798 protein-coding genes, 11 tRNA genes, 3 rRNA genes, 2 other RNA genes, 13 pseudogenes and 2 riboswitches (2 of these 829 only partly in view) are annotated in these 922,746 nt (G+C 61.3%); of the genes and pseudogenes, 328 read left to right on the top strand and 499 right to left on the bottom strand.

Features of this window, described 5'->3' with window-relative positions:
- The 3 genes from nirD to GST84_19960 all read right to left on the bottom strand — a co-directional run.
- Nucleotides 1-103, bottom strand: partial view of a nitrite reductase small subunit NirD gene (nirD, locus tag GST84_19950; GenBank protein XGB14472.1) — the beginning only. Its footprint begins 260 nt before the window's first position; 103 of the gene's 363 nt are visible here — the first part of the coding sequence; its start codon is at nucleotides 101-103; its stop codon lies off the left edge, out of view.
- Nucleotides 103-2,655: a nitrite reductase large subunit gene (gene nirB / locus GST84_19955; protein XGB14473.1), complete on the bottom strand. Its 2,553-nt coding sequence runs from the start codon at nucleotides 2,653-2,655 to the stop codon at nucleotides 103-105. The genes nirD and nirB overlap by 1 nt, the downstream gene beginning before the upstream one ends.
- A 271-nt stretch (nucleotides 2,656-2,926) precedes the next feature.
- Nucleotides 2,927-6,952 (bottom strand): molybdopterin-dependent oxidoreductase, encoded by a 4,026-nt coding sequence (locus GST84_19960; protein XGB14474.1) that lies wholly within the window; start codon nucleotides 6,950-6,952, stop codon nucleotides 2,927-2,929.
- A 266-nt stretch (nucleotides 6,953-7,218) separates the two neighbouring features.
- Between GST84_19960 and map (GST84_19965) the strand changes: the two genes are divergently transcribed.
- On the top strand, nucleotides 7,219-8,067 hold the full coding sequence (gene map / locus GST84_19965) for a type I methionyl aminopeptidase (protein ID XGB14475.1): 849 nt from the start codon (nucleotides 7,219-7,221) through the stop codon (nucleotides 8,065-8,067).
- 113 nt (nucleotides 8,068-8,180) lie between these two features.
- On the opposite strand, the gene GST84_19970 is transcribed toward map (GST84_19965), so the two are convergent.
- From GST84_19970 to GST84_19985, 4 genes are all read right to left on the bottom strand, one after another.
- A tRNA-Asp gene (locus GST84_19970) sits at nucleotides 8,181-8,257 on the bottom strand.
- Between the two features lie 13 nt (nucleotides 8,258-8,270).
- Nucleotides 8,271-8,346 (bottom strand) — tRNA-Val (locus GST84_19975).
- Between the two features lie 170 nt (nucleotides 8,347-8,516).
- A tRNA-Asp gene (locus tag GST84_19980) sits at nucleotides 8,517-8,593 on the bottom strand.
- Nucleotides 8,594-8,606: 13 nt separating this feature from the next.
- A tRNA-Val gene (locus GST84_19985) sits at nucleotides 8,607-8,682 on the bottom strand.
- Nucleotides 8,683-8,898: 216 nt separating this feature from the next.
- Here GST84_19985 and rdgC point away from each other — a divergent pair.
- Nucleotides 8,899-9,819: a recombination-associated protein RdgC gene (gene rdgC / locus GST84_19990; GenBank protein XGB14476.1), complete on the top strand. Its 921-nt coding sequence runs from the start codon at nucleotides 8,899-8,901 to the stop codon at nucleotides 9,817-9,819.
- A 217-nt stretch (nucleotides 9,820-10,036) separates the two neighbouring features.
- A complete protein-coding gene (gene sugE, locus GST84_19995) occupies nucleotides 10,037-10,354 on the top strand; it encodes a quaternary ammonium compound efflux SMR transporter SugE (GenBank protein XGB14477.1) in 318 nt (105 codons plus the stop codon).
- A gap of 3 nt (nucleotides 10,355-10,357) precedes the next feature.
- Here the strand turns inward: sugE and GST84_20000 are convergent, their stop codons facing one another.
- The 4 genes from GST84_20000 to GST84_20015 form a co-directional block, all read right to left on the bottom strand.
- Nucleotides 10,358-12,235 carry an MFS transporter gene (locus GST84_20000; GenBank protein XGB14478.1) on the bottom strand — a complete coding sequence of 626 codons (1,878 nt, stop codon included), beginning with the start codon at nucleotides 12,233-12,235 and terminating at the stop codon, nucleotides 10,358-10,360.
- A gap of 157 nt (nucleotides 12,236-12,392) precedes the next feature.
- The gene (locus GST84_20005) at nucleotides 12,393-13,226 is read right to left on the bottom strand and encodes an amidohydrolase family protein (protein XGB14479.1); all 834 of its coding nucleotides are present in this window, start codon (nucleotides 13,224-13,226) and stop codon (nucleotides 12,393-12,395) included.
- Nucleotides 13,227-13,250: 24 nt separating this feature from the next.
- Nucleotides 13,251-14,525: an MFS transporter gene (locus GST84_20010; protein XGB14480.1), complete on the bottom strand. Its 1,275-nt coding sequence runs from the start codon at nucleotides 14,523-14,525 to the stop codon at nucleotides 13,251-13,253.
- Nucleotides 14,526-14,620: 95 nt separating this feature from the next.
- The gene (locus GST84_20015) at nucleotides 14,621-15,352 is read right to left on the bottom strand and encodes a UTRA domain-containing protein (protein XGB14481.1); all 732 of its coding nucleotides are present in this window, start codon (nucleotides 15,350-15,352) and stop codon (nucleotides 14,621-14,623) included.
- Nucleotides 15,353-15,594: 242 nt separating this feature from the next.
- Here GST84_20015 and GST84_20020 point away from each other — a divergent pair, with 242 nt between their 5' ends.
- On the top strand, nucleotides 15,595-16,773 hold the full coding sequence (locus tag GST84_20020; GenBank protein ID XGB14482.1) for an MFS transporter: 1,179 nt from the start codon (nucleotides 15,595-15,597) through the stop codon (nucleotides 16,771-16,773).
- A 126-nt stretch (nucleotides 16,774-16,899) separates the two neighbouring features.
- Nucleotides 16,900-20,379 (top strand): response regulator, encoded by a 3,480-nt coding sequence (locus GST84_20025; protein XGB14483.1) that lies wholly within the window; start codon nucleotides 16,900-16,902, stop codon nucleotides 20,377-20,379.
- Here GST84_20025 and rmuC read toward each other — a convergent pair.
- Entirely contained in the window at nucleotides 20,351-21,838 is a 1,488-nt protein-coding gene (gene rmuC / locus GST84_20030; GenBank protein XGB14484.1) for a DNA recombination protein RmuC, read from the bottom strand. The genes GST84_20025 and rmuC overlap by 29 nt on opposite strands.
- 331 nt (nucleotides 21,839-22,169) lie before the next feature.
- A complete protein-coding gene (locus GST84_20035) occupies nucleotides 22,170-22,589 on the bottom strand; it encodes a sel1 repeat family protein (GenBank protein XGB14485.1) in 420 nt (139 codons plus the stop codon).
- A gap of 949 nt (nucleotides 22,590-23,538) precedes the next feature.
- Between GST84_20035 and GST84_20040 the strand changes: the two genes are divergently transcribed.
- The 3 genes from GST84_20040 (at nucleotide 23,539) to GST84_20050 (ending at nucleotide 25,923) form a co-directional block, all read left to right on the top strand.
- Nucleotides 23,539-23,763: a hypothetical protein gene (locus tag GST84_20040; protein ID XGB14486.1), complete on the top strand. Its 225-nt coding sequence runs from the start codon at nucleotides 23,539-23,541 to the stop codon at nucleotides 23,761-23,763.
- A gap of 249 nt (nucleotides 23,764-24,012) precedes the next feature.
- Nucleotides 24,013-24,495 (top strand): hypothetical protein, encoded by a 483-nt coding sequence (locus GST84_20045; protein XGB14487.1) that lies wholly within the window; start codon nucleotides 24,013-24,015, stop codon nucleotides 24,493-24,495.
- Between the two features lie 147 nt (nucleotides 24,496-24,642).
- Nucleotides 24,643-25,923, top strand: coding sequence for a transporter (locus GST84_20050; GenBank protein XGB14488.1), 1,281 nt, complete (start codon nucleotides 24,643-24,645; stop codon nucleotides 25,921-25,923).
- A 210-nt stretch (nucleotides 25,924-26,133) separates the two neighbouring features.
- Here GST84_20050 and GST84_20055 read toward each other — a convergent pair whose 3' ends face one another.
- The 19 genes from GST84_20055 to GST84_20145 all read right to left on the bottom strand — a co-directional run bounded on the left by GST84_20055 (nucleotide 26,134) and on the right by GST84_20145 (nucleotide 43,623).
- Entirely contained in the window at nucleotides 26,134-26,685 is a 552-nt protein-coding gene (locus tag GST84_20055) for a glutathione peroxidase (GenBank protein XGB14489.1), read from the bottom strand.
- A 165-nt stretch (nucleotides 26,686-26,850) separates the two neighbouring features.
- The gene (locus GST84_20060) at nucleotides 26,851-28,053 is read right to left on the bottom strand and encodes an MFS transporter (protein XGB14490.1); all 1,203 of its coding nucleotides are present in this window, start codon (nucleotides 28,051-28,053) and stop codon (nucleotides 26,851-26,853) included.
- 64 nt (nucleotides 28,054-28,117) lie between these two features.
- Nucleotides 28,118-28,522 carry a MarR family transcriptional regulator gene (locus tag GST84_20065; protein ID XGB14491.1) on the bottom strand — a complete coding sequence of 135 codons (405 nt, stop codon included), beginning with the start codon at nucleotides 28,520-28,522 and terminating at the stop codon, nucleotides 28,118-28,120.
- Nucleotides 28,523-28,583: 61 nt separating this feature from the next.
- Nucleotides 28,584-29,699, bottom strand: coding sequence for a cellulase family glycosylhydrolase (locus tag GST84_20070; protein ID XGB15814.1), 1,116 nt, complete (start codon nucleotides 29,697-29,699; stop codon nucleotides 28,584-28,586).
- 226 nt (nucleotides 29,700-29,925) lie between these two features.
- Nucleotides 29,926-30,648: an adenosylcobinamide-GDP ribazoletransferase gene (locus GST84_20075; GenBank protein ID XGB14492.1), complete on the bottom strand. Its 723-nt coding sequence runs from the start codon at nucleotides 30,646-30,648 to the stop codon at nucleotides 29,926-29,928.
- A gap of 1 nt (nucleotide 30,649) precedes the next feature.
- Entirely contained in the window at nucleotides 30,650-31,216 is a 567-nt protein-coding gene (locus GST84_20080) for a histidine phosphatase family protein (GenBank protein XGB14493.1), read from the bottom strand.
- Entirely contained in the window at nucleotides 31,213-32,268 is a 1,056-nt protein-coding gene (gene cobT / locus GST84_20085; protein XGB14494.1) for a nicotinate-nucleotide--dimethylbenzimidazole phosphoribosyltransferase, read from the bottom strand. Before cobT ends, GST84_20080 begins: the two co-directional genes overlap by 4 nt.
- Nucleotides 32,265-32,786 (bottom strand): bifunctional adenosylcobinamide kinase/adenosylcobinamide-phosphate guanylyltransferase, encoded by a 522-nt coding sequence (gene cobU, locus GST84_20090; GenBank protein XGB14495.1) that lies wholly within the window; start codon nucleotides 32,784-32,786, stop codon nucleotides 32,265-32,267. Before cobU ends, cobT begins: the two co-directional genes overlap by 4 nt.
- A gap of 1 nt (nucleotide 32,787) precedes the next feature.
- Nucleotides 32,788-34,242 carry a cobyric acid synthase gene (locus GST84_20095; protein XGB14496.1) on the bottom strand — a complete coding sequence of 485 codons (1,455 nt, stop codon included), beginning with the start codon at nucleotides 34,240-34,242 and terminating at the stop codon, nucleotides 32,788-32,790.
- Entirely contained in the window at nucleotides 34,239-35,231 is a 993-nt protein-coding gene (locus GST84_20100) for a threonine-phosphate decarboxylase (GenBank protein ID XGB14497.1), read from the bottom strand. Before GST84_20100 ends, GST84_20095 begins: the two co-directional genes overlap by 4 nt.
- Complete coding sequence (locus tag GST84_20105) at nucleotides 35,224-36,132, bottom strand: cobalamin biosynthesis protein (protein ID XGB14498.1); 909 nt, start codon at nucleotides 36,130-36,132, stop codon at nucleotides 35,224-35,226. The genes GST84_20100 and GST84_20105 overlap by 8 nt, the downstream gene beginning before the upstream one ends.
- Nucleotides 36,129-36,779 (bottom strand): 5,6-dimethylbenzimidazole synthase, encoded by a 651-nt coding sequence (gene bluB, locus GST84_20110; protein ID XGB14499.1) that lies wholly within the window; start codon nucleotides 36,777-36,779, stop codon nucleotides 36,129-36,131. The genes GST84_20105 and bluB overlap by 4 nt, the downstream gene beginning before the upstream one ends.
- On the bottom strand, nucleotides 36,776-38,071 hold the full coding sequence (locus tag GST84_20115; protein ID XGB14500.1) for a cobyrinate a,c-diamide synthase: 1,296 nt from the start codon (nucleotides 38,069-38,071) through the stop codon (nucleotides 36,776-36,778). The genes bluB and GST84_20115 overlap by 4 nt, the downstream gene beginning before the upstream one ends.
- On the bottom strand, nucleotides 38,068-38,679 hold the full coding sequence (gene cobO / locus GST84_20120) for a cob(I)yrinic acid a,c-diamide adenosyltransferase (GenBank protein ID XGB14501.1): 612 nt from the start codon (nucleotides 38,677-38,679) through the stop codon (nucleotides 38,068-38,070). The genes GST84_20115 and cobO overlap by 4 nt, the downstream gene beginning before the upstream one ends.
- Before the next feature lie 119 nt (nucleotides 38,680-38,798).
- A riboswitch (cobalamin riboswitch) is annotated at nucleotides 38,799-39,020 on the bottom strand.
- A gap of 122 nt (nucleotides 39,021-39,142) precedes the next feature.
- Nucleotides 39,143-39,676: a hydrolase Nlp/P60 gene (locus tag GST84_20125; GenBank protein XGB14502.1), complete on the bottom strand. Its 534-nt coding sequence runs from the start codon at nucleotides 39,674-39,676 to the stop codon at nucleotides 39,143-39,145.
- Nucleotides 39,677-39,816: 140 nt separating this feature from the next.
- Entirely contained in the window at nucleotides 39,817-40,455 is a 639-nt protein-coding gene (locus GST84_20130; GenBank protein ID XGB14503.1) for a peptidase P60, read from the bottom strand.
- Between the two features lie 127 nt (nucleotides 40,456-40,582).
- Nucleotides 40,583-41,290 (bottom strand): DnaA regulatory inactivator Hda, encoded by a 708-nt coding sequence (locus tag GST84_20135; protein ID XGB14504.1) that lies wholly within the window; start codon nucleotides 41,288-41,290, stop codon nucleotides 40,583-40,585.
- A gap of 179 nt (nucleotides 41,291-41,469) precedes the next feature.
- Nucleotides 41,470-42,543, bottom strand: a complete 1,074-nt coding sequence (locus GST84_20140) for an AI-2E family transporter (GenBank protein ID XGB14505.1) — start codon at nucleotides 42,541-42,543, stop codon at nucleotides 41,470-41,472.
- A 12-nt stretch (nucleotides 42,544-42,555) separates the two neighbouring features.
- Nucleotides 42,556-43,623: a DUF2066 domain-containing protein gene (locus tag GST84_20145; protein ID XGB14506.1), complete on the bottom strand. Its 1,068-nt coding sequence runs from the start codon at nucleotides 43,621-43,623 to the stop codon at nucleotides 42,556-42,558.
- Between the two features lie 369 nt (nucleotides 43,624-43,992).
- Here GST84_20145 and purM point away from each other — a divergent pair, with 369 nt between their 5' ends.
- From purM to GST84_20165, 4 genes are all read left to right on the top strand, one after another.
- Entirely contained in the window at nucleotides 43,993-45,051 is a 1,059-nt protein-coding gene (gene purM / locus GST84_20150) for a phosphoribosylformylglycinamidine cyclo-ligase (GenBank protein XGB14507.1), read from the top strand.
- The gene (gene purN / locus GST84_20155) at nucleotides 45,051-45,704 is read left to right on the top strand and encodes a phosphoribosylglycinamide formyltransferase (GenBank protein ID XGB14508.1); all 654 of its coding nucleotides are present in this window, start codon (nucleotides 45,051-45,053) and stop codon (nucleotides 45,702-45,704) included. The genes purM and purN overlap by 1 nt, the downstream gene beginning before the upstream one ends.
- 8 nt (nucleotides 45,705-45,712) lie before the next feature.
- Entirely contained in the window at nucleotides 45,713-46,423 is a 711-nt protein-coding gene (locus GST84_20160) for a DUF3108 domain-containing protein (GenBank protein XGB14509.1), read from the top strand.
- Nucleotides 46,424-46,623: 200 nt separating this feature from the next.
- Nucleotides 46,624-46,806, top strand: coding sequence for a hypothetical protein (locus tag GST84_20165; protein XGB14510.1), 183 nt, complete (start codon nucleotides 46,624-46,626; stop codon nucleotides 46,804-46,806).
- Nucleotides 46,807-46,905: 99 nt separating this feature from the next.
- Here GST84_20165 and GST84_20170 read toward each other — a convergent pair whose 3' ends face one another.
- The 10 genes from GST84_20170 to GST84_20215 all read right to left on the bottom strand — a co-directional run bounded on the left by GST84_20170 (nucleotide 46,906) and on the right by GST84_20215 (nucleotide 59,679).
- On the bottom strand, nucleotides 46,906-49,164 hold the full coding sequence (locus GST84_20170; protein ID XGB14511.1) for an NAD(P)-binding protein: 2,259 nt from the start codon (nucleotides 49,162-49,164) through the stop codon (nucleotides 46,906-46,908).
- Nucleotides 49,161-49,652 (bottom strand): sorbitol dehydrogenase, encoded by a 492-nt coding sequence (locus GST84_20175; protein ID XGB14512.1) that lies wholly within the window; start codon nucleotides 49,650-49,652, stop codon nucleotides 49,161-49,163. Before GST84_20175 ends, GST84_20170 begins: the two co-directional genes overlap by 4 nt.
- A gap of 4 nt (nucleotides 49,653-49,656) precedes the next feature.
- Nucleotides 49,657-50,997 carry a cytochrome C gene (locus tag GST84_20180; GenBank protein ID XGB14513.1) on the bottom strand — a complete coding sequence of 447 codons (1,341 nt, stop codon included), beginning with the start codon at nucleotides 50,995-50,997 and terminating at the stop codon, nucleotides 49,657-49,659.
- A gap of 307 nt (nucleotides 50,998-51,304) precedes the next feature.
- Nucleotides 51,305-51,844, bottom strand: coding sequence for a DUF2058 family protein (locus GST84_20185; GenBank protein ID XGB14514.1), 540 nt, complete (start codon nucleotides 51,842-51,844; stop codon nucleotides 51,305-51,307).
- Between the two features lie 26 nt (nucleotides 51,845-51,870).
- On the bottom strand, nucleotides 51,871-52,704 hold the full coding sequence (mazG, locus tag GST84_20190; protein ID XGB14515.1) for a nucleoside triphosphate pyrophosphohydrolase: 834 nt from the start codon (nucleotides 52,702-52,704) through the stop codon (nucleotides 51,871-51,873).
- 123 nt (nucleotides 52,705-52,827) lie between these two features.
- Nucleotides 52,828-55,068, bottom strand: coding sequence for a GTP diphosphokinase (gene relA / locus GST84_20195; GenBank protein XGB14516.1), 2,241 nt, complete (start codon nucleotides 55,066-55,068; stop codon nucleotides 52,828-52,830).
- A gap of 96 nt (nucleotides 55,069-55,164) precedes the next feature.
- Nucleotides 55,165-56,523: a 23S rRNA (uracil(1939)-C(5))-methyltransferase RlmD gene (gene rlmD, locus GST84_20200; protein ID XGB14517.1), complete on the bottom strand. Its 1,359-nt coding sequence runs from the start codon at nucleotides 56,521-56,523 to the stop codon at nucleotides 55,165-55,167.
- On the bottom strand, nucleotides 56,524-57,423 hold the full coding sequence (gene cysM, locus GST84_20205; GenBank protein XGB14518.1) for a cysteine synthase CysM: 900 nt from the start codon (nucleotides 57,421-57,423) through the stop codon (nucleotides 56,524-56,526).
- 141 nt (nucleotides 57,424-57,564) lie between these two features.
- Nucleotides 57,565-58,956: a HAMP domain-containing protein gene (locus tag GST84_20210; GenBank protein XGB14519.1), complete on the bottom strand. Its 1,392-nt coding sequence runs from the start codon at nucleotides 58,954-58,956 to the stop codon at nucleotides 57,565-57,567.
- Nucleotides 58,957-58,959: 3 nt separating this feature from the next.
- Nucleotides 58,960-59,679 carry a response regulator gene (locus GST84_20215; protein XGB14520.1) on the bottom strand — a complete coding sequence of 240 codons (720 nt, stop codon included), beginning with the start codon at nucleotides 59,677-59,679 and terminating at the stop codon, nucleotides 58,960-58,962.
- Between the two features lie 193 nt (nucleotides 59,680-59,872).
- On the opposite strand from GST84_20215, the gene GST84_20220 reads away from it, so the two are divergent.
- From GST84_20220 to GST84_20235, 4 genes are all read left to right on the top strand, one after another.
- The gene (locus GST84_20220; GenBank protein ID XGB14521.1) at nucleotides 59,873-62,626 is read left to right on the top strand and encodes a response regulator; all 2,754 of its coding nucleotides are present in this window, start codon (nucleotides 59,873-59,875) and stop codon (nucleotides 62,624-62,626) included.
- Between the two features lie 284 nt (nucleotides 62,627-62,910).
- Nucleotides 62,911-63,900 carry a 2-hydroxyacid dehydrogenase gene (locus tag GST84_20225; protein XGB14522.1) on the top strand — a complete coding sequence of 330 codons (990 nt, stop codon included), beginning with the start codon at nucleotides 62,911-62,913 and terminating at the stop codon, nucleotides 63,898-63,900.
- Between the two features lie 31 nt (nucleotides 63,901-63,931).
- A complete protein-coding gene (locus GST84_20230) occupies nucleotides 63,932-64,369 on the top strand; it encodes a hypothetical protein (GenBank protein XGB14523.1) in 438 nt (145 codons plus the stop codon).
- A complete protein-coding gene (locus GST84_20235; GenBank protein ID XGB14524.1) occupies nucleotides 64,366-64,770 on the top strand; it encodes an META domain-containing protein in 405 nt (134 codons plus the stop codon). The genes GST84_20230 and GST84_20235 overlap by 4 nt, the downstream gene beginning before the upstream one ends.
- 116 nt (nucleotides 64,771-64,886) lie before the next feature.
- Here GST84_20235 and GST84_20240 read toward each other — a convergent pair whose 3' ends face one another.
- Complete coding sequence (locus tag GST84_20240; GenBank protein ID XGB14525.1) at nucleotides 64,887-65,351, bottom strand: redoxin domain-containing protein; 465 nt, start codon at nucleotides 65,349-65,351, stop codon at nucleotides 64,887-64,889.
- An 85-nt stretch (nucleotides 65,352-65,436) separates the two neighbouring features.
- Between GST84_20240 and arsC the strand changes: the two genes are divergently transcribed.
- Genes arsC through GST84_20255 form a run of 3 tightly spaced genes read left to right on the top strand, consistent with a single transcriptional unit; the run spans nucleotide 65,437 to nucleotide 66,798 of the window.
- Nucleotides 65,437-65,790, top strand: coding sequence for an arsenate reductase (glutaredoxin) (arsC, locus tag GST84_20245; GenBank protein ID XGB14526.1), 354 nt, complete (start codon nucleotides 65,437-65,439; stop codon nucleotides 65,788-65,790).
- Nucleotides 65,787-66,392 carry an NAD(P)H:quinone oxidoreductase gene (gene wrbA / locus GST84_20250; GenBank protein ID XGB14527.1) on the top strand — a complete coding sequence of 202 codons (606 nt, stop codon included), beginning with the start codon at nucleotides 65,787-65,789 and terminating at the stop codon, nucleotides 66,390-66,392. The genes arsC and wrbA overlap by 4 nt, the downstream gene beginning before the upstream one ends.
- Complete coding sequence (locus GST84_20255; protein ID XGB14528.1) at nucleotides 66,385-66,798, top strand: DUF2069 domain-containing protein; 414 nt, start codon at nucleotides 66,385-66,387, stop codon at nucleotides 66,796-66,798. The genes wrbA and GST84_20255 overlap by 8 nt, the downstream gene beginning before the upstream one ends.
- Before the next feature lie 103 nt (nucleotides 66,799-66,901).
- On the opposite strand, the gene GST84_20260 is transcribed toward GST84_20255, so the two are convergent.
- Both GST84_20260 and ttcA read right to left on the bottom strand, forming a co-directional pair.
- Complete coding sequence (locus GST84_20260; GenBank protein ID XGB14529.1) at nucleotides 66,902-67,573, bottom strand: DNA-3-methyladenine glycosylase I; 672 nt, start codon at nucleotides 67,571-67,573, stop codon at nucleotides 66,902-66,904.
- 4 nt (nucleotides 67,574-67,577) lie between these two features.
- A complete protein-coding gene (gene ttcA, locus GST84_20265; protein ID XGB14530.1) occupies nucleotides 67,578-68,402 on the bottom strand; it encodes a tRNA 2-thiocytidine(32) synthetase TtcA in 825 nt (274 codons plus the stop codon).
- 262 nt (nucleotides 68,403-68,664) lie between these two features.
- On the opposite strand from ttcA, the gene GST84_20270 reads away from it, so the two are divergent.
- Nucleotides 68,665-69,264 (top strand): DUF1282 domain-containing protein, encoded by a 600-nt coding sequence (locus tag GST84_20270; protein XGB14531.1) that lies wholly within the window; start codon nucleotides 68,665-68,667, stop codon nucleotides 69,262-69,264.
- A gap of 131 nt (nucleotides 69,265-69,395) precedes the next feature.
- The gene (locus GST84_20275) at nucleotides 69,396-69,890 is read left to right on the top strand and encodes a SprT family zinc-dependent metalloprotease (protein ID XGB14532.1); all 495 of its coding nucleotides are present in this window, start codon (nucleotides 69,396-69,398) and stop codon (nucleotides 69,888-69,890) included.
- A 186-nt stretch (nucleotides 69,891-70,076) separates the two neighbouring features.
- Here the strand turns inward: GST84_20275 and GST84_20280 are convergent, their stop codons facing one another.
- On the bottom strand, nucleotides 70,077-70,856 hold the full coding sequence (locus tag GST84_20280) for a ferredoxin--NADP reductase (GenBank protein ID XGB14533.1): 780 nt from the start codon (nucleotides 70,854-70,856) through the stop codon (nucleotides 70,077-70,079).
- A 117-nt stretch (nucleotides 70,857-70,973) separates the two neighbouring features.
- On the opposite strand from GST84_20280, the gene GST84_20285 reads away from it, so the two are divergent.
- Nucleotides 70,974-71,900, top strand: a complete 927-nt coding sequence (locus GST84_20285; GenBank protein XGB14534.1) for a LysR family transcriptional regulator — start codon at nucleotides 70,974-70,976, stop codon at nucleotides 71,898-71,900.
- Here GST84_20285 and GST84_20290 read toward each other — a convergent pair.
- The 3 genes from GST84_20290 to GST84_20300 all read right to left on the bottom strand — a co-directional run bounded on the left by GST84_20290 (nucleotide 71,897) and on the right by GST84_20300 (nucleotide 73,875).
- On the bottom strand, nucleotides 71,897-72,262 hold the full coding sequence (locus GST84_20290; GenBank protein ID XGB14535.1) for a diacylglycerol kinase: 366 nt from the start codon (nucleotides 72,260-72,262) through the stop codon (nucleotides 71,897-71,899). The genes GST84_20285 and GST84_20290 overlap by 4 nt on opposite strands.
- A 73-nt stretch (nucleotides 72,263-72,335) precedes the next feature.
- Nucleotides 72,336-72,986 carry a response regulator gene (locus tag GST84_20295; GenBank protein XGB14536.1) on the bottom strand — a complete coding sequence of 217 codons (651 nt, stop codon included), beginning with the start codon at nucleotides 72,984-72,986 and terminating at the stop codon, nucleotides 72,336-72,338.
- Between the two features lie 178 nt (nucleotides 72,987-73,164).
- Entirely contained in the window at nucleotides 73,165-73,875 is a 711-nt protein-coding gene (locus GST84_20300) for a DTW domain-containing protein (protein XGB14537.1), read from the bottom strand.
- A 216-nt stretch (nucleotides 73,876-74,091) separates the two neighbouring features.
- Between GST84_20300 and GST84_20305 the strand changes: the two genes are divergently transcribed.
- Entirely contained in the window at nucleotides 74,092-74,511 is a 420-nt protein-coding gene (locus GST84_20305; protein ID XGB14538.1) for a hypothetical protein, read from the top strand.
- 14 nt (nucleotides 74,512-74,525) lie between these two features.
- On the opposite strand, the gene GST84_20310 is transcribed toward GST84_20305, so the two are convergent.
- Entirely contained in the window at nucleotides 74,526-74,735 is a 210-nt protein-coding gene (locus GST84_20310; protein XGB14539.1) for a hypothetical protein, read from the bottom strand.
- A 160-nt stretch (nucleotides 74,736-74,895) separates the two neighbouring features.
- Between GST84_20310 and GST84_20315 the strand changes: the two genes are divergently transcribed.
- Nucleotides 74,896-76,014 carry a cytochrome D ubiquinol oxidase subunit II gene (locus GST84_20315; GenBank protein XGB14540.1) on the top strand — a complete coding sequence of 373 codons (1,119 nt, stop codon included), beginning with the start codon at nucleotides 74,896-74,898 and terminating at the stop codon, nucleotides 76,012-76,014.
- Between the two features lie 132 nt (nucleotides 76,015-76,146).
- Here the strand turns inward: GST84_20315 and recX are convergent, their stop codons facing one another.
- From recX to GST84_20335, 4 genes are all read right to left on the bottom strand, one after another.
- Entirely contained in the window at nucleotides 76,147-76,617 is a 471-nt protein-coding gene (recX, locus tag GST84_20320; GenBank protein ID XGB14541.1) for a recombination regulator RecX, read from the bottom strand.
- A 21-nt stretch (nucleotides 76,618-76,638) separates the two neighbouring features.
- Nucleotides 76,639-77,703: a recombinase RecA gene (recA, locus tag GST84_20325; GenBank protein ID XGB14542.1), complete on the bottom strand. Its 1,065-nt coding sequence runs from the start codon at nucleotides 77,701-77,703 to the stop codon at nucleotides 76,639-76,641.
- Between the two features lie 103 nt (nucleotides 77,704-77,806).
- Nucleotides 77,807-78,289, bottom strand: a complete 483-nt coding sequence (locus tag GST84_20330) for a nicotinamide-nucleotide amidohydrolase family protein (protein XGB14543.1) — start codon at nucleotides 78,287-78,289, stop codon at nucleotides 77,807-77,809.
- Between the two features lie 284 nt (nucleotides 78,290-78,573).
- Nucleotides 78,574-79,227 carry a hypothetical protein gene (locus GST84_20335; GenBank protein ID XGB14544.1) on the bottom strand — a complete coding sequence of 218 codons (654 nt, stop codon included), beginning with the start codon at nucleotides 79,225-79,227 and terminating at the stop codon, nucleotides 78,574-78,576.
- Nucleotides 79,228-79,496: 269 nt separating this feature from the next.
- On the opposite strand from GST84_20335, the gene mutS reads away from it, so the two are divergent.
- Together mutS and GST84_20345 are read left to right on the top strand one after the other, a co-directional pair.
- A complete protein-coding gene (mutS, locus tag GST84_20340) occupies nucleotides 79,497-82,082 on the top strand; it encodes a DNA mismatch repair protein MutS (GenBank protein XGB14545.1) in 2,586 nt (861 codons plus the stop codon).
- A gap of 140 nt (nucleotides 82,083-82,222) precedes the next feature.
- Nucleotides 82,223-82,546 (top strand): DUF3470 domain-containing protein, encoded by a 324-nt coding sequence (locus GST84_20345; protein XGB14546.1) that lies wholly within the window; start codon nucleotides 82,223-82,225, stop codon nucleotides 82,544-82,546.
- Between the two features lie 514 nt (nucleotides 82,547-83,060).
- Here GST84_20345 and rpoS read toward each other — a convergent pair.
- The 8 genes from rpoS to GST84_20385 form a co-directional block, all read right to left on the bottom strand.
- Nucleotides 83,061-84,068: an RNA polymerase sigma factor RpoS gene (rpoS, locus tag GST84_20350; protein ID XGB14547.1), complete on the bottom strand. Its 1,008-nt coding sequence runs from the start codon at nucleotides 84,066-84,068 to the stop codon at nucleotides 83,061-83,063.
- Nucleotides 84,069-84,176: 108 nt separating this feature from the next.
- A complete protein-coding gene (locus GST84_20355; protein ID XGB14548.1) occupies nucleotides 84,177-85,034 on the bottom strand; it encodes a peptidoglycan DD-metalloendopeptidase family protein in 858 nt (285 codons plus the stop codon).
- 237 nt (nucleotides 85,035-85,271) lie between these two features.
- Nucleotides 85,272-85,946 carry a protein-L-isoaspartate(D-aspartate) O-methyltransferase gene (locus tag GST84_20360; protein XGB14549.1) on the bottom strand — a complete coding sequence of 225 codons (675 nt, stop codon included), beginning with the start codon at nucleotides 85,944-85,946 and terminating at the stop codon, nucleotides 85,272-85,274.
- Nucleotides 85,946-86,695 carry a 5'/3'-nucleotidase SurE gene (gene surE / locus GST84_20365; GenBank protein XGB14550.1) on the bottom strand — a complete coding sequence of 250 codons (750 nt, stop codon included), beginning with the start codon at nucleotides 86,693-86,695 and terminating at the stop codon, nucleotides 85,946-85,948. Before surE ends, GST84_20360 begins: the two co-directional genes overlap by 1 nt.
- Nucleotides 86,683-87,741 carry a tRNA pseudouridine(13) synthase TruD gene (truD, locus tag GST84_20370; GenBank protein ID XGB14551.1) on the bottom strand — a complete coding sequence of 353 codons (1,059 nt, stop codon included), beginning with the start codon at nucleotides 87,739-87,741 and terminating at the stop codon, nucleotides 86,683-86,685. The genes surE and truD overlap by 13 nt, the downstream gene beginning before the upstream one ends.
- Nucleotides 87,738-88,211, bottom strand: a complete 474-nt coding sequence (gene ispF / locus GST84_20375; GenBank protein XGB14552.1) for a 2-C-methyl-D-erythritol 2,4-cyclodiphosphate synthase — start codon at nucleotides 88,209-88,211, stop codon at nucleotides 87,738-87,740. The genes truD and ispF overlap by 4 nt, the downstream gene beginning before the upstream one ends.
- A 340-nt stretch (nucleotides 88,212-88,551) precedes the next feature.
- Complete coding sequence (fghA, locus tag GST84_20380; protein XGB14553.1) at nucleotides 88,552-89,406, bottom strand: S-formylglutathione hydrolase; 855 nt, start codon at nucleotides 89,404-89,406, stop codon at nucleotides 88,552-88,554.
- A gap of 8 nt (nucleotides 89,407-89,414) precedes the next feature.
- Nucleotides 89,415-90,527 (bottom strand): S-(hydroxymethyl)glutathione dehydrogenase/class III alcohol dehydrogenase, encoded by a 1,113-nt coding sequence (locus GST84_20385; GenBank protein XGB14554.1) that lies wholly within the window; start codon nucleotides 90,525-90,527, stop codon nucleotides 89,415-89,417.
- Between the two features lie 107 nt (nucleotides 90,528-90,634).
- On the opposite strand from GST84_20385, the gene GST84_20390 reads away from it, so the two are divergent.
- Entirely contained in the window at nucleotides 90,635-91,531 is an 897-nt protein-coding gene (locus tag GST84_20390; GenBank protein XGB14555.1) for a LysR family transcriptional regulator, read from the top strand.
- A 65-nt stretch (nucleotides 91,532-91,596) separates the two neighbouring features.
- Here the strand turns inward: GST84_20390 and ispD are convergent, their stop codons facing one another.
- The 23 genes from ispD to rpsB all read right to left on the bottom strand — a co-directional run bounded on the left by ispD (nucleotide 91,597) and on the right by rpsB (nucleotide 117,741).
- Nucleotides 91,597-92,304, bottom strand: a complete 708-nt coding sequence (ispD, locus tag GST84_20395; GenBank protein ID XGB14556.1) for a 2-C-methyl-D-erythritol 4-phosphate cytidylyltransferase — start codon at nucleotides 92,302-92,304, stop codon at nucleotides 91,597-91,599.
- A complete protein-coding gene (ftsB, locus tag GST84_20400; GenBank protein ID XGB14557.1) occupies nucleotides 92,301-92,582 on the bottom strand; it encodes a cell division protein FtsB in 282 nt (93 codons plus the stop codon). The genes ispD and ftsB overlap by 4 nt, the downstream gene beginning before the upstream one ends.
- A gap of 164 nt (nucleotides 92,583-92,746) precedes the next feature.
- Nucleotides 92,747-94,036 (bottom strand): phosphopyruvate hydratase, encoded by a 1,290-nt coding sequence (locus tag GST84_20405; GenBank protein ID XGB14558.1) that lies wholly within the window; start codon nucleotides 94,034-94,036, stop codon nucleotides 92,747-92,749.
- Between the two features lie 154 nt (nucleotides 94,037-94,190).
- Nucleotides 94,191-95,036: a 3-deoxy-8-phosphooctulonate synthase gene (gene kdsA / locus GST84_20410; GenBank protein XGB14559.1), complete on the bottom strand. Its 846-nt coding sequence runs from the start codon at nucleotides 95,034-95,036 to the stop codon at nucleotides 94,191-94,193.
- Between the two features lie 3 nt (nucleotides 95,037-95,039).
- Nucleotides 95,040-96,668, bottom strand: a complete 1,629-nt coding sequence (locus GST84_20415; protein ID XGB14560.1) for a CTP synthase — start codon at nucleotides 96,666-96,668, stop codon at nucleotides 95,040-95,042.
- Nucleotides 96,669-96,935: 267 nt separating this feature from the next.
- Nucleotides 96,936-98,219, bottom strand: coding sequence for a tRNA lysidine(34) synthetase TilS (gene tilS / locus GST84_20420; GenBank protein XGB14561.1), 1,284 nt, complete (start codon nucleotides 98,217-98,219; stop codon nucleotides 96,936-96,938).
- Between the two features lie 173 nt (nucleotides 98,220-98,392).
- Nucleotides 98,393-99,340, bottom strand: coding sequence for an acetyl-CoA carboxylase carboxyltransferase subunit alpha (locus tag GST84_20425; GenBank protein ID XGB14562.1), 948 nt, complete (start codon nucleotides 99,338-99,340; stop codon nucleotides 98,393-98,395).
- 106 nt (nucleotides 99,341-99,446) lie between these two features.
- The gene (gene dnaE / locus GST84_20430) at nucleotides 99,447-102,971 is read right to left on the bottom strand and encodes a DNA polymerase III subunit alpha (protein ID XGB14563.1); all 3,525 of its coding nucleotides are present in this window, start codon (nucleotides 102,969-102,971) and stop codon (nucleotides 99,447-99,449) included.
- A 186-nt stretch (nucleotides 102,972-103,157) separates the two neighbouring features.
- Nucleotides 103,158-103,781, bottom strand: coding sequence for a ribonuclease HII (rnhB, locus tag GST84_20435; protein ID XGB14564.1), 624 nt, complete (start codon nucleotides 103,779-103,781; stop codon nucleotides 103,158-103,160).
- 1 nt (nucleotide 103,782) lies between these two features.
- A complete protein-coding gene (gene lpxB, locus GST84_20440; GenBank protein XGB14565.1) occupies nucleotides 103,783-104,910 on the bottom strand; it encodes a lipid-A-disaccharide synthase in 1,128 nt (375 codons plus the stop codon).
- A 1-nt stretch (nucleotide 104,911) separates the two neighbouring features.
- Nucleotides 104,912-105,688, bottom strand: coding sequence for an acyl-ACP--UDP-N-acetylglucosamine O-acyltransferase (gene lpxA, locus GST84_20445; protein XGB14566.1), 777 nt, complete (start codon nucleotides 105,686-105,688; stop codon nucleotides 104,912-104,914).
- Complete coding sequence (gene fabZ / locus GST84_20450) at nucleotides 105,685-106,125, bottom strand: 3-hydroxyacyl-ACP dehydratase FabZ (protein ID XGB14567.1); 441 nt, start codon at nucleotides 106,123-106,125, stop codon at nucleotides 105,685-105,687. Before fabZ ends, lpxA begins: the two co-directional genes overlap by 4 nt.
- A 114-nt stretch (nucleotides 106,126-106,239) precedes the next feature.
- Entirely contained in the window at nucleotides 106,240-107,295 is a 1,056-nt protein-coding gene (gene lpxD / locus GST84_20455; GenBank protein XGB14568.1) for a UDP-3-O-(3-hydroxymyristoyl)glucosamine N-acyltransferase, read from the bottom strand.
- Nucleotide 107,296: 1 nt separating this feature from the next.
- Nucleotides 107,297-107,800, bottom strand: a complete 504-nt coding sequence (locus GST84_20460) for a hypothetical protein (protein ID XGB14569.1) — start codon at nucleotides 107,798-107,800, stop codon at nucleotides 107,297-107,299.
- Nucleotides 107,801-107,844: 44 nt separating this feature from the next.
- Nucleotides 107,845-110,205 (bottom strand): outer membrane protein assembly factor BamA, encoded by a 2,361-nt coding sequence (gene bamA, locus GST84_20465; GenBank protein ID XGB14570.1) that lies wholly within the window; start codon nucleotides 110,203-110,205, stop codon nucleotides 107,845-107,847.
- Between the two features lie 72 nt (nucleotides 110,206-110,277).
- Nucleotides 110,278-111,630: an RIP metalloprotease RseP gene (rseP, locus tag GST84_20470; GenBank protein ID XGB14571.1), complete on the bottom strand. Its 1,353-nt coding sequence runs from the start codon at nucleotides 111,628-111,630 to the stop codon at nucleotides 110,278-110,280.
- Nucleotides 111,631-111,702: 72 nt separating this feature from the next.
- Nucleotides 111,703-112,893 (bottom strand): 1-deoxy-D-xylulose-5-phosphate reductoisomerase, encoded by a 1,191-nt coding sequence (locus GST84_20475; protein XGB14572.1) that lies wholly within the window; start codon nucleotides 112,891-112,893, stop codon nucleotides 111,703-111,705.
- Nucleotides 112,890-113,705, bottom strand: a complete 816-nt coding sequence (locus tag GST84_20480; GenBank protein XGB14573.1) for a phosphatidate cytidylyltransferase — start codon at nucleotides 113,703-113,705, stop codon at nucleotides 112,890-112,892. Before GST84_20480 ends, GST84_20475 begins: the two co-directional genes overlap by 4 nt.
- Complete coding sequence (gene uppS, locus GST84_20485; GenBank protein XGB14574.1) at nucleotides 113,705-114,460, bottom strand: di-trans,poly-cis-decaprenylcistransferase; 756 nt, start codon at nucleotides 114,458-114,460, stop codon at nucleotides 113,705-113,707. Before uppS ends, GST84_20480 begins: the two co-directional genes overlap by 1 nt.
- 15 nt (nucleotides 114,461-114,475) lie before the next feature.
- On the bottom strand, nucleotides 114,476-115,033 hold the full coding sequence (locus GST84_20490) for a ribosome recycling factor (protein ID XGB14575.1): 558 nt from the start codon (nucleotides 115,031-115,033) through the stop codon (nucleotides 114,476-114,478).
- Nucleotides 115,030-115,773: a UMP kinase gene (gene pyrH, locus GST84_20495; GenBank protein XGB14576.1), complete on the bottom strand. Its 744-nt coding sequence runs from the start codon at nucleotides 115,771-115,773 to the stop codon at nucleotides 115,030-115,032. Before pyrH ends, GST84_20490 begins: the two co-directional genes overlap by 4 nt.
- Nucleotides 115,774-115,954: 181 nt before the next feature.
- Nucleotides 115,955-116,818 (bottom strand): elongation factor Ts, encoded by an 864-nt coding sequence (locus GST84_20500; GenBank protein XGB14577.1) that lies wholly within the window; start codon nucleotides 116,816-116,818, stop codon nucleotides 115,955-115,957.
- A 185-nt stretch (nucleotides 116,819-117,003) separates the two neighbouring features.
- Nucleotides 117,004-117,741, bottom strand: coding sequence for a 30S ribosomal protein S2 (gene rpsB / locus GST84_20505; GenBank protein XGB14578.1), 738 nt, complete (start codon nucleotides 117,739-117,741; stop codon nucleotides 117,004-117,006).
- 346 nt (nucleotides 117,742-118,087) lie between these two features.
- On the opposite strand from rpsB, the gene map (GST84_20510) reads away from it, so the two are divergent.
- Genes map (GST84_20510) through GST84_20520 form a run of 3 tightly spaced genes read left to right on the top strand, consistent with a single transcriptional unit; the run spans nucleotide 118,088 to nucleotide 122,840 of the window.
- Nucleotides 118,088-118,870 carry a type I methionyl aminopeptidase gene (gene map / locus GST84_20510; protein ID XGB14579.1) on the top strand — a complete coding sequence of 261 codons (783 nt, stop codon included), beginning with the start codon at nucleotides 118,088-118,090 and terminating at the stop codon, nucleotides 118,868-118,870.
- 40 nt (nucleotides 118,871-118,910) lie between these two features.
- Nucleotides 118,911-121,613 carry a [protein-PII] uridylyltransferase gene (locus GST84_20515; protein XGB14580.1) on the top strand — a complete coding sequence of 901 codons (2,703 nt, stop codon included), beginning with the start codon at nucleotides 118,911-118,913 and terminating at the stop codon, nucleotides 121,611-121,613.
- Between the two features lie 30 nt (nucleotides 121,614-121,643).
- Nucleotides 121,644-122,840: a succinyldiaminopimelate transaminase gene (locus tag GST84_20520; protein ID XGB14581.1), complete on the top strand. Its 1,197-nt coding sequence runs from the start codon at nucleotides 121,644-121,646 to the stop codon at nucleotides 122,838-122,840.
- A gap of 105 nt (nucleotides 122,841-122,945) precedes the next feature.
- Here GST84_20520 and GST84_20525 read toward each other — a convergent pair whose 3' ends face one another.
- Nucleotides 122,946-124,592, bottom strand: a complete 1,647-nt coding sequence (locus tag GST84_20525) for a Na+/H+ antiporter (GenBank protein XGB14582.1) — start codon at nucleotides 124,590-124,592, stop codon at nucleotides 122,946-122,948.
- A gap of 251 nt (nucleotides 124,593-124,843) precedes the next feature.
- Between GST84_20525 and GST84_20530 the strand changes: the two genes are divergently transcribed.
- The 6 genes from GST84_20530 (at nucleotide 124,844) to GST84_20555 (ending at nucleotide 128,662) form a co-directional block, all read left to right on the top strand.
- A complete protein-coding gene (locus tag GST84_20530; GenBank protein ID XGB14583.1) occupies nucleotides 124,844-125,122 on the top strand; it encodes a plasmid maintenance system killer protein in 279 nt (92 codons plus the stop codon).
- An 8-nt stretch (nucleotides 125,123-125,130) separates the two neighbouring features.
- A complete protein-coding gene (locus GST84_20535) occupies nucleotides 125,131-125,430 on the top strand; it encodes a HigA family addiction module antidote protein (GenBank protein ID XGB14584.1) in 300 nt (99 codons plus the stop codon).
- A gap of 115 nt (nucleotides 125,431-125,545) precedes the next feature.
- The gene (locus GST84_20540) at nucleotides 125,546-125,902 is read left to right on the top strand and encodes an ArsC family reductase (GenBank protein ID XGB14585.1); all 357 of its coding nucleotides are present in this window, start codon (nucleotides 125,546-125,548) and stop codon (nucleotides 125,900-125,902) included.
- Nucleotides 125,903-125,933: 31 nt separating this feature from the next.
- Nucleotides 125,934-126,968: a 2,3,4,5-tetrahydropyridine-2,6-dicarboxylate N-succinyltransferase gene (dapD, locus tag GST84_20545; protein ID XGB14586.1), complete on the top strand. Its 1,035-nt coding sequence runs from the start codon at nucleotides 125,934-125,936 to the stop codon at nucleotides 126,966-126,968.
- An 81-nt stretch (nucleotides 126,969-127,049) separates the two neighbouring features.
- Nucleotides 127,050-128,255, top strand: coding sequence for an aminotransferase class V-fold PLP-dependent enzyme (locus tag GST84_20550; protein XGB14587.1), 1,206 nt, complete (start codon nucleotides 127,050-127,052; stop codon nucleotides 128,253-128,255).
- Nucleotides 128,252-128,662 (top strand): SufE family protein, encoded by a 411-nt coding sequence (locus GST84_20555; GenBank protein ID XGB14588.1) that lies wholly within the window; start codon nucleotides 128,252-128,254, stop codon nucleotides 128,660-128,662. The genes GST84_20550 and GST84_20555 overlap by 4 nt, the downstream gene beginning before the upstream one ends.
- Before the next feature lie 103 nt (nucleotides 128,663-128,765).
- Here GST84_20555 and tcdA read toward each other — a convergent pair whose 3' ends face one another.
- A complete protein-coding gene (tcdA, locus tag GST84_20560; protein ID XGB14589.1) occupies nucleotides 128,766-129,581 on the bottom strand; it encodes a tRNA cyclic N6-threonylcarbamoyladenosine(37) synthase TcdA in 816 nt (271 codons plus the stop codon).
- 113 nt (nucleotides 129,582-129,694) lie between these two features.
- Between tcdA and GST84_20565 the strand changes: the two genes are divergently transcribed.
- From GST84_20565 to GST84_20580, 4 genes are all read left to right on the top strand, one after another.
- A complete protein-coding gene (locus tag GST84_20565; GenBank protein ID XGB14590.1) occupies nucleotides 129,695-132,286 on the top strand; it encodes a glycosyltransferase in 2,592 nt (863 codons plus the stop codon).
- Between the two features lie 190 nt (nucleotides 132,287-132,476).
- A complete protein-coding gene (gene dapE, locus GST84_20570) occupies nucleotides 132,477-133,628 on the top strand; it encodes a succinyl-diaminopimelate desuccinylase (GenBank protein ID XGB14591.1) in 1,152 nt (383 codons plus the stop codon).
- Nucleotides 133,628-134,440 (top strand): methyltransferase domain-containing protein, encoded by an 813-nt coding sequence (locus GST84_20575; protein ID XGB14592.1) that lies wholly within the window; start codon nucleotides 133,628-133,630, stop codon nucleotides 134,438-134,440. Before dapE ends, GST84_20575 begins: the two co-directional genes overlap by 1 nt.
- Before the next feature lie 17 nt (nucleotides 134,441-134,457).
- The gene (locus GST84_20580) at nucleotides 134,458-134,835 is read left to right on the top strand and encodes a hypothetical protein (protein XGB14593.1); all 378 of its coding nucleotides are present in this window, start codon (nucleotides 134,458-134,460) and stop codon (nucleotides 134,833-134,835) included.
- A gap of 122 nt (nucleotides 134,836-134,957) precedes the next feature.
- Here GST84_20580 and GST84_20585 read toward each other — a convergent pair whose 3' ends face one another.
- Nucleotides 134,958-135,167 carry a cold shock domain-containing protein gene (locus tag GST84_20585; protein XGB14594.1) on the bottom strand — a complete coding sequence of 70 codons (210 nt, stop codon included), beginning with the start codon at nucleotides 135,165-135,167 and terminating at the stop codon, nucleotides 134,958-134,960.
- A gap of 233 nt (nucleotides 135,168-135,400) precedes the next feature.
- On the opposite strand from GST84_20585, the gene plsB reads away from it, so the two are divergent.
- From plsB to GST84_20600, 3 genes are all read left to right on the top strand, one after another.
- Entirely contained in the window at nucleotides 135,401-137,887 is a 2,487-nt protein-coding gene (plsB, locus tag GST84_20590) for a glycerol-3-phosphate 1-O-acyltransferase PlsB (protein XGB14595.1), read from the top strand.
- Between the two features lie 76 nt (nucleotides 137,888-137,963).
- Nucleotides 137,964-138,362, top strand: coding sequence for a hypothetical protein (locus GST84_20595; GenBank protein ID XGB14596.1), 399 nt, complete (start codon nucleotides 137,964-137,966; stop codon nucleotides 138,360-138,362).
- Between the two features lie 33 nt (nucleotides 138,363-138,395).
- Entirely contained in the window at nucleotides 138,396-139,082 is a 687-nt protein-coding gene (locus tag GST84_20600) for a DUF4197 family protein (protein ID XGB14597.1), read from the top strand.
- A gap of 180 nt (nucleotides 139,083-139,262) precedes the next feature.
- Here GST84_20600 and GST84_20605 read toward each other — a convergent pair whose 3' ends face one another.
- Both GST84_20605 and GST84_20610 read right to left on the bottom strand, forming a co-directional pair.
- Nucleotides 139,263-142,328: an AcrB/AcrD/AcrF family protein gene (locus GST84_20605; GenBank protein ID XGB14598.1), complete on the bottom strand. Its 3,066-nt coding sequence runs from the start codon at nucleotides 142,326-142,328 to the stop codon at nucleotides 139,263-139,265.
- Between the two features lie 6 nt (nucleotides 142,329-142,334).
- Complete coding sequence (locus GST84_20610; protein ID XGB14599.1) at nucleotides 142,335-143,435, bottom strand: efflux RND transporter periplasmic adaptor subunit; 1,101 nt, start codon at nucleotides 143,433-143,435, stop codon at nucleotides 142,335-142,337.
- A 175-nt stretch (nucleotides 143,436-143,610) separates the two neighbouring features.
- Here GST84_20610 and GST84_20615 point away from each other — a divergent pair, with 175 nt between their 5' ends.
- The gene (locus GST84_20615) at nucleotides 143,611-144,252 is read left to right on the top strand and encodes a TetR family transcriptional regulator (protein XGB14600.1); all 642 of its coding nucleotides are present in this window, start codon (nucleotides 143,611-143,613) and stop codon (nucleotides 144,250-144,252) included.
- 284 nt (nucleotides 144,253-144,536) lie between these two features.
- A complete protein-coding gene (locus GST84_20620; protein ID XGB14601.1) occupies nucleotides 144,537-145,427 on the top strand; it encodes a hypothetical protein in 891 nt (296 codons plus the stop codon).
- A 56-nt stretch (nucleotides 145,428-145,483) separates the two neighbouring features.
- Here GST84_20620 and GST84_20625 read toward each other — a convergent pair whose 3' ends face one another.
- The gene (locus tag GST84_20625; GenBank protein XGB14602.1) at nucleotides 145,484-146,260 is read right to left on the bottom strand and encodes a class I SAM-dependent methyltransferase; all 777 of its coding nucleotides are present in this window, start codon (nucleotides 146,258-146,260) and stop codon (nucleotides 145,484-145,486) included.
- A gap of 104 nt (nucleotides 146,261-146,364) precedes the next feature.
- On the opposite strand from GST84_20625, the gene GST84_20630 reads away from it, so the two are divergent.
- Nucleotides 146,365-146,985 carry an energy transducer TonB gene (locus tag GST84_20630; GenBank protein ID XGB14603.1) on the top strand — a complete coding sequence of 207 codons (621 nt, stop codon included), beginning with the start codon at nucleotides 146,365-146,367 and terminating at the stop codon, nucleotides 146,983-146,985.
- Between the two features lie 2 nt (nucleotides 146,986-146,987).
- Here the strand turns inward: GST84_20630 and GST84_20635 are convergent, their stop codons facing one another.
- The 7 genes from GST84_20635 to GST84_20665 all read right to left on the bottom strand — a co-directional run bounded on the left by GST84_20635 (nucleotide 146,988) and on the right by GST84_20665 (nucleotide 154,181).
- Nucleotides 146,988-147,677, bottom strand: a complete 690-nt coding sequence (locus tag GST84_20635) for an extensin (GenBank protein XGB14604.1) — start codon at nucleotides 147,675-147,677, stop codon at nucleotides 146,988-146,990.
- Nucleotides 147,677-148,507, bottom strand: coding sequence for an isocitrate lyase/phosphoenolpyruvate mutase family protein (locus tag GST84_20640; protein XGB14605.1), 831 nt, complete (start codon nucleotides 148,505-148,507; stop codon nucleotides 147,677-147,679). Before GST84_20640 ends, GST84_20635 begins: the two co-directional genes overlap by 1 nt.
- 28 nt (nucleotides 148,508-148,535) lie before the next feature.
- Nucleotides 148,536-149,405, bottom strand: a complete 870-nt coding sequence (locus GST84_20645; GenBank protein ID XGB14606.1) for a DUF72 domain-containing protein — start codon at nucleotides 149,403-149,405, stop codon at nucleotides 148,536-148,538.
- Between the two features lie 3 nt (nucleotides 149,406-149,408).
- Nucleotides 149,409-149,699 (bottom strand): hypothetical protein, encoded by a 291-nt coding sequence (locus GST84_20650; protein XGB14607.1) that lies wholly within the window; start codon nucleotides 149,697-149,699, stop codon nucleotides 149,409-149,411.
- A gap of 131 nt (nucleotides 149,700-149,830) precedes the next feature.
- Nucleotides 149,831-150,505 carry a tRNA (adenosine(37)-N6)-threonylcarbamoyltransferase complex dimerization subunit type 1 TsaB gene (tsaB, locus tag GST84_20655; protein XGB14608.1) on the bottom strand — a complete coding sequence of 225 codons (675 nt, stop codon included), beginning with the start codon at nucleotides 150,503-150,505 and terminating at the stop codon, nucleotides 149,831-149,833.
- Nucleotides 150,506-150,645: 140 nt separating this feature from the next.
- A complete protein-coding gene (locus tag GST84_20660) occupies nucleotides 150,646-151,296 on the bottom strand; it encodes an adenylate kinase (protein XGB14609.1) in 651 nt (216 codons plus the stop codon).
- Between the two features lie 257 nt (nucleotides 151,297-151,553).
- Nucleotides 151,554-154,181: a phosphoenolpyruvate carboxylase gene (locus GST84_20665; protein ID XGB14610.1), complete on the bottom strand. Its 2,628-nt coding sequence runs from the start codon at nucleotides 154,179-154,181 to the stop codon at nucleotides 151,554-151,556.
- A 260-nt stretch (nucleotides 154,182-154,441) separates the two neighbouring features.
- On the opposite strand from GST84_20665, the gene GST84_20670 reads away from it, so the two are divergent.
- The 3 genes from GST84_20670 to GST84_20680 all read left to right on the top strand — a co-directional run bounded on the left by GST84_20670 (nucleotide 154,442) and on the right by GST84_20680 (nucleotide 156,318).
- Complete coding sequence (locus GST84_20670) at nucleotides 154,442-154,786, top strand: pilin assembly protein (GenBank protein ID XGB14611.1); 345 nt, start codon at nucleotides 154,442-154,444, stop codon at nucleotides 154,784-154,786.
- A 276-nt stretch (nucleotides 154,787-155,062) separates the two neighbouring features.
- Nucleotides 155,063-155,476, top strand: a complete 414-nt coding sequence (locus GST84_20675) for a DUF4398 domain-containing protein (GenBank protein XGB14612.1) — start codon at nucleotides 155,063-155,065, stop codon at nucleotides 155,474-155,476.
- A 50-nt stretch (nucleotides 155,477-155,526) separates the two neighbouring features.
- The gene (locus GST84_20680) at nucleotides 155,527-156,318 is read left to right on the top strand and encodes an OmpA family protein (GenBank protein ID XGB14613.1); all 792 of its coding nucleotides are present in this window, start codon (nucleotides 155,527-155,529) and stop codon (nucleotides 156,316-156,318) included.
- Between the two features lie 915 nt (nucleotides 156,319-157,233).
- Here the strand turns inward: GST84_20680 and GST84_20685 are convergent.
- From GST84_20685 to prfB, 7 genes are all read right to left on the bottom strand, one after another.
- Complete coding sequence (locus GST84_20685; protein ID XGB14614.1) at nucleotides 157,234-157,560, bottom strand: hypothetical protein; 327 nt, start codon at nucleotides 157,558-157,560, stop codon at nucleotides 157,234-157,236.
- The gene (locus tag GST84_20690; GenBank protein ID XGB14615.1) at nucleotides 157,557-158,480 is read right to left on the bottom strand and encodes an alpha/beta fold hydrolase; all 924 of its coding nucleotides are present in this window, start codon (nucleotides 158,478-158,480) and stop codon (nucleotides 157,557-157,559) included. The genes GST84_20685 and GST84_20690 overlap by 4 nt, the downstream gene beginning before the upstream one ends.
- Nucleotides 158,452-159,729, bottom strand: coding sequence for a flavohemoglobin expression-modulating QEGLA motif protein (locus GST84_20695; GenBank protein XGB14616.1), 1,278 nt, complete (start codon nucleotides 159,727-159,729; stop codon nucleotides 158,452-158,454). Before GST84_20695 ends, GST84_20690 begins: the two co-directional genes overlap by 29 nt.
- 135 nt (nucleotides 159,730-159,864) lie before the next feature.
- Nucleotides 159,865-160,413 (bottom strand): hypothetical protein, encoded by a 549-nt coding sequence (locus GST84_20700; protein XGB14617.1) that lies wholly within the window; start codon nucleotides 160,411-160,413, stop codon nucleotides 159,865-159,867.
- A 30-nt stretch (nucleotides 160,414-160,443) separates the two neighbouring features.
- Nucleotides 160,444-161,148 carry a TetR family transcriptional regulator gene (locus GST84_20705; GenBank protein XGB14618.1) on the bottom strand — a complete coding sequence of 235 codons (705 nt, stop codon included), beginning with the start codon at nucleotides 161,146-161,148 and terminating at the stop codon, nucleotides 160,444-160,446.
- A 207-nt stretch (nucleotides 161,149-161,355) separates the two neighbouring features.
- Nucleotides 161,356-162,858 (bottom strand): lysine--tRNA ligase, encoded by a 1,503-nt coding sequence (gene lysS / locus GST84_20710; GenBank protein ID XGB14619.1) that lies wholly within the window; start codon nucleotides 162,856-162,858, stop codon nucleotides 161,356-161,358.
- Nucleotides 162,859-162,951: 93 nt separating this feature from the next.
- Nucleotides 162,952-164,047 (bottom strand): peptide chain release factor 2 gene (gene prfB / locus GST84_20715; GenBank protein XGB14620.1). Its coding sequence is split into 2 segments (ribosomal slippage): nucleotides 162,952-163,974 and nucleotides 163,976-164,047, totalling 1,095 coding nucleotides; the frame shifts between segments, so codons are not numbered across the junction.
- A 305-nt stretch (nucleotides 164,048-164,352) separates the two neighbouring features.
- On the opposite strand from prfB, the gene GST84_20720 reads away from it, so the two are divergent.
- Complete coding sequence (locus GST84_20720; protein XGB14621.1) at nucleotides 164,353-164,784, top strand: hypothetical protein; 432 nt, start codon at nucleotides 164,353-164,355, stop codon at nucleotides 164,782-164,784.
- Between the two features lie 81 nt (nucleotides 164,785-164,865).
- Here GST84_20720 and GST84_20725 read toward each other — a convergent pair whose 3' ends face one another.
- The 8 genes from GST84_20725 to GST84_20760 form a co-directional block, all read right to left on the bottom strand.
- Nucleotides 164,866-165,870, bottom strand: a complete 1,005-nt coding sequence (locus GST84_20725; GenBank protein ID XGB14622.1) for a diguanylate cyclase — start codon at nucleotides 165,868-165,870, stop codon at nucleotides 164,866-164,868.
- Between the two features lie 51 nt (nucleotides 165,871-165,921).
- Nucleotides 165,922-166,935 carry a chemotaxis-specific protein-glutamate methyltransferase CheB gene (cheB, locus tag GST84_20730; protein XGB14623.1) on the bottom strand — a complete coding sequence of 338 codons (1,014 nt, stop codon included), beginning with the start codon at nucleotides 166,933-166,935 and terminating at the stop codon, nucleotides 165,922-165,924.
- Entirely contained in the window at nucleotides 166,932-169,223 is a 2,292-nt protein-coding gene (locus GST84_20735) for a response regulator (GenBank protein XGB14624.1), read from the bottom strand. The genes cheB and GST84_20735 overlap by 4 nt, the downstream gene beginning before the upstream one ends.
- On the bottom strand, nucleotides 169,220-169,885 hold the full coding sequence (locus GST84_20740; GenBank protein ID XGB14625.1) for a chemotaxis protein CheW: 666 nt from the start codon (nucleotides 169,883-169,885) through the stop codon (nucleotides 169,220-169,222). The genes GST84_20735 and GST84_20740 overlap by 4 nt, the downstream gene beginning before the upstream one ends.
- On the bottom strand, nucleotides 169,882-171,165 hold the full coding sequence (locus GST84_20745; GenBank protein XGB14626.1) for a tetratricopeptide repeat protein: 1,284 nt from the start codon (nucleotides 171,163-171,165) through the stop codon (nucleotides 169,882-169,884). Before GST84_20745 ends, GST84_20740 begins: the two co-directional genes overlap by 4 nt.
- Nucleotides 171,162-171,668 carry a chemotaxis protein CheW gene (locus tag GST84_20750; protein XGB14627.1) on the bottom strand — a complete coding sequence of 169 codons (507 nt, stop codon included), beginning with the start codon at nucleotides 171,666-171,668 and terminating at the stop codon, nucleotides 171,162-171,164. The genes GST84_20745 and GST84_20750 overlap by 4 nt, the downstream gene beginning before the upstream one ends.
- Nucleotides 171,669-171,673: 5 nt before the next feature.
- The gene (locus GST84_20755) at nucleotides 171,674-173,296 is read right to left on the bottom strand and encodes a HAMP domain-containing protein (GenBank protein XGB14628.1); all 1,623 of its coding nucleotides are present in this window, start codon (nucleotides 173,294-173,296) and stop codon (nucleotides 171,674-171,676) included.
- 392 nt (nucleotides 173,297-173,688) lie between these two features.
- Nucleotides 173,689-174,372 (bottom strand): DUF533 domain-containing protein, encoded by a 684-nt coding sequence (locus GST84_20760; GenBank protein XGB14629.1) that lies wholly within the window; start codon nucleotides 174,370-174,372, stop codon nucleotides 173,689-173,691.
- A 216-nt stretch (nucleotides 174,373-174,588) separates the two neighbouring features.
- On the opposite strand from GST84_20760, the gene GST84_20765 reads away from it, so the two are divergent.
- The 5 genes from GST84_20765 (at nucleotide 174,589) to GST84_20785 (ending at nucleotide 180,073) form a co-directional block, all read left to right on the top strand.
- On the top strand, nucleotides 174,589-175,740 hold the full coding sequence (locus GST84_20765) for an extracellular solute-binding protein (GenBank protein ID XGB14630.1): 1,152 nt from the start codon (nucleotides 174,589-174,591) through the stop codon (nucleotides 175,738-175,740).
- Between the two features lie 150 nt (nucleotides 175,741-175,890).
- Nucleotides 175,891-176,922, top strand: coding sequence for an ATP-binding cassette domain-containing protein (locus tag GST84_20770; GenBank protein XGB14631.1), 1,032 nt, complete (start codon nucleotides 175,891-175,893; stop codon nucleotides 176,920-176,922).
- Between the two features lies 1 nt (nucleotide 176,923).
- Nucleotides 176,924-177,835: an ABC transporter permease subunit gene (locus tag GST84_20775; protein XGB14632.1), complete on the top strand. Its 912-nt coding sequence runs from the start codon at nucleotides 176,924-176,926 to the stop codon at nucleotides 177,833-177,835.
- Nucleotides 177,825-178,631 carry an ABC transporter permease subunit gene (locus tag GST84_20780; protein XGB14633.1) on the top strand — a complete coding sequence of 269 codons (807 nt, stop codon included), beginning with the start codon at nucleotides 177,825-177,827 and terminating at the stop codon, nucleotides 178,629-178,631. Before GST84_20775 ends, GST84_20780 begins: the two co-directional genes overlap by 11 nt.
- Before the next feature lie 17 nt (nucleotides 178,632-178,648).
- Nucleotides 178,649-180,073, top strand: coding sequence for an aldehyde dehydrogenase family protein (locus GST84_20785; protein ID XGB14634.1), 1,425 nt, complete (start codon nucleotides 178,649-178,651; stop codon nucleotides 180,071-180,073).
- Between the two features lie 310 nt (nucleotides 180,074-180,383).
- On the opposite strand, the gene GST84_20790 is transcribed toward GST84_20785, so the two are convergent.
- A complete protein-coding gene (locus GST84_20790) occupies nucleotides 180,384-181,490 on the bottom strand; it encodes an oxidoreductase (protein XGB14635.1) in 1,107 nt (368 codons plus the stop codon).
- 1,039 nt (nucleotides 181,491-182,529) lie between these two features.
- Here GST84_20790 and GST84_20795 point away from each other — a divergent pair.
- From GST84_20795 to GST84_20805, 3 genes are read left to right on the top strand one after another with little or no spacing between them, the layout of a single operon-like run.
- On the top strand, nucleotides 182,530-182,856 hold the full coding sequence (locus GST84_20795; GenBank protein ID XGB15815.1) for a 2OG-Fe(II) oxygenase: 327 nt from the start codon (nucleotides 182,530-182,532) through the stop codon (nucleotides 182,854-182,856).
- Nucleotides 182,853-183,776, top strand: a complete 924-nt coding sequence (locus GST84_20800; GenBank protein XGB14636.1) for a hypothetical protein — start codon at nucleotides 182,853-182,855, stop codon at nucleotides 183,774-183,776. The genes GST84_20795 and GST84_20800 overlap by 4 nt, the downstream gene beginning before the upstream one ends.
- A 37-nt stretch (nucleotides 183,777-183,813) precedes the next feature.
- The gene (locus tag GST84_20805) at nucleotides 183,814-184,356 is read left to right on the top strand and encodes a hypothetical protein (GenBank protein ID XGB14637.1); all 543 of its coding nucleotides are present in this window, start codon (nucleotides 183,814-183,816) and stop codon (nucleotides 184,354-184,356) included.
- Between the two features lie 92 nt (nucleotides 184,357-184,448).
- Here GST84_20805 and recJ read toward each other — a convergent pair whose 3' ends face one another.
- Together recJ and GST84_20815 are read right to left on the bottom strand one after the other, a co-directional pair.
- Entirely contained in the window at nucleotides 184,449-186,158 is a 1,710-nt protein-coding gene (gene recJ, locus GST84_20810; GenBank protein XGB14638.1) for a single-stranded-DNA-specific exonuclease RecJ, read from the bottom strand.
- A gap of 8 nt (nucleotides 186,159-186,166) precedes the next feature.
- Nucleotides 186,167-186,709, bottom strand: coding sequence for a hypothetical protein (locus GST84_20815; protein XGB14639.1), 543 nt, complete (start codon nucleotides 186,707-186,709; stop codon nucleotides 186,167-186,169).
- Nucleotides 186,710-186,839: 130 nt separating this feature from the next.
- Between GST84_20815 and GST84_20820 the strand changes: the two genes are divergently transcribed.
- Together GST84_20820 and GST84_20825 are read left to right on the top strand one after the other, a co-directional pair.
- Nucleotides 186,840-188,039: a CoA transferase gene (locus GST84_20820; GenBank protein ID XGB14640.1), complete on the top strand. Its 1,200-nt coding sequence runs from the start codon at nucleotides 186,840-186,842 to the stop codon at nucleotides 188,037-188,039.
- A gap of 19 nt (nucleotides 188,040-188,058) precedes the next feature.
- The gene (locus GST84_20825; protein XGB14641.1) at nucleotides 188,059-188,934 is read left to right on the top strand and encodes a TIGR02285 family protein; all 876 of its coding nucleotides are present in this window, start codon (nucleotides 188,059-188,061) and stop codon (nucleotides 188,932-188,934) included.
- Between the two features lie 189 nt (nucleotides 188,935-189,123).
- On the opposite strand, the gene GST84_20830 is transcribed toward GST84_20825, so the two are convergent.
- The 6 genes from GST84_20830 to xerD all read right to left on the bottom strand — a co-directional run bounded on the left by GST84_20830 (nucleotide 189,124) and on the right by xerD (nucleotide 194,686).
- A complete protein-coding gene (locus GST84_20830) occupies nucleotides 189,124-189,405 on the bottom strand; it encodes a DUF3509 domain-containing protein (protein XGB14642.1) in 282 nt (93 codons plus the stop codon).
- A gap of 79 nt (nucleotides 189,406-189,484) precedes the next feature.
- Nucleotides 189,485-189,904, bottom strand: coding sequence for a histidine kinase (locus GST84_20835; protein ID XGB14643.1), 420 nt, complete (start codon nucleotides 189,902-189,904; stop codon nucleotides 189,485-189,487).
- Between the two features lie 130 nt (nucleotides 189,905-190,034).
- The gene (locus tag GST84_20840) at nucleotides 190,035-191,444 is read right to left on the bottom strand and encodes a threonine synthase (protein XGB14644.1); all 1,410 of its coding nucleotides are present in this window, start codon (nucleotides 191,442-191,444) and stop codon (nucleotides 190,035-190,037) included.
- 60 nt (nucleotides 191,445-191,504) lie between these two features.
- Nucleotides 191,505-192,809: a homoserine dehydrogenase gene (locus tag GST84_20845; protein ID XGB14645.1), complete on the bottom strand. Its 1,305-nt coding sequence runs from the start codon at nucleotides 192,807-192,809 to the stop codon at nucleotides 191,505-191,507.
- Between the two features lie 83 nt (nucleotides 192,810-192,892).
- On the bottom strand, nucleotides 192,893-193,636 hold the full coding sequence (locus GST84_20850; GenBank protein XGB14646.1) for a thioredoxin fold domain-containing protein: 744 nt from the start codon (nucleotides 193,634-193,636) through the stop codon (nucleotides 192,893-192,895).
- Nucleotides 193,637-193,789: 153 nt separating this feature from the next.
- Nucleotides 193,790-194,686: a site-specific tyrosine recombinase XerD gene (gene xerD / locus GST84_20855; GenBank protein XGB14647.1), complete on the bottom strand. Its 897-nt coding sequence runs from the start codon at nucleotides 194,684-194,686 to the stop codon at nucleotides 193,790-193,792.
- 68 nt (nucleotides 194,687-194,754) lie between these two features.
- On the opposite strand from xerD, the gene GST84_20860 reads away from it, so the two are divergent.
- Entirely contained in the window at nucleotides 194,755-196,560 is a 1,806-nt protein-coding gene (locus GST84_20860) for a sodium:proton antiporter (protein ID XGB14648.1), read from the top strand.
- Between the two features lie 3 nt (nucleotides 196,561-196,563).
- Here the strand turns inward: GST84_20860 and GST84_20865 are convergent, their stop codons facing one another.
- From GST84_20865 to GST84_20890, 6 genes are all read right to left on the bottom strand, one after another.
- Nucleotides 196,564-196,971 (bottom strand): acyl-CoA thioesterase, encoded by a 408-nt coding sequence (locus GST84_20865; GenBank protein ID XGB14649.1) that lies wholly within the window; start codon nucleotides 196,969-196,971, stop codon nucleotides 196,564-196,566.
- 94 nt (nucleotides 196,972-197,065) lie between these two features.
- Nucleotides 197,066-197,416 carry a 50S ribosomal protein L19 gene (gene rplS, locus GST84_20870; protein ID XGB14650.1) on the bottom strand — a complete coding sequence of 117 codons (351 nt, stop codon included), beginning with the start codon at nucleotides 197,414-197,416 and terminating at the stop codon, nucleotides 197,066-197,068.
- Between the two features lie 42 nt (nucleotides 197,417-197,458).
- On the bottom strand, nucleotides 197,459-198,211 hold the full coding sequence (gene trmD, locus GST84_20875) for a tRNA (guanosine(37)-N1)-methyltransferase TrmD (protein XGB14651.1): 753 nt from the start codon (nucleotides 198,209-198,211) through the stop codon (nucleotides 197,459-197,461).
- Nucleotides 198,212-198,214: 3 nt separating this feature from the next.
- The gene (gene rimM, locus GST84_20880; protein ID XGB14652.1) at nucleotides 198,215-198,751 is read right to left on the bottom strand and encodes a ribosome maturation factor RimM; all 537 of its coding nucleotides are present in this window, start codon (nucleotides 198,749-198,751) and stop codon (nucleotides 198,215-198,217) included.
- A 5-nt stretch (nucleotides 198,752-198,756) separates the two neighbouring features.
- A complete protein-coding gene (gene rpsP, locus GST84_20885; protein ID XGB14653.1) occupies nucleotides 198,757-199,008 on the bottom strand; it encodes a 30S ribosomal protein S16 in 252 nt (83 codons plus the stop codon).
- 259 nt (nucleotides 199,009-199,267) lie between these two features.
- A complete protein-coding gene (locus GST84_20890) occupies nucleotides 199,268-200,644 on the bottom strand; it encodes a signal recognition particle protein (protein ID XGB14654.1) in 1,377 nt (458 codons plus the stop codon).
- Between the two features lie 311 nt (nucleotides 200,645-200,955).
- On the opposite strand from GST84_20890, the gene GST84_20895 reads away from it, so the two are divergent.
- The 3 genes from GST84_20895 (at nucleotide 200,956) to GST84_20905 (ending at nucleotide 204,548) form a co-directional block, all read left to right on the top strand.
- Nucleotides 200,956-201,765 (top strand): inner membrane protein YpjD, encoded by an 810-nt coding sequence (locus tag GST84_20895; GenBank protein XGB14655.1) that lies wholly within the window; start codon nucleotides 200,956-200,958, stop codon nucleotides 201,763-201,765.
- Between the two features lie 9 nt (nucleotides 201,766-201,774).
- The gene (locus GST84_20900) at nucleotides 201,775-202,980 is read left to right on the top strand and encodes a CBS domain-containing protein (protein ID XGB14656.1); all 1,206 of its coding nucleotides are present in this window, start codon (nucleotides 201,775-201,777) and stop codon (nucleotides 202,978-202,980) included.
- Between the two features lie 269 nt (nucleotides 202,981-203,249).
- Nucleotides 203,250-204,548: an MFS transporter gene (locus GST84_20905; GenBank protein ID XGB14657.1), complete on the top strand. Its 1,299-nt coding sequence runs from the start codon at nucleotides 203,250-203,252 to the stop codon at nucleotides 204,546-204,548.
- A gap of 37 nt (nucleotides 204,549-204,585) precedes the next feature.
- Here GST84_20905 and purT read toward each other — a convergent pair whose 3' ends face one another.
- The 5 genes from purT to GST84_20930 all read right to left on the bottom strand — a co-directional run bounded on the left by purT (nucleotide 204,586) and on the right by GST84_20930 (nucleotide 207,868).
- Nucleotides 204,586-205,767 carry a formate-dependent phosphoribosylglycinamide formyltransferase gene (purT, locus tag GST84_20910; GenBank protein ID XGB14658.1) on the bottom strand — a complete coding sequence of 394 codons (1,182 nt, stop codon included), beginning with the start codon at nucleotides 205,765-205,767 and terminating at the stop codon, nucleotides 204,586-204,588.
- Between the two features lie 76 nt (nucleotides 205,768-205,843).
- Complete coding sequence (locus GST84_20915; protein ID XGB14659.1) at nucleotides 205,844-206,311, bottom strand: preQ0 transporter; 468 nt, start codon at nucleotides 206,309-206,311, stop codon at nucleotides 205,844-205,846.
- Nucleotides 206,312-206,506: 195 nt separating this feature from the next.
- Nucleotides 206,507-206,710, bottom strand: a complete 204-nt coding sequence (locus GST84_20920) for a DUF1289 domain-containing protein (protein XGB14660.1) — start codon at nucleotides 206,708-206,710, stop codon at nucleotides 206,507-206,509.
- Nucleotides 206,700-207,224, bottom strand: coding sequence for a gamma carbonic anhydrase family protein (locus GST84_20925; GenBank protein ID XGB14661.1), 525 nt, complete (start codon nucleotides 207,222-207,224; stop codon nucleotides 206,700-206,702). The genes GST84_20920 and GST84_20925 overlap by 11 nt, the downstream gene beginning before the upstream one ends.
- A gap of 44 nt (nucleotides 207,225-207,268) precedes the next feature.
- Nucleotides 207,269-207,868 carry a CoA pyrophosphatase gene (locus GST84_20930; GenBank protein ID XGB14662.1) on the bottom strand — a complete coding sequence of 200 codons (600 nt, stop codon included), beginning with the start codon at nucleotides 207,866-207,868 and terminating at the stop codon, nucleotides 207,269-207,271.
- Between the two features lie 123 nt (nucleotides 207,869-207,991).
- Here GST84_20930 and GST84_20935 point away from each other — a divergent pair, with 123 nt between their 5' ends.
- From GST84_20935 to GST84_20950, 4 genes are all read left to right on the top strand, one after another.
- The gene (locus GST84_20935; GenBank protein ID XGB14663.1) at nucleotides 207,992-208,543 is read left to right on the top strand and encodes an NUDIX domain-containing protein; all 552 of its coding nucleotides are present in this window, start codon (nucleotides 207,992-207,994) and stop codon (nucleotides 208,541-208,543) included.
- 22 nt (nucleotides 208,544-208,565) lie between these two features.
- Entirely contained in the window at nucleotides 208,566-209,120 is a 555-nt protein-coding gene (locus GST84_20940; protein XGB14664.1) for a L,D-transpeptidase family protein, read from the top strand.
- A 160-nt stretch (nucleotides 209,121-209,280) separates the two neighbouring features.
- Complete coding sequence (locus GST84_20945; protein ID XGB14665.1) at nucleotides 209,281-210,966, top strand: ShlB/FhaC/HecB family hemolysin secretion/activation protein; 1,686 nt, start codon at nucleotides 209,281-209,283, stop codon at nucleotides 210,964-210,966.
- 27 nt (nucleotides 210,967-210,993) lie between these two features.
- Complete coding sequence (locus GST84_20950) at nucleotides 210,994-215,520, top strand: filamentous hemagglutinin N-terminal domain-containing protein (protein XGB14666.1); 4,527 nt, start codon at nucleotides 210,994-210,996, stop codon at nucleotides 215,518-215,520.
- 160 nt (nucleotides 215,521-215,680) lie between these two features.
- Here GST84_20950 and GST84_20955 read toward each other — a convergent pair whose 3' ends face one another.
- The gene (locus tag GST84_20955; protein XGB14667.1) at nucleotides 215,681-216,316 is read right to left on the bottom strand and encodes a hypothetical protein; all 636 of its coding nucleotides are present in this window, start codon (nucleotides 216,314-216,316) and stop codon (nucleotides 215,681-215,683) included.
- Between the two features lies 1 nt (nucleotide 216,317).
- On the bottom strand, nucleotides 216,318-216,539 hold the full coding sequence (locus GST84_20960; protein ID XGB14668.1) for a DNA-binding protein VF530: 222 nt from the start codon (nucleotides 216,537-216,539) through the stop codon (nucleotides 216,318-216,320).
- A 163-nt stretch (nucleotides 216,540-216,702) separates the two neighbouring features.
- Here GST84_20960 and GST84_20965 point away from each other — a divergent pair, with 163 nt between their 5' ends.
- The 7 genes from GST84_20965 (at nucleotide 216,703) to cmoB (ending at nucleotide 228,076) form a co-directional block, all read left to right on the top strand.
- A complete protein-coding gene (locus GST84_20965) occupies nucleotides 216,703-218,745 on the top strand; it encodes a TonB-dependent receptor (protein XGB14669.1) in 2,043 nt (680 codons plus the stop codon).
- A 603-nt stretch (nucleotides 218,746-219,348) separates the two neighbouring features.
- On the top strand, nucleotides 219,349-220,683 hold the full coding sequence (locus tag GST84_20970; GenBank protein XGB14670.1) for a porin: 1,335 nt from the start codon (nucleotides 219,349-219,351) through the stop codon (nucleotides 220,681-220,683).
- A 30-nt stretch (nucleotides 220,684-220,713) separates the two neighbouring features.
- Nucleotides 220,714-223,125, top strand: coding sequence for a membrane-bound PQQ-dependent dehydrogenase, glucose/quinate/shikimate family (locus GST84_20975; protein ID XGB14671.1), 2,412 nt, complete (start codon nucleotides 220,714-220,716; stop codon nucleotides 223,123-223,125).
- Nucleotides 223,126-223,328: 203 nt separating this feature from the next.
- The gene (gene lon / locus GST84_20980) at nucleotides 223,329-225,746 is read left to right on the top strand and encodes an endopeptidase La (GenBank protein XGB14672.1); all 2,418 of its coding nucleotides are present in this window, start codon (nucleotides 223,329-223,331) and stop codon (nucleotides 225,744-225,746) included.
- 151 nt (nucleotides 225,747-225,897) lie between these two features.
- On the top strand, nucleotides 225,898-226,290 hold the full coding sequence (locus tag GST84_20985) for a peptidase inhibitor I42 (GenBank protein XGB14673.1): 393 nt from the start codon (nucleotides 225,898-225,900) through the stop codon (nucleotides 226,288-226,290).
- Between the two features lie 89 nt (nucleotides 226,291-226,379).
- Entirely contained in the window at nucleotides 226,380-227,123 is a 744-nt protein-coding gene (cmoA, locus tag GST84_20990; protein ID XGB14674.1) for a carboxy-S-adenosyl-L-methionine synthase CmoA, read from the top strand.
- Nucleotides 227,120-228,076 (top strand): tRNA 5-methoxyuridine(34)/uridine 5-oxyacetic acid(34) synthase CmoB, encoded by a 957-nt coding sequence (gene cmoB, locus GST84_20995; protein ID XGB14675.1) that lies wholly within the window; start codon nucleotides 227,120-227,122, stop codon nucleotides 228,074-228,076. The genes cmoA and cmoB overlap by 4 nt, the downstream gene beginning before the upstream one ends.
- 69 nt (nucleotides 228,077-228,145) lie before the next feature.
- Here cmoB and GST84_21000 read toward each other — a convergent pair whose 3' ends face one another.
- Nucleotides 228,146-228,349: a hypothetical protein gene (locus GST84_21000; GenBank protein ID XGB14676.1), complete on the bottom strand. Its 204-nt coding sequence runs from the start codon at nucleotides 228,347-228,349 to the stop codon at nucleotides 228,146-228,148.
- Nucleotides 228,350-228,658: 309 nt separating this feature from the next.
- On the opposite strand from GST84_21000, the gene GST84_21005 reads away from it, so the two are divergent.
- Together GST84_21005 and GST84_21010 are read left to right on the top strand one after the other, a co-directional pair.
- Complete coding sequence (locus tag GST84_21005) at nucleotides 228,659-229,333, top strand: heavy metal response regulator transcription factor (GenBank protein XGB14677.1); 675 nt, start codon at nucleotides 228,659-228,661, stop codon at nucleotides 229,331-229,333.
- The gene (locus GST84_21010) at nucleotides 229,330-230,712 is read left to right on the top strand and encodes a heavy metal sensor histidine kinase (GenBank protein XGB14678.1); all 1,383 of its coding nucleotides are present in this window, start codon (nucleotides 229,330-229,332) and stop codon (nucleotides 230,710-230,712) included. The genes GST84_21005 and GST84_21010 overlap by 4 nt, the downstream gene beginning before the upstream one ends.
- Before the next feature lie 65 nt (nucleotides 230,713-230,777).
- Here GST84_21010 and pdxJ read toward each other — a convergent pair whose 3' ends face one another.
- The 10 genes from pdxJ to rpoE all read right to left on the bottom strand — a co-directional run bounded on the left by pdxJ (nucleotide 230,778) and on the right by rpoE (nucleotide 240,748).
- Nucleotides 230,778-231,518, bottom strand: a complete 741-nt coding sequence (gene pdxJ, locus GST84_21015; protein XGB14679.1) for a pyridoxine 5'-phosphate synthase — start codon at nucleotides 231,516-231,518, stop codon at nucleotides 230,778-230,780.
- 43 nt (nucleotides 231,519-231,561) lie between these two features.
- Nucleotides 231,562-232,245, bottom strand: a complete 684-nt coding sequence (gene recO / locus GST84_21020) for a DNA repair protein RecO (GenBank protein XGB14680.1) — start codon at nucleotides 232,243-232,245, stop codon at nucleotides 231,562-231,564.
- Nucleotides 232,246-232,366: 121 nt separating this feature from the next.
- Nucleotides 232,367-233,269 (bottom strand): GTPase Era, encoded by a 903-nt coding sequence (locus GST84_21025; GenBank protein ID XGB14681.1) that lies wholly within the window; start codon nucleotides 233,267-233,269, stop codon nucleotides 232,367-232,369.
- A complete protein-coding gene (locus GST84_21030) occupies nucleotides 233,262-233,951 on the bottom strand; it encodes a ribonuclease III (protein XGB14682.1) in 690 nt (229 codons plus the stop codon). Before GST84_21030 ends, GST84_21025 begins: the two co-directional genes overlap by 8 nt.
- A 163-nt stretch (nucleotides 233,952-234,114) precedes the next feature.
- The gene (lepB, locus tag GST84_21035) at nucleotides 234,115-234,969 is read right to left on the bottom strand and encodes a signal peptidase I (protein XGB14683.1); all 855 of its coding nucleotides are present in this window, start codon (nucleotides 234,967-234,969) and stop codon (nucleotides 234,115-234,117) included.
- A 5-nt stretch (nucleotides 234,970-234,974) separates the two neighbouring features.
- A complete protein-coding gene (gene lepA, locus GST84_21040) occupies nucleotides 234,975-236,774 on the bottom strand; it encodes an elongation factor 4 (protein ID XGB14684.1) in 1,800 nt (599 codons plus the stop codon).
- 180 nt (nucleotides 236,775-236,954) lie between these two features.
- The gene (locus tag GST84_21045) at nucleotides 236,955-238,388 is read right to left on the bottom strand and encodes a Do family serine endopeptidase (protein XGB14685.1); all 1,434 of its coding nucleotides are present in this window, start codon (nucleotides 238,386-238,388) and stop codon (nucleotides 236,955-236,957) included.
- 176 nt (nucleotides 238,389-238,564) lie between these two features.
- Nucleotides 238,565-239,530 carry an RNA polymerase subunit sigma gene (locus GST84_21050; GenBank protein XGB14686.1) on the bottom strand — a complete coding sequence of 322 codons (966 nt, stop codon included), beginning with the start codon at nucleotides 239,528-239,530 and terminating at the stop codon, nucleotides 238,565-238,567.
- A gap of 12 nt (nucleotides 239,531-239,542) precedes the next feature.
- Nucleotides 239,543-240,133 (bottom strand): RNA polymerase subunit sigma, encoded by a 591-nt coding sequence (locus GST84_21055; GenBank protein XGB14687.1) that lies wholly within the window; start codon nucleotides 240,131-240,133, stop codon nucleotides 239,543-239,545.
- A 33-nt stretch (nucleotides 240,134-240,166) separates the two neighbouring features.
- Nucleotides 240,167-240,748, bottom strand: a complete 582-nt coding sequence (rpoE, locus tag GST84_21060) for an RNA polymerase sigma factor RpoE (GenBank protein ID XGB14688.1) — start codon at nucleotides 240,746-240,748, stop codon at nucleotides 240,167-240,169.
- A gap of 435 nt (nucleotides 240,749-241,183) precedes the next feature.
- Between rpoE and nadB the strand changes: the two genes are divergently transcribed.
- Nucleotides 241,184-242,788 carry an L-aspartate oxidase gene (nadB, locus tag GST84_21065; GenBank protein XGB14689.1) on the top strand — a complete coding sequence of 535 codons (1,605 nt, stop codon included), beginning with the start codon at nucleotides 241,184-241,186 and terminating at the stop codon, nucleotides 242,786-242,788.
- Between the two features lie 117 nt (nucleotides 242,789-242,905).
- Here nadB and GST84_21070 read toward each other — a convergent pair whose 3' ends face one another.
- Both GST84_21070 and GST84_21075 read right to left on the bottom strand, forming a co-directional pair.
- On the bottom strand, nucleotides 242,906-243,364 hold the full coding sequence (locus tag GST84_21070; protein XGB14690.1) for a hypothetical protein: 459 nt from the start codon (nucleotides 243,362-243,364) through the stop codon (nucleotides 242,906-242,908).
- Nucleotides 243,348-243,602 carry a hypothetical protein gene (locus GST84_21075; protein XGB14691.1) on the bottom strand — a complete coding sequence of 85 codons (255 nt, stop codon included), beginning with the start codon at nucleotides 243,600-243,602 and terminating at the stop codon, nucleotides 243,348-243,350. The genes GST84_21070 and GST84_21075 overlap by 17 nt, the downstream gene beginning before the upstream one ends.
- Nucleotides 243,603-243,735: 133 nt before the next feature.
- On the opposite strand from GST84_21075, the gene GST84_21080 reads away from it, so the two are divergent.
- Together GST84_21080 and GST84_21085 are read left to right on the top strand one after the other, a co-directional pair.
- A complete protein-coding gene (locus GST84_21080; GenBank protein ID XGB14692.1) occupies nucleotides 243,736-244,677 on the top strand; it encodes a folate-binding protein in 942 nt (313 codons plus the stop codon).
- A gap of 55 nt (nucleotides 244,678-244,732) precedes the next feature.
- Nucleotides 244,733-245,539, top strand: a complete 807-nt coding sequence (locus GST84_21085; GenBank protein ID XGB14693.1) for an HDOD domain-containing protein — start codon at nucleotides 244,733-244,735, stop codon at nucleotides 245,537-245,539.
- Nucleotides 245,540-245,602: 63 nt separating this feature from the next.
- Here GST84_21085 and GST84_21090 read toward each other — a convergent pair whose 3' ends face one another.
- Both GST84_21090 and GST84_21095 read right to left on the bottom strand, forming a co-directional pair.
- Nucleotides 245,603-246,982, bottom strand: a complete 1,380-nt coding sequence (locus GST84_21090) for a HAMP domain-containing protein (GenBank protein XGB14694.1) — start codon at nucleotides 246,980-246,982, stop codon at nucleotides 245,603-245,605.
- Nucleotides 246,975-247,646, bottom strand: a complete 672-nt coding sequence (locus GST84_21095; GenBank protein XGB14695.1) for a response regulator — start codon at nucleotides 247,644-247,646, stop codon at nucleotides 246,975-246,977. Before GST84_21095 ends, GST84_21090 begins: the two co-directional genes overlap by 8 nt.
- A gap of 200 nt (nucleotides 247,647-247,846) precedes the next feature.
- Between GST84_21095 and GST84_21100 the strand changes: the two genes are divergently transcribed.
- From GST84_21100 to GST84_21125, 6 genes are all read left to right on the top strand, one after another.
- A complete protein-coding gene (locus GST84_21100) occupies nucleotides 247,847-249,136 on the top strand; it encodes an outer membrane porin, OprD family (GenBank protein ID XGB14696.1) in 1,290 nt (429 codons plus the stop codon).
- Nucleotides 249,137-249,182: 46 nt separating this feature from the next.
- On the top strand, nucleotides 249,183-250,163 hold the full coding sequence (locus GST84_21105; protein ID XGB14697.1) for a tripartite tricarboxylate transporter substrate binding protein: 981 nt from the start codon (nucleotides 249,183-249,185) through the stop codon (nucleotides 250,161-250,163).
- Between the two features lie 68 nt (nucleotides 250,164-250,231).
- Entirely contained in the window at nucleotides 250,232-250,690 is a 459-nt protein-coding gene (locus tag GST84_21110; protein ID XGB14698.1) for a tripartite tricarboxylate transporter TctB family protein, read from the top strand.
- A gap of 3 nt (nucleotides 250,691-250,693) precedes the next feature.
- The gene (locus GST84_21115) at nucleotides 250,694-252,208 is read left to right on the top strand and encodes a tripartite tricarboxylate transporter permease (protein XGB14699.1); all 1,515 of its coding nucleotides are present in this window, start codon (nucleotides 250,694-250,696) and stop codon (nucleotides 252,206-252,208) included.
- Nucleotides 252,201-253,256, top strand: coding sequence for an AbrB family transcriptional regulator (locus tag GST84_21120; protein ID XGB14700.1), 1,056 nt, complete (start codon nucleotides 252,201-252,203; stop codon nucleotides 253,254-253,256). The genes GST84_21115 and GST84_21120 overlap by 8 nt, the downstream gene beginning before the upstream one ends.
- A 90-nt stretch (nucleotides 253,257-253,346) precedes the next feature.
- A complete protein-coding gene (locus GST84_21125; GenBank protein XGB14701.1) occupies nucleotides 253,347-255,029 on the top strand; it encodes a bifunctional metallophosphatase/5'-nucleotidase in 1,683 nt (560 codons plus the stop codon).
- A gap of 27 nt (nucleotides 255,030-255,056) precedes the next feature.
- Here GST84_21125 and GST84_21130 read toward each other — a convergent pair whose 3' ends face one another.
- The gene (locus GST84_21130) at nucleotides 255,057-255,749 is read right to left on the bottom strand and encodes a uracil-DNA glycosylase (protein ID XGB14702.1); all 693 of its coding nucleotides are present in this window, start codon (nucleotides 255,747-255,749) and stop codon (nucleotides 255,057-255,059) included.
- Between the two features lie 126 nt (nucleotides 255,750-255,875).
- On the opposite strand from GST84_21130, the gene GST84_21135 reads away from it, so the two are divergent.
- On the top strand, nucleotides 255,876-256,982 hold the full coding sequence (locus tag GST84_21135; GenBank protein ID XGB14703.1) for an enoyl-CoA hydratase/isomerase family protein: 1,107 nt from the start codon (nucleotides 255,876-255,878) through the stop codon (nucleotides 256,980-256,982).
- 44 nt (nucleotides 256,983-257,026) lie between these two features.
- On the opposite strand, the gene GST84_21140 is transcribed toward GST84_21135, so the two are convergent.
- Nucleotides 257,027-257,476, bottom strand: a complete 450-nt coding sequence (locus tag GST84_21140; protein ID XGB14704.1) for a hypothetical protein — start codon at nucleotides 257,474-257,476, stop codon at nucleotides 257,027-257,029.
- A gap of 212 nt (nucleotides 257,477-257,688) precedes the next feature.
- Between GST84_21140 and GST84_21145 the strand changes: the two genes are divergently transcribed.
- The 10 genes from GST84_21145 to GST84_21190 all read left to right on the top strand — a co-directional run bounded on the left by GST84_21145 (nucleotide 257,689) and on the right by GST84_21190 (nucleotide 267,582).
- A complete protein-coding gene (locus GST84_21145; GenBank protein ID XGB14705.1) occupies nucleotides 257,689-259,170 on the top strand; it encodes a diguanylate cyclase in 1,482 nt (493 codons plus the stop codon).
- Nucleotides 259,163-259,375, top strand: coding sequence for a helicase (locus GST84_21150; GenBank protein XGB14706.1), 213 nt, complete (start codon nucleotides 259,163-259,165; stop codon nucleotides 259,373-259,375). Before GST84_21145 ends, GST84_21150 begins: the two co-directional genes overlap by 8 nt.
- A gap of 8 nt (nucleotides 259,376-259,383) precedes the next feature.
- The gene (locus GST84_21155) at nucleotides 259,384-260,076 is read left to right on the top strand and encodes a pseudouridine synthase (GenBank protein XGB14707.1); all 693 of its coding nucleotides are present in this window, start codon (nucleotides 259,384-259,386) and stop codon (nucleotides 260,074-260,076) included.
- A 344-nt stretch (nucleotides 260,077-260,420) separates the two neighbouring features.
- Nucleotides 260,421-261,308 (top strand): alpha/beta fold hydrolase, encoded by an 888-nt coding sequence (locus GST84_21160; protein ID XGB14708.1) that lies wholly within the window; start codon nucleotides 260,421-260,423, stop codon nucleotides 261,306-261,308.
- A gap of 110 nt (nucleotides 261,309-261,418) precedes the next feature.
- A tRNA-Gly gene (locus GST84_21165) sits at nucleotides 261,419-261,492 on the top strand.
- Between the two features lie 210 nt (nucleotides 261,493-261,702).
- Nucleotides 261,703-263,409: a sulfate permease gene (gene sulP / locus GST84_21170; GenBank protein XGB14709.1), complete on the top strand. Its 1,707-nt coding sequence runs from the start codon at nucleotides 261,703-261,705 to the stop codon at nucleotides 263,407-263,409.
- A 203-nt stretch (nucleotides 263,410-263,612) separates the two neighbouring features.
- On the top strand, nucleotides 263,613-264,632 hold the full coding sequence (locus tag GST84_21175) for a DUF4917 family protein (protein ID XGB14710.1): 1,020 nt from the start codon (nucleotides 263,613-263,615) through the stop codon (nucleotides 264,630-264,632).
- Nucleotides 264,633-265,604: 972 nt separating this feature from the next.
- Entirely contained in the window at nucleotides 265,605-265,955 is a 351-nt protein-coding gene (locus tag GST84_21180) for a hypothetical protein (protein ID XGB14711.1), read from the top strand.
- The gene (locus tag GST84_21185; protein XGB14712.1) at nucleotides 265,943-266,674 is read left to right on the top strand and encodes a hypothetical protein; all 732 of its coding nucleotides are present in this window, start codon (nucleotides 265,943-265,945) and stop codon (nucleotides 266,672-266,674) included. Before GST84_21180 ends, GST84_21185 begins: the two co-directional genes overlap by 13 nt.
- Nucleotides 266,671-267,582 (top strand): EamA family transporter, encoded by a 912-nt coding sequence (locus tag GST84_21190; GenBank protein ID XGB14713.1) that lies wholly within the window; start codon nucleotides 266,671-266,673, stop codon nucleotides 267,580-267,582. The genes GST84_21185 and GST84_21190 overlap by 4 nt, the downstream gene beginning before the upstream one ends.
- Nucleotides 267,583-267,637: 55 nt before the next feature.
- On the opposite strand, the gene GST84_21195 is transcribed toward GST84_21190, so the two are convergent.
- Both GST84_21195 and GST84_21200 read right to left on the bottom strand, forming a co-directional pair.
- A complete protein-coding gene (locus GST84_21195) occupies nucleotides 267,638-268,852 on the bottom strand; it encodes a methyltransferase (protein ID XGB14714.1) in 1,215 nt (404 codons plus the stop codon).
- Nucleotides 268,853-268,940: 88 nt separating this feature from the next.
- Nucleotides 268,941-269,558, bottom strand: a complete 618-nt coding sequence (locus GST84_21200) for a hypothetical protein (GenBank protein XGB14715.1) — start codon at nucleotides 269,556-269,558, stop codon at nucleotides 268,941-268,943.
- Nucleotides 269,559-269,744: 186 nt separating this feature from the next.
- Between GST84_21200 and bglX the strand changes: the two genes are divergently transcribed.
- The 6 genes from bglX (at nucleotide 269,745) to GST84_21230 (ending at nucleotide 278,293) form a co-directional block, all read left to right on the top strand.
- Nucleotides 269,745-272,036, top strand: coding sequence for a beta-glucosidase BglX (gene bglX / locus GST84_21205; GenBank protein ID XGB14716.1), 2,292 nt, complete (start codon nucleotides 269,745-269,747; stop codon nucleotides 272,034-272,036).
- 129 nt (nucleotides 272,037-272,165) lie between these two features.
- Entirely contained in the window at nucleotides 272,166-273,923 is a 1,758-nt protein-coding gene (locus tag GST84_21210) for a sensor histidine kinase (GenBank protein ID XGB14717.1), read from the top strand.
- Nucleotides 273,917-275,251: a response regulator gene (locus tag GST84_21215; protein ID XGB14718.1), complete on the top strand. Its 1,335-nt coding sequence runs from the start codon at nucleotides 273,917-273,919 to the stop codon at nucleotides 275,249-275,251. The genes GST84_21210 and GST84_21215 overlap by 7 nt, the downstream gene beginning before the upstream one ends.
- Before the next feature lie 253 nt (nucleotides 275,252-275,504).
- Nucleotides 275,505-276,824 (top strand): MFS transporter, encoded by a 1,320-nt coding sequence (locus GST84_21220; GenBank protein ID XGB14719.1) that lies wholly within the window; start codon nucleotides 275,505-275,507, stop codon nucleotides 276,822-276,824.
- Between the two features lie 300 nt (nucleotides 276,825-277,124).
- On the top strand, nucleotides 277,125-277,568 hold the full coding sequence (locus GST84_21225) for a heme utilization protein (protein XGB14720.1): 444 nt from the start codon (nucleotides 277,125-277,127) through the stop codon (nucleotides 277,566-277,568).
- Nucleotides 277,569-277,687: 119 nt separating this feature from the next.
- Nucleotides 277,688-278,293, top strand: coding sequence for a flavin reductase family protein (locus GST84_21230; GenBank protein XGB14721.1), 606 nt, complete (start codon nucleotides 277,688-277,690; stop codon nucleotides 278,291-278,293).
- Here GST84_21230 and GST84_21235 read toward each other — a convergent pair whose 3' ends face one another.
- Both GST84_21235 and GST84_21240 read right to left on the bottom strand, forming a co-directional pair.
- A complete protein-coding gene (locus GST84_21235) occupies nucleotides 278,294-278,560 on the bottom strand; it encodes a hypothetical protein (protein XGB14722.1) in 267 nt (88 codons plus the stop codon).
- Between the two features lie 16 nt (nucleotides 278,561-278,576).
- The gene (locus GST84_21240) at nucleotides 278,577-278,870 is read right to left on the bottom strand and encodes an antibiotic biosynthesis monooxygenase (GenBank protein XGB14723.1); all 294 of its coding nucleotides are present in this window, start codon (nucleotides 278,868-278,870) and stop codon (nucleotides 278,577-278,579) included.
- 202 nt (nucleotides 278,871-279,072) lie between these two features.
- Here GST84_21240 and GST84_21245 point away from each other — a divergent pair, with 202 nt between their 5' ends.
- Entirely contained in the window at nucleotides 279,073-279,993 is a 921-nt protein-coding gene (locus GST84_21245) for a helix-turn-helix domain-containing protein (GenBank protein XGB14724.1), read from the top strand.
- 123 nt (nucleotides 279,994-280,116) lie between these two features.
- Here the strand turns inward: GST84_21245 and GST84_21250 are convergent, their stop codons facing one another.
- A complete protein-coding gene (locus tag GST84_21250) occupies nucleotides 280,117-281,754 on the bottom strand; it encodes a 5-guanidino-2-oxopentanoate decarboxylase (protein ID XGB14725.1) in 1,638 nt (545 codons plus the stop codon).
- A gap of 114 nt (nucleotides 281,755-281,868) precedes the next feature.
- Between GST84_21250 and GST84_21255 the strand changes: the two genes are divergently transcribed.
- Nucleotides 281,869-282,744 carry a LysR family transcriptional regulator gene (locus tag GST84_21255; protein ID XGB14726.1) on the top strand — a complete coding sequence of 292 codons (876 nt, stop codon included), beginning with the start codon at nucleotides 281,869-281,871 and terminating at the stop codon, nucleotides 282,742-282,744.
- A gap of 154 nt (nucleotides 282,745-282,898) precedes the next feature.
- On the opposite strand, the gene GST84_21260 is transcribed toward GST84_21255, so the two are convergent.
- Entirely contained in the window at nucleotides 282,899-283,768 is an 870-nt protein-coding gene (locus tag GST84_21260; protein XGB14727.1) for an oxaloacetate decarboxylase, read from the bottom strand.
- A gap of 382 nt (nucleotides 283,769-284,150) precedes the next feature.
- Between GST84_21260 and GST84_21265 the strand changes: the two genes are divergently transcribed.
- Nucleotides 284,151-285,602 carry a DHA2 family efflux MFS transporter permease subunit gene (locus tag GST84_21265; GenBank protein ID XGB14728.1) on the top strand — a complete coding sequence of 484 codons (1,452 nt, stop codon included), beginning with the start codon at nucleotides 284,151-284,153 and terminating at the stop codon, nucleotides 285,600-285,602.
- A gap of 117 nt (nucleotides 285,603-285,719) precedes the next feature.
- Here GST84_21265 and ttgR read toward each other — a convergent pair whose 3' ends face one another.
- Nucleotides 285,720-286,352 carry an efflux transport transcriptional regulator TtgR gene (gene ttgR / locus GST84_21270; protein XGB14729.1) on the bottom strand — a complete coding sequence of 211 codons (633 nt, stop codon included), beginning with the start codon at nucleotides 286,350-286,352 and terminating at the stop codon, nucleotides 285,720-285,722.
- 257 nt (nucleotides 286,353-286,609) lie between these two features.
- On the opposite strand from ttgR, the gene ttgA reads away from it, so the two are divergent.
- From ttgA to GST84_21295, 5 genes are all read left to right on the top strand, one after another.
- Nucleotides 286,610-287,764 carry a toluene efflux RND transporter periplasmic adaptor subunit TtgA gene (gene ttgA / locus GST84_21275; protein ID XGB14730.1) on the top strand — a complete coding sequence of 385 codons (1,155 nt, stop codon included), beginning with the start codon at nucleotides 286,610-286,612 and terminating at the stop codon, nucleotides 287,762-287,764.
- 3 nt (nucleotides 287,765-287,767) lie between these two features.
- A complete protein-coding gene (ttgB, locus tag GST84_21280; protein ID XGB14731.1) occupies nucleotides 287,768-290,920 on the top strand; it encodes a multidrug efflux RND transporter permease subunit TtgB in 3,153 nt (1,050 codons plus the stop codon).
- Complete coding sequence (gene adeC, locus GST84_21285) at nucleotides 290,917-292,371, top strand: AdeC/AdeK/OprM family multidrug efflux complex outer membrane factor (GenBank protein ID XGB14732.1); 1,455 nt, start codon at nucleotides 290,917-290,919, stop codon at nucleotides 292,369-292,371. The genes ttgB and adeC overlap by 4 nt, the downstream gene beginning before the upstream one ends.
- A 405-nt stretch (nucleotides 292,372-292,776) precedes the next feature.
- Nucleotides 292,777-294,033: an outer membrane porin, OprD family gene (locus GST84_21290; GenBank protein ID XGB14733.1), complete on the top strand. Its 1,257-nt coding sequence runs from the start codon at nucleotides 292,777-292,779 to the stop codon at nucleotides 294,031-294,033.
- 242 nt (nucleotides 294,034-294,275) lie between these two features.
- Nucleotides 294,276-294,800 (top strand): DUF962 domain-containing protein, encoded by a 525-nt coding sequence (locus tag GST84_21295; protein ID XGB14734.1) that lies wholly within the window; start codon nucleotides 294,276-294,278, stop codon nucleotides 294,798-294,800.
- 82 nt (nucleotides 294,801-294,882) lie between these two features.
- Here the strand turns inward: GST84_21295 and pcaC are convergent, their stop codons facing one another.
- From pcaC to GST84_21330, 7 genes are all read right to left on the bottom strand, one after another.
- Nucleotides 294,883-295,275, bottom strand: a complete 393-nt coding sequence (gene pcaC / locus GST84_21300) for a 4-carboxymuconolactone decarboxylase (protein ID XGB14735.1) — start codon at nucleotides 295,273-295,275, stop codon at nucleotides 294,883-294,885.
- A 10-nt stretch (nucleotides 295,276-295,285) separates the two neighbouring features.
- Nucleotides 295,286-296,077, bottom strand: coding sequence for a 3-oxoadipate enol-lactonase (gene pcaD / locus GST84_21305; GenBank protein XGB14736.1), 792 nt, complete (start codon nucleotides 296,075-296,077; stop codon nucleotides 295,286-295,288).
- An 11-nt stretch (nucleotides 296,078-296,088) separates the two neighbouring features.
- Nucleotides 296,089-297,441, bottom strand: a complete 1,353-nt coding sequence (locus GST84_21310; GenBank protein ID XGB14737.1) for a 3-carboxy-cis,cis-muconate cycloisomerase — start codon at nucleotides 297,439-297,441, stop codon at nucleotides 296,089-296,091.
- A 9-nt stretch (nucleotides 297,442-297,450) separates the two neighbouring features.
- Nucleotides 297,451-298,740, bottom strand: a complete 1,290-nt coding sequence (locus tag GST84_21315; GenBank protein XGB14738.1) for an MFS transporter — start codon at nucleotides 298,738-298,740, stop codon at nucleotides 297,451-297,453.
- A 187-nt stretch (nucleotides 298,741-298,927) separates the two neighbouring features.
- Nucleotides 298,928-300,130 (bottom strand): 3-oxoadipyl-CoA thiolase, encoded by a 1,203-nt coding sequence (gene pcaF / locus GST84_21320; protein XGB14739.1) that lies wholly within the window; start codon nucleotides 300,128-300,130, stop codon nucleotides 298,928-298,930.
- Nucleotides 300,131-300,454: 324 nt separating this feature from the next.
- On the bottom strand, nucleotides 300,455-301,801 hold the full coding sequence (locus GST84_21325; protein ID XGB14740.1) for an aromatic acid/H+ symport family MFS transporter: 1,347 nt from the start codon (nucleotides 301,799-301,801) through the stop codon (nucleotides 300,455-300,457).
- A 320-nt stretch (nucleotides 301,802-302,121) separates the two neighbouring features.
- Entirely contained in the window at nucleotides 302,122-302,997 is an 876-nt protein-coding gene (locus GST84_21330) for a helix-turn-helix domain-containing protein (GenBank protein XGB14741.1), read from the bottom strand.
- A 478-nt stretch (nucleotides 302,998-303,475) separates the two neighbouring features.
- Here GST84_21330 and GST84_21335 point away from each other — a divergent pair, with 478 nt between their 5' ends.
- Both GST84_21335 and GST84_21340 read left to right on the top strand, forming a co-directional pair.
- Nucleotides 303,476-303,676, top strand: a complete 201-nt coding sequence (locus tag GST84_21335) for a hypothetical protein (GenBank protein XGB14742.1) — start codon at nucleotides 303,476-303,478, stop codon at nucleotides 303,674-303,676.
- A gap of 313 nt (nucleotides 303,677-303,989) precedes the next feature.
- Nucleotides 303,990-305,462 carry an inorganic phosphate transporter gene (locus GST84_21340; protein ID XGB14743.1) on the top strand — a complete coding sequence of 491 codons (1,473 nt, stop codon included), beginning with the start codon at nucleotides 303,990-303,992 and terminating at the stop codon, nucleotides 305,460-305,462.
- Between the two features lie 121 nt (nucleotides 305,463-305,583).
- Here GST84_21340 and GST84_21345 read toward each other — a convergent pair whose 3' ends face one another.
- The gene (locus GST84_21345; protein XGB14744.1) at nucleotides 305,584-307,059 is read right to left on the bottom strand and encodes a DUF853 family protein; all 1,476 of its coding nucleotides are present in this window, start codon (nucleotides 307,057-307,059) and stop codon (nucleotides 305,584-305,586) included.
- Nucleotides 307,060-307,228: 169 nt separating this feature from the next.
- Between GST84_21345 and GST84_21350 the strand changes: the two genes are divergently transcribed.
- From GST84_21350 to GST84_21365, 4 genes are all read left to right on the top strand, one after another.
- Nucleotides 307,229-309,103 carry a HAMP domain-containing protein gene (locus GST84_21350; GenBank protein ID XGB14745.1) on the top strand — a complete coding sequence of 625 codons (1,875 nt, stop codon included), beginning with the start codon at nucleotides 307,229-307,231 and terminating at the stop codon, nucleotides 309,101-309,103.
- 162 nt (nucleotides 309,104-309,265) lie between these two features.
- Complete coding sequence (locus tag GST84_21355) at nucleotides 309,266-310,387, top strand: glycosyltransferase (GenBank protein XGB14746.1); 1,122 nt, start codon at nucleotides 309,266-309,268, stop codon at nucleotides 310,385-310,387.
- Nucleotides 310,380-311,144 (top strand): DUF2334 domain-containing protein, encoded by a 765-nt coding sequence (locus tag GST84_21360; protein XGB14747.1) that lies wholly within the window; start codon nucleotides 310,380-310,382, stop codon nucleotides 311,142-311,144. Before GST84_21355 ends, GST84_21360 begins: the two co-directional genes overlap by 8 nt.
- Nucleotides 311,141-312,133 (top strand): flippase-like domain-containing protein, encoded by a 993-nt coding sequence (locus tag GST84_21365; protein XGB14748.1) that lies wholly within the window; start codon nucleotides 311,141-311,143, stop codon nucleotides 312,131-312,133. Before GST84_21360 ends, GST84_21365 begins: the two co-directional genes overlap by 4 nt.
- 231 nt (nucleotides 312,134-312,364) lie before the next feature.
- Here GST84_21365 and purU read toward each other — a convergent pair whose 3' ends face one another.
- On the bottom strand, nucleotides 312,365-313,216 hold the full coding sequence (gene purU, locus GST84_21370) for a formyltetrahydrofolate deformylase (GenBank protein XGB14749.1): 852 nt from the start codon (nucleotides 313,214-313,216) through the stop codon (nucleotides 312,365-312,367).
- Nucleotides 313,217-313,500: 284 nt separating this feature from the next.
- Between purU and GST84_21375 the strand changes: the two genes are divergently transcribed.
- On the top strand, nucleotides 313,501-313,878 hold the full coding sequence (locus GST84_21375) for an H-NS histone (protein ID XGB14750.1): 378 nt from the start codon (nucleotides 313,501-313,503) through the stop codon (nucleotides 313,876-313,878).
- A gap of 72 nt (nucleotides 313,879-313,950) precedes the next feature.
- On the opposite strand, the gene sbcB is transcribed toward GST84_21375, so the two are convergent.
- From sbcB to GST84_21390, 3 genes are all read right to left on the bottom strand, one after another.
- A complete protein-coding gene (sbcB, locus tag GST84_21380; GenBank protein ID XGB14751.1) occupies nucleotides 313,951-315,384 on the bottom strand; it encodes an exodeoxyribonuclease I in 1,434 nt (477 codons plus the stop codon).
- Nucleotides 315,385-315,441: 57 nt separating this feature from the next.
- Nucleotides 315,442-315,801 (bottom strand): PilZ domain-containing protein, encoded by a 360-nt coding sequence (locus tag GST84_21385; protein XGB14752.1) that lies wholly within the window; start codon nucleotides 315,799-315,801, stop codon nucleotides 315,442-315,444.
- 123 nt (nucleotides 315,802-315,924) lie between these two features.
- Nucleotides 315,925-316,311 carry a tetratricopeptide repeat protein gene (locus GST84_21390; protein ID XGB14753.1) on the bottom strand — a complete coding sequence of 129 codons (387 nt, stop codon included), beginning with the start codon at nucleotides 316,309-316,311 and terminating at the stop codon, nucleotides 315,925-315,927.
- A gap of 180 nt (nucleotides 316,312-316,491) precedes the next feature.
- On the opposite strand from GST84_21390, the gene pyk reads away from it, so the two are divergent.
- Complete coding sequence (gene pyk / locus GST84_21395; protein ID XGB14754.1) at nucleotides 316,492-317,946, top strand: pyruvate kinase; 1,455 nt, start codon at nucleotides 316,492-316,494, stop codon at nucleotides 317,944-317,946.
- Nucleotides 317,947-318,146: 200 nt separating this feature from the next.
- Here pyk and ltrA read toward each other — a convergent pair whose 3' ends face one another.
- The 6 genes from ltrA to GST84_21425 form a co-directional block, all read right to left on the bottom strand.
- Complete coding sequence (ltrA, locus tag GST84_21400; protein XGB14755.1) at nucleotides 318,147-319,838, bottom strand: group II intron reverse transcriptase/maturase; 1,692 nt, start codon at nucleotides 319,836-319,838, stop codon at nucleotides 318,147-318,149.
- Between the two features lie 1,034 nt (nucleotides 319,839-320,872).
- The gene (gene groL / locus GST84_21405; protein XGB14756.1) at nucleotides 320,873-322,513 is read right to left on the bottom strand and encodes a chaperonin GroEL; all 1,641 of its coding nucleotides are present in this window, start codon (nucleotides 322,511-322,513) and stop codon (nucleotides 320,873-320,875) included.
- A gap of 50 nt (nucleotides 322,514-322,563) precedes the next feature.
- The gene (locus GST84_21410) at nucleotides 322,564-322,857 is read right to left on the bottom strand and encodes a co-chaperone GroES (protein XGB14757.1); all 294 of its coding nucleotides are present in this window, start codon (nucleotides 322,855-322,857) and stop codon (nucleotides 322,564-322,566) included.
- Nucleotides 322,858-323,100: 243 nt separating this feature from the next.
- Nucleotides 323,101-323,562, bottom strand: coding sequence for a membrane protein FxsA (gene fxsA, locus GST84_21415; protein XGB14758.1), 462 nt, complete (start codon nucleotides 323,560-323,562; stop codon nucleotides 323,101-323,103).
- A 65-nt stretch (nucleotides 323,563-323,627) separates the two neighbouring features.
- Nucleotides 323,628-324,359 carry a DUF2470 domain-containing protein gene (locus GST84_21420; protein ID XGB14759.1) on the bottom strand — a complete coding sequence of 244 codons (732 nt, stop codon included), beginning with the start codon at nucleotides 324,357-324,359 and terminating at the stop codon, nucleotides 323,628-323,630.
- An 82-nt stretch (nucleotides 324,360-324,441) separates the two neighbouring features.
- A complete protein-coding gene (locus GST84_21425; protein ID XGB14760.1) occupies nucleotides 324,442-325,452 on the bottom strand; it encodes a DUF481 domain-containing protein in 1,011 nt (336 codons plus the stop codon).
- 163 nt (nucleotides 325,453-325,615) lie between these two features.
- Between GST84_21425 and GST84_21430 the strand changes: the two genes are divergently transcribed.
- On the top strand, nucleotides 325,616-325,969 hold the full coding sequence (locus GST84_21430; protein XGB14761.1) for a DNA base-flipping protein YbaZ: 354 nt from the start codon (nucleotides 325,616-325,618) through the stop codon (nucleotides 325,967-325,969).
- Nucleotides 325,970-326,012: 43 nt separating this feature from the next.
- Nucleotides 326,013-327,560 (top strand): AmpG family muropeptide MFS transporter, encoded by a 1,548-nt coding sequence (locus GST84_21435; protein XGB14762.1) that lies wholly within the window; start codon nucleotides 326,013-326,015, stop codon nucleotides 327,558-327,560.
- A gap of 245 nt (nucleotides 327,561-327,805) precedes the next feature.
- On the opposite strand, the gene GST84_21440 is transcribed toward GST84_21435, so the two are convergent.
- From GST84_21440 to GST84_21450, 3 genes are all read right to left on the bottom strand, one after another.
- Nucleotides 327,806-329,050 (bottom strand): MFS transporter, encoded by a 1,245-nt coding sequence (locus tag GST84_21440; protein XGB14763.1) that lies wholly within the window; start codon nucleotides 329,048-329,050, stop codon nucleotides 327,806-327,808.
- Between the two features lie 129 nt (nucleotides 329,051-329,179).
- Nucleotides 329,180-330,022 carry a mechanosensitive ion channel gene (locus GST84_21445; protein XGB14764.1) on the bottom strand — a complete coding sequence of 281 codons (843 nt, stop codon included), beginning with the start codon at nucleotides 330,020-330,022 and terminating at the stop codon, nucleotides 329,180-329,182.
- A 115-nt stretch (nucleotides 330,023-330,137) separates the two neighbouring features.
- Nucleotides 330,138-330,623: a YajQ family cyclic di-GMP-binding protein gene (locus GST84_21450; protein XGB14765.1), complete on the bottom strand. Its 486-nt coding sequence runs from the start codon at nucleotides 330,621-330,623 to the stop codon at nucleotides 330,138-330,140.
- 100 nt (nucleotides 330,624-330,723) lie between these two features.
- On the opposite strand from GST84_21450, the gene GST84_21455 reads away from it, so the two are divergent.
- From GST84_21455 to GST84_21465, 3 genes are read left to right on the top strand one after another with little or no spacing between them, the layout of a single operon-like run.
- The gene (locus GST84_21455) at nucleotides 330,724-331,641 is read left to right on the top strand and encodes a putative 2-dehydropantoate 2-reductase (protein XGB14766.1); all 918 of its coding nucleotides are present in this window, start codon (nucleotides 330,724-330,726) and stop codon (nucleotides 331,639-331,641) included.
- Nucleotides 331,642-331,678: 37 nt separating this feature from the next.
- Nucleotides 331,679-333,709, top strand: a complete 2,031-nt coding sequence (locus GST84_21460) for a PAS domain-containing protein (protein XGB15816.1) — start codon at nucleotides 331,679-331,681, stop codon at nucleotides 333,707-333,709.
- 1 nt (nucleotide 333,710) lies between these two features.
- A complete protein-coding gene (locus GST84_21465) occupies nucleotides 333,711-334,277 on the top strand; it encodes a cob(I)yrinic acid a,c-diamide adenosyltransferase (protein ID XGB14767.1) in 567 nt (188 codons plus the stop codon).
- 78 nt (nucleotides 334,278-334,355) lie between these two features.
- Here the strand turns inward: GST84_21465 and GST84_21470 are convergent, their stop codons facing one another.
- The 4 genes from GST84_21470 to secA form a co-directional block, all read right to left on the bottom strand.
- Nucleotides 334,356-335,300, bottom strand: coding sequence for a Nudix family hydrolase (locus tag GST84_21470; protein XGB14768.1), 945 nt, complete (start codon nucleotides 335,298-335,300; stop codon nucleotides 334,356-334,358).
- Nucleotides 335,297-335,929 carry a glutathione S-transferase gene (locus GST84_21475; GenBank protein XGB14769.1) on the bottom strand — a complete coding sequence of 211 codons (633 nt, stop codon included), beginning with the start codon at nucleotides 335,927-335,929 and terminating at the stop codon, nucleotides 335,297-335,299. The genes GST84_21470 and GST84_21475 overlap by 4 nt, the downstream gene beginning before the upstream one ends.
- Nucleotides 335,930-336,084: 155 nt before the next feature.
- The gene (gene argJ / locus GST84_21480; protein ID XGB14770.1) at nucleotides 336,085-337,302 is read right to left on the bottom strand and encodes a bifunctional glutamate N-acetyltransferase/amino-acid acetyltransferase ArgJ; all 1,218 of its coding nucleotides are present in this window, start codon (nucleotides 337,300-337,302) and stop codon (nucleotides 336,085-336,087) included.
- A gap of 182 nt (nucleotides 337,303-337,484) precedes the next feature.
- Nucleotides 337,485-340,220 (bottom strand): preprotein translocase subunit SecA, encoded by a 2,736-nt coding sequence (secA, locus tag GST84_21485; protein ID XGB14771.1) that lies wholly within the window; start codon nucleotides 340,218-340,220, stop codon nucleotides 337,485-337,487.
- A 372-nt stretch (nucleotides 340,221-340,592) separates the two neighbouring features.
- Here secA and GST84_21490 point away from each other — a divergent pair, with 372 nt between their 5' ends.
- Nucleotides 340,593-341,048, top strand: a complete 456-nt coding sequence (locus tag GST84_21490) for a DUF721 domain-containing protein (GenBank protein ID XGB14772.1) — start codon at nucleotides 340,593-340,595, stop codon at nucleotides 341,046-341,048.
- 47 nt (nucleotides 341,049-341,095) lie between these two features.
- On the opposite strand, the gene GST84_21495 is transcribed toward GST84_21490, so the two are convergent.
- The 18 genes from GST84_21495 to rsmI form a co-directional block, all read right to left on the bottom strand.
- Nucleotides 341,096-342,007, bottom strand: a complete 912-nt coding sequence (locus GST84_21495) for a UDP-3-O-acyl-N-acetylglucosamine deacetylase (protein XGB14773.1) — start codon at nucleotides 342,005-342,007, stop codon at nucleotides 341,096-341,098.
- A 112-nt stretch (nucleotides 342,008-342,119) separates the two neighbouring features.
- The gene (ftsZ, locus tag GST84_21500) at nucleotides 342,120-343,316 is read right to left on the bottom strand and encodes a cell division protein FtsZ (protein ID XGB14774.1); all 1,197 of its coding nucleotides are present in this window, start codon (nucleotides 343,314-343,316) and stop codon (nucleotides 342,120-342,122) included.
- Between the two features lie 55 nt (nucleotides 343,317-343,371).
- Entirely contained in the window at nucleotides 343,372-344,634 is a 1,263-nt protein-coding gene (gene ftsA, locus GST84_21505) for a cell division protein FtsA (GenBank protein XGB14775.1), read from the bottom strand.
- Nucleotides 344,635-344,648: 14 nt separating this feature from the next.
- Nucleotides 344,649-345,518: an FtsQ-type POTRA domain-containing protein gene (locus tag GST84_21510; protein XGB14776.1), complete on the bottom strand. Its 870-nt coding sequence runs from the start codon at nucleotides 345,516-345,518 to the stop codon at nucleotides 344,649-344,651.
- A 5-nt stretch (nucleotides 345,519-345,523) separates the two neighbouring features.
- Entirely contained in the window at nucleotides 345,524-346,480 is a 957-nt protein-coding gene (locus GST84_21515) for a D-alanine--D-alanine ligase (GenBank protein XGB14777.1), read from the bottom strand.
- On the bottom strand, nucleotides 346,477-347,925 hold the full coding sequence (murC, locus tag GST84_21520) for a UDP-N-acetylmuramate--L-alanine ligase (GenBank protein ID XGB14778.1): 1,449 nt from the start codon (nucleotides 347,923-347,925) through the stop codon (nucleotides 346,477-346,479). Before murC ends, GST84_21515 begins: the two co-directional genes overlap by 4 nt.
- Nucleotides 347,918-348,997, bottom strand: coding sequence for an undecaprenyldiphospho-muramoylpentapeptide beta-N-acetylglucosaminyltransferase (gene murG / locus GST84_21525; protein XGB14779.1), 1,080 nt, complete (start codon nucleotides 348,995-348,997; stop codon nucleotides 347,918-347,920). The genes murC and murG overlap by 8 nt, the downstream gene beginning before the upstream one ends.
- The gene (gene ftsW, locus GST84_21530; protein XGB14780.1) at nucleotides 348,987-350,201 is read right to left on the bottom strand and encodes a putative lipid II flippase FtsW; all 1,215 of its coding nucleotides are present in this window, start codon (nucleotides 350,199-350,201) and stop codon (nucleotides 348,987-348,989) included. The genes murG and ftsW overlap by 11 nt, the downstream gene beginning before the upstream one ends.
- Nucleotides 350,198-351,544 carry a UDP-N-acetylmuramoyl-L-alanine--D-glutamate ligase gene (locus GST84_21535; GenBank protein XGB14781.1) on the bottom strand — a complete coding sequence of 449 codons (1,347 nt, stop codon included), beginning with the start codon at nucleotides 351,542-351,544 and terminating at the stop codon, nucleotides 350,198-350,200. The genes ftsW and GST84_21535 overlap by 4 nt, the downstream gene beginning before the upstream one ends.
- Nucleotides 351,545-351,550: 6 nt before the next feature.
- Nucleotides 351,551-352,633 (bottom strand): phospho-N-acetylmuramoyl-pentapeptide-transferase, encoded by a 1,083-nt coding sequence (locus GST84_21540; GenBank protein XGB14782.1) that lies wholly within the window; start codon nucleotides 352,631-352,633, stop codon nucleotides 351,551-351,553.
- Nucleotides 352,633-354,000: a UDP-N-acetylmuramoyl-tripeptide--D-alanyl-D-alanine ligase gene (murF, locus tag GST84_21545; GenBank protein XGB14783.1), complete on the bottom strand. Its 1,368-nt coding sequence runs from the start codon at nucleotides 353,998-354,000 to the stop codon at nucleotides 352,633-352,635. Before murF ends, GST84_21540 begins: the two co-directional genes overlap by 1 nt.
- Nucleotides 353,993-355,480 carry a UDP-N-acetylmuramoyl-L-alanyl-D-glutamate--2,6-diaminopimelate ligase gene (locus GST84_21550; protein ID XGB14784.1) on the bottom strand — a complete coding sequence of 496 codons (1,488 nt, stop codon included), beginning with the start codon at nucleotides 355,478-355,480 and terminating at the stop codon, nucleotides 353,993-353,995. The genes murF and GST84_21550 overlap by 8 nt, the downstream gene beginning before the upstream one ends.
- Nucleotides 355,480-357,222 (bottom strand): penicillin-binding protein 2, encoded by a 1,743-nt coding sequence (locus GST84_21555; GenBank protein XGB14785.1) that lies wholly within the window; start codon nucleotides 357,220-357,222, stop codon nucleotides 355,480-355,482. Before GST84_21555 ends, GST84_21550 begins: the two co-directional genes overlap by 1 nt.
- Entirely contained in the window at nucleotides 357,219-357,512 is a 294-nt protein-coding gene (gene ftsL / locus GST84_21560; protein ID XGB14786.1) for a cell division protein FtsL, read from the bottom strand. Before ftsL ends, GST84_21555 begins: the two co-directional genes overlap by 4 nt.
- Nucleotides 357,509-358,456, bottom strand: coding sequence for a 16S rRNA (cytosine(1402)-N(4))-methyltransferase RsmH (gene rsmH, locus GST84_21565; GenBank protein ID XGB14787.1), 948 nt, complete (start codon nucleotides 358,454-358,456; stop codon nucleotides 357,509-357,511). Before rsmH ends, ftsL begins: the two co-directional genes overlap by 4 nt.
- Entirely contained in the window at nucleotides 358,453-358,908 is a 456-nt protein-coding gene (gene mraZ / locus GST84_21570) for a division/cell wall cluster transcriptional repressor MraZ (protein ID XGB14788.1), read from the bottom strand. Before mraZ ends, rsmH begins: the two co-directional genes overlap by 4 nt.
- A gap of 308 nt (nucleotides 358,909-359,216) precedes the next feature.
- Nucleotides 359,217-359,592: RNase P RNA component class A (rnpB, locus tag GST84_21575), an RNA gene on the bottom strand.
- A gap of 67 nt (nucleotides 359,593-359,659) precedes the next feature.
- Nucleotides 359,660-360,535: a 16S rRNA (cytidine(1402)-2'-O)-methyltransferase gene (gene rsmI / locus GST84_21580; protein ID XGB14789.1), complete on the bottom strand. Its 876-nt coding sequence runs from the start codon at nucleotides 360,533-360,535 to the stop codon at nucleotides 359,660-359,662.
- 186 nt (nucleotides 360,536-360,721) lie between these two features.
- On the opposite strand from rsmI, the gene GST84_21585 reads away from it, so the two are divergent.
- From GST84_21585 to GST84_21600, 4 genes are all read left to right on the top strand, one after another.
- Nucleotides 360,722-362,539 carry a penicillin-binding protein activator gene (locus tag GST84_21585; protein ID XGB14790.1) on the top strand — a complete coding sequence of 606 codons (1,818 nt, stop codon included), beginning with the start codon at nucleotides 360,722-360,724 and terminating at the stop codon, nucleotides 362,537-362,539.
- Nucleotides 362,539-362,910 (top strand): YraN family protein, encoded by a 372-nt coding sequence (locus GST84_21590; protein XGB14791.1) that lies wholly within the window; start codon nucleotides 362,539-362,541, stop codon nucleotides 362,908-362,910. The genes GST84_21585 and GST84_21590 overlap by 1 nt, the downstream gene beginning before the upstream one ends.
- Nucleotides 362,911-362,996: 86 nt before the next feature.
- Nucleotides 362,997-363,590 carry a phosphoheptose isomerase gene (locus GST84_21595; GenBank protein XGB14792.1) on the top strand — a complete coding sequence of 198 codons (594 nt, stop codon included), beginning with the start codon at nucleotides 362,997-362,999 and terminating at the stop codon, nucleotides 363,588-363,590.
- A complete protein-coding gene (locus GST84_21600) occupies nucleotides 363,587-364,165 on the top strand; it encodes a BON domain-containing protein (protein XGB14793.1) in 579 nt (192 codons plus the stop codon). Before GST84_21595 ends, GST84_21600 begins: the two co-directional genes overlap by 4 nt.
- 263 nt (nucleotides 364,166-364,428) lie before the next feature.
- Here the strand turns inward: GST84_21600 and GST84_21605 are convergent, their stop codons facing one another.
- The 7 genes from GST84_21605 to rplM all read right to left on the bottom strand — a co-directional run bounded on the left by GST84_21605 (nucleotide 364,429) and on the right by rplM (nucleotide 369,292).
- On the bottom strand, nucleotides 364,429-364,860 hold the full coding sequence (locus GST84_21605) for a ClpXP protease specificity-enhancing factor (GenBank protein XGB14794.1): 432 nt from the start codon (nucleotides 364,858-364,860) through the stop codon (nucleotides 364,429-364,431).
- A gap of 10 nt (nucleotides 364,861-364,870) precedes the next feature.
- Complete coding sequence (locus GST84_21610) at nucleotides 364,871-365,494, bottom strand: stringent starvation protein A (GenBank protein XGB14795.1); 624 nt, start codon at nucleotides 365,492-365,494, stop codon at nucleotides 364,871-364,873.
- A gap of 116 nt (nucleotides 365,495-365,610) precedes the next feature.
- A complete protein-coding gene (locus tag GST84_21615) occupies nucleotides 365,611-366,390 on the bottom strand; it encodes a cytochrome c1 (protein XGB14796.1) in 780 nt (259 codons plus the stop codon).
- Nucleotides 366,390-367,601 (bottom strand): cytochrome b, encoded by a 1,212-nt coding sequence (locus GST84_21620; GenBank protein XGB15817.1) that lies wholly within the window; start codon nucleotides 367,599-367,601, stop codon nucleotides 366,390-366,392. The genes GST84_21615 and GST84_21620 overlap by 1 nt, the downstream gene beginning before the upstream one ends.
- Nucleotides 367,601-368,194, bottom strand: coding sequence for a ubiquinol-cytochrome c reductase iron-sulfur subunit (gene petA / locus GST84_21625; protein XGB14797.1), 594 nt, complete (start codon nucleotides 368,192-368,194; stop codon nucleotides 367,601-367,603). Before petA ends, GST84_21620 begins: the two co-directional genes overlap by 1 nt.
- A gap of 262 nt (nucleotides 368,195-368,456) precedes the next feature.
- Entirely contained in the window at nucleotides 368,457-368,849 is a 393-nt protein-coding gene (gene rpsI / locus GST84_21630; protein XGB14798.1) for a 30S ribosomal protein S9, read from the bottom strand.
- Between the two features lie 14 nt (nucleotides 368,850-368,863).
- Nucleotides 368,864-369,292, bottom strand: a complete 429-nt coding sequence (gene rplM / locus GST84_21635; GenBank protein XGB14799.1) for a 50S ribosomal protein L13 — start codon at nucleotides 369,290-369,292, stop codon at nucleotides 368,864-368,866.
- A 258-nt stretch (nucleotides 369,293-369,550) separates the two neighbouring features.
- Here rplM and GST84_21640 point away from each other — a divergent pair, with 258 nt between their 5' ends.
- A complete protein-coding gene (locus GST84_21640) occupies nucleotides 369,551-370,591 on the top strand; it encodes an NADP(H)-dependent aldo-keto reductase (protein XGB14800.1) in 1,041 nt (346 codons plus the stop codon).
- A 105-nt stretch (nucleotides 370,592-370,696) separates the two neighbouring features.
- Nucleotides 370,697-371,692: a helix-turn-helix domain-containing protein gene (locus GST84_21645; GenBank protein XGB15818.1), complete on the top strand. Its 996-nt coding sequence runs from the start codon at nucleotides 370,697-370,699 to the stop codon at nucleotides 371,690-371,692.
- Nucleotides 371,693-371,797: 105 nt separating this feature from the next.
- Here the strand turns inward: GST84_21645 and zapE are convergent, their stop codons facing one another.
- The 3 genes from zapE to GST84_21660 all read right to left on the bottom strand — a co-directional run bounded on the left by zapE (nucleotide 371,798) and on the right by GST84_21660 (nucleotide 375,068).
- On the bottom strand, nucleotides 371,798-372,892 hold the full coding sequence (zapE, locus tag GST84_21650; protein ID XGB14801.1) for a cell division protein ZapE: 1,095 nt from the start codon (nucleotides 372,890-372,892) through the stop codon (nucleotides 371,798-371,800).
- 165 nt (nucleotides 372,893-373,057) lie between these two features.
- Nucleotides 373,058-374,407 (bottom strand): tryptophan--tRNA ligase, encoded by a 1,350-nt coding sequence (locus tag GST84_21655; GenBank protein XGB14802.1) that lies wholly within the window; start codon nucleotides 374,405-374,407, stop codon nucleotides 373,058-373,060.
- Nucleotides 374,408-374,432: 25 nt separating this feature from the next.
- On the bottom strand, nucleotides 374,433-375,068 hold the full coding sequence (locus GST84_21660) for an alpha/beta fold hydrolase (protein ID XGB14803.1): 636 nt from the start codon (nucleotides 375,066-375,068) through the stop codon (nucleotides 374,433-374,435).
- A 135-nt stretch (nucleotides 375,069-375,203) separates the two neighbouring features.
- On the opposite strand from GST84_21660, the gene GST84_21665 reads away from it, so the two are divergent.
- Nucleotides 375,204-375,641 (top strand): DUF1043 family protein, encoded by a 438-nt coding sequence (locus GST84_21665; GenBank protein ID XGB14804.1) that lies wholly within the window; start codon nucleotides 375,204-375,206, stop codon nucleotides 375,639-375,641.
- 162 nt (nucleotides 375,642-375,803) lie between these two features.
- Here the strand turns inward: GST84_21665 and GST84_21670 are convergent, their stop codons facing one another.
- Complete coding sequence (locus GST84_21670) at nucleotides 375,804-377,000, bottom strand: methionine gamma-lyase (GenBank protein XGB14805.1); 1,197 nt, start codon at nucleotides 376,998-377,000, stop codon at nucleotides 375,804-375,806.
- Between the two features lie 127 nt (nucleotides 377,001-377,127).
- Between GST84_21670 and GST84_21675 the strand changes: the two genes are divergently transcribed.
- Nucleotides 377,128-377,607 carry a winged helix-turn-helix transcriptional regulator gene (locus GST84_21675; GenBank protein ID XGB14806.1) on the top strand — a complete coding sequence of 160 codons (480 nt, stop codon included), beginning with the start codon at nucleotides 377,128-377,130 and terminating at the stop codon, nucleotides 377,605-377,607.
- Between the two features lie 85 nt (nucleotides 377,608-377,692).
- Here the strand turns inward: GST84_21675 and cysN are convergent, their stop codons facing one another.
- The 3 genes from cysN to GST84_21690 form a co-directional block, all read right to left on the bottom strand.
- On the bottom strand, nucleotides 377,693-379,594 hold the full coding sequence (cysN, locus tag GST84_21680) for a sulfate adenylyltransferase subunit CysN (GenBank protein XGB14807.1): 1,902 nt from the start codon (nucleotides 379,592-379,594) through the stop codon (nucleotides 377,693-377,695).
- Nucleotides 379,595-379,609: 15 nt separating this feature from the next.
- Nucleotides 379,610-380,527: a sulfate adenylyltransferase subunit CysD gene (gene cysD, locus GST84_21685; protein XGB14808.1), complete on the bottom strand. Its 918-nt coding sequence runs from the start codon at nucleotides 380,525-380,527 to the stop codon at nucleotides 379,610-379,612.
- A gap of 219 nt (nucleotides 380,528-380,746) precedes the next feature.
- Complete coding sequence (locus GST84_21690; GenBank protein ID XGB14809.1) at nucleotides 380,747-381,505, bottom strand: Nif3-like dinuclear metal center hexameric protein; 759 nt, start codon at nucleotides 381,503-381,505, stop codon at nucleotides 380,747-380,749.
- A gap of 168 nt (nucleotides 381,506-381,673) precedes the next feature.
- On the opposite strand from GST84_21690, the gene GST84_21695 reads away from it, so the two are divergent.
- Nucleotides 381,674-382,834 carry a PDZ domain-containing protein gene (locus tag GST84_21695; GenBank protein XGB14810.1) on the top strand — a complete coding sequence of 387 codons (1,161 nt, stop codon included), beginning with the start codon at nucleotides 381,674-381,676 and terminating at the stop codon, nucleotides 382,832-382,834.
- 129 nt (nucleotides 382,835-382,963) lie between these two features.
- Here the strand turns inward: GST84_21695 and GST84_21700 are convergent, their stop codons facing one another.
- The 4 genes from GST84_21700 to GST84_21715 all read right to left on the bottom strand — a co-directional run bounded on the left by GST84_21700 (nucleotide 382,964) and on the right by GST84_21715 (nucleotide 387,121).
- Nucleotides 382,964-383,728: an ATP-binding cassette domain-containing protein gene (locus tag GST84_21700; GenBank protein XGB14811.1), complete on the bottom strand. Its 765-nt coding sequence runs from the start codon at nucleotides 383,726-383,728 to the stop codon at nucleotides 382,964-382,966.
- A gap of 10 nt (nucleotides 383,729-383,738) precedes the next feature.
- On the bottom strand, nucleotides 383,739-384,836 hold the full coding sequence (locus GST84_21705) for an ABC transporter permease subunit (GenBank protein XGB14812.1): 1,098 nt from the start codon (nucleotides 384,834-384,836) through the stop codon (nucleotides 383,739-383,741).
- Nucleotides 384,837-384,846: 10 nt separating this feature from the next.
- Complete coding sequence (locus tag GST84_21710) at nucleotides 384,847-386,025, bottom strand: ABC transporter permease subunit (protein ID XGB14813.1); 1,179 nt, start codon at nucleotides 386,023-386,025, stop codon at nucleotides 384,847-384,849.
- Nucleotides 386,026-386,092: 67 nt separating this feature from the next.
- A complete protein-coding gene (locus tag GST84_21715; protein ID XGB14814.1) occupies nucleotides 386,093-387,121 on the bottom strand; it encodes a transporter substrate-binding domain-containing protein in 1,029 nt (342 codons plus the stop codon).
- Nucleotides 387,122-387,453: 332 nt separating this feature from the next.
- On the opposite strand from GST84_21715, the gene GST84_21720 reads away from it, so the two are divergent.
- Nucleotides 387,454-388,110, top strand: coding sequence for an alpha/beta fold hydrolase (locus GST84_21720; GenBank protein XGB14815.1), 657 nt, complete (start codon nucleotides 387,454-387,456; stop codon nucleotides 388,108-388,110).
- A gap of 100 nt (nucleotides 388,111-388,210) precedes the next feature.
- Nucleotides 388,211-389,653 carry an ATP-dependent RNA helicase RhlB gene (gene rhlB / locus GST84_21725; GenBank protein ID XGB14816.1) on the top strand — a complete coding sequence of 481 codons (1,443 nt, stop codon included), beginning with the start codon at nucleotides 388,211-388,213 and terminating at the stop codon, nucleotides 389,651-389,653.
- A 261-nt stretch (nucleotides 389,654-389,914) separates the two neighbouring features.
- Here the strand turns inward: rhlB and moaE are convergent, their stop codons facing one another.
- The 5 genes from moaE to GST84_21750 all read right to left on the bottom strand — a co-directional run bounded on the left by moaE (nucleotide 389,915) and on the right by GST84_21750 (nucleotide 394,078).
- Nucleotides 389,915-390,361 (bottom strand): molybdopterin synthase catalytic subunit MoaE, encoded by a 447-nt coding sequence (gene moaE, locus GST84_21730; GenBank protein XGB14817.1) that lies wholly within the window; start codon nucleotides 390,359-390,361, stop codon nucleotides 389,915-389,917.
- A gap of 2 nt (nucleotides 390,362-390,363) precedes the next feature.
- The gene (gene moaD / locus GST84_21735; protein ID XGB14818.1) at nucleotides 390,364-390,609 is read right to left on the bottom strand and encodes a molybdopterin converting factor subunit 1; all 246 of its coding nucleotides are present in this window, start codon (nucleotides 390,607-390,609) and stop codon (nucleotides 390,364-390,366) included.
- The gene (gene moaC, locus GST84_21740; protein ID XGB14819.1) at nucleotides 390,609-391,079 is read right to left on the bottom strand and encodes a cyclic pyranopterin monophosphate synthase MoaC; all 471 of its coding nucleotides are present in this window, start codon (nucleotides 391,077-391,079) and stop codon (nucleotides 390,609-390,611) included. The genes moaD and moaC overlap by 1 nt, the downstream gene beginning before the upstream one ends.
- Nucleotides 391,080-391,274: 195 nt before the next feature.
- Nucleotides 391,275-392,669: an AAA family ATPase gene (locus GST84_21745; protein XGB14820.1), complete on the bottom strand. Its 1,395-nt coding sequence runs from the start codon at nucleotides 392,667-392,669 to the stop codon at nucleotides 391,275-391,277.
- Nucleotides 392,670-392,950: 281 nt separating this feature from the next.
- Nucleotides 392,951-394,078: a polysaccharide deacetylase family protein gene (locus GST84_21750; GenBank protein ID XGB14821.1), complete on the bottom strand. Its 1,128-nt coding sequence runs from the start codon at nucleotides 394,076-394,078 to the stop codon at nucleotides 392,951-392,953.
- 137 nt (nucleotides 394,079-394,215) lie between these two features.
- Between GST84_21750 and yaaA the strand changes: the two genes are divergently transcribed.
- The 13 genes from yaaA to GST84_21815 all read left to right on the top strand — a co-directional run bounded on the left by yaaA (nucleotide 394,216) and on the right by GST84_21815 (nucleotide 412,003).
- Nucleotides 394,216-394,995 (top strand): peroxide stress protein YaaA, encoded by a 780-nt coding sequence (gene yaaA, locus GST84_21755; protein ID XGB14822.1) that lies wholly within the window; start codon nucleotides 394,216-394,218, stop codon nucleotides 394,993-394,995.
- Between the two features lie 799 nt (nucleotides 394,996-395,794).
- Nucleotides 395,795-397,111, top strand: a complete 1,317-nt coding sequence (locus GST84_21760) for a nucleotide sugar dehydrogenase (protein XGB14823.1) — start codon at nucleotides 395,795-395,797, stop codon at nucleotides 397,109-397,111.
- A gap of 84 nt (nucleotides 397,112-397,195) precedes the next feature.
- Entirely contained in the window at nucleotides 397,196-398,677 is a 1,482-nt protein-coding gene (locus GST84_21765; protein ID XGB14824.1) for a glycosyltransferase, read from the top strand.
- Nucleotides 398,678-398,714: 37 nt separating this feature from the next.
- Nucleotides 398,715-399,881, top strand: coding sequence for an HlyD family efflux transporter periplasmic adaptor subunit (locus tag GST84_21770; GenBank protein ID XGB14825.1), 1,167 nt, complete (start codon nucleotides 398,715-398,717; stop codon nucleotides 399,879-399,881).
- Between the two features lie 88 nt (nucleotides 399,882-399,969).
- Entirely contained in the window at nucleotides 399,970-401,415 is a 1,446-nt protein-coding gene (locus GST84_21775; protein XGB14826.1) for an alginate biosynthesis protein, read from the top strand.
- On the top strand, nucleotides 401,412-402,890 hold the full coding sequence (locus tag GST84_21780; GenBank protein XGB14827.1) for an alginate export family protein: 1,479 nt from the start codon (nucleotides 401,412-401,414) through the stop codon (nucleotides 402,888-402,890). The genes GST84_21775 and GST84_21780 overlap by 4 nt, the downstream gene beginning before the upstream one ends.
- Nucleotides 402,891-402,912: 22 nt before the next feature.
- Nucleotides 402,913-404,472 (top strand): right-handed parallel beta-helix repeat-containing protein, encoded by a 1,560-nt coding sequence (locus GST84_21785; protein ID XGB14828.1) that lies wholly within the window; start codon nucleotides 402,913-402,915, stop codon nucleotides 404,470-404,472.
- Between the two features lie 13 nt (nucleotides 404,473-404,485).
- On the top strand, nucleotides 404,486-405,925 hold the full coding sequence (locus GST84_21790; GenBank protein ID XGB14829.1) for an alginate O-acetyltransferase: 1,440 nt from the start codon (nucleotides 404,486-404,488) through the stop codon (nucleotides 405,923-405,925).
- A gap of 8 nt (nucleotides 405,926-405,933) precedes the next feature.
- The gene (locus GST84_21795; GenBank protein ID XGB14830.1) at nucleotides 405,934-407,037 is read left to right on the top strand and encodes a mannuronate-specific alginate lyase; all 1,104 of its coding nucleotides are present in this window, start codon (nucleotides 405,934-405,936) and stop codon (nucleotides 407,035-407,037) included.
- Between the two features lie 181 nt (nucleotides 407,038-407,218).
- Nucleotides 407,219-408,676, top strand: coding sequence for a membrane-bound O-acyltransferase family protein (locus GST84_21800; protein ID XGB14831.1), 1,458 nt, complete (start codon nucleotides 407,219-407,221; stop codon nucleotides 408,674-408,676).
- 11 nt (nucleotides 408,677-408,687) lie between these two features.
- Nucleotides 408,688-409,845: an alginate O-acetyltransferase gene (locus GST84_21805; GenBank protein XGB14832.1), complete on the top strand. Its 1,158-nt coding sequence runs from the start codon at nucleotides 408,688-408,690 to the stop codon at nucleotides 409,843-409,845.
- Between the two features lie 20 nt (nucleotides 409,846-409,865).
- Nucleotides 409,866-410,513 (top strand): alginate O-acetyltransferase, encoded by a 648-nt coding sequence (locus GST84_21810; protein ID XGB14833.1) that lies wholly within the window; start codon nucleotides 409,866-409,868, stop codon nucleotides 410,511-410,513.
- Between the two features lie 35 nt (nucleotides 410,514-410,548).
- Nucleotides 410,549-412,003: a mannose-1-phosphate guanylyltransferase/mannose-6-phosphate isomerase gene (locus GST84_21815; GenBank protein XGB15819.1), complete on the top strand. Its 1,455-nt coding sequence runs from the start codon at nucleotides 410,549-410,551 to the stop codon at nucleotides 412,001-412,003.
- Nucleotides 412,004-412,042: 39 nt separating this feature from the next.
- Here the strand turns inward: GST84_21815 and GST84_21820 are convergent, their stop codons facing one another.
- Nucleotides 412,043-412,495, bottom strand: a complete 453-nt coding sequence (locus tag GST84_21820; GenBank protein XGB14834.1) for a hypothetical protein — start codon at nucleotides 412,493-412,495, stop codon at nucleotides 412,043-412,045.
- 169 nt (nucleotides 412,496-412,664) lie between these two features.
- On the opposite strand from GST84_21820, the gene GST84_21825 reads away from it, so the two are divergent.
- Complete coding sequence (locus tag GST84_21825) at nucleotides 412,665-413,129, top strand: multidrug transporter (protein ID XGB14835.1); 465 nt, start codon at nucleotides 412,665-412,667, stop codon at nucleotides 413,127-413,129.
- Between the two features lie 31 nt (nucleotides 413,130-413,160).
- Complete coding sequence (locus GST84_21830) at nucleotides 413,161-413,973, top strand: SDR family oxidoreductase (GenBank protein XGB14836.1); 813 nt, start codon at nucleotides 413,161-413,163, stop codon at nucleotides 413,971-413,973.
- 41 nt (nucleotides 413,974-414,014) lie between these two features.
- Here the strand turns inward: GST84_21830 and GST84_21835 are convergent, their stop codons facing one another.
- The 4 genes from GST84_21835 to GST84_21850 form a co-directional block, all read right to left on the bottom strand.
- A complete protein-coding gene (locus GST84_21835) occupies nucleotides 414,015-415,469 on the bottom strand; it encodes an efflux transporter outer membrane subunit (GenBank protein ID XGB14837.1) in 1,455 nt (484 codons plus the stop codon).
- Nucleotides 415,466-416,527 (bottom strand): HlyD family efflux transporter periplasmic adaptor subunit, encoded by a 1,062-nt coding sequence (locus GST84_21840; protein ID XGB14838.1) that lies wholly within the window; start codon nucleotides 416,525-416,527, stop codon nucleotides 415,466-415,468. Before GST84_21840 ends, GST84_21835 begins: the two co-directional genes overlap by 4 nt.
- A gap of 28 nt (nucleotides 416,528-416,555) precedes the next feature.
- Nucleotides 416,556-418,097 (bottom strand): MFS transporter, encoded by a 1,542-nt coding sequence (locus tag GST84_21845; protein XGB14839.1) that lies wholly within the window; start codon nucleotides 418,095-418,097, stop codon nucleotides 416,556-416,558.
- Between the two features lie 135 nt (nucleotides 418,098-418,232).
- Nucleotides 418,233-419,138 carry a LysR family transcriptional regulator gene (locus GST84_21850; protein ID XGB14840.1) on the bottom strand — a complete coding sequence of 302 codons (906 nt, stop codon included), beginning with the start codon at nucleotides 419,136-419,138 and terminating at the stop codon, nucleotides 418,233-418,235.
- Nucleotides 419,139-419,382: 244 nt separating this feature from the next.
- On the opposite strand from GST84_21850, the gene GST84_21855 reads away from it, so the two are divergent.
- Complete coding sequence (locus GST84_21855) at nucleotides 419,383-419,835, top strand: universal stress protein (GenBank protein ID XGB14841.1); 453 nt, start codon at nucleotides 419,383-419,385, stop codon at nucleotides 419,833-419,835.
- A 71-nt stretch (nucleotides 419,836-419,906) separates the two neighbouring features.
- On the opposite strand, the gene GST84_21860 is transcribed toward GST84_21855, so the two are convergent.
- Genes GST84_21860 through GST84_21875 form a run of 4 tightly spaced genes read right to left on the bottom strand, consistent with a single transcriptional unit; the run spans nucleotide 419,907 to nucleotide 424,671 of the window.
- Nucleotides 419,907-420,767 (bottom strand): efflux RND transporter periplasmic adaptor subunit, encoded by an 861-nt coding sequence (locus GST84_21860; protein ID XGB14842.1) that lies wholly within the window; start codon nucleotides 420,765-420,767, stop codon nucleotides 419,907-419,909.
- A gap of 10 nt (nucleotides 420,768-420,777) precedes the next feature.
- Nucleotides 420,778-420,978 (bottom strand): DUF1656 domain-containing protein, encoded by a 201-nt coding sequence (locus GST84_21865; protein ID XGB14843.1) that lies wholly within the window; start codon nucleotides 420,976-420,978, stop codon nucleotides 420,778-420,780.
- A complete protein-coding gene (locus tag GST84_21870) occupies nucleotides 420,968-423,145 on the bottom strand; it encodes an FUSC family protein (protein XGB14844.1) in 2,178 nt (725 codons plus the stop codon). Before GST84_21870 ends, GST84_21865 begins: the two co-directional genes overlap by 11 nt.
- A complete protein-coding gene (locus tag GST84_21875) occupies nucleotides 423,142-424,671 on the bottom strand; it encodes an efflux transporter outer membrane subunit (protein ID XGB14845.1) in 1,530 nt (509 codons plus the stop codon). The genes GST84_21870 and GST84_21875 overlap by 4 nt, the downstream gene beginning before the upstream one ends.
- A 191-nt stretch (nucleotides 424,672-424,862) precedes the next feature.
- Here GST84_21875 and GST84_21880 point away from each other — a divergent pair, with 191 nt between their 5' ends.
- Nucleotides 424,863-425,810: a LysR family transcriptional regulator gene (locus GST84_21880; protein XGB14846.1), complete on the top strand. Its 948-nt coding sequence runs from the start codon at nucleotides 424,863-424,865 to the stop codon at nucleotides 425,808-425,810.
- A 174-nt stretch (nucleotides 425,811-425,984) separates the two neighbouring features.
- Nucleotides 425,985-426,959 (top strand): bifunctional glyoxylate/hydroxypyruvate reductase B, encoded by a 975-nt coding sequence (locus GST84_21885; GenBank protein XGB14847.1) that lies wholly within the window; start codon nucleotides 425,985-425,987, stop codon nucleotides 426,957-426,959.
- 114 nt (nucleotides 426,960-427,073) lie between these two features.
- Here the strand turns inward: GST84_21885 and GST84_21890 are convergent, their stop codons facing one another.
- A complete protein-coding gene (locus GST84_21890) occupies nucleotides 427,074-427,976 on the bottom strand; it encodes an EamA family transporter (GenBank protein ID XGB14848.1) in 903 nt (300 codons plus the stop codon).
- 185 nt (nucleotides 427,977-428,161) lie between these two features.
- Here GST84_21890 and GST84_21895 point away from each other — a divergent pair, with 185 nt between their 5' ends.
- Nucleotides 428,162-429,037, top strand: coding sequence for a helix-turn-helix domain-containing protein (locus GST84_21895; protein XGB14849.1), 876 nt, complete (start codon nucleotides 428,162-428,164; stop codon nucleotides 429,035-429,037).
- A 30-nt stretch (nucleotides 429,038-429,067) separates the two neighbouring features.
- Here the strand turns inward: GST84_21895 and GST84_21900 are convergent, their stop codons facing one another.
- The 6 genes from GST84_21900 to GST84_21925 form a co-directional block, all read right to left on the bottom strand.
- Nucleotides 429,068-431,458, bottom strand: a complete 2,391-nt coding sequence (locus GST84_21900) for a TonB-dependent siderophore receptor (GenBank protein ID XGB14850.1) — start codon at nucleotides 431,456-431,458, stop codon at nucleotides 429,068-429,070.
- Nucleotides 431,459-431,654: 196 nt separating this feature from the next.
- Nucleotides 431,655-432,635: a DUF4880 domain-containing protein gene (locus GST84_21905; GenBank protein ID XGB14851.1), complete on the bottom strand. Its 981-nt coding sequence runs from the start codon at nucleotides 432,633-432,635 to the stop codon at nucleotides 431,655-431,657.
- Nucleotides 432,632-433,207: a sigma-70 family RNA polymerase sigma factor gene (locus tag GST84_21910; GenBank protein XGB14852.1), complete on the bottom strand. Its 576-nt coding sequence runs from the start codon at nucleotides 433,205-433,207 to the stop codon at nucleotides 432,632-432,634. Before GST84_21910 ends, GST84_21905 begins: the two co-directional genes overlap by 4 nt.
- 5 nt (nucleotides 433,208-433,212) lie before the next feature.
- Nucleotides 433,213-433,539 carry a DUF3325 family protein gene (locus GST84_21915; GenBank protein XGB14853.1) on the bottom strand — a complete coding sequence of 109 codons (327 nt, stop codon included), beginning with the start codon at nucleotides 433,537-433,539 and terminating at the stop codon, nucleotides 433,213-433,215.
- On the bottom strand, nucleotides 433,539-435,116 hold the full coding sequence (locus GST84_21920; protein ID XGB14854.1) for a PepSY domain-containing protein: 1,578 nt from the start codon (nucleotides 435,114-435,116) through the stop codon (nucleotides 433,539-433,541). The genes GST84_21915 and GST84_21920 overlap by 1 nt, the downstream gene beginning before the upstream one ends.
- Nucleotides 435,113-435,418, bottom strand: a complete 306-nt coding sequence (locus GST84_21925; GenBank protein XGB14855.1) for a DUF3649 domain-containing protein — start codon at nucleotides 435,416-435,418, stop codon at nucleotides 435,113-435,115. The genes GST84_21920 and GST84_21925 overlap by 4 nt, the downstream gene beginning before the upstream one ends.
- 256 nt (nucleotides 435,419-435,674) lie before the next feature.
- On the opposite strand from GST84_21925, the gene GST84_21930 reads away from it, so the two are divergent.
- Nucleotides 435,675-436,022 carry a ribosomal subunit interface protein gene (locus tag GST84_21930; GenBank protein XGB14856.1) on the top strand — a complete coding sequence of 116 codons (348 nt, stop codon included), beginning with the start codon at nucleotides 435,675-435,677 and terminating at the stop codon, nucleotides 436,020-436,022.
- A gap of 121 nt (nucleotides 436,023-436,143) precedes the next feature.
- Entirely contained in the window at nucleotides 436,144-436,434 is a 291-nt protein-coding gene (locus GST84_21935) for a DUF3509 domain-containing protein (GenBank protein ID XGB14857.1), read from the top strand.
- Nucleotides 436,435-436,703: 269 nt separating this feature from the next.
- Here the strand turns inward: GST84_21935 and GST84_21940 are convergent, their stop codons facing one another.
- From GST84_21940 to GST84_22005, 14 genes and pseudogenes are all read right to left on the bottom strand, one after another.
- Nucleotides 436,704-437,153 carry a hypothetical protein gene (locus GST84_21940; GenBank protein XGB14858.1) on the bottom strand — a complete coding sequence of 150 codons (450 nt, stop codon included), beginning with the start codon at nucleotides 437,151-437,153 and terminating at the stop codon, nucleotides 436,704-436,706.
- 142 nt (nucleotides 437,154-437,295) lie between these two features.
- A complete protein-coding gene (locus GST84_21945; GenBank protein ID XGB14859.1) occupies nucleotides 437,296-437,892 on the bottom strand; it encodes a hypothetical protein in 597 nt (198 codons plus the stop codon).
- 252 nt (nucleotides 437,893-438,144) lie between these two features.
- On the bottom strand, nucleotides 438,145-438,663 hold the full coding sequence (locus GST84_21950) for an SMI1/KNR4 family protein (GenBank protein XGB14860.1): 519 nt from the start codon (nucleotides 438,661-438,663) through the stop codon (nucleotides 438,145-438,147).
- A gap of 186 nt (nucleotides 438,664-438,849) precedes the next feature.
- Nucleotides 438,850-440,000 (bottom strand): IS3 family transposase gene (locus tag GST84_21955; protein XGB14861.1). Its coding sequence is split into 2 segments (ribosomal slippage): nucleotides 438,850-439,766 and nucleotides 439,766-440,000, totalling 1,152 coding nucleotides; the frame shifts between segments, so codons are not numbered across the junction.
- Nucleotides 440,001-440,280: 280 nt separating this feature from the next.
- Nucleotides 440,281-440,844 (bottom strand): hypothetical protein, encoded by a 564-nt coding sequence (locus tag GST84_21960; GenBank protein ID XGB15820.1) that lies wholly within the window; start codon nucleotides 440,842-440,844, stop codon nucleotides 440,281-440,283.
- Nucleotides 440,845-440,849: 5 nt separating this feature from the next.
- Nucleotides 440,850-441,008: pseudogene (locus GST84_21965) on the bottom strand (hypothetical protein).
- 82 nt (nucleotides 441,009-441,090) lie between these two features.
- Nucleotides 441,091-441,465, bottom strand: a complete 375-nt coding sequence (locus tag GST84_21970) for a hypothetical protein (protein XGB14862.1) — start codon at nucleotides 441,463-441,465, stop codon at nucleotides 441,091-441,093.
- A gap of 84 nt (nucleotides 441,466-441,549) precedes the next feature.
- Nucleotides 441,550-442,164: a hypothetical protein gene (locus GST84_21975; protein XGB14863.1), complete on the bottom strand. Its 615-nt coding sequence runs from the start codon at nucleotides 442,162-442,164 to the stop codon at nucleotides 441,550-441,552.
- Nucleotides 442,165-442,224: 60 nt separating this feature from the next.
- Nucleotides 442,225-442,593 (bottom strand): hypothetical protein, encoded by a 369-nt coding sequence (locus tag GST84_21980; protein ID XGB14864.1) that lies wholly within the window; start codon nucleotides 442,591-442,593, stop codon nucleotides 442,225-442,227.
- A gap of 351 nt (nucleotides 442,594-442,944) precedes the next feature.
- Nucleotides 442,945-443,730 (bottom strand): hypothetical protein, encoded by a 786-nt coding sequence (locus tag GST84_21985; GenBank protein XGB14865.1) that lies wholly within the window; start codon nucleotides 443,728-443,730, stop codon nucleotides 442,945-442,947.
- Nucleotides 443,715-443,918 carry a hypothetical protein gene (locus tag GST84_21990; GenBank protein XGB14866.1) on the bottom strand — a complete coding sequence of 68 codons (204 nt, stop codon included), beginning with the start codon at nucleotides 443,916-443,918 and terminating at the stop codon, nucleotides 443,715-443,717. The genes GST84_21985 and GST84_21990 overlap by 16 nt, the downstream gene beginning before the upstream one ends.
- A gap of 268 nt (nucleotides 443,919-444,186) precedes the next feature.
- Nucleotides 444,187-444,822: a hypothetical protein gene (locus GST84_21995; protein XGB14867.1), complete on the bottom strand. Its 636-nt coding sequence runs from the start codon at nucleotides 444,820-444,822 to the stop codon at nucleotides 444,187-444,189.
- 69 nt (nucleotides 444,823-444,891) lie between these two features.
- Nucleotides 444,892-445,180, bottom strand: a pseudogene (locus tag GST84_22000) (RHS repeat protein).
- A 525-nt stretch (nucleotides 445,181-445,705) separates the two neighbouring features.
- On the bottom strand, nucleotides 445,706-446,176 hold the full coding sequence (locus tag GST84_22005; protein ID XGB14868.1) for a phosphate-starvation-inducible protein PsiE: 471 nt from the start codon (nucleotides 446,174-446,176) through the stop codon (nucleotides 445,706-445,708).
- 449 nt (nucleotides 446,177-446,625) lie between these two features.
- On the opposite strand from GST84_22005, the pseudogene GST84_22010 reads away from it, so the two are divergent.
- The 3 genes and pseudogenes from GST84_22010 to GST84_22020 all read left to right on the top strand — a co-directional run bounded on the left by GST84_22010 (nucleotide 446,626) and on the right by GST84_22020 (nucleotide 448,209).
- Nucleotides 446,626-446,867 (top strand): annotated as a pseudogene (locus GST84_22010) (hypothetical protein).
- A 157-nt stretch (nucleotides 446,868-447,024) separates the two neighbouring features.
- The gene (locus tag GST84_22015) at nucleotides 447,025-447,288 is read left to right on the top strand and encodes a DUF3077 domain-containing protein (GenBank protein ID XGB14869.1); all 264 of its coding nucleotides are present in this window, start codon (nucleotides 447,025-447,027) and stop codon (nucleotides 447,286-447,288) included.
- 657 nt (nucleotides 447,289-447,945) lie between these two features.
- Nucleotides 447,946-448,209 (top strand): hypothetical protein, encoded by a 264-nt coding sequence (locus GST84_22020; GenBank protein XGB14870.1) that lies wholly within the window; start codon nucleotides 447,946-447,948, stop codon nucleotides 448,207-448,209.
- Between the two features lie 57 nt (nucleotides 448,210-448,266).
- Here GST84_22020 and GST84_22025 read toward each other — a convergent pair whose 3' ends face one another.
- Nucleotides 448,267-449,286 carry an amino acid dehydrogenase gene (locus GST84_22025; GenBank protein XGB14871.1) on the bottom strand — a complete coding sequence of 340 codons (1,020 nt, stop codon included), beginning with the start codon at nucleotides 449,284-449,286 and terminating at the stop codon, nucleotides 448,267-448,269.
- 124 nt (nucleotides 449,287-449,410) lie between these two features.
- Here GST84_22025 and GST84_22030 point away from each other — a divergent pair, with 124 nt between their 5' ends.
- The gene (locus GST84_22030) at nucleotides 449,411-450,217 is read left to right on the top strand and encodes a tetratricopeptide repeat protein (protein ID XGB14872.1); all 807 of its coding nucleotides are present in this window, start codon (nucleotides 449,411-449,413) and stop codon (nucleotides 450,215-450,217) included.
- On the opposite strand, the gene maiA is transcribed toward GST84_22030, so the two are convergent.
- Genes maiA through GST84_22045 form a run of 3 tightly spaced genes read right to left on the bottom strand, consistent with a single transcriptional unit; the run spans nucleotide 450,211 to nucleotide 453,453 of the window.
- The gene (gene maiA / locus GST84_22035; GenBank protein ID XGB14873.1) at nucleotides 450,211-450,843 is read right to left on the bottom strand and encodes a maleylacetoacetate isomerase; all 633 of its coding nucleotides are present in this window, start codon (nucleotides 450,841-450,843) and stop codon (nucleotides 450,211-450,213) included. The genes GST84_22030 and maiA overlap by 7 nt on opposite strands.
- Before the next feature lie 12 nt (nucleotides 450,844-450,855).
- Nucleotides 450,856-452,148, bottom strand: a complete 1,293-nt coding sequence (fahA, locus tag GST84_22040; GenBank protein ID XGB14874.1) for a fumarylacetoacetase — start codon at nucleotides 452,146-452,148, stop codon at nucleotides 450,856-450,858.
- 3 nt (nucleotides 452,149-452,151) lie between these two features.
- Entirely contained in the window at nucleotides 452,152-453,453 is a 1,302-nt protein-coding gene (locus GST84_22045) for a homogentisate 1,2-dioxygenase (protein ID XGB14875.1), read from the bottom strand.
- A gap of 112 nt (nucleotides 453,454-453,565) precedes the next feature.
- On the opposite strand from GST84_22045, the gene GST84_22050 reads away from it, so the two are divergent.
- Entirely contained in the window at nucleotides 453,566-454,399 is an 834-nt protein-coding gene (locus GST84_22050) for a helix-turn-helix domain-containing protein (GenBank protein ID XGB14876.1), read from the top strand.
- Here GST84_22050 and GST84_22055 read toward each other — a convergent pair.
- From GST84_22055 to GST84_22070, 4 genes and pseudogenes are all read right to left on the bottom strand, one after another.
- A pseudogene (locus GST84_22055) lies at nucleotides 454,330-454,746 on the bottom strand (hypothetical protein). The gene GST84_22050 and the pseudogene GST84_22055 overlap by 70 nt on opposite strands.
- A gap of 518 nt (nucleotides 454,747-455,264) precedes the next feature.
- Nucleotides 455,265-456,170, bottom strand: a complete 906-nt coding sequence (locus tag GST84_22060; protein ID XGB14877.1) for an alpha/beta fold hydrolase — start codon at nucleotides 456,168-456,170, stop codon at nucleotides 455,265-455,267.
- A gap of 176 nt (nucleotides 456,171-456,346) precedes the next feature.
- Nucleotides 456,347-457,033 carry an LrgB family protein gene (locus GST84_22065; GenBank protein ID XGB14878.1) on the bottom strand — a complete coding sequence of 229 codons (687 nt, stop codon included), beginning with the start codon at nucleotides 457,031-457,033 and terminating at the stop codon, nucleotides 456,347-456,349.
- Nucleotides 457,023-457,409: a CidA/LrgA family protein gene (locus GST84_22070; GenBank protein ID XGB14879.1), complete on the bottom strand. Its 387-nt coding sequence runs from the start codon at nucleotides 457,407-457,409 to the stop codon at nucleotides 457,023-457,025. The genes GST84_22065 and GST84_22070 overlap by 11 nt, the downstream gene beginning before the upstream one ends.
- A gap of 97 nt (nucleotides 457,410-457,506) precedes the next feature.
- On the opposite strand from GST84_22070, the gene GST84_22075 reads away from it, so the two are divergent.
- On the top strand, nucleotides 457,507-458,388 hold the full coding sequence (locus GST84_22075) for a LysR family transcriptional regulator (GenBank protein XGB14880.1): 882 nt from the start codon (nucleotides 457,507-457,509) through the stop codon (nucleotides 458,386-458,388).
- A 21-nt stretch (nucleotides 458,389-458,409) separates the two neighbouring features.
- Here GST84_22075 and GST84_22080 read toward each other — a convergent pair whose 3' ends face one another.
- Nucleotides 458,410-458,865 (bottom strand): flavodoxin, encoded by a 456-nt coding sequence (locus GST84_22080; GenBank protein ID XGB14881.1) that lies wholly within the window; start codon nucleotides 458,863-458,865, stop codon nucleotides 458,410-458,412.
- 115 nt (nucleotides 458,866-458,980) lie between these two features.
- Here GST84_22080 and GST84_22085 point away from each other — a divergent pair, with 115 nt between their 5' ends.
- Together GST84_22085 and GST84_22090 are read left to right on the top strand one after the other, a co-directional pair.
- Nucleotides 458,981-459,409 (top strand): PAS sensor domain-containing protein, encoded by a 429-nt coding sequence (locus tag GST84_22085; protein XGB14882.1) that lies wholly within the window; start codon nucleotides 458,981-458,983, stop codon nucleotides 459,407-459,409.
- A 59-nt stretch (nucleotides 459,410-459,468) separates the two neighbouring features.
- On the top strand, nucleotides 459,469-460,086 hold the full coding sequence (locus GST84_22090; protein XGB14883.1) for a hypothetical protein: 618 nt from the start codon (nucleotides 459,469-459,471) through the stop codon (nucleotides 460,084-460,086).
- Here GST84_22090 and GST84_22095 read toward each other — a convergent pair.
- Entirely contained in the window at nucleotides 460,071-461,006 is a 936-nt protein-coding gene (locus GST84_22095; protein XGB14884.1) for a MerR family transcriptional regulator, read from the bottom strand. The two genes, GST84_22090 and GST84_22095, sit on opposite strands and share 16 nt — an antisense overlap.
- Before the next feature lie 220 nt (nucleotides 461,007-461,226).
- Here GST84_22095 and GST84_22100 point away from each other — a divergent pair, with 220 nt between their 5' ends.
- The 4 genes from GST84_22100 to GST84_22115 are packed head-to-tail and all read left to right on the top strand — an operon-like array spanning nucleotide 461,227 to nucleotide 463,199.
- Nucleotides 461,227-461,787 carry an antibiotic biosynthesis monooxygenase gene (locus GST84_22100; protein XGB14885.1) on the top strand — a complete coding sequence of 187 codons (561 nt, stop codon included), beginning with the start codon at nucleotides 461,227-461,229 and terminating at the stop codon, nucleotides 461,785-461,787.
- A gap of 33 nt (nucleotides 461,788-461,820) precedes the next feature.
- Complete coding sequence (folM, locus tag GST84_22105) at nucleotides 461,821-462,558, top strand: dihydromonapterin reductase (GenBank protein ID XGB14886.1); 738 nt, start codon at nucleotides 461,821-461,823, stop codon at nucleotides 462,556-462,558.
- A 9-nt stretch (nucleotides 462,559-462,567) separates the two neighbouring features.
- Nucleotides 462,568-462,861, top strand: coding sequence for a DUF1244 domain-containing protein (locus GST84_22110; protein XGB14887.1), 294 nt, complete (start codon nucleotides 462,568-462,570; stop codon nucleotides 462,859-462,861).
- Nucleotides 462,858-463,199, top strand: coding sequence for a HopJ type III effector protein (locus GST84_22115; protein ID XGB14888.1), 342 nt, complete (start codon nucleotides 462,858-462,860; stop codon nucleotides 463,197-463,199). The genes GST84_22110 and GST84_22115 overlap by 4 nt, the downstream gene beginning before the upstream one ends.
- Before the next feature lie 44 nt (nucleotides 463,200-463,243).
- Here GST84_22115 and GST84_22120 read toward each other — a convergent pair whose 3' ends face one another.
- Nucleotides 463,244-464,152, bottom strand: a complete 909-nt coding sequence (locus tag GST84_22120; GenBank protein ID XGB14889.1) for an alpha/beta fold hydrolase — start codon at nucleotides 464,150-464,152, stop codon at nucleotides 463,244-463,246.
- 143 nt (nucleotides 464,153-464,295) lie between these two features.
- Nucleotides 464,296-465,507 carry an enoyl-[acyl-carrier-protein] reductase FabV gene (gene fabV, locus GST84_22125; protein ID XGB14890.1) on the bottom strand — a complete coding sequence of 404 codons (1,212 nt, stop codon included), beginning with the start codon at nucleotides 465,505-465,507 and terminating at the stop codon, nucleotides 464,296-464,298.
- Between the two features lie 301 nt (nucleotides 465,508-465,808).
- Between fabV and GST84_22130 the strand changes: the two genes are divergently transcribed.
- Entirely contained in the window at nucleotides 465,809-466,987 is a 1,179-nt protein-coding gene (locus tag GST84_22130; protein ID XGB14891.1) for an acetyl-CoA C-acyltransferase, read from the top strand.
- A 734-nt stretch (nucleotides 466,988-467,721) separates the two neighbouring features.
- Here the strand turns inward: GST84_22130 and GST84_22135 are convergent.
- On the bottom strand, nucleotides 467,722-468,546 hold the full coding sequence (locus tag GST84_22135) for a 5-methyltetrahydropteroyltriglutamate--homocysteine methyltransferase (GenBank protein ID XGB14892.1): 825 nt from the start codon (nucleotides 468,544-468,546) through the stop codon (nucleotides 467,722-467,724).
- Nucleotides 468,547-468,776: 230 nt separating this feature from the next.
- On the opposite strand from GST84_22135, the gene GST84_22140 reads away from it, so the two are divergent.
- On the top strand, nucleotides 468,777-470,264 hold the full coding sequence (locus GST84_22140; GenBank protein XGB14893.1) for a methylenetetrahydrofolate reductase: 1,488 nt from the start codon (nucleotides 468,777-468,779) through the stop codon (nucleotides 470,262-470,264).
- On the opposite strand, the gene GST84_22145 is transcribed toward GST84_22140, so the two are convergent.
- The 3 genes from GST84_22145 to GST84_22155 form a co-directional block, all read right to left on the bottom strand.
- The gene (locus GST84_22145) at nucleotides 470,224-471,201 is read right to left on the bottom strand and encodes a GTPase (protein XGB14894.1); all 978 of its coding nucleotides are present in this window, start codon (nucleotides 471,199-471,201) and stop codon (nucleotides 470,224-470,226) included. The genes GST84_22140 and GST84_22145 overlap by 41 nt on opposite strands.
- A gap of 77 nt (nucleotides 471,202-471,278) precedes the next feature.
- Complete coding sequence (locus GST84_22150; protein XGB14895.1) at nucleotides 471,279-471,476, bottom strand: putative selenoprotein; 198 nt, start codon at nucleotides 471,474-471,476, stop codon at nucleotides 471,279-471,281.
- Between the two features lie 17 nt (nucleotides 471,477-471,493).
- Nucleotides 471,494-473,560 (bottom strand): carbon starvation protein A, encoded by a 2,067-nt coding sequence (locus GST84_22155; GenBank protein XGB14896.1) that lies wholly within the window; start codon nucleotides 473,558-473,560, stop codon nucleotides 471,494-471,496.
- A gap of 177 nt (nucleotides 473,561-473,737) precedes the next feature.
- On the opposite strand from GST84_22155, the gene GST84_22160 reads away from it, so the two are divergent.
- Nucleotides 473,738-474,100 (top strand): PilZ domain-containing protein, encoded by a 363-nt coding sequence (locus GST84_22160; GenBank protein ID XGB14897.1) that lies wholly within the window; start codon nucleotides 473,738-473,740, stop codon nucleotides 474,098-474,100.
- 263 nt (nucleotides 474,101-474,363) lie between these two features.
- Entirely contained in the window at nucleotides 474,364-475,881 is a 1,518-nt protein-coding gene (locus tag GST84_22165) for a purine permease (protein ID XGB14898.1), read from the top strand.
- A gap of 35 nt (nucleotides 475,882-475,916) precedes the next feature.
- Here GST84_22165 and radA read toward each other — a convergent pair whose 3' ends face one another.
- Nucleotides 475,917-477,287 (bottom strand): DNA repair protein RadA, encoded by a 1,371-nt coding sequence (gene radA / locus GST84_22170; protein ID XGB14899.1) that lies wholly within the window; start codon nucleotides 477,285-477,287, stop codon nucleotides 475,917-475,919.
- Between the two features lie 176 nt (nucleotides 477,288-477,463).
- Here radA and mscL point away from each other — a divergent pair, with 176 nt between their 5' ends.
- Entirely contained in the window at nucleotides 477,464-477,883 is a 420-nt protein-coding gene (mscL, locus tag GST84_22175; protein ID XGB14900.1) for a large-conductance mechanosensitive channel protein MscL, read from the top strand.
- Between the two features lie 59 nt (nucleotides 477,884-477,942).
- Here the strand turns inward: mscL and GST84_22180 are convergent, their stop codons facing one another.
- A complete protein-coding gene (locus GST84_22180) occupies nucleotides 477,943-478,719 on the bottom strand; it encodes a ferredoxin--NADP reductase (GenBank protein XGB14901.1) in 777 nt (258 codons plus the stop codon).
- Nucleotides 478,720-478,934: 215 nt separating this feature from the next.
- Between GST84_22180 and GST84_22185 the strand changes: the two genes are divergently transcribed.
- Complete coding sequence (locus GST84_22185) at nucleotides 478,935-479,642, top strand: LuxR family transcriptional regulator (GenBank protein ID XGB14902.1); 708 nt, start codon at nucleotides 478,935-478,937, stop codon at nucleotides 479,640-479,642.
- 96 nt (nucleotides 479,643-479,738) lie between these two features.
- The gene (locus GST84_22190; protein XGB14903.1) at nucleotides 479,739-480,863 is read left to right on the top strand and encodes a methyltransferase; all 1,125 of its coding nucleotides are present in this window, start codon (nucleotides 479,739-479,741) and stop codon (nucleotides 480,861-480,863) included.
- Nucleotides 480,864-480,948: 85 nt separating this feature from the next.
- Here GST84_22190 and GST84_22195 read toward each other — a convergent pair whose 3' ends face one another.
- From GST84_22195 to GST84_22205, 3 genes are read right to left on the bottom strand one after another with little or no spacing between them, the layout of a single operon-like run.
- Entirely contained in the window at nucleotides 480,949-481,104 is a 156-nt protein-coding gene (locus GST84_22195) for a DUF2474 family protein (protein XGB14904.1), read from the bottom strand.
- A gap of 9 nt (nucleotides 481,105-481,113) precedes the next feature.
- Entirely contained in the window at nucleotides 481,114-482,121 is a 1,008-nt protein-coding gene (gene cydB / locus GST84_22200; protein XGB14905.1) for a cytochrome d ubiquinol oxidase subunit II, read from the bottom strand.
- Nucleotides 482,122-482,124: 3 nt separating this feature from the next.
- Nucleotides 482,125-483,561, bottom strand: coding sequence for a cytochrome ubiquinol oxidase subunit I (locus tag GST84_22205; protein XGB14906.1), 1,437 nt, complete (start codon nucleotides 483,559-483,561; stop codon nucleotides 482,125-482,127).
- Between the two features lie 344 nt (nucleotides 483,562-483,905).
- Here GST84_22205 and GST84_22210 point away from each other — a divergent pair, with 344 nt between their 5' ends.
- The 3 genes from GST84_22210 (at nucleotide 483,906) to trmA (ending at nucleotide 487,731) form a co-directional block, all read left to right on the top strand.
- On the top strand, nucleotides 483,906-485,126 hold the full coding sequence (locus GST84_22210) for an MFS transporter (GenBank protein ID XGB14907.1): 1,221 nt from the start codon (nucleotides 483,906-483,908) through the stop codon (nucleotides 485,124-485,126).
- A 227-nt stretch (nucleotides 485,127-485,353) separates the two neighbouring features.
- On the top strand, nucleotides 485,354-486,649 hold the full coding sequence (locus tag GST84_22215; protein ID XGB14908.1) for an NCS2 family permease: 1,296 nt from the start codon (nucleotides 485,354-485,356) through the stop codon (nucleotides 486,647-486,649).
- Nucleotides 486,646-487,731, top strand: coding sequence for a tRNA (uridine(54)-C5)-methyltransferase TrmA (trmA, locus tag GST84_22220; GenBank protein XGB14909.1), 1,086 nt, complete (start codon nucleotides 486,646-486,648; stop codon nucleotides 487,729-487,731). The genes GST84_22215 and trmA overlap by 4 nt, the downstream gene beginning before the upstream one ends.
- 137 nt (nucleotides 487,732-487,868) lie before the next feature.
- On the opposite strand, the gene pcaG is transcribed toward trmA, so the two are convergent.
- A complete protein-coding gene (gene pcaG / locus GST84_22225; protein ID XGB14910.1) occupies nucleotides 487,869-488,474 on the bottom strand; it encodes a protocatechuate 3,4-dioxygenase subunit alpha in 606 nt (201 codons plus the stop codon).
- 10 nt (nucleotides 488,475-488,484) lie between these two features.
- Entirely contained in the window at nucleotides 488,485-489,204 is a 720-nt protein-coding gene (pcaH, locus tag GST84_22230) for a protocatechuate 3,4-dioxygenase subunit beta (GenBank protein XGB14911.1), read from the bottom strand.
- A gap of 200 nt (nucleotides 489,205-489,404) precedes the next feature.
- On the opposite strand from pcaH, the gene GST84_22235 reads away from it, so the two are divergent.
- Together GST84_22235 and GST84_22240 are read left to right on the top strand one after the other, a co-directional pair.
- Nucleotides 489,405-490,295, top strand: coding sequence for a neutral zinc metallopeptidase (locus GST84_22235; protein ID XGB14912.1), 891 nt, complete (start codon nucleotides 489,405-489,407; stop codon nucleotides 490,293-490,295).
- A 172-nt stretch (nucleotides 490,296-490,467) separates the two neighbouring features.
- Nucleotides 490,468-492,387, top strand: coding sequence for a HAMP domain-containing protein (locus tag GST84_22240; GenBank protein XGB14913.1), 1,920 nt, complete (start codon nucleotides 490,468-490,470; stop codon nucleotides 492,385-492,387).
- Between the two features lie 87 nt (nucleotides 492,388-492,474).
- Here GST84_22240 and ggt read toward each other — a convergent pair whose 3' ends face one another.
- The 3 genes from ggt to GST84_22255 form a co-directional block, all read right to left on the bottom strand.
- Nucleotides 492,475-494,142: a gamma-glutamyltransferase gene (gene ggt, locus GST84_22245; GenBank protein XGB14914.1), complete on the bottom strand. Its 1,668-nt coding sequence runs from the start codon at nucleotides 494,140-494,142 to the stop codon at nucleotides 492,475-492,477.
- A 117-nt stretch (nucleotides 494,143-494,259) separates the two neighbouring features.
- Nucleotides 494,260-495,156, bottom strand: a complete 897-nt coding sequence (locus tag GST84_22250) for a LysR family transcriptional regulator (protein XGB14915.1) — start codon at nucleotides 495,154-495,156, stop codon at nucleotides 494,260-494,262.
- A gap of 183 nt (nucleotides 495,157-495,339) precedes the next feature.
- The gene (locus GST84_22255; GenBank protein ID XGB14916.1) at nucleotides 495,340-495,930 is read right to left on the bottom strand and encodes an NADPH quinone reductase MdaB; all 591 of its coding nucleotides are present in this window, start codon (nucleotides 495,928-495,930) and stop codon (nucleotides 495,340-495,342) included.
- 163 nt (nucleotides 495,931-496,093) lie between these two features.
- On the opposite strand from GST84_22255, the gene GST84_22260 reads away from it, so the two are divergent.
- The gene (locus GST84_22260; GenBank protein XGB14917.1) at nucleotides 496,094-496,408 is read left to right on the top strand and encodes an antibiotic biosynthesis monooxygenase; all 315 of its coding nucleotides are present in this window, start codon (nucleotides 496,094-496,096) and stop codon (nucleotides 496,406-496,408) included.
- On the opposite strand, the gene GST84_22265 is transcribed toward GST84_22260, so the two are convergent.
- A complete protein-coding gene (locus GST84_22265) occupies nucleotides 496,398-497,162 on the bottom strand; it encodes a TSUP family transporter (protein ID XGB14918.1) in 765 nt (254 codons plus the stop codon). The genes GST84_22260 and GST84_22265 overlap by 11 nt on opposite strands.
- A 78-nt stretch (nucleotides 497,163-497,240) precedes the next feature.
- On the opposite strand from GST84_22265, the gene GST84_22270 reads away from it, so the two are divergent.
- Entirely contained in the window at nucleotides 497,241-498,122 is an 882-nt protein-coding gene (locus tag GST84_22270; protein XGB14919.1) for a LysR family transcriptional regulator, read from the top strand.
- A 105-nt stretch (nucleotides 498,123-498,227) separates the two neighbouring features.
- On the opposite strand, the gene GST84_22275 is transcribed toward GST84_22270, so the two are convergent.
- Nucleotides 498,228-498,503, bottom strand: coding sequence for a metal-sensing transcriptional repressor (locus GST84_22275; GenBank protein ID XGB14920.1), 276 nt, complete (start codon nucleotides 498,501-498,503; stop codon nucleotides 498,228-498,230).
- A 70-nt stretch (nucleotides 498,504-498,573) separates the two neighbouring features.
- Here GST84_22275 and dmeF point away from each other — a divergent pair, with 70 nt between their 5' ends.
- Nucleotides 498,574-499,503 carry a CDF family Co(II)/Ni(II) efflux transporter DmeF gene (dmeF, locus tag GST84_22280; GenBank protein XGB14921.1) on the top strand — a complete coding sequence of 310 codons (930 nt, stop codon included), beginning with the start codon at nucleotides 498,574-498,576 and terminating at the stop codon, nucleotides 499,501-499,503.
- Nucleotides 499,504-499,599: 96 nt separating this feature from the next.
- Complete coding sequence (locus GST84_22285; GenBank protein ID XGB14922.1) at nucleotides 499,600-499,944, top strand: DUF861 domain-containing protein; 345 nt, start codon at nucleotides 499,600-499,602, stop codon at nucleotides 499,942-499,944.
- Between the two features lie 148 nt (nucleotides 499,945-500,092).
- Here GST84_22285 and mmsB read toward each other — a convergent pair whose 3' ends face one another.
- On the bottom strand, nucleotides 500,093-500,980 hold the full coding sequence (mmsB, locus tag GST84_22290) for a 3-hydroxyisobutyrate dehydrogenase (protein XGB14923.1): 888 nt from the start codon (nucleotides 500,978-500,980) through the stop codon (nucleotides 500,093-500,095).
- A 10-nt stretch (nucleotides 500,981-500,990) separates the two neighbouring features.
- Nucleotides 500,991-502,517 carry a CoA-acylating methylmalonate-semialdehyde dehydrogenase gene (gene mmsA / locus GST84_22295; protein ID XGB14924.1) on the bottom strand — a complete coding sequence of 509 codons (1,527 nt, stop codon included), beginning with the start codon at nucleotides 502,515-502,517 and terminating at the stop codon, nucleotides 500,991-500,993.
- 132 nt (nucleotides 502,518-502,649) lie between these two features.
- Here mmsA and GST84_22300 point away from each other — a divergent pair, with 132 nt between their 5' ends.
- Both GST84_22300 and GST84_22305 read left to right on the top strand, forming a co-directional pair.
- A complete protein-coding gene (locus GST84_22300; GenBank protein XGB14925.1) occupies nucleotides 502,650-503,600 on the top strand; it encodes a LysR family transcriptional regulator in 951 nt (316 codons plus the stop codon).
- Between the two features lie 506 nt (nucleotides 503,601-504,106).
- Nucleotides 504,107-505,435 carry an IS110 family transposase gene (locus tag GST84_22305; GenBank protein ID XGB14926.1) on the top strand — a complete coding sequence of 443 codons (1,329 nt, stop codon included), beginning with the start codon at nucleotides 504,107-504,109 and terminating at the stop codon, nucleotides 505,433-505,435.
- Between the two features lie 128 nt (nucleotides 505,436-505,563).
- Here the strand turns inward: GST84_22305 and GST84_22310 are convergent, their stop codons facing one another.
- The 12 genes from GST84_22310 to GST84_22365 form a co-directional block, all read right to left on the bottom strand.
- Nucleotides 505,564-506,055, bottom strand: coding sequence for an OmpA family protein (locus GST84_22310; GenBank protein XGB14927.1), 492 nt, complete (start codon nucleotides 506,053-506,055; stop codon nucleotides 505,564-505,566).
- Nucleotides 506,056-506,059: 4 nt separating this feature from the next.
- A complete protein-coding gene (locus GST84_22315) occupies nucleotides 506,060-507,331 on the bottom strand; it encodes a diguanylate cyclase (GenBank protein ID XGB14928.1) in 1,272 nt (423 codons plus the stop codon).
- On the bottom strand, nucleotides 507,328-507,894 hold the full coding sequence (locus GST84_22320; protein ID XGB14929.1) for a DUF4154 domain-containing protein: 567 nt from the start codon (nucleotides 507,892-507,894) through the stop codon (nucleotides 507,328-507,330). Before GST84_22320 ends, GST84_22315 begins: the two co-directional genes overlap by 4 nt.
- A gap of 100 nt (nucleotides 507,895-507,994) precedes the next feature.
- Nucleotides 507,995-510,070 (bottom strand): exodeoxyribonuclease V subunit alpha, encoded by a 2,076-nt coding sequence (recD, locus tag GST84_22325; GenBank protein XGB14930.1) that lies wholly within the window; start codon nucleotides 510,068-510,070, stop codon nucleotides 507,995-507,997.
- Nucleotides 510,067-513,741, bottom strand: coding sequence for an exodeoxyribonuclease V subunit beta (recB, locus tag GST84_22330; GenBank protein XGB14931.1), 3,675 nt, complete (start codon nucleotides 513,739-513,741; stop codon nucleotides 510,067-510,069). Before recB ends, recD begins: the two co-directional genes overlap by 4 nt.
- Entirely contained in the window at nucleotides 513,738-517,220 is a 3,483-nt protein-coding gene (recC, locus tag GST84_22335; GenBank protein XGB14932.1) for an exodeoxyribonuclease V subunit gamma, read from the bottom strand. The genes recB and recC overlap by 4 nt, the downstream gene beginning before the upstream one ends.
- Nucleotides 517,221-517,403: 183 nt before the next feature.
- Nucleotides 517,404-517,519 (bottom strand): 5S ribosomal RNA (gene rrf, locus GST84_22340).
- A 116-nt stretch (nucleotides 517,520-517,635) separates the two neighbouring features.
- Nucleotides 517,636-520,549 (bottom strand): 23S ribosomal RNA (locus GST84_22345).
- A 227-nt stretch (nucleotides 520,550-520,776) separates the two neighbouring features.
- A tRNA-Ala gene (locus GST84_22350) sits at nucleotides 520,777-520,852 on the bottom strand.
- 96 nt (nucleotides 520,853-520,948) lie between these two features.
- Nucleotides 520,949-521,025: transfer RNA gene (locus tag GST84_22355), tRNA-Ile, on the bottom strand.
- Nucleotides 521,026-521,111: 86 nt separating this feature from the next.
- Nucleotides 521,112-522,649, bottom strand: a 16S ribosomal RNA gene (locus GST84_22360).
- Together the 16S, 23S and 5S rRNA genes with 2 tRNA genes alongside form the textbook arrangement of a ribosomal RNA operon.
- Nucleotides 522,650-523,139: 490 nt before the next feature.
- The gene (locus GST84_22365) at nucleotides 523,140-523,433 is read right to left on the bottom strand and encodes a hypothetical protein (protein ID XGB14933.1); all 294 of its coding nucleotides are present in this window, start codon (nucleotides 523,431-523,433) and stop codon (nucleotides 523,140-523,142) included.
- A gap of 58 nt (nucleotides 523,434-523,491) precedes the next feature.
- On the opposite strand from GST84_22365, the gene GST84_22370 reads away from it, so the two are divergent.
- Entirely contained in the window at nucleotides 523,492-524,688 is a 1,197-nt protein-coding gene (locus GST84_22370) for an IS256 family transposase (protein ID XGB14934.1), read from the top strand.
- Between the two features lie 333 nt (nucleotides 524,689-525,021).
- On the opposite strand, the gene msrQ is transcribed toward GST84_22370, so the two are convergent.
- From msrQ to mrcB, 9 genes are all read right to left on the bottom strand, one after another.
- The gene (msrQ, locus tag GST84_22375) at nucleotides 525,022-525,633 is read right to left on the bottom strand and encodes a protein-methionine-sulfoxide reductase heme-binding subunit MsrQ (protein ID XGB14935.1); all 612 of its coding nucleotides are present in this window, start codon (nucleotides 525,631-525,633) and stop codon (nucleotides 525,022-525,024) included.
- Nucleotides 525,633-526,646 (bottom strand): protein-methionine-sulfoxide reductase catalytic subunit MsrP, encoded by a 1,014-nt coding sequence (gene msrP, locus GST84_22380; protein ID XGB14936.1) that lies wholly within the window; start codon nucleotides 526,644-526,646, stop codon nucleotides 525,633-525,635. The genes msrQ and msrP overlap by 1 nt, the downstream gene beginning before the upstream one ends.
- 79 nt (nucleotides 526,647-526,725) lie before the next feature.
- Entirely contained in the window at nucleotides 526,726-527,577 is an 852-nt protein-coding gene (gene pssA / locus GST84_22385; GenBank protein XGB14937.1) for a CDP-diacylglycerol--serine O-phosphatidyltransferase, read from the bottom strand.
- Between the two features lie 150 nt (nucleotides 527,578-527,727).
- Complete coding sequence (ilvC, locus tag GST84_22390; protein ID XGB14938.1) at nucleotides 527,728-528,744, bottom strand: ketol-acid reductoisomerase; 1,017 nt, start codon at nucleotides 528,742-528,744, stop codon at nucleotides 527,728-527,730.
- Between the two features lie 55 nt (nucleotides 528,745-528,799).
- Entirely contained in the window at nucleotides 528,800-529,291 is a 492-nt protein-coding gene (gene ilvN, locus GST84_22395) for an acetolactate synthase small subunit (GenBank protein ID XGB14939.1), read from the bottom strand.
- A gap of 1 nt (nucleotide 529,292) precedes the next feature.
- Nucleotides 529,293-531,017 carry an acetolactate synthase 3 large subunit gene (locus GST84_22400; GenBank protein ID XGB14940.1) on the bottom strand — a complete coding sequence of 575 codons (1,725 nt, stop codon included), beginning with the start codon at nucleotides 531,015-531,017 and terminating at the stop codon, nucleotides 529,293-529,295.
- 408 nt (nucleotides 531,018-531,425) lie between these two features.
- On the bottom strand, nucleotides 531,426-531,758 hold the full coding sequence (locus tag GST84_22405; GenBank protein ID XGB14941.1) for a pseudouridine synthase: 333 nt from the start codon (nucleotides 531,756-531,758) through the stop codon (nucleotides 531,426-531,428).
- Nucleotides 531,758-532,543, bottom strand: a complete 786-nt coding sequence (locus GST84_22410; protein XGB14942.1) for a hypothetical protein — start codon at nucleotides 532,541-532,543, stop codon at nucleotides 531,758-531,760. Before GST84_22410 ends, GST84_22405 begins: the two co-directional genes overlap by 1 nt.
- A 15-nt stretch (nucleotides 532,544-532,558) precedes the next feature.
- Nucleotides 532,559-534,880, bottom strand: a complete 2,322-nt coding sequence (mrcB, locus tag GST84_22415; GenBank protein XGB14943.1) for a penicillin-binding protein 1B — start codon at nucleotides 534,878-534,880, stop codon at nucleotides 532,559-532,561.
- 115 nt (nucleotides 534,881-534,995) lie between these two features.
- On the opposite strand from mrcB, the gene GST84_22420 reads away from it, so the two are divergent.
- Together GST84_22420 and GST84_22425 are read left to right on the top strand one after the other, a co-directional pair.
- On the top strand, nucleotides 534,996-536,558 hold the full coding sequence (locus GST84_22420) for an AAA family ATPase (protein XGB14944.1): 1,563 nt from the start codon (nucleotides 534,996-534,998) through the stop codon (nucleotides 536,556-536,558).
- 158 nt (nucleotides 536,559-536,716) lie between these two features.
- Nucleotides 536,717-537,019: a competence protein TfoX gene (locus tag GST84_22425; GenBank protein XGB14945.1), complete on the top strand. Its 303-nt coding sequence runs from the start codon at nucleotides 536,717-536,719 to the stop codon at nucleotides 537,017-537,019.
- Nucleotides 537,020-537,174: 155 nt separating this feature from the next.
- Here GST84_22425 and GST84_22430 read toward each other — a convergent pair whose 3' ends face one another.
- The 4 genes from GST84_22430 to GST84_22445 all read right to left on the bottom strand — a co-directional run bounded on the left by GST84_22430 (nucleotide 537,175) and on the right by GST84_22445 (nucleotide 540,849).
- Nucleotides 537,175-538,059 carry an iron(III) ABC transporter gene (locus GST84_22430; protein ID XGB14946.1) on the bottom strand — a complete coding sequence of 295 codons (885 nt, stop codon included), beginning with the start codon at nucleotides 538,057-538,059 and terminating at the stop codon, nucleotides 537,175-537,177.
- 104 nt (nucleotides 538,060-538,163) lie between these two features.
- On the bottom strand, nucleotides 538,164-538,931 hold the full coding sequence (locus GST84_22435; protein ID XGB14947.1) for a heme ABC transporter ATP-binding protein: 768 nt from the start codon (nucleotides 538,929-538,931) through the stop codon (nucleotides 538,164-538,166).
- A complete protein-coding gene (locus GST84_22440) occupies nucleotides 538,931-539,968 on the bottom strand; it encodes an iron chelate uptake ABC transporter family permease subunit (protein XGB14948.1) in 1,038 nt (345 codons plus the stop codon). Before GST84_22440 ends, GST84_22435 begins: the two co-directional genes overlap by 1 nt.
- Nucleotides 539,965-540,849, bottom strand: coding sequence for an ABC transporter substrate-binding protein (locus tag GST84_22445; protein XGB14949.1), 885 nt, complete (start codon nucleotides 540,847-540,849; stop codon nucleotides 539,965-539,967). Before GST84_22445 ends, GST84_22440 begins: the two co-directional genes overlap by 4 nt.
- A 147-nt stretch (nucleotides 540,850-540,996) precedes the next feature.
- Here GST84_22445 and GST84_22450 point away from each other — a divergent pair, with 147 nt between their 5' ends.
- Nucleotides 540,997-541,314: a Rieske 2Fe-2S domain-containing protein gene (locus GST84_22450; protein XGB14950.1), complete on the top strand. Its 318-nt coding sequence runs from the start codon at nucleotides 540,997-540,999 to the stop codon at nucleotides 541,312-541,314.
- On the opposite strand, the gene sfsA is transcribed toward GST84_22450, so the two are convergent.
- Nucleotides 541,304-542,017 carry a DNA/RNA nuclease SfsA gene (gene sfsA / locus GST84_22455; GenBank protein XGB14951.1) on the bottom strand — a complete coding sequence of 238 codons (714 nt, stop codon included), beginning with the start codon at nucleotides 542,015-542,017 and terminating at the stop codon, nucleotides 541,304-541,306. The two genes, GST84_22450 and sfsA, sit on opposite strands and share 11 nt — an antisense overlap.
- The gene (locus GST84_22460) at nucleotides 542,017-543,189 is read right to left on the bottom strand and encodes a pyridoxal phosphate-dependent aminotransferase (GenBank protein ID XGB14952.1); all 1,173 of its coding nucleotides are present in this window, start codon (nucleotides 543,187-543,189) and stop codon (nucleotides 542,017-542,019) included. Before GST84_22460 ends, sfsA begins: the two co-directional genes overlap by 1 nt.
- 210 nt (nucleotides 543,190-543,399) lie before the next feature.
- On the opposite strand from GST84_22460, the gene dksA reads away from it, so the two are divergent.
- The 13 genes from dksA (at nucleotide 543,400) to GST84_22525 (ending at nucleotide 562,249) form a co-directional block, all read left to right on the top strand.
- Nucleotides 543,400-543,846: an RNA polymerase-binding protein DksA gene (gene dksA / locus GST84_22465; protein XGB14953.1), complete on the top strand. Its 447-nt coding sequence runs from the start codon at nucleotides 543,400-543,402 to the stop codon at nucleotides 543,844-543,846.
- A gap of 48 nt (nucleotides 543,847-543,894) precedes the next feature.
- On the top strand, nucleotides 543,895-544,797 hold the full coding sequence (locus tag GST84_22470) for a tRNA glutamyl-Q(34) synthetase GluQRS (protein ID XGB14954.1): 903 nt from the start codon (nucleotides 543,895-543,897) through the stop codon (nucleotides 544,795-544,797).
- Nucleotides 544,798-545,041: 244 nt separating this feature from the next.
- Nucleotides 545,042-545,218 carry a hypothetical protein gene (locus tag GST84_22475; GenBank protein XGB14955.1) on the top strand — a complete coding sequence of 59 codons (177 nt, stop codon included), beginning with the start codon at nucleotides 545,042-545,044 and terminating at the stop codon, nucleotides 545,216-545,218.
- Entirely contained in the window at nucleotides 545,208-548,177 is a 2,970-nt protein-coding gene (locus tag GST84_22480; protein XGB14956.1) for a PAS domain S-box protein, read from the top strand. Before GST84_22475 ends, GST84_22480 begins: the two co-directional genes overlap by 11 nt.
- A 4-nt stretch (nucleotides 548,178-548,181) precedes the next feature.
- Nucleotides 548,182-549,624: a response regulator gene (locus GST84_22485; protein XGB14957.1), complete on the top strand. Its 1,443-nt coding sequence runs from the start codon at nucleotides 548,182-548,184 to the stop codon at nucleotides 549,622-549,624.
- Between the two features lie 914 nt (nucleotides 549,625-550,538).
- Nucleotides 550,539-551,921 (top strand): polynucleotide adenylyltransferase PcnB, encoded by a 1,383-nt coding sequence (gene pcnB, locus GST84_22490; GenBank protein XGB14958.1) that lies wholly within the window; start codon nucleotides 550,539-550,541, stop codon nucleotides 551,919-551,921.
- Nucleotides 551,918-552,397: a 2-amino-4-hydroxy-6-hydroxymethyldihydropteridine diphosphokinase gene (gene folK, locus GST84_22495; GenBank protein XGB14959.1), complete on the top strand. Its 480-nt coding sequence runs from the start codon at nucleotides 551,918-551,920 to the stop codon at nucleotides 552,395-552,397. Before pcnB ends, folK begins: the two co-directional genes overlap by 4 nt.
- A 262-nt stretch (nucleotides 552,398-552,659) precedes the next feature.
- Nucleotides 552,660-553,460, top strand: a complete 801-nt coding sequence (panB, locus tag GST84_22500) for a 3-methyl-2-oxobutanoate hydroxymethyltransferase (GenBank protein ID XGB14960.1) — start codon at nucleotides 552,660-552,662, stop codon at nucleotides 553,458-553,460.
- On the top strand, nucleotides 553,457-554,320 hold the full coding sequence (locus GST84_22505) for a pantoate--beta-alanine ligase (protein XGB14961.1): 864 nt from the start codon (nucleotides 553,457-553,459) through the stop codon (nucleotides 554,318-554,320). Before panB ends, GST84_22505 begins: the two co-directional genes overlap by 4 nt.
- Nucleotides 554,321-554,524: 204 nt before the next feature.
- Nucleotides 554,525-556,189 carry a glucose-6-phosphate isomerase gene (locus GST84_22510; GenBank protein ID XGB14962.1) on the top strand — a complete coding sequence of 555 codons (1,665 nt, stop codon included), beginning with the start codon at nucleotides 554,525-554,527 and terminating at the stop codon, nucleotides 556,187-556,189.
- A gap of 198 nt (nucleotides 556,190-556,387) precedes the next feature.
- Nucleotides 556,388-558,322 carry an acetate--CoA ligase gene (gene acs, locus GST84_22515; GenBank protein XGB14963.1) on the top strand — a complete coding sequence of 645 codons (1,935 nt, stop codon included), beginning with the start codon at nucleotides 556,388-556,390 and terminating at the stop codon, nucleotides 558,320-558,322.
- A gap of 42 nt (nucleotides 558,323-558,364) precedes the next feature.
- Nucleotides 558,365-559,234: a DUF2236 domain-containing protein gene (locus GST84_22520; protein ID XGB14964.1), complete on the top strand. Its 870-nt coding sequence runs from the start codon at nucleotides 558,365-558,367 to the stop codon at nucleotides 559,232-559,234.
- 78 nt (nucleotides 559,235-559,312) lie between these two features.
- On the top strand, nucleotides 559,313-562,249 hold the full coding sequence (locus GST84_22525) for a DUF748 domain-containing protein (protein ID XGB14965.1): 2,937 nt from the start codon (nucleotides 559,313-559,315) through the stop codon (nucleotides 562,247-562,249).
- Nucleotides 562,250-562,370: 121 nt separating this feature from the next.
- Here GST84_22525 and GST84_22530 read toward each other — a convergent pair whose 3' ends face one another.
- Nucleotides 562,371-562,784, bottom strand: a complete 414-nt coding sequence (locus tag GST84_22530) for a VOC family protein (GenBank protein ID XGB14966.1) — start codon at nucleotides 562,782-562,784, stop codon at nucleotides 562,371-562,373.
- Between the two features lie 60 nt (nucleotides 562,785-562,844).
- Here GST84_22530 and GST84_22535 point away from each other — a divergent pair, with 60 nt between their 5' ends.
- Complete coding sequence (locus GST84_22535) at nucleotides 562,845-563,147, top strand: antibiotic biosynthesis monooxygenase (protein XGB14967.1); 303 nt, start codon at nucleotides 562,845-562,847, stop codon at nucleotides 563,145-563,147.
- Between the two features lie 75 nt (nucleotides 563,148-563,222).
- Here GST84_22535 and GST84_22540 read toward each other — a convergent pair whose 3' ends face one another.
- From GST84_22540 to rlmE, 16 genes are all read right to left on the bottom strand, one after another.
- The gene (locus GST84_22540; GenBank protein XGB14968.1) at nucleotides 563,223-563,573 is read right to left on the bottom strand and encodes a BON domain-containing protein; all 351 of its coding nucleotides are present in this window, start codon (nucleotides 563,571-563,573) and stop codon (nucleotides 563,223-563,225) included.
- Between the two features lie 260 nt (nucleotides 563,574-563,833).
- Entirely contained in the window at nucleotides 563,834-565,939 is a 2,106-nt protein-coding gene (pnp, locus tag GST84_22545) for a polyribonucleotide nucleotidyltransferase (protein XGB14969.1), read from the bottom strand.
- A 250-nt stretch (nucleotides 565,940-566,189) separates the two neighbouring features.
- Complete coding sequence (rpsO, locus tag GST84_22550; GenBank protein XGB14970.1) at nucleotides 566,190-566,459, bottom strand: 30S ribosomal protein S15; 270 nt, start codon at nucleotides 566,457-566,459, stop codon at nucleotides 566,190-566,192.
- Between the two features lie 147 nt (nucleotides 566,460-566,606).
- The gene (gene truB, locus GST84_22555; GenBank protein XGB14971.1) at nucleotides 566,607-567,524 is read right to left on the bottom strand and encodes a tRNA pseudouridine(55) synthase TruB; all 918 of its coding nucleotides are present in this window, start codon (nucleotides 567,522-567,524) and stop codon (nucleotides 566,607-566,609) included.
- Between the two features lie 3 nt (nucleotides 567,525-567,527).
- On the bottom strand, nucleotides 567,528-567,926 hold the full coding sequence (gene rbfA, locus GST84_22560; GenBank protein ID XGB14972.1) for a 30S ribosome-binding factor RbfA: 399 nt from the start codon (nucleotides 567,924-567,926) through the stop codon (nucleotides 567,528-567,530).
- A gap of 116 nt (nucleotides 567,927-568,042) precedes the next feature.
- Complete coding sequence (infB, locus tag GST84_22565; GenBank protein XGB14973.1) at nucleotides 568,043-570,571, bottom strand: translation initiation factor IF-2; 2,529 nt, start codon at nucleotides 570,569-570,571, stop codon at nucleotides 568,043-568,045.
- A 27-nt stretch (nucleotides 570,572-570,598) separates the two neighbouring features.
- Nucleotides 570,599-572,080 carry a transcription termination/antitermination protein NusA gene (nusA, locus tag GST84_22570; protein ID XGB14974.1) on the bottom strand — a complete coding sequence of 494 codons (1,482 nt, stop codon included), beginning with the start codon at nucleotides 572,078-572,080 and terminating at the stop codon, nucleotides 570,599-570,601.
- Between the two features lie 59 nt (nucleotides 572,081-572,139).
- Nucleotides 572,140-572,598 carry a ribosome maturation factor RimP gene (rimP, locus tag GST84_22575; GenBank protein ID XGB14975.1) on the bottom strand — a complete coding sequence of 153 codons (459 nt, stop codon included), beginning with the start codon at nucleotides 572,596-572,598 and terminating at the stop codon, nucleotides 572,140-572,142.
- 129 nt (nucleotides 572,599-572,727) lie between these two features.
- A tRNA-Met gene (locus GST84_22580) sits at nucleotides 572,728-572,804 on the bottom strand.
- A gap of 100 nt (nucleotides 572,805-572,904) precedes the next feature.
- Nucleotides 572,905-572,990: transfer RNA gene (locus tag GST84_22585), tRNA-Leu, on the bottom strand.
- A gap of 21 nt (nucleotides 572,991-573,011) precedes the next feature.
- A complete protein-coding gene (gene secG, locus GST84_22590) occupies nucleotides 573,012-573,410 on the bottom strand; it encodes a preprotein translocase subunit SecG (protein XGB14976.1) in 399 nt (132 codons plus the stop codon).
- 4 nt (nucleotides 573,411-573,414) lie between these two features.
- Nucleotides 573,415-574,170 carry a triose-phosphate isomerase gene (locus GST84_22595; GenBank protein XGB14977.1) on the bottom strand — a complete coding sequence of 252 codons (756 nt, stop codon included), beginning with the start codon at nucleotides 574,168-574,170 and terminating at the stop codon, nucleotides 573,415-573,417.
- Between the two features lie 65 nt (nucleotides 574,171-574,235).
- Nucleotides 574,236-575,576, bottom strand: coding sequence for a phosphoglucosamine mutase (glmM, locus tag GST84_22600; GenBank protein XGB14978.1), 1,341 nt, complete (start codon nucleotides 575,574-575,576; stop codon nucleotides 574,236-574,238).
- A 16-nt stretch (nucleotides 575,577-575,592) separates the two neighbouring features.
- Nucleotides 575,593-576,444, bottom strand: coding sequence for a dihydropteroate synthase (gene folP / locus GST84_22605; protein ID XGB14979.1), 852 nt, complete (start codon nucleotides 576,442-576,444; stop codon nucleotides 575,593-575,595).
- Between the two features lie 8 nt (nucleotides 576,445-576,452).
- Nucleotides 576,453-578,357, bottom strand: a complete 1,905-nt coding sequence (gene hflB / locus GST84_22610; protein ID XGB14980.1) for an ATP-dependent zinc metalloprotease FtsH — start codon at nucleotides 578,355-578,357, stop codon at nucleotides 576,453-576,455.
- 206 nt (nucleotides 578,358-578,563) lie between these two features.
- A complete protein-coding gene (gene rlmE / locus GST84_22615; protein XGB14981.1) occupies nucleotides 578,564-579,187 on the bottom strand; it encodes a 23S rRNA (uridine(2552)-2'-O)-methyltransferase RlmE in 624 nt (207 codons plus the stop codon).
- Between the two features lie 102 nt (nucleotides 579,188-579,289).
- Here rlmE and yhbY point away from each other — a divergent pair, with 102 nt between their 5' ends.
- Nucleotides 579,290-579,598 carry a ribosome assembly RNA-binding protein YhbY gene (gene yhbY / locus GST84_22620; protein ID XGB14982.1) on the top strand — a complete coding sequence of 103 codons (309 nt, stop codon included), beginning with the start codon at nucleotides 579,290-579,292 and terminating at the stop codon, nucleotides 579,596-579,598.
- 12 nt (nucleotides 579,599-579,610) lie between these two features.
- On the opposite strand, the gene GST84_22625 is transcribed toward yhbY, so the two are convergent.
- From GST84_22625 to grpE, 8 genes are all read right to left on the bottom strand, one after another.
- Nucleotides 579,611-580,060, bottom strand: coding sequence for an MFS transporter (locus tag GST84_22625; GenBank protein XGB14983.1), 450 nt, complete (start codon nucleotides 580,058-580,060; stop codon nucleotides 579,611-579,613).
- Nucleotides 580,038-580,514: a transcription elongation factor GreA gene (gene greA, locus GST84_22630; protein XGB15821.1), complete on the bottom strand. Its 477-nt coding sequence runs from the start codon at nucleotides 580,512-580,514 to the stop codon at nucleotides 580,038-580,040. Before greA ends, GST84_22625 begins: the two co-directional genes overlap by 23 nt.
- Nucleotides 580,515-580,516: 2 nt before the next feature.
- The gene (gene carB, locus GST84_22635; GenBank protein XGB14984.1) at nucleotides 580,517-583,738 is read right to left on the bottom strand and encodes a carbamoyl-phosphate synthase large subunit; all 3,222 of its coding nucleotides are present in this window, start codon (nucleotides 583,736-583,738) and stop codon (nucleotides 580,517-580,519) included.
- A gap of 105 nt (nucleotides 583,739-583,843) precedes the next feature.
- Nucleotides 583,844-584,980 carry a glutamine-hydrolyzing carbamoyl-phosphate synthase small subunit gene (gene carA, locus GST84_22640; protein XGB14985.1) on the bottom strand — a complete coding sequence of 379 codons (1,137 nt, stop codon included), beginning with the start codon at nucleotides 584,978-584,980 and terminating at the stop codon, nucleotides 583,844-583,846.
- A 327-nt stretch (nucleotides 584,981-585,307) separates the two neighbouring features.
- On the bottom strand, nucleotides 585,308-586,111 hold the full coding sequence (gene dapB, locus GST84_22645) for a 4-hydroxy-tetrahydrodipicolinate reductase (protein XGB14986.1): 804 nt from the start codon (nucleotides 586,109-586,111) through the stop codon (nucleotides 585,308-585,310).
- A gap of 13 nt (nucleotides 586,112-586,124) precedes the next feature.
- Nucleotides 586,125-587,252, bottom strand: coding sequence for a molecular chaperone DnaJ (dnaJ, locus tag GST84_22650; protein ID XGB14987.1), 1,128 nt, complete (start codon nucleotides 587,250-587,252; stop codon nucleotides 586,125-586,127).
- Between the two features lie 197 nt (nucleotides 587,253-587,449).
- Complete coding sequence (gene dnaK, locus GST84_22655; protein ID XGB14988.1) at nucleotides 587,450-589,375, bottom strand: molecular chaperone DnaK; 1,926 nt, start codon at nucleotides 589,373-589,375, stop codon at nucleotides 587,450-587,452.
- Nucleotides 589,376-589,476: 101 nt separating this feature from the next.
- Nucleotides 589,477-590,034: a nucleotide exchange factor GrpE gene (gene grpE / locus GST84_22660; protein ID XGB14989.1), complete on the bottom strand. Its 558-nt coding sequence runs from the start codon at nucleotides 590,032-590,034 to the stop codon at nucleotides 589,477-589,479.
- A 192-nt stretch (nucleotides 590,035-590,226) separates the two neighbouring features.
- On the opposite strand from grpE, the gene recN reads away from it, so the two are divergent.
- Nucleotides 590,227-591,900, top strand: coding sequence for a DNA repair protein RecN (gene recN, locus GST84_22665; protein ID XGB14990.1), 1,674 nt, complete (start codon nucleotides 590,227-590,229; stop codon nucleotides 591,898-591,900).
- A 188-nt stretch (nucleotides 591,901-592,088) separates the two neighbouring features.
- Here recN and fur read toward each other — a convergent pair whose 3' ends face one another.
- Nucleotides 592,089-592,493: a ferric iron uptake transcriptional regulator gene (gene fur / locus GST84_22670; protein ID XGB14991.1), complete on the bottom strand. Its 405-nt coding sequence runs from the start codon at nucleotides 592,491-592,493 to the stop codon at nucleotides 592,089-592,091.
- 97 nt (nucleotides 592,494-592,590) lie between these two features.
- Between fur and bamE the strand changes: the two genes are divergently transcribed.
- Entirely contained in the window at nucleotides 592,591-593,127 is a 537-nt protein-coding gene (gene bamE / locus GST84_22675) for an outer membrane protein assembly factor BamE (GenBank protein ID XGB14992.1), read from the top strand.
- 61 nt (nucleotides 593,128-593,188) lie between these two features.
- On the opposite strand, the gene GST84_22680 is transcribed toward bamE, so the two are convergent.
- The gene (locus GST84_22680; GenBank protein XGB14993.1) at nucleotides 593,189-593,623 is read right to left on the bottom strand and encodes a type II toxin-antitoxin system RatA family toxin; all 435 of its coding nucleotides are present in this window, start codon (nucleotides 593,621-593,623) and stop codon (nucleotides 593,189-593,191) included.
- Between the two features lie 163 nt (nucleotides 593,624-593,786).
- Between GST84_22680 and smpB the strand changes: the two genes are divergently transcribed.
- The gene (gene smpB, locus GST84_22685; protein ID XGB14994.1) at nucleotides 593,787-594,269 is read left to right on the top strand and encodes an SsrA-binding protein SmpB; all 483 of its coding nucleotides are present in this window, start codon (nucleotides 593,787-593,789) and stop codon (nucleotides 594,267-594,269) included.
- A 131-nt stretch (nucleotides 594,270-594,400) separates the two neighbouring features.
- Here smpB and GST84_22690 read toward each other — a convergent pair whose 3' ends face one another.
- Nucleotides 594,401-595,168: an FCD domain-containing protein gene (locus GST84_22690; protein ID XGB14995.1), complete on the bottom strand. Its 768-nt coding sequence runs from the start codon at nucleotides 595,166-595,168 to the stop codon at nucleotides 594,401-594,403.
- Nucleotides 595,169-595,425: 257 nt separating this feature from the next.
- Between GST84_22690 and GST84_22695 the strand changes: the two genes are divergently transcribed.
- The 7 genes from GST84_22695 (at nucleotide 595,426) to GST84_22725 (ending at nucleotide 604,424) form a co-directional block, all read left to right on the top strand.
- Nucleotides 595,426-597,096, top strand: coding sequence for an L-lactate permease (locus GST84_22695; GenBank protein ID XGB14996.1), 1,671 nt, complete (start codon nucleotides 595,426-595,428; stop codon nucleotides 597,094-597,096).
- A gap of 62 nt (nucleotides 597,097-597,158) precedes the next feature.
- On the top strand, nucleotides 597,159-598,304 hold the full coding sequence (gene lldD, locus GST84_22700; protein XGB14997.1) for an FMN-dependent L-lactate dehydrogenase LldD: 1,146 nt from the start codon (nucleotides 597,159-597,161) through the stop codon (nucleotides 598,302-598,304).
- A gap of 75 nt (nucleotides 598,305-598,379) precedes the next feature.
- Nucleotides 598,380-601,190 carry an FAD-binding protein gene (locus GST84_22705; protein XGB14998.1) on the top strand — a complete coding sequence of 937 codons (2,811 nt, stop codon included), beginning with the start codon at nucleotides 598,380-598,382 and terminating at the stop codon, nucleotides 601,188-601,190.
- A gap of 455 nt (nucleotides 601,191-601,645) precedes the next feature.
- A complete protein-coding gene (locus tag GST84_22710) occupies nucleotides 601,646-601,936 on the top strand; it encodes a hypothetical protein (protein XGB14999.1) in 291 nt (96 codons plus the stop codon).
- A gap of 99 nt (nucleotides 601,937-602,035) precedes the next feature.
- Nucleotides 602,036-602,427, top strand: a transfer-messenger RNA (tmRNA) gene (ssrA, locus tag GST84_22715).
- Nucleotides 602,428-602,673: 246 nt separating this feature from the next.
- Complete coding sequence (locus GST84_22720; protein XGB15000.1) at nucleotides 602,674-602,922, top strand: hypothetical protein; 249 nt, start codon at nucleotides 602,674-602,676, stop codon at nucleotides 602,920-602,922.
- A complete protein-coding gene (locus GST84_22725) occupies nucleotides 602,919-604,424 on the top strand; it encodes a DUF3987 domain-containing protein (GenBank protein ID XGB15001.1) in 1,506 nt (501 codons plus the stop codon). Before GST84_22720 ends, GST84_22725 begins: the two co-directional genes overlap by 4 nt.
- Nucleotides 604,425-604,599: 175 nt before the next feature.
- On the opposite strand, the gene GST84_22730 is transcribed toward GST84_22725, so the two are convergent.
- The 5 genes and pseudogenes from GST84_22730 to GST84_22750 all read right to left on the bottom strand — a co-directional run bounded on the left by GST84_22730 (nucleotide 604,600) and on the right by GST84_22750 (nucleotide 613,116).
- The gene (locus tag GST84_22730) at nucleotides 604,600-605,511 is read right to left on the bottom strand and encodes a restriction endonuclease (protein ID XGB15002.1); all 912 of its coding nucleotides are present in this window, start codon (nucleotides 605,509-605,511) and stop codon (nucleotides 604,600-604,602) included.
- Between the two features lie 45 nt (nucleotides 605,512-605,556).
- On the bottom strand, nucleotides 605,557-608,766 hold the full coding sequence (locus GST84_22735; protein ID XGB15003.1) for a DEAD/DEAH box helicase family protein: 3,210 nt from the start codon (nucleotides 608,764-608,766) through the stop codon (nucleotides 605,557-605,559).
- Nucleotides 608,767-609,461: 695 nt separating this feature from the next.
- Nucleotides 609,462-610,094: pseudogene (locus GST84_22740) on the bottom strand (restriction endonuclease subunit S).
- Between the two features lie 26 nt (nucleotides 610,095-610,120).
- Nucleotides 610,121-611,143, bottom strand: a complete 1,023-nt coding sequence (locus GST84_22745) for a DUF1016 family protein (protein XGB15004.1) — start codon at nucleotides 611,141-611,143, stop codon at nucleotides 610,121-610,123.
- Entirely contained in the window at nucleotides 611,140-613,116 is a 1,977-nt protein-coding gene (locus GST84_22750; GenBank protein ID XGB15005.1) for an N-6 DNA methylase, read from the bottom strand. The genes GST84_22745 and GST84_22750 overlap by 4 nt, the downstream gene beginning before the upstream one ends.
- Before the next feature lie 1,214 nt (nucleotides 613,117-614,330).
- Here GST84_22750 and GST84_22755 point away from each other — a divergent pair.
- Nucleotides 614,331-614,675, top strand: a complete 345-nt coding sequence (locus tag GST84_22755; protein ID XGB15006.1) for a hypothetical protein — start codon at nucleotides 614,331-614,333, stop codon at nucleotides 614,673-614,675.
- A 462-nt stretch (nucleotides 614,676-615,137) separates the two neighbouring features.
- Here the strand turns inward: GST84_22755 and GST84_22760 are convergent.
- Nucleotides 615,138-615,302: pseudogene (locus GST84_22760) on the bottom strand (patatin-like phospholipase family protein).
- Between the two features lie 566 nt (nucleotides 615,303-615,868).
- On the opposite strand from GST84_22760, the gene GST84_22765 reads away from it, so the two are divergent.
- Nucleotides 615,869-621,598: a DUF4011 domain-containing protein gene (locus GST84_22765; GenBank protein ID XGB15007.1), complete on the top strand. Its 5,730-nt coding sequence runs from the start codon at nucleotides 615,869-615,871 to the stop codon at nucleotides 621,596-621,598.
- 154 nt (nucleotides 621,599-621,752) lie between these two features.
- Nucleotides 621,753-622,094, top strand: coding sequence for a hypothetical protein (locus GST84_22770; protein XGB15008.1), 342 nt, complete (start codon nucleotides 621,753-621,755; stop codon nucleotides 622,092-622,094).
- Here GST84_22770 and GST84_22775 read toward each other — a convergent pair.
- Nucleotides 622,072-622,689 (bottom strand): recombinase family protein, encoded by a 618-nt coding sequence (locus GST84_22775; protein XGB15009.1) that lies wholly within the window; start codon nucleotides 622,687-622,689, stop codon nucleotides 622,072-622,074. The two genes, GST84_22770 and GST84_22775, sit on opposite strands and share 23 nt — an antisense overlap.
- Before the next feature lie 167 nt (nucleotides 622,690-622,856).
- Nucleotides 622,857-623,693, bottom strand: a complete 837-nt coding sequence (locus GST84_22780; GenBank protein XGB15010.1) for a hypothetical protein — start codon at nucleotides 623,691-623,693, stop codon at nucleotides 622,857-622,859.
- Between the two features lie 146 nt (nucleotides 623,694-623,839).
- Here GST84_22780 and GST84_22785 point away from each other — a divergent pair, with 146 nt between their 5' ends.
- The 9 genes from GST84_22785 (at nucleotide 623,840) to radC (ending at nucleotide 633,136) form a co-directional block, all read left to right on the top strand.
- Entirely contained in the window at nucleotides 623,840-624,205 is a 366-nt protein-coding gene (locus tag GST84_22785) for a hypothetical protein (GenBank protein XGB15011.1), read from the top strand.
- A gap of 439 nt (nucleotides 624,206-624,644) precedes the next feature.
- Nucleotides 624,645-625,847, top strand: a complete 1,203-nt coding sequence (locus GST84_22790) for a DUF3596 domain-containing protein (protein XGB15012.1) — start codon at nucleotides 624,645-624,647, stop codon at nucleotides 625,845-625,847.
- Nucleotides 625,848-626,297: 450 nt separating this feature from the next.
- On the top strand, nucleotides 626,298-627,281 hold the full coding sequence (locus GST84_22795; protein ID XGB15013.1) for a hypothetical protein: 984 nt from the start codon (nucleotides 626,298-626,300) through the stop codon (nucleotides 627,279-627,281).
- 267 nt (nucleotides 627,282-627,548) lie between these two features.
- On the top strand, nucleotides 627,549-628,805 hold the full coding sequence (locus GST84_22800) for a tyrosine-type recombinase/integrase (protein ID XGB15822.1): 1,257 nt from the start codon (nucleotides 627,549-627,551) through the stop codon (nucleotides 628,803-628,805).
- A 340-nt stretch (nucleotides 628,806-629,145) separates the two neighbouring features.
- The gene (locus tag GST84_22805; protein XGB15014.1) at nucleotides 629,146-629,475 is read left to right on the top strand and encodes a hypothetical protein; all 330 of its coding nucleotides are present in this window, start codon (nucleotides 629,146-629,148) and stop codon (nucleotides 629,473-629,475) included.
- 71 nt (nucleotides 629,476-629,546) lie between these two features.
- Nucleotides 629,547-630,515 carry a DUF932 domain-containing protein gene (locus tag GST84_22810; GenBank protein ID XGB15015.1) on the top strand — a complete coding sequence of 323 codons (969 nt, stop codon included), beginning with the start codon at nucleotides 629,547-629,549 and terminating at the stop codon, nucleotides 630,513-630,515.
- A 90-nt stretch (nucleotides 630,516-630,605) separates the two neighbouring features.
- Nucleotides 630,606-631,595, top strand: coding sequence for an alkaline phosphatase (locus GST84_22815; protein XGB15823.1), 990 nt, complete (start codon nucleotides 630,606-630,608; stop codon nucleotides 631,593-631,595).
- A 78-nt stretch (nucleotides 631,596-631,673) separates the two neighbouring features.
- Nucleotides 631,674-632,588: a hydrolase or metal-binding protein gene (locus GST84_22820; GenBank protein ID XGB15016.1), complete on the top strand. Its 915-nt coding sequence runs from the start codon at nucleotides 631,674-631,676 to the stop codon at nucleotides 632,586-632,588.
- Nucleotides 632,589-632,638: 50 nt separating this feature from the next.
- The gene (gene radC, locus GST84_22825; GenBank protein ID XGB15017.1) at nucleotides 632,639-633,136 is read left to right on the top strand and encodes a DNA repair protein RadC; all 498 of its coding nucleotides are present in this window, start codon (nucleotides 632,639-632,641) and stop codon (nucleotides 633,134-633,136) included.
- A 112-nt stretch (nucleotides 633,137-633,248) separates the two neighbouring features.
- Here radC and GST84_22830 read toward each other — a convergent pair whose 3' ends face one another.
- Nucleotides 633,249-634,787 carry a hypothetical protein gene (locus GST84_22830; GenBank protein XGB15824.1) on the bottom strand — a complete coding sequence of 513 codons (1,539 nt, stop codon included), beginning with the start codon at nucleotides 634,785-634,787 and terminating at the stop codon, nucleotides 633,249-633,251.
- 280 nt (nucleotides 634,788-635,067) lie between these two features.
- Between GST84_22830 and GST84_22835 the strand changes: the two genes are divergently transcribed.
- Nucleotides 635,068-635,370, top strand: a complete 303-nt coding sequence (locus tag GST84_22835) for a hypothetical protein (GenBank protein ID XGB15018.1) — start codon at nucleotides 635,068-635,070, stop codon at nucleotides 635,368-635,370.
- Nucleotides 635,371-635,415: 45 nt separating this feature from the next.
- Here GST84_22835 and GST84_22840 read toward each other — a convergent pair whose 3' ends face one another.
- The 5 genes and pseudogenes from GST84_22840 to GST84_22860 all read right to left on the bottom strand — a co-directional run bounded on the left by GST84_22840 (nucleotide 635,416) and on the right by GST84_22860 (nucleotide 647,003).
- Nucleotides 635,416-638,544 (bottom strand): DEAD/DEAH box helicase family protein, encoded by a 3,129-nt coding sequence (locus GST84_22840; protein XGB15019.1) that lies wholly within the window; start codon nucleotides 638,542-638,544, stop codon nucleotides 635,416-635,418.
- The gene (locus GST84_22845) at nucleotides 638,541-641,576 is read right to left on the bottom strand and encodes a site-specific DNA-methyltransferase (protein XGB15020.1); all 3,036 of its coding nucleotides are present in this window, start codon (nucleotides 641,574-641,576) and stop codon (nucleotides 638,541-638,543) included. The genes GST84_22840 and GST84_22845 overlap by 4 nt, the downstream gene beginning before the upstream one ends.
- Before the next feature lie 17 nt (nucleotides 641,577-641,593).
- The gene (locus GST84_22850; protein XGB15021.1) at nucleotides 641,594-643,768 is read right to left on the bottom strand and encodes a hypothetical protein; all 2,175 of its coding nucleotides are present in this window, start codon (nucleotides 643,766-643,768) and stop codon (nucleotides 641,594-641,596) included.
- 9 nt (nucleotides 643,769-643,777) lie between these two features.
- On the bottom strand, nucleotides 643,778-646,189 hold the full coding sequence (locus GST84_22855) for a DEAD/DEAH box helicase (GenBank protein ID XGB15825.1): 2,412 nt from the start codon (nucleotides 646,187-646,189) through the stop codon (nucleotides 643,778-643,780).
- Between the two features lie 463 nt (nucleotides 646,190-646,652).
- A pseudogene (locus tag GST84_22860) lies at nucleotides 646,653-647,003 on the bottom strand (hypothetical protein).
- A gap of 2,176 nt (nucleotides 647,004-649,179) precedes the next feature.
- Between GST84_22860 and GST84_22865 the strand changes: the two are divergent.
- Both GST84_22865 and GST84_22870 read left to right on the top strand, forming a co-directional pair.
- Nucleotides 649,180-651,276, top strand: a complete 2,097-nt coding sequence (locus tag GST84_22865) for an AAA family ATPase (protein ID XGB15022.1) — start codon at nucleotides 649,180-649,182, stop codon at nucleotides 651,274-651,276.
- Nucleotides 651,277-651,349: 73 nt separating this feature from the next.
- Nucleotides 651,350-652,366, top strand: coding sequence for a WYL domain-containing protein (locus tag GST84_22870; protein XGB15023.1), 1,017 nt, complete (start codon nucleotides 651,350-651,352; stop codon nucleotides 652,364-652,366).
- Between the two features lie 322 nt (nucleotides 652,367-652,688).
- On the opposite strand, the gene GST84_22875 is transcribed toward GST84_22870, so the two are convergent.
- From GST84_22875 to GST84_22895, 5 genes are all read right to left on the bottom strand, one after another.
- Nucleotides 652,689-652,907, bottom strand: a complete 219-nt coding sequence (locus GST84_22875; GenBank protein ID XGB15024.1) for a hypothetical protein — start codon at nucleotides 652,905-652,907, stop codon at nucleotides 652,689-652,691.
- A 58-nt stretch (nucleotides 652,908-652,965) separates the two neighbouring features.
- Nucleotides 652,966-653,526 carry a hypothetical protein gene (locus tag GST84_22880; GenBank protein XGB15025.1) on the bottom strand — a complete coding sequence of 187 codons (561 nt, stop codon included), beginning with the start codon at nucleotides 653,524-653,526 and terminating at the stop codon, nucleotides 652,966-652,968.
- On the bottom strand, nucleotides 653,523-654,038 hold the full coding sequence (locus GST84_22885) for a hypothetical protein (GenBank protein ID XGB15026.1): 516 nt from the start codon (nucleotides 654,036-654,038) through the stop codon (nucleotides 653,523-653,525). Before GST84_22885 ends, GST84_22880 begins: the two co-directional genes overlap by 4 nt.
- Before the next feature lie 42 nt (nucleotides 654,039-654,080).
- The gene (locus GST84_22890; protein XGB15027.1) at nucleotides 654,081-654,908 is read right to left on the bottom strand and encodes an HNH endonuclease; all 828 of its coding nucleotides are present in this window, start codon (nucleotides 654,906-654,908) and stop codon (nucleotides 654,081-654,083) included.
- Nucleotides 654,909-654,982: 74 nt separating this feature from the next.
- Nucleotides 654,983-655,258 carry a hypothetical protein gene (locus GST84_22895; protein XGB15028.1) on the bottom strand — a complete coding sequence of 92 codons (276 nt, stop codon included), beginning with the start codon at nucleotides 655,256-655,258 and terminating at the stop codon, nucleotides 654,983-654,985.
- Between the two features lie 102 nt (nucleotides 655,259-655,360).
- On the opposite strand from GST84_22895, the gene GST84_22900 reads away from it, so the two are divergent.
- Nucleotides 655,361-656,236, top strand: coding sequence for a WYL domain-containing protein (locus tag GST84_22900; GenBank protein ID XGB15029.1), 876 nt, complete (start codon nucleotides 655,361-655,363; stop codon nucleotides 656,234-656,236).
- A 96-nt stretch (nucleotides 656,237-656,332) separates the two neighbouring features.
- The gene (locus GST84_22905) at nucleotides 656,333-657,016 is read left to right on the top strand and encodes a hypothetical protein (GenBank protein XGB15030.1); all 684 of its coding nucleotides are present in this window, start codon (nucleotides 656,333-656,335) and stop codon (nucleotides 657,014-657,016) included.
- Nucleotides 657,017-657,182: 166 nt separating this feature from the next.
- Here GST84_22905 and GST84_22910 read toward each other — a convergent pair.
- A pseudogene (locus tag GST84_22910) lies at nucleotides 657,183-657,401 on the bottom strand (ATP-binding domain-containing protein).
- Between the two features lie 120 nt (nucleotides 657,402-657,521).
- Here GST84_22910 and GST84_22915 point away from each other — a divergent pair.
- The 3 genes and pseudogenes from GST84_22915 (at nucleotide 657,522) to GST84_22925 (ending at nucleotide 660,912) form a co-directional block, all read left to right on the top strand.
- A complete protein-coding gene (locus GST84_22915; protein XGB15031.1) occupies nucleotides 657,522-657,815 on the top strand; it encodes an IS3 family transposase in 294 nt (97 codons plus the stop codon).
- Entirely contained in the window at nucleotides 657,812-658,675 is an 864-nt protein-coding gene (locus tag GST84_22920; protein ID XGB15032.1) for an IS3 family transposase, read from the top strand. Before GST84_22915 ends, GST84_22920 begins: the two co-directional genes overlap by 4 nt.
- Nucleotides 658,676-658,861: 186 nt before the next feature.
- Nucleotides 658,862-660,912 (top strand): annotated as a pseudogene (locus tag GST84_22925) (PD-(D/E)XK nuclease family protein).
- Between the two features lie 324 nt (nucleotides 660,913-661,236).
- Here GST84_22925 and GST84_22930 read toward each other — a convergent pair.
- The 3 genes from GST84_22930 to GST84_22940 all read right to left on the bottom strand — a co-directional run bounded on the left by GST84_22930 (nucleotide 661,237) and on the right by GST84_22940 (nucleotide 663,524).
- Nucleotides 661,237-661,836, bottom strand: a complete 600-nt coding sequence (locus GST84_22930; GenBank protein XGB15826.1) for an inovirus-type Gp2 protein — start codon at nucleotides 661,834-661,836, stop codon at nucleotides 661,237-661,239.
- 570 nt (nucleotides 661,837-662,406) lie between these two features.
- Entirely contained in the window at nucleotides 662,407-662,586 is a 180-nt protein-coding gene (locus tag GST84_22935) for an AlpA family phage regulatory protein (protein XGB15033.1), read from the bottom strand.
- Between the two features lie 29 nt (nucleotides 662,587-662,615).
- Complete coding sequence (locus GST84_22940; GenBank protein ID XGB15034.1) at nucleotides 662,616-663,524, bottom strand: hypothetical protein; 909 nt, start codon at nucleotides 663,522-663,524, stop codon at nucleotides 662,616-662,618.
- Nucleotides 663,525-664,185: 661 nt separating this feature from the next.
- Between GST84_22940 and GST84_22945 the strand changes: the two genes are divergently transcribed.
- From GST84_22945 to GST84_22955, 3 genes are all read left to right on the top strand, one after another.
- A complete protein-coding gene (locus tag GST84_22945; GenBank protein XGB15035.1) occupies nucleotides 664,186-664,860 on the top strand; it encodes a hypothetical protein in 675 nt (224 codons plus the stop codon).
- Between the two features lie 1,724 nt (nucleotides 664,861-666,584).
- Nucleotides 666,585-669,830: a DUF726 domain-containing protein gene (locus GST84_22950; protein ID XGB15036.1), complete on the top strand. Its 3,246-nt coding sequence runs from the start codon at nucleotides 666,585-666,587 to the stop codon at nucleotides 669,828-669,830.
- A complete protein-coding gene (locus GST84_22955; GenBank protein XGB15037.1) occupies nucleotides 669,830-671,533 on the top strand; it encodes a labile enterotoxin output A in 1,704 nt (567 codons plus the stop codon). The genes GST84_22950 and GST84_22955 overlap by 1 nt, the downstream gene beginning before the upstream one ends.
- A gap of 64 nt (nucleotides 671,534-671,597) precedes the next feature.
- Here the strand turns inward: GST84_22955 and GST84_22960 are convergent.
- The 14 genes and pseudogenes from GST84_22960 to GST84_23025 all read right to left on the bottom strand — a co-directional run bounded on the left by GST84_22960 (nucleotide 671,598) and on the right by GST84_23025 (nucleotide 685,360).
- A pseudogene (locus tag GST84_22960) lies at nucleotides 671,598-671,904 on the bottom strand (IS21 family transposase).
- A gap of 187 nt (nucleotides 671,905-672,091) precedes the next feature.
- Nucleotides 672,092-673,003: a restriction endonuclease gene (locus GST84_22965; protein XGB15038.1), complete on the bottom strand. Its 912-nt coding sequence runs from the start codon at nucleotides 673,001-673,003 to the stop codon at nucleotides 672,092-672,094.
- A gap of 278 nt (nucleotides 673,004-673,281) precedes the next feature.
- Nucleotides 673,282-674,025, bottom strand: coding sequence for a hypothetical protein (locus GST84_22970; GenBank protein ID XGB15039.1), 744 nt, complete (start codon nucleotides 674,023-674,025; stop codon nucleotides 673,282-673,284).
- A 384-nt stretch (nucleotides 674,026-674,409) separates the two neighbouring features.
- The gene (locus GST84_22975; GenBank protein ID XGB15040.1) at nucleotides 674,410-674,922 is read right to left on the bottom strand and encodes a hypothetical protein; all 513 of its coding nucleotides are present in this window, start codon (nucleotides 674,920-674,922) and stop codon (nucleotides 674,410-674,412) included.
- The gene (locus tag GST84_22980) at nucleotides 674,909-675,898 is read right to left on the bottom strand and encodes a radical SAM protein (protein ID XGB15041.1); all 990 of its coding nucleotides are present in this window, start codon (nucleotides 675,896-675,898) and stop codon (nucleotides 674,909-674,911) included. Before GST84_22980 ends, GST84_22975 begins: the two co-directional genes overlap by 14 nt.
- A complete protein-coding gene (locus GST84_22985; GenBank protein ID XGB15042.1) occupies nucleotides 675,895-676,455 on the bottom strand; it encodes an AAA family ATPase in 561 nt (186 codons plus the stop codon). The genes GST84_22980 and GST84_22985 overlap by 4 nt, the downstream gene beginning before the upstream one ends.
- 76 nt (nucleotides 676,456-676,531) lie before the next feature.
- Nucleotides 676,532-677,251, bottom strand: a complete 720-nt coding sequence (locus tag GST84_22990) for a hypothetical protein (protein ID XGB15043.1) — start codon at nucleotides 677,249-677,251, stop codon at nucleotides 676,532-676,534.
- Between the two features lie 99 nt (nucleotides 677,252-677,350).
- On the bottom strand, nucleotides 677,351-678,892 hold the full coding sequence (locus GST84_22995) for a hypothetical protein (protein XGB15044.1): 1,542 nt from the start codon (nucleotides 678,890-678,892) through the stop codon (nucleotides 677,351-677,353).
- Nucleotides 678,889-680,598, bottom strand: a complete 1,710-nt coding sequence (locus GST84_23000; GenBank protein ID XGB15045.1) for a hypothetical protein — start codon at nucleotides 680,596-680,598, stop codon at nucleotides 678,889-678,891. Before GST84_23000 ends, GST84_22995 begins: the two co-directional genes overlap by 4 nt.
- A gap of 98 nt (nucleotides 680,599-680,696) precedes the next feature.
- Nucleotides 680,697-681,113, bottom strand: coding sequence for a hypothetical protein (locus GST84_23005; protein ID XGB15046.1), 417 nt, complete (start codon nucleotides 681,111-681,113; stop codon nucleotides 680,697-680,699).
- A gap of 3 nt (nucleotides 681,114-681,116) precedes the next feature.
- A complete protein-coding gene (locus GST84_23010; protein ID XGB15047.1) occupies nucleotides 681,117-682,016 on the bottom strand; it encodes a hypothetical protein in 900 nt (299 codons plus the stop codon).
- A 347-nt stretch (nucleotides 682,017-682,363) separates the two neighbouring features.
- On the bottom strand, nucleotides 682,364-683,494 hold the full coding sequence (locus GST84_23015) for a hypothetical protein (GenBank protein ID XGB15048.1): 1,131 nt from the start codon (nucleotides 683,492-683,494) through the stop codon (nucleotides 682,364-682,366).
- Nucleotides 683,495-683,592: 98 nt separating this feature from the next.
- Nucleotides 683,593-684,723 (bottom strand): DUF697 domain-containing protein, encoded by a 1,131-nt coding sequence (locus GST84_23020; protein ID XGB15049.1) that lies wholly within the window; start codon nucleotides 684,721-684,723, stop codon nucleotides 683,593-683,595.
- 379 nt (nucleotides 684,724-685,102) lie between these two features.
- Nucleotides 685,103-685,360, bottom strand: a complete 258-nt coding sequence (locus GST84_23025; protein XGB15050.1) for a hypothetical protein — start codon at nucleotides 685,358-685,360, stop codon at nucleotides 685,103-685,105.
- 119 nt (nucleotides 685,361-685,479) lie between these two features.
- On the opposite strand from GST84_23025, the gene GST84_23030 reads away from it, so the two are divergent.
- Nucleotides 685,480-686,355 (top strand): WYL domain-containing protein, encoded by an 876-nt coding sequence (locus GST84_23030; protein XGB15051.1) that lies wholly within the window; start codon nucleotides 685,480-685,482, stop codon nucleotides 686,353-686,355.
- A gap of 59 nt (nucleotides 686,356-686,414) precedes the next feature.
- Here GST84_23030 and GST84_23035 read toward each other — a convergent pair whose 3' ends face one another.
- Genes GST84_23035 through GST84_23045 form a run of 3 tightly spaced genes read right to left on the bottom strand, consistent with a single transcriptional unit; the run spans nucleotide 686,415 to nucleotide 691,995 of the window.
- On the bottom strand, nucleotides 686,415-687,074 hold the full coding sequence (locus GST84_23035; protein ID XGB15052.1) for an ankyrin repeat domain-containing protein: 660 nt from the start codon (nucleotides 687,072-687,074) through the stop codon (nucleotides 686,415-686,417).
- 20 nt (nucleotides 687,075-687,094) lie between these two features.
- The gene (locus GST84_23040) at nucleotides 687,095-690,496 is read right to left on the bottom strand and encodes a TM0106 family RecB-like putative nuclease (protein XGB15053.1); all 3,402 of its coding nucleotides are present in this window, start codon (nucleotides 690,494-690,496) and stop codon (nucleotides 687,095-687,097) included.
- A gap of 23 nt (nucleotides 690,497-690,519) precedes the next feature.
- On the bottom strand, nucleotides 690,520-691,995 hold the full coding sequence (locus tag GST84_23045; GenBank protein XGB15054.1) for a hypothetical protein: 1,476 nt from the start codon (nucleotides 691,993-691,995) through the stop codon (nucleotides 690,520-690,522).
- Between the two features lie 219 nt (nucleotides 691,996-692,214).
- On the opposite strand from GST84_23045, the gene GST84_23050 reads away from it, so the two are divergent.
- A complete protein-coding gene (locus tag GST84_23050; GenBank protein XGB15055.1) occupies nucleotides 692,215-692,862 on the top strand; it encodes a hypothetical protein in 648 nt (215 codons plus the stop codon).
- Nucleotides 692,863-693,099: 237 nt separating this feature from the next.
- Here the strand turns inward: GST84_23050 and GST84_23055 are convergent, their stop codons facing one another.
- The 4 genes from GST84_23055 to GST84_23070 all read right to left on the bottom strand — a co-directional run bounded on the left by GST84_23055 (nucleotide 693,100) and on the right by GST84_23070 (nucleotide 700,349).
- The gene (locus GST84_23055) at nucleotides 693,100-695,493 is read right to left on the bottom strand and encodes a TonB-dependent siderophore receptor (protein XGB15056.1); all 2,394 of its coding nucleotides are present in this window, start codon (nucleotides 695,491-695,493) and stop codon (nucleotides 693,100-693,102) included.
- 216 nt (nucleotides 695,494-695,709) lie between these two features.
- Nucleotides 695,710-697,101 (bottom strand): amino acid permease, encoded by a 1,392-nt coding sequence (locus GST84_23060; GenBank protein XGB15057.1) that lies wholly within the window; start codon nucleotides 697,099-697,101, stop codon nucleotides 695,710-695,712.
- 520 nt (nucleotides 697,102-697,621) lie between these two features.
- Nucleotides 697,622-698,977: a glucarate dehydratase gene (gudD, locus tag GST84_23065; GenBank protein ID XGB15058.1), complete on the bottom strand. Its 1,356-nt coding sequence runs from the start codon at nucleotides 698,975-698,977 to the stop codon at nucleotides 697,622-697,624.
- Between the two features lie 19 nt (nucleotides 698,978-698,996).
- Nucleotides 698,997-700,349 (bottom strand): MFS transporter, encoded by a 1,353-nt coding sequence (locus tag GST84_23070; protein ID XGB15059.1) that lies wholly within the window; start codon nucleotides 700,347-700,349, stop codon nucleotides 698,997-698,999.
- A gap of 259 nt (nucleotides 700,350-700,608) precedes the next feature.
- Between GST84_23070 and GST84_23075 the strand changes: the two genes are divergently transcribed.
- Nucleotides 700,609-701,310, top strand: a complete 702-nt coding sequence (locus tag GST84_23075; GenBank protein XGB15060.1) for an FCD domain-containing protein — start codon at nucleotides 700,609-700,611, stop codon at nucleotides 701,308-701,310.
- A gap of 89 nt (nucleotides 701,311-701,399) precedes the next feature.
- On the opposite strand, the gene GST84_23080 is transcribed toward GST84_23075, so the two are convergent.
- From GST84_23080 to GST84_23095, 4 genes are all read right to left on the bottom strand, one after another.
- Nucleotides 701,400-702,410, bottom strand: coding sequence for a zinc-binding dehydrogenase (locus GST84_23080; protein XGB15061.1), 1,011 nt, complete (start codon nucleotides 702,408-702,410; stop codon nucleotides 701,400-701,402).
- A gap of 164 nt (nucleotides 702,411-702,574) precedes the next feature.
- Nucleotides 702,575-703,165, bottom strand: coding sequence for an HAD-IA family hydrolase (locus tag GST84_23085; protein XGB15062.1), 591 nt, complete (start codon nucleotides 703,163-703,165; stop codon nucleotides 702,575-702,577).
- Nucleotides 703,162-704,031 (bottom strand): acyl-CoA thioesterase II, encoded by an 870-nt coding sequence (tesB, locus tag GST84_23090; protein ID XGB15063.1) that lies wholly within the window; start codon nucleotides 704,029-704,031, stop codon nucleotides 703,162-703,164. The genes GST84_23085 and tesB overlap by 4 nt, the downstream gene beginning before the upstream one ends.
- 149 nt (nucleotides 704,032-704,180) lie before the next feature.
- Nucleotides 704,181-704,750, bottom strand: coding sequence for a GNAT family N-acetyltransferase (locus GST84_23095; protein XGB15064.1), 570 nt, complete (start codon nucleotides 704,748-704,750; stop codon nucleotides 704,181-704,183).
- Between the two features lie 179 nt (nucleotides 704,751-704,929).
- Between GST84_23095 and GST84_23100 the strand changes: the two genes are divergently transcribed.
- The 3 genes from GST84_23100 (at nucleotide 704,930) to GST84_23110 (ending at nucleotide 708,014) form a co-directional block, all read left to right on the top strand.
- Complete coding sequence (locus tag GST84_23100; GenBank protein XGB15065.1) at nucleotides 704,930-705,616, top strand: histidine phosphatase family protein; 687 nt, start codon at nucleotides 704,930-704,932, stop codon at nucleotides 705,614-705,616.
- A gap of 93 nt (nucleotides 705,617-705,709) precedes the next feature.
- Nucleotides 705,710-706,624 (top strand): histone deacetylase, encoded by a 915-nt coding sequence (locus tag GST84_23105; GenBank protein ID XGB15066.1) that lies wholly within the window; start codon nucleotides 705,710-705,712, stop codon nucleotides 706,622-706,624.
- Nucleotides 706,625-706,772: 148 nt separating this feature from the next.
- A complete protein-coding gene (locus GST84_23110; protein ID XGB15067.1) occupies nucleotides 706,773-708,014 on the top strand; it encodes a TIGR03862 family flavoprotein in 1,242 nt (413 codons plus the stop codon).
- Nucleotides 708,015-708,047: 33 nt separating this feature from the next.
- Here the strand turns inward: GST84_23110 and GST84_23115 are convergent, their stop codons facing one another.
- From GST84_23115 to GST84_23135, 5 genes are all read right to left on the bottom strand, one after another.
- Complete coding sequence (locus tag GST84_23115) at nucleotides 708,048-709,379, bottom strand: DEAD/DEAH box helicase (GenBank protein XGB15068.1); 1,332 nt, start codon at nucleotides 709,377-709,379, stop codon at nucleotides 708,048-708,050.
- Nucleotides 709,380-709,434: 55 nt separating this feature from the next.
- Nucleotides 709,435-710,355 (bottom strand): drug/metabolite exporter YedA, encoded by a 921-nt coding sequence (gene yedA, locus GST84_23120; GenBank protein XGB15069.1) that lies wholly within the window; start codon nucleotides 710,353-710,355, stop codon nucleotides 709,435-709,437.
- A gap of 136 nt (nucleotides 710,356-710,491) precedes the next feature.
- Nucleotides 710,492-711,103 carry a 3'-5' exonuclease gene (locus tag GST84_23125; GenBank protein ID XGB15070.1) on the bottom strand — a complete coding sequence of 204 codons (612 nt, stop codon included), beginning with the start codon at nucleotides 711,101-711,103 and terminating at the stop codon, nucleotides 710,492-710,494.
- Between the two features lie 10 nt (nucleotides 711,104-711,113).
- A complete protein-coding gene (locus GST84_23130; protein XGB15071.1) occupies nucleotides 711,114-711,593 on the bottom strand; it encodes an NYN domain-containing protein in 480 nt (159 codons plus the stop codon).
- Between the two features lie 160 nt (nucleotides 711,594-711,753).
- Entirely contained in the window at nucleotides 711,754-712,512 is a 759-nt protein-coding gene (locus GST84_23135; protein XGB15072.1) for a DUF2076 family protein, read from the bottom strand.
- A 167-nt stretch (nucleotides 712,513-712,679) separates the two neighbouring features.
- On the opposite strand from GST84_23135, the gene GST84_23140 reads away from it, so the two are divergent.
- Nucleotides 712,680-713,336, top strand: coding sequence for a hypothetical protein (locus tag GST84_23140; protein ID XGB15073.1), 657 nt, complete (start codon nucleotides 712,680-712,682; stop codon nucleotides 713,334-713,336).
- 86 nt (nucleotides 713,337-713,422) lie between these two features.
- Nucleotides 713,423-713,941, top strand: a complete 519-nt coding sequence (locus tag GST84_23145; GenBank protein XGB15074.1) for a hypothetical protein — start codon at nucleotides 713,423-713,425, stop codon at nucleotides 713,939-713,941.
- A gap of 69 nt (nucleotides 713,942-714,010) precedes the next feature.
- On the opposite strand, the gene hrpB is transcribed toward GST84_23145, so the two are convergent.
- Nucleotides 714,011-716,539: an ATP-dependent helicase HrpB gene (gene hrpB, locus GST84_23150; protein XGB15075.1), complete on the bottom strand. Its 2,529-nt coding sequence runs from the start codon at nucleotides 716,537-716,539 to the stop codon at nucleotides 714,011-714,013.
- 115 nt (nucleotides 716,540-716,654) lie between these two features.
- Between hrpB and GST84_23155 the strand changes: the two genes are divergently transcribed.
- Together GST84_23155 and GST84_23160 are read left to right on the top strand one after the other, a co-directional pair.
- Complete coding sequence (locus GST84_23155) at nucleotides 716,655-717,074, top strand: polyribonucleotide nucleotidyltransferase (protein XGB15076.1); 420 nt, start codon at nucleotides 716,655-716,657, stop codon at nucleotides 717,072-717,074.
- A 22-nt stretch (nucleotides 717,075-717,096) separates the two neighbouring features.
- Nucleotides 717,097-717,969: a cation diffusion facilitator family transporter gene (locus GST84_23160; protein ID XGB15077.1), complete on the top strand. Its 873-nt coding sequence runs from the start codon at nucleotides 717,097-717,099 to the stop codon at nucleotides 717,967-717,969.
- 146 nt (nucleotides 717,970-718,115) lie between these two features.
- Here GST84_23160 and GST84_23165 read toward each other — a convergent pair whose 3' ends face one another.
- On the bottom strand, nucleotides 718,116-718,916 hold the full coding sequence (locus GST84_23165; protein XGB15078.1) for a hypothetical protein: 801 nt from the start codon (nucleotides 718,914-718,916) through the stop codon (nucleotides 718,116-718,118).
- Nucleotides 718,917-719,310: 394 nt separating this feature from the next.
- Between GST84_23165 and GST84_23170 the strand changes: the two genes are divergently transcribed.
- Entirely contained in the window at nucleotides 719,311-719,787 is a 477-nt protein-coding gene (locus GST84_23170; protein XGB15079.1) for a winged helix-turn-helix transcriptional regulator, read from the top strand.
- A gap of 54 nt (nucleotides 719,788-719,841) precedes the next feature.
- Nucleotides 719,842-720,045, top strand: coding sequence for a DUF2788 domain-containing protein (locus GST84_23175; GenBank protein ID XGB15080.1), 204 nt, complete (start codon nucleotides 719,842-719,844; stop codon nucleotides 720,043-720,045).
- 113 nt (nucleotides 720,046-720,158) lie between these two features.
- Here the strand turns inward: GST84_23175 and GST84_23180 are convergent, their stop codons facing one another.
- The 4 genes from GST84_23180 to GST84_23195 all read right to left on the bottom strand — a co-directional run bounded on the left by GST84_23180 (nucleotide 720,159) and on the right by GST84_23195 (nucleotide 726,219).
- Nucleotides 720,159-720,791: a pseudouridine synthase gene (locus GST84_23180; GenBank protein XGB15081.1), complete on the bottom strand. Its 633-nt coding sequence runs from the start codon at nucleotides 720,789-720,791 to the stop codon at nucleotides 720,159-720,161.
- A gap of 6 nt (nucleotides 720,792-720,797) precedes the next feature.
- Nucleotides 720,798-722,261 carry an AMP nucleosidase gene (gene amn / locus GST84_23185; GenBank protein XGB15082.1) on the bottom strand — a complete coding sequence of 488 codons (1,464 nt, stop codon included), beginning with the start codon at nucleotides 722,259-722,261 and terminating at the stop codon, nucleotides 720,798-720,800.
- 105 nt (nucleotides 722,262-722,366) lie between these two features.
- Nucleotides 722,367-724,019 carry a DNA alkylation response protein gene (locus GST84_23190; GenBank protein ID XGB15083.1) on the bottom strand — a complete coding sequence of 551 codons (1,653 nt, stop codon included), beginning with the start codon at nucleotides 724,017-724,019 and terminating at the stop codon, nucleotides 722,367-722,369.
- Nucleotides 724,020-724,230: 211 nt separating this feature from the next.
- Complete coding sequence (locus tag GST84_23195) at nucleotides 724,231-726,219, bottom strand: hybrid sensor histidine kinase/response regulator (protein XGB15084.1); 1,989 nt, start codon at nucleotides 726,217-726,219, stop codon at nucleotides 724,231-724,233.
- A 265-nt stretch (nucleotides 726,220-726,484) separates the two neighbouring features.
- Between GST84_23195 and GST84_23200 the strand changes: the two genes are divergently transcribed.
- The 4 genes from GST84_23200 to GST84_23215 all read left to right on the top strand — a co-directional run bounded on the left by GST84_23200 (nucleotide 726,485) and on the right by GST84_23215 (nucleotide 729,965).
- Complete coding sequence (locus GST84_23200) at nucleotides 726,485-727,282, top strand: hydroxymethylpyrimidine/phosphomethylpyrimidine kinase (GenBank protein XGB15085.1); 798 nt, start codon at nucleotides 726,485-726,487, stop codon at nucleotides 727,280-727,282.
- Between the two features lie 13 nt (nucleotides 727,283-727,295).
- A complete protein-coding gene (locus GST84_23205; protein ID XGB15086.1) occupies nucleotides 727,296-727,919 on the top strand; it encodes a thiamine phosphate synthase in 624 nt (207 codons plus the stop codon).
- A gap of 16 nt (nucleotides 727,920-727,935) precedes the next feature.
- On the top strand, nucleotides 727,936-729,219 hold the full coding sequence (gene hemL, locus GST84_23210) for a glutamate-1-semialdehyde 2,1-aminomutase (GenBank protein ID XGB15087.1): 1,284 nt from the start codon (nucleotides 727,936-727,938) through the stop codon (nucleotides 729,217-729,219).
- A gap of 200 nt (nucleotides 729,220-729,419) precedes the next feature.
- A complete protein-coding gene (locus GST84_23215) occupies nucleotides 729,420-729,965 on the top strand; it encodes a sel1 repeat family protein (protein XGB15088.1) in 546 nt (181 codons plus the stop codon).
- A 3-nt stretch (nucleotides 729,966-729,968) separates the two neighbouring features.
- On the opposite strand, the gene GST84_23220 is transcribed toward GST84_23215, so the two are convergent.
- The gene (locus GST84_23220) at nucleotides 729,969-730,295 is read right to left on the bottom strand and encodes a DUF1820 family protein (GenBank protein ID XGB15089.1); all 327 of its coding nucleotides are present in this window, start codon (nucleotides 730,293-730,295) and stop codon (nucleotides 729,969-729,971) included.
- Nucleotides 730,296-730,527: 232 nt separating this feature from the next.
- On the opposite strand from GST84_23220, the gene GST84_23225 reads away from it, so the two are divergent.
- From GST84_23225 to lnt, 4 genes are read left to right on the top strand one after another with little or no spacing between them, the layout of a single operon-like run.
- The gene (locus GST84_23225; protein XGB15090.1) at nucleotides 730,528-731,526 is read left to right on the top strand and encodes an AAA family ATPase; all 999 of its coding nucleotides are present in this window, start codon (nucleotides 730,528-730,530) and stop codon (nucleotides 731,524-731,526) included.
- Complete coding sequence (ybeY, locus tag GST84_23230; protein XGB15091.1) at nucleotides 731,519-731,992, top strand: rRNA maturation RNase YbeY; 474 nt, start codon at nucleotides 731,519-731,521, stop codon at nucleotides 731,990-731,992. The genes GST84_23225 and ybeY overlap by 8 nt, the downstream gene beginning before the upstream one ends.
- Nucleotides 731,993-732,017: 25 nt before the next feature.
- Nucleotides 732,018-732,857, top strand: a complete 840-nt coding sequence (locus tag GST84_23235) for a CBS domain-containing protein (GenBank protein XGB15092.1) — start codon at nucleotides 732,018-732,020, stop codon at nucleotides 732,855-732,857.
- 8 nt (nucleotides 732,858-732,865) lie between these two features.
- Nucleotides 732,866-734,383 carry an apolipoprotein N-acyltransferase gene (gene lnt, locus GST84_23240; GenBank protein ID XGB15093.1) on the top strand — a complete coding sequence of 506 codons (1,518 nt, stop codon included), beginning with the start codon at nucleotides 732,866-732,868 and terminating at the stop codon, nucleotides 734,381-734,383.
- A gap of 146 nt (nucleotides 734,384-734,529) precedes the next feature.
- Here lnt and GST84_23245 read toward each other — a convergent pair whose 3' ends face one another.
- Together GST84_23245 and GST84_23250 are read right to left on the bottom strand one after the other, a co-directional pair.
- A complete protein-coding gene (locus GST84_23245; GenBank protein ID XGB15094.1) occupies nucleotides 734,530-735,291 on the bottom strand; it encodes a YdcF family protein in 762 nt (253 codons plus the stop codon).
- A 134-nt stretch (nucleotides 735,292-735,425) separates the two neighbouring features.
- Nucleotides 735,426-735,740, bottom strand: a complete 315-nt coding sequence (locus tag GST84_23250) for a hypothetical protein (GenBank protein XGB15095.1) — start codon at nucleotides 735,738-735,740, stop codon at nucleotides 735,426-735,428.
- A gap of 226 nt (nucleotides 735,741-735,966) precedes the next feature.
- Between GST84_23250 and GST84_23255 the strand changes: the two genes are divergently transcribed.
- From GST84_23255 to GST84_23275, 5 genes are all read left to right on the top strand, one after another.
- Complete coding sequence (locus tag GST84_23255) at nucleotides 735,967-738,573, top strand: leucine--tRNA ligase (GenBank protein XGB15096.1); 2,607 nt, start codon at nucleotides 735,967-735,969, stop codon at nucleotides 738,571-738,573.
- 61 nt (nucleotides 738,574-738,634) lie between these two features.
- Nucleotides 738,635-739,240 (top strand): hypothetical protein, encoded by a 606-nt coding sequence (locus GST84_23260; GenBank protein XGB15097.1) that lies wholly within the window; start codon nucleotides 738,635-738,637, stop codon nucleotides 739,238-739,240.
- A 39-nt stretch (nucleotides 739,241-739,279) separates the two neighbouring features.
- Nucleotides 739,280-740,317 (top strand): DNA polymerase III subunit delta, encoded by a 1,038-nt coding sequence (locus GST84_23265; protein ID XGB15098.1) that lies wholly within the window; start codon nucleotides 739,280-739,282, stop codon nucleotides 740,315-740,317.
- A 117-nt stretch (nucleotides 740,318-740,434) separates the two neighbouring features.
- Complete coding sequence (gene arfA, locus GST84_23270) at nucleotides 740,435-740,599, top strand: ribosome alternative rescue factor ArfA (protein XGB15099.1); 165 nt, start codon at nucleotides 740,435-740,437, stop codon at nucleotides 740,597-740,599.
- 60 nt (nucleotides 740,600-740,659) lie between these two features.
- Nucleotides 740,660-741,976 (top strand): lytic murein transglycosylase, encoded by a 1,317-nt coding sequence (locus GST84_23275; GenBank protein ID XGB15100.1) that lies wholly within the window; start codon nucleotides 740,660-740,662, stop codon nucleotides 741,974-741,976.
- Between the two features lie 33 nt (nucleotides 741,977-742,009).
- Here the strand turns inward: GST84_23275 and GST84_23280 are convergent, their stop codons facing one another.
- The 14 genes from GST84_23280 to GST84_23345 all read right to left on the bottom strand — a co-directional run bounded on the left by GST84_23280 (nucleotide 742,010) and on the right by GST84_23345 (nucleotide 754,833).
- Nucleotides 742,010-742,948, bottom strand: coding sequence for an LD-carboxypeptidase (locus GST84_23280; protein XGB15101.1), 939 nt, complete (start codon nucleotides 742,946-742,948; stop codon nucleotides 742,010-742,012).
- Nucleotides 742,949-743,044: 96 nt separating this feature from the next.
- Nucleotides 743,045-744,061 (bottom strand): lipoyl synthase, encoded by a 1,017-nt coding sequence (lipA, locus tag GST84_23285; protein ID XGB15102.1) that lies wholly within the window; start codon nucleotides 744,059-744,061, stop codon nucleotides 743,045-743,047.
- A gap of 2 nt (nucleotides 744,062-744,063) precedes the next feature.
- Nucleotides 744,064-744,711: a lipoyl(octanoyl) transferase LipB gene (gene lipB, locus GST84_23290; GenBank protein XGB15103.1), complete on the bottom strand. Its 648-nt coding sequence runs from the start codon at nucleotides 744,709-744,711 to the stop codon at nucleotides 744,064-744,066.
- The gene (locus GST84_23295) at nucleotides 744,711-744,986 is read right to left on the bottom strand and encodes a DUF493 domain-containing protein (protein XGB15104.1); all 276 of its coding nucleotides are present in this window, start codon (nucleotides 744,984-744,986) and stop codon (nucleotides 744,711-744,713) included. Before GST84_23295 ends, lipB begins: the two co-directional genes overlap by 1 nt.
- 73 nt (nucleotides 744,987-745,059) lie before the next feature.
- The gene (locus tag GST84_23300; protein XGB15105.1) at nucleotides 745,060-746,220 is read right to left on the bottom strand and encodes a serine-type D-Ala-D-Ala carboxypeptidase; all 1,161 of its coding nucleotides are present in this window, start codon (nucleotides 746,218-746,220) and stop codon (nucleotides 745,060-745,062) included.
- Between the two features lie 220 nt (nucleotides 746,221-746,440).
- Complete coding sequence (locus tag GST84_23305) at nucleotides 746,441-747,442, bottom strand: septal ring lytic transglycosylase RlpA family protein (protein ID XGB15106.1); 1,002 nt, start codon at nucleotides 747,440-747,442, stop codon at nucleotides 746,441-746,443.
- Entirely contained in the window at nucleotides 747,442-748,452 is a 1,011-nt protein-coding gene (gene mltB, locus GST84_23310; protein ID XGB15107.1) for a lytic murein transglycosylase B, read from the bottom strand. The genes GST84_23305 and mltB overlap by 1 nt, the downstream gene beginning before the upstream one ends.
- 17 nt (nucleotides 748,453-748,469) lie before the next feature.
- Nucleotides 748,470-749,615, bottom strand: coding sequence for a rod shape-determining protein RodA (gene rodA / locus GST84_23315; protein XGB15108.1), 1,146 nt, complete (start codon nucleotides 749,613-749,615; stop codon nucleotides 748,470-748,472).
- Nucleotides 749,612-751,501 carry a penicillin-binding protein 2 gene (mrdA, locus tag GST84_23320; GenBank protein XGB15109.1) on the bottom strand — a complete coding sequence of 630 codons (1,890 nt, stop codon included), beginning with the start codon at nucleotides 751,499-751,501 and terminating at the stop codon, nucleotides 749,612-749,614. The genes rodA and mrdA overlap by 4 nt, the downstream gene beginning before the upstream one ends.
- Nucleotides 751,502-751,517: 16 nt before the next feature.
- Nucleotides 751,518-751,985 (bottom strand): 23S rRNA (pseudouridine(1915)-N(3))-methyltransferase RlmH, encoded by a 468-nt coding sequence (rlmH, locus tag GST84_23325; protein XGB15110.1) that lies wholly within the window; start codon nucleotides 751,983-751,985, stop codon nucleotides 751,518-751,520.
- Between the two features lie 10 nt (nucleotides 751,986-751,995).
- A complete protein-coding gene (gene rsfS, locus GST84_23330; protein XGB15111.1) occupies nucleotides 751,996-752,415 on the bottom strand; it encodes a ribosome silencing factor in 420 nt (139 codons plus the stop codon).
- A 43-nt stretch (nucleotides 752,416-752,458) separates the two neighbouring features.
- On the bottom strand, nucleotides 752,459-753,151 hold the full coding sequence (nadD, locus tag GST84_23335) for a nicotinate-nucleotide adenylyltransferase (protein XGB15112.1): 693 nt from the start codon (nucleotides 753,149-753,151) through the stop codon (nucleotides 752,459-752,461).
- Complete coding sequence (locus GST84_23340; protein XGB15113.1) at nucleotides 753,120-754,391, bottom strand: glutamate-5-semialdehyde dehydrogenase; 1,272 nt, start codon at nucleotides 754,389-754,391, stop codon at nucleotides 753,120-753,122. The genes nadD and GST84_23340 overlap by 32 nt, the downstream gene beginning before the upstream one ends.
- Before the next feature lie 268 nt (nucleotides 754,392-754,659).
- Nucleotides 754,660-754,833, bottom strand: a complete 174-nt coding sequence (locus GST84_23345; GenBank protein ID XGB15114.1) for a hypothetical protein — start codon at nucleotides 754,831-754,833, stop codon at nucleotides 754,660-754,662.
- Nucleotides 754,834-754,871: 38 nt separating this feature from the next.
- Here GST84_23345 and GST84_23350 point away from each other — a divergent pair, with 38 nt between their 5' ends.
- On the top strand, nucleotides 754,872-755,540 hold the full coding sequence (locus tag GST84_23350; protein XGB15115.1) for a DNA-3-methyladenine glycosylase: 669 nt from the start codon (nucleotides 754,872-754,874) through the stop codon (nucleotides 755,538-755,540).
- 2 nt (nucleotides 755,541-755,542) lie between these two features.
- Nucleotides 755,543-756,859 (top strand): phosphatase PAP2 family protein, encoded by a 1,317-nt coding sequence (locus tag GST84_23355; GenBank protein ID XGB15116.1) that lies wholly within the window; start codon nucleotides 755,543-755,545, stop codon nucleotides 756,857-756,859.
- A 30-nt stretch (nucleotides 756,860-756,889) separates the two neighbouring features.
- On the opposite strand, the gene GST84_23360 is transcribed toward GST84_23355, so the two are convergent.
- The 3 genes from GST84_23360 to GST84_23370 are packed head-to-tail and all read right to left on the bottom strand — an operon-like array spanning nucleotide 756,890 to nucleotide 758,565.
- Nucleotides 756,890-757,480, bottom strand: coding sequence for an ATP-dependent protease (locus tag GST84_23360; protein ID XGB15117.1), 591 nt, complete (start codon nucleotides 757,478-757,480; stop codon nucleotides 756,890-756,892).
- Nucleotides 757,481-757,489: 9 nt separating this feature from the next.
- A complete protein-coding gene (locus GST84_23365; protein XGB15118.1) occupies nucleotides 757,490-758,206 on the bottom strand; it encodes an LrgB family protein in 717 nt (238 codons plus the stop codon).
- On the bottom strand, nucleotides 758,203-758,565 hold the full coding sequence (locus GST84_23370) for a CidA/LrgA family protein (GenBank protein XGB15119.1): 363 nt from the start codon (nucleotides 758,563-758,565) through the stop codon (nucleotides 758,203-758,205). The genes GST84_23365 and GST84_23370 overlap by 4 nt, the downstream gene beginning before the upstream one ends.
- 143 nt (nucleotides 758,566-758,708) lie before the next feature.
- Here GST84_23370 and GST84_23375 point away from each other — a divergent pair, with 143 nt between their 5' ends.
- From GST84_23375 to GST84_23415, 9 genes and pseudogenes are all read left to right on the top strand, one after another.
- Nucleotides 758,709-759,164, top strand: a complete 456-nt coding sequence (locus GST84_23375) for a MaoC family dehydratase (GenBank protein ID XGB15120.1) — start codon at nucleotides 758,709-758,711, stop codon at nucleotides 759,162-759,164.
- Nucleotides 759,165-759,280: 116 nt separating this feature from the next.
- Entirely contained in the window at nucleotides 759,281-760,159 is an 879-nt protein-coding gene (gene prmA, locus GST84_23380) for a 50S ribosomal protein L11 methyltransferase (protein XGB15121.1), read from the top strand.
- A gap of 42 nt (nucleotides 760,160-760,201) precedes the next feature.
- Nucleotides 760,202-761,545 (top strand): DUF3426 domain-containing protein, encoded by a 1,344-nt coding sequence (locus GST84_23385; protein ID XGB15122.1) that lies wholly within the window; start codon nucleotides 760,202-760,204, stop codon nucleotides 761,543-761,545.
- Nucleotides 761,546-761,752: 207 nt separating this feature from the next.
- Complete coding sequence (gene dusB, locus GST84_23390; protein ID XGB15123.1) at nucleotides 761,753-762,766, top strand: tRNA dihydrouridine synthase DusB; 1,014 nt, start codon at nucleotides 761,753-761,755, stop codon at nucleotides 762,764-762,766.
- Entirely contained in the window at nucleotides 762,763-763,083 is a 321-nt protein-coding gene (gene fis, locus GST84_23395) for a DNA-binding transcriptional regulator Fis (protein XGB15124.1), read from the top strand. Before dusB ends, fis begins: the two co-directional genes overlap by 4 nt.
- Nucleotides 763,084-763,164: 81 nt before the next feature.
- On the top strand, nucleotides 763,165-764,772 hold the full coding sequence (gene purH, locus GST84_23400; GenBank protein XGB15125.1) for a bifunctional phosphoribosylaminoimidazolecarboxamide formyltransferase/IMP cyclohydrolase: 1,608 nt from the start codon (nucleotides 763,165-763,167) through the stop codon (nucleotides 764,770-764,772).
- 146 nt (nucleotides 764,773-764,918) lie between these two features.
- Entirely contained in the window at nucleotides 764,919-766,214 is a 1,296-nt protein-coding gene (purD, locus tag GST84_23405) for a phosphoribosylamine--glycine ligase (GenBank protein XGB15126.1), read from the top strand.
- A 135-nt stretch (nucleotides 766,215-766,349) separates the two neighbouring features.
- Nucleotides 766,350-769,120, top strand: a pseudogene (locus GST84_23410) (response regulator).
- Between the two features lie 76 nt (nucleotides 769,121-769,196).
- Nucleotides 769,197-769,793: an NAAT family transporter gene (locus tag GST84_23415; protein ID XGB15127.1), complete on the top strand. Its 597-nt coding sequence runs from the start codon at nucleotides 769,197-769,199 to the stop codon at nucleotides 769,791-769,793.
- Nucleotides 769,794-769,811: 18 nt separating this feature from the next.
- Here GST84_23415 and GST84_23420 read toward each other — a convergent pair whose 3' ends face one another.
- The 7 genes from GST84_23420 to cobG all read right to left on the bottom strand — a co-directional run bounded on the left by GST84_23420 (nucleotide 769,812) and on the right by cobG (nucleotide 776,369).
- Complete coding sequence (locus GST84_23420) at nucleotides 769,812-770,468, bottom strand: hypothetical protein (GenBank protein ID XGB15128.1); 657 nt, start codon at nucleotides 770,466-770,468, stop codon at nucleotides 769,812-769,814.
- Nucleotides 770,461-771,150, bottom strand: coding sequence for a hypothetical protein (locus GST84_23425; GenBank protein XGB15129.1), 690 nt, complete (start codon nucleotides 771,148-771,150; stop codon nucleotides 770,461-770,463). Before GST84_23425 ends, GST84_23420 begins: the two co-directional genes overlap by 8 nt.
- A gap of 51 nt (nucleotides 771,151-771,201) precedes the next feature.
- Nucleotides 771,202-771,885, bottom strand: coding sequence for a hypothetical protein (locus GST84_23430; GenBank protein ID XGB15130.1), 684 nt, complete (start codon nucleotides 771,883-771,885; stop codon nucleotides 771,202-771,204).
- Nucleotides 771,886-772,002: 117 nt separating this feature from the next.
- Nucleotides 772,003-773,700, bottom strand: a complete 1,698-nt coding sequence (gene cobJ / locus GST84_23435; GenBank protein ID XGB15131.1) for a precorrin-3B C(17)-methyltransferase — start codon at nucleotides 773,698-773,700, stop codon at nucleotides 772,003-772,005.
- Complete coding sequence (locus tag GST84_23440; GenBank protein XGB15827.1) at nucleotides 773,688-774,419, bottom strand: precorrin-2 C(20)-methyltransferase; 732 nt, start codon at nucleotides 774,417-774,419, stop codon at nucleotides 773,688-773,690. The genes cobJ and GST84_23440 overlap by 13 nt, the downstream gene beginning before the upstream one ends.
- Nucleotides 774,419-775,045: a precorrin-8X methylmutase gene (locus GST84_23445; protein ID XGB15132.1), complete on the bottom strand. Its 627-nt coding sequence runs from the start codon at nucleotides 775,043-775,045 to the stop codon at nucleotides 774,419-774,421. The genes GST84_23440 and GST84_23445 overlap by 1 nt, the downstream gene beginning before the upstream one ends.
- Entirely contained in the window at nucleotides 775,038-776,369 is a 1,332-nt protein-coding gene (cobG, locus tag GST84_23450) for a precorrin-3B synthase (protein ID XGB15828.1), read from the bottom strand. Before cobG ends, GST84_23445 begins: the two co-directional genes overlap by 8 nt.
- Before the next feature lie 243 nt (nucleotides 776,370-776,612).
- On the opposite strand from cobG, the gene cbiE reads away from it, so the two are divergent.
- From cbiE to GST84_23535, 17 genes are all read left to right on the top strand, one after another.
- Nucleotides 776,613-777,824 carry a precorrin-6y C5,15-methyltransferase (decarboxylating) subunit CbiE gene (gene cbiE, locus GST84_23455; protein ID XGB15133.1) on the top strand — a complete coding sequence of 404 codons (1,212 nt, stop codon included), beginning with the start codon at nucleotides 776,613-776,615 and terminating at the stop codon, nucleotides 777,822-777,824.
- The gene (locus GST84_23460; GenBank protein ID XGB15134.1) at nucleotides 777,817-778,911 is read left to right on the top strand and encodes a cobalt-precorrin-5B (C(1))-methyltransferase; all 1,095 of its coding nucleotides are present in this window, start codon (nucleotides 777,817-777,819) and stop codon (nucleotides 778,909-778,911) included. The genes cbiE and GST84_23460 overlap by 8 nt, the downstream gene beginning before the upstream one ends.
- A complete protein-coding gene (locus GST84_23465; GenBank protein XGB15135.1) occupies nucleotides 778,908-779,627 on the top strand; it encodes a cobalt-precorrin-6A reductase in 720 nt (239 codons plus the stop codon). The genes GST84_23460 and GST84_23465 overlap by 4 nt, the downstream gene beginning before the upstream one ends.
- Before the next feature lie 128 nt (nucleotides 779,628-779,755).
- The gene (locus GST84_23470) at nucleotides 779,756-780,193 is read left to right on the top strand and encodes an NfeD family protein (protein XGB15136.1); all 438 of its coding nucleotides are present in this window, start codon (nucleotides 779,756-779,758) and stop codon (nucleotides 780,191-780,193) included.
- A gap of 26 nt (nucleotides 780,194-780,219) precedes the next feature.
- On the top strand, nucleotides 780,220-781,074 hold the full coding sequence (locus GST84_23475; GenBank protein ID XGB15137.1) for a hypothetical protein: 855 nt from the start codon (nucleotides 780,220-780,222) through the stop codon (nucleotides 781,072-781,074).
- Nucleotides 781,075-781,195: 121 nt separating this feature from the next.
- Complete coding sequence (locus tag GST84_23480) at nucleotides 781,196-781,585, top strand: DUF2946 domain-containing protein (GenBank protein ID XGB15138.1); 390 nt, start codon at nucleotides 781,196-781,198, stop codon at nucleotides 781,583-781,585.
- A gap of 47 nt (nucleotides 781,586-781,632) precedes the next feature.
- On the top strand, nucleotides 781,633-782,118 hold the full coding sequence (locus GST84_23485) for a copper chaperone PCu(A)C (GenBank protein XGB15139.1): 486 nt from the start codon (nucleotides 781,633-781,635) through the stop codon (nucleotides 782,116-782,118).
- A 22-nt stretch (nucleotides 782,119-782,140) separates the two neighbouring features.
- Nucleotides 782,141-782,572, top strand: coding sequence for a DUF2946 domain-containing protein (locus GST84_23490; protein XGB15140.1), 432 nt, complete (start codon nucleotides 782,141-782,143; stop codon nucleotides 782,570-782,572).
- Nucleotides 782,573-782,638: 66 nt separating this feature from the next.
- Nucleotides 782,639-784,705 (top strand): TonB-dependent copper receptor, encoded by a 2,067-nt coding sequence (locus GST84_23495; GenBank protein ID XGB15141.1) that lies wholly within the window; start codon nucleotides 782,639-782,641, stop codon nucleotides 784,703-784,705.
- A gap of 55 nt (nucleotides 784,706-784,760) precedes the next feature.
- Nucleotides 784,761-786,128 (top strand): PepSY domain-containing protein, encoded by a 1,368-nt coding sequence (locus tag GST84_23500; GenBank protein ID XGB15142.1) that lies wholly within the window; start codon nucleotides 784,761-784,763, stop codon nucleotides 786,126-786,128.
- Between the two features lie 221 nt (nucleotides 786,129-786,349).
- The gene (cycA, locus tag GST84_23505; GenBank protein XGB15143.1) at nucleotides 786,350-787,756 is read left to right on the top strand and encodes a D-serine/D-alanine/glycine transporter; all 1,407 of its coding nucleotides are present in this window, start codon (nucleotides 786,350-786,352) and stop codon (nucleotides 787,754-787,756) included.
- A 187-nt stretch (nucleotides 787,757-787,943) separates the two neighbouring features.
- Nucleotides 787,944-789,209 carry an urea ABC transporter substrate-binding protein gene (urtA, locus tag GST84_23510; protein XGB15144.1) on the top strand — a complete coding sequence of 422 codons (1,266 nt, stop codon included), beginning with the start codon at nucleotides 787,944-787,946 and terminating at the stop codon, nucleotides 789,207-789,209.
- 138 nt (nucleotides 789,210-789,347) lie between these two features.
- Entirely contained in the window at nucleotides 789,348-790,835 is a 1,488-nt protein-coding gene (gene urtB / locus GST84_23515) for an urea ABC transporter permease subunit UrtB (GenBank protein XGB15145.1), read from the top strand.
- A complete protein-coding gene (gene urtC / locus GST84_23520) occupies nucleotides 790,835-791,914 on the top strand; it encodes an urea ABC transporter permease subunit UrtC (protein ID XGB15146.1) in 1,080 nt (359 codons plus the stop codon). The genes urtB and urtC overlap by 1 nt, the downstream gene beginning before the upstream one ends.
- Nucleotides 791,911-792,768 (top strand): urea ABC transporter ATP-binding protein UrtD, encoded by an 858-nt coding sequence (gene urtD / locus GST84_23525; GenBank protein XGB15147.1) that lies wholly within the window; start codon nucleotides 791,911-791,913, stop codon nucleotides 792,766-792,768. Before urtC ends, urtD begins: the two co-directional genes overlap by 4 nt.
- Before the next feature lie 138 nt (nucleotides 792,769-792,906).
- The gene (gene urtE, locus GST84_23530) at nucleotides 792,907-793,605 is read left to right on the top strand and encodes an urea ABC transporter ATP-binding subunit UrtE (GenBank protein ID XGB15148.1); all 699 of its coding nucleotides are present in this window, start codon (nucleotides 792,907-792,909) and stop codon (nucleotides 793,603-793,605) included.
- 31 nt (nucleotides 793,606-793,636) lie between these two features.
- Nucleotides 793,637-794,152 (top strand): GNAT family N-acetyltransferase, encoded by a 516-nt coding sequence (locus GST84_23535; protein ID XGB15149.1) that lies wholly within the window; start codon nucleotides 793,637-793,639, stop codon nucleotides 794,150-794,152.
- A 58-nt stretch (nucleotides 794,153-794,210) separates the two neighbouring features.
- On the opposite strand, the gene GST84_23540 is transcribed toward GST84_23535, so the two are convergent.
- Nucleotides 794,211-794,516 (bottom strand): chaperone modulatory protein CbpM, encoded by a 306-nt coding sequence (locus GST84_23540; GenBank protein XGB15150.1) that lies wholly within the window; start codon nucleotides 794,514-794,516, stop codon nucleotides 794,211-794,213.
- A gap of 2 nt (nucleotides 794,517-794,518) precedes the next feature.
- Nucleotides 794,519-795,478: a curved DNA-binding protein gene (cbpA, locus tag GST84_23545; GenBank protein XGB15151.1), complete on the bottom strand. Its 960-nt coding sequence runs from the start codon at nucleotides 795,476-795,478 to the stop codon at nucleotides 794,519-794,521.
- 164 nt (nucleotides 795,479-795,642) lie between these two features.
- Between cbpA and GST84_23550 the strand changes: the two genes are divergently transcribed.
- Nucleotides 795,643-796,914, top strand: a complete 1,272-nt coding sequence (locus tag GST84_23550) for an Hsp70 family protein (protein ID XGB15152.1) — start codon at nucleotides 795,643-795,645, stop codon at nucleotides 796,912-796,914.
- A 52-nt stretch (nucleotides 796,915-796,966) separates the two neighbouring features.
- On the opposite strand, the gene GST84_23555 is transcribed toward GST84_23550, so the two are convergent.
- From GST84_23555 to GST84_23565, 3 genes are all read right to left on the bottom strand, one after another.
- A complete protein-coding gene (locus GST84_23555; protein XGB15153.1) occupies nucleotides 796,967-797,974 on the bottom strand; it encodes a hypothetical protein in 1,008 nt (335 codons plus the stop codon).
- A gap of 69 nt (nucleotides 797,975-798,043) precedes the next feature.
- Nucleotides 798,044-798,331 carry a phosphate starvation-inducible protein PsiF gene (locus GST84_23560; GenBank protein XGB15154.1) on the bottom strand — a complete coding sequence of 96 codons (288 nt, stop codon included), beginning with the start codon at nucleotides 798,329-798,331 and terminating at the stop codon, nucleotides 798,044-798,046.
- 506 nt (nucleotides 798,332-798,837) lie between these two features.
- Nucleotides 798,838-799,728 carry an alpha/beta fold hydrolase gene (locus GST84_23565; protein XGB15155.1) on the bottom strand — a complete coding sequence of 297 codons (891 nt, stop codon included), beginning with the start codon at nucleotides 799,726-799,728 and terminating at the stop codon, nucleotides 798,838-798,840.
- Nucleotides 799,729-799,852: 124 nt separating this feature from the next.
- On the opposite strand from GST84_23565, the gene osmE reads away from it, so the two are divergent.
- Together osmE and GST84_23575 are read left to right on the top strand one after the other, a co-directional pair.
- On the top strand, nucleotides 799,853-800,194 hold the full coding sequence (gene osmE / locus GST84_23570; GenBank protein ID XGB15156.1) for an osmotically-inducible lipoprotein OsmE: 342 nt from the start codon (nucleotides 799,853-799,855) through the stop codon (nucleotides 800,192-800,194).
- Between the two features lie 42 nt (nucleotides 800,195-800,236).
- Nucleotides 800,237-800,767 carry a bacterioferritin gene (locus tag GST84_23575; protein ID XGB15157.1) on the top strand — a complete coding sequence of 177 codons (531 nt, stop codon included), beginning with the start codon at nucleotides 800,237-800,239 and terminating at the stop codon, nucleotides 800,765-800,767.
- Nucleotides 800,768-800,804: 37 nt separating this feature from the next.
- Here the strand turns inward: GST84_23575 and GST84_23580 are convergent, their stop codons facing one another.
- Nucleotides 800,805-802,871: an AsmA family protein gene (locus GST84_23580; protein XGB15158.1), complete on the bottom strand. Its 2,067-nt coding sequence runs from the start codon at nucleotides 802,869-802,871 to the stop codon at nucleotides 800,805-800,807.
- Nucleotides 802,872-803,211: 340 nt separating this feature from the next.
- Here GST84_23580 and GST84_23585 point away from each other — a divergent pair, with 340 nt between their 5' ends.
- The 4 genes from GST84_23585 (at nucleotide 803,212) to GST84_23600 (ending at nucleotide 806,017) form a co-directional block, all read left to right on the top strand.
- Nucleotides 803,212-803,754 (top strand): phage infection protein, encoded by a 543-nt coding sequence (locus GST84_23585; GenBank protein XGB15159.1) that lies wholly within the window; start codon nucleotides 803,212-803,214, stop codon nucleotides 803,752-803,754.
- 122 nt (nucleotides 803,755-803,876) lie between these two features.
- Nucleotides 803,877-804,512, top strand: a complete 636-nt coding sequence (locus tag GST84_23590) for a TetR family transcriptional regulator (protein XGB15160.1) — start codon at nucleotides 803,877-803,879, stop codon at nucleotides 804,510-804,512.
- Between the two features lie 50 nt (nucleotides 804,513-804,562).
- Nucleotides 804,563-805,663, top strand: coding sequence for an N-acylglucosamine 2-epimerase (locus GST84_23595; GenBank protein XGB15161.1), 1,101 nt, complete (start codon nucleotides 804,563-804,565; stop codon nucleotides 805,661-805,663).
- Between the two features lie 105 nt (nucleotides 805,664-805,768).
- Nucleotides 805,769-806,017 carry a hypothetical protein gene (locus GST84_23600; GenBank protein XGB15162.1) on the top strand — a complete coding sequence of 83 codons (249 nt, stop codon included), beginning with the start codon at nucleotides 805,769-805,771 and terminating at the stop codon, nucleotides 806,015-806,017.
- Between the two features lie 49 nt (nucleotides 806,018-806,066).
- On the opposite strand, the gene GST84_23605 is transcribed toward GST84_23600, so the two are convergent.
- The 6 genes from GST84_23605 to GST84_23630 form a co-directional block, all read right to left on the bottom strand.
- A complete protein-coding gene (locus tag GST84_23605) occupies nucleotides 806,067-806,831 on the bottom strand; it encodes an SDR family NAD(P)-dependent oxidoreductase (GenBank protein ID XGB15163.1) in 765 nt (254 codons plus the stop codon).
- Between the two features lie 591 nt (nucleotides 806,832-807,422).
- Complete coding sequence (locus GST84_23610; GenBank protein ID XGB15164.1) at nucleotides 807,423-808,139, bottom strand: ATP-binding cassette domain-containing protein; 717 nt, start codon at nucleotides 808,137-808,139, stop codon at nucleotides 807,423-807,425.
- A complete protein-coding gene (locus GST84_23615) occupies nucleotides 808,136-809,011 on the bottom strand; it encodes an ATP-binding cassette domain-containing protein (GenBank protein XGB15165.1) in 876 nt (291 codons plus the stop codon). Before GST84_23615 ends, GST84_23610 begins: the two co-directional genes overlap by 4 nt.
- Entirely contained in the window at nucleotides 809,008-810,309 is a 1,302-nt protein-coding gene (gene livM / locus GST84_23620) for a high-affinity branched-chain amino acid ABC transporter permease LivM (protein ID XGB15166.1), read from the bottom strand. Before livM ends, GST84_23615 begins: the two co-directional genes overlap by 4 nt.
- A 2-nt stretch (nucleotides 810,310-810,311) precedes the next feature.
- On the bottom strand, nucleotides 810,312-811,226 hold the full coding sequence (locus tag GST84_23625; GenBank protein ID XGB15167.1) for a branched-chain amino acid ABC transporter permease: 915 nt from the start codon (nucleotides 811,224-811,226) through the stop codon (nucleotides 810,312-810,314).
- Nucleotides 811,227-811,380: 154 nt separating this feature from the next.
- Nucleotides 811,381-812,517, bottom strand: coding sequence for an ABC transporter substrate-binding protein (locus tag GST84_23630; protein ID XGB15168.1), 1,137 nt, complete (start codon nucleotides 812,515-812,517; stop codon nucleotides 811,381-811,383).
- Nucleotides 812,518-813,029: 512 nt separating this feature from the next.
- Between GST84_23630 and pncB the strand changes: the two genes are divergently transcribed.
- Complete coding sequence (pncB, locus tag GST84_23635) at nucleotides 813,030-814,235, top strand: nicotinate phosphoribosyltransferase (protein XGB15169.1); 1,206 nt, start codon at nucleotides 813,030-813,032, stop codon at nucleotides 814,233-814,235.
- 3 nt (nucleotides 814,236-814,238) lie between these two features.
- Complete coding sequence (nadE, locus tag GST84_23640) at nucleotides 814,239-815,066, top strand: ammonia-dependent NAD(+) synthetase (GenBank protein ID XGB15170.1); 828 nt, start codon at nucleotides 814,239-814,241, stop codon at nucleotides 815,064-815,066.
- A gap of 103 nt (nucleotides 815,067-815,169) precedes the next feature.
- Here the strand turns inward: nadE and azu are convergent, their stop codons facing one another.
- The gene (gene azu / locus GST84_23645; GenBank protein XGB15171.1) at nucleotides 815,170-815,616 is read right to left on the bottom strand and encodes an azurin; all 447 of its coding nucleotides are present in this window, start codon (nucleotides 815,614-815,616) and stop codon (nucleotides 815,170-815,172) included.
- A 348-nt stretch (nucleotides 815,617-815,964) separates the two neighbouring features.
- On the opposite strand from azu, the gene GST84_23650 reads away from it, so the two are divergent.
- Nucleotides 815,965-816,552, top strand: a complete 588-nt coding sequence (locus GST84_23650; GenBank protein XGB15172.1) for a TIGR00730 family Rossman fold protein — start codon at nucleotides 815,965-815,967, stop codon at nucleotides 816,550-816,552.
- A gap of 121 nt (nucleotides 816,553-816,673) precedes the next feature.
- On the opposite strand, the gene GST84_23655 is transcribed toward GST84_23650, so the two are convergent.
- From GST84_23655 to tnpB, 4 genes and pseudogenes are all read right to left on the bottom strand, one after another.
- Nucleotides 816,674-818,974, bottom strand: a complete 2,301-nt coding sequence (locus GST84_23655; protein ID XGB15173.1) for a YgiQ family radical SAM protein — start codon at nucleotides 818,972-818,974, stop codon at nucleotides 816,674-816,676.
- 178 nt (nucleotides 818,975-819,152) lie between these two features.
- Nucleotides 819,153-819,299: pseudogene (locus tag GST84_23660) on the bottom strand (DUF3077 domain-containing protein).
- 32 nt (nucleotides 819,300-819,331) lie between these two features.
- A complete protein-coding gene (locus GST84_23665; protein ID XGB15174.1) occupies nucleotides 819,332-820,888 on the bottom strand; it encodes an IS66 family transposase in 1,557 nt (518 codons plus the stop codon).
- Nucleotides 820,889-820,906: 18 nt separating this feature from the next.
- Nucleotides 820,907-821,263, bottom strand: a complete 357-nt coding sequence (gene tnpB, locus GST84_23670) for an IS66 family insertion sequence element accessory protein TnpB (GenBank protein XGB15829.1) — start codon at nucleotides 821,261-821,263, stop codon at nucleotides 820,907-820,909.
- A gap of 617 nt (nucleotides 821,264-821,880) precedes the next feature.
- Here tnpB and GST84_23675 point away from each other — a divergent pair.
- Both GST84_23675 and GST84_23680 read left to right on the top strand, forming a co-directional pair.
- Nucleotides 821,881-823,035 carry a hypothetical protein gene (locus GST84_23675; GenBank protein ID XGB15175.1) on the top strand — a complete coding sequence of 385 codons (1,155 nt, stop codon included), beginning with the start codon at nucleotides 821,881-821,883 and terminating at the stop codon, nucleotides 823,033-823,035.
- Between the two features lies 1 nt (nucleotide 823,036).
- Nucleotides 823,037-824,692, top strand: a complete 1,656-nt coding sequence (locus tag GST84_23680; protein ID XGB15176.1) for an ATP-binding cassette domain-containing protein — start codon at nucleotides 823,037-823,039, stop codon at nucleotides 824,690-824,692.
- Nucleotides 824,693-824,716: 24 nt separating this feature from the next.
- On the opposite strand, the gene dnaB is transcribed toward GST84_23680, so the two are convergent.
- From dnaB to GST84_23715, 7 genes are all read right to left on the bottom strand, one after another.
- On the bottom strand, nucleotides 824,717-826,114 hold the full coding sequence (gene dnaB, locus GST84_23685) for a replicative DNA helicase (GenBank protein XGB15177.1): 1,398 nt from the start codon (nucleotides 826,112-826,114) through the stop codon (nucleotides 824,717-824,719).
- Between the two features lie 113 nt (nucleotides 826,115-826,227).
- A complete protein-coding gene (gene rplI / locus GST84_23690; protein ID XGB15178.1) occupies nucleotides 826,228-826,674 on the bottom strand; it encodes a 50S ribosomal protein L9 in 447 nt (148 codons plus the stop codon).
- A gap of 20 nt (nucleotides 826,675-826,694) precedes the next feature.
- Nucleotides 826,695-827,558, bottom strand: coding sequence for a hypothetical protein (locus GST84_23695; GenBank protein ID XGB15179.1), 864 nt, complete (start codon nucleotides 827,556-827,558; stop codon nucleotides 826,695-826,697).
- 33 nt (nucleotides 827,559-827,591) lie between these two features.
- Nucleotides 827,592-827,822 carry a 30S ribosomal protein S18 gene (rpsR, locus tag GST84_23700; protein ID XGB15180.1) on the bottom strand — a complete coding sequence of 77 codons (231 nt, stop codon included), beginning with the start codon at nucleotides 827,820-827,822 and terminating at the stop codon, nucleotides 827,592-827,594.
- Between the two features lie 28 nt (nucleotides 827,823-827,850).
- Nucleotides 827,851-828,276 (bottom strand): 30S ribosomal protein S6, encoded by a 426-nt coding sequence (rpsF, locus tag GST84_23705; GenBank protein ID XGB15181.1) that lies wholly within the window; start codon nucleotides 828,274-828,276, stop codon nucleotides 827,851-827,853.
- Between the two features lie 305 nt (nucleotides 828,277-828,581).
- On the bottom strand, nucleotides 828,582-829,328 hold the full coding sequence (rlmB, locus tag GST84_23710) for a 23S rRNA (guanosine(2251)-2'-O)-methyltransferase RlmB (protein XGB15182.1): 747 nt from the start codon (nucleotides 829,326-829,328) through the stop codon (nucleotides 828,582-828,584).
- Nucleotides 829,325-831,898 carry a ribonuclease R gene (locus tag GST84_23715; protein ID XGB15183.1) on the bottom strand — a complete coding sequence of 858 codons (2,574 nt, stop codon included), beginning with the start codon at nucleotides 831,896-831,898 and terminating at the stop codon, nucleotides 829,325-829,327. The genes rlmB and GST84_23715 overlap by 4 nt, the downstream gene beginning before the upstream one ends.
- A 272-nt stretch (nucleotides 831,899-832,170) precedes the next feature.
- Between GST84_23715 and GST84_23720 the strand changes: the two genes are divergently transcribed.
- The 4 genes from GST84_23720 to GST84_23735 all read left to right on the top strand — a co-directional run bounded on the left by GST84_23720 (nucleotide 832,171) and on the right by GST84_23735 (nucleotide 835,249).
- Nucleotides 832,171-832,257: transfer RNA gene (locus GST84_23720), tRNA-Leu, on the top strand.
- A gap of 88 nt (nucleotides 832,258-832,345) precedes the next feature.
- A tRNA-Leu gene (locus GST84_23725) sits at nucleotides 832,346-832,432 on the top strand.
- A gap of 238 nt (nucleotides 832,433-832,670) precedes the next feature.
- On the top strand, nucleotides 832,671-833,684 hold the full coding sequence (locus GST84_23730; protein XGB15184.1) for an extracellular solute-binding protein: 1,014 nt from the start codon (nucleotides 832,671-832,673) through the stop codon (nucleotides 833,682-833,684).
- Complete coding sequence (locus tag GST84_23735; GenBank protein XGB15185.1) at nucleotides 833,684-835,249, top strand: ABC transporter permease subunit; 1,566 nt, start codon at nucleotides 833,684-833,686, stop codon at nucleotides 835,247-835,249. Before GST84_23730 ends, GST84_23735 begins: the two co-directional genes overlap by 1 nt.
- 63 nt (nucleotides 835,250-835,312) lie before the next feature.
- Here GST84_23735 and GST84_23740 read toward each other — a convergent pair whose 3' ends face one another.
- Nucleotides 835,313-835,687, bottom strand: coding sequence for a hypothetical protein (locus tag GST84_23740; GenBank protein ID XGB15186.1), 375 nt, complete (start codon nucleotides 835,685-835,687; stop codon nucleotides 835,313-835,315).
- Between the two features lie 19 nt (nucleotides 835,688-835,706).
- Here GST84_23740 and GST84_23745 point away from each other — a divergent pair.
- Nucleotides 835,707-835,861, top strand: a pseudogene (locus GST84_23745) (IS110 family transposase).
- A 41-nt stretch (nucleotides 835,862-835,902) separates the two neighbouring features.
- Here the strand turns inward: GST84_23745 and GST84_23750 are convergent.
- The 14 genes from GST84_23750 to GST84_23815 form a co-directional block, all read right to left on the bottom strand.
- Nucleotides 835,903-836,277: a hypothetical protein gene (locus GST84_23750; protein ID XGB15187.1), complete on the bottom strand. Its 375-nt coding sequence runs from the start codon at nucleotides 836,275-836,277 to the stop codon at nucleotides 835,903-835,905.
- A gap of 130 nt (nucleotides 836,278-836,407) precedes the next feature.
- Entirely contained in the window at nucleotides 836,408-836,674 is a 267-nt protein-coding gene (locus GST84_23755) for an Hcp1 family type VI secretion system effector (GenBank protein ID XGB15188.1), read from the bottom strand.
- 686 nt (nucleotides 836,675-837,360) lie between these two features.
- A complete protein-coding gene (locus tag GST84_23760) occupies nucleotides 837,361-839,295 on the bottom strand; it encodes a HAMP domain-containing protein (GenBank protein ID XGB15189.1) in 1,935 nt (644 codons plus the stop codon).
- A gap of 339 nt (nucleotides 839,296-839,634) precedes the next feature.
- The gene (locus GST84_23765; GenBank protein XGB15190.1) at nucleotides 839,635-840,927 is read right to left on the bottom strand and encodes an adenylosuccinate synthase; all 1,293 of its coding nucleotides are present in this window, start codon (nucleotides 840,925-840,927) and stop codon (nucleotides 839,635-839,637) included.
- 56 nt (nucleotides 840,928-840,983) lie between these two features.
- Nucleotides 840,984-842,171: an ATP phosphoribosyltransferase regulatory subunit gene (locus GST84_23770; protein XGB15191.1), complete on the bottom strand. Its 1,188-nt coding sequence runs from the start codon at nucleotides 842,169-842,171 to the stop codon at nucleotides 840,984-840,986.
- A 301-nt stretch (nucleotides 842,172-842,472) separates the two neighbouring features.
- On the bottom strand, nucleotides 842,473-843,342 hold the full coding sequence (gene hflC, locus GST84_23775) for a protease modulator HflC (protein XGB15192.1): 870 nt from the start codon (nucleotides 843,340-843,342) through the stop codon (nucleotides 842,473-842,475).
- Nucleotides 843,342-844,523: an FtsH protease activity modulator HflK gene (hflK, locus tag GST84_23780; protein XGB15193.1), complete on the bottom strand. Its 1,182-nt coding sequence runs from the start codon at nucleotides 844,521-844,523 to the stop codon at nucleotides 843,342-843,344. The genes hflC and hflK overlap by 1 nt, the downstream gene beginning before the upstream one ends.
- Before the next feature lie 96 nt (nucleotides 844,524-844,619).
- Nucleotides 844,620-845,921: a GTPase HflX gene (hflX, locus tag GST84_23785; protein XGB15194.1), complete on the bottom strand. Its 1,302-nt coding sequence runs from the start codon at nucleotides 845,919-845,921 to the stop codon at nucleotides 844,620-844,622.
- Between the two features lie 12 nt (nucleotides 845,922-845,933).
- The gene (gene hfq / locus GST84_23790; GenBank protein ID XGB15195.1) at nucleotides 845,934-846,194 is read right to left on the bottom strand and encodes an RNA chaperone Hfq; all 261 of its coding nucleotides are present in this window, start codon (nucleotides 846,192-846,194) and stop codon (nucleotides 845,934-845,936) included.
- Between the two features lie 94 nt (nucleotides 846,195-846,288).
- Nucleotides 846,289-847,260 (bottom strand): tRNA (adenosine(37)-N6)-dimethylallyltransferase MiaA, encoded by a 972-nt coding sequence (gene miaA, locus GST84_23795; GenBank protein XGB15196.1) that lies wholly within the window; start codon nucleotides 847,258-847,260, stop codon nucleotides 846,289-846,291.
- Nucleotide 847,261: 1 nt separating this feature from the next.
- Nucleotides 847,262-849,160: a DNA mismatch repair endonuclease MutL gene (gene mutL / locus GST84_23800; protein XGB15197.1), complete on the bottom strand. Its 1,899-nt coding sequence runs from the start codon at nucleotides 849,158-849,160 to the stop codon at nucleotides 847,262-847,264.
- Entirely contained in the window at nucleotides 849,160-850,590 is a 1,431-nt protein-coding gene (locus tag GST84_23805; GenBank protein XGB15198.1) for an AMIN domain-containing protein, read from the bottom strand. Before GST84_23805 ends, mutL begins: the two co-directional genes overlap by 1 nt.
- A gap of 11 nt (nucleotides 850,591-850,601) precedes the next feature.
- Nucleotides 850,602-851,075 (bottom strand): tRNA (adenosine(37)-N6)-threonylcarbamoyltransferase complex ATPase subunit type 1 TsaE, encoded by a 474-nt coding sequence (tsaE, locus tag GST84_23810; GenBank protein ID XGB15199.1) that lies wholly within the window; start codon nucleotides 851,073-851,075, stop codon nucleotides 850,602-850,604.
- Nucleotides 851,063-851,923, bottom strand: coding sequence for an NAD(P)H-hydrate dehydratase (locus GST84_23815; GenBank protein ID XGB15200.1), 861 nt, complete (start codon nucleotides 851,921-851,923; stop codon nucleotides 851,063-851,065). The genes tsaE and GST84_23815 overlap by 13 nt, the downstream gene beginning before the upstream one ends.
- 65 nt (nucleotides 851,924-851,988) lie before the next feature.
- Between GST84_23815 and queG the strand changes: the two genes are divergently transcribed.
- A complete protein-coding gene (queG, locus tag GST84_23820; GenBank protein ID XGB15201.1) occupies nucleotides 851,989-853,053 on the top strand; it encodes a tRNA epoxyqueuosine(34) reductase QueG in 1,065 nt (354 codons plus the stop codon).
- A gap of 140 nt (nucleotides 853,054-853,193) precedes the next feature.
- On the opposite strand, the gene GST84_23825 is transcribed toward queG, so the two are convergent.
- On the bottom strand, nucleotides 853,194-853,805 hold the full coding sequence (locus GST84_23825) for a trimeric intracellular cation channel family protein (GenBank protein ID XGB15202.1): 612 nt from the start codon (nucleotides 853,803-853,805) through the stop codon (nucleotides 853,194-853,196).
- Nucleotides 853,806-853,896: 91 nt separating this feature from the next.
- Nucleotides 853,897-854,439 carry an oligoribonuclease gene (locus GST84_23830; GenBank protein ID XGB15203.1) on the bottom strand — a complete coding sequence of 181 codons (543 nt, stop codon included), beginning with the start codon at nucleotides 854,437-854,439 and terminating at the stop codon, nucleotides 853,897-853,899.
- A gap of 151 nt (nucleotides 854,440-854,590) precedes the next feature.
- Between GST84_23830 and rsgA the strand changes: the two genes are divergently transcribed.
- Nucleotides 854,591-855,610: a small ribosomal subunit biogenesis GTPase RsgA gene (gene rsgA / locus GST84_23835; protein XGB15204.1), complete on the top strand. Its 1,020-nt coding sequence runs from the start codon at nucleotides 854,591-854,593 to the stop codon at nucleotides 855,608-855,610.
- Between the two features lie 315 nt (nucleotides 855,611-855,925).
- On the opposite strand, the gene motB is transcribed toward rsgA, so the two are convergent.
- Nucleotides 855,926-856,954 (bottom strand): flagellar motor protein MotB, encoded by a 1,029-nt coding sequence (motB, locus tag GST84_23840; GenBank protein ID XGB15205.1) that lies wholly within the window; start codon nucleotides 856,952-856,954, stop codon nucleotides 855,926-855,928.
- 3 nt (nucleotides 856,955-856,957) lie between these two features.
- Complete coding sequence (gene motA / locus GST84_23845; GenBank protein XGB15206.1) at nucleotides 856,958-857,809, bottom strand: flagellar motor stator protein MotA; 852 nt, start codon at nucleotides 857,807-857,809, stop codon at nucleotides 856,958-856,960.
- A 130-nt stretch (nucleotides 857,810-857,939) separates the two neighbouring features.
- Between motA and GST84_23850 the strand changes: the two genes are divergently transcribed.
- Genes GST84_23850 through psd form a run of 3 tightly spaced genes read left to right on the top strand, consistent with a single transcriptional unit; the run spans nucleotide 857,940 to nucleotide 861,202 of the window.
- Nucleotides 857,940-859,475: an HDOD domain-containing protein gene (locus GST84_23850; GenBank protein ID XGB15207.1), complete on the top strand. Its 1,536-nt coding sequence runs from the start codon at nucleotides 857,940-857,942 to the stop codon at nucleotides 859,473-859,475.
- A gap of 44 nt (nucleotides 859,476-859,519) precedes the next feature.
- Nucleotides 859,520-860,329, top strand: a complete 810-nt coding sequence (locus GST84_23855; GenBank protein XGB15208.1) for a sulfurtransferase — start codon at nucleotides 859,520-859,522, stop codon at nucleotides 860,327-860,329.
- A 9-nt stretch (nucleotides 860,330-860,338) separates the two neighbouring features.
- The gene (gene psd, locus GST84_23860; GenBank protein XGB15209.1) at nucleotides 860,339-861,202 is read left to right on the top strand and encodes a phosphatidylserine decarboxylase; all 864 of its coding nucleotides are present in this window, start codon (nucleotides 860,339-860,341) and stop codon (nucleotides 861,200-861,202) included.
- 301 nt (nucleotides 861,203-861,503) lie between these two features.
- On the opposite strand, the gene serB is transcribed toward psd, so the two are convergent.
- Entirely contained in the window at nucleotides 861,504-862,751 is a 1,248-nt protein-coding gene (gene serB, locus GST84_23865; protein XGB15210.1) for a phosphoserine phosphatase SerB, read from the bottom strand.
- A gap of 101 nt (nucleotides 862,752-862,852) precedes the next feature.
- On the opposite strand from serB, the gene GST84_23870 reads away from it, so the two are divergent.
- Nucleotides 862,853-864,307 (top strand): histidine kinase, encoded by a 1,455-nt coding sequence (locus tag GST84_23870; GenBank protein XGB15211.1) that lies wholly within the window; start codon nucleotides 862,853-862,855, stop codon nucleotides 864,305-864,307.
- 253 nt (nucleotides 864,308-864,560) lie between these two features.
- Here GST84_23870 and GST84_23875 read toward each other — a convergent pair whose 3' ends face one another.
- From GST84_23875 to GST84_23915, 9 genes are all read right to left on the bottom strand, one after another.
- Nucleotides 864,561-865,271 (bottom strand): hypothetical protein, encoded by a 711-nt coding sequence (locus GST84_23875; GenBank protein ID XGB15212.1) that lies wholly within the window; start codon nucleotides 865,269-865,271, stop codon nucleotides 864,561-864,563.
- 172 nt (nucleotides 865,272-865,443) lie between these two features.
- Complete coding sequence (gene parC, locus GST84_23880; protein XGB15213.1) at nucleotides 865,444-867,702, bottom strand: DNA topoisomerase IV subunit A; 2,259 nt, start codon at nucleotides 867,700-867,702, stop codon at nucleotides 865,444-865,446.
- Nucleotides 867,703-867,715: 13 nt separating this feature from the next.
- Nucleotides 867,716-868,234 (bottom strand): TIGR02281 family clan AA aspartic protease, encoded by a 519-nt coding sequence (locus GST84_23885; protein XGB15214.1) that lies wholly within the window; start codon nucleotides 868,232-868,234, stop codon nucleotides 867,716-867,718.
- Entirely contained in the window at nucleotides 868,231-869,217 is a 987-nt protein-coding gene (locus GST84_23890) for a DNA topoisomerase IV (GenBank protein XGB15215.1), read from the bottom strand. The genes GST84_23885 and GST84_23890 overlap by 4 nt, the downstream gene beginning before the upstream one ends.
- Nucleotides 869,214-871,118 (bottom strand): DNA topoisomerase IV subunit B, encoded by a 1,905-nt coding sequence (gene parE / locus GST84_23895; GenBank protein ID XGB15216.1) that lies wholly within the window; start codon nucleotides 871,116-871,118, stop codon nucleotides 869,214-869,216. Before parE ends, GST84_23890 begins: the two co-directional genes overlap by 4 nt.
- Before the next feature lie 35 nt (nucleotides 871,119-871,153).
- Entirely contained in the window at nucleotides 871,154-871,762 is a 609-nt protein-coding gene (locus tag GST84_23900; GenBank protein ID XGB15217.1) for an esterase, read from the bottom strand.
- A 131-nt stretch (nucleotides 871,763-871,893) separates the two neighbouring features.
- The gene (cpdA, locus tag GST84_23905) at nucleotides 871,894-872,694 is read right to left on the bottom strand and encodes a 3',5'-cyclic-AMP phosphodiesterase (GenBank protein XGB15218.1); all 801 of its coding nucleotides are present in this window, start codon (nucleotides 872,692-872,694) and stop codon (nucleotides 871,894-871,896) included.
- An 85-nt stretch (nucleotides 872,695-872,779) separates the two neighbouring features.
- Nucleotides 872,780-873,232, bottom strand: coding sequence for a DUF1249 domain-containing protein (locus tag GST84_23910; protein XGB15219.1), 453 nt, complete (start codon nucleotides 873,230-873,232; stop codon nucleotides 872,780-872,782).
- Nucleotides 873,223-873,840 (bottom strand): NUDIX domain-containing protein, encoded by a 618-nt coding sequence (locus GST84_23915; protein ID XGB15220.1) that lies wholly within the window; start codon nucleotides 873,838-873,840, stop codon nucleotides 873,223-873,225. The genes GST84_23910 and GST84_23915 overlap by 10 nt, the downstream gene beginning before the upstream one ends.
- A 185-nt stretch (nucleotides 873,841-874,025) precedes the next feature.
- Between GST84_23915 and GST84_23920 the strand changes: the two genes are divergently transcribed.
- Nucleotides 874,026-874,772: a DUF3298 domain-containing protein gene (locus GST84_23920; protein ID XGB15221.1), complete on the top strand. Its 747-nt coding sequence runs from the start codon at nucleotides 874,026-874,028 to the stop codon at nucleotides 874,770-874,772.
- Here GST84_23920 and cytX read toward each other — a convergent pair.
- Both cytX and thiC read right to left on the bottom strand, forming a co-directional pair.
- Nucleotides 874,741-876,024 carry a putative hydroxymethylpyrimidine transporter CytX gene (gene cytX, locus GST84_23925; protein ID XGB15222.1) on the bottom strand — a complete coding sequence of 428 codons (1,284 nt, stop codon included), beginning with the start codon at nucleotides 876,022-876,024 and terminating at the stop codon, nucleotides 874,741-874,743. The genes GST84_23920 and cytX overlap by 32 nt on opposite strands.
- A 165-nt stretch (nucleotides 876,025-876,189) precedes the next feature.
- On the bottom strand, nucleotides 876,190-878,070 hold the full coding sequence (thiC, locus tag GST84_23930) for a phosphomethylpyrimidine synthase ThiC (GenBank protein ID XGB15223.1): 1,881 nt from the start codon (nucleotides 878,068-878,070) through the stop codon (nucleotides 876,190-876,192).
- Nucleotides 878,071-878,223: 153 nt separating this feature from the next.
- A riboswitch (TPP riboswitch) is annotated at nucleotides 878,224-878,330 on the bottom strand.
- 160 nt (nucleotides 878,331-878,490) lie between these two features.
- Between thiC and GST84_23935 the strand changes: the two genes are divergently transcribed.
- Nucleotides 878,491-879,924 (top strand): TolC family outer membrane protein, encoded by a 1,434-nt coding sequence (locus GST84_23935; protein XGB15224.1) that lies wholly within the window; start codon nucleotides 878,491-878,493, stop codon nucleotides 879,922-879,924.
- A gap of 130 nt (nucleotides 879,925-880,054) precedes the next feature.
- Here the strand turns inward: GST84_23935 and GST84_23940 are convergent, their stop codons facing one another.
- The 6 genes from GST84_23940 to GST84_23965 form a co-directional block, all read right to left on the bottom strand.
- A complete protein-coding gene (locus tag GST84_23940) occupies nucleotides 880,055-884,971 on the bottom strand; it encodes a S8 family serine peptidase (protein XGB15830.1) in 4,917 nt (1,638 codons plus the stop codon).
- A gap of 500 nt (nucleotides 884,972-885,471) precedes the next feature.
- Nucleotides 885,472-886,245 (bottom strand): hypothetical protein, encoded by a 774-nt coding sequence (locus GST84_23945; protein ID XGB15225.1) that lies wholly within the window; start codon nucleotides 886,243-886,245, stop codon nucleotides 885,472-885,474.
- Between the two features lie 26 nt (nucleotides 886,246-886,271).
- Nucleotides 886,272-887,690, bottom strand: a complete 1,419-nt coding sequence (locus GST84_23950; GenBank protein XGB15226.1) for an HlyD family type I secretion periplasmic adaptor subunit — start codon at nucleotides 887,688-887,690, stop codon at nucleotides 886,272-886,274.
- Nucleotides 887,687-889,831 (bottom strand): type I secretion system permease/ATPase, encoded by a 2,145-nt coding sequence (locus GST84_23955; protein ID XGB15227.1) that lies wholly within the window; start codon nucleotides 889,829-889,831, stop codon nucleotides 887,687-887,689. Before GST84_23955 ends, GST84_23950 begins: the two co-directional genes overlap by 4 nt.
- A gap of 238 nt (nucleotides 889,832-890,069) precedes the next feature.
- Nucleotides 890,070-891,341, bottom strand: a complete 1,272-nt coding sequence (locus GST84_23960) for a 3-deoxy-D-manno-octulosonic acid transferase (GenBank protein ID XGB15228.1) — start codon at nucleotides 891,339-891,341, stop codon at nucleotides 890,070-890,072.
- Nucleotides 891,342-891,352: 11 nt separating this feature from the next.
- A complete protein-coding gene (locus tag GST84_23965; protein XGB15229.1) occupies nucleotides 891,353-892,243 on the bottom strand; it encodes a LysR family transcriptional regulator in 891 nt (296 codons plus the stop codon).
- 86 nt (nucleotides 892,244-892,329) lie between these two features.
- Between GST84_23965 and GST84_23970 the strand changes: the two genes are divergently transcribed.
- The 4 genes from GST84_23970 to GST84_23985 all read left to right on the top strand — a co-directional run bounded on the left by GST84_23970 (nucleotide 892,330) and on the right by GST84_23985 (nucleotide 896,768).
- The gene (locus GST84_23970; GenBank protein ID XGB15230.1) at nucleotides 892,330-892,662 is read left to right on the top strand and encodes a multidrug DMT transporter; all 333 of its coding nucleotides are present in this window, start codon (nucleotides 892,330-892,332) and stop codon (nucleotides 892,660-892,662) included.
- A gap of 1,094 nt (nucleotides 892,663-893,756) precedes the next feature.
- Nucleotides 893,757-894,932: an FAD-dependent oxidoreductase gene (locus GST84_23975; GenBank protein ID XGB15231.1), complete on the top strand. Its 1,176-nt coding sequence runs from the start codon at nucleotides 893,757-893,759 to the stop codon at nucleotides 894,930-894,932.
- Nucleotides 894,929-895,741, top strand: a complete 813-nt coding sequence (locus GST84_23980) for an aldo/keto reductase (GenBank protein XGB15232.1) — start codon at nucleotides 894,929-894,931, stop codon at nucleotides 895,739-895,741. The genes GST84_23975 and GST84_23980 overlap by 4 nt, the downstream gene beginning before the upstream one ends.
- A gap of 58 nt (nucleotides 895,742-895,799) precedes the next feature.
- Nucleotides 895,800-896,768 carry a metal ABC transporter ATPase gene (locus GST84_23985; GenBank protein XGB15233.1) on the top strand — a complete coding sequence of 323 codons (969 nt, stop codon included), beginning with the start codon at nucleotides 895,800-895,802 and terminating at the stop codon, nucleotides 896,766-896,768.
- Nucleotides 896,769-896,849: 81 nt separating this feature from the next.
- On the opposite strand, the gene hldE is transcribed toward GST84_23985, so the two are convergent.
- The 3 genes from hldE to GST84_24000 all read right to left on the bottom strand — a co-directional run bounded on the left by hldE (nucleotide 896,850) and on the right by GST84_24000 (nucleotide 901,401).
- Entirely contained in the window at nucleotides 896,850-898,271 is a 1,422-nt protein-coding gene (hldE, locus tag GST84_23990) for a bifunctional D-glycero-beta-D-manno-heptose-7-phosphate kinase/D-glycero-beta-D-manno-heptose 1-phosphate adenylyltransferase HldE (GenBank protein ID XGB15234.1), read from the bottom strand.
- Nucleotides 898,272-898,401: 130 nt separating this feature from the next.
- Nucleotides 898,402-900,210 (bottom strand): lipid A export permease/ATP-binding protein MsbA, encoded by a 1,809-nt coding sequence (msbA, locus tag GST84_23995; protein ID XGB15235.1) that lies wholly within the window; start codon nucleotides 900,208-900,210, stop codon nucleotides 898,402-898,404.
- Nucleotides 900,211-900,225: 15 nt separating this feature from the next.
- Entirely contained in the window at nucleotides 900,226-901,401 is a 1,176-nt protein-coding gene (locus GST84_24000; protein ID XGB15236.1) for a polymerase, read from the bottom strand.
- 100 nt (nucleotides 901,402-901,501) lie between these two features.
- Between GST84_24000 and GST84_24005 the strand changes: the two genes are divergently transcribed.
- A complete protein-coding gene (locus GST84_24005; protein XGB15237.1) occupies nucleotides 901,502-902,107 on the top strand; it encodes a toluene tolerance protein in 606 nt (201 codons plus the stop codon).
- Nucleotides 902,108-902,110: 3 nt separating this feature from the next.
- On the opposite strand, the gene GST84_24010 is transcribed toward GST84_24005, so the two are convergent.
- The 9 genes from GST84_24010 to putP all read right to left on the bottom strand — a co-directional run bounded on the left by GST84_24010 (nucleotide 902,111) and on the right by putP (nucleotide 912,860).
- Nucleotides 902,111-903,202, bottom strand: a complete 1,092-nt coding sequence (locus GST84_24010; GenBank protein ID XGB15238.1) for a glycosyltransferase — start codon at nucleotides 903,200-903,202, stop codon at nucleotides 902,111-902,113.
- A 37-nt stretch (nucleotides 903,203-903,239) separates the two neighbouring features.
- Nucleotides 903,240-904,013: a glycosyltransferase family 2 protein gene (locus GST84_24015; protein XGB15239.1), complete on the bottom strand. Its 774-nt coding sequence runs from the start codon at nucleotides 904,011-904,013 to the stop codon at nucleotides 903,240-903,242.
- Nucleotides 904,014-904,078: 65 nt separating this feature from the next.
- On the bottom strand, nucleotides 904,079-905,035 hold the full coding sequence (locus GST84_24020; protein ID XGB15240.1) for a glycosyltransferase: 957 nt from the start codon (nucleotides 905,033-905,035) through the stop codon (nucleotides 904,079-904,081).
- Nucleotides 905,036-905,083: 48 nt separating this feature from the next.
- Entirely contained in the window at nucleotides 905,084-906,487 is a 1,404-nt protein-coding gene (locus GST84_24025; protein ID XGB15241.1) for a PIG-L family deacetylase, read from the bottom strand.
- Complete coding sequence (locus tag GST84_24030; protein ID XGB15242.1) at nucleotides 906,484-907,380, bottom strand: GNAT family N-acetyltransferase; 897 nt, start codon at nucleotides 907,378-907,380, stop codon at nucleotides 906,484-906,486. The genes GST84_24025 and GST84_24030 overlap by 4 nt, the downstream gene beginning before the upstream one ends.
- Nucleotides 907,380-908,510: a glycosyltransferase gene (locus tag GST84_24035; GenBank protein ID XGB15243.1), complete on the bottom strand. Its 1,131-nt coding sequence runs from the start codon at nucleotides 908,508-908,510 to the stop codon at nucleotides 907,380-907,382. Before GST84_24035 ends, GST84_24030 begins: the two co-directional genes overlap by 1 nt.
- A complete protein-coding gene (locus GST84_24040; GenBank protein XGB15244.1) occupies nucleotides 908,494-910,251 on the bottom strand; it encodes a carbamoyltransferase in 1,758 nt (585 codons plus the stop codon). The genes GST84_24035 and GST84_24040 overlap by 17 nt, the downstream gene beginning before the upstream one ends.
- A gap of 187 nt (nucleotides 910,252-910,438) precedes the next feature.
- On the bottom strand, nucleotides 910,439-911,275 hold the full coding sequence (rlmJ, locus tag GST84_24045; GenBank protein XGB15245.1) for a 23S rRNA (adenine(2030)-N(6))-methyltransferase RlmJ: 837 nt from the start codon (nucleotides 911,273-911,275) through the stop codon (nucleotides 910,439-910,441).
- Between the two features lie 106 nt (nucleotides 911,276-911,381).
- Nucleotides 911,382-912,860: a sodium/proline symporter PutP gene (gene putP, locus GST84_24050; GenBank protein XGB15246.1), complete on the bottom strand. Its 1,479-nt coding sequence runs from the start codon at nucleotides 912,858-912,860 to the stop codon at nucleotides 911,382-911,384.
- A gap of 27 nt (nucleotides 912,861-912,887) precedes the next feature.
- Here putP and GST84_24055 point away from each other — a divergent pair, with 27 nt between their 5' ends.
- The 6 genes from GST84_24055 to GST84_24080 form a co-directional block, all read left to right on the top strand.
- Nucleotides 912,888-913,184: a hypothetical protein gene (locus tag GST84_24055; GenBank protein ID XGB15247.1), complete on the top strand. Its 297-nt coding sequence runs from the start codon at nucleotides 912,888-912,890 to the stop codon at nucleotides 913,182-913,184.
- Nucleotides 913,185-913,215: 31 nt separating this feature from the next.
- Nucleotides 913,216-917,169, top strand: a complete 3,954-nt coding sequence (putA, locus tag GST84_24060) for a trifunctional transcriptional regulator/proline dehydrogenase/L-glutamate gamma-semialdehyde dehydrogenase (GenBank protein ID XGB15248.1) — start codon at nucleotides 913,216-913,218, stop codon at nucleotides 917,167-917,169.
- 725 nt (nucleotides 917,170-917,894) lie between these two features.
- Nucleotides 917,895-918,128 (top strand): hypothetical protein, encoded by a 234-nt coding sequence (locus GST84_24065; GenBank protein ID XGB15249.1) that lies wholly within the window; start codon nucleotides 917,895-917,897, stop codon nucleotides 918,126-918,128.
- Nucleotides 918,129-918,679: 551 nt separating this feature from the next.
- On the top strand, nucleotides 918,680-920,482 hold the full coding sequence (locus GST84_24070; protein XGB15250.1) for an acyl-CoA dehydrogenase: 1,803 nt from the start codon (nucleotides 918,680-918,682) through the stop codon (nucleotides 920,480-920,482).
- A gap of 31 nt (nucleotides 920,483-920,513) precedes the next feature.
- Entirely contained in the window at nucleotides 920,514-921,956 is a 1,443-nt protein-coding gene (locus GST84_24075) for a TldD/PmbA family protein (GenBank protein ID XGB15251.1), read from the top strand.
- Nucleotides 921,956-922,746, top strand: the 5' portion of a protein-coding gene (locus tag GST84_24080) for a TldD/PmbA family protein (protein XGB15252.1). Its footprint extends 529 nt past the window's final position; only the first 791 of its 1,320 coding nucleotides appear in the window; it begins with the start codon at nucleotides 921,956-921,958; its stop codon lies beyond the right edge, outside the window. Before GST84_24075 ends, GST84_24080 begins: the two co-directional genes overlap by 1 nt.

Consider the following 922,746-nt stretch of genomic DNA (forward strand, 5'->3'; position numbering starts at 1 on the left):
CATCGAACCAAACCACGACGCCGGAGTCGGCCACCAGGTCTTGTGCCTGGCACACCGTCTGCCAGTTTTCTTGCGTGTTCACAGCAGTATTGGCCAGGTTCATCAGACAGCCTCCTCGACGGTTGGGATCAGGTGCAGCGGTGCTGCGGGCCGGCGTTGTTCGCGTTCGCGCACGAAGTGCACGTCCGGGTCGGCGCGTCGGTCGTTGACGAAGGTGCGGAAGCGCTTGAGCTTCTCCGGGTCGTTGAGGGCATTGGCCCACTCACATTCATACTGGTCGACCACATGCTGCATCTGCGCTTCCAGCTCGCTGGCCAGGCCCAGGCTGTCGTCGATGATCACCTGCTTCAGGTAGTCCAGCCCGCCTTCCAGGTTTTCACGCCACACCGAGGTGCGCTGCAGCTTGTCGGCCGTGCGGATGTAGAACATCAGCACGCGGTCGATCAGGCGTACCAGGGTTTCGTCGTCCAGGTCGGTGGCGAACAGCTCGGCATGCCGCGGGCGCATGCCGCCGTTGCCGCACACGTACAGGTTCCAGCCCTTGTCGGTGGCGATAACGCCGATGTCCTTGCTCTGCGCCTCGGCGCATTCACGGGTGCAACCCGATACCGCGAACTTGAGCTTGTGGGGGCTGCGCAGGCCCTTGTAGCGGTCTTCCAGGCGCAGGGCCATGGCGACACTGTCCTGCACGCCGTAACGGCACCAGGTACTACCCACGCAAGACTTCACCGTGCGGGTCGACTTGCCGTAGGCGTGGCCGGTTTCGAAACCGGCCTCGATCAGTTCGCCCCAGATCAGCGGCAGCTCGTGCAACTGGGCGCCGAACAGGTCGATGCGCTGGCCACCGGTGATCTTGGTGTACAGGTCGTATTTCTTGGCCACCTGGCCGATGACGATGAGCTTGTCGGGGGTTATTTCACCACCGGGAATGCGCGGTACCACCGAATAGGTGCCGTTTTTCTGCATGTTGGCCATGAAGGTGTCGTTGGTGTCCTGCAGCGGTACCAGTGCCGGGTCCATGATCGGCTGGTTCCAGCACGAGGCGAGAATGTTGCCCACCGCCGGCTTGCAGATGTCACACCCCAGATGGCCCTTGCCATGGCGCTCGAGCAGTTCGCTGAAGGTGCGGATACCCTCCACCCGCACCAACCCGTACAGCTCCTGCCGGGTGTAGGCAAAGTGCTCGCACAGGCTCTTGTCCACCGCCACGCCGCGGGCCGTCAGTTCGTGCTCGAAGACTTGCTTGAGCAGGGCCGCGCAACCGCCGCAGCCGGTCGCGGCCTTGGTGCAGCCCTTGACCGCAGCCAAGTCGCTACAGCCACTGTCGATCGCGGCGCACACCGCCCCCTTGCTGACGTTGTGGCAGGAGCAGATGGTCGCGCTGTCGGGCAGCGCATCGGCGCCCAAGGCCGGCGCACCACCGCCTTGCGGCAGGATCAGCGCTGCCGGGTCGGCCGGCAGGGCGATGCCGTTCTGGGCGTACTGCAACAGGGTGTCGTAATAGCTGTTGTCGCCGACCAGCACCGCGCCGAGCACGTGCTTGCCGCTGGCATCCACCACCAAACGGCGGTAAGCGCTGTTGGCTTCATCGATGAAGCGATAGCTGCGCGCGCCCGGCGTGGCACCGTGGGCATCGCCGATCGAACCGACATCCACCCCCAGCAGCTTGAGCTTGGTCGACATGTCGGCGCCGGTGAACGCCACCGCCGCCTCGCCCATCAGCAGCCCAGCCAGGTTGCGCGCCATGCTGTAGCCTGGGGCGACCAGGCCGAACACACTGCCGTTCCACGAGGCGCACTCGCCGATGGCGAAGATGCGTGGGTCGCTGCTGCGGCAGTGGTTATCGATAACCACGCCACCGCGCGCGGCGATGTCCAGGCCGCAACCCCGGCCCAGTGCATCCTGTGGGCGGATACCGGCGGAGAACACGATCAGGTCGGTTTCCAGGTGCTCACCGCCGTCGAAGTTCATGCGGTAGCGGTAGGTTTCACCGGCACTGACCGACTGGGTGGCGCGCGCCAGGTGCACCCCCACACCCAGCGCTTCGATCTGCGCCTTCAACGCGGCACCGCCCTCGCCGTCCAGCTGTACCGGCATCAGCCGTGGGGCGAATTCCACCACGTGGGCTTCCAGCCCCAGCGACTTGAGGGCGTTGGCCGCTTCCAGGCCAAGCAGGCCACCGCCGACCACCACCCCTCGGCGGGCACCGGCTGCGGCAGCACGAATGCCATCGAGGTCGTCCAGGGTGCGGTAGACCAGGCGGGCATTGCCGCTGGAGCCTTCGATTGGCGGCACAAAGGGATAGGAGCCGGTAGCCAGCACCAGTTGGTCGTAGCCGTAACGACCTTCGGCAGTGACGACTTCGCGGCGCTCGCGGTCGATCTCCAGAACGGCCTCACCCAGGTGCAGGTGCACGCCATTGGCGTCGTAGAAATCGTGCTCACACAGGGCCAGGGTTTCGGCACAGCTGCCGCCGAAGTATTCGGACAGGTGCACGCGGTCATACGCGCGTTGGCGCTCTTCGCCAAATACCCGCACCTCGAAGCGCTGCAGGGCGCCGCGACTGACCAGTTGTTCGACGCAATGGTGGCCGACCATGCCGTTGCCGACGATGACCAGTCGCTCTCGTTGCCCGCTGCTCGCTGTTGCCTTCATAAGCCGATCCTCGATCAAAAAAAAAGCGCCTGGAGCCGAAGCTCCAGGCGCCTTTGCCTGTATTCATCACGGTAGGGGGCCCGGGTTGATCGCCGTTGATCAGTGGGCTTTGTTGTATCCGAGGTTAAGCAGGGAGTGTGCCAATTGGGCTGCGTGGGATGCCTGGGTTGCCTGTGCCGGCCTCTTCGCGGGTAAACCCGCTCCTACACTTGCGCTGGGCCCGCCCAGCCAATGCACATTCAAAGTGCACAGCACCCCATCTTGGAGCACTTCAGTACACATCGCGCCGATAACGCCTGGCCTTGCTCAAGCCTTCGACATAAGCCGCAGCCGCCGCCGCATCCATCCGGCCATGCTCGGCGATGATCACCCGCAACGCCGTATCTACATCCCTGGCCATGCGCTGGGCATCGCCACAGACATAGAAATACGCCCCCGCCTGCAGCCACTGCCACAGCTGCGCACCCTGCTCGAGCATGCGCTGCTGCACATAGATCTTCTCGACCTGGTCCCGCGAGAACGCCGTGTCCAGCCGCAGGTGCCCCGCCGCCTGCCAGGCCTGCAACTGCTCCTGGTAATAGAAGTCGGTCGCTGCGTACTGCTCACCGAAGAACAGCCAGTTGTCACCTTTTGCCCCCCGTGCCTCTCGCTCCTCGAGGAACGCACGAAACGGTGCAATGCCAGTACCAGGGCCCACCATGATCACCGGCACGCCGTCGTCCTCGGGCAAGCGAAAGTGCTTCGACACCTGCGGGAAGATAGCCACTTTCTGCACCTGCGCACGGTCGGCAAGGTAGCTTGAGCACACGCCTTTACGTTCGCCATAACGCACCGTCGACACCGTCAGATGCACCTGGCCTGGGTGCGCCAGTGGGCTGGAGCTGATCGAATAGAGCCGCGGCTGCAATGGCTTGAGCAGTTCCAGCCAGCTAGCCAGCGGCAACTGCTGGGGGAAGGCGCGCAGCACATCGACCAACTGCCGGCCCCACAGCCAATCTTGCAGCTCGGCCTTGCATTCAGGCTGCAGCAACCGCTGCAGGTCAGGCGCATTGCTGGCAAATGCCTGCAGTTGTTGCGCAGTGACCTTGGCAATTTCCAGATGTGCTTGCAGGGCTTCGGCCAATGGCATGGCGCAATGACCTTTAAGCTCGACCATCGCCTGGCCATCGAGCTGCATCAGCGTCAGCAGCTCTTCTACCAGGGCCGGGCAGTTGCGCGGCCATACGCCCAGGGCATCGCCGGCAGCATAACTGAAGCCGCTGCTGCCCAAGTCGAAGACCAGCTGACGGGTTTCCTTGCTGGCGCCGGGGCCATTGAGCAGGCGGTTTTCCAGCACAGTGGCCATCCAGGGTTGCTGCTTGCTATAGACCGCCAAGGGTGCAGGTTCACTCGCCGGTGGTGGTGCCGCAGCACTGCCCAGTGCAGGCAATAGCGCTTCGAGCCAGCCGGCAAAGGCTTCGTCGAAGTCTGGCTCGCAGTCCACCCGTTGCAGTAGGCGCCGCGCTCCCAGCTCGGCCAGGCGCTGGTCGAGCTTGCGGCCAAAACCGCAGAACTGGTCGTAACTGGAGTCGCCCAGGGCCAGTACGGCATAGGACAGCCCGGCGCAGTGAGCGCCCTCCTCACCCTGCAAGGCCTGCCAGAATGCCGCGCCGCTGTCGGGCGCGTCGCCATCGCCAAAGGTGCTGGCGATCAACACCACACTGGCAGCGCCCTGCAACTGGCTTGGACTGACCACCTCCAGGCAACTGAGTTGCACGTTCAGACCAGCATCGCGCAGGCGCGCGGCACAGCGTTCGGCCAGTTGCTCACCAGTGCCGGTCTGCGAGGCCCACAGCACCTGATGCCATGGCGCGGCCTGTGCTGCGATGGGTGCAGTTGCAGGATGGGCGAACAGCCCGGCCAGCAAGCCGTCGACAAACAAACGACGGCTGGCAGCCAGCGGCGCACTGGCCGGCAGGCGGGGTACGCCCTCGGCGCGGGCCTGGTCCAGGCCCAGCAGGAAACCTTGCAGGTAATGACGCTCTTCTTCGGCCAGCACCGGAACCGGCAGGGTGTGCAGGCCAAGCAGACGGGACAGGGTGGCGATCGGCATGCGGACGGGCTCTACAGTGGCAGTGTTCAGATCAAGGGCGTCGATGCGCTCGCCTGCGACCCGCTCCAGGGCTATGGCGCAGTGTTTGAAGGCAGGCTGCAGCGACAGCGGGTCGACCGCATCGCAGGTCGCGGCATTGATCGCCAATTGCTCGCCGATCAGGTCATTCCAGTGAAACGGCGCAAAGCAGTTGCCCGGCATGACCCGGTCACTGATGCGCGCCGGCAGCACGGCGTTCCCCCGACGCGAGCGAACGGCCACCTGGTCCTTTTCAGCGACACCCAGCCGGGCAGCATCCTCGGGATGAATCTCAAGGTAGGGGCCGGGCTCCAGCTTGTTCAGTGCCGGCACCTTGCCGGTCTTGGTCAACGTGTGCCATTGGTGCTGCACACGGCCAGTGTTCAGCACCATGGGGTAGTCATCGTCCGGCAATTCCGCTGCCGGTAACCAGGGCCGCGCAAAGAAGCGCGCCTTGCCACTGGCGGTGGGGAAAGCCAGTGCCGGCCGCCCACCTTGGGCATCGAGCAGGAGCGCCTGGCTGCTGCCGTCGTTGAGGTAGCGCAGCGGGCTGCGCTGCTGTTGGCTGCCCGGCGCACAGGGCCACTGGCGCGGCTGCGTACGCAATTCGGCATAGCCGATACCGCGCAGGTCATAACCGGTCACAGGGTTGTGGAAGCGGCGTATTTCCTCATACACCGCTTCGGCATTGGGGTAGTCGAAGGCGTCCGCATAGCCCATGGCACACGCCACGCGGGCAATGATCTGCCAGTCCGGCAAACTTTGCCCGGGCGGCTCGACAGCGCGTGGCATAAGGGTCATGTTGCGCTCGCTGTTGATCATCACACCCTCGCCTTCGGCCCACAGCGCGGCCGGCAGCAGGATGTCGGCGTAGCGATTGGTTTCGGTGTCGAGGAAGGCGTCCTGGGTAATGACCAGTTCGGCCTTGCGCAGGCCGTCGATCACTTGCTGGCGGTTGGCGACACTGGCCACCGGGTTGCTGCAGATGACCCAGCAGGCTTTCACTTCACCGGTTTTCATCTGCCCGAACAGCGCCACCGTACCCTCGCCGCCCTCGCTGCGCAGGCTGCCGGGTGGAAGTTGCCATTGTCGTTCGACGAATGCGCGGTCATTTTCCACCAACGCTGAGCGCTGGCCTGGCAAGCCAGGGCCCATGTAGCCCATGTCGCGGCCGCCCATGGCATTGGGCTGGCCGGTCAGCGAGAACGGGCCGCTACCGGGGCGGCAGATAGCCCCCGTGGCCAAGTGCAGGTTACAGATGGCGTTGCTGTGCCAGGTGCCGTGAATGCTCTGGTTCAAGCCCATGGTCCAACAGCTCATCCAGTTGTTGGCGCTGCCGATCCATTCGGCGGCCTTGATGATATCGGCCTCGGCCAGCCCGGTGATGGCGGCTACGCGCTCGGGGGTGTAGTCGTCGAGGAAGGCCGGCAGTTCGTCCCAGCCTTCGGTGTAGCGGGCAATGAAGTCGGGGTTGGTGTGGCCGTTGCGATGCAGCAGGTGCAAGAGGCCGTTGAGCAAGGCCATGTCGCTGCCGGGACGCACCTGCAGAAACAGGTCGGCCTTGTCGGCCGTGGCGCTGCGCCGCGGGTCGACGACGATCATCCTGGCGCCGGCCTTGACCCGGTCAAGCAGGCGCAGGAACAGGATCGGGTGGCAGTCGGCCATATTGGCGCCGATCACCAGAAATACCTCGGCGTGCTCGAAGTCCTGGTAACTGCCAGGTGGGCCATCGGCGCCAAGCGACAGCTTGTAGCCACTGCTGGCGCTGGCCATGCACAGGCGCGAGTTGGACTCGATGTGGCGCGTACGGATAAAGCCCTTGGCCAGCTTGTTGGCCAGGTATTGGGCCTCCAGCGACATTTGCCCGGACACGTACAGCGCCATGGCATCCGGGCCGTGCTGGTCGATGATGCCGCGCAGACGCTCGGCGGTGGCAGCGATGGCCTGGTCCATGCTGGTGCGCACTGGCGGCTGGCTGCGTTGCTGGCGCACGTAGGCATCGGCCATGCGCCCGCTGGCACTCAGTGGCAGGTGTGCGGTGAGGCCTTTGGTGCATAGGCGGCCAAAGTTGCTCGGGTGCAGCTTGTCGCCGCTGATCTTGCCGACCTTGCCATCGGCAACGCTCATGACGATGCCGCAGCCCACGCCGCAGTAGGGGCAGACGCTGCGTACTTCGCTGTTGGCCATGGGCGGGCTCCTGTGAAAACGCAAAAAGGCGCCGGCTGCCCCGGCATGCTGATGCACGCGGGGCAACACGGCGCCTTTGTCGTGAAGTGGTGAGGGCTGTCGACGTTGATAGCCCGGGATGAGGGTAAATCAGCAATTTATGGGCCAGCTATACCAGCCATTTCGCGGGCATGCCCGCTCCCACAGGGATATCGCAAGGCCTGAGGGCGGCGCCGTACCTATGGAAGCAGGCACGCCCGCGAAGAGGCCTGCACAGGCTACGCACCATGCGGTGGCAAGCCGGTACCCGCTGGCGCTATGCTGGGGCAATTTCCAGCATGAGCAACTACCCTCCCCCCATGTCCCAGGTGATCCTCAAGACCCCCACCCAGCTCGACCTGATGCGCCGCGCCGGCCAGCTACTGACCCAGGTGTTCGCCGAACTCGACAGCTTCATCCGCCCCGGAGTGACCACGATGCAGATCAACGACCGCGCCGAGGCGTTCATCGTCGATACGCTCAAGGCACGGCCTGCAAGCAAAGGCCAGTACGGTTTCCCTTACTCGCTCAATACGTCGGTGGACCACGTGGTATGCCACGGCATCCCCAAGGTCGATGAGGTACTCAAGGAAGGCTCGATCATCAACGTCGACATCACTCTGGAACAGGGCGGCTACATTGCCGATTCGTCGAAGATGTATGGCATCGGCAAGATCAGCGATGAAGCCCGGCGCCTGGTCGACACCACCTATGACGCGTTGTGGAAAGGCATCGAGCAGGTGCGCCCTGGGGCAACGCTGGGCGATATCGGCCATGCCGTGCAGGCACATGCCGAGGCGGCGGGTTACAGCGTGGTGAGCGAGTATTGCGGGCACGGTATTGGCCAGCAGATGCATGAAGCACCAGAGGTGCTGCACATTGGCCAACGTGGCATGGGCATGAAACTGAAACCGGGCATGGTGTTTACCATCGAGCCGATGATCAACCAGGGTGGGCGTGGGACGCGCACGCTGAAGGATGGCTGGACGGTGATTACCCGTGACCACAGCCTGTCGGCGCAGTGGGAGCATACCGTGGCGGTGACTGAGGGTGGGTATGAGGTGCTGACATTGCGGGAGGAGGAACGTCGTGGCTGAAGCTGCGGCAAACGCTTGCAGGTATGAGTACAAAATTCAGGCACAAAAAAAGCGACCCTAGGGTCGCTTTCTTTGTTACTTCCGGGTGTTCAGTGGGCCCTGGAAGTGGAATATGGCGCAGCGGACGGGACTCGAACCCGCGACCCCCGGCGTGACAGGCCGGTATTCTAACCGACTGAACTACCGCTGCGCTATACATCGAGTGGTGGGTGATGACGGGATCGAACCGCCGACCCTCTGCTTGTAAGGCAGATGCTCTCCCGGCTGAGCTAATCACCCATGTCTCTCGGTGTGGCGCGCATTCTACGGGCGACTTGGCGCTCTGGCAAGCACTTATCGAAGTTTTTTCACACTTCGATCAAACACCAAAAATCAGGCACAAAAAAAGCGACCCTAAGGTCGCTTTCTTTGTTACTTCCGGGTGTTCAGTGGGCCCTGGAAGTGGAATATGGCGCAGCGGACGGGACTCGAACCCGCGACCCCCGGCGTGACAGGCCGGTATTCTAACCGACTGAACTACCGCTGCGCTATACATCGAGTGGTGGGTGATGACGGGATCGAACCGCCGACCCTCTGCTTGTAAGGCAGATGCTCTCCCGGCTGAGCTAATCACCCTTCGTCTCGGTGTGGCGCGCATTCTACGGAGCGTCCCGCACCCTGGCAAGCACTTTTTAAACTTTTTGCAAAAAAAACCTCAGGCCTTTCAAAGACCTAGCGTTGTCGGCCGATTCTTTCATGCATAAGCCACTGCTGGCCCTCTGACAGGGCTGGCCTCAACTCACCGCTCGGAGAATAATGCCCGCCTTATGCATTAAGGAGAGATTGCCCCTCATGTGGTTCAAGAACCTGCTGACCTACCGCCTGACCCAGGAAGTTCCGTTCGAGCCTGAAGCGCTGGAAGCCGCCCTGGCCAGCAAGCCGGCCCGCCCCTGCGCCAGCCAGGAGCTGACCACCTATGGTTTCGTCGCGCCGTTCGGCAAAGGCGAAGACGCTCCCCTGGTGCATGTCAGCGGCGAGTACCTGCTGATTGCCGCGCGCAAGGAAGAACGCATCCTGCCGAGCAGCGTGGTCAACGACGCGGTCAAGGAAAAGGTCGAAGAGATCGAGACCGAGCAAATGCGCAAGGTCTATAAAAAGGAGCGCGACCAGATCAAGGACGAAATCATCCAGGCGTTCCTGCCGCGTGCGTTCATCCGCCGCTCGATGATCTTCGCTGCCATTGCCCCGCGCCTGGGCGTGATCCTGGTCAACTCGGCCAGCGCCAAGCGCGCCGAAGACCTGCTGTCGACCCTGCGTGAAGTGATGGGCTCGCTGCCGGTGCGCCCGGCCACGGTGAAGATTGCGCCGGTGGCCACCATGACCGACTGGGTCAAATCGCAGCAAGCCGCCGAAGGCTTCTATGTACTGGACGAGTGCGAACTGCGTGACACCGCCGAAGATGGCGGTATCGTGCGTTGCAAGCGCCAGGACCTGACCGGCGAAGAGATCCAGTTGCACCTTTCCACTGGCAAGGTGGTGACCCAGCTGGCCCTGGCCTGGCAAGACAAGCTGTCGTTCATTCTCGACGACAAGATGGTCATCAAGCGCCTGAAGTTCGAAGAGCTGCTGCAGGAGCAGGCCGAGCAGGACGGTGGCGATGAGGCTGCGCAGCAGTTCGATGCCAGCTTCCAGCTGATGATGATGACCTTTGCCGAATTCCTGCCGGTGCTGTTCGAGGCGCTGGGTGGGGAAGAGATCCCGCAAGGGGTCTGATTGGTATGAAATGCAGGTGCTGGCCTGAATCGTTTTCTGCCAGCACCGGCCTCTTCGCGGGTAAACCCGCGCCTGCAAGTGGTAACCCCTTGCAGGCGCGGTCTTGCCCGCAAGGCCGCAGACAGGCACCATGATGCCCACGGTGAGGACGACCTCACGACGCACCGCGTGACCACTCCGGGGACGGCCCCATCATTCAAACGATGGAGACACACTCATGTCCTGGATCATCCTGTTTTTCGCCGGCCTGTTCGAGGTCGGCTGGGCCGTCGGCCTCAAATACACCGACGGTTTCACTCGACCGCTACCCACTGTCCTTACCGTCGGCGCCATGGTCATCAGCCTGGGCCTGTTGGGCCTGGCCATGAAGGAATTGCCGCTGGGCACCGCCTATGCCATCTGGACCGGCGTAGGCGCAGTCGGTACGGTCATCGCCGGGATCATTCTGTTCGGCGAGTCCATGGCCCTGGTGCGGCTGGTCAGTGTGGCGCTGATCGTCTGCGGCCTTGTCGGCCTGAAAGTCAGCGCCAGCTAGCCCCTATCGCAGATGGCCGCGCAGGCGGCTGACCTGTTCACGCAACACTTCAGGCTGCGCCGCCTCCACCGGGACGGCGGCGCCTGCCACGATGGTCACCCGCGACCACAGGCGCTTGAAGAAACCCTTGGCCGGGTCACGGCTGAAGAAGCTTCCCCACAACCCCTGCAAGGCCAGCGGAATCACCGGTACCGGCGTTTCTTCGAGGATGCGGCTGACCCCACCCTTGAAGACATCGATTTCGCCATCGCCCGTCAGCTTGCCTTCCGGGAAAATGCACACCAGCTCGCCATCCGCCAGGTACTCGGCAATGCGCGCGAAGGCCCGCTCGTACGTCGCCTGGTCTTCGTTACGCCCGGCAATCGGGATGGCACCGGCAGTGCGAAACACGAAGTTGAGCACCGGCAGGTTGTAGATCTTGTAGTACATGACAAAGCGGATCGGCCGGCGGATAGCCCCGCCCAGCAGCAACGCATCGACGAACGACACGTGGTTGCACACTAGCAACGCTGCACCCTCGTCGGGGATGCGCTCAAGGTCTCGGTGCTGCACGCGGTACATCGAATGGCTGAGCAGCCAGATCAGGAAGCGCATGGTGAACTCGGGGACGATCCTGAAGATATAGGTGTTGACCGCGATATTGAGCAGCGACACCACCAGGAAGAGCTGCGGGATGCTCAGCTTGGCCACGCCTAGCAGGATGATGGTGAGCACCGCCGACACCACCATGAACAAGGCATTGAGGATGTTGTTGGCCGCGATCACCCTGGCGCGCTCGTCCTCGGCCGTGCGGGCCTGGATCAACGCATACAATGGCACGATGTAGAAGCCGCCGAACACGCCCAGGCCAATGATCGACAGCAAGATCCACCAGGCCTGGCTCATGCCCAGCAATGCCAGCCAGTCGTGCGGCGCTGCTGCAGCCGGCACATCACCGGAGTGCCACCACCACAGCAGGCCGAACAGGGTCAGGCCGAACGAGCCGAACGGCACCAGGCCGATTTCCACCTTACGTCCACTGAGCCGCTCGCACAGCAGTGAGCCCAGGGCGATGCCCACCGAGAACAGTGTCAGCACCAGGGTCACCACCGTGCCGTCACCGTGCAGCCAATCCTTGGCATAGGCCGGGATCTGCGTGAGGTAGATGGCGCCGACAAACCAGAACCACGAGTTGCCGACGATCGAACGCGACACCGCCGGCGGCTGGCCCAGGCCCATGCGCAAGATCACCCACGACTGCTTGAAGATGTTCCAGTCCAGCGGCATTTGCGGCGAGGCGGCAGCAGCCCGGGGGATCCAGCGGCTGGCCAGGTAGCCGAGTACCGCCGTGCCGACCACGCCACCGGCCACCACCGTTGCGTAACTGTCGGCCGACATCATCACCCCGGCGCCGATAGTGCCGGCGAGGATGGCGAGGAAGGTACCGGTTTCCACCAGCCCGTTACCGCCCACCAGCTCTTCCTCGCGCAGGGCCTGCGGCAGGATCGAATACTTCACCGGGCCGAACAGCGCCGAGTGGGTCCCCATACCGAACAGCGCCACCAGCATCAGCGCCAGATGGTTGGTGACAAAGCCCAGCGCACCAATCGCCATGATCACGATTTCGGCCAGCTTGATTGCGCGGATCAGCGCATCCTTGGCGAACTTCTCGCCAAACTGCCCGCCCAGCGCCGAAAACAGGAAAAACGGCAGGATGAACAGCAAGGCACACAGGTTGACCCAGATCGATCGGTCACCATCGCCCAGGCTGAGCTTGAACAAAATCGCCAGGATCAGCGACTGCTTGAACAGGTTGTCGTTGAAGGCACCCAGCGACTGAGTGATGAAAAACGGCAGGAAACGCCGCTTGCCGAGCAACGTGAATTGCGAAGAGTGACTCATCGTCCTTGGTCCTGAGGGCTTTTCAATTGGAGGCTCGCCAAGCGCGCCGGGCCACAAATCTGCATGGGAAATGCGCTGGCTGGCAAGCACCAGCTCAGGCATGGCCAGGCGAGATTGCTTTCAAGGACCTGCTGGCAGTTGCAGCACTGGCGCTAAGTCACTCGAAGCCAAACAACGCCCGCGCGGTATCCACCAACAGTGCCTGGCGCAACTGCGCTGAACACCCCAAGGCCTCGAACTGTTCGACAGCGGTGCCGAAACTGACCTCCGACTCATGTTGGGTATGCGGCCAGTCACTGCCCCACATCAACCGCTCTGCGCCGTAATGGGCTTCCAGCGCGCACAGCGCCTGACGGGCGAATGCCAGGTTCTGTTCCGGCGAGCCCTGCAGCCGGTAGATGCCGGACACCTTCACCCATACCTTGCCCCGACCGCTCAGGGTGAGCAGTTCGGCAAACCCCGGCTGGCCCAGGCCAAGGCGGGCATCTGGCCGGCCGAAATGGTCAATCACGATGTCCAGGCCATAGGGCTGCAATGCCCGCACCAGCACTGGAATGTCCGCCACCTGACGGTGCAGTTCCACGTGCCACCCCTGCTCGCCGATGTGTTCCAGCAGCGGCCGCCACTGCGCGTCGGTCAGGTCAGGCATATCCTGCCCCATGAGGTTGAGGCGTACACCCCTTACCCCCAACCGGGCCATTTCCGCCAACGTCGCGCGCTCGACATCCCGCTCCAGCATCACCACCCCGCGCAGTTGCCCAGGCACGGTCTGCAAGGCGCTGAGCAAATAGCGGTTGTCGGTACCCAGGAAGCTGGGCTGGACCAGTACGCCATGGCTGAAACCATGAGCCCGCAGCCGGCCCAGGTAGTCGCCCAGCGGCGCATCGTAACTGGGCGCATAACGCCGCTGGCTGGCCAGGTTCAGGCCACGGCTGAACACGTGGGCGTGGCTGTCGATGGCGGTCAGGTGCAAAGCGGGTGCGTGGGGCATGGTTCTCATACAAACACGTTCAGGTTACTTGGCGACGGCACCGGCCGCTTCCGGCGCAGGTGCAGATTCAAGGTTGCGGCCACGGGTTTCGGGCAGGCACAGGGCTGCGATCACCGCAACGCCATACGCGATGCCGGCATCGATGCCGATGGCACTCCCCAGCGACATCGATTCGCTCATGTGCCCGACCAGGAAGGGGAACACGGCCGACAGCACGCGACCGAAGTTGTAGCAAAAGCCCACCCCGGCGCCGCGTACGTCAGCCGGGTACAGTTCATTGAAAAACGCGCCAAGGCTGGCCGGGATGCCGGCGGCGAAAAAGCCCAGCGGGAAGCCGAGGAACAGCATCTGGGTATTGCTCAGCGGGAAGAACACGTAGGCCTGCACGGTCAGTACACAGCACAGGGCGAACAGCAGGATGTTCTTGCGCCTGCCAATACGGTCGATCAGCAGGCCGCTGACCACGCAGCCACACCAGAAGGCCAGGATGATCACCGCCAGGTAACCGCCAGAGTTAAGCACCGAGAGGTTGCGCTCTGTCTTGAGAAAGGTCGGCAACCAGGTCATCACCGCGTGGTAGCCACCGTGGGCACCCAGGCCGAGCAAGCCGCCCAGCAGGGTCACACGCAGCAGTTCCGGGCGGAAGATGCCAGCCATCGACTGCAAGAAGCTGGAGGGGATGGCTTTTTCTTTCTGCAGGCGCTGGAAACTGTCCGGCTCAGGCACGTTGCGGCGTACCCAGATGATCAGCAGCGATGGCAGCAGACCGACGAAGAACATCACCCGCCAGGCAAACTCCTGCGGTACCAGTGAGTAAATCAGCGTAAACAGTGCCACCGCCAGCCCCCACCCCACAGCCCAGGCACTCTGCACCGTACCCATGACTTTGCCGCGATACCTGGGGTTGATGGTTTCGGCCATCAGCACAGCGCCGGCTGCCCATTCGCCACCAATGCCAAAGCCTTGCATGGCCTTGACGAACAGCAACGGGTAGAAACCGGTGACGAATGCCGAAAGGAAGGTAAAGAACGAGAACCAGAGAATCATCCATTGCAGGGTACGCACGCGACCATAGCGGTCGGACAGGGTGCCACCCAGCCAGCCGCCGATTGCCGAGGTCACCAGGGTCAGGCCACTGATCAGGCCGGCGTCGCCCTTGGTCAGGGAGAACGCGGCGATCAGCGCGGGGATGGCCAGGCCGAACATCTGCACTTCCAGCGCATCGAGCGACCAACCGCCGAAACAGGCCCAGAATGTCTTGCGTTCCCGTGAGGTGATCTCGCGATACCAGCTGAACATGATTGTTATCCTTCTAGTCGTGGGTGTGACGGGCAGGCGAAGCCACTGCGCCGTGGCAGCACGGCGCAGACAGGTAAAAGGGTGAAGCGACCGGTTCAGCGAATGTCGATGCGGTAGCGGAAGTGCTGCGCATGGCCGCGCGAGCGGCGCCATTCCAGAGGTTTGCCGGCGTAATCCCGGGCCAGGCGCTCGATCACTACCACCGGGCTGTCGGCCGGCAGTTGCAGCAAGCGGCCATGCACCGCGTCGACCGCTTCGGCGGTCAGGGTCTCTTCGGCGTAGGCGACCACCTGACCGCACAGCGCTTCGTAGATCGGGTACAGCAGTGGGCCCTTGCTGTTCAAATCCACGTCCAGCAGCGGCTGGAAGGTTTGACGCGGCAGCCAGATCTCTTCAGCCAGCACCGGCTGGGCGCCAAGCAGACGGGTGCGAACGATGCGGATCACATCAGCCTCCCCCGTCAGGCCCAATGCCTCGGCCACCGCCGAAGGCGCCGGAAGCGGCTCGATAGAGAGAATGCGGCTTTCCGGCACCACGCGCTCGCCATTGGCGGCTTCGAAACGGAAGAAGCGGAACAGCGACGACTGGAACTGCGGGCGGCGAATGAAGGTGCCGCGACCCTGCTGACGCTCCAGCACGCCTTCGGCTACCAGCACATCGACAGCCTTGCGCACGGTGCCGATCGACAGGTCGAACTCGGTGGCCAAGGCTGCTTCGGTCGGGATCGCTTCCCCCGGACGCCAGCGGTTGTTGGCAATTTGCGCGACCATGTGGTCGCGCAGTTGTTGGTAGCGGGGCAGTCGAGCATCACCGGTCAATGGGTGCATGGGTCTCGCTCTCGTCTTGTTATATAAACATATATATGAATTTTTCAAGAGTATTCCCCCAGCCTGTCGGGCTGTCAATCCTCCGCCCGTCGCCCTTTTGCTTGTGACGCGGCCTTGTGTCGCGGAGGGCTGTGAAGCGGCCGGAGAATTCCCGCATTCACTCGAATGTTGTCGGTGCTGCTGCAAGGGCCGCTTGTGGCTTATGCTTGTGCCCGGCAAACCCGCATAACAAGGACGTGGCAATGCTCGCCGCCATAAAACGCTACCCGCACACCGTTCGCCTGCTGCTCACCACCACCTTCACGCTTACCATCGCCCGCGCCCTCACCCTGCCCTACCTGGTGGTTTACCTGGCAGACAATTTCCAGCTGCCGATCAGCCAGATCGGCCTGCTGATCGGTGGCGCGCTGATCGTCGCCTCGCTATTGAGTCTGTACGGTGGCCATCTGGTCGACACCTTGAGCAACCACGCGCTGGTCAGCATCAGTACCCTGCTGTTCGCCCTGGCCTTCGTCGGCGCGGTCGCCAGCCGTTCGGCACTGCCGTTCTTCTTTTGTCTGGTGTTGATCAACCTGGCCCTGGCAGTGGTCGACATCGCCGCCAAGGCGGGCTTCTGCGCGTTACTGCCAGTGGATGAGCGGGCCGAGGTTTTCGCCATCAAGTACACCCTCAGCAACGTTGGCTACGCCGCCGGCCCGTTGCTGGGCGTGGCCATGCTTGAACTGAACGAACATGTGCCGTTCCTCGCCTCTGCCCTGCTTGGCCTGGCCATGTGCCTGGCTTATTGGCGCCTGGGTGATCGCAGCCTGCAGGCCAGCGCGCCGGACAAACCTGCGGCCGGCTTCGGCCAAGTGGCGCTGGGGCTGGCGCGGGATCGTCGGCTGGTGTGCTTTACCGCGGGAGGGGTGCTGAGCGCGGTGGTGTTCGGCCAGTTCACCGCCTACCTGTCCCAGTACCTGGTGGTAACCAGCAACCCCACCGCAGCCGCACGGCTGATCGGCTATCTGGTCACCACCAACGCCGTGACGGTCATTGCCTTGCAGTATCTGATTGGCCGGCGTATCAGCCGCCAGCGCCTGATGCCGTGGCTGTTGGCCGGCATGGGCCTGTTTATCGCCGGCTTGCTGGGTTTTGCACTGGCTGGCTCGGTGCTGGCCTGGTGCCTGGCGATGCTGGTGTTCACGCTGGGTGAAATCATCGTGATCCCGGCCGAGTACATGTTCATCGACCTGATTGCACCGGAGCACTTGCGCGGGGTGTATTACGGCGCACAGAACCTGTCCAATCTGGGGGCGGCGCTGGGCCCAGTGATGGTGGGGTTTGCACTGGCACACCTGTGGCCAGGGGCGGTCTTCTACCTGCTGGTGTTGTCGGTGATACTGGCAGGGGTGTTTTACGGGTTGGGTACCCGCACGGTTTGATGTTGCCTGTTCCTGCCTATTCGCGGGTGAACCCGCTCCTACAACCATCGTCTGCGCTGACGAAGCGGCACTTGCGTGCCAGACTGATTGATCGGGACCGCGTTACCTTTTTGCTTCGGAGTCTTCATGTCGTTGTCCAGCGGGCTGATCGCCGTGGTCGCCCTGGCCTATATGGCCATCATGTTCGCCATCGCCTTCTACGGCGACCGTCGCAGCACGCCCTTGCCGCCAAAGCTGCGCGCCTGGGTGTACAGCCTGTCGCTGGCCGTGTACTGCACCAGTTGGACCTTCTTCGGCGCGGTGGGCCAGGCCGCCGAACAGCTTTGGGCGTTCCTGCCAATCTACCTGGGCCCGGTATTGCTGCTGATCTTCGCGCCTTGGGTGCTGCAGAAGATGGTGCTGATCAGCAAGCAGCAGAACATCACCTCGATCGCCGACTTCATTGCCGCGCGCTACGGCAAGTCGCAGACCCTGGCAGTGGTGGTGGCGCTGATCTGCCTGGTCGGCGTGCTGCCGTACATCGCCTTGCAGCTCAAGGGCATCGTACTGGGCGTGAACCTGCTGATCGGCGCCAACGCCGATGCCACCGGCACCCGCGTGCAGGACACCGCGCTGGTGATATCGCTGGTACTGGCGCTGTTCGCCATCGTCTTCGGTACCCGCAGCCTGGATGTGACCGAGCACCACCGCGGCATGGTCCTGGCGATCGCCTTCGAATCAATGATCAAGCTGCTGGCGTTCCTTGCCGTGGGCATCTTCATCGTTTTCAACCTGTATGACGGTTTCGACGACCTGTTCAGCCAGGCCCGCCAGTCGATCCACTTGCAGGACTATTGGAAAGAAACCATCAATTGGCCGTCCATGGTGGTGCAAACCGCCGTGGCGATGATGGCAATCATCTGTCTGCCCCGGCAGTTCCACGTTACCGTGGTGGAGAACATCGAGCCGCAGGACTTGCGCCTGGCGCGCTGGGTATTCCCCATGTACCTGGCATTGGCCGCGCTGTTCGTGGTGCCGATTGCCCTGGCCGGGCAGATGCTGCTGCCAGGCACGGTGATCTCCGACTCGTTCGTCATCAGCCTGCCGCTGGCAGAGGCGCACCCGAGCCTTGCCCTGCTGGCGTTCATCGGCGGCGCCTCGGCGGCTACCGGCATGGTGATCGTCGAGGCCGTGGCGCTGTCGACCATGGTGTCCAACGACATGCTGCTGCCCTGGCTGCTGCGCCGCAATAACGCCGAGCGGCCTTTCGAAGCATTCCGCCACTGGATGCTTTCGGTACGCCGGGTAACCATCGTGGTGATCCTGCTGCTGGCCTATGTCAGCTACCGCCTGCTGGGTTCCACCGCCAGCCTGGCGACCATCGGCCAGATCGCCTTTGCCGCCGTGACCCAGCTCACCCCGGCCATGCTTGGCGCGCTGTACTGGAAGCAGGCCAACCGTCGCGGTGTGTTCGCCGGCCTGGCCGCCGGCATTTTCCTGTGGTTCTACACCTTGGTGCTGCCGATTGCCGCGCACAGCCTGGGCTGGTCGTTGCAGTTGTTCCCTGGCCTGGCGTGGCTGCATGGCAACCCGCTGAACCTGCCGATCAGTCCGCTGACCCAAGGTGTGGTGCTGTCACTGGCAGGTAACTTCACCCTGTTCGCCTGGGTTTCGGTGCTGTCGCGCACACGGGTTTCCGAGCACTGGCAGGCCGGCCGCTTCATTGGCCAGCAGACCAGCGCGCGGCCCAGCAGCAAGCCGCTGCTGGCGGTGCAGATCGACGACCTGTTGACCCTGGCCTCGCGCTTTGTCGGAGAAGAGCGCGCACGGCAGAGCTTCATCCGCTTTGCCTACCGCCAGGGCAAGGGCTTCAACCCGAATCAGAACGCCGATGGCGACTGGATCGAGCACACCGAACGCCTGCTGGCCGGGGTGCTCGGCACCTCCTCGACCCGCGCCGTGGTCAAAGCGGCCATCGAAGGCCGCGACATGCAGCTGGAAGACGTGGTGCGCATCGCTGACGAAGCCAGTGAGGTGCTGCAGTTCAACCGCGCCCTGCTGCAAGGCGCCATCGAAAACATCAACCAAGGCATCAGCGTGGTCGACCAGAACCTGCACCTGGTGGCATGGAACCGCCGCTACCTGGAGCTGTTCAACTACCCGGACGGGCTGATCAGCGTAGGGCGACCGATTGCCGACATCATCCGCTACAACGCCGAGCGCGGCCTGTGCGGCCCCGGCGAAGCGCAGGTGCATGTGGCGCGGCGGCTACACTGGATGCGCCAGGGCCGCGCGCACTCCTCAGAGCGGCTGTTCCCCAATGGCCGGGTGATAGAGCTGATCGGCAACCCCATGCCGGGCGGCGGCTTTGTCATGAGCTTCACCGACATCACCCCGTTCCGCGAGGCCGAGCAGGCCCTGCGCGATGCCAACGAACGCCTTGAGCAACGCGTGGCGGAGCGCACCCACGAACTGTCGCAGTTGAACCAGGCGCTGTCCGAAGCCAAGAGCCAGGCCGAAGCAGTGAGCAAGTCCAAGACCCGCTTCCTGGCCGCCGTCAGCCATGACCTGATGCAACCCTTGAACGCCGCACGGCTTTTCTCTGCCGCCTTGTCGCAACAGGCCGAGGGCATGAACGAAGAGGCCCAGCAACTGGTACAGCACATGGACAGCTCGCTGCGCTCGGCTGAAGAGCTGATCAGCGACCTGCTGGACATCTCGCGCCTGGAAAACGGCAAGATCACCCCGGATGCCAAACCCTTCGCCCTCAATGAGCTGTTCGACACCCTGGGCGCCGAGTTCAAGCTGCTGGCGGCCGAGAAGGGCCTGGAGTTCCGCCTGCGCGGCAGCCGCCTGCGGGTGGACAGCGACATGAAACTGCTACGCCGGGTGCTGCAGAACTTCCTCACCAATGCCCTGCGCTATGGCAAGAGCCCGATCCTGCTGGGCGCGCGCCGACAGGGCGAGCGCCTGTGGCTGGAGGTCTGGGACCGTGGCCCGGGCATTGCTGACGACAAGCTGCAAGTGATCTTTCAGGAGTTCAAGCGCCTGGACAGCCACCAGACCCGCGCCGAGAAGGGGCTAGGCCTGGGTCTGGCAATCGCAGACGGGCTGTGCCGGGTATTGGGGCATCCGCTGGAAGTGCGCTCATGGCCGGGCAAAGGCACGGTGTTCCGCGTCAGCGTACCGATTGCGCGCCAGGCCGCCGCGGCGCCAAGCGCCCCCGTGGAACAACAGGGCGGCCAGCCACTGGCCGGGCTACAAGTGCTATGCGTGGACAACGAAGACAGCATCCTGATCGGCATGAACAGCCTGCTGAGCCGCTGGGGTTGCCAGGTATGGACCGCGCGCAACCAGGCCGAATGCGAAGCCTTGCTGGCCAAGGGCATGCGCCCGCACCTGGCATTGGTGGACTATCACCTGGACGACGGCGAGACCGGCACAGGGCTGATGGGCTGGCTTCGAGCACGGCTGGGTGAGCCGGTACCCGGTGTAGTGATCAGCGCCGACGGCAGCAAGGAAACCATTGCCCTGGTACACGCATCAGGCCTGGACTACCTGGCCAAGCCGGTCAAGCCGGCGGCCTTGCGCGCCCTGCTCAATCGCCATCTGAGCCTGGCTCAGTAACCGCTACGTCGGGCAGCGCTTCGTCGGACAGCGCCCGCTCCAGCAGGTCTGCCGGCAAGCTCTTGCTGGCGCGGGCCCCCAGCAGCTTCAGCTGCTCGCTTCGGCTGACCAGGTTGCCACGCCCTTCGCACAGCTTGTTGCGCGCTGCGGCATAAGCCTTGTCCACCTGCTGCAGGCGGCTGCCCAGCTCGTCCAGGTCCTGGATGAACAGCACGAATTTGTCGTAGAGCCAGCCGGCACGCTCGGCAATCTCGCGGGCGTTCTGTCCTTGACGTTCCTGCTTCCACAGGCTGTCGATGACCCGCAAGGTCGCCAGCAACGTGGTAGGGCTGACAATCACGATCTGCCGGTCGAAGGCCTCCTGGAACAGGTTCGGCTCGGCCTGCAGGGCCGCCGAGAAGGCCGCCTCGATGGGCACGAACAACAACACGAAATCCAGGCTGTGCAGGCCTTCGAGGCGGCTGTAGTCCTTGCTCGACAGGCCTTTGACGTGGCTGCGCAGCGACTGCACATGCTGCTTGAGCGCGGCTTCGTCGTTGCCGGCAACGAACTGCTGGTACGCCGTGAGGCTGACCTTGGCGTCCACCACCACCTGCTTGTTGCCGGGCAGCATGATCAGCACATCCGGCTGGAAGCGCTCGCCGTCGGCGCTTTTCAGGCTGACCTGGGTCTGGTATTCGCGGCCCTTTTCCAGGCCGGCATGCTCCAGCACACGTTCGAGGATCAGCTCCCCCCAGTTACCCTGGGTCTTCTGGCCTTTCAAGGCCTGGGTAAGGTTGGTGGCTTCGTCGGACAGACGCAGGTTGAGCTGTTGCAGGCGCTCCAGCTCCTTGCCCAGCGAGAAGCGCTCGCGGGCCTCTTGTTGGTAGCTTTCCTCCACGCGTTTTTCGAAGGCATGGATGCGCTCCTTGAGCGGGTCGAGCAACTGGCCCAGGTGCTGCTGGCTGGTCTGGGCGAAGCGCTGTTCACGTTCGTCGAAGATTTTGGTGGCCATGTCGGCGAACTGGGCGCGCAAGGTGTCACGGGCCTCCTGCAGGTCTTCCAGACGTTGCTGGTGGCTCTCCTGCTGTTCACGCAGTTCTGCGTCCAGGCGCGCCGTTTGCGCCTCCAGGCGGCGCAGTTCGGCTTCGCGGTTGGCGCGCTCAAGGCTCCAGGCGTGGGCGGCGTCACGGGCATTGTCGCGGTCGATCTGCAGCAACTCCAGCTCACGGCCTTGGGCGGCCAGCTGGGCCTGTTTGACGGCATTGGCTTCACTGAGGTCGCTGACCTCGTCGCGACTGGCATCCAGTTGCGCCTGCAGACCGGCCTGGGCCAGCTGGGCAGCGTTGAGGCGCTCTTCGAGCAAGGCCTGCTCACCTTGCCGTGCGCCCTGGCGGCGCTGCACCTGCATGACCCACACCAGACAGGGTATTGCGCCTGCCACCAAGCCCAGCAGAATGCTGGCCAGATCCACTGTCATGCTTACCCCGAACGCTCTGATGCAAATTGAGTGCAGCTTATCAGCCTGACTGGTGTGTTGCCTGCATCGGCCTCTTCGCGGGCAAGCCCGCTCCCACAGGTGGAAGCAACTGTCTTGCTCAAAATCTGAAAAGCCTGCGCGGTCGCCTGTAGATGGGTTTACCCGCGAAAGGACCGGGCCTGCTGGCCAATTATCACCCGCCGTCCACCTTTGCTGCTGCTACCGTATTCGCGGGTAAACCCGCTTCTGCAAGTGCCGCGCAAGCCTGAAGACAGAGGTAATCTGGTGGGAGCGGGCTTGCCCGCGAAAGGGCCCGCGCAGGCAACAGCGCTCAGGCAGCAAACCACTGTCGCAGCAACCGGCGCGCTTCCTGCGACCCCTGCCCTGCGGCAAGCTCGAGCCAATAGCGCGCCTGCTCCGGCTCGTTGTGCTGACACAGCCGAGCGTACTCCAGCTGCGCCCGCCGATCCCCTGCGCGGGCTGCCTGACGCAGCAGCTCATGGCCAATACGGCGGTCGCGGGCGTTGCCACAATCGCGGCACAACATCTGCCCCAGTCGGCTTTGCGCCACTACCACCCCCTCGCGCGCCGGCTGCTTCAAAAGGTGCCCGGCCAGGTGCTTGACCTGAGGTTTGTCGCCCAGGCGCGGGCTGTCGAGCAACCACAGGGCCACTTTCAGGGAAAAGCGTTTAGCGGGAGGTGCAAGTGTCGATGCAGTGGGGCTGGCGAGGTGTTTACCGCGAAACTTCATGAGCAACAGGTTTGGTGACTCGAAAGGCGCGCCACTCTACTCTTTTTTTTTCGCCTTGGCCTGTCGATTTCTGGCGGATTGAAAAAAAATTCAATGATCTTTTCTTGACGTTTTCAGGTGGATGACCAACCGGTCTGCTGGAGCATGACGATTGTCGGACAGTTCATCCCATTGCTGGCACGCCCGTGCTAGAGCAAGCGCTCGGGACAATCCACAGTTCCTGTGGATAACTCGGTGGACAACCCCCTCTCACACCCCTCAAACCCCCATGAATTGGGGGCTTTGGTCAAACTGACGATTTTTTCACCAGCTAAAAATAGTGTTTTTTTTCATTGACTTAACCACGCAGTCAAGGCATTGGCGAGGCTGCGGGATGGTGTTGCCAAGCCGTTACAAGCGCTGCCCCGAATGTGAACAAGTGCACCATAAACCTCCATTTGGGTGCCCGAAAAGGGCACATCGGCCGGCATTTGGGCCATTTACCCCCTCTTCCCAGCAGCGAGAATTCGCGCCATACTGCGCGGCTCACCTGAACAAACGTAGTGCTTGCTAAACATCTGCACTTCCGGTAAGGTGCCCCTCGTTAGTACCAAGCTGAAAGTCAATTCTGGCCGCAAGCGTCCTTGCAGACTCGCTCCCCCAAAAGCAGCTCTGCTGAAACCAGGACCGGCCCATTCAATGGTTCACTCGCCAGCCTTGCGCTGCGCAAGCACGAATCACATGACAGATTGATCAGGATCCCACCTCGACGGCCTAGAACCTTGGCCCCGGCGTGCTGCCTGCCTTCCGAAGTACCTACCAGTCAGCCCAAGCGCCTACATTTGATTGCGCCCCCTCTGGCTGCCCTGTTCCAGTCAGGTTCGTTCGTCCCTTAATAAAGGCGTCACTGGAACGTTTCTATCATGCACGGATCATATCCCCCGTGTTTAAAGCAGGAACCTCCAACAATATGCAAACTCATCATCAGATTCAGGCTGCCATTGGCACCCTCTCCCAGGCCTTCTCGCCGTTGAAGTGCCTTATCGTTGCCCCACGCAAGGGCAGCTTCAGCTTCACCCTGGTAGACGAACACGGCGTTGCCTGCCATACCGAACGCCTGTACCACGAGCAATACAGCCGCAACGAACCGCTGCAGGCGGTGATCGCCCGGACTCGTCAGTCGCTCACCGCGTGACCGGCGAATACCGGTGTATTCAAGCGCTGAATCATCCCATCGCAAGTCTGCCTGAACGCTCGCGGCATAATTGCCGTAGGGCATATAGCCCGGAGCATCAGGCAGCAATCGATTTAAAAACAGCTCTTTACACCACGATTATCACACTACACTTCAACTCGAGCGGTGCTTTCCGCTCCCGGCGGGCCTGATCATTCACCAGCTGCCAAGCTCCAGCGCCCGTCCGGCCCTTACCTGCTCGAGGGCATCATGGGTATTGCGGCGAATGAATTGTGTCAGTATGTGATCCGACCCACCTTGGTCTACCTGAACCGTCACTGCGCCAGCGCCGAAGCCTTGTTACTGGGCATCGCTGCCAGCCAGTCAGCCCTCGGCTCAGCCCTGCATGACCGACGCGGCCATGGTCTTTACCGTATCGGTGAACAGCGTCACCAGGCGCTCTGGGACGATTACCTGGCCCGTGACCCCGACCTGGCCAGCCTGGTCCGCGGCCTGGCCAGCCAGCACGCCTTCCTTGGTGGCCCGCACCTGGAGCTCACCGTCAACCTGCGCTATTCCACCGCCATTGCCTGGATGCTCATCGAAGAGCAGGCCACACCATTGCCTGCGGCGGACGATCTATTGGCACTGGCGCGGATCTGGCGACAGATTTTCAACCCCCAAGGTCGCCTGCGCGACTTCACCCACGCCTGGCAGGCCTGCATAAATCAGAAAATGCCACAGGCATCTTGAGACGCGTCCTACAACTAAACCGGAAAAAAGGGAATTTTGGTCGGATTGTCCTACAAAACAGCTCTAACTCCTGCGATTGAGCCTATAGCGCAGCGCGTGATTTGTTGGTAGCTTTTCGCCCCGGAGATCCCAAGGAGTTTTCTAATAATGAAAAAAGTAATGCTCAAAACCTCCCTCGGCGTAGCTGTTGCGCTTGCTTCCAGCCAACTGTTCGCCGCCGGGTTCGCGCTGAACGAACAAAGTATCAGCGGCATGGGAACCGGTTTCGCGGGGCGCTCGTCTTCTGCCGAAGATGCCAGCACTGTGTATGGCAACCCGGCCGGCATGTCCCGCCTCAAACGCGAACAATTCACCGTGGGCGGCGCTGCCGTCATCGCCAAGACCGATATATCGGGCCCAGGCAGCAACTTCGGGGGGGAAACCGATGGTGACATGGTGCCTGTCGTTGGCGTACCCATGGGTTACTACGTCAAGCCGATCGATGACCACTGGAGCGTCGGTTTTGGTGTCTACGTACCGTTCGGCCTGGTAACCGACTACGGCAGCGACGATGCCGCGCGCTACTGGGGCAAGAAGAGTAAGGTCGAGGTTGTCACCTTCCAGCCAACCGTCAGCTACGCCTTCAACGACAAGGTGTCGATCGGTTTTGGCCCGACCATCAACCGCATCAAGGGTGAACTGGGTTCGAACCTGAGCAGCAAGGCCCTTCTGGGGCCCAATGGCCCTGATGGCGAGACCAAGATCAAGGGAGACGACACCGCGATCGGTTACAACATCGGCGTCCTGGTACAAGCTACGGACCGAACCCGTCTGGGCCTGACCTATCACTCGATGGTCGACTACAAGCTTGAAGGCAATACCCGCGTTTCCTACCCGATTCCACAGCTTGGCCTGAACGGCAAGTTCGACGCCAGCCTGAAAATCAAGACACCAGAGTCAGTGGACTTCTCGGTCACTCATGAACTGGATGACCACTGGACACTGTATGCGGGTAGCACCTGGACGCGCTGGAGCCGCCTGGAAAGCATCGTCGTCGAGAACGAAGCTCCGGCAGGCTACCCGCTGAAGACCATCACCGAAGAGCAGAACTGGCACGACACCTGGGCTCACGCCATTGGTGCATCCTACAAGGTGAACAAGGAGTGGACCCTGCGCGCAGGCTTCTCCGTCGACCAGTCGCCTACCAACAACCATGATCGCTCGCCACGTATTCCGACTGGCGATCGTAAAGCGGTCAGCTTTGGTGCCGGTTGGAGCCCGAACGATGACATGACCATTGATGTTGCCTACTCGTATCTGTGGGAAGAAGACACCAAGGTCAACAACCTGCCAAGCTCACAACAACAAGGGCTGTTGAAAGGCAGCTACCAGGCCAAGTACGAGAACAGCGCTCACGGCATCGGTGCTTCCCTCACCTACCGCTTCTGATTCTTGCGCGTTACATGAAAACCGCCTTCGTGGCGGTTTTTTTCATGCCTGCACTTGCCAGCTGTCGCCCGGGCACTACCCAGGCACCCAATGCCAGGTTCGACGCACGATGCCATCTAGCTCAGGGCATCGATATCGTGCGGATCAATACACTGCCGAATACCGCTTCGAAGCGCAGGCCGTCCAGCTGGCGATGCCGGTGCAGCCTGGTTACTGCTGAGAGGCGATGGCCTTTTCGATAGCGGCGCGGAACGCGGGATCATCCGGTTTGGTCAGGCTGGAGAAGTTACCGATCACCTTGCCCTTGCGGTCGACAACATACTTGTAGAAATTCCACTTCGGTGCACTGCTCTGGCTGGCCAGCTCCGCGAACAGCGGTATCGCATCCTTGCCCCGCACCGCCTGCGTCTTGGTCATGGTGAAGGTGACACCGTAGTTGGCATAGCAAACCTTGGCCGTCTTCTCACTGTCGGCGTCCTCCTGCTTGAAGTCATTGGACGGCACGCCGAGCATTTCCAGCCCTTGCTCGTGATATTCCTTGTACGTCGCCTCAAGCCCCTCGAACTGCGGGGCAAAACCGCAATAACTGGCAGTGTTCACTACCACGAGCGGCTTGCCGGCAAAGCGCTCGCACAGCTCGACCTGCCCCTTGCCGCGCAATTCCGGCAGGCTGCCCTGCAACAACGCCGGGCAATCCGCTGCCCAGCTCGATGTACTGGCAAGCAGGGCCAGCACCGGCACCGTCAACCAATGTGCACGCATGACTCGTTTCTCCCGCATGACAATCCTTGAGCTTGCAGGGTAGCGCCTAACACACACTCATGCCCAGTTGCATCAGCGCCATCCCACCCTGATGCCAGCCCCACCACACCAGTGCCAGCAGCAGCAAAGCGGCAATAGCCAACAGGCCGCGTATCAGGTAGCGGTTCATGCAGCCTGGGCCTGCAGGCGTGAGACCGGGCGTTCACGCACCGGCCAGTTAAGGGCAGCAGCCAGCAAGCTGAGCAGGATGGAAATCTGCCAAACCAGGTCGTAGCTACCGGTGCGGTCATACACCACCCCTCCCAGCCAGCCTCCCAGGAACGCGCCCAACTGATGGAACAGGAACACGATACCGCCCAGCATGGACAGGTTGCGCACCCCGAACACGGTGGCCACGGTACCATTGGTCAACGGTACCGTGGACAACCACAACAGGCCCATGGCAATGCCGAACAGGTAAGCACTGAACTCGCTCACCGGCGCCCACAGAAACAGCACGATCACCACCGCACGCAGCAGGTACAACCCGGTCAGCAGGCGTGGCTTGGACATGCGCCCGCCCAACCAGCCAGCGGTGAAGGTACCGACGATGTTGAACAGGCCGACCAGCGCCAGCACTGTTGTACCGGTGGTCGCAGCCAGGTGCTGGTCAACCAGATAGGCCGGCAGGTGCACGCCAATGAATACGACCTGGAAGCCACAGACAAAAAAGCCCAGCGCCAGCAACCAGAAACCGGAGTGCGTGCACGCCTCGCGCAGCGCCTGGCCCAGGGTCTGCTCGCCACCGTGACTGGGTAACGGGCGATCGCGCAGCAAGCCGACGAAAGGCACGATGAACGCCACCATCAGCCCCAGCACCAGCAACGCTGCCGACCAGCCCAGCCACTGAATCAGGCCAAGGGTGCCCGGCAACATGGCGAACTGGCCGAATGACCCGGCGGCGCTGGCGATACCCATGGCCATGCTGCGCTTTTCAGCCGGCACAGCACGCCCGACCACACCGAGGATGACCGAGAACGACGTGCCGGACAGGCCGATGCCAATCAGCAAGCCCGCACTCAGCGACAACGACCAGGCCGAATCAGCCATGCCCATCAGGACCAAACCGACGGCATAGAGGATACCGCCGATGATGACCACCCGTGCCGCGCCAAGCCGGTCGGCCAAGGCACCAGCGAACGGCTGCGCCAGCCCCCAGATCAGATTCTGCAGGGCAATGGCGAAGGCAAACACCTCACGCCCCCAGCCAAAGTCAGCACTCATCGGCGCCAGGAACAGTCCGAAGCCGTGCCGTACGCCCAGAGACAGCGCCAGTATCAAGGCCGCCCCCACCAATACCCATCCGCTGGTTCGCCACACCGAAGTCATTGTCGTTATCTCCAGCACATCGCAAGGTTTTTACGGGTATATACCCGCTTATAGTCGTATCAATTCAGGCCAGTTGTTCCAGCAGTCGTACCAGTTCATCCCGCTGCCCCACCCCAAGCCGTTCAACCAGTTCTTTCTGGGCCTGCTCCCAGGCTGGGTGGGCAACGTGCAGCAGTTGCTTACCCGCCTCGGTCAACAGCACCACGCGGTTACGCTGGTCGTCGCCATCGCCCAGAGCGACCAGCCCATCCGCCTCCAGCACACGCAGGTTGCGGCCCAGGGTACTGCGCTCGAGCCCCATGGCTTCGGCCAATGCTGTGATACTGGGCCGGTCGAGCCGCTGCAGGTGCCGCAGCAGGGAAAACTGGGCGACATTGACCCCAAAGCCGGCCAGGGCTTCGTCGTAATGCCGGCTCACCCCGCGGGCGGCACGACGCAGATGGGTACAGATACATTCACTGGTCAGCATGGATACGTGTATATACCCGCATACTGACTGTTGCAAGAAGTTTCACAAGGGATGAGAAGCGTCAGTCCGGGTTCAAGCGCCTGCGGATCGGCTCGAACTCAATCGTGGCCTTGCGCGCCAAGGGGTCTGGCGCGCCCTGCTCGATCGCCTGCCAGTAGCGCCACGGCACCTTCGCAGTGCCCAGTTCGTAGTCCATGCCATCCCAGTTGTCTTCACGGAAGCTATAGAACGCCCAGTGCAACCGGTTGCGATCCAGCACGACGAGCACATCTTCAAGATACTGCCGGCAACCCGGCAGCCTGCGCATGCAGCCAAACTCGCCCACCACCAGGCGAGAAAGCGGCACACCCATGGCTTCGGCCCATGCCAGCGGCTGGCGCAGATAGCGTTCCACTCGTTGCCCATCCCACAGCTGGATCTGCCCGGCAAAAGGTACGGGACCTGGATAGGCAATGGGATGTTTGCGCGCCATGTTCGGCGCACTGGTAGCGGCATAGGGCTCGTACATGTGCACGCTGTACAGCACTCGCGCATCTTCCAGCGGGGCTGGCCAGTAGCCGAACGCGTCTGCACCTGCATACCAGCCGGCATCGACCATGATCGGCGTATCAGCGTCTTCTTCGCGAATGGCCGCTATCAGTTGCCGGTACAGCAAGGGCAGATCGCGCGCACCGCCCTGCTCTTGCACATACCACTGCTGCATCTGCCTGCGTTCGGCATGTTCAGCCAGGCCGCTCTGTTTCTCCGGTGCTGGCTCGTTGATCAGGTTGTAGGCAGCGATGGCCGGATGGTGCTTCAGTTCGCGCGCCATATCTCGCCAGAAGGCCGCAGCCTGGGACCAGTAGCGTTTGTCTTGCCACAGGCGATCATCGAACTGGCCCTGATTGTTTTGCGCCCAGCGCATACCCGGTAGCGAGAGTGGCGCGATGACCACCTTGAGCCCTGCCTGGTGCGCCCGGTCGAGGGTGGCACGCAGCACAGCCAGGTCGGCCTCGGGCAGGCCTTCATAGGTATCGGCGCTGCCGAGGAGGAAATCACGTCTCACCGGTTGCCATTTGTCGTACGACAGCCGCACCCAGGTGGCGCCGTACCCCCTCAGGGCATCGAAGTAGGCTTGATCGGGCGGCAGCCGGTTGAAGCTGTTGCCGCCGTGGCGTGGGGTGTCCCAGAACGCCATGAGATCTGCAGCAGTGGCTGGGAGGGTGGACAGGACCAATAGACTGGCAAAGATCCAGTGATGCACGGGAAGCCTACCTGGTTGCGCGAGGGGAGACTGAGGATACGCCGACAAAGGAGATGCCGGCGCTATCGGACCGTTGCCGGAAGTTACTGCCCCTTCCACCTATGAGGCCTTTCGCGAAAGCACTGCAAAACAGCCCCGGAAGGGCCGTCGGGCCAAACGCTCAAAGCCCCAGCGCCAACCCGAGCACAACGGCCAGCTCCAGCAACTCCAGCAACGCGCCTGCGGTATCCCCGGTGGTCCCGCCCAGGCGCCGGCACATCAGATACCGCAACCAGGCAAACACCGCCAGCGCCAGCAGCACACTCCATCCGCCCAGGAACAGGCAGAACACCACACAAACCAGCAACACCCACCCGGCTGCACGCCGGGGCAAATATTCGGCCAACGCCTGGCCCAACCCGCCTGGTCGCACATAAGGTGTGCCAAGGAACAGGCCCAACATCGCCGACCGCCCGATCAACGGCGCCAGCAGCAATTGCGCCCCGACACCCTGCCCGACCAGCACCCACAATGCGCAGAACTTCAGCAACAACACCAAGACCAGGGTGACCACGGCTATCGGCCCACTGCGCGGGTCTTTCATGATCCGCAAAGTGCGTTCACGGTCGCCGAAACCACCTAGCCAGGCGTCGGCACTGTCCGCCAGGCCATCCAGGTGCAAGGCACCACTGAGCAGTACCCACAACGTCAGCAGCAAAGCCGCGTGCAGCGGCGGCGGCGTGCCCTGTAGCAGATGACTGGCCAACCACAGCAGCAAGCCGAACAGCAGCCCGACCAGCGGGTAGTACAGCAGCGAACGCCCCACCTCACGCGGTGCCGGCATGCCCGGCAGACTCACCGGCAGGCTGCTGAGAAACTGCAAGGCGATCCAGAACGGCAACATCTCAGGGCGCCTCGACCAGTTGCCCGTCGTCACCCGGCACCAGCTGCATCAATGCGCCATGGCCAACCTCGACCTGCAGCAACTGCTCCCTGGGCAAGCCACGGGCGCGGGCCAGTAACAGCCGCATCACGCCGCCATGGGTCACCAGCAGCACGCGCTTGCCGGCATGCTGAAGGCGCAAACGCTCGACCGCCGCCAGCACCCGTTCGGCGAACGCCTCGACCGGTTCGCCATTGGGCGGTGTGAAGGCGTAAGGGTCGGCCCAGAAACGCCCCAGTGCATCGGCCTGGTGCTCCATGATCTGCGCCGCAGTTTGGCCCTCCCAATCACCGAAGTGCAGTTCCTGCAGGGCGGGCTCACGCTGCACTGGCAGTTTCAATTGCGCACCCAGCTCATCGGCAAAACGCCCGCAGCGCTGCAGCGGCGAACTGACCAGCACCTGCCATGGTCCGGCGTCGGCCACGGCGCGGCGCATCTGCAGCCAGCCCTTGTCGGTCAAGGCATCATCAAGGCTGCCACGCAGGCCGCCCTGTTCCGTTTCACCATGGCGCAGCAAGTCGAGGATCATGCCGGGCGGTCCGCCACCGCGGCCTCGGCAAAGGTCGCCATCTGCCCATGCAGCGCACAGGCCAGGCGCAACAGCGGCACCGCCAGGGCAGCGCCACTGCCCTCACCCAGTCGCAAGCCCAAGGCCAGCAAGGGTTCGGCCTGCAGCGCAGCAAGCAAGCCCTTGTGCCCAGGCTCAGCACCCTGGTGAGCGAACATCAACCAGGCCCGACACTGCGGGTTGAGGCGCACTGCCACGAGCGCAGCGACACTGCAGATAAAGCCATCCACCAGCACCGCGACGCCCGCCTGCGCGCAACCGAGGTAGGCACCGGCCAACGCCGCGATCTCAAAACCGCCAACACAGCCCAGTACCTGCAACGGGTCTTCAGCACGCAGGCCATGCAGGCGCAGTGCCCTCTCGATGACTTCGGCCTTGTGCTGCACCCCGGCGTTGTCCAGGCCGGTACCCGGACCGCTCAGCGCCGACGCCGGGCACCCTAGCAGAACACTGGCCAAGGCTGCGGCGGCGGTGGTGTTACCAATGCCCATCTCGCCACCGATGAACAGCTGCGCGCCCTGTTCGGCAGCACGCTGGGCACTGTCGCGGCCGGCCTGCAAGGCCGCTTGCAGCTGGTTTTCGCTCATCGCGGGTTGACGGGCAAAGTTGGCAGTACCGGCGCCCAGACGCAGATGGCGCACGCCGGGCAGCTCCAACTGCGCGTCAATGGTGCCCAGGTCGACCACGTCCAGGCTGGCCTGCAGTTGCCGCGCCAGCACACTGATCGCCGCGCCCCCGCCGACGAAGTTACGCAGCATCTGCCCGGTCACCGCCTGCGGGTAGGCCGAGATGCCCTCCTCGACCACGCCGTGGTCGCCTGCAAAAATGGTGATGGCTACCTGATCCAGTGCTGGTCGTTCAAGGCCCTGAAGGCCAGCCAGCTGAATGGCCAGCTCTTCAAGTTGGCCGAGCGAGCCAGCAGGTTTGGTCAGTTGCTGCTGACGGGCGCGGGCCTGGTCCATGGCGGCGTTGTCGAGGGGTTGGCAGGCGTCACGCCACCAGGCTTGGGTCATAGTGCAGGTCCTTTGAGAATTAGGGGCAGGCCGGCCACGGTCAGCACGACACGCTGACAGCGTTCGGCCACAGCCTGGTGCAGCCAGCCGGCCAGGTCGACATAGCGCCGGGTCAGCTCGCCCATGGGCACCACGCCCAGGCCGGTTTCGTTACTGACCAGGATAAGGGTGCCAGGTAACTGTTCCAGGCACGCCAACAGGGCATCACGCTCCTCGGCCAGGCGCTGGTCATCTTCGAGCATCAACAAATTGGTCAGCCACAGGGTCAGACAATCCACCAGCAGGCAGCGCCCTTCGGCCGCCTCGGCGCGCAGTACCGCAGCCAGGGCCAAGGGCTCTTCGATCAACCCCCAGTCATCCGGCCGACGCTGGCGATGCAGCAACACGCGTTCGTTCATTTCACCATCCAGCGGCTGGCTGGTGGCGATGTAGGTCACCGGCAAGCCGCTGGCACTGGCCAACTGTTCAGCCAGGCGGCTTTTGCCAGACCGGGCACCACCGAGGATCAGGTTACGCATATCAGGCCACCCCACACAGCTGGCGCAATTGTGCGGTGTCCAGGTGCTTTTCCACCAGATCGGCCAGACGCTCGATGTCGTGTTCGCGCAACGCTTCGTAGTCGATAACCTGCACATCCTCCAGCCCGGCCCAGCGCAATAGCGCGGCACACGACTGGCTGCCTTCGAACAGGCCATGCAGGTAGGTGGCGAGGATCTGGCCATCAGCACTGACAGCACCATCATGGCGGCCATCAGCCAGTTGGACTGCGGGTTGCTCCAGAGCAGGCCCGGTGGTCACGCCAGCATGAATTTCATAACCGGTTACCGTTGCCGCCCCAAGGCTCAGTGTGCCGGCAACATTTCGCAGTTGCTTCTCGGCTTCGAGCACCGTGGCATAGTCGAGCAGGCCGAGCCCCTGACTTGAACCTGCGGCCCCCTCCAGCCCCAGCGGATCATGCACTTCGCGCCCCAGCATCTGCAGGCCACCGCAGATACCGATCAGCTTGCCGCCATAGCGCAAGTGCCGCTCGATAGCCTTGTCCCAACCGCGCTCGCGCAGTTGTGCCAGGTCGCCGCGCACGCTCTTGGAGCCCGGCAAGATGATGAGGTCGGCAGCCGGAATCGGCTGGCCCGGGCCGATGAACTGCAAGTCCACCTGCGGGTGCAGGCGCAGCGGGTCGAAGTCGGTGTGATTACTGATACGCGGCAGCACCGGCACGATCACCTTGAGCACACGCTCGTGCTTGACGCCCTGGCGCACATCGATGCCGTCTTCGGCTTCCAGGTGCAGGTCAGTAACGTAAGGCAGGACGCCCAGCACCGGTTTGCCGGTGCGTTGTTCCAGCCAGTCCAGCCCTGGCTGCAGCAGGGCGATATCGCCACGGAAGCGATTGATGACAAAACCTTTGACCCGCGCCTGTTCAGTGGGCGACAGCAATTCCAGCGTGCCCACCAGATGGGCGAATACTCCACCGCGGTTGATGTCGGCCACCAGGATCACCGGGCAATCCACCGCTTCGGCAAAGCCCATGTTGGCAATATCGCCGGCACGCAGGTTGATCTCTGCCGGCGAACCCGCGCCTTCGACCATGACCACCGGGTACGCGCCACTCAGGCGCTGGTGAGAAGCCAGCACTGCCTGCATGGCCGTGGTCTTGTAGTCGTGGTAGGCCACTGCATTCATGCTGGTGACCGCGCGACCGTGGATGATGACCTGGGCGCCGGTATCGCTGTTGGGCTTGAGCAGCACCGGGTTCATGTCGGTGTGCGGTTGTAGCCGGCAGGCCTGGGCCTGCACCGCCTGGGCACGGCCGATTTCGCCGCCATCAGCCGTCACCGCGCTGTTCAGCGCCATGTTCTGTGGCTTGAATGGCACCACAGCGACCCCCTGGCGCAGCAGCCAGCGGCACAACGCGGTCACCAATGTGCTCTTGCCTGCGTCGGAGGTGGTGCCTTGCACCATGAGGGTCGTCATGCCGTTTCCTTTTGATAAGCCGCCAAGGCCTGGGCCAGGCGTTGTTCGTCCGCGGCGCAGGCAGGCAACCCCAGGCGCACGGCCGCTGGCTGTTCGAACAACCGTACAAGGATGCCGCGCCGGGCGAGAAATTCATGCAGTCGCGCAGCATGCGCGCTACGCACGTACTGGAACAGGTCGCAGCCACCGCTGGGCGCCAGGCCGGCCGTGTGCAGCACGTGCGCAAGCCGCTGGCTGGCAGCAGCACAGCGTTCGGCCTGCGCGCGCTGGGCAGCTTGATCAGCCAGACTGGCCTGGGCCAGTACTCGGGTCGGGCCATTGACGGTCCATGGGCCGAGCAGCTCGGCCAGGCGCAGCAGCAAGCTGCGTTCGGCGGCAACGAAGCCCAGGCGCACGCCGGCCAGGCCGAAGAACTTGCCAAACGAGCGCAGCACGATCAGCCCCGGGCGTTCGGCGCAGTCCACCACGCTGTCTGCCGGGGTGTTGTCCATGAATGCTTCGTCGACCAGCAGCCAGCCACCGCGGGTAGCCAGGCGGGCATGCCAAGCCAGCAGGCGTTCGCGCGATACCCGGTGGCCGGTCGGGTTGTTGGGGTTCACCAGCACCAGCACATCGAGGCCGTCGAGCGCAGCCTCAACTTGCGCCTCCTCCAGCGCCAGCAGTTGGTGCCCCACCCGTTGCCAGGCATAGGGGTGTTCGGCATAGCACGGCGTCAGCACGCCTACCCGGGCGGCTGTTCGCAGCAGCGGCAAGGCCTGGATCGCGGCCTGGGAGCCGGCGACCGGCAGCAACTGGCGGGCGCCGTAATACGCGCGCGCGGCGTCCTCCAGGCCGTCCTCGGTTTCCGGCAGGCGGGCCCAGGCGTCGACGGGAATCGGCGGGATCGGGAATGGCCAGGGCGCAATGCCGCTGGACAGGTCGAGCCACTGCTCACGGGCGATACCGTATTGCTGCACCGCGCGAAGCAGGCGGCCACCATGTTCAAGCATTGATATACGCCCCCAGGCAGATCACCAGCAGCCACAGCCACACGCCGCGCTGCACCAACTGCCAGCCGCGCTCGATGGCATCGGCATCGGCCACTGGCCCCTCGCCCAGGCGCGGCCGCTCATGCAACTCGCCGTGGTACACCGCCGGGCCACCCAGCTCCACGCCCAGCGCACCGGCGCCGGCAGCCATCACCGGCCCGGCGTTGGGGCTATCCCACAGCGGGCCCTGTTTGCGCCAGCAGACCAGGGCCAGACGGGTCTTGCCCAACAGGGCATACGTCAGGGCCACCAGCCTTGCAGGTATATAGTTGAGCACATCGTCGATGCGCGCCGCGCACCAGCCAAAGCGCTCGAAGCGTTCGTTTCGATAGCCCCACATGGCATCCAGCGTGTTGCTGAGGCGGTACAGCACCACGCCGGGCGCACCGGCCACCACAAACCAGAACAACGCGGCGAATACTGCATCGCTGCCGTTCTCCAGCACCGACTCGGTCGCCGCTCGGGCCACTGCTGGCTCGTCCAGTTCGCGCGTTTCGCGGCTGACCAGGTAGCCAACCCGGCGCCGCGCCTCCGCCAGATCGCCCTGGCGCAAAGCGTTGGCCACCGGCAGCACATGCTCGCCCAGGCTGCGCAGCCCCACGGCGCAGTACAGCGCCAGTACGTCAACCAGCCAGCCGATATATGGCAGCCACGAAAGGACCAGCGCCACCAGGGTCAGCGGCACCACCGCCAGAAACCACGCACTCACGCCGTGGCTACGCCAGCCGCGCCCGCCAGCATTCAGACGGCGCTCAAGGTTGCCAGCCATATTGCCGAAGGCCACCAAGGGGTGGCGGCGCTGTGGTTCGCCCAGCAACGCGTCCAGGGCCACCCCGGCCACGGTCAGCAAGGCCACGCTCATTGACGCTCTCCCCATTGGTTTTCGTAAAGCATTTCACTCAGCGGCCGCTCTTCGGCCCAGTTTTCCTGCACCAACATCGGCACCGGGTAGAACTCGGCGACCGGCCCAAGGCACAGTACCGCCACCGGCTTGGCACCGGCGGGCATGCCCAGCAGCGCGGCCAACGCCTGCGGGTCGAACAGCGACACCCAGCCCATGCCCAGCCCTTCGCCACGCGCGGCCAGCCACAGGTTCTGGATGGCACAGGCCAGCGAGGCCAGGTCCATCTCCGGCAGGGTGCGGCGGCCGAAGATGTGTGGTTCGCGGTTGTCCATCAAGGCCGCCACCAGCAGCTCGGCGCAATCGTTTATGCCCTCCACCTTCAGTTTCATGAAGGCATCGGATCGCTCGCCCAATGCCTCGGCCGTGCGTATCCGCTCCGCCTCCACCAAGGCCTGGATGTGCCCGCGCAGGTCACGCCGGGTGATACGGATAAATCGCCATGGCTGCATAAGCCCGACACTGGGCGCCTGATGCGCGGCGGCCAGCAAGCGGCCAAGCAGCTCGGGCGCTACCTGGCCACCCGCGAAATGGCGCATGTCGCGGCGCTCGCCGATGGCCCGGTAGATTGCGGCGCGCTCGGCGTCGCTATAGGCGTGATCATTCATGGTCGCAACAGCGCCGCCGCCGCATCCGGGCAGGAAGGGAAATAGAAGTGCACGTAAGAGGCCGTCAGCCGGCCCAGACGATAGACCGCCTCGTTGCCACGCCCGCCGTTGGGGCTCAGACCGCGGGCAATCGGTTCCAGCGCAGTACTGGTCAGCGAATGGTGATAGGTGTGACCGCGCAAGGTCCCCTCCGGCAGCTCCACCGCCTGCAGCGCCAGGGCGGCCAGGCGCTTCTGCATGGTCGCCTCGCCCGGCAGCAGGCCGAGCAGTTCGGCACGTTCACCGGCCACGTCAGTCAGGGCATCGAGCAGGTACAGCATGCCACCGCACTCGGCCAGCAATGGCTTGCCCTGCGCATGGTGGGCGCGGATTGCTTCGCACATCGGTGCGTTGGCGGCCAGCGCATGGTGATGCAGCTCTGGATAACCACCCGGCAGATACAGGCTGTCGACTGCCGGCAGTTCGCGGTCGTGCAGCGGCGAGAAGAACACCAGCTGGGCACCAAGGTTGCGCAGCAGATCGAGGTTAGCGCCATACGTGAAGGCGAACGCCTCGTCCCGCGCCACGCCAATGCGCACACCGGCCAGCGAGGCAGCGCAGGTTTGCGGTTCGGGCTCGGCAAAGCTCACTGGCGGCGGCAACGCCGCATCGCAACTGGCACCCAGCGCTTCGGCGGCAGCGTCCAGACGGGTATCCAGGTCATTCAGCTCGCTGGCCTGCACCAGGCCCAGGTGGCGGCTGGGCAGTTCGATGCCGCGCTCGCGAGACAAGCCGCCATACCAGCGCAAGCCTTCGGTCAGGCTGCCTTCCAGCAGTTGCGCATGGCGCAGGCTGCCTACCCGATTGGCCAGCACGCCGGCGAACGGCAGATCGGCCTGGTAACGCGCCAGGCCCAGAGCCAGGGCGCCGAAGGTCTGGGCCATGGCTGTGCCATCGATCACCGCCAGCACCGGCACGCCAAAGTGGCGTGCCAAGTCGGCGCTAGACGGGGTGCCGTCGAACAGCCCCATCACCCCTTCGATGAGGATCAGGTCAGCCTCGCCGGCAGCCTCCCACAGCAGGCGACGGCTTTCCTCGGCACCGATCATCCACAGGTCCAGCTGATACACCGGCGCGCCACTGGCCCGTTCGAGAATCATCGGGTCAAGAAAGTCGGGCCCGCACTTGAACACCCGCACCTTGCGCCCGAGGTTACGGTGCAGGCGGGCCAGCGCAGCAGTGACGGTAGTCTTGCCCTGGCCAGAGGCCGGTGCCGCGATCAACACGGCGGGACAGTGGCGCGATCGACTCACAGTTCGACGCCTTTCTGTGCGCGGATACCGGCCTGGAAGGCGTGCTTGAGCATGCCCATTTCGGTCACGGTATCGGCCAGCTCGATCATCTCGGGCTTCGCAGCGCGGCCAGTGACAATCACATGCTGCATGGGCGGGCGGGCCTGAATGTCGGACAGTACCTGGTCCAGGTCGAGGTAACCATGCTTGAGGGCGATGTTGAGCTCGTCCAGCACCACGAACTGTACACCTGGGTCCTGCAACAACTGGCGCGACACCGCCCAGGCGGCTTGCGCAGCAGCAATGTCACGCTGGCGGTCCTGGGTTTCCCAGGTAAAGCCCTCGCCCATCACGTGGTAGCGCACCTGTTCGGGGAAGCGACGGAAGAACAGTTCCTCACCGGTGCTGTTGCGGCCCTTGATGAACTGCACCACGCCGCACTGCATGCCATGGCCCAAGGCGCGCGCGAGCATGCCGAAGGCCGAACTGCTCTTGCCCTTGCCATTGCCGGTCAGCACCAGCAGCAGGCCGCATTCGTTAGGGGAATTGGCGATGCGTTCGTCGATGACCGCCTTCTTGCGCTGCATGCGCGCCAGGTGGCGTTCGTCGCGTTCGGTGGATTCGCTCATCAGGGTTCTCCGCTGGCTGGCACCACGGCAACGCGCGGCGACAGGTAATAGGCAGGCAAACGGAGAACGCGCAGAGGCCATGGCAGGGCGCCACGGTGCACCGCGCATCACCCTCCGTGATGCCGTTGGCAGTATCAGGCCGGTCTCCGGGCTTGTGAGTGGGCCTTTGCCCTGGCCTGCGCGCCTTCCCGGATGCTGGCATCCAGTGGCCCTGCGCGGCCTTTTACTCATTTACCGTTGCGGGGGCAGCGCCGGAATCGCGCCATGCTGGCGCCCACCGGCTTCCCAGTTTCACCCTGCCCAGTCGGGGCTGGCAGGGCACCTGAAACACGCCGCGAAGGTTAGAGGGTTGCACCGGGAGCGTCAATCGAAGCGGGTGATCAGGCGGGTGAGCAAAGCAACATGAATCTCGGCAGCCGCTAGCGGCCCCGAGCTCAACGGGGCCGCTGAACAGGCATGGACATCAGGGGTTCTGCGCCAGATGCCCTTGCGGAATCACCCGCTTGGCCTGCAGGTAGGCCTTGGCCCAGTAGCTGTTGGAGAGGTAGTCCAGGCGGACAGTGCCACCCGTGGAGGGAGCATGCACGAAGCGCCCGTCCCCTACATAGATGCCGGCATGGCTGACCTGCGAGCCGCCACTGGTGGCGAAGAACACCAGGTCACCGGACTGCAGTGAACTGGCATCCACCGTCGGTGCACGCATGACGATCATCTCTCGTGTCGAGCGCGGCAGGCTGATGCCGGCAGCATCACGGTACACATATTTGATCAGGCCGCTGCAGTCGAAGCCGGAGTCCGGCGTATTGCCACCCCAACGATAAGGCGTGCCAACCAGACCAATGGCACGAATCAGCACGTCATCGGCAACCGGTGAAGGACTGGGTTGGCTATAGGTAACCTGCGGCTGTACCACAGGGGCCGGCGCAGGCGCACGGCTGGAGCATGCAGCCAGCAAGGCTGCCAAGGAGAGAAATGCGAAGCGCGCCATCTTTACCATGGCCAGAACATCCTGTCTGAGACCGCTGCGCTGCAGCCGAAAAGAGTTGAGAATTTAGATTAGACGCTTTCTGTAAATGCGCACGGCGGTGTGCTTTTTTTCAAAGCATCACCGCCGCGGCAGGGTACATCATTTTGACATCAGTTGCGCGCGATGTTGGTCGGCGCCATGGCCAAGGCTCGCTTGGCTTCAATGAAGGTCTTGCTCCAGTAGCGATCACCGAGGTTGTCGATGCGCACACCGCCGCTGCGGCGGCTGCTGGAGTGGATGAACTGATTGTCACCCAGATAGATGCCGGCATGGCTCACCCGGCCTCGGCCATTGGTGCTGAAGAACAGCAAGTCACCTGGCTTGAGTTTGTTGCGGGCCACTTTTGGCGCATCTACCTTGATCATTTCACGCGTGGAGCGCGGCAGCGTCATGCCCGCCTCTTCGCGGAACAGGTAACCGATGAAGCCACTGCAGTCGAAGCCGGACTTTTCCGAGGTACCACCGAAGCGGTAGCGGGTGCCGATCAACGACATGCCGCGCTCGAGAATGCTGTCAGCCAGAACGGGCAATTGGTAAGGCTTGCTGCCAGAGAAAGACGCCAGGTCATCTTCGGTGGCCAGCTCTTCCGGCTCGCCGAATACCGCCGAGGGAGAGGCTTTGGCCTTGATTGCCGATTGTGCGGTGACCGGGGTGTGATCCTGGGGCTGAGATACCGGGCCTTGGGCCGCGCAGCCAAAAAGCAGGGTCACGAGTGCGAGTGGCACGAGGGGTGCGAAGCGCTTCAGCATGGGCACGACCGTGTCTGTAATCCTTTAGAAGGGTGAAACTATGCCCTCTATCATGGCCATTTGCAAATTTTATCGAAAAAGATGTGACTTTTTTGTTCTACCGCTCTGGCCCAGTGTTTTCAGGGGGTTACCAGCCGAGGGTTTCCTTGAGAAAAGGAATGGTGAGCTTGCGTTGTGCCTGCAATGAGGCCTGGTCGAGACGCTCGAGCAAGTCGAACAACGCGCTCATGCTCCGCGCGCCGCGGGTGAGGATGAAATGGCCGACTTCGTCGGTGAGGTGCAGGCCACGGCGCGAAGCACGTAGCTGCAAGGCGCGAAGCTTGTCTTCGTCGGACAGGCCGCGCATCTGGAACACCAGGGCCAGGGTCAAGCGCGACTTCAGGTCCGGCAGCTTGATCGGCAGCTCGCGCGGTGATGCCGAGGCTGCCAGCAGCAAGCGTCGGCCGCTGTCGCGCAGGCGGTTGAACAGGTGGAACATGGCCTCTTCCCAATCGGCCTTGCCGGCGATCACATGCAGATCGTCGATGCATACCAGTTCGTACTGGGCCAGGTAGTCGAGCAGCTCTACGCCACGATCGAGCAATTGCGCCAGGGGCAGGTAGACAGCGGGCTCGCCGCGTTGCTGGAAGCGATGGGTGGCAGCCTGCAGCAGGTGGGAACGGCCAACACCCTGCTTGCCCCACAGGTAGATAAGGCTCTCGGTCCAGCCGGCGTCGGCTTCGCATAGCCGCTCGACGTAACCCAATGCCGCAGCATTGGCGCCCGGATAGTAGTTGATGAAGGTGGCGTCATCGCGCAGGCGCACACCCAGGGGCAACTGGATCGGTGGTTTCATGCTCGCGGGCGGTCGACAGGACCGCAGGGGGCCTTTGGTGAACAATGTGCAAAGTCTATACCCGCAACGCGGGGCGCACAATCTCGACTGCGGATAGGGCAAGCAAAATCAACAAGTTGCGCTGTGCAAGCGAACCGCGGATGCAGGCGCGAAAAGGCCCAAGACAAAACGCGTGGCGTTCAAAGCTCCGGGTCGATATTCCCGGCGTACATGTCCGATTCCTTGTACAGAGCATGCACATGCCGCAGCAGCACCATGATCACCGCTGCCACCGGCAGCGCCAGCAGCACGCCAGTAAAGCCGAACAGTTCGCCACCGGCGAGGATGGCAAAGATTACCGCAACCGGGTGCAGGCCGATGCGATCGCCCACCAGCAGCGGGGTCAGCACCATACCCTCCAGTGCCTGCCCGACCATGAACACGGCAACGATGCCCAGCATCGGGTACAGGTCGCCACCGAACTGGAACAGGCCGGCCACCAGCGCAGCACCAATGCCAATGATGAAGCCCATGTACGGCACGATGGCCGCAAGGCCTGCGAGCATGCCGATCAGCAGACCGAGTTCGAGCCCTACCAGCATAAGCCCGGCAGAATAGATGATGCCCAGAGCCAGCATCACCATCAGTTGCCCGCGCACGAATGCGCCTAGCACTTCATGGCATTCACCTGCCAGGCCCATCACTTGCGGCTCGCGCTGGCGCGGCAGCAGGCCGCGCAGCTTGCCCATCATCAGGTCCCAATCGCGCAGCAGATAGAAGCCCACTACCGGGATCAGCACCATGTTGGCCAGCCAGGCCACCAACGCCAGGCTGGAGGCGGTGGCATGAGACAGTAGCATACCGACGATATCGGTGGTCTGCCCCATGTGCGCGCCGATGGCGGCCTTGATCTTGTCGAACTTCCAGAAACCATCGGCCAGGCCAAGGCTGCCCTGTACCCACGGCAGCGCTACATGCTCGAGCCAGTCGAGTATCTGCGGCACCAATTCGTACAGGCGCACCAACTGCTTGGCCAGCATCGGCACAAGCACCAGCAACAAGCCCAACAGCACCAGGGTGAACAGGCCGAACACCACCACCACACCCCAGGTACGCGATAGCCCCAGGCGCTCGAGGCGATCGACCAGCGGGTCAGCCAGGTAGGCCAGCATGATGCCGACCAGGAACGGCGTAAGGATGCTGTGCAGGCTATAAAGCAGCACAGCGATCAGCAGCGCAGCGCCCAGCCAGATCCAGCGACGCATGTCGGTCACGGCGAGCGCCCCTTACCAGCGAAAACGCAAGCCGTCGAACGGCTTGGGCGCTGGCTGCGCAGGTACGGCCTCCCCGGCAGCGGCGTCCACTGCCGGTGCTGGCATGGCCGGCACCGCGGGCGCCTGCTCTACGGGCACTTCCTGCAGCTTGGCCAGGCCAAGCTGGGCACGCAACTGTTCACGATTGCCAGTAACGCCGTAGGTCAAGGTAGTGCCTTCGGCCGCCTGCAAGTGTGGGCCGTAGGGCTCCAGCACGCGGGCCAGTTCGGCGTAGCGCTGCAGGTTCATGCCCTGCACTTGCACCTGCAATTGGCTGCTGGCACCCGGCCGGGTAACGTAGCGCGGTGCCAGGCGGCTGCTCACCGCCAGCATCACCGCGTCAGCCAAGGCTGCCTGATCGGCACCCTCGGCATTGCCCTGCTCACGCTGGTCGCCCAGCCACAGCTGCCACTTGCCCTGCCACTTGCCGTCGGCTTCCTGGGCATGTACCGCCAGCAAAGCATCGGCACCGTAGCGCTCGGATGCTTCGCGCAGCTGCGCCGGGTCGCTACCTTCGATCTGCTTGGCATTGGCGACCAGTTGCTCCTGCAGGTCGGCCAGCGGCAAGCGCAGCGGCAGACCACGGTGCTGCGCGGCGCGGCGCAGGGGTTGGGCACTGGCCTGGCCATCACCGACCAGGCTGCTGCCCTCAACACTGTCGTTCAACCACCACCCCAGTATCGAGGGCCGGTTACTGCCCCACAGGGCCAGGCCAGCCTTGCGCAAAGCCCGCTCGGTGCTACCAGGGTCGAACTCGACCACCACCGACTCGGGCGGGCCGGCTTCGCTGCCCACCTGGTTGATGATTTGCCGAGGGTCCTTACGCAGCTCGGCCAACGCCGGGCTTTGCGCTGCCTTTGGGTCACCGGTCAGACGCTGCACCAACGTGTCCAGAGCTTTGGCCGTGGCCTCGGTACGGGCTTCGGCGCCCGGCCCGGTGACCGGCTCGCGCACCTGATAAAGGCCTGAGACATTTTCAGCCAGGGCAGTGGCCGAGATCAGCGCCAGGCAACCGGCTGCCAGAATATTGAACAAACGCATGGAGGATTCCTGTCCAGTTACCGCAATGCCTATACCTTATACACGGGGGCGCCAGGTAACCAGCCGCGGGGCGTGAAAGATTGCTTGCAGGTGTTGTCGGGCTTACCGGTGTTCGCCTTGAGCGGTTCAGCGCCAGTGAGATCGCGCGCCTGCCCGCGCGGCGCATCGCTGTTCCCTCAAGGCGAACGCCCCAACTAATTATCTTTTTCATGCCCTGCCCGTCGGCCTGAGGATGGCCGCTGCCCGGCAACCCTGATAAAATCGCGCGCCTTCACAGACCACTGACGTTTCAGACCGCCGCCGCTTACCAGCCGGCCTTGGCCGTCATGGTCGTTTTTAAGAATCCCTCCCTCCTAAAGGCCTGGATCAATGAGCAAGCAACCCTCCCTGAGCTACAAGGACGCCGGTGTAGACATCGACGCCGGCGAAGCACTGGTCGAACGCATCAAGGGCGTGGCAAAACGCACCGCACGCCCTGAAGTCATGGGTGGCCTGGGCGGCTTCGGCGCCCTCTGCGAGATCCCGGCCGGCTACAAGCAGCCGGTGCTGGTCTCCGGCACCGACGGCGTCGGCACCAAGCTGCGCCTGGCACTGAACCTGAACAAGCACGACAGCATTGGCCAGGACCTGGTCGCCATGTGCGTCAACGACCTGGTCGTCTGCGGCGCCGAGCCACTGTTCTTCCTCGACTACTATGCCACTGGCAAGCTGAACGTTGACGTGGCCGCCACCGTGGTCACCGGCATCGGCGCCGGTTGCGAACTGGCCGGCTGCTCGCTGGTCGGTGGTGAAACCGCCGAAATGCCTGGTATGTACGAAGGCGAAGACTACGACCTGGCAGGTTTCTGCGTAGGCGTGGTGGAAAAGGCCGAGATCATCGACGGCTCCAAGGTTACCACCGGCGACGCGCTGATCGCCCTGCCGTCCTCGGGCCCGCACTCCAATGGCTACTCGCTGATCCGCAAGATCCTCGAAGTGTCGGCTACCGATATCGAGAACACCCAGCTGGACGGCAAGCCGCTGACCGACCTGCTGATGGCGCCGACCCGCATCTACGTCAAACCGCTGCTGCAACTGATCAAAAACACCGGCGCAGTCAAGGCCATGGCCCACATCACCGGCGGCGGCCTGCTGGACAACATCCCGCGCGTACTGCCGAAAAACGCCCAGGCCGTGGTTGACGTGGCCAGCTGGCAGCGCCCGGCGGTGTTCGACTTCCTGCAGGAAAAAGGCAACGTCGACGAGCACGAAATGCACCGCGTACTGAACTGCGGTGTGGGCATGGTCATCTGCGTAGGCCAGGACCAGGTCGAAGCCGCCCTGAACGAACTGCGTGCCGCTGGTGAGCAACCGTGGGTCATCGGCCACATCGCCGAAGCCGCCGAAGGCGCTGCCCAGGTCGAGCTGCAGAACCTCAAGGCACACTGATGCCGAGCAAGACCTGCAATGTAGTGGTACTGCTGTCGGGCTCCGGCAGCAACCTGCAAGCCCTGATCGACAGCTGCCAAGGGCAGGACAGCCCGGTGCGTATCCGCGCGGTCGTATCCAACCGCGCCGATGCCTTCGGCCTGAAGCGCGCTGCGGCGGCCGGCATCGACAGCGTCGTGCTCGACCACACCCAGTTCGACGGCCGGGAAGCCTTCGATGCCGCGCTGATGGCGCACATCGACGGCTTTGCCCCGGACCTGGTGGTGCTGGCCGGTTTCATGCGCATCCTCAGTGGCGACTTCGTGCGCCACTATCAGGGCCGCCTGCTCAATATCCACCCATCGCTGCTGCCCAAGTACAAGGGCCTGCATACGCATCGCCGGGCATTGGAAGCTGGCGACGCCGAGCATGGCTGCAGCGTACACTTCGTGACTGAGGAACTCGATGGCGGCCCACTGGTCGTACAGGCTGTGGTACCGGTGGCGTCTGACGACACCGTCGAAAGCCTGGCACAGCGGGTACACCATCAGGAACACCTGATCTACCCACTGGCGGTGCGCTGGTTCGCTGAAGGGCGCTTGCGTCTTGGCGAACAGGGTGCATTACTGGACGGCCAGCCACTGGCGGCCAGCGGTCACTTGATTCGATCCTAGGAGAATTTATGCGTCGCGCCCTGCTCTTGGCTCTCGCCGTGCTCGCCCTGCCCCTCCAGGCAGCTGATCTGAAGCCCTTCTCGGCCAGCTACACCGCCGACTGGAAACAGCTGCCCATGAGCGGCACCGCCGAGCGCAGCCTGGTCAAAAATGCCAACGGTACCTGGGACCTTAACTTCAAGGCTTCCATGATGATCGCCAGCCTGACCGAGGAAAGCACCCTACGTCTGGACAACGACACCCTGCTGCCGCAGAAGTACCACTTCGAGCGTGGCGGCCTGGGTAAGGCCAAAAAGGTAGACCTGAACTTCGACTGGGGCACCAAGAAGGTCACCGGTAGCGACCGTGGCGATGCCGTCAGCCTGCCACTGAACCGCGGTGTACTGGACAAGTCGTCCTACCAACTGGCCCTGCAGCACGACGTGGCCGCAGGCAAGAAGAGCATGACCTATCAGGTGGTCGACGGCGACGAGATCGACACCTACGACTTCCGCGTACTGGGCACCGAGAAGGTCACTACCAAGACCGGCCAGGTCGATGCAGTGAAGGTCGAGCGCGTGCGCGATCCAAGCCAGAGCAAGCGCATCACCGAGCTGTGGTTCGCCAAGAACTGGGACTACCTGCTGGTGCAACTGCGCCAGGTAGAGACCGATGGCAAGGAGTACGTGATCGTGCTGCAGGATGGCACGGTCGATGGCAAGCCGGTGAAGGGCAACTGATCCTGCACTGCCTGCAACACCTGAAGCCCCGCCCAGTGCGGGGCTTTTCTTTGCTGCGAAGAGACCCGCTCAGGCGGCATACCTCCCTGCTTCATGAAACTTGTTTCATGCCTGTTTTACTTACTTAGTCTGCTAACAAACTCTATAAAGAGGGTGTGCGACACACTGTCGCAGCCATCTTGAAGAAGTGGAGTTTACCGATGACTGTCCAAGTAACCGAACGCGACGAATCGAAAATGTCCCACGAAGGCCTGGCCGCTGGCGTGCGGATCTGGGATGTGTACCAACAAGGCCAACTGGTGGGCATGTTCCATAACGAACACGAAGCACACCAATACCGCGTAGAGCTTGAAGACCTGGAAAACCAGCGCGCCACGCAATGACCCTGCCCCTTGTTGCGACCCCATGATTTATCTGGGCTCAGAGAACAACCCCACAATACCGCGCATTACCGGAGCATTGTGGGGTTGTCATGACAGGGCCTACACCACCCCGAAACGCACCTCCACCGACAGACTGCCCAGGTTATCGCTCAGGCCAGCCCCGTAACGCCCGTCCAGGTCGTCATTGATGCACAACTGCAACTCACCTTGCTGGCCGCGCGGCAATTGCACCTGGTTGCCGACCAGGAACGGCACGCCGCTGTTGCCGATACGCCCGATCAACGCCCCTTCCGGTTGACCGGGCATGGCATAACCGGACTTCGCGATCAACCTTGGGTTGCCCGCCGCGCCGACCATCCCGGTGGCCGGGTTGGCCGTCCACTGCCCGCCCGTACAGACCGCCAACTGCCAGCTCTGCCCATTGACCTGCATGCCCGTGCCCTGCCAAGCCTGGTTGGCCTGCACCTGTACGGTGCACTTAAGCAGGTCGCTGGCCACCACGTCAGCGGCCTGGAAGGTCAACGCGGTAATGGTCAAGGTCGGGTTGGCGGTGCCGGTGGTGGGGAACACGCCGTCGCCGACCAGGAACAGGTTGGGGTGGTCCCAACTGCGCTGATCCTTGTCCACCACCGACTTGGTGCGGTCCGAGCCCATGCGGTAGGTGCCCATCAAGTGGCCAGCGCCGTAGAACGCGTAGTTCTGGCCGTCGTACTCGAACACCGTCTGCGAACCGGGCTCGAGCTTAGGGTTCAGGTCGGTCAGCTCGGTGGCGCCCATCAGCTCGGTGATGATGTGCGTGGCGGCCAGGCGCGCCTGCTTGAAACCCTCCTTAGTGTAGTCGGACAGTTCGTAGGTGATCTGTGGCCGAGGCAGGCCCAGGCCGTCGGTGAACTCCGTGCTCCTCTCCACCCGGCAAAGCGCTTTGTCAGGGTCTTTCTCCACCTGTTCGATCAAGAAGCCCAGACGGAACTGGCGGGTCAGCACGCTATTGAGCTGCTGCACCAGCGCCTGGCCGGACAATGCCAGCTTGTTGGGGTTAGCGCCGCCATGGTTGGTGCCGTCGATGAAATCGCAGACTGAGGTGTAGGGGTCGTTTACCGACCAGTTCCAGCCCTCGTTGCCGATTTCGATACGCCAGGCGGCACGCTGGCTGCGGAACGGGCCATCGCGCATGTCCTCGATCCCCGAGGTGGACAATGGCCCACGGAACGGGAACAGCGGCTTGCCTTCGGGCATCAGGCCCCAGGCCAGGTACACCGGGTGGTCAGCCAACGCCTGGCCGACCTGGCCGCTACTGTTGGCGACCCCTTTAGGGCTGTTCGGGCCGATGGAGTTGAGCAGCAGTTTCGGTGTTTCGATCGCGTGGGCGGCAATCACGTAACGTTTGCCCTGGGCCGTGCCGTTCTGGCGCGTACCATTGTTCTGGTACTGAATGAAATCGATTCCCGTGACCCCATTGGCATCGACCTGCACCTGGCTTGCCACGGTCTGGTAGAGGATGCGCACGTTGCCGGTATCCAGTGCCTTGGCCATGGTCACGGTGGCGTCGTACTTGGCCTGGATCGGGCAGATCGGCGTGCAGCTGGTGTTGCCAGCGCACACCCGGCGGCCGTTATCATTCTGCGAGTTGCGCCCGGCCGGGGTCTGCCGGACATTGAGGGTGACGCCTGGGTACGGCTTGCCGTCGGGCCCCTTCTCCGGGCTCTGGTACACCGTCCCCGTGACGTTCTTGCCCAGGCCCTGGTCGACCAGCGACGGCGGGATGCCATGCATGCTGTATTTGTAGCCATGCGGGAAGGTCACGCCCAGGTAAGTCTGCGAGGCGACGTCGGCAGACACGCCCATCTCCTCTTCGGCGCGGCAGTAGGCGATCTGCAGGTCGTCGTAACTGATCGGCCAATCGACCCCGACGTTGTAGGCAGTGCGCATGCGAAAGTCGTTGGGCAGCAGGCGCAAGGCCGTACCCATCCAGTGCCACATGGTGCCCCCGCCTACCCGCTCGTAAGTGCTGGCGAACAGTTGCGGCCCCTTCTGCACCAGGTAGCTCTTCTGCGCCTTGTTCGGGTCTTGGCTACCCGCGGTGATCAGGTCCTGGATGGTCGCCCTTGGCGCGAACTGCGTGGCCGGGGTCTGCTCGCTCTGCTCAGGTGGGTACGGCGACTCGGGCGCTTTGAGCACCGCGGTGTAAAAGCGCTCCAGGTACTCGCTGCGATTCGGCGGAATGGCCGGGCCCGATTCGAGCACCAGCACTTTCAACCCGGCCAGGCCCAACTGGTAGGCCATGACACTGCCGGCCATGCCGGCGCCCACCACGATCACATCGGCGGTTTCGATGTTCTGGGTTTGTACATTGCTCATGGCTGCTGCCCTTCCTTGGCGTCGACACCGGTGAATTGCTTAAGGGTCGGTGGCTGCTCACCCCAGTATCCGAAATGGAACTGGCTGTAGCCCATGGGGTGGGATTGGGCGATCCTCCACGCCCAGCTCTCCTTGTAGGCCTGGTCGGAGACCACACGCGTATCACCCGTGCGCGCGTTGCCCAGGTCGTAGGGTTGATACCAACTGCCGAGCAACCACAGCTTCATGATCGAGCGGGCGCCTTGGGCAATTTGCGGGTTCGCGTTATCGAGCACGGCACTGGCGATTTGCGCAGGCGGCTGGCTCTGGATGCCGGCGTACAGCTCCAGCAGGCTGCTGAACGCCTCGAGGCCCATGCCTTGCTGGGCGGTGGCGAAGAACACCGGCGGCAGGTTGATCGGGTCGACGGACGGCGCCAGCAGCTTGGCCGACAGGCCAGTGAGCACGGCGGACAAGCCGATGAAGTTTTGCAGGTTCTGGTCGCTCATGGCATCACTCCTTGGCGCCGGTGGATTGGGCACGTTCAAGCAGGAAAGTGAAATCGGCGAAGCTGGTGCGCGGTGACTGAGTCACGCGGGTGGTCGCGTTGTTGTGGCACTCCATGCAGCTGGACGAGGCTTGGGGGGTAGTGCCCTGGTTGTAGGTCTCCAGGGTGGCGTTGGCCAGGAAGTTCGGCGCAGGCGTACCTAACGGGTTGGTCGGCGACGGCACCTGGCAGTCATCGGCCGGGGCGGTGGGCCACTGGGTGCTGATCAGGTGGTAGTTGGCCCACACCGTGCCCTTGAGCGCACCTTGCCACTGCGCGTTGAGCTGTTGGGTGGCGGCGGTGACGGGAATTTCACGCACGATCTGCGAGGGGATGGCCTTCTTCGACGGGTCCCACGGTTGCGCGGGCGGCTCGTTCACCGGGCGATCGCTGGCCTGGGCGTCGTAGAACAGGTAGGGCCCCTTGCGCTCGTTCATTGGCGTGGTCTTTTCCGGCACGTTGCGCACGTGCTCGAACGTCGACCATACCCACTGCGGTGCGCCCTGGGTCTTGTGCACGATGTGCAGGCCTACCAGTCCGACCTTTTGTGCATTGCACGACTCGGGGATCACCGCCCCCTTGTTCGGGTCGGCATTGCCGGGCGTATAGACCAGCGCGTCGACGGCGTGGAATTCCTGCGGGTTGTCGCTGCCATCGAGCACTTTCCAGGCCGACTTGACCATGATCGCGCCAACCTGCCGGGCTTTTTGCGAACCGCAGGCGAAAGCAATGCGGTTGTCGGCCTTGCTCAGGAACGCTTGCTGGCCTTCCTTGCTGTACAGGCCATTGTTGACGATGTCATCGAACATCGGCTTGTTGACCATGATCGCGTTGCGCGTGTAAGTGCCACTTTGGTCGACCAACGGGCCGGTCTTGAACGGCTGGATGAACTCATCGAGCACGCCGGCGACCTTGCCCATCTGCTGCAGCACCGGCAAGTCACCCTTGCCTTGGCAGGCCGCGGGCACTGGCGCCTGCTGGTCCCAGCCAACAGGTTTCTGTCCCTTGGGCAGGAAGATCTCGTAGCTTTCTTTCCACGACTCCCACACCGTCTTTCCGGGTGCGCCGATCTGCGCCGAGGTGTTGGCGCTGCCGTCGGCGTTGGCGGGCCAGTTCAGGGCGACGAAGGTCTGCCACGACAGCACGTCGAAATCGTGTTGCAAGCTGTCCAGCGTGAAGGGGGGATTGGCGGTGACGTCGAAGGGAACTGCAGGTGACAGCACCGGCGGGCTGGCCGCATCGGCCATGGCGAGCGCACTGGTGAAGCTCGCACCCAGGCACGCCAACCGTTTCAGGGTTATTTTCATTGTCGTCTCCTCAGCAGATAAAGCGTCGGGACGACGAGGCGTACTGGCCCTTCCTGGACCGAATGTTCAGCGCTATCCCTGACGCTAAGCTGGAGGCTAGCCGCTGTGCCAGAACCCTAGGAAATGTCCGACGAACGGAAGGAACCAAGGCAATGGCGCAGCTGACTGATCGCGCCGGTTCGGCGAGCTGCGAACCAACGCGTATTTCACGATGGCCGCAGAAGCGACCTTGCGTCGCGAAAGGGCCGCAAAGCGGCCCTGGCGATCTTGAATGAACCGCGTTACCGCCAGGGCGGTGATTTCCTGTTTACCACATCAGATCATCAGGGATCTTGTAAGCCGCGTACGGGTCGTCTTCGTCCGCTTCCTCGACATGGCTATTGAGCAGCAGAATACGGTCGGGGTCGCGTTCCTGGATCTTCAATGCGGCCTCACGGGGGATAACCTCGTAACCACCGGCATGGGCTACCACGGCCAGCGCACCATTGCTCAGCTTGGTACGCATGAGGGCGTTGACAGCAATGCGCTTGACCTTCTTGTCGTCGACGAAGTTGTAGTAATCCTCGGTGTTCAGCTTGGGCAGTCGAGTGGCCTCGATCAGTTGCTTGACCTGCGCGGCACGGGCCTTCTGCTCGGCCTTTTCCTGCTGCTGGCGGTTCAGTTCCTGGTCACGCCTGGCTTTTTCAGCCATGGCTTCCTTGGCCATGCGCTGCTGGCTGTCGTCGATCTCGACCTGGCCTTTGTGCTCCATGCGCTTCTGTTTCTTTTCAGCTTTGTTGGTCTGCGAGACCTGTTTCTGGTTGACCAGACCGGCTTTGAGCAATTGGTCGCGAAGGGAAAGGCTCATGAATACTCACTCACTTATGCAACAGCTCAGCCGCAGCTGGGCAGGTTCTTTTCCTGACGTTTGGCTTCACCCCAAAGGGCATCCAGCTCGTCAAGGTCACAATCTTCAATGGGGCGGCCACTGTCGCGCAATGCCTGTTCGATAAAACGGAAACGTCGTTCGAACTTGCGATTGGCGCGGCGCAGCGCATGCTCTGGGTCTTGCTTGAGGTGGCGGGCGAGGTTGACCGCAGCAAACAGCAAGTCGCCGACTTCATCTTCCAGCGCATCGGCGTCGCCGTCGGCCATGGCCTGCAGCACTTCATCCAGCTCTTCGCGGACCTTGTCCAGCACCGGCAACGCCGCCGGCCAGTCGAAACCGACCGTGGCCGCACGTTTTTGCAGTTTGGCTGCCCGCGACAGCGCCGGCAAGGTTGCAGGCACGTCATCAAGCAGCGACAGCTGTTCGGGCTGGCTCTTCTCCGCGCGCTCTTCGGCCTTGATTTCTTCCCAGCGCGACTTGACCTGGGCTTCGCTCAGGCTGGGCGTATCCACCGGCGCGTACAGCTCGCCAGTGGGGAATACGTGCGGGTGGCGGCGGATGAGCTTGCGGGTGATGCTGTCGACCACGCCATCGAACTCGAAACGCCCTTCTTCGCGGGCCAGCTGGCTGTAGTAGACCACCTGGAACAGCAAGTCGCCCAGCTCGCCTTGCAGGTGCTCGAAATCGCCGCGCTCGATGGTGTCAGCGACCTCGTAGGCCTCTTCGAGGGTGTGCGGGACAATGCTGGCGTAGTTCTGCTTCAGGTCCCACGGGCAGCCGTACTGCGGGTCGCGCAGGCGGGCCATGAGATGCAGCAGGTCGTCAAGGGTGTAGGTCATACAGGCAGGTCCTTCGGTGGTGGCTTCTTCGCGGGCTTGCCCGCTCCCACAGGTACGGTGCAGATTTCGAAACCTGCATCCATCCTGTGGAGCGGGCAAGCCCGCGAAGCTGGCGCCACGGTCTCAAGGGGTACGATTACGCCGCGTCTCGATGATGTTCGGCAACTGCGAGATCCGCCCCAGCAGGCGCCCCAGCGCGTCCAGGCCAGGGATCTCGATGGTCAGCGACATCAGCGCGGTGTTGTCTTCCTTGTTCGAACGGGTGTTCACCGCCAGCACGTTGATCTTCTCGTTCAACAGCACCTGCGACACATCGCGCAGCAGACCCGGGCGGTCGTAGGCACGGATGACGATGTCGACCGGGTAGGTCTGCACCGGGATCGGCCCCCAGCTCACCTGGATCATGCGCTCTGGCTCCTTGCCCGCCAGTTGCAGTACCGAGGCACAGTCCTGGCGATGAATGCTCACGCCACGGCCCTGAGTGATGTAACCGACAATGGCATCGCCCGGTAGCGGCTGGCAGCAGCCGGCCATTTGTGTCAGCAGATTGCCGACACCCTGGATCTGAATGTCGCCACGCTTGCCGGTACGCGGCCCGGTAGGCTTGCGCGGCACCAGTTCGATCTGCTCGATACGCTCGGGCTCCAGCAACTGCTGGGCAGCGTTGACCAGATGAGCCAGGCGCAAGTCACCAGCACCGAGTGCGGCAAACATGTCCTCGGCAGTCTTGACGTTGGTCTTCTCGGCCAGGCGCTCGAAATCAACCTGCGGCAGGCCCAGACGACTGAGCTCGCGCTCAAGCAAGGTCTTGCCGGCTGCAACGTTCTGGTCGCGGGCCTGCAACTTGAACCAGTGGACGATCTTGGCCCGCGCCCGCGAGGTGGTGACGTAGCCCAGGTTGGAGTTCAGCCAGTCACGGCTGGGGTTGCCGTGCTTGCTGGTGATGATCTCCACCTGCTCGCCAGTCTGCAGGCTGTAGTTCAGCGGCACGATACGGCCGTTGATCTTGGCGCCGCGGCAGTTGTGGCCGATCTCGGTGTGCACGCGGTAGGCGAAGTCCAGTGGCGTGGCGCCCTTGGGCAGGTCGATGGCGTGGCCGTCGGGCGTGAACACATAAACCCGGTCAGGCTCGATGTCGACCCGCAACTGCTCGGCCAGGCCACCGATGTCGCCCAGCTCTTCGTGCCACTCCAGCACCTGGCGCAACCAGGAAATCTTCTCTTCGTAGTGGTTGGAGCTGGGTTTGACGTCGGTGCCCTTGTAGCGCCAGTGCGCGCATACCCCAAGCTCGGCCTCTTCGTGCATGCCGTGGGTACGGATCTGCACTTCCAGCACCTTGCCCTCAGGGCCGATTACCGCCGTGTGCAAGGAGCGGTAGCCGTTCTCCTTGGGGTTGGCGATGTAGTCGTCAAACTCCTTGGGAATATGCCGCCACAAGGTGTGCACGATGCCCAGCGCGGTGTAGCAGTCGCGGATTTCCGGCACCAGCACGCGCACCGCACGCACGTCGTAGATCTGGCTGAACTCCAGGCCTTTGCGCTGCATCTTGCGCCAGATCGAATAGATATGTTTTGCCCGACCACTGATGTCGGCATTTACGCCAGTGGCGAGCAACTCGTTCTGCAGCTGGGTCATCACGTCGCTGATGAAGCGCTCGCGGTCCAGCCGCCGCTCATGCAACAGCTTGGCGATCTGCTTGTACTGGTCGGGCTCCAGGTAGCGGAAAGAAAGGTCTTCCAGCTCCCACTTGATGTGACCGATACCCAGGCGGTGCGCGAGTGGCGCATAGATATCGAACACTTCACGTGCGACGCGCAGGCGTTTCTCATCGTCGGCGGACTTGACCGCACGGATTGCGCACGTGCGTTCGGCCAGCTTGATCAGTGCCACGCGCACGTCGTCGACCATGGCCACCAGCATCTTGCGCAGGTTCTCGACCTGCGCCTGCGAGCCCAGCACCAGCGACTGTCGCGGGCTGAGGCTGGCACTGATGGCGGCCATGCGCAGTACGCCGTCGATCAGCTTGGACACCACCGGGCCAAAACACTGGCTGACCTCGGCGAGGGTGACCTTGCCCTCGCGCACCGAACGGTAGATGACCGCAGCCACCAGGGAATCCTGGTCGAGCTTGAGGTCAGCCAGAATTTCGGCGATTTCCAGGCCAGCCTGGAAGCTGGACGTACCATCCGCCCAGGAATGCTTGGCCGGGTTGCCCTTTTTCTCTACCTCAAGAGCAAACTCGCAGGCTTCTTTCAGCGCTGCGCGATCCAGTGCCGAATCGACGCTTACCACATGGTCCAACCATGCTTCGAGATTGATACTGCCGTCTGTGTTGACCGGCTGGTGCACTCTCACCTGTACCATCTTTGTTTTACCTTTCCATGCAGCACACCATACGGGTGTGCTGGCGATCACCGTGCGGCCGCCCTTCCGTGGCAACCGCACCAAGGGGCCAGTCAGCTAGCCCGCTTCGAATAACGCCATGGCCTCGACATGCGCCGTCTGAGGAAACATGTCGAGAATCCCGGCCCTTTTTAACCGGTACCCCTGGCCGACCAGCACTTGGGCGTCTCTCGCCAGCGTGGCCGGGTTGCACGATACGTAGACCAGCCTTCTGGCCTTGAGGCGGGCGATGCCTTGCACCACCTCGAAAGCACCGTCGCGCGGTGGATCCAAGAGTACCGCAGAAAAGCCCTCGGCGGCCCATCCGGTGCCTGCCAAAGGCTGCGATAAATCGGCCTGAAAAAACCGTGCGTTATGCACATTGTTGTTCCGGGCATTGGCCGCGGCCCGATCGACCATGGCCTGTACACCTTCCACTGCCACCACCTCACGCGCCTGGCGAGCCAGCGGCAGGGCAAAGTTGCCCAGCCCGCAGAACAAGTCCAGCACACGCTCGTCGGCCTGTGGCGCGAGCCAGGCCAAGGCCTGCTCGATCATCGCGGTATTGACCTGGGCATTCACCTGCACGAAATCGCCCGGGCGCCAGGCCAGTTCCAGCTGCCAGGGTGCCAGGGCAAAGCCCAACTGTGCAGCAGCGTCCACGGGCGCCGGCTCACCTTCGCCTTGCAGCCACAGCTGGGCATTGGCCTGCTCGCAGAACGCTTGCAGCCTGGCCTGGTCCTCAGCCGGCAACGGCATGACGTGGCGCACCAGAACCGCCTCGGCGGTGCCACTGAACAGCTCCACATGGCCCAGCGCCTGCGGTTTGCTCAACGAGCGCAGCACAGTCGGCAAGTGGCGCAGAATCGACTGCAAGGGCTGTACCAGCACGGCGCAATCGTCGATGGCAATGATGTCCTGGCTGGCTTCGGCGCGGAAGCCCACCTCCAGTTGACGCGCCTTGACGTCCCAACGCACAGCCACACGGGCCCGGCGCCGGTAGCCAAATTCCGGCCCGCTCAGGGGGGTGGCCCATTCCTCGGGTTGCACGCCGGCCACCCGCTGCAGCTGCTCGGCGAGGGTGCGCTGCTTCAGCGCCAGTTGCGCTTCGTGCGGCAGGTGCTGCAGGTTGCAGCCACCGCAGCGGGCGTAGTAGCGACATGGCGCCTCACGGCGCTCGGGCCCGGCCTGCAGCAACCGCTCCAGGCGGGCTTCGACCACTTTGCCACGGGCGTTGAGCACCCGCGCCTCCACGACCTCACCGGCCAAAGCGCCGCTGACGAACCAGGTACGCCCGTCGAGGAAGGCGATGCCACGGCCGTCACCGGCCAGGCGCTCGATGTCCAGGCGCTGCTTCTTGCCCACGGGGACCTGGGGGGTGCGATTGCCGCCGGCCGGCTGGAAGCGCAGGCCGCTGTTGCTTTTTTTCTTGGACATTTAGCGTGGATCAAACAGGCCAGTGGACAGATAACGGTCGCCGCGGTCGCAAATGATCGCAACCATCACGGCATTTTCCACTTCGCGGGACAGGCGCAACATGGCCGCCACCGCACCACCAGAAGACACGCCGCAGAAAATGCCCTCTTCACGCGCAAGGCGACGGGTGGTGTCTTCGGCTTCCTGCTGCGACATATCGACCACGCGGTCGACCCGGGTGGCGTCGAAGATCTTCGGCAGGTATTCCTCGGGCCAGCGGCGAATGCCCGGAATGGCCGAGCCTTCCATCGGTTGCAGGCCGATGATCTGCACCGCGGGGTTCTGTTCCTTGAGGTACTGCGAGCAGCCCATGATGGTACCGGTGGTCCCCATGGAGCTGACGAAATGGGTAATGGTGCCCTGGGTCTGCTGCCAGATCTCCGGGCCGGTGCTGTTGTAGTGGGCGATCGGGTTGTCGCCGTTGGCGAACTGGTCGAGCACCAGGCCACGGCCTTCGGCCTGCAGCTTCTCGGCCAGGTCACGGGCGCCTTCCATACCCTCCTCCTTGGTCACCAGGATCAGCTCGGCGCCATAGGCCGTCATGGCGGCCTTGCGCTCGGCGGTGGAGTTGTCGGGCATGATCAGGATCATCTTGTAGCCCTTGATCGCCGCCGCCATCGCCAGGGCAATGCCCGTGTTGCCGGAGGTGGCTTCGATCAGGGTATCGCCCGGCTTGATCTGGCCCCGGAGTTCGGCGCGAGCGATCATCGACAGTGCCGGGCGGTCCTTCACCGAGCCGGCGGGATTGTTACCTTCAAGCTTGAGCAGGAGGGTATTGCTGGTTTCGCCAGCGATGCGCTGCAGGCGAACCAGTGGCGTATTGCCGACGCAATCGGCGATGGTTGGGTACTGCACGGTCATGGGCGTATTTCGCAATCCGGACGGCGGGGTGCCTATCATACCGGCAAACCCTTCGCGGCCATATCACGCAATCTGTAGTGCATATAGCTACAAGCTATAACGGTGAGACATGTGCGGGCCTCTTCGCGGGTAAAAACGCGCCTAAAGGCTAGCGGATCCCTGTAGGCGCGGGTTTACCCGCGAAAAGGCCGGCACATGCAACGGCAACCTCATCCACAAGCGCAACCCGCGTTTGCCATTCTGCGCCCACAAGGTCCCGCCCTGGCGCTGAATGGCACTGCGGGCGATGCTCAAGCCCAGACCGAAGCCCCCATCCCCCGGCCGAGAACCGTCCAGCCGCGAGAACGGCGCGAAGATCCGCTCCAGGTCCTCTTCAGCCACTCCGCCGCCTTCATCCTCCAGCCACAGCCACCAATAACCGCCTTCGCGCTGGCCTCCCAGCCGCACCACACCCTCGGCCGGCGAGTGACGAATGGCATTGCGCAACATGTTCTCCAGCGCCTGAGCCAGGTGGTTGAGGTTGCCCTGCACCCAGCAGTCGGCCGGTACTTCGCAGCGCAATTGCACAGGCGACCAGCCGCTCTCGTAGCTGGCATTTTCGGCCAGCAACTCCCACAAGGCGTGGACCTCGATCGGTTCCAGGTTCATCGGTGCACGCTCGGCGTCCTGCCAGGCCAGTTGCAGGGTGTCTTCGACCAGGTGCTGCATGCAGTCCACTTCACGGATCAGGCGATCACGCAGACGCTGCAGGTCGGTTTCACCATCGCAGGCCACCCGCAGCCGGCTCAGCGGCGTACGCATTTCGTGGGACAGGTCGCGCAGCAACTGCTGCTGCATAGCCACCGTGCCTTGCAGCCGCTCAGCCATCTGGTCAAAGGCACGCGCCAGCTCACCCAGCTCGTCATGCCGGGCGATGGTGCGCGAGTCCAGGCGGGCCGACAGTTGATCGGCCCGCCAGGCATTGGCCTGCTCGCGAAGTTGATTCAGCGGCACGATCAACATGCGGTACAGGCCTACACACAACAGCAAGGTGAACAACCCCGGAATGATGCCGTTGGTGACGATGCGCCACAGCAAGCGGTGCTGGCCCGGATTGAAGCGCTGCGGCAGTTCGATCACCAGCATCCCCTGCTCCGGGGCCCCCGGGAACGGTATGCGCACCCACGGCTGGTCGACGCTACGCCGACTCATCGGCCAATCGACACCCCGCAGGCGTGTCAGACGCTGCATGATCTGCGGGTTGAGTGTGGCGTTGTCGAGCGGGCGCAGGTTGATGTCGAGCACGCCCACCCAGCCCCGTTCGCGCTGATGCATGGCCGCCACCCACTGGTCCAGCCCTGCCCGCCCGCCGCTGCGCCAGGCCTGCTCAGCTTCGGCGGCATAACCTCGCAAGGTCTGCCGTGCCGGCTCCGAGAGGAAGGCGTTCTGGGTTTCCATGTGCCGGCCCCAGGTGTAACTGAGGCCGATCATCAGCAGGCAGAAGCCCACCAGCAAGACGGCCAGCTTCCAGAACAGCGAATGGCGGTCGAGCATGGTTCACTCCGCCTCGCCGGCACTGAGCACGTAACCCTTGCCCCACACGGTGCGGATCTGCCGTTCGTGATAACCAATGCCCTTTAGCTTGCGGCGGATCTGGCTGACGTGCATGTCCAGGCTGCGGTCATGCCGTGAATAGCCGCGCTGCAACACCTGCTGGTACAGGAACGGCTTGCTGAGGACCTCGTCGAGGTTGCGGTTCAGGATGTCCAGCAGGCGATATTCGCTGGGGGTCAGGCCCGCCAGGCGGCTATCCAGGCACACGTCACACAGCCCCTCGTCGAACTGCAGCCCGCCGCCGTTGGCTGGTTCCAGCGGGCCCTGATGCCGCCGTTCCAGGGCCACGCGGCGCAGAATCGCCTCGATGCGCACCTGCAACTCGGCCATGCTGAATGGCTTGGGCAGGTAATCGTCGGCGCCGCGCTGAAAGCCGCTGATACGGTCGGCCTCGGCCCCCAGCGCCGACATCAGGATTACCGGCGTGGCGCTGCGCCTGCGCAATTGTGCCAAGGCGTCCAGCCCGTCAAGCCCGGGCAGCAGTATATCCATGAGCACAACATCGAAAGCCTGGCGGCCAGCCTTTTCCAGGCCCTCCAGGCCATTGCGGCACCAGGTGACCTGGAAGCCGCCGCGCTGCAGCTCTTCTTGCAGATATGCGCCAAGAACCGGGTCGTCCTCGATGGCAAGGATGTTGGAGTTGTAAATAGCTACAGGATTCATTGGCAACTGCCACTAATTCTCAATTGAGCGATTATTGAGTATTCGCCACCTGCCAGGCAACCGCGCTGTGACCATAACCCCGGCAACAGCGCATGACACATACTAAAGAGATGCAATGGTGCGGCAGGCGGAGTAACTTCGCGGCTTGGCCGTTACCACTTGACGGCATCCAGGCACATCAAAGGAGGCGAGTGTGCTCGATCGTTTGGGAATCCGCAGTCGGGTCCTGCTGCTGGCACTGCTACCGGCCGGCTTGATGGCCCTGGTGCTGGGTAGCTATTTCACCTGGCTGCAACAGAACGACCTGCGCACCCAGCTGTTGCAGCGCGGCAAAATGATCGCCGAACAACTGGCGCCACTGGCCGCACCCGCCATGGCCCGGCTCGCGCCTGCGCAACTGGAGAGAATTGCCGCACAAACCCTGGAGCAGGCCGATGTGCGCGCAGTTGCGTTTCTGGCCCCCGACCGCAAGCGCTTGGCCCACGCAGGCCCGAGCATGCTCAACCTGCCGCCCAGCGGCGGTACTGGCACCCAACTCCTGCAGCGCAGCGGTAACGACGCCACCCGCTACCTGATGCCCGTGTTCGGCCACCATCGCGACCTGGCCACCGACGCCGTGCCGGCCGAAGCCGAGCGCCTGCTGGGATGGGTAGAGATCGAGCTGTCGCACGACGGCACGCTGCTGCGCGGCTACCGCAACCTGTTTACCAGCCTGTTGCTGATCCTCGCCTGCCTGGCACTCAGCGGCCTGTTGGCGCTGCGAATGAGCCGCACCATCAACGACCCCATCGAACGCATCAAGCACGCGGTCAATCAGCTCAAGGACGGCCACCTCGAAGAACGCCTGCCAACCATGGGCAGCCATGAGCTGGACGAACTGGCCCACGGCATCAACCGCATGGCCGAAACCCTGCAAAACGCCCACGAAGAACTGCAGCACAGCATCGACCAGGCCACCGAAGACGTGCGCCAGAACCTGGAAACCATCGAAATCCAGAACATCGAGCTGGACATGGCGCGCAAAGAGGCACTTGAGGCCAGCCGTATCAAGTCGGAGTTCCTGGCCAACATGAGCCACGAAATCCGCACCCCGCTCAACGGCATCCTCGGCTTTACCCACCTGCTGCAAAAAAGCGAGATGACACCGCGCCAGCTCGACTACCTGAACACCATCGAGAAATCTGCTGACAACTTGCTGGGGATCATCAACGAGATCCTCGATTTCTCCAAGATCGAGGCCGGCAAGCTGGTGCTCGACAGCATACCGTTCAACCTGCGTGACCTGATCCAGGACACCCTGACCATCCTCGCTCCGGCCGCCCACGCCAAGCAGCTGGAGTTGCTGAGCCTGATCTACCGCGACACGCCTGCTTCGCTGGTTGGCGACCCATTGCGGCTCAAGCAGATTCTCACCAACCTGGTCAGCAACGCCATCAAGTTCACCCGCGAAGGCACCATCGTCGTGCGCGCCATGCTGGAAGACGAGCACGAAGACTGCGCGCAGTTGCGCATCAGCGTGCAGGACACCGGCATCGGCCTGTCACCACAGGATGTGCGCACTCTGTTCCAGGCCTTCAGCCAGGCTGACAACTCACTGGCCCGCCAGCCCGGCGGCACCGGCCTGGGGCTGGTGATTTCCAAGCGCCTGATCGAACAGATGGGCGGCGAGATCGGCGTCGACAGTACCCCGGGTGAAGGATCGCAGTTCTGGATCAGCCTCAACCTGCCCAAGGCTCATGACGATGTCGAAGCCCTGCCACCGCAGCCGTTGCTTGGCCGCCGTGCCGCCATTGTCGATGGCCACGAACTGGCACGCCAGGCGCTGGAACACCAATTGGAAGACTGCGGCCTCAGCGTGAGCCTGTTCGGCTCCTATGACCTGTTGCTGCAAGGGGTGCAGGCCGCCAGCCAGGCTGGCCTGCCGTTCGAGTTCGCCGTGCTCGGGGCTAACCTGGGTAACCTGTCGCCCGAGCAACTGGGCCATTATCACCAGCAGCTCGAGCGTTACCACTGCCAATGCGTGGTGTTGTGCCCGACCACCGAACAGGCGCTTTACCACCCATACCTGCCCAACGGCCATGGCCAGTTGCTGTCCAAGCCGACCTGTACCCGCAAGCTGCGGCGTCTCTTGCTGGAACTGGTACAACCACGTCGCCCGCTGGCCGATGTCAACAGCGTCAATGGCCAGCGCCGACCGAAAATACTCTGCGTCGACGACAACGCCGCGAACCTGCTGCTGGTAAAAACCCTGCTCGAAGACTTGGGTGCCGAGGTACTGGCCGTCAACAATGGTTATGCGGCGGTACAGGCCGTGCAGGACGAGCTGTTCGACCTGGTGCTGATGGATGTGCAGATGCCCGGCATGGACGGCCGCGCCTGTACCGAACAGATTCGCCTATGGGAAAACACCCAAAGCGGCAACCCCCTTCCGATCGTCGCCCTCACGGCCCATGCCATGGCCAACGAGAAGCGCGCGTTATTGCACAGCGGTATGGACGACTACCTGACCAAACCGATCAGCGAACGGCAACTGGCCCAGGTGGTGATGAAGTGGACCGGCCTGAGCCTGGGCACACCCCAGCAGGCGCAGGCCGAGCTACTGCCCAACGGTGACGAACTGAAGGTACTCGACCCCGAAGAGGGCCTGCGCCTGGCCGCTGGCAAGCCAGATCTGGCGGCTGACATGCTGAGCATGCTGCTGGCCTCGCTGGATACCGACCGCGAAGCCATACGCGCCGCCCGCGCAGCCGACGACCACAATGGCCTGATCGAGCAAGTACACCGTCTGAACGGTGCCTCGCGCTATTGCGGTGTGCCGCAATTAAGGGCAGCGTGTCAGCGTAGCGAGACATTGCTGAAGCAGGACAGTCTGCTGGCGCAGCAGGCCCTGGATGAACTGGATGCAGCGATCGGTCGCCTGGCTGCGCAGGCCCGGCTGAATGTGTGAGCGCATGGGGCCTGGCTTGGAGCATGCGGCGCCTGTGAGATCGAGCGCCGCCCGCGCGGCGCATCGCGAGCCATGCTCGCTCCTACGTTTGTTTCGGGCCAGTAACGCCTGTGCCAGACGCGCGCGACCGCTTTGTTCGTCCAACGTGATATCGCGCCATGCAGCAAAATGCTCGCGCGCACATCCTCAGGAATAATTGGGCCGAAACAAACGTAGGAGCTCGCGTTGCACCGCGCGGGCGGCGCTCGATCTCACAGCCAGCAACCAACCCAAGGAGCCCCACCATGCGCGTCCTGTTGTTCAGCAGCCAGCACTACGACCAGGAAAGCTTCAGCGAGGCTGCGCGCGGCACCACCCTGGAGCTGCATTTCCAGCCCGCCCGCCTGACGCTCGACACCGCCGCCCTGGCAGATGGCTTTGAGGTGGTCTGCGCCTTCATCAATGACGATCTCGGCGCGCCGGTGCTGCAGCGCCTGGCCGCCGCCGGCACGCGGTTGATCGCCCTGCGTTCAGCCGGCTACAACCACGTCGACCTGGCCGCCGCCGAGCGCTTGGGCCTGACCGTGGTGCGGGTGCCGGCCTACTCGCCACACGCGGTTGCCGAGCATGCCGTGGCGCTCATCCTGGCACTCAACCGGCGTCTGCACCGGGCTTACAACCGCACTCGCGAAGGTGACTTCACCTTGCACGGGCTCACCGGCTTCGATCTGCACGGCAAATCCGTCGGGGTGGTCGGTACCGGCCAGATCGGTGCCGCCTTTGCCCGCATCATGGCCGGTTTCGGCTGCCAGTTGCTGGCGTACGACCCCTACCCCAACCCGGAGCTGCTGGCCCTTGGCGCCCGCTACATGCCCCTGCCCGAGCTGTTGCGCGAAGCCCGCATCATCAGCCTGCACTGCCCGTTGACCGAGCACACTCGCCACCTGATCAATGCGCAAAGCCTGGCCCAGTTACAGCCCGGCGCCATGCTGATCAACACCGGTCGCGGTGCGCTGGTCGACACCCCTGCGCTGATCGACGCACTGAAAAGCGGCCAGCTTGGCTACCTGGGCCTGGACGTCTACGAAGAAGAAGCCCAACTGTTCTTCGAGGACCGCTCCGACCTGCCCTTGCAAGACGATGTGCTGGCTCGGCTACTGACCTTCCCCAACGTAATCATCACCGCCCACCAGGCTTTCCTCACCCGCGAGGCGCTGGATGCCATTGCCGCGACCACACTGCACAACATCAACCGCTGGGCGGCAGGCAATCCACAGAATCTGGTGATGGGTTAGTGCTAGGATACGCGGCATTTCTGGAGGACCCATGGTCGAACACGATTTTCGCTACACCCTTTTCAACCCGCAACACACCCTGATCGAGTGCCGTGCGTTGGTGCCGGGCCGCTATCAGGTCACTGGCAACGGCGGCTCGATGCACAAAGGCGACAGCCTGCTGGTCACGCTCAAGGGCAGCAAGGATTTGTCCATGCGCCTGACCGTGGAAAGCGTGCGCCACCTGATCAACCCACGCGGCCAGTGGGTTGCCGTGGCGAGCGGCCCGGTGTTCAACGAGCTGGAAATCCTCACCTGGCAGGTCGAATGCGATAACTGCGATGCGGTGCTGGGCTTCGAGTTCGCGGTAGACGCCAAGCTCGGCAAGGCAGCTCGTCAACCGGCGGCCAGCGCCCGTATTGCAGAGCTGGGCTGGACCAGCCGTGGCGAAAAACACCTGTGCCCACGTTGCCAGGAGAGCGCCGAGTGAAAAATCTGCTGACCGGCGTGCTGATTGCAACCGGCCTGCTCGGCTGCGCCACAGAACCTTCCAAGCTGCAGCAGGAGCGCAGCTACGTGCTGGAGTGGATTGGCGAACGACCACTGATCGACTACAGCCACCTGACCTTGACCCTGGCCAGCGACGGCCGTGCCTATGGCAACGGCGGCTGCAACCACTGGTTTGCGCCTTACACGCTGGATGGCGAACACCTCAGCTTTGGTAAGGTCGGCAAGACCCGCAAGCTGTGCGCACCCGCGCTGATGGAACAGGAAAAGCGCTTCCTGCAGGCGCTGGAAACGGTTGAGCGTTGGGATGTGTCACCGGTGGAGCAGATACGCTTCTGGCCGGCCGAAGGCAAGCCGCTGCGCTTCTGGCCTGAGGAAGGCTGAGGATTGCCGGGGCCGCTTTGCGGCCCTTCGCGGGCGCGCCCGCTCCCACAGTTTGGACTGTCCCCCTGTGGGAGCGGGCATGCCCGCGAAGGGCCGCGAAAGCGGCCCCTCCGGCATCAGGCGCCTTTCAGGGCCTTGATCTTGGCCTGCAACCCTTCCAGGGTCTGCTCGCCCATCAACTGCTCACGCACCTTGCCCTTGTCGTCAATGATGTAGGTCACCGGCAACGCCTCGCTGCGCGGCAGGTCATAGCGCTCGGCCGGGTCCTGGGCCAGCACGGTGAAACCGATACCCAGGGTTTCGGCAGCCTGCTTCAGGTCCTGCCCCTGCAGGCCATCGAAGTTCACCCCCACCACCTTGACGCCATCAGCCGCCCACTGCTTGGCCGCTGCGTTCAGTTCCGGGATTTCGGTACGGCACGGCCCGCACCACTCAGCCCAGTAGTTGAGCACCAGCCAGTGCCCTTCGATCTGTTCGGCCTTAACCGTATTACCGTGTTGGTCCACGCCGTAATCGGCACCGCAACCACCGAGCAACAGGCTCGCGGTGATGGCCAGTACTGCTGCCAGACGCCTTGCCATGGGTCAATCCTTCTCGAGTTTTAAAGCAAATTGGTCAGTCGCTGCGGTTAGAATAGCCGCCACACCCAGCTGGATGCGACCCGACATGACTGACCTCACGCTCTATCATAACCCGCGCTGCTCAAAATCCCGCGGCGCCCTTGAACTGCTCGAAGCCCGCGGCCTGGCCCCGACCATCGTGCGCTACCTGGAAACCCCGCCCGACGCTGCCACCCTCAAGGCCCTGCTCGGCAAGCTGGGCATCGCCCCGCGCCAATTGCTGCGCAGCGGCGAGGACGAATATAAAACGCTTAACCTGGCCGACCCGGCACTGACCGACGCGCAACTGATCGAGGCCATGGCCCAGCACCCCAAGCTGATCGAGCGGCCGATCCTGGTTGCCGGTGACAAGGCCGTGGTCGGTCGTCCGCCAGAGAAAGTGCTGGAGATCCTGTCGTGAGCGCGCCCTACATCCTGGTGCTGTATTACAGCCGCCATGGAGCGACCAGCGAAATGGCCCGGCACATCGCCCGCGGTATCGAGCTGGCCGGCATGGAGGCACGCCTGCGCACGGTGCCGGCTATTTCCACCGAATGCGAAGCGGTGGCCCCGGATATTCCGGCCAGTGGTGCGCTGTACGCCAGCCTTGATGACCTGCGCCACTGCGCAGGCCTGGTACTGGGCAGCCCGACCCGGTTCGGCAACATGGCAGCGCCGCTCAAGTACTTCCTGGATGGCACCAGCAGCCTTTGGCTAGGCGGTGAGCTGGTCGGCAAACCGGCTGGCGTGTTCACCTCCACCGCCAGCCTGCACGGCGGCCAGGAAACGACTTTGCTGTCGATGATGCTGCCGCTGATGCACCACGGCATGTTGGTGATGGGCTTGCCCTACAGCGAGTCGGCACTGCTCGAGACCCGTGGCGGGGGCACGCCTTATGGTGCCAGCCACCACGCAGGCGCCGATGGCAAACGCGAACTCGACCCCCACGAAATCGCCCTGTGCCGCGCCCTGGGCCAACGCCTGGCAACCACGGCCAAGGCCCTGGAGGCCACGCGTGGCTAGAAAGCCCAAGGTATTGCCGCCGTTGCAATGGCTGGTACCACGCCTGCGCCTGACGCGTGCATTGAGCCTGGCATGCTTCTTCGGCCTGATCGCCCTGCTGGTGGTGAACAACCTGTGGTTCGCCAACCTGCATGGGGCCCGGGTCGAGGTGATTCTGGCGATCGAACTGGTGCCGTTGCTGTTACTGCTGCCAGGCATGCTGAAAGGCAGCGCCCGGGCGCATGCCTGGACCTGCTTCGTGGTGAACATCTATTTCATCAAGGGCGTGCTGGCGGCGTTCGACCCGGCCCGGGCGGTATTCGGCTGGCTTGAAGTGCTGGTGAGCCTGGGGCTGTTCATTGCCGGGTTACTGTACGTGCGCTGGAAGTTCCAGCATGAGCGGCGCATGGCGGGCGAAGGCAGTTAGATTTTTCGCAGGCGTGCCCGCTGCCACAGGAATCGCACCGCGCTTAAGGCCTGTGCAGTACCGGTGGGAGCGGGCGTGCCCGCGAATGGGAGCAACACAAGACTCAATGGTTGACGGTATGCGCCAGCATCACTGACAACTGGCACAGCGGCCGCCCGCTCTCTGCATGCCACTGGTTGAACGCCTGCTGCACCAAAGCCAGGTCACGCTGGCTGGTCGGCTGCTTGTCGATCACCTTCTGCGCAATCAACGCCGCCGCCATGTCATCGGTCGGGATGAACGTGTCCTTGCCGACCATGCGCAAAAACCGTGGCGCCGACAACCCACCCAACTGGTTGCCGTGCTTGGCCAGGTACTTCCACAAGCCGACAATGTCGGTCACTGGCCAGTCGGCGATGAATGCCCCAAAACTGCCATGCGCCTTGGCGATATCCAGCACCATCTGCGCATTGCGCGGCACGCTCTTGAGCTTGCCCAGGTGGCGGATAATGCGCTCATCCTGCATCAACCGTTCCAGATGCTCGGCGCCCATCAACACCACTTTCTCCGGATCGAAGCCGAAGAACACCTGCTCGAACGCCGGCCACTTGGCGTCCACCAGGCTGTGCTTGAGCCCGGCGCGAAACACCCGCAAGGCCAGCGTCGACAGGTAGCGGTCGTCACTGATGTCGCGCAGTTGCGCCGGCGTGCGCGGCTGCGGCAGGAAAGCCTCCAGCGCCTGGGCCGAACCAAAACGGTTCAGGCAGTACTCATGCAACCACTGGTAATCGCGCATGGATTCAGATGTTCAGCACGTCGAGGAAACGCGGGGTAGCGTTTTCGTCGATCTTCAGGCTGGTGAAGTCAAACAGGTTCCGGTCGGCCAACTGCGACGGTGCCACGTTCTGCAGGGCACGGAAGATGCTCTCGGTACGGCCCGGGTGCTTGCGTTCCCACTCCACCAGCATGTCCTTGACCACCTGGCGCTGCAGGTTTTCCTGCGAGCCGCAAAGGTTGCACGGGATGATCGGGAATTCCTTCATGTCCGAGTAGGCCTGGATGTCCTTCTCGCTGCAGTAGGCCAGCGGGCGGATCACCACGTTGCGGCCGTCGTCGGCGCGCAGCTTCGGCGGCATGCCCTTGAGCGCGCCGTTGAAGAACATGTTGAGGAAGAAGGTTTCGACGATGTCGTCGCGGTGATGCCCCAGCGCCATCTTGGTAGCGCCAATTTCGTCGGCAAAGGTGTACAGGGTACCGCGGCGCAGGCGCGAACACAGCGAGCAGGTGGTCTTGCCTTCGGGTACCAGCTCCTTTACCACCGAGTAGGTATCCTTCTCGACGATGTGGTACTCGACACCCAGTTCCTTGAGGTAGGCCGGCAATACGTGCTCAGGGAAGCCCGGCTGTTTCTGGTCCATGTTCACCGCCACGATCTCGAACGTGATCGGTGCCACCTTCTGCAGGTGCAACAGAACGTCGAGCATGGTGTAGCTGTCCTTGCCGCCGGACAGGCAGACCATGACCTTGTCGCCATCCTCGATCATGTTGTAGTCGGTGATGGCTTCGCCGGCGAGACGACGCAGGCGTTTTTGCAGTTTGTTCTGGTTGACCGAGAGGGTGCCCATAGCGCTTGAATCCGCGAGGTGTGACAAAAGCCGGCTATTTTACGCACAAACGCAGCATCACTGTAGGCATTCCGATAAAGACTTCAATGTAATCAACAGCACCGCTTACAGCGCAATTTGCTCTAAAAAGCCCGGCTTATGCGGGGAACGGCTTCCTATACTGCCACATAAGGCCACATTACCGCTTGCATCGGTGTCAGGGCCTCGGGCCGCTTGCGCTCCATCTGGGGGGCGTTTGGCAACATTGAGAGGAGTGATCGGCATGATTCATCACGTTGTGGGGCTGTTTACCCATCCCGATCAGGAATGGCGGGAGATTCGTGGCGAAGAAGAAACCATCAGCCACATGTACCTTACGCACACCCTGATCCTCGCGGCGATTCCTGCCGTTTCGGCGTTTATCGGCACTACCCAGGTTGGCTGGGTGATCGGTGACCGACCAGCAGTGATGCTGACCATGGAAAGCGCTATCTGGATGAGCATCATGTCATACCTGGCCATGCTGGCCGGGGTGGCAGTAATGGGCGCGTTCATCCACTGGATGGCCCGAACCTACGATGCCAACCCGTCCATGGCGCAATGCATCGCCTTTGCCACCTACACCGCCACACCCTTGTTCATCGGCGGCCTGGCGGCGCTTTACCCGCATCTCTGGCTGGGCATGCTGATCGGCACTGCCGCTATCTGCTACACGGTATACCTGCTGTATGTCGGCTTGCCAACGTTCATGAACATACCGTCAGATGAAGGCTTCCTGTTCTCCAGCTCGGTGCTGGCAGTAGGCTTGGTGGTACTGGTGGCTATCATGGCCGCTACCGTCATTATCTGGGGACTGGGCGTGGGGCCCGTCTACACCAACTAAAACAGACTGAAACAACACTGGGGCATCAACCAGGGGCCGCCGCGAGGCGGCCTCTGGCTGTGCGCTGACCGGTGACTCGGCAAGCCACCTGCGCTTGCGGCATAATGCCTGGCCAGGAGAACCGCCCCGCCATGCCCGAGCAGCTCAAACAACGCGTCGAAACCTGCTACCAGCAAGCCGAAGCCTTTTTCAAACGCCGCTTCCCGCGCCCGGAAGTCAGCTTCAAACTGCGCGGGCAAAAAGCCGGTGTCGCCCACCTGCACGAGAATCTGCTGCGCTTCAACCTGCAGCTCTACCGCGAAAACCAGGAAGACTTCCTGCGCCAGACCGTGGCCCATGAAGTGGCACACCTGGTTGCCCACCAACTGTTTGGCGACCGCATCCAGGCCCACGGTGAAGAGTGGCAATTGATCATGCGCGGGGTTTATGAGCTGCCGCCCAATCGTTGCCACAACTATGCCGTGCAACGGCGCGCAGTGACCCGCTATATCTACCGCTGCCCATGCCCGAAAAGCGATTTCCCGTTTACCGCGCAGCGGCACAGGCTGGTGCGCCAGGGGCGGCGATACCTGTGCAAGCGGTGTCGGGAAATCCTGGTGTACAGCGGTGAGACGCGGGTCCAATAGACCGGGTTTGCCAGCACCGGCCCCTTCGCGGGCAAGCCCGCTCCTACAGCGTTCGTACAATTCCCGAGACGTGCGCTGCACCTGTTAGGAGCGGGTTTACCCGCGAAAGGGTCGGAACAGGCAATGCACAAATCCCAGGCATAAGAAAGGCGACCCGAGAGTCGCCTTCCTGAACCAATCTGCGCCTTACTTCTCGACGAAGGCACGCTCGATCAGGTAGTCACCCGGCTCGCGCATGCGCGGGGAGATCTTCAGGCCGAAGCTGTCCAGTACTTCGCTGGTCTCGTCGAGCATGCTCGGGCTGCCACAGATCATCGCGCGGTCGTCTTGCGGGTTGATCGGCGGCAGGCCAATGTCGCTGAACAGCTTGCCGCTGCGCATCAGGTCGGTCAGACGGCCCTGGTTCTCGAACGGCTCACGGGTCACGGTCGGGTAGTAGATCAGCTTGTCGCGAACCGACTCACCGAAGAACTCGTTCTGCGGCAGGTGCTCGGTGATGAACTCGCGGTAGGCCACTTCGTTCACGTAGCGCACGCCGTGCACCAGGATCACTTTTTCAAAGCGCTCGTAGGTTTCCGGGTCCTGGATGACGCTCATGAACGGCGCCAGGCCAGTGCCGGTGCTCAGCAGGTACAGGTGCTTGCCAGGATTCAGGTCGTCGAGCACCAGGGTGCCGGTAGGCTTCTTGCTGATGATGATCTCATCGCCTTCCTTCAGGTGTTGCAGCTGCGAGGTCAGCGGGCCGTCCGGCACCTTGATGCTGAAGAATTCAAGGTGCTCTTCCCAGTTCGGCGAAGCGATGGAGTAGGCACGCATGAGCGGACGGCCGTTGTCCTGCTGCAGGCCGATCATCACGAACTGACCGTTCTCGAAGCGCAGGCCCGGGTCGCGGGTGCACTTGAAGCTGAACAGGGTGTCGTTCCAGTGGTGCACACTGAGGACACGTTCGTGGTTCATGTTGCTCATCGATGGGGCTCCTGAAGAAAAACGCGCGCGCAAAGCGCACAGTTGCGCAATAGTTTAGGGGCAGCGACAATATCTGTTAACTGGATTATCAAGATATGTGTTATCGGTTATATCGATATGCGATTCACACTCCGTCAAATGCAAGTCTTCGTCGCCGTCGCCCAGCACCAAAGCGTCTCTCGGGCCGCCAGCCTGCTGGCGCTGTCGCAGTCGGCTGCCAGCACCTCTATCACCGAACTTGAGCGCCAATCGAGCTGCCAGCTGTTCGACCGTGCCGGCAAACGCCTGGCCCTCAATGCCCTTGGCCATCAGCTGCTGCCACAAGCAGTAGCCCTGCTTGACCAGGCCAAGGAAATCGAAGACTTGCTCAACGGCAAATCCGGTTTCGGCTCGCTGGCGGTCGGCGCCACGCTGACCATCGGCAACTACCTGGCCACCCTGCTGATCGGCAACTACATGCAGACGCACCCGGAAAGCCAGGTAAAACTGCATGTTCAAAATACTGCGCATATCGTGCAACAGGTCGCGCACTACGAAATTGATCTGGGTCTAATCGAAGGCGACTGCAATCACCCCGACCTGGAGGTTCAGCCGTGGGTCGAGGACGAACTGGTGGTGTTCTGTGCACCACAGCACCCACTGGCGAAACTGGGCCGCGCCGATATCGAAAGCCTTTCGCAAGAGGCGTGGATCCTGCGCGAACAAGGCTCAGGCACGCGCCTGACCTTCGACCAGGCCATGCGCCATCACCGCGCCAACCTTAATATTCGCCTGGAGCTGGAACACACCGAAGCGATCAAGCGCGCGGTGGAGTCGGGCCTGGGCATCGGTTGCATTTCACGCCTGGCCCTGCGTGACGCCTTCCGCCGTGGCAGTCTGGTTCCTGTGGAAACCCCGGAACTGGACCTGCTGCGCCAGTTCTACTTCATCTGGCACAAACAGAAGTACCAGACCTCGGCCATGCGTGAGTTTCTCGAGCTATGCCGCAACTTCACTGCGGGCTTTACCCGCAGCGACGAAATCGTGCTGCCACCGATCGCTTAAAGCAGGATCACACCCCACACCAGCGCCACCATGGTCAGGGCCACCAGCTGTGCGGCGCTGCCCATGTCCTTGGCATTTTTCGACAGGGGGTGGCGCTCCAGCGAAATGCGATCGATGGCCGCCTCCACCGCCGAGTTGAACAGCTCGACGATCAGCCCCAGCAGGCAAACGGCGATCATGATTGCCCGCTCGGCGCGGCTGACCGGCAGCCAGAAGGCGATCGGGATCAGCAGCACGTTGAGCAGCACCAGCTGGCGGAATGCGGCCTCGCCCTTGAAGGCTGCACGCAGGCCGTCCAGCGAGTAGCCAGCGGCGTTGAAGATGCGTTTGAGGCCGGTCTGGCCCTTGAATGGCGATGTCATGTGAGTCACTTCACAGCAGAAAGGCCAGCAGACTAGACCGGCTCGGGTCAAAAAAGCGTGAAGCCACGCGCAGTCAGTTGCTGGCAACCGATTCAAGTTGTTGCAGCAGCAACGCAGCCTGGGTCCGGGTGCGCACGCCCAATTTGCGGAAGATCGCGGTAACGTGAGCCTTGATAGTCGCTTCCGATACGCTCAGCTCATAGGCGATCTGCTTGTTCAACAAGCCTTCGCAGACCATGGTCAGTACGCGGAACTGCTGGGGCGTGAGGCTGGCCAAGCCTTCGCTGGCGGCCTTTGCCTCGGCCGAAACATCTACCTTTTCGAACGCCTGCGGCGGCCACCAGACCTCGCCGTCAAGCACCTTGCGCACCGCATCCTGGATCACTTCCAGGGTGCTGGACTTGGGAATGAAACCACTGGCGCCGAACTCGCGGGACTTGACCACCACGGCGGCCTCTTCCTGTGCCGAAACCATCACCACGGGGATCTGCGGGTACTGCCCGCGGAGCAGTACCAGACCGGAAAAACCGTAGGCACCCGGCATGTTCAGGTCCAGCAGCACCAGGTCCCAGTCGGCTTTTTCGCTCAGGCGGGTTTCCAGTTCGGCAATGCTTGCGACTTCGACCAGACGCACATCGGAGCCAAGCCCGAGGGTAACGGCCTGGCGCAGGGCGCCACGGAACAGTGGGTGGTCATCGGCAATCAGGATTTCGTATGTGGCCATCGATCTAAGGATCCTGTTCTGTGCCAGGCACTCGAGAGGAAGGGAAGCGCCCGGCGGGAATCGGCACCAAGGATGACGAGCACGGTGCAGGGTGATCAAGCCAATCGCCCTGCCGCCTCGCCCACCCCGGCTGCCAGCTCCGTCATTATGAACCAAAGCAGGGGTTATGCCCCTTGGACTATAGGAAGGTATGCAAACGCTGGTGGATGTCGTCCTGCTCGTCAAGCGGCAACCGCCGCTTGCCGCTCAGGTAATGCAGGCTGAACACATCCAGGTAGGCATCCAGCGCCTGCGAAGCCTGGCTGTCGCCAGCAAGGTCCAGGCACATGGCCGCAACTTCCGCCGTGCAGAAATGATCATCGCGCTTGGAGCGCCGCAGGCGGTAGCGCGACATCTGCTCGGCTTGCAGGCTCAACACCGGGAAGCGGTCCAGGTACGGGCTTTTGCGGAACATCTTGCGCGCTTCGGTCCATGTGGCATCCAGCAGGATGAACAGTGGACGCTTGCCCGGCTCGCGCACCACCTCGCTGACCACCCGTTCCTGGGCAACGAACTCGCCCGGAAATACGATATAGGGCTGCCAGCGCGGGTCATCGAGCAAGGCCAGCAGACGCTCGTCAACCGCAGTGCGCAACCAGCCGAAGGCCCAGGTGTCTTCGATCAGGTCGGCAATCAACCAGCCAGTGTTGGTGGGTTTCAGCGGCTCGGTGTCGTGCATCAGCAGGCACACACCTGCGTCAGCCTGCACCCGAGGCTTCCAGGCACACAGGCAATGGGTAGCGATGACCCGGCACTCCGGGCAACGCTCGGCACGCGAGCCACGGGCGATGAAAGGCTTGTTGCTGCGGGCCAGGCGTTCGGCACGCAGACGCGCTACCGCATGGCTCATGCCGGCAGGCCTCTGGACTGATTGGAAATGGGCACAAGGATGACTCGGAGAAAACAAGGCAGCCAGTTTACCAGAACGGGTGGCAATTGCTGTGCAGCCGGCACAGCGCTCCTTATAATCGGTTTTTTGCCGTGCCGGACCTCGCCGCACGCAATTCCACGGAACGCCGTTGACCCGCGCATGTCAAAGCGCCAGTCATCGAACCAGGAGAGACTCATGCTGCGCCTTATCGCCCCCGCCCTGAGCCTGCTGCTCGCACTGCCTCTGGCAGCCCAGGCGGCATCCAAGCAGGATTACGACCTGAACACCCTGCTGCAAAAGGTCGCCAAAGAGAGCAGCGTCGGCACCCCGCGTGCGATCAACGAGGACATCCTCGATCAGGGTTACACCGTTGAAGGCAAGGCGCTGGTCAACCATCTGAGCGTACGCCAGAGCCACGCAGAGCGCATGCAGGCCAACCCTGAGCAGGTGCGTAGCCAGCTCGGCGACAGCGTGTGCCGCAACAACGGCTTCCGCAACCTGATGTCCAAGGGCGCGGTCATGGTCTACCGCTTCACAGTCTACAAAACCAACCAGCCAGTCATGGACCAAGCCTTCGACAACGCCAGCTGCCTGGCCGGCAACAAGAAGAAGTAAGCACAGCGTTAACGCTACACCTTCTCGTCCTCATGAGCGCGCCAGCCACCTTCAGCGGCATCGGCGCGCATCTCCGCCAACAGCGCCTGCAAGTATCGCGACCGGCACTCCAGCCCCGACAGCCTGCGACGGCACTCGGCCTCAAGGCTCAGGTGATGCACCTGGGCGGCGTTCTCCAGCTGCTGGTAGAGCTGCCGGTCCACTTCGATGACCAAGCGATGCATACCGCCACCTCCTGCATCGACACATTTCGCTCTACCAGTTAACCAAACCCGTGCTGCCGATGGCCGCAGGCCGACAGGCGGCTGCGCCGATCACGTCGGCACGATCGGGCGCAAGGGTCTAGATTGAGGTCAGAGGTATTGGTGCAGAAGGAGACGTCGCATGCCTTACCATTCGAATGAACTGCTGTTCAGCCACTTCCGCGAGAACAATATCGACCTGAGCAATATCGAAGCACAACTGCAACTGGTTGCCCCCAACAGCCCTAACCTGCCGCTCTACCGCGACATGATGCTGACCATCCTGCGCATGGCCCATGACGACAGCGACCGCTGGAGCGCCAAGATCACCCTGCAGGCCTTGCGCGAACTGGACCAGTCGTTTCGCACCCTGCAGCGCTACAAAGGCCGACGCAAGGTGACCGTGTTCGGCTCGGCACGCACCCCACCGGAGCATCCGATGTACGCCCTGGCCCGCGAACTGGGCGCCACTCTGGCGCGCTCCGACCTGATGGTCATCACCGGCGCCGGCGGCGGCATCATGGCTGCCGCCCACGAAGGGGCCGGCAGCGAGCACAGCCTGGGCTTCAACATCACTTTACCCTTCGAGCAACATGCCAACCAGACGGTGAACGGGACCGACAAACTTCTGCCGTTCCACTTTTTCTTCATCCGCAAGCTGTTCTTCGTCAAGGAGGCCGATGGCCTGGTGTTGTGCCCTGGCGGCTTTGGCACGCTGGATGAAGCGCTGGAGGTACTGACCCTGATACAGACCGGCAAAAGCCCACTTGTGCCAGTGGTGCTACTGGATTCGCCGGGCGACAGCTTCTGGCACGACTGCCTGGACTTCATCAGCCGCCAACTCGAAGAGAACCGCTACATCCTGCCCAGCGACCTGAAGCTGGTGCGGCTGGTACACAGTGCCGACGAGGCCGTGGAGGAAATCAACCAGTTCTACAGCAACTACCACTCCAGCCGCTGGTTGAAGAGCCAGTTCGTGATCCGCATGCATCACCCGCTCAGCGAAGCGGCGCTGTATGACATTCAGGAAGGTTTTGCCGACTTGCGCCTGAGTGGCAAATATCACCAGCAAGCGGATAGCAGCGCCGAACACGAAGTAGGCGATTACAGCCACCTGACACGCCTGTCATTCGCCTTCACTGGCCGGGACCAGGGGCGCTTGCGTGAGCTGGTGGATTTCATCAATCTGCCGGAGAACTGGGCAAAGCCAGAGCCCATGCATACCACGCAGAGGGCCAGGCAGGCGCTGAAAGTGAGTTGATGCTTTTTTGTAACAGTTCGCGTGTTACCTGCTGGGGCAACCTTGTGCTGCGCCTACACCTGATCGGTGGCCGGGCGCGGACCGCCCAAACCGATTATTCGCGACGTGCACGTCTCACTGTAGTTTCAAGCGTCAATAATCGTCGAGATCACGCCCGCTGAGCAGACGGCCGATCATGTCCATGGAGAACCCACGGTAAGCCAGGAACCGGGTCTGCTGGGCACGGCTGCGCGGATCTTGCGGGCGCTGCCCGGCAAACTTGCGCTGCCACACGTCTCGCATACGCTCGACCCAATTCACCTCGCTTTCACGCAGGGCCTGGTCGATGTCTGCACGCGCCAAACCACGCTGGCATAGCTCTTCGCGAATACGCGCAGGGCCATAGCCAGAACCGGAACGATAACGGATGAAACTCTCAAGGTAGCGGGCTTCACTAAGCAGCCCTTCTTCGGCGAGCCGATCGAGTTCAGGCTCGATCAACTCGTCCGAAGCGCCGCGCTGACGCAGCTTGCGCGTCAGTTCGACTCGACCGTGCTCACGTCGTGCGAGCAGGTCCATGGCTGTCCGCCGGATGGCGACGGGGGTGTCGAGTACGGCAGACATATTCGGCTATTTACTGCGCAATCAATAACCGGCGTCAGCGTCGGCCATGTCATCGGCATCAGCTTCGGCAGCAGCTTTGCCGGCTTCAGCAGCAGCACCCGCTTTCAGCAACTTCTCACGAATTTGCTTCTCGATCTCGGCACCAATAGCCGGGTTCTCAGCCAGGTACTTGGCTGCGTTGGCTTTGCCTTGGCCGATCTTGTTGCCCTGGTAGGCATACCAGGCACCAGACTTCTCGACCAAGCCCTGAGATACCCCCAGATCAATGATCTCGCCGTTACGGTAGATACCTTTCCCGTAAAGAATCTGGAACTCAGCCTGACGGAACGGAGGCGAGACCTTGTTCTTGACGATCTTGACGCGGGTTTCGCTGCCGACCACCTCGTCGCCTTCCTTGACCGCGCCGGTACGGCGGATGTCCAGACGGACCGAAGCGTAGAACTTCAGGGCATTACCACCGGTAGTGGTTTCCGGGCTGCCGAACATCACACCGATCTTCATACGGATCTGGTTGATGAAGATGACCAGGCAGTTGGCGTTCTTGATGTTACCGGTAATCTTGCGCAGCGCCTGGGACATCAGGCGGGCCTGCAGGCCCACATGCATGTCACCCATCTCGCCTTCGATTTCGGCCTTCGGCACCAGTGCGGCCACGGAGTCGACAATGATCACGTCGACCGCATTGGAGCGCACCAGCATGTCGGTGATTTCAAGGGCCTGCTCACCGGTGTCCGGTTGCGAAACCAGCAGGTCATCGACGTTGACGCCCAGCTTGCCGGCGTACTCAGGGTCAAGGGCATGTTCGGCGTCGACGAAGGCGCAGGTGGCACCGTTCTTCTGCGCTTCAGCGATGACAGACAGGGTCAGCGTAGTCTTACCCGACGATTCCGGGCCGTAGATCTCGACGATACGGCCTTTTGGCAGACCACCGATGCCGAGGGCGATGTCCAGGCCCAGCGAGCCGGTGGAGATGGCCGGAATGCCTTGACGCTCATGGTCACCCATGCGCATGACCGCGCCTTTACCGAATTGGCGTTCGATCTGACCCAGGGCCGCAGCCAAGGCGCGCTTCTTGTTGTCGTCCATTGAAATCCTCACGTGTTCGACTTGGCCCTGACGGCCGGAATACCTGTATAAGTAGCCAGTATTATTCCACAGGCAGACGCCCGCGCAAACCCCTGTCGTCGATTTACTCGGCACCAAGCTGTAACAAGCCGTCTAACGCGGCGATCACCGTCTGTCGGCGCACCGCCTCGCGGTCACCGTCGAACTGCCGACGTTCGCTGAACACCCGGTCGCCATCCCCCCAGGCCAGCCACACAGTGCCCACCGGTTTGGCTGGCGAGCCGCCGTCCGGCCCGGCCACACCACTCACCGCCACGGCGAAGCGTGCGCCACTGGCGGCCTGAGCCCCACGGACCATGGCTTCGACCACTTCCTGGCTGACTGCCCCCACCTGCCCGAACAACGCTTCAGGCACCCCCAGCTGGCGGGTTTTCTGGGCATTGGAATAGGTGACGTAACCGGCCTCGAACCAGGCCGAGCTGCCAGGTATGCGGGTGATGGCTTCGGCAATGCCACCACCGGTGCACGATTCGGCGGTAGTCACCTGTGCATTGAAACGGCGCAGGTGCTCACCCAGGCGGGTGGCGAGCGTGGTGATCGGGTCCATGTAGGGTGCTCCTGGTAGGCTGCCCTCTACCCTATCATTCCGGGGAGGGTGGGCGGCACCCGATCTCACTGACGATAGACCACTCATGGCATGCATCAGAGCATCGACGCAATTTTAAAGTACCCGCCGCCGCTCACTGATATTCAGCCAAATCCCGCAGCGGCTGGCCACAGCGCCCACAGACTCTACGTGAGATAACGATTTCTCCGACAAAAATGCGCTCGACCTCTATGGACCGGTGCCGGAACAGCCTACACACGATACGCCTGAACAAAATGACTACCTCAGAAGTTCAGCCGAAGCATGGTGCGCCAGATGTTTTTCAGAGGTGAGCGGCGGTGCTTCGCCCAGTTACGTTCCCACCATTCATCCTCATTGCGCACTACCTGCTCCAGGTCACTGCCTGCAACGGCGGCAGCATGCTGGCGGAACATCATGGGGAACACGCAATGCTGGCGAATCTTGTGTTTGACCAACACATCCACAGGCGTGCCATCATAGGGCGTCTCTGCCAGAATCCTGCAGCCCTCGCGGGACAGCACGTAAGCGTGCAGCGCAACAACCCGGCCCCTGGCGATGAACGGGAACCAAGTCAGCCAGGTTCGCCCCATGGAATAGCCCAGGTGCAGGGCCTCGAATCGCCGGGTCTGCATGAACCGGTTTACCCAGCGCACCTGCCAAGCCTTGAATTCATAGGCCTTGGCATCATCTTCAAAAATCAGAATCCTGTCGTGGCCATTGTCGAGCGCATGGCGGGCCAGTTGTTGATGCGACTCGTAGCACCCTCGCCTGGGGTCGCTGTTTTTTTCAACGACATGAAAGACCACTTGATTGTCGAGTTGCCGGCCGATGGTTTCGCGGAACAGGGCACGCCGGTCACTCCGCGTTTCGAGGGAAATACAAAATACCGCATCGACGTCAAAACGAATTCCGCTCACTGCTCTAATCAACCTTGCAATAGATGTTTACCGGGCCAGGTACCACCGCAGGTGAATGAGGCAGGCCATCCCTGATGATCAAGTTGCGCAATTCTCCACAGGGGGCACATGGTGTCAATAAGCCTTCATCGCGGTTGCCCGGTACTGCCTGCCCGGTACCCGTGGTAACCTATGCGACTTTAAAATCCGGTGGGTCTCGGCGTCGCAAACGCAACACAGAACGCCTCAAATTTGCCCCACAATGTTGAGACCTACTTTCTAAGCCATTGATGAATAAAGCAATCTCAGATCTTTCCGCACACACCCCGATGATGCAGCAGTACTGGAAGCTGAAGAACCAGCACCCGGACCAGCTGATGTTCTACCGCATGGGCGACTTCTACGAAATCTTCTACGAAGATGCGAAAAAGGCCGCGAAACTGCTGGATATCACCCTGACCGCCCGCGGTCAGTCGGCCGGCCAGTCCATCCCCATGTGCGGGATTCCGTTCCATTCGCTGGAAGGCTACCTGGCCAAGCTGGTCAAGCTCGGCGAGTCGGTGGTGATCTGTGAGCAGGTCGGCGACCCAGCCACCAGCAAGGGCCCGGTGGAGCGCCAGGTGGTGCGCATCATCACCCCCGGCACGGTCAGTGACGAGGCACTGCTCGACGAGCGCCGCGACAACCTGATTGCCGCACTGCTCGGTGACGAGCGCCTGTTCGGCCTGGCGGTACTGGACATCACCAGCGGCAATTTCAGCGTGCAGGAGATCAAGGGCTGGGAAAACCTGCTGGCCGAACTCGAGCGCCTGAACCCGGTCGAGCTGTTGATCCCCGACGACTGGCCACGGGACCTGCCTGCGGAGAAGCGCCCTGGCGCCCGCCGCCGCGCACCGTGGGACTTCGACCGCGACTCGGCACGCAAGGCCCTGTGCCAGCAGTTCGCGACCAAGGACCTCAAGGGCTTCGGCTGCGACAAGCTGACCCTGGCCATTGGTGCCGCCGGCTGCCTGCTGACCTACGCCAAGGAAACCCAGCGCACCGCCCTGCCGCATCTGCGTAGCCTGCGCCACGAGCGCCTGGACGATACGGTCATACTCGATGGTGCCAGCCGACGAAACCTTGAGCTGGACATCAACCTGGCCGGCGGGCGCGACAACACCCTGCAATCGGTGATCGACCGCTGCCAGACTGCCATGGCCAGCCGCCTGCTGAGCCGCTGGCTGAACCGCCCGCTGCGTGACCTCAAGGTGCTGCAAGCACGCCAGGACTCGATCCGCTGCCTGCTCGACAGCTACCGCTTCGAAAAACTGCAGCCGCAGTTGAAGGAAATTGGCGATATCGAGCGGATTCTCGCCCGTATTGGCCTGCGCAATGCCCGCCCGCGCGACCTGGCACGCCTGCGCGATGCGCTGGGCGCGTTGCCAGAGCTGCAGAACGCCATGACCGAGCTCGAAGCGCCGCACCTGGCGCGTCTGGCGGCCATTACCGGCACCTATCCAGAACTGGCCAGCCTGCTGGAACGGGCGATCATCGACAACCCGCCCGCGGTGATCCGCGATGGCGGCGTACTGAAGGCGGGCTACGACAACGAACTGGACGAGCTGCTGGCAATCAGCGAGAACGCCGGCCAGTTCCTGATCGACCTGGAAGCCCGGGAAAAGGCCCGTACCGGCCTTGCCAACCTCAAGGTCGGCTACAATCGTGTACACGGCTACTTCATCGAACTGCCGACCAAGCAGGCCGAGCAGGCCCCGGGCGACTACATCCGCCGTCAGACACTCAAAGGCGCCGAGCGCTTCATCACCCCAGAGCTGAAGGCGTTCGAGGACAAGGCATTGTCGGCCAAGAGCCGCGCCCTGGCCCGCGAAAAGATGCTCTACGACGCCCTGCTGGAAACCTTGATCAGCCACCTGGCACCGCTGCAGGACAGCGCTGCCGCCCTGGCTGAACTGGATGTGCTCAGCAACCTGGCCGAGCGCGCACTGAACCTCGACCTTAACTGCCCGCGCTTCGTCGACGAGCCTTGCCTGCGCATCGAGCAGGGCCGCCATCCGGTGGTGGAGCAGGTACTGACCACGCCGTTCGTGGCCAACGACCTGGGCCTGGACAACAACACGCGCATGCTGATCATCACCGGCCCGAACATGGGCGGTAAGTCCACCTACATGCGCCAGACCGCCCTGATCGTGCTGCTGGCGCACATCGGCAGCTTCGTCCCTGCGGCGAGTTGCGAGCTGTCGCTGGTCGACCGCATCTTCACGCGCATCGGCTCCAGCGATGACCTGGCCGGCGGGCGCTCGACCTTCATGGTCGAGATGAGCGAAACCGCCAACATCCTGCACAATGCCACCGACCGCAGCCTGGTGCTGATGGACGAAGTGGGCCGCGGCACCAGTACCTTCGACGGCCTGTCGCTGGCCTGGGCCGCCGCCGAGCGCCTGGCCCAACTGCGTGCCTACACACTGTTCGCCACGCACTACTTCGAACTGACCGTGCTGCCGGAGAGCGAGCCGCTGGTGGCCAACGTGCACCTGAACGCCACCGAGCACAACGAACGCATCGTGTTCCTGCACCATGTACTGCCCGGCCCTGCCAGCCAGAGCTACGGCCTGGCCGTGGCGCAACTGGCCGGTGTGCCGACGGTGGTCATCCAGCGAGCCCGCGAACACCTGGGGCGCCTGGAAACCACCAGCCTGCCGCACGAGCAGCCTGCGGCCGCAAAAGCCAAGGATGCGCCTCAGGTACCGCACCAGAGCGACCTGTTCGCCAGCCTGCCACACCCAGCCATCGAGAAGCTGGGCAAGCTGCAACTGGACGACATGACCCCGCGTCAAGCTATCGAAATGCTATATCAACTAAAGAACCTGTTATAACGGCGCCCACTACAAGCTGATAGAATCCGCCGCGGTTTGCTGGTGCTGCAGGTTATTAGCCTGGCCTGCAGCCACATCGCCGTAAACCGCGCGGCCCTGAGAGGAAGGGCCGCCGCCGTCGCCTGAGGAGAGAATTAGAAATGACCTTCGTCGTCACCGACAACTGCATCAAATGCAAATACACCGACTGCGTGGAAGTCTGTCCGGTGGACTGCTTCTACGAAGGCCCGAACTTCCTGGTCATCCACCCGGACGAGTGCATCGACTGCGCCCTGTGCGAGCCGGAGTGCCCAGCGCAAGCCATCTTCTCGGAAGACGAAGTGCCTGCTGGCATGGAGAACTTCATCGAGCTGAACGCGGAGCTGGCGGAAATCTGGCCGAACATCACCGAACGTAAGGATGCCCTGCCAGACGCTGAAGAATGGGACGGCAAGACCGGCAAGATTGCCGACCTGGAGCGCTGATAGCGCCCAGATGCGAAAAAGGCCCCTCGGGGCCTTTTTTGTTTTTCTGCGGGCAAAAAAAGGGGCGGTTTGACCCGCCCACATTTTTTCCGTAGTCCCTGCTTGTCCCAAACATCATCCTGATGAAATCGCTTCTTGCGATGTCCCTGGCCTTCATCCTGAAAGCCTGCGCATGTCCCTGTGCACAGTTCGAATACTAGCGGGTTGAGTCGGGCGGGCAAGCGCCAGACCTCACAGGGTATTTCCGAAGACACATTTGGTCAGCGGCGAATAAAGCATGATTTTCAATGACTTGTAAAAAACCAGCGCCAGGAAACGACAATGGTCTACTGAGACGTGCGTAGATAGCTTACAAAACGAGTAAGAAAAGGCTTACAGGCAATGTTACCGGGGTAGCGCAGTACATATTAGATATCTGTTCTGCCCTGAAGTGCCCCCCGACGCTCTCAAACTTTTCGCCCCACACACAAAAACGCCCCGAGGTCATCGGGGCGTTTTGAGTGACAGACCTTCGCTACTGGAACAGCGACTCACTGGACAGGCCATTCTTCTCAAGGATCTCGCGCAAACGCTTGAGCCCCTCTACCTGAATCTGCCGCACCCGCTCCCGGGTCAGGCCAATCTCCAGGCCAACATCTTCAAGGGTACTGCTTTCATGCCCACGCAGGCCAAAGCGACGCACCACCACCTCGCGTTGCTTGTCGGTCAGCTCACCCAGCCACTGATCAATGCTCTGCGACAGGTCGTCATCCTGCAGCAATTCGCACGGATCAGTCGGGCGGTCGTCGGTCAACGTATCAAGCAGGGTCTTGTCCGAGTCCGGGCCAAGCGAAACATCCACAGACGACACCCGCTCATTCAGGCCCAGCATGCGCTTGACCTCGGTAACCGGCTTCTCCAGCAGCGTGGCGATTTCTTCTGGTGAGGGTTCATGGTCGAGTTTCTGGGTCAGTTCGCGCGCGGCACGCAGATAGACGTTCAGCTCCTTGACAACGTGGATCGGCAGGCGAATGGTGCGAGTCTGGTTCATGATCGCCCGTTCGATGGTCTGGCGAATCCACCAGGTCGCATAGGTCGAAAAACGGAAACCACGCTCCGGGTCGAACTTCTCGACCGCACGGATCAACCCCAGGTTGCCCTCTTCGATCAGGTCGAGCAGCGACAGGCCACGGTTCACGTAACGACGGGCAATTTTGACAACCAGGCGCAGGTTGCTTTCGATCATGCGCTTGCGGCCGGCAGGGTCACCCTTCTGCGACAAGCGCGCAAAATGCACTTCTTCTTCCGGCGAAAGCAGCGGCGAGAAACCAATCTCGTTGAGATACAGCTGGGTGGCATCGAGCGCCCTGCTGTAATCGATGTACTTGTGTTGCTTGAGCGAAGAGCCCGACTTGGCCCTCGTCCGAACCGAAGATACAGCAGGTTCGTCTGACACCACATCCGTTTCCAAAACGATGCCCGTCTCCATCAGGAGGACGTCATCATCGATGTCAAACTCCGGCACTTCTTTACTGAGAGCCATTGTTATAATCCTTTGCTGAGTTCGAACTCAGACTCGAGCGGCACCTTTATCCCTGGCAGCGCTTGAGCCTGTCCCCTCTACATCACAGGAACAGGCTGGGTACAACGATCAACGACGTGGCAGGAACTGGAGCGGATCGACGGGTTTGCCCTGGCGGCGAATCTCGAAATGCAGCTTCACCCGATCTGTGCCCGTAGACCCCATTTCAGCAATCGACTGCCCTGCCTTGACCTGCTGCCCCTCCCGAACCAACAGCCTGCGGTTATGACCGTAGGCACTGACGTAGGTGTCGCTGTGCTTGATGATGATCAGCTCGCCGTAGCCCCTCAAACCACTCCCGGCGTATACCACTGCACCATCAGACGCAGCAAAAACAGGCTGTCCCAAATCACCGGCGATATCAATGCCTTTATTCAAACTACCGTTTGAAGCAAATTTTCCAATCAGCACGCCGTTGGCAGGCCAAGCCCAGCCGCCTACCGCACGCTCCGCAGCCGGCACGCTGGCAACCACGGGCGCGCTGCCCGAAGAGGCCGGCGCGACTGGTTTACGGGTGCTGGCGGGCGCGGTTGCAGTGCTGCCCACAGGCCGCCGCGTGACCGTGGTGCGGCTTGACGAGGACGGGTTGGATACCACCGTGGTGCGGCTGCTGGAACCGCTGCTGAAACGGATCGCCTGCCCCGGGCGGATGGTATAGGGCGCCAGGATGCCATTGCGTGCAGCCAGCTCCTTGTAGTCCCAACCATAACGGAAGGCGATGGAGAACAGGGTGTCGCCTGGCTTGACGATGTATTGCCCGGAAGTCACCGCCGGGCGCTTGGGCACGGTGTTGTTGCGGTCGACCACCCGCGCGTTGTTGCTGCTGGTGCTTGAGCAACCCACCAGAAGCGCGCCCATGGCCAATGCAATCACCAGAAGCTTGAAACCCGACCCGTCCTTGCGCTGCCGAATGACTGTGTGACCCACCCGCGCTCCCCTCATGGTGCCGAAAATCTATATGAAGACAAGAAATGCAATATTGTTGCAATTATAACCAAGCCAGCCGGTATTGGCAGACGGGTACGAAAGACGGGCGAACCCCCCCGGCGCACGCTGTGCGTTAGCGCTTCGCACCGCCTGATAGACAGGGCAAAGCGACAAGAATTCGCCGGCGGCACAAAAATACACCGCGCCTCATGCCTGCACAGCTCAGATCAACAGACCTCAGGCCAGGGGACCATTGAGCAGTGGCACGAAACGCACAGCCCCCAGTACGCGACGGGAGAATCCATGCTCCTCGCGCACGATCAGCATCAGTTGCTGCACTTCGCCGGCAGGCCCTACCGGGATGACCATGCGCCCACCGGGTGCCAACTGGTCGAGCAGTGCCTGTGGCACTTCCGGCGCCACGGCGGTGACGATGATGCCGTTGTAGGGCGCAAGCGCCGGCCACCCCTCACAACCGTCACCCCAGCGGAATACCACGTTGCGCAGGTTCAGCTCCACCAGGCGCTCTTTGGCCCGGTCCTGCAGTACCTTGATGCGCTCTACCGAGAACACCCGCTCGACCAGCTGGGCCAGGATCGCCGTCTGGTAGCCCGAGCCGGTGCCAATCTCCAGCACCTTGTCCAGCGGCCCGGCCTCGAGCAACAGCTCGCTCATGTGCGCAACCATGAACGGCTGTGAAATGGTCTGGTTGTGGCCGATCGGCAGCGCGGTGTCTTCGTAAGCCCGATGGGCCAGCGCCTCGTCAACGAACAAGTGGCGCGGCGTACGACGGATTACGTCGAGCACCTGGGTGTTCGAAACACCCTCCTCGCACAAGCGCTGGATCAGCCGCTCCCGGGTACGCTGAGAGGTCATGCCGATGCCACGCCGCAGCATATCGTCCTCACGCATCAGAGCAGGCCCTCCAGCCAACCATCGAGCTGCTCGAAGGCATCATTGAAGGTGCGATCGAGTTGCAGCGGGGTAATTGATACGTAGCCTTGCATCACCGCGTGGAAGTCGGTGCCCGGGCCGCCGTCCTCGGCATCACCGGCCACAGCAATCCAGTAGCCTTCCTTGCCACGCGGGTTGACCACCTTGGTTGGCGCCGCCGCACGTGCCCGGTGACCAAGACGGGTGAGCTGGATGCCACGGATGTGCTCCAGCGGCAAGTTGGGAATATTGACGTTGAGTACGGTGCGTGGCGGCAACGCCAGGCGCGACTGTGCCTCGACCAGACGGCGGGCGATATAGGCCGCGGTCGGCAGGTTGTCCGGCAGGCGCGACAACAGCGAGAACGCCAGCGAGGTACCGCCGAGGAAGCGGCCTTCCAGCGCCGCAGCGACCGTTCCCGAATACAGCACGTCGTCGCCCAGGTTGGCACCGAGGTTGATCCCCGACACGACCATGTCCGGCGTCTGCGGCAACAGCCCATTGAGCCCCAGGTGCACGCAGTCGGTCGGCGTGCCATTGAGGCTGATGAAGCCATTGGCCAGGGTCTGCGGGTGCAGTGGCCGGTCCAGCGTCAGCGAACTGCCGGCGCCGCTCTTGTCTTGATCCGGGGCGATCACTGCGCACTCGGCATAATCCACCAGCGCAGCGTGCAGCGCGGCGATGCCAGGTGCGGTAACACCGTCGTCATTCGAAATCAGAATACGCATGGGCTGTCCGTCTGCCCTGCCGACACCAGATCCACGACTTCACGCACCACCACGGTGGCGAAGCATCCGGCCGGCAGGACGAATTCCAGTTGCAGGATATCAGGCTCGGGATAATGCCACGTCAGGCCGCCAATAGGGAGCCGCAGAATTCGTCGTTCGTGATCCATGCCCGCCTGGGCCAACCACTGGCAAAGTGCCGGCTGGCGTGCGCCGATAGCGTTTTCCAGCTGGGCAGGCACAGCGCCAGCAGGTGAAGCGCCCTCCCCCCACATCGGCCCGGTCGGGTGCAGGTCGAGAATCGCCAGGCGCGGGTCGGCACATTCCGCCTCACCCGCCGGGAAGAAACTGCGGCTGTCGGTGAACGCCAGCAGGTCCCCGACCTGGGCTCGGGCCCAGCTACCGTCAGCGACACGCGCAGCCAGCAACTGATTGAACAGATAGCTGCGCCCGGCCGAAAGCAGCCGCGAACGCACGTTGCGCTGCTCAGGCAAAGCCTTGCGCGCGGCCCAATCGAGGGCGTCATGAACGTTGCCACCGCCGTGCCCGAAACGCTGAGTGCCGAAATAGTTGGGCACACCGTGCTGTCTGAGCTGTTCCAGGCGCGCATCCACCGCCTGGTGATCGGCAGCCAGGGCCGTCAGGCGCAAGGTGAACCCGTTGGCCGAATGCGCGCCACGCTGCAGTTTGCGCTGATGGCGCACCTGCTTGAGCACACGCAGGCTGGCATCCTCTGCACGCGACAGATCCGGGTCGGCCTTACCCGGCAGGTGCAGGCTGAACCACTGGCGGGTCAGCGCCTGGCGGTCCTTGAGGCCGGCGTAGCTGATGCTGCGCACCGGTACGCCAGCGGCGCGGGCGAGGCGTCGGGCGGCTTCTTCGGTGTTCAGATCACGCTTTTCGACCCACAGCCACAGGTGCTCGCCTTGGCCCGATAGCGGGATATCCAGGACTTCGTCAACCTGAAAGTCTTCGGCAACCGCTTTGAGGACGGCGGTACCCAGTGCTTCACCCGATGCGCGAGGGCCCAGCAGTTCCAGTTCGGTCATGCTGGCAGCAACAGGGCGACCGAATGCACGGCAATGCCCTCCTCGCGGCCGGTAAAGCCCAGCTTCTCTGTGGTGGTGGCCTTGACATTGATCTGGTCGAGTTCGACCTGCAGGTCTTCGGCGATCAGCTGGCGCATGGTTTCGATGTGTGGGGCCATTTTCGGTGCCTGAGCGACGATGGTGGCGTCAACGTTGCCGACCTTCCAGCCTTTGGCCTTGACGATACCGACCACATGGCGCAGCAGCGCGCGGCTGTCAGCACCCTTGAACTGTGGGTCGGTGTCGGGGAAATGCTTGCCGATGTCGCCCAGCGCCGCAGCGCCAAGCAAGGCATCACTCAGGGCGTGCAGCAGCACGTCACCGTCGGAATGGGCCAGCAGGCCGTATTTGTGGGGGATACGCACCCCGCCCAGGGTAATGAAATCACCGTCGCAGAAACGGTGCACATCGTAGCCGTGGCCAATACGCATAAAAAAACGCCCTGAATGAGTCAGGGCGTGATTCTACCTGCTTTTGAGGCAGTGGGGCGTGAGGTGATTGACGCGGCATTGTCGGCGCCTGGGAGATCGGCGCCGCCCGCGCGGCGCATCGCGAGCTGCGCTCGCTCCTACGTTTGTTTCGGGCCAGTTATTTCTGAGGGATTTGCGCGCGAGCATTTTGCTGCATGGCTCGATATCACGTTGGACGAACAAGGCGGTCGCGCGCATTGGCACAGGCGTTACTGGCCCGAAACAAACGTAGGAGCGAGCGCAGCTCGCGATGCGCCGCGCGGGCGGCGCCCGATCTCCCAGGCGCCGAAAAAGCTACGCCTTACACCCGCCCCAGTGCCACCGCATGATGACGCAGGTGCTCCTCGATGAAGCTGGCAATGAAGTAATAGCTATGGTCATAGCCCGGCTGCATACGCAGGGTCATTTCATGGCCACCTTTGCGTGCCGCCTGTTCCAGCGCTTCAGGCTTGAGCTGCTTCTCGAGGAAATCGTCACGGTCGCCCTGATCCACCAGCAACGGCGGGCATTGGCCAGCAGGGGTTTCGGCCAGCAGCACGCTGGCATCCCACTCACGCCAGCGCCCACGGTCTTCACCCAGGTAGCGGCTGAAGGCCTTCTCGCCCCACGGACAATCCATCGGATTGCTGATCGGCGAGAATGCCGACACCGACCGGTAGCGCCCCGGGTTGCGCAAGGCGCACACCAGCGCGCCGTGCCCACCCATGGAGTGGCCGCTGATGCTACGCTCGCCCGACGCCGGGAAGTGCGCCTCGATCAGGGCTGGCAACTCCTCCACCACATAGTCGTGCATGCGGTAGTGCTGGGCCCAGGGTTGCTGGGTGGCGTTGAGGTAGAAGCCAGCGCCCAGGCCGAAGTCCCAGGCGCCGTCCGGGTCGCCCGGCACCTGCTCGCCACGCGGGCTGGTATCGGGGGCAACGATGATCAGCCCCAGCTCGGCGGCCAGACGCTGGGCGCCGGCCTTCTGCATGAAGTTCTCGTCGGTGCAGGTGAGGCCGCTGAGCCAGTACAGCACCGGCAGCTTTTCGCCCTGCTCGGCCTGCGGCGGCAGGTACACAGCAAACACCATGTCGCAACCCAGCACCCTGGAGTGATGCCGGTAACGCTTGTGCCAGCCGCCGAAGCTTTTCTGGCAGGAGATGTTATCCAGGCTCATGGCAGACCTCAGAAGTGGATCACGCTACGGATGCTCTTGCCTTCATGCATCAGGTCGAAGGCCTTGTTGATGTCTTCCAGACCCATCGTGTGGGTGATGAAGGTGTCCAGCGGGATCTCGCCTTTCTCGGACATTTCCACGTAGCTTGGCAGCTCGCTGCGGCCACGCACGCCGCCAAACGCCGAACCACGCCACACGCGACCGGTCACCAGCTGGAACGGACGCGTGGAAATTTCCTGGCCGGCACCGGCCACACCGATGATCACCGACTCACCCCAACCCTTGTGGCAGCATTCCAGAGCGGCGCGCATCAGCTGAACGTTGCCGATGCACTCGAAGGAGAAGTCCACGCCACCATCGGTGAGGTCGACGATCACTTCCTGGATCGGGCGATCGTAATCTTTCGGGTTGACGCAATCGGTGGCACCCAGTTGGCGGGCGATTTCGAACTTGGCCGGGTTGATGTCGATGGCGATGATACGTGAGGCCTTGGCCTTGACCGCACCGATCACGGCCGACAGACCGATGCCACCCAGGCCGAAGATGGCCACGGTATCACCCGGCTTGACCTTGGCAGTGTTGAGTACCGCGCCGATACCGGTGGTGACGCCGCAGCCCAGCAGGCAGACCTTTTCCAGTGGTGCTTCTTTCTGGATCTTGGCCACGGAAATTTCCGGCAGCACGGTGTACTCGGAGAAGGTCGAGGTCCCCATGTAGTGGAACAACTCCTGGCCCTTGTACGAGAAGCGCGTGGTGCCGTCCGGCATCAGGCCCTTGCCCTGGGTGGCGCGGATGGCCTGGCACAGGTTGGTCTTGCCCGAGAGGCAGAACTTGCACTTGCCGCATTCCGGGGTGTACAGCGGGATGACGTGGTCGCCCACGGCGACCGAGGTGACCCCCTCGCCTACCGCTTCGACAATTGCACCACCTTCGTGGCCGAGGATCGATGGGAAGATACCTTCCGGGTCAGCACCGGACAGGGTATAGGCATCGGTGTGGCAGACACCGCTGGCGACCACGCGCAGCAGCACTTCACCGGCCTTTGGCATGGCCACGTCGACTTCGACGATTTCCAGGGGTTTCTTGGCTTCGAAGGCTACGGCAGCACGGGACTTGATCATCAAAGGTCTCCAGACAGTGGGTCGATTCAGTCTCGCAGTGTAATTCAGCGCCTTTTGATGAATAATCAGGCCAAAGACAAAACATTATTGCCATACAGGGATAATCAATGAGCAGCCGATGGGAAGGCATCGACGAATTTGTCGCCGTGGCCGAATCGGGCCAGTTCACTGCCGCCGCCGAACGCCTGGGGGTTTCCTCATCGCACATCAGCCGGCAGATCGCCCGGCTGGAGGAACGCCTGCAAACGCGCTTGCTGTACCGCAGTACCCGCCGGGTAACCCTGAGCGAGGCCGGGCAGACCTTCCTGCAGCACTGCCAGCGCTTGCAGGATGGCCGTGAGGAAGCGTTGCGCGCCATGGGCGACCTGGCCAGCGAACCCAAGGGCTTGCTGCGCATGACCTGCGCTGTGGCCTACGGCGAGCGCTTCATCGTGCCGCTGGTGACACGATTCATGGCGCTGTACCCGCAGCTGCGCGTGGATGTGGAGCTGAGCAACCACACCCTCGACCTGCTGCATGAAGGCATGGACCTGGCCATCCGCCTGGGCCGCCTGGCCGACTCTCGGTTGGTGGCCACCCGTCTGGCGCCGAGGCGCATGTACCTGTGCGCCTCGCCGGCCTATCTTGAGCGCTATGGCCGGCCACACAGCCTGTCCGAGCTGGCGCGGCACAATTGCCTGGTGGGGAGTTCGGACTTGTGGGCACTACAGCAGGATGGCCGTGAGATCAGCCAGCGGGTACAGGGTAACTGGCGCTGCAACAGTGGCCAGGCCGTGCTGGATGCGGCGTTACAAGGGATAGGGTTGTGCCAGTTGCCGGATTACTACGTATTGGAACACCTCAATAGCGGCGCGCTGGTGTCGCTGCTTGAGGCGCACCAGCCGCCGAATACCGCGGTTTGGGCGCTGTATCCGCAGCAGAGGCACCTGTCGCCGAAGGTGCGACGGCTGGTGGATTACCTGAAGGAGGGGTTGGCAGGGTTGCCGGAATACCGGTTCGGCTAACGGGATGTACTGCATGTACTGGCCTCGTCGGGTGAACCCGCGAAAAGGCCAGTACAGGAGAATGTTCAGCGTTTACCCGCCCAGCGCTGGCGCAACCATTCGAGATCTTCGGGCCGGGTCACCTTTATGTTGTCACTGCGCCCTTCCACGAGCCGCGGCGCCTGACCGGACCATTCGATGGCAGAAGCCTCGTCGGTGACCACCACATCCGACACCAGGCATTCGGCCAGCGCCCGATGCAACGCTCCAAGGCGGAACATCTGAGGTGTGTACGCCTGCCAGATCGTGCTGCGGTCCACAGTAGCACTCACCCGGCCATTACTGTCGGCGCGCTTGAGGGTATCGCGCGCCGGCACGGCCAGCAGACCACCCACCGGATCGTCCGCCAGCTCCGACAACAGCTTGTCCAGGTCGCTGCGTGCCAGGTTCGGCCGCGCGGCATCGTGCACCAGTACCCAGTCGCTGTCAGCCGCCCCTTGGGCATGCAGCATCAGCAAGGCGTTAAGCACCGAGTCAGCTCGCTCACGGCCACCTGCCGCGCGCTGGATGCGTGGGTCGCTGGCATAGCGCAGGCCAGGCCAGTACGGGTCGTCTTCGGCAATGCTGACCACCACGCCTTTAAGCGCCGGATGGCCAAGAAAACAGTCGAGGCTGTGCTCGAGTAGCGTCTGCCCAGCCAGCTCCAGGTATTGCTTGGGGCGGTCGGCAGCCATGCGGGCACCTACACCCGCCGCAGGAATCACGGCCCAGAAGGCCGGCAAGGTATCGATCATTTCTGTGGCAACTGGAAGAGGGTTTCGCCCTCTTTTACCATCCCCAATTCATGGCGGGCTCGTTCTTCAACGGTCTCCATGCCTTTTTTCAGCTCTAGCACTTCAGCATCGAGCACGCGATTACGCTCGAGCAAGCGCTCGTTTTCTGCATGCTGATCGGCAATCTGCTGCTTCAGTTCGGTTACTTGCGCCAGGCTGCCGCTACCCACCCACAGGCGGTACTGCAGGCCACCCAACAGCAAGAGCAGAACGAGGAACAACCAATAGGGACTGCGCATCACGTTATCCAGGTTAAAAAGGCTGCCGCGTTTTACTTCGGGGCCTCGAATAGCACGAAGCCTGGCCGAGGCCAGGCTTCGTCGACAGAAACCCGTTGGTACGTAGGAAAGTTCAGTACGAACGTTCCTACAACTTCGGCTGCTGCCTTTTTACCATCTCTTGCTTAACCGCGAAACTCGGCACGACCGCGGTAAACCGCTTTGGCGCCCAGTTGCTCTTCGATGCGCAGCAGCTGGTTGTACTTGGAAACGCGGTCGGAACGGCACAGCGAACCCGTCTTGATCTGGCCAGCAGCAGTACCCACAGCCAGGTCGGCGATGGTCGAGTCCTCGGTTTCACCGGAACGGTGCGAGATCACTGCAGTGTAACCGGCAGCTTTGGCCATCTGGATGGCTTCCAGGGTTTCGGTCAGCGAGCCGATCTGGTTGAACTTGATCAGGATCGAGTTACCAATGCCCTTCTCGATGCCTTCCTTGAGGATCTTGGTGTTCGTCACGAACAGGTCGTCACCGACCAACTGGACTTTTTCACCGATCTTGTCAGTGAGGATTTTCCAGCCAGCCCAGTCGGACTCGTCCAGGCCGTCTTCGATCGAAATGATCGGGAAACGCTCGGTCAGGCCTTTCAGGTAGTCGGCGAAGCCTTCGGCGTCGAACGACTTGCCTTCACCGGACAGGTTGTACTTGCCGTCTTCGTAGAATTCGGAAGCCGCGCAGTCCAGAGCCAGGGTCACGTCGGTGCCCAGCTTGTAGCCGGCTTTTTCGACAGCTTCGGCGATGGCGCCCAAGGCGTCTTCGTTGGATGCCAGGTTAGGGGCGAAACCACCTTCATCACCTACGGCGGTGTTCAGGCCACGGGCCTTCAGTACAGCCTTGAGGTGGTGGAAGATTTCGGTGCCCATGCGCAGGCCGTCAGAGAAGGTCTTGGCGCCAACCGGCTGAACCATGAACTCCTGGATGTCGACGTTGTTGTCGGCATGCTCGCCACCGTTGATGATGTTCATCATCGGAACCGGCATCGAGTACTCGCCTGGGGTGCCGTTCAGGTTGGCGATGTGCGCGTACAGCGGCAGGTCCTGGTCCTGGGCAGCTGCTTTGGCGGCAGCCAGGGAAACAGCCAGGATGGCGTTGGCGCCCAGCTTGGCCTTGTTCTCGGTACCGTCCAGTTCGATCATGGCGCGGTCCAGAGCCTTCTGGTCGGAAGGGTCCTTGCCCAGCAGCAGGTCACGGATCGGGCCGTTGATGTTGGCGACGGCCTTCAGCACGCCCTTGCCCATATAACGGCTCTTGTCGCCATCACGCAGCTCCAGCGCTTCGCGCGAGCCGGTGGAAGCACCGGACGGCGCGCAAGCGCTGCCGATGATGCCGTTGTCGAGCAGTACATCGGCTTCCACGGTGGGGTTGCCACGCGAATCGAGAACTTCACGACCTTTGATGTCGACGATTTTTGCCATTGTTGTAAGCACTCCAGAATTGACGAAAACAACGCAGCTTAGAGAATTCTTGCCGTTCACCTGGCTGAGATTGCGATTGGCAGGCCAAGTGAAGGGAGCCCCTGACCGGCGGGTCAGGGGTGGAACGGGCAGTACTTTACCCGAGAAATGAGCTTTACGCGGTTTCTACCGTCGGAAAACTTTTCACCAGGTCGTCCAGTTGCTTGAGCTGGGCCAGGAATGGCTCCAGTTTGTCCAGGCGCAGCGCGCACGGACCATCGCACTTGGCGTTGTCCGGATCGGGATGCGCTTCGAGGAACAGCCCGGCCAGGCCCTGGCTCATGCCGGCCTTGGCCAGGTCGGTAACCTGGGCGCGGCGGCCACCGGCAGAATCGGCGCGACCACCCGGCATCTGCAGGGCATGGGTCACGTCGAAGAACACAGGGTACTCGAACTGCTTCATGATACCGAAGCCGAGCATGTCCACTACCAGGTTGTTGTAGCCGAAGCTTGAACCACGCTCGCAGAGGATCAACTGGTCATTACCGGCCTCTTCGCACTTGGCCAGGATGTGTTTCATTTCCTGAGGTGCGAGGAACTGGGCCTTCTTGATGTTGATCACCGCACCGGTCTTGGCCATGGCCACCACCAGATCGGTCTGCCGCGACAGGAAGGCCGGCAGCTGGATGATGTCGCACACCTTGGCCACCGGCTCGGCCTGATACGGCTCGTGCACGTCGGTAATCACCGGCACATTGAAGGTGCGCTTGATCTCTTCGAAGATCTTCAGCCCTTCTTCCAGGCCAGGCCCACGGTAGGACGTTACCGACGAACGGTTGGCCTTGTCGAAGCTGGCCTTGAACACATACGGGATACCAAGCTTTTCGGTAACCCGCACGTACTCTTCGCAGACCTTCATTGCCAGGTCACGGGACTCCAGGACGTTCATGCCGCCGAACAGGACGAACGGCTTGTCGTTGGCGATCTCGATGTTACCGACGCGAATGATCTTCTGAGTCATTGATCAGGCCTTGTTCTTCTGAGCCAGGGCTGCCTTGACGAAACCACTGAACAGCGGGTGGCCGTCACGCGGGGTGGAGGTGAACTCCGGGTGGAACTGGCAGGCGACGAACCATGGGTGGTCCTTGGATTCGACCACTTCCACCAGCGCGCCGTCTTCGGAACGACCGGAAACCACCAGACCAGCGTCCACCAGTTGTGGCAGCAGGTTGTTGTTCACTTCGTAGCGGTGACGGTGACGCTCGGTAATCACGTCCTTGCCGTAGCAGTCGTGCACTTTGGAGCCGGCAGCCAGCTGGCAGTCCTGTGCGCCCAGGCGCATGGTGCCGCCCAGGTCGGAAGCCTCGTCGCGGGTCTCGACGGCACCGGTGGCATCGGCCCACTCGGTGATCAGGCCGACCACGGGGTGGCCGCTGTTACGGTCGAACTCGGTGGAGTTGGCGTCTTTCCAGCCCATCACGTTACGGGCGAATTCGATGACGGCCACCTGCATGCCCAGGCAGATACCCAGGTACGGCACCTTGTTCTCACGGGCATATTGCACCGCGGTAATCTTGCCTTCCACGCCACGCAGGCCGAAACCACCCGGAACCAGGATGGCATCAGCGCCTTCCAGCAGGCTGGTACCCTGGTTCTCGATGTCTTCCGAGTCGATGTAACGCAGGTTGACCTTGGTACGGTTGGTAATGCCGGCGTGGCTCATCGCTTCGATGAGCGACTTGTACGCATCCAGCAGCTCCATGTACTTGCCGACCATGGCGATGGTCACTTCGTGCTCCGGGTTGAGCTTGGCATCGACCACCTTGTCCCACTCGGACAGGTCGGCGCCATTGCACTGCAGGCCGAAACGCTCGACGACGAAGTCGTCCAGGCCCTGTGCGTGCAGTACGCCCGGGATCTTGTAGATGGTGTCGACGTCTTCCAGCGAAATCACCGCACGCTCTTCAACGTTGGTGAACAGCGCGATCTTGCGACGCGACGAAGCATCGACCGGGTGGTCGGAGCGGCAGATCAGCACGTCAGGCTGCAGGCCGATGGAGCGCAGTTCCTTGACCGAGTGCTGGGTCGGCTTGGTCTTGGTTTCGCCAGCGGTGGCGATGTACGGGACCAGGGTCAGGTGCATCAGCATGGCACGCTTGGAACCCACTTCGACGCGCAGCTGGCGAATCGCCTCGAGGAACGGCTGCGACTCGATATCACCCACGGTACCGCCGATTTCCACCAGGGCCACGTCGGCATCGCCGGCACCCTTGATGATGCGACGCTTGATTTCGTCGGTGATGTGCGGGATGACCTGGATGGTCGCGCCCAGGTAATCACCACGACGCTCTTTACGCAGCACGTGCTCGTAGATACGGCCAGTGGTGAAGTTGTTGTTCTGGGTCATGGTGGTGCGGATGAACCGCTCGTAGTGACCCAGGTCGAGGTCGGTCTCGGCACCATCATGGGTGACAAAAACTTCACCGTGCTGGAACGGGCTCATGGTGCCCGGGTCGACGTTGATGTACGGATCCAGCTTGAGCATGGTGACCTTCAGGCCCCGCGCTTCCAGGATGGCCGCCAGGGAAGCCGAGGCAATGCCTTTCCCCAATGAAGAAACAACACCGCCCGTGACGAATATGTAGCGCGTCATGAAAAACCCTAGAAGTCTGCGTTAAGGCGGCCAGCGCCGCCGGAGAAAGCGAAGGAAGGCCGAAGCCCCCGATCACCTGCGTCAATCACAGTGCATCTCGAAAAACTGCCGCGTCTGTACAGCCAGGGTATCCCCGGCATGGCGTTCGCTCGTCATTTCCAGAATCAGCTCGGCAAAAAACTGCTTGGTAATCGGCAACTCCTGTGTTTTCGCGGAACCCACAGAAGTTGTATCAAGAAGGGAGGGTAGTCTACCGGAATGTACCCTTCAGCTCAAACCTTGCGCGTTCGTCGGTAACTGCCAGTGCAGCTGGCAATCCGCCTGCACCAGCCCGGGCAGGTTGGCTACCGCCAGCAGGCATTCGCCGCGATACAGCAACGGCAGGCGCGAGCGCAGGAAATGCGGCACCTGCTGCTCGTTGAGCAGGCGCTTGAGGTCACGCCGGCCACGGCCGGGAACCTCCAGCATTTCACCACCCTGACGGTAGGCAACGCGCAACCCGCCCGGCACGGCTGCGCCAACAAGACGCACGCTACCATTGCCCGGCAACCGCAATGGCACATCAGGCTCGGGCCAGGCCAGCGAGCCAGCCGGTTGCTGTAGCCAATCACCGCTCAACCACCAGATGCGCCCGTGGCTACGTACCAACCGTCCATCGGCAAGCCGCCAGACTGGCCGGGCATCGGCAGCGGCATCGCGCAGGTCTGCCCAGCCGGCCCAGTGCCGGGTATCGGGCAAACGGGTGCGCTGGCTCAGCCAGTACTGCAAGGCATTGCGCTGACGGGCCGGCGATAACGTCAACAGGGCGGCCAGGTCGAGGGAATCCAGCCCCGGCCAGACGATGGGCGCCCCCTTACGCGCAAGCGCCAGATCCTCCCGGGCCAGTTCGTCCAGCAAACCCAGCGCCTCACCCAGATGTTCTGCTGCACGGGCGAAGTTCTGGCTGGCCTGAGGCCAACGTTGCTGCAAGTGCGGCATCACTTCGCCGCGCAGGTAGTTGCGGGCGAATTGTGTATCGGCGTTTGACGGGTCATCGATCCAGACCAGCCCTTGGGCTTTGCCGTAGTCCTGCAACTGCTGCCGGGAACAACCCAGCAACGGCCTGACCAGGCTGCCCCGCCCTAATGCCCGCTGCACCGGCATGGCTGCCAGGCCGCGCAGGCCCGCGCCGCGCAACAGGCGGAACAGCAGGGTCTCGGCCTGGTCGTCGCGGTGCTGGCCAGTGAACAGGATGTCGCCCGGGCCGAGGACTTGCCTGAAGGCGGCATAGCGGGCGTCGCGAGCGGCCTGCTCAAGACTGGCGCCGGGACTGACCTGGACGTGGATGACCTGGAGCTCGATGCCAAGATTGTCGCAGATGGCTTGGCAGTGGGCGGGCCAGGCGTCAGCAGCGGACTGCAGGCCATGATGGACATGAATGGCACGCAGCGGGGGGGAAACGTGATTGCGGGCGTAATCAGCCAGCAGGTGCAGGAGGACGGTGGAATCGAGGCCGCCGGAAAAGGCGACGTGCCAGGCGGGGGCGTTGAGCCAAGGAGTGAGGTTGATCATCTAGCCCTCGCTCGATTCAAGAATGCATTCGCGGGCAAGCACGCTCCCACATGCACGGCGCAAGCCTCAAGGGCAGCGCAATACCTGTAGGAGCGGGTTTACCCGCGAACACCGGCGAAGCCGGTGCCGTCAATCACAAGGGCCACAAAAACGGCCCCCGGGGCAAATCAGAATCAGAGACCGTAGCTCATCAGGCGCTCGTAACGGCGGGCCAGCAGCGCGTCGTTGTCGAACTTGCCGAGCATGTCCAGCTGCTGCACCAGATCGGCACGAATGCTTTCGGACATCTTGCCCGGGTCACGGTGGGCGCCGCCCAGCGGCTCCTGGATGACCTTGTCGACAATGTTCAGGCTCTTCAGGCGCTCGGCGGTGATACCCATGGCTTCGGCCGCGTCTGCTGCTTTGTCGGCAGTTTTCCACAGAATGGAAGCACAGCCTTCCGGCGAGATAACCGAGTAAGTGGAGTACTGCAGCATGTTCAGTTGGTCGCACACGCCAATGGCCAGTGCCCCACCGGAACCACCCTCACCGATCACGGTAGCGATGATCGGAGTTTTCAGGCGTGCCATGACACGCAGGTTCCAGGCGATGGCTTCACTCTGGTTGCGTTCTTCAGCGTCGATACCCGGGTAGGCGCCCGGCGTGTCAATGAAGGTCAGGATCGGCATCTTGAAGCGTTCGGCCATTTCCATCAGGCGACAGGCCTTGCGGTAGCCTTCCGGGCGCGGCATGCCGAAGTTGCGACGCACTTTCTCGCGCACTTCACGGCCCTTCTGGTGACCAATGACCATGACCGGCTTGCCGTCCAGACGCGCAGTACCACCCACGATGGCGGCGTCGTCAGAGAAGTGACGGTCCCCGTGCAGCTCTTCGAACTCGGTGAAGATGTGCTCCAGGTAGTCCAGGGTGTATGGACGACGGGGGTGACGGGCCAGGCGGGCGATCTGCCAGCTGGTCAGGTTGCCGAAGATGCTTTCGGTCAGGGTGTTGCTCTTGTCTTGCAGACGGGCAATTTCATCGCTGATGTTCAGCGAGTTGTCGTTACCCACCAGGCGCAGGCCTTCGATCTTGGCTTGCAGGTCGGCAATCGGCTGTTCGAAATCGAGGAAATTCGGGTTCATAGTCATCCGTCTTGGGTCTACGGCCAGGCGGCCGGCCGGTTGATCCGTTTGGCGCCATACCTTAAGGGATCAGGCGCATTCAGGTCGAGATTAAATTTTTGTCGGTTCAACGATATTGCAGGAAGACGTTCTCACGCCCGAACTGGTCACGCAGCGCCTGAATCAGCCCATCGGCCGGGTCTATCGCCCACTGCTCGCCAAACTGCAGCATGGCCTTGGCGTCGCTGCCGGTGTACTCCAGCGTGATCGGGCAAGCACCACGATGGCGGGTGATCAGCTCGCCCAGCCACTTCAGCCGGTCGCCTTTCAGTGCGTCGTGCGCCACCTTCAGGCGCAGGCTCTCAGCCAGCTTGGTGCGCGCGTCTTCCATGGTCATCACCTGCTTCACCCGCAGGCGCAAGCCCCCGGAGAAGTCGTCATTGCTGACCTCGCCTTCCACCACCACCATGGCATCGGTCTGCAGCAAGGACTGTGCCGCCATGAAGGCATCGGCAAACAGCGATGCCTCGATCCGCCCGGAACGGTCATCCAGGGTGACGAAGCCCATCTTGTCGCCCTTCTTGTTCTTCATCACCCGCAACGCAATGATCATGCCGGCAATGGTCTGGGTTTCGCGCGACGGCTTGAGGTCGACGATGCGCTGGCGGGCGAAGCGGCGAATTTCGGTCTCGTACTCGTCGATCGGGTGGCCGGTCAAGTACAGGCCAAGGGTGTCTTTCTCCCCCTTCAAACGCTCCTTGAGGGTGAGCTCGCGCACCTTGCGATGGTTGGCATAGACGTCGACATCTGCCGCGTCGAACATGCCGCCGAACAGGTCGACATGGCCACTGTCAGCGGTGTGCGCAGCCTGCTCGGCTGCCTTGATGGCCTCGCCCAGCGCCGACAGCAAGGTTGCCCGGTTGATGTCGATGTTGGCGTGGTAGGCCTTGATCTCGTCATGGAAGTGCGGGCCAAGGCGGTCCAGCGCGCCACTGCGCACCAGCGCATCAAGGGTACGCTTGTTGACCCGCTTGAGGTCGATGCGTTCACAGAAATCGAACAGGTCCTTGAACGGACCACCCTGGGCACGGGCCTCGACAATCGCCTCCACCGGGCCTTCGCCGACGCCCTTGATGGCGCCAAGGCCGTAGACGATCCGGCCGTCGTTGTTGACGGTGAACTTGAAGTCCGAGAAGTTCACGTCCGGCGCGTCGAGGCGCAGCTTCATGCTGCGCACCTCCTCCACCAGCACCACCACCTTGTCGGTGTTGTGCATATCCGCCGACAGGACCGCGGCCATGAACGGCGCCGGGTAGTGGGTTTTCAGCCAGGCGGTCTGGTACGACACCAGGCCATAGGCAGCGGAGTGGGATTTGTTGAAGCCGTAGCCCGCGAACTTCTCTACCAGGTCGAAGATGTTACCGGCGAGGTCCGCATCGATATTGTTGGCTACGCAACCTTCGATGAAACCACCGCGCTGCTTGGCCATTTCCTCGGGCTTTTTCTTACCCATGGCTCGGCGCAGCATGTCGGCGCCACCCAGGGTGTAACCCGCCATCACCTGGGCGATCTGCATCACCTGTTCCTGGTACAGGATGATGCCGTAGGTCGGCGCCAGTACTGGCTTGAGGCCTTCGTACTGGTAGTCGGAGTGGGGGTAGGCCAGCTCGGCGCGGCCGTGCTTGCGGTTGATGAAGTCGTCCACCATGCCCGACTGCAGCGGGCCCGGGCGGAACAGCGCAACCAGTGCGATCAGGTCTTCCAGGCAGTCGGGCTTGAGCTTCTTGATCAGCTCCTTCATGCCACGCGATTCAAGCTGGAACACCGCCGTGGTTTCGGCCTTCTGCAGCAGCTCGTAAGTCTTGCGGTCGTCCAGCGGGATGAAGTCGATGTTGAGGTCGGGCAGGTTCTTCTTGGCCTGCTCGCGGTTGATGATCTCCATCGCCCACTTGATGATGGTCAAGGTACGCAGGCCGAGGAAGTCGAACTTCACCAGGCCGGCGGCCTCGACGTCATCCTTGTCGAACTGGGTTACCAGGCCACCACCCTCTTCATCACAGGCGATCGGCGAAAAATCGGTGAGCTTGGTCGGTGCGATAACAACACCACCGGCGTGCTTGCCGGTACCCCGGGTCACACCCTCCAGCTTCAGGGCCATGTCCCAGATCTCACGGGCGTCTTCGTCGCCCTTGAGGAAGTCGCGCAGGATTTCTTCCTGCTCGTAGGCCTTCTCCAGAGTCATGCCCACTTCGAAGGGGATCATCTTCGACAGGCGGTCGGCCAGGCCATAGGATTTGCCTTGCACCCGCGCCACGTCACGTACCACTGCCTTGGCGGCCATGGTACCGAAGGTGATGATCTGGCTCACCGCATTACGACCGTAGGCCTCGGCCACGTAGTCGATCACCCGGTCACGGCCGTCCATGCAGAAGTCGACGTCGAAGTCGGGCATGGAAACACGCTCAGGGTTGAGGAAGCGCTCGAACAGCAGGTCGTAGGCCAGCGGGTCGAGGTCGGTGATCTTCAGTACGTACGCCACCAGCGAGCCAGCACCCGAACCGCGGCCCGGGCCAACCGGTACATCGTTGTTCTTGGCCCACTTGATGAAGTCCATAACAATCAGGAAGTAACCGGGGAAGCCCATCTGGATGATGATGTCCAGCTCGAACTTCAAGCGGTCCAGGTAGACCTGACGCTTTTCTTCATAATTGGGCGTGGTCTCTTTCGGCCACAGCACCGCCAGGCGCTCTTCCAGACCTTCGTGGGACACATGCCGCAGATAGTCGTCGATGCCCATGCCGTTGGGCGTGGGGAAGTCAGGCAGGAAGTACTTGCCCAACTGCACCTGGATGTTGCAGCGCTTGGCGATTTCGACGGTGTTGGCGATGGCGTCGGGCAGGTCACTGAACAGCTCGGCCATTTCCTCTGCCGACTTCAGGTACTGCTGGTCGCTGTAGCAACGCGGACGGCGCGGGTCGTCGAGGGTCCAGCCCTCGCCGATGCATACGCGGGTTTCGTGGGCGTCGAAGTCCGTCTGCTTGATGAAGCGCACGTCGTTGGTAGCCACCAGCGGGGCGCCAAGCTTGTCGGCCAACGCCACCGCCGCATGCACGTATTCCTCGTCGCGTGCGCGATTGGTGCGCTGCACTTCAACGTAGAAGCGCTCGGGGAACATGCCCATCCAGTCCTGAAGTAGCGCTTCGGCTTCATCTTGCCGCCCAGCCAGCAAGGCCATGCCGATGTCGCCTTCCTTACCCGCGGAAAGGGCAATCAGGCCCTCGCTGGCGGGGGCGATCCATTCACGCTGGAGGATGACCAGGCCGTTGCGCTGGCCATCGGTCCAGCCGCGCGAGATCAATTCGGTGAGGTTGCGATAGCCCTTGGGGTCCATGGCCAGGAAGCAGATGCGTGACAGCGGGGCTTCCGGGTCGGCACCGGCCAGCCACAGGTCGGCACCGCAGATCGGTTTGATACCGGCGCCCATGGCAGTCTTGTAGAACTTCACCAGCGAGCACATGTTGCTCTGATCGGTGATGGCGACCGCCGGCATGTTCATCCCGGTCAGCGCCTTGGCCAGCGGCTTGATCCGCACCAGGCCGTCAACCAGCGAGAATTCGGAGTGGACGCGCAGGTGAACGAAGGAAACCGACATGGAAGATCCTGTAGCAGTGCTTAACGACAAGGGCGGGATTGTAGCCTAACTAGGGGCTTTTTTTGGGGTTGCTTTGCAGCCCTTCGCGGGCACGCCCGCTCCCACAGGTACGGCACCGCTGCTCAGACCGATGAATCCTGTGGGAGCGGGGGTGCCCGCGAAGGGCCGCAAAGCGGCCTCAATAGGTCAGATCAGGGAATCGCTGACGCCTTCGCGCGCTTCCCAGGCCGCCCGCACAGGGGCGAAGGATCGCCGATGAATGGGCGTAGGCCCAAGGCGCGCCAAGGCCTCGAGATGCACCGGGGTCGGGTAGCCCTTGTGCCCGCCAATGCCATACCCCGGGTAGATCAGTTCAAAAGCGCTCATCTCCCGGTCACGGGTCACCTTGGCCAGGATCGATGCCGCCGCAATGGCCGGCACCTGGCTGTCCCCCTTGACCACCGGTGCTGCAGGCACAGCCAGCTTCGGACAGCGATTGCCATCGATCAATGCCAGCTTCGGCGTAATGTGCAAGCCCTCCACTGCCCGCTGCATGGCCAGCATGGTGGCCTGCAGGATGTTCAGGCTGTCGATTTCCTCGACTTCGGCGCGGGCGATGCAGAAGCTCAAGGCCTTTTCGCGGATCTCGTCGAACAGCGCCTCACGCTTGGCCTCGGTGAGTTTCTTCGAATCGTTCAGACCGAGAATCGGCCGTGCAGGATCAAGAATCACCGCCGCCGTGACCACCGCGCCACACAGCGGGCCGCGGCCCACTTCGTCAACGCCGGCGACCAGGTCTTCTACCAGGTTGAAGTCCAGTCCAATTTGCATGTCAGCGGTCCTTGAGCAGGGCCAGTACCGCCTCGGCCGCCTGATTGGAGGCGTCACGGCGCAGGGTGCGGTGAATTTCGTCGAAACGTTCGGTCTGCTGGCTTCCATCGCGTACCAGCGGCGCCAAGGTGTTGGCCAGCGCTTCGCTGGTAGCGTCGTCTTGCAGCAACTCGGGCACCAGCTCTCGCTGGGCCAGCAGGTTCGGCAATGACACGTAAGGGCTTTTCACCAGACGCTTGAGAATCCAGTAGGTCAAGGGCGCAAGGCGGTACGCCACCACCATCGGCCGCTTGTACAGCAGCGCCTCGAGGGTGGCGGTGCCCGAGGCGATCAGCACCGCGTCACAGGCCGCGAGGGCTTGGTGCGACTGGCCATCGAGCAGGGTCAGCGGCAGTTGGCGCCCTTCCAGCATCTGCTCGATCTGGGCACGCCGCGTGGCGTTGGCGCAGGGCAACACGAAGCGCACACCCGGCACTTGTTGACAGAGGCGCTCGGCGGCGTCGAGGAATAACGCGCCCAGGCGCCCTACTTCGCCGCCCCGGCTGCCCGGCATCAGTGCCACCACCGGCCCCTCGCCCAGGCCCAGCGTGGCACGCGCGGCAGAGCGGTCGGCTTCAAGCGGGATGGTGTCTGCCAGCGGGTGGCCGACAAAACGCACTGGCACACCCTGCTCTTCGTAGAACCGCGCCTCGAACGGCAACAGCGTCAGCATCAGGTCGCAACCCTCGCGAATCTTCAGCACGCGCTTCTGCCGCCAAGCCCACACTGACGGGCTGACATAGTGCACGGTCTTGATCCCGGCCTGACGCAGCTTCAGCTCGATATTGAGGGTGAAGTCAGGGGCGTCGATGCCGATGAATACGTCGGGCTTTTCTTCGATCAGGGTCTGGATCAGCAACTTGCGGCGCTTGAGCAGCTCGCGCAGACGCCCCAGCACCTCGACCAGCCCCATGACGGCCAGACGTTCCATGGGGAAATAGGATTGCAGGCCTTCGGCTTCCATCAAGGGGCCGCCAACCCCGATGAAACGTACGTCGGGATGGCGCGCCTTGAGGGCGCGCATCAAGCCTGAACCAAGAATATCGCCACTGGCCTCACCGGCGACCAGCGCTACGCAAAGCTGGGCCATATCAGCGCGTGATGCCGCGAGCGGAGCTCAGGATCGACTGACGGAACAGCTCGACCTCGGGGTGTTGCGCGGCAGGTTCAGCCAGCTCCTTGAGTGCGTCTTCGACGGTCAGGCCCTGACGGTAGACAATCTTGTAGCAACGACGCAGCACATGGATCACCTCGTCGCTGAAACCGCGGCGGCGCATGCCCTCGAAGTTCATGCTGCGGGCTTCGGCCGGGCTGCCGAACACGGTAACGAAGGCCGGAACGTCCTTGCCAATCGCCGTGCCCATACCGGAAAACGCGTGGGCGCCAATGTGGCAGTACTGGTGAACCAGGGTGTAACCGGACAGGATCGCCCAGTCACCCACATGCACATGACCTGCCAGCGCCGTATTGTTTACCAGGATGCAGTGGTTGCCGATGACACTGTCGTGGCCAATGTGGGCATAGGCCATGATCAGGTTGTGGTCGCCCACGGTGGTTTCCGCACGGTCCTGAACAGTACCGCGGTGGATGGTAACCCCTTCGCGAATCACATTGTGATCGCCGATTACCAGGCGCGTCGGCTCACCCTTGTACTTCAGGTCCGGGGTGTCTTCACCAATCGATGAAAACTGGAAGATACGATTGTGCTTGCCGATGCGGGTCGGCCCTTTGAGCACAACATGCGGGCCGATAACGGTGCCCTCCCCGATTTCTACATCAGGGCCAACGATCGACCAAGGGCCGACCTCGACGCCGTCGGCCAGCCTGGCCGACGGATCGATAATGGCCCGAGGATCAATCGAATTCATAGGGATCGTTCCGCGCAGGTGATTTCTGCCGAGCAGACCGGCTTGCCGTCGACCAGGGCGCGGCACTCGAACTTCCAGATCATGCTTTTACGGCTGAGGAACTTGGCTTCCAGCACAAGCTGGTCGCCCGGCAGCACCGGCTGACGGAAACGCAGTTTGTCGGAACCGACAAAGTAGTACAGGGTGCCATCGGCCGGCTTGGCATCGAGCATCTTGAAACCAAGGATGCCGGCCGCCTGGGCCATGGCTTCGATGATCAGGACACCCGGCATGATCGGGTGTGCCGGGAAGTGGCCATTGAAAAACGGCTCGTTGATGCTGACATTCTTGTAGGCACGAATGCTCTGGGCCTCGAAGTCCAGATCCGTCACACGGTCTACCAGCAGGAACGGGTAGCGGTGAGGCAGGTATTCGCGAATCTCGTTGATGTCCATCATTTCGGTGGGGAAGCCTGTAATAAGAATAGGGAGCGCAGGTGCTGACCACACGCTCCTTTTGCAATCCAAAGAGGAGCCAGCTAGCGACTGTTCACTCTTGCTCAGGGAATGGTATCAGCCTTCTGATGTCGGCAGGCCACCTGAGGTCACGGTATCGACGCGTTTTTCCAGCTGCTGGAGACGCTTGGCCATGTCGTCCAGGTGGCGGATACGCGCGGCGCTCTTGCGCCATTCAGCCAGCGGCTGCATGGCAGTGCCGGAAGAATAGGAACCCGGTTCAGTGATCGAACGGGTAACCATGGTCATTCCGGAAACGAAAACGTTATCGCAAATATCGATGTGCCCAACCAGCCCCACACCACCGGCCAGCATGCAGTGCTTGCCGATGCGCGTACTGCCGGAGATTCCGACGCAAGCGGCCATGGCAGTGTGATCACCGATCTGAACGTTGTGAGCGATCTGGATCTGGTTATCCAGCTTGACCCCGTCGCCGATCCGGGTGTCGGACAGCGCGCCACGGTCGACTGCAGTATTGACACCGATCTCAACGTCATCACCAATGGTGACGCCGCCGATCTGTGCAATCTTGCGCCAGATGCCCTTCTCGTTGGCAAAGCCGAAGCCCTCGCCGCCGATCACGGCACCCGACTGAATGACCACACGCTTGCCGATGGTTACGTCGTGATACAGCGTGACCCGCGGTGCCAGCCAACCGCCCTCGCCGATCACGCAACGTGCGCCGACCACGCAGTGTGCACCCACGCTGACATTGGCCGCGATGCGCGCACCGCTTTCGATGACCGCGAACGGCCCGATGCTGGCACTGGCATCCACCTGCGCGTCCTCAGCTACCACGGCGCTGGGATGAATACCCGCCACAGCCTTGGGTTTGGGGTCGAACAGGTGGGAAATGCGTGCGTAGGCCAGGTACGGATCGGCGACGATCAGTGCATTGCCGGCAAAGCCTTCGGCATCCGCCGCCTTCAGCAGCACTGCAGCCGCCTGGCTGTCGTCCAGGAATTTGCGGTACTGCGGGTTGGCGAGGAAGCTCAACTGACCGGGGCCAGCCTCCTGCAAGGTGGCCAGCCCGGTAATCTGCAGCGCCTCGGGCCCCTTGAGGGTGGCTCCAAGTGCCTCGGCCAGCTGGCCTAGCGTCATGGTCACACTCATATCAACGGGCTTGGTTCATGCGCTCGATGACTTGGCGGGTGATGTCGTACTGAGGCTTGACATCGATGACCGCACCACGCTCGAGGACCAGGTCGTAGCCGCCCTTCTTGATCACTTCCTCGACAGCGCCATCCAGCTTCGGCTTCAGCTGCTTGAGCATGTCGCGATCAGCAACGGCCTTGGCTTCGTTCAGCTCCTTGGACTGGAACTGGAAGTCGCGAGCCTTTTGCTTGAACTCGAGCTCCAGGCGCTCACGCTCCTGCTGCTGCATCTTGTCGCCGCCCTTGATCAGGCGGTCCTGGATGCCCTTGGCACTGCTTTCCAGGCTTTTCAGCTTGGTCAGTTGCGGACCGAACTTCTTCTCGGCATCCACCGCATACTTCTTGGCGGCATCCGACTCGAGCAGGGCCATCTGGTAGTTCAGGACGGCAACCTTCATTTCGGCGAAAGCCGGGGTGGCGACCAGCGCCGCGGCCACTACGGCCAGTTGAGCCAATTTACGCACGATGCACTCCTGGATAAACCGTTGTCGTTAAGCAGGGGCCGACCTTAGAAGGTCTGGCCCAGAGAGAATTGGAACACCTGGGTATCGGCATCGTCCGGCTTCTTGACCGGCATTGCCAGACTGAAGCTCAACGGGCCCAGAGCGGTAATCCAGGTCACGCCCAGGCCGACCGAACTGGCCATGCCCGAGAACCCGACCTTCTCGCAATCAGGTTTGTTGCCGCAATTGGTGTCGAACACGTTACCCACGTCCCAGAACACGGAGGTGCGCAGTGAACGCTGGTCCTTGACGAACGGCAGCGGGAACAGCAGCTCGGCACCGCCCTGCACCAGCACGTTACCACCAAACGGCAACGGATCCTGATCCGGGTCGCGGATAGTGCCCGGCTTGCCGCCATTGGCCTCGCCGCGGCTAGGCGTACTGCGTGGGCCCAGGCTGCTGTCCTTGAAGCCACGGACAGAGTTGAAACCACCCGCGAAATAATTCTCGTAGAACGGCAGGCCAGAGGTGCTGCCGTAACCATCACCATAGCCCAGCTCGGTATGCAGGCGCAGGGTGTAGTCATTGGTGATCGGTTTGAACAGCTGGCCACGGTAGTCAAGCTTGAAGAACGACAGGTCGCTGCCCGGAATGGTGGACTCCAGGGTCAGGCTTTGCGAGTGACCACGGGTGGCCAGTACGCCTTTGTTCAGGGTCGACTCGGACCAGCCGATCGAGGCCTTGAAGTTCAGGAAATTGTCACCTTCCTGCTCGAGGAAGTCGAAAATCTCGTCAACGGTGTACTTGCCGGTCTTGATCTTGTCCTGCTGCACGCTCAGGCCGTAGGTCAGGCGCGAAGTCTCGCTGATCGGGTAGCCCAGGCTGACGCCGGCACCGTAGCTGTCCACCGCATAGCTGGCGACGTCGACGTCGAGGTCGTCGTAATCGGTGCTGCGGTAGAAGGCGTTATAACCCAGGCTGACGCCATCGGCAGTGAAGTAGGGATCAACGAAGCCAAAGTTGTAGCGGGTCTGGTACTCCGAACGGGTCAGACCGACGGATACCTTGTTACCGGTACCGAGGAAGTTGCTCTGGCTGATCGAACCACCGAGGATCAGGCCGGCGCTCTGGGCGAAACCGACGCTGGCGGTGATCGAACCGGAGGCCTGCTCTTCGACGCTGTAGTTGACGTCGACCTGGTCGTCGGTGCCTGGCACCTGCGGGGTCTCGACGTTCACTTCCTTGAAGTAGCCCAGACGCTCCAGACGGGTCTTGGACTGATCGATCAGGTAGGTCGAAGCCCAGCCACCTTCCATCTGGCGCATTTCGCGACGCAGCACTTCGTCTTCGGTCTTGGTGTTGCCGCGGTAGTTGATGCGGTTGACGTAGGCACGCTTGCCCGGGTCGACCACGAACATGATGTCGACGGTGTGGTCCTGGTCGTTCGGCTGTGGCACGCCGTTGACGTTGGCGAAGGTATAGCCTTCGTTACCCAGACGGCGGGTGATCAGCTCGGACGTGGTGGTCATCACCTTGCGCGAGAATACCTGGCCCGGTTGCACCAGCAGCAGCGACTTGACCTGGTCTTCCGGCACCTTGAGATCACCGGACAGCTTCACGTCGCGAACGGTGTATTTCTCGCCTTCGTTGATGTTGACGGTGATGTAGACGTGCTTCTTGTCCGGCGTGATGGACACCTGGGTGGAGGCAATGTCCATGTTGATGTAGCCGCGGTCCAGGTAGTAGGAGCGCAGGCGCTCCAGGTCACCGGAGAGCTTTTCACGGGCGTACTTGTCGTCGTTCTTGAAGAACGACAGCCAGTTGGTGGTCTTCAGTTCGAACAACTGCCCCAGGGTCTCGTCATCGAATACGTTGTTACCAACGATGTTGATGTGCTGGATGGCAGCAACGGTGCCTTCGTTGATCTTGATCTTCAGCGCCACACGGTTGCGCGGCTGCGGCACCACTTCGGCGTCGACCTCGGCCGAGTAGCGGCCCTGGGCCACGTATTGGCGCTGCAGCTCGTTACGCACGCCTTCGAGGGTGGCGCGCTGGAAGATTTCGCCTTCGGCCAGGCCCGATTGCTTCAGGCCCTTCATCAGGTCTTCGGTGCTGATCGCCTTGTTGCCTTCAATCTCGATGCTCGACACCGACGGGCGCTCGACCACGTTGATGATCAGCACATTGCCATCGCGGCTCAACTGGATGTCCTGGAAGAACCCGGTCTTGAACAAGGAACGAGTCGAGTCCACCAGGCGACGGTCGTCGGCCTGGTCGCCAACGTTCAGTGGCAAGGCACCGAACACACTGCCGGCGGAAACCCGCTGCAGGCCGTTGACGCGAATATCGGAGATGGTGAAGGACTCGGCGTGAACTTCAGCGATCATCAGTGCGGACATGACCGCAGTTAGCAGCAGACGTTTCATGAAGTCCTTTTATTCCAACTGGCAATAAACAACCTGCCGTCACAAACGACAGGTTCGCAATTGAGCGAAGCTTTATAGTCGACCCAGATCGTTGATCAGGGCGAGCAACATCACCCCTATGACCAAACTGATACCGATCTGAACCCCCCAACCTTGCACCCGATCCGACAGCGGACGACCGCGCGCCCACTCGACCAGGTAAAACAGCAAATGCCCCCCATCCAGCACAGGTATGGGCAGCAGGTTAAGAACCCCCAGGCTTATGCTCAGGTAGGCCAGGAAATTCAGGAAATCCCCCACGCCGGACTGGGCTGAAGCGCCCGCCACTTTAGCAATGGTTATCGGTCCACTCAAGTTTTTTACCGAGAGCTCCCCGAACAGCATTTTCTTCAGCGATTCAAGGGTCAGGACACTCATGTTCCAGGTACGCGACAAGCTCTCACCCACCGCATCCAGCGGGCCGTAGCTGATCTCGCGGAGCATGCTGGCAGGCCATTCGCCACCCTTGACGCCAGCGCCAAGATAGCCTCCCACTGCCTTGCCCTCACCCTTGCGGGCCAGGGTCACCGGCAACTCCAGGGCTGCACCATCGCGCTCCACACGCACCACTACCTTGGCATCCGGGCGGGCACGCACGCTGTCGACAACTTGCTGCCATTCGGTCACTGCCACATCATCCAGAGCCAGCAGCTTGTCCCCGGTTTTCAGGCCGGCAGCGGCAGCCGGCCCCTTCGGATCAATCTCAGCCAGCACCGGCGTGATCGCCGGCCGCCATGGGCGCAGCCCCAGGGACTGAATCGGGTCGGGCTCGTCGGCGCCCTTGAGCCAGCTGTCCAGCGTGACCTGCAACTGACGCTCGTTGCTGGCGCCCTCATCACGCACGCCAATCTGCAAGGTACCGCTCTCACCCAGACGACGAACCAGCTGCAGATTGACCGCCGACCATCCGTTGGTCGGTTTGCCGTCAACTGAGACGATTTCCTGACCCGCGGTCAGCCCGGCCGATGCTGCCAGGCTGCCACTGTCGACCGCACCGATAACCGGTCGGATTTGCTGGGTACCCAGCATCGCCAGCACCCAGAAAAACAGGATAGCCAGCAGAAAGTTGGCAATCGGGCCTGCGGCGACAATCGCTATACGCTGGCGCACCGACTTGCGGTTGAACGACTGCCCGGCCAGCGCTGGCGGCACATCGCCCTCGCGCTCGTCGAGCATCTTGACGTAGCCGCCCAGAGGAATGGCCGCAACAACGAACTCGGTGCCGTAGCGGTCATGCCACCGCAGCAGCGGCGTGCCGAAACCGACCGAAAAACGCAGCACCTTGACGCCGCAGCGGCGCGCCACCCAGAAGTGACCGAATTCGTGGAAAGTGACCAGCACACCCAGAGCCACGAGGGTGCCGATAATCATGTAGAGCGCTGTCATGTCCATCTCCGAATGATGTTCAGCGGGCCGGCATTGCTGCCCAGCCCCCTCACGAACCTTGGCGGGCCTGCATCAGCGACCGTGACGCCTCAGCCATTCACGGGAAAGCTCCCGGGCACGCTGATCGGCGGCAAATACCGCATCCAGCGAAGGCAGTGGCACGACGGGTTCCTGGTCGAGTACCTGTTCGATCATACCCGCGATCTCCGGGAAACGGATGCGCCGTTCAAGAAATGCCTCGACGGCAACTTCGTTGGCTGCATTGAGCACGGCAGGCGCGCTGTTGCCTGCCTCGGCAGCCTGCCGCGCAAGGCGCAGGCAAGGGAAGCGTTGTTCGTCGGGCGCCTGGAAATCCAGACGGGCGATGGCGAACAGGTCCAGGGGGGCGACCCCGGAATCGATCCGTTCCGGCCAGGCCAACGCGCTGGCGATCGGCGTACGCATGTCCGGGTTGCCCAGTTGCGCGAGCACCGAACCGTCCACGTAGTCGACCAGTGAGTGGATCACGCTTTGCGGGTGCACCACCACCTCAACCTTGGACGGCGCGGCATCGAACAACCAGCAGGCCTCGATCAACTCGAGGCCTTTGTTCATCATGCTGGCCGAATCCACGGAGATCTTGCGCCCCATGGACCAGTTAGGGTGAGCACAAGCTTGCTCCGGGGTCACGTCCAGCAGCGCCTCGACCGGCGTCTCGCGGAACGGCCCACCAGAAGCGGTAAGCAGGATCCGGCGCACACCGACAGCACTCAGGCCACGGGCGTAGTCGCCAGGCATGCACTGGAAGATAGCGTTGTGTTCGCTGTCGATCGGCAGCAGCACGGCACCCTTTTGCCGCACCGCCTCCATGAACAGCGCGCCCGACATTACAAGTGCTTCCTTGTTGGCCAGCAACACCTTCTTGCCTGCCTCGACTGCAGCCAGCGTGGGACGCAGACCGGCAGCACCGACAATGGCCGCCATCACTGCGTCCACTTCAGCGGCCGACGCCACCTGGCAAAGTCCGGCCTCGCCTTCCAGCACCTCGGTGGAGCAACCGGCTGCAGCCAGACTTGCGCGTAACCTCACCGCTGCTTCGGTGCTCGGCACCACAGCGAATGCCGGGCGATGACGCACACATAACGCCAACAACTCGTCGATGCGCGAATAGCCAGTGAGGGCAAACGCTTGATAACGGCCAGGGTGACGCGCAATCACATCCAGCGTGCTCAGGCCGATGGAGCCGGTGGCCCCGAGCACGGTAATACGTTGCGGGCGACTCACATCACACCCCATTCGGCAGCCCACAGCAGCACCGCAAAGATCGGAATTGCCGCAGTCAGGCTGTCGATGCGATCGAGCACACCACCATGCCCAGGCAGCAGATTGCTGCTGTCCTTGATGCCGGAGCGACGCTTGAACATGCTCTCGGTGAGATCACCGACCACCGAGGACATCACCAGCAACGCAGCGCCCAGCAGGCCCAGCAGGATCTGACCAAAGCCCCAGTCGCGGCCGATGCCGACACCCAGGGTAATCAACAGGCTGACCGCCAGCCCACCATACACGCCTTCCCAGCTCTTGCCCGGGCTGACCTGCGGGGCCAGCTTGCGCTTGCCGAACGCCCGGCCAGAAAAGTACGCACCGATGTCGGCAGCCCACACCAGCACCATGACGGACAGGATCAGCCAGTTCCCCAAGGGCCAGTGCTTGAGCAGCACCAGCCCCTGCCAAGCCGGCAGCAGCACCAGCAGACCGATCAACAGCCGACAGGCAGCACTGGCCCACAGATCGCTGCTGCGCGGGTAGGTAAGCACCAGCCAAGTGGCCAGCCCCCACCAGATCACCGCAGCGCCCAGCACCCAGGGTGCCAGCTCCGGAAGGATGTGCAGCAGCATCAGCGCCCCGGCGACCACCACCGCATAGGCAATGCGCAGCGGCTGGGCCATAAGCCCGGCAAGGCGTGCCCACTCCCAGGCGCCGAGGGCCACCACGAAGCCGATGAACAGGGCGAAATCCCCGCCATTGAGCAGAAAGAAACCGCCCAGCGCGACCGGCAGCAGGATCAGCGCAGTAATGATGCGTTGTTTAAGCATTAAGCACGAGCTCCAGCCTCGACCTGCTCGCTGGTCTTACCGAAGCGGCGCTGGCGCGAAGCGAAATCGGCCAGGGCTTTGCGCATGGCCTCGTGTTTGAAGTCCGGCCAGTAGAGGTCGGAGAAGTACAACTCGGCATAGGCCAGCTGCCACAGCAGGAAATTGCTGATGCGGTGCTCGCCGCCGGTGCGAATGCAAAGATCCGGCAACGGCAGTTCGCCGGTTGCCAGGCAGGTCTGCAGCAGACCCGGGGTGATGTCCTCCGGGCGCAGATGCCCAGCTTGCACTTCCCGCGCCAACCGTTGGGCAGCCTGGGCGATGTCCCACTGGCCACCGTAGTTGGCTGCTATCTGCAGAATGAAGCGGTTGTTGCCGGCGGTCGCTGCCTCGGCCTCGCGCATGGCGGCCTGCAGCTCAGGATGGAAACGCGAACGGTCGCCGATGATGCGCAGGCTGATATTGTTCTCGTCAAGGCGCTTGGCCTCACGGCGCAGAGCCGAGAAGAACAGCTCCATCAGCGCACCGACTTCTTCGGCAGGGCGCTGCCAGTTCTCGCTGGAGAAGGCGAACAGGGTCAGCACCTCAACCCCGGCCTTGGCACAGACTTCGATGACCGCGCGAACGGCATCCACACCCGCCTTGTGCCCGGCCACGCCAGGCAGCAGGCGTTTTTTCGCCCAGCGGTTGTTGCCATCCATGATGATCGCGACATGACGCGGCACCGAGGACGGCGCCGCTGGCTTGGTCTTTTCCATTAAAAAACCCCGGCCTTAGACGGCCATCAGGTCCTTTTCCTTGGCTTTGAAGGCGGCATCGACTTCAGCAACGAACTTGTCGGTCAGCTTCTGGATCTCGTCAGCGGCGCGACGCTCTTCGTCTTCGCTGATTTCCTTGTCCTTGGTCAGTTTTTTCAGGTCAGCCAGGGCGTCGCGGCGCACGTTGCGCACGGCCACCTTGGCATCCTCGGCAACACCGCTGGCCTGCTTGGTGTAGCCCTTGCGGGTTTCCTCGGTCAGGGCCGGCATCGGTACACGGATGGTAGTACCGGCGCTGGACGGGTTAAGGCCCAGATCGGAGGTGAGGATAGCCTTTTCGATGGCAGCGCTGAGGTTCTTGTCGTGAGCGACGATCTTCAGGGTGCGAGCATCTTCGACGGTGATCGCGGCGACCTGGTTCAGCGGCATTTCGCTACCCCAGGCGGTAACCTTGACGCTGTCCAGGATGCTTGGGTGAGCGCGACCGGTGCGGATTGCAGCCAGGTTGCGGGACAGGGCTTCGATGGACTTGCCCATGCGCTCCTGCGCGTCTTTCTTGATGTCGTTGATCATGCTTGGCCTTCCTCGATCAGTGTACCTTCAGCGCCACCCACCACGATGTTCAGCAGGGCGCCAGGCTTGTTCATGTTGAATACCCGCAATGGCATCTTGTGGTCACGGCACAGGCAGATTGCGGTCAGGTCCATCACACCCAGCTTGCGATCCAGAACCTCATCGTAGGTCAGGTGATCGAATTTCTCGGCGTGCGGGTCCTTGAATGGATCGGCAGTGTACACGCCATCGACCTTGGTCGCCTTCAGCACCACGTCAGCATCGATTTCGATGGCGCGCAGGCAGGCCGCGGAGTCGGTGGTGAAGAACGGGTTGCCGGTACCGGCGGAGAAAATTACCACATCCCCGGAGTTGAGGTGACGAATAGCTTTGCGACGATCGTAATGATCGGTGACACCCACCATGGAAATGGCCGACATTACCAGGGCCGGGATGTTCGAGCGCTCCAGCGCATCGCGCATGGCCAGGCCGTTCATCACGGTAGCCAGCATGCCCATGTGGTCACCCGTGACGCGATCCATGCCGGCTGCGCTGAGCGCAGCGCCGCGGAACAGGTTGCCACCACCGATCACCAGGCCGACCTGAACACCGATCCCTACCAGCTGGCCAACTTCAAGCGCCATGCGATCCAGCACTTTCGGGTCGATCCCGAAGTCTTCCGAGCCCATCAGGGCCTCGCCGCTAAGTTTGAGCAAAATGCGTTTATAGCGAGGTTGGCGACCACTCACCTGCTGAGCCATTGCGAGTCTCTCCTGCGGCGTACTTTTAGAAAATTCGTGCGGGCTGTTTGCAGCCTGCTAACTGTAGCGTGGCACCGCTTCGGTGCCAGCGAAGAGGGAGTCGTATAAACCCCTCTCCGTTTTGACAAAGAGGCTGCGCGCGTGAGCGGGCAGCCTCTTTGGGGCGACAGACGGGGCTGTCTTACTGCTTGGCAGCAGCTACCTGAGCGGCAACTTCAGCAGCGAAGTCGTCGACTGGCTTCTCGATGCCTTCGCCTACTTTGAAGTAGGTGAAGGAAACGATTTCAGCACCGGCTTTCTTGGCCAGCTCGCCAACCTTGACTTCCGGGTTCATGACGAAGGCTTGCTCTTTCAGCGAGGCTTCGGCCTTGAACTTGGTGATACGGCCGTTGATCATGTTCTCAACGATGTTTTCCGGCTTGCCGGCGATCTTGTCGGCGTTCAGCTGCAGGAAGACATTCTTCTCGCGCTCGATGGCCTCGGCGGAGATTTCCGACGAATCCAGGAACTCAGGGTTCGAAGCTGCAACGTGCATGGCGATGTTCTTCGCCAGCTCAACGTCACCGCCTTTCAGAACGACGACAGCGCCGATCTTGTTGCCGTGCAGGTAGGCACCGACAACGTCACCCTCAACGCGCACCAGGCGACGGATGTTGACGTTCTCGCCGCACTTGGCAACCAGGGCTTCACGAGCAGCTTCGCGCGAGGCGATCAGCGGGGCGGCGTCGGTCAGCTTCTGGGCGAAGGCTTCTTCGAGGCTTTCGGCCACGAAGTTCTTGAAGTCGTCTTGCAGGGCCAGGAAGTCGGTCTGCGAGTTCACTTCCAGCAGGACGGCAGATGTACCGTCGGTCTTGACGGCGATAGCGCCTTCAGCAGCGACGTTGCCAGCCTTTTTGGCGGCCTTGATGGCGCCCGAGGCACGCATGTCGTCAATGGCTTTCTCGATGTCGCCGCCGGCCTTTTCCAGGGCCTTTTTGCAATCCATCATGCCTTCGCCGGTACGCTCGCGCAGTTCTTTTACCAGCGCTGCAGTAATTGCTGCCATTTCAAAATCCTCTTGGAAAGTTTTTCAACCATTCCACCCGTCAATCACGGGCGTTCAATTCTGCAAATCCGCTGCTTTGATTTCAGCAGGCCCATGATGCGGGGCCGATGCTGACAGCAGGATTTCAAGGTGGCAAAAAGGGGGCAGAGCCCCCTTTTTGCGTGCCAAGTAGACGCTAGCGCCTATTACTCAGCAGCAGGTGCAGCCGCTTCTTCAGCGTAAACTTCGGTGCCGCCGGCAACGTTGTTGCGGCCGCGGATGACTGCGTCAGCCATCGAAGTCATGTACAGCTCGATAGCGCGAATGGCGTCATCGTTACCTGGGATGATGTAGTCAACACCTTCCGGGCTGCTGTTGGTATCGACAACGCCGATAACCGGGATGCCCAGCTTGTTGGCTTCGGTGATCGCGATGCGCTCGTGATCAACGTCGATAACGAACAGAGCGTCTGGCAGACCGCCCATGTCCTTGATGCCACCCAGGCTGCGATCCAGTTTTTCCAGGTCGCGGGAGCGCATCAGGGCTTCTTTCTTGGTCAGCTTGGCGAAAGTGCCGTCTTCGGCCTGGGTTTCCAGGTCGCGCAGACGCTTGATCGAAGCGCGGATGGTCTTGTAGTTGGTCAGCATGCCGCCCAACCAACGGTGATCAACGTATGGCGAACCGCAACGAGCTGCTTGCTCGGCAACGATCTTGCCGGCGGAACGCTTGGTGCCGACGAACAGGATCTTGTTCTTGCCCTGGGCCAGGCGCTCTACGAACGACAGAGCGTCGTTGAACATTGGCAGGGTTTTTTCCAGGTTGACGATGTGGATCTTGTTACGCGCGCCGAAAATGTACTTGCCCATTTTCGGGTTCCAGTAACGGGTCTGGTGGCCGAAGTGCACACCGGCCTTCAGCATATCGCGCATATTGACTTGGGACATGATAGTTCCTTGATAAGTCGGGTTGGGCCTCCACGTATCCCAATGACCAACCCGCGAATTCTGCAACTCGGGGCACCCAGGTCATCGTGTCGACACGTGTGTGGGTTAAGTACTGACGGGGTCGTCCCCGAAAGCGGCGCATTTTATACCACAGACCGCGAGCGAACGGAACCCGGATACTGTTGCGTCTGTCAGCACTTTTTGCAGCACCCCGGCTTTCGCGCCAGAATGCCAGCTGTAGACAACAGCATGGCCGCCTATATCCCGACCGATCGGCGCCCTGCTCTGCTAGAATCCGGCCTTTCCCGTTTGTTCGCGCCGTGCACGGCGCCGTAGAGAGCCTGTAATGACCGTCACCATCAAGACCGCAGAAGACATCGAGAAGATGCGCATCGCTGGCCGCCTGGCCGCCGAAGTGCTGGAAATGATCGAAGAACACGTCAAGCCCGGTATCACCACCGAAGAGCTCGACCGCCTGTGCCACGACTATATCGTCAACGTCCAGCAGGCCATCCCGGCACCGCTCAACTACAAGGGCTACCCGAAGTCGATCTGCACCTCGATCAACCATGTGGTCTGCCACGGCATCCCCAACGACAAGCCGCTCAAGGACGGTGACACGCTCAATATCGACGTCACCGTGATCAAGGACGGCTACCACGGCGACACCAGCCGCATGTTCCACGTCGGCAACGTGCCGGTCTGGGCCGAGCGCCTGTCCAAGGTCACCCAGGAATGCATGTACAAGGCCATCGAGCTGGTGAAGCCGGGCTGCCGTCTGGGCGACATCGGTGAAGTGATCCAGAAGCACGCAGAGAAGAACGGTTTCTCGGTGGTACGCGAGTTCTGCGGTCACGGCATCGGCAAGGTGTTCCACGAAGAGCCGCAGATCCTCCACTACGGCCGCGCTGGCACGGGTATGGAGCTGAAGGAAGGCATGACCTTCACCATCGAGCCGATGATCAACCAGGGCAAGGCCGACACCAAGGTGCTGGGCGACGGCTGGACCGCCATCACCAAGGATCGCAAGCTCTCGGCCCAGTGGGAACACACTCTGGTGGTGACCGCGACCGGCTACGAGATCTTCACCCTGCGCAAGGACGACACCATCCCGCGCACTTCGGCCTGACCGCACCCCGACAGGCCACCCACGACAGGAACGTGACGCGATGCCCCAGGTGGACCCCGAGCTGTTCGACCGTGGCCAGTTCCAGGCGGAATTGGCCCTCAAGGCGAGCCCCATCGCCGCCTTCAAGAAAGCCATCCGCCTGGCCGGCGAGGTGCTCGACAAGCGTTTTCGCGCCGGCAGCGACATCCGCCCGCTGATCGAGGCCCGCGCCTGGCTCGTCGACAATATACTGCAACAGGCGTGGAACCAGTTCGACTGGGGCGACCAGAGCGGCATTGCCCTGGTTGCGGTGGGCGGCTATGGGCGCGGCGAACTGCACCCGCACTCGGACATCGACCTGCTGATTCTGCTAGGCGCTGCCGAGCACGAGCAGTACCGCGATGCCATCGAGCGCTTTCTTACCTTGCTGTGGGACATTGGCCTGGAAGTCGGCCAGAGCGTGCGTACCGTCGACGAGTGCGCCGAACAGGCCCGCGCCGACCTGACCGTGATCACCAACCTGATGGAAAGCCGCACCATCGCCGGCCCCGAGGCCTTGCGCCAGCGCATGCTGGAAGTCACCAGCACCGCACACATGTGGCCGAGCAAGGAGTTCTTCCTGGCCAAGCGCGCCGAACTCAAGGCCCGCCACCACAAGTACAACGACACAGAGTACAACCTCGAACCCAACGTCAAGGGTTCGCCAGGTGGCCTGCGCGACATCCAGACGGTACTGTGGGTAGCCCGTCGCCAGTACGGCACACTGAACCTGCATGCACTGGCCGGCGAAGGCTTCTTGCTGGAAAGCGAGAACGAACTGCTGGCTTCGTCCCAGGACTTCCTCTGGAAAGTCCGTTATGCCCTGCACATGCTGGCCGGGCGCGCCGAAGACCGCCTGCTGTTCGATCACCAGCGCAGCCTCGCCACGCTGCTGGGCTACAGCGACGAAAACCCCAAGCGGGCGATCGAACAGTTCATGCAGCAGTACTACCGGGTGGTGATGAGCATCAGCCAGCTGTGCGACCTGATCATCCAGCACTTCGAAGAAGTTATCCTCGCCGACGAGGAAAGTGGCAGCACCCAGCCGCTGAACGCGCGGTTCCGCCTGCATGACGGCTATATCGAGGCCGCCAACCCGAACGTGTTCAAGCGAACGCCGTTCGCCATGCTGGAAATCTTCGTGCTGATGGCCCAACACCCCGAGATCAAGGGCGTGCGTGCCGATACCGTGCGCCTGCTGCGCGAACACCGCCACCTGATCGACGACACGTTCCGCACCGATATCCGCAATACCAGCCTGTTCATCGAGCTATTCAAGTGCGAAATCGGCATCCACCGCAACCTGCGCCGGATGAACCGCTACGGCATTCTTGGCCGTTATCTGCCAGAGTTCGGCCTGATCGTCGGGCAGATGCAGCATGACCTGTTCCACATCTATACGGTCGATGCGCACACCCTCAACCTCATCAAGCACCTGCGCAAGCTGCAATACACGCCGGTGTCCGAGAAATTCCCGCTGGCCAGCAAGCTCATGGGGCGCCTGCCCAAACCCGAGCTGATCTACCTGGCCGGCCTGTACCACGACATCGGCAAGGGTCGCCAGGGCGACCACTCGGAAATCGGTGCAGTGGACGCGCAGAAGTTCTGCGAACGGCACCAGTTGCCGGCCTGGGACAGCCGCCTGATCGTCTGGCTGGTGCAGAACCACCTGGTGATGTCGACCACCGCTCAGCGCAAGGACTTGTCCGATCCGCAGGTGATCAACGACTTTGCCCTGCACATGGGCGACGAGACACGCCTTGACTACCTGTACGTGCTGACTGTGGCGGACATCAACGCCACCAACCCCAGCCTGTGGAACTCGTGGCGCGCCAGCCTGCTGCGCCAGCTGTACAGCGAGACCAAGCGCGCCCTGCGCCGTGGCCTGGAAAACCCGCTGGACCGCGAAGAGCAGATTCGCCAGACCCAGTCGTCAGCGCTGGATATCCTGGTGCGCGAGGGGACCGACCCGGACGACGTCGAGCAGCTATGGGCGCAACTGGGCGATGACTATTTCCTCAAGCACACCGCCGCCGACGTGGCCTGGCACACGGATGCGATCCTGCAGCAACCGGCCGATGGCGGGCCACTGGTACTGATCAAGGAAACCACCCAGCGCGAGTTCGAAGGCGGCACGCAGATTTTCATCTATGCCCCCGACCAGCATGATTTCTTCGCCGTGACGGTGGCGGCCATGTCGCAGTTGAACCTGAACATCCACGACGCCCGGATCATCACGTCGAGCAGCCAGTTCACCCTCGACACCTACATTGTGCTGGACAACGACGGTGGCTCGATCGGCGACAACCCGCAACGGGTCAAGCAGATTCGCGACGGCCTGACCGAAGCGCTGCGCAACCCTGAGGACTACCCGACCATCATCCAGCGCCGGGTACCGCGCCAGCTCAAGCACTTCGACTTCCCGCCGCAAGTGACCATCCTCAACGATGCTCAGCGGCCGGTGACCATCCTCGAAATCACCGCGCCAGACCGCCCGGGCCTGCTGGCCCGGCTGGGACGGATTTTCCTGGAGTTCGACCTTTCGCTGCAAAACGCCAAGATCGCCACCCTCGGCGAGCGGGTAGAAGACGTGTTTTTCATTACCGATGCCGACAACCAACCGCTGTCAGACCCGCAGTTGTGCAGCCGCCTGCAGGAGGCCATCGTGCAGCAACTGCAGGCCGGCCAAGGTAGCGACACCAGCCAGACCCGCGTGACCTTTTAACGATTAGACGATTGACGAGACCTTGCGCCGATGAACCATGCCTTGACCCAGCTTCAGCCCTATCCGTTCGAAAAGCTTCGTGCCCTGCTGGGCAGCGTGACGCCTGCGGCGGACAAACGCGCCATCGCCCTGTCGATCGGTGAGCCGAAGCACGAATCGCCGGCGTTCGTCGCCCAGGCCATGGCCGACAACCTCGACAAGCTGGCGGTTTATCCCAGCACCATCGGCTTGCCAGCCCTGCGCCAGGCCATCGGTCAGTGGTGCGAACGACGCTTTGGCGTGCCGACCGGCTGGCTGGACGCCGACCGCCACATCCTGCCGGTCAACGGCACCCGTGAAGCACTTTTCGCCTTCACCCAGGCCGTGGTCAACCGCGCCGATGACGGCCTGGTGGTAAGCCCCAACCCGTTCTATCAGATCTACGAAGGCGCAGCGCTGTTGGCCGGCGCCACCCCGCACTACCTGCCGTGCCTGGAAAACAACGGTTTCAACCCGGACTTCGACGCCGTACCGGCCGAGGTGTGGAAGCGTTGCCAGATCCTGTTCCTGTGCTCGCCGGGTAACCCTACCGGTGCGCTGGTGCCGATGAACACCCTGAAGAAGCTGATTGCCCTGGCTGACGAGCACGACTTCGTGATCGCCGCCGATGAGTGCTACAGCGAGCTGTACTTCGACGAAGACGCACCACCGCCAGGCCTGCTGACGGCATGCGCCGAGCTTGGTCGTAGCGATTTTGCGCGCTGCGTGGTGTTCCACAGCCTGTCCAAGCGCTCCAACCTGCCGGGGCTGCGCTCGGGCTTCGTCGCTGGCGATGCCCGGATCATCAAGCCGTTTCTGTTGTACCGCACCTACCACGGCTGCGCGATGCCGGTACAAACCCAACTGGCCAGCATCGCCGCCTGGCAGGACGAGGCGCATGTGCGCGAGAACCGCGACCAGTACCGGGCCAAGTACGACGCCGTGCTGGATATTCTGCAGCCGGTACTGGACGTGCAGCGCCCGGACGGCAGCTTCTACCTGTGGGCCAAGGTACCGGGCGACGATGCCGAGTTCACCCGTGACCTGTTCGAAGCCCAGCATGTGACCGTGGTACCGGGGTCGTACCTGTCGCGTGAAGTGGACGGGGTGAACCCGGGTGCCGGGCGCGTGCGCATGGCACTGGTTGCACCGCTGGCCGAATGCATCGAGGCGGCGGAGCGGATTCGCGCCTTCCTGCAAAACCGCTGATCAACCCCTTCGCGGGCACGCCCGCTCCCACAGGTACTGCGCTGATTTCAAGCTCAGCGCAGTACCTGTGGGAGCGGGCGTGCCCGCGAAGGGTCTTGATAGGGTCTACTTGACCTGCCCCAGGTTCGCCTCACTCATATCCAGCTCACCCAGTACTTGCCGCACCACCTCATCCCCCACCAGGTGCTGGCGATGCAGGTTGTAAAGCTCCAGCCGCTGCGCCCTCAGTGCACGCAAGCGCAAACGCCGCTCCAGCAAGTCCATCTGTTCGGCCAATGCCCTGGCTTCGGCACTGTCGTCATAGCTTTCCAGCTCATCCCGATACTCTGCCATCAACCGCGCCTTCAGCTCGGTCGCCAAGGTAGCCTGCGCGGCGTCTTGCGGGGCAGTGGCGTCGATCACCTCCTCTGCTTCCAAGGCATGAATCGCCGCCTCGGCAGTGCGCCGCCAGGCTTCCTGCACTTCCTGGTGCAAGCGCTCGTCCGGGCTCTTGGTGACCCCGCGCAGTAATATCGGCAGCGCGATGCAGGCGCAGATCAACGACAGCAGGATCACCCCGGCTGCAATGAAAATCAGCAAGTCCCGTTCCGGGAAGGCCTTGCCCGCCCCCATCAGCAAAGGTATCGACATCACACCGGCCAGGGTCACTGCGCCCCGCACACCGCCCAGGGTCAGCAACCAGCAGGAGCGCGCGGTGGGCATCAGCACCAGCGCCGGTTTACCGCGCCAGCGGCGCACCACACCGATCGAGCGCCAGATACTCTGCACCCAGACGAACCGCAGCAGGATCAGCGCGGCAAAGATCGCCACCACATCCAGGCAGCGGTAAGCCAGGGTCGGCCACAGGGTAGCTTCGTGGCTGACCACCGCCTTGATGATGTCCGGCAATTGCAGGCCCAACAGCAGAAAGATCAGGCCGTTGAAGGCAAACTCCAGCAGCGACCAGACGCTTCTGTTGAGCAAGCGAGTGCTGGTCTGCCGCGGCAGCAAGTCGAGCCAGCTCTGCATCATGCCGGCGGCCACCGCCGAGAGAATGCCCGAAACACCCAGACGCTCGGCCAGCACGTAGGCGGCGAACGGCAGCAGCAGCATGAAGACCACATGGGTAGCTGGATCGTCCCAGCCGCGGGCGATCATCCAGGCGCGCAAGCGGCCGACCAGCCAACTCAGGGCAACGCCCACCGCCAGGCCACCCAGCGCGACCAGGACGAAACTGAAGCTTGCATCGGCCAGCGAGAACGCCCCGGTGATCGCCGCCGCCAAGGCAAACTTGAAGGTCACCAGGCCTGATGCGTCATTCATCAGGGCCTCCCCTTGCAGCATGTGCATCAGCGGGGTAGGCAGGCGGTCCTGGGCGATGGCCGAAACCGCCACGGCGTCGGTGGGCGACAGCACTGCTGCCAGGGCGAAGGCCACCGGCAACGGGATGCTCGGCAGCAGCCAGTGAATGAAGTAGCCGGCCCCGACCACGGTGAACAGTACCAACCCGACAGCCAGCGCCACCACAGGCCCGCGAATGCGCCACAACTCACGCTTGGGAATGCGCCATCCGTCGGCAAAGAGCAGCGGAGGCAAGAACAGGAACAGGAACAACTCCGGGTTCAAGGCCACATGCAAGCCCAGTGTCGGCAAGGCCAGCAAAGCACCGGCGGCGATCTGCACCAACGGCAACGGCAGCGGAATCATGCGGCCGACCAGCTTCGACAGGCTGACCAACGTCAACAGGATGAGGACGGTGTAGGCGGACTGCATCCGGGAAAGCTTCCTTTGTGAGCTGAAACGATGGCAGGGCGAGGCATCGCCATTGAAACAATATGTTAGCGGCGACCGACGGTTCGGGGCCGCTGCACGATAGTCGCAGGTGACGGGGGAATATGTAACATGATGATACCCAGCAGATGTGACCGGAGCTTGGGAGTCGCGTGCCCCGTTATTGAAGACTTGAACTACAGCGATCCCGTCGTATAATCGACATTAACGAATAACGTTAAGCATTCAGGCTCATGATTCGAAGCTTTAGCTGTGCCGACACGGAAGCGCTCTTCACAACGGGAAAGACACGGCGTTGGTCAGATATCAAGTCAGTCGCGGAGCGCAAACTGGCCATGCTCGATGCCGCAACAGAGTTGCGAGACCTTAGGTCGCCACCTGGCAATCGCCTCGAGTCACTGAGCGGCAACCGCGCCGACCAACACAATATCCGTGTAAATGACCAATGGCGGTTGTGCTTCACCTGGACAGAACACGGGCCAGTTAGCGTTGAAATTGTCGATTACCACTGAGGTGCATCATGCTCAAGAACGGTATGCGTCCAATCCATCCGGGTGAAATCCTGCGGGAGGACTTCCAGAAGGAAATGGGCTTCAGCGCCGCGGCTCTGGCCAGGGCGTTGGGTGTAGCAACGCCAACCGTCAACAACATCCTGCGCGAACGGGGCGGTGTTTCCGCCGACATGGCACTGCGTCTGTCCATCTGCCTGGACACCACCCCTGAGTTCTGGCTCAACCTGCAGACGGCCTTCGATCTGCGCACAGCCGAACAGCAACACGGCGATGAGATCATCGGGTCGGTCCAGCGCCTGGTCGCTTGAACACATCCTGATCAATAAACAGGGGCGCCACGGGCGTGGCGCCGCGAGGAGCGTTCCCGCATAATCCCGCGACTGACATCGAAAAACGGAGAGATTGGGGCGACTTGTACCCCCAATGTACACAATGACCTACACGCTCTACGGCATCAAAGCCTGTGACACCATGAAAAAGGCGCGTACCTGGCTCGAAGACAAAGCCATCGCCTACGAATTTCACGACTACAAGACCCAAGGCATTGACCGTGACAGCCTGAACCGCTGGTGCGACGAACACGGCTGGGAAGTCATCCTCAACCGTGCCGGCACCACCTTCCGCAAGCTGGACGACGCCAGCAAGGCAGACCTCGACCAGGCCAAGGCCGTCGAGCTGATGCTGGCCCAGCCGTCGATGATCAAACGCCCGGTGCTCGACCTTGGCGCGCGTACCCTGGTTGGCTTCAAGCCCGACCTGTACGCCGCTGCCCTGGCCTGAGCCCCTACCCTATTTCGCACGAGGTAATCACATGTCCAATACCCTGTTCAGCCTGGCCTTTGGTGTCGGCTCCCAGAACCGCCAGGGCGCCTGGCTGGAAGTGTTCTACGCACAACCCCTGCTCAACCCGAGCGCCGAACTGGTTGCTGCAGTAGCCCCTGTTCTCGGTTACGAAGGTGGCAACCAGGCCATCGCCTTCAGCAACGCCCAGGCCGCACAACTGGCCGAAGCCCTGAAAGGCGTGGACGCTGCCCAGGCCGCCCTGCTGACCCGTCTGGCAGAGAGCCACAAGCCGCTGGTCGCCACCCTGCTGGCCGAAGACGCAGCACTGAGCTCGACCCCAGAGGCCTACCTCAAGCTGCACCTGCTGTCGCACCGCCTGGTCAAGCCGCATGGCGTAAGCCTGGCCGGCATCTTCCCGCTGCTGCCGAACGTGGCCTGGACCAACCAGGGCGCGGTCGACCTGGCCGAACTGGCCGAACTGCAACTGGAAGCACGCCTGAAGGGCGAGCTGCTGGAAGTGTTCTCGGTGGACAAGTTCCCGAAAATGACCGACTACGTGGTCCCGGCCGGCGTGCGTATCGCCGACACCGCCCGTGTGCGCCTGGGTGCCTACATTGGCGAAGGCACCACCATCATGCACGAAGGCTTCGTCAACTTTAATGCTGGCACCGAAGGCCCGGGCATGATCGAAGGCCGCGTTTCCGCTGGCGTATTCGTCGGCAAGGGCTCGGACCTGGGCGGCGGCTGCTCGACCATGGGCACCCTGTCCGGTGGCGGCAACATCGTCATCAAAGTCGGCGAGGGTTGCCTGATCGGCGCCAACGCCGGTATCGGTATTCCGCTGGGCGACCGCAACACCGTCGAAGCCGGCCTGTACATCACCGCGGGCACCAAGGTGAACCTGCTGGACGAGAACAACGAACTGGTCAAAGTGGTCAAAGCCCGCGACCTGGCCGGCCAGACCGACCTGCTGTTCCGCCGCAACTCGCTCAACGGCGCAGTTGAGTGCAAGACCCACAAGTCGGCCATCGAGCTGAACGAAGCGCTGCACGCTCACAACTGAGAACCTTGCCGGGTTTGAGGTGTTAAGATCGGGTCTGGCGCCAATGCACCAGACCCGATTTTCATTCCAGGCCTCGCAAACATGTTCCAGCCCTCTCCCTGGCGTGCCGACTTCCCCGCCATCGCCGCCCTGCAACGGCAGCACCAGACCTATCTGGACAGCGCCGCCACCACCCAGAAGCCGCAAGCCTTGCTCGATGCCCTGAGCCATTACTACGGCCATGGCGCGGCCAACGTGCACCGTGCCCAGCATTTGCCCGGTGCGCTGGCGACCCAGGCCTTCGAAACCAGCCGCGACAAGGTCGCCGCCTGGCTCAATGCCGCAGACTCGCGGCAGATCGTGTTCACCCACGGCGCCACCTCGGCACTGAACCTGCTGGCCTATGGCCTGGAACACCGCCTGGAAGCCGGTGACGAAATTGCCGTCAGTGCCCTGGAGCACCATGCCAACCTGTTGCCCTGGCAACAGCTGGCGCACCGGCGCAACCTGCGCCTGGTGGTGCTGCCATTGGATGCCCATGGTCGTATCGACCAGGACCAGGCACTGCAACTGATCGGCCCACGCACCCGGGTGCTCGCCATCAGCCAGCTGTCCAACGTGCTGGGTACCTGGCAGCCGCTGCCAGCGCTATTGGCCCATGCCCGCGCCCAGGGCGCGCTGACGGTGGTCGATGGCGCCCAGGGCGTGGTGCATGGCCGCCATGACGTGCAGCAACTGGGTTGCGACTTCTATGTGTTTTCCAGCCACAAGCTGTACGGTCCGGACGGCGTCGGCGTGCTCTATGGCCGCAGCCAGGCTCTGCAGCTGTTGCGCCACTGGCAGTTCGGTGGCGAGATGGTGCAGTTGGCCGAGTACCACAGCGCCACCTTCCGTCCCGCCCCCTTGGGCTTCGAAGCGGGTACGCCGCCCATTGCCGGGGTGATCGGCCTGGGCGCGACACTGGACTACCTGGCCAGCCTCGATGCCCATGCGGTCGCAGCGCATGAAGCCAGCCTGCACCAGCACCTGCTGCGTGGCCTGGGCGACCGCGAGGGCGTGCGGGTGTTGGGCGCACCGCAGACGGCACTGGCCAGTTTCGTCATCGAGGGCGTGCACAACGCTGACATCGCCCACCTACTGACTGAACAGGGCATTGCCGTGCGCGCCGGTCACCACTGTGCCATGCCACTGCTGAAGGGGATGGGGCTGGAGGGCGCGATACGGGTGTCACTGGGTTTGTACAACGATAGCGATGACTTGCAGCGTTTCTTCGACGCGCTGGACCAAGGCCTGGAGCTGTTGCGATGAGCCTGCAGGAACAGGCGCAGCAAGCGCTGGAAGCTTTTCAACAGGGCAAAGGCTGGGAACAGCGTGCGCGGCTGCTGATGCAGTGGGGTGAACGGCTGGACCCGCTGGATGACGCCGAAAAGACCGAGGCCAACCGGGTGCATGGCTGCGAGAGCCTGGTGTGGCTGGTGGCCGAGCAGGTCGAGGGCGTGTGGCGGTTCAAGGCCAGCAGCGATGCCCGCTTGTTGCGTGGGCTGCTGGCGCTGTTGCTGGTGCGGGTGCAGGGACTGGCCAGTGAGGAGCTGGCCGGGCTTGATCTGCGCGAGTGGTTTACCCAGCTCGGGCTGGAGCGCCAATTGTCGCCGTCGCGCAGCAATGGGCTGCATGCAGTGTTGCAGCGGATGGCGGAGTTGGCGTCCAACCGCTGAATCGGCGGTTTCTTCGCGGGCCTGCCCGCTCCCACAGGTACGGCATCATGCTTGAGAGAGGCAATACCTGTAGCGGCCGGCCCTGCGAAGATGCCCAGGCGGTCTATTCAGGCTTGACCCGTTCCGACGGCCGGCGCGCGCCGGCCACCAGCTTCTCGATCGCCTTGCTCGCCGCCACCATGCCAAAGGTCGCGGTCACCATCATCACCGCTCCAAAGCCCCCCGAGCAGTCCAGACGCACGCCCTCACCGACAAAGCTCTTCTGCAGGCAAACGCTGCCATCACCCTTGGGGTAACGCAGCTGTTCGCTGGAGAACACGCACGGCACGCCATAGTTGCGGCTGACGTTACGCGAGAAGTTGTAGTCGCGGCGCAGGGTTGAGCGTACCCGCGAGGCCAGCGGGTCGTTGAAGGTCTTGTTCAGGTCGGCGATCTGGATCTGCGTCGGGTCGATCTGCCCACCCGCGCCACCGGTAGTGACAATGGCAATCTTGCGCCGCCGACACCAGGCGATCAGCGCCGCCTTGGCCATGACGCTGTCGATGCAGTCGATCACGCAGTCGAGGTGCTCGGTGATGTATTCGGCCATGGTCTCGCGGGTGACGAAGTCGGCCACCGCATGCACCGTGCACGCCGGGTTGATCGCCCGCAGGCGCTCGGCCATGACCTCGACCTTGGGCCGCCCCACCTGCCCTTCCAGCGCATGGGCCTGGCGGTTGGTGTTGCTGACACAGACATCGTCCAGGTCAAACAGGGTGATTTCGCCCACGCCGCTGCGGGCCAGCGCTTCGGCCACCCACGAGCCCACACCGCCGATACCGACCACGCCCACATGGGCCAGGCCCAGCCGTTGCAGCCCTTGGTCGCCATACAACCGGGCAACGCCGGCAAAGCGTGGATCTTCTGTGCTCATGTTCATACCCCAAAAAACCGGCGCGCATTATATGCCAGTGAGCCCCTGCCCTGCATCGTTAGGAAAGAGACTGCCAACCCTGCTTTAATGTCCTATCACTTCGACATGAATGGACGACGATGTCTTCACGTAAATTCGGCCTGAACCTGGTAGTGGTGCTGGCCATCGCCGCACTGTTCACCGGGTTCTGGGCACTGATCAACCGCCCGGTCTCCGCCCCCGCCTGGCCAGAACAGATCTCTGGCTTTTCGTATTCGCCGTTCCGCCTGGGCGAAAGCCCACAGAAGGGTCAGTATCCCACTGACGACGAAATGCGCCAGGACCTGGAGCAGTTGAGCAAACTGACCGACAGCATCCGTATCTATACCGTGGAAGGCACCCAGGCCGACATCCCGCGCCTGGCTGAGGAGTTGGGCCTGCGGGTAACACTGGGGATATGGATCAGCCCGGACCTGGAGCGCAACGAGCGCGAAATCGCCACGGCCATCCAGTTGGCCAACACGTCGCGTAGCGTGGTGCGGGTGGTGGTCGGCAACGAGGCGCTGTTCCGGGAAGAAGTCACACCGGAAAACCTGATCAAATACCTGGACCGGGTACGCGCAGCTGTAAAGGTGCCCGTAACCACCAGTGAACAATGGCACATCTGGAAGGAACACCCCGAGCTGGCCAGGCACGTCGACCTGATTGCGGCGCACATCCTGCCCTACTGGGAGTTCGTGCCGATGAAGGATTCGGTCGAGTTCGTCCTCGACCGCGCCCGTGAACTGAAGCGCCAGTTCCCGCGCAAACCCCTGCTGCTGTCGGAAGTCGGCTGGCCAAGCAACGGCCGCATGCGCGGTGGTGCCGATGCCACACAGGCCGACCAGGCCATCTACTTGCGCACCCTGGTCAACACCCTCAACCGCAGGGGCTATAACTACTTTGTCATTGAAGCCTATGACCAACCCTGGAAAGCCAGCGACGAAGGCTCGGTAGGCGCCTACTGGGGGGTCTACAACGCCGAGCGCCAGCAGAAGTTCAACTTCGACGGCCCCGTGGTGGCGATCCCGCAGTGGCGGGCCCTGGCAGTGGCGTCGGTGGTGCTGGCAATGATCGCCCTGACGGTGCTGTTCATTGATGGCTCGGCCCTGCGCCAGCGTGGCCGGACCTTCCTGACGTTCATCACCTTCCTGTGCGGGTCGGTGCTGGTGTGGATCGCCTACGACTATAGCCAGCAATACAGCACCTGGTTCAGCCTGACCGTGGGCGTGCTGCTGGCCCTTGGCGCGTTGGGCGTGTTCATCGTGCTGCTCACCGAGGCCCACGAACTGGCCGAGGCGGTATGGATACACAAGCGGCGCCGCGAGTTCCTGCCCGTGCAGGCCGACAGTGCCTACCGGCCCAAGGTGTCGGTGCATGTGCCGTGCTACAACGAGCCACCTGAGATGGTGAAACAAACCCTCGACGCCCTGGCCGCCCTGGACTACCCCGACTACGAAGTGCTGGTGATCGACAACAACACCAAGGACCCGGCCGTTTGGGAGCCGCTCAAGGCCCACTGCGAGAAGCTTGGCGAGCGCTTCAAGTTCTTCCACGTCGCGCCTCTGGCCGGCTTCAAGGGTGGCGCGCTGAACTACCTGATCCCGCACACGGCCAAGGACGCCGAAGTGATCGCGGTAATCGACTCGGACTACTGCGTCGACCGCAACTGGCTCAAGCACATGGTGCCGCACTTCGCCGACCCGAAAATTGCCGTGGTGCAGTCACCGCAGGATTACCGCGACCAGCACGAAAGCGCCTTCAAGAAGCTGTGCTACAGCGAGTACAAGGGCTTCTTCCACATCGGTATGGTCACCCGCAACGACCGTGACGCGATCATCCAGCACGGCACCATGACCATGACCCGGCGCAGTGTGCTGGAAGAACTGGGCTGGGCCGAGTGGTGCATCTGCGAGGACGCCGAACTGGGCCTGCGCGTGTTCGAGAAAGGCCTGTCCGCCGCCTACGCCCACAACAGCTATGGCAAGGGCCTGATGCCTGACACCTTCATCGACTTCAAGAAGCAACGCTTCCGCTGGGCCTACGGCGCCATCCAGATCATCAAGCACCACGCCAGCGCACTGCTGCGCGGCAAAGGCAGCCAGCTGACCCGTGGCCAGCGCTACCACTTCCTGGCCGGCTGGCTACCGTGGATCGCCGATGGCATGAACATCTTCTTCACCATCGGCGCGCTGCTGTGGTCGGCGGCGATGATCATCGTGCCGCATCGGGTCGACCCGCCGCTGATGATCTTTGCCATCCCGCCGCTGGCGCTGTTCTTCTTCAAGGTCGGCAAGATCGTCTTCCTGTACCGCCGAGCGGTGGGGGTGAACCTCAAGGATGCCTTCGCAGCTGCACTGGCCGGGCTGGCACTGTCGCACACCATCGCCAAGGCGGTCCTGTATGGTTTCTTCACCAGCAGCATGCCGTTCTTCCGCACGCCGAAGAATGCTGACAGCCATGGGTTGCTGGTGGCGATTTCCGAAGCGCGTGAAGAGCTGTTCATCATGGTGCTGCTGTGGGGCGCGGCGCTGGGCATCTACCTGGTTCAGGGGCTGCCGAGCTCGGACATGCGCTTCTGGGTGGCGATGTTGCTGGTGCAGTCGTTGCCATATGTGGCAGCGCTGGTGATGGCATTTCTGTCGTCGCTGCCCAAGCCCGCAGAAAAGGCTGCCGAAGCGCAGCAGGCTTGAAGTTGCCTGGGCTGACCTGTGCAGCCCATTCGCGGGCACGCCCGCTCCCACAGGCCTGCCACAGGCATTCAGAGCTGCGCGGTACCTGGTGGAGCGGGCGTGCCCGCGAATGGGCCGTGCTGCCCGAAATCATTTGATATAAGATAACGCCCCTCAGATTTCCCCGCCTTGCCTTGCCCCGGAGTCCCCCATGACGGCCCCTGCCGAGCTCTCGCCTACCCTTCAACTGGCCTGCGACCTGATCCGTCGCCCCTCGGTCACCCCCGTCGACGCCGATTGCCAGGCGCAGATGATGAAACGCCTGGGTGCCGTAGGCTTCCAGCTGGAGCCGATGCGCATTGAAGACGTCGACAACTTCTGGGCCACCCACGGCAGCCAGGACGGCCCGGTACTGTGTTTTGCCGGCCACACCGACGTGGTGCCCACCGGCCCGGTCCAGCAATGGCAGCATGAACCCTTCGAGGCGCTGATCGACGCCGACGGCATGCTCTGCGGCCGTGGCGCCGCCGACATGAAGGGCAGCCTGGCGTCCATGGTCATCGCCAGCGAGCGCTTCGTGCAGGACTACCCGAACCACCGCGGCAAAGTCGCGTTTCTGATCACCAGCGACGAGGAAGGCCCGGCTCACCACGGCACCAAGGCGGTGGTCGAGCGCCTGAAAGCGCGCAACGAGCGCCTGGACTGGTGCATCGTCGGCGAACCGTCCAGCACCACCTTGCTGGGTGACGTGGTCAAGAACGGTCGCCGTGGTTCACTGGGCGCCAAGCTGACCATACGCGGCAAGCAGGGCCATGTGGCCTATCCGCACCTGGCGCGCAACCCGATCCACCTGGCCGCCCCGGCCCTGGCGGAACTGGCTGCCGAGCACTGGGACGAAGGCAACGCGTTCTTCCCGCCAACCAGCTTCCAGATCTCCAACGTCAATTCCGGCACCGGCGCCACCAACGTAGTCCCGGGCGAGCTGACCGCGCTGTTCAACTTCCGTTTTTCCACCGAGTCCACCGTTGAAGGCTTGCAGGCGCGGGTGTCGGCGATTCTCGACAAGCATGAACTGGACTGGTCGGTCGACTGGGCGCTGTCGGGCCTGCCGTTCCTGACCGAGCCAGGCGAGCTGCTCGACGCCGTAGCGGCCAGCATCAAGGGCGTCACCGGTCGCGATACCCAGCCCTCCACCAGCGGCGGCACCTCCGATGGACGCTTCATCGCAACCATGGGCACCCAGGTGGTCGAACTCGGCCCGGTCAACGCTACGATCCACCAGGTTGACGAGCGGATCCTTGCCAGTGACCTCGATCTGCTGACCGAAATCTACTACCAGACCCTGGTCCGGTTGCTCGCCTGATGCTTGCCTGCCCGCTTTGCCAAGCGCCGCTGAGCCGGCTCGACAATGGAGTGGTGTGCCCGGCCGGCCACCGCTTCGACCGCGCCCGCCAGGGTTACCTGAACCTGCTGCCGGTGCAGCACAAGAACAGCCGAGACCCCGGTGACAACCAGGCCATGGTCGAGGCCCGCCGCGACTTTCTCGACGCCGGCCATTACGCGCCAGTCGCCCGCCGCCTGGCCGAGCTGGCCGCCGAGCGCCAGCCAGGCGCCTGGCTGGACATCGGCTGCGGCGAGGGTTACTACACCGCACAGATCGCCCAGGCCTTGCCGGCCGCCGACGGCTATGCGCTGGACATCTCCCGCGAAGCGGTCAAGCGTGCCTGCCGCCGAGCACCGGCGGTCACCTGGATGGTCGCCAGCATGGCCCGCGTGCCGCTGACCGACGCCAGCTGCCAGTTCATCGCCAGCGTTTTCAGCCCGCTTGACTGGGCCGAGGCCAAGCGTTTGCTCAGCCCCGGCGGCGGCCTGATGCGGGTCGGCCCGACCAGCGGCCACCTGATGGAACTGCGTGAAGTGCTCTACGATGAAGTACGCCCTTACGCCGACGACAAGCACCTGGCCCTGGTCCCTGAAGGCATGGCCCATGCCCACAGCGAAACCCTCGAGTTCCGCCTGAGCCTGGCCGCGCCCAAGGCCCGCGCCGACCTGCTGGCCATGACCCCACACGGCTGGCGCGCCAGCGCCGAAAAACGGGCCCGGGTGATCGACCAGGCCGAGCCGTTCGAGGTCACGGTTTCCATGCGTTATGACTATTTCGTGCGCCAAGACTGAGCACACCCGGAGCCCTTATGCGTCAACCTGATATCGAGATCTACCTGAAGGACGCCGACGTCGACCACAAGCAGATTGCCGAGTGGCTCGCCCAGGCAATCGGCCCGTGCACCGAGTGGAAGCAGAAAGGCCATACCTTCAAATGCCAGGCCGGTAACATTCCGGTCACTTGGTTACCCAAGGCTGTAGGGAAATGGAACAGCCTGTACCTGGAAAGCGACCAGACGCCGTGGGCCGATGACGTTGCCTGCGCCCGCGCCGCATTTGCCGCGCTGGGTGTGGAAGTGCGCTGCGCGCCGGGTGGCTGGGTCGAGGAAGACGGGGAAGAAGATGCTGACCGCTGGGTCCGCATCAGCGCCGACGGTGAAGAGGAAATCACCTGGCGTACATCATGAAACGGCAGGCTTGCTCGTTTCTGTAGGAGCGGGCTTACCCGCGAACACGGGCCTCGCCCGTGGCAGCCACCGTAGTGGCTGCTTCGCGGGCAAGCCCGCTCCTACGGCTTGAAACCAGAGGCTCAGAGGCCCACTACGTCTTCGGCTTGCAGGCCTTTCTGGCCCTGCACGCAGGCGTACTCCACCCGCTGCCCTTCGACCAGGGTACGATGCCCCTCACCGCGAATCGCCCGATAGTGGACGAACACATCCGCACCACCTTCGCGCTGAATGAAGCCATAACCCTTGGCATCGTTGAACCACTTTACATTCCCAGTCTCACGAGACGACATCTGAACTACTCCGGATTTTTATTGTGAAGATCGCCTTGCAGGCACGAGGTCACATGCCCCGTGCCAACGCCGCTTGCTGAAATATCCTGCAAGTGGCAGGCCGAGTATATGACACAGAACAAAAAAAATTGATGACGGTCCCGTCGTTGGCCGAATTTTGCTGAACTTACGCCGATACGGCAGACTAAATAGCAGAATACTCACCTGAACATCACACCCAGGGCACACACCCCATGACCCGTTCCCCCCTGCACCGCCTGATATTCGGCGGCCTGCGTCGCCTGTTGTACCTGTGGGTGCGCTCCGAGACCATCAACCAGTCTTCCATGACCCTCAACCTCGACCGCAGCCGGCCGGTGTTCTATGCGCTGCCCTCGCCCGCGCTCACCGACCTGGCCGTGCTCGACCACGAGTGCACCAAGGCGGGGCTGCCGCGCCCGGTGCTGCCGGTAGCCGTCGGCCCACTGCAGGAACCCGCCGCGTTCTTCTACCTGACCCCCGACCCGGACTGGCTCGGCCGCCAGGACAAAAGCGGCGCCCCGCCCACGCTCGAGCGCCTGGTGGCTGCCGTCAGCCAGCATGCCGAAGAAGATGCGCAGATCATTCCTGTCAGCGTGTTCTGGGGCCAGACCCCGGCCAGCGAGTCCAGCCCCTGGAAGCTGCTGTTCGCCGACAGCTGGGCGGTAACCGGGCGCCTGCGCCGGCTGCTGACCGTACTGATCCTGGGGCGCAAGACCCGGGTACAGTTCTCCGCGCCAATCCACCTGCGCGAACTGGTGCAGCACAACAAAGGCCACGAGCGCACCGTGCGCATGGCCCAGCGCCTGATGCGCGTGCACTTTCGCAACCTCAAGACTGCCGTCATCGGCCCGGACATCTCGCACCGACGCACCCTGGTCAAAGGCCTGGTCCATGCCCCGCAAGTGCGCCAGGCGATTGCCGACGAAGCACAGCGCGAGAACCTGCCGCTGGCCAAAGCCGAGGCCCAGGCATTGCGCTATGGCAACGAGATAGCCTCGGACTACACCTATACCGCCATCCGCTTCCTCGAAGTGGTGCTCAGCTGGTTCTGGAACAAGATCTACGACGGCATCAAGGTCAACCACATCGAACAGGTGCAGGGTATCGCCCCTGGCCATGAAGTGATCTATGTGCCGTGCCACCGCAGCCACATCGACTACCTGCTGCTGTCGTACCTGCTGTTCCGCAACGGCCTCACTCCGCCGCACGTGGCTGCAGGCATCAACCTCAACATGCCGGTGGTGGGTAACCTGCTACGCCGTGGTGGCGCCTTCTTCATGCGCCGCACGTTCAAGGGCAACCCGCTTTACACGGCAGTGTTCAACGAGTACCTGCACACCCTGTACACCAAGGGCTTCCCGGTCGAGTACTTCGTCGAAGGCGGCCGCTCGCGTACGGGGCGCATGTTGCAGCCGCGCACCGGGATGCTGGCCATTACCCTGCGCAGCTTCCTGCGTTCGTCGCGTACGCCAATCGTGTTCGTGCCGGTGTACATCGGCTACGAACGCGTGCTCGAAGGCCGTACCTACCTGGGCGAACTGCGCGGCGCCAGCAAGAAGAAGGAGTCGGTGTTCGACATCTTCAAGGTGTTCGGCGCACTCAAGCAGCGCTTTGGCCAGGTTTACGTGAACTTCGGCGAACCCATCCGCCTGGCTGGTTTCCTCGACCAGCAGCAGCCCGGCTGGCGTGAACAGGATCACGGTCCGCAGTACCGTCCGGACTGGCTCAACGCTACTACTGCTCGCCTGGGAGAAACCGTGGCCCGTCACCTCAACGAGGCAGCCGCCATCAACCCGGTCAACCTGGTGGCCCTGGCACTGCTGTCCACCAGCCGCCTTGCCCTGGACGAACGCGCCCTGACCCGCGTACTCGACCTGTACCTGGCGCTGCTGCGCCAAGTGCCCTACTCGCCGCATACCACCCTGCCCGAGGGCGACGGCCAGGCACTGATCGAACATGTACGCAGCATGAACCTGATGGCCGAGCAGAAGGACGCCCTGGGCCGCATCCTCTATCTGGATGAAGGCAATGCGGTACTGATGACCTATTACCGCAACAACGTGCTGCACATCTTCGCCCTGCCGGCGCTGCTGGCCAGCTTCTTCCTCAGCAGTTCACGCATGAGCCGTGAACTGCTGGGCCAGTATGTGCACGCGCTGTACCCGTACCTGCAGGCCGAACTGTTTCTGCGCTGGACGCCAGAACAGCTGGACGAAGTAATCGACCAATGGCTGGTCGCGTTGGTGGAACAGGGCTTGCTGCGCCAGGACAACGATCTGTACGTGCGCCCGGCGCCCAGCTCGCGGCAATTCGTGTTGCTGACCCTGCTCGCCCGTACCATCACCCAGACCCTGCAGCGCTTCTACATGGCCACCTCGCTGCTGATCAACAGCGGGCAGAACAGCCTGAGTGCCGAAGCGCTGGAAGACTTGTGCGTGATGATGGCCCAGCGCCTGTCGATCCTGCATGGCCTGAATGCTCCGGAGTTCTTCGACAAGACGCTGTTCCGCCACTTCATCCAGACCTTGCTCGAGCAAGGCGTGCTGCACGCCGACGCGCAAGGCAAGCTGGGTTATCAGGACAAGCTCGGCGAGCTGGCCGAGGGCGTGGCCAAGCGTGTGCTGTCGGCCGAGCTGCGCCTGTCGATCCGCCAGGTGGCCCTGCACCGTGACGACGGGCTGGAAACTTCGGCCCTCTAACGGTTCATCGGTCGGGAAAATCCGCTAAAGTCCCTGGGGTTGGCCACAAGCCAGCTCCAAGGACACCGGAGATTCCATGAAAAAGCTCTTTATGCTGTGTTGCGCATCCCTGCTTGCAGCCTGTTCCAGCCAAAACCCACACAGCCAGGCCAGCCTGGACGGTGAAGTCTTCTACCTGCAGCGTATTGCCCTGCCGCCTGCCGCCACCCTGAGCGTGGAACTGCAGGATGTGTCACTGATGGACGCCCCTGCCGTAACCCTGGCGCGCCAGGCCGGCCCGGTCAAAGGCAACGTACCACTGCCGTTCCATCTCACCTATGATCCCGCGCAGGTCAAGCCTGGCCACCGCTATGCGGTGAGCGCGCGCATCGAGCTGAATGGCAAGTTGCTGTTCATCAACACCGAACAGCACGCTGTCGCGCTCGATGGCAGTGACCCGCAATCGGTACGCATCAAGGTAGACCAGGTTCGCTGATACCCGTACTCATCCGTTTACAAGGAAAGCTTCATGATCCGCACTTCCCTGCGCTTCACCACCCTGTGCGCCGGCCTGCTGCTGTCGGCCAGCGCCCTGGCCCTGTCGCTCGGCGACCTCAGCCAGAAAGACGCCACCGGCGGCCTGAAGGACGCCCTGACCCAAGGTGCGCAACTGGCCGTCAAGCAACTGAGCACCCCAGGCGGCTTCAGCAACAACCCGGACGTGCGCATCGAGCTGCCAGGCAACCTGGGCAAAGCTGCCAAGGCGATGAAAATGTTCGGCAAGGGTGAACAGGTCGAAGCCCTGGAAACCAGCATGAACAAGGCCGCCGAGGCTGCCGTGCCGCAGGCCCAGGCAATTCTGGTGGAGGCCGTGAAGAACATGAGCGTGACCGATGCCAAGGGCATTCTCAGCGGCGGTGACGACTCGGCCACCCAGTACCTGAACAAGAGCAGCCGCGAGCAGATCCGCGCCAAGTTCCTGCCAATCGTCAAGCAGGCCACCGACAAGGTTGGCGTGGCCCAGCAGTACAATGCCTTCGCCGCCCAGGCCAAAGGCCTGGGGCTGGTCAAGGATGACGCCAATATCGAGAACTACGTGACCGAGAAGGCGCTGGATGGCCTGTTCGAGATGATCGGCAAGCAGGAGCAGAGCATTCGCCAGAATCCGGCAGCCGCAGCTACCAGCCTGGCCAAGAAGGTTTTCGGCGCGCTGTAGGAGCGGGTTCACCCGCGAAAGGGCCGGGCCTGCTGGCCAATTTTCACCAGCCGTTCACCGTTGCTGCCGCTACCGTATTCGCGGGTAAACCCGCTCCTACACTGATCGAAAAGCCTGCGCGGTCCTCTGTAGGAGCGGGTTCACCCGCGAAGGGAGGGCCAAGCCCTCCCCCTGCGGTCTTCAGCCCTTCTTCACCCTGAACCACGCCGCATACAACGCCGGCAGGAACAGCAGTGTAAGCACCGTGGCCACGATCAGCCCACCCATGATCGCCACCGCCATCGGTCCATAGAACACACTACGCGACAACGGGATCATGGCCAGCACCGCCGCCAGCGCGGTCAGCACGATCGGCCGGAAGCGCCGCACCGTAGCCTCGATGATCGCCTGCCAACGCTCCATCCCCGCTGCGATGTCCTGCTCGATCTGGTCCACCAGGATCACCGAGTTGCGCATGATCATCCCCGCCAGGGCAATGGTGCCGAGCATGGCGACAAAGCCAAACGGCTGGCGGAACACCAGCAGGAACAGGGTCACACCAATCAGCCCCAGCGGCGCGGTGAGGAACACCATCACCGTGCGCGAGAAGCTGCGCAGCTGGATCATCAACAAGCTCAGCACTACCACGACGAACAGTGGCATACCGGCATTCACCGATTTCTGCCCTCGCTCGGAGTCCTCCACTGTGCCGCCCACCTCCAGCAGATAGCCATCGGGCAGCTTGGCGCGGATGTCCTGCAAGGTCGGCAGAATCTGCTTCACCAGCGTCGCCGGCTGCTCCTGGTCGTAGATATCGGCACGCACGGTCACCGTCGGCAAGCGGTTGCGGTGCCAGATGATGCCTTCTTCAAAGCCGTACTCCAGGGTCGCCACCTGCGACAGCGCCACGCTTTGGCCATTGTCGGTAGGCAACGCCAGGCTACCCAGGTTGCCCAGGTCACTGCGCTCCTGGAGGGTGCCGCGCAGCAGGATCTCGATCAGCTCATTGTCCTCGCGGTACTGGCTGACCGTGGTGCCGATCAGCGAGCTTTGCAGGAAGCTCGCCAGGTGCGCGGTGCTCACACCCAGCGCCCGGGCGCGGTCCTGGTCGATTTCGAGGAACACCGCCTTGCTGGGTTCCTCCCAGTCCAGGTGCACGTTCACCACATGCGGGTTCTCGCGCACTTTGTCAGCCACTTCACGGGCCAGTGCACGGGCCTTCTCGATATGCTCGCCAGTGACCCGGAACTGCACCGGGTAGCCCACGGGCGGGCCATTCTCCAGGCGCGTGACCCGGGCACGCAGGTCGGGGAACTGCTGGTCCACAGTGCTGATCAGCCAACTGCGCAGGCGCTCGCGGTCCTCCATAGACTTGGCCAGCACCACGAACTGGGCAAAGCTGGCTGCCGGCAGTTGCTGGTCCAGCGGCAGGTAGAAGCGCGGCGAACCGGTGCCCACATAGGCCACGTAGTTGTCGATACCGTCCTGCTGCTTGAGCAGCGCCTCCAGCTGCTTGACCCGCTTGGCGGTATTGGCCAGCGAGGCGCCTTCGGCCAGCTTCAGGTCAACCATCAACTCCGGACGCCCGGAGGCCGGGAAGAACTGTTGGGGCACGAAGCGGAACAGCAGGATGCTGCCGATAAAGGCGGCAACGGTCAGCAGGATCACCGTCTTGCGCCGCCGTACGCACCACTCCACCAGCCGTCGCACACGCTGGTAGAACGGGGTGGCGTAGGGGTCTGGCGCATGGCCGTCCTTGCCATGGCGTGCGGCATGCAGCTTGGCCAGGTCGGGTAGCAGGCGCTCGCCCAGGTAAGGCACGAACACCACAGCCACCACCCACGAGGTCAGCAGAGCGATGGTCACCACCTGGAAGATCGACCGGGTGTATTCGCCCGTGCTGGAGGCTGCGGTGGCAATCGGCAGAAAGCCTGCTGCCGTGATCAGCGTACCGGTGAGCATCGGGAAGGCCGTACTTGTCCAGGCATAGCTTGCTGCCTTGAGGCGGTCGTAGCCCTGCTCCATCTTGATCGCCATCATCTCCACGGCAATGATCGCGTCGTCCACCAGCAAGCCAAGGGCCAGCACCAGTGCGCCGAGGGAAATCTTGTGCAGGCCGATGCCGAAGTAATGCATGGCGGCAAAGGTCATGGCCAGCACCAGCGGAATGGCCAGCGCAACCACCAGGCCAGTGCGCAGACCCAGCGAGAAGAAGCTCACCAGCAGCACAATGACCAGCGCCTCGACCAGCACCTGGACGAATTCCCCCACGCCAGCCTTCACCGCCGCCGGTTGATCCGAAACCTTGCGCAGCTCCATGCCGGCCGGCAGGCTGTGCGCCAGGCGCTCGAACTCGCCTTCCAGGGCCTTGCCCAGAACAAGGATATCGCCACCGTCTTTCATCGACACTGCCAGGCCAATGGCATCCTCGCCCATGAAGCGCATGCGTGGTGCGGGTGGGTCGTTGAAGCCACGGTGCACCTCGGCGACATCGCCAATCCTGAAGGTGCGATCACCCACGCGAATGGGGAACTGACGGATCTGCTCGACGCTGTCGAAACGCCCGCTCACCCGCAGATGCAGGCGCTCGCTGGGCGTCTCGAAGAAACCGGCGGTGCTCACCGCGTTCTGCTCTTGCAACGCCTTCTGTACGGCTTCCAGCGGCACGCCGAGGGTGGCCAGCTTGAGGTTGGACAGCTCGATCCAGACTTTCTCGTCCTGCAGGCCGATCAGCTCGACCTTGCCCACATCCTTGACCCGCTGCAGCTGGATCTGGATACGGTCGGCGTAGTCCTTGAGCACCGCATAGTCAAAGCCTTCGCCAGTCAGCGCATAGATATTGCCGAAGGTGGTGCCGAACTCGTCGTTGAAGAACGGGCCCTGGATCTCCGGCGGTAAGGTGTGGCGAATGTCCGCAACCTTCTTGCGGATCTGGTACCACAACTGGGGGATGTCCTTGGAATGCAGCGAGTCGCGGGCCATGAAGGTGACCTGCGATTCGCCGGGGCGGGAGAATGAGACAATCCTCTCGTACTCACCGGTTTCCATCAGCTTCTTCTCGATGCGCTCGGTCACCTGCCGCGCCACTTCTTCGGCGCTGGCGCCCGGCCACAGGGTGCGGATGACCATGGCCTTGAAGGTGAATGGCGGGTCCTCGCTCTGGCCAAGCTTGGTGTACGACATGGCGCCAATGGCGGCCAGCAGGATCATCAGGAACAGGACGATCTGGCGGTTGCGCAGCGCCCAGGCAGAAAGGTTGAAACCCATCGGGACTTACTCCTTGGCCGCCAGGTTCACTACACGGTTGCTGCGGTCCACAGGGCGTACCTCCTGGCCCTCGCGCAGTACATGGCCACCAGCGGCAACCACCCAGTCACCCGGGTCCAGGCCTTCGAGTACCGGCACACTGTCGCTGCCATACGCCCCCAGCCGCACCGTCGCCCGCTCCAGGCGGCTTTCCTTGTTCACCCGCCAGACATAGGCCTGACCGTTTTCCGAAGTCACTGCCGACAGCGGTACCGACAGCGGGATCAGCCCATCCTTGGCGATAAACACCCGGGCGCTCTGGCCCAGCTCAGCCGGAACGGCGGCCGTGGTAAAGGCGACGCGCGCCGCGAACGTGCGCGAACGCGGGTCGGCAGCCGGTGACAGCTCGCGAATGCGCCCCTGGAAACGCGCCTGCGGGTGCGACCAAAGCTCCACGCTCACCGGTTGGCCCACAGCGAAGCGAGCGAACTGCTGCTCCGGCAGGCCGATGGCCACTTCTCGCTCGCCATCGGCGGCGAGGGTAAACACGGTCTGCCCGGCGGCGACCACCTGGCCCACTTCAACCTGGCGCTTGGCGATCACCCCGGCCTGCGGCGCACGCAGCACGGCATATTCGGCCTGGTTGCCAGCCACATCGAACTCGGCCTTGGCCTGCTTCAGACGGGCAAGGCCTGCGCGGTAGAGGTTTTCGGCATTGTCGTACAGGGAATGGCTGACCATCTGCCGTTCCAGCAGCTTCTGGTAGCGGTCGCGCTCGGCGCGCACCAATGCCAGGTTGGCCTCGGCAGCCGCCAGCTGGGCGCGATTGGCTTCAAGTTGCAGGCGCACGTCCTGCGGGTCCAGCTCGGCCAGCGGCTGGTCGGCCTTGACCCGCTGCCCCTCCTCCACCAGGCGCTTGCTGACCTTGCCGCCAATGCGGAAGGCCAGCTCCGGCTCGAAGCGCGCGCGCACTTCGCCGGGGTAACTGTCGGCAGCGGCTTCGGCCGGCTGCGGCTGCACCACCAGCGCCGGGCGCGGCGCAGCGGGTGGGGCGGCTTCCTGGCCACATGCCGCCAGAAGCAGGGCAGCAGCGGCGGGCAGAGCGATGGACAAGGCATGGCGCAACATGATGAATCCTTTCGCGGAGTGCACATTTAATATTTGTACTGACGGGTATATTAAATCAGCGCAACGATGCCGGGAAGGGTGTGCGCGGGTTTTTCAAGCGTGCGGTGAGCAGGTAATGCAGCCTGGCTTTCGCCGGATGGCGCCTGACCCGTTAAGATGGTGATCCTTCAACCAGATGCAGACCACAATGTCCAACGACGCACCCATCGGCCCGGGCCGGCCCAAGGACCTGGCCAAGCGCGAGGCAATTCTCGAAGCGGCCAAGACGCTGTTCCTCAGCCTTGGCTACGCCAACACCAGCATGGATGCGGTCGCTGCGGCGGCAGGTGTTTCAAAGCTCACTGTGTACAGCCACTTCACCGACAAGCAGACCCTGTTCTGCTCGGCGGTCATGGCCACCTGCCAGATCCAGTTGCCTGACCTGCTGTTCGAGTATCCCGAGGGGGTACCGGTGGAAGAAGTGCTGCTGACCATTGCCCGCAACTTCCAGGCGCTTATCAGCAGTGACGAAGCGATCAAGCTCAGCCGCCTGATCATGGCCCAGGGCAGCCTGGACCCGAGTTTTGGCGAGTACTTCTACGAAGCCGGGCCCAAGCGCGTGCTCGCTGGCATGGAAGCGCTACTGCGCGGGGCACATGAGCGCGGGCTGCTGCGCATCGACAACCCCTTGAGGGCGGCGGAGCACTTCTTCTGTCTGGTCAAAGGGGCACCGGATTACCGGTTGCTGCTGGGTTGCGCGGGGCCGCTGGAAGGCGATGAAGCCGAGGCGCATGTGCGCGAGGTGGTGGGGGTGTTCTTGCGGGCGTTCCAGCCCTGAAAACACTATCATCAGGCATGCGCAATCCCCTGGAGCGGCCTTGTGTCGCGATAGGGCCGCAAAGCGGGCCCGACAATACTCGCGACATCATGGAATCCCGGGGCTGCCTTGCAGCCCTGTCACGATAGAAGGCCACTCCTCCTTGGAGCAGGTACAGCCAATCAGCTAGGGCTGTCCCTAAATAGGTCCGTCAAACCAATAATCATACCTAGCATTTTTACCAGTATACGATGCGCCACTCATCCAGCATGCTTATATCAACCTTGCGCATGAGTACATTCGCCATGACATCAGAAAAGCTACAGCTTTTTTATAAAGGCAGCAACATTGCCACGATGCACACTCACGATTATCACCGTGCAGTTATCAGCGGCAGCGGCCAAAATCTATGCGAAATATCAAGCCAAAATCCACAAGTACGTTTATTGGCTACCGACGCGCAAAACTCAACCGTCTGCATTGCGTCTAAAAGCCTTAGCCCAATCGCTTACAGTCCATATGGCCAAGACAGTTTGGCAGCAGGTAGCCTGGCACTACCCCGATTTACGGGACAATGGTGGTTACCCACGGCGATCGGCTACATGCTGGGAAGCGGTTACCGAGTTTTCAATCCAGCGTTGATGCGCTTTTTCAGTCCAGACAACTTATCCCCCTTTGAAAAAGGGGGAATAAATGCCTATACATACTGTGAAAGTGAGCCAATAAACAATATCGATCCTTCGGGTCACTTTCTGATGCGAACCTTAAAAAGATTAAAGGGAATCCACAGAAGTCAGCTGTATTCCAAACTAAACAGAATGGAGGCCCAACGCAACAGCGGGAAACCGCTTAGCAAGGAAAACAGTTTCGGAAGAAGAAAATATCGTGAACTTAAAAAATTAGCCGATAGAGACCTGGCTGACTCTAAAAAACGTTTAGAACATATCGAGAACATACAGAAAGAAGTAGACAAAGAGATACTCGCCAACCCCAGCGCATATAATGAAAAGGTAATATGGAAAGCCAACGCCACAATAAGTGCTGCATTCGAAGCACCAGCAGTAGCACATGCCGACGATTTAGCTACGCAGGAACTGCTCAGTGAAATGGCAGTTGGATTATACAAGGGTAAGACGCGCTACTATCTACCACCCTCCACCCCTACATCCATAAGGCAGCCCAAAGCTACGCCATAGATACGTGCACTGAGAAAATTTTTTTCAACTCAGTGCAACATTCCCCTGCAAAAACACTATCCCTTCAAAGCCTTCTTCGGATAGATGTCATACCGGCTCGACTTGCCTTCCAGGCTATGGCTGGGCTTCGGCCCGTCGATGATTGGCGCCTTGCGCGGCCGCTTAACCACCACCCGGTGGCTGGCCAGTGCCAGGGCGGCTTCGAGCAGGGCCGGTGCATCCAGGTCATCGCCCACCAAGGGCCGGAACACGCGCATTTCCTTTTTCACCAGGGCGCTCTTGTCGCGGTGTGGGAACATCGGGTCGAGGTAGATCACCTGCGGCGCCTCCCCTTCCCAGGCGCGCATGCGCTCGATGGCGTTGCCGGTCAGCAGGCGCATGCGCCCGACAATCGGGCCCACTTCTTCGTCCGCTCGCGCCCGCGCCAGGCCGTCCTCCAACAGCGCGGCAATCAGCGGCTGGCGCTCGATCAGGGTCATCTGGCAGCCAAGGCTGGCCAGCACGAACGCGTCCTTGCCCAGCCCCGCCGTGGCATCCAGCACCTGCGGCCGGATACCTTGGGCAATGCCCACAGCCTTGGCGATCATCTGCCCGTTGCCACCGCCAAACTGGCGGCGATGCGCAGCCTGGCCTTCGACGAAGTCCACACGCACCGGCCCGGGCGCCTGCGGGCCCAGTTGCTGAATCTGCAAGCCGTCGGCGCCCACCTGCACCGCGAAGGCGGCGGTATCGTCCTGCAGCGGCAGGCCCAGGCGTTCAGCCCACGCCCTGGCCTGTTGCGCATACTCAGCTGCCATTGCCTCGACCCTGATACCCGTGCCTTGCTCTTCCATCGTTCACACCCGAAAAATCAAACCAAGCCCTTAATGAATCGGCAGCCACGGCCGATACAGGCAATATCCCGCTATTCTGCCAGAGCACAGCGCGCACGACTGCCATGTCAGATACTCTTCCCATCGGCTTGACCTATTTGTCGCCTGTCGGCAACTACAGTCAGCACAACACCCAGGCACTCGGGGGCGTCAGCCACCTGTGGCAGGATTTCTTTGCCCGGGCGATGGCCGAGCAGCAGGAAGAGCCCGTAGACGGCGTCAGCCAGTCGTTCGTGCAGTACGACCAGGACAGCGGTGAACCCATCGGCGGCGCCCGTGCACTGGCGTTGATTGACGCCCAGCGCGCCTGCCCGGTGCAAGACACCGTGGTGGCACCGCCCGAGCCGCTGTTCCTGCCCAAGGCCGAGCTCGAGGCCAAGCTGCTACCACCCGCGCCCGAGCCGTTCAGTGCCATTGAACTGATCGAGCAGCAGCGCCAGCTCGACATCAACAACAGCTGGCTGCGTCCGGTGGTAATGAGCCAGGGCCAGCCCATTGCCGAGCCCGGCCCTGCCCCCACGCCACGGTCACTATTCCTGCCCATTGCCGAGTTCGAGACGAACCTGCTGGACCCGGCGCCCGAACCGTTCGACGACGCCACCCTGGCCAAGCAGCAAAATGACCTGGAGTTCGACATCCACTGGGCGCGCCCAGTGGTGCTGAACAACGTGCGCGCGTACGCCTGAGGCTAACGACAGATCTGCCAGCGCCCCATGTCCACGTGAAAGTGGTTGCGGTGCGCAGCGTTGTAATCCGGCCCCAGTACCGTGCTGAAGCTCTCGCAAGCCACCCGCTGCACCCGACGCAGGAATTCGGCCTTCTGCCCACCCGCCTGCCAGTCACGCGCCAGCACGATCCGCTGGCCGTCCTGTAGACGGAAACCGCTGATGTCCAGCGCATTGGCCGTGGCGTGCTGGCTCAAACGGCCCTGCTTACGGTGGTAGACATTGCGGCAGGCAAAGCTGCCCAGGTGATCCACCTGCGTCACCGGTTGCCCAAACACCTCCTGCGCCGCCGGCTGCAAGCCATGGTTCTCGAACAGTGCATAGGCCACCGCCAGCGGGCAACTGGCCAGAAAACTGCTGCTCAACCGCGCCTGGCCGCCCTCGATGCGCCATACGTTCTGCAGCGGGCAGTTGGCCGAGGCCGGGCTGTCGGCTTGTGCCCGGTAACGCAGGTGGCTGGTTTCCAGCGCCTGCCGGCACAGCGCTGGGTCATCGCGCAAGCGTGACAGTTTGTAGGGGGTCAGCAGGTTGGGCGGTTGGCGCACGTCCAGCGGCGCCCAGGGGTTCCACAGGGCAGGCAGGCGCCAGCCAAAGTACCAGGCCAGGCCGGCCACCGTCAGCAGGCCGACCAGTAGCGCCAGCAATGCCCGCATCAGCGGCGGAACAGGTCGTTCAGCTGGGCAAACGGCATTGCCTGCTCACCATAGCCGAACGTGCCCTCTTCGCGAATTTCCAACGCGGCTCGGTGAAAGGCCCCGAGTGCAGCACGGGCCAGCGAGGAGCCGACGCTGATGCGACGCACGCCCAGGTCCTGCAACTGGTTGACGTTGAGCGGCACGCCCGCCGTGCCCATCAGCACATTCACAGGGCGCGGTGCGACTGCCTGCACCACGGCACGGACTTCCTCCACGGTACGCAGCCCCGGGGCGTAGAGCACGTCTGCACCGGCTTCGGCATAGGCTTGCAGGCGCAAGATGGTGTCGTCGAGGTCCATGCGCCCGTGTAGCAGGTTTTCTGCCCGGGCACACAAGGTGAACGGGAACGGCAGGCTTCGCGCAGCCTGCACGGCGGCGCGCACCCGCTCCACGGCCAGCCCGAAGTCATAGATGGGCGCATCACTGCGGCCACTGGCATCTTCGATGGAGCCGCCCACCAGGCCGACTTCGGCGGCACGCAGAATGGTCTGGGCACAGTCTTCGGGCAAATCGCCAAAGCCGTTTTCCAGATCGGCGGCCACCGGCAGCGCGGTGGCATCGACGATCTCGCCGGCATTGTCCAGTGTATCGTCCAGGCTCAAGGCGCCTTCGGCGTCTGGCCGGCCCAGGCTGAAGGCCAAGCCGGCACTGGTGGTAGCCAGTGCCTCGAAACCCAGGCTGGCGAGCAACTTGGCGGAGCCGGCATCCCACGGGTTGGGGATAACGAACGCGCCCTCGCGCTCGTGTAACGCCTTGAAGGCCTCAGCTCGCAGGGTTTGCACATCCATGGTTCAACCTCCGGCAGTCAGGGAAAGGTCAGAGTAATCCCAATTGTTCGACCTCAGGGGCGCGCGGCAATTCCGGCAAAGGTGCCAGGCCAGGCAGGCGCGCCATCAGGCGCTGATGGAAACGCTGGGCCAGCGCCGCAGCCAGGCGATTGTCCGAGGTGTGCAGGAAGATATAGGGATTGCGGCCTTCTTCAATCCAGGCGGCGACCTTTTCTACCCAAGGGCTAAGGAAGGCCTGATTGGCCTCCAGTTCCGGATGGCCGATGAAGCGAACCTGCGGATGCTGGCTGAAGGCTGCCGGACGGGGTGGTACCTTGGGCTTCTTCGACTGCGCATGCAGCACGGCAGGGTCGCGCGAGGTGCAACTGAACAACGCACGGGGGTCGAGGCAGATGCGCTCTACGCCGCGTTCGTGCAGCAGGCGATTGAGCAGGCGTTCTTCCTCACCCTTGGCAAAAAAGGCCTGGTTGCGCACTTCCACAGCCACCGGCACGGCGATCTGATCGAGGAAGTGACAGAGCTCACCCAGGCGCGCCGGGCCGAACTGGGCCGGCAACTGCAGCCAGTAGGGTGATACGCGCTGGCCCAGCGGGGCCATCAGCCGGGTGAAGTCGAAGGCAGGCTCAAGCTGGTCACGCAGGTCGCCCTCATGGCTGACATCCCGCGGAAACTTGGCAGTGAAGCGAAAGTGCTCGGGCATGACTTGCGCCCAGCGGGCAATGGTCCCGGGCGCGGGACGTGCATAGAAAGTGGTGTTGCCTTCGACGGCGTTGAAGACCTGACTGTAGAAGCCAAGCATTTGATTACTGTTAGCGTCAGCGGGGTACAGGTAGTCTCGCCAGGCGTTTTCGCTCCACGACGGGCAACCGAGAAAGTAAGGCAGTGGTGACGGATTCATCCATCAAATGTACAGGTCGAGCCCCAGTACTTCCATGTCCCAGTCGGTAAAACCGGCAGTGCTCAGGTAGCTGGCCAGTGCGGTGGCGGTACGGCGGTCACGGGCACGAGGGAAAACCATGTCCTGCTGCCGGGCTGGCAGTCCACCACCAGGGCGGCGGGCAGTGGTTTCCTGCGGGGCGGCTTCTGCCTCCTCGATTACCTCGGCATCGTCGATGGCCTGGTCACGCACCGCTGCTTTGCGCGAGGCGCGCTTGAGCGGGTAGGACTGCGATGAGAAACCGTCGATACGCATGGCATGAGCACTCAGGACCAATGATGGCAATTTAGCAGCATCAGGGTTCCGTCGCTAATGCTTGAGTGATAACTGGACCACAGATCGCGAAAAAGGTTTTAGCGTGTTCGGCGATAACCGACGAACAGCACTCAGTGCTTCTTGGGCGTGGCTACATTATCGCGCAGATAAACCGGCTGCGCCTGCTCGGCGACGATTGCCTCGCCGCGCGCCCAGGCGAAGGTGGCCAGGCTGAGGACGTCCAGGGCATTGGGCAAGGCGCCAGGGTTGCTCGCGGCCACCTGAACCGCCAAGCGCTCGGCATAGCCCCATCCGGTACCGGCACCGAACCACTCGCCATTGCTGCCTGCCGGCAGCGCCACCTGCTCGGGCGGTAACACGGCTTCACGGCCGACCAGGCGCATTTCGCCCGCCGTGGCCTGGTAGCAACCCCAGTACACTTCATCCATGCGTGCATCGATGGCCGCTGCCACCTGCTGCACGCCATGCTCGCGCAATGCACCCTGGGCCAGTGCGGCCAGGTTGGACACCGGCAGCACCGGGCGTTCGAGGGCAAAGGCCAGGCCTTGCACCACACCGATGGCAATTCGCACGCCAGTGAACGCGCCCGGGCCACGGCCAAAGGCAATGGCATCCAGCGCATTCAGTGCCACGCCAGAGTCGGCCAGCAGTTGCTTGATCATCGGCAGCAGCTTCTGGGCATGCATGCGCGGGATCACCTCGTAGTGGCTGGTTACCTTGCCGTCATGCAGCAGCGCGACGGAACAGGCTTCGGTGGCGGTATCCAGGGCCAGCAGGGTGGTCATCGAACGGGTATCCAGGTGCGAATGAAAAAGAGCGGCAGTATAGAGCAGCAGCGGCGTTGTGTCCCGAGGGGGCCGCTGTGCGGCCTACAAACGACAACGGCCCGCAAGCGGGCCGTTGTCGAGGTGCGTCAGGCGCCGGTTCAGCTCAGGGCTGCCAGGACCTTGGCGGTGATGGCTTCAACCGAGCCGACACCTTCGATGTGGCTGTACTTCGGCTTGCCGCCATTGGCAGCCGACAGCTTCTGGTAGAAATCCACCAGCGGCTTGGTCTGGCTGTGGTAGACCGACAGGCGATGGCGAACGGTTTCTTCTTTGTCGTCGTCACGCTGGATCAGGTCTTCACCGGTCTCGTCGTCCTTGCCTTCCACTTTCGGCGGGTTGTACTGAATGTGGTAGGTACGGCCCGAGGCCAAGTGCACGCGACGGCCAGCCATGCGGCCAACGATTTCCTCGTCGTCCACGGCAATTTCGACCACGGCATCGATGTCGACACCGGCAGCGACCATGGCTTCGGCCTGCGGGATGGTGCGTGGGAAGCCGTCGAACAGGCAGCCGTTGGCGCAATCAGGCTGGGCAATGCGCTCCTTCACCAGGCTGATGATCAACTCGTCGGAGACCAGCTGGCCGGCATCCATGACTTTCTTCAGCTCCAGGCCCAGCGGGGTACCGGCCTTGACGGCGGCACGCAGCATGTCACCGGTGGAGATCTGTGGAATACCGAACTTTTCGGTGATGAACTTTGCCTGAGTACCTTTACCGGCCCCGGGAGCTCCCAGCAGAATTACGCGCATCTTGTGCTCCTCAAATTTTTTTATGAAATTCAATGGATTCGGCAACCAGGGCCAAGTCCGGAAAATCGGGTATGACCATAAATCGGTCAGAAGGCTGCTCAAGATACACAGCGCCCGGCAGCCAGACAAGCGTCCCAAAGTTGCAGGAATGCGCCACTTGCGGCTGACCGGGCAGGCGGTTGCGCCCGGCGCAACCACCCTTCCCGACATTGTGCCGGGCCTGTATGACACTCGCCAGGCATGACCCGGGCTTGCCCTTAGCCGGTGTTGCGCAGCCCGGCAGCAATACCCGCCACGGTCACCAGCAAGGCCTGCTCCAACGGGCTGTCCAGAGCGGCTTCGCGGCTGCGCGAGCGGGCCAGCAACTCTGCCTGCAGGCGGTGCAACGGGTCCAGATAGGTATTGCGCAGGCTAATGAATTCCAGTGTCTCGGGGCTGTGCGCCAGTAGCACCGGCTGCCTGGTCAGGCCCAGCACCACCTGGCACGACTGCGACAATAGGTCGCGCAGGTGCGCACCTAAAGGGAGCAAGTGCGGTTGCACCAGACGTTCGTCGTAGGCCTCGGCAATTTGCGCATCGGCCTTGGCCAGGACCATTTCCAGCATGTCGATGCGAGTGCGGAAGAACGGCCATTGCTCACGCATCTGCGCCAGCAACTCACCCTGCCCCCGGGCCAAGGCGTTCGTCAGCGCGGTTTCCCAGCCCAGCCAGGCCGGCAGCATCAGCCGGGTCTGGGTCCAGCCGAAGATCCACGGGATGGCGCGCAGGCTTTCGATACCCCCGGCGCGGCGCTTGGCCGGGCGGCTGCCCAGCGGCAGGCGCCCCAGCTCCTGTTCTGGCGTCGACTGGCGGAAGTACTCGACGAAATCGGGGTTCTCCCGTACCACGCTGCGGTAGGCCTGGACACCATCGGCAGCCAACTGGTCCATCACCTCACGCCAGGCAGGTTGCGGGGGCGGCGGTGGCAACAGCGTGGCTTCAAGCACGGCAGCCAGGTACAGGTTGAGGTTTTGCTCGGCGATGCCCGGCAGGCCGAACTTGAAGCGAATCATTTCACCCTGCTCGGTGGTGCGGAAACGCCCCGCTACCGAACCCGGTGGCTGCGACAGGATCGCGGCATGGGCCGGGCCACCGCCTCGCCCGACCGTACCGCCACGACCGTGGAACAGCAGCAGCTCGACCTGATGCTCGGCACAGATACGCACCAGGTTTTCCTGAGCCCGGTACTGCGCCCAGGCAGCAGCCGTGGTGCCGGCGTCCTTGGCCGAATCGGAGTAGCCGATCATCACTTCCTGCGGGCCGCGCAGGCCCGCGCGGTAGCCCGGCAGGCCAAGCAGGCGCTGCATGACCGGGCCGGCGTTGTCGAGGTCGGCCAGGGTCTCGAACAGTGGCACCACACGCATGGGGCGGGTCAGGCCGGCTTCCTTGAGCAACAGTTGTACCGCCAGTACATCCGAGGCGGCCCCCGCCATGGAGATGACGTAAGACCCCAGCGAGGCGGCCGGTGCAGCGGCCACTTCCCTGCAGGTCGCCAGCACTTCGGCGGTGTCCGCTTGCGGCTTGAAATGCGCAGGTAGCAGGGGCCGGCGGTTTTTCAACTCGGCCTGGAGGAACGCGATGCGCTGCTCCTCATCCCAGTCGGCGTAACGCCCCAGGCCCAGGTAATCGGTAATCTCGGTCAGCGCATCACGGTGACGGGCAGCGTCCTGGCGCACGTCCAGGCGGCCCAGGAACAGGCCGAAGGTGACCGCACGGCGCAAGCAGTCAAGCAGCGGGCCTTCAGCGATAACGCCCATGCCGCATTCGTGCAGTGACTGGTAGCACAGCTCCAGCGGCGCGATCAGCTCGCAGTTCTCCACCAGCACGTCGGCACCGGCCGGTTGGTTGCTGGTCAAGGCCGACTGCGCCCATGCGCGTGTCGCACGCAGGCGGTCGCGCAATCGCTTGAGCACTGCGCGGTAAGGTTCGGCACTGTCGCCGACTTGTGCGCGCAGGGCGTCGCTGGCCTGCTGCATGGACAGCTCGGCGGCCAGTGCGTCGATATCGCGCAGGAACAGGTCGGCGGCCATCCAGCGCGCCAACAGCAGCACTTCGCGGGTGACGGCAGCCGTCACATTGGGGTTGCCATCACGGTCGCCACCCATCCACGAGGCAAAGCGGATCGGCGCGGCCTCCAGCGGCAGCCGCAGGCCAGTGGCCTCCAGCAGGGCCTTGTCGACCTTGCGCAGGTGGCTGGGGATGGCGTGCCACAGCGAATGCTCGATCACTGCGAAACCCCACTTGGCTTCGTCTACCGGCGTAGGCCGAGTACGGCGGATTTCTTCGGTGTGCCAGGCCTCGGCGATCAGCCGGCGCAGGCGTTCGCGCACTTGCTGGCGTTCTGCCGGGGTCAGGTCACGATGGTCCTGTGCGGCCAGTTGGCCGGCGATCGCGTCGTACTTCTGGATCAGCGTGCGGCGGGCCACTTCGGTGGGGTGTGCGGTGAGCACCAACTGGATATCGAGCTTGGCCAGTTGCCGGGCCAGGGCGTCGTTGCTGTGGCCGGCCTGCTTCAGACGCCCCAGCAGCTCGGGCAGTACCCGCGCTTCGAAAGGTTCGGGTTGGTCAGCGTCGCGGCGGCGGATCAACTGGTACTGCTCGGCCATGTTGGCCAGGTTGAGGAACTGGTTGAAGGCCCTCGCTACAGGCAGCAGGTCTTCTTCGGCCAAGTCCGCCAGGGTTGAACTCAGTTGCTCACCAGGGCCGCGGCGGTCGGCCTTGGCACTGTGGCGGATGTCCTCGATTTTCTGCAGGAACGCATCGCCATGCTGCTGGCGAATGGTTTCGCCAAGCAGTTCGCCCAACACATGGACATCTTCACGCAAACGCACATCGATATCGGTCATTGGCGCTCTCTCCGTTGCATCCCTATCAGCCTCAGCGCGCCCTGTGCAAGCGCGGGTTAACCCGTGAATAACCCAAGGCGGTGCCTGGCACCGGCGTTGCCGGTGTTCGCGGGTAAACCCGCTCCTACAGGGGGGCGGTATCCCCCAAGAGTGCCCACAGCCGGGCGACGATGGCAAGCCGTGATGGGCCAAACCAAACTAAAGTGAAAGCACAGCACTCCCATGCAGTGCAGCCTTTCCAGGCGTCAACAGAGGTCATCATGAAAATTCGTGAACTCGCCCAGCATTGGGAACAGAATGCCGCCGGCACCCTCAGCCGTACGGGCCATGTCCTGCACCTGGACCTGGAGTCCGAGGCGCGCCTGGCCGCGCTGATCGACATGTACCCCAAACGCACGGCCGAAGAACTGCTCGGCGAACTGGTCGCAGCCGCCCTTGAAGAATTGGAGGCCAGCTTCCCCTATGTACAGGGCCGCCAGGTCATCGCCACTGACGAAGAGGGTGACCCACTTTACGAAGACGTTGGTCCTACGCCGCGCTTTCTCTCCCTGTCCCGCCAACACCTGCATAACTTGAGCAACGCTACAGTCGACAGCGACAAGTAACCGTCCGCTCCCCCGTTCCGGGCCTGCTCAAGGCCCGGAATACCGCTTCAGCCTGAGAAAGTTCCAGACTAATCGCACTGACCGATCAGTCAGAAATAGTTATCCGATTACGACGCTTTTTTCTGAACTATTCGAAAAACGTCCGAGTCGGAGCCAATAGCCATCACGCTAAAACCCTGCACACTGCCCTCGTGCACCGTTGAGCTGAAGCGCGCGGTTTTGTCAGGGATTGAGCGATGGACTGCTACGGACATCGTCGTTATCAGGAGTGATCCAATGGAACTGACCACCATGAAGACCCGCACTAGCAAACTGTCATCCACTCATGTGCGCGGGTTCAAGCTGGCCGCGCTGGCACTGGGCAGTAGCCTGGTCCTGGCCGGCTGTGCGGGCAATCCGCCCACCGAGCAGTATGCCGTTACCCAGTCCGCCGTGAACTCCGCCGTCAGCGCCGGCGGTACCGAGTTCGCCGCCGTGGAAATGAAGGCGGCTCAGGACAAGTTCAAGCAAGCCGAAATCGCCATGCACGACAAGAAGTACGACGAGGCCAAGCGCCTGGCCCAACAGGCCGAATGGGATGCCCGCCTCGCCGAACGCAAGGCCCAGGCAGCCAAAGCCCAGAAGGCCGTGCAGGATGCCCGTCAGGGCGTTCAGGACGTACGTGAGGAAGGCCTGCGCAGCGTTCAGTGAACCCTGCCCCGCCAACCTTAGCCTTCGCACACGATCAAAGGATGAACACTATGCGCAAACACGTCATGATTCCCGCCCTGCTGGCCCTGAGCGTCGGTCTTGCTGCCTGCTCGCACGATCCGAATGCCAACCTGGAAGCGGCCCGCACCAACTTCTCTTCTCTGCAGAGCAATCCGCAAGCGAGCAAGGTTGCGGCGCTGGAGACCAAGGACGCCCAGGACTGGCTGAACAAAGCCGACAAGGCCTACATGGACCGTGAAGACGAGAAGAAAGTCGACCAACTGGCCTACCTGACCAACCAGCGCGTCGAAGTGGCCAAGCAGACCATTGCCCTGCGCACCGCCGAAGCTGAACTGAAGAACGCCTCGGCCCAGCGCGCCCAGGCCAAGCTGGATGCCCGCGACGCGCAGATCGCCAAGCTGCAGGAGAGCCTCAACGCCAAGCAGACCGACCGCGGAACGCTGGTGACCTTCGGCGATGTACTGTTCGACTTCAACAAAGCCGAACTCAAGAGCAGCGCTTACCCGAACATCACCAAGCTGGCGCAGTTCCTCCAGGAAAACCCGGAACGCAAGGTGATCGTCGAGGGCTACACCGACAGCGTCGGCTCGGCCAACTACAATCAGACACTGTCCGAGCGCCGTGCCAACAGCGTGCGCATGGCACTGGTACGTGCAGGGGTAGATCCGGCGCGTATCGTTTCGCAAGGCTATGGCAAGGAGTACCCGGTAGCGGACAACTCGAGCAACTCGGGGCGTGCGCAGAACCGTCGGGTGGAGGTGACCATCTCCAACGACAACCAGCCGGTGGCACCACGCTCGGTGAGCCAGGCTCAGCGGTAAGGCTGGAACGCTGAAAGGACAAGCCCCGCGATTGAGGCGGGGCTTTTCTTTGTTCGCCGATAATGTTGTGGCGCCTGCGAGATCGAGCGCCGCCCGCGCGGCGCATCGCGAGCTATGCTCGCTCCTACGTTTGTTTCGGGCCAATTATTCCTGTGGGATTTGCGCGCGAACGCCTTGGCGCATGGCGCGATATCGCGTCGTACAAACAAGGCGGTCGCGCGCGTCTGTCACAGGCGTAACTGGCCCGAAACAGATGTAGGAGCGAGCTTGCTCGCGATGCGCCGCGCGGGCGGCGCTCGATCTCGCGGGCGCCAAAAATGCTGCGCCGAACACTCACTGCACCTGCTGCGGTGTTTCCTCGCCCATGCAGCGCACCGCACGCTTGCGGTTGTCCACCAGCACGTCGGTCAGGCCTTTCTGTTTGTTTCGGGCCAATTATGCCTGTGGGGTTGGCGCGCGAACTCCTTGGTGCATAGCGCGTTATCGCGTCGTACAAACAAGGCGGTCGCGCGCGTCTGTCACAGGCGTAACTGGCCCGAAACAGATGTAGGAGCGAGCTTGCTCGCGATGCGCCGCGTGGGCGGCGCTCGATCTCGCGGGCGCCAAAAATGCTGCGCCGAACACTCACTGCACCTGCTGCGGTGTTTCCTCGCCCATGCAGCGCACCGCACGCTTGCGGTTGTCCACCAGCACGTCGGTCAGGCCTTTCTGTTTGTTTCGGGCCAATTATGCCTGTGGGGTTGGCGCGCGAACGCCTTGGTGCATAGCGCGATATCGCGTCGTACAAACAAGGCGGTCGCGCGCGTCTGTCACAGGCGTAACTGGCCCGAAACAGATGTAGGAGCGAGCTTGCTCGCGATGCGCCGCGCGGGCGGCGCTCGATCTCGCGGGCGCCCAAAATGCTGCGCCGAACACTCACCGCACCTGTTGCGGTGTTTCCTCGCCCATGCAGCGCACCGCACGCTTGCGGTTGTCCACCAGCACGCCGGTCAGGCCTTTCTGCTGGGTGTCGAACAGCACCAGCACCCCATCGACGCACTGGGCCACTTGCGGTGCCGGGTCCAGCGATACCTTGTAGTCCTCGCCGGGGATGGTCTTGAGCATGGTGAAATCCTGCAGCAGCAGGGCATCTTCAGGCTTGGCAAAATGCAGATAACCGTAATACCACAAAGCCCCCACCGTCACGATGATGCTGCCGACGCCGGTCAGGATCAGCGGGATGGCGTTGCGTTCTTCACTCATTGCTTGTTCTTCTCGTCAGGGTAATTGGGCACTTCGGCTAGCCGCCGCAGGCCGTTGAAATGGCTGGGGTCATCGAGGAATCGCAGCATCACCTGGCGCCAGGTAGGGTCGGCGAACGTCTGCACGTGCCCCCCTCGGGTCAGTTGCAGCACCCGCGGTGGTGGCGCGTGCTGATACAGGCGGATGGCGTTGTCCATCGGCACCAGGTTGTCGTCGATGCTGTGGAAAAACAACTTGGGCGGACTGCTCAATTGCTCGATCGAGTGGATCGCGCTGTCGCCGTCCGGCACCAGCCACGACAACGGAACCTGTAACGGCCAGGTCATCCAAGAGGTGCTGAGCGCAAAGCGCCCTACCGCGCGGTAACTGGCCGGCACACCATCGAACACAAGGGCGCTGAAACGCTGGCGCTGCTCGGGGTGGGCCGCCAGGTAATGAATGGCCATGGCACCGCCCAGGCTCTGCCCCAGCAGTACCAACGGCTTGCCCCTGACCTCGGGCGACTGCTCCAGCCAGGCCATGGCTGCGGCAATGTCCTCGTACACTTCCGGCAGGCTCGGCTGGCCCTGAGACAAGCCATAGCCGCGGTAATCGATCATCAACACCTGGTAGCCCTGCTCCGGCAGCCAGTAGCTACCCCCCAGGTGCCCAGGCAGGTTACCGCCGTTGCCGTGCAGGTGCAGCACCGTACCCTTGACTTCGACCCCGGCCTTGGCCGGCAGCCACCAACCGTGAAGGCGGATGCCATCAGCAGTGGTCAGCGTGACGTCGCGGTATTCCAGCTTGGCCCGCTCAGGGGTGAAGGCCTGACCACGCTCGGGGTAGAACAGCAGGCTGCTGCAGCCGCCAAGGCTCAGCAGGACCAGGCCCAGGACCAGCAGGCGGCAGTTCTCAGAGAATGTTCGCGTAGTCGGCTTCAATACGGTCCAGGCTCAGGTGGTTGAGGAAGTTGGAGAAGCACATCCAGGCCGACAGCGCGTTAAGGTCGCGGAACTGTTCGGGCAGGTACTTGGGCGGCTCGACCAGCCCTTCCTCGACGAGTTGGCGCAGGGTGCGCATGTCTTCCAAGGTGGTCTTGCCACAGAACAGCAACGGGATCTGTTCCAGTTTGCCCTTCTTCACGGCCAACTGAATGTAGTTGTAAACCATGATGAAGCCCTTGAGGTAGGACAAGTCCTTGGTGAATGGCAAGCCGTTGGGCACCGACCCGCGGAACACCCGGCTGGCGTTGCTGTAGCTCTGCGCCATCTCGAAGCCCTGCTCGCGGAAAAAACCGTAGACCTGCATGAAGTCTGCGCCCTCCTCGACCATGTGGATGGCTCGGGTGCGGTTGGTGAGCTTGCGCAGGCGGCTGGGGTAGGAGGCAAAGGCGATCACCTCCATGAGGATGGCCAGGCCCTCCTGGGTTACCGTCGACGAGGGCGGGCCCTTGGCCAGGAAGGTGCAGATCGGCTGGTTCAGGCCATTGAGCGTGGTCCCGACATGCACCAACCCTTCGTGCACCTCCAGGGCGCGCACATCGCGGGTGTTGAACATGGCATCGGCACGCACCTTGATGTAGTCGGCACCGGCTGCGGCGTCAGCGACGATGCCGTCTGACTCGAACACACGAATGGTTCCCTCGGCCTCGCCGAACACTTTGTTCAGCCGATGCTGGAGGATCTCCACGGTTTCCTTGGCGGTGAGGTTCTTTGGCTCATCCTTGAGGTCACCACGGCCATCGATGTTGTTCAGGTAGTCCGACAGCATCAGCCCAAGGTCGGCCAGGGTCGGGTCACCGGCGTGGAAGGCATCCGAGGCGGCGCCATACAGCTCTTGGGAGATCAGGCCGAAGTCTTCGGTACCGCGCGCTTCAAGCATGCGCACCACCATGCGGTATTCACGGCACATGCGCTTCATGATCTGCCCGACCGGGTTGAACTGGCCCAGCTGGCGAATGATGTCGCGCTCGATGCCCTGGAACTCGGCCTTGACAGCGCTGGAGTCGAACGACAGCGGGCGCGATTGGTAGTAGGCACGATCTACCGCCGGCGGCTCCTTGCCCTTGGCCTTGAGAAAGCCCTGGCGGATGTTGTCGTCCCACTTCACCGCGTCCAGGACCCGAATAGGCGTCTGTGCCGCAACGATGCGGTCGGACAGGGCGCGGATGGTTTGCTGGTATTCGTCCACCGGGGACTCCTTTCTAGTACACGAAACCTGTACCGGCGTCTTCGCGGGCTTGCCCGCTCCCACAGGGACACCACAGGATCAGATACCTGTGAAATACCTGTGGGAGCGGGCAAGCCCGCGAAGACGCCAACACGGTCATTTGCCCGAGCGCTGGAACCGCGCCACTTCGACGAACAGGTCGGAGTTGGCCGGGTCGTCCAGGTAGGCCAGCACCCGCGCTGCCGGGCTGTCGATCAGCACGCCGTCGCCGTTGTCGTCCGGCACTTCGGTGCTGCGCCCGGTCAGTTCCTTTTTGTCCACCGCCTGCTGCACCTGCTCGACGTCCAGGTTGTAGACCACCAGTTCCTTGCCATCGACGATGTCGAAGCCGCCAATCAGGAAATTGCCACCCAGCCGCTTGGGCACGCCAGCCGACAAGTACCAGCGGTTGCCGTGGCGTGACACGGTGAACACGTACTCTTCAGGGGCCTTGCCCTTGGCCGTGGCCACCGCCTTGTAGGCGTCGCCACCGCTACGGCTGATCACCAGTTTCAGCGGCTCCCCCCAGGCGTCCTTGCTGCTCCACTTGCCGAGCAGGGCCTTGGGCGCTGCCTGGTTGCTGGGCAAGGGCTCATGGAAGGTCACCAGACAACCGCCCAGCAGCAGGAATGACAAAGTCAACAACACCACACGCCAGGCTTTCATCAGGTTCTCCTTGAAAAGGTCGTTCTCGCCTCAGGCCGATGCCAGCACCAGCTGCAGGTATCGGGTAAGCATAGCGAGCATCTGCCCATCGGCTTGCGCATTCGCTTGCTTGAGCAGGCCTTGATATTCCAACTGCTCGATAATCGCCGTCAACATCTGTGCATCCTGCTCCGGCTGCCGCGAGCCCACGACCTGCAGCAATTGCCGGGTGCCGTGCAGCAGGATCTGCTCATGAGCGCACACCAGCTCGGCCAGTCGCGGGCACAGCAATGCTTCCTGGCGGAAGGCCTGCTCGGCCATCAGGAAGTCACGGCGGTTCAGCAATTGCCGCTGAACGTAGTCGGCGGTCATACGCGCCACCTCGTCAGCCAGCCGCGCCCGGGCCTGCGGGCTGCCATCGCCCTGTGCCAGCAACTGGCGCAACACCACCTCGGTGTTGGCCCACAGCTTGGCCATGTAGGCCGCACTGCGCTCGACGTACTGGGCAAAGGTATCGGTGAGCAGGTCCTCGATGTCCTTGAAGTAGTAGGTGGTGGCCGACAATGGCACGCCGGCCTCGGCGGCCACTGCCCGGTGGCGCACACCGCGCACGCCATCGCGCACGACAATGCGCATGGCGGCATCGAGAATCAACTGGCGACGCTGTTCGCTGCCTTGGCGGGCAGTCTTGCGGCCTTGGTATTGCACGCTTTCGGCGACGGCGGTGGCGATGCCGGCGGCGCCTTGGTCAGGCATGGCGGGTGTCACGGGGGATACCTCATGGGCAGTTTTTCATCGGTGCCGGCCTCTTCGCGGGCACGCCCGCTCCCACAGGGCCCCCGCAACATTCAGGAGTATGCGCAAGTCCTGTGGGAGCGGGCGTGCCCGCGAAGAGCCCAGTACCGACAACATAAAGCTTCAGGCAAGAAAAAGCCGCCTCGAAAGGCGGCTCGTTCAGCTTACTCAGGCCTGCGGACGCATGTGCGGGAACAGGATGACGTCGCGGATCGACGGCGAGTTGGTCAGCAGCATCACCAGGCGGTCGATGCCGATGCCTTCACCGGCGGTCGGCGGCATGCCGTACTCCAGCGCACGAACGAAGTCGGCGTCATAGTGCATGGCTTCATCGTCACCCGCGTCCTTCTCGGCCACCTGGGCCAGGAAACGCTCGGCCTGATCTTCGGCATCGTTGAGCTCGGAGTAGGCGTTGGCGATTTCGCGGCCACCGATGAACAGCTCGAAACGATCGGTAACGGCCGGGTTCTCGTCGTTGCGACGGGCCAGCGGCGACACTTCGAACGGGTACTCGGTAATGAAGTGCGGCTGTTCCAGCTTGTGCTCGACCAACTCTTCGAAAATCATCACCTGCAGCTTGCCCAAGCCTTCATGGCCCAGCACCTTGGCGCCGGCCTTCCTGGCGATCTCGCGGGCGCGGTCGACGTCCTGCAGGTCGGCAGCGGTCAGCTCCGGGTTGTACTTGAGGATCGAGTCGAACACCGACAGGCGCACGAACGGCTCGCCGAAGTGGAATACCTTGTCGCCGTACGGCACGTCGGTGGAGCCCAGTACCAGTTGCGCCAGCTCGCGGAACAGTTCCTCGGTGAGGTCCATGTTGTCGCGGTAATCGGCGTAGGCCTGGTAGAACTCGAGCATGGTGAATTCAGGGTTGTGACGAGTCGAAACGCCTTCGTTACGGAAGTTACGGTTGATCTCGAACACTTTTTCGAAGCCACCCACGACCAGGCGCTTGAGGTACAGCTCCGGCGCGATACGCAGGAACATGGCCATGTCCAGGGCGTTGTGGTGGGTTTCGAACGGCTTGGCTGCCGCACCGCCCGGGATGGTCTGCAGCATCGGCGTTTCGACTTCAAGGAAGTCACGCTCGATGAGGAACTTGCGGATGTGCGAGATCACCTGCGAACGCACACGGAAGGTGTGGCGGGTTTCTTCGTTGACCATCAGGTCGACGTAGCGCTGGCGGTAGCGCTGCTCGGTGTCGGTCAGGCCGTGGTGCTTGTCGGGCAGCGGGCGCAGCGACTTGGTCAGCAGGCGCACGTTGGTCATTTCGACGTACAGGTCGCCCTTGCCGGAACGGGCCAGGGTGCCTTCGGCGCTGATGATGTCGCCCAGGTCCCAGGTCTTGACGGCGGCCAGGGTTTCTTCCGGCAGGGTCTTGCGGTTGACGTAGACCTGAATACGGCCAGTCATGTCCTGGATAACCATGAACGAACCACGGTTGAGCATGATGCGGCCGGCGACCTTGACCGGGATCGCGGCTGCTTCCAGCTCTTCCTTGGTCTTGTCCGCATACTGCTTCTGCAGGTCGTTGCAGTAGCTGTCGCGACGGAAGTCGTTGGGGAAGGCATTGCCCTTGGCACGCTCGGCGGCAAGTTTTTCCTTGCGCAGGGCGATCAGGGCATTTTCTTCCTGTTGCAGGTCTTGCGATTCGGTCTTCAGGTCGCTCATGTCGTCATTCTTTCCATCAGGTATTCGTTGCCCGTTCCGGGCAGGGCACGCGCTACCGGCGGCTGGCCAGGTAGCGCGGCATGGGGGTGCTAATCACAGGCCCTGCTTGAGGCTCGCTTCCAGATACTGGTCGAGGTCGCCGTCGAGGACTTTCTGGCAGTCGCTACGCTCGACGCCGGTACGCAGATCCTTGATGCGCGAGTCATCCAGCACGTAGGAGCGAATCTGGTGGCCCCAGCCGATGTCCGACTTGCTGTCTTCCAGCGCCTGCGAAGCAGCGTTGCGCTTCTGCATTTCCAGTTCGTACAACTTGGCCCGCAGCATTTTCATGGCGGTGTCCTTGTTGGCGTGCTGGGAACGTTCGTTCTGGCAAGCCACCACAGTGTTAGTCGGCACGTGGGTGATACGGACCGCCGAGTCGGTGGTGTTCACGTGCTGACCACCGGCACCGGAGGAGCGGTAGGTGTCGATGCGCAGGTCGGACGGGTTGATCTCGATTTCGACCTTGTCGTCGATCTCGGGCGATACGAACACCGCCGAGAACGATGTGTGGCGACGGGCGCCGGAGTCGAACGGGCTCTTGCGCACCAGGCGGTGCACGCCGATTTCGGTGCGCAGCCAGCCAAAGGCGTACTCGCCCTTGATGTGCACGGTGGCACCCTTGATGCCGGCCACTTCACCTTCGGAAAGCTCGATGATGGTGGCGTCGAAACCACGCTTGTCGGCCCAGCGCAGGTACATGCGCAGCAGGATGTTGGCCCAATCCTGTGCTTCGGTACCACCGGAGCCGGCCTGGATATCCAGGTAGGCGTTGTTCATGTCCATCTCGCCGCTGAACATGCGACGGAACTCAAGCTGGGCCAGGTTTTCTTCCAGGCTTTCCAGCTCGGTCACGACGTCGCCGACGGCGCCTTCGTCATTTTCTTCGACGGCCATGTCGAGCAGGTCCTGGCAGTCACCCAGGCCGTTGGACAGCTTGTCCAGGGTCTCGACGACCTGGGCCAGCATGGCACGCTCGCGGCCCAGTGCCTGGGCGTACTCAGGCTTGTTCCAGACGTTGGGGTCTTCCAGCTCGCGGTTGACTTCGATCAGGCGGTCATGCTTGTGATCGTAGTCAAAGATACCCCCGAATTGACAGGGAACGTTCGGTGAGGTCCTTGATGGTGTTCAGGATCGGTTGGATTTCCATGGGCTGCCTACTCGCGCGAATTCGGTGAAAAGCCCGCGAGTATAACGCAGTCGGAGGCGCGGCGGCAGGCCCGCCCGGCAGGGAAACTCCACAGGTTTGGAGCATGCCGATCACGGCGAATATCACAATCGCAGACGAGCGCCAGAAATGTGCTGACTTGGAATAATTGGAGCGAGGAATTTCAGAGGTTTTGCATTCGCGCTCCCCGTCGGAACTGGCATTTCTGCCAGTTGCACGCATCAACGGCAGCTATTCAACTCTTACCTCGTAATACCGACCTGCAATCCCACCCAGGCGAGGCCAAAATGAATACCACCAAAATCATCGAAATTTACCCTAAATCAGCCACAAATACCGAATGGAGACTTAAAGGCGAGTTCGGCACCCTGACCATACCGAAAGAAAAAAACGGCTCGCTCAGCCTTAAAGCCATAACCAACCCAAGCGGCTCCCCTACAAAATACAGATTCGAGATGAATATTCTCTTCCCTGGCGTCGAGGGTGGGTCCCAGGAAAGCCTGGAGCAAGTCAGGACGGAGTTCATCTTCGCGAGCTCAATCAACCGCATAGAACATAGCGTCGATCAGAAATTGGTCACCTATGATTACTACGGCGATGACAATACGCTCAAGGTCAAGTCCATTTATCCGTGCAAGGTCGCCTACCAGCTTGTCTACAAGAATGGCGACATGGTTATCTTTCACGGCCCTACAAGGTACATAGAAATCGTGGAGTGAGCGTTATAAAAACAGGGGTATCGATACCGCCAGCCATCTTCGTCAACATTCTGAACAGTGCGCGCTGGCGGTATTCGCCCCTCAAGCAACGCCCACTTGGTTCCGGCCGCTGTTCTTGGCCAGATACAGCCCCTTGTCCGCCGCCGAAATCAGCTGCCGGCAATGGCTGCCAATAGCAGGCGTCTGGGTGGCTAGGCCGATGCTTACGGTCAAAAATGCATCAGCCGTCGGCGCAGTATGCGGGATGCCCAGGCCCAGCACGGTCTGGCGCAGCTTTTCGGCCACCAGCCGTGCCCCGCCTGGCGAGGTGTTGGGCAGCACCAGGGCGAACTCTTCGCCGCCATAGCGCGCCGGCAGGTCGGTCGGCCGCGAGCACGAGCTACGGATGGCTTCGGCCACCTGGCGCAAGGCCTCGTCACCGGCCAGGTGGCCAAAGCTGTCGTTGTAGACTTTGAAGTAGTCCACGTCGATCATCAGCAACGACAGCTGCTGCTGTTCACGCATCGCCCGGCGCCATTCCAGCTCCAGGTACTCGTCGAAATGGCGACGGTTGGACAGCCCGGTCAGGCCATCGGAGTTCATCAGCCGCTGCAGCATCAGGTTGGAATCCAGCAACTGCTGCTGGCTGACGCGCAGGGCACGGTAGGCCTCGTCGCGCTGCAGCAGGGTCAGGTAGGAACGCGAGTGGTAGCGGATGCGTGCCACCAGTTCGATGGTGTCAGGCAGCTTGACCAGGTAATCGTTGGCCCCGGCGGCAAATGCCGCACTCTTCACCAACGGGTCTTCCTTGGTCGACAGGACGATGATCGGGATGTCCTGGGTCACCGGGTTGTTGCGGTACTCGCGCACCAGAGTCAAGCCGTCCAGGCCAGGCATGATCAGGTCCTGAAGAATGACCGTGGGCTTGATGCGCATGGCCTGGGCCACCGCCTGGTGCGGGTCGGCACAGAAGTGGAAGTCGATGTTGTCTTCATTGGCCAAGCCACGCCGCACCGCTTCGCCGATCATGGCCTGATCGTCGACCAGCAGCACCATCGCCGAGTTCTCATTGGTGGTCGCGAAACCTTCGATCGGTAAATCATTCATCATTGTTCACCCGATCACTACCGGCCTGGCGGCGTGATTCAATACATTTCGTCATTTTGCGAAAAATTCAGTCAAGCGCCCGGCTATGCGTTCCAGCGGGCGAATTTCCACGGCGGCATCAATAGCCGCAGCAGCCTTGGGCATGCCGTACACCGCGCTGCTGGCCTGGTCCTGGGCAATGGTCAGAAAGCCCTGCTGACGCATCAGCTTCAGCCCCTGGGCACCGTCGCGGCCCATGCCGGTGAGCAGCACGCCCACCGCATCGCCATTCCAGTAACGTGCCACGCTCTCGAAGAACACATCGATCGAGGGCCGGTAGATTTCATTCACAGGTTCGGCAGTGTAGGCCAGTTGGCCGCTCTGTAGCAGGCGAATGTGGTGGTTGGTGCCGGCCAGGAGTACCTGCCCTGGCTGCGGTGGTTCGCCTTCACGGGCCAGGCGCACCGGCATGCCTGCTGCGCTGCTGAGCCATTCGGCCATGCCTGCGGCAAACACCTGGTCCACATGCTGGACCAGCACGATGGCCGCCGGAAACGCTGCCGGCAAGCCCTTGAGCAACACTTCGAGTGCTGCAGGGCCACCCGCCGAAGACCCGATTGCCACCAACCCGCGACGCTGGGAAGCCTCGCGCGGCGGTGCGGCCACCGACCTTGCGGCAGGTGCACGCTGCTGGCCGACCAGCCAGCCAATATTGAGGATCTTGCGCAGCAAGGGCGCCGCCGCTTCGCGGGCATCGCCAGCACCCAGCGCAGGGGTGTCGACCACATCGAGGGCGCCATGGCCCATGGCCTCGAACACCCGGTGCACGTTCTGTTTACGGTCGACCGTAACGATGACAATGGCGCATGGGGTTTCGGCCATGATCCGCCGGGTCGCCTCGACACCGTCCATCACCGGCATGATCAGGTCCATGAGGATGAGGTCCGGTAACTGCTCGGTGCAGCGCTGCACCGCCTCAGCACCGTTGCTGGCCACCCATACGACCTGGTGTGCGGGCTCCAGGGCAACCGCCCGGCGCAACGCTTCGACGGCCAGGGGCATGTCATTGACGATGGCGATCTTCATCCCTGAGCACCTCCGATCAGCTCCACCACAGCATCCAGCAACGCATCGTCGTGGAAGCTGGCCTTTGCCAAATAGTAGTCGGCGCCAGCATCCAGTCCTCGCCGCCGGTCTTCCTCACGGTCTTTATAGGACACCACCATCACTGGCAACGACTGCAGGCGCTGGTCGCGACGCACCAGGGTAACCAGCTCGATGCCGTCCATGCGCGGCATGTCGATGTCGGTGATCAGCAGGTCGAAGTCCTCGCCGCGCAGGGCGTTCCAGCCGTCCATGCCATCCACCGCGACCGCCACTTCGTAGCCACGGTTGCCCAGCAGCTTGCGCTGCAGTTCGCGCACGGTCAGCGAGTCGTCGACCACCAGGATACGTTTGCGGACCACACCGCGGGCTCCGCTGCTGCCGCGTTCGATGCGCTCCAGGCTGCCAGTGCTGAGCAGTTTTTCCACCGAGCGCAGCAAGTCTTCGACATCGACAATCAGGACCACCGAGCCATCATCGAGCAAGGCGCCGGAGGAAATGTCCTGCACCTTCCCCAAGCGCGGGTCGAGTGGCATCACGACCAGCACCCGCTCCCCCACCAACCGCTCCACGGCCACGCCGTACAGATGCTCGCGCTCACGAATCACCACCACCCGCAGGCTGGCTTCGTCACTTTGCCCGGCCGGGCGATTGAGCAGCTGGCTGGCCGCCACCAGGCCGATATGCCGGCCTTCGTGCCAGAAGTGCTGGCGCCCCTCGATCTGCACGATCTGGTCGGCGGTCACTTCCAGCGTGCGTTCGATATGCGCCAGCGGGAAGGCGTAAGCCTCACCGCCCACCTCGACCACCAGGCTGCGAACGACCGACAGGGTCAGCGGCACCTGCAGATGGAAGCGACAGCCCTGCCCTGCCACCTGGGTCAACTCGATCGAGCCGCGCAGCTCGCGGATCAAGTGCTGCACCGCATCCAGCCCCACACCGCGCCCGGACACTTCGGTAACCTTGTCGCGCAGGCTGAAACCGGGCAGGAACAGGAACGTCAGCAGCTCCGCCTCACTCATCTGCGCCACCGTATCAGCAGGCGACAGGGCGCGCTCGACGATGCTGCTGCGCAGGCGCTCCAGGTCGATACCGGCGCCATCGTCGATCAGCTCCAGGCTGAGCATGCCCGCCTGGTGCGAAGCCCGCAGTCGGATCACCCCCTCGTCCGGCTTGCCCGCCAGCAGGCGCCGCTCGGGCAATTCGATGCCGTGATCGACGGCATTGCGCAACAGGTGGGTCAGCGGTGCTTCGAGCTTTTCCAGCACATCGCGGTCGACCTGGGTCTTCTCCCCTTCCACCACCAGCCGCACCGGTTTGCCCAGCGAACGGCCCAGGTCGCGAACCATGCGGCTTTGCCCGGTCAGCACGTCGGCAAACGGCCGCATCCGGCAAGCCAGGGCGGTGTCATACAACAACTGCGCACGCTGGCTGGCCTGCCAGCCGAACTCATCCAGGTCGGCCGCCTGTTGCTGCAAAATCTGCTGGGTCTCTGCCAGCAGGCGCTGGGTCTGTGCCAAGGCCTCAAGCACCTCGCTGCTCTGACCACTGTCTTCCAATTGCATGCGCAAGCCGTCAAGTGCCTGCATGCCTTGGCCGTGCATGCGTTTGAGACGCTGCAAGGTAGCCAGGTACGGTTTGAGCCGCTGGGTTTCCACCAGCGACTTGCTGGACAGGTCAAGCAGGCTATTGAGGCGGTCGGCGGTGACACGCAGTACCCGCTCGGCACCTTCGCCAGCGCGCTTGCCAGCCTTGCGCCGCAGGGCTGGTTCGGGTTCTGGCGGTTCGGCTCGCACTACCTCGGGTGCAGGCGGCAGGGTTGCCAGCGGCGGCTCCGGCGACGCGGATGCAGCCAGCGGCACGACAGGCACGGCAGAAGTGCCCGAGTCGAGCAGGCTGGCCATTTGCGCAAGAAACACCGGCAAGGTCGCCTGCGCCCCGGCATCGCCGGGTGTGGCAATACGTATCAGCAGGTCGGTACCTTGCAACAGCGCGTCAATATGCTCGGCGGTCAGACGCAGTCGGCCTTCCTGAGCCGCTACCAGGCAATCCTCCATGACGTGGGCGACACTGACACCAGCATCCACCCCGACGATGCGCGCTGCCCCCTTGAGCGAGTGCGCAGCGCGCATGCACGCTTCTAGCTGGTCGGCCTGGGTGGGGTTGCGCTCCAGTGCCATCAGGCCAGCGCTGAGCACTTGGGTCTGTGCCTCGGCTTCCAGGCTGAACAGTTCGAGCAACGATGCGTCGCGCATTTGCTCTGGGGTCATGACAGGCTCCGCTGCACGGCAGACATTAAGTGTTGATCGTCCAGAACCCGCACGCTGCGGCCGCGCCACTGCAAGACTGCGGCGGTGAAGCGTGTGGCGTCCCGGCCACTGCCCAGCAGCTGCGGGTCGAGCCGATGAATACCGTCGATTTCCTCGACGGCCATCACCACCGGCCCCCCCTCGGCGGCCAGAATAAGCATACGTGGCATCGCCCGGGCGCTACGTGGCTCGGTGGCGCCGGCCTGCACCCCGAGCAAGTCAGCCAGTGACAGGCACGGCACCAACGCGCCGCGCACATTGGCAACCCCATGCAGCAGCCGCGAGCGCTGGTGCGGCAATGAATGCACCGCCTGCAACGGGGCGATCTCGACCAGGCAAGCGGTAGCCAGCGCCAGCCATTCTTCGCCCAGACGGAACAGCAGCATGGAATGGCCGGTGTTTTCCTCGTCCGGCTGCACCGCTGCAGCCTGGTGGTCCTGCGTCAGCGCATAGCGGTCGAGCAAACGCGTGGCAGCAGCGGCATACACCTCGCAATTGCGGCAATGAACATGCCGCTCCAGCAGTGGGCACTGCTTGTCGCCGCGCACGCCAATGCGGTTCCAGCAGTCGTCGATGTGTGCATCATCCTCGGCGAGCAACTGCATCGCGGAATCACTGTTCATCGTTCAGACTCCCGGCCAGCCCGCGCCGCGCGCTCCTGAAGGCGCCGGGCGCCGGCCAGGTCACCCTGGGCCGCCAGCAAGGCGGCCAGGTGCACCAGCGCCTCGGGGTGCTGTGGTTCCAGGTACAGGGCCTTGCGATAATGGCTCAACGCCTGCTGCGCATCGCCTTCAGTATCACTGAGCAATCCCAGCCAGTAGTAAACCTGTGCCGACGGCGGGTACTGGCTCAGGTAGCGCTGGCATTCGCTACGGGCCTGCTCGCTGGCGCCGGCATTGGCCAGCCGGGCAATGCCGGCCAGCAACTCACTGGCCCCCTCGTGCTTGTGCTCGCGGGCTGGCGCTGGCTTGGCCGCCACCGGCAGGACACGCAGCGGGCGCAGCGAACGAGGCAACGCCACGCTGGGCTGGGGATAAACCGGTGCGGGTAAAGTCGTGAACGTACGCTTGGCGGGTTGGGCAGGTGCCGCAGCCAAGGGGGCGCTGTCGCCTTCGTGACGCACATAGGCAAACGACTGGGCGATCCCCAGCGGACGCATACCCATGCGTGCCAACAAGCTGCCTTCTGCCGGGCCGATAAACAGCACACCCTGCGGATGCAGCAAGCGCTTGAGCACTTCGAACACACGCTGTTGGGTCGCTACGTCGAAATAGATCAACAGATTGCGACAGAACACGAAGTCATACAGGCCGTCGCGGCTGGCCAGCGCCGGGTCAAGCACATTGCCCACCCGCAGGCTGACTTGCTGGCGTACCCGTTCATGCAGGCGGTGGCCTTCGCCCAGAGCATCGAAGTAACGATCGCGAAAGCACAGTTCGCTACCACGGAACGCATTGCGCCCATAAACCGCCTGCCCAGCCTTGGCAACCGAACTGGGGCTGATGTCCATTCCATCAACAAGGAATGCCCCTGGCGCCATGCCGGCGTCAAACAAGGCCATGGCCAGCGAATAGGGCTCTTCGCCGGTAGAACACGGCAGGCTGAGCAAGCGCAACGGACGCGCGCCAGCCAGTTGAGCCAGCCGTTTATGGGCCAGGCTGGCCAGCGCTTTGAAGGATTCGGGGTACCGGAAAAACCAGGTTTCCGGGACGATCACCGCTTCGATCAGCGCCTGTTGCTCATCTGCCGACTGCTGCAGGCGCAGCCAGTAATCGTCCAGGTCCATCGCGCCCGCAGCCACGCAACGTTGACGCAGCGCGCGTTCGACCATGGGCGCGCCCACCGACTCCACGTCCAGGCCAATACGCTCGCGCAAGAAGCGGAAGAAACGCTGTTCGTTCATGTGGGCATCCCTGTCGGGTATTGCGTGTACAGCAATGCGTGCACGGTGTCGGGCAGCAGGTCATTGACTTCGATGCGCTGCAGCAGGCCCTGGGCATCCTGGCGCACTGGGCCCAGATAAGGCGCTTCGCCTGTGTCCACCCCATAGGGCTGGAACTCGTCGGGTTGGCAACGCAGGGTTTCGGTGGCCTGCTCCAGGATCAGGCCCAGCTGCAGGCTGCCTCGGTAGCGCACCAGCACCAAGCGGGTGCTGGTGCGTTGCACCGCCGGCTGGCCGAAGCTCAGGGCGGCAAGGTCGATCACCGGTACCAACTGGCCACGATGGGCGAGGATACCCGCCACCCAGGCAGGTGCCTGGGCGATCGGCTTGAGCGGCTGACGGGGCAGCACTTCGACCACCTCGTGCACGCTCAGGGCAAACCGCTGCTCTCTGATGCGAAACTGTAGGTACAACACCCCTTTGGTGTTCTCCGCCCCCGCGCTGCGCAGTTGCAAGTCGTTCATCGCGGTCAGACTTTGAAACGCGACACGCCGCCACGCAGGCCCGCGGCCACCTGGCTCAGCTCATCGATGGCATAGCTGGCCTGGCGCAACGACTCGACAGTCTGGGTGCTGGCATCGCTGAGCTGGGCCAGCGCCTGGTTGATCTGCTCGGCACCGGTGGCCTGGGCCTGCATGCCTTCGTTGACCATCAATACGCGCGGCGCCAAGGCCTGCACCTGGTGAATGATCTGGCTGAGTTGTTCGCCCACCTGCTGCACCTCGAACATGCCGCGGCGCACTTCTTCGGAGAACTTGTCCATCCCCATGACACCGGCCGACACTGCCGACTGGATCTCGCGCACCATCTGCTCGATGTCATAGGTGGCCACGGCGGTCTGGTCGGCCAGGCGGCGCACTTCGGTAGCGACCACGGCAAAGCCGCGGCCATATTCGCCGGCCTTTTCCGCTTCGATGGCGGCGTTGAGCGACAGCAGATTGGTCTGGTCGGCAACCTTGACGATGGTTACCACCATCTGGGTGATGTTGCTGGCTTTCTCGTTGAGGATACCGAGCTTGGCATTGACCAGGTCGGCAGCGCCCATCACCTGGTGCATGGTCTCTTCCATGCGTGCCAGGCCCTGCTGCCCGGAGCCTGCCAGGCTGGATGCCTGATCAGCAGCCGTAGTCACTTCGGTCATGGTGCGCACCAGGTCCCGCGAAGTGGCGGCGATCTCCCGCGAGGTAGCGCCGATTTCGGTGGTGGTGGCGGCTGTTTCAGTGGCGGTGGCCTGCTGCTGCTTGGACGTGGCGGCAATTTCGGTGACCGAAGTGGTCACCTGCACCGACGAGCGTTGGGCCTGGGCCACAAGGTTGGCCAATGCCTCGGCCATTTCGTTGAAGCCGCTTTCGATGGCACCGAATTCGTCCTTGCGATCCAGGCTCAGGCGCATGCTCAGGTCACCGGAGCGCAGTTTGTCGAGGGCATGCACAATACGCTGCATGGGCGCCGTGATAGCGCGCATCAGCAGCAGGCCGCAGATGCCGGCAGCGACGATTGCCAGCAACAGCGAAACCAACATGCTGCCCTTGGCCGTGTTGACGGCATTGACGATCTCGTTGGTGGCGGCACCGGCAGAGGCCCGATTATTCTCGATCACATCATTCAGGTGCTCGCGCCCGTCCATCCAGGCCGGGGTGAGGACCTCGTTGATCAGCCGTTGGGCTTCGTCGTAGTTGTGCTGACCGTACGCATCCAGCACCTGGTTGACGATCTTGAGGTAGTTTTCTTCCAGTTGCACGAAGCTGTCAAATCGGGCCTGGTCGTCCTTGTCCTGAATGGTGGTCTGGTAACTGGCCATGAATTGCTTCAGCCGGTTATCGAAGTTTCTGAACAGTTCCAGGTCGGCCGAAGTAATTTCACGATGGTTCGACAGGCCCACCAACTGCTGGCTGGTGACGTAGCTGTCGACCCAGGCGCTGCGGATCATCGAGCTGTAGTAGACGCCGGGAATGCTATCGGTCCCCACCGCCTCTTCGGCGGTTTCGATAGTCACCAACCGCGAGTAGGCGGCCACGATCATCAGCAGCATGATGGCGATGATCACGGCGAAACTTGCCAGGATCCGTTGGCGCAAGGTCCAGTTCTTCACATTCAGCCCTCAGGAATTCACAACGAGCGGGAAAAATCGCCGAAGTATAGCCTAGGCGCCTTATGCTTTTGCGGGTGAAGTGCGGGGTATGAGGTAAAAGCCACCATGTGCATGACGCAACATATTCAGCGCCTGTGAGATCGAGCGCCGCCCGCGCGGCGCATCGCGAGCTGCGCTCGCTCCTACGTTTGTTTCGGGCCAGTTATTTCTGAGGGATTTGCGCGCGAGCATTTTGCTGCATGGCGCGATATCACGTTGGACGAACAAGGCGGTCGCGCGCATTGGCACAGGCGTTACTGGCCCGAAACAAACGTAGGAGCGAGCGCAGCTCGCGATGCGCCGCGCGGGCGGCGCTCCATCTAACAGGCGCTGAATATTCCCCGACAGGTGTATTACGGAGCCACCGCTTGCCGTACCTGGTTTTCCAGCTCCTGGCGCAAGCCCGGGTCCAGCCGCAACTGGCGTGCCAACTCGTCCAGGTAGGCACGCTCCATGAAGTTTTCCTCATCAACCATCATCACGCTGGCCAGGTACATCTCGGCAGCCATCTCCGGCGTTTGCGCAGCGCGGGCCACTTCGGCCGGGTCCAGCGGCTTGTTCAGCTCGGCATGCAGCCAGTGTTGCAATTCGCGGTCGCTGTCCAGGCGCGTAAACTCGCCCTCGATCAACGCCCGCTCGCGCTCGTCGATATGCCCATCGGACTTGGCCGCAGCCACCAGGGCGCGCAGTACCGCCTGGCTGTGCTGCTCGGCCTGGGCCGGCGGCAGGCGGTCTATCGTTTGAGGCTCGGCTGCGGCCACACGCTGGTTTGCCTGCCAGTTGCCATAAGCTTTATAGGCCAGCACCCCCAGCGCGGCGAGGCCACCGTAAGCCAGGGCTTTGCCACCGTACTTGCGGGCCTTCTTGCTACCCAGCAACAGGCCCAGAGCGCCGCCCCCCAAAAGGCCGCCCCCTGCTCCGGACAATAACCCGCCAAGCCCGCCTGACGCGCTGCCAGGTTTGGTCGCGCCCCCCTGCTTCTCGAGCATTTGCTGGCCGGATTTGAGGAGTTGATCAAGCAAGCCCCGGGTATTCATTCGCGTGTCTCCACGTAAGAAGATTCAAACGCCAGAGTAAGGCTTGGCGAAGCACACGCCATGCAGGGATTTGCTTCCGGATGTTGCATTAGCTGGCAAAAAGCCAACTAGACTCGATATCGCCAATGCTTCGCACCCACGCACTACGCTTATAACGATTGCTTCACTGCTTGCCTCATGACTGCCCGAAAAAGATCGCCAAGAAGAGGGAACACCATGTCAGTGCACAAGACCGCATTGCTCGGCGCCACCACCTGCGCCATGCTGGCCAGCGCCAGCCTGCAGGCCGCCGAACCGCCCAAGGCCCTGGGAGCCGGCGAGGGGCGCCTGGACATCGTCGCCTGGCCCGGCTACATCGAACGCGGTGAAAGCGACAAGGCCTACGACTGGGTGACCAACTTCGAAAAGGAAACCGGCTGCAAGGTCAGTGTAAAAACGGCCGCCACCTCGGACGAGATGGTCAGCCTGATGACCAAGGGCGGCTATGACCTGGTCACCGCCTCGGGCGATGCATCGTTGCGGCTGATAGCAGGCAAGCGTGTACAACCGATCAACACCGCCCTGATCTCCAATTGGAAGACCATCGACCCGCGCTTGCAGAACGGTGGCTGGTATGTGGTCGACAAGCAGGTGTACGGCACGCCGTACCAGTGGGGGCCAAACGTGCTGCTGTACAACACCAACACCTTCAAGCAGGCACCGACCAGCTGGAGCGTGGTGTTCGAGCCGCAGAACCTGCCCGATGGCAAGCCGAACAAGGGCCGCGTGCAAGCCTATGACGGGCCGATCTACATCGCCGATGCAGCGCTGTACCTGAAGTCGTCCAGGCCCGAACTGGGCATCAAGGATCCGTACGAACTGAACGAGGCACAATACAAGGCCGTGCTGGAACTGCTGCGCCAGCAACAACCGCTGATCCACCGCTATTGGCATGACGCCACGGTCCAGATGAGCGATGTGAAAAACGAAGGCGTGGTTGCCTCCAGCTCCTGGGGCTACATGGTCAATGGCCTCAAGGCCGAGAACCAGCCAGTGGCCTCGACCATTCCCAAGGAGGGCGCGACCGGCTGGGCCGACACCACCATGCTGCACGCCGAGGCCAAGCACCCCAATTGCGCCTACAAATGGATGGACTGGTCGTTGCAACCTAAGGTGCAAGGCGATGTGGCAGCCTGGTTCGGCTCGTTGCCGGCTGTGCCGGCGGCGTGCACCGCCAGCGAGCTGCTGGGGGCCGAGGGCTGCAAGACCAACGGCTTCGACAACTTCGACAAGATTGCCTTCTGGAAAACACCGCAGGCCCAAGGGGGCAAGTTCGTGCCTTACAGCCGCTGGACCCAGGACTACATTGCGATCATGGGTGGTCGCTGAGGTTGTCTGAATGCCTGTGCCGGCCTCTTCCCGGGCAAGCCCGTTCCCACAGGTTCTTCACCTGATGCAAGGGTGACGCTCCACCTGTAGGAGCGGGCTTGCCCGCGAAGAGGCCGGTACAGGAGAAATATTCATTCCTGGAGTCCACGCATGCCCCTAGCCGTCCAGTTCACCCAGGTTTCCCGCACCTTCGGCGAGGTCAAGGCCGTCGACCAGGTCAGCATCGACATCATCGATGGCGAGTTCTTTTCCATGCTCGGCCCTTCCGGCTCAGGCAAGACCACCTGCCTGCGCCTGATCGCAGGCTTCGAGCAACCCTCCAGTGGGTCGATCCGCATCCAGGGGATCGAGGCTGCTGGCATGCCGCCCTACCAACGTGACGTCAACACTGTGTTCCAGGACTATGCGCTTTTCCCGCACATGAACGTGCTGGACAACATCGCCTATGGCCTGAAGGTAAAAGGCGTGGGCAAGGCCGAACGCCACAGCCGCGCCGAGGAAGCCCTGGCCATGGTAGCCCTGACCGGCTATGGCGCGCGCAAACCGGCACAGCTGTCTGGCGGCCAGCGTCAGCGCGTGGCCCTGGCCCGGGCGTTGGTCAACCGGCCGCGGGTGCTGCTGCTGGATGAGCCACTGGGCGCACTGGACCTGAAATTGCGCGAACAGATGCAAGGCGAGCTGAAAAAGCTGCAACGCCAACTGGGCATCACCTTCATCTTCGTCACCCACGACCAGACCGAAGCGCTGTCGATGTCCGACCGGGTCGCGGTGTTCAACCGCGGCCGAATCGAACAGGTCGACACCCCGCGCAACCTGTACATGAAGCCCAGCACAACCTTCGTTGCTGAATTCGTCGGCACGTCCAACGTGGTGCGGGGCGAGCTGGCCATGCAGCTCAACGGCAGCCTTGCGCCCTTCTCCATCCGCCCCGAGCACATTCGCCTGGGCGACCCGGTAGTGACCAGCCATGAGGTACAGGTCAGCGGCGTGCTGCGTGATGTCCAGTACCAAGGCAGCGCCACCCGCTACGAACTGCAGCTGGACAACGGCCAACTGCTGGCAGTCAGCCAGGCCAATGACCGCTGGCAGAAGCAGATACAGGCCTGGCAGCCCGGGCAAAGGCTGCAGGCGCACTGGCCCCGCGAGGCCATGACAGTGCTGCAGGAAACCGAGGACCGCTGAGATGAGCACACTGCGCAGCTTGTCCAACCTGCTGTACCGGCGCCCCAACCTGTACCTGGCACTGCTGTTGATCCCGCCGCTGACCTGGTTCGGCGCGATTTACCTGGGCTCGCTGCTGAACCTGCTGTGGCAGGGCTTCTATACCTTCGACGACTTCACCATGGCGGTGACCCCGGACCTGACCCTGGGCAACTTCGCCGCGCTGTTCAACCCGTCGAACTTCGACATCATCCTGCGCACCCTGAGCATGGCGGTGGCGGTGTCGCTGGCCAGCGCGGTACTGGCCTTCCCCATCGCCTACTACATGGCGCGCTACACCAGCGGCAAGACCAAGGCTTTTTTCTACATCGCGGTGATGATGCCCATGTGGGCCAGCTATATCGTCAAGACCTATGCCTGGACCCTACTATTGGCCAAGGGCGGCGTGACCCAATGGTTCGTCCAGCAGCTGCATCTGGATGGCCTGCTGCAAGCAGTGCTGGCCGTGCCGGGCGTGGGCGGCAGCACGCTGTCGACTTCGCACCTGGGGCGCTTCCTGGTGTTCGTGTATATCTGGCTGCCGTTCATGATCCTGCCGATCCAGGCCTCGCTGGAGCGCTTGCCACCGTCGCTGCTGCAGGCTTCGGCAGACCTGGGCGCCCGGCCAGGGCAAACCTTCGTGCAGGTGATCCTGCCGCTGTCGATCCCCGGTATCGCCGCCGGCTCGATCTTCACCTTCTCGCTCACCCTGGGTGACTTCATCGTGCCACAACTGGTCGGCCCGCCCGGCTACTTCATCGGCAGCATGGTCTATGCCCAGCAAGGGGCGATCGGCAACATGCCGATGGCCGCCGCATTCACCTTGGTGCCCATCGTGCTGATCGCGGTGTACCTGGCCATCGTCAAGCGCCTGGGGGCCTTCGATGCACTCTGAAAAAGCGTCTGCAGGGCTGCGCCTGGCGGCGTGGGGCGGCTTGCTGTTCCTGCACTTCCCGATCCTGATCATCTTCCTGTACGCCTTCAATACCGAAGACGCGGCGTTCAGCTTTCCGCCCAAAGGCTTTACCCTGAAGTGGATCGACGTGGCCTTCGCCCGGCCCGATGTGCTTGAGGCAATCAAGCTTTCGCTGCAGGTGGCTTGCCTGGCCACATTGATCGCACTGGTGCTCGGTACGCTGGCCTCGGCGGCGCTGTACCGGCGCAGTTTTTTTGGCAAGGAAAGCATTTCGCTGGTGCTGATCCTGCCCATCGCCCTGCCCGGCATCATCACCGGCCTCGCCCTGCTCTCGGCATTCAAGACGCTGGGGATAGAGCCCGGGGTGTTCACCATCGTAGTCGGCCACGCCACGTTCTGCGTGGTGATCGTCTACAACAACGTGATCGCCCGCCTGCGGCGTACCTCGCAAAGCCTGATCGAAGCCTCGATGGACCTTGGCGCCGACGGTTGGCAGACTTTCCGCTACATCGTCCTGCCCAACCTCGGCTCGGCGCTGCTGGCGGGCGGCATGCTGGCCTTTGCCTTGTCGTTCGATGAAATCATCGTCACCACGTTCACCGCCGGGCACGAGCGCACCCTGCCGATCTGGCTGCTCAACCAGCTCAGTCGCCCGCGCGACGTACCCGTGACCAACGTTGTCGCCATGCTGGTGATGCTGGTGACCATGCTGCCGATTCTTGGCGCCTATTACCTGACCCGTGGCGGCGACAGCGTCGCGGGCGGAGGCAAATGACCCTGGAGGAGCCCCCGATGCAAACGCAGATGCTGATCAATGGCCAGCTGGTCGCTGGCCAAGGCCCGGCCTGGACCGTGCTCAACCCGGCGCTGGGCACTGCCCTGGCGCAGATCAACGAAGCCAGCGAAGCCCAGGTGGACAGCGCCGTGCGCGCTGCCGACCAGGCCTTCGACAGCTGGTCGCAAACCAGCCCTAAAGAACGTTCGCAGGCCTTGCTGGCGCTGGCCGACGCCATCGAAGCCCATGGCGATGAACTGGCCAGGCTGGAATCGCAAAACTGCGGCAAGCCCCTGAGCGCTGCACTGAACGACGAAATCCCGGCGATTGCCGACGTGTTCCGCTACTTTGCCGGTGCGGCGCGCTGCCTGGGCGGCTTGGCGGCAGGCGAGTACCTGCCGGGCCACACCTCGATGATTCGCCGCGACCCGTTGGGTGTGGTGGCTTCCATCGCGCCGTGGAACTACCCGCTGATGATGCTGGCCTGGAAGATCGCCCCGGCCCTGGCTGCCGGCAACACAGTGGTGATAAAGCCGTCCGAACTGACGCCCCTGACGGCCCTGCGCCTGGGCGAGCTGGCCCAGGACTTGCTCCCGCCGGGGGTGCTGAACATTCTCTTCGGTCGCGGCCAGACGGTCGGCAACCCGTTGATAACCCACCCCAAGGTGCGCATGGTATCGCTGACCGGCTCGATCCCCACCGGCGCGCACATCATCAGCGCCACCGCCGACAGCGTGAAACGCATGCACATGGAATTGGGCGGCAAAGCGCCGGTGCTGGTGTTCGATGACGCTGACATCGATGCCGCCATCGACGGCATCCGAACCTTCGGCTTTTACAACGCCGGCCAGGACTGCACCGCAGCCTGCCGTCTGTATGTGCAGGACGGGATCTACGAGCGCTTCGTCGAGCGCTTGGGGAAAGCCGTAGCCAGCCTCAAACCGGGCCTGCAGGAGTCTGAAGAAACCGAACTGGGGCCGCTGATCAGTGCCCAGCACCGCGACAAGGTCGCCGGTTTGGTGCAGCGGGCCATCGCCCAGCCGCACATTCGTCTGGTAACCGGTGGCAAGGCAATAGAGGGCGATGGCTATTTCTTCGAGCCTACTGTGCTGGCCGATGCCCTGCAGGACGACGAGATCGTGCGCAACGAAGTTTTTGGCCCTGTGGTTTCGGTCACCCGCTTCACCGATGAAGCGCAGGTGCTGGAATGGGCCAACGACTCCAACTACGGCCTGGCCTCATCGGTATGGACCCGTGACACCGGCCGCGCCCACCGCCTGGCGGCGCGCTTGCAGTACGGCTGCACCTGGGTGAACACCCACTTCATGCTGGTCAGCGAAATGCCCCATGGCGGGCAGAAGCATTCAGGGTATGGCAAGGACATGTCGATGTATGGGCTGGAGGACTACACCTGTGTGCGGCATGTGATGATCAAGCATTGAGGAGGCTCAGGGGTACGTCGGTACATTTGTAACGCCAACGAGATCGAGCGCCGCCCGCGCGGCGCATCGCGAGCTACGCTCGCTCCTACGTTTGTTTCGGGCCAATTATGCCTGTGGGATTTGCGCGCGAACGCCTTGGCGCATGGCGCGATATCGCGTCGTACAAACAAGGCGGTCGCGCGCGCCTGTCACAGGCGTGACTGGCCCGAAACAAACGTAGGAGCGAGCGTAGCTCGCGATGCGCCGCGCGGGCGGCGCTCGATCTCAGCCCCAAACAAAACTCTCGCCAACCCCCAGCAACTCGAAGCCCCTAGTCCCGCAAATCAGACTCGTGAATCGGGTTGGCCCTGCTCGTGGCGCGTTGGTATTGCGCCGGCCAGGTGGCCTTGTTGCCGCCCAGGTCGTCGTCGGCATGCAGCGGCCAGTACGGGTCGCGCAGCAGTTCGCGGGCCAGGAAGATAATGTCGGCCTGGCCGGTGCGCAGGATGTGCTCGGCCTGGGCCGGTTCGGTGATCATGCCCACCGTGCCGGTGGCCATTTCCGATTCCTTGCGCACGCGCTCGGCAAAGCGGGTCTGGTAGCCGGGGCCGGTAGGGATCTCGGCGTTGACCGAGGTGCCACCAGAAGAAACATCGATCAGATCCACGCCCAAACTCCGCAGGCGGCGAGCCAGTTCAACGGTTTCATCCGGGTTCCAGCCATCCTCTACCCAATCGGTAGCCGATACCCGCACGAACAGCGGTAATTCGGCAGGCCAGGCCTTGCGCACGGCGTCGACCACCTCCAAGGTCAGGCGGATACGGTTTTCGAAGCTACCGCCGTATTCGTCACGGCGCTGGTTGCTCAGCGGTGACAGGAACTGGTGCAGCAGGTAGCCATGGGCAGCATGGATTTCCACCACCTTGAATCCAGCCTTCAAGGCGCGTTCGGTCGAGGCGACGAAAGCGGCGATTACATCCTGGATCTCGTCCTGGCTCAGCTCGCGTGGAGGCGTGTGCTGCGGATCGAAGGCGATCCTCGATGGCCCCACCGGCTGCCAGCCGCCCTCCTCCAGTTTGACGCTGCCTGGTTTGCCAAGCCACGGGCGGTAGGTACTGGCTTTGCGCCCGGCGTGAGCCAGCTGAATACCAGCCACGGCGCCCTGGGCACTGATGAAGCGGGTGATGCGCTGCAACGGCGCTATCTGGGCGTCGTCCCACAGGCCCAGGTCTTCGGCGGTGATCCGGCCATCGGCGGTCACCGCCACGGCTTCAGTGATTACCAGGCCGGCGCCACCGACGGCACGGCTGCCTAAATGGACGAGATGCCAGTCGTTGGCCAAGCCATCGACGGCGGAATACTGGCACATTGGTGACACGGCGATGCGGTTGGGCAAGGTCAGCTGACGCAGGGTGTAAGGCTCGAGCAGCAGGCTCATGAGGGCACCTCCCAAGGACTCCAATGGTGATCCGGCCCGGACACTCAAGTGCACATCCCTGGCCCGGTGCCGGTCATTAATGAGACTAGACCAGATTGGTGGTGGGGAAGGTTCTGTGGGATGGCGAGGGGTTCGCCGAAAGGTTTGCAGCGCCTGTGAGATCGAGCGCCGCCCGCGCGGCGCATCGCGGATAAATCCGCTCCTACATCTGTTTCGGGCCAATCACTCCTGTGCCGCCAACAGGGACCGCCTTGATGCATGGCTGAAGACCGATGAAAAGCAGTGGTGCCCACCTCGATATCGAAGGGAACAAACAAGGCGAACAGCGGTGGCCTCACAGGAGTGACTGGCCCGAAACAAACTGTAGGAGCGGATTTATCCGCGATGCGCCGCGCGGGCGGCGCTCGACTTCCGCAACCCTGCAAGAATCAAGGCAGGCACTTAATGGCCTTAGTACGGCCCCGGGATTTCTGAATGGTCCGACGCATGTATCAGACGTTTCCTACACATATGAGCTGGCGATGCCTTTAAGCGCTAGGGTAGTACCACCCACGACAACCCTTTCCACCCGGCCTACCGGGCATCTTAGAAAAATCCTACAGCCTATTACTTAAAGTTCTACGTTCTCTTGGGAAATTCTTCTCAAGCAACATCTCCCTCCTCCTATCGCTGTTCTGCCTCTCAAATACTATTGTCCATCACGTCACGGCGACCAATGAAGCCAATCACGCAGTTCGCACAAACTCGACCTCCACGCTCGCGAGTTGAGTCAATGACGGATATCCCCTTTACAGAAAAACCGACAGTATTAGATAAGTTTATTACTGAACACGAGCAAAATTTACTCACAAATTCATTTTCGGGTGCAATATGGAGATATGGCTGGCCCATTAATACAATTCCCCTCGCACGTCCTTGCTGGCACATCTTCATAGCCGGTAGCAAACGTACCTCACTGGAGTGCTGCGAGCATGAACTGGCCAGCGACAGCCATTGGGGCTTTCTACTTGATATTTGGAGGCGCACGCAGCTTGCTCACATGCGTGACTGTTTGCTGCTGGGTGTTTACGCAAACGGCCAGACTTTCGGCCAAGACAGTCCTATTCATAGAGATAACAAATCAATTGAACCAGGAAAAACCGCAGTCCTCTTCTGCAATGCCCAGTGGGAAACCACATGGGGCGGCGAACTGATTCTATTCGATCAGCAGAAGAATGACACCATCGCTGCCATACAACCAAAGCCGGGACGCATAGCGATTTTCGACGGACACATACCGCACAGAGCCAGAGCGCCCACCGTTGACTGCGACAAATTGCGAATCACTATCGCTTTCAAGACCATGAATAAGAATATTAAACAATGAGCACACGCGCCGAACTGATAGTAGCAGTAATAGATAAAACGGCAAAACCCATCAATCAAACTGGGGGAGCAGCAGCAATCCACGACCAATTCAACACAGATAAAACCGGATTTTCACTAGTCATCCAAACAGCACAGACAACTACGGCGATAGCCTCAGTAGTCTCCGTCACTCACCTCCCGATAGGTGCTGTACCCTTCATTAACATTGTTACCAATACCCTTTCTGGCACCGTGACCTTCCTGAAAGTCGCGGCAGACCTCAAAGAGGGCGCGAAAATTAAGAGCGGAGATGTCATAAGTTTGGCAAGCAACGTCGCAGGCATCGTGGCCTCGTTCGCCATTCTGGCCGGAGCACCTTTAATTGCTGGAGGGGCCACAGTCGTGGGCGTAACCGCCACACTCTATAGCATCTTCAATTCTGACCTGGCTAAAGCAGCTTACGACAAGATGGCTCCACTCTTTACCAGCCTGCTGAGTCAAGGTAACCTTACTGGTTTTACCGCGCCACGGATTGCGCCTGACTTCACACTCGCTTCACCTGACCAGATACTTTCCACCCACCAGGGAATGATCACAACCGTTAACTGGAACCCTGACTCTTCAGAAATATCCCTAGGCACCGAACCACTAAGTTTTCCAGATAGCAGCCAGGCTCACACCGCCCCAACAGGGAGCGAGACTTTCAATTCAACGCAACCGCCTCCCCTTAGCGGAAACTCCAGCAGCAACTCAGTAGCGGTGACATCTACCCCTGACATACCTGCCCCTGACGCAACACTGACTATAAGCATAGAAAGTATAGATGGTATAAAGTCACCCGACCAAGCACCATCAATTACCGTACCTATTGACGACAACCAGGACAATCAAGATAACTACATATGCTGTAGCAGCGCGCAGCAGGATCAGTACTTCTAGCCAACCTGTAAAACCCTCCACGCCGTAACGAGCCGATATGAATATCTGGCAGCAATCGCTAAAACTCATACGTGAACTCCCGCCTCACAAACAAGCCAAAGCACTATTAATAGGCGGACTTATAAATCTAACCCTAGGCACCAGCTTCACATTCATGTGGCGCGAACACAAAAACACCAATGAAGAGTTATGGTCGCGAGTTCCAGCCTCTCTCACCTCCAAGCCTGAAACCTGGGATAGCGACAAATCTCTTTATACGTTCAGCATCAAGTTTAAAACTTCAAATGGAAAGCACCACAACGCTCATCTTTATGCAGACAAAATATACTATGATGCAGCGAGCCTGGACCTAAATACGCCACTCTTTGTTGACATAGCAACCTCTAAAAGCGCTGCAACGGCTCAGCGCTTAATCGCTCCTAATGGAATGTTTCTTTATGATTCTGCAATGGCGGCACATGTCACCAATGTAAGAAACCGGGAGACCACACTAGCAGTTATCATTTTCTCATTTAGCGGCATCAGCATCTTGATTGCGGCAGCGGCGATCTACTACCGCCCCAGAAAGGAGTGCAACTGAACCTGAGCAGCACCTGGGAGATCGAGCGCCGCGCGGGCTGCGCTCGATTTGTGCCCCAGCGCAAGATCCAAGGCAGGCACCTGACGCTAAACTCAGCGCGGCTCCATATGCGCAATCATCAACTGCACACTCTCATTACCGCGAAACTCGTTCACATCCAGCTTGTACGCCAACTCCACCCAGCGCACCGTCGGGTTTGGCCACACTTCGCGGTCAATGCCGAAGGCAATGCCATCCAGCCGCACCGAGCCACATTCGCTCTTGAGCACCACTTTCAGGTGCCGTTCGCCAACCACACGCTGCTCCACCAACTGGAACACGCCATGGAACAGCGGCTCCGGGAAGTGCTGGCCCCAAGGCCCGGCGTGGCGCAGGGCCTTGGCCAGGTCGAGGTGGAATTCCTCGACCGCCAGGCTACCGTCGGATAACAGCCGGCCGGTCAGGTCTTCTTCGCGCAGTTGACGCCGCACCTCTTCATCGAACGCCTCGGCAAATGCCGGGAAATTGGCCTCGGGCAACGATAACCCTGCCGCCATGGCGTGGCCGCCGAACTTGCTGATCAGTTGCGGGTGGCGCGCGGCCACGGCATCCAGCGCATCGCGAATATGGAAGCCCGGCACCGAGCGCGCCGAACCTTTGAGCATGCCGTCGCCAGCATCAGCGAACGCAATGGTCGGCCGGTGGTAACGTTCCTTCAGACGCGAAGCCAGAATACCGATCACCCCTTGGTGCCAATCGGCATCGAACAGGCACAAGCCGTAGGGCATGGACTCGACCGGCAGGTCCTTGAGCTGGGCCAGGGCCTCGCGCTGCATGCCCTGCTCGATGGACTTGCGGTCCTGGTTCAGGTCGTCCAGCTGCTGGGCCATGTCCTGGGCCAGCGCCGCGTCTTCGCACAGCAGGCATTCTATACCCAGGCTCATGTCGTCCAGCCGCCCTGCGGCGTTCAACCGCGGGCCGAGGATGAAACCGAGGTCGGTCGAGGTGATCCGCCGGTGATCACGGCGGGCCACTTCGAGAATGGCCTTCAGCCCTGGTCGGGCTCGACCGGCGCGGATGCGCTCGAGGCCTTGGTGCACCAGGATGCGGTTGTTGGCATCCAGCGGCACCACGTCAGCAACACTGCCCAGCGCCACCAGATCGAGCAGCTCGCCAATGTTTGGCTGTGGCTGCGCCTCGTAGCGCCCAAGGCTGCGCAAGCGAGCGCGCAGGGCCATCAACACATAAAAGATCACCCCTACCCCGGCCAGCGACTTGCTCGGAAAGCTGCAGCCCGGCTGGTTGGGGTTGATGATGGCATCGGCATCGGGCAACTGCTCGCCCGGCAGGTGGTGGTCGGTGACCAGCACCTTGAGCCCGGCGGCCTTGGCGGCTGCCACCCCATCAACACTGGAAATGCCGTTGTCCACGGTAATCAGCAACTGCGGCTGGCGCTGCAGCGCCACCTCGACGATTTCCGGGGTCAGGCCGTAGCCGTACTCGAAGCGGTTGGGCACCAGGTAATCGACATGGGCCGCACCCAGCAGGCGCAGGCCCAGCACCCCGACGGTGCTGGCGGTGGCACCGTCGGCATCGAAGTCGCCGACGATGAGGATGCGCTGGCGCTGGTCGATGGCTTCGACCAGCAGGTCCACACCGGCCTCGATCCCCTTGAGCTGCTGGTACGGCAGCAGGCGTGCCAGGCTTTTGTCCAGCTCGGCCTCGCTCTGCACGCCGCGCGCGGCGTAAAGGCGGGTCAGCAAGGGTGGCAGGTTACCCAGAAATGGCAGGGTCGGCGGCAGCGGGCGAGGTTCGATACGCATGGGTTGCTTCAACCACGCTCACCGAGCAGCCACTGCAGTTGGACTTCATGCTGGCCACGGTCGTCGGTCACGAATACCGTACCTTCACTGATCATCACGTCCCACTTGATGCTACGCGGCATGTCGGTCGCCAAGGTTTCCAGCACCTCCTGCGGCACAGCGGCAATGCTCAGATTTTTCAGGTTCTTGACCGCGCTCACTACTTTGCCTTCCCACACTCGCAGGCTGCCGTAAGCCAGCAAGCTGGTGCGTTCGGTACGACGCGAGCACCAGGTCAGGCGATCGGCATCGGGCTGGCCAACTTCAATCCAGTGCAGCACGCGATCGTCCAGGCTCTTTTCCCACAGCGCCGGTTCATCGACATCCGACAGGCCGCGGCCAAACGACAAGTTCTCGTTGTACCAGAGCGCGTACGCCAACAAACGAACGGCCATACGCTCTTCGGTTTCCGAAGGGTGCCGAGCGATAGTCTGTTTGACGCTTTCGTAGACGTTGCGATCAAGGTCGGTGAGATTCAATTCGAACTTGTAGGTGGTGGACGGCTGGGCCATGGTCGACGGGCTTCGTGCAAAAGAAAGTGGCACAGTCTACCCCATCCGCACCTTCCATGCCCCGCAGCAGTACCCGGCGAAACCGACGTGTGATAAAACCACGGCTCTGCCCAACTGCCACGGATACCCCATGTCGACGCCCAGCAAACCCCTCGCCGGCCTTAAAGTTGTCGAACTCGGTACCCTGATCGCCGGGCCGTTCGCCTCGCGCATCTGTGCCGAATTCGGCGCCGAAGTGGTAAAGGTCGAATCGCCCGACGGCGGCGACCCGCTGCGCAAGTGGCGCAAGCTGTACGAGGGCACCTCGCTGTGGTGGTTCGTGCAGGCCCGCAACAAACAGTCACTCACCCTCAACCTCAAGCACCCCGAGGGCCGCGACATCCTCAAGCGCCTGCTGGCCGAGGCCGACATCCTGATCGAAAACTTCCGCCCGGGGGTGCTGGAGAAACTCGGCCTGGGGTGGGATGTACTGCATGCGCTGAACCCGCGCCTGGTGATGGTGCGCCTGTCGGGCTTTGGCCAGACCGGGCCGATGAAAGACCAGCCAGGCTTCGGTGCCGTAGGCGAGTCGATGGGCGGCCTGCGCTACATCACCGGTTTCGATGACCGCCCCCCGGTGCGCACGGGGATTTCCATCGGTGACTCGATTGCTGCCCTGTGGGGGGTGATCGGCGCGCTAATGGCGCTGCGCCACCGGGAAGTCAATGGCGGCCAGGGCCAGGTGGTGGACGTGGCCCTGTACGAGGCGATCTTTGCCATGATGGAGAGCATGGTCCCGGAGTTCGATGTGTTCGGTTTTATCCGCGAACGCACCGGCAACATCATGCCTGGCATCACACCTTCCTCCATCCACACAAGCGCCGACGGCAAGCATGTACAGATCGGCGCCAACGGTGATGCGATCTTCAAGCGCTTCATGCAGGCCATCGGTCGCGACGACCTGGCCAATGACCCCACCTTGGCCAGCAACGACGGCCGCGACCTGCGTCGTGACGAGTTGTACGGGGTAATCGACCGCTGGGCCAACAGCCTGCCACTGGAGCAACTGATGCAGGTGCTGACCACCGCCGAAGTGCCGGCCAGCCGTATCTATTCGGCCGAAGACATGTTCAACGACCCCCAGTACCTGGCGCGCGAGATGTTCCTGCAGGCCAAGCTGCCGGATGGCAAGCCATTCCACATGCCCGGCATCGTGCCCAAGCTGTCGGAAACGCCCGGATCTAGCGAATGGGTTGGCCCGGCCTTGGGCGAGCATACCGAGGCGCTGCTCGGCAGCCTGGGCTACGACGCAGCGGCCATCGCCAGCCTGCGTGCAGCGGGCACGGTCTGACCCTGGCGCTTCTGTCTCCATGTACGCAATCCGCTGCCTACGCCTTCTGGTCCTGCTCTGCGGGCTTTTGCCCGCGTTGCTGATACAGCCAGCGAGCGCCAAGGAGCACCTCTTCTGGCTGGTGCGTGACCTGCCACCTTTCACCATTTTTGATGGCCCGGAAGAAGGCCGGGGGGTGATCGACCAGTTGTTACCGCTGCTGATCAGGCAGATGCCCGAGTACGAGCACAGCATCGTGCGGGTCAACCGCGCCCGCGGCCTGCAGATGCTGCAAGACCGTGACACCTTCACCTGCGACCCAACCGTGCTGTGGACCCCGAAACGGGCCGAGTATGTGCATTTTTCCGTTCCATCGCTGGGCGCGCTCAGCGGTGGCCTGGTGTTGCGCAAGGAAAACCAGGCGCTGGTGGCACCCTACCTCGACGGCCAGCAGGTGGACCTGAATGGCCTGCTGAGCAAGGCCTCGCTGAAGCTGGGTATCGTCGCCGAGCGCAGCTATGGCACCCAGATTGACACCATCCTGAGCCAGTTGCCCGACAGCACGCTCAGCCGGCACTACGGCAACGAGGCCACCGCCAACCTGCTGCAAATGCAGCAACTGGGGCGTCTGCGCCTGGTGCTCGGCTACTGGCCAGAGGTGCGCTACCTGATCGAACAACAAGGCGGGTCACTGACTGACTACCAGTTTCATACTGTGCAGGGCGTGAATCGCTACCAGTTTCTGCATGTGGGATGTTCAGATAACGAACGGGGGCGTGCGGCAGTTGCACACATCGACCAGTTGTTGCCTGCCCTGCGCCGGGATGTATTGCCAGGGTTGTATGCCCGCTGGCTGGACCTTGCATTGCGGGAAGACTACCTGAAGGACAGCCGTCTTTTCTTTGAGGACAGATAAGCCCACCCGGCATGCACCGTCTTTGCAGGAGCAGCCTTGGGGATAGGTGCCTGCCCGCAAAAAAGAAACCCCGGGCGCTGGGGAAGACGCCCGGGGCCAAGCGAAAGCCCTTGAGGACTTCCCGTGACAGCCTTGCCAGCGCCGGAGCAAAGCACTGGCTGGCTGCCCCTACACTGTCTGATAAGCCACTTAGGCAAAGGTTCCCTGCGGTTGCTGGCGATGCTGCAATGCCGCGATCACACAAGGCTGCAACCGGCCCTCGGCTATTTGCAGGTCTCGGTGCAAGCCGTCCACGAGGTCGATCAACAGGCGTTGCTCCTGCAATTGGCGCTCGCTGACCGTGCGCTGCAAGGTAATACCCGAGAGGCGGTCGTGAACGGTCAGTTGGCGATTACCGCCGGGATCGGCGATGCCGAGGTGGGTCTGATAGGGCGTCAGGGCTTCGTTGAGCAGGCTGCAGATTCTTTCCATCCGGATCACTCGCTGCGTGGTGGGACCTAAAGTGACTGACCAGCAGGCGCCGCAAAAAGTTCGTCAAACCACGCCCGCTTCAGTGAGCATGCGGGGCTGGCATGACAGTTTGAATACGCCTCCCTGGGCGCACCTGCAGTGTTTGCAAGGCATGCTGCAGGCGTGGCATCGACAGCGGCCAGGGCAACTCGTCGAGCACCCACATGCCGCGTTTTCTGGCCTCTTGGGCAAGGTTTTGACGCTTTGGGGCAGGCTCGCCGACGAACAGCAATGCGCGCACTCGCCGCTGCTGGGCGAGCAAAGCAAGGCCGGCCCGGGCTGGCATGGCGTGGTCGAGGATCAGCAAGTCAGGACGACGTTCAGCGCAGAGGCAGGCGTCAAGGTCAGCGACGCTTTCGCTGATGCGCACGTTGAACACACCTTGGCCGTTGAGGGCCTGGTGCAAGAGGATCTGGTGGGACGGGCGAGCCTGGTGGATTAACACATAGGGCTGGTGCATGAGCCGCTCCTGGTGGGAGGACCGGCTAATTTATGCTTGGCACTCGGCGGACCGAATAGGATGTTTCTGATAGACCAGAGGGAAAAGGCTGAGACTTTGGGGCCGCGCTGCAGCCCCAAAAGCAATGCTATTACAGCGGCTTGCCGCGGTTGCCGTGCTGGCTGACAAAGCCCTGTACAGCCTTCAGGTCATTGGCCAGTACCGTGCAACGCTCTTCACGGCTGAACAGGTCGCTGAGGTGCGCGGGTAGTTCCAGCGCCTTGCCCACACCGGCCTTCTCCACCGCGTCCGGGAACTTGACCGGGTGCGCAGTACCCAGCACCACCATTGGCGTGTCCAGGCTGCGGCGGCACTCGCGGGCAGCCTTGACGCCAATGGCAGTATGCGGGTCGAGCACTTCACCGGTGGCGGCGAACACTTCTGCGATGGTCTCGCAGGTTTGCTCGTCGCTGACAGCCAGCGAGTCGAACAGTTTGCGGGCTTCGGTCCAGCGGTCTTGCTCGACGCTGAAGCCGCCACCTTGCTTGAAGTTGGCCATCAGCTCGGCAATAGCACCACCGTTGCGGCCATGCAGGTCGAACAGCAGGCGCTCGAAGTTGGACGAAACCATGATGTCCATCGACGGCGACAGGGTGGCGTGCAGGGTTTCCTTGACGTACTGGTTGCCGCTCATGAAGCGGTGCAGGATGTCGTTGCGGTTGGTGGCGACGATCAATTGGCTGACCGGCAGGCCCATGTTGCGCGCCAGGTAGCCGGCGAAGATGTCGCCGAAGTTGCCGGTTGGTACCGAGAACGCCACCGAGCGCGCCGGGCCACCCAGCTGCAGGGCTGCATGGAAGTAGTAGACGATCTGGGCCATGATCCGCGCCCAGTTGATCGAGTTGACGGCGACCAGGCGGGTGCCCTTGAGGAACGACTGGTCGGCGAAACTGGCCTTGACCATTTCCTGGCAGTCGTCGAAGTTGCCTTCGATGGCGATGTTGTGGATGTTGTCGCCAAAGATGGTAGTCATCTGGCGGCGCTGCACTTCCGACACGCGCTGGTGCGGGTGCAGGATGAAGATGTCGACGTTGTCGCAACGGCGGCAGCCTTCGATCGCGGCGGAACCGGTATCACCGCTGGTGGCACCGATGATGACCACGCGCTCGTTGCGTTTGGCCAGCACATGGTCAAGCAGGCGACCGAGCAACTGAAGGGCAAAGTCCTTGAACGCCAGGGTCGGGCCGTGGAACAGCTCCAGCACCCACTCGTTGCTGTTCAACTGACGCAACGGGGCGACCGCAGCGTGGGCGAACTCACCGTAGGTTTCTTCGAGGATCTTCTTGAAGTCGGCGTCGGCGATGCTGCCTTCGACGAACGGGCGCATCACGCGGAAGGCCAGCTCGTGATAGGGCAAGCCGGCCCAGGAGGCGATTTCTTCCTGGGTGAAGCGTGGCAGGTTTTCCGGTACGTAAAGCCCGCCGTCGCTGGCCAGGCCAGCCAGCAGCACGTCTTCGAAATTCAGGGCCGGTGCCTGGCCGCGGGTACTGATATAGCGCATGGGTGCAAACCTTCGATGCTGGGGCCGGGGCCGCGCGGGCGGCCCGTCGGCAAATATTTGTTAGTTGAGCTGCTCGACGCGAATGCGCACAACCTTGCCGACCACGTCCTGCAGGGCTTCCAGGGCGACGATGGCGTCGTTGATACGCTGCTCGACCACGCCATGGGTCACCAGGATCATTGGTACCAGGCCGTCCTGCTCCTCGGCTTCCTTCTGCATGATCGACTCGATGTTGATACCACGCTCCGAGAGGATGCTGGCGACCTGGGCCAGTACGCCCGGGTGATCCTTGGCCTGGATGCGCAGGTAGTAGGCGCTTTCGCAGGCTTCGATCGGCAGGATCGGGTGGGCCGACAGCGAGTCTGGCTGGAAGGCCAGGTGCGGCACGCGGTTTTCCGGGTCGGAAGTCATGGCACGGACTACGTCGACCAGGTCGCCGACCACTGACGAAGCGGTAGGCTCCATACCCGCGCCGGCACCGTAGTACAGGGTGGAGCCGGCAGCATCACCGTTGACCATGACAGCGTTCATCACGCCGTTGACGTTGGCGATCAGGCGGTCGGCCGGGATCAGCGTCGGGTGCACGCGCAGCTCGATACCTTCCGCGGTGCGACGAGCCACACCCAGGTGCTTGATGCGGTAGCCCAACGCCTCGGCATAGTTCACGTCTGCCGTTGTCAGCTGGGTGATGCCTTCGGTGTAGGCCTTGTCGAACTGCAGCGGGATACCGAACGCGATGGACGCCAGGATCGTCAGCTTGTGCGCAGCGTCAATGCCTTCTACGTCAAAGGTCGGATCGGCTTCGGCGTAGCCCAGCGCCTGGGCTTCGGCCAGCACGTCCGGGAAGGCACGGCCCTTCTCACGCATTTCGGTGAGGATGAAGTTGCCAGTGCCGTTGATGATGCCAGCCAGCCAGTTGATGCGGTTGGCCGACAGGCCTTCGCGGATGGCCTTGATCACCGGGATGCCACCGGCTACGGCCGCCTCGAACGCGACAATCACACCCTTCTCGCGGGCTTTGGCGAAAATTTCGTTGCCGTGCACGGCAATCAGCGCCTTGTTGGCGGTGACCACGTGCTTGCCGTTTTCGATGGCCTTCAGCACCAGGTCGCGGGCGATGGTATAGCCACCGATCAGCTCGATGACAATGTCGATCTCCGGGTTGCTTGCAACTTCGAACACGTCAGCGGTAATGGGGGTACCGGTAATCTGGCAGTTCGGGTTCTGCGAGCGCATGGCGATCTGTGCCACTTCAATACCGCGCCCGGCACGGCGGGCAATCTCCTCGGCGTTGCGCTGAAGTACATTGAAGGTTCCGCCACCGACGGTCCCCAACCCACAGATGCCTACTTTGACCGGTTTCACTGTGAACTCCCCATTGAACGGCCGACACGTTTGCCGACCGTGAAACTTGCCGTCACCCCATGACGACGGCGTACTGAACTGGATTACTTGGCAAGTGCCAGCTTGGCGACCTGCGGTGCCGGCTGGTAGCCCGGAATGACCTGGCCGCTCTCAAGAACAATGGCCGGCGTGCCATTGACCCCGATCGACTGACCCAGCTGGAACTGCTTGCTGACCGGGTTGGTGCACTTGGCGGCCTTGATTTCTTTACCTTCGACCATTTTGTCCATCGCCCCACGGCGGTCGCTGGAGCACCACACTGCCTGCAACTGCTGGTCACCCGACGAACCGAGGCCCTGGCGCGGGAAGGCGACATAGCGCACTTCAATACCGCGACGGTTCAACTCGGGCACTTCGGCGTGCAGCTTGTGGCAGTACGGGCAGGTGGTGTCGGTGAACACGGTGATGTGCGACTTGGTTTCGCCCTTGGCAGGATAAACCACCATCTCGGCGGCTGGAATGCCGTTGATGAGCTTGGCAATACCTTGGCGTTCGGCTTTTTCGGTGAGGTTGACCGGCTTGCCGTCCTGGATCTGGAACAGGTAGCCCTGCATCACGAACTGGCCATCGGCGCTGGCATACAGCACGCGGCCGCCCTGCAACTTGACTTCATACAGGCCGTTGAGCGGACTGCTGGCCACGCTTTCCACGGGCACTTCCAGCTCGAGGTTCTGCAACGATTTACGGATGGCCTGCTCGGCACCGGCGTTGCCATCGGTTGCCGCAGCAACGGCAAAGGTACTGGCCAGCGCCAACGCGGCGGCGGCGAAAAACTGGGTCACGCGCATGGGAACTCCTGAAGGCGGACAGGGGCCGGAGGGCGCCACCTGCGGAAAATACGCGGTGACCGTGCGGCCCTTGGTGCAAACCGCCCAAGCCTACCACATCACGCTGCCCGTGAAGGAGGTCGCAAGGACCGGTCGGCGGAACATGAAAAACATTCATCCACGTGGGTGGTGCTGGGCGTGCAACTGCTGCAGACGGGCCTTGGCGACGTGGGTATAGATCTGCGTGGTCGAAAGGTCACTGTGGCCCAGCAGCATCTGCACCACACGCAAGTCGGCACCGTGGTTGAGCAGGTGGGTGGCAAAGGCATGCCGCAGGGTGTGCGGCGACAGCGGCTTGTCGATGCCGGCAACCCGTGCGTGGTGCTTGATACGGTGCCAGAAGGTCTGGCGCGTCATCTGCTCGCCGCGCTGGCTGGGGAACAGCACGTCGCTGGGCCGGCCGTTGAGCAGTTCGGCGCGGCCATTGCGCTGGTAGCGTTCCAGCCACACCACAGCTTCTTCGCCCATGGGCACCAGGCGCTCCTTGCTGCCCTTGCCCATTACCCGCAGCACACCTTGGCGCAGGTTGACCTGATCGAGGGTCAGGCTGACCAGTTCGGTGACCCGAAGACCGCAAGCGTAGAGCACTTCGAGCATGGCACGGTCGCGCTGGCCAATGGCTTCGCCCAGGTCCGGAGCCTGCAGCAAGGCTTCGACGTCAGCTTCGGACAGCGACTTGGGCAGCGGCTTGCCCAATTGCGGCATATCGACCTGCAGGGTCGGGTCAATGGCCACCAGCTTTTCACGCAGCAGATAACGGAAGAAGCCGCGCAGGCCGGACAGGAAACGCGCCGTGGAACGTGGCTTGTAGCCCTGGTCCAGGCGCCAGGCCAGGTGATCGAGGATCAGGTCGCGGCCGGCGTCTGGCAACGATACCGAGTGCTCCTGCAACCAGCCATTGAACAGGGCCAGGTCGCTACGGTAGGACACGCGGGTGTTGTCGGACAGGCCTTTTTCCAGCCAAAGGGCGTCAAGGAACTGGTCGATCAGGGGGTGGTCGAGGGCGGGCATGAAATCTCGGTGGCAAACGACGAAATGGCGCTTAGTCTTTCATAACAACGCCGGCATAGGGAGCCCGCATGAACGAACAGCAGATCCTTCTGAGTGTGGGCGGCATCGGCGCAGCGGCGCTCGCCTGCCAGTGGCTGGCCTGGCGCCTGAAGCTGCCGGCAATTCTGTTCCTGCTGTTGGCCGGGATCCTTGCCGGTCCAGCGCTGGGATGGCTCGACCCCGAGGCGCTGTTCGGCCCATTGCTGATGCCGCTGGTGTCGCTGGCGGTAGCGCTGATTCTGTTCGAAGGCAGCCTGACCCTGCACCTGTCGCAGTGGCGCGAGATCGGCAGTGTGGTGCATCGCCTGGTCACGGTGGGCGCACTGGTCACCTGGCTGGTGATTGCACTGGCAACCCACTGGCTTCTCGGGTTCGACTGGCCGCTGGCGATTCTCTTCGGCACCCTGACCCTCGTGACCGGCCCAACGGTGATCGTGCCCATGCTACGCGTGGTGCGGCCAAAGGCAGCGATCGCGAATATCCTGCGCTGGGAAGGGATCATGATCGACCCGATCGGCGCGCTGCTCGCCGTGGTGGTATACAGCTTCATCATCGCCAGCGCCGAGGGTAACGGCCTGAGCCAGAGCCTTGTTACCTTCGCCGGCGTGATCTTCTGCGGTACCGCCCTGGGCGCGGCTGGGGGCTGGCTGCTGGGGCAAATCATGCGCGAACAGTGGCTACCAGAATACCTGCACAACCTCGCGTCACTGGCGGCGGTACTGGGTATTTTCATCGCCGCCAACCAGATCGTGCACGAGTCGGGGCTGCTGGCGGTCACCGTGATGGGAATGTGGCTGGCCAACATGCGCGGGGTTGATGTGCGACAGATCCTGCACTTCAAGGAAAACCTCAGTGTGCTGCTGATTTCCGGTCTGTTCATCCTGCTGGCTGCACGCCTTGACCTGCATGCCCTGCTAGGCCTTGGCCCTGCCGTGCTGGCACTGTTGCTGGTGATCCAGTTGCTGGCACGCCCCCTCAGCGTCTGGCTGGCCACACTGGGCTCGACACTCAACTGGCGGGAGCGCGCGCTGCTGGCCTGGATTGCTCCACGCGGTATCGTTGCCGCAGCCGTTTCAGCCATTTTTGCCATCCGCCTGGACCAGGCCGGCCACCAGGATGCCTTGCTGCTGGTACCGTTGACCTTCGCGGTAATCATCGGCACGGTGGTACTGCAAAGCGCCACGGCCAGGCCGCTGGCACGCTTGCTCAAGGTCGCCGAACCGGCCCCCAGCGGGTTTCTCATCGTCGGTGCCAACGAGCCGGCCCGGGCCATCGCCAAAACCCTTCAGCAATTGGGCTGCCGGGTTTTGCTGACGGACTCCAGTTGGGAAAACATCCGCGCCGCGCGCATGGACGGGCTCACGACCTATTTTGGCAACCCGGCCTCGCAGCATGCCGACGCCCATCTGGACCTGGTCGGCCTCGGGCACTTGCTGGGCCTCTCTCCTGCCGGCGAAATCAATGCATTGGCCTGCGCCAGGTTCCGTCATGATTTCGGGCACAACCGGCTATTCGTGCTAGCCAGTGGCCTGGAGAAACAACGCAGCGACAAACATCGGGCGGCCGAAGAGCACCGCGGGCATCTATTGGGGGCCAAGCCGATGACCTATTTGCAACTGGCCAACCGCATGCATCAGGGCGCCGAGTTGTATAGCACCACCCTGACCGAAGGCTTTGGCTGGGACGCCTACCAGGCGCTGCATGGCGAGCGTGCACACTTGCTGTTCGCACGCGATGACCATGGCTGGGTTCATGTAGCCAGCCCTGATAACCCGTTACAGCCACAACCGGGCTGGACCCTGGTGGCATTGATCGAGCCAGCACCGGAGCCGTGACACTCAGGCGCCTGGCAGCACGGGCACCGGGCGCTTGTCCTCGTCGATGGCGACGAAGCTGAACACCCCATGGATCGCACGGTCACGGCCATCCAGGTACATGTTCTCGACAAACACATCCACCTGCACCTGCAAGCTGGTATTGCCGACCTTGATCACCGTACCCACCAGCTCGACGATCGAGCCCGCCGGAATCGGGTGCTTGAAATCGATGCGGTCGGTAGACACGGTCACCAACGGCAGGCGGCAGAAACGCGTGGCAGCGATGAACGACACTTCGTCCATCCAGGCCAGGGCGGTGCCGCCGAACAGGGTGTTGTGGTGGTTGGTGGTATTGGGGAACACCGCCTTGGTCACGCGGGTAACCGACAGTTCGGTGCGGCGCTGGATTTCCTGGTCTCGGGTAGTCATGGCAATCACATTTTCGGGGGTTCAAAACGCAAAAAAGCAGCCCGAAGGCTGCTTCTTTCTCGCTAGGCGGCCTCGGCCACCGGGCAAACTGTACTCAGGACAGTTTTTCCTTGATGCGAGCGGCTTTGCCGGACAGGTCGCGCAGGTAGTACAGCTTGGCTTTACGCACGTCACCACGACGTTTCACGGCCAGGCTGTCGATTTGCGGGCTGTAGGTCTGGAAGGTACGCTCTACGCCAACGCCGCTGGAGATCTTGCGCACGGTGAAGGCGCTGTTCAGACCGCGGTTACGCTTGGCGATAACGACGCCTTCGAACGCCTGCAGACGGGAACGCTCACCTTCCTTCACTTTAACCTGAACGACAACGGTGTCGCCTGGTGCGAAGGTCGGGATTTCCTTGCTCATCTGCTCGGCTTCGAGCTGCTGGATGATCTTGTTGGTCATGCTGTGCTCCTAAGATGGATACGCGATCCACCATCGATACGTTTAACTATCGTCCCGCTCGTGGAGATATTCCTCGAGCAGCTTCTTCTCTTCTCCAGAAAGCGAGCGACTTTCCAGAAGATCGGCGCGTCGTTCGAAGGTCCTACCAAGGGACTGCTTCATCCTCCAACGCCGGATATGTGCATGGTTGCCACTTAGCAACACGTCGGGAACACGCTGATCCGCATACACCTCAGGCCGGGTGTAGTGCGGGCAATCGAGCAGACCGTCGGTGAAAGAATCTTCTTCCGCCGAGTCCACATGCCCTAAAGCTCCGGGCAGCAGCCGCGTAACCGCATCGATCAGTACCATGGCCGGCAGCTCGCCACCGGAAAGCACATAGTCACCAATCGACCACTCCTCATCGACATGAGCCTCGATAAAGCGCTCGTCGATGCCTTCATAACGACCGGCGATCAGGATCAACGATTCCTGTTCGGCCAGGCCTTTGACCGCCTGCTGAGTCAGCTTGCGGCCTTGTGGCGAAAGGTAGATCACCTTCGCCGCTGCTCCGGTCGCCTGCCTGGCGCTAACCAAGGCGTCTTCCAGAGGCTTGATTTTCATCACCATGCCCGGACCACCGCCAAACGGCCGATCATCTACCGTGTGGTGACGATCTGTGGTGTAGTCCCGCGGGTTCCAGCAAGTCACCTGAAGCAACCCTTGTTTCACCGCGCGGCTGGTAATGCCGTACTCCGTGATGGCCGAGAACATCTCGGGGAACAACGTGATGACGTCTACGCGAAGGTTACCCATCGTTTAGAAGTCCGCGTCCCATTCGACCCGCATCACGCCTGCTTCCAGGTCGATTGCCGGCACACATTGCTCTGTATAGGGCAACAGACGCTCGCGATCATCCAGGCTGCCTGCGCAGGGCTTGACCACCATTACATCGTTCGCACCGGTCTCCAACAGGTGATCGACCTTGCCGAACAGTTGTTCGTCCTGGTTGATGACCTTCAGACCCACCAACTGGTACCAGTAGTACTCGTCGGCAGCCAGGTTGGGCAAAAGGCTCCGCGGGATGCAGATTTCGTAACCGCTCAGAAGACGGGCTTCATCGCGATCCTCGAGACCTTTCAGTTTCACGACCAGGCCCTTTTGGGAGCCACGACCGCTGACCAGTTCGACCTGCTTTACCTTGCCTTCGTGCCGAAGCGTCCAGCGTGGATAATCCAACAGGTTTTCAATCGGATCGGTAAAGGAATACACCTTCACCTCGCCGCGAACGCCGTGAACCGAAAAAATCTTGCCAACGACGATGAGGTCGTCAGCCTTTTCTGGCGTCGCGTTCATACTATTCAGGCAGCGGCCTTGGCAGCTTCCTTCAGCAGCTGAGCAACACGCTCAGACGGCTGTGCACCCTGGCTCAGCCAGTAGGTGACGCGCTCTTGGTTGACCGACAGCTTGACTTCGGCGCCAGCAGCGATCGGGTTGAAGAAACCTACGCGCTCAACGAAACGGCCGTCACGGGCGTTACGCGAGTTGGTCACGGTCAGGTGGTAGAATGGGCGCTTTTTCGAGCCGCCACGGGCCAGACGAATGGTTACCATGTGAACATCGTTCCTATAGTCGGTGCTGCAGTTGATACAGCAGCTGGTACTGCAAATCTGAATGCCAAATAGGCACACGGGTGCCCAAAAGGCCGCATATTCTCGGGGAATACACGGACATTTGCAAATGACTTTTTCGGCAAGGCCTCGCCCTGCCGTCCAGATTTGCCGGTTGCGCCGCGAAATACGCGGCCGTTGCCCCGCTACAGCGGGGGTTCTGGGCGCTTGTCCGATAAAAGGCAGGCACCCGAATCAGGGGTTACAGCTTCGGCATGCCGCCACCTGGCAGCATCCCACCGAGGCCGCGCATCATCTTGGCCATGCCGCCTTTGGCAGAAAACTTCTTCATCATCTTCTGCATCTGCTTGTGCTGCTTGATCAGCCGGCCGATATCCTGCACCTGGGTACCGGAACCCAACGCAATACGGCGCTTGCGCGAACCGCTGATCAGGTCAGGGTCGCGGCGCTCGGCCGGGGTCATGGAGTTGATGATCGCTTCCATCTGCTTGAACTGCTTTTCGGCCGCGCCCTGGGCGTTGCCCATTTGCGACAGGTTGACCCCGCCGATGCTCGGCAGCTTGTCCATCAGGCCGCCGAGGCCGCCCATGTTCTTCATTTGCTGCAACTGGTCGCGGAAGTCTTCGAGGTCGAAGCCCTTGCCCTTCTTCAGCTTCTTGGCCAGCTTGTCGGCCTTGGCCTTGTCGATGGTCTGCTCGGCCTGCTCGATCAGACTGAGCACGTCGCCCATGCCGAGGATGCGCGAAGCGACGCGGTCGGGGTGGAACGGCTCGAGGGCCTCGGTCTTCTCACCCATACCGATGAACTTGATCGGCTTGCCGGTGATTGCACGTACCGACAGCGCGGCACCGCCACGGGCATCACCGTCGACCTTGGTCAGTACCACACCGGTCAGCGGCAGCGCCTCGCCAAACGCCTTGGCGGTGTTGGCAGCGTCCTGGCCGGTCATGGCGTCGACCACGAACAGCGTCTCGATCGGTTTGACGGCCGCGTGCAGCGCCTTGATCTCGTCCATCATGTCGGCGTCGATGTGCAGACGGCCGGCGGTGTCGACGATGACCACGTCGATGAACTTCAGCTTGGCTTCACGGATGGCGGCCTCGGCGATGGCCACCGGTTTCTGGCTGATATCGGACGGGAAGAAGGTGACGCCAATATCGTTGGCCAGTGTTTCCAACTGTTTGATCGCCGCCGGGCGATAAACGTCGGCAGACACCACCATCACACTCTTTTTCTTGCGCTCTTTAAGGAAGCGCGCCAGCTTGCCGGCGGTGGTGGTCTTACCGGCGCCCTGCAGGCCCGCCATCAGCACGACAGCAGGTGGGGCGGCGTTCAGTGCGAGGTCTTCGTTGGCCGCGCCCATCAGGCTTTCCAGCTCGGCCTGGACGATCTTCACGAAGGCCTGGCCCGGGGTCAGGCTGCGCGACACCTCGGTACCGACTGCACGATCCTTGACGCTGTTGACGAAATCCTTGACTACCGGCAGGGCAACGTCGGCCTCGAGCAGGGCCATGCGCACTTCGCGCAGCGTTTCCTTGATATTGTCTTCGGTCAGCTTGGCCTTGCCGGTGACATGGCGCAGCGTCTGTGACAGGCGGTCGGTCAGGTTTTCGAACATGGTGATCCTTTCAGGCCCAGTAAAGCCGAGGTTTGTCAGGTGCCAGGGGGGAAATACACACCCGCCGGGCACAGCAAGGCGGCGATTATAGCGAAGTGCAGCGGCGACGCACACCTTGGTAGATATTCGGTGCCTGTGCTGGCCTCTTCGCGGGCGCGCCCGCTCCCACAGGATCCTCACTGCTTGCAGGCCTGCGCCATACCTGTGGGAGCGGGCGTGCCCGCGAATGCCCTGACACAACCCTTCAGTCTTCCTAGAGCGGCAGAATCTATGCCAAACTCCGTCTCTTTAAGGCTCGCCACCCAGGACTTATGGTCTCCTCTCCAAGCCTCATCCCCAACCTGATCGCTGCCGGCTTATATATAGCGGCGGCCATCTACCAGGGCTCATACCTGTCTCAGGGCCGCAAGGCCGACAAGCGCCTGCTTGGCCTGCTGGGTGTCATCGCGGTCCTGGCCCAGGCCGGTGCGCTGTTCTTCCAGCTGATCACCCCGCTGGGCCTGAGCCTGGACTTCTTCAGCGCCGCCAGCCTGATCGCCGTGGCAGTCATCTCCCTGACCCTGCTGGCCTGCCTGCGCATACCCGTGGAAAACCTGCTGGTGCTGCTGTTCCCGCTGGGTGCGGTGACCGCGCTGATGGCCCAGTTCGCGCCACCCGGTACGGTACCGCTGATCAACGAAGAACCCGGCATCCTTGCGCATATCCTGCTGTCGATCCTGGCCTACGGGCTGTTCACCATCGCGGTGTTCCAGTCGCTGCTGCTGCTGCTGCAGGACCACCAGTTGAAGAACAAGCACCCGTCCGGGCTGATCCGCAACTTCCCGCCGCTGCAAACCATGGAAAGCCTGCTGTTCGGCTTCCTCTGGGCCGGCTGGTGCCTGCTGTCGCTGTCGCTGATCTCCGGCTGGCTGTTCCTCGACAACCTGTTCGCCCAGCACCTGGTGCACAAGACCTTGCTGGCCTGTGTCGCCTGGGTGGTGTTCAGTGTGCTGCTGTGGGGCCGCACCCGCCTGGGCTGGCGGGGCCACATGGCCATCCGCTGGACGCTGGCCGGTTTCTGCCTGCTGATGCTGGCCTATTTTGGCAGCAAGCTGGTTCGCGAATTCATCTTGCATATCTGACGGCCGCCCATGAACACCCTGCCGTACGCACCGCTATTCGGCACTCTGGCACTGGCCCTTTTGTGGTCAGCGCTGTTCACCGCTGTGGATGCTGCCCGCCTGCAGCTCAATGGCGCACTGCGCGCCGGCGAAGACGGCCAGCCCGTGCTGCCAGCCCAGGCCTTGGTGCTGTGCGCCAGCCTGGGCAAGCTGCTGGTACTGGGGCTGGCCTGCCTGGTCGGCCAGCGCCAGAGTGGCGAGCACGGCTTCTGGCTGGCTGGCATGGCCGCCACCCTCGCCTTGCTGGTGTTTGCCGAATACCTGCCACGACGCCTGGCCCGGCGTAACCCGCAGGCGTTCGTGAGCCTTGGTGCCAGCCTGCTGAAAGTGCCCCTCGCCCTGCTGCAGCCACTGGCCTGCCTGCTGGACGGCGCCGCCAAGCTGATTCTGCGCCCGTTCCGGGCACAGCCCACGGCGGTGGCCCTGCACGCGCAGGATGCCGACGACTTCGATGAGGATGAACAGCACGAAGCGCCTCGCCATGGCATGCTCGACGGCCTGCAGTCGCTGGACAAGATCACCGTCAACGACATCCTGGTGCCGCGCAACGAAGTGGATGGTATCAACCTCGACGAGCCGATCGAACGCATCATCGAGCAACTGATCGCCAGCCGCCACACCCGCCTGCCGGTCTACCACAACGACATCAACCAAGTCGAAGCGATTCTCAACACCAAGCTGATCAGTCACCTGCTGCCCAAGGCCGAGCTGACCCTCGAAGCGCTGCACGGCGCCTGCTACGAACCCTATTTCGTACCGGAAAGCACGCCCCTGCAAATGCAGTTGTTGAACTTCCACAAGCAGCAACGCCGCTTGGGCGTGGTCGTGGACGAGTACGGCGAAGTACTGGGTATCGTCACCCTGGAAGACATTCTCGAAGAGATCGTCGGTGAGTTCGAGGACGAACAGAGCCTGGACAACCCGCATGTGCACCCGCAGCCCGATGGCACCTTCGTCATCGATGGCACCGCTTCGTTACGCGAAATCAACCGCACCCTGGGCTGGCACCTGCCCTGCGACGGCGGGCCGAAAACCCTCAACGGGCTGGTTACCGAAGCGCTGGAAAGCATCCCGGAAAGCGCTGTTTGCCTGAAGATAGGCCGTTATCGCCTGGAAATCCTTGAAACAGAGGACAATTGCGCCAGCAAGGTACTGGTGTGGACCGTGACCCGATAGCTATACTCGGGTCGCGCTTACCCAGCCCCGCCGTCACGCCTGCTACCCGCACCCGGCGCTCCACGGCCAGTCCGCTCCACTGATATGCCTTGCGGTCCTGCGTCAACACCCCCGAACAGTACCCGCCCCGCCCCTACCCCCCCTTGGGCTATCGTCAGTCGGGCGCACACAACAATACGCTCCGGCGTCCGCGTAACCGTGCCATTTACATGGCATGCCATCGCGGGCCAAGCCCATGGAGCCGGACCAGACTGTCAGGGACCTATTCAATGACAAGCAGCACTTACGCCCAAGCACCCGCCGCGCCAGTCAACTCGCCTGCGCGGGTAGCCACCGCCAGCTTCATCGGCACGGCCATCGAGTTCTATGATTTCTACGTCTACGCCACCGCCGCCGCCTTGGTGATCGGCCCGGTGTTCTTCCCGTCCGGGTCGGGCACCGCGCAAATGCTGGCCGCCTTCCTCACCTTCGGTATCGCCTTCCTCGCCCGCCCACTGGGCTCGGCGTTGTTCGGCCATTTTGGCGACCGCATCGGCCGCAAGTCGACGCTGGTCGCCTCGCTGCTGCTGATGGGCGTATCCACTACCGCCATTGGCGTGCTGCCGGGCTATGACAGCATTGGCGTGTGGGCGCCGATCATTCTCTGCCTGCTGCGTTTTGGCCAAGGCCTGGGCCTGGGTGGCGAATGGGGTGGCGCGGCCTTGCTGGCTACCGAGAACGCTCCGGAAGGCAAACGTGCCTGGTTTGGCATGTTCCCGCAGTTGGGCCCTTCAATCGGCTTCCTGGCTGCCAACGGCCTGTTCCTGACCCTGGCGCTGGTGCTCAGCGACGAGCAGTTCCGCGAGTGGGGCTGGCGTATTCCGTTCCTGCTCAGCGCCGCCCTGGTACTGGTTGGCCTGTACGTGCGCCTGAAGCTCGAAGAGAGCCCGGTGTTCGCCAAGGCCGTTGCCCGCCACGAGCGGGTGAAAATGCCGGTGGTCGACCTGTTCTCGAAATACTGGCTGCCAACCCTGCTGGGCGCTGCGGCCATGGTGGTGTGCTATGCGCTGTTCTACATTTCCACGGTGTTCTCGCTGAGCTACGGCGTGACCACACTGGGCTACAGCCGCGAAACGTTCCTTGGCCTGCTGTGCTTCGCGGTGGTGTTCATGGCACTGGCCACACCGTTGTCAGCCTGGCTCAGTGACCGTTACGGGCGTAAGCCGGTACTGATCGTCGGCGGCCTGCTGGCGATAGCTTCGGGCTTTACCATGGAGCCACTGCTGACCTCGGGATCGACCACGGGCGTGGCGCTGTTCCTGGCCATCGAGCTGTTCCTGATGGGCGTGACCTTTGCGCCGATGGGGGCACTGCTGCCAGAGCTGTTCCCGACTCACGTACGTTATACCGGGGCCTCGGCGGCGTATAACCTGGGCGGTATCGTCGGCGCCTCGGCGGCTCCGTTCTTTGCCCAGAAGCTGGTGAGCATGGGCGGGTTGAGCTGGGTGGGGGGTTATGTGTCGGTGGCGGCGGTGATCAGCCTGATTGCCGTGCTGTGCCTGAAAGAGACGCGCAATACCGCGCTGTAAGCGACTGGGGCCGCTTTGCGGCCCCAGCACTCTCGGATCAGAACTCGACCTTGACCGCCTGAGCTGCACGCGTCGCCTTGACCCGCGCCAGTTCGACCGATTCGTCACGCGCCAGGCACACACCCATGCGACGGGTACCGTTGATTTCCGGCTTGCCGAACAGGCGAATGGCGGTATCCGGCTCGCTCAGCGCTGCGCCCAGGTTGGCGAAGCTGGTCTGTTGGGACTGGCCTTCGGGCAAGATCACTGCCGAGGCCGACGGACCGAACTGACGCACCACCGGAATCGGCAGGCCGAGAATGGCGCGGGCATGCAGGGCGAATTGCGACAGGTCCTGGGAAATCAGGGTGACCAGCCCCGTGTCATGCGGGCGCGGCGACACTTCGCTGAACCACACCTGGTCGCCCTTCACGAACAGCTCCACACCAAACAGGCCGCGACCGCCGAGGGCATCGGTGACCGCCTTGGCCACGCGCTGCGATTCGGCCAGCGCCTTCGGGCTCATGGCCTGTGGCTGCCAGGACTCCTGGTAATCGCCCTTCTCCTGACGGTGGCCGACGGGCTCGAGGAAGGTGGTGCCGCCCACGTGGCGCACGGTCAGCAGGGTGATTTCATATTCGAAGTCGATGAAACCCTCGACGATCACCCGACCCTTGCCAGCGCGACCGCCTTCCTGGGCATAGTCCCACGACTTCTGCAGGTCAGCATCGCTGCGCAGCAGGCTCTGGCCCTTGCCCGACGAGCTCATCACCGGTTTGACCACGCACGGGTAACCCAGGTCGGCTACGGCCTTGGCGTAGTCTTCATAGGTGTCGGCGAAGTGGTACGGCGAGGTTGGCAGGTCCAGCTCTTCGGCAGCCAGGCGGCGGATGCCTTCGCGGTTCATGGTCAACTGGGTGGCGCGGGCGGTCGGCACCACGGTAAAACCTTCGTTTTCCAGCTCGACCAGGGTGGCGGTGGCGATGGCTTCGATTTCCGGAACGATGTAGTGCGGCTTCTCGGCTTCGATTACCGCGCGCAGGGCAACGCCATCAAGCATGTTGATCACATGGCTGCGGTGCGCCACCTGCATTGCCGGAGCATTGGCGTAACGGTCGACGGCGATTACTTCGACGCCCAGGCGCTGCAGCTCGATTACCACTTCCTTGCCCAGCTCGCCACAGCCGCAGAGCAGTACACGGGTCGCGGTAGGCGACAATGGGGTTCCGATACGGGTCATTTCAGGTCCTCGAAGGCATCCGGGGCCGCGCCAGACTAGGCGCCACCCGCTGAAAAAGGACCGCTATTCTACACCATCAACCGGCGACGGCGGCCCGCCGTGCGCGAAATGCCATGGCCAGCCACACCGCCGTTACACCGGCGAACTTCGAGGCCATCGCGGTGCCGATCACTACCGGGGTCAGAGCGCCGATCATGCCGAAGAAAATGAAGGTATCCACCGGGATGCTCAACGCCGAGCTGAGCCACAGGCGGTCGCGCAGGGGCCGACGGGTGATGCTGAACACCAGCCAGTCGATCAGCTCGGAGATGAAAAATGCGCTGGCGCTGGCCAGCGCGATCGCAGGCTCCGAAGTGACATAGGACAGCACCAGAGCCACCAGCATGGCGAACAGGGCGCCATGACCGAAGCGGGTCTGCACCATGTCACGCAGGATAAACACCAGGCCGCCCCAGGCGGACCAGATGATGTCCAGGTGCGGGGCACTTGAGAAGGCGTAGTTGATCAGCACTACGCTGCTGATGTAGGCAATCAGATAGAACATGGCGGGCAGTCTGTGGGCAAGCCGTACAGATTACCGCTGGGCCGTTCGCGGGTAAACCCGCTCCCACAGATGTTGTGAGGCCCGAAAGGCTGACGCTGTACCTGTGGGAGCGGGCATGCCCGCGAAGCTGCCACTGCGGTGCATGGCTCCGGCTTCGCCGGTGTTCGCCGGCACGCCCGCCCCCACAGGTTCGCGTCAGGCCTGCAAAATGAGGCCGGCTTCTACCGCCCGTTCATGGCAACGCTTGAGCACCGCCCGACGCTCATCATTGTCCATCCGCCCCCAGCGACCAATCTCCGCCACGGTACGCTGGCAGCCGGTGCAGATATCCTGCTCGTCCAGCGCACAAATACTCACACACGGCGAAGCCACCGGCCGCTCGACCACTTCACTCATCATCAACCACCAGATCCCGCGCATAGCGCTGGGCATTGTGCACGTAATGTGCGGCACTGGCTTCAAGCATGCGCTTCTGCTGCTCGGTCAGTTCGCGTACCACCTTGCCCGGCGAGCCCATCACCAGCGAACCATCCGGGATTTCCTTGCCCTCGGCAATCAGTGCGTTGGCGCCGATGATGCAGTGTTTGCCGATGCGCGCACCATTGAGGATTACGGCGTTGATACCGACCAGGCTGAAGTCGCCCACCGTGCAGCCATGCAACATGGCGTTGTGGCCGACGGTTACGCCCTTGCCCAACGTCAGGGGCGAGCCCATGTCAGTGTGCATCACCGTGCCATCCTGCACGTTGCTGCCTTCGCCGATATCGATCAGCTCGTTATCCCCGCGCAACACCGCCCCAAACCACACACTGGCATTGGCTTGCAGGCGCACGCGGCCAATGAGCGTGGCGTTGGGTGCGGCCCAACTGGTGGGGTGGCTCTCGACCCGCAGGTCGCCCAGGCGATATTTCATGCTTGCTCCTCAGGCTGCGACGCAGACGGCGGGGTAGGCCCCGCTCAATTTTCGATGTAACGCTCCGGCGGCTGATGCAGGCTGATACCGGCATCGAACAGCAGGTTGACCAGCTCGACGATCATGATCGCCGACAAACCCCAGATCTTGTATTCGCCATAACGATAGCTTGGCACGAACCAGCTACGGCCCTGGTAATCGATACGGTGGGTATGGTCGCGCGGGTCCTGGCGGAAAAACTCCAGCGGCACGGTGAACACTGCCGCAATCTCGGCATCATTGGCGCGATATTCGACGAAGTCGGGAATAAGCCCGACGAATGGCGTCACTTTCAGGCCATGTAGCGAAATCAGCGGGCTGAGCGGGCCAATCACCTCCACCAGGCCAGGAGGCAGGCCGATTTCTTCTTCAGCCTCGCGCAGGGCAGTAAACACCAGGTCCGGGTCTTCCGGGTCCCGACGGCCACCGGGAAAGGCCACTTCACCACCGTGGGTAGACAGCCCCTTGGCGCGCAGGGTCAAGACCAGCTCGGGCGCTTCGCTGCGGGTAATGGGCAAGAGGACCGCCGCTTCGGGGAACCGTCTGTCGGTTTCCAGTGATGCGGGTTGGTGGTTGCTCATTCGGCGAAGTAGCTCGTCCAGCATTGCGCACGCTCGTATCCAGGTCCTGTGTTGCATGATGCACCAAAGCCGTGAAGCACCCAAGCCCCAGCGCTTGCGGCGGCACGGTGGCCGCGCCAAGATAGCCTTGAACATAAGGAACCACACATGAAATTCTGCAGCGCGTGCGGCCAACCGGTCACTCAGCAGATCCCCGAGGGCGACAGCCGCCTGCGGTACGTCTGCGGCTCTTGCCAGACCATCCACTATCAGAACCCCAACATCGTGGCCGGCGTGCTGCCAACCTGGGGCAGCCAGGTGTTGCTGTGCCGCCGCGCCATCGAACCGCGCCGGGGCTTCTGGACCCTGCCCGCCGGTTTCATGGAAAACGGCGAAACCCTCGACCAGGCCGCACGTCGCGAAACCGTCGAGGAAGCCTGCGCCCGGGTCGGGCCGACGTCCCTGTATCAGCTGTTCGATCTACCACACATCAGCCAGGTGCATGTGTTCTTCCGCGCCGAGTTGGCGGACCTGGACTTTGCCGTCGGGGTCGAAAGCCTGGAGGTGCGCCTGTTCGAAGAACATGAGATACCGTGGGACGAGCTGGCTTTCCGCACCGTCACTCGCACACTAGAATGCTACTATCGCGACCGCATCGGCCAGCACTACCCCATTGGCCATGAATACCTGCCGCCGATGAACGTTTCGCCACACACCTAAAAGCCTTCAGGGATACTGTTACATGCGCTGGTTGCTTGCCCTTTTCTGCCTTTGCGTTACCTCGGTGTCCCAGGCGGCCTTCACCGAAACCATCATCCGCAAGCCCGCGCCGGCAGCGCAAACCCCATCGCCTTCGCAGCAAGCCATGCAACCGTTGATCGACAAGGTGCTGGTGATCAAGTCCGAGCGCCGCTTGCAGCTGATCAGCCGTGGCGAGCCGCTGAAAACCTACCGCATCTCGCTGGGCAAGCAGCCCAAGGGCGCCAAGGAACGCGAAGGCGACAAGAAAACCCCTGAGGGCTTGTACTGGCTGGACTGGCGCAAGCAAAGCGACCGCTTCAACCTGGCCATGCACATCAATTACCCGAACATCAGCGATGCCGCCCGCGCGACCCGGGCAGGGGTGAATGCCGGCAGCATGATCATGATTCACGGCACGCCGATCAACGATGAGTACCCGGAATGGTACTTCCATACCCTGGACTGGACGGATGGTTGCATTGCCATGCGCAACCGCGACATGCAGGAAGTATGGAATTTGGTGCGGGATGGAACGCTGATCGAGATCCGGCCTTGATATAGGGCCTTCCGGTAACGGTTGTAGGAACCTTCCCACCGTTTTGCGAGAACCTGCCTTACAGGTGCTTAGGCAGGGTACTGCATCCAGGCGGGTGACTTAATTTTTAGCATCCACGCAGACGAGTACGAAAACCGTACATCATTTGCGGGGTGCTTCAATGCCGTGCCTGATTCACCGCATTGCCCATTGGCTGTCGGCCGGTTGCCTTTCTGGCTTGCTGTCCATTCCCCAGGTGCTGGCCGACGACCCTGCCAGCCAGCAGCTGCGCGATCAACAGCAGGGGCTGCGGCAGCTGGAGCAACAGCAGCGGCTGGAACGCTGGCAGCGTATACCCGCCCCGGTTGAAGCGACCAACACCACCACTTCCCGCCGCCCGCACGACGATCGCTGCTGGGCAGTCGATGGCGTGCGCGTGGCGGGCATGCACCGGCTTTCGAACTCGGCACTGGCGCCGACCCTCCGTGCTTTCACACCTGCCTGCATGGGCATCGCCGACATCAACCGGCTGCTCAAAGCCATCACCCAACGTTATGTACAAGCCGGCTACCCAACCAGCCGCCCCTACCTGCGGCAGCCCCCAGCAGAGGGCATGCCGTTGGACATCGTCATTGTCGAAGGCTTTGTCGAAACCATCGAACTGGCAGGCCCCGACCTGCCCCTGTCTCTCTCCAATGCCTTCCCAGGCCTGCTTGGGCAGCCACTGTACCTGCCCGACCTTGAGCAAGGCCTGGACCAGCTCAACCGCCTACGCGCCTATGAACTGGGCGCCACCTTGCTGCCCGGCGAACTGCAGGGCGGCACCCGCGTGGTCGTGCAGCCAGGCAAGGTTGGTTCACGCTGGCACCTGGACAGCCGCTTCGACAACCGTGGCAGCGAGCTGACCGGCCGCCACCGCATCTCCCTCGGCGTTGGCCTGGACAGCCCGCTTGGCCTCAATGATGAGCTGCGCCTGTCGTTGACCAGCACGGTGCTCGATACGCCCGGCCAAAGCCAAGGCATATCGCTGTACTACAGCATCCCCTACGGCGCCTGGACCTTTGCCCTCAGCGCCAGCCAGCTAAGTTATCAAGCCCCCCTCCCCTACAGCGACAAGGCTGCCGACGGCAGCAGCAGCTATCAGGGCCTGAGTATCGAGCGGGTATTGTGGCGCAACCAGCAAGGCATGCTCAGCGCCAGCGCCCGACTGGACCGCAAACAACTGGTCAACCGCACCGCTGGCGCGGTTATCGTCCAGCAGAGCCCGACGCTGACCACGGTAGAGGCCGGCATCAACCTGCTGTGGCTCGAAAGTGGCTTGTGGAACGGCTACTTCGGCGTTGCCCAAGGCATTGACGCATTGGGTGCCGACCGTTCGCCGTTGGGTGCTCAACGCCTGCGCCCGGACTTTCGCAAATACCGCGCCAACCTGCTGCACCTGCGTCAGGGCCCGGCACCCAAACCTTGGCGCTGGCAGAGCGAGCTGGCCCTGCAGTACAGCCGCGACCCGTTGCCTGCCGTCGAACAACTGCTGGTCAGCGACGATTCGGCTGTCCGCGGCTTTCGTCTGCGCACTTACTCCGGTGCCAGCAGCGCTGTCTGGCGCAATACGTTCAGCCAAGCGCTGCCACTGACCTGGGCCCACCCCTTCGAAATACGCCCCTACATCGGCCTGGACCAGGGCTGGGTTCGTACCGCCGAAGGCAAACCGTCGCAGCGCCTGGCCGGGGCCGCCGCAGGGTTGGAACTGAGCCTGCCCGGCAGCCGCCTGCGCCTGGACTACCAACGCGCCCTGTACACCAGCGACCTGCCCCGCCCGCGGCTGGAGCCCGGCTTCTGGGTACTGGACTGGACCCTGAACATCTGATTCACCCACAACAAAGAGAACGAGAAAATGCAAACACTCTCGCAGTTACCGCCTGTTCGCCCGGATACCTTGCGCTGGGCAATCTTCTTCGCTGTGTTCGGGCCCAGTGCCGCACTGGCTCAGACCGGGCTGGAAGCAGCCAGCGGCCCCGGGGGTACCCCGGTCATCCACAACGGCCACGGGGTACCGGTCATCGACATCGTGCCGCCCAACGCCAGGGGGCTGTCACATAACCAGTTCATCGACTACAACGTTGGCACCCCAGGCCTGGTGCTGAACAACGCCACCGCAGCCGGGCAATCGCAACTGGCCGGTGCCCTGGCGGCCAACCCGCAGTTTCAGGGCCAGGCCGCCTCGACCATTCTTAACGAAGTGGTCAGCCGCAACGCCTCGCTGATCGAGGGGCCACAGGAAATCTTCGGGCGCCCGGCCGACTACATCCTGGCCAACCCCAATGGCATCACCCTCAACGGCGGCAGTTTCATCAACACCACCCGCGCGGGCTTCGTGGTGGGCACCCCACAATTCGAGGAGCAGCAGCTCAGGTACCTCGATACGCTCACTGCCAGCGGCACCCTGCAGGTATTGGAGCGTGGTCAGGACAATGCCGGTGGCGCGCTCGAACTGATCGCACCGCGCGTAGACAGCAAAGGCCTGCTCATGGCCCGCGAAACGCTCGACATCACCGTCGGCCGCAACCGTATCGACAGCCGCAACGGCGAGGTGGTCGAACACCTGCCCAGCCCCTCTTCGAGCATTGACGCCAGCCTGTTCGGCGCCATGCGCGCCGGGCGTATCCGTGTGGTAAGTACTGCCGAAGGCGCGGGTGTGCGTGTGGGGGCCTCACAGATTCTGGGCGCCGAGGGGGTCGACATCAGCTCGGCCGGGGGCCTGCATGTCAGCGGCACTGGCGACCGCCCGACCGAGCTGCGCAGCGAGCGTGGCCTACTGAAACTCACCGCTGCCGATGACCTGATGCTTGAAACGGTCGACGGCCAGGCCCAGCGAATCGAAGCACGGGCGGGCAAGAAGCTCACACTGGACGCCAAGACAATCGAGCACATCAAGCACGACAGTGACAGCTGGAACAAGAAGTTCTGGTTCGTCACCCGCGAAACCTACAACAGCAAAACCACCACCACCCACCAGCAGCAACAGGGCAGTCAATTGCTGGGCACCGACAGCGTGCTGTTGCAGTCCGGCGACGACATGCGCATGACCGCAGCGAAGCTGGACGCCGGTAACGAGCTGACGCTAGACAGCGGTGCCGGCCTGGACATCATCGCCGGCATCGACAGCAAGCGCATCGAACAGCAGGTGCGTCATCGCAAGGACTTATGGCGCGGTGACAGCGATAGCGACCAGCTCAAGGAAACCGCAAAGGGCAGTACCCTGAGCGCCGGGCACATGTCGATAAAGGCAAGCGACAACCTCAACGTGCAGGGCAGCAGCCTGCACAGCCGCGGCGATCTGGCTATCCAGGCAAAACAGGCAGACATCGGCACCACCACCTTGCAGGAACACGGTACCCAACGCGACTACCGAGGCGACCTGGTATCCGGTACATTCTTTGGCGATCGAAAAGGTAACGACACCAAGGGCCAGGTCGTCGCGGGCAGCACGGTAACCAGCGATGGCGAGCTCACAGTGAGAGCCGACCAGGTTGCCATCAAAGGCAGCACCGTGTTCGGCAAACAGGACGCGGTGCTCTACAGCGATAACGGTTCGCTGGCCATCGAGGCAGACCATGGCAGCACGACCTCCACCCAGCGCACCAGCGACAGTAAGCTGTTCGGCCTGATCGGCAGCAAGCACGAAAGCACGGACCGCAAACAGCAGGTACTGGTCAGCGACGTCAGCTCGACCAGCAACCTGCGCCTGGCCAGCGCCGAAGAGATGCGCATCCAGGGCGCCAAGGTCGAAGCAGGCAAGCATCTGCAAGTCGAAGCCAAAGGCGACCTGCTGATTGGCAGTGCGCAATCGGTCGATGAACGCGAAACCCGCGACCAACAACGCGGTTTCACGGCCAGCGCCAGACAGACCCAGGAAGCCGAGGATGGCAAGCCGGAGTCCCGCCAGTACGCGGCTGGCGTGGCCTATGAGGTCGTTACCACCACCGCCAAGCAGCGCGCGACCACCCAGGTTGCCAGTGAGCTCAAAGGCGCCTCGGTGGGCATGAGCAGCGGCGCGCACCTGCAGGTCAACGGCAGCAAGGCCCAAGCCACTGTCGGCGACCTCGATGTGCAGGCGCGGGAAGTGACACTGGGGGCGACCCGCAATGACCGTGACACAGCCACCAGCACCACCGAAAGTGGTGGCGGGCTGACGGTAACCGGTGGCATCGACCGCCTGGGCAGTTTGTTCGAAGGCCATCACAACCGCGGGGTGCAAGCCGAACGCGAAAGCAAGGTGCAGCGCAGCGCGTTGCAGGCCAGCGGCGATCTGAAATTGCGCAGTGATGCACTGCTCACCGAGGCCGCGCACGTCGAGGCCGGCAACACCCTGCAGGTGAACGCCGAACGCATCGACAACCGTGCGGTGCAGGATACCCATGAACATGAACAAAGCCGTGACGACTGGTCGGGTAGCCTGGGCGCCAGCATCGAATACCGCGACCTGACCCGCCCTATCGAGCGCCTGGTGCTGGGTGAGGAAGCCCCGCGCTTCCAGCAAGCCTCGCCCGAAGACGCCATGGCGCCGCCCAGCGTGGGGGCCGACATGACGGTTGAACACCTCAAGCGCCTGGAAAACCAGCGCCGTGGCATTGCTCAGGTCAGCGAGTTGTCCGCAGCAAAGGTCGAGGTCAAGGCTGACACACTGGCCGACCAGGGCACAGCCTGGCGGGCCAATGCCGGCTCGCTGAAAATCGAAGCGCAGCAGCACCAGGTGAGCGCCGCCGAAAATACCCAGGAAACCACCGTTCAACGCCTGGCCTATGGTGGCGACGCGCGCCTGGACACCAGCACCGGCGAGGACTTGAATGTACGCGCCGCCGGCAAAGGAGGGTCGCTGGATAAAAAGGATATTGCCAGTACCGCCGTACCCGGCAGCCTTTACGGGCAACAGGGTATCCAGGTACAGCTGGGCAGCGATGGCCGCTACGAAGGGGCCCGCATCGATGGCGGTGAAGGCAGCGTGGTCATGCACAGTGCCGGGTCGCTGGCCTTACCCCAGGCGACCGACCAGGCCGAACAACAGTCACGCCAGCTCGATGGCAATGCCTGGGCCAAAGTCGGCAACCGCCCGGGCAGCACCGGTGTCGATGGCCGGGGGTATCTGGACCATGGCCAAAAGCTGAGCACGCAGGGCAAGGCACAAGTGGCACAAATCGACGCCAAGGGCGAGATAACGCTGACCAGCACAGGCGACCTGTTGCTCGAAGGCACGCGCATTGGTAGCCGCGAGGCCAAGGCCGCCGACATACAGGTGCAAAGTGGCGGCCAGTTGCAGGTCAAGGCGGCCAGCAATACCCAGCAAGCCGCAGGCAGCAACCTGGGTGGAGGCATGGAGCTGGCGGCCAAGGCGGGCCAGACCAAGGGGGGAGCCATCGGCGGCCACTTCAGCCACGGCAAGCAAGACGAACAAGCACGGCAGGCGGTCGATGCCCAGTTTGCCAGCAACGGCACACTGACCCTGAGCAGCAGCGCCCGCGAGGACATCGCCCTGCACCTGCAAGGCCTGCAGGCCTCGGCCGAACAGATAACCCTCGACGCCTCGAATGGCGGCATGCTGGTTGAAGCCTCTTCCAGTCAGGAGCGACGCGACGACCTCGACATCTCGGCCGGCGCCGGTTTCAACATGGCCAAGGGCGCGCTGGACACCCGCGGCTTGCATGGCCGGCTCAAGGTTGAGCTCGACAAGCGCGACAACCTCACCTGGAATACCAGTGACCTGCGCGCCGAGCGCATCAACCTGCAAAGCCGTGGCGATACCCGCATCGAGAGTGCCACCCTGGATGCAGGGCATATTGGCGGCACAATCGACGGTGACCTGCGCATCGCCAGCCTCAAGGACAGCGTCGACACCCTGAGCGTGAAGGGCGATGTCAGGCTGAGCCAGGAGAAAAACCCGCAGGGCTATGTCAACGCGGCCAAATCGGTGGCTGGCCCGCTGGGAGGCAAGGTCGAGAAAACGGCCGGTTCGGCCCTGAGCAAGGCAGACCCAGGGTTCTCGCCAACCGTCAGCCTCGACGTGTCGCATGCACAGCGCGACAACGTGACGCGTCAGACCACGCTGAAAAGCAGCGACGGCATCGACCTGCAGGTCGGTGGCAACGCTCATCTGGTGGGGGCACGCTTGCAGTCGGCCAAGGGTGACGTGAGGCTCGACGCCAACTCGGTCACCCAGGAAACGCTGAGCGGTAATGACTATCGCCGTGATCTGTCGCTGGATGCGTCGAACTCACCGGTGGACCTGGGCACGGCAATCGCCGAGATAGCCAAAAGCAAAATGGCGGCGGATGGCGAAAATGCGCTGGACCTGGGCGTGTTGAGGACCAGTGGGCATAGTCGCAGCGAGCAATGGGTTTCGAGCATGCAAGGGAAGAAGCACTAAGACGCCATCGCGGCCCAGGCCATTTGGGGATATCAGAAGTCTTGTGCCCTGCTGCTGACACCCAGGCCGCGAGTCTCCCGCTTCCACAGCGATTACCACAGCCCCTGGGCTTGTGAATTCTCTGCGGGAGCGGGCTTGCCCGCGAAGAGGCCGGCACAGGTCAAGCCAGCCTGTGCAGCCCCCGCCACCGATCCAGCCCAAGCAACACCAGCCCTATCCCCCAGAAACCCGCCAGCACCCCGAGCGCATTGAGCATCACCTGCCCATACCCCAGGCTCGCCACATCGATAAACGGATAGGCATACACGCCAATCTCGCTCCCCCGCCACAGCGCATAACCAAAGTAGACCGCCGGGTACAGCGCCCACACCAGCAAATGCCATAGCCGCAAACTGCCCTTGGGCACCTCGCACCACCAATACAAGGCATACAGCACCGGCATTACGTCGTGCAGCAACTCGTCCGCCAGCCATTGCCAACCCTGTGGTTGCCACAAATGACGCAGCAGCACGCTGTAGGCCAGCGCCACCAGTACGATACTGGCGGCCACAGCAGTGCTGACTGAAGGCGACAGGAAAAAGCGTTTGCCACGACCTTCCCGACCGAACGCGGCATAGCTGAGCACCGTCGCCACCAGGGTATTGGTCAGCACGGTGAAGTAGCCGAACACATTGATCAGGCCGCCAATCAGGCTGGCCTGTTCCTGCCAACGCGCCAGCAGCACCAGGTTCACCTGCACGGCAAGGCCGAACCAGCCCAGCACAGCCATACCGGTCAGCCAAGGGCGACGCGACATGTCAGGCCTGGCGCTGCAGCTTCACGTACAACTGTTCGACCTTTTCCCGCGCCCATGGTGTTTTGCGCAGGAACGTCAGGCTCGACTTGATGGTCGGGTTGCTCTTGAAGCAGCGCACATCGATACGCTCGGCCAGGCCAGGCCATTGGTAATGCGCCACCAGCTCGGTGAGGATCTGTTCAAGGGTCTTGCCGTGCAGCGCGTTGTGTTGGGCCGTGCTCATGCTGTGCTCCGTAGGAAAGATGCGCACCTTACACGAGTGTAGTGGTGGGAGGGATCAGTCGAGTCGACAGAAAAATCGCTGGTCAGAGACAAAACCTCTGTGATGAAATAGTTATGTTATGTTGTAACACTAAAAAGCATCTGCCAAGGAACGCCCCATCCCCATGCTGTACACACCGCTTCGCCTCTCCCCCCTTGCCGTCGCACTCTGGCTGGCTGCATCCCCCAGCCAGGCCGTAGAGCTCGAACCACAGGTCATCACCGCCAACCCGTTGGGTAACCGCCAACTGGCCGCCCCCAGCACCGTGCTCGAAGGCGAGAACCTGCTGCAACAACAGCACGGCAGCCTGGGTGAAACCCTGAACAAGCAGCCCGGCGTCGCTTCTACCTGGTTTGGCCCTGGCGCCAGCCGCCCGGTGATCCGCGGCCTGGATGGCGACCGTATCCGCATCCTGCGCAATGGCGTCGGCGCCCTGGATGCCTCGTCGCTGTCCTATGACCACGCCGTGCCCCTGGACCCGGTAACGGTCGATCGCGTCGAAATCGTCCGTGGCCCGGCCGCCTTGCTGTATGGCGGTAACGCCATCGGCGGCGTGGTCAACACCTTCGACAACCGCATCCCGGACTCGCCCATCGAGGGCATCCACGGTGCCGGTGAACTGCGTTACGGCGGCGCCGACACCACCCGCAGCAGTGCCGGCAAGCTGGAGGCCGGTAACGGTGCCTTCGCCCTGCACCTGGATGCCAACAGCCGCCAGTTCAACGATCTGCGCATCCCTGGCTACGCCCGCAGCGCCAAAGTGCGCGATGCCGACGAGCCCGGCAGCAAACACCGCCTGGAAAACAGCGACGGTCGCCAGGACGGCGGCGCAATCGGTGGTGCCTACCACTGGGACCACGGCTACGCCGGCCTCTCGTACAGCGGCTACGACAGCAACTATGGCTCGGTGGCCGAGTCCGGCGTGCGCCTGGACATGAAACAGGACCACTACGCCTTCGCCTCCGAATTGCGCGACCTCGACGGCCCGTTCAGCTCAGTCAAGGTAGATGCCGGTTACACCGACTACGAGCACAAAGAAATCGAAGAAGGCGAAGTCCATACCACCTTCAAGAACAAAGGCTACGAAGCGCGTATTGAAGCCCGCCACCAACCACTCGGACCAGTGGAAGGGATCATTGGGGCACAAGTCAGCCGTAACGAGTTCTCGGCCCTCGGCGAGGAAGCCTTCGTCCCGCATACTGATACCGACAGCGTGGCACTGTTCATGCTCGAGCAGTGGCAAGCCAGCGAGCGCCTGAACCTGAGCCTGGGTGCGCGCATGGAGCACACCCGCGTAGATCCTGACGCCAAGGGCAACGAGAACTTCGTCGACGCAGACAGCGCCAGCAGCTTCAACGCCTTCAGCCTGTCTTCAGGCGCGGTGTACCAGCTCGACCCCATCTGGTCGCTGGCGGCCAACCTCGGCTACACCGAGCGTGCCCCGACCTTTTACGAGCTGTACGCCAATGGCGCGCACGTGGCCACCGGCGCCTTTGAAGTCGGCGACGCCAGTTTGAACAAGGAAAAGGCCATTTCCGCCGACCTGGCGCTACGCTTCGACAATGGCACCCATAAAGGCAGTGTCGGGGTGTTCTACAACCACTTCCGCAACTACATCGGCCTGATCGGTACCGGCAACACCCGCGAGGGCGGGCATGACCATGACGAGGATGACCACGATCACGATCATGATCATGAGGGCTTCCCGGAATACCAGTACCAAGGCGTGCGAGCGCGCTTCTATGGCATCGAGGCCCAGGACCGCTGGCAACTGGCCGAAAACCGTTACGGCAGCTTCGCACTGGAGTTGTCCGGTGACTATACCCGGGCCAAGAACCTCGACAGTGGCGAGCCACTGCCCCGTATCGCGCCGCTGCGCCTGAACAGCGGCCTGGTCTGGGAGCTGGACCGCTGGCAGGCGCGAGTAGATGTGCAACATGCAGCATCGCAGCACCGCAAACCCGCCAACGAAACCAGTACCGATGGCTACACCACGCTGGGGGCCAGCGTTGGCTACCGCTTCGACGTTGGCCAGAGCCAGTGGCTGGCGTTTGTGCGCGGCGAAAACCTGACCGACCAGACCGTGCGCTATGCCAGTTCGATCCTGCGCGATATCGCGCCGGCGCCGGGGCGCAGTGTGGAAGTGGGGTTGCGTACGACCTTCTGAACCAGACGCGACGAAGATGGGTGTGGGAGATTCTATGGTTCCTGGCGATTGCATCAGGGTTGCCAAGTGCTCGTCACAGCATCTTCAGCGCCTGTGAGATCGAGCGCCGCCCGCGCGGCGCGCATCGCGAGCTGGCGCTCGCTCCTACGTTTGTTTCGGGCCAATCATTCCTGCGGGATATGCACGCGAACGCTTTGGCGCATGGCTCGATATCGCGTCGTACGAACAAGGCGGTCGCGCGCGCCTGGCACAGGCGTTACTGGCCCGAAACAAACGTAGGAGCGAGCGCCAGCTCGCGATGCGCGCCGCGCGGGCGGCGCTCGATCCCCCAGGCGCTGCAAATCTTGTGGCCAACACCTGTCAGCCCTTATGCGATCTCTGTGCCGGGTTCACCGGCTGCCCACTCCCCTACCGACCTCGACTGTTGCCCGTTCAGCAACAATCATCTGCGACAATTTGTCTTTTTTTCTTACAGCTTCCCCTATATCCTCCCCGCCGCAAGCTGAAACGCTTCATCGAACACTCTTGTCGCCATATCCATTGAGGGGCCCGCCCTTCGATGCGCTTGCCGTTTTTTCAATAATCAAAAGATAGCGCTATCTCATGCTCCAACTGCCTAAAACCTGTTACATCGGCCTCGCCCTCAGTGCCTTGGCAACCCCCGCCAGCGCCAGCGAAATGTTCGCCAGCGACTCTCCGTGGATGCTCGGCGACTGGGATGGAACCCGCAGCGAACTGCTGGAAAAAGGCTACGACTTCACCCTTGGTTACACCGGCGAGATGGGCAGCAACCTGCACGGCGGCTACGACCACGACCGCACCGCGCGCTACAGTGACCAGTTCACCTTTGGCAGCCACCTGGACCTGGACAAGATCCTCGGCTGGCACGACACCGAACTCCAGCTGACCATCACCGAGCGCCACGGCGACAACATCAGCAACGACCGCATCAACGACCCGCGTGTCGGCGGCTTCACCTCCGCCCAGGAAGTCTGGGGCCGAGGCGAAACCTGGCGGCTGACGCAGATGTGGATCAAGCAGAAGTACTTCGATGGTGCGCTGGATGTGAAATTCGGCCGCTTCGGTGAAGGCGAAGACTTCAACAGCTTCCCTTGCGACTTCCAGAACCTGGCCTTCTGCGGCTCGCAGGTGGGCAACTGGGTGGGTGGCATCTGGTACAACTGGCCAGTCAGCCAGTGGGCCCTGCGCGTGCGCTACAACCTTTCCCCAGAGCTGTACGCACAAGTCGGCGTCTTCGAGCAGAACCCTTCCAACCTCGAATCTGGCAATGGTTTCAAGCTCAGCGGCAGCGGCACCCAAGGTGCGGTAATGCCGTTCGAACTGGTATGGACCCCACGTATCCAAGGTTTGAAAGGGGAATATCGTGCCGGCTACTACTACAGTAATGCCAAGGCACAAGATGTTCTCAAGGACAGCAACGGTCAGCCGGCCGCCCTCAGCGGCGCCGCCTACCGCAGCAGCTCGAGCAAGCACGGCTTGTGGATCGGCGCCCAGCAGCAGGTCACCTCGCTGGCGTCCGACCAGTCGCGCGGCTTGAGCGTGTTCGCCAACGCCACGGTGCATGACAAAAAGACCAATGCCATCGACAACTATGTGCAGGCAGGACTGGTATACAAAGGGCCCTTCAATGCCCGCGCCAAGGACGACATCGGTTTCGCCCTGGCCCGCGTGCACGTCAACCCTGCCTATCGCAAGAACGCCCGCCTGGCCAACCAGGCCGCCGGCCTCTACGACTACGACAACCCAGGCTTCCTGCCAGTGCAGGACACCGAGTACAGCGCCGAGCTGTACTACGGCATCCATTTGGCCGACTGGCTCACGGTACGCCCCAACCTGCAGTACATCCGCCACCCGGGCGGGGTGTCGCAGGTCGATGGCGCCCTGATCGGCGGCCTGAAGATCCAGAGCAGTTTCTAACCCCTTTTTTGACCTGACGGAGAACCTACGATGAGCACTGAAGGTGCGAACCAAGGAAGCCGCTGGCTACCGCGCCTGGTTGGCGCGCTGCTGTTGCTGATGGGCCTGGCCCTGCTGGCCGGCGGTATCAAGCTGAGCCAGCTAGGCGGATCACTTTACTACCTGATCGCCGGTATCGGCTTTGCCCTGTCGGGCATCCTGCTGCTGGCCCAACGCCGGATCGCCCTGGGCCTGTATGGCCTGGTGCTGCTGGGGAGCACCGTTTGGGCCCTGCTCGAAGTAGGCCTGGACTGGTGGCAACTGGTGCCGCGGCTGGCCATCTGGTTCGCCATCGGCGTGGTGTTGCTGCTGCCGTGGGCCCGTCGCCCGCTGATCGGCCCGGCCAGCAAAGCCAATACTGCACTGCTCGGCGTCGCAGTGGTCGCTTCGGGCGCTTGCGCGCTGGGCAGCCAGTTCACCCATCCCGGTGAAGTGTTTGGCGAACTGGGCCGCGACAGCAGCGAAATGGCCAGCGCCGCCCCCGCCATGCCCGACGGCGAATGGCAGGCCTATGGCCGTACCGAGCATGGCGACCGCTACTCGCCGCTGCGCCAGATCACCCCGCAGAACGCCTACCGCCTGGAAGAAGCCTGGCGCATTCGCACCGGTGATCTGCCAACCGAAAACGACCCGGTGGAGCTGACCAACCAGAACACCCCGCTCAAGGTCAACGGCATGCTCTACGCCTGCACCGCGCACAGCCGCCTGCTGGCGCTGGACCCGGACACTGGCGCGGAAATCTGGCGCTACGACCCGCAGGTCAAGAGCCCGACCGGCACCTTCAAGGGCTTTGCCCACATGACGTGCCGTGGCGTCTCGTACTATGACGAAAACCGCTACGTCAGCCGCGACGGCAGCCCGGCGCCGAAAATTACCGACGCAGGCCAGGCCGTGGCCCAAGCCTGCCCGCGTCGCCTCTACCTGCCTACCGCGGATGCCCGCCTGATCGCCATCAACGCCGACAACGGCAAGGTCTGCGAAGGCTTCGCCAACCAGGGCGTGATCGACCTCACCACCGGCATTGGCCCGTTCACCGCCGGCGGCTATTACTCCACCTCGCCTGCTGCGATTACCCGTGACCTGGTGATCATCGGTGGCCACGTCACCGATAACGAGTCGACCAATGAGCCGTCCGGGGTGATCCGCGCCTACGATGTGCACGACGGCCACCTGGTGTGGAACTGGGACAGCAACAACCCGGACGACACCAAGCCATTGGCTGCCGGCAAAATGTACAGCCGCAACTCGGCCAACATGTGGTCGATCGCCAGCGTCGACGAAGACCTTGGCATGATCTACCTGCCGCTGGGCAACCAGACCCCGGACCAGTGGGGCGCCGACCGCACCCCAGGCGCCGAGAAGTACAGCGCCGGCGTGGTCGCCCTTGACCTGGCCACCGGCAAGGCACGCTGGAACTACCAGTTCACCCACCACGACCTGTGGGACATGGACGTCGGCAGCCAGCCGACCCTGGTCCACCTGAAAACCGACGATGGCGTGAAACCGGCGATCATCGTACCGACCAAGCAAGGCAGCCTGTACGTGCTCGACCGCCGCGACGGTACGCCAATCGTGCCGATCCGCGAGATCCCCACCCCACAAGGTGCAGTGGAAGGCGACCACACCTCGCCAACCCAGGCCCGCTCCGACCTCAACCTGCTCGGCCCAGAGCTGACCGAACAGGCCATGTGGGGCGCCACGCCTTTCGACCAGATGCTGTGCCGCATCCAGTTCCGCGAGCTGCGCTACGAAGGCCAGTACACCCCGCCATCCGAGCAAGGCTCGTTGGTCTACCCAGGCAATGTCGGTGTATTCAACTGGGGCAGCGTGTCGGTCGACCCGGTGCGCCAGCTGCTGTTCACTTCGCCCAACTACATGGCGTTCGTGTCGAAGATGGTCCCGCGTGAGCAGGTTGCCGAAGGCAGCAAGCGCGAAAGCGAGACCAGCGGCGTGCAGCCGAACACCGGCGCACCGTATGCAGTGACCATGCACCCGTTCATGTCGCCGCTCGGCGTACCGTGCCAGGCACCCGCCTGGGGTTACGTCGCCGCCATCGACCTGTTCACCAACAAGGTGGTGTGGAAACACAAGAACGGCACCACCCGCGACAGCACCCCGCTACCGATCGGCCTGCCGGTTGGCGTGCCGAGCATGGGCGGCTCGATCGTTACCGCCGGTGGCGTCGGCTTCCTTAGCGGCACGCTCGACCAGTACCTGCGCGCCTATGACGTGAACAACGGCAAGGAGTTGTGGAAAGCGCGCCTGCCAGCGGGTGGCCAGGCCACGCCGATGAGCTACACCGGCAAGGACGGCAAGCAGTACGTGCTGGTGACTGCCGGCGGCCATGGCTCGCTGGGCACCAAGATGGGCGATTACATCATCGCTTACAAATTAGCTGAGTAAGCTACACCGCTCCCGCAGGCTCAGCCCTGTGGGAGCGGCCTTGTGTCGCGATTGGGTCGCGCAGCTGCCCCAACGATCTAGAATGCTGGATGGATTCTGGGGCTGCTGCGCAGCCCAATCGCGACACAAGGCTGCGCCCGAACCATTGAAACCCATCCCTCCCCGCCCCATCTAAGCACCATAGTCATTCACGCAGGTGCCCCATGAGCGACCAGCAGGATTTCCCCGAACACCCTGACGAACACAGCGAAGTCGAACACACCCTCCAGGCCGAAGCCGGCCACGCCCTCGCCCTGCCCGGTCAGCAGCTGCCGGACAAGGTCTACGTCATCCCGATCCACAACCGCCCGTTCTTCCCGGCCCAGGTACTGCCGGTCATCGTCAATGAAGAACCCTGGGCCGAAACGCTCGACCTGGTGGCCAAGTCACCGGACCACTGCCTGGCGCTGTTCTTCATGGACACCCCGCCAGAAGACCACCGCCACTTCGACACCTCGGCATTGCCGCAGTACGGCACGCTGGTCAAGGTGCACCATGCCAGCCGCGAAAACGGCAAATTGCAGTTCGTCGCCCAGGGCCTGTCCCGGGTGCGTATCCGCAACTGGCTCAAGCACCACCGCCCGCCCTACCTGGTCGAAGTCGAATACCCGCGCCAGCCCGCAGAGCCGACCGACGAGGTCAAAGCCTACGGCATGGCACTGATCAACGCGATCAAAGAGCTGCTGCCGCTCAACCCGCTGTACAGCGAAGAGCTGAAGAACTACCTCAACCGCTTCAGCCCCAACGACCCTTCGCCGCTCACCGACTTCGCCGCCGCGCTCACCTCGGCAACCGGCAACCAGTTGCAGGAAGTGCTCGACTGCGTGCCCATGCTCAAACGCATGGAAAAGGTACTGCCAATGCTGCGCAAAGAGGTGGAAGTCGCGCGCTTGCAGAACGAGATATCGGCCGAGGTCAACCGGCAGATCGGCGAGCACCAGCGCGAATTCTTCCTGAAGGAACAACTCAAGGTCATCCAGCAGGAGCTGGGGCTTACCAAGGACGACCGCAGCGCCGACCTCGAACAGTTCGAACAGCGCCTGGAAGGCAAGACCCTGCCACCGCAGGCACGCAAGCGCATCGATGAAGAGATGGGCAAACTGGCCATTCTGGAAACCGGTTCGCCCGAATACGCCGTCACCCGCAATTATCTGGAATGGGCCACCGCCCTGCCCTGGGGCGTGTACGGCAAAGACAAACTCGACCTCAAGCATGCGCGCAAAGTCCTCGACCAGTACCATTCCGGCCTCGACGACATCAAGGAGCGCATCCTTGAGTTCCTCGCCGTGGGCGCCTGGAAAGGCGAGATCAGCGGCTCGATCGTGCTGTTGGTGGGCCCGCCCGGGGTGGGCAAGACCAGCATCGGCAAGTCCATCGCCGAATCGCTCGGCCGGCCGTTCTACCGCTTCAGCGTCGGCGGCATGCGTGACGAAGCCGAGATCAAGGGCCACCGCCGCACCTACATCGGCGCCCAGCCCGGCAAGCTGGTGCAGGCCCTGAAAGATGTCGAAGTGATGAACCCGGTGATCATGCTCGACGAAATCGACAAGATGGGCCAGAGCTACCAAGGTGACCCGGCATCAGCGTTGCTGGAAACCCTCGACCCCGAGCAGAACGTCGACTTCCTCGACCACTACCTCGACCTGCGCCTGGACTTGTCCAAGGTGCTGTTCGTGTGCACTGCCAACACCCTTGATTCAATACCCGGGCCGTTGCTCGACCGCATGGAAGTGATCCGCCTGTCCGGCTATATCACCGAAGAAAAACTGACCATCGCCAAGCGCCACCTGTGGCCCAAACAGCTGGAAAAGGCCGGTGTTTCCAAGACCAGCCTCAGCATCAGCGACAGCGCACTGCGCCTGGTGATCGACGGCTATGCCCGCGAAGCCGGCGTGCGCCAGTTGGAGAAGCAACTGGGCAAACTGGTGCGCAAGGCTGTGGTCAAGCTGCTGGATAACCCCGAAGCCAAGCTGAAGATCGGTACCAAAGACCTGGAAACCGCTCTCGGCATGCCGGTGTTCCGCAGCGAACAGGTTCTGGCAGGCAAAGGCGTGATCACCGGCCTGGCCTGGACCAGCATGGGCGGTGCCACGCTGCCGATCGAGGCAACCCGCATCCACACCCACAACCGCGGCTTCAAGCTGACCGGCAAGCTGGGTGACGTGATGAAGGAGTCTGCCGAAATTGCCTACAGCTATATCAGTTCCAACCTCAAGCAATTTGGCGGGGATACAGGTTTCTTCAACGAAGCGTTCATCCACTTGCACGTACCCGAAGGCGCCACGCCCAAGGACGGCCCGAGTGCCGGCATCACAATGGCCAGCGCTTTGCTTTCACTGGCCCGCGACCAGCCTGCCAAAAAAGGTGTCGCCATGACTGGCGAGCTCACCCTCACTGGCCAGGTACTGCCGATTGGCGGCGTGCGCGAGAAGGTGATTGCGGCGCGGCGGCAGAAGATTTTCGAACTGATCCTGCCGGAGCCTAACCGCGGCGACTTCGAAGAACTGCCGGAGTACCTGCGCGAAGGCCTGACAGTGCACTTCGCCAAGCGCTTTGCCGACGTGGCCAAAGTGCTGTTCTAGCCTGCACCGGCCTCTTCGCGGGCAAGCCCGCTCCTACAGGGATAGCGAACCCTTGCAGGGGCGGGCTTGCCCGCGAAAGGGCCGGCACAGGCAACACAAATTTCCTCGATCATCGGTTATCCTCAGGCCATCGCCAGCCTTCGGAGCCACCATGACCTCTCCTCGTCTGCTCGTTCCCCTGAGCTTTGCCCTGCTTGCTGCTTGCGCGCAACAACCGTCGCAGCCCGTTGACCTGGACGCCGAAAGCGAATGCCCCAAGCGCCTGCAGGTCGGCCAGATCCTCACGCTTACCTTGCCCAGCAACCCCACCACCGGCTATCGCTGGCTGGTACAGAACCCGGCGCCCAACGTGTTGCAAAGCCTTGGCCCCGAGGTTTACAGCGCGCCTGAAGACACCGGCATCGTCGGCAGCTCGGGCATGTCAACCTGGCGCTTCCAGGCCCGCGCGACTGGCGAAGGGAACCTGGTATTGGTCTACCAGCAACCCTGGGCCCCGGAAGTGCGCCCGGTGCAGACCTTCGATTGCGCCATTCGGGTCAATTGAACGCAAAGCGCTGGTCAGCCAACCATGCATCCAGGCTGCGGTTTGGCTAGAATGCGCCCCCTGCCTATCACCAGCCGCCTGGATTCGCCGTGAGCAAACAACCCGACCGCCTTTTCTCCCAACCCTTGGAGCAGGTGCCCGACTTCGTCTTCAACGAAGACGTCGTGCGTGTGTTCCCGGACATGATCAAGCGCTCGGTACCCGGTTACCCAACCATCGTCGAGAACCTCGGCGTACTGGCCGCTCGGTTCGCCCAGCCAGGCACCGCGCTGTACGATCTGGGCGCATCGCTGGGTGCCGTTACCCAGTCGCTGCGTCGCCATGTACGCAGCGACGGCTGCAGGGTAATCGCGGTGGATAACTCCGCCGCCATGGTCGAGCGCTGCCGCCAGTACCTCACTGCACAAGATTCGATGTTCCAGGAGTTGCTGCCGGTGCACGTGCTGGAGGCCGATATCCTTGCCCTGCCCTTCGAGCCCGCCTCGGTCGTGGCGATGAACTTCACCCTGCAGTTCATCGCCCCTGACCAGCGCCTTGAACTGCTCGGGCGAATCCGCCAGGCGCTGCTGCCCGGCGGCGCGCTGATTCTCTCGGAGAAGCTGCGCTTCGCCGATGAGCAAGAGCAGGACCTGCTCAATGAGCTGCACCTGGATTTCAAACGGGCCAATGGCTACAGCGAACTGGAGATCGCCCAGAAGCGCAGCGCCATCGAGAACGTGATGAAGCCCGATACACTCGAAGCCCACCAGGAACGCCTGCGCGCAGCCGGCTTCTCGAAAGTGGTGCCTTGGTTCCAATGCCTTAACTTCGCCTCGTTGATAGCCCTGCCATGATCGATCTGTCTCCCCTCGTCCGCCGCCTGGCGGGCACGCCTCTGGCTTCCTGGTCGCAAGGCCTGCAAGCGCAACTGGACGCCAAGCTGGAAAAGGGCCACGGTGACCTCGACCGCTGGCGCGGGGCGCTGGAAGCCCTGCCCGCCCTGCAACCCAGTGAAATCGACCTGGTCAACGGGTTGCGTCTGGATTGCGACTGCGACGACGCCACCCGCGCGCAGATGCGCCAGGCATTGATGGGCCTGTCGCCCTGGCGCAAAGGGCCGTTCGACCTGTTTGGCGTGCACGTTGACACCGAATGGCGTTCGGACTGGAAGTGGTCGCGGGTCGGCCCGCACCTGGACCTCAAGGGCAAACGCGTACTCGACGTGGGCTGTGGCAATGGCTACTACCAGTGGCGCATGCTCGGTGCCGGCGCGGACATGGTAATTGGCGTCGATCCCAACTGGCTGTTCTTCTGCCAGTTCCAGGCCGTGCAGCAATACCTGCCGGAGTTGCCGGCCTGGCACCTGCCGTTCGCCCTGGAAGACCTGCCCGCCAACCTGGAAGGTTTCGATACCGTGTTCTCCATGGGCGTGTTCTATCACCGCCGCTCGCCCATCGAGCACTTGCTGGCGCTCAAGGACTGCCTGGTCAAAGGTGGCGAGCTGGTGCTGGAAACGCTGGTTATCGAGGGCGACGAAAACCAGGTGCTGGTGCCTGAGGACCGCTACGCACAGATGCGCAATGTCTGGTACCTGCCGTCGGTACCGGCGCTGGCCCGCTGGCTGCGCCGTGCCGGCTTCAGCGATGTGCGCTGCGTCGACGTTAGCGTGACCAGCGTCGAGGAACAGCGCAGCACCGAATGGATGCGCTACCAGTCGCTGAGCGACTTCCTCGACCCGAACGACCACAGCAAGACCGTCGAAGGCCTGCCAGCCCCACGCCGCGCCACCCTGCTGGCGCGCAAATAAAAAAGGCGCCCGCATGGGCGCCTGAATACACCTGCGGCGAGGAGCCGTCGCGGCGCAGGTGTTGTTAGCTCAATCCTTGGCCACCTCACGCGCCTTCTCTTGCGCCTTGCGCTCGCGCTCGGCAGCAGCCTGTTGCTTGTCGCCATGCAGTCGCTGCTGGTCTTCGCGGAAGGCTTGCCAGAACTGCCTGGAGCGCTCCGCACCGCCCTCGGCATAAACACTGGCGCTGCCCAGGGCAAGGGTGGCCAACAGCAGGTATTTGGTCAGGTTCATCGTGTTTGCCTCGTAATAACCGATCGGACACGGCCATCCTAGCGAGGGCTGGCTAACGGCAAGGTGAGGCGGGGATTACAGTCCTGCAATGTGGCCTTGTGTGGACTGTTCGGGCCTCTTCGCGGGTAAACCCGCTCCTACAGGAACGGGTTTATCCGCGAAGAGGCCCGAACAGACCGCCAGATAACAGCAGAATTACAAATTCGTTATCTGCAACGCTGGCCTTTTTTCATGCCGTAACATGGGGCCCTTGACCCTGATGTCACTACAGGGTCAAGAATCGCCCCCTTTCAACACACCGAGCCCCCAATGCGCCTACTGATCATCGAGGACGAGCTGCGTACCGCCGACTACCTGCAACAAGGCCTGCGCGAAAACGGTTACGTGGTCGACTGCGCCCGCACAGGCACCGACGGCCTGCACCTGGCCCGCCAACAGGCCTATGACCTGGTCATCCTCGACGTCAACTTGCCCGAAATCGATGGCTGGACCGTGCTGCAGCGGCTACGTGCCGAATCGGCCACGCGCATCATGATGCTTACCGCCCACGGTCGCTTGGCCGATCGGGTAAGAGGCCTGGACCTGGGCGCGGATGACTACCTGCTCAAGCCTTTTGAGTTCCCTGAGTTACTGGCCCGCATCCGCAGCCTGCTGCGCCGCAACGACCAGCAACTGCAACCCAGCACCCTGCGCGTCGCTGATCTGGAACTGGACCCCGGCCGCCACCGCGCCTACCGCGCCGGGCAACGCATCGACCTGACCGCCAAGGAGTTCGCCCTGCTGCACCTGCTAATGCGCCAGACTGGCGAAGTGTTGTCGCGCACGCAGATCATCTCACTGGTGTGGGACATGAACTTCGACTGCGACACCAACGTGGTCGAGGTCTCGATCCGGCGCCTGCGGGCGAAGATCGACGACCCGTTCGACAACAAGCTGATCCATACCCTGCGTGGTGTGGGCTACGTACTTGAGGCTCGCCTTTGAAAAACGCCAGCCTGTCGTTACGCCTGGGCCTGAGCGTGACATTGATGGGCGCCGCATTGGTGCTGCTGCTGGCCTGCCTGGCCGTGTTTGCCCTGGATCACGAACTGGACAGCCGCGCGCGCAAGGATTTGGCGCGCAAGATGCTTCAGGTCGAGCACAACCTGCGTGTGGATCTGCGCAGCGAGGACCTGGGCAGCCGCGCCCACCCACTGCTGGACCTGGTGATGGGGCATGACAACCTGAGCCTCAGTGTGCTGGCTCTCGACGGCCGTCACCCCCACCTGCTCAGCCTCGGCCCGGCCCTGGAATCGCGGGTCGGTGAACTGCACACCGATGCGCGCCTGGCCTTTCACGCCTGGCGTGACAGCGGCGGTAACCAGATTCTCACCGTTACCCGGCTGATGCGTCTGCGCGACAACACCCCCGTCAAGGTGATGATGTCGCTCAACCGCGCCGACGACAACGCCCTGCTACAGGCCTATCTGCACTCCACGTTACTCGCATTGCCACTGCTACTGGTTTTGATCGGTGCAGGGGCATGGTGGCTGATGCAACGCGGCCTGAAACCGTTGCGGCACTTCCGGCGCATTGCCGGGCAGGTGTCGGCCCAGGACCTGCAGCATCGCCTGCCCGCTACCTCCCTGCCGCAGGAACTGGCGGAACTGGCCGGCAGTATCAACGTGATGCTCGATCGACTCGACCAAGGTGTCATGCAGCTGTCGCAGTTCTCTGACGACCTGGCCCATGAACTGCGTACACCGTTGGGCAACCTGATGGGCAAGGCGCAGGTGACACTGGCCCGTGAGCGGGACAACGCCAACTATCGGGAAGTGCTGGAAGACAGCATCGAAGAGCTGACCCGGCTCAACCGCATCATCAACGACATGCTGTTTCTTGCCCAGGTCAGCCAGCCGCATACGCAGATCGCATTGAAACCCTTGACGCTGGCCGACGAGGCAGCGCGGGTTGTCGAGCTGTTTGCCTACAGTGCCGAGCTGAAAGAGATTGAGATAAGCGTTCAGGGCTGGGGAACAGCGCAGGGAGACCGGCTGATGTTTCAGCGGGCACTGTCGAACCTGTTGAGCAACGCCATACGGCACAGTCCAGAGGGTAAACCCGTAGCTCTGTGCATCGAACGCTCGGGCAGCGAAGTACGGCTATCCGTGGAGAACCAGGGGCCGGGTGTGGCGGCAGAGCAACAGTCGCGCTTGTTCGAGCGGTTTTACCGGGTAGGTTCGGGGCGTTCGCGGCTGGAGGGCGGAACCGGGCTGGGGTTGGCGATCGTGAAGTCGATCATGCAGTTGCATGGCGGGCGGGTCGAGGTCAGCAGCTGCCCCCTGGGGCCTACCCGGTTTACCTTGGTGTTTCCTGCCGAGTGATCGGCCGCCTGTACCGGCCTCTTCGCGGGCTTGCCCGCGAAGAGGCCGGTACAGGCGACCAACAATCAGCGCGAAGCTGCCACGATCAGCGCCTTCATTTCAGCCACAGCAGCCTTGAAGCCGACAAACAGGGCATGCGCCACCAGTGCATGGCCAATGTTCAGTTCATTGATACCCTTGATCGCCGCCACCGCCTCGACGTTGTGGTAGTGCAGCCCGTGACCCGCATTGACGATCAGCCCCTGCCCCACGCCAAACGCCACACCATCGACGATGCGCTTGAGCTCTTCAGCCACTTCGGTGGGAGTTTCTGCATCGGCATAACGGCCGGTGTGAAGCTCGATGGCCGGTGCGCCAACCCGACGCGAGGCCTCGATCTGCCGCTCGTCGGCGTCGATGAACAGCGACACCTCGGCACCGGTACGCGCCAGCCGTTCCACTGCAGCCTTGATCCGCGCTTCCTGCCCTGCCACATCCAGGCCACCTTCGGTGGTCAGCTCCTGACGGGTTTCGGGAACCAGGCAGATGTGCGCCGGGCGAATCTTCTCGGCAAAGGCCATCATCTCTTCGGTGACGCCCATCTCGAAGTTCATGCGGGTTTGCAGCACATCCTTGAGCAGCATGACATCACGCTCCTGGATGTGCCGGCGGTCTTCACGCAGGTGCACGGTGATGCCATCGGCGCCTGCTTCCTCGGCGTCCAGGGCTGCCTTGACCGGGTCAGGGTAGCGCGTGCCACGGGCCTGGCGCAGGGTCGCCACGTGGTCGATGTTTACGCCAAGAAGCATGCGGTTGCTGTGAGTCACGAAAGGCTCTCCTGAAGATTGAGCCCAACAGCATACGTCCAGATCAGCGCTTGCGAAACAGTTCCCGGCTGACCAGCGGTTTTGCACCCAGATGAACTGCCAGTGCCTGGCGCATCAGCCGCTTCGCGGCAAGCAAGGCGCCGGGGGCGTCCCAATCGGTTTGGGCCATAGCCAGCAGTTCGGTGCCACGGAACAGGCCGGGCTGCGCCAGCTCTACCCGCTCCAGGCCGGCGTCAACGCGCAAGCGGTACAGGCCATCGGTGGCAATGGGCTGCTCGTTGACGTCATGGTGCAAGGAAAACGCATAACCGAGTTCGTCCAGCAGCCGCCATTCGAACGAGCGCAGCAGGGGCTCCAGCGGGCGCCCGGCACTCAGTGCCTGCAAGGTCAAGGTGTAGTGCTCGAACAGCGCCGGGAACGGCGCTTCGGCAGGCAGCAGGCGCATCAGCAGTTCATTGAGGTACAACCCGCTGAACAGGGCATCGCCGTGTAGCCAGGCGGCGATGCCGGTACTGTCCATACGGCCGACATTCTTCAGCTCGCCGCGACCACGCAGCTCCACCTCCAGCGACACGAACGGTCGCACCAGGCTGCCGCCCTTGCCCCGCGCGCGGCGCAGCACGGCACGCATGCAGCCCTGCGGGGTGAAGAAGTCTACCAGCGCGCTGGTTTCCTTGTAGGCACGGCTATGCAGTACGTAGGCTGGCTGGGGGGTGGGTTGGTCCATGCACTATCTCTGGGGCCTGATGTACGTGTGGGAGCGGGCGTGCCCGCGAAAGCGTCAGTGAACCCACTATCGCATTCGCGGGCAAGCCCGCTCCCACAGGAATAACCGACCAGTCAGGTAATTACAGGTCGCCGTAGCCCAGCGAACGCAGGGCGCGCTCGTCATCGGACCAGCCGCCTTTGACCTTGACCCACAGGTTGAGCATGACCTTGGAATCGAACAGCACTTCCATGTCCTTGCGCGCCTCGGAACCGATGCGCTTGATGCGCTCGCCCTTGTCACCAATGATGATTTTCTTCTGGCCGTCGCGCTCGACCAGGATCAGCGCGTGAATGTGCAGCACATGGCCCTGCTGCTTGAATTCCTCGATTTCGACGGTGATCTGGTACGGCAGCTCCGCACCCAACTGGCGCATGATCTTCTCGCGTACCAGTTCAGCGGCGAGGAAGCGGCTGCTGCGGTCGGTGATCTGGTCTTCGGGGAAGAAATGATCGTTCTCGGGCAGGTGCTTGGCGATCTGTGCTTCCAGCGCTTCAAGGTTGTGCCCCTGCTGCGCGGAAATCGGCATCACCTCGGCGTTCGGCAATTGCTCTTGGAGCCACTGCAGGTGCGGGATCAGCTCGGCTTTCTCTTCCATGCGGTCGGTCTTGTTGACCGCGATGATCAGCGGGCCGGTCACATACTGCACGCGCTCCAGAACCAGTTGGTCCTCGTCGGTCCACTTGGTACGGTCGACCACGAAGATAACCACGTCGACGTCCTTGAGGGCCGCCGAGGCGTTGCGGTTCATGTAGCGGTTCAGCGCCTTGTCGTTGGCTTTGTGCATCCCCGGGGTATCGACATAGATCGCCTGCACATCACCTTCGGTCTTGATGCCGAGCATGTTGTGACGGGTGGTCTGGGGCTTGCGCGAGGTAATCGCGAGTTTCTGACCGAGAATGTGGTTGAGCAGGGTCGACTTGCCGACGTTGGGGCGGCCGACAATGGCTACATAGCCGCAGCGGGTCGGGTTGCTATCAGTCATTGCCATTCTCCACGCCCAGGGCGATCAGTGCAGACGCGGCGGCGACTTGCTCGGCAATACGCCGGCTAACGCCCTGACCACGGCTCTTGTTGTTCAGCAGTACCACTTCGCATTCGACGAAGAAGGTTCGGCAGTGTGGTTCACCCTGGATATCCACTACTTCGTAACGCGGCAGCTCACAGCTGCGCGACTGCAGGAACTCTTGCAGGCGGGTTTTCGGATCTTTATTGGTGTCGACCAGCGTCAGGCCTTCAAACTCATCGGCCAGCCAGGCCAGGATGCGCTCGCGGGCAGTGTCCATGTCAGCGTCCAGGTAGATGGCACCAATCAGTGCCTCCAGGGCGTCAGCCAGGATCGACTCGCGACGAAAGCCGCCGCTCTTGAGTTCTCCGGAGCCCAGGCGCAGGTAATCGCCCAGGTCAAAACCACGGGCCAGACGGGCCAGGGTCTCACCCTTGACCAACCGTGCACGCAGCCGCGACAACTGGCCTTCGCGAGCCTGGGGAAAACGCTCGAACAGCGCTTCACCGGCAACGAAGTTGAGAATGGCGTCACCGAGGAACTCCAGGCGCTCATTGTTGCGCCCGGCGTAACTGCGATGGGTCAGTGCCAGGAGCATCTGGTCCTGGTTCTTGAAGGTGTAACCGAGCTTTCGCTCCAGACCGGCAAGGGAAGCACTCATGCGGCCACCCGATCGTTGTTCAACGCGTTGTTCAAATCAACATCCTGAAAGACTGTTTGGCTGTGGTCCGCCGATCGATTTGCGGCGAATCTCCCGATCCCTGAGAACACAGCCTATGTCAGAAAAGCATTCGGCGCTGTCTGCTGGACAGCGCCGATGGGTATCAATGGATCAGGCCAACCCGCGACAGGTTGGGCAAGTGGCTGAGTTTGGGCTCTGGCCAGCTCATCCACACCGCAAAAGCCTTGCCGACAATGTTCCGGTCCGGAACCATGCCGTGCAGTTCCTTGGGAATGTTCGGGTCATCCCAGAAGCGGCTATCGTTGGAGTTGTCGCGGTTGTCGCCCATCATGAAGTAATGGCCCGCAGGCACGGTCCACTGCTGGTCCGGCGGCATGCGATAACGGCTCATTTCCTTGCGGATCAGGTGCTCGGTCTCGCCGAGCTTTTCCTTGTACAGCTGAGCGCTGCCCAGGGTACCCGGCTCGCTGCCCACCAGTTGTTCGGCAACGGGCTGGCCGTTGACGAACAGCCGCTTGTCGTTGGTGTAGCGAACTACGTCGCCCGGCAGGCCAACCACACGCTTGATGTAGTTGACATTCGGGTCGCTCGGGTAGCGGAACACCATCACATCCCCGCGTTGCGGGTCACCGACCGCGATGACCTTCTTGTCGATCACCGGCAGACGAATGCCGTACGAGAACTTGTTCACCAGGATGAAGTCGCCCACTTCCAGGGTCGGCTTCATCGATCCCGAGGGGATCTGGAACGGCTCGACCAGGAACGAACGCAGCACCAGCACGATGAACAGTACCGGGAAGAACGACTTGCCATACTCGACCAGCAACGGCTCCTTGTTCAGCCGTTCGACCACCGCCATCTCGGGCTGGCTGACGCTGCCCTGATAGTTGGCGATTGCCGCACGCCGGCGCGGGGCCAGGAACAGCAGGTCGATCAAGCCAAGCAGACCGCAGATGAAGACGGCGATGACTAGCAACAGCGGGAAATTTAGCGACATAGGACCTAGCTATCCAACCTGAGCACGGCGAGGAAGGCTTCTTGTGGAATTTCCACGTTGCCCACCTGTTTCATGCGTTTCTTACCGGCCTTCTGCTTCTCCAGCAGCTTCTTCTTACGGCTGACGTCACCACCGTAGCACTTGGCCAGTACGTTCTTTCTGAGCGCCTTGACGGTTGTCCGCGCAATGATCTGGCCGCCAATGGCTGCCTGGATCGCTACGTCAAACATCTGCCGAGGGATCAGTTCCTTCATCTTCTCGGTCAACGCACGGCCTTTATAGGCCGCGTTGTCGCGGTGCACGATCAATGCCAGGGCATCAACCTTGTCGCCGTTGATCAGTACGTCCAGTTTGACCAGGTTGGCCGACTGGTAGCGATCGAAATGATAGTCCAGCGAAGCATAGCCGCGGCTGGTGGATTTGAGGCGATCGAAGAAGTCGAGCACCACTTCGTTCATCGGCATGTCGTAACGCACCTGCACCTGGCTACCGAGGAACTGCATGTCGCGCTGTACGCCACGCTTCTCGATGCACAGGGTGATGACGTTGCCCAGGTGCTCCTGCGGAACGAGGATGGTCGCGGTGACGATCGGCTCGCGGAAGTCGGCTACCGCCGAGACGTCCGGCAGCTTGGACGGGTTGTCGACGACGATGGTTTCGCCGGTTTTCAACTCCAGCTCGTAGATTACGCTTGGAGCGGTGGTGATCAGGTCCAGATCGTACTCGCGCTCCAGGCGCTCCTGGATGATCTCCATGTGCAACATGCCCAGGAAACCGCAACGGAAGCCAAAGCCCAGCGCGTCGGAGCTTTCCGGCATGTACTGCAGCGAGGAGTCGTTCAGGGTCAGCTTCTGCAGAGCGTCGCGGAAATCCTCGAAGTCGTCGGAGCTGACCGGGAACAGGCCGGCGTAGACCTGCGGCTGAATCTTCTTGAAGCCGGGCAGCACTTCGACCTCAGGGGTCGAGGACAGGGTCAGGGTGTCGCCAACCGGGGCGCCGTGAATGTCCTTGATGCTGGCGATGATGAAGCCTACTTCGCCGGCTTTCAGATCAGCAGTCTGGGTGTGTTTCGGGGTGAAGACACCGACGCTGTCGACCAGGTGCACCTTGCCGGTGGACTTGACCAGGATCTTGTCGCCTTTCTTGACGCGGCCCTGGCGCACGCGCACCAGCGAGACCACACCCAGGTAATTGTCGAACCAGGAGTCGATGATCAGCGCTTGCAGCGGTGCATCGATCTCACCTTCTGGCGCGGGGATGGTGTGCACCAAGCGCTCGAGCACCTCGTCCACGCCCATGCCGCTCTTGGCGCTGCAGGCTACGGCGTCGGTGGCGTCGATACCGATGATCTTCTCGATCTCGTCCTTGACGCGGTCCGGGTCGGCCTGTGGCAGGTCCATCTTGTTCAGGACCGGCATGACTTCCAGGCCCTGCTCGATGGCGGTGTAGCAGTTGGCTACGGACTGGGCTTCCACGCCCTGGCCGGCGTCGACAACCAGCAGTGCACCTTCACAGGCCGCCAGCGAGCGCGAGACTTCGTAGGTGAAGTCGACGTGGCCGGGGGTATCGATGAAGTTCAGCTGGTAGATCTTGCCGTCCTGCGCCTTGTAGTGAAGCGTGACGCTGTGGGCCTTGATGGTGATACCGCGCTCACGCTCCAGGTCCATGGAATCGAGCACCTGGGCTTCCATCTCGCGCGCCGTCAGGCCGCCGCACATCTGGATGAAACGGTCAGCCAGCGTCGACTTGCCATGGTCGATGTGGGCGATGATGGAGAAATTGCGGATATGACTCAAATCACTCACGGGTCAACACTCGAAAAGGCTGCGAGCCGGACGCCCGCCGAAAAATAGCCGGGAATTGTACCTTAAGCTGCTGGGTTATGGGAGATTCCTCTGTCCGACTGTACACAGCAATCATTCCCGCAATTGTGAAGATTCATGAAAAAGGGCAGCCGAAGCTGCCCTTTCGCCTTGCGAAACCGCTTATTCAGCAAGCTTGAAGGTGATGAAGCTGGCACGCCCCTGACGCAGCACGCGCATCGACACAGAACGGTTCTTCGGCAGTTCCTTGGCGATTTCGGTGAATTCCTTGGCCGAACCGATGGCCTGGTTGTTCAGATGGCTGATGACATCACCCGGGCGCAAGCCGATCATGGCTGCCGGACCATCCTGCACTTCCTTGATGACCACGCCACCTTTGAGCTCCAGAGATTTTTTCTGCTCGGCGGTCAGGTCGGCGACCGATACACCCAGGCGGTTGCTGCTGCGCTCGGCGCTGCCGTCGGCACCGGTGCCGATGTCGACATCGTCGTCCGGCAGTGCGCCAACGCTGATGTTCAGGGTCTGGCGTTTGCCGTTGCGGATGATTTCCAGCTTGGCCTTCTCGCCATCCTTGAGGCTACCAACCAGGTGTGGCAGATCGGCCGACATGACGATTGGCTGGCCGTTCATGCTGAGGATCACGTCCCCCACCTGCAGGCCGCCTTTGGCCGCCGGGCCGTCTTCCAACACCTGGGCTACCAGGGCACCCGCCGGCTTGTCCAGGCCGAACGATTCGGCCAGGTCCTTGTTGACCTCCTGAATCACCACGCCCAGCCAGCCGCGGCTGACCTTGCCGTCTTTCTTCAGCTGGTTGGAGACATCGATCGCTACATCGATCGGGATGGCGAACGACAGGCCCATGAAACCGCCAGAACGGGTGAAGATTTGCGAGTTGATACCCACCACTTCGCCTTTCATGTTGAACAGCGGGCCGCCGGAGTTACCCGGGTTGATGGCAACGTCGGTCTGGATGAACGGCACGTAGGTGTCATTGGGCAGGGTCCGGCCCTTGGCGCTGACAATACCTTTGGTCACCGAATGGTCGAAGCCGAACGGCGAACCGATGGCCAGTACCCACTCGCCCACCTTGAGCTTTTCGGAATCACCCAGCTTCACGGTCGGCAGGTTCTTGCCGTCGACCTTCAGCAGCGCAACGTCGGTGCGCGGGTCGGTGCCAACCAGCTTGGCCTTCAGCTCGCTGCGGTCCGACAGGCGGACGATGATCTCATCGGCATCGGCCACCACATGGTTATTGGTGAGCACATAGCCATCACTGGAAATGATGAAGCCCGAGCCCAACGACTGCGCCTCACGCTGGCGGTCGCCGCGCGGCGAGCGCGGCTGCTGGGGCATGTTGCGCTCGAAGAATTCGCGGAACATCGGCGGCAGGCCTTCCAGGTCCGGCATCTGGCCTGCCGCCATTCGGCGCTCAGGCAGCTTCTGTTTGGTACTGATGTTGACAACCGCCGGCGAAGCCTGCTCGACCAGGGTGGTGAAGTCCGGCAGGGCTTCCTCGGCCTGGGCGGTGAGTACCTGGCCGAGCATCAGCACAGCAGCGAACATCATTAGGTAGGATTTCAAGCGTGGTATTGACATACGACTCCCGTCACAACGAGCGGTAGTTTGGAAAGACCCCTGCACAAAGCAGAAAAGGCCAGGCTCTTCAAAGCCTGACCTATAGAAAATTTGCCGATGGATTGCAAATGACAATGCTTTAATTTCATTTCAGGCGTATGCCCATCCGACTTGGCTCGGCATGCAAAAGCGCGCCATTACTGGCGCGCCTGGGCATCCTGGGGGCGCATCGACAGGGCGACGCGTTCTGCCGTACCCAGCGGAATTTCGCCAACCACGGTCACCATCACTTTGCCCTTGGGTGTATTCAGGCGACGCGAGACTGCCGAGGTCGGGCCTAACTGGGTGCGCATGTCGGTGCTGCCATCATCGCTCACTTGCTCGATGAATACCGAAAAACGCGCCAGGCCGTCGTCATACATCAGGCTGCTGACCGAACTGTTGCGCTTGGGATCGCGGCGCACCGAGCTGTTGACCAGCTCGAAACCGGGTGGCAGCCAGTCCGAACGCCAACCCGCAGCGGTATCATTGCTACCGGCCGCCACATGCTGCACAGGCTTGCAGGCAGCACCTGGGCGCAGGTCTGCGTCGCTGGGGATGTCATCGGTATCGAGACGGGTCATCTGGAAGCGTTCCAGCAACTGCCCCTTGTCGTTGAGCATCAACGAACGCAGCGGCAAGCCCGAGTGGCGGTCCAGATGCAATTCGAAAGCATAACGGTGCTGGTCGCGTGGAGTGAGCGTAATGATCACGGCATCACGCCCGGCGACCCGCGACTTGCCTGCCACACTCAAATCGTACCAGCCCATCAGTTTCAGCGGATCAAGCACACGCGGTGCGGTATCCGACGGCGCCACGACTCCGCTGGCCAAGGCCCCGCTGACGCACTCCACCTTGCCATCCACGCGCACGATTTCCTGGGCGGCGCCATCAAGCTGCAACAGCCGCTCGCTGACTTTGCCGCCCTCGACCCTGTGCCAGATGTCGTGGGAGGAGAAACTGCCATTGCGTTCGTAGACGAACGACCCTTGATAGCTCTGTTTTTGCTCGGCCTGTGCCAGCCTGTTCAACCACTCACTCGCCTCGGGCGAAGAGTTGGCCGCCAATGCTGGCACCGTCATGCAGCTGCCTATCAGCAGCGACAGGAGAGGTAGCGCGCGCATGATCCTCCTTACTTAACGGTTTTCCAGGCTGGCGGCGCGGGCATATGGCAATGCGGTTTCAGTGCCCTTGAGCGCAGATTCCTGAGCATGCTGGCGCAGGTAGCCTGGCAGACGCTGATCCCAGCCGGCCTGGTTCTGCAGCACACCATTGGCCATTGGCCCGGTCGGTTGCTCACTGCTCTCACTATAGCCTGCCAAAACGGCCGGGCCTTGCGTTTGTGGCACACTCAGGCCTTGCTGGACAGGCTGCTGGGCAGCAAGCTCGGCCCCAGTGATCTCGTCCTGGTTGTACATACGCACACCCGCCAGCACCGCCACGGTAACCGAGGCAGCTACCGCCAGACGGCCAATGCTGCGCCAAGGGCCTTTCTTGACCTTGGCTGGCACGGCTTCGTCAGCCAGCGCAGCAGAAACCGCCGAGGCGATATCCAGGTTAGGCAGCAGCAGTTCCTTGTGCATGGCTGCACGGGCAACCTGGTAACGCGACCAGGTGGCACGGGTTTCGGCTTCGTCGACGGCGTTCAACACCCGACGTAATTCCAGTTCATCCGCTTCGTTATCCATCACCGCGGACAGCGATTCCTGCAAAGCTTCACGACTCATGGCGGTTCCTCTCTTGGCGCTGTCGCCGCTGTCTCAGGTTTCCTGCAACAACGGCTGCAGGGCTTTATCTATGGCCTCCCGAGCGCGGAAGATTCGAGAGCGCACGGTACCCACCGGACATTGCATGACACTGGCAATGTCTTCGTAACTCAGACCGTCGAACTCGCGCAGCGTCAATGCCGTACGCAGGTCTTCGGGCAGTTGCTGGATGGTGCGATGGACAGTGCCTTCGATTTCATCCCGCAACAACGAGCGCTCTGGGGACTCGAGATCCTTGAGGCCATGATCGCCGTCGTAAAACTCCGCGTCCTCGGAGCTCACATCACTGTCTGGCGGCCGTCTTCCACGGGACACCAGGTAGTTCTTCGCCGTGTTGATGGCGATGCGGTACAGCCACGTATAAAACGCACTGTCGCCGCGGAAGTTGCCAAGCGCACGGTAGGCCTTGATGAAGGCTTCCTGTGCTACATCCTGGGCCTCGTGGGTATCGTGAACAAACCGCACGATCAACCCGAGAATCTTGTGCTGATACTTCAGCACCAACAGATCGAAAGCTCGCCTGTCGCCGCGCTGCACGCGCTCGACAAGCTGCTGATCCTCTTCCTGGGTTAGCATGAACACTCCTCAGTGAACTCGAAGGAGCGTTGCATCAGCCATCGTTCAGGCTTGCAACCATAGACTCGGGCTTTGCGCAAAAGTTCTCCCCTCCAAGCAAGTTTCCTGCAGCCCTTTGTCGGCTTGCACGGAAGACGCGGCGCGGTCACAGCCGGCAACGTCGATAATCAGGTTTCAAATACGCAGGGGTAAAGCCCGGAAAGGCCTGCCGCCCTGCGTCGCCGCGGCAAATTGTGGCGTACGGGCAGCCTTCATAGGATTTCCGGCCATGTCGGAAAGTTCCCACAAAGGTTGTCGCAACCTGGCAAGTAGCATGGAAATTGGCCACCCGGGGCTGCTATAAAGGCATCCCGACACGTTTAACGATAGTTTCACAATGCCATCCGCGCGTGACCATTGTGCCGTGCCCCTCCCAAAGATTACTAGTGTCCCGACATGAGCCAACAATTCCAACATGATGTCCTGGTGATCGGCAGCGGTGCCGCCGGTCTCAGCCTGGCACTTAACCTCCCCAGCCACCTTCGCGTAGCCGTGTTGAGCAAGGGCGACCTGGCGAACGGCTCGACCTTCTGGGCCCAGGGCGGCGTCGCTGCCGTACTGGACAATACCGATACTGTGCAGTCGCATGTCGAGGACACCCTCAATGCCGGCGGCGGGCTGTGCCATGAAGATGCAGTGCGCTTTACCGTCGAGCACAGCCGCGAAGCGATCCAGTGGCTGATCGAGCAAGGCGTACCCTTCACCCGCGATGAGCACTATAGCGTCGACGATGGCGGCTTCGAGTTCCACCTCACCCGTGAAGGTGGCCACAGTCACCGGCGCATCATCCACGCCGCCGACGCTACCGGCGCAGCAATTTTCACCACGCTGCTGGAACAGGCTCGCCAGCGCCCGAACATCCAGCTGCTGGAGCAGCGGGTGGCGGTCGACCTGATCACTGAGCGCCGCCTGGGGCTACCCGGCCAACGCTGCCTGGGCGCCTACGTGCTCGACCGCAATACCGGCGAGGTAGACACTTTCGGCGCGCGCTTCACCGTGCTGGCCACTGGCGGTGCGGCCAAGGTCTACCTCTATACCAGCAACCCCGATGGCGCCTGCGGCGACGGTATCGCCATGGCCTGGCGGGCCGGCTGCCGGGTGGCGAACCTGGAATTCAACCAGTTCCACCCCACCTGCCTGTATCACCCGCAGGCCAAGAGTTTCCTGATCACCGAAGCCCTGCGCGGCGAGGGCGCCCTGCTGCGCCTGCCCAACGGCGAACGCTTCATGCCGCGCTTCGACCCACGCGAAGAGCTGGCCCCACGGGACATCGTGGCCCGCGCCATCGACCACGAGATGAAGCGCCTGGGCGTGGACTGCGTATACCTGGACATCACTCACAAGCCTGCGGACTTCATCAAGAGCCACTTCCCCACCGTGTACGAGCGCTGCCTGGCCTTTGGCATCGATATCACCCGTCAGCCGATCCCGGTGGTGCCAGCGGCGCATTACACCTGCGGCGGAGTGATGGTCGACGATTGCGGCCACACCGACGTGCCTGGCTTGTATGCCATCGGCGAAACCAGTTTCACCGGCCTGCACGGCGCCAACCGCATGGCCAGCAACTCGCTGCTGGAATGTTTTGTATATGGTCGCGCCGCCGCTGCCGACATCCAGGCGCACCTGGAGCAAGTGGCCATGCCCAAGGCCCTGCCCGGCTGGGACGCCAGCCAGGTGACCGACTCGGACGAGGACGTGATCATTGCGCACAACTGGGACGAACTGCGGCGCTTCATGTGGGACTACGTCGGCATCGTACGCACCAGCAAGCGCCTGCAGCGGGCCCAGCACCGCATTCGTCTGCTGCTGGATGAAATCGACGAGTTCTACAGCAACTACAAGGTCAGCCGTGACCTGATCGAGTTGCGCAACCTGGCGCAGGTGGCCGAACTGATGATCCTGTCCGCCATGCAGCGCAAGGAAAGCCGTGGGTTGCATTACACACTGGATTATCCGGGGATGCTGGACGAGGCCAAGGACACCATCCTTAGCCCGCTCTGAAACGGCGTCGCGGCCTTCGCGGGCTCGCCCGCTCCCACAAAGGGTTAACTGCCTTGCAGTTTTGCGCAGTACCTGTGGAAGCGGGCGAGCCCGCGAAGAATCCGACCCGGCCTTGATCTATGCCCGGCCCACCGCGGCCCAGCGCCGCCGGCTGAACTTCAACCGCACCCGCAATCGCCGATGCTCATCCGGCCCCAGCGCATCCCCCGGTACGCACTGGCTCTGCCCCAACCACCGCCCCGCCCGCTCAAAGCGCAACACCACCAGCCCAGGCAAAGCCAGGCTATCCCGGCACAAGCACACTGACTGCCACCCGCAGGCACGGCTGAACACCTGCCAGCCCCGCACATCACGGCGCAGGCCGACAACAGCCTGGTCATGGGTCAGCAGGATACGTCGGGGAATGGCCCAGCCAGCGTGGGCCGTGCAGGCGGTGACAACCGAAATGGCCAACCACCCGGGCAGCGGGCTCGCCCACACGGCAAGCCACGCCAGTACCTGACAAGCCAGGTAGGCCGCCAGCAGCAGGCGCGAGCCTTGCCAGCGGCACTCGAAGCATTCACTTGGGCTGGACACGGTCCAGAATGATGCGGACCATGCGCTGCAGTTCCGGGTCTTCGGACTCGGTGCGCTCCATGAACCAGCCGAACATGTCCTGATCCTCGCAGCTCAAGAGACGCACGTACAGTTCACGGTCGGTCTCATTGAGGGTGGGGTAGACTTCCTGGGTGAAAGGCACCAGCAGTACGTCCAGTTCCAGCATGCCGCGGCGGCTGTGCCAGAAAAGCCGGTTGAGTTCAGTTTGTTCGACCATGGGGCCCTCCTCGAATGGGCCGCCAGTATACAGCCAGGCGCGCGAAGCGACACCGGGCGTTGGTCTAGTCACCTACCTATTTTGTTACCGGCGTTCTATGATGGCCGCCAGTCTTTAGCCACCGCGATGACCCATGGCCGATTCCGCTTTCTTCTGCCCCCTGTCCCACGAGGGCATCCTCGCCGTCCGCGGCTCCGATGCAGGCAAGTTCCTGCAAGGCCAGCTGACCTGCAACATCAACTATCTCAGCCAGGAATACGCCAGCCTCGGCGCCCGCTGCATGGTCAAGGGGCGCATGCAGTCGAGCTTCCGCATAGTGCCCGAAGGCAACGGCTACCTGCTGGCCATGGCCAGCGAATTGCTTGACGCGCAACTGGCCGACCTGAAAAAGTACGCCGTGTTCTCCAAGGCCACGCTGACCGACGAAAGCACCGCTTGGGCACGCTTCGGCCTGCAAGGTGGCGACTCTGTTCTGCAGGCGCTGGGGCTTGTCGTGCCCGCAGCCGCCGGTAGCACCGTGCGCCATGATGGGCTGATCGCCATCACCGCATCCGCTGGCCGTGTTGAACTGTGGGTGCCGGCGGCGAACGCAGAGCCTGTACGCCAGGCCCTTGCCGCAGCGCTGCCCGAAGGGGGTATCAACGACTGGCTGCTGGGGCAGATTCGTGCAGGTATCGGCCAGGTCATGGGCCCGACCCGTGAGCTGTTCATCCCGCAGATGATCAACCTGCAGGCCGTCGACGGCGTCAGCTTCAAGAAAGGCTGTTACACCGGCCAGGAAATCGTCGCCCGCATGCAGTACCTGGGAAAACTCAAACGCCGCCAGTACCGCCTGGCACTGGACCAGCAGGCCATTCCTGCCCCGGGCGCCGAGATTTTCTCGCCCACCCATGGTTCGTCAGTCGGTGAAGTGGTCATTGCTGCCGGCAACGGCGCGGGCTGCGAACTGCTTGCCGTGCTCAGCGCCGAGGCAGTGGAAGACGGCAACCTGCACCTGGGCAGCCTCGAAGGCCCGCGCCTGCAGGTACTGACCCTGCCTTACGAACTGGACCGCGACCGGGAAATCCAGCGCTGACCAGCCTGCCCCACCCCTGTGGCGGGGCCGCACCACCACTGCGGTAGACATGCCCATGAACAAGCTGGCCGAGTTGGTTCAAGCACAATTGCTCGACGCCATCGAAAAGGATGACCTGGTCCTGCCCACCCTGCCCGAAGTTGCCTTGAGCATCCGCGAAGCAGCGGAAGACAGCGAGATCAGCGTAGCGGCCCTGAGCAAGGTGATCGGTCGCGACGCGGCCCTTTCAGCGCGCCTGATCAAGGTCGTCAACAGCCCACTGCTGCGTGCTGCGGTCGAGGTTACCGACCTGCACACCGCCATCACGCGACTAGGCATCAACTACAGCTGCAACCTGGCCATCGGCCTGGTGATCGAGCAGATTTTCCATGCCCGCTCGCCGGCAGTCGAGCAGAAACTGCGCGATATCTGGGCCAGTAGCCTGGAAGTGGCGGGCATCAGCTACGAAATCTGCCGCCGCTTTACACCTCTCAAGCCTGACCAGGCCACCTTGGGTGGGCTGGTCAACCAGATTGGCGCGCTGCCGGTACTCATCTATGCCGAAGAGCACAACGAACTGTTGTCCGACCCGGTTTGCCTGCATTACGTGATCGAGCAACTCCAGCCCGTGCTGGGGGACAAGATCCTCAAGGCCTGGGAGTTTCCGGAGCAGTTGGTCCACCTGCCAAGCCAGGTTCATGACCTGGACCGCCAGACGGACAAGATCGATTACATCGACATCGTGCAGATCGCCCGCTGCATCAGCCAGCGCGGGCGCCACCGGCCATTGGCTGCGCTACCGGCTTACCGCCATCTGGGGCTGCCGTTTGGCACCGAGCTGGAGGTCGATGAACTGCTGGAAGCGCGGAGCATGTTGCGCTGAGCTGTAACAGCCTGCCAGGGCCTTTTCGCGGTGAACCGCGAAAGGGTCGACACAGGCAAGCCATCAATCCGCTATAAAACTCACCCGTACCCGCAACCCGCCCTTCTCACCATCATGCAGGCTCACCTGCGCCAGGTGCGCCCGACAGATCTCGCCAACGATCGCCAGCCCTAACCCACTGCCCTGCGCGCTTCGCCGGTAGAACCGTTCGAACACACGCTCGCGCTCGGCCTCGGGAATACCTGGCCCGTCGTCTTCCACTTCCAGCACTGCCGGCGCCTTTACCCGCAAAATCACATTGCCACCCGCTGGCGTATGCGCCAAGGCATTGTCCACCAGGTTGCTCAACAACTCGTTGAGCAACGTCGGCTCCCCTTTCAGCCATACCGGCGCCTCGGCCTCCAGCGCCAGCGCCACCCCGCGCTTGTGCGCCAAAGGCGCCATGGCCATGCCCAGCTCGCGGGCCAACTGGCTCAAATCCAGACGCTGCGCACCGCCTTCGGCGATTGCCCGTGCGCCATTCTCGACCCGCGCCAACGACAACAACTGGTTGGCCAGGTGAGTCAGCCTGTCGGTACCCTGGGCTGCAGACTCCAAGGTCTGCCGCCACTCCTGTGGCTCGGCCGAGCGCAAGCCCAGCTCGACACGTGCCTTCAACGCCGCCAGCGGCGTTCGCAGTTCGTGGGCCGCGTCGGCAATGAACTGCGCCTGGCGCTCGAACTGGCCGCGCAAGCGCTCGGTAAAGTGGTTCAAGGCACGCACCAGCGGGCTCAGCTCACGCTGTACCTGTACCACCGGCAACGCTCGCAAGTCGTCCGGCTGGCGTTCTTCCACTGCTGTGCGCAGGCGCTCCAACGGCCGCAACGCGGCACTCACGGCAAACCACACCATCACCAACGCCCCCAGTGCCAGCATGCCCAGGCGCAGCAGGGTATCGGCCATCAACCCTCGGGCCATACGCACCCGCGCTTCCTCGGTTTCGGCTACGCGGATTTCTGCCATGCCGTTCATGTTCGGCTCGCTTACCGGCTTCAGCAGGCTGACCACACGAACGTCCTGACCAAGGTAAGTGGCGTTGTAGAACCGTGCCAATGCCGGATAGTCATCGGTGCGCGGTGTGCCAGGCGGCGGTGGCGGCAGGTTCTCATAGCCAGAAATCAGCCTTTGCTTGATATCCAGCACCTGATAGTAAATGCGCCCCGCACTGTCATAGGCGAACGTGTCCAGCGCCACGTAAGGCACATCCGCGCTCAACGAACCATCGCGCTGCGACAGGCCCGCGGCGATGGTCCTCGCCGAAGCCAGCAGGGTGCGGTCGTAAGCGGTGTCGGCGGCCTCGCGGCCATTCCAGTAGGCGCTAAGGCCGCTGGCCAGCATCAGCACCACCAGCAACAGTGCCAAATTACCCAGCAAGCGCCCGCGCAGGCTGCCGTTGTCACGCATCGCGGTGCTCAAGCAAATAGCCCAGACCGCGGAAAGTGACGATGGCCACAGGGTGCCCGTCGAGCTTCTTGCGCAGCCGGTGAATGTAGATTTCGATGGCATCAGGGCTGGCTTCTTCGTCCAGGCCAAACACCTGGGCAGCCAACTGCTCCTTGCTCATCACTCGGCCAGGACGAGCGATCAGCGCTTCCAGCACACTCTGCTCGCGCGAAGTCAGCGCCAGGTTGTCGTCACCGAGGGTGAAGCGCCGGGTGTCCAGGTCATACACCAACGGCCCACAACGTTGCTGGCGCTCGCCACCGAGCACACTGCGGCGCAGCAAGGCCTTGACCCGCGCCTCCAGCTCGGTCAGCTCAAACGGCTTGGCCAGATAATCGTCGGCGCCCAGGTTCAGGCCATGGACCCGGTCCTTGACGTCGCTGCGCGCAGTCAGCATCAGCACTGGCAAGGTCTTGCCACGACCTCGCAAGCGCGCCAACACCTCAAAGCCGTCCATGCGCGGCAGGCCGACATCCAGCACGGCCACGGCGTATTCCTCACTGGCCAGCGCCAAGTCGGCCGCCACGCCGTCATGCAGCACATCTACGGTCAGGCCATGGCTTTTCAAGGCCTGGGCCACGCTTTCGGCCAGTTGCAGGTGGTCTTCGACCAGCAGCACACGCATCGGGTTCTCCCTGCTCGGGTGGGACGGTGGCGCGGAGTGTACCGCTGTCATCACGCCTGTGAAGCCCCTCGTGACAAACCTTTCACGCTGAAAGGTTAGCGAAAGGTTCGTTGCCTAGCATCGCACCACGGTCGCCCTTCGCGCCGAAAAAAGCACCAGCAAGGTGCAACGAATAAGAACAATAAACGGAGTCCTCGACGATGCTGTCATCGCAGCCGCAGGCGTTCGCGCCTACCCGTTCCTTTATCGCACGCCCCTCGGCCATCGCCAGCGCCCTCGCGCTTGCCGGTGTCGCCCCGATGAGCCAGGCCGCCTTCTTCGAAGACAGCACGGCCACCTTCGAAACCCGCAACATGTACTTCAATCGCGACTTCCGCGACGGCACCAGCGCGCAGCAATCCAAGCGCGATGAATGGGCCCAGGGCTTCATGCTCAATTTCGAGTCTGGCTACACCGATGGCACCGTGGGCTTTGGCCTGGACGCATTGGGCATGCTCGGCATCAAGCTCGACTCCAGCCCGGACCGTGCCAACAGCGGCCTGCTGCCGACCCACGATGACGGCAAGGCTGCCGACGAATACTCCAAGCTGGGCCTGACCGGCAAGGTGAAGATCTCCCAGACTGAACTCAAGATCGGCTCCCTGATCCCCGAACTGCCGACGCTGCAGCCCAACGATGGGCGTATCCTGCCGCAAACCTTCGAGGGCGGCCTGCTCACCTCCAAGGAGATCAAGGGCCTGACCTTCACCGGTGGCCGCATAGACAAGGCCAAGGACCGCAACGACACCAACTGGGAAGACCTGGCGCTGAACAACAAGAACGGCCGCTTCGGTGGCTCTTTCAACGCTGACAACCTGGCTCTGGGCGGGCTCGACTACCAGTTCACCGACCGCATCACCGGCAGCTACCACTTCGCCCAGCTCGACGATATTTACCGCCAGCACTTCATCGGCATGGTCGCCACCCAACCATGGGGCCCGGGCACCTTGGGTGCCGACCTGCGCCTTGCCATGAGTGACGACGCTGGCGCAGCCAAGGCCGGCAACATCGACAACACCACCTTCAACGGCATGCTCAGCTATGCCCTGGGCGGGCACAAGGTCAGCGCTGCCTGGCAGCAGTTGTCTGGCGAAAGCGCCTTCCCGTATGTGGATGGCGCCAACCCGTACCTGGTCAACTTCGTCCAGATCAACGACTTCGCCGGGGCCGACGAACGCTCCTGGCAGGCGCGCTACGACTACAACTTCGCCGCGCTCGGCGTACCGGGCCTGACCTTCATGACCCGTTATGTCAGCGGTGACAACGTCAGCCGGGCTGCCGGTGGCGAAGGCAAAGAGTGGGAACGCAACACCGAACTGAAGTACGTGGTACAAAGCGGCCCGTTGAAGAACGTCGCCGTGCGCCTGCGCAACGCTACCTTCCGCTCCAACTTCGCCCGTGACGCGGATGAAGTGAGGCTGTTGGTCAGCTACAGCGTGGCGCTGTGGTAACCCCATAGCGGTAATCCGATAACAACAACGCTCACGGAGATCGACGATGACCTTTTCACTGCGCCGCCTCGTCCTCGCTACCGGCTGCCTGCTGTTGGCCGGCAACGCCCTCGCTGCAGAACCGAAACGCCCCGAATGCATCGCACCCGCCTCACCCGGTGGTGGCTTCGACCTGACCTGCAAGCTGGTGCAAAGCGCACTGGTACAAGAAAATATCCTCAGCAAGCCAATGCGCGTCACCTACATGCCCGGCGGTGTCGGCGCGGTCGCCTACAACGCCGTGGTCGCCCAGCGCCCGGCAGACGCCGGCACGCTGGTGGCCTGGTCCAGCGGCTCGCTGCTTAACCTGGCCCAGGGCAAGTTCGGCCGTTTCGACGAAAACGCGGTGAAATGGCTGGCTGCCGTCGGCACCAGCTACGGTGCCATCGCGGTGAAGAGCGACTCGCCCTACAAGACCCTTGATGATCTGGTCGCCGCGCTGAAGAAAGACCCGAGCAAGGTCGTGATCGGTTCCGGCGGTACCGTCGGCAGCCAGGACTGGATGCAGACCGCGTTGATCGCCAAGGCCGCTGGCATAAACCCGCGCGACCTGCGCTACGTGGCCCTGGAAGGCGGTGGCGAAATCGCCACGGCACTGCTGGGTGGTCACATCCAGGTCGGCTCTACCGACATTTCCGACTCCATGCCGCACATCCAGAGCGGCAACATGCGCCTCCTCGCAGTGTTCTCGGAAAATCGCCTGGACGAGCCGGAAATGAAAGACATCCCGACGGCCAAGGAACAGGGCTACGACATCGTCTGGCCGGTGGTGCGTGGTTTCTACCTGGGGCCAAAGGTGAGCGATGAGGATTACGCCTGGTGGAAGGCCTCGTTCGACAAGATGCTGGCCTCAGAGGACTTCGCCAAGCTGCGAGACCAGCGCGAGCTGTTCCCGTTCGCCATGACCGGCGAAGAGCTGGACGGCTATGTGAAGAAGCAAGTGGCTGACTACAAGGCACTGGCCAAGGAATTCGGCCTGATCCAGTAAGCCTTCCACGACCTTTCATAGCCCTTGTGGGTGCGGGTCTACCCGCGCCCACAATCGAGGATTCCCCAATGATCCTTCAACGCATTTTCGCCCTGGCCCTGCTTGCGGTGTGTGCCGCCCTGGCCGTCATGGCCTGGCCCTACCAGGCTGCATTTTCCTATGAACCGGTGGGCCCGCGCGCTTACCCGTTGCTGGTGCTCGGCCTGATGGGGCTGGGGCTGCTGTACCTGGTATTCCGCCCAACGCCCATCGTGCGCAAGGACGACGAACCGGAACTCGATCGCGAGACCCTGATCAAGATCGCCGCCTGTGTCGGCCTGCTGCTCGTCTTCGCCGCCACCTTCGAAGCCCTCGGCTTCATCCTCAGCGCTGTCCTGGTCGGCCTGCCCATGGCCTGCCTGTACGGTGGCCGCGGGCTGCGCAGCGCCATCGTGGTGGTCGGCATGAGCATCTTCCTCTACTGGCTGTTCGACCGCGTGATGGACGTGCCCCTGCCCCTTGGCCTGCTGAGCGTACTGGAGAACTGACACATGGATACCTTGAGCTACCTGGGCCAGGGCTTCGGCATTGCCCTGTCCCCCTACAACCTGGTCACCGCCCTCTCCGGCACCTTGATCGGTACCGTGGTCGGCCTGCTGCCGGGCCTGGGCCCGATCAATGGCGTGGCCCTGCTGATCCCCATCGCCTTTGCCCTCGGCCTGCCGCCGGAATCGGCGCTGATCCTGCTGGCTGCGGTGTACCTGGGCTGCGAATATGGCGGGCGTATCAGCTCGATCCTGCTGAACATCCCGGGCGAAGCCTCGACCGTCATGACCACCCTCGATGGTTACCCGATGGCCCGCCAGGGTCTGGCCGGTGTTGCCCTGTCGCTGTCGGCCTGGAGTTCGTTCATCGGCGCCTTCATCGCCACCTGCGGCATGGTGCTGTTCGCCCCGCTGCTGGCGAAATGGGCCATCGCCTTCGGCCCTGCGGAGTATTTTGTGCTGATGGTGTTCGCCATCGTCGCGCTGGGTGGAATGGCCGGTGACAAACCACTGAAAACCTTCATTGCCGCACTCATCGGCCTGTTCCTGTCGGCGGTCGGCATCGACGCCAACAGCGGCGTGTACCGTTTCACCGGTGACAGCGTGCACCTGGCCGACGGCATTCAGTTCGTGGTGCTCGTGCTGGGCCTGTTCTCCATCAGCGAAATCCTCCTGCTGCTGGAAAAGACCCACCATGGCCACCAGGCAGTCAAGGCTACCGGCCGCATGCTGTTCAACTTCAAGGAAGCGGCCTCGGTGTTCCTGGTCAACATCCGTTGCGGCCTGCTCGGTTTCATCATGGGTGTTCTACCCGGCGCCGGCGCAACGCTGGCCAGCGCCGTGGCCTACATGACCGAGAAGCGCCTGGCGGGTGAAAGCGGCAAGTTCGGCAAGGGCGATGCCCGTGGCCTGGCAGCGCCAGAAACTGCCATTGGTGCGTCCTGCTGTGGCGCCCTGGTACCGATGCTGACCTTGGGCGTACCCGGCTCCGGCACCACGGCGGTGATGATCGGCGCCCTGACCCTGTACAACATCACCCCTGGCCCACTGCTGTTCGAGCAGCAGCCAGATATCGTCTGGGGCCTGATTGCCTCGCTGTTCGTCGCCAACATCATGCTGGTGATCCTCAACATCCCGATGATCCGCATCTTCACCCGTATCCTCGCCGTGCCAAACTGGGCGCTGGTGCCGGTGATCGCCATCATCACCGCGATCGGCGTTTACGCCGTGCATGCCACTACCTTCGACCTGTTCCTCATGGTCGGCATCGGCATCATGGGCTACATCATGCGCAAACTGGACTTCCCTCTGTCGCCGATTCTGCTGGGCTTCATCCTCGGCGGGCTGATGGAGCAGAACCTGCGTCGGGCGCTGTCGATCTCCAATGGTGAACTGGGCATCCTCTGGTCGAGCCCGATCAGCATGGGTATCTGGGCGCTGGTAGTGGCAATGCTCGCCCTGCCGCTGCTGCGCATCTGGCGCAAACGCAGCCTGCAGCGCCGGGCCTTGGCCGATGCCTGATCGGTCGTTGCCATTGTTCGTCGCGACCGGGCTGGTCGGCCTTGCTGGCGGTTTTGCCGCCAGCAAGGTCGGCTGGCCTTTGCCATGGATGGTCGGTTCATTGCTGGCGATCATCCTGGTGCGCTGCCTGACGCCCTGGCAACTTTCGGAAATCCCCAACGGCCGCAAATGTGGGCAGTGGATCATCGGCATCGGCATCGGCCTGCACTTCACACCAGCGGTGATTGAGCAAGTAGCCAGCCATTTCGCGCTGATCTTCTTCGGGGCGTTGTTCACCACCCTGTCCAGCGTGATCAGCGTATGGCTGCTGCGGCAAACCGGCGAAGACCGTGCCACAGCGTTCTTTGCCAGCATGCCAGGCGGTTCGGGAGAAATGGTCAACCTTGGGGCGCGCAATGGCGCGGTGCTCAGCCAGGTGGCGGCAGCGCAGAGCTTGCGTGTGCTGGCAGTGGTGCTGTGCGTGCCGGTGCTGTTCAAGTTCTTGCTGGGTGACGGTGTACCACTGAACCACACCGGTAGCGTGAGCTGGGGCTGGCTGGCGCTGATTGCGCCCCTGGGCGTTGCCGTTGCCTTGCTCTGGCAGCGCTTGCGTCAGCCCAACCCATGGTTGTTCGGGCCATTGCTGGTAGCAGCTACGGTCAGCCTGGCCGGCAACCTGCAGATCGCCCTGCCCAATGGCGCCAGCCAGATCGGCCAGTGGCTCATCGGCAGCGGCCTGGCCTGCCATTTCAACCGCGCGTTTTTCCGCCGCGCACCGTCGTTCCTGGGGCGCACCTTGATGGCCACGGTGTTGTGCATGGCGATTGCCGCCACTGCTGCGTGGGTGCTGAGCATGATGACTGCACTGGACTTGCGTTCGCTGACACTGGGGATGATGCCTGGCGGGATTGCCGAAATGAGCCTCACGGCCGAAACGTTGCAGTTGTCGGTGCCACTGGTTACGGCGCTGCAGGTAATGCGCCTGATTCTGGTGTTGTTTCTTGCAGAACCGCTTTTCCGGTTGTGGGACAACAGGCATTCAAGCTGCAAGCACCCTGAAGATAGATAGTTACCACTTGCTCAATGCCCGGGTGAATAGAGTCGGATTGCTGCCCTGATCGCCAGCAAACCCACACTTCCCGGCATTCAAGAGGTAAAGATGAAAGTCCTTCTTTCTTGCAACTATCGCTCGGCTATTGCCTGGGCATGCCTTGCCTTTAGCGCAGGCAGTCTTGCCGCAGAGTCACCTGCCCCCGTCCAGATCAACGTCGTGGCTATCAATGATCTTCACGGCTACCTGGAACCCAACCCCCAAGACTACGCCGGCGCACAAGGCGCTACCCGCCTGACCTACGGCGGCATCGCCACACTCGGCGCCATGCTCGATGAACTGCGAACGCAGGACCCCGATCTGCTGTTCATCGGCGCTGGCGACTTGATAGGGGGCAGCCCCGCCATTTCTGCGCTCTGGGCTGACGAGCCTGTGCTTGAGGCCTTGAACGCGATGGGCATGATCGTCAGCGCATCCGGGAACCACGAACTGGATGCAGGCAAGGCCGAGTTTCTTCGACAGATCCACGGAGGATGCGAGTCAACGCGCCCTGAAAAGGCTTGCAAGTTTCGCGGCAACTATCCAGGAAGTGGCTTCCCTTACATAGCGTCCAACCTGATCGATACCACTACGGGCAAACGCTTGTTACCGGCCTATCACATTCAACAGGTAAAAGGGGTCAAGATAGCGTTCGTCGGTGCAGTACCGCGCAACATGGAAAAAGTGGTTTCGGCCAGAGCATTCGCAGGGCTCAAGGCCACAGATGAAGCGCAAGCCATCAATGACGTAATTCCGGAGCTCAAAGCCAAAGGTGTCAATGCAATCATTGCGGTCATGCACCAGGGAGGGGATACCGCCGAGCCGTTCGACACGAAGGATTGCAGTCAGCTGGGGGGGGCGATCGTCGACGTGGCGAAGCGGCTGGATCCTGCGGTAGATGCCGTCATCAGCGGTCACTCGCATGCCAGCTATCAATGCAAGGTGGGTGATCTGAGCATCACTCAGGCTGGCAAATACGGCCACTTCCTGACTCAGTTGAAGTTGCAGGTGACGCCAGGCACCCATCACGTCACGAACATCACCGCCCGCAATATTCCTGCTGACCCACAGAACTACCTGCCGAATGCCAAGTTGACGAGTTTGCTGGAGGAAGTGCGCCAGCGGTCCGGGGAAAAACTGCTCGAACCCATAGGACGCATCTCGACGGCAGAACTTGACCGCGAAGAAAATGCCGCCGGTGAAACAACCTTGGGGAACCTGGTCACGGATGCCCAATTGGCCATGACCCAAGCGTTTCAGACACAGGTTGCCTTTCTCAACCTGGGTGGGCTGCGAAGTGACCTGATACAACCTGCCGATAGCGACCTGACCTACGAACAATTATTCGCCGTACAACCGTTCAATAACCCTCTGATAGTTCAGGAACTGACAGGCAGGCAGATTACCGAACTGCTCAACCTTCAATGGAACAGGGGCAGTTTCAATCCGCTGCAAGTATCGAAGGGTTTTCATTATGAGTGGGATGGTTCACGGCCTGTCGGCAGCCGTGTCGTCGAGGGGAGTGTGCGTCTTCACGGCAAACCCGTTGAGCCGTTGACCCATTATCGCGTCGTCAGCAACCTTTTCCTGGCCGATGGTGGCGGTGGCTTGGCCACTTTCAAAGAAGGAAGGCGACGCCAGGACACCGGCATCACCGACCTTGAAGCCTTGGTGGAGTATGTGCGCCAGAACCATGAGCAGGGTATTGCAATTGGCCAGCGCAGCGAGCCGCGCATCAGCATGACGCCCTGAGCGATTGCGTACCCCACCCGCGGTTTCTCACAGTGGGGGCAGTGCCCAGTTGATGGGCCCGAGCCCCCGCTGCTCGAGGAAGCTGTTGGCACGACTGAAATGCCCGCAGCCGATGAACCCGCGATACGCCGACAGCGGTGAAGGATGGACCGACTTCAAGACCAGGTGCTTGGTACCGTCGATCAGCTTCTGCTTGCTCTGCGCATGAGCCCCCCATAGCAGGAATACCACGTTCGGGCATTGCTCACTGACCACCTGGATGATCCGGTCGGTAAACAATTCCCAGCCTTTCTTGGCATGCGACGCGGCATTGGCGCGCTCGACGGTCATGGTCGTGTTGAGCAATAGAACGCCTTGTTCCGCCCAGCTCTGGAGGTAGCCGTGGCTGGGGATCGGGATGTTCAGGTCGCGCTGCAGCTCCTTGTAGATATTGACCAGCGACGGCGGCGTGGCCACGCCCGGTTGCACCGAGAAGCACAAGCCATGTGCCTGTCCCGGCCCGTGGTACGGGTCCTGACCGAGGATGACCACCTTCACCTGATCCAGCGGTGTCGAATTGAGCGCATTGAAGATCAGCGGCCCTGGCGGGTAGATCTCCTTGCCGGCAGCGTACTCGCCACGCAGGAACTCGCGCAGCTGGTGCATGTAAGGCTGGTCGAATTCACCGCGCAATGCGGCCTTCCAGCTGGGTTCGAGTTTGATGCGATCGTCTTCAGTCATGGGGCCTTCCATAAACAATGGCGCGACACTAGGTAAGCCCTTCGCGCTTGTCAAACGATCCGACCGACGACCGGCATGATCGGCCAGGCAAGCCATACTTGAGCGATGACTTGCGAGAGGTAGTCCATGACCATTCACTGCGAGGTACTCACCGGCGTCGATGGCGCCCGCATCGGCATCGCCACCCTGGATGCACCCAAGGCGCTCAATGCCCTGAACCTGCCGATGATCGAGGTGCTGGGCGAACAACTGCATGCCTGGGCCCGCGACCCGGGTATCGTCTGCGTGCTGCTGCGCGGCAACGGGGCAAAAGCCTTTTGCGCAGGCGGCGATGTACGTGCGCTGGTGCAAGCCTGCCGCGACCACCCCGGCAGTGTCCCGCCGTTGGCGGCCTCCTTCTTCGCCGCCGAATATCGCCTGGACTTTGCCCTGCACACCTACCCCAAACCGTTATTGTGCTGGGGTCATGGGCATGTCCTGGGTGGCGGCATGGGGCTGCTGCAAGGCGCCAACGTACGCATCGTCACACCCAGCAGCCGGCTGGCCATGCCGGAAATCAGCATCGGCCTTTACCCTGACGTAGGCGCCAGCTGGTTCCTGACCCGGCTGCCGGGCAAGCTGGGTTTGTTCTTCGGCCTGACAGGTGCACCGATCAACGCCCGCGATGCCATTGACCTGGGCCTGGCTGACCGCTTTCTGGGCGAGCACCAGCAAGAAGCCTTGATCGAGGAGTTGCTGCAACTCAACTGGCAGGAGCAGACCGCCATACAACTGAATAGCCTGCTCAAGGCCGAGCAGCATCGTGCCTGCGCCGAGCTGCCTGATGCCCAGTGGTTGCCGCGACGGCAAGAGATCGATCAGTTACTCGACGTGGCTGATGCTGCCTCAGCCTGGCGCGCGCTGGAAAGGCTCAAGCAGCATGACGACCCATTGCTGGCAGATGCCGGTCAACGCCTGCATGAGGGTTGCCCGCTGACGGCGCATCTGGTCTGGGAGCAGATCCGCAGGGCGCGGTACCTGTCATTGGCGCAAGTGTTCCAGATGGAATACAGCATGAGCCTGAACTGTTGCCGCCACCCTGAATTCAGTGAAGGTGTGCGCGCTCGCCTGGTGGACAAAGACAATCAGCCGCGCTGGCACTGGCCTGATGTGGCGCAAGTGCCGGCGGCGGTAGTCGAGGCGCATTTTGCCAAGGCATGGGAAGGGCGGCACCCATTGGCGGATGTGGGTTAGCTTGCTGATCCGGGGGCTGCTTTTCAGCCCCCGCCTCCACTCACCTAGCGCTGCCAGTTTCCTCCTCGTCCCTGCCCGCGCCGCCCGTCCCAGCGGCCGCGGTCGTCCACCTGCCGATTGGAGTGCCGATCGCCCTGCCGGTAACGCTGGCTGCCATTGCGATAGTCATGGCGATCCCGGTCCTGCCTGTAGTCTTGCCGCTGGCGATTGCCATAGTCATGGCGCGGGTTGCCATGCCACTGGTTCATCCCTGGCTGCGCATATGGCCGGTAGTGGGGTGCAGGGGCCGCCCCACGGTAGTAACGGGGGGCAGGCTGATAGTAGTAGCGCGGGGCTGGCGCCACATAGTAGCGGTCATGGCGGTAATACCCCGGCGCCACATAGCGGTCGGTGGAGTAGTAGTCCGAACGGTAATAGCCCCCGCGCTCGTAGTACGGGGCGCAGGCGGAAGTCATCAGCCCCAGCAGGGTGACCAACAGGATTCGATAGGACATGGCGGCCTCCTGGACCGCTGGAGTGCCCGAGCAGCGGCGCTGGCGAGCGTCGACACGAGATACGTTAATCGACACTGAATAAGACAGTGGCGCGCAGGTGCAGTGCCATTCCTGCAATAACTTGATACAGGTGAAATAACCCTGAAAAACTTGCAGTCATTTGTCGGCCATCTCACTAGAATAAGCGGCTTGGCACACATCACGGGAAGATCATGCCCTTACGTTCCGCTCTGTTCTCGCAGCGCTCGCTGATCGTTACCCTGCTCGTGTTACTGGCCTGCGGCTTCCTGGCTACTTCGCTGCTCAGCTACTTCTCCTCGCGCAGCGCCATCCGCGACGGCATCATCAATACCGAATTGCCGCTGACCTCCGACACTGTCTACTCGGAAATCCAGAAAGACCTGATCCGCCCGGTGCTGATCGCCTCGATGATGGCCCAGGACACCTTCCTGCGCGACTGGGTGCTGTCCGGCGAGCAGGATACCGAACGAATGACCCGCTACCTGGGCGAGGTCACGGGCAAGCAGGACATCTTCACGTCCTTTTTCGTGTCCGATCGCACGCTGACCTACTACCAGGCCAAAGGTGTACTCAAGCATGTCGAACCAGGTACCTGGCGTGATGCCTGGTATTTCCGCCTGCGTGAACTCAAGGCCCCTTATGAGATCAACGTCGATCTGGACATGGCCAACCAGGACAGCCTGACCGTGTTCATCAACTACAAGGTGCACGACTACCAGCAACGCTTCATCGGCGCTGCAGGCGTAGGGCTGAGCGTATCGTCGGTGGTCAAGCTGATCGATCAGTACCAACGCCGCTACCAGCGTGCGGTGCTATTCACGGATGCCAAAGGCAAGGTGCTGCTGACCGGCTCCGAGGGCGGCCCGCATGGTTTGCAAGTCGGCCAGCGACTCAGCGACAACCCTGAGCTGAAAGACATGCTGGCCGAGCAGTTGGTGCCAGGTGAAGGCAGCCACGAGTACCATGACAGCGAAAACCACAGCCACTTTCTCAACGTGCGCCACCTGCCCGAACTGGACTGGTACCTGTTGGTGGACAAACGCGAAACCGGCATCCTCGACCGCATTCGCCACGCTTTGTACCTGAATCTGGCGATCTGTACGATGATCACCCTGGTGGTGCTGGCACTGGTGCATGCCATGGTCCGCCGCCACCAGGCCAGCACCGAAGCCTTGGCCACACTCGACAGCCTCACCGGCCTGCACAACCGGCGCAGCTTCGACCTGCTCGCCGCCCAGGCGCTGCGAGAAGCCCGGCGCGACAGCAGCCCACTGGTGGCCTTGCTGATCGACCTGGACCACTTCAAGGCGCTGAACGACACCCACGGCCACCTGGCAGGTGACGAAGTGCTACGCCAATTCGCCAATGTGCTGCAAGGCAGCCTGCGTCAGTCAGATATACTGTGCCGCTGGGGCGGCGAGGAATTCATCGTGCTACTGCGCGAAGCTGAAGGCCGCCAGGCCATCGAGGTGGCGGAAAAGATCCGCCGACGCACCGAGCAGCTGACCTTCAGTTACGACGACCAGCCGCTGCGGCTGACCACCAGCATCGGCCTGAGCAGCCTGCAACCGGGGGATACCCTGCACGCCCTGCTGACCCGCGCCGACCGCGCGCTTTATCGTGCCAAGCAGGCTGGCCGCAACCGCGTCTGCAGTGAAACACGCCATGAATGACCAGCAACTCTGCCCCGCTTGCGGTGCCCTCAACCAGTGCAGCCTGGCCGACCCACGCCGCGCCACCCAGGCTTGTTGGTGCTACAGCGTGACCATCGACCCGGCCGTGCTCCAGGCCCTGCCCGACGAACTGCGCAACAAGGCCTGTCTGTGCCCGCGCTGCGCCGCCGTTGAAGAACAGCTCCGTCCATCCGCTGCCCACTGATCGTTACCATGCGCCTTGACCGTTTCCTCGCCAACCTGCCCAGCTACAACCGCCAGCAAGTTCGCCTGATGCTGGTGCAACGCCGCGTGCGGGTGGACGGCCAGATCGTCAGCGACCCGCTGACCGAAGTCCGTGAGTTCAGCCGCGTAGAGCTGGACGAGCAACTGCTGCAGGCCGGCCGCCCGGCCCGCTACCTGATGCTGTACAAGCCTACCGGCTGCGTAAGCGCCACCCACGATGCGCAACACCGTACCGTTCTCGACCTGCTGCCAACGGTGTTGCGAGATGACCTGCACATCGCCGGGCGCCTGGACTTCAACACCACCGGGCTGATGATCCTGACCAATGATGGCCAGTGGTCAAGGCGCCTAACCCAGCCTGCTACCAAGCTGCCCAAGCATTATCTGGTGGACACCGAGGACGAGATTGGCGAGCACTATGTGGCCAAGTTTCGCGAGGGTTTCTATTTCGCCTTCGAAAACCTGACCACCCAGCCTGCCCAGCTGGACATCCTCAGCCCCCGCCAGGCCCGGCTGTCGATCGTCGAGGGGCGTTATCACCAGGTCAAGCGCATGTTCGGGCATTTCAACAACAAGGTGGTGGGGCTGCATCGGGAAAGCATGGGGGCGATCCGGCTGGATCCGGGGTTGGCGCCGGGGGAGTATCGTGAACTGACGGCGCATGAGATAGCCACCGTCTAGGCCGCAACAGACAGCCCGGCTCGTCATACGACCGCTCAGCGACAAAAGTCACATTACTTACCGAACGGCACTTGCGCGATCCCCAACCCACTGCTTGAATCCAAATCGTCAGTCTGCATGTGACTACCAAGTCACACCCGCGGTCGATGACACTTTTTGCCGGCCACCCAAGGCCTAGATGCCTTGGGGCACGGCAAATTGCCCGCCAAAAACAATACCGTCGACGCAAGTGCCAAGGATCGACACAGGGCCCCCGGTTTTATCTTCAGGCAAATGCCTACCTGTCATAAAGCACGTGCACCCTAGGTGACGCGAATACCCTTTTTGCGCCAGGAGTCGATGACATGAGGCCAGAAATCGCTGTACTTGATATCCAAGGTCAGTATCGGGTTTACACGGAGTTCTATCGCGCGGATGCGGCCGAAAACACGATCATCCTGATCAACGGCTCGCTGGCCACCACGGCCTCGTTCGCCCAGACGGTACGTAACCTGCACCCACAGTTCAACGTGGTTCTGTTCGACCAGCCGTATTCAGGCAAGTCCAAGCCGCACAACCGTCAGGAACGGCTGATCAGCAAGGAGACCGAGGCGCATATCCTCCTTGAGCTGATCGAGCACTTCCAGGCAGACCACGTGATGTCTTTTTCGTGGGGTGGCGCAAGCACGCTGCTGGCGCTGGCGCACCAGCCGCGGTACGTGAAGAAGGCAGTGGTGAGTTCGTTCTCGCCAGTGATCAACGAGCCGATGCGCGACTATCTGGACCGTGGCTGCCAGTACCTGGCCGCCTGCGACCGTTATCAGGTCGGCAACCTGGTCAATGACACCATCGGCAAGCACTTGCCGTCGCTGTTCAAGCGCTTCAACTATCGCCATGTGAGCAGCCTGGACAGCCACGAGTACGCACAGATGCACTTCCACATCAACCAGGTGCTGGAGCACGACCTGGAACGTGCGCTGCAAGGCGCGCGCAATATCAACATTCCGGTACTGTTCATCAACGGCGAACGCGACGAATACACCACCGTCGAGGATGCGCGGCAGTTCAGCAAGCATGTGGGCAGAAGCCAGTTCAGCGTGATCCGCGACGCGGGCCACTTCCTGGACATGGAGAACAAGACCGCCTGCGAGAACACCCGCAGTGTCATGCTGGGGTTCCTCAAGCCAACCGTGCGTGAACCCCGCCAACGTTACCAACCTGTGCAACAGGGGCAGCATGCATTTGCCATCTGAGCGGCTCGGCGCCTTGTAGCAAATACCCGCAGGCCACAGGCGCCGACAAGCTTTTTTATAACTTGGGCTTCTAATTCGCTGAAGGTTCTGGTAAAAAGTCCAGCTCAGATGCGGGTATAGTTTAGTGGCAAAACGAAAGCTTCCCAAGCTTTAGTTGAGGGTTCGATTCCCTCTACCCGCTCCACATCGCATTCCCGCATGGCGTTCCAGCAACGTCATCGCAGTCAAAAGGAGCCTTGGCTCCTTTTTTCGTTTTTCCCCTTCCCGTGATCTGGCCCATGGCCATTTACCCGCCGATCCGCTTCAATGCGCATCGGGCCTCAGTGCGTGCAAGCGAAACGGCTTGTGGCGGATATGCTCAATGGATTCGTGAAACCATTCGAAAGGACAACGCATGTTTCTCTCCCACTGGCTACCGGGCCTTGCCAATCTGCTGCACTACCGCCGTGAATGGTTCCACGCCGACCTGCAAGCCGGCCTGTCGGTAGCCGCGATCCAGATTCCCATTGCCATTGCCTATGCGCAGATCGTCGGGCTGCCGCCGCAATATGGCCTGTACGCCTGTGTGCTACCGATGATGGTCTACGCGCTGATCGGTAGCTCGCGCCAGCTGATGGTCGGCCCCGACGCCGCCACCTGCGCGATGATCGCCGGTGCCGTGGCACCGCTGGCCATGGGCGACCCACAGCGCATCGCTGAACTGTCGGTGATCGTCACCGTGCTGGTCGGCGTGATGCTGATTGCCGCCGGCCTGGCGCGAGCCGGGTTCATCGCCAGCTTTTTCTCGCGGCCGATCCTGATCGGCTACCTCAACGGTATCGGCCTGAGCCTGATCGCCGGGCAGCTGTCCAAGGTGGTGGGCTTCAAGATCGAGGGCGACGGCTTCATCCTCAGCCTGATCAACTTCTTCCAGCGCCTGGGGGAAATTCACTGGGTCACATTGATCATCGGTCTGGTCGCCCTGGGCCTGCTCATCTGGCTGCCACGGCGCTACCCGCGCCTGCCCGCAGCCCTCACGGTAGTGGCGCTGTTCATGCTGCTGGTTGGCCTGTTCGGCCTCGACCGCTTCGGCGTTGCCGTCCTTGGGCCAGTACCTGCAGGCATCCCGCAACTGGCCTGGCCACACAGCAACCTGGCGGAAATGAAGAGCCTGCTGCGCGACGCCCTGGGTATCGCTACCGTCAGCTTCTGTAGCGCCATGCTTACCGCACGCAGCTTTGCCGCCCGGCATGGCTATGCGATCAACGCCAACCACGAATTCGTCGCGCTGGGCGTGAGCAACCTGGCGGCCGGGGTTTCCCAGGGCTTTGCCATCAGCGGCGCCGACTCACGCACTGCAGTCAACGACATGGTCGGAGGCAAAAGCCAGTTGGTGGGCATCATCGCTGCACTGGTGATCGCCCTGATCCTGCTGTTTTTCACCGCACCCATGGCGTGGATCCCGCAGGCTGCACTGGGCGCAGTGTTGCTGATGGCTGGCTGGGGGCTGATCGACATCAAGTCGCTGGGGCACATCCGGCGTCTTAGCCGCTTCGAGTTCTGGCTGTGCCTGCTGACCACGGCGGGCGTACTGGGCCTGGGCGTGCTGCCCGGCATCGTGTTTGCCGTAACCCTGGCGATCCTGCGCCTGCTTTACAGCATCTACCAGCCCACCGATGCCGTACTGGGCTGGCTGCCGGGCACCGAAGGCCAGGTGGACATCCGCAAGTTCAAGGACGCCCGCACCGTGCCTGGCCTGGTGGTGTACCGCTTCGACGACGCCATCCTGTTCTTCAATGCCGACTACTTCAAGATGCGCCTGCTGGAAGCCGTGCAAAGCCAGGACCAGCCTAAAGCCGTGCTGTTCGATGCCGAAGCGGTCACCAGCATCGATGTCAGCGGCATCGCCGCCCTACGCGAAGTGCGTGACACCCTGGCGGCCCAAGGCATCTTCTTCGCCATCGCCCGCGCCCGCGGTACTTTCCTGCGCATGCTGGTGCGCTCGGGGATGGCGCGGGACATGGAAGACAAACTGCTATTCGGCTCGGTACGCGCGGGAATTCGCGCGTACCGCGTGTGGCGCAACCGAAACCGCAGTGTGCAAGTGACCGAACAGGGCTGAGCGGCTTTCGTCCTGTTCAACGTGCTGCGCCTTGCTGGCCCTTTCGCGGGTAAACCCGCTCCTACATGGACCTGTAGGAGCGGGTTCACCCGCGAAAGGGCCAGCACAGACAACACAAGACCATCGCCTTGACACCAACCCTCGCACACCTCGCACGACATGCTAAAGTCGCCCCCGTTCCCGCACCACCCAACGGATCCAGCATGCCCGCACTCGATGCCACCCTTACCCCCTGGCCAGAACTCGCCGCCCGCCACCCCTGCGACGCCCTGCTGCTGGGCAATGGCGCCAGCCGCGCAGTATGGAAGCCGTTCGGCTACTTCTCGCTGTTCGAGCAAGCGCAACGCGCAGGCCGCAAGAAAGGCCTGGCGGTCAGCGACCAGGCACTGTTCAAGTCCTTGGCCACGGAACTGTTCGAGCCGGTGCTCAGCGCCCTCAACACCACGGTGCGTACCAATGCCGCCCTGGCCATCAACTCCACCGCACCGCTGAACCGCTACTACTCGATCAAGGAAGCGTTGATCCACGCCGTGCGTACGGTGCATCTGCCCTGGCAACTGCTGCCGCCGGCCACCTTGGCAACCCTCAATCAGGCGCTGCGCAGCTATCGAAGCGTCTACACCAGCAACTACGACCTGCTGCTGCCATGGGCCGTGCAGCACGCCCCGAATGGCTTCGCCGAGCTGTTCGACGAACAGGGCTATTTCGACGTGCGACGCACCGGCAGCGAAGGTACCCGGGTGATGCACCTGCATGGCGGCCTGCACTTGCTCAAGCTGCCCGACGGCACCACCCGCCAGCGCAGCGCTGAAAGTGCCGAACTGCTCGATGGGTTTGCCGTGAACATCCCGGGTGAAGTACCGCTGTTCGTCAACGAAGACCGCAGCGACGAGAAACTGCGCGCCATCCGCAACTCGGACTATCTGAGCTGGTGCCTGGGGCAGCTGGCAGGGGAAAGCCAGGGGCTATGCCTGTTCGGGCAGCACCTGGACAGCAGTGACCGGCACCTGCTCGACGCTGTGCGCCAAGCACGTCCGCAACAGCTGTCCATTGCCATTCGGCCGCTGGGCGAGGCGTCGGTGATTAATCAGAAGCAGCATTTTGCAGATCGTTTCGGGGATTTGCCGGGGACGACGCTGCATTTCTTCGATGCCAGCACCCATCCGCTGGGGCAGGCAGCATTGGCTGTCGAAGTGCCGTCCAGCCTTGAACGAGGGGCTTGAGCAGAAGCTCAATAGGTTGAGTCACAAGCACCAAACACTCGCTCATACGCACTTGAGACATTTACAGCAACGCTCTGCGAGCCAGCTCCAAGGTGCCCTGAGCAAGCCAGTAGTTGCCTTAGGCTCTGTACGAAAAGCCTTTATACTTGTTCATCCTGCGTTGAAAACAGCCTTGGAATGCTCATGTACTCCAGTACACTCCGCTTCCTCGGTTGTTTTCGCCTTGCCTGACCTGCGCCCCAAGACTTTCGTACAGAGCCTAAGAGACCAGATGTCGCTTCGATGAGACGAGCGCTGGTCACAACACTGCAAACGCCTTTCAGCGCGCTCTTGATCGCTTCTTTCGCAGAGGTAGATTCGCGGATAAATACTAGCGCCAATCGAATTGGCTGTCCTAAACCGACCAGCGCAAACTACACCTGCCTTCGGCCAGATGTTCCAATATCGCATCGGTGCCTACTTTTTCGCTCAACTGATACTTGAGCGTTAACCCATATTCCATCGCTACTTCTCCTTCCCAGCATTTGGCGCAACTATCACCGCTTTGCTGCCCAAGCCGTTATCGACCACACGCCTTAACTGGCGCGCAAAATTGCCAGGACGCAGAGGGATGCAATCAGAATACCAACTTCCAAACTCCGAGCAAGACCAGAAATATCCTACAAGCCATTAGGATCGCTCCGTAGTACTTACTTTAAAATGCAACTGCACCTGCAAAAAATCTTGACCGCTCATACGTCTGATGATTCTATCAAGTGCGTCTTATATGTACCGCGCACCATCGCGCCGGGCCTTGACCTGATTCATCAACAGATAAAATAACAGGAAGTCACCCGATGAAATTTATAATTATAGGGTACGGAGCGACTGCAACCGCACTTCTCCCCATACTCTCTGATGAGTTTGGCGACCAGATATCTTCACTTACTGTCATTGACCCACACCCCCGCTGACTATCTCGGCGTTCTCTTGATGGGACATGAGAAGAATGCATATTGGTACGGCTCTGCCCTTAAAAACTGTGCAGCTCAAGCTTTGAATCCCCAAAGTTCTGCCACCACCTTACAAGTAGTTGCAGGTGTAATAGCTGGCATCAGATGGGCCTTAGAAAACCCAAGACATGGAATTGTGGAGGCGGAGGAAATCGATTTCCAGTTCATACTCGGCATTGCACAACCCTATTTGGGAGAGCTGGTCGGCGCATACACAAACTGGTCACCTGATTACAACGCAAAGGATAGCCTTTATCCCTCAACCTACCTCTCATGGCAGTTTGAGAAATTCCTTGAACACGTACAGGACGTACAAACATGGGCTATATAAAGACGGCAATCGGCCTGAAGTGCCATGACTGGTCATCAGTCGAACTATTGAAAGAACTTTCACCTGCTACCATTACCAAAAACAAGAAAGACATCAAGCGTCGCCAAGAAAATTTATGGCACGACATGAGTTCCGAGTTCGATTCGAAGCACTTTCTTCTCTATCTCCTGAAACGTAAAGACCTTAATCTAAGCGATGAATTCCTGGAGTTTACATGCCTTTGGCATCTCGACGAACAAAACCACTACAGAGGCCTGCGCAAGATAAACAGCGTTCTTTACGGACAAAGCGAAGAGCTCATCGAACGCCAGCTGAATGCCAGAGAGCCAGACTTTGGGGCCATTGAAAAATTTCTGACTGATGAATTCACCATTCTGCTCTCTATTGCATTCGATGAAATAACAAGCACAAGAGCCTACAAGCAAGACTTTGATTTTTTTGATAGCTTGGGACCTTCATGTCTGTCAACCTGGATACGTAACGCCGCTAGGGATGAAGCTGCACACTATGGAAACACAATAACAATCTTGAAGCTTCGCCACTCATCAAGATTAAAGGAGGCGCCAACTATACTGGACAACATTTTGGCACATGAAACCTCACAATCATTCACCTACAACAATACATTCCTTTTTGATCATAACACTGACGATTTTTCCCATGAACTATTACAACATAGCAAAAGCACGATCATCGGTGCCCTGGAGCGTCACCCATGACTTGGATATACTTATCTCTAATGGCACCATTACTATGGAGCCTATCCAACATACTAGACAAATTCGCCATTGAACATATAACATCAAATTATATACCCTTTATTTTTCTTCTCAGCATAGGTAATATATTTTTTGCCGCAGCCATACTTACTTTTCTTGATGTCTCTGAAATCGACCCCCTATTCGCCAGCCTTAATATACTTTCTGGGCTTGCTATATTCCTTCAGTATTTCGCATATAGCTACTCCCTGGAGGACATGGATGTTTCGGTAGTGATACCTATCCATCAGTCAGAGCCACTATTTGTTCTGGCGGCATCCATATTAATATTTCACGCTTTCCCCACGCACGAGCAGTTTTTAGGATTTTTCTTGATCACCGGGGGTATTTTATCGCTCTGCCTGTCAAAAAAAACAATTCTTGGGCTAGGAGAAAGAAGGCATGTTGCGATGGTATTTGTATCCGCATTTTTTGGCGCTATATCAACCATCATTTCCGACGAAATACTAAAAAGCAAAAACCTTGAGTTCGTTCTGCTTTTCAACTTTTCAGGGTATGCATTCGGTGGGCTTCTACTGCTGCTTAACCCTGCCTGGAGAAGGCTAATAATTCAGGACCTGAAAGTTCTTAACGCCAGGCAATTTAGCATTTTCGCCGCCACCAATCTATTCGATGTAGGAGGCTACGTATTTTTCATGGCCGCATTGGCAGTAGGCGGCGGCGCGGCCTTGGTCTCAGTCGTTGTTAGTATTCACCCTGTGCTTGTACTTATTTTTGGAATCATCGCCACCCGGTTCTTTCCGAACTTCATTAGCGAAGATATCGCACCCTCTGGCATCCTGAGGAAGTCCATCTCAATCCTGATCATCATATCAGGCATATCGATAGCGGCATTTAATGACATGTAAAAAGCATGAAACTGCAAGAGCCTGGGGCGCGCCAACATTCACGCAAAGATGACCATCAAAGCAATCCATCCGCGCGCAACAATGTTTCCAGGCAATGCTCCTGCACCCCATAGAACGCCTTGAGCTGGGCAATTTTCTCCAGCAACGCCCCGTTATCCCCCGCCTGGCGCCGCTTCACCGCAAGAATCATCTTGTTCTTGTTGGTGTGCTCCAGCGAGATGAACTCGAACACCTTGGTTTCATAGCCACAGGCTTCCAGATACAGCGCGCGCAGGCTGTCGGTGAGCATTTCGGCCTGCTGGCCCAGGTGCAGGCCGTACTGCAGCATGGGTTGCAGCAACCCCGGGCTGTGCAGTTGCGGGCGGATCTGTTTGTGGCAGCACGGCGAGCACATGATGATTGCGGCGTTGCAGCGGATGCCGGTGTGGATGGCGTAGTCGGTGGCGATGTCACAGGCATGCAAGGCGATCATCACCTCGATGGCCTCAGGCACCACGCTGCGTACATCACCACACTGGAACTCCAGGCCCGGGTGGTCCAGGCGTGCGGCTGCGGTGTTGCACAGGTCGACCATGTCCTGGCGCAGTTCCACGCCAGTCACCTGTGCGTCGCGGCCCAGGCTGTTGCGCAGGTAATCGTGCATGGCAAAGGTCAGGTAGCCCTTGCCCGAACCGAAGTCGGCCACCCGCAGCGCCTGTTCCGCCGACACCGGTGCATTGGCGAGGGCGTGATCGAAGACCTCGATGAATTTGTTGATCTGCTTCCACTTGCGCGACATGGACGGGATCAGTGCGCCTTGTGCGTCGGTCACACCGAGGTCGCGCAGAAATGGCCGCGACAGTTCCAGATAACGCTTCTTCTCGCGGTCATGCCCGCTGCCCGCGTCGGCCACACGCGGCGCCTGGGCACCGTGGCGCTGGAGCATCGGTTTGCCCTTCTTGCTGAAGGTCAGCTGCACTTCGCCGTCAGCATCGAACAGGTGAGCATTGCGGAAGCTGTCCGGCAGCAACTCGGCAACCAGCACCTGGGCCTGGTCCAGCGGCAGGTTGCGGGTGATGTCGCGGGTCTGGTGGCGGTAGACCAGCGACAGGCACGGCTGGCCCTTGACCTGCAGCGGCTTGGCAATGATCCGTTGCAAGGTCTGGTCGGCACCGACATGGCGCGCCAGCACCAGCTTGACCAGGGTTTCGCCGTGCAGGGCGGCGTTCAGCAGGTCGAGAAACTGAGCGCGCGCATCCGGCGCGCAAGAGGCAGAAGTACTGGCGGACATGAAAAAGGGAGCCTTGGGTAGCGGAACGCCTATTCTAACGTGCCCCAAGCACCCTGTGGGAGCGCTCTCCAGAAACGCTGGTGCTCCTTCAGTCGAGAATCACCAAACGGTTGGGCAATTCGTTGCGGGCATGGGTTGGCGGCACGTGCTGGCTAAGCAGCTCGCCACACGCCTCGATGCACTCGACAAAGCCCTGGAACGTTCGCCCCTGGCGCACCTGCTCGGCAAAGCGGGCACCGATGGCCGCGCGGGCTTCGGCATCCAGGCAGTGTTCAATACCCCGATCGACCAGTATTTCCACATGCCGCTCCGCCTCGCTGACAAAAATCAGCACGCCCGTAGCGCCTGCTGTGCGCTGCAGGTTCTGCTCGCGAAACTGCTGGCGGGCCAGGCGCGAGGCGCGCCAGCGGCGCAAGGCACGGGGGATCAACCAATCGGCCAGGCGCGGGTTGCGCAGAAGCAGGCACAGGCCGACGAACAACAGCACGTTGCCCATCAGCACACCGCGCACGCTGGGCCAAGCCAGCAGCCAGTGCAACAGACCGGGTACGGCCAGCGCCAGCACGGCGGCCCAGAGCAACGGCCAATAGGCATAATCGTCTGCTCGGCGGGCCAGCACCGTCACCAGTTCGGCATCGGTACGCCGTTCGGCACGGGCAATGGCTTCGGCAATCTGCCGCTGATGGTATTCGTCGAAGGGGGTCATGCCGTCGGTCTCTTGAGCGTTCTTATAGTTGTTATCCCGGCATTCGGGGCTTCATCCGCAGGCGACATATTCAGGCATAATCCGCCGCTGGAAGAATTGCCCGCAAATCGTACAACAATAGCCGCCTGAAAACTTCGGTCGCGCACCTATCACCGTGGATACGGCAGCGGCCCCATAACGGAATTGATGATGAAACTGTCTTTGCTGGGCCTGGCCATGGGCCTTGCCAGTCAGGCGGCCCTCGCCGCCCCCTCCGCCCCGCCCCTGCAGGACAAGCAGGCATTCATCGAGCATCTGATCAGCCAGATGACCGAAGCCGAAAAAATCGGCCAGTTGCGCCTGATCAGCATCGGCCCGGAAATGCCCCGCGACAAGATCCGCGAGGAGATCGCCGCCGGCCGCATCGGCGGCACCTTCAACTCACGCACTGCCCCCGAAAACCGGCCAATGCAGGACGCGGCCATGCGCAGCCGCCTGAAGATCCCGATGTTCTTCGCCTACGATACCGTCCACGGCGAGCGCACCATCTTCCCGATCGGCCTGGGCATGGCCGCTACCTGGGACATGGAGGCCGTCGCCAAGGTCGGCCGCACCGCCGCGATCGAAGCCTCGGCCGACGCCCTGGACATGACGTTCGCGCCAATGGTGGATATCGCCCGTGACCCGCGCTGGGGCCGCACCAGTGAAGGTTTCGGCGAAGACACCTACCTGACCTCGAAAATCGGCCAGGTAATGGTGCGCTCGTTCCAGGGCAGCAGCCCGGCCAACCCCGACAGCATCATGGCCATCGTCAAGCATTTCGCCTTGTATGGCGCCGTGGAAGGCGGGCGCGACTACAACACGGTCGATATGAGCCTGCCGAAAATGTACAACGACTACCTGCCACCCTATCGCGCCGCGCTCGATGCAGGTGCCGGTGGCGTGATGGTCGCGCTGAACTCGATCAACGGCGTACCGGCCACCTCCAACACCTGGCTGATGAACGACCTGCTGCGCAAGGAGTGGGGCTTCAAGGGCGTGACCATCAGCGACCACGGTGCCATCCAGGAACTGATTCGCCACGGCGTCGCCCGTGATGGCCGTGAAGCCGCCAAGCTGGCGATCAAGGCCGGCATCGACATGAGCATGAACGATACCCTGTACGGCGAAGAGCTACCGGGCCTGCTGAAGTCCGGCGAGGTGACCCAGCGCGAACTGGACCAGGCGGTGCGTGAGGTGCTTGGCGCCAAGTACGACATGGGCCTGTTCAAAGACCCATACGTGCGTATCGGCAAGGCTGAAACCGACCTGAAAGACTACTACAGCAACGACCGCCTGCACCGCGAAGCTGCGCGTGACGTGGCACGCCGCAGCCTGGTGCTGCTGGAAAACCGCAACCAGACCCTGCCGCTGAAAAAGGCCGGCACCATTGCCGTGGTCGGCCCGCTGGCGGATGCCCCGATCGACATGATGGGCAGCTGGGCCGCCGACGGTAAACCCGTCCACTCGGTGACCGTGCGCGAAGGCTTGCGCCGCGCCGTGGAAGGCAAGGCCAAGCTGGTCTACGCCAAAGGCTCCAACGTCACGGGTGACAAGGCGATACTCGACTACCTGAACTTCCTCAACTTCGATGCCCCGGAAATCGTCGACGACCCACGCCCGCCTGCCGTGCTGATCGATGAAGCAGTCAAGGCGGCGAAGCAATCCGACGTCGTGGTCGCCGTGGTCGGCGAGTCCCGCGGCATGTCCCACGAGTCGTCAAGCCGTACCACCCTGGAGATCCCGGCCAGCCAGCGCGAGCTGATCAAGGCGCTCAAGGCCACCGGCAAACCGCTGGTGCTGGTGTTGATGAACGGCCGGCCGCTGTCGATCAGCTGGGAGCGCGAGCAGGCCGACGCCATCCTGGAAACATGGTTCGCCGGCACCGAAGGCGGCAATGCCATCGCCGACGTGCTGTTTGGCGACTACAACCCCTCCGGCAAGCTGGCCATTACCTTCCCACGGTCTGTGGGCCAGATCCCGATGTACTACAACCACACCCGCATCGGCCGGCCGTTCACGCCGGGCAAGCCGGGCAACTACACCTCGCAATACTTCGAAGAACCCAACGGGCCGCTTTACCCGTTCGGCTATGGCTTGAGCTACAGCAGCTTCGAGCTGTCGGGCCTGAACCTGTCGGGCAAGGATCTCAAGCGCGGCGATACGCTGGAAGCCAAGGTAACGGTCAAGAACACCGGCAAGGTTGCAGGCGAGACGGTGGTGCAGTTGTACCTGCAGGATGTGTCGGCGTCGATGAGCCGCCCGGTGAAAGAGCTGAAAAACTTCCAGAAGCTGATGCTTGAACCGGGCGAAACCCGCACGTTGACCTTCCGCATCAGCGAGGACGACCTGAAGTTCTACAATGGCCAGTTGCAGCGGGTTGCCGAACCAGGGGAGTTCAATGTCCAGGTAGGTCTGGATTCCCAGGCGGTGCAGCAGCAGAGCTTTGAATTGCTTTGACTGAAAAAGGCCGCCTGTTCCGGCCTCTTCGCGGGTAAACCCGCGCCTACAGGTGCTGCAGAGTACCTGTAGGAGCGGTTTACCCGCGAAGAGGCCGGCCCCGATACCCCAACACCGGATCCGCCCCCAATGCCCTTTTCCTTTCGCGCCCTGCGTCTGGGGCTGATCACCCTGCTGATCGTGCTGGGTACCGCACTCAGCGCCGGCTGGGCCATGCACCAGGCCAAGCGCCAGGCCATGGAAGACGACGCCAAGCGTGCCAGCCAGCAACTGGGCCTGTACGCCAACGCACTGCACACCCTGATCGACCGCTACCGTGCCCTCCCCGCCGTGCTGGCGCTCGACCCGGAACTGATCGCAGCCTTGCGCGGCCCGGTCGACGAAGGCGTTCAGAACGCCCTGAACCACAAGCTCGAACGTATCAATGGCGCCGCCAATTCCTCCACCCTCGAACTGCTCGACCGCACCGGCCTGGCCATTGCCGCCAGCAATTGGCGGCTGCCCAGCAGCTACGTCGGCTCCAACTACGGTTTCCGTCCCTACTTCAAGCAAACCCGCAGCCAGGGCAGTGGCCGCTTCTATGCCGTGGGCGTGACCAGTGGCGTGCCGGGCTACTTCCTCGCCAGCGCGGTGAACGACGAGCACGGCCGATTCCTTGGTGCCATGGTGGTGAAGCTGGAATTCCCCGAGCTGGAACGCGAATGGCGACAGGGCAACGATATCCTGCTGGTCAGCGACGCCCGCGGCATTACGTTCATCGCAAACCAGGATGGCTGGCGCTACCGCGAGCTTCAGCCGCTCAGTGGCGCCGACCGAGCCGAGCTGGCCGAAACCCGTCAGTACGACAAGCAACCGCTGGTGCCGCTACAGCATCAGGTACTGACGCGGTTTGCCCCCTACAGCACCCTTAGCCGCGTGCAAGGCCCCGAGGGTAGCACCGAGTACTTGTGGGAAAGCCTGCCGCTGGAAGGCGAAAACTGGACCTTGCACCTGCTGCGCAAACCGCAGGTCGCTGCAGACGGCCGTAATGCAGCCCTTGGCGCCGCCGCCGTCTGGCTGAGCCTGGTGTTCGCCGCCCTTTTCGTCAGTCAACGCCTGCGCCTGGCACGCCTGCGCCAGCGCAGCCGGCAAGAACTCAAACGCCAGGTCGAGGAGCGCACCCGCGAGCTGCGCACTGCCCAGGAAGGCCTGGTGCAATCAGCCAAACTGGCCGCACTCGGGCAAATGTCAGCGGCCATGGCCCATGAAATCAACCAGCCGCTGACCACCCAACGTATGCAACTGGAAACCCTGCGCCTGCTGCTTGACCATGGTCGCCATGACGAAGCGCGGCAAGCGCTGGAGCCGCTGGAACAGATGCTCACGCGCATGGCAGCACTTACCAGCCACCTGAAAACCTTTGCCCGCAACAGTCCGATGGGCCTGCGCGAACGCCTTGACCTGGCAACCGTGGTCGACCAGGCCTTGCACCTGCTGGAAGCGCGCATTCGCAGCGAGGAAGTGGAGGTGGCTCTGTACCTGGCACGCCCGGCCTGGGTACGCGGCGATGCCATCCGCCTGGAGCAGGTGCTGATAAACCTCCTGCACAACGCACTCGACGCCATGATCGACAAGCGTTACAAACGCCTGGAGATCCGCATCGAACCCGACGGGGAGCTATGGCGCCTGAGTGTGCTCGACTCGGGTGGCGGCATTGCCGAAGCCGACCTGGCCAAGGTCTTCGACCCGTTCTTCACCACCAAACCGGTGGGGGAAGGGCTAGGGCTGGGCCTGGCCATCTCTTACGGCATCGTCCATGAGGCCGGCGGCCAGTTGCGGGCCGAAAACCTGCCTGGCGGCGCGCGCCTGAGCCTTACCCTGCCCCGTGACCTGGAGCCTGTATGTTGAATTCGGTGATCGTCGTCGATGATGAAGCCAGTATCCGCACTGCTGTAGAGCAATGGCTGAGCCTGTCCGGCTTCAGCGTGCAGTTGTTCGCTCGCGCCGAAGAGTGCCTGGCGCACCTGCCGCAGCACTTCCCTGGGGTGATCATCAGCGATGTACGCATGCCGGGTATGGATGGCCTGCAATTGCTCGAACGCCTGCAAGCGAACGACCCCGACCTGCCCGTGATTTTGCTGACCGGTCACGGTGATGTACCGATGGCGGTAGAAGCCATGCGCAGCGGGGCCTATGACTTCCTGGAAAAACCCTTCACGCCGCAAGACTTGCTGGGCAGCCTGCGTCGCGCCCTGGAAAAGCGCCAGCTGGTGCTGGAGAACCGCCGGCTCCACGAGCAGGCCGACCTCAAGTCACGCCTGGAAGTCACGCTGCTGGGCATGTCCCAGGGCCTGCAACAGCTGCGCCGGCAAGTCCTGGACCTGGCCAGCCTGCCGGTAAACGTGCTGATCCGCGGTGAAACCGGCAGTGGCAAGGAGCGGGTGGCCCGCTGTCTGCACGACTTTGGCCCCCGTGCCGCCAAGCCCTTTGTAGCCCTTAACTGCGCGGCCATCCCCGAGTCGTTGTTCGAGGCCGAACTGTTCGGCCATGAGAGCGGCGCCTTCACGGGCGCCCAGGGTAAACGGATCGGCAAGCTGGAGTATGCCAACGGTGGCACCGTGTTCCTCGACGAAATCGAGAGCATGCCACTGGCCCAACAGGCCAAGCTGTTGCGGGTGATTCAGGAGCAGAAGTTGGAGCGCCTGGGGGCCAACCAGAGCATCAGCGTCGACCTGCGCATCATTGCTGCGACCAAGCCCGACCTGCTCGAGGAGGCGCGTGCCGGGCGCTTCCGAGAAGACCTGGCCTACCGCCTGAACGTCGCCGAATTGCGCCTGGCACCGCTGCGCGAGCGGCGAGAGGACATTCCGCTGCTGTTCGAACACTTTGCCCGCGCTGCCGGTGAAAAGCTTGGTCGCGCGGCCCCTCCGCTATCGGGTGCACAGCTGGCGCAGCTGCTGTCACATGACTGGCCTGGCAACGTGCGTGAGCTGGCCAATGCGGCGGAGCGGCATGCGCTGGGGCTGGGTTCGCCAAACATCGAGGTGGCACCTGCCGGGCAGTCGCTGGGCGAGCAGATGGAAGCATTCGAGGCGCAATGCCTGCGTGCGGCCTTGCGTCAGCATGGGGGCGAGATCAAGTCGGTGATGGAGGCTTTGCAACTACCGCGGCGCACGCTTAACGAGAAGATGCAACGGCATGGGCTGGTGCGCGAGGATTTTATTGGGCAGGCATAAGCGGAAATCCGCTCATGACCAGGACCGGGTAGGCGAAAAACCGCTCATCTCGTCGAGATTTCAGACTGCTTTGCAGCCCTTCGCGGTCAGGCCCGCACCTGCAAAGGGCGGCGCAACCCCCACTACTGTGCCGGCTTGGGATATTTGACGCCCTCAAATGAATCAGCCTGCACCCATTTGGCACACCTTCTGCAATTGCCTTGGCAAGCTGCGCCACGGCGCGCTCCACAAAAACAACGAGAAGGTATCCCTGATGGATAACGCCACCTCCCTGCCCGCCGGGGCGGCCACCGCGCCTGCCGCAGAAAAAACCACCGCCAGCCGCTTGAAGTCGATTTTCAGCGGGTCCATCGGCAACATGGTCGAATGGTACGACTGGTACGTCTACGCCGCATTCTCGCTGTACTTCGCCAAGGCTTTCTTCCCGGCCGGCGACTCCACCGCACAACTGCTCAATACCGCCGCGATCTTCGCCGTGGGCTTCCTCATGCGCCCGATCGGTGGCTGGCTGATGGGCCTGTACGCCGACCGCAAGGGCCGCAAGGCCGCGCTGATGGCGTCGGTACTGCTCATGTGCGCGGGCTCGCTGGTCATCGCCCTGACCCCCGGTTATGAAACCATCGGCGTCGCCGCGCCAGTCCTGCTGGTCATCGCACGCCTGCTGCAAGGCCTGTCGGTGGGTGGTGAATACGGCACCTCGGCCACCTACCTCAGCGAAATGGCCAGCAAGGAGCGCCGTGGTTTCTTCTCCAGCTTCCAGTACGTGACCCTGATCTCCGGCCAGCTCATCGCCCTGGCGGTGCTGATCGTCCTGCAACAGACCCTGACCACCGAGCAATTGTACGCCTGGGGCTGGCGCGTGCCGTTCGTGATCGGTGCGCTGTGCGCCGTGGTGGCCCTGTACCTGCGTCGCGGCATGGAAGAAACCGCCTCGTTCACCAAGAAGGAAAAGGCCAAGGAAAGCCTGATGCGCACGCTGCTGCGTCACCCCAAGGAGCTGATGACCGTCGTCGGTCTGACCATGGGCGGTACCCTGGCCTTCTACACCTACACCACCTACATGCAGAAGTACCTGGTCAACTCCGTAGGTATGAGCATCAGTGACTCGACCACCATCTCGGCCGCCACGCTGTTCCTGTTCATGTGCCTGCAGCCGGTGATCGGTGGTCTGTCCGACAAGATCGGCCGCCGTCCGATCCTGATCGCCTTCGGTGTGCTCGGCACCCTGTTCACCGTCCCAATCCTCAGCACCCTGCACACCATCCAGAGCTGGTGGGGGGCGTTCTTCCTGATCATGGCAGCGCTGATCATCGTAAGCGGCTATACCTCGATCAACGCCGTGGTCAAAGCCGAGCTGTTCCCTACCGAGATTCGCGCCCTGGGCGTGGGCCTGCCGTATGCCCTGACCGTGTCGATCTTCGGTGGCACCGCCGAATACGTGGCCCTGTGGTTCAAGAGCGCTGGGATGGAGAGCGGCTTTTACTGGTACGTCACCGCCTGTATCGCCTGCTCGCTGCTGGTTTACGCGACCATGAAGGACACCAAGCAGCACTCGCGGATTACCACTGAGTAACGCTGGCCTGGCAATACTGAAAGGGGCGCTCCATTGCATGGAGCGCCCCTTTTCTATTCAGACCTTTCCTTCTTAACGCCCTATTAATTCCACCTTATCAAGCTGCAATGGCTGGCAGAACGTTGGCGCCCGCGCGAACGCTCCCAAGCCAGGCTTGCGGCCTGAAGCACGACATACTCGGCTAAAAACATCGAACAAATAGATTATTAAGCGCTGTTTTTTGCGCTTTTTAATCAAATTATTCGGCGTAGGATTAAACCCATAGAAACAAACAACTCACAAACCCCTGGAGCAACGACCATGAAAAATAAACTGATCCTGACCCTGGCCCTCTCGGTTTTCGCAGCTGGCGCCTTCGCCGAAGATGGCTTCGACCGGACCGACGCTCACACCTTTGCCGCGGCTCAAACCCAGCCCGCCAGCTACGCTGAAGACGGCTTCGATCGCACCAACGGCCAACGCTTCGCCGAAGACGGCTTCGATCGCACCAACGGCCAGCGCTTCGCCGAAGACGGCTTCGATCGCACCAACGGCCAACGCTTCGCCGAAGACGGCTTCGATCGCACCAACGGCCAACGCTTCGCCGAAGACGGCTTCGATCGCACCAACGGCCAGCGCTTCGCCGAAGACGGCTTCGATCGCACCAACGGCCAACGCTTCGCCGAAGACGGTTTCGACCGCACCGGCGGCCAGCACTTTGCCGAAGATGGCTTCAACCGCACCAACGCGCACCGCATCAGCTGATACCTGATTGCGAGCACCCAGCCCGGCTTCGGCCGGGCTTGATCATTTGCAGGCGAGCTCAGGCTTGGCACACTAGGCACCTTGTCCACCAGGAGGTAGGGCCAACAAGCCCAGCACAGATGTATTACTACGAACCCGCCAAAGGCCACGGCCTGCCGCACGACCCGTTCAATGCCATCGTCGGTCCCCGCCCTATCGGCTGGATCTCCTCTCAGGACCGCGAAGGCCGCCTGAACCTGGCGCCTTACAGCTTCTTCAATGCGTTCAACTACATCCCGCCGATCATCGGTTTCTGCAGCGTCGGGCGCAAAGACAGCCTGAACAACATCGAGCAGACCGGTGAGTTCGTCTGGAACCTGGCCACCCGCCCTCTGGCCGAGCAAATGAACCTGAGCTGCGCACCGGTTGCTGCCGAAGTAAACGAATTCGAATTGAGCGGCCTCACTGCCGCACCCTCGAGCATCGTCAAGGTGCCGCGCGTGGGTGAAACGCCGGTAGCCTTCGAGTGCAAGGTCAGCCAGATCGTCCAGCTCAAGCGGGCCGACCAGGAACAGGTGCCCAGCTGGCTGATCCTTGGGGAAGTGGTGGCGGTGCACATTGCCGAGCACCTGCTGAACAACGGCATCTACGATACCGCTGCCGCCGAGCCTATCCTGCGGGGGGGTGGCCCGGCGGACTATTTCGAGCTGGGCAACCTGTTCAAGATGGCCCGGCCGCCGGCCTGATCACCAGACCAGCTCACCCTCTTCGCTGACGCCCTGCAGGCGTTGCAGCTCAGCGGTGGCCGCTTCGTCGGCGGCCACGGCGCCCTTGAACACCTGCCCGTCGAGAACCTTGTGAAAGCGCGGCGCGCCGCCCATGCCCAAGGCTTTGACCGCGATGGCGGCGTTGTAGCCGCCACCTTCCACCGGCACCATCGCCGATACCGCTTCGAAATGAGTGAATTCCCTACGTGCCATATTGCTGTCCGCGTGATTGAAAAAAGGCGTCACTTTACCTCATCAACACTCAATCGAAGGTATGCAAGTCCAGGCTGCTGACCACCTGGGCCTGCACCAGCTCACCAAACACCTCCAGTGTCGGCGAAGCAAAGTAACCACTCATCGCCTGCTGGTCCTGCCAGCTTCCGCTGAGCAACCACAGGTCAGCATCAGCCTGCGAACGCTGCACGGTAAAACTCAGGCAACCCGGTGTACGCAGCGAAGGCTCAAGCATGTCACGCAGGCGCGCGCCCAGCTCTGCCGAGCGCCCGCTGCTGGCACGGATGAAAGCAAGGTGGGTGACCGGTTGTTTAAGGGTCATTGCACAATCTCCTTGAAGCAGGCGGACGGAAAAGCCAGGCTGCCAAGGTTAGGCGCTCACCCGCGCGGCGCGTTAGGCCATTACTGCACGCCGATTGCCTGATCCTGCAGCACGGCAGGATCAGGCAATCGGCGTGCAGCTTTCGACTAGCGCCCGTCTTTGCCCAAACCTATGCTGCGTCGGTCAGCAGAGGAAAGCCATCATGACCACCGCCACGTCCACCGAACCGACCCTGGAACTGCAGCGCCTGGAGCTGGCCGAACTGATCAACCGCCACGCGGGCGAGCCCTATGGCCCAGCATCGGCCATCGATGACCTGTACCTGGTGCGTCACACCGAAAATGTGCGTTCTGTACCCACCCTGGCGCAACCTGCCCTGTGCATCCTTGCCCAGGGCAGCAAAAGCCTGTTCCTGGGTGACGAGCAGTACGCCTACGACCCACTGCATTACATGGTCGTTTCGGTGACCTTGCCACTCAGTGCCGTGAGGCTGGATGCCAGCCCCGAGAACCCAAGCCTGGGCCTGCGCATGGACCTGGACCCAGCCGAGATCAGCCAGCTGATCGCCGAGAGCGGGCCGATGCTGGTACCCAATCGACCTTCCGGCCGTGGTTTGTATGTGGAAAGGACAGATGCCGCATTACTCGATGCCCTGCTGCGGCTACTGCGCCTGCTGGACACCCCCCGCGACATCGCAATGCTGGCGCCGCTGTTCCGCCGCGAGATTCTCTACCGCCTGCTGCGTGGTCCGCAGGGTTACCGGCTGTATGAAATTGCCTTGGCCAACAGCCAGACCCACCGGGTGTGCCAGGCCATCACCTGGCTCAACAACAACTACCAACAGCCGCTGCGGATCGAGGACCTGGCCCGTGAAGTCAACCTCAGTACCTCGACCTTGCACCACCGCTTCAAGGCCGTGACCTCGATGAGCCCGCTTCAGTACCAGAAGCAACTACGCCTGCAGGAAGCGCGGCGGCTGATGTTGAACGACGGGCTGGAGGCGGCGGTGGCGGCTTATCGGGTGGGTTATGAAAGCCCGTCGCAATTCAGCCGTGAATACAGCCGGCTTTACGGCGCGCCGCCGATTCGCGATGTGGCTCGGTTGAGGGCTACTGCGGTCTGAAGCTCGACATTCGCCTGCAGCGGCGCTTTCGCGGGTAAACCCGCTCCTACAGGTTTTTGCACAGATGCGAAAATTGCGCGCTGCCTGCAGGCGCGAGAGGCCGATACAAGCAATCGCAATGCTTCAACCCAACACCGCGGCCTGCCACTGATTCTGGTCCACCTGAATCAAGGTCGGCCCCTTGCGCTCCACCGCTTGCCCGAGCGCCGTCTGCAATTGGGCGATATCGGCCACGTTCTCTGCTGCCGCGCCCAACGCCCGCGCCACGCCGATGAAATCCGGGGTATGGATATCCACCCCGACCGGCTCGATCGCCCGATTGACCATGTATTTCTTGATTTCCTCGTACCCCTGGTTATTCCACAGCAGTACGATCAGCGGGACCTGCGCCTCCACTGCACTGGCCAGTTCCGGCAGGGTGAACTGCAAACCACCATCACCAATCAGGCACACCGCCGGGGCGCGTTCGACGGCCTGCTCGGCACTGCCCAACCAAGCGCCCATGGCTGCTGGCAACGCGTAACCCAAGGTACCGTAGCCGGTCGAGGCGTTGAACCAGCGGCGTGGCTGCTCCATGTCGAGTGTCAGGTTGCCGGTGTACACAGGTTGGGTCGAGTCGCCCACCAGAATCGCATTCGGCAGGCGCTCCAGTATGGCGCTCAGCAAACGCGTCTGGCTCAGGGTGGGCTGGTCCCAGTCTGCCGCCAGGACCTTGCGCAGATTGGCCACGCGGGCCACGCCCCAAGTGCTTTCGTGCACTGGCTGCGGCTGGGCTTGCAGGGCACCGAGCAGCGCTTCGGCAGCCAGCTCGGCATCGGCTACCAGCGCCAGCTCCGGCAGATAATTGCGCACGGTCTGGTCCGGGTCGATGTCAATGCGCAGCAGACTGCCCGGGATCTCGAAGCCTCCCTTGAAGGTCACGTCATAATCGGTTTCGGCCAGTTCGGTGCCGATCGCCAGCACCACGTCAGCCTCGGCCACCAGCGCCCGTGTGGCCGGTAACGACTGGGTCGAGCCGATCTGCAATGGGTGGCTGGCAGGCAGCAAGCCTTTGGCATTGATGGTCAGCGCCACCGGGGCCTGAAGGTGTTCGGCCAGGCGTGCCAGCGCAGCGCCCGCAGCCAACGCCCCGCCACCGGCCAGAATCAGCGGCCGACGTGCACTGGCCAGTCGCTCAGCCATCTGCGCCACGGCCTGAGGTGCAGCCCCTGCCCGACTACCCCGTACAGGGCGTCCCGGCAGCAGGAAGTCGGCCGGTTCAACCAGCACATCGAGCGGGATTTCGATATGCACCGGGCGTGGCCGGGCACTGTCGAACACGGCAAATGCCCGGGCCAGCACCTGCGGCAAGTCGGCTGCACTCATCAAGGTGTGGGAAAACGCCGCCACACCCGATACCAGCGCCGCTTGGTTGGGCAGCTCGTGCAGCTTGCCACGGCCACCGCCCAACTGGTCACGGGACTGCACGCTGGAAATCACCAGCATCGGGATCGAGTCGGCATAGGCCTGGCCCATGGCAGTGGTGATATTGGTCATGCCCGGGCCGGTAATAATGAAGCACACCCCGGGTTTGCCGCGGGTGCGCGCATAGCCGTCAGCCATGAACCCGGCACCTTGCTCATGACGTGGGGTGATGTGGCGAATGGAAGAGCCCGCCAGGCCACGATAGAGCTCCACGGTATGTACACCGGGAATGCCGAAGACATGATCGACGCCATAGCCTTCAAGGAGTTTGACCAGTACTTCGCCGCAGGTTGCCATCAGGGATCACCATGAATCTTGTTGGGGTATGCCCTTATTGGACCCAAGCCACGGCTATCGCCACAATGTAAAAAAACACATACTAGCCATGTCCTGTGATCATGGCTTACTGCAATGAAACGCCTCCCGCCCCTGCCTGCCCTGCACACATTTCTGGTCACCGCCCAGCACTGCAACTTCACCCGCGCAGGGCAGCAGTTGCACATCACCCAAGGCGCTGTCAGCCGCCAGATTGCAGCTCTCGAAGAACACCTGGGTTATGCCCTGTTCAAGCGCGAGGCCCGCGGGTTGAGCCTGACCCGTGAAGGCCTGGACTGGCTGCCGCGGGTGCAGCAGGTGTTCGCGCTGATCGAACAGGGGGTGCGCGAAGTGGGTGAGCACAGCACTACCTTGCAGCTCAAGGCACCCACCTGCGTGATGCGTTGGCTGCTACCGCGCCTGATGGAATGGCAGGCACTGCGCCCGGACGTACCGGTGGAGCTGACCACGACCGTGCAGCACGGGGTGGATTTGCGTCGCGAGGGCTTCGATGCAGCGGTGGTCTATGGCAATGCACCAAACCACGGGCTACATGTGCGCAAACTGTTCGATGAGCAACTGACCCCAGTGTGCGCTCCATCACTGCGTGAAGGGCCAGTGCCGTTGCAGCAGGTGGAAGACCTGGCCAGGCACATGCTGCTGCACCCCTCGCGAGATGAACACGACTGGCGGTTGTGGTTGCAGGCGGCTGGAGTGACGCTGGCCACACATGGACCCAAACAGCATTTCGAGACACTGGACATGGCGATGGCCATGGCTTCGCAGGGCACAGGGGTGGCGATCGGTGACTGGTCGCTGATTGGCGATGACCTGCGCGGTGGGCGGTTGTGCATGCCGTTTGCGCTGAAGGTGCTGACGGGCAAGGGGTATTACCTGGTGAGCCAGGCCAGAAGCTTGCCGCCGGGGTTGCTCGAACTACTGGACTGGCTGGAGGGCCAGGCCAGCCTGTGACAGCCCTTTCTCGGGGTCGCCCACAGGTATGCACATGCCTTGGGATCTGCGCGGTCCCAGTGGGAGCGGGCATGCCCGCGAAGCAGGCGACTCAATGGCCGACTGTGGAGTGCAAACTTGAGCGCCGTCCGTTGAATGGACGGCGCTCTGCCGATCACTCCTCGACGCTCATGTATTCCTTGGCCCAGCGAATGTAGTCTTCAGGCTGGGTGTAGGTGTGCGACAGCTCGGTGGCACTGAGGTTTTCCGACTTGTTCTGCCGACCACGCTGCAGCCGCAGGCAGTCGTAAGTGGCCTTGATTGCGGCAAAGTAAGCCGCATGGCCATCGACTACGATGCGCACGCCCAGACGCGCCAGGCGTTCGTCATCGCGCAGGTTCGGGTTGCCATAGGTGACCAGCATCAGCGGCACCGTCAGGTGCTCGGCAATCTGCTCGAGCTGCTCGAAGTCTTTGACCCCGACCATGCAAATGCCATCAGCGCCCGCTTTCTGGTAGCTCTGCGTACGCACGATGATTTCTTCGGTGCTGAGTACGCCCGCGTTGGTTCGGGCAATGATCGACAGGGACGAGTCGACCCGTGCCTCCAGCGCCGCACGGATCTTGCCAACACCCTCATCGACCGGAATCAGGTCGGTGGACTTGCGCCCGAACTGGGCGGGCAGAAGGGTGTCCTCGATGGTCAGTGCGGCCACACCGGCGCGCTCCAGTTCGATCACCGTACGCATCACGTTCAGTGCGTTGCCATAGCCGTGGTCGGCGTCCGCCAGTACCGGCAGTTGCGCGACCCGACCAATGCGGGTGGCCTGCTCGACGAACTCGCTGAGGGTGATCAGAGCAAAGTCCGGAGCAGCCAGCACCTGCAACGAAGCGACCGAACCGCCGAGGATACCGACTTCGAAGCCCAGGTCTGCGGCAATGCGTGCCGACATCGGGTCGAACACCGAGGCAGTGTGGAAACAGGAACCTGAAGCGAGCAGCTCGCGGAAGGCAAAACGCAGATCTTGGTGGGAAGCCTTGGGCATGATCACTCCGCAAAAAAGTTGAAATTTGAACGGTAACTACCGACCCCTGTAATCGGGTCTACCTGACCTGTTCCAACCGTCGCCATCTGGGCGGTCATGCTCGACATGCAGGCAGAGGAATAAAAGGTGTGGGAGACAGCGTACTGAAAAACCTGCGGCAAAATGTTGCACCAAGCTGGTGCAAGCCCCGAATTTCAGCCTCTGTGGCATACCAACGATATCACGCAGCCATGCCTCGCTGGATGAATGCGCCAATGCCGATCTTGCATAGGGGATGCAGATAGTACATAGGAAGCTACCTAACTCAGGGTACAATTCGGGGGCTTCTCTGAGAGCAGGCTTGCCCGCCAAGGGGCTGCCGTAGACAAAACAAGGTATTCCCGTGACCGCCGCCCTGCCCCCTACCTCCCTGCGCAACGTGCTCACCGCCCTCATGCTGGCCATCTTCCTTGGCGCTCTGGACCAGACCATCGTCGCCGTCTCACTGCCCGCCATCTCGGCACAGTTCAGCGATGTCGGCATGCTGGCCTGGGTCATTTCCGGGTACATGGTGGCAATGACCGTGGCTGTGCCGATCTACGGCAAACTGGGCGACCTTTACGGCCGGCGCCGGATGATCCTCACCGGCATCAGCCTGTTCACCCTGGCTTCCATTGCCTGTGCAATGGCCCAGGACATGCAGCAACTGTTGCTGGCCCGGGTACTGCAGGGTATTGGCGCAGGCGGCATGGTCTCGGTGAGCCAGGCAATCATTGGCGACTTCGTGCCCCCACGCGAACGCGGCCGCTACCAGGGCTACTTCAGCAGCATGTACGCCGCGGCCAGCGTGGCCGGGCCAGTGCTGGGCGGCTGGTTGACCGAGTACCTGTCGTGGCGCTGGGTGTTCTGGATCAACCTGCCGCTGGGGCTGGTCGCCTTGTGGTCCATACACCGAGCCCTCAGTGGCATGCCGCTGCAGCGTCGCGAGGCACAGGTAGACTACCTTGGCGCCGTGCTGTTGATCCTTGGCCTTGGCAGCCTGCTACTGGGCATCACCTTGGTGGGCCAGGGCCACGCCTGGGCCGACCCGGCCGTGCTGGCGCTGTTCGGCTGCGCCCTGCTGGGCCTGACGCTTTTCATCGCCCACGAACGCCGCTGCACAGAGCCGCTGCTGCCGCTCAGCCTGTTCAGCAACCGGGTGGCGGTGCTGTGCTGGGCAGTGATCTTCTTCGCCAGTTTCCAGTCCATTTCCCTGACCATGCTCATGCCCTTGCGTTACCAAGGCATCACCGGCGCAGGTGCCGACAGCGCCGCCCTGCACCTGCTGCCGCTGGCCATGGGGCTGCCCATGGGCGCCTTCACAGGAGGCCGCATGACCAGCCGGACCGGGCGCTACAAGCCGCAGATCCTGGCCGGTGCACTGCTGATGCCAGTGGCCATTTTCGCGATGGCACTGACTCCGCCGCAATCAGCGTTGCTCGGTGCGCTGTTCATGCTGCTTACCGGTATTGCCTGCGGGCTGCAATTTCCGACCTCGCTGGTGGGCACACAAAGCGCGGTGGCCAGCAAGGACATCGGCGTGGCCACCAGCACCACCAACCTGTTCCGCTCGCTGGGCGGAGCCATGGGCGTGGCGTGCATGTCCAGCCTGTTGCTGGCACTGCTGCATCAGGGTGGTTTCGAACTGTCGGGTAATCCGTTGCTGGGGAGCTTGAAGGCCGCGGAGGTGGACCTGGTGACTCAGGGGCGGTTGCTGGACACGTTCAGGCAGTTGCTGATGGGGAGTGCACTTGTCGCGGTGCTGGGGCTGTTTGCGGCATTGGCTTTGCCCGACCGGCAATTGCGCGGCCGCTGAAGGCTACGCAGTCGCTGCAAGAGCCGCCTTGTGCTGTGAACAGCCGTAGTGCGGCCGCGCCCTTAATCCCCCCTTAACACAAAGGGGAAACACTCCCTCACAATCCTTAACAAAGTGTCATTTGCGCAGAGCCGGGCTCAAGCGCAGCATATCCAGCCCGGTGTCGACCCATTTTTCGACATCACCCAACAGATCGACACTGTCAGGCAGCAAGAGCCAGCGCCCGATCAGGCCATCGACATAGGCAAACATGGCCACCGCCGCGCGCTCGACATCCAGCTCGCCAGGCAACTGGCCCCGGCGCACGGCATTGGCCAGCGCCAGGGTGATGCCCTTGTGGCAATCCAGCACCGCACCCTGGCGCTGCTGGCGAATTTCACACATGTCATCGGTGAACTCGCACTTGTGATGCAGGATTTCATTGATACGGCGGGTTCGGGCATCGAGCACCAGCTCGTTGAACACCTGCAACAGCAGCTTGCGCATGCAGCCAAGCGGGTCGACTTCATCCTCGCTTTCGCTCGCGCGCGCCAAATGGTCATGGGTCTCGTGCAGGCTGTCGAGCAACGCCTGCACCAGCTCGGCCTTGTTGTTGAAGTGCCAGTAGATCGCCCCCCGCGTCACACCCGCCAGTTCGGCGATGTCGGCCAGGGTGGTTCGCGCAACCCCGCGCTTGTAGAAGGCCTTTTCCGCCGCCTCGATGATCTGGGCGCGGGTTTCCTGGGCTTCTTCTTTGGTTCGACGGACCATGGCAGTACAACCTCATCTGGCCCGAACGCGCAGCGCGTGCGGGGAACGCTCCGGGGAACCTCTGCTGGGGGCCTCTCGGATGAACTAATCAAGCGCTGAGGCAGTACCGGAGTACAGCTCAGCAGTATTTACAAACAACCATGAATGTAAGTATATTCCTTAGCAAGCTATTTATCCACCGGATAGCATTTTTTCCAGATCAAGATCTCTTCCATTACTCTTGAGCGTCTCCCTGCTCCAGCGACCCGAGGATCCTCATGCAATTCAAGCCAGCCGTTACCGCTCTGGTTTCCGCCGTCGCCCTGGCAACCTTGCTCAGTGGCTGTAAGAAAGAAGAAGCAGCGCCAGCGGCGCAGGCTCCTCAGGTCGGCGTCGTGACCATCCAGCCGCAAGCCTTCACCCTCACCTCGGAATTGCCGGGGCGTACCAGTGCCTACCGCGTCGCCGAAGTGCGCCCGCAGGTCAACGGCATCATCCTCAAACGCCTGTTCAAGGAAGGCAGTGAGGTCAAGGAAGGCCAGCAGCTGTATCAGATCGACCCTGCCGTATACGAAGCCACCCTGGCCAATGCCAAGGCCAACCTGCTGGCTACACGCTCGCTGGCCGAACGCTACAAGCAACTGATTGACGAGCAGGCCGTCTCCAAACAGGAATATGACGACGCCAATGCCAAACGATTGCAGGCCGAGGCTGCGCTCAAGAGCGCACAGATCGACCTGCGCTACACCAAGGTTCTGGCGCCGATCAGCGGCCGTATCGGCCGTTCTTCGGTTACCGAAGGTGCACTGGTGAGCAATGGTCAGACCGATGCCATGGCCACCATCCAGCAGCTCGACCCTATTTATGTCGACGTTACCCAGTCCACCGCCGAGCTGCTCAAGCTGCGCCGTGACCTGGAAAGCGGCCAGTTGAAGAAGGCCGGCGACAACGCCGCCTCGGTTCAGCTGGTATTGGAAGACGGCAGCCTGTTCAAACAGGAAGGCCGCCTGGAGTTCTCCGAAGTCGCGGTGGACGAGACCACAGGCTCGGTGACCCTGCGCGCCCTGTTCCCCAACCCCGATCACACCCTGCTGCCAGGCATGTTCGTGCATGCGCGGCTCAAGGCCGGTGTCAACGCCAACGCCATCCTGGCACCGCAACAAGGCGTGACCCGCGACCTCAAGGGCGCACCAACCGCCCTGGTGGTCAACCAGGAGAACAAGGTCGAACTGCGCCAGCTCAAGGCCAGCCGCACCTTGGGTAGCGACTGGCTGATCGAGGAAGGCCTCAACCCGGGTGACCGCCTGATCACCGAAGGGCTGCAGTACGTGCGCCCAGGCGTTGAGGTGAAGGTCAGCGAAGCCACCAACGTCAAGAAGCCGGCCGGCCCTGATCAGGCCAGCGCGGCAAAAGCAGACGCCAAAGCGGAGTAAACCATGTCGAAGTTCTTTATCGATCGCCCGATCTTCGCCTGGGTGATCGCCTTGGTGATCATGCTGGTCGGGGCCTTGTCGATCCTGAAGCTGCCGATCAACCAGTACCCCAGTATCGCGCCGCCGGCCATCGCCATCGCCGTGACCTACCCGGGCGCCTCGGCGCAAACCGTGCAGGACACCGTGGTGCAGGTGATCGAGCAGCAGCTCAACGGTATCGACAACCTGCGTTATGTGTCGTCGGAAAGTAACTCCGACGGCAGCATGACCATTACCGCCACCTTCGAACAGGGTACCAACCCCGACACCGCGCAGGTACAGGTACAGAACAAGCTGAACCTGGCTACCCCGCTGCTGCCGCAGGAAGTGCAGCAACAAGGTATCCGCGTCACCAAAGCAGTGAAGAACTTCCTGCTGGTGATCGGCCTGGTCTCCGAAGACGGCAGCATGACCAAGGACGACCTGGCCAACTACATCGTCTCGAACATGCAGGACCCGATCTCGCGTACTGCGGGTGTGGGTGACTTCCAGGTGTTCGGTGCGCAGTACGCCATGCGTATCTGGCTCGATCCGGCCAAGCTGAACAAGTTCCAGCTGACCCCGGTCGACGTCAAGACAGCTGTCGCCGCCCAGAACGTGCAGGTGTCTTCCGGCCAGCTCGGCGGCCTGCCAGCCCTGCCGGGCACCCAGCTTAACGCCACCATCATCGGCAAGACCCGCCTGCAAACCGCCGAGCAGTTCGAGAACATTCTGCTCAAGGTCAATAAAGACGGTTCACAGGTGCGTCTGGGTGACGTCGCCCAAGTGGGCCTGGGGGGTGAAAACTACGCAGTCAGCGCCCAGTTCAACGGCAAGCCGGCCTCCGGCCTGGCGGTAAAACTGGCAACCGGCGCCAACGCCCTGGACACCGCCAAGGCACTGCGCGAGACCATCAAAAGCCTGGAACCGTTCTTCCCGCCGGGGGTCAAGGCGGTATTCCCGTATGACACCACCCCAGTGGTCACCGAATCGATCAGCGGCGTGATCCACACCCTGATCGAAGCCGTGGTTCTGGTGTTCCTGGTGATGTACCTGTTCCTGCAGAACTTCCGCGCCACCATCATCACCACCATGACCGTACCGGTCGTATTGCTGGGTACCTTCGGCATCCTTGCCGCTGCAGGCTTCAGCATCAACACCCTGACCATGTTCGCCATGGTATTGGCCATCGGCTTGCTGGTGGACGACGCCATCGTCGTGGTGGAGAACGTCGAGCGGGTAATGTCCGAGGAAGGCTTGCCACCCAAGGAAGCGACCAAGCGCTCGATGGAACAGATCCAGGGCGCCCTTGTGGGTATCGCCCTGGTGCTCTCGGCGGTACTGCTGCCCATGGCGTTCTTCGGCGGTTCCACGGGTGTCATCTACCGGCAGTTCTCCATCACCATCGTCTCGGCCATGGGTCTGTCGGTGCTGGTTGCGCTTATCTTCACCCCGGCGCTTTGCGCAACCATGCTCAAGCCGCTGAAGAAGGGCGAGCACCACACCGCCAAAGGCGGGTTCTTCGGCTGGTTCAACCGCAACTTCGACCGCAGCGTCAATGGCTACGAGCGCAGTGTCGGCACCATCCTGCGCAACAAGGTGCCATTCCTGCTGGCCTATGCACTGATCGTGGTCGGCATGATCTGGCTGTTCGCCCGCATCCCTACCGCGTTCCTCCCGGAAGAAGACCAGGGCGTACTCTTCGCCCAGGTGCAGACCCCGGCCGGCTCCAGTGCCGAACGCACGCAGGCCGTGGTCGATCAGATGCGTGAATACCTGCTCAAGGACGAAGCCGATACCGTATCGTCGGTATTCACCGTCAACGGTTTCAACTTCGCAGGCCGCGGCCAGAGCTCGGGCATGGCATTCATCATGCTCAAACCATGGGATGAGCGCTCGAAGGAGAACAGCGTGTTCGCGCTGGCACAGCGTGCCCAGCAGCACTTCTTCACCTTCCGTGATGCAATGGTGTTCGCCTTCGCCCCGCCAGCGGTGCTTGAACTGGGTAACGCCACCGGCTTCGACGTGTTCCTTCAGGACCGCGGCGGTGTCGGCCACGAGAAGTTGATGGAGGCGCGCAACCAGTTCCTGGCCAAAGCCGCGCAGAGCAAGATCCTCAGCGCCGTGCGACCGAACGGCCTGAACGATGAACCGCAGTACCAGCTGACCATTGATGACGAACGTGCCAGCGCCTTGGGCGTGACCATTGCCGACATCAACAACACCCTGTCGATTGCGCTGGGCGCCAGCTACGTCAACGACTTCATCGACCGTGGCCGGGTCAAGAAGGTGTACATCCAGGGCGAACCAAGCGCGCGGATGAGCCCGGAAGACCTGCAAAAATGGTACGTGCGCAACGGCGCAGGCGAGATGGTGCCGTTCTCCTCCTTCGCCAAAGGCGAATGGACCTACGGCTCGCCAAAGCTGTCGCGTTACAACGGTGTCGAAGCGATGGAAATCCTCGGTGCACCGGCGCCTGGCTACAGTACCGGTGAAGCCATGGCCGAGGTCGAGCGCATTGCTGGCGAGCTGCCAAGCGGTATCGGCTTCTCCTGGACCGGCATGTCCTACGAGGAAAAACTCTCCGGCTCGCAGATGCCGGCGCTGTTCGCCCTCTCGGTACTGTTCGTGTTCCTGTGCCTGGCAGCCCTGTACGAAAGCTGGTCGATCCCGATCGCTGTGGTGCTGGTAGTACCGCTGGGTATCATCGGTGCACTGATCGCCACCAGCCTGCGCGGCCTGTCCAACGACGTGTACTTCCTGGTTGGCCTGTTGACCACCATCGGTCTTGCGGCGAAAAACGCCATTCTGATCGTCGAGTTCGCCAAGGAGCTGCACGAACAAGGCCGTAGCCTGTACGACTCAGCGATCGAAGCGTGCCGCATGCGTCTTCGCCCGATCATCATGACCTCGCTGGCGTTCATCCTGGGCGTGGTACCGTTGACGATCGCCAGCGGCGCTGGCGCCGGCAGCCAGCACGCCATCGGTACTGGCGTGATCGGCGGCATGATCAGTGCGACCGTGCTGGCTATCTTCTGGGTACCACTGTTCTTCGTCGCAGTGTCGTCACTGTTCGGCAGCAAAGAGCCGGAAAAAGACGTCACCCCTGAAAATCCACGTTATGAGGCTGGGCAATGACCAAGTCTTTGTTGTCCCTGGCGGTAACCGCTTTCATTCTTGGCGGCTGCTCGCTGATCCCTGATTACCAGACCCCGGAGGCGCCGGTGGCTGCGCAGTGGCCGCAAGGCCCTGCCTATTCGCCGACGCAATCGGCGGATGTTGCCGCTGCTGAACAGGGCTGGCGCCAGTTCTTCCACGACCCGGCGCTGCAACAGCTGATCCAGACCTCGCTGGTCAATAACCGCGACCTGCGGGTCGCGGCGCTGAACCTCGACGCCTATCGTGCGCAATACCGCATTCAGCGCGCCGACCTGTTCCCGGCGGTTTCGGCCACCGGCAGCGGCAGCCGCCAGCGTGTCCCGGCGAACATGTCGCAAACAGGCGAATCTGGCATCACCAGCCAGTACTCGGCCACTTTGGGTGTCAGCGCCTACGAGCTGGACCTGTTCGGCCGTGTGCGCAGCCTGACCGAGCAGGCCCTGGAAACCTACCTCTCCAGCGAGCAGGCGCGTCGTTCCACGCAAATCGCCCTGGTAGCCAGCGTGGCAAACGCCTACTACACCTGGCAGGCCGACCAGGCCCTGTTCAAGCTGACCGAAGAAACGCTGAAGACCTACGAGGAAAGCTACAACCTCACCCGTCGCAGTAATGAAGTCGGCGTGGCCTCGGCCCTGGACGTCAGCCAGGCGCGCACCGCCGTGGAAGGCGCCCGGGTCAAGTACTCGCAGTACCAGCGCCTGGTCGCCCAGGACGTCAACAGCCTGACTGTGCTGCTGGGTACCGGCATTCCTGCCGACCTGGCCAAGCCGCTGGCGCTCGATGACGACCAACTGGCCGAAGTACCCGCCGGGCTGCCATCGGATATCCTCCAGCGTCGCCCGGACATCCAGGAAGCCGAGCACCTGCTCAAGGCCGCCAACGCCAACATTGGCGCAGCCCGCGCAGCGTTCTTCCCAAGCATCAGCCTGACCGCCAACGCCGGCAGCCTGAGCCCCGACATGGGCCACCTGTTCTCGGGCGGCCAGGGCACCTGGCTGTTCCAGCCGCAGATCAACCTGCCGATCTTCAACGCCGGCAGCTTGAAAGCCAGCCTGGACTACTCGAAGATCCAGAAGGACATCAACGTCGCCAAGTACGAAAAAACCATCCAGACCGCCTTCCAGGAAGTCTCCGATGGCTTGGCGGCGCGCAAGACCTTCGACGAGCAGTTGCAGGCCCAGCGTGACCTGGTGCAGGCAAACCAGGACTACTACCGCCTGGCCGAACGCCGTTACCGCATCGGGATTGACAGCAACCTGACCTTCCTCGATGCCCAACGCAACCTGTTCAGTGCCCAGCAAGCTCTGATCGGAGACCGCCTGTCGCAGCTGACCAGCGAAGTCAACCTGTACAAGGCGCTCGGCGGTGGCTGGTACGAGCAGACCGGGCAGGAAAACCAGCAGGCTTCGGTGGAAACACCGAAAGGCTGATCGGCCTTGTTACAGCACAAGCCCACCCTTAGCGGTGGGCTTTGCTTTTTTACTGCCTGTGCCGGCCAATATCCCCCGGTGATTCACCGTCGCAGCCACCACCGTATTCGCGGGTGAACCCGCTCCTACACAGATCGTGTGGTGGACACATATCGGTGGTTGGGCGCAAGCCGTTGTAGGAGCGGGTTTACCCGCGAAGAGGCCAGCACAGGAGACTTATTAACCAACCAGAACATTCCGTTCGATTATCGCCCCGTTCCGTTTGCGGCGAATTGCCTCACCCCCGCACAACCCCGCACCATCCCCTCCACGCAACGTTGCCCAAGTTCATCAAAAAGACCCGCACCTGCAGGCCTGATCCTGCAGTGCAACAGCTCGACCATAAAAACAAGAGATCCACGACAGATGAGCATTTCGCTACCCGCACGCCAGCTGCTGCCCGGCCTGTTGGCCATGTCCTGCGCCCTCCCCGTGTTCGCCGCCAACGAAGGCGGTTTCATCGAGGACGCCAAGGCCACCCTCAACCTGCGCAACTTCTACATCAACCGCAACTTCGTTGACCCGGCCCACCCACAGGGCAAGGCCGAGGAATGGACGCAAAGTTTCATCCTCGATGCCCGTTCCGGTTTCACCCAGGGCACGGTCGGCTTCGGCGTGGACGTACTGGGGCTCTACTCGGTCAAGCTCGACGGCGGCAGAGGCACCACCAACACTCACTTGCTACCTGTGCATGACGACGGGCGCCCGGCCGATGACTTCGGCAGGCTGGGTGTGGCGCTGAAAGCCAAGCTGTCCGAAACCGAGCTGAAAGTCGGTGAATGGATGCCAGTACTGCCAATCCTGCGTTCAGACGATGGTCGCTCGTTGCCGCAAACCTTCCGCGGTGGTCAACTGACCTCCAGGGAAATCGCCGGTCTGACCCTGTATGCCGGCCAGTTCCGCGGCAACAGCCCGCGCAACGATGCCAGCATGGAAGACATGTCGCTCAACGGCAAAGCTGCCTTCACCTCCGACCGTTTCAATTTCGGCGGCGGTGAGTACAGCTTCAACGACAAGCGCACCATGATCGGCCTGTGGGATGCCCAGCTCAAGGACATCTACCGCCAGCAGTACCTCAACCTGACGCACAGCCAGCCGCTGGGCGACTGGACGCTGGGCGCCAACCTGGGCTACTTCATCGGCAAGGAAGATGGTGCCGAACGGGCCGGCAAGCTGGACAACCGCACCGCCTCCGCCTTGCTTTCGGCGCGCTACCAAGGCCACACCTTTTACGTTGGCCTGCAGAAGGTCAGCGGCGACGATGCCTGGATGCGGGTCAATGGCACCAGTGGCGGTACCCTGGCCAACGACAGCTACAATTCAAGCTTCGACAATGCCAAGGAGCGTTCCTGGCAGGTTCGCCATGACTTCAACTTCGCCACCGTCGGCGTACCCGGCCTGACCCTGATGAACCGCTATATCAAGGGTGAAAACGTCACCGTGGGCAGCGTGGACGATGGCAAGGAATGGGCACGGGAAACAGAGCTGGCCTATGTGGTGCAGTCGGGCAGTTTCAAGGACCTGTCGGTGAAATGGCGCAACTCGACCATGCGTCGCGACTTCAGCACCAACGCGTTCGATGAGAACCGCTTGATTGTGAGTTATCCGCTGAATCTTCTGTGAATCAGATGGCCTCTTCGCGGATAAACTCGCGAAGAGGCCAGTCTCCCCCTCAAGTGACCTAACGCTATAAACATTCATGCACCTTCTTCGGGGGTACGATTTGCTGCAGCTGAATAAAGCCCTGCCATGAATTTGCCAGTGCGAACTGCCACCATTCGCTGAGCTGATGATGGTGGTGACGGCGGACTATCCTGATCACTATCGGGTACAGGTGAAACCAAGCAGAACAGGGAGGCACAACAATGAAAACCCTCGTCGACCACCTGAGCCAATACGCCAACTACCACCGCGACCCGCGCAACATCGCCACCCACTTCGTCGGTATTCCCATGATCGTACTGGCAGTCACCATCCTGCTTTCACGCCCAGGCTGGGAGATGGCTGGCATGTGGCTGTCCCCTGCCCTGGTGGCAGCGGCGGCGTCGGTGTGGTTCTACCTGCGCCTGGACCTGCGCTTCGGGCTGGTGATGGGGCTGTTGCTGGGGCTGTGCCTGTGGGTCGGTGAGGTGCTGGCAGTGCAGTCGACAACACTATGGCTCGGCGCCGGGCTGGGGGCGTTCGTGGTGGGCTGGGTCATCCAGTTCATCGGCCATTACTACGAAGGCCGCAAGCCGGCATTTGTCGACGACCTGAGTGGCCTGATCATCGGGCCACTGTTCGTGGTGGCCGAAGCTGCGTTCATGTTGGGCCTGTGCCCGACGCTGAAGCATGCCGTAGAAACCAACGCCGGCCCGGTTGCCATGCGGGAGAAAAAGGCATCGGTTTAAGGGCCATCGCGGGCAAGCTCCCGGCCACAGGTCTGCAGGGTTATGCAGGACCTGTGGCAGGGAGCTTGCCCGCGAACACGATTTACTGGCGCGACTCTACGCCAAGCTCATCCCACACCGACTCAGCCAAGTGGAACGTGGCATTGGCCGCCGGAATGCCGCAGTAGATCGCGCTCTGCATCAGCACTTCCTTGATCTCGTCGCGGGTCACGCCGTTATTGGCTGCGGCGCGCAGGTGAAGCTTCAGTTCGTCGTTGCGGTTCATGCCGATCAGCATGGCGATGGTGATCAGGCTGCGGGTATGGCGCGGCAGCCCCGGGCGGGTCCAGATGTCACCCCAGGCGTGGCGGGTGATCATTTCCTGAAACTCGCCATTGAAGTCGTTGAGTTTCTCCAGGCTGCGGTCCACGTGGGCATCGCCCAGCACTGCGCGGCGCACTTGCATGCCAGCGTCGTAACGTTGTTTCTCGTCCATGGCATTGTCCTCAGTGAGCCAGCAGGAAATCGAGCACGCGGCGGCTGAAGGCCTCGCCAATCTCGACATTGGACAGGTGCGCAGCCGGGAAGTCGACGTACTCGGCACCTTGGATACCGGCCTGCATGAAGCGGCCATGCTCAGGGGTGGTCACTACGTCTTCAGTACCGGCAACGATCAGCGCAGGCACCTGGATGCGGCCCAGTTGCTCACGATAATCAGCGTCACGTACCGCTGCGCAGTTGCCGGCATAGCCTTGCGGGCTGGTTTGCGCCAGCATCTGACAGATACGCTGAGCCTGCTCCGGCTGTGCCTGGGCAAAACCTGGGGTGAACCAGCGGGCGATGGAGGCATCGCGCAGGTCGACCATGGCCTGCTGGCCACCTTTGAGCACAGTGTCGATACGGGTGTTCCATACCTCGTCGTTGGCGATCTTAGCGGCCGTGTTGCACAGGGTCAGGCTGCGCAGGCGCTCACCTGCATTGATGCCCAGCCACTGGCCGATCAGCCCGCCCATCGACAGGCCGACGAAGTGAGCCTTCTGGATGTCCAGCCCGTCGAGCAGGGCCAGCACGTCGCGGCCCAGCTGTTCGATGCTGTAAGGGCCTTCAGTGACCAGCGATGCACCGTGACCGCGGGTGTCGTAACGCAGCACCCTGAAGTGCTGGCTCCACAACGGAATCTGGGTGTCCCACATGCCCAGGTCGGTACCCAGCGAGTTGGACAGGACCAGCACCGGGGCGTCTTCCGGGCCATCGATCTGATAATTCAAAACGCCATCGGCCAGTTGCAAGTGCGCCACAGCGGTCTCCTTCAGGCAGTGAAACGTTGATGTTCGGACACGGCGCGCGCCACCCAGACGCGGGCCTGGCCCAGGTAATGGGCAGGGTCGAGCAGGCGATCGAGTTCTTCGCCAGACAGCTCGGCGCTGACCTGCGGTTCGTCACCCAGCACGGCACGCAGGTGCCGTTGTTCGGCTACCGCGCGCTGGCAGCATTGTTCCAGCAGGTGGTGGGCACGGTCGCGCCCCAGGCGCTGGGCAAGGACAATGCTCACCGCTTCGGCCAGCACCAGGCCTTGTGTCAGGTCGAGGTTATGGCGCATGCGCGCGGCATCCACCTCCATACCCTCGGCAATCATTTGAGCCTGGCGCAGGGCGCCAGAGACCAGGCAGCAGATATCCGGCAAGGTTTCCCACTCGGCATGCCATAGGCCCAGGCTGCGTTCGTGCTCCTGGGGCATGGCCGCGAACAGCGTCGACAGCAGGCCCGGCACGCGGGTTGCGGCACCGATCAACACGGCAGCACCCACCGGGTTGCGCTTGTGTGGCATGGTCGAAGACCCACCCTTGCCCGGCGCAGAAGGCTCAAACACCTCCCCCGCCTCGGTTTGCATCAGCAAGCTGATATCGCGGCCGAACTTGCCCAGGCTGCCGGCAACCAGGCCCAGTACCGAGGCAAACTCCACCAGGCGGTCACGCTGGGTGTGCCAGGGCTGTTCGGGCAGGGACAGTTTGAGCTGTTCGGCCAGCGCTTCGGCCACCGGCATCGCCTTGCTGCCCAAGGCCGCCAGGCTGCCCGAGGCTCCGCCGAACTGCAGGACCAGCAGGCGCGGGCGCAGTTCATGCAGGCGCTGACGGTGGCGGGTCAAAGCACCCAGTACACCGGCCAGCTTCATGCCCAGGGTCACCGGGGTAGCATGCTGCAACCAGGTACGCCCCACCAATGGCGTATCGGCATGCTTCAACGCCTGCTGCGACAGGGTATCAGCCAGCTTGCCAAGGTCAGCCTCGATCAAGTCCAGGGCATCGCGCAACTGCAGAACCAGACCGGTGTCCATCGCATCCTGGCTGGTCGCCCCAAGGTGCACATAGCGCTCAGCTTCAGGTACGCCAGTGGCGATCACTTTGCCCAACGCTTTCACCAACGGAATTGCCGAGTTGCCAGCGATCGCAATGGCATTGGCCAGTGCGCCGACGTCATAGCGCTCGGCCTGGCATGCCGCCTCGATGGCCGCCACCGCGGCGTGCGGGACCAAACCGGTAGAGGCTTCGGCACGGGCAAGCGCTGCTTCGAAATCCAGCATGCCCTGCAGGCGGCCACGGTCGGAGAAAATCTCGCGCATGGCCGGCGCGGTGAAATAGGCGTCGAACAGTTGGTTGCTCATGCAGCGTCCTTAATCATCATGGTGCAGATACACCGCCTGCTTCGGCAGGCGCAGGCTGAACAGGAAAGCAATCGCCATCATCGCCGTCACGTACCAGTAGAAAGTGTTTTCCATCCCCAGGGTTTTCAGACCCAGGGCCACATATTCGGCCGAACCGCCGAATGCTGCGTTGGCCACCGCATAGGCCAGGCCCACCCCCAGTGCACGCACCTGTGGCGGGAACATTTCGGCTTTCACCAGGCCGCTGATCGAGGTGTAGAAACTGACGATACACAGGGCCAGGCTGATCAGCACGAAGGCCATGAGCGGGCTGGTCACGGTTTTCAGTGCCATCAGCAGCGGCACGGTGAACAAGGTACCGAGCGCGCCGAACAGCAGCATCGAATTGCGCCGACCGATACGGTCGGACAGCATGCCGAAGAACGGCTGTACCACCATGAACAGGAACAATGCTCCGGTCATCACGTAGCTGGCGTTCTTGGCTGTCATGCCCGCAGTGTTGACCAGGTATTTCTGCATATAAGTGGTGAAAGTATAGAAAATCAGCGAGCCACCAGCGGTGTAACCCAATACTGTGATGAACGCCGCTGCGTGATTGCGGAACAGGCCACCGATCGAACCTGCATCCTTGTCATTGCGGGCTTCGGCGCTACTGGTCTCGTGCAGCGAACGGCGCAGCATCAACGAGATCAGGGCGGCGATGGCCCCCACCACGAAAGGAATGCGCCAGCCCCAGGCCCGCAGTTCATCTTCAGTCAGCAGCTGTTGCAGGATCACCACGACCAGTACCGCCAGCAACTGGCCGCCAATCAGGGTGACGTACTGGAACGAAGCAAAGAAGCCGCGCTGCCCACGCAGGGCCACTTCACTCATGTAAGTGGCCGTGGTGCCGTATTCGCCCCCAACCGACAGGCCCTGGATCAGGCGAGCCAGCAATAGCAGCGCCGGTGCCCAGGTGCCGATGCTGGCATAGGTGGGCAGGCAAGCGATCATCAGGGAGCCGAAGCACATCATCAGCACCGAGATCATCAGGGAATTCTTGCGACCATGGCGGTCGGCGAGGCGGCCGAAGATCCAGCCACCGATTGGGCGCATCAGGAAACCTGCGGCGAATACACCAGCCGTGTTCAACAACTGCACGGTGGGATCGTCCGAGGGGAAGAAGGCCGGGGCGAAGTAGATCGCACAGAAGGCGTAGACGTAGAAGTCGAACCATTCCACCAGGTTGCCTGACGAGGCACCGACGATAGCGAAGATGCGCTTGCTGCGTTCTTCGCCAGTGTAATAGGTTGAAGTCATGACGGTTTTACTCCTGGAGGGTACTAGGTAAATCTAGACATACCTGGTAACACACTCGTTCCGCTATCTGGCTGGCAATTGGCCTTATGTCTCACAGGACAGGCCTCTTCGCGGGCAAGCCCGCTCCCACAGGTGATTGCGTGGATCCCTGTGGGAGCTGGCTTGCCCGCGAAGAGGCCGGTACAGGTCAAACCCGCTCGATGGCCAGTGCCAGACCTTGGCCAACGCCCACACACATGGTCGCCAGGCCTTTACGCCCACCACTCTTCTCCAGCTGGTGCAGCGCAGTCAGCACCAGGCGCGCACCGCTCATGCCCAGCGGGTGGCCCAGGGCAATGGCGCCGCCATTAGGGTTTACCTGTGGCGCATCGTCAGCGACACCCAGCTCACGCAGCACTGCCAGGCCTTGGCTGGCAAACGCCTCGTTAAGCTCGATCACGTCGAAATCACTTACCGCCACCCCCAGACGCTCAGTCAGCTTGCGCACCGCCGGCACCGGGCCAATGCCCATGACACGTGGAGCAACGCCGCCGCTGGCCATGCCCAAAACGCGGGCGCGCGGGGTCAGGCCGTGCTTCTTCACCGCAGCGGCCGAGGCCAGGATCATCGCCGCGGCACCGTCGTTCACGCCCGAGGCGTTGCCGGCGGTGACCGTCTTGTCCGGACCGTTGACCGGTTTGAGCTTGGTCAGCGCCTCCAGAGTGGTTTCCGGGCGCAGGTGTTCGTCACGTTCGACGATGATTTCGCCCTTCTTGTGAGCGATACGCACCGGCACAATTTCTTCGGCGAAGAAGCCGGCAGCCTGCGCAGCAGCAGCCTTTTGCTGACTGCGCAGGGCGAACGCGTCCTGGTCAGCACGCGAAACCTGATAGTCATCAGCCACGTTGTCGGCGGTTTCCGGCATGGAATCCACACCATACTGGCTCTTCATCAGCGGGTTGATGAAACGCCAGCCAATGGTGGTGTCTTCCAGCTTCATGTTGCGCGAATAGGCGCTTTCAGCCTTGCCCATGACGAACGGGGCGCGCGACATCGACTCGACGCCACCGGCAATCACCAGTTCCATCTCGCCGCTGGCGATGGCGCGGAAAGCAGTGCCGATGGCATCCATGCCCGACGCACACAGGCGGTTCAGGGTGACACCCGGGATGCTTTCCGGCAGGCCGGCCAGCAGCAGTGCCATGCGGGCCACGTTGCGGTTGTCTTCACCGGCCTGGTTGGCGCAGCCGAAGAACACTTCGTCTACCTGGTCCCACTGCACGCCTGGGTTGCGCTCTACCAGCGCCTTCAGCGGCACCGCTGCCAGGTCGTCGGCCCGCACGCTGGCCAGGGCGCCGCCGAAGCGGCCGATGGGGGTACGGATGGCGTCACAGATGAATACGTCGTGCATCAGGCTTCTCCTGCCAGCTGGCCATGGGCCGCGGCGGTACGGGCGTCGAGGTCACACATGGTGGACAGCTCGATTTGGGTGGATTCGGAAATGGTCTGCGCGTGGCATTTGGAGGCTCCTGGTCAGGGTGCTTCGATAAACCCAGATTAAGGAGACTGGTGGGTACCTTACAATCCGATAATCGACTATTCGTGCGATTATCGAACCATTTGTTCTACAACTATTCCCCCACCACCAGGCAGTTGTGCGCCCTGATCGCAGCACAACACCGCTCCTGCCGGAGCAGCCTTGTGCTGCGAATGGGCCGCGACGCGGCCCTCGCCCTCAGGTTGCGTCGGAGTGGCTGACCAGCCCCTTGACGACCACACCCACGGTCGCCAGCGCCGCCGGTACGAGCAAGGCCGTCAGCACCTGCTCGAAGTTCCAGCCCAGGCCCAACAGCGTTGCGCCACTCCAGGCCCCTAGAATCGCACCAAAGCGGCCAATACCCAGCATCCACGATACACCTGTGGCCCGGCCCTGGGTGGGATAGAAGCGGGCCGCCAGCGATGGCATTGCCGACTGCGCACCGTTCACACACATACCGGCGACGAGTACCAGCGTGGCTAGCACGGTGATGTTACCCAGGCTCTGCCCCACTGCGTAGGCGAACACCCCGGCCAGCAGATAGAAAATGCCGATCACCTTGTGCGGATTGAAACGGTCCATGGCCCAACCCACGCCGACTGCGCTTAGCACTCCACCAAACTGGAACAGCGCGCCGATGAACGCGGCCTGCTCCATGCTCGCGCCGCTGTCACGCATCAGGGTTGGCAGCCAGCTGGTCAGGAGGTAGACGATCACCAGGCCCATGAAATAGGTCAGCCACAGCAGCACGGTGCCCAGGCCGTAGGTGCCAGAAAAGATCACCGCAAACACGTTGCGTGCAGCCACCGCCTTTTGCTCCGGCACACTGAAACTACCGGCCTCGGCCACCACTTGCGGCGCGATTGGCGACAAGGTCTTGCGCACCTTGTCGGTGCCGCGGTTGCGCACCACCAGGAACCGCGCCGACTCCGGCAGCCAGACCATCAGTACCAGCGCCAGCAGCAACGGCAGCACGCCACCGATGACCAGCAGGCTGTGCCAGCCGTAGGCCGGGATCATCTTGGCGGAAATGAAGCCACCACCGGCCATGCCCAGGTTGAAGCCACAGAACATGCTGGTCACCAGCAGCGACTTGAGGCGCTCCGGGGTGTATTCGGACAACAGCGTGGTGGCGTTGGGCATGCCAGCCCCCAGCCCCAGACCAGTCAGAAAGCGCAGCACCAGCAACTGGTCGACGTTGGAGGCATAGGCCGAGGCCAGACTGAAGCCACCGAACACCAGCACCGCCCCCACCAGCACGCCTTTGCGGCCGAAACGGTCAGCCAGCGGCCCGGACCCCAGCGCGCCGAATACCATGCCGATCAATGCAGCACTCATGACCGGCCCAAGGCTCGCGCGGTCGATCCCCCACTCTTGCGACAGTGCCGGGGCGATGAAACCCATGGCAGCGGTGTCCAGGCCATCGAGGAAGACGATCAGGAAGCACAGCAGCACAACCCGCCACTGATACCGGGATAGCGGCTGCTGATTGATGAAAGATTGAACGTCGAGGCTTTTGCCGACGTTGGTTTGCGCTTGGTTCATTATTGTTATCCAGAATGTAGGGCACAGTCAGGCCGTTGCACACGGGTAACCGGTACAAGGGCGATGATTGGGGTAAATGGCCTGGGTCAGCCTGGATATAACGTTACTGCATGCGGGTGCGGCCGCAGCAGCGAGGTGACAGTATTCATGAGTAAGTGCCTCTTATGTTTTTCTTGTTCGGTCGGCTGGCCGACCGTTGCGAGAGACATTAATCAGCGTGCCGAGGTGAAGCAATTCACTCGGCACGACACTGTGCGTTTATCGCACAAGAAACGGTTTTGCCTGTTCCGATCCGGGGCCGCAAAGTGCTCCCTGCGGACTCAACCGAACAACTGATGGCAAAGGTCCCGGCTGGCCGCCAGCAAAATCGGCAAGAACCGCTGCTCCAGCTCACTGCGGGTCACCCGCCCGACATGGGTACTTACATTCAACGCAGCCAATACCTGCCCCGAAGCGTCATACACCGGCACCGCAATCGATCGCAGCCCCTGTTCCAATTCCTGGTCGACCACGCACCAGCCCTGGGCGCGCACCTGCTGGATGCAGGCGAACAACGATTCAGGGTCATTCAGGGTACGGCTGGTGCGCGCCTTGAGGTCGGCACGTTCCAGGTACTCACGCAGGCTGGTGTCGTCCATGGCCGCCAGCAGAATGCGGCCCATCGACGTGCAATAGGCCGGCAGGCGCCCGCCCACTGACAGATCGACCGAGATCAGCCGCTCGACCGTGGCCGAACGGGCTATATAAAGAATGTCGTCACCTTCAAGGGTGGCCATGTTGGCCGCCTCATGTAACTGGTCGCTGATGCGATCCAGGTACGGCTGGGCAGAAATTGCCAGTGGTGTGGACGACAGGTAAGCATGCCCCAGCGTCAACACTTTGGGCAGCAGCGAATAGGTACGCCCGTCAGTGGTGGCGTAACCCAGCTTGATCAGCGTGTGCAGGCAGCGGCGCACCGCTGCGCGAGGGATTTCGGTACGGTGGCTGATCTGGGCGATGGTCAGGTGCCGCTTGCGCTCCTGGAAGGCCTGGATCACGGCCAGGCCACGTGCCAGAGAGGTCATGAAGTCAGGGTCACCGGTAAAGGCCTGGATGCGCTTGGCCGGGGAAGCCACGATCGGCGGCGCCATGGCAGCCGAAGCAGGTCGCGCCACCTCCGTATTGCCGGAATCGTTGTCCAGGGTTTCGTCACTCATCGCACACCTCAAAAAAAACACCGGTTCGTGCGATTATCGAACAAACGGCCGATAATCGCAATTGACCGCCGACACGTTTGCTTATACCTTTCCTCTGCCACTTGTGGCTTCTTTGGAGAGACTGGTCAGGTACCCACCGTAAGAAGTCCCCAGGCAACGGCCTCGCCTTTCGGCGAGGCCGTTTTTCGTTACGGCCCGCCCTGACATTGCAGCGAACTTCTATCCTTCATTCCTTTCAAACTTGTACGAAAGGTCCAAACTGTTGGTGAACAGATCCTGCTACTTGCGCCAGATGATGTCAGTGCTGAGTAAATAACGATGTTCGGCGAATTATCGGTTGCTATAATCGACTGCGCAGGCCCTCCGCTTACCGTGGTGATGGAACCTTCCGCTTTAACAAGCCGTTGCGGCCAGCAAGGCAATATGCATGTGGCACAATGCATGACAACAGTCATTACACTTATTTCAGGTACTGCATGTGACGAAAGATGAACTGCGCGCGGAACTCGAGCGCCAGGCTGAACGTTACAAGGAAGTTTATGGTGGCGAAGTCACCACCTACGCCGCACAACCGGATCCGGAACGCAAACCTTGGCGCAAGCGTGCCAGCGTTCGCGACCAGGCCTTCAGCCAGGAACTGGAACGCATCGAAAAAGAACTGCGCAGCGACAATCCCTGAGCCTCGGGGGTCCTCTGCGCGTCGTCGCCCGGTCAACCCGGGCGAGGTCGATCTTTACTGTCTGGCCGATGATGAAATGGAATTACACAAATTTCATACGGCCGTTTGAAATTTTGAGAAATGGACATTTCACAACATTTAGGCCATTTTTCGCCATGATTTTCGACTTTTAGCCGCAATTTACCCCACTGAACGCCCCCCTCTGCACGACATGCTTGCACCATGAAGACTGTCATCTGTCTGTTGCAGGTGCATCGATTGCCAAGGTTTTCTGGCATAATCCCGCCCCCCTATGACCCGCCAGACAACCTTCATGATCGATTTATTCAGCGGACTGGATGCCTGGGTATTGGTGAGCCTACTGCTCGCCTTGACCTTCGTACTCGCCTTCGAGTTCATCAATGGCTTTCATGACACCGCCAACGCGGTAGCTACCGTCATCTATACCAAAGCCATGCCACCGCACCTCGCCGTGTTCTTCTCCGGCGTGTTCAACTTCCTTGGCGTTCTGCTCGGCGGTGTAGGGGTGGCCTATGCCATCGTGCACCTGTTGCCGGTAGAGCTGCTGATCAATGTGAACACCGGACATGGCCTGGCCATGGTCTTCTCGTTGCTGGCCGCGGCCATCACCTGGAACCTGGGCACTTGGTACTTTGGCATTCCCGCCTCCAGTTCGCATACGCTGATCGGCTCCATTCTCGGTGTCGGCCTGGCCAACGCCCTGATCAACGACATTCCGCTGGGCGACGGTGTCAACTGGCAGAAAGCGATCGATATCGCCATGTCACTGGTGGTCTCGCCAATGGCCGGCTTCGCCGTTGCTGCGCTGGTGCTGATCGGCCTGAAATGGTGGCGCCCGCTGTCGAAGATGCACAAAACGCCGGAACAACGCCGCAAGCTCGACGACAAAAAGCACCCGCCCTTCTGGAACCGTCTGGTCCTGGTGGTTTCCGCCATGGGTGTGAGCTTCGTGCACGGCTCCAACGACGGCCAGAAAGGCATCGGCCTGATCATGCTGGTGCTGATCGGTATTGTGCCGGCCAAATTCGTACTCGACCTGAACAGCACCACCTACCAGATCGAGCGTACGCGCGACGCTACCCTGCACATGAGCCAGTTCTACCAGCGTAACGCCGCCACCCTGGGCGAGTTCCTGGCACTGGGCAAGGCCAAGGCCAGCGACCTGCCGGAGCAGTTCAGCTGCAACCCTCAGCAGACCGAACCGACCATTGCTGCGCTGCAGACCTCGCTGAAAGGCGTGACGGACTACCACAGCCTCGACGCCGATAAGCGCGTTGAAGTACGCCGCTACCTGTTGTGCCTGGATGACACCGCGAAGAAGGTTGGCAAGCTGCCAGGCCTGGACGCCCGTGAAAAATCCGACCTTGAAAAGCTGCGCAAAGACCTCACCGCCACTACCGAATACGCCCCGTTCTGGGTGATCGTGGCCGTCGCCCTGGCCCTTGGCCTGGGCACCATGGTTGGCTGGAAGCGCGTAGTGTTGACCGTAGGCGAGAAGATCGGCAAACAAGGCATGACCTATGCCCAAGGCATGTCGGCACAGATCACTGCAGCCTGCGCCATCGGCATGGCCAACGTATTCGCCCTGCCGGTGTCGACCACCCATGTGCTGTCATCCGGCGTGGCCGGCACCATGGTCGCCAACAAAAGTGGCCTGCAAGGCGGCACTGTGAAGACCATCCTGCTGGCATGGGTCCTGACCCTGCCTGCCTCGATGGGCCTGGCGGCCGGCCTGTTCTGGCTGGCGTCCAAAGCCATTGGCTGAGTGACACCGCAATGAATGAAGGCGCCCCCGGGCGCCTTTTTCATAGCCGTCATTCCTGTGCTGCCCTGTTCTTTGCCGGGGCAGCCTTGTGCTACCGAGGGTATGGGCCTGCGCAGGAAGACTACCTTTTCTTGCTCCCTAACAACGACCCCATCAACCCGCGCACCAACTGCCGCCCCAACTGGTTAGCTGCCTGGCGCACTGCCGACTTGATCGCCTGCCCCGCTGCACTCTGCAAGAACTCGCCAGCCTTGTCGGCAAAGCTCTCTTCATCCGCCTTCGGTTGTGGCGCCGGCTCTACCGGTTCGCCCTTGCGCTGGGTCAGCATTTCATAGGCAGATTCACGGTCCACCGGCTTGTCATAGCGCCCAGCCAATGGCGAAGCGGCAATCAGCGCACTGCGCTCAACCGCACTCAGTGGCCCAATACGCGACTGCGGCGGTGCAACCAGCACCCTCTGCACGATGGCCGGCGTGCCCTTTTCTTCCAACGTACCCACCAGCGCTTCGCCAATACCCAGTTCGGTCAGCACTGCCAGGGTATCGAACGCCGGGTTGGGGCGGAAACCATCGGCTACCGCCCGCAGCGACTTCTGCTCCTTGGCCGTGAACGCCCGCAAGCCGTGCTGAATGCGCAAGCCCAACTGGGCCAGCACCGCGTCGGGCAAGTCCCCCGGCGACTGGGTAACGAAATAGACACCCACCCCCTTGGAGCGGATCAGCCGGACCACTTGCTCAAGCCGCTCCTGCAACGCCTTGGGCGTGCCGTTGAACAACAAGTGTGCTTCATCGAAGAACAGCGCCAGCACCGGCTTGTCAGCATCACCGCGCTCGGGCAACTGCTCGAACAATTCGGCCAGCAGCCACAACAGGAACGTCGCGTACACCTTGGGAGCCTCGTGCACCAATCGGCTGGCATCGAGCAGGTGGATACGCCCACGACCATCCGGATCAGGGCGCAGCAGGTCCTCCAGCTGCAATGCCGGCTCGCCGAACAGTGCCTCGGCGCCCTGCTGCTCCAAGGTAGCGAGCCGGCGCAGCAAGGCCTGGGTAGAAGCCGTGGTCATTAGCGCGCTGTCTTCGCCGAGCAGCTGCGGGTTATCCTTCAGATGCGCCAGCAGGGCCTTGAGGTCTTTGAGGTCCAGCAGCAGCAGGCCTTCGCGGTCGGCCACCTTGAATGCTGCGTACAACGCCGCCTGCTGACTGTCGGTCAGTTCCAGCAAATTGCCCAGCAGCAGCGGCCCCATTTCACTGAGGGTGGTGCGCAGCGGGTGGCCAGACTGCCCGGCGATATCCCATAGGCTCACCGGATAGGCCCGGGGCGTATGCCCCAGCCACGGCATGCCAGCGATGCGCTCAGCCACCTTGCCTTGCGGCGCACCGGCAGCGCCCAAACCACAAAGGTCGCCTTTGACATCGGCGGCGAACACCGCCACCCCCGCGTCGCTGAACACCTCCGCCAGATGCTGCAGAGTGACGGTCTTGCCAGTACCCGTTGCGCCAGCCACCAGACCGTGCCGGTTGGCCAGGCGCATTGCTTGACCGACTGGCTGGCCATCCGGGCCCGCACCTACAACGATGGTCGAAAATTCCGACATCTTTTTAATCCTCTGCTCAAGCTTTAGCTTAATTCGGCCGATACCTGTGGGTGATATTCGCCTTAATAGAGAGGAACAACCGAAAAGGGACTTCTCGGGATGTTGCACAACCTACGGCTCCACTCGTGCGAACGCCTGATATAGAACCTTAGCGGAACCGATTACGCCCATGAACAAAAGCCTTCGTTTCAGCCACAAGATTCTTTTGGCGGCATCACTGATCGTGATACTCGCCTTCAGCCTTTTCACCCTCTACAACGATTACCTCCAGCGTAATGCGATCCGCGAGGACCTGGAAAACTACCTGGCTGAAATGGGCGCCTCCACGTCGACCAACATTCGCAACCTGTTCGAGGGCCGGATAAAACTGGTGGAAAACCTGGCGCAGAACATTGCCCAGAACCCAGCCAGCGCCGAAACCCTGATGGGTCAGAATGCGCTGACCTCCAGCTTCCTCACGGTCTACCTGGGCAAGGTCGACGGCAGTTTCAGCGTGCGCCCGGACGCGAAGATGCCCGACGGCTACGACCCGCGCACCCGCCCTTGGTACAAGGACGGCATGAACGCCAGCGGCGCGACCCTGACCGAACCGTACATCGACATGACCACCAACAAGATGGTCATAGGCATCCTCAACAAGGTCTCCAGCAGCGTTGGCGTGGTCGGCGGCGACCTGGCCCTGGACGGCCTGGTGCAGATCATCAACTCGCTGAACTTCGGCGGCATGGGATACGCCTTCCTGGTCAACGACCAGGGCAAGATCCTGGTGCACCCGGATAAAGACCTGGTCATGAAGTCGCTGTCTGACCTGTTCCCGCAGCACACGCCGAAACTGACCGGTGAGCTGACCGAAGTGCAAAGCGATGGCCAGACTCGCCTGCTGACCTTCAGCCCAATTACCGGCCTGCCGTCGGCAAACTGGTACATCGGCCTGTCGGTGGACAAGGACAAGGCCTTCTCGATGCTCAGCACCTTCCGCACCTCTGCGGTGATCGCCACGCTAGTGGCGGTGGTGATCATCATCGGCCTGCTCGGCCTGCTGATCCGCGTGTTGATGCAGCCGCTGCACACCATGACCCGCGCCATGGAAGACATTGCCGAAGGTGAAGGCGACCTGACCAAGCGCCTGCATATCCACAACCACGACGAATTCGGTGTCCTCGGCAACGCCTTCAACCGCTTCGTCGAACGTATTCACAGCAGCATTCGCGAAGTGTCTTCGGCCACCGAGCAGGTCAACGAAGTGGCCCTGCGGGTGATCAGTGCTTCGAACTCGTCGATGACCAACTCCGATGAGCAGTCCAACCGCACCAACAGTGTCGCAGCCGCCATCAACGAACTGGGAGCAGCTGCCCAGGAAATTGCCGGCAACGCCGCCCAGGCTTCGCAGCACGCAAGCTCCGCGCGCCTGCTGGCCGAAGAAGGCCAGCAAGTGGTCGAGCGCAACATTGCCGCAATGAACCGCCTGTCCGACCTGATCGTCACGTCCAGCGCGCACATCGAAACACTGAACAGCAAGACCGTGAATATCGGCCAGATCCTCGAAGTGATCACCAGCATTTCCCAGCAGACCAACCTGCTGGCACTAAACGCCGCCATCGAAGCGGCCCGCGCCGGTGAGGCCGGGCGTGGCTTTGCCGTGGTCGCCGACGAGGTGCGCAACCTGGCGCACCGCACCCAGGAATCGGCGCAGCAAGTGCAGACCATGATCGAAGAGCTGCAGGTCGGGGCCCGCGAGTCGGTCGATACCATGGACCAGAGCCAGCGCCACAGCCAGGACAGCATGCAGATCGCCAACCAGGCGGGCGAGCGACTGGACAGCGTAACCGTGCGCATTGGCGAAATTGACGGCATGAACCAGTCAGTGGCCACTGCCACCGAAGAGCAGACCGCCGTGGTCGAGGCGATCAACATGGACATCAGCGAGATCAACATGCTCAACCAGGAAGGCGTGGAGAACCTGCAAGCGACCCTGCGCGCGTGCTCCGACCTCGAGCAACAGGCTGGCCGCCTGAAGCATCTGGTGGGCAGCTTCCGTATCTGATAGCTGCTACACCTTCGCCTGGCGCAGCCTTTGTGCTGCTCCAGGCATTGCGCCCCCTCTCAAACTGATCGAACAAACTATCCTTCTGATAGGTCCACCTTTAGGCGTGTCATCGCCGGCAATTCAACGCCGGATGACAGACCCGAAGACGATCCCGGAGGGATGCTGATCGTGCACATCGCCGACATCACCATGTTCTACGCCCCGGCCAGCGGTGGCGTACGTACCTATCTTGATGCCAAACATCACCGTCTCGACGCCATTCACGGCGTACGCCATAGCCTGTTGATTCCTGGGGCCAGTGCCCAACACGCCGATGGTATCTATCAGGTACCTGCGCCGCCCTTGCCGTTTGGCAAAGGCTACCGCTTTCCGGTACGCCTGGCCCCCTGGTGCAACACACTGCGCATGCTCAAGCCCGACCTGATCGAAGTTGGCGACCCCTACCTGACCGCCTGGGCGGCGCTGGAAGCACGGCGCCAGCTCGACGTGCCAGTGATCGGCTTCTACCATTCCGACCTGCCGTTACTGGTCAGCAACCGCATGGGCAACTGGTTCGCCCCCAATGTCGAGGCCTACGTCAGCAAGTTATACGGCAATTTTGACCGGGTACTGGCCCCCAGCCAGGTGATGGCCGAAAAATTACGCCGTTTGGGCGTGCGCGATGTCCATGTGCAGCCGCTGGGCGTTGACCTTGCCACTTTCCACCCCGCCCGGCGCGACCCACATGTACGTGCCGAACTGGGCATTGCCGATACCAGCCGCCTGTTGATCTATGCCGGCCGAGGCTCGCGGGAAAAGAACCTACCGGTACTGCTTGACTGCATGCGGCAACTCGGCGACCCCTACCACCTGTTACTGGTAGGCTCGAGCATGCCGGCCAACGTGCCGCACAACGTCAGCGTCATCGATCACTTCTGCCCGGCTGCAGAGGTGGCCCGGCTGATGGCCAGCGCCGACTTGTTGGTACATGCTGGCGACCAGGAAACATTCGGCCTGGTCATTCTCGAAGCGATGGCCAGCGCCACGCCCGTGGTGGCCGTGCGCGCCGGTGCCTTCCCTGAAATCATCAACGAACAGTGTGGCCGCCTGTGCGCGCCCAACGATGGTCGGGCGATGGCGTCGGCCGTGCGCGAGGCGTTCGAGGCAGGTATACGCGAGCTCGGTGTGCAGGCCCGTCACCATGTAGAGCATCATTATTCGTGGGATAACGTGGTGGCTGGCCTGCTGCAGCACTACCAGGCCGTGCTCGGCCACCAGCCACAGGTGCGCGCCCATGCTTGAGCCCTCCGCGAGCCAGCGCAGCCTCATGCTGGTGCTGCATGATGTTGCCCCGGAAACCTGGCCGGACTATGAACCGTTCGTAGAGGCCGTGGACGCGCTGGGCAACGTGCCAATGACATGGCTGGTGGTCCCGGACTTCCATCGGCGTAATCCGCTGCACCGGGCACCTACGTTCTGCCGCCTTCTGGACGCACGCCTGGCCAAAGGCGACGAACTGGCGCTTCACGGCTATGCCCATGCAGACGAAGGACCCGCACCGCGCAACCCCGTCGACTACTTCATGCGGCGCATCTATACACATGAAGGCGAGTTCTACAGCCTTGATGAGAGCGAAGCACTTACCCGCCTACAGGAGGGCCTGGCACTGTTCGAGGGCCAAGGGTGGCCTGTGGCAGGGTTTGTCGCACCTGCCTGGCTCATGAGCCAAGGCACGCGGCAAGCGCTGTGCAGCCTGCCACTGAAATACACCAGCACACCGCAGCATTTGTACCGTTTGCCGGACTTTACGGCCATTGATGCGCCAGGCCTGGTCTGGAGCGCCCGAAGCGCATGGCGTCGCAAACTGTCCCACACGCTGTGCGACTGGCAATGCCAGCGCTGGCGGGGCGCAAGCACAATACGCATGGGGTTGCACCCTGTAGACATGCGCCATCGCTCATCCCGTGATTATTGGCTGCGAACACTGGAGAAACTGTTGAAGGATGGTCGCGAACCATTGACCAAATCTGCCTGGCTGGAGCGCCAGGGGGCAGCATGAAGCGTTGGGCCTGGTTGGCGCTGGCATTGCTGGGTGCAGCGCTGGTGCCAGCGTTGCTGGGTGGTAGCGAGCTGCTGCCGCGACTGAGCCGGTTCGACCCGCACCTGCTGCTCATGCTGCTAGGCATGATTCTGTTGTGCTGGGTCATCAATGCGCTGCGCCTGCGCCTGTTGCTGGGTGAGCAGGCAAAACAGTTGAGCCATGCTCGCAGCCTGGGCGTGGTCATGGCCACTGAATTTGCCATCTGCACCACCCCTGGCGGCAGTGGTGGGCCGCTGACCCTGATGGCCCTGCTGGCGCGAGACCGCATCAGCCCGGCACGCAGCGGCGCCGTTTTTGCCATGGACCAGTTGAACGACCTGGTGTTCTTCTTCTGCGCAATGCTGGCGATTGCCGGCTACGCGCTGTTCCACAGCCTGGGCCACAGCCAGGAAAGCATGTTGCTGGGCAGTGCGTTACTGCTGTGCACAGCGTTGGCCGGGGTGATCGGGCTGTCGCGCTATCGGCGTCCGATAATGCGCATGAACGGCAGGTTGCTGCAGCGCATGGGGATGGGTCAGCCGCGCAAACGCCGCTGGGCGCGCAAACTGCTGCACTTCGTCGCAGCACTGGCGCAGACCTGGCGCCTGCCCAAGCGCACGTTGAGCCTGGTATTCACCCTGACTTGCGCCCACTGGGGGCTGCGCTACAGCGTGTTGTACCTGGTGCTGCGGGGCTTGGGGGTGGACCTGCAGTGGATTCCCAGCTTCCTGGTGCAGATGCTGTCGCTCAGCGCCGGCCAATTCAGCCTGCTGCCTGGCGGAGCCGGGGCCGCCGAGCTGACGTCGGCCAGCCTGTTGACGCCATTGGTGGGCAGTTCGACCGCGGCTGCGGCAATCCTGATATGGCGGGCGGTTACTTACTACTTTTATCTGCTGGCTGGTGGGCCGGTGTTTGTGTGCCTGCTTGGGCGTCCGCTGCTGGAGCGCTGGCGGCGTCAGGCGGGTTGAGCTGTTGCCAGAGCTCGGCGGCGCCGGGGAATTCGGTGCCATCCGTGTCATCCAGGGCTTCAGGGTCGTAGCGGGCCAGGCAGCCTTCGCCAAGGGTCGGTGGAGGTGAGGCGGCGGGGTTGTTGCGTTGCCTGGCCATTGGCGTTTCACCCAAGATTGCCGGGGCGCTGTGCACCCCTGTCGCGACAGGGCTGCACCGCAGCCCAGAATCTCACAGCAAATCAAGTGGTGTCAGTCGAACACCACAGTCTTGTTACCATGCACCAGCACGCGGTCTTCCAGGTGATAACGCAGGCCACGGGCCAGCACCATCTTCTCCACATCACGGCCAAAGCGGACCATGTCCTCGATGCTGTCAGCATGGCTGACACGTACCACATCCTGTTCGATGATCGGGCCGGCGTCCAGCTCTTCGGTGACGTAGTGGCAAGTCGCGCCAATCAGCTTCACGCCCCGCAGGGCGGCCTGATGGTAAGGCTTGGCGCCGACGAACGACGGCAGGAAGCTGTGATGGATGTTGATCACCTTCTCGGCATAGTCCCGGCACAGTTGTGGCGGCAGGATCTGCATGTAGCGGGCCAGTACCACGACGTCGGCGGCATGCTCCTGCACCAGGCGCGACACTTCGGCAAAGGCCGGGGCCTTGTCCTTGGGGTCGACCGGAACATGGAAGAACGGAATACCGTGCCACTCGACCATGCTGCGCAGGTCGTTGTGGTTGGAAATCACGCAAGGGATCTCGCAGTCCAGCTCATCGGTGTGCCAGCGGTGCAGCAAGTCTGCCAGGCAGTGCGACTCACGGCTGGCCATCAATACCACGCGTTTTTTCTGAGCCGAGTCGGTAATGCGCCAGGTCATGGAGAACTCTTCGGCGATCGGCGCAAACGCTTCACGGAAAGCTTCGATACCGAACGGCAGCGATTCAGCGCGGATTTCATGACGCATGAAGAACCAACCGCTCTGCTCATCGGAGTGGTGGCTGGCTTCGTTGATCCAGCCATTGTACAAGGCCAGGAAATTACTGACTTTCGCCACGATGCCTACACGGTCGGGGCAGGCGATCACCAGACGATAGGTGCGCATGAATGAGACTCCAGAACTTCGCAAAGGCGCCTATTCTAGCGGCCCGCCAGAAAAAACGCAGTATTGATCGCTGCCACGATGGCATATGCAGGCGCGAAAACGCAGCAGGGGCTCTGTCTGACAGACATGACGAATCGTCTGGGCCGTATGTAAAAATTTGTTCACGTAGAGAAATGCTGTCACAGCTTAATTAACAGTTAATTGCCCATTCTTATGTTTACTTGCGAGTATTGCCTGTCTATTATTGGCCCACACATTTCTGAACACGCATTAAGGAACACTCCATGTCCCTGATCAACGAGTACCGCGCTACCGAAGAAGCCATCAAGGAACTTCAGGCCCGCCTGGCCAATCTGTCGCAGGATGACAAGCTGAAGAAAGAACTGGAGTTCGAAGGCAAACTGCGCACACTGATGGGCGAATACTCCAAGTCGCTGCGCGACGTGATTGCCCTGCTCGACCCAGAGTCGAAACTGAGCAAGGCACCTCGTGGTTCGGTCAAGACTACCGCCACCAAGCGCGCACGCAAGGTCAAGCAATACAAGAACCCGCACAACGGTGAAGTGATCGAAACCAAAGGCGGCAACCACAAGACCCTGAAAGAGTGGAAAGCCACTTGGGGCGGCGATGTGGTTGAAAGCTGGGCAACCCTGCTGGACTGATTATCCGCATACGCCTCTTGCTTCGCACAACAAAAACGCCGGCACACTGCCGGCGTTTTTGTTTACCTGCCATCAGCCGATTGAATAGTTTTCCTGCAATTGTCGAGCATGCATTTGCCAGGCCTCCAACACCCGCCTGCCCGCCTCGTCGGCGCCCTCCCAGGCTTGCTGGCGTGCCTGTTCGAAGTCGCCCAAGGTATTCGGCGCGCCCCACTGCGGGTCGCTCAGGCGTTGCTGGCAGAAGCCATACCAACGTTGCCGCTCTTCGCCGGTCAAGGTTTCAGGGAAGTTACGTGCCCGGTAGCGGAACAACAGCTCCGGCAAACGCGGATCATCGAACATCCAGTGGCCAAGGCTCAACTGCGCCGGTTCCAGCGCACGAACTTGCTCGCATAAGCGCCGGTCGCGGTCACCTATAAAACCCTCATACAACTGCTGTTCCGGGTCCTCACTCGGGGCGAACTCGTCCTTGCCATAGATGTGCTCCAGCTTTTCTTGCCATTGCGCCTGTTGATTGGCCAATTGTTCGCCGCGCGATTGTAACAACGTCAAGTCCAGGCCCAATCGTTGTTGATCGACCGGGCGCAATACCGACAGCGGCGCCACTACCGGGCAACGATTGATCTGCACCAATTTGAGCGGTACCGGCAATTCACCTTCAGCCAATTCATCATGCCGGGTGTACAAACGCTGACGCAAAACTTCAGCACTTTCCCGTAGTAACGGTAGGGTTTCCTGATGCAGGTCGCAGACAATCAGTGCATTGCGATTACGCGGGTGCCAGGCCAGTGGCAATACGACACCCAGGTAATTGCGCGCCGCCGAAAAACGTCCGGATATATGCACCAGTGGCTGCAACAAACGGATCTGCTCCATCACTTTATGCTTGCTGCGCAGCTGAAACAGCCAGTCATACAACTTGGGTTGTTTCTGCCGAATCAGGCGGGCCAAGGCAATGGTTGCCCGCACGTCGGAAAGCGCTTCGTGGGCATGCCCATGGTCAATGCCATTGGCCTTGCTCAGCAGTTCAAGACGCAGACTGGTGCGCCCGTCCTGTTGTGGCCATTGAATACCCTCCGGGCGCAGGGCATAGGCGGTACGCACAATATCGATCAGGTCCCAGCGGCTATTGCCTCCCTGCCATTCACGGGCGTACGGATCGAAAAAGTTGCGGTAAAGGCTGTAGCGGGTCACCTCATCGTCGAAGCGCAGGGTGTTGTAGCCGGCACCACAGGTGCCCGGTTGCGCCAGTTGGGCATGCACACGGGTCATGAACTCGGCTTCGCACAAGCCCTGCTCCGCCAGCAGTTGCGGCGTGATGCCAGTCACCAGGCAGGCCGCCGGGTGCGGCAGGATATCGTCCGACGGCCGGCAATAGAGACTGATCGGCTCGTCGATCTCGTTGAGGTCGAAGTCAGTGCGCACGCCGGCCACCTGCAGCGGCCGATCGCAGCGCGGGTTGATGCCGGTGGTTTCATAGTCGTGCCAGAAAATGCTGGAGGTCACGGGGTCGTCCTGTATCGAGGTCGACCCGATTCTAGCGCGATTCTGAAAAATGAACGTTCAGACGGGCGCGTTGGCGGGGCGGAAACTGAAATAGTCGCGCAATGAACGAACGAAATCATCGTACTCGCGCGGAGACTGCAGCAGCATGAAGCCCGAATCGTAATGCCCAGGTGTCTGGTCCTCACGGCACCACAGGCAACTGGCAGTGAGGTTGACGAACTGGTGCCCGCCGCCAGGCAGGGGCATACGCAGTTGCAGCTCGTAATCGGGCCCGACCAACACAGGTAGCTGGCTGATGACCATCAGCCCATTTTCAGAGGCATTGCCTAGCTGACCGATCTCCTGACCGGTAAAGCGGTTGAATACCTTGAGGACACAAGGTAGCTGATGACGTTCGATGTGGCGCTTGTTGAACATGATCGCGAGTGTATTCCGTACCTGATGCCAGGAATACAAAGTACTGGCGGTTGTTGTAACAACTGAGTTACAGATTAGCGCAGCACGCGCAGCAAATCTCGTGAAATTAACCACACCTTTGTGTTAGCGCCAAGGTACGCTCGTCACCGGGTTGGCCACGGCTGTTTCCGCACCGCGCAAATGGCCGAGTTTTTCCAGGGTCTGCAGGCGCGCCTGGGCGCGATAGGCATACTCGTTGCCCGGGTACTGCTGGATCAGGTACTGATAGGTCTGCGCCGCATCCACGTACAACGCCTGGCGCTCCAGGCACTGGCCGCGCAGCAATGACACTTCGGGGTGGATGAACGGCCGGGCACGGCTGGTGCGATCAACCTGCGACAGTTCGAGCATGACCCGCGCGCAATCGCCGCGGTCGTAGGCGCGGTAGGCATTGTTCAGGTGGTGGTCCATGGACCAGCGGGTGCAGCCGACGGTGCTGGCGGCCAGGGCTAAAACGATCAGGGCTCGCATGGGGATCTCCTTTGATGCCAATGTATCGGCGTTTGCCTGCAAATCTTCACACCCTTTTGCAAGGATACCCTGCCCCGTTCAAATGCCACCCTGCCCTGGGCGTAGGTAGTGCAACGGAACAATGACTACAGCGAGATTCAGGAGTAGCCTTTCGCTGCGCTTCACTATAGGAGTCTGTGCATGAGCATCCGCCGCACCAAAATCGTCGCCACCCTTGGCCCCGCCAGCAACTCGCCGGAAGTGATCGAACAACTGATCCTCGCCGGCCTGGACGTGGCACGTCTGAACTTCTCCCACGGCACGCCGGACGAGCACAAGGCCCGCGCGCGCCTGATTCGTGACATCGCCGCCAAGAACGGCCGCCATGTTGCACTGCTGGGCGACCTGCAGGGTCCGAAGATCCGCATCGCCAAGTTCGCCAACAAGCGCATCGAACTGAAGATCGGTGACAAGTTCACCTTCTCCACCGCCCACCCGCTGACCGAAGGCAACCAGGACATCGTCGGTATCGACTACCCCGACCTGGTCAAGGACTGCGGCGTTGGTGACGAACTGCTGCTCGACGATGGCCGCGTGGTCATGCGCGTCGAAACCGCCACTGCAGACGCCCTGCACTGCGTGGTGATCATCGGTGGCCCGCTGTCGGACCACAAAGGCATCAACCGTAAAGGGGGTGGCCTGACCGCACCGGCCCTGACCGAAAAGGACAAGGCCGACATCAAGCTGGCTGCGGAAATGGACCTGGACTACCTGGCCGTGTCCTTCCCGCGTGACGCCAGCGACATGGAATACGCGCGCAAGTTGCGTGACGAAGCCGGCGGCAGCGCCTGGCTGGTGGCCAAGATCGAACGCGCCGAAGCAGTTGCCGATGACGAGACCCTCGACAAGCTGATCGCCGCCTCCGACGCGGTGATGGTTGCCCGTGGTGACCTGGGCGTGGAAATCGGCGACGCCGAGCTGATCGCCATCCAGAAGAAGATCATCCAGCACGCCCGCCGCAACAACAAGGCAGTGATCGTGGCGACCCAGATGATGGAGTCGATGATCCAGAACCCGATGCCGACCCGCGCTGAAGTGTCCGACGTGGCCAACGCCGTGCTGGACAATACCGATGCGGTGATGCTGTCGGCCGAAAGCGCCGCCGGTTCCTACCCGATCGAAGCGGTCCAGGCCATGGCACGCATCTGCCTGGGTGCCGAAAAGCACCCGACCAGCCAGAAGTCCAGCCATCGCCTGCACACCACCTTCGAGCGCTGCGACGAAAGCATCGCCTTGGCGGCCATGTACACTGCCAACCACTTCCCGGGCGTAAAGGCGATCATCGCCCTGACCGAAAGCGGCTACACCCCGCTGATCATGTCGCGCCTGCGTTCGCATGTACCGATCTTCGCCCTGTCGCCGCGTCGCGCTACCCAGGCGCGCGCCTCGATGTTCCGTGGTGTGTACCCGATTGCCTTCGACCCGGCCGCGCTGCCGGCCGACAAGGTGAGCCAGGCAGCGGTCGACGAGCTGCTCAAACGTGGCCTGGTGGAGCAAGGTGACTGGGTGATCCTGACCAAGGGTGACAGCTACCACACCATCGGTGGCACCAACGGCATGAAGATCCTGCACGTCGGTGATCCGCTGGTCGGTTGATCCACTCTTTTCACAGCACAAGGCTCAAGAGCAGCCTTGTGCTGTGAAGAGGCCCCGACAGGAACAACAAAAAGCCCCGGTTCTCGCGAACCGGGGCTTTTTGATGGTGCAGGGGGTAAGGCTGGCTGTCGGGTAAGAAACGGCCATTACTGACCGTCCCTCCCCTAAGAACTGTACGTGCGAGTTTCCCCGCATACAGCTCAAGCCTTTGTAAGCCCTTTCTCAGTTGAAAGAGCCGGTGCCGCACTGTGTAACTGTCGATGACAGTTGGGATGCAACAACACCAGATTGCCCAGCTCGTCGCATCCGCCCTTGTGCCGCTCGATAACATGGTGAATGTTCCACCCGCTTTCGAACGTAATCAACTGCTTGCACATCGGGCAGCGCTTGCTCTGGCCAAGCCACAGCGTCAGCGTCTTCCGCTTCCCCTCGTCCGAGCTTCGCCACGCATATTCCAGCCGTTGCTCGAAGTACATCTCGTCCTCTGGGGCGTATGGGTTAGCCTCCGCCTTGATCTTGGTGTGCCGCTTGATCGGCGTATCGCTGGCGTACAACAAGTGGAGCAGTTTGCCGCTGGGGTGTAGCCCGGAGAATACCCAACTACGTGTTCCCACGCGCTTGAAGTATTTTTCCTTGATCCAACGTTTGCAGCGATTCAGATGTCGCCGCCTGCACCATCGCCATAGCAATTTCCAGATCCTGTAATCCACGTAGTTGAAGGTCTGCTTGGCGACAATCGGCCGATGATAATTGGCCCAACCCCGAATAACTGGATTGAGCTGCTTGATCAACAGGCTGGCCGGTGCCGCTTTGTTCGCTTCAACCAACGCCTTAACCTTGGCCAGAAATGCTTTCACGTTCTTGTGGGCTGGCTTTATCAGCAGCTTGTCACCGTACTTGCGAATATTCTGACCGAGGAAATCGAACCCATCCGATACATGCGTGAACAACGTTTTCTCCACCGCAAGGCTCAACCCCCGCTCGGCCATGAAGGCTTCGACGAGTGGCTTCACCTCGTTTTCCAGCAGCTCTTTCGAGATGCCGGTGATGACGAAATCATCTGCGTATCGCACATAGTTGACCTTGGTCTTGTAGCTGGCTTTGGTATTACGCTGCCCGAACCGAGATTCGAGCTCCTTTTCCAGTCCATCAAGGGCCAGGTTGGCCAATACGGGCGAGATGATCCCTCCTTGCGGAGTTCCCGCCCCTGTCGGATTCAATCGACCGGATTCCAAATATCCCGCTTTCAGCCATTTCCTTAGAACCACTTTGTCCATCGGGACGTTAGTGATCAGCCAGTCGTGACTGATGTTGTCGAAACATCCCTTTATATCGCCCTCCATGACCCACTGCGCAGAATGCTTGCGACCGAGATTGACGAACAATTGCTCGATTGCATCTGCCGTGGAACGGTGAGGGCGAAAGCCATAGGAATTTCGGTCGGCTGTGGTCTCAGACACCGGTTCAAGTGCCAGCAGGTATAACGCCTGCATCGCTCGATCCAGCATCGTCGGAATCCCCAGCGGTCTACGCTGGCCATTTGCTTTGGGAATGTAAATCCGCCGCAGTGGCCGGGGCTTGTAGCCCCTGCGCTCTAACCGAAAAACTGCCTTCCATTTGCTTTCAGGCGTGCTCCAGGTTTCCCCATCGACGCCGGGAGTCCTGCGACCCCGGTTTTCAGTGACCCGTTTAACCGCCAATACCTTGGCGGCAAACGAGCGAACCAGCATACGCTGCAAGGTTTTCACCTGCCGCCATTGCTGATTCTTGGCTGCCTTCGCGATCCGTACCTGTAGCCCTCGCACCTGTCGATGACCTGTTTCCCAGTCTATCGAATGCCAACTGATGGCCAGATGGGAGGACGCAGGTACTTCTATTTCAGACGCACTCATCTTGCTTTTCCTCCAGAGAAGATTTCCCCAGAGGGCAGTAGACGCACGTCGCCCTTGTGGGGGAGTGAGTACACTGCCCCGCAAGGGATTTCTATGAGTTAGACGCAGCCGGTCAAACCGACAAACGTCTGTTCTTGATGGCTTTACAGGCCTTCTCGCGATCAAAGACCAGTCGGAAGTCAGCACCGTTTCCAGTCAGGGCAGAGCCCTTATCCAACCCCATTACAGGGAGGCATTCGCTTTTTCCGACATCCTCTACCCGCATTTTCAACAGTCTTCCTCACGGTCGACCTGCCTTGCCATACAGGCCAATGGCGAAAATACGGGCTTACCGAGTTCCATAACCGTCACAAGGATGGGTTAGGCCCTGCCTATTCACCGATGACTCAATGTCAGCGTGCCCCCAGATGTAAAAGGGACAACCAGTCATGCACCATTTTGGTCAAAGCCTATCAGCAACTTTGGCTCCATGCGGTTGACGGTGTTTATCAGCAGTTCACTTACGTTGGCCATACCAACCAGCCTAGCGTCTCACCCGCGTGTTGCTCGCAGGGTCTGCATGGTGCCTCGCGGCGACCACACACCACAGAATCATGGGACTACATTGTCAGGAAGCTTCGCACCCCGCCGTTACCAGCGACGCACTATCCCTAGGCTACTTTTGGCTGAACAAAAGGTCTCGCGCCCCTCTACCTTGCGGTTTCCGGGTGAGACAATGACAGCTATGGCTTGCGCCCTATAGATAGGAGCAGGCCAGCTCTTTGGACACGATTTCCCATACCTCCCTCGCAGTGATTCAAAATCTGCAAGCTCAGTACGCATATCGTTCTGATGATTTCCAGAGAGAAAATCACGATATATAGGCGACATTACGCCGAATTCTAAGCACCTTGTGAGTGCCGGAAATCCGGGTTTTGACGCCCGGACTTCGGGTTTTTTAAGCTGTTTCTGCGGGAAAGTGATCACCGGTTCAACCGGTGATCACCTAAGATGTAGCCCGCTAGGTGCTTCTACCTATAGCGACTCTCGTCGCACTACATCATGCCGCCCATGCCACCCATACCGCCCATATCAGGCATGCCAGCAGCTGGCTTGTCTTCCGGCAGGTCGGCAACCATGGCTTCGGTGGTGATCATCAGACCGCCGATCGAAGCAGCAGCTTGCAGCGCCGAGCGAGTAACCTTGGCTGGGTCCAGGATGCCCATCTCGATCATGTCGCCGTATTCACCGGTAGCAGCGTTGTAGCCGTAGTTGCCCGAACCTTGCTTGACCTTGTCAGCAACCACGCTTGGCTCATCACCGGCGTTGGCTGTGATCTGGCGCAGCGGGGATTCAACAGCGCGACGCAGCAGCGCGATACCGACGTTCTGGTCTTCGTTGTCGCCTTTCAGGTCGACGATGGCTGCCAGGGCGCGAACCAGGGCAACACCACCGCCAGGCACCACGCCTTCTTCAACGGCTGCACGGGTAGCGTGCAGGGCGTCTTCAACGCGGGCTTTCTTCTCTTTCATTTCAACTTCAGTGCCAGCACCCACCTTGATCACGGCAACACCGCCAGCCAGCTTGGCCAGACGCTCTTGCAGCTTCTCACGGTCGTAGTCCGAGGAAGTTTCTTCGATCTGGGCACGGATCTGCTTGACGCGTGCTTCGATCTCGGTGTCAGCACCAGCACCGTCGATGATGGTGGTGTTTTCCTTGGACAGGATGACGCGCTTGGCGTTACCCAGGTGCTCCAGGGTAGCGGTTTCCAGGGACAGGCCGATTTCTTCGGAGATGACCTGGCCGCCAGTCAGGACGGCGATGTCCTGCAGCATGGCCTTGCGGCGATCGCCGAAGCCCGGAGCCTTGACTGCAGCAACCTTGACGATGCCGCGCATGTTGTTGACTACCAGGGTAGCCAGCGCTTCACCTTCAACGTCCTCGGCAACGATCAGCAGTGGGCGGCCGGCCTTGGCAACGGCTTCCAGAACTGGCAGCAGCTCACGGATGTTGGAGATTTTCTTGTCGACCAGCAGCAGCAGCGGGCTTTCCAGCTCGGCAACCATGGTGTCCGGCTTGTTGACGAAGTACGGCGACAGGTAGCCACGGTCGAACTGCATGCCTTCTACGACGGACAGTTCGTTTTCCAGGCCCGAGCCTTCTTCAACGGTGATCACGCCTTCTTTACCGACTTTTTCCATGGCTTCGGCGATGATTTCACCGATGGAGTTGTCGGAGTTGGCAGAGATGGTACCAACCTGGGCGATGGCCTTGGAGTCGGCGCATGGCTTGGACAGGTTCTTCAGCTCGGCAACAACGGCAGCAGTGGCCTTGTCGATACCGCGCTTCAGGTCCATCGGGTTCATGCCGGCAGCGACGGCTTTCAGGCCTTCGTTGACGATGGCCTGAGCCAGAACGGTAGCGGTGGTGGTGCCGTCACCGGCAGCGTCGTTGGCCTTGGAAGCAACTTCCTTGACCAGCTGGGCGCCCATGTTTTCGAAAGCGTCTTTCAGCTCGATTTCTTTGGCGACGGAAACGCCGTCCTTGGTGATGGTCGGCGCGCCGAAGCTCTTGGCCAGTACCACGTTACGGCCTTTCGGGCCGAGGGTCGCTTTTACCGCGTCAGCCAGAACGTTGACACCAACCAGCATTTTCTTACGAGCGGAATCACCAAATTTTACGTCTTTAGCAGCCATGATCGTTTAATCCTTGAAAAACTTTGGAGTAACGGGAAGTCGGGGGGAAATCAGCCTTCGACAACGGCGAGGATTTCGTTCTCGGCCATGACCAGCAGGTCTTCGCCATCGACTTTCACGGTGTTGCTGCCCGAGTACGGGCCGAAAACCACTTTGTCACCCACTTTCACGGCCAGCGCGCGAACTTCGCCGTTGTCCAGAACGCGACCGGTGCCGACGGCTACAACTTCGCCGCGGTTTGGTTTTTCAGCGGCCGAACCCGGCAGGACGATACCGCCAGCGGTTTTCGATTCTTCTTCGCTGCGACGGATGACTACGCGGTCATGCAGAGGACGAAGTTTCATTGTCGATCTCTCCCAAATTGTGGTTTTCATCGGCCGGTTCGACACCGGCGGTTTTGATGCTGTCCGGCGTTGCCGGGGGTGGCCCGCTGTGAGCGAACCACCTGTGTAATGTCTGGTGTTGCCACCAGAAACCTTGCGGTGACCACATACATGAGGCCGCCACATCCAATTACAAGGCTCGAGATAGAAAAATTTTCATCAGGCCAAAAAAAACCGGGGCCGCTTGTGCGGCCCCGGTCCTTTTTACTTGTCGCGGCGCTCGTACTCGCCTTCGATCACGTTCGGGCGGTGGCCGCCATCACGCGGCTGCGCCTGGAAGGGGTCGTCCTGGAATGCACGCTGGCGCATGGCCTGGGCCTCGGCACGCTCGCGCATCTTGCGCGCAGCCAGGCGACGGGTGAACGGCAGCAGGCACAGCACACCCAACACGTCGCTGATGAAGCCTGGCAGCAGCAACAGGCCACCACCCACGGCCAGCATCATGCCCTGGAACATGTCCTCGGCGGGCAATTCACCGCGCTGCAGGCTTTCACGGGCGCGCAATGCAGTCGCCAGGCCGGCCACCCGCATGACCAGTACGCCCAAGGCGGAGCCGGCGATGATCAGCAGCAACGCCGGAAAGAAACCGATTGCCGCGCTGACCTTCACGAAGACGAACAGCTCCAGCACAGGAAAAATCAGAAACAGCAGTAGAAAAGCACGCATCAAGGGTTCCTCGACGGAAGATAACCTTCCAATAAGACCTCAGATGGATGCCTGCGCTCCGGATTTCAACCCTCGGTTTGCATCACAACCGGCCATTTGTCAGCGCGAGCCAGCAAAACCAAGGCCTCGCGGACTTGTGTCGGCGTGTTGCAAGTAGTGGGGAAAGGCAACCAGTGCACGGCCTGGCCGATGCGCAGGTGCATGCCTTCGCTGTCTACCCCGACCAACTGCGCCGGTACGTGCCGTGGCAACCCGGTCAATTCGACGTAGTGGGCAATGGCACTGGCGTGATCGCTGTTCATGTGTTCGATCATGCTCCCCTCGGCCTTGCCGGCGAACGGGTTGGCCAAGGTCACATGGTCCAGCCAGTGGATCGCACCGAAGCCGCCGATGTAGCGGTGGCGCACCGGTTGCAGCACCCAGAAATCGAAGTCGTGGGCCTTGTGGTAGTTGGCCGCGTCCGGGAAATAGCGGTAATAGCGTTCGGCGGCGGCCTCGATGACGGCCTCGTCGACCAGCTTGTGCGCTTCGGCCATCACCGTCAGGCGCCCTACCGCCTGCACATCCTCAGCCTCGCGCTCACCCACCAACAGCGAACACTTGGGGTCCTTCAGCAGGTTGTGGGTGTGCTGGGCAATGCGGCTGATCAGGATCAGCGGGTTGCCCTGGGCGTCCAGGCAGTACGGCACGACCGAACCAAAGGGGTAGCCAGGCATCGACCTGGAATGGGTCGAAAGCACGCCTCGATATTCCTTGAGCAGCAGTTCCCGGGCGGGGCGGATGGCGTTGGTACTCACTTGAAGGCAGCTCCTGGCGGACGGGTTGGGGACAAGATAAGCATTATCAGCTGCCTGTGCCACTGACCTGCATCCTGATGCCTTACCAGGTAACGCCAAAGCCCGCGGTATAGCGTGTCTTGTCCAGGTCACTTTCACGCGTGCCGGTGATGATATCCTTCTCCGCCTTGAGGTTGAGCGAGGCCCACTCGGTGACCTTGTAGCGCAGGCCAACCTCGGCATCCAGCGAGTAGTCGGCCACGCCACCCAGCGGCTTGGCGAACTCGCCGTTGGTGAACAGCTGCACGTTCTTGCCGATCAGGTATCGGGTGTAATCCCACTTCACGGCCGCAGAATAGAAATTATCCTTGCCGCCGTCCTGATACTCGAAGTCAGTACGGTTGATCAGTGAGCCCAGCGAGAACGCGCCCAGTTCATCGTCCCAGAACTGGTAACCCGGGCCGGTACCCACGGTGCGCTGGCGGGCCAGGTCTTCGATGTGATCGCGCTTGTATTCCGCACGCCCCTGCCAGAACCACTTCTCGGTCATGAAGCGGTCCAGAGCGTACTCGGCGCTCCAGTTGTCGGTGGTGGTAACGTCGTCCTTGGTCTCGCGGTTGTACTCACCCTCGGCGTTGTGCCGCCAGCGGCCATGGCGGGCAGTGGTCTTGAAGCCCACGTCGTAATCGTCGGTGTCGTTCTCGGCGCGCTTGTAGTCCAGCGCCACGTCGACATTGCCTTTCCACACGAAATCCTCGACCAACGGCTTGGGCTTCATGATCTGCTCGATGCTGGCCAGCTCCACCGTCTTCGGTGAATCGCCATTGGCCAAGGTCACCTTGCCTGGCTCGGCGGCCTTGAGCGACTTGGCTTTCTCTCCGCTGTAGGCGTCCTGCTTGACCAGCATCTCCTGATCGCTTTCCAGCGTCTGGACCTGTTTCCAGTCCAGGGCGATTGACCCGCCATAAGGGGTTTCCAGCAGCAGCTTGCCGCCGTCGAAGACCTTGATCTTGCCACTCAGCCGGTCACCGTTCTTCATCCACACAGTGTCGGCGAACACCGGAGAGGCGCACAGGGAAACAGCAAGAAGGCACAACAAGGATCTAGAATTCATAAACAGGCTTTGTTTGCGGACTAAGGTTCGATTTGACGAAAAAGCCGGGCATTATCCAGATACCCACGACCAGAGCAAGGACAGACCGGGAGCATGCCGTTGAGTTCAACTCTCATTTGCCGGACCACCGGTCCGGTTTCATCTGCAGCCCAAGGCGGGCGAGATGTCTGATGGATATGAGCACGCCCTTGATTCGGCCGAGGGCCGACGAACGGCGCTGTATTCCGTACTTGGCCAAGTGCCACCTGGCAAGGTGGTGAGCTATGGCCAACTGGCCGAGCTGGCTGGGCTTGGCCGTGCGGCGCGCTGGGTTGGGCGCACTCTGGGGCAGTTGCCTGCAGACACTCGTCTGCCTTGGCATCGGGTGCTCGGCGCGGGTGGCCGGCTGAGCCTGGCGCTGGGTACCCCGTCAGGCGATGAGCAAAGGGCGCGGTTACGCGGGGAAGGTGTGAATGTAAGCAACAATCGTGTGGATATGACGCGCCATGGCTGGCGCCCAATGGAGCACAGCGGTTAGAGTGCGCGCTTTGTTTTCGAAAACTTGAGGCAGATGTTGGCCCATGCCCCGTAAAACCTGGCGCGCTGCGCTTGCTGCCTATGCCAGCCCGTCAACCTTGGTACTTTTGCTACTCGGTTTCGCCGCCGGCCTGCCGTACATGCTGGTGTTCTCGACCCTGTCGGTATGGTTGCGCGAAGCCGGCGTTGCCCGTGAAACCATCGGTTATGCCAGCCTGATTGGCTTGGCCTACGCCTTCAAGTGGGTCTGGTCACCGCTGCTCGACCAATGGCGCCTGCCGTTGCTTGGCGGCCTCGGGCGCCGGCGCTCGTGGCTGCTGTTGTCGCAAGCGCTGGTGGTGATCGGGCTGGTCGGCATGAGCCTGTGCGACCCGCAACAACACCTCTCCTGGCTGATTGCCATGGCCGTACTGGTGGCCTTCGCCTCGGCTACCCAGGACATCGCTGTCGACGCCTACCGCCTGGAAATCGCTGACGACCAGCGCCAGGCCGCGCTCGCTGCCAGCTACATGGCCGGCTACCGGGTGGCTGCCTTGCTTGCCACGGCCGGTGCCCTGTTCTTCGCCGAGTGGTTCGGCTCTACCGGCTTCAGCTACCTGCACAAGGCGTGGGCCGGCACGTACGTGATGTTCGGGGTGATGATGCTGCCCGCCCTGTTCACCACCTTGGTCATGCGCGAACCGCCAGTGCCCATGCGCACCCAGTTGTCGGCAGCGCGCTACGGGCTGGTGCACCAGATGGCCTCGGTGTTCGTGCTGATCATCCTGCTGGTCTCGGTACCGGCCAGCTTCACCCAGATGTTCAACACCGGCTGGTCCAGCGTGATCTCCGGTGATGCCACGCCGCTCGACCTGCTGCTGGAAGACCGCGCCTTCCTGCGCCTGATCCTGTACGTGCTGCTGTCCTGGGCCTGCCTGTCGAGCCTCGGTCGTCGCGGCCTGGCCCCCGTGCTGACCCCGATCAACGACTTCATCACCCGCTACCGCTGGCAGGCTCTGCTGCTGCTAGGCCTGATCGCCACCTATCGCATGTCGGACACGGTGATGGGGGTGATGGCCAACGTGTTCTATATCGACATGGGCTTCACCAAGGACCAGATTGCCAGCGTCAGCAAGATCTTCGGTCTGATCATGACCCTGGTCGGCGCCGGAGTTGGGGGCCTGCTGATCGTACGTTTCGGCATCATGCCCATCCTGTTCATCGGCGGCGTAGCCTCTGCCGGCACCAACATCCTGTTCCTGATGCTGGCTGACATGGGTCCGAACCTGGAAATGCTGGTGGTGACCATCTCACTGGACAACTTCAGCTCCGGCATGGCTACTTCGGCCTTTGTGGCCTACCTGTCAAGCCTGACCAATCTGAAGTTCTCGGCGACCCAGTACGCACTGCTCAGTTCGATCATGCTGCTGTTGCCGCGGCTGATCGGCGGGTATTCGGGCGTTATTGTGGAGAAGTTCGGCTACCACGACTTCTTCCTGATCACTGCTTTGCTGGGTGTGCCTACGCTGATCCTGATCGCCCTGCAGTGGCATCAGGAAGCCGGGCGGGGAACCCCGGTGGCGGAGGAACACTCCGCAGCTGAGCGGCCCTGAAGGTTTGTGTTGCCTGTGCAGGCCTCTTCGCGGGTGAACCCGCTCCTACACCGGGCCGCGTCGCCTTGTAGGAACGGGTTCACCCGCGAAGAGGCCGGGCCGCGTTGCCTTGTAAGAGCGGGTTTACCCGCGCAGAGGCCGGGCCGCGTCGCCTTGTAGGAACGGGTTTACCCGCGAAGAGGCCGGGCCGCGTTGCCTTGTAGGAGCGGGTTTACCCGCGAAGAGGCCGGCACAGGCAATACCGATTATCGAGCTACAGCCCCTTCCCCGGGCCGCCCACCCACCACAAACCACAGCGGCCACAGCGCCAACGCCCCTGCTACGCCCGCCGCCAGGGCAAAATGCAGCAAGCTGGCACCAGCGCCAATCATCGCCAGCAGCGCCCCGCCGAGCCCAAGCAAGGCAATGGTGATCATCCCCAGCATGGCCGAAACCAGCCCCTTGCTCTGTTCACTGGAGAACAGCGTCATGCGGTACAGCACCGCATTGGCCACGCCTAACCCCAGCGCGTACAGCGACATGCCGGCCACCACACTGGTCACGCTGGGCCAGTACCAGGTCGCCAGCACCATCAGGCACAGGCCGGCCAGGTATGGCCAGAGCGCACCACGCACCAAGGCTGGCAGCGGGTAGCGATCAGCAATACGGTTGATGATCAGGTTACCGAGGATCAACCCGCCAAACACAGGCAACTGCCACAACGCATACTCCAGGGTACTCAACCCCTCATCATGAATCAGCAGCACCGGCGACAGACCGATCCAGCCAATCAGCGGTAAACCGACCAACCCAAGGGCGGCGCTCCCTGCAACGAAGCGGCGGTTGGCCAGCAACTGGCCATAGCCCGCCAACAGTGGCAGCAGGTGAATCGGCGTGAACGCCAGCCGCGAGCCGTCACGGCGTTCCACACCCAGGGTTTCCGGCATCAGGCGATACAACAGCAGCCAGGCCTGCACTGCGCCGATGGCGAACGCCACGAACAGCCAGCGCCAGTCCAGCCATTGCAGCAGCAAGGTGCCCACCAGCGGCCCGAGCAGGGGCGACAGCAAGGCGATGTTGGCCAGCAGGGCCATCATGCGTACGGCATCAGCCTCGCTGAAAGCCTCGTTCAGGGCCGGGTAGCTGACAGTGACCACAAAACCCAGGCCAATGCCCTGCAACAGGCGCAACAGGTTGAACAGGCCGATGTCCTGGACCCAGAAAGTCGCCAGGCACGCCAAGCCAAAGAACGCGCAGCCGACCAGCAGCAGCGGGCGCCGTCCATAGCGGTCGGCCAGCGGGCCGATCAGCCATTGCAGTACCACGCCCCCCAGCAGGTAAAGGTTGAGGGCATGGGGAATGTACTCAGGGCTGGCGTCGAGGTCGCCGACCACAATCGGCATGGCCGGCATGACCGCGTCGCTGGCCAGGTAGGTCAGTAGCTCGAACAGGGCCAGCGTCAGGCCGAACAGCAAGGCGCGCAGAGGGGTGATATACAGCAGTGGTTTCATGATGGCGTATCGGGTGTGGCAGGCGGGGTCAGGCTATATGCCAGAAATGGTCGGAAATTGCTGTGAACAAGTGTAATCAGGGCAGGAAAAAAGTCGGGGCCGCTTTGCGGCCCCGGCTTTGACGCGGTCTTACTGCGTTGCAGTCTCCTGCACCACGCGAATAACCCGCTGCGGAAACGGAATGTCGATCCCTTCGGCCTTCAACCGGTCACGCGCATACTCGTTGAGCATGAACATCACGTCCCAGTAATCGGAGGTCTTGGTCCACAAGCGCAGCGATACGGTGATCGAGCTGTCGCCCAGCGTCGACACGACCGCCTGCGGTGCCGGGTCTTGCAGAACACGTGGGTCCTTTGCCAGCTCCAGCAACACATTGCGGGCAGTCTGCAGGTCGGCCTCGTAGTCAACGCCCACATCGAACACCACCTTGCGCGTCGGCTGGCGATTGGTGTTGGTAATGATGCCGTTGGACAGGCTGCCATTGGGCATGATGACTGTCTTGTTGTCAGCGGTGCGGAGCACGGTGTGGAAGATCTGGATACTGTCGACGGTGCCGGCAACGCCCTGCGCCTCGATCCAGTCACCGATACGGAACGGGCGGAACATCAGAATCAGCACACCACCGGCGAAGTTCGCCAGGCTGCCCTGCAAGGCCAGGCCGATGGCCAGGCCTGCGGCACCGATGGCTGCGACGAACGAGGTGGTCTCGATGCCGATCATCGAGGCCACGCTGACCAATAGCAGCACCTTCAGCACGATGTTCGCCAGAGAGCTGATGAAGCCCTGCAGCGCCAGGTCGGCGTTGCGCAGGCCAACCAGCTTGCCGAGGCGGGCGCTGACCTTGTTGATGATCCACCAGCCAACCGCCAGGGTCAGCAGTGCCAGCAGCACACGGCTGCCGTATTCCATGATCAAAGGGATCCACGTCTGGGATTGGCGGACGAGCTGATCGACCTCAGCGTTCAAATCCATATTCATCTCCTGATGCCGAGCGGCAAGTACACGGTAGAACAGGCCGCGCGTGTTATTACGCAACCCCGGCCCCCATGGACATCATTTGGCCATCGGGGTTCCGGGCGACCCCACATCAGTCGCGGAAGTTGTTGAACTGCAGCGGCATGTCGAATTCCTTGGTGCGCAGCAGGGCAATGGCTTCCTGCAGGTCGTCACGCTTCTTGCCGGTTACCCGTACCTGCTCACCCTGGATGGCGGCCTGTACTTTCAACTTGCCATCCTTGATGGTGGCAACGATCTTTTTCGCCAGGTCCTTGTCGATGCCTTCGCGGAACTTGGCTTCCTGTTTCTTTTCCTTGCCGGAGGCGTACGGGTCCTTGGTTTCCAGGCACTTCACGTCGATCTTGCGCTTGACCAGCGCCAGGCGCAGGATCTCCAGCATCGCCTCGAGCTGGAACTCTTCCTCGGCGGTGAGCATCACGGTCTGCTCTTTGTCCTTGAACTCGAAGGTGCCTTTGCCCTTGAGGTCGTAGCGGCGGTCCAGTTCCTTGATGGCGTTGTCGACCGCGTTCTGCACTTCGTGCTTGTCCAGTTCCGATACCACGTCGAACGAAGGCATGGTTGTTCTCCCAAAATAAAAGCGCGCTCAGGCTGAAGATGGAGCGCGCTGGGTTTGAAGGTTAAAATGCGGGCTCATTATAACGGGTTGCGAAACGCATATGAGCAGCACCTGGCATATTCTCGGCGCCGGTAGCCTGGGCAGTCTGTGGGCCTGCCGCCTGGCACGCGCAGGCAAGGCTGTGCGCCTGATCCTGCGTGACGGGCAACGGTTGCAGGCTTATCAGCAGGCTGGCGGCCTGACCTTGGTCGAGCAAGAGCAAACACGGCACTACGCCATACCTGCCGAAACCGCCCAGGCGCAAGGCCCGATCCACCGCCTGCTGGTGGCCTGCAAAGCCTATGACGCAGCCCCGGCGATTGCCGGTGTAGCGCCGCGGCTGGCCGAGAGCGCGGAAGTGCTGCTGTTGCAGAATGGCCTGGGCAGCCAGGATGAAGTCGCCGACGTTGTGCCGCACGCTCGCTGCATCTTCGTCTCCAGCACCGAAGGCGCCTTCCGCGAGGGGGACTGGCAGGTGCGTTTTGCCGGCCATGGCTTCAACTGGCTGGGCGACCCACGTAACCCCATGATCCCCGCCTGGTTCGATGACCTGCACGAAGCCGGTATCCCTGCTGAATGGACAGTGGACATACTCACCCGCCTGTGGCGCAAGCTGGCGCTCAATTGCGCCATCAACCCGCTGACCGTGCTTCACGATTGCCAGAATGGCGGGCTGCTGGGGCACCTGGGTGAAGTTCAGGCCCTGTGCGTCGAGCTGGCCCGGCTGCTGCACCGTTGCGGCCAGCCGCAAGCAGCCGAGGGGCTGGACGAAGAAGTGCAGCGGGTAATCCTCGCCACCGCAGGCAACTATTCTTCCATGTACCAGGACGTGCATGCAGGACGGCGCACCGAGTTGCACTACCTGCTCGGCCATGCTTGCCGCGCGGCCACACGTCATGGCCTGCAGCTGCCGCAGCTGGAACACCTGCTGCAGCGCTTGGTCGAAAACCTGCGCGTGCGTGGTTTGCCCTGCGACTGACGCGGCCCTTCAACCGGATACGGACATTGCCTTGCCCATGACCTTGCGCCAACGCCTGGAAAACCTCCCGGTCGGGCAGAAGCTACTGGCGGCCCTGCTGGTACTGCTGGTGACCATCTTGCTGGTGGCCAACCTCACCTTCATCAGCGCCGCCTACTGGATTACCCAGGAAAGCATGGCGCCGCAGGCGTTGCAGACCATCGGCCGGCTGGTGGCCAATCCACAGCTTGCAGCCCGCGCCGGCGACACCCCGGACACCGCCCGTGCCCTGCTCAAGGAACTGGACAATTACACACCGCTGCGTGCCGCCGCCGTCTACGGTGGCGATGGGCAGATGCTGGCGCAGTTGCAGCATGGTGAGCCGCTGGCCCTGCCCAAGCGTTTTCGAAACATCGACGGCTGGCGCCTGATGGAGTTTCGCAGCACTCAGTTGATCCGCATCCCCCGCGATGCCAACCCACCGGCACACTTGCTGCTGGTAGCCAGCAGCGAACTGCCCATGGCCTTCTACACCGGCACACTCAGCGCCAGCCTGGGTATCCTGGTATTCAGTGTCCTGCTATGGATCGTCATCGCCCGGCAGATCAAGCGCCTGATCACACAACCGATCAACCAGCTTGAGGAACTCAGCCGCCAGGTTACCCGTGAAGAGAGCTACGCCTTGCGCGCCCAGCGCGGCAACGACGATGAAATCGGCAGCCTGGCCGAGGCCTTCAACACCATGCTGTCGCGCATCGAGGCCCGCGAGCAGCAGCTCAAGAGCGCCCGCGATGAATTCCAGAGCGCCTACGACCAGGCTCAGGGCCTTGCTGAGGAAACCCGCCACACCAACCGCAAGCTGGAACTGGAAGTGCAGGTACGCAGCAAGATCGAGAAAAAACTCACCGGTTTCCAGAACTACCTCAACAGCATCATCGACTCGATGCCCTCGGCGCTGATTGCCCTCGACGAACAGCTTTACGTGACCCAATGGAACCACGAAGCCACGGTGCTTTCCGGCACGCCACTGGACGAGGCACTTAACCAGCCCGTGTTCATTGCTTTCGAACCGCTGAAGCCGTTCCTCCCGCAGCTGAAGGAGACCGTGGAAAAACATCGAGTGGCGAAGATCGAGCGGGTAACCTGGCCCAAGGGCGACGACCTACGCCACTACGCCCTGACCTTCTACCCACTGACCGGCGGCGGTGGGCGCGGCGTGGTCATTCGTATCGACGACATCACCCAGCGTCTGTCATTGGAAGAGATGATGGTGCAGTCGGAAAAAATGCTCTCGGTCGGTGGCCTGGCTGCCGGCATGGCGCATGAAATCAACAACCCGCTGGGCGCTATCCTGCACAACGTGCAGAACATTCGCCGGCGCCTGTCGTCCGACCTGCCGCGCAACCAGGAACAGGCCGAAGAGCTGGGCATCGACCTGGCCACGATCAACCGCTATCTGGACAGCCGCGAGGTGCCGCAACTGCTCGACGGCATTCAGCAGGCCGGAGCCCGGGCGGCGAAGATCGTCACCCACATGCTCAGCTTCAGCCGCCGCAGCGACCGCCAACTGGTGCCATGTGAGCTGCCGGCACTGATCGATCAGGCCCTTGAAATTGCCGGCAATGACTTCGACCTGGCCATCGGCTTCGACTTCAAGGGTCAAGCCATCGTGCGCCAGTTCGACCCCAACCTGGGGCCGGTGCCCTGCACCGCCAACGAGCTGGAACAAGTACTGCTCAACTTGCTGAAGAATGCGGCCCAAGCCATCCACCAGCGCCCGCAACCCAGCGAGCCCGGGCGCATCACACTGCGCACCCGGCTGAACCCGCCGTGGGCGGAAATCCAGGTCGAGGACAATGGCGTCGGCATGCCCGAGGCAGTGCGCAAGCGCACCTTCGAGCCGTTCTTCACCACCAAGGAAATCGGCCAGGGCACCGGGCTGGGCCTGTCAGTCTCGTACTTCATCATCACCAACAACCACAAGGGGCAGATGGAAGTGCAATCCACGCCAGGCCAAGGCACCTGCTTTACCCTGCGCCTGCCCCTCAGCCAGCCGGCAGCGGCGGTGCCGGCCAGAACGGAGCAATGACATGGGCTACCGCCTTTCGAAGATCTATACCCGCACCGGCGACAAAGGCGAAACCGGCCTCGGCGACGGCCGTCGGGTGCCCAAGGACCACCCGCGGATCGAAGCGATTGGCGAGGTGGACAGCCTGAACAGCCAGTTGGGGTTGCTGCTGGCGGGGCTTGCCGAGCACGGGCTGAATGAAGTGACCGAGGTGCTGGCGCCGTGTCAGCACCGCTTGTTCGACCTGGGTGGCGAGCTGGCGATGCCCAGTTACCAGGCGTTGAACCTGGCGGAAGTGGAACGCCTGGAGGCGGCCATCGATGTGTGGAACGAAGAGCTGGGGCCGCTGAAGAACTTCATTCTGCCCAGTGGTTCGGCGCTGGTGGCGCAGGCGCATGTGTGCCGCAGCCTGGCGCGCAGTGCAGAGCGCCGGTGCCAGCAGTTGAATGCCATGGAGCCGCTGGAAGGCGTTGGGATGACATATATCAACCGGCTTTCCGATCTATTGTTCGTGGCGGCGCGGATCATCGGGCGGCGCCAAGGGGTGGCTGAGGTTTTGTGGCAGCCCGCCGAGAAACCCCAAGGCTGATACTTCTGGGGCTGCTTTGCAGCCCATTCGCGGGCTTGCCCGCGAATGGGCCCCGCAGCGGCCCCTGTTACAGGGGACTCAAACCTCGGGCCAGAACGCCCGGATGCCGGCCACACCCTGTGCACCCGCTTCCCAAGCCTGCTCGCGCTCACTCGGCCCTACCCCACCCAGCAGATACACCGGTTTGTTGAACCCGGCAATCACGCGCTGCGCCTCATCCCAGCCCAGCGGCACCGCATCCGGATGAGTCTGGGTTGCCTGCACTGGCGACAGGGTGACAAAGTCCACGCCCATCTGCTCAGCCAGCGCCAGCTCCTCGGCACTGTGGCAGGACGCGGCCAACCAGCGTTCCTTGGGGAACGGCCGGCCCCTGGCAGCGTACTTGCGCAGTTGCGCGGCCGTCAGGTGCCAACCTGCCGCTGGGAAATCACCCAGCCATTCCAGTGGCCCTTTAAGCATCAACTGCGCCTTGCCCGCACACAGCCCGACCGCATCCACCGCCACGTCGCGGTACTTGGGGTCGTACATGTCCGGAGCACGCAACTGGATAAGGCGAATGCCGTTGGCCACCGCCTTCTGGATGCCCTTGAGCAGCTGCGGCACCTCCAGGCCATCCGGGGTGATCAGGTACTGGTCCGGCAGGCGCGCAGCGGCGACGATCGGCTTGTTGGCCTCGGGGAATTCGTACTGCGGCAAATCGCGCGGGGCAACCCACTCCAGCGGCTGGCCTTCGGCACCATGGGGTTCGCCAGTGAACGCTTCGACCTCGCGCACATCCAGCAGCACCTGCTTGTCCGGGTAGTCATGGCTGACCTTGATCAGCGCACGCGACCGGGTTACCTCAATGCCCAGCTCCTCGCGCAACTCGCGGGCAAGCGCCGCTTCGACGCTCTCGCCTTCCTCCACCTTGCCACCGGGAAACTCCCACAAGCCGCCCTGGTGCTGGGTATCGGCACGACGTGCGATCAGAATACGGCCATCAGCACCGCGAATGACGGCCGCTACTACATGAATCCGTTTCACGCTTCACGCTCCTCCAGGCCTGCCTGTTGCCATGCCTGGAAGGCTGGCCACTGATAAATGGTCTCGATGTAGGCTGCCGCCTCAGCGGGGACTTCTACGCGGTAGGTGCGCAGGCGCACGGCCACCGGGGCAAAGAAGGCATCGGCCAGGCTTGCCTTGCCGAACAGGAACGGGCCGCTGTCCTTGGCCACCAGACGGCATTCGGACCACAGCGCAACGATACGGTCGATGTCGATTTGCACGTCCAGCGGCACGTTGTCCAGCGCCTGGTCGCGCGACAAGTCGAACGGCATGGCGCCGCGCAGGGCAAAAAAGCCGCTATGCATCTGCGCACAGGCCGAACGGGCCTGGGCTCGCGCCGCCACATCGGCAGGCCACATCTGGGCTTCGGGGTGGCGTTCGTTGAGGTATTCGGCAATGGCCAGCGAGTCCGCGATCACACCGTGCTCGGTCTTGAGCAGCGGTACCTTGCCGGTGGAGGAGAAAGCGAGGATGCGCTGGCGGGTATCAGGCTGGTTCAGCTTGATCAGGGTTTCTTCGTAGGGCATGCCAGCCAGCTCGAGGGCCAAGGCGCCACGCAGCGACCAGGAGGAGTACAGCTTGTCGCCGATGATCAGGTGATAGCTCATGGTTCGGCTCCATCAGGTTTGTATTGCAAAACCCGCAGGCCGCTGCGCGGCCTTTCGCGGGCAAGCCCGCTCCTACAGGGACCGCACCGCTCCTGCAGGCATTGCAACACCTGTGGGAGCGGGCGTGCCCGCGAAGAGGCTTTCGGATCAGTAGATCAGGTACGGTACTCGGCGTTGATCTTCACGTACTCGTGGGACAGGTCGGTCGTCCAGATGGTTTCGCTGCACTGGCCACGGCCCAGCTCGATACGGATGGTGATCTCTTCCTGGGCCATCACTGCCGAACCCTGCGCCTCGGTATAGCTCGGGCTGCGGCCGCCTTGGCTCGCAATGCAAACGTTGTCCAGGTAAACGTCGATCAGGCTCACATCCAGTTCCGGCACACCGGCACGGCCAACCGCGGCGAGGATGCGGCCCCAGTTCGGGTCGGAGGCGAACAGCGCGGTCTTGATCAGCGGCGAGTGGGCCACGGCGTAACCGACGTCCAGGCACTCCTGGTGGTTGCCACCACCGTTGACCTGCACTGTCACGAACTTGGTCGCGCCTTCGCCGTCACGGACGATGGCCTGGGCCACTTCCATGCACACCTCGAACACGGCCTTTTTCAGCGCTTCGAAGAGCGCGCCGCTGGCTTCGGTCACTTCCGGCAGGTCGGCCTTGCCGGTAGCGATCAGCATGCAGCAATCGTTGGTCGAGGTGTCACCATCGATAGTGATGCGATTGAACGACTTGTTGGCGCCGTCGAGCATCAGGTCCTTGAGTACCTTTGGCGCCACCTTGGCGTCGGTGGCGATGTAACCCAGCATGGTCGCCATGTTCGGGCGGATCATGCCTGCCCCCTTGCTGATGCCGGTGACGGTAACGGTCACGCCATCGTGCTGGAACTGGCGGCTGGCCCCCTTGGGCAGGGTGTCGGTGGTCATGATGCCGGTAGCGGCCTCAGCCCAGTTGTTTTCCGACAGGTTGTCGAGCGCCGCCTGCAGCGCGCCTTCGATCTTCTCGACCGGCAGCGGCTCACCGATCACGCCGGTGGAAAACGGCAGTACCGACTCGGCCGGTACGCCAGCCAGTTCGGCCAGCTTGGCGCAGGTACGCTCGGCGGCGGCCAGGCCCGGCGCGCCGGTGCCGGCGTTGGCGTTACCTGTGTTGGTCAGCAGGTAGCGCACGGTGCCCTGTACACGCTGCTTGGACAGGATCACCGGCGCGGCGCAGAAGGCGTTGAGGGTGAACACACCCGCCACGCTGGAGCCTTCGGCACAGCGCATGACCACCACATCCTTGCGCCCCGGGCGCTTGATACCGGCAGAAGCGATACCGAGTTCAAAACCCGGAACCGGGTGCAGGGTGGGCAAAGGACCAAGACCAACAGCCATTAGAGCGCTCCTAGAAAAAACGATGATTTCGAAAAAGGGGCCGCTTCGCGCCCCATCGCGACACAAGGCCGCTCCCACAAGGATCGCGCCCGTTGATGGACGAGCGCGGTACCTGTGGGAGCGGCCTTGTGTCGCGAAAGGGCCGCAAAGCGGCCCCAGGCTTGTACAACGTACGGTTCAGATCACTCGATCTGACCATGGCAATGCTTGAACTTCTTGCCCGAGCCGCACCAGCACGGCTCGTTGCGGCCCAGCTTCTGGTCATTGCGTACTGGCGCCGAGGCTACCGCTACTTCGGCCCCCTCCTCGCTCAGTTGCTCACTTTCCAGGCCCGATACAGCGGCGTGCTGGAATTGCATGCGGCTAGCCAGCTCTTCGGCCTCGCGGCGCAGGCGGGCTTCTTCTTCGGCTGGGTCTTCGCGGCGAACCTGTACGTGCGACAGCACACGGATGGTGTCGCGCTTGATCGACTCCAGCAGTTCCTGGAACAGGCTGAACGACTCGCGCTTGTACTCCTGCTTCGGGTTCTTCTGCGCATAACCACGCAGGTGAATACCGTGACGCAGGTGGTCCATGGTCGACAGGTGGTCTTTCCACAGGTCGTCCAGCACGCGCAGCAGAATCTGCTTCTCGAAGGTTCGCAGGGCTTCGAGACCAGCCTGGTCTTCCTTCTCGGTGTAGGCAGCGGTGATCTCGCTCAGCAGCTTCTCGCGCAAGGTCTCTTCGTAGAGGTGATCGTCCTCGTCGAGCCATTGCTGGATTGGCAACTTGATGGCGAAATCGCTGGCCAGCGAAGCCTCCAGGCCGGCAACGTCCCACTGCTCTGGCAGCGACTGCGGCGGAATGTGCTGGCTGATGGTAGCGTCCAGTACTTCCTTGCGGAATTCGACGATGGTGTCACCAATGTTCTCGGCGGCCAGCAAGCTGTTGCGCATGTGGTAGATCACCTTGCGCTGTTCGTTGGCGACGTCGTCATATTCGAGCAATTGCTTACGAATGTCGAAGTTGCGGCCTTCGACCTTGCGTTGGGCTTTCTCGATAGCGTTGGTGACCATGCGGTGCTCGATGGCCTCGCCCGACTGCATGCCCAGTGCCTTCATGAAGTTCTTCACCCGGTCAGAGGCGAAGATGCGCATCAGGCTGTCTTCCAGCGACAGGTAGAAGCGGCTGGAGCCCGGGTCGCCCTGACGACCGGAGCGGCCACGCAGCTGGTTGTCGATACGGCGCGATTCGTGGCGCTCGGAAGCGATTACATGCAGGCCACCCGTTTCGATCACTTGCTGGTGACGCTTCTGCCAGTCGGCCTTGATCTGGGCGATCTGCTCGGCGGTCGGGTTTTCCAGGGCAGCCACTTCGGCTTCCCAGTTACCGCCCAGCAGGATATCGGTACCACGGCCAGCCATGTTGGTGGCGATGGTCAGTGCACCGGGCGCGCCTGCCTGCGCAATAATCTCGGCTTCCTTCTCGTGATACTTGGCGTTGAGCACCTTGTGGTCGATACCTTCCTTTTTCAGGAGGTTGGACATGTGCTCGGAAGTTTCAATGGTCGCGGTACCCACCAGCACCGGGCGGCCCAGCTTCATGCTTTCCTTGATGTCGGCGATGATCGCGGCGTATTTCTCGTCAGCGGTCAGGTACACCAGGTCGTTGTAGTCCTTACGCGCCAGTGGCTTGTTCGGCGGAATGACCATCACGTTCAGGCCGTAGATCGACTGGAACTCGAACGCTTCGGTGTCGGCGGTACCGGTCATGCCGGACAGCTTGGTGTACAGGCGGAAATAGTTCTGGAACGTGGTCGAAGCCAGGGTCTGGCTCTCGGCCTGGATGTTCAGGTTCTCTTTTGCTTCGATGGCCTGGTGCAGGCCCTCGGAGAGACGACGACCTGGCATGGTACGGCCGGTGTGTTCGTCAATCAGCAGGACCTGGCCGTCCTGAACGATGTACTCGACGTTGCGGTGGAACAACTTGTGTGCACGAAGACCGGCGTAGACGTGTGTCAGCAAGCCCAGGTTGTGCGCGGAGTACAGGCTCTCGCCTTCGGCGAGCAGGCCCGCCTGGGCCAGCATCTCTTCGATGAACTGGTGGCCGGCTTCGTTCAGTTCCACCTGGCGACTCTTCTCGTCGATGGTGAAGTGGCCTTCCTGGGTGACCTGGCCTTCGACCTCTTCGATGTGCTGGGTGAGGCGCGGGATCAGGCGGTTGATCTCGATGTACAGCTTGGAGCTGTCCTCGGCCTGACCGGAAATGATCAGCGGGGTACGCGCTTCGTCGATGAGGATGGAGTCGACTTCGTCGATCACGGCGAAGTTCAGTTCACGCTGGAACTTCTCGTCCTGGCTGAACGCCATGTTGTCGCGCAGGTAGTCGAAACCGAATTCGTTGTTGGTGCCGTAGGTGATGTCGGCGGCATAGGCGGCGCGCTTTTCTTCCGGCGGCTGGAAGGCCGAGACGATACCGACCGACAGACCGAGGAATTCGTACAGCGGGCGCATCCAGTTGGCGTCACGGCGCGCCAGATAGTCGTTGACGGTGACCACGTGCACGCCCTTGCCGGACAATGCATTGAGGTAAACGGCCAGGGTACCGACCAAGGTCTTGCCTTCACCGGTGCGCATTTCTGCGATCATACCCTCGTGCAGGGTCATGCCGCCGATCAACTGCACATCGAAATGGCGCATGCCCATTACGCGCTTACCGGCCTCTCGGGCCACGGCGAAGGCTTCGGGCAGCAATTGGTCCAGTGTCTCGCCTTTGGCCAGGCGCTCCTTGAACTCTACGGTCTTGCCCCGCAGTTGCTCGTCGGAGAGGGCCACCATCTTCTCTTCGAAGGCATTGACGATACTCACCGTCTTGAGCATGCGTTTGACTTCACGCTCGTTCTTGCTTCCAAAAAGTTTTTTTAACAAAGGCGCAAACATATCGGCAGGATCTTCCACACGTAGGGATGGAGGGCGGCCCCATGAGTCGCCCGTGCAGCCCATAGGCCGCATGCGAACGAGCATTCTACCCGGAAACGATGGTGAGGAAAGTGGTGGTTTTCCACGATGCTGATACAGCGTTTTGGCAGGGGCCTGTTTTAGATAGGGGCATTTTCACTGAGTTCAAGGCTTGGCAACATGAAAGCTATCGAGAACCAGTCTTGTCTTTGGCTGCCTGTGCCGGCCTCTTCGCGGGTGAACCCGCTCCTACAAGATATCGATAACCCTGGTAGGAGCGGGTTCACCCGCGAAGAGGCCGGCACAGGCAACGGAGATGTTAGACTGTGCCCACGTCACCTCACGCGTACCCCCATGGCCTATAAACCTTCCCCCGCCCAGCCGCCCTCCGCCCTGTTGCGCCAGGTGCGCCCGCTGCGCCTGCTGCTGAACCAGGCCGAGCGCCTGGAGCATTTGCAGCGCCTGCTGGAAAGCCAGTTGCAACCGGCCGCCCGCGAGCACTGCCATGTGGCGTCCTGGCGCGATGGCACTTTGTTGCTGGTGGTAACCGACGGCCATTGGGCAACCCGCCTGCGCTACCAGCAGAAGCGTTTGCTGGCGGCACTGCAGGCCATGGAAGCATTCGGCAACCTCAGGCGCATCCTGTACAAAGTGCAGCCGCCGCTGGTGCCGGCCAAGCGTGGTGGGCATGCTGCCGAGCTTTCGAACAGCGCGGCCGAGAGCCTGCGCGACACCGCCGAGGGCATTACCGACCCCAAACTGCGCGCAGCACTGGAACGCTTGGCCGCCCACGCTCAGGACAAGCCATAAAAAAGGCCACCCGAAGGTGGCCTTAATGAACTAGAGAGTGTTCGAACTTACACGGCCGCAACAGGGCGCATGTACGAGATCGGTGCCGTACTGGCATCTTCGAAAGTGACCACTTCCCAGGCATCGGTTTCAGCAATCAGCTTGCGCAACAGCTGGTTGTTCAGCGCGTGGCCGGACTTGAAGCCCTTGAACTCGCCGATCAAGCTGTTGCCCAGCAGGTACAGATCGCCGATGGCGTCGAGGATCTTGTGCTTGACGAATTCGTCTTCGTAACGAAGGCCGTCTTCGTTGAGCACGCCGTCCTCATCGACCACGATGGCGTTCTCGACACTGCCACCCAACGCAAGGTTGTGCTTGCGCAGGTACTCGATGTCACGCATGAAGCCAAAAGTACGCGCGCGGCTGACTTCCTTCACGAACGAGGTGCTGGAAAAGTCGACGCTGGCGCTCTGGGTCCGGTTGCGAAGCACCGGGTGATCGAAATCGATCTCGAAGCTCACCTTGAAACCTTCGAAAGGCAGGAACGTGGCGCGCTTGTCGCCCTCTTCCACGGTTACCTCACGCAGGATGCGGATGAACTTCTTGGCTGCGTCCTGTTCTTCCAGGCCGGCAGACTGAATCAGGAATACAAAAGGACCGGCGCTGCCATCCATGATCGGCACTTCCGAGGCGGAGAGCTCGACGTAGGCGTTATCGATGCCCAGGCCCGCCATGGCGGAGAGCAGGTGCTCGACCGTATCGACCTTGACGTCACCGTTGACCAACGTCGTCGACATGGTTGTCTCGCCGACGTTGGCCGCACGCGCAGGGATTTCGACCACAGGGTCGAGGTCGGCGCGGCGGAAGACGATGCCGGTGTCAACAGGTGCAGGCTTGAGGGTCAGGTAAACCTTCTCCCCGGAGTGCAGACCGACACCTGTGGCACGGATGGTATTCTTCAGGGTGCGTTGTTTAATCATGGCATTGGCCGCTTCAGCGCAAATTGCGAACAGGTATCAACAAAGGCTGGGGATGATAACAGACCCAACCTTTGATGAATACCAATCACCTTTATACCCCTGATAAATTCCATTAATCAGCCTGACGACGCAGAAATGCCGGGATATCGAGGTAGTCCAGGTCATCCTGAGGGTTCAGTTTAGCGGCTGCGGCAGCACCTGCATGCGCCTGGTTGCGCATGACGGTCGGGCGCTCCAGGTCACGGTAGTTGACCGCTGGCTGCTCCTGGCGCACCGGCGCAGGATTGGACGCCTCGTATGCCTGCTGGGCAGTCTGCAGGGTATTGTCGACCACCTTCACAGGCTTCTCGATGCGTGCGCCCAGACCAGTGGCCACCACGGTCACGTGCAATTCGTCGCGCATGTCCGGGTCGATCACGGTGCCGACCTTGACCATCGCGTGGTCGGAGGCGAAGGCTTCGATGATGCTACCCACGTCGGAGTACTCACCCAGCGACAGGTCCGGGCCTGCGGTGATGTTCACCAGGATACCGCGGGCGCCCTGCAGGTTGACGTCTTCCAGCAGCGGGTTACGGATAGCTGCCTCGGTGGCTTCGCGCGCACGGTTCGGGCCGCTGGCGCAGCCAGTACCCATCATGGCCATGCCCATTTCACCCATCACGGTACGCACGTCGGCGAAGTCGACGTTGATCATGCCGGGGCGCTTGATGATGTCGGAGATACCGCGTACGGCACCAGCCAGTACATCGTCAGCCTTGGCGAAGGCGGACAGCAGGCTGGCATCCTTGCCCAGGATGGTCAGCAGCTTCTCGTTGGGGATGGTGATCAACGAGTCGACGCTTTCAGCCAGCATGCGGATGCCTTCATCGGCGATCTGCATGCGCTTGCGGCCTTCGAACGGGAACGGACGAGTCACCACTGCAACGGTGAGGATACCCATTTCCTTGGCCACTTCGGCAATGATTGGCGCAGCACCGGTACCGGTACCGCCACCCATGCCGGTGGTGATGAACACCATGTTGGTGCCCTGCAGCACTTCAGCGATGCGCTCACGGTCTTCCAGCGCGGCCTGACGGCCGACCTCCGGATTGGCACCGGCACCCAGGCCCTTGGTCACGCCAGTGCCCAATTGCAGGATGGTGCGCGCGCCAATGTTTTTCAGCGCCTGGGCATCGGTGTTGGCGCAGATGAATTCCACGCCTTCGATGCTGCTCTTGACCATGTGATTGACGGCGTTGCCGCCACCACCACCAACGCCGATCACCTTGATGACCGGGCTTTGCGGGACGTTGTCTACGAGCTCGAACATTTTCCCTCTCCTTACAGTTCTCTAGTTGTTGCGCCTACCACTACTGCTTTGAAACTTAGAAGTTGCCCTGGACCCACTTCTTGAAGCGTTCAAGCACTGGGGCCTTCGGTTCATCGCCATAGCTGTTGCTGCTGCTGTTGCTGTTACCGGTCAGGGCCAAGTCCTCGGACTGCTTGAGCAGGCCGTAGGTGAGCAAGCCCACACCAGTGGAATAGATCGGGTTGCGCACCACGTCGCTCAGCCCCCGAACGCTGTGCGGCACGCCCAGGCGTACCGGCATGTGGAAGATTTCCTCGGCCAGTTCCACGGCACCTTCCATCTTCGCGGTGCCACCGGTGAGGACGATGCCGGCGGGCACCAGGTCTTCGTAGCCGCTGCGGCGCAGTTCGGCCTGGATCAGGGTGAAGAGCTCGTCGTAACGTGGCTCCACCACCTCGGCCAGGGCCTGGCGCGACAGCTCGCGCGGTGGGCGATCGCCCACGCTCGGCACCTTGATGGTCTCGCCCGCGCCAGCCAGTTTGGCCAGGGCACAGGCGTAGCGGATCTTGATTTCTTCGGCGTACTGGGTCGGGGTACGCAGGGCCATGGCGATGTCGTTGGTCACCTGGTCGCCAGCAATCGGGATGACCGCCGTGTGGCGGATGGCGCCCTCGGTGAAGATGGCGATGTCGGTGGTGCCACCACCGATGTCCACCAGGCACACGCCCAGCTCTTTTTCATCATCGGTCAGTACCGAGTAGGCCGAAGCCAGCTGTTCGAGGATGATGTCGTCGATTTCCAGGCCGCAGCGGCGCACACACTTCTCGATGTTCTGGGCGGCGTTGACTGCGCAAGTGACCACGTGAACCTTGGCTTCCAGGCGCACGCCAGACATGCCCAGCGGCTCGCGCACGCCTTCCTGGTTGTCGATCACGTAGTCCTGCGGCAAGGTGTGCAGCACGCGCTGGTCCGCCGGAATCGCCACGGCCTGGGCGGCGTCGAGTACGCGCTCCAGGTCGGCCAGGCTGACCTCGCGGTCACGGATGGCGACAATGCCGTGGGAGTTCAGGCTGCGGATGTGATTACCGGCCACACCGACGAACGCCGAGTGGATACGGCAGCCGGCCATCAGTTGCGCCTCTTCCACGGCGCGCTGGATCGACTGCACGGTGGACTCGATGTTCACCACCACGCCTTTTTTCAGGCCACGGGACGGATGAGTGCCGATCCCGACGATTTCCAGGGTGCCGTCTTCGCCCACTTCGCCCACCAGCGCCACCACCTTGGAGGTGCCAATGTCCAGCCCGACGATCATTTTGCCGCTATGCGCGTTTGCCATGGTCCTGTCTCTCTCTAATTCTTCGCAACGGCGGGTTGGGCCGTCGTCGGTGCAATCGGTTCCCGCCAACCAACGGCAAGTCCGTTGGAATAACGCAGATCAATGCGGGCGATAGTGGTGATCTGGTCTTTGAGTGTCTTGTCGTAAATGGCAATGAAACGGCGCATCTTCTCCACCAGATGATCGCGCCCCAGCAGCAACTCGATGCCTGGCCCGGCACTGCTCGCACCGGTGGTCAGGAACCAGCTGCCTCGCTCGCGCAGCTCCAGGCGAGCGATGGAAAAGCCCAGGGGGCGCAGCATCTGGCTCAATACCTGATACTGCTGCATGACTTGTTGCTGAGCACGCTGCGGCCCGGCCAGCTGCGGCAAATGCTCATAATTGGCCAGCTCGCGCGGGGCGAAAGCCTGACCCTGGTTGTTGAGCAGGGCTGCATCACCCCAGCGTGCCACCGGCAGCTGTTCTTCAAGGCGGATTACCACCTCGTCGGGCCATACCCGGCGCACTTCGGCGTGGGCGATCCACGGCATCTGCTCCAGCTCGGCCCGCATCGCCGGAAGGTCGACGCTGAAGAAGCTCGCCGCCACATAGGGCGCGATACGCTGCTGCACCGACTGCTGACTGATGTAGCTGAGGTCGCCCTGCACATCGATCTTGGTGATCGGGCGGTCGGCGTAAGGCATCAGGCGAACGGCGCCCTCGTAGGCACCAAAGCCGGCCGCCACCAGCAACACCGGCCACAGCAAGCGCTTGAGGCCGCCCAGGCTTGGCCTGGGCAGGCGCCCCGATACGGGCTCGTCGGCCACCAGCCGGCTGGCACCACGCGGCACCGGCTTGCTACGGCCGGTAACGGGTTGCTGCTGACGTATCATCGCGCCTTGCATGGTTATTAGCCTCGCGTCGCCACGCTTTCGGCCAGGATTGCCAGCACCAGTTGCTGGAAGTCCAGGCCAGCCGCGCGGGCCGCCATGGGCACCAGGCTATGATCTGTCATGCCCGGTGCAGTGTTGACTTCGAGCAGCCAGAACCGGCCCTGCTCGTCCTGCATCACGTCCAGCCGCCCCCAGCCCTCAATGCCAATGGCATTGCAGGCGCGCGCGGTCAGGTCGATCAGCTCTTGTTCCTTGACGCTATCCAGCCCGCAGGGGATGCGGTACTGGGTGTCGTTGGCGATGTACTTGGCGTCGTAGTCGTAGAACACATGCGGCGTACCCAAGGCGATCGGCGGCAGCACCTGGCCGCGCAGTACCGCGATGGTGAACTCCGGGCCGTGGATCCACTGCTCCACCAGTACCTGGGAATCGTATTTGGCGGCGTCCTGCCAGGCGGCGACCAGTTCCTGGGCGCTGTTCACCTTGGCCATGCCGATGCTAGAGCCTTCATGGGCGGGTTTGACGATAAGCGGGAAGCCCAGTTCCGTACTGGCCTGCAAACAATCGCTTTCGCTCGCCAGCACCGCGTGGCGTGGTGTGGGAATGCCCAGGCTCTGCCACACCTGCTTGGTGCGCAGCTTGTCCATCGCCAGCGCCGAAGCCAGGATGCCGCTGCCGGTGTAAGGGATGCCCAGGCACTCCAGCAAGCCTTGCATGCTCCCGTCTTCACCGCCACGGCCGTGAAGAATGATGAAGGCGCGGTCGATCTTCTCGCTTTGCAGGCGTGCGAGCAGGTCATCACCGACGTCGATGGCGACCACGTCGACGCCGGCAGTGCTCAGCGCATCTATCACTGCGGCGCCGGATTTCAGCGACACTTCACGCTCGGCGCTCTTGCCACCGTACAGCACGGCGACGCGTCCGAACGCCTTGACGTCCAGGGTCGAGTGCAGCTTGTCGTAGGCGCTGGTCATTTCGACTTCTCCTGCTTGGCGCCTGCGAACAGCGGGCTTTTCATCAACTGCGGGGCCAGGCCGCCGACATCACCGGCACCCTGGCAGATCAGGATGTCGCCAGCGCGCAGCAGTGGCTTGACCAGCGGTGCCAGCTCGGCGCCGCGCTCGATGTAGATCGGGTCCAGCTTGCCGCGCTGGCGGATGCTGTGGCACAGCTGACGGCTGTCGGCACCGGGGATCGGCTCTTCGCCGGCCGGGTAGACCTCCATCAGCAGCAGCACGTTGGCATCACCCAGCACCTGGACGAAATCGTCGTACAGGTCGCGGGTGCGGCTGTAGCGGTGCGGCTGGTAGACGATCACCAGGCGGCGGCTTGGCCAGCCACCGCGCACAGCCTTGATTACCGCCGCCACTTCGGTCGGGTGATGGCCATAGTCGTCGACCAGCATCACACTGCCGCCTTCGACCGGCAGCTCGCCGTACACCTGGAAGCGACGGCCGACACCCTGGAAGCCGGACAGGCCCTGGATGATGGCCTCGTCAGTAATGCCTTCGTCAGTGGCGATGGCAATGGTGGCCAGGGCGTTGAGCACGTTGTGGTTGCCGGGCATGTTCACCGAAACCTCCAACGGCTCGCGATCACGGCGCAGCACGGTGAAGTGGGTCTGCATGCCCTGCTGACGCACATTGATGGCGCGGATGTCGGCCTCTTCGCTGAAGCCATAGGTCACGGTCGGGCGCTTCACCTGCGGCAGGATCTCGCGAACCACCGGGTCGTCCAGGCACATCACCGCCAGGCCATAGAACGGCAGGTTGTGCAGGAACTCGACGAAGGTTTTCTTCAGCTTGTTGAAGTCACCTTCGTAGGTCGCCATGTGGTCGGCATCGATGTTGGTGACCACCGCCACCATCGGCTGCAGGTGCAGGAAGCTGGCATCGCTTTCGTCTGCTTCGGCGATCAGGTAGCGGCTGGTGCCCAGCTGCGCATTGGTACCGGCAGCGGTAAGGCGGCCACCGATGACGAAGGTCGGGTCCAGGCCACCGGCGGCGAACACCGAAGCCAGCAGGCTGGTCGTGGTGGTCTTGCCGTGAGTACCGGCAACGGCCACGCCATGGCGGTAACGCATCAGCTCGGCGAGCATCTCGGCACGCGGCACCACCGGAATGCGTCGCTCGAGGGCGGTGGCAACTTCCGGGTTGGCCGGGTTGATGGCGCTGGATACCACCAGCACATCGGCGGTGGCGGCGTTCTCGGCGCGGTGGCCGACGAAGATCTCAGCGCCGAAGGACTCCAGGCGCTCGGTAACTGGCGAGGCTTTAAGGTCCGAACCGGACACTTCATAGCCCAGGTTCAGCAACACTTCGGCAATACCGCACATACCCACGCCGCCGATGCCGACGAAGTGAATGCGGCGAATACGGCCCATCTTCGGCTGGGGCATGGCTTTCTGGCTCTCAACCATGGGCCACCTCCAGGCAGATATCGACCACGGTGCTGGTTGCAGCAGGTTTGGCCAGGCGCCGTGCGGTGCCTGCCATGACGTTGAGTTTCTCGGGTTGCATCAGCACCTCGTTCAGGCGTTCAGCGAGTTGCGCTGCGCCAGTTGTCGCTTGTGGCATCAGGAAGGCAGCGCCTTCGCGGGCCAGATATTGGGCGTTGTGGGTCTGGTGATCGTCGATCGCATGGGGCAAAGGCACCAGCATCGAAGGCAGGCCTGCTGCCGCCAGTTCGCTGACAGTCAGGGCACCGGCCCGGCACACCACCAGGTCGGCCCAGCCATAAGCCTGGGCCATATCTTTGATGAAAGGCTCTACCTGAGCCGCGACGCCCGCCTCGTGATAACGCTCGGCGGTGATCGGCGCGTGTTGCTTGCCGGCCTGGTGGAATACCTCTGGCCGCAGCGCGGCGGGCACTTCGGACAGGGCCTTAGGCAACAATTTGTTCAATGGTTCCGCACCCAGGCTGCCACCCAGTACCAACAGGCGTGCACGGCGCTCGCCCAAGGGCGCGCGTTGCTCCTCCATGAAGAGCTCCGGGCGCACCGGGTTACCGGTGGTGCGACGTTTGTCGCTGGCCTCGAAGGTGTTCGGGAAAGCTTCGCAGACCCGCGCCGAGAGTGGCACCAGCAACCGATTGGCGGTACCGGCCCTGGCGTTCTGCTCATGGATCACCAGTGGCACGCCGCACAGCCGCGCGGCCACGCCGCCGGGGCCGGTCACATAGCCGCCAAAGCCCAGGACACATACGGGCTTGAGCTGGCGAATGATGCGCCGTGCCTGCAGCACGGCCTTGACCAACGTGAACGGTGCCTTGAGCAACGACAGCTTGCCTTTGCCGCGCAAACCGCTGACCTGGATCAGATGCAGTGGCAAACCCGCCTGTGGCACCAGCTCGTTCTCAATGCCACGCGGGGTACCCAGCCAGTGCACGCTGTAACCGCGCTTCTGGAACTCACGGGCGCAGGCCAGCGCCGGGAATACGTGCCCCCCGGTACCGCCGGCCATGATCAGTACATTTTTGCCTTCAGCGGCCATGACTGGTCTCCTCGGCAAAATCGCTTTCGCTAAATTCGTGCTCCTCACTGCCCAGGTGCGTGCGGCTCTCCCACTCGATGCGCAGCAACAGCCCTACGCAGGCGCAACAGATCACCAGCGAACTCCCCCCGTAACTGAGAAACGGCAGGGTCAGGCCCTTGGTCGGCAGCAGGCCGACGTTCACACCGATGTTGATCAGGAACTGGCCAATCCACAGGAAAGCCAGGCCGAACGCCATGTAGGCGGCAAAGAACTGTTTGGCTTTCTCGGCCCACAGGCCGATGTACAGGGCGCGCACGGTAACGAACACGAACAGTGCTACGGTCACCAGCGAGCCGACCACGCCCAGTTCTTCCGCCAGTACCGAGAACACGAAGTCGGTGTGCGCTTCAGGCAGGTAGAACTGCTTCTGCACGCTGTTGCCCAGACCAACACCCAGCCACTCGCCACGGCCGAAGGCAATCAGTGCCTGGGTCAGCTGGTAGCCCGAACCGAACTGGTCGGCCCAGGGGTCGGTGAACGTAATAAGGCGCGCCATCCGGTACGGCTGCGCCTGTACCAGGACAAATACCGCCAGCACCGCCAGCGCCACCATCAGGCTGAAGCGGAACAGCCCCACCCCACCCAGAAACAACATGGCCGCCGCCGCGCCCATCATCACCACGGTGGCGCCAAAGTCCGGCTCCATCAGCAGCAAGGCGGCCATGGGCAGCAGCACGATGAACGGCTTGAAGAAGCCCATCCAGGTTTCGCGCACCTCAGTCTGTCGGCGTACCAGGTAGCCGGCCAGGTAGATGACCACGAACACCTTGGCGATTTCTGAAGGCTGCACGTTGAAGAAGCTGAAACCGATCCAGCGCATGGAGCCGTTGACTTCACGGCCGATGCCCGGCACCAGTACCAGTACCAGCAGGCCGAAGGCACCAATCAGCATCATGAAACCCATGCGCTGCCAAGTGGCGATCGGCACCAGCAGGGTCGCACCACAGGCCACCAGGCCAAGGAACACGTACACCAGGTGGCGGAACATGTGATACAGCGGGTTGCCCGACTGTACAGCAGCCACTTCCGAGGATGCCGAAGTGATCATCACCAGGCCCAGGCCCAGCAAGGCCAGGCAACCGGCGAGCATCGGGAAGTCCAGGTCGACGCCACGGCCGCTGATCAGCGGCGACGGATAGGGTTTGAAGATGCCGAAGATCATGCAAGACCTCCCGCTGCCTGGGCGAACAGGCGTCCACGCTCCTCGAAGTTCTTGAACATGTCGAGGCTGGCGCATGCAGGCGACAGCAGCACGGCATCGCCGTCCTGGGCCAGCTCGGCGCATCGCTGCACGGCATCGTCAAGGGTCTTGACCCGAACCAGCGGCACGGCATCGCCCAAGGCCTCGGCCAGGCGCTCGGCATCACGGCCAAGCAACACCACGGCGCGGCAGTAACGCTTGACCGGTTCGCGCAACGCAGTGAACTCGGCACCTTTGCCATCACCACCCGCGATTAGCACCAGCTTGCCTTCGATATCGGCGCCCAAGCCTTCAATGGCGGCCAGGGCAGCACCGACGTTGGTGGCCTTGGAGTCGTCGTACCAGTTGACGCCGTTACGCTCGCGCACCCACTGGCAACGGTGGGCCAGGCCACCAAACTCGCGCAGGGCCTCGAGCATCGGCTCGAACGGCAGACCGGCAGCATGGCCCAAGGCCAGTGCCGCCAGGGCGTTGCTCTGGTTGTGGGCGCCACGAACCTTCAGTTCACGCGCCGGCATCAGTGCCTGGAACTCGAACGCCAGGTATTTTTCACCGCCCACTTCGCGCAGGCCGAAGGCCTTGAAGTCCGGCTGGCTGAGGCCAAAGGTCCAGCATGGGCGGCCTTCCACAGGCAATGGCCGGCTGAGGGCATCCTGACGGTTCACCACCACCTGCCTGGCCCCGCGGAAGATCCGGTGCTTGGCCAGGTGGTAGGCCGGAAGGCCGCTATAGCGGTCCATGTGGTCTTCGCTGATGTTCAGAACGGTCGCCACTTCGGCGTTGAGCTGGTCAGTGGTTTCCAGCTGGAAGCTGGAAAGCTCCAGCACGTACAGCTCGATGTCATCGGCCAGCAGGTCGAGCGCCGGAGTACCGAGGTTACCGCCCACGGCCACACGTTTACCGGCCTTGGCGGCCATTTCACCGACCAGCGTTGTGACGGTGCTCTTGGCGTTGGAACCGCTGATGGCAATGATCGGCGCCTTGGCATGGCGAGCAAACAGCTCGATGTCGCCAGACAGCTTCACCCCTCGCGCGGCCGCCTGCTGCAAGGCCGGCGTGGCCAAGGCCAGACCGGGGCTCACATACAACTCGTTGGCGCGGCACAGGAAGTCCACGTCCAGCTCACCACAGCGCACTTCCACCTGCGGGTAATCACGGCGCAGGGTTTCCAGTTCCGGCGGTTGCTCGCGGGTATCGGCGACCGCAAAGGCAATGCCCCGGCTCGCCAGGAAGCGAACCAGGGACATGCCGCTCTTGCCGAGGCCGACAACGATGCGGAATTGGTCGGAAGCGATCAAAGACACGCTCATCTACCTCAATTTCAGGGTTGCAAGGCCAATCAACACCAGGATTACAGTGATGATCCAGAATCGGACGATCACCCGAGGCTCTGGCCAGCCCTTGAGTTCAAAGTGGTGGTGGATCGGCGCCATGCGGAACACGCGCTTGCCGGTCAGCTTGAAGGAGGCGACCTGTATCACCACCGACAGGGTTTCCACCACGAAGATGCCGCCCATGATGAACAGCACGATTTCCTGGCGCACGATGACGGCAATGGTGCCCAGCGCGGCGCCCAGCGCCAGCGCGCCGACGTCACCCATGAACACTTGCGCCGGGTAAGTGTTGAACCACAGGAAGCCCAGGCCGGCACCGATCAGCGCGCCGCAGAACACGATCAGCTCGCCCGAGCCCGGCACGTAGGGGATCAGCAGGTACTCGGCGAACTTCACGTTACCCGACAGGTAGCAGAAGATGCCCAGCGCGCCGCCGACCATCACCGTCGGCATGATTGCCAGGCCGTCGAGGCCATCAGTGAGGTTGACCGCGTTGCTCGAACCGACAATGACGAAGTAGGTCAGTACGACGAAGCCAACGCCCAGCGGAATGGTGACATCCTTGATGAACGGCAGGATCAGCGTGGTCTCGACGCTGGTTGGCGCGGTCTTGTACAGGAACACCGCCGCCGCCAGGCCGAACACCGACTGCCAGAAGTACTTCCAGCGGCTCGGAAGACCACGGGAGTTCTTTTCGATCACCTTGCGGTAGTCATCGACCCAGCCAATGGCACCGAACGCCAGGGTGACGATCAGCACAACCCATACATAGCGGTTGCTCAGGTCGGCCCACAGCAAGGTGCTGATGGCAATGGCCGACAGAATCAGCGCACCGCCCATGGTCGGGGTACCGGACTTGGACAGGTGCGATTGCGGGCCGTCGTTACGCACGGCCTGGCCGATCTGGCGAATTTGCAGGGTACGGATCATCCAGGGGCCCAGCCACAGCGCCAGGGACAACGCGGTCAGTACACCAAGAATCCCGCGCAGGGACAGGTACTGAAAGACCGCGAAGCCTTTGTGGAACTGTTGCAGATACTCGGCCAACAGCAGCAGCATTAATGTTTCTCCCCGCTGGCACCGCACAATGCCGCCACGACGTTTTCCATCGCAGCGCTGCGCGAGCCCTTGATCAAGATAGTGGTGTCACTGGCATTCTCGGCGCTAACCGCATCGATCAGCTCAGCTTGAGTAGCGAAATGGCGGCCATTGGCGCCGAACGCCTTGACCGCATGTGTCATGTTGGAACCCACTGCGTACAGGGCGTCGACCTTGCCACGCGCGTAGTCACCCACCTGACGGTGGCCTTCTTCCGCCCATTGCCCCAATTCGCCGATATCCCCAAGCACCAGAACGGTGCGCCCGGAAAAGCCGGCGAGTATATCAATGGCTGCGCACATAGAGGTGGGATTTGCGTTGTAACTGTCGTCGATAACCCGTACCCCGTTCGGCGCGATCTGCGCCACGGTGCGCCCCTTGACCGGTTGCACGGCCGCCAGGCCTGCGGCAATGCCGCTCAGGCTCAGACCAACGGCATGTGCAGCGGCGGCGGCGGCCAGGGCGTTGCTGACGTTGTGTTCACCCAGCACATTGAGTTGTACGGCTACCGTTTCCGTGGCGCCATGCAGGGTGAACGACGGGCAGCCGCGGGCATCGCGACCAATGTCTGAAGCGTGGAAATCGGCCTTCGGGTTGCTGCGTGCGAAACTGACGACTTTGTGCGTACCGGCACGCGCCTTCCAGATGTCAAAAGCTTTGTCGTCCAGGTTGAGGATGGCAATACCGCCCTCGCCCAGGCCTTCGAGAATTTCGCCCTTGGCTTCGACGATCTTGTCCGGGCCGCCGAACTCGCCAACGTGGGCAGTACCGGCGTTATTGATGATGACCACCTGCGGTTGTGTCAGGCCTACGGTGTAGCGGATTTCGCCAATGCGCGAGGCGCCCAGCTCGATCACTGCCGCGCTGTGCTCCGGGGCGATCTCCAGCAGTGTCAGCGGCGCCCCGAGGTCATTGTTCAAGTTGCCGCGGGTGGCGTGAACCAGGCCACGGGTGCGCAGGATACTGGCGAGCATTTCCTTGACCGTGGTCTTGCCGCTGGAACCGGTAATGGCCACTACAGGCTTGTCGAAAGCGGCGCGGTTCAGGGCGCCGAGCTGACCCAGTGCTGCCCGGCAATCCTTGACCAGCAACTGCGGCAGGTCGACACCGGCCACTTCACGCTCGACCAGGGCAGCTACTGCGCCTTTGGCTTTCACGTCTGCCAAGTAGTCATGGCCATCGAAACGCGGGCCGGCCAGGGCGACGAACAGTTGCCCGGCGCTGACACTGCGGCTATCGATGCTGACACCGGTAAACGTGGCGTCGGCACCGATGTGTTGACCATTCAGGGCAGTGGTCAGCTGGCTGAGTGACAGCGGCTTAAGCATGTGGAGCCTCCCAGGCTGCAAGTGCCTTTTCGGCTTCGGTCAAATCGGAGAAATCATGGCGCTCGCCATTGATCTCCTGATAATCCTCGTGCCCCTTACCAGCCAGCACGATCACATCGTTGGCAGCGGCAGTGGCGATCAGGTGCGCAATGGCTTCGCCACGGCCGGCGACGAACTCGACGTCGTCAGGCCTGGCGAAACCGGGGCGGATATCATCGAAGATGCGCAACGGGTCTTCAGTACGCGGGTTGTCGTCGGTGACCAGTACGCGGTCAGCCAGGCGCTCGGCCACTTCGGCCATCAGCGGGCGCTTGCCGCGATCACGGTCACCGCCGCAGCCGAACAGGCACAACAGCTTGCCACGAGCGTGCGGGCGCAGCGCCTCGAGTACTTTTTCAAGTGCATCCGGTGTGTGCGCGTAGTCGACCACCACCAGCGGTTTGTCGCCGCCACCCAGGCGCTGCATACGACCTACCGGGCCCTGCAGTTGCGGCGTGACCTTGAGGATCTCGTCCAGCGCATAGTCCAGCGCCAGCAGGGTCGCCACAGCGGCAAGCATGTTGCTCAGGTTGAAGCGGCCCAGTAGTTGACTGCGCAAGATACGCTCACCTTGGGCAGTGACGATTGTGGCGCGCACGCCATCGTCACTGAACACGGCTTCGCGACAGAACAGCGAGGCCTCAGGGCGTTCCAGGCTGTAGCTCAGCAGTCGGGTTTCGATATGGTCGACACTCGGGCGGCGCGCAAAGTCGGCGGCCAGACGACGACCAAAGGCGTCATCCAGGTTGACCACCTGGCAACGCAGGCTCGGCCAGGCGAACAGCTTGGCCTTGGCGGCCTCATAGGCTTCCATGCTGCCGTGATAGTCGAGGTGGTCGCGGGACAGGTTGGTCATTACCGCGATGTCGAATTCCAGTGCGGCAACACGGCCTTGCTCCAGGGCATGGGAAGACACTTCCATGGCCACGGCCTTGGCGCCGCCTTTCTTGAGGTCGTTGAGGGTTGATTGCACGGCAATCGGGTCGGGCGTGGTCAGGCGACCGCTCTGCAACTCGCCGAAGAAGCCAGTACCCAGGGTGCCAATCAGGCCGCAGCGCTGGCCAAGCAGGTCGAGCGCCTGGGCTACCAGCTGGGTAACGCTTGTCTTGCCGTTGGTGCCGGTCACGCCGACCAGATTCAACTGGCGGCTCGGTTCACCATAGAAGCGCCCGGCGATATCTGACAACTGAGCGATCAGCCCTTTGACCGGAATCAGCGGCACATCGGTCAGCGGCAGCACGTTGGCACCCTGCTCTTCATAGGCCACGGCGGCAGCGCCACGGGCCAGGGCGTCGGCAATATGCTCGCGACCATCGACCTTGGCGCCCGGTACGGCCAGGAACAAGTCACCCGGGCGCACACTGCGGCTGTCCAGGGTCAGCTCACGAATCAACGGATCACGGCTGGCGTGGGCGAAAAGTTTGCTTAATGGCATTGTCATCATCCACGCCCTCCCTTGGCGGCTGCTGCATTGACTTGCGATTGCACCGCGGGTGCAGGTGGCGGCAGGTTGTCTGGCGGCACGTTCATCAGGCGCAGGGTGCCGGACATGACCTTGCTGAATACAGGTGCCGAAACCAGGCCACCGAAGTACCCCCCCTTTCTCGGCTCGTCGATGACCACGACGATGGCGTAGCGCGGGTCACTCATTGGCCCGAAGCCGGCGAACAGCGAGCGGTAGGCGTTTTCGGTGTACCCCTTGGCACCCACGGTGGCCTTACGCGCGGTGCCGGACTTGCCGGCCACGTGATAGAACGGCACCTGGGCACGGAAGACGCCGCGCGGGGCTTCGATCACCTGCTGCAGCATGCCCTGAACGGTTTCGGCGACTTCTTTCGGGATGGCCTGCACCGCTTCTGGTGTCTTGTCTAGCTTGATGATCGACAGCGGCACCATCTTGCCGTCGTTGGCCAGCGCCGCGTAGGCATGCACCAGCTGCAGGGCGGTGACCGATACGCCGTAGCCATAGGACAGGGTCGCGGTCTCGGCCTTGCGCCACTCACGGTGGTTGGGCAGGTTGCCGACACGCTCGCCCGGGAAGCCAAGGCCGGTGTACTGGCCCAGGCCGACCTGGGACATGACCCGGTAGATGGCCTCGCCGCCGATGTCGAAGGCGATCTTGCTCATGCCAACGTTACTGGAGTTGATCAGGATGCCGGTCAAATCAAGAATCGGACCCTCGCTGCGCGACACATCCCTGATGGTGTAACGACCGATCTGAAGGCTGCCAGGGTAAACCTCGACCTTGTCGCTCGGCTTCCAGCGGCCGCTCTGCAGCGCTGCACTCATGGAGATCGGCTTGACCGTGGAGCCCGGCTCGAACACGTCGATGATCGCCCGGTTACGCATGGCCGACGGGAACATGCTACGGCGGTTGTTGGGGTTGTAGGTCGGCTGGTTGACCATGGCCAGGACCTCACCGGTCTTGACGTCCATGATCACCAGACTGCCGGCCTTGGCGTCCTGCTCGGCAATGGCGTTGCGCAGCTCGCGGGTAGCCAGGTACTGCAGGCGCAGGTCTATGGACAACGCCAAGGTCTTCCCGGCCTTGGCGTTCTTGGTTACCTGAATGTCCTTGATCAGCCGGCCGCGCCGGTCCTTGATTACCTGGCGCTTGCCGGGCACACCGGCCAGCCACTCGTCATAGGCCAGCTCCACCCCTTCGCGACCGTGGTCATCGAGGTCGGTAAAGCCGACCATATGCGCAGTCACATCACCGGCCGGATAGAAGCGGCGGAATTCTTCCAGGCCATACACACCCGGCACTTTGAGGTCGAGCACGTGCTGGCCTTGCTCGGGGGTCAGACCCCGGACCAGGTAGATGAACTCTTTGTTGGCCTGCTGGGTCAGGCGCTCGGTCAACTGCTGCGGGTTTTGCCCCAGCGCTGCGGCCAATTGCGGCCAACGCTCCTTGGAGGCCTGCATCTCTTTGGGGTTGGCCCACAAGGTGGTGACCGGGGTGCTCACGGCCAATGGCTCACCGTTGCGGTCAGTAATCAAACCGCGGTGCGCCGGGATGGGGATGTGACGCAGGCTGCGCGCATCGCCCTGGCCCTTGAGGAAGTCACGGTCAACTACCTGCAGGTCGATGATGCGCCAGCAAATGGCACCGACCATGATCGCCAGCAAGCCGATCACTACACGGAAGCGCCACGGGTAGAGTGCGCCTTCGAGCTTCATCATGGCGCCACCATCCGGACTTCGTCAGCTGACGGCACGCGCATGTTCAATTGCTCGGAGGCCAGGCTCTCGATGCGACTGGCAGCGGTCCAGGTACTCTGCTCAAGAATCAACCGGCCCCATTCGGCCTGAGCCTTGTCGCGCTCGTTCAATTCACCGTACAGGGTGTTGAGCAGCTGACGGTTCCAGTGCGCACTGTAGGACACGGCAATGGCCGAAACCAGTACGCTGATGAACAGCAGAAGCATCAGGAAGCTTCCGCCTGGCAAGGGTTTGGCAAATAGCCTGCTCACCGCAGCTTCTCCGCCACGCGCATTACGGCGCTACGCGAGCGTGGGTTGGCCTTGAGCTCGGCCTCGGAAGCGAACTGGGCCTTGCCGATGAGCTTGATTTTCGGCTCGAAGACCTTGTGCTGAACCGGCAGGTTCCGCGGCAGGTTGTCGGCCTCCCCCTTCACCAGCTTGCGCATGAACAGCTTGACGATACGATCTTCCAGCGAGTGGAAACTGATGACCGCCAAGCGACCACCGACTTCGAGCGCATCCAGCGCAGCCTCAAGGCCAGCCTCCAGATCACCCAGCTCGTTGTTGACGTGAATACGAAGGCCCTGGAAGGCACGGGTAGCCGGATTCTTGCCCTTTTCCCAGGCCGGGTTGGCCACTTTGAGCACCTCCGCCAGGTCGGCGGTACGGGTGAAGGGCTGTTTTTCGCGGCGCTCGACCACTGCACGCGCCATGCGCCCGGCAAAGCGTTCCTCACCGTACTCCTTGAAGACCCGGGCGATTTCTTCCACAGGCGCAGTGGCGATGAACTCGGCGGCACTGATGCCTTGGTCCGGGTTCATGCGCATGTCCAGCGGGCCATCATTGAGGAAGCTGAAGCCACGCTCTGGGTCATCCAGCTGCGGGGAGGACACGCCCAGGTCCAGCAATACACCACTGACCTTGCCGTGCAGGCCGCGCGCTGCCACTTCCGTGCCCAGTTCGGCAAAACTGCGCTGCACAATGACAAAGCGGCCGTCTTCGGCCGCCAGCGCTTGCCCCGTGGCAATCGCCTGTGGATCTTTGTCGAAGCCCAAGAGCCGCCCTTGCGGCCCGAGCTTGCTGAGGATCAGACGACTGTGTCCGCCACGGCCGAAAGTGCCGTCCAGATAGCAACCGTCGGGGCGCAGGGCCAATGCCTCGACAGCTTCGTCGAGCAGGACGGTAATGTGGTTGAAGCCGCTATCTATGGTCACAGGATCAGGTCACGCAATTCGTCGGGCATGGCGCCCGGTTGTTGAATAGCTGCAAGGTCGGCTGCCGAAACCACGTTCCAGGCATCTTCATCCCACAGCTGGAATTTGTTCAGTTGCCCCACCAGCATCGCCTTCTTGTCGAGCTTGGCGTACTCACGCAGGCGGGGCGGCACCAGGAAACGCCCGCTGCCATCGAGCTCCAGGTCAACCGCATTACCGATCAGCAAACGCTGCAGGCGGCGGTTTTCCTCACGCAACGATGGCAAGGCACGCAACTTGGCTTCTATCTGTTCCCACTCATCGAGGGGATAAACACACAAGCAGGGGTCTACGGCGTCAATGGTCACGATCAGTTGGCCATTGCAACGTGAGTCGAGCTCGTCACGGTACCGGCTCGGCATGGCGAGACGGCCCTTGGCATCGAGGCTGACGGCGTTGGCTCCGCGGAACACGGCTGTGATTCCCCACAATGTTAGCTTTTTTGTGCCAGAAAACCCACTTCATCCCACTTTCTGCCACTTGCGCACACTATAGGAATCCGCCCGCAGCACCGTCAAGGCACGTTCATAAGGAAAAGCCTTACAGGACCGAGATTTAGCGCAACAACAGAATGTGGAAGGACTGCCAGAGAGAAAAAAACACGAGAAAAATCAAACCCACGCAAGCAAATGGAGTTCGAAGTTAAAGTAATTTATTAAGAGTAAGATTTTTTCGGTATTACCAGAGGGGTTCTGCTATCGATTCAAGCAGGGGAAGAAAGGTGGAGAGTCGATCTGTAAGCCGGGTTTTGTCGAGGACAGTCATTCCTCTACGACGGCCATCACTGGACGCCTCTAGCAACCTACCCGGTTCCGACGCGGGCCACGCCTGATGGAACCCTATTTGGTCTTGCTCCGAGTGGGGTTTACCTAGCCACGAACTGTTGCCAGCCGTGCGGTGCGCTCTTACCGCACCTTTTCACCCTTACCGGCACCGAAGTGCTTAGGCGGTTATTTTCTGTGGCACTTTCCGTAGGCTCACGCCTCCCAGGCGTTACCTGGCACTCTGCCCTATGGAGCCCGGACTTTCCTCCCCCTGCTGCTCACACAACAAAAAGTTGCGGAACAAAAACAGGCAGCGACTGTCCGATCGACTCTCCGCCGCCAAGGTTACCGGCACGCGCGCGCAAGAACAAGCGATACCGACATCTATGTCAAACTGCCACTACTCAGCTTTCTGCTTTTCCAGGGCAAGTTGATACAACAGGTTCTTGCGCACCCCGGTAATTTCCGCTGCAAGCGCCGCGGCCCGCTTCAGTGGCAACTCCGCCAATAGCAGGTCGAGCACTCGCTGAGCTTCGGCACTGATGGCCTGCTCGCCCTCCGGCGCGCTCCAACCGCCGACCAGCACCACGCATTCACCGCGCTGCTGGTTGCTGTCGCCAGCTACGAAAGCCCGCAACTCAGCCAGCGGCAAGCCCTTGAGGGTCTCGAAGGTCTTGGTCAGTTCGCGCGCCAGCAACGCCGGGCGATCGCCACCAAATACCGCCTCCATGTCTTCAAGACACTCCAGGATTCGATGCGGGGCTTCATAGAAGATCAACGTGCGCGGCTCTTCCCTCACTTGCTCCAGGCGCGCCCGGCGCCCTGCCTGCTTGGCCGGCAGGAAGCCTTCGAAGATGAAGCGGTCCGACGGCAGGCCTGCCGCCGATAGTGCGGCGATCAAGGCACAGGCGCCAGGCACCGGCACCACGCTCACCCCTGCGGCACGCGCCTGACGCACCAGGTGGTAGCCTGGGTCGGAAATCAGAGGTGTGCCGGCATCGGAGACCAATGCCACATTTTCACCCGCCAGCAGTTTGGAGAGAAAACGCCCGCCTTCGTCGCGCTCGTTGTGCTCATGACAAGCGGCCAACGGCGTGTCGATGCCAAAGTGTTGCAGCAGGCGGATCGAATGACGGGTGTCTTCGGCGGCGATCAGGGCCACGTCCGCCAGCACTTTCAGCGCCCGGGCGCTCATGTCGTCGAGGTTGCCGATGGGGGTTGCCACCACATAAAGCGTCCCCACCGTGGATTTCGAAGCCCCTGCCACATCAGTCACTGCGCACACCTGTCATTCGGATCAAAGGCGCCATTGTAGCCCGAGCGCCTGCAACAGGGCGTAAAGAACTTCGCCGGCGATCAGGAACAAGCCACCTATAGTGAAGGATCGACACAGCAACATCGCGCCCCGGCCAGTGCTTGGGTACAATTGTCGGCCAACTTGATCGAGTAACAGGACCTTTACATGATCGCTTGCCTGCGGCTGCTCACAGCCCTCTGCCTCGCCGCCCTGCTGGCAGCCTGCGCCAGCTCGCCCTCATCCAGCCTGGGCGAACTGCCACGCACCCCGGACGCCAGCATCGAGCAACTGCTTGAAAAGGCCGCCTCCAGCAAGTCTGCAGAAGACGCCGCCCTGCTGCGCCTGAGCGCGGCCGACCTGGCCTTCAAGCAGAAGGACTTCCCACGCGCCGCACGCATTCTCGAGCAGGTCCCGCTGGACACGCTCAAGCCGGCCCAGCAAGTGTTCGCCAGCACCCTAGCGGCTGAACTGGCCATGAGCCGCAACCAGCCCAAAGCAGCGCTGACCGCCCTGGCCCACCCCAGCCTGCAGCGCCTTGCCGAGCTGCCGCCAGAGCTGCAAGCGCGTACCTACACCGTGCACGCCGCCGCGCTCGAAGCCGATGGCCAGGCCCTGGCTGCCGCACAACAGCGCATACTGCTGGCGCCACTGCTCAGCGGCCAGGCCGCCAGCGCCAACAATGACGCCATCTGGGCCCTGATCGCCTCGCTGCCTGCAGAGCAACTGCAGCAACCGACCAACGATCAGGCCCTGGCAGGCTGGACCAGCCTGGCGTTCGCCGTGAAAAGCGCCGGCACCCTGGAGCAGCAGCAAGCGGCCATCGAGACCTGGGTCAAACAGCATCCGGACCACCCTGCCGCTCAGCAACTGCCGCAGGCCCTGATCAAGCTCAAGGAACTGGCCAGCCAGCCGCTGACCAAGATCGCCCTGCTGCTGCCTCAGGAAGGCCCACTGGCCGGCGTTGCCCGCGCCCTGCGCGATGGCTTCATGGCCGCCCACTTCCAAGCTCAGCAGACCGGCCAGCCGGCACCTGCCGTGCAGGTATTCGACAGCTCGCGCATCGGCTCGCTGGACGAGTTCTATCGCCAAGCGCAGGCCGCCGGCGTGCAACTGGTCATTGGCCCGCTGGAAAAGCCGCTGGTCAAGCAGCTGGCCGCCAAACCGCAACTGCCGATCACCACACTGGCCCTGAACTACGCCGACGCCGGCCAGAAGGCCCCGCCGCAACTGTTCCAGTTCGGCCTGGCTGCCGAAGACGAAGCCCGTGAAGTCTCCCGCCGCGCCCGCGCCGACGGCATGGTCCGCGCCGTAGCCCTGGTACCGAGCGGCGAATGGGGTGACCGTGTCCTGGCCGCCTTCCGCCAGGACTGGGAAGGCAATGGCGGAACCCTGCTCGCCGCCGAGCGTATCGCTCAGCCGGTCGCCCTGGCCCAACAGATTGCCGACCTGTTCCAGTTGCGCCAAAGCGAAGGCCGCGCCAAGAGCCTGCAAAGCACGGTGGGCGGCAGCATCGCGGCACAACCGTCGCGCCGCCAGGACATCGACTTCATCTTCCTCGCCTCGACCCCGCAACAGGCGCAGCAGATCAAGCCGACCCTGAACTTCCAGTACGCCGGTGACGTGCCGGTCTATGCCACCTCGAACCTGTACAGCGCCAGCGGTGACGTCAACCAGTACAATGACATGAACGGCATCCGCTTCTGCGAAACACCGTGGCTGCTCGACACCAGCAACAGTCTGCGTCAACAGGTTGTACAGCAGTGGCCGCAAGCCGCTGGCAGCCTCGGCCGCCTGTACGCCATGGGCGTCGATGCCTACAGCCTGGCGCCGCGCCTTGGCCAACTGAAAGCGCTTCCGGACAACCGCATCCTGGGGCTTTCGGGCAGCCTGAGCATCAATGCCAACCAGCGCGTCGAGCGCCAGTTGCCATGGGCCGAGTTTACCGGCGGCCAGGTCAAGCGCCTGCCTGACACCGTGCGTTGATGGTCGCAGCATCGCCTACCCGTGCCGGGCAAGCGGCAGAAACCCAAGCCCTTGAGTACCTTCAGGGGCAAGGGCTGCAGTTGCTGGTGCGTAACTGGCGATGCAAAGGCGGCGAGCTTGATCTGGTCATGCTCGACGCCGATACAGTAGTATTCGTCGAAGTCCGCTACCGGTTGCACGCGGGCTTCGGAGGCGCCCTCGACAGTATCGACTGGCGCAAGCAGAAACGGTTGGTGCTCGCCGCCAGCCTGTTCCTGCAGAAGGAGCCCCACTGGGGCAACCACCCCTGCCGCTTCGACGTAGTCGCCCTGCAGGGCAGCCACCATGCAGGCAGACCGCTTCAATGGCTGAAAAACGCCTTCGAATGCTGAACCCACTTCGTTTTTTTTGCTCTATGTATCGCGGGCTGGTCGTAGTTGCGCGTAGCAAAGGCCACCGCCCCATTTAAGGTCACCAGATGGACATGCAATCCCGAATTCGCCGGCTGTTCGAGGCCAGCATCGAAACCAAGCAACAGGCAATGGACATCCTGGCACCGCACATCGAGCAGGCCAGCCTGGTCATGGTCAATGCGCTGCTCAACGAGGGCAAGATGCTCGCCTGCGGCAACGGCGGCTCGGCCGGCGATGCCCAGCACTTTTCATCGGAGCTGCTCAACCGCTTCGAGCGCGAGCGTCCCAGCCTGCCAGCCATCGCGCTGACCACTGACAGCTCGACCCTGACCTCGATCGCCAACGACTACAGCTACAACGAAGTCTTTTCCAAGCAGATCCGCGCCCTGGGCCAGCCCGGTGACGTTCTGCTGGCGATCTCCACCAGCGGCAATTCGGCCAACGTGATCCAGGCGATCCAGGCCGCGCATGACCGTGAAATGATTGTCGTAGCATTGACTGGTCGCGACGGCGGCGGCATGGCTTCGCTGCTGCTGCCCGAGGACGTGGAAATCCGCGTGCCTTCGACAGTTACTGCGCGCATCCAGGAAGTCCACCTGCTGGCGATCCACTGCCTTTGCGATCTGATCGACAGCCAACTGTTCGGGAGTGAAGAATGACCCCTATGCGCCTCGGCCTGATGGCCCTGACCCTGTGCCTGAGCGTCACTGGTTGCAGCTCGGTACTCACCTCTACCCGCAATTCGCCGATCGAGGACGATCGCGGCACGCGCACCATTGGCAGCAAGATCGACGACTCGCTGATCGAAACCAAGGCCGCCGTGAACATTTCCAAGGCCAGCCCAGACCTGGACAAGGGCTCGCACATCGTTGTCAGCAGCTACAACGGCATCGTCCTGCTGGCCGGCCAGACCCCGCGCGCCGACCTCAAGAGCCTCGCTGAGCAAACCGCCAGCCAGGTACAGCGAGTCAAGAGAGTGCACAACGAGCTGCAAGTGATGCAGCCTTCCTCCATTCTGGCGCGCAACAACGACGCCTGGCTGACTACCAAGATCAAGACCCAGATGCTGACTGACAGTGCCGTGCCCAGCTCGCGCATCAAGGTGATTACCGAAAACGGCATCGTCTACCTGCTTGGCCTGGTCACCCGCCAAGAAGCCAACTCGGCCACTGCCGTAGTGCAGGGCGTGTCGGGGGTGCAGAAGATCGTCAAGCTGTTTGAGTACATCGACTGATTGGTCTGCGTTGAGATTTATAGCGCCTGTGAGAGCGGGCGCCGCCCGCGCGGCGCATCGCGAGCTGGCGCTCGCTCCTACGTTTGTTTCGGGCCAATTAACCCTGTGGGATCTGCACGCGAACGCCTTGGCGCATGACTCGATATTGCGTCCTGCTACCAAGGCGGCTGCGCGCGATGCGCCACGCGGGCGACGCCCGGGCTCACAGGCGCCAGAAAACTCACTGCCAGCAAAAAGGCGATCCTTCTGGATCGCCTTTTTTGTTACTTGACCACTTTCAGGCTTGGCCGACCACTCGGACGCGGCGGCTGCCCTCCATCGTCTGGCGGGCCATCGTCATCCGGCTGCACATCATCGTCTTCCAGCTCGTCGCCATCCATCGAAGACGGCTCCAGCTCGAAGACCATACCCTGGCCATTTTCGCGGGCGTAGATACCCAGGATGGCACCAACCGGCACGAACAGCGAGTGAGCCACGCCACTGAAGCGCCCCTCAAAGCTGACCGCGTCATTGTCCATGTGCAGGCTGCGCACGGCACTTGGCGAGATATTCAAGACGATCTGGCCATCACTGGCGAAACCATCCGGCACCTGAACTTTCGGGAATTCGGCATTGACCAGCATATGGGGTGTGCAATCGTTGTCGACGATCCACTCGTACAGTGCTCGAACCAGATAGGGGCGACTGGAGTTCATCAACGGCTCCTTAAAGCTTGCGCATTTCACGTTCTACGGAGGACAGGCTCGCCTGGAAAGGCTCGCGGGCGAACTGGCGCTCCATGTAATCCAGCAGCGGCTTGGCTTGCCGCGGCAACTCGATACCCAACACCGGCAAACGCCAGAGTATGGGTAATAGACAGCAATCGACCAGGCTTTGCTCATCACTCATGAAGCAGGCGAACTCGCTGAACAACGGCGAGACCCCGGTCAGGCTTTCGCGCAAGGCCTTGCGCGCCTCGGTTCGGGCAGCTTCACTGCTACGCGGGTCAAGCACGGTATCAGCCAAGGCACACCAGTCGCGCTGGATGCGGTGCATCAGCAGACGGCTGTTGCCACGCGCAACCGGGTATACCGGCATCAGCGGCGGGTGCGGGTAACGTTCCTCAAGGTATTCCATTACCACGGTCGATTCATACAACGCCAGGTCACGGTCGACCAAGGTCGGCACGCTGCCGTAAGGATTGACCTCGGCCAGCTTCGGCGGCAGGCGGGCGGGATCGACATCGATAAACTGCACGCTGACGCCCTTCTCGGCCAGAACCAGGCGCACCCGATGAGAATAGTGATCAGCGGGATCGGAATAGCAGGCTAACCTGTTGGTTGCGCCCATGTAGCGGCTCCTCGCACGGATGCTTGTGCAACTTTAAATGAAAACGCGCCCGGGGTGGCCTGGCAATACTGCTAGGCCACCCCGGGCGCGTTCAACAACCAGAAACTACTGCGTGATCAGTGCACGTCCTTCCAGTATTCACGCTTGAGCAAGTAGGCGAATACGAAGAAGAAAGCCAGGTACAGCAGCACATAGGTACCGATGCGCTGGCTTTCCAGCTTGACTGGGTTGGCCGAATAGGCCAGGAAGGTCACAAGGTTCTTGACCTTCTCGTCGAACTGCTCGGTCGTCAGGGTACCGGAATTCGGCGTAATGGTCAGCTGATCGCAAGCTTCATGGGTCAACGGGCTGCCGGTCAACGGGTCGAATTGCTTCTTGCCATCGACCACAGTCTGCACCTGCTTGCAACCTACCACCTGATTGCCTTGCAGACCAACCAGCACGTTAGGCATGCCGACGTTCGGGAACACCTTGTTGTTCACCCCGTAAGGGCGCGATGGATCCTCATAGAAGCTGCGCAGGTAGGTGTAAAGCCAGTCGGTACCGCGTACGCGGGCCACCAGGGTCAGGTCGGGCGGCGCGGCACCGAACCAGGTCTTGGCATCGCTGGGCTTCATGCCGATCTGCATGTGGTCACCAATCTTGGCACCCGTGAACACCAGCTTCTCGAGCATCAGTTCATGCGGGATGCCCAGGTCATCAGCCACCCGCTCGTAACGCTGGAACTTGGCACTGTGGCAACCCATGCAATAGTTGGCGAAGGTGCGCGCACCGTCCTGCATGGCGGCTTTGTCAGTCAGGTCGATATCGACCTTGTCCAGCTCCATGCCCTCTTCGGCAGCGAAGGAAAAGGCAGGCATCACTGCCAGCAACAATACTGCAATCAACTTTTTCATCAGCCAGTCACCCTTTCCGGAACCGGTTTGGTCTTCTCGAGCCTTGTATAGAACGGCATCAGCAGGAAGTAGGCGAAGTACAGCACCGTGCACACCTGCGACAACAAGGTACGCCCAGGTGTCGGTGCCAGTACGCCCAGCACACCGAGGATGACGAAGGCCACGCAGAACACCAGCAGGAAGGCCTTGCTGATCCAACCCTTGTAACGCATGGAACGTACCGGGCTGCGGTCGAGCCAGGGCAGCACGAACAGCACGGCGATGGCCGCACCCATGGCAATGACGCCCATCAACTTGTCAGGCACCGCGCGCAGGATTGCGTAGAACGGTGTGAAGTACCACACCGGCGCGATGTGCGCTGGCGTCTTGAAAGCGTTGGCCTGCTCGAAGTTCGGTTTCTCCAGGAAGTAACCGCCCATTTCAGGGAAGAAGAACACCACGGCGCAGAACACGAAGAGGAAAACCACCACGCCGACAATGTCCTTGACGGTGTAGTACGGGTGGAACGGAATGCCATCCAGCGGAATACCGTTTTCGTCCTTTTTCTTCTTGATGTCGACACCATCAGGGTTGTTCGAACCCACTTCGTGCAGGGCGAGGATGTGCAGCACCACCAGGCCAAGAATCACGATTGGCAGGGCAACCACGTGCAGGGCGAAGAAGCGGTTCAGGGTAATACCCGAGATCAGGTAGTCACCGCGGATCCACTGAGTAAGGTCACCACCGATCACCGGAATGGCACCGAACAGCGAAATGATCACCTGGGCGCCCCAGTACGACATTTGCCCCCATGGCAGCAGGTAGCCCATGAACGCTTCAGCCATCAGCGCCAGATAGATCAGCATACCGAACAGCCAGACCAGCTCGCGCGGCTTCTGATAAGAGCCGTAGAGCAGGCCGCGGAACATGTGCAGGTAGACCACGATGAAGAACGCTGACGCACCCGTGGAGTGCAGGTAGCGCAGGATCCAGCCGTATTCCACGTCACGCATGATGTACTCGACCGAGGCAAACGCCTCTTCCGCCGAGGGCGTGAAGCTCATGGTCAGCCACACGCCGGTCACGATCTGGTTGACCAGCACCAGCAATGCCAGCGAGCCAAAGAAGTACAGGAAGTTGAAGTTCTTGGGTGCGTAATACTTGCTCAGGTGGTCTTCCCACATCTTGGTGGCGGGGAAGCGAGCATCAATCCAGTCCATGAACTTGCTCATCATGCTTTCTCCTGGTCGACGCCAATGACGATGATCTCGTCCGACTCATAAGAGTGCGGTGGCACGGGCAGGTTGAGAGGCGCCGGCTGGGACTTGTAGACACGACCAGCCAGGTCATAGCGGGAGCCGTGGCACGGGCAGAAATAACCACCTACCCATTTCGGCCCGAGGTCAGCGGGTGCCACTTCCGGCCGAAAGAGGGGCGAACAGCCCAGGTGCGTGCACAGGCCGACGAGAATGAGAATTTCCGGCTTGATCGAGCGAACCTCAGGGTCGACGTACGCCGGCTGTACCGAGGCCTTGGACTCGGGATCGGACAGGTCAGCCGTGATTTTTTTCAGATTGCCAAGGATTTCCTCAGTTCGCCGCACGATGAATACGGGCTGGCCACGCCACTCGGCCACCATCTGCTGCCCTGCCTCGACCTTGGCGACGTTGACCTTCACCGGTGCACCTGCGGCTTTCGCCTTGGCACTGGGAAACCATGACCCCACGAACGGTACCGCAGCCCCCACTGCCCCCGCTGCCCCGACCACGGATGTCGCGGCTACGAGGAAGCGGCGCCGGCCTGCGTTGACGCCGTCATTGCTCATTCAGTCCTCTCCCATCAGCTTGCTTGGCCAGTTGGACCTGGCCTGTACTTAGGTTGTGTCAATGGCACTAAAAATTGGCCGCCATGGTAAGAAACAAATCCACACACTGACAAGGTGATTACCCCGGCAAGGGCGACAACCCGCGCTTTGCTTGATCTGCGTCTATGCGACAAGCGGCCACTGACTGCTGACAGGTTAGTTCAAGCCTAAAAAAAAAGCCCGGTTCCAAGGAACCGGGCTTTTTTCGACTGCCGAAGCGGTATTAACGCTTGGAGTACTGAGGACGCTTACGCGCTTTACGCAGACCCACTTTCTTACGCTCAACTTCACGAGCGTCGCGGGTGACGTAGCCAGCACGACGCAGAGCGCCACGCAGGGTTTCGTCGTATTCCATCAGAGCGCGGGTGATACCGTGACGGATCGCACCGGCTTGACCGCTGACACCACCACCGGAAACGGTGACGTAGATGTCGAATTTCTCAACGGATTCAGTCAGCTCGAGCGGCTGGCGAACAACCATGCGAGCGGTTTCGCGACCGAAGAACACGTCCAGAGAACGGTTGTTGATGGAAATGTTACCAGTACCCGGACGCAGGAATACGCGAGCGGTTGCGGTCTTGCGACGGCCAGTGCCGTAATTTTGAGTCGCCGACATAATGAACTATCCCGTTAGATCTTCAGTTCTTGAGGCTGCTGAGCAGTGTGTGGGTGAGCAGCACCCGCGTACACTTTCAGCTTGCGGTACATGTCGCGACCCAGCGGGTTCTTAGGCAGCATGCCCTTGACCGCAGTTTCGATAACACGCTCAGGGGCCTTGGCGATCAACTTCTCGAAGTTGATTTCCTTGATACCGCCTGGGAAACCGGAGTGGGAGTAGTACATTTTGTCGGAAGACTTGGCACCAGTCACACGAACCTGCTCGGCGTTGATAACGACGATGTAGTCGCCGGTGTCAACGTGAGGGGTGTATTCTGGTTTGTGTTTGCCACGCAGACGGGTAGCGATTTCGGTAGCCAGACGACCCAGGGTCTGGCCAGCGGCGTCGACTACGAACCACTCGCGCTTTACTGTTTCCGGTTTAGCAGTAAAAGTTTTCATTCTCTAAAGCCTCAGAGGCCGCCCAGCGAAAAATAGACGGCGAATCTTACTGGATAGTGCACAGCTTGCCAAGGGCAAGCGCGCAGCCGAACACAGACGCTTTTGGGGGCTCGGGTCGGGCACGCCAATGTTCGACGGGGTTCTTCCTGCGTGATGGTGCATCACTTCCGCCACGCGGAGAGGTGCTGAATTATCCAGATTGCGCGAAAAATTTCAACCTGCTTTGATGAGCATCTATTGCCAAGGAGTGACTAACCGATGGAATACCGCCAGCTCGGCCGTACCGATCTCAACGTCAGCGCCCTGTGCCTGGGCACCATGACCTGGGGCGAGCAGAACATCCAGGCCGAGGCCTTCGCACAAATTGCCCGGGCCAAGGCCGCCGGGGTCAACTTCATCGACACCGCCGAGATGTACCCGGTCCCTCCACGCCCGGAAACCTACGCAGCCACCGAGCGCATCATCGGCAACTGGTTCCGTGAACATGGCGACCGCGACGCGTGGATCCTGGCCAGCAAGGTTGCAGGCCCGGGCAACGGCATCAGCCATATCCGCGACGGGCAGCTCAAGCACAACCGTCAGCACATCGTCGCGGCGCTGGACGAAAGCCTGAAGCGCCTGCAGACCGACCGGATTGACCTGTACCAGTTGCACTGGCCAGAGCGCAGCACCAACTTCTTCGGCAAGCTGGGCTACCAGCACCTGCCGCAGGATCACTTCACCCCACTGGAAGAAACCCTCCAGGTGCTCGACGAGCAGGTACGTGCGGGCAAGATCCGTCATATCGGCCTGTCCAACGAAACGCCGTGGGGCACCATGAAATTCCTGCAACTGGCCGAGAGCCATGGCTGGCCGCGGGCGGTATCGATCCAGAACCCGTACAACCTGCTCAACCGCAGCTTCGAGGTGGGCCTGGCAGAAGTGGCCATACGCGAGCAATGTGGCTTGCTGGCCTATTCGCCGCTGGCATTCGGCATGCTTTCTGGCAAGTACGAGAACGGCGCACGGCCGGACAATGCACGCCTGACCCTGTTCAGCCGCTTTGCCCGTTACTCCAACCCACAGACCGTGGCGGCCTGCAGCCGCTACGTGCAGCTGGCCCGCGAGCACGGCCTGGACCCGGCGCAAATGGCCCTGGCGTTCGTCACCCGACAGCCGTTCGTGACCAGCAACATCATTGGCGCCACCAGCCTGGAGCAGTTGGACAGCAACCTGGCCAGCCTTGAACTGAACCTGAGCGCCGATCTGCTGACAGCGATCGAAGCCATTCATCAGGAACAACCCAACCCGGCGCCTTGAGCCAAACACTGCGCGCCGCTGTTCCATGGGGTAGACACAATCGCCAAAAAATAAGACGATCCAGCCGGTGATTGACCACTCTACCCTATAAGAACAATGACAATGATGTTTACCCAACCCTCAGCGTCGCTGCGGCGCGTCAGCATCCTGGCCATTGACAAGGTGTTCGCTTCGACCTTGATGCAGGCCAAGGACTTCTTCCACCTCGCTAGTCTGCGCTACAGCAAGCAGCTGGGCCTGGGCTTGCAGCCCATGTTCGAAATCCGCCTGGTGAGCCCCGACAGCCAGCCCGTGGACAGCTTCAGCAATGTGCAGTTACCGGTTGACGGCGGCCTGGACGACGCTGATGTGATCATCCTCCCGGCCTACTGGGATGATTTCGACAACCTGCTGCAACGTTATCCTCAGGTGCTGCCGTGGCTGCGTGAACAGCACGCGCGTGGCGCGGTGCTGTGCGCCGAGGCCAGTGGTGTGTTCTGGCTGGCCGAATCCGGCCTGCTCGATGGCAAGGAGGCGACCACCTACTGGCGCTTCTTCAACAGCTTTGCCGAACGCTTCCCGCAGATCCGCCTGAACCAGGACAAGCACCTGACCGATGCCGACAATATCTATTGCGCCGGCGGTGCAACTTCAGCCTGCGACCTGTACATCTACCTGATCGAACGCTTCTGCGGCGCCAACGTGGCCCGTGCGGTGTCCCGCGATATCCTCTACGAAGTACAACGCAACTACACCCCGGGGCGCATGGGCTTTGGCGGGCAGAAGCTGCACCAGGACCTGATCATCCTGCAGATCCAGCACTGGCTGGAGGAGCACTTCGCCGACAAGTTCCGCTTCGAGGATGTGGCCCGCAACCACGGCATGAGCATCCGCAACTTCATGCGCCGCTTCCAGGGCGCAACAGGTGACAAGCCCCTGCACTACCTGCAACGGCTACGCATCGAAACAGCCAAGGGGTTGTTGTCGAGTACGCGCAAAAGCATCAAGACCATCAGTTACGAGGTGGGGTATGACGATGCCAGTTTCTTTGCGCGGCTGTTCCGCCAGCACACCGAGTTGTCGCCGAACCAGTATCGGCAGCAGTTCATGCAGGAAGCCTGAGAGGCCTCCAGAGCGGCAGGTTTCGCGCTTGAAGCGACAAGGAAAACCAGGGCGGATGGCGCGTTGCCCTGAATGTTCCTTGCCGCCTGAAGCTTGCCGCTGCCGTTAAGGCTTGTGCGCGCGCGCCAGGAATTCGTGCGACTGCATCTCCAGCAACCGGCTCAGGGTACGCTGGAACTCGAAGCTCAGACGCCCACCGGTATACAGGTCCTTCAACTCCACCTCGGCCGAGATGATCAGCTTGACGTTGCGATCGTAGAACTCGTCCACCATGTTGATGAAACGACGGGCGATGTCGTCGGTGGTGACACCCATCTGCTCCACGTTGCTGAGCAATACGGCGTGGAAGATCTTGCCCAGCTCAATGTAGTCGTTCTGGCTACGCGGCCCGTCGCACAGGGCGCGGAAGTCAAACCAGGCGACGTCGTCGCAAGTACGCAGGGCATTGATCGGGCGGTTCTCGATCATCAGCACGTCGTTTTCGATCGCCTGGGTGCACTCAGGAGTGAGCGCCTTGAAGCTGGCGCGCATGCTCTGGTGCGCCGCGTCATCGAGCGGGAAGTGGAACAGTTCAGCCTGCTCCAGGTGACGCAGACGGTAGTCGACCCCGCTATCGACGTTCACCACGTCGGTGTACTGCTTGATCATGGCGATGGCCGGCAGGAAGCGCGCACGCTGCAGGCCATCCTTGTACAGGCCGTCCGGCACGATGTTGGAGGTGGCCACCAGCGACACGCCATTCTTGAACAGCTCTTCCATCAAGGTGCCGAGGATCATGGCGTCGGTAATGTCCGACACGAAGAATTCGTCGAAGCAGATCACCTTGGCTTCTTCGCTGAAGCGCTTGGCGATGATGGTCAGCGGGTTCTTCTCGCCCTTGAGGGTTTTCATTTCCTCGTGCACACGCTTCATGAAGCGGTGGAAGTGCGTACGCATCTTCTGCTTGAACGGCAGCGCTTCGTAGAAGGTATCAACCAGGTAGGTCTTGCCTCGCCCTACCCCACCCCAGAAGTACAGGCCCTTGACCGGGGTCTGCCCCTTCTTGCCGAACAGCTTGCCGAACACGCCCGGCTTGTTGTTCTGCGCGTGCACCAGGTCGTCGTACAGGCGCTGGAGGTGACGCACCGCAGTTTCCTGCGCCGCGTCATGGAAGAAGTCGGGACGTTTCAGATCTGCTTGATAGCGTTCTAAGGGAGTCATGATTCGTTAGCGAGGCAACAAAAAACGGGCCGTCACTGTAGCGACAGGCCCGCTTAATGGCAATCAGTCTGTGGGAGCGGGCGTGCCCGCGAACACCGGCAAAGCCGGTGCCATGCACCGCGGCACCTGTTTCGCGGGCACGCCCGCTCCCACCGTTTGCCAGCCTCAGTCCTGCTGTGGCGCCAAAGCTTCGTTCAGGCTCTGAATGGCGGCATCACGAGCTTCGGCGCTTTCGAACTGCGGCCCTTCGGCGACCTGCTCGCCATCGAGCCACAGGCCGAAGCTCAGGCCTTCGACGCGGACATCGGCCTCGCCACCCTGCTGCAACTGCTTGCTCACGGCGCCAGCACTTTTGCCGTCGGCGAAGCTGCGCGACAGCAGCAGTTGCTCACCGTCGGCGGCCAGCAGGCGGAAACGGAAGCTGCCGTCTTCGTCACGGAAGCTGACGAAGCGTGCGCTCTTGGCAGCCTTCTTCTTCACCTCGGTGCTGGCCTGCACGCTGCTGCGGAACGAACGCAAGCCAACGGCCTCGCGCAGCTGCTCGAGGAACGGCGTGGCGATCTTGCGGGCCTTGGCGGCGCCGGCCAGCAGGATGTCTTCCAGGTCCGCCGGCCGGGCGATCAGCTGGTGATAGTACTCGCGCTTCTCGGCCAGCTGGCCGTCCAGCAGCTGGAACAGGCGCTGCTTGGCATCGCCCCAGCCCAGGCCCTGCAGCAGCTCTTCGCGGAACCCGGCGCATTGCTCAGGCGTCGAGAAGGCCTGGTACAGGGTGAACAGGTGCGCGTTGTCCGGGTCTTTCGCCTCACCTGGCGCACGCGAATCGGTGACGATGCGCGAGATGGCGTCTTTCATGTCCTTGGCGCTGGTGAACAACGGGATGGTGTTGTCATAGCTTTTGGACATTTTGCGCCCATCCAGGCCCGGCAGGGTCGCCACGCTTTCCTCGATCACCGCCTCCGGCAAGGCGAAGAAGTCCTTGCCCTGGCCGAACAGGTGGTTGAAGCGCTGGCCGATGTCGCGGGCCATTTCCACGTGCTGGATCTGGTCACGACCGACCGGCACCTTGTTGGCGTTGAACATCAGGATATCGGCGGCCATCAGCACCGGGTAGCTGAACAGGCCCATGGTCACGCCGGCGTCCGGGTCTTCGCCGTTCTCGACGTTCTTGTCCACCGAGGCCTTGTAGGCATGCGCACGGTTCAGCAGGCCTTTGGCAGCAACGCAGGTCAGCAGCCAGGTCAGTTCGGGAATTTCCGGGATATCGGACTGGCGATAGAAGGTCACCTTGTCCGGGTCCAGGCCACCGGCCAGCCAGGTGGCGGCGATTTCCAGGCGCGAACGCTGGATGCGCAGCGGGTCGTCGCACTTGATCAGGGCATGGTAGTCGGCCAGGAAGTAGAACGAGTCGACACCGGGCTGCTGGCTGGCACGGATCGCCGGGCGGATGGCGCCGGCGTAGTTGCCCAGGTGCGGAGTGCCGGTGGTGGTGATACCGGTAAGAATGCGCGTGGTCATGGGTGTTCGCTTATTCAGGCTTGGCTCAGTTCGAAAGGCGCGGCAGCAGCAGATCCTTCAGATCGGTCAGCTTGCCATGGAAGAAGTGTCCGCATTCTGCCACTTTCAGCAGCCCATGGGGACGCGACAGGCTGTCGGACCATTCGTAAACCAGCTGCGGCGCGACGACTTCGTCGGCGTCCGGCTGCACCACGGTGATCGGGCAGCGCTGCGGCAGCGGGAATTCGGCGGTCAGGCGCATGACCGCCGGGGCGATCATGAACAGGTGCTGCAACTCGACACCTGCTGTTTCAAGGCGCCCGGCCAGGCTGGTGGCAACGAAACCACCGAACGAAAAGCCCATCAGCACCAGCGGTAGCCCGGGGTGCCTGGCACGCAGCCATGCTGCAGCGGCCTCGGCATCGGCCACTTCGCCAGCGCCCATGTCATGGCTGCCAGCACTCTGGCCGACGCCACGGTAGTTGAAACGCAGGGTCACATAACCGGCATCACGTGCGGTGCGCTGCAGGGTCGAGACAACCTTGTTGAGCATGGTGCCGCCCTGGACCGGGTTAGGATGGCAGATCAGCACCGCGCCACGGGCTTGCGCCACGTCGAGGTACAAAGCTTCAAGCTGGCCGCAAGGGCCATCGATGAACAAGGGGGTTTCGCGGACAAGCAAGGCACTACTCCGTGACCTCGGGAAGGGTCGATTCGTCTAGGTGTGAAATTCTGTTCTGATTTGCGATCGCTCGCGGTATACAGCGCAGGTCTGAGCCGTTAACGTAAAGCAAAGCCGTTTATAGAGGAAGGACTCGTGGAACTCTCGCTCCTTGTTTGGTTGTTGCCAACCCTGGCCTTGGTCATCGGTGTGGCAGTCGGTTTCATTGTTGCCCGCCTGCTGCCCAACGCGGCGCCGAGCAACACCCAGCGTCAACTGGATGACATCCAGAAGCGCTTCGACAGCTACCAGAACGAAGTGGTCACCCACTTCAACAGCACCGCCATGCTGGTCAAGAAACTGACCCAGAGCTATCAGGACGTACAGGATCACCTGGCTGAAGGCGCCAACAGCCTGGCCCTCGATGACGTCACTCGCCAACGCCTGCTGGCTGCACTGCACTCCGATGCGCCGCAAGGCCCACGTGACCGCCTGACCCCGCCTAAAGACACCGCCGAAGTGCCGCGCGACTATGCGCCGAAAGCGCCCAACTCGCCGGGCATGCTGGATGAGAGCTACGGGCTCAAGCGTTGATCTGCTGAACATGCAAAAGGCCTCGCAAGAGGCCTTTTTTGTGGGCTGGATTCACTGGCCCCTTCGCGGGCACGCCCGCTCCCACAGGTACACCACAGCATGTGAAACTTGTGGAATACCTGTGGGAGCGGGCGTGCCCGCGAAGGGGCCAGTGCAGGCAACCTAACAGCAGGCCTGCAATGCCTGTTCGACATCTGCCAGCAGGTCCTCCACATCCTCCAGCCCCACCGACAGACGCACCAACCCCTCCGATATCCCATGATGCGCCCGCTCCTGCGGCGTGTAGCTAGAATGCGTCATACTCGCCGGATGCTGCGCCAGCGACTCGGCATCTCCCAGGCTCACCGCCCGGGCAAAGAGCTGCAGCGCATTCATGAAGCGCCGCCCCGCCTCAATGCCACCCTTGAGCTCAAACGCAATCATCCCCCCAGGCAAACGCATCTGTCGCTGGGCCAACGCGTACTGGGCAAAAGACGGTAGCCCCGGGTAATGAATCAATTCCACCTGCGGCTGCCGAGCCAGAAATTCGGCCACCTTCTGAGCATTGGCGCAATGCCGGTCCATTCGCAGGGCCAGGGTCTTGATACCGCGCATCAGCAACGCCGCGTCATGCGGTGACAGCACCGCCCCGGTCATATCCTTCAGCCCTTCCAGGCGAATGCGATCGACCAACGCCTTGCGCCCCACCACCAAACCCGCAGTGATATCACCGTGGCCACTGAGGTACTTGGTTGCCGAGTGCACCACCAGGTCCGCCCCCAGCTCCAGTGGCCGCTGCAGGTACGGCGTACAGTAGGTGTTATCGACCACAACATGCACATCATGCCCCCGCACCGCCTCGACAACCGCCTCAATGTCCACAAGCTGCATATTGGGGTTGGCCGGTGTTTCGAAGTAGATCATCCGCGTTTTGCTGTTTATCGCCGCCTTCAGAGCCTTGGCATCGTTGAGATCGACATGGCGTACTTTGACGCCGAACTCACCAATACCGTGGTGCAGAAAAGCGAAGGTGCAGCCATACAAGGTGCGCCCCACAATCAGCTCATCGCCAGGCCGTAGCAGGGTCCAGATGGTTGAGGTAATCGCACCCATCCCTGATGCCAACGCCAAGCCCGCCTCACCGCCCTCAAGCGAAGCCATGCGCTGCTCCAGCAAGGCCAGCGTGGGGTTGGAGATGCGGCTGTAGAAGTGCCCCGCCTCCTCTCCGGCGAAGCAGGCAGCGCCGTACTCAACAGTGGGGAAGGCATAGGTGGCCGTCTGGTACACCGGCGGCACCAAGGCGCCACCGTGGGACAGCGGGTCGTAGCCATGGTGAATGGCCCGCGTGGAAAAACCGGTGTTGTCGTGGGAGTCGCGCATGGCAACGGCCTCTTGTGGTTTGTTGTAAGCTTATGCCACCGAGCCGCCCAATTTTTTCCAAAATAGCCTACACATAGGCGTGCTTTCTGGAACAAAAACAATAATCACCGGACCAGGAGGGCAAAATATGCCTTCAAGCCTCGACCGCACCGACCGTGCCCTGCTCGCCGCCTTGCAGGACAACGCCCGCCTCACCGTTGCCGAACTCGCCGATCAGGTGGCACTGACCACCTCGCCCTGCTGGCGACGGGTCAAGCTGCTGGAAGAAAACGGCTACATCACCGGCTACCAGGCCATCCTCTCGCCCAAGTCGCTGGGGTTTGGCGTGACCGCATTCGTCAGCATCATGATGGACTCGCACACCAAGGACATGGCGCTGGCGTTCGAACAGCGGCTGATGGAAATTCCCGAAATCGTCGCCTGCCACAACATCTCCGGGCGCTATGACTTTCTGCTGGAGATCCTGGCACGGGACCTGGAGTCGTTTGGGGAATTTACCCGGGAGGTGCTGCAGCGGTTGCCGGGGGTGAAGGAGATCTATTCGAGTTTTTCGTACAAAGCAGTCAAGGAAAGGCGGGTGATACCGGTGTCGGAGAAACATATATAGGACAGATCTTTCCGAACAGTGGGAAGGATCCTGAACGCGAGACAAAAAACCCCGCCGAAGCGGGGTTCTCCTTGCAGGCTAGCGCTTAGATCGCGCCACGCTGACGCAGCACGTCCAGCACCTGTTTCACGCCTTCGTCCACGCTGGTGGCCTGGGTGTCGATCACAAGATCAGCATCCAGCGGCACATCGAACGGGAAGCTCTCGCCCGGGATGTTGTCGCCACCGGCAGCGTACAGGCCTTGCGGGTCACGCTCGCGGCAGACCAGCGGCGAGGCCTGGACGTAAACGGTCACCAGGCGCTCCTTGCCGATCAGCGCCTTGGCCTGTTCGCGGCCTTCGGCATCCGGGGCCACGAACGCAGCCAGGGTCAGCATGCCGGCTTCGTTGAACTGGCGCGCCACGTGGGCGGCGCGGCGCCAGTTCTCGGTGCGGCCGGCGCGGTCCTGTGGCAGGCCCTTGTTCAGGTCGTGACGCAGGTTCTGGCCGTCGAGCACGTACACCGCGCGGCCCATGTCGAACAGCTTGCGCTCCACGGCATAAGCCAAGGTGCTCTTGCCAGCACCCGACAGGCCGCTGAACAGCACGGTGGCTGGCTGCTGGCCGAAGCGCAGGGCGCGCTCTTCGGTGGACACGTGGGCCTGCTTGCCATGATGGCCGGTGCTGCCGTGTGGCAACACGGGCGGGGCGATGATCATGCCGGCGCCAACGGTGCCATTGGTCAGGCGGTCGATGACGATGAACGCACCGGTGGTGCGGTTGCTGTCGTAACCGTCCAGGGCAATCGAGGTGTCCAGGGCAACCTTGACGCGGCCGATCTCGTTCAGCTGCAGCGCGCTGGCAGCGCCCTGCTCCAGGGTGTTCACATCGACCTTGTGGGTGATGCTGGCAATCGAGCCTGGTACGTAGCTGGTGGCACGCTTGATGTCGTATTTCTTGCCCGGGAGCATCGGCTCCTCGGCCATCCACACCAGCATGGCGTCGAAGTGGTCAGTTACCGGCGGGACGTTGTCGGCATGTACCAGCAGGTCGCCACGGGAGATGTCGATCTCGTCTTCCATGGTCAGGGTCACGGCCTGGCCTGGGCCGGCGTTTTCCAGTTCACCTTCGTAGGTGACGATGGACTTGACCCGGCTGCTCTTGCCCGACGGCAGCACGACAATCTCGTCACCTTTGTGCACCACGCCGCTGGCAATGGTGCCAGCGAAGCCGCGGAAGTTCAGGTTGGGACGGTTGACGTACTGCACCGGGAAACGCAGGTCGGTGAAGTTGCGGTCGGCCGAAACCTCGACGGTTTCGAGGATTTCCATCAGCGTCGGGCCGGCGTACCACGGCGATTGCTCGCTGTGGTTGACCACGTTGTCACCCTTGAGCGCCGACATCGGCACGAAGTGCAGGCTGCTCGGGGTCAGGTTGATGGCTTCGGCAAACTTCAGGTAGTCGGCCTTGATCGACTCGAAGACGCCTTCATCGAAGCCCTTCAGGTCCATCTTGTTGACCGCGACCACGATGTGCTTGATGCCCAGCAACGACGCGATGTAGCTGTGGCGACGGGTCTGGGTCTGCACACCGTAGCGGGCATCGACCAAGATGATCGCCAGGTCGCAGGTGGACGCACCGGTAGCCATGTTGCGGGTGTACTGCTCGTGGCCCGGGGTGTCGGCGATGATGAACTTGCGCTTGGCGGTGGAGAAGTAGCGGTAGGCGACATCGATGGTGATGCCCTGCTCGCGCTCGGCCTGCAGGCCATCTACCAGCAGCGCCAGGTCGACTTCTTCGCCGGTGGTGCCGACTTTCTTCGAATCACGGGTGATGGCCTCGAGGTGGTCCTCGTAGATCATCTTCGAATCGTGCAGCAGGCGCCCGATCAGGGTGCTCTTGCCGTCGTCAACGTTGCCGCAAGTCAGAAAGCGCAGCAGTTCCTTGCGCTCATGCTGGGCCAGGTAGGCGAGGATGTCCTCGCTGATCAGATCAGATTGGTGCGACATGGAGTAACCCTGAAATTAGAAGTAGCCTTGGCGTTTCTTGTCTTCCATGGAGCCGGCGCCATCGTGATCGATGACACGGCCCTGGCGTTCGGACGTACGGGTCAGGAGCATTTCCTGAATGATGTCCGTCAGGGTCTCGGCTTCCGATTCGACAGCGCCCGTCAGCGGGTAGCAGCCGAGGGTACGGAAACGCACCTTCTTCTTGACGATGCGGGCTTTTTCTTCCTCGGAGAGGTGCTCGAGGATGCGCTCGTCGTCGATCATGATCAGGGTGCCGTTCTTCTCGATGACTTCACGCTCGGCAGCGAAGTACAGCGGCACGATCGGGATGCCTTCAAGGTAGATGTACTGCCAGATGTCCAGTTCGGTCCAGTTCGACAACGGGAAGACACGGATCGACTCACCCTTGTTGACCTTGCCGTTGTACACGTTCCACAGCTCGGGGCGCTGGTTCTTCGGGTCCCAGCGGTGCTTGCTGTCACGGAACGAATACACACGCTCCTTGGCCCGCGACTTCTCTTCGTCGCGGCGCGCGCCACCGAAGGCAGCGTCGAAACCATGCTTGTCCAACGCCTGCTTCAGGCCCTGGGTCTTCATGATGTCGGTATGCTTGGAGCTGCCATGGGTGAACGGGTTGATACCCTGCGCCACACCCTCGGGGTTGACGTGGGTGATCAGCTCCAGGCCCATTTCCTCGACCATCTTGTCGCGGAAGCTGTACATCTCCTGGAATTTCCACTGGGTGTCGACGTGCATCACCGGGAACGGCAGCTTGCCCGGGAAGAAGGCCTTGCGCGCCAGGTGCAGCATCACGGCGGAGTCCTTGCCGATCGAGTACAGCATCACCGGGTTGTCGAACTCGGCGGCCACCTCGCGGATGATGTGGATGCTCTCCGCCTCCAGCTGTTTCAAGTGCGTCAGTTTGTCGACCATGGCTACTCACGAAAAACGATCTTATGGACGGCCTGCGGGCCGTGTTCGAGCGAGCCACTTTATCACAGCGGCTGCTTCTATTTAGGAGGCTGGCTAGATCGAAAAAATCTAACGATATGACTGGGGGTTTGGGCTGGCAGGGCCGGCCTCTTCGCGGGTGAATCCGCTCCTACAGGCCCGTGTAGGAACGGGTTTGCCGCGAAGAGGGCGACACCGCTATCAGATGGGATTAGGGCAATCGATGAACAGGTGCTCCACCGCGAACCGTCGTGCCAGGTAATCGCCCAGCGCCTGCACGCCATAGCGCTCGGTGGCATGGTGCCCGGCGGCAATGAAGCTGACGCCATTCTCGCGCGCACTGTGGTAGGTCTGCTCGGACGCCTCACCGGTCAGGTACAGGTCCACCCCGGCGGCAATCGCCGTGTCGATATAGCCCTGCCCGCCGCCGGTGCACCAGCCCACCCGGCGGATCATGTCGTTGCCTTCGACCAGCAACGGCTCACGCCCCAGCACGCCTTGAACCCGACGGGCAAAATCGCGCGCGGTCATGGATTCGGCCAGCGAACCGATCAGCCCGACCACTTTGGGGTTTTCCGGGTCAAGTGGCCCTTCGACAGTGATCTCCAGTTGCCGCGCCAGTTGCACGTTGTTGCCGACTTCCGGGTGCACGTCCAAGGGCAGGTGAAACGCCAGCAGACTGATATCGTTATTCAGCAAGGTCTTCAGGCGACGCTGGCGAATGCCGGTGATGCACGGGTTCTCGCCCTTCCAGAAATAACCATGGTGCACCAGCACCAGATCGGCCTCGGCCTCGACCGCGGCATCCAGCAATGCCTGGCTGGCGGTAACACCACTGACAATACGGCTAACCTGCGGCCGGCCTTCGACCTGCAGGCCATTTGGGCAATAATCCTGGATCTTCGCACTGCCCAGATAACGCTCGGCTTCCTCGACCAGGGTACTTAGAGCAACGGCCATGAAAATCTCCTCGAAAACTGCGCTTTTCTCGGGCGCAACGCCTGACGAACGCCCGTATAATGCCGGCCATTATGGGCCGTCGCCGTCACTGGGGGAACCGGTGTATGATCGCGCGCGCTCATGCCCCACTGCCAGGCCGCTGGCCCCTGCTCTTTCCAGGATTCGTTCATGTTCAAGGCTTTGCGTTACTTCGGCTGGCCCCTGCTTACCGGCATACTGATCGCCATGCTGATCATCCAGCGTTTTCCGCAATGGGTCGGGCTGCCCAGCCAGGACGTCAACCTGCAGCAAGCGCCACAGACCACGCGGATCATGCAAGGTCCGGTGTCGTACGCCGACGCCGTGACCCTGGCCGCCCCGGCGGTGGCCAACCTGTACACCACCAAGGTGGTGAACAAAAGCGCCCACCCGCTGTTCGAGGACCCGCAGTTCCGCCGCTTCTTCGGTGACAACCTGCCCAAACAGCGCCGCTGGGAATCAAGCCTGGGCTCGGCGGTAATCATGAGCCCTGAGGGCTACCTGCTGACCAACAACCATGTCACCAGCGGCGCCGACCAGATCGTCGTCGCCCTGAAGGATGGCCGCGAGACTTTGGCCCGCGTGATCGGCAGCGACCCGGAAACCGACCTTGCGGTGCTGAAGATCGACTTGAAGAACCTGCCGGCAATCACCATCGGCCGTTCCGACAACATTCGCATCGGCGACGTGTCGCTGGCCATCGGCAACCCGTTCGGCGTCGGCCAGACTGTGACCATGGGCATCATCAGCGCCACTGGCCGCAATCAGCTGGGGCTTAACAACTACGAAGACTTCATCCAGACCGACGCGGCGATCAACCCAGGCAACTCCGGTGGTGCGCTGGTGGATGCCAATGGCAACCTGATCGGCATCAATACCGCGATCTTCTCCAAGTCCGGCGGCTCGCAGGGCATCGGCTTCGCCATCCCGGTAAAGCTGGCACTGGAGGTGATGAAGTCGATCGTCGAACATGGCCAGGTGATACGTGGCTGGCTGGGCATCGAAGTACAGCCACTGAGCCAGGAGCTGGCAGAGTCGTTCGGCATGAAGGACCGCCCAGGCATCGTGGTGGCGGGCATCTTCCGCGAAGGGCCAGCCGCCAAGGCCGGGCTGCAACTGGGTGACGTGATCCTGAGCATCAATGGCGAGCCGGCCGGAGACGGGCGCAAGTCGATGAACCAGGTAGCGCGGATCAAGCCCAACGAGAAGATCACCATTGAGGTGATGCGCAACGGGCAGCCGTTGAAACTGATCGCCGAGGTGGGGCTGCGGCCGCCGCCGGCGCCGGCTGCCAGCCAGGAAAATAAATAAAGCCGGGGCTGCGTTGCGGCCCTTCGCGGGCACGCCCGCTCCCACAGGATTTAAGTAGGCTCCAAAGCCAACGCTAAACATGTGGGAGCGGGCACGCCCGCGAAGGGCTGCCGCGCAGCCCAAACAGCATCAGTGGAGGATCTGGCTGAGGAACAACTTGGTCCGGTCACTGCGCGGCCGGTCGAAGAAATCATCCGGCGCGGCCTGCTCCACAATCTCGCCCTTGTCCATGAAGATAACCCGGTTCGCCACGGTACGGGCAAAGCCCATTTCGTGGGTCACACAGAGCATGGTCATGCCATCCTCGGCCAGGCCCACCATGGTATCGAGTACTTCCTTGACCATTTCCGGGTCCAGTGCCGACGTCGGCTCGTCGAACAGCATGATCTTGGGCTTCATGCACAACGCGCGGGCGATGGCCACACGCTGCTGCTGGCCGCCGGACAACTGCCCGGGGTACTTGTGTGCCTGCTCCGGAATCCGCACACGCTCCAGGTAGTGCATGGCAATTTCCTCGGCCTTGCGCCGTGGCATCTTGCGCACCCACATTGGCGCCAGGGTGCAGTTCTCCAGAATGCTCAGGTGCGGGAACAGGTTGAAGTGCTGGAACACCATGCCCACCTCGCGGCGGATGGCCTCGATCTGCTTGAGGTCGTTGGTCAGCTCCACGCCATCGACCACGATACGCCCTTGCTGGTGCTCTTCCAGACGGTTAAGGCAGCGGATGGTGGTGGACTTGCCCGAGCCGGATGGCCCGCACAGCACGATGCGTTCGCCCTGGCGCACGTTCAGGTTGATGTCCTTGAGCACATGGAACTGGCCATACCACTTGTTCACACCCTGCATCTGGATGATGCCTTCGGGGCCAGCAGGCTGCTTGATCGCTTCACTCATTTCGAAACTCCTAACGCTTGTGGCCAGTGTCCAGCTTGCGCTCCAGATGCATGGAGTAGCGGGACATACCGAAACAGAAAATCCAGAACACCAGGGCGGCGAACACGTAGCCCTCGGTGGCCATGCCCAGCCAGGCCGGGTCTGCGGCTGCTTGCTTGACGCTGTTCAGCAGGTCGAACAGGCCGATGATGATCACCAGGCTGGTGTCCTTGAACAGGGCAATGAAGGTGTTGACGATGCCGGGAATCACAAGCTTCAGCGCCTGCGGCAGGATCACCAGCCCCATCGAGCGCCAGTAGCCAAGGCCCATGGCCGCGGCGGCTTCGTACTGACCCTTGGGGATGGCCTGCAGGCCGCCACGCACCACCTCGGCGATGTACGCCGACTGGAACAGGATTACACCGATCATCGCCCGCAGCAGCTTGTCGAAGCTCATGCCTTCGGGCAGGAACAGCGGCAACATCACCGACGACATGAACAACACGGTGATCAGCGGTACGCCGCGCCAGAACTCGATGAAGGTCACACACACCACCTTCACGGCCGGCATCCTCGAACGCCGGCCCAGGGCCAGCAGGATGCCCAAAGGCAAGGCGCCGACAATGCCCACGGTAGCGATCACCAGGGTCAGCATCAGCCCGCCCCACTGGCTGGTGGGTACGTTTTGCAGGCCCAGATACCCCCCATGCAGCAGGGTGTAGGCCAACACCGGGTACAGCACCAGGAAGGCCAGGCCGTAGATGGCCTTGCGCGGGAAACGCTTGATGAACAATGGCGCGGCGCCGATGACTGCAAGCCACACGGTCAGGTCCACGCGCCAGCGCAGCTCGGTGGGGTAGTAGCCGTACATGAACTGGCCGAAGCGCTGCTGCACGAACACCCAGCAGGCGCCCTCCTTGGTGCAATCGGCACGGGTGGTGCCGACCCAGTTGGCGTCGAGCAACGCCCACTGTAGCAATGGCGGCACAATCAGCCATATCAGGTAGATCGCGAACAAGGTCAGCAGCGTGTTGAGCCAGTTGGAGAACAGATTGGTGCGCATCCATGCGAGCACGCCGACGGTTTTCACCGGTGGCGGCATGTCAGGTTTGAAAACATGGGCATTCACGGGCGTATCCTCATCGCTCGATCAGCGCAATGCGCTTGTTGTACCAGTTCATCAGCAGCGAAATGCTGATGCTGATGGCGAGATAGACGCTCATGGTGATGGCGATCACCTCGATGGCTTGTCCGGTCTGGTTGAGCACGGTACCGGCGAACAGCGAGACCATCTCCGGATAGCCGATACCGGCCGCCAGCGACGAGTTCTTCGCCAGGTTCAGGTACTGGCTGGTCAGCGGCGGAATGATCACCCGCAGTGCCTGGGGGATAATCACCTTGCGCAGGGTCGGGCCCTCGCGCAGGCCCAACGAGCGAGCCGCTTCGGTCTGGCCATGGCTGACCGAACGGATGCCGGAACGCACGATTTCGGCGATGAAGGCTGCCGTATAGATAGTCAGCGCCAAGGTCAGCGCCAGCAGCTCTGGGATCAGCACCCAGCCCCCGACGAAGTTGAAGCCCTTGAGCTGCGGCATATCCCAGGTTACCGGGCTGCCGAACAACAGCACGCTCAGGCTCGGGATGGCGATGAACAGCAACAGCCCTGCCCAGAACTTGTGGAACGGCACACCAGTTTCGTTGAAGCGCTTGTTGGCGTAGCGCACCATCACGGCTATAGCGGCAATGGCTATTGCCAAGGCCACCACAAATGGCCAGAAGCCATCAGCCATGGTCGCGCCAGGCATGTTCAAGCCACGGTTGCTGATGAAGAACTTGTCATCGAAGTTGATGCTGCCCCGCGGTCCCGGCAGAGTCAGGAACACGGCGAAGTACCAGAACAGGATCTGCAACAACGGCGGAATGTTGCGGAAGGTTTCCACATACACGGTCGCCAGTTTGTTGATCATCCAGTTCGGTGACAGGCGAGCCACACCGATGATGAAGCCCAGTATCGTCGCCAGAATGATGCCGATGAAGGTCACCAACAGCGTATTGAGCAGGCCGATGACGAACACCCGCGCATAACTGTCGGATTCCACATAGGGGATCAGGTGCTGGGCGATACCGAAGCCGGCACTGCGGTCGAGGAACTCGAAGCCCGAGGTGATGCCCCGGTGTTGAAGGTTGGTCTGCGTGTTGTGGAACAGGTACCAGCCCAGACCGACCACGAAGACGATCGTGAGAATCTGGAACAGCCACGCGCGCACACGCGGATCATTCAGGGATAGCCCCTTTTGTGCGCCGATTCGATTTTGCATGAAATGCCCCGGAAAGTAGGGTTCCGAACAACCTGCGGCGGCCGAATGCCGCCGCAGGGTGCAGCCATCAGCGCACTGGAGGCGCGTACTGGATGCCGCCGTTGTTCCACAGGGCGTTCATGCCACGGTCGATCTTCAGGTTAGTGCTCTGGCCCAGGTTCTTCTCGAACACTTCGCCATAGTTACCCACTTGCTTGACGATCTGCACTACCCAGTCTTTGGGCAGCTTGAGGTCCTTGCCGTACTCGCCATCCGCACCCAGCAGTCGGGCGACATCCGGGTTCTTGGTGGACTTGGCTTCGGCCTCGACGTTCTTGGAGGTGATGCCCGCCTCTTCGGCGTTGAGCATGGCGAACAAGGTCCACTTGACGATGCTGAACCAATCCTCGTCGCCTTTGCGCACTACCGGGCCCAGCGGTTCCTTGGAGATGGTTTCCGGCAACACCACGTATTCGGTCGGCGCGGCCAGTTTGGAGCGCTGGGCGAACAGCTGCGATTTGTCCGAAGTCAGCACGTCGCAACGGCCAGACTCCAGCGATTTGGCGCTCTCGTCAGAGGTGTCGAAGGTAATCGGGGTGTACTTCAGGCCATTGGCGCGGAAGAAGTCCGAGACGTTCAGCTCGGTGGTGGTACCGGCCTGGATGCAGATGGTCGCGCCATCGAGCTCTTTGGCGCTGGAAACGCCGAGCTTCTTGTTGACCAGGAAGCCAACGCCGTCATAGTAGGTGACACCCGTGAATACCAGACCCATGCCGGCATCGCGCGAGCTGGTCCAGGTGGTGTTACGCGACAGCACATCGACCTCGCCCGATTGCAGGGCAGTGAAGCGTTCCTTGGCGTTGAGCTGGCTGAACTTGACCTTGGTGGCATCGCCGAATACGGCGGCGGCCACGGCGCGGCAGACATCGGCGTCGATGCCGACGATCTTGCCCTTCGCATCAGGTACCGAGAAGCCTGGAAGACCGTCGCTCACGCCACACTGGACGAAGCCCTTCTTCTTGACCGCATCATAGGTGGCGCCGGCCTGGGCATTGCTCACGGCGCCCAGCGCGGCGGCAGCGGTCAGGACTGCCAGGGTGGTTTTCAACATCTTCATTCACAACCTCCAAATCGCTCTTGTTGTATCGAGCCGGAATTGCACCGCACCCTTTTGAGGCGTATCCGACCCGTATTGGCTTGTTATTGGGTCAATTGGCGCAATGGACTGTTCTGTGACAGCCTTCGCGTGCAGAGGGTGTTACCGTCACGGCCTGCCCTTTGCATCACAGGTTGAACTGCAAAGCGCGTACCAGATTGTCGCGCTGTAGCGTTTAAGCGCTCGTCAAGTAGGAAAAGTTGTATCGTTGCGACATTCTTTTTCCGACAATCATTCCCGGTGCCTACTTTTCACGCACGCCATAACAAGACCCGCACACTTTCGGAGCAGTCATGACCAACCCGCTGATTCTCGAACCACAGAAAACCGCTGACGCCTGTGTGATCTGGTTGCACGGTCTGGGGGCCGACCGTTACGACTTCCTACCTGTGGCCGAATTCATGCAGGAGCGCTTGCTCAGCACACGCTTCATCATGCCCCAGGCACCCACCCGCCCCGTGACCATCAACGGCGGCTATGCCATGCCCAGCTGGTATGACATAAAGGCCATGACCCCGGCCCGCGCCATCGACGAAGCGCAGCTGGAAGAGTCTGCCGAGCAGGTGGTCGCACTGATCAAGGCCGAGCAGGCCAAAGGCATCAACCTGTCGCGGATCTTCCTGGCCGGCTTCTCCCAGGGCGGCGCGGTGGTGCTGCACACTGCCTATATAAAGTGGCAGGAGGCACTGGGCGGAGTGATCGCCCTGTCCACCTATGCCCCCACTTTCAATGACCAGCACCAGTTGAGTGCCTGCCAGCAACGAACCCCGGCCCTGTGCCTGCATGGCGTGCATGACCCAGTGGTAATCCCGTCCATGGGCCGCACCGCATTCGAGTACCTGAACATCTGGGGCGTCGCTGCCCGCTGGTACGAATACCCGATGGAACACGAAGTGGTGGTCGAAGAGCTGAACGATATCCACGACTGGCTGAGCAAGCAGCTGCAATAGGTTGCCTCGCTTGTAGTTGTGGGCGTATTCCGCTACGCCGCGCCCGGATCTTGCATTACACTGCCCGGCGTACATTCCTTAATCAGTTGATGAGACGACCGTGCTCAAAGCACTCAGAAAAATATTCGGCAAGGGAGAGGCCGCGCCGCAAGCCGCCGCTCCTGCTGCCAGCGTGACGCCGGAAGCCCGGCCCGCGGCAATACCGGCCGCAACACATGCCAACCCCGCCCCCAAGGCTGAGCCACCTGCCGCCGCTACGCTACCTGCCGAACAACCGGCCAAGGACAAACCGCGCCGCGAACGCAAGCCCAAGCCACAGGCCAGCCTGTGGAAGCCCGAAGACTTTGTGGTCGAGCCACAGGAAGGCAAAACCCGCTTCCACGACTTCAAGCTGTCCAACGAGCTGATGCACGCCATCCACGACCTGGGCTTCCCGTACTGCACGCCGATCCAGGCGCAGGTCCTGGGTTACACCCTGCGTGGCCAGGACGCCATCGGCCGGGCCCAGACGGGTACCGGCAAGACGGCCGCCTTCCTGATCTCGATCATTTCCCAGTTGCAGCAGACGCCACCGCCTAAAGAGCGCTACATGGGCGAACCGCGCGCGCTGATCATCGCGCCCACCCGCGAGCTGGTGGTGCAGATCGCCAAGGACGCCGCTGCCCTGACCAAGTACACCGGCCTGAACGTGATGAGCTTCGTCGGTGGCATGGACTTCGACAAGCAGCTCAAAGCCCTGGAAGCGCGCCACTGCGATATCCTGGTGGCTACCCCGGGCCGCCTGCTGGACTTCAACCAGCGCGGCGAAGTGCACCTGGACATGGTCGAGGTGATGGTGCTTGACGAAGCCGACCGCATGCTCGACATGGGTTTCATCCCCCAGGTCCGCCAAATCATTCGTCAGACACCGCCGAAAAGCGAGCGCCAGACCCTGCTGTTCTCCGCCACCTTCACCGACGATGTGATGAACCTGGCCAAGCAGTGGACCACCAACCCGGCCATCGTCGAGATCGAGCCGGAGAACGTGGCCAGCGAAACGGTCGAGCAACACGTGTATGCGGTGGCCGGCAGCGACAAGTACAAACTGCTGTACAACCTGGTGACCCAGAACAAGTGGGAACGGGTGATGGTGTTCGCCAACCGCAAGGACGAAGTGCGGCGCATCGAGGAGAAGCTGGTACGCGACGGCATCAATGCCGCCCAGCTGTCGGGCGACGTGCCGCAGCACAAGCGCATCCGCACGCTGGAGAGCTTCCGCGAAGGGCGCATCACCGTGCTGGTGGCCACCGACGTGGCCGGGCGCGGGATCCATATCGATGGCATCAGCCACGTGATCAACTTCACACTGCCGGAAGACCCTGACGACTACGTGCACCGCATTGGCCGTACCGGCCGTGCCGGCACCAGTGGTGTATCGATCAGCTTTGCCGGTGAGGATGACTCGTATCAGCTGCCGGCGATCGAAGCGCTGCTGGGGCGCAAGATCAAGTGCGAGATGCCGCCGGATGAACTGCTCAAGCCGGTGCCGCGCAAGCATCACTGACCTTCAGCGGGCTACACGCCCCCTGTGGGAGCGGCCTTGTGTCGCGATTGGGCCGCACAGCGGCCCCGGGATTTCGGCTTTGATGCGCAGATTGTCGGGGGCCGCTACGCGGCCCTTTCGCGACACAAGGCCCCCTGTAGGAGCGGGTTTACCCGCGAATACGGTAGTGGCGGCAACGGTGAACGGCGGGTGGAGATTGGCCAGCAGGCCCGGCCCCTTCGCGGGTAAACCCGCTCCTACAGGCGATCGGTGGCGCCTTGATTACCAGCGCTGCGCCGCATCCTGGTCACTCTGTTTCCCCTCCACCCACCTTGGCCCTTCCTGGGTATTCTCCTTCTTCCAGAACGGCGCCCGGGTTTTCAGGTAGTCCATGATGAAGTTGCAGGCATCGAACGCCGCCTGTCGATGGGCACTGGCTACCCCCACGAACACAATCGGTTCGCCCGGCTCCAGCGCACCGATGCGGTGCAGCACCTCTACCTTCAACAGCGGCCAACGCTGCTCGGCCTCGACCACGATCTTGGCCAGGGCCTTTTCGGTCATGCCCGGATAGTGCTCGAGGAACATCCCCGCCACTTCGCGGCCATCGTTGAAATCCCGCACATAGCCGACAAAACCGACCACCGCGCCCACGCCCACATTGGCCGCATGCATGGCATTGGTCTCGGCCCCGGGGTCGAACGCGCCTTCCTGTACTCGCACAGCCATATTCAGCCTCCGGTCACCGGCGGGAAGAACGCCACTTCATCGCCCTCTTCCAGCGGTTCATCGAGCTTGCACAGCTCTTCGTTGCGCGCGCACATCAGGTTCTGCTCGGCCAGCACTTCGTACTGCCCGCCCTTGGCTACCAAGACCTGGCGCACATCATCAAGCACCTTGAACGCCCCCTCCACCCGCTCGGCATCCACGCCCAACAGTTCGCGGTAACGGGCGAAGTACATCACCTTGACCTTCATCACGCCTCCACCTTGTAATGGCCACTCTTGCCACCGAGTTTTTCCAGCAGGCGCACCTGCTCGATGACCATACCTTTATCCACAGCCTTGCACATGTCATAGATCGTCAGCGCGGCCACACTGGCGGCGGTCAGCGCCTCCATCTCCACGCCGGTCTGCCCGGCCAGCTTGCAGCGGGCGACGATGCGCACGGCATCCTGTCCCTCGGCGCTGAGCTCGACCTTGACGCTGGTGAGCATCAGCGGGTGGCACAGCGGAATCAGGTCGCTGGTTTTTTTCGCCGCCTGTATCCCGGCAATGCGCGCCACGGCGAACACGTCACCCTTGGGGTGTTCACCGTCGACGATCATCTGCAAGGTCTGCGGCAACATGCGCACCCGCGCCTCGGCGGTAGCCTCGCGCTCGGTCACGGCCTTTTCAGTGACGTCGACCATGTTGGCCCGCCCCTGGGAATCAAGATGTGTCAGCACTGCTCTGCTCCTGTGAAGGGAGTTCGCAGTGTAAACCTGTGGGTCAGGTTTGAGCAGAGATATGTGTCGCCAGGTTTGGCCTCTTCACGGGCACGCCCGCTCCTACAGGCGCTCCACGATCTCGATTCAAGTGGACATCCTGTGAGCGGGCGTGCCCGTGAAGAGGCCGGGCAGTAATCTGCCCGGCTACATGGTTTACAAATGCGACTCAGCGTACTCGGCCAGCACCGAGCGAGGCACGCCCTGCAGGGTGATGTGCACGCCATTTGGGAAGTCCTTGAAGCGCTCGGTCAGGTAGGTCAGCCCCGAGCTGGTCGCGGACAGGTAGGGGGTGTCGATCTGCGCGAGGTTGCCCAGGCAGACCACCTTGGACCCGGAGCCGGCACGGGTGATGATGGTTTTCATCTGGTGCGGCGTCAGGTTCTGGCACTCGTCAATCAGGATCAGGCTCTGCTGGAAGCTACGGCCACGGATGTAGTTCAGCGATTTGAACTGCAGCGGCACGCGCTCGAGGATGTATTCGACGCTGCCATGGGTGCTTTCGTCATCCATGTGCAAAGCTTCGAGGTTGTCGGTGATGGCGCCCAGCCACGGCTCCATCTTCTCTGCTTCGGTGCCCGGCAGGAAGCCAATCTCCTGGTCCAGCCCCTGCACGCTGCGGGTGGCGATGATGCGCCGGTAGCGCTTGCTGACCATGGTTTGCTCGATGGCCGCAGCCAGCGCCAGGATGGTTTTACCGGAGCCGGCGGCGCCGGTCAGGTTCACCAGGTGGATATCCGGGTCCAGCAGGGCGAACAGTGCCAGGCTTTGGTGAATGTCGCGTGGTTTCAGGCCCCAGGCTTCCTGATGCAGCAACGGTTCCTGGTGCAGGTCGAGCAGTAGCAGTTCGTCGTCACGGATGCCCTTGATCCATCCGACGAAGCCCTGCTCATCGATGATGAACTCGTTGACGTGCACGGCTGGCAGGTTGTCGATCATCTGCACCCGATGCCAGGTGCGGCCACGCTCCTGACGGGTATCGACCTTGCTCACGCGGTCCCAGAACGAGCCGGTGACCGAATGGTAGCCCTTGGACAAAAGGGACACGTCATCGACCAGTTGGTCGGTGCTGTAGTCCTCAGCCGCTATACCGCAAGCGCGCGCCTTCAGGCGCATGTTGATGTCTTTGGTGACCAGCACGACATCCAGGTCGGTGCGCCGGGCCCGAACTTCGAGCAACTGGTTGATGATGATGTTGTCGTTGAGGTTTTCCGGCAGCAGCTTGTTCGGCTCGTTGCGCGGGGTCATCAGGATGGACAGGAACCCCTTGGGGCCACTCTTGTTGCGCTGGATCGGCACGCCCTGCTCGACATCGCTGGGCGAAGCGTCACCGAGGGTCTGGTCTATCAGGCGGATGGCCTGGCGGCATTCGGCGGCGATGCTCTGTTTGCCGGTCTTGAGCTTGTCGAGTTCCTCCAGCACCGTCATCGGGATGGCGACATGGTGCTCCTCGAAGTTCAGTAACGCGTTAGGGTCGTGAATCAGGACGTTGGTATCGAGCACATACAGGATTGGCTTGCTGGAGGAAGGGTTGCGTCCTTGGTCATCCATACTCGGTCACCTTATGTCGAAGCCACACGGCGTGGTCTGTTACGCCGCAGAGTGACTGCCGCTGTCCCCGTATCCGCGTTGTTACGGGCGGGAAGCGAACCTGGCCAGGTGAGCCCGGATGACGCCACCTGTGCTGCAGGAATCGGCTGTCTGGTTTCTTCATACCGCAAAAACCATGACCGAAAAAAGCACTTTTACGTATTTTTGAAGTTTATTTTTCCGATTGACGAAGAGGCCTTGGCGCCAGCGTCAGAGGGGACTACGCTCAAAAGTCATACCCTCTATTCGCGGTATCCGTATTCGCGGCAATCCTCCCAGCCGATACCGCTTTGCGCGGTATTGCGCAGCAGCCATTCCACCGCCGGCTGCGCCTTGGGAAGGCTGTCATGAAACTGGATCACACCCTTGCGCCACAACAGCATCAGGGTCAATACGCGCTGCGCGGACGCCTCTGCGCTCAATACACCGTCATCCTGGGCATCGATGTCCCACAACGATACCCGCAACTGCTGGCGGGCCATGAACGCCTCGCCGTCAGCCCGGCGCTGGCCATAAGGTGGGCTGAACAGCGGTACATACTGCTCGGGCAGATCAGCCTGCACCCGCGCCTGGCTGCGCCGCAGCGAATCCTGCCAGTCGATCCACTGCGCATGGGAGCGGTATTCCCACCCCTGGATGCCCACGCACTGCCCGCCATAGAGCTGGCGCAAGGCGTGTACCGAGGCGCCATCACGACGTTGCTGCAAACGGTTACCGAGCGTGAAGAACGTGCCTTCGAGCTTTTGCCGGCGCAGGTAGTCGGTGAGTAGATCCGTACTGCCCCCCTCGGGGCCGGGCCCGCCGACAAAGGTCAGCAGGAACATGCGGTCGTTCAGTTCGTCACCCTTGCGCTCGCGCGAAGACAACCGCTCAATTTCACTGCTGGTCTGCGGCAGCAACGCCGCCTTGCGCAGTTGCTCGTCCAGGTAACGTACATGGAACTGGTGGCTAGGCTCGACCCAACCGGTATAGAACGCACCGACATCGGTGGCGAACGTTGCCGCTTGTGTGCGTAACTCCGCCATGGACGTAACCGGGTAGCAAAATGAGGCATCCTGCTCACAACTGCGCTGAGCCTGTTGATAACCCTCCCACAACCGCAGCCACATGCGCGCCCGAACCTGGCGCACCTTCTGCAGGTTGATCTGCCGCAGCCCCAGCCGGGCCGCCAGGGTCGCGTCATCCAGCAACTCACTTTCGTGCAGTACTTGGGCGAACGAAAGGATTTCTGCCCGAGAGGCCACATCGAACAGCGCCGGGCTGTCCAGCTGTTCGGGCCACAGGCTGCGGTCCAGGCTGACCTGGGGTGAAGGGGCGGCTTGCACGGCCAGGCTCAGCAGGCAGGCCAGCAAAGCAGAAGCAATGCGCACAGTGGAAGGCTCCGCAACGGCAAAACGCGAACTATAGCGCCTGCACCGACCATGGTCTGTGACTATCGTCGCCATAGTTTGGACTTGTACCGCCCACCCCGTAGAATCCTCGGCCAACGATGCCAGGAGCCGACCCGATGCTGACGGTGATTTCCCCCGCCAAGACCCTCGACTACGACACCCCGCCAGTGACCGAGCGTTTCACCCTGCCCCAGTACCTGGATGAATCCCAGGCCCTGATCCAGCAGTTGCGCGAACTGTCGCCGGCGCAGATCAGCGAGCTGATGCACCTGTCCGACAAGCTCGCCGGCCTGAATGCTGCGCGCTTTGGCAGCTGGACCCCAGACTTCACCCCGGCCAACGCCAAGCAGGCGCTGCTGGCGTTCAAGGGTGACGTGTACACCGGCCTCGATGCCGAGAGCCTGACTGAAGACGATTTCAGCTACGCTCAGGGCCACCTGCGCATGCTCTCGGGCCTTTATGGCCTGCTGCGCCCGCTCGACCTGATGCAGCCCTACCGCCTGGAGATGGGCACCAAGCTGGCCAACGCCCGCGGCAAGGACCTGTACGCCTTCTGGGGCACGCGCATCAGCGAATGGCTGAACCAGGCCCTGGCCGACCAAGGCGATGACGTGCTGTTGAACCTGGCCAGTAACGAGTATTTCAGTGCAGTGAAACGCAGTGCACTGAAGGCCCGGGTGATCAACGTCGACTTCAAGGACCAGAAAAACGGCCAGTACAAGATCATCAGCTTCTACGCCAAGAAAGCCCGCGGCATGATGAGCCGCTTCGTCATCCAGCAGCGCATCAGCACCCCGGAACAGCTCAAGCAGTTCGATGCTCAGGGTTACTACTACAGTGCCGAGCAGTCCAAGCCGGACCATTTGGTGTTCCTGCGCGATCACCCCGCGGAGTGAGCCTGCCACGCCCTCTTCGCGGCTAAAGCTGCGAAGAGGTCAGTTGCCGTGATCCCCTCTGCCCTGCAACAGGGCACGCTGCAAACCGCCATCACGCCACGAATTCGACGCCAAAAATTCGACGCGCATCCCTTTATCGCCAAACGCCATAAGACCGTTCATACCTTTTTTGACGAATTCTGAAAAAAAATTTCAGATGCTGGCATAAAAATATCTCGCAACAGTTACGTCCTTGATACACGGGGGTGAAACACCCGCGTGCTATCAATTTGAAATTGTCCGCAACTGAATAAATATTTAGAAATCTTTCATTCGAGTGAAACTGGCTCAGGAACTTCTGCCGAAGCCAATCGCTCATAGTGCCGTAACGATTTTCCTGCCTACGGGCTGTGAGAGATGACTTACAGATGACAGCGGCGGGTATCCACTGCCCGCCATGAGAAATTCGACAGGTATTACGGAAACCCCCGAAGACCTTGTCCATGCAGGAGAGACGCGCCCCTTAAAAATCGTCCTAGTGGTTGATTTCAAAGGATTTATCCACTTGAAAAAACAAGCACAGCAACGCGCCAAGTAGCGCATTGCAATAAAGACGGCTGCATTTCAGGGCACGTTTTTTAATTAATGGCTATCGAGTGCCAACTTTGAGTGCATAACTTTTTGCGCTCCGGATTTATTTTGCCTGCGCTCGGCGAAGTGTGCATTCGCCATGGATCCGTGCGCCCGAAAACTGTTGTTAATCAACCCAGCCCGGCTCTCTTCGGAGGTGTCGGCGTGATAAACACATGAGGTGATAGCGATGCGTATCAGCATCTTTGGTTTGGGTTATGTGGGTGCAGTCTGTGCAGGCTGCCTGACGGCGCGTGGCCATGAAGTGATCGGTGTGGACGTGTCCAGCACCAAGATCGACCTGATCAACCAGGGCAAGTCGCCCATCGTCGAACCTGGCCTGGAAGCACTGCTGCAACAGGGCATCGCCAATGGCCGCCTGCGCGGCACTACCGACTTCGCCGAAGCCATCCGCGCCAGCGACGTGTCGATGATCTGCGTGGGTACCCCCAGCAAGAAAAACGGCGACCTGGGCCTGGAGTACATCGAGTCGGTGTGCCGCGAAATCGGCTACGTGCTGCGTGACACCACCCGCCGTCACACCATCGTGGTGCGCAGCACCGTGCTGCCTGGCACCGTCAAGAACGTGGTCATCCCGATCCTCGAAGATTGCTCGGGCAAGAAGGCTGGCGTCGACTTCGGTGTGGCGGTCAACCCGGAATTCCTGCGTGAAAGCACCGCGATCAAGGACTACGACCAGCCACCGATGACGGTCATCGGCGAACTGGACAGCGCCAGCGGTGACATCCTCCAGGCCCTGTACGAAGAACTCGATGCCCCGGTGATCCGCAAGCCGATCGAGGTGGCCGAGATGATCAAGTACACCTGCAACGTATGGCACGCCACCAAGGTCACCTTCGCCAACGAAATCGGCAACATCGCCAAGGCCGTGGGCGTCGATGGCCGTGAAGTGATGGACGTGGTCTGCCAGGACAAGGTCCTCAACCTGTCCCAGTACTACATGCGCCCAGGCTTCGCCTTCGGTGGCTCGTGCCTGCCCAAGGACGTACGCGCCCTCACCTATCGCGCCGCCAGCCTCGATGTCCGAGCACCGCTGCTCGACTCGCTGATGCGCAGCAACGAATCGCAGGTGCAGAACGCCTTCGAGCTGATCGAAGCCCACGACAAGCGCAAGGTCGCCCTGCTGGGCCTGAGCTTCAAGGCCGGCACCGACGACCTGCGCGAAAGCCCGCTGGTGGAACTGGCCGAACGCTTGATCGGCAAGGGCTACCAGCTGGACATCTACGACGAGAACGTCCAGTACGCCCGCGTCCACGGCGCCAACAAGGACTACATCGAGTCGAAGATCCCCCATGTGTCGTCGCTGCTCAACGCCAACTTGCAGCAGGTGATCGACAACGCCGACATCATCGTCCTCGGCAACCGTGACGAGCAGTTCCGTGCGCTGGCCCTGCAAGCGCCAGCCGGCAAGCAGGTGATCGACCTGGTCGGGTTCATGAACAAACCGACCTGCACCACCAACCGTACCGAAGGCATCTGCTGGTAAGTGCCCGGCCGGGCAGCGATGAGGCACTCGACAAGAGCCGCCCCCTCGCTGCCCCCTTTCCCGAATTCTCGACGGATGCTGAACATGCAAAGGCTCCAGACAGTGCTGTTGCAGTGCGCCGGGTGGCTGCTCTACATGAGCCTGCTCATGCTGATCGCCCTGGCCCTGCCAGCTGATATCTTCGACTCGCAGTCGAAGCACTTCATCTTCCTGGTCGGCGCAGTCGGCATCTGGCGCTACTCCATGGGCGCCACCCATTTCATCCGCGGCATGATCTTCCTCTACGGCGTGTACCCGTACCTGCGCCGCAAGGTGCAGAAAATGGGCAATGCCACCGACCCGTCGCATGTCTACCTGATGGTCACCAGCTTCCGTATCGAAGCGCTGACCACCGCCCAGGTGTACAGCTCGGTGATTCGCGAGGCGATCAACTGTGGCTTCCCCACCACCGTGGTCTGCTCGCTGGTGGAAATGTCCGATGAACTGCTGGTGAAGAGCCTGTGGGCCAAGTACAACCCGCCGGCCCATGTGAAGCTGGACATCGTGCGAATCGCCGGCACCGGCAAGCGCGATGGCCTGGCCTACGGTTTCCGCGCCATCTCGCGCATGCTGCCGGACGAGAACGCCGTAGTGGCGGTGATCGACGGTGACACCGTGCTGGCCGACGGTGTGGTGCGCAAGACCGTACCCTGGTTCAAGTTGTTCCCCAATGTGGGCGGCCTGACCACCAATGAATTCTGCGAAGTGCGCGGCGGCTACATCATGAGCGAGTGGCACAAGCTGCGCTTCGCCCAGCGCCACATCAACATGTGCTCGATGGCCCTGTCCAAGCGCGTACTGACCATGACCGGGCGCATGTCGATGTTCCGCGCCAGCGTGGTGACCAACCCCGAGTTCATCGCCGACGTCGAAAGCGATTCGCTGATGCACTGGCGCCTGGGCCGCTTCAAGTTCCTTACCGGGGACGACAAATCCAGCTGGTTCAGCCTGATGCGCCTGGGCTACGACACCTTCTACGTGCCGGACGCCGCCATCAACACGGTCGAGCACCCGCCGGAAAAAAGTTTCCTCAAGGCCAGCCGCAAGCTGATGTACCGCTGGTACGGCAACAACCTGCGGCAGAACTCACGGGCACTGGGCCTTGGCCTGCGTCGCCTGGGCCTGTTCACCAGCATCGTGCTGTTCGACCAGCGCGTGTCGATGTGGACCAGCCTGCTGGGCCTGACCGTGGCGGTGATCGCCAGCCTCAAGTTCGGTATGGCCTTCCTGCTGGTGTACCTGCTGTGGATCGGCATTACCCGCCTGATCCTCACCATCATGCTGCTGTGCTCCGGCCACAGCGTAGGCCCGGCCTACCCGCTGATTCTCTATTACAACCAGATCATCGGCGCGCTGATGAAGATCTATGTGTTCTTCCGCCTCGACAAGCAGTCGTGGACGCGTCAGCCCACTGCCCTCAAGCGTGACCTCGCCAGCTTTCAACAATGGTTCAACACCTGGTCCTCGCGGACCATGACCTTCTCGGCTGCCAGCATCTTCGTTGCTGTGCTGTTCATGGTCGTGTGAGCCCAACCCGGATCGGATCTAACAGGAACAAACCACCATGAATACCGCCGTGAACGTCAATGTCGTGCATGAGTCCGAAGCCCAGCGCCAACACGCCCGGGTACGCATTCCCGCCAAGCTGCGGTTCCTGGACGCCCAGCGCCAGGTCCACGAAGTCAAGGTCGAAGACCTATCTGCCGGCGGCCTGAGCTTCCACGCCAAGCAACCGCAGTCGGTGGGCGATGTGCTGCGCGGGCGCCTGCAGTTCGTGGTCGACAACCTGGGCCTGTCCATCGACATCGAGTTCCAGGTGCGCTCGTACAACCCGGACAATGGCCGTATCGGTGCGCAGTTCCAGAACCTTGAGCCACGTGACATCGCCACGTTGCGGCACATCATCACCAGCCACCTGTCGGGTGAGCTGATCAGCATCGGCGACGTACTCAGCACCCTGCAGCGCGACAACTTCACCAAGGCGCGCAAGCAGAAGGATGGTGGGTCAGGCCTGAGCGCCTTCGGCCGCCTCAAGGCAGTCACCGTCACACTGGGCGTGTTCGTGGTCGGCGTTGCGGCCTTCGGCTTCGTCGCCAAATCGTTGTACGGCATGTACTTCGTCAGCCACGCCGAAGCCGGTGTGGTCGCAGTGCCGACCACCAACGTCACCATGCCGCGCGACGGTACCGTGAGCAGCCTGGTCGAAAGCGGTGGGCAGATCGTCAAGGGCGCGCCACTGGCCAGCTTCACCACCAGCATGCTGGACATGCTCAAGGGCAACCTTGAAGACGCACAGCTGGAGCCGGCAAAGATCGAGGAGCTGTTCGGCAAGCAGCTGTCCGGCACCCTCACCAGCCCCTGCGACTGCGTGGTCGCGCGCCAGTTGGTAGACGACGGCCAGTACGCAGCCAAGGGCCAGCCGATCTTCCAGCTGATCCCACGCACCACCAACCCGATGATCGAGGCGCGCTTCAGCTACCGCCAGTTCGACGAGGTCAAGCCGGGCACCCGGGTCAACTTCCAGGTGGCCGGCGAAGACGAAGTGCGCACCGGTCAGATCGTCAGCAGCACCAGCCTCAACAGCGAAGACCTGTCCTCCGACATCCGCGTGCAGATCAAGCCGGACAGCAGCCTGCCCGCCGAACTGGCAGGCCGCCCGGCGTCGGTCAACAGCGACCGTGGCCCGTCGCTGAACTGGCTGATCGACAAAGCCGTGGCCCGTGGCCTGTGAGGGACGGACGATGATCTCTGATACCAACACCTATCCTGTGGGAGCGGGCATACCCGCGAAGAGGCCAGCAGGGACAGCATCGTCGGCCATGCCAATTCGCGGGCTTGCCCGCTCCCACAGGGTCCGCGTGAACCTGGGATTGTGTGCACTGGCCGCCGCCATCACTTTGGCCGGCTGTGCCGGCCTGCCCGACCAGCGCCTGGCCAACGAGGCCCTGAAGCGCGGTGACACGGCATTGGCAGAGCGCAACTACAAGGCGCTGGCCGACCTGGGCTACAGCGAAGCGCAAGTCGGCCTTGCGGACATCAAGGTGGCCACCCGCGACCCATCGCAAATCAAGGAAGCCGAGGCCACCTATCGCGCTGCGGCCGCCACGTCGCCACGCGCCCAGGCGCGCCTTGGCCGCTTGCTGGTGGCCAAGCCTGACAGCACCCAGGCCGAACGTGAGGAAGCTGAAACCCTGCTCAAGCAGGCCGCGAAACAGGGCCAAAGCAATACCCTGATTCCGCTGGCAATGCTCTACCTCAGCTACCCGCAGAGTTTCCCCAAGGTCAACGCGCAGCAGCAGATCGACCAGTGGCGCGCCGCCGGCAACCCGGAAGCAGGCCTGGCCCAGGTGTTGCTGTACCGTACCCAGGGCACCTACGACCAGCACCTGGGCGAGGTGGAGAAAATCTGCAAGGCCGCGCTGAACACCACCGACATCTGCTACGTCGAACTGGCCACTGTGTACCAGATGCGTGGCCAGGCCGACCAGCAAGCCGCCCTGCTCGGCCAGCTGAAATCCGCCTATGCCCGTGGCGCCGTACCGGCCACCCGGGTCGACAGCGTGGCCCGGGTGTTGGCTGATCGCAGCCTCGGCCAGACCGACGAAAAAACCGCCAAGGACCTGCTCGAGCAAGTAGCCCCGGCCAACCCGGTGTCCTGGGTCAGCCTGGCACAGCTGGTATACGACTTCCCCGAACTGGGCGACACCGACCAGTTGATGGCCTACATCGACAAAGGCCGCGCAGCTGAACAGCCACGCGCCGAACTGCTGCTGGGCCGTCTGTACTACGAAGGCAAAACCCTGCCTGCCGACGCTCACAAAGCCGAGCAGCACCTGCAAGCCGCTGCCGAAGCCGGTGAGATCAGCGCCCATTACTACCTGGGCCAGCTTTACCGCCGCGGCTACCTGGGCAACGTCGAGCCGCAGAAGGCCGTCGACCACCTGCTGGCCTCCGCCCGTGGCGGGCAGAACAGCGCCGATTATGCCCTGGCCCAGCTATTCAGCGAGGGCCATGGCATTCGCCCGCAACCAGGCAACGCCTGGGTGTTTGCCCAGCTGTCGCAGGCCAACCCGACGCCGCAATCAGCGGAACTGCTGCAGAAGCTTGACCAGCAACTGACACCTGACGAGCGCAACCAGGCCCAGCAACTGCTGGACCAGGAAAAGCGTGCACGCGGCAGCATGGCGCAGGGCGCGAATAGCACCCTGGCCCTCGAAGCCCTGCAAGACGACGAAAAAGAAGTAGACGGTGAGGACTCGCTATGACGCTCAATCCCTTCGTGAAAGCCGGCATCGGCCTGAGCTTCGCCCTGCTGTGGTCCTGCCCGACCCTGGCGGAAATGACCGCCGAGAAAAACTTCGGCCTGGACGTGAAAATCACCGGGCAATCGGAAGACGATCGAGACCTGGGCACCCGCTCTGGCGGCGATGTCAACGGCCTGGGCCTGGATCTGCGCCCGTGGGTGTACGGTGAGCGCGGAAACTGGAGCGCCTACGCCATGGGCCAGGCGGTCGCTGCGACCGACACCATCGAAACCGACACCTTGCGCCAGAACGGCGACGGCACCAGCACTGAAACCGGCGACGACAGCCGTCAACCAGACAAAAGCTACCTGGCCATGCGCGAGTTCTGGATCGGCTACAGCGGTCTCACCGCCTACCCCGGCGAGCAACTGCGCTTCGGTCGCCAGCGCCTGCGCAGCGACGATGGCATGTGGCGCGATACCAACATCGAAGCGCTGAACTGGACCTTCGACACCACCCTGCTCAAGGCCGACCTGGGCGTGGCCCAGCGCTTCAGCGAATACCGCACCGACCTCACCGAGCTGGCCCCGGAAGACAAGGACCGCACCCACCTCTACGGCAACGTCGCCACTCAGTGGACGCCTGGCCACTGGGTCGGCGTGCGGGCACACCATACGCACGACAACGGCAGCCTGAAGAACCCCGGCGAAACCGTCGACGCCCTGGACAAGACCCGTACCGGCGACCTCACCTGGCTGGGCCTTGAGGCAAACAGCGACGCCTACAACTGGCGCAACGACCACACCGTGAATTACTGGGGCAGCGTCACCTGGCTGACCGGTGACCGCGACAAGCTGAGCACCCAGCAGGTGGGTGACGACCAGGTCGCCACCGGCAAGCAGAGCGGTGACGTCAACGCCTGGGCAACCGACCTCGGTATCCGCCTGCGCCTGGACCCGCAATGGCAGGTCGGCGCGGCCTATGCCCGTGGTAGCGGTGGTGGTGGCGATGACGGCTCGAACAACTTCGAGCAGACCGGCCTGGAGAGCAACCGCTCCAATTTCACCGGCACCCGCTCGCGCGTGCACCGCTTCGGCGAAGCGTTCCGCGGCGAACTGGGCAACCTGCAGGCAGCCACCCTGTTCGCTTCGTGGCAGCTGCGCGACGACTACGACGCGAGCCTGATCTACCACAAGTTCTGGCGGGTCGACGGTAACCAGAACATCGGCTCCAGCGGCATCAACGCGGTGGTCGACGACAACGGCGTGAACCGTCAGCTGGTCGACGGCGAGAAGGACCTTGGCCAGGAAATGGACGTGGTCGTGACCAAGTACTTCAAGCAAGGCCTGCTACCGGCTTCGATGAGCCAGGCAATCGACGAGCCGTCAGCCCTGGTGCGCCTGCGTGCCGGTGTATTCAAGCCGGGCGACGCCTACGGCAAGGAAGCGGACTCTTACATGCACCGCGCCTTCGTCGACGTCATCTGGCGCTTCTGAGGCCGGTAGGGGACTGACCGTGATGAACCTTCACCCGCACTTACGTCACAGCCTGTTGGCCAGTGCCTTGCTGCTGGCAAGCGGCCTGGCCACTGCCGCAGAGCCCCAGGTGATCGCCAAGGAGCTGCAGCAGGCCAAGACCTACACGGTGGCCAGCGCACCGATCGAGCCACTGCAGATGGACCCGCCAAAGCTGCCCGACCTTACCGGTTTCACGGCCGAGGCGGTGCAGAAGAAAATCGACCGCCGCCACAAGGGCAGGGTCAGCCTGCGCCGTATGTTCCAGGAGGACACCCTCAAGGAGTTCGTCGGCGGCGACAACAAGGCCGCCGAGTGGGTGCAGCGCCAGCACGGCATCCCGCAGGCCATCTTCATCGATGACGGCCATGTCGACCTGACCGAGTTGAGCAAGAAGGTGCCCAAACAGTACTTCAGCGAAGTCGAGCCTGGGGTTTACCTGGCTCGCCTGCCGATCGTGGTCGGGCAAAAGGGCATCCTCGAGATCGACGGCAAGGTCAAACAGCTGCGCCTGTCCCAGGAGGGCGGCGCATTTCTGGTCAATGACGGCAAGCTGTTCGTAACCGACACCCAGGTGACCGGCTGGCGGGAAAAGGACAATGGCCCGGCGACCTTCCGCTCGCCCAAGGAGTTCCGCCCGTTCCTGCTGTCGTGGGGCGGTACCGAGACCTACATCGTCAACACGAAGATGGCCAGCTTCGGCTACGCCAAGTCCAAGTCGTATGGCGTTAGCATCTCGCAGTACACGCCGAACATGGCCAAGCGCATGGGCCGCCCGGAACCCACCGGCTGGATCATCGGTTCTGAGTTCAGCGACATGTGGTACGGCTTCTACTGCTACGAAACGCAGGACTTCGTGGTCAAGGACAGCACCTACCGCGACAACATCGTCTATGGCATCGACCCACACGACCGTTCGCACCGCCTGATCATCGCCGGCAACACCGTGTACGGCACCAAGAAGAAGCACGGCATCATCGTCTCGCGTGAGGTCAACGACAGCTGGATCATCAACAACAAGAGCTACGACAACAAGCTCTCGGGCGTGGTGATCGACCGTAACAGCGTCAACAACCTGGTGGCCTACAACGAGATCTACCGCAACCACACCGACGGCATCACCCTGTACGAAAGCGGCGACAATCTGATCTGGGGCAACAAGCTGGTCAACAACCGCCGCCACGGCATCCGCGTGCGTAACAGCGTGAACATCCGCCTGTACGAAAACATCGCCATGGCCAACGGCCTGGTTGGCGTATACGGCCACATCAAGGACCTGTCCGACACCGACCGCGACATCGCCCTCGACCCGTTCGACACCAAGGTGTCGCTGATCGTGGTGGGTGGCGAGCTGTCGGCCAACGGCTCCGGCCCGCTGTCGATCGACTCGCCGCTGTCGGTCGAGCTGTACAAGGTGTCCATGCTCGCCCCGCGCAAGGCCAGCGGCATCAGCCTCAATGGTGTGCTGGGCGAGCGCCAGGACGAAATCCTCGACTTGCTGGTACGCCAGCAGAAGGCTGTGCTGATCGACCCGGTCGAACGCCAGACCGAAATGATCGATTAAGGAAGCCCAGACCATGACTCCACACCTGATGAAACTGCTGGGCCTGTCCGCCGCCCTTCTGGCAATCAGCCAAGGCGTACGCGCCGAAGACGTCAAGGCCCCGACCTTCAAAGCCGAGCCCTGCTGCCAGTTGTGCCCTGAAGCGCACGATGCCAGCCGCTACACCACCCGCTATCAGCAAAATTTCACCACGCTGGTGCAGGCACAGGGCGACTGGCTGTTCCGGACTCGCGAAGACCTGCGCACCGAGTTCAATACCACCCCGGCCGGCTACAAACGCCTGCAACAAGTGCACGACGCGTTCAAGAAGCGTGGTGTGGAACTGGTGGTGGTGTACCAGCCGACCCGTGGCCTGGTGAACCGCAACATGCTCAACCCGGCCGAAAAAGCTGCCTTCGACTATCAGAAGGCCCTGGGTAACTACCAGGCCATGCTCAAGCGCTTTGCCAGCATGGGCTACAACGTGCCCGACCTGTCACCACTGACCAACGAGCAACTGGCCGCCGCCGACCAGGGCAAGGATTTCTACTTCCGTGGCGACCAGCACTGGACGCCGTACGGTGCCGAGCGCGCGGCGAAGATCGTGGCCGACACCGTGCACAAGATGCCAGCCTTCGAAGGCATCCCGCGCAAGGAATTCGAGACGAAGAAGTCCGGGCGCATGGGCAAGACCGGCACCCTGCACAACGTTGCCGGCCAACTGTGCGGTACCAGCTACGCCGTCCAGTACATGGACCAGTTCGCCACCGAGCCGAAAGGCTCGAGCGGCGGCGACGACCTGTTCGGTGACAGCGGCAACGCGCAGATCACCCTGGTCGGTACCAGCCACAGTGGCAAGAACTACAACTTCTCGGGTTTCCTCGAGCAATACATTGGCGCCGACGTGCTCAACGTCGCCTTCCCAGGCGGTGGCCTGGAAGGCTCGATGATCGAGTACCTGGGCAGCGAGGAATTCCAGAAGAACCCGCCGAAGATCCTCATCTGGGAATTCTCCCCGCTGTACCGCCTGAACCAGGAAACCATCTGGCGGCAAATCCTTGGCCTGCTCGACGACGGCTGCGACGACCGCCCAGCCCTGATGAGCGCCAGCACCACCCTCAAGCCGGGCAAGAACGAGCTGATGGTCAACGGCAAGGGCGGCGTGATCAAAGACCTGATCAACCGCGACCTGCAGATGGACGTCAAGTTCGAAGACCCCTCGGTGAAGGTGTTGCAGGCCACCCTGTGGTACCTCAACGGCCGTCACGAGGACATCAAGCTGGAAAAGCCTGAAACCTCCGACACCGACGGCCGCTTCGTCTTCCAGATGCGCGAAGACGAGGACTGGGCCAGTCAGCGCCTGCTGGCGTTCGAGGTACAGGGGCCGGAAAGCGGCACCCAGAAGGTCGAGGCCAAGCTCTGCAAACGCAACAACTTCGCCGTGCCTGCGCAAACCGCGCAGGCCGGCCAGTGAGGCGACCCATGACCATCATCAAGCGTATTTCCAGCCCCGCCCTGCTCGCGTTGGCCTTGTTTGGCGGTGCCGCGCACGCCGCGCTGGTACCGCCGCAGGGTTACTACGAGGGGATCGAAAAACTCAAGACCGGCGATGGCAATTTCCGCTGCGAAGCGGCGCCCAAGCCATACACCGGTGCGCTGCAGTTTCGCAGCAAGTACGAAGGCTCGGACAAGGCACGGGCAACGCTCAACGTGGCCTCGGAAAAAGCCTTCCGCAAGTCGACCGAAGACATCACCACGCTTGAGAAAGGCGTGAGCAAGATGGTCGGCCAGTACATGCGCGACGGCCGCCCGGCGCAACTCGACTGCACCCTGACGTGGCTGGGCACCTGGGCACGCGCCGGTGCATTGCTGTCCACCGACTACAACCATACCGGCAAGTCGATGCGCAAATGGGCGCTGGGCAGCATGAGCGGTTCGTGGCTGCGCCTGAAATTCTCCAACTCGCAGCCGCTGGCCGCACACCAGGCCGAGGCCGACCTGATCGAAAAATGGCTTACCCGCCTGGCCGAGCAGACTGTGCGTGACTGGAGCAACCTGCCGCTGGAGAAGATCAACAACCACAGCTACTGGGCGGCCTGGTCGGTCATGGCTACCGCCGTCGCCACCGACCGGCGCGACCTGTTCGACTGGGCCGTGAAGGAATACAAGGTGGGCGCCAACCAGGTGGATGACCAGGGCTTCCTGCCCAACGAAATCAAGCGCAAGCAGCGCGCGCTGGCCTATCACAACTACGCCTTGCCGCCGCTGGCGATGATTGCCAGCTTCGCCCAGGCCAATGGCGTCGACCTGCGCGCCGAGAACAACTTCGCCTTGCAGCGCCTGGGTGAAGGCGTGCTGGCCGGCGCCCGCGATCCCAGCCACTTCAAGGCGCGTGCGGGCAAGAAACAGGACATGACCGACCTCAAGGTCGACAGCAAGTATTCCTGGCTCGAGCCCTGGTGTGCGCTGTACCACTGCGTTGGCGACACACTTGAGCGCAAGCACGACATGCAGCCGTTCAACAGCTTCCGGCTGGGCGGCGACCTGACCCGGGTCTACGACCCGAGTGCAGAGCGTAAAAAGTAACACCATCCCTGTAGGAGCGGGTTTACCCGCGAAGAGGCCGGCACAGGGCACCGCAGATGGCAGGCCCGGCCCTTTCGCGGGTGAACCCGCTCCTACAGGGGACTAGGTATCTCCCACCTTTTTGTGGGGGGTTTGGGGGGCGCTTTGCCCTGGATGCTGTGAACAAATTAGGAGAACCGGGATGGTCTTCTCGTCCAACGTGTTCCTGTTCCTGTTCTTGCCGATCTTCCTCGGCCTGTACTACTTGAGCGGGCAACGTTATCGCAACCTGCTGCTGCTGATCGCCAGCTACATCTTCTATGCCTGGTGGCGGGTGGATTTCCTGGCACTGTTTGCCGGGGTCACCCTGTGGAACTACTGGATCGGCCTGAAAGTCGGTGCCGCCGGTGTGCGCACCAAGCCGGCACAGCGCTGGCTGCTGCTCGGCGTGGGTGTCGACCTGGCGATCCTCGGCTACTTCAAGTACGCCAACTTCGGCGTCGACAGCCTGAACGCGATCATGACCTCGTTTGGCCTGGAGCCATTCATTCTGACCCACGTGCTGCTGCCGATCGGTATCTCGTTCTACATCTTCGAGTCGATCAGCTACATCATCGACGTATACCGCGGCGACACCCCAGCTACCCGCAACCTGATCGACTTCGCAGCCTTCGTGGCGATCTTCCCGCACCTGATCGCAGGCCCCGTGCTGCGTTTCAAGGACCTGGTCGACCAGTTCAACAACCGTACCCACACCCTGGACAAGTTTTCCGAAGGCTGCACCCGTTTCATGCAGGGCTTCATCAAGAAAGTGTTCATCGCCGACACCCTGGCCGTGGTCGCCGATCACTGCTTCGCCCTGCAAAACCCCACCACCGGTGATGCCTGGCTCGGCGCCCTGGCCTACACCGCGCAGCTGTACTTCGACTTCAGCGGCTACAGCGACATGGCTATCGGCCTGGGCCTGATGATGGGCTTCCGTTTCATGGAAAACTTCAAGCAGCCCTATATCAGCCAGTCGATCACCGAGTTCTGGCGGCGCTGGCATATCAGCCTGTCGACCTGGCTGCGCGACTACCTGTACATCACCTTGGGCGGCAACCGCAAAGGCACCTTCAATACCTACCGAAACCTGTTCCTGACCATGCTGCTGGGCGGCCTGTGGCACGGTGCGAACTTCACCTACATCATCTGGGGCGCGTGGCACGGCATGTGGCTGGCCATCGAGCGCGCGCTGGGCATCGACACCAACCCGCAGCGCTTCAACCCAGTGAAGTGGGCCTTCACCTTCCTGTTGGTGGTGGTCGGCTGGGTGATCTTCCGCGCCGAAAACCTGCATGTGGCCGCCCGCATGTACGGCGCCATGTTCAGCTTCGGCGACTGGCAGCTGTCGGAGCTCAACCGTGCCCAGCTCACCGGTCTGCAGGTGGCCACCCTGGTCATCGCCTACCTCACCCTGGCGTTCTTCGGCCTGCGTGACTTCTACCGCAATGCCAGACCGACGCCCACGGCGACCCCGGTGCAGGTCAACGCTGACGGCTCGATAGGCCTGGACTGGACCCGGGTGATGACCCGCGCACTGATCCTGCTGCTGTTCGTCGCCTCGATCCTCAAGCTTTCGGCACAAAGCTACTCGCCGTTCCTTTACTTCCAGTTCTGAGGTTGATGACCATGACCCGGACATTACGCATCACCTACTCCCTGTCGTTCCTCGGCCTGCTGGTCGGCATGGGCGCCTGGTCCACCGGTGGCCTGCAGAATTTCCAGCGCACCGAGCAGATGACCCTGCTCAACGGCAAGCTGGCCAAAGCCGCCGAGACCCACTACGACGCCGAATTCCCGATCAAGCGCCTGGGCACCAACCTGTGGGCGGCAATGGACTTCAAGCTGTTCAACGAAGGCCGCCCGGGTGTGGTACTGGGCCGCGACCAGTGGTTGTTCAGCGACGAAGAGTTCAAGCCCACCGCCGGTGCCGAGCAATTGATGCAGGAAAACCTGGCCCTGATCCGTGGCGTACGCGACACCCTGCAGCAACACGGTAGCCAGCTGGTGCTGGCGATCGTGCCGGCCAAGGCGCGGGTCTACGCCGAGTACCTGGGCAAAGAGCAGCCTGCCAGCCTGCATGACGACCTGTATAACCAGTTCCATGCCCAGGCACGCCAGGCCAACGTGTTCGCACCGGACCTGATGGCACCGATGGAGCAGGCCAAGGCCCGTGGCCAGGTGTTCCTGCGTACCGATACCCACTGGACGCCTATGGGTGCCGAAGTGGCGGCGCAAACACTGGCCGAAGCGGTCAGCCGCCAGAGCCTGCTCAACGGCGCCCCACAAGCCTTCATCACCGAAGCCGGCAACACCGCCCCCTACAAAGGCGACCTGACCAACTTCCTGCCACTGGACCCGTTGTTCAGCAACCTGCTGCCGACCCCGGACAACCTGCAGCAACGCACCACTCGCCCAGTCGACACCGAGGGTGACGCCGGCGACGCGTTGTTCGCCGACAAGCAGATCCCGGTTGCACTGGTAGGCACCAGCTACAGCGCCAACCCGCACTGGAACTTCCTCGGCGCGCTGCAGCAGGCCCTGCGCAGTGACGTCGCCAACTACGCCGAAGACGGCCATGGCCCACTGCTGCCGATGCTCAAGTACCTGCAAAGCGATGCCTTCAAAAACGCCGCACCACAAGTGGTGGTGTGGGAATTCCCCGAACGTTATCTGCCAATGAAAAACGACCTCAGCAGCTTCGATCCGCAGTGGATCGCGCAGCTGAAAAACTCCCGTAAATCCGAACAAAACCTGGCCTTGTCGTCCACCCGGACAGACCACTGACTGATAGAGAGGAAACGCACATGACTACCAAGACTTCCATTGCCAAAGCCCTCACCCTCGCGGCCGGCCTTTCCCTTGCCTCGATGCAGGCCTTTGCCGGTGCCGACGCCGCGCTTTATGGCCCTAGCGCGCCGAAAGGCTCGACCTTCGTACGCCTGTACAACGCCACCAGTGCACCGGCCGCAGCATCGGTCGGCAACACCCAGATCAAACAGGTTGGTGCCCAGGCCAGCAGCGACTTCAGCTTCCTGCCAGGTGGCGACTACACCGCCCAGGTCGGCGGCAAGAGCGTGCCGGTCAAGCTGGCCTCGGACAAGTACTACACGCTGGTCAACAGCAACAACGGCAACCCGAAACTGATCGAAGAACCACCGTTCAAGAACAAGCAGAAAGCTCTGGTGCGCGTACAGAACCTGAGCGACCAGCAACTGACCCTGAAAACCGCAGACGGCAAGACCGAAGTGGTCAAACCAGTGGCCGCCAACGGCCGTGGCGAACGTGAAATCAACCCGGTCAAAGTCAACCTGGCGCTGTACCAAGGAGACAAGAAAGTGGGTGACGTAAAACCCGTCGCCCTGGAGCGCGGCGAAGCCGCAGTGCTGTACGTAACGGGTTCCGGCAACGCCTTGTCGCCGGTGTGGGTAACTCGCCCCGTGGCTAGCAACTGATTCCCCTGCCTCTCAACGACTATTGGAGAAACATGATGATCCCGGTAATTCTTTCTGGTGGTAGCGGTTCCCGTCTGTGGCCTCTGTCGCGCAAACAGTTCCCCAAACAGTTCCTGGCCCTGACCGGTGAACACACGCTGTTCCAGCAAACCATCGAGCGCCTTGTATTCGAGGGCATGGACACCCCGATCGTGGTCTGTAACAAGGACCACAAGTTCATCGTCCAGGAGCAGCTGGCCGCACTGAAGCTGGAAACCCAGGGCATCCTCATGGAACCGTTCGGCCGCAACACCGCGCCGGCCGTGGCCATGGCTGCCATGAAGCTGGTCAACGAAGGCCGCGACGAGCTGATGCTGGTGCTGCCTGCCGATCATGTGATCGATGACCAGAAGGCCCTGCAACGTGCACTGGCCTTGGCCACCGTGGCCGCCGAGCGTGGCGAGATGGTGCTGTTCGGCGTGCCGGCGACCAAGCCGGAAACCGGCTATGGCTACATCCGCTCCAGCCAGGACGCGCTGCTGCCCGAGGGCGTGGCGCGGGTTGCGCAGTTCGTCGAGAAGCCCGATGAAAAACGCGCCGCCGAGTTCGTCCAGGCCGGTGGCTATTTCTGGAACAGCGGCATGTTCCTGTTCCGCGCCAGCCGCTTCCTTGAGGAACTGAAAAAGCACGATGTCGACATCTACGACACTTGCGTGCTGGCCCTGGAGCGTAGCGAGGAAGACGGCGATGTGCTGAGCATCGACGAAGCCACCTTCGCCTGCTGCCCGGACAACTCCATCGACTACGCGGTAATGGAAAAGACCCAGCGTGCCTGCGTGGTGCCGATGTCGGCCGGCTGGAGCGACGTCGGCTGCTGGTCGTCGCTGTGGGAAGTGCACGAGAAAGACGACAACGGCAACGTCACCAAAGGCGACGTGGTGGTGCAAGACAGCCACAACTGCATGATCCACGGCAACGGCAAACTGGTGTCGGTGATCGGCCTGGAGAACATCGTGGTGGTCGAGACCAAGGATGCCATGATGATTGCCCACAAGGACAAGGTCCAAGGCGTCAAGCAGATGGTCAAGACCCTCGACGAACAGGGCCGCACGGAAACCCAGAACCACCTGGAAGTGTATCGCCCGTGGGGCTCGTACGACTCGGTGGACATGGGCGGCCGCTTCCAGGTCAAGCACATCACCGTCAAGCCGGGCGCCAGCCTGTCGCTGCAGATGCACCATCACCGCGCCGAGCACTGGATCGTGGTGTCCGGTACCGCCGAGGTGACCTGCGACGAGAATGTGTTCCTGCTGACCGAAAACCAGTCGACCTATATCCCGATCGCTTCGGTGCACCGTTTGCGTAACCCGGGCAAGATCCCGCTGGAGATCATCGAAGTGCAGTCCGGCAGCTACCTGGGCGAAGATGACATCGAACGCTTCGAGGATGTGTACGGGCGCACCTCCACCCCCATCGAGCGCGGCGTTTCGGTGAAGACCATCGCGCAGTAAATGCTGACTCGCCCCTGGGTTGACCAGGGGCGAGCCTGCTCATTCAAGGGTCGGAGCTATGACGTAGATGTCGAACGGGCCACCCACCACCCTGAAAGGTCGCTGCAAATCATCCTCCCCTTCAAATTCGAAGGATTCTGCCCTGATGCTTGTGGCGGTCATCTCAAGTTTCCGGATATGCCCGGATTTCGCATAGCCGCCATAGGTTGTGCCGCGCTTGTGGACAAGAGCCCGGTTCGCCTCATCATCGATAACGACATCCCGCACGCCCTCTTGCAATGCCAGGTCGAAGTCGATGTAGACGTCCGCATCGTCGGCCTGCCCCTTGTACGCATACAACCACGCTGATTGTTCAGCGTTCCCGTAGTCCACGCCCTCTGAAACGAAATCCTCCCTTTGACCCGCCAGGCTGATGACTGCCGTCACTTTGCCCTTGGCAGGCGCTTTTTTCATTTCTTGCACAGGCTTTTGCTCAATCGCTGTCTGACTCATGGCCTTGCTCCTTCTGAATAGGCATGGCGGAATCTAGAATGGATGTACCCTTTCCACTACTCGCAGCAATGCCAGGTCTGGCTTCTGGCATAGGTGCTCACCGGTTACCTGACCGCTGGGTTTTAGATAGGCTGTAGCCCTCCCTGCGCGCGAATGAGGCGATTACGCGATGCTGATCGGTGCCCTGCTGGTCCTCACCTGGCTGGTGTTGTTGTTGCGTTACCCAGCCAAGGCTCTCCCCATCTCCCTGGCGGCCGTGTGTGGCCTGGGCCTGGTGGCTTCGTTCGTCGTCTGGCAAGACAGCCGCGAAAGCAGCCGACTGGCACACCTGGCCCTGCGCCTGACCTACGCCCCCGAACACTGTCCCGCCGACCGTGCCCTGCTGGTACGCATGAAGAACGGCAACGACGTGCCGCTGACCGAACTGCGCTGGCGCGTGGCAGCGTACGCACCGGGCGATACCGTGAACCTGGCCGAGAACACCTACAATGCACCGCGATACCGAGGGCCAGGTGAATTGCAGCCGGGGGCCGAGTGGCAAGACTGCCTGCCATTGCCGCCGCTGCGTTCCGGCTATCGGCCGCAGACCCTGGAGTTCCGGGCAGAGCACCTGCAAGGTACGTTTGCCAATTGATGTGTTTCCTCCATGACAACAGGCCCCAACCATGCCCACCGTCCTGATCACCGGTTGTTCCAGCGGCATCGGCCGCGCCCTGGCCGACGCTTTCCGCGATGCCGGCCACCATGTCTGGGCCACCGCCCGCAAGCCTGAGGATGTCGAGCAACTGAGTGCCGCCGGCTACACGGCCCGGCAGCTGGATGTAAACGACGGCGAGGCGCTGGCCCGCCTGGCAGAGGAACTGGAAACCCTCGATATCCTGATCAACAACGCCGGCTACGGCGCCATGGGGCCACTGCTCGATGGTGGCGTCGACGCCCTGCGCCAGCAGTTCGAAACCAACGTTTTCGCCGTGGTCGGCGTTACCCGGGCACTGTTCCCGCTGCTACGCCGCTCACGCGGCCTGGTGGTGAATATCGGCAGTGTATCGGGCGTGCTGGTCACGCCATTCGCCGGCGCTTACTGCGCCTCGAAAGCGGCTGTGCATGCCCTGAGCGATGCCTTGCGCCTGGAACTGGCACCGTTCGGTGTGCAGGTGATGGAAGTACAGCCGGGCGCAATAGCCTCGCAGTTCGCCAGCAATGCCCAGCGCCAGGCCGAGCTAGTGCTGGCGATGGACTCGCCGTGGTGGCCTTTGCGTGAGCATGTGCAGGCGCGGGCGCGGGCATCGCAGGACAAGCCAACTTCAGCGGCGGTATTTGCCCAAGGCGTGCTGGCAGCCGTCGGCAAGTCGCCGGCGCCAGCACGGGTGCGGCTGGGGAATGGCAGTACCGCCTTGCCGCTGATGGCCCGGTTGCTGCCGCGGCGGTTGCTGGACTGGGCACTGCGCAAGCGCTTTGGCCTGCTGCGCCCGCTCTGAGTGTTCGGCTGCCTGTCCCCCGCAGAATCCATGCCTCCTCTCTAACCGTGAGCATTCTGCGGCGGCCCATCAAACGCCTGCCAGCCTCCACCCAGCGCCTTGTACAGCCCCACCAGCGCCTGCGACACCGCTGCCGAGCTGTCGATCCATTGCTCCTCGCTGGCCAGCAGCGCGCCTTGTACCGTCAGCACATTGAGAAAGTCCACCGCCCCTTCCACATACTGGCGCTGGGCGGTTTCCAGGGCGATACGGTTTTGCCGCACGGCCTCGGCAAGGTGATCACGGCGCAACTGACTGGCGTTGTACAGGCGCAGCACATCGTCAATTTCATGCCAGGCCCCCAGCACTACCTTTCGATAGTTCAGCGCGGCTTCCTGCTGTTGCGCCTCGCGCAGTTGCAGGGTGCCCTTGAGCCGGCCGCCTTCGAAGACTGGCAGCGACAACTGCGGACCGAAGGCAAACCGGCGCGAATCCCAGCCACCGAAATCCGACAGCTGCATGGCCTGGAAGCCGACACTGCCCGACAGGCGGATGCTCGGGTAGAAATCCGCCTTGGCCACGCCAATGCTGGCGGTGGCGGCATGCAGGCGGGCCTCGGCCTGGCGGATGTCCGGGCGGCGCTCGGCCAGTTCGGACGGCAAGCCGATGGCAAACTTCTGCTGCGGCGCGGGCAGCTCGCCGCCTTGCAGCAATTCGGCCTGGAGGTTGCGCGGCGGCTCGGCAGCAAGCAGGCTGAGGGCATTGATCAGGTCATCACGCCGCGCTTCCAGGCTTGGCAGGCGCGACTCGATAGACGCGACCTGGGCGCTGGCCTGGGCCACATCCAGGCGCGTGGCAACACCTTCGGCCTGGCGGTCCTGGGACAGCTTCAGGCTGTGCCGGGCGACCCTGAGGTTGTCCTGCGTCACATCGAGGGTGTGTTGCACGGCACGCAGCTGGATGTAATTGCCGGCGGTTTCCGAAAGCAGTGCCACCAGCACACCGCGGCGGTCATTCTCGGCCACTTCGACCGTGGCATCGGCAGCCTCGACCTGACGCCGCACACGGCCCCACAGGTCCAGTTCCCAACCGGCCACCAGGTCACCCTGCCAGAGGTTGAAGGCTTCTTTCCCGGCCCTGCCGGACGGATCGCTCAAGCCATCGGCGCTGTTACGAGCGCGGCTGTAACCGGCGTTCACGTCCACCGACGGTACTTCGTCGGCAGCCAAGGTACTGCGCAGCGCACGGCTTTGCAGCAGGCGCGCGCTGGCCATCTGCAAGTCGAGGTTGCGCTCGGCAACGCGCTGGATCAAGGCACTAAGCTTTGCATCGTGGAAGGTTTCCCACCAGCGCAGCTCCAGCGGTTCGGCCTGCGGCTGGCTGGCTGCCGCCTCGCCTTGCAATGGCGCCCACTGCTGCGGGGCCTGGCTATCTGGGCGCAGGAAGTCCGGGCCCATGGTGCAGCCGGCCAGCAGCACGGCCAGCAGCAACGGGCTCAAGCGTAATCCCGGCTTCATCGCGCGCTCACCTCTTTGCCGTCCAGCTTGTCGCCACGGGTGTCGATGGTTGCTTCTACCGACATGCCCACACGCAAGCGGGTGAGCAGTGGCTGGCCATCATCGAGAACGATCTTGACCGGAATGCGTTGCACCACCTTGGTGAAGTTGCCGGTGGCGTTGTCTGGCTTGACTGCGGCGAAGGTTACGCCGGTAGCCGGGGCAATGCTCTGCACATGGCCGTGCAGCGTTTCGCCGGAGAAGGTGTCGACGCTGATGCTCACCGGCTGACCCGGCTGAACGTGGGTCAGCTGGGTTTCCTGGAAGTTGCCGACCACATAGGCCTGCTGCAACGGCACCACCGACAGCAGGCGGGCACCCGGGTTGACGTAGGCCCCCACGCGCAGGGCGCGTTCGCCGACCATACCGTCCACCGGCGCTGTGATGCGGGTGTAGGACAGATCGAGCTGGGCCTTTTCCAGGCCTGCTTCGGCACGCTTGAGCTGGCCATCGGCGCTGGCCACTTGAGCCGTGAGGATGTCTACCTGCTTGCGCGCCGCGACCCGCGCAGCTTGAGCGTTGGCCAGGCGAGCTCGGGCTTGATCGACAGCGCTGCGCGCCTGCTGGGCGTTCTGCACGGTACCCGCGCCCTGCTCGGCAAGGCGGCTGTAGCGCTTGACTTCATGGTCGGCGAACGCCACCTCAGCCTGGGCCGCCTTCACTGCCGCTTCGGCCTGGGCAATCAGCGCATCCTGGCGTTCAAGCGTGGCGCGGGCATCGGCGCTTTGTGCCTGGGCTACCAGCAACTGCGCCTGCGCAGCATCCAGCGCGGCCTGGTAGTCACGGGCGTCGATGGTCGCCAGCAACTGGCCAGCCGTGACCTGCTGATTGTCTTCCACCAGCACTTGCTTGATGAAACCGGTGACTTTGGGCGCGACCACGGTGTAGTCAGCGGTCACATAGGCGTCATTGGTGCTCTGGCGGTGGTCGCTGCCAAAGATCCAGGGGCCGACGATGCCGGCCAGGACGGCAACGGCCAGCACCGAGCCGATAAAAAGGGTTTTGCGGTTGTTGGTCATTTCAATAGTTCTCGACATCATCCAGGGTTCAAGCCACCGCACGCGGCGGATAGACCCGGGTAGGCACGAAAGGAATCAGGCAGATCAGGGCCACGGCGATACAGGCCAGCACCAGATAGAGGTCGGCCGAGGTCAATACCTGCGCCTGGTCGTGAATACGCTTGGCCAAGCCAGCAGCGTTACCGTCGATCAACGGGGCGTTGCCCAAGCTGTCTACCAGGTGATTGGAATGAAAATGCCGGCGCAGGGTGCCAAGAACCTCCAGCAGGCCACCGGCGATCACGGCGGCCAGGCCCTTGACGGTGTTGAACCAGCTGGAGGCGAACGGGCCTTCCTGCGGGGTCATGCCATTGGTGGACAGCATCAGCAACGGCAGCACTGCCATCGGCTGGCCGAACACCTGCAGCAGGTAGAACGGGTAGAAGTCGCCACGGATCCACTCGCTGGTCAGCAGGCTGCTGCCAACACAGGACGCCGCCAGCATCGCCAGGCCAATGCCCAGCACCCAGCGGCAGTCCACTGCGCGGATGTTGCACAGTGCCGCTGTCAGCGGCAGGGCGATCAGTTGCGGCATGGCCACCAGCATCATCAACGGGCTGGTCTGCGCCGGGCGGTAGCCCTGGATCTGCGCAAGGTAGGCCGACGGGATGCTGCCCACACCCGAGAGCACGACCAGTACACCGGCCAGGGTCACCAGGGCGAAACTCAAGTTGCGCCGCGGCAACAAGCGCAACTGGAAGAATGGCAACGGCTCGGACCACTCGTTGTACATGAACAACACCAGCAACAGCAGGCCACCGCCCAGCAGCCAGCAGATCAGCGGCGAATCGAACCAACCCCAGCGGTCGCCCAGCGACAGGCCCAGCACAGTGCAACTGATGGCGGGCAGGCCCAGCAGTACGCCCCGCCAGTCGAACTGTTTGAAACGCTCCAGGCGCAGCGGGTCCTGCGGCAGCCCCCAGCCTACGCAGAAAATGGCCAGCAGCGAGGGCAGGATGATCTGCCAGAACGCCCATTGCCAACCGACGTATTCGGTCCATAGCCCCGCCAGTGGCGTGCCGAGGTTGGGGCCAAAGGTGGCGGTCAGGGCGTAGCAGGCCAAGCCATAGACCTTGATGCCTGGCGGCAAAAAGCGCAGGGCCACGCTCATCAGCATCGGCGGTAACGCGCCAGCGGCAAAGCCCTGCAGTATGCGCAGCAACATCAAGCTGTGCAGGTTGGGGGCGAAAGGTTGCAGCAAGCCAAGCACGGCGAACAGGCCGACAGCGCTCATGGTGAAGCGCCGCAGCGAGAAGGTCGTGGCCAGCCACGGCGCGAAAGCCATGGCCGATACCGAAGCGGCGCTGTATGCCGCCAGCAGCCAGGCCCCTTCGTCGGCTCCGATGCCCATGGCGCCGCGGATATCGGCCAGGGAAATCTTGGTTACCGACTCGTTGAGGCCGGCGCAAAGCACAGCCAGCAACACACCGAACAACCCGACCACGACCTGCAGGCCGAACGCAGCCTGCGCGGGGGCAGCCGGCGCGAGGGCGGCGGCAGTGGCGGCAGACGGGACGGACAGGGAACTCATGGACAGACATCTCCGGCAACAAATTTGCGACTGGAGCAAGTCTAAGAAGGTCGAATGCTTACGAAAACTGACTTGTCGGCAGTTTTATATTGCGTCAAACGCAATCGGGTAGCGGATGCGCACGTGCCACACGCCTTAAGGGTCCATCCTGCCGCACGCTTTCAACGTCTGCCGCAGCCAGCGATGGGCCGGGTCATTATCGAACCGCGGGTGCCACGCCTGCATGACGTTGACCTTTTCCAGTGGCACGGGGATCTCGAAAGACCGCAATGGCAGTTTCAGCCGGTTCACACTGTTCAGGATATTGGCGGGTATCGGCAAGATCAGGTCTGAGTCCGGCAGCGAAAACATCGCGGAGTGAAAACTCGTCGTGATCAGGGCCACCCGGCGCTCCACCTTGTAATTGGCCAGCGCCACGTCGATAGGCCCATTGGCGCGGCCACGGCGTGACACGCTGATGTGCGGGTAGGCGGCGAAGCGCTCAGGGGTTATCTCGTCATCGAAAACCGGGTGCCCTTCCCGCGCCAAGCCCACGAAGTAGGTGTTGAACAGGCTCTGAACCTTGATTTCGGGGCCCAGTTCAATGGCTGAGCTGATGATCAAGTCGATTTGCCCATTGCGCAGCACCGCATCATCGTCGCCGCTGCCCTCCGGCACAAAACGCAGCACCGTATGCGGTGCCTGGGCCAGCATCATGCGCAACAACTGAGCCCCATAAAGGGCGATGAACAGGTCATTGGTGCGGATGTTGAAGGCACGGTCCAGGTTCACCAGGTCGACATCGTCGCGACTGCGAAATACCTGCCCGGCCTGCTCCACCAGGCCATGCACCTGCTCGCGCAGGGCCAGTGCACGCGGCGTCGGCACCAGGCCACGGCCGGCCCGCACCAGGATCGGGTCACCCAGTGCTTCACGGATACGCCCCAAGGTCCGACTCATGGCTGCCGGGCTCAGGTTCATGCGTTGCGCCGCGCCAACCACGCTGCCCTCGTCGAGCAAGGCATCGAGGGCGACAAGCAGGTTCATGTCCGGAAGTTGCATGGCCGTTTTCCGTTACAGCTGTGGGGAATGCGATGGTATCAGGTTGATGGATTGCACCGGACGCAATGCGCTTGTGCGTGGTGCACCATTTATTCAGGGAAGGATTAGGTCAAAAATGCTGCATGGCAGGTTCGGTCCTTTCGCAGGTAAACCGGCTCCTTGGTTCAGGTGTTGCGTTGGCCTGTAGGAGCGGGTTTACCCGCGAAAAGGCCGCCCAAGCCCCCAAATACATCAAGGATCCCGCATGCCCAGCCCCGTCCTGATCGCCATCGACGCCTCCCCCGCATCCGCCGCCCTGCTTACCCTCGCCCGCCGCTACTGCCGCCCGGGCGAGCACGAACTGCACGTGCTGCTGGCCATCGATTCCACCTTCGCGGTGCACGAGCAACCCGCGCCCTACACCGCCGAGGAACTGGAAGAATACCCCGCCGCCTGCGTGGAACAGCAACATGCCGACCACGCCGTAGCCGAGGCCGTGCGCGAACTGCAGCAAGCCGGCTTCGCCAGCCAGGGCTGCATGGTGGCCGGGCTGCCGGTTGAAGCGATTATCGCCAAAGCGCAGGAACTGCGCTGCGAGCTGATCATCATGGGCCACCGACACCTGTCGCGGCTGGGGCGGTTGCTCGACCCCTCGATCAGCGCGAAGGTGATTGATCGGGTCAAAGTGCCGGTGTTGGTGGGACCGGCGAGTGCATGAACTGAGGGATGTGTCGCCGGTAGGATCGAGCACCGCGCGGGCGGCGCTCGATCAGCCTGGCGACCTGCATCTCAAGGCGAACTCGGCTTCACCACCACAGTACAGGTCGTCCCCGCCGCCAGCAAAAACCCTTCCGGCACGTCATCGATGTGAATGCGCACCGGCACCCGCTGTGCCAGCCGCACCCAGTTGAAGGTCGGGTTCACGTCGGCGATCAGCTCGCGGCTCTGTGGGTTGTCACGGTCGTAGATGCCGCGGGCAATGCTCTCCACATGCCCATTGAGGCGCTCGCCGCTCATCATCTGCAATTCGGCCTGGTCCCCCACCTTCACATGCGGCAGCTTGGTCTCCTCGAAGAACCCGTAAACCCAGAACGAATTCTCGTCGACCACCGCCATCACTGCTTCGCCGGTACGCGCATAGTCGCCCTTGTGGATATTCAGGTTGGTCACGTAGCCGTCCACCGTGGCCACGATGTGGGTGCGCTTGAGGTTCAGTTCGGCAGCAGCCAGTTCGGCCAGGGCCTGCTGGTAGTCAGCCTGGGCGGAGTTGGCGATGTTGCTGGCGTCGTCGCGGTTCTCCTTGGAGATCACCAGGTTGTCCATGTCGGCACGGCGCTTGGCATTGACCTTGCGCATTTCCCAGGTGGCCTTGCGCGAAGCGACCAGCGCCTTGGCCTGGTCGACCGCCAACTGATAGTGCTCAGGGTCGATCTGGATCAGCAGGTCGCCCTTCTTCACCCGCTGGTTGTCCTTGACCGGTACATCCACCACATAGCCGGGCACGTCGGCAGCGACGTTGATGATGTCGGCACGCACACGGCCATCACGGGTCCAGGGCGTGGTCATGTAGTGCAGCCACAACTGGCGACCGATGGCCACGGCAGCGACCAGCACCAGGAGGGTGGCGATCAGGCTGAAGAACTTTTTCATCGAAGGATTCTCACCAGTAGACAGTCAGCGCCATGGCGCCGAACAAGCAGACGAACAGGCTCAGGCGCAGTAGCGCCGGGTGCCAGAAGAAGCGGTAGCCATCATGGCTGGCAATGAACCGGTCCAGGCCCCAGGCCAGGCCCAGGGCAAACAGGAACATCAAGGTCATGGTGGGCATGTACACACCATGGAAGGCGATTTCACGGGGCATGGTGCAGTCCTTTCGCCGGTGCCAGTGGCGACTGTGGGTCCAGCAGGGAAGTACGGATGAAGTGCAGGTAGCTTTGCACGCGGCGCAGCACCGAGGTGTCGAAGTGCCGGGCGAATGGCTCGTCGGTGGCCTGCACGCGGGAGATGGCGTGGTCCACTGCCACCAGTGCGCGTTCGTGGTTGCTGGCGCTGGGCTGCAGGAACAGCCGGGTCAGTGCACGGCCCATGACACGGATTGCCTGGCGCCACGGCTGCGACTCGGCATAGGCCGGGTGCACCGGGGCGCGTGCTTGCTCCTTGCGCAGCTCGATGACGGCGTGGCCGATCTCCAGCACGGTGAACATCCAGCCCATCAGCTGGCTCTGCACCTGCGGCTTGCCGGCCGCCAGGCCATAGGCCTGGTGCAGCAGGTCGCGGGTGCGGCTTTCGAAGGCCGAGCCCAGGCCGCGCAGGCGGCCGCTGATGGCGAACAGCACCTGCTCGCGCAACGCCTGCTCAAGGCGGCTCCACAGCCAGCGGCTGTTGGGCGGCAGGATGATCGCCCCGGCGGCGGCACAGACGAACATGCCAATCACCATGCCGATGTAGTCGTTTATGAAGGTGTACGGGTCATAAACGGTGAGGTTGTTCGGAACCGAGCCAATCGCGAAGAACACCAGTAGGCCGATGCCATAACCGGCATAGGCAGGGCGCGACGAAAGAAACGCGCCCAGCATGAACACGGGCGCCAGTACCATGCACAGCAGCGGAAAACCGTCGATCCAGGGGAACACGAAGAAGGTTTCGAAGAAGCCGACAAAAGCGCCGATGGCCGTGCCGCAAGCCATCTGGAACGACATGCGCTTAGGGTTGGGTGACGCTGCCGAAAGGCATACGGTGACCGTGGCGATCAGGGTCATCATGGCACCGCTGGGCCAATCGCTGAGCAGCCAGTAACTGCCCAGCAGCAACAGCACTGCCGAGGCCCGCACACCGGCCGCCAGCGATACTAGCCAGCTGGTCTGCGCCACGTAGGGCTCATCCCACTGCTCGCGTTCGTGCTTGTGCGCGGCCAGCGAGGCATGGGTTTCGGCGTAGCTCAACATCTCGTCTACGAAGCGGTACAGCAGTTCGAACGCGGTATGGAAATCAAGCAGGTCGGACTCGCTGGGGTCCGTTGCCAGGTACTCAGCCCGCAGCCCCCGCACCTGGGCCTGCAGGCCTTCCTTGTAGGCGGCCAGCTCCAGGGTCAGGCGCAGCGCATCGGCGTCAGTCAACGCCCGGCCCACATAGGGCTGCAGCAACTCCACCAAGGTGTTCAGGCCCGGTTCGATGGCACTGACGATCTGCAGCGGGCCACGGGCACGCAGGCGCTCCAGCAAGCGGTGCAAGGCATTGAAGCGCGTGGTGATGGCCATGAACTCGCTGTTCATGCGCACCAGCCGACCACTGCGACGGCGCATGTGCGGGTCTTCGAAAGCGGTGACGTTGCGCAGGCTCTCAAGGCCTACTGCTTCTGCCACGAAGCGCACGTTGCTGCTCTCGAAGCGGTCCTTTTGGCTATCACCACGCAGGGCCTCCACCACCACCCCGGCAAACACGCCAAAGCGCTGGTACAGGGCGTTACGCATTGCGGCACTGGCCGACTGCGGCAGGATCGCGGCACTGACGAAGGTCGACACCAGAATACCCAGGGCGATTTCCAGCGCCCGCCATACCGCTGCCATGAACGCCTGGTCGGGGTGTTGCAGCACCGGCAGGCCGATCATCGCTGCGGTGTAGCCAGCCAGCACGAAACCATAGGCGCGGAAGGTGCGGTAGCGCATGGCACCGGCCGAGCACAGGCCCACCCACAGGGCCAGGCTGGGCAGAAACAGCTCGGTGTTCTGCGGGAAGATGGCGATCAGCGCCACCATCATCGCCGAACCCGCCAAGGTACCGAGCACCCGGTAGAAGCTTTTCGCGAACACATGCCCGCTTTGCGGCTGCATGACGATGAAAACAGTGATCATCGCTGTACGCGGTTGCGGCAGCTCAAGGCGCATGGCCAGCCACAAGGTGATGAACGCAGCGGCCAGCACCTTGAAGATGTACACCCAGGTCACACCGTCGGTGCGTGCCCAGGCAAAGAAGCCCCGGCGCCATTCCAGGCTTTGCAGCCAGCGCACGGGCAAACTGGAAGTGCTCATTCGGCGTTATCCGGCTTCTTGTCGAAAATGGCCAGGGTGGCCGGGGTTTTCGGTGCGGCCTGGCGTTCCTCTTTCGGCGCATCCTGACCGGCCTGCAGGCCACCACCCAGGGCGGTGACCAGCTCGGCATGGGCAATCAGGCGGGCGGCCTGCACCTGCTGCTGCACCTGCTGCTGGCGGAACAGCAAGGTCTGGGCGTTGAGCACGTTCAGATAGTCGGTGAGGCCACGCTGGAACGCGACCATGGCAATGTCATAGGTTTTCTGCGCGGCGGCGACCGATTCTGCCGCGAAGTGCGACTGCTCTTTCATCGACTCGCGACGGATCAACTGGTCGGAGATGTTCTTCAGTGCGCCGACCACCGTCTGGTTGTAGCGCGCCACGGCTACGTCGTAACCGGCCGAGGCCACCCCCAACTGCGAGCGCAGGCGCCCACCGTCAAAGATCGGCAAGCTGATGGCCGGGCCGACGTTGTAGTTGAACTTGCGCCCGGTGAGGAATTCCAGCGGGCCACCGCCGGTGGCCATGAAGCCCAGGCTGCCGACCAGGTCGACGTTGGGGAAGAAACCGGCGTGAGCGACGTCGATGCCACGCGCCTGGGCAGCCACCTGCCAGCGGCTGGCAACCACATCAGGCCGCTGGCCGACCAGTTCGGCGGGCAGGCTCGAAGGCAGTTTCAGCGGCGCAGCCAAGACCAGGGCCGGGCGCTGCAACTGCGCACCTTCCCCCGGCCCCTTGCCGGCCAGCGCCGCGAGTTGGTTGCGGGTCAGGGCAATTTCTTCGTCGAGGCTGTCGAGCTGGCGGTGGGTTTCCGGCAGCGGCGCTTCGGCCTGGCTGACTTCGAAATGCGTGCCGATACCGGCATCCAGGCGACGCTTGGCCAGGGCCAGGATCTGCTCCTGCTGTTCCAGTTCGGCCTTGACGATATCGCGCTGGGCAAAATGCAGGCTGAGCTGGATGTAGGCACGCACCACATTGTTCTGCAACTCCAGTTGCGCCTGGCGGGCTTCGGCCACGCTCATGTGCGCCTGGTCCACGGCCTGCTCGCTGGCATTGCGTTCACGGCCCCACAAGTCGAGGGCGTAGCTAAAGCCGATGGCAGCGTTGTTGTCCCAGGTGTTGGCACCGGACAGCGCGCCAGGGCCATAGAACTGATCTTCCGGCCAGTTGTGGCGCTTGAGCGTAGCTTGGCCGTTGGCCTGGAGCTTTTCAGCCGACTCGACCACGCCAGCCATGGCCTTGGCTTCGCGCACCCGCGCTGCGGCCATGGCCAGGCTTGGGCTACCGGCAACGGCCAGGGTAATCCAGCGGTCCAGCTGTGGGTCACCATAAGCGCGCCACCACTGCTGGTCGGGCCAGTGAGCGTCGGTCGCGGCTTCGCGAATGGCCGCGTCGGTGGTCAAGGTATTGGCTTGCAGCGTCTTGCTTTGCGGGGCGATGCCCCAGGTTCCGATACAGCCACTCAAGGTGAGGGCAAGGGCACAGGCACTGAACGCCTTGAGCGTTCTGATGATGCGACGCGGCACAGCTGCGATTTCCCGAGGAAGAAGTGAAGAGGCCGAGCAATTCTAGGGGGCGGCAGCACTGGCGATAAGCGCAGATTCCTGCGAATCTTTGTTACCAAAACGGCGATAATCCGCCTTTGGTCGAAGGCAACTTTTTCTCTTTTCTAGGTTACTTCGTGACACAATTTTGTCCTCTACCTCGAGAGTGACCCATGGACACCCTGCAAAACATGCGTGCTTTCAGTTGCGTAGCCCAATTAGGCAGCTTCACTGCCGCTGCGGCGCAACTGGATACGACCACCGCGAACGTGTCGCGGGCGGTCTCCAACCTGGAAGCCCATCTGCAAACAAGGCTGCTCAACCGTACCACCCGCCGCATTGCGCTGACCGAAGCCGGCAAGCGCTACCTGATGCGTTGCGAACAGATTCTTACCTACGTCGAAGAAGCCGAGGCCGAAGCCAGCGACGCCCATGCGCGCCCGGCCGGGCAGTTGAAGGTGCATTCGATGACCGGGGTCGGCCAGCACTTTGTGGTCGATGCCATCGCCCGCTACCGCGAAACGCACCCGGACGTGACCTTCGACCTGACCATGGCCAACCGCGTGCCCGACCTGCTCGACGAGGGTTACGACGTCTCCATCGTGCTGGCCACCGAACTGCCCGACTCAGGGTTCGTTTCGCAGCGCCTGGGCATCACCTACAGCATTGTCTGTGCCTCGCCCGCCTACATCGCCCAGCATGGCGTGGCGCACAAGCCTGCCGACCTACTCAAGCACGCCTGCCTGCGCATGGTCAGCCCGGTCATACCGCTGGAGAAATGGCTGTTCGATGGCCCGGAAGGCCAAGAGATGGTCAACATCACCAGTTCGCCGTTCATGGTGAACACCGCCGATGCCATGAAGACTGCGATCCGCAGTGGCATGGGCGTAGGCGTGCTGCCGATCTATTCGGCTATCGAGGGCCTGCGGGACGGTAGCCTGGTAAGGGTGCTGCCCGAATATCGCCTGCAGGAGCTGAACCTGTATGCCATCTATCCATCGCGGCAGTATCTGGATGCCAAGATCAAGACCTGGGTAGAGTACCTGCGCAACTCGCTGCCAGAGATTCTTGCCGCGCATGAGGCAGACCTGAAAACCCATCAGGTGCTGATCGCCAACTAAAAAGCTGCTGCATTGCGGGGGCGGACAATGGTAGGTTGCTAACCATTGATTTCGCCTGTTCCGCCCCTTTCGCGGGCAAGCCCGCTCCTGCAAGGCACCGCGCCCCCTGCAGGTGCGGGCTTGCCCGCGAAGGGGCCAGCACAGCCCAACCCCGCCTTGCAGAGAAGTTGCCCGATGAAAAAGACCGTCCTGGCCTTCAGCCGAATCACCCCGGCCATGGCCGAACGCCTGCAGCAAGACTTCAACGTGATCCTGCCCAACCCCAAGCTCGGCGACATCAGCGCCCAGTTCAACGAAGCCCTGCCCGAAGCCCATGGCCTGATTGGCGTTGGCCGCAAGCTCGGCCGCGTCCAGCTTGAGGGTGCGGCCAGGCTGGAGGTGGTGTCCAGCGTGTCGGTCGGCTATGACAACTACGACCTCGACTACTTCAACGAGCGCGGCATCGCACTGACCAACACGCCTGACGTGCTGACCGAAAGCACCGCCGACCTGGGCTTCTCGCTGATCATGGGCTGCGCCCGCCGCACCGCCGAGCTGGATGCCTGGACCAAGGCCGGCAACTGGCAGGCCACCGTAGGCCCGGCCCACTTCGGCAGTGATGTGCATGGCAAGACCCTGGGTATTGTCGGCATGGGCAACATTGGTGCAGCAGTGGCACGCCGTGGCCGCTTCGGCTTCAACATGCCGATCCTGTACAGCGGCAACAGCCGCAAGACCGCGCTGGAGCAGGAGCTGGGCGCGCAGTTCCGCAGCCTGGATCAGTTGCTGGCCGAAGCCGACTTCGTGGTCATCGTGGTGCCATTGTCCGAAGCCACCCGCAAACTGATCAGCAGCCGAGAGCTGAAGCTGATGAAGCCGAGTGCGTTCCTGATCAACATTGCCCGTGGGCCGGTGGTGGATGAAGCAGCGCTGATCGAGGCGCTACAGGACGGCACCATTCGCGGCGCAGGCCTGGACGTGTACGAGAAAGAACCACTGAGCGATTCGCCGCTGTTCAAGCTGCCCAACGCGCTGACCTTGCCGCACATTGGCTCGGCCACTGCCGAGACCCGTGAGGCCATGGCCAACCGGGCGATCGACAACCTGCGTGCGGCGCTGCTGGGCGAGCGGCCGCGGGACCTGGTGAACCCGCAGGTGTGGAAGGGCTGACCGTTTTGGAGTGCCTGTGCTGGCCTCTTCGCGGGTAAACCCGCTCCAAACGGTGCGCACTGCCCTGTAGGAGCGGGTTTACCCGCGAAAGGGCCGGCCCAGGCAACCCATCACCTATTTGGCGACCACAACACCCTCAGCCCCCCTGGCCCGGGGCTTGCGAAACACCAGCACATTCCCCGCCATCACCGCCACCAAGCCGAGCAAGGCCGGCGCCGTCCACTGGTAACCCTCTGCCACCGCCGACACATTCAACGCCACCAAGGGGAACAGTACCGTGCAGTAAGCTGCCCGCTCCGGCCCCATACGCCCGACTAGGGTCAGGTAGGCAGTGAAGGCAATCACCGACCCCGGCACCACCAGGTACAGCAGCGAACCGATGTAGCGCGCATTCCACTCCATGCTGAACGGCACGCCGCTGACCACACAGAACACCGCCAGCATCACCGCCCCATAGACCATGCCCCAGGCATTGGTAGTCATCGGCTTGAGCCCGGCCTTCTGCTGCATGCTCGACAGCATGTTGCCGGCCGAGAAGCACAGCGTGCCCAACAGGGCCAAGCCAAGGCCGTACAGGGTTTCGCGGCTGGCTGCGTGATGCGAGAGCTCCGGCCAGAACAGCAGGCCCAGGCCAAGCAGGCCCAAGGCACCACCGGCAAGTACATTGGTGGCGATTTTCTGGCCGAAGAAAATTCGGGCGTTAAGCGCGTTCCACAGTGTGGCGGTTGAGAACACCACCGCGATCAGGCCGCTGGCGATCCACTGGCTGGCGCTGAGGAAGCAGATGAAGTTGACGCAGAACAGGCACAGGCCCTGGGCCAGGCAGATCTGGTGGCCCCGGCGGTTCATGGGTTGCAGCCGACGGGTCAACAACAGGAAAGCAAACAGGATCAGGCCAGCCAGGGCGAAGCGGTAGACGATCGACACCGGGATCGCGACCACGCCTAGCTGGAGTTTCAGGGCGATCCAGGTGGTGCCCCAGATCAGGACGGTGAGCAGATAGAGTGACAGGTTCATGGCGGCAGTTCCTTGGGCCTTTGGAGATCGGTGCCCGGCGCTTCGCGGGTAAACCCGCTCCTACAGGGATCACCAGTGTTCTTTCGATCGGCCTCTGGCTGCTTGCATAAACTTGCGCTTTTCTTGCACCGGTAGATGTCACTCGCTCCAGTGCACAGTAGGATGGCTGGCAAGAGGACCCGCCAATGACGCCACTCAACCAGTTGCAAGTGTTCAACGCCATGCATGCCTCGCCCCACGCCAGGCTGGAGCTGAGCGCACACCTGGGCGACGGCCTGGCGGCGGCGTTGTGGAGCAACCGTGACGATGCCCGCGACTACCAGGCACCCAGCCATCACACCCTGTCGTGCTACATCGCCGACGGCACCGGCACTTTCCGCCGCCAGCGCCCGGCCGACAAAGGTGCACCCGACAAGCTGTGCGTGATGCCGGCCGGGCAGGAATCGAACTGGGTCGTCAATGGCGCGATCCGCCTGGCGCACCTGTATGTCAGCGAGGCGCAGTTCGCCTTGGGCTGTGTGCGTCTGCTCGACCGGGAACCGCGCGAACTGCAATTGCAGGAAGCAACCTTTCTGGACGACCCGCAGCAGGCTGCACGCTTTCGTCAATTGATCCAGCTGGATTGGGGCGAACCCGGCGAGCGCCTGCTGGCCAGCAGCCTGGCGCACGAGATCGTTGACCATGCGCTGCTCAGCCAGGTCGGGTTGCGCCACGGCCTGCGCCTGAAAGGCGGGCTGGCGCCAAACCTGCGCCGGCAACTGGCAGACTACATCGAGGCACACCTGGACCAGCCCATCACCCTGGGCGAGCTGGCGCTGCGCTGCAACTTGTCCGAATACCACTTCGCGCGCATGTTCCGCGCCAGCTTTGGGCTCCCGCCGCACCAGTATCTGCTGGCCCGGCGGCTGCACCGGGCATGCCAGCTGTTGCGGCTGGGCGTGTTACCCCTGGGGGAGATTGCCTTGTTGTGCGGGTTTGCCAGTGCCAGCCATTTCAGCAACCGGTTTCGGCAGGCCCTGGGTGCCACACCTGGCGAATACCGCAGCGCCTTTGTCATCTGAAACCGGGTCCGCTCTGCGGCCCCCGATGACCTAGAACTCGAAGGTGCTCGACAAACTTACCTGCCGCGCATCGCCGACCGCCACAAAGTACTGGTTCACCGCCGAGCTGTAATACACCTTGTCGAACAGGTTCTTCACGTTCAATTGCAGGCGCACGTTGTGTTCGTCGAGTTGGGTCTCGTAGGTGGCAAACGCATCGGCAACGGTATAGCTTGGCAGGTCGAAGGTGTTGGTCGAGTTACCCGAACGCTCGCCTACATAACGTGCCCCGGCACCGAAGCGCAGCCGGTCCCCCCCGAACAGGCTGCCAAAGTCATACACCGCCGACAGCGAGCCACTGTGCCGGGCCACGTTCTGCAGGCGGTTGCCCTGAAGATCAGGGTCCTTGGTTACCTTGGCATCGGTCAATGCATAGCTGCCGATCAGGCTCCAGCGCTCGCTGAGCTGGCCGGTCACGTCGAGCTCCACACCGCGTGAACTGACCTCACCCGCATTGCTGTAGACCGTCTCGCGGGTAATGGCGTCAATATTCGAAACCAGCACATTGCGTTTGGTGATATCGAACAACGCCAGGGTGCCCGTGATACGGCCCGGCATGTCGAGCTTGGCGCCCAGCTCCCACGCCTTGCCCTCCTCAGGTGCCACCGAGGCGTCGAGCACAACATTGCCGGTCAGCGGCGCGATGGTCGAGTTGGGCTTGAACGACTCGCTGTAGCTGCCATAGAACGAGAGCTGGTCGTCGACTTTGTAAACGATACCGGCGTGAGGTACCCAGGCCTGGCCACTGCTGTCGGTATTGGCCTTGAACGGGCGACCGCGGCCAGCGTACTGGTCGTACTGCTGGAAGCGGGTTCCTGCTACAAGGATCCAGTGGTCATCGAGGTGCAGCGCGTCCTGCACGAACAGCGCATCGGTGCGCAGCTTGTCGGTCTGGTCGCTGTCGCTGGCGCGTACGTTGGAACCCTCCACTTCCTGTCCGTAGACCGGGTCCAGATAACTGAACGTGGACTGCGGTGTCTGGCGGATCAGGTCACCGCGAAAGATCTTGCGGTCTTCATGGTCGATGCCGAACAGCAGGTCATGCTGCATCCCCGCCAGCTCGACATTGCCATTGAGGCTCAGGGTCACGAACTGGTCACGGCTCATGGCATTGTGGGTGCCGTCGATGCTGCGTGTCAGCGTGCCTTGGGTTTCGTTGACGCCGGTCACGCGAACCTGGCTGGCATCGTAGGTCTCACGATTGAAGCTGTAGCCGAAGTGCAGCTTCCAGTCATCGGCCAGTTGATGGTCGACTTCCAGGCGATACAGGTCGGAGCGCCCTTCCATGTCGTTGAACGGCTCGTCCAGTCGGCGTGTGGCGGGGATATTCAGCGGGTGGCCGTTGTTGCCGAACGCGGTGCCACGGTCGAAGGGGTAGAGAAATTCACGGTGCTCGTAGGCCAGCACCACCTGGGTGTCTTCGCCCAGCCAGGCCAGCGACGGCGCCACCAGCGATTCGCGGTGCACGCCGTAGTTGCGCCAGTAGTCTTCGTCTTCGTGGTCGACGATCAGGCGGTAGGCGAAGTTGCTGTCGCCCAGTGCGCCCGTGCTGTCGAGCCCGCCACCACTGCCGTTCTTGCCGCTGCCATAGGTCGAGCCGCGCACGGTCAGGGCGTTGTACTGCTGCAACTGCGGACGCTTGCTGACCACGTTGATGACCCCACCCGGGTCCTGGATACCGTACAGCAGCGAGGCAGGCCCCTTGAGCACTTCGACCCGCTCGGTGCTGGCATTGAGGTTGCGACCCTGCACCACGGGCATGCCATCGCGCATGATCGAGCCGTCGCGGTTGTCGCCGAAGCCACGTTTCATCACCGTGTCGGATGTGCCGCCGAAGTTGTTGCCCTGGGTAATGCCGCTGACGTTGGCCAGGGCGTCATCGAGGTTGCGCGGGGCCTGGTCGCGGATGACCTGGGCCGGTACCACGTTGATTGCCTGAGGGATGTCCTGGCTCGGTCCCTGCCCGCGCATGATCGAAGCGCTGGCCGGTGGCTGATAGCTGTAGTCGTCCAGTTGCGAGGTCACGGTGGTGGCCTGCAGGTTGAGGGCTCCGGAGGTGTCTGCAGGTTCGAGCGTCAAGGTACGTGCGTCGACGCGGCGCCAGGCCAGCCCAGCATTGCCCAGCAGTTGTTGCAGCGCCTGCTCGGCGCTGAACCGACCATTCAGCGCCGGCGCTTGCACGCCCGGCAGCTCGAGGGTGTAGACCACGCTCTGGCCAGCGGTACGGCTGAAGGCGTTCAGAGCCTGGGCCAAGGGTTGGGCCGGCTGGGCGAAGGTATAGGCCTGCAGCTGCTCGGCCGCGCTTGCCAAGGGGGCGACAGCGAAGGCCGGGAGCGCAGCAAGGCCGAACCAGAGAGGGACGCAACGCGGGGAGAACTTCATGGACGCTGACCTGTGAGGGGTGATTATTGCGAATCAATCGCACTTTCACTCATTACACGGATACCACGTGCTGTTACCTCACCTGTGCCTGGAAATATTTTTGCTGTGCCGGCCTCTTCGCGGGTAAACCCGCTCCTACAGGGGGCGCGCAACGCTGTAGGGGCGGGTTTACCCGTGAAGAGGCTGGCACAGGCAACTACCGAACCAGGGTCAAACGCCCCAACACGGTCTGCCGTGAGAAACCCATCACCTTGCCCAGCGAATCCAGCGCCAGCAGCGGCTCGGCCACCGGGAAGCTGCCGCTGACCTTGCGCTGCCCCAGGTCACCATCGAGCAACAGGATGCGCCCTGGGTAATAACGCCCAAGGTCTTCGATCACCTGCGCCAGCGGTACCTGGTAATAGTTCAGCCACCCCTGGCGCCAGGCCAGGCGGTTGTCACTGTCCACCGCCAAGGTGTCGCCTACCCTGCCTGCGCGGTAGGTCACCTGCTGGTTGGCTGTCAGTTCTCGCACCAAAGTGCCCTGCGCGGGGCTGACGCCCACACGCCCACTGCGCACCGTCACCTGGGCACCCTCGCCCTGCGCACGCACCTCGAACTGGGTGCCGAGCACCCGCACTTCACCGCCGGCAGCTTCCACCAGGAACGGCTCACCGGTATGGGTAACCTCGAAGAACGCCGCACCATGCAGCAACCGCACACGGCGCTCACCCTGGGCGAAATCGACCGCAATGGCGCTACCTGCATCAAGCGTCACCTGCGACTGATCGGCCAAGGTCACCTGGCGGATCTGCCCGGCACTGCTGTAGTCCGCCTGCAGGTCCTGCAACCAGTACCCCGGGTGCCAACCACCTGCGACGCCCACTGCCAGCACCAGGCAGGCTGCCAACGCCAGCCGTGCCACCCGCCGCCAGCCGCCACGCGCCGGTGGTCTGGCCATGGCATCGAGGTAGCGCTGCAGGGCGTCCTGTTCTTCGTCCGCCAGCCGCGCCGCCGGGGCGGCGCTTTTCTGCCACAGCACCTGGGCCTGTTCATAAGCTGCGCGGTGCGCGGGGTCGGCCAGCAACCAGCGCTTGAATGCCGCCCCTTCGGCTTGCCCGGGTTGCTCGTTGATCCGGCTGAGCCATTGCAGGGCGGCCTGAAACTGCGCCTCAGTGATCGGCGGTAAACGGCTCATCGACGGGCGCTCCCTGGCCGGCGTGGGGTGGACGCGGGCTCGGCAACACTCGCCTTGCACGCTTCAAGGGCGCGCATCATATGCTTTTCCACGGCGCTCTGTGACAGCTGCATGGCTTTGGCGATCTCGCTGTACTTGCAGCCGTGAATGCGGTTGAGCAGGAAGATCTGCCGGGTGCGCTCGGGCAAGGCACGCAAGGTGGCCTCGATACGCTGCAAGTCGTGGTCGACCTCCACGGCCTGCTCAGGGGCCTGGGCCAGGCTCGCCTCGCTCACCGGCACAGCCGCTTCGGCCACGCGTTCGCGGCTACTCTCGCTGCGCAGGTGGTCTATGGCCAGGTTGCCAGCGCAACGCAGCAGGTAAGTGTCCAGCGACTCGACCTTGACCTCGGGGCGACGCCAGAAACGCAGGAACAACTCCTGGACCAAGTCCGAAGCGGTGGCGCGGCAGCCGACCCGACGACTTACCAACGCCTCCATACGCGCACGCTGGGCCTGGAACACCTGGACGAAACGTGCACGCCCGCCTGCGCTGTCAGCGTCAGGCTCGATGATATCCCTTGGCTCGCTCACGGGGGTCACACGGCAAGCACGGCGAGCATCGGGCCCAGCACCACGCTGACGGCGGCCAGGCCCAGCAGCAGACGAGGCTGGTACGGCAGGCCGAACACCCACAGAGTTACCCCGGCCATCATCACCGCGGTCCACTCCACCAAGCCGAGGGCCCAGCCACGCTGGTGCACGCTGAACACCAGCGACAGCATCAACAGCAGCCAACCTGCAACACGCAACAGGTGCAAGTGGCGGGGGTGCGGCTTGCGCCCGAGCAAGTCGCTGAAGTGCTTTTCCATCGCCAGGCACAGCGCAACGAAGCCTGCAAAGGCGATCAGTGCGTTACCCAGCATCAGCTCACCCCCACCGTTTCAATGCTCGGCTTTTTTGTCGTACGCGCCGCGCGCTTGGCTACAGGCGTGGGGCTGGCCAGCATCTTGCGGGCCAGCCAAGCCAGAAACAGGCCGGTCCCCAGGGCTGTCAGGTCGAAGCCGGCCATGGCCCAGTCGCCCTCCAGTACCGAATGGTTCAAGCCCCGGTCCGTCGTCAGGCCATTGAGCAACGGCAGCAGGGCGAAGGCCAGCGCACCCAGCGCCAGTTGCTCGCCCCAGGCCTTGCGCCCGCTACGCAGCACGGCGTGCACCAGCGACAGGCCCCAGGCGATGAAGAAAGCATTCACCTCCCAGTCGGCCCGACCTTCGACAGCCATGGGCACCAGGCGGTTGGCCCAGAAGAAGCTCGCCACCGCCAGCAACAAGCCGCTCATGCTGGCCATATTGAGCACTTCGACCAGGCGCAGCTCACCTGGCACAGCTCCGCTCTTGGCGTGCTTAAGCTGGCGCTTGCCCAACCACATGACCAACCCGGTACCAATCACCGCAGTACCGGCCACGCCAAAGAAGAAATACAGCCAGCGCAGCCAAGGCCCGGCGAAGTTACCCATGTGCAGGCCGGCGAAACTGAAGGCGGTCATCATTAGCCCGCTCTCTGGCTTGCCCTGGCTCAACAGCGCACCACTGGCCCCATCGAATGTCCAGTTGGCGCTACGCCGATAAGCCACGTGGTCGGCTGCCGATTGCGTGAAGGTGACGCGGGCATTGCTGTCGCCCGGGTTCTGCACCTGGATGTTGCCGATACGCGCCCCCGGCTGCAGCTCCTGCACCTTGCCGTAAAGGCTCGGCAGCGCTACCAGCGGCGTGGCCACCTGGGCCGCCTTGGGCGCATCATTGCGGCCAAACAGGTCATTGAAGTATTTGCCGGTGTCACTGCCGTAGCTGGCCATGATGCCCGCCGGCATCACCATGTACATGAACAGCACCAGGCTGCTGTAGCTGATCATCAGGTGGAACGGCAGCACCAGCACGCCGATGGCGTTGTGCCCGTCCAGCCAGGAGCGCTGCCCCTTGCCAGGGCGGAAGGTGAAGAACTCCTTGAAGATCTTCTTGTGGGTAATGATGCCGGTGACCAACCCCAGCAGCATGATGAACGCGCAGAACGTCGATAGCCAACGGCCAACCGGGTAAGGCATCTGAAGCTGGAAGTGGAAGCGGTAGAAGAACTCACCACCGCGGCTGTCACGTGCTTCCACCGGCTGGCCGGTCTGGGTATCGAGGGTTTTTCTGACGAAGCCACGCGGGCCGCCACTGGGGTCGCGGTAGCCCACACTCAAGGCGGCCTCCCGTTCGTTCGGCATGCGAATGAACCAGGTACTCGAATGCCCTGCATTGTCCTGCAGGTAACGTTGAGCGACTGCCAGGCTATTGATCGGGTCCAAAGCATGGCTGCGTACTTCAGGCTGTGACCAATGAGTGATTTCTTCCTTGAAGTACGACAGCGTGCCGGTAAGGAAGATGGCGAACAACAGCCAGCCGAAGATCAGGCCAGTCCAGGTGTGCAGCCAGGCCATGGCCTGGCGGAAGCCTTCTTTCATGCGTTTTTCATCCAGTAGGCAACGCCGCTGATCACGCTCAGCAGCAGGCTTGGCGCCAATACGCCCAACCAGGCGCGAAAGGCGCTGCGGCAGGCAAAACACCAGATGAACGCCAGCAGGTAGAAGACGAACGACAGCAGCAGGCCGATGAGCGTGGCATCGACCTTTGGCAGTGGGGCCAGCAAGGCAATACAGACGCTCGCGAGGGACGCCAGCAGATAACCGCCCAGCAGCGCGGCGAAGCTACGGGATGTCACGGCCAGGCGATAGCTGAGCGGGAGGCCGGCGATTTTGCGCGTCATGACGGGGTCCGGGCGTTTTCGAGATTACAATAATAATGATTTCAATTCTCATAATCAAAGCTCAGGACTATCTACCTGCTTGACCGCGATAGCGGCGCGTCGCAGTCCGCCAATCTGCAACAAGAAATTTATTTTCCAAAAGGGCTTGAATTCGTCTCGCGCTTGCCTGACCTTAGAGTCAAGAGGCGCAGAAATTCCAAGGGTCTCAAGGGCCTAGGCGCGTCTCCATGCGAGCAAGCTGAATAAGGATTGAATCATGCAAATCCAGGTCAACAGCAGCAACGATTTCGACGGTAACGCCCGGCTCGACCAGTGGGTCCGCAGCACACTGCAGAACTCGCTGGAACGTTACGAAGAAGACCTCACCCGCATCGAGGTTCACCTGCGCGACGAGAACGGCGTCAAGCCCGGACCGCATGACAAACGCTGCCAGATGGAGGCTCGCCCGAAAGGCCACCAACCGATTTCCGTGACCCACACCGCCAGTTCTCTGGACCAGGCAGTCGACGGTGCCGCCACCAAGCTCAATCACGCGCTGGAGCACTTCTACGGCAAGCTGCGCAGCAAGCGCGGCGCCTTGGAACTGAGTGACCCAGACGCCTGATCGGCATAGCAAAACGCCCGGCCTGGAGCCGGGCGTTTTCGTTTGTGCCGATCAATGGCGCTGAACCAACGTGCGAACGTCCCGGTCAACCTCTGCATTCACTCAACGCAGAAGCAAGACCATGAATAACCCATTCGAACGAATCAGTGCTGCATTCGCCCCCGAATACCGGGTGAACCTGAGCATTACCAACCTTGACGGCAGCATCATGCTGACCCTGTCCGACGACGCCGGCGTGGTCGCCAAGCGCCTCATCACCCAGGCCCAACGCAACGACCCGGTGCGCCTGCAGCGGGTGATCGACAGCATCCGCCTGGGCCTTGCGATCGAACTCAGCCAGAACCCCCTGCAAGTGCTGGCCGCGCTGACCCGTGACGCCCGCCACGAACCGCGCCATTTGGTTGCCAAATGAGGGCTATTTGCCCTTCTCCACTGCCTTGCCGTTGGCGTCCAGCACCTTGGTTGAGGGGTAGCGGTACTGGGTGAGCGTTTCCACCGCTTCGGTGCACACCAGGTAAACCTGCTCATGCGGATTTAATTTGTTTTATGAACCAATTCAACAAATAATTATGCAACTCCCGCCAACCTTTGAGCCAGGCTGACGTCTTTCGTCAACTACTCATATCCCAGCTGTTAAAGAGCACTTTCCTAAAACCCAAAAACCTCAAACCACTTCAGGAACTAAATAGCAAGCCTTATCGAATCTGCAAGATCATTACTAAACTTGCTACTGGACGAGAAAGCCAAGCAGATCACTCCACTCTCGACCTTGTAACTCATATAATAGCTACCTGCTTCGAGACTAAGAAACTCGCCTTGTATTGTACTCGAGCCATCAGGCTCCAGCCCCCCTCCGGAAGTATCTTCCCCTGCACCTACGAACACTCGCCCGGAAGGAACCTTCAAGTAAATCCCCCCGCTCGGATCTAATAGACTGTCTTCAACTTTCACTTTATACCTACCATCCTCACCTAAATTTAAAAAAGCGATATTACCCTCATTCATCTCAGAAATTTCATCACTTTGAATACTCCACCAATCAAATGAATCACTCACTCTATGGCGAATTGCCTTCAAATCAAATATCGCTAAAGTCGCCGTATCTGCAACCACAGAAAACTCGATACTCATGAATCACCCCCATATTATCAGGTCACCCCAACCTCATAACTGATCAAATAACGGGCTGCATCATTATTACAAAAACACCCCGACACTTATCCCGAACCCGTGATTACCGAACATTAGCCGTCACGATTTAGCGACCTAGAACTTACCGCTCATCATAAACATATATTCTCTCTTCACCACGCAAAGTAAATAAGCCAACAAGATTATTTTCCTCAAAAACTGGATATATCTTGATGCCAGGCAAACTGTTAGACGAAAACGTCAGAATCTCCTGGAGACGCCCTTCACTCCACTCGTAACCTAGCGTCCAAAATTCCGAGTCAAAATCAATCCTGCAAGCTTTACGTACCTCCCCTTGCTCTATATCAATTACCTTGAGCCACAAACGTTCGCCGTGCCGATTAATTTTAAGTGAATACGCTCGCCTATCATCATAGAAAAAATATTCGAACCCATGGATCTCACCCTTTGCATTGTAGACATCTACCTTATTTAACTGCCCCTCCACATAATAATATTTGTTTATATTTTTTTTACTTACAGGCTCCTTTGCGGACAGCCTGCTGGGTTTTATACCCGACATTTCCAACTCATAAGGAATAAAAGAAATACCGCCCCCTTTCGACCACTTAACACTCGAAGCATTGGCACAATTCGTATCAGAAGCCAAAACAAAGGAAGCGTCCTCAGCTTTCTTGACAACCTCATCTTTAAAACGCTTCAAATCTTCTATCAGCATAGATCTACCTAATCGTTTTAAATGAAACACCCTCAAACAGCGACTGCTTACGCTCGAAAAATGCGTTCAGGAACCCCTTTCGGCCATTGGTTACGGAAAGCTTATCAAATATATATTACTTATATCCTTTGCCGAGCACGCCCGTACCTTTGTGAGCCGCAGCGGTTGTATCCGGTAGCCAAATCCCATTACGCTTATCATTTATATCAATGTCACATTGTGGGTCAACGTGCCACTCCATCACCACCCGCCTCAATTTTCTTCCACCATTTCAACCTCATCGGGCAGCGACGCTAAAATCAAAGAATAAAACTCATCAATACCTTGTGCCACTTTATAAAGGTGACCGCTATCACCTTGCTCCGCTATATCATATTTATTAATAGAGTCAGAGTCATGAAAGTGGGTCCTATCCCAATAATAAACCCCTTCTCGCCCGGACTCAGTAACAATCACGTAAGGATTCCCTCCCCCATCTTCCCCAATCGCCAAAACGCCATCAACAAATGCCAGCTCAGAAATGAACTCATGATTAAAGCTAATAAGATCATTACATTCCTCTCCAGGTATAACCCCAAACAGACGATCAAAACTCACGCGCCCGTCTTGAACAGACTTCAACGGCAACTGCCCAAAGTCAGGCTCAGTCAAATAAAAACCATTCATGCGTGCCAATATATTTCTATACGCAACAGGCAAGGCAACATTAACTGCTGCCTCAAGTGAGTTTATCTCAGCATCAGTCAAACCAGCTTTGTAAACTACAGGCATTTTTCTATCCTATTAACAGCTTCATTTCATATTTTTAACACCACCCGACAACGTAAGCCTATTGTGTTTTTCTAGGCGCTTCCGGTATCGTCTTCATATTTTCCTGATGATGCCAAGCATTTTCTCTAATAGTTTGCCTTGGCCTCTCGAGCGACAGTGGCCAAGCAGTGAATCGCCCCTGGTTTTCTAGACACTCTCCAAGCTCAGGAAATAGCGTTTCTCATACTCTACTGGAGACAGCTGCATAGCACTGCTGTGTCGGCGTTTAGGGTTATAGAACATCTCGATGTAATCGAAAATATCACTTCGGGCTTCTTCACGGGTTGTGTAGATCTTTCGTCGGATTCGCTCTCGCTTCAAAAGCTGGAAAAAGCTCTCGGCTACGGCATTGTCGTGGCAGTTTCCCCGCCGGCTCATGCTGCTGATTACATTGTTGGCCTTCAAAAAGCTTTTCCAATCCGAGCTACTGAACTGACTACCTTGATCTGAGTGAATCATAACTTGCTGCTGAGGCTTGCGTCGCCAAACAGCCATCAACATCGCGTCGATAGCCAGGTCGCTGCACATCCTTGGCTTCATTGACCAACCAATTACTTGGCGTGAGAACAAATCCAGCACTACCGCGAGGTAGAGCCACCCTTCATAGGTGCGGATGTAAGTGATATCTGTCACCCAGACCTTGTTCGGCTCACTTACCTTGAACTGCCGCGCGAGGTGGTTGGGCGAGGCCACTGTTGGTTTTCCACCATAGAACCCTGGACGCCGCCGATAGCCCGTTTGAGAACGCAGCCCCTCCGCCTGCATCAAGCGCCTGACTCGATTTCGGCCGCATTCCTCTCCCAGCTCACGCAGGTCATCGTGAATTTTGCGGTAGCCGTATACACCTCCGCTTTCCAGCCAAGCGTGTTTGATCAAGCCAAGCAGACGTTGATCTTCTTTTGCTCGGGCAGATTGAGGCTCGGCCAGCCAGGCGTAATAGCCGCTGGGGTGCACCTTGAGGGTTTGGCAAAGGCGCCGCACCGGGTAATCAGTCGAGTGCTTCTTGATGAAGGCGTACTTCAGCCGCACTCCTTGGCAAAGTACGCGGCGGCCTTTTTTAAGATGTCTCGCTCTTCCGTCACGCGCTTGAGTTCAGCGCGTAGCTTGCGCAGTTCGGCCTGCTGATCGTCGTCTTGCTGACGCTGCTCTTGGGGCTTGCTGTAGACCTTGATCCAGGCGTAAAGACTGTGCACGGACATGCCCAGGCGCTGGGCGACATCGGCGACAGGTTTGCCTTTCTCGGTCACTTGCTTGACCGCTTCGATCTTGAATTCTTCGGGGTAACGCTGACGACTCATGGCACCTCCTATTTGGGCCTCATTATGAGGCTTGGAGGTGTCTACGAAACCAGGGGCGATTCACAGGCCCACTCCAGCTTCGCCAAATTCAGCTTATTAGCATCAAACTGCAAAACAACATCAGAAACCGAATCATATTAAAAATTTAACGGCATTTTTTAGCCACAAAACTCAACAAGTCACCGCATGCTCTATCATTCACCCAAACGCGTACATCCTCTACAGTCACCATACGTCAAGCCCCTTAATACATCCGAAAATGCCCTTAGAAAACACAAACTCACATATCATCCCGACCTTCAACAAAACAAATACCAATCACAGACTTACCCTGAAGTGACTCAGCTACCCGATTCGACACGACAATGCGTGACATGCTTTCCAGCGCGCGAAAAATCGAATGAGTTGGTTCGATATCCTGCAGAACGATCCTACTGAATTTTTTAGGCCCGCCAGGCAATGACTTTATTAACGGCTTATAAATGCACTCTTCCATATCAAAAGCGCTTTCTGATGCCAAATAATTCACTGCATAATAATCATTATGCACATCGCCATTGATCACAACACGTGCAGGGACAAACTGAATCTCATCTTCAAGCCCCATGCCAAGAAAAATATTGACAAGGTCAGACGTTATAATGTCCGGCCCATCACTGAAAAGATAGTCATACTTCCTAAATGCGCTCAAGCTGACTTTTTTCTTGAGTGAAAGCTGAACCGGCAAATCAGAGCCCGAAATTAATTTACACTCTTGAAAACTCAGGTGATCTATGCTGAATACATGATCATAGGAAAGCCAATATTTTTCAGGATAATTATCAACAGGCTCAATCAGCTTCATTAACATGCCCCCCATGGCCAATAAGTCGCTTGCCAAACGAACTTACCATCACTGTCCGTCAGCTCCAACGGTGTACCAATCTGATCCGTATGAAAGTAGCAGGCCTTCTGCCCAGGCGACGCCCCACCATAAAAGGCAGGCAACAACTCGGAAAGCACGAAAATATCATCTAACCAGAATCACGCTAGCCTGCTCCTCCACACTCCGATGTTCAACGAAAAAAACGCGCAAAGCCTCAAAAACTCGTTAATTAGGAAATTCTCCAGCGCAATAAATATCAAATAACTTTCCCACCCATTCAATACTGCATGACTTAGATATCGACTCAGCCACCAACCCTATGTCATCCGAAATATATCCTGCGACATCCGGACTACGAACCAACTCATATATTTTCTTAAAGACATACTCTCGAATCTCACTTACAGCCTTTTCATCGCTTTCAGATGAGTACTCAAGGTTTTTTAATTCCTCAAATGCATCGTTCCATACGGAGTCGAAGACATCGTCATCACGCCTATCTAATGCTTCATTCCAATCATTCACACTTGATACAACATCTTCAAAAAAACTATCTTGCTGAATCTTGCACTTCAGATCATCCAAAGAGCCAATTCTCATCCAAGCCCACCCTCTCTAAGTCAATTTCCTGCATTAATACCTAAATGCGCAGCCAGTCATCCTCAAAAAGCCGCTACAAAAGCATTACAAAAGCCCGCCGAGCAACGGGACATCGTAGGCCTTGCACTTTACAATCTTCTTTGAGGACATCGCCTCTTTTATTTTAACCTCATTCCCAGCCAACCCACCCAACTTAGCAGCACAATGTATCAATACAGCGGGATACGAGTAGTCACCTGGTGACAAGACAACGTCACTTATAGTCCTATCTGTCGGCACGATAGCGGCTAACATTTGGGGGACATAGAACTCCTCCAGAACAAGCCGGATATGAGTACAAACTTCACCCGCCAAAACAGGAGCCGGCGTCCTTATCGCTCCTCCAAACTCACCACTGAACCGTTTACTCTGCTCACCTGACGAGATGAAAGAAAAACAGCCATCACTTAATAAATTACTTTTGTAAGGAGGCGTGAATTTTGACGCGTACTCAAAGAGCTCCCCTCCAAAAACTATCCCAGCAAGCACATAAGAATCTACGCGCGCGAGATAATCCAAGAACAGCTCAGCCACATTCTTTTTATTATATTTAAATTTCAGCTTATTCTTTGACGCCACCACACCATCAAACTTTGAGGCAACGCCCCTTAGCTCTTCTTGCAAAACACTTTCAAAATACAACCGATCCTCTGAACTCATAACTCACCGATACCTAAGGACGTAAAATATTGCATCGTGCAGGGCTCCTTTGTCACCAAGTTATTTACCGCGAGCATTTTCATTATCAAGCTTCAACTTAGCTACCGTACCACTATATGATTCAACGGTCCCACTTCCAAGATGCTGCGTGGTATTCAACTTGATCAATCCGCGCCAACGGCGCATAACTACCCCAATCTGTGCCTGTCTTAGCGCTACCATGTCAAATAGTTTCAGAGGCGTAAGGCCAGTCTCGATTTTAACCCCGTCCGGCTCGTACCCATTATAAAAAACATCAAGTTCAGTAGAGTGTGGAAGTTCTGCAGGCCAGCGAACAGATACATCATTCGACGCAAAAAACCGCCCAGAAAGATTATACTTGGCATGTACGGCGCTCAGCTCTTTCAGCGCAATTTCAATATCACTCATTGCACTCTCCAATATTTATCCGCATGAACCATTCAATACGCTTCTAATTCACCGTCCGGCTTGCGTTCCAGCGACGCGGGCTGGTCAAGCGCGTCTGTCACAACGATCAAAAACGCTCGATCTGTGCGTCGTCATTGCACTATAAGTACTTGGATTTGAAGTTCACTTCGATAATCATCGATGTGGTATATCGGTAAATTGGGGCGACTACAGCCCCGCAATCGCTCCTTCCATTTTTAACGATCACCCGCTCATGACACATTATTGAAACATACCTTTACAGAAAGCAGGAGCAACTGCACCTACGACATCACGCCGAAATAGCAGCCACCAAACTTTACTCTACATAACTCAAAACCGCTTTCTGCCTTCCATTTTTTTCCACGAAATTAGAATACCTGCCTCACCCAGAGACTTATTTACGTCTTCAAGCTGATCAGCCTCTACATACCACAACCACGTAGAAGAAGTTAAAGCTTCGAGTTTTCCTCGCCCCACACTCTCACCAATCCAGTCTTTCAGCACCACGCCCCCAACGTCGATCTCTAAATGCTTATTACTTATTACGTTAACGGGATAGACCATTCGCAATAGATGCTCTTTATAGCGCTCTCGCCCCTGAAATCTGCCGGGAACTTCCTTCTTGAACGCCGACGAATTTTCATACGAATACATCGTGACCATATTATTGCCAGCCGCATAACTAAATGCTTTACTTACTTTTTCGCACTTATAGATCATCCCATACGGCACAGCAATATCAGCACACACGTCTTTAATAAAACTTATCATGCCCTTTAATTCAATAAGATCACCAGAGCACTGACCATCAAAATGATAAAAGCCGCCAAAATCATTCGTAGTGTAACCGAAGGATGCAGACCATGGGATAGCACCTGCTGCCTCGTTGTATACCCTAAAAGCCGTAGCAATACCGTTGTTTATTTTCTCTTCGAGCTCGGCTATTTCTACCATTACTAAATCATGGTCACCGACATGATCCCCATCGTTCAAGTATTTAAGATAAGCCGCACCCGTTATCGACAAATGCAGACAAGCAAAATAGTGTTTGGCAAATTTCAGAGCCAGTCTAGGGGTGACGCCCTCAATACCGTACAAAGCTAACGAAATGGACATAAAATGACCCATATTCCAGTAATAAAATCATCAAACATATCCTTCATATCAGAGGCACTATATGGATGCTCTGACACCAAGATCTCGTTTTGCTTACCAAGAGGCAAGTTACTCATTGCCGTTTCATTACGCGATGTAAGCGCAGGAAGCTCTTTGCCCATACCTGCATTGGATACAAGTCCGATCATGAACTTCCCGTTAACATCAGCAGCCATAACATCTGGACGTTGAGTTAAAACACCTCGTCGGCCATCCAAGTTCAGTTAGTTCAGGCGCCCATCCGGTAGGCGCACATGATCTGTCAGGTAGTTGAGCGGGTCGTATTCACAGTCCAGTGCACTACCCTAGGTCAGCTCCTATGGAAGTCATTCGAGCAGGTCAGCACGTGGTTTATTGCGGATTACTGAGTAATTGTTCGGAGTCCCCCTAGCCCCTTGCATAAGACCCTTACAACCTTCAAATATCGCTCAATTCAGCCCATGTATCATACGAATAATTATCATCAACTTTTTCAAACGAAACACCCTTCAAGCCAGTTGCCGCTGACTTGAACCTCTCACTACAAAACAATTCCAAGGTTTCTTGGCATCTAAAAATATCCGACTGCAGCTCCGGGGAAACCACAAACCTACTTATAGCATCAATATTCATACCCCCCGTATAAATGTTACTTTCAATTTCGAGACCGGTTTCCAGATCCTTGGATGTTTCGAACACCGACTCAACCTTATCCATAGCCGCTAAACTTTCACCAGGAAGAAAAATGAAAAAGTCCCCTTGCCTACACTGCTCCTTATAGGTTATTTGCAAGGGAATAGCCTTATACTTCCCTCCAACCTTATCGCAAACCGCTAAAAATTCCCTGGAAACAAAAGTATCACCGATGCTGTAGTAATCAAACTCCAGATCCGACAACTCCATTTCTAGCCCGGACAATTGCAAAACATATTGTTTCGCTATATTTAATTCCAGCGGATTTGACTCAAACGGATCCCATTCAAATTCATTACAATTAAAAAAACCTGACAACACGATTGGACAGCCACTTTCCTGTGGGTTGTAGCGCAAAACGTAATAATTGGAACCACTCACAAAGGCCTCCCAGTGATCGCATCCACTACAAACGTATTATTTTCAGGCTTTCTCTCGCGGAACGCTGAATAGCTGGCCGTGTTCGTCGTAGCGGTATTGGGTGAGCGTTTCCACCGCTTCGTTGTTCACCACGTGCTTGAGGTTGGTCAGGCGACCCAGCGGGTTGTCGCAGTGCAGGTGCACACGGGTGCCACCGGTAGCGCTGATGTCGGTCAGCGTGCCGTCGGGCATGCGGCTGAAGAGCAGAAAGTGGCCGAGGACGTTCTCGATACGTTACGGCGCAATTCGGTGTCGGTGTCTGACACTTCGCCGAAGAAGAACAGGGTTGGTAGATGCGATACCCCGGTTGCAGGGTCACGAACGGGACTTCGCGGCCCTGGTCAGTGGCTTTAACGTGGCGATCGCCACCGTGGCCACCAGCGTAATCCCCAGGGCGGCCCCGATCAGGACGCCCCCCCAGCGCGCTGGTGTGCGATATCTCGTCGCCGAACCTGGCCGCTTCGAACATGAAGGATAACCCCTGTTCGCCAAGTTCGGACAGGCTCGCGACAGCGTCATGACCTGCCCTGATCATCAGCATCTCCCTGAAAACGCACGTCAGGTTTCAATCCACGTGCTAGGTTGCCATCCTTGAGAGCTGCCGAGTAAATAGGCTTGTGGGTCACGGTGTCAACCGTGTGCAGGCCTTGGACCTTGTGGGTTACACGCCACCTGGCGCGATATTAAAAAGCCACAAGCCAGAGAATCTCCGGGCTTTGGGAACGGGGCGCGGCACTTTGGGGTGACGCGCGCTCTGTCGATTTTCAGAAGCCTCGGTAATAGAAATCGAAGCTACCCACGTCCTGGTGGCATTTCCATGCCCCTGGACCTGGCCAACTGAGGGCTACTTGCCCTCCTCCACTGCCTTGCCATTGGCGTCCAGCACCTTGGTCGAGGGGTAGCGGTACGAAGCGTAGCGCACCACCAGGATCGAGAACGCCAGCAGCAGGATGCCGCCGCACAGGTACAGCAGCCCTTCGTCCGGTGCCTTGTGGTGCGAAACATCGCCGATCAGCAGGCGAGTGAGCGCGGTGATTGCCACGTACAGCAGGAAGCGGATCGGCATGTGGTTGGTCTTGAAGTAGATCCCCACCATCGCCCCCAGCTCCAGGTAGATGAACAACAGCAGGATGTCATCGACACTGATCCCGCCCTTGCCCAGCATGTCCAGGAACGTCACGACTGCCGCGTAGGCGGTGATGGCGCCAATGCCGAACAGCGCCAGGTAATGGAACGCCTCAACGCACAGGTTGCCCAGCGAGTCGGCCGAGCCGTGCAGGCCCTTGCGCAGTTTTTCTGCCCATTTGATGTTCACGATGTTCCATTCCCCGATACGTCTTTAAGGATGATGCGTCGCTGATGTGACGCTTGTGCCATGCAGTTAAAGGGCCAAGCCCCTGTCTTGGAAGGCGACCGATTGCCGCAAGGCACCTTGAGGCATGGCGCATTGCAGAAATGCACGGCCGTGCTTGGGGAAAAATCAGATTTAGCCCCTTCCTTGTAGGGCATTTCCCAAAGATACTCCCTGCCATTGTGGCGTTCGGGCATGCGCACTAGTCTGGGGTCGTCGCTGCCAGTCAGCGATCGGCTTTGACAGGCCGCCCTGAACTAACCACATGGCTTTGCCTTTATGGCAGCTGTCATGGGGCACCTCGTGTGCGCCGGCTTTTGGTTCTGTTCACCGGTCTGTCAACCCATGTACAGCTGCCGCCTCATTGTTTGACAGCAGGAGGTGGTGGCCCCAACTTTGAACAGGCCTTCACCATGCTGAAAATAGTTCCCGATCCACCCCATACCCCCATTCCCTCGAAGACACCCTGATCCAGGCCACCGACTACGCGTTGTGCGCAGCTACCGTGGTGCATCAGGCGTTGCTGCTTCAGCCCAAGTCACCGGTTTCGATCCTGATGATGACCTCGATGCATGAACTGGAGGCGCTGCGGGCTCTGCTTGAGTCGGCACTGGTTCAGGTGCAGATGCCCGCTGAGCACAGGACTTCGCACTAAGGCTGGTTAATGCGCCGGGAGGGCCGGCCTCTTCGCGGGCTCCCACAGGATCACCACAGTCTTGAAGACTTGCACAGTACCTGTGGGAGCCTGTGGGAGCGGGCATGCCCGCGAAAGGGTCGGCCCAGGCACTAGAGAAACTTCAGGGGATTGAACAATGACAACAGAAGACACCCAATTCACCGTCGGCAAGACCACTTTCTATCAAGGCGAAAACAGCACCCATCCACTGTTCCGCATCGAGCCCGGCATCCCCTGCAGGGACGCCCGCGAGCAGTCGTCGGAATTGATGGGCTATGTGCGGGAGTTGACCATCACAGGCCTGATGGAGGAGAGGCCCATGATGATCTGGGCGGCCCATTATCTGAGTGCCATGGCCAAGGCGCTGATGGATGATGCCGAGTTGGGTATGAAGCCGTGAGGATTTCGCTTCAGGTTTGGTGAAGGCCTCTATGTGTTTGCCGCAGCAGTTTCAGCGCCTGTGAGATCGAGCGCCGCCCGCGCGGCGCATCGCGAGCAAGCTCGCTCCTACATTTGTTTCGGGCCAGTATCGCCTGTGCCTACGCGCGCGACCGCCCTGTTTGTCCCCCACGATATCGAGGTGAGCGCCAAGGGGACGTGCGCGTCTGCGCCAGGAATAATTGGCCCGAAACAAATGTAGGAGCGAGCTTGCTCGCGATGCGCCGCGCGGGCGGCGCTCGATCTACGCAACACCGCAAAAACCAAGGCAGGCGCCTTGCCGCCCTGACACAATCGGCCGTAGCCCCCCACAGAAAAGCTTGACCGCCAACAAAGCATCTACATCTACAGCGCATGCCTTGAGCCAGACTGCTTTCCTTGCGATCACGTGCCTGACGCAAAATCCAGCCGTTAACGCCCCCGTAGGAGCGGGTTCACCCGCGAATAGGCCGGACCTGCCGGCCAATATCCCCCCGCCATTCACCGTCGCAGCCGCCACCGCATTCGCCCGGTCTATACCACGCTACAATTTCTGCTTGCGCACCAACCAGCATTGCCATTACTGTATATAGATACAGTAAATCGCAACACAACCAGCAAAAAGGCATAGAGGTGATGAATGGCCGTCGAAGTGGTGTACCGCAGCAGCCGCGACCCGGAGCGCTTGTTCATGGATAAGGCCGAAGCAGACCGTCACGACAAAATGCTCGAACTGGCCGAGCGCCTGGCAGAAGTACTGCACAAGGCGGTGCCGTCGCTGACTGAGCAGCAGGTCGAGGAAGCCGGTATCTACATGGCAAAGAACCGTGACGTGTTCGCCCGGGCGTTCAAAAGCCAGCCGGATGCGTTGGCCGAGTTGCTTGAGGATGCTGCTGCCGAGTGATCTGAAGGTGCGGGAGCGGGTTTGCCCGCGAAGTGGTCAGCAACACCATCATCAACTTCAGCCATATAACAACCGCTCCGCCAACATCTGCGCCACCCTTGCCGGCGAACGCTTTTCCGCCTGCGCATGGCCAAACACTTCAGTCAGCCGTGAAGGGATCCGCGCCAGGTGCGCAGTAATTGTGCGCTGGTCTTCGCCACGGTGGGTGAGTGCCACATAGATCAGCCCACCGGCATTGATCACGTAGTCAGGTGCATACAATATGCCGCGCGACTCCAGTTGGTCTGCCACCTGCAAGGTAGTCAGCTGGTTGTTGGCTGCCCCCGCCACTGCCGCACAACGCAGTTGCATCACACTCTGCCCGTTCAGTACCGGGCCCACGCCGCAGGGTGCAAAAATATCGCAAGGGGTACTGATCAACGCATCGTTGGTCACCGGTTTGGCATCGAACTGCTCCATCGCCAGCCGCACCCGCCCCGGGTCCAGGTCGCTGACCAGCAGTTCCGCGCCCACCGCATGCAATTGCTCCGCCAGTGCATAACCGACATTGCCCAACCCCTGCACCGCTACCCGCAAGCCTCTTAGGTCATCGCTGCCCAGCCGGAACGAGGTAGTGGCACGTATGCCTGCGAATACCCCCATCGCCGCATGCGGCGATGGGTCGCCCGAGGCAGTGGTGCTGGTCACATAGGGAGTGCTGTGGGCAATGCAGTCCATGTCCAAGGTGGAGGTGCCACTGTCCACGGCAATGATGAAGCGCCCATTCAAGGTATCGATGAAGCGGCCAAAGGCTTCGAACAGCGCGGCGCGGTTTTCCACATGGGGGTTGCGCATGATCACCGCTTTGCCACCCCCCATCGGCAAGCCGGCCAGTGCTGCCTTGTAGCTCATGCCCTGAGCCAGGCGAATAGCGTCGGTCATGGCGCTTTCGTCATCGGCGTAAGGCAGGTAACGGCACCCACCCATGGCCGGGCCCAACTGCTCACTGTGGATTGCCACAACGGCTTTCAGGCCCGTAGGCGGGTCATTGAACAAGTGCAGTGACTGGGTACGGGTGCTTTGCATCAGCGCGAACATCGACCGGCTCCCCTACGAGGTGCTCCTTCCAGTATAGGCACGGCCTCGGCGTTGACGCCGCCGCCGGACCACTGGACGAAACCGCGCGCCACGGCTAATACTCAAGCGTGTGTGGAGATGCCCCATGAAGCCACGTCAAGCCTGCCTGGCCTGCCTGGAACGCGAGCCTGTCGACCTGCTGGAAGCCGCATTGTGGATTGCCGCCGAGCACGACCCTGGTGTCGAGCCCGCGGCCAGCCTTGCTGCGCTGCACGACCTGCAGCGCGAGATAAGCGCCAACCTGCCGATGCTTCCACTATGCGAACTGGCCCAGCCACTGCTGCGCCAGCTCAATGCGCTGGGCTTTCAGCAAGATGAATACCACCCCTTGCGCCCGCATGCAGCAATGATGGACAAGGTACTGCAGCGCCGCCGGGGCCAACCCCTGACACTGGCCATCCTCGCTCTGGAACTGGCCAGGCGCCTGTCCATACCGCTGGAGGGTGTGGGCTTCCCTGGCCATTTCCTGCTGCGCGTGCCGGGTGCAGACCACCTGCTCGACCCCTGCGGCGGCCGGCGCCTATACCCCAGCGACTGCCGAGAGTTGCTGGCGCGCCAGTTCGGCCCGCACCAGGCGCTGACAGCAGAGCACCTGCGCAGCGCCAGCCCGCTGCAAATGCTGCAACGCCTGTCACGCAACCTGCGCCAGCTGCACATCAGTAACGACAACCACTTGGCGGCGTTGATCGATGCAGAGCGGATCATGCTGTTGGGCCCGGTGCAGGTGAGCGACTACATGACCCGCGCCTCGCTCTACCATCATCTGGATTGCCCGCAGGCCGAACGCTTCGACCTGGAGCATGCGTTGCTACTGACGGAAGACCCGGTCCAGCGCCTGAAGCTGTCCGAGCGAATCGGCAAGCTTCCGGCGGCGAACCGCTCACTTCACTGAGCCGGGCTGTCCGGCTGCTGGGCGGGGTGGGCCTTGGCGAACGCCGGGTGCGCGGCCGCCAGTGCGGCAACCCGCAGGATGCGTGGAAAGCTGCCGAGGTCGATGTTGAAGCGTTCGGCCGCGTACAACTGCGGGATCAGATACACATCCGCCAACCCAGGTGTTTCACCAAAGCAGAAACCGTGATCGCCAATCAGTTGCTCCACTGCCGCGAGCCCTTGGCTGATCCAGTGGCCGATCCACTGGTTGACCTGCCCCTCGTCCTGACCGGCCTGGCGCAGCCGGTTGAGTACGCTGACGTTGTGCAGCGGATGAATGTCGCAGCCAATGATGGCCGCCACACCCCGTACCTTGGCCCGTGCCTCGGCTGTGGCTGGCAGCAACGCAGGCTGTGGATAAACCTCTTCCAGGTACTCGATGATCGCCGGCGACTGCACCAGCACCTCACCACCGTCGGTGCGCAAGGCCGGTACGCGGCCCTGCGGGTTGACGGCTACATAGCCCTCGCCGCGCTGCTCACCCTGCAGCAGGTTGACCGGCAGGGACTGGTAAGCCAGCCCCTTCAGTGCCAGGGCAATGCGCACCCGGTAGGACGAGGTGGAACGGTAATAGGTGTACAGCTCCATACCCCTGCCTCCTCAGTTGGCTGCGATGACCGTGCCGCGGCATTCACCGAAACCGATGCTGGCCACGCCGTCACGTGTGCAGCGGGCACGCAGGATGATTTCGTCGCCGTCTTCGAGGAATTTACGCACCTCGCCGCTGGCCAGCTCGACCGGCAGTTTGCCGCCTTCGGTGATCTCCAGCAGGCTACCGAACGAACCCGGCGTGGCGCCCGACAGCGTGCCCGAACCGAACAGGTCACCCGGCTGCAACTGGCAGCCGTTGACGCTATGGTGCGCCACCAGCTGCGCCACGGTCCAGTACATGCTGCGGGTATTGCTCAGGGTCAGGCGGTGCGGGGCAATGCCCTGCTCGCGCATGCGCTCGGTCAGCAGCAGCACTTCGAGTTCGATATCGAATGCACCGCTGGCCTGGTCGCGCTTATCCAGCAGGTACGACAGTGGCTGGGGGTCGCCTTCCGGGCGGGCCGGCTGGGCGCAGCGGAACGGCTCCAACGCTTCGGCGGTGACGACCCAGGGCGAAATGGTGGTGATGAAGCTCTTGGACAGGAACGGCCCCAGTGGCTGGTATTCCCAAGCCTGGATATCGCGCGCCGACCAGTCGTTGAGCAGGCACAGGCCGGCTACGTGCTCGGCGGCATCGCCTATCGGAATTGCCTGGCCCATGTCATTGCCCTGGCCAATCCAGATACCCAGCTCCAGCTCGTAGTCCAGGCGAGCGCAAGGGCCGAAGCTCGGCTCGGTGTGCCCGGCCGGCAGGGTCTGGCCCTTGGGCCGGCGTACGTCGGTGCCGGACGGGCGGATGGTGGAGGCGCGGCCGTGATAACCGATCGGCACGTACTTGTAGTTGGGCAACAGTGGGTTGTCGGGGCGGAACAGCTTACCCACGTTCTTCGCATGCTCGATGCCAACGTAGAAATCGGTGTAGTCACCGATCTGCGCCGGCACATGCAACTGGCAGTCGCTGGCCGGGAACAACGCCGGATTCAAGGCCGCCTGGTGTTCGCTGTGCTCACCAAGCAGCACCTGCAAACGCTCGCGCAGGGCTACGCGGGCATTGCGGCCCAAAGCGAAGAATGCGTTCAAAGACCCGCCGCGGGTGGCTTCAACGGCGGCCTTGGCCGCCCCATCGAACAGACCAGCGGCCAGCACCGCCTCCAGGTCGAGGATCGCGTCGCCGATCGCCACGCCGCAGCGCCTGGCTTCACCCGGCCGGCTGAAGATGCCCAATGGCAGGTTCTGCAGCGGGAAGTCGCTGTGCCCGTTGGCGTGCTCGACCCAACTACGGGCATTGGCAGTGTGGTTCATGGGTTATCTCCGGTTCGGGTTGAAGGTGCTCGGCAAGGTCGCCCAGCAACTATCGTAGTCGGCCTGCAATTGCGGGCACTCAAGGGCTTGCAGGCTCGGGCGCAACACCTGGCTGGTCTCGAACATGAAGGCCATGGTGTTGTCGATCTTGTGCGGCGCCAGATCGGCGGCAATGGCCTTTTCACAGGTTTCGGCGTCGGGGCCATGGGCACTCATCACCCCGTGCAACGAGGCACCACCCGGCAGGAAGCCCTCGGCCTTGGCGTCGTAGGCGCCATTGATCAGGCCCATGAACTCGTTCATCAGGTTGCGGTGGAACCATGGCGGACGGAAGGTGTTCTCGGCCACCATCCAGCGTGGCGGGAAAATCACGAAGTCCATGTTGGCCATGCCATGCACGCTGGTGGGCGAGGTGAGCACAGTGAAGATCGAGGGATCCGGGTGGTCGAAGCTGACCGTGCCGATGGTGTTGAAGCGGCGCAGGTCATACTTGTACGGCACGTTGCTGCCATGCCAGGCCACAACGTCCAGAGGCGAGTGCTGCAGCTCGCAGGCCCAGTGTTCCCCCAGGAACTTCTGTACCAGTTGCACCGGGCCTTCGGCTTCTTCGTAGCGGGCCACGGGCGTGAGGAAGTCGCGGGGGTTGGCCAGGCCGTTGCTGCCGATCGGGCCCAGGTCCGGCAGGCGCAGCGGCGCACCGTGGTTTTCCGCGATATAGCCACGTGCCTGGCCGTCGAGCAGTTCGACGCGGAACTTCATGCCACGTGGGATCACCGCAATTTCCAGCGGTTCGACCTCCATCAGGCCCAGTTCGGTGGCGATGCGCAGGCGGCCCTGTTCCGGCACCAATAGCAGCTCACCGTCGGCGTTGAAGAACACCCGTTCCATGGACCGGTTGGCGCAGTAGATGTAGATGCTCACGCCAGCCGGTTTTTCCGCGGCGGCGTTGGCAGCCATGGGCAGCCAACCTTCGATGAAATCGGTCGGTTCAGCAGCAATCGGCTGCGGGCTCCAGCGCAGGCGGTTGGGGTTGATGCTACCCAGGGGCCCGCCGAGCGGCTGGCGCGCCAGGCGCTCGAAGCGTGGGTGCAAGGCAGAAGGCCGAATGCGGTATAGCCAGGTACGGCGCAGCTCGCTACGGGTCATGGTGAACGCCGTGCCCGACAGCAGCTCGGCATACAGGCCATACGGGGCCTTCTGCGGGGAGTTCTGCCCGACAGGCAGCGCCCCAGGCAATGCTTCGCTGGCGAATTCGTTGCCGAAGCCGCTCAGGTAGTGAAGGTCGGGCGACGTGTCGCGGTTCATCGATGCCTCCGGATTTTGTTTTTATCGTAATCAGATTACGAATAACGTAATTTGCTCCGCTCAAGGCGTCAAGCTATAAAGGCGACACGATAAATCCGGAACCTCCCCTCCCATGGCCAAAGCCAACTCCCCCACCGACACCGGCAAGCAGAAGGTCCGCTCGGCGGAAGTCGGCACCGACATCCTCAAGGCCCTCGCCGAACTCTCACCCTCGACTTCACTATCGCGCCTGGCCGAACACGTGCAGATGCCTGCGAGCAAAGTGCATCGCTACCTGCAGGCGCTGATTGCCAGTGGTTTTGCCGAACAGGATGCGGCCACCAACCATTACGGGCTGGGGCGTGAAGCATTGCGGGTGGGGCTGGCGGCGCTGGGCAGCATCGATGTACTCAAGGTGGCGGGGATGCCGTTGTCGCAGTTGCGAGATGAACTCAACGAAAGTTGCTTCATCGCCGTGTGGGGCAACCAGGGGGCCACGGTGGTAAGCATTGAACCTGCCGTGCGCGCGGTCACCGTGGTGACCCAGATCGGTTCGGTGCTGCCGTTGCTCAGCTCGTCCACCGGGCTGGTATTCGCCGCTTACCTGCCCGAGCGAGAAACCCAGGAACTGCGCGACAGGGAACTGGCCGCTTTGCAACAAACCGCCAGTGACTACCACACACTGCTGGCCGGCATCCGCGAACAGGGCCTGCACCATGTGCATGGCCTGCTGATGCCGGGGGTGGATGCGCTGTCGGCGCCGGTATTCAACGCCATGGGGCAGATCGCCGCGGTGATGACCGTGGTCGGGCCGACGTCGATCTTCCATGCCGATGAACATGGGCCGGCGGCGCAGCGCCTGCTCACGGCCGCACGAACCGTGAGCTGGCGCATGGGTTACGCGGGCAACCCACACTGCGCTTCGACGTCTAGCGTTTCCTCCTCGACCAGCCAGAGCAGTTCCTGAGAGAAACCGTCATAAAGGGCGGGCGCCACCTCGCTCACCAAATCGCCGTAGTCATCGCATAGCCGCCCGATCACACGCGAGAAGGCCGTGGGCTGCGACACCTCTGCCCGGGAAAGCACGGTGATGTATTTCTGCGCGGCACCGAGCCGTACCAAGCCCCCCGTGGAAGCCACCGTTCCTGCCCCCCCCGCCGCGAACGACAGCAAGGCGGCCGAACGGTAGCCATCGCTCCACGCGATGGCCCCGGTAACGCAGGACCTGGCCGCACAGAACAGCCCGACGGCCATGGCCGCCAGCGGAAACGGCACGCTGAGGATGCCGGCCAGTACGATCTCCCACTCCACCAGGTGCGAGATATCCTGGCCGGTAGCCGAAGTAATGCGGGCAAAGCCGGAAAAGGTGTAATATGTGGGGTGCCCTTTGATGATGGTCTGCTTTCAGCAAAGGCAGGGACGAGTTCACGGGCAGCGCGCGCGCGTTCAGTATCGAACCAGCAACCGCTGGCCAGGCTGTAGATCAGAAAATCCGCAGGTGCGTCCGGGTTCTGTTCGAGTGAACGGATGAGAAAGGCAATAGCGCAGGGAAGCTTACCCAGCACTTGGCACTGTTGCCCGAAACGTAAAGGTGAATGTCGACAGAAGCTATTTTTCCAGACGGATCAAGCGCTTATTCTTAACTCACTGGCCGGCTTGAAGGGCTCTCCCCCCCGCCTTTCAAGCCTGCTAGGTTCACCGACGTAGATTTTGAAGCTCCTTGATCTGACGTCTCGATTGGCCGCTGCGGCTTGCAGCGGCCTTTTTTTTGATGTCTGAAAATGCATCCTGCCCGTCAGGTGGCTGTCACTCTCATCAGCGCAAAGGCCTCGTCATGACCACGCCACTTTCGGCGGGTAATAGCTCAGCGGCCGCTCACGAAAGGCCAGGTAGTGGCGCAGTACCTGCACTGGCGCTTCCGTATGCGGGTAATGGCCAATGCCCAGTAACTGCACGGTGTCCGGCTCCGGCACCAGTTGCCGGTAGCGCTCAAGCATGTGCGCGCCGGAAAGCGGGTCGACAATGCCATTGATCAAGCGCAGCGGCACGCCTTTACGTTGCATCGCCCCTACCCAGCGTTCGCGGTGCAACCTGCGCTCCGGCATGTAGCCCACCAGCTTGTGCAGGATGCGCGTGCCCCGGTTGGCAGCGATCAGGCTCCAGAAGTCATCCAGCGCGCTTTCACTGGGATGGGTGCAGGGGCCGTAGACCTGCATCACATTGCGCACCAGGTCGTCACGCCCGAACGAGCGCCCGACCAGCCAGCCAAACCGGCTGAGCAGCAACTTCTGGATCAGTAGCATGCGGCAGCTTTCGGGGAACAGCCCGCTGTTGAGGAACACACAGCTGCCAATGTCGGCACGCTGCTCATGGTGTCGCGCCAGCAGTTCCTGAGCCACGCTGCCGCCGTAGTCGTGGGCCAACAGATGCACTGGCTGCGCGACCTGCAGATGGGCAAGCAATGCCTGCTGCAGGTCTGCCTGCTCCATCAGGCTGTAAGTGTGATCGACGGGCTTGTCCGAATCACCAAAGCCAAGCATGTCGCAAGCGATCACCCGGAAACGTTGGCTCAGAGGGCCCCACAGGTAGTGCCAGTCCCAACTGGCGGTGGGGAAACCGTGTAACAGAAGCAGAGGCTCTCCTTGCCCTGCGGTCCAGTAGCGGATGCTCTGGCCCCGGAAGATGAAACTCTGTGCCCGGGTACGCCAGACGCACAATGGAATCTCGGCCATAGGCATCAGAAGGGTCCCGGTGTTGTGGTGTTGGCGGAATAGGGCAAGGCTGCGTTCATTGCATGTCACCTCGGCACTTACATGTGCTCTCTATGTCGAGGCAAAGTCTAGCCAGCAGCCCATTGGCTGGAACTTGCGTTGCCAGCCAGCTTGATGACTGAGCGAGTCAGTGGCACGAACGGTCAGAGGAGCAAGGCCAACAAGGGGGCCGCGAACAGGTTGAGTAGCCCGGTCAGGACCATCACCAGACCGGCCACCGAGCCTTCCTCACGGCCCACTTCCTGCGCCCGGCTAACCCCGGCACCATGCGCGCCAACACCGAACAGCGCACCTCGTGCCAGCGGCGTACGCAGCGGCAACCAACGCAACAGCACACCGCCGAACATGGCACCGAGCACGCCGGTGAACATCACGAACACCGCGGTCAGTTCTGGCACCCCACCCAGGTCGTGGGCCAAGGGCATGGCAAATGGCGTGGTGATCGAGCGCGGCACCAGCGACAGGCTGGTTGCGCTGTCCAGCGCCAACAGGTGCGCCAGCCCCCAGGAGCTGGCGATCGAGGCACTGCTGCCAGCGACCATGCCCACCATCAAGGCCGGCCAGTGGCGCGCCAGCATGGCCCGCTGCTGCCAGATCGGCACCGCGAAGGCTACGGTCACCGGGCCGAGCACGCTCATCAACCAGTGGGTGTTGCGCGCATACTCGGCATAGGCTGTATGCAGTGGCACGGCCACAGCCAACAGCAACACCGGCACCAGGATCAACGGTGACAGCAGGTAGCGTTTGCTACGCCGGTACAACCAGCGGCTGCCCAGGTAAGCCAGCAAGGTCAAGGCCAACCAGAACAGCGGCATGGGTTCAAGGCTCATGGCGCAACCTCCAGCGGCACACCAGCTCAACGGTCATGGCGGTCACTATCATCACCATCAGCGTGCTCACGGCGATCACCAGCAAGATGCGCCAGCCCTCATCACGGATCAGTGAGCCATAGTCGAGCAGGCTCATCAGCGCCGGGATGAAGAACAACAGCATCTCAGCCATCAGCCAGCCAGCACCCAATTGCAGCATGGCCGGTTTGAGCACACCCGAAGCGAACAGTATCAACAGCAGTGCCAGGCCCATCACACCACCGGGGATCGGCCAGCCCAGCCAACTGGCAATCTGGCCACCAAGCAGGAACAGCGCACAGAGAACCGCCAGCTCGACAAGCAGGCGCAGGGCTTTTTTCAATAATGCAGGTTTCATGGCGGGGTTCCTCGACAGGCCCTCATTTTATGATTTGCCTGCCTAGGCCAGAAGCGAATTGTTAGACTGCTCACCATTCCAAAATGGAATCCTAAGCATGGAATTCAAACAACTGCGCAGCTTTATCGAAGTGGTCCACCGTGGCGGTTTTACCCAGGCGGCACAGACCCTGCACATCAGCCAGTCGGCCGTGAGCAAGCAAGTGGCCCAGCTTGAGCAAGATGTGGGCCAGCCGCTGCTGGAGCGCCAGGCTTCGCAACTGCACTTGACCGCTGCCGGCCGCATCGTGCTGGAGCGTGGCGAAGCCTTGCTGCGTCAGCGCCAGGCGCTGCTCAACGAGCTGGACGATCTCAGTCAGATGGAGCGTGGCGAACTACGCCTGGGCTTGCCGATGCTTGGCAGCGACACGTTGTTCGCCGGCTTGTTCGCCGAGTACCGGCGGCGTCATCCGAACATCGCCATCCAGCTGCTGGAAGGCGGCAGCCGCAGCATCGAACAGGCGGTCAGAAGTGGCGAACTGGAACTGGGCGGCTGTTTGACGCCTACCGACGAGGCATTCGACTACCAGCCTTTCTGCAACGAACGGCTGGATGCGTTGCTGCCGGCTGGCCATGCCTTGGCGGGCCTGGACGCTGTGGCCCTGGAGCAACTGGCCGATACACCTTTTCTGCTGTACCAGCGCAGTTTTGTGCTCAACGACCGGCTGCTGAAGGCGTGCCAGCAGCAGGGTTTCACCCCCAAGGAAGGCGGACGCAGCGGGCAGGCGGATTTTTTGGCAGCGCTGGTTGCAGCGGGCCAGGGCGTGGTGATGCTACCCCGGGTAGTGGCAAAAGCGCTGGAGCGCCCCGGGGTGGTGCGTGTGCCGTTGAATACGCAGGAAGATTTGCGCTGGGACATCGCGTTTATCTGGCGACGCGGCGCCTACCTGTCACGGGCAGCGCAGGCGTGGTTGGCCTTGTTGCGCGAGCCGCACAGCTAACACGCCTGCACAGGTGCCGGTTCAGGCTTTCAGTGCGCTCGCCAACTCAGCCAGCCAAGGCTCGGCATCCGCTTCCGGGGTCACCGTCTCGCTCGCATCCAGGCGCAGCATTGGCTGCACTTCGCGCACGCCCAGTTCGGCGAACAGCTCACGCATCTGCTCGCCACCACCGCAATAGGTATCGCCATAACTGGAGTCGCCCAGCGCGATCACCGCGCCAGGCAAGCCACGCCAGGCTGCGGGCAGTGTGTCACGAATGGTGCTGTACAGCGGCATGAGGTTGTCCGGCAGCTCACCCATACCGGTGGTCGAGGTCACGGCCAGCAAGGCGTCGGGGGCAAAACCCTGAAGATCCTGAAGGGTGGCACGCGCAGCATGCCAAGCCTCGAAACCCGCCGCCTTGAGCAGCGATTCAGCGTGACGGGCGACTTCTTCGGCGGTGCCATAGACCGAGCCGGAAATAATGGCGACTTTCATCGAGTAGAGGATTCCGAAACTGAGTGAAAAAGTAGGATACTAGCATTCAACGCTGGCAAAAGGCCGCCCTTACCAAAGTCGCCATCTTCCGTTTTCCTTCACCTATGGCCCGGACATGATCAACGCGCAATTGCTGCAATCGATGGTCGATGCGTCCAATGACGGCATCGTGGTTGCCGAACAGGAAGGCGACGACACCATCCTAATCTACGTGAACGCCGCTTTCGAATGCCTCACTGGCTACAGCCGTGACGAGATTCTCTATCAGGATTGCCGGTTTCTGCAGGCTGACGACCGTGACCAGCTTGGCCGCGCACGTATCCGCAAGGCCATGGCCGAGGGCCGCCCATGCCGCGAAGTGCTGCGTAACTATCGCAAGGATGGCAGCGCCTTCTGGAACGAGCTGTCGATCACGCCGGTGAGGAGCGACTTCGACCAGCGCACTTACTTCATCGGCATCCAGAAAGACGTCAGCCGCCAGGTCGAACTGGAACGGGAGCTGGCAGCACTGCGCGCTCGTCCGAAACCCGACGAACGCGCCTGAACCAAGTTCGCCACGCACGGTCAATTCCGTTGAAGAAATCGCCACCACCGAGTTCGATCATGCAAGCAGACGCGCTCCTGACCCAGGACGAGCTGGATTTCATACAGAATATGCAGCACTCGCCGCAACTGAACCTGGCTGACACCATGTCGAGCCTGCTGGTCAATGGCGACCGCCGCATACAAAGCTTGCTCACCCGGTTGGTGGCTAATGAGCAGGTGACCTTACAGGCCCAGTTCAACAACCAGCAGATCAGTTTCCCGCTGCAACTGGTAGAGGACGAGTTCCACGCCCTGCACCTTCAGCTGGGCTCACCGGAAATCTACGAAGACGGCCCCATGCTGCGCCCATGGCGTCTGTCGATGGACCAGCCGAGCGCACTGCTTGATGCCCATGACGAGGCAAGCGGCCTGTGGGTACGCGAAATTTCCTTCAAAGGTGTACTGCTGGAAGTCCGTGATTTGCCAACAGCACCCGCCCGCTTCGAGCTGCGCTTCGCCCCGGGCGGCATCACCCCGATCGAACTGCATGGTGTGTTGGGCCGGCGCATCGGCACGGACCTGGCTGCCTACGACCTCGGCCAAAGCCCAGCCGAAGAAATCGAACGCCTGCGCGACTACATCCTCCAGGCCCACCGCCGCGCCCACCCCGAGCTGCACACTCAGGTATCGAGCTGACGGGCCAGAAACTGCCGCAAGCGCTGGCGCATCACACTGCCCTGCGCGCCCAGGCAGGCTACAGGGCTGCCAGCCAGGTTGTCCTGTACCGCTTCCGCCGCTTCACCGGCCAGTAACAATGGGCATTCCAGCATCGATGCCAGGCGCTTGAAGTGCCGGGCGAGTTCTGCTGTGGGCGATTGATGGGAAAACAGCACCAGGGCGTCCGGCTTCAGCCGTTCGCAGACCAGCGCAAGCTCTTGCAGCGGCTGCCCGTTCGCCAACGGGATCACGCGTGTTTCATCGTTACCCAGGATCAGGCTGGTTACCAGCAACTCAAGCTCATGGCACTGCCCCGGCAATGGCGCCAATAGCACGGTGCGGTTACACGGTACACGGGCCAGCTGCAAGCGGGCGAAAACCCGACCGCGCAGGAACTGGTCATAGAACAGCCATTCGCTGGCCTGCCCGTAGCCGCCTTGCCGGACTACCATGTCATGCCACACTGGCATGAACACATCGGCGAACACCTGGTCCAGGGTGCTGGCCGCGAACACCTCGTCATAAAGGCGATTCAGGCCCGCCACGTCGAAGTGCTGTACCGCCAGGCGAATCTGGTTTTGCCAGCGCAGGCAGGCGTCCACCGCGCCGCCAGCCTGCCCGGAGAGGGCATCGCCGCGAGCCAGAATACTGCCGACCTTGCTGATCGCCACGCCGCGCTCCAGCCACCCAAGGATACGGCGGATTTCATTGATATCAGCCTGGGAATACAGGCGGTGACCACTGTCGGTGCGGATGGGCTGAATCAGTCCATAACGGCGTTCCCAGGCACGAAGGGTCACGGCGTTGACACCGGTCAAGCGTGACACTTCACGAATCGGAAATAACTCCTGCTGCTCGAAGCTTGCATCGATCAACGGTTTACGTCCCTGTTCGCTCATCTGCACAAAATACCCTGAGTGCGAAAAAACCGAACGTATAGCTTACTACGACTGTGCTGTTCTGTTGATGCCACCGTTTGCCAGCAGATAGTTTGCCGAAGATCGCAACTGCGCGATGATGTGCGCCCGATTCTTGCATGCACGACTGCGTCGCCCACCACCCCGGGCCACACAGCCAAAGGGCCAGCTACCCGCCAGCCCCGTTGCCAGGAGATACACGATGTCTACCCCACCCGTTACCCTCATGGTGTCGCGCCGCGCCGCCCATGGCCGCTACCAGGACCTGCTGGCCTGGCTGCACGAAGGCGAACAGCTGGCCACCGACTTCCCTGGCTACCTCGGCTCGGGCATCCTTGCCCCGCCCAGGGATGGCGACGAATTTCAGATCATCTTCCGCTTCAGCGACGAGCCGACCCTGCATGCCTGGGAGCACTCCGCCTCTCGCCGCGCATGGTTACAACGCGGCAACGGCCTGTTCGAACGCCCCAAAGAGGCGCGTGTCAGCGGTATCGACGACTGGTTTGGCACCAACAAGGTGCAAAAACCGCCACGCTGGAAGCAGGCCGTGGCTATCTGGCTGGCGTTTTTCCCAGTCTCGCTGGCCTTCAACCTGTTGTTCGGCCATTGGTTGACGGCACTCGACCTCGTGCCCCGGGTACTGCTCAGCACCCTGGCCCTGACGCCGGTGATGGTGTACCTGTTCATCCCGCTGTCCACCCGCCTGCTATCCAGTTGGCTGCAGGCCTCCCCGGCCACTGCCGGCGCCTTGCGCAGCCGCTGAGGCTAGGCCATACAACAGGGAAACAGTTCGGGTATGCTGGGTGGCAACCAACGGACAGACAAGTTGACCACCCCGAACATGAACAGCCCCATTCTCGTTACCGGAGCCAGCCAGCGTGTCGGGCTGGCCCTGGCCCTCGAACTGGCACAGGCCGGCCATACGGTGGTCAGTGCCAGCCGCAGCATCCAGCCACAGGCAGCCCACCCCAACATCGTGCAGTTTCAGGCCGACCTGTGCCACGCGGGCGACCGCCAGGCGCTGATCGATCACCTGCACGACCGTTACGACGGACTGCGCGCCATCATCCACAACGCCTCGCTGTGGCTCGACGACGGCCTCGACAACCTCGAGACCATGTTCCGCCTGCACGTCGAAGCGCCCTACCACCTCAACCTGGCCTTGGGTGACCTGCTGGCCAAGGTGGAAAAGGCCGACATCATCCACATCTGCGACGAAACCTCTTCGCGCGGCAGTAAAAGCCACATCGGCTATGCCGCCACCAAAGCCGCACTGCAGAACATGGTGCTGTCATTCGCCGAAAAATATGCGCCCAAGGTGCATGTGAACGGTATCCTGCCCGGGCTGCTGATCCTCAAGGAAGGGGGGGACGAAGCCTACCGCCAGCAAACCCTGAAAAAGGCCCTGCTGGAATTCGAACCCGGCGCCGGCCCGCTGATCGAGACCGTCAAGTACCTGCTCGCCAGCCAGTACAGCACCGGCAGCCAGGTGGTCATCAACGGTGGCCGCCACCTGAAGAACCGCATGACTTGAGAGAAGACCATGACCCCACAACAACAGCTCGAGCTCGAGGCCGCCGCATTCCGGCGCCTGGTCGAACACCTGCAAAAGCGCACCGATGTACAGAACATCGACCTGATGAACCTGTCCGGTTTCTGCCGCAACTGCCTGTCCAAGTGGTACAAGGCCGCCGCTGACGAGCGTCAGCTGGACCTGAGCCTGGATGATGCCCGCGAAGCGGTGTACGGCATGCCCTACGCCGAGTGGAAAGCCCAATACCAGAAAGAAGCCAGCGCCGAACAACAAGCGGCGTTCGAAAAAGGAAAAACCTCGTGACTGATCTGAATACCCTGCGCGCAAGCCTGGCCAGCGGCCAACATGCATTTGCCGATACCTTGGCGTTCATTGCCGACAATTACAGCTACCAGCCGCAGGCCTTCAATAACGGCGGCGTGGAGAATGCGGCAGGGCAGAACGAAGGTTCGTGCAAAACCCTGGGCCTGGCCTTGCTTGAAGGGCTGAGCGACCAGGAAGCGCTGCTGGCCTTCGGCGAGCACTACCGTGATGTGGTGGCCACGCCTGAGGGTAGCGACCATGGCAACATCCGTGCGCTGATCAAACACGGTCTAGCGGGTGTGAAGTTTGCTGCGCAGCCGCTTGCGCGCAAGGCTTGAGATTGCCGGGGCCGCTTTGCGGCCCCACGATCCAGCGCCCACCATCAATCGATAATGGTGCCAGGCCCCCCACCTTCCAGCCTCCCCTGCCGCAACCACTGCAAGGCCACCGGCCACAGGTTTTCGCGAAACCGGTCATGGAAGAACGCGAAATGGCCAATTTCCTCGACCGAGATATCCACAGGTGCAATGCGCAAGTGCTGGCGCTCGGCACTTTGCAGATAACCCAATAAACGCTCGGTTGCCGCTACGGTCCCGAAAGGGTCGTCAGTCAGACTGATGGCCAGCGTCGCCGCACGTACCTGGGCGAACGGTAGCGCCGCCAACGCCCGCCCGCTGGGGCGGTGCTCATAACGCGGGGTACGTGTGGTCCAGTCAAGCACCACGCCGGATGGCGTGTCCTCCAGCCAACCCAGGCGCTTGCCGGGAAAGTAGCCGAATACCCGGGTCAGCAGCGGCATGACCACATGCCACTTGCCGAACAGTTGCCAGCGTTGGCTGGCCGCGTAGTCGCGCCAGTAAGCGAACTGCGCGCCGACCATCACGACCCGACGTATCTGGCCAGCCGACGGTGCCAGGCCTACTGCACAACCGCCGAAACTGTGCCCTACCACGTCCACCGGCTGACCTGGGAAATGCTCTGCCGCATGCGCCAGCATGGCTTCGAAATCCAGCCGGCCCCAGTCGCTCCAGGAGGCCTGGAACCCGCGCAGCGACGCAGGCCGGGATTCGCCGATGCCACGGTAGTCATAGGTCAGCACATCGCAGCCGTGGGCGAACAGGTAGTCGGCAAAGCGGGCGTAATAGCGGCAGCGTACCGAAGTGGCAGCGTTGATGATCACCAGCGGGCGCTTGGGGTCAGGTTGGGCGTGACGCCAGCAGAAGCCGCCGAGGCTGTATCCGTCGGCCGCAGGGTGGCGAAATGGGGTAGCGGGTTGGATGAGGCTACTCATGGCGCATTTCCTGTCGTTGTGCGCCAAAACTAGCAAAGATTTTGTAGCCTGTACCGGCCTCTTTGCGGGTGAACCCGCTCCTGCAGGGGGAGAACCTGTGGGAGCGCGCTTGCCCGCGAAGAGGCCGGTACAGGCTTACCCGATTACAGCTCGACGCAGTCGAACTTCACATCGGTGGCCACGTCTTCGTCGTAGTTGACGTCAGCGCGCTCGAAGCCGAACAGGTTGAGGAACTGCTTCTTGTAACCGGCGTAGTCGGTCAGCTCGAACAGGTTCTCGGTGGTCACCTGTGGCCACAGGGCCTTGCAGGCGTTCTGCACGTCGTCACGCAGCTCCCAGTCATCCAGACGCAGGCGACCCTTCTCGTCGACTTCTGCCGGCGCACCGTCGGTACGGTACATACGGTCGCGGTACATGCGGTCAAGCTGGTCCTGGGTGCCTTCGTGAACACCTTTCTCCTGCATGATCTTGAAGACCATCGACAGGTACAGTGGCATCACCGGGATGGCCGAGCTGGCCTGGGTAACCACCGACTTGAGCACCGCCACATTGGCGCCGCCTTTCACTTCACCGGCCAGCTTCTGGTTCAGACGCAGGGCGGTTTCATCCAGGTCCTGCTTGGCCTGGCCCAGTGCACCGTGCCAGTAGATCGGCCAGGTGATATCGCTGCCGATATAGCTGAAGGCCACGGTGCGAGCGCCTTCGGCAAGTACATTGGCGCCAGCCAGCGCATCGATCCACAGCTGCCAGTCCTGGCCACCCATGACGGTGACGGTGTCGGCAATTTCCTGCTCGGTGGCCGGCTCGATGCTGGCTTCGATGATGGTGTCCTTGTTGGTGTCGATGGCGGTCGACTTGTATGGCTGGCCGATCGGCTTGAGTGCCGAGCGGATGACTTCACCGGTCTGCGGCAGCTTGCGCACGGGCGACGCCAGCGAGTAGATGACCAGGTCGACCTTGCCACCCATTTCGTTCTTGATCAGCTCGATAACCTTGGCGCGAGCTTCGTCGGAGAAGGCGTCACCGTTGATCGACTTGCTGTACAGGCCCTCGGCCTTGGCGAACTTGTCGAAGGCAGCAGCGTTGTACCAGCCAGCAGTGCCGGCCTTGGTCTCGGTGCCTGGCTTTTCGAAGAACACGCCCAGGGTGTCGGCCTTGAAGCCGAACGCCGCCGTGATGCGGGCTGCCAGGCCGTAGCCGCTGGAAGCACCGATGACCAGGACCTTCTTCGGGCCATCCTCGCGTACGCCCAGCTTGCGGGTGGCTTCGATCTGGTCACGGACGTTGAGCTCGCAGCCCTTCGGGTGAGTCGTGGTGCAGATGAAACCGCGAACCTTAGGATGAATGATGGCCAATGTCTGTACCTCGTCAGGTTTATGCCGGGGAAGCGCCGCTTGGGGCGATTCCGATTGATCAGAGGGTGAGACTACCCCCGCAGGTTATCCGACACATATTACGGGGTGATCAGAGGGATGCAAAACCAGAGTTCTTATGTGCAGGAGGCCCACAGCTGCACGGAATCCAGATTGGCTGGTTAGAACCTTCGCCACCCATTGATTTGTTTTTCACATCAATCCGAAAGAAAAACAAACTTAACAAATAAGCCGAACCCGCCGATGCTGGCGGCACTACGCCCATTGCACGGAGAACAACAACATGAACGACGTGGTGATCGTCGCCGCAACCCGTACCGCCATCGGCAGCTTCCAGGGCGCCCTGGCCAAAGTGCCTGCGGTCGACCTCGGCGCCGCCGTGATCAAGCAACTGCTGAAACAAACCGGGCTGGACCCGGCGCAGGTCGATGAAGTCATCCTCGGCCAAGTGCTCACTGCCGGTGCCGGTCAGAACCCGGCACGCCAGGCGGCGATCAAGGCTGGCCTGCCCTTCAGCGTACCGGCCCTGACCCTGAACAAGGTCTGCGGCTCGGGCCTTAAGGCCCTGCACCTGGCCGCCCAGGCGATCCGCTGCGGCGATGCCGAGGTGGTGATTGCAGGTGGTCAGGAGAACATGAGCCTTGCCCCCTACGTGATGCCCTCCGCCCGCACCGGCCAACGCATGGGCCATGGCCAACTGATCGACAGCATGATCACGGACGGCCTGTGGGATGCCTTCAATGACTACCACATGGGCATCACTGCCGAAAATCTTGTGGACAAGTACGGCCTCAGCCGTGAGCAGCAGGATGCCTTTGCTGCCGAGTCGCAGCGCAAGGCAGTGGCGGCGATGGAGGCCGGCCGTTTCGACGCTGAAATCACCCCCATCGTGCTGCCGCAGAAAAAGGGAGAGCCCAAGGTTTTTGCCCGTGACGAGCAACCACGCCCGGACACCACCGCCGAGTCTCTGGGCAAACTGCGCCCGGCCTTCAAGAAGGACGGCAGCGTTACCGCAGGCAATGCCTCCAGCCTGAACGACGGCGCCGCCGCCGTGCTTTTGATGAGCGCAGCGAAGGCCGAGGCGTTGGGCCTGCCGGTGCTGGCGAAGATCGCCGCCTATGCCAGTGCCGGGGTAGACCCCGCGATCATGGGTATCGGTCCGGTTTCGGCGACCCAACGTTGCCTGGACAAGGCCGGTTGGCAACTGGCCGAACTGGACCTGATCGAAGCCAACGAAGCCTTTGCCGCCCAGGCGCTGGCCGTGGGCAATGCGCTGGCATGGGATGCCGAGCGGGTTAACGTCAATGGAGGGGCGATTGCCCTGGGCCACCCGATTGGTGCTTCCGGGTGCAGGGTGCTGGTGACCCTGCTGCACGAAATGATCAAACGGGATGCCCGGAAAGGCCTGGCGACCTTGTGCATTGGCGGTGGGCAAGGGGTGGCGTTGGCCATCGAGCGCTGATTGATTCAAGCAGGCCCGGCCTCTTCGCGGATAAACCCGCTCCTACACTGATCGGTGATGGACACACATCGGCGATCGGGCGCAGGCCGTTGTAGGAGCGGGTTTACCCGCGAAAGGGCCGGGCCTGCTGGCCAATTTCTGCCAGCCGTTCACTGGTGCAGCCGCCATCGTATTCGCGGGTAAACCCGCTCCTACACTGATCGGTGACGGACACACATCGGTGATTGCACGCAGGCCGTTGTAGGAGCGGGTTTACCCGCGAAAGGGCTGGACCTGCTGGCCAATTTCCACCAGCCGTTCACTGTTGCAGCCGCCACCGTATTCGCGGGTAAACCCGCTCCTACACTGATCGGTGACGGACACACATCGGTGATTGCACGCAGGCCGTTGTAGGAGCGGGTTTACCCGCGAAAGGGCTGGACCTGCTGGCCAATTTCCACCCGCTGTTCAACGTCGCAGCCGCCATCGTATTCGCGGGTAAACCCGCTCCTACACTGATCTGTGACGGACACACATCGGTGATTGCACGCAGGCCGTTGTAGGAGCGGGTTTACCCGCGAAAGGGCTGGACCTGCTGGCCAATTTCCACCCGCTGTTCAACGTCGCAGCCGCCATCGTATTCGCGGGTAAACCCGCTCCTACACTGATCTGTGACGGACACACATCGGTGATTGCACGCACGCCAATGTAGGAGCGGGTTTACCCGCGAAGAGGACGGCACAGGCAGCAATTGATCAAGCCGCGACTCGGTCCTGCTCCAGCGAAGCGGCCAGCACCGCCACTTCCTGGCACTTCTGCACGGCCAGGTCCACTGGGCTTTCCAGCAACGAACAGGCCGGCGCCAACCACAGCCGCTCACCCAGGCGCTCATGGGCCTCGTGCAGCAGCCCCAAGGTTTTGCCCAGATCGCAAGGCGAAGCGTTGCGACCGTCGACCAGGCCCAGCGACAGTACCTTGTAGGCAGGCAGGCGGTCGAGAATGGTCTGGTACTGCTCGGGCGCCTGAACCAGGTCGACGTGCAGGCCATCGACCGGCAGGTTGGCGGCCAGGCCGAGGTTGCCTTCGAGGCCACCGAAGTACGTGGCGATCAGTTTCTTCAACGGTGCGCGTTGAAGGATGTTGTAGACGCGTTCATAGGCATTCTTCCAGTCCTGAGGCAGGTCCTGGGCGAGGATTGGCTCATCGATCTGCACCCATTCAACGCCCAGGGCGGCCAGGCGGTTGAGGAGTTGGTCATACACGGGCAGCAGGCAGTCAAGCAGCTCCAGTTTGTCGAAGTCACCGTCCAGGGCCTGACCCTGCCACAGGTAGGTCAAGGGGCCGATCACTACCGGCTTGACTGCATGACCCAGAGCCTTGGCGTGCTCCACTTCTTCGAACAGTGGTTCCCAGTTCAGCAAGAACGGCTGATCGCCAGCACTAAGCACGTGGCTGCCCCAGGCGAAGTCGCCGACCGGCAACAGCTCGATGCCGGCGTCTTTCTGCACCTGCCAGTGGCGGGCACGCAGCTCGCGGTCACGGCCGATGTGTGGAAAGCCCAGGTTATGTGCCAGTGCCATGTCTTGTCCCTTCAGCATGCTTGAATGAATGAGGGGGATTCTCCAGCTGGTGGGGGTATTGAGACAAACTCATTAAATTTGAGATGAACCCAAGAAATCTTCATGATCATGCTGTCATGAACTTCGCGCTCCCATGTCTCATTCAGATCACCACCTTGCGCATCCGGACATGACCCGACTCGCCTTCTGTCGCACAATGCCACCCTGACCACACCAGGTGCCCGGCCAACATGAGCCTGCTGAAAACCGCCCTGCGCGAAAAGAACTTCGTCTGCGTCATGGAGTTCGTCCCCAAACCTTCCGCAGAACGCTTTGCCGCCATGGAAGCGATCATGGCCCGTGCGCACCTGTGCGGCTGGCCTATGACCGTGGCCATCGGTGATCGTGTCGGCAGCCCGCTGGACATGTCACCGCTGGACGCCCTCGCCTCGTTCAGCAACCCGGTGCCTGCCCTGCCGCATTTTTCAGGCAAGGATCGCGAACGCCACCACCTGCTCGCCCAACTGCAGCGCATGGACGCCGCCGGCCTCGACCAGCTGTTACTGCTGACTGGCGACCGCCTGCCCGGCCATGAACCTGGCCAGCGCCCGGTGCGTTATCTGGAATCGGTCGCCGCCCTGCAGATTGCCCGCCAGGCCTGCCCGCACTGGCTGCTGGGCGCGGCGCTGAACCCGTTCAAGTACCACGAGGAAGAAGGCGGCGCCCAGTATTTCAAGGCCGAGAAAAAGCTGGCAGCGGGGGCTGACTTCTTCACCTTGCAGCTGGGCTTCGATGCCGCCAAGCACCAGGAAGCCATACACTGGATGTACCGCCAGGCCTCACCCAAGCCCATGCTGGCCTGCCTCATGAGCCTCACCCACGGGCGCGCGACGATGCTCGACCACGTGGCCGGCGTCACTGTCACGCCCTCCATGCGCGACATGCTTGAAGCGGAGACGGCGCAGTCCAAGGCCTTTGCCCAGGCACGCAGTGTTGACCGCCTGGCCCTGCAGATTATCGGTACAAAGCTGATGGGTTACGCCGGAGTGCACCTGTCAGGGGTTCACACACTCGAACAGCTGCTGGCCCTGGAGGCCCGTATCGAGCACTGGCAAACCCAGCTTCAGTCCCTGGAGCAATGGACACCGGCCTGGCACGCCAGCTGGCAGATGCCCGGCCTGCCAGCGGTAACCTTCCATCCGCCACAGGCGGGCTGGCGCCTGGGCGAGTCACGGGTCGATGCCTCTTTCAAGGAAAAAGCCCGCTATCACCTGATGCATGGCATGCATTCACTGCTGTTCAGCCGGCGCAACGGCCTGAGCAAAGCCTTCGGTTGGGCAGTGCGCCAGCCTCTGTGGGCAACACGCGCTGGCGCACAAGTGCTGCACACGCTGGAGCGCAGTGTGAAGCGCCCGCTGGTGGGTTGCGACACCTGCGGCCGTTGCCGCCTGGAAGACACCTTGTACACCTGCCCGGAAACCTGCCCTAAAGGCCTGGCCAATGGCCCTTGCGGCGGAACCGCCCTGAACCGCTGCGAGTTCGGCGACCGCGAGTGCATCCACAGCATCAAATACCGCACCGCCAAAGCCGTGCGGCAAACCGCTGTGCTGACCGAGCGCCTGATCCCGTGCATCGAGGTCGAAACCCGCCACCGCAGCTCATGGCCGCAGTGGTTCGCAGGGCAGGCACCGCAGCGGCTCAGCCCGCAGCCATTGCCTCGAAGCCAGCCCGAATCGTAGCCTCGGGCAGTTCATCGGCAATGAACACCATCACGCTCTCGCGCGCTTCGCCTGCGGCCCACTCGGCGTCCCAGTCGAAGCCATAAAGCTTGAGCACGCCCTGGAACACCAGCTTGCGCTCCTCGCCGGCAATGTTCAGCACGCCCTTGTAGCGCAGCAGCTGTTTGCCGTGGGTTTCCAGCAGCTCGTTCATGAAGCTGCTAAGGCGGTCGATATCCAGCGGGGCTTCGGTACGCAGCACCATCGTGGAAATGCGGTCCGGGGTGGCAGGCTTGAGCACGGGTCGCAACATCGGTTTCAGGTTTACCCCAAGGTCAGGGTTGAGGTTGAAACCGCGTACATCCAGTAGTTCAGCCAGGTCGATGCAGCCGTGTTCGACCACTCGGATCGCAGCCCTGCTATTGATGCGGGCCAGGCGTTCGCGCAGGGCTTCAACCGCAGCTGGCTCGACCAGGTCGGTCTTGCTCAGCAGCAGACGATCGGCAAAGCCGACCTGGGCCTGAGCAATGGTCTGGGTCAAGTGCAGTTCGGCATGCGCGGCATCGACGAGGGTGATGATGCCATCGAGGATGTAGCGCTCACGCAGCTCCTCGTCGATGAAGAACGTTTGCGCTACCGGCGCAGGGTCGGCAAGGCCGGTGCATTCGATCACCAGGCGATCGAAGGCAATCTCCCCGGCATCCAGGCGTTCAAGCAGCAGGTAAAGAGCGCGGGTCAGGTCGCCATGGATGCTGCAGCATACACAACCGTTGGCCAAGGTCATTACCTGTACCGGCTGATCACCCAGCAGTTGGCTGTCGATGCCCGCCTCGCTGAATTCGTTTTCGATCACAGCGAGCTTCAGGCCATGCTCGGCCTTTAGCATGTGCCTGAGCAAGGTGGTCTTGCCGGCCCCGAGGAAGCCAGTGAGGACGGTTACGGGAATGGGCGTCTGCACGCAAAAATACTCCTGAATCTGAAATGACTGTGGGAGCCGGTTACCCAGGCTCCCACAGGTTTACACGTACCGCAGGCTCAACAGCACTTGGGCCCGGATTTGCCACCGTAACGTGCTTCCTGGCGTTCGCGGAAGAACGCCTCGTAGCTCATCACCGGCTTGTCCGGATGCGTTTTCTGCATGTGTTCGACATAGTTGTCGTAGTCGGGCATGCCGACCATCAGGCGGGCTGCCTGCCCCAGGTATTTTCCCAGTCGACCCAAGTCGTTGAACATGATTGCAGTCCTCTCGATTACGCGTCAGGCAGCGCCTGGAACGGGGTTTCCTTGTCGCTGCGCTCCTTGCGGCCCAGGGCGACGTAGCCGACCTTGATGGCGAAGAACAGGATGCTGAAGACCACCAGCAGGAACAAGATCGTCAGGCCCGCGTTGGTGTATGCGTTGAAGATCACGTGCTGCATCTGCCCGATGTCCTTGGCCGGGGCCAGTACCTGGCCGGCGTCCAGCGCAGTGCTGTACTTCTTGGCCAGGGCCAGGAAGCCCACAGCCGGGTTCGGGTCAAACAGCTTGATCAGGCCTGCAGCCGTGGTGCAGATCAACAGCCACACAGCCGGCAGCAGGGTGACCCAGATGTATTGCTGACGCTTCATCTTGATCAACACCACAGTACCGAGCATCAAGGCGATACCGGCCAGCATCTGGTTGGAGATACCAAACAGCGGCCACAGGGTGTTGATGCCACCCAGCGGGTCGATTACCCCTTGGTACAGCAGATAGCCCCAGAGTGCCACGCAGCCAGCGGTGGCGAGCAGGTTGGCCCCCCACGAATCGGTGCGTTTGAGCGCCGGCACGAAGCTGCCCAGCAGGTCTTGCAACATGAAGCGCCCGGCACGGGTGCCGGCGTCCACCGCGGTAAGGATGAACAGCGCCTCGAACAGGATCGCGAAGTGGTACCAGAAGGCCATGGTGTTTTCACCTGGCAACACCTGGTGAAGGATCTGCGCGATACCGACCGCCAGGGTTGGCGCACCGCCGGCACGGGCCAAGACGGTGTGCTCGCCAATGTCACGGGCGACCGCTTCGAGCTGCTCAGGTGTAATCAGGAAGCCCCAACTGCTGACCGTCTGCGCTACCGACACAACATCGGAACCGACCACGGCAGCCGGGCTGTTCATGGCAAAGTACACGCCCGGCTCGATCACCGAGGCCGCAACCATGGCCATGATGGCGACGAACGATTCCATCAGCATGCCGCCGTAGCCGATGTAGCGGGCGTTGGTTTCGTTATCCAGCAGCTTTGGCGTGGTCCCCGAGGAAATCAGCGCGTGGAAGCCGGACACCGCACCACAGGCAATGGTGATGAACAGGAACGGGAACAGGGCCCCCTTCCACACCGGCCCCGTGCCGTCGGTGAACTGGGTCAGCGCCGGCATTTTCAACTCGGGCGCGATGATCAGGATACCGATGGCCAGGCCAAGGATCGTGCCGATCTTGAGGAAGGTCGACAGGTAGTCACGCGGCGCCAGCACCAGCCATACCGGCAGCACGGCGGCGACAAAACCGTAGCCCACCAGCATCCAGGTGATCTGCACGCCAGTGAACGTGAACGCCGGGCCCCACACCGGATCCGCAGCGATCACGCCTCCCAGCCAGATGGAGGCCAGCAGCAGTACCACGCCAACGACCGAGATTTCGCCAATACGGCCCGGACGGATGTAGCGCATGTAGATGCCCATGAACATCGCGATCGGGATGGTCGCCATCACCGTGAACATGCCCCATGGGCTTTCGGCCAGTGCCTTGACCACGATCAGCGCCAGCACCGCAAGGATGATGATCATGATCAGGAAGCAGCCGAACAGGGCGATGGTACCGGGGATTCTGCCCATCTCCTCGCGCACCATGTCGCCCAGTGAGCGGCCATTGCGGCGGGTAGACATGAACAGGACCATGAAGTCCTGCACCGCACCGGCCAGCACCACGCCGGCAATCAGCCACAGCGTACCGGGCAGGTAGCCCATTTGCGCCGCGAGCACCGGCCCGACCAAGGGGCCTGCGCCGGCGATGGCGGCGAAGTGGTGACCGAAAAGAATGTGTTTGTTGGTCGGGACGTAGTCCAGGCCGTCGTTGTTGAGCACCGCCGGGGTGGCACGGCGCGGGTCGAGTTGCATCACCTTGGTGGCGATGAACAGGCTGTAGTAACGATAGGCGACCAGGTAGATGGCCACCGCCGCGACCACGATCCACAAGGCGTTGATCGCCTCGCCGCGACGCAGGGCAACCACACCCAGTGCGCAGGCACCTATGACTGCCAGCGCCAGCCACGGAATATGGCGTAGCAGGCTATTATTGTTGTTCATGGTTAGCTTCCAGCTGGTGGATTGGAAAGACCGCCCACCGAGTCTAGGGCCAGTCAAGCGGCATTGCCACACTTGCTTTGTTCTAGAGCCTCTGCGGCCACATTGCAGCACCTGATGCACGTGCAACTCTAACTATAGTCAGGACGACACCTGATGATCTATTCGAGGATCCATGCCATGAGCGATCACGACGAACGCCGCCGCTTTCAACGCATCGACTTCGATGCCCCCACCGAGCTGCGCCAGGGGCTGAACTGCTGGCCTGCAAAACTGCTGGACCTTTCACTCAAAGGCTTGCTCATCGAACGCCCGGCAGATTGGGATGCCGACCTGACGCAGGACTTCGACGCCATCATTCACCTGGGCGACGATGCCCGCGTGCAGATGCAGGTCGAACTGCGCCATGAGGAACCGGACCGTCTGGGCTTCATCTGCCTGTACATAGACCTCGACTCGATGAGCCATTTGCACCGTCTTGTGGAATTGAACGTGGCTGACAGCACCGAAATGATGCGTGAGCTGCGCGAACTCATCGAATAATGGAATCTCTTAGCTAGCTAATAGCCTTCCCGCCTGGTGTTTCTTGTCTACCCAGACAGCTTTAAGCCTGGGTAGCGTTGCTTTGTACACACCCCTCTAATACAGCTTCTGCCAAGTTGGTACGCCTTCTGCATTGGGTTCTAGCACGCCCTGCGGCCGGATCTGTTCGCGCTCCGATCAAAATATTGTATACAATTCTTGTAGCAATCATTTGTAGGAAGTGTCTACAGTAGCGGCACAACAATAAACAGAGAGCCTGCTCCATGACTACGTCCCCTAGCACGTCTCCCGCCAAGCGACCCGAGGATGAAAACCTCGGCCTTGGTGCCAACCTGGCCTATGGTCTGCAGCATGTGCTGACCATGTATGGTGGAATCGTCGCAGTACCCCTGATCCTGGGGCAGGCCGCGGGCCTGAATGGTGCCGAAATCGGCATGCTGATCGCCGCCTCGCTGTTTGCCGGTGGCCTGGCCACCCTGCTGCAGACCCTTGGCCTGCCGTTCTTCGGTTGCCAGTTGCCACTGGTACAAGGCGTGTCGTTCGCCGGTGTGGCGACCATGGGGGCGATTCTGAGCAGCGAGGGTGGCGGTGGCCTGCCTGGGGTGCTCGGGGCGGTCATGGCAGCGTCGCTGATCGGCTTTCTGATCACGCCGGTGTTCTCGCGCATCACCAAGTTCTTCCCGCCGCTGGTGACCGGCATCGTCATCACCACCATCGGCCTGACTCTGATGCCGGTTGCCGCACGCTGGGTGATGGGTGGCAACAGCGCCTCGCCGGAGTTCGGTAGCATGGCCAACATCGGCCTGGCCGGGCTGACCTTCGCCATCGTGCTGCTGCTCAGCAAGCTTGGCAACGCAACCATCTCACGGCTGTCTATCCTGCTGGCCATGGTGGTCGGCACGCTGATCGCCTGGGCATTGGGCATGACCGATTTCAGCAAGGTCAGCGAAGGCCCGATGTTCGCCTTCCCCTCGCCGTTCCACTTTGGCATGCCAGAGTTCCACATCGCCGCGATCCTTTCGATGTGCATCGTGATCATGGTGACCCTGGTGGAAACGTCGGCCGATATCCTCGCCGTGGGTGAGATCATCGACACCAAGGTGGACTCCAAGCGCCTGGGCAACGGCCTGCGCGCCGACATGGCATCTAGCATCCTGGCGCCGATTTTCGGTTCGTTCACCCAGAGCGCGTTCGCCCAGAACGTTGGCCTTGTGGCGGTGACCGGGGTCAAGAGCCGCTACGTGGTGGCTACCGGCGGCGTGATTCTGGTGGTACTCGGCCTGCTGCCAGTCATGGGCCGGGTGATTGCTGCCGTGCCTACCCCGGTATTGGGCGGCGCCGGTATCGTGCTGTTCGGCACCGTGGCGGCCAGCGGTATCCGCACCCTGTCCAAGGTCAGCTACAAGAACAACGTCAACCTGATCATCGTCGCGGCCTCGCTGGGCTTCGGCATGATCCCGATTGCCGCGCCGACCTTCTACCACCACTTCCCGAACTGGTTCGAGACCATCTTCCACTCCGGCATCAGCTCGGCGGCGATCATGGCCATCCTGCTGAACCTGATCTTCAACCACTTCACCACCGGCAACTCGGAAAACCAGTCAGTGTTCGCTGCAGCCTACGAGCGGACCATCCAGTATTCGGACATTTCCGCGCTGCGTGATGGGGACTACTTCAAGGATGGCAAGCTGTTCGATGCTGAGGGTAACGAAGTGCCGATGCTGGAACTGGACGAGCATGGCAATGAAACGGTCAGGCGCACGGCCGTTGCCGAGCACTGACTGATTGCAGGAGCGAGCTTGCTCGCTCCTGCACACTATTCGAACAATGCATCCAGCGCCTGTTCCAGGCGGGTAACGGCAATCACCTGCAACCCCGCCGGCGCTTCTTTCGGCGCATTGCCCTTGGGTACGATGGCACGCTTGAAGCCGTGCTTGGCCGCTTCCTTCAAGCGCTCCTGGCCACTGGGCACCGGCCGTACCTCGCCCGACAAGCCAATCTCGCCAAACACCAGCAAACCATGGGCCAGTGGCCGGTTACGCAGGCTGGACATCACCGCCGCCAGCAGCGCCAGGTCCGAAGCCGTTTCCAGCACCTTCACCCCGCCGACCACGTTGAGAAACACATCCTGGTCATGGGTCGGGATGCCGCCATGACGGTGGAGTACCGCCAACAACATGGCCAGGCGGTTCTGATCCAGGCCCAAGGTCACCCGCCGCGGGTTGGCCAGATGGCTATCGTCGACCAGCGCCTGCACCTCGACCAGCATTGGCCGGGTCCCCTCCCAGGTTGCCATCACCACGCTACCCGGCACCTCTTCCTGAGTACGGTTGAGGAAGATCGCCGACGGGTTCGATACCTCCTTGAGGCCACGATCGGTCATGCCGAACACGCCCAGTTCGTTGACCGCGCCAAAGCGGTTCTTGACCGCCCGCAGCAAGCGCAGACGGCCATCGGACTCACCTTCGAAATACAGCACAGTGTCGACCATGTGCTCCAGCACCCTCGGGCCAGCCAGCGAGCCTTCCTTGGTCACGTGGCCGACCAGAAAGATTGCCGTACCGCTTTGCTTGGCGTAGCGCACCAGCAACGCTGTGCTTTCGCGCACCTGAGCCACGCCGCCCGGGGCCGATTGCAACTGCTCGGTGAAAATGGTCTGGATCGAGTCGATCACCATTACCCTCGGCTTCTCGACCCGCGCCGTGGCAATGATCGTCTCGATGCAGGTTTCGGTCATCACCTTGAGCTGGTCCTGAGGTAGCCCCAGCCGCCGGGAGCGCATGGCCACCTGCTGCTGCGACTCCTCCCCTGTGACATACAGTGCCGGCATGCCCACGGCGATGTTGCACAAGGTCTGTAGCAAAATGGTCGATTTGCCGATGCCGGGGTCACCGCCGATCAGCACCACCGAGCCATCCACCAGGCCGCCGCCCAGCACGCGGTCCAGTTCGGTGCTGCTGGTCGTGAAACGCGGGATTTCCTCAACACTGACTTCGGCCAGGGTCTTGATCTGCGCCTGCTGTCCCGTCCAGCCAGCGCGGCCACTGCTGGGTGCAGCAGCGCCGCCGCTTTCGATCATGGTTTCGACCAGGGTGTTCCAGGCCCCGCATTCGCCGCACTGGCCAGCCCATTTGGGGAAAGTCGCGCCGCATTCGGTGCAGCCATACAAGCGCTTAGCCTTGGCCATGGGTGGGGTCTCCTGGAAAAATTCGCCATGATAGCCGAGCAGGACGTGTCTCGAACGCCTCGGGATGCGACAAAACTATTCGTTCTAACTGCAGTCAGTAGCCCTGAACACAACGCATGAAGCGTTTTAGTGGCTTACACTGCCTTAACCTTACCTTTTGTTACAAGGAACCAAACATGGGCATGCTCAACGAGTTCAAGGCTTTCGCAGTCAAAGGCAATGTCGTCGACATGGCGGTCGGTATCATCATCGGCGCGGCCTTCGGCAAGATCGTCTCGTCCTTCGTCGGCGACGTGATCATGCCGCCACTGGGCCTGCTGATCGGTGGCGTGGACTTCAGCGACCTGGCCATTACCCTGAAGGCTGCCGAAGGTGACGTGCCAGCGGTGATGCTGGCGTATGGCAAGTTCATCCAGACCGTGATCGACTTCGTGATCGTGGCCTTTGCCATCTTCATGGGCGTGAAAGCAATCAACAAGCTCAAGCGTGAAGAAGCCGTGGCGCCGACTACGCCGCCTGTGCCTTCGGCTGAAGAGACGCTGCTGACCGAGATCCGCGATTTGCTCAAGACGCAGAACCAGAACCGCTTGCCTTGAAGTTGCCGGGGCCGTTGTGGGGGCGGGCATGCCCGCCCCCACAACGGCCCCCAGTAGTCTTACCAGTAGTTCTCGACTGCTACCTGCCCGGGCCGCTTGCTCAGGCTCAGTTGCAGGTCTCGCGCCTTGAGGACCTTGCGGGTTTCGTCGATCATTTCCGGGTTACCGCAGAGCATCACCCGCGAATGCTCTGGTGACAGTTCAAGCCCCGCCGCCTTCTCCAGCTCGCCATTCTCGATCAACGTGGTAATGCGCTGATTCAACGCACCCGGGTGCTGTTCACGGGTCACCACGGGAATGAACTGCAACTTGCCCGCGTACTCAGCCAGATAATCGCGCTGTTCCAGCCCGGCAATTTCATCCACATAGGCCAGCTCCTTGGCTTCGCGCACTGAATACACCAGCTTGATGCTGTCGAAGCGCTCCCAGGCTTCGAAGTCCTGCAGGATCGACATAAAGGGCGCGATGCCGGTACCGGTAGCCAGCAACCACAGGTCACGACCACCGACGAAGCGGTCGAGGGTGAGGAAACCGAACGCCTGGCGGTCGATCAGCAACGTATCGCCTGCCCCCAAACGGCTCAACTCACTGGTGAACTCACCACCTGGCACCACGATGGAAAAGAAATCCAGATACTCATCATGAGGCGCGCTGACCATGGAATAGGCGCGCCACACCACGCTACCATCGGCCTTGGTCACACCTAGCCGGGCGAATTGGCCGGAACGGAAGCGGAACCCCGCATCGCGCGTGACCCGCAGGCTGAAGAGGTTCGGCGTCAGTGGCTGAACATCGAGCAGTGTCTGGCGGGTGAACTTTTCGGCGCTAGCGGTCATATCGGGCTCCAGGGTTGGCGTGTGCACAGTGTCGCCTAAAGTGGCCAGGATAAAAACCACCGCTTTGTAGGGCCTCATGAAGTGCAATCGGGCCAAAGTCGCAGAAATTCCTGATCGCTATAACAAAAAATTCCCAACAGGATGGTAGGTCTTTTCCTACAATCTTCCGGGTACTCAAACGGATTGGATTCTGCGCGCATCAAGGAGTGCTTCAGATGTATCACTGGAAACCTGAACATCTTCATGCATTCGTCAGCGAACGCAGCCCACAAAAGCTATTCGACATCGCAGTCCATCTGGCTCGGGACCTGGACATGGATTACCTTGGGCTGAACATCCGCATTCAGATCGCTACGCAAACGCCAAAGCTGTACCTCTACAGCAACTACCCAAGTGAGTGGATCGAGCGCTACCAGCGCGACGACTTCTACAAGCAGGACCCGGCAGCGAACCTGAGCCACAGCTCCACGACACCGGTGCTCTGGACCGATGAACTGTACAAGGAAGCCCCGCAATTTCGCGAAATGGCCTGCCAGCATGGCCTGCGCCACGGCTGGACACAGTCGCTTCACGATCAGCAGCACAACGAAAGCCAGATCAGTGTCGCTCGGCCAAACGGCCACATCGATGCGTTCGAGCTGTACGACAAAGCCGGTAGTGTGCAGTGGCTGTGCCACACCCTTCACGCGGTACTGGGCGAGCACCACCTGAACGCGCTGTGCCCACCGCAACCGAAAATGAGCGAGCGTGAACTGGAAGTGCTGAAATGGTCTGCCGCCGGCAAGACCGCTGCCGATGTTGCCTGCATCCTCTCGCTGTCGCAAAGCACGGTCAACTTCCATATCCGCAGCGTGATCACCAAGACCAATGCAGCCAACAAAGCCGGAGCCATCGCCATTGCCGCCTTGCGTGGCTGGATCTGACCTTCAAACCTGCGACCTTGGGCAAAGCCCTGTAGAATCGTCCGGCAAAGCCCGGCGCGAACCGCAGCGGGCAGTTTCGTACCCGAGCCAGACGCCATGCCCCTGTTGACCACCCCCTACGCCGAACTCGACCTGATCCGCCAGCCGGAGCAGGCCAACGACCCGCTGCAGGCTTTCGATGCCGCCGACGAGTACCTGCTTGCGCAGTTACACGATCAGGCACCTGACGCCAATTGCCGGGTACTGGTGCTCAATGACAGCTTCGGTGCCCTGGCCGCAAGCCTTGCGGGCCAGCTGCAGGTGGTCAGCAGCGGTGACTCGCACCTGGGGCACCTGGCCCTGGAAAAAAACCTGGCGCGCAATGGCCTGCCATTCGACAGTGTCCCGTTCGTACCAGCCAGCCAACACTGGCAAGGCCCGTTCGACCGGGTGCTGGTGCGTGTACCCAAGACCCTGGCCCTGCTCGAAGAACAACTGATCCGCCTGCAAGGCCAGCTGGCCCCCGGTGCGCAGGTGATTGCCGGGGCGATGATCAAGCACCTGCCACGGGCGGCCGGCGACCTGATGGAGAAGTACATCGGCCCCGTACAGGCTTCGCTGGCGCTGAAAAAGGCCCGCTTGCTGACAGCAACGGTTGCCGAGCGGCCGCACGCCAAGTCCCCCTACCCTAGCCGCTACCGCCTCGACGTGCCGGCACTGGAATTGGTCAACCACGCCAACGTGTTCTGCCGTGAAGGCCTGGATATTGGTACCCGGGCATTCCTCCCTCATCTGCCACGCGACCTTGGCCGTGCACGGGTGGCTGACCTGGGCTGCGGCAATGGCGTACTCGCGATTGCCAGCGCCCTGGCCAACCCGGACGCCGAGTACACCCTGGTCGACGAGTCGTACATGGCGGTGCAATCAGCACAGGAGAACTGGCAGTCCGCGTTGGGCGAGCGCCCGGCGACCTTCGTCGCGGCCGATGGCCTGGCCGGGCTGGAGAAACAGTCGCTGGACGTGGTGCTGTGCAACCCGCCGTTCCACCAACAGCAGGTGGTCGGTGATTTCCTGGCCTGGCGCATGTTCCAGCAGGCGCGTGAAGCGCTGGTGGTAGGCGGGGCGCTGTATATCGTGGGTAACCGGCACCTGGGCTATCACAGCAAGCTGGCGCGGTTGTTCCGCGGCGTTGAGCAGGTGGCGGCTACGCCCAAGTTCGTAATCCTGAAAGCCCGCAAGTAGGAGCGGGCTTGCCCGCGAACACCGGCAACGCCGGTGCCATCTAGCGCGTTGCCTGCTTCGCGGGCAAGCCCGCTGCCGCTCTTTATCAATGTGTGGTCAATCCCGCCGCCCCCATGAACAGCCGCATCACCCAGGCCGCCACACCCAGCGCTGCCACGCTCATCGCCCAGATCAGCAACAGCCAACCCAGTCGCTGCCACAGCGGTTTCTTTTCTTCCAAGCCATGCTTGCCAGTCATCATGCGGCCCTCCTAGTGATAGCCGTCTTCGTGGGTCACCTTGCCGCGGAACACGTAGTAGCTCCAGAAGGTATACATGAGGATAAACGGCAGGATGAACAGGGTACCCACCAGCATGAAGCCCTGGCTTTGCGGTGGCGCTGCGGCATCCCAGATCGAGATCGACGGCGGGATGATGTTAGGCCACAGGCTGATTCCCAAGCCGCTGTAGCCAAGGAAGATCAATACCAGAGTGAGCAGGAACGGCGTGTAGTGCGCGTTGCGCGCCACCGCTTTGAGCAACCCGTAGAACGTCACCAGCACCAGCAGCGGTACCGGCATGAACCAGATCAGATTGGGCATGCTGAACCAGCGGTCGGCAATCTGCGGGTAGGCGATTGGCGTCCACAGACTGACGATACCGATCACCACCAGCAGCACCAGCGCCAGCGGCCGGGCCATATCGTGCATCTTCTGTTGCAGCGGCCCTTCGGTCTTCATGATCAGCCAGGTACAACCCAGCAGGGTGTAGGCCACGATCAACCCCAGCCCGCAGAACAGGCTGAACGGTGTCAGCCAGTCCAGGGTGCCACCGGCAAAATGCCGGTCGACCACCTTGAAGCCCTCCAGGAACGCGCCAAGCGCCACGCCCTGGAAGAAGGTGGCGATCAGCGAACCCCAGATGAAAGCCTTGTCCCAGATGTGCCGCTTGTCGGCCTTGGCCTTGAAGCGGAACTCGAAGGCCACGCCTCGGAAAATCAGGCCGATCAGCATCAGGATCAGGGGCAGGTACAGGGCCTCAAGGACCACGGCATAGGCCATCGGGAAGGCCCCGAACAGTCCGGCACCGCCCAGGATCAACCAGGTTTCGTTGCCATCCCATACCGGCGCGACAGTGTTCATCATGACATCACGGTCCTGCTCGCCCTTGACGAAGGGGAAGAGCATGCCGATCCCCAGGTCGAATCCGTCCATCACCACGTACATCATGACGCCGAAGATGATGATCACGGCCCAGATCAGTGGAAGGTCGATACCCATGGTTCAGTTCCCCTCGTTCAGGCTGGCAGAGGTGGCCTCGCGGCCATCATCGGCGGCGGACAAAGGCCGTGCCGGCGTGCGTTTCTGGCCTGGGCCTCCCGGTGTGTGCTCGTCACCCTCGCCGGTCTGCGGCCCTTTGCGCACCAGGCGCATCATGTAGCCAAGGCCGGTGCCAAACAGGGCGAAGTACACCACCACGAACGCCACAAGGGTGAAGCCGAGCTGGGCGTAACTGTGGTTGGAAACACCGTCCGCCGTGCGCATCAGGCCGTACACCACCCAGGGCTGGCGGCCAATTTCGGTGGTGAACCAACCGGCCAGTAGCGCGACCAGCCCGGATGGGCCCATCCACAGCGCCACATACAAGAACGGTCGCGAACTGTACAGCGTGCCGCGTTTGCGCAACCACAGGCTCCACAGGCCGACGAAGATCATCAGGAAACCAAGCCCGACCATGATCCGGAACGACCAGAATACGATGGTCGAGTTAGGCCGGTCCTCGGGCGGAAACTCCTTCATCGCCGGCACCTGCTTGTCCAGGCTGTGGGTCAGGATCAGGCTGCCGAGCGCCGGGATCTCGATCTTGAACCGGGTAGTCTCAGCCTTCATATCGGGAATGCCGAACAGGATCAGTGGAGTCGGCTCACCGGGCACGTTCTCCCAATGGCCTTCGATCGCGGCAATTTTTACCGGCTGGTGCTTGAGTGTATTGAGGCCGTGGAAATCGCCGATCACTGCCTGAATCGGGGCGACGATCAGTGCCATCCACATGGCCATCGACAGCATCTTGCGAACGGCCGGGTTGTCACGCCCGCGCAGCAGGTGCCAGGCCGCCGAGGCACCGACGAAGAACGCGGTGGAAACGAACGCAGCAGTGGCCATGTGCATCAGGCGGTAGGGGAAGGAGGGGTTGAACACCACCGCAAACCAGTCCACCGGCACCACCCGACCATCGATGATCTCGTGACCTTGCGGGGTTTGCATCCAGCTGTTCGAGGCAAGAATCCAGAAGGTCGATACCAATGTACCGAGCGCAACCATGACTGTGGAGAAGAAGTGCAGGCCACGGCCGACGCGATTCCAGCCAAACAGCATGACGCCCAGGAAGCCGGCCTCGAGGAAGAACGCAGTCAGTACTTCATAGGTGAGCAGCGGGCCGGTGACGGCGCCGGCAAAGTCGGAGAAGCGGCTCCAGTTGGTGCCGAACTGGTAAGCCATGACCAGGCCGGAGACGACGCCCATGCCGAAGTTGACGGCGAAGATCTTCGACCAGAAGTGATAGAGGTCACGGTAGACCTGGTTGTGGGTCCGCAGCCAGAGGCCTTCAAGGACTGCCAGGTAGCTCGCCAGGCCAATGGTGATGGCCGGGAACAGGATGTGGAACGATACGGTAAAGGCAAACTGCATTCGGGCGAGCTCTAAGGCCTCTATTCCGAACATGGTGCTTCCTCTTCAGATAATCCGGCGTCCGGGCTTGTGGCCCCAGTCGCCCACTGCCCCCACTGGGTCGAGTACGGCGTGTTGGAATTGTTCTGTTCGATCGCAGGGATTCCGGCCAGACGGCCATTTCATTGATCTGGAACGATTGACCCAGATCAATGAATGCTAGGAAGCATAGTCCCGAATGGCCCGGTGGGCCGTGTGGTGGATTGCCGCGTGACCTGTTGCCTCACCCTCTTTGATTAACAATAGAAAAGTGCCGCGCCGTGCAAACAGTAACTGTTTGTTACAAACAGATGATACGCTGCGCCCCCCCTCTACTGCGCCGAGGCCCCTGGTTTCCGATGTCCGATTCCGCACCGCAGTTGTTGCGTCACCATCGTCCTTTTCTGGCCTTCTGGCTGGCTCGCGTGTTCACCGCCAGCGGCTTCCAGATGCTCACCGTGGCCATCGGCTGGCACCTCTACCAATTGACCGGCAACGTACTGGACCTGGGCCTTGTCGGCCTGGTCGAGTTCGCCCCACGGGTGCTGTTCATGTTGCACACCGGCCATGTCGCCGACCGCTATGACAGGCGCAAGGTCGCCGCCTTGTGCCAGAGCCTTCAGGGCCTGATTGCCCTGGCGCTGGCGCTGGGCAGTGCCACCGACAACGTTACCCGCGAACTGATCTTTGCCCTGGCCTTCCTGCTCGGCGCCAGCCGCTCGTTCGAAATGCCGGCAACCCAGGCGCTGTTGCCCAATGTGGTACCGGCCGGGCTGTTCCCGCGGGCAGTGGCGGCGTCGGCCTCGGCCACCCAGTCGGCGACCATCGTGGCGCCGGCGGTGGGCGGTTTCCTGTATGCCTTTGGCAGCATGTGGGTGTATGGCCCGACGGTGGCCCTGTACGCCATTGCCTGCGTGCTGACCCTGAGCCTGCAGGCGCGTGGCCAGGTCGCCCAGCGCGGGCGCGCCAGCATCGAGTCGCTGCTGGCTGGCATCCGCTTCATTCGCAGCCGGCCCGACATCCTCGGCGCCATCTCGCTCGACCTGTTCGCCGTATTGCTGGGTGGGGCCACCGCGTTGCTGCCGGTATTTGCCAAGGACATCCTGCTGACCGGCCCGATGGGCCTTGGCCTGTTGCGCTCGGCGCCAGCGGTGGGTGCGTTGCTGATGTCACTCTGGCTGGCGCGCTTCCCGTTCCAGCGCAACGTCGGGCGGACGATGTTCACTGCGGTCGGCGTGTTCGGCGTGGCGACCATCGCCTTCGGCCTGTCGACCTCCTTCTGGTTCTCGCTGGCAGTACTGGTGGTACTGGGTGCGGCAGACATGATCAGCATGGTCATTCGCAGTTCGTTCGTACAGCTGGAGACACCGGATGAAATGCGTGGGCGGGTGAGCGCAGTGAACGGCTTGTTCATCGGTGCCTCGAACCAGCTCGGCGAGTTCGAATCGGGGGTGACCGCGCACTGGTTTGGTACAGTGCCGGCGGTGGTGCTGGGCGGGGTGGGCACCTTGGTGGTGACCGGGGTGTGGATAAAACTGTTCCCTACCCTGGCCAAGCGGGATCGGTTGCATAGCGGGTGATCGTTACCTGTGCCAGCCTTTTCGCGGGCATGCCCCGCCTACAGGGGACCTTACCCGCGAAGAGCAAGAAAAACCCATTCCCCAACGGCCATAGGCCCCCGCCATGCATGCTGGTATGATGCGCGGCTTTTTTCCTCCCCACACAAAACCACGGCATCCGGTACGGTCTGTGCTTTGCTGATGGGGTCGATACATTCATGGCGCCGGGGGCGCCTTGGGGAGCGGGCATGCTGGAAAGGCTGTTTCAACTAAGAGCACACAACACCAACGTGCGCACCGAGATTCTCGCGGGCGTCACCACCTTCCTGGCCATGGCCTACATCCTGTTCGTCAACCCGAGCATCCTCGGCGAGACCGGCATGGACAAGGGCGCGATCTTCGTCGCCACCTGCCTGGCAGCGGCCATCGGCTCCGCCACCATGGGCCTGATTGCCAACTACCCGATCGCCCTGGCACCGGGCATGGGCCTGAACGCGTTCTTCACCTACACCGTGGTGCTGCACATGGGCCACACCTGGCAGGTGGCGCTGGGTGCCGTGTTCCTGTCTGCGGTGATGTTCTTCCTGCTGTCGATCTTCCGCATTCGCGAGTGGATCGTGAACAGCATTCCGCTGCCGCTGCGTTCGGCGATTGCCGCCGGTATCGGCCTGTTCCTAGCACTGATCGCCCTGCATAACGCTGGCATCGTCGTCGATAACCCAGCCACTTTGGTGGGCATGGGCGACCTCAAGCAGCCCTCGGTGATTCTCGCCACGCTGGGCTTCTTCCTGATCGTCGGCCTTGAGTCGCTGAAGGTGCGCGGCGCGGTATTGATCGGCATCCTGGCCGTCACCGTCGCGTCGATCGCCATGGGCGTCACGCCGTTCGGCGGGATCGTGTCGATGCCACCTTCGCTGGCACCCACCTTCCTGCAGCTGGACATCGCCGGTGCCCTCGATGTGGGCCTGATCAGCGTGATCTTCGCGTTCCTGTTCGTCGACCTGTTCGACAACTCCGGCACCCTGATCGCCGTGGCCAAGCGCGCCGGCCTGATGGGCAAGGACGGCCACATGCCGAAGATGGGCCGCGCCCTGATCGCCGACAGCACCGCCGCCATGGCCGGCTCCCTGCTGGGCACCTCGACCACCACCAGCTACATCGAATCTGCTGCGGGTGTGAGCGCCGGTGGCCGTACCGGCCTGACTGCCATCGTGGTTGCCGTGCTGTTCCTGCTGGCGCTGTTCTTCGCCCCGCTGGCCGGTAGCGTACCGGCCTTCGCCACGGCCCCGGCGCTGCTGTTCGTCGCCGTGCTGATGGCCTCGGGCCTGGCAGAAATAAACTGGGACGACGTGACCGAAGCCGCGCCGGTTGTCGTGACCGCCCTGGCCATGCCGCTGACCTACTCGATCGCCAATGGTATCGCCTTCGGCTTCATCGCCTGGACCGCCGTCAAACTGATTTCCGGCCGCCGTCGCGACCTGAACCCGGCCCTGGTGATCCTTTCCATCCTGTTCGTCATCAAGCTAGGCTGGTTCAACGCATGAGTGCTGCTTTCGACCCCTCCTCCTACGCGACCCAGCTGGATGCCAAAGTGGCCCGGCTGCGCGAGCTGCTGGCGCCGTTCGGCGCGCCGGAGCCGACTGTTTTCGACTCACCGCGCGAGCATTACCGCCTGCGCGCCGAGTTCCGCCTGTGGCGCGAGGATGGCCAGCGCCATTACGCCATGTTCGCCCCGGGCGAGAAGCACAAGGCAATCCTGATCGACGATTTCCCCATTGCCAGCCAGCGCATCAATGCATTGATGCCACGCCTGAAAGCGGCCTGGCAGGCCAGCGAAGAACTGGGCAATCGCCTGTTCCAGGTAGAGTTCCTCACCACCCTGGCTGGCGATGCAATGATCACGATGTGCTATCACCGCCCGCTGGACGAGGCTTGGGAAGTGGAAGCCCGGCAACTGGCTGACGCGCTGGGCGTGAGCGTCATTGGCCGTTCCAAGGGCAAGCGCCTGGTAATCGGCCGTGACTACGCGGTGGAAAAACTCGATGTGGCTGGCCGCGTGTTCAGTTACCGCCAGCCGGAGGGTGCGTTCACCCAGCCCAACGGCGCAGTGAACCAGAAGATGCTCAGCTGGGCCTTCGAGGCCATTGGCGAGCGTGAGGATGACTTGCTGGAGCTGTATTGCGGCAACGGCAACTTCACCCTGCCGCTGGCCACGCGTGTACGCCAGGTGCTGGCCACCGAAATCAGCAAGACATCGGTCAATGCCGCACTGAGCAACCTCGACGAGAACGCTGTGGATAACGTGCGGCTGGTACGTTTGTCGGCAGAGGAACTGACCCAGGCACTGAATGAGGTGCGGCCGTTCCGGCGCCTGGAAGGCATCGACCTGAAGAGTTATCAGTTCGGTACAGTGTTCGTCGACCCTCCGCGTGCGGGGATGGACCCAGATACCTGCGAGCTGACCCGTCGTTTCGAACGCATCCTGTACATCTCGTGCAACCCGGAAACACTGGCAGCGAACATTGCCCAGTTGCAGGACACCCACCGCATCGAGCGCTGTGCATTGTTTGACCAGTTCCCGTATACCCACCATATGGAAAGCGGGGTTCTGCTGGTTCGGCGCTGATCGTTGTATCGCCGGGGCTGCTTTGCAGCCCATTCGCGGGCAAGCCCGCTCCCACATTGATCGGCGTCGGTGTACGCAGATCGTTGTAGGAGCGGGCTTGCCCGCGAATGGGCCGCAGAGCGGCCCCAAGCTTCACCTCAGAAGTCGAAGAAGACTGTCTCCCCTTCCCCCTGAATGCGGATATCGAAGCGATATGCCGTCTTCCCATCCACTTCACAACGCTTGGCAATCAAGGTTTCACGCCGCTGCGGCTGCTCGATCAGGTTGAGCACCGGGCACTTGGCGTTGGCCTGGGCCTCATCATCGAAATACAGACGCGTGTGCAGGTGGATGTTGATGCCACGGGCAAACAGGCTGATGTTGATGTGCGGTGCCATCGGCACGCCAGCAGCGTTGTTCACCACACCCGGCTTGACCGTGTACAGCGTCCACTCACCGGCATCGAAAGTGGTAGCCGTGCGGCCAAAGCTGTTGAAGACGTTTTCCAGGTTGTAGGCATCCTGGTACTCACCGTTGGCGTCGGCCTGCCACACTTCCAGGAACGAATCGCGCACCAGGTGGCCGTTCCCGTCATATACGTGGCCGATCAGCAGAATGTGCTCGCCCGGGGCGTCCGGCTTGGCCAGGCAGTTCCAGATTTCCTGGTCGCGGGTCGGATTGCCGGCGGCTTCCAGGGCCAGGCCGATGTGCACGTAAGGGCCGGCAGTCTGCGAAGGGGTTTCCGGCAGCAGTTCGATTGGCATGGCGGGGTCCTCAGCAGTTTTCGAAGTGGGTCTTGCGCTGGCCGCGCAGCACGATGTCGAAGCGGTAGGCCAGGCAGTCCATCGGGTTGGCGTTGCTCATGTCGAGCTTGGCGATCAACTGCTGCACGGCTTGCGGGTTGGCGATCGACTTGACGATCGGGCACATCGGGATCAGCGGGTCACCCTCGAAATACAACTGAGTAATCAGCTTGGTAGCGATCGACGGGCCACTGATGGCGAAGTGGATATGCGCCGGGCGCCAATCGTTCGGGCCGTTGCGCCATGGGTACGGGCCCGGCTTGATGGTGCGGAAGCTGTAGTAGCCGTCGCGGTCGGTCAGGCATCGGCCAACACCACCGAAGTTCGGGTCCAGTGGCGCCAGGTAGCGGTCGTTCTTGTGGCGATAGCGGCCGCCGGCGTTGGCTTGCCACATCTCCACCAAGGTGTTCGGCACAGGCTTGCCGTACTGGTCGACGACACGGCCGGCGACGATGATGCGCTCGCCGATTGGCAGGCCACCGTTATTGAAATTCAGTAGCAGATCATGGTCGTGGGCGCCGAAGCCCAGGTGGGAAAAGTCTGGACCAGTGGTTTCGCTGATCGACTGCGGAATGCTGACCAGTGCCTGGCGCGGCGAGCGGGCAACGGACGTCTTGTAGTCAGGCGTAAGGGCTTTAGGGTGCCAGTTGCGATCACGGATCACGAAGCGGCTGTTGTCCTGGGCGGGCATGCCGGTTTCCTCTCTTGGAATTGTGAGAACGCCTGGGCGTGGCAGGCGGACTTGCAGTTTCCGGCAGACGGTACGTGATGAATACTGAAATCGACCACCTGATCCATAACCAAATGGTTATGGATCAACACCTCAGCCTGACACGTACCGCCTTCGTGAACTAATCTTTGTCTTCTTGTTTCACGCTCGGGAGAGCATTCATGGAATGGCGAAAAGGCCGACGCAGCGACAACGTGGTCGATGCCCGAGGCGAAGGTAGTGGCGGCGGCATGCGTTTCGGCGGCGGCAAGGGGCTGGGCCTCGGGGCGATCCTGCTGATCGTCGGTATCGGCTGGCTCACCGGCCAGGACCCGTTGCAGATTCTTGGCCAGCTTGCCGGCCAGATGGAGCAGCAACAACAGCAGACGGCGCCCAGTGGTGCGGGCGGCAAGGCGCCACCGGCTAACGACCAGCAAGCCGAGTTCGTTGCCTCTGTGCTGGGCGACACCGAGGACACCTGGAAAGCGCTCTTTGCCGAAGCCGGCAAGCAATACCGCGACCCCAAACTGGTGCTGTTCAGCGGCCAGGTCAACTCGGCCTGTGGTTTTGCCTCGGCAGCGGTCGGGCCGTTCTATTGCCCCGCGGACCAGCGGGTGTATCTGGACATGTCGTTCTTCCGCGAAATGGAAACCCGCTTCGCTGCAGCTGGCGACTTCGCCCAGGCCTACGTGATCGCCCACGAAATCGGCCACCATGTGCAGACACTGCTGGGGGTTTCGGCCAAGGTTGATGCCGCACGACGCGCCGGCCAGCGCATGGAGGGCGACAACGGCCTGTTGGTGCGCCAGGAGTTGCAGGCCGACTGCCTGGCCGGCGTATGGGCCTATCAGGCGCAGAAACGCCTGAACTGGCTGGAGCCAGGCGATGTCGAGGAAGCCCTGAATGCGGCCAATGCCATTGGCGACGACCGCCTGCAGCAGCAAAGCCGCGGGCGCGTGGTGCCGGACTCGTTCACCCACGGCACCTCGGCGCAGCGGGTGCGCTGGTTCAAGACCGGGTTTGCCGAAGGTGAAGTGAACCGCTGCGATACCTTCAGCGCGCGCACCCTCTGATACCCGGTCCAACAGCGAACGAGTGAAAGCGCGTGCTGATGTTTTTGCTGAAAAAGCGTTTCAGCTTCCTCAATCATTGCCGATAACACCTGCACGAATCAGCGGGCATCCAGAACAATAACGCCTGGCGATCGAAGATCAAGAGAGCGAAATCAACTTCTGGAGAGCGTGCATGAACAGCTGGTTCGCCAACATCAGCGTCAATCTTAAACTCGGCCTGGGCTTTGGCCTGGTGCTGGTCCTCACCGGCCTGCTGGCCCTCACCGGCTGGACCAGCCTGGGCAGCCTGATCGACCGCAGCAACTGGATGGGCGACATCGGCCAGTTGAACAAGGACCTCACCAATCTGCGCATTGCGCGCCTGCAGTACATGATTGCCAACGGCGACGATACCGCCGCCGCCAACACCCTGGCCAAGCTGGACGCATTCAGCAAGCAGCAGGCCTACCTGGCCACCACTTTCAAAAGCCCGGAGAATGTCAAGCTGCTGGGTGAGCTGGGCGAAACCATCAGCGCCTACAAGCTGTCGCTGAACAAGATGCGCCAGGGCTACGACGCCACCCGCGCGGCGCGCGTTTCCATGGACAAATCGGCCATCCTCGCCGACCAGGCCATGGATGCGCTCAGCCAGGAAGTGATGGCTCGCCCCGAGGCTGACAGCGTGCGCCTGGCCCAATACCAACTGATCAGCAAGGCCCGCCAGCAACTGCTGCAGGTGCGTATTGATGTGCGTGGTTACATCGCCGAAAACAGCAGCGCCAACGAACAGGCCGCGCTGCGCCAGTTGGATGCAGCACTGGCCGATACCGACAACCTCAAGCGCCAGCTGCCCAGCGAAGACGCGCGCCTGCAGCAGTTCGAAAACGCGGTACTGGCCTATCGTGACGCGGTACGCCAGTTCCGCGACGCGGTTGCCAACATCACCACCTCGCGCGCCGAAATGACCGTGCAGGGCGCCGACATCGTCAAGCGCAGCGACGCGCTGTACCAGATCCAGCTAGAGCGCCGTGACATCGAGAGTACCCAGGCCCGTAGCCTGCAGGCCATTGCCACACTGCTGGCGCTGCTGGTCGGCGTGCTGGCGGCGGTACTGATCACCCGCCAGATCACTCGCCCCTTGCAAGACACCCTGGCGGCCGTGGAAAAGATCGCCAGCGGCGACCTTACCCAGCACATGCGCGTCACCCGCCGCGACGAACTGGGTGTGCTGCAGCAAGGCATCGCGCGCATGGGCACCACCCTGCGCGAGCTGATCAGCGGCATCCGCGATGGCGTCACCCAGATCGCCAGCGCCGCCGAAGAGCTGTCGGCAGTCACCGAACAGACCAGCGCGGGCGCCAACAGTCAGAAGGTCGAGACCGACCAGGTGGCCACCGCCATGCACGAAATGGCCGCCACCGTACAGGAAGTGGCGCGCAATGCCGAGCAGGCCTCACATGCAGCCACCGGTGCAGATGACGAAGCTCGGGCCGGCGACCGCGTGGTAGGCGAAGCGATTGGCCAGATCGAACGCCTGGCCGAAGACATGCACCGCTCTACCGAGGCGATGAACCTGCTGCAGCAGGAAAGCCAGAAGATTGGTAGCGTGATGGACGTGATCAAGTCGGTGGCCGAACAGACCAACCTGCTGGCGCTCAACGCGGCGATCGAGGCGGCACGCGCCGGCGAGGCAGGCCGTGGCTTTGCCGTGGTTGCCGACGAAGTGCGCGGCTTGGCCCAGCGCACGCAAAAGTCTACCGAAGAGATCGAAGAGCTGATTGCCGGCCTGCAGCACGGTACCCAGCAAGTGGCGAGTGCCATGGAGGGCAGCCGTACCCTGACCGACAGCAGCGTCGAACTGGCGCGCAAGGCCGGGTCATCGCTGGAGAACATTACCAGTACGGTATCGAGCATCCAGTCGATGAACCAGCAGATTGCTGCGGCGGCAGAGCAGCAGAGTGCGGTGGCTGAAGAGATCAGCCGAAGCATCCTGAATGTGCGCGATGTGTCAGAGCAAACCGCGGCAGCCAGTGACGAGACGGCAGCGTCGAGTGTGGAGCTGGCGCGGTTGGGTGGGCAGTTGCAGACATTGGTCAGCCAGTTCCGCGTCTGACCGACCGCCTGGATTCGCGGGTAAACCCGCCCCTACAGATGTAGCAGGGGGTTTACCCGAGAATGCGTCAGCACGGCTTGCACAGCATCACTTGACGATCATCCCCACCCCACGCCCACGTGGATCAGAAGCGGTCTCAAGCTTCGCTCCATCGACTCGAATCGCCTGGATGTCACCCATCTCCCAGCCCTGGTCCTCCAGCACATAGCCCATCTTCTTCAGCTCGTCAGCTACCGGACCGGTCAGCGGCGCATAGCTGTCGAAGTAGATGGTGTCCTTGGGCAGCAACTGATGGTGCACGCGCTGCGCCGCCACCGCCTTGTCCAGCGGCATGCCGTAGTCGTACAGGTTGTTCATCACCTGGAAGATCGAGGTAAAGATCCGTGAACCACCCGGGGTACCGATAACCAGCTCGACCTTGCCATCGCGGGTCATCAGGCTGGGACTCATCGACGACAGCATGCGCTTGCCCGGTTCGATCGCGTTGGCATCACCGCCGACCACGCCAAAGGCGTTCGCCGCCCCCGGTTTGGCGCTGAAATCATCCATCTCGTCGTTGAGCAGGAAACCGGCGCCCTTCACCACCACACCACTGCCGTAGTCGAGGTTGAGGGTGTAGGTATTGCTGACCGCGTTGCCCTGCTTGTCGATGATCGAGAAATGCGTGGTCTGGTGCGGTTCGAGGCCCGGCTTGACCTTGTCGGTCTCGGAGATGGCCTTCGGGTTGACCTGGGCTGCGCGCTTGGCCAGGTAATCCTTGGCCACCAGCTGGTCCACCGGCACCTTGGTGAAGGCCGGGTCGCCCAGGTAGTCGGCGCGGTCGGCGAACACCCGCTTCTCGATCTCGGCCAACAGGTGGATGTACTGCGCCGAGTTATGCGCCACCCCTTTGAAGTCGGCCGCGCGGTCTTCCTTGATGCCCAGCAACTGGGCCAGCGCCACACCGCCGGAGCTCGGTGGCGGCGCGGTATACACCACATTGCCACGCCAGCTCACGGCCATCGGTTCACGCCATACCGCCTTGTAATCCTTAAGGTCGTCTTTGGTAATCAGGCCTTTGTCAGCCTGCATCTGCGCCACCAGCAAATCGGCGGTCTTGCCTTGATAGAACTCGCTCACGCCCTTGTCGGCTATACGCTCCAGGGTCTGGGCCATTTCCGGCTGCTTGAACAGCTCGCCGACCTTCATGTTGCCGAAGTAATCGTTGAAGTTGGTCGCGGTCTTGAACATACCCTGGGCATCGTTGCGGTACTGGTACTGCTTTTCTGCCACCTTGAAGCCGTTTTTCGCATAGCCGATGGCCGGGGTCAGCAACTCGCTCCAGGGCAGCTTGCCGAACTTCTGGTGCGCCTCCCACAGGCCCATTACCGTACCGGGTACACCTGCGGCACGTGCCCCGACCAGGCTGAGGTTCTCGATGACCTCGCCCTTGTCGTCCAGGTACATGTTGCGTGTGGCGGCCTTGGGCGCGACTTCGCGGTAGTCGAGGAAGTAAGGCTTGCCATCGACGAACAGGGTCATGAAGCCGCCACCGCCGATGTTACCGGCCTCCGGGTAAGTCACCGCCAGGGTGAAGGCGGTCGCCACTGCCGCGTCTACCGCGTTGCCGCCCTTTTTCAGAATATCGGCGGCCACCTGTGCACCATATTGATCGGGGGCGGCCACCGCGCCGCCCTCCAGCGTGGCGGCGTAAACCGAGGAACAGCTCAGGATCGCGGCTGCGAGAGCCAGGTACTGGAAAGGGACAATGCGCATGACACTTCCTTGGTGTTGTTTTTGTCGAGCACTCAGTAAGGCCGAAGCGCTTCGACTGTGCAATCAACCGTCGGAAGTTTCGCCGCCTGTGGACAGAATTTGTCGCGTTCAGGCAACTCAGCAGGCGTACATGGCCAGCTTGCGCTGGATGAAATCCAGGAAGCACTGGATGCGCAGCGCCAACTGGGTGTTGCGGTAATACACCGCGTGGATCGGCTGACGGTAGCCATTATTGGCCTCGCTCAGCAGCACCTGCAGGCGCCCTGTACGGATATCTTCGTGGGTCATGAAGTGCGACAGGCTGACGATGCCCTCCCCGGCCAGCGCCAGCTGGCGCAGGGTTTCGCCGCTGGAAGCGACCAGCGTCGGGCGGATGCTCCAGCGATCGCCCTGAGCGTGGCGTAGCGGCCAATGATTGAGCGACTCAGGTTGGCTGAAGCCGAGCAGACAGTGGTCGGCCAGCTCCTCGACCTGCCTTGGCGTGCCGTGCTGCTCCAGGTAGGCCGGACTGGCCAGCACCTGCACCGGACTGCAACCCAGGCTGCGCGCATGCAGGCTGGAGTCGGCCAGTTCACCGATGCGGATCGCCACATCGGTGCTCTGCTCCAGCAGGTCGATGATCAGGTCGTCAGTGTTGAGTTCCAGTTCGATGCCCGGGTACTGGCGGCGGAACTCGCCGATCCACGGCAGGATGGCATGCAGCATGAACGGCGCCGCAGCATTGATGCGCAATCGCCCGGTCGGGGTCTGGCGGTTCATCGACAGACGCTCTTCCATCTCGTCCATCTGCTGCAGGATCAGCCGCGAGCGCTCAAGAAAATAACGACCCTCTTCGGTAAGGTCCATGCGCCGGGTGGTGCGGTTGACCAGCGTGGTGCCCAGCTTGCCCTCCAGGCGCGACAGGGTGCGGCTGACGGCAGACGGGGTCTGGCCCATCTGCTCGGCAGCAGCGGAAATCGAGCCGCAGTCGATGACGGCGACGAATACCTGGAGTTCTTCGGATCGGGTTTTCACATCTAGGCCTGTGGTTGGTCTGTGCAAGGATTAGATAACCGCTTGTCGAGGCCAAGTCCAGCGGCGCCTGTACGGGCCTATTCGCGGGCTTGCCCGCTCCCACAAGTACTGCAAAGTCCTTGAAACCTGTGTAATACCTGTGAGAGCGGGCAAGCCCGCGAATAGGCCCGTACAGGCATAAAATTACTGTGCCTTGCCAAACACCTTGTCCAGATGCGCCTCATAAGCTGCCAACGCCGCCGGCACATCCGGGCGCTTCATCACATCCACCGCCAGGAAGGTCGGCAGGCCGGTCATACCCAAGAACTGGTTGGCCTTGTGGAACGGGAAGTACACGGCATCCACCCCTTTGCCTTCAAAGAAATCGCTCGGGTCATCGAACGCCTGCTGCGGCGCGTTCCAGGTCAGCGACAACATGTATTGCTTGCCGTGCACCAAACCACCGCTGCCGTATTTTTGCGAGTGGTCCGAACGGGTACGGCCATCATTGGCATACAGGCTGCCATGGCCGGCAGTGAATACCTCGTCGATGTACTTCTTAACGGTCCACGGCGCGCCCATCCACCAGCCGGGCATCTGATAGATCACCACATCGGCCCAGAGGAATTTCTCCACCTCTTCCTGGGCATCGTAGCCGCCATCGATGAACGTCTGGCGCACATCGAAACCGGCGCGGTCCAGATGAGCGATGGCCGCTTCGTGCAAGGTCGCGTTGAGACGGCCTTCGGAGTGAGCGAACTGTTTACCACCATTGAGCAGAAGGATCTTTTTCATGCTGGCCTCCACGGCCGAATCAAAAATTGATGCCGGCAGGTTAGAGGCTCGCGGGGGCGGGATACAGCGGTGACGGGGCAAAATACAATTGACCAGAAGTCACGAATGAGCAATACATTATTGCCGTAGAATAGCGTCACCCCCCATCACCGAGTAGCGCCCCATGAGTGAGCCGTTCGCCTTTATCCTCAAAGCCAAGACCCGCCCGGAAATGGCTGATGCGTTCGAAAACCTGTTCCGTCCCTACGTCGAGCCAAGCCGCCAGGAACCCGGCTGCATCGAATACCACATGCTGCGCGACCAGCAGGACCCGAGCCTGTTTGTGTTCTTCGAAGTGTGGGCCGACAAGGCCGCGCTGGACGTGCACTCGGCCCTCCCGCACATGGCCGCCTTCTTCGAAAAGCGCATGGACTACCTGGAGCGCGATTTCGATATCCAGAGGGTCGACATGCTCAGCGCTTCGTCCGCTAGCCGCTGATCAGCAGATGGCCGCCGAGTGCGGCCAGGCCGATGAAAAAGCAACGCTTGAACAGCAGCGCGCTGATCCGCTGACGCAGCCACTGCCCCGCCAGCATGCCGAGCAAGGCCGGCGCCAGCATCAGCAGCGACGCTCCTAGCGCCTGGCCACCCAAGGCATCCTGCCCGGCCAGACCTAGGGCCAAGGCCAGGGTCGACACCGTAAACGACAAGCCCAGGGCCTGGATCATCTGCTCGCGGTTCAAACCCAGGCTCTGCAGATAAGGCACCGCTGGCATCACGAACACCCCGGTCGACGCGGTGACCACACCCGTGACCAGCCCGCAAAGCGGTCCCAGCCAGCGCTCGTGTGCCGGTTTCACATGCAAGCCCAAGCCGACCAACCCATACAACGCATAGACCAGCAAGGCGCCCCCCAGCGCGTGCGCAGCCCATGGGCCACTGTTGATTCCCACCCAGGCGCTGCCCAGCAAGGTGCCGACAAAGATCAATACCAGCATCGGCCCCAGGCGGACCAACAACCCTCGCAAGTGCCCGCCGCAGGCCAACTGCCACAGGTTGGTGAGGGTCGAGGGCACGATCAGCAAAGCGGCAGCCTGCGCTGGCGGCATAGCCAGGCCCAACAGGCCCATGGCAATGGTCGGCAGGCCCAGGCCAATGACCCCCTTCACTGCCCCAGCCAGCAGGAAGGTCAGTACAACCAGCAACGACAGTGCCGGGCCAATGTTCTGGTAGAACGCGAGCAAGGTAGTCATGGGGCCGATGATGGCGCACCCCGGGCAACGTGAGAATCTGCCATATACTCAGCCAGCCTCTTGCCAGGACAGAGCCACATGCATTTCGACCTGATCGACCTCAAGCTGTTCCTGCACACCCTGGAGTGCGGCAACATTACCGCCGGCGCCAGCCGCAGCCATCTGTCGCTGCCGGCAGCCAGTGCGCGCATTCGCGCCATGGAAGCATCGCTGGGCATTCCCTTGCTGGAACGTAACCGCCGTGGCGTACAACCAACGCCGGCTGGCCAGGCACTCTTGCAGCATGCACGGCTGATAACGCAGCAGGTCGAACGCCTGCAATTCGACCTGGGCCAATACGCGCAAGGGCAGCAAGGCCAAGTGCGCCTGCTGTGCAACACCGCAGCGCTGACCGAATACCTGCCCGAACTGCTGGCCAGCTACCTGGCTGAAAACCCGGGCGTCAGCGTGGATGTGCAAGAGCTGCCGAGTTTGCGCATCGTGCAGGCAATTACCCAAGGCATGGCCGACCTGGGTATCGTTTCCACAGCCGCCCCCAGCGAGCACCTGCAGACCCGGCAGTTTCGAGACGACCCGCTGGTGCTAGTGACGCCCCAGGGCCACCCCCTGGCCAGTGCGCTGGCGCCAAGTTTCGTCGACAGCCTGGCCCATGGCTATGTAGGCCTGGGGGCCGGCAGTGCATTGGGGTTGTATCTGGAAGAGCAAGCGCTGCACGAGGGGCAGCGCATGCAGGTCCGGGTGCGTGCCGAGGGGTTTGATGGGGTGATCCGCATGGTCGCGGGCGGGGCCGGAATCGGGGTCGTGCCGCTGGCGGCAGTACAGCGCTGGCAAGGCATGCTGCCGTTGCACTGGGTTGCGCTGCAGGAGCCATGGGCCAACCGCCGGTTGCTGGTGTGCGCGCGGGATTTTGCGACATTGCCGGGCTATGCCGCAGAACTGGTAGCCACCTTTACCCATTGACAGCCTTCGCTGGCACGACTGCTTCCACAAACTCGTTCGCGTACCGCTCGGACCGTGAGGGTATTGATACCCCCTGGGGTATTCGTGAAAGGGTACGGCGACCCCCTACTTCAGATAAGAACGCAACAACGCCGCCACCTTGTCTGCCTCGTCCTGCCGTTCCTCGGCACTCAGGCCGTCCGCCACGAGGTGATCGCGGATGTGCCCTTCCATCACCTCGGCCATCAGCCCGTTCACCGCGCCGCGCACGGCAGCGATCTGCTGCAGGATCGCCAGACAGTCCTTGTCCTGATCCAGCGCCGTCTCCAGGGCGGCGGCTTGGCCTTTGATCTTGCGCACCCGGGTCAACAGCTGCTTCTTGCTCTTCAGGGTATGTGCCATTGGGCTTAACACCATGCTAGGTATACTGGGGTATAGTATTTGTCTCGATCTTCCGGGAGCATGATAAACCATGGCGACACAAACCTCAGACCGCTGGCAGCACAGCCACCAGTTCCACACCAGCAACCTGGGCGCTGAGCGCAAAACCCGCCTGGCGGTTTGGCTGACCGCAGTGATGATGGTGGCGGAGGTTGCCGGAGGCTGGTACTTCAACTCCATGGCGCTGCTGGCCGACGGCTGGCACATGAGCTCCCACGCCCTGGCACTTGGCCTGTCCTTGCTGGCCTACGCTGCCGCTCGGCGCTATGCAGGTGACCGGCGCTTTGCCTTCGGCACCTGGAAGATCGAAATTCTCGGCGGCTACTCCAGCGCACTGCTATTGCTGGGCGTGGCCGGACTGATGGCGTTCCAGTCGGTGGAACGGCTGTTGGCGCCGGGACAGATCCACTATGACGAGGCTATCTTGATTGCCGTGGCGGGCCTCGCCGTCAACCTCATCTGCGCCTGGCTGCTACGCGATGACCATCATCATGACCATCACCCTCACAGCCACGATCACCATCACCATCACCACCACGACCTGAACCTGCGCTCGGCCTACCTGCATGTGATGGCCGATGCCGCCACTTCGGTGCTGGCCATTGCTGCCTTGCTGGCCGGCAAGTTCTGGGGCGCCAGTTGGCTCGACCCAGCGATGGGCCTCGTCGGTGCGCTGCTGGTCGCGCTGTGGGCCCGTGGCCTGCTGCGCGATACCGGGCGAGTGTTACTGGACGCCGAGATGGACGCCCCAGTTGTGGCGGAAATCCGAGAAGTGGTAGCGCAATTGCCGGCGCCGGCCAGTATCACCGACCTGCATGTCTGGCGGGTGGGCAGGGACCAGTACGCCTGCATTCTTGGCCTGGCCACCCAGGCCACACTGAATGCCGACGGCGTGCGCCAGGCCCTGGCCGTGCACGAAGAGTTGGCGCACATCACTGTCGAGGTAAACCGCCTGCCATAGCGCGGCCAGACACCTGGACGTCGAGCCCAGGCAACTGCGGCGCGGCCGTTGGGCCTATGGTGACCAGTCATTCAGCCAGTCACCAGGAGTTGTGCCATGTCCGATTTCATCACCGTCCTGCGCGAAACCTGCCCGACGCCGGTCGTGGACGCCACCAAGTGGAAGCGCATCGGCGGCGATCCGCACACCGTCAACCTCAATGCCTACCTGTCGGCCGACGGCAGCAAAATCATGGGCACCTGGATCTGCACCCCAGGCAAGTTCGAGGTCAACTACGATAAATGGGAGTTCTGCCACTTCCTCGATGGCTACTGCATCATCACCCCGGAAGGCGAAGAGCCGAAGCACCTGAAAGCGGGTGATGTGTTCGTTATCGAGCCAGGCATGAAAGGTACCTGGGAAGTGGTCGAGACTGTACGCAAGTATTTCGTCTTCGCCTGACTTGTAGGCGCGGGTTTACCCGCTCCTGCAACGGCCACGCAATACCTGTAAGCGTGGACAAAAAAAATCGCGAAGCAGACGCCCTTCCCTCTGGTGCGCAGTTACAGAGGGAAGGCCGCCTGGCCCGCGATGAAATCCACCTCTTGCATCAATCCTTCTTGCGATAACCCTCGACGATGGCCGAGAAGTCCTTGCCACCCTCACCTCGCAAACTCATGGCCTGATACAACTGTTGGGCCACGGCACCGAGAATCACCGGTTGGTGTGCCTGGCGTGCCGCTTCGGTGGCCAGCCCCAGGTCCTTGAGCATGAGTTCGGCGCCAAAGCCACCGGTGTAGCCACGCGATGCCGGTGCGGTTTCGATGATGCCCGGCCACGGGTTGTAGGTGTCCGAGCTCCAGCAACGCCCGGTCGAACTGTTGATGATGCCGGCCAGCACCTTGGTATCGATGCCCAACGCGTTACCCAGGGCCATGGCCTCGGATACGCCGATCATCGAAATGCCTAACAGCAGGTTATTGCAGATCTTGGCGATCTGGCCGGTACCGACTTCCCCGCAGTGCACAATGTTGCGGCCCATCTGCTCCAGTACCGGCTTGAGGCTGGCGAACAACTCGGTACTGGCGCCAACCATGAACGTCAGGGTGCCCGCCGCGGCGCCGCCAGTACCACCGGAAACCGGCGCATCACCCATGTCCACGCCCTTCGCCGCTGCGGCCTTGGACACATCACGTGCGGTCTGCGGGTCGATGGTGCTGCAGTCAACGGTCGGCGTGCCAGGGCGAATGCCGGCCAGTACGCCGTCCTCGTTCAAATACACGCTACGTACATGGGCTGCGGCCGGCAGCATGGTGATCACCAGCTCGCTGTTGGCCGCCGCGTCCTTGGGCGAGGGGCTGATCTGCCCGCCCAGTTCTGCCAGCTCTGCCAGCACGGCCTTGTTCAGGTCGAACAGGTTCAGCTGATGCCCGGCCTTGATCAGGTTGCGAGCCATGGGCGCGCCCATGTTGCCCAGGCCGATGAATGCGATACGCATAACGTACTCCTTAGCGCAGGCTAATGGTGGTGTTCACACCGTCGTTGACGCTGTCGTCATCGAACCAGCGAGCAGTGACAGTCTTGGTCTGAGTGTAGAACTGCACCACTTGCTTGCCGTACGGCCCGAGATCACCGAGCTTGGAACCACGCGAGCCGGTGAAGCTGAAGAACGGTACGGGTACCGGGATCGGGATGTTGATGCCGACCTGGCCGATATCGATCTCGCTCTGGAACTTGCGTGCTGCCGCGCCGCTCTGGGTGAACAGGCCGGTGCCGTTGCCAAACGGGTTGGCGTTGACCAGGGCGATGGCCTCGTCGAGCGTGTCGACTTCCAGGGTCACCAGCACCGGGCCGAAGATTTCCTGGGTATACACCTGCATGTCGGTCTTCACGCCCGAGAACAGGGTCGGGCCGACGAAGTTGCCTTGCTCATAGCCCGGTACCTTGACGTCACGGCCGTCGAGTTCCAGCTTGGCGCCTTCCTTGATACCGCTTTCGATCAGGCCCAGCACACGCTCCTTGGCCCGCTTGGAAACCACCGGGCCAACGTCGGTGCCCGGCTCGCAGCCAGCATTGACCTTGAGCTTGCTGGCAGCCTCCTTGATATCCGGCAACCATTCGCGGGCCTTGCCCACCAACACTGCCACCGAGGTCGCCATGCAGCGCTGGCCCGCCGCGCCGAAGGCCGCACCGACCAGCGCATTGATGGTTTGCGTGCGGTTGGCATCAGGCAACACCACCGCGTGGTTCTTGGCGCCCATCATTGACTGCACACGCTTGCCATGCTGGCTGCCGAGGTTGTACACGTGCGTACCGACTTCAGTAGAGCCCACGAAGGAAATCGCCTTGATGTCCTGGTGGGTGCAAATGGCATCCACCACCTGCTTGCCGCCGTGCACCACGTTCAGCACGCCGGCCGGTACGCCGGCTTCCAGCGCCAGCTCGACCAGAAGCATGGTCGACAGCGGATCCTGCTCGGATGGTTTGAGCACGAAGGTGTTGCCGCAGACGATGGCCATGGGGAACATCCACAGCGGGATCATCGCCGGGAAGTTGAACGGGGTGATGCCAGCGCACACGCCGATCGGCTGGCGCAAGGTGTAGGTATCGACACCGCCGGCGACGTTCTCGGCGAATTCGCCCATCTGCAGGGTGCCAATGGACGCCGCGTGCTCGACCACTTCCAGGCCGCGGAAGATATCACCTTCGGCGTCGGCCAGGGTCTTGCCCTGCTCGGCGCTGAGTACCTGGGCAATGCGTTTGGTGTGTTCGCGGATCAGCGCCTGCAGCTTGAGCATGATGCGCATGCGCGCGCCGATCGGGGTGTCACGCCAGGTCTGGAATGCGCGGTGCGCGGCGGCCACGGCTGCATCGACTTCCTCGACGGTGGCGAACGGTACGCGCGCCAGCACCTCTTGGGTGGCCGGGTTGACGATGTCACGCCATTCGGTGGTTCTGGACTCGACCCACTGGCCGTCGATCAGCAGCTTGACCTGCTCAACCTTGGTGCTGTTAGGGGATTGCGGTGCGTTCATCTGCGTTCTCCTTGGAATTATTGTCGGGACGAGATCGCCAGCGCCGGGCAAACGCGAGGTGGCGTCCTGAGGCTTGTTTCGAGTATAGATGTGCAAACATCCAACAAGAACGCACAAAAAAACCGGATCATCATGCAAAAAGACCTCACATCCCTGAGCGCGCTCAACTGGGACGATTTGAAGTTCTTCCTCGAAGTGGCTCGCACCCGCAAGGCCAGCAGTGCTGCCAAACGGCTGAGCGTGGACTACACCACCGTGTCGCGACGCATCAGCTCGCTGGAGGGTGCGCTGGGCACCTTGCTGTTCGAAAAGTCGCGCACCAACGGCTTTGTGCTGACCGCCGAGGGCCAGCGCCTGCTGGGCTATGCCGAATCGATCGAGAGCACGCTGCACATGGCGTGCGAGCAGGTGTCCGGGTCGGGGGTGGCGTTGTCGGGCCATGTGCGCATGGGCTGCACGGAGGGCTTTGGCAGCTTTTTCATCACGCCGCAGCTAAGCCACTTCGTCGACGCCTACCCGGCGATTTCGGTAGACATCCTGCCGCTGCCGCACTTCATCAGCCTGTCCAAGCGTGAGGCGGACATCGTCATTGCCCTGGAGCGGCCCGAGCATGGACCTTATGTGTGCTGCAAGCTGTGCGACTACCGCTTGCGCCTGTACGCGACCCAGGATTACCTGGACAGCCACGCGCCGATCCGCCAGGTGGGGGATTTGGCCAAACACCCGTTCATCAGTTACGTGGATGACCTGGCGTTCAGCTCCGAGCTGCTGTACCTGGCCAACCTGATCCCCAACGCCAGCGCGCATCTGCGCAGTACCAGCGTGATCGCGCAGTACACGGCAGCGCTGCAGGGGCGCGGGCTGGCGATATTGCCGTGCTTCCTCGCCGCGCAGGACCCGCGATTGGTCACGGTGTTGCCGGAGGAGATCGAGGTGACGCGGCAATTCTGGATGTACTGCCGGGAGGACTTGCGCAAGTTGAAGCGCATTACCCTGCTGTGGGATTACATCCGTGGGGTGACCGAGGCGAATGCGCCGTTGTTGATGGGGCAAACCCGCGAGATACGCTTTGCCCAGGACTGATGGGCCTGCGCAATTCAGAGAGCGACACAGACCCTGTGGAAGCGGGCTTGCCCGCGAACACCGGCGAAGCCGGTACCACACACCGCGTTGCCTGCTTCGCGGGCACGCCCGCTCCCACAGGGGATATGTGACTGATGGGCCTGCGCATTTCCAAGGACAAGCACAGACCCTGTGGGAGATCACCCAGCCCTTTCGGGCTGCGCTGTCGCGCAGCAAACATGAGGTGTACGGCTTTAGATCCGCAGCGACGCTGACATTTTGAAAAAGAAAAGGCGGTTGGCCCGGTAGGGCCAGCCGCCTTTTGCTTTGTTAGGGTTCGTGTGCGCGGGACAGAGATCGTAGCCAGCACTGGTGTGTGTCCGCACACCCGCGTGGGAGAGTGATCCGCACGGTATCGGCGTGAAGTCCCTGTAGGCATCAGCTGATTCAGCTGTGACCACGTATGAGAGAGTGAACCCTTTCGCCACCGTGTGCCCCGCGCGCCCTTTATCCTGCGAGGATTCATCATGGCGCGCAAGCCTTCCAAGCAACGCTTTACCGTCGTCCATCCCGATTGCGCGGCGATCGATGTCGGTGGTCGAGAGCATTTCGTGGCGGTCGACCCCCGGCACGAAAATCCCGTCCAGTCGTTCACGTCCTTTACTGACGACCTGCTCAAGATGGCTAACTGGCTTGAAAGCCTGGGGATCAAGGTCGTTGCCATGGAATCCACGGGAGTTTATTGGATTCCAATTTACGAGATTCTCAGCGAGCGCGGTTTTGAGGTCTATCTCGTCAATGCCAGAGCAACTCGGCAAATCACGGGCCGTAAATCAGATGTGCTGGATTGCCAGTGGATTTGGCAGCTGATGACTCATGGACTGCTCAGAGGCGCATTCCGCCCCGATGATCTGACCTGCTGCGTCCGGTCATTGGTCAGGCAGCGTGCTTCCAAAGTGAAAGACCAGGCGCAGACGCTGAACCGGATGCAAAAGGCCATGAGCCAAATGAACATCCAGCTGGCCAATGTCATCAGTGATATTTCCGGCGTAACTGGCATGAAGATTTTGCGAGCCATCTGCGCAGGTGAACGGGACCCAGTGCAACTGGCTGAACTGACCGACCGCCGCATCAAGGCAGGCAAGGAGGCTGTCGCTCGGAGTCTTCATGGCAATTGGCGGCGCGAGCATTTGCATGCGCTAACTCAGGAATTGGCTGCCTATGACTTCCTGGAGCAGCAAATTGCTGATTGTGACGACGCCATAAAAGCCGCGTTAGAGCAGTTGCCGGTGCTGCAAAACAAGCCAGAGCCATCCAATAAGCCTTTACGGAGCCCGCACCGAAACGGTGCCCAACAGACTGAACTGCATCAGACATTGTGGAAAGTTCTTGGCGTGGACCTAACCGCAATTCCAACCATTGGGGTGGACACTGCATTAGTGCTGGCAGGGGAGATCGGTACAGATCTATCACGCTTTCCGTCCTCACAGCACTTCTGCTCTTGGTTGGGACTGGCTCCCCCTACTCGAATTTCCGGCGGTCATCGACTGGCAGGTGGTGGGCCAAAAATAGTCAATCGAGCAGCTCAAGCACTCAAGCAGGCTGCATCCAATGCCCGTAACGACAAGGGTTTCATTGGTGCATCGCACCGAGCCAGACTGACTCGAATGGATACCAGCTGCGCCATCAAGGCCACTGCGCATCAGTTGGCACGTCTGGTGTACAACCTTTTAACCAAGAAGCAGGCTTATGTTGAAAAAGGTCTTGAGGAGTTCGAAACCAGAAGCCAAGACCGGCAGGTCCGGTCTTTGCTTCGCAAAGCCCGGAAACTGGGGTATCAGCTGGTGGCCGCTTGAGTGCTTAGAAAACAGTGGGTTGCATTTTGTTTGATGAGAGCGGGCTTGCCCGCGAACACCGGCGAAGCCGGTGCCAGGCCGCGTTGCCCACGCTTACAGGGGATATGTGACAGCCCGAGCGTCAACGATCAGTAGGACGCTACCACGATGGACACCCGACGGTTCTCGGTACGCCCGGCGCTGGTGCGGTTGTCCGCCACCGGCTGGCTGCTGCCCAGGCCGCGGCTCTGAATGTTCTGCGCCTGCATGCCAACCCCCACCAGCGCCTTGGTCACGCTTTGCGCGCGGCGCTCGGACAGTTGCTGGTTGTATGCCGCCTTGCCCGACGAGTCGGCATGCCCGTCCACCCGCACGCCCTGGATACCAACGCCGAGCAACGCCTTGCCGATGCGCTCGACAATCGCCTGGCTCTGGCCGTTGAGGCTGTCCAGATCGCTGCCGAACAGCACTTTGCCAGACAAGTCGTAGGCCCAACCTTCATCGGTCGGGGTGAAACCTTCGCGCTTGAGCACAGCAATCTGTTCTGGGGTAAGGCCCTTGGGGGGTGCGCTCTGACAACCGGTCAGCGCCAGCATGGCGAGCAACAAGGCCCAAAGCGGGAATCGTAAGGCTTGCATCACGGGTTCAACTCCTGTTCCTGATTTCGTTGGCGGACCGTTCCGTCTGCGCCACTTGCCAATGGCCACGGCGTTTGCGCTTGGCCTGGTACATTGCCGCATCGGCGGCATTGAGGAGACTGGCCGGGTCAGCGCCGTCATCCGGGTAATAGGCAATACCGACGCTCAGCGAGGTGGCGATACTGCGGCCACTGTCCAGTTGCACCGGCAACTTCATGCTGGCAACGATCTTCTCGGCAATGTGTTCGGCGTCCTCGCGCGAATGCAAAGGCGTCAACAGCACGGCAAACTCGTCGCCCCCCAGGCGCGCCACCAGGTCTTGCTCGCGCAGCTGGGCGCGCACACGTTCGGCCACACTGATCAACACCTCGTCACCCACGGCGTGGCCAAGGGTGTCGTTGATCTGCTTGAAGTGGTCGCTGTCGAGGAACAGCACTGCCAGGTGGTCTTGCTGGCGCGCCGCATTTTGCACGCTGCGGCTCAGGCGCCCTTCAAAGAAGGCGCGGTTGGGCAAGCCGGTCAGGCTGTCGTGGCTGGCCTGGTGGGCCAGGGTCTGGTTTTCGCTCTGCAGGTGGCTATGCCACACCTCCAGTTCATCCAGCAGCGCATTGAAGTCGTTACCCAGTTCGTTGAGCTCGGCAATCGGCGCTTCTGGTACGCGCCGGTCGAAGCGGCGCTCGCGGCGGGCGGCATGGGCGACACTGGCCAGGCCACGCAGGGGGCGGGTGATATCGCTGAGCAGGCGCCGCGACAGATACTGGGCAGCCAAAGCGCTGAGCACCGTACAGAACAGAATCCCGGCCAAGCCGCTGAACAGGAACAGCAACAGGCTCCTGCCCTGGCCTGCCAGCTCGATGTGCCCAACCTGCTGGTTCTGGTGCACGATCGGCAGAATGACCGGCTCTTCCAGCAAGGCAGTGGCAACCTGCACCTCCAGCTGCGCGAGCATGCCGGTATTGTCGCGTTGCCAGTGCGCCAGTTGCTCGCCCTCGTTGTTGAAGACCTTGGCCTCGGCCACTTCTTCGGTACTGGCAATCAACGCCAGCGATTCATTGGCGGCGGCGCTGTCATCGAACACCACCGCCGCTTCTACGGTGTAGTTGATCGAGCGGGCGATCAGCTGCAGGTTATGGTTGGCATAGACACGCAGGGCGAGCACGCCCAGCAGGGTAAGAGAGATACCCGCCAGGCCAACGGCAAGCAAGGCGACGCTAAGGTGGCCACGGCCCAGCACCGAGCGCAGGGTCGGGCGCACGGTACGCTTGCGGGTCGGCTTCATGGCTGCTCCGCCCGGCGCCGCGACAATTGCAGCACGCTGGGGTGAATGTGCACGCCAGAGCGTGCCACCGAGTCGAGATTGACTTCAAAGGCCACCTGCTGGTCGCTGACCCGCAGGCAGAACAGGCTGCCGACCGTGCAGGGGTCATCCGCCTCGCTGATGCTCAGCACCGGGCGGCCGCCGATACGCTGGAACAGTCGATCCCGCTGGCCCTGGTCAAGCTTGCCGATGTAGATGGCATCGCAGGCCTGGGCGACCTGGGTGTCTTCTGCCAGCAGGCGCCGCACCTGCAGCGGCCGGCCAGACTCCTGGACATGGCCCTTGATGAGATCGTCGGCGTACTCGGTCGGGCCGACCAGGCACAGGCGCAAAGGAGAAGGTTCGACGGGCCAGCGGGCGTAGCTGAAGATACCCAGTACTACCTGGGTGACTGCCTTGGCGCGTTGCTGTGCCTGGGCGGCAGTTGTACCGGGGTCTGCCTGGGCAGCGCCTGCAGAAAGGAACAGGACGGCCAGCAATAGCGAAAGCGCACAGCTTGTCACTCGCCTTGCGGCCACGTTCATGTGGGAAATCCCTTCAAGCCCCTTCCGATATCGGCGCAACGATAGCACATGGCCGCTTTATTGTATGAACATGCGGCCACGTGTAATGGGTTTCATGGCCCTAGACCTGTTCGAGCATCAACCCGGAAATACGCCGTACTTTGCGCGCCACCGCTTCTTCGAAGATGCCTTGGCGTGGCTCAACCAGGCTGAAGCAGTGCTTGGCCCGGGTGATGCCGGTGTACACCAGTTCCTTGGTCAGCACCGGGTTGAGCGCATCCGGCAGCACCAGGGCAGTGTGGCTGAACTCCGAGCCCTGGGACTTGTGCACGGTCATGGCGAATACCGTTTCCACTTCGTTGAGCCGGCTCGGCAGAACGAACCGCACACCACCATTGCCATCGTTGCGCGGGAAGGCCACACGCAGCAGCGGCTGGCCATGCTCATCCGGCAGGCGCAGGGCAATGCCGATGTCACCGTTCATCAGACCCAGGCCGTAGTCGTTGCGGGTCACCAGCACCGGGCGCCCTTCGTACCAAGGCTGCTGGCTGTCGATCAGACCGGCATTGTGCAGCACCCGCGCCACCCGCTCGTTGAGGCCTTCGACACCCCAGGCACCCCGGCGCACCGCGCACAGCAACTGGAAATCTTCGAAACTGCGCAAAACCTTGCTCGCCCATTGCTCCCAGGCGGGATCGTCAAAGGCGGTATCAAGTGCCGGCCGGTAACGGCCAAGGGTGCGCAGGTAGCTGCGGTAGCCTTGCGGGCCATCGGTCCCGCGGTTCAGGCCATCGAGTAGCAGGCGGTCGAAAGCACGATCCTGCTCGTGCTTGAGCGCCAGGCTGTGCACGTCGGCCGGCGCCGTGGCCAGCAGGTTGCGCGCCGCGTGAGCGTCCTGACGATTGACCAGTCTGGCCAACTGGCCGATACCGCTGCCTTCACCGAAACGCCTTGAGAACCGCAGCATCACCACTTGCTGCGCCAATGGGTGGCGCTGCTCATCGCCGGTCTTGAGGCCACTGCCGGCCAGCGACTCGCCACTGATCTGCTGAAGCCACGCTGCAGTCGCCGGCGAGTAAAAGCCCTCCTCAGCATCGCGGCACAGGTCACCCAGCACCGCGCCGGCCTCAACCGAAGCCAACTGGTCCTTGTCGCCCAGCAGCACCAGACGCGCCCGCGGCGGCAAGGCATCGAGCAGGTTGGCCATCATTTCCAGGTCGATCATCGACGCCTCGTCGACCACCAGCACATCCAACGGCAACGGGTTGCCAGCATGGTGGCGGAAGTGCCGCGAGCCCGGGCGGCTACCGAGCAGGCGATGCACGGTGCTGACTTCAGTAGGGATTTGCCCGCGTACTTCGGCGCTGACTTGCAGGCGCTCGACTTGCTGGCCAATGGATTCGGTCAGGCGCGCAGCGGCCTTGCCGGTCGGTGCAGCCAGACGGATGCGCAGTGGCCTGCCCTGCTCCACTGCCGGTGCCTGCAGCAACGCCAGCAGGCGCACCACGGTGGTCGTCTTGCCAGTACCGGGGCCGCCAGTGATGATGCTGAAACCGGCACGGGTGGCCAAGGCACAGGCGAGCTTCTGCCAGTCCACCTGGCCAGCTGGCGCGCCGCCCTCGAACAGTTGCGCCAGGCGCTCTGGCAGGTCTGCAGGCGGTGCTTCGGCCTGACTCAGGCGCTGGCGCAGGGCATGGTCGATGCGCCGTTCGTAACTCCAGTAACGGCGCAGGTAAAGGCGCTCGCCACTGCGTACCAGTGGCCGCGCTTGCTGGTCAGGCGTATCACCTGCGGCCACCAGCGGGCTAGCGATGATGCGCTGAAGCCAGGCATTCAAGTCAAGGTTGGCCAGCAGTTGCGATGGCAGTAGCAAGGGGCCGATCAGGGCATCACCTTCCGGCGGCAACGACAGTGCGAAATCTGGCTCGGCCAAGGTTTGTTGCAGGTCGAGGCAGACATGCCCGTGCCCAAGTTGGTGGCTGGCCAGCGCTGCCGCCAGCAATAGCAAGGGATCACTGCCGGGGGCGCGCTCTTCCAGGAACGAGACGAATGCGCGGTCCAGGGCTCGTAGCCAGCCCCGCTCAACCCAACGGTCGAGCAATTGCAGCAGGTCAGCGCTGTTGTGCTGCGGTGCCAGCGCCAGCAGGTGCTCTGCGTGCAACGGGGTGGGCAACAGGTCGACAAGGCTTCGGCTCATGGCGCAACTCCGGCAAACAGGTCCTGCTGTACCGGCGCGTGCTCGCCACGGAACAGCGCATCGAGGCTTTCGATCAGCTCACGCGGTGGCTTGGCGTGGTACACACCGTGGCCGCTGCTGCTGGCACCGCGCAGGAAGATGAACAGGGCGCCGCCAACATGGCGGTCATAATCGTAGTCCGCCAGCCGCGCGCGCAACTGGCGGTGCAGGGCCAGCAGGTACAGCACATACTGCAGGTCGTAGCGGTGCTCAAGAATCGCCTTTTCCATGGCCATGGCATCGTAGGCCTGGATGTCCGGACCCAACCAGTTGGACTTGTAGTCGGTCACGTAGTAACGCCCGTCCAGCTCGAACGCCAGGTCGATGAACCCTTTGAACATGCCGTTGAGCACTGTCGGCTGCGCAGCCGGGCGCGCCAGACCGGGGTGGGTGTGACGCGCCACCAGGCGATCGAGTTGTTCTGCGTCGACCCGGTGGCTGGCGAACCAGAACTCCATTTCGATCTGGTAATGACGCAGCTGGCCCAGGGTTACGCTCTGGTCGCCGCCCGGCAGCGGCAACGCCTCGCCCAGCAAACGTTGCATCCAGTGGCTCAGGGTGGGGATCCAGCCGGCCCAGTCACGGCGGTTGCAGCGCTGGCCAACGGTACGCTCGATCAGTTGAGGGTTGCCGCTGACCTCGCAGAAGCCCTCACGGCCCGCCCACTCCAGCAAACCATGGAGGAAGGTGCCGGGGTTAGGCCCCCGCGGGAAGCGATGGATATCGCCGCTGTCGGCCGGGACTTCACGCAACATCTGGGCATCGGCCACCTCGTCATCCAGCAGTTGCTGGGCCTGCGAGCTGTCGGCGCCGAGGGTCTGATCACCAACACGAAGGGCACTGTAGGAAGCGATCCACCAGTGCTCGGCAGCCGCACGGCGTGGCCTGCGTGCTGGCAGCAGTTCACGTTCGGCGTGTGGCATGCGATACATCTGCTCGTCCGCCTGTGGCAAGCCTGGGCAAGTGATGTGCGGGCAACCTGCCGCCAAAGCCTGCAACCAGTCCGTCAGTTGCGCCGAGCCAGCCAAGGCAAGGCCGCCCCCCAGCAGGTAGCCAAAAGCCGAGCGGTGCAGCTGCGAGCTCTTCTGATTACCGCGCTTGAGGTCGGCGACACCCAGCCAGCAAGCATGCTGGGCGCGAGTCAGGGCCACGTAGAGCAGGCGCAGGTCTTCGGCCAGGCGCTCGTCGTCAGCGCGCTCGATCTGCTCCTGGTCAGGTGTAAGGGTGACGTGGGCGTTACCTTCGCTGTCATGCCACGCCAGCGGCAGACGGCTACCATCCACCGGTTTGCTGGTGCAGATGAATGGCAGGTAGACCAAGGGATATTCCAGGCCCTTGGATTTGTGGATGGTCACCACCTTGACCAACTGTTCGTCGCTCTCCAGGCGCAGGATCTGCTCTTCACCGGCCTGCCCGGAACTGGCCAGGTGCTCGGCCAGGTGGCGGATAAGCGCCTGTTCGCCGTCCAGCTCGCCAGCAGCCTGCTGCAGCAGCTCGGCCAGGTGCAGCAGGTTGGTCAGCACCCGCTCGCCATCACTGCGGCGGATCAGCGTGCGCGGTAGCTGGAAGTCATGCAGCAGGTGGCGCAACATCGGCAACACCCCCTGGCGCTGCCAGGTGTCGCGGTAAAGACGAAAACGCATCACCCAGCTCTCCCAGACCCGCTCGTCCTGGTTAAGCCGGTCCAGCGCGGCCAGCGACAGGCCCAGTGTCAGGCTGGCCAGAGCAGCCTTGAGCAGGCGCTCCGAGTCAGGCTCGGCGCAGGCCTTGAGCCAGACCAGCAGGTCGTGGGCTTCCTGGGCGGCAAACACCGAGTCCTTGTCGGACAGGTACACACTGCGCACCTCGCGAGCGGCCAGTTCGGCGCGGACCATCTGCGCCTCATGGCCATCGCGCACCAGGATGGCGATGTCCGAGGGCAAGCAGGCGCGCAATTCGCCTTCGGCATTCTGGAAACCCGCCGTGCCCTGCTGGCCGCCATTGAGCAAGGCAACAATATGGCTGGCGCAACTGGCGGCCAGTTGCTGGCGGTAAACGCTGCTGGAGACTGGCTCTTCACTTTCCAGCTGCCAGCATTGCAGGGCTGCACTGACTTCACCGTCAATCAGCAGCTGTTCGCCACGCCCCTTGGCGCGCACCTCGATGAATGGCAGCGGGTTGTCATCGGCCTCGCGGAACAGGAATGCACCCCGCCCCGCTTCACGCGCCTCGGCCTGCAGGAACACCTGGTTGACCGCCGCCACCATGGCTTTGCTGGAACGGTAGTTGGTGTCCAGGCTGTGCAGGCGGCCGCTGGTGGCACGTCGCGCGGCGAGGTAGGTGTAGATGTCGGCACCCCGGAAGGCGTAGATCGCCTGCTTGGGGTCGCCGATCATGAACAGGCCGGTTTCTGCGCGATTTTCGCTGATCTGGTAAATGCGCTCGAAAATACCGTACTGAACCGGGTCGGTGTCCTGGAATTCGTCGATCAGCGCTACCGGGAACTGCTCACGGATCAGACTGGCCAGGCGCTCGCCGGCCTCGCTGGCGAGTGCGTGCTGCAAGCGCACGAGCATGTCGTCGAAGCCCATTTCTGCACGCCGGCGCTTCTCCACTTCGAAACGCGCCGATACCCAACTGGCCGCGTGCTCGAGCAGCGGGGCATCCGGGCTGTCCAGGGCCTGCAATTGTTGCTGCAAGTGCTGCATGGCGTTGAGGGCTGGGTGCTCGGGAGGTTCTCCCTTCCAGGCCTCGGCCATGCCCGCCGGGGTCAGCCGGGTAAAGCCGGTGCCCAAGTCGAGCTCTACCAGTTGCTCATCGCTGGCCCAAGCGCAGAGCTTGTCGAACCAGGGCTCGAAGTAACGGGCTTGCATCTTGCGGCCGTCGACCTGCTTGGCAGCCAGCGCATCGCGGCAGATTTGCCGCAGCTCCTCGGCCCACTGCGCCCATGGCGCCTTGATCCGCGCCAACTGCGCGCCACGTTGCTGCAGCGACGCTTGGATCAATGCGGCGGGCTCTGGCCCATCCTGCTGGACGCGCACACGGCCGAACAGCGGGCGAATGTGCGGCAGCAAGGCGTCGGGGCTCCCCCAGTTGCCGCGTACCCAGGTCAAAGCGTCACCTTGCATCCCATAGCAGAAGCGCCGCCAGTAATCGCGCATGACCTGGCCCAACAACTCACTGTGGTCGGTTTCCAAGGTCTGGGTGAACAGGCTGCCGCTGTCGAAGGCATGCTCGCGCAGCATGCGCTGGCACCAGCCATGGATGGTCGATACCGCAGCCTCGTCCATCCACTGCACGGCGATTTCCAACCGGCCGGCGCAGCGCGGCCAAGTCTCTTGCGGGTAATCGTCACGCAGTTGGTGCAACAGCGGATCAGCGCCTTCCAGCTCACCACGGAAGAACCGTGCGGCTTCAGCCAGGCGGGCGCGGATGCGCTCGCGCAGCTCTTTGGTGGCGGCGTCGGTGAAGGTCACCACGAGGATCTGCGGTGGCAGCAGCTCACGCTCGAAGCCCTGCTCGCCACCGTGCCCGAGGATCAGGCGCAGGTACAGCGCCGAAATGGTGAAAGTCTTGCCCGTGCCAGCGCTGGCCTCGATCAGCTGGCTACCGTGCAGGGGGAAACTCAGTGCCAGCGGACGGTCCTGGGTCATGCGCCTTTCTCCGGGTTGCCCAAGGTCTGCCAAGGGGCGGTGAACAACGGGCGGTACAAGGTCTCGCACCAGCCTTCAAACGTTTCGTCAGCGGTGAGTGCTGCAAAGTCCCGGAACTGGCGGGCCAAGGCAATGCTTTCACTCCGTTCGCCAAAGCTGGTGCGTTCGTCGCCTTCGTAGGCACGAGCTGCTGCGGCCATGGCTTTATCGGCATCGTCTTGGGCCAACCAGGCGAACGCGGTCTTGGCCGCGACTGGCAACGGCGCATTCATTGCCGCCTGACGGGCCACCAACAGGTCGCCCAGCAGTTGCGCGGCCAGTGCTTGCGGCAGCGGCGCAAGCAACAGGGTCAGGTCACTGGCTACCAATGCACTGTTATAGGGGTAGCCCGCTGCACAGGCCGCCAGGTGCGTAACCCAGGGCGCGATAAGGCGGTGCCACTTCAGGTTGTTGCGCCCGGCACTGATGGTGTTGGGTACTGTGGTGATGCTGAGCAGGCTCTGGTCTTCCGCCTGGAACACCCGGCCCAGCCAGCCTTCCAGACGGTGCTGACCGTGCTCGAAATGCACCGGCAAAGCGCCCTCGACCAGCTGTGGCCAGCGTTGCAGCAATTGCTGGTGACGTTGCAGCAGGTCCGGCAGCGGTTCGATCAACTCGTTTTGCAGCAGTTCGCCGAAACCGGCTAGTGGCAGTAAGCCGCAGGCCTGCAGGCGTCGGGCCTGGGCGCGCAAGGCCTGTTCGGCGTTGTCAGGTGCGGCCAAGGCGGCGCCAAGCAGGCTTTCACTGGCGCCGTAGCGTTGCAGGGTATCGAGGACGAAGGGCTCTTCGTCCGGGGTGGGCGCTTCCAGCGCCTCAAAGTACACCTTCAAGCGCTGGCTGAAGAAGTGCCGCACCGGGTGGCGCAAGAAATCATTCAGCTGGTGCAGACTCAGGGCTTCAGCGTCCTGATATGGCGGCAGGCCCGGCTCGCTCTGCTCGTCTGCCTCGCCCTGCTGGTGCAGCACCTGCCATTCATGGGCATAGCTGAACAGTGGGCTGCCCTTCTGGAAGTACCGAGGGCTGAATGGCTGCAGCGGGTGCTCCTGGGTCAGTGCGTGCAACAGTTGCTCGCCCGGTTTCGCGGGCTGCCCCTGCTGCGCGTCGGCCAAATGCCAGCCCGCAGCAATGTGATCGCGCAGCTGGCCGATCAGCACTGAGGCCGGGCGTTCGCTGTTGTCGCGGATACTGCGCCCCACCCAGCTGACATACAGTTGGTCACGTGCCGACAGTAGCGCTTCAAGCAGCAGGTAACGGTCGTCTTCGCGGCGTGAGCGGTCACCGGGGCGATAGTCGCTGGCCATCAGGTCGAAGTCCAGCGGTTGCTGCGCACGCGGGTAGTCGCCATCGTTCATGCCCAGCAGGCAGACCACCCTGAACGGGATGGCGCGCATGGGCATGAGTGTGCAGAAGTTGACCGAACCGGCGAGGAAACGTTGCGACAACTTGCCTTGATCGAGGCCCGACAGCCAGGCTTCACGCACCACGGTAAGCGGTAGCGGGTCGTGCAGGCCGACGGTCTCGCACACTTCAAGCCAGCTGTCGCGCAGATCCTGCAACTGCATCAACAGGAATTCATCACCTTCGTCCTCGGCGAGGAAGAACACGTTCAGCAAGGCATGCAGTCGCTCGCCCCACTGGCTGACGGTAGCAGGCTCGGACAAGGCCTGGCAGGCAACTTCGAGCGCATCAAGCAACGCGACCAGCGGGCCGATCAGTGCCGCGTCCAGGCCACCGATTTCATCGTAGGGTTCAATGCCATCACAGGCCTCACCCACCCCCACCGCATAACCCAACAACATGCGGCGCAGGCCGAAACGCCAACTGTTCTGTTCAAGCCCGGCGGGCAAGCCCAGGCTCGCCCGCTGCTCGGCGTCAAGGCCCCAACGGATGCCAGCGCCCTCGATCCAGCGGTGCAGCGTGGGCAGGTCGTTTTCACGGATGCCGAAGCGGGCGCGGACTGCCGGCACGTCCAGCAGGTCGAGCACTTCGCTGACCGCGAAGCGGCTGTCAGGCAGTTTGAGCAGGTGCTCCAGCGCGATCAGCAAAGGCTCGCGGCCACGCTGGCCCTGGTCTGTCAGGGTGAACGGGATGTATCGCGGGTCGTTGCGCTGCAACTGGCCGAAGACGGCACGGATATGTGGCGCGTAAGTGTCGATGTCCGGCAGCATGACGATCACGTCGCGCGGGCGCAAACTAGGGTCGGCGCTGAAGCGGGCCAACAGCTGGTCGTGGAGGATCTCCACTTCACGTTGCGGGCTGTGCGCGATATGGAAGCGGATCGAGCGGTCTTTTGTGGTGTCGACTGGCGGCCACAGTTCGCGGCTCTCGGCGAGCGGGCGCAACTCCAGAATGTCGTCCTGCAGTTCGTTGAGCAGCGTGGTGGGCGAACCGTCGCTGAACAGGTCGATGCGGCCGTCGCTGAACACGCCCTGGTAGCTGCCCGGGTCGTCATAGCTGTCGAGCAGGTTGATGTAGTCGCGGCCTTGTTTACCCCAGGCTGCCAGTAACGGATGAGCATGCTGGTGCAGCGTCTGGTCGTCCAGTTGCAAGGGCATGCCTTGCTTGCGTTGCTGGCGTTTGTACTGATGGCGCAACAGGTCCTTGTCGGCAACGATATCGGCCCAGTGATGACGGCATGGGTTGTGTACGCACAACAGAACCTGACTGAAACGCGACAGGCCTGCCAGCGCTTCCAGGGCCTGGGCCGGCAGCGAAGAGATACCGAACACGATCACCCTCGATGGCAGCCCTGCAGGCGCCTGCTCCAGGCTGTTGATGCGCTCGATGAAGCGTTGGTGTACTCCGGCGCGGCTCTGTGCCATGCCTTGCTCGCCAACATCCTCCAGCAATGCTCGCCACAGCTCGGCTTGCCAGCGGTTGCCTGGCGGCAGGACTTTGCGCTCGCCGCGGGCCGTGTTGATGACATGCTCGCCAGTGGCCCAGTCCTTGAGCCAATCGGCGCGGTAGACCTGGTACTGGTCGAACAGGTCGGCCAGGCGCTCGGCCAGCTGGTAGCGCTTGCGCAAGTCACTGTCGTCGGTGAGGAAGCGCCGCAGTGGCTCGAAATACGGCCGCTCGATGAGTGCTGGCAACAGGCGCATCAGGCGCCAGGTCAGTGGTGCCTTGTCGAGCAGAGACACTTCGGGAATTTCGCTACGGCCCAGCACGCTGCGATAGAGCTGCCACATAAAGCTACCGGGCAGTTGCACATCGATTGCAGCGGCGATGCCGCAGCCGCCCAGGTCATCCTCCAGCGGATCTTCAGCCAGGGCCAGCTTGAGCCATTGGGCGATACCGTTGCTTTGCACCAGGGCAATTTCGTTTTCCAGAGGCGCCAGCGGGTAGCGACGCATCCAGCTCACTACCAAGCTACGCAGGTCGTCGAGGCGGTTGCCGTGAACGATCATGAAGCCTGGATGGAGATGGGCGGTGTTGAGCATCGGAAGGTCTCTGGAGGCGCTGATGGCTGAGAGGGGAACGATATCACGCGTACATGAAACGGCCGAATGCCATCAGGCCGCGGGAGCGGGCGTGCTCGCAGGGCTTCGAGCAGGCACAGGCTTTTTTGCCCACAAAGACAAAACCCCTACCTGCATGTGCAGATAGGGGTTTTGCGAAATGAATCTTGACGATGACCTACTCTCACATGGGGAAACCCCACACTACCATCGGCGATGCATCGTTTCACTACTGAGTTCGGGATGGGATCAGGTGGTTCCAATGCTCTATGGTCGTCAAGAAATTCTGTAGCCAGAATGTCCAGATGGACAGCCCGGCGAATCCGGATATGTGATGTTTGTGGTCTTACGAATTTTCGGGTCTTTCGTCTTCACCACCACAATCTGCGTAGCAGATTGCTTGGGTGTTATATGGTCAAGCCTCACGGGCAATTAGTATTGGTTAGCTCAACGCCTCACAGCGCTTACACACCCAACCTATCAACGTCGTAGTCTTCGACGGCCCTTTAGGGGATTCAAGATCCCAGTGAGATCTCATCTTGAGGCAAGTTTCCCGCTTAGATGCTTTCAGCGGTTATCTCTTCCGAACATAGCTACCCGGCAATGCCACTGGCGTGACAACCGGAACACCAGAGGTTCGTCCACTCCGGTCCTCTCGTACTAGGAGCAGCCCCTCTCAAATCTCAAACGTCCACGGCAGATAGGGACCGAACTGTCTCACGACGTTCTAAACCCAGCTCGCGTACCACTTTAAATGGCGAACAGCCATACCCTTGGGACCGGCTTCAGCCCCAGGATGTGATGAGCCGACATCGAGGTGCCAAACACCGCCGTCGATATGAACTCTTGGGCGGTATCAGCCTGTTATCCCCGGAGTACCTTTTATCCGTTGAGCGATGGCCCTTCCATACAGAACCACCGGATCACTAAGACCTACTTTCGTACCTGCTCGACGTGTTTGTCTCGCAGTCAAGCGCGCTTTTGCCTTTATACTCTACGACCGATTTCCGACCGGTCTGAGCGCACCTTCGTACTCCTCCGTTACTCTTTGGGAGGAGACCGCCCCAGTCAAACTACCCACCATACACTGTCCTCGATCCGGATAACGGACCTGAGTTAGAACCTCAAAGTTGCCAGGGTGGTATTTCAAGGATGGCTCCATGAGAACTGGCGTCCCCACTTCAAAGCCTCCCACCTATCCTACACAAGCAAATTCAAAGTCCAGTGCAAAGCTATAGTAAAGGTTCACGGGGTCTTTCCGTCTAGCCGCGGATACACTGCATCTTCACAGCGATTTCAATTTCACTGAGTCTCGGGTGGAGACAGCGCCGCCATCGTTACGCCATTCGTGCAGGTCGGAACTTACCCGACAAGGAATTTCGCTACCTTAGGACCGTTATAGTTACGGCCGCCGTTTACCGGGGCTTCGATCAAGAGCTTCGCTTGCGCTAACCCCATCAATTAACCTTCCGGCACCGGGCAGGCGTCACACCCTATACGTCCACTTTCGTGTTTGCAGAGTGCTGTGTTTTTAATAAACAGTCGCAGCGGCCTGGTATCTTCGACCGGCATGAGCTTACGGAGCAAGTCCTTCACCCTCGCCGGCGCACCTTCTCCCGAAGTTACGGTGCCATTTTGCCTAGTTCCTTCACCCGAGTTCTCTCAAGCGCCTTGGTATTCTCTACCTAACCACCTGTGTCGGTTTGGGGTACGGTTCCCAGTTATCTGAAGCTTAGGAGCTTTTCTTGGAAGCATGGTATCAACCACTTCGTCGCCTAAAGGCAACTCGTCATCAGCTCTCGGCCTTGAAATCCCGGATTTGCCTAAGATTTCAGCCTACCACCTTAAACCTGGACAACCAACGCCAGGCTGGCCTAACCTTCTCCGTCCCTCCATCGCAATAACTGGAAGTACAGGAATATTAACCTGTTTTCCATCGACTACGCTTTTCAGCCTCGCCTTAGGGACCGACTAACCCTGCGTCGATTAACGTTGCGCAGGAAACCTTGGTCTTTCGGCGTGCGAGTTTTTCACTCGCATTGTCGTTACTCATGTCAGCATTCGCACTTCTGATACCTCCAGCAAGCTTCTCAACTCACCTTCACAGGCTTACAGAACGCTCCTCTACCGCATCATCATAAGATGATACCCGTAGCTTCGGTGCATGGTTTGAGCCCCGTTACATCTTCCGCGCAGGCCGACTCGACTAGTGAGCTATTACGCTTTCTTTAAAGGGTGGCTGCTTCTAAGCCAACCTCCTAGCTGTCTAAGCCTTCCCACATCGTTTCCCACTTAACCATGACTTTGGGACCTTAGCTGACGGTCTGGGTTGTTTCCCTTTTCACGACGGACGTTAGCACCCGCCGTGTGTCTCCCATGCTCGGCACTTGTAGGTATTCGGAGTTTGCATCGGTTTGGTAAGTCGGGATGACCCCCTAGCCGAAACAGTGCTCTACCCCCTACAGTGATACATGAGGCGCTACCTAAATAGCTTTCGAGGAGAACCAGCTATCTCCGAGCTTGATTAGCCTTTCACTCCGATCCACAGGTCATCCGCTAACTTTTCAACGGTAGTCGGTTCGGTCCTCCAGTCAGTGTTACCTAACCTTCAACCTGCCCATGGATAGATCGCCCGGTTTCGGGTCTATACCCAGCGACTAAACGCCCTATTAAGACTCGCTTTCGCTACGCCTCCCCTATTCGGTTAAGCTCGCCACTGAATATAAGTCGCTGACCCATTATACAAAAGGTACGCAGTCACCTAACAAAGTAGGCTCCCACTGCTTGTACGCATACGGTTTCAGGTTCTATTTCACTCCCCTCTCCGGGGTTCTTTTCGCCTTTCCCTCACGGTACTGGTTCACTATCGGTCAGTCAGTAGTATTTAGCCTTGGAGGATGGTCCCCCCATATTCAGACAAAGTTTCTCGTGCTCCGTCCTACTCGATTTCATTGATAAGAGATTTTCGTGTACGGGGCTATCACCCACTATGGCCGCACTTTCCAGAGCGTTCCACTAATCTCAAACCAACTTAAGGGCTGGTCCCCGTTCGCTCGCCACTACTAAGGGAATCTCGGTTGATTTCTTTTCCTCAGGGTACTTAGATGTTTCAGTTCCCCTGGTTCGCCTCTTGCACCTATGTATTCAGTACAAGATACTCAGCTTATGCTGAGTGGGTTCCCCCATTCAGAGATCTCTGGATCACAGTCTGTTTGCCGACTCCCCAAAGCTTATCGCAGGCTACCACGTCTTTCATCGCCTCTGACTGCCAAGGCATCCACCGTATGCGCTTCTTCACTTGACCATATAACCCCAAGCAATCTGGTTATACTGTGAAGACGACATTCGCCGAAAATTCGTACGTTACTCTTTCGAGCAGAACTCACAAATTTTACCTTAGCCTGATCCACCAGCAGTGAAACTGGTGTTCAGTCTATATCTATCACATATCCGAATTTTTAAAGAACGATCTGACAAAAGTCAGAAATCAACATTCGATACGAATGCTCATTTCTGAGTTTGATCAAGGTACAGCAAGTGGTGGAGCCAAGCGGGATCGAACCGCTGACCTCCTGCGTGCAAGGCAGGCGCTCTCCCAGCTGAGCTATGGCCCCGCATATTGGTAGGCCTGGGCAGATTTGAACTGCAGAAGAGCCGTCCTCACCACTCTTTATCCAGAGGCATGGGGTGCTCAACATTCCAACCAAAATTGGTAGGTCTGGGCAGATTTGAACTGCCGACCTCACCCTTATCAGGGGTGCGCTCTAACCAACTGAGCTACAGACCTAAGGGTAAAACTTTGGGTCTTGATCGTCTTTATACAATGAATCAAGCAATTCGTGTGGGAGCTCATCAGCAGGCTGATGTCGTCGATTAAGGAGGTGATCCAGCCGCAGGTTCCCCTACGGCTACCTTGTTACGACTTCACCCCAGTCATGAATCACACCGTGGTAACCGTCCTCCCGAAGGTTAGACTAGCTACTTCTGGTGCAACCCACTCCCATGGTGTGACGGGCGGTGTGTACAAGGCCCGGGAACGTATTCACCGCGACATTCTGATTCGCGATTACTAGCGATTCCGACTTCACGCAGTCGAGTTGCAGACTGCGATCCGGACTACGATCGGTTTTGTGAGATTAGCTCCACCTCGCGGCTTGGCAACCCTCTGTACCGACCATTGTAGCACGTGTGTAGCCCAGGCCGTAAGGGCCATGATGACTTGACGTCATCCCCACCTTCCTCCGGTTTGTCACCGGCAGTCTCCTTAGAGTGCCCACCATTACGTGCTGGTAACTAAGGACAAGGGTTGCGCTCGTTACGGGACTTAACCCAACATCTCACGACACGAGCTGACGACAGCCATGCAGCACCTGTGTCAGAGTTCCCGAAGGCACCAATCCATCTCTGGAAAGTTCTCTGCATGTCAAGGCCTGGTAAGGTTCTTCGCGTTGCTTCGAATTAAACCACATGCTCCACCGCTTGTGCGGGCCCCCGTCAATTCATTTGAGTTTTAACCTTGCGGCCGTACTCCCCAGGCGGTCAACTTAATGCGTTAGCTGCGCCACTAAAATCTCAAGGATTCCAACGGCTAGTTGACATCGTTTACGGCGTGGACTACCAGGGTATCTAATCCTGTTTGCTCCCCACGCTTTCGCACCTCAGTGTCAGTATCAGTCCAGGTGGTCGCCTTCGCCACTGGTGTTCCTTCCTATATCTACGCATTTCACCGCTACACAGGAAATTCCACCACCCTCTACCGTACTCTAGCTTGCCAGTTTTGGATGCAGTTCCCAGGTTGAGCCCGGGGCTTTCACATCCAACTTAACAAACCACCTACGCGCGCTTTACGCCCAGTAATTCCGATTAACGCTTGCACCCTCTGTATTACCGCGGCTGCTGGCACAGAGTTAGCCGGTGCTTATTCTGTCGGTAACGTCAAAACAGCAAGGTATTAACTTACTGCCCTTCCTCCCAACTTAAAGTGCTTTACAATCCGAAGACCTTCTTCACACACGCGGCATGGCTGGATCAGGCTTTCGCCCATTGTCCAATATTCCCCACTGCTGCCTCCCGTAGGAGTCTGGACCGTGTCTCAGTTCCAGTGTGACTGATCATCCTCTCAGACCAGTTACGGATCGTCGCCTTGGTGAGCCATTACCCCACCAACTAGCTAATCCGACCTAGGCTCATCTGATAGCGCAAGGCCCGAAGGTCCCCTGCTTTCTCCCGTAGGACGTATGCGGTATTAGCGTTCCTTTCGAAACGTTGTCCCCCACTACCAGGCAGATTCCTAGGCATTACTCACCCGTCCGCCGCTGAATCAAGGAGCAAGCTCCCGTCATCCGCTCGACTTGCATGTGTTAGGCCTGCCGCCAGCGTTCAATCTGAGCCATGATCAAACTCTTCAGTTCAATACTGCTTGGGTTTTTAAGAAACCCTAAACTTGGCTCAGCAATCTCAAATGACTATGTGATTTCTCGCATGGCCACTTGTGATGCTGATAATCTTTTTGACTATCAGTCCATACTCACAAGCACCCACACGAATTGCTTGATTCGATTTGTTAAAGAGCGTTTGGTTAAGAGCTTTTCGTCTCAACCGAGGCGCGCATTCTACGCTTTCCTCAGAACCTGTCAAGCGTTTATTTTGAAGTTTTTTGCGAGAAACTCGTTTAGCTTCAAACACTTGGCTCGCTGCGATCTCTCGTAGCGGGAGGCGAATCATACAGCACTTAGAAGCACTGTCAACCACCTTTTCAACCGCTTTCGATCATTCGATCGTACCCCCTCCAGCTTTCGCCTTAACTACTTAACTCGTTGAATATCAAGGAGTTTTTCGTTCCGATGTCGCTGGAAGTGGGGCGCATTATAAGGGGATTCGAAAGCGCGTCAACCTTTAATTTCATTTATTTGAAATACTCCAGGCGAAGACCGTATCAAGGCCACCAGGTGCTCGCCGCAACACATTCAGCGCCTGTGAGATCGAGCGCCGCCCGCGCGGCGCATCGCGAGCTGCGCTCGCTCCTACGTTTGTTTCGGGCCAATTATGCCTGTGGGATTTGCGCGCGAACGCCTTGGCGCATGGCGCGATATCGCGTCGTACAAACAAGCGCATCGCGAGCTGCGCGATCGTGTCCCGGGAAGTGGTGTAACTGAACCAGCCGAAGGCGCCCTGCGGGCGAAAGAGGATGGTCATCGTGGTTCTTGGCTAACGTTGAGTTTGCGAAGACCAAACACTCACCAGAGAAACCACGATGACCAAGCCCACTATCGCATTGACCGAGTTGGTTGAGAAAGGGGCAGACGCTGATCTGCTCAAGCAAATGATCCAGTTCGTTGCCCAGCGCATGATGGAGTTCGACGTCGAAGGCCTGTGCGGCGCGGGCTTCGATGTCAAAAGCCCAGACCGGACAAATAGCCGTAATGGCTACCGCGATCGTCTTTGGCAAACCCGCGCAGGCGACGTCGACCTTAAGATTCCCAAGCTGCGCCAAGGCAGCTATTTCCCTGGTTTCCTTGAACCTCGACGCACCGCTGAGAAAGCCATGGCGGCAGTCATCCAGGAGGCCTACATCCAAGGCGTTTCAACACGCTCAGTGGACGAGCTGGTCAAAGCCATGGGCATGACCGGCATCTCCAAAAGCCAGGTCTCACGGCTAGCTGGTGAGATCGATGAGCGCGTTCACGCCTTCCTTGACCGCCCGCTTGAGGGCGACTGGCCCTATCTCTGGATCGATGCCACCTACGTCAAAGTGCGGGAGGCCGGACGCATCGTCTCGGTCGCCGTAATAATCGCCGTGGCCGTGAACACCGACGGTGGCCGCGAAGTCCTGGGCATGCGGGTTGGGCCGTCAGAGGCTGAGCCGTTCTGGACAGACTTCCTGCGCAGCCTCACGCGACGTGGCTTGCGGGGCGTGAAACTGGTCATCTCCGACGCCCACGAAGGGCTCAAGGCGGCTGTTTCCAAGGTCTTCAACGCGACCTGGCAGCGCTGCCGTGTGCATTTCATGCGTAATGCCATGGCCCACGTCGGCAAAGGTCAGCGCACCATGGTGGCGGCCCTACTGCGCACAGTCTTCGCCCAGGACAGCCGTGCCGAATGCCATCAGCAATGGCGTTTGGTCGCTGATCAGCTACGCGAAAAATACCCCAAGATCGCGACACTCATGGACGGCTGCGAGGATGAAGTGCTGGCTCACATGGCGTTTCCAAAAGCGCACCGACAGCAATTACACAGCACCAATCCACTGGAGCGGCTTAACGCGGAGATCAAACGCCGCACCGACGTCGTAGGCATCTTTCCCAACGATCCTGCAATCACACGGCTGGTAGGCGCGATGCTGCTGGAGCAGAACGACGAGTGGTGCCTGCAACGGCGTTACATGCAGTTGGAGGCCTTTGAGGCAGTCAGCGATAATCCACAGGCCAAGCTGTCGGCCGTGATCAACTAAACGGCGAACTCAGCGGCCAGAACCATGATGAGTTACACCACTTCCCGGGACACGATCAGCTGCGCTCGCTCCTACGTTTGTTTCGGGCCAATTATTTCTGGGGGATTTGCGCGCGAGCGCCTTGGCGCATGGCGCGATATCGCGTCGTACAAACAAGGCGGTCGCGCGCGTCTATCACAGGCGTGACTGGCCCGAAACAAACGTAGGAGCGAGCGCAGCTCGCGATGCGCCGCGCGGGCGGCGCTCGATCTCACAGACACCAGAGAAACAAAGGCGGGCCCCCTCCACAGCCATTGCTATCTCAAGACAGGCCCGTGGCAGCCCCACCCCCTCTCAAACCGCCCTACCCTGCCTCCTGGCAACCCTGGGAAGAGCCCGCGCAACAGCAGGTATCCGCAACACCATCAACACAGCCCCAATAAACGCATAGATCGACCATTCCCGAAGGTCGGAACGCACGATCCAGAGGAAATGCAGCAAGCCCAACCCAAGCACCGCATACACCAACCTATGCAGCTTCTTCCACCGCGCCCCCAGCCGCCGTTGGCTGTACCGGTTAGAGGTAACCGCCAACGCCAGCAAACCCAGGAAGCCCAGCGCCCCCACAATAATGTAGGGCCGCTTGCTGAGTTCCACCGCCAACTGCCCCCAATCCAGCCCAAGAATGAAAAACAGGTAAGCCAGTATGTGCAGCACTATATAAGCGAACACCCACAACCCCAGCTGCCGGCGAACCACGATCCAGCCAGACCAGCCCGTCAACTTCTGCAGAGGGGTCATGCTCAAGGTCACCAGCAAGAAGGTAAGCGCCCCGAGCCCAAGGCGGTCCATCATGATCTTCCCGGGGTCAGGCCCCAGCAGGTTCATCGCTGCTTCATATAGCCACCACATCGGAAACAGGCAGCCTACGACGAAGATGGCCAAACGAAACCAGGGGTAACGCATCAGTAGTTCTTCCGCAGATCGAGCCCGGCATAGAGCGACGCCACTTCATCAGCATAGCCATTGAACATCTGGGTCTCCCGCACGTTGGGACTGAACAGTCCGCTGGGCAAGCGACGTTCGCGCGCCTGACTCCAGCGCGGGTGGTCGACTGTAGGGTTCACATTGGCATAGAAGCCATATTCATCCGGCGCCAGCCCTTCCCAGGTAGTACCGGGCTGCTCCGCTACCAGGCTGATGCGCACAATCGACTTGATGCTCTTGAAGCCATACTTCCAAGGCACCACCAGACGCAACGGCGCGCCGTTCTGGTTGGGCAGCTCCCGGCCGTACATACCCACCGCGAGAATTGCCAACGGGTGCATCGCCTCATCCAGGCGCAACCCTTCTCTATAAGGCCAGTCGATCAAGGCGAATCCTGAGCGCTGCCCGGGCATATGCTGCGGATCGTTCAGCGTTTCGAAACGCACATAACGCGCCTTGGAAGTAGGCTCGACCTGCTTGAGCACCTGAGCCAAAGGGAACCCCAGCCACGGAATGACCATCGACCACGCCTCAACACAGCGCAGCCGATAGATCCGCTCCTCAAGCTGATAGGGTTTGACGAAGTCCTCCAGTGCATAGCGTCCGGGTTTGCCAACCTCACCATCCACCACAACAGACCACGGTTCGGTCTTCAGGCTGTCGGCATTGGCCGCCGGGTCGCCCTTGTCGGGCCCGAACTCGTAGAAGTTGTTGTAGTGAGTGGCATCCTTGAATGGCGTGATCGCCTCGTCCTTCACCGTCACCGCTTGCCAGTGCGTGGCCGCGAGCTTTTCAGTGAACCAGGCTGGTGCGACCCCAGCCTGCACATCAGCATAACGGGACACTTGCGCCGCGCCCACCCCGCCCGGTAATGCGCCTAGCGCCAAGCCAGCCAATGAGCCGCCCAGCAGGGTACGACGGGAAAGGTAAATGCCTTCGGGGGTGATCTCCGACGCCTTGCACTCGGAAGACCTGGGAAGCTTGATAAGCATGAACGGCTCCATAGCACTGAGTAACGGATGTACCAGTAAGACTATGGAGCCGTGAGGTTATTCCAGCGTTAAGTGATTTTCACACTTTGCGACGGCGTGCCTTCAGCAGGAACTGGATCGGCCCCGATGCTGCATAGGCAAGGAAGATCAACAGAAGGATACGCGGAGGGTCGCTGAACACGACGGCAAACACCAGCACCACCGCCAGGATCGCCACGAACGGCACGCGCCCCTTGAGGTCCAGCTCCTTGAAGCTGTTGTACTTGATGTTGCTGACCATCAGCATGCCAGCAGCAGCCACCAACAGCGCCACCAGGAACGACAGCTTGGAGCCCTGAATGCCATAGTCGCTGAACGCCCATACGGTGCCCGCCACCACACCGGCGGCAGCCGGGCTGGCCAGACCGATGAAGTAGCGCTTGTCGGCGGTACCGACCTGGGTATTGAAACGCGCCAGGCGCAACGCGGCACCGGCCACATAGATGAATGCAACCATCCAGCCGACCTTGCCCATGTCACCCAGCGCCCAGCCGAAGGCCAGCAAAGCCGGGGCCACGCCGAAGGCGACCATATCCGATAGCGAGTCATACTCGGCACCGAAGGCACTCTGGGTGTTGGTCATGCGCGCAACGCGGCCGTCCAGACCGTCGAGCACCATGGCCACGAAAATGGCGATAGCGGCAAAAGCGAAGTACTTGCTCGCCTCGCGCGGGTCGCCGGCACTCAGGGCGCTCTGTGCGCTCATCGAGCTGATGATGGAATAGAAACCGGCAAACAGGTTGGCGGTGGTAAACAGGTTGGGCAGCAGGTAGATGCCGCGGTGGCGCACCTTACGGCCTTCGGCGTCATGCCCTTCTTCAACGTGCTCATCGACAGGTAGCAGGCTTTCGGCGTCGGAGGGCTTGTTCGGCTCTTCGGGACGTTCGCTCATGGAGGGTACCTTGCAACAGGATGGAAAATGTTCGACACGGGCCCGCGAAACAGGTTCTGACAGCGAGCCACTGGTCTGCTTTATACCAGAAGCGGGATGCCAGAACGAAAAAACGCGGCCAAAGCCGCGTTTTTCATCTTTCGATAAGACTTAGTTCTTGGTCTTGTCGACGATTTTGTTAGCCGAGATCCACGGCATCATCGAGCGCAGCTGCTCACCGATGATTTCGATGCCGTGAGCGGCGTTGTTGCGACGCTTGGCGGTCATCGATGGGTAGTTGGTAGCACCTTCGGAGATGAACATCTTCGCGTACTCGCCGTCCTGGATGCGCTTCAGAGCATTGCGCATGGCCTTGCGGGATTCTTCGTTGATGACTTCCGGACCAGTCACGTACTCACCGTATTCGGCGTTGTTGGAGATCGAGTAGTTCATGTTGGCGATGCCGCCTTCGTACATGAGGTCTACGATCAACTTCAGCTCGTGCAGGCACTCGAAGTAGGCCATTTCCGGCGCGTAGCCAGCTTCGACCAGGGTTTCGAAACCGGCTTTGACCAGTTCGACAGTACCGCCACACAGAACAGCCTGCTCACCGAACAGGTCGGTTTCGGTTTCGTCCTTGAAGGTGGTTTCGATGATGCCGGTGCGGCCACCACCCACGCCCGAAGCGTAGGACAGCGCGACATTCTTGGCGTTGCCGGAAGCGTCCTGGTAGATAGCGATCAGGTCAGGGATGCCGCCGCCTTTGACGAACTCGGAACGAACGGTGTGGCCCGGGGCTTTCGGCGCGATCATGATCACGTCGAGGTCGGCACGCGGAACAACCTGGTTGTAGTGGATCGAGAAACCGTGCGAGAAGGCCAGGGTAGCGCCCTTCTTGATGTTCGGCTCGATTTCGTTCTTGTACAGAGTGCCCTGGAATTCGTCCGGGGTCAGGATCATGACCAGGTCAGCCGCAGCGACAGCGGTAGCAACATCAGCAACTTTCAGGCCGTGAGCTTCAGCCTTGGCAACGGTAGCCGAACCTTTACGCAGACCGACGGTAACGTCTACACCGGAATCTTTCAGGTTGCACGCCTGAGCGTGGCCCTGGGAGCCGTAACCGATGATGGCGACTTTCTTACCCTGGATGATGGAAAGGTCGCAGTCTTTATCGTAGAAAACTTTCATGAAAATACCCCTGGTTATATCTCGGCCCCTGCGGAGCCATCGCTAATTTTTAAATTTAGATGCTGAGCACTTTGTCGCCACGGGCAATGCCGGTAACGCCGCTGCGCACGGTTTCCAGAATCGATGCAGTGCCGATCGCCTGGATGAAGCTGTCCAGTTTGTCGCTGGTACCGCTCAGCTGCACGGTGTACACGCTGGCGGTCACGTCGACGATCTGGCCGCGGAAGATATCCGTGGTGCGCTTGATCTCGGCGCGCTGGGCACCGGTGGCCTTGACCTTGACCAGCATCAGTTCACGCTCGATGTGAGCGCTTTCCGACAGGTCGACAAGCTTGACCACTTCGACCAGCTTGTTCAGGTTCTTGGTGATCTGTTCGATCACTTCGTCATGGCCAACGGTGGTCAGCGTCAGACGCGACAGGGTCGGGTCTTCGGTCGGCGCTACAGTCAGGCTTTCAATGTTGTAGTTGCGCTGGGAGAACAGGCCGACCACACGGGACAACGCACCTGGTTCGTTTTCCAGCAGCAGGGAAATGATGTGCCGCATATCAGGTACGCTCCGTCTTGCTCAGCCACATGTCACGCATCGAGCCATCCTTGATCTGCATCGGATAGACGTGCTCACTGCGGTCAACCGCGATGTCGATGAACACCAGACGGTCCTTCATCGCAAACGCTTCTTCCAGCTTCGGCTTGAGGTCTTTCAGGCTGGTAATGCGGATACCCACATGGCCATAGGCCTCGGCCAGCTTGATGAAGTCAGGCAGCGACTCGACGTATGAGTGCGAATGGCGACCGTTGTAGGCCATGTCCTGCCATTGGCGGACCATGCCCAACACACCGTTGTTCAGGTTGACGATCTTCACCGGCAGGCCGTATTGCATGCAGGTGGACAGCTCCTGGATGTTCATCTGGATACTGCCTTCGCCGGTCACACAGGCCACGTCCTGATCCGGGAAGTTGAGCTTGATGCCCATCGCCGCCGGGAAGCCGAAGCCCATGGTGCCCAGGCCACCGGAGTTGATCCAGCGGTTTGGCTTGTTGAAGCGGTAGTACTGCGCGGCAAACATCTGGTGCTGGCCTACGTCGGAAGTGACGAAGGCATCGCCATTGGTCACTTCGCACAGTGTCTCGATGACTTTTTGCGGTTTGATGACGTTGCCATCGCCCTTGTCGTAAGGGAACAACTCGCCATTGCCACGCCATTCGTCAATCTGCTTCCACCAGGCATCCAGCGCCGCCTTGTCAGGCTGCTCGCCGATTTCCTTGAGGATGCCGAGCATTTCGCTGAGCACGCTGTCGACCGGGCCGACGATCGGCACGTCGGCCTTGATCATCTTCGAGATCGACGCCGGGTCGATGTCGATGTGGATGATCTTGGCATTCGGGCAGAACTTGGCCGGGCCGTTTACAACGCGGTCGTCGAAACGCGCACCGACGGCAAAGATGACGTCGGCATTGTGCATGGCCATGTTGGCGGTGTAGCTGCCATGCATGCCAAGCATGCCGAGGAACTGGCGGTCGGTACCCGGGAAGCCACCCAGCCCCATCAGGGTATTGGTGACCGGCAGGTTCAGCGACTTGGCGATTTCAGTCAGGGCTTCGGAGCCACCGCCGAGGATCACACCGCCACCGGAGTAGACAACCGGGCGCTTGGCAGCCAGAAGCATCTCGGCAGCCTTGCGGATCTGCCCGGAGTGACCGCGGACCGCCGGGCTGTAGGAGCGCAGTTTGACCTTTTTCGGGTAGACGTATTCAAACTTTTCAGCCGGGTTGGTCATATCTTTTGGAATGTCGACCACGACTGGACCTGGGCGACCGGATTGCGCCAGGTAAAAAGCTTTTTTCAGAATTTCAGGGATCTCGGTCGGGTTCTTGATCATGAAGCTGTGCTTCACGATCGGCCGCGAGATACCGATCATGTCGGTTTCCTGGAAGGCATCGGTGCCCACCATGGTGCTAGGCACCTGGCCGGACAGGATAACCATCGGAATCGAGTCCATGTAGGCGGTGGCAATGCCGGTAATGGCATTGGTCGCGCCAGGACCGGAGGTTACCAGTACCACACCGGCCTTGCCGGTGGCACGAGCGTAGCCGTCCGCCATATGGGTTGCCGCCTGCTCGTGACGAACCAGGATGTGTTCCACTTCCGGTTCTTTGAACAGTGCGTCGTAAACATGCAGGAGAGCACCACCAGGGTACCCGTAGATGTGCTTAACGCCTTCGTCACGCAAGAAGCGGACGACCATCTCAGCGCCAGATAAAAGCTCCACGTTGTTCACCTCTAAAACGCCAGAATACCGCCCTCACTGGACGGGTCTTAATAGGTTTACTGCCAAGCAGAGCATGAGCGAACGTCAGCACTGACTGAGCAAGTATTGGGAGATCCCCAGAGTGTTGCGGGGGTTTCCCACCCAGCGCGAGGTAACGCGTTGCGGGGTGTAACAGGTCGGCGCGGGTGTGCACCTCATGATCTGCTTAGCGGGTCTGCTTCTGGCAGTCCCTCTACAGCGGAAGTTGGATTCTTGTGATTCGGCGCCAACAAGTCAAGAAAAATTATTGCCAATTTTTCCCCAAGATGAATTCCTGCCACCACTAAAAATCGCTTCAGCAGCAGAATTAAGAAGATTTCCAATAAAAAGGGCCACAATCTGCGGCCCTAGAAGGAAAAACTGAAGAAATCAGGCGGAAGGAGCGATCAATTGATCAAAAGCTGCCAACAGGCGCCGTAGCTCACGACTTTGCTCCGGCCGGTCGGTAAACACGGTTTCGGCCATGACAAGGATGCTCGATGCATTGGGCAACGGGTGGCCCAGTTCGATGATGATTTTCATGCGGGGCAGGAAGATCCATTGCAGCCACTGCTCAAAATTGAGGGTATCCACGGCGAACGGCACCGTACTGGCCAGCGCCTCGTCGCTTGGCGGCTCGTCATCCCACCAGCCTTGCACCTGCAGTTCACGCTCGATCAATAGCAGGTGGTCGGCAATATCCAGAATGCGCTGCTCGATCATCACGAATTGACCCGCGCCTTTTGCCGGGCCAGCGCAGCGCCAGCGCTGTCACCCTGCTTTTCACGCGCCTGGGCGATCGTGTTCCATAGCTCTGCCTGCAGGCTTGGGCGGCCGTTGGCGTAGGTCAGAGCGCGACGCGCCAACTGCTCGGCCTGCGCTGCATCACCTTGCGAGAGGCGCACCTGGGCCAGGCGATACAGCACCTGCGGCTCACGCGGAGCAATACGCTGGGCACGCTCCAGGCTCGAGGCGGCACCGTTGAAGTCGCCACTGCCCTGCTGCGTCTGCGCAGTGGTCAGCAACGCCAGCACCGGGCCGTCCAGTTGCTCGTCGGCCGACAGACCACCGGCGGCAGCGCTGCGCGGAATACCGGTGGGCGCACTGGCGCTTTGCGGGGTGTTATTCATCGCGGCAATGTCGAAGGGTTCATCGGCAATCGGGTTGGGATTGGTGGTCATCGGTGCCGAACTGACAGGGCCTGGAGTGATGGGCCCTGGAGTGATCGGCGCTGCGCCATTGTTCGCCGGGAACGTCTGGATGCCCGAAGCACCTGCGCCCTGCGGGATCATCACGGTGACGCCGGAATCCTCCGGCAGCGTCTGCGCCTGGGCGGTGCCGGTGTTATAGCCACCCGCCGAGCGGTTGGCCGTCACGCGCTCGCTGTTGGACACGCGGGTGCTCGAATCGACCACCGGAATATTGCCACGCGGGACGCTGGAGCACCCCTGGAGCACAGCCAACGCCGTCACGGCAGGAAACAGCCACTTGTTCACGTCACACCTCATCAATGCAGCCTGTGCTTAATTCATCCAGCCCTTGACCCAGTCCATTACCGATTCGACTGGATCCTGCTCGCCGCCACAGGTTGCGCCGGCCGGCGGCTCACTCCCGCGAATATACGGCATCTGCACCGCTCCCGGACAGCTGGCATCAGACCCATGGCCAGTGTACGGGTCGATCCAGGCCTGCACCACGTTGTCCGGTTGCGGCATATCCAGTGGCAGCGGGTCGGCCTTCTTCATGAAACTGGTCCACACCTGCAGGGCTCCGGTGGCGCCGGTAAACGGTGTCTTGCCGTTATCGTCACGGCCCATCCACACCACGGCCAGCAGATCCTGACTGAAGCCGGAGAACCAGCTGTCACGCGAGTCGTTACTGGTACCGGTCTTGCCCGCCAAGGTCAGCGAGCGTGGCAAGGTGTTGTACACCGAGCGCCCGGTACCTTCGCGCATTACGCGCTGCATGGCGTTCTGCACCAGGTAGATGGCACCCGGGTCGAAGGTTTGCTGGATCTGGAACGGGTAGCGCTTGAGCGGCTCGCCCTCGGCGGTGAGCACGCTGCGGATACCGCGCATCGGCGTGTTGAAGCCACCGTTGGCGATGGTCTGATACATGGTTGCCACCTGCATCGGTGACATGCCACCAGCGCCCAGCAACATGGCCGGGAACGCTGGCCAGTCAACATTTACCCCCAACCGACCAATGGTCTTGATCACGTTCGGCACGCCCACTTCCAGGCCGAGCTTGGCGGTCGACAGGTTGTACGAGTTGGCCAGCCCCTGGTACAGGTAGATAGTGCCGTGCGGGCGACGGTCATAGTTTTGCGGGCGCCAGACTTGGCCGTCAGCCCCCTTGACCGAAAATGGCTCATCCTGCACCCAACTGGTCAGGGTGTATTTGCTCGGCTGCTCCAGCGCAGTCAGGTATACCGACGGCTTGACCAGCGAGCCGATCGGCCGCACGGCATCGATGGCCCGGTTGAAGCCGGCGAAGCCTGCCTGGCGGCTACCGATCAGCGCCTGTACTTCACCGGTCTCAGGGTTGGTCACGACCATTGCCGCTTCCACCTCGTCAGCCCCCTTGCGGCCCGACAGGCGCTTGAAGGTCTCTCTCATCGAGGTTTCGGCCTTCATCTGAAGGATCGGGTCGAAGCTGGTAAAGATGCGCAGGCCTTCTTCGGTCAAGTCTTCGTCGCGGTAGTCCTGACGTAGCTGTCGCTTGACCAGGTCAAGGAAGGCCGGGAACGAGCTGTCGGCCAGGCTGCCACGCTTGGTTACGCCCAGCGGCATTTTCTTCGCCGCATCGACTTCTGCCTGGCTGGCCACGCCCTGCTCGGCCACCAGGTCGAGCACCAGGTTGCGGCGCGCCAGGGCGCGCTCGGGGTGACGCCGCGGGTTGTAATAGGACGGCCCTTTGACCATGCCCACCAGCAGGGCGATCTGATGCAGTTTCAGCTCGGACAACGGCTGGCTGAAGAAAAACTGGCTAGCCAGGCCAAAGCCGTGCACGGCGCGTTGACCGTCTTGACCGACGAACACCTCATTGAGGTAGGCCTCAAGGATTTCGCGCTTGTCGTAATGCAGTTCGAGCAGTATCGCCATCATCGCCTCGGTCAGCTTGCGGCTGAGGCTGCGCTCGCTGCTGAGGTAGAAGTTCTTCACCAACTGCTGGGTCAGGGTACTGCCACCCTGGCGCATGGAACCGGACGAAGTATTGACCCACATGGCCCGGGCGATGGACTTGGGCGACACGCCGTAGTGGCTGTAGAAGTCGCGGTCTTCCGTGGCCACCAGGGTTTCGAGCAGATACTTGGGGACCTGATCGATCTTGATCAGGATGCGGTCTTCAAGGTTTTTCGGGTAGATGCCGCCGATCATCAGCGGCTCCAGGCGCACCACGTCAAGCGCCTTGCCGTTGGCGCCGGAAAGGCCCGCAACGTAGTCGCCAGAGAAGCGCACGCGGACGAACTGCGCCGGCTCCATGCCCTCGTAGAACTGGAAGCCACGGGTATTGAGGTCGACGGTATTGCCGTTGACGGACGCAGCGCCGGGGCCGTTAGCCGCGCTCTCGCGACGGTAGCCGAGGGCATCGAGCTCGGTGAGGAAGTCGCTCTTGCTCAACTTCTGGCCGGTGAACAGCTCCAGCGGCCGGGCATACACTTTGGCCGGGATGGTCCAGCGCTTGCCGGAGAACTTTTCCTGGACGACGGCATCGAGGTAAACCGCGAAGCCGGCGACTATCACCAGGCCTACCAGGCTGAGCTTCAAAGCCCAGCCCAGCCAGGCGCGGGAGCGGCCGGTCGGGCGTTTCTGAGGGGTACGGGAATTTCGGGTTCGGGTCATGGCGGCGGATTATACGCACTTTATAAAGGCTGGGCAGACGGCCCGGCGGTAGGCAGGGACGGCACCATTGACCATAATGGCGCATTCGAATTCCCTTGCCCCGGAAGGATTTGCCGTGAGCCAAGCTCTTATTACTGCGTTGCAGAACCCTGCCCTGTACCCTCACCCCGTGGATGGGTTTCAGCTCATCGAGACGCATATCTCCTGGGTCCTGCTCACTGGCGAGTACGCCTACAAGGTCAAGAAACCGATGAATTTCGGCTTCCTGGACTTCACCGGGCTGGACCAGCGCCGGCATTTCTGTAACGAAGAGTTGCGCCTGAACCAGCGCCTGACCGAAGGCCTGTATCTGGAAGTGCTGCCGATCACCGGTAGCGTCGACGCACCGCAGATCGGTGGCGAAGGTGAAGCCATCGAGTACGTGCTGAAGATGCGCCAGTTCCCTCAGGGCCAGATGCTCAACACCCTGCAGGCCAATGGCGAGCTGAACGCCACGCACATCGACCAGATGGCCCGGCAGATTGCCGAGTTTCACCTGCAGGCCCCACGTGTGCCGATGGAGCACCCGCTGGGCACGCCAGACAGCGTGATGGCCCCGGTGGAGCAGAACTTCGAGCAAATCCGCCCATTCCTCAGCGACAAAGCCGATCTGCAGCAACTCGACGCCCTGCAGGCCTGGGCTCGCAGCAGCTTCGAGCGCCTGCACGGCCTGCTGGAAAAGCGCAAGGCCAATGGCTTCATCCGTGAGTGCCACGGTGACATCCACCTGGGCAACGCCACCTTGATCGATGGCAAGGTAGTGATCTTCGATTGCATCGAGTTCAACGAGCCTTTCCGACTGACCGACGTCTACGCCGACACCGCCTTCCTGGCCATGGACCTGGAAGACCGAGGCCTGAAATGCCTGGCCCGGCGCTTCATCAGCCAGTACCTGGAACTGACGGGGGACTATGAAGGCCTGGAACTGCTCAACTTCTACAAGGCCTACCGTGCGCTGGTGCGGGCCAAGGTCGCACTGTTCAGCATGCCGGCCGATGCTGATGGCGTGCAACGTGCCACCACCCTGCGCACCTACCGCAATTACGCCAACCTGGCCGAAAGCTACAGTGCCATCCCGTCGCGGCTGCTGGCCATCACCCATGGCGTTTCGGCGGTGGGCAAAAGTCACGTGGCCATGCGCCTGGTCGAGGCCTTGGGTGCTGTGCGCGTGCGTTCGGACGTGGAGCGCAAGCGCCTGTTCGGCGAACAACAACAGGCCGACGCCGGCCAACTGAGCACGGGCATCTATGACCAGGACGCCAGCGCTGCGACCTACCTGCGCCTGCACGAGATAGCTGCGACCGTGCTGCGCGCCGGCTTCCCGGTGGTGCTGGACGCCACCTACCTCAAGCATGAGCAGCGCCAGGCTGCGGCAGACGTTGCCAGCCAGACCGGAGTGCCGTTCCTCATCCTTGACTGCCACGCGCCAGAGGCGGTCATCGCCAGTTGGCTGGAGCAGCGCCAGGCCGAAAACAGCGACCCGTCGGATGCCACGCTAAAGGTGATCAAGGCCCAGCAGGCAGGCCGTGAGGCGCTGGATGCGCAGGAGCTGGTGCACAGCACACGCGTCGATACCCAAACTGCCGGCAGCATGGACCAGGTGATCGAGCAGATTCGCCAGCGATTGCCTGGCCTGTAAGTTCATCATCTTCCTGTGCCTGCCGGCAAAAGGGCAGGCACAGGCCGCTCATCATCCGATGGCAAAAAGCCGCGTATTCCCGAACCCCCGCTACACTCCTCTCTGACCCTGCTCGCGATTTATCCCCCATTCCCGTTCAGCCATCGCAAGGAGGCTCGATGAACGATGAATTGCAGCATCTGAAGAACCTTGGCAAGACTTCTGCGCAGTGGCTGCATGCAGCCGGCATCCACAGTGCATCGGATTTGCGCCGCCTGGGCGCTGTGGGTGCGTACCAGGCCGTGAAAACACGAGGGTTCCGTGCATCGAAGGTGCTGTTGTATGCCATTGAAGGCGCCCTGCTGGACATGCACTGGAACGATTTGCCGCTCGAACGCAAGGAAGCACTCAACCAACAATTGGACGCGAAAAAACCTACGCAGAAAAACCAAAATAATCAGGGTAAAGGGATTGACGGCTAAATGAGAATTGTTATGATTATCGCAACTGGTCGCGAGACTGGTTGGATAAGCTAAGAGACCTTGGTTCGGACTCTCAGATTATCTCCTCATCAGGCTAATCACGGTTATTGACCCGGCAATTTGCCGGGTCTTTTTTTGCCTGTGCTTTTCAAGGATCAACGCCGCAACTGCGCACAATAATCCTGCTCCGGCATCGCTGCCGTGTACCACACATAATCAGCCTCGCCAGGCTCGATTCGCTCGCCTACCTCAGCCAGCAGCAATACCTTGCTCTCCCCCGATGCCTCTAGGTCAGCCAGATGCAAGGGTATGCCCAAGTCCTTGCGCACGTGGTAAGCCCCGGCAAACAACAGTGCCGGTTGCGGCGCCGCCTGCAAACGCTCGGCCATGCGCCGGTCGCGCTGCTGCTGAACGGCCAACATCGCCGGTAACTGGCTTTCCGGCAGCATCCCGCAATGCCCGGCGCGCACCTGTTCCAGCAAGGCAGCCTTTACCGCGGGTGCATTGGACTTTTCGCCCTGCACCGGAGCCGGTTGTCGATAGGCCTGACGCATCTCGGCGGGCGAAAGGTTGGCTGCCAGCAACGTCACCCGATGCTGCAAGGCTTCGGTGACAATCGGCCCGTACAACTGCCAATCCCAGCCCTCCTGCCAGGCCAGCGCCTTGGGCAAGTCTTCCGGCAAAGGCTGCCCCATCAGCTTGTCAACCCGTGACTGCTGTTCGGGCTGCAGCATTTCCAGCAACAGGCTGCCCTGAGTACGCTGGCTTTGAAGAGCGCGCAGCAGCCATAGCTGCAGCGCGTGATGGTCAGGGTTGTCGTGCTTCTCGCCGACAAGCACGCGGGGGGCGACAGCCAGGCGATGCACCAGCTTTTCGGGGCTTATGACCTGCTCATTGGACAGATCGACAATCTTACCCAGCTCGGCGTGGGTGCGACCTTCGCTACTCTGCCAGGCGGGCAACGGCGGCAGGCTGGCCTGACAACCGCCCAGCGCCAGTACCAGGCACAGCGAGAAACCAGACAGCAGCGGGTGTCGCATCGGCAGTTACTCCATGTCATCCACAATTTGAATGGCCTTCCCCGAGGGGGCGGATCTGTCGCGAGACAAGGCCGCTTCCACACAGGCCGTGCATGGCTTGAGAATCAACGGGTGATGATCAGCGGATGCCCGCGCTCGGGGTGCGCTTGCACCAGTACGTCGATACCGTACACCGCCTTCAGTGCCGCCGGGGTCAGTACCGCGTCGGGTGTGGCAAACGCGTGGCAACGCCCCTGCTCCAGCAACAGGATGCGATCACAGTAACGCGCCGCCAGGTTCAGGTCATGCAGGATCACCAACACTGCAGCACCGCAGTCGGCGAAACGACGTACGGCTTCCAGGGTGGTGTGCTGATGCAGTGGGTCGAGCATCGAGGTCGGTTCGTCGAGCAGCAACGTGGCCCCCTCCTCGCCCGGCCATAGCTGCGCCAGCACGCGGGCCAGGTGCACCCGTTGCCGCTCGCCACCGGAAAGCGCCAGGTAACTGCGCTCCACCAGGTGCCAGGCATCTGCCGCCTGCAACGCCGCCTCGACAATTTCCGCATCACGCCGCTGCCCGGTGCCATGAGGCATGCGCCCCATACCGACCACTTCCTCGACCCGAAACGAGAAACTCAGGCTGGACACCTGTGGCAACACTGCCAGGCGCCTTGCCCGTTCCTGCCCAGCCCAATCGGCCAGGGGGCGGCCCTGCAGCGTCACCCGCCCGCGGTCAGGCGCCAGTTCACCACACAGCACACTCAGCAGGCTGCTCTTGCCGGCGCCGTTGGGGCCGAGCACACCCACTACCTGCCCCGGAGGCAACTGCAGGTGAATGTCGTGCAGCACCTCATTGCTACCCCTGCGCAGATACAGGCCCTCTACTTGCAACATCAGCCGCGTCCTCGCATCAGCAGGAACAGGAAGAACGGCGCACCAATGAAGGCCGTGACGATACCAATCGGCAGCTCGGCAGGCGCCAACAGCAGCCGCGCCGCAAGGTCGGCGAACAACATCAGCACACCGCCGGCCAGCAGCGAGGCTGGCAGCACCACACGGTGATCGGGGCCGGCCAGCAGGCGTACCAGGTGCGGCACTACCAGGCCGATGAAGCCGATCAACCCGGCTGCAGCCACTGCCGCCCCAACCCCCAGTGCCGTGCAGAACACCAGCTCACGCTTGAGCCGCTCCACGTCAACGCCCAGGTGACGCGCCTCAGACTCACCCAACAACAGGGCATTCAGCGCCTTGGCCCGGCGCGGCAACCACACCGCAACCCCTGTCGCCACCAGCAACAATGGCCACAGTCGCTCATAGCTGGCGCCATTGAGGCTGCCAAGGTTCCAGAATGTCAGCGTGCGCAAGGTGGCATCATCGGCCAGGTAAGAGAACAGCCCCACGGCCGCGCCACCCAGCGCGGTCATGGCCACGCCAGCCAGCAGCATCGTGGCAACGTTGGTCTGGCCATCGCGGCGCCCCAGGCGGTAGACCAGCGCAGTTACCCCAAGCCCGCCGACAAAAGCGCAGAACGACAGCAGATAAGGCGCGAAAGCATCCGGCATGCCGCCAAGCCAGGCGCCGCCAACAATGGCAACCGCAGCCCCCACTGCGGCACCGGCGGCAACACCTACCAGCCCGGGGTCGGCCAGCGGGTTGCGGAACAGCCCCTGCATGGCCACCCCGGACAGAGCCAGCACCGCGCCCACCGCCAAGCCCAACAGGGTGCGCGGCAGGCGGATCTGGCCAAGGATCATCTCGGCCTGCTGCAGGCCATCTTCGGAAACAGGCAGCCCCAGCAGACGCAGGCCAGCGCGCAGCGTATCAAACATCGGCAGGCTGACTGGCCCCAACGCCAGTGACAGCCAGATCGCCAACAGGCACAACAGGCTCAGGCTAATGAACAACGTACGTGGCTGGAACCGCTGTTTCATTGCGCGAAGCTGGCCTGAGCAAGGGGGTAGAAGGTGGCTGCCAGCGACTGCAAGGTCGCCGGTAGCCGAGGCCCAAGCCCGCCGACCAACAGCGTCGGGTCCAGTGAGACCAGGCGTTTCTCACGCACGGCCCGCGAGGCCGCCAGTGCGGGGTTTTCTTTCAACAGCGCCTGCAACGCCTGCCCATCGGCCAGCGCCCGGTCGGAAAACACGATCACATCCGGGTCAAGCGCCGCCAAGGCTTCGTTGGAGAAGTTCTTGTAACCTTGGTGCGCGGCCAGGTTACGCCCACCCGCCTGGCTCAGCAGCCAGTCACCGGCAGTGCCTTGCCCGGCGATCAGCGGCTTGGCCCCGGCATGGCCGACCAGCAGCAACACCCCAGGAGCCTGCTGCCCGGCCTGGGCCAGCTTGACGTTGGCATGCAACGCATCGAGCCGCTGGCGGTAGTCCGCTGCAAGCGTGGACGCTTGCTGCTCTGCGCCGAGCAACTTCCCCAGGTGCCTGAGGTTTTCATCTACCGCCGGCAGCTCGGCTTTGCTGGAGAACAACTCAACCCGCACGCCGGCCTTGCGGATTTGCGCCAGTACCGGTGGCGGGCCCATTTCCTCGGTGCCCACCAGCACATCCGGGCGCAGGCTGAGAATGCCTTCGGCCGACAGCTGTCGCTGATAACCCACACTGGGCAACGATTTCAACGAGGCCGGGTGCTGGCTGGTAGTGTCCACACCGACCAGGCGCGCTTCACCCCCCAATGCGGTTATCCACTCGCTCAAGGCGCCACCCGCGCTAACCCAGCGTTGCGGCAGCTCGGCTGCCAAGGCTTGGGTAGAGAGCACAAGGCTTGCACACAAAGCGAGAAAAGCAGTTGGACAGCGCATCATCGGGTTCCTTCTGAAGACGGCTACACGCCTTGTGGCGAGCGGCGGAACTGCGCACCATAGACAGCCAGGCGCAGCGAACGCGATCAATTTGATAATTATTCGCATTGAAGCGTCAAGCCAACATATGTTCCACGAGCCATCCTTGCCATGCACTTCCTTTGTACATCCCTCGGCCTGGCCGAGGGCCAAAGCCGCGCCTTCAGCGTAGACGGCCTCGAATTGTTCGGCGTACGCCGCCAAGGCCAGGTGTACCTGTACCGCAACCGCTGCCCGCACCGGGACATCCCGCTGAACTGGGCAGAGGACGCGTTTCTGGATGACAGCGCCAGCCTCATCCACTGCGCCCATCACGGTGCGCTGTTCCTGATAGAAAGCGGCGAATGCGTGGCAGGCCCCTGCGAGGGTGAGCAGCTGCAGCCCCTGGGCTGCCACGAAGACAGCCTGGGCATCTGGTTCAAGGGGTAAGCAACACCGGCAAGCGGCGATCGATGACGATACCCTCGGCGTCCAGCCGGGTGCCATAGGCCAGCACCTCCACCCCGTCCGCTACTGCAGCGCGCAGCGCCTGGGCGTAGGCCATATCGATTTCCTCAGCCGGGCGCACAGCGTCGATACCGGTCAGGTTCACGCAATACAGCTGCACGGCCCGCACGCCCTGCCGGGCCAGCGTTGCCAGCTCGCGCAGGTGTTTCGCACCGCGCTGAGTCACCGCATCAGGGAAGGCCGCAACTGCAGTGTCGGGGTAGCCCAGCGTCACACTCTTGACCTCGACATAGGCCGGAGCACCCTCGAACTCCAGCCGAAAGTCGATACGGCTGCCTTCCTCGCCATAGGCCACTTCGCGCTTGAGTGCAGTGAAACCAGCCAGTTCAGTGATAGTGCCGGCGCGCAGGGCCTCTTCGACCAATGCATTGGCCCGCCCGGTATTCACGCAGGCCAACCGCCCCTGGGGGGTTTCGCTGATTTCCCAAGTCCCTGGCAGCTTGCGCCTGGGGTCGTTGGAGCGGCTGAACCACACCTGCCCACCTTCACGCATACAGTTGAGCATGGAGCCGGTATTCGGGCAGTGGATAGTCATCTGCTCGCCGCTGGCCAGTTCGATATCGGCCAGAAAGCGCTTGTAGCGACGCAGCAGGCAGCCCTGCTCGAGTGACGGAGAGAAACGCATCAGCCTTGCCAGCTCCGCAGGCCACGGGCAATACGCTGCACCGCTTCTTCCAGGCGCGGCAGGCTCTGGGTATAAGCGAAGCGCACATGGTGCCCGGCCAGGTGGCGACCAAAGTCCAGGCCCGGCGTGAACGCCACGTGCTCGGTTTCCAGGAAATGTCGGCAGAATGCGAATGCGTCACCGCCAAAAGCGCTGATATCGGCATATAGGTAGAACGCGCCTTGCGGCTCGACGGCAATGCGGAAACCCAGTTCACGCAGGGCAGGCAGCAGGTAGTCGCGACGGCGGGCGAACTCGGCGCGGCGCTCTTCGAAAATGGCCAGCGCCTCGGGCTGGAAACAGGCCAGCGCGGCATGCTGGGCCATGCTCGGCGCGCTGATGTACAGGTTCTGCGCCAGTTTCTCCAGGTCGGCCACCGCACCGGGCGGGGCCACCAGCCAGCCAAGGCGCCAACCGGTCATGCCGAAATACTTGGAAAAACTATTCAGGACAAAGGCCGAGTCGTCGACTTCCAGCACGCTTGGCGCGTCCATGCCATAGGTGAGGCCGTGGTAGATCTCGTCCACCACCAGATGACCATGCCGCTCATGGGTGGATTTGGCCAGGCAGGCCAACGCTTCGCGCCCCAGCACGGTTCCAGTCGGGTTAGCCGGCGAAGCGACCAGAGCGCCGACGGTGTCCTTGTCCCAGTAGCGCTCAACCAGTTCGGCAGTCAGTTGGTAGTTAACGTCCGGGCCCACCGGTACCAATTGGGCCCCGCCCTCGACCAGGCGCAGGAAGTGGCGATTGCACGGGTAACCCGGATCGGCCAGCAGCCAGTGCTTGCCCGGGTCCACCAGCAGGCTGCTGGCCAGCAGCAGCGCGCCGGAGCCACCCGGGGTAACAAGGATGCGCTGCGGGTCGATATTCAGGCCATAGCGCTGCCCATAAAAGCCGGCAATTGCCTCACGCAGTGCCGGCAGACCGCGTGCGGCGGTATAGCGAGTGTGCCCGGCGGCCAGCGCGGCCTGGCCGGCAGCGACGATGGGTGCGGCCGTGGTGAAGTCCGGCTCGCCGATTTCCAGGTGGATCACGTCGTGCCCGGCCGCCTGCAGCTCGTTGGCCCGGGCCAGCAGCGCCATGACGTGGAAAGGTTCGATGGCGCGGCTGCGCGCACTGTAGGGTTGGGCCATGACCTTCTCTCAATTGGGTCTAAACTGGAGATTCTACCTCTGCACACCACCGAACGTACCGCTCAGGCCAGTGTCAATTAGCAGGATCGGGCGGGGTAGCGCACCCCCGATCTATCTGGTAAGTTCGGCGGCTCGCAGTCGCAGGGCCGGCGGTCGCCGGAGATGGAGCATCCTGCGCATTGGATCAGATGAGTGAGAGGCGGTCTATTCATGTCCACCCTAGAAAAGCAAAAAGCCAACCAGAATCTTTATGGGGTTGCACCCTATCAGGAGACCAAGGGTGAGGAGTACATGGGTGAGCCCATGCGCAAGCACTTCACCAAGATCCTCACTGGCTGGAAGCAAGAGCTGATGGTCGGCGTCGACAAGACCGTTGACCATATGAAAGAAGAGGCAGCCAACTTCGCAGATCCCGCAGACCGGGCATCCCAGGAAGAGGAATTCGCCCTCGAACTGCGCAACCGCGACCGCGAGCGCAAGCTGATCAAGAAAATCGATAAAACCCTGCAGAAGATTCAGGACGAAGAGTACGGCTGGTGCGAGTCGTGCGGCATCGAGATCGGCTTGCGCCGCCTGGAAGCCCGCCCAACCGCCGACCTGTGCTTCGACTGCAAGGAAATTGCCGAGAAAAAGGAAAAAACGGTCGGCAAAGGCTGATCTTTCTTCCACCTGAACGGGGCGCATCATGCGCCCCGTTTCATTTATATGCCCAGCCTGACCATGACCGACTCCAGCTACATCGGGCGCTTCGCCCCCACCCCCAGCGGCTTCCTGCACTTCGGCTCGCTGGTCGCCGCCCTCGCCTCCTGGCTCGATGCCCGCGCCGTCAACGGCCGCTGGCTGCTGCGCATGGAAGACACCGATCCGCCCCGGGAAATGCCCGGCGCCCGCGATGCCATCCTCCAGACGCTGGAACGTTACGGCCTGCACTGGGATGGCGAGGTGGTATTCCAGAGCCAGCGCCACGATGCCTATGCTGCCGTGGTAGACCGCCTGTTCAACATGGGCCTGGCGTACGCTTGCACCTGCTCGCGCAAGCAACTGGAAAGCTACAACGGCATTTACCCGGGCTTTTGCCGTAACGCCGGGCATGCCCGTGAAGGGGCGGCCATCCGCCTGCGGGTGCCGGAGCTGATCTACCGTTTTACCGATCGTGTGCAGGGTGAATACCAGCAACACCTGGGGCGTGAGGTGGGCGATTTCGTCATCCAGCGTCGTGACGGGTTGTACGCCTACCAGTTGGCCGTGGTGCTGGACGATGCCTGGCAGGGTGTTACCGACATCGTGCGTGGCGCCGACCTGCTCGACAATACCCCGCGCCAGCTGTACCTGCAGGAACTGCTGGGCTTCTCACAGCCGCGTTACCTGCATATTCCGCTGATCGTGCAGCCAGATGGGCACAAGCTGGGCAAGTCGTACCGTTCCCCGCCACTGCAGGCGGAGCATGCTACTCCTCTGCTACTGCGGGCACTGCGGGCGCTGGGGCAGGAGACGGATCCGGAACTGCTGTTGGCGACGCCAGCAGAGGTGCTGGCAGTCGCGCGCACGCAGTGGCGGCCAGAAGCGATCGCGCAGCGGACCACGGTGCCGGAGGCTGATTTGCGCTGAACCTTTACCAGCCTTTTCGCGGGCGCGCCCGCCCCCACAGGAACCACGCCGCCTTCAAGGCCTGTGGTCTACCTGTGGGAGCGGGCATGCCCGCGAAAGGGCCGGCACAGGTAAAGCCCCCCTAAAAACAAAAGCCCAGTAAATTCAAACCCTTGGCGAACGCTGTGGATTCCCGCTAGCATCCCCCCTGCCATTTGCGCCAATAATAAGTTCAAGCCCGCAGCGCCCAACCATCGAGGCCAGCATGTACATCTATCGTTTGGTCCTGCTTCTGGTCGTGGGGATCTACCTGTTCTCCCCGGCCATCATGGACTGGTGGATCGAACCGACCGGAGCCTGGTACCGCCCCTACCTGCTCTGGCTGATCCTGATCGTCGTCACCTTCATCCTGCAGAGCCAACGAGATGCCGATGAGCTTTAGCCTGACCCAGATGATCCTGATCAGCGCCGGGTACCTCATGGTGCTGTTCGGCGTGGCCTGGATCAGCGAGCGCGGGCTGATCCCGCGTTCGATCATTCGCCACCCACTTACCTACACCCTTTCGCTGGGCGTTTACGCCAGTGCCTGGGCCTTCTATGGCTCGGTTGGCCTGGCCTACCAGTATGGCTACGGCTTCCTTGCCTGTTACCTGGGGGTGTCTGGCGCATTCCTGCTGGCGCCGGTGCTGCTCTACCCGATCCTCAAGATCACCCGCACCTATCAGCTGTCATCGCTGGCCGACCTGCTGGCCTTCCGCTTCCGCAGCACGTGGGCCGGGGCCTTGACCACCATCATCATGCTGATTGGCGTGCTGCCGTTGCTGGCCCTGCAGATCCAGGCGGTGGCCGACTCGATCAGCATCCTTACCGGTGAGCCGGTCAAGGCCCGGGTGGCCTTTGCCTTTTGCACGCTGATCATTCTGTTCACCATCTTCTTCGGCTCGCGGCACATCGCCACGCGCGAAAAGCATGAGGGGTTGGTTTTCGCCATCGCCTTCGAGTCGGTGATCAAGCTGCTGGCCCTGGGCGGTATTGGCCTGTATGCCTTGTATGGCGTATTCGGCGGCCCGCACGAGCTGGAAGTCTGGCTGTTGCAGAACCAGACCGCCCTCGCCGCCCTGCACACCCCCCTGCAGGAAGGCCCATGGCGCACCCTGCTGCTGGTGTTCTTTGCATCGGCCATCGTCATGCCGCACATGTACCACATGGCCTTTACCGAAAACCTCAACCCGCGCTCGCTGGTCAGCGCCAGCTGGGGCCTGCCGCTGTTCCTGCTGCTGATGAGCCTTGCCGTGCCGCTGGTGCTGTGGGCCGGCCTGCGCCTGGGCGCCAGCACCAACCCCGAGTACTTCACCCTGGGTCTGGGCATCGCCGCCAACAACCAGGCATTGGCACTGCTGGCCTACATTGGCGGCCTGTCGGCAGCCAGCGGCCTGATCATCGTAACCACCCTGGCGCTGTCGGGCATGGCCCTGAACCACCTGGTGCTGCCGCTTTACCAGCCCCCGGCCGAAGGCAACATCTACCGGTGGCTGAAGTGGACCCGCCGTGCACTGATCGTCGCCATCATCACCGCCGGGTTCATGTTCTACCTGAGCCAGAACTACCACCAGAGCCTTGCAAACCTGGGCATCGTCGCGTTCGTCGCCACCTTGCAGTTCCTGCCTGGGGTGCTGTCGGTGCTCTACTGGCCAACCGCCAACCGCCGCGGTTTCATCGCCGGGCTGCTGGCCGGCACCCTGGTGTGGATGGTGACCATGCTGCTGCCGCTTCTCGGCAATTTGCAGGGCTTCTACATCCCGCTGCTGGACATGATCTATGTGCTGGACGATACCAGCTGGCACATGGCAGCCATCGCCTCGCTGGCGGCCAACGTGCTGCTGTTCACCCTGATCTCACTGTTCACCAACGCCAGTACCGAAGAGGTCAGCGCGGCCGAAGCCTGTGCCGTGGATAACGTGCGCCGCCCGCAGCGCCGCGAGCTGCACGCCGCCTCGCCGCAGGAATTTGCCACCCAACTGGCCAAGCCGCTGGGCGCCAAGGCCGCGCAAAAGGAAGTAGAGCAAGCACTGCGCGACCTCTACCTGCCGTTCGACGAACGCCGCCCCTATGCCCTGCGCCGCCTGCGCGACCGCATCGAAGCCAACCTGTCCGGCCTGATGGGGCCGAGCGTGGCCCAGGACATGGTCGAGACTTTCCTGCCGTACAAGTCCGGTAACGAAAACTACGTAACCGAAGACATCCACTTCATCGAAAGCCGCCTGGAGGACTACCACTCGCGCCTGACCGGGCTGGCCGCCGAACTCGATGCCCTGCGCCGCTACCATCGCCAGACCCTGCAGGAGTTGCCCATGGGCGTCTGCTCACTGGCCAAGGACCAGGAAATCCTGATGTGGAACAAGGCCATGGAAGAGCTCACCGGCATTGCCGCCAAGCATGTGGTCGGCTCGCGCCTGGTCACCATCGACGAGCCTTGGCGCGGCCTGCTGCAAGGCTTCATCAACGTGCCCGACGAGCATCTGCACAAGCAGCGCCTGGCACTGGATGGCCAGCCGCGCTGGCTGAACCTGCACAAGGCAGCCATCGACGAGCCACTGGCCCCCGGTAACAGCGGGTTGGTACTGCTGGTGGAAGACCTTACCGAAACCCAGGCACTGGAAGACAAGCTGGTGCACTCCGAGCGCCTGGCCAGCATCGGCCGCCTGGCCGCCGGCGTGGCCCACGAGATCGGTAACCCGATCACCGGCATCGCCTGCCTGGCGCAAAACCTGCGCGAGGAACGCGAAGACGATGGCGAAATCATCGAGTTGTCCAGCCAGATCCTTGACCAGACCAAGCGCGTATCGCGCATCGTCCAGTCGCTGATGAGCTTTGCCCATGCCGGCGGCAGCCACCAGAACAGCGAGGAGCCCGTGTGCCTGGCCGAAGTGGCACAAGATGCCATCGGTCTGCTGGCGTTGAACCGGCGCAATTTCGAAGTACAGTTCTTCAACCTTTGCGACCCGGACCATTGGGCTGAAGGCGACCCGCAGCGCCTGGCCCAGGTGCTGATCAACCTGCTCTCCAACGCCCGCGACGCCTCGCCGCCCGGCAGCGCCGTACGCGTGCGCAGCGAGGTTAGCGAGCACACCGTCGACCTGATCGTCGAAGACGAAGGCAGCGGGATTCCGAAGAACATCATGGACCGCCTGTTCGAGCCCTTCTTCACCACCAAGGACCCGGGCGAAGGAACCGGACTGGGGCTCGCTCTGGTCTATTCCATCGTGGAAGAGCATTATGGGCAAATCACCATCGACAGCCCGGCCGATATCGAACGGCAACGAGGCACCCGGATCCGCGTGACCCTGCCCCGGCATGTCGTAGCGACGTCCCCTGAAATTCGAGACCGTCGAGAGAATTGAATCAATGCCGCACATTCTGATCGTCGAAGACGAAACCATCATCCGCTCGGCCCTGCGTCGTCTACTTGAGCGGAACCAGTACCAGGTCAGCGAGGCCGGCTCGGTGCAGGAAGCCCAGGAACGCTTCAGCATTGCCACTTTCGACCTCATCGTCAGCGACCTGCGCCTGCCAGGTGCCCCCGGCACCGAGCTGATCAAGCTCGGCCAGGGCACCCCGGTGCTGATCATGACCAGTTACGCCAGCCTGCGCTCAGCGGTGGACTCGATGAAAATGGGCGCGGTGGACTACATCGCCAAGCCCTTCGACCATGACGAGATGCTGCAGGCAGTGGCGCGTATTCTGCGCGACCGGCAGAACGCCCCGGCTGCTGCACCGCCTGCCGAGCCACGCGCCAGCAATGGCAAGGTTGCAGCCTCCGACAAAGGCAGTGCGACAACGGCCAATGGCGAAATCGGCATCATCGGCTCGTGCCAGCCCATGCAGGACATGTACAGCAAGATCCGCAAAGTCGCCCCAACCGACTCCAATGTGCTGATCCAGGGCGAGTCGGGCACCGGTAAAGAGCTGGTGGCCCGCGCCCTGCACAACCTGTCTCGCCGGGCCAAGGCACCGATGATCTCGGTGAACTGCGCGGCCATCCCCGAAACACTGATCGAATCCGAACTGTTCGGCCACGAAAAAGGCGCTTTCACTGGCGCCAGCGCCGGGCGCGCCGGCTTGGTGGAAGCCGCCGATGGCGGTACGCTGTTCCTCGATGAAATTGGCGAACTGCCGCTCGAAGCCCAGGCACGCCTGCTACGTGTGCTGCAGGAAGGCGAAATTCGCCGGGTAGGTTCGGTGCAGTCGCAAAAGGTCGATGTGCGCCTGATTGCCGCGACCCACCGCGACCTGAAAAACCTGGCCAAGGCCGGCCAGTTCCGTGAAGACTTGTATTACCGCCTGCACGTGATCGCCCTGAAGCTGCCAGCACTGCGCGAGCGTGGCAGCGACGTCAACGAGATCGCCAGCGTCTTCCTCGCCCGCCAGAGCGCTCGCATCGGCCGCGACGACTTGCACTTCTCGGCCGAGGCCGAGCAAGCCATTCGCCACTACAGCTGGCCCGGTAACGTGCGTGAACTGGAAAACGCCGTGGAGCGCGCGGTGATCCTCAGCGAGAGCGCAGAAATTTCCGCCGAGCTGCTGGGCATCGACATCGAACTGAGCGATCTGGAAGAGGACGACCTCCTCGACAATGCCCTGGTGGTGGCCGGCGCGGCCAACGCGAGCCACGAGCCGACCGAGGACCTGTCGCTGGAAGACTACTTCCAGCACTTCGTGCTTGAGCACCAGGACCACATGACCGAGACCGAACTGGCACGCAAGCTCGGCGTCAGCCGCAAGTGCCTGTGGGAACGCCGCCAACGCTTGGGCATACCACGACGCAAGAGCAACGCTACCAGCGAGTAATTCAACCTGCCCAGTGTTCGCCGCAGCAAGTGCGGCGCCTGTGAGATCGAGCGCCGCCCACGCGGCGCATCGCGAGCGAAGCTCGCTCCTACATCTGTTTCGGGCCAATCAATCCTGAGCCATTGGCGCGCGGCCCCTTGTGTGTCCCCTTCAATATCCTGTCGTGCACCGAGGGGGATGCGCGCCAATGGCACAGGCGCTGAACGGGGTGTGGCGAACACATCTGGCCTGGGAACACCCCAGGTAACACATCACCTCCCGTAAAAATCTGTTACCCACGCTTTCCGCCGTAACAGCCCCCGAGGCGTACGGTAACGAAATTCCGACATTTTCGACCTTCCGAAAATTGCGAAACCTACTCAACCCCTTGATTTTACTGGGTTTTGAAAAGTTGGCACGGCACCTGCTATATGTTTGGTACAAGAACAATAACAAGCACTGCAACTCAGAATAAGAACAAGACGAAACGGCTCACGCACAATAAAAACAAGACGGCGGAGGCGCAGCTAACTGATTCTTTTGGAGAGGATGCGTGTTTGGGGCTTGCCCCACAACCAGGCAGAGAACAACAAAAACTGCACTAAAAAGCAGCGCCTGAACTGGTTGGATCGACAGATCAACGTGTCATCAGCGGCCAAAGCAATCCGTTTGCTCTTTACCCCCGGTTTGGGGGTCGTCCACAAGCTTCGAGATTTGTGGACAGGGCACTCAACAAAAACAAGAAGCCCAGCAAAAAAACAATAAGAGCACGCAATGACTTCTTGGGGAGCTTAGGCTCCCCTTGTCATTTCTACCCTTCTGGCAGGCATCCTGCTACCCGCCTACACCATTCCCCGAGTAAATGCTAGAATCCCCGCCCATCATGCGGCCATTCTCCTATTCTTGGCCGAACATTCCTTCACACAGTGCATCCCATGCTGAAGAAGCTGTTCCAGTCTTTCCGCCCGCCCGTACCGGGCCCGCACCACAGGCGCACCACGCCCGAGGTGATCAACAAGAGCCAGCATTCGCTGCAGCGCCACCAGTTCAGCCGTCATGCGGTCAACATCGTGGAGCGCCTGCAAAGCGCCGGCTACCAGGCTTACCTGGTCGGTGGCTGTGTCCGCGACCTGATGCTGGGCATTACGCCGAAGGACTTCGACGTGGCCACCAGCGCCACCCCCGAACAGGTCCGTGCCGAGTTCCGCAACGCCCGCATCATTGGTCGCCGCTTCAAATTGGTCCATGTGCATTTCGGCCGTGAGATCATTGAAGTCGCCACCTTCCGCGCCCACCACTCCGAGGGCGATCAGGGCGATGCCCACCGTTCGTCGCATAACGCCAGTGGTCGCATTCTGCGAGACAACGTGTACGGCACCCTGGAAGAGGACGCGCAACGCCGCGACTTCACCATCAACGCCCTGTACTACGATCCGGTCAGCGAACGCATTCTCGATTACGCCAACGGTGTGCACGACGTGCGCAATCGCCTGCTGCGGCTGATCGGGGACCCGACCCACCGCTACCAGGAAGACCCGGTGCGCATGCTGCGCGCGGTGCGTTTTGCTGCCAAGCTCGACTTTGGCATCGAAAAGCACACCTTCCTGCCGATTCGCGGTCTGGCCCCGATGCTGCGCGAGATTCCACCCGCACGCCTGTTCGAGGAATGCCTCAAGCTGTTCCTCAGCGGCCAAGGTGCCATGGCCTTCGAAATGCTGGTCGATCTGGAGTTGTTCGAACCGCTGTTCCCGGCCAGTGCCCACGCGCTGGACGAGCGGCCGACCTACACCCACACGCTGATCAGCCAGGCGCTGAACAACACCGACCTGCGCGTGAAGCAGGGCAAGCCGGTGACGCCAGCCTTCCTGTTTGCGGCTCTGCTCTGGCCAGCTCTGCCGGCCCGTGTGCTGCACCTGCAGAACCAGGGCGTACCGCCGATCCCGGCCATGAACGGTGCGGCCCACGACCTGATCGCTGAGCAGTGCGCGCGCATTGCCATCCCCAAGCGTTTCACCCTGCCGATCCGCGAAATCTGGGACATGCAGGAGCGCCTGCCGCGCCGCAGCGGCAAACGCGCCGACATGCTGCTGGACAACCCGCGTTTCCGCGCCGGTTACGACTTCCTGCTGCTGCGTGAAAGCGCCGGGGAAGAAACCGACGACCTGGGCCAGTGGTGGACCGATTACCAGGACGCAAACGACAGCGAGCGCCGCGAGATGATCCGTGAGCTTGGCAGCCGCGACGAAAGCGCCGGCCCGCGCAAGCGCAAGCGCAGCGGCAGCAAACGCAAGCGCAGTGGCGACGAGGCGTTCGAGTGACCATTCGCGCCTACATAGGCCTGGGCAGCAACCTGGACGCCCCTGCCGAGCAGTTGCGTAGCGCCCTGCAGGCGCTCGACCAGGTCGAAGCCACGCGCCTGGTAGCCGCCTCGGCCCTGTACACCAGCGATTCGCTGCTGCCCGGCCAACCGCGCTACACCAATGCTGTCGCCGCCTTGGACACCGCCCTGGCACCACTGGCATTGCTCGATGCGCTGCAGGCCATCGAAAACGACCAGGGCCGCGTGCGCAAAGAGCGCTGGGGCCCGCGCACGCTGGATTTGGACATCCTGCTGTTCGGTGACCAGGTGCTCGACCAGCCACGCCTGAAAGTGCCGCATTACCACATGCATGCCCGCCCCTTCGTGCTGTATCCGTTGGCCGAACTGGTACCGGGCGATTTCCGCCTGGCCGATGGCCGCGCCCTCGCGCAACTGCTCGACGAATGCCCGTTCGTCGGCCTGGAACGCCTGTAAACCGGGCGTTCCAGCCTGCATTGCCACCTCGGTAACGCCAGTAACACCCTGATCGTAACAATGCGGTAACAGGGTGATTGACTTCCCACACCTCGCTCACGACTATAGGCGTCCCGTGTGGCACCAAAGTGCCGCATACCCGTATTTAGGCCCGGACGGACCTGTGCCCGAACATCACGCGCGATGATGTGCCGCTCCGGAAGATGACTACACGCGTTGAATGCAGTCGTTTTTTACAGCGCCTGAACGAGGAATTTCCTACATGCCTGAAGTAACCCTTACCACCCTTAACGGCCTCAAGGCCAAGGGTGAAAAAATCACCATGCTGACCTGCTACGACGCGACCTTCGCCAAGGCTGCCAGCCAGGCCGGCGTTGAAGTGTTGCTGGTGGGCGACTCGCTGGGGATGGTCCTGCAGGGCCACGACAGCACCTTGCCGGTCACCACGGCGGAAATGGCCTACCACACCGCCAGCGTCAAACGCGGCAACGACGGCGCGCTGATCCTCACCGACCTGCCGTTCATGGCCCACGCCACGCCGGAGCAGGCCTTTGCCAACAGCGCCACACTGATGCAGGCCGGCGCCCACATGGTCAAGATCGAAGGCGCAGCCTGGCTGGCCGAAACCATCCGCTTGCTGGCCGAACGTGGTGTGCCAGTGTGCGCGCACATGGGCCTGACCCCGCAAACCGTCAACGTGCTGGGCGGCTACAAAGTGCAGGGCCGCCAGGAAGCCCAGGCCCGGCAGATGCGCGCCGACGCCATTGCCCTGGAACAGGCCGGTGCGGCCATGCTGCTGCTCGAATGCGTCCCCAGCGAACTGGCGGCGGAAATCACCAACGCCGTAGGCATCCCGGTAATCGGCATTGGCGCCGGCAACGCCACCGATGGCCAGGTGCTGGTACTGCACGACATGCTCGGCCTGTCGCTGAGCGGCCGGGTACCGAAGTTCGTGAAGAACTTCATGCAGGGCCAACCGGATATCCACAGTGCCCTCGTCGCTTACGTCGAGGCAGTCAAGCAAGTCAGTTTCCCAGGCAGCGAACACGGGTTCAGTGCATGAATACAGTCAAGACCGTCCGCGAACTGCGCGCGGCAGTGGCCCGCGCTCGCGGTGAAGGCAAACGCATCGGTTTCGTGCCGACCATGGGCAACCTGCACAGTGGCCACGCAGCCTTGGTATCCAAGGCGGCGCAGCGCGCCGATTTCGTGGTCGCCAGCATCTTCGTCAACCCGCTGCAATTTGGCGCCAACGAAGACCTCGACAAATACCCACGCACCCTGGCAGCCGACCAGGAGCGCCTGGTGCAGGCCGGCTGCAACCTGCTGTTCGCGCCCACCGTAGAAGAGATGTACCCCGACGGCATGAGCGTGCAAACCCGTGTCAGCGTGCCCCAGCTTTCCGAAGGCCTGTGCGGCGCCAGCCGGCCTGGGCACTTCGAGGGTGTGGCCACCGTAGTGAACAAGCTGTTCAACATGGTCCAGCCAGACCTCGCCGTGTTCGGCGAAAAGGACTATCAGCAGCTGGCGGTGATCCGCGCCATGGTGCGCGACCTGAACATGCCGATCCAGATCATCGGCGAACCCACTGTGCGTGCCGAGGATGGCCTTGCGCTGTCATCGCGCAATGGTTACCTCACGCCAGAGCAGCGTGCTGCTGCGCCAGCGCTGTACCGCACGCTGCAACACATCGCAGTGGGCATCGGCCGTGGCCAGCGGGATTTTGCCGCGCTGGTCGCTGAAGGCCAGGCACAACTGAGCGCAGCGGGTTTCCGCCCGGATTACCTGGAAGTACGCCATGCCGTAAGCCTGCGCCCGGCAGTGATCGATGATCGAGACCTGGTGGTGATTGCGGCGGCTTACCTGGGTAACACGCGGTTGATCGACAACCTCTACCTGCATGTGGAAGAGAAGACCGCATAATGGCATTGGGCTGCCTGCAGCCCATTCGCAGGCAAGCCCGCTCCTATATTCACTTGCAGGAGCGGATTTGCTTACAAAGTCCCCCAAAATCCCCCTGCCATACCCATTCCCAGCGCGTGGCCTTTGCCTATAATGATGCCAGCCTGAACCCGGCAATGACTGCCGTGTCCAAGCCCTCACCACGCACCAAGGGACCCCCGCGCAATGGCGTATTACCGTACACCCCACGATGTGACGGCCCTGCCCGCCTGGCAGGCGCTTCAGAAACACCGCGACGCCATGCAAAGCTTCAGCATGCGCGAAGCCTTCGCCGCCGATGCCAAGCGCTTCGACCAGTTTTCCCTTAGCGCTTGCGGCCTGTTCCTCGACTACTCGAAAAACCTGATCACCGAGCAAAGCCGCGATCTGCTGGTCAACCTGGCCAATGAAGTGGGCCTGCAGGACGCCATCAAGTCGATGTTCGGTGGTGAGATCATCAATGCCTCCGAAGGCCGCCCGGTGCTGCACACCGCCTTGCGCCGGCCTGTAGGTGACAAACTCAGTGTCAACGGCGTGAACGTCATGCCGGAAGTGCACAAGGTGCTCAACCAGATTACCGAACTGGTCGGCCGCATTCACGATGGCCTGTGGCGCGGCTACAGCGAAAAGCCAATCACCGACGTGGTCAACATTGGTATTGGCGGTTCCTTCCTTGGCCCCGAGCTGGTTTCCGAAGCGCTGCTACCCTACGCCCAGCGCGGCGTACGCTGCCATTACCTGGCCAACATCGACGGCAGTGAGTTCCACGAACTGTCGGCCAACCTGCGCGCCGAAACCACCTTGTTCATCGTCTCGTCGAAGTCGTTCAATACGCTCGAGACGCTGAAAAACGCCATGGCCGCGCGGACCTGGTACCTGGCCCAAGGCGGCTCGGAAGCCGAGCTGTACCGCCACTTCATTGCAGTTTCCAGCAACAAGGCCGCTGCTGTAGCGTTCGGTATCCGCGAAGAAAACATCTTCCCGATGTGGGACTGGGTGGGCGGGCGCTACTCGCTGTGGTCGGCCATCGGCCTGCCGATCGCCCTGGCCATCGGCACTGCCAACTTCAAGGAACTGCTGTCCGGTGCCTACACCATGGACCAGCACTTCCAGACCGCACCGTTCGACAAGAACATGCCGGTGCTACTGGCTCTGCTGGGCGTGTGGTATGGCAACTTCTGGGACGCGAACAGCCACGCGATCCTGCCGTACGACCACTACCTGCGCAACATCACCAAGCACCTGCAGCAGTTGGACATGGAATCCAACGGCAAGAGCGTGCTGCAAGACGGTACCCCGGTGAAGACCGACACCGGGCCGGTAATCTGGGGCGGCGTGGGTTGCAACGGCCAGCACGCCTACCACCAGTTGCTGCACCAGGGCACCCAGCTGATTCCGGCCGACTTCATCGTGCCGGTGGTGAGCTTCAACCCAGTGGCCGACCACCACCAGTGGCTGTACGCCAACTGCCTGTCGCAGAGCCAGGCGCTGATGCTGGGCAAAACCCGCGAGGAAGCCGAAGCCGAATTGCGCGGCAAAGGCCTCAACGAAGCGGACATCGAAAAGCTGGCCCCGCACAAGGTGATCCCGGGTAACCGCCCGAGCAACACGTTGGTGGTCGAGCGCATCAGCCCGCGCCGCCTGGGCGCGCTGGTGGCCATGTACGAGCACAAGGTGTTCGTCCAGAGCGTTATCTGGGGTATCAACGCCTTCGACCAGTGGGGCGTCGAGCTGGGCAAGGAACTGGGCAAGGGCGTTTACCAGCGCTTGGTCGGCAGCCTGGAAGACAGCGCCGAAGACGGTTCTACCCAGGGCCTGATCAACTACTTCCGCGGCCGTCACCGCGGGTGATTTGATACCTTCGCCGGCCTCTTCGCGGGCTTGCCCGCTCCCACAGGTACAACACAGCCCTCGACGACTGTGCAGTACCTATGGGAGCGGCCAAGCCCGCGAAGAGGCCTGCCCAGGTTGAACACCGCTCCCAGCTACACTGTCTTATCGAATAGCCGTTGCAGTCCATCGCCCCTTACAAGAGCAGGACCACCCGCCATGTTCGATATCCGCAAATACCCCCAGGCCCTGGCTGTCAGCCAGTCCGCCGCCCTCACCCCCGAAGACTACCGCCGCCTCTACCGCCAGTCGGTCGAAGACCCAGACACCTTCTGGGCCGAACAAGCCAAACGTCTGGACTGGATCAAGCCCTGGTCGAGCGTGCAGCAATGCGACCTGCATACCGGCAAGGCCCGCTGGTTCGACGGTGCGCAACTCAATGTCAGCTACAACTGCATCGACCGCCATCTGGCCCAGCGCGGCGAGCAACCGGCCTTGCTGTGGGAGGGCGACGACCCCAAGGACTCCAAGGCCATCACCTACCGCGAACTGCACCGTCAGGTCTGCCGCCTGGCCAATGCAATGAAAGCGCGTGGTGTGAAGAAAGGCGATCGGGTGTGCATCTACATGCCAATGATCCCCGAGGCCGCCTTCGCCATGCTTGCCTGCACCCGCATCGGCGCCATCCACTCGGTGGTGTTCGGCGGTTTCTCCCCCGATGCCCTGCGTGACCGAATTCTCGATGCCGACTGCCGCACCGTGATCACTGCCGATGAAGGTGTGCGTGGCGGTAAGCGCATCCCGCTGAAACAGAATGTCGACAAGGCCCTGGCCAACTGCCCAGCGGTCAGTAGTGTATTGGTGGTGCGCCGCACTGGCGGCGATGTGGCCTGGGCCGAGGGCCGCGACCTCTGGTACCACGAAGCGACGGAGGCCGCCGGCGACGACTGCCCTCCTGAGCCGATGGAAGCCGAAGACCCGCTGTTCATCCTCTACACCTCCGGCAGTACCGGCAAACCCAAAGGGGTGCTGCATACCACCGCCGGCTACCTGCTGCAGGCAACGATGACCTTCAAGGTGGTGTTCGATTATCGTGACGGCGAAGTGTTCTGGTGCACCGCCGATGTCGGCTGGGTGACCGGCCACAGCTACATCGTCTACGGCCCGCTGGCCAATGGCGCAATCTCGCTGATGTTCGAAGGCGTGCCCAACTACCCGGACACCTCGCGCTTCTGGCAGGTGGTGGACAAGCACCAGGTGAACATCTTCTACACCGCCCCGACCGCCCTGCGCGCCCTGATGCGCGAGGGCTCCGCGCCACTGCAGAGCACCTCGCGCAAAAGCCTGCGCCTGCTGGGCAGCGTCGGTGAGCCGATCAACCCGGAAGCCTGGGAATGGTATTTCGAGGAGGTCGGGCAGAAGCGCTGCCCGATTGTGGATACCTGGTGGCAGACCGAAACCGGCGGCATCATGCTCACCCCACTGCCCGGCACGCAGTCGCTCAAACCCGGCTGCGCCACCCAGCCAATGTTCGGCGTGCAACCCGTGCTACTGGATGAAAAAGGCAAACTGATCGAAGGCCCCGGCGCCGGCCTGCTGGCAATCAAGGCCAGCTGGCCCGGGCAGATCCGCAGTGTCTACGGCGACCACCAGCGGATGGTCGACACCTACTTCAAGCCTTTGCCTGGCTACTACTTCACCGGCGACGGTGCCCGCCGCGACGCCGATGGCGACTACTGGATCACCGGGCGCATCGACGATGTGATCAACGTTTCCGGGCACCGCATCGGCACCGCGGAAGTAGAAAGCGCACTGGTGCTGCATGACAGCGTGGCGGAAGCCGCAGTGGTCGGCTACCCCCACGACCTCAAGGGCCAGGGCGTCTACGCCTTCGTCACGACCATGAATGGCGTGTCGCCGGATGACGCACTCAAGGCCGAGCTGTTTGCCCTGGTCAGTAAGGAAATCGGCAGTTTCGCCAAGCCTGAGCTGATTCAGTGGGCGCCAGCGCTACCCAAGACGCGCTCAGGCAAGATCATGCGGCGTATACTGCGCAAAATCGCCTGCAACGAGCTGGAAAACCTGGGCGATACCTCGACCCTGGCCGACCCAAGCGTGGTACAGGGCCTGATCGACAAACGCCTCAACCAGTAACCGGCGGCCGCCAACCATGGCCGCCCTGCACAACAGGTCGCCATGGAAGCCCTTCGTCGCCGCATCGAAACCCAGGTCATGAGCCTCACTGGGCTGGCCCTCGGCCAGCTCGACCTGGAGTCGCCCAAGGGCGACCCCGGCCTGTTCGGCCCACACAGCATCAGCTGGCGGGTACATGGCGACTTCCCTAGCATGCTGGTCGGTGGCATCAGCGCGCTAATGCTGCAGTTGTTGCATCCTCTGGCCCTGGCCGGTGTATGGGACCACTCCAATTTTCGTGAAGACCTGCTCGGCCGCTTGCGCCGCACCAGCCAGTTCATTTCCGGCACCACCTTCGGCGCCACCGGCGATGCCGAGTGGCTGATCGACAAAGTGCGCACCATTCACCTGCAGGTCACCGGCACGGCACCAGATGGCCGCCCCTATGCGGCCAGCGACCCGGATCTGTTGACCTGGGTGCACGTAGCGGAGGTCAGCAGTTTCCTCGCCGCCCACCTACGTTACCGCAACCCACACCTGCCACGCGCCGAGCAAAATGCCTATTACAACGAAATCGCCCTGATCGCCGAGCGCCTTGGTGCCCGTGACGTACCGCGCTCGTGCCAGCAAGTTGAAGACTATCTGCAACACATGCGCCCGCAGCTGCACTGTGATGCGCGCAGCCATGAGGTCATACAGATCCTGCTCGACGCCCCGGCCCCCAGCCGCCTGGCACAGCCGGTTGGCAAACTGATGCTGCACGCGGGTATCGACTTGCTGCCCGGCTGGGCCCAGGCCATGCTCGGGCTGCAGCATGGGCCCCTGCAGCAGCGCCTGATCCGCCTGGGCCTGCGCGGCACCGCGCCGGTCCTGCGCTGGGCAATGCGCGACGGCTCGGCACACCGGGCCAAACGGCGCATGGGCATTGATTGAGCGCAAAAGGTCGCCCCTGCGGAACTGATTTAACGTGCCATACTCCAAGCACTCCGGCTTAGACAGACGAAGCGACACATGTACAAAGGATTGACTCGCGCCGCTGGCGCAATCGTGGCCCTGGTAGCCCTGTATAGCCTGCTCGGCTTTCTCGTTCTTCCCGGTGTTGCACTGCGCATCGCCAACCAGCAGTTGGCCCAATACGCCACCGTGCCGGCCCACCTCGAGCGGATCGAACTCAACCCCTTCAGCCTCGAGCTGACGCTGTGGGGCCTGCAGATCGGCGAGCCGGGCAAGGAGCAGGTCGGTTTCGAGCGTCTTTACGCTAACGCCTCGCTCGACAGCCTGTGGACCAAAGCCCTGCATCTGGAAGCAGTGGAACTCGACAAACCGCGCAACGAAGTGCTGTTCGCCAAAGACGGCACCCTCAACCTGACCGGATTGTTCAAACTACCGGCCAGCGAAGCCAAACCCGAAGAGCCACCCAGCGACCCGTTCCCGCTACGTATTGGCAGCATCAAGCTCGTCGAAGGCTACCTGCACTTCGAGGACCTGCGCCCCAGCGAGCCGATCGAGTTCCTCTACGACAACATGAGTCTGGAGCTGAAAAACCTCAGCACCCTGCCCAACGACAGCGCCGACATGACCTTGGTGGCCAGCGGCCCCAACGGCGGACGCGTGGACTGGAAGGGTACACTGAGCCTGTCGCCGATCGCCTCCGAAGGCACACTGAAGGTCACTGACGGCAAGATGAAGCTGTTCTGGCCCTACGTGCGCGATGCCGTGCCTCTGGTGCTGGAAGACGGCGTGTTCAACCTCGATACGCATTACACGCTCAACCTCGCCAAACAGACCGAGCTGCTGCTGGATAACGCTTCCGTACAGATCGCGCCATTCGCCATCAAGGCGCCGGATGGCCGACCGCTGGCACGCCTGGCCAGCCTGGCGGTTAGCGAAACTTCCATTGATCTGGTCAAACAGCAGGTCATCGTGGGCAAGGTCCGTAGCGAAAAACTCGAAACCTGGGCGGCGCTGGAAAAAGACGGCCAGCTCGACTGGCAGAAGCTGTTCGCCAGCCAACCCGCCAAGGCCACGCCGAAGGAAAAGGCCGAGCCAGCTGCCGCAGAACCTACGCCTGAAGAGAAAGCTGCCAAGGAGCCAAGCAAACCCTGGCAAGTGCTGCTCAAGGACGTGCAGTTGCGCAATTACCTGGTGCACCTGGCAGATCGCAGCCAGAAGGAACCGGTAGCGTTGGACATTGGCCCTCTCAATGCCGACCTGCAAGGTTTCGACAGCCTCAACCAGTCGCCCTTCACCGTCAAACTCGACACTGGTGTGGGCAAGCAAGGCAAGCTGCAGGCCGCAGGCCAAGTCAACCTGGCACCGATATGGGCAAAGCTGGATGTGAGCACCCGCGACATCGACCTGCGTGTGGCCCAGGCCTACATCAGCCCGTTCATCCTGCTGGAGCTGCGCAGTGGCATGCTCTCCAGCGACCTCAAGGTCGACCTGAAGAACACCGCACCGCTGGCCTTCAATGTTACCGGCAAGGCGCAGGTCAGCCAGTTGCATACCCTCGACACCATCAAGAGCCGCGACTTCGTCAAATGGCAACAGGTGAACGTGGACGGCTTGTCCTACGTGCACGGCGATGCACTGTCGATCGACAAGGTGACCCTGCTGCAGCCCTATGCACGCTTCATCATCAACGAAGACCGTACTACCAACGTCAATGACCTGCTGATCCCGCAACCGGCCGGCGCCCCGACGAGCAGCCAGGCCAAGCCGACCACGGCCAGCAACAGCAAGCCGCTCGGCATCCATATCGGCCAGATCGACATCAAGGACGGCTCGGCCAACTTTGCCGACCTGTCGCTTACCCCCAACTTCGCCACGGCCATCCAGCAACTCAACGGCCAGATCGGCACCATCGACAACCGCAAGCCGCTGCCGGCCAAGGTCGACGTCAAGGGCAAGGTAGACCGCTACGCTCCGGTTACCATCAAGGGCGCACTCAACCCGTTCAACCCGCTGGCCAGTCTGGACATTGCCACCAGCTTCAAGCGCGTCGAACTGACCACGTTGACCCCCTACTCCGGCAAGTTCGCCGGATTCCGCATCCGCAAGGGCCGGCTGAATCTGGACCTGCACTACTTGATCACCAACGGCCAACTCAAGGCCGAGAACAAGGTAGTAGTGGAACAACTGCAACTGGGCGAGAAAGTCGACAGCCCGGATGCGGTCGACCTGCCGATCCGCCTGGCGGTGGCATTGCTGAAGGATACCGAGGGCAAGATCTCGATCGAGCTGCCGGTGTCTGGCGACCTCAACAACCCGCAATTCAGCGTGATGCCGATCGTTTGGCAAACCCTACGCAACCTGGTACTGCGCGCGGCGCAGGCGCCATTCAAATTCATTGGCGGGCTGATCAGCGGCGGCGGCTCGGAAGACCTTGGCAACGTGGCGTTCGCCCCGGGCTCCAGCGAACTCAGCGGCGATGCCCAGGCGTCCCTGGACAAGCTGGCATCCGCACTGAAAGAGCGCCCGGGACTGCGCCTGGAAATCGAAGGCACCAGCGCCCAGGCCAGCGACGGCCCGCTGATCGCCCAACAGCGTCTGGAGCGTGAGTACCAGGCCACCTGGTACAAAATCCTGCAGCGACGGGGTGACAAGGTGCCGGCCAATGCCTCGATGCTGGTGGTCGACGACAGCGACAAGCCCGCGATGCTCGAAGGCATTTACCGCAGCCGCCTGAAAAAGCAGCCGCCAGCAGAATGGGAGCAACTGAGCCGTGACGAGCGTACCGCCAAGCTGCGCGAGGCGGTGATCAAGTCATGGGCTGAGAGTAGCGCATTGCTGCGCACACTGGGGCAGGAGCGGGCCAGCAGTATCAAGGATTACCTGGTGGACAAGGGCAAGCTGGAAGATGACCGGGTGTACTTCATCGATACCAGCCTGGGCCAGCCTGAGAGCGATGGGCGGGTGATTACGCCGATGCACCTGGATGCCGAGTAATCCCCTCTGGCAGGCCTGGCCTCTTCGCGGGCACGCCCGCTCCCACAGAGATGGCGCACAACCTCGGACCTGCGCAATACCTGTGGGAGCGGGCGTGCCCGCGAAGAGGCCAGTACGGGCTTCAAACCAACCGCTGCCCCGACACCGCCGGGTGATACAGCGGTTGAACCTTGTTCCCAGCCGGGTCCAGCAGGTGGAAGCTACGCGCGCCGTCACCATGATTGAACGGCCGGTCGAGCAAGGTCACACCATGAGCCTTGAAGTACTGGTACCAGGCTTCCAGCTCCTCCACGCTGTCGACGATGAATCCGTAGTGATCCAGGGTCTGTAACCCGTTGGCCGCCCCTGCCCCACGCCCAAGCGACAGGTTGTCGTTACCGCAGGTGAGATACACCAGGTCCTCATTGGCGCGATTCAGCACTTCCATGCCCAGCACATCGACGTAGAAGCGTTCACATTCCTCCAGGTTGGGCACCAGCAGGGCGATGTGGCGCAGGCCATTCAGGCGGCCAGGGCGTGCAGGCAATTCGGACATTGGCGAAGCTCCATTTTTGTATACAATTCATTATTGAATTTAAAACAAAAGGAGCCATTTGTGTATAGCCTGTTCATCAAGACCCGAGTGAAGCCTGGATGCGCCGACGCTTTTCTGAGTGCAATCAAGGTCAATGCTGCAGCTTCCGTGGCGAGTGAGCCAGGCTGCCTGGTGTTCGATGTGTCACAGGACCGAGTCGATCCGGAGGTGATCTACCTGTACGAAATCTACCGCGATGATGCTGCGTATGAAGCACATACCCAGACCGCGCATTTTCGCGACAGCCGCCCATTGGTAGAGCCTCTGATCCTTGAGCAGGAATGCTTCGAAAGCGATGTCATCACACGCAACCCGGCGTATTGAGCGCAAGACAAAGCCCTGGCACGGGCCAGGGCTTTGATGAAAGTGGCCAAATCCATTTGGCCGACGGGACATTCCTTATTCGGCTTTCAGGCCGTCAGACATTACGCTCTTGACGCCTTTGATGTTCTTGGTGATGCGTACCGCTTCTTCTTTCTGCGATTCGGTAACCTTCACATCAGAAGACAGGGACACAACACCTTGGCTGGTCTCGACTTTGATGTCGCTGCCTGGGATGCCTTTTTCAGTCAGCAGGTCAGCTTTCACCTTGGTAGTGATCCAAGTGTCGGAGCCTTCTTGCTTGGCGTTGTCGACGGTGTTGGCCGCCAACATGACTGGAGCCTGGGTTGGCTCAGCGGCAAATGCACCGTTAGCCATGGTCAGGGTCAGAGCGGTAGCAGTAGCGGCAGCAATGGCGAACTTCTTCATGTGGGTCACTCCTGTTTTTCGAAAGGTCTGCGCCGTATGTCCTGGCGGCAGGTATGAAGGTAGTTGCACGGGCTGTGCCAGCTTTGCCGCTTCTATTATTCTCTTTTAAATCAATAAGTTAGCAAACAGCCATCACTTCGATGGTCGTGCATTTTGCAATCAGCGCGGTAAACCTGCATGCAAGATGCAAGTCCGCAAAAGGTTCCCGTCGCCCATGAAAAAAGGGCCCCGAGGGGCCCTTTCTCTGTAGCGTGTGTCGCTTAGACGCCCGAGGCCTTGGCCGCAGCAACGTCTTTGATCGACAGCTTGATACGGCCGCGGTTGTCCACGTCCAGTACCAACACTTCGACTTCCTGGCCTTCTTTCAGGATGTCGGTGACTTTCTCGACGCGAGCATCGCTCAGCATGGAGATGTGCACCAGGCCGTCCTTGCCAGGCAGGATGTTGACGAAGGCGCCGAAGTCGACAATGCGCTCAACCTTGCCGACGTAGATCTTGCCGATCTCGGCCTCAGCGGTGATGCCCAGGATGCGCTGCTTGGCAGCATCTGCCGCTTCCTTGGTTTCGCCGAAGATCTTGATGGAGCCGTCGTCTTCGATGTCGATCGAAGCCTTGGTCTCTTCGCAGATGGCGCGAATGGTGGCGCCGCCTTTACCGATGACGTCGCGGATCTTGTCGGTGTCGATCTTCATCGCGATCATGGTCGGGGCGTTGGCCGACAGTTCGGTACGCGACTGGCCAATGACCTGGTTCATCTGGCCGAGGATGTTCAGGCGCGCTTCCAGGGCCTGGCCCAGGGCGATTTCCATGATCTCTTCGGTGATGCCGTTGATCTTGATGTCCATCTGCAGCGCAGTGACGCCTTTGGCGGTACCGGCTACCTTGAAGTCCATGTCGCCCAGGTGGTCTTCGTCACCCAGGATGTCGGTCAGGACCGCGAACTTGTCGCCTTCCTTGACCAGGCCCATGGCGATACCGGCAACCGGCGCCTTCATCGGCACACCGGCGTCCATCAGGGCCAGGGAAGCACCGCAGACCGAAGCCATGGAGCTGGAGCCGTTGGATTCGGTGATTTCCGAAACCACACGGATGGTGTACGGGAACACGTCAGCAGCAGGCAGCATGGCCTGAACCGAACGGCGGGCCAGACGGCCGTGGCCGATTTCGCGACGGCCAGCACCGCCCATGCGGCCACACTCACCTACCGAGAACGGTGGGAAGTTGTAGTGCAGCATGAAGGGGTCTTTCTTCTCGCCTTCGAGGGTGTCCAGCAGCTGGGCATCACGGGCAGTACCCAGGGTCGCAACGACCAGGGCCTGGGTTTCGCCACGGGTGAACAGTGCAGAACCGTGAGTTTTCGGCAGCACACCTACTTCGATGTTCAGCGGGCGTACAGTCTTGGTGTCGCGGCCGTCGATACGTGGCTTGCCGTTGACGATGTTTTCGCGAACGGTGCGGTATTCGATTTCGCCGAAGATGTCTTTGACTTCGGAAGCCGAAGGCTGGCCTTCTTCACCGGAGAACTTGGCAACCGCCTGGTCGCGCAGCTCACCCAGACGCGCATAGCGGTCGGCTTTGACGGTGATGGTGTAGCCCTGCGAAACCGCTTCGCCGAACTCGGCGCGGATAGCATTGAACAGCTCGGTGTTGGCAACGGCAGGTTTCCAGTCCCAAGTCGGCTTGCCAGCTTCGGCAGCCAGCTCTTTGACAGCCTGGATAACAGCCTGGAACTCGTCGTGGGCGAACAGTACGGCACCCAGCATCTGGTCTTCGGTCAGCTCTTGAGCTTCCGACTCAACCATCAGTACAGCATCGGAGGTACCGGCAACGACCATGTCCAGGCTCGAGGCAGCCAGTTGCTCGTAGGTCGGGTTCAGCAGGTAGCCAGTGCTTTCGTGGAAGGCAACGCGGGCAGCGCCGATCGGGCCTTCGAACGGAATACCGGAAATGGCCAGGGCAGCCGAGGTACCGATCATCGCAGCGATGTCCGGATCGGTCTTCTTGCTGGTGGAAACCACGGTGCAGACGACCTGCACTTCGTTCATGAAGCCTTCCGGGAACAGCGGACGGATCGGACGGTCGATCAGGCGCGAGGTCAGCGTCTCTTTCTCGGAAGGACGGCCTTCACGCTTGAAGAAGCCACCTGGGATCTTGCCAGCGGCGTAGGTCTTTTCCTGGTAGTGAACCGACAGCGGGAAGAAACCCTTGCCTGGATCAGCCTGTTTGGCGCCTACCACAGTCACCAGCACGGTGACGTCGTTGTCGACGGTAACCAGCACGGCGCCGGTTGCCTGACGGGCAATACGGCCCGTTTCGAGAGTGACGGTCGATTGACCGAACTGGAAAGTCTTGATTACCGGGTTCACGGTTTCCTACCTTTTTCAGTGGCTCTTGGGGGAACTGGTTTCTTGCGAATTCTTGGGCAGAACGGGGAATCGGCCCCATTGACCGTCCAGATACAACACGAGGCTGGGAGCCTGGCACCAAGCGGAAAAACCGCTCAGCATTGCCAGGCTGCCAACCTCGGAGATACGCGTGGCATGTCCAACGGCAGCGCTGCAAAACAGCCCTGCCGAAGCCTGCGACACCCCACGCACACCACTGACCAGGCCGCTATTAGCGACGCAGGCCCAGGCGACCGATCAGGGCGCTGTAACGAGTGGTGTCTTTGCCCTTCAGGTAATCCAGCAGCTTACGACGCTGGTTGACCATACGGATCAGACCACGACGGGAGTGGTGGTCTTTATCGTTGGCCTTGAAGTGGCCTTGCAGCTTGTTGATGTTGGCGGTCAGCAGAGCAACCTGCACTTCCGGGCTACCGGTATCGCCGGCGGCTTGCTGATATTCGGCAACGATCTGAGCTTTTTCTTCAACGCTGAGGGCCATTTGGCTTCTCCTGATAACGGATCCCGCATGCGGGGTCCAATAGGCCAGGGACAAATCCCTGTATTAATAAAAAAGGTGTGACCGTGCCTACTGACAGCCACCCTTGATGCCGTGGGGCTCGGCAACTGCCTGGCCCCGCGGTTTCGGTCATTCCGACCGAATCAGCCGACGCGGCGCAATGCGCCCGTCTTCGCTCACTTCACCGATACCGATGAAGCGCGCATTGTGATCCTGTACCCGGACCATGCCAAATTGTGGCGCGTCCGGCGCGCGTACAGCCTGCCCATGCAGCCAGTAGAACGCACTGTGTTCCGACAGGCTGACCAACGGCCAGTCCTGCAGCCCGCTGTCCGATGGCATCAGGAAGCGGTCGAGCGCTTCGTTGCCACCTTCGGAATGGGCCTGTTCGAGTTCCTCGAGGGTGACCGTCTGTGCCAGCGCAAAGGGCCCAGCCTGGGTCCTGCGCAGCTCGGCGACATAGGCGCCGCAACCAAGGGCTTCACCGATATCCTCCACCAGCGTGCGGATATAGGTGCCTTTGCTGCATCCTACGCTCAGCCGTGCACGGGTGCCTTCGCACTCGAGCAACTCCAAGCGGTTAATAGTAACAGAACGCGCCTCGCGCTCCACTACCTCTCCTGCACGTGCCAGTTTGTACAACGGCTGGCCGTCACGCTTGAGCGCCGAGTACATAGGCGGTATCTGGCTGATCGGGCCGCGAAAACGTGGCAGCAGCGCCTCGATGTCGGCGCGACCAACGGTCACGTCGCGGGTCTGCAGCACCTCACCTTCGGCATCGCCGGTGTTGGTAGTCTGCCCCATCTGCATGACGGTTTCGTAGCCCTTGTCGGAATCCAGCAAGTACTGCGAAAACTTGGTCGCTTCACCGAAGCACAGCGGCAACACGCCGGTTGCCAGCGGGTCGAGGCTACCGGTGTGGCCGGCCTTTTCCGCGTTGAGCAGCCAACGCACTTTCTGCAAGGCGGCATTGGACGTGAAGCCCAGCGGCTTGTCGAGCAGGATGATGCCGCTGACATTGCGGCGGATACGTTTGACCTGGGCCACCGCTTACTCCTTGGTGTCCGACTCGTCGGCATCCTTGTGCAGGCGGTCTTCGGCCACTGCACGCTCGATCAGCGCCGACAGGTGCACACCACGGCTGACACTTTCATCGAAATGGAAGTGCAGCTGCGGCACGCTGCGCAGTTGCATCGAACGCCCCAGGTGCAGACGCAGGAAGCTGGCGGCGCTATTCAATGCCTTGAGCGATTGCTGCACGGCATCCGGGGTTTCCTCGCCCATGACGGTGATGAACACCTTGGCATGGCCCAGGTCACGGCTCACGTCCACGGCGGTGATAGTCACCAGACCGACACGCGGGTCCTTGACTTCGCGACGGATCAGCTCGGCCAGCTCGCGCTGCATCTGATCGCCAATACGTTGGGTACGGCTATATTCTTTGGCCATTCTTGCTACCTGTAACTTAAAGCGGCAAACGCCCGGACAGACGAATGCCTGACCGGGCGCTACCTGAAGAGGTACCGCAAGCCGCCCTGTAGCAGGCGCTTGCGGCTCGCTCGCCCTTAAAGGGTACGAGCCACCTGGACTTTCTCGAAGACTTCGATCTTGTCGCCGACCTTGACGTCGTTGTAGCTCTTGACGCCAATACCGCACTCCATGCCCGAACGGACTTCGGAGGCATCGTCCTTGAAGCGACGCAGCGATTCCAGCTCGCCTTCGAAGATCACAACGTCATCACGCAGTACGCGAATCGGACGGTTGCGGTACACGGTACCCTCGATGACCATACAGCCAGCGATGGCGCCGAACTTCGGCGAACGGAACACGTCACGTACTTCGGCGACACCCAGGATGTTCTCGCGAACATCGCTGCCGAGCATACCGGTCAGGGCCTTCTTGACGTCTTCGATGATGTCGTAGATCACGTTGTAGTAACGCATATCCAGACCTTCCTGCTCGACGATCTTGCGCGCACCGGCATCGGCACGCACGTTGAAGCCGAACAGTACTGCATTCGAAGCCAGCGCCAGGTTGGCATCGCTCTCGGTGATACCACCGACGCCACCACCAATCACGCGCACTTGCACTTCGTCGTTGCCCAGGCCGCCGAGCGAACCCTGCAGCGCTTCCAGAGAACCACGCACATCGGTCTTGAGAACGATGTTGAGGGTTTTCTTCTCTTCCTGACCCATGGTCTCGAAGATGTTTTCCAGCTTGCCGGCGTGAGCACGGGCCAGCTTGACCTCGCGATACTTGCCTTGACGGAACAGGGCAACTTCACGGGCTTTCTTCTCGTCGGCAACCACGGACAGCTCGTCACCGGCTTCCGGAGTACCGTCCAGGCCGAGGATTTCGACCGGGATCGACGGGCCGGCTTCCTTCACAGGCTTGCCGTTCTCGTCGAGCATGGCGCGTACGCGGCCATAGTTGGAACCGCACAGGACCATGTCGCCCTGACGCAGGGTACCGTCCTGAACCAGGATGGTCGCCACCGGGCCGCGGCCCTTGTCCAGGCGCGATTCGACGACCACGCCACGACCTGGGGCGGTCGGGGTAGCGGTCAGCTCGAGGATCTCGGCCTGCAGCAGAACGGCTTCGAGCAGTTCGTCGACACCGGTACCCATCTTCGCCGAAACCTTGACGAACGGCGTGTCACCACCCCAGTCCTCGGAGGTAACGCCTTCGACGGACAGCTCGTTACGGATGCGATCGAGGTCAGCACCTGGCTTGTCGATCTTGTTCACCGCAACGACCAGCGGAACACCGGCTGCCTTGGCATGCTGAACGGCTTCGCGGGTTTGTGGCATCACACCGTCGTCCGCCGCCACCACCAGGATGACGATGTCGGTCGCCTTGGCACCACGGGCACGCATCTGGGTAAACGCAGCGTGACCTGGGGTATCGAGGAAGGTGACCATGCCGCGGTCGGTTTCCACGTGGTAGGCACCGATGTGCTGGGTAATACCACCGGCTTCGCCAGCGGCAACCTTGGCACGACGGATGTAGTCGAGCAGCGAGGTCTTACCATGGTCAACGTGACCCATGACGGTAACCACCGGCGCACGCGACTCGGTCTGGCCTTCGAACTTCAGCGATTCGGCCAGGGAGTCTTCCAGGGCGGTATCGCTGACCAGCGTGACCTTGTGGCCCAGCTCTTCTGCGATCAGCTGAGCGGTTTCCTGGTCGAGCACCTGGTTGATGGTGACCGGGGTACCCATCTTGAACATGAACTTGACCACTTCAGCGCCCTTGACGGACATCTGGTTAGCCAGCTCGGAGACCGTGATGGTCTCGCCGATGGTCACGTCACGGATGACGGGGCCGGTCGGGTTCTGGAAGCCGTGCTGATTACGCTTTTTCAGCTTGCTCTTGCCACCGCGGCCACGACGAGCGCCATCGCTCTCTTCGTCGGTAGTGCGCGGAGCCGCACGTGGAGTCGGCGCTTTTTCCTTCTCCTTGACCTTGACCTTGATCGACACACGAGGTGCTTCGCCACGACGACGGTCGTCATCACGGGTACGGCTTTCGTTGCGACGGGTCTCGTCTTTCTTGCGCTCTGCAGCACGGGCTGCGGCGTCTTCAGAGGCCGGGGCGTCTGCGACTACCGGGGCCGGAGCAGCGGCAGGCGCCGGCTCTGGCTTGGCGGCAGGTGCAGGAGCGGCGGCTGCGGAGCCGGCCGCCTGACGGCGAGCCTGCTCTTCGTTGCGCTGGCGAACTTCGGCCTCGACCTTGTCGCGAGCGGCATTTTCAGCCGCGCGGCGCTCATCTTGCTCACGCTTCTGCTCAGCCTGGATTTCTTCAGGGCTGCGCTGAACGAAAACTTTCTTCTTGCGTACTTCTACGCTGATGCTTTTGCTACCGGCGACACGCAGGGTGCTGGTGGTTTTGCGCTGCAAGGTAATCTTGCGCGGCTCTTCCGCCTTGCTCTTGTGGCTGCTTTTCAAATGAGTCAGCAGGGTCTGCTTCTCATTGTCGGTCACTACCTGACCGGCGTCGGTGTGCGGCAGACCTGCCTCACGCATCTGCTGCAGCAGGCGCTCTACCGGTGCCTCGACCTCTTGGGCCAGTTCTTTCACCGTGACTTGCGTCATGCACTTCTCTCCTCAGGCCGCGCCTAATTACTCGAACCAGTGGGCTCGGGCGGCCATGATCAACTTGCCGGCACGCTCTTCGTCGATGCCGTCGATGTCGAGCAGATCGTCGATCGACTGCTCGGCCAGGTCTTCGCGGTTAACCACGCCGCGCACCGCCAGTTCAGCCGCCAGGTCTTTGTCCATGCCCTCAAGGGAGAGCAGGTCTTCGGCCGGGTGGGCGTCTGCCAGTTTTTCTTCGGTAGCGATGGCCTTGGTCAACAAACGGTCCTTGGCTCGAGCGCGGAGCTCATTGACGATATCTTCGTCAAAGCCATCGATGTTGAGCATTTCTTCCAACGGTACGTAGGCAATTTCTTCAAGGCTGGTGAAGCCTTCGTCGACCAGCACTTGGGCCAGCTCCTCGTCGACTTCCAGTTCCTCGATGAAATTGCGCAGGATGTCACCGGTTTCGGCCTGTTGCTTGGCCTGGATGTCCTTTTCGGTCATCACGTTCAGGGTCCAGCCGGTCAACTGACTGGCCAGGCGAACGTTCTGACCGCCACGGCCAATGGCCTGGGCCAGGTTGTCCTCGGCGACGGCGATGTCCATGGCATGGGCATCTTCATCAACGATGATCGCCGCGACTTCAGCCGGCGACATGGCGTTGATGACGAACTGCGCCGGGTTATCGTCCCAAAGGACGATATCCACACGCTCACCACCCAACTCCCCGGATACGGCCTGGACGCGCGAACCACGCATGCCGATGCAGGCACCTTGCGGATCGATACGCTTGTCCTTGGAGCGGACGGCAATCTTGGCTCGCGAACCCGGATCACGGGAAGCAGCCATGACTTCAATGAGGCCCTCGGCAATTTCCGGCACTTCAATGCGGAAAAGCTCGATCAGCATCTGCGGCGCAGTGCGCGACAGGATCAGCTGTGGGCCACGGTTTTCAGTGCGAATTTCCTTGAGCAGCGCACGCAGGCGCACGCCAACACGGAAGGTTTCGCGCGGAATGATGTCTTCGCGGGCCAGCAAGGCCTCTGCGTTGTTGCCCAGGTCAACGATGACGTTGTCGCGGGTAACCTTTTTTACGGTACCGGAGATGATCTCGCCAACGCGCTCACGGTAGGCATCGACCACCTGGGCACGCTCGGCCTCACGGACCTTCTGCACGATGACCTGCTTGGCGGTCTGGGCGGCAATACGACCGAACTCGATGGACTCGATCTTCTCTTCGATCACGTCACCGACCTTGGCTTCAGGGTGGGTGTCCTTGATCTTGTCCAGCCAGGTCTCGATCGCCGGATCATCAAGATCGGCTTCGTCGACCACGGTCCAGCGACGGAAAGTCTCGTAGCTACCCGTGTGGCGGTTGATTTCCACACGTAGGTCGACTTCGTCTTCAAAACGTTTTTTGGTTGCAGTGGCCAGGGCCACTTCCAGCGCTTCGAAAATGACGCCGGGCGGTACACCTTTTTCGTTGGATACCGATTCAACAACCAGCAGTACTTCTTTGCTCATCGTACGCCTCGCCTTGCGCAAGCCATTGGGCCCGGATAGTCCGCCGGGCCCGGCACGTCTCAGTCAAAACTGGGAATAATATTGGCCTTGTCGATCGAGTCGATCGGTAACAGGAACTCCTGGTTGTCCACCTGGACCACCACATCCTGCTCCTCCACACCGCGGAGAAGGCCCTGGAAGTTACGACGACCCTCGAAGGGTGAGCGCAGCTTGATCTTCACTTGTTCGCCGGCATGCGAGGCAAACTGTTCCAGCGTGAACAGTGGGCGATCCATGCCTGGAGAAGACACCTCGAGGGTGTACTCACTGCTGATTGGATCTTCCACATCGAGGATTGCGCTGGCCTGACGGCTGACTGCTTCGCAGTCGTCCACCAGAATACCGCCTTCCTTGTCGATGTAGATGCGCAGTACCGAATGCTTACCCTGGGAAACGTATTCGATCCCCCAGCACTGATAGCCCAGACCCTCGACAACCGGGGCCAACAAGGCCTGCAACTGTTCTAGCTTGCTCGACACCTGAACCCCCTCGTGCATGCTGTGCAAATAAAAAATGGGCGAAGCGCCCATCCCTGAAAGCGCCGTAGGACAACGACGCCGAAACTGTTCGGTTAGCAAAAAGCCCCTGAAAAGGGGCTCCGCTGAAGCTGGTTGCGGGGGCTGGATTTGAACCAACGACCTTCGGGTTATGAGCCCGACGAGCTACCAAGCTGCTCCACCCCGCGACAAAGCTGGGGCAAAAGTATAAGACCGAACCCTGTTGAGGGTCAAATCCAAACATTCACCTACAAGAAAGCCCGCTAAAGCGGGCTCTCAAGCTTTAATTGGTACCGAGAAGGGGACTCGAACCCCTACACCCTATGGGCACAACCACCTCAAGGTTGCGTGTCTACCAATTCCACCACCTCGGCAATACTACTACTTGAAACCCGTTACTTCTGCTCTTGAGCCGGAGGAGGTACATCACCCGTATTATTGGTGGTTTCGCTCTTCTGCTGTTGGAGCACCGGTACATCATCATTAACTGCCGGTTTCTGCGGCTCTTTCACTTCTAGCACTGCTGGATCTGGAAGACCTGCTTGGCTAAGCTGGTGAGCTTGTTGCTTCGCGAAGTATCCTAACCCAAGTGCTGTCAAAAAGAAAGTGGCAGCGAGTACAGCAGTTAATTTACTTAGGAACGTTGCAGAGCCTTGGCTCCCGAACACGGTGTTTGAGGCACCCGCGCCGAAAGATGCACCTGCTTCAGCACCTTTACCCTGTTGCAACAGAACCAGCACTACAAGCGACAGCGCTGCCAACAGATGAAAAACAACGATGACTGTTTCCAGCATTTGTTCAGTTTCCTGCGGCGCGACAAATTGCACCGAATTCGTCTGCGTTCAGGGAAGCACCACCAATGAGCCCCCCATCGATATCCGGCATGCCGAACAGTTCGGCCGCATTGGCCGCCTTCACGCTGCCGCCGTATAGCAACTGCACCTTCGCAGCCACTTCAGCATCTTCTGCCGCCAACTGGCTGCGGATGGCTGCGTGCACATCCTGAGCCTGCTGCGGCGTGGCCGTAAGGCCTGTACCGATGGCCCATACAGGCTCATAGGCAATTACTGCATCGGCAAAAGCCTTAACACCGAATGCTTCGATGATACTGCTTAGTTGACGCCCGACAACTTCGAGCGTTTTGCCAGCTTCGCGCTCTTCAAGGGTTTCCCCTATGCAAAGCACTGGTTTCAAGCCTTTGGCCTGGGCCGCTGCAAACTTGCGATTGAGCACTTCGTCGGTTTCACCAATGATCTGGCGACGCTCCGAATGACCAATCAACACCAACTTGCAACCTGCTTCAACCAGCTGCTCGGGAGCAACTTCCCCGGTCAGCGCACCCTGTTCGGGTTGTACAGCAGAATTCTGTGCGCCGACAGTAATTTCTTTACCTGCCAGCCCATCGATCACTTGATTGATGAACAAGGACGGTGGAAATACGGCGACTTCCACTCCGCTCGGCAAGGCGAGATTGCTCAAGCCTTTGGTCAGCTCAGCGACGCTAGCGCGGGTACCGTGCATCTTCCAGTTACCAGCTACCATAGGGCGACGCATGCTTTACCTCGTCGGTCAAAGTGGGCGCAGATCTTACCCAACCAGATCTGCGCTGGCAAGCGCCTTCAGACACAAACTTCGCTGACCAGTTTGGCCAGCGCTTCAGCATGGGCGCGCACCTGGCTTTCGTCTTCGCCCTCAACCATGACCCGCACCAACGGCTCGGTACCGGACTTGCGCAACAGCACGCGACCACGCCCAGCCAGCGCCTCGGTAACCTTGGCACTGGCTTCCTTGACGGCGGGATGCTCCAGCGGGTCGACCTTGCTGGCGCCAAAGCGCACATTGATCAGCACCTGCGGACACTTGCGCAGTGCCTGACGGGCCTGAGCCAGGGTTTCGCCACGGCGCTTGAGCGCCATCAGCACCTGCAGCGCGGCAATGATCGCGTCGCCGGTTGTGGTGTGGTTGCAGCACACGACGTGACCGGAGTTTTCACCGCCGACCAGCCATTGACGCTCCAACAGCTCGGCCATGACGTAACGGTCGCCGACCTTGGCCCGCACAAACGGGATGTCCAGGTCCTTGAGCGCCAGCTCCAGGCCCAGGTTACTCATCAGCGTGCCGACCACCCCGCCTTGCAGCTTGCCATGCTCCTGCAGGTCGCGAGCAATGATGAACAGCAGTTCGTCACCGTCGACGATGGCACCCGTGTGGTCGACCATCAGCACGCGATCGCCGTCACCGTCAAAGGCAATGCCGAGATCGGCATGCCCGACCAGTACAGCGGCCTGCAGCGATTCGATGTGTGTCGAGCCGCAACCTTCGTTGATGTTCAGGCCGTCCGGTTGCGCATGCAGCACGGTCACGTCGGCACCCAGCTCACGGAATACGCTGGGCGCAACCTTGTAGGTAGCACCATGGGCGCAGTCGACCACCAGCTTGAGGCCATCGAAGCTGGTGCTGCTCGGCACGCTGCTCTTGCAGAATTCGATGTAGCGGCCGGCGGCATCGTTGATACGCGAAACCTTGCCCAGCTTGCCCGACTCGACAACGGTCATCGGTTGGTCGAGCAGCTCCTCGATCATCAGCTCGACCTCGTCCGGCAGCTTGGTGCCCTGGCCCGAGAAGAACTTGATGCCGTTGTCATCGTGTGGGTTGTGCGAGGCACTGATGACGATGCCGGCTTCTGCGTGGAAGGTGCGCGTGAGGTAAGCGATGGCCGGTGTCGGCATCGGCCCGAGCAGCAGCACATCGGCACCTGCTGCGGACAAGCCGGCTTCGAGTGCGGACTCGAACATGTAGCCGGAGATACGCGTGTCCTTGCCCACCAGCACGCGGCAATGGCCTTGCTTGCGGAAGGCCATGCCGGCCGCCCAGCCGAGCTTCAGCATGAATTCAGGCGTGATCGGGTATTCCCCGACGCGGCCACGAATGCCGTCGGTACCAAAGTATTTTCTGCTCATAGGGACTCCAATATTCTTATTCGGCGTTTTGCACTGCAGCGATCATGCGCACCACATCGACGGTTTCAGCCACGTCATGTACACGAAGGATGCTCGCCCCCTTGGTCATGGCCAACGCCGCCAGCGCAAGGCTGCCGTACAAGCGCTCGCCGACCGGACGTTCCAGCGTCAGGCCGATCATGCTCTTTCGTGAAACGCCCACCAGCAGTGGGCGCCCAAGGCGATAGAGCGCTTCCATGTGCTTGAACAGGCTCAGATTGTGCGCCAGTGTCTTGGCGAAACCGAAGCCCGGGTCAAGGATGATTCTGTCCGCGTCGATGCCCGCTGCTGCGCAGGCGGCCATCCGCTGTTCAAGATAACGCGTGACGTCAGCGGTCACGTCCTGGTAATGCGGATCATCCTGCATGTTACCTGGCTCGCCACGCATGTGCATGAGGCACACCGGCAGACCGGTGTCCGCTGCAGCGTCCAGGGCGCCATCGCGCTCCAGGGCCCGAACGTCGTTGATCAGCCCGGCACCAAGGCGTGCAGCTTCGCGCATGACGGCAGGTGTGGAGGTATCGACCGAAATGACCACATCGAGGCGACTGTTGATGGCCTCGACCATTGGCGCCACACGCTCCAGCTCCTCGGTGACCGACACTGCACGCGCACCCGGGCGCGTGGACTCGCCACCGATGTCGATCAGCGTTGCACCGGCGGCAAGCATGGCCTCGGCATGGCGCAGGGCCTCGTCGCGCTGACTGAAGCGACCACCGTCGGAGAAGGAATCGGGGGTGATATTGAGAATACCCATGACATGGGTATGCGACAAATCAAGAACCCGGTTGCCGCAAGGCAACCGGGTCGGGTACTGCACTGAGCTCATAGATGCCCTTAGTGTTCTGCCGCTGGGCCGCCGATTGGCGATTCCGGACGATCATCCTGGGCAGCAGGCGTGCCCGAGTGCTTGTCGTCGTCCCAATCACGCGGTTCACGTGGTGTGCGCCCAGCCATGATGTCGTCAATCTGATCGGCATCGATGGTTTCATACTTCATCAGCGCTTCGGTCATTGCCTCGAGCTTGTCGCGGTTGTCGATCAGCAACTGCTTGGCAGTGGCATAGCACTGATCGATGATGCTGCGCACCTCGGAGTCGATCAGTTTGGCAGTCTCGCCGGACACACTGGCATGCTGGCTGCCAGCACTACGGCCGAGGAACACCTCGCCCTCTTCCTCTGCATACATCAGCGGGCCGAGCTTCTCGGACAGGCCCCATTTGGTCACCATGTTACGAGCGAGCTGGCTGGCACGCATGATGTCGTTGGACGCGCCGGTGGTCACGCCATCGAAGCCCAAGGTCATCTCCTCGGCGATACGGCCGCCATACAGCGAGCAGATCTGGCTGATCAGCGCACGCTTGGACAGGCTGTAGCGGTCTTCTTCCGGGAGGAACATGGTCACACCCAAGGCACGACCACGCGGGATGATCGAAACCTTGTAGACCGGGTCGTGCTCAGGCACCAGGCGACCGACAATGGCGTGGCCGGCCTCGTGATAGGCGGTGTTTCTCTTTTCCTTTTCGGACATGACCATGGTCTTGCGCTCGGCGCCCATCATGATCTTGTCCTTGGCCAGCTCGAACTCCTTCATTTCGACCAGGCGCTTGTTGGAACGCGCGGCAAACAGCGAAGCCTCGTTGACCAGGTTGGCCAGGTCGGCGCCGGAGAAGCCTGGGGTACCACGTGCGATGACCGCCGGGTTGACGTTCTCGCCGATCGGCACCTTGCGCATGTGCACCTTGAGGATCTGCTCGCGGCCACGGATGTCCGGCAGGCCAACCACCACCTGGCGGTCGAAGCGGCCCGGGCGCAGCAGCGCCGGGTCGAGCACATCCGGACGGTTGGTAGCGGCGATGACGATGATGCCATCGTTCATCTCGAAGCCGTCCATCTCCACCAGCAACTGGTTGAGGGTTTGTTCACGCTCGTCGTGACCGCCGCCCATGCCGGCGCCACGATGGCGACCAACGGCGTCGATTTCGTCGATGAAGATGATGCACGGGGCATGCTTCTTGGCCTGCTCGAACATGTCGCGCACACGGCTGGCACCGACACCCACGAACATTTCCACGAAGTCCGAACCGGAAATGGTGAAGAACGGCACTTTCGCTTCGCCCGCAATGGCCTTGGCCAGCAGGGTCTTACCGGTACCGGGCGGGCCAACCATCAGCACACCGCGCGGGATACGGCCACCCAGACGCTGGAATTTGCCCGGATCGCGCAGGAACTCGACCAGCTCGCCAACCTCTTCCTTGGCCTCGTCGCAGCCGGCAACGTCAGCCAGGGTGGTCTTGACCTGGTCTTCGGACAGCAGGCGCGCCTTGCTCTTGCCGAAGCTCATCGGCCCGCCCTTGCCGCCCGCACCACCTTGCATCTGGCGCATGAAGAACATGAACACGGCAATGATCACCAGGATCGGGAAGCTCGCCACCAGCAACTGCGTCCAGATGCTCTGTTGCTCAGGCTGCTTGCCTTCGACGACCACGTGGTTGTCGACCAGATCGCCGATCAGGCCGTTGTCGGTGATGGCCGGGCGCACAGTCTTGAAGTTGTCGCCATCGGTGCGCTTGCCAGTAATGATGTAGCCATCGACGGTCACACGCTCGACCTTGCCATCCTTGACCTGCTGGATGAAGTCGGAGTAGTTGAGGGTCTGCGGCTCGTTAGGGCTGGAGAAGTTGTTCATCACTGTCACCAGGACAGCTGCGATGATCAACCACAGGATCAGATTCTTTGCCATGTCGTTCAATTAGCTACCCTCTGAGGCCGGCGCACGACGCAGCCGTGCCTCGCATGATATTCATCGCCCTAACTTACTACATTACCTACGCAGCCGCAGGCACCGTCTGTAACCCTTTGTGAAAGCTAGACTACACGAAGTTCGGACGATCCTGACGCAGCGGCCGATTGGAATTAACTATCGACCACCCCGCTTCACACCTTTCATTACCCTTTGAAGCCCCTGCCCAACAGGTATTGCTCCCGGGAACGGTCCCGCGACGACGACGGCTTGCGCATTTGCACCTTGTCGAACTTGCTGCGCACGTCCTTCAGGTACACGTCAAAACCTTCGCCCTGGAAAATCTTGATCAGGAAGTCGCCCCCGGGCTTGAGTACACGGGTCGCCAGATCGAGGGCCAACTCGCAGAGGAACATGGCACGCGGAATGTCTACCGCGGGCGTACCACTCATATTGGGGGCCATGTCGGAAATCACAAGGTCTACATGCGAATCGCCGACCGCTTCGAGAATGCGCTGCAGCACTTCGTCCTGGGTGAAGTCCCCCTGAATGAAGGTCACGTCGGCGATCGCGTCCATTTCCAGAATGTCCGAAGCGATCAGCCGACCTTGGCCACCAATCAGACGACTGGTCACCTGGGACCAGCCACCAGGGGCCGCGCCGAGATCGATCACGCTCATGCCTGGGCGGATAAGGCGGTCCTTCTCCTGGATCTCCAGCAGTTTGTAGCTCGCACGCGAGCGATAGCCATCCTTCTGCGCCTGCTTCACAAAAGGGTCGTTGAAATGCTCTCGCAGCCAGTTTGCGCTGCTTTTGGAACGTTGTACCACGGGGCACCTCGATGATATGCGTCGTGATTGACTGGGCGGAGCCGGTGGCCCTCGGGTAAAATGCCGGTCAATTTTACAGAATCAGACGGAAAGGGTCAGATTATGCCGCTCAATAACGAGCAGAAGAAGCAATACAAGTCCATTGGTCATGACCTGAAGCCGGTCCTGATCGTTGCTGGCAACGGTTTGAATGAAGGCGTCATCGCCGAACTGGAGCGCGCGCTGGTCGACCATGAGCTGATCAAGGTCGAGATTCGCTCGGAAGACCGCGAGGAACGCGCCGAAACCATCGCCGAGCTGTGCAAGGCCGGCCGCGCCGAGCTGGTGCAGACCATCGGCAAGAAAGCCCTGATCTACCGCAAGAACCCACAGCCGAACAAGCAGCTGTCCAACATCCACCGTTACAAGTAACGGTAGCTCCGATCAGTGGCGCGGTGAACGCGCCCTGACCGGTACCGGCTGGGCCACCAGCACGATGCCGGAAAAACCCAGCACCAGGAAGCAGAACATCTGCCAGCGCTCACCCACGGAAATACCGTAGCGCAAGGTGTAATACCCCACGCAGGCACCGAAGCCGAGCAACAGCATCTGGCCGCGGAACTGCCGCCACCAGGCAGCCAGGCCGTCCACCCTCGCCAGCACCGCCAGCTGAGTCAACAAGCCAAGCATCGCCACGCCGATCAACCAGCGGTCGATCTGCCCGGCAACATCCTGCACCAGCAGCGGCGCCAGGCCACTGACCTTGAGCGCAGGCACCAGCCCCACATGGAACACCCACAGGCCACCGACCCAGAAAACCTGGGCCAGCTGCCAGAGGATCCCCTCAAGGGATGGCGCCCGCAGGCGCCGGTCAGATGTGCTTGACTTCGACAATCTCGTACTCGACCGTGCCGCTAGGCGTCTTGACGACGACAGTATCACCTTCTTCCTTGCCGATGATGGCACGGGCAATGGGTGCGCCACTCGACAGCTTGCCCTGCTTCACGTCGGCTTCATCCTCGCCAACGATCTGGTAGGACACCTCTTCATCGGTTTCGGTGTTGGCCAGTACCACGGTGGTACCGAAAATCACCTTGCCGGTGTGAGGGATAGTGGTCACATCGATGACCACCGAGTTCTGCAGACGGCCTTCGATGTCACGGATACGCGCTTCGACCATGCCCTGCTCCTCACGGGCTGCATGATATTCAGCGTTTTCCTTGAGGTCACCCAGCTCACGTGCCTCACCAATGGCCTGACTCAGGCGCGGGCGCTCGGTCTTGCTCAGAAACAGGTGTTCCTCTTCCAGGGCGCGAGCGCCCTGGACGGTCATCGGGTATTTGGTAATGCTCATGCTTTCAGTCCTGCATGCAGATCTTGCAAGCGACGAACGGTCTTTTCCGGACCGAATTTCAGCGCTTCGCAGATGGCTTCACCAGCCGCAATGGTAGTGGTGCAGTAGATCTTGTGCTGCAACGCATTGCGACGAATCGAGTAAGAGTCGGCGATCGACTGGCGACCTTCGGTGGTATTGATGATCAGCGACACTTCGTCGTTCTTGATCATGTCGACCACGTGTGGGCGACCTTCGGTCACTTTGTTCACACGGCGCACTTTCAGGCCAGCCGCCTCGATAACCTTGGCGGTACCGGCAGTGGCAACCACTTCGAAGCCCAGGGCGATCAGGTCGCGGGCAACGCCAGCCACTTGTGGCTTGTCGTCGTCACGCACGCTGATGAACGCAGTACCACCGGTCGGCAGCACTTCGCTTGCACCCATCTGGGCCTTGGCGAAGGCTTCACCGAAGCTGTCACCGACACCCATCACTTCACCGGTCGATTTCATCTCAGGGCCGAGGATCGGGTCAACCCCTGGGAACTTGGCGAACGGGAAGACGGCTTCCTTGACGCTGTAGAAGTTCGGGATGATTTCCTGGGTGAAGCCCAGCTCTTTCAAGGTTTTACCCGCCATGACACGGGCTGCGATCATCGCCAGGGACGTGCCGATGCACTTGGACACGAACGGTACGGTACGCGAGGCACGCGGGTTGACTTCGATCACGTAGATCTTGTCGCCCTGCAGGGCCAGCTGCACGTTCATCAGGCCGACCACGCCCAGCTCCAGGGCCATTTTCTTGACCTGAACGCGGACTTCGTCCTGCACTTCCTTGCTCAGCGAGTAAGGTGGCAGCGAGCACGCCGAGTCACCGGAGTGAACACCGGCCTGTTCGATGTGCTGCATGATTGCGCCGATGACCACGTCGGTGCCGTCGCACACCGCATCCACGTCCATCTCGATGGCGCAGTTGAGGAAGTGGTCGAGCAGTACCGGGCTGTCGTTCGACACTTGTACTGCTTCACGCAGGTAGCGCTTGAGCTCGTCCAGTTCGTAGACGATCTCCATGGCACGGCCGCCCAGTACGTAGGACGGACGCACGACCAGCGGATAGCCGATGCTGCCCGCAGCACGGATGGCTTCTTCTTCGCTGCGCACGGTAGCGTTTGGCGGCTGCAGCAGGCTCAGGCGCTGAACCATCTGCTGGAAGCGCTCACGGTCTTCGGCGCGGTCGATGGCGTCAGGGCTGGTACCGATGATCGGCACGCCAGCTTCTTCCAGAGCGCGGGCCAGCTTCAGCGGGGTCTGGCCGCCGTAGTGAACGATCACGCCCTTCGGCTTCTCGACGCGGCAGACTTCCAGCACGTCTTCCAGGGTCAGCGGCTCGAAGTACAGGCGGTCGGAAGTGTCGTAGTCGGTGGAGACGGTTTCCGGGTTGCAGTTGACCATGATGGTCTCGTAACCGTCTTCACGCAGCGCCAGGGCTGCGTGTACGCAGCAGTAGTCGAACTCGATACCCTGGCCGATACGGTTAGGGCCGCCACCCAGGATCATGATCTTGTCGCGGGTCGACGGGTTGGCCTCGCACTCTTCCTCGTAGGTGGAGTACAGGTAGGCGGTGTCGGTGGCGAACTCGGCGGCGCAGGTGTCGACGCGCTTGTACACCGGGAACACTTCCAGCTTGTGGCGGTGGCGGCGCAGGTTCTTGTCGGTGATACCCAGCAGTACTGCCAGACGCTGGTCCGAGAAGCCCTTGCGCTTGAGGCGCAGCATGTAGTCCTTGTCGATCGACGACAAAGCCAGGGTCTTGACCTTCTCTTCTTCCTTGATCAGGTCTTCCATCTGCACCAGGAACCACATGTCGATGCCGGTCAGATTGAAGATTTCTTCGCAGGTCATGCCCGAACGCATGGCGTCAGCCACGTACCAGATACGCTCGGCACCCGGCACGGTCAGTTCGCGCTTGAGGATGCTGGCGGCTTCCGGGCTGGCCAGGTCGACTTTCGGGTCGAGGCCGCAGGCGCCGACTTCCAGACCGCGCAGGGCTTTCTGCAGGGATTCCTGGAAAGTACGGCCGATGGCCATGACTTCACCCACGGATTTCATCTGGGTGGTCAGGCGAGCGTCGGCTTTCGGGAATTTCTCGAAGGCAAAACGTGGCAGCTTGGTGACGACATAGTCGATCGACGGCTCGAAGGACGCCGGGGTGCGACCGCCAGTGATATCGTTCTGCAGCTCGTCGAGGGTGTAACCAATGGCCAGCTTGGCGGCGATCTTGGCGATCGGGAAGCCGGTGGCCTTGGAGGCCAGGGCGGACGAACGCGATACGCGCGGGTTCATCTCGATGACGACCATGCGGCCGGTGTTCGGGCAAATGCCGAACTGGACGTTGGAACCGCCGGTTTCCACACCGATTTCACGCAGCACCGCCAGCGAGGCGTTGCGCATGATCTGGTATTCCTTGTCGGTCAGGGTCTGTGCCGGGGCAACAGTGATCGAGTCACCGGTGTGCACACCCATCGGGTCGAAGTTCTCGATCGAGCAGACGATGATGCAGTTGTCCTTTTTGTCGCGGACCACTTCCATCTCGTACTCTTTCCAGCCGATCAGCGACTCGTCGATCAGCAGCTCTTTGGTCGGCGACAGGTCCAGACCGCGGGTGCAGATTTCTTCGAACTCTTCACGGTTGTACGCGATACCGCCGCCGGTGCCGCCCATGGTGAACGACGGGCGAATGATGCATGGGAAGCCAAGCTTCTCGAGGACCGCATTGGCCTCTTCCATGCTGTGGGCGATACCGGAGCGCGGGCATTCCAGGCCGATGTCCTTCATCGCCTTGTCGAAGCGCGAGCGGTCTTCAGCCTTGTCGATGGTGTCGGCGTTGGCACCGATCATCTCTACGCCGAACTTCTCCAGAACGCCGTGGCGCTCCAGGTCCAGGGCGCAGTTCAGTGCGGTCTGGCCACCCATGGTCGGCAAAACGGCGTCCGGGCGCTCTTTTTCGATGATCTTGGCCACCGACTGCCACTTGATCGGCTCGATGTAGGTGGCGTCGGCCATGGCCGGGTCGGTCATGATGGTGGCTGGGTTGGAGTTCACCAGGATGACGCGGAAACCTTCCTCGCGCAGGGCTTTACAGGCCTGGGCGCCGGAGTAGTCGAATTCGCAGGCCTGGCCGATCACGATCGGGCCAGCGCCGAGAATCAGGATGCTTTTGATGTCTGTACGTTTTGGCATGGTGGTCACTCAAATCCGGGGTCAGTCGGCAAGCCGCTTTGAACAATCTGGGTCAGGCGCTTCCGGGCGCGGCAGATGCCGGCCCGGGGCCTTGAAGCAGGATGCTCAGCGGCGCTTGGCCATGGCATCGGTGAAACGATCGAACAGAGGCGCGACGTCGGTCGGGCCTGGGCTCGCTTCAGGGTGGCCCTGGAAGCTGAACGCGCTCTTGTCGGTACGCTCGATACCCTGCAGGGTGCCGTCGAACAGCGACTTGTGAATGGCGCGAACGTTACCCGGCAGGGTCGCTTCGTCAACGGCAAAACCGTGGTTCTGGCTGGTGATCATGACCACGCCGGTATCCAGGTCCTGGACCGGGTGGTTGGCACCGTGGTGGCCGTGGCCCATTTTCACGGTCTTGGCACCGGAGGCCAGGGCCAGCAGCTGGTGGCCGAGGCAGATGCCGAATACCGGAATCTCGGTTTCGAGGATTTCCTTGATCGCCTGGATCGCGTAGTCGCACGGCTCGGGGTCACCAGGGCCGTTGGACAGGAACACGCCGTCCGGGTTGAGTGCCAGCACTTCGCTGGCCGGGGTCTGGGCTGGCACCACGGTCACGCGGCAGCCACGGGCTACCAGCATGCGCAGGATATTCAGCTTGACGCCGTAGTCGAAGGCAACCACGTGGTACGGCAGGTCGGCAGCGTCGATGGTCGGGTGGCTGTCGGTTTTCAGCTCCCACACACTGGAGCGCCACTCGTAACGCTCCTTGGTGGAGACGACCTTGGCCAGGTCCATGCCCTTAAGGCCCGGGAAGCCGCGGGCAGCAGCGATGGCGGCTTCTTCGCTGATGTTGTCACCCGCCAGAATGCAGCCGTTCTGGGCGCCCTTTTCACGCAGGATACGGGTCAGGCGACGAGTGTCGATGCCGGCGATGGCAACGACGTTGTTGGCCTTGAGGTACTCAGGCAGCGACTGGGTGTTGCGCCAGTTGCTGGCCAGCAGCGGCAGGTCACGGATGACCAGGCCAGCGGACCAGACGCGGTTCGACTCGGCGTCTTCCGGGGTAGTGCCGGTGTTGCCGATGTGCGGGTAGGTCAGGGTAACGATTTGCTGCGCGTAGGAAGGGTCTGTAAGGATTTCCTGGTAGCCGGTCATAGCGGTGTTGAATACCACCTCACCAACGGTCTGACCGTCGGCACCGATGGCTTCACCGCGGAAAATACTGCCGTCGGCAAGGGCGAGTATGGCTGGCTTTGTCAAGAAGACCTCCCGTAAATCAAGCATGAAAGGGCGATCGCAGGTTGCAAAAAAGCGGAGTGACGTATGGACACGTCACCCCGCTTTCATGTGCTGAATTCAATTCGCTGCGCGCTTTTAGTGGACACACTAAAGCTGTAGCTTACAGAAAAGTGTGTTTTCGGTCTACCGCGGATGTGCCTCTAAAACACATCAATGCGACAGACTGACATCTGTGTTGGCTTCTTCGCAGGCTCGCCCGCTCCCACAGGCCCACCACAAGCCACAAGACCCGCGCAATACCTGTGGGAGCGGGCAAGCCCGCGAAGCAGCCAGCACCGCCAGAACGGCTCAACGCAGCTCGAGCACATCCTGCATGTCGTACAGCCCCGGCTCGCGCCCATCCAGCCACAGCGCCGCACGCACGGCACCCTTGGCGAAGGTCATGCGGCTGGAGGCCTTGTGGGTGATTTCCAGGCGCTCGCCTTCGGCAGCGAACAATACGGTGTGATCGCCCACCACATCGCCGGCACGCACGGTAGCGAAACCGATGGTTTTGCGATCCCGCGCGCCGGTCTGCCCTTCACGGCCATACACGGCCACTTCCTGCAGATCACGGCCCAGCGCATTGGCAACCACTTCACCCATGCGCAGTGCAGTGCCCGACGGGGCATCGACCTTGTGCCGGTGGTGCGCCTCGATGATTTCGATATCGACATCATCACCCAGCACCCGCGCAGCCATATCCAGCAGCTTGAGGCTAAGGTTGACACCCACGCTGAAGTTGGCGGCGAACACGATTGGAATGTCCTTGCCAGCCTCAGCCAACAGCTGCTTCTCTTCGACTGTAAAACCGGTCGTGCCGATGATCATCGCCTTGCCGTGCTTGCGGCAGAACGCCAGGTTTTTCAGGGTCACCGAGGGGTGAGTGAAATCGATCAGCACATCGAACTCGTCGGCAACCTTGGCCAGGTCGTCGGACAACAGCACGCCAATTCGGCCAAGTGCCGCCAGCTCTCCGGCATCAGCCCCGACCAACGAGCTGTCAGGGCGATCGATCGCCGCGGTCAGCCCCGCACCTGGAGTTTGTTGCACGGCTTCGATGAGGGTTTTGCCCATCCGCCCCGCCGCGCCCATCACTGCAATACGTCGCATAACCTGTTCCTTGTCAGAGATCGCCGAAGAAGCGCTTCACACCATCGAACCAGCCGCTGGCCTTGGGCGAGTGGGAACTGTCGCCTTCCAGCGAATCACGCAGCTCTTCGAGCAACTCGCGCTGGCGACGGCTGAGGTTGACCGGGGTTTCTACGGCCACACGGCACAGCAGGTCACCCGCACCACCGCCACGCACCGGGGCAACACCCTTGCCACGCAGACGGAACTGCTTACCAGTCTGGGTGCCTTCCGGAATCCTCAGCTTCACACGACCATCCAGGGTCGGCACTTCCAGCTCGCCGCCCAGGGCAGCATCGGTGTAGCTGATCGGCACCTCACAGTACAGGTGCTTGCCATCACGCTGGAAGATTTCGTGCTCACGCACGCTGATCACCACGTACAGGTCGCCAGTCGGGCCACCATGAGTACCCGCCTCGCCCTCACCCGACAGACGGATGCGGTCGCCGGTATCGACACCTGCCGGCACCTTGACCGACAGCGTCTTGTATTCCTCGACACGCCCCTCACCGTGACACGAATTGCACGGGTCGGTAATGATCTTGCCTTGCCCATGGCAGCGCGGGCAGGTCTGCTGCACCGAGAAGAAGCCTTGCTGCATGCGTACCTGACCGATGCCACCGCAAGTCGGGCAGGTTGACGGGGTCGAACCCTTCTTGGCACCGGAACCGTCGCAAGGCTGGCAGTTGACCAGGGTAGGCACGCGGATGCTGACCGTAGTGCCACGCACCGCTTCTTCCAGGTTCAGCTCCAGGGTGTAGCGCAGGTCGCTGCCGCGCTGGGCACCGCCTCGACCACCGCCGCGGCCGCCGCCACCGAAGAAGTCGCTGAACACATCACCGAAGATGTCGGAGAAGTTGGCACCACCAAAGCCGGCACCACCGCCACCCATGCTTGGGTCGACACCCGCATGGCCATACTGGTCGAAGGCCGCACGCTTGCTCGCGTCCGACAGCACTTCGTAGGCCTCGTTGGCCTCCTTGAACTTGTCTTCCGATTCTTTATCGCCCGGGTTGCGGTCCGGGTGATACTTCATCGCCAAACGGCGGTAAGCCTTCTTGAGATCCGATTCAGTGGCGCCGCGCTCGACACCCAGGACCTCATAATAATCACGCTTGGACATAGGTCATTTGCACCTTGTTGGGCGTCTGGCATCTGCGCCACGCCATCAGCACCCGCCCGCTCCCCATAAGAGCCGCTGACAGATGCTGTAAAAATTCTCGAATTCCAGATACGCCAACGCGGGAGCAAGCCCCCGCGCGGCGACATCCTACCAGCTCACCGACAAACGACGGTGAACTGGCCGACAACATGCAGGGATTACTGCTTGTTGTTGTCTTTCACTTCTTCGAACTCGGCGTCAACCACGTCATCGTGCTTGGCTTCCGGCTCGGCCTGCTGCGCGCCACCCTGAGGCTGTTCAGCCGACTGCTCGGCGTACATCTTCTGGGCAACCGGGGCAGAGACCTTGGACAGCTCTTCTACCTTGGCGTCGATGGCAGCCTTGTCGTCGCCTTTGACAGCGGCTTCCAGGGCAACAACGGCGGCCTCGATGGCGGTTTTCTCTTCAGCGGTAACCTTGTCACCTGCGTCAGCGACCATCTTGCGGGTCGAGTGTACCAGCGCGTCACCCTGGTTACGGGCAGCAGCCAGCTCTTCGAACTTGCGGTCTTCCTCGGCGTTGGCCTCGGCGTCACGCACCATGCGCTCGATCTCTTCGTCCGACAGGCCGGAGTTGGCCTTGATCACGATCGACTGAGTCTTGCCGGTAGCCTTGTCTTTCGCGCCTACGTGCAGGATGCCGTTGGCGTCGATGTCGAAGGTCACTTCGATTTGCGGCACGCCACGCGGTGCTGGCGGAATGTCAGCCAGGTCGAATTTGCCCAGCGACTTGTTCTGCGCAGCCTGCTTACGCTCACCCTGCAGCACGTGAATGGTCACGGCGCTCTGGTTGTCGTCGGCAGTCGAGAACACCTGCGACTTCTTGGTCGGGATGGTGGTGTTCTTCTCGATCAGCGCGGTCATCACGCCGCCCATGGTTTCGATACCCAGGGTCAGCGGGCTGACGTCCAGCAGGAGTACGTCTTTCACGTCACCGGCCAGTACCGCACCCTGGATGGCAGCACCCATGGCAACGGCTTCGTCCGGGTTCACGTCCTTGCGCGCTTCCTTACCGAAGAAGTCGGCAACTTCTTTCTGCACCAGCGGCATGCGGGTCTGACCGCCGACCAGAATCACGTCATCGATCTTGCTGGCGTCGATGCCGGCGTCTTTCAGGGCGATACGGCAAGGCTCGATGGTACGCTTGACCAGGTCTTCGACCAGCGACTCCAGCTTGGCGCGGGAGATCTTCACGTTCAGGTGCTTAGGACCGGTGGCATCTGCAGTGATGTACGGCAGGTTGACGTCGGTCGACTGAGCGGACGACAGCTCGATCTTGGCTTTTTCTGCGGCTTCTTTCAGGCGCTGCAGGGCCAGAGGATCGTTCTTCAGGTCCATGCCCGACTCTTTCTTGAACTCGTCGACAAGGTAGTCGATCAGGCGCATGTCGAAGTCTTCGCCACCCAGGAAGGTGTCGCCGTTGGTAGCCAGTACTTCGAACTGGTGCTCACCGTCGACTTCGGCGATTTCGATGACCGAAACGTCGAAGGTACCACCACCCAGGTCATAAACGATGACAGTGTGGTCGCCCTTGGCCTTGTCCATGCCGTAAGCCAGCGCAGCGGCAGTCGGCTCGTTGATGATGCGTTTTACGTCCAGGCCAGCGATGCGGCCGGCGTCTTTGGTCGCCTGACGCTGGCTGTCGTTGAAGTAGGCCGGAACGGTGATGACCGCTTCGGTTACGGGCTCGCCGAGGTAGTCTTCGGCGGTTTTCTTCATTTTCTTCAGGACTTCGGCGCTGATTTGCGGCGGAGCCATTTCCTTGCCAGCAGCCTCGACCCAGGCGTCACCGTTGTTTGCCTTGACGATCTTGTACGGCACCAGCTTGATGTCTTTCTGCACGACATCTTCTTCGAAGCGGCGGCCAATCAGGCGCTTCACTGCGAACAGGGTGTTGTGCGGGTTGGTGACGGCCTGGCGCTTGGCCGACTGGCCAACCAGGATTTCGCCATCGTTGGCGTAGGCCACGATCGAAGGGGTAGTACGCGCACCTTCGGCGTTTTCGATGACTTTGACGTTACCGTTTTCCAGAATGGAGACGCACGAGTTGGTGGTCCCCAGGTCGATACCGATGATTTTACCCATGTTAACTCTCCCGAAACTTGAATTTGGTAGCAGCGACTACTTTGGCCAACTGCGGTAATACTTGAAGGCTTGACACCTAGATGGGGATGCCCGAAAGGATTTCAAGCCTTTTCATTGATCGAGGGTTGCGCCGCGCTCGGCGCCTTGCTGACCACCACCATGGCGGGGCGCAGCAGGCGGCCGTTCAGCAGGTAACCCTTCTGGAACACGTTCAGCACGCTGTTTGGCTCGACCTCGGCGTTTTCCTGCATGGCCATGGCCTGGTGGTGCTCAGGGTTGAACGGCTGGCCGTGCGGGTCGACCGCTTCAAGGTTGTAGCGCTTGAGCGTGTCCTGGAACATCTTCAGGGTCAGCTCGACACCCTCGCGGATCTGCTTGACGTGCTCATCGTCGGCACTGGAGTGAGCCAGGGCCAGCTCCAGGCTGTCGATCACCGGCAGCAAGTCGCTGGAGAACTTCTCCAGGGCGAACTTGTGGGCTTTTTCCACGTCCTGCTCGGCACGACGGCGTACGTTCTGCAGGTCGGCAACGGCGCGCAGCGCCTGGTCCTTGGCTGCGGCCAGCTGTTCCTCGAGCTCCAGAACACGGGTATCAGCTGCATTGCCTGCACCGGTTTCTTCCACGTTAAGGTCTTTCTCGTTCAGCTGCTCATCAGCCATGGGGTCTCTCCTGCGCAATTTTGTGGACTGCGAGCCAGGCTCGCCTTGGATGTCGGCTATATGGGGCCGGAAAAACCAGGTTCAAGGGGCAAGGTGGTTTTCAAGGCTGCAACAGAATCTGCGAAGGGGCATTGGCAGGCCTGAAAAAAGTACTGTATAAATAACCAGACCTGACTTCCGGGAGCCGCCCCCATGCTGGTGCACCTGTCCATTCACAACTACGCCATCGTCGAGCACCTCGACCTCGAAATCGCCCGTGGCATGTCCGTCATCACCGGCGAGACCGGTGCCGGCAAATCGATCATGCTAGACGCCCTCGGCCTTGCCCTGGGCGACCGTGCCGACAGCGGCGTGGTGCGCCCCGGCACCGACAAGGCGGACATCCTGGCCACCTTCGACCTGGTGGACATTCCCGAAGCGCATACCTGGCTGGCCGAGCGCGACCTGGACAACGAAGGCCTGTGCATCTTGCGCCGGGTGATCACCGCCGAAGGCCGCAGCCGCGGCTACATCAACGGCACGCCCTGCCCGCTCGGCGACCTCAAGGCGCTGGGCGAACTGCTGATCGATATCCACAGCCAGCACGAACACCAGTCACTGCTCAAGACCGACACCCACCGCCGCCTGCTTGACGAATATGCCGGCGCCGTCGACCTGGCCCGCCAGGTCCAGCTTGCAGCCAAGCGCTGGAACCAGACCCGCCTGGAGCTGGAGCGCCTGTCCAACTCGGGCGACGAGCAGCGCGCCCGCCACCAGTTGCTCAGTTACCAACTGGAAGAACTGGACAACCTCGGCCTGGGCGAGCACGAACTGGAGCAGCTGGAACAGGAACACAAGAACCTGACCAGCGCCGAGGCCCTGTTCGGCATCTGCCGCCAGGTTATCGACCAATGCAGCGAGAGCGATTCGGGCAATGTGCTGAGCGCCCTCACCTTCAGCCTCAACCGCCTGGGTGCCGCCACCAACTCGCCCAAGGCGCTGAGCGAAGCGGCCAACCTGATTGCCAGCGCGCAGATCCAGGTCGAGGAAGCCGTGGGCGAACTCAACCGCTTCCTCGACAACTTCGACGCCGACCCGATGCGCCTGCAAGCCCTAGAAGAGCGCCTGGATACCATCTATACCCTGGCACGCAAACACCGGGTGCATCCCACCGAACTGCCCCACCTGCAACAGCAATTGATGGAAGAGCTGGAAGGCCTTAATGCCAGCGACGAGTCGATCGAGCGGCTGGGCGAAGAGCTTGGCGCCTTTGCCCAGCACTATAAAGAGAAAGCCCGTGAGCTCAGCGGCCTGCGCCAGCAAGCGGCGCAGCAGCTGGCGGGCGCGGTGGAGCAGGAAATCCAGCGTCTGGGCATGCCTGGCGGTCGCTTCTGCATAGAGCTGACACCCAACGAAGGCACAGACCTGTCACCCCATGGCCTGGAGCAGATCGAACTGCTGGTCAGTGCCAACCCGGGCCAGCCGCTCAAGGGCCTGGCAAAGGTGGCGTCGGGTGGCGAACTGTCGCGTATCAGCCTGGCGATCCAGGTCATTACCGCGCAGACCTCGCGCATTCCTACCCTGGTGTTCGACGAAGTCGACGTGGGTATTGGCGGGCCCACGGCAGAAATCGTCGGCCAATTGCTGCGGCGCCTGGGCGAGCGCGGGCAGGTACTGACCGTGACCCACCTGCCGCAGGTGGCGGCGCAGGGGCATCACCATTTGTTCGTGCACAAGGTGCGCAACAGCGACACCACCCACACCGCCGTGGCTAGCCTTGGCAAGCGTGAGCGCGTGGAAGAAGTGGCGCGGATGCTCGGCGGCATCGACCTGACCAAGGAGTCCCTGGCCCATGCGCGCAAGATGGTGGTGAGCGGCAAGGCCTGACCCTTCTTTTCCAGGACGATTCGCGGGCACGCCCGCTCCCACAGGTACACCTCAGGTTTCAGATCCTGTGATCACCCTGTGGGAGCGGGCGTGCCCGCGAAGAGGCCGGCACAGACAACACATCGTTCAATCCCAGAAAGCACAAAGGCGACCCGAAGGTCGCCTTTGCTATTCATAACGAAAAATCGTTACTTCTTCTTACGCACGTACAGGACCAAATTGTGGTCCACCAGCTCGAAGCCATGCTCGGCCACGATTTCGCGCTGGCGCTTCTCGATCTCGGCATCCATGAATTCGATGACTTCACTGGTATCCACGTTCACCATGTGGTCGTGGTGACCGCCATCGGCCAGTTCGAACACTGCATGACCGCCGTCGAAGTTGTGGCGAACCACCAGACCCGCCGCCTCGAACTGGGTCAGCACGCGATAGACGGTGGCCAGGCCTACGTCCTCGCCAGCCTCCATCAGCGCCTTGTAGACATCCTCTGCACTCATGTGACGCTGCTCGGTAGAGTCGAGCATCTGAAGGATCTTGACTCGAGGCAGGGTCACCTTGAGACCGGCTTTGCGCAATTCGCTATTTTCAACCATGGTCAGCTTTCTCGCCGATGCTGCTTCGCAGCTTCTCTTAATACGGGTATGATCGGGGTTTACGTTGTCCAGCCAAGATAGTGGAAGTCGCCCACCGATGCAAAACACCAAGCTCTTGCTAACCAGCCTCACCCTAGTGGGACTGCTCGCACTCGCCGGTTGCTCGTTTCCCGGGGTTTACAAAATCGACATCCAGCAGGGCAATGTCGTCACGCAAGACATGATAGACCAATTACGCCCGGGAATGACCCGCCGGCAAGTAAGGTTTATTATGGGCAACCCGCTGATTCAGGACACTTTCAACACCAATCGCTGGGATTACCTGTACAGCCTGCAGCCTGGTGGCGGTAAGCGCCAGCAAGAACGCATGAGTGTATTTTTCAACGAAAGCGATCAACTGGTCAGCCTGTCTGGCGACTTCATGCCAGGCGTCAGCCGCGATCAGGAAATCCTCGGTGGCAGCAGCGACACCACCGTCAGCCCGGCCACCGAGCCAGGCCAGACCGAACAACCGGCAGCGCAACCTGAAGAAAAACCGGCCAAGCCAGGTTCGACCGAAGAGGCCATCCAGCGCGAGATCGACACCATCGAGACCACTCCGGTCCCGACCCCAGCACCGCTGGAAACCCGCTAAGCGGGAACAGCAGATGCAAAAAAGCCCGGACCTGGTCCGGGCTTTTTTTGCGCCTTATCCGTCAGGCATTCAGTTGCTTGGCACGCTGGCAGAACGCATCGACCAGCGTATTCGCCGCCTGATTGAATAGCGGGCCCAACGTGGCGCGCACAATCGGCCCGGCGTAATCGAAGGACAGGTCCAGGCTGATCTTGCAGGCCTTTTCACCCAGTGGCTTGAACACCCAAACACCATGCAGCTGGGTGAATGGCCCTTCTTCGAGGTTCATCTCGATGGACTGCCCCGGCACCAGCACGTTGCGCGTAACGAAGTGCTGGCTCATGCCACCCTTGGCCACTTCGAGCTTGGCACGCATGTGTGTATCGCTGGTTTCGATCACCGTCGAGGCCGAGCACCACGGCAAAAACTCAGGGTAGCTGGCCACATCGTTGACCAGATCGTAAAGCGCCTGGGCGGGGTATGGCAGCAGGGCGGAGCGTTGAATATGGGTAGTCATCCAGGCGTCACTTCCAAGGCTGGGTGGCGACGCTTCGCAGCGTGCCGAAAACAGGTTCTGTGCGTATGACAGGGTTTGTATTGTCCGGTATTCATTCCAGTGGCTCAAGCACACCGAAATCCCATAGCGGACGACGCGCGGACTTGCCTATAATGCCGCCCCTATGGCTAAGCAAAAAAAACATCCGACCGGGACCATCGCGCAAAACAAGAAAGCGCGACACGATTACTTCATCGAACACAAGTTCGAGGCCGGGCTGGTCCTGTCCGGCTGGGAAGTAAAAAGCCTGCGAGCCGGCAAGGCGCACCTGACTGACAGCTACGTGCTGCTCAAGGACGGTGAAGCCTGGCTGTTCGGCAGCCACATCACCCCGCTGACCACGGCCAGCACCCACGTCATCGCCGACCCTACACGCACCCGCAAGCTGCTGCTGAACAAGCGCGAGCTAGAGCGCGTGGAAGCGGCTGTGGCGCAAAAAGGCTACACCTGCGTGGCTTTGGCGCTGTACTGGAGCAAGCACCTGATCAAGTGCGAAATCGCACTGGGCAAGGGCAAGAAGGAATTCGACAAGCGCGACACCATGCGCGAACGCGATTCCAACCGCGAGCTGCAGCGGGCTGTGCGGAACAAGGGCAAGGAAGACTAATCGGTCTTTAGCCTGTTCCGGCCTCTTCGCGGGCACGCCCGCCCCACAGGAAGGGCACCAGTCTCAAGCCCGGCGCTTATCCTGTGGGAGCGGGCTTGCCCGCGAAGAGGCAGGTACTGCCCATAAAAGTCTCAGCGCCCGCTGCGCCGCTCCGCCCGCGCCACCCGCTGAGCTTCCTCGTGCGCTTCTTCCAGCACCTCCTGCACATACAAAATGTGCCGGCTGGACACCTCCCGCGCATCCTCCGCCCTGCCCTCGACAATCGCCAGGTACAGTTCCCGGTGCTGACTGATCAGCATGTCACGGGTTTCGGTGCGCTGCTGGTACATGCCGCCGATGTTGGTCACCACGTTGCGCTTGAGCAGGTCGAACAACCCCCGGATGGTGTGCAGCAACACCGCGTTATGGCTGGCCTCGGCGATCGCCAGGTGGAAGCGCGCATCAGCCGCGCCCTCCTCCGCACGGGTTACCTCGTCGAACCTGGCATAGCAGTCCTGCAGCGTATCGAAGGCCGCCTTCAAGCGCGCCCGGTCCGGCTCGGTGGCACGCTGGGCAGCGTAGTAGGCACAGGACGCCTCCAGGGTATGGCGAAACTCGAGCAGGTCACGCTGCGCTTCGGCACTGTGCTCGAGCAACTGCAGCAACGGGTCGCTGAAGGTGGACCCCAACGACTCCGCCACAAAATTGCCCCCGCCCTGACGGCTGACCAGCAGCCCCTTGGCCACCAGCTTCTGGATCGCCTCACGCAGTGACGGGCGGGACACACCAAACTGCTCGGCCAGGACGCGCTCGGCCGGCAGCCGCTGCCCCGAGGTCAGCGTGCCTTCCAGAATCATCCCTTCCAGCCGATCGACAATGTCGTCGGACAGGCGCCGCTGGCGTACCTGATCAAAAACCATCACATGCTCTCCACAAACCCCCGGGCAAATGTCAGGGGGTGTCTATTCTCGCCGATCCAGGCCACGCAAACACCCATCAAGCCGCGATTTTCCCAGCACATCAGATGCCCGCTCATCGGTACGCGACCAAAGTTTTGCACAGGACAAATTGACACACCCACGACAGCGCTTTTAACCTAGCGTCCAGCCATTGTAAATTGGTCTTACCAATTATCCAATGCCAGTGCCTGACCAACAACAATTAGGGGCCACCCCATATGCAAACCTGGCAACAACTCTATACCCCGCTTGGTAGTCTCGGCCTGTCCGCACTGGCGGCGGTCATCCCTATCGTGTTCTTCTTCCTGGCCCTCGCCGTGTTCCGCCTCAAGGGCCACGTAGCGGGCAGCATCACCCTCGCGCTGTCGATCCTGGTGGCGATCTTCGCCTTCCAGATGCCTGTCGACATGGCCCTCGCCGCCGCGGGTTACGGCTTCCTCTACGGCCTCTGGCCAATTGCCTGGATCATCGTTGCCGCGGTGTTCCTGTACAAACTCACGGTCAAGAGCGGCCAGTTCGAAGTGATCCGCAGCTCGGTGCTGTCGATTACCGACGACCAGCGCCTGCAAGTGCTGTTGATCGGCTTCTGCTTCGGCGCCTTCCTCGAAGGTGCGGCGGGCTTTGGCGCACCGGTGGCCATCACTGCCGCACTGCTGGTGGGCCTGGGCTTCAACCCGCTGTACGCTGCCGGCCTGTGCCTGATCGCCAACACCGCGCCAGTGGCCTTCGGCGCCCTGGGCATCCCGATCATCGTGGCCGGCCAGGTTACCGGTATCGACGCCTTCCACATCGGCGCCATGACCGGCCGCCAGCTGCCGTTGCTGTCGCTGTTCGTGCCGTTCTGGCTGGTGTTCATGATGGACGGCCTGCGTGGCGTGAAGGAAACCTGGCCTGCCGCCCTGGTCGCCGGCCTGAGCTTTGCCGTCACCCAGTACTTCACCTCGAACTTCATCGGCCCGGAACTGCCAGACATCACCTCGGCACTGGCCAGCCTGATCTGCCTCACCCTGTTCCTGAAAGTCTGGCAGCCCAAGCGCGCGTTCAGCGAGGCCAAAGGCAGTGTCGGCGCAGCCGTTGTGCAGCCAAGCGGCAGCCAGCCTAGCCCGTACAGCTTTGGCGAGATCTTCAAGGCCTGGTCGCCGTTCCTGATCCTCACCGTACTGGTCACCATCTGGACCTTGAAGCCGTTCAAGGCGGCTTTCGCTCCGGGCGGCGCGATGTACAACTTCGTGTTCAACTTCGCCATCCCGCACCTCGACCAACTGGTGATCAAGACCGCACCGATCGTTGCCGCGCCAGCCGCCATGCCAGCGGTGTTCAAGCTCGACCCGATCTCCGCCACCGGCACCGCGATCTTCCTCTCGGCGCTGATCTCGATGGCGGTGCTGAAGATCAATTTCAAAACTGGTCTTACCACTTTCAAAGAAACCTTCTGGGAACTGCGCTGGCCGATTCTGTCGATCGGCATGGTGTTGGCCTTCGCCTTCGTCACCAACTACTCAGGCATGTCCTCGACCATGGCCCTGGTGCTGGCCGGTACCGGCGCCGCGTTCCCGTTCTTCTCGCCGTTCCTCGGCTGGCTGGGCGTGTTCCTGACCGGCTCGGACACCTCGTCCAACGCCCTGTTCAGCTCGCTGCAGGCCACCACCGCGCACCAGATCGGGGTCAACGACACCCTGCTGGTGGCGGCCAACACCAGCGGCGGCGTAACCGGCAAGATGATCTCGCCGCAATCGATCGCCGTGGCCTGCGCCGCTACCGGCCTGGTCGGCAAGGAATCCGACCTGTTCCGCTTCACCGTCAAGCACAGCCTGTTCTTCGCCACCATCGTCGGCCTGATCACCCTGATCCAGGCTTACTGGCTGACCGGCATGCTGGTTCATCACTAAAGTGAAAGGGGCCGGGCGCCGTCGCGCGCCCGGCACTCCCACAAGCAACGCTGCGAGAATCCATGATCATTTCTGCCTCTACCGACTATCGCGCCGCGGCCCAACGCAAGCTGCCCCCCTTCCTGTTCCACTACGCTGACGGCGGCGCCTACGCCGAGCACACCCTGCGCCACAACGTGTCGGACCTGGCTGGCATCGCCCTGCGCCAGCGCGTGCTGAACAACATGTCCGAGCTCAGCCTGGAAACCAAGCTGTTCGACGAAACCCTGAGCATGCCGGTGGCCCTGGCCCCGGTCGGCCTCACCGGCATGTACGCCCGCCGTGGCGAAGTGCAGGCGGCGCGCGCGGCAGCCGCCCATGGCATCCCGTTCACCATGTCTACCGTGTCGGTGTGCCCAATCGAAGAAGTGGCGCCCGCCATCGACCGGCCAATGTGGTTCCAGCTGTATGTACTCAAGGACCGCGGCTTCATGCGCAATGCCCTGGAGCGCGCCAAGGCCGCTGGCGTCAAGACGCTGGTGTTCACCGTCGACATGCCCGTGCCCGGTGCCCGCTACCGCGACGCCCACTCTGGCATGAGCGGCAAGAACGGCCCGCTGCGCCGCGTGCTGCAAGCCATGACCCACCCCGAGTGGGCATGGGATGTGGGCGTGATGGGCCGCCCGCATGACCTGGGCAACATCTCCAAATACCGTGGCAACCCCACCGGCCTTGCCGACTACATCGGCTGGCTGGGCAACAACTTCGACCCGTCCATTTCCTGGAAAGACCTGGAGTGGATCCGCGAGTTCTGGGACGGCCCGATGATCATCAAGGGCATCCTCGATGCCGATGACGCCCGCGATGCGGTCAAGTTCGGTGCCGACGGTATCGTGGTGTCCAACCACGGCGGCCGCCAGCTCGACGGCGTGCTGTCCAGCGCCCGCGCCCTGCCGGCGATTGCCGACGCGGTCAAAGGCGACCTGAAGATTCTGGCCGACTCGGGCATTCGCAGTGGCCTGGACGTGGTGCGCATGATCGCCCTGGGTGCCGACACCGTACTGATCGGCCGCGCCTTCCTCTACGCCCTTGCCGTGCATGGCCAGGCCGGCGTGAAAAACCTGCTTGAACTGTTCGAAAAGGAAATGCGCGTGGCCATGGTGCTGACCGGTGCCAAGTCGATCAGCGAGATCACCCGCGACTCGCTGGTACGCGAACTGGGCGCCTGAACGCCTGCAAGAACCACCGCCTGAATGACCCGGGGCATGTAGTGCACAGACGCCACAGCCCCGCGAGGAGACTGCATGAGCCTGCCCGCCGCGTTCCTGCGTGATGCCGAGCGCCTGATCCCCGCCGAACGCCGCTTCGACGACCCCACCTCCACCCTGGCCTTCGGCACCGACGCCAGCTTCTACCGCCTGATCCCCAAGCTGGTGGTGCGCGTCGAGTCCGAGGATGAAGTGGTCGGCCTGATCAAACTGGCCCAGCGCGAGCGGGTGCCGGTCACCTTCCGCGCTGCCGGCACCAGCCTGTCTGGCCAGGCCATCAGCGACTCGGTGCTGATCGTGCTCGGCGATAACTGGAACGGCCGCGAAATCCGTCGCCAGGGCGAGCAGATTCGCCTGCAACCCGGCGTGATCGGCGCTCAGGCCAACGCCTGGCTGGCCCCCTTCGGGCGCAAGATCGGCCCCGACCCCGCCTCGATCAACGCCTGCAAGATCGGCGGCATCGTCGCCAACAACGCCAGCGGCATGTGCTGCGGCACCGCGCAGAACACCTACCACACCCTGGCGGGCCTGCGCCTGGTGCTGGCTGACGGCACCCGCCTGGACAGCGAAGACCCGGCCAGCGTCGCCGCCTTCGAAAGCAGCCACGCCGAACTGCTGGAAGCACTGGCCCGCCTGGGCCGCGAAACCCGCGCCAACACCGCGCTGGCCGAACGCATCCGGCACAAATACAGACTGAAGAACACCACGGGCCTGTCACTGAACGCACTGGTGGACTACGACCAGCCGCTGGACATCCTGCAGCACCTGCTGGTCGGCTCGGAAGGCACCCTGGGCTTCATCAGCGCCGTCACGTACGACACCGTGCCCGACCACCCGCACAAGGCCAGCGCCCTGCTGGTGTTCCCCAGTGTCGAAAGCTGCTGCCGCGCGGTACCCGTGCTCAAGCAGCAGCCGGTTTCTGCCGTGGAACTGCTCGACCGCCGCAGCCTGCGCTCGGTGCAGAACATGCCCGGCATGCCGCTGTGGGTAAAAGGCCTGTCGGACAATGCCTGCGCCCTGCTGATCGAATCCCGCGCCGCCAGCCAGAGCCTGTTGCACGAGCAACTGCAGCAGGTGATGGCCTCGATCGCCGACTTCCCGCTGGAACAGCAAGTGGACTTCAGCGAAGACCCGGCCGTGTACAACCAGCTGTGGAAAATCCGCAAGGACACCTTCCCCGCCGTCGGTGCCGTGCGCCAGACCGGCACCACGGTCATCATCGAAGACGTGACCTTCCCCGTCGAGCAACTGGCCGAAGGCGTCAACCGCCTGATCCAGCTGTTCGACAAGCACCACTATGACGAAGCGATCATTTTCGGCCACGCGCTGGAAGGCAACCTGCACTTCGTCTTTACCCAGGGGTTCAACAGCGCCGAAGAAGTCGCCCGTTACCAGGCGTTCATGGACGACGTGGCGCAACTGGTGGCGGTGGAGTTCGGCGGCTCGCTCAAGGCCGAGCACGGCACCGGGCGCAACATGGCGCCCTTCGTGGAGCTGGAGTGGGGGCACGACGCCTACCAGCTGATGTGGAAGCTCAAGCGCCTGCTCGACCCCAACGGCATCCTCAACCCCGACGTGGTATTGAGCGACGACCCGGATATCCACCTGAAAAACCTCAAGCCGCTGCCTGCCGCCGACGAAATTGTCGACAAGTGCATCGAGTGCGGCTTCTGCGAACCGGTGTGCCCGTCCAAGGGCCTGACCCTCAGCCCACGCCAGCGCATTGTCATGTGGCGTGACATCCAGGCCAAGCAGCGCGCCGGCATCGATACCCGCGCACTGATGCAAAGCTACCAGTACCAGGGCATCGACACCTGCGCCGCTACCGGCCTGTGCGCCCAGCGCTGCCCGGTCGGCATCAACACCGGCGAGCTGGTGAAGAAACTGCGCAGCCAGGCCGCCGACCACGCTAAAACCGCCGACTGGCTGGCCGAGCATTTCCACACTGCCCTAAGCGGTGCGCGCCTGACCCTGACCGCCGCCAATACCGCACGCAAGCTGCTTGGCGCCCCGCGCCTGGGCCGCCTGAGCACCTCGCTGAGCAAAGCCAGCAAAGGCCGCCTGCCCCAATGGACCCCGGCCATGCCGCAACCGCTGCGCCCACTGGCCTTCGGCGCCACCAGCAACGACGCCCGCCCCCGCGTGGTGTACCTGGCTGCCTGCGTCTCCCGGGTAATGGGCCCGGCCTATGCCGACCGCGAGCAAAGCTCGCTGCTGGACAAAACCCGCGCCCTACTGGAAAAGGCCGGTTACCAAGTGGTGTTCCCCGACAACGCCGACAGCCTGTGCTGCGGCCAGCCGTTCGCCTCCAAGGGCTACCCCGAGCAGGCCGAACACAAGCGCCAGGAGCTGATCACCGCCCTGCTGCACGCCAGCCGCGGCGGCCTCGACCCGATCTATTGCGACACCAGTCCCTGCACCCTGCGCCTGGTGCAGGACCTGGGCGACACCCGGCTGGACCTGTACGACCCGGTGCGCTTCATCCGCACTCACTTGCTCGACCGGCTGGAGTTCACCCCCCAGGACGAACCGGTAGCCGTGCACGTGACCTGTAGCACCCAGCACCTGGGCGAAAGCCAGGCCTTGATCGACCTGGCGCGGCGCTGCAGCAAACAGGTGGTGATCCCGGAAGGCATTCATTGCTGCGGGTTTGCCGGTGACAAAGGCTTTACCACCCCCGAGTTGAACGCCCACTCGCTGCGCAGCCTGAAGGACGCCGTGCAGTATTGCAGCGAAGGTATTTCTACCAGCCGTACCTGCGAGATTGGCCTGTCGAGCCACAGTGGTATCGACTATCACGGTTTGGTTTACCTGGTAGACCGCGTCACCCGGCCGCGCAGTATTTAGGGCGGGGGGGTTCGCCGTGGGGGTCGTTCGCCGTGGGGGGTGTGGCGCCTGGGAGATCGAGCGCCGCCCGCGCGGCGCATCGCGAGCTGCGCTCGCTCCTACGTTTGTTTCGGGCCAGTTATGCCTGTGACAGGCGCGCGCGACCGCCTTGTTTGTACGACGCGATATCGCGCCATGCCTGTGACAGCCGCGCGCGACCGCCTTGTTTGTACGACGCGATATCGCGTCATGCGCCAAGGGGATCGCGCGCAATTCCCCCAGGAATAATTGGCCCGAAACAAACGTAGGAGCGAGCGCAGCTCGCGATGCGCCGCGCGGGCGGCGCTCGATCTCCCAGGCCCCGAACATCCCACGCCGAGCACCTGCCCCCCCCCACACATCCCGATTGAACCCCCGCCAATCCCCCACAGTCCACCTTACAGGCCCACCTTCCAGAGGCCCCAGAGGAGACACCCATGAAAGGTACCGCACTTTCGGCCCTGTTCGCGGCCGCCACCCTGCTGGCTTCGCCGGTGTTCGCCGCCGAAGACCTCTGCACCACCAATCTGCAAAAAATCGACAACAGCATGGCCACCGCCGGCGCCACCTCCGAGGGCCTGGACAAGGCCATCACCGAGCACGTCGACAAAGCCAAGGCCGCCCAGGCCTCGGGCGACACCAAGGAATGCATCGCCATTACCAGCAAAGTGCTGGAGCGCCTGGAAAAAACCGAGAAAGGCAGCAGTAGCGGCAACGGCGGCGCATAAGCCCCAAAGCGGGCGACTGGACCGGCTGTCGACGTCGCCCGCGCAATGGCGTATACTCCGTCCTACGCGCCGTAAGGTGCGTTAGCCAAGAGCTAGTGCGGGGCCGATTAGGATTCGACGCCGGTAGCGAAACTCTAGGTGCATGCCGAGTTGGTAACAGAACTCGTAAATCCACTGTTGCAACTTCTATAGTTGCCAATGACGAAACCTACGGCGAGGAATCCTACGCTCTCGCAGCGTAAGTGACCTTTGCTTCTGGTAGCTTCGGCTCCAGCAATCACTAGGGGATGCCTGTAAACCCGAACTGATTGTCATACAGAACAGGATCGTCGCGTAGCACGTTGTGGGCGAAGTGACTAAAACTTACACAACTCATCCAAAGCACCCTGCCCGTCGGGCGGCTGCGGATTAAATCAGTAGACACGGCTAAGCATGTAGTACCGACAGCGGAGTACTGGCGGACGGGGGTTCAAATCCCCCCGGCTCCACCAAATTAGCTATATAAATCAGGCACTTAGCGAATAGCTACAGTGCCTTTTTTGTGCCTTTTAGGGCTGTTTTGGCTGGGTTATGCCAGCTTTATGACAGCCTGTCTGCCCGCGAAGCCCATCCGCGGCTGTCGCCTTTACCTCAACAACCGACAGAACGTTTTCCGGCGCTTTTCTGGTTTGAAATCGCCCCCCAGCTGGCTGGACAGGATATTTAATAGGAGTCGACTTACACACAGAGCCCCACACATGTCGACACATGCCCCCAAGAAATACCTGATCAGTCACACCTCTCTGCAGCACTGCTTTGACAAGAGCCGCTCCGGCCTCGAAAAGCTGCGCGAAACCGATCCCAGCTTCCCTCGCCCCATCAAATTTGGCCCGAGCAAACAGGCTGGCGTTTACTTCGTCGTCGCGGAGGTGGAGGCCTGGCTGGAGAACAAGATCAGCGAGCGTGATGGAGTCACCCCGGATCTCTCCAAGAGAGATGAGCAATGACCAAACACGAGCAGATCCCGCCGTTCTTGGCAGAGATGTCCGAACCGGCACTTGCCTCATATCTGAGTCCGGAAATTGCGCCAAAGCCGCTCCCGAGCGGGCTGTCTAGGGTCATGCCCTGGCGTGACGAGCTATTGCCGGCCGATCTGCGGGAATATGTACGTGATGTCGCTGAACGCACCCAGTGCCCGCCAGATTTTATTGGGGTCGCACTCGTGGTTGCTGTCAGCACCGTGGTGGGTCGCAAATTTACCATCCACCCGAAACAGCACGACGACTGGATGGTCGTCCCCAATCAATGGGGCGTCATCATCGGTCGGCCATCTGCGATGAAATCGCCAGCACTCAAACAGGCACTGCGCCCACTGCATGCCCTGGAGTCCAGGGAGCGAAAACAGTACGGCCTGGCTGAGGCCGAGCACAAGGCCAGCAGCGAGCTGCTCGAAATGGAGCGCAACGCCGCCAAGGTCAAGGCAAAAAAACTTCTCGGTAGCGGCGACAAGAACGCAGCTTTGGCGGAACTGAACAGACTTTCCAGCGACATGCAGGCTCCAGTCCTGCGCCGGTACATCGTCAACGACTCAACTGTCGAGAAACTCGGCGAGCTGCTCAACGAAAACCCCAACGGCCTACTGCTTGTGCGTGACGAGCTGGGAGGCTGGCTGGCGACGATACAGAGCGAGGACGGTTCTGTTGCGCGAGCGTTCTACCTGGAATGTTTCGATGGCAACGGCTCATTCACCTACGACCGCATTGGGCGCGGCACCATTTTCATCGAGTCATGCTGTTTATCCTTGATCGGCGGCATTCAACCGTCACGAATCGCATCGCTGGTGCGCGCCGCGATCAGCGGTGAATTGGATGACGGCCTGATTCAGCGCCTGCAACTCGCCGTTTATCCCGACGATGTCCGCGAATGGCGTCTGGTGGACCGCTGGCCGAACAAAGCCGCCACTGAGCGCGTGGATTGGGTTATCGAGCAGCTCGACCAAATACCCGATGAGCCTCGTTCTGCACTCAGGTTCAGCCCGGAGGCACAGGAGATATTTAACGCTTGGTATACCCGTCACATGCAGAAAAGCCGGAGGGAAGAATTACATCCAGCATTGCAATCCCACTTCCTAAAAATGCCGCAGACCATTGCCGGATTAGCACTTCTATTCGAGCTTATCGGCGGAGGACAGCAAGTGGTCAGTGCAGAGGCTGCTACCCGAGCAATTAGCTGGGCGGCCTACCTGATGAGCCATGCACAGCGGTTGTACGGTGCAGCAATTAACGCCCCACTACTGGGGGCCCGGTTGCTCCTGGAACGTCAGCAGAAATTACCCGAGCCGTTTACCGCACGAGAGGTGCGCCAGAAGGACTGGACGGGATTGGGCTCGCAGGACGCCGTGAATAATGCGCTCGCAATTCTGGTTGAACACGACTTCATCGTTGGCTACGAGGTTGCCGGTGAGAAAGGTGGCCGCCCATCGACACGCTATGTCTGGCGAAAAACGTAGCCTCGACCCAACCTGTTTACTCAAAAGGCCGGCAGGGCTACCTACAAAACCTACGAAACCTTGTTCTGTAGGTTTTGTAGGTAGCCCTACCCCCTGGTTGGGATACTAACTGCCAGCCCAACAGTGATATCCGACCTCGTACCTGCTGGGCTGAACCAGCCACCAGGGTTGTGAGTCACTCTTCAGCAAAGTAATCGCTGTCGAGCTGCTTCACCTCGTACACCTGTTTAACGCTCACGCCCAGGTTGTTCTCGACCATCAGCCGCGCGAGCTCGACGCCGTCGATCAGTACCACTTTGATATCCAGGCCAAGTGCCGCCTCGCGTGCGCCTGCGGAAAACTCCGAGGTGGTGATGAATACGCCCTTGCGTGCCCGCTGCCGGGTCAGCGCGCCGATGAACTTGTCGATCTCGGGACGATGCACCGTATTGGTCCAGCGCTTGGCTTGCAGGTAGATCACGTCCAGGCCGAGCTTGTCCTCCTTGATGATGCCGTCAATGCCGTCATCGTTGGTGGCCTGGGTCGCCTTGCCGGCCTCCTTGCGCGAACCGCCATAGCCCATGGCCAACATCAGATCGACCACCAGTTGCTCGAAAAACCCTGGCGTTGCCGCCCTGACCTGCGCCAACAGCTCATCGGCCAGTGACTGCACCAGTGCCTGATGGGCCTCGGCCAATTGCTCGTCCGGTGTGGTCTCGGCAACTTCGACTTCAACCACTCCAAGCACATCAACGCTCTGCGGTTTAGCGGTATGGAAGTCGGCGAACTCCGGAAACTGCTTCAGCCAGGCGACGGTAATGCGCTCTGGGCCGTTGGCCAGCGCTTCCCGACCACGGGCAGTAATCTGCACCATACCCTTGCTCGGAATAGTCAGCAGACCGGCCTTGTTCAGGTAGGTCCTGGCCCAGCCCACCCGGTTGTTGATCACCGTTTGATGCCCCGACGGCAGCCGCTCTTTGCGCTCTTCCTCGGTTAACTGGAATACATCGGCGATGCTTTCGCGCAACACGCTGAGCGGTATCGCTACACCGTCTCGAACCGCCTCCAGCACCGGGCGCATGACACTTTGAAAATCCGGAATCGACATCCTGGTTCCTTCTCCATAATCGCAACTCAGCCCGCTGAAAAACCATCAGAGCCCGCGCATTGCGTGCTCATCAACGCTGTTCATCGCCTTCAGCATTTTGTAGATCACCAGCGCAAACGCCCGGCTCTTGGCCACGTTATCCAGCACTTCCAGCGACAGCTTTTCGTGGTCGGTCATGGCGTCCAGCACGATGTCTTCCACCCGCTTGGGAAACAGGCCGTGCATCACCTGGTCGGCCGGTTGGCTGTTGACCTGGGCCATCACGTCTTCCTGGCGGCTGATGCGCTGGGCGATGCCGGTGAGGAAATGCAGCTGGTCGTCGTCGCTGACTTCGGCACCGAAGATGTCGTTGAGCGCCGCGATGATTTCCGACAGGTGTTTTTTCTCGGGATCGTGGGCCTTGCCGCTGCCGATGTCGGTGGCGGGCTCCAGACCGTATTCGCCCTGCTCCTCGCTCAAGCGTAACTGGTGTTCGGCACGCTTGGTCAGGCGGTAGTGGGTCAGTTGCAGCTCGCCCACATCCACATCGTCTTCTTCCAGGCGGTCGATGCGTAGCAGCGGGTACAAGTGCTTGGCGTACACACAGAGCTGCTCCAGCTCGCGGTCCTCGTAGGGCACGATCTGCGAGAGAAACTCGTACAGGCGCACGAAGCTCTGCAGGTTCTTGCGGAACAGGTCCAACTGATCGACCTGCTCGCCGGCTTCCTTGGCCGCGTGCTCGGCCTTTTTCAGGCCGGCGCTGTCGCCATTGGCTGCGGCAGTACGCTTGAAGTCCAGCGCCTGGGCGCGCGCCTCGGCGGCGAGCTTGTAGCGTTTGGCAAAACGCTCCCTGGCCGGCTGGCAGTAGTAACTGAGCTTGCTGGCGGCGGCCTTGGGGTCGAAGAAGGCGCTGGCGAACGCCTCGATCTCCTGCCAGTGGTAGATGCCCTCGGCATCCAGCTTTTTCTGCAGGTCGTAGATGAGCTGCGGGTCGGTCACGTCGGTCAGTTCGGCCTTGGTGTAGTAAGGCAGGAACGACTCCAGGATGTCCTTGGGATCATTGAAGAAATCGAGGATGAAGGTGCGTTTGTCCGGGAAGGTGCGGTTCAGGCGCGACAGCGTCTGCACGCAGTCCACGCCTTGCAGCTTCTTGTCCACGTACATGGCGCACAGTTTGGGCTGATCGAAGCCGGTCTGGTACTTGTTGGCGGCGATCATCACGTTGAAGTCCTGAGTGTCGAACGCCTTGGCCAGATCGCGGCCATTCAGGCCGGGGTTGAGCAGGCTGCTGTTCTCAGTGACTTCCTCGGGGATCACCCCATCGGGCAATACGCTGCCGGAGAAGGCCACCAGCGGATGCACATCGCTGTAGCCCTGCTGCTTGATGTACTCGTGCATCGCCAATTGGTAACGCACCGCCTCCTGGCGGCTGCTGGTCACCACCATGGCCTTGGCCTGGCCGCCCAGCAGGTAGCGGATGTTCTGCCGGAAGTGCTCGACGATCACCTCGACCTTCTGGCCGATGTTGTACGGGTGCAGGCGCACCCAGCGCGCCAGTTTGCTGCGGGCCTTCTTCGAGTCGACTTCCTCGTCCTCGGCATCCGGGTGGGCGATTTTCCAGGCGGTGCTGTAGGTGGTGTAGTTCTGCAGCACGTCGAGGATAAAACCCTCCTCGATGGCCTGGCGCATCGAATACAGATGAAACGCCTCGGGCTTGTTATCCGCACTCGATGGCAGCTCGGGATTGGCCGGGCGGCCGAACAGCTCCAGGGTCTTGGCCTTGGGTGTGGCGGTAAAGGCGTAGTAGCTGATGCGCTCATTGGGGCTACGCGCGGCCACTGCGGCGTCCAGCAGCTCCTCGGCGCTGACCGATTCTTCCTCGTCAGCTTTATCCGGCGCATCGCTGCCGAGAATCTGTTTCAGCTTGCTGGCCGATGAGCCGGTCTGCGAAGAGTGGGCCTCGTCGGCGATCACCGCATAGCGCCCGGACGCCAGCTTGGGGTACTTGTCCAGGGCATCGAACAGCGCCGGGAAGGTCTGGATGGTGACGATGATGATCCGCGTCTGCTCGGCCAATGCCTCGGCCAGCTGCTCGGACTTGCTGGTGGTGCCGACGTCGCGGGTGATCGGCTTGACCACCCCCTGGGCATGCTCGAACTGGTAGATGGTGTTCTGCAGCTGGCTATCGAGCACGGTGCGATCGGTGACCACGATCACCGAGTTGAACAGCCGTTGCCCGGCCTCGTCGTACAGCGAGGCGAGTTGGTGGGCGGTCCAGGCAATCGAGTTGGACTTGCCCGAGCCGGCGCTGTGCTGGATCAGGTAGCGCCGCCCCGGCCCCTCGGTCTTGGTCGTATCGATCAGCCTGTTGACCACTTCCCACTGGTGATAACGCGGGAAGATCATGGTCTCCTTGGTGATCGGCCTGCCGTCGAAGTCTTCCGAGGTTTGCTTGTCCAGGTGCAGGAAGCGGCCCAGCACCTTGAGCCAGGCATCCGGCTGGAACAGGCGCTGCCACAGGTAGCTGGTGGCGTACTGGCTGTCGTCCTCCGGCAGCGGGTTGCCGGCACCGCCGTCTTCGCTGCCCAGGTTGAACGGCAGGAAGAAGGTGTCCTTGCCGGCCAGCTTAGTGGTCATCGCCACCTCGTTCTGGCCCACGGCGAAATGCACCAGAGCACCGCGTTTGAAGGTCAGCAATGGCTCGGACTTACGCGTCAGCGGATCTTTGACCGGGCGATCCTTGCAGTACTGGCGTTTGGCGTTTTCCACCGACTGTTTGAACTCGCTTTTCAGCTCCAGGGTGGCGGTGGGGATGCCATTGACGAACAGCACCAGGTCCAGGCGCGGGTTGTAGCTCTGGCCGCCGCTCGCGGCTTCCCGCGCATGTGGCGAGTAAGACACTTCCGGCACCACACGCAGGCGGTTGCACTGGTAGCGCTTGAGGGTGTCCGGGTTCATGCCGTGGTCTGGGCGGAAGCTGCACAGATCGACCTTCACCCCCGGTAGTTTGAAGCCATGGCGCAGCACATCCAGGGTGCCGCTCTGCTCCAGTTCGCGCACCACCTTCTGTACCAGCACGCCTTGCGGGTCATTGGGATTGGCCTTGCTGAACTTGTCCCAGCGCTCCGGCCAGGCGTCCTTGAAGTACGCCAGCAGGTCTTCGGTATACAACGCCGTGCGCCGGTCATAGCCGCTGGCCGGACCGGTGAGCCAGCCCTGGGCGGTCATGGCGCTGATGATGTCCTGTTGGAACTGGGCTTCCTTGCTGTCCGCCATTACACGGCCTCTTCTTCTAATACTGGGGAGGACACGCTGGTCGGTGGCTGCCAGCCGCGCACGTCGATCTTGCCGGTGACGGCAGCGGAGATCAGGGCGGCGCGGCGTTCTTGAAGAATGCCTATCAATTGATCTGCTTCGTCTTTCAGAGCTTCCGACTCACCAATTATGGCGTCGATACGTTCCATGATGCTCTGCCTTTCCTCCTCAGGGGGAAGTGCAATACGAATGTTTTTGAACTGATCCCAATATAGGCGCAACCGAAAATCTGTAATGCCGTATGAGTTTTTCCGCATTTCCTCTACAGCACAACTTGTACGCAACAGCCGCTCTACGTACCGAGAAAAATCTCCACTCTTAGGACGAGCAACCACATAAGCGGGGCTAACCAACCCATCAACCAGAACAGCACCAAATCCACCCTGCCAAGCACGCATCATGTTATAGACGAGGTCTCCAGGACGAACTCGCTTGTATTTCTCGCGATCTTCAATACGAGTTATCTTCCGATCAGACTCCTCTTCTGTAAGCTCCTTATCCGAAACACCGTAGTGTATCGATACACGCAGAACCGGAAGCTCGGCCAATCCCTTTTCTACAGCCTCGGAATAAACTGCGCCAATTCGAACAATCACCCAATGCGCCGGCACCTCGCCCAGCCACTCCACCCCGGAGTCCTTCATCGACACCGTCGGGTCAAGGCCTTTGGTCACGGCATGGGAAATCACGGCCTGGCGCTTTTCCTTGAGCAGTTCGATCAGGCGCTGCTGTTCTTCGATCAGGGCGTCGATGCGGGCGGTTTCGTGGTCGAGGAAGCGGGCGATTTGGATTTGTTCGAATAGCTCGGGTGCAGCGACATTGAAGTTATTGATCACATCAGTGGGCACCCGCTTGAGTCCTCCAGCACCGATCATGCTGGAAGTGCAGAAGCTCATGTAACTGTCTTCCTGCACACGGTAATAAAGGTACTCAGCATTAACACCCTGACATGGTCTTAGTACGTTTATTTCGCTGGAGCCGAACCCAATGCCATTGGTCAGTCCCTTGGCAATCGCAATATTCTTATTCTCGAAGCACGGCGTGACCTTAGCCTGCAGTACGTCGCCATCTTCGAAGTAGGTGTAGCCACCAATAACCTCTTCGATGGGGCGCTCTTCGTCCAGCTGCACGACACCAGTTTTCAGCTTCTCCATGGGTACGAAGCTACATAGCTGCTCAGTATCACCGGCGAAACCTGACTTCCTCGGATTGAGTAATGCGAGATGCTTTATAGGCGTCAACATCCAATGCTTGGGCACTTCCCCCAACCACTCCACCCCAGACTCCCTATACGCCGTATATGGCTTGAACTGGCTCATTGCGCCTCTCCCTGTGCGGTATTCAGCGCATAGAACTCATGCAGCTTGGCCTGAAGCAACTGCTTGTCCGGCAGACGGGTCTGGTATTCGGCGATCAGCGCCGGCGACAGGCTGCGGTTGAGGGCGTATTCGACCACCTCGTCGTCCTTGCTGGCACAGAGCAGCACGCCGATGGCGGGGTTTTCGTGGGGTTTGCGCTCGTCGCGATCCAGCGCTTCCAGGTAGAAGCCGAGCTTGCCCAGGTACTCCGGCTCGAAGCGGCCGACCTTGAGCTCGATGGCCACCAGACAATTGAGGCCACGGTGGAAGAACAGCAGATCCAGGGCGAAATCACGCCCGCCGACTTGCAGCGGGTATTCGGAGCCGACAAAACAGAAGTCGCGGCCCAGCTCGATCAGGAACTCCTTGAGCCGGGCCAGCAAGCCCCGGTGCAGATCGGCCTCGGCATGGCCGCCCGGCAGGTCGAGAAACTCGACCATATAGGCATCGCGGAACACTTCCAGCGCGGCGGGGTGAGTGTGTCTCAGGACTGCTGAGACTTTTGCCGGCTGGGTGACACTGCGCTCGAACAGCGCCGCCTTGAACTGGCGCTCCAGCTCGCGCTTCGACCACTTCTCCTGAGCCGCCATGCGCAGGTAGAACTCCCGCTCTTCCGGGAGCTTGCTCTGGCTGAAGATGATCAGGTTGTGCGACCAGGATAATTGTCGCGCCAGTGGTGCGACTTTTTCCTCGGTGCGGTAGGTCTCGTAGAACTGGCGCATGCGGAACAAATTCGACCGGGTAAAACCGCGCAGCCCTGGTTGGGTCCGGGCCAGATGATCGGCCAGCTGGCTGACCACGGCATCGCCCCACTCGGCCTGTTCCAGCTTGCGGCTGATATAAGCGCCGACCTGCCAGTACAGCTCGATCAGCCGGGTATTCACCGCCTGCATGGCCTGCTGCCTGGCACTGTGGATCAGCGCGAGCACTTCGTCGAAACGCTCGTCCGTTGCACTGCGGGGTGTGTTTGGCTCGCTCATGCCGACAGCGCCTCGATCATTTGCTTGATGCGGTCGGTGCAGGCCTTGAGGTCGCGGTCGATGTCTTCCAGCGGGCGCGGCGGCTGGAACACGTAGAAGTGCCGGTTGAACGGAATTTCGAAGCCGACGATACCGACTTCGCCGTCCTGGGCGTCACGCTTGCTCTCGTCGATCCAGGCGTCCGGCACATGGGGCTTCACTTCGCGCTCGAAGTAATCGTAGATCGACTCGCCCAGCGGTACGTTTTCGTTGTCGCGCAGACCGCTATCGGCCTCGGGCTGGCCCTTGGTCATGCAGATATCGGCCTCGGGGTCGCGTTCGCCCAATGCGTTCATCACGGCTTTCTGCTCGGCGGTACTGAGGCTGATGCCATGTCCGGCCAGGGCCTTTTTCAGCACCTTGGCGAACTGCTCGCGGTTACGATGGACGATGCCGGCATCCATTGACTGCAACGCGGTCAGCAGACGCAGGCGGGCGTCGTCGTCCAGCTTCTGCATGGCTTTTTCTTCGAGGACGCGCTCGATGCGTTGCGGGGTGGTCTGGAAGCTCAGGCGCAACGGGCGCTCGACGGTGATGCGCCGGTAGCCGAAGGCTTCGATGGGGAAGATCTTGCTCTGCGCAGTTTGCTCAAAGCGGCCGTAGAGGCGTACCAGGTCGTCGATCTGCTCGTCGGTGATGAACTGGCGCTTGCTGCCCAGGGATTTACGCATCTTGCTGAAGTGCTGGGTGCCATCGACCAGCTGTACCTTGCCCTTGCGCGCGGGGGCCTTGTGGTTGGACAGCACCCACACATAGGTGGCGATGCCGGTGTTGTAGAACATGTCGGTGGGCAGGGCGATGATCGCCTCGACCAGGTCGTTCTGCAGCAGGTAGCGGCGGATCTCCGACTCGCCACTGCCAGCACCGCCGGTGAACAGCGGCGAACCGTTGAGGATGATGCCGATCCGTGAACCGCCTTCACGCGGGTCACGCATCTTGCTGGTCAGGTGCAGCAGGAACAGCAGCGAGCCATCGGACACCCGCGGCAGGCCGGGACCAAAGCGGCCAGCGAAACCCTTTTCCTTGTGCTCGTCGGTGATCCGCTTCTGCACCTTCTTCCACTCGACGCCGAACGGCGGATTGCTGAGCATGAAGTCGAATTTGCCGCCGGCCAGTTGGTCGTCCGAGAGGGTGTTGCCCAGCTTGATGTTCTCGACCTTCTGGCCCTTGATCAGCATGTCCGCCTTGCAGATGGCGTAGGACTCGGGGTTGAGTTCCTGACCATGCAGGGACACGGTGACCTGCTCGCTGATCGACTGAATGTACTCGTCGCCCTCGGACAGGAAGCCGCCGGTGCCCGCCGTCGGGTCGTAAATGGTGACGATGCTGTTGGGCTTGAGCTTGTCGTCCTGGCCGGTGATCACCAACGAGGTGGTCAGGTGCACGATGTCGCGCGGGGTGAAGTGCTCCCCGGCGGTTTCGTTGGAGCTTTCCGCAAATTTGCGGATCAGCTCTTCGAAGATGATGCCCATGCCGAAGTTGCTGATGCGCTCGGGGCTCAGGTCGACCGCCGCGAAGCGCTGCACCACCAGATACAGCAAGTCGGCGCTGGCCAGTTGCTGGACAAAGTCCTCGAAGTGAAAATGCTCGAAGATCTCGCGTCCGTCCGTGCTGAAGGACTGCACATAGCTCATCAAGTCTTCGCTAGTCTGGGTATCGGACAACGTGCCCAGCGACAGCGGCGATGCATTGAAGAACTGCTGACCGGCAGCGCGCAGCAGCAGCTTCTCGCGCACCAGGTCAGGCCGCCCTTCCTGGGCGCAGGATTGGCTGATCACGGCATCCTTGGTCGGCTCCAGCACGCACTCCATGCGCCGCAGCAGGGTGAACGGCAGGATGATGCGGCCGTACTGGGACTGCTTGAAGTCACCGCGCAGCAGATCGGCAATCGACCAGAGGAAAGCGGCCGTTTGGGAATGATTCTCCGTGTTCACGCAATAATTCCTTGGAGTACGGGCAAAAACGCGAGTCTAACCCGTCGAGCTGGCTGCATGTCACAGGCCCGACGGCTCATTTGCGCTCCGTTCCCAATACCCGAGGATGCTCAGGCCGCACCCGAACGTGTCGCCAGCAACGGCATGTCTGCTGCACGCGTTCTTGAAATCGGGTTTTAGCGACCTATGCAGTGATTATCCGACAGGTAATGGATCAGCCGGCTTTGCCATTTGAGCAACTGAATCGCCCCAATGCAGCTCATCGTCGTCATCTATTGTTCATTGGTTGCATGCGCCCTTTCGCTCGCCCGTAGCGTCGTCATCTGACGACCATCTGTTGTCACAGCGTGCGTCTGACGAATGCCCCCTGATGCTCAGTCGTCATCCGTCGTCGATCTGCCGCTGCCGTTATGGCACACAGCGAAGAGCCGAGGCCCTGTAGCCATGCGGCTGCAACGACGACACCTCTTCACGACACCCCTTACCTGGACAGCAACACCCCTTTACAACATCCCTTAATCTGTACAAGACATCCTGAACAACCTGAAACCCAGTAACCACGCTGGCTGCAGCGACGACACCCCTTCACGACACCCCTTACCTGAGCGACAACACCCCTTCACGACACCCCTTACCTGAGCGACAACACCCCTTTACGACACCCCTTAACCTGTAGAAGACGCCCTGAAAAGCCTGAAACCCAGTAACCATGCGGGCTACAGCGGCAACACCCCTTCACGACACCCCTTCGGCCAAAATCGGCAGATTCTCTCTATGTGAGGTGAACCGTCAGACTCCCATAAGCAAGAGAGGCAGTGTGAGCATAATTTTTTGAAACCCGTGTCGCGCAGCGGGTATGAGCGCTGCGCAGGTCGCCCTGGAATTCAATCAGCCAGGTACCGGCGGAAACGGATTTCAGGAGGATGAAATCCTTGGGATTGGCACAGCAGGTGAGAAGCTGGATTCAGTGCAAATTTTCAGCCCAGAAGGAGCAAGACATGGAAGCGATTGAGCTACTGGTTTATGCGGTCATTGGCGTGGTTGGCACTTTGGGAGTGGCTGCGGTGATTGGCTACAAGGTCGCTGATCATCTCGATAAGAAACATCACACCGACTGATATGTCAGCACACCGGCATGCCCGCAGCCGCTGACTTGGGATTCGCCAGTGCTCGGGTAACGTTCAGGCATGTGCCAAGTCCAGCAGGTTCACGTCATGAGCAAAGTTGAGTGTCAGTGCTGCAAGAAGATGATGGTTCCAAAGGTGGTCACCAGCGCGCCGTTCTACATCAGCGGAGTACCCGTGGGCGGCCGTGACCCTGAGTCGTCCGTATGCCCCTTTTGCCTGTCGCCGAAGTGGATGCTCACCGAACATCAGGCTCTGGCTGCCGGCAAGGCCAATGCCGAGTTCTACGGCCTTATGGTTCTCGCACTGGTGAACATCGTTGCGTTCGTCCGTTTCGGTGAAGTGGCGGGCGGTATAGCACTTGCGGTGTCAGTCGCAACCGTTTTCATGCGCGCCAGAATGATTCGAGCCCTGCGCCGTCGCCTGGGCCGTTAAACGAGCCAGTTCACCCCTGGCGACCGCAATTCTACCCAAGCGGAGAATACAGCCGGGGTAGAATTCGCACGGATGTCACTACTGCTCGACAGCACGTAAAACTGCGTCGCTACTCGGTCATTTGATCGCGGATTTTAAGTACTGTGGTGTTACTGCCCCCTGCATGGCGAGCGGCAGCCCGAATCCCGAGGCCAGCGCCGAGCAGCTCACCAATGCGCTGATGCAGCCCCCCTTCTCAGGCCGCCCTTTTGTAAGCACCGAAGTTTTGCCCCTCCAAAGGGGAAGGTTGGCAGTCCGAACCTGCCCTGGGACACCATATAATTCGGGCCTCTCAAGACTTTTTCCTGATAGATCGGTTTGGTCGTGACAGCAGGGTGGCAGCAGTAGGCAAAAGAAAGCCCCGCCGGACAATGCTCAGGCGGGACTTTTTATTCCAAAGACTTTCGGGGCGAAGATTACCCATCAACCAGTATGAAGGGTGTAAGCCTGCAACGAGTCCGGGCCCCCGGTGCGGATCAACTCGCCTCCTTCAATCCACATTTGGGTCGATTGATAGGCGCGTTGCAGCAGCTGATCGGTCTGGCTGAAGTCGAACACTGAAGCGTCCAGTGGACACAACGGCGCGACCGTTAGGCAATTGCACAGACTTGCCCACCCATTTGCATTCGCTCTTACCAGCACACTTCGTGGCCGTGACCGGTAGAGATCGACCGATTCTGTTGAAAAAGTCGGTTTTCCCAAAATGCTCGCGTACTGATGGGGGAAAACACCTCTTTTGCGCGCTGCTATGTGAAATCCGGGGCTGGAAGCCTCTCTCTCTGCTGAAAGCAAGGATTTCAATCTCAGGCGTGTACTTTTCTGCCGTGGGAACCAAGCTGGACTTTTTCAACAGAATCGGTCAGAAGCAGGTATTCAAAATGCCCCCCAGAATAGGGCCGACTTACTGAGTCGTCGCGGCCAGTTAACTTGTCAGTGGGGCATTTCAGGTCGTGCAGTCTCTTTCTCGCTTTACCACATCCAGCCCACCCGCTACTGTGACGTGAACGCAGTCACAGTTTGTTGCATGACACCAGGGACGGCTTCAGCAAGTGAAGCAGCGTCTTAGGCGCCTCTTAAGCCCCCGCCATCCCATCTGTCCTGACTCGGCAAGCTCGGCCTGCATCCGCCTCTACGTTTCCCGATGGATGAATTACATGACGGTGCAATCTCCAGCCAGCCGGCCTTTGACAGTCAATGAAAGGAAGCTCGTACAGGACTGGATACTGGATCTGGTACCTGGAGACGGAGCAGCAGTAGGCAACAAGACCCTCAAGCAGCGGCTTGAACAGAAAGCAGAACTTCATGACTTCGCGGTTACTGACGAAGACTATTGGTTAATTAGGGAAGAACTGATCGCACGAGGCAAACTGCAAAAAGGCAGCGGCCGGGGCGGTTCAGTGTTCCGCTTCGACACCAACTGGAAACCTAGCGCCCAACAGACATCCATCTATGAGCAATCCAACTGGGAGGATCTGGATGAGCCGGCCAGCGACAGCCCGGAAAGCCTGGAAAAACTGCGCAGCCGCCTTTTAGACCTCAGTGCGAGAAACCGGCTTCTGAATTTCTCGCATGCTCGCTCCAAGCGCTTCGCGCGAATTATCGACGAACTCCCCGACCATCTTTTTGAAACGCTGACGACCGACCAGACAATGCGTTTCGCGCCGGTTCCCGAGCCGACAGAGCGCCAGTTAATCGAACAGGGCTATCTCAAGTACGACGAGCAAACCGGCAGTGTCAGCGAGCTTAAGAAACCGCCAACTGCGGAGACCTGGGCGCAGATTCTTGGCATGGAAACCAGCTACGAACTGCCAAAAGGATCGGAAGTGCCCAGCGACAAATACGCTGACGATGCCATTCAAACCCTGTATTACCCAACTGAGCTGGAGTCACGACTGCAGACCCTGCATGCGCAGTCGCGCCTATCGCTCGATGAAACCGGCGCCAACATCCTTTACCTGGCACTAGGATTCCTCGAATGGGATGAGTCAATCGTCGGGAAGAATAGTGCACGCCTTGCCCCACTGATGCTGCTACCCGTCCGCTTGGAGAAAGGAAAGCTCAACCCCAAAACAGCGACCTTCGACTACGAGGTTCTTTACACCGGCGAAGACATCCTCACCAACCTCTCGCTCAGGGAGAAACTTCGTCGAGATTTTGGCATTGCGCTGCCACGTATCACCGAAGACCTACTGCCAGAGGAGTACTTCACTCGAGTACGGGACACAGTTCTCGAAGTGAAGCCGGACTGGAAACTGCACCGCTTTGCCTCCTTGGGCCTGTTCGAGTTCGGCAAGCTGATGATGTATCTGGATCTTGAGCCTGGCAAAAACCAGGTGTTACTCCAGAGCAGTCTGGTTCAGCGGCTGATTGGCCTGGCAGAGAGTGAACGGCCCGAGTCCACTGCCAGTGGATTCAGCAGCGAGCACGCTATCGACCAACTCCAAGATGTGCACCGGAACTATCCACTGATCGATGACGCAGACAGCTCACAGCACAGTGCATTGGTCGATGTGATGCGCGGCGAAGACCTGGTGATCGAAGGGCCGCCTGGTACAGGTAAATCGCAGACCATCACCAACATGATCTCCGCAGCGATGGCGCAGGGCAAAAAAGTGCTCTTCGTTGCTGAAAAACGTGCTGCATTGGAGGTTGTTAAGAACAGACTCACGCGCGCTGGGCTGGGAGAGTTCTGCCTGGAGATACACAGCCACAAAAGCCAGAAGAGTGCGGTGGCTGCAAGTATTGGGCAGCGCATAAGTAATCGAGGTAGCTACCGTGAGCCCGGTCAGCTGAACGATTTGATCAACAACTACGAGCGACTGAAGCAGCAGCTCAATGATCATGTCCGGCAACTGCATAGCCTCCATGCCAATACTGGGCTAACTGCTCACCAGATCCTGATGCAAGCCACGCGCTTACGTGAAAGCTTGACCATCCGACCTGCTGACTTCCATCCCTCCAACGCTGTCAGCCTGGATAAGAGTCAGGTTCATGAGCAAGCGGGTTATTTTGCCCACATCTACACCAAAACTGCACAGGAAGCCGGCCAGAGCGGCAAGCTTGAAACTCATCCATGGTTTGGCTGCACCAAAACGCAAATAAGCGGACTAGAACGATCCGATATCTTGCTCCAGCTGAAAAACACTATAGACGCACTTGATGAGTTAAGCGCAGTGCGAGCCAAGGCCTCGACTGACCTTAAAGCAGCTGATGCTGCCTCGTTCTCCCCCAAGGCCATCCAGCAGTTGGCAAGCGCATTATCGGCAATGCCAATGCCCAAAGGAGACGAAGACTGGGACTTGATCAACCGACTCGATGCCTCTAGCTGTGAGGCGCTCCAGGCCTGGTTAGAAGGCATGGATCAGTTGATGGAGCAGCAAATTGCCCTGAACCAGGCCTTGCACCCCAGTGTCATCGGCTCTCCTCAAGCCCTCGAATTGATTAAGAAATCCTGCGCGCAGATACGGCAGCACAACGATAGTAGCAATCTGAAACTAGATGACCTCCTAGAGTTGATCCAAGAAGCCCAGGAGCTCATTGATGAAGCCCCCAAAGCTCAGTTGCTGATACAAACCATCGCGAAAGCGCCAGCTACTCAGTCGCTCAGAACAGACAAGCAGGGCATCGAGCAATTGAGCCTGTTGCTTGAACTCATGCTGCAAATGCCCATCGCCTTGGCGGAGTGGCGCCACAAACGCTTCGAAGATGCTTCGCTGGACAGAGTTTTACCTGAGCTCAGCGAACTTTTAACCAATATCAAACAGCTCGAAGAGCAGTCCGCCAGCGTCTTCATACTTGACCGACTCCCGGATCACACTCGCCTGGAGGACCTGCAGCGAGTGCTTGCAGACGGCTCGCTATTCCGCTGGTTCAAGAGCAGCTGGCGCTCAGCCAAGGCAGAGGTTCTTGCCATGGTACGGCCAGGTATCAAGCTGAAGTCAGCCCTTCAAATACTGCCGGACGGAATCGCCTACAAACGCAACTATAACCGCCTAGCGACCGACTCAACCTACCGCGAGGTGCTCGGCGAGCACTTCAAGGATGTGGGAACCAAAACCGCTGATCTGATTGCCCTGCGTAACTGGTACCGTGCGCTTCGGGACAAGTGTGGGCGCGGCTTCGGAGGCTGCGTCTGGGTTGCTGAATACCTTCTAAAAGAAAACCCCCTGGTGCTGGAGCGCCTGCTTGGTGAAGCTAGCGAGCTAAAAGAATACTTCTCGGACGTAATGTCCCATCGCAGTGAGCTTGAAAGCACTCTGCCTTTGAATGGTCACCAGCTAAAATCAGAAGACTTGCTGGCCCCCAACGGCCTATACATGCGACTCATCAAGGAAATAGGTGCCGCGCTCAATGCGCTTCTGCCGCTCATTAGCGAACAGGCACCGACCACCGGCCGCGTACTGGCGCTCGCGAAAGCCGTTGAGAACTGGCAGGAACGTGCCGCAGCTCTGCACAACAATGCCGAGCTGCTCGCCTGCCTTAAAGGAGAAGAGCTGCCTAGCTTCGACAATCTGGCCGAAGCGCGTGGCCGTCTGATCGCCTGGCGCCACACCGTATCGTTCGTCCGCCCGATCATGGCGCTGTCGATACGCCACCTGCTAGTACCCCAGCTCTCAGTCTGTACCACCAAACAGGCCGAGCAGTTAGTTGGCAACTGGAACGCCCTGAGCCAGCAGCTGGCTACCGCGCTGCAGGCCTGGGAGCAGGCGTTGACCGGCTTCATTAACGCGGCTGAAGTAGAGCCGGATCATTGGTGGAAGCACGTCGATCAGGACGACCTCACCTGCCTCAATCAACGCATGCAATGGGCAGCGCAGAACGAGGAGCTGATTGAACACTGGCTGGAATACCGTCGCCTACGCAAGCGACTTGCTGATTTGGGCTTTGAAGCAGTGATCTTCGCGGCCGAGAACCAAACACTAACGGCGGATAGGGCCAAAGATGCCTGCCTGCTGGGCCTTATGGATCTCTGGGCCAAACAAATACTCGAAAACAATCCGGCGCTGGGGCAGTTCTCCGGCAAGGACCAAGAGGCCATCCGAGCTCGCTTTGTCGAGATAGACAATCAGCTCACCAAACTTCAACGTGAGCAGTTGGCCGCTAAGATCGATCAGCACAAGGTTCCAGAAGGCAACAACTCTGGCAAAGTCAAAGATCGCACCCAGCTCGCCTTGCTGAAACATGAGGCTGGCAAGAAAACTCGACACGAATCCATTCGCTCGTTAATGCTGCGCGCCCCTGAAGCACTACAAGGGCTGAAACCCTGTTTCATGATGTCGCCCATGGCAGTCGCTCAGTACCTGCCCGCCGGCAAGGTGCACTTCGACATCATCGTCATGGACGAAGCTTCGCAGATGCGACCGGAAGAAGCCCTAGGCGCCATCTCCCGAGGCAGCCAACTGGTCGTCGTCGGCGATCCCAAACAGCTGCCTCCTACCAGCTTCTTCTCCCGTCAAGGTGGTAATGACGACGAATACAGCGACGAAACCTCTCTGGCTCAGGATTCGGAAAGTATCCTCGAAGCGGCCATGCCGCTGTTCAAGTTGCGCCGCCTGCGCTGGCACTATCGTTCGCGTCATGAAAGCCTGATCGCCTTCTCCAACAAAGCTTTCTACGACAGCAACCTGGTGGTCTACCCATCACCTCACCGTGAATCGAACGAATTCGGCGTGAAGTTTGTGCGGGTAGCTCGCGGGCGTTTTGTTGAACAGCGCAACATTGAAGAAGCAGAGATCATCGCCAAAGCCATCGAGCACCATTTGCTACACCGCCCCGAAGAGTCGCTCGGCGTCGTCGCCATGAACGTCAAACAAGCCGAACAAATTGACCGCGCCCTAGAGCAGCTCGCCAAACAGAATCCAACGCTGCAGGAGGCCCTCAGCCGTAACAAAGAAATCGATGAGCCGCTGTTCATCAAGAACCTGGAGAACGTCCAGGGTGACGAACGCGACGTTATCTACATCTCCACCACCTATGGCCCAATGGAGATCGGCGGTACCGTGCCGCAGCGCTTTGGCCCCATCACCGGCGCAGATGGCTGGCGCCGCCTGAACGTGCTGTTCACCCGCTCCAAGAAGCGCATGCAAGTGTTCGCTTCTTTCACCGCCAGCGACGTGGTTGCGACTGGTACATCAAGCCGTGGCGTGCTTGCCCTGCGCGACTTCTTGCAATTCGCCGAATCGGGACATATGCCCCATATCCGCGAAACGGGCAGATCCTCAGACAGCGACTTCGAAGTCGCTGTTATCGAGGAACTAGAACGCCACGGTTATCAGTGCGAGCCTCAGGTCGGTGTCGCCGGCTTCTTCATCGATCTGGCCGTTCGCGATCCTGGCCAGCCTGGCCGCTATTTGATGGGCATCGAGTGCGATGGTGCGGCCTACCACTCGGCCAAGTCAGCCCGCGACCGCGACCGCCTGCGCCAGAGCGTGCTGGAGCAGCTCGGCTGGCGTATCCGCCGCATCTGGTCGGTGGACTGGTTCCGCAATACCAGGCTACAGCTCGAACCTATCCTTCAGGAACTCGCCGCACTGCGTACCGAACCGGCCATGGAGGCAGAGCCAGAACAGGCCGAAGAACAGATCATCCAGCAAGTCGCCGAGGAGCAGAACCAGCACGCCGAACGTATCACCCAAGACGGAGATACCAGCTTGCGCGAGAGACTGCTCTACCTGGATCAGCAGATCATCCGCGCAGCCCTTCCCAACACGTCTGACAATCGCCGCCTGCTGCGCCCCGCCATGCTCGAAGCCCTGTTGGAGTTCAAACCGGCCGACCGCAGTGAGTTTCAGCAGCGGCTGCCGGGCTACCTGCGCGAGGGCACCGACCCTGCCGAGGGGCGTTTCATCGACGACGTACTCACCCTGATCGGTGACTACGCATAAGACATTTTCACAACCCTCTGCATGGCGTGGATAATCCACGCCAACGGCCGATATCCGCCGTCCGTGAAAGGCAGCAATGCGTCGTTTTCTGCCGATCATGGCTACGAAGCGTGCTGGTCAAATCCGATGCAATCGGTGGTCAGAACGAATGCAAATGCGTGCAATGTCGCAACCACACGTAGCCGCTTTTGACGCAGAAATAGCCAAGACCGAAGCTCCTGCGAAATCAGCCGTCACCGAGAACACGATTTTCACCGAGGATGCAGCCGAGAAGGCGCGCACCATTCTGACGGCCAAGCTGACTCAGCTAAACAGGGGCATCGACCCGAAAATCATGCAGGCAGGTATTACGCTGGCCGGCTACCATATTGGAAAAGGCGCGCGCACCTTTGCCGCTTACGTCTACGTCTACGCCAAGGCCATGGCTGAAGACCTCGGCGAGCTGAAGCGTGCCGGCTCCTGGAAAAGTGCTTTCAGGCGTTGGCCAAGTCCCTGATCCTGAGGACTGTGGTGGTTGAGCAGTTGGCGTGCCTGGCTGTTGCGCGGATGCCAAGGCCGGCACCGAGCAGTTCCGTAACGCGCTTGTGCAGATCTTCATCGACCGGCCGGCCCTGATACTTACCGGCAGCTTTGGCCTTCTCGATACCCTGGGCCTGGCGCTCGCGGCGTTGCTCGTAATCCTTGCGCGCAATGGCGGCCATCATTTCCACCAGCATCGAGTTGATAGCGCCCAGCATCCGCCCGGTGAACTCGTCGCCCTTCGTGTCCTGCATTCCCTGGTGACTGGTCGGCAGATCGAGCGCGACGATGCGCAGGCCCTTGGAATCAATCGTGGCCTTGAGCTTCTGCCAGTCCTCTACCGGCAAGCGGGAGAGCCGGTCTATCGACTCCACCAGCAGCACGTCACCCTTGCGCGCATCTTTGAGCAAACGCAGCAGCTCGGGCCGGTCTGCGGAGGCGCCGCTGGCATTCTCCAGATACACGCTCGCGACGACCTTGTTATGGGCGCTGGCGAACTGCTCAAGCGAGGCCTGGGCGCGGCTGGCGTCTTGTTCTTCGGTGGATGCTCGGAGGTATGCGCGAATGAACATGATGGGTCCCTGTATCAGTTAGGGTGTCCTACTAATTCTGTTGTACTATGGGTGTTACTTATCAAGCGAAAAGCCAAAATAAATGCGAATGTGCGTGTATCAGCTGAGGCATACTCCAAAAAATCGCCGCAGACATGCGAAGGCCCGCGACGAAAAAACCAGCAGAATTATTTCCCTACGAAGTAAAGCGCTCGGCCTTGGTTGAAGATGGCCGCCGGGATCGAACCCTTCCTCAGTCGCTGACCAGGATGGTAGATGTAGATCCATTCGGGTAGGTACTTCGACGCCTGCAGCATGGCTTCCGAAGTAGTCATGTCGTTTTTGTAGGCATCAAGCGTGAACTGGTTGTGCCGGATAAAAATCGGCCCGTAGCTGTGAGGCGACACCATGAAACTTGGTGACGCAGCAGGTGTATCCACAAATGGGATAGGACGTTCCGCAAAGATATCGGCAAGCGTTGCATACGAGCGCGAATGACCATCAGGGTATCGGCCGGTCTGCATACCCAGCTTTGACAAACCACCTGAGAAAATCTTTCTGCGAGCCTCCTCAACCTTCTGCAGCGCCAGGGCCGAAGCCTCCTCTGGTGAGCCGGCCTGATCGGAAGGCACCCAGGCAACAACTTGAGTTGCCCGAGCCGGATCACTTGATCCACCCAGTAGCATCAAACCCAAGCCAACACCTGCGGCTGCACCACCGCTCATGCCTGAAGGTGGTGACACATATCCAATCGCACTTAATCCGGCATCCCCTAGCCCTGCCACTGAGCTGTTGGTGGGGCTCATCCTATCAACTCCACCTACCATCTCGATTGGAACGTCACGCTGCCCGGAAATCCCCATGGCAGTCAGAACGTGCATCGCATCCGACCATTTTTCTTTCGGCACATCCTCTGGCTCAGGAAGCTGAACAGTCTTCGGCCATTGAGTGGCAGGGCACCCAATCAGAAAAGCTACTGCCGCAGCCAGCACGCTGACTCGAATCACTGTTGATGTACTACCCATGGCGCCACTCCCTGTTGTGATTACCACAGCTTACGGCGACTTGCAGAAAACCCAACGGCACACCTCCCCCCCGCGATGTAGCTGGCTTGGGATTTCCAAGACATGGCATAGCGTGTCACGCAACGTCATGCACACGGAGCACCACCATGGAATTTCGTGACATTGGGAACGGGCGAACTTTCCCACCAGTAGCACCGAATGGCCGGATTTACGCCGTACCAGTCACCCAAGAAAACCAGGTAGAGATTTTCTGCCTGGCGCCTGAAGGAGTCATTGGAAGCGGAGTCAAGGCCAACTGGGCTGAGATCACAGGGTTCTATTACGACGACGAGTCCTGGGAAATCATCCTGCGCAACTACATCGGCAGAGGAATGCGTTTCCGCCGGGGTGTGCCCTGCGGAATCGTCGAGGACGGTTGCGAGACCTTCAAAACAAATATTCAAGGGTTCGCAATCCCAATCTGCGTAATGAACCGCATCGCGTTCGAGCAGAAAAAACTGCATCAGACCTGATGCCGGCTTTGGTCTTTCAGAGCAACCAGCAGCCTGACTATGTCGAATGGCTTGCCCATCCCCTGGTAGGGAATTTCTCAGGGATCTAATTCCGTCGCTTTTGTTGCGTGAAAGCGAAACCCACGCCAGGAAACCGTCCGTAGGCTGTATCCGAGTAATTAAAGGAAGTCGGATATGACCAACAGAATTGTTAGACGCTGCTCGCATGAGCAAGCCCTCTGCGCCAAATCGATACGCGACCTATGCGCAATCGTCACCCCCTGAATAGCCAGGAATACCGACGCATGCGCTACGTAACCGTGAGGAAATTTGCCAGCGAGTCTGGTTACTCCGAAGACGCTATCCGCTCGAAGCTTCGCGACGGAATTTGGCGGCTCGGAGAGATATGGATCAAAGCCCCAGATGGCCGAGTACTGATTGATGTGGAGGGATATGAGTCGTGGGTAGAGATGGGCGGGGAGTTCGGGCAGTCTCCGAGTCGAGTATCGAAATCACGTTCATGTATCGCGGCGTTCGGTGCCGTGAGCGGATCTCGCTCAAGCCCACCGCCACTAACCTGAAGCGCGCCGAGCAGCACAAGGCGGCAGTCGAGCACGCTATCGCCAATGGCACGTTCGACTATGCCGTCACCTTCCCAGGCTCGCCCAGGGCAGCGAAATTCGCGCCAGAGGCCAGCCAGGAGACCGTAGCCGGCTTCCTGACCAAGTGGCTGGCCGGCAAGAAGCAGCACGTTTCCAGCAGCACCTTCGAGGGGTACAGGAAGCTGGTAGAGCTGCGCCTGGTACCGGCGCTCGGCCCTACCCTGCTGGTCGACCTGAGGCGCAAGACCGTGCGCGACTGGCTGAACACGCTAGAGGTGTCCAACAAGACGTTGAGCAACATCCAGAGCTGCCTGCGCTCGGCGCTGAACGATGCCGTGGACAATGACGAGTTGATCGACACCAACCCGCTGGCCGGCTGGACGTTTTCGCGCAAAGACCAGGTGAAGGAGGATGACGTTGACCCATTCAGTCCGGAGGAACAGCGCGCGATCCTGACCTCGCTCGATGGCCAGGCCAAGAACCTGGTGCAGTTCGCTCTGTGGACAGGAATGCGCACCAGCGAGTTGGTCGCCTTGGACTGGGGCGATATCGACTGGCTGAAGGGTGAGGTCTACGTCACCAGAGCGATGACGCAGGCTGCGGCCGGCGAAGCCGAGGTGACTAAGACGCTATCGGGCAAGCGCCGCATCAAGCTGTTGGCGCCAGCCATGGAGGCCCTGGTGGCGCAGAAGGACCACACCTTCCTGGCCGGCAATGAGGTGTTCCAGAACCCACGCACCTTGGAGCGCTGGAAAGGCGACCAGCCGATCCGGAAAACCATGTGGGCGCATGCTGTGAAGAAGGCCGGCGTGCGGTACCGGCGTCCATACCAGACCCGGCACACTTACGCATCGATGATGCTGTCCGCAGGCGAGCATCCGATGTGGGTGGCGGGTCAGCTCGGCCATTCGGATTGGACTATGATCGCCAGGGTGTATGGAAGGTGGATGCCGTCGGCAGATATTGGCGCAGGTTCGCGAGCAGAGGAACTATGGGGGGCAATTGGAAAAAACCCGGAAACTCAGACTTCACAAGTCAAAGAGCCGATCGAAGGCCTTTGACTTGATGTAGGCGAGTCTCCATGATACGCCGCGATCAAGACGCCACTACCAAGGAGAGGAGGCATTGGTGCAAGCAGTCACAGTACACCCATTTCGTGAGCAGCTACCCGCAAGCTGCCCGCCCAGCGCAGTCAAACAGCCTAATTGCCAGGTCTTGTGGCGCATGCTGCGCTCACAAACCACTAGCGATTCTGATTTTGACTCGCAACGCAAACGCCTCCCCAACCATCCTTATCCCGATGAATGTGATGCGCGCTCGGTTTCGCTAGTGACCTCCCTGGCTGCTTGCCGAGCAATTGCTAAATCTCCGCGGTCAAAATTCACTCATGCAGTCGCAGTTAATTTCGACCCTGACGCAGGCGTATGGCACCACGATAAAGAGACACACGTTCATCTGTGGCCATATAACGGAAAGAATCTTCTGTCCTTGACTGGCCAGGTGGTTACGCTATGAGCAGCCTAAAAATTTACAAAACGCTCTTGGAGTACGAGGTACCGCTAGTGGTACTGGCCAAGAACGATAAAGCTCAGAACTATCTCGGTGTTAACTATGACGACGGGGAGAATGGGTACTTATTCTATTTTTCTAGAATAAACCCTGAAAACCTGCACTTGCTCTTAACCGAAAAAATTGATGTTCACTACGCCGTTACGCGCGCTCACAAAGGAAGATATGAGTTCGCTGAGACTTGGGGTGTTATCGGCCAATCGTTTGAGACAACAAAAAGCGAAGAGTTAAATCCAGACTTCCTTCCCAAGCCTGGCATGTTTATTCCAGGCCATGCGCCCTTAAGCGCAGAAAGCGCTACACGAATAGTTGATATTGATGGCAGATGGGAAGTAAGTGACCTCAAAAAGTTTTCTGATCTCGTTCAGGACTGTTACGCGTTTGGTTATGCGCTTCTTAGCGAGACTGGGGGCACATCGCGCAGCATTGAAAGACTTTTCCACAAGTACCCCTGGAGGGGCGGCTTCAGCGCGGTTAACTTTTTTAGATCGCTTTACAAGGGTATTCCTCGTCAAGACCGGGCGGATATCAAGAGCATTACTTATGCTTCGCCTGGGCAAATAAAATTCATTGTGAATGCGACTGTAGCCGAATCAATTAGAGAGCTTGTAGTTGATCTCAACGCCGACTCAAGCCAAGCAACTGAAGCCTACCGGTATATTTATCGTATGCTTCAAGATCGCTCTTGGACTGGCAAAGCTGAAGAGGATTTGGACCTAGACGACCAAGACAAGGCAGAGCTGCAAGCCTTGTTAGCGACAGGATGCAACGGTTTCGGTCTCAAAGGCCACGAGGATCACATCATTGGACTCGCAAGCGGAGACCTCCTCGCGTCTGTGAAGATCATTCTGGCCTACTACCGACGCCTGAAGCTGCTGGCCGATTACGTTTCTACTGGCAAGGCGCAGAACGTGTTTCACGCGTGAATGACAGCCTTTTGACATGGTTCAGCCTAGAAGGCGCGCCATTACTGGCTTCGACGCGGGTTCAAATCCCCCCGGCTCCACCACATTTACATCTAAAGACGTCCACGGACGTCTTTTTTTGTGCCTGAAAGCCAGTGAATACGAGGCTTTCAAGGCCATCGGCGTCCACAGACGTCCATGAGCAGCTATACCTTTTGGCATTCCAAATGGCATTCCAAGCCCGTAGGTGCTAATTTTTGGAATGCCAAAATCAAGTCTGGAATGCCAATGTGCGCACAAGCTACCCGCCTCTCTGAACTCAAAGTCAAATCTGCCAAGCCTGCTGAAAAGGACTACGTCCTATTTGATGGAGGCGGACTCCAAATGCGAGTGAGAAGCAATGGCTCGAAGCTATGGAACTTCAACTACCGACACCCTGTGACAAAGAAACGGATCAACATGGGACTGGGTACCTTCCCCGAAGTCTCGTTGGCGCAAGCACGCAAGCGTTCCGTTGAAGCGAGGGACGCACTTGCCCACGGCATCGACCCTAAAGAGAAACGGGATGCTGTGCTGCAAGCTAAACAAGCTGCGACTGAGCATACCCTCCAGAATGTGGCGACGTCCTGGTATGAACTGAAGAAGGATGCTGTGACGCCAGCCTACGCTGAGGACATCTGGCGCTCGCTAACATTGCACATACTCCCGGACTTGGGCTCCACACCGATCTCAGCCATCAGCGCACCGCAAGTCATCAATCTGCTCCGACCACTCGAAACCAAGGGCAGCCTTGAAACCGTGAAGCGGCTGACGCAGCGGCTCAACGAGATCATGACCTACGGGGTCAACTCGGGACTGATTCACGCGAACCCACTCAGCGGTATCCGCTCTGTCTTCAAGAAACCGAAAAAGAAAAACATGGCGGCACTACCCCCCGATGAGCTGAAAGAGCTCATGGTGGCAATCGCCAATGCCAGCATAAAAAGAACAACCCGCTGCCTGATTGAGTGGCAGCTCCACACCATGACCCGGCCAGTCGAGGCAGCAACCACCCGCTGGGCAGATATCGACATCGAGAAGAAGATCTGGACGATTCCTGCAGAGCGCATGAAGAAGCGCCGCGCGCACATTGTCCCGCTCACAGAGCAGGCTCTCGCGCTTCTGGAAGCGATCAAGCCCTACAGTGGACATCGGGAATTTGTGTTCCCCGCAGACCGGAACCCCCGCACGCACTGCAACAGTCAGACCGCTAACATGGCGCTGAAACGAATGGGCTTTGAAGGCCGCCTGGTCAGCCATGGCATGCGCTCAATGGCGAGCACCATCCTCAACGAGCATGGCTGGGATCCCGAATTGATCGAGGTTGCGCTTGCCCACGTCGATAAAGACGAGGTACGTAGCGCGTACAACCGAGCAGATTACATAGAACGCAGACGCCCTCTGATGGCGTGGTGGAGCAACCATATTCAGGAAGCTGCTACAGGCAACCTGTCGGTATCAGCTATCAGAGAAAATCAAGATAAAAAAGTCGTCTCGATACGTTGACCCAACGTCAGTTCCTCGCCAAAGCGGGCTGCGGACATGACGCTACCTCACAGGGTTGCCGATGGTGACCCATTTGCTTTGGCTCACCTAGATCAGTTTTCGCTCAGTATCACAAGCGTCCCAGTACTTCATTACTTCATTATTGACTTTACTCGCCCTTCTCAAAGCTTGAGGGACCAATATCCGGTTACGTCTACAGCGCTAGATTAATCGATATTGGATCCAAAATTATTTCAAACCTATATCACCTCAATGAACTCCCCGCAGTATCGACTGCTGCAGGGGGATTTGGCGCGCCAGCTTCTACCTCGGCACGCTCATCACTTGAGAGGATCTGCACATGTATACCCCTTGCCCAAGCTGTAACTCTGGACGCGTCATCACTAAAAATATCGGTAAACAAGCGGGCGGCTTGATTGGTGCCGCAGGCGGTGCGGCCAGTGGAGCCGCTGGCGCCCTATCGGGTGCTGAAGTCGGTGCGGTGCTTGGTGTAGTCGGCGGGCCGGTTGGGATCGCCATTGGCGGTATTGCTGGGGCTCTTCTCGGTGGGCTGTTTGGCGGAGTGGCAGGCGGGATAGCCGGTGCCACGCTGGGTGAGCAGATCGATGACAAGGTGCTTCACAACTACCAGTGCCTACAGTGCGGTTACAGCTTCAGCCTCAACCATTAAGCCGTCATGAACACGCGTCGGTGGTTGATGAAGCGACGCTCACTCCCATTCATTCGCAAGGAATCATTCCCATGGCTCATCTCATTGAAACCATGGCCTACGCCGGTGCCACCCCTTGGCATGGCCTGGGTAACAACCTGCCTCGCAAACAACCAATCGAGGTATGGCAACGTGAAGCTGGCATGGACTGGCAGATCCAGGAAAGCCTGGTGCACTTCAAGTCGGATACTGTCGGTCACCTTGGCACTATTCACTCCTTCCCCGAACAGAAAGTCCTTTACCGCTCCGACACCAAAGCACCGCTGTCGGTGGTCTCCCAGCGCTACCACACAGTGCAGCCGCGTGAAGTGTTGGAGTTTTATCGCGACCTCACTGAGGCCTCCGGCTACGAGTTGGAAACGGCCGGCGTGCTCAAGGGTGGGCGCAAGTTCTGGGCACTGGCGCGTACCGGGCAAGGCACAGAGCTCAGGGGTAACGACCAGGTGAATGGCTATCTGCTTCTGGCGACTTCCTGCGACGGCACCCTGGCCACTACAGCAACGCCGACCACCGTGCGCGTCGTCTGCAACAACACCCTGACCATCGCCCTGGATGGCACCAGCCGGGCGATCAAGGTGCCGCACAACACCCGCTTCGATCCCAAAGCTGTGAAGAAGCAACTCGGTATTGCCGTCTCGCAATGGGATGACTTCATGTACCAAATGCGGACACTGGCAGAACGCAAAGTGCAATGGCATGAGGCACTGGGTTTCTTCATGAACGTATTGTGCGGAACGACACCGACCGGCGCTCTGCCGGAGGTACTGCCCAATGAGCGAGCTCTGCGTAAGGTGCAGGAGATGTACGAAGGACGTGGTCGCGGCAGCCAGCTGGAGTCGGCACGCGGCACCGCCTGGGGTCTGCTCAATGCTGTAACTGAGTACGTAGACCACGAACGCCGTGCCCGCAGTAACGAGTACCGCCTGGACTCGGCATGGTTCGGTCAGGGAGCACAGATCAAACAACGCGCCCTGGATGCCGCTCTGCAACTCGCCGCCTAACCCTCACTTACCTCACCCCTCGCGCCCGGTCAGCCTTGTGCTGCTCGGGCGTTTTTATGCCAGCAGGTGAATACCATGAAAGCAACCTCAATGAACGGCAGCACCCGCAAGAAACGCCCTGCCCTTCGCCTGATCAGCACCAAGGAGCTGCCGCGCGAGGACTGGCTGCAGATCCGCAAGCAAGGCATTGGCAGTTCGGATGCCGCCGCCGCTGTGGGTCTGAATCCGTACAAGTCGCAGCTGGAGCTGTGGCTGGAGAAGACCGGTCGCGATGCCAGCATGCCTAAGGTCGATCCTCAGGATGAGGAAAGCCCGCTGTACTGGGGCAACGTGCTAGAGCCTATCGTGGCCTGGCATTACAGCAAGCGCAGCCAGCACAAGGTCCGCCGCATCAACGCGGTGCTGCAGCATCCCGATCCGGCGCTGCCCTGGATGCTCGCCAATATCGACCGAGAGGTGATCGGCGTTCAAGAGGTGCAAATCCTCGAATGCAAGACCGCCGGCATAAACGGGGCACGCCTCTGGAAAGAGGGCGTGCCCGAATATGTGCAATTGCAAGTCATGCACCAGCTTGCAGTCACTGGCAAGCAGGCCGCTGATGTGGCAGTCCTGCTCGGCGGCCAGCATCTGGAAATCCATCGCATCACACGCGACGACGCGCTAATTGCGAGGCTGATTGACCTAGAACGGCTGTTCTGGGATTACGTCGTCAGTGACACCCCGCCACCGGCCGATGGCACAGCTTCTGCGGAAGCGGCATTACGCTGCCTCTACCCCGAGGATAACGGACAGACCCTGGACTTCAGCCAGCACACGGAGTTGGCCAGCACCTTTCTGGAACTCAAGTCTGTTCGCCAAACCATTGCCCAGCAGGAGACACGTGAAGCGCAGCTCAAGCAGGTTCTGCAGCAAGCCATGGGGGAAGCCACCCGCGCCGAATTTGCCGAGGGCTATATCAGCTGGAAGAAGTCCAAGGACAGCATGGGCCTGGATATTGAACAGATGCTCAAAGACAAGCCCTACCTGCAGGCTCGCTACCCCAAGGCCAAAACAGGCACCCGTCGCTTCCTGATCGCCTGAAACAAATCTGCACACCCTAGCCACCCGGACCGTTCACGTCCCGGTGGCTTTTTTATTTTCAGATCAAGGATAACCGCCATGCTCAAAGGTTTAGCCATCACCCCGCCGGTACTCGGGCGCATTTCCATTGGCAAGGTCGTCGAGAAAAACGGCAAGCGTCTGCCGGAGAAGGACGATCAGTTCACCATCACGTCGCAAGTCCAGAGCCGTGACGGCTGGCTGCTGCACCCACTCAATGAGGAACTGCGCAATGGCCAGGACGGCAAGCTGCGCAGCATTCCGATCCGTTTGTTGTTCAACGAACCGGACCTCAACTTTCGCGCGGACTACAGCCTGTTCGACCGTACTACCGGCAGGCCGTTGTGCGTCGGCAACGGTGAAACATGCAAGCGTTTGACCAAGGATGGCATCCAATCGCTGCCCTGCCCTTCACCCGATGGCTGCCCACTGGCCCAAGGCAATGCCTGCAAGCCTTACGGTCGGCTGAACGTGGTGATTGGTGATGACGACCCACTAGGCAGTTTTGTCTTCCGCACCACTGGATTCAATAGCATCCGCACCCTGGCTGCGCGCCTGCATTACCTGCAAGCCATCTCTGGCAATCGCCTGGCCTGCCTGCCATTGGAGCTGCGTCTGCGTGGCAAATCCACCCGTCAGAGCCACGGCACGCCGATCTTCTACGTCGATATCACGGTGCGCAGTGGACTGAGTTTAGAAGACGCCCTATTGGCCGCCAAGCAACTGGAAGAAACCCGGCAAGCCTCGGGCTTTGACCAAAGCGCCTTGGATCACGCAGCCCGGCAAGGTTGTAACAATGGTGCTTTTGAAGACAGCGAGGAGGACAGTGGCTCCATTGTCGAGGAGTTTTTTCCCGCTGCTGAAACCCCACCCAGCAACGCAGAGGCCAAACCAACAGCACCGTCAAAGCCATCACTGGCTCAGAAGCTGGAGGCTCAGGCTATCGAGCACAGCACTAGGCCTTCCGTTCAGTAAAGCTCTGCTCAACCTCCCCCAGCTTTCCCCATTCTTACAGGAATACCGTCATGAAATATCACAAGCTCAAAGCCGGTGAAGCGAGTGGCACCTACGTCATGGAGTCCCCCGTCACCGAGGCCGACATCCTGCAGATGGCGCAACAACTGGCCATGAGTCGTCTGTCTAAAGGCCGGGCACTGACTGAGCCGAAGCAGGTGTTCAGTCACCTGCAAACACTACTGCAGTACCACGAGTATGAAGTCTTTGCCCTGCTACTGCTCGACTCCAAACATCGGGTCATAGGCTTTAGAGAACTGTTCAGAGGCACTCTGGATGGCGCGAGCGTGTACCCGAGAGAGGTGGTCAAGATCGCCTTGGAGCACAATGCTGCGGCCGTCATTATGGTTCACAATCATCCCTCCGGTGACCCAGAACCCAGCCAAGCCGATCGGACCCTGACCGCCACCCTCAAAAACGCTCTGAACATGGTCGGCACCTGCATATTGGATCATGTAGTGGTTGGCCATGAAGGTTGCGTCTCGTTGGCTGAACGAGGTTATTTGTAAAAAGATCTCATAATGCCTCCATGGTGATCTTTGGGCTCAGCCCTAAAGATCACCATGGAGGCAGCTGATTCGAGTCCTTATTTTTTTGCGTCGGTGCCCCAGCTGGAGCTACTCATTTGGGCCTAGAGCCCGCGGCCGTCATTTTGTCATCGAACTTTTTCAGCCCAGCCAGCAGTGTACGGCCAATATAGCGGCTAGGGGCGGAAGCGAGCACCTTGTAACCCAGCTCTGCAGTACCCACCAGCGCCCGTGCGGAGCCTTCAATGGCCACGCCTGCTCCTGCAAACAGGGCCTCTACGCCATCGCCGCCGTTTTCGTAGTACTCTGCGGCATGGTTGATGCCCTGAATGGTGGCAAACAACCCGAGCCCGCCAACCCCGGAGAGCAATGCATCGAGGACAGTGTCCTCGGAGTCGACCACAGAGCCGCCAAGTGCAAGGTCTACCGAATGCTCCAACTCGATATTGCTAAAGCCTGAGTCAATGGCGCGAGTCCGCTCGGCCACTTCCGAGGTGGCAATAACCGGGATATCAGCATCTACGCTGTTGATGTAGGTGGTACTGGAAGTGGCCTTGATCTGGTAGGCCACACCGTCGATGACGATATCGCTTCCGGGGTTGTTGAAGTGTTCGAAAAGGGCACCCCCGGTATCGCTCGCCACCAATTTCTCAAAATAGGCGCCCTTGGCCAGGGAGGTCAGCCCAACCAGGCTCTCTGAGGACATGAACAGGGTATCCAGCCAGATTTCAGCATCACTCATACCAGCATAGTTGCCGTTGACGCTCCGCATCGCGTCGTAAATGTTGCCTGCCGTGGTGAAGTCATTCCACAGGGAAATCGGCACCGACAGGGCTGACAGCATAAACCCGGCCCTGAGTGGCAACTCAATTTCCTGCCCACAAGTCACTTCATCGGCGATGAACTGCTCAATCTGCTGTTGGCTGCTGGTGATGCGTGCTTCAGTACGATATTTGAGTTCGGAAAAGTGCTTATCGAGGCAGGTGAAGTCTTCAGCGTGCTGAGTCAGCAACCTGTCATGCATCTTCTTGAGTTGCCTGATGGCCTGATCTATTTCTCTGAAGTCTGGGCCATCGGAGTACTTTATCTTGTTCCACCAGGAGAACTTCTCGTAGGTCTCATCCCACTGGTCGCTCAGCTGATCGCGCCGCTGCTGTAGGCGCTGCAGTGTTTCGCACACAGTGTTTTCCGCCTGGATAAGAGGTGTCCGGCTACGGATAGCCTGCAGGCGCTGCCGGCACTGGTTGCGAGCGGTTGTCACATCGGCCGCCAGGCGCTGCTGCAGATACTGCCGGGTGAGCCCGTCCAGGTGCTGTTCCAACTGTGGTTGAAGTGCATGCAGCGCGCTTGTGTTCAAGGGGCTCTGTCCGGCTTGCTCCCGGGCGACGGCCAGTGCCTGGCGAGCCGCCGACAAGTCACGAGTGGCGAGGACTTTCTGGAGTGAATAGACCATCTTGGCATAACGCTGTAGATGCATCCAATGGAAAAAGCAGACGCCCCATGCGAGTAGCCCGAGCGGCAGCAACAAAGCCGGTAGCGACGCAAGCAGCCAGCGCGGCTCAATCTGCTGGCCAGCTGACAGGAGGGGTTGCGCAAGCAGCCCCTGCAAGTCAACGCACATCAGCAGCCCCAGCGCAGTCAGCCCCAGCGCTTGCCTCAAACGCTGCTGGTAGGCTTGCCGACATTGCAGTAATTCGGTGGTGGTGACTGTCAGTGGAAGGCTCTCTGTAGTGGCGCCCGGCAGGAGGCGACTGGCGAATGCGGCCCGGCAGGTTCTGAAATACGTCAGAGTCGAAAGGGGATAGGATGTACTACTTCACTCACCTTCGCTCCCCCCTAAACAGATCCTTGAATGCTCTTTTTTCCCCACTCAGGCAGAATCCACTGCCCAATTGAACTACAGCCAAACACTGATGAAACTGCTCAACACCTATGACGACCGGGACGAAGCCGAAGCCGCTGCCGAAAAGCTCAGCGGGAACAAGCGCCTGGCCAGCGAACGCGACGCCACCGTGGTCATCTACAACTTGTTCGGCATCCCCAGTTGGGGCAATTTCCACCGCTTGCGCATGTACAACCTGGGCGAACTGAAAGCTCTTCTGGAGCGCAGATCTACTTGGCAAGCGACTGACCAGGCACGCCATGCCGAGATTCTCGCCACTCTCAAGACCGTGGCGAAGAACTACGAGATCGAAGTACCGGAGCATTGGTTGTAATCCGACATAACAGGGACGCTCCAACGAGCGCCCCCACTTCGCGAGCTAACCCTGTAGCTTCTCCAAACTCAGCTGATCGATCTCTGCTCCGAGCTTCGTCGGATCCTGCACAACCAAGTAGTGCCAAAGCCCGAACTCGCCCCCGCGGTTCACCGCGTCCACCCAACGCTGGGCAGCCTTGGCTTTAAGATCCGCATCGTCGTTGTACTGCCCCTTCACCTCGATGATCAGCTTCATGCCTATGTCCAACTCGGCAATGAAGTCAGGGATGTAGCTGTGCTTGATGTTTTGCTTACGATAGCCGACGGTAAAACCCAGTCGGTCGTTCTTGACCCACTTGGTTACGCCGGGATGGATATCCAGCAAGAAGCCTACGCTTTGCTCCCATTTCGCCGTATCGGCAACCATCAAGTTCAGATGGCACTTGGTCACAGCACGCACGGGCTTGGTAGTATGGAAGTCCACGTACAACGTGCTCCCGGTACCCGCCGCCCCCGGGGGGATCAACGGCAGGAAACCATACCGCTCTTCAGTGCCACTCTGCAGCGCGTTGTAAAGGCTGCCTATGGCTGCTTGGTTATAGCTACCAAGAAGCACATCACACGACAGGGAGTCCCCCTTGCGCACCAACTTCTCGCGCAGGAAGCGTAGACATCCCGCAACGACCTTGGGAAATAGCTGTGCCATCGGCACGCTATCGCCACGTTCGCTGCGCCACTGCTTGCAAATATCCTTGGCCAGCACGAATGCCACTTGCTGATTGCGAAACAGCTTGCGCCATTCAACCAAGGAAACCTCGCTCTTCTTGCCTACTCCAAAAGCCGTCAACGAACCATCAGGCGCGGTCATCTGCCCTACCTGTACAGTCGTCGGTAGCGTCATCGGATCAATGGTGACTTTTGCCACTTGCGACCAGTCGATCACCACATCGAGCTGGCTGACCTCCTGGTAGCCCGTCACGATGGGGAAGTCGATGCGGTAATGCTCACGCTCAGGCATGGAGAAGATGTGGTGCTGCTCGCGTTGCTCCTTAGGCGGGCCTACCTCGCGAGTCTTGAAAGGCACCAGCTCGAAAGGCACACCGAAAACCTTGGCAGTTTCTTCGGTAAACAGGCCAGTATCTTCATCCACTATATAGCTGGCGCGGCGCAGTGCCCGGCCGACTACCTGTTCGCACAGCAACTGCGAACCGAAGGGGCGTAGACCGACGATGTGGGTCACGGTGTTAGCATCCCAGCCTTCAGCCAGCATCGCTACCGACACGATGCAGCGGATATCCCGGCCTGGCGGAATGCGTTCATCGATCCACTGCAGCCCGCTCTTATCCTCACTCTCGTCATCATCGTCGTCGCTGTTGAGCTTATCGTTGTGCTTGCGCACCAGCTCTGACCACTCATCAGGCACCTTGTCGCCAGGCCATTTACCCTTTCCGATAGTGTCGAGGATAAATCGCATACGCCGCACTTCGTCGTTACCACTACCGGACTCGATTTCCTCGGCAATCTTCGAGTCCACCCGCACCGTCACCTCTCGGCCGGGGGCATTGCGGAACCACTCGGGCGCCTCACCATACCCCCCCTCGTTGCCAGCCAGCCAGCTATGTACTTCCTTGGCCACCTTAGTATCGCGGCACACCACGATAAACACTGGGGGAATCGGATAACGCTGATTGTCCTTATGGTCTTTCTCCCACTCCTGGAACTTTTTGTACCAGTCTGCCGCCAGCAAGGTGATTGGCGTGCTGGCGTAGTTCATGACCAACTGGGGAGTGAGCTTGCTGCCATGGCCATCTTCCTCGGCCTTAGCCTCCACCCAGCGCCAGACATTGAAGTAGGCGGCTTCCTCAGTGCCGCCGACATCCGCGGTAGGCAGTTCGGGGATTTTTACCAGTCCGGATTCGATGGCGTCCAACAGGCCGAAGTCGGAAACGATCCACGGGAAGGGCTTGCCCACCTCATTGCCCGAGCCCTGAATATAAAACGGTGTGGCGGACAGGTCGACGCACAGGTTTATACCGTTCTTGCGGCCGTTGGCCAGCTTGTTGATCCGGTCCAGACCCTCGATCCAGATAGTCGCTTCCTTGGCGTTCTTCTTCGCGGTGTCCTTGTCGTCCTCCAGCGTGGTTTCGTCATCATCGCTGTTGCTGTCGCCACGACGATAGGCATGGTGCGCTTCGTCGTTGAACACCAGCCAGTGCGGACTACGGCCACGGCCAGTGCCCAGTTCCTGGCGAATGCGCTTGAACCAGGCGGCATCGGACTCGAAGTATTTGACCTCGACTTTGCCCTTGTCTTTACCGGATTGCTTGACGACTTCCACCGCGTCGCCAGTCTTCACCACCTTAGCCGAATCGCCATTGACGGTGTTGCTCTCCAACTTGGCCAGCTTGTGCCAATTAGCGATCATCACCTCGCCGCGCCGCAACTCCTCCATACGCTGCACCGGCACCAATTGCCGGGTGCGATACAGCGACAAATCACCGAGCAACGGGTCTAGTTCTTTCAGGCGTTCACGAATGGTCACGTTGGGGCAGACGATCAGCACCGTATCGGAGAAGCGATCATCCGTCGGCGCCGCCGCCCGGTTGAGGATCGACCAGGCTGCCAGCATGCCCATAACGGTGGTCTTGCCCGAGCCCGTCGCCATCTTGCAAGCATGCCGAGTGAAGGCACGCAGCCCCTTAGCCTTGCCTTCTGGCCCCGGCTCATCCTTGACGATGGCTAACAGGCCCTTCCTGTAAACCTCGGCCGCCTCGGCGAGGAAAATGACCGTTTCCGCCGCCTCGATCTGGGCGAAGAACAGCCGCTGGCCACGGTCTTCGGAGCGCCACAGTTCGATCAGTTCTTTGGTGACCCGCGAAGCACCGTCATACGGCGTACCGGTCAATTTGCCCTCACGCCAGTCGCGCAGCTTGTGACGGATCAGGTTGACCTGGCCTAGCTCCTCCTGCTCACCGATATCTGTGGCGCCCAGCAGCTCGCCCTGCTTCTTGGTCTTGCGACCGGTGCCAGCACCTTCTGGTACACGGTAGAAGTAGTAAGCCGGGCGACGGCTTTCCGCCTTCACTGGGCTCTTGCCGACCTCGACTTGCCAGTGGTGGGTCGGCTCGGCGTAGGGCGAGTTGATGATGGGTTCCGGGACTTCGCTAACGGGAACGGCAGTGCGCTCGCTCATTGCCCGACCTCCGTCACGCTGAGCACGCGCATCAGCTCATTGCCACGCTCGTCGATCACCTTGATTGCGATCTGCCCCTCAGAGTCGGCGACAAAGGGCTCACTGATGGTGCCAGCCAGATGCTCCCAGACACTCTCACTGAACTGCCCCTTGAGCGACTTCTGTAGATTGTCCCAGGCACTCGTCCGAGGGAAGAACACCTGATCAGCACAAAAGGCCATGCCGTTGTAGCTTGTATCCAACATCCAACACGGCAGGTTCGCCGGCTCGACCGACTCAGTTTCCAGTGTGTCCGGGCGGAAGGTATCCAGCCCTAGCAGCTCGACCTGATACAGCGGCTTGCCATCGTCTCGCAGCCCGGCCGAGATGATGCGAGCATCTGGCAGGCCGGTGATGGAGAATAGCTGGTCAGTGTGACTGGTCTTGAGCAGGTCATCCATGGCCACATCCGGCGTCACGCTGATGTAGGTACAGGGAAGGCGCAGGCGCTTGCGGTCGTCCACCAGTTCGCGGGCTTTGGCCTGGATAGCGAAACCGAACAGATAGAGCTGGCTGTATTTGAGGAAGTAGGCTTCGCTGGCTGCCTCGAAGACCTGGTCGGAGCTGATAGCTCCATCCTCTGGGCCAAACACGATGGCAATACGCTGCTCCTGCTCATCTACTGCTTCGGCATGCAGATAGTCATTGTCCAGCACACGCACCTGCTCCAGTTTCAGACTGCGATTTCCCGGCAGGCGCAGATTGCGGCTGCGACGCAGGATATCGATCATCCGGTCCAGATAGCTGCGCGCGTTGTAGCCAACCTCTTGCTCGGCCTGCTGGGTTTCGCCCTGCACTTCTAAGGAGTGGGCTGCCTGGATGGTGGCCTCAACTGTGAAGGGGCCACAGACGCGGGTAATGGTTTTATTTTCTTCCGGACGGTCGACCAGAGTGACGGTTTCCGGTTCTTCGTTGTTGGCGATGGACTTCAAGGTAATACGCGGCACCAGGCCCCCCACCTCCTCGCCCTTGCGGTTCTGCTTGCGCTTGTAGACAAAACCGCCCACCGGACCACGGCTTGGCTCTTTCAATTCGTACCAAGGGAAGGTAGCAGTAAGCAGTCGCTGCCGAGCAAGAGCCAAAGGCACACGAGAAGTGTCGCAAGTAATCCAACGCCGCCCTAACGATTCTGCAACGTAGGCTGTTGTACCGGAACCACATGTAGGGTCAAAAACCAAGTCCCCTGGCTCAGTCACCATCAACATACACCGTTCAACTACTTTCACTCCAGTCTGAACAACATATAGTTTCTCATCAGTGAAACTACCCGTAAGCGTATCAGTCCAAAAATTCCCTATCTGTTGATAAGGAAAATCATTAGCAAATCGGCGATACCTTATGCTGTTTTTTGCAACATGAATTCGACCGGCTTCCGCTAACCGTTCCAGCCCCGCCGGGTAGTTAGGCTTCCAATGAGAGTTCTGCCCTGGGCTATAAACCTTTCCTTGAAACTCAAAAGGCTGTGCTTCTTTAGCAGCACCCTGCGACTGAATATTATCAGGGCTATAGAGCCTAGCCCCTTGGGGGATAGCAGTTTCACCGCGTTTTTCCTCCGAAGTGACTCCCCTATAACTCCCATCTTCCAAGACCACCCACTTTGCGTTCCCTTCACCAATAGATACTTCCTGACGCTGATAAATCCTATTAAACTTCACGCGAGATTTATCTTTGCAGTACCAAACAAGAAAATCCCCAAGAGCCGGCAATGTGTTTGACGCAAACCCAGAAGTAGTCTGAAAGACTATTTGCGACACGAAATTGTCACTACCAAACACCTCATCAAGAACTTCTCTGACGTGATGCACATTATCATCAGATATCTGAACAAATATACTACCACTCTCAGATAACAGCTCCCTCGCCAAAAGCGCGCGGTCTCTGAGGTAGGCAAGGTAAGAGTGCAATCCAAGTTGCCAAGTATCACGATACGCCTTGACCATTTCTGGCTCGCGAATCATGTACTCATCTTTTCCGTGATTATCCTTAACCTTTTTATCACGAACAAAAGGCTGAAAATTCGATCCAAAACTTACTCCATAAGGCGGATCGATAAATACCATTTGAACTTGACCACCCATACCCTCGTATTCGAGCAGGGAGTTCATTACTTGCAGAGAGTCCCCCAAAATCAGGCGATTAGTCCACTTTTCCTTATGAGTGTAAGCATCCAACTGATCGGCAATATCCATGTCAGAGTTATCACCGAATATATCAAGTGTGATGCCTACCGCACGGTGGGACTCCAGGGTTTTGAGGATGTTCTGCGTCGAATGGCGCTCATGCACGAACAACGGTACGGTCGGCACGCTGATCTGCCGACGTTCAGCCTTCCCGGTCCAGTTGAGGAAAGGTTGGGTCAGGCTTTTCAGCCGTGCCACGCACTGACTGAGGCTGGTTAAACGCTCATCGTTGCCTTTCCAGACCTGCTCCTGGGCAAATACCACGGACTCGCCCCGGGTAGCCGCCTTGGCCACCAGATTGAGCAGCCACTCGGCAAAATCACGCTCGGCGCTCTCATCCCAGCACAGCTCGGGTGCCAGGCTGGAGTCATAGCGGTACTGCTTAGGCGCCTTGCGGCCGTTGAACTGCTCCTGCACACCCACATCGGGACGGCTGGTGGCCTTGGTGTCGTACTGATAGGTACCATAAAGCTCGGCACCGACACTACCGATGACGGTGGCGTCACCTTCGGGCTCATCAGCTGACTCTTCCGGCTCACTCCCAGCCTTTTGCTGAGCCAATCCACTGGTAGCCAAGGACAAGTGCGGCACTGCTATCGCGGTGCGATACACGGTGCCCCCCTTCCCCTGCCCCTTTCCCAACAGCCCCTCAGCGACCAGGGCATCGCGCACACGCTTGTAGTCCTGTTCGTCAAAATCGAAATCGGCCACGTTAGTCAGATCTTTCTGAAGCTTGATATTGCCGATTCTTTCGCCATCCGCAGGCACATAAGCCAGAATCAAGTCGCGCAGTTGAGAGTCGTACTGAGTCATTGAGCTTTCCGTGTTCTTCAATCGTTGTTCAGGGTTTCGTGGGCGAAGATGGCCGTCGGAGTATTCTGCTGAGCAGAGATCACCGGCCAATAGAAGGGTGCGCCCGTCCAACCCTTTTCCTCCCTGCCGTTCTGCCGAATAAGAGTCAGCATGGGATTGTCGATGGCGTACTTCTTGCGAATCTGGCCCTCAGTCTTGGTGCTGTCCGGTGCGTCGGCATAGACGGCATGCGAGCCCGCGTTAACGGTACGCTGGATTTCCCGATCGGTACGCACCAGGCACCAAACTTTTCCTTGCTCGCTGACATCTTTCGGTAGGCTGGCCAAGTACTGGAGCGCAGAGCGTGCCGCCTCCCAGTCGAAGCTATAGCCCTCCCCCTCCTCCATTTTGAAGGTGGGCTGCAAGGTGCTCAGTAGCTCAATCGCCACCGTTACCGGTATCAGAAACGGCACATCAAAGCTGCCGTTACCGGCGAGCTTGTCGAGCTGCTGGTCGAGCTTCTCAGTAACCGGTCGCAGGTAGGTCTTGGGCAACACCTGGAAGCCGACAGGGAGGATTCGCTTGAATGGCTTGAGCGTGGTGGTTTGCGACAAGGCGATCTTGTTTGGACTACAGGGCTGCACAGCATTGCCAGGGGCTTTCTGGATGAAAACCACCGGTTGTTCCGGGTTTTTGGCCAGAGACTCTCGCAGGGCCACATCGCTCTCATGCATACGCTGCATGGCAGCGTAGATGGTCGGCTCGGTGTAGAAACGAGTCACAGCCAGATCCTGACGTGGGCGGAAGCCGAACATGCGCGAGTGCTGCAGCACGGTATCCTGCTGGAACACGTTGGGCTGGCGACCGTAGTAGAAGCCGATCAGGTTGGCGATGGTGACCCCACGGTCAAGAATCTGACCGCCGATGAAGATGTTCAACGGCGTGCGCAGTTTCAGTTGACCGTCATCATCTAGTAGCTCCTCAACCTGCTTCTCGGAGTTGACCTTGGTGCTCATCAGCCAGTCTTGCTTGAGCGCTATCTGCACTTCCTGAGCGACCTCATCTAGTAGAGGGAGATAATCCCCCTGTAGCTCGACCGAGGGCTGTAGCTCCTGGTAGGCGCGCTGAATGAGGCTACTCAACAGCTGTGGCTCCTGGATTACTGCTGCACTGAGCTTTTCCTTGATCTTCTCGACCAACTCCTCCTGCCAGGCATGCGCGGTGGTATTGGCCTCTGTATGCACCAGGAAGCTGAACTTCTTCGCGGCCTTCCCAGCCTTCTTGTCCTGCAAGCGCCGGATACAGCCGCCAACGATGAAATTGCAGATGGCATCACGCAGGGTCGGGATCGCCTTGCTGGTCAGAACCTCCCCCAACTTGAGGCGGCGACCATCCTTCTTGCGCAGGACCTGCAATTCGTCCTGATGCACTGGCTGAAAGAGGAACCTGGCCAGGTGACCGTCTGCCTGGCTGTCTTCAAAGTAGTAGTCGCTACCCACATAGGCGGCATTGACGGGGACCAACTCGGTGAAGGCCGGGCGAATCGGCTTAAAACTGTTGCCTTTGATCTGCACATCGGCAGGCTGCAGATACAGCGAGTACGGGGTAGCTGTGACCTGCAGGAAGGCTGCACGCTCGACGATTAAGCGCAATTGCTCGAGCTGGCGGGCGGTAACGTTGATATCTAGTTCGCCCCTGTCGCGCTTGAAGCCGACACTGGCGTAATCTGCCTCGTCATCGATGATCAGCACGCGCTTGCCTTTGAGCTGCGGATATTTGCTTTTGAATAGATCGATAAGGCGATTGAGGTTGTCGGTCTGCTTCTTCACCACAAGAACCAGCTTCTGATTCAGCTCGAAACCAGTCAAATGGCCAGGCATGGTCATGATGTCGAAGACCTTGAGCAGGTCGTTCTCGTCATGTGCACGGAACTCGCTCTTGATGCGCTCGTAAGTCTGCTTGGCCAGAGCCTTAGTACCCTTGGTCAACACCACCGCCACATCGAAATCGTTATCGAAGGCCAGCGCCATGACCGCCAGGAAGGTTTTCGTCTTACCCGACTGGATCTTGCCCAGCAGCATGCCAGGGTGGTCTTCACTGGTCTTGCTCTTCATCAAGCGCTCGACGACTGACTCGATGCATTTACAATCTTCGCTGGAGTAACGTGTATCGTCTTTGACAAAAGACGGGTAGAAATCACCCTGCTTGTTCATAGTTCTTCCTTAAATCATCCAACCGGCGCTAGACCACTGCAGATTTTCTGGGCTCAAGTAGAGGTTGCTGACGCTGGCGAGCCGTTGATTGACGACGCTCTCCGCACATGCAAACAGCGCCTTGCACTGCTCAGGTGTTGGTTTCAGGTCGGCAGATTGTGCCGGTTGTAGCAGCCACTGGCCAGTAGCTGGGATATTCAGTTGAGCCCGCTGCTCGCTGACCTGAACAATCACAAACTCCTGACGCATACGCTTGCCCTGCAATCCCTGCCAGCGCAGCATGGCTCCAAACAGCGCTCCTTCGCCTAACTCATTCCCCTGCACCACCGCGGCCAAGCCACCAAAGTCGTAATCACGAGCCTTGCTGAGCAGGTACTGCATGAACTGCAAATTAAGATCAAGCATATGGGTATCCGGCCGATAGGCCGCCACCTCGCGATCCAATGTGCAATCCATACGCGGCGATGCCTTGGGCGACATACCTAGCTCGCGCATCACAACCTCTGGCAAGCGGATACGCAACAGTTTGCTCCTGTGGGTGCGCTCGGCCACTTCGATACCTAGCTGATCGCACATTCCCAGTACGAAGCTGAGCAGGTGCTCTTGGGTAATTTCCAACTCATCACGCAGCTCATTTGCATCTCCACTGGCCGCGTACTCGAACAGCTCACGCTGCTTGGCGGTTGCCGTTTGCGCTTGACGCAGGGCTTCGTCGATCCGTTCGCGGGTACGCTCGATGCCCTGTAGGGTGGCAGCTTGCAGAATGTCCTCGACATCGATGAGCTCGGCCAGTTCACCGAGGATCTCGTCTTTCAGTCCGTCGTTGTATTCATCTTTCTGTACCGCCGCCATATCGTGAACCACAGAGTCGATGCGATCGTACAGCAGGTCGATAATCTGCTGATCCATGGTGTCGGGCTGGTGGATGTTAAACACCACGACCTTTTTCTTCTGGCCGTAGCGATAGAGGCGCCCAATCCGCTGTACTAGGCGCATGGGGTTCCAGGGCAGATCGTAGTTGACCATGATGTGGCACTGGCGCTGCAGGTTGATACCTTCGCCACCGGCCTCGGTAGAGATCAGGAACTGACCTTGATCCTCGAAGCGGGCAATGGCATCGCGGCGCTCGGCATGCCCCATCGAACCATTGATCAGTTCGACTTTGTTTGCACCGAAATAACACCGCAACGTCTCGCAAAGGTAGTTTTGCGTCGTGCGGTACTCGGTGAAGATCAGCACTTTCTCTCCAGAATTGGCCGCAAGAATCTTACGGATGACCTCATCGATGAAGAGCTGAAGTTTGCGATCGTTTCGCTTGAGCTGCTCAGCCTCCTCGATCAGCTCGCTCAGCAGCACGATTTCCCCGGCGAAAAACTCCTTGGCATCTGTCGCAAGCTGCTCTTCCCATTCGCCGAAGTAACGCTCATCGACAGGCTCATCCGCTCCCTGCTCACCGTTGAGCTTCTTTTCCAGGCGCATTAGGCGGTTGCGCAGCGCGTTGAGGATCGCCGCAGAGCTGGATGCAGCCAGCTTGCGATAGACCGTCATCACGAAGCCGATGGCATTACCCGTGCGGCCCATCTCCACACCAGCCGCGTACCCCTGGCGCAGGTAGGCCTGCAGGGTCTTGTCAAAGGCCTTCGACTCCTCGCTGGCAAGCACTTTCATGGCGCGCGTGAGCTTGCCCTGGAAGATGAAGTTGCCATTAGCATCGGTCACATCCGCCTTGTGGTTGCGGTAGACCATGTCATGAAGGATTTCCGGCTTCAGATTGAGTAGCATCAGCTCTCGGCGACGCTCTGGACGCAAAAGCTCGAGCAAGGCGATGAACTTGTCCTGCATGCCTTGGTGAGGCGTAGCACTAAGCAGCAGCATGTGCTTGGCCTTACTACGCAGGTTGGCCGCCAACGTGTAGCGCTCTGAGCTATCCAGCTTCTGCCCGTACTGGCGGCGACTGAGACGATGCCCCTCATCAAAGATGACCAGATCCCAGGGTTCAGCTTGCAGCAGGCTGGCCAAGTGCCCCTCCTGTTTCAAGCGGTCCATGGAGCCGATTACTCGGTCATGCATCTTCCAGTGGCGAGGCTCATTGATGAAGAAATCCTCTCCATAGATCTCAAAGTCATCCAGCTTGAATTTGTGATGGAGCTCTTCCTGCCACTGCTTGGTCAGCCCGGCCGGGGTTATCAGCAAAACTCGCTGAATCAGCCCGCGTTGAGTCAAGGCGTGCAGCAACATGCCGGTTTCGATGGTTTTACCGAGTCCCACATCATCGGCGATCAGCCAGTTGAAGTTGCCCGAAGCCAGGATGTGGTGAACCAGGTGGATTTGGTGTGGGAGCGGGTCTATATCCAGGTGCGAAAGCGCTCCAGTGTTCTCGTTCCAGGTCTCGATGGCATGTGCAAGCATTCGTAAGCGCATGCGCTCGGCATCTCGCTCCTTGCCCGTATCTGCCGTAACAAAGCGGTGCTTGGGCCCCTTGACCTGGCGTAGATGCTGGTAGGGCAACCAGTGTCGCTCGCCACTATCTGGAAAGTCGACCAGTACTTGCTGGAAGCCCGCCAGGGTGCGTTGCTGCATAATGCTGCCAATGCCCAACGAGCGCATACCTGTGCCAGGTGTCGCATCCTGTACATCCATACCGTTCTGGAAGCCAGAGCTAACCAGACTGGCGTCAACCATTCCTTGGGAGCGCTCTGGCATGAACCAGTTCACCTGTAACTGAGTGCCGTTATCTCCGTGGATAGCCATCTTTACCATGCCGCGACGGTGCTTTTCGCCGCTGGGCAGGGGTTGGCTAACCCAGCACCCAGCAACGTGAATTAGGCTTTGATCAGGCATCGTTCAAGATTTCCTTGTTCGTTTGCGAGGCCATTGCATACGCCTCTACAGGCAGGGGTTTGTCACTCACATAGCTGCCTGGCTCCTGAGGGTGCTTGGTTTGAAACACACCAAAAGCACGTAGTTTGGCTGTACGCTCAATACCCAATGGATCTCCCATGCCAAGGTCGCTGTACTCCTCGACAGGTAGCTCATGAGGGCTGCAGAAATTAAATGGCTGATTGGCGGGTAAACAGCCCTGTAGGTTGGAAACCCGAAACCAGAGAAAGCGGTTGAACGAACGAAATGCTCGGCGAAGGCTAGGCCTGCCGTACCAATCCTCGAACAACGATTCGATGAACTGCTCGAGCTCTTCTATTTGCGGCAACGATTCAAAGGACCTAACCAGCAGCAAGGCTGTCGGCCATGACATCACATACTGCGACAGGTTGCTTGAGCCGCTCCTGTCGTACGCAATCCAATAGTAGTCGTTCTCAGTCCAGAGCACCTTCACATGAGCAGCCAAGATCAGCTCCTCAGGGGTCATCCCTTTGTCAATTTCGCGCTCCAGCGCCAGCCGCGTGGCACCCCAGCCGCTCATCACAAAAATCTGCTGAACCAAGGGCAGCATCGCCAATGACCAGCCTGCTCTGCTGATCAGCTCTATGGCTTTCTGCAGAGCTCGATCTTCACGGCTAACCCTCTCATCAGGCAACTCTGCATCAGAACATGAGCTTTCTAAGCTGTCATAAATGTCATCCGGGTCGAAGGCATATGCAGCATATTCGTCATCGATATCTCGATCATCAATGACAAACTCATCAATCACATCAAAATTGAGCTCATCCTGCTCGACCAGGATCTCATCATTATCAAAGAAGTCATTCTCAGGTTCATAGCTATCCTGCAGATCAACTTGAGCCTCCCCGAAGAGGGGCTCGGATTCATTTCGAGCGCCCAGTTCTATGCCACCAACCAACTCTTGAATATCGCTGTCGCTGTAGTAACTCTCTGAACCAGCAGGTCTCGGCTTATCGAGCGGTGCTTTCTCAGGTGTCAGAGGCTGTCCAAAAGCTGCATCGCAGAGGTCGTCGACCGCCGTTACGGATACCCGTATTGAGTGTGACGGCTCTACTTTCGAGTGAGGTGCATGGCGCACCAAGATCTTGGTCCCATGCGGCGTTGACGCCACTTCAACCGACTTGCGTGCCCGAGACAATGACAGGGTTTTACACTGCTCGGTAGAAGTGGCACACGTATCCTCAGCAGCTACAGGCACAAAAACTGGCGAAATGACCGTTTCGTTGCCGTCGCTCGCCTCCAGACCATGAGCGAGGCCTGCCAAATAAGACTCTTCGGGCTGCGACTTGACCGGTTCAGCGACTTCATCCTGCCAGATTGAGGAGGCGTCTAGTCCGGCAAAAACGCTGGCATCGGAGGTAATGTATTCCAGATCTGCCGCTGTAACTGCCTCGTCATCCATCTCTAAGGCGTGAACAACTGCTTGGGGCTGCTCAATGAAAGCGATCTTCTGCCTTCTCGCCAGCAAAGCACGCTGCATCACAGCCGCAGCCTGCTGCGGACGACGCTGCAACATGTAGACTCGCCCTAAAAGATCTAGAAGTTCGGGATCTTCGTCCTCAGCAAGTGCCTCCTCCAGCAGCTCCTCTACAGCAACCAGTTTTCCCGAGCTCACCAGGACGTTGACTGATTGCAGCAGTGGTTCACGGTTGCGGACTTTGCGAATAGGCGAACGAGCAGCCTTATGACGCTCTAACAGGAGAATCAGCTCAAGCTTCTTCATGATGCCTAGCAGATCCGGATGATCCCGCAGGAAGTCGCTGACCACACTCTTGGCCTGGTCTAGTTGCCCATCACGTAGGATCTGGCCACACGAGCGCAACCAGTCGTCGGTTGCTCGCTCCGTCAACAGATCCCGAACTCGCTTTTCCAACTCTGTGCTGCCGCGTTCCGCCAGCAAATCCCACAGGCTGTGCAACAGGTCTTCCCAATCCATTCTTGCCTCCAAACGTCCCTCAACTCATGGCCAAGACATGGGTACACCGTACCTGACTGGTCAGACGTAGAACTCTGTTTTTGTCGCAGCCGGGTTACTTCTACCCTCGGCTGCATCCGAAGCCATGAGCGCCCTCTCGATAACGCTTAGTAGTAGCATCCGACCACAACTGCACGACTGTGGAAAGTTACTCGGCAAGTTGGTGCCATTGATCATACACTTGATGCTGGAGAAGCCCGACACGCTCTGGGGTGATGCCTGCTATCCGGTTGTGCGGCCCTGAGTCGCCGAAGCATTAACGCCCGTCAGCATTTGCCTTGCGCCACGCTTCGTTCTCTCGCTCCATTTCCTTGTAATGCTGGTACAGTTCAAAACCCTTTTTGGCTATCACCACCAGGCCAACCGTCGCCAACAGGTTCTTCAGCATTGTTCATTCCTCTTCGATCAATGTTGTAGATGCCACACTAAGCGTCAGGCACGACAGCTTGTGTCGCGCCTGGCCAAGCACCGACACGACACATTTTGACCACCTATCCCTCCATCCTGGTACCTCCGAAGCATCAGGACGTCCACCATGGGTACTCGATTCCCCCCCTTCGCCTTCGACGGCCGTCGCGCTGTCGACACTTGCGCACTCTCTCTGAAATGGAGTTTCCAGCTGCTGCTGGACCTGGGGGGGCATCGCACCTTCATTGGCCGACACGGGTTCAATGATGACGATCTGGCCTATGAGCTGGCCCTGGAGAAATGGTTGGACGATGACCAATACAAACCCGCCCCTGCCTTGGCAGCTCTACGCAAGAGCGCTCGTACCTTCCAGGCCACTCATCCACAGGTAGACTACCCAGACAACCTGGCGGCCAATCTTGATGCGCTGGGAGTGCTGTTGGGCCTGTCCGAGGCGGAGCTTCAAGTGCTCGGCTTCTGCGTACTGATGCACTGCGACCCGACCCTCAGCGATGCCACGGACCAGTTGGGGATGCTGGGGTTCAAACGTGCAATGAAAGTGTTGTCCGTACTGCTCGGGCTGCCACTACCGACTGTGGAAACCTGCCTAGCCCACAACAGCCCACTGATGCGCACCGGCCTGCTGGAAATCAGCACCAGCCACCGTGCGGCAATGGCGCTGAGCTCGATGTTGTCGGTGAGCAACCAAGACCTACCTGGCCTCCTGCGCTTCAGCAGAGGTACACCGTTGGAGCTGTTTTCCTACGCATTCCGTCTGAGCCCGCCTGGCACCTTGAACGCAGAGCACTACAGCCATGTCAGGCAGCCGTTGACCATCGCCGAACGCTACCTGAGCAAGGTCCTCGCCCAACCGCGCCCAGGTGTGAACATTCTACTTTACGGTCCACCCGGTACGGGCAAGACGCAACTAAGCCGGCTGCTTGCAAAAACCCTGGGCTGCGCGCTGTATGAGGTGGCCTGCACCGATAGCCTCGGCGATCCGGTATCGGCAAAGCAACGCCTGTGTTCCTTGCGCGCGGCCAATAGCGTGTTGCATGCGCAACGCGCCTTGCTGGTACTGGATGAAATCGAAGATGTATTCCAGGCCGCCAGCGCCGAAACCGGCAAGCGCTCGCAGAAGGGCTGGATCAACCGCATGCTGGAAGAAAACACCCTGCCGTGCTTCTGGCTCAGCAACAGCATTGAAGCCATCGACGCTGCACATATACGCCGCTTCGACCTGGTCATCGAAATCCCGAATCCGCCCCTGGCACAGCGTCGGCAAATGCTTCGCGAATGTGGCGCAGGCAAGTTGGGCAATGCATTGGTGGAACACCTCAGTGCGCATGACCAGGTGACACCGGCCGTACTGGAGCGTGCGGTGCGCGTGGGACGCAGCGTAGCGCCGCGCGCCAGCAAGGTGCTGGACAACACCATCCGCTGCATCGTCGACGGCACCTTGAAAGCACAAGGCGTCGAGAAGCTGCAGTGCAATGAGCGTTTGCTGCCAGCATTCTATTCGCCCGCCTGGATCAACGCAGACCAGCCCCTCGACGGGCTGGTCGACGGCTTGCGCTCCCACGCCCAGGCACGCCTGTGCTTCTACGGGCCGCCGGGCACTGGCAAAACGGCGTTTGGCCACTGGCTGGCGCAAGAGCTGGGCAAAACCTTGATGGTTAAGCGCGTCTCCGACCTGGTATCGCCCTACGTGGGTACGACCGAGCAGAATTTGGCGCAGGCATTCGATCGTGCCCAGCAAGAAGACGCGGTTCTTCTACTGGATGAGGTCGACAGCTTTCTGCAGGACCGGCGCAAGGCGCGGCAAAGCTGGGAGGTCACAGCGGTCAATGAAATGCTCACGCAAATGGAAAGCTATCGAGGACTGTTCATTGCCTCGACCAACCTGATGAGCGACCTGGATGAAGCCTCTTTGCGCCGCTTCGACCTCAAGGTGCATTTCGGCTACCTGAAAGCCGCCCAGGTGCAGGCACTGTTTTGCGCCCACCTCAAGGCACTGGCGCTCAAGGACCCGCAAAACGCTGCTGCAGCGCGCTTGCGTGGGGAAACCTGCCTAACTCCCGGCGACTTCGCAGCCGCCGCGAGACGCGGGCGGTTCAAACCCTTCGCCAACGCCAACGAGCTGGCCACCGCGTTGATTGCCGAATGCCGCTTGAAGTCCGCGGGGCAACAGCGCCCCATCGGTTTCGGGCAGTGGACAAACTAAAGCTTGCAGGTTTTTCTCCGTTAGGCAGACTAAGCGCTCTTGCTAGCCAAAGGCCAGCTTCGAAACTACAAGGATGATTCTCTTGCCTTCAGCTAAGACCCACAGCGCGTTGAATCGGCAATGGGAGCTGCTGCGGCAGCTGCCGAAACGCGCTCCCGGCATCACCGTGAGTGAGCTGCTGGCCCGACTGACGACCGCAGGCTACTCTATCAGCCGCCGCAGCATCGAGCGCGACCTGCGTGACCTGTCGCTGGTATTTCCGTTGCAGTGCAACGACGGTGGAACGCCCTTCGGTTGGTATTGGAAGCCGGGCGTGAGCGTCGAGTTGCAGGGCATCACCCTGACTGAAGCCGTCAGTCTGGCGCTGGTCGAAGATGCCGTGCGCCCGCTCCTTCCAGGCAGCATGTTGAGCGCGCTGGAACCACGCTTCGAGCATGCCCGGCAAAAGCTCAAAGGCCTCGAAGACGGCAACCCCGCCGCCCGCTGGCCCAACAAAGTGGCGAGCGTTCGACCAGACTTCAATCTTCGAGCACCGGAAATTCAGGCAGAAATGTTGGAGGCACTGCAACACGCCCTGATCAGCGAGCAGCAAGTCCATTGTCAGTACTATTCGGCACACACCGACAAACTCAGTGAAATGACTCTCAACCCCCTGGCCATTGTCCAGCGCGGGTTGATCACATATCTCATCGCCACCGCCGTACCCTATACCGATGTCCGTCAGTTCGCGGTGCATCGCTTTCGCGCGGTAACGGTACTCGAAACTCCGTGCCAAGGGCTGGAGACGTTCGAACTGCAAACCTACCTGGCCACTGACGCCTTACAGTTTGGAAAACCGGAGAAGATCCAACTCAAGGCCTGGGTGAGCGAACACCAGGCAAGGTTGATTCGAGAGACGCCGTTGAGCACGGACATGGTGCTAAATGAACTGTCTGATGGTTTTCAGGTACAGGCGACCGTCAACAATACCTGGCAACTGCACTGGTGGATTTTGTCTTTGGGTGATTCGTTGGTAGTCCAGGAACCGCCGGAGTTACGCCAGCAGATGGGAGACACATTCCGGCGGGCGGCTGCAGCGTATGCAAAATAGGAAGGCCAGGTGAGCTTGGTGTAATCCAACCAGAGGGAATCCAGCCTGGCGGATCAATGCTCATTGCCTAGGGCGGAACGGTCGTTCCAACTTGGCCTTGAGGATTTCTAGCTGGGTAGCCGGCCGGACATCTAATGCGGTGTGCCGGCATGAGGGACAGTTGGAAAACCAGTCGACCCCCTCACGCAGCGCATCGCTGGGTGGCACCGTCGTTTTACACCAGTGGCATTGAGGGCAGGTGAATGTAAAGGGATGGGGTGGCCAAGGCATAAAGATAACCTGTCAGTTGTAGAACATATGGCGTCGTCGACGCTGCACTGCGTCAGGGCGAATCACTGACGCGCTTGTCCAGCTCCTGTTTCATCTCATTGTATTCATGGGAGAACTCGTAGCCCTTTTTTACAACGACGACGACGACGCCAATAATTGAGAACAGATTTTTCATGCTGCGCTCCCTTATGGTGGCCTGACTCAAGCGGTTCGGATCGATGTAAACCATACGTTCTGCTAATGAGGCGAGCATGAGGGAGTAGCGCGACAAGACGTGTCGTGATCGGATGATCCATCGACGTTTTGCTTACGACTGCACCCTTTTCGCACTACTCCAGCAAGAGCCCATTGACCAATCGATAAGCCTCAGGCAACGCCATTTTCCCGCCTTCCACCGCCTCGATCAGTCGCAGCGCCTTATCGGCACTGAGGACATCTTTTTCGATCACCTCTCGAAGTGACGAAATAAATCCGGACTTGTCCAACAACGTGACTGTCCCCATGCGCTCCTTGGCCTCCACCTCGGCCAATCGCTCCTGATACACCAGCAACAACTCCCGCTTGCGCCCCTCTGACATTGCGCCGCCACGAATCCAGCGGGAGACCCCGTAGGCCAGAACGCCACCGGCTGCCGCAGTACCTAAAGCCCAGCCAAGTGGCGTCGCTGCCACGGCAGTAACACCGACCCAACTGGCGGCCGTCGTGAGAACCGGGATACTGGTCGCACCAGCAATACCTGCCACAGTACCGGCTGCGGCGGCGCCGAGGCCGATACCGAGTGTGCTGATGCCCACTTCCCCCAAGATGCGTACACGGTCTTGGGGCGTGCGTTCTAGCTCGTCAATAACCTTGAGCAGCTGCTTTTTGCTGATCTTTGGCTGCCGACTCATGAGGGCTTCACCGGAGTCAGTTCAGCCATGGCAGCCTGGAGCGTTTCAATGAATAGATCGAGATACGTCCGAGCGATCTCCATCAAATTCTGCGGAAGTGCCAGCAGACTCACACCGTTCCCGCTATTGGTTGGTTGCTTATCGCTTTGATGACCGGAGACCGCGATCGTCAGGCCCAGCAACGCACCCAGGGGCGCCAATATCGAACCGAGCAGCGGTATCGCAGCAACCAGCGAAGCAATGGCCGCGCCCATTAGGGAGCCAACGGCCAGCCCCTTGTGCGCGGTGATGAATTCGCGCAACTTCATCACGATCAGCTTGCCGATGGAAACAACCTTGTTACCAATACGCTGAGTCACGTTAATCAGCTCTTTGAGTCGTACGGCGATTTCGGGCGACAGACCACATTCGCGCAACCAGATATAAAGATCACTACTGGCCATGGAATCACTTTCAGCTTGCATGAGTGCTAGCTCCAGCTCGGCTTGAGCCTTTGAAATGATTGACTTCATCGCACTTCCTTTTTCAGTGTTATGTGATATTCAGTTCAGTGGCTAGCCACTGAATACGTGCTCACGATGCCAAGCCAAGTAGTTCAAATGACGGTCATGAAGGCGACGTAATCGGCATTGCGGGTTAATCCCAAGTGCCAGTTGCAGTTCAGTCGTCAAGGCTTGCGCAATAACAACATCGCCCTCGTCGGTGAAGGTTATCAGCCCCTGGTCAAAGGCTTGATCCAGGTTGGGCGTCAGAAGCAGTCCGTTGAAGGGATCGAGGCGCTCCAGATGCGTCGCGTCACGCCAGGGTTTGATGTGAGAAGCGCGCAGCATGGAAGCGAGCGCTACACCGCTGACGGCGCAACCTTGCCAATGCTTGAGCAGAGCGTGGCGATAAACGCCTTGTCCTACTCGCGCTCGAACAATGGCTTCGCGCTCGGTACTCTCAATTTGCTGCCCAAGTGATGATTGCTCGAATAACTCAATCAGGCTGAATTCATCTTCCAATCGCTGCTCGATGCCCGATTCGCCGGTAAGCACTGCGAACAGGCTACGTAAGTCTTCGTCATTCGCCAAATTGACCGCAATACCGGTATTGCTGGTTGAGCCCGGCGCAAGCGGAAATTTTTCCAGGCTGGTGCTTTTATATGTCTCATTGGGAGCGCCCTGCGTGAATGCCTTGATTTGCTCCCAATGCACTGACTTGCGGTATGCCGGGTGCAGAACCAATGGTTGGAGTCCTACGGCGCCGGTAGCTTTATGCTTGACGAATAGCGGGTACTCAATCGCCGGATGTACATAGCCTCTAGCGTAGGCCTTTTCTTTGTACTTCAAGCTGCAACCATGGCTTTCCAGTAACCTGCAAATTTCCAGCGAATCGAGCATGCGTTCCTCCTGATGTTTACAACGTATCGGCGCCTATAACGAGGACCTTGAATAAAGGCCCTCGTGCCTCACACCTAAGGCAGCAAAGCCTGCAAAATCTCCACCTTGCGCTGCAGCTGCTCCACATGAGCCTTCTCCGCCCGCAGCGCCGATTTCAACTCACGATTTTCCTCGGCATGCCAGCTCATCCGCTGCTGGCGCTCCTTCGTGGTCGCATGCCAATGCTCGAGCAATCTCCAGGCTTTGTTAGTCTGCAGATACTGCACCAAAAGCATCAGCAGGATCATCAACAGCATCAGCATCGCTACCGACGCTATCCAATCCCAACCATTCATAAACATGTCCCTCATGTCGTAAACTCCAAACCCGCTAGAGTCACGATATGTAGTACTTAGCGACACGTCTAGAATGTAGAATTATACAGGTAAAGTATTCACTCACATGGAGGCGACATGAAACGCAAGCAAACCATCGCGCAGGTCCGTTGGGACCTCGCCCTTCGCTACCGACTGATCGAAACGGTCGCATGGTGGGAAGGCCGGCTGACCACAGTGCACTTGATGCAGAGCTTCGGTATCAGTCGTCAGCAGGCATCCAAGGACATCAACACCTACATCACCGAGCATGCGCCCAAAAACCTTACATATGATCGACAGATCAAGGGTTACGTGCCGAGCAAACAGTTCAAGCCTCTGTTCATCGATGACAGCGCCAGCGCCTACCTGCACCTGCTTTACCAGAACAATGCTCGAGCCCCACACGTCGAGGGGCTGGCGTTGGCCTACGCCCATACCAAAGTGCTGGAGGTGCCTGATCGCTCGATCAAGGCCGAGATACTTCGCCCCCTGCTCAAGGCTTGCCGGGAACATCTGCGCCTGGACATTGACTACGTTTCACTGAACAGCCCCAAGCCTGAAGGGCGAACCATCGCGCCGCATACGCTGGTCTACACAGGTATGCGCTGGCATGTGCGTGCCTACTGCGAAAAAAACCGAGAATACCGGGACTTTGTATTGAGCCGATTACGCGGTATCCCTGAGTTGATGGACGGTGAAACCGAGAATGGCATCTCGAACGACGATCAATGGAATAGCGAAGTCAATGTCATGATCAAGCCCGATGAACGCCTGACGCTGATGCAGAAAGCGATCATCGAGGAGGATTTCGGGATGGTCGATGGGCGATTGCAGATTCCCTGCCGCCAGGCGCTGGTCAAGTATGTGTTGCAGCGCTATCAGATTGATCCAAAGAACATGGACCCGAAACCTGAGGCGCAACAGATCGTGGTGGAGAACCTAAAGGAGTTGAAACCCTGGCTGTATGACTAATTCAGGCACCTGAAACGCCAACCCCTGACGCAATGCGACACGATCTGTCGCACGAGGTGATTACGCTTTGATCAGCCACCACGAGAGAACTCGACATTGAAAAATACGGAAGCCATGACGCTGGTGGAAACCACGTTCACTAAAGTTCTTAACGCCAAAACCGTGCTAGCGTTGAAAACCATAGTTGACACCGATCCCCTGCTGAAAAAAAAGCAGATGGACCGCACCAAATATCCGGAACTGCAGCTTGAATTGTCGGCACAGGACGTCGCCTGCCTTGCTGACAAAGTGGACGAAGATCTGCGTCTGCATGCTGACCTTAGCGGGCGACTTGAAACACCCCTGGAAAAACTACTTTACGCCCTAGCCTGGAAAAACGGCGATTTACAGAAAGTGGGGCACATCATCAAGGGTGCGAAAGATGCCTTGCCGACATCGCTGAATAAAGGCCCAGGACAAGTGTTCAGACAGTTCGGTCGGCATCTGGCCGACTCTTCGGAGCCGATTGTCGACCAGCACGTCCTTCGTGCCTTCCAACTTTACAAACTCCATGAAGAAACGAAAACACCCGCCCCGGACGCGGTGACAGCCATCCGCAAGAAGATCAACTGGGACAACGAAGTCATCTGGATCGAGCACTACAAGACCTGGCTCAATGAACACTTCGGCGAGCGCAAATGTGCCGAGAAAAAATTCGTCGTGAACATCGACATGGTGCTCTTCGCGCTCGGACGGGCGGTCAAAATCACTAGCAAGCGTGGCAGCAGCACAGAAGTATAATCGAGGAAAACGCCATGAAAACCTACAAAGCCTTCATGCAACGTGTGGTCGCTACCGCAGGCCCTCAGGCCAACTTCACCATTACTGTTCAGGCGGTGACCTCTGCCATGGCAAAGGTCACTGCTGAAGCTCAGTATCCAGGCTACAAATGCCTGAACGCCCCCACTCAGGTACGTTGAAGTTTTGCCAGCTCATCCCGCAGTTGCAGCGCCAGCCCGCTGGTGCGCTGCACATTGCGACTCACCGCTCCTTCAAACACCCCTGAGCTGGCTTCGACCATGCTGAACCAGCGTTTGGCCCGGGTGATGGCGATGTACAGCAGCTCCTTGGTCAATACCGGGGTCAGCGCATCGGGCAACACCAAGGCCGTGTGGTTGAACTCCGACGGGAGTCGCCTGCAAGGGCCGCAAGCAATGCTTTATCTGCGTCTGGATTTTATTCTGGGCCTGCCCCGTGACAACGGACGCCAAGAAGCGATACTTACATCGCTATCTTGGAGGTTGTCATGTACCCAACCACTCGCCGCAATTACACCGATGAGTTCAAGATTCAGGCCGTTGCGCTGGCTGAAACGCTTGGCAGGACGGAAGCTGCTCGCCAGCTGGAGATGTCTGTGAAAACGTTGGACAACTGGGTCAACGCTTCCCGCAACGGCCAGCCGTTGAGCTCTCCTGACCGTCGCGCAATCACCAGAGAGGACAGCGAGTTAGCACGATTGCGAGCCGAGAACGCCGAGCTGAAACTGGAGCGTGAAATCCTAAAAAAGGCGGCGGTATTCTTTGCCAAAGAGTCCAGGTGAGATACGCCTTCGTCGCTGTAGAACGGGCTCAGTTCCCGGTGCGTCTGTTGTGCCGGGTAATGGGTGTCTCGGTTTCAGGGTTTTACGACTATCAGCATCGCCAAGGCCGTCCAGATCCGGATGCACAAATTCGCATCGATCTACACAAGGTTTACGCGGCTAGCCGCAAGACCTATGGCCGACCACGGCTAGTCGAGGCGCTACGGCAGCAGGCCTATGCAGTAGGTCACAAGCGCATTGACCGGCTAATGCATGAAGAACATATACAGGGCCGATCCAAGGGCGGTTTCAGACCGTGCACCACCGACAGTCACCATGCGCTGCCAGTGGCGAGCAATTTATTGGGTCGTCAGTTCTCCGTTCAAAGCTCCACCCCAGCCTGGGTCAGTGATATCACTTACATCGCTACGAAAGAGGGCTGGCTTTATCTGGCAGTGGTACTGAGCATCCAAACCCGCCAAGTGCTGGGTTACAGCCTGGCGGACAGGATGCCTGACGACTTGGTCGAGCGCGCTTTCATGAACGCTTGGAACGCATGTTTGGGCGTCTACGGAGTGATTTTCCATTCCGACCAAGGGCGCCAGTACGCGAGCAGCAGGTTTCGTCTCGCTTTGGCCAAGAAGGGCTTCGCGCAAAGCATGAGTCGGAGAGGAAACTGCTGGGATAACGCCGTAGCTGAGAGTTTCTTCGCTACATTGAAGAGAGAGGAAGCCTACGCGGTCTACCCCACAAAGAAACAGGCTCACCTGGCAATTGCCAGCTACATCCATGGGTTCTACAACAGCTGTCGACTGCATTCAGCATTGGGTTACCGTTCACCGAACGAATACGCAAAAGGCTTAAGGCAGTTGGCTCTGTAGCCAGCTTCTTGGCGTCCGCTGTCACGGGGCAGGCCCATTCCTCCCATTACATTTTTTCCGCCATTACTCGGTGTCCGCCAAATTTTGCGTTAAGGACCTTATCGCCCTGGCCTCAAATTCCATAAGCTTTAATCACATTTCGCCGCCACCCAATCAACCTCAAGACCATTCACAAGGAGCGTCAACGTGACTGAAATGCGCATCACGTTCGGAATGCAATTAGACGGCCAGCGTGCAACCCTGGCGTGTAATCGGCTGGGGGTTTTGACAGTCGGGCCACAGGGCTTGCTGGATATTCTGGAAACTCAACTGGGTCTGGTGGCACGCCAGCCTTGCGCGGCGCAACGCACAGCTGCGTATCGGGATTGCCTGGCACACTGCAATAACGCCCTGCGCTTCTATCACGCCAGTTTTTCCGCTGATGAACTGGGTGTGGCCGCTGCGTTGCTGGCCTGGCGGGATGACTTGTATCTGCACGGTTGGGATGGGCGCGTAAATGCAGATGCCAGCCAGCGCCTCAAGGACCTTGCCGAAGTTGAGATTAAAGCCCGCGAGATGGTTGCGCCTTCGCTGGGGCAACGCCTGCAAAATGTTGCCGTGGCTCTGGCTAAGCGATGCGCCCCCATCAAGTCCGTGCTGCTGGCTGATGATTGGGACGTGTATCCATCTGGCTGGCAAGCGGTGTTGCATCACCTACCTCACGAGCGCCTCGAGACGCCGGTGGGCAAAGCGCATGGCTTTCTAGGACAGCTGCAGGCGCTATTGCGCAAGAGCCTTGCAGGTGAGCAGGTGACGCCAATGCCGTGGCAAGAAGATGGCACAGTAAAGGTGGTTCAGGCTCAGACTCGGGTGTTGGCGGCGAGCTGGCTGAGCCGCTCACTGGGAGATGGCGCGCAGACCTTGCTGGTGGCCAGCACTGAGGGGGGCTGCCTTGACGGTCATTTGGTCGGTGCAAACCAGGCTCGCCATGGCCTGAATGGCAGCAGCGATTTGCGGCCGGCCCTGCAGATATTACCACTCGCGATGGAATTGCTTTGGGCGCCGCTGAATTATCCCGTGCTGTTGCAGTTTCTGACCCATCCGATATGCCCAATTCGGCTATTTGCCCGTCGACAGTTGGCGACCAAGGTATCGAGCATGCCCGGCATTGTCGGAGCCGAATGGGAAAAAGTACTCGAACGTATCGCAGAACACTACGGTGCCGAAGCGCCTCACGTAAGGGCATCTATTGACGACTGGCTCGAAACTCCAGCGTTCAGTCCTGACGAAGGCGCACCACTGAATGAAGTTCTGCTGCGCGTCCAACGCTTGCTGGCGTTCTTTCAACCGCGCCTGGGGCACAAAGAACCTGCTCACAGTCTGGCTGCTCGGGCGGGTTACGCGCAGTGCGAGGCTGCTTTGGAAGCACTCGAGACGCTTCAGCTTCAAGGCGTCGAGCAGTTGCGGCCCGGCAGTTGCAGCAGGTCATCGAGCAAGCTACTGCGAGCGGTACAGATAATCCGCTGTTGGCTGCCCAGGTCGGCGCCCATTTGACTGTTTCTCGTCCGGGCGCCGCCATTGAGTGCTCGGACACTGTGGTGTGGTGGAATCTGACCATGCCGTCATTGCCTGCAATTTCGCCTTGGTCCAGGGCCGAGCTGCTGCAACTGGCAGGAGCCGGTGTTGCGCTGCCCGACGGGACGACACTACTGGCTCAGGCTGCCCAGGACTGGCTACGGCCTGTTCTGGCGGCGAATTACCAGCTGACGCTGGTGCTGCCGCCGCCACACGAGGAGAGTCACCCTCTTTGGCAGATGATCGAAGCGGTTGTACAGCACCCGAAAGTACACGCGCTGGAGGAACTTCTGCTTGCGCCAGGCCCACTCTGTCAGCCCCAACCATCGGTTCCTCTACCGATGCGCAAGCGCTGGTGGAAATTGCCGGCAGACATACCGTTGGCGATGCCGGAGAAAGCCTCTTTTTCGAGCCTCAACCTGCTGCTGTTCAACCCTTACCAATGGCTGCTTCAGTATGGGGCCAAGATACAGCCATCCAAAAGTCTCAGCCTAAGCGACAGCTTCCTTTTGAACGGTTCGCTCACCCACCGTTTGGCTGAGCACTTTTTCAACCGAGCGGACGCGCTGACCATGAACGCTACCGACTTCGACGCATGGTTCTCGATTCATTTCCAGCGCGTAGTGCGCGAGGAAGGGGCAGTGCTGTTGATGGAAGGTCGCGGCGCCGATCTCGCAACGCTGACGTCCAGGACGAGCCGAGCAATCGCTTCAGATGACCTAGAAACCACGCGCTATGTCGAACCAAGGCCCGCCAGTTTGTTCATCCATAACCGGCTGGCTTTCCACTTACCACATCCAGTGGACACATCTTCAGGATATGTCGTCATACTGGACACACTAACAATGGGCACCCGCTTTCATTGGCTCAGGGACCATGGCCGTGAGGAAAACAAACAACACCGGATCGAACACCACCATTGTGATGGCCAGCTGAATCAGGGCTGGCCAGTACCCGAAAGCCAATAGCTCAGATGAAGGGGAGGCCAACAGAGCGCTACCATTGGCTTACCCCCGACTGCATCCGAAGCCATGAGCGCCCTCCCCATAACGCTTTGTCGCAGCTTTGCAAAGGTAGCTGGCTCGATGAAACAGCTCAGGTAACTGATCCACGTTACCCGGCCGGACTTCCCGATCTACTCGGTATTCTGCATTAGACGGGATATGCACCAAGCCCCTCACTTGCTCAACCTCGCACTTCAACGCACTCGCCCAAGCCTCCTGCATACGGGTGATCATATTAGGCCTCTGTGGCTGCAACCGCCCGACTGTGTAGTAGGCGTCTCTGTTGAGCAGGATCAGCAGGTGGTAATGCTGTCGCCCTCCCTCGCTCCTCTCTCTCGCCCAGACGTAACGCACTCTGCAGTCATGGGCGTACTTGTTTTGCTCACGTGCCTTATCACGGTTGTGCTCAATTTTGGCTTTGAACGACTCGATGAACCTACTGATCACACGATTTGACAGAATATCATCCGGAAACCCCATCCGACGCGAAAGACGCAGGTCCACCCTGAATGCGATCACCCTAGGGTACTGATCAAATGTGAGGTTTATGGTACGCCATAGTGTTTCTAGGTACTCATGTATGAACGGTCCTTTTTCCACCATTACCGGAAGCCCTTGAAAAGTATCCGCTGTATGCAGATGAAGATTACGGTTTTCGGAGAAACGAAGCATGGTTACCATCTACTCTACTGAAGTTCATATCTTCAGCCAGCTTGGTAGTTATTTACATGCTCACCACAACCCATTGAGTCAGACCTCAATGGGGTCATCACGCAGACACCAACGCTTAATATCGATCTCCTAAACCATACTGCCAATTAGAAGGCATAAGGCACAAGCCATACAATCACGATAGATACCCTTCAGAGATGCATCCATGCCTTTAACTTAATGTTTCAATATTCATCAACCTCTACATGAGCGTTAGACGAAAACTATTAGAAGGTAGCAATTAAATCATTAAAGCATACTACCCACACCGAAAACCCTTGCAGTAGAAACCCAAAAGAAAATCAAAGCATTCCTGTTCAGAGTCAGGACAATCAACGCCACCGAAAGGTCCTGCAAAAAAACATTATGTCCGGGAGTCAACCGGACATAATGTTTTCATTGAAAGGAAATTAAACAAACAAGAAGCAGACCAGATGCCAAGGACAAGCTCATCAAGACCTACTAATTGCGTTCCACTAACCTAGACTGAATCCAGGAATGAACCTCAGACTCCAACCAGCCAACAGAGCGCCCGCCTAACGAAAGAGGCTTCGGAAATACCCCTTCAGCAACGTACTTATACACCGTAGATCGGGCCAGACCAGTAATTTCAATAACCGTTTTCATTCTAAGTATGCGCATGACCAACTCCTCAAATCCGTACACAGGATCTAGGAAGTCGGTAAAGAGTTACTGCCCATTACTGGTACACAGAGCGATTTACCCCGATACCGATAGCGCGTAGGAGTATGAACCTGAAAAAAAAGCCCATAACGATAACGGTCAATTTCAGGCAGTTCCTCCTCACTTGAAAACCACTCGCACGCAGGCTCGCCAAGATTGCTCTCATTCATGACATAGCATTCTCCTGCTCGAAAACTATTACCAGGAACAATCAACAGAGACCGACCAACAGCAAACCGCCCAAAGTATGGACCGGGCTCAAAACTCGGCAGGATCTGCAACCCGGCAATTTCGTGCGAAAAACCCTTAACACTTAAAACCAAACTCTGCATACGCCTAGCCATCAAAACAGCGACTACATAAATGAACTCAAAATACAGCTCACCTCGAAGGCCGTCACCCGTGAAATCTCGCCCTGAGCCCGTTCCTTTTTTGAAGTCTTTCTTGATTCGCACCTGCAATTCATCATCAGAGTTAAACTGACCTAGCTCCAAGGCATTCCAATGTTTGGACAGCAGCCCTGACGCGTACTCTTCCAATCTAACCTGAAGCGCTCTCGACGAGCCTCTATCCTTGGCTAAAGAAGAAAACAACCCCGCCAGCTCATTAAATCTATCGCTATCAGGCAGTATTCCAGAGTACTTTTTATGCCTCTCGAACGACAGTCCTTTGCCAAGCTGCGCAGAGCCAATGATGGCTGCAACCTCACTCATCCCCCCCGAATCCCCACTGGATTTCGAGACAAAAGTTAACACTATCGCGCCCGAACTACCTTTTTGAAAAAAATCATGATGAAAATTAATAAAGTAAACTGACTTTGAAACTCCCAATGCAACAGACGTTGCAACACCAGGAATCACCCCCCTCATGACCCTCAGAGCGATCAGTTTGTGCACCTGGGCCTTTATTCGATCTCGATTCAGACCAGTAGCCTGGGACAGCCTGGATACTCCGATTCCCCGTACAACCCCAAATTGATCGGCGTACAGAAGCAGAGTGGACAGTAGCAACCGATTACAAACACTCAAGCCACCCTTACAATTTTCCGCAGAAGGGTTTAGCACGTGATCAATCTTCGGTCTATTCATCACATTGAGCTTATTATTTTCGCCTTCTAACAATCTAGACAATTTATTTGAAGCCCGATACCCACTCTTGGGGCGTCCCCGCCCGCAGACGATAGGTGTGCGTATTAAAAGACCTTCAGCCACCAATTCAGACAGAGCGCTAGTTACCACACGATCCGTAGCACCTGAGGCCTTGGCAAACTCCTTAACCCCGATTGTGATCGATTCCCACAGCCCGTACATCTGCACGAACCTTACAAGGACAAGCTTCGTCTCAGGGCTAATCCCAGCCAATTCCAGCCCCAACAGAACGCAGTGCATCACCCACCCTCAACTCTTCAGGAAGGCAGCTATTAAATCGCAGAATAACACCCTATTTCAAGAGCATAAATAATAGAATACGCTACTACGTAACGTCACTCCGTAACGCAACACTAAAAATCATTCCATATAACCTTTAGTTCTGATAAACGCATTAGCGAGGAATTCATTGGAAAAGGCACAAAACAGACTTGGATGGATAGAAAAAGACAACCCAAACATGCTGAAGTGGGCCATCCGATACCTAAACAACCACAGAGCAAATATTCCCGAGCAAACCACCTACGACGGGCTTATAAGGAAGTCTGAGAAATGGCCTGAAAGCAGTGAAATACGAGAGCTTTTAAGAAAGATGAAAGGCGCCTGGCGCCAAAAGAAACTGAGAGAAAGCCTAAATGGAAAAAAGCCCAGCAACTTTATACTTTCGACGTCAGCAAAGAAATGCCTGGAAAATTTAGCCAAATCAAGACGCAGCAACATAACTGAAACACTGGAATGGTTAATTAGAAATGGGCTTGAAGTAAAAAGCCAATACCGCGACCAACTCAACGAGTTAAACAAGTCCCACCGCAAACAACTCGACAGTTATGAAATAGCAGCTGTCACTCTCACTGAAAAACTAAGCGAAACCCTAACCGAAACCTGCAAATTAATGCTTCAAATTAAAACATTAACCCCCTCCCCAGAAAGTCTTCCAACCCCACAAAAGGACCAGATCGAAAAACTTTTCAGAAAGAAAAAATCAACACTCTTGAAATCAAATACAATCATAAAAAGAGACTCCATACGAATACATGAAAGACAGATACAACCAACAACCCATTACCTTGAGCAGGAGCAATGAAGAGCTCATAAAAATCACCCAATCAGTACTGCAACCGAAAAATCATCAATAACCAGGATGATAGACCGCACCCTGCGCTCAGAATTTCATATCCGCTTTATAGTTATCCGGTGATCGCTTTTGATTTCGGCACGGCCCTGTAATTACACCGATAACTTTCAATAACATTTACTTGCCAACCCGATGCTTCCTACTTCTGAAGATACGACTTGGAGTAGCACTAAGACCAATCTATAGCATGTCATCCATCACCTCTTTACAAACTTCCCTAGCCTGGCCACTGATACCAAATCACACCCATACTGGGAAAGTCCCCTGCCATAACCAAGTTCTCCAGAAGTATTCCGTCAAGTCTGTTACGGGAGATGCTGCGCTATCACTTTAGGTAGTCTTGGAGGAAGCTCCGCCAGTTTAGCAGCACTAGTTAGATCCTTTTTAGCAAAATCACAATCCTCAAGGACTATCTTCATATAGACGACAAGAAAATACTTAAAAGCCAAACCTCGACCAAAGTTCTCCGAGCCTGCTCTTCATTGACTGGCCATTTCAGCCAAGACAGCCCCAACACCTGGTCGTTTGGACCGACAGAAACACTCCCAAGAGTAACTAATAAAAAATACAAATTCTTTATGCCTCGCAAGGTGGGTGCTTTCAGGGTGACGACAGAACCATCGCATATATTCGTAAGCGTCAAGAACGGTCATACCAATCGCATGACTAGCTCATTACAGTCGGGCGAAAGCCAACTTCCTGCCAGGAGTTGAGTGATCAACCTCCAAGGACATCCTTATACAACCAAAATCAAAGACATCAATCATGATTTATCATTCATGCCCATAGCGTCGACCATGTAAGCGTAAGACTGAATCATCTGACGAAACTCGGTGAGATATCCAGCCTGATTATAACTTGTCCGGATTTTGCTTCTCTCTGCATGCGCCAATTAACGCTCAATCACGTCCGAGCGAGATCCCATCTAGTTGAGCATGGTCCAGGAGCTGGCGCGAATGCCAGGGGCTGAAAAGCCGATGCGGCCCTTACCATTCAATCCCATGCGTTCGGGTGTTCGACTCAATGTCGTTGCTGTCATGCACTCGTTCGGCTTGCGATAGTTAGGAAATAGCAGCCGACGCCCTCCGTACAGGTGGGCAGCTCACGTAGTAATCGACCGACGGAAGACGTCATTTGACAGGATCCAGATCAAACCCCGCTCACTTCGTGCATCAGCCAGGCCGATCTCCAGGTAAGTGGTAAAGGAACGATATAGCAAAAGCACACACATCAAGACGCCCCAGGGTACCAAGCAAATCCTATCGGCACTCCCAATGGCATCCCCAAAAACTACCTATTCAGTACTTTAAAATCACTAGCTTACTCTATCTGATCAGATTAACCCCGGCGCTCGACTTACCCTACCAAGTCTACCCCCCTACAGCCCGAAGTGCATGCAACAACCTCGCTAAGGCTCCCTCCCCCAACATTTCTCTCCTTCCGGGCGAGTCCGGCAACCATGGCAAACCGCCATTAAAACAAGGTAAATTCGCCACAGAAATGAGGTCAACAACCGCCGCCCGGCTCAAGACAACAAGGAAGTAGCGATGCTCATCCCTAGGGAAACTCCTCCCAAGCACCTGCCCCTGCCGCACCTGACTCCAGCCATCCCGTACTACCGCTCTCCACGAATGCTGCTCGAAAAGCAGCATGGCCGTAGATAGGAAGCCTTCATGCCTCAACCATTCCGTTTCCAGAGTGCACGGCCCGCCGGCTCCAGCGCCACAGAAGCTAACATCTTTATCCACGGCTACAGCGCCGGGCATAGCGATGAGGACAAGCAGCTTCTGCTCGACAGGATCCCCGAGCAGCTAAAGCACTACACCAACATTTTCGCGTTCTGGCCTTCGAATCATATCTTCCGGTTCGACAAATCTTCGCTCTGGAAAATTGGTTCAGCTGGTCTAGGGGCCGGAGCCACGTTCATCGGCGCGCCCACGGGTTCTCTAGGGCTTGTGGGCACTCTCGCCCGAGACCGGATGGGTAACTTCACTCAGGCTCGCGCACGCGCGGAAAGCATGGGTACGGTATTACTCGACCAACTTCAGGACTACCTGAACAGCCACCATCCACAGATCAAGACCATCAACCTGATCGGCCACTCGCTCGGCGGCCGACTGGTCATCAGCAGTCTGAAAAGCTTTTCGAGCAGGCAACAGTTGATCATCAACGATGTACTGCTGATGGCGGCAGCCGTCGAGGTCACCGCTATCGAGGCACGCAAAATGCGCGGCGCACTTCAGGGCCGATTGATCAATGCCTATTCGAAGGCAGACAAGACCCTGCTGCTGAACTTGGGTGAATCTTGCCTAGGGCGTAACGAAGCCGAGCACTTCGAGAGCATCGAGATGAATGACTTCGGCCACACCGATTACTGGGAGCGGCTGCCCGAAGTACTGACCAAATCACGCTTCAAAGCGTGCTTACCGCCCTCCCCAGAGCCCACTCAATCATCCGCTGCAGAAAAAAAGCCAACCCGCGCGCCCAAACAACCCGCCAAAGCAAACACGATGAAACTCGAACTGAACAGCCCACGTGACGTTTACCAGCAAATCAATGATGAACTGGCACTGATCATTGCTGAACTGCGACACCCTTCGGAAGACGAGGCCTTGAACCAGGCCCGAGAAGAGGCGCTCCAGCGCCTCAACGAACATCGCACAGCCCTTTACGAGCGGCTCGCCGAACTTGAGAAGAACGCCGAGTGGAACACATTCACCATTGCATTCTATGGAGAGACCGGCGCGGGCAAATCGACCCTGATCGAAACCTTGCGCATTCTGCTACAAGAGCCCGGCAAGCGGGCCAACCAGCAAGCATTCCGCAAGTTGCGCGAGCAGTATGGGATGACCGAAGAAAAACTGCAGCAGTTGCAACAGGACATCAAGCAAACCGAAGCGCAAATTGACGAGCTGACGCAGCAACTGAGTGCCACAATGCGGCAGTTCGAACAACCCTTCAGTGAAGCCCAGAGCGCACTCGACCAAGCTGATGCCCGATCCAGCGAATTGCATCAACAACTTGGGACGGAGTTCGAACAACACGAGCAGGCGCATAAGGATGCCCTCGCGGCCGTTACCAGGCTGCATACGCTTCTCGCCACACGCAAAAGCACCGCCTCTCTCTGGCAGAAGCTCTTGAGCCTGTTCAGGAAGATGCCCGAAGAAATCGAGCTGAATGAGGTCACCGCCTCACTGGCCGAGACCACGCAGGCACGCGACAACGCCGCAGCTATCCTAAACGCCGAACAACAGAAGACCCGCCAAGAACGCCTTGCGCTAGAGCGGCAACTGGACTCGATAACGACGGCGCGCAACGACGCCAGTGCGGCACTTACCGCCCAACAGGCACAGGCAGCCCAACAGCAACAGACGCTCGTTCAGCAGCGCCTGGAAAGTGAGAGCCAGCTGGCAGACCTGGTTGGACAGCTCCAGCTGCATGCCGATGGTGAAATCATCGGTGACGGCCGTGCCGACTATACCCGAGAGACACAGCGCTACGAGTTCGAGCTAGACGGCCAGCCATTCGCACTGCTGGATGTACCAGGTATCGAAGGCAAGGAAGGCCTGGTACTCGAGCAGATAGAACGCGCAGTGCAGACGGCTCATGCAGTGTTCTATGTCACTAACCAGCCAGCACCGCCCCAAACGGGCGATGGGCAACACCAAGGTACACTGGAGAAGATCAAGCAGCACCTGGGGGCGCAAACCGAAGTCTGGACCATTTTCAACAAGAAGATCACCAACCCCGGGCATTCTTTGGGCAACAGACCGCTGGTTTCCGATGACGAAAGCATCAGCCTTGCTGGGCTGGACGAGAAGATGGGCGAGCAGCTTGGCAAACACTATCAGGAGGTGTTTTCACTGAGCGCGCTGCCGGCATTCCTCGCCTCCACCGACCATCTTGCGCCAGGCTCGCAGAATGCCAAACGTCGCATCAAAGCGCTTGAGGACTTCGGTGCCGACGAGTTGCTGGAAAAGTCCCGTCTGCGTGCCTTCCTGCAACTGCTTGGTGACCGGTTGATCCTTAACGGCAAAGCCAAGATCGTCCGGGCCAACTTCAACAAGGCCAATGATGCGCTCAACCAGACCACCACGACACTTTCAGGCGTGCAACAAACCCTGAGCGCCCTGTCGAGAAAGCTCTCTCAGGAAGAGCAAAGTGCCAAAAGCCAGCTGAGCAGTAGCTACCAGGCGCTGAAAAAGCGGCTGGAAGCATGCGGCGAGACCTTGATCGATGACTTCGCCAGCAACGTGCGCAACAGCGTCTACAAACGGATCGAAGCAGATATCAGTAACGACGCGTTCAAAAGCACCCTGACCGAGGAGCTTGAAACCCAGCAAAAACTGCTGGGCAAGCAGCTACCGGAAGCTGTGAACGCAGAGGTCGGCAAATTCCAGAAGGCGGCCGAAGATATTCTCAAACGCTTCGAAAAACATGCCCAAGAACTGACTGCGAGCTATGCAAAGCTGGGCAGCATGCGCTTCAACGAGCATTTCAACCTCAACATAAAAATCGATAGCGGCATCAATGTCATCGGGCTGCTGGCCAGCCTTGCGGGGATAGCTGCGGCACCATTTACAGGCGGGGCCAGTCTCTGGTTCGTGGGCGCCTCGGTAATTGCCGCACTAGTCTCGGTCGGTAAAGCCATTTTTAGCGCGCTCAGCTCAGACTACAAAAAGTCTCAACAACGTCAGGCCCTTGATAAGAATCTGCGCAGCGCTACCGAGCAACTGCGCGAAACACTACACGCAAGCCTGGATGCTGCCCTGAACGATATGCAGGAAACTATCGAGCAACTTGACCATGCACTGGAAGCACCTGCCAAACAGGCTGCAAACCAGGTGAACACGCTGTCTCGCTCGACCAACCGCCTGAAAATTCTCTCCCGCCAAATCGAAATCGCAGGAAACTTATAATGGAAAACACCCTCAAGACGTTCAAGGCCCAACAGGCGAGCGCACTGACATTGCTCGACAGGCTGCAAGACTTTCTCGGGCAAGGCGCGCAGGCCGGAATACCGATTGATCCTGCGTTGATCGGCAAGCTGCAGAATGTAATCAACAGTGTGTCCGGTGAAAAACTCAAGGTCGCTCTGATTGGCGGCTTTTCTGAGGGCAAGACCTCTATCGCGGCGGCCTGGATGGAAAAGCTGGATAAGTCCAGCATGAAAATTAGCCATCAGGAGTCATCCAATGAAGTGAAAGTCTACGAGGTCGGCGAAGACTTCGTGCTGATCGACACCCCCGGGCTGTTCGGCTTCAAGGAGCAGGAAAATGCCGAAACGCACAGCCTCGAAAAGTACAAGGACATTACCAAGAAGTACGTGAGCGAATCGCACCTGGTGCTTTACGTGATGAACTCGACCAACCCTATCAAGGAAAGCCACAAGGATGACCTGATCTGGTTGTTCCGCACTCTGGGCCTACTGCCCCGCACAGTGTTCGTCCTCAGCCGCTTCGATGAAGTGGCCGATGTAGAGGACGAGCAGGACTACCAGTCCAACCTGCAGGTCAAACGCGACAACGTGGTAGGTCGACTTCGTGAACAGATCGGACTGACCGACAAGGAGGCGACCGAGCTATCCATTGTCGCCGTCGCCGCCAACCCTTTCGACTTGGGTGTCGAGCACTGGCTGGCCAACCTCGAGCAGTTCAAAGAGCTGTCGCATATTGAAACCTTGCAGACGGCTACCACAGGCAAAATCCAACAGAACGGAGGCAGCGTCGCGCTGGCCAACGAAATGCGCGCCAGCGTGATCCGTGACGTGCTCAACAACCAACTGCCTGTTGCCATCGAGAACGATGAGAGGGTTGCACAGGAGGTTGGCCGGCTTGACGAGCTCAACACGCGTCTGGTCAAACAGCTGGCAGTGACCGGGCAGCAAATCGAAGATGCACGCATCAACCTACGCAACTTTGCCGCACGCTACTTCTCTGACCTGATCCTTCAAGCCAAGGGTTCCAGCCTGGAAACCTTCGGTGACTTTTTCGAGCGAGAAATTGGCGCAGAAGGCATTATCGTGTCCACTCGCCTGCAGAACGAGTTCAGCCGTCAGACCCAGTCGATCACGCTTGAGGTCGAGAAGATGCAGGTTGGCTTCGACAGTGAGGTCAACCACTTCAATACCACCGTCAAGGCACTGGGCAAGCAAGGCATCAACCATGTGCTCAAAGGCAACCTAATCAACAACACCACGGTACTGGCCGCGCGCGATGGCCTGACGACGATTGCCAAGACGGTGGGCATGGATATTGGTAAGTACCTGAAGTTCAAGCCATGGGGTGCCGTGAAGTTTGCCAAAGGAGCAAACGGAGCACTGGCCTTCATCGGGGTGGCGCTTGAGGCCTGGGATAGCTGGGAGCAATACAAACGCGAAGAAGCGTTCAAGAAGACTGTTGTTGAAATAGTCAGCAATTTCGAGAAGCAGCGCCAGGACTTCCTTGACTTGGTCAATTCCGAACGCTTCAAAGAACAGTTCTTCCCCGACTACCTGCTGCTCAACACACGTCGACAAGAATTGCAGGCCAATGTGGATGAAAGCCATTTACGTCAGCAGCGCTTCCAAGCATGGCGCGTTGAGGCCGAAGCCATCGACGCAGAATTCAAAAGATTGAACTGACTCGCTTCAAGCGCCTGTTGCACAACGCAGCGGGCGCCTGACGACTGAGCTACCTTCTCGGAGACCAGTCGTAGCTGAACTGATCTCGATCAAACAGTCGCTCATGGCTGACAATCACACCATCATCGGAAATAACGACGATCCGCGGGGGGATAGAGCCGACTGCTGACCCACTGTCCAACACGCTCGCAGGGTACTGAATAGCAATTGCGAGCCCAGTTGATCAGGGATGTGCTGGAAACACGATCCGTGCCCTCTAGATAGCCGTCGAAATGCGTTGGCATCGGCATCATTTCGACGCGCTCCAGTTCCAAGACTTCGACGACGGTAAGGCCGTTGTACTGCGGGTGGATCAGCTCGTACCACCTGGATCAGTTTTCGATCAGCGGTGACTAATAGCACCACATCAGGACGCCCAAAGTACCAAGCAAATCCTATTGGCATTCCAAATGGCATTCCAGCTAAAAAAATCAACCGATATTATTTTTTAAAATCAATATCTTGCGCTTCCTGTTCAGATTACCCCGGCGGACTGAACCAAGCCACCAAGGTCGTGAGTCACTCTTCAGCAAAGTAATCGCTGTCGAGCTGCTTCACCTCGTACACCTGCTTAACGCTCACGCCTAGGTTGCACTCGACCATCAACCGCGCGAGCTCGACACCGTCGATCAGTACCACTTTGATATCCAGGCCTAGTGCCGCCTCGCGAGCGCCTGCGGAAAACTCCGACGTAGTGATGAATACGCCCTTGCGTGCCCGCTGCCGAGTCAGCGCGCCGATGAACTTGTCGATTTCGGGACGATGCACCGTATTGGTCCAGCGCTTGGCTTGCAGGTAGATCACATCCAGGCCGAGCTTGTCCTCCTTGATGATGCCGTCGATTCCGTCATCGTTGGTGGACTGGGTTGCCTTGCCTGCCTCCTTGCGCGAGCCGCCATAGCCCATGGCCAACATCAGATCTACCACCAGTTGCTCGAAAAACCCTGGCGTGGCCGCCTTGACCTGCGCCAACAGCTCATCGGCCAGTGATTGCACCAGTGCCTGATGAGCCTCGGCCAATTGCTCATCCGGTGTGGTCTCGGCAGCCTCGACATCAAGCACTCCAAGCACATCAACGGTCTGCGGTTTAGCGGTATGGAAGTCGGCAAACTCCGGAAACTGCTTCAGCCAGGCAACGGTAATGCGCTCCGGACCGTTGGCCAGTGCTTCCCGACCACGGGCAGTGATCTGCACCAAGCCCTTGCTCGGAATAGTCAGCAGACCGGCCTTGTTCAGGTAGGTCCTGGCCCAGCCCACTCGGTTGTTGATCACCGTTTGTTGCCCCGACGGCAGCCGCTCTTTGCGCTCTTCCTCGGTTAACTGGAATACCTCAGCGATGCTTTCGCGCAACACGCTGAGCGGAATTGCTACACCGTCTCGAACCGCCTCCAGCACCGGACGCATGACGCTTTGAAAATCCGGAATCGACATCCTGGTTCCTTCTCCATAATCGCAATTCAGCCCGCTGAAAAACCATCAGAGCCCGCGCATTGCCTGCTCATCAACGCCGCTCACCCCTGTAGTAAGGCAAGGTGGTATCCGCCTGTTCTACATATGCTGCTAGGTCACTGACGAGTTGCGTCAGCTTATCTGGCCCCCAGACGAAACCCCGCTGATAGCTGTCCAATGCCAGCGGCCAATCGCTTGGGCGAAAGACAGAGTACTGCCCCATACAAGCGAACTCGGCTTGGCGTGTAGAAATTTCGGGATCAATTTTCGTCCCAACGCTTACGCAGCGTCCTGATCAGCGCGTTTCCTCGCAAGGCGCGGCCGTCTGGCCCACAGAGTGCGACAGAACCTTCCGGTAATCCGAAGACGTCTTCGATCCTTGCCCGGATGGTGCTCACTTTCGCATCGGAACGCGCGGCCCGATAGCGAGCCGCCTTCCGGTTTCCAATAACGACCGTTGAGTCTTCTTCTTGGTCATCCGAAGCCTCCAGGTCCTCGGTATCCCAGGTCTCTTCCGCTTCATCTTCCTCAATCAGCTCGCCATCGTCGTCGGCCTCTTCAGCCCCGTCGACCTCAGCGGTCAGGTCAGCCAGCGTCTGGGCATGGGAGTACCATGTGCTGGCATCCTCTTGTTCCCACACTAAGCCATCCTGGACATGGAAGGTGCGCAGGGCTGCGGAAGACGGAACGTAATCACTGAATCGCGACTTCACGGCCGGCAAACGTTCAAAGCCAGCCCCCAAGGCACGCAGCACTTTTTCTGGACCTGCAACCAGCAAAAATTCAGACCAGCACGGCTCGCGGAAGTTGACGCTGACAGTACCGTACATATAGAGAGTCGCCCGCAGTGAAGCATCCTGCTCAGCCAATTGGGTGAGTACCTGCATCACCGTGCGGTAGATGCTGAAACCTGCGTCCTCGATGGACTGCGAATCGACCTCGACTGTGGGTAGGGGCGATTTACTGTTGACGAACGCGAGCTCCGTCACCGATTTCTTGATCATTGCCTTCATTCCTTGAGCGGGACCTTGGGTTGGCATTACGAGCTGATGTATCAAGTTTGCAAACATCGGGATGAGCGCATAGCGCAGTGAGAGCCATGCCAAGCGGAAACCACATGCTTGAAAAGGCATAATGCCACCACTGCATGATAAGACTCTACAATCCTCGCTCCAGCGCAGCTTCATTCATGGCGGGACCACCAGCAGCAGCCTCAATCGGAATCGACTGCGGACTGCGCCAACCAGCCTCCTCCTTACTTCTCGTCTTTACGAATCTCGGATGGGCCTAGGGATGGGAATTGCCGATTCTTCACCTAAACCCATGGCAGGGGAACGTCCAAGCTTGCTTCCGGAATGCAGCGATTGGTTTCTCGAGATGTCCAGCGCCTATCGGACACTCTTAACATAGGCACCTTCTAATGAGCTGTCGCCCACGAAATCATCTGAATAGTCGCCTTGCTCAAGGCCGATGAATGACTTGATCACTGGCGCATCCGGTGTAACGCATAGTGCCTGCTTGCCACCAATCGAAACCCATTCGCCAGCACAGTCAGGCACGATGAGAAAGCTTCTTTCCAGGGCTGGCTTACACTCGTCACCGATGACTACCAACGCACCTGCCTCGACCTTGTTGAATACCACAGTGTCGGTGGACAATCGCGCCATCAACCACTCGCACTCCTTGATACTGCCCTCAAGTTTGATCGAGCGAATCTTCTGGGCTGTGGCCAGGTACTGGGCTTCTTCCTTGAACGTATCGTAGCGGCTTTGCATCGCCCCGATATGCGAGTTCGCTTCGCTTTGTGAATCCCGCACAGACTCCTGCGCTGCTTCGAGCATATCTAGCAGCTTTTGCTTGATGCCCTGGAAAGCCGCTAGTTTTTCCTTATTGATACTCACGCAAAATCACTCCACTACGATCGGGAAACTGATAACCCTTTCCTTGCTTCAGGCACCACGATGAAACAGTGTCAGGAAATCCACAGTTGAAGTTGCAGCGGCCTTCGAGCACCAGGCGCAACGGGGTCGATGAAATACTGCTTCGCAACTCCTGGGCCCAAGGTTGCTGCTCGGCGATGACAAATGTGTCATTTTCATAAGTGCTATACGCCAGGTCCTGGCGCAAATAGCACAACGACGACTTCCCTTCCGGGAACACCCTGAAGTAGTCCCCATAGCCCTCAAGGCAGTTCGATTTTTTTGTGCACAAATCGCACACATCGTTGCTTTTTCTGGCCGTCGATTTCAGCTTGTATTCGACCAGTCCTTGCCGGGGTGTCAGGTACCTGACCCTGGAACGGCCGCGTTGCAGGCCATCATCCTGAATCAGTTTCAAATAGCCTAACGCTACTGACTTCTCAAGCGCTTCCTCCGGAGTAATGTAGTACCGGTCGTACTCAGCCGCTGACTCTTCTGTCCAGTACAGGTCCAGTAATTTCAGTCTCAACTGGTGTTGGTCAATAAATGCCAGCTGATCGGGGAGGTCCGTGGTATGCCCCCTCATCAACACCCTGTTCAGTGACATAGGTAAGGAACAATCAATCGCGGCCCGGATGCCCTCGATCAGCTTCTCAAGGTTTCCGCCTCCCGTTACCCTGCGATAGATATCTGGCGACATGGAGTGCCAGCTCAACCGCAAAAGGTCCAGACCCGCCTCTTTGAGCTCTTGCGCCTGCCGTGCAAGCAAGCTGCCGTTGCTGGTCATCGACACACGAAATCCCATCGCTTTAAGCTCTGCTACTACATGGCCAATACGCACGTTACCTTCACGCCAGAGCAGTGGCTCAAGCGCCGCCACCTCCACTTGCATCAGTCCGGCGTTTTCCTTCCACCACTGCGCGACGCTGATAATCTGTGCAAGGCTAAGCCGGTTCATAGCACAAGTCCTGACAAAATGAGGTCGCACACCTGTTCTGGCGTTCTGTTGCTGGTATCGACTTGGACAAGGTCCTGCATGGCATGAAAGCGTCGACGGGCTTTGTCCAACAAGGTGAGGTTATGGTCAGTAACAGAAACAACGCCGGTTTGATGCTCTCGCCGAGCAATGCGCTCACGGGAAACTTCGCGGCTAACTGTCAGCAAAATTGAGTGATCGGGCCGGGCCAGCGAGGGAAAGCATTCAGGAATATCGACAGGTAGCGGCTTTGCCTCAGGCCACTGGTAAGCGATGGTGGAGTGAATATACCGATCACAGATAACCGGCCCTCTCTCCAGCAATGCGTTAATTTCAACCTGTTGTGCTTCCAGCGAGTGCAGATAGAAAGCGTATTTTTCTTCAGTGCTACCCTGGCGCTCAACACGCTGGCGCTCAGTTGAAAATCGCTCGTCTGGTGTTTTGATGCACACGGCGCCAAGGCGATTTGCGAGCATGCGCACAACGGTTGATTTGCCGGCTCCATCGATGCCCTCGATGGTAACGAAGAGGTGCTTCATGTGGATTATTGACTGCCTTGTCTAGCAACTGGAAAGCATCAGGGCCAGCCCTCAAGACCGGCCACTGCCTGCTCTTTCAGTAGAAGTAATTGGATTCCGCCTTTTTATCGAGACCGACCACAATGCTCTGGTCAATTCGACAGGCCGTCGGCGCGTCATTCGGCCCCCAGTGCCGACAGTAATAACGACCGTCGTTAACCGCCTCGCCCTCTTCGGTGAATACTTCGATCACGGCATTCCATAGTGATACCCGCGGCGCCTCACTGGTGGGGTCCAGGCACAGCAAATGAGTGATCTGCAACTCATCGTCATCATTGGCCTTATACCCCTGATAGCCGATAACCAGCAGCCAATGTCCCGCCTGCCCGCAGTACCATTCGACACCCACGATCGGGATTTTTCGGTTATCGACAGCATCCGCAATGTTGCGAATGGTTGTTTTACGTCGTGGGGCGACATCAAGCACGGTGGTCACGACACCCACATGCTTGAACACATCCACCAGCCAGCTCACATCAAAGCCGTCGGTACCTTCTGTAGCCAAGGCACCAAAGGCCATCAAGTTTTCGCGAAAGCGGCCAAGGCGCGTGCGCCCATCGAAACTGTCGAGTGATCGCGCCTGGTCTCGGGACATGACACCCAGTGCAATCAAGGTCATCACGACACAATAAGGACCACAGGCGCCGTCCATTTCCCCTTGGCGCAGGTGGACATAGTCGTGTGCGTGAGGATGCGCACAGGTCACCGGGCCACTGGGCGAGACAGACAACCATGGGCTTACGAACATTTGATTCATACAGCATCATTCCTTTGCCGAGACACTACAGCCGCCCAGTACGTGCGGCCGCACCATAAAACACAGGGGCTGGCGGCACTATGCACCCGCCGCCCGTACTCAGAACTCCACCGCCCGCAAGGTACGTGTCAACTCGCGCCAGTAACTGCAGTCTTTCTCAAGCTGGCTGGCAGCGCTTTGCAGGGCCACACGGCTCTGTTCATACGGCTTTCTCTGATCAATGAAGAGCTGGTCAATCAACTCGCCGGCACTCTGAACCAAGGCATTTTCCAACTCGGCACCGGTCTCTTCGATCCATTGGATACGCTGGAGGGCACGGCTATGATTGCGCTCGTTCTCTTTTTCTTCGCTGCGCGCCGCAAGAAAAATTTCTGCAACCGCAAACACCAGCTGCACCACAGGCGCCGCGCGTCCCGCCCACTTTTGCAATGTCGACAGCCAACGGCCTTTCAACAGTGGAATCTTCAGCTTGCGCCCCAGAACAAGCAGCGAAGTCAGGTGATCCTGGTTGATACCTTTGAGCTGGGTGAATACTGGCCCGGACAACTTGTCCAATAGCTCGCTTTCTTCGGCGTTAGCGTAAAGCTTGGGATCTACCCCGGCATCGAGCAGCAAGTCGTCGATCTGCGCTTTGCGCATCATATGCAGTTCGCTTTCGAGCCATTGCTGCAGCTTCTCGGCAATGCCCTGGGCCAGAACTTCCAGCGCCCGCGTCAGCGAAGCAGAGTCACCACTCTGATCAAGAGCACGCTCGATCGTCGGCCGTGCTGCCAGAATCTCGCGACGGACCAGATTCCTGGCGCTGTTTTTCAGCTGTTGCTGCTGACGTGCCATGTGCTCCAACTGTGCATCGATCGCGCCCAATTGCTGTGCCGGGGGCATTTCGCGTTCAAGTTGAACGGAGACCGGCGTGAGCAGTGCCCGCTCAATCATCGTGCAGGTTTGCTCAAGCAACTGCTCTTCGCCGTCAAAGCGCTGCAGCCACTGTTTGAAGCGAGCGATGAAGACATCGTAGCCCGAATGCTCAAGCAGCTTCGCTTTGCCCTCAAGGCGTCCGCGATTGGCCGACCTGACGTTCATCAGAATCACCGGCAACTGTTCGACCCATGCCTCATCCAGAGCATGGGTTCGCGCATAGTTGAGCAAGGTGCGCGAGAAGCTGGCCTGAATCCGCTCAATGACAGCAGGGTCGCTGTCTTCATAATTGAGCACGATGAACAACGGACGGCGCTGGGAAAGCAGCGTGAAAATACGTTCAACGATGTTCTGCGCATCCTGATCTTCCTGGCGCAGAACGAACAGAATCAAGTTGGCGCGCTTCAGTTGCTCAGTGCTGATTTCGTCATGCTCAATCGGCGCATTGATCCCCGGTGTGTCGAGCAACACATGCCCGTCCCAGTCGAAGTGATGCACGGTGTCGGTGGTGGGAATATCACCCACCACCGCACGCTCTTCACCCAGCAAGGTATTGATCAGCGTGCTTTTGCCAGCGTTGTAGGCACCGAACAACATGACGTGCACTTTACGCTCGTCAATCTGTTCGATCAGTTGATCGATACGCGTAGGCGCATCCTGCAGGTAGCGCGAAGCGATGCTACAGGAACTGGCAATCAGCGTTTTGTATTGCTCAAAGGGGTTCATCGGGCAACGCCCTCCTTCAAACATTTCAGTTCCTGCTCACTGCTCGCAATGATGTCGAACAGGCGCATGGCCTCGACGTCCACCAGGTCGATCGACTCGATGCAGGTGTCTACTGCAGCACCAACGGCCTTGGGCAAACGCGCGCGCAAGTCGGCTTCGAGTTTGCCATGCAAGCGCGCATAGCTGACTCCGACCACTTGCCGGACCATCTGCGTTTCGACCATGTAGTTACCGGCAGCGCCACCGAGCAGCCCACCCAGAAGCCCGCCGGCGATTGCACCAATCGGCCCGCCGAGCGCAGTGCCGATTGCGGTACCGATCGCCGTGCCAGTGGCTGTCGCCGCCGCTTGCTTACCTCGCCCGGTAACCAACTCGACATCAACACCCAGATCTTCGAAACTGCCGATGTCATCACTGGACATGTCGACCAGCACACCTTTGAGCTCGCTGACGTAGTCTTTCAACTCACGCGTCAGGTAATGCTCGATGGTGCTCTGGCACAGCGCATTGACATCCTTTGTCAGCGCTTGAACATCTTGCGTGGACTTGTGCGTTTCCAGCAGGTCAGGGAGTTTGAGCAGCACATCGGCAAGCACCGCCGAAGCGATTTGATCGCTACGTACTTTGAGGCCCTGAACCGCCTTACGAGTGGCGTCTCGCAGTTCGTCCAGTCTGGGCAGCACGGTACTGCGCAAACTGCTCAGCACGTTGTTCTCAAGGTGGCTAACCATGAGCTGCGTGGCTTTGCTTTCCTTGTAAACGCGGGCCTCCTGGGCAATCACCTGCAACTGAGCGAACAACCGCTCAAAACCAGCCGCCTGCAGGCAATCGTCCTGCTCTGCATTCTTACGGGCATAACGGACCGACACAGACACCACAGGTTTAAGCAGCGCCTCATCGAGGTCGGACGCGCGCAGCTGTTGTGCAGCACGTTTCCACACATCGCCTTCCTGCAGTGAACGATTGGCCGTCGTCTTGTTGCACAGCACCTTGATCAGCGCGTCCTGCCCGAGAACCTCATCCTCGTTATAAAAGTCACTTTTGGTGATGATCGGCAGCAGGGGTTTATTGCGCTTGAGTTCCCCCTCCAGCTCCGCCAACTCCTGCACCTGACCTGGCGCAGTGGAACTGCTCAACCACAGCACGGCATCGGCGCTGTCGGTGTAACGCTTGGTCAGTTCACCATTTACACCTGTCACCGAAAGCAATCCGGGTGTGTCGATGAGAATCAGCTTTTGCCCCAGGCGGATGCCCTGGATCTGCGAGGTGGTTTCTGTCTCACCTTCAGCAAAGGGCTCATCGCGCTCGACGATCGCGTTGTCGGCCAGATGAAAGTACTGCACCGCCTCTCCATTGGCAGCGAAGCGTTCGGCGACAAAGTTGCAGAACGAACTCTTACCGGCATTGACCTTGCCAAACACCAGGATCACAGCTTTGTCGCCAAACGTTTCGGCAAGCTGTGCCGAAGGCTGATTACGCGCCCAGGTGCGTCCCCAGTCCTCGATACACAACCGCACAACTTCGCGTACACCTTCGGCCTGGCGCGCCAGGTGACCGTCACGGTTCAACTTGCCCAGCGAGGGCTGGGCGCTCAACGCGCGGGTCAGATGAGATTGCCAATCCTTCAGTTTGCTTTCGTCGGCTTCCACCCGCTGGGTCAAATACTCGAACCCTTTGAGCGCCTCGATAAATGCTTTTTCCTGCATACACGATCCTGTGCTGGTTCAGACTGCCCCAGGCAGCGAACTCATCGTCAAAAACAGTGTGACTACTGCCCCGCTTCACACCGGAGGCAATCGAGCAATCAGCCTATTGGCAGGCTATTGAGAAACGTCTTGGCTTCGTTCCTCTCGGCGATATGCCGCTCCAGTACTTTGATTTCCGCATCAATCTCGCGTACGGGTGCATTACGCAAGAACGCTTTTTTCAGCGACTCAGTGGGAAATTTTGTCGGTTGGCTGACCATTGTCTGAACCAGACCTTGAAGCTGCTTCGTATCAACTTCAATTCCATGCCCCTGGAGGAAGGCCTTCAGTTGGCGCTCGGCCGCTTCTTTGTTGGCTTGAAGTTTGGCGTTGCGTGCCTTCTCAGCAGCTTCTCGCTCGTAGTCGCGAGAAGACCCCGAAGAAGAAGACGATGACGCCGAGGAGTCCGAACTGCTGGATACCGCCGCTGCGACTGCCGCGACAGCTGCACCGGCTAACAAGATAAAAGGAAGCATGGCTCAGGCCCTATTGAGTTGTTTATGGAGCTTGCTGTGCAGGTTTTGGTACTCGGTGACAAAATTTGCCAGCAGCGCTTGCCGTTTGGCCTGCTGATGTAAAAGTCGCGCCTGCAAGTTGGTCAGCCCCTGATCGATCAGGCCTTCAAGGCTTTCCCCCAGAGCCAGCACTTCGTCCTTACGCGTTTGCTCGACATAAGCCAGAGCTGATTGCACAGCCTGGCGCAGCTCGTTGATGCCGCTTTTTTTGATTTTCAGCACGCTTGCGCTCTCCAGGCCTTGACGATAACGATGGGCAGACACCGGAATGATTGGCAACTTCGGTGCTTGCTGCTTCATCAGCGCCTGAACATTCGCCAAGGTCTGCTCTTCGACCTGCTCGATCTGGGTCAGAACAATCAAGGTCTGACGCCCACTCTTGAACGCGTCCTGCTGCAAGGTATCGATCATGTCGCATTCGCTCTGGTCGAGTTCGCCCTCTCGCACACAGTGCACAAACAGGCGGATATCCGATTGCTGCCAAGCGCCAGTCATCGCCGCTTGATCATCGTTGCGGGCAACGTCGGCATCCAGTCCGGGGGTGTCCAACCACCGCACGCCCTGATACTCGAAGTCGCTTAGCGCTATCGTTTCCCGGGCATCGGACACAGCAAATTGCTCGCACTCGACCAATGCGTTGAGCAAGGAGCTCTTGCCATGGTTGTACTTGCCGATTACGGACACCACCGGCAGTCGCGCTTTGGCTAATAGGTATTGCAAACGGTTGATCTGATCAGTCTGCTCGGGCAGCACCGCATTGATTGCTTCGAACCCCATAACCCCCCTCTCCCTGAATGATGTCATTATGCCAACACTGGCCGTAGCAAGGTACTCGCCCAACGCTGCATTGTCGGACTTGCACATCTAAAGTCGGCCTGCCGGAAACAGCCCGGTCAAGCGCGCGCCAAGACTGTCGGCGGTGTACGCTTGATCAAGCGTGTTTGCGCATGGGTCAGTGATACACGCAGGGCTGTGCCCCTTTCGACATGCTTACTCCTCTACCCACAGGACAATAGCAACTTGCCACTGCGGGGGTGAGCGAACAGTAAGCGAGCGTGCGCAAAGGTTCCAGGGGTGTGCAGACATACAGGTCAACTTTTAGTAGGGATCAGTGCTTCAGGCGCCGGGTTTAAGCAGACTTTCCAGGCGACTGATCCTGTCACTCAAAGCTATATGACCAATAAGTTTACACATCTACCCCGGCGCACGGATTAGAAAATACCAAACAGCTTCGACTTGACGAGCAGACTAGACGGAACCAGACAGCTGGCAAAGAAGTTGTCTTGCTCCGCATACTTGTCGAACAAGCGGGTGAGCTCGATATTGACCCGATCAAAGCCTTCATCGAGCCAGCCGATCAAGGTCGATTTCAGGGTCAGGATTATTTTTGCCGCCTCAAACAGTGCTCCAACCTTGCGCACCAGACTATCTGATTCAAACCCGCCTTCGATCTCTTTGAAACGCCCTTCCATCTCGCTCTGAAAGTCGTCGAATACTCGAGTGACTGCGCTTTCCAGCTCATCGCTGGTCTCCCAGTCACCCACGAAGCCAAAGGACGAGAGGTAGTCATCGAAGCTTCGTAAATCGGAAAACACGTCATCAAAGTCGGGGAGCTCGATTTCTCTGTCCAAATCGAGGTCAGCGATTTTGAACAGGCTCAGATCCGCCTTTTCAATCTTGCTAACCATAGTATTGCGCATTTCCATGAGCACACGTTTGAAGTTCAAGCAGCTCATTGCCGCCAGACGCTTGCTCAGGAAGGCGTGAGATTGCTCCAGATACAGTGAAAGCACTTCTTCCCGCCCAAAGGCCTGCGTCGACTGGCCGCCGCGCTTGCGCACCGACACCGAACACAGTGGAGTCACAGATACACCCGGGCACAGCTTGTGAATTTCTCGCGTCAGTGCCTCGACTTTATCTCCCGCCACATCGGCATTGGTCAGGACGACTTGCAGGGGAATTCGAGCATCCTGGCCGATGCGCTTGATCAGGTTGAGATCAACCGGCTCCAGGCGTGCTGAGCTGGCGTTGATGACATAGAAAGCGCCATGTATCCAAGTTTCCGGCTCCATGGGGCGTTCGCGCCGCTGCTGCATGAAGCGGTCGAACTGGTCTAGCCAGCGTCCGTAGTTGTCGGCCTCCAGCCCAACACTGTCGAACACATTCAACAGGTGCCCTTGGTGAGCAAAAGTGTGCGACTGGAAGTTTTTTTCCCAGGTGGTAACAGGCTTACCACTTCCGGTTTCAAACAGACCGGGCTTGTCGAACAGATAATTGCAGAAGCTGCTTTTTCCTACGCCGCTTTTGCCCAACACGATGAGATTGATCGCGAACTGATCCATGCGCTTCGGAACCTTGAACATCTGTAATAGGAGGAAGTCCTGGGAGAAGGCGCAACGGCTTGCCACTCACCAGGCCCTTCAGCATGCACCAATAAGCATCAGGCTTTGTTGGCCTTCCACTTGGTCAGTCCGGTATTGAAAGCCTGCATGAACAGTTCACTGGAAAGTAACTTGGTCCAATCCGGCGACTTGCCAGTTTTCAGGTAGCCATCGATGGCGCGTTCATACACCTCGACCAGGGCCAGCCCCAGTCCGCCGGTGATTGCCCCCGCCACACCAGCGTTGATTATTTGCCCCAACATCGGGATGAACTTGGTCAGGCTGGCTGCCAGCTGGCGCCCCATCAAACTCAAGATCTGCCCCTTGAGCATACTGACGGCTATTTCGCCCATCGAGTCGAAGCCATAGAGCTTGGCCAGGGAGGCGGCCATGGCGATCTGCTGCGGCACAATGAGCAGCGCATCTGACATCGGCACCGGATTGAGGCCGGCACTGGCAGCGGTAGTAGCGCTATAAGTCATGATGATGGTCATGGCTTCGCTACGCTTGGCGGGTAGCGAAGCAATCTGCGCAGCCACAAACGACTGACGCAGCGCATCATCCTTCAGCGAGCGGCTCGACCAGGTGATCAGATGTTCAAGTTCTAGTTTCAGCTCTGGGTCATGGGTGGGATTGTTGGCACAGGTCTCGAACACCTCGCAGTTCACACCGTTTTCGCGCAGGACTTTGCGAAATGCCTGAGAGGTCTTACCGTTACCCTGATCATCGATTGGCTCAGCATCGCATTGGGTAAGGACCACAGCCACCGGAATATCCAGCTCACCCGTGATCAACCGTAGGTTGTCCAGGTCAAAATCAGTAATGCGATGGTTGGCGACCGACAGGCAGTACCAGATGAGGTGGATCTGTTCATTCAGCGCTTGGTGTTTGCGCTGTTTGATCTCAGGAATGATTTTATCCCGAAAGTTGCCTGCCGAAGCTTTGCCTTCGGTCACTTCATAGCCTTCGGTATCGAAGATGACTAACGGTACATTGGGATCCTCATAGCGATCACAGCCATGGGTGATCGGCTTTCCGGTGCCTACTTTGGCAATCGTTTTACCAAAAATATGATTGATCAGACTGCTTTTACCCACCCCAGTGCCGCCGACAATCATCAGGTTCGGTCGTTTAACCTGAGCCATTTCATGGTCAAACTGCTCTTCAAATCGCGTTTCCATACTTGCCATAACTTTCGTCTCCGTCACTCAACCTAGAACGCGCGAACCTGCTGCGCACTGCAGCGGCATACGCTATATGCGTATCGACATGTTGCCGACAATGCCATATTGCCATTACTCACAAAAGCTGCATCATCCACTTCTGCCGCAACGCCCTAAAATCTCCGTCGCACAAAAAAATTCGCAGCAGCAGCCTCGAGCCGCCCCGCCGCTCGCATTCTCAACGCGGTGCTACCGCACCTCGGGCAGACAACAAACCATTCACCCGGCCTCAATGCATCGCTACGCGAGGCGATGGTCTTCTTCCAATTGCAGTCTTCACACACCAGCGTGAAAGGCTTTGGTGTTATCGGCATGAATGCCTACTCCTGTAGAGCGTTGCCATGAATTACTCCGAAATCGGTACCAACGCCTGCAGCAACTCTAACTTGCGCTGCAGCTGGGCGATGTGCTCCTGGTCAGCACGCCGTGCCGACCGCAGCTCACGGTTCTCCATCTCCCAGATCCGCGCCCAACGCGCGTTGTGGCGGCATGCCAGCGCTATCTGCCAGAGCTCGCGCAACTTCATGTACTGCAACAGGAGCACCGCCAGGATCACCCCGATCAACACCAACGCCCCTGTCGAAACCACTTCAGACATAGTCATGTCCACTTCCTTTCCTGGCTTCAAATTATTTCGAAGACAGAGACAAGATATGTAGTGATTTACGACAGGTCTAGAATGTAGACTTATACAGGTAAAGTAATCGCGCACATGGAGCGGGTATGAAACGCAAGCAATCCATCGAGCAGGTCCGCTGGGACCTGGCACTTCGCTATCGTTTGATCGAGACCGTTGCCTGGTGGGAAGGCCGGCTGACCACGGGCCACCTGATACAGAGCTTTGGTATCAGTCGCCAGCAGGCCTCCAAGGACATCAATACCTACATCACCGAGCATGCGCCCAAAAACTTGACATATGACAAGCAGCTCAAGGGCTACGTACCGAGCAAGCACTTCAAGCCGTTGTTCATCGACGACAGTGCCAGCGCTTATCTGCACCTGCTTTATCAGAACAATGAACGTGCACCACACATCGACGGGCTGGCATTGGCCTATGCGCACACCCGGGTATTGGAAGTCCCTGATCGCCCGATCCGGCCGGAAGTCCTGCGCCCCTTGCTCAAGGCCTGTCGCGAAGGCCTGCGGCTGGAAACCGAGTACGTGTCGTTTAACACTCCGAACGTAGAGGTGCGCCTGATTGCTCCGCACACGCTGGTCTACACCGGCATGCGCTGGCACGTGAGGGCGTATTGCGAGAAGAACGGCCAGTATCGGGATTTCGTGCTCAGCCGCCTGCGAGGCCAGCCGGATTTGCTCGACCAATCGCCGAACACACGCGAAGAGGATGAAGACTGGAATGTCGAGGTACCGGTCATATTCGAGCCTGATGGGCGATTGAACGCGGCGCAGAAGGCGATCATCGAGACCGACTTCGGCATGACGCAGGGGCAACTGGTAGTGCCTAGCCGAAGGGCACTGGTGAAGTATGTGCTGCAGCGTTACCAAATCGACCACCGTAACCTCGCGGTTCTCCCTGAGGCGCAGCAACTGGTAGTGAGCAATCTCAAGGAACTGAAGCCCTGGCTGTTGAATGACTAATCTTTGAAACTCGCGACGAGGGGCTTGGAGCCCCGCGTCGCTGGCCGGGAAATTCTCACTCAGTTGCGCCAGTGGCCGCTCATCGTGGCGAGCATCTGCTGCCAGGTACGTGCCGCCTGCAGATAGTTGTCGATTTCTCCGATAAGAAGCCGCGCCGCAATATCGTGATGCCCCGCCAGAATGGCCACGTTTCGGGCCGTATGCCCTTCGTTGTTCTTCGCATTCAGATCGAGGCAGTACTTGCTGAAGTGCTTGGCAAAATAGTTCGCCGCCTTGCTATGCCCGTTCGCGGCTAGCCAATGCAGTGGCGTATTACCCGCCGCGTCACGGTCGTTCAGACTACGGCCTTGCTGATAACGCCTAACAAGCGTTTTTATGATGCCTTGCCTGCCCGGCAAACGGGCAAAGTTGTCCGGGCTCAGGAAGCTGCCAAGGCCTTTCCAGTCCAGCAGCTCCTTGTCCCCTTCTGCACCCAGCGCCTCCAACCGCTCAATCCAGGCAGTTCGGCCAAGCTGGTAGGCGATGTCCAGTGGCGTGCTCTCGGCGCCGTCGCGGTCATTCATCGCCGCAGCCGCAAGGGACCGCAGGTGCGCCAGATCATCGAGCAACACGGCGACATGCCAGCCTCCAATTTCAAGCGCGGGCAGATCGTCGACGCTGAAACGCGAGATTTTCAATGTCTCATCTAGCACGGCAAGCAAGGCAGGTGGATAGCTCATGCCCCAACTCCTCACGACCCTTATTCACACGCAGAGGGCAGGCCTTGCTGTTGTCCGTACCGCGTTGCCATGCACAAGCCATTGACCAGGCTCATGTCCTTTGGTGTCTGGCAGCGAATCGCCGTAAGCCCTGGACTGGCAACGATGCAAGCCAACGACTTGGCGCGGCTGACAGCAACATTCAAACGGTTTTTCGAGTAAAGGAACCCAATGTCTCTGGGCAGGTAGTCTTCATTCGATGTGGTCATCGAGACAATTACAATTTCAGCCTCCTGTCCTTGAAACTTGTCCACAGTACCAACGCGAGCTCCCGCAGGCAGCATTTGTTTCAACAGCTGTACCTGCAAGTTATAAGGCGCCACCACCAAGATATTTTCGAGGGAAATCGCGTGTTTCTCAGCGTTCTTATCCTCGTACCACTGGCGCAGAAAGTACATGTACAACGCCTTGATGTACGCAGCCTCTTCATCGGAGCTCTGGCCGTTGCCGTCATGCTCTACTGGGCAGAACATCAGCCCGCTTGCCGGTATTTCTGGCCGCTGCCCATCAAGGTGCAATACTTGCCGCTCGGTACCCGGCGCGGACGAAAGTTGCCCTTCGTATACAGCATCGGAAATGAACGAACAAACCTGTGGATGCATCCGCCAGGTCTGCGCCAGGAACACACCTCGGTCGGGTCCAATGGCAGGTGTGCCGTCCAGCAGGTAGTCGAGGGCGGAGTCACCGGAGCGGCCCGGATGCACACCTTGCACAGGCTGCGACAACTGCATCTGGTCACCCATCAGCACGATGTTACGTGCCGCCATGCCCATGGTGACCAGGTTCGCCACACTCACCTGGCCTGCTTCATCAATGAATAGATAATCCAACTGTTCGGTGAAGCTCGCATCGGCAAACAACCAGGCAGTGCCGGCAGTCAGGTCGATAGCCGGGCCCCAGTTGTCGAGTAACTCCGTTTTGTCCTCGATAGAGCGGATGCAACGGCCATTGAATTCCGTGCCCTCGCCTTCCGATGATTTTTTCAGTCCCTTGAAGGTAACGCCCTCCACCTGTGCACGCGCCTCGACTGCTGCCAAAAGGTTATTGATGGCATAGTGCGAATTGGAGGTTACCCCGATGCGCTTGCCGGCTTTGAGCAAGTCAACAATCACGTGTGAGCCGGTGTAGGTCTTCCCGGCCCCTGGCGGCCCCTGAATGAATAGCACACTGTTCTCGAGGTTACGTACCACCTGCTTGATGCCATCGGTCGTTGCCAAGTGCGGATCAAGCAAAGGCGCACCCGGCTCGATACCTTTCACCCGTGGTGCGCGTCGATGAAGAAAGTCCATCACCGCCTGAAATCGTTGCTCACCGGACAATACGCTGTCGGCATAGCGAAACAACGCCTCGCGCAGCATGCCTGACGGGATCGGCCTGCCGGGGATCATGTCAAAGGCTTCCGGTGGCGCCTTTTTCGCGGTGGCCTTGAATGTCGCGAGGCATGCGTCATTATCCAGGCTGACCAGGTGCACACTGGCCAACGATTCAGGGATGACACCTTTTGAGCCGGAGCGCATCTTGCTTTCCTGAGGCTCGAAACTGTATTCGAACAGGAACGAATTCTTGATCGGTACCGGCGGTGTTTTTGTGCGCTGCAAACCGGCGAGGCTCTCGATATCGTCCAGCAACTCCTCGGTAGTCATGTCCTGGCGGCTGAACAACTGCCACCACACCGGCTTTTCCGCCCTGCGGTAGAAGTCGAGTAGCTGGAAGGTCAATACCCGGACCTGATCCTCGTCGCTCAGGACGCAATCGTCGGACGGCAAGCCCGCAAGCAATCGGTCACGGTATTTTGCCAGCCGAACCTCGATCTCCTTTTGCTCCGCTACGGCTTTCTCGCCTTCGGCTTGCAACACGACAGGAACCCCTGCGCGCAATGGACTAATGCTCGCAAGCCAGTTGCGTAACAGGTACGTAGAGAGCACATCGTCTTCGTTGTAGCGCTCGATCTGCTCAAGCAATGCTGGGTCACCAGTCTCTTTCCAGCGCTCATAGAACACGATGCTCGCACCGGCATTGGTAACGTCGCCGTCACGCTTTGCCATGTAGAAGTGTTCGATGTTCTTGATCGAGTAGCTGGGTTCCGACACGCGGATCGCTTCGCGCACCACCTTGTAAAGATCGATCAGTTTGCCATTGCGCAGCAGCCAATCCACTTGCGCCTCGCGAGTGCCGTGCTGGCTCATCAGGCGCTTGATGGCCGTTTCTTCATAGCTGGCATAGTGGTAGACATGCGCATTCGGGTAACGCTCAAGGTGCGCGATGATCCAGTCGATGAACTGCTCGAATGCAATCTTTTCTTCGTCCCGGCTGTGCGCCCAAAAAGCTTTGAAAGTTTGCTCACCGCCTTCGTCTATATACAGGCCGAAGAGGTACTCCAGGCCGCCCTCCTCCAGAGGATTACCTTCCATATCGAAGAACAGATCACCTTCGACCGCAGGAGGCATGCGGCCAAAGCCACGCCGTTGCCCCATGACCGGCAACAGCTCGTACAGAGGGGTATCGCTGGAGCGCCCCTGAAACTGCAGGCGCGCCTGGTGACGTAGCTTGTTCAGCGACTCCACTTGCAGCTTATGGATACGCAAGTCATCGCCACTGGCTGCCAACTGTTCCAGGGTGGTCACACCGCCAACCTGCAACTTCTTGATTTGCGAGCGGCTGATACCGGCGACTGCCGAAAGATGATCATCCTGCAGGCGTTGTTCAGTACAGCGATCACGCCACCCACAAAAACCACAATGCCCACACGGATCCGGGTAGGTGAGCCATGGCCCCTCAGTGTTCACGAACGCACTGAATCGCTGCAGCACCTGCTCTAGGTAATCCGCGTAGTCAGCAACCCGATAGGCCTGCTCGGTACGCGTAGCATCACCCAGCACGATGTACATGAACTGAGGCTGTACGCCCTGAATCGCAATCAGCATCCGCGAATAAAGCGCAACCTGCACCAGAAACTTGGCCTTTGCACTCTTGGCCAACTTGGTGTCGATCACTTCATAGCTGTGGCCCCCCAACGCCGACGGCCGTGGTACTTTGCGCAGGAAGTCGGCATGCCCGATAAAGGCGCCTTCCTGAAGCGACGCCTGGAATATGATGTCCGCGCCGGCGCGCATGGCCTCAATGGTCAGTTCCACCCGCCGAGAGAAGCTCGGATTGCCCTCAGCGACGTCGACTACCTGGGCATGGCTGCTTTTGAGCTGTTCAAGAAATGCCGCTTCGTGGGCCAGCCCCTTGTCCTGGATCAAGCGGTTCTGCTCACTTGCCGGGGCTTTCTCCATCGGCGCGACCAGGTGCTTCAGGTCCAGCGCCGTCAAATGCTGGCATTCCAGGAAGCCACAGATGTCCGAGGCGGAATACAGCCGAGTCCCGTTTCGAGTTTGCATGGTTGTATTGCCTCCAGCGTGACTCAGGCGTCGAGCGAGCAACCTTGGTAGAACTGCTCGAACAGGGGCGTCGGCAGATGCTGCGCATTGAGCAGGCCGAAGTGCTTACCTACATTGCGCCCTACGGCCATGATTGTTCTTGCGGAGTTCTCGGTACCGGCATAGCCAGCGCTGACGACGTAGTCGACACGTTCCTTGTCGCTCTCCGCGCGGGCATAGGCATTGCCGGTGATCAATACATCAACCAGGCAGACACTGACGCGCTCGTCCCCCACCGTGAACGGCTCGAGCGTTTCGCCAGACAAGGCTGCCCGCAGTCCGTCCTCACCACCGGCAACAATGCGCTCAAGGGCAGCAAGCGGGCGGCCGAACAAGTCAAACTCGTCAATAGAAAACGGGAAGCAGTAGCTCTGTGCAGTCGCGCGTGAGAGCGTTTTTCCGTTGCGCGGCTCAGCCACCAGCCAGTCAACGAACGCATCTTTATCGTCGGGCGCACCGCTGTGGCGGAAGGCCAGGTAGTCACTGAGCACCTGGCCAAAAGGATGACCCGTGGGCACCCAGCCGCTATTGCCAGACTCGCGCAGCGATATATCGCCGTGCTCGCCAACTGCTTGGGCCTCAGGTACTGGCGTCAGGCCAAAGCAGCGAAGGTCATAGCCAAGCATGAAAAGGCTCGCCTCGAATGCATGGCATCGCGCGGGCATTGCCCCTTGGTCGGCAAACCAGCCTGTGCGCCCGAGCAAAGCGCGGACAATCCAACCCAAACGGACCTGCCAGCGCGCCCACTCGGCGTACTCGATCGCCGAGAACTGCGGTGCTGCCAGACAGTTGGCAAACGCTCCTGGGTTGCGGATCTGGTCGCCACGCGCGCCGCCGGACGGGAACCTCAGCAGAGGTTTGCCACGCCCAGCCCACTGCTGGCGAAAGAGCGCATAGAACATGGCAATCGCGGCGCCCACACGGCTGTCATAGATGGGAGAACCGGACAAGTCGAGCAAGGCGTGAATCTTGGTCAGGCCCGAATCGAAACGCTCGACACTGCCAAGGTCATCCAGATCATTGTCGGCATCGAGCGCCATGAGCCCAGCCATCTTCTTCAGGTAGCTCGACAACTCGCCGCTGGTAGCCAGCCGATGCAAGAATGGAATGGCACCCCGCACACCGCCCCAGCGCAGAATCTGCAAACAGGCCTGAAGCGCTTGCTGATCATCACCGGCGCTGACTCCAGCCGACAACCACTCACGCAATTGCCCAAGCGAGCCCTGGGTCTGCCTCCAGGTTTCAGAGTCGACCGCGCTCTGGCGGCTGTCGCGCCAGCTTGCTTTCCAGCGGTAATGCTCAAGGACCTGCTCAATCCCCTGTACATCGACCGTCAAACCACCGGGTACGAACTTGCTGGACTTGAATCGCAGTTCGAAGGTGAGCACCGGCAGGTTGGCTGCCAGCCATTCAATGAACGCCTCGACTTCGGGTTGTGCCAAGAACTCATCACGCTTCATGCCAGCCGCCTTGCGGGTAATGTCGAATGGCCATACCCTAAGCAAAATGACGGGCCGCGTCCACGTTGTCTGTTCATACAGGTAAACAATTGGAGCAGGTTCCAGTGCCTCGACCAGACAGCTTCCAGCGCCAACGGCGAGTCGCTCATTAAACTGTAAAGTTTTCAGACACACATCATCTCTTTACGGACCGTGCGCCCCCTCAAGGATCATCACCTCATGGACCATCAAGCACTCAAGACCCGACACCGCCAGGAACGTGAGGGCCATCACCCCAACCTGACCTTGCGTGTTCATCGAGCACTGAGCTGGCTGAACCGCGCCGAACAGACGGATGATATTGATGGGCGCTTTATCTTTCTGTGGATCGCCTTCAACTCGGCATACGCGACGGACATTGATGAAGAGTTCCGCCTGTCCGAACAAGCCACATTCAAGGCATTCCTCGAAAAACTCTGTGCCTTGGACAAAAGCAACCTGATCGAAAATCTGGTGTGGTCGGAGTTCTCTGGCAGTATTCGCGTCTTGCTTAACAACCCTTATGTGTTTCAGAGTTTCTGGGATTATCAGAACGGGAAGATCAGTGAGCCACTCTGGACCGAACGCTTTGCCAAAGGTCGTAAAACCGCGCAGCAAGCTCTGGCCAACCGCAACACCGCGGCCGTGCTAGGGGTGTTGTTCAACCGGATCTACACCCTACGCAACCAGATCATGCATGGCGGTGCCACTTGGAACAGCAGCGTCAATCGAGATCAACTGCGCGACTGCGCCAGCCTGCTCGGCAAGCTGGTTCCGGTCATCATTCTGCTGATGCTGGATAACCCGGATACATTGTGGGGTGATGCATGTTATCCCGTGGTCGTTTAGCTCAGTGACCGCGCTTGGACTAGGGTCGCCCGGGACGAACCTTGGGAGCTGGCCTTCCCGCAAAGAACGCGACCCGGTGTTTGGCACCGGCTGTGCCGGTGTTCGCGGGCACGCCCGCTCCCACAATGATCGCGCAAACTTTCAGACTTTGAGCAAGGCAGTTGCCCCCTCAGGTTGGCACACCAGTGGGGCTAACTTACTCGCGAACACCGCCGAAGACCGTGCCCCTCACCCGCCTTACCAGCTATAACTCACCTTCGCCGTCACCTCACGCCCCGGGTTGTAGTAATTCGCCGTCCCCGACCCCACCACATGCTGCTCGTCAAACAGGTTGCTCACATTCAGCGCCAGGTCGGTCCCTTTGGCGATCTTGTAGTTCAGCGCCGCATCGAACAACGTGGTCCCATCGCTCTTCTTGGTATTGGCAGCATCCATGTAGTACGCCCCCACATACCGCGCGCCCAGGCCGACGCTCACGTCAGTGCCCGGTATGTCGTAGTAGCTCCACAGCGATGCGGTGTGTTTGGGCGCCGTGGTGAACTCATTGCCCTTCAAGGAAGAGCCGTCATACAGCGACCCGCGCAGCACCTCGGACTCCATGTAGGAGTAAGCACCAATCACGCTGATGTCTTGCGTGACTTGTGCCTTGGCTTCCAGGTCAAGGCCACGCACGCGTGACTCGCCCACCGTCTGCTGCTCGATGATGCCGCTTGGCAACACCACGGCAATGGTGACGTTCTCCTGGGTCAGGTCGTAAACAGCGGCGGAGAAGAGTGCGTCCATGCCCATGGGCGAATACTTGATGCCCACTTCGTATTGCTTGCCGGTCTGCGGGGTAACGCCTACTTGCGGGGGCGAGACGGACTCCACCATGCTCACGTAGGTAGACACTTCATCGTTGACGATATAGGTCAGTGCCGCGCGGTAGGAGGTTTCAGAGAAGTTGTCCTTTTCCGTTTGCTCGCCACCGATGTATTCCTTGCTCGACAGGTCCATCGAGTCGTTACGCACGCCTGCGGTCGCGATGACGCGGTCAAAGAACGACAGGTTCTGCTGCAGGAAAACCGCCTTGGTGGTGGCGTCATTCTTTTTGCGGGTATAGGGCGTGATGCCGCCAGGCACGCCGGTGAACACCGGGTTGGCGATGTCTATGGAGGGCGCCAGGCCGTAGACCGAGCTCTGTTTGGTCGTCGAGTCGAGGTACTCGACGCCCACCAGCGTGCTGCTGTCGATGTGCTCGAACTGGGCATCGTACTGCAGCATCAGGTTGCCATTGAGCTGATCGGCATCGCTGTCGGTGCCGAAAACGTAACGCGGAATGGTGGTGCCAACACGCGAGGCGCTGTCGCTCAGGTAGACGTAGCCAAAGTCATCGGTCAGCTCGCTGTAGCGCAGGTTGCTGCGCAGGGTGAAGCCGTTGTCGAAGTCGTGGGTGATGTTGCCGCTGAGGCTAGTGCGCTCGACATCATGGAAGTTGTAGCCGGGCTCGCCATAGAAGTCGCTGCGGTCGTACTCCTTGTCCAGCGGGTAGCCACCGCTGTTCGGCGAGCTGTTGGTCTTCAGGTAATCCAGCACCACCGTGGCCGAGGTGAAATCGGTTGGCGCCCAGGTCAGGCCGCCCATCACGAAGCGGTTATCGTCCTGGGAGTGGTCGTACTCGCGGTCGCTGTTCTGCATCTTGGCCGTGAAGCGGCCGGCCAAGGTTTGTTCGTCGTTCAGCGCATCGCCTACATCGATCCCGGTTTCGGCATGGTCATAAGAGCCGTAGGTCACGTAGCCTTGGCCAAACTTCTCGAAGCGCGGTTGCTTGGTCACGAAGTTGACCGAGCCACCCGGGTCTGCCGGGCCGAACAGGGTGGAGTTGGCACCCCGCAGAATTTCGATACGCTCGTAGGCGTAAGGGTCTTCGCGCACACCGCGCATCGAGCTGAGGGTCAGGCCGTCTCGATAGGTGGTGGCCTGGAAACCGCGGATCAGGAAGTAGTCGTTGCGGTCGTCCGAACCGTAGTAGTCGCTGACCACGCCAGGGGTGTACTGCAGCGCCTCTTCGGTGGTGCTGACGCTGCGCTGCTGCATTTCCTTGTTGGTCACCACCGACACGGACGCGGGCGTGTTAAGGATGCTGGTCGCCACCTTGCCCCCTACCCACAGCTCCTTGGCAACCACCGAGTTGGCGTCATCGTCGGCGCTGGCCTTGACCTTGGCATTGATGATGACAGGCGCCAGGCGGTAGTCCTCGGTCGCGCCCAGCTCCAGCGGGCCGGCAGGTTTAGGCTGCGGTATTACCAGGTACGCATTGGGGCCCTGCGGCTCAAACTGCAACTCGGTTCCGCGCAGCAGCGACGACAGTGCCGAGCGTGTATCCAGTGCGCCCTGCACCCCGTTGGTATTGCGGTTGGCCACGTTCTGCGCATCGAACGAAAGGCTGATACCCGCCTCGCGCGCAAAGCGGTCCAGTGCCGGCGCCAGCGGGCCCGCAGGAATGCTCCATTGCTTGAGCGGGTTGTTGTGATCAGCGCTCAAAGGCTGTGCAAGCGACGGCAGTGCGTAGGTGCTGACTGCCAGGCCCAACAGTGCAGCATGCAGGGCACGACTCAAGGGGTGGCGCTGTGGAACCGGGGTAAAACTCATTCTCTCGCTCCGTGTCGGGGGTCGGCGGGCTGGCCTGTAATCCGGCCTTCTCTACCTGCCGAACGAGAATGAGAAAACACCTCATTTATTTTCAATGAAACGCGCTGCCGGGCGGGTACCTGCCAGCACCTGTTAACCCAAAAGCACGCTCAAACCCCAAAAAACAAAGGGCACCCATCCTCGGGTGCCCTTTGCCTTACAGCCAGGTGAACTGAATCACCCCATCGATCGCGCTGCCACCGGTTGCGCATGGCCCCTCGACGTCACGATCCCCAGGAAGGAAATCACGATCGCCAGGCCCAATGTCGAGCTCACTTCCGCCCGATGCTCAGGCGTGTACATCATCACCGCCAGCGCCCCGGCAATGAAAATGATCACCGCCCAGGTCAGGTACGGGAACAGCCACATGCGGAACTTCAGTTCGGTGTTCTCGCGCTCCAGACGGCGGCGCATGCGCAGCTGGGAGATGGCGATAACCATGTACACCAACAGGGCGATGGCGCCAGAGCTGGCCAGCAGGAACTCGAACACGCCCTTCGGTGCGAAGTAGTTGAGGACCGCGATGGCCGCACCGATCAAGGTGCTGCCGAACACCGCAGCACGCGGTACACCGACCTTGGAGGTCTTGTTGAGGAAGGCCGGGGCGTCACCGCGCTTGGCCAGCGAGAACATCATCCGCGAAGCGATGTAGATCGACGAGTTCATGCAGCTGGTAACAGCTACCAGTACCACCAGGTCGACCATGAATGCCGCGTTGGGGATGTTCATGATTTCCAGCGCACGCTGGTACGAACCCACCACCGCCAGCTGCGGGTCGTTCCACGGCACCACCGAAATGATCACGAAGATCGACAGGATGTAGAAGGTGCTGATACGCCAGATCACCGAGCGAGTGGCCTTGGCGATGTTGCGCGACGGGTCGCTGGACTCGGACGCGGCGATGGTCACCGCCTCGGTGCCGATGAAGCTGAACATCACGGTGATGAATGCACCCACCACTGCCGACCAGCCTTTCGGCGCAAAGCCGCCGTACTCGGCAACCAAGGTACTCAGGCCGCTGACCTCGCGGTTGGGCAGCCAGCCCATCAGCGCGGCAAAGCCCAGGCCGATGAAGCCCAGAATGGCGGTGACTTTGAGGATGGCGAACCAGAACTCGAACTCGCCGTACTTGGCCACGCTGAACAGGTTGGTACCTGCCAGCAGCAACACCGAAGCCAGGGCGAAGATCCAGCTGTCCACCTGCGGGAACCAGGCGTTCAGCACATGCCCGGCGGCCAATGCTTCGATAGGAATGACCAGTACCCAGAACCACCAGTACAACCAGCCGATGGTATAGCCGGCCCAGCGGCCAATGGCCTGGTCAGCGTAGGTGGAAAACGATCCGGTGTCGGGGTGTGCCACGGCCATTTCGCCGAGCATGCGCATGACCAGTACCACCAAGGTTCCGGCCACGAAATAGGAAATTATGGTTGCTGGCCCGGCTGCCGCGATGGCATGGCCAGAACCTACGAAAAGTCCGGCGCCGATGATGCCGGCGATGGACAGCATCGTTACGTGACGTGGCTTGAAACCTTGTGCAAGGTTGCCATCAGATCCCACGGTGTTCATTGATGTTGTTCTCTTTTTGCTGACACAAGGAAGGACGGGCAGGCGTAGGCGAAAAATATCTCCTTTGAAATCAATAAGTCGACACGTTACTCGCGCTCTTTTGTTGATATTTGGAGCGCTTCACAGAGCAACGTGTCAGTGCAGGGCGGGCTTCATTTAATCCCCGCATGGCTGTAGGGAATTACACGAGAACGCCCCGGAACTGTTCGATCACGACAGGGCATTTCCATCAACGCCAAATGTCGCGAATGGCATATCCGAACGCGCCACAGGCCCAAATGGAGCTTTTGTTTTTCATTTGAATGTGTGTTGTCTGTGCCGGCCCTTTCGCGGGTGAACCCGCTCCTACGATGGTGCGTGGCGACGGTACCGATTGATGAATGCGGTGGGGGCGGTGAATGACTGGGGGGATTGGCCGGCAGGTCGGGCCTATTCGCGGGTGAACCCGCTTCTACAAGGGTGCGTAGCGACACCACCGGTTGATGTAGGAGCGGGCTTGCCCGCGAAGAGGCCAGCAGCCTCAACGCACCAGGCAGGGTCGTTTGTTATCGAAGCGCCATCCCGGTATCAGGTACTGCATCGCCACGCCGTCATCCCGTGCCCCCAGCCCCATGTTGCGGTAGTACTCATGGGCCTTGGCCAGCTGGTCTTCATCCAGTTCCACGCCCAAGCCCGGGCGCGCCGGCACCCGCACATGCCCGTCGACAATGCGCAGCGGCTCACGGGTCAGGCGCTGGCCATCCTGCCAGATCCAGTGGGTGTCGATCGCCGTGATTTCACCCGGCGCCGCAGCCGCTACCTGGGTGAACATCGCCAGCGAAATGTCGAAGTGGTTATTGGAGTGAGAACCCCAGGTCAGCCCCCAGTCGTTGCACATCTGCGCCACCCTTACCGAACCCTGCAAGGTCCAGAAGTGCGGATCGGCCAGCGGAATGTCCACCGACTGCAACTGAATGGCATGGCCCATCTGTCGCCAGTCGGTGGCAATCATGTTGGTCGCGGTAGGCAGGCCGGTGGCGCGGCGGAATTCGGCCATCACCTCGCGGCCCGAGTAACCATTCTCGGCGCCGCACGGGTCTTCGGCGTACGCCAGGACATCGTGCTTGTCGCGGCACAGGGCAATGGCCTCCTTTAGCGACCACGCGCCATTGGGGTCGAGCGTGATGCGCGCTTCGGGGAAGCGTTCGGCCAGCGCTGTCACGGCCTCCATCTCTTGTTCACCGCGCAGCACGCCGCCCTTGAGCTTGAAGTCGCTGAAGCCATAGCGCGCCTTGGCGGCCTCGGCCAGCCGCACCACTGCTTCCGGGGTCAGGGCCTTTTCGTGGCGCAGGCGGAACCAGTCGTCATCGCTGTCGGCTTCGTTGCGATAAGCCAGGTCGGTCTGCTGGCGGTCGCCGATGTAGAACAGGTAGCCGAGCATCTTCACCGCATCCCGTTGCTGCCCCTCGCCCAGCAGTGCCGCCATCGGCACGTTCAGGTGCTGGCCGAGCAGGTCGAGCAATGCCGATTCGATGGCCGTTACCGCATGCACGGTGATGCGCAGGTCGAAGGTCTGCAGGCCGCGGCCTGCCGAGTCGCGGTTGGCGAAGGTCTGGCGCATGGCATTGAGCACACGCTGGTAGTGGCCGATCGGCTGACCGACCACCAGGCTGCGGGCGTCCTCCAGGGTCTGGCGAATGTTCTCGCCGCCGGGCACTTCACCCAGGCCGGTATTGCCGGCGCTGTCGCGCAGCACCACTACGTTGCGGGTGAAGAACGGGCCATGGGCGCCACTGAGGTTCAGCAGCATGCTGTCATGGCCGGCCACGGGGACCACGCGCAGGTCGGTGACCACCGGGGTGCTGGCATTTACGGCGGGATTGGTCTGCAGATTCATGGTTGTTGTCTCGCAGTCATCAGTGGGTCTGGCCCAAGGCCGAAGGGGCCTTGAGGTCATCGGAAGGGACGCCCTTGGGGCGAATGCGTACGAAGAAGATGGCAATCGCCGCCAGCACCGAGGTCACCGCCAGGCCGTACAGCCCGCCCTGGATCGAGCCAGTCTGCTGCTCCAGCAAGCCGAAGGTGGTGGGGGCAACGAAGCCGCCGAGGTTGCCGACCGAGTTGATCAGGGCAATCACCGCCGCAGCGATGCGGGCGTCCAGGTAGCCCTGGGGGATTGGCCAGAACAGTGACGACGCTGACTTGAAGCCGATCGCGGCGAAGCACACGGCGACGAAGGCGAACACCGGCCCACCCGTGGTGGACATGAACATGCCCGTGGCAGCGACCAGCAGGGCGCCGGCCACCCAGGCCTGCTGGAACTTCCAGCGAGCGGAACCGGCGGCGAAGGCGTACATGGCCAGGATCGAGATCAGCCAAGGGATCGAGTTGAAGAAACCGACCTGCATGTCACTGAGGTCGCCCATGCGCTTGATGATGCTGGGCAGCCAGAAGGTCGCGGCATAGATGGTCAGCTGGATGCAGAAGTAGATCAGGCAGAACAGCACGATCTGGCGGTCCTTGAGCAGGCTCCAGGCCGACGGCCTGACCGCGCCGATGGCCTCACGCGCTTGCTGCTCGCGGTCGATGGTGGCGACCAGCGCGTCCTGCTCGGCCTTGCTCAGCCACTTGGCGTCCTGCGGCCTGGAGTCGAGCCAGAAAAACACGAAAAAGCACAGTGCTACCGAGGCCATGCCTTCGATGAACAGCATCCACTGCCAGCCATGCAGGCCCAGGCCCTGGATTTGCATCAACGCCCCGGCCAGCGGCCCGGAAATCAGCGAGGCCAGCGCCGAGCCACTGAGGAAGATGGCAATGGCTTTGCCGCGCTCAGCCGCCGGCAGCCAACGGGTGAAGTAGTAGATCACCCCCGGAAAGAAGCCCGCTTCGGCAACACCGAGCAGAAAGCGCAGCACGTAGAACTGGGTTTCGTTCTGCACGAAGGCCATGGCCGTGGCCACAAGCCCCCAGGTGAACATGATGCGGGTCAGCCACAGCCGCGCCCCCACCTTCTGCAGCAGCATGTTCGAAGGGACTTCGAACAGCGCGTAACCGATGAAGAACAGCCCGGCACCAAAGCCAAAGGCCGCAGCGCTGATGCCCAGGTCGCTTTCCAGGTGCGGGCGGACGAAGCCGATGTTGACGCGGTCGAGGTAGTTGACGATGAACATGATGACGAACAGCGGCAGGACGTGGCGCTTGACCTTGGCCACGGCACTGGCCAACGCGTCGCCTTCATGCCGGGCAGACGGAGCGAGGGTGTCGTTCACTTGCGGATCTCCCACTAATTGTTTTTGTGCGGGTCGGGTTGTCTGACATGGCAGTGGGGAGGAGCTTATGCGCAGCGAGGTTGTACGACAAGATCATTAACGTCGGCAAAATAGCAAAATACAAGCTGTCATAATGCCAATCTGATCCTAACGTGCAAAAACAGCTCAACTACATGCTGATTAGGATGCGCGAAAAATCGGCAAAAAATATTTCTATCGATTAACTTGTCGTACAAGCTAATCAAGAAGCGGATCACGCATGGAACCGCAACACGCTCGCAAACGCGGCCATAGCCGCGCCCATGACCTGGTTTCCAGCCTGACCCAGCAGATTTTGCTGGGCACCTTCAAACCAGGCGACAAACTGCCTTCGGAAAACACCTTGGTACGCGAGCACGGTGTCAGCCGCACAGTGGTCCGCGAAGCCTTGTCGAAGCTGCAGGCCTCTGGGCTGGTGGAGCCGCGCCACGGGATCGGTACGTTCGTGATGGAGCGCCAGGCCCAGGCCGGCCTGCGCGTTGCGGCGGAGAGCGCGGCGAATGTGCGCGATCTGCTGGAGCTGCGTATTGGCCTTGAGGGCCAGGCTGCCGCGCTGGCCGCACTGCGTCGTGATGAGGGGCAATTGGCGCGCATGCGCCAGGCGCTGGATGACTATCAGGACCTGGCCGCTGCCGGCGACAGCTGCATCGAAGCCGACCGGCGCTTTCACCTGCTGATTGCCGAGGCCACCGGCAATCTGTACTTCACCGAGATGCTGCAGCAACTGGGTAACGGCCTGATTCCGCGCAACCGCATGGCCCAGGCCGAGCGCGCGGGGGCCAAGCTGGCGCGGCAAGCGTACCTGGCCAACCTGGAGCATGAGGCGATCCTCAATGCCATCCGCCGACAAGACCCGGATGCCGCGCGGGCGGCGGTGTGCCTGCACCTGTCCAACAGCCGCGACCGGCTACTGCCAGACTGACTGTCAGGCAGTGCAAGGCCTCGGGCTTGATGCTACGAATTAGAGTGGTGTGCAGGGTGGCCGTCACGTCCAGCTACCCTGCCCTCACTTCACCAAGTCAGGCAGATCTTGCCGAAGTGCCGGTTGCTCTCCTGGTAACGGAACGCCTCGACGATCTGTTCCAGCTCGAAATGCTTGTCTACCACCGGCCGCAGGCCGTTGGCGTCGATCGCCCGCACCATCGCCTGCTGCTGCGCCCGGCTGCCAACCAGCACCCCTTGCAGCCGAATCTGCCGCACCAGCGCCTGCACCAGCGGCAACTGCCCGGCCACCCCGGTAAGGATGCCGATCAGCGAAACATGCCCGCCAATGCGCGCGGCAATCATCGACTGCTCCAGCGTCGCCGGGCCGCCCACTTCAATCACATGATCGACGCCGCGGTTGCCAGTCAGTTCGCGCACCTTCTCACCCCATGCCGGGGTGCTCTTGTAGTTGATCAGGTGGTCGGCACCTAGGGCCTTCAGGCGCTCCAGCTTGGCATCGCTGGACGAGGTGGCGATCACGGTCGCGCCCGCCAGCTTGGCGAACTGCAGGGCGAAAATCGATACACCGCCGGTACCCTGCACCAGCACCGTGTCGCCGGGTTTGAGGTGATCATCGCTCATCAGCGCGCGCCAGGCGGTAAGGCCGGCGGTGGTCAGGGTGGCAGCCTCGGCATGGCTGAAACCCTGAGGTGCCAGGGTGAAGGCGGTGGCGCGGGCAGTCACCTGCTCACGGGCGTAGCCATCGATGCCGTCGCCGGGCACCCCGGCAAAGCCCTCGACATTGGCCTGGCCATCGAGCCAGTCGGGGAAGAAGGTGCTGACCACATTGTCGCCGACCTGGAACTCAGTGACGCCAGCCCCCACTGCAACCACCTCGCCGGCGCCATCGGCCATGGGGATGCGTCGCTCGCTCGGGCCCCACATGCCGCTGACCACGGCGAAATCGTGGTAGTTGAGGGAACTGGCGTGCAGGCGTACGGTAATCTCGCCGGCCTGGGGGGCCTGGGCCTCGCAGGTGCCGACCTCGACCTTGTCGTAGCCGCCGCCGGGTTGTACGTAGATGGCCTTGCTGCTCATGGGTGGGTCTCCGTATCAGAGCAAAGAATGGGGTTCAGCATAGACAGATCCGGCCCTTTCGCGGGCACGACCGCCCCCACAGGGGCACCACAGGCCCCGAGAGGTGCGCAATACCTGTGGGAGCGGGCATGCCCGCGAAGAGGCCCGCATTGCCAAAACAAGCGTCAGCCCAGCATCACCTTCAACGCCCGGCAATCCGCCGCATGCCAATCCACCAGCTCTGGCCAGGGGTTGTCCGGCAGGTTCACCAGCACCGTGCGTGCCCCCGCAGCCCGCCCACAGTCCAGGTCAAAGCGGTAATCCCCCACCATCACCAGTTCGCTCGGTGTCACACCCCAGGCGCTGGCAATCTTCAGCAGCCCATCCGGGCTCGGCTTGGGCGCAGCCTCGTCACGCCCGAGAATGTGTTCCACCGGGAAGCAGTCCGCCAGGCCGATGGCCTCCAGCGTTACATGCGCAAGCTCACGCGCATTGCGGGTCAGAATACCCAGCCGGCACCCGCGCTCGGCCAACTCGCGCACCAGTTCCACCGCCCCGGTGGCCGCCGTGGAAGCCATTGCCAGGTCCCTTTCGTGTTCCAGCAACCAGGCATGCTTGGCCGCCGCTTCCGCCGCCGGCAAGGCCGCCAGGTGGGTGAGGATGTCGTGTTCGGCCGGGATGTCCAGCGCCACCCGAATGGCGGCGAAGTCGTGCACGGCCACGGTCAGGGTGCCGTCCATGTCGAACACCCAGTTGCGCACCTCGCCCAGGCTCATGCCCAATCCTTGCGATGGCGAATCAGGCCTTCCTGGCTCGACGATGCCACCAGCTGCCCGGCCTGGTTGAAAATGCTGCCGCGGCAGAAACCACGGGAATTGCCGGCCCAGGGGCTATCGGTGGCGTACAGCAGCCACTCGTCGGCGCGCAGGTTGCCGTGAAACCACAGCGAATGGTCGAGGCTGGCGATCTGCATGTCGCGCTGCCACACCGATTTGCCATGGGGCAGCAACGCCGTGGTCAGCAGGCCGAAGTCCGAGGCGTAGGCCAGCATGTACTTGTGCAGGGCAGGCACGTCAGGCAGGTTGCCGTCGGCGCGGAACCAGGCGTATTTCACCGGGTCGCCCGGTTTGGGGTTGAACGGGTCGCGCTCGGTGACCGGGCGGATCTCGATCGGCTTGGCGCACAGCACCTTGTCGCGGATGCGCTCGGGCAGCTGGTCGGCCATGGCACGGGCCAGTTCGACCTCGGTAGGCAGGTTTTCCGGGCCGACCACGTCAGGCATCTGCGCCTGGTGCTCGAAGCCTTCCTCGTCGTACTGGAACGATGCGCTGCAGGTGAAGATGGTCTGGCCCTTCTGGATCGCCGTCACCCGCCGTGTACTGAAGCTGCCGCCATCGCGCACGCGGTCTACCGAGTACACCACTGGAAGGCTGGCATCGCCCGGGCGCAGGAAGTAGCCGTGCAACGAATGCACATGGCGCGCGTCCTCGACTGTCTGACTGGCAGCCGACAACGACTGGCCCAGCACCTGCCCACCGTAAAGCTGGCGGAAGCCCAGGTCCTGGCTACGTCCACGGAACAGGTTCTCCTCGATGGATTCGAGGCTCAACAGGTCGACCAGGTCGTCCAACACATGACTCATCGGGGGATCTCCGTAGGAGCGAGCCTAGCTCGCGATGCGCCGCCCGAGCGGCGCTCGATTTCACAGGCGCTGAACGTGTTACGGGCAAGCGCCTTCCAAGTAGGCAAATGATACAGCGTTTGTCATTCGCGCCGGGCATGGCCGTGCATTCAGGCGCGCAGGGTGCGCTCCCAGTGCGCGCGGTCAATGCGGTACAGCACATGCGGGCGCAGTGGGTGGCCAGTGGGCAGGCGGGGGTGCTCGAAACTGCCGTGTGGGTCCTGCTGCATGCCGATGGCTTGCATCACCTTTTGCGACGGCAGGTTGCATTCGCTAGTGAATGACACGACCTCCTCCAGGCGCAACTGGGCAAAAGCACAACGCAGGCAGGTCCACGCCGCTTCGCTGGCAAAGCCAAGGCCCCAGTGGCGACGGGCCAGGCGCCAGCCAATCTCTACGGCGGGGGTGAAATCGGCGTCAAAGCCCACGTGCAGCAAGCCAGTCATGCCGATGAACGCGCCGCTGTCCTTGCGCTCCAGGGCCCACAAACCAAAACCGTATTCATTGAAGTGCCCACGCACCCGGCCGATCAACGCAGCGGCCTCAAGACGCGTCAACGGCGCCGGAAAGTAACGCATTACCTGCGGGTCGGCGCACAGCGCGGCGAACTCGCGCAGGTCGTCGTCATGCCATTGGCGCAGCACCAGCCGTGCGCTTTCCAGTTCAAGAATAGGGGTCATCGGGCCTGCTCCGGTTTTGCCGTGTTGCAGTTTACAGCGTAGGCGCGGGCGCGGGTTTCACCCAGCCGGTAGTAGCCGAATGCAATTTTCACACGCCCTTCACCGGCCCCCGACAGGCCACTTGGCAGGATGCCGCCATCCCTGCCGTGCCAAGCACGGCTATGCCAACGGAGCCACACATGCAATCGAGCAATACCCTGGGGCACTCTGCCATTCACGCCCGGCGCAAGCGACGCCTGACCCGCAAAGCCCTCGGAGCCGCCCTGGGCCTGTGTATGGTCGTGGCGGCGTTGACCACCTGGCTGGCGACGAGGACGCATATCGTGGACCTTGGCAACGAGCAACAACTGAGTGACAGCGGCCTGCTGCAGGACTGGGCCGAAGGTGCGGTGATCGTGATGATCCGCCACGCTGAACGCTGCGACAGCGCCCCCGGCCCTTGCCTGGACGACCCCACGGGTATCACCCTCAGCGGTAGCCAGGCCGCTGCCCGCGTTGGCCAGGGGCTGCACCGGCTGGGTCTGAACAACGCCGACTTGCTCACCAGCCCGAAACTGCGCACCCGGCAAACCGCGCACTTCATCCTCGGCCAGGCGGTGGTCAGCGAAGACTGGCTGGAAAGCTGCGACAGCCAGTTCGCCAACGAAGCGCTTGCACACAAACGCGCGGGCCACAACCTGGTGCTGGTGACTCACAACGGCTGCATCGACCACTTTGCCCGCCAGCAGCACGTTGCCGGCGGCGAACGTCAAAGCAACTATGCCAGCGCCCTGTTCGTATCGGTGGATAGCAATGGCAAGGCCCGCATCCTGGGGCGCCTGAACGAACCGGACTGGCAACGGGTACTGGCCAGCGCCGCAAAGTGATACGGGCCACAGCAATCCCGTGCAGGCGATTGAGCAGCAAAGCTGGCCCGGCCATGGCAAGATCAGGACCTGGCCCTGATTACGACCTCAACCATGCCGTTGCCGCTGATCTACCACGAAGATTACAGCCCGGAGTTCCCCGCTGAACACCGCTTCCCGATGGACAAGTTCCGACTGCTGCACGACCACCTGGTCGGCAGCGGGCTGACCACCGACCAGGCCCTGCTGCGCCCGGACATCTGCCCCAACGACATCCTCGCCCTGGCCCATGACCGCAGCTACATCGAGCGCTACATGAACGGCGAGCTGTCGCGCGAGGACCAGCGCCGCCTCGGCCTGCCCTGGAGCGAGGCCCTGGCCCGGCGTACCGTACGCGCCGTCGGCGGCTCACTGCTGACTGCCGAGATGGCGTTGCAGCACGGCATCGCCTGTCACCTCGCCGGTGGCACCCATCACGCCCATTACGACCACCCCGCCGGCTTCTGCATTTTCAACGACCTGGCGGTCATCAGCCGCTACCTGCTGGAAGCAGGCAGGGTACACCGGGTGCTGATCTTCGACTGCGACGTGCACCAGGGTGACGGCACCGCGCGCATCCTGCATGACACGCCCGAGGCCATCACCGTGTCGCTGCACTGCGAACAGAACTTCCCCGCCCGCAAGGCACAAAGCGACTGGGACATCCCTCTGCCCCGAGGCATGGGCGACGCGGCCTACCTGAAAGTGGTGGACGACGCCCTCAACTACCTGCTGCCGCTTTATCAACCCGACCTGGTGTTGTATGACGCCGGTGTCGATGTGCACAAGGACGACGCCCTGGGCTACCTGCAGCTGACTGACGCAGGCGTTGCCGCCCGTGACGAAGCCGTGCTGCGCCATTGCCTGGGCCGCGATATCCCGGTGGTGGGCGTGATCGGCGGTGGCTACAGCAAGGACCGCACAGCCCTGGCCAAACGCCACGGCATCCTTCACCACAGCGCCGCACGTGTCATGGGTTGTTCACAATGACTGTGGAACCGCTTGTGGATAACCTGCGCGAAAGGCGCTGTAGCCCTTTACTGGCAAGGCCTGCGTGACACTGTCTATTTTTTGACCAGTGCTTCCGTGGGCAGCGCTGCGGTAGAATGCGCCTCTTTTCCACAGCCTGCTGCCCACCATGCCCGATCTGAACCCCGCATCCCATCCCCCCGCTGTCGTCATCGGTGGCGGCCCCGCCGGCCTGATGGCCGCCGAAGCACTGGCCAAGGCAGGCCTGGCGGTCGAGGTGTTCGATGCCATGCCTTCAGTGGGCCGCAAGTTCCTGCTGGCGGGTGTCGGCGGCATGAACATCACCCATTCCGAGCCTTACCCGGCGTTCGTGGCCCGTTATGCCGAACGCCAGGGCGAAATCGAGGCCCTGCTACGCGACTTCGATGCGGACGCGTTGCGCCAGTGGATTCATGGTTTGGGCATCGAAACCTTCGTCGGCACCTCGGGCCGGGTGTTCCCCACCGACATGAAAGCCGCACCGTTGCTGCGTGCCTGGCTCAAGCGCCTGCGCGACAACGGAGTGGTTATCCACACCCGCCATCGCTGGTTGGGCTGGAGCACCGATGGCAGCCTGCGGATTGCTTATCCACAGGGCGAACGGCAGGTGAAAGCCTCGGTCGTGGTGCTGGCGCTGGGTGGCGCCAGCTGGGCGCGCTTGGGTTCTGACGGCAGCTGGCAACCGCTGCTGGCAGAACGGGCTGTGGATATCTCGCCTTTGCAGCCGAGCAACTGCGGTTTTGAAGTAGAGGGCTGGAGCGCGCTGCTCAAGGACAAGTTCGCGGGCGCACCGCTGAAGAACATCGCCCTCAGTGTCCCGGGCAGCGCACCGCGCAAGGGCGAGTTCATCCTCACCGCTCAAGGTGTGGAAGGCAGCCTGGTGTATGCCTGGTCGGCACCGGTACGCGAGGCCATCCACCGTGAAGGCCGCGGGGTGTTGTTGCTGGATCTGCTGCCGGACAAGCCTGTGGACAAGATTGCCCAGGCACTGGCCAGACCACGCGGTTCACGCTCCATGGCCAAGCACCTGCACAGCCAGCTGGGGATTGATGGGGTCAAGGCAGCACTACTGCGCGAGCTGACGGATCCGGCGACCTTTACCGACGTTGATGCCTTGGCTCGAGCCATCAAGGCATTGCCCATCACCCTGGTACGCACGCGGCCGCTGGATGAAGCGATCAGCAGTGCCGGCGGAGTCCGCTTCGAGGGGCTGGATGAGGGGTTGATGGTCAAGGCCGTGCCGGGGGTGTTCTGTGCCGGCGAGATGCTGGACTGGGAGGCGCCAACCGGGGGTTATCTGCTCACGGCGTGCTTTGCCAGCGGCTTGCGCGCCGGGCGGGCAGCGGCGAACTGGCTGATGCGGTCAGCCTGATGGATTGCGGGGCCGCAAAGCGGCCCCAAAACCTCAAGGCTTACGCTTGCGCGGCCCACTATTGAAGCTCGGCACCTTGCGCACAGCCTTCACCGCTGGCTCCGCACTGCCAGCCTCACTGCTGTCCATCCAGCGCCCCAGCCCGCGCTTGGCGCTGTTTTCTTTCGGCTTCTTGGGCTTCTTCGGTTTCTTGATAACCTGCCCGCTGGCATCGGTCATCGGCACCCGGTGCTCGGGGATGAAATCCGGCTCTTCATGACGCGGCAGGGTCTGCCGGGTCAGCACCTCGATAGCCGCCAGCAGTTGCACTTCATCCGCACACACCAGCGAAATCGCCTCGCCCTTGTTGCCCGCCCGCCCGGTACGCCCGATGCGGTGCACGTAGTCTTCGGCAACGATCGGCAGATCGAGGTTGACGACCAGCGGCAAGTCATCGATATCCAGGCCACGGGCCGCCACATCGGTCGCCACCAGCACTTGCACCTCACGGGCCTTGAAGCTGTCCAGCGCGCGCTGGCGGGTCGCCTGTGGGCGATCACCGTGGATGCCGTCGGCATTTACGCCTTCGGCCAGCAAGCGCTCCACCAGTTGATCGACGCCATTGCGGGTCTTGGCAAACACCAGCACCTGCTTCCAGCGCTGTTTGCGCAGCAGGTGGCAGAACAGGTCGGCCTTGCGCTTCTTGTCCACAGGCACCAGCCACTGCTTGACACTGGTGGCCGTGGCGTTGCGCGGGCTCACTTCGATACTGAGCGGGTCATTCAGCGCCAGCCCCGCCAGCATGCGAATCTGATCAGAGAAAGTGGCAGAGAACAGCAGCGTCTGGCGCTTGCGTGGCAGTGCCGCATACACCGACTGCAGTTCTTCGGCAAAGCCCAGGTCAAGCATGCGGTCGGCTTCATCCAGCACCAGGGTTTGCACTTGGTTGAATTTCACGGCGTTCTGCCGGAACAGGTCGAGCAAGCGGCCAGGGGTAGCCACCAGCAGGTCGACACCCCGGCGCAGGCGCATCATCTGTGGGTTGATACTGACCCCGCCATACACCGCGTAAGTACTCAGCGGCAGGTTCTCCGCGTATTCGCGCACGTTGTTGTGCACCTGCTCGGCCAGCTCGCGAGTGGGTACCAGCACCAAGGCGCGGATCGAATTGCTGGCCACCTTCTCGCCCTCCAGCGCCAGGCGCTGCAGCACAGGCAGGGCGAAGCCTGCGGTTTTGCCAGTACCGGTCTGGGCTGCGGCCATCAGGTCGCGGCCGGCCAGCACGGCGGGGATGGCTTTGGCCTGCACCGGGGTCGGGGTGGTGTAGTCCAGTTGCTGCAGCGTGCGCAGCAGCGGTTCGATCAGGCCGAGTTTGGCGAAATTCATGGCAATACCGTCAGGGGGTTCAGCGAAGGCGGCAAGTTTACCGCATCGCCCCTGCCTACTTGCAGATTTCACCTTTCAACGGTGGCACAGGTACAGGCGCCTTGCGCCACTGTGGCAGGCCGATCAGCACCACCGCGCCGATGATCACGGCCATGGCCACGCACTCTTCAGCGCCAATCTGCTCACCGGCAAAGACGATACCAAGCAGCACCGCCACCGCCGGGTTGACGTAGGCGTAGCTGGTGGCCGCTGCCGGGCGCACGTGCTTGAGCAGGTACATGTAGGCACTGAACGCCAGGATCGAACCGAAGAACACCAGGTAGGCCAGCGCACCCCAGCCAGCGGCGGTCGGCAGCTGGGTCATGCGTTCGCCCGACAGCACACTGCCCAGCAACAGCACCGCACCACCGACCAGCATTTCCGCTGCGCTGGCCATCGGCCCCTGGGGCAGCGGCAAGGTCTTGCTCCACACCGAGCCGAATGCCCAGGACGCCGCCGCGAAGATGATCAGCGCCGCACCTATCGGGCTTGCCTGCAGGTTGGAGCCCAGGTTCAGCAGGCCGATGCCCACCAGCCCAAGGGCGATCCCCGCCCATTCCAGCTTCGAATTACGGTGCCCGAACAACAGGCCGAACAGCAAGGTGAACAGTGGCACCGTCGCCACCGCCAAAGCCGCCACGCCCGAAGCCACACCGGCATGCTCGGCCACGGTCACCCCGCCGTTGCCACAGCTGAGCAGCAAGAAACCGATCGCCCCTGCCGCCCGCCATTGCGGCCAGGTAGGCGCCGGCACGCCGCGCCAACGCAGAAAACCGTACAGCAGGCCCCCGGCAATCAGAAAGCGCACACCGGCCATGAGCATCGGAGGCCAGCTCTCGACGCCGATGCGAATGAACAGGTAAGTGGAACCCCAGACCAGATAAAGGGCCAGGAAGGCGCCAATCAGCAACAGCGGGAAACGACGGGAGGCAGGCATGGGGAAAACTCGAAATCCGTTTACGGGTGGCTCAGTTTAACGGCCTGCCTGGGTGAAGGGACGTTACAGAACGGGTGCAAATGAGCGGCACAATTCGGGTGCGTGCGGCGTAGGCGACACCCCAGACGATCACCTGCTAGCCCTGACGATACTTGGCCAGCGCTTCGCGCACCTTCGCAGCTGGGGTTTTCTGCAGCCGGCAAAGCAGATCGTGCGAGAGCTGCTGAACCCCGTGGTCCTGGTGCAACACACCCGCCAGATGCTGCAGCAGGTTGGCGGCCATTTCGGCATCGGCCATGGCCCGGTGCGCGGTGCCCGTGGCAGGCAACCCAGCCCAGCGTGTCAAAGTGCCCAGCTTGTGGTTTGGCGCTGCGGGCAGCAGGCGCCGTGACAGCAACAAGGAACACGCGAAGGGCTGACTGCGGCTGCGGCCAATACGGCCCAGCTCATAGTCCCAGAACTTCTGGTCGAAAGCAGCGTTGTGCGCCAACAATGGGGTGCTCCCAACGAACTCGGCCACCTCGTTCATCACTTTGTCCACCGGCGGCGCACTACGCAGCATGGCGGTGGTGATGCCGGTCAGCCCTGCGACGAAGGCCGGCACCGGCACGCCAGCGTTCATCAGGCTCTGGTAGCGCTCGACAATGCGCCCCCCCTCAAGCATTACCACCGCCACCTCGGTGGCACGGCAGCCGGTAGCGGGGGAAATGCCGGTGGTTTCAAAGTCGATGACAGCGATACGTTCCATGAAAAAGACCTTAGTGTTTAAGCAACAGCGCGCCTTCGATGGGCACGTAGCGGGTGGCAGCACGGATCAGTGACAACGCCGTCAGCCCCGGCACGCCATACACCACCGCTTCGGTGCCATGGCGCTGGATTACCCGTTCCAGCAGCAGGTCGAAGTCACCATCACCGGAGGCCAGCACCACTTGGTCGACCCGGCTGGCCGCGTCGATCACATCCAGGGTAATGCCCACATCCCAGTCGCCTTTGGCCGAGCCATCGCTGCGCTGGATAAACGGTTTGAGGCGCACATCGAAACCGAGGTTGCGCAAGATCTGCTGGAATTGCTGCTGTTTACTGTCGCCACGGTCGATGGCATAGGCCACGGCCTCGACGATCTGGCCTTCGCGGCTGACGTCGGCCCACAGGGCGGTGTAGTTGAAATGGCAGCCGTGAGCCTGGCGCACGGTGTAGTAGAGGTTCTGCACATCGGCGAACAACGCGATCTTTTTCACCTGGGAACCTTATTTATGGCCTGGAGTGCTGGGGGGCCGTTCCGCAGCCCTTCGCGGGCACGCCCGCTCCCACAGGTATCACGCGTATATCTGTGGGAGCGGGCGTGCCCGCGAAGGGGCGCAAAGCGCCCCCGGAAATGCCAGCAGTATGCCAGACCTGTCAGACGTAAGAGTCGTCGTCCGAGAAGAACCCGCCATCATCGCTGCCATAATCACTGTCGGCGTAACTGCCCTGGTCGTTACCCCAGCCACCGTTGTCAGCCACTTGCTGCTGCCCGCCCTGATCGTTCCAGCCGCCACTGTCGCTGGCTGGCACCGGCTCTTCCTTGATGACCTCTACCACTTCTTCCGGTTGCGAGTTGTGGTTGAACAGGCTGCTGATACCCTGCGCCAGCAGCACACCACCGGCCACACCGGCGGCGGTCTGCATGGCCCCGCCAAGGAAGCTGCTGGCCCCGCTGCGCGCAGGCGCGGCGCCATAGCCAGGCTGCGGCGCCTGAGGTTGGCCAAAACCAGGGGCCGACGGCTCGCGCCAGCCACCACCGGTCGCTACCGGGGGCGCCGAAGGACGCTGTGGCTGCACCGCCGGCGCTGCGTTGCGCCCACCCGAACCAAAGATGCTGGACAAGAAACCACCCCCGCCATTGCTCGGCGCACTGCTGGCAGCCTGTGCCGCCTGAGCCTGGGCACGGGCCTGTTGCAGCTCGGCTTGCAGCTGCTTGTTCTGTTCGTCGAGGCGTTTGATCGCGGCCTCCTGCACCAGAATCGCCTGGGCCATGTAGTAAGGCGCTGCCGGTTGCTGACGCACATGCTGCTCGATGCACGCCTGGGCTTGTGCGTCACGCGGCTGGCTCGGGTCTTCGGCTTGCTTGAGGCGGCCGAACAGGCCGTCGATAAGGGTTTGTTCTTCAGTGTTCATGGGGCGACCTCGTGGGGTAGCGGGACAACGGACAGCGTCAAAGATGGGGCGTACAGGCGCGGGATTCAATCACTGTTGCGGTGAAACTTTTTTCAGCAAGTGACAGCCCCAGGCCTGCTTTGGGCTAAAGTTAGGCCCCTGTTTTTACTGCCATGCGATGTTGACTGATGAATCCGCTGAGCGTTCTGCGCGACTCCCTGTACTTCTTCCGCCGTCACCTGCCAAACATCCTCCAGCTGTGCCTGCCGCTGGTGGTGGTGGAAGCCCTGCTCACCCAATTGCTGTACCGGCAGATGGGCGACCAGGCATCACCGGCCTACGGCATGCTGGTCAGCCTGTTGTTCTACCCGCTGTACAGCGCAGCTTTGATCCTGTACCTGGACACACGCAGCAACGGCCAGGAAATCGCCAAGCGCGACCTGTTCGCCCGCGCCCTGCAGCTGTGGCCGCAACTGGCCCTGCTGATCCTGATCAGCTCGCTATTGATCATGGCCGGCCTTGCGCTGTTCATCTTCCCGGGGGTGTGGATCATGATCAACCTGGTGTTCGCCGAGTACCTGCTGGTACTGCGCGGCCGGCCGGTGGTGCAGGCGATGCGCGAAAGCGCAAGCATGACCACCGGGCACTTCATGCGCATCATGATCTGCGTTGTAAGCGTGCTGGCGCCGATCTGGCTGATCGACGGGCTGCTGCTGATGGCCTTCCCCGAGCCATCACCTGGGATGGAACTGGCCATGGACAGCCTCAGCGGCTTCCTGCAACTGTTCAGCACGGTGGTGCTGTATCGCCTGTTCATGTTGCTGGAAGGTGAAGCCGGCACCTGAGGCCAGCGGGGAATGTTTTCGATCTGATGGGCTGCCCAGCCCTGGCGCCAGAGTGCACTTCCTCAACGCCATTCAAGGAGTGCACCATGAACGAAGACATTCAGGCCGGTTACGCCCGCTCATTTCGCGGCCAGCTGTACATGCGCGCCCGCCACCGGGACATCCCGCTGCGACTCAGCCGCAGTACAGACAAGTTCGGCTGGGGCATTACCCCCGAGGATGACTGGTTACAGGCGGGGGGAAGGCAGGACTCGCCGGTGATGGACTTTCATTACCACTCGCGGACCAACGATCGCCTGCACTACCGCATCAGCATGCCTGGGCGCCCGGAAACCAAGAAGCTAGGAGTCAGCCGTAATGGCTATCTGGGCTTTTACTGGCATGCAAACGTTAGCGAATACTGGAAAATCGAGCCGCTGGCGCTGACAGATGAAGGCCTTGTCTGCCATCTGCGCGACCAGCGAGGCTACAGGGTCGGCGCCGTCGAGGATACGCCGCACAGGAGTGGGGAGTGGGTAGCCTTGCTCAACGTCGAGGAAGGCGAAGTGATCACTTTCCTATTGAGACAAGCAGATCAAGCTTCACTGGCGGGTGCAATACGATGAATGGCACGACCACTAACACGTCGTGCCCAGCACATGATTTTTTCGGCCTGCCGCACTCGGTGTTGTGCATCAGCTCCCTCTCGGCTTGGCCCGCGCCGTAGCCTCGGCCACCAGAGGGTCGTCCGGCCAGTAGTGCTTCGGATAACGCCCTTTCAGGTCTTTCTTCACCTCGGCATAGGTCGTGCGCCAGAAGTTGGCCAGGTCCTGGGTCACCTGCACCGGCCGACGTGCCGGTGACAGCAGGTGAAGCTTGACCTGCTGCCGGCCATTGGCGATGCGCGGGGTGTCGGCAAGGCCGAACAGTTCTTGCAGACGCACGGCGAGAATCGGCGGGGTTTCGCTGTAATCCAGGCGGATGTTCGAGCCGGATGGCACGGCCAGATGCGCCGGAGCCTGTTCTTCCAGGCGTTGCGGCAGCGGCCAGGGCAACAGGTTGCGCAGCATCGACGGCAAGTCCAGCGCAGCAAAGTGGCTGAGGCGCGATACTTTGCTCAGGTAAGGCTGTAACCAGTCTTCCAGGCTGGCCAGCAGGGCCTCGTCCCTAAGGTCAGGCCATTCACTGTGGCCATCCTTCTCCAGGTCGAGCTGCCGCAGCAGCGCCACACGTGCCTGCCACTGCCGCAGCTCTGGCGTCCAGGTCAGCAGGTTCAAACCTTTGCGCCGGACCAGGCCAAGCAGCGCCCGGGCCCTGGCTTCGTCATCCAGCCTGGGCAGCGGTTCGCGGCTGAGGACCAGTTCGCCCACCTTGACCTGACGTTCGGCGCGCAGCACCTGCTCACGCTCGTCCCAATCCAGGATATCGACTCGCTCAACCTGCTCGGCCAGCACGCCCTCGAGCAACGCGGGATCGAATTCGGCTGCCAGATAGATCCGCTCCTCACGCTGCCCCTGGCGGCTACCCAGGTCAGCGATTACCAGCCATGGGCACTTCATCAAGGCATCGACTTCGGCAAACAGCGCCGCACGGCCGTTGGCGAGTCGATACTCAGCCCCGCCCGCCCGGCGCTGCTGGGCGACCCGGTCAGGGTAGGCCAGCGCCAGCAGGGCGCCCAGCCAACGAGGGTGGTCCGGGTCGGCGACCGGCGCACCGACCTTGCCACGCAACAGGCCACGGTATTGGCGGGCCAGCTGGCGAGCACGCTGCACCCCACCCTGGCCACCACGCACAGCCTTGCTCTCACCGCTGACCAGCGCAAGCCGGCTGTGCAAGTCGGCACCACCGCCACGTTGAATGTCCCGCTCCCCCAGCAGCGCAGCCACATCGCATGCCATCTGTGCCAGGCCCAGGTCCTGGCCACGCAGCAACAAATGCGCGATGCGTGGGTGAGCCGGCAGTTCGGCCATGGCCTGGCCATGTTCGCTGAGGTTGTCGCGGCTGCCCGGCTTGAAGGCGCTGAGCCGCGCCAACAGGTCCTGTGCCTGGGCGAACGCTGCAGCAGGCGGCTGGTCCAGCCAGCGCAACTGCTCGGGGGTTACACCCCAGCGCGCCAGTTGCAGGGCCAGCCCGGCCAGATCGGCCTGCAGGATCTCGGCACTGCCATGGGCGGCCAGTTGATCATGCTGGGCCTCGGACCAAAGGCGGTAGCACACGCCAGGCTCCAGACGGCCGGCACGCCCGGCGCGCTGGGTGGCACTGGCGCGGGAAATGCGCTGAGTATCCAGACGGGTCATGCCGCTGCCGGGGTCGAAGCGCGGCAACCGGGCCAGGCCGGCATCGATCACCACGCGTACGCCATCGATGGTCAGGCTGGTCTCGGCGATGTTGGTGGCCAGCACCACCTTGCGCAGGCCCTTGGCCGGCGGGTCGATAGCGGCGCGCTGGGCATTGAGGTCGAGCTCGCCATGCAACGGGCACAGCAGAATCTCGGGGCGTGCCCCCAGGGCGTCCTGAAGGCTTTGGTGAACCCGGCGGATCTCGGCTTGCCCAGGCAGGAACACCAGCACGCTGCCGGCCTGGTCGGCCAGCGCATGCAGCACGCTGTCCACCACCCGTGGCTCGATGAACTCGCCTGGCTGGAACGGCCGCCCCCAGCGGATATCCACCGGATGCATGCGCCCTTCACTGCTGACCACCGGGGCGTCGTCCAACAGCCGCGACAGGCGCTCACCTTCCAGCGTCGCCGACATCAGCAGAATCTTCAGGGGCGGGTCGTCACGTAGCAGCTCGCGGCCGTTAAGGCTCAGCGCCAGCGCCAGGTCGGCATCCAGGCTGCGCTCGTGAAATTCGTCGAAGATCAGCAGGCCCACACCTTCCAGCGCCGGGTCCGCTTGCAGGCGGCGTGTGAGGATGCCTTCGGTCACCACTTCGATACGGGTTTTCGGCCCGACCTTGCTGTCCAGGCGGATGCGGTAACCCACCGTTTCCCCAACCTGCTCGCCCAGCTCACTGGCCAGCCGTTCGGCTGCTGCCCGCGCTGCCAGGCGCCTTGGCTCGAGCATGAGGATGGTCTGCCCGGCCAGCCACGGTTCGTGCAGCAGCGCCAGCGGCACGCGGGTGGTCTTGCCAGCACCGGGCGGGGCTTCAAGCACCACTTCGTCACGGTTTTCCAGAGCCTGGCGCAGGGCGGGCAAGGCAGCATCAATGGGTAATGAAATCATGGTGGTCCTCGAACAGTGTCGCGAGTATAACGGCGAACCCAGCCTGCTCTATCATGGTCTTAGCATCAGGCGCAGGCGCTTCGCTTGCCCTGCTGATTACTTTTCGGAGATTTACATGCGTATCTCGACCCGCGTCATCGGTGGCGCCCTCATCGCCACCCTGCTGACCCAATTGACGGCCTGCGGCACCATTTTCTACCCGGACCGGCGCGGCCAGATCGGCGGCAAGATTGACCCTGTGGTTGCCGCCATGGATGCGATCGGCATCCTGTTCTATGTGATCCCGGGGCTGATTGCCTTCGGTATCGACTTTGCCACCGGCGCCATCTATTACCCGGGTGGCCGTACTGCTCAGGTTGACCCGGCCAAACTGCAAGAAGCCGTCAGCCCCGATGGCAAGGTCGACAACCTGAAGTTGCAGGCCATTCTGGAAAGCGAACTGGGCCAGCGCCTGCCGCTGAATGACCCAAGGCTGATCCAGCACCGCGGCAGCATCGAACAACTGGCCAGCCTGGGCCTGGTCCCGGCAGCCTGATCCACAAGGACACTGTCCACGGATGATCACTACCCCAGCCGAACACCAGCGCCTGCTGCGCCTGGCCACTCGCGCGTCACTGACGGTCGCCAGCATCCTGGTGCTGAGCAAGGCGCTGGCCTGGTGGCTGAGCGGGTCCGTGAGCCTGCTGGCAGGGTTGACCGACTCGGCACTGGACGCAGTGGCCTCGTTCCTCAACCTGCTGGCGGTACACTACGCCCTGCGTCCGGCCGACGACGATCACCGGTTCGGTCATGGCAAGGCCGAGGCCTTGGCCGGTATGGCTCAGGCGCTGTTCATCGGCGGCAGTGCGGTGCTGATCGGGGTGCAGGCGGTCGAGCGCCTTTACACTCCACAACCGCTAGGTGATACCTCCATCGGCATCGCGGTGATGCTGCTGTCGCTGGTGCTGACCGTCGCCCTGCTGGCACTGCAGCACAAAGTGGTCCGGCTCACCGGCTCTACTGCAGTACGGGCAGATTCCCTGCACTACCGCTCGGACTTGCTGCTCAACGGCAGCATTCTGCTGGCCCTGTTGCTGGCGCGCTTTGGCTGGCCGCAGCTGGATGCGCTGTTCGGCCTGGGCATCGCCTTTTACATCCTCTGGAGCGCGCTGCAAATTGCCCGCGAAAGTACGGCGATCCTGATGGACAAGGCCTTACCCGGCGATGTCGGCGAGGACATGGCCGCGCTGGTGCTGGCCGTTGCAGGCGTGAAAGGCGTGCATGACCTGCGCACGCGCGTCTCGGGCAACCAGTGGTTTGTGCAACTGCACCTGGAACTGCCGGGGCACCTGCCGCTGCATGAGGCGCATGGCTTGTGCGTGGAGGCCTCGCGGGTGATCCGCCAGCGTTATCCACAGGCAGACGTGATGGTGCACGCCGACCCGGTATGAGGTAACCACCCATGCCCCACCCCTTGTAGGCGCGGGTTCATCGCGAAAGGGCCGGGGCTGCTGGCCAATTTCCACCCGCCGTTTGCCGTTGCCGCCGCTACCGTATTCGCGGGTAAACCCGCTCCTACAGGGGTTCCGTGCAGGGTTCAGTTGATGCTGTAACCCCGGCCACTGAAACAGGCACCCAGCGCCCGCCGATAGTTGTCGAGCACATTGGCCGCCGGTGCGTAAGTCGCCGTCGCCGGGTCGAAGCCAGACTGGCTCACAGCCCAGCGATGACACTGGTAGCGGTCCTGCTCCTGCTGTTCCTGCCCCTGGCCATACATCGGATAGGCCACCACGTCATACCCGCCATTTGCCGGGGCCACCGGCACGGGCGAAGGCACGCCGACCGGCGGGTTGACCACCACATATTCCTGGCTGTCTGCCAGGTACTGGTAATAGGTATCGGCCACCAGAAAGAACAGCGCGTCACCCAACCACACTTCCCGCGCATAAGGCGGCAGGTAATTGACCCGCACGCCGTACGGCGGGGTCACCACGATGTAATTGCCCCCGTGCGGGCGGTACCAGTAACCCCCGGAGTAGAAATAGTCAGCGCCCCGGTAGGGTACTTTCCAGTAGCGGTCAGAAAAATGGTCCACCCTGTGCCCTGGGCGATACTGCGGCCCAGGCCCCCAGCCATTGCCGTGGCCATCCGGACGCCCCTGCCAGTCGCCACCGGGCCGTTGCCCCGGGCCACCGGCTTGCCAGTGGTGATCATCACCGTGGCGGCGGGGAATGTCCTGGTAATACCCCTGGCGCGGCGGCTGGGTCTGGCGCACTTCGTCGCGCGAGTTGAGCGAGCGCCCCGACGGCCCCTCGCCAGGCCCTTCAGCCAGGGCCCCAAGGCTGATGCTCAAACCTAGCAAACCAACACCTGCCAACTGCCAGATGCGCGACGTCATGGTGTTCCTCTCGGTAGAAAAAACTGCAACCACCGCCAGTCTACCGCGCCCATGACACAGGCCAATTAAATTTCCGGCATGAAAAAAGGGAGGCCACAGGGCCTCCCTTCAGGAATTGTCGTCCGTGCTCGGCACTTGTGGCGCCGGCTCACCTCACACCGTCTTCTGGAGGGTGTGTAGCCCGGGGGCCTGCAGATCCTGTTGGATGGCTGGCCGCGACCGCCCGCCTAGGGCGCGTCGCCGTGGACTGATGTCCGGGCAGTGATTCTGGTGATAAAGATACCGGAGGGGTTGCGACAGAGGATTGCGAAGATTGCTCAGATAAATAGCACTTGCGCAATTTTTCACCCTGGATTGATAATTCGCAGCAATCCGAACAGAAAAGGCAAATGCCATGAGCAAACTTGACCGCTACGACCTGAGCATCCTCGCCGAATTGCAGCGCGATGCGCGCATTTCCAACCAGGAACTGGCCGAACGCATCGGCCTGTCGCCATCGCCATGCTCGCGTCGGGTCAAGCAATTGGAAGACGACGGCTACATCTCGCGCCAGGTGGCCCTGCTCGACCGCAAGAAGCTGGGCTTGAGCCTGACCGCCTATGTGTTGATAGGCATGGACCGCCACACCCCTGAGCGCTTTGAAACATTCGAGGCCGCCATCCGTAACCTGCCGCAGGTGCTCGAGTGCAGCCTGGTCACCGGCATGGATGCGGACTATCAGCTGAAAGTGGTGGTGCCGGACATGGACCACTACCAGAAACTGCTTCTAGGCAGCCTGACGCGTATCGAAGGCGTCACCAGCGTGCGTTCGAGCTTCGTGCTCAACCAGGTACTGGCCAGCACCGAGCTGCCATTGACCCACCTGCGTTAAATGCTCACGCCAGCCGGCGTATAATCGGACGCTCAACCCGCCTGGAGAACACCGATGGATCCCGCCGTATTCGAAGAATGGATGATGATTATCCTGGTCACCGTATTGATCGGTTTCATGGGCTTCATCGTCTGGGACCTGGCGAAAAAGTCCAAGGCAGGCAAGTTCGGCACGCTGATCCTGTTCTTCGTGCTGGGCCTGGGGGTGCTGGCCTTCATCATCAAAAGCGTGGTGGTGGGGTTTCTGGAAGGCGTATAAAACATTTCAGGGCCATTCGCGGGCACGCCCGCTCCCACAGGTTGGGCGCTGCTTTCAAGTACTGCACCGTCCCTGTGGGAGCGGGCGTGCCCGCGAACAGGCCCTGACCTGAACTAGAGCTTGGCAGGGACCTCCCGCCAGCAACCCTGCTCCAGCCCATCCAGCGCCCAGTCACCAATCCGCACGCGCACCAGGCGCAAGGTCGGCAAGCCCACAGCCGCCGTCATCCGCCGCACCTGGCGGTTACGCCCTTCGCGAATCACCAGCTCCAGCCAGCTGGTCGGCACACTTTTGCGAAACCGTACCGGCGGGTTGCGCGGCCACAGCTCGGGTTCTTCCAGGCACCGCGCCTCGGCCGGCAAGGTCGGCCCATCGTTCAGCTCCACACCATCGCGCAAACGCTGCAACTGCTCGTCACTCGGTTCGCCTTCCACCTGGACCCAGTAGGTCTTGGCCAGCTTGTGCTTCGGGTCGGCAATCCGCGCCTGTAGCCCACCATCGTTGGTCAGCAACAGCAAGCCTTCGCTGTCGCGGTCCAAACGCCCGGCCGGGTATACGCCCGGGATGTCGATGAAGTCCTTGAGCGTCGCGCGCCCTTCACCGTCGCTGAACTGGGTCAGCACATCGAACGGTTTGTTGAACAGGATCAGGCGCGGCTCGGCGGGGGGCGCCTTGGCCTGGCGACGCGGGCCGGCGGCAGGCCGCGCCTGGGGGCGGCGCGGCTTGTTACGGGGTGGCAGTGACATGGATCCTCAGCGGAACGGCGGCTCATCGAAGCTGCGCAGTTTACGCGAGTGCAGCGAGTTGAGCTCGGTGCGCAGCAGGTCGAGGGCGGCAATGCCGATCTTCAGGTGCTGGCTGACCGCCCGGTTGTAGAAGGCGTTGGCCGAACCTGGCAGTTTGATCTCGCTGTGCAGCGGCTTGTCGGACACACACAGCAAGGTGCCGTAAGGCACGCGCAAACGGTAGCCCTGGGCAGCAATGGTGCCGCTTTCCATGTCCACCGCCACGGCACGCGACAGGTTGATCAGCGGGCGTTCCTGGGCCCAGCGCAGCTCCCAGTTGCGGTCGTCGTAGGTCAGCACGGTGCCGGTGCGCAGGCGCTTTTTCAACTGCTCGCCACGCTCGCCAGTGACCTGTGCGGCAGCCTCCTGCAAGGCCATCTGCACTTCGGCCAGGGCCGGGATCGGGATATTCGGCGGCACGACCCGGTCGAGAATGCCGTCACGGCGCATATAGGCGTGTGCCAGCACGTAGTCGCCGATGGTCTGCGACTGCCGCAGGCCGCCGCAGTGGCCGATCATCAGCCAGCAATGCGGTCGCAGCACGGCCAGGTGATCGGTGATGTTCTTGGCGTTGGACGGGCCGACACCAATGTTGACCAAGGTAACGCCATTGCCGTCGGCGGCGATCAGGTGGTAGGCCGGCATCTGGAAGCGGTGCCAGACCACGCTGGCCACCAGAGCCTGGGTTTCGCCATGGTCCATGCCCTTTTCGATCACGACGTTGCCCGGCAGCACCATACGCACGAAGCGCGAGTCGTCACGCAGCTGTTCCAGGCCATGGCTGATGAACTGGTCGACATAGCGGTGGTAGTTGGTCAGCAGGATCCACGGCTGTACATGGCGCCAGTCGCTGCCGGTGTAGTGCACCAGGCGGCGCAGCGAGAAGTCGACCCGCGCGGCATCGAACAACGCCAGTGGCATGATTTCGGCACGGTCCCAGTCGTACAGGCCATCAGCGATGTTGTCGGTGGCCGCCGACAGGTCGGTGCTGGGGAACACCCGCGCCAGTTGCGCAGCGGTAATGCCGCTGCCAGCCAGCTCGTCGCCCTGGTCGACCACATAGGGGTAAGGGATGTTCTGCTCGCTGACGCCGACTTCTACCGTGACGGTGTAGTCATGCATCAGCGGGCGCAGTTGTTCCAGCAGGTAGCCACGGAACGCAGCGGGCTGGGTGACGGTGACGCTGTAGGTGCCGGCAACCTGGACCTTGGCGTAGGCGCGGGTGGTGGCGGCGACTTCGCCATGGCTGTAGTAGGTCAGACGCAGTGCCGGGTAGCGGAACAGGTCGCGCTCATCGGCATCGGGCTCGGTACGGTCCTTCAGGTAACGCTTCAAGGCCTTACTAAGGGCCCCTGTGGCCTGTTCATGCAAGGCCGCCAGACGGTCGACGGCCTGTTCGGGGGTATCAACGACTACAAAAGCGTGGCTCACACTGTGCTTCCTGTCTGGACATGCATGTGATCCATCTTGCCTGCCTTCTTGGTTAAATACACCCCCATTGATCGCTGTTGGGTTGATTCGCGGGCGAGCCCGCTGCTACAGCGGCCAGGCAGGCGTAGCCCTTGTTACCAATGCCATCACATCCACACCTCGCGGCAGCGCCCCATACACCCGGCCACCACCGGCCAAGCGGCTGCCGATAAACGCATCACTGACCTCTGTATTCCCCGCCTCCAGCAGCAGCTTGGCCTGCAACGCCAGGGCAATATCCTCGGTCAGTTGGCGCGCGCGGTACTGCATGTCACCGGTGTCGGCAAACGCCCCCTTGAGGTTGCCGATATGCGCCGCCAGGCGCGGGTCGCCATGCCCGTCACCCAGCTCGGCAAACAGTGCATCGAGCACTCCCGGCTCCTTGGACAAGGCCCGCAGCACATCCAGGCACTGCACGTTGCCCGAGCCCTCCCAGGTAGAGTTGACCGGTGCCTCGCGGTACAGCCGTGGCAGAATGCTGTCTTCCACATAACCCGCGCCACCCAGGCATTCGGCGGCCTCGTTGATCATGGCCGGCGCACGTTTGCAGATCCAGTATTTGCCCACCGCCGTGACCAACCGGGCGAAATGCGCCTGCTGCGGGTCGTCCAGTTGCTCCAGCGCCTGGCCCATGCGCAAGCTCAGGGCAAGCGCAGCCTCGCTTTCCAGGGCCAGGTCGGCCAACACGTTCTGCATCAGGGGTTGCTCATTGAGCACCCGCCCGCCGACCTTGCGATGTGCACAATGGTGGGCTGCCTGCGTCAACGCCTGGCGCATCAGTGCGCTGGAGCCGACCATGCAGTCGAACCGGGTCATGGCGACCATCTCGATGATGGTCGGCACACCGCGCCCCTCTTCGCCAATCATCCACGCCAGCGCACCGCGGAACTCCACCTCGCTGGAGGCGTTGGAGCTGTTGCCCAGCTTGTTCTTCAGGCGCTGGATATAGAACTGATTGCGGTTGTCATCCGGGCGGTGGCGCGGCAGCAGGAAGCAGCTCAGGCCTTTTTCGGTTTGCGCCAAGGTCAGGAAAGCGTCGCACATCGGCGCCGAGCAGAACCACTTGTGGCCAACCAGCTCATAGGCCTGCCCCGGGCCCGGTGCACCGACCGGATAGGCCCGGGTAGTGTTGGCGCGCACATCGGTGCCGCCCTGCTTTTCAGTCATGGCCATGCCCAGGGTGACCCCGGCCTTGTGGCGGTCGCCAATGTTGCGCGGGTCATATTCGCAGGCAAGGACCTTCGGCAGCCAGTATTCAGCCAGCTCAGGCTGCAGGCGCAATGCCGGCACGGCGGCAAACGTCATGGTCAGCGGGCAACCGGTGCCGGCCTCGGCCTGGCTGTGCAGGTAGGTCATCGACGCCCGAGCAACATGGGCACCTGCGCGGGGTTCGGCCCACGGCAAGGAAGGCAGGCCATGTTCGACGGCGGTACGCATCAGCTCATGGTAGGCCGGGTGGAACTCGACCAGGTCGATGCGATGGCCGTAACGGTCGTGGCTGCTGAATTCAGGTTTGTGTGCGTTGGCCAGGAAGCCTGCCCGCATTAGCGGGCCACCGGCCAGGGCACCATAGGCATCGATCCGCGACTCGGCCCAACCTGCACCAAAACGCCGTGACCATTCCTGCAATGGAATGTCGAGGCGGTACAGGTTGGCACCGTCGAGGGATGGCGGCTGGTTGGTGACTTCGTGGGTTTCAGCGTACTGGTGCAGGTTCATTGGAGGGCTCCTGGATCCGGGTAAGCTTGAGAGCCCCAGTGAAGCACTGCTTGCAGGGTAGTCAAAGGGGTATTAATGACTAAACGTGTGGTTGCTGGCGTGCGCGCGCGCGTAGGAGCGGGTTTACCCGCGAATACGGTGGTGGCGGCAACGGTGAACGGCGGGTGGATATCGGCCAGCAGACCCGGCCCTTTCGCGGGTGAACCCGCTCCTACAGCGAGCGCCGCGCCTGCAGCATGTTCGGGCTCATCTGCGCCTGCGAAATCGCCATGTCCAAACTCAACTCGAAGCGGCTACCCAACCCGCGCGTCGATTCATGTGCCAATCTGGCCCCCAACAACTCCCCCATCTGCCGGCAAATCGACAAGCCAATCCCCAAACCGCCATACCGTCGGGTCATCGAACCATCGACCTGGAAGAACCGCTGGTACAGGATCGACTGCTCCAGATCATCGAAACCGATACCGCTGTCGCTGACGGTAAAGGTCAAGGCCAGATCACCCGGCCCCACCCGGCGACCACGCACCTGGATCATCACCCCGCCCTGATGGGTGAACTTCAAACCGTTGTCCACCAGGCAGCCCAGGCAGCGCGCCAGTTTCTGCCCGTCACCGAGCAATTCGTCCGGCAGGTCGGCCGGAATATCCAGGCTCAGGTACAAGCCTTTGCCCAGAGCCTGCCCGGCATAACCGGCGCGCAAGCCCTGCAACAGGCTGCGCAGACTGAACGGTGCCGACTGCGCCCGCAGGCGGCCGGCCTGCAATTCGGACAGGGTAAGAATGGCGTCGACCATATCCATCATGCCTTGGGCAGACCCCACTGCCGTGTGATGGTACTGAGCCATTTCAACATCCATCGGCAGGGTGTGCATCAGCTCGAGCGAGCCAATCACCCCGTTCATCGGGGTACGCAGCTCATGGGTCACGCTGGCCAGGAACTCGTCCTTCAGGCGATTGCTCCTGGCCAGTTGCAGGTTCAGTTGCTCCAGCGTACGCCCAGTGTCGCGCAAGGTCTGCGCCTGCTGCTCGCGCAGGCTGTTGATGCGGTCGGCCAGCGCCAGCGACAGCAAGGCCACCTCCAGCGCCGAACCCAACTGGCTGGCATACATGGTGATGAACACATTCGGCAGGTAACCCAACACCATCAAGGTGTTGACCAGGCCGCCAAGCAGGAACGCCGTCCAGGCGATGATGAACCAGCGCGCCACTCGAAAGCCGCGCCACCAGGCGTACAAGCCGGCGCTGAAGATGCTTACGGTGAACAGCAGTGCCAGCAGCGTGGCCATGCGCAGAGCAATGCCGTAGGGCATGCTCACCGCCAGCACCATGACCAGCGCACCACCCAGCATCAGCAGTTGCAACAGGCGGTCGAAACCACGGCTGATGCCGCCCAATTGCAGGAAGTGCCGGGCGAACTGGCAACCGAACAGGCCGGCTGCACCAATGAACAATGGCGTGGAGGCATTCGCCCACCAAGGGCTGTCCGGCCAGAAATAGGCTACACCGGCGCCGTTCACCGAGACCTGGTAAAGGCCGAACGAAGCGATGTAAAGGATGTAGTAGAGGTAGCTGACGTCGCGCACGCTCAGGTAGATGAACAGGTTGTATGCCAGCATCACCAGCAACACGCCGTAGATCATCCCCAGCACATACAGGCGCGTGGGCTGCTCTTCCAGGTAGGCTTCAGGGGACCATAGCGCCAGCGGCGCTTGCACCGACCCTTGGCTGTGCAGCCGCAGGTACGCGGTAGTCACCTTGCCAGGGGGCAATTGCAGTTCGAACAAGTAGTTGTTCTGCCGGATCTGCCGGCTGTCGTAGGGCAAGGCATCGCCGGTGCGCTGTGCCAGTCGGTACATGCCGCTGCTGTCAGGCAGATACAGTTCGAGGTGGTCCAGCGGCGGGTAGGCCAGCTCCAGCAGCCATTGCCGCGGGGCTGCACTGGGCGCGGCAACGGGGCGCAGCTCGACCTTGAGCCAGAACACCGAGGTGGAGTAACCGGCGTTCAGCACATCTTCATGATGGGGCTGAAAGTGTTTGGCAAACCCGGGGGCACTGACCTGAGCGATGCTGGCATTGCCATCGGGGTCTTCATAAACCTGCATGGCCTTGCCCAGTGGAAGATGCCGGGTAGCGTCGTCGAAATCGACCGCTCCGGCCAGCACGGGCAGCAAGCCCAGAAGCACAATCAGCAAATAGCGCATACAGCCCCAGCATGGCCTGTCCGGTCGCGTCGCGGTAGCCTCCCATCCGTTTGAGACGACGTGATCCTGCAGAACCCGTTTGTAGAGTTATCCGAGCACTCTAGCATAGCTTCACAACCTGGCAATGGGCCATACAAAAACACAAAGAAAAGGCTCTAAATCAATGCTTTCAATAGAAAAACAAACGACAACCTGACCGATCGATCAGTAAAACTCGTTTGTCGGACGATCCGCCCAAACAGGTTTGGTGGTAAGCTCGCCGACCATGAATACCTACAGCTCCCGCCCCGTTGTCCTCTGTCTCTCCGGCCACGACCCCAGTGGCGGCGCCGGCTTGCAGGCAGATATCGAAGCCCTGATCGCCCAAGGCTGCCACGCTGCACCTGCAGTGACCGCCTTGACCGTGCAGGATACCGTCAACGTTTCCGACTTCCGCGTGCTCGACCGCGAGTGGGTGCTGGCCCAGGCCAACGCCGTGCTGGCCGACTCCACGGTGGCCGCCGTCAAGTTGGGCATGCTCGGCTCGATCGAGATGGTCGACACCGTCGCCGAACTGCTGGCCGCCCACCCCCACCTGCCGCTGGTCTGCGACCCGGTGCTGCGTGCCGGTGGCGGTGGCCGCCTGGGCAAGGACGAAGTGGGCTACGCCCTGCGCGAACGCCTGCTGCCGCTGGCAACCATCGCCACGCCGAACCTGCCGGAAGCACGCATCCTCGCCGAACTGCCCGAAGGCACCGCTGACGAATGTGCCGAGAAACTGTTGCCGTTCTGTAGACACCTGCTGATTACCGGCGGTCACGGCGACGAAGACGAAATCCACAACCGCCTGTACACCCAGGACGGCCAGCACTTCACCTGGACTTGCCAGCGCCTGCCAGGCAGCTACCACGGCTCGGGCTGCACCCTGGCCAGCGCCCTGGCTGGCCGCCTGGCACTCGGCGAGCAGCTGGAAAGCGCCGTGCGCACCGCCCTGGACTACACCTGGCGCACCCTGCGTGACGCCGAGCAACTGGGCAAAGGCCAGTACGTGCCGCGCCGCCTGCCCCTGGACTTCTGCTCCTGATACGAGGCCTTCAATGAAGCTACGCGGTCTGTATGCCATCACCGACAGCCAGCTGCTCGCCGGCCGTTTCCTGTCCCATGTCGAGGCGGCCCTGGAAGGCGGCGTGTGTCTGCTGCAGTACCGCGACAAGAGCGACGATGCAGCGCGCCGCCTGCGTGAAGCGGAAGGGCTGATGAAGCTCTGCGAGCGTTACGGCACCCAGTTGCTGATCAACGACGACGCCGAGCTGGCCGCACGCCTGGGTGTCGGCGTGCACCTGGGCCAGACCGACGGCCCACTGACCCCGGCCCGCGCACTGCTCGGCCGTCAGGCAATCATCGGCTCCACCTGTCACGCCAGCCTCGAACTGGCCACCCAGGCTGCCAGCGAAGGCGCCAGCTACGTGGCCTTTGGCCGCTTTTTCAATTCTGTCACCAAGCCGGGCGCGCCCGCTGCCAATGTCGGCCTGCTTGAGCAGGCCCGCGCCCAGGTGAAACTGCCGATCGCGGTAATCGGCGGCATCACCCTCGACAACGCCGCCCCGCTGGTCGCCCACGGTGCCGACCTGCTGGCGGTGATCCACGGCTTGTTCGGTGCCGACAGCGCGCAGGAAGTCACCCGCCGCGCCCGCGCCTTCAACGCCTTGTTCGCATCCTGATTCGAGAGATACTCCCATGTCCCGTTCCGAAGCCCTGTTCGCCCAAGCCCAGAAGCACATCCCCGGCGGCGTCAACTCGCCAGTCCGCGCTTTCAAGAGCGTTGGCGGCACGCCGCTGTTCTTCAAGCATGCCGAAGGCGCCTATGTCGTTGACGAGGACGACAAACGCTACGTCGACTACGTCGGCTCCTGGGGCCCGATGATCCTCGGCCACGGCCACCCGGACGTGCTGGACTCGGTACGCAAGCAGCTGGAGCACGGCCTGTCCTACGGCGCGCCGACCGCCATGGAAACCGAGATGGCCGACCTGGTCTGCTCGATCGTGCCGTCGATGGAAATGGTGCGCATGGTCAGCTCGGGCACTGAAGCCACCATGAGCGCAATCCGCCTGGCCCGTGGCTACACTGGCCGCGACGCCATCATCAAGTTCGAAGGCTGCTACCACGGCCACTCCGACAGCCTGCTGGTAAAAGCCGGCTCCGGCTTGCTGACCCAAGGCGTGCCAAGTTCGGCAGGCGTGCCAGCGGACTTCGCCAAGCACACCCTGACCCTGCCGTTCAACGACATCGCCGCCGTCGAGAAGACCCTGGCCGAAGTTGGCCAGACCGTGGCCTGCATCATCGTGGAGCCCGTGGCCGGCAACATGAACTGCGTACCACCGGTACCGGGCTTCCTCGAGGGCCTGCGTGAGCAATGCGACAAGCATGGCGTGGTGCTGATTTTCGACGAAGTGATGACCGGTTTCCGCGTCTCGCTCGGCGGCGCCCAGGGCCATTACGGCATCACGCCGGACCTGTCGACCTTCGGCAAGATCGTCGGTGGCGGCATGCCGGTCGGCTGCTTCGGCGGCAAGCGTGAAATCATGGGCTGCATCGCCCCGCTCGGCCCGGTCTACCAGGCCGGCACCCTGTCGGGCAATCCGCTGGCCATGGCCGCCGGCCTGACTACCCTCAAGCTGATCAGCCGCCCAGGCTTCCACGCCGAGCTGACCGACTACACCAGCCGCATGCTCGACGGCCTGCAGCAGCGCGCCGATGCCGCTGGTGTGCCATTCGTCACCACCCAGGCCGGTGCCATGTTCGGCCTTTACTTCAGCGGCGCCGACGACATCGTCACCTTCGAAGACGTGATGGCCAGCGATGCCGAGCGCTTCAAGCGCTTCTTCCACCTGATGCTCGACGGTGGCGTGTACCTGGCACCGAGCGCGTTCGAGGCGGGCTTCACCTCCATCGCCCATGGCGACAAGGAGCTGCAGATCACCCTGGATGCTGCTGAAAAAGCCTTTGCTGCATTGAAGTAATTGCCAGCCTGCGCCGGCCTCTGTGGGAGCGGGCTTGCCCCGCGAAGAGGCCGGTACAGGCAATAATTACGCACGCACAATCAGCTGACTTCCCCAACCAAGCAGAAATTCGAGTAAAACTTTGTAAGGTTGGCGCTGCTTATCCCATAATGTGCCACCAGAGACATTGGCCGCAGCTTTGCAGAGGTAAGTCGATCCCCATGAACCGCACCGGCCGCGCCCTGACCCTGGGCTGCCTGTTGCTTCTTCAGCCCCTGCTGGCCCTGGCGGAGGGCGGTAACTCGTTGCTGATTCCGGCGGCGGGCCGCTGCACCTTGAATGTTCAGCCTGAAGACCTGGCAAACGCCCTCAAGGCCTGCGAGCAGACGGCGACTGCGGGGGATGCCCAGGCGCAATTCGAACTGGGCGAGTATTACTACACGCAAACGCCAAAAAACCTGGACAAAGCCCTGGACTGGTTCCAGAAGGCCTCGCTGCAAGGCCATGCCGACGCCCAATACCGCCTGGGTGCCATGTTCTTCCATGGCGAAGGGGTCAAGGCCAACAACGTGCAGGCCTACATCCTGCTGAAGATGGCTGCGGTCAATGGCGCCGAAGATGCGCTGGACATGGCCGACGAAGTGACCGAGCAAATGCCCCGTGACGAACTGGAGCATGCCACCCAGGTGCTCGGCCAGATTTTCCGCAAGTACCTGCTGGAACTGCAGAACGCCGAAGGGCGCACGCCGTTCTCGCCACTTCCCTGAAGGTCACTTTTCCGGCATTGGCATCGGGAACGGCATCACATTGCCGCCACCCTTGGCCTCGCTGATCTTCGCCGTGCCCAGGCGCTCCACCTCATCGATACGCACAATCGAGTGCATTGGCACGAAACTGCGGACCACTCCGTCGAACTGGCTCTTGAGCTTCTCTTCACTCGGGTCCACTACCAGTTGCGAGCGCTCTCCGAACACGAACTCCTCGATCTCCAGAAAACCCCAAAGGTCACTCTGGTAGATCTGCTTGGCGTACATCTCGAAGACCTGGCCCTGGTTCAGGAAGATCACTTTATAGATGGCGGGTTCGCGTTTGCTCATGTTCGGCCAGATAACACATGCGTAAGAAAAGGTGGGCATGATACCTGTTCTGCCGTCTTCGCGGGTGAGCCCGCACCCAAAGGATCTCCACCGGCCTTGCAGGAGCGGGCTCACCCGCGAAGTGGCCAGAACAGCCCGTACATACCGTTGAACGTTTCAGTGCTTTCGCCACTGCCATTCAAGGGTTATTCTTGAGTTCAACTCCATCGCCGTCGAGCGGCTAAAAACGACCTTGAACGCACCCATAGAACCCCATCGTTTCATCCTCGAACCCTTCGAGGCCCACCGTTTCGCCAACTTGTGCGGCCAGTTCGACGAGCACCTGCGCCTGATCGAACAACGCCTGGCCATCGAGATCCGCAACCGCGGCAATCAGTTCGAACTGATCGGCGAACCCAGGACCACCTCTGCTGCCGAACAGCTGCTGCGCCGTCTCTATCGCGAGACCAAGGCCACCGACCTGTCACCGGAAACCGTGCACCTGTACCTGCAGGAGTCGGCTGTCGAAAACATCGACAACCCGGCCGTCAACGAGGTCAGCGTGTCGCTGCGCACGCGCAAGGGCAACATCCGCCCGCGCGGGCTCAACCAGCAGCGCTACGTCAAGGAAATCCTGGCCAACGACATCAATTTCGGCATCGGCCCGGCCGGTACCGGCAAGACCTACCTGGCCGTAGCCTGCGCTGTGGACGCGCTGGAACGCGAACAGGTGCGCCGCATCCTGCTGGTGCGCCCCGCGGTCGAGGCGGGTGAAAAACTCGGCTTCCTGCCCGGCGACCTGGCACAGAAAATCGACCCGTACCTGCGCCCGCTGTACGACGCCCTGTACGAAATGCTCGGCTTCGAACACGTGGCCAAGCTGATCGAACGCCAGGTGATCGAAATCGCCCCTCTGGCCTACATGCGTGGCCGCACCCTGAACAACAGCTTCATCATCCTCGACGAAAGCCAGAACACCACGCTCGAGCAGATGAAGATGTTCCTGACCCGCATCGGTTTCGGCTCTACCGCGGTGATTACCGGTGACATCACCCAGGTCGACCTGCCCCGTGGCACCAAGTCGGGCCTGGCGCACGTCATCGAGGTGCTGAAGGACGTTCCCGGGATCAGCTTTACCCATTTCCAACCCAAGGATGTGGTTCGTCACCCACTGGTACAGCGTATTGTCGAAGCCTACGACCGCTTCGAAGCCCGCCAGCCCAAGTCCGAGGCGCCTGGCAAAGATGCTTGAACTTGATATCCAACGGGCCACGGATGCTGCCACTCCAGATGACGCCGCCTTTCGCCGCTGGTGCGAATTGGCGCTGCGCCAGCGCAGCGCCGACTCGGAAATGACCATTCGCCTGGTCGACGAAACCGAAGGCCGAGAGCTGAACCACACCTACCGGCACAAGGACTACGCAACCAATGTGTTGTCGTTCCCGGCCGATGTGCCCGATGACCTGCTCGATATCCCGCTGCTGGGCGACCTGGTGATCTGTGTAGCGGTGGTCGAGCGCGAAGCGGCCGAACAAGGCAAATCGCTGGAAGCTCACTGGGCGCACCTGGTCATCCACGGTTGCCTGCACTTGCTCGGCTATGACCACATCGAGGATGAGGAGGCCGAGGAAATGGAAAGCCTGGAACGAGAATTGCTGGCAGAACTGGGTCACCCCGACCCTTATGCCGATGATGAAACCGACCCAATCACACACTGATACACGAAGGATCACGAGAACCGCCATGAGCGAAGATCGATCGAGCAACGGGCAGAAGTCCTGGCTGGGTAAACTGACCCAGGCTTTTGCCCATGAGCCGAAAAACCGCCAGGAGCTGCTTGAGCTGCTGCGCGAAGCCCATCAGAACAAACTGCTGGACAGCGAAGCGCTGACCATCGTCGAAGGCGCCATTCAGGTCGCCGACCTGCAGGTTCGCGACATCATGGTGCCGCGCTCGCAGATGAACAGCATCAAGGCCGGCCAATCGCCCCGCGAGTTCCTGCCGGCGGTGATCGACGCCGCGCACTCGCGTTACCCGGTAATCGGCGAAAGCCACGACGATGTGCTCGGGATCCTGCTCGCCAAAGACTTGCTGCCGTTGATCCTCAAGGAGAACGGTGACAGCTTCAACATCAAGGACTTGCTGCGCCCGGCCACCTTCGTACCCGAGTCCAAGCGCCTGAACGTGTTGCTGCGCGAGTTCCGCGCCAACCACAACCACATGGCCATCGTCATCGACGAATATGGCGGCGTGGCGGGCCTGGTCACCATTGAGGACGTGCTGGAGCAAATCGTCGGCGATATCGAAGACGAGCACGACGTCGAGGAAGACAGCTACATCAAGCCACTGCCCAGCGGTGATTTTCTGGTCAAAGCGCTTACTCCGATCGAGAACTTCAACGAGTTCTTCGACAGCGAGTTCTCCGATGACGAGTTCGACACGGTCGGCGGCCTGGTGATGAGCGCCTTTGGCCACCTGCCCAAGCGCAACGAAACCACCGAGATCGGGTCTTACAAGTTCCGTATTCTCAATGCCGACAGCCGGCGGATACACTTGCTGCGCCTGACTCCGATCACCCGTTAAGGACAAACATGCGTTGGTTCACCCGCCCCGGCTGGCCCGGTAACCTGCTGGCCCTGTCGGCCGGTGCTTCCACCCTCCTGGCCCTGGCGCCGTTCGACTTCTGGCCGTTGGCGGTGTTGTCCATCGCGGTGCTCTACCTTGGCCTGCGCGAGCTCAGCCCGCGCCAGGCCATGTGGCGTGGCTGGTGGTTCGGGTTTGGCCTGTATGGCGCCGGCACCTGGTGGATCTACGTCAGCATGAACACCTACGGCGGCGCCTCGCCGCTGCTGGCAATCGTGTTGTTGTTGGTGTTCTTCGCCGCACTGGCCTGGTTCTTCGCCCTGCCCACCTGGCTGTGGGCGCGCTGGCTACGACGCAACGAAGCACCACTGGCCGACGCCCTGTGTTTCGCCGCCCTCTGGCTCCTGCAAGAGGCCTTCCGCGGCTGGTTCCTGACCGGTTTCCCCTGGCTCTACGCTGGTTATAGCCAACTGGATGGCCCATTGGCCGGCCTTGCACCGCTGGGCGGCGTATGGCTGATTTCCTTCACTCTCGCCCTCACCGCCGCCCTGCTGTGCAACCTGCACCGCCTGCGCACCCGCCCCTCGTTCCTGGCCGTGGCCAGTGTGCTGTTGCTGGCCCCCTGGGTGCTGGGCCTGGCGCTCAAGGGCCATGCCTGGACCATTCCGGCAGGCGAGCCGCTGAAAGTGGCGGCGATCCAGGGCAACGTCGAGCAGGACCTTAAATGGGACCCCGCGCACATCGATGCGCAACTGGCGCTATACCGCGACCTGAGCTTCAGCTCCAGGCCGGTGGACCTGCTGGTGTGGCCGGAAACTGCTGTTCCGGTGCTCAAGGACCAGGCCCAGGGCTACATCGACGTGATGGGCCGCTTCGCCGCCGAGCGGCATTCGGCGCTGATCACGGGGGTGCCGGTGCGTGAAGAAGTGCACCACCAGCGCCGCTACTACAACGGCATCACCGTCACGGGCGAAGGCGATGGTACTTACCTCAAGCAGAAGCTGGTGCCGTTTGGCGAGTATGTACCGCTGCAAGACGTGCTGCGTGGGGCCATCGAGTTCTTCAACCTGCCCATGTCGGACTTCGCCCGCGGCCCGGAAGACCAGCCGCTGCTGCAGGCCAAGGGCTATCAGATTGCACCTTACATCTGCTACGAGGTGGTCTACCCCGAGTTCGCCGCCGGCCTGGCTGCGCGTAGCGACCTGCTGCTGACCATCAGCAACGACACCTGGTTCGGCAAATCCATCGGCCCCTTGCAGCACCTGCAGATGGCGCAGATGCGCGCGCTGGAAGCCGGCCGCTGGATGATCCGCGCCACCAACAACGGCGTGACCGCGCTGATCGACCCCTTTGGCCGCATTACCACGCAGGTTCCACAGTTCCAGCAGGCGGTGCTGTATGGCGAAGTGGTGCCGATGCAGCAGCTGACACCTTACCTGCAATGGCGCTCATGGCCATTGGCGATTGTCTGCACGCTGTTGCTGGGCTGGGCGTTGCTGGCAGGGCGTATTGCAAAAACCGTCTGATTGGCGATACGCGGCCACTGTAGGAGCGGGTTTACCCGCGAATACGGTAGTGGCGGCAACGGTGAACGGCGGGTGGAGATTGGCCGGCAGGGCAGGCCCTTTCGCGGGCAAGCCCGCTCCTACAGGGGATTATGTAAGCCGGTGAATCAGTAAAACACCCGGTACCCCACCAACCCCACCACTTCATTAAGCAGTTGCCCGCTCTGCCACATCGCCCGGCTCTCTGGCAGCAGCCCGCCAAACGGCCGCGCATGATCGCGCCCCAGGAACCCCACCGGCGCCGGCACCACCTCGAACCCCGCCTTTTCAAAACTCCAGCGTGAACGCTGCATGTGCCAGGCCTGGGTCACCAGCACCACCCGACGAATTCCCAAAGGCTGCAGCACCTTGGCCGTCAGCTGGGCATTTTCCCAGGTCGTGCGGCTGGCCTCTTCGCGCCATTTCACCTCGACAGCGAAATCCTCACGCAGGCGATCAGCCATTAGCCTCGCCTCGCTGGGCGGCGTCCCGAAATGCAACCCGCCACTGGTCAGCACTGGCAGGCCCGAGGCCTTGGCCAGACGCGCCGCAAAGCGCATACGCTCCAGCGCCGTGGCCGTGGGCTGGTCTGCGCCGCCCCAGGCCGGATCCCCGCGCTCGCGCCCGGCGCCCAGCACCACAATGGCATCCGCCTGGCTCGCCAGGCGGGCCCAGTCGCTCACGGCCAGCGGCGGCTCACTTTCCAGTACACGGGCGGTTTCCTGCACCACCAGCGGCAGGCTCATCAGCCACAGGCCACCCAATCCTACGGCAAAGCAAAGCGCCGCCAACCGTGGCCGCCGCGTGCGCAGCCACCAGGCCGCAAGCAGCAGCAAGAACAGCAGGCCCGGCGGCATCAGCCATTGTTTGATGAAGAATCGGATCGGCATCGGCCACACCTCCTTGGCAGGTGTGCAGCCTAGAAGGATCGACGCCGGGCAACAAGTGCGTACCGGCGTCGATCGTGAGTTGTGTGATAGTGAAGAACCGGCGCGCGATGGCCTGCACCTGGCGTCCTGAACGGCTAGCGATGCGGCAGCGTCCTGGGTCTCGCCTTGCTGGCGGGGCGTTTCTTGTCCTTGAGCCAGATGATCTTGGCCGACGTCGGCTCCGCTTGTGGGTAACTGCCGACAGCGGCATTGTGGCGCTCCGGGAGGGAGTCCAGGTACGCCTTGATCACTTCAAACTCCGCGTGGCTCAGGCCACGCAACTCAAGCTCAGCTGGCATCTCGTCGCGCAATCGAACCGAGGTCCTGGCCGTTTCCAGTGCCAGGCCAAGCCGGTCGATAAGGCGCTCGTAAAGCTCCGGTCTGATTGCGGGTAGCTGCGTCTCTCCCATCCGTTCACCTCATTGAAGGTAAGAATATCCCCCCCACACCTGAGCTTAGCGTCGCTGCAAAAAGCAGCCGTGTGCCGCGACCAGCGGGCATTCGCAACGAAGGTTTCCCACGATGCTCGGCGCTGCTGTATGCTACGGCGTTCACTCTAAACGACACCGGAGTGCCGGACGCAGCGAGGTTCCGCTGCCTGGAACAGGGTCTCTTCTCTCTCAGCCAAAAGTAGCCATGCACGAACAATACACGCCCCGTGATATCGAAGCCGCCGCCCAGAAGTTCTGGGACGAGCAACAATCGTTCGCTGTGACCGAACAGCCAGGCAAAGACACCTACTATTGCCTATCGATGTTCCCGTACCCGAGCGGCAAGCTACACATGGGCCACGTGCGCAACTACACCATCGGTGACGTGATTGCCCGTTACCAGCGCATGCTGGGCAAGAACGTCCTGCAACCGATGGGCTGGGACGCTTTCGGCATGCCCGCGGAAAACGCGGCGATGAAAAACAACGTCGCCCCGGCCAAGTGGACGTACGAAAACATCGACTACATGAAGACCCAGCTCAAGAGCCTGGGCCTGGCCATCGACTGGGCACGTGAAGTCACCACCTGCAAACCCGACTACTACCGTTGGGAGCAGTGGCTGTTCACCCGCCTGTTCGAGAAAGGCATCATCTACCGCAAGAACGGTACCGTGAACTGGGACCCGGCGGACCAGACCGTTCTGGCCAACGAACAAGTCATCGACGGCCGTGGCTGGCGTTCGGGCGCGCTGATCGAGAAGCGCGAAATCCCGATGTACTACTTCCGCATCACCGATTACGCCGACGAGCTGCTGGAGAGCCTCGACGAGCTGCCGGGCTGGCCTGAGCAGGTCAAGACCATGCAGCGCAACTGGATCGGCAAATCGCGCGGCATGGAAGTACAGTTCCCGTACGACCAGGCCAGCATCGGCCACGAAGGCACCCTCAAGGTCTTCACCACCCGTCCGGACACGCTGATGGGCGCCACCTACGTCGCCGTCGCCGCCGAGCACCCGCTGGCCACCCAGGCCGCGCAGGGCAACCCGGCGCTGCAGGCGTTCATCGATGAGTGCAAGAGCGGCAGCGTTGCCGAAGCCGACATGGCCACCCAGGAGAAGAAGGGCATGGCCACTTCCCTGCTGGTCGAGCACCCGCTCACTGGCGAGAAGCTGCCAGTATGGGTCGCCAACTATGTGCTGATGCACTACGGTGATGGCGCGGTAATGGCCGTGCCGGCCCACGACGAGCGCGACTTCGAATTCGCCCACAAGTACAACCTGCCGGTCAAGGCCGTGGTGCGCACCAGCGCTGGCGACGAAGTCGGCAGCGAGTGGCAGGCCGCCTATGGCGAGCACGGCCAGCTGATCAACTCCGCAGAGTTCGACGGCCTGGACTTTGCTGGCGCCTTCGATGCCATCGAAGCGGCCCTGATCCGCAAGGAACTGGGCAAATCGCGTACCCAGTTCCGCCTGCGCGACTGGGGTATCAGCCGCCAGCGCTACTGGGGCTGCCCGATCCCGATCATCCACTGCCCGTCCTGCGGCGACGTACCGGTGCCGGAAGACCAGCTGCCGGTCACCCTGCCGGAGAACGTGGTGCCGGACGGCGCCGGTTCGCCACTGGCGCGCATGCCTGAATTCTACGAATGCAGCTGCCCGAAATGCGGTGCTGCGGCCAAGCGCGAAACCGACACCATGGACACCTTCGTCGAGTCGTCCTGGTACTTCGCCCGCTATGCCTCGCCAAACTACGACAAAGGCCTGGTCGACCCCAAAGCCGCCAACCACTGGCTGCCGGTAGATCAGTACATCGGTGGTATCGAACACGCGATCCTGCACCTGCTGTACGCGCGTTTCTTCCACAAGCTGATGCGTGACGAAGGCCTGGTCACCTCGAACGAGCCATTCAAGAACCTGCTGACCCAGGGCATGGTGGTCGCAGAGACCTACTACCGCGTTGCCAGCAACGGCGGCAAGGACTGGTTCAACCCGGCCGATGTCGAGATCGAGCGTGATGCCAAAGCCAAGATCATTGGCGCTCGCCTGAAGACCGACGGCCTGCCGGTGGAAATCGGCGGCACCGAGAAAATGTCGAAATCGAAGAACAACGGCGTCGACCCGCAGTCCATGATCGAAGCCTACGGCGCCGACACCTGCCGCCTGTTCATGATGTTCGCCTCGCCGCCCGACATGAGCCTGGAATGGTCCGACTCCGGCGTCGAAGGTGCCAGCCGCTTCCTGCGTCGTGTCTGGCGCCTGGCTCAGGCTCACGTCAGCCAAGGCCTGCCAGGCAAGCTGGATGTTGCCGCCCTGGACGACGCACAAAAAGTCATCCGCCGCGCCATTCACGCTGCCATCAAACAGGCCAGCATCGACGTGGGCCAGTTCCACAAGTTCAATACCGCCATCGCCCAGGTGATGACCGTGATGAACGTACTGGAAAAGGCCCCGCAAGCCACCGAACAGGACCGCGCCCTGCTTCAGGAAGGCCTGGAAGCCGTTACCCTGCTGCTGGCACCGATCACTCCGCACATCTCTCATGAGCTGTGGCAGCAACTGGGCCATGCAGGCTCGGTGATCGATGCCGCCTGGCCAAGCGTCGACGAACAGGCGCTGGTCCAGGACACCATTACTTTGGTGGTTCAGGTCAACGGCAAACTGCGCGGCCAGGTCGAGATGCCTGCCGCTGCCAGCCGCGAAGAAGTCGAAGCCGCTGCCCGCAGCAACGAGAATGTCCTGCGCTTCATCGATGGCCTGACCATCCGCAAGGTCATCGTGGTACCGGGCAAGCTGGTCAACATCGTCGCCAACTGATGAAAACGCCCACCCGCATTGGCTGCGGGTGGGCGGAACAGGCCCCAAAGGGAGCAACAACATGATTAAACGCAATTTGCTGGTAATCGGCCTGGCGGTCATGCTCAGCGCCTGCGGTTTCCAGCTGCGCGGCACCGGCTCCACCGAGCTGAGCGTGAAGGAAATGGACGTCAGCGCGCGCAATGCCTATGGCCCGACCGTGGTCCAGCTGCGTGAAGTACTGGAACGTAGCGGCGTCAACGTGCATGCCGGCGCACCGTATCGCCTGGTGCTGACCAACGAACAGGAGCGCGAGCGCTCGGCTACCTACAGCGGTGGCAACCGTACCGCCGAGTACGAGCTGACTACCAAGCTGGACTACAGCATCCTGGGCCTGAACAACCTGGAGCTGATGAGCGACAAGCTGGAGGTGCGCAAGATCTACCTGCGTGACGGCTCGAACATCACCGGCTCCGAGCAGGAAGCCGACCGCGCACGCGAAGAAATGCGCCGCGACCTGGTCAACGCCATGGTCGTACGCCTGCAAATGCTGTCCCCAGCCCAGCTGGACGAGCTGCAGCGTGAAGCCGACGAGCGCGCCAAAGCCGAAGCTGCCGCGCTGGAGGCTGCACGCCGCCAGCAGGCCGAGACGCCTCAGCAATCGCCATTGGAAGTGCCGGGCAACTAAGCCCGTGAGGGGCGCCCTCGGGCGCCCCGCCTGCTCCCCATGAAGCTCGCCCCCGCCCAACTCAACAAGCACCTGCAAGGCGCCCTGGCACCGGTCTACGTGGTCAGCGGCGACGACCCGCTGCTGTGCCAGGAAGCCGCCGACGCCATCCGCAATACCGCGCGTCAGCAAGGCTTCGATGAACGCCAGGTATTCAGTGCCGACGCCAACTTCGACTGGGGCACCCTGCTCCAGGCCGGCGCAAGCCTGTCGCTGTTCGCCCAGCGCCGCCTGCTGGAACTGCGCCTGCCCTCGGGCAAGCCCGGTGACAAGGGTGCCGCTGCACTGATGGAATACTGCGCCAACCCCGCCGAAGACACGCTGCTGCTGATCAGCCTGCCCAAGCTCGACAGCAGTGCGCAGAAGACCAAGTGGGGCAAGGCATTGATCGAAGGCGCCCATTGCCAGTTCATCCAGATCTGGCCGGTGGATGTGCATCAGCTTCCTCAGTGGATCAACCAGCGCCTGCAACAGGCCGGCCTGTCAGCCCAGCGTGATGCCGTCGACCTGATTGCCGCGCGCGTGGAAGGCAACCTGCTGGCAGCCGCGCAGGAAATCGAAAAGCTCAAGTTGCTGGCCGAAGGCAGCCAGATCACCGTGGAAACCGTGCAGGCTGCCGTCGCCGACAGCGCCCGCTTCGATGTCTTCGGCCTGGTCGACGCCATTCTCAACGGCGAGGCTGCGCATGCCCTGCGCATGCTCGAAGGCTTGCGCGGTGAAGGTGTGGAGCCGCCCGTCATCCTCTGGGCCTTGGCCCGTGAGCTGCGCCAACTGGCGGGGCTGGCCCAGCAGTTCAGCCAAGGCGTGCCATTGGACAAAGCGTTCAGCCAGGCCCGCCCGCCCATCTGGGACAAACGCCGACCGCTGGTCAACAAGGCCCTGCAGCGCCTCTCGGCGCAGCGCTGGGCGCAATTGCTGCAGGATGCCCAGCGTATCGATGCGCAGATCAAAGGGCAGGCAGAAGGTTCGCCCTGGATTGGCCTGGCGCGGCTGTCGCTGCTGATGGCCGGCCAGCGCCTGACTCTTCCTCCCGAGTAACCCCCCCACCACAGGGCTGCAAGGCCCAGGTTCTCGACCATAAACACAATCAATTGGCTCCCCGGCAGCCCAAGCCCTACAGTGCGCCCCGAAACCCACCCAACCCGGGATACCGCCATGAGCAAAAAGCCGAAAAAGCACGGCCCCAACAAGGCCAAGTCCATCATCGCCCAGCCACTGTTCCGCTGCCGCCAGGAACAACCGAACAAGGGCAAAGGCAGCTACCGCCGCGAAGCCTTCCAATCGAGAGATTGGGAGGCTTCCTACTTTTTGGCTGCATGAAAGCATCGCAAGCGCAGGCATGATATGGTCGTCACCTGACCTGCAACTCTGGATCTGTGCATGCTCTTCCGTATTATCCCCCGCTGGGAAACCCGCCAGCTGATCGCGGCCTCCAGCTTCATCCTGCTCGTGGCCTGTGCGGAAAAGCCCACCGCCGCCGACGCGCTGCCGCTGGCCCCTGCCCAACCCAATCCAGTGGTGACCGTGCCCGGCGCAATGCCCGACGTCAGCACTGAAATCCAGCCTCTGCAAACCTTCGCCCAATGGCAAGCGGGCTTCCGCGAGCAGGCCCTGCAAGCCGGCATTTCGCCGAGCACCTTCGACCGCGCCTTCCTCGGTGTCACCCCTGACCTGGACGTGATCAAGGCAGATCGCAGCCAGCCGGAGTTCACCCGCCCGGTGTGGGAGTACCTCGAAGGCGCCCTGTCGCCCCTGCGCGTGCGCAACGGCAAGAAGCTGCTGGTGCAGAACGCTGAGTTGCTGACTCGCCTCGAGCAACAATATGGCGTGGACCGCCAGGTGCTGGTCGCGGTGTGGGGCATGGAAAGCAACTTCGGCCAGTTCCAGGGCAGCAAGTCGGTGATCCGCTCGCTAGCCACTTTGGCCTATGAGGGCCGCCGCCCACAGTTTGCCCAGGACCAGCTGATTGCCGCGCTGCAGATCATCCAGCATGGTGACATCCAGCCTGAAGCCATGCGGGGCTCGTGGGCCGGCGCCATGGGCCAGACCCAGTTCATCCCGACCACCTACAACACCCATGCCGTGGACTTCGACGGCGATGGCCGACGCGACATCTGGAACAGCACACCAGACGCCCTGGCCTCAACAGCGCACTACCTGCAGAGTTCGGGCTGGAAACGCGGCCAACCGTGGGGCTTCGAGGTACAGGTGCCAGCTGGTTTCGACTTCTGGCAGGCCGATGGCGCACAGCGCAAACCGGTGAGTGAATGGCTGGCGATGGGCGTGAAACTGCCAGCAGGCACTCGCCTGCCGGCAGGTAGCAACCAGCTGTCTGCCGCCCTGCTGCTGCCGGCCGGTGCACGCGGCCCGGCGTTCCTGGTGCTGGACAACTTCCGCGCCATCCTCAAGTACAACAACTCGTCGTCCTATGCCTTGGCGGTGAGCCTGCTCGGGGATCGCTTCAGCGGCTGGGGCTTCATTGCCGGCAGCTGGCCGAAAGACGATATGCCGCTCAGTCGCAGCGAGCGCATGGAGCTGCAGCACTTGTTGAACAGCCGCGGGCATGATGCAGGTAATGCCGATGGCATTATCGGGGCCAATACCCGCAAGGCGATCCGCAATGCCCAGCAAGGGCTTGGATGGCCGGCGGATGGGTACCCGACCCATAAGCTGCTTGAGAACCTGCGCCAGCAGTAAGCATTTCGGGGCCGCTGCGCGGCCCCGGCAATTTCATGCCCTGAACAGATCCTGCTCCAGCACCAGTGTTTGCTGACCACTGTCGAGCCTCACCCGAGCCCCCAGGGGCAAGCATACATTCGGGTCACAATGCCCGCTGCGCCAGCCCGCCAGCACCGGCACCCCAAGCGGCGCAAACATATCCTCCAGCAACGGCGTCAGCGCCGCTGTGGTAATCCCGGCAAAGTCGCCCACCAGCACGCCTTTGATCCCCTCCAGCTTGCCTGCCAGGCGTAACTGGGTCAGCAGCCGATCCACCCTGTACAGCGGCTCGTTGACGTCCTCGATGAACAGGATGCAGCCCTGGGTATCCAGCTCGGCAAGCGTTCCGATGGTCGCACCCAGCATCGACAGGTTGCCACCCAGCAGCGGCCCGCAGGCTACCCCCGGTAACACGCTGTCCAATGCGAAACCCTGCGGGTGCACGACCTGCTCGCCTGCCTTCACAAGCCCACCCAGCTGCGCCAGCAACGACGACTCGGTCGGTGGCAACTTGGCCCCCAGCAGGTCGGCATTGAGCATGCCCCCATGGAAGGTCACCAGTCCGGCATGCCGGTAGATCGCCGTATGCAGTGCAGTGATGTCGCTGTAGCCGATCAGCGGCTTGGGGTTGCGCCGGATCAGTTCGAAGTCGAGCTGGTCAAGCAGGCGCATGCTGCCGTAGCCCCCACGCATGCACAGAATGGCGTCAATGGCCGGATCGGCAAAGGCTGCGTGCAGGTCCTGCAAACGCTGCTGGTCCGGCCCCGCCAGGTAACCCTGTGCCTGCAGGGCACCCGGGTAAATACAGCAACGGTAGCCGCGGTCAACGAACCACTGGCTGACCTTGTGCGCATCAAGCCGCGCCGCGCCCGCCGGGGCGACAATGGCAAAGCATGCGTTGGCCGGCAGCGCGGCTGGCAGAGTGGGTTGGAAGGTTTTGGCGCAATACATCGCGGCTCCTTGCAGCATGGGACACAAACAAAAATGCCGATGCCGCCCTTGGGCGTGCATCGGCATATGTGGCTCTGCTCTTGGCTAGAGCATAGCTCAGAGCTTGATTTTGGCTTCGTGAGCCTGCTGGTCGGCGTGGTACGAAGAACGCACCAGCGGGCCAGAAGCAACGTTCTTGAAGCCCATCTTGTAACCTTCCTCGGCAAACCAGGCAAAGGTGTCCGGGTGAACGAAACGCTGCACCGGCAAGTGGCTGCGCGACGGCTGCAGGTACTGGCCGAGGGTAAGCATGTCGATGTCATGCTCGCGCATGCGGTGCATCACTTCGATCACTTCCTCGTCGGTTTCACCCAGGCCGAGCATCAGGCCCGACTTGGTCGGTACGTGCGGCACCAACTGCTTGAACTTCTGCAGCAGGTCCAGCGACCAGTCATAGTCCGAACCCGGGCGCGCGGCCTTGTACAGGCGCGGTACGGTCTCGAGGTTGTGGTTGAACACATCCGGCGGCTCTTGCGCGGTGATTTCCAGGGCAACGTCCATACGGCCACGGTAGTCCGGCACCAAGGTCTCCAACTGCACGCCTGGCGACAGCGCGCGGATTTCCCGGATGCAGTCAGCAAAGTGCTGGGCACCACCATCACGCAGGTCGTCGCGGTCCACCGAGGTGATCACCACGTACTTCAGGCGCAGGTCGGCAATGGCAACCGCCAGGTTTTTCGGCTCGTCCAGATCCAGCGGCTTCGGTCGGCCGTGGCCAACGTCGCAGAACGGGCAACGACGGGTGCAGATGTCACCCATGATCATGAAGGTGGCGGTACCACCCGAGAAGCATTCGCCCAGGTTCGGGCAGGAGGCCTCTTCGCACACGCTGTGCAGTTTGTGCTTGCGCAGCAGTTGCTTGATGCGGTCTACCTCGGGCGACACCGGGATACGCACGCGGATCCAGTCGGGCTTCTTTGGCAGCTCGTCGGTAGGGATGATCTTCACCGGGATGCGCGCGACCTTGTCGGCGCCACGCAGCTTGACCCCAGCTTCCACCTTCTTCGGCGCTGGGCGCGGGGTGGCATCCTGGGTAGGTATCAGGTTCGGCACGGCTTCTTGCACAGTTGTCATATTCAGTCGATTCCGCCCGTGAGGGTCGTCTGCTCAGCGTAGTCGAGGTGCTTGACCAGCTGTCCGCGCAGCCTTGTCCTGACCTCGTCGAGTTCGATCGGGCCTGCCAGATCGCGCAGCTGGGTCATCGCCAGCCCCGCATAGCCGCAGGGGTTGATTCGGCGGAATGGCGCAAGGTCCATGTCCACGTTCAGGGCAAGGCCGTGAAACGAACGGCCGTTGCGAATTCGCAGGCCGAGGGAGGCAATTTTCGCTCCGTCGACATAGACACCCGGGGCATGGGGCTTGGCAGACGCCTGAACAGCATAGCTGGCGAGCAGGTCGATGAGGGCCTGCTCGATACGGCTGACCAGCTCACGCACGCCAAAGCCCAGCCGGCGGACATCCAGCAGCAGGTAGGCCACCAGCTGACCGGGGCCATGGTAGGTGACCTGGCCGCCGCGGTCGGTCTGCACCACCGGGATGTCGCCCGGCACCAGCAGGTGCTCGGCCTTGCCGGCCTGCCCCTGGGTGAAGACCGAAGGGTGCTCGACCAGCCAGATTTCATCCTGGCTGTCCGGGCTACGCTGCTCGGTAAAACGACGCATGGCCTCAAGCACCGGTTCGTAGGGCTGCAGGCCAAGATCGCGAAAACCGAGACAGGCGGGCATCAGAGCACCATTTTCACGATGCCGGTAGCGCGCAGGGCGCTGTTGATATCGTGCAGCTGGTTCTCGCTTTCGGCAACGATGTGCAATTGCACGGTGGTGTACTTGCCTTCCTTGCTCTGGCGCTCGGCCAGGGTAGAAAGGTCGACTTTGGCGTGCTTGCTGAGAATCTCGATGACCGTGTCCTTGAAACCGACAACGGTGTCACCGATGACCTTGATCGGGTAATCGTCGCAAGGGAATTCGATCTTGTGCGACTTGACGTCTGGTTCGCTCATGGCGGAAACGGCCTCGTAAGCCGTGGCAACAACAACACCCCCGCGGTATGCGCGGGGGCATGCAGGTCACGTATCAGTTGAACAACCCGTAGAAGAATAGACGGATGCTATCCCACATACGGCGGAAGAAACCACCTTCCTCGACGCCATCAAGGGCGATCAGGTCGGCGCTGTGAACCACTTTCTCGTCCAGTTTGACTTCCACTTTGCCGATCACGTCACCTTTGGCGATCGGTGCGGTGAGCTGCGGGTTCATGGTCATCGAAGCCTGCAGGCGCTTCAATTGGCCTTTAGGCATAGTCATGGTCAGGTCGTCAGCCAGGCCAGCCTTGACTTGGCTGGTAGCGCCCTTCCAGACCGGTGCCTGGGTCAGCTCGGTGCCCTTCTGATAGAAGGTCTGGGTTTCGAAGAAGCGGAAACCGTAGGTCAGCAGCTTCTGGGTTTCGGCAGCACGCGATTGTTCGCTGTTGGTACCGAAGACCACGGCGATCAGGCGCTGGCCATCGCGAACGGCCGAAGCCACCATGCAGTAGCCGGCTTCGTCGGTGTGACCGGTTTTCAGGCCATCGACGGTCTTGTCACGCCACAGCAGCAGGTTGCGGTTAGGCTGCTTGATGTTGTTCCAGAAGAACTCTTTCTGCGAGTAGATGGCGTAGTGAGCCGGGTCGACGTTGATGATCGCACGGGCCAGGGTCGCCATGTCGTGCGCCGACGAGTAGTGCTCGGGGTTCGGCAGGCCGGTCGGGTTCATGAAGTGGCTGTTGGTCATGCCCAGGTCGGCAGCCGTCTTGTTCATCATGTCGGCGAAGGCGTCTTCGCTGCCGGCGATATGCTCGGCCAAGGCGACCGAGGCGTCGTTACCGGACTGGATGATGATGCCGTGCAGCAGGTCGCTGACCGATACCTGGCTACCAACCTTGATGAACATGCGCGAACCGCCGGTACGCCATGCGTTTTCGCTGACGGTAACCGGGTCACTTTCACCGATCTGGCCGCGGCGGATATCCAGGGTCGCGATGTAGGCGGTCATCAGCTTGGTCAGGCTGGCTGGCGGCAGACGCTCGTCACCGTTGTTCTCGACCAGCACGTTGCCGCTGGACGCGTCCATGAGTACGTAGGACTTGGCGGCCAGTTGTGGTGGCGCCGGCGTCATCTGCTCCGCCGCGAAGGCGGCAGGCGTGATCAGCAGCAGTACAGGCAGGCAAAGTCGTTTGGCAAGGTTGGTGATGTTCATCCGTCTCTCGAAAATCGCTAATGGTCTGAGATGTTCCCTGGGCAAGATCATGCGCCCAGCGCCAGTCAGTCTAGTTTTATGGCCGTTGGCCTGGCCCGCGACAGTGCGGCTTTATGTCGCTGCGGGCAAAAGCTGTCATTGTACATGGCCGAGCCCGGCAATTCATGACAAAACCGACAGTTTGGTGTTGCCGTCTTCGCGGGCGCGCCCGCTCCCACAGTCAGTCTGCTGTGACCAGCTTGGCCTGCCCCAAGTTCGCCAGGCGAATGCTGTCTTGCGCTTGCTGGACCTCGCCCTGGCTGCCGATAGGCCCCAGGCGCACGCGGTGCAGGGTCTGCTGGTTACGCACGATCGAGCTGATGAACACAGGGGCATTGACCATGGTACTGAGCTTGGCGCGCAGCAACTCGGCAGCGTCCGGGTTGGCAAACGCGCCTACCTGCAAGAAACTGCCAGCGTTGCCGCCAGGCACGTTATTGCCACCCACCTGCACCGGTACCACTGGCGCTGCGTGCTGCTGTGGTGGCGGAGTCCATTGCTCGACACGCCCGGTGCTGGCCGGTATTGCCTGGGTCTGCGCCACTTGCGGCTCCTTCAGTACCATCGGCGGCGTTTGGCCACGCTCAGCCCACCACTGCTTCGGGTCGATACCCTCGACGCGCACGTGCGCGGTGCCGATCTCGGCATAGCCGAGCTTTTTCGCCGCAGCATAGGACAAGTCAATGATACGGTCGGAATAGAACGGGCCACGGTCGTTCACCCGAAGGATCACGCTGCGGCCGTTCGCCAGGTTGGTCACCCGCACATAGGCCGGCAGCGGCAGGGTCTTGTGCGCTGCGCTCATGCCATACAGGTCGTACAGCTCACCGTTGGCAGTGTTCTGCCCGTGGAACTTGGTGCCATACCACGACGCCGTACCCTCGGCGCGATAGTTGCGCGAGTCCTGCATCGGATAGTAGGTCTTGCCAAGCACAGTGTACGGGTTGGCCTTGTAGTTACCGGTGTGCACGGTCGGCGTGGCATCAGGGATCTTGTTCACATCCACGTCCCACCACGGCGCGCCGTCCTTGTGTGCCCGGTTGATGTCCAAGCCGGGCTGGCTACGTACGACGCTGCCGCTGCTTTGCTGGGTCGGGCGATTGGAGGAGCAGCTGGCCAGCACCACGCCGACGGCGAGGCAGGTGAGCAGCTTGAAAGAATTGCCAGAGATGATTGCGCGCATTACTTGACGCCCCGTACTTGAACCAGCTGTTCCGCAAGCTGATGTACCGCCATGGCATACATCACGCTGCGGTTGTAGCGAGTGATCGCGTAGAAGTTTTTCAGGCCCATCCAGTATTCAGGGCCGCTCTCGCCCTCGAGACGGAAGGCGGTAACCGGCAGATCATCGCGCAGGGAATCATGAACCGACCAGCCAAGCGTACGCAACTCCCCGACCGTTTTCACCGGTTCGATGCCGGTGGTCAGGCCTTCGTCGGCGCGCTCACCTTCCACCCTGGCGCGACTGACCACTCCCTCCCCGGCCACCCAACCGTGGCGCTTGAAGTAGCTGGCCACGCTGCCGATGGCATCGTCAGGATTGTTCCAGATATTGATATGGCCGTCCCCGTCGAAGTCCACCGCGTAGTTGCGGAAGCTGCTCGGCATGAACTGCGGCAGGCCCATGGCGCCGGCGTACGAGCCCTTGAGCGTCAAGGGGTCGAGTTGCTCCTCGCGGGCCAGCAGCAAGAACTCACGCAGCTCCTTGCGGAAGAACTCGGCACGTGGCGGGTAGTCGAAGCCCAGCGTCGACAGGGCGTCGATCACCCGGTAGTTGCCGGTATTGCGGCCAAAAAAGGTTTCCACGCCAATGATCGCGACAATGTACTGCGCAGGTACGCCGTAATCCTGCTCGGCCCGCGTCAATACGGCCTCGTGCTGGCGCCAGAAATCCACACCGCGAGCGATACGCGCATCGGTGATGAACATCGGCCGGTAGTCCTTCCACGGTTTGACCCGCTCGGCCGGTCGCGAGATGGCGTCGAGGATCGACTGCTTGCGCTGTACCTCACGAAACACGCCCATCAGTTGCTCCGGCGCAAAACCATAGTCGCGGCTCATTTCGCCAACAAACGCAGCTACCTGCGGCGAGCCTTCGTATTCGCCGGCATGGGCCAACTGTACAGCGCCGAACAGGCCCACCGCACCAATCCAAGGCGCACAACGGGCAGCCCAGTTACGCACTGCTTGCATGAAATTGTTCACCTTATTCAAACCTGCGCGATCCACTTGCGGTGCGTATGGATCGACATCAAAACGCCAAACGCTGACAGCAGCGTCACCAACGATGTTCCGCCATAGCTGATGAAAGGCAGCGGCACGCCCACCACGGGCAGAAGGCCGCTCACCATTCCGATATTGACGAACACGTATACAAAAAAGGTCATGGTCAGGCTGCCCGCAAGCAGCTTGCCGAAGAGGGTCTGCGCCTGGGCCGTGATCACCAGGCCACGGCCGATCAGCAGCAGGTAGACAATCAGCAGCAGACAGATGCCAACCAGGCCGAACTCCTCGCCGAGCACGGCGATGATGAAGTCGGTGTGGCTTTCCGGCAGAAAGTCCAGATGCGACTGTGTGCCAAGCAACCAGCCTTTGCCAAATACCCCGCCCGAGCCGATCGCCGCCTTGGACTGGATGATGTTCCAACCGGTCCCCAACGGGTCGCTTTCAGGGTCGAGAAAGGTCAATACCCGCTGCTTCTGGTAGTCGTGCATGACGAAGAACCACATTGCCACCGCGACGGGTACGGCTGCCGCCAGCACGCTGAGGATCCAGCGCCAGCGCAAGCCGCCCATGAACAGCACGAAGGCACCGGAGGCCAGGATCAGCAGCGCGGTCCCCAGGTCGGGCTGACGCACGATCAGCATGAACGGCACGCCGATCAGCACCAGGCTGATCGCCACGTGCTTCAAATGTGGCGGCAGGGTGCGCTTGGACAGGTACCAGGCGATGGTCGCCGGCATGATGATCTTCATGAATTCCGAGGGCTGGAAGCGGATCACGCCGGGGATGTTGATCCAGCGTGTGGCACCCATGGCGTTGTGGCCCATCACGTCCACCACCACCAGCAACAACACCCCGGCCAGGTAGGCCAGCGGCACCCAACGCGCCATGAAGCGCGGCTCCAGCTGGGCAATGACGAACATCGACACCAGGCCGATGCCAAACGAGGTGGCTTGCTTGAGCAGCAGGTCCCAGTTCTTGCCACTGGCCGAATACAGTACGAACAGGCTACCGGCCGCAAGGGTCAGCAGAATGATCAGCAAGGGGCCGTCGATATGGATGCGCTGCAAAAAGCTGGCACGCCGACGCATCACATCCTCGCTGGAGAGCATGCGATCGAAATTGTTCATCACAGGGCCGATTCCTGGGTAACGGTGGCTGGCGCGAACTCGGGTTTGAGCCGGCCATTTTCGTCGAGCAGCCAGGCGTCCATGATCTGGCGTACCACCGGTGCGGCGACACCCGAGCCGGACTCACCGTTCTCGACCATCACCGAGACCACGATTCTCGGGGCTTCGGCTGGGGCAAAAGCGACGAACAGGGCATGGTCGCGGTGGCGCTCCTGGAGTTTGTTGCGGTCGTATTTCTCGCCCTGCTTGATCGCCACCACCTGGGCGGTACCGCTCTTGCCGGCAATGCGGTACTGGGCACCGGCAGCTGCCTTGCGCGCGGTACCGCGGGGGTTGTGCATCACCTGCTCCATGCCATGGGTGACCTTGGCCCAGTCAGACTTGTCACGCAGCACGATGTCTTCCGGCGGGTTGTCGTCTACCGGCGGCAGGCCTTCGATGGTCTTGGCCAGGTGCGGGCGGTTCCACACGCCTTTGTTGGCGATCAGTGCAGTGGCCTGGGCCAGCTGCAGCGGCGTGGCCTGCATGTAACCCTGGCCGATGCCGAGAATCAGGGTTTCGCCGGGGAACCAGGCCTGGCGACGGGTGGCACGCTTCCATTCGCGCGAGGGCATCAACCCCGCAGACTCCTCGAACATATCGAGGGAAACCCGCTGGCCGATGCCGAACTTGTTCATGTAGCTGGACAACCGATCGATGCCCATCTTGTGTGCAAGGTCATAGAAGTAGGTGTCGTTCGAGCGCATGATGGCGGTGTCCAGATCGACCCAGCCATCACCGGAGCGGTTCCAGTTCCGGTATTTGTGGTCGTAGTTGGGCAGCTGGTAGTAGCCCGGGTCGAACACCCTGGTGCTGGCATTGACTACGCCACTGTCCAGGCCGGCAATAGCCACCGCCGGCTTGATGGTCGAACCCGGCGGGTACAGGCCACGCAGCACGCGGTTGAATAACGGCCGATCGATCGAGTCGCGCAATTCGCCATAGGCCTTGAAGCTGATGCCAGTGACGAACAGGTTGGGGTCGAAGCTCGGCTGACTCACCATCGCCAGCACTTCGCCGGTTCGTGGGTCGAGCGCAACCACTGCACCACGCCGGCCGCCCAGGGCGGCTTCGGCGGCCTCCTGCAGCTTGATGTCCAGGCTCAGCACAATGTCCTTGCCCGGCTTCGGGTCGGTGCGCTTGAGCACCCGAAGCACGCGGCCACGGGCGTTGGTCTCGACTTCCTCATAACCCACCTGACCGTGCAGGGCGTCTTCGTAGAAGCGCTCGATGCCGGTCTTGCCGATATGGTGAGTGCCGCTGTAGTTCACCGGGTCGAGCGTTTTCAGCTCTTTCTCGTTGATCCGCCCAACATAACCCACCGAATGGGCGAAGTGCGCACCCTGCGGGTAATGCCGCACCAGCTGGGCCACCACTTCCACACCCGGCAGGCGGAACTGGTTTACCGCCACACGGGCGATCTGCTCTTCGTTGAGTTCGAACAGGATCGGCACCGGCTCGAATGGCCGGCGGCCTTGGCGCATGCGCTTCTCGAACAGGGCACGATCGTCAGCGTCGAGCTCAAGCACTTCGACGATGGTATCCAGCACTTCCTGCCAGTTACCTGCACGTTCGCGGGTCATCGACAGGCTGAAGCTGGGCCGGTTATCGGCAACGATCACGCCGTTGCGGTCGAAGATCAGCCCGCGAGTCGGCGGGATCGGCTGCACATGCACCCGGTTGTTCTCCGACAGCGTGGAGTGGTAGTCGTACTGGATGATCTGCAGGTAGTACAGCCGCGCGATCAGCACGCAAATAAGCAGCATGATCGCCACTGCGCCGACGACGACGCGCTTGCGCACCAGGCGGGCGTCTTTCTCGTGGTCCTTGAGACGGATCGGCTGCGACATCGGACTGCTTACAGGCTCATTTGTGGTAAGGGTGCCCGGACAACACGGTCCAGGCGCGGTAGATCTGCTCGCCGATGAGTATCCTTACCAACGGGTGCGGCAAAGTCAGCGGCGACAGCGACCAACGTTGCTCGGCGCGCGCGCAAACCTCAGGTGCCAGGCCCTCCGGGCCGCCCACCATCAAATTCACCGTGCGCGCATCCAGGCGCCAGCGGTCCAGCTCGGTGGCCAACTGCTCGGTACTCCAGGGCTTGCCATGGACCTCGAGGGTGACAATGCGTTCCCCAGGCTGCACCTTGCTTAGCATGGCTTCGCCCTCCTGACGGATCAGGCGGGCGACGTCGGCATTCTTGCCACGGGTGTTCAGCGGGATTTCCACCAGCTCAAGCGACAGCTCGGTGGGCAGGCGCTTGGCATATTCATGCCAGCCTTCCTCGACCCACTTCGGCATGCGCGAGCCGACCGCAATCAGGCGCAGACGCACAGCGCTTTCCTCACTCGCGGTCTTTGAGCTTGTCGGAGTACTCGTGAGCATGGTCCGGGCTGTGGTGCTTGCCATCGGCGGCACGGCTTTGCTCGGCACCCTGCCACAGACGCTCAAGGTCGTAGAACTGGCGGGCAGCGGCGGTCATCATGTGCACGATGACGTCGTTCAGGTCCAGCAGCACCCAGTCGCTGTCGCCCTTGCCTTCTTCACCCAGTGGCTGGGCGCCCTTGGCCTTGACCGCTTCACGGACCTTTTCGGCCATCGCGTTGATCTGGCGGTTGGAGGTACCGGTGGCAATGATCATGTAGTCGGTCAGGCTGTGCTTGTCGCGCACGTCGATGACCTGGATGTCCTGGGCCTTGACGTCTTCCAGCGCTGCCTTGGTCACTGCGACCAGTTCTTCGCCGTAAATTTTCTGCTTGGTCATATAAAACTCGTTCAACTCGTTGGATGAGGCGCCAGAGGCACCGTCAGTTGGGCGCACGATACAGTTCGTGCGCCTCGATATAGGCCAGTACGGCGTCCGGCACCAGGAACCTCACCGATCTGCCGCTGGCCAGCAGCTGTCGGATCTGTGTAGCCGACACCGCAAGCGGCGTCTGCCAGACGAACGAAATATTTCCCGCCGGGCCGGACATGGCGGTGGGATCGCTCTCCGAGCGCGCAGCCAACAGGTTGCGCAACTCGTCAGGGGGTTCTACGTCAGCATCCGGACGTTGCAGTACCAGGATGTGACAGTGTTGCAGCAATTCTTCCCAGCGATGCCAGGCGGGCAGGCCACAGAAGGCATCCCAACCCAGCACCAGGAACAGCTGGTCGTCGCCGGACAATTCGGCGCGGATCGATTCCAGCGTATCAATGGTGTACGACGGCTTGTCACGCTCCAGCTCGCGGGCATCGACGCTCAGGCAAGCGACGCCCTGCACCGCTTCACGGACCATGGCCAGGCGATCCTGCGCGGCCACCTGTGGCGTGTCGCGGTGCGGCGGCCGGGCATTGGGCAACAGGCGTAGCTCATCCAGCCCCATGAACTCGGCCACTTCCAGCGCGCTGCGCAGGTGGCCGATATGCACGGGGTCGAAGGTACCACCTAGAATGCCGATGCGCCGGACTGCGTGAGCCTTGCTCAACTCAGCAGGACCCTTGGCCGCGCAACTGGCCATCGCCGATCACCACATACTTCTCGCAGGTCAGGCCTTCCAGGCCCACAGGGCCGCGGGCATGTAGCTTGTCGGTGGAAATACCGATTTCCGCACCCAGGCCGTACTCGAAACCGTCGGCAAAGCAGGTCGGGGTGTTGAGCATGACCGACGCCGAATCGACTTCAGCCATGAACTGGCGGGCTTCACCCTGGTGTTCGGTGATGATCGAGTCGGTGTGGTGCGAGCCATAGTGGTTGATGTGTTCGATGGCCTGGTTCAGGCCGTCGACCACGCGAATCGACAGGATCGCATCGAGGTATTCGGTGTGCCAGTCGCTTTCGGTAGCCGGTTTGACGCTGATGATGGCCTGGGTGCGCTCACAACCGCGCAGTTCCACGCCCTTCTCGACGAAGCGGCGGGCCATTTCTGGCAGGAAGCGCTCAGCCACTTGCTGGTCGACCAGCAGCGTTTCCATGGCCCCGCAGATGCCATAGCGGTAGGTCTTGGCGTTGAAGGCCACATTCCAGGCTTTGTCCAGGTCGGCATGCTGGCTGACATAGATGTGGCAGATGCCGTCCAGGTGCTTGATCACCGGCACGCGGGCATCGCGACTGATACGCTCGATAAGGCCACGGCCACCGCGCGGCACGATGACATCGACGAATTCCGGCATGCTGATCAGCGCGCCCACGGCTTCGCGGTCGGTGGTTTCGACCACCTGCACCACCGCCGCCGGCAGGCCGGCTTCGGCCAGGCCACGCTGAATGCAGGTGGCAATGGCGCGGTTGGAATGGATGGCTTCGGAACCGCCACGCAGGATGGTTGCGTTACCCGACTTGAGGCACAGGCTGGCAGCATCGATGGTCACGTTCGGGCGCGATTCATAGATGATCCCGATCACCCCCAGCGGGGTACGCATCTTGCCTACCTGAATGCCCGATGGGCGGTAGCTCATGTCGCGGATGGCACCGACCGGGTCCGGCAGGCTGGCCACCTGGCGCAAGCCGGTGATCATGCCGTCGATACGCGCCGGGGTCAGCGCCAGACGGTCGAGCAGTGCGGGCTCCAGCCCACTGGCGCGGCCGGCGGCCAGGTCCAGCTCGTTGGCAGCGGTGAGTTCGGCACGGGCGGCGTCCAGCGCGTCGGCGGCAGCCTGCAGGGCGCGGTTCTTCTGCGCGGTGCTGGCACGGCCAATGACCCGGGAAGCCTCACGGGCAGCGCGACCCAAGCGGGTCATATAGTCAAGAACGGACTCAGTCATGGGTTCGGTGTCTTGGCGAAGGGGAAATCGGCTGATTATAACTGCCGCGCAGGTGTACGCCCAGCGGCGGGTGGCGGATGGTAGAAAATGGGTGTTTGCGCTGAAGGTGTTTGGTGCCTGTGAGATCGAGCGCCGCCCGCGCGGCGCATCGCGAGCTACGCTCGCTCCTACGTCTGCTTTCCTGGGAAACTTGCGCGCGGACGCCCTGGTGCATGACTTAATATTACGGCGTACAAACCAGGGCGGTCGCGCGCACCTGTCACAGGCGTTACTGGCCAGAAACAAACGTAGGAGCGAGCGTAGCTCGCGATGCGCCGCGCGGGCGGCGCTCGATTTCACAGAAACCAAACACCTCAAGGCGAACACCCAGCAGCCCCTGCCAATGAAACATATGGATACCAATCAATCGCCCTACAGGTTCAGCCTCGATTAAGTCATTCATTGCTATCATCCCAGCCCTTCCAGCCACGAACCGCCCGCATGCCAGCCCTGCCCGACAGTTTTTTCGACCGCGACGCCCAGACCCTGGCCAAGGCCCTGCTCGGCAAGGTCATTCGCCACCGCCACGGCGACCTGTGGCTGGCCGCGCGAATCATCGAGACCGAGGCCTACTACCTCACCGACAAAGGTAGCCACGCTTCGCTCGGCTACACCGAAAAACGCAAGGCGCTGTTCCTGGAGGGCGGGCACATCTACATGTACTACGCCCGCGGCGGCGATTCGCTCAACTTCAGCGCCCACGGGCCGGGCAACGCGGTGCTGATCAAGTCTGCCTATCCTTGGCAGGACACCCTCTCGGGGCCCGACAGCCTGGCGCAGATGCAACTGAACAACCCCGATGCAAGCGGCAATATCCGCCCGCAAGAGCGCCTGTGCGCCGGCCAGACCCTGCTATGCCGGGCCCTGGGCCTGAAAGTGCCGCATTGGGACGCCCAGCGTTTCGACGCCGAACGTCTGTACGTCGAGGACTGTGGCAATGTCGTGCCCCGGGTGATCCAGGCCGCTCGCCTGGGCATCCCGCACGGGCGCGACGAGCACCTGCCGTACCGCTTCGTCGACGCCGAGTACGCCCGTTTCTGCACACGGAACCCGTTACGTCGCGGCCAAGTCGAAGGCCGTGATTTCTTCATTCTCGAACAAGGAAGCTGAACATGGGCCAATGGCTCGACAGCCTGACCGGCTGGCTCAGCGCCAACCCGCAGTGGCTTGGCCTGGCGATTTTCCTGGTGGCCTGCATCGAATGCCTGGCCATCGCCGGCATTATCGTGCCGGGCACCATACTGCTTTTCGCCGTTGCGGTACTGGCCGGCAACGGCGCGTTCAGCCTGGGCGAAACGCTGCTCCTCGGCTTTCTCGGCGGCCTGCTGGGCGACGCCCTGTCTTACGCAGTGGGCAAGTACTTTCACCAGAACATCCGCCGCCTGCCGCTGCTCCGCCACCATCCAGAATGGATCGGCAGCGCCGAAAGCTACTTCCAGCGTTATGGCATCGCCAGCCTGCTGGTAGGCCGCTTCATCGGCCCGCTGAGGCCGATGCTGCCAATGGTCGCCGGCATGTTCGACATGCCCCTGCCGCGTTTCATCGCTGTCAGCCTGTTGGCGGGTGCCGGCTGGTCGGTAGCCTACCTGCTACCCGGCTGGGCCACCGGCGCCGCCATGCGCCTGCCCCTGCCGGAAGGCTTCTGGCTGGACGCCGGGATCATTGCCGGCGCCCTCGCAGTGCTGATCGGCCTGAGCCTGAATACCAGCCTGCGTGACCAGCGCCACGGCACGCGGCTGGTTGCCGCTCTCAGCTTTATCGCCCTGGCCGGTGTATTCCTTGGCTGGCCCTACTTCCATGAGTTCGACCAAGGCGTGATGACACTGGTCCAGGAGCATCGCAGCCAGGCCATCGACAGCACCGTGGTACTGGTGACACGACTAGGCGATTTCCGCACCCAGTTCTTCCTCGGCGGCCTGCTGACCGGCCTGCTGCTGCTTGCCCGCCAGTGGCGGCACGCATTTTTCGCTGCTGGCGCGTTGATGGGCACTGCGATCGCCAACGGCACACTGAAATGGCTATTTGCCCGGGCCAGACCGGAAGTATTGACCGACCCACTGACCAGCTACAGCATGCCCAGCGGGCACAGCTCGGCATCGTTCGCGTTCTTTCTGGTTATGGCCGTGCTGGCAGGACGTGGGCAGCCACCACGGATGCGCCTGACCTGGGTGATGCTGGGGTGCATTCCGGCGCTGTCGATTGCCCTGTCACGGGTGTACCTGGGGGCGCACTGGCCAACCGACATCCTGGCCGGGGCTCTTCTGGCCTGCTGCGTGTGCGCACTCAGCCTGACATTGGTGCAACGCCAGCAGGCACTGCCGGCTCTGCCACTGCGGGTATGGTGGCTGGTGTTGCCGGCATGCATGGCGTTGCTGGCGTTCTTTGCCATGCATGCGCTGCCTCAGGCTTTGCTGCGATATCAGTATTGATGCTGCCGGCTTCTTCGCAGCACAGGGTCATCAGGCAAACAGTTCACCCTGAATCCGTTCCAGCAGCTTCTGGATTTCCCCCAGTCGCTGCTGGGGCGAATCGAGGGTCAGCAGGTCCAGCTTGTCCTCCTCCATGAACGGCAACAGGTACGCCAGCTGATTGGCCAGCGCCTGACGCCCGTCCACCGGGCGCGGCATGCCCAGCGCTTCGACCATGGGGTGCTCACCCAGGGCCACCAGCAGCGCCAGCAGGTCGTCATCGGCCTCGAGCAACGGGCTGTCTGCCTGCTCCGGCAGCCATTGCACCTGCCCCACCAGCAGCTGGTCCTTCTGCACCTCGGAGCTTTCCAGATTGAAGCGCCGCACGCCCTCGACACGAATACCCAGCAAGCCGTTATCCTGCTGCACGAAGTCGCGGATCATCGCTTCACAGCCGATCGAGGCGACCACCGGCGGCGCCTTGCCGACTTGTTCGCCCTCAAGGATGCACACCACACCAAAACCTTCGCCCTGCTTCATGCAGCGCCCGATCATGTCCAGGTAGCGCGCCTCGAAAATCTGCAAATCGAGAAAGCAGCCAGGAAACAGCACGGTATTGAGCGGAAACAGCGGTAGCGTCATCACAACTCCTCAAGCCACCAGGCTGACCGCCAGCGGCAGGAACACCGCTGTAGCCACCCCCATCAGGCTCATCGCCAGCGCGGCAAAGGCGCCGCATTCGTCACTTTCCTGCAGGGCCACCGAAGTGCCCACTGCATGTGCGGTCACGCCCAGGGACATGCCGCGTGCCTCTGGGCTGTGCACGCCAAAGCGGCTCAGCAACGCCGGGCCGAAGATCGCCCCGATCACCCCGGTAATCAACACGAACACTGCCGCCAGGGCCGCCACGCCGCCAATCTGCTCGGCCACCAGCATGGCGATCGGCGAAGTGACGGACTTCGGCGCCATGGTCATCAGGATCATGTGCTCGGCACCGAACCACCAGCCCAGCACCAGGCAGCAGAGCGTGGCGAACAGGCCTCCGACTACCAGCGTAGTAAATGTAGGCCAGAACAGCTGGCGAATACGCCGCAGGTTGAGATAGAGCGGCACAGCCAGGGCCACGGTGGCGGGCCCCAGGAGAATGTTCATGATTTCAGTGCTTTTGCGGTACTCGCTGTAATCGATACCGCACAGCAGCAACACGCCGATCACCAGCAGCATCGATACCAGTACAGGCTGCAAGAAGATCCAGCGGGTTTTCTCGTAGGCCGCCAGCACTACCTGATAGGCCCCCAGCGTGATGCCGATACCGAACAATGGGTGATGTATGACCGCATCGAGTGCGCCCTGCCAGTCGAGCATCATGGCTGCTCCTCACGCTTGCCCTGGCGCTGGATGAGCTTTTGCATCAGCACACCGACGAACACCAGGGTCATCAGGCAGGAAATCAGCAAGGCCCCGGCAATCGCCCAGAAGTCGGCGGCAATATCCTTGGCATATACCATCACCCCCACTGCCGGCGGCACCAGCAACAGCGGCAGATAGCGCAGCAAACTGCTGGCGGCCTCGTTCAGCGGCGTGCCAACCTCACCGCGGGCCATGAGGAAGCACAGCAACAACAACAGGCCGATGATCGGCCCAGGCAAAAACGGCACAAACAGGTGATTGATCGCCGTCCCCAGCAACTGGAACAACACCAGCCAGGTCAAACCACGCAACAGCATAAGCATCTCCCTCGGGCATGGCCGTCATTATAAGCACGCACAGGTTCAGACCGATATTCGCCGAAAAGCGGGCAACTTGACTGAAACGGTTAGCCGTGCTGATCTTGTACTTTCGTACCAATTGACAACCCGGAGAGTCCGCGATGCCCTATGTACCGGTTACAGAGCTTTCGCAGTACGTTGGCAAGGAGCTGGGCCACTCTGAGTGGTTGAAGATCGACCAGCAGCGCATCAACCTGTTCGCCGAGGCGACCGGCGACTTCCAGTTCATCCATGTCGACCCTGAGAAGGCGGCAAAAACCCCGTTTGGCGGCACGATCGCCCATGGTTTCCTGACCTTGTCGCTGATCCCAAAGCTGATCGAGGACATCCTCGTCCTGCCGCAAGGGTTGAAGATGGTGGTGAACTACGGCCTGGACAGCGTGCGCTTCATTCAGCCGGTCAAGGTCGACAGCCGCGTTCGGCTGAAGGTGAAGCTGGGCGAGGTGATGGAGAAAAAACCGGGGCAGTGGCTACTCAAGGCGATTGCCACGCTGGAGATCGAAGGTGAAGAGAAGCCTGCTTATATTGCCGAATCACTGTCGCTCTGTTTTGTCTGATACCTGCCCGGGGGCTGCTGTGCAGCCCCCGATCCACAAATCCACCGCACTCGCGTAAACTGCCAGCCTTCGCGCAGCCTAGGGCTGCCCCTGTCGATTTATCAAAGGTGCCCGCCATGCCCTGGCTGCAAGTACGCCTGGCCATCAGCCCGGAACAAGCCGAAACCTATGAAGATGCGCTGCTTGAAGTAGGCGCCGTCTCGGTCACGTTCATGGATGCCGAAGATCAACCGATCTTCGAACCAGACCTCAATACCACCCCGCTGTGGTCGCACACCCACCTGCTGGCGCTGTTCGAGGCCGATGCCGACCCTGAACAGGTGTTCGCCCACCTGCGCCTGTTGACCGGCGCCGAGTTGCCCGAACACCAGGCCGAGGTGATCGAGGACCAGGACTGGGAACGCAGCTGGATGGACAACTTCCAGCCGATGCGCTTCGGCCGCCGCCTGTGGATCGTGCCCAGCTGGCACGATGCCCCGGAAAAGGACGCCGTGAACCTGCTGCTCGACCCGGGCCTGGCCTTTGGCACCGGCACCCACCCCACCACGGCCCTGTGCCTGGAATGGCTAGACGGCCAGCAGCTTGAAGGCACACAGGTGCTGGACTTTGGCTGCGGTTCGGGCATCCTGGCCATCGCGGCGTTGCTGCTGGGCGCCCGCGAAGCGGTAGGCACCGACATCGACGTGCAGGCCATCGAGGCTTCGCGCGACAACGCCCAGCGCAACGGCATTGCCGATGAGAAACTGGCGCTGCACTTGCCCGAGCACATGCCGGCAATGCAGGCCGACGTGCTGGTTGCCAACATCCTCGCCGGCCCGCTGGTGTCGCTGGCGCCACAGTTGTCTGGCCTGGTTCGCCCAGGTGGCCTGCTGGCGCTGTCGGGCATCCTCGCCGAGCAAGGTGAAGACGTGGCCGCCGCTTACGCCGCCGACTTTGAACTGGACCCGATCGTCGTGCGCGACGGCTGGGTGCGCATCAGTGGTCGGCGTCGCTAAGCGGGCCTTGAATACTTTTCTGCACAGATCCCGGATCGCCGCATGACCGACAGTTTCGTCACCCAGTGCCCGCATTGCCAGACCAGCTTTCGCGTCACCCACCACCAGTTGAGCGTGGCCCGCGGTGTGGTGCGCTGCGGTCACTGCCTGCAGGTATTCAACGCCGCCAAGCAGTTGCTGGAGCAGAACCGCACCGCTCCCAGCAGCGCACCCGCGGTAACCGCGCCGGCACCTGCAACGCCTGCCGAGCCTGCGCCTGAGCCTGCCATCAGTCCACGCGGTAGCCCCTCTGACCAGGATTGGGCGCTTACCGCCCAAGCGCTGGACGAGCTCGACCTCGACAAGGAACTGGAGCGCCTGGAGCGTCGCGGCCAACCGGCCCCGACACGCCCGGCCAGCCAGGATGACCAGTTGCAGGCTCGGCGCGACGAACTTCACCCGGACGAGCACGCAGAAGACCTTTTCGGCACGGCGACCGAAGAGCCCTACCCTGCGCAGGAGCCTGCAGAGCCTGGCCCAGTACTGCTGGAGCCGGTCCCCCAGGATCTGGACCTGGAGCCTGCGCCCGGCGAGCGCACCGAGCCGACCCTGGGCAGCAACCTTGACCTGGACATCGATGGCGAGCCGCCCGAGCACCGAGCGGCCAAACGCGATGACCCGCCTGCATTCAGCGAGCCGCTGCGCGTCAGCGAGGACGAAACCCCGGAAAAAGGCCTGAGCGCCCGCGACGAAGAGCCAGTGGCGCTGAGCCTCACGGCGCATGACGACGAGCCAGTCGAGCCGCTACCCGGAGACCGCCTGGAACCAGGCCTTGCCGGCAAACCCGAGCGCCCCTCGCGCAAGGAGCCGCTGGTCGACGTAGTCGACGATCCGCTGCAACTGGGCTGGGAAAAACCCGCGCCCAATTGGGGCAAGCGCCTGCTGTGGGGCGTGCTGACCCTGCTGGCTGCCGGCCTGCTGGCGTTCCAGTATGTGTGGTTCCACTTCGACGAAATGGCCCGCCAGGACCAGTATCGGCCGATTTTCCAGCAGATCTGCCCAATGGTCGGTTGCCAGGTACCCACCCGCGTCGATATTGCACGAATCAAGAGCAGCAATCTGGTGGTGCGTAGCCACCCGGACTTCAAGGGCGCCCTGATCGTCGACGCGATCATCTACAACCGCGCGCCTTTCGCCCAGCCGTTTCCGTTGCTGGAGCTGCGCTTCGCCGACCTCAATGGCCAACTGATCGCCAGCCGCCGCTTCAAGCCCAGCGAGTACCTGTCGGGCGAACTGGCAGGGCGTGGCGAAATGCCCAGTCAGACGCCGATCCACATTGCCCTGGACATCCTCGACCCAGGGCCGAAGGCGGTGAATTACAGCCTGAGCTTTCGTTCGCCGGAGTAAGCGACAAGCGGCCAGCAGCAAGCCACAAGACAAGACGCCCAAATTGCGGCCGTTTTTTGTCTTGTCGCGTGCTGCTTGAAGCGCAAAGGCATAAGCCGACAACTGTTCAGATTTTATCCAAATCCATCTTTATCCAGTCATCGAGAGCGGGTATCATGCCAACCCTTTTTCGAACTCCAAGATTCGGCCCCACAACAGGGATCACCTATGTCGGCGGTACGCATCGGCCAATACACACTACGTAACAACCTGATCCTCGCGCCCATGGCCGGGGTGACGGATCAGCCTTTCCGTACTCTTTGCCAGCGCATGGGCGCCGGTATGGTGGTGTCGGAGATGGTAAGCAGCGACATGAGCCTGTGGAACAGCCGCAAGTCGAGCCTGCGCCGCATCCATGAAGGTGATCCCGAGCCCCGCTCGGTGCAGATCGCCGGCGGTGATGCGCAGATGATGGCAGCGGCGGCAAAGGCCAACGTCGAGGCAGGTGCCCAGATCATCGATATCAACATGGGCTGCCCGGCAAAAAAAGTCTGCAACAAGGCCGCAGGCTCTGCTTTATTGAGAGATGAAGCCTTGGTCAGCGAGATCCTCCACGCCGTGGTCAGCGCCGTGGACGTACCGGTGACCCTGAAAATCCGCACCGGCTGGGACCGGGCGAACAAGAACGGCCTGAACGTGGCGAAGATCGCTGAACAGGCTGGCATCCAGGCGCTAGCGGTGCATGGCCGCACACGTGCCGACCTGTACACCGGCGAAGCCGAATACGACACCATCGCTGCCATCAAGCAGGCGGTGTCAATCCCGGTTTTTGCCAACGGCGATATCACCTCGCCAGAAAAGGCCCGGGCGGTGCTGGAAACCACCGGGGTCGATGGCCTGTTGATTGGCCGGGCTGCCCAGGGGCGGCCATGGATCTTTCGCGAGATCGAGCATTACCTGCGCACTGGTGAACACCTGCCAGCGCCGCAACTGGACGAAGTGGAACGCATCCTGCTGGAGCACCTGGCCGCGCTGCATGCCTTCTATGGCGATGTGATGGGCGTACGTATCGCCCGCAAGCACGTTGGCTGGTACCTGGCAACACGACCCGGTGGCAAGGAGTTTCGCGCCCGGTTCAACGCTTTGGAAGACACACAAGCGCAGTGCGCCAACGTTCGCGCGTTTTTCAGCGAACGTCGACAGAGCCTTGAGACAGAGGACGGACAAGGGGTGGCCGCATGACGATGATGACCGAGACATTTGTGAGTGGAACAACGCCCGTGAGCGACAACGCCAACCTGAAACAGCACCTCAACACGCCGAGCGAAGAGGGCCAGACCCTTCGCGACAGCGTCGAGAAGGCGCTGCACAACTACTTCGCCCACCTGGAAGGCGCGACCGTGACGGACGTGTACAACCTGGTGCTCTCCGAAGTCGAGGCGCCCCTGCTCGAAAGCGTGATGAACTACGTGAAGGGCAACCAGACCAAGGCCAGCGAGATGCTCGGGCTGAACCGAGGCACCCTGCGCAAGAAGCTCAAGCAGTACGACTTGTTGTAAGCCAGAATCCCACCCAGAAAAGGCGACTCCCTGAACAGAGACGCCTTTTTTGCTGACTCCACCGCGTTATTGGAACCCGAAATGACCGACCAGACTACCCGCCTGCCAGTCCGCCGCGCCCTGATCAGCGTCTCCGACAAGACCGGTATCCTCGAATTCGCCCGTGAGCTGCAGCAGCTCGGTGTCGAGATCCTGTCCACCGGCGGCACCTACAAGCTGCTCAAGGACAACGGCGTAAACGCGGTGGAAGTGGCCGACTACACCGGCTTCGCCGAAATGATGGATGGCCGGGTCAAGACCCTGCACCCGAAGATCCACGGCGGGATCCTCGGCCGTCGTGGTACCGACGACGCCATCATGAACGAGCACGGCATCAAGCCGATCGACCTGGTTGCGGTCAACCTGTACCCCTTCGAAGCCACCATTTCCAAGCCTGGCTGTGACCTGCCGACCGCTATCGAGAACATCGACATCGGCGGCCCGACCATGGTCCGTTCGGCAGCCAAGAACCACAAGGACGTGGCCATCGTGGTCAATGCCAGCGACTACGCCGGCATCGTCGAAGGCCTCAAGGCCGGTGGCCTGACCTATGCCCAGCGCTTCGATCTGATGCTCAAGGCGTTCGAGCACACTGCCGCCTACGACGGCATGATCGCCAACTACATGGGCACCATCGACCAGGCCAAGGACACCCTGAGCACTGAGGCGCGCAGCGAATTCCCGCGCACCTTCAACAGCCAGTTCGTCAAGGCGCAGGAAATGCGCTACGGCGAGAACCCGCACCAGAGCGCGGCGTTCTATGTAGAAGCCAAGAAAGGCGAAGCCAGCATTTCCACCGCTGTCCAGCTGCAAGGCAAGGAACTGTCATTCAACAACGTGGCCGACACTGACGCCGCGCTGGAATGCGTAAAGAGTTTCGTCAAGCCGGCCTGCGTCATCGTCAAGCACGCCAACCCGTGCGGCGTGGCGGTCGTTCCGGAAGACGAGGGCGGCATTCGCAAGGCCTACGACCTGGCCTACGCGACCGACACCGAATCGGCGTTCGGCGGCATCATCGCATTCAACCGTGAACTGGACGGCGAAACCGCCAAGGCCATTGTCGACCGCCAGTTCGTCGAAGTGATCATCGCTCCGAAAATCTCCCAGGCCGCTCGCGACGTGGTGGCTGCCAAGCAGAACGTACGTCTGCTGGAGTGCGGTGAGTGGCCAGCAGAGCGCGCTGCCGGTTGGGACTTCAAGCGCGTCAACGGTGGCCTGCTGGTGCAAAGCCGCGATATCGGCATGATCACCGCCGATGACCTGAAGATCGTCACCAAGCGTGCTCCAACCGAGCAAGAGATCCACGACCTGGTATTCGCCTGGAAAGTGGCCAAGTTCGTCAAGTCCAACGCCATTGTCTATGCCAAGCAGCGCCAGACCATCGGCGTCGGCGCCGGCCAGATGAGCCGCGTCAACTCCGCCCGCATTGCTGCAATCAAGGCCGAGCACGCTGGCCTGCAGGTGCAGGGCGCGGTCATGGCGTCGGATGCATTCTTCCCGTTCCGTGACGGCATCGACAACGCAGCTAAAGTGGGTATCAGCGCCGTGATCCAGCCGGGTGGTTCGATGCGTGATGCTGAAGTCATCGCGGCTGCCGACGAAGCCGGCATCGCGATGGTCTTCACCGGCATGCGCCACTTCCGCCACTAATTACGCGGATCCCGAGGCGAGTCGAAATCCTGTGGGAGCGGGCTTGCCCGCGAATACGATGGTGGGTTCACCGCCGCATTCGCGGGCAAGCCCGCTCCCACAGTGTTCGGCGCAAGCCCCGGGATCACCTGAATCGAGGTTTTGACATGAAAGTTTTGATCATCGGCAGCGGCGGCCGTGAGCACGCCCTGGCCTGGAAAGTCGCCCAGGACCCACGCGTCGAGAAAGTCTTCGTTGCCCCCGGCAACGCCGGTACCGCCATTGAAGCCAAGTGCGAGAACGTCGCCATCGACGTGTGCGCCCTGGACCAATTGGCCGACTTCGCCGAGAAAAACGTCGACCTGACCATTGTCGGCCCGGAAGCACCGCTGGTTATCGGCGTGGTCGACCTGTTCCGCAGCCGTGGCCTGGACTGCTTCGGCCCAACCAAGGGCGCGGCCCAGCTGGAAGGCTCCAAGGCCTTCACCAAGGACTTCCTCGCGCGTCACAAGATCCCGACCGCCGACTACCAGAATTTCACCGAGATCGAGCCCGCGCTGGCCTACCTGCAGGAAAAAGGCGCGCCAATCGTGATCAAGGCCGACGGCCTGGCGGCAGGCAAGGGCGTGATCGTCGCCATGACGCTGGAAGAAGCAGAAGCCGCCGTGCGTGACATGCTGGCAGGTAACGCCTTCGGTGAAGCCGGTTCGCGCGTCGTGATCGAAGAGTTCCTCGACGGCGAGGAAGCCAGCTTCATCGTCATGGTCGACGGCCACAATGTGCTGCCCATGGCCACCAGCCAGGACCACAAGCGCGTCGGCGACCAGGACACCGGCCCGAACACGGGCGGTATGGGCGCCTACTCTCCTGCCCCGGTCGTTACCGCCGACGTGCACCAGCGCGTGATGGACCAGGTGATCTGGCCAACCGTGCGCGGCATGGCCGAGGAAGGTAACGTCTACACCGGCTTCCTCTACGCCGGCCTGATGATCGACAAGGCGGGCAACCCCAAGGTCATCGAGTTCAACTGCCGCTTCGGCGACCCGGAAACCCAGCCGGTCATGCTGCGCCTGGAGTCGAGCCTGGTACTGCTGGTGGAAGCTGCATTCGCCAAGGCCCTGGACAAGGTCGAAGCACAGTGGGACCCGCGCCCGAGCCTGGGCGTGGTCCTGGCAGCTGGCGGTTACCCGGGCGATTACGCCAAGGGCGACGTGATCAACGGCCTGGACGCTGCCGCCAAGATCGAAGGCAAGGTATTCCATGCCGGTACTGCGCTCAAGGATGGCAAGGTAACCACCAACGGCGGGCGTGTGCTGTGTGCCACCGCCATGGGCAGCACCGTTGCCGACGCGCAGCAGCAGGCTTATCGCCTGGCCAAGGAAGTCAGCTGGAACGGCAGCTTCTACCGTTCCGACATTGGCTATCGGGCCATCGCCCGCGAGCGCGGTGAGCACCAGCAGTAAGTACTACCGGTTTGCCGTAGCTGATTCAGCTTGCGGCATCCGGCTCGTCGACAGGGCCCTGCATGGGCCTTGCCTTCGACTTGGCGCGCCGCGCATAGTGGGTACCCGGCACATCGGCCAAGAAGGGATTTCGTAGTGCGTCGGCTTCGGATTGCCTCAGCTCTGATCGTCAGCTTGCTGACCCTGCTCTGCATGTTTCCGGCTGCGGCCGAACATGACGGTGGCTGGACTGTTCTGCTCGACGAACAGGCCAACCTGCAACTGAGCGATGTGCGCTCCGAGCGCTATCGCAACCAGTTCAGCCCACTGCCTCTCGCCGACATTGATGCTGCCCCGGCTGGGCAGGCCCTGTGGTTGCACTATCGTCTGCCTCCAGGTGACCAGGAGCAACTGCTACGGGTATTTGCCCCGGACCTTTCTGGCCTGGACCTCTACGCCCTCGAAGGCGAGCAACTTCTGCGTCAACTGCACCACGGGCGCCAGGCCGGCAATGCCAGCCCGACCCTGCGCGGCAGCGACCACGTATTGCCCCTGCCCAACAGCAGGCAACCGCTGGACATCTACCTGCGCCTGGTCTCAGAGCACCAGCTGCGGCCGGCCATCAGCCTGGAGCCTGCGGCCAAAGCGGCCTCGGACCAACGCCAGCCGCTGCTGTTCGGTATGCTGTTCGGCGGCCTGATCATGCTGATCATGCACAACCTGATCCGCTTCCTCTACACCGCTCCAGCACCACCCTTATCCTGGCGCTGTACCACGGCCTGATGCTGCTCAGCGGCCTGATCCTGCTGAACCTCAGCGGCCCCTGGTGGCATTTGTGGCACAGTGCGCAAACGCCTGCCGCCTACCTGACACTGGTCCTGGCCGGCCTGTCAGGGCTGTATTTCACCCAACATTTCTTTTCGCCGTGCAATTCGCCACGGCTGAATCGTTTGCTGCAGGGCGAGATGTTGATTGTCGGGCTCAGTGGCCTGGTGCTGCTGTTCGTCGATACCTTGCCACTGAACCTGATGACCTACGCCCTGATGGCGCTGGGCAGCGTGAGCATGCTGCTGGTCAGCAGCTACCACTGGTACAAGGGCTATGCACCCGGGCGCCTGTTCAGCCTGGCCATGGTGGTGTTCAACCTCGGAGGCCTGGTACTGCTGCCAGCCCTGCTGGGCCTGACACGTACCTCGACACCCTGGCTGCTGTGCATCCTGCTGGGCCTGACCGTGGTCAGTGGCCTGCTGCTCAATCTGGCAGTCAGTGAACGGCTGCGGCGTATAAGCGAGGAGCGTTTCAGCGCCAGCCGTGCGCTGGCCGCCAGCGATGCGGAAATCAACGCCAAAGCCGAGTTTCTGGCCAAGATCAGCCACGAAATCCGCACGCCAATGAACGGTGTGCTAGGCATGACTGAACTGCTGCTGGGCACACCGCTGTCGGTGAAGCAGCGTGATTATGTACAGACCATCCACAGCGCCGGCAACGAGCTGCTGACGCTGATCAACGAAATTCTGGACATTTCCAAGCTGGAATCCCGGCAGATCGAGCTGGATGATGTGCAGTTCGACCTTAACGCGCTCATCGAGGATTGCCTTAACATCTTCCGCGCCAAGGCCGAGCAACAGAACATCGAGCTGATCAGCTTCACCCAGCCACAAGTACCGCGGGTCATCAGCGGAGACCCGACGCGCCTGCGCCAGGCCTTGTCGAGCCTGCTGGAAAACGCCCTGAAAAACACCGATCAGGGCGAGATCCTGCTGGTGGTGGCGCTGGATCAACGCGGCGAGGTGCCACGCCTGCGTATCGCCGTGCAGGACAGCGGCGAACCGTTGCCCGCTGCCGACCGTGAAGCCTTGTTGCAGGCCGAGCTGCACAGCCACCACTTCCTTTCCAGCAACAAGCTGGGCGGCCACCTGGGGCTGGTCATCGCCAAACAGTTGATTGGCCTGATGCAGGGTGAGTTCGGCATCAAGAGCAGCACCGGCATGGGCAACACTCTGTGGCTGACCTTACCGCTGGACCCTTCACGCCTGGAACAGCCACCGGCGGACCTCGACAGCCCGCTGCGCGATGCCCGCGTGCTGGTGGTCGACGACAACGATACGTGCCGCAAGGTGCTTGTACAGCAGTGCAGCGCCTGGGGCATGAACGTCAGCGCGGTGCCGTCGGGCAAGGAGGCCCTGGCCCTTTTGCGCACCAAGGCGCACCTGCGCGACTACTTCGACGCGGTCCTGCTGGACCAGAACATGCCCGGCATGACCGGCATGCAGCTGGCCGCCAAGATCAAGGAAGACCCGAGCCTGAACCACGACATTCTGGTGGTGATGCTCACCGGCATCAGCAATGCGCCGAGTAAAGTCATCGCGCGCAACGCCGGGGTCAAGCGAATACTGGCCAAGCCGGTGGCCGGCTACACGTTGAAGACCACCCTGGCCGAAGAGCTGGCCCAGCGCGGCCGGGAACAGGCGATGCCTGCCAGCCTGCCGGGCATCCCTCAGGCGCTTGACCTGCCAGGCGATTTCCGCGTGCTGGTCGCCGAAGACAACAGCATCTCGACCAAGGTGATCCGCAGCATGCTCGGCAAGCTCAACCTCAGGCCCGATACTGCCTGCAATGGCGAAGAGGCCTTGCAGGCAATGAAAACGCAGCATTATGACCTGGTGTTGATGGACTGCGAGATGCCGATACTGGACGGTTTTTCGGCCACCCAGCAGTTGCGGGCCTGGGAAGCTGAAAACCAGCGCCAGCGCACGCCGGTGGTTGCACTGACTGCGCACATACTGGCCGAACACAAGGAACGCGCGCGGCTGGCGGGCATGGACGGGCACATGGCCAAGCCGGTGGAGTTGTCGCAGTTGCGCGAGCTGATTCAATACTGGGCCAATCAACGGGAAGTCAAGGCGGACCCGGCACATACGTCCTGACCGATATCCAATGCTCTTGCAGGAGCGGCCTCGCGACACAAGGCCGCGCCGGCATAAACCCCAAGGAACACTGCTCATGCTCCATGAGTTGTTCAGCGTCTACTTGAAAATGCTCGTGCTCTACAGCCCGTTTTTCGTGCTGTCGTGTTTCATCAGCCTGACCCGTGGCCACTCCAGCAAGGAGCGCAAGCAACTGGCCTGGAAGGTCGCGTTCGCAGCCTTGGTCGCCAGCGTGATGCTGTACCTGTTCGGGCGGGCGATCTTCGGTATTTTCGGCATCACCGCCGATGCCTTCCGCATTGGTGCCGGCAGCGTGCTGTTCATTTCAGCCCTGGGCATGGCCCAGGGCAAGCCGGCGGTACAGGCCGACAACGTGCAGCAGGATGTGACCATCGTACCGCTGACCATTCCGCTGACGGTTGGCCCCGGCACCATCGGTGCGCTGTTGGTGATGGGGGTAAGCCAGCCGCACTGGGATGAAAAACTGCTGGCCATCGTCAGCATTGCCCTGGCCAGCTTTACCGTAGGCCTGGTGCTGTATCTATCGCACGGTATCGAGCGCCTGCTCGGTGACCAGGGTTTGCAAATCGTCAGCCGCCTGATGGGGCTATTCGTCTGTGCCCTGGCAGCACAGATCATCTTTACCGGGATTCGCGGTTACCTGCTGCCCTGAGCTTTCCAAGCCGGGCGCCTACAATTTCAGCTCAAGGATAGCCTTGCCATTTTGCTTGTCGACACTGGCCTGGGCCCGCTTGCGGTAGTCCTCGCGGAACCCCTGCAAGTTGAAGTGGATCACTTCGACACGCATGTCCAGGATTTTTACTTCACTGCTCAACTGCATGAACAGGAAGTCCTTGGAGGTCTTTTTCATCGACATTTCCATGTGGACCAACACCATGTCGATGAAGCCGCTCGACTGCTGAGAGCAAGGCAGCAACTGAAAACGTCCAACAGCTTTCGAGACTGCCCGGGATTCAAACGCGGTCAAGGTCTGGCTGTGATTACGCAGTGCCTGAAGCGACGACTGGGCAGATTGATAATGACCGGCGGAGCCTTTCTGACGAACCTGGGCAAGAGCCTGCTCGGCAAGGCTGGACCTGTCCGGCCCCGGTCGAGTCGCAGTAGGCGCGAGCTTGCCATCAAAGCCCAGAAACGCGAGGTTACGCCAGTAGTTCCTGAACCAGTCCGGCTCCAGGCCTTCGTTATAGTCCCCCCAGGCAACTTGCTGGGCAAACGCATTGGCCAACAGGATATCGTCACGGGCTTCGCGGCTAACACCTGGCAAGAATGACAGCAGGCTGCTGTGTACGAGTTTGCCACTGGCGGCATTTAGATTGAATTCACTCATCGTCGACTCCTGATGATGTCGCAAGTTTTACCTGGCTGCGGTACTGCAATTGCTTGACCTTGATAGAGTCATGCAAGCCTGCACTTATCGAACTGATCACCTTTTCATGGGTGAAATAACTGGCATCGAACTGCTGAGTGGCATGGGCACTTGCAAGATTCAGCGGCTGCCACAGCCAATCCGTCGCCAGGTTCTCTGCTGTGCTAAAGCCCAACTCAGTGCTGAGGACGTCTGAATTGGCCAGTATCAGGCGCAACTCCATACGTACATGGCTCATGCCTTTATCGTCCGGGGACCGAACACATTCCGCCCATAACAACTGTTCTATGCCACCGTCTGGTTGGGCGGAATAGGCGTCGAGGCATTTGGCTACCGACCCCTGCAGGGCGCTGGGCACACCTGCCAAGAGACTGCTCCGCAGTATCTTCCACGGCTCACAGGCCACTGCGGGTGCAGCAGGCACAGCGCTGGAATGCAAGGTCGCGACAGTGCAGCCGAAGTTACCCTGAATTCGCAGATATTCCTTGTGCCACCCAGCGTCCTGAAGGGCGTGCCCCTTGTTAGCGGTCAGGTAGGCTGCCAGTTGAACATCCAACAGTGCTTCTACTCGTGAAGCACTGACGGAGTTGTCGATCAATACCAGGCTGTTGCCGTTCAACCACAAAGTGTAATTGGCGTGCATCAGTATGCCCTCCAGGCCTGTCGACGCCATGTCGACAGGCCAACTTCATAGTCAGAGTTCCAGTGCCAGCAGGACCTGCAGGGCATTGTCGTCAAGTTTGGTTTCTACAATGGCGCGAACTTTGTCGTATTGGCGCTTATCGAAATTCAACACCGCACCACAGGCAAAATTGGAGGTGCCGCTACTTTCCCACTTGGCCAAAAGATAGTTGGCAGACTTGTCAGGCTTGGCGTCGGTCTGGATCGCACTGACCAGCATCGCCACCTGACCTTGGCCAGTTTGCTCGCACTTGACCAGACTCAGCTCGGTTCGGTCATCCTCCACCGACTTGCGATCGAGCAACTCGACGTTTTTGGTACTGGCGGCCAAGGCTGAAACAACCGTTTTGCCAAGATTGTCCAGGGCGGTTGCCACATCGCCAGTGAAAACGCCATATGCTGCCTGCAAGCCCTTGCCTAGCAGGTTGCTGATCTCAAGGTGCATATTGCGTTCAGTAATCTGCTGTACATCGACATTGGTCGGCGCCCAGCCCATCTTGGACATCAGGTAGATGTAGTGCTTGAACCAAAGCTGTGTTTCACGGATGGGGTCATGCTGCCTGTTGGCACCTTGCGTTGCCAGGGCATGACAGGCCTTTGCAGCATCGCGGTTTTGCTCCCCCATTTGGTCGGGGAACACGAACAGATTCTTGTCCGGCAGAACCTGAAGCTGAAGCTTTTCTTTATCGGTCGTCATGGGAAGGTCTCCAGGAAGGGTACGGTTGAAGCCAAATGGCTCCAGCCGCAAACCTACCGGTGACCTTTCCATCAATCTGCCACGAAGCAGTTCCTCATCTGCCCGGGCTGCCGCCGCTTACGGCTTTGCGCCATACCAGCGTGGGGTATAGACCCAGAGCCCCCCAGCTGCGCGGTCGAAGGTGCAGGTAGTGGAGGATCCAACCAGCACCATGGTGCGCATGTCGACCATTTCTGGCAGCAGTTCGGCCAGGGTGACTACCTTCAGCGTCTGCCCCGGCCTACCGATGTCACGACCCAGGACTACAGGCGTGTTCCCGTCACGGTGTCGGCGCACTATCTCCAGGGCCACACCGAGCTGGTGCGGCCTGGCCTTGGAGATCGGGTTGTAGAAGGCCAGCACCAGGTCGGCCTGGGCAGCCAAGTCCAGGCGTCTTTCAATGATGGACCAGGGCTTGAGGTTGTCCGACAGCGACATGACACAGAAGTCATGCCCCAGCGGTGCCCCTGCCTGGGCGGCGGTTGCCAGCGAGGCTGAAACCCCCGGCAGGATCTGCAGGTCGACGCGATGCCAGGCGGGGTCACTGGATTCGTGCAGCGCTTCGAGCACCGCAGCAGCCATGGCGAAAACGCCCGGGTCACCCGAAGACACCACCACCACCGAACGGCCTTGAGCCGCCAGTTCGAAGGCATGTCGGGCGCGCTGCATCTCTTCGCGGTTGTCGGTGCAGTGCAGCACCTGGTCGCCGCGGAACGGGCCAGCCATACGCACGTAGGTTTCGTAACCGAGCACATCTTCGGCCTGCGCAAGTTCGGCCTTGACCGCCGGCACCATCAGTTCCGCCGCACCTGGGCCAAGACCGATGACCGCCAGGCGACCGCGGCGGCGGCCGATCTGCGCTACGTCGACCGGGGCAGGCGCCACCGCGACCACGACTTCTCCAAGCGCTATCAACTCACTATCGGGCACCGCCGCAGCGACCATGCTGGCCACATCGCCTGGGCGGGTGGCGAAGCGCAAAGGGACACCCAGAGCCTGCGCAGCTTCGTGCAACGCGCTGTCGGCCATGGTTCGCTCGTCTGCCAGCACGCAGGCTACCGAGGGCTCGGCGATGCCGGCCTGCTGCAGTGCTGCGCGAATGCTGTGCAGATTGCCACCTGCAACGCCCACCACCACCAGGCGCGGGTGGATCAGCAGCTCGTCGCGGTTGGCCGGGCGCGCCTGATGCCCCACATGGATAGTGCGCTGCGCCGCTTCGCTAGCAGGCAACTGCGCCAGTTGCAGCCACGGAGCGTTACCTTCGATACGCACAGACTCACCCGCCAGCAGGTCGGATACAAAGCGTTTGCCTTGCTCGATGTCGGCCAATGCATAGCCCCGCGGCGGATTCAGCAGGCAAGTACCGAAGCGCAGCTCGCCACTGGTGGTAATGGCCGCGGAAACGCCCAGTGCGTCAGCGATTTCACGCGCCATCACGTTCACTCCGCCGAGGCCTCCGAGCAACGGCACTACCGCGCTACCATCCTCGGCCACGGCCAGTACTGGCGGCTCGCTGCCCTTCTCGCTGAGCAGGCTGGCGAGGCTGCGGATGACGATACCCGCGGCGCACAACGCGATGATCGGCGTGTCTTGCTGGTACAACCCGCGCAGGGTATCGCCGAAGGACGCGTACGACTGGTCCGCACCCTCGACACGCCCCTCAAGGCCATGGATCGTGGCCTGTGGATAACAGGCCTGGATACGCTGCGCTGTCGCAAGGCTGCCCGGGCCGAGAATGACGATGGCCGGTGCCTTGTGCATGTTCAGCCCTGCCATTTTTCCCCCGGCACGATAATCAGCGAGAAGTAGGGCGACGACTGCGGGTCGACCTGGTCCAGCGGCACGATCTTCTGGTTGGCCATGGTCGCCCGCTCCACATACAACGCACGCCGATCCAGCCCCAGTTCGGCCAGTACTTCGCGCACCTTGGGGAAGTTGCGCCCAAGTTTCATGATTACCGCTGCATCGGCGTCGGCCAGGCGGCGCTTGAGCTCTTCGGCGGGCAACACACCAGACAACACCGACAGGCTCTGGTTGCGGTACACCAGCGGCGCCCCCAGCACCGAAGCGCCACCGAGCATCGAGCAGACACCGGGAATCACTTCTGCCTCGTAGCGCTGCGCCAGGCGGTCATGCAAGTACATGTAGGAGCCATAGAAGAACGGGTCGCCTTCGCAAATCACCGCCACGTCGCGGCCGGCATCCAGGTGCTCGGCCACCTGCACGCTGGCCTCGTCGTAGAAGTCGCTGATCACTTGCTCATAGGACAGCGGCGCCGGCAGCACTTCGGTGGTGACCGGGTAAACCAGCGGCAGCAAGGTCTGCTCGGGCTGCAGGTGCGCCTCGATAATGCCGAAGGCATTGCCACGCTTGCCCTTGGCCACGAAGTAGCCGACCACCGGCGCCTCACGCAACAGGCGCAGGGCCTTGAGGGTAATCAGTTCAGGATCGCCAGGGCCCACGCCCAGGCCAAGCAGCCGTCCGCGCAGGGCCATCATTCCACCTCCGTGGCCAGGGCGTTGACCGCCGCAGCGGCCATCGCGCTGCCGCCCAGGCGGCCTTGCATGATCACGAACGGCACGCCACGGCTGTCGGCGGCGAGCATGGCCTTGGACTCGGCAGCGCCGACGAAACCGACCGGGAAACCGAGGATCAGCGCCGGTTTGGGCGCGCCGGCATCAAGCATTTCCAACAGGTAGAACAGCGCGGTAGGGGCATTGCCGATAACCACTACACTGCCTTCCAGGTGCGGGCGCCACAGTTCCAGGGCTACGGCGGAGCGGGTGTTGCCGGCGTCTTTGGCCAGGCCCGGCACGCTCGGGTCACGCAGGGTGCAGATGACTTTGTTGTCGGCTGGCAGGCGGGCCCGGGTGATGCCTTCGGCCACCATGTGCGCATCGCACAGGATCGGCGCGCCGTTGAGCAGCGCCTCGCGCCCGGCCCGTCCGGCACCTTCGGAGAACTGCAGGCCATCGATGGCGTCGACCATGCCACAGGCGTGGATCACGCGCACGGCGAGCTTTTCAAGGTCTGCGGGGATCCGCTCGAGTCGGGCTTCCTCGCGGATGATCCGGAAAGAATTGCGATAGATCTCCTGACCATCGCGGATGTAGTCAATCATCAAGGTGCTCCGTCGGCAGGTCGAGCATGGCGCCTGCTTCATTCAAGGTAAGGTCGGTGGCGCGCAGGGCACCGAAACCCGGCTGGCGCGCATCACGCAGGTACAGGTCGTAACGGCCCGGGGAACGGGCCAGCAGGGTGGCCGGGGCAACATGGGCCACAGCACAGGAACGGGGGCAGCCGGACAGGTGCACGCTGGCCGGCACGCCAGGGCCCAGCAGCGCGGCCAGGACAACCGCGTCGGCCTTGGTCTCGGCAAGGGCCTTGGCGCAGCCGCTGGCACCGGTGCAGGCGCTGATACGCGCCAGAGGTTCACGGTCGTGGCACAGCAACCCCAGCGCAGACAGTTCGGCCAGGGCCTGATCGAGGTGTTGTTCTTGCAGGTTGGTCAGCACCAGGCTTTGCCAAGGGCTAAGGCGCATGCTGGCATCGCCCAGTTCACGGGCAATACGTGCGGCACCGCGCAGCATCGCGGGGGTCAGGCGGCCTTGCGGCGGGGCGACGCCAAGGGCAATACCCTGCGCCTGGGGCAGCCTGCCCAACCACGAGGCGCGGTGCTGTTCACGCCGCCATGTGAGCACGGCGGCATCGCGGCGGATGTCCAGACCGAGCCCAGCGACAAAATCAGCTGTCGGGTACACCTCAAGCAGCTGGCGCATGCGCGCCTGCGTCGGGGATGCCAGATCGAGGAAGCGCTCCAGCACGGCGCGCACCAGCATCAGGCCCTGCGCCAGCGGCACCGCACCGAGCACCTGGCCCTCTGCCGGGCAACCTGCCAGGCCAAACGCCAGCCAGGTCTGCTGCTCCAGGTGCAGGGGCGACAGCCACAGGTCATGGGGGTGTTCGAGCATCGCCAGGCGCTCGCCTGCATCCAGCTGCACGGCGAACTTGGCCGACAACTGGTGAAAGCGCGGGGTACCTTCCAACAGGTCGAGGATCTGCCCGGCCAGCGGCCTGGCATCCAGCAGCATCGCCGGGTCATGCCCGGCCAGCGGGCTGAGCATCAGGTTGCGCACATCGTCACCGGCCGCCTCGCGTGGGCCCAGGCCGGCAGCGAGCAGGGTGTCGACCAGGGCTCGGTGCTCGTTACCGATGCCGCGAATCTGCAGGTTGCCACGGTTAGTAGCCTCGATCACGCCGCCAGCAAAGCGCTCGGCCGCCGCCGCCACGGCTTCGGCCTGCTCGGCCAGCAGCAGGCCGCCCGGCAGCTTGATGCGACAGATACCGCCATCACGGGCACTGACAATGCGCCACAACCCCGGGCAGGCCGAGGGGCGAGGCGATATGTGGGGGGTATGAGCCTGCGTCAAAGGGGCATCCGGCAGTCTGTGAAAGTGCGCTTGAGTGTAGAAGGCGCGGTATTATGCCTGCTTTGTCCGGCGGCATGAAAAGCCGGTGGTCGAGCATCCTCGGCGATTAAGTAGAAATTCAGGACCGCGTCGCCTTCTTCGCGGGCTCGCCCGCTCCCACAGGATCACTGCAGGCCGCACATGCTGCACTGTATCTGTAGGAGCGGGCTTGCCCGCGAAGGGGCGCGAAGCGGCCCCAAAAATGGCGGATTGAAATACATGACACCCTGGCTGACGGTAGTAGGCATCGGTGAAGACGGCTTCAGCGGCCTGGGCAAGCAAGCCCGACGCGCCCTGCTGGGCGCTGGGCGGGTCTTCGGCAGCCCGCGCCAGTTGGCCTTGCTGCCACGTTGCGTGACCGCTGAACAACTGGCCTGGCCCAGCCCGTTCTCGCTGGCCCCGGTGTTGAGCCTGCGTGGCGAGCCGGTGTGCGTGCTGGCCAGCGGCGACCCCATGTTCTACGGCGTCGGCGCCAGCCTGGCGCGCCAGGTGCCTCCTGCAGAAATGCGCGTGCTGTCGATGCCCTCTTCCTGCGCCCTGGCCGCTGCCCGCCTGGGCTGGCCGCTGCAAGACCTGCAGGTGGTGTCGCTGGTGGCCCGCCCCCTGGCAGCGCTCAATGCCCACTTGCACAGCGGCATGCGCCTGCTGGTGCTGAGCAACGATGGCGACAGTCCGGCGGCAATTGCCGCGCAGCTGCGCGAGCAAGGCTTCGGCCCAAGCCGCCTGCAGGTGTTCGAGCACCTGGGGGGCGTGGACGAACGTGCACTGGCCGGCACCGCCCAGGACTGGCCGCACACCGGGATCGCGGCGCTCAACCTGGTAGCCATCGAATGCCTGGCTACACCCGATGCGCCCCGCCTGCACCGGCTGGCCGGGCTGCCAGACACCGCATTCCGGCACGATGGCCAGTTGACCAAGCGTGATGTCCGCGCCATCACCCTGGCGCGCCTGGCACCGCAGCCTGGCGAACTGTTGTGGGATGTGGGCGCGGGCTGCGGCTCGATCGGCATCGAATGGATGCGCGCCCATCCGTCATGCCGTGCCCTGGCCATCGAGGCCGACGAAGGCCGCCAGGGTTTGATCGAGCATAACCGCGATACGTTGGGGGTACCTGGCCTGCAACTGGTTCGCGGCAAGGCGCCAGCGGCGCTGCAAGGCCTGGAGCAACCGGATGCGATCTTCATCGGAGGTGGCGTTACCCGCGAAGGTGTACTGGACCTGTGCTGGGCAAGCCTGCGCCCCGGCGGCCGCCTGGTGGCCAACGCCGTAACCCTGCAAAGCGAACTGGCCCTGGCGCATTTTCGCGAACAGCACGGTGGTGAGCTGACCCGCATCCATGTCGCTCATGCCCAGCCCTTGGGTGCGTTTGACACTTGGCGCCAGGCACTGCCGATCACCCTCCTGGAAGTATTGAAACCCGCCGATGCGTGAAGAAACCCGCGAACAGCCCGCACCTCTGCGCAGCGGCCTTACCACCGGCAGCTGCGCCACCGCCACCAGCCTGGCAGCGGCCAAGCTGCTGCTCACCGGGCAGCGTGACGATGCGGTGGACATCACCCTGCCCAAAGGCAAGGTCGTGCAGATGCGCCTGGAGTTCTGCCGCCTGACTGACGAGTACGCCGAAGCCGGCACCCTCAAGGATGCGGGTGACGACCCGGACGTGACCCACGGTGCCCTGCTCTATAGCCAGGTGCGCCTGCTGGCGGAACCTGGCATTGGTTTTGTCGCCGGCAGCGGCGTGGGCACGGTGACCCGGCCGGGGCTGGTGCTGGCGGTGGGTGAACCGGCCATCAACCCGGTACCTCGGCGCATGATCAGTGAGCACCTGCAACGCCTGGCCGACGCGTGCGGCTACCTTGGCGGCTTCGAGGTCACGGTCAATGTGCAAGGTGGCGAGCAACTGGCCCTGAAAACCATGAACCCGCGTCTGGGCATCCTCGGCGGGCTGTCGATCCTCGGCACCAGCGGAATCGTCCGGCCGTTCTCCTGCGCGGCCTACATTGCCTCGATCCACCAAGGCATCGACGTGGCCCACACCAACGGCTACACACACATAGCCGCGTGCACCGGCAATGCCAGCGAAGACACCATGCGCCGCGTCTACGGTCTGCCGGAAATCGCCCTGATCGAAATGGGCGATTTCGTCGGTGCGGTGCTCAAGCACCTGCGCAAGGTACCGGTGCCACGCCTGACCCTGTGTGGCGGCTTCGGCAAGATCAGCAAACTGGCCGCCGGGCACATGGACCTGCACAGCCGTCACTCCAGCATCGACTTGCCGCAACTGGCCGGTTGGGCCGCAGACATTGGCGCTGACGAAGCGTTACAGGCCGCCATCATTGCTGCCAACACCAGCCAGCAAGCGCTCGCCCTGGCTCATGCGGCCGGCATTGCCTTGGGTGACGCGGTGTGTGCCCACGCCCTGGCCTTTGCCCGTAGCGTCGTGTCGGCGCAGGTGCAAGTGGAAGTGTTCGCCATCGACCGGCAAGGCGGCATCGTCGGCCAGGCGGGTGTGCAATGACCGCGCGCATCCTGTTGCTGGGGGGGGTCACTGAAGCCCTGGCTATGGCCCGCCGGCTCGGGCCTCAACACGTCTATAGCCTGGCCGGTATCGGCCGCGTGCCACAGGGCTTGCAATGCCAGGTCCGGGTCGGGGGCTATGGCGGTGTCGAGGGCCTGACCCGCTACCTGCGCGAAGCAGGGATCACCCTGCTGATCGACGCCACCCATCCCTATGCCGCGCAAATCAGCCGCAATGCCGCCAGCGCCGCACGCAACGCCGGCATCCCGTGCTGGGCCTTGCGTCGCCCCGCCTGGCAGGCACAAGCAGGCGACGACTGGCGAGAAGTCGAGGACTGGGCAGGGTTGATCGAAGCACTGAAGCCGTTCCGCAGGCCACTGTTCACGCTGGGGCGCGAGCCGCTGCAGCACCTGGACGAGATTCCGCCGGAGCAGTTCTGGACCCTGCGTGCGCTGGAGGCGTGCCCTGGCAACGAGCGCTGCGAAGTGATTGGCGCACGTGGGCCGTTCCATATCGAGGATGAGCGGGCGTTGTTCCAGCGCCGCTACATCGATGTGCTGATCAGCAAGAACAGCGGCAGTGTGGCGACCGAGCCGAAGCTGGAAGTGGCGCGGGAGCTTGGCGTGCCGGTGCTTGTCCTGAAACGTCCGACGCTGCCGGAGGTGGACCGGACATTCGACTCACTGGCGGAGCTGGCAACAGCGCTCGCCCTTTAGGCGCTGCCTTTTCGCTGCCCAAAGGCGCTCCTACAACGATTTCAGACTTTTCTTCCAACTAACCAAGTGGCCTGTTGCAGCCCTGCTGCCTTAAACTCAACGCCCCTCCCTCGGAAGGTTTCACCCATATGGAAATGCAATGGTGGATCTGGCTGGTCTTCGGCATCGCGCTGATCCTGCTTGAACTGGTCCTGCCAACGTTCTTCATACTCTGGTTCGGCATCGGCGCCGTGCTGGTCTCGCTTATCTCGCTCGCCGCACCCAGCCTGCAACTGGACATGCAGGCCCTGCTGTGGGTACTGCTGTCGTCGGCCACCACTGTACTGTGGTTCAAAGTGTTTCGGCGCAAGCAGCCGGATGTGCGCTGGACCGCCGATAGCGTGATCGGCGAAGTGGGCCTGCTGACCGCTGCCGTGTCGGAGTTTCAGAAGGGCCGCGTACGCTTCCAGAAGCCGATCCTCGGCAACGAAGAGTGGACCTGCATCGCCGATAGCCAGATCGCCGTCGGCGAGCGAGTACGCCTGACCGCCATCGAGGGAAACACCGCCCGTGTTATCCGGGCCTGAATCCGCATTAAAAGGAATTTTGCAGCATGACCAGCCTCATCGTCGTCGGCGCCATCGCCCTGTTCGTCCTGATCACCGTGTTCAAGGGGGTGCGCATCGTGCCCCAGGGCGAGGAGTGGATCGTCGAACGCCTGGGCCGCTACAACAACACCCTCAAGCCGGGCCTCAACATCGTCATCCCCTACATGGACGTGGTCGCCTACCGCCTGCCGACCAAGGACATCATCCTCGATGTGCAGCAGCAGGAAATCATCACCAAGGACAACGCGGTAATCGTCGCCAACGCCCTGTGTTTCGCCAAGGTAGTCGACCCGCAGAAAGCCTCGTATGGCGTGCAGGACTTCTCGTTCGCCGTCACCAGCCTGACCATGACCTCGCTGCGCGCCATCGTCGGTGCAATGGACCTCGACGAGGCGCTGTCCAGCCGCGAGCAGATCAAGGCCCGCCTGCGCGATGCAATGTCCGAGCAGACCGAAGACTGGGGCGTGACCGTGCGCTCGGTGGAAATTCAAGACATCAAACCTTCGGAAAACATGCAACTGGCCATGGAACGCCAGGCCGCGGCCGAGCGTGAGCGCAAGGCCGACGTCACCCGTGCCGAAGGGGCCAAGCAGGCAGCAATCCTCGAAGCAGAAGCGCGCCTGCAGGCGGCCAGGCTGGATGCCGAGGCACAGATCAGCCTGGCCGAGGCATCGGCGCGGGCGATTTCGCTGGTGAAGGAAGCGGTGGGCAACGAGACCGTACCGGCCATGTACCTGCTGGGCGAGCGCTATGTGGGCGCGATGGAGAACCTGGCGGGCAGCAGCAATGCCAAGGTGGTGGTGTTACCCGCGGATCTGCAGGAGACCGTGCGTGGCTTGATGGGGCGTGGCAAGGTTTGAGCATGCCAGGGGCGGCTGCGCAGCCCCGATACCCGGCCCCTGCGTCACTTCACCGCACCCCGGCATTTTTACCTATACTCCGCCGTACAATAGCCACCACGATTCCTGACCGGATCTCTCCATGCCCCCACGTCGGCACATTGCCTGGATAGCCTGCCTTGCAGTGCTGTTCAACCTGCTGGCCATGCCGCTGTCCTCTGCTGCGCCCAAGGGCCCGGCCGAGCAGCTGCTGTGGGGGGCTTTCTGTTCCAGCATGGCCAACAAGGCCAACGTCGACGTCCAGGCCTTGGCCAAGATCGACCTCGGCCCGCAAAGTGATGCCAGCGCCGGCATGATGAACTGCTGGTGCTGCTCCGGTGCCGTGCCGCTGCTGGCCCTGCCCAGCTACCCGCCACAGTTGCACAACCCGCCGACACTGCTCGGCGGGCTGCTGCCGCCACCTGCCAAGTACCAGCCTACGCCGTGCCAGCTCTGGCCTGGGCTAAACCCTCGTGCCTCTCCGCTAACCTGAGTTCATCACGCTGTCTGCCTGAACCAGAACGGAAACGGAGATTCACCATGCTCAAGCACGCCCTCGTCATGGCCGCCCTGCTGCTGCCTGGCGCCTTTGCCAACGCCCACGAATACAGCGTGGGTGACCTGCATATTGCTCACCCGTGGTCGCTGCAACTGCCACCCAACGCGCCCAACGTCGCCGCATATTTCGTGGTGCACAACAATGGCCAGGCCGATGACCGCCTGCTCAGCGTGGACAGCCCCATCAGCGATGACGCGCAACTGCACGAGCATGCCATGAGCGCCAGCGGCGCCATGAAGATGCAACAGGTGCCCAGCGTGGTAGTGCCTGCCGGCAAGGACCTGACCTTTGCCCCCGGCGCGTACCACGTGATGCTGATGCAGCCCAAGGACAATAGCCTGCTCAGCGACGGCAAGCGCTTCCCGTTGACCCTGCACTTCGAAAAGGCCGGCGATATCACCGTCGAAGTGGCCGTGCAGAAGCAGGCGCCAGCGGACCAGTCGCAAGCCCACGAACACGCACACTGACACCTGCTGACAGGCACTCGCCATGAGCCTGCCGCGCAACCGCATCGGCCGTACCACCCGCCCTGAATTCAGGCGCGCCGGTGGCGGATGGCTGAGCCTGTTCGCCATGTGGATGATCTTCATCGGCCCGCTGATTTCCCAGTCGATGCCGATGGACCACCACGCGGGCATGAACATGCCGATGGACATGCCGATGGCGGCTGCCCATCAGCATGGCGGTGACACCCATCACGGCCACGGCGGCGATGGCCAGCTGCATGTGATGTGGGAAAAGTGCGGTTACTGCAGCCTGTTGTTCAATTGCCCGGCCCTGCCCCAGACCCTCAGCCCGCTCAGCGCCGGCAGCATCGTCCCCACCAGCCACCTGCTTGCGCCAACGCACCAGGGCCATGCCCGGCAGGCTGTATTCCCCGGTGCGCGCAGCCGCGCCCCGCCTTCTTCGATCAACGTCTGAAACCACATTTTGCGCACGACGCCAGGAGGCTTCGCGCTAACTCATGACTGATCGACTGGAATCATTATGTCCGGCTGCACCCCTGTTTTTGCCTTGTCCCTGCGTGGGACCATCGCCGCCCTGTGCGGCTCGCTGCTCGCCCCCATGGCCCTTGCCGCCGACCCTGGCCATGAAGGCCATGTGCACGACGCACCCGAGTTGAGCCCGACGGTGATCACCGCCGTGGCCCCGAGTTCGCCGCTGACCGTGGTCACCAACCCGAAAGACCCGCGCCAGCCAGTGCCGGCCAGCGACGGAGCCGACTACCTGAAGACCATCCCCGGCTTCTCGGCAATCCGTGCCGGCGGTACCAACGGCGACCCGGTATTGCGCGGCATGTTCGGCTCGCGTCTGAACATCCTCACCAACGGAGGCCTGATGCTTGGGGCCTGCCCCAATCGCATGGACGCGCCCACGTCCTATATTTCGCCAGAAACCTATGACCGCCTGACCGTGATCAAAGGCCCGCAGAGCGTCATCTGGGGCCCCGGCGGCTCGGCAGGCACCATCCTCTTCGAGCGCGAACCGGAGAAATTCGGCACCCTCGGCAGCCGCGTCAACGCAAGCCTGCTGGCCGGCTCCAACGGCCGCTTCGACAAGGTGCTGGATGCCGCGGCCGGTAACAGTCAGGCCTACGCCCGCTTCGTCGGCAACCAGTCACGTTCGGATGACTACCACGACGGCAACAACGACACCGTGCCGTCGCGCTGGGACAAGTGGAACGGCGATGTCGCTCTCGGTTGGACTCCCGACCAGGACACATTGCTGGAGCTGACTGCCGGCAAGGGTGATGGCGAAGCCCGGTACGCCGGGCGCGGCATGGACGGCTCGCAGTTCAAGCGCGAAAGCCTGGGCCTGCGCTTTGAGAAGTCCAACCTCGGCGAGGTGCTCGACAAGGTCGAGGCGCAGGTCTACTACAACTACGCCGACCATGTGATGGACAACTACAGCCTTCGCACACCGTCGGGCACCGGCATGATGGGCATGCCGATGGTCAGCAACGTCGACCGCCGCACCATGGGGGCACGCATCAAAGCCACCTGGCGCTGGGCCGACGTGCAGCTGATCAGCGGCATCGACGCGCAAACCAATGAACATCGACAGCGTGGCGGTATAGGTGTGGACGCACACAAGGGCCAGGCCTGGACCAAGGACGCCGACTTCCACAACTACGGCGCCTTCAGCGAACTGACCTGGTACGTCAGCGGTGAGGACCGCTTGATTACCGGCGCCCGTCTGGACCGCGCCTCGGCGCGCGACTTCCGCAAAACGAGCGCCACCGAAGGCGACACCCGCGCCGATACCCTGCCAAGCGGCTTCATCCGTTACGAGCACGACCTGGCGGCCATCCCGGCCACCACCTACATCGGCCTCGGCCATGCCCAGCGCTTCCCCGACTACTGGGAGCTGTTCTCACCCAAGCTGGCACCACCCGGCTCGGCCAATGCCTTCGACGGCATCAAGCCAGAAAAAACCACCCAGCTCGACTTCGGCATCCAGTACCGCACTGAACGCCTGGAGGCCTGGGCTTCGGGCTATGTCGGGCAGATTCGCGACTACATCCTGTTCGACTATCGCACTGGCATGATGGGCATGAGCACCTCGCAGGCGCAGAACATCGATGCCCGCATCATGGGTGGCGAACTGGGCGCCGCCTACCAGCTGACTGAAAACTGGAAGGCCGACGCCACGCTTGCCTACGCTTGGGGCAAGAACAGCAGCGATGGCAAAGCGCTACCTCAAATGCCTCCCCTGGAAAGCCGCATGGGCCTGACGTACAGCCGCGATGTGTGGAGCGTCGGCGCACTGTGGCGGCTGGTGGCGGCGCAAAACCGCATTGCCGAAAACCAAGGGAACGTCGTTGGCAAGGACTACGACAAGAGCGCCGGCTTCGGCGTGTTCTCCCTGAACGGCGCCTACAAGGTGAACAACAACCTCAAGCTCAGCGCAGGGGTCGACAACCTGTTCGACAAAACCTACGCCGAGCACTTGAACCTGGCCGGGAACGCCGGGTTTGGCTACCCGGCTACAGATCCACAGCCGGTCAACGAGCCAGGCAGGACCTTCTGGACCAAGGTCGACTTCAGCTTCTGACAACAACGGGCGCAGCTTCGGTTGCGCCCCTCAGCTGGTCAAAAAGGAGGTTCCCATGAGAGGAACACGCGTCTCATTCTATAACCTGGCCTGGCGTTGGCATTTCTATGCAGGGCTTTTCGTGGCCCCGTTCATGATCCTGCTGGCAATCACCGGCATCATCTACCTGTTCAAGCCCCAGCTCGACCCGCTGCTGTACCGCGATCTGATGGTGGTCGAGGCCGGCCACCACCGCCAGGGCGCAGACATGATGCTGGCTGAAGTGCGCCAGGCCTACCCCAAGGGCCACATCAGCCAATACCTGCCGCCACTGAATGCAGAGCGTAGTGCGCAGTTCGTGGTGCAGGACGGCGGGCGTGAACTGAACGTGTTCGTCGACCCATACAGCGGCAAGGTACTCGGTGAGCAGGATGGCAAGCAGAACCTGCAGGCCGTCGCCCGCGCCCTGCACGGCGAACTGATGGTCGGCACGGTCGGCGACCGGCTGGTGGAACTGGCTGCGGGCTGGGGCATCGTGCTGGTGGTATCGGGCCTGTACCTGTGGTGGCCGCGCGGGCGCAATGGCGCCGGCGTACTTTGGCCGCGGCTGTCGGCACGCGGCCGACTGCTGTGGCGTGACCTGCACGCGGTAACCGGCTTTTGGGGTTCGGCCTTGCTGTTGTTGATGCTGCTCAGCGGCATGACCTGGACCGGCCTGTGGGGCAAGCAGTACGCTGATTTGTGGAACCGCTTCCCGGCAGCCATGTGGAACGACGTGCCCAAGTCGGACCAGCAGGCGCGTGAACTGAACAGCGCGCACCGTCAGACTGTGCCCTGGGCCATGGAAAACACGCCGATGCCGCAGTCCGGTGCACACGCTGAGCATGCCGGGCACCACATGATGTCGGACATGCCCGCAGCGCCCCTGGTGAGCTTGCAGCAAGTCGAAGACATTGCCACCTCGCGTCAGGTCGAGCCGGGCTACAGCATTACTCTGCCCACCACTGCCGGCGGCGTGTTCACCATTGCCGTGTTCGCCGACGACCCGCGCAACGACGCCACCCTGCATGTCGACCAATACACCGGCAAGGTTCTGGCCGATGTGCGCTGGCACGACTACAGCCCGGTTGCCCGCGCCACCGAGCTGGGCGTGATGCTGCACGAAGGCAAGATGTTCGGGGCGCTGAACCAGATCATCATCCTGCTGGTGTGCCTGATGATCCTGCTGGGTTCGGTGAGCGGGCTGGTGATGTGGTGGAAGCGCCGGCCGGACGGCGGCCTGGGCGTACCGCCTTTGCGTCATGACCTGCCACGCTGGAAGGCGGCGGTGGCAGTGATGCTGGTGCTGGGGGTGATGTTCCCGCTGGTAGGGGTGTCGATGGTGGTGATGTGGGGGGTGGATAGTTTGGTGGTGAGGCGCCGCAGGGTCTTGGCCAGCGCTTGAGCCTTGTGTTGCCTGTGCTGGCCTCTTCGCGGGTAAACCCGCTCCTACAGGGGACCGCGTTGCCTTTGTAGGGGCGGGTTTACCCGCGAAGAGGCCGGTACAGGCCAAATGCTGAGCTGCAAATGGAGAGTCGATCTGTCGCGCCCCGAACTGGAACGCGCGTGTTAGCCTAGCCGGCTACCTCTGACAAGAAGACTGGCCTTTACAAGGGAATGCAGCCTATGACGCAAACCTCACCCATAGCGACAGATGAACCGCACCTGCAACGCAACCTGACCAACCGCCACATCCAGCTGATCGCCATCGGCGGCGCGATCGGTACCGGCCTGTTCATGGGCTCGGGCAAAACCATCAGCCTGGCTGGGCCATCCATCATCTTCGTCTACATGATTATCGGCTTCATGCTGTTCTTCGTCATGCGCGCCATGGGCGAACTGCTGCTGTCGAACCTGAACTACAAATCGTTCATCGACTTCTCCGCGGACCTGCTCGGCCCTTGGGCCGGCTACTTTACCGGCTGGACCTACTGGTTCTGCTGGGTGGTCACCGGCATTGCCGATGTGGTCGCGATCGCCGCCTACACGCAGTTCTGGTTCCCCGACCTGCCGCAGTGGATTCCAGCGCTGACCTGCGTAGGGTTGCTGCTGTCGCTGAACCTGGTAACCGTAAAAATGTTCGGCGAACTGGAGTTCTGGTTTGCCCTGGTCAAGATCGTGGCCATCCTTGGCCTGGTTGCCACCGGCCTGTACATGGTCATCACCGGCTTCACCTCGCCCAGCGGGCGCACCGCCCAACTGGCCAACCTGTGGAATGATGGCGGCATGTTCCCCCATGGCCTGATGGGTTTCTTCGCCGGTTTCCAGATCGCCGTGTTCGCCTTCGTCGGCATCGAGCTGGTGGGTACCACCGCCGCCGAAGCGAAGAACCCGGAACGCACCCTGCCGCGGGCGATCAACTCGATCCCGATCCGTATCATCGTGTTTTATGTGCTGGCGCTGATCGCGATCATGGCCGTAACCCCGTGGCGCGACGTGGTGCCAGGCAAGAGCCCGTTCGTTGAGTTGTTCGTGCTGGCAGGCCTGCCAGCGGCGGCGAGCATCATCAACTTCGTGGTGCTGACCTCAGCGGCCTCGTCGGCCAACAGCGGCGTATTCTCCACCAGCCGCATGCTCTACGGCCTGTCGCAGGAAGGTGACGCGCCCAAGGCCTTCGAAAAACTGTCGAGCCGTTCGGTGCCGGCCAACGGCCTGTACTTCTCGTGCACCTGCCTGTTGCTCGGTGCGGTGCTGATCTACCTGGTGCCGAACGTGGTCGAGGCGTTCACCCTGGTCACCACCGTCTCGGCGGTGCTGTTCATGTTCGTGTGGACGCTGATCCTGCTGTCGTACCTGAAGTACCGCAAAAACCGCGCGGCGCTGCATCAGGCCTCGAACTACAAGATGCCGGGCGGGCGCTTCATGTGCTACGTGTGCCTGTCGTTCTTTGCGTTCATCCTGGTGTTGCTGAGCCTGGAGGCGGATACGCGTTCAGCGCTGGTGGTAACGCCGATCTGGTTTGTATTGCTGGCGGTGACCTATCAGGGTGTGCGCAGCAAGCGTCATCCGCGCACGGCAGTGCGTAACGGCTGATGGCCTCTGGGGCTGCTCTGCAGCCCCAATCCTGTGCACACAAATCCATCAGGCACCAACCTGGATCCAACCAACGCCCCAACACCTCGCACAACCCCTCTATCCCGCACCTTTCTCCACTAGGCACACCCCTTGCAACGCCCTCCCCGCTTGCCCAACACCATAAAAAACTCAGCGGAGAGAGCACATGAAGCGTCGCAGTCTGATCAAGGCCCTTACCCTCAGCGCATCGATTGCGGCGATGGGCCTGAGCTGGAGTATCCAGGCCGCCGAGACCATCAAGGTCGGTATCCTGCATTCGCTTTCCGGGACCATGGCCATTTCCGAGACATCGCTCAAGGACATGGCGCTGATGACCATCGAGCAGATCAACGCCAAGGGTGGCGTGAACGGCAAGATGCTGGAACCGGTGGTGGTCGACCCGGCTTCCAACTGGCCGCTGTTCGCTGAAAAGAGCCGCCAACTGCTGACCCAGGACAAAGTGGCCGTGGTGTTCGGCTGCTGGACCTCCGTGTCGCGCAAGTCCGTTCTGCCGGTATTCGAAGAACTCAACGGCCTGCTGTTCTACCCGGTGCAGTACGAGGGCGAAGAAATGTCGCCGAACGTGTTCTACACGGGCGCCGCCCCGAACCAGCAGGCCATCCCGGCCGTGGAATACCTGATGAGCGAGGACGGCGGCAGCGCCAAGCGCTTCTTCCTGTTGGGCACCGACTACGTCTACCCGCGCACCACCAACAAGATCCTGCGCGCATTCCTGCACAGCAAAGGCGTGGCCGACAAGGACATCGAAGAGGTGTACACGCCGTTCGGCCACGCTGATTACCAGACCATTGTCGCCAGCATCAAAAAGTTCTCCGCCGGCGGCAAGACCGCTGTCATTTCCACAGTCAATGGTGACTCCAACGTGCCGTTCTACAAGGAACTGGCCAACCAGGGACTGAAGGCCACCGACGTGCCGGTGGTGGCCTTCTCGGTGGGCGAGGAGGAACTGCGCGGCATCGACACCAAACCGCTGGTGGGCCACCTGGCGGCATGGAACTACTTCGAATCGGTGGATAACCCGGTCAACCAGAAATTTGTCGCCGACTGGAAGGCCTACGCCAAGGCCAAGGGCCTGCCGGGTGCCGACAAGGCCGTGACCAACGACCCCATGGAAGCCACCTACGTAGGCATCCACATGTGGGCGCAAGCGGTGGAAAAAGCCAAGTCCACCGACGTCGACAAGGTGCGTGAAGCGCTTGCCGGGCAGAGCTTCGAGGCACCGTCGGGCTTCACCCTAACCATGGACAAGACCAACCACCACCTGCACAAGCCGGTGATGATCGGCGAGATTCAGGATGACGGGCAGTTCAGCGTAGTGTGGGAAACCGAGCAGCCACTGCGGGCGCAGCCATGGAGCCCGTTCATTCCGGGCAATGACAAGCGGCCAGATTACGCCGTGAAAGGTAACTGAGTGCTTGGGGCTGCTTTGCAGCCCATTCGCGGGCTTGCCCGCTCCCACAGGATCCCCACTGCCCTCTGGACCGGTGAAATCCCTGTAGGAGCGGGTTCACCCGCGAAGAATCCAACACCGATTTCCAGGATTGCCCGCATGCTCAGACTCCTGCTCACACTTCTCCTGCTAATGCCCTTGGCAACCCACGCCAGCGAGGGTGAATTCTTTCTCACCGCCAAGCCCGCCGAGCAGGCCCGCCTGCTCGAAGGCTGGGCGGCGCAACCCGATGCCGCGCGCCTGCCGCTACTGGAAAACCTGCGCCAGGGCCGCATCGCCACCGATGACACGCGCAAGGTACGCCTGAACAACCGCCTGCGCGGCCTGATCAACAACGCCCTGGCTAGCCATCAGTTGCTCAGCGACAACAGCGACACCCGCCTGGCCGCCGCACAACAACTGCAAAAAACCGCAAAACCCGCGCAAATGGCCTTCCTTGACCGGCGCTTCGCCAGCGAGCCGGACGCCGCCGTGCAGGCCGCCCTCGGCCTGGCACTGGCCAACCTGCAACTGGGCGCCAGCGAGCCTGCGGTACGCCTGGCCGCCGTGCGCCTGCTGGGTGAAACCGGCGACCCGCTGGCCCGCACCCGCCTCGAAGCCCTGCTGCAGCCCGATGCGGAACGCGACCCGGGCGTGCGTACAGCCGCCGAAACGAGCCTGGCCCAGGTCAAACGCAAACTGCTGGTAGGCGAACTGCTCGGCCAGGCCTTCAGCGGCCTGTCGCTGGGTTCGGTCCTGCTGCTGGCAGCGCTGGGCCTTGCGATCACCTTCGGCCTGCTCGGGGTGATCAACATGGCCCATGGCGAAATGTTGATGCTCGGCGCCTACAGCACCTACATGGTCCAGGTACTGCTGCAGCGTTTCGCCCCAGGCGCCATCGAGTTCTACCCGCTGATTGCACTGCCGGTGGCGTTTGCTGTCAGTGCCGGGGTAGGCATGGCGCTGGAGCGCACGGTGATCCGCCACCTGTACGGCCGCCCACTGGAAACCCTGCTGGCCACCTGGGGCATCAGCCTGATCCTGATCCAGGCCATCCGCCTGCTTTTCGGTGCGCAGAACGTCGAGGTGAGCAACCCGGCCTGGCTGTCCGGTGGCATCCAGCTGCTGCCCAACCTGGTGCTGCCGTACAACCGCCTGGTCATCATCGGCTTCGCCCTGGCCGTGGTGCTGCTCACCTGGCTGCTGCTCAACCGTACCCGGCTGGGCCTGAACGTGCGCGCAGTCACCCAGAACCGCAACATGGCCGCCTGCTGCGGCGTGTCCACCGGGCGCGTCGACATGCTCGCCTTTGGCCTTGGCTCGGGTATCGCCGGGCTCGGTGGCGTGGCCTTGAGCCAGGTGGGCAATGTCGGCCCGGACCTGGGCCAGAGCTACATCATCGACTCGTTCCTGGTGGTGGTGCTCGGCGGCGTCGGGCAGTTGGCCGGTAGCCTCTGGGCCGCGTTCGGCCTGGGCATCGCCAACAAGCTGCTGGAGCCGCAGATCGGTGCCGTGCTCGGCAAGATCCTCATCCTTGCGTTGATTATTCTGTTCATCCAGAAACGCCCGCAAGGCCTGTTCGCCCTCAAGGGACGGGTAATCGACTGATGAACCAGCCACTGCTTGTCACTGCTACGCAAAAGGCCGGCCCGCGCCTGACCCTTGCCATCGGTGCCGTCGTCGTCCTGCTGCTGGTGGCCTTGCCACTGTGCTCACTGCTGCCGGCAGACCACGCCCTGCAGGTGTCGGCCTACACCCTGACCCTGGTCGGCAAGATTCTCTGCTACGCCATCGTCGCCCTGGCCCTGGACCTGGTCTGGGGCTATGCCGGGCTGCTGTCGCTGGGCCATGGCCTGTTCTTCGCCTTGGGCGGCTATGCCATGGGCATGTACCTGATGCGCCAGGCAGCCGGCGACGGCCTGCCCGGGTTCATGGCCTTTCTGTCGTGGACCGAGCTGCCTTGGTACTGGGCCGGTACCCAGCATTTCGCCTGGGCCCTGTGCCTGGTGGTGCTGGCGCCCGGGCTGCTGGCGCTGGTGTTCGGCTGGTTCGCCTTCCGCTCGCGGATCAAGGGCGTGTACTTCTCGATCATGACCCAGGCCCTGACCTTTGCCGGCATGCTGCTGTTCTTCCGCAACGAAACCGGCTTCGGCGGTAACAACGGCTTCACTAGCTTCCGCACCATCCTCGGCTTCGACATTGCGGCCCAAGGCACCCGCGCGGTGTTGTTCCTGCTGACCGTGGCCCTGCTGCTGGCCAGCCTGTACCTGTGCTGGCGCCTGACCCGCAGCAAGTTCGGCCGCCTGCTCACCGCCGTGCGTGACGCTGAAAACCGCATGATGTTCTGTGGCTACGACCCGCGCGGCTTCAAGCTGCTGGTATGGGTACTGAGCGCCGTGCTGTGCGGCCTGGCCGGTGCGCTGTACGTGCCGCAGGTGGGCATCATCAACCCCAGCGAGATGTCGCCGACCAACTCGATCGAAGCCGCCGTCTGGGTAGCCTTGGGCGGGCGCGGCACGCTGATCGGCCCACTGCTCGGTGCCGGTCTGGTCAATGGCATGAAAAGCTGGTTCACCGTGGCCTTCCCCGAGTTCTGGCTGTTCTTCCTCGGCGCGTTGTTCATCCTCGTCACCCTGTACCTGCCCAAGGGCGTGGTCGGCCTGTTGAAGAAAAGGAGCCAGCCATGAGAGGCGTGCCCCCAGTCCACCCGGAATTCATGCTGGAACCGGTATTCGACAACCTCGGTGCCGGGCGCGATGCCATTGGCCTGGGCCACAGCCGCAAGGCCGGCCTCGACACCCGCCACGGTACGGTGCTGAGCCTGGAAGACATCAGCGTCAGCTTCGATGGTTTCAAGGCGCTCAACACGCTGAACCTGTACATCGGGGTGGGCGAGCTGCGCTGCATCATCGGCCCCAACGGCGCCGGCAAGACCACGATGATGGACGTAATCACCGGCAAGACTCGTCCCGACAGCGGCACGGCTTACTTCGGCGATACCCTCGACCTGACCCGCATGAGCGAATACCAGATCGCCCAGGCCGGCATTGGCCGCAAGTTCCAGAAGCCCACAGTGTTCGAGGCGCTGACCGTATTCGAGAACCTGGAACTGGCGCTGAAGACCGACAAGTCGGTATGGGCCAGCCTGGCGGCGCGCCTTAGCGGTGACCAGCGCCAGCGCATCGAGGAAGTGCTGGCCACCTTGCGCCTGCTGCCGCTGGCCCAGCGCCAGGCCGGCTTGCTGTCGCACGGGCAGAAGCAGTTTCTGGAGATCGGCATGCTGCTGGTGCAGGAGCCGCAACTGCTGCTGCTGGATGAACCGGTAGCCGGCATGACCGATGCCGAGACCGAGTTTACCGCCGAGCTGTTCAAGGGCCTGGCCGGCAAGCATTCGCTGATGGTGGTGGAACATGACATGGGCTTTGTCGGCAGTATTGCCGACCATGTGACCGTGCTGCACCAGGGGAGCGTGCTGGCGGAAGGCTCGCTGGAGCAGGTGCAGGCGGATGAGCGGGTGGTCGAGGTGTATCTGGGCCGTTGACCGGATTTGAATTTTTGGCGCCTGTGCCGGCCTCTTCGCGGGCAAGCCCGCTCCTACAACGGGAACCGCCCCATGGCATTACGCCTCCTGTAGCGAAAAGGCGGGCACAGGCACAGCATCCCTTTCAGGAACTCTCACATGCTCAAGATCGACACCCTGCACCAGTACTACGGCGGCAGCCACATCCTGCGTGGCCTGTCCTTCGAAGCCAAGGTCGGCGAAGTGACCTGCCTGCTGGGCCGTAACGGCGTGGGCAAGACCACCTTGCTGCGCTGCCTGATGGGCCTGGTGCCCGCCCGCGACGGCAGCATCGAATGGGAAGGCAAGCCGATCACCGCGTTCAAACCACAGCAACGGGTGCAGGCCGGCATCGCCTACGTGCCCCAGGGCCGCGAAATCTTCCCGCGCCTCACCGTCGAGGAAAACCTGCTGATGGGCCTGTCGCGCTTCCCCGCCCGCGAAGCCCGCGAGGTACCGGCCTTCATCTACGAACTGTTCCCTGTGCTGGAGCAGATGAAGCAGCGCCGTGGTGGCGACCTCTCTGGCGGCCAGCAGCAACAGCTGGCCATCGGCCGCGCCCTGGCCAGCCGCCCGCGCCTGCTGATTCTCGACGAGCCGACCGAAGGCATCCAGCCGTCGGTGATCAAGGAGATTGGAGCGGTCATCCGCCGCCTGGCCGAGCGTGGCGACATGGCAATTTTGCTGGTGGAGCAATTCTACGACTTCGCCGAAGCACTGGCTGACCAGTACCTGGTCATGGCCCGCGGCGAAATCATCCAGCGCGGTCGCGGCGAAAACATGCAAGCCGAAGGTGTACGCGGGCTGGTAACCATTTAATCTGCGAGCAACGACCTTGCGAGACGCTGTCATGAGCTACGAAATCCGCGATGCCCTGCCCATCGATGTGCCAGGCATACTCGACATCTACAACGACGCGGTGCTCAACACCACGGCGATCTGGAACGAAAACCCGGTAGACCTCGGCAACCGCCAGGCCTGGTTTGAAGCGCGGGCGCAGCAGGGCTACCCGATTTTGGTAGCAACAGATGAGACGGGCGTACTGGGGTATGCCTCGTTCGGCGACTGGCGGCCGTTCGAGGGCTTTCGCCTGACCGTTGAGCACTCGGTGTACGTCCGCAGTGACCAGCGTGGCAAAGGGCTCGGGCCGGTGTTGATGGCGGCACTGGTCGAGCGCGCGCGCGGGTGTGGCAAGCATGTGATGGTGGCAGCGATCGAGCGTGGCAATGCAGCGTCGGTGCGCCTGCATGAGCGACTGGGCTTCGTGGTGACCGGACAGATGCCGCAGGTGGGGGTGAAGTTTGGCCGCTGGCTGGATCTGACCTTCATGCAGCTGGTGCTGAACCCGGGCGCCGAACCGGCCTGAAATGCGGTCCATTGTGGGAGCGGCCTTGTGTCGCCCCCACAGATGTCGGCAAGGGAGCCTACATCTGGATAAACCGGCCCAGCCGCTGCTTCAGCATGCTGTTCTCACTGCGCAACTGCTGCACTTCCTGCAACAGTTCCAGCGCCAGCGCCACCCCTTCCCACTCCAGTTCCAGCTCCTGGTGCAGCTTCACCGCTCGTTTGGCCACCAGCGGCGCCTGATCGTCAAACAGCCAGTCCTCCGGCGTTCGCCCGGAAGGTTCGACAATGCCGTGCTCGACAATTTCGATCACGCATTCAGCCGTGACATCGGCTTCCTGACACAGGGTACGCATGTCCAGTTGAACGATCAGGGTGCTGCTCATGATCACTTACTCCATTGTGTCCTCGGGTTGAACGCAGCTTTCTCGGAAAGCTTGGTCCAGAGTTCGCGGGCAGATTCGTCCGACGCGGGTGGCATCACCACTTTGAGCTGCGCATAAAGGTTGCCGCGCTCTCCCTGCTTGTTCGCCAGGCCCTTGCCCGGTACACGCAGGCGCTGGCCGCTCTGGCTGTCAGGGCGGATGGTCAGGTTGATCTTGCCATCCAGGGTCGGAACCGCCACCTTGGCGCCCAGGGCCGCCTCCCACGGTGCCAACGGCACAGTGATGATCAGGTCATGACCTTCGACATCGAACAGCGGGTGGGGTGCCATGCGGATGGTCAGGAACAGGTCACCGTTGGCCCCGCCACCGCTGCCCGGCGCGCCCTGGCCCTTGAGGCGGATGCGCTCGCCGTCGGTCACCCCGGCCGGAATCCTCACGTTCAAGGTCTTGGTGGTGAAGCCGGTGCGCTGGCCCATGGCATTGGTTTGCGGCACCTGGAAGCTGATCTGCTTGGACTCCTTGCTCAGGGTCTCTTCAAGGAATACTGCCAGTTCAAGCTCCACGTCCTGCCCCCGCCTGCCGGCACTGCGTTGCTGCTGCCGGGCGCCACCGAAGGGATTGCCACCAGCACTGCGCCCACCGAAGATCGAGCTGAAGAAGTCGGAGAAGTCGCCGCCTTCGAAGCCGCCGCCACCGCCACGATTTTCCCAACCCGGTGGTGCCTGGAACGGCCGGCCATGCTGGCCGCCGTACTTGCGAATTTCGTCGAACTCGGCACGTTTCTGCGCGTCGCCCAGCACCTCATAGGCCTCGTTGGCCTCCTTGAATTTTTCTTCGGCGTCGCGCTCCTTGCTGACATCGGGGTGATACTTGCGCGCCAGTTTGCGGTAAGCGGCCTTGATCGCCTTGTCGTCCGCAGTGGGCTCTACGCCGAGTATCTTGTAATAGTCTTTGAAGTCCATTTATGGATCACCAATGTGAATGTGCATGTTGCAACTGAAGATAGGGGTCAAGCATAGCCTTTCAAGACCGACTTGGGTTTGTCTCAAGGCAGACGACTGGTCTTGATTCTGTAGCCAACTGGCATACACTGCGCGGCCGTTTTGCCTCCGGAAGCCCATTTCCCATGTCTGACGTATCCCCGGCCCGCGCCCTGGGCATCGACTTTGGCACCTCCAACTCCACGGTCGGCTGGCACCGGCCTGGCGTCGAGTCGCTGATTGCCCTGGAAGACGGCAAGATCACCTTGCCCTCGGTGGTGTTCTTCAATATCGAAGAGCGGCGCCCGGTGTATGGCCGCCTGGCGCTGCACGAGTACCTGGAAGGCTACGAAGGCCGCCTGATGCGCTCGCTGAAAAGCCTGCTGGGCTCGAAGCTGATCAAGCACGACACCAGCGTGCTGGGCAGCGCCTTGCCGTTCAAGGACCTGCTGGGCATGTTCATCGGCGAGCTCAAGAAGCGCGCTGAAGCAGCCGCTGGCCGTGAATTCGACCAGGTGGTGCTGGGCCGCCCGGTGTTCTTCGTCGACGAAGACCCGGCTGCCGACCAGGAGGCCGAAGACACCTTGGCCGAGGTGGCGCGCAAAATCGGCTTCAAGGACGTGTCGTTCCAGTACGAGCCGATTGCCGCGGCCTTCGACTATGAGTCGAGCATCAGCCGCGAAGAGCTGGTGCTGATCGTCGACATCGGCGGTGGTACCTCGGACTTCACCCTGATCCGCCTGTCGCCCGAGCGCCACCTGGTCGCCGAGCGCCAAAGTGACATCCTCGCCACCGGCGGTGTGCACATTGGCGGTACCGACTTCGACAAGCAACTGAGCCTTCAGGGCGTGATGCCGTTGTTTGGCTACGGCAGCCGCATGAAGAGCGGTGCGCTGATGCCGACCAGCTACCACCTCAACCTGGCCACCTGGCACACCATCAACGCCTTGTACTCGCAGAAATCGCAGTTGGCGCTGGGCAGCATGCGTTATGACATCGAGGACAGCTTCGGCATCGATCGCCTGTTCAAATTGATCGAGCAACGCGCCGGGCACTGGCTGGCGATGGAAGTGGAAGCCAGCAAGATCGAACTGACCGAGCGCGACAGCCGCCACATCGACCTGCGCCGCGTCGAGCCCGAACTGACTGCGGAACTGACCCGCGCACTGTTCGAAGAGGCGATCGAAGGCCTGCTGGAGCGCGTGCGCGGCAGCGTCACCGAACTGCTGGCCAAGGCCGGGGTAAGCGAAGGCCAGGTCGATACGGTGTTCTTCACGGGTGGCTCCAGCGGCATTCCAGCGCTGCGCAACAGTGTTTCGGCGATGCTGCCGAATGCGCGGCATGTAGAAGGCAACATCTTTGGCAGCATTGGTAGCGGGCTGGCTATCGAGGCGCGCAAGCGTTACGGCGCTGCCTGATTTGTTTGTTTAGCCTGTACCAGCGAACACGCCGGTACAGGCCAATACATGATCAAACCAGCTCCGCCCGCTTCAGCTCACTCTTCAGATAGGCATAGTAGATGGGCCCCGCCACGACACCGGGTAGCCCGAACGCCGCCTCGAATACCAGCATCGCCAGCAGCAATTCCCATGCCTTGGCACTGATCTGCCCACCCACGATCCGCGCGTTGAGGAAGTACTCGACCTTGTGGATAACGACCAGGTAACCCAGCGCAGCCGCCGCCACCCAGATCGACAGCGACAGGCCGACGATGGTGATCAAGGTATTGGACATCAGGTTGCCGATCACCGGCAGCAGGCCCAGCAGGAAGGTCAGCACGATCAGCGTCTTGGTCAACGGCAGGTGCACGTCGAACAGTGGCATCACCACGGCCAAGAAAATGCCGGTGAAGATCGTGTTGAGCATCGAGATCTTGATCTGCGCGAACACGATGTTGCGAAACGCCTTCACCAGCAGGCTAAGACGCTCGAACAGCGCCGCCGCCAGGGGCTTGCGCCGGGAAATATCGGGAATGCGCTGCAAAGCGATGATAGCGCCGAGGATCATGCCAATCAGCATCGTCACGAACATGTGCGCCATGCCCTTGCCCACCAGCTGCAAATCGCTCAGGTGGCTCTTGATCCAGTCGCCGATGGCCACCTTGAACTCTGCGGCACTGGCAGGCAGGTAGCCTTCGATGAAGGGGGGCAACTGGCTGCGGGCTCGCTCGACCAAGGACATGAACTTGTCCAGCGAAGCACCGGGGTTTTCCGCCTCGTGCAACAGGAAGCTGAATGCACCGGCAATCAGCAGTGTCAGGGTGCTGACCACCAAAGTGCCGAGCAGCGCCACGGCCAGCCAACGCGCGCGTTGACCAGCAAGCAGCGGCTGCAGGCGCGGGGTCAGCATGTTGACCAGTTCGAACACCAGCAAACCGGCCAGCAGGCTGGGCAGCAACTTCAGGGGCAAAGTCAGCAGCAACCCGGCCATGACGATGATCAGGCTGGCCAGGGTGATCTGACGGGGAGTAAAGGTCATACAGCCTCGACGGCAGACAGCGGGAATGCCGCAGTCTGCCAGCCTTGGCGGCGCAGGCATAGGCGCAGGTCATTTCTTCTTCAGGCAATCGCTCATGAAGGCCTTGCGCTCGTCCCCCTTCAGGGCTTTGGTGGTAGCGTCAGCATTGCAGGTCTTCATTTTCTCTTGCTGGGTTTGTGGCGCATCCTTTTTCAGGCAGGTGCTCATGAACGCTTTGCGTTCATCGCCCTTGAGGGCCTTGGCGGTGGCGTCGGCGTTGCAGGTTTTCATTTTCTCCTGCTGCGCGGTATTGGCAGCGAAACCTTGGGCACTGAACAACACCGCCAGCGCCAGTAACGGGATTTGCAGCACTTTCATGGAGTGGTCTCCTTGGCTCCGCGCCCGATGCACGGGGGTCGAGCTGAGTGTAGCCAAGAATGTTCAACGCCCCCCCGCGCCTGGCGAGGTGCGGGCAAGAGATGCCTGACGTGAGTTCTGAGGTGGTGCATAGAGCGAGCGCCGCCCGCGCGGCGCATCGCGAGCTGCGCTCGCTCCTACGTTTGTTTCGGGCCAATTATTCCTGGGGGGAGTTGCGCGCGCCCGCCTTTGCGCATGCCGCGATATCGCGTCGTACAAACAAGGCGGTCGCGCGCGCCTGTCACAGGCATAACTGGCCCGAAACAAACGTAGGAGCGAGCGCAGCTCGCGATGCGCCGCGCGGGCGGCGCTCGACCTTACAGGTGCATCTGCTGTAACGGCGAACGCCTCCAAAAACTGCTTTTCGAGACCTGCTAAATGAATTACCTATTCCCCTTACCGCCATCCTCTCCTGGGCCGGAAGCACCGTGCTCACCAAGATGTCGGTTAGCGCCAAGGCGCTTGAGCTAAAGCCCCGCCGCCTTGAGCCGGGCGGCATGTTCGGTGAACAGCCGCACCGGCTCGGCGCCTTTGCCCACGGCACCGAGTGACTGGTTGACGATGTCCAGGTGATCGAGCGGGTAATCGTCGCCGATCACTTGCCCCAGGTGCGAACTGAAACGCCCGACCATGCCGTCGCAATGGCCCTTTTCCTTGATAAAGCTGCGTGCGAAGAGGCGGCAGAAGCGGCTGCTGCCGTCGAAGCGGTTGCGCCCCTGATCTGTCAGGCCCGGTTGCAGGGTGCCGGACCAGGAGTAATAGCGTACGCCATTGACCTCATAAGCCCCTTCCCCACCCCAGGTTTGCGGCAGGCCCTGTGGATAAGCCTGGTTGAACAGTGCCACCCCGGCGCTGGTCAGCGACTGGTGCGAGGCGTGCACATCTACCGGCAGCGGCTCACGACGCCAGCCGGTTTCCAGCCACACCAGCAGCACGGCAAACCCATGCAGCACAGCCTTGAGGATGCGCCCCTGGGGTGAATTGCCCGGTGCCGTGCGTTCCAGGTGGTCGGCCAGCTCAGAACCATGGTTGGGCCCCGCCACCGACGTGACCGATGCCACCCGCCCCGGCCGTTTGGCCGCTGCGTAACGCGCGCTCAGGGCGCCCTGGCTGTGGCCGATGAGGTTGACCTTGTCGACGCCAGTACGTTGGCAGATGTCGTCAATGATCGCCAGCAACTGCTCGCCACGTACCTCGCTGGAATGCAGCGGCGAAACCTGCACCGGAAACACCTGCGCCCCGCCCTTGCGCAGGGCCGGCACAATACCGAACCAGTAGGGGTAGAGCACCATCCGGACAAACCCGAGCATGCCCGGCACCAGCACCAGCGGGTATCGCGTGGCCAAATCCTGCTGCATTGACGCAGCCCCTTTTGCGTGGATGACAGGCCAACACTACAGCGGCCATCATGACCATCGCAATCGAACTCCCGGCGCGCGTTGTGGTTCAAAACCACACAGACCCTTTGCAAGGAGCGGGAAAATGTACAAGCAGACCCTGGCAATCCTTCTGGCAAGCGCCACCCTGACCGCCTGCGGCAGCCGCCCGGAAAACCCGGTGGATTACGTCACCTACCGCGACGAGCCGCTGGTCAAGCAGGTGGAGAACGGTATGACCATGCAGAAGGTCATCGCCATTGGCGGCAGCCCGTCGAACGTGATCGACCTGCCGCACGGGGGCACCTGCAACAACTACATCCTCAACCGTGATGGCAATCAGCAGCCCTACTACGTGCGCTTCGATGCCACCGGCCATGTCGATGCCAAAGGCTTCAAGACCTGCAAACAACGCCAAGAGGACAGCGACGCCCTGCATGGCGCGTAAGCCTGCGCTCCAACCTGACCCTGACCCCTGCTGGAGATAACCATGAGCAATGTTGAATTGACCGATGTGAAAACCCTGCGCGAGCGTGCACGCCAGCATGTGGAGCAAGGCGCAGTGACCGAGGGTTACCACGCCGACCGTGAGCAGATCCTGCGCCTGCTTAATGAATCGCTGGCCACCGAGCTGGTCTGTGTGCTGCGCTACAAACGCCACTACTTCATGGCCAGCGGCATAAAAGCGAGTGTGGCTGCCGAGGAATTTCTGGAACATGCCAACCAGGAAGCCGAACATGCCGACAAGTTGGCCGAGCGCATTGTGCAACTTGGCGGAGAGCCGGACTTCAACCCCGACAACCTGACCAAGAACTCGCATGCCCAGTACGTGGCCGGCAATTCGCTGAAAGAGATGGTGCTGGAAGACTTGGTGGCAGAGCGGATCGCCATAGACAGCTACCGGGAAATCATTCAGTACATCGGGGATAAGGACCCGACTACCCGTCGCATATTCGAAGACATCCTGGCGCAGGAAGAAGAGCACGCGGACGATATGTCCGACCTGCTGCAAGGCCTTTGATTTCCGACACCCTTCTGGGGCCGCTTTGCGGCCCCTGCTATTTCTGCGCCTTTACCGTTGCCGGCGCCTTGCCTGCCTTCATCTGCTGCAACAACGGTGTGCACTGGTTCGGGTCATCCCCGCTGCTGGGCGCAATCAGCGCCAGCAACCCCGCCGCCGGCCCGGCAACAACACCCAGCGCAACCATCCCTGCGCCGCGCAACGCCAGCGGCAGTGCCTGCACACCGGCGCTCGGTTTGACAAACGGTCCGCGCACATACAGCGGTGAACGTAGCGAGAACAACCGCAGCCCTTTCGATTCCGGGGTGATGTTCAAATCCAGTTGCTCGGAAGCGAAATTTGCCGTGCCGTTGATGTAGATGATCGCGTTCTCGGTATCGAAGATGAACAGTCGCGTAGTCGCCAGTCCATCCTTGATGCCAACATCAGCAGCCGCACAGTTGATCTTCACGTCCTCATCACCAAACAACTTGCCGACCACATAGTTGCCCACATTCAACCCGGCAATTTCCATCAAGCTGCGGCTGATGGCGCCATCGTTGATCAGCATGCGCAGGTCGCCATTGGCTGTACCCAGCAAGGCGGCTACCGAGTTGCCACGGCCGCTGATGTCGGCGTCACCATTGAGCTCACCAAAACTGGTCTGCATAGGCGCAAAGGTGGGGAACAGCTGCTTGAGCTTGAAGCCCCGCGCAGTCAACTTCGCACGCCCCTGCAAGGGCACGCTGCGCCCGTCCAGGCGGATGTTGGAGGCCAGGCTGCCGCCAGCCACGCCAAAGCGCAGGGGCTCCAGACGCAACAGGCCGTCTTCGAGAACCACATGGGCCGACAGGTCATTGAACGGCAGCTGCGCGCTGTGCACGATGCGCTTGCCAGCAAAAGTGACGTCAGCGTCCATCGCGCGCCAGCGCTCGGTGCGAAACGCCTCCACTGGCAGCACCTTGCCTGCAGGCTGCTTGCTGGCACCGCCGCGGGCCTTCTGTTCGGCATTGGAGTCGGCGCCGATCAGCGGCGCCAGGTCCTTGAACAGCAGCTGGTTCGATACCAGGTTACCGGACAGTCTGGGCCGTGGCTGGCTGGCAACGAAGGCCAGGTCCCCGTGGATATCGCTGTCGCCGATCTTGCCGTTGAAGCCCTGGTAATTGAACGTCGCCCCTGCCGCCGCATGCAGGTTGGCGCTGAGGCGACCGTCGGTGGAATAGGCCGGGGTGTCAGGCAAGGTGACCCCGGTCAAGGGGTAGAGGTTACCCAGGCTGGCACCCGACAAACGCAGGCGCAGGTCGAGGGCGCCAAGATTACGCGGGTCGGTGAGGGTGCCGGCGAGGACCACATGGGTGTCGGCGATGCGCACGTCGGCCTGCAGCGGGAACGGCTGGCTGGCGTCCTGCAGGGCCAGCAGGCCACCGATCTTGCCGGTGCCGGACACTGGCTGGCCTTTATAGCGGCCCTGGGCCTTGAGGCCGAAGGCATAGTCCTGCGCACCACCGACCTTCTCGGCACTGGCCTTGCCGACAATCTCACTGAACGGGATTGGTTTGCCAAGCGGGTCGATCTGCACCTTCATGCTGGTTTTCAGGGTCTGGTCGTCGAAGCTGACGTTGCCCTGATCGAAGCCGATGGCGCCGATGTCCAGCTGCCATTTGGAAGGTTCAGCGTTTTCATCCTTGGGGCCGAAGTCGAAGACCCAGTTGGCACGGCCATCGGCCAGGCGAGTGAGGCTGGCAGTGGGCTTGGTGAGGTTGATGCGGGGTATGCTGATCTGCTGGAACACCAGCGGCAGCGGCGCCAGGCGAAACTCCACGCGCTCAAGGCCGACCATCTTCGGCTCCTTGAGCCACTCGGGGTTGCCCAGCGTCAGGTCTTCGGCAATGAAGTGCGGCCAAGGCACCCAGGCACGCCAACCGCCCTCTTCGGGTTCGGTACGCCAGTGCACGGCGAGGTTGCCGTTGATCGCGAAGGGCCGATGCAAGGCTTCGGAGACCTTCTCGTTTAGCAATGGCTTGACGCGGTTCCAGTCGAAGGTGGCAATCACTACCACCAGGATCGCCAGCACGGTGAGCAGGCTGGCGAGGGTCCAGACGAGGATTCTGGCGGGACGCGTCATTGCGTAATTCTCCTTGCGGCATGACAGAAAACAGGCGCAGCGATGGCCTCAATAACTCCGACTGATGAAAACCCGCGAGGTTTTATCGATGGCGCCATGATAGCGAAGTTTTTCCTGGCCTTTTGCTCAGGAATCTGTCGCGCCACGGCGCACATGTTACCTACCATCAACAGGGTCAGGGGATTGTCATTACGCCTGCAAGGCTTGGAATAGAGGCCTTTCCAACCTCTATCAATATGGTCGATTGTTACCATTACCCATATGAACTTCTCTCTGGCGTTACGCGGCGTAGCATTGGCTCCGTACCCACTTTCCAGCCCCCGAGAGGAGCACCGAAATCATGAAACGCCATCTGCTGACCCTGACCCTGTCCCTTCTGGCCGCCAACGCTTTCGCCCTGCCAGCGTCCGAGCAACACCTGACGTCCGAAGCGCGCTCCAGCGCTGCCGAAATTGCCCAGCCGCTGAAAGCCGTAGCTGAAGGTGGTTCTGATCGCCTGATCGAACGCACTGGCCGTGTCGCCGAAGGTGGCTCGGATCGCCTGATCGAACAAGCTGGCCGTGTCGCTGAAGGTGGCTCGGATCGCCTGATCGAACAAAGTGGCCGTGTTGCTGAAGGTGGCTCGGATCGCCTGATCGAACAAGCTGGCCGTGTCGCCGAAGGTGGCTCGGATCGCCTGATCGAACAAAGTGGCCGAGTTGCTGAAGGTGGCTCGGATCGCCTGATCGAACAAGCTGGCCGTGTCGCTGAAGGTGGCTCGGACCGCCTGATCGAACAAAGTGGCCGAGTTGCTGAAGGTGGCTCGGATCGCCTGATCGAACAAGCTGGCCGTGTCGCTGAGGGTGGCTCGGATCGCCTGGTTGAACTCAGCCGTGTGAGCTGATCGCCATGGCCGAAAAGAACAACTTATGTCAAAACGCTTGCTCCCCTCCAGGCCCGGTCCATTGACCGGGCTTTGTTTTTTTATCTAGAGTGCCCAGCCTGACCGTTACAGAAGCCCGCACCATGCTGCCGCGCGCCGAACAGAAGCTACAGACCCGCCAGGCCCTGCTCGATGCCGCCTGCCTGCTCATGGAGAGTGGCCGTGGTTTCGGCAGTATCAGCCTGCGCGAGGTGGCGAAAACAGCCGGCATCGTGCCGACCGGCTTCTACCGGCATTTCTCCGACATGGACGCCCTGGGCCTGGCCCTTGTCGCCGAAATCGACACCACCTTCCGCCAGACCATCCGCCTGGTGCGCCAGAACGAGTTCGAACTGGGCGGCATCACCGACGCTTCGGTGCGCATCTTTCTCGATGTGGTAGCCGCCCACCACGCGCAGTTCCTGTTCCTGGCCCGCGAGCAGTACGGCGGTTCACAGGCCGTGCGCCAGGCCATTGCCCGCCTGCGCCAGGATATCAGCGACGACCTTGCCACCGACCTTGCGCGGATGAAGCGATGGCAACACCTGGACAGCGCTGCGCTGGCGGTGATGGCCGACCTGGTGGTCAAGACCGTATTCGCCACCCTGCCCGAGCTTATCGACAACCCGGAAGCGGGTTATCCACAGGTCCTGACGCCGCAGGAAAAGATCACCCAGCAATTGCGCTTCATCTTTGTCGGGGCACGGCATTGGCAGGGACTCGGCAACCCAGGCTACTGAAACCCACTTCTGCTACCATGGCGCCCTGCCCGACAGCGACGAGCGCCTAAATGTCCGACCCCCGCCCCACCCTGCCCGAACTGGCCCGCTTCAACCAGCACTTCGCCGAACGTATCGTGCCGCTGTGGCAAGGCCCGGGCTGGAACGCCGACATGGCCCTGCCCTACGAAGCGCTGGACGCCCAGCACCATCCGTTGCCGGTGCAGCGCTACCGCGCCATGGCCTGTGCGCGCCAGCTTTACCTGTTCAGCAGCCGTATCGGGCAGCCGGGAGCCGCCGAGCGTGCCGCAGCCCTGTTTCGCTCGCTGCAAAAGCACTTCCACGACGCCGAGCACGGTGGCTGGTTCTACAGCATCGACGCCCACGGCAAGCCGCTGGACCGGCGCAAGGACCTGTATACCCACGCCTTCATCGTGTTCGCCTGCGCGCACTACTGGGGCAAAGTGCGCGAAAGCCTGGTGGAGTCCAGTTTGAATGCCGCGCTGGACATCATCGACCAGCAGTTTGCCCGTGACGATGGCCTGTACGAAGCCTGCCTGGGCGAAGACTGGGCCGACCTCGGCACTGGCCCGCTGCAAAACCCACAGATGCACCTGGCCGAAGCGTTCCTGCAGGTACTGGCTGTGCGTGGCGACGAACATGTCCGCCAGTCACTGCTGCAATTGTGTCAGGCGCTGGAGACGCATTTCATTGACCCGGTCCATGGCCTGATGCTGGAAAAGCCACGCGGGGCTGTGGATAACTGGTTCGAGCCGGGGCACCAGTTCGAGTGGTTCTATCTGTTGCATACCTCCCCGCTGCTGCGTGAGACGCCGCTGCATGCCTCAATTGACCGGGCTTTCGGCTTTGCCGAGCAATGCGGGGTGAAGGATGCAGCGGTACTGGCCATGCTGAAGGCGGATGGCCGGGTGCTTGATGCCTCCCAGCGTATCTGGGCGCAGGCCGAGTACCTGCGGGCGCTTACATTGCGTGAAGGTAGCGAAGCAAAGCTAGCTGGGCAGTTAGGCGCGCTTTCAGCGCGGTTCCTGCGTGACGCGGGCTGGTATGAGTGCCGAGGTGGTGACGGCGCGGTGAGCAGGGATGACATGCCATCGACCACGCCTTATCACTTGGCTACCTGCCTGGAAGGGCTGAATCAGGCGAACACCTGACTGTCCATACAACGAACCTGTCAGGGGTGAGCGCTTCCCTCTGCCGGAAGCATCTCCCCACGCCTATGTTGGTGCTCCTTTCTCGAACGTTCAGGAGTTACCAAAATGGAAGCAGAAGCCTTCAAGGCATTTGTCGAAGAGCAGATCAACCGAGCGGCACAGAAGATTATCGATCACGGCCACCGCTATGACGAGCACTCTCATGGCAAACTCAGCTACCTGCTAAGCCTGCGCCGTGTCATCAACTGCGAAGCAACGGCTGAGGACATGGGCCGCCATGACGCCATCAACGATGTCCTTCAAGCGTTAGGCATCATCCCTGAAGACAGAACCGGCTTTAGTTTCATCAACTGAGCGATGCGGTTGTTTCGCGAACCGGGTCTTTCCGGTTCGCGGCTTGTGCCTAGCCTTTTGATCGGTCGATCGAAAACCCTGCCCAATCCTGGCTCACCGGCATCAGTTCCAGGCTGTTGATGTTGATGTGCGCCGGCTGGTTGAGGATCCAGAAGATGGTCTCGGCAATATCCTGTGGCTGGATCGGCTCCGCACCCGCGTAGGTAGCATCGTACTTGGCCTGGTCACCACCGAAGCGCACCAGCGAGAACTCGCTCTCGCACAGGCCAGGCTCGATGTTACTCACACGCACGCCAGTACCGCGCAGGTCGCAACGCAGGCTCAGCGAGAACTGGCCGACGAAGGCCTTGGTGCCGCCATACACGTTGCTGCCCGGGTACGGATAGTTGCCCGCCACGGACCCGACGTTCAGGATCGACGCGCCACGGCCATGGGCGATAAGCCGTGGCAGCAGCAGGCGAGTGGTGTACATCAGGCCCTTGATGTTGGTGTCGACCATGGTTTCCCAGTCGTCAAGGCTGCAGTTCTGCGCAGCATCCACACCCAGCGCCAGGCCGGCGTTGTTGACCAGACCGCGAATCTTTTCAAAACCGGCCGGCAGATTGGCAATAGCCTGCTCCATGGCCTTGCGGTCACGCACGTCCAGCACCAGGCCATGCACTTCGGTCTTGGCCGACAGTTCAGCGCACAAGGCATCCAGGCGCTCTTTGCGGCGCCCAGTGAGTACCAGCTTCCAGCCGGCTTCGGCGAAGCGGCGGGCAGTGGCCTCGCCGAAACCGGAAGTCGCGCCAGTGATGAATACGGTGGACGTCATGCTCTGTTCCTCGCGGTAGGTTCATGCCAGCTTTGCAGCATGCCCGCGGACAGCGCTGGCAGCAAGCCGCTCAGGGGCTGTTCATTTTTTGTTCATATTCGTCAAACCCTTGCGACAGAGGGCTCGCCGCCAGGTATGCGCATGTTATCCACAGGGCTTTCCCCACGGATTGGGGGCAACTTGTCCACTGCACGGAACCCTTTCAGCGGGTTGCGGTCGGTGGATATCTTTTAGGTGATGACGCAAGGCTTTCAAACATGCCGCCTGCAACGGTCTGTCCAACGTTTTCTCACAGACTTATCCACAGGATTTTCGCTGCGTTTGAAGTGCACGCAGGGGTTGTGAAAATCAGAGAAAATCATCCACAAAGGGGATATGAACAAAAAATGATCATATGCCTACAGGGCTTGATTATAAAGGCCTAGAGCGATATGCCACCATGTTTTCCACAGGCGGCTCCACATTATCCGTGGAAAAGATGTGGCCTGTGGAAACAATGGCTTGCGGGGGAATATTGGCGTGCGCCGAGAGAAGGAAACGACAAGTTTTCCACATTGGGAAGGGGGCTGCATTGCAGCCCCTGCATACAACTCAGTGCCCACCCAGATAAGCGTTACGCACTTCCTCATTGACCAACAGCTCCTGCCCGGTCCCGGTCATGCGAATCTGCCCGTTGACCATCACATAGGCCCGGTCCGACAGTTTCAGCGCATGATTGGCGTTCTGCTCCACCAGGAAGATGGTCATCCCGGTCTTGGCCAGCTCTCGCAGGGTCGAGAAGATCTGCTTGACCACGATCGGCGCCAGTCCCAGCGAGGGCTCGTCCAGCAACAGCAACTTCGGCCGGCTCATCAGCGCCCGGGCAATCGCCAGCATTTGCTGCTCGCCACCGGACATGGTCATGGCCCGCTGGTTACGCCGCTCCTTCAACCGCGGGAACAGTTCGTACATGCGCTGCATGTCTTCGTCGGCATGCTTGTCGCCGATGGGGATGGTTCCCATCATCAGGTTTTCCTCGACGGACATGTCGGGAAACACCCGACGCCCTTCCGGCGACTGGGCAATGCCGTTGGAGGCGATGTAGTGCGAGGATTTGCGGGTGATGTCGGTGCCGCGATACACGATATGCCCGGATGCCGCCCGCGGCTGGCCGAAAATCGACATCAGCAGGGTCGACTTGCCGGCACCGTTGGCACCGATCAGGCTTACCGTCTCGCCCTCGTTGATGTGCATCGAGACCTTCTTCAGCGCCTGGATCGGCCCATAGAACACGTCCAGGTCCTTCAGCTCGAGAATGGGTGCACTCATACCAGTTCCTCTTCGTCTGCACCCAGGTAGGCGGCAATCACCGTCGGGTTGTGGCGGATGTCCTGCGGTGCACCTTCGGCAATCACGTTGCCGTGGTCCAGCACCACGATATGGTCGGAAATGCTCATGACCATGCCCATGTCGTGCTCGATCAGCACCACCGTGATGTCGTGCTCGTCACGCAGCACACGGATCATGCGGCTGAGTGCTTCGGTTTCCTGCGGGTTCAGGCCCGCCGCCGGTTCGTCCAGGCAGATGATCTTCGGCCGCGTGCACATGGCCCGGGCAATTTCCAGACGCCGCTGCTGGCCGTACGACAGCTCGCCGGCCAGGCGGTTGGCGCAATCGACCAGATCGACCACTTCCAGCCAGTAGAAGGCGTGGTCCAGTGCATCGCTTTCGGCCTTGCGGTAGGCCTTGGTGTTGAGCACCCCGGCCAGCAAGTTGCGGTTGACCCACATGTGCTGGGCCACCAGCAGGTTCTCCACCACCGACATTTCCTTGAACAGGCGAATGTTCTGGAAGGTGCGCGCCAGGCCGGCGCGATTGACCAGGTGGGTACCGCCGAACATCTTGTAGTAGATACGGCTGGCAAAGCGCGCAGGCGACACGAAGTCGGCGGCCTGGAAGCGTTCGCCGAGCAGTTGGATGACGTTGGTGTGGCTGCCGCGCACGTTCAGCTCGATGCGTCCGCCACTGGCCTTGTAAAAGCCGGTCAGGCAGTTGAACACCGTGGTCTTGCCGGCGCCGTTGGGGCCGATCAGGGCAAAGATCTGGTTGCGCCGGACCTTCAGGCTGACGTCGCTGAGCGCCTTGATGCCACCGAACTGCATCATCAGGTTGTCGACCGAGAGAATGATATCGTCGCTCATGGCGCCACTCCTTTACGCGGGGTCACACCGGCACGGCTGATGCGGATCAGCCCACGCGGTCGCCAGATCATCATCAGCACCATCAGCACGCCGAACAACAGCACCCGATACTCGGAGAAGCTACGCAGCAGTTCCGGCGCCACGGTCAGCACGAACGCGGCGATGACCACGCCCACGGTCGAGCCCATGCCGCCCAGCACGACAATGGCGAGGATCAGCGCCGACTCGAAGAATGTGAATGACGATGGGTTGACGAAGCCCTGGTAGGTGGCGAAGAACACCCCCGCCAAACCGGCAGTCGAGGCACCCAGGGTAAAGGCCGACAGCTTGACCAACACGTGGTTCAGGCCCATCGAACGACAGGCGATCTCGTCTTCACGCAGCGCTTCCCAGGCCCGGCCGACCGGCATGCGGGTCAGGCGATGCTTGATGTACAGCACAGCCAGCACGACCATGAAAAGCACCGCGTAGATGAACACGAACTTGAGGCTGGCGTTGTACTCGAAGCCGAAGAACTCGTGGATCGGCACCCCGCCATCCTTGGCCCGACGGCCGAACTCCAGGCCGAAAAAGGTGGGTGAAGGCGCCGGCATGCCATTGGGGCCACCGGTGAACGATAGCCAGTTGTTCAGCACTAGACGGATGATCTCGCCAAAGCCCAGCGTCACGATCGCCAGGTAGTCACCGTGCATGCGCAACACCGGGAAGCCGAGGATGCAACCCGCCAGCGCCGCAGCAATGGCCGCCAACGGCAGCACGCTCCAGAAACCCAGCCCCAGGTATTGATAACCGAGCGCCAGGCCGTAGGCACCGATGGCATAGAACGCCACGTACCCCAGGTCGAGCAGGCCGGCCAGGCCGACCACGATGTTCAGGCCAAGGCCCAGCAGTACGTAGATCAGGCCGAGGATGACCACGGTCAGCAGGTACTTGTTGGCGAAAATCGGGAAAACGATGGCAATAACGATCAGCGCAGGAATGATGTAGCGCAGGCGCGACTTGTAGTCCGGGGCGGTCACATGCACGCCCGAGCCGCCGCTGTCGAAGCCCAGGAGCATGCGTTGCCCGGGGGCAGTCTGCAGGAACAGGCTGAGCAGGAAGCGCCCAACCATCACACCGCCGACCAGCCAGGCTACGCGGCGCGGCTCGGCATTGAAGGTGTAGCCGTCGAGTACCACGCCAACGACCGGGCCGAACACGATGAGTGCAAGCAGGCCTGCGACAATGGTCTCCAGCAGGCTGCGTTTAAGGTCGAAACCCTTGGTTTCACTAACAGAGGCAGTTTTGGCAACGGACATGTTCACACCTTAGCCACGAGCGGGCGACCCAGCAGACCTTGTGGGCGGAAGATAAGGATCATCACCAGCAGTGAGAAGCTGAACACATCCTTGTAGTCGGAGTTGATCAGGCCTGAGAACAGCGACTCGGAAATACCCAGGATGATCCCGCCGAGCATGGCACCCGGCAGCGAGCCGATACCACCGAGCACTGCGGCAGTGAACGCCTTGATACCGATGATGAAGCCGGCGTAGAAGTCGAAGGTGCCGTAGTTCATGGTGATAAGCACGCCAGCCAGGGCGGCCATCACTGCACCGATGACGAACACGTAGGAGATCACCCGGTCGGTGTTGATGCCCAGGATCGAGGCCATCTTGCGGTCTTGCTGGGTGGCACGGCACATGCGGCCGAGTTTGGTGTACTTGATCACGTAGGTCAGCAGGCCCATGCCGACGAAGGCCGCCACCAGGATGAAGATCTTGGTATATGTCAGTTGCACGAAGCCGGTGCCGACTTCGACACGCATGGCGCCTTCCAGCAGGGTTGGCACGCCTTGCTGGCGGGCGCCCTGGCTGATCTGCGCGTAGTTTTGCAGGATCAGCGAAATGCCGATGGCGCTGATCAGCGGTGCCAGGCGGGTGGAGTTACGCAGCGGTTTGTAAGCGATGCGTTCGATGGTGAAGCCATACACGCCGGTGACGACGATGGTGAACAACAGGGTGCCCAGCATCAGCAGGGGGAACGATTCGACACCGAAGTAAGCCAGCAATGCCAGGCTGATCGCCGCGAGGTAAGCGGAGATCATGTACACCTCGCCGTGCGCGAAGTTGATCATGCCGATAATGCCATAGACCATTGTGTAGCCGATGGCGATCAGGCCATAGACCGACCCGAGGGTCAGGCCGTTGACCAGTTGCTGCAGGAAAATACCATCCATAACGCAATCTCACCTGATTGAGATTGCACGAGCGCCGACCACGGCGCGGGCCACCTGTGCGGGGCCCTTGCCGCGCAGAACTGTGCAGATCTACGAATAAAGACAGGTACCGCGGGGCTTGGGCCCGAGCAACAGCCCGGGCCGAGGGCCATTGTTATTTTTGTTTTTCCAGCTGGTGGTATTTACCGTTCTTGTCCCACTGGTAGACCACGTAGTCGGAGACGGTCAGGTCGCCCTTGCTGTCCCACTTCTTCTCGCCCATGACGGTCTGCACCGGGTTGGCCTTGAGCCACTTGGCAGCGTCTTCGCCCTTGTTCGACTTCGCGCCATTGAACGCGGCAGCCAGCGCTTGCAGCGAAGCGTAGGCGTACAGGGTGTAGCCCTCAGGTTCGGTGCCGGCCTTGCGGAACTCCTCCACCACCGCCTTGCTGTCTGGCAGCAGGCGCGGGTCGGCACCGAAGGTCATGTAAACGCCATCCACGTACTGCGCGCCACCGGCGGTGGACACCAGTTCGTCGGTGACAATGCCATCATCGGACATGAACTTGACGTCTTTCAGGCCCTGCTCGCGCAGCTGGCGAACCAGCGGGCCGGCTTCCGGGTGCAGGCCGCCGAAGTAGACCACGTCGGCACCGGTAGAGCGGATCTTGGTGACTACAGCGCTGAAGTCTTTCTCGCCACGGGTCAGGCCTTCGTACAGCACAGGCTTCACGCCACGTTTCTCCAGCTGCGCCTTGGTCGCGTCAGCCAGGCCCTGGCCGTAGGTGTCCTTGTCGTGCAACACCGCGACCTTCTTGCCCTTGAGCACGTCGACGATGTAGTCGCCTGCGACGATACCCTGCTGGTCGTCACGGCCGCACATGCGGAACATGGCGCTCAGGCCGCGCTCAGTGACCGCTGGGTTGGTGGAGCCTGGGGTGATGGCAATCACGCCCGCCTCGTCATATACCTCGGACGCCGGGATCGTGTTGGAGGAACAGAAGTGGCCCACCACGCCGATCACCTTGTCCTGATCGACCAGGCGGTTGGCCACGGACACGGCTTGCTTCGGTTCACAGGCGTCATCGCCTTTGACCAGGACGATTTTCTCGCCATTCACGCCACCGGCGGCGTTGATCTTGTCGGCCGCTGCCTGCGCACCTTTCATGTACTGCTCGCCAAACGCTGCGTTTGCCCCGGTCATGGGGCCCGCTACGCCGATCTTGACGTCGGCCTGGACATACGAAGAAACACCCAGTGCCGTAGCTACGGCCAGAGCCAGGAAACCTTTCTTGTAAAACGTCTGCGACATGAGGTGGTGCTCCTAGAGTTTTTTTGGTTGGCACTACAACTTCTCAGCCCGGTACTCCGAGCAAGGGCCGTGCCATAGGTTTTGTGTTCCGGGAAAACACACTGTGAAGGGTGCCTGCAGGCGACGGGCGGCCTTTTCTTTATTGAGCGTGCAACCGTCTGCCACGCGGCAGGCGCCACCACACGTACAGACAAGGAGCAACCATCGAGTGCCATCATTGCAACCCTTGCAAGTGTTTACGTGCAACCGCCCTGTAACAGCCAACGTCACCGAAGTGCACACCACTGGTGCGCGAGTGCTACAGGCGGCACCGTTTCAAGGCTAGCCGGTGCACGGAAAAACACCTCTGTTTTGGCCGTTCCGGCCTCTTCGCGGGCAAGCCCGCTCTTACAGCAGGAGCAAGTCCCCGCACCGTGTAGGAGCGGGCTTGCCCGCGAAGAGGCCGGAACAGCCACACAAGGGGTAAAAGGCTGGCACAATGTCCCCCAATCGCCGCTTCCGGAGCCCCCTTGATGAGCGAAAGCGCATTCGCCGAGCGCATCGTGCACAACCTGCTCGACACCGACTTCTACAAACTCACCATGATGCAGGGAGTGCTGCACAACTACCCGGACGCCGACGTCGAATGGGAATTCCGCTGCCGCAACGGTGAGGACCTGCGCCCCTACCTCGGCGAAATTCGCAATCAGCTCGAACGGCTTGGCGACCTCACCCTGGACGATGGCCAGCTGGCCTTCCTCGAACGCATCAGCTTCCTCAAACCCGACTTTTTACGTTTTTTGCGACTGTTCCGCTTCAACCTGCGTTACGTGCACGTCGGCATTGAAAACGACCAGCTGTTCCTGCGCCTGAAAGGTCCATGGCTGCATGTGATCCTGTTCGAAGTGCCGCTGCTGGCCATCATCAGCGAAGTACGCAATCGCAATCTGCACCCGCACATGCGCCTGGCCGAGGCGCGGGACCAGTTGTACCGCAAGTTCGACTGGCTGCGCGCGCATGCCAGCGACGACGAGCTGGCCGAACTGCAGGTGGCCGATTTCGGCACCCGCCGGCGTTTTTCCAGCCGCGTGCAGGCGGAAGTGGTACGGGTGCTGCGCGACGACTTCCCCGGCCGCTTTGTCGGTACCAGCAACGTCGACCTGGCATGGAAACTGGATATCAAGCCGCTGGGCACCATGGCCCACGAGTGGATCATGGCCCACCAGCAGCTCGGCCCACGGCTTATCGACAGCCAGATTGCCGCGCTGGACTGCTGGGTACGCGAGTACCGTGGTCTGCTCGGCATCGCCCTGACCGACTGCATCACCATGGATGCCTTCCTCGGCGATTTCGACCTGTACTTTGCCAAGCTGTTCGACGGCCTGCGCCATGATTCAGGCGAGCCGGTAGCCTGGGCGGAAAAGGCCATTGCCCATTACCAGAAGCTGGGTATCGACCCGATGACCAAGACCCTGGTGTTTTCAGACGGCCTCAACCTGACCCGCTCGCTGGAAATTTTCCGCGCCCTGCGCGGCCGCATCAACGTCAGCTTTGGCATCGGCACCAACCTGACCTGCGACATCCCAGGTGTGGCGCCAATGAGCATCGTGCTTAAAATGACCGACTGCAACGGCGCACCGGTGGCCAAGATCTCTGACGAAGCCGCCAAGACCCAGTGCCGCGACGAGAACTTCGTCGCCTACATGCGTCACGTATTCAAAGTCCCCAGCAAGGAGTAACCCATGCAAGCGGTTCAGCAAGAGATTGCCCAGGCGCTGAAGGTACAGCCGCCGTTCGTCGACGCGGCAGCGCTCGAGGCCGAAGTCGCCCGGCGCGTGGCGTTCATCAAGAACTGCCTGGCCAACGCGCGACTCAAGACCTTGGTGCTGGGCATCAGCGGTGGCGTCGACTCACTGACTGCCGCCCTGCTCGCCCAACGCGCCATCAACGAGCTGCGCGCCGAGACCGGCGACAAGGCATACACCTTCATTGCCGTGCGCCTGCCGTACCAGGTACAGCATGACGAGCATGACGCCCAGGCATGCCTTGACGTGATCAAGGCTGATGAAGTTCACACTGTGGATATCGCCCCGGCAGTGCGTGCATTAGCGGCCGAAGTGGTGGAGTTGAAGAACGGCTCGCCGACGCTGGTGGACTTCGTGGTTGGCAACGTCAAGGCGCGCACCCGGATGGTCGCCCAGTACACCATCGCGGGCGCCCGCGCAGGTCTGGTGATCGGAACCGACCATGCCGCCGAGGCAGTGATGGGCTTCTTTACCAAGTTTGGTGATGGTGCCTGCGACCTGGCGCCGCTGAGTGGGCTGGTGAAGAATCAGGTGCGGGCGATTGCGCGCAGCTTCGGTGCGCCGGAGTCACTGGTGGAGAAGGTGCCAACGGCCGACCTGGAAGACCTGGAGCCGGGCAAGCCGGACGAAGCATCACATGGTGTGACCTACCAGCAGATCGATGCCTTCCTGCACGGGCAGCCGGTTGACCAGGCAGCGTTCGACATCATCGTCGCCACCTACCGCAAGACCCAGCACAAGCGCGAACTGCCGTTCGCCCCATAAAAGCTTCGCGGGCGCACCCGCAGGTTAATCCCTGTCCTTGAAAACAGTGATCAACTTGTGGGACGTGCCCGCGAATAGGCCCGAGAGGCCTACACAGCCGCCTTCACTTGACGACGACCGTGCCCTTCATCATGGAGATGTGGCCTGGGAAAGAGCAGAAGAAGCCGTAGTCCGTGCCAGCAACCAGCTTGGCCACGTCAAAGGTCACCGAGTCTTTTTCGCCCGCGCCAATGATCTTGGTGTGAGCAATGACACGCTCATCGCCCTCTTTCAAGTAAGCCTTTTCGATACCGGCGCTCAAACCGTCAGTAGCGATTGCCTGCATGTCTGCGGCCTTGCTGATTACTACGTTGTGCCCCATGACATTTTTCGGCAGGTTGCCCGAATGTTCCAGGTTCACGGTGAATTGCTTGCAGCTCTTGTCGATGACGATTTCCTTGGTATTGAAGGACATCTGATCGGTGGAGTCGACAGTGACCGAGCATTCGGCTGCGAAGACAGAGGCGCTGGCGAGGGTCAGCAGGGATACCGCTACAGCTTTCGCAAACATCATGAATCTCCTTGGCAGGGTTTTATCAATTGCGAGACTGCCTGAAACCGTTCAGCCCCTTGCTGATATGGGTCAAGGGGGTGTCAAGGGGTCAGCCAGTAGAATTGTTCAATAGATTGTATACAACCAATTTAAGGGCACATCATGCCCTTTTATTGGACGATGGGACAACCTCTCATTTAGGAGCAATACCAAATGCCCATCTCCAATTTCCTCAATAGCCTGCTCGCTGCCTACGCCCACGGGGCTACAGGTGCAATCTGCGAATTCTCCCGGCCAGAATGAACCGGCCTTGGAAGTGACGGGCTTGCGCCGTACCCTGTGCACCTGAGTGACAGGAGATGAGCAATGCCCGTACGTTCCGTTTGTGTGTTCTGCGGCGCCAGCATCGGCGCCAACCCTGCCTACCGTGAAGCAGCCGTCGCGCTAGGCCAGGCCATTGCCCACCGCGGTTTGACCCTGGTGTACGGCGGTGGCGCGGTCGGCTTGATGGGCGTGGTTGCCGACGCAGCCATGGCAGCCGGTGGCGAAGTGGTGGGGATCATCCCGCAGAGCCTGCTGGACGCTGAGGTCGGCCACAAAGGCCTGACCCGTCTGGAAGTGGTGGATGGCATGCATGCGCGCAAGGCCCGCATGGCCGAGCTGAGCGATGCCTTTATTGCCTTGCCGGGTGGGCTGGGTACGCTGGAGGAACTGTTCGAAGTGTGGACCTGGGGGCAGCTGGGCTATCACGCCAAGCCGCTCGGCCTACTGGATGTGAACGGTTTCTACGACAAGTTGGGCGGGTTCCTCGACCATATCGTCGAAGAAGGCTTCGTGCGCCCGCAACACCGGGCGATGTTGCTGCTGGGACAGCAGCCAGACGAGCTGCTGGACGGGATGGACCGCTTTATCGCGCCGGTGGCGCCGAAGTGGGTCGACAAGCAGCCTGACTGACCCAGATGGATGGGCCGAACACTGACCCTGTGGGAGCGGGTTCACCCGCGAATCGATAGTGGATCTACCGACGCATTCGCGGGTGAACCCGCTCCCACAGGGCTCTATGTAGCCTTCAAGATCAGCGGGGAATGACAGGCTGACGCGGCTTCTTGTTGCCCTTGCCGCCCTTGCTCGCCTCTTTGCGCTCCTTGGCCGCCTGCTGGTTACGCGCGAACGCTTCGGCCTTGGCCTTCTCGCGCTTGTCCCACGGTTTGCTGCCATCGCTGCCACGCGGCGGCAGGCCGGTGTGCTGGGTGAGGATCTTCTGGTCCTTGCCCACCTTGTGGCTCCCGGCCGGGGTCGAGTTCTTGCGGCGCGCACTCTGGTAGCTGTCGGTCTGCGGCTGGTGCGCCGGAATCAGCTGGTGCTTGCCCGGCCCGATCAGGTCGGCGCGGCCCATCCGCTGTAGCGCTTCACGCAGCATTGGCCAGCCCTTCGGGTCGTGATAGCGCAAGAACGCCTTGTGCAGACGGCGTTGCTCGTCGCTCTTGACGATCTCCACCCCTTCGCTCTTGTAGGTCACCTTGCGCAGCGGGTTCTTGCCCGAGTGATACATGGCCGTGGCCGAGGCCATTGGCGACGGGTAGAACGCCTGCACCTGATCGGCACGGAAGCCATTGCCCTTCAGCCACAGGGCCAGGTTCATCATGTCTTCGTCGGTGGTGCCCGGGTGCGCAGCAATGAAGTACGGAATCAGGTACTGCTCCTTGCCCGCTTCTTTCGAGAACTTCTCGAACATGCGCTTGAAGCGGTCATAGGTGCCGATACCCGGCTTCATCATCTTGTCCAGCGGGCCACGCTCGGTGTGCTCCGGGGCAATCTTCAGGTAGCCGCCAACGTGATGGGTGACCAGTTCCTTGACGTACTCCGGCGATTCCACCGCCAGGTCGTAGCGCAGGCCGGAAGCAATCAGGATCTTTTTCACACCCGGCAAGGCACGGGCCTTGCGGTACAGCTCGATCAGCGAGCTGTGGTCGGTATTGAGGTTTTCGCAGATACCCGGGAACACGCACGACGGCTTGCGGCAGTGCTTTTCGATTTCGGGGCTTTTGCAGGCGATGCGGTACATGTTGGCAGTCGGCCCGCCAAGGTCCGAGACAACGCCGGTGAAGCCCGGCACCTTGTCACGCATCTCTTCGATTTCGTGCAGGATCGACTCGTGCGAGCGGTTCTGGATGATGCGGCCTTCGTGTTCGGTGATCGAGCAGAAGGTACAGCCACCGAAGCAGCCACGCATGATGTTCACCGAGAAACGGATCATCTCGTAGGCCGGGATGCGCTCCTTGCCATAGGCCGGGTGCGGCACACGGGCGTAAGGCATGCCGAACACGTAGTCCATTTCTTCGGTGCTCATGGGGATGGGTGGCGGGTTGAACCACACATCCACTTCGCCGTGCTTCTGCACCAACGCGCGGGCGTTGCCCGGGTTGGTCTCCAGGTGCAGCACGCGGTTGGCATGGGCATACAGCACCGGGTCGTTACGCACCTTTTCGAACGATGGCAGGCGGATCACCGACTTTTCCCGGGTCACGGCCGGGCTGTCGAGAATCTGCACCACCTTGGCTTCGTTCGGGTCTTCCTGGTCGCCCTTGGCCTGTTCGATGGCACAGGCCTGGGTGTCCTGGGTGTTCACGTACGGGTTGATGATCTTGTCGACGCGCCCCGGGCGGTCGATACGGGTGGAGTCGATCTCGTACCAGCCCTGCGGGGTATCGCGGCGCACGAAGGCGGTGCCGCGCACGTCGGTGATGGTCTCGATCTTCTCACCGCTTGACAGGCGCTGGGCCACCTCGACCACCGCACGCTCGGCGTTGCCGAACAGCAGGATGTCGGCGCTGGCGTCGATCAGGATCGAATGACGAACCTTGTCCTGCCAGTAGTCGTAGTGGGCGATGCGGCGCAGCGAAGCCTCGATGCCGCCGAGCACGATCGGCACATGCTTGTAGGCTTCCTTGCAGCGCTGGCTGTACACCAGGCTGGCACGGTCCGGACGGCTGCCGGCCAGGCCACCCGGGGTGTAGGCGTCGTCGGAACGGATCTTCTTGTCCGCGGTGTAGCGGTTGATCATCGAGTCCATGTTGCCGGCGGCCACACCGAAGAACAGGTTTGGCTCGCCGAGTTTCATGAAGTCGTCTTTCGACTGCCAGTTCGGCTGGGCAATGATGCCCACACGGAAGCCCTGGGCTTCCAGCAGACGGCCAATGATGGCCATGCCGAACGACGGATGGTCGACGTAGGCATCACCGGTCACGATGATGATGTCGCAGGAATCCCAGCCGAGCAGATCCATCTCCTCCCTGCTCATTGGCAGGAAAGGTGCTGGTCCGAAGCATTCGGCCCAGTACTTGGGATAGTCGTAGAGAGGTTTGGCTGCTTGCATGTCAGTGACCGGTTCTGGTGTGCAGGGAAATCGCGGGCGCGAAATATAGCACAAATTTTGACCAAATCCGACTGGATTCGTGGGGATTGGTGGGCGGGGCGACGGTTGGGGGATGGACGTGGCAGGTGGTTGGCTTGAGGGGTGTAGTGGGGTTGCCAGGTGTTCGACAGAATCCTTGCAGCGCCTTGGCCATCGCACTCAGGTAATGGGCAGCCCAGATCATCATCGGCTTCTCATCCATCAACCCGGTGATGGTCAGTTCGCGCACATAGCCCATCAACTCCGAAGACTGCTCGCGGACGTCGCCACGACGAGTGCGATCCATGAACCCCACCTTCTAAAAGATAGGGCCTCAGCTTACCGTGGTATCTCTGGCGAGCAGTTCCATGGCAGCAAGGCTTCGTAGTCTGAGACCGACGACGCATACGGCAGGCGCTCAAGTACGTGGCGCAGCCACGTATAGGGCTCCTGGCCGTTGACCTTGGCGGTCTCGACCAAGCTGTATATCTGCGCACTTGCCGTGGCGCCCTTGGGCGTGTCACTGAACAGCCAAGCCTTGCGCCCAATGACAAACGGTTTTATCGCACGCTCTGCCAGGTTGTTGTCGATTGGCAAATGGCCCGCTTCGACATACCGTTCCAGGCGGCTCCAGTTGTTTGCCAGGTAATGCACCGCCTTGCCCAATACGCTTTGCGGCGTCACCTGGGCGTACGTCTTGTCCAGCCAGCTTTTCAGCTGACCGAGGATCGGTAAGCTTCTTTCCTGGCGACCGATGAACCGCTGTTCGTCGCTGACCTCCTTGAGGTCGCGCTCGATGTCATACAGCTTATTGATCATCGTCAGCGCCACATCGGCTCGTCCGGTCTTACCCTTGGGCTGCACCTTTTGTGCTTCGACGAACTTGCGGCGCGCGTGAACCATGCATGCCAGTCGCTCGATACCGGGCTGCAACGCCAAAGCGTTGTAACCCGCATAATCGTCGGTCATCACATAGCCGCGATAGCCTTGCAGCAGACGCAATGGTACTTCCTGCGCACGGCTGGTGGTGTAGTCGAACAGCACAACTTGTCGATCAGGCGGGCCACTGGCTTGCACCCACATCCAGGATTGGCTGGTCGGGTCTCGATCCGGTTCTTTCAACACCTGGACGCGGGTCTCATCGCAATGAATCACCGGACTTTCCAGCAGCCGATCACGCATCAGGTTCAACAGCGGCTGGAAGTATTTACTGCACTGGATCACCCAACGCGCCAGGGTTTGTCGTGGAACCTCGATGCCGTGGCGGGACAGCACACTTTCAAACCTGTGTAGCGGCAAGCCATCGACGTACTTGGTCGTCAGCAGCATGGCCAGCACGCTTGGGCTGGCCATGCTTTTTTCGATTAACTGGGCGGGCTTGTCAGCAGTGACAGGAGCAGTCTCGCAACCACGGCAGCCATAGATCTTGCGCACGTGTTTGAGTACGCGGATCTGCATCGGCACGATATCGAGCTGCTCGCTGGTTTCTTCGCCGATGACATGCTTGCGGCAACCGCAGGCGCAGGTCAGTTCGTGTTCGGGCAACTCATGGATAACTTCGATACGTGGCAGATTAGCCGCCAATGACTTGCGCTTGCCACGGCGCTTGACCGGGACAACGACTTCTTCATTGGCATCATCGACTACAGCCAGCAGAGGGTCATTTTCCGCTTCATCGAACATGGCCAGTTGCGGCGTTTTGGGATCGACGGTTTGCTCGGACTTGCGGCCAAAAAAACGGTCACGCCATAACTTGATTTGCTCTTTCAGATCGTCAATTTGGACGATGTGGGCCTGATTGACTTCCTGCTCGCGCAAACGGGCAGCATAGCTCTCAAGCAATAATTGCTTGAGCAGGGCAGGATCGTCTGGGAGATTGTCGGGCACGGAAATCATGCCGCGGATTATACCGGGTCAGGCGACGTAGCGCGGAGTCAAAACCTGATGAGGACGGTTGCGCCAAAGGTCGAAACCGTCGAGCAGCCAATTGAGTTCTTGGACGGTCAGGACAATCGCTTCGTCGCTGGGCTCAGGCGACATTTTGAAGCGCTCGGCTTCCAGGCGCTTGAGCCAGAGGCAGAAGCCGTTGCGCTCCCAGTACAACACTTTGATCCGATTACGCGCCTTGTTGAGGAAGACGAAGAGCACGGGGTCGAACACGGCGACTTTGATATCCAGTTCTACCAAGGCAGTAAGGCCGTCGATGGACTTTCGAAAGTCCACAGGCTTGGGGTAGAGGTAGACTTTTTCGACTTTGCTGTCGGGGCGCATCATGCAGGGCTGGCTCCAGAAGGAAATCGGGAGCACAGCATCGGGCATCAGGTAAGCGCTTTGAATGTGGGGTTCATGGAGCACTTACGCCACGACGACAATTGCATTTGATGGGTAGCGGCTACGTACGGGTCTGCCTCAAGAGCAAGGCGATTACTCGCAGGAAAACCTGAGCCTGCTTAGACCGATGGCGATCGCGCGCCCCTGCTGAGCGATCGCAATCCCTTCAGATTTTTACTAAATATTTAGCCTCTCCAACCCTCAGAAAATGCTAACCGGCTAATTATTAGTAGATTTTCTCTAGATCTTAAAAAATGTAGGAATCGAACTTCAAGTCCTAGTAAAAAATCCTACGACAACTTTCCTCAACAAATTCCGAGCGGATCTTGAACCAATAAAAAAACAAGTGATACAACAGTGACGCGCTGGAAGGCGCACTCAAACCAACTCTATAGGAGCACTAGCCATGGGACGTCGTCGTTCTGAAATCCACACTCTGCAGATCCCACGCGTGATGAACTACACATTCACCGAGTCCGAGGTTGAATTTCTCAACCTTCTGTAAGTGACAAACCAGAAGGGGCTTAGCCCCTTCTGGCTCTACCAAGGAGCAGAACATGATTACCGAACGCGAACTGAACATAGAAGAGGCCTACAACCGTCTGACAAGGCTGCATCATCACTTAGGGCTTCAATCGAAAACAAAACTATCAAAAAAAAGTACCCTGGTCGCCACATGCCACTTATACGACAGCGCCTACAAAGAAGTTTCTTGCGGTGCAGGAAAAGGGGAACATTGCGAACTAGGAGCACTTGCCGAGAGCCTAGAGCATTACTTCGTCGACAAGAGTACTCCACCACTCATCGAAAGCGACCAAATTTTGCAATCGATAGCCCCATTTGACGATTGGCTCCTAAAATCCATTCCCCCGGATTGCCGAATACCTTATTTCAGTCTTCAGGCATTGAACAGCTACGACGAAATAGCCATTCCCGCGATATTGATAGCACCTTCCTCCAGAAACATTGATGAAATCGAAAAAACTGCAGCGGGCTTTCTTTCCAAATATTCGACCAACTCTGGTACAGCACTTGGCTGCACGGAGAACGAGGCTCTGCTCCACGCCATCAATGAAGCTATCGAACGTCACGCACTTTCTATGTACTACCTATCACTTTGTGGCCTGACTTCCCCACCCAAACTTTACCAACCTTCGAATTCTTTTCTGGAAGAGACATTTGCCCATGATACCGAGCTTCTCCGCCGGGCCAGAAAACTAGAAATATACTTGACGCACGACTTCTACGAAGTTTCATTTTGCATTGCTGTTTCTCGTAGTAAAAAAGAAGGCTCACTCAGCAGCATTGGCTCCGGCAGCTCCATCAACCCCTCCATTGCAATGTACCGCGCCGTAACGGAGCAGATTCAGTGCGAGCAGCTTTCTGGGGCCACAGAAAAACAAGAAGATCTCTCTACTGAAAAAATGCTTACTCATTCAACCCGCCTTTCAGCTCTTATACACCCATGCCCCACATATGCTGTACCCGCTTTTCACCCTCCGCATACCGATCTCAGCGTGCGCGGGCAAGTCAAGCGAACACTGATCAACTTGGAAAAACATAACAAGATCGCATTCTATCGCACACTTTATGAGCACCCGAATCTCGCTACGGTTGTTCAGGTGTTCATACCCGGACTTGAACGCTTCCACCTGATCAGATCAGGTATTCCAGTCGCGCCACAGAGTGCACTCAAAGGCATAAGGCAATGACATGCAAATCTATAGAGGAATTCTCGCCGCCCTCGGCGCGACACTGCTCCTGAAAATCGCGACCGTCGTACCTGCTCTAGTCTTGGCCGACATCATTGACAACCTGGCCACCTCAGCCGCGTCTTCCCAGCTTCTGCTCGGAGCTTTCATATGCCTTGTCGCATTACAAGCCTCTATGACCCCTCTACAAGCCTGGTGCCTGGCGCGGCTTTGCCAGGAACGCGTGAAGCAACTTTCCATCCGCTGGTGCCGCGAATTGCTGGACAAGCGCTTCGAGGCCTATGGACAACTCCATGGCGGAACACTGGTAAAAGTACTGGATAGGGGCATTACCGCACAGGAGCGGTGGTTGGGCTTTCTGATTGGCTCGGCGTGGCCGGTGCTAGCCGAAGCTGCAGTGCTGATAACGCTCTTCGCTTACCTGGGAGCTACTTCGGTATTGATCGGCCTCATCCCTTTGAGCCTGGCCTACCTGTGGGCCAACGATCGTCTGGTGCGCTGGCGCCGGCCACATATCGAGGCAGTGAACGCTCGCGAGGATGAACTGGCGGAACAATGGGTGGATACCTTCGCCAGCGCGGCAACGGTCAAACTGGAAAAGGCCGAGGATGCTGCAATGCTCCCGGTCAACCAGACACTTTCGCACTATGCCGACTCAGCAGTGCAGGTAGCTCACAGTGGGGGTTGGATTCAGAGCCTGCGCACCCTGTTCATAGGCCTGGGCAGTGGCGGTTTGCTCATGTGGGGTATCCATGATCAGGCTCTGGCAACACCGCAATTGAGCCTGGGCGAGCTGGTTGCTCTCTTCACCTTGGTGAGCGGATTGCTGGCAGGGGTTGCGCAACTTGCTGAGGCCTGGCGATTGCTAGACCAGTTTCGGCTAGACAAACGCAAACTCGAACAATGGCTCCAGCTCCCCTCGTTCGGCCCTGCATGCACTACTAAGGCGAAGTCCCAAGACAAGGACGCTGGCCTAAGCATCGCCCCGTGCCAGTTGAGCGCTCGAGATAATGTACAACTTCACATCGAAGAACCCTTGGTACTGCACAAAGGAGAACGGGTCGCACTGATCGGGCCCAGCGGATGTGGTAAATCGACACTTCTGCATACGCTGGCGGGAACGATATTCCCGTTGCGCAAGGATGTGCACCTGCACGGCAGGTGCCTGGCGTCGCTCAACGCTAGTGAACAATTCAGTCGATTACGACTCTGCCCTCAGGAGGCGCATTTCATACCTGGCCCCCTGCCCCGCGCCGTGCTGTTCGAGCAAGCTCATGATCGCGCTCAAATCGAACGATGGCTTGAACGGTTGGGCCTGAGCAAAGACTGGTACGAACTTGATCTGGATGCACGCGCAGAATCGATATCGGGCGGCGAAGCACGCAGGCTGACGCTGCTACGCCTTCTTAATCAGCCTGGGGAATTCAATTTCTTTGACGAGCCCACAGCCGGGCTCGATGCCGCGTCGGCAGAGCGTACCTGGGACCTGTTGTTCGAAGCATTTAAAGGGCGAGGGCTGATTTGCGTGACGCATGATCAGAGCGCACTGTCGCGGTTTGACCGGGTGATCACCCTGAGCGAGGGGCGGATCATCAGCCAAGGGCAAACGAAGATCGCTCAGATTTCAGAGCTAGCAGGCGCACCGCAAACCTTGTAGGAGCAGCCTTGCTAGCTCAATGGGTTATTCATCATCATCAAAGTTGTACATGCCCGGCGCAAGGTTCTCGAACCGGGTGTACTTGCCGATAAACGCCAAACGCACGAAGCCGATGGGGCCGTTACGCTGTTTGCCGATGATGATTTCCGCCACGCCCTTGTGCTCGGTCTCGGGGTGGTACACCTCGTCGCGGTATACGAACATGATCACGTCGGCGTCCTGCTCGATTGCACCGGATTCACGCAAGTCGGAGTTCACCGGGCGTTTGTTCGGGCGCTGCTCCAGCGAGCGGTTCAGCTGCGAAAGGGCAATAACCGGGCAGTTGAATTCCTTGGCCAGGGCCTTCAGCGAGCGGGAAATCTCGGAAATTTCGTTGGTACGGTTGTCACCGGCCGACCCCGGAATCTGCATCAGCTGCAGGTAGTCGACCATGATCATGGCGATCTCGCCATGCTCACGGGCCAGGCGACGGGTGCGAGCGCGCATTTCCGAGGGGCTGATTCCCGCCGTATCGTCGATGAACAATTTGCGGTCGTTGAGCAGGTTCACTGCCGAGGTCAGGCGCGGCCAGTCGTCGTCGTCCAGCTGGCCGGAACGGACCTTGGTCTGGTCGATACGCCCCAGGGACGAGAGCATACGCATGATCAGCGACTCACCTGGCATCTCCAGGGAGAACACCAGCACCGCCTTGTCGGTACGCAGTACGGCGTTTTCCACAAGGTTCATGGCGAAGGTGGTCTTACCCATCGACGGACGACCCGCGACGATGATCAGGTCGGCTGCCTGCAGGCCGCTGGTCTTCTCGTCCAGGTCAGTGTAACCGGTGGAGATACCGGTGATGTCGCTGTCGGAGTTGAACAGTGTATCGATGCGGTCGATGGCCATGGTCAACAGTTCGTTGACACCCACCGGGCCGCCGGTTTTTGGCCGGGCCTCGGCGATCTGGAAGATCTGCCGCTCGGCGTCGTCGAGGATTTCTTCGGCGTTGCGCCCTTGCGGATTAAAGGCGTTGTCGGCGATGTCGGTACTGATGCTGATCAGTTGGCGCAACGTGGCCCGCTCGCGAATGATCGCGGCGTATGCCTTGATGTTGGCTACCGAGGGAGTGTTCTTGGCCAGCTCGGCCAGGTAGGCCAAGCCGCCGACTTGCGAGGACAGGCCTTCCTTGTCCAGTTGCTCGTGCAGGGTAACCACGTCAAATGGCTGGTTGGCATCGGCCAACTTGTGCACGGCACGGAAAATCAGGCGGTGGTCATGCCGGTAGAAATCGCCATCCGACACTTGGTCCAGCACCCGCTCCCAGGCGTTGTTGTCCAGCATCAGGCCACCGAGTACGGCCTGTTCGGCCTCGATGGAATGCGGCGGCACCTTCAGGGCTGCGGTTTGCAGGTCTAGCTGTTCGGAAGTGGTGATCTCGTTCATGGCCACGAAAGAATTCTGGAGGACGAAAAAGACAAAGGGCACGGCCTGTCGAAAACAGGACCGTGCCCGATGTTAACCGCCTGACTCGCAAGGAGCCAGCCAGTTAGCGCAGCTTAGGCAGCTACGACGACCACGCGTACGGTGGCTTCAACGTCGCTGTGCAGGTGCACGGCTACGTCGTATTCGCCAACCTGACGGATGGTGCCGTTCGGCAGACGAACTTCAGCTTTGGCCACTTCAACGCCGGAGGCGGTCAGGGCGTCAGCGATGTCGTGGGTGCCGATCGAACCGAACAGCTTGCCTTCGTCGCCAGCGGTGGCAGTGATGGTCACTTCCAGCTCGGCCAGTTGGGCAGCGCGGCTTTCAGCCGAAGCTTTCTTGTCAGCGGCTGCTTTTTCCAGCTCGGCACGACGCTCTTCGAACGCAGCCAGGTTGGCGGCGTTGGCAACGGTGGCCTTGCCGAATGGCAGCAGGAAGTTACGGCCGTAACCAGCCTTAACTTTTACTTTGTCGCCCAGGTTGCCCAGGTTAGCGACTTTTTCCAGCAGGATCAGTTCCATTTGGTAAAACCTCTTAACTTTTAACCTTCACCGTTCGCGGAGTCTTTCCCCGGAGGGGACTTGCGACCGCGAAAATCAATCAGGCTGTCGACAATGGCCAAAACCATCAGCAACGGATAAATCAGCTGCATGATCAGCGGCAGCGTCACGTACATCCCCACCAGCCAGAAACCGGCCAGTCGGCCCTGTGCCACCAGCCCGTGCATCAAGGCGATGCCGGCCAGCACCAATACCAGGCTCGAGGCAGATGCCAGGATGATGAACTGCGGCCCGATAAACGGAGCCACCACCATCACTGCCACCAAGGCCGCCGTGGCCTGTTTCGGCAACTTCAGTTCGCGAAACTCGCGACCGAAGCCTCCAGGGTTGTACAACGCTGCCTGCCAATAGCGCGCCAGCACCAAGGCCAGCACACTGAACAATTGCACCGTCACTGCTGTAGAAGCGACCAGCACAGGGCGGATCAGCTCGTCGGAGAGTACCGGTTGCCCCTCGATTTTCGGCATGGCTTCGGCAAACGCCTTGGCCAGCACATCGAAGGTTTGCGCCAGCGCCAGATCGAGCACGAGGCTGAAAGCCACGGCGAACACGGCACTGGCGAGCAACACCCGGCTCCAGGGATACTCGGCACGCAACATGGCGGCCAGGGCAATGGCACCCGCAATCACCAGAAAGGTGATGGGATCGCCCATGACCCACACGGCCAGCCCGGCCAGCAGGCCGCCGGCGATGACCGTTGTAGCATCCTTGAACCCACGCCGCAGCAGCACAAGGCTGCAGGCAGCGGCACTCAACCAGAACAGCAGCGGCAGTACCGCGCTGATGACCACCACGAGGGTGGCCTGCACACGACCGCGCATGATGAAACTTGCTAACGCTCGCATGCTAACCCCTTACTGCTTGTCGACGACCCGGTCTCAGCGGCCGTGGCTGTCGGTGTAGGGCAGCAGGGCCAGGAAGCGGGCACGCTTGATAGCGGTAGCCAGCTGACGCTGATAACGAGCTTTGGTACCGGTGATACGGCTTGGAACGATCTTGCCGGTTTCGGATACGTAAGCTTTCAGGGTGTTGAGATCTTTGAAGTCGATCTCTTTCACGTCTTCAGCAGTGAAGCGGCAGAATTTACGACGACGGAAGAAACGTGCCATTTAATAGGCTCCTCTAAAGGTCCGTGGATTACTCGTCAGCGTTATCGCTGGAGTCGCTGTCATTGCTGTCATCGCCTTCGGCGGATTCAGCATGCTCAGGACGCTCACGACGCTCACGGCGCTCGCTGCGGTTTTCTTCAGCCTTCAGCATCTCGGACTGGCCGGTAACGGCTTCGTCGCGACGGATGACCAGGTTACGGATAACGGCATCGTTGTAGCGGAAGTTGTCTTCCAGCTCGGCCAGGGCCTTGCCGGTGCACTCAACGTTCAGCATCACGTAGTGAGCCTTGTGAACATTGTTGATTGCGTAGGCCAGTTGACGACGGCCCCAGTCTTCCAGGCGGTGGATCTTGCCACCATCTTCTTCGATCAGCTTGGTGTAACGCTCAACCATGCCGCCGACTTGCTCGCTCTGGTCCGGGTGAACCAGGAAGATGATTTCGTAATGACGCATGAATGCTCCTTACGGGTTAGTAGTCTGCCAGCGAATCTGGTCAGACAAGGAGTGAATGACACTGTATGTCTTGCACGGAGGGGAGGCACATGAGCGCCTGCCAGCTCGGCAAGGGGCGCAATTGTAGAGAAGGCGTGCCGCACACGCAAGGCAATTGGCGAATATTTGAACAGCCTGAGATATTCAGAATGTGTCAGCCCCTATTCGCGGGCACGCCCGCTCCCACAGGCTCACTGCTGCCTCTGGCATTGCAGATTACCTGTGGGAGCGGGCGCGCCCGCGAATAGGCCGATACAGGCTGAAGATCAGCGCTTTGCCTGACGCTGACGGACGGCTTCGAACAGGCAAACCCCGGTCGCTACCGACACGTTAAGGCTGCTGACGCTACCCGCCATCGGCAACTTCACCAGAAAGTCGCAATGCTCGCGGGTGAGCCGGCGCATGCCCTTGCCTTCCGCGCCCATGATCATCACCAGTGGCCCGGTGAGGTCCTGCTGGTAGATCTCCTGCTCGGCCTCGCCAGCGGTACCCACGACCCACAGGCCACGCTGCTGCAACTTCTCAAGCGTACGCGCCAGGTTGGTCACAGCCACCAGCGGAATGACTTCTGCCGCGCCACAAGCCACCTTTCGAACAACCGGCGTCAGCGTTGCCGACTTGTCCTTGGGCACGATCACTGCCGTGGCACCGGCCGCATCCGCGGTACGCAGGCAGGCGCCGAGGTTGTGCGGGTCGGTCACGCCGTCCAGCACCAGGATCAGCGGCGGCGTCTCTGTGCGCTCAAGCAGCTCTTCGAGCATCAGCTCGCCCCACACCTGGCTCGGGCTGACCTCGGCTACAACGCCCTGGTGCACACCTTCGACCCAGGCATCCATCTCACGGCGCTCGGCCTGGCCGACCGGCACGCGGTTTTCCGCGGCCAGCGCCAGCAAGGTCTCGAGGCGTGGCTCGCTGCGCCCTTCCGACAGCCAGATCTGCTTGACCCGCTTTGGATGGTGCTGCAGCAATGCCTGCACGGCGTGTACACCGTAGATCTTTTCCAGCTGACTCATGAATTGCTCTTGCTTTTGCGTGGCGCGCCGGACTTCGACGGGCCTTTACGGTGCTTGGTCGGCTTGCCGGACGGCTTGCCACCTTTCTCGGATTTGCTGCCGGCACTGCTGCGCGCGTCGGTCATCAGCGCTTTCTTCATCTCGCGGCTTTTACGCACTTCAGCGTTACGCTGCACAGCATCCTTGGGGAAGTACGCTTCGGACGCTTCGCTTTTGCGGCTGCGCGGCTTGGGCGTGGCTTTCGCTTCGGTTGCCGGCTGTTGCTCGGTTTTTTCGGCAGCCGGCGCGGCACCCCGCTGCTTGCGGCCGATCGGTGCGGCAAGGGTCTTTTCCGACACTTCGAAGTCGATCTTGCGCTCATCCAGGTCAACACGCATGACCTTCACTTCGATGGTGTCGCCCAAGCGGAAGCTGCGACCGGTACGCTCGCCGGCCAGGCGATGGTGTACCGGGTCGAAGTGGTAGTAGTCACCCGGCAACGCACTGACGTGCACCAGGCCCTCTACATAGATATCGGTCAGCTCGACGAACAGGCCGAAACCGGTCACCGCGGTGATCACGCCCGGGAAGGTCTCGCCCACGCGATCCTTCATGAACTCGCACTTGAGCCAGTTGACCACGTCACGGGTGGCTTCGTCAGCCCGACGCTCGGTCATCGAGCACTGCTCGCCGAGTTGCTCCAGGGTGTTTTCGTCGTACGGGTAGATACGCGCCTTGGGGATGCTCATGGCACCGGCACGCTTGACGTGCGGGGTATCAACCTTGGAGCGGATGATGCTGCGGATGGCGCGGTGCACCAGCAGGTCAGGGTACCGGCGAATCGGCGAGGTGAAGTGGGTGTACGCCTCGTAGTTCAGGCCGAAGTGGCCGTTGTTCTCGGTGCTGTACACGGCCTGGCTCAGCGAGCGCAGCATCACCGTCTGGATCAGGTGGAAGTCCGGGCGGCCGGCGATGCTCGCCAGCAGGGCCTGGTAATCCTTCGGCGACGGGTCCTTGCCCTTGTGCAGGCTCAGGCCCAACTCACCCAGGAAGGCACGCAGTTTTTCCAGGCGCTCCGGTGGAGGGCCGTCGTGCACGCGGTACAACGCCGGTACACCGTGCTTCTGCAGGAACTCGGCAGTGGCCACGTTGGCCGCCAGCATGCATTCCTCGATCAGCTTGTGGGCATCGTTACGCACTGTCGGGCGAATTTCAGCGATCTTGCGCTGATCACCGAAAATGATGCGGGTTTCCTGGGTTTCGAAGTCGATGGCACCACGCGTGTGACGCGCTTCCACCAGCACCTTGTACAGGTTGTACAGGTTTTTCAGGTCGGGCACGACCTCCTTGTACTCCTCGCGCAGCGCCTTGCCCTCACGGGTGCGGGCATGCTCGAGCATGCTGCTGACCTTGTTGTAGGTCAGGCGGGCGTGGGAGTGGATCACGCCTTCGTAGAACTGATAGTCGACCATCTGGCCGGCTTTGTTCATGGTCATTTCACAGACCATGGCCAACCGGTCGACGTGCGGGTTCAGCGAGCACAGGCCGTTGGACAGCTCTTCGGGGAGCATCGGCACCACGCGCTCGGGGAAGTACACCGAGTTGCCGCGCTGCTGGGCTTCGACATCCAGGGCAGAGCCCAGACGCACGTAGCTGGAAACGTCAGCGATGGCCACGTACAGGCGCCAGCCACCGGAGAACAGACGCAGCTTGCCCAGCGGTTCGCAATAAACGGCATCGTCGAAGTCGCGGGCGTCTTCACCGTCGATGGTGACGAACGGCAGATGGCGCAGGTCGACACGCTTCTCTTTGTCCTTCTCCTCGACTTCGGAGCGGAACTTGCGTGCTTCCTTGACCACATCATTGGGCCACACGTGCGGAATGTCGTAGCTGCGCAGGGCAACGTCGATTTCCATGCCCGGCGCCATGTAGTTGCCGATGACCTCGACCACATCGCCTTGCGGCTGGAAGCGCGGCGTTGGCCAGTGGGTGATCTTGATCTCGACGAACTGGCCGATCTTGGCACCGCCGTTACGCCCGGCGGTCACCAGCACTTCCTGCTGGATCTTCGGGTTGTCCGGGGTTACGTAACCGATGCCGCCTTCTTCGAAATAGCGGCCGACCACGCTTTCGTGGGCACGAGAGATGACTTCGACCAGCACGCCCTCACGGCGGCCACGACGGTCGACACCGGAGACGCGGGCCAGGCCGCGGTCACCATCAAACACCAGTCGCATCTGCGACGGGCTGAGGAACAGATCTTCGCTGCCGTCATCGGGAATAAGGAAGCCGAAGCCGTCGCGATGGCCGGAGACGCGACCACAGATCAGGTCCAGCTTGTCTACCGGGGCATAAGTGCCGCGCCGGGTATAGATAAGCTGGCCATCGCGCTCCATGGCACGCAGGCGGCGGCGCAGGGCTTCGATCTGGTCTTCTTCATACAGACCGAACTCTTTTGCCAGCTCCTCGCGGGCAGCAGGTTCGCCTCGGTCGGCGAGACGCTGCAGGATCAGCTCACGGCTGGGAATGGGGTTGTCGTATTTTTCCGCTTCGCGAGCGGCCTCGGGATCGAGGGATTGCCAATCGGCCATCAGAAGGGGTTCACCTTGGGGTATATAGATATGAATTCTGGCATAGGCGTATTGAAACCGGAAATGTCTGCCTTGGACAGCCCCCGCTGCAGTGCATAAACAGCAGAAATAGGCTTGTGGAATCAACGGGTTGAATTTTTTGAATTTTTTTTCGGCTGGGGGCTTTACAGCCTTGGGGAGCGTCCGTATAGTGCGCACCACAACGACGGACAACCCCGAAGTTGTAGTAGAGATGAACGACGCTGTAAAGCATCAAGTAACCTCGAATGTGTGCCCAGGTGGCGGAATTGGTAGACGCGCTGGTTTCAGGTATCAGTGACCGCAAGGTCGTGGAAGTTCGAGTCTTCTCCTGGGCACCAAATATTTTCAAGTAACAGATGACCAAGGATCTGTTACTACTGTGTGAAAGCGAACGATAGTCGCCTTCTGCAGATGATGTAAAGCTTTGCCCAGGTGGCGGAATTGGTAGACGCGCTGGTTTCAGGTATCAGTGACCGCAAGGTCGTGGAAGTTCGAGTCTTCTCCTGGGCACCATACAAAAACCCACTAGCTTGCTAGTGGGTTTTTTCTTGCCTGCGATTTTTTGTGCCCCCCTCCTCGATACGCGCACGTTGTAAGAGCGGGCTCACCCGCGAATCCCCCCCTACAGGCAACACACCCCAACCCCTTGCACCATGGTCTGACCATGAATTTCTCGTCACCCGGCCACTTGAGAAAGAATTTCGTTTACCATTGTTTCCAAATATGTAGCCGTAAGCGAGGAAGTACCCGCATGACGATCCGCCCGCAACCGCTGATGCGTACCTTGGCCGCCGCACTGCTGAGCCTGGTCATCGGCGCTCCGGCCGCCATGGCAGACGCACCGGTCACGCTGACCATGTACAACGGTCAGCACAAGGAAATCGGCGAAGCCATTGCCAAGGCCTATGAGGCCAAGACCGGCATCCACATCGACATCCGCAAAGGCAGCAGCAATCAGCTTGCCAGCCAGATCATCGAGGAAGGCGACCGCTCGCCGGCCGACATCATCTACACAGAAGAGTCCCCGCCCCTGAACAACCTGGGTGAGCTGGGCCTGCTGGCCAAGATTGACGACGCCACGTTGAACATGATGCCCAAGGAGTACGTTGGCGCCAACGGCACCTGGATGGGTATCACCGCCCGTACGCGCATCGTGGTGTACAACCCGAAGAAAGTCGACGAGAAAGACCTGCCGACCACAGTGATGGACTTCGCCAACCCTGAGTGGGAAGGCCGCGTCGGCTACGTCCCCACCAGCGGTGCGTTCCAGGAGCAGGCCGTGGCCATTCTGAAGATGCACGGGCGTGAAGCCACCGAAGAATGGTTGACCGGCCTGAAAGCCTTCGGCAAGACCTACACCAACAACATGGTTGCCCTCAAAGCCGTAGAAAAGGGTGAAGTGGCTGCGGTACTGGTGAACAACTACTACTGGTACGCGCTTGAACGCGAACGCGGCAAGCTGGACACCAAGCTCTATTACCTGGCCGACGGCGATGCTGGCAACCTGGTTACTATCTCCGGCGCAGGCGTGGTCAAGGCCAGCAAACACCCGAAAGAAGCCCAGGCCCTGCTCAACTGGATGGCCAGCGAGGAAGGCCAGCGCGTGATTACCCAGACCACCGCCGAGTACCCGCTGCACAAGGGCATGGTTTCTGACCGCGGCCTGAAGCCGTTCGACGAACTGCGCCCGCCGAAGATCTCGCCAGCTGACCTGGGCAATGCCGAGGAAGCCATCGAACTTGAGCGTGAGGTCGGCCTGCTCTGATGACTGCCGCCCTGTCCGAACCGGTGCCGGTACGCTTCGTACCGCGCCGCAAGCGCCCTTCCATCTGGGTAGTGCTGCCTGTGCTGTTCCTAGTGGCAATGAGCTTGCTGCCACTGGCTTATGTCGCCATCAAAGCCTGGGAAGCCGGCTGGCGCGAAGCTTTGCACCTGCTGTGGCGGCCCTTTGTCTGGGGGCTGATGCGCAACACCCTGATGCTGATGGTCGGGGTGACGCTGACCTGCATGGTGGTCGGCCTGGCACTGGCCTGGCTGCTGGAGCGCAGCAACCTGGCCGGCCGCCGGTTGTGGGGCGTGGTGCTGTGCCTGCCATTCGCCGTGCCGTCGTTCGTCAGCAGCTTCACCTGGGTGTCGCTAAGTTCGGACTTTGAAGGCCTGGGCGGCGCGATCATGGTCATGGCCCTGTCCAAGTACCCGCTGGTGTTCCTGCCCGTTGCCGCAACCCTGCGCAACCTTGACACCTCGCTGGAGGAGTCGGCACGCACCTTGGGTTGCAGCCGCTGGGGCGTGTTCAGCAAAGTCACCCTGCCGCTGCTGTGGCCGTCGATGCTCGGCGGTGCGCTACTGATTGCCCTGCATATGCTGGTGGAGTTTGGCGCGCTGTCGATCCTCGGCCTGCAAACCTTTACCACGGCGATCTACCAGCAGTTCGAACTGGAGTTCAGCAATGCCAACGCGGCCATGCTGTCTGCCGTGCTGTTGGCGATGTGCCTGGCAATGCTGTGGCTGGAACTGCGGGTGCGCGGCAAAGCCCGCCATGTACGTATTGGCCAGGGCGTAGCGCGGCGTGCGCAACCGGTGCGGCTGCGCGGCTGGGCGGTGCTGGCGCAACTGTTCTGCGTGGGCCTGGCGGTGCTGGGCAGCGGCATTCCGCTGGCGATGCTCGGTTACTGGCTGAGCGTAGGTTCGTCGGCGGCATTTCCGGTGGCGGCCATCTCGAAGGCGTTGTTCACCTCGCTGTCGGTGTCGCTGGGCGGTGCTGGCTTCTGTGTGCTGCTGGCTCTGCCTATCAGCTTTTTAGTGGTGCGCTACAAAGGCCGCCTGGCGATCTGGGCCGAGCGCCTGCCCTATCTGCTGCACGCCCTGCCCGGCTTGGTGATTGCCCTGACCCTGGTGTTTTTCGCCCTGCACTACGTGCCGGCGCTGTACCAGACCACGGCGCTGCTGCTGCTGGCCTACGCGCTGCTGTTCCTGCCGCTGGCCCAGTCGCCGGTGCGCACCGCGCTTAACAAGGCTTCGCCGACGCTGGAAGAAGCCGCACGCACCCTGGGCGCCAGCAGCTTTGCCGCGTTCTGCCGGGTGACCTTGCCGATCATCTTCCCGGCCATGGCAGCGGCCTTTGCACTGGTGTTCCTGGATGCCATGAAGGAGCTGACGGCTACCCTGCTGCTCAGCCCGACCGGCATGACCACCCTGGCCACCGAAGTGTGGGCGCATACGGCCAATGTCGAGTTCGCGGCGGCGGCGCCGTATGCGGCGCTGCTGATCGTGGTGTCGGGGTTGCCGGTTTACTTGCTGACTACGCGGATGTATTTGAACAAGGCTTGAAAGCTTGCCCAGGCCGCCATGTGGCCTGGGCACAAGCCTGAGTGCCTAGACTTCATCACAAGTTCACTTTAAAACTCCCACTAGCCAGTTGAAAGCAAAGAACAAGGTCGTAGATACTACAAGCCCCACCCAAGAGGGCAACAAAACTCTTTCCATAGACCTTGGGAAACTCTCGAGATCTGAAATATCTGCCACACCTTTTCGAACAAACAACCCTGGAATCATGAGCATATTTGCCGCCAGGCAAGTACGCATTAATTTTCCAGCAAGGCCAGCCGCTGAAAAGTTCCCCCTATTATCCTGAATATACTTGCATTTCGCTAAAGCTTTTTCGATAGCTTCTATAGATCGACAAGCAAAGTAAATCATCACACACACGCTGATTGACATACAAGCGAGCAGGATAGATGCGATTATCGTCATTGCTTCGGTACTCATTTCCGCACTCTCATAAATCACTGCGCATCAGTTGGTACGTCTGGTGTACAGCCTGTTAACCAAGAAGCAGGCTTATGTTGAACAAGGTCTTGAAGAGTTCGGAACCAAGACCGGCAGGTCAGGGCTTTGCTTCGCAAAGCCCGAAAACTGGGGTATCAGTTGGTGACTGCTTGAGTGCTTAGAAAACAATGGGTTGCATTCTGTTTGACCAGAGCTTACCTCAAGTACTCTATCCAAACAAAAAAAAGAACAATCAATGCAATCAGCAAAATTTGTACAGTCCACAAGCGCACTAACAGCCTTTGCAGGTCGGCGGAAACCTTAGCAATATCATTGCGATCTAATAGGCCCTTTCGAACGCTAAAATATTTCATAGACAGCATTGCAGAAATTGATCCTAGCCGCATGACTTTCCCAAGTAGCCCAGCATGAGAATATATTTCTCTGTTCACAGCCACCATTCGGCTATTTGACAAGATTGATTCGATACGATCCAGATATCGATACGCAACGAATACCCACACACCAAACATCAAAAACGGCGAGATAATTACAAACACACCAAGCACTGCCAGGTGCAAGTTACTCATCGCACTGCCTCATACAAAATCTCCCCTACGCTTTCTCCCAATACCTCACCAAACTCACCGCCAGCAATACCTCCAGCCGCTCCCCCCAATACCGCACATGCGAAAGTTGCCGTTCCACCGGTGGGAATACCTACAGCGACAGCTTCACTTCCTTCAGGTGCTGCCCGGCACAGCGCGCCTCCAGCAGCTTGTAGCTGGCACTGTCCAGATACCTAGTGAAGGTGACGTTGGTGAGTGTGGTGCGGCCTGATGATGCGCCGCCCGCGGAGCTTGCGGTGGCAGAGGTGCTCTGGTTGGCACCGAACTTGTAGCCGATGATTTCGACCCAGTTGGCGTACTGCTCGTCCAGTGCTTCGCCAGTGATCTCTGCGATTTGAATATAAGCATCGAAGGCCAAGCTTACCTCTCCTTGGTAATGATTGGACTGATAACGACGGTGTCCGGACATCGCTGCCGTGAGGTTGTTCCCGAAGGCGAATGGCGGATTGGCGCTGCGTGCCTTCAGATGCGACTGACCCTAGCGCCCTAGGCCCGATGCCGGAATCATACGCGTCCGGCCAGGGCCAATTTGAGAAATTGCCTACAAATTTGATGATGAATGCCGGGTGATCACGTCAAAAATGTTTCAAGTCGAGATTGGCCAACATCCGGCACACAATCGGCCGATAGCCAGTTCAGACAGGGATCGCATCAGGGCTGACAGGTGTTTGCCACAAGATATGCAGCGCGTGTGGGATCGAGCGCCGCCCGCGCGGCGCGCATCGCGAGCTGGCGCTCGCTCCTACGTTTGTTTCGGGCCAGTCACGCCTGTGATAGGCGCGCGCGACCGCCTTGTTTGTACGACGCAATATCGCGCCATGCGCCAAGGCGTTCGCGCGCAAATCCCATAGGAATAATTGGCACGAAACAAACGTAGGAGCGAGCGCCAGCTCGCGATGCGCGCCGCGCAGGCGGCGCTCGATCTCACACGCGATGAAGATGCTGTGACGAACACCTGCCAACCCTGACGGCCACCGCGCCGCTCCAAAACCTGCGCAATACCTGTGGGAACCGGCTCGCCGGCGACAGGGCCAGCCCAGGCAATCAAGCCCTGAATTGACCCAGGCTCGCCCGCAGTTGCGCGGCCAACTCATCCAGCACCTTGCTGCTGGCCGTAGTCTGCATCACCACCTCAGCCGAACGCTCAGCCTGAGCATGGATAGTCTCCACTCGCCCACGCACCGCCTGCGCGCCATTCGCCTGCTGCTCGGCCGCTCGGGTCGCCAGGCCAATGGCCGCATGCACCTGCTCCACCGCCGCCTGCACTGACTGCTGCCGACGCTCGTTGTCACGCAGCACCAGCAAGCCTTCGCTAGCCTTGAGCCCAGCCTGGCTGATGGTGGCCACAGCTTCCTTGGCGCCCTTCTGCAGCGCTGCGATGTGCGCCTGGATATCGCCCGTAGAGCTTTGCGTCTTGCTCGCCAGCGCGCGCACCTCGTCGGCCACCACGGCAAAGCCGCGCCCGGTTTCGCCAGCACGGGCCGCCTCGATGGCGGCATTCAAGGCCAACAGGTTGGTCTGCTCGGCGATGCCGTGGATCACCGTCAGCACCACTTCAATCTGCTCGCTCTGCTTGGCCAGGCGCTCGATCACCTGGGAGCCGGCATCCACCTGCCCAGCCAGGTTCTCGATCAACCCGGCAAGCTGGGTCGAGGTGCGGCTGTTTTCATCGGTCGCCTGGCGGATATCCACCACTTGCTGCAACGCCGCCTGCATCGCATGACTTTCGGCTTGTGCTTCATCAGCCATGCTCGACAGGTCGCGCAGGCTCGCCGCTACTTCGTCGCGCTGCAACGCGGCGGCAGCATCTGCGCCGGCGTTGCGCTGGGCCATCGCACCAATCTCCACACCCGTGCGCTGCGCCACCTCGCCGGCTTCGCGCACAATCGGCTGCAACTTGTCGACAAAGCGGTTCACTGCCGAGGCCATGTCGCCGATTTCATCGCGGCTGTCGAGCGGCACGCGCTTGGTCAAGTCACCTTCGCCGGCCGCCAGGTCATCAAGAGCGGCAATCAACAGGCGCAGCTTGCTCAGTACCCGGCGGCCTAACACCAGAGCCACCACTACCAACACCCCGAGGCCGACCAGCACCAGGCCCAGACCGATACGCCAGCGCAGCTCTGCAGCGGCATCGCGCACGGTTTGCGCGGTATTGGCCTGCATGGCGGCAGCACTGCCCTGCGCCTTCTCAAGGCGCTCACGCAGGGTCTTGCCGCTATCGGCAGCAGCACCGACCAGGCTGTCGCCAACCAACTGCTCTCCGCTAGCGATCAGCGCCGCGAAGCGCTGGTCCAGCGCCTTTAGCTCATGGTCGATGCCGGCAGTGGAAACCCCCATTACCACCTTACCGATTTCCGTGCCATTGGGGCTGATCGAGGCTTCGACGAAGTACACCGCCGGGTCACGCCGGGCAGCATCAATCACCTTGTCCAGCGCACGCTCGCCCTGGCCTTTTTCCATCAAGGCCTGGTTGATCGGGTTTTGCCGGTTGAGGTAGCGAGTCAGGTGCTGACCCTGTGCGTCGTCGTACACCACGAACAACACGTTCGGATTGCGCTGCGCGCGTCGGGCAAAGTCCGAAAGTACAGGCACGTCGTTGTCCCAGATAGCCCGCGGCGCAACCGAAGCCAGCAGCTCGGCCATGTCGTTGGCGGAATCCTTGAGGTTCTTTTCCAGGGTACTGCGAAGTTGCTGCTGTTCGCTTTGCAGGCGCTCCGACAACCCTGCGCTCAGGCGCTGGCGGGTGCTGCTGGACAGGCCGTCGAGCCCAGAGCGCACATCTTGCCCGGCTTGCTCCAGTTCGCTTGCGAGTTGGCGGCTGTCATTACCCAGTCGCTCGCCAAGGTCAGCCTCCAAAGCGGTGACTGTGCTTCGGGTAAGCGCAACGGCAACCAGCACCTGCACCAAAAGAGCGATACCAAGGGCAACAAACACAGGCCGCAAGAGGCGGCTTCGTAACAGTGAGAGGATGGCAGACACGGTGTAACCCTCGTGTTTTCTGGCGCCACTATTTTGATGGCATCTACAGAAACTTCTTACAGCAAGGGTTGTGCCGTAGGCAGCAGGGAAATGCGCCAAGGTCTAGCAATGGGGTTTCGTGTGCCGGCCCTTTCGCGGGTAAACCCGCTCCTACAACGGCCTGCGCCCAACCTCCGTTGCGTGCCCACACCCAATCAGTGTAGGAGCGGGTTTACCCGCGAATACGGTAGCGGCGGCAACGGTGGATTGCCGATGGATTGGCCAGCCCCGGCATACCCACAAATGAAAACGCCGCAGCCCTTTTCAGGGCCACGGCGTCAGATCAGCCTGGAGGGCAGATCAGGCGAACGGATGACGCAGCACGATGGTCTCGTTGCGGTCCGGGCCGGTCGAAATGATGTCGATCGGCGCGCCAACCAGCTCTTCGATACGCTTGATGTAGTCACGCGCAGCTTGCGGCAGCTCTTCCAGGGTTTTCACACCCAGAGTGGACTCGCTCCAGCCTGGCATCTCTTCGTACACCGGCTCCAGGCCGATGTAGCTGTCGGCATCGGAAGGCGCGTCGATGACGGCACCGTTCTCGTTCTTGTAGCCAACACAGATGTTGATGGTTTCCAGGCCGTCCAGTACGTCCAGCTTGGTCAGGCAGATGCCCGAGATGCTGTTGACGTCGATGGCGCGACGCAGGATGACGGCGTCGAACCAGCCGCAACGACGGGCACGGCCGGTGGTGGAACCGAACTCGTGACCACGCTTGGCCAGGGTAGCGCCGGTCTCGTCGAACAGTTCGGTCGGGAACGGACCGGAACCCACGCGAGTGGTGTAGGCCTTGGTGATACCCAGGATGTAGTCCAGGTACATCGGGCCAACGCCGGAACCGGTGGAAATACCGCCAGCAGTGGTGTTGGAGCTGGTGACGTACGGGTAGGTGCCGTGGTCGATGTCCAGCAGCGAGCCCTGGGCGCCTTCGAACATGATGTCCTTGCCGGCGCGACGCAGGTTGTGCAGCTCGGCGGTGACGTCGAGCATCATCGGCTTGAGCTGATCGGCGTAAGCCATGCACTCGTCCAGCGTCTGCTGGAAGTCGATCGCCGGCTCTTTGTAGTAGTTCACCAGCTGGAAGTTGTGGTAATCCAGCAGCTCACCCAGCTTGGCAGCGAAACGCTCGCGGTGGAACAGGTCGCCCACGCGCAGGCCGCGACGTGCCACCTTGTCTTCGTAGGCTGGGCCAATACCACGGCCAGTGGTGCCGATCTTGGCTTCGCCACGGGCTTTTTCGCGGGCCTGGTCCAGGGCCACATGGTACGACAGGATCAGCGGCGCAGCCGGGGAAATGCGCAGACGCTCACGCACCGGCACGCCTTTCTCTTCCAGCTTGGTGATTTCGCGCATCAGTGCGTCCGGGGCAACGACCACGCCGTTACCGATCAGGCACTGTACGCCTTCACGCAGGATGCCGGACGGAATCAGGTGCAGAACGGTTTTTTCACCGTTGATCACCAGGGTGTGACCCGCATTGTGGCCACCTTGGTAGCGCACTACGGCGGCAGCATGTTCGGTCAGCAGATCGACGATCTTGCCTTTGCCCTCATCACCCCACTGGGTGCCCAGGACGACGACATTCTTACCCATTACATTGGTCCTCATTCACGCAAACTTGGTTGCCGGCCTGTTGCCGACGCAGAAACTCACTGGGCCAGCGGCAGAACCTGCCAGCGCCCGTCTTGCTGAATCAATTGACGATCACAATCCGCCTCGAGAGCAGCACTCAACGGCTGGCGAGGCAGAGCCTGAACCACACGCTGGCCCTCGCTGCGCAACTGGCAGACTTGCTGCCAGAGGGCCGCGTCGCCACTGTCCGGCATCCAGATGCCGCCAGTTGGCAATACGACCTCCGCTCGCCCCAGTGTGACCAGGGTCTTCAAATCCGTGGAGAAACCAGTGGCCGGGCGCGCCCGGCCAAAATCAGCGCCAATATCGTCGTAGCGCCCGCCTTGGGCGATCGATTGGCCTTCGCCCGGCACGAACACGGCGAACACCACGCCGGTGTGATAGTGGTAGCCACGCAGCTCACCGAGGTCGAAGTACAGCGGCAGGTCCGGGTAGCGCGACGCCAGGCGATCAGCGATCGCCAGCAGGTCGTCCAGCGCCGCCAGTACGCTGGCCGGGGCGCGACCCAGGCGCACGCGGGCTTCAGTCAGTACTTCACGACCACCGCACAGCTCGACCAGGGCGCGCAGCATGCTGCCCAGGTCTTTCGGCAGGTCGGCGGTCAGTGCCTGCACTTCATCGACAGCCTTGCGCTGCATGGCGTCGAACAGCTGCTGTTCGACCGCGCCAGACAGGCCGGCGGCACGGGCCAGGCCGCGGTAAATACCGACATGGCCCAGGTCCATGTGCACATCCGGCACATCGGTCAGCTGCAGCGTGGCGAGCATCAGGCTGATGACCTCGACATCACTGGTAGGGCTGGCATCACCGTACAGCTCGGCACCCAGCTGGATCGGGCTGCGCGAGGTGGACAGGGCACGCGGCTGGGCGTGCAGCACGCTACCGGCATAGCACAGGCGGCTCGGGCCTTCACGGCGCAGTGTGTGCGCATCGATACGCGCCACCTGCGGGGTGAAGTCGGCGCGGAAGCCCATCAGGCGGCCGGACTGCGGGTCCACTACCTTGAAGGTGCGCTGATCCAGGTCCTGGCCGGCGCCGGTAAGCAGCGACTCCAGGTACTCGATATGCGGGGTGACGACCAGTTCGTAGCCCCAACTCTGGAACAGGTCCAACACCTGGCGGCGCGCGATCTCGATGCGCGCAGCCTCAGGTGGCAGTACTTCCTCGATGCCATCTGGCAGCAGCCAGCGGTCTACCGTTGCCATTACGCCATTTCCCCTCTGGTCCGGGCGGCTTGCCAGCAGGCAAGCCGTCAGAAAAGCCGGTATCGCGCACAGCAGCGGGCAGCACTGATCCCAGCGCAGCCACCGTACCCGACACCCTCAAATTGCCTTGCGAGCTGACCAAACTGTCGACTGGCGCTGTGCCAATCAACCTTGCAGACGCAAAAAAGCCGGGAAATTTCCCGGCTGCCTCATCATACACCCCTTTTCATTCAGGATGCACCCCGCCTGGTGCATTAGCTGCCAGGCGGGACGCCGCTGCATGAAAATCAGGGCCTGAGCATCAAGGCCTGCTCTTGTCCAGGTAACGGAAGAACTCGTTCTTCGGGTCCAGGACCATCACGTCGCTCTTGCTCGAGAAGCTCTCGCGGTATGCCTGCAGGCTACGGTGGAACGCATAGAAATCAGCGTCCTGGCTGTAGGCCTTGGCATAGATAGCGGCCGCCTGGGCGTCGCCATCACCACGGGTTTCTTCTGCTTCGCGATAAGCCTCGGCCAGCAGCACACGGCGCTGACGGTCGGCATCGGCACGGATACCTTCAGCCAGCTCGTTACCCTTGGCACGGTGCTCGCGGGCTTCACGCTCACGCTCGGTGCTCATACGGTCGAACACGCTGCGGTTGACTTCCTTCGGCAGGTCGATGGCCTTGACGCGCACGTCGACCACCTCAATGCCCAGCTCCTTGCTCGCCATGCGGTTCAGCGATGCAGTGATGTCAGCCATCAGCGCGTCACGTTCACCGGAAACCACTTCGTGCAGGGTACGTTTACCGAACTGGTCGCGCAGGCCACTTTCCAGACGGCGCGACAGACGCTCGTCGGCGATCTGCTTCATGCCGGACGTGGCGGTGTAGAAGCGTTCAGCGTCCTTGACGCGCCACTTGGCGTAGGCGTCGACCATCACCGCTTTCTTTTCCAGGGTCAGGAACCGCTGGGTAGGAGCATCGAGGGTCATCAGTCGGGCGTCGAACCTGCGCACCTGGTTCACGTACGGAATCTTCACGTGCAGGCCTGGCTGAACATCCGCCTCGACCACCTTACCGAAGCGCAGCAGTACCGCTCGCTCGGTCTGGGACACGATGTAGAAGCTGTTCCAGGCCACGATAGCCAGGACCACAGCGGCGATCAGGGCGATCAGCGATCTATTGCTCATCAGCGGCTCTCCCTAGTACGCAGCGGCTGCTGTTGCTGTTGCATGTCCTGCGCGGCACGGGCGGCCGCATCGTTGGTCGATGGCGACACGCTGGTGGTTGGCACGGACGGCCTGCGGCTGCCTTCGACCATCTTGTCCAGCGGCAGGTAGAGCAGGTTGCTCTGCCCGTCCTTGGTTGCCACCATGACCTTGCTCGAGTTGCTGTAGACCTCTTGCATGGTCTCCAGATACAGACGCTCACGGGTTACGTCAGGTGCCTTGCGGTACTCGACAAGCAGCTTGGTGAAGCGGTCTGCCTCACCCTTGGCGCGAGCGATGACTTCGTCGCGGTAACCATTGGCGTCCTCGATGATGCGCTGGGCCTGACCACGGGCTTCCGGCACCACGCCATTGGCATAGGACTCGGCCTGGTTGCGGGCACGCTGCTCGTCTTCGCGGGCTCGGATCACGTCGTCGAAGGCTTCCTGCACTTCACGCGGAGCTGCCGCGCTTTGTACGTTGACCTGGGTAACGGTGATACCGGTACGGTAGTTGTCGAGGAAGCGCTGCAGGCGTTCGCGGATATCCACGGCCATCTGCTCACGACCCTCGGTCAACACCTGGTCCATCGAAGTGGAGCCAACCACGTGGCGCAGAGCACTCTCGGTCGCGTGCTGCAAGCTCACCTCAGGCTGGTCGACATTGAGCACGAAGTCCTGCAGGTTGCTGATCTTGTACTGGACGGTCAGCGGCACCTCGACGATGTTCTCGTCTTCGGTCAGCATCTGGCCCTGCTTGGTGTAGGCACGCTCACGCGTGACGTTTTCCATGTACTTGCGATCAATCGGCGGGAAGTAGATGTTCAGGCCGGGACCGACCGTCTCATAGTACTTGCCGAAGCGCAGCACAACCGCCTGCTCCTGCTCGTCGACCACATACACGGCGTTGTACAGCCAGATTGCAGCCAGCACCGCCAGGCCGATGCCCAGCAGGCCCAGGCCACCGCCCTTGCCGACATTGCGGTCACCGCCGCCACGTTTCTTGCTGCCGCCGAACATGCCATTCAGGCTGTCCTGCAGTTTGCGGAAGGCCTCGTCCAGATCCGGTGGACCTTTCTTGTCACCACCGCCGCCACCGCCACCACGGCGGCCGCCCCAGGGATCCTGATTGTTCGAGTTGCCACCCGGCTCGTTCCAAGCCATAGCGCTCTCCATCTGATAAAGCAAAGACGCGCCCACGGCGCGCCGTCCAATGCTACAGAATGCCTGTCACTGCTGCCCGGCGACCTCGACGAGCATTTATTGCAAAGTGTGTTGCTCGACAAACACTTGCGGCTCCATGCCTTCGCGGCTGACCAGGCGATTCAGTTCGACCATGGGCAGTCGCACGCTCAGCAGGCTGCGCCCCTCTTCATCATGCTCTTCACTCTGCACGGCACCCAGGGCAAAGAATTGCGCGCGCAAGCGGGCAAAACGCTGCTCCAGACACAGGGTACCGACAAACAGATCATCCCCCAGCAACTCGGCAACCGCCTGGCCAACCAGCTCCAGACCACGCCCATCGCGTGCCGATACCCAGACCCGTTCCGGCTTGCCATCGGCATTGCGCTGGATCTGTGGCTCGACATCTTCGAGCAAGTCGAGTTTGTTGTACACCTCGAGGATCGGCAACCCCTCGGCACCAATCTCGCCCAACACCGCCAGCACCTGCTCGATCTGCTCCATGCGCTCTGGCTCATGGGCGTCGATCACATGCAGCAACAGGTCGGAGTTGCTCGACTCTTCGAGCGTAGCCCGAAATGCCTCGACCAGCTTGTGCGGCAGGTGACGAATGAAGCCTACGGTGTCGGCCAGCACAATCGGCCCCAGGTCGTTGAGCTCGAGCCGGCGCAGGGTCGGGTCGAGTGTGGCGAACAGCTGGTCCGCGGCATACACCTCGGACTCGGTCAGGGCGTTGAACAGCGTGGACTTGCCGGCATTGGTATAACCCACCAGCGACACCGATGGGATATCCGCGCGCTTGCGCCCGCGCCGCGCCTGCTCGCGCTGACTGCGCACTTTCTCCAGGCGTGACTTGATCTGGCGTATACGCACCCGCAACAGGCGGCGGTCGGTTTCCAGCTGGGTTTCACCCGGACCGCGCAGGCCGATACCACCTTTTTGTCGCTCAAGGTGAGTCCAGCCGCGCACCAGCCGCGTGCTCATATGCTCCAGCTGGGCCAGTTCGACCTGCAGCTTGCCTTCATGGGTACGCGCCCGTTGGGCGAAGATATCGAGGATCAGCCCGGTTCGGTCCAGCACACGACACTCGAACACACGTTCGAGGTTGCGCTCCTGACTGGGCGTGAGGGTGTGATTGAAAATCACCAGATCTACCTGTTCGGCATGGACCAGGTCGTGTAACTCTTCGACCTTGCCACTGCCAATCAGGTATTTGGCGGAAGGCTGATGCCTTGTCACCGTGACCAGCGAGACGATGTCGGCCCCGGCCGACAATGCCAACTCCTGAAACTCCTGCGGGTCTTCTCGCGCCTCAGGGTTCTGACCTTCCAAGTGAACGAGCAATGCCCGCTCACCACCGCCGTGGCGCTCAAAGAACAATGCAGGCTCCTATCAGGCGTTGCCTGGCTCGCTGTCGCCGTGCTCGCTGTCGGACGGGCTTGGCAGGCGGACCGGACGGGCCGGAACTACGGTCGAGATGGCGTGCTTGTAGACCATCTGGCTGACGGTGTTCTTCAGCAATACCACGAACTGGTCGAACGATTCGATCGAGCCCTGCAGTTTGATACCGTTGACCAGGTAAATGGATACCGGGACCTTTTCTTTTCTCAAGGTGTTCAAGTAAGGGTCTTGTAGCGAATGCCCTTTTGACATATGCCGCACTCCTGTAAGGATAAATAATAGAAATTCAATAAAATCGATAAATTAGGCCGCCCCTTCGCAAGAATAGACGGCAATCAGCAGGGACTCAGCTCAATATGGAGATGGCCCCAAGGTATTTCAAGGTGCGGGACAGATTGTCGCAGGCCAGGCTGTCAAGCCAGTGCACTTCAGGCCAGCCACGCAACCAGGTGAACTGCCGCTTGGCCAACTGCCGGGTAGCAATGATACCGCGTTCACGCATCTCATTCTCAGTCAGCTTGCCATCCAGGTAATCCCAGACTTGCCGATAACCCACTGCCCGTATAGACGGCAGCCCGGCGTGCAAGTCACTTCTGGCTCGCAGCGATCGGACCTCGTCAACGAAGCCCTGTTCCAGCATCTGCGAAAATCGTAACGCAATTCGCTGATGCAAAATGTGACGATCTGTAGGAGCAATCGCCAAACTGGCGACAGTATAGGGCAATTGTCCGCCAGCGCCTGCGTCTGCGCCGCGACTTTCCGCGAATTGACGCCGGCGATGAACTGTCATGCTCTCACCGCTCACCCGGTACACCTCCAACGCCCGGATCAGCCGCTGCGGGTCATTGGGGTGAATACGTGCCGCTGACTCTGGGTCAACCTCGGCCAACTGGCGGTGCAGCTCGGCCAGGCCCAGGGCTTCAGCCTGTGCCTCCAGCTCGGCGCGCACCGCCGCATCGGCCGCTGGCATGTCGGCCAAGCCATCGATCAACGCCTTGTAATAGAGCATGGTGCCACCGACCAGCAGCGGGATCTTGCCGCGCGCGGTGATCTCGGCCATGGCCTCCAGGGCGTCGGTACGGAACTGCGCGGCCGAATAGCTCTCGGCCGGGTCGCGAATGTCGATCAGCCGGTGCGGGTGGGCGGCGAGGATTTCTTTCGACGGTTTGGCCGAACCGATATCCATGCCACGGTAGACAAGTGCCGAATCGACGCTGATCAGTTCACACGGCAGCACTGTGGTCAGTTCGATGGCAAGGTCGGTCTTGCCGGCCGCCGTCGGGCCCATCAGGAATATTGCAGGGGGCTTGCCGCTCATTTCATCGACCGCGCAGGAAAAGTTTGTCCAGATCGTCCAGGCCCATCTGGGTCCAGGTAGGACGGCCATGGTTGCACTGGCCGCTGCGCTCGGTGTTTTCCATATCGCGCAGCAGGGCGTTCATCTCGGGAATTGCCAGGCGCCGGTTGGCGCGCACGGCACCGTGGCAGGCCATGGTACCGAGCAGTTCGTTGAGGTGCGCCTGAATGCGATCACTGGTGCCGTACTCCATAAGGTCGGCAAGCACGTCCTGCACCAGGCGATTGGCTTCGGCTTGCTTGAGCAAGGCCGGGATCTGGCGAATCGCCAAGGTCTCGGGGCCCAGGCGCTGCAATTCGAAGCCCAGGCGCTGGAACCACTGGGCATGCTCTTCGGCACAGTCGGCTTCACGCTGGCTAAGGGCAAGGGTTTCCGGCACCAGTAACGGCTGGCCGCTCAGACCCTCGCTGGCCATGGCTACCTTGAGGCGCTCGTACATTATCCGCTCGTGGGCGGCGTGCATGTCCACCAGCACCAGGCCAACAGCATTTTCGGCCAGGATGTAGATGCCCTTGAGCTGCGCCAGTGCGTAGCCTAGCGGGGGAATGTCGCCCTGGCTTTCGGGCAGGGCCGTCGCAGGCGCTGCACCGGTTTCCAGTGGCTTGTAGAACTCGCGATACACCGCCTGTGCCTCTGCGGCCGGCAGCGGCTGCGAGGGACGTGGGGTGTATTGATACTGGTAACCGGCGCCACTGCCGCCATTGGAAAACGACTGCTGTGGGGCTCGAGGCTGTTCAAGCACCGGCGAGGCCAGGCGCATTTCACCCTGGGGCCCGAACTCACCGGCCTGCTGGCCAGTGGGGCGAACCAGCTCAGGCACCGCCGCAGGTGCGGCCAGCTGGTCTTCCGGGCGCACGTCGGCCAAGGCACGGTGCAAGGTGCCATACAGGAAGTCGTGCACCGAGCGCCCTTCACGGAATCGCACTTCATGCTTGGTAGGATGCACGTTCACATCGACGCCGTTGGGCTCCAGCTCCAGGAACAGCACGAACGTGGGGTGGCGGCCGTTGAACAGCACGTCCCGGTAAGCCTGACGCACAGCATGGGCGACCAGTTTGTCGCGCACTGCCCGGCCATTGACGAAGAAGTACTGCAGGTCAGCCTGGCTGCGCGAGAACGTCGGCAAACCGACCCAGCCCCAAAGGCGCAGGCCGTTGCGCTCCACGTCGATCGGCAGCGCCTGCTCCATGAAGCCAGGGCCACAGATGGCACCCACCCTCCGCGCACGGGCGACTTCGTCGTGGGCCTCGTGCAGGCTAAGGATGCTCTTGCCGTTGTGGCGCAGGTGGAAGGCGACATCGAAACGGGCCAGCGCCAGCCGGCGGATCACTTCCTGCAAGTGATCGAATTCGGTTTTCTCGGCCTTGAGGAACTTGCGTCGGGCCGGGGTATTGAAGAACAAATCGCGCACTTCCACCGAAGTACCGACCGGGTGCGCCGCCGGCTGCACCCGCGGCGTCATGTCGCGACCTTCGGTTTCTACTTGCCAGGCCTCGCTGGCACTGGCGGTACGCGAGGTCAGGGTCAGGCGCGCCACCGAACTGATCGAGGCCAAAGCCTCGCCACGGAAACCCAGGCTCAATACCCCTTCAAGGTCTTCCAGCTCGCGGATCTTGCTGGTGGCGTGGCGGGCCAGGGCCAGCGGCAGGTCGTCGGCAGAAATGCCGCTGCCATCGTCCCGCACCTTCAGCAGTTTGACGCCGCCCTGCTCTACTTCCACATCGATGCGCCGGGCACCGGAGTCCAGGCTGTTTTCCAGCAGCTCCTTGGCTACAGATGCCGGGCGCTCCACAACCTCGCCGGCAGCAATCTGGTTGGCCAGCCGCGGGCTGAGCAGCTGAATTCGCGAACCGCCACTCATTATTGCGCGGCCAAGGTTGTGGCGGGCACGTCGAGGCGCTGACCAACCTTCAGCTCATCGGTCTTCAGCTTGTTGGTGCTGCGCAGGCTGGCCACACTGACCTGGTAACGCACGGCGAGCATCGCCAGGGTTTCGCCAGGGCGCACGGTGTGTTCACGCGGACCGGCGGCAATCTTGCCGGTGTCACGCAGCCAGGCGATATAGGTGCCAGGTGGCGGGTTCTGCTGGAAGTACTGGTGCACCCCGGTGCGGATCGACCTGGCCAGAGCCTGCTGGTGGCTGGATGAGGCCAGCTTGGCGGCTTCGTTGTTGTTCGAGATGAACCCGGTTTCAACGAGGATCGACGGGATGTCTGGCGACTTAAGCACCATGAAACCGGCCTGTTCAACGCGCTGCTTGTGCAACGAGGTGACGCGCCCCATGTTGCCCAATACCTTTTGCCCCACGTTGAGGCTGGAACTGAGCGTAGCTGTCATCGACAGATCAAGCAGCACACCAGCGAGCATGCGGTCCTTGTCGTCGAGGCTGACATTACCCGCACCACCGATCAAGTCGGAGCGGTTTTCCGTGTCGGCCAGCCAGCGCGCAGTCTCGGAGGTGGCGCCACGATCGGACAGGGCGAACACCGAGGCGCCAAAGGCTGCGCGCGACGGGGCCGCATCGGCGTGAATCGAAATGAACAGGTCGGCGCCTTTCTTGCGGGCGATTTCCGTACGCTTGCGCAGCGGGATGAAGTAATCGCCGGTGCGGGTCAGCTCAGCACGGAAACCTTTTTCGCTGTTGATCTGACGCTGCAGTTCTTTGGCGATTTGCAACACGATGTCTTTCTCGTGTTGGCCACGCGAGCCGGAAGCGCCAGGGTCTTCGCCGCCATGCCCGGCATCGATAGCAACCACGATGTCACGCTTGCCACTGGGTACCGGGGGCAGCTTGATCGCCGGCTGGGCCGGCGTCACTGGCACCGCCGGCGTGGTCGCAGGCGTTTGCACAGGTGCCCGTGCAGGCGGTGGCGCGCTGGCCGCGATAGCGTCAGCTTCCTGGTCATACAGATCGACCACCAAGCGGTTGCCGTACTGTGCATTGGGCGCCAAGGTGAAGCTTTTCGGGGTTACCGACTTTTTCAGGTCGATCACAACCCGAAGGTCGGTTGGCGTACGCTGGGCCGAACGCACATTGCTTATCGGCGTGTTGGAGGTAGCCACATTCAGTGGCGCGGCCAGTGTTGCGCCATTGATGTCGATGACCAGACGATCGGGTGCGCTCAGGGTGAAGACACTGTGCTGCACGGGGCCAGACAGGTCGAAAACCAGCCGCGTGTTGTCCGGTGCGCGCCACAGGCGCATGCTCTTGACTTGAGTGACGGCCAGAGCGTCAACGGTCACCGTTGTCAGCAGCAGCCCAACGATGGCGACCAGTGCGCGTATGCGCATACCTACCCCACTTACTGTTTATAGTGTTCGGCCAGTGCCACGCACCAGGCCTCGCCGCGAGCCCCCTGCGGCGAAAGGTTCAGCGAGCGTCCACTCGCTTGGGGGCTTATGGTAATGGTCAGGTCAGGCTTTGGCAAAACGCCCGCACCCTTTTGTGGCCATTCGAACAGGCACAGCGGGTCGCCTTCGAAATAGTCACGAATGCCCATGAACTCAAGCTCCTCCGGGTCGACCAGGCGATACAGGTCGAAGTGAAAGGCTCGGACCTCGCCGATTTCATAGGGTTCGACCACGGTGAATGTCGGGCTTTTCACAGCACCAGTATGGCCCAGACCGCGGATCAGGCCACGCGACAGGGTAGTTTTACCCGCACCCAGGTCGCCTTCAAGGAAAATCACGCCGCGACCACCGGTCACCTCGGCCAGTGCTGCACCGAATTTGACCGTGGCCTCTTCATCGGCCAGAAACAGATTTAAGCCAGACACGCAGAATGCTCCTCCAACAACTCACGAATGACCGGCGCCAGATCACTGGCCGCCAGGCCTCTACCTTTTATCCCAAGGCGCTCGCCGGCACAGGCGTGCAACCACACCCCCAGACAACCCGCGCCCCAGGCATCCAGGCCTTGGGCCACCAGTGCCGCCAACACGCCAGTCAGCACATCGCCCAGACCGGCGCCGGCCATCGCCGGGTGCCCGCGCTCGCACACAGCCAGTTGGCCGCTTGGGGCTGCCACCAGTGTGCCGGCACCTTTGAGTACACAGACGCTGTTATAACGGCGCGCCAGCTTGCGCGCGGCGCCAGGGCGGTCGGCCTGCACCGCCTCGGTGGAAATACCCAGCAGCCGCGCCGCCTCCCCCGGGTGCGGGGTAAGGATGCTGCCACTGGGCAGGGCCAGCGGGGTGCGCGCCAGCAAATTCAAGGCATCGGCATCCCACACTTGCGGCCGCTGGGCGTTGGCCACCGCCGACAACAGGCTGCAGCCCCACGCCGCCTGCCCCAGGCCGGGCCCGACCACCAGTACCGAGGCGCGCTCCAGCACGCCCATCAGCTGGTTGGCCGAACGGACACCCAGGCACATGACTTCGGGCAGGCGCGCCAGGCTGGCCGACACGTGCTCGGGCCGGGTTGCCACGCTGACCAGCCCGGCGCCGCAACGCAGGGCGGCTTCGGCGCTGAGCAATACAGCGCCACCGGTACCAAGGTCGCCACCGACCACCAGTACATGGCCAAAGTCGCCTTTGTGGGCATGCGCATGCCGTGCCGGCAGGCGGGCAACCGTCACGCTGCTGAGCAATTGAGGGGCATTACTGGGGTGTTTGGTCTGTGGCATGGGGTCAAAGGCTCCAATGTCTGGCAGAATTATACGCACCTGAGCCCGTATTGCCTTGCCCATCCATGTCCGCCTCCACACCTGACCTCGCCCAATTGGCCCAATCGATCAAGATGTGGGGCCAGGAACTCGGTTTTGCCCATGTTGGCATCGCCGGGGTTGACCTTGGCGAACACGAACACCACCTGCAGCGTTGGCTCGACGCCGGCTATCAGGGTGAGATGGAATACCTGGGCGCCCACGGCAGCAAAAGGTCACACCCCGACCAACTGATCCCCGGCACCGTACGCGTGGTCTCGCTACGTATGGACTACCTGCCCGGCGACACGCAGATGGCGCAGCGTCTGGCCCAGCCGGAAAAGGCCTACGTGTCGCGCTACGCGCTTGGCCGGGACTACCACAAGCTGGTGCGTAAGCGCGTGCAGTTCCTCGCCGACCGCATCCAGGAAGCTGTCGGCCCGTTCGGCTACCGCGCGTTTGTAGACAGCGCCCCGGTACTGGAAAAAGCCCTGGCCGAACAGGCCGGGCTGGGCTGGATCGGCAAGAACACGCTGTTGCTCAACCGCAAGGCGGGTAGCTATTTCTTTCTTGCCGAACTGTTCGTCGACCTGCCGCTACCGGTGGACGAAGCCACCACCAGCGAACACTGCGGGCGTTGCCAGGCCTGTCTGGACATCTGCCCGACACAGGCGTTTGTCGGGCCTTACGTGCTGGATGCGCGACGCTGCATCTCGTACCTGACCATCGAGCTGAGGGGCGCGATCCCTGTCGAGTTACGCGCAAAGATGGGCAACCGGGTGTTCGGTTGCGACGACTGTCAGATCGTCTGCCCGTGGAACCGCTTTGCCAAGCACAGCCAGGAGCAGGATTTCCAGCCACGGCATGGGCTGGAAAATACGGACCTGGCGGCGATGTTCCTGTGGGACGAACGCACCTTCCTGCGCAAGACCGAGGGCGGGCCTTTGCGGCGGGCGGGGTACGAGCGTTTTTTGCGCAACCTGGCGGTAGGGTTGGGCAATGCGCCGTCGACGATTCCGGTGATCGAGGCGCTGAAGGCCAGGCGTGACGATGAATCGGAATTGGTGCGCGAGCATGTGGAGTGGGCGCTGGCCCGACACGGAGCTCAATAGCGACCAGCCTCAGAGCATGCGCCATCCTTGTGGGAGCGGGCGCGCCCGCGAAGCAGGCAACACAGGTAATGGCACCGGCTTCGCCGGTGTTCGCGGGCACGCCCGCTCCCACAAGGGCCATGTTGCGCTTGTAAATTGCGTCACTGCTGGTCGTTGTAGTGGAACTTGGGCATTTCCCAGTGGAAGCGGATTGCCAACAGGCGCACCAGGAAGCCGCCAAACAGTGTGAGCAACATCGCCTGTTCTGCCGGCACCTTGAAATACACGCAACCCAGATAAAACCAGGCTGCCGCAAACGACACGCTGGCATACAGCTCTCGGCGGAACACCAGCGGGATGTCGTTGCAGAAGATATCCCGCAGGATCCCGCCAAACACACCGGTGATCACCCCGCTGATCGACGCCACCAGCATGCCCTGCCCCATCTCCAGCGCCGTCATGCAGCCAATCAGGGTAAATGCCACCAGCCCCAGGGCATCGAGTACCAGGAACAGCGAGCGAAGGCGGCGCATCATTGGCGCAATGAAAATGGTCAGCAGCGCCGCAAGGCTGGTCAGCACCAGGTACTCAGGGTGCTTCACCCAGGTCAGCGGGTAGTGCCCGAGCAGCACATCACGCACCGAGCCGCCCCCAAGCGCAGTAACGCAGGCGATCAGCACCACGCCAAACCAGTCCATGCCGCGACGCCCGGCAGACAGCGCGCCAGTCATGGCTTCGGCGGTAATGGCGATAAGGTAGAGCATCAGCAACATGGTGCGGGTCCGTGCAGGAAAGGCGCGCAGTCTAACCAGTTGCCCAAGGCACCAAAAGGGGGCGCAGATACAATATCTGCGCCGTTTTGAATCACAACTTGATGAAGTGCTCGCGATAGTGACGCAATTCGGCGATCGATTCGCGGATATCGTCAAGCGCCAGGTGGGTATTGCCCTTCTTGAAGCTGTCACGCACGTTCGGCGCCCAGCGCGCGGCCAGTTCCTTCAGCGTAGAGACATCCAGGTTGCGGTAGTGGAAGTAGTTTTCCAGATTGCGCATGTGACGGTAGAGGAATCGACGATCCTGGCAAATGCTGTTGCCGCAGATCGGCGACTTGCCTTTAGGCACCCACTGCTCAAGGAAGGCGATGGTCTGTGCCTCGGCTTCGGCCATGCTGATCTTGCTCTCGCGCACGCGCTGGGTCAGCCCCGAAGCACCATGGGTACGGGTATTCCACTCGTCCATGCGCGCCAGCACTTCGTCACTGTGGTGGATGGCGATCACCGGCCCTTCGGCCAAGGTGTTCAGCTCGCTGTCAGTGACGATGGTGGCCATTTCGATGATGACATCGCTGTCCGGATCCAGGCCGGTCATTTCCAGGTCGATCCAGATCAGGTTCTGTGGGTTTTGCATGCAGGGGCTCCTCATATAGGCGATCATATTAGCCTAGTGGCCAAGGCACGCCCATTCACGGCATAAAGCTGGGCGGAATAGTCCAGCGGCTGGCGTGCTAAACTGCGTGCCGTTTTCAATGCCCACGCCGGGCCTCTCTTACGGTACCTTCATGGCCAAACGCCAGCTCAATCGCCGCCAAAACTGGCGGATCGAAAAAATCCAGGGTGAGCGCGCCGCTCGCGCGGCCAAACGCGAGCAGCATGCACTGCAGGAACTGGAGGGTGGCGACCTGGGGCCGGAGCAACTTGGCCTGGTGATCGCACACTTCGGCGTACAGGTAGAAGTGGAAGCCCAGGACGGCGACACCGCGGGCCAGGTGTTCCGCTGTCACTTGCGTGCCAACCTGCCAGCACTGGTCACCGGCGACCGCGTGGTATGGCGTGCGGGCAACCAGGGCATTGGCGTGATCGTGGCACAGATGCCACGCAGCACCGAATTGTGCCGGCCGAACAACCATGGCCAGCTCAAGCCCGTGGCTGCCAACGTCGACCTGATCGTGATCGTGTTCGCCCCGGCGCCGGAACCACACCCGAACCTGATCGACCGCTATCTGGTAGCGGCCGAGCACGCCGGCCTGCGTCCGCTGCTGCTGCTGAACAAGGCCGACCTGATCAACGACGAGAACGGCCCCGGCCTGCATGCGCTGCTGGAGGTCTACCGCGAGCTGGGTTACCCGCTGCTGGAAGTATCGGCACATCAGGGCGACGGCATGCAGCGCCTGCAGCAGCTCCTTGACGGCCACATCAGTGTGTTCGTCGGCCAGTCAGGGGTAGGCAAGTCGTCGCTGGTCAACAGCCTGCTGCCGGACGCCGGCACCCGTGTCGGAGACCTGTCGGAATGGTCTGGCCAGGGTACTCACACCACCACCACGGCGCGGCTGTACCACTTCCCCAACGGCGGCGACCTGATCGACTCGCCGGGCATTCGCGAGTTCGGCCTTGGCCATGTCAGCCGCGACGACGTGGAAGATGGCTTCATCGAGTTTCGCGACTTGTTCGGCACCTGCCGCTTCCGCGACTGCAAGCATGACCGCGAACCGGGCTGCGCGCTGCTCAAGGCACTGGAAGAGGGGCGCATCAAGCCGCAGCGCATGAACAGCTATCGCTCGATCATCGCCAGCCTGACTTGAAACAGCTACGCTCGCCGTGGCATTTGCGCTGCCGGTGAGATCGAGCGCCGCCCGCGCGGCGCATCGCGAGCTGCGCTCGCTCCTACGTTTGTTTCGGGCCAGTAACGCCAGTGCAGGCGCGCGCGACCGCCTGCTCGTACCACGCGATATCGAGACATGCGCCCAGGCATTCGCGCACAAATCCCACAGGAATGATTGGCCCGAAACAAACGTAGGAGCGAGCGCAGCTCGCGATGCGCCGCGCGGGCGGCGCTCGATCTCACCGGCGCTTCAACCTTTCCGCCAACCCCCTGTCAGCCCTGATGCCGCCAGGACCTACTGCTCCTTGGCGTCATCCATCTTAAGCGTACCCTCTTCGAAGATGTTCAGCTTCTGGCGCAGTTCACGCGGCTGCATCGGCGCCTGTTCGCTCTGCGCAGCCGGTGCCGAAGCCCCTGGCGCCGCGTCACCGGCTGGCGGTGCAGCGGGCTCGGCGGCCGGAGCTTGTGGCGTACCCTGCTCACCCTCGATATTGCGCTGGGCTTTCTTGGTCAGCACGATGATGTCGATGCGCCGATTGACCGGGTTGAACGGGTCCTTGCGGTCGAACAGCGATGACGAGGCGTAACCCACCACCCGCGCCACCTGGCTGTCTGGGTAACCACCCGCCACCAGAGCACGACGTGCGGCGTTGGCGCGGTTGGCCGACAGCTCCCAGTTACCGTACTCACCGGTGCCAGCATACGGCTTGGCATCGGTGTGGCCGCTGATGCTGATCTTGTTAGGCACCGCCTTGATGGTATCGGCCATGGCCAGCAGGATATCTTCGAAGTATGGCTGCAGGCGCGCGCTACCAATATCGAACATCGGCCGGTTCTCGGCATCCATGATCTGGATGCGCAGGCCGTCCTGGGTGATCTCGAACAGGATCTGGTCCTTGAACTTCTGCAACTGTGGATTCTCTTCCACCTTGTTCTGCAGTTCCTGCAGCAACAGCTCCAGACGCTCACGCTCCACCTGCTCGGCCATGGTCTCGACCTGGTCCTTGCTTAGCTGTGTGGTGGACTCCTGCGTCGGTTCGGCCTTCACTTCCGGGTTGATGGTCTTCTCCGGCGCCAGCTCAGGCGAACCGCCCAGGTCGATGACGTAGGGCGTGCCGCTTTCCGAGAAACCGATCGGGTCCTTGAAGTAGCCGGCAATGGCGATCTTCTGCTCTGGCGTGGCCGTGGACAACAGCCACAGCACCAGGAAGAACGCCATCATCGCCGTGGCGAAGTCGGCAAAGGCGATTTTCCAGGCGCCACCATGGTGGCCGCCGCCAAAGCGCTTTACGCGCTTGACGATGATGGGCTGATTGTTCTCCATGACTCAGCGACCGCGAACCGCTTGTTCCAGTTCGGCGAAGCTTGGGCGATGCTTGGGATACAGCACCTTGCGCCCGAACTCGACTGCAAGCGAAGGTGGCATGCCCGAGGCGGAGGCGACCAGCGAGGCCTTGATTGATTCGTAGAGGTTCAGCTCTTCCTTGGCATCGTGTTCCAGGCACTTGGCCAAAGGACCGAAGAAACCGTAAGCCGCCAGAATACCGAAGAAGGTACCCACCAGCGCCGCACCTACGTGCATGCCGATGGCGGCCTGGTCGCCATCGCCCAGCGAGGCCATGGTCACCACGATACCCAGTACCGCCGCAACGATACCGAAGCCGGGCATACCGTCGGCAATGCCGGTCACCGCATGGGACGGGTGCTCCAGCTCTTCTTTCATGCTCAGCAGTTCCATGTCGAACAGGCCCTCGAGCTCGTGCGGGGCCATGTTGCCGGTGGACATGATGCGCAGGTAGTCACAGACGAACGCAGTCATGCGCTCATCGGCCAGTACCGTCGGGTACTTGGCGAAGATCGGGCTGGCAGCGGCGTCCTCGATGTCGGCCTCGATGGCCATCATGCCTTCGCGACGGCTCTTGTTGAGGATTTCGTAAACAAGGCCCAACACCTCCAGGTAGAAGGCATGGCTGAAGCGCGAGCCGAACATCTTCATCGACTTCTTGATGACATGCATGGTCATGTGGCCAGGGTTGGCCTGCAGGAATGCACCAAAGGCCGCACCGCCGATGATCAGTACTTCGAACGGCTGGATAAGGGCTGCGATCTTGCCGTGGGAGAGTACGTAGCCGCCGAGCACGCTCGCGAATACGACGATGATGCCGATAATTTTAGCCATAGGTTCAAAGCACTTGCTGTCGTGGTCAGGGGAAGAGACGGGAGCTTTAAAACTCTTCTTCTACTTATCGGCAGAACTGCGCCAGACTATAGCCACTCAATGCGAAAAGCCAGTTCGGACTGATGTCAAAATGCCAATTGAAACCAAGGTGCCCACTCAGGCCCCGCGTACGCTAGAGGCCTGGGTAAAGCTGCTCGAGAGTGTTCGCATCCCCGTGCCGAAGCACAGCTACGACCGGGTCATGGCTGCCATCCACGATAGCCGCCGCTCGCTGCGCGATATCGCCGAACTGATGCAAGATAGCCCGGCGCTGGTGCTGTCAGTGATGCGCGAAGCCAATCACCCCACCAATGCCAGCCTCGCCGAGCCCGCCGAGAGCCTGGAAGTCGCCCTCAACCGCCTGGGCCTGGAGCGCAGCGAGCAGCTTCTCAAACGCTTGCCGACACTGCCCGTGGAGGAGATTCCGCCGGTACTGTGCCAGTTCCAGATGATCAGCCAGCATGCGGCACAGCAGGCCAGCGGCCTGTTCGCCAGCCGCCTGGCACGGCTGTGGCAAGAGATTCACTGGGGCAGCCTGCTGTTCCTGTCGCCACTCTGGCCACTGGCACTGGCCTACCCCAAGCTGCTCGACGCCTGGGAACTGCGGGTTATCCACAAAGGTGAAGACGCCGCCCACGTCGAGGAAGAACTGTTTGGCGTGCGCATCATGGCGCTGTGCCAGACCATAGCCGAGTATTGGCGCCTGCCCCAGTGGGTCACCCAGGGTTATCGCCTGCTGCTGGAAGAGCGCGAGCAACTGGCCAAGGTGCTGAACATTGCCCGCGACGAAGACCTGCTCAGCCAACAGCACCGCCTGGACGCCGAGCCCGGCTTGCGACGCTGGTTCAACCAGCCGGCCAATACCGTGCTGCTGGCCAACAACCTGGCCCTGGCGGCACAGGTCGGCTGGGATAACCCGCACCTGCTGCGCTGGCAACTGCTGACCGCGCTGTACCTGCAAACCTCGCTGGAAGACGTGCAGCAGCAAGTGCACCAGCAGGCGGCCGCCAGTGCCCGCCGCCATGCCCGACATGCCCTGTTCCACCCGGCCGAGGCTTTGATCTGGCCATGGCACCAACGCCGGCCTCACCCGGATATGCTGGCCCCACCCCCGCCCAGCAACGACGATCTGGCACGCTGGCGCACGCTGTGCCAGCACCTGCTGGCCCAACCCAGCCCGTTCACCAACGCCGTGCACCTGGCCACCCAGGCACAAGAGGCCCTGCTGGCCTGCGGCATGCAACGCATCATGCTGCTTAGCCTGGACAAGGCCAGTGACTGCCTGCGCGTGCAGCAAATTGCCGGCCTGCCCAAGGAGGCCGGGGCTTTGGCCCTGCAGGTATCGCAGAACAAGCTGCTGCAAAAGCTGCTGAGTCAGGCCGGACAACTGCGCATCACACCGGAAAACCACAGCCAGTTCTCGGCGCTGCTGCCCGCCCCGCTGCGCGCTTTGTTTCGCAGCGAGCATGTTCTACTTCGCTCGCTGGCTGCAAACGACCAGGTGCTGATGCTGCTGGTGGCCGACCAGGGCTGCCGGCCGATGGCCGATATCAGCGTGCAAGCCTTCGGCAAGACCGCGCAATGCATCGAGCGGGCCTTGTCGGTGTTTACCAACCGCAAGGGTTGAGCCTTGCGCTACAATCGCCTCTCTTTCCACACTGGAGACCGTGGATGACCGACTTTTCCGGCCTGCCCCTGGTGATCGAAGCTGCAGACCTGCTGCCACGCCTGGATTCGCCGCAACTGATCCTGGTCGACCTGAGCAGCGCCAACCGCTATGTCAGCGGGCATATTCCCGGCGCGCACTTTGTCGAAGGCAAGCGCACCCAGCTCGGCCAGCCCCCGGCGCCCGGCCTGCTACCGGCCCTGGGCGAGCTGGAGAAACTGTTCAGCGAACTCGGCCACCGCGCCGATGCCGTGTATGTGGTGTACGACGATGAAGGCGGTGGCTGGGCCGGGCGCTTCATCTGGCTGCTCGATGTCATCGGCCACAAGCGCTACCACTACCTCAATGGCGGTATCCAGGCCTGGCCGGCAGACAAGCTGTCCACCGACGTGCCTGCCAGTGGCAACGCCCCGGTCCGTCTGCACATCGACAGCGCACCCACCGCCACCCGCGAGTACCTGCAAAGCCGTCTGGGCGCCGATGACCTGGTCATCTGGGATGCGCGCGGCCCGCAGGAATTCAGCGGCGAAAAAGTGCTGGCAGCCAAAGGCGGCCACATCCCCGGCGCGATCAACTTCGAGTGGACCGCCGGCATGGATTTCAACGACCACCTGCGCATCCGTCAGGACATCGCTGAAGTCCTGGAGAAGCTGGGCATCACCCCCGACAAGGAAGTGATCACCCACTGCCAGACCCACCGCCGCTCCGGTTTCACTTACCTGGTGGCCAAGTCCCTCGGCTACCCACGCGTCAAGGCCTACGCCGGCTCGTGGGGCGAATGGGGCAACCACCCGGACACGCCTGTAGAAGTCTAAGGAACCCCCATGAAATCCCGTCTGTTCATCATCAGCCAGTACCTGCTGCCGCACCACCTGCTGTCGCGGCTGGCCGGCTGCATCGCCGAGTGCCGCGTGCGCTGGTTCAAGAACGCCTTCACCGCATGGTTCGCCAAGCGCTACCAGGTGAACATGAGCGAGGCTCTGGTCGAAGACCTGAGCGCTTACGAGCACTTCAATGCGTTCTTCACCCGCGCCCTGAAGCCAGGCGCCCGCCCACTGGACGAAACCCCAGGCGCCATCCTGTGCCCGGCCGACGGCGCGGTCAGCCAGCTCGGCCCGATCGAGCACGGCCGTATCTTCCAGGCCAAAGGCCACGGATTCAGTGCGCAAGAGCTGCTGGGCGGTGATCCGGCCATGGCCGCACCGTTCATGGGCGGCGAGTTTGCCACCATCTACCTGTCGCCCAAGGACTACCACCGCGTGCACATGCCGCTGGCCGGCACCCTGCGCGAAATGGTCTACGTGCCGGGCCGTCTGTTCTCGGTCAACCAGACCACCGCAGAAAATGTCCCCGAGCTGTTCGCCCGCAACGAGCGCGTGGTCTGCCTGTTCGATACAGAGCGTGGACCAATGGCCGTGGTACTGGTCGGCGCTATGATCGTCGCCTCGATCGAAACGGTATGGGCTGGGCTGGTCACGCCGCCCAAGCGTGAGCTGAAGACCTTCCGTTACGACGAAGCCAGCCGCGCCCCGATCCACCTGGAGAAAGGTGCCGAACTGGGCCGCTTCAAGCTGGGTTCGACCGCCATCGTGCTGTTCGGGCCGGAGCAGGTGAAATGGGCTGAGAGCCTGGGTGCTGGCTCCGCAGTGCGCATGGGGCAACAGTTGGCGGCGCCTTTGCAGGCTTGATTACGGTTTTTGCATTGGGGTGCATGTCGGGGTTTATTTTGCGCCTGTAAGATCGAGCGCCGCCCGCGCGGCGCATCGCGAGCTACGCTCGCTCCTACGTTTGTTTCGGGCCAATCAGTCCTGAGAGATTTGCGCGCGAACGTTATGGCGCACGACGCGATATCGTGTTGCGCGAACCAGGCGGTCGCGCGCGCCTGTCACAGGCGTCACTGGCCCGAAACAAACGTGGGAGCGAGCGTAGCTCGCGATGCGCCGCGCGGGCGGCGCTCGATTTCACAGGCACAGAAGATTCGACGACAACCTAGCCACGGGCGTCGCGGTCACGCAGGCCCAGCAGATACAGCACCCCATCCAGCCCCAAGGTGGAAATCGCCTGCTTGGCCGACTGGCGCACCAGCGGCTTGGCACGGAACGCCACGCCCAGCCCGGCCAGCGACAGCATCGGCAGGTCATTGGCGCCATCACCTACGGCGATGGTCTGCTCCAGTTGCAAGCCTTCTTCACTGGCCAGCTTCTTCAACAATTCAGCCTTGCGCTGGGCATCGACAATCGGCTCAACAGCCACGCCGGTCACCTTGCCATCGACCACTTCAAGCTCATTGGCGAACACATAGTCGATACCCAGGCGCGCCTGCACCTGACGGGCAAAGTAGGTAAAGCCACCGGACAGAATCGCGGTCTTGTATCCCAGGCGCTTGAGCTCAGCAAACAGGTTCTCGGCACCCTCGGTCAGGCGTAGCGATGCCCCGATCTCGTCCAGCACCCCCACGTCCAGGCCCTTGAGCAAAGCCATGCGCTCTTTGAAGCTGGCGCGGAAGTCCAGCTCACCGCGCATGGCGCGCTCGGTGATCGCCGCGACCTGCTCCCCTACCCCCGCCGCCTTGGCCAGCTCGTCGATGACTTCGGCCTCGATCAGCGTGGAGTCCATGTCGAACACCGCCAGCCGGCGGTTGCGGCGGAACAGATCGTCCTTCTGGAAGGCGATGTCGACGCTCAGTTCTTCAGCCAGGGCAAAGAAGTCCGCACGCAGGGCCTGGGCATCGCTCGGCACGCCGCGCACGGAGATCTCGACGGCTGCCTTGCCCTTGTCGAATTCGGCATCCAGTGCCACCCGGGCCGAGAGGCGCTCCATGCGCTCGATGGTCAGGCCGTACTGGCTGATCACCGCACTCACCCGCTGCAGCTGCTCGGGAGTGATCTTGCGGCTGAGCAGGGTAACGATGTGGCGCGCTTCGCCATGCCCATCGGCCCAGTGCTGGTAGTCCGCCTCGGAAATCGGCGTGTAACGGGCCTGCAGGTTCAGTTCGTGGGCTTTTGCCTGCACGCCTTGCAGCAGTGCGGTAGCCACTTCGTTGTCCGGGATGTCGACCAGGATGCCAAACGACAAGGTGCCGTGCATGACCGCCAGGCCGATGTCGAGGATACTCACACCGCCCTGCAGCAGGACGCCGGTGATAGCCGCAGTGAGACCGGGACGGTCCTCACCGGTGATGTTGATCAGGACGATTTCGCGCACAACCTGGCTCCGACTTCGATGAAAAATGCGCATTCTACCGATTTTCCATGACCATCGGGCGCCAACGATACTTTGCCGACAAAACCCGGCTCGCTATACTCCCCCCACTTTCATGCCATTAAGAGCCGAGCTCTGTGAACCGGCCCACGCCAGTCAAACCAGACAATTTCTTCCTGATGATCTATCGCGCCTTGAGTCAACGTCGCGTGCCGCTGGCACTGCGCATCGCCTGCACCAACATTTTCCTGGTGGCGCTGGCGCTGGTGATCTACGCCTGCGTGATGGGCCTGCAGTTCAAGCAGGCCATGCATGAGCAGGCCGATGCCCTGGGCCAAAGCCTGACCACCCAGACCGCCACATCGGCAACCGAGCTGCTGGTGTCCAACGACATCCTCAGCCTCAACGTGCTACTGGGCAACCTGGTGAAAAACCCGCTGGTGGCCCATGCGGCAATCTTCAGCGTCGATAACCGCATCCTCGCCGAAGCCGGCCAGCGCCCGCGCAACAGCCTGCTGGGTGAGGCCGAAGGCCTGTACCAGACCAAGATCACGTTCCAGGACGTGACGGCCGGGCAACTGCGCATCAGCCTGGACATGAGCCAGTTCCAGCAGCCGATGCTGATCAGCCTGCAGAGCATGGGCATTCTGGCCGCCATCCTGCTGGCCCTGGCCTTGGCCCTCAGCTTGCGTCAGGGCCGCTTTATCACCCTGCCACTGCTGCAGTTGCGGGTATGGCTGCGCGACCCGCAGCCGTATACCCCGGCGACCGACCGCCAGGACGAGATCGGCGACATCGCCCGCCAGCTGCATGCACGCCTGGCCCCGCCTCCGCCACCAGAGCCGGAGCCCGAGGAAGATGACGAGCCGTTCGACGACCTGCACGCAGCTGCCCCGGCACCCAAAGCCGTACCGCGCGCCAAGGTTGCCCTGGAAGACGAAGATGACGACGCAGCCTTCGCCGGCCTGCTGGACGATGACACTACAGCCAAAGCCCACGCAGAGGTCGAGTCCGACGAGCCCCAGTACAGCGCCGTACTTGCCGTGCAGCTGGGCTCGCAGGAGCAACTGCGCCGCCTGCCACGTACACGCCTGGACGAGCTGACCAAGCGCTACCGCGATTGCCTGGAGCACGCGGCCTCGCTCTACGACGGTGAAACCCACACGCTGAACGACGGCAGCACCCTGGTGCTGTTCCACAGCCGCGAGTGTGGCGAGGACTACCTGACCAACGCCATTTGCTGTGGCGAACTATTGCGTGCCCTGGGCCACGCCCTGCAGATCGAGGTGGCTGATAGCGGCATCACCCTGCAACTGCAGCTAGGCCTGGTATTGGGCAACGACCTGCATGGGCTGGAGCTGGTTGACCTGCTGATTGCCGAGAAAGTCCAGGATGCCCTGGCGCTGTCGCAGCACAGCCGCAACCTGTTGCTGGTAGAACGACAGATCAACGATGACGCCCTGATTCGCCAGCGTGCGCGTATTCGCCCGATCGCCAGCCCCGAAGGCGCGTGCTGTGTGGAGCGGCTCATGGAGCCCTACCCGTCAATGCTGGAAAGGCAACTGGCGCGCATGCATGAGCACCGTGCCTGACAGGTATACGCGACATCTACAGCGTATGTCTTAAGTCAGGCTGGTTGCTTTGACTGGCGCAAAATCCAACCGTTAGCGCTCCCCCCGTAGGAGCGGGTTCACCCTCGAACACCGGCGCAACCGGTGCCATGCAACGCGTCGCCTGCTTCGCGGGTAAACCCGCTCCCACAAAGACCGCGCCGAGCTTCAGACGGAACAGCAGATACAAAAAAGCCCGCAGCGAATGCGGGCTTTTTTGTATCTGCCAGTTTGATCAGAACCGATAAACTTCCATATCGGTGCGAATCGGCGAGGCCATCGGGATTTTGGGTTTCTCTGGCCCCTTCTTCACCTGCGTCGGTGCAGCGGGTTTTTTCGGTGCTTCTTCGGCAATCGCCGGCTGGTTGGCCAGCGGCTTCACCGCTGTGCTCAGCTGTTCGGCCAGCTTTTGCAGCAGTTGGCCCTGAGCCTGCACCTGCGACGACTCACTGCCCTCGTGCTGCTGCTCGAGGTGAATGATACGGTTGTCACGCACATGGCCACGGCGGTCCAGCAGACGCCACTGGGCATCCAGAATGGCCGGCTGGTTCCTGCCCGAGTCCAGGCGTGTGATCGACAACAGCACTTGCACGTCCGGGCTGAAGCCTGCAGTCGCCGGGGCCAGCACTACGCGCTGGCTGTCCAGACGCCAGGCCAGTTGACGCACCAGCAACTGGTCGATATCCGATGAAAGGCTGCCAGCCCAGCGACCGTCGGTCGCCGCGCTCAGGCTGCCATCAGCTTGACGCTGCAGGAATGTCTCACGCTGAAGGTAATCGGCCACCGATACAGGGCCGAGTACCACGGCCATGCCCGCACTCTGCGACGGCTGGCCAGGATCACCACTGTCGAGCTGATACAGGGCAACCGGCTGATGCATGGTGCACCCGCCAAGGCCCAGCAGGCCAGTCATCAACAGCGCAAATGGAAGGCGCAGAAATTTCATCATCCCATCCAGGCGGCTGCCACAAGGCACACCGCAGTGATACATGTATATTCAAACGGGCACACGGCCACGCCGGCTCCGCAAGGGGCATATCATCCGCGAAATAACCGTCCGACTCCAGCATTTCTGCCCGAAACGGCTTTGAAATTGCCGTTCCAGACATTGCAACCGGTTAAGTCGGCACTTCCACCTGCAACCCATCGACACGCTGGAACCCGCGTGGCAGCTTGCTGCCGCGCCGTCCGCGCTCGCCCTTGTAGTGCTCCAGGTCGTCCGCCTTCAAAGACAGGGTACGCTTGCCGGCCTGCAACACAAGCGTCGCGCCTTCGGGAATCACGGCTAGATCGGTAACAAATTCTTCACGACTGGCCACCCGGTCACCCGGCACGCCAATGATCTTGTTGCCTTTGCCTTTACCCAACTGCGGCAGGTCGCTGACCTTGAACACCAGCAGGCGGCCTTCGGTGGTCACCGCCGCCAACCAGTCCTGCTCGCGATCGGCCACTGGGCGCGGGGTCATGACCTTGGCCCCGTTGGGCAAGCTGAGCAAGCCTTTGCCGGCCTTGTTCTTGGCCTGCAGGTCTTCACCCTTGACCACAAAGCCGTAACCGGCATCCGAAGCCACCACGTACAGCGCATCGTCGTCAGGCAACAACACACATTCGAAAGTCGCCCCCGGTGGCGGCGTCAGACGGCCAGTCAGCGGCTCACCCTGGCCACGCGCCGATGGCAGGCTGTGGGCGGCCAGCGAGTAGCTGCGCCCGGTGGAATCGATAAGCACGGCAAACTGGTTGGAACGCCCGGCCGCGGCAGCCTTGAAGCCGTCGCCGGCCTTGTAGGAAAGGCCAGTGGCGTCGATATCGTGGCCCTTGGCGCAGCGCACCCAGCCTTTCTCCGAAAGCACCACGGTGACGGGCTCGGTCGGCATCAGCTCGTTTTCCGACAGCGCTTTGGCTTCGGCACGCGCTACGATCGGCGAGCGACGATCATCGCCATAGGTTTCGGCATCCTTGATCAGCTCGCTGCGCACCAACTTGCGCAGCTTGGCCTCGCTCCCCAGCAGGGCCTGCAGCTTGGCTTGCTCCTTCAGCAACTCATCCTGCTCACCGCGGATCTTCATCTCTTCCAGGCGCGCCAACTGCCGCAGGCGGGTCTCGAGGATGTAGTCGGCCTGAATCTCGGTCAGCTCGAAACGCTCGATCAGGGCCTGCTTGGGGTATTCCTCGGTACGGATGATGTGGATCACTTCATCCAGGTTGAGGAACGCGGTGAGTAAACCGTCCAGCAGGTGCAGACGCTTTTCGACCTTGTCCAGACGGTGCTGCAGGCGGCGACGAACGGTATTGGTGCGGAATTCCAGCCACTCTACCAATATGGTTCGCAGGTTTTTCAACTGCGGACGGCCGTCCAGGCCGATGATGTTCACGTTGACCCGGTATGTGCTTTCCAGGTCAGTGGTAGCGAACAGGTGCTGCATCAGCTCGTCGACATCCACGCGGTTGGAACGCGGGATGATGACGATACGGCACGGGTTTTCGTGGTCCGACTCGTCGCGCAGGTCGGCGACCATCGGCAGCTTCTTGGCCTGCATCTGCGCGGCAATCTGCTCCAGCACTTTGGCCCCGGAGACCTGGTGCGGCAGCGCAGTGACGACGATGTCGCCATCTTCGACACGGTACACGGCGCGCATGCGGATCGAGCCGCGGCCGCTTTCGTACATCTTGAGAATTTCTGCCCGCGGCGTGACGATCTCTGCCTCGGTCGGGTAATCCGGCCCCTGGATATGCTCGCACAACTGCTCGATGGTTGCCTTGGGCTCATCGAGCAGTCGCACACAGGCACTGGCCACCTCTCGCAGGTTGTGCGGCGGCACATCGGTGGCCATGCCCACCGCGATACCGGTGGTACCGTTGAGCAGGATATTGGGCAGGCGCGCAGGCAGCACGGCCGGCTCCTGCAACGTGCCGTCGAAGTTCGGTACCCAGTCCACGGTGCCCTGGCCGACTTCGCTGAGCAGCACTTCAGCGTAGCGCGACAGCCGCGCCTCGGTATAGCGCATGGCGGCGAACGACTTCGGATCATCCGGCGCACCCCAGTTACCCTGGCCATCGACCAAGGTGTAGCGGTAGCTGAACGGCTGCGCCATCAGCACCATGGCCTCGTAGCAGGCCGAGTCGCCATGGGGATGGAACTTGCCGAGCACGTCACCGACGGTACGCGCCGACTTCTTGTGCTTGGCATCGGCGTCGAGCCCCAACTCGCTCATGGCGTAGACGATGCGTCGCTGCACCGGCTTCAGGCCGTCGCCGATGTGCGGCAGTGCGCGGTCCATGATCACGTACATGGAATAGTTGAGGTAGGCCTGTTCGGTGAAGTCAGCCAGCGAGCGGCGTTCGACGCCGTCCAGGCTGAGTTCCAGTGAGTCGCTCATGCGGGCCTCGTCATTATTTCAGGTTCTGGCGCAGCAGCATGGTGCCACCGCGCTGGGTAAATTCAAGTTGTTGCAGGGCACTCATGCCCAGCAGTACGGTGGGCCCGTCCAGGCCCGGCACCACGATGGCGCGTACGTTCTGCAGGCGGATATCGCCCAGTTGCAGGCTGGCCAGGCGCGTGCGGTAGCCTTCGGTGCGGCCGTTGGCGGTGCTCAGTAGCACCGGGCTACCGCGCTCCAGGCTCAGTTCATGAGCCAACGCCTCGGGGATCGCCACGTCGGTGGCGCCGGTGTCGAGCATGAAATGCACCACCTGGCCGTTGATGGCACCATCCACCACGAAGTGGCCCTGGCCATTACTCAGCAGGCGCACTTCGATAAAGCCTGCACCATGCTCGGATTGCACCTGGCTATTGGGGTTACGCTGGCTGTCTTCCCACTGGCCGAAAAAGCGCGTGGCAAGAAACAGCGCCGCCGCCCAGGCGACGATCATCAGCACCCTGCCCGCGCGCTTGCCCGGCGCCTGGCTCATGGTTTGGCGCTCCAGCCGCCTTGCGGGGCGTCGAAGCGCCAGACGACCGGGCGGGTTTCGCCATCGGCGCGGGCGCTGTTGTTGTTGTCCAGGCCAATCCAGGCACCCTTGGCATCGATCACCAGTGCTTCGGCAAGGCCAAACGGCTGCGCGTAGCGCCGTGACTCGACCAGCGCATCAGCAGCGAACGACCAGCAACGCTCGACCTTGCCACTGTCGGCATCACGCCGGCACACCCGGTAAGCGTTACGTTCAAGGGTAAACAGCTTGCCCTCGAACCAGGCCAGGTCAGCGAAGTCGCGCGACAGCGCACTGGCATTGGGCATTTGCTCCGGTTGCATCTCGACCCCGGCCTCGCTCAGCAGCACGCAACTGCGCCCGCAGGTCCATACCGATTGCCGGCGCTCAATGGCCACCAGGCCACGGCGCTCACGCTCGGCGGCCAGCCACAGGCGGTCACCCGCCGGGTTGATCGCCACGCCTTCGAACAGGGCATTGAAGTTCAGCAGCATGCCGCTTGCCCGGGCCTGGCGCACCATGGCCGAGTCTATCCTCAACCAGTCCGGCTCACCTTCCAGCGGCAATTGCAGTACCGCGGCATGCGCCTCGCTGACCAGATAGAGGTTACCCGCCTGATCACAGGTGATGCCTTCGAAATCCAGCTCGCCACCGCGAATGAACGATGCCGCCCAGTTGCGTGACTTCAACCCCCATGGCAGGCCGCTTTCCGGGACAGTTGGCGGGGTGAAGGTGAGCGGCTGCGCGCGCCAGGTGGGGTTCTGCTGATCGAAGCGGTAGATGCGGTCGTCGTCACGGTCGGACACACCCCACAGCCCGCCCCGGCATTCCACCAGACCAGACAGGTTGCCACCGCGCATACCGTCGATCGGGTGCTCGGCTTGCATCTTCAGCTCTGGCCAGTTGCCCGCCAGGCAAGGCAGGGCAACCAGCGCCAGGCAAACGGCAAATACTTGCCGAATCAAACCATGACCTCGGCCAGGTTGCCCTTGGTTTCCAGCCAGCTCTTGCGGTCGCCGGCGCGCTTCTTGGCCAGCAGCTTGTCCATCAGCTCGCAGGTGGCCTCTACGTCGTCCAGGGTCAACTGCACCAGCCGTCGGGTGTTCGGGTCCATGGTGGTTTCGCGCAACTGCGGCGGGTTCATCTCGCCCAGGCCCTTGAAGCGTGTTACCTGCGGCTTGCCGCGCTTCTTCTCGGCCACCAGGCGGTCGAGGATGCCGTCACGCTCGGCTTCGTCGAGGGCGTAGTAGATTTCCTTGCCCAGGTCGATGCGGTACAGGGGCGGCATGGCCACGTAAACATGCCCAGCCTCGACCAGTGCCCGGAAGTGTTGAACAAACAGCGCACACAGCAGTGTGGCGATGTGCAGGCCGTCGGAGTCAGCGTCGGCGAGGATGCAGATCTTGCCATAGCGCAGTTGCGCAAGATCGGTTGCACCCGGATCGACGCCGATGGCCACGGCAATGTTGTGCACTTCCTGGCTGGCCAGGACTTCGCCACCGTCCACTTCCCAGGTGTTGAGGATCTTGCCGCGCAGCGGCAGGATGGCCTGGAATTCCTTGTCCCGCGCCTGCTTGGCCGAACCACCGGCCGAGTCACCCTCGACCAGGAACAACTCGGCACGCATCGGGTCCTGGCCCGCACAATCGGCCAGCTTGCCGGGCAATGCCGGGCCTTGGGTGATGCGCTTGCGCTCGACCTTCTTGCTGGCTTTGAGGCGGCGCCCGGCGTTGCTGATGGCCAGTTCTGCCAGTTGCATGCCCAGCTCGGGGTGGGCGTTGAGCCACAGGCTGAAAGCGTCCTTGACCACACCGGAGACAAATGCGGCCGCCTCGCGTGATGACAGGCGCTCTTTGGTCTGCCCGGAGAACTGCGGGTCCTGCATCTTCATCGACAGTACGAAGGTGATGCGCTCCCAAACGTCTTCCGGCGCCAGCTTCACCCCGCGCGGCAGCAAGTTGCGGAACTCGCAGAACTCACGCATGGCATCCAGCAAGCCTTGGCGCAAGCCGTTGACGTGGGTGCCGCCCTGGGCGGTGGGGATCAGGTTGACGTAGCTTTCCTGAATGCTGTCGCCGCCTTCGGGCAGCCACAGCAAAGCCCAGTCAACCGCTTCCTTGTTGCCCGCCAGGCTGCCACAGAACGGCTCGTCGGGCAGGCGCTGGAATTCGTTGACCGAGTCGACCAGATAAGAGCGCAGACCATCTTCGTAGTGCCATTCGACCTTTTCGCCGCTGGCCTTGTCCTCGAAGCTGACCAGCAGCCCTGGGCACAGTACCGCCTTGGCCTTGAGCACGTGCTTGAGGCGGCTGATGGAGAACTTGGGCGAGTCGAAGTACTTCGGGTCGGGGCTGAAGTACACGCTGGTGCCGGTGTTGCGCTTGCCGACCGAGCCGACCACTTCCAGCTCGCTGGCCTTGAAGCCATCGGCAAAGGTCATCTGGTATTCGTTGCCGTCACGTTTGACGCGTACGCGCACCTGGGTCGACAGGGCGTTGACCACCGAGATACCCACCCCGTGCAGGCCACCGGAAAACTGATAGTTCTTGTTGGAGAACTTGCCGCCGGCGTGCAGCTTGGTGAGGATCAGCTCGACCCCGGACACGCCCTCTTCCGGATGGATGTCCACCGGCATGCCGCGGCCGTCGTCGCTGACTTCCAGCGAATGATCGGCATGCAGGATGACCTGCACCGAACGCGCGTGGCCGGCCAGTGCTTCGTCGACACTGTTGTCGATGACTTCCTGGGCCAGGTGGTTGGGGCGGCTGGTGTCGGTGTACATGCCCGGCCGCTTGCGGACCGGATCAAGGCCCGAGAGGACTTCGATGGCGTCTGCGTTATAGGCGCTAGCGCTGGGATTGGCCATAGGGTCTCGTCGTCAGTCTGGTGAATGCAAAAAAGTCAAAATACAGAAAAATCGAGCGCCGCATACTGCCCACGGGCAATGCCGGCGAAGGCCAGCAGTGCCGGCATGCGCTCGGCGAAGCCCTGGAAGCTGTGGTCGCCACCGGCCTGGATACGCAGTGCACAAGCACGGTAATAGCGCTCGGCGTGTCGGTAGTCCAGGGTTTCATCGGCGGTCTGCAGCCACACTTGATAGCGGTCGGCATCGGCCGGGGCCGCGACTTCCAGTTCGGCCAGGGCCTGCACATGATCGTGGGTCAGCTCCCAGGTTTCACCACTGTAATGATTGCGCTGGGTGCCCAGGTAACCGTCGAAATGCTTGTGTGGGGTTACCGCCGGGTTGACCAGAAGGGCCTTGAGGCCATGGCGCTCGGCCAGATGGGTGGCATAGTAGCCGCCGAGCGAACTGCCCACCAGCAGTGGCGCACCCAGTTCGGCGATGGCCGCTTCGAGCTGGGCCATGGCTTGCCGTGGGTGGTGGTGCAGGGCCGGCACTCGCAACTGGTCGGCCAGGCCGAGCTGCTGCATGACTGCCTCCAGCTGACGCGCCTTGGTCGAAAGCGGTGAGCTGTTGAAGCCATGGATATAGAGGATGGAACCCGACATGCTGCCCCCGGAATCTGTGGCTTCGCGCCTGATAATGCGGGCGCAGGGACGCGCAGTGTAGCGCGTTCGCCGGGTTTTGACGCAGTGCCACGGATTTCGCAATAATTTTCCGGCAGGCTGACGTGGCCTGCTCAATACCCTGGGCTGTCGAAGTCGAGCTGCACCTCGAAATCCACCGCCCGCTCCACCCCGGTCTCCAGCCGCCCATCGGCATGCAGGCGCAACCAGCGGTACCCCGGATGCTCTTCGCTCACCTGGAAGCCCTCGCTGCGCGCCGCGAACTGAATACAGGTCGACGGTGTGGCCAGCAGGCGCCGCCCCTCTCGGACCTCATCCCATTCCTGGTGCACATGCCCCCATAGCAAAGCCCGTACCTGTGGATATCCCTCAACGATATCGAACAGCGCCTGGGCATTGCGCAAGCCGATCGGCGCGATCCAGGCGCAGCCGATGTCCACTGGCTGATGGTGGAAGCACACCAGGCAATGCCGCTCACCAGCCTCTTTCAAGGCGGCTTCCAGCACGGCCAGCTGGTCATCTTGCAGAAACCCGTGGGTAGCACCGTGCACGGCGGTGTTGAGCATGACCACCCGCCATGCGCCAATATCGGTCACCGCCTGCACCAGCTCCGGCGCCACCTGCGCCATCACCTGAGCCTCGTCATGGTTGCCCGGCAACCAGCGGGTGGGTACGGCAAACGGTGCGGTCAGCTCACGAAACGCTTCATAGGATGCCACGCTGGCATCCTGGGACAGGTCGCCCGTGCACAGCAGCAAGTCGACAAGTGGCTGCTCGCGTCGCACCTGGGCCACCACGTGGCGCAGGCTGTCGCGGGTATTGAGGCCCAGCATGCTGCCAGCCGGGTCGGCGAACAGGTGGGCATCGGTCAGTTGCACCACGTGCACAGGACGGGATTGGTCTGGCGGCAACAACGGCCATCTCCTCGAATGGATTCAGCGGGAATTATGGCTGGGCGACGGTGACGAGCAAACACCCGCAACCGACTCACGTCACAATTCAGCGAACACTTGCCAATTCGTGGCCGCAGGCCAGGCAGTGACTGAGCCACTCACCCAGGAACAGGTTGAGCTGGGCCTTTTCGTCCGGCTGGTGCATGGCGTCGTTTGGATACGGATAGATGCTGCGCAGGCGCCGGGTGTGTTCGGCACTGACCACTTCGGCCATGCGCGCATCGTGATACACCTGCACTTCCAGGTGCGGGACTGGCAACCACGGCAGACTGTGTTCCTGGCGCACATGCAGGGTGGTGGTGTACGGGCAGGCCAGCACCACGTCGAGCACCAGCACGCCGAGCATCTGATCACCCTGGGTCATGCCGATGCGGCGCGAGCTTTGGGTGGTGCGCATGTCGGGCAGCAAGCGCATCAGCCGGGCGTAGTTGGCCTCGCAGGCTGCCTGCAGCCCGACCAGGTCGACTCGATAGCGCTCGCGCAGCAGGTTCACTTCCACATACCTCTTACTTCGTCACGGTTCAGCGCAAGCCATTGCAGGCCAATAATGGTTGCCGCGTTGCAGATGCGCCCGTCGCGCACCGCCTGCAGGGCATCCTCGAACGACCACACGCGTACGCGAATGTCTTCGCCCTCCTCTTCCAGGCCATGCAGCCCTCCCGCGCCCTCGCTGCTGCAACGGCCGAGGAACAGGTGAACGTATTCGTCACTGCCACCTGGCGACGGGAAGTAGCGGGTCATCGGCCACAGGGCGCTGAACGTCAGGCCTGCTTCTTCTTCGGCCTCGCGATGGGCGACTTCCTCGGGCTGCTCGTCTTTGTCGATCAGCCCGGCAACCATCTCGATCAGCCAAGGGTTGGCGACCTTGTCCAGTGCGCCCACGCGGAACTGTTCGATCAGCACCACTTCATCGCGCGCAGGGTCGTAAGGCAGCACGCATACCGCATCGTGGCGCACAAACAGCTCGCGACTGATCTCGCGCCCCATGCCACCGGCAAATAGCTCGTGACGCAGGCGTAACTTGTCGAGCTTGTAAAAGCCCTGGAAGCAATTGGCCCGCTCGATGATTTCGAAGCCCTTGGGCACAGCGTTCAACGCGTCTGACATGGAAATCCTCATTACCTCGAATACTGCTTCGCGCCATCCTACTCCGCACGCCTGTTGGTTTCATCCCTTTCCAGCAACCGCTGGCGCACTCGGGACAGCAGCCCTTCACTCTGTTAGCTTAGTGGCGAACTGAAGGCCGCGCAGACGGTCAAAGGCCGACTTTTCCCTGTTCTGCAAGGATCATCATGACACTTGTCAAACTGACTTCCGTGGCCGTGCTGGCACTCGCTCTGGGCGCCTGCCAGAGCCTGTTCACGCCCAACTACCGGGCCCCGCTCGAGGTCAAGCGCGACGCCTGGGAGCATGTCAAACCCGGCTGCAGCGAGAGCGACTGCCCGCTGGTGAACATCGACATGATCCACTTCCCAGCCCTGCCCAAGCTCGACGGCATCGTCGAAAAACGCCTGCTGCAACTGACCGAAGACAATCAGCATGGCACCGCACCAGCCACCCTGCAGGCCTACGAACAGCAATATCTGGCCAGTGCCGACAAACGTAACAGCAGCTACTTGCAAGCCAAGGTACGCGAACAGCATGACGGGTTGGTGATCATCGAGTTGTCCAGCTACCTGGACAGCGGTGGCGCCCACGGCATGCCCGGCCGCGGCTTCATCAACTATTCACGCAAGCTGGACAAGGTGCTGACCCTGCAGGACATGCTGGTGCCCGGCCAGGAAGACACCTTCTGGAAAACCGTCGAAGAATCGCACCGCGCCTGGCTGATGAGCGTGGGCATGGACAAGGATGCCGAGTTCGTCAAGACCTGGCCATTCAAGAAATCGCCGCACGTCGCTCTGACGTACGGCGCGGTAGTGGTCAAGTACGAGGTCTATGCCATCGCGCCCTACTCCATGGGCCACGTGGAACTGAAGATCCCCTACCCGCGCCTGAATGGCGTACTCAAGCCTGAACTGTTTCCCGGCCGCGGCTGAGGCTCAGTAACCCATGCAGCACACCTGCCAGCAGCAATGCTGGCAGGGTCGCGCCCAGTTCCGGCGCCTTGGCGGCAATCAGGTGATAGGCCACCGCCCCGGCAAACCAGGCCACCAACGCCTGCCAGTGCAAGCCATTGACCTGCGCTGGCAGACGGCGTCGACGGACCACGTAGTGGTCCATCAGCACCACGCCGAACAGCGGCGCGAACACCGAACCGATCAGCAACAGGAAGTTTTCGTACTGTGCCAGTGGCGCCAACAGGGCGATCAGGGTGCACAACACGCCGATGGCCAACGCCAGGTGCTCGACCTTCAGCGGTATAAGCACACCGGTGGAAACCGCCGCCGAGTGGATGTCGGCGAAGGCCTTTTCCGACTCGTCCAGCAGAATTAGCAGCAGCGGGATCCCCATACCGGCGCCCGCCAGGGCCAGCAACAGCGCATTGACTTCGCCACTGGCGGCGAACGCCAGCGTGTAGGCCACGCCCAGGCTCATCAGCCAGGTGTTGCCAATGAAGTAGCCAACGACCGTGCCGCCGAACACATGCTTGCCATTGCGGGCAAAGCGCGAGTAGTCAGCGATCAGCGGCAGCCAGGACAGCGGCATGGCGATGACGATATCGAAGCCAACCGCCAGCGACATCGAACCATCCCCGGCACGGTTCCACAGTTCGGCCAGGTCGGCCTTGGCGAACAGGTTCCAGGTCAGCCACAGGCAAGCGCCCAGCAACAACCAGATGCCCCAGGCGCGCAGCACCTTGCGCACGAAGGCCAGTGGCCCGCTGACAGCCAGCAGGGTGGCCAGGGCACCGAAGCACAGCGTCCAGAGCATGGGGCTGTTCCAGGCACTTTCCTCACCGAACGCTCGCGCACCCAGCAAGCTGGCAGCATCGCGCATGACGATAATCTCGAAAGCGCCCCAACCCACCAGTTGCAGCAAGTTGAGCAGCGCCGGCAAGCGCGCGCCATGGCTGCCCAGGCTGAGTTTCAGGGTGCCCATGGCGGACAGGCCGGTGTCGCTGCCGATAACCCCCGCCGCACCCAGCAACAGCACACCGACACCGGTGCCCAGGGCGATGGCCAGCACGGCGCCAGCAAGGCCCAGGCCTGGCGCCAGCATGGCGCCGACCTGCAGCACCATCAGGCCGATGCCGAGGGAAAACCACAGTGAAAACAGGTCGCGAGCACCGAAAATGCGCTGCTGGATGGGGATTGGATGGTCGGGAGAGAACTGGCTGGGTGATGTCATGGTTGGCGCTCGCCGGCAATATTGTTGGTGTTCCTGGCGAGGACTTCGTCCTCGTATCGCGACGCAAGGCCGCTCCCACAAAAGCCACGCAGGCTTCGAGGCTTGCGCGGTCCTTGTGGGAGCGGCCTTGCGTCGCGAAAGGGCCGCAAAGCGGCCCCAGCGTGCTTACACTTTGTGGTACAGCTGGCTGCCTTCCTGGCGGAACCGCTCGGCCTGCTCACGCATGCCTTGCTCGACCGTCACATCCACGGCCTCGATCTTGGCAGCGTACTCACGCACTTCCTGGGTGATCTTCATCGAGCAGAACTTCGGCCCGCACATCGAGCAGAAGTGCGCGACCTTGGCCGATTCCTTCGGCAGAGTCTCGTCATGGAAAGCACGGGCGGTGTCCGGGTCGAGGCCCAGGTTGAACTGGTCTTCCCAACGGAACTCGAAACGCGCCTTGGACAAGGCGTTGTCGCGGATCTGTGCACCCGGGTGGCCCTTGGCAAGGTCGGCGGCATGCGCGGCGATCTTGTAGGTGATGATGCCGGTCTTGACGTCGTCCTTGTTCGGCAGGCCCAGGTGCTCCTTCGGCGTTACGTAGCAGAGCATGGCGCAACCGAACCAGCCGATCATCGCCGCACCAATGCCCGAGGTGATGTGGTCGTAACCCGGCGCGATATCGGTGGTCAGTGGGCCGAGGGTGTAGAACGGCGCCTCGTCGCAGCACTCCAGCTGCTTGTCCATGTTCTCTTTGATCAATTGCATCGGCACGTGGCCGGGGCCTTCGATCATGCATTGCACGTCGTGCTTCCAGGCAATCTTGGTCAGCTCGCCGAGGGTTTCCAGCTCACCGAATTGCGCCGCGTCGTTGGCGTCGGCAATCGAGCCAGGGCGCAGGCCGTCGCCCAGCGAGAAGCTGACGTCGTAGGCCTTCATGATTTCGCAGATTTCGTCGAAGTGGGTGTACAGGAAGTTTTCCTTGTGGTGCGCCAGGCACCACTTGGCCATGATCGAGCCACCACGGCTGACGATGCCGGTGACGCGCTTGGCGGTCAGGGGTACATAGCGCAGCAGCACACCGGCGTGAATGGTGAAGTAGTCCACGCCCTGTTCGGCCTGCTCGATCAGGGTGTCGCGGAACAGTTCCCAGGTCAGGTCCTCTGCCACACCGTTGACCTTTTCCAGGGCCTGGTAGATCGGCACGGTACCGATCGGTACCGGCGAGTTGCGAATGATCCACTCGCGGGTTTCGTGGATGTGCTTGCCGGTGGACAAGTCCATGACCGTGTCCGAGCCCCAGCGGATGCCCCAGGTCAGCTTGGCCACCTCTTCCTCGATCGAGGAACCCAGGGCGCTGTTGCCGATGTTGCCGTTGATCTTCACCAGGAAGTTACGGCCGATGATCATCGGCTCTACTTCCGGGTGGTTGATGTTGGCCGGAATGATCGCGCGGCCACGGGCGATTTCCTGGCGGACGAATTCAGGGGTGATTTCTTTCGGGATGTTGGCACCGAAGCTGTGGCCGGCATGTTGCTCATTCAGCAGGCCGGCGGCGCGGGCCTCCTGTAACTTCATGTTTTCGCGGATGGCCACGTATTCCATCTCGGCGGTGATGATGCCCTGACGGGCATAGTGCATCTGCGAGACGTTGGCGCCGGCCTTGGCCCGGCGCGGGTTGCGCACATGGGCGAAACGCAGCTTGGCCAGCTCTGCATCGTTCAGGCGCTGCTGACCGAAGTCGGAGCTCAGGCCTTCCAGGCGCTCGGTGTCACCGCGGGCTTCGATCCACGCCGAACGCACATCGGCCAGGCCTTTGCGCACGTCGATGATCACGTCGGGGTCGGTGTACGGGCCAGACGTGTCATACACCAGCACCGGGGCGTTGGACTCGCCGCCGAAATCGGTCGGGGTGTCATCCAGGCTGATTTCACGCATGGGGACGCGGATGTCCGGGCGCGAGCCTTCGACATACACCTTGCGCGAACGCGGGAAGGGTTGCACGGACTGCTGATCGACTTGTGCCGATTCGCTGAGGTTGATCGCTTTTTCTTGTTTGGTCATCACAGGCTCTCCTGACGGCTTCCTAGCAGTGGAATGTCGGGGTGAACCTGAAACGCGCGGACGCACCCTCTTTGGGTGCAGTGCCGGACATGGGGGTGCCTGAAGCTGTAGCAGCTGTGACAATCCCGGACCTGGCACAAGAGGCTCCCCGGGAAGGCGAGCAATCTTGTTCCCTACGCAGGCGCTAACCTGATCAGGTTCAACGGGATCCGCACCTCTGCGATCTCAGCCTTTGCTTCAAGGCACCCCGACAAGAACATGCGCAGTCTAGACTGGAGTGGTCAGCAAAGCCAAGCAGGTAAATGCGCGGATGATGAAAGGCACACCGAGCGATTGTTGCCGGGTGCGCATGGCACTACACTGGCCCATCGCTCGATACTCAACAGTTCAGTAATTAAATTTCGTACAAGGATTGCCTCTATGCTGCGCAAACTCTCACTGGCGATAGCCGTGTCTTGTGCGTCCAACGGAGTGGTCTGGGCAGCGGACGTGCCCTCGACAGTCAAGACCGATCTGGTCAGCGTCTACCAGGAGGCAGTGGACAACAACGCCGACCTGGCTGCCGCACGCGCCGATTACGGGGCGCGCCGCGAAGTGGTGCCGCAGGCCCGCGCCGGGTTGCTGCCAAACCTGTCGGCCGGTGCCGAGATGATGAACACCCGCACCAAGCTGGACGAGCCGTCCATGACGTCCAATCGCAGCGGCAACTCCTGGAGCGCGACCTTGGCTCAGCCGATCTTCCGCGCTGATCGCTGGTTCCAGTTGCAAGCCGCCGAAGCCGTCAACGAACAGGCAGCACTGGAGCTGTCGGCGACCGAGCAAAACCTGATCCTGCAAACCGCGCAAAACTACTTCGCCGTCCTCCGCGCCCAGGACAACCTGGCCGCCACCAAGGCAGAGGAAGCGGCCTTCAAGCGCCAGCTGGATCAGTCCAACGAGCGTTTCGACGTGGGCCTTTCGGACAAGACCGACGTGCTGCAATCCCAAGCCAGTTATGACACTGCACGCGCTAACCGGATCATCGCCGAACGCCAGGTGCAGGATGCCTTCGAGGCCCTGGTGACCCTGACCAACCGTGAGTACACCTCTATCCAGGGCGTAGTGCATAGCCTGCCGGTACAAGTGCCAACGCCCAACGATGCCAAAGCCTGGGTCGAAACCGCCGGGCGCCAGAACCTCAACCTGCTGGCCACCAACTACGCGGTTTCTGCCGCAGAAGAGACCCTGCGTCAGCGCAAGGCCGGGCATGCCCCGACCCTGGACGCCGTGGCCAAGTACCAGAAGGGTGATAACGACAGCCTCGGCTTTACCAACCCATCGCAACTGGGGGTGCGCTACAGCGGCGACGTCGAGCAGACCAGCGTTGGCCTGCAACTGAATATCCCGATCTACAGCGGCGGCCTGACCAGCTCGCAGGTACGCGAGGCTTACCAGCGCCTGAGCCAGAGCGAGCAACAGCGTGAAAGCCTGCGCCGCCAGGTCGTGGAAAACACCCGCAACCTGCACCGCGCAGTGAACACCGATGTGGAACAGGTACAGGCGCGCAAGCAGTCGATCATTTCCAACCAGAGCGCGCTGGAAGCCACCGAAATCGGCTACCAGGTCGGTACCCGCAACATCGTCGACGTGCTTGATGCCCAGCGCCAGCTGTACACCTCGGTGCGCGACTACAACAATAGCCGTTACGACTACATTCTCGACAACCTGAGCCTGAAGCAGGCAGCCGGCACCCTGAGCCCGCAAGACCTGCAGGACCTGAAGCGCTACCTGAAACCTGACTACAACCCGGACAAGGACTTCCTGCCACCGGACCTGGCGGCAGCAGCGGCCAAGAACTTCGAGCGCAGGCCTTGAGATAGGGGCTGGACTCTTCGCGGGCTTGCCCGCTCCCACACGGTGCCAGGCCTGAAGGCATGATGCACCTGTGGGAGCTGGCTCGCTGGCGATAGGCCTCCAAAATCACTCCAGCCCTGAACGACAACGCCTAGGCGGCTACGGCAATCGTCGAGTCGATGCGTTGAACCGACATATCACCAATTAGCGCAGGCCCCGCAGGTTCAGGGGCGAACGCAGCCATTGCGTCAACAAGATTCCCCAGGCTCGGTAGCGAGTGCTCGACAGCAAACAGCGATGACCCTGCTGAAAGGGCGGAAATTTCTGGCACGGCAACCGCTTCAGATGTGACCATTGCCGGCTGCGCAAAGATAAAGTCCTCCGCTGTCACCTGCGCAACTTCGAGCGCATCCAGGTACAGCATCTTCACAATACCTTCCTGCCCCGGCACTGCCTGAGTATCAACGGCTACACCGTGGATCTGCGCAAAGTCATTGAGTTTGAAGCGCTGGACTTTGCTGACGTGCAGATCCTCGAAGCGACTGATGCCTACCTGGGTCAGGTCAATCTTGTCGATACCGTGTCGGAACCCCCGAAGGGTGTTCTTGTAATCGCTCACACCTTCTTGTTTTGTCACCAGAAACACGCTGGGCGCAACCGTCGGCGGGGAATATATCGTGCCTGCCAACGAAGCCACCAACTGCCCGGATGCGTCACTGGCAAGCGACACGCCACCTGCACCACCGGTAAGCAGAACATTTGCGTTGACAGGCGGGGTCGTCTGCTCTTCAGGGCTGCCCTCGAAATAACCTGGTGCAGCGGTGAAAGCGTCAAGGAAACGGAAGTTCGCTGACCGCAGTTCAGCAATCGTAGTGTCCGCAATCGTCAGCTTCTGCCCACTGCCAAGGTCGAGCACAGTCGAATTGCCGTCCTGTTGCATCTGCAAGTCAGCAAACCCTGAACCACCAAAGCCGACCAGGTCGATCACCTCACGCGAAGTCTCGAACTGCTTGAGTACATCGTTACCGCCTGCACGCCTGTGGATGACAAAGCGGTCGGTACCCTCACCCCCCTTGAGGAGATTGTACCCACGGCCACCATCCAGTAATGCCCCGGCGGGCCCGGCGATCAAGGTATCGTCGCCATCACCACTGATAAGGTTTTGCACCGAGCCAGAGGTTATGGTGAGCGCCGCACCGGCAATACTGGCGCTGCCGCTGGCCAGATCCACCGAGATACTGCGACTTACTGCAGCCGCGTTCAACGTATTGCGCCCGCCAGCGGTGCCGCTGATGGCATCGTCAAGCTTCGCGCGCCCTGGGTTTTCTGCCACCAGGTTCGCGTAGTCGTCGGTGAAGTAATAGACATCATCGGTGGTGCCGGGGCTGCCGACGAGGCGCAGCGTCCAGCGATCAAGCGTTAACGGTAAGCCAGCAACAGCATTACGCACCTCGAGTTTCCACTCCCCAGCCGAGCGCTCTGCGCGATGATGGGTCGACATGAACCCATATTTGAACGCCCCTGAACGCGAATCGCCCAGATCGTCATCACCCGAGCCCGGCGCCTTGCCTGTGCGATCGAGCAGTACGCTGCGCGTGCCGCCAGGCGACACCAGCGTGAGCGTCATGTCGCCAAGGCGGCCGACCATCGAGTGGACATCGACCTCCACATGCTCCACCAGCAAATCAGCCGGCAGGGTCAAAGACAAAGTCGCAACCTGTCCCGCCGCAACCTGTTGAGCCACTGGTTCACTGCTGGCTGTCAGCAGCCGTTCATTGGCCTTGGTCGCCCGGCTCCCCCAGGACTCGGCAAGGCGCACCGCGGCGCGGGCGTCGATCATGCCAAAGCCATAGTCGTGGCTGGCGTGCATGCCACCGCCATTCCAATTGCGCCCTGCGTTGTAAGCCCATTGGGTTGATGCGTCATCCACTTTGCGCGCAGACAGTGCGAGGATCTGCTGAACATCCCGGTAACCCAACCCCGGGTTGGCCTGCAACATCAACGCCACCACGCCTGAGACGATCGGCGCGGCGAAACTGGTGCCCTGAGTCGTGCTGTAGGCGCTGCCGACCGACGCACCGCGCTCCGCTTCAAGGCTGACGCCACTGGATAAAACATGGCTCCCCGGTGCAGCGACCAGCAAGCTGGAGCCTGGATTGGAAAAGGGTGCCGTGGCAGCTTGCAGTACCGAGAGGTCTGCCTTTGCGTTGATGGCCGCCACTTCAATGGCGTGGCGGTTGTTGTTGGTCAGCGAGCCCTGTGCATTACCGCCTTTATGGCGCTGGTTGCCACCAGAGGCGACGACGATGGTGCCTAGCCCGCCACGGCCGTTGGTGGCGGCAAGCGTAGTGCTGAATGCCAGCGCCAGAGCAGTATCGACTTTTCCTTCTGGAACATTTGTGAGTCCGAAGTCCGTTTTGAAACCCCAACTGTTGTTGGCTATGTCGTAGTTGACCATTTGCCCCAGATTGGTCAGGTCATCGCCTTTGTTGGCCAGGTAGTGCCCGCCGATCTTCGCCTCATATGCGATGCCGATCCCTCCTTGATCATTGCGCGCGCCAACCATGACCCCAGCCACTTGAGTGGCGTGATTGGACGCCAGAGCGGGCAGCGTGCCATTAGTGCGTTGAGTTTGTAGCCAGATAGGATCGATATTCGGCTTGAGATCGGGGTGCCCGATGTCGAAGATTTCCGGTGCCACGGCAAACTCCCCACCCGGCTCGAACTGCCCTATCCTCACCCCCTTGCCCGTGAAGTCACGCCATACCGGCGCGACATTGATCTCGTCCAGGTACCACTGCCGCCCCGACAGCGGGTCAGCGGGGGATTGTTCATGGCGCAACGTTACCGTTGCCCGCAAGGGTGCTGATGCAGCACTGCCCACTTCGGTCACACTCATGGACGCATTGCCGGCAGCATCGACCAAGTCGTAGCGGAAACTGACATCACCGTCATGGCCTGGCAACGGCGTGACCTCCACATCACCCTGCTCATTCAGCCGCACTGTTGCACCCTTGCCAGCGCTGACTGAGGCGATGCGCAATGGCCCGCTGCTGCCAAGTGGCTGGTCATTGCCCAGCAGCGCCGTTGCAGGGACTATCAGCGCCGTGTCAGTGGTGGCGAATGTAGCCAGTTGCTCAGGCGAGAGCCTGTCGCCGATTGGCATGGCGCCCCCGCCGAGAAGATCGATGGCAGCAATGTCGGCGAAGCTGAGTTTCTGGATGTTGCTCAAGCTCAGACGGCCATCTCGTCCCGCCACGGTGTCGGTGATCAGGTGGCCCGATTCGGTACGTGTGATCAGGTACTCGTCGTGAGCACCATGCAAACTGACCAGGTTGGTGCCCGCGCCTCCGTCAATCGTGGCATCGCCGCGTCCGGCCTCGATCACGTCATCGGCAGCACCGCCCGTAATCCGATCAGCGCCACCACCGGCGTAAATGATACTTCCGCCCGCCGAGGCCTGAATGCGATCCCCCTTGGGGCCCGCATAGATCACCGACTTGCCGGTACCGCCAATGATGTCGTTACGGCCCGTACCGCCAACCAGCACATCGTTGCCGCCACCGCCAATCAGCAAGCTGTCGCCCGAGCCGCCCTTTATGAAAACTCCGCGTTGACCGCCGCTGGCGATGATGTCCTTACCCCGCCCGCCTTGCGCAATTGTCAGCCCGGCCTTGGCCATGTTCAGCCCAACGCCATGCTCCCCCACGATCAGTGCCGTGTCGCGCCCACCATTGCCCTGCATGTTCGCCCAATCGTCGCTGGCACTGATCACGAATACATCGTCGCCCGCCCCGCCGTGATAGGTGTTGCTGCCACCGCCACCAACCAGCCAACTGCCCCCTGGGGCCGCGGTCAAGACATCATCGCCCGCGCTGCCGTACAGCGTCTGTACGCCGAGCGCTGCGGCGTCCAGCGTGCTGCCTTGAGCACTCTGGCTGATGTAGGCCCTTCGGGAAGTGGGCCCGCTTGACGAAGTCAGTAGAGTGCCACCCTCCTGGGCCTCGATCCGATTACCGACGGTATCGGCGAGAAACCTCACCGCCAGTACTTCCCGGTCCTCACCATTAACAGTGAAAGCGCCTCGGGAAATGACCTCGTTACCCTGACGCACCTCTCCTACCGGCTCGACCTGGCCGAGCCTGATCTGGCTAATGCCATGCTCCTGCAATGCCCTCAGCTCACCGGCATCGGCACGCCCGTCATGGTTGCCATCGACCCACACCTTCAATTGCGCCCAGATGGCGTCTTCAACGTTGATGACGCCATCGGCGTTGGCGTCGACACTTGCCAGGGCGGCGAAGCCATCCTTGAACGGTGTTTCACCAGAGCTGCCGTCGCTGCCTGCCTTGCCGCCGTAGTATTCGGAGAACAGCTGGCTGACGTTGCTCACCTGGCCGGTACCGTTGTCATGCACCAGCATGCCGGTCAGCCGGTCTGCCCAGCCGGTGCGGCGCAGTGAACCACTGTTATCGATATCGAACAGTACGCCTTCCTCGATACCCGTCAGACCAACGCCCTTGCCGCTGAGGTCGAGCAAGAGCGGGTCGACAAACGTGTTCACCGTGGTCATTGCTGCCAACCCGTTGAGTACCACGGCATTGCGCAGGCTGAAATCCGGTTGTTCATTGCCATCACGATAGAACTGAGCCAGATGCTGATTGGGTCGCACGTTGGGGTCGATCTGCAGCTCGCCAGGGCGAACACCACCGGTGGCCAAACTGCCCAACTGAGCGGAGGTGAAGTCGGTGTTGTCGAGGGTGCTGTCGGTGAATGCGATACTGTGGGTCAGGCGACGATCGACGTAGCCGTTGGAGACGTCATTGCGGATATCGTCCTGGCCTTGGAGGTCGCGGCGGGATTCGGTTGTGGGGGTGATTTCGATTTTGATTGAGGCGTCTGATGCACCTCCACCTAAACCAGTATCTTGATGTATGAAAAAATCAACCAGTTTGTCGAAAGTAGTTGACGCAAGATCGAACCATCCCGTGGGTGCTTCGATATGATGAAACCACTTTCTAGCAGCTCCAATTACCTCTTTTGAACCCAACACACTTTTTTGGCTCATAAAAGCATGGGTACGCCCTGCCAGCTCTAGCTCCTTCGCGGGATCCCCCGCAGAGGACAAAACCAGTCCCCAATATATCTGTTTACTTTCTTCTGGCAATCCTAAAAATATGGGATAAAGGGTCCAAGCGCTTTCAGGATATCCGGAACCTTCAAATACTTGCTTATGGAAATTCGCTATAGCAGCTTGAGGTATTGGCCCTGAAACAAAACCATCCACCGCATGCGCCTTTAACGCATTCAGATATTCCTTAGCCATATTAAAACGGATGGCTTCAACATCTTCATCGCGCATTGGCATACCCGCTTCTGCGGCTACGCCTTTCATGTAGTTTATCGCCGCCACACCTGCAATGCTGTTCCCCCGAGCCACACCATTTGCGAGCACCGCATATTTATCACCTTTTTCGGCTAATTTATCATACATCGCCGACGGACCTTCTTTTGTTAACAACTCGCTTGCAAGCTCGATATCAGAATGGCTTAATTTCATCATAAAAATTATCCTTGTATACCATTAGAAGCCAAGAAGATTTTTACACGCGATGCTATCTCACCCCACTCGCTCAATTCGTCCCATCCAAAATCAATCTTTACAATAGCTTTACTGTCCTCCAGCAAATATCTAAAATGACAGCGATGGTATTTAGACCTATACTTACTCCAACTACACCTTCCAATTTGCTCCATGTACCCATTTCTTTCAGACCAGAAAATCATCCGTGGTGAATTGGGGAAAACGCTATCAACACCTTCCACTCGATTCAAACCTAATTGTCTATCAAACACCTTGGCCTCTCGCTGCTTATGAGTTGCCTCGGAAATGAAAAAATCAAAGGTTTCGCGCAGTCCCCTCTCACCGGCGGGCCATGGTTCAATCGTCACTACGATTCCACTAAACGTCTCTGAGAAATAGTTTCCCGGCGTTAACTCAGGCCAGTTCATGGCCAGACTTAAAGAATATAAATTTGATTCACACCCTCTATCAACGCCGCCAGCCCCTCTCTTATAACTTCCTTCATCCTCATATTCCGGCCAGAAAGGAACATATTCGCTTGAAAACTCATACATAACACCGGACACCACACCACATACTTTTGGTGCAGGGGGTGCTACCGGCTTCGATTTCTCGCTTAAAGCAACAGTCGCCACTACTAAAGCAACACAGCTCGCGGGAAGACACAACGCGACGGCGGCGCTAACCCTCAGTGCATTCCATATAATTTCGTACAGCATTCTCCAGCCGTTTTTTTCTCGTAGCTGATTCGCGCCCATCTGTTATCGCCCTCACAAGTAATCACTTAGCGCTCCGTTAAACTTTCCTGCACATGTCGCCGCAAAGGTCTTAGAAAATAACTTATAACCTTGCGCTTATCCGTAATAACCTCCGCACGCACTGACATACCCGCCGTCAACGGAACATCCTGTTTTCCTACACGCATTATTTCCTTACCCAGGCGGACTCGAGCGCTATAAACCAACCCTCGCTTCTCATCTTCAATGGCATCGTCAGAAATACTCTCCACCACCCCCGGGACAACCCCGTACTGGGTAAACGTGAACGTCTCAACTTTCACTTCCACTGGCTGCCCGGGATATACAAAGCCGATATCTTTGTTCTCGACTTTCACTTCCACTTCCACCGGCTCGCCCGTCGGCACAATGACCATCAGTGTCTGCGCGGGTGTAACCACCCCGCCCTGTGTATGGATCGCCAACTGCTGGACGGTGCCGTCAACGGGGGATGTCAGTACCTTGAGGCGATGCCGCTGCTCGGCCTTGTTCAACTCCTGCTCAAGGGTTGCAATGCGCCGTTGCGCCTCACCGTGAAGATCGAGCATGGCTCTGCGCAGTTGGGCAATGGCACCGCTGCGGCGGTGCTGAGCAGCAAGCCGTGCAGCGTTCAGTTCGTCGATGCGCGAGCGCTGGAGTGCCAGTTCGCGTTCCTGCTCCAGGCGGGCCTGCTCCTTTTCCAGGTAGGTGTGCTTGGCCACGGCCGATTCGCTGAACAACAGCTTGTAATCCGCCGTCAGTTGGCGGGTGATCACCAACAGTTGCCGGAGCGCGTCAGCCCGGCCCTGGGCGGAACGGATTTCGGCAGCGCGTTGACCGATTTCGGCATCGGCCTGTTCCAGCGTGGCCTGCAACTCCAGGTATTGCCCCTCCAGCCAGCGCTGCGCGCCTGCCTGCTGCGCGGCCGTGGCCTGCGGTATCAATGGTGCCAGGGAGGCAGGTGCCACATCGCCGTCCAGCGCACTCAGCAGTGTGCTGGCGCGGGCCTGGTCGATCTGTGCAGCCAGCAGTTCGCTGCCCAGGCGCTTGATGTCAGCCTCGGTCAACTGCCCTTCCAGCTCGACCAGCACATCGCCTTTGCGCACCGGCTGGCCATCGACGACGTGGATCGACTGCACCACCGCGACCTCGCTGGCCTGTATCAACTTGCTCCTGCCACTGGGCACGATCTTGCCTTCGGCACTGGCGATGACATCGATCTCACCGATGCAAGCCCAGGCGAGCGCCAGCCCGATGAACATCAGCAGGCTCCACTGCAGGTAGCGCGGCAAGGGATGCACTGGCGTTTCCTGCAAGGACAGTGCCGCAGGTAAAAAGGCCAGTTCGTCGGGCTCACGTACGGGGCCGTCCATGCTCCGGCGCTTTCGCCATGCCGTTATCCACGCATCCCGGTAGCGCTCGGCAAGGTCCTTGAACGCCACACTCATACGGCGGCCCCGAGCTGCAGTTGATGCAGGTAGGCATAGGTGCCCTGTGGATAACCCAGCAGCTCATCATGAGTCCCTTGCTCGATGATCTGCCCACGCTCCATGACCACGATGCGGTCGGCATGGCGTACTGCCGAGAGCCGATGGGCAATGATGATGACCGTGCGCTGCGCGCAAATCCGCGCCATGTTCTGCTGGATGATCCGTTCGGACTCATAGTCCAGCGCACTGGTGGCTTCGTCGAAAATGAGGATGCGTGGGTTGCCGAACAGCGCTCGGGCGATGGCTATGCGCTGTCGCTGCCCACCCGACAGGCTGGCGCCGTGCTCACCAATCAGGGTTTCGTAGCCATCCGGTAATTCGAGGATGAACTCGTGAGCACCCGCCAGCGTCGCTGCGGCGATCACTTCTTCAAGCGGTGCCGCTGGGTTGCCGAGGGCAATGTTCTCGCGCACGGTGCGCCGGAAAAGCACGTTGTCCTGCAACACCACACCGATCTGCCGACGCAGTGACGCCACATCGGCTACCGCCAGGTCAGCACCGTCGAGCAGTACCCGCCCCCGCTCGGGTGAGTACAGCCGCTGAATCAAGCGTGTCAGCGTGCTCTTGCCTGACCCCGAGCGACCTACAATGCCTATCACTTCTCCGGCGGCGATCTTCAGGCTGACGTCGCGCACGACTTCGCCCCCGTCCGGCCGATAGCGAAAACACACACGATCGAGCTCGATCTGCCCGACAAGTGTGGGCAGCACCGTGCCCTTGCCTTGGTTGACCTCGGTACGGGTGTTGAGAATGTCACCCAGGCGTTGAATCGATACCCCTGTCTGCTGGAAGCTGGTCCAGAGTTGGGCCAGGCGGATGATGGGCTGCGACACGCGCCCTGCGAGCATGTTGAAGGCGATCAGCTCGCCCACCGTGAGTGCGCCTTCGATGACCAGCCGGGCCCCCAGCCACAAGGTGGCTACCGTGACCAGCTTGCCGATCAGGCCGACGCTTTCATTGGCGATACTGGAAAGGTTCTGGGTCTTGAAACTGGCAGATACATAAGCGGCCAACTGATCATTCCAGCGCCGGGTCACCTGAGGTTCCACGGCCATCGACTTCAGTGTGTCGATGCCGTTGACCGCCTCGACCAGAAAGGCCTGGTTCTCGGCGCCGCGCTGGAAGCTTTGATCAATCAACGCCCGCAGTAGCGGAGTAACGACCAAGGATACGAGAAAATAGAAAGGCAGCGAGCCAACGACGACCAGCGTCAACCATCCGCTATAGAGGAACATGACAGCGATGAAGACCACCGAGAACAGCACATCCAGCACTAGCGTGATGCTGTTGTTGGTCAGGAAACTTCTGATGTTCTCCAGTTCTCGCACTCGGGCAACCGAGTCACCGACTCGCCTGGCGTGAAAATAGGCGGTGGGAAGATCGATCAAATGCCTGAACAGTTTTGCACCCAGTTCGACATCGATTCTTGACGCTGTATGAGCTGCCACATAGGTACGCAACCCACTCAGCAATGTTTCAAACAGAACGACGACCAATAAACCCAAGGCGATAACATCCAGCGTGGTCAAACCGCGATGCACCAGGACTTTGTCCATTACCACCTGAAAGAACAAAGGCGTCAGCAAAGCCAGTATCTGAATGACCAGGGAAACCACGAGCACTTCGCCAAATAGCCGCCTGTACTTCACCAGGGCAGGAATGAACCAGGTAAAGTCGAAGCGTGACAGCCCGAGGGGCAACTGGGCATCGGAGCGAACCAGAATGAGTTCTCCCGACCAGCGCACCACCAGTTCCGCGAAGGTCAGCGCTTGCGGCGCGCGGGAATGGGGGTCCTGCACCAGAACCTTCTCGCCCTCCACGCGCGCGATGATGAAGTATTCACCACGCGTATCCACTGCAATAGCGGGCAAGGGCGTCTGCTGCAGCCGGGCCGGATCGACGCTGCGGTGTCTGGCCTTGAGGCCAAGTTGCTGAAATGCCCGAAGTAGTGTGCAGGTAGAGAAACGCTCACCCGCTGCTGCATGATCGTGCTGCAACTGCTCGGCAGAGACGGCAACACCATGGTAACGCGCCAGCGTGATAAGACACACCAGCCCACTTTCAATAGTGTTGGCATTGCCATCAGATAAATCAGCCATCACGCCACCTCTTATGAAAACCGGACATGAGGCGATACTAGCCCGAAGCAATAGGACAAACGTCCTACAAGCTTCCGACACAAGCGTGTGACACTTCTGACTTTTAAAGTCTATTCGTAGGAAGTTTCCTAACGGCGAGAAATCCAGTGTAGGAAGTTATAACTTACGCCGTAGGAATAAATAACCAGAATCAGACATACCCACTCTAGACCGGGTCTTTGAGTGGATATGTCGATTATCAGCGGATCAAGGCCCCCAGACCCTCGAGCAATCGCTGCAAAGCCCCCTGATTGGCCCGCATCACCGCCCTGCCCGCCTCGCCCATGCGCTGGGCATCCTGCGGCAGTTCCACCAGACGGCGCACCGCGCCGGCCAGCCCGTCAGCATCATCCACCTGCTGCAACGCACCCGCCTCGCGCAGCATCGCGCTGATTTCGAGGAAGTTGAACACATGCGGCCCCATGAGCACCGGCAAGGCCAGCGCCGCAGGCTCCAACGGATTGTGCCCACCGGTCGGCACCAGGCTGCCACCGACGAAGGCAATGTCGGCCAGGGCATACAGGAACAGCAGTTCGCCCATGGTGTCGCCCAGCAATACCCGCGTTTGCGCATCGACCAGCGTGCCGGCAGAGCGGCGCACGGTGGGGAACTGCTCGCTGCACAGCGCATGCACTGCATTGAAGCGCTCGGGATGGCGCGGCACCAGGATCAGCAAGGCATCGCCATGCACCTGCAACAACTGCCGATGCGCCTGCAGGATCAAGGCATCTTCACCTTCGTGGGTGCTGGCGGCGATCCACACAGGACGCTGGCCGCCCCCCCACTGTTCACGCAATGCCTTGGCGCGCGGCAGCAGCTGTTCGTCGATCTTCAGGTCGAACTTGATCGAACCGGTGACTTGCACGCGCTCAGGGCGTGCACCCAGGTCACGGAAGCGCTGGGCCTCGGTTTCGGTTTGCACGGCAATCAGGCTCATCTCGGCCAGCATCGGCCGGGTAAGCCTGGCAAAGCGCCCATAGCCACGGGCCGAGCGCTCGGACAAGCGCGCATTGGCCAGCGCCACCGGAATGCCGCGCCTGGCACACTGGTGAATGTGGTTGGGCCAAAGCTCGGTTTCCATGATGATGCCCAGCTTAGGCTGCACATGATCGAGAAAACGCCCCGCCGCCCAAGGCAGGTCGTAGGGCAGGTAGCAATGCTGCACGCGCGGTTCGTCGGCGAACATGGCGCGGATGCGTTCAGAGCCGGTAGGGGTCATGCAGGTCAGTGTGATCGGCAGCTCCGGATAAGCCTTGAGCAAGGCACGCACCATGGGTGCGGCCGCAATGCTCTCGCCCACCGATACCGCATGCACCCAGATGCCACCCTGGCGCATGGCCGGCAGCTTGAAAGCAAAACGCTCGCCGATACGCTGGCCATAGGCCGGCGCCTTGCGCGCGCGCAGGTACAGGCGCAGCGCAACCAGCGGCAGGCCCAGGTGAAACAACAAGGTATAGAGAGTTCTGTTCATGGCGGCGAATTCTACCCGATCGCGCGAAGGTGCACTGCAAAGCGCTCGGCCAGCCACTGCGCGGCCGGGCCCAGAGGCTCATCACGGCGCCAGGCCAGCTCCGCCACCAAAGCCGGCGGCCGCCAATCGCTGTCCAGTTCGACCATGTGCGCCTGGTAGGTCGGGTACTGCACCACATGCCGGGGTAACCAGGCCCAGCCCAGGCCGCGCATCAGTAGTTCGGCCATGGCGTAGAAGCTGTCGGCACGCCATACCTGCGGGCTGATCGCCTCGCCGCCAGGGTAACCGCTTTGTTGTGGCGTGATCAGCAACTGCCGGTGGCGGGCCAATTGTTGGCGGGTGACCCGGCCTTCGCCTGCCAGCGGGTGGCCGGCCGCGCACACCGTGACCATCTCCACGCTGCCCAAGGCACGGCGTTCCAAGGAAGCCGGGATGCTTTCGTGGAGGAAGAACAGGCCCAGATCGGCGCGCCGCTCCACCAGCTTGCGCGCCACATCGCCCTGGGCTCCACTGGCCAATTGCACCTCTAGGAACGGGTAGCGGCTAGCCAGTTCGTCAAGGCTGTCGATCACCGGCTGATATGGCATGGCTTCGTCCTGCGCGACCCGCAGCAAGGCCTCCTGCCCGCGCATCAGGGCCAGGGCGCGGCCATCCAGGCGTTCGCACTGGCGTAACAATTCGCGGGCGTCTTCCAGCAAGGCGCTGCCATTTTCAGTCAGTTTCGGTTGCCGGCCGCTGCTGCGCTCGAACAGGGTGACCCCTAGGTCTGTTTCGAGCAGCGCGATGGCGCTGCTGATCGCCGACTGGGCTTTGTGCTGCTCACGTGCCACCGCGGAGAACGAGCGCAGTTCTGCAACGCGCAGAAAGGTACGCAATTGTTCAAGATTCCACTGCTCGGCCATCAACCTATCTCCCAAATTGATAGGTAATGACTTTACCCCATCCAGGCAACGTCTAGAATGCCCGCTCAGTAACGGAGGATCCCGCCATGAATGCCTATACCTACCTCGCCATTGCCATCTGCGCCGAAGTCATCGCCACCGCCTCGATGAAGGCGGTGAAAGGCCTGAGCACGCCGTTGCCACTGCTGCTGATGGTGGTTGGCTATGGCATTGCGTTCTGGATGCTGACGCTGGTGGTACGCAGCATTCCGGTGGGGATTGCCTATGCCATCTGGTCGGGCCTGGGGATTGTGCTGATCAGTGTGGCGGCGCTGGTGATCTATGGGCAGAAGCTGGATATGCCGGCGATGCTTGGCATGGCCATGATCGTGGGTGGCGTGGTGGTGATTCAGCTGTTTTCGAAGACGGCTGGGCATTGATGTTTGCCCTGCGTCTGGCTGGAGGTCGTGCCAGGGCTGCCTGGTGCTTGCCTTGATTTTTGGGGTGTCGGGTAGATCGAGCGCCGCCCGCGCGGCGCATCGCGAGCTGCGCTCGCTCCTACGTTTGTTTCGGGCCAGTAACGCCTGCAAGAGGCGCGCGCGGCCGCCTGGTTCGTACGGCACGATATCGAGCCATGCGCCAAAGCGTCCGCGCGCAAATTCCACAGAAATAATTGGCCCGAAACAAACGTAGGAGCGAGCGCAGCTCGCGATGCGCCGCGCGGGCGGCGCTCGGTCTCCAAGACGACGCACCTCTAACGCCATACCCTTAAAGCCATGGCGCATGGCACGCCACACCGCATGGCATGAGGTTGCGCAATGGCCGGGCATGTTTGCCGTGGATGTTATGCCGTTGCTGAAATCGAGCGCCGCCCGCGCGGCGCATCGCGAGCTGCGCTCGCTCCTACGTCTGTTTCGGGCCAGTAACGCCCGTGACAGGCGCGCGCGGCCGTTTTGTTTGTTCGGCGCAATATCGCGACATGCCCCAAAGCGCCCGCGCGCAAATCCCCCAGAAATAATTGGCCCGAAACAAACGTAGGAGCGAGCGCAGCTCGCGATGCGCCGCGCGGGCGGCGCTCGGTCTCCAAGACGACGCACCTCTAACGCCATACCCTTAAAGCCATGGCGCATGGCACGCCACACCGCATGGCATGAGGTTGCGCAATGGCCGGGCATGTTTGCCGTGGATGTTATGCCGTTGCTGAAATCGAGCGCCGCCCGCGCGGCGCATCGCGAGCTGCGCTCGCTCCTACGTCTGTTTCGGGCCAGTAACGCCCGTGACAGGCGCGCGCGGCCGTTTTGTTTGTTCGGCGCAATATCGCGACATGCCCCAAAGCGCCCGCGCGCAAATCCCCCAGAAATAATTGGCCCGAAACAAACGTAGGAGCGAGCGCAGCTCGCGATGCGCCGCGCGGGCGGCGCTCGATCTAACAAGCGCGAAAAACCTCAAGGCGAGCCTCTGTTAGCCCTCACACGATCCCCCGTGTGCCTGACCCTGTATACTTGCCAGCTGTCCCAGTCTTCGAGGTATCGCCATGCCATCTGCCATTTCCACTGACGTGCTGATCGTCGGCGCCGGGGTCGCAGGCCTTTGGCTCAATGCCCGCCTGCGCCGCCTGGGCTACTCGACAGTGCTGGTGGAGCGCGCCAGCCTTGGCGGCGAGCAGACCATCAAGTCGCAGGGCATCATCCACGGCGGCACCAAATACGCCCTGCACGGCGCCCTGACCGGCGCCTCGGAAGCCATCGCCGACATGCCGCGCCGCTGGCGCGAGGCCTTGGCCGGCAACGGCGAACTCGACCTCGGGCGTACCCGCCTGCTCTCCGATGCCCACTACCTGTGGTCGCCGGGCACCTTGGCCGGCAACCTCACAAGCTTCTTCGCCAGCAAGGCCGTGCGCGGCCGGGTCGACCAGGTCAAGGGTGACCAGTTGCCACCGGCACTGCAGGACCGCGCGTTCAAGGGCAAGGTGTATCGCCTGGCGGAACTGGTGATCGATGTCCCGAGCCTGCTGGCCAATCTGGCCGAGCTGGCCGGCGAGTCCTTGCTGGCAGGTGAACGCATCGAACCCATGCGTGAAGGTGATGCGTTGGTTGGCCTGCGCGTGGACGACCGGGAAATCCGTGCCCAGCGCATCGTATTGAGCGCCGGAGCCGGCACCGAAGGCTTGCTGCAGGCGCTGGGCCTGGATCAGCCGGCCATGCAAACCCGCCCGCTGCACATGGTCATGGCCAAGGGCCCGAACCTCAAACCTTTGTACGCCCACTGCCTCGGCGGCGGGCCCAAGCCTCGGGTGACGGTGACCACCCATCCGGCAGCCGATGGCCAGTGGGTCTGGTACCTCGGTGGGGACCTGGCCGAAGCCGATGGCGTGGCGCGCGAGCCTGCAGCGCAGATTGCTGCAGCGCAGAAGGAAATCGCCAGCCTGCTGCCATGGGTCGACCAGAGCCTGGTGCGCTGGGCCACACTGCGCGTCGACCGCGCTGAGCCGGCACAATCCGGCCTAGTACGCCCGGACAACGCCTTCCTTGCCGACCAGCAGCGCCTGCTGGTCGGCTGGCCGACCAAGCTGGCACTGGCACCGGACTTCAGCGACCGGGTGATCAGCCACCTGGAGCGCGACGGCATTCGTCCACAAGCACAGGCCGACCTGACCGACCTGCCACGCCCTCCGCTGGGCGTACCGGCCTGGGAGCAACTGCTGCCATGAGCCTGCCAACCCTGCACAAATTCCATCGCCCGCTGGGCAGCACCGGCCTCAAGGTCTCGCCACTGGGCCTCGGCACGGTCAAGCTGGGTCGCGATCAGGGCGTGAAGTACCCCACGGGCTTCACTATCCCCGGCGATGAAGACGCCCGCCTGTTACTGGCTCAGGCCCGCGAGCTTGGCATCAACCTGATCGACACCGCCCCGGCCTATGGCCACAGCGAAGAACGCCTGGGCCCGCTGCTGCGCGGCCAACGTGATGAATGGGTAATCGTCAGCAAGGTCGGTGAAGAGTTCGAGGAAGGCCTGTCGCATTTCGATTTCAGCGCCGCCCACACTCGCCGCTCGGTGGAGCGCAGCCTGCGCCGGCTCGAAACCGACCGCATCGAACTGGTGCTGGTGCATTCCGATGGCAACGACCTGGCCATTCTAGAACAGCAGGAGGTCTACCAGACCTTGGCCGAACTCAAGCAGGAGGGCAAGATCCTCGGTTTCGGGCTGTCCGGCAAGACCGTCGCCGGCGGTCTGAAAGCGCTGGAGCAAGGCGACTGCGCCATGGTCACCTACAACCTCAACGAACAGGCAGAACGCCCGGTGCTGGACTACGCTGCCGAACACGGCAAGGCCATCCTGGTAAAGAAGGCCTTGGCGAGCGGGCACATCTGCCTGGCCCCGGGTGTCGACCCGGTGCAGGCCAGCTTCGAGCTGCTGTTCGCCCACCCGGGCGTCAGCAGTGCTATTGTCGGCACCATCAACCCGTTGCACCTGGCCCACAATGTGGCCACCGTCGCCCGCATCCTGGGCCAGCATTGAGTTACCTCAGGCCTACGACTCAGGGCCTGGAGACTGACCCGACGCAAGGAGGAGCCTCGTGGCGCGAACGTTGATCCGCAAGAACCCGAGCAACTTCAAGACACTGCCACTGCATGTCGAGGCCACGCCCGAAGGCTTGATCTACCAAAGCATCGGCATGCCGCTGAACTTTGCCCAGACCCAGCAACGGCGCAAGGCCATCCAGTTACCCGACGCGCAACATTTCGTGGTCGAACTGGCCAACCTGGGCGTGTCAGTGCGCCTCACGCTGCATTGGCAGAACCGCGATTACTGGGTACTGGTGCGTCAGCGCCGACAAGACCGTGGCGATGTGGTGCTGAAACTGATTTCCGGTTATGTGCCGGCGCAGGAGCTGAACCTGCCGCTGCACACCGCTGTACAGGAAGTGGCCGAGGAGTGCCTGCTGGAAACCCCGGAAGGTTGGCTGGGCGGGCGCTTCAACGACACCTGGCTGCCCGTACCCTACGCCGCCGCCCTGCACTACCGCGAAACACCCCACTTCGTGCTGGCGCCCCAGTCCGGTGCCGCACGCCCGGTGCATTGCGGCAAACTGATGCTACTGGAGCGCCCACGGGCCTATGTGCACCTGCCCACCGCTTCGCTACAGCTGATCTATGACATGCGCCTGCAAGTGCCCCGGGACGCCAAGAAACTCAGCTTGTTCCACGTTGACGAACGGCTGGAGGGCGACCAGTTGGTGGCGCGGCTCAACCGCAAACGGCCCGACCTGTACCTGATGCCATTGAAGGACGGCCAGCCACTGGCAGAGCTGTATACGCTGAAAAAGGATGAACTGGTGCCAGCGAGTACGCGTGGGTTGTACCTGGCAGAGAGTTTTGCCCGGCAGGAAGGCTGGGTGGTGGCAGATGAACGGATACGCTGGAAGGATTGGGTGAAGCAGCAGGGTTTGGTGGAACGCACGCCTGAACGGGCGTCGCACTTGCAACGGTTTGGCGACAAGGCACGAGCGCTGCTGGAGCGGGCGCGAACTTCGCTGCACAAGTGACATCCCGGGAGCTTTCACCTTCTTGCAGGCGCGGGTAAACCCGCCCCTGCAGAGGGCCGCCACAGCGACCCCAAGGCCAGATCAGTTCTTGCGAATTTTCTCGACAATCGCCGTGGTCGAGCTGTTCTCGACCAGCCCCAGCACCTTCACGGTGCCGCCATAGCCCTTGACGATATCAGCGCCCACCACCTGGTCGATGCCATAGTCGCCACCCTTCACCAGCACATCCGGCTTGACCTGGCTCAGCAGGTTTTCCGGGGTGCCTTCCGGGAAACTGATCACCCAGTCCACTGCGCCCAGACCGGCCAGTACGGCCATACGCCGGTCAACACTGTTGATCGGCCGGCCCGGCCCCTTCAGGCGGCTTACCGAGGCATCGTCATTTACCGCAACGATCAGGCGATCACCCTGAGCCCGCGCCTGCTCCAGGTAGGTGACATGCCCGGCATGCAGGATGTCGAAGCAGCCATTGGTAAAGACAATCTTCTCGTTGTGCGCCCGCGCGTCATCGATGGCCAGCAGCAATTGCTCCAGGCCCAGCACGCCGCGCTCGGAGCCTTCCTCACGCTGGATGGCCCGGCGCAGTTCAGGGGCGCTGATGGCAGCCGTACCCAGCTTGCCGACCACGATGCCCGCCGCCAGATTGGCCAGGGCCACCGCATGGGGCAGGTCCTCACCTGCGGCAATGGCCGCGGCAAGGGTGGAGATGACGGTATCGCCGGCACCGGTCACATCGAACACTTCGCGTGCCCGTGCTGGCAGGTGCAACGCCGGCTGACCAACGCGCAGCAGGGTCATGCCATGCTCACCGCGGGTGACCAGCAAGGCACCCAGGTCCAGGTCCTGCAGCAGCTGCAAGCCCTTGGCGACCAGTTCGGCTTCATCGACGCAACGGCCGACAATGGTCTCGAATTCGCTGAGGTTCGGGGTAATCAGGCTGGCGCCACGGTAGATGGAAAAGTCCTTGCCCTTGGGGTCGGCCAGCACCGGAATACGCTTGGCGCGCGCCGCCTGGATCAGGTCTTGGTGATTCTTCAATGCACCTTTGCCGTAGTCGGACAGCACCAGCACCTTGACGCCTTCGAGCAGGCCATCGACCTCCGCGCCCAGCGACAGCGGGTCGGTGGCGAACGGCTCTTCGAAATCGATACGCAGCAGCTGCTGGTGACGGCTCATGACCCGCAGCTTGACGATAGTCGGCTGATGCGCGATGCGCTGGAATACCGAACGGACACCGGCAGCCTGCAGACTGTTGGCCAGGCTGTCGGCAGCTTCATCTTGGCCGGTAACACCGATCAGCGAAGCCGGCGCGCCCAGCGCAGCAATGTTCAAGGCAACGTTGGCCGCACCGCCGGGGCGATCCTCGATCTGATCGACCTTGACCACCGGGACTGGCGCTTCGGGCGAAATACGCGAAGTACCGCCATGCCAGTAGCGGTCGAGCATGACATCGCCGACCACCAGTACCGGGGCTTGATCGAAACGCGGCATGGACAACTTCATGGGCAACCCATATGGAAATAATGAACAGGGGCAGGATATTAGCACAGGGTAGGCAATGGCTTTATGGCCAGATCATCCCTGGAAAATTCCCGTGACAATCGGGGCCATGACGGCCCCGATCAAGGAGGGTTCAGGTGATATCGGCCTTGGCCGGCTCATCCAGCCCCATGGCATGCAGGCGGGCATAATGGCCATTAGCCGCAAGCAGCTCGGCGTGAGTACCGCGCTCGACCAGGCGGCCCTGGTCCATGACCAGGATCTGGTCGGCCTTCTCGATGGTCGACAGGCGATGAGCAATCACCAGCGTGGTACGGCCCTGCATCACGTGGTCCAGAGCGGCCTGGATATGCCGCTCGGACTCGGTATCCAACGCCGAAGTGGCTTCGTCGAGGATCAGCAACGGCGCGTTTTTAAGCAGCGCACGGGCAATAGCCAAGCGCTGGCGCTGGCCACCAGAAAGCAGTACACCGTTCTCACCCACTTCAGTATCGAAGCCCTTTGGCAGCCGGTCGACGAATTCCTTGGCATAGGCATCGGCCGCGGCGGCCTCAATGTCTGCGCGCGGCGCGCCAGCCAGATCACCATAGGCGATGTTGTTGGCCACGGTGTCGTTGAACAGGGTGACATGCTGGGTGACTTGCGAAACATGGCGGCGCAGGTTGCGCAGGCGATAGTTCTCGATCTCCACACCATCGAGCAGGATCTGCCCCTTGTCGTGGTGATAGAAACGCGGGATCAGGGCCGCCAGGGTAGACTTGCCACTGCCGGAGCGGCCGACCAGGGCGATCATCTGCCCGGGCTCGGCTACAAAACTGATGTCGCTCAGCACTTCACGCTCGGTACCCGGGTAAGTGAAGCTCAGGTTACGCACTTCCAGGCGCCCTTCCACGCGTTCCTTCTCGACAGTACCGGTGTCCACTTCGGGTGCTTCGTCCAGTTGCTCGAAGATGCTCTCGGCACCTGCCAGGCCCTTCTGGATGGTCGAGCTGACTTCCGACAACTGGCGAATAGGCTTGGGCAGCAGGCCGGCAGCGGTGATATAGGCCACCAGGTCACCGGCAGTAGAATCCCCGCGCAGGAACAGTACCAGGAACATCAGCGCAGCCATGGCGCTGTAGATCACCAGCTGAAGCATCGGTGTGTACAGCGCGCCGGTCTTGGTCATGCGCAGTTGCTTGTCGGTGTTGCTCTGGCTGGCCTGGTCGAATCGCCGCTCCTCATAGGCCTCGCCACCGAAGCTACGGACCACGCGGTACCCCTGGATGGTTTCCGAGGCAACGTGGGTGACGTCGCCCATGGCTACCTGGATCTTCTTGCTCTGCTTGCGGAATTTCTTGCTGGCGATGCTGACCATAACCGCGATCACCGGCAAGATGGCGACCATCACCAAGGTCAGGTGCCAGTTCATCCAGAGCAGATAGGCAAACAGGAACACCACGGTCAGGCCTTCGCGGATCACCACCTTGATGGCGTCGGTAGCAGCGCCGGTGACCATGGTCACATTGAAGGTAATGCGCGAAATCAGGTGCCCGGAGTTGTGGTTGTCGAAGTAGCGGTTGGGCAACACCAGCAGCTTGTTGAACAAAGCCACTCGCAGGTCATGCACCAGGCTCAGAGAGACCTTCGCCAGGAAGTAGTTGCCGAGGAACGAGCCAAGGCCCTGCCACGCAGCGATCAGGATGATCAGCAGCGGCACCGCCTGCAGCAATTGCAGGTCACGCAGGTAGGGTACGTTGGGGAACAATACCGCTTCGGGGTTGCTCAGCCCATCGACGAAGTACTTGAGAATGCCGGCCAGCATTGGCTGGGTCGAGGCAAAGATCACGAAACCGACAATGCTCAGCAGGAAAATGCCGACATAGGGTTTCACATAGCTCAACAGCCGGAAGTAGATCTTCAGGCTGGAGGTGTGCTCCGCTGGTCGCGGTGTTTCGGCCATTATCGAGCTCGCTGTTCAGGTTGAACCGGCAATTTTACCACAGGCGTCATTTTCGGCACGCCCCCATGGCAGCAACATGGCAAGGCCCACCGGCAGCCAGCTGATGAACCATTCGGCACGTGGCGTACCGGTGAGGCTGGCGGCATCGAACTGCATGGCCAGGGTCGAGTATACCCAGAACCCCAGCAGGACCTTGCCGAACAGGGTGCCGCGGGCGCGCACGATTTCGCCCAGCGTAAGCAGCCATACCATTACCCACAGCAACATGCCGGGCAAGCCCATTTCAACGGCAACATGGGTGAACATGTTGTGGGAGTGATCGAAGTGTTTGCCGACGGCGCTCACTTCGTAGTGAGCCCCCAGGCCAAGACCAGTCCAAGGGTGCGCGGCAATCATCTCGACCACGGCATGGAAAATTTCCGGCCGATAGGATGAACCCCGGTGGGCGATAAGGTCGTACACGGCCAAAAAGGCCAGGCCGGTGGCAAGCAATGCCAGAACAGAAAACACCCGGCTGTGGCGGTCACGGAACCACAGCGGCGCCATTACCACGGTAATCACCAGTGCCAGAATCGCGCCACGGCTCTGGCTGAAAATGGCGAAGGCACCCAGGCAAGCCAGTGCCGCCAGCCACAACAACTGCAAGCCACAGTGCCGAGGTGGCTCGTAGAGCATCAAGAGCAAGGCCGAACCAATGACATAAGCCCCCAGGATGGGGTGGGATATCTCGCCAATACCCGCCAGCCTGACCAGCAAAGGCTTATGCTGCACCCCATAGAACTTGAGGATGGAGACCAACGCAGCGAGGGCCAGCAACGCGCTGCCAAGCAGCAATAGCTGACGAATGCGGGCCTGGCCAAGCTGGGCCAACAACGGAAACGCCAGCAGGAACACCAGGATGTAGAGCAAGCGCTTGAGCTCGCGCCCGGGCTCCTCGGCGGGCGACCAGGCCAGGCTCAGACCGCTCCAGGCCAGCAGCAGCAGCACACCCCCCCACAGCGCCGGTTGCCGCCCCCAGGCTTGCACCAGCACACCTCGGGCCGACCAGGCCAATACCAGCGTTGGCAGCCACAAGAACAACACCAGACCTTGCTGATAAACCTTGTTGCTGGGTGCCAGGGCAATCGCCGCCAGGAACCAGACCAGACCCAATCCTAACCAGGCTCGTGCCCAGTTTTTTTGATACAACATCCTTTCCCCCGATGAATCAAAAACACCATCCATGGTGCTACAACATTATTTTCGGCATTATTGCCGGTCATTTTGCTCGCCAGACGACAAGGCCCTATTCATGCAATGCTCCCGGCTCACCCAGGTCGACTTCGATCAGCTGACACTTGGCGCACAGGTGCTTGAGGCAGACAGCCATGGCGCCAAAGTCTACCTGCTCACAGATGGAAATTTCCTCAAGGTTTTTCGCAGGAAGCGGCTGATTTCATCTGCACTGCTACGCCCTTACTCGCAGCGCTTCGTCGATAACGCCGCGCGCCTGACGCAACTGGGCATCCCCACCCTCGAAGTGATCAGCCAGCACAAACTCGACCTGCCGGGCCGCACTGCGGTGCTGTATCGCCCGCTACCTGGGCGGACACTGCTGCAGATGTCGCGCGACGACGGATTCAGCTGGGACATTTACCTGCCACGCCTGATCGAACTGATCCGCCAGTTGCACCGCAGCGGCGTTTACTTCCGTTCGCTGCACCTGGGCAATGTGGTGGTCACCCCCGACCAGCGTCTGGGCTTGATCGACGTGGCCGACATGCGTTTTCTACGCCCGCCGCTGTCGGCTCGCATGATTCGACGCAATGTGCAGCACATGGTGCGCTATATCGAGCGGGAGAACCTGGGCGACCGGTTCCCCCTTGCCGCCTTCGAGGCAGCCTTGCTGACACGCTGAGCGTCAACTGCGCAACAGGCTCTGCGAGCCGCTGCAGAACGCCTGCCAGGCCTGCTCCGGCGCCAGTGCCTGGCGCTGCTTCGCGGCGATCGTCGATGCACTGAGCACCGCACAGCGCTCGATCGCCTCAGCCCAGGCGCTTTCGTCGGCAACCGGCAGGTAGCCACCCGTATCGTGCAACTGCTCGCGGAACACCTGCAGGTCGCTGCACACCACCGGTACATCGGCCATCACCGCTTCTTGCACCACCAGCCCCAGGCCTTCGGAACGCGAAGGCACCAATAGCCAGTCGAATGCCCGGTACAGCTGCTGCAGGTCTTCGCGGTGACCGCGCAGATGAACGCGCTCAGCCAGGCCCAGCGCGTTGATACGCTGCTGCAACATGGCATGCTGCGGCCCCTCGCCAATGATCGCCAGTTGCAGGTCCGGCTGCCGCGCACTGGCCCTGGCGAATGCTTCGATCAGCATCTCGAAACCTTTACTCTCTACCAACCGCCCTACCGCACCCAGCATCACTCCGGCGCCGTGGGGCAACCGCAGCTCCTGCCTGGCCTGATCACGGCTCAGCAAAGGCTCGACGAATGCACGCGGGTCAAGCGCCATGCGCAGTGTCTGCACCGGCCTACCCAGATCACACTCCAGCGACTCGGCCAACGTCCGTGATACCGCCGCAATACTCAGCCGCTCGGACGGAAACATCTGCAACAAGCGGATATCGCTGGCATTCAGACGCGTCGTGCCATGGAACAGTACCTTGGCACGTACGTGGGGAATACGCTGCAACAACGGCAGCACCAACCGAGCGACGCCAATACCATCGAGCAGCACGATTTCTGCCCCGGCCTCGGCCAGTGCCTTGCGCAACCGCATGCGCAGCCATGGGCGCAGCAAGCGCCACAAGTGCCGCCCTTTGAGCGCACGTGAGGGCATATGCCATTCGCGGGTCGAACCGAGCCCACAGCAGAGCCCGCTCCCCAGCAGCAGCCAATTACTGATCCGGGCGTCGGCACCCGCGTTCGACAAGACCTGCCGATGCACCCTGTGAATCGACATGTAGGGCGTTCCACCCGCCCACATCATATTGACGATGTTCATGGGTCCTCTCCCGCTCAAGTCAGGTGGGACAGTGACTTCATTGAACAAAAAAGGTGATTCCCATGCCGATCAAGGCCCCCGCAACCAGCGCCAACGCCAGCTTCATCCGATCACGCTGACGACGCTTGGCCTTACGCTCCACTTCAATGGGCAAGGTCACGTGATTGCCGAATCCAGTGTGCAATACTGCATCACCCTCCAAGGTGACCGCCGTCAGATTTAACTCAGCGTAGCGACGGGAAAGCGCCTTTTCTCCAGCATAGGCGGCAAACGGCGCACAGCGCTGGTAATCGCTCAATCGGCGCAGCCCAGGGTTGAGCGAGAACGCCTGCCACTCGGCCTTGTCGGACAGCAGCGGATAACACGGCACCCCGGCGATCACCTGACGATCGCCCAAGTGGATGTACGGGCTGTGGATGGCCAGATCGTGGGCATGGCTGCGCAACCACACCTGCAGCAGGTGGGGACTGACATCCAGGATGGCCCGCGAGTCTTCGACAAAGCCTTGGCGGTAGAATTGCCAGTCGTCTTCGCAGTGAAAAATGTAAGGCGTCTTCACGTGGCTGTAGGCCAGGTCGATAGACGGCAACTGACCAAGTTTGGGCCGGTTGACGAACACCTTGCAGTGCGGCTTCCAGTGCTCCGGCACAGCGGCATGCACAGCATCGTCGCCAGAGTCTTCGGTGATGAATACCTCGCGAATGGGCGCGGTGTTGTAGCGATCGAAACTCTCAAGGGTGTCTTTGAGCAGATCGAACCGCCCACAACTGGTCACGACGAGCGTGACGTCACTCTCATTTGAAAAGCGCACCGGATTCCCTCCGCATTACGACTATCGGCCTTCAACGACCCGCTCCTGGGCGCGAAAGCTCTTGTTTAGATGCCCAGCTTCAGGCGCAGCCGCTGCCATGCAGACAATGGCGGGTGGGGCCTGAGCGCCGGGCGCATGTGGTCGACGATGCTACGTCCAACTGCGCCGAAACTAAAACGGGAAACCGCAAGTTGGCGGCCATTTTCTGCAATCTGCCGTGCCAGCTCGGGGTTCTCGCGCAAGTGACGAAGCTTTTCCTGAAGGGTCGGGATGTTGTCATAGAACACCACGTTGTGCATGTCTTGCAGGCCCAGCGCACAGTTCTCTTCCTCGCCCTGGTCGTACGCCAGCAACACACATCCACAGGCCATGGCTTCGAAGTTCTTGATCATGTATTCGCCCATGCCGACATCGGCACTGACGAAGAAACGAATACGGTTGAGCGTGTTGCAGTAGTCCTCGCCCGACTTGGTACGGGTTACCAGCAGGTTCTCGACCTGCCCCAACTCGTCCAGCAGTGCCTTGCGGCCGCTATAGGCCACGCTGTTGACGCTGCCGACAAAGGCCAGCTCGATGTCACGCTCGCGCCCTTGGTCGGCCAGCAACTGCTCGTCATAGCCCTTGGGCACGAACACCGCGTCAAAACCTTCCTGGCGCAGGCGCTCGCTGACCATATAGCCGGAGCTGATCACCCGCGCCCATGGCAACTGGCGGTAATGAGCGCTGAACTTGCCGGTGTACTTGCACGGGATGTAGTTCTGGTAGGCGTCGTGCTCGAGAATCACCAGGTTCGGCACCGTGCGGATAAAGGCCACCTGACGGATCTCCTGCTTGAAACGCAGGAAGAACACGATGCGGTCATAGCGCTCGACTTGCACCTCTCGCTTGAAGTAGCGGCGCAGGTTGCGCTGATCCTGGCTGGTCAGCCAGCGCAGGTCGCACTCGCAGTTGGCCGCGACGCCATCGTACAGGCGGTCAAGAATGGCCCGCTGTTCCTTCTGTACCAGAAATAGGACTTTCATTGCTTTCCTTGGGCGCTCTGCGCCTTCGCGGTCAACCATGGGGCGTGCTTACAGCTCACGCCGCCAGAACAGTTCGTGTCGGCGCACGGCCTTGCGGAAGAATTCGTTCTCCCCGTAAGGCGATGGCTGTCGCCCGGCAAGCCAGCGTTGCAGCACGCGGCGCAGGCGGCGCTTGAACGGTGCCGGGGGCTGCAGGTCGTGCATCATGCCCAGGGCCATGGCCTTGTCGCGCTGGGTCGCGCAATCCAGCACCAGGCTGCAGGGTGCCCAGGCCTGGGCGGCGCTCAATTGCGGCGGCAAGGCCACGCCATCGCCACTGTTGCCCATCGGCCAGCGGTCGTTATCGTGCAGGTGGTTGGCGTAGCACAGCAAGGTTTGTGGCTGCCAGGCCATACCGTGCAAGGCTTCCAGCACCGCCACCTGAGCGCAGATATGGTCCGGGTGGGGGTCTAGCTGCGGGTGCGGCATCACCAGCACCTCTGGCCTGGCCAGTTCCAGCAAGGCTCGCAGGTCGGCCAGCAGGTTGTGCCAGGTGGGTGCGCCATCACGGTCGCCCGGTAACGGGAACGGGTTTAACTGGCGGAACACGCGGATATCAGCCAGGTCTGCCTCACGTGAGGCGGCCGGCTGATCGGGTGCGGCCTGCATGGCAGGCAGCTGCAGGCAGAAGTAACCCAGCTGTATGCAACGCGACTCCGGCACACCGGCCCAACGCGGCACGGCGATGCTGTCCCAGGCACGCAGGCGACCTTTCAGGCGCGCGGCCTCGGCCTTTGCCAGGCCCATCTGCTGATAGTGCTCGGCCTCTATCTCACCGGCGGTCAGGGTCACCACCCAGCTTTCGTCGGCCTGGCTGTACAAACCATACGCGGCCAACTCGGCGTCGTCGGCATGTGGCGCGATCACCATCACCCGGCGACGCTGCAGCTCGATCGAAGGGGTTATCCACAGGCGCAACTGACCCTGCAACTTGCAATGCCGGCCGCGCAGGCGCAACGTGCCGGCCTGCAATGGCGCAGCAAGCCCCGTCAGGTTGAGGAAACGCACGCCATCGACGCCACGCTCGAAGGCTTGCCGATCGGCCTGCTCGCCAGCCAGTAACTCAACCCGAGGGTCGAGAAAGCGCCCCAACCAGCTGCTTTTTAGCCGCAGTTCAAGCACCAGGGTTTCGTCGCCTTGCAGCATGCACTCAGCCTTGAGCCAGCCATCGTGCAGGCTGGCAGGAACCTGCTGCACCTGATCGCCGAAGTCGTAGGCATAGTCCTCACCCGGCGCATAGAACAGGTGGTCGGCAAACCAGGCCTCATGGGCAGCCCAGAGCAGCGGCAACAACAGCAGCGGCAGCCACCACCAGCTGAAAACACCGAGGGCGACCAGCGCAACCAGGCCCGCCAGCAGCCCCAGGCGTTTGTTGCGCCGGTGGCGCTTGAGCAACTGCTGCTTGCGGCTCACGCTTGATACACCGGCACAGGGTTGCACCAGCGGTCCTTGTACTCACGGTCAGCACGGCCGAACGAGAACCGCAGCGGCTTGTTGCGCGTCCGGGCATCTTCCCAGGCGGCCTGGGTATTGAGGAAGCTCAGCACGCTGCCTGGGCTGAAGGCCTTGGTTTCAGGGTCGACGCCGCCATTGATGTACTCGACGCTGATCCACTCCGGCGCTTCGACGCGGTACACCAACTGGATGGCAATCGGCTTACCGTCCAGCAGCAACACCGAGCCGATCAGCAGCTCACGCAGGCGCTCCAGCACATCGGCCATACGCTCGGCACCGGTGGCAGGGAAGCCCCAGCGGCGCAGGAACAGGTCGCAGTACATGCTGGCGATTTCCTGAGCACTGAAGTCGCTGATCGGACGTACCACACCACCCGCCTCTTCCAGCAGGCGAAGTTCACGGCGCTGGTTGTAGCGGAACTTCTTCGACAGGTCTTCAGGCGCCCGGGCCATGGCCAACTGCTCCTTCTGCGCCTTGAGGCCGTTGAAGCGGCCCAGGTTCAGTTCGGACAGGTAACGCACGGTATGGCGCAACGGCGCAGCGGCATCAGGCGCCGCCGGCAGGATGATCTCGGCGTTGCCGAGGTCGAACAGGGCTTTCTTGCCAGCACGCTTCAGCACGTCCTTGGACAGCGCCAGGTGACGCCCCCAGACCGGGATCGCGGCTTTCAGCTCGCCAGCCTGATGCCAGCCCAGGTAACGCACCGGGATTTGTGCCAGGTCCGCCAGTTGCTCGACCACCAGCGGATGGGTGGCGACACTGCCGCCAAAGCGCGCCCACGCCTGGCCATAAGCCTTGGCATCGATAGCTTGCCAACCGCGTTCGCGGAAGGCCTGGATACGATTGAGCATCAGGCCTGCCCCACCAACGCGCGCACCTGCGGGAGTTGCCAGAAGGCCTCGCGCACCGCCTGATCAGAGAAACGCTCACGCAGGCGCTGCAGCATGTGCCTGGCGCAGACCTGGCGCTGTTCAGCATCCAGTACGGCCATGTGCTTCAGGCCCTGGGCCAGCTGCGCGGCGTCGCCCAGCGGGAACAGAACGCCAACGCCCTCGACCACTTCGCGGGCACCACCACAGGCCGTGGCCAGCACCGGTACACCGGCAACCATCGCTTCAAGCAGAACCATGCCGAACGGCTCGTGATCCGAACTCAAAGCGAACACGTCGAACGCCTGAAAGTAACGGCGCGCATCCGGCACCTGGCCAAGAAAGTCGACTTGCCCGGCAATACCAAGCTCGGCGGCCAACGCCATGAGCTTGGCCTCCAGACGCCCCTTGCCGAGGATTGCCAGGCGGGCGCCAGCCGGCAGCCCCGGCAGTGCCTGGGCAAAACCGCGCAACAGGGTGGCCTGATCCTTGTCCGGGTGCAGGCGCCCAACATTGCCGACGATCCACGCCTGAGCATCCAGGCCCAAGGCCTGGCGTGCGTCAGCGCGCGGCACCAGGGCTGATTGCAGGGCGTCGATGTCGATGCGGTTGTACAGGGTCTGAATGCGCTCGGCCGGCCACTGAGGCAAGCAACGGCGCATATCGTCACGTACCGCGTCCGAAACACCCAGCAGGCTCAGACGTTTGCTGAACAGGTTCGCGAACAGGCGGCGGCCTTTGCGCTGGTAGTCGCCAAAGGCATGGTGCACACCAATCACTGGCAGGCCGGTGCCCAGCAGGGCAACGTAGATCGGCTTGAAGCGATGGGCGATGCAGAAAGCGAAATTGCGTTCGGCCGCAATGCGCCGCAATGCGCGGATGGCGCCGAGTTTCAGACCACGCACGTCCTTGGAACTGAACTCAAGGAACAGCACCTCCTCCGACGCACAGCCAGCCGCTACCTGCGCGTCGGCGGCGCCGGTGAGGAACACCGTAGTCACCTGGTACCCACGCCCCTGAAACAGGCTGGCGTACTGACGGGCACAGTCCAGGAACGGCCCGTCATAGCCATGGCAGAACTGCAGGATGCGCGGTTCAGAGCGGCTGGTCATACGGGGCCGCGCCGTCCTTCACAACCAGGATGTCTTCCATGATCAGGTACTGCAGGTCCGAGCCGAAGAACATGTTCAACGCATCGGTCGGCGAGCAGATCATCGGTTCACCACGACGGTTCAGCGAGGTGTTCAGCGACACGCCGTTGCCAGTCAGGTCTTCCAGCGCCTTCATCATGTCGTAGTAGCGCGGGTTGTACTCGCGCTTGAGCACCTGGGCACGCGAAGTGCCGTCCTCATGCACCACTTCCGGCACGCGGGTCTTCCACTCTTCAGCGACTTCGAAGGTGAAGGTCATGAACGGCGCGGGATGGTCGACCTTGATCATCTGCGGGGCGACAGTGTCGAGCATCGACGGGCAGAAAGGTCTCCAGCGTTCGCGGAACTTGATCTGGTGGTTGATGCGGTCAGCCACGCCTTCCACGCTCGGGCAGCCGATGATCGATCGGCCACCGAGGGCACGCGGCCCGAACTCCATGCGGCCCTGGAACCAGGCTACCGGGTTGCCGTCGACCATGATCTGGGCGATCTGCTGCGGCATGTTCTCGAGTTTGCGCCACTTTGGCTGGTTCGGGTGACGGGCGCAGGCAGCGATCACGTCTTCGTTGGAGTACGACGGGCCGAGGTAGACGTGCTCCATCTTCTCGACCGGAACGCCACGGGCGTGCGAAACATAGGCTGCGGCGCCAACGGCAGTCCCGGCGTCGCCGGAGGCTGGCTGGACGAACAACTCTTTCACGTCCGGACGGGCGATGATTTTCTGGTTGAGCTTGACGTTCAGCGCACAGCCGCCAGCGAAGGCCAGCTTGCCGGTTTCACGCAGGGTGTCGCCCAGGTAATGGTCGATCATCTGCAGCGCCAGTTTCTCGAACAGCGCCTGCATGCTAGCGGCGTAATGGATGTACGGCTCGTCGGCGATGTCGCCTTCGCGCTTGGGGCCCAGCCATTCGATCAGCTTCGGCGAGAAGTAGAAGCCTTTGCCCTTCTCTTTATAGCGGCGCAGGCCGATAACGTTGGCGTACTCGGTGTTGATGACCAGCTCGCCGTTCTCGAAACTGGCCAGACGCGAGAAGTCATACTTGCTTGCGTCGCCATACGGCGCCATGCCCATGACCTTGAACTCGCCATCGAGCATTTCGAAGCCCAGGAACTCGGTGATGGCACCGTACAGGCCACCCAGCGAGTCAGGGTCGAAGAATTCCTTGATCTTGTGGATCTTGCCGTTTTCACCGTAGCCAAAGAAGGTAGTGGCGTACTCGCCCTTGCCGTCGATGCCCAGGATTGCGGTTTTTTCCTTGAAGCCCGAGCAGTGATAAGCACTGGAAGCGTGGGCCAGGTGATGCTCGACGGGCTCGATCTTGACCTTTTTCGGGTCAAAGCCCAGTTGCTCCAGGCACCAGACGATCTTCTTGCGATAACGCTTGTAGCGACGGTTGCCCATCAGGATGGCATCGAGTGCACGATCCGGGGCGTACCAATAGCGCTTGGCATAGTGCCACCGCGCCTTGCCGAACAGGCTGATCGGGGCGAACGGGATGGCTACCACGTCGACGTCGGACGGCTTGATGCCTGCCTGTTCCAGGCAGAACTTCGCCGACTCGTAGGGCATGCGGTTCTTCGCATGCTTGTCACGCACGAAGCGCTCTTCTTCGGCGGCGGCAATCAGCTTGCCGTCAATGTACAGGGCCGCGGAAGGGTCATGGCTAAGGGCGCCGGACAGGCCAAGAATCGTCAATGCCAAGGGATTAGCCTCTTCATTCGGTAGAAATGCGCCAGCGGCCTCTTGGGCGGATGGCGGCTAAAGGGCGGGATTATAACGCAAACATTGGAGGCACACCGCCCCCTTGTGGGAGCGGGTTCACCCGCGAAGCCGTCACGCGGTGGATGGCACCGGCGTTGCCGGTGTTCGCGGGCAAACCCGCTCAGGTTTACTCGGCGATCAGCCAGTCCATGCGGTAACTACCGGCGGTTTGTGCCAGCTCTTTGGCCAGCCATGGCAGCAGCTCCTTAAGCTCATCCTCCAACCCCCACGGCGGGTTGGCGATGGCCAGGCCAGAGCCGTTCAGCCCCTGAGGGCTGTCCTGGTGATGCACATACAGCTCAACCCGCAACAGTTTCGGCGCACCAGTGCTGGTCAGGTCCTGGTAATAGCGGGTCAGCGAACGCTGGTCCTTGATCGGGTACCAGATGGCCACAACCGTCTGGCGCATGCGGCCAATCGCCTCTTTCATGGCAGTGGTGCAGCGCTTGAGCTCATCGGCCTGCTCGAACGGCGGGTCGATCAGCATGATCGCGCGCTTTTCCTGCACCGGCAGCAAGGCCCGCGGCACATGCCAGCCTTCACCCAGATGCACGGTCACGCGCGGGTCTTTTTTCATGTTTTCTTTGAGGAGCGGCCCGTCTTCGGGGTGTTTCTCGTTGAGCAGGGCGCGGTCCTGCTGGCGCATCAGACGACGTGCCAGTTCCGGCGAACCTGGGTAGTAGCGCAGCTCGCCATCGGCATTCAGGCGCTTGATGATGCGCAGGTAGTCGTCGGCCATGGCCGGCAGGTCATCGCGATTCCACAGGCGGGCTACGCCTTCCAGGTACTCGCCGGTGCGGCTTGCCTGGTCACCCTGCAGGTCGTACAGGCCGAGCCCTGCGTGGGTATCGATATAGGCGAAAGGCTGCTCCTTGCGCGACATCAGGGCGATGAGGCGGGTCAGCACGATGTGTTTGAGGACGTCGGCGTGGTTGCCGGCGTGGAAGGCGTGACGATAGTTCATGGCAACTCCTGCGAAGGCGGCAAGTTTACCTTGCCTTGCAGGCGGAGTCAGGCCTGGCTGCTGATTGGCGGCACCCGCAAAGCAGGCGCCGCCAATTCAACGGGTGTTACTTGTCGGCGTGATACGCCGCGTCAGCCGCTTCGAAGCGTTTGACCATCGCCTGCGAAGGGCTACCCAGCTTGCTCACCAGAACAATGGCGATGCTGGCGAACAGGAAGCCCGGGATGATTTCGTACAACCCGAGGGTGTCGAAGTTCTTCCACAGGATCACCGTCAGCGCACCCACCACGATACCGGCCAGCGCGCCGTTACGGGTCATGCCTTTCCACAGCACCGAAATCAGCACCACCGGACCGAAGGCAGCACCAAAGCCGGCCCAGGCATAGGCCACCAGGCCCAGCACGCGGTTTTCCGGATTGGCAGCCATGGTGATGGCAATCAGGGCCACGGCCAGCACCATCAGACGGCCGACCCACACCAGCTCGATCTGCGAAGCATTCTTGCGCAGGAAGGCTTTGTAGAAGTCTTCGGTCAAGGCACTGGAGCACACCAGCAGCTGGCAGCTCAGGGTACTCATGACCGCGGCCAGGATGGCCGACAGCAGGACACCTGCGATCCATGGGTTGAACAGAATCTTGGCCAGTTCGATGAACACACGTTCGTGGTTCTCGCTTACCGGGCCTGCCAGTTCAGGATGGGCCGAGAAGTAGGCGATACCGAAGAAGCCTACGGCGCAGGTACCCGCCAGGCACAGGATCATCCAGGTCATGGAAATGCGGCGCGCCTTGGCGATCGACTTCACCGAATCAGCGGCCATGAAGCGCGCCAGAATATGCGGCTGGCCGAAGTAACCCAGGCCCCAGCCCATCAGCGAGATGATACCGATGAAGGTGGCACCTTTGAGCATGTCGAAGTTCGCAGGGTTCACCGCCTCGATAGCGGCGAAGGTCTGGTCGAAGCCACCGGTGGCGATCAGCACGAACACCGGGGTGAGGATGAGCGCGAAGATCATCAGCGTGGCCTGCACGGTGTCGGTCCAGCTCACGGCCAGGAAACCACCGATGAATGTGTAAGCGATGGTCGCCGCTGCACCAGCCCACAGCGCGGTTTCATACGACATGCCGAAGGTGCTCTCGAACAGACGGGCACCGGCAACGATGCCGGAAGCGCAGTAGATGGTGAAGAAGACCAGGATGACGATGGCGGAGATGATACGCAGCAGGCCGCTATTGTCTTCGAAACGGCTGGAGAAATAGTCCGGCAGGGTCAGCGCGTCACCGTTGTGCTCGGTCTGCACGCGCAGCCGGCCAGCCACGAACAGCCAGTTCAGGTAGGCACCAACCGTCAGGCCGATGGCGATCCAGACCTCGGACAGGCCCGCGAAGTAGATGGCACCGGGCAGGCCCATCAGCAGCCAGCCACTCATGTCGGAGGCACCGGCAGACAGCGCGGTAACCACGCTACCCAGGCTGCGACCGCCCAGAATGTAATCGGAAAGGTTTTTGGTGGCGCGATAGGCGGCGAAGCCGATCAGCACCATTGCTGCGATGTAGATCACGAAGGTGATCGTTAGTGGATTGCCCATGCGTGTGCCCTGGCGTTTGTTTTTATCATGCACAACCGCAGCGATGGCGGTTGCACCCAGGCGGCGAATGCTATGCAACAACGCAAAGAAGGTGCAACCATTTTTCTTTTGCAAGTTGCACCTGCCAGTGCATTTTCCGACAAAGCCCATTTTTTGCTCCTTTCGGGAGTAAAAAACCGGTTTTTCAGAATAAATCACACCAAAAACGCCCCTTTTCAGGGGGCGGGAATGGCTATCGGACGAGTTGCACCTTCTACACAAAAAATTCAGGTTGCACCTAGTTGCACCCGAATTATCCTACAGCTACTCTTGATGCCAGCTTAGGCCACAACCGTGGCAATAACGAGGATAAGAAATGGCGACTACCACCCTTGGGGTCAAACTCGACGACCCGACCCGTGAGCGACTCAAAGCAGCTGCGCAGTCCATTGACCGCACACCTCACTGGTTGATCAAGCAAGCGATCTTCAATTACCTGGAGAAGCTCGAGGGTGGCGCAACCCTGACCGAACTCAACGGTCATGCCAGCAACCCGGCCGACGATGCCGGTGAAATCCAGGCCGACCACAGCCACCAGTGCTTCCTCGAATTTGCCGAGAGCATCTTGCCGCAGTCGGTACTGCGCTCGGCAATCACCGCTGCCTACCGCCGCCCCGAGCAGGAAGTGGTGCCAATGCTGCTGGAGCAGGCGCGCCTGAGCGCGCCGCTGGCCGAAGCCACCAACAAGCTGGCCGCAAGCATTGCTGAAAAACTGCGCAATCAGAAAAGCGCCGGCGGCCGTGCCGGTGTCGTCCAGGGCCTGCTGCAGGAGTTCTCGCTGTCGTCTCAGGAAGGCGTGGCGCTGATGTGCCTGGCCGAAGCCCTGCTGCGTATCCCCGACAAAGGCACCCGCGATGCGCTGATCCGCGACAAGATCAGTACCGGCAACTGGCAGCCACACCTGGGCAACAGCCCGTCGCTGTTCGTCAACGCCGCCACCTGGGGGCTGCTGCTGACCGGCAAGCTGGTCAGCACCCACAACGAAACCGGCCTCACCTCCTCGCTCACTCGCATTATCGGCAAGAGCGGCGAGCCGATGATCCGCAAGGGCGTCGACATGGCCATGCGCCTGATGGGTGAGCAGTTCGTCACCGGCGAGACCATTGCCGAAGCACTGGCCAACGCCAGCCGCTTCGAGTCCAAAGGCTTCCGCTACTCCTACGACATGCTCGGCGAAGCAGCACTGACCGAGCACGACGCGCAGAAATACCTGGCGTCCTACGAGCAGGCCATCCACTCGATCGGCAAGGCCTCGCATGGCCGCGGCATCTACGAAGGCCCAGGCATCTCGATCAAGCTGTCGGCACTGCACCCGCGCTACAGCCGTGCCCAGTACGAGCGCGTGATGGAAGAGCTGTACCCGCGCCTGCTGTCGCTGACGCTGCTGGCCAAGCAGTACGACATCGGCCTGAACATCGACGCCGAAGAAGCCGACCGCCTGGAGCTTTCGCTCGATCTGCTCGAGCGCCTGTGCTTCGAGCCATCCCTGGCTGGCTGGAACGGCATCGGTTTCGTTATCCAGGCCTACCAGAAGCGCTGCCCGTACGTGATCGACTACGTCATCGATCTGGCCAAGCGCAGCCGCCACCGCCTGATGATCCGCCTGGTAAAAGGCGCCTACTGGGACAGCGAGATCAAGCGTGCTCAGGTCGAAGGCCTGGAAGGCTACCCGGTCTATACCCGCAAGGTGTACACCGACGTGTCCTACGTGGCCTGCGCCCGCAAGCTGCTGGCCGTGCCAGAAGCCATCTACCCGCAGTTCGCCACCCACAACGCCCACACCCTGTCGGCCATCTACCACATTGCCGGGCAGAACTATTACCCGGGCCAGTACGAGTTCCAGTGCCTGCACGGCATGGGCGAACCGCTGTACGAGCAAGTGGTTGGCAAGATTGCCGATGGCAAGCTGAACCGCCCGTGCCGCGTGTACGCGCCGGTCGGCACCCATGAAACGCTGCTGGCCTACCTGGTGCGCCGCCTGCTGGAAAACGGCGCCAACACCTCGTTCGTCAACCGCATCGCCGACCACTCGATTTCCATCCAGGAACTGGTCGCCGACCCGGTGGCCAGCATCGAGCGCATGGGTACCCAGGAAGGCAGTATCGGTCTGCCGCACCCGCGTATCCCGCTGCCACGCGATCTGTATGGCACTGAACGGGCCAACTCGGCCGGCATCGACATGGCCAACGAACACCGTCTGGCATCGCTGTCCTGCGCCATGCTGGCCACCGCTCACAACGACTGGAAGGCTGCCCCGCTGCTGGCCTGCGCCGCCAGCGAGAGCGCTGCGGCACCGGTACTGAACCCGGCGGACCACCGCGACGTGGTTGGCCACGTGCAAGAAGCCACCGTTGCCGACGTGGACCACGCCATCCAGTGCGCACTGAACGCCGCGCCGATCTGGCAGGCCACCCCGCCAGCCGAGCGTGCTGCCATTCTGGAACGCACCGCCGACCTGATGGAGGCCGAAATCCAGCCGCTGATGGGCCTGCTCATCCGCGAGGCCGGCAAGACCTTTGCCAACGCCATCGCCGAAGTGCGTGAAGCCGTGGACTTCCTGCGCTACTACGCGGTGCAGGCACGTAACGACTTCAGCAACGACGCCCACCGCCCGCTGGGCCCGGTGGTGTGCATCAGCCCCTGGAACTTCCCGCTGGCGATCTTCACCGGGCAGGTGGCCGCAGCCCTGGCTGCCGGCAACCCGGTACTGGCCAAGCCTGCCGAGCAAACCCCGCTGATCGCCGCCCAGGCCGTGCGCCTGATGTTGGAAGCTGGCATCCCCGAAGGCGTGCTGCAACTGCTGCCAGGCCGCGGTGAAACCGTCGGTGCCGGCCTGGTAGGAGACGAACGCGTCAAAGGCGTGATGTTCACCGGTTCCACCGAAGTGGCCCGCCTGCTCCAGCGCAACGTCGCTGGCCGCCTGGACAACCAGGGCCGCCCGATCCCGCTGATCGCCGAAACCGGCGGCCAGAACGCGATGATCGTCGACTCCTCGGCACTGACCGAACAGGTCGTGATCGACGTGGTGTCCTCGGCCTTCGACAGTGCCGGCCAGCGTTGCTCGGCCCTGCGTGTGCTGTGCCTGCAGGAAGACTCCGCCGACCGCGTAATCGAAATGCTCAAGGGCGCCATGGCTGAAAGCCGCCTGGGCTGCCCGGACCGCCTGGCTGTGGACATCGGCCCGGTGATCGACGCCGAAGCCAAGGCCGGCATCGAGAAGCACATTCAGGGCATGCGCGAGAAAGGCCGCTCGGTCTACCAAGTGGCCATTGCCGATGCTGCCGAGATCAAGCGTGGCACCTTCGTCATGCCGACCCTGATCGAACTGGAAAGCTTCGACGAACTGAAGCGTGAAATCTTCGGTCCCGTACTGCACGTGGTGCGCTACAACCGCCGCAACCTGGACCAATTGATCGAGCAGATCAACAACTCCGGCTACGGCCTGACCCTGGGCGTGCACACCCGCATCGACGAGACCATTGCCAAAGTGGTGGAAACCGCCAATGCCGGCAACATGTACGTCAACCGCAACATTGTGGGTGCCGTGGTGGGCGTGCAGCCGTTCGGTGGTGAAGGCCTGTCTGGCACCGGCCCGAAAGCCGGCGGCCCGCTGTACCTGTACCGCCTGCTGTCGACCCGTCCGGCCGACGCCATTGGCCACCACTTCCAGCAGCAGGACGGCGAAGGCAAGCCGGACCGCACCCTGCACGAACAGCTGGTCAAGCCACTGCACGGCCTGAAGGCTTGGGCCGAGAGCAACCAGCTGGCCGACCTGGTCGCGCTGTGCAGCCAGTTCGCCAGCCAGTCGCAGAGCGGCATCGCCCGCCTGCTGCCCGGCCCGACCGGCGAGCGCAACAGCTACACCATCTTGCCGCGTGAGCACGTGCTGTGCCTGGCCGACAACGAAACCGACCTGCTGGCGCAGCTGGCCGCAGTACTGGCCGTTGGCAGCTCGGCGGTATGGGTTGACGGTGAACCGGGCAAAGCCCTGCGCGCCCGCCTGCCGCGTGAGCTGCAGGCCAAGGTGAAGCTGGTCGCGGACTGGAACAAGGATGAAGTGGCGTTCGACGCCGTGATCCACCATGGCGACTCGGACCAGTTGCGCGGCGTATGCCAGCAGGTGGCCAAACGTGCCGGGGCGATCGTTGGGGTGCACGGGCTGTCCAGCGGTGATCACCAGATTGCGCTGGAGCGTTTGGTGATCGAGCGGGCGGTGAGCGTGAACACTGCGGCGGCGGGTGGTAACGCCAGCCTGATGACCATTGGCTGAAGCTGAGGGTTGCTGAAAAAGGGGAGCTTCGGCTCTCCTTTTTTATGGGCGTTTGTCTTGAGATTGGGTTTGGCTGCCAGGGGCTCGCCACAACACTTTCTGCGCCTGCAAGACCGAGCGCCGCCCGCGCGGCGCATCGCGAGCTGCGCTCGCTCCTACGTCTGTTTCGGGCCAGTAACGCCCGTGACAGGCGCGCGCGACCGTTTTGTTTGTTCGGCGCAATATCGCGACATGCCCCAAAGCGCCCGCGCGCAAATCCCCCAGAAATAATTGGCCCGAAACAAACGTAGGAGCGAGCGCAGCTCGCGATGCGCCGCGCGGGCGGCGCTCGGTCTCCAAGACGACGCACCTCTGCCGCCATACCCTCAAAGCCACACCGCATGGCACGCCACGCCGCACGGCATGAGGTTGCGCAATGGCCGGGCATGTTTGCCGTGGATGTTATGCCGTTGCTGAAATCGAGCGCCGCCCGCGCGGCGCATCGCGAGCTGTGCTCGCTCCTACGTTTGTTTCGGGCCAGTAACGCCCGTGACAGACGCGCGCGACCGTTTTGTTTGTTCGGCGCAATATCGCGACATGCCCCAAAGCGCCCGCGCGCAAATCCCCCAGAAATAACTGGCCCGAAACAAACGTAGGAGCGAGCGCAGCTCGCGATGCGCCGCGCGGGCGGCGCTCGGTCTCCCAGACGACGCACCTCTGCCGCCATACCCTCAAAGCCACACCGCATGGCACGCCACGCCGCATGGCATGAGGTTGCGCGATGGCCGGGCATGTTTGCCGTGGATGTTATGCCGTTGCTGAAATCGAGCGCCGCCCGCGCGGCGCATCGCGAGCTGCGCTCGCTCCTACGTCTATTTCGGGCCAGTACGCCCGTGACAGGCGCGCGCGACCGTTTTGTTTGTTCGGCGCAATATCGCGACATGCCCCAAAGCGCCCGCGCGCAAATCCCCCAGAAATAACTGGCCCGAAACAAACGTAGGAGCGAGCGCAGCTCGCGATGCGCCGCGCGGGCGGCGCTCGGTCTCCCAGACGACGCACCTCTAACGCCATGCCCTTAAAGCCATGGCGCATGGCACGCCACACCGCATGGCATGAGGTTGCGCAATGGCCGGGCATGTTTGCCGTGGATGTTATGCCGTTGCTGAAATCGAGCGCCGCCCGCGCGGCGCATCGCGAGCTGCGCTCGCTCCTACGTCTGTTTCGGGCCAGTAACGCCCGTGACAGGCGCGCGCGACCGTTTTGTTTGTTCGGCGCAATATCGCGACATGCCCCAAAGCGCCCGCGCCCAATCCCCCCAGAAATAACCGGCCCGAAACAAACGTAGGAGCGAGCGCAGCTCGCGATGCGCCGCGCGGGCGGCGCTCGGTCTCCCAGACGACGCACCTCTAACGCCATCCCCTTAAAGCCATGGCGCTCGCCCTTTCTAAAACAATATCACTCACACCTATTAACCTGTCCCCTCCCGCACCAGGCCCCTACACTCGCAGCATCCCGCCTCAGGACCGCCACCATGCCCGAGACCTTGCTCAGCCCCCGCAACCTCGCCTTCGAGCTCTACGAAGTCCTCGACGCCGAAGCCCTGACCCAACGCCCGCGCTTCGCCGAACACAGCCGTGAAACCTTCGATGCGGCACTGACCACCGCGCGTACCGTCGCCGAGAAGTATTTCGCCCCGCACAACCGCAAGGCCGACGAAAACGAACCACGCTATGTGGATGGCCGCGCCGAACTGATTCCCGAAGTAAAACCCGCCGTCGACGCCTTCCTCGAAGCCGGCTTCCTCAACGCCAACCGGGACTTCGAGGTTGGTGGCATGCAGCTGCCCAGCCTGGTCTCGCAAGCCTGCTTCGCCCACTTCCAGGCCGCCAACGCGGGCACCACAGCCTACCCATTCCTGACCATGGGCGCGGCCAACCTGATCGAGAGCTTCGGCTCCGATGAACAGAAGCGCCTGTTCCTGCAACCGATGATCGAGGGCCGCTACTTCGGCACCATGGCGCTGACCGAACCCCACGCCGGCTCTTCGCTGGCCGACATCCGCACCCGTGCTGAACCAGCAGACGACGGCAGCTACCGACTCAAAGGCAACAAGATCTTCATTTCCGGCGGCGACCACGAACTGTCGGAAAACATCGTGCACATGGTGCTGGCCAAGCTTCCGGACGCCCCGCCCGGGGTTAAGGGCATCTCGCTGTTCATCGTGCCCAAGTACCACGTAAACCCGGACGGCAGCCGTGGCCCGCGCAACGATGTGCTGCTGGCCGGGCTGTTCCACAAAATGGGCTGGCGCGGCACCACCTCCACAGCCCTGAACTTCGGCGACAATGGCCAGTGCGTCGGGTACCTGGTCGGCCAGCCGCACCAAGGCCTGGCCTGCATGTTCCAGATGATGAACGAAGCACGTATCGGCGTTGGCATGGGGGCGGTCATGCTCGGTTACGCCGGCTACCTGTATTCGCTGGAGTACGCCCGCCAGCGACCGCAAGGCCGGCTGCCGGACAGCAAAGACCCGCTCAGCCCGGCAGTACCGATCATTGCGCACACCGATGTGAAACGAATGCTGCTGGCACAAAAGGCTTATGTAGAAGGCGCCTTCGACCTGGGCCTGTACGCAGCGCGCCTGTTCGACGATACCCAGACCGCCGACGACGAAACGTCGCGCAACCAAGCGCAGGCGCTGCTCGACCTGCTGACCCCGATCGTCAAATCCTGGCCTTCGACGTTCTGCCTCAAGGCCAATGAACTGGCGATCCAGGTTCTCGGCGGCCACGGCTACACCCGCGAATACCCGGTCGAGCAGTACTACCGCGACAACCGCCTGAATCCGATCCACGAAGGTACCGAAGGTATTCAGTCGCTCGATTTGCTCGGCCGCAAGCTGGCGCAGAACAATGGTGCCGGCCTCAAGCAACTGATCCGCCTGATCGCCACCACCGGCGAGCGCGCCAGCCATCACCCCAACCTGGACCTGCTGCGCCAGCCGCTGGAGCAGTTGGTCAACCGCCTGCAAGGCGTAACCCTGGCCCTGCTCGGCGATCTGGCCCAAGGCAAAGTCGCTGGTGCCTTGGCCAACTCTGCCTTGTACCTCAAGGCCTTCGGCCACTGCGTGATCGGCTGGCGCTGGCTTGAGCAGGCGGTTCACGCCGAGCTTGGCCTGCTCAAGGCAAGCGCTGCTGATCGCGACTTCTACCTCGGCAAGCTGCAAGCCGCACGTTATTTCCTGACCTGGGAAGTACCGGGCTGCCATAATGAGCTGGCATTGCTCGAGGCACACGACGATACCTGCCTCGCCATGCAAGACGGGTGGTTCTAGGGGGAGCCACCGTGTACACGGAGGCATCCGCATGTTCGATTCCAGCGCCCTGCTGCGCCAGCGCTTTGCCGCGCTGCGCAGTACGGCCGAGTTGTTTTCCCTGCGCCATGTAAAACAGTCGCACCAGGCGCTTTCAGTTCGCCGCAACGTCGCCGAACCACCCTTCTTCAGCCAGGATGAGGGCGCCATGCTCACCGTGCGGGTCAATGGCGTGGAGGCCTACGCTGCCACCGCCGACCTGTCCCAGGCTGGCCTGCAGCGCGCCCTTGAGCAAGCCGAGGCGCTGGCGCGGCAGATCGCCCGGCACAGCCTGCTGGACCTGCGCGAACAAGCGGTGACCAGCGCACGCCACGACCATGTCTCGCCCAACTTCGACCAACCCGTACCCAGCCTCGCCGACTGCCTTGGCCTGCTCGCCGATGAATCGGCCAGCGTGCCCAGGGACAGCCGCCTTGTGGACTGGCAGGCCAGCCTGGGGCTGAGCCTGGTCGAGCAAACCTACCTCAACTCGGCCGGCGCCGAGCTGCGCCACGCCCAGCGCTTCCTGTTCCCGGGCCTTGGCGTAACTGCCAGCGATGGCCAGGACAGCCAGAGCCGCAGCCTGGGCCGCGACAACTTCGGCCAACAGGGTGGTTTCGAGATCATCGAGCGCTGTGGCCTGGTCGGCGCGGCCAGCCGGGTGGCCGACGAAGCGCTGCAACTGTTGCTGGCACCGAACACCCCCAGCGGCCCGCGTGACCTGCTGTTGATGCCGGACCAGATGATGCTGCAGATTCACGAATCCATCGGCCACCCGCTGGAGATGGACCGCATTCTCGGCGACGAGCGCAACTACGCCGGCACCAGCTTCGTCAAAGCCAGCGACTTCGGCCACCTGCAGTACGGCTCCAGCCTGCTGAACGTGACCTTCGACCCGACCATTGGCGAAGAGCTGGCCAGCTACAGTCATGACGACGACGGCACCCCGGCCAGCAAAGCATTCCTGATACGCGACGGCCTGCTGCTGCGCCCGCTGGGTGGCGCGCTGTCTCAGTTCCGCTCTGGCCTGGACGGCGTGGCCAACAGCCGTGCCTGCGGCTGGAACCGCGCGCCGATCGACCGCATGGCCAACCTCAACATCGAGCCTGGTGAGCAAAGCCTGCCGCAACTGATCCAGGGCATCGAGCACGGCATCCTGATGCGTACCAACCGTTCCTGGTCCATCGACGATGCGCGCAACAAGTTCCAGTTCGGCTGCGAATGGGGCCAGTTGATTGAAAATGGCGAGCTCAAGGGTATCGTCAAGAACCCCAACTACCGCGGCATCTCCGCGCAGTTCTGGCGAAACCTGTCAGCGGTTGGCGACCACAGTACCTTCCAGGTGCTGGGCACGCCCAACTGTGGCAAGGGCGAACCCAATCAGGTGGTGCGGGTCGGCCACGCCTCGCCGGCCTGTGTGTTCCGCCAGATCGATGTATTCGGAGGAGACGCCTGATGAAGTACGCTTTCGAAAACCTGGTCGGGGATGTGCACGCCGCCCTTCAGGCGGGCGAGCAGTTCACCCTCGGTTACAGTGCCGAGCAATCGCAGTTCGTGCGTTTCAACCATGCCAAGGTGCGCCAGGCCGGCGAAGTCAGCCAGGCCAGCGCGCAGCTGCGGCTGGTGCGCGATGGGCGCCAGGCGGAACAGCAGGTAACCTTGAGTGGCGACGCACAACTGGATCGCCAGCGCCTGAATGTTGCGCTCGAGCAGTTGCGTCAGACCTTGCCGCTGCTGGCCCTCGACCCTTATCTGCGCCTGGACGAAAATGCCTGGCACAGCCATAGCCTGCAGGAACACCCCCTGCCCGCACTGAGCGAAGTACTGGATCTGCTCGAGCGTGAAGCAGGCGACCTGGACCTGGTCGGCATCCATGCCGCCGGCCCGGTCTGCCGGGGTTTCGCCAGCTCGTTCGGCGCCTTCGGCTGGCACCAGGCCAACAGTTTCAACGTCGACTGGAGCCTGTTCCACGCTAATGGCCAGGCGGTGAAGGCCAACTATGCCGGCCAGGCCTGGAGTGCCGACGACTTCACCGCGCGCCTGCGCCAAGCACGAGAGCAGTTGGGTTTCCTCGGTCGCCCGGCAGTTACCCTCAAGCCCGGCACCTACCGCGCCTACCTTGCACCTGCGGCCATGGACGAAGTCGCCGGCATGCTGTGCTGGGGCGGCTTTTCCGCGCAAGCCCTGGCCACTGGCAACAGCGCTCTGCAGCGCCTGTACAACGGCGATGCACGGCTTAGCCCGCT

The sequence above is a fragment of the Pseudomonas putida genome (assembly GCA_041879295.1).
Taxonomy (GTDB): domain Bacteria; phylum Pseudomonadota; class Gammaproteobacteria; order Pseudomonadales; family Pseudomonadaceae; genus Aquipseudomonas; species Aquipseudomonas putida_Y.

Excerpts from the sequence above, each read along its gene's own strand:
- nirB (XGB14473.1), bottom strand. The coding sequence starts at position 2,655 with ATGAAGGCAACAGCGAGCAGCGGGCAACGAGAGCGACTGGTCATCGTC.
- GST84_19960 (XGB14474.1), bottom strand. The coding sequence starts at position 6,952 with ATGGCCAACAGCGAAGTACGCAGCGTCTGCCCCTACTGCGGCGTGGGC.
- map (XGB14475.1), top strand. The coding sequence starts at position 7,219 with ATGCGGTGGCAAGCCGGTACCCGCTGGCGCTATGCTGGGGCAATTTCC.
- rdgC (XGB14476.1), top strand. The coding sequence starts at position 8,899 with ATGTGGTTCAAGAACCTGCTGACCTACCGCCTGACCCAGGAAGTTCCG.
- sugE (XGB14477.1), top strand. The coding sequence starts at position 10,037 with ATGTCCTGGATCATCCTGTTTTTCGCCGGCCTGTTCGAGGTCGGCTGG.
- GST84_20000 (XGB14478.1), bottom strand. The coding sequence starts at position 12,235 with ATGAGTCACTCTTCGCAATTCACGTTGCTCGGCAAGCGGCGTTTCCTG.
- GST84_20005 (XGB14479.1), bottom strand. The coding sequence starts at position 13,226 with ATGCCCCACGCACCCGCTTTGCACCTGACCGCCATCGACAGCCACGCC.
- GST84_20010 (XGB14480.1), bottom strand. The coding sequence starts at position 14,525 with ATGTTCAGCTGGTATCGCGAGATCACCTCACGGGAACGCAAGACATTC.
- GST84_20015 (XGB14481.1), bottom strand. The coding sequence starts at position 15,352 with ATGCACCCATTGACCGGTGATGCTCGACTGCCCCGCTACCAACAACTG.
- GST84_20020 (XGB14482.1), top strand. The coding sequence starts at position 15,595 with ATGCTCGCCGCCATAAAACGCTACCCGCACACCGTTCGCCTGCTGCTC.
- GST84_20025 (XGB14483.1), top strand. The coding sequence starts at position 16,900 with ATGTCGTTGTCCAGCGGGCTGATCGCCGTGGTCGCCCTGGCCTATATG.
- rmuC (XGB14484.1), bottom strand. The coding sequence starts at position 21,838 with ATGACAGTGGATCTGGCCAGCATTCTGCTGGGCTTGGTGGCAGGCGCA.
- GST84_20035 (XGB14485.1), bottom strand. The coding sequence starts at position 22,589 with ATGAAGTTTCGCGGTAAACACCTCGCCAGCCCCACTGCATCGACACTT.
- GST84_20040 (XGB14486.1), top strand. The coding sequence starts at position 23,539 with ATGCAAACTCATCATCAGATTCAGGCTGCCATTGGCACCCTCTCCCAG.
- GST84_20045 (XGB14487.1), top strand. The coding sequence starts at position 24,013 with ATGGGTATTGCGGCGAATGAATTGTGTCAGTATGTGATCCGACCCACC.
- GST84_20050 (XGB14488.1), top strand. The coding sequence starts at position 24,643 with ATGAAAAAAGTAATGCTCAAAACCTCCCTCGGCGTAGCTGTTGCGCTT.
- GST84_20055 (XGB14489.1), bottom strand. The coding sequence starts at position 26,685 with ATGCGTGCACATTGGTTGACGGTGCCGGTGCTGGCCCTGCTTGCCAGT.
- GST84_20060 (XGB14490.1), bottom strand. The coding sequence starts at position 28,053 with ATGACTTCGGTGTGGCGAACCAGCGGATGGGTATTGGTGGGGGCGGCC.
- GST84_20065 (XGB14491.1), bottom strand. The coding sequence starts at position 28,522 with ATGCTGACCAGTGAATGTATCTGTACCCATCTGCGTCGTGCCGCCCGC.
- GST84_20070 (XGB15814.1), bottom strand. The coding sequence starts at position 29,699 with ATGGCGTTCTGGGACACCCCACGCCACGGCGGCAACAGCTTCAACCGG.
- GST84_20075 (XGB14492.1), bottom strand. The coding sequence starts at position 30,648 with ATGTTGCCGTTCTGGATCGCCTTGCAGTTTCTCAGCAGCCTGCCGGTG.
- GST84_20080 (XGB14493.1), bottom strand. The coding sequence starts at position 31,216 with ATGATCCTCGACTTGCTGCGCCATGGTGAAACGGAACAGGGCGGCCTG.
- cobT (XGB14494.1), bottom strand. The coding sequence starts at position 32,268 with ATGACCCAAGCCTGGTGGCGTGACGCCTGCCAACCCCTCGACAACGCC.
- cobU (XGB14495.1), bottom strand. The coding sequence starts at position 32,786 with ATGCGTAACCTGATCCTCGGTGGTGCCCGGTCTGGCAAAAGCCGCCTG.
- GST84_20095 (XGB14496.1), bottom strand. The coding sequence starts at position 34,242 with ATGACGACCCTCATGGTGCAAGGCACCACCTCCGACGCAGGCAAGAGC.
- GST84_20100 (XGB14497.1), bottom strand. The coding sequence starts at position 35,231 with ATGCTTGAACATGGTGGCCGCCTGCTTCGCGCGGTGCAGCAATACGGT.
- GST84_20105 (XGB14498.1), bottom strand. The coding sequence starts at position 36,132 with ATGAGCGTGGCCTTGCTGACCGTGGCCGGGGTGGCCCTGGACGCGTTG.
- bluB (XGB14499.1), bottom strand. The coding sequence starts at position 36,779 with ATGAATGATCACGCCTATAGCGACGCCGAGCGCGCCGCAATCTACCGG.
- cobO (XGB14501.1), bottom strand. The coding sequence starts at position 38,679 with ATGAGCGAATCCACCGAACGCGACGAACGCCACCTGGCGCGCATGCAG.
- GST84_20125 (XGB14502.1), bottom strand. The coding sequence starts at position 39,676 with ATGGTAAAGATGGCGCGCTTCGCATTTCTCTCCTTGGCAGCCTTGCTG.
- GST84_20130 (XGB14503.1), bottom strand. The coding sequence starts at position 40,455 with ATGCTGAAGCGCTTCGCACCCCTCGTGCCACTCGCACTCGTGACCCTG.
- GST84_20135 (XGB14504.1), bottom strand. The coding sequence starts at position 41,290 with ATGAAACCACCGATCCAGTTGCCCCTGGGTGTGCGCCTGCGCGATGAC.
- GST84_20145 (XGB14506.1), bottom strand. The coding sequence starts at position 43,623 with ATGCGTTTGTTCAATATTCTGGCAGCCGGTTGCCTGGCGCTGATCTCG.
- purM (XGB14507.1), top strand. The coding sequence starts at position 43,993 with ATGAGCAAGCAACCCTCCCTGAGCTACAAGGACGCCGGTGTAGACATC.
- purN (XGB14508.1), top strand. The coding sequence starts at position 45,051 with ATGCCGAGCAAGACCTGCAATGTAGTGGTACTGCTGTCGGGCTCCGGC.
- GST84_20160 (XGB14509.1), top strand. The coding sequence starts at position 45,713 with ATGCGTCGCGCCCTGCTCTTGGCTCTCGCCGTGCTCGCCCTGCCCCTC.
- GST84_20165 (XGB14510.1), top strand. The coding sequence starts at position 46,624 with ATGACTGTCCAAGTAACCGAACGCGACGAATCGAAAATGTCCCACGAA.
- GST84_20170 (XGB14511.1), bottom strand. The coding sequence starts at position 49,164 with ATGAGCAATGTACAAACCCAGAACATCGAAACCGCCGATGTGATCGTG.
- GST84_20175 (XGB14512.1), bottom strand. The coding sequence starts at position 49,652 with ATGAGCGACCAGAACCTGCAAAACTTCATCGGCTTGTCCGCCGTGCTC.
- GST84_20180 (XGB14513.1), bottom strand. The coding sequence starts at position 50,997 with ATGAAAATAACCCTGAAACGGTTGGCGTGCCTGGGTGCGAGCTTCACC.
- GST84_20185 (XGB14514.1), bottom strand. The coding sequence starts at position 51,844 with ATGAGCCTTTCCCTTCGCGACCAATTGCTCAAAGCCGGTCTGGTCAAC.
- mazG (XGB14515.1), bottom strand. The coding sequence starts at position 52,704 with ATGACCTACACCCTTGACGACCTGCTGCATCTCATGGCCCGCCTGCGC.
- relA (XGB14516.1), bottom strand. The coding sequence starts at position 55,068 with ATGGTACAGGTGAGAGTGCACCAGCCGGTCAACACAGACGGCAGTATC.
- rlmD (XGB14517.1), bottom strand. The coding sequence starts at position 56,523 with ATGTCCAAGAAAAAAAGCAACAGCGGCCTGCGCTTCCAGCCGGCCGGC.
- cysM (XGB14518.1), bottom strand. The coding sequence starts at position 57,423 with ATGACCGTGCAGTACCCAACCATCGCCGATTGCGTCGGCAATACGCCA.
- GST84_20210 (XGB14519.1), bottom strand. The coding sequence starts at position 58,956 with ATGCTCGACCGCCATTCGCTGTTCTGGAAGCTGGCCGTCTTGCTGGTG.
- GST84_20215 (XGB14520.1), bottom strand. The coding sequence starts at position 59,679 with ATGAATCCTGTAGCTATTTACAACTCCAACATCCTTGCCATCGAGGAC.
- GST84_20225 (XGB14522.1), top strand. The coding sequence starts at position 62,911 with ATGCGCGTCCTGTTGTTCAGCAGCCAGCACTACGACCAGGAAAGCTTC.
- GST84_20230 (XGB14523.1), top strand. The coding sequence starts at position 63,932 with ATGGTCGAACACGATTTTCGCTACACCCTTTTCAACCCGCAACACACC.
- GST84_20240 (XGB14525.1), bottom strand. The coding sequence starts at position 65,351 with ATGGCAAGGCGTCTGGCAGCAGTACTGGCCATCACCGCGAGCCTGTTG.
- arsC (XGB14526.1), top strand. The coding sequence starts at position 65,437 with ATGACTGACCTCACGCTCTATCATAACCCGCGCTGCTCAAAATCCCGC.
- GST84_20260 (XGB14529.1), bottom strand. The coding sequence starts at position 67,573 with ATGCGCGATTACCAGTGGTTGCATGAGTACTGCCTGAACCGTTTTGGT.
- ttcA (XGB14530.1), bottom strand. The coding sequence starts at position 68,402 with ATGGGCACCCTCTCGGTCAACCAGAACAAACTGCAAAAACGCCTGCGT.
- GST84_20270 (XGB14531.1), top strand. The coding sequence starts at position 68,665 with ATGATTCATCACGTTGTGGGGCTGTTTACCCATCCCGATCAGGAATGG.
- GST84_20275 (XGB14532.1), top strand. The coding sequence starts at position 69,396 with ATGCCCGAGCAGCTCAAACAACGCGTCGAAACCTGCTACCAGCAAGCC.
- GST84_20280 (XGB14533.1), bottom strand. The coding sequence starts at position 70,856 with ATGAGCAACATGAACCACGAACGTGTCCTCAGTGTGCACCACTGGAAC.
- GST84_20285 (XGB14534.1), top strand. The coding sequence starts at position 70,974 with ATGCGATTCACACTCCGTCAAATGCAAGTCTTCGTCGCCGTCGCCCAG.
- GST84_20290 (XGB14535.1), bottom strand. The coding sequence starts at position 72,262 with ATGACATCGCCATTCAAGGGCCAGACCGGCCTCAAACGCATCTTCAAC.
- GST84_20295 (XGB14536.1), bottom strand. The coding sequence starts at position 72,986 with ATGGCCACATACGAAATCCTGATTGCCGATGACCACCCACTGTTCCGT.
- GST84_20300 (XGB14537.1), bottom strand. The coding sequence starts at position 73,875 with ATGAGCCATGCGGTAGCGCGTCTGCGTGCCGAACGCCTGGCCCGCAGC.
- GST84_20305 (XGB14538.1), top strand. The coding sequence starts at position 74,092 with ATGCTGCGCCTTATCGCCCCCGCCCTGAGCCTGCTGCTCGCACTGCCT.
- GST84_20310 (XGB14539.1), bottom strand. The coding sequence starts at position 74,735 with ATGCATCGCTTGGTCATCGAAGTGGACCGGCAGCTCTACCAGCAGCTG.
- GST84_20315 (XGB14540.1), top strand. The coding sequence starts at position 74,896 with ATGCCTTACCATTCGAATGAACTGCTGTTCAGCCACTTCCGCGAGAAC.
- recX (XGB14541.1), bottom strand. The coding sequence starts at position 76,617 with ATGTCTGCCGTACTCGACACCCCCGTCGCCATCCGGCGGACAGCCATG.
- recA (XGB14542.1), bottom strand. The coding sequence starts at position 77,703 with ATGGACGACAACAAGAAGCGCGCCTTGGCTGCGGCCCTGGGTCAGATC.
- GST84_20330 (XGB14543.1), bottom strand. The coding sequence starts at position 78,289 with ATGGACCCGATCACCACGCTCGCCACCCGCCTGGGTGAGCACCTGCGC.
- mutS (XGB14545.1), top strand. The coding sequence starts at position 79,497 with ATGAATAAAGCAATCTCAGATCTTTCCGCACACACCCCGATGATGCAG.
- GST84_20345 (XGB14546.1), top strand. The coding sequence starts at position 82,223 with ATGACCTTCGTCGTCACCGACAACTGCATCAAATGCAAATACACCGAC.
- rpoS (XGB14547.1), bottom strand. The coding sequence starts at position 84,068 with ATGGCTCTCAGTAAAGAAGTGCCGGAGTTTGACATCGATGATGACGTC.
- GST84_20360 (XGB14549.1), bottom strand. The coding sequence starts at position 85,946 with ATGCGTGAGGACGATATGCTGCGGCGTGGCATCGGCATGACCTCTCAG.
- surE (XGB14550.1), bottom strand. The coding sequence starts at position 86,695 with ATGCGTATTCTGATTTCGAATGACGACGGTGTTACCGCACCTGGCATC.
- truD (XGB14551.1), bottom strand. The coding sequence starts at position 87,741 with ATGACCGAACTGGAACTGCTGGGCCCTCGCGCATCGGGTGAAGCACTG.
- ispF (XGB14552.1), bottom strand. The coding sequence starts at position 88,211 with ATGCGTATTGGCCACGGCTACGATGTGCACCGTTTCTGCGACGGTGAT.
- fghA (XGB14553.1), bottom strand. The coding sequence starts at position 89,406 with ATGAGCCTGGATAACATCTCCTGCCAGAAAAGCTTCGGCGGCTGGCAC.
- GST84_20385 (XGB14554.1), bottom strand. The coding sequence starts at position 90,527 with ATGATCAAGTCCCGTGCTGCCGTAGCCTTCGAAGCCAAGAAACCCCTG.
- GST84_20390 (XGB14555.1), top strand. The coding sequence starts at position 90,635 with ATGAGCAGCCGATGGGAAGGCATCGACGAATTTGTCGCCGTGGCCGAA.
- ispD (XGB14556.1), bottom strand. The coding sequence starts at position 92,304 with ATGATCGATACCTTGCCGGCCTTCTGGGCCGTGATTCCTGCGGCGGGT.
- ftsB (XGB14557.1), bottom strand. The coding sequence starts at position 92,582 with ATGCGCAGTCCCTATTGGTTGTTCCTCGTTCTGCTCTTGCTGTTGGGT.
- GST84_20405 (XGB14558.1), bottom strand. The coding sequence starts at position 94,036 with ATGGCAAAAATCGTCGACATCAAAGGTCGTGAAGTTCTCGATTCGCGT.
- kdsA (XGB14559.1), bottom strand. The coding sequence starts at position 95,036 with ATGACTCAGAAGATCATTCGCGTCGGTAACATCGAGATCGCCAACGAC.
- GST84_20415 (XGB14560.1), bottom strand. The coding sequence starts at position 96,668 with ATGACGCGCTACATATTCGTCACGGGCGGTGTTGTTTCTTCATTGGGG.
- tilS (XGB14561.1), bottom strand. The coding sequence starts at position 98,219 with ATGATCAACCTCACTCCTTGGCTCAACGCCCCCGCCTGGCACGTCGCC.
- GST84_20425 (XGB14562.1), bottom strand. The coding sequence starts at position 99,340 with ATGAACCCGAATTTCCTCGATTTCGAACAGCCGATTGCCGACCTGCAA.
- dnaE (XGB14563.1), bottom strand. The coding sequence starts at position 102,971 with ATGTCGGTTTCCTTCGTTCACCTGCGCGTCCACTCCGAATTCTCGCTG.
- rnhB (XGB14564.1), bottom strand. The coding sequence starts at position 103,781 with ATGCAAATTGGACTGGACTTCAACCTGGTAGAAGACCTGGTCGCCGGC.
- lpxB (XGB14565.1), bottom strand. The coding sequence starts at position 104,910 with ATGGCCCAGCTTTGCGTAGCGCTGGTCGCCGGTGAGGCCAGTGGCGAT.
- lpxA (XGB14566.1), bottom strand. The coding sequence starts at position 105,688 with ATGAATTCGATTGATCCTCGGGCCATTATCGATCCGTCGGCCAGGCTG.
- fabZ (XGB14567.1), bottom strand. The coding sequence starts at position 106,125 with ATGATGGACATCAACGAGATTCGCGAATACCTGCCTCACCGCTACCCG.
- lpxD (XGB14568.1), bottom strand. The coding sequence starts at position 107,295 with ATGAGTGTGACCATGACGCTAGGCCAGCTGGCCGAGGCACTTGGAGCC.
- bamA (XGB14570.1), bottom strand. The coding sequence starts at position 110,205 with ATGAAACGTCTGCTGCTAACTGCGGTCATGTCCGCACTGATGATCGCT.
- rseP (XGB14571.1), bottom strand. The coding sequence starts at position 111,630 with ATGACAGCGCTCTACATGATTATCGGCACCCTCGTGGCTCTGGGTGTG.
- GST84_20480 (XGB14573.1), bottom strand. The coding sequence starts at position 113,705 with ATGCTTAAACAACGCATCATTACTGCGCTGATCCTGCTGCCGGTCGCG.
- uppS (XGB14574.1), bottom strand. The coding sequence starts at position 114,460 with ATGGAAAAGACCAAGCCAGCGGCGCCGTCCTCGGTGCCGCGTCATGTC.
- GST84_20490 (XGB14575.1), bottom strand. The coding sequence starts at position 115,033 with ATGATCAACGACATCAAGAAAGACGCGCAGGAGCGCATGGGCAAGTCC.
- pyrH (XGB14576.1), bottom strand. The coding sequence starts at position 115,773 with ATGGCTCAGCAGGTGAGTGGTCGCCAACCTCGCTATAAACGCATTTTG.
- GST84_20500 (XGB14577.1), bottom strand. The coding sequence starts at position 116,818 with ATGGCAGCAATTACTGCAGCGCTGGTAAAAGAACTGCGCGAGCGTACC.
- rpsB (XGB14578.1), bottom strand. The coding sequence starts at position 117,741 with ATGTCCCAAGTCAATATGCGCGATATGCTGAAGGCCGGTGTGCACTTC.
- map (XGB14579.1), top strand. The coding sequence starts at position 118,088 with ATGACCGTCACCATCAAGACCGCAGAAGACATCGAGAAGATGCGCATC.
- GST84_20515 (XGB14580.1), top strand. The coding sequence starts at position 118,911 with ATGCCCCAGGTGGACCCCGAGCTGTTCGACCGTGGCCAGTTCCAGGCG.
- GST84_20520 (XGB14581.1), top strand. The coding sequence starts at position 121,644 with ATGAACCATGCCTTGACCCAGCTTCAGCCCTATCCGTTCGAAAAGCTT.
- GST84_20525 (XGB14582.1), bottom strand. The coding sequence starts at position 124,592 with ATGCAGTCCGCCTACACCGTCCTCATCCTGTTGACGTTGGTCAGCCTG.
- GST84_20530 (XGB14583.1), top strand. The coding sequence starts at position 124,844 with ATGATTCGAAGCTTTAGCTGTGCCGACACGGAAGCGCTCTTCACAACG.
- GST84_20535 (XGB14584.1), top strand. The coding sequence starts at position 125,131 with ATGCTCAAGAACGGTATGCGTCCAATCCATCCGGGTGAAATCCTGCGG.
- GST84_20540 (XGB14585.1), top strand. The coding sequence starts at position 125,546 with ATGTACACAATGACCTACACGCTCTACGGCATCAAAGCCTGTGACACC.
- dapD (XGB14586.1), top strand. The coding sequence starts at position 125,934 with ATGTCCAATACCCTGTTCAGCCTGGCCTTTGGTGTCGGCTCCCAGAAC.
- GST84_20550 (XGB14587.1), top strand. The coding sequence starts at position 127,050 with ATGTTCCAGCCCTCTCCCTGGCGTGCCGACTTCCCCGCCATCGCCGCC.
- GST84_20555 (XGB14588.1), top strand. The coding sequence starts at position 128,252 with ATGAGCCTGCAGGAACAGGCGCAGCAAGCGCTGGAAGCTTTTCAACAG.
- tcdA (XGB14589.1), bottom strand. The coding sequence starts at position 129,581 with ATGAACATGAGCACAGAAGATCCACGCTTTGCCGGCGTTGCCCGGTTG.
- GST84_20565 (XGB14590.1), top strand. The coding sequence starts at position 129,695 with ATGTCTTCACGTAAATTCGGCCTGAACCTGGTAGTGGTGCTGGCCATC.
- dapE (XGB14591.1), top strand. The coding sequence starts at position 132,477 with ATGACGGCCCCTGCCGAGCTCTCGCCTACCCTTCAACTGGCCTGCGAC.
- GST84_20575 (XGB14592.1), top strand. The coding sequence starts at position 133,628 with ATGCTTGCCTGCCCGCTTTGCCAAGCGCCGCTGAGCCGGCTCGACAAT.
- GST84_20580 (XGB14593.1), top strand. The coding sequence starts at position 134,458 with ATGCGTCAACCTGATATCGAGATCTACCTGAAGGACGCCGACGTCGAC.
- GST84_20585 (XGB14594.1), bottom strand. The coding sequence starts at position 135,167 with ATGTCGTCTCGTGAGACTGGGAATGTAAAGTGGTTCAACGATGCCAAG.
- plsB (XGB14595.1), top strand. The coding sequence starts at position 135,401 with ATGACCCGTTCCCCCCTGCACCGCCTGATATTCGGCGGCCTGCGTCGC.
- GST84_20595 (XGB14596.1), top strand. The coding sequence starts at position 137,964 with ATGAAAAAGCTCTTTATGCTGTGTTGCGCATCCCTGCTTGCAGCCTGT.
- GST84_20600 (XGB14597.1), top strand. The coding sequence starts at position 138,396 with ATGATCCGCACTTCCCTGCGCTTCACCACCCTGTGCGCCGGCCTGCTG.
- GST84_20605 (XGB14598.1), bottom strand. The coding sequence starts at position 142,328 with ATGGGTTTCAACCTTTCTGCCTGGGCGCTGCGCAACCGCCAGATCGTC.
- GST84_20610 (XGB14599.1), bottom strand. The coding sequence starts at position 143,435 with ATGTTGCGCCATGCCTTGTCCATCGCTCTGCCCGCCGCTGCTGCCCTG.
- GST84_20615 (XGB14600.1), top strand. The coding sequence starts at position 143,611 with ATGCAGACCACAATGTCCAACGACGCACCCATCGGCCCGGGCCGGCCC.
- GST84_20620 (XGB14601.1), top strand. The coding sequence starts at position 144,537 with ATGACATCAGAAAAGCTACAGCTTTTTTATAAAGGCAGCAACATTGCC.
- GST84_20625 (XGB14602.1), bottom strand. The coding sequence starts at position 146,260 with ATGGAAGAGCAAGGCACGGGTATCAGGGTCGAGGCAATGGCAGCTGAG.
- GST84_20630 (XGB14603.1), top strand. The coding sequence starts at position 146,365 with ATGTCAGATACTCTTCCCATCGGCTTGACCTATTTGTCGCCTGTCGGC.
- GST84_20635 (XGB14604.1), bottom strand. The coding sequence starts at position 147,677 with ATGCGGGCATTGCTGGCGCTACTGGTCGGCCTGCTGACGGTGGCCGGC.
- GST84_20640 (XGB14605.1), bottom strand. The coding sequence starts at position 148,507 with ATGGATGTGCAAACCCTGCGAGCTGAGGCCTTCAAGGCGTTACACGAG.
- GST84_20645 (XGB14606.1), bottom strand. The coding sequence starts at position 149,405 with ATGAATCCGTCACCACTGCCTTACTTTCTCGGTTGCCCGTCGTGGAGC.
- GST84_20650 (XGB14607.1), bottom strand. The coding sequence starts at position 149,699 with ATGCGTATCGACGGTTTCTCATCGCAGTCCTACCCGCTCAAGCGCGCC.
- tsaB (XGB14608.1), bottom strand. The coding sequence starts at position 150,505 with ATGACCACCCTGCTGGCCCTGGATACCGCCACCGAAGCCTGTTCCGTC.
- GST84_20660 (XGB14609.1), bottom strand. The coding sequence starts at position 151,296 with ATGCGCGTAATTCTGCTGGGAGCTCCCGGGGCCGGTAAAGGTACTCAG.
- GST84_20665 (XGB14610.1), bottom strand. The coding sequence starts at position 154,181 with ATGACCGATATCGATGTGCGTTTGCGTGAAGATGTCCATGTGTTGGGC.
- GST84_20670 (XGB14611.1), top strand. The coding sequence starts at position 154,442 with ATGAAAATTCGTGAACTCGCCCAGCATTGGGAACAGAATGCCGCCGGC.
- GST84_20675 (XGB14612.1), top strand. The coding sequence starts at position 155,063 with ATGGAACTGACCACCATGAAGACCCGCACTAGCAAACTGTCATCCACT.
- GST84_20680 (XGB14613.1), top strand. The coding sequence starts at position 155,527 with ATGCGCAAACACGTCATGATTCCCGCCCTGCTGGCCCTGAGCGTCGGT.
- GST84_20685 (XGB14614.1), bottom strand. The coding sequence starts at position 157,560 with ATGAGTGAAGAACGCAACGCCATCCCGCTGATCCTGACCGGCGTCGGC.
- GST84_20700 (XGB14617.1), bottom strand. The coding sequence starts at position 160,413 with ATGAAAGCCTGGCGTGTGGTGTTGTTGACTTTGTCATTCCTGCTGCTG.
- GST84_20705 (XGB14618.1), bottom strand. The coding sequence starts at position 161,148 with ATGCCTGACCAAGGCGCCGCCGGCATCGCCACCGCCGTCGCCGAAAGC.
- lysS (XGB14619.1), bottom strand. The coding sequence starts at position 162,858 with ATGAGCGACCTGAAGACCGAATCGCAAGACCTGCAACAGGAAGAAAAT.
- GST84_20720 (XGB14621.1), top strand. The coding sequence starts at position 164,353 with ATGAATACCACCAAAATCATCGAAATTTACCCTAAATCAGCCACAAAT.
- GST84_20725 (XGB14622.1), bottom strand. The coding sequence starts at position 165,870 with ATGAATGATTTACCGATCGAAGGTTTCGCGACCACCAATGAGAACTCG.
- cheB (XGB14623.1), bottom strand. The coding sequence starts at position 166,935 with ATGAAGATCGCCATCGTCAATGACATGCCCCTGGCCGTCGAAGCGTTG.
- GST84_20735 (XGB14624.1), bottom strand. The coding sequence starts at position 169,223 with ATGACCCCAGAGCAAATGCGCGACGCATCGTTGCTCGAACTGTTCAGC.
- GST84_20740 (XGB14625.1), bottom strand. The coding sequence starts at position 169,885 with ATGAACAGTGATTCCGCGATGCAGTTGCTCGCCGAGGATGATGCACAC.
- GST84_20745 (XGB14626.1), bottom strand. The coding sequence starts at position 171,165 with ATGAACGAACAGCGTTTCTTCCGCTTCTTGCGCGAGCGTATTGGCCTG.
- GST84_20750 (XGB14627.1), bottom strand. The coding sequence starts at position 171,668 with ATGAACGACTTGCAACTGCGCAGCGCGGGGGCGGAGAACACCAAAGGG.
- GST84_20760 (XGB14629.1), bottom strand. The coding sequence starts at position 174,372 with ATGAATACCCGGGGCTTGCTTGATCAACTCCTCAAATCCGGCCAGCAA.
- GST84_20765 (XGB14630.1), top strand. The coding sequence starts at position 174,589 with ATGTCAGTGCACAAGACCGCATTGCTCGGCGCCACCACCTGCGCCATG.
- GST84_20770 (XGB14631.1), top strand. The coding sequence starts at position 175,891 with ATGCCCCTAGCCGTCCAGTTCACCCAGGTTTCCCGCACCTTCGGCGAG.
- GST84_20775 (XGB14632.1), top strand. The coding sequence starts at position 176,924 with ATGAGCACACTGCGCAGCTTGTCCAACCTGCTGTACCGGCGCCCCAAC.
- GST84_20780 (XGB14633.1), top strand. The coding sequence starts at position 177,825 with ATGCACTCTGAAAAAGCGTCTGCAGGGCTGCGCCTGGCGGCGTGGGGC.
- GST84_20785 (XGB14634.1), top strand. The coding sequence starts at position 178,649 with ATGCAAACGCAGATGCTGATCAATGGCCAGCTGGTCGCTGGCCAAGGC.
- GST84_20790 (XGB14635.1), bottom strand. The coding sequence starts at position 181,490 with ATGAGCCTGCTGCTCGAGCCTTACACCCTGCGTCAGCTGACCTTGCCC.
- GST84_20795 (XGB15815.1), top strand. The coding sequence starts at position 182,530 with ATGCGTGACTGTTTGCTGCTGGGTGTTTACGCAAACGGCCAGACTTTC.
- GST84_20800 (XGB14636.1), top strand. The coding sequence starts at position 182,853 with ATGAGCACACGCGCCGAACTGATAGTAGCAGTAATAGATAAAACGGCA.
- GST84_20805 (XGB14637.1), top strand. The coding sequence starts at position 183,814 with ATGAATATCTGGCAGCAATCGCTAAAACTCATACGTGAACTCCCGCCT.
- recJ (XGB14638.1), bottom strand. The coding sequence starts at position 186,158 with ATGCGTATCGAACCTCGCCCGCTGCCGCCGACCCTGCCATTTCTGGGT.
- GST84_20815 (XGB14639.1), bottom strand. The coding sequence starts at position 186,709 with ATGGCCCAGCCGTCCACCACCTACAAGTTCGAATTGAATCTCACCGAC.
- GST84_20820 (XGB14640.1), top strand. The coding sequence starts at position 186,840 with ATGTCGACGCCCAGCAAACCCCTCGCCGGCCTTAAAGTTGTCGAACTC.
- GST84_20825 (XGB14641.1), top strand. The coding sequence starts at position 188,059 with ATGTACGCAATCCGCTGCCTACGCCTTCTGGTCCTGCTCTGCGGGCTT.
- GST84_20830 (XGB14642.1), bottom strand. The coding sequence starts at position 189,405 with ATGGAAAGAATCTGCAGCCTGCTCAACGAAGCCCTGACGCCCTATCAG.
- GST84_20835 (XGB14643.1), bottom strand. The coding sequence starts at position 189,904 with ATGCACCAGCCCTATGTGTTAATCCACCAGGCTCGCCCGTCCCACCAG.
- GST84_20840 (XGB14644.1), bottom strand. The coding sequence starts at position 191,444 with ATGCGCTATATCAGTACCCGCGGCCAGGCACCGGCCCTGAATTTCGAA.
- GST84_20850 (XGB14646.1), bottom strand. The coding sequence starts at position 193,636 with ATGCGCGTGACCCAGTTTTTCGCCGCCGCCGCGTTGGCGCTGGCCAGT.
- xerD (XGB14647.1), bottom strand. The coding sequence starts at position 194,686 with ATGCCCGCCCTCGACCACCCCCTGATCGACCAGTTCCTTGACGCCCTT.
- GST84_20860 (XGB14648.1), top strand. The coding sequence starts at position 194,755 with ATGAACGAACAGCAGATCCTTCTGAGTGTGGGCGGCATCGGCGCAGCG.
- GST84_20865 (XGB14649.1), bottom strand. The coding sequence starts at position 196,971 with ATGACTACCCGAGACCAGGAAATCCAGCGCCGCACCGAACTGTCGGTT.
- rplS (XGB14650.1), bottom strand. The coding sequence starts at position 197,416 with ATGACCAACAAGATCATCCAGCAGCTCGAAGCCGAGCAGATGAGCAAG.
- trmD (XGB14651.1), bottom strand. The coding sequence starts at position 198,211 with ATGGGTAACCTTCGCGTAGACGTCATCACGTTGTTCCCCGAGATGTTC.
- rimM (XGB14652.1), bottom strand. The coding sequence starts at position 198,751 with ATGAACGCGACGCCAGAAAAGGCTGACGACCTCATCGTCGTTGGCAAG.
- rpsP (XGB14653.1), bottom strand. The coding sequence starts at position 199,008 with ATGGTAACCATTCGTCTGGCCCGTGGCGGCTCGAAAAAGCGCCCATTC.
- GST84_20890 (XGB14654.1), bottom strand. The coding sequence starts at position 200,644 with ATGTTCGAAAACCTGACCGACCGCCTGTCACAGACGCTGCGCCATGTC.
- GST84_20895 (XGB14655.1), top strand. The coding sequence starts at position 200,956 with ATGGTCTCCTCTCCAAGCCTCATCCCCAACCTGATCGCTGCCGGCTTA.
- GST84_20900 (XGB14656.1), top strand. The coding sequence starts at position 201,775 with ATGAACACCCTGCCGTACGCACCGCTATTCGGCACTCTGGCACTGGCC.
- GST84_20905 (XGB14657.1), top strand. The coding sequence starts at position 203,250 with ATGACAAGCAGCACTTACGCCCAAGCACCCGCCGCGCCAGTCAACTCG.
- purT (XGB14658.1), bottom strand. The coding sequence starts at position 205,767 with ATGACCCGTATCGGAACCCCATTGTCGCCTACCGCGACCCGTGTACTG.
- GST84_20915 (XGB14659.1), bottom strand. The coding sequence starts at position 206,311 with ATGTTCTATCTGATTGCCTACATCAGCAGCGTAGTGCTGATCAACTAC.
- GST84_20920 (XGB14660.1), bottom strand. The coding sequence starts at position 206,710 with ATGATGAGTGAAGTGGTCGAGCGGCCGGTGGCTTCGCCGTGTGTGAGT.
- GST84_20925 (XGB14661.1), bottom strand. The coding sequence starts at position 207,224 with ATGAAATATCGCCTGGGCGACCTGCGGGTCGAGAGCCACCCCACCAGT.
- GST84_20930 (XGB14662.1), bottom strand. The coding sequence starts at position 207,868 with ATGCTGGACGAGCTACTTCGCCGAATGAGCAACCACCAACCCGCATCA.
- GST84_20935 (XGB14663.1), top strand. The coding sequence starts at position 207,992 with ATGAAATTCTGCAGCGCGTGCGGCCAACCGGTCACTCAGCAGATCCCC.
- GST84_20940 (XGB14664.1), top strand. The coding sequence starts at position 208,566 with ATGCGCTGGTTGCTTGCCCTTTTCTGCCTTTGCGTTACCTCGGTGTCC.
- GST84_20945 (XGB14665.1), top strand. The coding sequence starts at position 209,281 with ATGCCGTGCCTGATTCACCGCATTGCCCATTGGCTGTCGGCCGGTTGC.
- GST84_20950 (XGB14666.1), top strand. The coding sequence starts at position 210,994 with ATGCAAACACTCTCGCAGTTACCGCCTGTTCGCCCGGATACCTTGCGC.
- GST84_20955 (XGB14667.1), bottom strand. The coding sequence starts at position 216,316 with ATGTCGCGTCGCCCTTGGCTGACCGGTATGGCTGTGCTGGGCTGGTTC.
- GST84_20960 (XGB14668.1), bottom strand. The coding sequence starts at position 216,539 with ATGAGCACGGCCCAACACAACGCGCTGCACGGCAAGACCCTTGAACAG.
- GST84_20965 (XGB14669.1), top strand. The coding sequence starts at position 216,703 with ATGCTGTACACACCGCTTCGCCTCTCCCCCCTTGCCGTCGCACTCTGG.
- GST84_20970 (XGB14670.1), top strand. The coding sequence starts at position 219,349 with ATGCTCCAACTGCCTAAAACCTGTTACATCGGCCTCGCCCTCAGTGCC.
- GST84_20975 (XGB14671.1), top strand. The coding sequence starts at position 220,714 with ATGAGCACTGAAGGTGCGAACCAAGGAAGCCGCTGGCTACCGCGCCTG.
- lon (XGB14672.1), top strand. The coding sequence starts at position 223,329 with ATGAGCGACCAGCAGGATTTCCCCGAACACCCTGACGAACACAGCGAA.
- GST84_20985 (XGB14673.1), top strand. The coding sequence starts at position 225,898 with ATGACCTCTCCTCGTCTGCTCGTTCCCCTGAGCTTTGCCCTGCTTGCT.
- cmoB (XGB14675.1), top strand. The coding sequence starts at position 227,120 with ATGATCGATCTGTCTCCCCTCGTCCGCCGCCTGGCGGGCACGCCTCTG.
- GST84_21000 (XGB14676.1), bottom strand. The coding sequence starts at position 228,349 with ATGAACCTGACCAAATACCTGCTGTTGGCCACCCTTGCCCTGGGCAGC.
- GST84_21005 (XGB14677.1), top strand. The coding sequence starts at position 228,659 with ATGCGCCTACTGATCATCGAGGACGAGCTGCGTACCGCCGACTACCTG.
- recO (XGB14680.1), bottom strand. The coding sequence starts at position 232,245 with ATGGACCAACCCACCCCCCAGCCAGCCTACGTACTGCATAGCCGTGCC.
- GST84_21025 (XGB14681.1), bottom strand. The coding sequence starts at position 233,269 with ATGACTGATAGCAACCCGACCCGCTGCGGCTATGTAGCCATTGTCGGC.
- GST84_21030 (XGB14682.1), bottom strand. The coding sequence starts at position 233,951 with ATGAGTGCTTCCCTTGCCGGTCTGGAGCGAAAGCTCGGTTACACCTTC.
- lepB (XGB14683.1), bottom strand. The coding sequence starts at position 234,969 with ATGTCGCTAAATTTCCCGCTGTTGCTAGTCATCGCCGTCTTCATCTGC.
- GST84_21045 (XGB14685.1), bottom strand. The coding sequence starts at position 238,388 with ATGTCAATACCACGCTTGAAATCCTACCTAATGATGTTCGCTGCTGTG.
- GST84_21050 (XGB14686.1), bottom strand. The coding sequence starts at position 239,530 with ATGCGCGCGCTACCTCTCCTGTCGCTGCTGATAGGCAGCTGCATGACG.
- GST84_21055 (XGB14687.1), bottom strand. The coding sequence starts at position 240,133 with ATGAGTCGTGAAGCTTTGCAGGAATCGCTGTCCGCGGTGATGGATAAC.
- rpoE (XGB14688.1), bottom strand. The coding sequence starts at position 240,748 with ATGCTAACCCAGGAAGAGGATCAGCAGCTTGTCGAGCGCGTGCAGCGC.
- nadB (XGB14689.1), top strand. The coding sequence starts at position 241,184 with ATGAGCCAACAATTCCAACATGATGTCCTGGTGATCGGCAGCGGTGCC.
- GST84_21075 (XGB14691.1), bottom strand. The coding sequence starts at position 243,602 with ATGGTCGAACAAACTGAACTCAACCGGCTTTTCTGGCACAGCCGCCGC.
- GST84_21080 (XGB14692.1), top strand. The coding sequence starts at position 243,736 with ATGGCCGATTCCGCTTTCTTCTGCCCCCTGTCCCACGAGGGCATCCTC.
- GST84_21085 (XGB14693.1), top strand. The coding sequence starts at position 244,733 with ATGAACAAGCTGGCCGAGTTGGTTCAAGCACAATTGCTCGACGCCATC.
- GST84_21090 (XGB14694.1), bottom strand. The coding sequence starts at position 246,982 with ATGCGTGACAACGGCAGCCTGCGCGGGCGCTTGCTGGGTAATTTGGCA.
- GST84_21095 (XGB14695.1), bottom strand. The coding sequence starts at position 247,646 with ATGCGTGTGCTGCTGGTCGAAGACCACCTGCAACTGGCCGAAAGCGTG.
- GST84_21100 (XGB14696.1), top strand. The coding sequence starts at position 247,847 with ATGCTGTCATCGCAGCCGCAGGCGTTCGCGCCTACCCGTTCCTTTATC.
- GST84_21105 (XGB14697.1), top strand. The coding sequence starts at position 249,183 with ATGACCTTTTCACTGCGCCGCCTCGTCCTCGCTACCGGCTGCCTGCTG.
- GST84_21110 (XGB14698.1), top strand. The coding sequence starts at position 250,232 with ATGATCCTTCAACGCATTTTCGCCCTGGCCCTGCTTGCGGTGTGTGCC.
- GST84_21115 (XGB14699.1), top strand. The coding sequence starts at position 250,694 with ATGGATACCTTGAGCTACCTGGGCCAGGGCTTCGGCATTGCCCTGTCC.
- GST84_21120 (XGB14700.1), top strand. The coding sequence starts at position 252,201 with ATGCCTGATCGGTCGTTGCCATTGTTCGTCGCGACCGGGCTGGTCGGC.
- GST84_21125 (XGB14701.1), top strand. The coding sequence starts at position 253,347 with ATGAAAGTCCTTCTTTCTTGCAACTATCGCTCGGCTATTGCCTGGGCA.
- GST84_21130 (XGB14702.1), bottom strand. The coding sequence starts at position 255,749 with ATGACTGAAGACGATCGCATCAAACTCGAACCCAGCTGGAAGGCCGCA.
- GST84_21135 (XGB14703.1), top strand. The coding sequence starts at position 255,876 with ATGACCATTCACTGCGAGGTACTCACCGGCGTCGATGGCGCCCGCATC.
- GST84_21140 (XGB14704.1), bottom strand. The coding sequence starts at position 257,476 with ATGTCCTATCGAATCCTGTTGGTCACCCTGCTGGGGCTGATGACTTCC.
- GST84_21145 (XGB14705.1), top strand. The coding sequence starts at position 257,689 with ATGCCCTTACGTTCCGCTCTGTTCTCGCAGCGCTCGCTGATCGTTACC.
- GST84_21150 (XGB14706.1), top strand. The coding sequence starts at position 259,163 with ATGAATGACCAGCAACTCTGCCCCGCTTGCGGTGCCCTCAACCAGTGC.
- GST84_21155 (XGB14707.1), top strand. The coding sequence starts at position 259,384 with ATGCGCCTTGACCGTTTCCTCGCCAACCTGCCCAGCTACAACCGCCAG.
- GST84_21160 (XGB14708.1), top strand. The coding sequence starts at position 260,421 with ATGAGGCCAGAAATCGCTGTACTTGATATCCAAGGTCAGTATCGGGTT.
- sulP (XGB14709.1), top strand. The coding sequence starts at position 261,703 with ATGTTTCTCTCCCACTGGCTACCGGGCCTTGCCAATCTGCTGCACTAC.
- GST84_21175 (XGB14710.1), top strand. The coding sequence starts at position 263,613 with ATGCCCGCACTCGATGCCACCCTTACCCCCTGGCCAGAACTCGCCGCC.
- GST84_21180 (XGB14711.1), top strand. The coding sequence starts at position 265,605 with ATGGGACATGAGAAGAATGCATATTGGTACGGCTCTGCCCTTAAAAAC.
- GST84_21185 (XGB14712.1), top strand. The coding sequence starts at position 265,943 with ATGGGCTATATAAAGACGGCAATCGGCCTGAAGTGCCATGACTGGTCA.
- GST84_21190 (XGB14713.1), top strand. The coding sequence starts at position 266,671 with ATGACTTGGATATACTTATCTCTAATGGCACCATTACTATGGAGCCTA.
- GST84_21195 (XGB14714.1), bottom strand. The coding sequence starts at position 268,852 with ATGTCCGCCAGTACTTCTGCCTCTTGCGCGCCGGATGCGCGCGCTCAG.
- GST84_21200 (XGB14715.1), bottom strand. The coding sequence starts at position 269,558 with ATGACCCCCTTCGACGAATACCATCAGCGGCAGATTGCCGAAGCCATT.
- bglX (XGB14716.1), top strand. The coding sequence starts at position 269,745 with ATGATGAAACTGTCTTTGCTGGGCCTGGCCATGGGCCTTGCCAGTCAG.
- GST84_21210 (XGB14717.1), top strand. The coding sequence starts at position 272,166 with ATGCCCTTTTCCTTTCGCGCCCTGCGTCTGGGGCTGATCACCCTGCTG.
- GST84_21215 (XGB14718.1), top strand. The coding sequence starts at position 273,917 with ATGTTGAATTCGGTGATCGTCGTCGATGATGAAGCCAGTATCCGCACT.
- GST84_21220 (XGB14719.1), top strand. The coding sequence starts at position 275,505 with ATGGATAACGCCACCTCCCTGCCCGCCGGGGCGGCCACCGCGCCTGCC.
- GST84_21225 (XGB14720.1), top strand. The coding sequence starts at position 277,125 with ATGAAAAATAAACTGATCCTGACCCTGGCCCTCTCGGTTTTCGCAGCT.
- GST84_21230 (XGB14721.1), top strand. The coding sequence starts at position 277,688 with ATGTATTACTACGAACCCGCCAAAGGCCACGGCCTGCCGCACGACCCG.
- GST84_21240 (XGB14723.1), bottom strand. The coding sequence starts at position 278,870 with ATGACCCTTAAACAACCGGTCACCCACCTTGCTTTCATCCGTGCCAGC.
- GST84_21245 (XGB14724.1), top strand. The coding sequence starts at position 279,073 with ATGACCACCGCCACGTCCACCGAACCGACCCTGGAACTGCAGCGCCTG.
- GST84_21250 (XGB14725.1), bottom strand. The coding sequence starts at position 281,754 with ATGGCAACCTGCGGCGAAGTACTGGTCAAACTCCTTGAAGGCTATGGC.
- GST84_21255 (XGB14726.1), top strand. The coding sequence starts at position 281,869 with ATGAAACGCCTCCCGCCCCTGCCTGCCCTGCACACATTTCTGGTCACC.
- GST84_21260 (XGB14727.1), bottom strand. The coding sequence starts at position 283,768 with ATGCCCAAGGCTTCCCACCAAGATCTGCGTTTTGCCTTCCGCGAGCTG.
- ttgR (XGB14729.1), bottom strand. The coding sequence starts at position 286,352 with ATGGTCCGTCGAACCAAAGAAGAAGCCCAGGAAACCCGCGCCCAGATC.
- ttgA (XGB14730.1), top strand. The coding sequence starts at position 286,610 with ATGCAATTCAAGCCAGCCGTTACCGCTCTGGTTTCCGCCGTCGCCCTG.
- ttgB (XGB14731.1), top strand. The coding sequence starts at position 287,768 with ATGTCGAAGTTCTTTATCGATCGCCCGATCTTCGCCTGGGTGATCGCC.
- adeC (XGB14732.1), top strand. The coding sequence starts at position 290,917 with ATGACCAAGTCTTTGTTGTCCCTGGCGGTAACCGCTTTCATTCTTGGC.
- GST84_21290 (XGB14733.1), top strand. The coding sequence starts at position 292,777 with ATGAGCATTTCGCTACCCGCACGCCAGCTGCTGCCCGGCCTGTTGGCC.
- GST84_21295 (XGB14734.1), top strand. The coding sequence starts at position 294,276 with ATGAAAACCCTCGTCGACCACCTGAGCCAATACGCCAACTACCACCGC.
- pcaC (XGB14735.1), bottom strand. The coding sequence starts at position 295,275 with ATGGACGAGAAACAACGTTACGACGCTGGCATGCAAGTGCGCCGCGCA.
- GST84_21310 (XGB14737.1), bottom strand. The coding sequence starts at position 297,441 with ATGAGCAACCAACTGTTCGACGCCTATTTCACCGCGCCGGCCATGCGC.
- GST84_21315 (XGB14738.1), bottom strand. The coding sequence starts at position 298,740 with ATGACTTCAACCTATTACACTGGCGAAGAACGCAGCAAGCGCATCTTC.
- pcaF (XGB14739.1), bottom strand. The coding sequence starts at position 300,130 with ATGCACGACGTATTCATCTGTGACGCCATCCGTACCCCCATCGGCCGC.
- GST84_21325 (XGB14740.1), bottom strand. The coding sequence starts at position 301,801 with ATGAACCAAGCGCAAACCAACGTCGGCAAAAGCCTCGACGTTCAATCT.
- GST84_21330 (XGB14741.1), bottom strand. The coding sequence starts at position 302,997 with ATGAGTGACGAAACCCTGGACAACGATTCCGGCAATACGGAGGTGGCG.
- GST84_21340 (XGB14743.1), top strand. The coding sequence starts at position 303,990 with ATGATCGATTTATTCAGCGGACTGGATGCCTGGGTATTGGTGAGCCTA.
- GST84_21345 (XGB14744.1), bottom strand. The coding sequence starts at position 307,059 with ATGTCGGAATTTTCGACCATCGTTGTAGGTGCGGGCCCGGATGGCCAG.
- GST84_21350 (XGB14745.1), top strand. The coding sequence starts at position 307,229 with ATGAACAAAAGCCTTCGTTTCAGCCACAAGATTCTTTTGGCGGCATCA.
- GST84_21355 (XGB14746.1), top strand. The coding sequence starts at position 309,266 with ATGCTGATCGTGCACATCGCCGACATCACCATGTTCTACGCCCCGGCC.
- GST84_21360 (XGB14747.1), top strand. The coding sequence starts at position 310,380 with ATGCTTGAGCCCTCCGCGAGCCAGCGCAGCCTCATGCTGGTGCTGCAT.
- GST84_21365 (XGB14748.1), top strand. The coding sequence starts at position 311,141 with ATGAAGCGTTGGGCCTGGTTGGCGCTGGCATTGCTGGGTGCAGCGCTG.
- purU (XGB14749.1), bottom strand. The coding sequence starts at position 313,216 with ATGCGCACCTATCGTCTGGTGATCGCCTGCCCCGACCGTGTAGGCATC.
- GST84_21375 (XGB14750.1), top strand. The coding sequence starts at position 313,501 with ATGTCCCTGATCAACGAGTACCGCGCTACCGAAGAAGCCATCAAGGAA.
- GST84_21385 (XGB14752.1), bottom strand. The coding sequence starts at position 315,801 with ATGTTCAACAAGCGCCACATCGAACGTCATCAGCTACCTTGTGTCCTC.
- GST84_21390 (XGB14753.1), bottom strand. The coding sequence starts at position 316,311 with ATGCGAGCCCTGATCGTTTTAGCCCTGGCCGCCAGCACCGTCGGCTGC.
- pyk (XGB14754.1), top strand. The coding sequence starts at position 316,492 with ATGAGCATCCGCCGCACCAAAATCGTCGCCACCCTTGGCCCCGCCAGC.
- ltrA (XGB14755.1), bottom strand. The coding sequence starts at position 319,838 with ATGAGTGCGTCTGAAATAGAAGTACCTGCGTCCTCCCATCTGGCCATC.
- groL (XGB14756.1), bottom strand. The coding sequence starts at position 322,513 with ATGGCTGCTAAAGACGTAAAATTTGGTGATTCCGCTCGTAAGAAAATG.
- GST84_21410 (XGB14757.1), bottom strand. The coding sequence starts at position 322,857 with ATGAAACTTCGTCCTCTGCATGACCGCGTAGTCATCCGTCGCAGCGAA.
- fxsA (XGB14758.1), bottom strand. The coding sequence starts at position 323,562 with ATGCGTGCTTTTCTACTGCTGTTTCTGATTTTTCCTGTGCTGGAGCTG.
- GST84_21425 (XGB14760.1), bottom strand. The coding sequence starts at position 325,452 with ATGAATTCTAGATCCTTGTTGTGCCTTCTTGCTGTTTCCCTGTGCGCC.
- GST84_21430 (XGB14761.1), top strand. The coding sequence starts at position 325,616 with ATGTCTGATGGATATGAGCACGCCCTTGATTCGGCCGAGGGCCGACGA.
- GST84_21435 (XGB14762.1), top strand. The coding sequence starts at position 326,013 with ATGCCCCGTAAAACCTGGCGCGCTGCGCTTGCTGCCTATGCCAGCCCG.
- GST84_21440 (XGB14763.1), bottom strand. The coding sequence starts at position 329,050 with ATGAAACCACTGCTGTATATCACCCCTCTGCGCGCCTTGCTGTTCGGC.
- GST84_21445 (XGB14764.1), bottom strand. The coding sequence starts at position 330,022 with ATGGATTTGAACGCTGAGGTCGATCAGCTCGTCCGCCAATCCCAGACG.
- GST84_21450 (XGB14765.1), bottom strand. The coding sequence starts at position 330,623 with ATGCCTTCGTTCGACGTGGTATCGGAACTGGACAAGCACGAAGTGCAG.
- GST84_21455 (XGB14766.1), top strand. The coding sequence starts at position 330,724 with ATGAGCAGCACCTGGCATATTCTCGGCGCCGGTAGCCTGGGCAGTCTG.
- GST84_21460 (XGB15816.1), top strand. The coding sequence starts at position 331,679 with ATGACCTTGCGCCAACGCCTGGAAAACCTCCCGGTCGGGCAGAAGCTA.
- GST84_21465 (XGB14767.1), top strand. The coding sequence starts at position 333,711 with ATGGGCTACCGCCTTTCGAAGATCTATACCCGCACCGGCGACAAAGGC.
- GST84_21475 (XGB14769.1), bottom strand. The coding sequence starts at position 335,929 with ATGAGCTATCACCTGATCATCGGCGACAAGCTGTACTCCTCCTGGTCG.
- argJ (XGB14770.1), bottom strand. The coding sequence starts at position 337,302 with ATGGCTGTTGGTCTTGGTCCTTTGCCCACCCTGCACCCGGTTCCGGGT.
- secA (XGB14771.1), bottom strand. The coding sequence starts at position 340,220 with ATGTTTGCGCCTTTGTTAAAAAAACTTTTTGGAAGCAAGAACGAGCGT.
- GST84_21490 (XGB14772.1), top strand. The coding sequence starts at position 340,593 with ATGGCCTATAAACCTTCCCCCGCCCAGCCGCCCTCCGCCCTGTTGCGC.
- GST84_21495 (XGB14773.1), bottom strand. The coding sequence starts at position 342,007 with ATGATTAAACAACGCACCCTGAAGAATACCATCCGTGCCACAGGTGTC.
- ftsZ (XGB14774.1), bottom strand. The coding sequence starts at position 343,316 with ATGTTCGAGCTCGTAGACAACGTCCCGCAAAGCCCGGTCATCAAGGTG.
- ftsA (XGB14775.1), bottom strand. The coding sequence starts at position 344,634 with ATGGCAAACGCGCATAGCGGCAAAATGATCGTCGGGCTGGACATTGGC.
- GST84_21510 (XGB14776.1), bottom strand. The coding sequence starts at position 345,518 with ATGCAAGGCGCGATGATACGTCAGCAGCAACCCGTTACCGGCCGTAGC.
- GST84_21515 (XGB14777.1), bottom strand. The coding sequence starts at position 346,480 with ATGACCAGCGCCTACGACAAGCTGCACTCGACCCTGGACGTCAAGGCG.
- murC (XGB14778.1), bottom strand. The coding sequence starts at position 347,925 with ATGGTTGAGAGCCAGAAAGCCATGCCCCAGCCGAAGATGGGCCGTATT.
- murG (XGB14779.1), bottom strand. The coding sequence starts at position 348,997 with ATGGCCGCTGAAGGCAAAAATGTACTGATCATGGCCGGCGGTACCGGG.
- ftsW (XGB14780.1), bottom strand. The coding sequence starts at position 350,201 with ATGATCTTCGGCATCTTCAAACCCTATCCGTCGCCGCTGATCAGCGGC.
- GST84_21540 (XGB14782.1), bottom strand. The coding sequence starts at position 352,633 with ATGCTGCTGCTGTTGGCCGAGTATCTGCAACAGTTCCACAAAGGCTTC.
- murF (XGB14783.1), bottom strand. The coding sequence starts at position 354,000 with ATGCTTAAGCCGCTGTCACTCAGCCAGCTGACCACTGCCCTGAATGGT.
- GST84_21550 (XGB14784.1), bottom strand. The coding sequence starts at position 355,480 with ATGACAATGCCATTAAGCAAACTTTTCGCCCACGCCAGCCGTGATCCG.
- GST84_21555 (XGB14785.1), bottom strand. The coding sequence starts at position 357,222 with ATGATGAAGCTCGAAGGCGCACTCTACCCGTGGCGCTTCCGTGTAGTG.
- GST84_21585 (XGB14790.1), top strand. The coding sequence starts at position 360,722 with ATGATCGCTTGCCTGCGGCTGCTCACAGCCCTCTGCCTCGCCGCCCTG.
- GST84_21590 (XGB14791.1), top strand. The coding sequence starts at position 362,539 with ATGGTCGCAGCATCGCCTACCCGTGCCGGGCAAGCGGCAGAAACCCAA.
- GST84_21595 (XGB14792.1), top strand. The coding sequence starts at position 362,997 with ATGGACATGCAATCCCGAATTCGCCGGCTGTTCGAGGCCAGCATCGAA.
- GST84_21600 (XGB14793.1), top strand. The coding sequence starts at position 363,587 with ATGACCCCTATGCGCCTCGGCCTGATGGCCCTGACCCTGTGCCTGAGC.
- GST84_21605 (XGB14794.1), bottom strand. The coding sequence starts at position 364,860 with ATGAACTCCAGTCGCCCCTATCTGGTTCGAGCACTGTACGAGTGGATC.
- GST84_21610 (XGB14795.1), bottom strand. The coding sequence starts at position 365,494 with ATGGGCGCAACCAACAGGTTAGCCTGCTATTCCGATCCCGCTGATCAC.
- GST84_21615 (XGB14796.1), bottom strand. The coding sequence starts at position 366,390 with ATGAAAAAGTTGATTGCAGTATTGTTGCTGGCAGTGATGCCTGCCTTT.
- GST84_21620 (XGB15817.1), bottom strand. The coding sequence starts at position 367,601 with ATGAGCAAGTTCATGGACTGGATTGATGCTCGCTTCCCCGCCACCAAG.
- petA (XGB14797.1), bottom strand. The coding sequence starts at position 368,194 with ATGAGCAATGACGGCGTCAACGCAGGCCGGCGCCGCTTCCTCGTAGCC.
- rpsI (XGB14798.1), bottom strand. The coding sequence starts at position 368,849 with ATGTCGGCGACTCAAAATTACGGCACTGGCCGTCGCAAGACCGCAACC.
- rplM (XGB14799.1), bottom strand. The coding sequence starts at position 369,292 with ATGAAAACTTTTACTGCTAAACCGGAAACAGTAAAGCGCGAGTGGTTC.
- GST84_21640 (XGB14800.1), top strand. The coding sequence starts at position 369,551 with ATGGAATACCGCCAGCTCGGCCGTACCGATCTCAACGTCAGCGCCCTG.
- GST84_21645 (XGB15818.1), top strand. The coding sequence starts at position 370,697 with ATGTTTACCCAACCCTCAGCGTCGCTGCGGCGCGTCAGCATCCTGGCC.
- zapE (XGB14801.1), bottom strand. The coding sequence starts at position 372,892 with ATGACTCCCTTAGAACGCTATCAAGCAGATCTGAAACGTCCCGACTTC.
- GST84_21655 (XGB14802.1), bottom strand. The coding sequence starts at position 374,407 with ATGACCACGCGCATTCTTACCGGTATCACCACCACCGGCACTCCGCAC.
- GST84_21670 (XGB14805.1), bottom strand. The coding sequence starts at position 377,000 with ATGCGCGACTCCCACGACAACACCGGTTTTTCCACGCGGGCCATTCAC.
- GST84_21675 (XGB14806.1), top strand. The coding sequence starts at position 377,128 with ATGCCTTCAAGCCTCGACCGCACCGACCGTGCCCTGCTCGCCGCCTTG.
- cysN (XGB14807.1), bottom strand. The coding sequence starts at position 379,594 with ATGTCGCACCAATCTGATCTGATCAGCGAGGACATCCTCGCCTACCTG.
- cysD (XGB14808.1), bottom strand. The coding sequence starts at position 380,527 with ATGGTCGACAAACTGACGCACTTGAAACAGCTGGAGGCGGAGAGCATC.
- GST84_21690 (XGB14809.1), bottom strand. The coding sequence starts at position 381,505 with ATGGCCGTTGCTCTAAGTACCCTGGTCGAGGAAGCCGAGCGTTATCTG.
- GST84_21695 (XGB14810.1), top strand. The coding sequence starts at position 381,674 with ATGTTCAAGGCTTTGCGTTACTTCGGCTGGCCCCTGCTTACCGGCATA.
- GST84_21700 (XGB14811.1), bottom strand. The coding sequence starts at position 383,728 with ATGAGTGAAGCGATCAAGCAGCCTGCTGGCCCCGAAGGCATCATCCAG.
- GST84_21710 (XGB14813.1), bottom strand. The coding sequence starts at position 386,025 with ATGCAAAATCGAATCGGCGCACAAAAGGGGCTATCCCTGAATGATCCG.
- GST84_21715 (XGB14814.1), bottom strand. The coding sequence starts at position 387,121 with ATGAAGATGTTGAAAACCACCCTGGCAGTCCTGACCGCTGCCGCCGCG.
- GST84_21720 (XGB14815.1), top strand. The coding sequence starts at position 387,454 with ATGACCAACCCGCTGATTCTCGAACCACAGAAAACCGCTGACGCCTGT.
- moaE (XGB14817.1), bottom strand. The coding sequence starts at position 390,361 with ATGGCTGTGCGAGTACAGGAAGGCGCGTTCGACCCCGGGGCCGAGACC.
- moaD (XGB14818.1), bottom strand. The coding sequence starts at position 390,609 with ATGAAGGTCAAGGTGATGTACTTCGCCCGTTACCGCGAACTGTTGGGC.
- GST84_21745 (XGB14820.1), bottom strand. The coding sequence starts at position 392,669 with ATGGATGACCAAGGACGCAACCCTTCCTCCAGCAAGCCAATCCTGTAT.
- yaaA (XGB14822.1), top strand. The coding sequence starts at position 394,216 with ATGCTGACGGTGATTTCCCCCGCCAAGACCCTCGACTACGACACCCCG.
- GST84_21760 (XGB14823.1), top strand. The coding sequence starts at position 395,795 with ATGCGTATCAGCATCTTTGGTTTGGGTTATGTGGGTGCAGTCTGTGCA.
- GST84_21765 (XGB14824.1), top strand. The coding sequence starts at position 397,196 with ATGCAAAGGCTCCAGACAGTGCTGTTGCAGTGCGCCGGGTGGCTGCTC.
- GST84_21770 (XGB14825.1), top strand. The coding sequence starts at position 398,715 with ATGAATACCGCCGTGAACGTCAATGTCGTGCATGAGTCCGAAGCCCAG.
- GST84_21775 (XGB14826.1), top strand. The coding sequence starts at position 399,970 with ATGCCAATTCGCGGGCTTGCCCGCTCCCACAGGGTCCGCGTGAACCTG.
- GST84_21780 (XGB14827.1), top strand. The coding sequence starts at position 401,412 with ATGACGCTCAATCCCTTCGTGAAAGCCGGCATCGGCCTGAGCTTCGCC.
- GST84_21785 (XGB14828.1), top strand. The coding sequence starts at position 402,913 with ATGAACCTTCACCCGCACTTACGTCACAGCCTGTTGGCCAGTGCCTTG.
- GST84_21790 (XGB14829.1), top strand. The coding sequence starts at position 404,486 with ATGACTCCACACCTGATGAAACTGCTGGGCCTGTCCGCCGCCCTTCTG.
- GST84_21795 (XGB14830.1), top strand. The coding sequence starts at position 405,934 with ATGACCATCATCAAGCGTATTTCCAGCCCCGCCCTGCTCGCGTTGGCC.
- GST84_21800 (XGB14831.1), top strand. The coding sequence starts at position 407,219 with ATGGTCTTCTCGTCCAACGTGTTCCTGTTCCTGTTCTTGCCGATCTTC.
- GST84_21805 (XGB14832.1), top strand. The coding sequence starts at position 408,688 with ATGACCCGGACATTACGCATCACCTACTCCCTGTCGTTCCTCGGCCTG.
- GST84_21810 (XGB14833.1), top strand. The coding sequence starts at position 409,866 with ATGACTACCAAGACTTCCATTGCCAAAGCCCTCACCCTCGCGGCCGGC.
- GST84_21815 (XGB15819.1), top strand. The coding sequence starts at position 410,549 with ATGATCCCGGTAATTCTTTCTGGTGGTAGCGGTTCCCGTCTGTGGCCT.
- GST84_21820 (XGB14834.1), bottom strand. The coding sequence starts at position 412,495 with ATGAGTCAGACAGCGATTGAGCAAAAGCCTGTGCAAGAAATGAAAAAA.
- GST84_21825 (XGB14835.1), top strand. The coding sequence starts at position 412,665 with ATGCTGATCGGTGCCCTGCTGGTCCTCACCTGGCTGGTGTTGTTGTTG.
- GST84_21830 (XGB14836.1), top strand. The coding sequence starts at position 413,161 with ATGCCCACCGTCCTGATCACCGGTTGTTCCAGCGGCATCGGCCGCGCC.
- GST84_21835 (XGB14837.1), bottom strand. The coding sequence starts at position 415,469 with ATGAAGCCGGGATTACGCTTGAGCCCGTTGCTGCTGGCCGTGCTGCTG.
- GST84_21840 (XGB14838.1), bottom strand. The coding sequence starts at position 416,527 with ATGACCAACAACCGCAAAACCCTTTTTATCGGCTCGGTGCTGGCCGTT.
- GST84_21845 (XGB14839.1), bottom strand. The coding sequence starts at position 418,097 with ATGAGTTCCCTGTCCGTCCCGTCTGCCGCCACTGCCGCCGCCCTCGCG.
- GST84_21850 (XGB14840.1), bottom strand. The coding sequence starts at position 419,138 with ATGCAACTTCCGGACATGAACCTGCTTGTCGCCCTCGATGCCTTGCTC.
- GST84_21855 (XGB14841.1), top strand. The coding sequence starts at position 419,383 with ATGCCCAGCCCCGTCCTGATCGCCATCGACGCCTCCCCCGCATCCGCC.
- GST84_21860 (XGB14842.1), bottom strand. The coding sequence starts at position 420,767 with ATGAAAAAGTTCTTCAGCCTGATCGCCACCCTCCTGGTGCTGGTCGCT.
- GST84_21865 (XGB14843.1), bottom strand. The coding sequence starts at position 420,978 with ATGCCCCGTGAAATCGCCTTCCATGGTGTGTACATGCCCACCATGACC.
- GST84_21870 (XGB14844.1), bottom strand. The coding sequence starts at position 423,145 with ATGAGCACTTCCAGTTTGCCCGTGCGCTGGCTGCAAAGCCTGGAATGG.
- GST84_21880 (XGB14846.1), top strand. The coding sequence starts at position 424,863 with ATGGACACCCTGCAAAACATGCGTGCTTTCAGTTGCGTAGCCCAATTA.
- GST84_21885 (XGB14847.1), top strand. The coding sequence starts at position 425,985 with ATGAAAAAGACCGTCCTGGCCTTCAGCCGAATCACCCCGGCCATGGCC.
- GST84_21890 (XGB14848.1), bottom strand. The coding sequence starts at position 427,976 with ATGAACCTGTCACTCTATCTGCTCACCGTCCTGATCTGGGGCACCACC.
- GST84_21895 (XGB14849.1), top strand. The coding sequence starts at position 428,162 with ATGACGCCACTCAACCAGTTGCAAGTGTTCAACGCCATGCATGCCTCG.
- GST84_21900 (XGB14850.1), bottom strand. The coding sequence starts at position 431,458 with ATGAAGTTCTCCCCGCGTTGCGTCCCTCTCTGGTTCGGCCTTGCTGCG.
- GST84_21905 (XGB14851.1), bottom strand. The coding sequence starts at position 432,635 with ATGAGCCGTTTACCGCCGATCACTGAGGCGCAGTTTCAGGCCGCCCTG.
- GST84_21915 (XGB14853.1), bottom strand. The coding sequence starts at position 433,539 with ATGCTGGGTAACGCACTGATCGCCTTTGCAGGCTTCGTTGCGCTGTGC.
- GST84_21920 (XGB14854.1), bottom strand. The coding sequence starts at position 435,116 with ATGAAAGAAGGCTTCCGCCAGGCCATGGCCTGGCTGCACACCTGGACT.
- GST84_21925 (XGB14855.1), bottom strand. The coding sequence starts at position 435,418 with ATGACGCGCAAAATCGCCGGCCTCCCGCTCAGCTATCGCCTGGCCGTG.
- GST84_21930 (XGB14856.1), top strand. The coding sequence starts at position 435,675 with ATGCAAATCCAGGTCAACAGCAGCAACGATTTCGACGGTAACGCCCGG.
- GST84_21935 (XGB14857.1), top strand. The coding sequence starts at position 436,144 with ATGAATAACCCATTCGAACGAATCAGTGCTGCATTCGCCCCCGAATAC.
- GST84_21940 (XGB14858.1), bottom strand. The coding sequence starts at position 437,153 with ATGAGTATCGAGTTTTCTGTGGTTGCAGATACGGCGACTTTAGCGATA.
- GST84_21945 (XGB14859.1), bottom strand. The coding sequence starts at position 437,892 with ATGCTGATAGAAGATTTGAAGCGTTTTAAAGATGAGGTTGTCAAGAAA.
- GST84_21950 (XGB14860.1), bottom strand. The coding sequence starts at position 438,663 with ATGCCTGTAGTTTACAAAGCTGGTTTGACTGATGCTGAGATAAACTCA.
- GST84_21960 (XGB15820.1), bottom strand. The coding sequence starts at position 440,844 with ATGAAGCTGATTGAGCCTGTTGATAATTATCCTGAAAAATATTGGCTT.
- GST84_21970 (XGB14862.1), bottom strand. The coding sequence starts at position 441,465 with ATGAGAATTGGCTCTTTGGATGATCTGAAGTGCAAGATTCAGCAAGAT.
- GST84_21975 (XGB14863.1), bottom strand. The coding sequence starts at position 442,164 with ATGAGTTCAGAGGATCGGTTGTATTTTGAAAGTGTTTTGCAAGAAGAG.
- GST84_21980 (XGB14864.1), bottom strand. The coding sequence starts at position 442,593 with ATGAGTGATATTGAAATTGCGCTGAAAGAGCTGAGCGCCGTACATGCC.
- GST84_21985 (XGB14865.1), bottom strand. The coding sequence starts at position 443,730 with ATGTCCATTTCGTTAGCTTTGTACGGTATTGAGGGCGTCACCCCTAGA.
- GST84_21990 (XGB14866.1), bottom strand. The coding sequence starts at position 443,918 with ATGATCGGACTTGTATCCAATGCAGGTATGGGCAAAGAGCTTCCTGCG.
- GST84_22015 (XGB14869.1), top strand. The coding sequence starts at position 447,025 with ATGACAACAGAAGACACCCAATTCACCGTCGGCAAGACCACTTTCTAT.
- GST84_22020 (XGB14870.1), top strand. The coding sequence starts at position 447,946 with ATGGCCGTCGAAGTGGTGTACCGCAGCAGCCGCGACCCGGAGCGCTTG.
- GST84_22025 (XGB14871.1), bottom strand. The coding sequence starts at position 449,286 with ATGTTCGCGCTGATGCAAAGCACCCGTACCCAGTCACTGCACTTGTTC.
- GST84_22030 (XGB14872.1), top strand. The coding sequence starts at position 449,411 with ATGAAGCCACGTCAAGCCTGCCTGGCCTGCCTGGAACGCGAGCCTGTC.
- maiA (XGB14873.1), bottom strand. The coding sequence starts at position 450,843 with ATGGAGCTGTACACCTATTACCGTTCCACCTCGTCCTACCGGGTGCGC.
- fahA (XGB14874.1), bottom strand. The coding sequence starts at position 452,148 with ATGAACCACACTGCCAATGCCCGTAGTTGGGTCGAGCACGCCAACGGG.
- GST84_22045 (XGB14875.1), bottom strand. The coding sequence starts at position 453,453 with ATGAACCGCGACACGTCGCCCGACCTTCACTACCTGAGCGGCTTCGGC.
- GST84_22050 (XGB14876.1), top strand. The coding sequence starts at position 453,566 with ATGGCCAAAGCCAACTCCCCCACCGACACCGGCAAGCAGAAGGTCCGC.
- GST84_22060 (XGB14877.1), bottom strand. The coding sequence starts at position 456,170 with ATGCCTATGGCCGAGATTCCATTGTGCGTCTGGCGTACCCGGGCACAG.
- GST84_22065 (XGB14878.1), bottom strand. The coding sequence starts at position 457,033 with ATGAGCCTTGAACCCATGCCGCTGTTCTGGTTGGCCTTGACCTTGCTG.
- GST84_22070 (XGB14879.1), bottom strand. The coding sequence starts at position 457,409 with ATGAAACCTGCATTATTGAAAAAAGCCCTGCGCCTGCTTGTCGAGCTG.
- GST84_22075 (XGB14880.1), top strand. The coding sequence starts at position 457,507 with ATGGAATTCAAACAACTGCGCAGCTTTATCGAAGTGGTCCACCGTGGC.
- GST84_22080 (XGB14881.1), bottom strand. The coding sequence starts at position 458,865 with ATGAAAGTCGCCATTATTTCCGGCTCGGTCTATGGCACCGCCGAAGAA.
- GST84_22085 (XGB14882.1), top strand. The coding sequence starts at position 458,981 with ATGATCAACGCGCAATTGCTGCAATCGATGGTCGATGCGTCCAATGAC.
- GST84_22090 (XGB14883.1), top strand. The coding sequence starts at position 459,469 with ATGCAAGCAGACGCGCTCCTGACCCAGGACGAGCTGGATTTCATACAG.
- GST84_22095 (XGB14884.1), bottom strand. The coding sequence starts at position 461,006 with ATGAGCGAACAGGGACGTAAACCGTTGATCGATGCAAGCTTCGAGCAG.
- GST84_22100 (XGB14885.1), top strand. The coding sequence starts at position 461,227 with ATGTCTACCCCACCCGTTACCCTCATGGTGTCGCGCCGCGCCGCCCAT.
- folM (XGB14886.1), top strand. The coding sequence starts at position 461,821 with ATGCTGGGTGGCAACCAACGGACAGACAAGTTGACCACCCCGAACATG.
- GST84_22110 (XGB14887.1), top strand. The coding sequence starts at position 462,568 with ATGACCCCACAACAACAGCTCGAGCTCGAGGCCGCCGCATTCCGGCGC.
- GST84_22120 (XGB14889.1), bottom strand. The coding sequence starts at position 464,152 with ATGAGTAGCCTCATCCAACCCGCTACCCCATTTCGCCACCCTGCGGCC.
- GST84_22130 (XGB14891.1), top strand. The coding sequence starts at position 465,809 with ATGAACGACGTGGTGATCGTCGCCGCAACCCGTACCGCCATCGGCAGC.
- GST84_22135 (XGB14892.1), bottom strand. The coding sequence starts at position 468,546 with ATGGCACTGGCACATAACCTGGGCTTTCCACACATCGGCCGTGACCGC.
- GST84_22140 (XGB14893.1), top strand. The coding sequence starts at position 468,777 with ATGAGCCTGCTGAAAACCGCCCTGCGCGAAAAGAACTTCGTCTGCGTC.
- GST84_22150 (XGB14895.1), bottom strand. The coding sequence starts at position 471,476 with ATGTTCAACGACTTGGGTCGACTGGGAAAATACCTGGGGCAGGCAGCC.
- GST84_22155 (XGB14896.1), bottom strand. The coding sequence starts at position 473,560 with ATGAACAACAATAATAGCCTGCTACGCCATATTCCGTGGCTGGCGCTG.
- GST84_22160 (XGB14897.1), top strand. The coding sequence starts at position 473,738 with ATGAGCGATCACGACGAACGCCGCCGCTTTCAACGCATCGACTTCGAT.
- GST84_22165 (XGB14898.1), top strand. The coding sequence starts at position 474,364 with ATGACTACGTCCCCTAGCACGTCTCCCGCCAAGCGACCCGAGGATGAA.
- radA (XGB14899.1), bottom strand. The coding sequence starts at position 477,287 with ATGGCCAAGGCTAAGCGCTTGTATGGCTGCACCGAATGCGGCGCGACT.
- mscL (XGB14900.1), top strand. The coding sequence starts at position 477,464 with ATGGGCATGCTCAACGAGTTCAAGGCTTTCGCAGTCAAAGGCAATGTC.
- GST84_22180 (XGB14901.1), bottom strand. The coding sequence starts at position 478,719 with ATGACCGCTAGCGCCGAAAAGTTCACCCGCCAGACACTGCTCGATGTT.
- GST84_22185 (XGB14902.1), top strand. The coding sequence starts at position 478,935 with ATGTATCACTGGAAACCTGAACATCTTCATGCATTCGTCAGCGAACGC.
- GST84_22190 (XGB14903.1), top strand. The coding sequence starts at position 479,739 with ATGCCCCTGTTGACCACCCCCTACGCCGAACTCGACCTGATCCGCCAG.
- GST84_22195 (XGB14904.1), bottom strand. The coding sequence starts at position 481,104 with ATGATGACTGGCAAGCATGGCTTGGAAGAAAAGAAACCGCTGTGGCAG.
- cydB (XGB14905.1), bottom strand. The coding sequence starts at position 482,121 with ATGGGTATCGACCTTCCACTGATCTGGGCCGTGATCATCATCTTCGGC.
- GST84_22205 (XGB14906.1), bottom strand. The coding sequence starts at position 483,561 with ATGTTCGGAATAGAGGCCTTAGAGCTCGCCCGAATGCAGTTTGCCTTT.
- GST84_22210 (XGB14907.1), top strand. The coding sequence starts at position 483,906 with ATGTCCGATTCCGCACCGCAGTTGTTGCGTCACCATCGTCCTTTTCTG.
- GST84_22215 (XGB14908.1), top strand. The coding sequence starts at position 485,354 with ATGCTGGAAAGGCTGTTTCAACTAAGAGCACACAACACCAACGTGCGC.
- trmA (XGB14909.1), top strand. The coding sequence starts at position 486,646 with ATGAGTGCTGCTTTCGACCCCTCCTCCTACGCGACCCAGCTGGATGCC.
- pcaG (XGB14910.1), bottom strand. The coding sequence starts at position 488,474 with ATGCCAATCGAACTGCTGCCGGAAACCCCTTCGCAGACTGCCGGCCCT.
- pcaH (XGB14911.1), bottom strand. The coding sequence starts at position 489,204 with ATGCCCGCCCAGGACAACAGCCGCTTCGTGATCCGTGATCGCAACTGG.
- GST84_22235 (XGB14912.1), top strand. The coding sequence starts at position 489,405 with ATGGAATGGCGAAAAGGCCGACGCAGCGACAACGTGGTCGATGCCCGA.
- GST84_22240 (XGB14913.1), top strand. The coding sequence starts at position 490,468 with ATGAACAGCTGGTTCGCCAACATCAGCGTCAATCTTAAACTCGGCCTG.
- ggt (XGB14914.1), bottom strand. The coding sequence starts at position 494,142 with ATGCGCATTGTCCCTTTCCAGTACCTGGCTCTCGCAGCCGCGATCCTG.
- GST84_22255 (XGB14916.1), bottom strand. The coding sequence starts at position 495,930 with ATGAAAAAGATCCTTCTGCTCAATGGTGGTAAACAGTTCGCTCACTCC.
- GST84_22260 (XGB14917.1), top strand. The coding sequence starts at position 496,094 with ATGAGTGAGCCGTTCGCCTTTATCCTCAAAGCCAAGACCCGCCCGGAA.
- GST84_22265 (XGB14918.1), bottom strand. The coding sequence starts at position 497,162 with ATGACTACCTTGCTCGCGTTCTACCAGAACATTGGCCCGGCACTGTCG.
- GST84_22270 (XGB14919.1), top strand. The coding sequence starts at position 497,241 with ATGCATTTCGACCTGATCGACCTCAAGCTGTTCCTGCACACCCTGGAG.
- GST84_22275 (XGB14920.1), bottom strand. The coding sequence starts at position 498,503 with ATGGCACATACCCTGAAGAGCAAGAAGCAGCTGTTGACCCGGGTGCGC.
- dmeF (XGB14921.1), top strand. The coding sequence starts at position 498,574 with ATGGCGACACAAACCTCAGACCGCTGGCAGCACAGCCACCAGTTCCAC.
- GST84_22285 (XGB14922.1), top strand. The coding sequence starts at position 499,600 with ATGTCCGATTTCATCACCGTCCTGCGCGAAACCTGCCCGACGCCGGTC.
- mmsB (XGB14923.1), bottom strand. The coding sequence starts at position 500,980 with ATGCGTATCGCATTCATCGGCCTGGGCAACATGGGCGCGCCCATGGCT.
- mmsA (XGB14924.1), bottom strand. The coding sequence starts at position 502,517 with ATGAACGCACCGCAATCCCCTAACAGCACCAAGGTTGAGCAGGTCAAG.
- GST84_22300 (XGB14925.1), top strand. The coding sequence starts at position 502,650 with ATGCAAAAAGACCTCACATCCCTGAGCGCGCTCAACTGGGACGATTTG.
- GST84_22305 (XGB14926.1), top strand. The coding sequence starts at position 504,107 with ATGGCGCGCAAGCCTTCCAAGCAACGCTTTACCGTCGTCCATCCCGAT.
- GST84_22315 (XGB14928.1), bottom strand. The coding sequence starts at position 507,331 with ATGAAGCCGACCCGCAAGCGTACCGTGCGCCCGACCCTGCGCTCGGTG.
- GST84_22320 (XGB14929.1), bottom strand. The coding sequence starts at position 507,894 with ATGAACGTGGCCGCAAGGCGAGTGACAAGCTGTGCGCTTTCGCTATTG.
- recD (XGB14930.1), bottom strand. The coding sequence starts at position 510,070 with ATGAGCCGAAGCCTTGTCGACCTGTTGCCCACCCCGTTGCACGCAGAG.
- recB (XGB14931.1), bottom strand. The coding sequence starts at position 513,741 with ATGACCCAGGACCGTCCGCTGGCACTGAGTTTCCCCCTGCACGGTAGC.
- recC (XGB14932.1), bottom strand. The coding sequence starts at position 517,220 with ATGCTCAACACCGCCCATCTCCATCCAGGCTTCATGATCGTTCACGGC.
- GST84_22365 (XGB14933.1), bottom strand. The coding sequence starts at position 523,433 with ATGACCATCCTCTTTCGCCCGCAGGGCGCCTTCGGCTGGTTCAGTTAC.
- GST84_22370 (XGB14934.1), top strand. The coding sequence starts at position 523,492 with ATGACCAAGCCCACTATCGCATTGACCGAGTTGGTTGAGAAAGGGGCA.
- msrQ (XGB14935.1), bottom strand. The coding sequence starts at position 525,633 with ATGCGTTACCCCTGGTTTCGTTTGGCCATCTTCGTCGTAGGCTGCCTG.
- msrP (XGB14936.1), bottom strand. The coding sequence starts at position 526,646 with ATGCTTATCAAGCTTCCCAGGTCTTCCGAGTGCAAGGCGTCGGAGATC.
- pssA (XGB14937.1), bottom strand. The coding sequence starts at position 527,577 with ATGAGCGAACGTCCCGAAGAGCCGAACAAGCCCTCCGACGCCGAAAGC.
- ilvC (XGB14938.1), bottom strand. The coding sequence starts at position 528,744 with ATGAAAGTTTTCTACGATAAAGACTGCGACCTTTCCATCATCCAGGGT.
- ilvN (XGB14939.1), bottom strand. The coding sequence starts at position 529,291 with ATGCGGCACATCATTTCCCTGCTGCTGGAAAACGAACCAGGTGCGTTG.
- GST84_22405 (XGB14941.1), bottom strand. The coding sequence starts at position 531,758 with ATGATCGAGCAGCGCATTCTGGATATTGCCGACCACCTGCTATTGATC.
- GST84_22410 (XGB14942.1), bottom strand. The coding sequence starts at position 532,543 with ATGAGGTGTGACGTGAACAAGTGGCTGTTTCCTGCCGTGACGGCGTTG.
- mrcB (XGB14943.1), bottom strand. The coding sequence starts at position 534,880 with ATGACCCGAACCCGAAATTCCCGTACCCCTCAGAAACGCCCGACCGGC.
- GST84_22425 (XGB14945.1), top strand. The coding sequence starts at position 536,717 with ATGAACGATGAATTGCAGCATCTGAAGAACCTTGGCAAGACTTCTGCG.
- GST84_22430 (XGB14946.1), bottom strand. The coding sequence starts at position 538,059 with ATGCGACACCCGCTGCTGTCTGGTTTCTCGCTGTGCCTGGTACTGGCG.
- GST84_22435 (XGB14947.1), bottom strand. The coding sequence starts at position 538,931 with ATGTTGCAAGTAGAGGGCCTGTATCTGCGCAGGGGTAGCAATGAGGTG.
- GST84_22440 (XGB14948.1), bottom strand. The coding sequence starts at position 539,968 with ATGAAACAGCGGTTCCAGCCACGTACGTTGTTCATTAGCCTGAGCCTG.
- GST84_22445 (XGB14949.1), bottom strand. The coding sequence starts at position 540,849 with ATGATGCGCTGTCCAACTGCTTTTCTCGCTTTGTGTGCAAGCCTTGTG.
- GST84_22450 (XGB14950.1), top strand. The coding sequence starts at position 540,997 with ATGCACTTCCTTTGTACATCCCTCGGCCTGGCCGAGGGCCAAAGCCGC.
- sfsA (XGB14951.1), bottom strand. The coding sequence starts at position 542,017 with ATGCGTTTCTCTCCGTCACTCGAGCAGGGCTGCCTGCTGCGTCGCTAC.
- GST84_22460 (XGB14952.1), bottom strand. The coding sequence starts at position 543,189 with ATGGCCCAACCCTACAGTGCGCGCAGCCGCGCCATCGAACCTTTCCAC.
- dksA (XGB14953.1), top strand. The coding sequence starts at position 543,400 with ATGTCCACCCTAGAAAAGCAAAAAGCCAACCAGAATCTTTATGGGGTT.
- GST84_22470 (XGB14954.1), top strand. The coding sequence starts at position 543,895 with ATGCCCAGCCTGACCATGACCGACTCCAGCTACATCGGGCGCTTCGCC.
- GST84_22475 (XGB14955.1), top strand. The coding sequence starts at position 545,042 with ATGTACATCTATCGTTTGGTCCTGCTTCTGGTCGTGGGGATCTACCTG.
- GST84_22480 (XGB14956.1), top strand. The coding sequence starts at position 545,208 with ATGAGCTTTAGCCTGACCCAGATGATCCTGATCAGCGCCGGGTACCTC.
- GST84_22485 (XGB14957.1), top strand. The coding sequence starts at position 548,182 with ATGCCGCACATTCTGATCGTCGAAGACGAAACCATCATCCGCTCGGCC.
- pcnB (XGB14958.1), top strand. The coding sequence starts at position 550,539 with ATGCTGAAGAAGCTGTTCCAGTCTTTCCGCCCGCCCGTACCGGGCCCG.
- panB (XGB14960.1), top strand. The coding sequence starts at position 552,660 with ATGCCTGAAGTAACCCTTACCACCCTTAACGGCCTCAAGGCCAAGGGT.
- GST84_22505 (XGB14961.1), top strand. The coding sequence starts at position 553,457 with ATGAATACAGTCAAGACCGTCCGCGAACTGCGCGCGGCAGTGGCCCGC.
- GST84_22510 (XGB14962.1), top strand. The coding sequence starts at position 554,525 with ATGGCGTATTACCGTACACCCCACGATGTGACGGCCCTGCCCGCCTGG.
- acs (XGB14963.1), top strand. The coding sequence starts at position 556,388 with ATGTTCGATATCCGCAAATACCCCCAGGCCCTGGCTGTCAGCCAGTCC.
- GST84_22520 (XGB14964.1), top strand. The coding sequence starts at position 558,365 with ATGGAAGCCCTTCGTCGCCGCATCGAAACCCAGGTCATGAGCCTCACT.
- GST84_22525 (XGB14965.1), top strand. The coding sequence starts at position 559,313 with ATGTACAAAGGATTGACTCGCGCCGCTGGCGCAATCGTGGCCCTGGTA.
- GST84_22530 (XGB14966.1), bottom strand. The coding sequence starts at position 562,784 with ATGTCCGAATTGCCTGCACGCCCTGGCCGCCTGAATGGCCTGCGCCAC.
- GST84_22540 (XGB14968.1), bottom strand. The coding sequence starts at position 563,573 with ATGAAGAAGTTCGCCATTGCTGCCGCTACTGCTACCGCTCTGACCCTG.
- rpsO (XGB14970.1), bottom strand. The coding sequence starts at position 566,459 with ATGGCCCTCAGCGTTGAAGAAAAAGCTCAGATCGTTGCCGAATATCAG.
- rbfA (XGB14972.1), bottom strand. The coding sequence starts at position 567,926 with ATGGCCAAAGAATATAGCCGTACCCAACGTATTGGCGATCAGATGCAG.
- infB (XGB14973.1), bottom strand. The coding sequence starts at position 570,571 with ATGACGCAAGTCACGGTGAAAGAACTGGCCCAAGAGGTCGAGGCACCG.
- nusA (XGB14974.1), bottom strand. The coding sequence starts at position 572,080 with ATGAGCAAAGAAGTACTGCTGGTTGTTGAATCGGTATCCAACGAAAAA.
- secG (XGB14976.1), bottom strand. The coding sequence starts at position 573,410 with ATGCTGGAAACAGTCATCGTTGTTTTTCATCTGTTGGCAGCGCTGTCG.
- GST84_22595 (XGB14977.1), bottom strand. The coding sequence starts at position 574,170 with ATGCGTCGCCCTATGGTAGCTGGTAACTGGAAGATGCACGGTACCCGC.
- glmM (XGB14978.1), bottom strand. The coding sequence starts at position 575,576 with ATGAGCAGAAAATACTTTGGTACCGACGGCATTCGTGGCCGCGTCGGG.
- folP (XGB14979.1), bottom strand. The coding sequence starts at position 576,444 with ATGAGCTCAGTGCAGTACCCGACCCGGTTGCCTTGCGGCAACCGGGTT.
- hflB (XGB14980.1), bottom strand. The coding sequence starts at position 578,357 with ATGGCAAAGAATCTGATCCTGTGGTTGATCATCGCAGCTGTCCTGGTG.
- yhbY (XGB14982.1), top strand. The coding sequence starts at position 579,290 with ATGCCGCTCAATAACGAGCAGAAGAAGCAATACAAGTCCATTGGTCAT.
- carB (XGB14984.1), bottom strand. The coding sequence starts at position 583,738 with ATGCCAAAACGTACAGACATCAAAAGCATCCTGATTCTCGGCGCTGGC.
- dapB (XGB14986.1), bottom strand. The coding sequence starts at position 586,111 with ATGCGACGTATTGCAGTGATGGGCGCGGCGGGGCGGATGGGCAAAACC.
- dnaJ (XGB14987.1), bottom strand. The coding sequence starts at position 587,252 with ATGTCCAAGCGTGATTATTATGAGGTCCTGGGTGTCGAGCGCGGCGCC.
- dnaK (XGB14988.1), bottom strand. The coding sequence starts at position 589,375 with ATGGGTAAAATCATCGGTATCGACCTGGGGACCACCAACTCGTGCGTC.
- grpE (XGB14989.1), bottom strand. The coding sequence starts at position 590,034 with ATGGCTGATGAGCAGCTGAACGAGAAAGACCTTAACGTGGAAGAAACC.
- recN (XGB14990.1), top strand. The coding sequence starts at position 590,227 with ATGCTGGTGCACCTGTCCATTCACAACTACGCCATCGTCGAGCACCTC.
- fur (XGB14991.1), bottom strand. The coding sequence starts at position 592,493 with ATGGTTGAAAATAGCGAATTGCGCAAAGCCGGTCTCAAGGTGACCCTG.
- bamE (XGB14992.1), top strand. The coding sequence starts at position 592,591 with ATGCAAAACACCAAGCTCTTGCTAACCAGCCTCACCCTAGTGGGACTG.
- GST84_22680 (XGB14993.1), bottom strand. The coding sequence starts at position 593,623 with ATGACTACCCATATTCAACGCTCCGCCCTGCTGCCATACCCCGCCCAG.
- smpB (XGB14994.1), top strand. The coding sequence starts at position 593,787 with ATGGCTAAGCAAAAAAAACATCCGACCGGGACCATCGCGCAAAACAAG.
- GST84_22690 (XGB14995.1), bottom strand. The coding sequence starts at position 595,168 with ATGGTTTTTGATCAGGTACGCCAGCGGCGCCTGTCCGACGACATTGTC.
- GST84_22695 (XGB14996.1), top strand. The coding sequence starts at position 595,426 with ATGCAAACCTGGCAACAACTCTATACCCCGCTTGGTAGTCTCGGCCTG.
- lldD (XGB14997.1), top strand. The coding sequence starts at position 597,159 with ATGATCATTTCTGCCTCTACCGACTATCGCGCCGCGGCCCAACGCAAG.
- GST84_22705 (XGB14998.1), top strand. The coding sequence starts at position 598,380 with ATGAGCCTGCCCGCCGCGTTCCTGCGTGATGCCGAGCGCCTGATCCCC.
- GST84_22710 (XGB14999.1), top strand. The coding sequence starts at position 601,646 with ATGAAAGGTACCGCACTTTCGGCCCTGTTCGCGGCCGCCACCCTGCTG.
- GST84_22720 (XGB15000.1), top strand. The coding sequence starts at position 602,674 with ATGTCGACACATGCCCCCAAGAAATACCTGATCAGTCACACCTCTCTG.
- GST84_22725 (XGB15001.1), top strand. The coding sequence starts at position 602,919 with ATGACCAAACACGAGCAGATCCCGCCGTTCTTGGCAGAGATGTCCGAA.
- GST84_22730 (XGB15002.1), bottom strand. The coding sequence starts at position 605,511 with ATGTCGATTCCGGATTTTCAAAGTGTCATGCGCCCGGTGCTGGAGGCG.
- GST84_22735 (XGB15003.1), bottom strand. The coding sequence starts at position 608,766 with ATGGCGGACAGCAAGGAAGCCCAGTTCCAACAGGACATCATCAGCGCC.
- GST84_22745 (XGB15004.1), bottom strand. The coding sequence starts at position 611,143 with ATGAGCGAGCCAAACACACCCCGCAGTGCAACGGACGAGCGTTTCGAC.
- GST84_22755 (XGB15006.1), top strand. The coding sequence starts at position 614,331 with ATGAGCAAAGTTGAGTGTCAGTGCTGCAAGAAGATGATGGTTCCAAAG.
- GST84_22765 (XGB15007.1), top strand. The coding sequence starts at position 615,869 with ATGACGGTGCAATCTCCAGCCAGCCGGCCTTTGACAGTCAATGAAAGG.
- GST84_22770 (XGB15008.1), top strand. The coding sequence starts at position 621,753 with ATGCGTGCAATGTCGCAACCACACGTAGCCGCTTTTGACGCAGAAATA.
- GST84_22775 (XGB15009.1), bottom strand. The coding sequence starts at position 622,689 with ATGTTCATTCGCGCATACCTCCGAGCATCCACCGAAGAACAAGACGCC.
- GST84_22780 (XGB15010.1), bottom strand. The coding sequence starts at position 623,693 with ATGGGTAGTACATCAACAGTGATTCGAGTCAGCGTGCTGGCTGCGGCA.
- GST84_22785 (XGB15011.1), top strand. The coding sequence starts at position 623,840 with ATGGAATTTCGTGACATTGGGAACGGGCGAACTTTCCCACCAGTAGCA.
- GST84_22795 (XGB15013.1), top strand. The coding sequence starts at position 626,298 with ATGAGCAGCCTAAAAATTTACAAAACGCTCTTGGAGTACGAGGTACCG.
- GST84_22800 (XGB15822.1), top strand. The coding sequence starts at position 627,549 with ATGTGCGCACAAGCTACCCGCCTCTCTGAACTCAAAGTCAAATCTGCC.
- GST84_22805 (XGB15014.1), top strand. The coding sequence starts at position 629,146 with ATGTATACCCCTTGCCCAAGCTGTAACTCTGGACGCGTCATCACTAAA.
- GST84_22810 (XGB15015.1), top strand. The coding sequence starts at position 629,547 with ATGGCTCATCTCATTGAAACCATGGCCTACGCCGGTGCCACCCCTTGG.
- GST84_22815 (XGB15823.1), top strand. The coding sequence starts at position 630,606 with ATGAACGGCAGCACCCGCAAGAAACGCCCTGCCCTTCGCCTGATCAGC.
- GST84_22820 (XGB15016.1), top strand. The coding sequence starts at position 631,674 with ATGCTCAAAGGTTTAGCCATCACCCCGCCGGTACTCGGGCGCATTTCC.
- radC (XGB15017.1), top strand. The coding sequence starts at position 632,639 with ATGAAATATCACAAGCTCAAAGCCGGTGAAGCGAGTGGCACCTACGTC.
- GST84_22835 (XGB15018.1), top strand. The coding sequence starts at position 635,068 with ATGAAACTGCTCAACACCTATGACGACCGGGACGAAGCCGAAGCCGCT.
- GST84_22840 (XGB15019.1), bottom strand. The coding sequence starts at position 638,544 with ATGAGCGAGCGCACTGCCGTTCCCGTTAGCGAAGTCCCGGAACCCATC.
- GST84_22845 (XGB15020.1), bottom strand. The coding sequence starts at position 641,576 with ATGACTCAGTACGACTCTCAACTGCGCGACTTGATTCTGGCTTATGTG.
- GST84_22850 (XGB15021.1), bottom strand. The coding sequence starts at position 643,768 with ATGAACAAGCAGGGTGATTTCTACCCGTCTTTTGTCAAAGACGATACA.
- GST84_22855 (XGB15825.1), bottom strand. The coding sequence starts at position 646,189 with ATGCGCTTACGAATGCTTGCACATGCCATCGAGACCTGGAACGAGAAC.
- GST84_22865 (XGB15022.1), top strand. The coding sequence starts at position 649,180 with ATGGGTACTCGATTCCCCCCCTTCGCCTTCGACGGCCGTCGCGCTGTC.
- GST84_22870 (XGB15023.1), top strand. The coding sequence starts at position 651,350 with ATGATTCTCTTGCCTTCAGCTAAGACCCACAGCGCGTTGAATCGGCAA.
- GST84_22880 (XGB15025.1), bottom strand. The coding sequence starts at position 653,526 with ATGAGTCGGCAGCCAAAGATCAGCAAAAAGCAGCTGCTCAAGGTTATT.
- GST84_22885 (XGB15026.1), bottom strand. The coding sequence starts at position 654,038 with ATGAAGTCAATCATTTCAAAGGCTCAAGCCGAGCTGGAGCTAGCACTC.
- GST84_22890 (XGB15027.1), bottom strand. The coding sequence starts at position 654,908 with ATGCTCGATTCGCTGGAAATTTGCAGGTTACTGGAAAGCCATGGTTGC.
- GST84_22895 (XGB15028.1), bottom strand. The coding sequence starts at position 655,258 with ATGAGGGACATGTTTATGAATGGTTGGGATTGGATAGCGTCGGTAGCG.
- GST84_22900 (XGB15029.1), top strand. The coding sequence starts at position 655,361 with ATGAAACGCAAGCAAACCATCGCGCAGGTCCGTTGGGACCTCGCCCTT.
- GST84_22915 (XGB15031.1), top strand. The coding sequence starts at position 657,522 with ATGTACCCAACCACTCGCCGCAATTACACCGATGAGTTCAAGATTCAG.
- GST84_22930 (XGB15826.1), bottom strand. The coding sequence starts at position 661,836 with ATGGTGGAAAAAGGACCGTTCATACATGAGTACCTAGAAACACTATGG.
- GST84_22935 (XGB15033.1), bottom strand. The coding sequence starts at position 662,586 with ATGCGCATACTTAGAATGAAAACGGTTATTGAAATTACTGGTCTGGCC.
- GST84_22950 (XGB15036.1), top strand. The coding sequence starts at position 666,585 with ATGCCTCAACCATTCCGTTTCCAGAGTGCACGGCCCGCCGGCTCCAGC.
- GST84_22955 (XGB15037.1), top strand. The coding sequence starts at position 669,830 with ATGGAAAACACCCTCAAGACGTTCAAGGCCCAACAGGCGAGCGCACTG.
- GST84_22965 (XGB15038.1), bottom strand. The coding sequence starts at position 673,003 with ATGTCGATTCCGGATTTTCAAAGCGTCATGCGTCCGGTGCTGGAGGCG.
- GST84_22970 (XGB15039.1), bottom strand. The coding sequence starts at position 674,025 with ATGATCAAGAAATCGGTGACGGAGCTCGCGTTCGTCAACAGTAAATCG.
- GST84_22980 (XGB15041.1), bottom strand. The coding sequence starts at position 675,898 with ATGAACCGGCTTAGCCTTGCACAGATTATCAGCGTCGCGCAGTGGTGG.
- GST84_22985 (XGB15042.1), bottom strand. The coding sequence starts at position 676,455 with ATGAAGCACCTCTTCGTTACCATCGAGGGCATCGATGGAGCCGGCAAA.
- GST84_22990 (XGB15043.1), bottom strand. The coding sequence starts at position 677,251 with ATGAATCAAATGTTCGTAAGCCCATGGTTGTCTGTCTCGCCCAGTGGC.
- GST84_22995 (XGB15044.1), bottom strand. The coding sequence starts at position 678,892 with ATGAACCCCTTTGAGCAATACAAAACGCTGATTGCCAGTTCCTGTAGC.
- GST84_23000 (XGB15045.1), bottom strand. The coding sequence starts at position 680,598 with ATGCAGGAAAAAGCATTTATCGAGGCGCTCAAAGGGTTCGAGTATTTG.
- GST84_23005 (XGB15046.1), bottom strand. The coding sequence starts at position 681,113 with ATGCTTCCTTTTATCTTGTTAGCCGGTGCAGCTGTCGCGGCAGTCGCA.
- GST84_23010 (XGB15047.1), bottom strand. The coding sequence starts at position 682,016 with ATGTGCAAGTCCGACAATGCAGCGTTGGGCGAGTACCTTGCTACGGCC.
- GST84_23015 (XGB15048.1), bottom strand. The coding sequence starts at position 683,494 with ATGGATCAGTTCGCGATCAATCTCATCGTGTTGGGCAAAAGCGGCGTA.
- GST84_23020 (XGB15049.1), bottom strand. The coding sequence starts at position 684,723 with ATGGCAAGTATGGAAACGCGATTTGAAGAGCAGTTTGACCATGAAATG.
- GST84_23025 (XGB15050.1), bottom strand. The coding sequence starts at position 685,360 with ATGACTATGTCTGAAGTGGTTTCGACAGGGGCGTTGGTGTTGATCGGG.
- GST84_23030 (XGB15051.1), top strand. The coding sequence starts at position 685,480 with ATGAAACGCAAGCAATCCATCGAGCAGGTCCGCTGGGACCTGGCACTT.
- GST84_23035 (XGB15052.1), bottom strand. The coding sequence starts at position 687,074 with ATGAGCTATCCACCTGCCTTGCTTGCCGTGCTAGATGAGACATTGAAA.
- GST84_23040 (XGB15053.1), bottom strand. The coding sequence starts at position 690,496 with ATGCAAACTCGAAACGGGACTCGGCTGTATTCCGCCTCGGACATCTGT.
- GST84_23045 (XGB15054.1), bottom strand. The coding sequence starts at position 691,995 with ATGAAGCGTGATGAGTTCTTGGCACAACCCGAAGTCGAGGCGTTCATT.
- GST84_23050 (XGB15055.1), top strand. The coding sequence starts at position 692,215 with ATGGACCATCAAGCACTCAAGACCCGACACCGCCAGGAACGTGAGGGC.
- GST84_23055 (XGB15056.1), bottom strand. The coding sequence starts at position 695,493 with ATGAGTTTTACCCCGGTTCCACAGCGCCACCCCTTGAGTCGTGCCCTG.
- GST84_23060 (XGB15057.1), bottom strand. The coding sequence starts at position 697,101 with ATGAACACCGTGGGATCTGATGGCAACCTTGCACAAGGTTTCAAGCCA.
- gudD (XGB15058.1), bottom strand. The coding sequence starts at position 698,977 with ATGAATCTGCAGACCAATCCCGCCGTAAATGCCAGCACCCCGGTGGTC.
- GST84_23075 (XGB15060.1), top strand. The coding sequence starts at position 700,609 with ATGGAACCGCAACACGCTCGCAAACGCGGCCATAGCCGCGCCCATGAC.
- GST84_23080 (XGB15061.1), bottom strand. The coding sequence starts at position 702,410 with ATGAGCAGCAAGGCCATCTACGTACAACCCGGCGGCGGCTACGACAAG.
- GST84_23085 (XGB15062.1), bottom strand. The coding sequence starts at position 703,165 with ATGAGCCTGGGCGAGGTGCGCAACTGGGTGTTCGACATGGACGGCACC.
- tesB (XGB15063.1), bottom strand. The coding sequence starts at position 704,031 with ATGAGTCATGTGTTGGACGACCTGGTCGACCTGTTGAGCCTCGAATCC.
- GST84_23095 (XGB15064.1), bottom strand. The coding sequence starts at position 704,750 with ATGACCCCTATTCTTGAACTGGAAAGCGCACGGCTGGTGCTGCGCCAA.
- GST84_23100 (XGB15065.1), top strand. The coding sequence starts at position 704,930 with ATGCAATCGAGCAATACCCTGGGGCACTCTGCCATTCACGCCCGGCGC.
- GST84_23105 (XGB15066.1), top strand. The coding sequence starts at position 705,710 with ATGCCGTTGCCGCTGATCTACCACGAAGATTACAGCCCGGAGTTCCCC.
- GST84_23110 (XGB15067.1), top strand. The coding sequence starts at position 706,773 with ATGCCCGATCTGAACCCCGCATCCCATCCCCCCGCTGTCGTCATCGGT.
- GST84_23115 (XGB15068.1), bottom strand. The coding sequence starts at position 709,379 with ATGAATTTCGCCAAACTCGGCCTGATCGAACCGCTGCTGCGCACGCTG.
- yedA (XGB15069.1), bottom strand. The coding sequence starts at position 710,355 with ATGCCTGCCTCCCGTCGTTTCCCGCTGTTGCTGATTGGCGCCTTCCTG.
- GST84_23125 (XGB15070.1), bottom strand. The coding sequence starts at position 711,103 with ATGGAACGTATCGCTGTCATCGACTTTGAAACCACCGGCATTTCCCCC.
- GST84_23135 (XGB15072.1), bottom strand. The coding sequence starts at position 712,512 with ATGAACACTGAAGAACAAACCCTTATCGACGGCCTGTTCGGCCGCCTC.
- GST84_23140 (XGB15073.1), top strand. The coding sequence starts at position 712,680 with ATGAATCCGCTGAGCGTTCTGCGCGACTCCCTGTACTTCTTCCGCCGT.
- GST84_23145 (XGB15074.1), top strand. The coding sequence starts at position 713,423 with ATGAACGAAGACATTCAGGCCGGTTACGCCCGCTCATTTCGCGGCCAG.
- hrpB (XGB15075.1), bottom strand. The coding sequence starts at position 716,539 with ATGATTTCATTACCCATTGATGCTGCCTTGCCCGCCCTGCGCCAGGCT.
- GST84_23155 (XGB15076.1), top strand. The coding sequence starts at position 716,655 with ATGCGTATCTCGACCCGCGTCATCGGTGGCGCCCTCATCGCCACCCTG.
- GST84_23160 (XGB15077.1), top strand. The coding sequence starts at position 717,097 with ATGATCACTACCCCAGCCGAACACCAGCGCCTGCTGCGCCTGGCCACT.
- GST84_23165 (XGB15078.1), bottom strand. The coding sequence starts at position 718,916 with ATGACGTCGCGCATCTGGCAGTTGGCAGGTGTTGGTTTGCTAGGTTTG.
- GST84_23170 (XGB15079.1), top strand. The coding sequence starts at position 719,311 with ATGAGCAAACTTGACCGCTACGACCTGAGCATCCTCGCCGAATTGCAG.
- GST84_23175 (XGB15080.1), top strand. The coding sequence starts at position 719,842 with ATGGATCCCGCCGTATTCGAAGAATGGATGATGATTATCCTGGTCACC.
- GST84_23180 (XGB15081.1), bottom strand. The coding sequence starts at position 720,791 with ATGTCACTGCCACCCCGTAACAAGCCGCGCCGCCCCCAGGCGCGGCCT.
- GST84_23190 (XGB15083.1), bottom strand. The coding sequence starts at position 724,019 with ATGAACCTGCACCAGTACGCTGAAACCCACGAAGTCACCAACCAGCCG.
- GST84_23195 (XGB15084.1), bottom strand. The coding sequence starts at position 726,219 with ATGCGCTATTTGCTGATTGTGCTTCTGGGCTTGCTGCCCGTGCTGGCC.
- GST84_23200 (XGB15085.1), top strand. The coding sequence starts at position 726,485 with ATGAATACCTACAGCTCCCGCCCCGTTGTCCTCTGTCTCTCCGGCCAC.
- GST84_23205 (XGB15086.1), top strand. The coding sequence starts at position 727,296 with ATGAAGCTACGCGGTCTGTATGCCATCACCGACAGCCAGCTGCTCGCC.
- hemL (XGB15087.1), top strand. The coding sequence starts at position 727,936 with ATGTCCCGTTCCGAAGCCCTGTTCGCCCAAGCCCAGAAGCACATCCCC.
- GST84_23215 (XGB15088.1), top strand. The coding sequence starts at position 729,420 with ATGAACCGCACCGGCCGCGCCCTGACCCTGGGCTGCCTGTTGCTTCTT.
- GST84_23220 (XGB15089.1), bottom strand. The coding sequence starts at position 730,295 with ATGAGCAAACGCGAACCCGCCATCTATAAAGTGATCTTCCTGAACCAG.
- ybeY (XGB15091.1), top strand. The coding sequence starts at position 731,519 with ATGCTTGAACTTGATATCCAACGGGCCACGGATGCTGCCACTCCAGAT.
- GST84_23235 (XGB15092.1), top strand. The coding sequence starts at position 732,018 with ATGAGCGAAGATCGATCGAGCAACGGGCAGAAGTCCTGGCTGGGTAAA.
- lnt (XGB15093.1), top strand. The coding sequence starts at position 732,866 with ATGCGTTGGTTCACCCGCCCCGGCTGGCCCGGTAACCTGCTGGCCCTG.
- GST84_23245 (XGB15094.1), bottom strand. The coding sequence starts at position 735,291 with ATGCCGATCCGATTCTTCATCAAACAATGGCTGATGCCGCCGGGCCTG.
- GST84_23250 (XGB15095.1), bottom strand. The coding sequence starts at position 735,740 with ATGGGAGAGACGCAGCTACCCGCAATCAGACCGGAGCTTTACGAGCGC.
- GST84_23255 (XGB15096.1), top strand. The coding sequence starts at position 735,967 with ATGCACGAACAATACACGCCCCGTGATATCGAAGCCGCCGCCCAGAAG.
- GST84_23260 (XGB15097.1), top strand. The coding sequence starts at position 738,635 with ATGATTAAACGCAATTTGCTGGTAATCGGCCTGGCGGTCATGCTCAGC.
- GST84_23265 (XGB15098.1), top strand. The coding sequence starts at position 739,280 with ATGAAGCTCGCCCCCGCCCAACTCAACAAGCACCTGCAAGGCGCCCTG.
- arfA (XGB15099.1), top strand. The coding sequence starts at position 740,435 with ATGAGCAAAAAGCCGAAAAAGCACGGCCCCAACAAGGCCAAGTCCATC.
- GST84_23275 (XGB15100.1), top strand. The coding sequence starts at position 740,660 with ATGCTCTTCCGTATTATCCCCCGCTGGGAAACCCGCCAGCTGATCGCG.
- GST84_23280 (XGB15101.1), bottom strand. The coding sequence starts at position 742,948 with ATGTATTGCGCCAAAACCTTCCAACCCACTCTGCCAGCCGCGCTGCCG.
- lipA (XGB15102.1), bottom strand. The coding sequence starts at position 744,061 with ATGACAACTGTGCAAGAAGCCGTGCCGAACCTGATACCTACCCAGGAT.
- lipB (XGB15103.1), bottom strand. The coding sequence starts at position 744,711 with ATGCCCGCCTGTCTCGGTTTTCGCGATCTTGGCCTGCAGCCCTACGAA.
- GST84_23295 (XGB15104.1), bottom strand. The coding sequence starts at position 744,986 with ATGAGCGAACCAGACGTCAAGTCGCACAAGATCGAATTCCCTTGCGAC.
- GST84_23300 (XGB15105.1), bottom strand. The coding sequence starts at position 746,220 with ATGAACATCACCAACCTTGCCAAACGACTTTGCCTGCCTGTACTGCTG.
- GST84_23305 (XGB15106.1), bottom strand. The coding sequence starts at position 747,442 with ATGCGCGCAATCATCTCTGGCAATTCTTTCAAGCTGCTCACCTGCCTC.
- mltB (XGB15107.1), bottom strand. The coding sequence starts at position 748,452 with ATGCAAGCAGTGCGTAACTGGGCTGCCCGTTGTGCGCCTTGGATTGGT.
- mrdA (XGB15109.1), bottom strand. The coding sequence starts at position 751,501 with ATGTCGCAGCCGATCCGTCTCAAGGACCACGAGAAAGACGCCCGCCTG.
- rsfS (XGB15111.1), bottom strand. The coding sequence starts at position 752,415 with ATGACCAAGCAGAAAATTTACGGCGAAGAACTGGTCGCAGTGACCAAG.
- nadD (XGB15112.1), bottom strand. The coding sequence starts at position 753,151 with ATGGCCAGTTGCGCGGCCAAGGGTCCTGCTGAGTTGAGCAAGGCTCAC.
- GST84_23340 (XGB15113.1), bottom strand. The coding sequence starts at position 754,391 with ATGACTGAGTCCGTTCTTGACTATATGACCCGCTTGGGTCGCGCTGCC.
- GST84_23345 (XGB15114.1), bottom strand. The coding sequence starts at position 754,833 with ATGAATGACTTAATCGAGGCTGAACCTGTAGGGCGATTGATTGGTATC.
- GST84_23350 (XGB15115.1), top strand. The coding sequence starts at position 754,872 with ATGCCAGCCCTGCCCGACAGTTTTTTCGACCGCGACGCCCAGACCCTG.
- GST84_23355 (XGB15116.1), top strand. The coding sequence starts at position 755,543 with ATGGGCCAATGGCTCGACAGCCTGACCGGCTGGCTCAGCGCCAACCCG.
- GST84_23360 (XGB15117.1), bottom strand. The coding sequence starts at position 757,480 with ATGACGCTACCGCTGTTTCCGCTCAATACCGTGCTGTTTCCTGGCTGC.
- GST84_23365 (XGB15118.1), bottom strand. The coding sequence starts at position 758,206 with ATGATGCTCGACTGGCAGGGCGCACTCGATGCGGTCATACATCACCCA.
- GST84_23370 (XGB15119.1), bottom strand. The coding sequence starts at position 758,565 with ATGCTGTTGCGTGGTTTGACCTGGCTGGTGTTGTTCCAGTTGCTGGGG.
- GST84_23375 (XGB15120.1), top strand. The coding sequence starts at position 758,709 with ATGCCCTATGTACCGGTTACAGAGCTTTCGCAGTACGTTGGCAAGGAG.
- prmA (XGB15121.1), top strand. The coding sequence starts at position 759,281 with ATGCCCTGGCTGCAAGTACGCCTGGCCATCAGCCCGGAACAAGCCGAA.
- GST84_23385 (XGB15122.1), top strand. The coding sequence starts at position 760,202 with ATGACCGACAGTTTCGTCACCCAGTGCCCGCATTGCCAGACCAGCTTT.
- dusB (XGB15123.1), top strand. The coding sequence starts at position 761,753 with ATGTCGGCGGTACGCATCGGCCAATACACACTACGTAACAACCTGATC.
- fis (XGB15124.1), top strand. The coding sequence starts at position 762,763 with ATGACGATGATGACCGAGACATTTGTGAGTGGAACAACGCCCGTGAGC.
- purH (XGB15125.1), top strand. The coding sequence starts at position 763,165 with ATGACCGACCAGACTACCCGCCTGCCAGTCCGCCGCGCCCTGATCAGC.
- purD (XGB15126.1), top strand. The coding sequence starts at position 764,919 with ATGAAAGTTTTGATCATCGGCAGCGGCGGCCGTGAGCACGCCCTGGCC.
- GST84_23415 (XGB15127.1), top strand. The coding sequence starts at position 769,197 with ATGCTCCATGAGTTGTTCAGCGTCTACTTGAAAATGCTCGTGCTCTAC.
- GST84_23420 (XGB15128.1), bottom strand. The coding sequence starts at position 770,468 with ATGAGTGAATTCAATCTAAATGCCGCCAGTGGCAAACTCGTACACAGC.
- GST84_23425 (XGB15129.1), bottom strand. The coding sequence starts at position 771,150 with ATGCACGCCAATTACACTTTGTGGTTGAACGGCAACAGCCTGGTATTG.
- GST84_23430 (XGB15130.1), bottom strand. The coding sequence starts at position 771,885 with ATGACGACCGATAAAGAAAAGCTTCAGCTTCAGGTTCTGCCGGACAAG.
- cobJ (XGB15131.1), bottom strand. The coding sequence starts at position 773,700 with ATGGCAGGGCTGAACATGCACAAGGCACCGGCCATCGTCATTCTCGGC.
- GST84_23440 (XGB15827.1), bottom strand. The coding sequence starts at position 774,419 with ATGGCCCTGCGCGGACGGCTGCTTGGCCTGGGCGTGGGCCCTGGCGAT.
- GST84_23445 (XGB15132.1), bottom strand. The coding sequence starts at position 775,045 with ATGATTGACTACATCCGCGATGGTCAGGAGATCTATCGCAATTCTTTC.
- cbiE (XGB15133.1), top strand. The coding sequence starts at position 776,613 with ATGACACCCTGGCTGACGGTAGTAGGCATCGGTGAAGACGGCTTCAGC.
- GST84_23460 (XGB15134.1), top strand. The coding sequence starts at position 777,817 with ATGCGTGAAGAAACCCGCGAACAGCCCGCACCTCTGCGCAGCGGCCTT.
- GST84_23465 (XGB15135.1), top strand. The coding sequence starts at position 778,908 with ATGACCGCGCGCATCCTGTTGCTGGGGGGGGTCACTGAAGCCCTGGCT.
- GST84_23470 (XGB15136.1), top strand. The coding sequence starts at position 779,756 with ATGGAAATGCAATGGTGGATCTGGCTGGTCTTCGGCATCGCGCTGATC.
- GST84_23475 (XGB15137.1), top strand. The coding sequence starts at position 780,220 with ATGACCAGCCTCATCGTCGTCGGCGCCATCGCCCTGTTCGTCCTGATC.
- GST84_23480 (XGB15138.1), top strand. The coding sequence starts at position 781,196 with ATGCCCCCACGTCGGCACATTGCCTGGATAGCCTGCCTTGCAGTGCTG.
- GST84_23485 (XGB15139.1), top strand. The coding sequence starts at position 781,633 with ATGCTCAAGCACGCCCTCGTCATGGCCGCCCTGCTGCTGCCTGGCGCC.
- GST84_23490 (XGB15140.1), top strand. The coding sequence starts at position 782,141 with ATGAGCCTGCCGCGCAACCGCATCGGCCGTACCACCCGCCCTGAATTC.
- GST84_23495 (XGB15141.1), top strand. The coding sequence starts at position 782,639 with ATGTCCGGCTGCACCCCTGTTTTTGCCTTGTCCCTGCGTGGGACCATC.
- GST84_23500 (XGB15142.1), top strand. The coding sequence starts at position 784,761 with ATGAGAGGAACACGCGTCTCATTCTATAACCTGGCCTGGCGTTGGCAT.
- cycA (XGB15143.1), top strand. The coding sequence starts at position 786,350 with ATGACGCAAACCTCACCCATAGCGACAGATGAACCGCACCTGCAACGC.
- urtA (XGB15144.1), top strand. The coding sequence starts at position 787,944 with ATGAAGCGTCGCAGTCTGATCAAGGCCCTTACCCTCAGCGCATCGATT.
- urtB (XGB15145.1), top strand. The coding sequence starts at position 789,348 with ATGCTCAGACTCCTGCTCACACTTCTCCTGCTAATGCCCTTGGCAACC.
- urtC (XGB15146.1), top strand. The coding sequence starts at position 790,835 with ATGAACCAGCCACTGCTTGTCACTGCTACGCAAAAGGCCGGCCCGCGC.
- urtD (XGB15147.1), top strand. The coding sequence starts at position 791,911 with ATGAGAGGCGTGCCCCCAGTCCACCCGGAATTCATGCTGGAACCGGTA.
- urtE (XGB15148.1), top strand. The coding sequence starts at position 792,907 with ATGCTCAAGATCGACACCCTGCACCAGTACTACGGCGGCAGCCACATC.
- GST84_23535 (XGB15149.1), top strand. The coding sequence starts at position 793,637 with ATGAGCTACGAAATCCGCGATGCCCTGCCCATCGATGTGCCAGGCATA.
- GST84_23540 (XGB15150.1), bottom strand. The coding sequence starts at position 794,516 with ATGAGCAGCACCCTGATCGTTCAACTGGACATGCGTACCCTGTGTCAG.
- cbpA (XGB15151.1), bottom strand. The coding sequence starts at position 795,478 with ATGGACTTCAAAGACTATTACAAGATACTCGGCGTAGAGCCCACTGCG.
- GST84_23550 (XGB15152.1), top strand. The coding sequence starts at position 795,643 with ATGTCTGACGTATCCCCGGCCCGCGCCCTGGGCATCGACTTTGGCACC.
- GST84_23555 (XGB15153.1), bottom strand. The coding sequence starts at position 797,974 with ATGACCTTTACTCCCCGTCAGATCACCCTGGCCAGCCTGATCATCGTC.
- GST84_23560 (XGB15154.1), bottom strand. The coding sequence starts at position 798,331 with ATGAAAGTGCTGCAAATCCCGTTACTGGCGCTGGCGGTGTTGTTCAGT.
- GST84_23565 (XGB15155.1), bottom strand. The coding sequence starts at position 799,728 with ATGCAGCAGGATTTGGCCACGCGATACCCGCTGGTGCTGGTGCCGGGC.
- osmE (XGB15156.1), top strand. The coding sequence starts at position 799,853 with ATGTACAAGCAGACCCTGGCAATCCTTCTGGCAAGCGCCACCCTGACC.
- GST84_23575 (XGB15157.1), top strand. The coding sequence starts at position 800,237 with ATGAGCAATGTTGAATTGACCGATGTGAAAACCCTGCGCGAGCGTGCA.
- GST84_23580 (XGB15158.1), bottom strand. The coding sequence starts at position 802,871 with ATGACGCGTCCCGCCAGAATCCTCGTCTGGACCCTCGCCAGCCTGCTC.
- GST84_23585 (XGB15159.1), top strand. The coding sequence starts at position 803,212 with ATGAAACGCCATCTGCTGACCCTGACCCTGTCCCTTCTGGCCGCCAAC.
- GST84_23590 (XGB15160.1), top strand. The coding sequence starts at position 803,877 with ATGCTGCCGCGCGCCGAACAGAAGCTACAGACCCGCCAGGCCCTGCTC.
- GST84_23595 (XGB15161.1), top strand. The coding sequence starts at position 804,563 with ATGTCCGACCCCCGCCCCACCCTGCCCGAACTGGCCCGCTTCAACCAG.
- GST84_23600 (XGB15162.1), top strand. The coding sequence starts at position 805,769 with ATGGAAGCAGAAGCCTTCAAGGCATTTGTCGAAGAGCAGATCAACCGA.
- GST84_23605 (XGB15163.1), bottom strand. The coding sequence starts at position 806,831 with ATGACGTCCACCGTATTCATCACTGGCGCGACTTCCGGTTTCGGCGAG.
- GST84_23610 (XGB15164.1), bottom strand. The coding sequence starts at position 808,139 with ATGAGTGCACCCATTCTCGAGCTGAAGGACCTGGACGTGTTCTATGGG.
- GST84_23615 (XGB15165.1), bottom strand. The coding sequence starts at position 809,011 with ATGAGCGACGATATCATTCTCTCGGTCGACAACCTGATGATGCAGTTC.
- livM (XGB15166.1), bottom strand. The coding sequence starts at position 810,309 with ATGTCCGTTGCCAAAACTGCCTCTGTTAGTGAAACCAAGGGTTTCGAC.
- GST84_23625 (XGB15167.1), bottom strand. The coding sequence starts at position 811,226 with ATGGATGGTATTTTCCTGCAGCAACTGGTCAACGGCCTGACCCTCGGG.
- GST84_23630 (XGB15168.1), bottom strand. The coding sequence starts at position 812,517 with ATGTCGCAGACGTTTTACAAGAAAGGTTTCCTGGCTCTGGCCGTAGCT.
- pncB (XGB15169.1), top strand. The coding sequence starts at position 813,030 with ATGAGCGAAAGCGCATTCGCCGAGCGCATCGTGCACAACCTGCTCGAC.
- nadE (XGB15170.1), top strand. The coding sequence starts at position 814,239 with ATGCAAGCGGTTCAGCAAGAGATTGCCCAGGCGCTGAAGGTACAGCCG.
- azu (XGB15171.1), bottom strand. The coding sequence starts at position 815,616 with ATGTTTGCGAAAGCTGTAGCGGTATCCCTGCTGACCCTCGCCAGCGCC.
- GST84_23650 (XGB15172.1), top strand. The coding sequence starts at position 815,965 with ATGCCCGTACGTTCCGTTTGTGTGTTCTGCGGCGCCAGCATCGGCGCC.
- GST84_23655 (XGB15173.1), bottom strand. The coding sequence starts at position 818,974 with ATGCAAGCAGCCAAACCTCTCTACGACTATCCCAAGTACTGGGCCGAA.
- GST84_23665 (XGB15174.1), bottom strand. The coding sequence starts at position 820,888 with ATGATTTCCGTGCCCGACAATCTCCCAGACGATCCTGCCCTGCTCAAG.
- tnpB (XGB15829.1), bottom strand. The coding sequence starts at position 821,263 with ATGCGCCCCGACAGCAAAGTCGAAAAAGTCTACCTCTACCCCAAGCCT.
- GST84_23675 (XGB15175.1), top strand. The coding sequence starts at position 821,881 with ATGATTACCGAACGCGAACTGAACATAGAAGAGGCCTACAACCGTCTG.
- GST84_23680 (XGB15176.1), top strand. The coding sequence starts at position 823,037 with ATGCAAATCTATAGAGGAATTCTCGCCGCCCTCGGCGCGACACTGCTC.
- dnaB (XGB15177.1), bottom strand. The coding sequence starts at position 826,114 with ATGAACGAGATCACCACTTCCGAACAGCTAGACCTGCAAACCGCAGCC.
- rplI (XGB15178.1), bottom strand. The coding sequence starts at position 826,674 with ATGGAACTGATCCTGCTGGAAAAAGTCGCTAACCTGGGCAACCTGGGC.
- GST84_23695 (XGB15179.1), bottom strand. The coding sequence starts at position 827,558 with ATGCGAGCGTTAGCAAGTTTCATCATGCGCGGTCGTGTGCAGGCCACC.
- rpsR (XGB15180.1), bottom strand. The coding sequence starts at position 827,822 with ATGGCACGTTTCTTCCGTCGTCGTAAATTCTGCCGCTTCACTGCTGAA.
- rpsF (XGB15181.1), bottom strand. The coding sequence starts at position 828,276 with ATGCGTCATTACGAAATCATCTTCCTGGTTCACCCGGACCAGAGCGAG.
- rlmB (XGB15182.1), bottom strand. The coding sequence starts at position 829,328 with ATGAGTCAGCTGGAAAAGATCTACGGTGTACACGCCGTGCAGGCATTG.
- GST84_23715 (XGB15183.1), bottom strand. The coding sequence starts at position 831,898 with ATGGCCGATTGGCAATCCCTCGATCCCGAGGCCGCTCGCGAAGCGGAA.
- GST84_23730 (XGB15184.1), top strand. The coding sequence starts at position 832,671 with ATGACGATCCGCCCGCAACCGCTGATGCGTACCTTGGCCGCCGCACTG.
- GST84_23735 (XGB15185.1), top strand. The coding sequence starts at position 833,684 with ATGACTGCCGCCCTGTCCGAACCGGTGCCGGTACGCTTCGTACCGCGC.
- GST84_23740 (XGB15186.1), bottom strand. The coding sequence starts at position 835,687 with ATGAGTACCGAAGCAATGACGATAATCGCATCTATCCTGCTCGCTTGT.
- GST84_23750 (XGB15187.1), bottom strand. The coding sequence starts at position 836,277 with ATGAGTAACTTGCACCTGGCAGTGCTTGGTGTGTTTGTAATTATCTCG.
- GST84_23765 (XGB15190.1), bottom strand. The coding sequence starts at position 840,927 with ATGGGTAAGAATGTCGTCGTCCTGGGCACCCAGTGGGGTGATGAGGGC.
- GST84_23770 (XGB15191.1), bottom strand. The coding sequence starts at position 842,171 with ATGGCAACGGTAGACCGCTGGCTGCTGCCAGATGGCATCGAGGAAGTA.
- hflC (XGB15192.1), bottom strand. The coding sequence starts at position 843,342 with ATGAGCAATAGATCGCTGATCGCCCTGATCGCCGCTGTGGTCCTGGCT.
- hflK (XGB15193.1), bottom strand. The coding sequence starts at position 844,523 with ATGGCTTGGAACGAGCCGGGTGGCAACTCGAACAATCAGGATCCCTGG.
- hfq (XGB15195.1), bottom strand. The coding sequence starts at position 846,194 with ATGTCAAAAGGGCATTCGCTACAAGACCCTTACTTGAACACCTTGAGA.
- miaA (XGB15196.1), bottom strand. The coding sequence starts at position 847,260 with ATGAGCGGCAAGCCCCCTGCAATATTCCTGATGGGCCCGACGGCGGCC.
- mutL (XGB15197.1), bottom strand. The coding sequence starts at position 849,160 with ATGAGTGGCGGTTCGCGAATTCAGCTGCTCAGCCCGCGGCTGGCCAAC.
- GST84_23805 (XGB15198.1), bottom strand. The coding sequence starts at position 850,590 with ATGCGCATACGCGCACTGGTCGCCATCGTTGGGCTGCTGCTGACAACG.
- GST84_23815 (XGB15200.1), bottom strand. The coding sequence starts at position 851,923 with ATGCCACAGACCAAACACCCCAGTAATGCCCCTCAATTGCTCAGCAGC.
- queG (XGB15201.1), top strand. The coding sequence starts at position 851,989 with ATGTCCGCCTCCACACCTGACCTCGCCCAATTGGCCCAATCGATCAAG.
- GST84_23825 (XGB15202.1), bottom strand. The coding sequence starts at position 853,805 with ATGTTGCTGATGCTCTACCTTATCGCCATTACCGCCGAAGCCATGACT.
- GST84_23830 (XGB15203.1), bottom strand. The coding sequence starts at position 854,439 with ATGCAAAACCCACAGAACCTGATCTGGATCGACCTGGAAATGACCGGC.
- rsgA (XGB15204.1), top strand. The coding sequence starts at position 854,591 with ATGGCCAAACGCCAGCTCAATCGCCGCCAAAACTGGCGGATCGAAAAA.
- motB (XGB15205.1), bottom strand. The coding sequence starts at position 856,954 with ATGGAGAACAATCAGCCCATCATCGTCAAGCGCGTAAAGCGCTTTGGC.
- motA (XGB15206.1), bottom strand. The coding sequence starts at position 857,809 with ATGGCTAAAATTATCGGCATCATCGTCGTATTCGCGAGCGTGCTCGGC.
- GST84_23850 (XGB15207.1), top strand. The coding sequence starts at position 857,940 with ATGCCAATTGAAACCAAGGTGCCCACTCAGGCCCCGCGTACGCTAGAG.
- GST84_23855 (XGB15208.1), top strand. The coding sequence starts at position 859,520 with ATGACCGACTTTTCCGGCCTGCCCCTGGTGATCGAAGCTGCAGACCTG.
- psd (XGB15209.1), top strand. The coding sequence starts at position 860,339 with ATGAAATCCCGTCTGTTCATCATCAGCCAGTACCTGCTGCCGCACCAC.
- serB (XGB15210.1), bottom strand. The coding sequence starts at position 862,751 with ATGCGCATTTTTCATCGAAGTCGGAGCCAGGTTGTGCGCGAAATCGTC.
- GST84_23875 (XGB15212.1), bottom strand. The coding sequence starts at position 865,271 with ATGAAATTTCTGCGCCTTCCATTTGCGCTGTTGATGACTGGCCTGCTG.
- parC (XGB15213.1), bottom strand. The coding sequence starts at position 867,702 with ATGAGCGACTCACTGGAACTCAGCCTGGACGGCGTCGAACGCCGCTCG.
- GST84_23885 (XGB15214.1), bottom strand. The coding sequence starts at position 868,234 with ATGAGCCAGGCGCCGGGCAAGCGCGCGGGCAGGGTGCTGATGATCGTC.
- parE (XGB15216.1), bottom strand. The coding sequence starts at position 871,118 with ATGGCCAATCCCAGCGCTAGCGCCTATAACGCAGACGCCATCGAAGTC.
- GST84_23900 (XGB15217.1), bottom strand. The coding sequence starts at position 871,762 with ATGTCGGGTTCCATCCTCTATATCCATGGCTTCAACAGCTCACCGCTT.
- GST84_23915 (XGB15220.1), bottom strand. The coding sequence starts at position 873,840 with ATGTCAGACGCGTTGAACGCTGTGCCCAAGGGCTTCGAAATCATCGAG.
- GST84_23920 (XGB15221.1), top strand. The coding sequence starts at position 874,026 with ATGACACTTGTCAAACTGACTTCCGTGGCCGTGCTGGCACTCGCTCTG.
- cytX (XGB15222.1), bottom strand. The coding sequence starts at position 876,024 with ATGACATCACCCAGCCAGTTCTCTCCCGACCATCCAATCCCCATCCAG.
- thiC (XGB15223.1), bottom strand. The coding sequence starts at position 878,070 with ATGACCAAACAAGAAAAAGCGATCAACCTCAGCGAATCGGCACAAGTC.
- GST84_23935 (XGB15224.1), top strand. The coding sequence starts at position 878,491 with ATGCTGCGCAAACTCTCACTGGCGATAGCCGTGTCTTGTGCGTCCAAC.
- GST84_23940 (XGB15830.1), bottom strand. The coding sequence starts at position 884,971 with ATGAGCCAAAAAAGTGTGTTGGGTTCAAAAGAGGTAATTGGAGCTGCT.
- GST84_23945 (XGB15225.1), bottom strand. The coding sequence starts at position 886,245 with ATGGGCGCGAATCAGCTACGAGAAAAAAACGGCTGGAGAATGCTGTAC.
- GST84_23950 (XGB15226.1), bottom strand. The coding sequence starts at position 887,690 with ATGAGTGTGGCGTTCAAGGACCTTGCCGAGCGCTACCGGGATGCGTGG.
- GST84_23955 (XGB15227.1), bottom strand. The coding sequence starts at position 889,831 with ATGGCTGATTTATCTGATGGCAATGCCAACACTATTGAAAGTGGGCTG.
- GST84_23960 (XGB15228.1), bottom strand. The coding sequence starts at position 891,341 with ATGAACAGAACTCTCTATACCTTGTTGTTTCACCTGGGCCTGCCGCTG.
- GST84_23965 (XGB15229.1), bottom strand. The coding sequence starts at position 892,243 with ATGGCCGAGCAGTGGAATCTTGAACAATTGCGTACCTTTCTGCGCGTT.
- GST84_23970 (XGB15230.1), top strand. The coding sequence starts at position 892,330 with ATGAATGCCTATACCTACCTCGCCATTGCCATCTGCGCCGAAGTCATC.
- GST84_23975 (XGB15231.1), top strand. The coding sequence starts at position 893,757 with ATGCCATCTGCCATTTCCACTGACGTGCTGATCGTCGGCGCCGGGGTC.
- GST84_23980 (XGB15232.1), top strand. The coding sequence starts at position 894,929 with ATGAGCCTGCCAACCCTGCACAAATTCCATCGCCCGCTGGGCAGCACC.
- hldE (XGB15234.1), bottom strand. The coding sequence starts at position 898,271 with ATGAAGTTGTCCATGCCGCGTTTCGATCAAGCCCCGGTACTGGTGGTC.
- msbA (XGB15235.1), bottom strand. The coding sequence starts at position 900,210 with ATGGCCGAAACACCGCGACCAGCGGAGCACACCTCCAGCCTGAAGATC.
- GST84_24000 (XGB15236.1), bottom strand. The coding sequence starts at position 901,401 with ATGTTGTATCAAAAAAACTGGGCACGAGCCTGGTTAGGATTGGGTCTG.
- GST84_24005 (XGB15237.1), top strand. The coding sequence starts at position 901,502 with ATGCAATGCTCCCGGCTCACCCAGGTCGACTTCGATCAGCTGACACTT.
- GST84_24010 (XGB15238.1), bottom strand. The coding sequence starts at position 903,202 with ATGAACATCGTCAATATGATGTGGGCGGGTGGAACGCCCTACATGTCG.
- GST84_24020 (XGB15240.1), bottom strand. The coding sequence starts at position 905,035 with ATGAAAGTCCTATTTCTGGTACAGAAGGAACAGCGGGCCATTCTTGAC.
- GST84_24030 (XGB15242.1), bottom strand. The coding sequence starts at position 907,380 with ATGCTCAATCGTATCCAGGCCTTCCGCGAACGCGGTTGGCAAGCTATC.
- GST84_24035 (XGB15243.1), bottom strand. The coding sequence starts at position 908,510 with ATGACCAGCCGCTCTGAACCGCGCATCCTGCAGTTCTGCCATGGCTAT.
- rlmJ (XGB15245.1), bottom strand. The coding sequence starts at position 911,275 with ATGAACTATCGTCACGCCTTCCACGCCGGCAACCACGCCGACGTCCTC.
- putP (XGB15246.1), bottom strand. The coding sequence starts at position 912,860 with ATGGGCAATCCACTAACGATCACCTTCGTGATCTACATCGCAGCAATG.
- GST84_24055 (XGB15247.1), top strand. The coding sequence starts at position 912,888 with ATGCACAACCGCAGCGATGGCGGTTGCACCCAGGCGGCGAATGCTATG.
- putA (XGB15248.1), top strand. The coding sequence starts at position 913,216 with ATGGCGACTACCACCCTTGGGGTCAAACTCGACGACCCGACCCGTGAG.
- GST84_24065 (XGB15249.1), top strand. The coding sequence starts at position 917,895 with ATGGCACGCCACGCCGCATGGCATGAGGTTGCGCGATGGCCGGGCATG.
- GST84_24070 (XGB15250.1), top strand. The coding sequence starts at position 918,680 with ATGCCCGAGACCTTGCTCAGCCCCCGCAACCTCGCCTTCGAGCTCTAC.
- GST84_24075 (XGB15251.1), top strand. The coding sequence starts at position 920,514 with ATGTTCGATTCCAGCGCCCTGCTGCGCCAGCGCTTTGCCGCGCTGCGC.